An 839,537-nucleotide genomic window follows, 5' to 3' on the forward strand; every position below is an offset into this window, starting at 1 on the left:
GAAGCAAATGCTCCGCTTAATACGACTTCAAATGCATTGTCACCTTTATGAAATTTTTCTTGTAGCGAGGATGAAACGAACCCTATCTGCTGGCGAAGTTTCTCTCCTAAATAAGTTTTCCCGAATTCCTTTTCGAGAACGGTAACTTTCCCTTTTGTTGGGAAATAGTATGCATTTAACATATTTAAGATAGCCGTTTTTCCTGCTCCGTTTAATCCAAATAATACCCAGTGCTCTCCTTTTTTAACATCCCAATTAATATTCTGTAGAATCCAATTAGCTTCCCGTCTTACAGAGACGTCTTCCAGATGTAAAACCATCTTCCTTCCACCCTCTACCATTCTATGTAAAAATATTCATATATCAATATTATCAAGGTATTAAGAATAACTAGCTATTTAGGATTAAACCCTTTTGTAAGCCCATACATTTATGTAAGCTCAAGCTCCATTTCATTGGTATATTCCTTGATTGAAAAACTAAACAGTTTACGCTCATTTCTTCCTTTATGACCAATTAACTTGTACCAGTTTTGCCCAATATAAAAAGGGTTTGAAATCAACTTTTCTATGTAGTTTGAAATACGGTTATTTTCTTCCTGTTTTTCAAATTTATTTTTACAAGACAGCGCCATGACAAAATATGATTTATCATTTTCAAACTCAAGTAATTGAAGGTGATTCGTACCTTTCTGTTTTTTATTGAACTCATCCAGTACCATATCAATACATTTTTTTACATCTATTTCATATTTATTTGCATCCTTCCAGTTTGATAATAAGGAATCATAAAGAGACACTGTTAGGATGTAATAGGAGGAATAATCTTTTGGGTCAAATCTTTCATTGCCAACTTTTTGTTTTTCCAATGGGATCACAACAAAATTTTTATAGTCAGCAAAAAAATTTTCATTCATAACATATACCTTCTTTCTTATAATGTATAAATCTGAATATTGGTAGTTTAACATTTTTTAATAGATATATATTAATGGTAACTCTTGATAATTTCGAATCATTCAGTCAAAAGTATTATTTTGATTAGTAAAAAACAGGAAGAAAGGAGTAATTTTCAGAAAAGTAAAAACTCGATTATATGAAAATTATAACGAAAAAAAAGAAATCCTGCAAAAAATGTGAAATTTTAGGGTTTTAAGTACCAAGCTCCTTAAATTTCATTCATATGTAAATCATTTAGGAAGAACTTTACGTTTAACGAAAAGGGACTGGTAGTTCCAGCCCCTTTTATATTGCTTTTAATAATTATTTCGAATTTGAATGGATGCTGCAAATCCTTCCGCTTCAGTAAAGGACAAATTAACTAGTAATCTATCCGGATGAAATTGATGGTAATCACGCAAATAGATGGCAACAGCATCGATTACGTCCTGTTCATTTAATCGCACTTGGCGTCCATAAACTAAAGCTGTGGCCGCAAATCCATAATCCGGATTAAACTCCAAATCAACTTCTACCTGTTCAGGTTTTACCTTTTCTCTTACCGATGTGTATACACAAACACTATCGACAAGGTCTTGTTCATTAAATATTAGCTCCATCGCTATTCTCCTTAGTATCTTCTTCTTCTGAAAATGCTTTTAATTAACTTGATAATAATTAAAATGACAATGATATCTACTAGAAGTCCCAAAAAGGAAAATCCGTACGAACCGAAATAACCATTTGCTCCGTAATAATGACCGCCAAAAGGATGGAACATATGACCAAAAAACGTTCCTGCTCCAAAGGCAGCAGCGTGAGACCAAAAGCTGCCGGACCGTGAAGATTGAGATCGGCTATACTGAGAAGAAGACGGTGTTCTTGAAACACTGCTTGATGGCGACTTATATCCGGAACGGTAGGTTTTGCTGCTACTGGAATGAGATCCTGACAGAGAACTGTGAATAGTTGTACTATGACCGCCACTAAATCCTCTGGCTTCCGCAAAGCTTGGCAAAACAAGCGTAAACATGAGCAAGAATACCAAAATTAATTTTTTCAAAATCAAAACTCCTTTCTAACTGAAACACTACTATTATAATACAAAATACAAAAAAGGTTTCGATTTAAAATAGATTTAAGATTTAAAAAATCAATATTTTTTTACGGATTCTAACCGTTCTAAAGCTTGTGCAAATCTTCCAATTCCCGCATGAATGAACTCAGTTTTTTCATGGGCAAATGTGCTTTTTGTGGATTGGGCTGGTATATCACCCATATTTAAGATAAATAAATGAAAATAAGCCAAGGGCATTTTTATATGACCTTGGCTTATTTTAATATTTTATGGTTGGTTTATCTCTCGCTTACCAGTTACAACTTGAAACAACTCATCCCGATCAATATAGCTTCCTGAAAATTCATGTGTCAATTTTCCGTCGGAATTGAAAATAAAGGTTTTGTTATCATGGACAACTTCTGAACCGTTCTTTTCAAAATGTTCACCTAATATATCGGCTAATTTTTTTATTTCCGTCTTATTTCCAGTTAGCATTTTTAAATAAGACGTATCAAAGTTCATTTTCTTGGCGTGTTCCTTTAATGCTGCCGGAGTGTCATTTTCAGGGTCGATTGAAACAGAAACAAGCAAAATATTATTAGGATTAACCCCTTTTGATTTAATATCCTGCTGGAGGTTACTAAAATTCCCTAATAAAATAGGGCAGGCATTCGGATCATCACAATTTACATAAGTGAAGGTCATGGCAACCGTTTTCCCCAAAAGATCTTGTTTCGTTACCGGCTTTCCATTTTCGTCAATTAGCTTAAAATCAGGCAGTGCTACCTGTTTTGTCACCCTGTGGGCATTTTCCTTCGTTAATGCCTCGACAGTGAATTGTTTTTCTTCCTCCACTGTTTTTCCGTTATTGTCTACTTTAATTTCTGCCACCCAGTCACCATTCATGGATAAATTAGCGATACCAACATACTTCCCATCACCAGTTTCTTCAATTGTAACTGGTATCATTCCATGGTCCATGTTTTTCATATTTAATTCTGCGCTAATTTTAGCACCTTTAACAAGCTTACCCTGCTCGTCAAGAATTTTTATTTGCATTGGGAAGGGTTTCCCGGGAGTAAAGGTTTTTGGTGTTGAGAGCTTCACCTGATAGTTATTCGCTCCTCCACACCCTGCAAGTAATATCATTAATAAAACCGGAATGAAAATTGCAAATTTTTTCATATCACTCAACCTTTCAGGGAATTTACATTATTACAACACCCAGTTTAGTTCATCAGACGTTAAATTTTTTATTTTCCAATTCAACTATATATTTTTCACATTTTTTTAACTGTGAGATTTTACACGTTCCCATTATATTTTTATTTATTTGTTTTCGTTCGCAAACAAAAACAGACCAATATGTGGTCTGCCGGGAACTATTCCTTATTCTACAATTGCTACCTTAATATTTTTTTCTTCTAACTGTCTTCTTACTTGTTCGTCAATTTTTGAATCTGTAATAATAGTGTCAATTTGGGATAATGAAGCGATATGTGAAAAGGCACGTGTCCCAAATTTACTCGAATCAACCATTAAAATCGTTTCATCTGCCATATCCATCATTTGTTTCTTTAATAACGCTTGCATTTCATTAAAATCGCTGAGGCCCTTTTCCAAATGGACTCCTTTACAGGAGAGGAATACTTTATTAACGTGATACATGTTAAGCGATCGTTCCGCAAGGGGGCCAACATAAGAAAGCGATTGCGCCAATAGGATTCCGCCTGTAGAAATTACTTTAATTTGTTCTTTTTTGCTCAGTTCAATGGCTACTTTGATTGAATTCGTAAGGACCGTCAAAGGCATATCAGGTAATTCCTTTGCCATATACCATGCCGTTGTACTGGCATCCAATACAATTTGATCGCCTGGCACAATGTATTTTACTGCTTCTTTTGATATACCTCTTTTTTCAGCTGCGTTCGTAATCTCCCTTTCCGAATAGGAGGTCTCCGCCTGATCTTCCTCAATGCTTACAGCCCCGCCATGGCTTCTCATTAATAAATTCTCTTTTTCCAGCTTTTCAAGGTCGCGTCGAATCGTTTCCTCTGTAACAGAAAAAATTTTGCTCAACTCAGTTACTCGAACACTTAATCTCTCATTTACTAATTCCACAATCTTCCTTTGTCTTTCTGCTACCAGCACAACAACTGCCCCTTCCTGACTTTCATACCATCCGATTTTGTTTTATGTTTGTTTACTTTTATTTAATTGTTTGTTTGCATATCAAATATAACATAATTTTTGAAAAACAAAAGTCAATTTTAATAATTCAAAGAAAAAAGGACCGAATAGATGGCCCTTTTACTTGTTAATATTTAATTATTATTCCGCTTCTGAAACAACCGTTTAGTAGGTTATTTGCCAACTAATCTTAAATTATTTTATCAATTTTCTTTATTTAATAATTTAAAAGGTTTCGGACTAGTAAGAAAGATGTTCGAGTCTGTTTTTTTCCTTCATTCCATTAGCGCTTGGATAAAACTTCATTTTCATATGCTTTTACTTCTTCTAACCAAGATTCTTTTACCGGTACACCCATTTTTTCGCAATAGTAATCCCAAACCGCACCAAATGGATAGGTTTTAAATTCTTCCATGAGTGCAAGCCTTTCAGTAAAATTACCTTCGTCCTGCAGCTGTTTCAAATGTTCATTTGGAACAAGCATCGCATAAAGCAGAGCCTTAATCATATTTCGTGTTCCAATTGTCCATGCTGCCACTCGGTTGATGCTGGCATCAAAGAAATCAAGTCCGATAATGACCCGATTTAATGCATCATTACGAACAATTTCAAGGGCAATTTCCTTTAACTCATCATCTAAAATCACCACATGGTCACTGTCCCAACGGACTGGTCTTGATACATGCAAGGCAAGCTTTTCGCTGTATAGCAGCATCGAAGAAATTTTGTTAGAAACCGTTTCTGTTGGATGGTAATGTCCTGTATCTAAAAGGCAAAGTTTATTATTTTTTAACGCATAGCCAAGATAAAACTCATGTGAACCGACAACATATGACTCAGAGCCGATCCCAAAAACCTTGCTTTCAACCGCATCCAGATTATACTTTTCATCTACATCAACAGCAAAAATTTTATCCAATGAATCTTTTAATCTTTGTCTTGGAGTCAAACGGTCGCTTGGAACATCCTTATAACCATCCGGTATCCAAATATTTGTTAACGCCGGTGTTCCAAGTTCCCTGCCAAAGTATTCACCAATTTTACGGCTGGCGATACAGTGATTAATCCAGAATTCACGAATTTCTTCGTTTGGATGTGAGAGTGTTAGGCCCTCAGTTGCCTTAGGATGTGAGAATAATGTTGGATTGAAATCCAAGCCCAGTCCATTTTCTTTTGCCCATTTAACCCAGTTTTCAAAATGCTTTGGTTCAAGTTGATCTCTTTCGACCACTTCTCCATTTGTTTCGGCATAAATCGCATGTAGATTCACGCGGTGTTTCCCTGGAATTAATGAAAGAGCTTTTTCTAAATCACTTCTTAATTCTTCAGGTGTAGTCGCTTTGCCCGGATAGTTTCCAGTTACGTCAATTCCACCGGATAATTCACTTCGGTTTACTTCAAAACCGCCAACATCATCGCCTTGCCAGCAATGAATGGAAATCGGTACATTTTTCAGCTTTTCTACTACTTCATCAACGTCTACTCCCCATTTTGCATAGGCTTGTTTTGCAAGTTCATAGTTTTCTTTAATTGACATTTTCATTCTTCCTTCCTGTATTTAACTGATTACGTGCTGAGTTGGTATATATTTTTTAACTTCAAATGAATCTTTGATGATGGAACGTGCCTCTTTAATATCATCTATTTCACCAAGAGCCATTAACTGGGCCGCGATGTTCCCAATAGCAGTTGCTTCAACTGGTCCTGCATAAACCTCTTTATGTGTTACGTCAGCAATTAGCTGGTTAAGCATTTCATTTTGACAGCCACCGCCTATAACATTAATTTTTTCAAAGTTTTTTTCAAAAATTTCTTCAATTTCCCTAACAGCTTCCTGATAACTTTCTGCTAAACTTTCAAATACACATTTAGCTATTTCACCAGGATTGCTCGGTATAGGCTGATTTGTTTCAATACAATAGTTCATGATTTCCTGAATCATGTTATCAGGCTTTAAGAAGCGGTCATCATTCACATTAACAATAGACCTAAAATCTTTCGCTTCTCTCGCTAAATCTACGAGCTTAGCAAAGGAATATTCATCATTATAGTTTCGTTTTACTTCCTGGATCATCCAAAGACCCATGATATTTTTTAGGAATCGGTATTGATAATCCATTCCGCCTTCATTTGTGAAATTATAGTCCAATGCCTTTGTTATACAAATTGGAAAGTAATTTTCTGTTCCAATCAATGACCATGTACCAGAACTAATGTAAATGGTATCCTCCTTCTCAGGAACAGATATCACAGCTGAGCCTGTATCGTGTGTTGCAGGGAGAATTACCTTCATATCAAAACCAAGCTCTGAAACCAGTTCACCTGACAGTGTCCCAAGAACTGTTTTTGGTGTTTTAATCTCCTGGAACATCTCTTTGTTAATTTCAAGCACATCTAATAGCTGCCCATCCCACTTCTTTGTAAATGCATTTACTAGCTGTGTGGATGTAGCATTGGTGTATTCATTTGCTTTCTTCCCTGTAAGTAAATAATTGAAATAATCCGGAATCATTAAAAAGGATTTCGCTTTTTCAAGAATTTCAGGATTATTTTTTTTGATGGAACATAATTGATAAATCGTATTAAATTTTTGGAATTGAATGCCTGTTTCCAGGTAGAGTCTTTCCTTCGAAAAAAGCTTGAACACTTCTTCCATCATCCCATCGGTCCTTGGGTCACGATAAGCAACCGCTTCGGTTAAGGGTTGATTATTTTCATCCAATAACACAAAATCAACTGCCCACGTATCAATCCCGATGCTGTCCGGCTGTATCCCCATTTGCCTGCATTTATGAAGACCGTTTTTAATTTCCTGAAAGAGTTTATCTGCTTCCCAACAAAATGACTCACCTTTTTTGACAATTTTGTTTTCGAAGCGGTGAATTTCATTTAGCTTTAATAATCCCTCCTCAAGATATCCTAAAATAAGACGGCCAGTTGAGGCACCGATATCGACGGCTACACTGTATTTTGTCATTAACATCACCCTTTAGTTGTAAACGCTTACAGATATATCTCTATCATACTAAAAGAAAAATAAATTCATATAACGCGATTCGGTTATTTTATTGTCCTTATTTGCATTCCTTTACAAATAAGAAAGAGCAATCGGAAAAAGTTTAATTTCCTAATTGCTCTCGAAACTGCTTGGGTGTTTTCCCATATTTATTTTTAAAAATCCGATAAAAATAACTGATATTATCGTAACCAACTTCTTCAATGATTTCCGTAATGGTCATTTGCGTACTATCTAATAATTCTTTTGCTTTACTTAAGCGTTTTTCCTGTAAAAGCTCTTTAAAGGTAAATTTGGTCGCCTTTTTAATATGTTTACTTAACGAATAGTGAGTTTGGTTTAATTTTTCCGCTAATTCATATAAGGAAGCAGTTTGAAAGTGTTCGTCAATGTACTTTAAAGACTCAACCAGCAAATATTGCAGCGAAGAACTTTCTTCTTTATGTTCAACTTTATCAGAATGCTTAATTAACTCAATGATTAAGAGCCCCATATAGAGCTTTATGGTTGAATCAGATAATAGCGAAGGGTTCATAATTTCCATGATTATCGTCTTAATTAAATCCTGAATACTGTCTACTTCAGCAACAGTAAAGTAAAGGAATTGCCCGCTTTGCGTGTTATTGTAAAGGCTATTAATAATAAAGTTACTAATCCTATTACCGGATGAAAGGAAGGAAAAAATAAACTCAAAAAATTGCGGCTGAATAATAAAGTTGATGATAATATCCTCTTTTGCACAGGCTTCAATCTCATGCTCAATATGTTGGTTTAAAAACAACAACTCGCCCTTTTTTAATGCAATTTTTTGGTTACCAACTTTTTGTGTGAGCTTACCGTTAAAAACATAGTTTATCTCAATATAATTATGCTTGTGTTTTGGAAAATCAACAAAACGGGTATGCTTGCGGACCATTATCATACGGTCGTGCCCGAGGAACTTCTCGCTTTCTATGACGAAATTTGTTTGGCTTGTGTAAAGATCTTTGGTGATTTCTTTATTTTGCTCCAGAATTGCTTTTTCTTCCTCTGAAATTTGCATAAGTTCACTAAGTAGATTCATCTTTACTTGCACTCACTTTTTAGATTCGATTTGTTTAAATATAGCATACTTCTCAAAGTCATTAACAAAAACCGAAAAAGAGGCCCAATGGCCCCTTTAAGCAAATTTAATTCTTTTTACCTCGTAAACGCAGCCGGAACACCGCCATCAACAGTTAACATACATCCGGTTGTTCTGTCTGATTTAGATGATGCAAAGAAAGCGATTGATTCTGCTATATCTGCAGGATAAATATTTACTAACAGCGTCGTGCGTTTACGATAGTGTTCTTCTAATTGATCAGGGTCGATACCGTACGCTGCTGCACGCTCTTCACGCCATCTTGAACCCCAGATCGCAGAGCCTTGAAGAACCGCATCCGGAAGAACTGAGTTCACACGAATTCCAAACTCTCCTCCCTCAGCGGCAATACATCTGGCTAAATGCGTTTCCAAAGCTTTTACAGAGCTATAAGCTGCTGCGTTTTTTCCGGCATAAACAGAGTTTTTCGAACCGATAAATACCATGTTACCGCCAATGCCCTGGCTCTTCATTTGTTTGAATGCTTCACGGGCGACTAAGAAATAACCTGTACCTAAAACATTCATATTCAAATTCCATTCTTGGAGAGTCGTTTCATCAATAGGACTTGAGGTTGCAAGGCCGGCATTATTGACAATAATATCTACACCGCCGAAAGTAAGTGCCAATTGATCGAAGGCAGCCTGAACCTGCTCTTCCTTTGTTACGTCCATTTTTACAGCTAAAGCACGGCCGGCACCAAATTTTCCGTTAATTTCAGCCGCGACTTTTTCTGCTCCTTCCAGATTTAGGTCTGCCAGAACGACATGGGCACCTTCAGAAACGAGGCGGCGTGCTGTTGCACTGCCAATACCACCTGCCCCCCCGGTTATAAAGGCTACTTTTCTTGAAAATTCTGCTTCAGCCGGAGCAAGAGTCAATTTATATAATTCTAATGGCCAGTATTCGACATTGTAGGATTCGTTTTCACTTAAAGAGACAAAGTTTCCTAGTGTAGTAGAACCTTTCATAACAGCAATGGCACGATGATATAAGGCGCCGCTTACTCTTGAATCCGCTACATCCTTACCTGTATTTACCATACCTACTCCTGGAATAAGGATAACCCTTGGTGCAGGTTCAAACATTTTATCGCCTGCATGCTTGTTGCGGTCAAAGTATTCTTTGTACTCCGCTTTGAAGCCGGCAATTCCATCTTTTACACTGGCAATTAGGGATTCTACATCCCTTGTTTGCGGATCCCAACTAATATAAAGTGGTACCATTTTTGTATGAACAAGATGGTCCGGGCAGGCAGCCCCAATTTGTGAAAGCTCTCGTGCTTGATGGCTATTTACAAATTGAAGCACATCATCACCACGGTCATAGGTTAACAGCATTTTCTTGTCTTCACTTACAGCTCCGCGGATAATTGGCATTACTTTAGCTAAAATGCCAGTTGCTTCTTCCTCAGATAGTGAATCATATTTTTGACCCCCAAATACGGATGATACATTCATTCTTTCGTTTATATATTGTTCTGCTTCATTAATAATTTCGATCGTTTTTGCATAGGACTCTTCTGAAGTTTCTCCCCAAGTAACAAGTCCGTGTTTCTCCATTAATACAAGCTCTGCATTTGGGCTATTTTTTACCCCTTCTGCAATCATTTTTGAAAGTGTGAAACCCGGGCGCACATATGGAACCCACACAAAACGATCGCCATAAATTTCTTCGGCCATTTGTCGGCCATTATCCGCACAGCAAAGGCTAATAATAGCATCCGGATGGGTATGGTCAACATGCTTAAAAGGCAAGAAAGCATGTAATAGCGTTTCAATCGACGCTCTGGGATGCTTGCTGTCAATCATGCAATGTGATAGGTAAGCAACCATGTCTTCATCTGACATTTCATCCCGCTCGAATAATGGACGAATGTCATCTAAATTCAAACCGGTAAAGTTTTGTGCTTTCATGGTTGCTAAATCAGAGCCGCTGCCCTTCACCCACATCACTTCAATATTACGGCCACGGAAGTCTGTTTCCGTTGTTTTCATCGATGTATTGCCGCCACCCCAGTTACATACGGCACGATCTGATCCAATTAAATTTGAACGATAAACTAATTCCTCTACCCCTTTTGTAACTTGTGTAGCTTTTTCTGTATCCCAAAAATTTTTAACCATCCGAACTCCTCCGTTTGTATGTATTTATGTTTATTATCTTCTGTTTCATTATAATATACCTTTGTTTATTTTTGAATATAAAAATTAATATCTTTTATTATTTTTGATTGTTTCTATCGCTTTTGTTTTGGCAGGTTACAGTAATGCTTAAAATAAATCAATTCATGAAATACTAAAAAACAAAACACAAAAAATTTTTTGTGTTTTGGAAGCGCACACATCCTTTACAATACGAAGAATTATCTTGATGGCGTTTAAAAACCAATTATTTATCCTATCTCAAAAATCGAAAAATATGTTATATTTTAATAAGATAAAAAATGGAGAGTGAGAAAATGAATCAACTTGTACAACGTGCCTATAATTTTAACGCTGGTCCGTCAGCCCTTCCGCTTGCCGTCCTAGAAAAAGCCCAGCAGGAACTTATTGATTTTCGCGGTACTGGTATGTCTGTCATGGAGCTTAGCCATCGTAGTGCTGCTTATGAAGAGGTACATAATCAGGCCATTTCCCTCTTAAAGGAATTACTTTCAATTCCTGAAGATTATGAGGTGCTTTTTCTGCAAGGTGGTGCCAGTCTTCAGTTTTCAATGATTCCGATGAATTTTTTGACACCTGAGCAAAAAGCAGGCTATATTATGACCGGCTCTTGGTCTGAAAAGGCGTTTGCTGAGGCAAAATTATTCGGTAATCCATATCATGTTGCGAGCACAAAAGACAGTCAATATCGTGGAATCCCTCAATTTGATGAATTGCAATACAGCCCGACGGATGAATATGTACATCTCACATCAAATAATACGATATACGGCACCCAGTGGAAGGATTTTCCTCAAACAGGTGATACTCCTTTAATCGGAGATATGTCCAGCGATATTCTTTCCAGGCCATTTGATGTCAGCAAATTTGCTTTGATTTATGCCGGTGCCCAAAAAAATCTTGGTCCTTCCGGTGTAACAGTAGTGATTATTCGCAAAGATATGATTGAAAAAGCAAATTCCAACATTCCAACTATGTTTAAATACAGCACGCATTCAAAAAACAACTCCTTATATAACACTCCGCCAACCTTTGGAATTTATATGCTTGGTGAAGTTCTGAATTGGGTAAAAGAATTAGGCGGCATTTACCAAATTAGTAAACGGAATGAAGAAAAAGCAAAGTTAATTTATAATGCAATCGACAAAAGCCATGGTTTTTATAGTGGTCATGCTGAACTGGGAAGCCGTTCTCTTATGAATATAACATTCCGATTAAAAAATGAAGAGTTGGAGAAAAAATTCTTAGCTGAAGCAAAAAGAGAAGGATTTATTGGTGTAAACGGACATCGCTCTGTCGGAGGATGCCGCGCATCGACTTACAATGCTGTTCCGTTTGAAACATGTAAAGCGTTCAGTGATTTCATGGTTCAATTTCAAAATAAAAATCAATAACATACATTCAAAAGCCCTCACAAATGCGAGGGCTTTTGTTTTGAAGCTTACACCTTTTTTTCCCCTTTTACATAATCCGCATCAAAAAGGAACAATCGCATTAAGAGAATTAATGAAGGAACCAGAATTAATAAGCCGCAAATAAATGCGATGACCAGGGAAGTACCCATTGTTGGATTGGTATAGCCGCTGTAAATCGTAATGTATGGATCCAATATGTAAGGCAGGTGGGATGCACCGTATCCAAAAAAAGCAAAGAAAAACTGGAACATAACGAAAATAAAGGCAGTTCCGTAATTCCGGCGTCTCCATATCAAGAAGGATGCAGCTAAAAAGCAAAGCAAGGAAAGGGCGAACATCCACCAATACTGATTGATGATTCGATTAAAGTGCAATATATTATGTTGTCTTAACGAAATAAACACTAAAAGACTGGCCAAAATGGTGGGAAAACACCATAATAGAGCAAATCTCCGTAAAATTTCCCGAGCCTTCCTATCTGCTGCCCGATCTGCATAATAGGTAAGAAAACTGGCGCTAATGAACAAGACAGATACAATGGCCAAAATGACTACACTCCATGAATAGAAGTTTGTAAATAACTCTTTTGCGAGAAAAACGATATTGTTTCCGCTTTTTTTAATCAGGCCTCCTTCGGATATCGTTAAAACCGTTGACAGTGAAGCCGGGATGAGCAAACCTGTTACCCCGTATAAAAACAAGTAAACATTATTATCCTTTGAACCGTAATTATTGAAGGCATAAAAGGAGCCGCGAATCGCCAGCAATACAAGAGAAATACTTCCGGGAATAAGTAAGGCGGTACCATAATAAAAGGCGGTTTCAGGAAAAAAACCGACCATGCCGACAAAGAAAAAAACAAAAAAAACATTGGTTACTTCCCAGACAGGCGATAAATACCGGCTAATTAGCTTGTTCATGATATGATCCTGTTTTGTGATTTTTCCATAATAGGCAAAGAATCCTGCACCAAAATCAATCGAGGCAACAATTAAATACCCATATAGAAAAAACCACAAAACGGTTATTCCTAAAATTTGAATGTCCATACTACTACTCCCTTCTATTCCCCTGAAATCGGTATTCCAGTTCAGCCTCAGCAGGGTTATTACGAAACATCTTTCTAAGTACAATTGTAGAAATAACTCCAAGAACTGCGTACAATGCAAAAAATAACCAAAACATTGTACCAACTCCCTTTGAAGTCGTTGCCGCTTCTGATACTTTCATATATCCTCTTAATATCCATGGCTGCCTGCCAACCTCTGCTAAAATCCATCCTAATTCAATTGAAATAAAGCCTATTGGGCCGCAAAGAACAATGGAGCGAAGCAGCCATTTATTATAGGTCCATTGTTTTTTCCATATCAAACAAGCTACAAAGCAACAGGAGACAAGGATCATAAACATCGCAAATGATACCTTTATATCAAATAAGTAATGAATATACAATGGAGGGATTTCATCAGGTTTAAATTGATCTAAACCGATTACCTTCCCTTCGAAATTATCATAAGACAAAAAGCTAAGCATTTTTGGTAAATGAATGGCATATTTGATTACGTTTGTATTTTTTTCTAATGTACCAAAAAGAATCAAATCGGCACCTTTTTCGGTTACAAAATGCCATTCAATGGCCGCCAATTTTTCCGGTTGATGCTTGGCTAAAAATTTTGCCGATAAGTCCCCTGCAATTCCTGTTAAAATAGCAAAAATAAACGCCGCTGTAACCGTAAGTTTTAAAGCTTTTTTTGTATACTCTGTAATTGTGCCTTTTAATAGTTGAAGTGCTGCTATTGCCGCCAAAAGAAAGGCGGAGCTTAAATAGGCCGTTACGATGACGTGAAAGGTTTTTGATGGTGTTGCCGGATTAAACATCGCCTTAAGCGGATCTAAGGTGACAATCACGCCATTTACTAATTTAAAACCCTGCGGCGTATTCATAAATGCATTCACAGTTGTTATAAAAAAAGCCGACAATGATGCACCAATTACCACCGGTATCGATAACATCCAATGATTTAGAGGCTTTTTAAAGCGATCCCACGTGTACAAATATATCCCCAAGAAAATAGCTTCAAAGAAAAAAGCAAAGGTTTCCAGGAATAATGGCAAACTAATCGCTTGACCTGCGATCCTCATAAAACTCGGCCATAAAAGCGACAGCTGTAATCCGATACATGTTCCCGTAACCACTCCAACTCCGACCGTAATTGTATACCCTCTTGCCCATCTTCTTGCTAATAAGATATAATGGGAGTCTTTCTTTTTTATACCGACGAACTCAGCAATCGAGATCATTAACGGTACGCCAACTCCAATTGTGGCAAAAATAATATGAAAAGCTAATGTTAAAGTGGTTAGCATTCGGCTCAAAATAACACTATCCAATTCCTTCTCACCTCATTCTAATAATTACTGCATCTAAAATATGTATTCACTTTATTGTGATTTGATTCACATTCCAGCCAATTAACGAGATCTTTCTTGATAAAAATTGATGTGATATAATTTCATTTTTTTAATAGTAGAATTCCCCCATTTTCTACAAATGATGCTATGAAATTCCAAAGAAAAAAGACAAAAAGCCGGAAAATCAGCTTTTTGTCTTTTTAAATGAACAATAGATAAATTGGCCTACGGAAGCTGCTTTAATTTATTTTGGATTGGGGTGCGCTGTTTTGGTTCCCGGGTTTCATCAGGATAGCCCACACCAAATACACCAATGACGTCATATTCATCTTGAACACCAAGAATTTCACGATTTTTCGGATTATTACCCATTGAAGACCAGAATGTTCCCACGCCCTCTGCCCAAGCAGCGAGGTTAAAGTTTTGAACGAAACAGGCTGTTGCAAGTGCATTTTCCTCTGTTTCAATGACTGTAGCACCATGCTTGGACAAAATGGCTATGACAACAGGAGCATCACCGAAGTTTGTTTTATGGTTTAATTTTGCTCTGGTCTCAGGACCGACAATATATACCTCCCAAGGTTCTGTCATTCGATGATTCGGAGCCATTGCAGCAGCCTCTAGCCATAAATGGAGCTTATCCGGATTTACGGGATCCGATTTGAAGAGTTTGATATTACGGCGTGTTTTGATTATTTCTAAGGTATCCAAGGAAATCCTCCTTATTTTTAATTTAGTTTTGGACTAATTAATCTTAATCTCTTTTCACAAACTTTTACAAATTTTTTATCATTTACAATTCACAGGGAATTTGCCAAATAATTCACTTATTTTACCTAAGTACTGCTTTAAATCAAAAAATATAAAAAAATGCCGACCTAAAACGAAAAAGGTCAGCCATCTGAAAACACTATAATAAGTTATTTTTGAACACTTACGTAGTTTTTTGTTTACTATCTATCACTTGGTCGACAATGAAGAGATTGATTTTTTTTCTCATTGGATAATAATAAAGAACCAATGGAGCGACTAATCCCATAATCCAGGCAATATCTGTCCCATTCAAGGTTTTGGAGACAGGACCAACATATATGGTGGTATTTACAAAAGGAACTTCAAGAATAAACGAAACCAGATAAGCAATAATGGCAATCCAATTAAATTTTCCATACTGTCCATTTACATCAAAAACATCCTGGACATTGTATTCCCCTCGACGTAGAAGATAATAGTCGATCAAGTTAATAGCAGTCCATGGAACCATAAAATAGGATAGTAATAGAATAAAATTCTCAAAATTACTTAAAAAGTTTCCATTCCCCCAAATTGCGATGACTGTACCGATAATGACAGTTGCGAAAACCAACCAAAATCTAACTTTCGTTGTTGCTTTTAATTTTGTAAAGGCTTCTAGTGTTGTCGTTATCGACATAAATGCACCATAAAGGTTTAACACATTTACCGCTAAAACCCCGAGAACAATCACCACATACATAATAACAGCAAACTGTGGGCCAACAAGCGTTGCCAGGCCTGAGCTGGAATTACTCAAGAACTTTGGAATGAGTGCAGTTAAAATAACGCCTAAAGTCATCATCCAAATAGTACCGATGACAGTACCTGCATAGGTATAAGCAAAGGTTTTCGATGATGGTGTATTAATTGGCAGGTATCTGGAGTAGTCAGCTACATACGGTGCATACGTTAATTGCCATGTCGCCGCAATACTAACTGATAATAAAAATGGACCCGCATCAAAATGACCCGGTGACCAAATATGAGCAGGCATAGGAAGACGAAACGCTTCTACAGTTACAAAAACAAATACGATAGCGAAAATAACAGCAAAATACTTTTCCATTTTATGAATTAAATCATAACCGAAAAGAGTGATGACTAATGCAATTAAACTTATTAATACAATTCCCCAGTTAACCGGGATTGAAAATGCACTGCTAATTGCCTGGGCACCGAGCACTCCGCTACTTGCAAAAAAACCAATGTACATCAGAATAACAATACAAAGAGGAATGACAGCCCCAACTACCCCAAATTGCGCACGGCTCTGAATCATTTGAGGAATTCCCAATTTTGGTCCTTGAACGGAATGAGATGCCATAAAAATTGCACCTAGCAAGTTACCGATAACAACCGCAACAATACTCCAAAACAGCGTTAATCCAAATTCAATCGAAAGTGCTCCGGTAACGAGTGTAGTAACCTGCATGTTGGCGCTGAACCAAATCGTAAACAAATTGCGAACACTGCCATGCCTTTCTTCCTCGGGAATAAATTCGATCGTTCGTTTTTCGATATTCACACCAAACCCCTCCTTAAATTTGTTTTTTAGCTCATTTTTAAATCCTCCTTATTCGAAATCGCTTTCAGTAGAAGTTCCTCTGATTAATCAGATGAGCAATTCCTAAATTTATTCTATAAAAAATAGAGTGTGTAAAACAGGATAATATATATATATAATATTAAAATTTTAAATATTTATAATATTCCCACTAAAATTCCCAACTGGAAATCTTTATTTTTTTTAGATTTTATATAAAATTTTTATATTCATTCAAGTTATTGAATTTCTTTTTAATTGTGAGAATCTACTTGAGATTTACAGTTTTGTACCACACAAGTGAACGCGTTACCCTAATCAGTGCCTTCTTTTTTTAGACATACATTAACCGCCTAAATGAGAGAAAAAGATCCCAAAACAAGCAGCAAATAACAAGATATCAATACCTATCCCAATTAATAATCCTTGACCTAACTGTTTTTTTCCTTTTGTGAAGCTTATTATCGTTATGACAATAAGAGCGATTGGTGAAAGCAATATATATACCAAAATAAAAGGAGGCATTGTAAACATGATCAGCAGTCCAAGAAGGTATATTCCAATAGCTATGCCAATCCCGCGCCAAAGGTCTTTTAACGATCCGTTTTGCTCATTTTCATCTTGATTTTGATCCAAAAAAACTCACCCCATTTAAAGAATGATAGATTCATTTATCTAATATAAGTTCTCCCCTCCAGCTCTTCCTGTATTATTTTTAATTCAAGTTCTTTATCGTCACGGTAAAATAAATTATAAGTATCAAACGGAATGATACGGCCGTCCGGATGGGCAATATGCACACATGATTTCTTTACAGAGCGGACATCGAAATTGTAAGCATCTAAAAACTGCATAATAATGACGCGAAATACATTGTCGTATCCAATTTCACCCGGCATCGCAACTTTTGGCAGGCAGCATAATAAATCTTTTAATGACAGTGCTGATGAATCCGGTGAATGATTTAAAGAAAATAATTTAAAAATCATATTTTTAATATTTTCATCTTGTTCAAATACGATGGTATTTCGTTCTCCCTCTAATAATATCTTTGGATCTATTAATCCTGTTAGCGGTGTTACGGCACCATTTTGTTTCAAGGCATACCCCATCGCAAGGGAATCCGGATGGCAAGGGACCGGTATGATATCCTTTGGGCCAAACAAATTTGATTGATCGATAATCATTTGTCTAACTTCACTTAAGGTCAGACGATTTATGGAAGGATCGTATTCTTCCAATCTTCCGGCTGCTTGGATTGGTTGAAAGGTGACTCCCCTAACACATTTTTGCTGCAATCCATATTGAATAATTTTTCCAACCTCATGGTCATTTAATCCTTTTTTCAGCGTTACCACAAGAGTAGTAGAAATATTGTATTCATTTAAATTTTCAATTGCTTTTTGCCTTATTTCCCTTAAGTCAACCCCTCGCAGTTCTTCCAAAGCTTCTTTTTCAAAACTATCGAATTGCAGGTAAATTTCGAAGCCCGGTGAATAGGTAGCGAGACGTTTGACAAATTCTTTATCATTGGCGATACGGAGACCATTCGTATTAACCATAATATGCCGAATCGGTCTTGATTTTGCCTTATCAAGGATTTCAAAAAATTGCGGATGAACGGTTGGTTCACCGCCGCTAATTTGAACAATATCCGCTTGCCTTTCGTTTTTAATAATATTGTCTAGCATAAATTCTATTTTTTCTAAACTACGGAAGCTCCCTTTTTGCGGTGATGACTCTGCATAACAAATCGGACATTTTAAATTGCATCTTTCGGTAATTTCTAATAAGGTTAAACAGCTGTGTTGTTCATGGTCCGGGCATAATCCGCAATCATAAGGGCAGCCGTATTTGATCGGCGTGTTCCAACGATAAGGCATTTCAGATGGTTTGATAAACTCCCGGCACCACTTATAGTAGTCGACGTCCGTTGAAATTAATACCTTTTCTCTTCCGTGCTGCAAGCAATTTTTTACTAGGTACACTTTTTCATCCTCGATAATGACCTTTGCTTCTACTTTCCGTAAACAAGTCGAGCAAATACTGTTGGTTAGTTCATAAAATAAATAGGGACGATTAGGCATAGGATTCGCTCCTTTTTTCCATTTGTTTTTTCGTTATAAGCCAGATATAATACCAGATTCCCAGTAAGCAAGCGATTTGGATATTATTGAAGATCCAGTACGGATGCGGCGTTGGCTTGATAAAATCGATAAATAAACGAAAAACTAAATAACTAAGCATAAATAATTGAAATAATAGTCCTTCCCAGCCCGCCTTTTTCTTTTTTATTTGAAAAAGGACAATAATCAGAACACCTAAGAAAAATATTTCGTACAGCTGGGTTGGATGCCGCTTGATTCCATCACCGAAGTCCACACCCGTTATCCAATTGGTCGCCACTCCGTATGTATGATCGTCCAGGCCGGTTAAAAAGCAGCCGATTCTTCCAATCATCATGCCAATTGCTAAAGGAAGTACAAAATCATCTCCTGTTGAACGGGCCCAGCCGATGAACTTTTTAGCTAGTTCCACGCCAATCAATCCGCCTAATAGCCCTCCTACGATTGTTTTTCCTTCCATTAGGTATAGGATGTTATTCCAGTTTTCTATTGTCTTTTTTGGGTCTTCGAACCAATAAAGAATTTTCGCACCGATGGCAGCACCCAATATTGCTCCAACTACAACCCATAATGCTTTTTCAATTGGAATCCGTTCTTTATTCCTCGTGTATAAATACACCCTGAAGCCAATAAAATATGCTAATGATTCAAATAAAAGATGCGGGTGAATGCCAAAAATATAGAAAGGAAACTTCAAAATCCTCTCTCCCTACAAAAAAATTTTGCTTTTTTTTACTATATTATCAGAATAGTAGCAATAAATTCTTATTTTTTCTTAAATTTAACAGATAAGGATGATTTTTTATGTAAATGAAAAATGGGGATTTGATCTTAAAAAAGCAATGCTTACTTGGGTAATAAAAAAAGGAAATTATGAATAGATCATAATTTTCCCTTTTTCTTTTTCCGATAAAATCTGTAACCTTTCCGAACCAAGTTCATAAGAAATAATGGGATCGGAGGATGATATTTTAATAAAAACGGTCTATAAATCTTGTAATATGCCTTTTTCAAATCATCCCACTTACAACAATAGCCTTGTTTATAAAAATCCGACACATCTACGATAAAGCCTTTTCCATTGTTCATTAACACATTTTTCCCATGAACATCATAGGGATTTAAGCCAACTGATTTGGCATATCGTAAGCCGTTATCGATATCTCTAATGACAGATTCAGGAATAGGAACACCGTTCACAACCGCATCAAACAATGTAATTCCCTCTAGCTTTTTCAACACTAAGTAATCTTCGCCATAGGCATAAAGAATAGAATAGGATTCATGGTTTCCTAATTTTTTATAAACTTCAATTTCCTTTTTTAGCTCCTCGGGACTTCTACCATACACCTTTACAACTAAATGAGGATGGGAAGAATGAGAAAACACCCCTGCATAATTGCCGTTCCCAATCGTTTCCCACGACCTTGTATGATTTTTTACAATGATGGGATCGAATGGGCTTTCAGATGTTAATTGAATATTAGGCAATAATTCTTTATCAATTAATTTCATATACCTATCTAATAGCATGTTCACACCTTCTTGCCATCTATAAACCTATTGCTTTCTTTTTGGCTTTACACATTATACACTAGTTAAAAAGAATTGTATCATTTCAAATGTATGCCCGTTTTTCGGAGGTATGCTTTAACCAATTAAATCGAGTTTAATAGAGAGGAGTTACTATGAATTTTCCGATTCTAAAAACAAATCGATTAAAGTTAATAGAAATCACCCATCTGTATGTTGAAAGCATATATGAAATTTTATCATTAGAAGAAGTAACGAGGTACTATGGAACCAATCGCTTCATGCTTCAATCTGAGGCAACGAAATTAATTGACATGTTCAGCAAAAACTATCGGGAAAAACGGGGAATTCGCTGGGGTATCGTCCTCAGGCAAAATCAAAAATTTATTGGCACCCTGGGTCTAAACGGATTACAGTTAAATAATAAACGAGCAGAAATAGGATATGAAATACATCCTCAATATTGGCGGATGGGATATACATCCGAGGCTATTAAAGAAATTCTAAGGTATAGTTTTGAAGAGTTAGATCTAAATCGGATTGGAGCAGTTGTTTACCCTGAAAATATTCCTTCGCTCAAACTCCTTGAAACTATAGGCTTCCAAGTAGAAGGCTTACTTCGGGGCTATATGTATCAAAATAGTCAGTCTCATGACACCTACGTATTATCTTTATTAAAACAAGAGTGGATACAAAGCCAGGAGTAGTAATCCTGGCATGCCTACTCCTCAAAATAAGCTTTAAACTCTTCTGAATCCTTGGTTTTCTTGTCATGGAAATACGGATTATTCTCCGTTGCATCCTTTGAATCCAGATTCGTTTTGATGACTAAAGATGGGGTTGAAGGACTATCAGCGATTACACGATCATTTAATTGGTCAAAATCCGGCAATTTTTTATTTCCAGGCTGTTGTGGTTCCATCAGTACACCTCCTGAATTTAGAATGCGATTTTTCTTTTTGAAAAATACATCTTTTCCATTCCGTGTTTTAAATGGAATGAAAAACAAGAAAAAAACTAGGAAGTAAAACCTTCCTAGTATCTTTTACTCCTCTTCTGAGCCGACTAAGAAATCGGGATTGAGTTCTTCGAATTCCTCGTCGTCTACATCCACTCCCCAATCATCATCGTCACCTGAAGGTCCTTCAGTACTGATGACAACAACAATCTTTGTCTCACCGATCACCTCTACAAGAAATTCCCTTTCCACGTGGACGATGATACGATTGCCGTTAGGGGAGATGACTGCTTCACAGCAATTAGGCTGCTGCAGCACTCGAGCAACAATTTCATTGTCATCGAGGCAATCGTGGTCACGATACTTTAACTTAATGACATCTGTATATTGAACACGTTCGGTTACTACTTCTGTTTTGGTATTATCATTATATGAGTACCAAACGTTGATGTCATAGGAGCCGTGTATCTCTACTGTCTTACCGACTTTTTTCGCGTTGTATTTATGGTTGATAATCCAACAGCCAAGAATACTAGTTGGACTATGCGCCGGGCTAATCGTATGATTGGACTGAGTAAATTTTCGTCCTTTCGCTACTACCGCTTTGGCAAATATCTCTCTAAATTCTCCCATTTCGCGCGAACCCTCCTCATTCATTTTCATTTCATCCTATGCGGGATTTTAGACTAGTGTGCGATATATTTTTAGGAATACTGGTTAAAAGTTTAGTCATAGTTCATTTTATGCGGGATTTTTATGTATGTTCCATGATAGCTTGCACTTTAAAAAGGAGGATGACCATAATGTGATGCGGGTCCCCTTTTTCATTCTATGAGGACGCCTATAGGGTTAGAATGATATACCGGGAAGGGAGAAAAAGAAAAAACCAGGCTCCGTTAATAGCCTGGTTTTAGTTAAATTAATGATCGTGGTCGTGGTCATGATTGCAGCCGTGATCACACGCCCCACCATTTTTCATACTTGCACCTGTTTCCCCCATTAATACATCTCCACCGGTTGAAATAATAATTTCATCGGTTACCGTATTGGAAATGGTTGAGGCAATAAGCTGTAGCAATTCATTTACTTCCACTTGAGATTGCTTGAAATCCTGAACAACAGGAATTTCATCCAACTCCTGTTCAATGGATGCAATCTTGTCCTCAACTTTTTTCAATGCTTCCGGTTTACCATAATGTTGAAGGTTTACGGCTTGCTTTTGTAACCCTTTAATATCTGAAATTAATGTCTTAACCTTTGGGTTTTCATGAATCTGGGCTTCTGCACGTTTGAAAAAGTCCACTTCTTCAGTTTCTGAAATCATACGTGCTAAATCTGTAGCACGAGCGACGATATCGTCTTTTGTATATTTCGCCACTTTACTTCACCTCTGCCGGTTCTAATTCTTCCACCATTTCTCCGTTTAATGACCATGTTTTTGCATCTGTAATTTTTACTTTCACAATCTTACCAATCGCTGTTTTAGGGGCAACAAAGTTAACTAGCTTGTTTCTGCTTGTATATCCGGCAAGAACATCAGGATTGTTCTTACTTTCCCCTTCAACTAAAACCTCAACAATTTGGCCTACATGTTTTTTCATAGCTTCTAAAGATAGCTCATTTACAAGCGCGTTTAGACGTTGCAAACGTTCTTTCTTCACTTCCATCGGAACGTTATCCTCCATTTTTGCTGCAGGAGTACCTTCACGAGGAGAGTAAATAAATGTATAAGCTAATTCATAACCTACTTCTCGATATAAAGATAATGTTTCTTCAAACTGCTCATCTGTTTCGTTTGGATAACCAACAATAATATCGGTTGTTAATGCCACATTCGGGATGGCCGCTTTAATTTTTCTAACAAGCTCTAAATATTGTTCTCTTGTATATTTACGAGCCATTATTTTAAGCACTTCTGTTGAACCTGATTGTACCGGCAAATGGATATGATCCATCAAATTGCCGCCTTTTGCAAGAACTTCAATCAAATGGTCATCAAAATCACGGGGATGGCTTGTTGTAAAACGAATCCTTGGGATATCAATTTTACGTAATTCATCCATTAAGTCACCAAGTCCATAGTTCATACCCTCTAAGTCTTTTCCATAAGCATTAACGTTTTGACCTAATAGGGTAACTTCCTGATAGCCCTGTGCTGCTAAATGACGGACTTCCTGGATAATCTCTTCAGGGCGGCGGCTCCGTTCTTTCCCGCGAGTGTAAGGAACGATACAATACGTACAGAATTTGTCACAGCCGTACATGATGTTCACCCACGCTTTAATATTACCGCGGCGTACCTTTGGAAGGTTTTCGATTACGTCGCCTTCCTTGGACCACACCTCAACCACCATTTCCTTCGACATATATGCTTCATGCAAAATGTTTGGCAGGCGGTGAATATTATGAGTACCAAAAATCATATCAACCTGTTGATAGGTTTTTAAAATCTTATTAACGACAGATTCTTCTTGGGACATGCAGCCGCAAACACCTAAAAGTAAGTCAGGCTTTTCCATTTTCAGTGCTTTCAGGTGGCCAAGTTCACCAAATACTTTATTTTCAGCGTTTTCACGGATTGCACATGTATTTAATAGAATCACATTTGCATCCTCTGTGCTGTCAGTTGGCTCATATCCAAGTGCTAAAAAGATACCCGCCATTACTTCTGTATCATGTTCATTCATTTGGCAGCCATAGGTACGGATATAGAACTTACGTCCATTCCCCATCCCACGGAATTCCTCAGAAATCGCGAAGTCATTGTGATACTTCACTTCTTCCTTTCCACGTTTTTTTGCATCCTTTAAAGAAGGTGCAGTAATCACTTGTTCAAAATATTTGCTGTAATCCTTGGCGGATTTTTTGTCCGAAGAATTAGTAGAATTTGCTTGTTGGCTTTCTAAACGTTGGTTTTCATTCATGTTCGGAAAAATCCCCTTTCATGTCAATTTCCTCAATTACTTCTATTAAAATGAAGATATTTTTTTACTTGTAAATAAGAAAAAAAGGCTTCGTGCATCACCGCACATTATTATAGTATAAAGGTTTCCAAGCTTTAAAACAATAGAAAATCCTGCCCGGCAACTCCTCTATAAAAGTCTTATTTGGCAAAGTGAATTAATGTTAAAAAAGTCTGCGCAATTTAATAATTTTAACTTATTTTTCTAATAAAATATGTGATTCCCCTCACTCTATAAAAGGCAGTGTTCACAATCCTTCGAAGTTTTAAACAATAAAAAATCCCGAGGACTGCATCCCACGGGATTTTTTTAAGTGAAATTACATAAATTCAGCAACTAACTTATCAAAATGCGCTTGATCAAGGTTAAGGTCCGCATTTACTAACGGAGTCTCTGAGTAACCTTTAATTAATTCCTGGTATGATGGACGCTCAGTATTTTGATAAATAAGCCCTGTAACGAGGCCATTATGCTTCATTAATGTTTGCATTGCATTTTCGCGGTTTGATGGATCATAGCCTTCAATATCGCTTAACTTTGTAAGATTTTCTTTAAACCAGTCGTATGTGTTGACTTTATTATAAGTAACACAAGGACTGAATACATTTATTAAAGAAAAACCTTTATGTTTAATACCTGCTTCAATTAAAGCCGTAAGGTCTTTTAAATCTGTTGAGAAGCTTTGTGCAACAAATGTTGCACCTACAGTTAAAGCCATTTCCATAGGAGAAATTGCTTGTTCAATTGACCCCATTGGTGTAGATTTTGTTTTAAAACCTTCAGCAGATCGTGGGGAGGTTTGACCTTTTGTTAAACCATAAATTTGGTTATCCATGACAATATAGGTAATGTCAACATTACGACGAATGGCATGAATTGTGTGTCCCATACCGATCGCGAAGCCATCACCGTCACCGCCTGAAGCGATAACTGTTAAGTCACGATTGGCCATCTTAACACCTTGCGCAATTGGAAGAGAACGGCCATGGATACCATGGAAGCCATATGAATTAATATAACCGGAGATACGACCTGAACAACCAATCCCCGAAATAACTGCTAAATTTTCCGGCTCCAGGCCCACATTTGCTGCCGCACGTTGCATTGCCGCTTGTACGGAGAAGTCACCACAGCCAGGGCACCAGTTCGGTTTTACATCATTACGAAAGTCTTTAAAAGTGGCCATTTAGAACAACTCCTTACATTTTGAATGAACTTCGTGAGGAAGAAATGGATTTCCATCATATTTAACATATTTAGTAATTTTTTCAGCATGACCGACATTCATTTTCATGATATTCGCTAACTGTCCAGTCGCATTGTTTTCCACAACAATTACCTTTTTCGCCGAACGAATAAGTGGAAGAACTTCGTCTGTTGGGAATGGATGAATTAAACGAATTTGTGCATGATTTACCTTCAATCCGTCATTTTCCAGACGTACCATTGCTTCTTCAATAGCACCACGAGTCGAGTTAAAGCCAACGATTAATAGATCGGCATCCTCGTGAGGTGCATTTTTATATACAGGGTTATTAAAACGAATATTTTCAACCTTACGGAAACGTTTGTCCATTTGGGCAATACGGTTTGTCGCCGATTCAGATGGTTTTCCTGTCTCAGCATGCTCAACACCTGTTACATGGTGGATACCATTTTTCTGACCGGGAATTGAACGTGGTGAAACACCATCTTCTGTTACTTCATAACGTTTGAAATATCCTTTGTTTTCAATCTCCGGAAGCGCTTCAGTTACAAGTTTACCTCTTCTAATTTCTACTTTAGAAGCATCAAGCGGTTCTACTGTTTGTTTACCTAATGATAATTGAAGGTCAGATAATACAATAACAGGACATTGATACTCTTCAGCAAGGTTGAAAGCTTCTGCAGTATCATAGAAAGCCTCTTCAACTGTACTAGGAGCCATAACGATTTTTGGAATTTCACCGTGTGTTCCGTAAATCATTGCCATTAAGTCAGACTGTTCTTGTTTTGTTGGTAATCCTGTTGAAGGACCTCCACGTTGTGTATCAACAATAACAAGAGGAGTTTCTGTAATACCGGCTAGACCAATTGCTTCCATTTTTAAAGACAATCCTGGACCGGAAGAAGCAGTTAGGGCACGAACACCACCATAGCTTGCGCCAATTGTCATTGTACATGCAGCAATTTCATCTTCTGTTTGAATAACAGCTCCGCCAAGTGGAGGTAATTTCTTAATTAAATACTCCATGATATCAGATGCAGGAGTAATTGGGTAAGCAGCCATAAATCGGCACCCGGCAGCAAGCGCTCCTAAAGCAATGGCGTCATTTCCAATCATGAACATCCGCTTTTTGCCATCAGCTTTTTCAAGCACCATTGTTGGAACATTTCCATCCATTTTTTCTTTCATATAATCAAAGCCGGCTTTGATTGCATCCATGTTTTTAGCAACGACCTGATCGCCTTTTCTACCGAAAATCTCACGAACTACTTCTTCAAATACATTTATATCCAAATCTAAAACTGCAGAAGTTGCGCCGATTGCAACCATGTTTTTCATTAAAGAAGTCCCTAATTGTGTAGCCATTTCAGTAAATGGTACCGCATACATTGAAGCACTGGAATCTTCAGGTTTCTTTGGATCAAATTTGGAATCAGCAAGGATTACACCTTTACTATGTAACTCTTTGTAATTTAAATCGATTGTTTCTTGGTCAAATGCAACTAGAATATCAAGATCGTCAGAAATTGAACGAACTTCTGTTGTGCTTACGCGGATCTTATTATTTGTATGACCGCCTTTAATACGAGATGAAAAGTGACGATAACCATACAAGTAATATCCTAGGCGATTCAGTGCGATAGCAAAGATTTCCCCAGTACTTTCAATACCTTCCCCTTGTTGTCCGCCAACTTTCCATGAAAGTTGATTGATCATGACTTACACCCCTTTGGATATGTAAAAAATTAAGTAGATTTAATCATTTATTAGTGTAGCACTTTTCCAAGTAAATCACTAGATTTTTAAAGATGAAATGTAACTTCTTAGATACGTACTAAACGCTTTCAATTCTAGACCTATGTATTAAAAATTGCAACCCTTTGAACCGAAAAATTGTCTAAAATATGAATATTTTTTTATTATTTAAAATAGACTGGTTTTCTGTTTCCTAAAATGAAAAGAAAAATAAGTAAAATTGCGTATTCTTAAGCTATTTCTACTTATTTAGCTCTGTTTTATTTTTAATGAAAATTATTTAAAAAACAAACTTCTTTTATAGCAGAATAGTATTTTTCCTGTTGGAATTTATCAACTATTTTTATAGTCCTTTTTTGCATAAAAATACCTGCTTGCCCCAATGGGCAAGCAGGTAAATTCGGAAGTTGTAATTTTGTTTATCGTACACGTTTCAGGACATGAGGCTCTTTCTCTTATCTCGGTTCAACAATAAGCTTAATTGCTGTGCGTTCTTCCCCGTCAATTAAGATATCGGTAAACGCCGGGATGCAGATCAAATCAACTCCGCTAGGTGCTACAAATCCTCGAGCAATCGCTACTGCCTTAACGGCTTGATTCAATGCACCCGCCCCAATCGCCTGTATTTCCGCTGCACCTCTTTCACGCAGAACTCCGGCAAGTGCACCAGCTACAGAATTAGGATTAGATTTTGCTGAAACTTTTAATATTTCCATTCCTAGCTCCCCCTTGTATAAAATCCCGATCCCGCATGAGCAGTTTCATGAATAAATCAGGTGTATAATATTCCACTGCTACTATATTCGTCAGGCAATAGACATATTCCGGCTTGGACAAAAAAAGATAAAAAAAACTCTCCAATAAGGAGAGTTTCCCTGATTATGAATACCATGGTTGATCATCATTAATTAATATACGTTCTAATTTTTTACTGAATCCATTTTTCCTGTCAAGTTCTATATATACAGCACTTAATTGGTTGCGGCCTGCTTTTGGCACTTCAAAGCGAACCGGAAGGCTTGTTAAAAACCTTTTTAGGACAAGCTCCTTTTCTACCCCTAAAATTCCATCATATGGTCCTGTCATACCTACATCTGATAAATAACCCGTTCCCCCCGGTAAGACACGGCTGTCAGCTGTTTGCACATGTGTATGCGTACCGACGACAGCGGAAACCCTCCCATCGAGATACCAGCCCATTGCTTGTTTTTCACTTGTTACCTCTGCATGAAAATCAACAAATATAAACGGTGTTCTCGCTCTAGCTATTTCAACTAATTCATCTGCTTTTCTGAAAGGGCAGTCCAATGGTGCCATAAAGGTACGCCCCTGTAAATTAATAACCGCTATTTCAAGATCATTCACTTTAAAAAACGCCAGTCCTTTACCGGGAGTTCCTTCCGGAAAATTAGCCGGCCTAACCATATTCTTTGCATGATCGATAAATTCAAAAATTTCCTTATTATCCCACGAATGATTTCCAAGTGTCACTGCTTGTGCACCAAACATTAAAAATTCCCGGTATATTTTTTCGGTAATCCCTTTTCCGCCTGCTGCATTTTCACCATTGATAATCGTAAAATGCGGGCGATATTTCTCTTTTATTTTTGGTAAATATTCTTTTACCATATCACGTCCGGGAGAGCCTACCACATCTCCAATAAATAATAAATTCATTTTTATCCCTTTCGACTTATGACCTAACTATTTAAATTGTATCACAACACCATGTAATTTAACCGAAAATGGACTTTTTAAAATAATGGCTCTGTTTAACTTGCCTGTTGATTTCCGCTCCAGGCAACATAGTGAGTTAAATCAACAATGAACTTTAACATAGCCAAAATAATAAAGCGGTGCATGAGCACCGCTTTATTTTGCATATTCTACAGCCCGTGTTTCACGGATCACTGTAACTTTTATGTGTCCCGGATAATCTAACTCTTCTTCAATTCTCTTTCGAATGTCGCGAGCTAATCGATGCGCAGCAAGATCATCAATTGCATCCGGTCTTACGATAATACGTACTTCACGACCAGCTTGAATTGCGAACGATTTTTCAACACCCTCATACGACTCAGAAATCTCTTCCAGCTTTTCCAGACGGCGGATATAGTTTTCAAGAGTCTCACTACGTGCTCCCGGTCTAGCGGCTGATAAAGCATCAGCAGCAGCAACAAGAACCGCAATTATGGATGTTGGTTCAGTATCCCCATGGTGGGAAGCAATACTGTTAATAACCACTGGGTGTTCCTTGTATTTTGTCGCTAGCTCAACACCAATCTCAACATGGCTACCTTCCACCTCATGGTCGATGGCTTTACCGATGTCGTGTAATAATCCGGCACGACGGGCTAATGTTTCATCCTCACCAAGCTCAGCTGCAAGCAAACCAGAAAGCTGTGCAACCTCCATTGAGTGTTTTAAAACATTTTGTCCGTAACTTGTACGGTACTTTAAGCGGCCAAGTATTTTGATTAAATCCGGATGAAGTCCATGAACACCCACTTCAAATGTTGTTTGTTCACCAACTTCTCGAATATACTCATCCACTTCGCGACGGGATTTTTCAACCATTTCCTCAATACGGGCAGGATGAATACGTCCGTCCTGTACTAGTTTTTCAAGCGCTAAGCGGGCTGTTTCACGACGTATTGGATCAAAGCCAGAAAGAATGACAGCTTCTGGAGTATCATCAATAATCAAATCAATTCCCGTAAGTGTTTCAAGGGTCCGGATATTTCGTCCTTCACGGCCAATAATTCGGCCTTTCATTTCATCATTTGGAAGGTTTACTACAGAGACAGTCGTCTCCGCAACATGGTCAGCAGCGCAACGCTGGATTGCCAATGATAGAATTTCCTTCGCTTTCTTATCAGCTTCTTCTTTGGCGCGGTTTTCACTTTCTTTGATCATAATTGCTGTATCAACAGAAAGTTCCTGCTCAGTACGCTCTAAAATGATCGCCTTTGCTTCTTCACGCGTCAAGCTCGAAATTCGTTCGAGTTCAGTCTGTTGTAATCGTACCAACTCGTCCACTTTGCTTTCCATCTCTTCAATATGCTGTTGTCTTTGGTTAAGAGAATCATCCTTCTTTTCTAAAAGAATCTCACGTTTATTTAACGTTTCATCTTTTCGATCTAAATTCTCTTCTCTTTGCAGTAAACGGTTTTCTTGTTTTTGCAGTTCATTTCTTCGTTCACGAACCTCACGTTCAGCTTCTGTACGAAGCTTGTGAATTTCATCCTTTGCCTCTAGCAAAGCTTCTTTTTTCAATGAGTCAGCATCACGTTTTGCATCTTCAAGGATTTGCTCTGCAGCATTCTTTGCTCCGGCAATTTTTGCTTCAGCAATGGATTTACGAATAAAATAGCCAACAACGGCACCGACGATAAGGCCAAGCAAAATGGAGATGATTGTAATAGGTTCCATCGTTACACCTCCTCTTGCTATGAACTTTTGTTACTTTTTTAAGTGTCGGCATGTACATTGTTTAGACTCAACATACAGCAAGCACCAAGGCTTTTTACTTTGTAATATTAACAAAAATGTAAAATATACATGTTAATTGTAAATGTGTGTATATTCATTGTCAAGGGTAAGTCCCGTTGGCTTTTTGAAATATTTTGAATTTGTTCACACATTCACGATTTTTGACGATGTTTACTATGAATAAAAATGAAAGTTTATGCATAAAGATACATATTTTCAAAAAAGAGCAAAGTCCGACAAGGGGCTTTGCTCGAGGTTTTTAGTCAAGTAATTCAAATTGATCATCATCGTCCGTTTCAGTGACAGTTTTTTCACCATCTAAACCATAATGCTCACGAATCTTTTGTTGAATTTCAAGGCGAATACTTGGGTTTTCTTTCAAAAACTGTTTCGCATTTTCGCGTCCTTGACCTAGTCGTTCTTCATTATAAGAATACCAGGAACCGCTCTTTTGAACGATATCTAATTCAGCTCCAAGGTCAATGGTCTCACCTTCCTTAGATATACCTTCACCATACATTATATCCACTTCAGCTACCCGGAAAGGAGGAGCGACTTTATTCTTAACAACTTTAATTTTTGTTTTGTTTCCTACCATGTCATTTCCTTGCTTTAATGTTTCTGCACGACGTACTTCAAGTCGAATCGTCGAGTAGAATTTTAAAGCGCGTCCACCTGGTGTCGTCTCCGGATTCCCGAACATAACTCCAACTTTTTCACGAATTTGGTTAATAAAGACAGCGATTGTTTTCGATTTGTTAATCGCACCGGAAAGCTTACGAAGTGCCTGGGACATTAATCGTGCCTGTAAACCTACATGAGCATCTCCCATTTCACCTTCAATTTCCGCTTTTGGAACTAACGCCGCTACAGAGTCGATAACAATAATATCAACTGCACCGCTTCGTACCAGTGCCTCTGCTATTTCCAAACCTTGTTCACCGGTGTCCGGTTGGGACAATAATAACTCATCAATATTAACGCCTAATTTTTGTGCATATGTTGGATCAAGCGCGTGCTCTGCGTCAATAAACGCTGCTTGTCCGCCTTTTGCCTGTACTTCTGCAATAGCATGCAAGGCAACAGTTGTTTTACCGGAACTTTCCGGTCCATAGATTTCAATAATACGTCCTCTAGGATATCCGCCAACACCGAGTGCTGAGTCAAGTGCTAAAGAGCCGCTCGGTACAGTAGAAATTCTTGTCTCCGTTTGCTCTCCCATTTTCATTATGGAACCTTTACCAAATTGCTTTTCAATTTGTTTTAACGCCATTTCTAAGGCGGCTTTACGATCACTCACTTATAAGTTCCTCCTTAATTTATATAAACACAAAATAATTGCTACAATCTATTAATTATAACCTATAAATAATATAACCTCTTTTTAGCTATTTGTCGAGCAAAAAATCGAACATTCATTCGATTTAATTCCAGCGATTAAACTTTAAGAAATAGCTCAAATACCCTTCTATTTGTACTTTTTCTCCAACCTTTTTTACTGAAACAATCATTTTCCTTTATTGTCAGACATTAACTCACAGGTTTATAACCTGTGACAAAAAAATCACAGAACGCTTAATTAGCATTCTGTGATTCTTTTAAAATTCGATGTAAAAAATAGCAGCCATATTTTACTGCACGAATACGATTAGCATCCCTAGTGCCGCCAAGATTAATTTTTTCAACAATCGTCGGCCTTCCTTTAATAGCAATACCAATATAAACAGTGCCGACAGGTTGTCCTTCAAGCTCTTCAGGGCCTGCTACTCCTGTAAAACTAATTCCAACATCAGCTGAAAGCAACCGGGACACATTTTCAGCTAGTTCTTTCGCACATTGTTCACTTACAACACCATGTTTTTCAATCGTTTCTTGTTTTACCTTTACTACTTGCTGCTTCACCTCAGCTGAATAGCAGACAACGCCGCCTTTTAAAACAGAGCTCGCGCCGGGATTACCGGTTAACACTTGCTGAAACATTCCGCCTGTTAAGCTCTCAGCGGCCGCTATAGTCAATTTGTTGTGTTTTAAACTTTTCATCAATTCTTCCATAAGTGATGTATTGTCATAACCGTAAAGAAATTCACCTACACGATTAGTTATCGCCTTTTCTACTTCATCAAGCATGGAGTTTGCAACAACCGGGTTAATATGTTTCGCTGTCAGTCTTAATGTGACCTCACTATCACCGGCAAGCGGAGCAATTGTTGGATTGCTTTGATTATCAATTAAATCAATAATTTCTGTCTCCAATGCCGCTTCACCGATGCCGAAAAATCTTAACACTCTTGAAACAATTTTCTCATTCGAATCGGTTTGAATACTAATAGCATTAGCACCATATTGGCTGAACATAGGCTCCATTTCCTTTGGCGGACCGGGCAGCAGCATATATATATGGCCATCACCCTTAACAACCATTCCAGGAGCCATTCCGTGATCATTAGGCAGGATTAGCGATCCTTCTAAAACAAGCGCCTGCTTGCGATTATTTTCTGTCATAATCCGATTGGCCTTTTTGAAATAGAGCTCGATCGATTCTAAAGCCTTTTGATCCATAACAAGATTTTTTCCGATGTGACGGGCAATTGTTTCCTTTGTCAAATCATCTTTAGTCGGCCCAAGTCCACCGGTAAAAATAATAAGATTGGAACGCTTTTCAGCAATTTCAATTGCTGATTTAAGCCGATCAGGGTTGTCACCAACAACCGTATGATAATAAACATTTATTCCGAGAACAGCTAATTGCTGCGATAAAAAACGAGCGTTCGAATTAACAATTTGTCCTAGTAATAACTCTGAGCCAACGGCAATAATTTCGGCATTCACAATCCACCACTCCTAAATTTACCCAATAAAGGTCATTAAAAGAACTATTTAGAGTTTTTAAATACATGACTATTCTTGGCAAAATAATCCCAACCGGACCAAATCGTAAAGATTAATGCCACCCATAAAGCTATATGTGCAAATGGCAAGGAAATCATTTCAAAAAGTATATTATGTAATAAAAGTGCGGAAATCGCGATAATTTGCGTCCATGTTTTAATTTTCCCTAACATATTGGCTGCTACAACCTCACCTTCCCCTGCCAGCAAAAGACGAAGACCTGTTACAGCAAATTCCCTGCTAATAATGACAATAACAATCCATGATGCAGCATACCCAAGCTCAACAAGAACAATAAGAGCAGCGGAAACAAGCAATTTATCGGCAAGTGGGTCTAGGAATTTCCCCATATTGGTCACAAGGTTTAATTTACGGGCATAATAGCCGTCAATCCAATCAGTCGTAGCAGCTATAATAAAGATTAAGGCTCCGACAAGATGGGTAACAGGCAGATAGACTCCCAGAACATAAATGTCGCCCCAATCGAATTGAGCGAGCATAACTATCAAGAATAAAGGGATTAATATTATTCTTGATACTGTTATTTTATTTGGCAAATTCATACTATTTCCTCCTATAGAAAAGCAGAAGCCCCATCGGAATGAGCACAGCTTATTACCAAGAAGCTTTCATTGATGCTAGACAGTTCTTGAAGCTCAAAAAAATACAAGTGAAAAATAGTCATCCATAGATGACTATTTGTTCTTCGGAACAAATTGAATCGTTACGTTCTGACTCACCACCGAAGTCGGTGCAATAGCATACTCTAGCTTTTGGTCATTTACATAAATGTCCGTATTGATGGCATTTCCTACAACAATTACCGCTTTATCTTCCTTTGTGAAATCAACAGCCTGGCTGGAAGTTCCAGTTGTTGTTAGTGTCCCCTGAAAAAAAGAGCGGCCGCTACCATTTTTAATATTTACCCAGGTATTACCTTTAGAAACCAATTTTAATACAAACTTATCAGCGTTTTTTAATTCATAGATAGAATTTTTGCCGCCGCTCTGGACAACGGTTAAACTCTGCGGCGGGACGGCTGCTTGTGTAGTTCCCGTATCTTTTGTACTGGAGTTCTCATCTTTAGCAGTGTCTTTCTTTTTAGAATTATCAGTTGTATTTGTTTTCGCTTTTTCAAGCTCTGCTGATTTAGCAAATTTCACTTGCTCATTACCCGGATTAGCAGATTGATTTGAATTACTGCTCGCATGATGAGTCAAGAAATAATATAAAAGACTGGCAGCCCCAATAATAAATATTCCGATTAATACTTTTGGAAGAACATCAAAAATTTTCGAATTTCCATCAGCAATACTTTTCCGCGTTTTCACTCTCGATAACTGCTCAGGCAAATCCCCATTCATAGCTGCAGGAATTTCACTCTTATAGGTTTCAAAAATTTCATCAGGATCAAGCTGAAGCGCTTCTGAATATTGCTTAATAAAGGCACGTACATAAAAATTTCCGGGCATACTGCTATAATTGCCTTCTTCAATACCAATTAAGTAACGCTTTTGAATTTTTGTGATAGATTGTACATCATCCAAGCTTAAATTTTTGGCTAGTCGGGCTTCTTTTAATCGATTCCCTAATTCAGTCACCTTTTAACACCTTCCAATTTTTTAAAAATCAAAACTGCCGAAATCAGATCCGGAGAACAAATCATTTTGTTCAACTACCTCATATGTAATTTCTTCATCGGCATCGTTTCTGAGCTCAATAATATAATCAAAATCCTCCAAAGAGTATTCCGAATTTTGAACGAAAATATCAGGATGCTCCACTACTTTAATAGCAGGCATGCGCATGATCTCACGGACCAGTTGCCAATGGCGCTCGTTTGCCCTTTTGGTTGAGACAATTCCGTCTAGGATGAAAAGATTATTCTCATTGTACTCGTCCTCGATCAGTTGATTTCGAATAGTTTGTTTCAAAAGGGTAGAAGATACAAATAACCAACGTTTATTTGCACAAACACTCGCTGCAACAAGAGATTCTGTTTTGCCAACTCGCGGCATTCCCCGAATTCCTATCAATTTATGGCCTTCCTGCTTAAACAATTCTGCCATAAAATCAACTAATAATCCAAGCTCATCCCTTACAAAGCGAAAAGTTTTTTTATCGTCCGCATCTCTTTGAATATATCGGCCATGCCGAACAGCAAGCCTGTCACGCAGTTTTGGTTCCCTAAGTTTGATTACTTTTATTGTGTCCATTGTATGTAAAATTGACTCTAGCCGTTTAATTTGGTCATCATCTTTTGCTAAAATCAACAAACCCCGTCTGCCTTCATCTACTCCATTAATCGTTACAATATTTATAGACAGCATTCCCAAGAGGGATGAAATGTCGCCCAATAAACCAGGACGGTTTTTTTGAATCTCATATTCTAAGTACCATTCTTTTTTCTCCATAAAAAAAACCTCCTCAGTTTAGCCCATAAAACGACAAAATTTTCGTATCACCATACCTAAACCTTATAATAAATGATTTTGTTAGAAGATGAAAGCAAAAACAAGGAGAACAACTATTATAAAAGATTTTAAGAACGAAAAAAGAAGAGAGGAGAATTCCTCTCTTACCGAGTACCGTTATTTTGAATAAGTTTAACCATCACATTAGCAATGGCTTCTTGCTCATCTCTATCTGCTACTGACCAAAGGTCTGAAAGAACTCGCTGTTGCTCATTTTTTGGATCCACATTCTTAGACAAGTAATCACCAATTTGAACGGCAAGACCATTAACGGCCCCCTCGCTCATTCCTTCATTTTGTGCATGATGAAGACGATCAGCTAAAAAATCCTCCCACTGCTTCCAGTTATCTAAAACAGACATATTATTAACCCTCCTTTAAAATAGTACAAGATTATTGTGTGAAAGGAAGGAGGAAATTATTCATTTTATAATTTTAAAATTACGTATACCAGCCTCCATTTATTGAAAGAATCTGTCCTGTAATATAGGACGATTCGGCAGATAACAAAAATGAAACTCCATTGGCAATCTCTTCAGGGTGACCGAGTCTTCCCATCGGAATTTCAGCATCGAGACACGCTTTCTCTTCCATCGTAAAACGGTCCATCATTGGGGTTTCTACCGCTCCGGGGGCAATGGCATTGACTCGAATTCCATTAAGGGCTACTTCCTTACTCAACGCCTTCACGAAGGCAATTTGTGCGCCTTTAGCCATAGAATAGGCTACTTCACAGGCAGCACCTGTTTGTCCCCATATAGAAGTAATCACAATTATATTTCCTGACCCTTTGGTAAGAAATTTTGGAAGTAATTCCTTCGTGATCATTAATGGATTTAACACATGCACTCTCATTAACGATTCAGCCTCTTCTTTTTTTAAGTCAACAAGAAGACCATAATGGCTGTTACCGCCGCAATGAATGATTGCATCAAGAGAAAATATTTGCGAACAAATCTTTTTATATCCATCAGCCTCTGCCAAGTCCGCAAGTATTGGCAGATATTCTCCGCCATAAAGTTGGAGCTTTGTTAGTAATTCTTTTATTGATTGTTCATTTTTATTGTAATGTAAATACAAATTATAGCCTTTTTCAGCTAATGATATGGCAATGGCTTGGCCAATTCCACCGCTAGCCCCCGTGATGAGTGCGAATTTTTTCATCTTTGTTCACTCTTTCCCAATTATCCAATTCATTTTACCATGTAAAAAAGCGCCGAACAGCGACGCTTCTTTCTTTATTATTTTTTCTTTGGTACAACCTGACATACTGAAAACCGCTCCTCCGAGATCACTTCTGATGCCAGTAATCGGACATCTTCTAAAGAGATTTTCTCGAGTGTAGGGACAACATCGAACAAGTTCATATCGTTAAAAGCATAGCGAGTAAATTGATTAGCAATATATTCAGGTGAATTAACGGCCCTTAAAAATGAACCAATTTTTTTCTTTTTCGCTCTTTCTAATTGCTCCTCTGAAATTACGCTTCCCTTTTTAGCTTCAAGGAGCATTTTTTCAAGTTTGTCTGCTAATTTATCCGCATCACCTGTATCCCCGCCAATCATGGCAAACCCAAATCCCTGTTCCTGTGTATAATCATAGGAAAATGTTTCGTCAATTAAGCCTTCATTATAAAGCTGATTATAGTTTTCTGAGCTCTTACCAAATAGTAAATCGAGAAGGACATTCATCGTTAACTCATTTTTCAATAGCTCATCACCTGTTTGATCAACGTGCATTGCCTTAATACCAAATAAGCATTTAGACGTTTGCACATTCATTTCGAGCACTTGTTTTTTTTCTGCTGCTTGAGTTGGCTCATCCTCAAATTTACGTTTGATTTCAGGCTGGTCTTTGTATTCTTTTTTTGCTTGGTTTTCTCTTACTTGATTCATAAATGAATCCGGGTCAACAGGCCCTACAATAAACAACAGCATGTTACTCGGATGATAAAATGTGTTGTAACATTCATACAGCCAATCTTTTGTAATATGGGAAATCGATTCAATGGTACCGGCAATATCGATTTTAACCGGATGGTTTTGGTATAGGTTTTGGATTAGTCCAAAATATAAGCGCCAATCGGGATTATCATCATACATCGTGATTTCCTGACCAATGATTCCCTTTTCTTTTTCGACTGTTTTTTCCGAAAAATATGGATCCTGGACAAAATCAATTAATGTTTCCAGGTTTTTTTCGACATCCGATGTGCTCGAAAACAAATAAGCTGTTCGTGTAAAAGAAGTAAAAGCATTCGCTGAAGCCCCTTGACGGCTAAATTGTTGAAAAACATCGCCGTCCTCCTTCTCAAAAAGCTTATGCTCTAAAAAGTGGGCAATCCCGTCCGGAACCTTGACAAACTCCTCTTTACCTAATGGAACAAAGGTATTATCGACCGATCCATACTTTGTTGTAAAGGTAGCAAACGTTTTATTAAAGCCTTTTTTTGGCAAAATATAAACGTTCAGCCCATTCGGCATTTTTTCATGATAAAGTTCTTCTTGAAGCTGGTCAAACGTAATCTTCTCCATTATTTGCCCGCCCCCGTTCCTGTTAAGAAATAAATTGTGTCTAATTCAATCTTTTTCGCTACCTGAATAATTTCATCTTTCGTTGCTTTTTGCATTTCAGTGATCCAATTATCAAGACTTATATCCACATTTGCTACTACGTTATGGTACAAAATTTCCGTTAGCCCTCTTGGTGTATCAATTGTTTCGAGTATTTGATTTTGAATAACGGCCTTTGTTTGCGCTAATTCCTGGTCAGTGAAATCGCCCTTTTTCATTGCATCCATTTGCTCGTTGATAATCTTTACTGCCTGGTCATAGTTCTTTAGGTCAATTCCTGACACCACAATCATCAAACCTTTATGACTTTCTAAGCGGCTGGCTGCATAATAGGCAAGACTGGCTTTTTCTCGAACATTTATAAACAATTTAGAGTGTGAGAAACCGCCAAAGATGCCGTTAAACACTTGAAGGGCAAAATAATCAGGATCTCCATATACGATATTTGTGCGGTATCCGATATTTAATTTCCCTTGTTTTACATCCTGCTCCTCTTTTACTTCATGAACCTTTTCCTTTTTCTTTACTTCACGTGTTTCCAGCCTTTTCGGTGTACGTTCTTCAAAATGTAGCAGTTCCGTTGCATATTGCTTTACCTCTTCCTCTTTTACATCACCAATAACATAAAGATCCATTTCATCTTCTGAAAAAGCTTTTTTATAATAGGCAAATAAATTTTCTGGTGTGATGGAATCAACATCCTCCATTTGGCCATTTACTTGAAGGGCATACGGTTCCCCTTCGCACATTTCTTCCACTAGCCGGGCATTAGAAAATCGCATTTTATCATCGAAAACAGATTGTATTCTTTGCTTTAAGGTCCGCTTTTCTTTTTCCACAGTCTCTTTGTCAAATGCATTTTCTGATAGGTTTGGTTTAGTTAAAATTTCAGCTAATAATTCAAAGCCTTTTTTTAATAATGGTGTTGGATCACCCAAGAATTTTTCATTGGCTATTTCAATGGAGAAGCTAATGACATGGTATTCACCTTTTTTCCCTAAATCCACATAAAGTGTGGCCCCATACAGTTCATCTAAATATGAACGCAGTGATGTTGTCGAAGGGTATTTGACCGAACTGCTTTGTAATACTTGGGGAAGAAGTGCCCTTTTTGTGACATCTTCTTTGGTTAAAGGTGCTTTCATTTTCCATACAAATGTATTGGTTTTATATTTGTTTGTCTCCACAACATGGAGGCTATATCCTTGCATTTTTGTCAATTTTTCTGCGGTTGAATCCACTTGCATTCCTCCTTCATTTAATAAGGGATTAAGCTAAACTACAATATGTAAACATTTTTCTTTATATCTTTTCCATTGTAATATAACCCTATTCTTACTATAATTTGCCAAGCTTGTTCAATACAAGTGATTTCACCTTTTTAACCCCTTGTTTTTAATAAAAAACAAAAAAGAACCCCAGTATTTTTGAAATACGAGGGTTCTATTACTTTGATTACGGTCTAGCTCCAGCGTTTGTGAAGTCTGACCAAGGCGCTTCCGCTTTTCTACTTTAGCGGCTTCCCTTGATATAATGTACTCCATCTGCCTTAGGAGCTTCAGCACGGCCGATAAATCCAGTTAACGCTAAGATCGTTAAGACATAAGGTGCGATTAACAAATACACACTCGGAATGGTCTTTAATAAAGGTAAACTTGATCCAATGATACTAATACTTTGAGCAAAACCAAAAAATAATGCTGCACCCATTGCTCCAAGTGGATGCCATTTACCGAAAATCATCGCGGCTAATGCCATAAAGCCCTGACCGCTAATAGTTGCATGGCTGAAGTTTGAGGAGATTGCTTCCGCGTAAACTCCACCGCCAATTCCTCCAAGTGCTCCCGAAATAATAACCCCTAAATAACGCATCTTTGTTACGTTAATTCCCATTGTATCAGCTGCCATAGGATGTTCACCAACAGAACGAAGACGCAGACCAAATGGAGTTTTATAAATAATATACCATGCAATTATGGCAACGATAATGGCTAAATAAGAAACCCAGTACGTATTTTGGAAAAACACCTTTCCAAAAAAAGGTATATCCTTTAAAACAGGTATATCAATTTTATTGAAACCTTTTTGGATGATATCTGTTTCACCTTTATTATAGATGAATTTCACTAAGAACAAGGTTAATCCGGAGGCTAAGAGGTTGATTGCTACCCCTGATACTGTATGATCGGCTCGGAAAGTAATCGAAGCAACTGCATGTAAAATAGAAAATATCGCCCCGGCTAACATAGCAACAAACAAAGATACCCAAGGGGTTGCATCTCCAAAAGTATTCACAAATGTTAAGTTAAAAACAATCGAAGTAAATGCTCCAATCCACATTAAACCTTCCAGTCCAATATTTACAACACCGGAACGTTCAGAGAATACACCGCCTAATGCAGTGAAAACAAGTGGAGCTGCCCAAAGTAAAGTTGAAGGAATGATGATCATTAATACCTGCATTAAGCTCACTTATTTCGCCTCCTTTTTACTAATGCGCTCAAGAAACCAGCGAATAATATAACTTGATGCCACAAAGAAAACAATTAAAGCAATAATAATATCAACAAGTTCATTTGGAACACCTGCTTGAAGAGGCATGTTTAATGCCCCTACTTCCAAGGCACCAAATAATATGGCTGAAAAAAATACGCCGATAGCACTATTTGCACCTAGTAATGCAACAGCAATCCCGTTAAAACCAACACCGGTAAAGGAGCTTTTCATTGCAATATACCCAAAAGTTCCTAACCCTTCCATTGCTCCTGCCAACCCTGCAAACGCACCGGAGATGACCATAGACAAAATGATATTCTTGTTAACGCTCATCCCGGCATAATGGGCAGCATCCTGATTATATCCTACTGCACGCAATTCAAACCCTCTTGTCGTTTTCTCTAAAAGAAACCACATGATGAAACAGCATATAACAGCAAGAAGAATTCCCCAGTGTAACCGTGAAAATTGCGTTAAACTTTGAAGCCAAGGAGAAGCAAGCGATGCTGAATCAGGAATATTCGGCGTTCTTTCTTTTCCATTGGTAATAACATGTTGAATCATATAATTGGAAAAATGAAGAGCAATGTAATTCATCATAATCGTTACAATAACTTCATGAACACGGAATCGTGCTTTTAATAAACCCGGAATATAGGCCCAAAGTGCACCGGCTACGATAGAAGCCAGTATCGCTAGCGGTAAGTGGATTATTTTCGGAAGATGAAATGCCAGTCCGACCCAAACCGAAGCAAGCCAGCCAACAATAAATTGACCTTCAACCCCAATATTAAACAGCCCCACTCTAAATGCAAAGGCAACAGCTAGACCGGCTAAAATATAAGGAGTAACCTGGCGTATTACTTCACCAAGATAATAGGAACTTCCGAATGCTCCACCCCATAATGCCCCAAAAGCATCAGCGGCATTGTAGCCTGTGGCTACCATAATGATTGTTCCTACTATTATACCGAGCAATAAGGCAATAAGAGGTGTTAAAATATTACGAGAGCGTTTAGACATGTGTTCCTTCCCCCGCTTCTTTTCTATTCGAGCCCGCCATTAACAATCCAAGTTCCTGCTCAGTCGTTTCCCTTGGATTCACAACAGCCACAATTTTCCCTTCATATATAACAGCAATTCGATCACTGACATTCATGATCTCATCTAATTCAAACGACACTAGTAGAACAGCTTTGCCTTTATCTCGCTGCTCAATCAACCGTCTGTGAATAAACTCAATAGCACCTACATCTAAACCGCGTGTCGGCTGTGCAGCAATAAGCAAGTCCGGGTCACGGTCAACCTCACGCCCGATAATAGCTTTTTGTTGATTTCCCCCTGACAATGCACGTGCTAATGTATATTCACTAGGTGTACGAACGTCAAATTCTGTAATTAATTTTTTCGCTTTACTATAAATCTCTTTGAAATTTAAAATACCACTTTTTGAAAACGGTTTCTTATAGTAGGTTTGTAAAACCATGTTCTCTCCAATTGGATAATTCAAAACTAATCCATGCTTATGACGGTCTTGCGGAATATGACCTATCCCGGATTCCGTGATTTTCCGTGGAGAAAATCCTAATAATTCTTTGCTATTTACCTTTATACTGCCGCTTTCAGCCTTCCTTAAACCGGTAATTGCTTCAATTAATTCGGATTGACCATTTCCATCAACACCGGCAATCCCTACAATCTCGCCAGCTCTAATGGATAGATCAAGCCCATCGACCACTGTAACACCGCGGGAATCTTTAACCACCAAGTCTTTTACTTCAAGCACATCCTGTTTAGGATTTGCTGCCGTTTTTTCAGTCTTAAACACAACTTCACGGCCGACCATTAAGTTCGCAAGCTCATTAGGGTTAGTCTCGCTGATATTAACAGTTCCAATCCCTTTACCTTTTCGAATAACTGTACATCTGTCAGCCACTTCCATAATTTCTTTCAGTTTATGGGTAATAAGGATTATCGACTTTCCTTCTTTAATAAGCGTTTTCATAATTTGCATAAGCTCTATAATTTCCTGCGGTGTTAATACTGCTGATGGTTCGTCAAAAATTAAAATTTCTGCACCACGGTAAAGTGTTTTTAAGATCTCAACACGCTGTTGCATACCAACGCCTATATCCGATATTTTTGCCTGCGGGTCAACAGCTAATCCATAACGTTCCGAAATTTCGCGAACTTCTTTTTCAGCTTTTCTCAGATTGATTCGTCCGCCTGAAGTAATTTCTTTACCAAGGATTATATTTTCTGTAACAGTAAATTTATCTACAAGCATAAAATGCTGATGGACCATCCCAATTCCCAGTTCATTCGCAATATTTGGGTTAGAGATTTTTACAGGTTTCCCTTTAACACGTATTTCTCCCTGCTCAGGCTGATATAATCCGAAAAGAACATTCATCAATGTAGATTTTCCTGCACCGTTTTCCCCGAGCAAAGCATGGATTTCACCTTTTTTCACTTGAAGAGTGATGTTATCATTCGCAACAAAACCGCCAAATTCTTTGCGGATATTAAGCATCTCAATTACATATTCCATCTTTTCTCACTTCCTTTACTAAGATATAAAAAGTAAATTCATTAGTAGTAAGAGGTCAGACCTTTAAAAATTTTTAAAAAACAGGGATCTTCTCCCCACTAAAGTCCTAAGTGAAGGGTAGAAGAATTCTACACTTCAATTAAGATTTTATCATTTAATTGATGTGCGGGCTTTAAGTGCCCGCACATCCTCACCAAACCTCTAAAAAGTCATTACCATTATTTTGCGCTGAAAGTTTTCAATTCAGCACGAGTAGCCGGAATTTTTAATGAACCGGATTTAATTTTTCCTGACCAGTCACTAACAGCTTTTTCGATATCTGCCTTATTCGTAACATCCGGATTGATTGGTGCCAGTCCAACACCATCTTCAGCTAAGCCATATACAGTTGTTTTTCCACCAGGGAAATTACCATTTTTCGCTTTAGTTGAAAGGTCTTTTACAGCGTTATCCACACGTTTCATTGAAGATGTAATTACAACATTTGTTTGTTTACCGCCAGCAGTTACAACACCCTCAGGGCTTTGGTCGGAGTCAACTCCAATTGCCCAAATAGCTTGATCCGGGTTTTTAGACTTACGGTCACGTGCTTCTTTAAATAAACCGTTACCAGTTGCACCGGCAGCTGCGAAAATAACATCATCACCGGAAGAGTACATTCTTGAAGCAATTGCTTGGCCCTTTGCAGCATCAGTGAAGCTCGCAGCATATTGAATATCTACAGTTGCATTTGGATTAGCTGCTTTTACCCCGGCCACGAAACCAGCCTCAAAGCGCTCAATAACTGCACTTTCCATTCCGCCAATAAAACCAATTTTATTCGATTTTGTCGTCATTCCGGCAGCAATACCCGCTAAGAATGAACCTTCATTTTCTTTAAAAAGAACACTTGCAACATTTGGTTCTTTTACTTCAGCGTCAATAATCGCAAAATGGCTCTTCGGCTGTTGTTTTGCAATCTTATCAACATCATTTTGCATCATAAAACCAATACCATATACTAAATTAAAGCCTTGACGAGCTAGTGTGTTTAGGTTAGTTGCATAGTCAGCATCAGATTGAGATTGAAGGTAATCAAATCCGCCTTTACCTTTTTGCATGTTGTTTTCTTTACCGAATTCCTGAAGTCCTTTCCAGGCAGATTGGTTAAAGGATTTGTCATCAATACCGCCAACATCCGTTACCATTCCCACAGAAAACGTATTACCTTTGTTTCCACCAGTTGTATTATTCTTAGTATTGTCAGTAGTTTTCCCACAAGCACCTAAAAGTGTTCCGGCAGCTAGGACAAGCGATAACACCATACCAATTTTACGCTTTTTCAAGGAATTGTACCCCCTAATGATCGTTTGTTTGATTTAGTAGTAATGAAATTTTCAACAAAATTGTTTCCGTTTTCATAATCACAAAAAAAAATTAGACTCTTTTTCGCAAAACACGAAAACTAAACTTATCTGCTTTAAAATAGTTTACCGAAAAAAGAATTGGTTCATCCATTTCATCGAAATGCATTTGCTTTAAAACAAGTAATGCGGTTTCCGGGTCACATTCCAGAATTGGGGAAATTTTCTCATGGTAACCAATGGGTTCTATTTGAGCAACTGCGTATGTAATCCGTCGGTTTGCCTCATCTTCTAAAATACTGAAGATTGATTTTTCCCCGTGGAAAAATGTTTCAGGCAAAATTTGTTTAGGAACTTTGTCGACACAATAAACAACTGGTTCCCCATTTGCAGTTCTAACCCGCTCCATGACTACAATTTCCTCATCTATAGAACATGAGAAACGACGAATATCCTCTTCGGTTGGCCCATGTGTTGATGAACTTAGAAAAATGGTTCCTGGTTGCATCCCAACTTCCAATATCATATCAGTGACACTATTAAGTTGTTCAATACCTGAAGTAAACAGTGGCTTAGAGTTAACAAAAGTGCCGACACCATGTCGCCTGATGATAACATTTTCCTCTTCAAGAATGCGCAGTGCCTCTCGAAGTGTAGCTCTGCTTACACCCAGATGTTTTGCAAGATCGAATTCAGAGGGTAATTTCTCTTTTTCTTTATATATCCCTTGTTCAATATCTTGCTTTAACCGATCGATTACTTGTAAATATAGATGTCGGTTATCTGACTTAATTGACATGCAGTTTCCTCCAGCCTTTTTCTAAGACATCAGACATCTGATGTATTATCATTCCTACTAATCGAAATTAATATAACACTTTTTTTCGGATAAATAAATAGGAATTAAAAATTTTGTCGAAAAAAGCTATACAGATATAAATTGTCATAGTTTCTTATGTTTTTATCCAAGAAATCTGCTATAATTTTATAATTTAAATCGCTTTGAAGGGATAATATAGAAAATATATAGGTATTCTTTAATCCTCATAAAGCTTTATTCATCAATACTAGGGTATGGAATTTCCCCGAAATTATAATAAAAAAAGAGCCATTCGGCTCTTTTTTTATTATAATTAATTAGCTTCTTCTTTAGGCTTAGATTGTAATACTGCACGAGGCTTACTCCCTTCATAGGGGCCAACGACACCCCGTGCCTCCATTTCATCGATGAGTCGTGCAGCTCTTGTATAACCAATTCGAAATCTTCTCTGTAACATTGAAACAGAAGCTGTCTGCATGTCCACTATTAAATCAACAGCTTCCTCATATAAATCATCATCAACTGCACCTTTGGCTTCAGGAATATCATCAGGGATCATTTCTTCTTGGTATTGTGCCTTTTGCTGTGAAATAACAAAATTTACAGTGTCCTCTACCTCTTCGTCTGACAAAAAGGCTCCTTGAACACGGATTGGTTTTGACTCTCCTACAGGCAGAAATAGCATATCACCCCTACCAAGAAGCTTTTCAGCGCCTCCCATATCCAAAATCGTCCTTGAATCTGTTGCACTGGAAACTGCAAAGGCAATCCTTGAAGGGATATTTGCCTTAATAACTCCTGTAATTACATCAACTGATGGACGCTGCGTTGCAATGATTAGATGGATTCCTGCTGCACGTGCCATCTGTGCAAGTCTGGTAATTGAATCTTCAACATCTGAAGAAGCCACCATCATTAAGTCTGCTAACTCATCAACGATTACCACGATATATGGCAATAACGGCTGCTTTTCATTTTCTTCCATATTATGCCGTCTAACGTGATCGTTATATCCTTCAATATTACGAGTTCCTGTGTAAGAGAATAATTCATATCTCCTTTCCATCTCACTAACTACCTTCTTTAATGCCTGGGATGCTTTTTTTGCATCGGTTACTACAGGCGCAAGTAAATGAGGAATTCCATTATATACATTTAATTCAACCATTTTCGGATCAATCATCATTAATTTTACTTCATGGGGTTTTGCACGCATTAGGACGCTTGTGATAATTCCATTAATACAAACACTTTTTCCACTTCCTGTTGCACCGGCAACGAGTAAGTGAGGCATTTTATTCAGTTCTGCCAAGACAGCTTCGCCGGTAATATCCCTTCCTAAACCGATTAATAACTTTGCGTCCGGCTTATCATTTTGGGTAGCATCTAATACTTCACGAAGTGAAACCATCGCAACCTCAGAATTCGGTACTTCAATCCCAATTGCTGATTTACCGGGGATCGGTGCCTCAATTCGAATATCTTTTGCGGCAAGTGCCAAAGCCAGATCATCACTTAAGCTGACAATCTTACTAACCTTTACACCCACATCAGGGTGAACCTCGTATTTAGTAACCGCAGGCCCTAAATGTACTTGGGTAACCCTCGCTTTCACACCAAAGCTTTGAAATGTCCTTTCAAGCTTTGCAGCATTCGCATGAATCAGTTCATATTCACCGCTTTGATCTGTTTTCTTCGGAAGCTTTAATAATTTTAATGGCGGCAATTCATAAGCGATATTTTCTACTTCCGTAAAGGTAATTGGCGGAGTTATTTCTTCGTCGTCGTCTTCCGGAACCCTTTCGTGATTATTAATCTCTTCGTGCTGCTGACTACTAACAGAAGGTTCATCTGAATACGCACGATCAGCAAAACTTGAGATAATTGGTTCCGGTGTACTGTTTGCTTCCGATATTGGGGCTTCAGGAACATTTATTTCCGGACGGCTTCTTGTTGTGCGATTCTCACGAGCTTGCTGCTGGCGTACGCTTTTTTCAGCACGACGATCCTCCTGTTTTTGCCTCCAATCCGCCATATCAGATTTAAAGGCTCCCCATTGATCTTTAGAAAAACTGAAAATGGAGGTCAGAATTTTTCCGATAAAATCTCCAAATGATCTCCCTGTAATTAAGATAAAGCCAATTATGATGAAAATAAAAGCAATAATTTTCGTTCCTGTATCTGCAAAAAGATAATGGAATAGGGCAAATAAAACTGCTCCAATCATTCCACCGCCAAGATCAGTTGTGCTTGTTTCACCTCGAACCTCCATCATAAATATTTCCCACGTATTACGAATAACACTTGGATCTTTAAATTTCCCGCCGTTTGTTAACAATTGAAAAAAAGTTAAATGACTGAGAAGTAACATCGATGAAATTATAAAATAACAGCCGATTAATCTTGGATGAAAGAAAAAAGGGATTTCCCGCTTCCACATTAAATAAATACTTAATATAAGAAGCCCAATTAAACTAATCATGTACCATTCGCCCATCCAAAATCGAAAAAATAATACAGTTACTTTTCCAACAGCACCTAATTTTGCCATTGAAATAATCGTTAAAGCTAGCAGAGCAATTGCTGTTAATTCATATTGCACAGTCCGTTTTAGTTGAATGTCTCGTTTTTTTGTTTGTCTTCTCTTTTTTTTTGCCATGTAATCACCTTGAATGCATAATGTTTTATCATTTTATATCCAAATATTTCATTTCACAAATAGGATGTTGAAAAAATGGAGAAAGCAGCCTTTATGGCTGCTTTAGTTTTCTCATTTAATTATACCATAATTTACTACGAGAAGGCGGACAATCCACCATGGTCACTAAAAGAAATTTTTGTTCCCGGACTAACCCGCTCATCCAAAAAATGCTGAGGATCACTACTCAGGACACGGATTATTTGAACATTTTGTTGATCTATTAACTCAACTAAAAGCGGAATACCTTGGTAGGTTACGGTTTGTTGTTTAGTAACCGAATCTGTTTCAATAGGAAAAATAAGTTCTTGCGGCATCATCGTATAAAGAATCATTGAATCAGCCCCTCATTTCTTTCTTTTTGTAAATCAATCATTTCATTTAATTTTTTCATCGCAGGGCCCAGCCCGCCTACTTCATCAATTAATCCGCTTTTTACGGCATCCACGCCAATTACATTCGTCCCAATATCTCTGGTTAAATTCCCTTTTGCAAACATTAAGTCTTTAAACGTCTCTTCTGTAATTTTTGAATGCTTTGTAACAAAGTTGACAACCCGCTCCTGCATTTTATCCAAATATTCAAAGGTCTGTGGAACTCCAATCACAAGTCCTGTTAAGCGAATTGGATGAATGGTCATCGTTGCTGTTTCAGCAATAAACGAATAATCACAAGACACGGCAATAGGGACACCGATAGAATGGCCTCCTCCTAATACAATCGATACAGTCGGTTTTGATATTGAGGCTATCATTTCAGAAATGGCAAGTCCTGCTTCGACATCTCCTCCAACCGTATTTAATATAATAAGAACTCCTTCAATTTTGGGATTTTGTTCAATCGCAACAAGCTGTGGCAGTAAATGCTCATATTTTGTCGTTTTATTTTGCGGCGGCAAGGCTAAATGTCCTTCAATTTGGCCTATAATGGTCAAACAATGTATACTTGAATCTGCTGAAAGCTGTGGCACATTTGTTTGGCCAAGCTGCTGTATTTTTTCTATTAAAGTGGAGGAAGGTTTTTCTTCTTTTTGCGGATCTTGACCTTCTTGATTTTCAGATTCAATTTTTTGTAAATCTTTATCCATCCTAATACTCCCTTCAAGCATGATATTTTTAGTATTGCTTTATGAGATAAAAACATGCTTGAATATTTTGCATAATAAAAAGGCACTGATCAGTGCCTTTTATTTTAACTTATTACTATACTTCCATTATGATTGGAAGAATCATGGGTCTTCTTTTTGTCTTTTCAAATAAATTACGATTTAATTCATCTCTTATTTCTTGCTTTAAGCTTGCCCATTCAAATGACTCTTTTGATATATTCCTTTCAACGATATCTCGGACTAATTTAGTTGAATCATCCATTAATTTTTCTGATTCACGGACATAAACAAACCCTCTTGAGATAATTTCCGGTCCCGCTGCAATTTTTTTCTCTTGCTTTGTTAAAGTTACAACGACGATTAGGATTCCGTCCTGCGATAGAAGCCTGCGGTCACGTAAAACAATATTCCCGACATCTCCCACACCAATTCCATCAATTAGGATATTTCCTGATGGAACTTTACTGCCTGGAGTCAATTTTCCATCTTTGAACTCAATCATTTCTCCACGGTCAGGGATATAGATCTGTGCATCTGAAAGACCACATTCTATTGCTAATTTTCGATGTGCTTTTAACATCCGATATTCCCCATGAACCGGAATAAAAAACTTCGGATTCATTAAGTTAATCATAAATTTTAATTCTTCTTGACTGCCATGACTAGATACATGGATGGTTCTTTTTCCGGAGATAACGTTTGCACCTGCTCTAAATAACATATCTACTGTTTTATATAAATATACTTCACTGCCCCTAAGTGGTGAAGCAGCAATTAATACGGTATCGCCCGGTTGAATATTTACAAGCTTTGCTGTTTGTTTAGCCATTTTCTGCAGACCTTCAATCGGCTCTCCCTGGCTTCCTGTCATTAAAACGCAAATTTCTTTATCTTGATACTCTTTAATCTCTTTTATCGGAATAATTAAATCTTCTTCAACTTCCAAATACCCTAAATCTAGAGCAATATGATAGATACGTTCAAGACTTTTCCCAACAACTGCGACTTTACGGCCGTTCTCTTTTGCGGCATCAAAAATATGCTGAATCCTGTTAATATCCGAAGCAAAGCAAGCAGCAATAATTCTTCCGGATGCATTGTAAAAAGCGTTCGACATTTCTCGTTCGACAATTGCTTCAGATGTTGTATATCCGGGCTTTTCAGCTTCTGTACTATCGGACATGAGGCATAATACCCCTTTTTCTCCGATTGCTGCCATTTTTCCGATTTCCGGTTTATAAAGTTTCGTTGCGGCTTGATCAAATTTAAAGTCACCGGTATAGACAATAATTCCTTCAGAGGTATGGACACAAACACCTACTGAATCGGGAATGCTATGATTAGTTCTAAAAAAGCTTACTTCAACAGATTCCATATCAATAATTGATTCTGAATCCACTTCTATAAAATTCGTTTTACCATTATAATCTTGTTCTCTCAGTTTTGCTTGAGCAAGGGCAAGGGTTAGTTTTGTTCCGTAAACCGGAACATCAACTTGTCTTAACAAATACGATAGTGCTCCAATATGGTCCTCATGACCATGTGATAAGAAAACTGCTTTTACTCTTTCTTTGTTTTCTTTTAAGTAAGTTAGATCAGGAATCACGATATCAATTCCCAGCATTTCTTCCTCGGGGAACATTAAACCGGCATCGATAACGAAGATATCCTTGTCCACTTCAACAAGATACATATTTTTTCCGATTTCTCCAATACCACCAAGTGCAATCACCTTAATGGAATCATTTTTTCTCTTTGTCAATGTTAGAATCCTCCTTGTTGATATAGCCCGATCGAAATCAGTTATGATTATTATACTTGATATTTGAAAATCATTACAACCAATATTAGTTAAATTATCCATGGGGTATGTACTAGAGTAAGAAAAAACCAACCGAAGCTGCTTCGATTGGCTTTTTCAACTTATTTTTTATTTAGGAGAGTCGTGAGAGTCGTACGTTCTTGTTCAGTTAATCCAACAAGGGGCAACCTAACTGAACCAACATCCAAGCCATTCACTTGTAATGCCGTTTTAACAGGGGCCGGACTTGGCGCCGCAAATAACCCTTGCATTATCGGCAAAAGCTGTTGATGCAATTTTGCAGACTTTTTAATATCACCCTCAAAAAAAGCTTTGACCATTTCCTGCATTTCATTTCCAATTACATGCGAAGCAACAGAGACAACCCCGGCACCGCCAATGGATAGGACAGGAATTGTCAATCCATCATCACCGCTGTACAAAAGAAAATCTTCGTCTGTATTCGCAATGATATGTGTCATAGCGCTTAAGTCTCCACTTGCTTCTTTTATTGCAGTAATATTCGGGATCTTCGCAAGACGAATCACCGTCTCAGGTTGAATTGTAACAACTGACCGACCTGGAATGTTATAAACCATTACAGGAAGAGAAGTTGCTTCCGCAACAGCTTTAAAGTGTTGATACAAACCTTCCTGATTTGGTTTATTGTAATAAGGGGCTACCACCATGATAGCGTCCACACCTAATTGTTCCGCTTTTTTAGTCAATTCAATTGATGCATAAGTATTATTGCTGCCCGTACCTGCTACTATCGGAATCCTTTTGTCAACAACCTTTACAACATGAGCAAATAATGCGAGCTTTTCTTCCTTTGATAATGTGGGTGATTCACCTGTTGTACCTGCAATCACAAGAGAATCCGTTCCATTTTCAATTAAATAATTGACTAATTGAGTAGTTTTTGCAAAATCAATATGCCCTTTTTTATCAAAAGGGGTAACCATCGCCGTGGACACACGACCAAAATTAACCATTTTAATACTCCTTCCCGTTCCTATGGTTTACACCGATAATGAATGCCCTTTAACCAATCTAATGGACTCAATATCGATTTTACCAAATCTTAAAAAAACGTCTGATTAAAATCAATCGACTCTTCTTCTAATTGAAAGGCGTCATGAAGGGCATTAACGGATTTAACTAAATCTTCTTGTTTTACAAGTACCCATATAGTGGTATGGCTGTCAGCCGATTGCAGAATCCGAATTCCCTGATCCGATAATGCAGAAACAATTTTAGATGTTACGCCCGGGACACCTGCAATACCTGCACCAACAACAGAAACCTTTGCGCAATTTCGCTCGACTACAGGGTCATGACCCAATTCATTTAAGACAGAAATGGCTCTGTCCGTCATTTCATCAGTAACAGTGTAAATAACACCATTTGGAGAAATATTAATAAAATCAACGCTGATATTTTCATTTGCCATTGCTTTAAATACTTCAGCCTGCAAATAGTACTGATCTTTTTTGGCAAATACCTTAATTTGTGTCACATTTGAAACATGAGCAATACCGGTCACAATTCGTTCTTTTATATCACTGCCGCGATTATCTTTATTAAGTGTTGTGACAAGCGTTCCTAAATTATCTGAATAGGTTGAGCGAATTCTAATCGGCACTTTTGCCTGCATAGCAATTTCGACCGCTCTGGGATGAATGACTTTTGCTCCCTGATAGGCCATATTGCAGACTTCGGTATAGGTAACCACAGATAATGGTCTTGCATTTTCAGCTATTCTGGGATCAGCTGTCATAATTCCTTCGACATCGGTAAATATGTCAATCCATTCAGCATTAAGCGCTGCGCCAAGAGCTGCTGCAGATGTATCACTTCCACCACGGCCAATAGTGGTTATATCACCATTTTTTGCAGCCCCCTGAAAGCCGGCAACAACCACAACATCAACATGCTCCAGTTCTCTAAGCAGACGTTCACATTTCATTTCAATAATTTTTGCATTTGTATGGTCACTATTTGTCCGGAACCCTGCTTGTGCACCTGTTAAGGCAACGGCGTTAATTCCGCTATCTAATAACATATTCGCAAATACAACACTCGAAATTGTTTCACCGCATGATAAAAGAAGATCATGTTCCCTTTTGCTGATTTTACTTAAATTACCGCCGACTAAAGAAAGAAGGGTGTCAGTTGCATACGAATCGCCCTTTCTCCCCATCGCCGATACAACTACAACTACTTTATATCCTTCAGCTAATGCTTTTTCAATATGAGTTTGAGCATGTTTCCTGCTTTTTTCATCTTTGACAGAAGTCCCGCCAAATTTTTGAACAATAATTTTCATGGTGACACCAAAACCTGCCTTTTTGATGCGAATCTTTATTTTTCTTTAACTAATCCAAGACTAATTAATCTTTCAGCAATCTGTACAGAATTCCATGCTGCTCCTTTGAGTAAGTTGTCTGAGACCACCCACATATGGAACCCGTGATCTTCATCAAGATCTTTTCGAATTCTTCCAACAAAAACATCATTGCTGCCAACACAATTTGCCGGCATTGGGTACAATTGATTTTCCGGATCATCTTGAAGGACAACACCTGGAGCATCCATTAATAATGCTTTAATTTCCTGTGCACTAACTCCTTCTGCTTCCACTTCAAAATATACAGATTCAGAATGGCCTACCGCAACAGGAAGGCGAACGCACGTTGCCGAAACTTGTAATTCGGGTAAATGCATAATTTTTTTCGTTTCATTGATCATTTTCATTTCTTCATAAGTAAAACCATTTTCTTGGAACTTATCAATTTGCGGAATGGCATTAAAGGCAATTTGGTAATGGTTCTTGTCTGATTTAACAGGTAACACCTTTGGCTCATATGGTTCATTATTTAAAATCGCCTGTGCTTGTTCGTTTAATTCCTGTACTGCCGCCGCACCTGAACCGGAAACTGCTTGATAGGTTGAGACAATTACCTTTTTTAATCCGAATTTTTGACGAATCGGTTCTAATGCGACAACCATTTGAATGGTAGAGCAATTTGGATTCGCAATAATTCCATTGTGCTGATGTAAATCGTTTTCGTTAACCTCCGGCACAACAAGAGGAGTATTTATATCCATACGAAAAGCACTAGTGTTGTCTACAACAATGGCACCGCGTTTAACTGCCTCGGGACCAAGCTCTTTAGAGACGTCGCCACCAGCGCTGAATAAAGCAATATCGACTCCTTCAAAGCTCTCCGGTTTTGCTTCTTGAACAGTATATTCTTTACCATTAACTTCAATTTTTTTCCCTGCTGAACGTGCTGACGACAATAGGGATAATTGCTTGATTGGAAAATTTTCCTTAACTAAAGTTTGGATCATTTGTTGTCCGACTGCTCCAGTTGCTCCTACAACAGCAACATGAAATCCTTTTTGACTCATTTCTAGTACCCCTTTCAATCCTTATCTATAGTTACATTGCTGGTCATTTCATTTCAAATGATACTTGCTTTTGTGCCAGCTATGCTTTAATAAATTATCTCATCAACGGGATAAAGCACCCCGCTGATGAATGATTAATTTATTTTAACATATTACTTGAAAGAAATAACCTTTTTTGACGAAAGGGTAAAGATTTAGTCGCCGTCACGATACCTTTCTACAAGCACCGGCTGAATTTGCTTACCAAGTATTGCTGCTTCAACGGTTTCAGAAAGCAATGTCATTCTTGCCACCATTGAATTTGGTTTTTTAATAGGATCGTCCTGCCCATATGGAATAAAATAAATATTTTTTGTGGCCATTAGCTTCATTAAATTGACGCCGTTTAAACCTAGTGCATCATTGGTGGAAATTCCAAGAACAACCGGCTTTAAGTTTCTTAAAGTTGCTTTTGCCGCCATCAGTACGGGACTATCGTTCATCGCATTAGCAAATTTACTCATTGATACACCCGTAAGTGGAGCAATTACCATGCAATCCAGCGGAATCTTTGGACCTAAAGGCTCTGCTTTAACGATTGAATCAATCACTTTATTTCCTGTTAGGTCCTCAATTCTTTGAATCCAATCTTCACCTTTACCAAAACGGGTCTCTGTATTTTTTACCGTGAAAGTTACCACAGGCATAACCTCTGCCCCTGCTTGCACAAGTTTTTCAATCTCTGGAAAAACAGCATCATACGTACAATGCGACCCTGTTAATCCAAAGCCAATTCTCTTACCTTTTAAACTCATTTCACTTTCCCCTTTCGGTTTATCAGGTCATCATGGAGTAATTGTGTAAGAACATCCGCTAGAATTTGCCCGGCTGTTTTTGGAGCAACAATCCCCGGTAAACTCGGAGCTAGTAAAGCCTTAATGCCCCGTTTTTCAGCATATCTGAAATCAGTTCCGCCTGGTTTTGAGGCAATATCAATAACGAGCGTATGTGCCGGTAACTTTGAAATTACTGCTGCACTTACAATTGGATATGGAATCGTGTTGATTAAAATATCCGTCCCTGTTACTTCTTTCTCGATATTGCTTAGATGAAATGGAGTTACACCCATTTCAGTTATTCTTGCAAGATGTTCACTTTTCCTAGCTCCGACTTTTACTTTTGCACCAAGAGCATGAAAAGCTCTCGCTGTACTCATTCCACACCTTCCTAATCCCAGAACGGTGATATTAGAACCATGGATAGTAAAGTCTGTATGCTGTATGGCCATCATGATTGTGCCTTCAACTGTAGGAATAGAATTATAGATAGCGACATCATCCCTAGAAAAAAGCTGGATAAGTGTTCTTTTTGACTGCTTAATAATTTCATTTAAGAATGTATTGCTAATTCCTGAATAAATCGAGCAATGTTCAGGGGTTTTTGAAAGTATTTCCGCAGATAAAACCACTTTCTCATTCGAGAAAATAGTCTCTACCTGACCTTCTAAATTTGTGCCAGCTACCGGCAATATAAGAGCGTCAATATTCGAAAAATCAACCTCATCCAACTTTTCCTTAACAGCACCGGTGAAGGCATGGTCAAGCTGTTCGAAACCAATTAGCGATAGTCGGGCATCTAATTCGGTTAACTTCCGGATAATTTCCAGCTGTCTGGCATCTCCACCAATAACGGCTATCTGCATCCCTGTCAGCATGAAAACATTCACCTTCTTTTTAAAAAATCCAAACAGGAAATCATTTCTTCTTTATCACTTCAACATCTTATGTAAGTAACCATGATTCGGTGAGTTTTCCACCAATAGTTCTATAAAAAAAGCCCAAAGCAAGGATTCCTTTGCTTGGGCTTTTCTTAAATATTCATTTTCCACTCTCTATTCCACTTCAGGGACATCAACAATAATCATGTCAGAGCCAATTTTTTTTATATGCTGCCAGGGAACTCTGATTTCTCCTCCTTGTTTCTTTAAACCAAACCATTTTAATGAAGGAATTAGCAATGCCTGAATTTGCCCCGTCCCTTCATTTATTTCAAGATCTGTTTGGCCAAGAACTCCGAGGCGTTCCGCTTTTTTCACATCAACAATCTCTTTCCCGCTTAATTCACTAAGACGCATAACATAATCTCCCTTCCCGACCCTTTTTCTACTAGTTTATAAAAGGACGTCCAAAATTAGACTAAAAAAAACAGTTCGAGTACGAACTGTCAGGCTGTCGAAAAACCTTCGGCAGCCTCTTGTTTATTTATTCGCTTTAACAATTCACCGCGTTAATTTGTTATAATATTATTGGTATATAGGCTTTTAAACAGGTCTGTTGATTGGCGCTCCAGGCACTTCGCTTTCCGCGGGCGTGCCGGGGAGCCTCCTCGTCGCTTCGCTCCTGCGGGGTCTCCCCTGCCCCGTACTCCCGCAGGAGTCTTGTGCCTTCCGCGCCAATCAACAGAGTGTTTTCAATAAAGACCTCCAACTAAACTAATAAATAATTAAAATAAGTGGTGAAATCAATATTTAAGCCAAAAGAGTCTAGCCAAAGTGAATTTGAATTTGTATCTATTGATGAATTGGTACCTGATGACCATCTTCTTCGTTTAATTGATAAATATATTGATTTTTCGTTTCTTCTTGAAAAGATCCGTCCTTATTACAGCGATGATAATGGACGCCCTACTGATCCCTTTATTCTTTTTAAAATGATGTTTATTGGTTATATTTACGGCATTCGTTCTGAACGTCAACTAGAAAGGGAAATAAGAACAAACGTTGCCTACCGCTGGTTTTTAGGTCTGAAATTCAAGGACCCAGTACCTCATCACTCTACGATTAGCTGGAATCGTCAACACCGGTACAACGCAAGTATGGAAAATTTCTTTGGCCATTTAAAATCGGAAGTAATGTATCTTAATTCATTTAAAACAGAAGAAGAGGTCATTGAAGCAATCAACAGATATATCTATTTTTATAATAACGAGCGTTATCAGAAAAAATTAAACAACCTTAGCCCCGTTGAGTACAGAAATGCCAAGGTTGCTTAGAAGACATATGGATTACATTGTCTCCTTCTTCAGCTTACTGCCTATTCAGTTAATTGAGGGGGTGCTGTCAAGCGCTTTCCTTGACAGTGGCCCCTCAATTAACTACCCTGTAAGCTGCTGAAGAAGAGTGTGTTTATTTTACTACTGTCTACTTGACAGGGATATGTTCATAGCAAGGTTAGAAAACGTGTGTTGCAATACTTTAGGTTGATTTCCCTCCCTGTTGATTGGAGCGGAGGGCACTCGACTCCTGCGGGATAGAGAGGTCACTGGAGACCCCGCAGGCGCCAAAGCGCCGAGGAGGCTTCAGGACCTCCCCGCGGAAAGCGAGTGCCCGGAGCGGAAATCAACAGGCCCATTTGCATGGACAATCAATAAATTTGGTATTTGGATTCTGACATAATAAAAAAACAGTTCGAGTACGAACTGTTTTTTTATTTACTTCAGGTTTTCAGGAAATTCTCCGTCAGGGCTTATTAATGTCACTGAATATTTATCAGTAAATACTGATCTTGCCATCTCATCAACACTTCGTTTAGTAACCAAATCTATTTGTTCAATTATTTCATCCAATGAACGGTGGCGTTTTAATAGAAGTTCGTTCTTACCGTTACGGCTCATTCGGCTGTTTGTGCTTTCTAAGCTCAACATTAAGCTTCCCTTCAATTGTTCCTTACTGTTTGTAAGTTCTTTTTCAGTTATTCCATCTTGCTTTAATTTATCGAGTGTTTCTTGAATCGTTTCAAATAATACATTCAGCTGCTTTGCACCTGTTCCGCCATAGACTGTAACAATCCCACTATCCTGATAGGCTGAATGATAGGAGAAAACAGAATAGGCTAAGCCCCTTTGTTCACGGACTTCTTGGAATAATCTGCTGCTCATACTTCCGCCTAAAATATTGTTTAAGGTAATTAAGCTATAGACGTCTTCATGCCCAACCTTTAAACCTTCAAAACCGATACATAAATGAGCCTGCTCCGTTTCCTTTTTCCGTGAAATACGGTTGGAATGGAAAACAGGAATATTTTCAAGTGGTTGTTTATTCCCACCCTCATAGTTACCGAAATATTTCTCAACTTCTTGAATAAAGGATTCAGAAATATTTCCCGCAATTGAAATCACGACATTTTCAGGAGTGTATCTTTCATGAATATATTCCTTAAGCGTTTCTCCTGAAAACGTGCTAAGTGTTTCTTCTGTCCCAAGAATAGGGTATCCAAGCGGATGATCCTCATAAACAGCCCTGCTCAATAAATCATGGACAATATCATCCGGTGTGTCTTCATACATTTTGATTTCTTCCAGAACAACATTTCTTTCCTTATTTAATTCTTCTTCGACAAAAGTTGAATTAAAGAACATATCAGCTAAAACATCTAACGCAAATTGAGAATGAGTATCAAGCACCTTTGCATAATAGCATGTATACTCCTTTGAAGTAAAGGCATTTACTTGACCACCTATGCTATCAAACGATTCCGCTATTTCCTTTGCCGATCTGGTAGTGGTGCCCTTAAAAAACATATGCTCGAGAAAATGAGAAATCCCGTTATTTTGTTGATCTTCATATCTAGACCCCGTGCCTATCCAAACACCAATCGCAACAGACCGAACGGTGGGGATATGTTCCAGCACAATTCTTACTCCATTTTGGCATGTATATTTATTTATCATCTAATTCCTCCTAACGATGGACAATACTATTTCGGTTCCAGTTTATAATTTAATCACCTTAGGATTATATTCTCCCATTATTTCAAAATTCTCTCTTCATTCATTAGTTCCGTAACCGTGACTATTTTTAAATTCTTTTGTTCTATCAATGTGATTAAACGGTCAAGAGCTTTTGCCGTTGAGGCAGTAGGATGCATAAGTACCATCGAACCATTGCCTATTTTAGAAATGACACGGTTGATTATTGTTTCCGGAGAAGGTTTTTGCCAGTCTACCGTATCGACAGTCCACATAACCGTCCCCATTTTTAATTCGTCAGCAACTTTAACTGTTTCCTCACGGTAACTGCCGCTTGGAGGAGCAAACCATGTGCATTTTACTTTAGTCGCTGCTTCGATTACTTCATTCGTTTTAATTATTTCCATTCTTGCCTGGTCTGCAGTTAGTCTCTTCATATCCGGATGTGAGTATGAATGGTTTCCAATCTCATGACCGCTGCTAGCAATCATTTTCGCAAGCTCCGGGTTTTTCTTGACCCAATTCCCTTCAAGAAAAAAACTAGTTGTTATGTGGTGCCTTTTTAGGGTTGCAAGCATATCTGATAAATACTCATTCCCCCATGCCACATTTATAATGAAGCTGACCATCGGTTTTTCAGGATGGCCTTTGTAAATTGGTGAAGCCGGTAAATCCTCAAGGTGAACCTTTGGTTTGGTTTGAGTAAAAACCAGTTTTTTTTCATCAAATTTTCCAATTTTTTTCATATTTTTAAATGAGGCTGAAATATCAACTTTAAGTCCATTATATCCTGGAATAGCCTTCCAAACCGGATCTATTTTTGCATCAGATGGCGGGATTTCGTATGTAGAAGCATTTTTAATAATACTTTGATATAGAGGGTCTGCCTGATTTGCCACTGATATTGATGAAACCTTTAAAGATTCCACATATGGATTCACAATGGGATTGTTGACCGTGAACCATGCAGCCAAACAAATAAACATAAATAAACTTACCTTTTTCATCGACCGTTCCCCCTTCCATAAACATTATGTTTAGGAAGGACAAGGTAGAACGAATCAGAGAACCATTGCATGGAAAAAGTCAGGGTTCCCCCTGACTTGCCTATTTCTCCGGCACAAGTCCGGTTTTGTACTTTAACGGTTTTCTTCAGCCTTTTCACGCTGTTCTTTTAAAATTGCTTTGCGTGAAAGGTTTACACGGCCTTGCTTATCAATTTCCGTTACTTTTACTAAAATTTCATCACCAATTGAAATTACATCTTCCACTTTTCCAACGCGTTCTTCGGCTAGCTCTGAAATATGAACAAGACCATCTTTACCTGCAAAGATTTCAACAAATGCACCGAATTTTTCAATCCGTTTTACCTTACCAAGATAGATTTGGCCTACTTCTACTTCCCGAACAATATCTTCGATGATTTTCTTCGCCTTTTGATTCATTTCCTGATTGGTTGAGGCAATAAAAATAGTACCATCCTGCTCGATATCAATTTTAACTCCGGTTTCTTCAATAATCTTATTGATTTGTTTTCCGCTCGGTCCAATAACATCGCGAATTTTATCCGGATTGATTGACATCGTTAAAATTTTCGGAGCAAATTGGGAGAGTTCTGTTCTCGGGTCCGAAAGGGTTGCAAGCATTGAATCTAAAATTTGCATTCTCCCAATTTTTGCTTGTTGAAGGGCTTCTTCCAATATATCACGGGATAGTCCTTCAATTTTAATATCCATTTGCAATGCTGTTACACCCTTTGAGGTTCCAGCTACTTTGAAGTCCATATCCCCAAGGTGATCTTCCATTCCTTGAATATCCGTTAATACAGTATAATGTTCCCCGGATTTTACAAGTCCCATTGCAATACCGGCTACTGGAGCTTTAATCGGTACACCGGCATCCATCATTGCAAGTGTACTTGCACAAATACTTGCCTGTGAGGTAGAACCATTTGACTCCAATACCTCTGAAACAAGCCGAATGGTATACGGAAAGTCCTTTTCATTCGGGACAATCGGCTCAAGTGCTCTTTCACCCAAGGCGCCATGGCCAATTTCCCTGCGGCCTGGTCCGCGAATTGGTCCTGTTTCCCCTACGCTAAAGGAAGGGAAGTTATAGTGATGCATGAACCGTTTCTCTTCCTCAATTCCTAAACCATCAAGGATTTGAACATCACCCATTGCACCAAGGGTACATATACTCAATGCTTGAGTCTGACCGCGTGTAAACAATCCTGAACCATGTGTCCGAGGTAAAATGTTAACCATAGAAGATAATGGACGAATCTCATCGATTTTACGGCCATCAGGACGAACCTTTTCTACAGTAATTAATCGGCGAACCTCACCTTTAACCATTTTGTCCAAAATTTGTTTTACTTGTTTTAAATCTTCATCCGTCGCTTCTTGCTCAACAAATTTAGTCAATACTTGATTTTTCACTTCTTTTATCGCATTCTCACGAGCATGCTTTTCTTGGACCTGAATTGCCTTAACCATGTCAGCTTCGCAGAATCCCCTAATTTCGGCTTCAAGCTCTTTATCAAGCTCATATAAGGTTACTTCCATTTTTTCTTTGCCAATTTCAGCAACAATTTTTTCTTGAAATTCAATTAAGCGTTTAATTTCTTCATGACCGAACATGATTGCTTCTAACATTGTCTCCTCAGGAACTTCATTCGCACCTGCTTCAACCATGTTAATCGCATCTTTTGTTCCGGCAACGGTCAAATGAATATCGCTCTTTTCAGCTTGATCCACGGTTGGATTAATAATAAACTCACCATTAATTCGGCCAACAACAACTCCGGCAATCGGACCTTCAAACGGAATGTCAGATGTACTGAGTGCCAATGACGAGCCAAACATCGCTGCCATTTCTGTAGAACAATCCTGATCCACGCTCATTACAATACTGATAACTTGTACATCATTACGAAAGCCGTCAGCAAAAAGCGGACGAATTGGACGGTCGATTAAGCGGCTGGCTAAAATCGCTTTTTCGCTTGGTCGTCCTTCACGCTTAATAAATCCGCCGGGGATTTTTCCTACAGCATATAAGCGTTCCTCATAATTTACCGTTAACGGGAAGAAATCCACATTTTTAGGTTCTTTAGAAGCGGTCGCAGTACTTAATACTACCGTATCTCCATATCGTACCAGTGCAGCACCGTTAGCTTGTTTAGCCAATTGACCAATTTCAACGGTTAACTTGCGGCCAGCCCAATTCATGGAATACTCATGTTTCGTTTGTTCCATATTTTTACCCCTCTCAATCTAACTCACTTCGGAGGATGATGCGAAAAAAGAAATATTTCGCTGTTATCATCTTTATTTAACAAATATAAAAAAAGCCAAAAAGACTTGATGTTATCAATACAAATGTATTTATAGTATGCACAAAAAATTGCGTCTTAAAAATATGTATAGAAGATTCTCAAATTTTTTTAAACCTAACAAAAAAGCGGGAAAAAATCCCGCTTCTGAAGACTATCGACGAAGACCTAACTTATTGATTAACTCACGGTAACGTTGAACATCTTTGTTACGTAGGTAAGTTAAAAGATTACGACGTTTACCAACCATTTTCAACAGACCGCGACGTGAGTGGTGGTCCTTTTTATGAGTACGTAAGTGCTCATTCAAATTGTTGATTGATTCAGTAAGGACAGCGATTTGAACTTCTGCAGATCCAGTGTCGCTTTCATGAGTTTTGTACTCATTGATAATTTCGTTTTTACGTTCTTGTGTGATTGCCATCCTGGTTCACCTCCTAAATATGAATCCCCTGTTACTGAGCAAGCGTCGGTGACTCGACTTGCCAAGCAAAGGTTAATTTATAATACGTTAATAAGGATACAATGTTTTGCGTCAAAATGCAAGCTAAAACCTTACCATTTATGGAAGAAAGACTTTATTTTACAATCATTAACAAAAAAATTGGCGATTTCTAACAAAGTAATCGATTGCATTCTGTTTATCCTTTTCGATTTGGGAAACGAGTTCTTCAATACCGGAAAATTTTTGTTCTCTTCGTAAATAAAGATGCCATTCGACCATAACGTTCTTTCCATAAATATCTTGATTGAATTGAAATAAGTGAACTTCAACAGATGGTCTTAAAGCCGGCTGATTAAATGTTGGTTTAAAACCAATATTACAAACCCCCTGATACCAGACACCATCTATCTCCATTCTGACTGCATACACACCAAGCGGAGGAAGGATATAATCATCATTTATATCAACATTTGCAGTTGGAAAACCAATCGTCCTCCCTCGTTTATCGCCATGAATGACGATACCTGAAGTAGTATAAAATCTACCGAGTAACGCTGGCAGTTCGTCGGTTCTTCCTTCTTTTAAATATTTACGAATTTGAGTTGAACTTACTTTTTCATCGCTATTAGTATATTTCGGCACAATTGTATAAGAAAATTGCTCGCGTGAATGAAATGGGATTGTTTCCATATTTCCCTTACCCATTCGACCATAGGTAAAATCAAACCCGGCAACAACGTGTTTTACATTTAAAGCTATCACATACTGATCAATAAACTCTTGCGGCAAAAGATTCGCAAACTCTGTAGTGAAATGAATAATAAAAAGATAATCTATACCCATCTCGTTAATAATTTGAATTTTCTCTTCTAATGGTGTTATGTATTGAACATGCTTTTCGTTTTTACCTAATACCACAGATGGATGAGGGTCAAAGGTCATGACAGCACAATAAAGCCCTTTTTGTTCTGCCTGTTTTTTTGCTTCAAGAATCACTTCTTGGTGGCCTCGATGTACACCATCAAAATAGCCAAGCGCCATGGCAAGTGGCGGAAATTCATTTTTATCTAAATTAAGAGGGAAACTAAGCTTCTTTACTTCCAACTGAAACTCACCTTTTCTATACCGTACCTTTATTGTTCTTGATCATTTCGCAATACCTTAACTGGTTTGAGAAGACCCGGCTTATTTGGATGCTTTGCATAAATGGCAAGTGCAAGCCCTTCTTCTGTTTCCGCGATAATAGGTCCGTTACTAAATTTCAAATGTTCGGGTATTTGTAAAAGTGCGCCATTTTTCACTTTCTCTGCTACTGTATCATTAATCACATATTTCGGCAAATGAGAAAGAGCCGATTCCAATGGTCTTAATGCACTCGAAATGGTCCCGGCTTCCATAAGTTTTTCAATATCTTCGAAGTTAAGACAATCTTCTAAAGTGAATATTGCTGATTGAACCCTAATCAAATTTGACATATGTGCAGGATATCCGAGACGTTCGCCAATCATGACCGCCAATGTCCTAATATATGTCCCCTTGCTGCAGCTGACTCGAAATCGAAAGTGAAGTGACTCACCGGAAAATTCATTATTATCATCGAGTAGTTGAATGGAATAAATTGTTACCTTTCTGGTTGGGCGCTCTACTTCTATCCCTTTTCGGGCATACTCATAAAGGCGAATTCCTCCCACCTTAACAGCTGAATACATGGGGGGAGTTTGTTCAATTTCACCAATAAACGAATTAAGAACCTGAACGATTTCTTCTCTTGTAATGGTTCGATTCACAACTTTCTTTTCAACAACTTCACCTGATGCATCTTCTGTCGTTGTCGAGAAACCGATTGTGACTTCACCCTCATACGCTTTTCCTGCATCGGTAATATATTCTGCCACCTTAGTCGCTTTTCCAATACATATAGGAAGAACTCCAGTTACATCCGGGTCAAGTGTCCCCGTATGACCGACTTTTTTTGTCTTTAATATTTTCCGTAATTTGAAGACACAATCATGACTTGTCATCCCGGCAGGTTTAAATAATGGTAATATCCCTTCCACCTTATTCGCTCCGATCTTTTTCAAATATCAAAATATCGAAAAAAATGGATAGACAGATGTCTATCCATTTATTCTTCATCATTTTTTTCCATTGGTTTTTCATCCGTATGCAATTGATGAAGTAGATTTTCAATACGATTTCCGTAATCAATGGATTCATCGAATTCAAAGATAATTTCAGGTGTTTTGCGGAGGCGAATTCGGTGGCCAATTTCGGTTCTAATAAACCCTTTAGCTTTGGCTAAACCTTTTAATGTATTCTCCTTTTGCTCATCATCACCTAAAACAGAAATATAAACTTTAGCTTGTTGCAGATCTCCTGTTACTTGAACGTCTGTAACCGTCACAAAGCCGATCCGAGGATCCTTTATTTTTCGACCGATGATGTCACTTAGTTCTTTTTTCATTTGTTCTCCAACACGATTTGCTCTGTGGCTCATCACATTCACCTCTTAACTTAAAACCATTCGATATCGGTGATCGTTCTTTCTATTTCTGGAAACGAGTCGATAAATTTAAGTGCATTTTGCAATTCCTTCTCAGTTGAAACCCGGGTAGAGGTTACGACCGCAATAGCAATTGTGGTTCTCTGCCACACATCTTGGTGATCTGTTTCTGACACGGATACGTTAAACTTTTGTTTTAATCGAGTTAGGATTCGCTGCAAAACAGCACGTTTTTCTTTTAAAGAATGGGCATCATAGATAATACATTCACAAACGGCCGAGCCGATGATCATTTACGCTCCACTTCTTCCATTACGAAGGCCTCAATGATATCTCCTTCTTTAACATCATTAAAGTTTTTAATCGTAACTCCACATTCATAACCTTGTGCGACTTCTTTAGCATCATCTTTAAAACGTTTTAAGGCATCGATTTGTCCTTCAAAAATAACAACACCGTTGCGAATTAAACGAATGCCGCTATCACGGGTAATTTTCCCGTCAGTAACATATGAACCGGCAATGGTACCAACTTTTGAAACCTTGAAGGTTTGACGGATTTCAGCCTGACCGATAATTTTCTCTTCAAATTCAGGGTCAAGCATCCCTTTCATTGCCGCCTCAATTTCTTCGATTACCTTGTAAATAATTCGGTGTAGTCGAACATCAACTTTTTCAGCTTCAGCAGCACGCTTCGCATTAACATCCGGGCGAACGTTAAAGCCGATCACAATGGCATTAGACGCAGCCGCAAGACTGATATCTGATTCATTGATCGCCCCTGCACCACTATGAATAATTTTGATGTTAACACCCTGAACGTCTATTTTTTGCAATGAAGCGGCAACAGCTTCTGCTGACCCTTGAACATCTGCTTTTAAGATGATGTTTAAGTCCTTCATTTCACCTTGCTTCAATTGATCAAATAAGGTTTCCAGACTGACAATGGATTTTTCACCGCGTTGGGCTACCAATGCTTGTTGTGCACGGGCCTCTCCAACTTGACGAGCCGTTTTTTCATCTTCAAATACTACAAATCGGTCACCGGCCTGCGGAACATCACTAAGACCTGTTATTTCAACCGGAGTTGATGGACCCGCTTCTTTTACACGGCGTCCTTTGTCATTGACCATCGCACGGACACGGCCAAATGTATTGCCGACAACAATTGGGTCACCGATTTTTAAGGTACCGTTTTGAACAAGTAAAGTTGCCACAGATCCGCGGCCTTTATCTAATTGTGCTTCAATAACAGTTCCTACAGCATTTCTATTTGGGTTCGCTTTATATTCTTCAACTTCACTGACAAGAAGAATCATTTCAAGAAGGTTGTCAATTCCTTCCCCTGTTTTCGCAGATAGTGGAACAAAGATTGTATCCCCGCCCCAGGCTTCAGATACCAAGCCATGTTCGGTAAGTTCTTGCATAACACGATCCGCATTTGCAGCTTCTTTATCCATTTTATTAACGGCAACTATAATTGGTACTTCTGCAGCTTTTGCATGATTGATTGCTTCTACGGTTTGAGGCATAACACCGTCATCAGCCGCAACGACAAGAATGGTAATATCGGTAATCTTAGCTCCTCGTGCACGCATTGTCGTGAAAGCAGCATGTCCGGGAGTATCAAGGAAAGTAATTTTTTTACCGTTTTCCATTACTTGATAGGCACCAATATGCTGTGTAATACCACCGGCTTCACCTTCTGTTACTTTCGTATTACGAATTGAGTCGAGCAAGGTTGTCTTCCCGTGGTCAACATGTCCCATAATCGTTACTACTGATGGTCTTTCAACAAGATTTTCAGCTTCATCTTCTGTGAAATACACCTCAAGGTCAGTTGTATCTACTTTAATTTCTTCCTCAACCTCAACACCGTATTCACCGGCAATCAACTCAATCGCATCTTTATCTAATACTTGGTTAATTGTAGCCATTACACCAAGTAAGAAAAGCTTTTTGATAATTTCAGAAGGTTCACGGTAAAGCTTTTTAGCAAGCTCGGCAACTGTTAAAGATTCACTAAATGTGATTTTTGCAGGAAGCTCCCGTTCTTTTTTCTTCTGCGGCTGTGCTTGCTGAACCGGTGTATGATGATTCTTCTTTTTATTATTATTATTATTATTGCGATTTTGATTATTATTAAATGGTTTTTTATTACCTTTTCCTGAATTGAAGACTTTATTTTCTTTTGATTGATATTCCTGATTTTGCTTTTTGCCTTCAATTGTTTTTGGAGGAGAGACTACTTTCACCTTGCTAGGTGCAACAATTTTATCATCGTCATCCTCAAATGCTTTTGGAGTCGTTTTAACCTGAACTTGTGGTTTTTTGCCTTGAGTTGGCACCGAAGAACTTTGGTTTTGGCGATTCTGTTGCTGTGGTTTTGCCTGTTTCTGTTGTGTACTGTCTTCTTTTTTATTATAGGTTGCGTCAAGCTTTACGATATCTGCATCTTCGATTGTTGCCATATGGTTAGAAACCTCTATATTCATTTCTTTTAATTTTGTAATAACGTCCTTACTGGAAATGTTGTGTTTCTTTGCGTATTCATAAACACGTATTTTACTCATTTTTTCACCCCCGCTAAATTTAATCGAGCAACGTTACCAGTTTTTTTGCAAATCCATCATCTAATACAGCTACAACAACACGGGCTTCTTTGCCAATTGCTTGGCCCAGAAGGTGGCGGTCTTCCACAATTTTAAATGGAATTTCATACGATTTACATTTATCTGTAATTTTTTTTGTCGTATTTGCAGATGCATCTGCCGATAATAAAATGAGCTTTGCTTTCCCGCTTTGAATCTGCTTTACGGTAAGCTCCTCACCCGATATAATTTTCCGTGCTCGATTGGCCAAGCCAAGCAATGACATCCATTGATTTGATTTCATTAGGATTGTCGGTTCTCCTTCTCTATTAACTCTAGTAGTTCTTCATACAATGAATCATTTATAGAAACCTGTAAATGATTAGATAAGGTATTTTTTTTCTTGGCTTGAAGGACAGCTTCCTTGTCCTTTGAAAGGTATGCACCTCTACCGGATTTCTTCCCCGTTAGGTCGATGGATACATCCCCCTCTTTAGAGCGAACGATGCGAACGAGTTCTTTTTTCGGCTTCATTTCACCGGTTGCTACACACTTACGCATAGGAACTTTTTTACGAGTGTTCACGATCATTCACCTCACTTTTTAATCCAATTCTTCTTCATATTCAAAATCAGTTTCAACTTGATCGTCAAAAAGTCTTATCGTTTCTTCACGTGGATAAATTCCCAATTCACGTGCTTCCGTTTCCGATTTAATATCGATTTTCCAGCCTGTTAATTTAGCTGCCAGACGTGCGTTTTGTCCACGTTTACCAATAGCCAGGGATAATTGATAGTCAGGTACTACAACGGTTGTTGCTTTGTCGGCTTCATTTACCATTACATCTAAAACCTTCGAGGGACTAAGAGAGTTAGCAACAAACACGACTGGGTCGTCTGACCATTTTACAATATCAATTTTTTCCCCTTTTAATTCATTAACTACAGCTTGTACCCTGGTTCCTTTTGGACCAACACACGATCCAACGGGGTCAACCTCAAGGTTTTCTGAATGTACAGAGATTTTTGAACGGTCACCTGCCTCGCGGGCTACCGATTTAATTTCAACTGTTCCATCATAAATTTCAGGTACTTCAATTTCAAACAGCCTTTTCAAAAGTCCCGGATGTGTACGTGATACAAAAATTTGCGGACCTTTAGTTGTTTTTTCAACTTTTGTAATAAATACTTTGATTCGGTCATGCGGCTTATATCGCTCATTGGGCATTTGCTCGTTAACAGGAAGTAAGGCTTCAATTTTCCCAAGACTTACATAAATAAATTTCGCATCAAGTCTTTGAACAATACCTGTCATAATATCTTCTTCACGGTCGATAAATTCCGAATAAATGATTCCTCTTTCAGCTTCTCTTACTCTTTGGGTAACCACTTGTTTAGCAGTCTGTGCAGCAATTCTACCGAAGTCTTTCGGGGTTACTTCCATCTCAACTACATCTTCTACTTGATAGTTGGGGTTGATATGTCTGGCATCTTCCAAAGATATTTCAAGCCGTGGGTCAAAAACCTGATCTACTACTTCTTTTCTCGCAAATACTCTCATTGACCCTGATTGTAAATTTAAATCAATTCGAACATTCTGGGCCTGATTGAAATTACGGCGATAGGCCGAAATAAGTGCTGCCTCGATCGCTTCAATTAAAACATCCCTGGATATCCCTTTTTCTCTTTCCAGTATTGTAAGAGCATCTAATAATTCGCTGCTCATCTGATTGTATCCCCCTAATCTTTTTTCAATTTATTCTTCTATTACGAAAAAATAACTGCAAGTCGTGCATTGGCTACCTTTTCATATGGAATCTCAATAGCTTTCTTCCGGGTTTTTATCGTAACCTCAATTTTTAGCTGCCCGCCATCAAATTCCAGCAATGTCCCTTCGAAACTTTTTTCACCATTAATTGGCTCATAGGTTTTGATAAAAACATTTTTACCGATTGCCTTTTCAAAATCCTTGTCTTTTTTTAATGGACGCTCTGCACCGGGAGAGGACACTTCTAGAAAATAATTATGGGGAATCGGGTCAACGGAATCGAGTTTTTCACTGAGTCGTTCACTGACAAGTCCGCAATCCTCAATATCAACGCCGCTGTCTTTATCGATATATACGCGTAGAAACCAGCTTTTTCCTTCTTTAAGGTATTCAATTTCCACCAATTCCAAACCTAGTTCCTGGATAATTGGTGCTGCCAGCTCTTCTACTACTTCCGTTACTTTGCTCATACTTAACCTCCTTTACCGATTTTTTACCCATATTATATGTAGTTCACGGAAAGTTTAAATAGTTTACTCCTGCAAAAAAAGTTGGACACAAAAACGAAAGAGCGGGTTTCCCCACTCTTAATCACGAGAGTATTTCTTAGTATTTCCAATAAAACTATACCATAACCAACAATTATATGCAAACCCGGTAAAGGGTTATCAACGTTCTTCCGAGTTAGAAAAGTGAAAGCTGATTTTGCTCCGGCAGTGCCTCAAGGCATCCCTGTTTATCTAAATATTCAAGGATTGTTTTCGATACCTTTCCTCGCTGCTGCAGATCTTCTTTTGACAAAAATTCCCCTTCTTCCCTTGCTTTTACAATACTTAAAGCAACGTTGCTTCCAAGGCCGGGAATTGAATTAAATGGCGGAATTAATGAATCACCATCAATAATAAACTCTGATGCAGATGATTTATATAAATCAATTTTTTTGAATGAAAAGCCTCTTTCCGTCATTTCAAGGGCAAGTTCGAGAACAGTTAGCAGGTTTTTCTCTTTGTTAGAGGCTTCGAGTCCCTTGGCATTAATTTCTTCTATTTTGGCACGTATTGCCTCTGATCCGCGTGACATTGCTTCGATATCAAAATCTTCTGCACGGACAGTAAAATACGCTGCATAGTATAAAAGCGGTAAATGAACTTTAAAATAGGCAATCCGAACCGCCATTAAAACATATGCGGCTGCGTGTGCTTTCGGGAACATGTATTTAATTTTTTTACATGAATCAATATACCATTCGGGTACTTCGTTTTTCCTCATTTCAGCTTCCATTTCTTCACTTAATCCTTTTCCCTTACGGACCGATTCCATAATTTTAAACGCGAAGGAAGGGTCCAGCCCCTGATAAATTAGGTAAACCATGATATCGTCACGACAGCCAATTACTTCGCTTAGGTTGCAGATTTGGTTGTGGATTAATTCTTGCGCATTTCCAAGCCATACGTCAGTACCGTGAGACAAACCGGAGATCTGTACAAGTTCAGAAAATGTTGTTGGTTTGGTGTCCTCAAGCATCTGACGGACAAACCTTGTACCGAATTCAGGGATACCGAGTGTTCCTGTTTTACACATGATTTGCTGTTCTGTTACACCAAGAGATTCTGTTCCACTAAAGATTTTCATTACTTCAGGATCATCGGTTGGAATTGTTTTTGGGTCCATCCCGCTTAGGTCCTGAAGCATCCTTATTACGGTCGGGTCGTCATGCCCAAGAATATCCAGCTTTAACACGTTATCGTGAATGGAATGGAAATCAAAATGGGTTGTCTTCCATTCAGAATTTTTATCATCGGCGGGGAACTGAATCGGTGAAAAGTCATAAACATCCATGTAATCAGGAATTACGATAATCCCACCGGGGTGCTGGCCAGTTGTTCTTTTTACACCCGTACACCCTGAAGCAAGCCGCTCGATTTCTGCTCCGCGTAATTGAAGATTATTATCCTGCTGATAGGCTTTCACATATCCAAATGCAGTCTTATCAGCAACGGTTCCAATCGTTCCTGCACGGTATACATATTCCTCACCAAAAAGGACCTTTGTATAGTTATGGGCACGCGGCTGATATTCACCGGAAAAGTTTAAATCGATATCGGGAACCTTATCCCCTTTAAAGCCAAGGAAGGTTTCAAATGGTATATCGTGTCCATCCTTCTTGTATTTGCCGCCACACTGCGGACAGTCTTTATCAGGTAAATCAAATCCTGAGCCAACTGAGCCATCATTAAAAAACTCAGAATGCTTACAGGTTGGGCACACATAATGAGGCGGCAACGGATTTACTTCTGTAATCTCAGTCATCGTAGCAACAAAAGAAGAGCCGACAGACCCCCGCGATCCAACTAGGTATCCATCATCCAATGATTTTTTCACGAGTTTATGTGAAATCAAATAAATTACAGCAAAACCATGCCCAATAATACTTTTCAATTCTTTTTCGAGACGAGCCTCAACAATTTCCGGCAGAGAATCTCCGTAGATTTTGCGTGCCATTGAATAACTCATCTCACGCATTTCTTCCTCGGCACCTTCAATCTTCGGTGTATATAAATCGTCTTTTATCGGTTTAATGACGTCAATCATATCAGCAATTTTATTGGTGTTTGTGACAACAATTTCCTTTGCTTTTTCCGCACCAAGGAAAGCGAATGCATCAAGCATTTCATTGGTTGTTCGAAAATGGACATCCGGCAATTCATGACGGTTCAGCGGATTTGCCCCGCCTTGAGAGTTGATTAAAATCTTCCGGTAAATTTTGTCGTTTTCATTTAAATAATGGACATTTCCTGTTGCCACAACGGGAAGACCGAGCTTATCTCCAAGCTTAACGATATTCCCAATAATTTCTTCCAGTGCTTTTTCATTCTTTACAAGTTCCATTTCAATCAATGGTGCATACACTTGTTTTGGCATAACCTCGAGATAATCATAAAAACGGGCAGATGCTTCTACTTCCTCAGGGGATTTTTGCATCATTCCTTCAAAGACCTCACCTTTATTACAAGCGGATCCAACAAGGATTCCCTCTCTGTACTTTTGGAGGACGGTTCTAGGTATTCTCGGTACCCTGTAAAAATAATTAATGTGTGCAATAGATACAAGCTTAAATAAGTTCTTTAATCCCGTTTCGTTTTGAGCCATGAGTGTACAATGATACGGTCTTGCCCGCTGGAATGCATTGCCTTTACCCATGTTATCGTTAAATTGATCATGGTATTCTATTCCTTTTTCAAGGGCATCCTTTAACATTTTCATCAATAAATATCCAGTTGCCTCTGCATCATATATGGCACGGTGATGTTGTGTTAATTCAATATCAAACTTCTTTGCCAAAGTATTCAATCGATGGTTTTTCAGCTCGGGATAGAGAAAACGCCCGAGCTCAAGTGTATCAATGACAGGGTTTTTCGCCTTGTCAAATCCGATTTTCTTATATCCGACATTTAGGAAACCCATATCAAAAGAAGCGTTATGGGCGACGAGGACTGCGTCAGCGACCCAATCAGAAAACTTTCGTAGTACTTCTTCGACTTCGGGGGCCGTTTCAACCATTTCATCAGTAATTCCCGTAAGGTTAATGGTCGTTGCCGATAAGCGGTGATGCGGGTTTGCGAATGACTCAAAACGGTCAATGATTTCCCCTTCTCTCACCTTAACAGCCGCAAGCTCGATGATTGTATCATATACTGCTGAGAGCCCTGTGGTTTCCACGTCAAACACAACAAACGTATCTTCTGCGAGTAACCGGTGTGCGTCATTATATGCAATTGGTACACCATCATCAACAAGATTAGCTTCTACACCATAAAGGATTTTAATATCATTTTTTTTCCCTGCACCATATGCTTCCGGGAATGATTGGGCTACGGCATGGTCAGTTACAGCAATCGCTTTGTGGCCCCATTTTTTTGCTTGGGCGATTAATGCACTTACAGGTGTAACGGCATCCATTTGGCTCATCGGTGTATGAAGATGAAGCTCAACACGTTTTTCGTTTTCTCCTGCAGTATCTTTACGACTAGCCGGTTTGATTTCATTAATATCATTTCCAATCATAACCAAGTCACGTACGAAGGTATCATTTTGGATACTGCCGCGAACCTTTACCCACATTCCTTTTTTCACGTGTTGAAACAATGCTGCATCCTCTTTATCTCTGGAGAACATTTTTACCATAATTGAGCTAGTATAGTCTGTCACTTTAAAGGTTAGTAGCGTCCGGCCGCTGCGTAATTCTCTAGTTTCGGCAGCAAAGATAAAGCCCTCAACTGTAACACGTCTTTCTTCATCTATTATATCAATCATGCTGCGTAAATCACTATCATCCTTGATTGTAAGACCAATAGAGAGAGGCCCTTGGGGTACATCCCCGGCTGCTTGGTCTTTTTCGGCTTCTTTCTTCTGAATCTCCAACATGGCTTGAAGTCCGCGCTCTTGATCTTCTTTTTGTTTTGCGAGTAAAAATTGTTGATAATCATCATTCTTTTCTTCAGTTTGCAACTCCGTCTCAATTGTTAAGGCAGGGAACCCGAATGATTGATAGATAGTCACAATGGTTCCTGCATATTTACGTTTTAATGCCAGCCCTTCTGTTTCATTTCTAACTGATAAGGTTAGCTTATTTCCATGAACAGCAGGAATTTGTTCATTTAGCAGTTTCAAGAGCGGCGGAGCGATGCCATCAATTTGCTGAACACAATGATTCCAGTATTCTAATAATAATTCTTGTGAAAAGCTTTGCTCTGTCACTTGAATTTCATATGAAATTCTAGCAATATTTGAAAATTCTCTTTCTAATTGTGTAGTAAAACGGATAAAAATATTGAAAGGCAGAATTTTTTCAAGTAAAAATTGAAAATGCCACTTTCGAGCTTTCTTTTCTACCAATAGCCTTTCAATTTGTGCATTTGGAAAATGTGCTACTACAGCATCCTCGTTCAGTTTCAGCTGCTGGAGCAAGAGTAGGAATCGCTCTTTTTTGCCTGGGGCATGTTCGCTCATCGTTCTCTCTCCCATCTATATTAATTCAGTTATCTTCTTCTATATCAAAAAATAATTATACCATATGATACATGATGATTCGGGTTTATTCGACAGAAAACTTCAACCAATTTATATCTAGGATCTATGCCTTCCGCTTCAATCAACATAGTGAGCAAAATCAACAATAAGCTTTAACATAGCCTATATTTAATAAATTGAAAAGGAACTGCATGAGCAGTCCCTCTTGTAATTAAAGTGTTTGAATGATTGACGTTATTTTCTCCAAAAGTTCATTCTGATGGACTTCGAACATTTCACCGGTTTTACGAATTTTCAATTCAACAATACCATCTGATGCTTTTTTACCAACGGTGATCCGTAAGGGAAGACCAATTAAGTCTGAGTCAGCAAATTTTACTCCCGGTCTTTCCTTGCGATCATCTAACAACACCTCAAAACGATTTTTGGATAAATCTTTATAAAGCGTTTCTGCAAGTTCTACCTGTACCTGATCCTTCATATTTACGGCAATTATATGAAGATGATATGGTGCAATATTAGCTGGCCAAATAAAACCATTCTCATCGTTGTATTGTTCCGCAACAGCAGCGACTGTCCTTGATACACCAATACCATAACAGCCCATAATCATTGACTGTGACTTTCCATTTTCGTCTAAATAAAGGGCATTCATTGCCTCACTATAGCGGGTACCAAGCTTGAAGACATGTCCAACCTCAATTCCTTTTGCAAACTTGATGGTTCCCTCACCGTCCGGCGAAGAATCCCCCTCTTGGATAAAACGTAAATCCTCATATTTGTTTATTGTAAAATCACGCTCGGGGTTCACATTAATATAATGGTAATGCTCTTCATTTGCCCCGCAAACACCATTCACAATTGCTTTAACTGCAAAATCCGCAACTACTTCAATATTATTTACACCGATCGGTCCTAGAGACCCAACTGAACATCCTAATATTTCATTTGTTTTTTCAGGGCTGGCCAATTCCACTGCACCGGCTTCAAATAGATTTTTTAGTTTAATATCATTTACTTCATGGTCACCGCGAACCAATACCAACACAAACTTATCGTCTACTTGAAATACAAGTGTTTTTATACATTTTTCAGCTTTCACTTTTAAAAATTCCGATACTTCTGCAATTGTTTTTTGGTTCTTCGTTTCTACCTTTTCTAATTCTTTTAGTGCTTCCTCACTCTTAGAATATGCGGCATTTACTGGTGCCATTTCGATATTGGCGGCATAATTGGAGGAATCAGAATAGGCAATGGTATCTTCACCGACATCAGATAATACCATAAATTCATGTGTATCCTTCCCACCCATCGCTCCTGAATCTGCGATTACTGCCCGGAAATTCAATCCGCAGCGGGTAAATACATTTGTGTAAGCAGTAAATAGCTTTTGATACACTTCATCAAGACTTTCATGGGAGGTATGAAAGGAGTAGGCATCCTTCATAACAAATTCCCTTCCACGTAATAAGCCAAAACGAGGTCGCTTTTCATCACGGAATTTAGTCTGAATTTGATATAAAGTAAGCGGTAATCTTTTATATGATTTTACTTCATCCCGTACTAGACTGGTTATCACCTCTTCATGTGTCGCACCAAGAGCGAAGTCTCGCTCATGCCGGTCCTTAACCCTCATTAATTCAGGACCATATGTATACCACCGGCCTGATTCCTGCCATAATTCCGCCTGTTGTAGTGCCGGCATTAAAAGTTCAACTGCACCCGCTTGATCCATCTCTTCACGGACAATTGTCTCGACCTTTTGAAGAACCCTCTTACCAAGCGGCATATAGCTATATACACCACTGGCATTTTGCCGGATAAATCCGGCTTTTAGTAATAATTGATGACTTCTTACTTCTGCATCTGCAGGAATTTCCCGTAGAGTAGGAATTAGCGTTTGGCTTTGTTTCATATAAGGCACCTCTTGAATTTATGATTATTTCTTGAACAAATAGATACCCCTGTTAAAATTAACAGGGGTACTGAAAACGAAAAGATAAAATCTTAAAGGAAGAACCTTTGAATGTCATTCCAGGTTACAACAAGCATCAGCAACATAAGGAGAGCGAATCCAATAAAGTGGACCATCCCTTCCTTTTGACGGTCAATTGGTTTGCCTCTTACAGCCTCAACAGCAAAAAACATTAGCCTTCCACCGTCAAGTGCAGGAATCGGCAATAAATTCATAATTCCCAGGTTAATGCTCAAAATCGCAGCCCATTTCATCAAATAATAAATACCTGATTTGGCAACTGTATCTGTGGAAACATAGATTCCAACCGGACCAGAAAGCATATTAATAGAAAATTGACCGGTAACCAATTTACCAAGCATGACAAAAATCTGCTTTGTCCAAAAATACGTTTCTGTAAATCCTGAAGAAATAGCTTGAACAGGTGATTTCTCGACAGGACTATATACCCCAATAATCCCCATCTTTTTTCCATCCACCGTTTTTTCGATTGGGGTGACCGTTATCGCTTTATCTTTTCCATCCCTGCTAATTGAAAAATTAAGTTTTTGATTTGGATTTTTTCTGATGATTTCCACTACATCAGACCAACTGGAAATTTCTGAACCATTTATACTTTGAACAATATCACCTTTTTGCAGACCTGCAGCTTTGGCAGCACCATCAGGAGTGATTTCGCCCAATTTGGGGTCATTCGTTTGAACTCCTTGAAGTAATGCAATAATTATAAACACCACAAATGCAAGAACAAAGTTCATCATGGGACCTGCAAAAATCGCCATCGCTCTTTGTGCTAATGTTTTTGAGCCAAATTGGCGATCAATTGGGGCAATTTGTGATTCAATTCCATTTTCAACAATAACAGCTTTCGGATTGATTAAGAAAGTTTTTAAGCTGTCTTCTTCGTCCTCGGGAAATCCTTTAATCAACAAATCCCTCTCAATGTCCGCATGCTCTACTTCTACAATCCGACAATTAGGATATTTTTCTTTATTATTTAAAATAATTTTTTTTACTTTATCCTCTTTATCAAATAAAAGTCCAATCCGATGCCCGGGCTTGATTTCAATCATTTCCGGATCTTCGCCAGCCATGCGGACAAATCCGCCGATTGGCAATAAACGGATGGTGTATGTTGTTTCTCCCTTTTTATGAGAAAATACTTTGGGACCAAATCCAATGGCAAATTCACGACATAAAATTCCTGCCCTTTTTGCAAATACAAAGTGACCTAATTCATGAAAGAAGACGAGTGCGCCAAAAATCACAATAAAGGCAATAACTGTAGTCAATAATAAAACCACCTTTTTTATAGAAGTGAATGTACAAACTGTCTCGTTTCTTTGTCTACTTCTTGAATCACGGCTAAACTTGGGTAACCAATTGTTTGATGACTACTTAATGCTTTCTCAATTAATTCTTCAATCTGTAAGAAACGAATTTTCCCTTTTAAAAATGCTGCAACTGCGACCTCATTCGCAGCATTCAAAACAGTCGGCAAGGTTCCACCTATTTTACCTGCTTCGTATGCAAAACGCAGACAGCGGAACCGTTCAACATCCATTTCCTGAAAATGAAGTTTTCCAACGTTCGCTAAATCCAATCTTTTTGATGAAGGAAGTGGCAATCGATCGGGGTATGTGAGTGCATATTGGATCGGCACTCTCATATCAGGCGTTCCGAGTTGGGCTATGATGCTGCTATCATGAAATTCAATCATGGAATGAATGATGCTTTCTTTATGGAGTAAAACATCAATTTTTTCATATGGCATGTCAAAAAGCCAGTGGGCCTCAATGACCTCCAAACCTTTATTCATCATTGTTGCCGAATCGATTGTGATTTTAGCACCCATCGACCAATTTGGATGGTTGAGTGCTTCTTTAACGGTAACATTTTCAAGCTCTTGGCGGGTTCGATCACGAAAGCTTCCGCCTGAAGCGGTAATAATTAATCTTTCAATATTTTTCTCTTTTTCCCCTTGCAATGCCTGAAAAATAGCGGAATGTTCACTGTCAACCGGAAGTAAGGGAACCTTGTTTCTTTTTACAGCTTCCATAACTAAATGACCCGCGGTAACAAGTGTCTCTTTATTGGCAATGGCGATTATTTTTCCACTCTCAATTGCTTGAAGAGTTGGGTGTAAACCGACACTTCCTAGGACTGCATTTACCAGGATATCTGATTTGTCATAAACGGCAACATCGATTAAGCCTTCTACACCAAATGTAAATTTTATATTGGGATATTCAGCTTTTAATGTTACACAGTCTTGTTGATCTTGTACAGAAACTAGCTCAGGCTTAAATTCAACAATCATTTTTCTTGCTAATTCAATGTTTTTTCCTACTGACATCGCGGCTAAGTTAAATTCTGTTGGATGTGTTCTAAGAATATCTAACGTCTGGGTGCCAATTGAGCCTGTAGCCCCCAATAAACTAATTGTTTTCACTAACAGTCAACTCCTAAAAGAAAAGCGCCTTTTACCAAAGGTGGAAAAAGTGTAATAATGGCCAAACAAACAAGAGGCTGTCAAAGCGGTCAAGGATTCCTCCATGTCCCGGTAAAATCTTCCCTGAATCTTTCACATTGAAATGACGTTTGAAAGCAGATTCTACCAGGTCACCAATTTGTCCAAAAACGGACAATACCACCGTGATCCCCATTAAAGACAAAATCGTTGCATTGATATTTGAAAATAAAACAAATAAAATCGCTACAACAAGGGCACAAGCCACCCCGCCAATCGACCCCTCTACTGTCTTATTAGGGCTAATTTCAGGCCATAATTTCTTCTTTCCGATTGCTTTCCCAATAAAATATGCTCCGGAATCGGTTGCCCAAATCATAAACAAAGAATAGAAAATATAAACAAGACCCGCATTACGGGTTTCAATAAAAAAGTAGAAACCGATTCCAACATATACAGCAGAAAGAATAGAGAATCCAACATCATCAAATGTAATCCGATTCTTTGTAATTACTGTGTATGCTAAAAGTAAAAGGATCAGCGCAATACCAAGTTCCGTTTTTGAATAATTAAAAGTACTTAGAACGTGAGTATACTGCTTTGGGAATAAAATAACCCAAAGTAATAAGGTCGAAAGCAATCCAAATACCGAAAAAAAAGAAAGATTTCTCATTTTTAATAATTCATATAAGCCTACAGTTGCTAAAAAATACGTTAATAAAACAAAAGGAAGTCCACCATAGAAAACGATGGGCACAAAAAGTGCCGCTGCTACGACTCCTGTTATGATTCTTTGCTTCATCTATCAGTTCAACACCTTCTGAGTTCTAGAAAATCATTTTACGCCACCAAAACGACGCTGGCGATTTTGGAAGTCTCCTATTGCGTCTAGCAAATGTTCCTCATTAAAATCAGGCCAGAGGACTTCAGTGAACCAAAATTCAGTATAAGCTAATTGCCAGAGCATAAAATTGCTTAAACGAATTTCTCCACTTGTACGAATTAAAAGATCAGGATCGGCAATTTTTGAAGTCATAAGGTAAGAGGAAAAAACTTTTTCATCTAACTCTTTCTCCTTCATTATACCACTTTTACAATCATTTATGACTTGTTTAACGGCATCGAGAATCTCAGCCCTGCTTCCATAGTTCAGAGCAAAGTTCAAAACAAGTCCGGTATTATTTTTTGTATCTTCAACTGCTCTTTCAATAGCACGCAATGTATGTACAGGGAGTTGGTCTTTATATCCCATCATTTTCACTTGAACATTTTCTTCGATTAATTCCGGTAAAAATGTACCTAGAAATTCTTCCGGTAATTTCATAATATATTCCACTTCATTTTTTGGTCTTTTCCAGTTTTCTGTTGAAAAAGCATATAAAGTCAGCGTCTTAATGCCCAATTTAGAAGCCAATCTCGTCGTTTTACGAACCACCTTCATGCCTTCATGATGACCGGCAATCCTTGGTAATGCTCTTTTTTTTGCCCAGCGGCCATTGCCATCCATAATAATTGCCACATGTTCAGGAACCGGCAATTTTTTTATCTTTTCTATTTTTTCTCGGAGTGTGGAAGAGTTTTTTTGATTCTTCCAGGGCCTTATTTTATTAAACATGATCTTGCTCCTCCAAATAAAGTTTATCATTTCCTCCGATAATAGATCTTTCCCAATCGTATCTGTGTGTTGTTATGTATATGATTAGAGGTTTACCATGCCTTTATCATATCAAAAAAGCAATAAGATATCTCCAATTAATAACTTATGTAAAATAAAAGGAATTAAGAATAATGTTCAGAAAACAGGTCAAGGTCCCATATCATCAAAACGTTCAAAAAATAGTGAAAAAACCCCCTATAAAGAGGGTCTTTTTATTACACTTCCATAATTTCTTTTTCTTTGTCTTTTGTAATTTGATCAATCTTTGTTATAAACTCGTCTGTTAGTTTCTGAATGTCCTCAGAATAGCCACGAAGTGCATCTTCTGTAATTTCACCATTCTTTTCAAGCTTTTTCAAATCGTCGTTAGCGTCACGGCGAATATTACGAATTGCAATTTTAGCATCTTCCGACTCTTTTTTTACTACTTTTACAAGTTCCTTGCGGCGTTCTTCTGTTAATTGTGGAATAGCAAGTCTGATTATCATTCCATCATTGGATGGATTTAAACCTAAATCAGACTTAAGAATTGCTTTTTCAATTTCACCCAGAATGGATTTATCATATGGTTGGATTACAAGTAATCTTGCTTCAGGTACAGAGATCCCGGCTAATTGATTCACAGGAGTAGGTGCTCCGTAGTAGTCGACAGTTATTCTGTCTAATAATGATGCACTTGCTCTACCTGCACGGATGCTTGCAAGTTCACGTGAATAAGATTGAATTGCTTTTGTCATTCGATCCTTTGTATTTGCAACAACTTGTTTTGGCATTAGTTTTTCCCCCTAACGATCGTTCCAATTTTTTCACCCATAATGGCGCGTTTAATATTTCCCTGCTCCATAATAGAAAATACAATAAGCGGAATATCATTATCCATACATAATGAAGAAGCGGTTGAATCCATAACAGCCAATCCTTCTTTTAAAACATCTAAAAACGACAAATCTTCATATTTAGTAGCATTTTCATCTAGTCGCGGATCAGCAGAATAGACACCATCAACATTATTTTTTGCCATTAGGATTACATCAGCTTCAATTTCAGCCGCTCTTAAAGCTGCAGTTGTATCAGTTGAGAAATATGGATTTCCAGTACCGGCAGCAAAAATCACGACGCGCTTTTTCTCTAGATGTCTTATTGCTCTACGTCTAATATATGGTTCTGCAACCTGGCGCATTTCAATAGAGGTTTGTACACGGGTCTCGATGCCTAATTGTTCTAAACTGTCTTGTAATGATAAAGAATTCATTACTGTCGCCAACATTCCCATATAATCAGCTGTGGCCCGATCCATTCCCATTTCACTGCCTATTTTTCCACGCCAAATGTTTCCTCCGCCGACAACAACAGCTACTTCTACACCAAGTTCAGCTATTTCTTTTACCTGTATGGCAATCGATTTAATAACGGAAGGTTTAATTCCAAAGCTCGATTCACCTGCGAGTGCTTCCCCGCTCAATTTTAAAACTACGCGTTTGTACTTAGGACCGCTGCTCATAAGAACCTCCGTATGTAAATTTTTCATTGTCTTTAAAAATAGGGAACACGCCGTGTCCCCTATTCAAACTTATTTCAGAAACATTCCCTAAAATTATATTGGGCATAGAGATAAAATATCTTGAAGCCCGAGAACATTTTACTATTATTTTTTAATTTGGTTCATAACTTCTTCTGCGAAGTTATCTTCACGTTTTTCGATACCTTCCCCTACTTCATAACGTACGAACTCACGGACTTTTGCACCTTTAGATTCAACAAATTGACGAACCTTTTGATCAGGGTTTTTAACGAAAGTTTGGTCAAGAACACAAACATCTTCAAAATATTTTCCAAGACGACCTTCTACCATTTTTGCAACGATATTTTCAGGCTTTCCTTCGTTAAGAGCTTGTTGAGTTAATACTTGACGCTCGCGCTCAACTTCTTCTTGTGATACTTGATCACGAGAAACATATTTTGGTTTTAGCGCAGCAATGTGCATAGAAACATCTTTTGCAGCATCTGCATCAGTAGTACCTTCAAGAACTGTTAATACGCTGATGCGTCCACCCATGTGAAGGTAAGCACCAAATGCATCATTATCAGTTTTTGACACTACAGCAAAACGGCGAAGTGTAAGGTTTTCTCCAATTTTTGCGATTGCAGCATTAATATGGTCAGCAACAGTTGCTCCGTTTTCCATCGTTTGAGCAGAAGCTTCTTCAACAGTAGCCGGTTTGTTTTTAAGTAAATGTGCTGCGAGTTCCTTAACAAGAGTTTGGAAACCTTCGTTTTTCGCAACGAAGTCCGTTTCTGAGTTTACTTCAAGAATAACGGCATCGTTACCTTCTGTTAAGATACCTGTTAAACCTTCCGCGGCAATACGGTCAGCTTTCTTTGCAGCTTTTGCAATACCTTTTTCACGTAAGAAATCGATGGCTTTTTCCATATCACCATTTGTTTCTGTTAGCGCTTTTTTACAATCCAACATCCCTGCACCCGTTTTTTCACGTAGTTCTTTTACCATTTGAGCAGTAACTGCCATAATTTACTTCCTCCTTTAATTTCTATGTACTATACATATCTTAGCCATTGAAAGCCAAGATAAACATTTTGCGATTTTTCTTTAAAAAAAGGTGATAAAGGGTGCTCCCTCTTATCACCTTTATGATGTCTGTATTACATTTAATTAAGCAATAGGTTGAACTTCTTCACCTTGTTTAGCTTCAAGAATTGCATCTGCCATTTTACCTGTTAATAATTTAACAGCGCGGATTGCATCATCGTTAGCCGGGATAACAACATCAATTTCGTCCGGATCACAGTTAGTATCAACAATACCTACGATAGGAATGTTTAATTTTTTTGCTTCAGCAACTGCGATACGCTCTTTACGAGGGTCGATAATGAATAATGCATCTGGAAGCTGCTTCATGTCTTTGATTCCGCCAAGGAATTTTTCAAGACGTTCTTGTTCTTTCTTTAATTGAACAACTTCTTTTTTAGGTAATACTTCAAAAGTACCGTCTTCAGACATTCTTTCAATATCTTTTAAGCGGCCAATACGCTTTTGAATTGTTTCAAAGTTTGTTAGTGTACCACCTAACCAACGTTGATTAACATAGTACATACCGGAACGAGCTGCTTCTTCTTTAACAGAATCTTGAGCTTGTTTCTTAGTACCAACGAAAAGAACTGTTCCGCCGTTACCAGCAAGATCTTTTACCCAGTTGTAAGCTTCTTCAACCTTCTTAACTGTTTTTTGAAGATCGATAATGTAGATACCGTTACGTTCTGTGAAGATATATTTCTTCATTTTTGGGTTCCAACGGCGAGTTTGGTGTCCGAAATGTACACCGGCTTCAAGCAATTGCTTCATTGAAATTACTGACATGTTTTTTCCTCCTAGTGGTTTGTTTTCCTCCGCTCATTTCATTTTTAAACAGAAACTGTTTAGTTACAGCACCGTCTGCTTAAATCTATGAGCGTGTGTATTAACACCATGTCATAATATAGCACATGTTGAAAAAACAATCAAGGATAACTTAAGCAAAAAAAATCCCCGGTAAAAAAACCGGGGAATGTTTATATTGAAAATTTATTAGTTAGCTCTTAGTTTATCAAGTTCAATAAGGAACTTATCATTTAATACCTTAATATAGGTTCCTTTCATACCAAGAGAACGAGATTCAATAACCCCGGCACTTTCAAGCTTTCTTAAAGCGTTAACAATAACCGAACGGGTAATTCCAACACGGTCAGCAATTTTTGAAGCAACTAACAAGCCTTCGTTGCCATTAAGTTCTTCGAAAATGTGTTCAATAGCTTCTAGCTCACTATAAGACAATGAGCTGATTGCCATTTGTACAACAGCCTTACTTCTAGCTTCTTCTTCGATTTCTTCGGATTTTTCACGCAAAATTTCCATTCCGACAACGGTTGCACCATATTCAGCAAGGATTAAATCATCATCATGAAACTTTTCCTGTAATCTTGCAAGAATTAACGTTCCAAGGCGTTCCCCACCACCAATAATCGGAACAATTGTTGTTAAACCTTCACGGAATAAATCTCTATTTTCAACTGGGAATGCAGTGTATTCACTTTCAATATCAAGGTTTGAAGAAGTTTCTTGAATCCCAAATAAACCTTTTGTATACTCTTCAGGAAATTGACGGTCTTCAAACATTTTTTTCACTCTCTCGTTTTCAATTTGTTGATAAATTGAAAAACCTAAAAGCTTCCCGCGGCGGCTGACAATGAAAATATTAGCTTCGATAACTTCACTCAATGCCTCGGACATTTCTTTAAAGTTTACCGGCTTTCCTGCCGCTTTTTGTAATAATACATTAATTTTTCTTGTTTTTGTAAGTAAATCCATTGTGTTTCTTCCTCCTAATTAACTAAAACCATTATTAAATTTTTATATTTTATTTCAATCACTTCTACTGAATTAGGCGTTTTCCTATCTATTTTTACACTCATGGCTTTATTTAGCCGATTTATAGGATAAACTGACTTAAATCTTTATTTTTTGAGATAGCTCCAAGCTTATCATCAACGTATTGTGGAGTGATAGTAATTTTCTCCATGGTAATTTCAGGTGCTTCGAATGATAAGTCCTCTAAAAGCTTTTCCAAGATCGTATGAAGCCGTCGTGCACCAATGTTATCAGTATTTTGATTAACATCAAAGGCGACTTCAGCTATTCTACGAATAGCTTCGTCAGAAAATTCAATTTGTATACCTTCTGTTTCCAATAATGCTTGATATTGCTTAATTAAGGCATTATCAGGTTCGATTAAAATTCTAAAGAAATCTTCGACGGTTAATTTTGTTAACTCAACGCGAATTGGAAAACGCCCCTGCAACTCGGGAATTAAATCAGAAGGCTTTGCCATGTGGAATGCTCCTGCAGCAATAAATAAAACATGGTCGGTTTTAACAGAACCATATTTCGTCACCACTGTCGAACCTTCGACCACAGGTAAAATATCTCTTTGGACGCCTTCCCGAGAAACATCAGCTGAGGAACCTCCGGAATTCTTACTGGCAATTTTATCAATTTCATCGATAAAAATAATACCCGTCTGTTCTGCCCTATAAACAGCTTCAGATGAAACTTCATCCATATCAATCAGCTTTCCGGCTTCTTCGTTGGTTAAAACCGTTCTTGCCTCACGAACAGTTAATTTTCTTTTTTTCCGTTTTTTTGGCATAAAGCTACTTAATGCATCTTGCATATTCATACCCATTTGTTCGATGCCGGAGCCTTGAAGCATATCAAACATTGATGGTGTTTGTTCTTCAACTTCAACAGTAACAATTTCATCTTCTAATTGACCCAGTGCAAGCTTTTCTTTTACAATCTTCCGCTTTTCGTTTACAGAATAGTCTTCTTGATGTGTATCCTGTTCGGTAGATGAACTTCCGCCGCCACCAAATAACATTTCTAATGGATTTTTATAATTAGTGGCTTTTTTTGCAGATGGAACCAGCAAATCAACTAGTCGAGCATTTGCATTTTCCTCTGCCCGCTCTTTGACAGCTAACATGCGGTCCTCTTTAACTAATCTGACAGATGTTTCAACCAGATCTCGAACCATTGATTCAACATCGCGACCGACATAGCCTACTTCTGTAAATTTAGTGGCCTCAACTTTTATAAAGGGTGCACCCACAAGCTTTGCGATTCTTCTGGCAATTTCTGTTTTCCCAACACCGGTTGGTCCAATCATCAAAATATTTTTTGGAATTATTTCATCCCGGAGTTTTTCAGATAACAAGCCTCTCCTGTATCGATTCCGAAGAGCAACAGCGACTGCTTTCTTTGCATCCTTCTGTCCAATAATAAATTGATCAAGCTTTTCAACAATTTGGCGGGGGGTTAAACTCGTTGTTTTTCCCATGATTTTTGGTCTCCTTCCCGTTATAGCTCTTCCACAATAATGTTGTGGTTCGTGTATACACAAATCTCAGCAGCTATTTCTAAAGAAGCCTTGGCAATTTCTTTAGCTGACAGGTGATCACCTGCATATTTCTTTAATGAACGTCCTGCGGCCAAAGCATAATTACCGCCCGAACCAATTGCAAGAATCCCATCATCAGGTTCAATAACTTCTCCGGTTCCTGACACTAGAAGTAAATATTCATGATTCATAACAATCAACATGGCTTCCAGTTTTCGGAGCATTTTGTCGTTTCTCCATTGCTTTGCAAGCTCGACCGAAGCTCTTTGAAGATTGCCATTGTATTCTTCTAATTTTCCTTCAAATAACTCAAAAAGGGTAAAAGCATCTGCAACCGAACCCGCAAACCCGGCCAGTACCTTACCATTAAATATCTTTCTCACTTTTTTTGCTGTGTGCTTCATCACAACAGCGTTTCCAAATGTCACTTGACCATCGCCTGACATTGAACATTCACCTTTATGGTGAATCGCAAAAATAGTAGTAGCATGAAATTGAGACATTACGAATATTCCTCCTTCAGGAGTATTTTCAGTCCTATAGAATAGCAATTGCTTTTTTAACAATGAACCTTACTCTAGAAAATTATGAAAACTGTATTCATTTATGCCCTTGGATGATGGCTCATATACGTTTTCCTTAAGTGTTCATTGGTAACATGTGTGTACACCTGGGTAGACGATAAAAAGGAATGCCCTAATAACTCTTGAACGGAACGTAAATCGGCACCGTTATTCAGCAAATGTGTTGCAAAGGAATGCCTTAGCTTATGTGGATGGATACTGCTATCAAGTGCCGATTTTTCAATCATTTTATTCAAAATCCCCCTCACTCCCCTTGTGGTCAAGGGACCGCCGCGGTGATTTAGAAATAAGGCTTCAATTTTTTCTTTACCTTCTAAAAGCTTCTTCCTGCCATTGTTTATGTATTTTTCCAATGAGTCTTTTGCACAACTTCCGAATGGTACATAGCGTTCTTTTTGACCTTTTCCGTGAACCAATACCGTAGATAAATAAAAATCAAGATCTTTTAAGCAAATCTGACAGCATTCACTGACACGGATACCTGTTCCATATAAGAATTCAAGTAATGCTTTATTACGTTCCCCTAATGGTGTATCTGTTTCACACGAGTGAAAAAGGATTTGAAGTTCATCCTCATAGAAAAAATTTGGCAGCCTTTTTTCAGCCTTTGGAATCGTTACAAGTGCAAATGGATTTTCCACTATATATTTTTCACGAAGTAAAAATTTATAAAAGCTACGTAAAGTCGATATTTTTTTCGCAACTGTTTTTCTTGAAAGCTTTTTATCATATAATTTAGTCAAATATAGTCTGGCATCAGAATATTGTACAGTTTCTACATCATTAAGTGCTTGTTCAGCCATGAACAAAAAGAATTCACGGATATCATGTTGATAATGTACAATGGTATATTGTGAGTAATTTTTCTCCATTTGTAAATACTCGATAAATAACTTTAATAAAACATTCACATTTGCCATATCATTCACCTCACAAGGGCTACTAAATCGTAACATACTTCAATAGCCCTTGCAATAAATTTTACAAAACTTTCACAAAGTTCTGAATTGTTTCCAGAGCCCTGTTTGCATGCTGTAAATTTCTTTCCTGCTTACCTTTAATTCTAACAGGCAATTCTGGAAATAATCCAAAATTGGCATTCATTGGTTGGAAATTATCAGGGTTCGCTGTCGTAATATAACGAGCCATACTTCCAATGGCAGTTTCGATAGGAAATTCTACCGGCTCGTTTCCATGAACGATTCTTGCTGCATTGATCCCTGCTATTAATCCACTTGCGGCTGATTCTACATAACCTTCCACACCTGTCATTTGCCCTGCAAAAAATAAATCCTTACGATTCCGGAATTGATAGGTTGCTTTTAATACCTTAGGTGAATTAATAAAAGTATTACGATGCATAACACCGTAGCGAATTATCTCTGCATTCTCCAAGCCTGGTATTAAACTAATTACCTCTTTTTGCGCTCCCCATTTTAAATGAGTTTGAAATCCGACAATATTAAAAAGGGTTCCGGCAGCATCATCCTGGCGAAGCTGGACAACTGCGAACGGTCGTTTACCCGTTTTTGGATCTTCTAACCCCACTGGTTTTAATGGACCGAAAAGCATTGTTTTCTTACCCCTATTTGCCATGACTTCAATAGGCATACAGCCTTCAAAAAAGACTTCCTTTTCAAATTCTTTTAATGGCACTGTTTCAGCAGTAGTGAGGGCTTCATAAAAGCGGTTGAATTCCTCCTCCGTCATTGGGCAATTTAAATAAGCGGCTTCCCCTTTATCGTATCTGGACTTTAAATATACCTTGTCCATGTCGATACTTTCCTTTTCAAGAATCGGTGCTGCTGCATCATAAAAATAAAGATAATCTTCGCCAGTCAATGTTTTAAGTTGAGCTGATAAGGCTGGGCTCGTTAACGGCCCTGTCGCAATTACCGTCGGTCCTTCTGGTATTTCCACGACCTCATCATTGATCACGGTAACATTTTCGTGATTTTTCACCATGTCCGTGACCTTTGCAGCAAATTCATGGCGATCAACTGCCAAAGCACCTCCGGCAGGAACCGAACAAGCATCAGCAGCAGCAATAATTACTGAATCAAGCTTTCTCATTTCTTCTTTTAACACACCGACCGCATTTGTTAAGGTATTGGCTCTTAACGAGTTGCTGCAAACCAATTCTGCAAATTTATCAGTATGATGGGCAGGTGTTTGTTTCACTGGTCTCATTTCATAAAGGCGTACCTTTACACCTCGCTTCGCAATCTGCCAGGCAGCTTCACTTCCTGCCAATCCTGCACCTATCACATTTATTGTAACGTCTTTCATGTAGTGACCTCCTGAAATTCTTCCATGCTAAAATACATAATAAGGTTTTGATTTGTAACCTATGATTACTTTCCCCTTATTTAAGTCCATATTGCATTGTACTATATGAAACCAAAACAAAAAAGTTTTTAGTTTTTTTAAAAATAAAGAAAACTCGCCGATTGGCGAGCCCCTAAGGGCGAAGACAGAGGCGTAGTTTCACTTATGCGAAATAGGAAAGAGTGGGCTTTGCCCACCCTTTAACTTTGTTGTTCTTCCTTGTAATCACATTCCGTACATTGTACTTGAACACCTTTTTTCAATTTCTTTTCTACAAGGAGCCCTTCACATTTAGGACAGCTTCGTGGTAATGGTTTATCCCAGGAAATAAAATCACAGCCGGGAAACCTATCGCATCCATAAAACAATCTTTTTTTCTTACTTTTTCGTTCTATGATTTGCCCTACTTTACATTTAGGACAAGTTACGCCGATTTCTTTTACAATCGGTTTTGTGTTCCGGCAATCAGGAAAATTACTGCAAGCCATGAATTTACCATATCTACCCATTTTAAAAACCATAGGGTTTCCACATTGTTCACAATCCTCGCCTGCGGGCTCATCCTTAATTTCCACTGATTGCATTTCTTTTTCGGCTTTCTCTAGATGGGTTTCAAAGTCTTGGTAAAAACCGTCGATAATTTCAACCCAGCGAACTTTTCCATCCTCGATATTATCCAACCCTTGTTCCATTTTTGCGGTAAATTCCACATCTAGAATATCGGAAAAGAATTCTAATATTAATTCAAGAACAATTTCGCCCAGCTCCGTTGGAACAAAGCGTTTGTTATCAAGAGCAACATACCCTCGTTTTTGAATCGTGTCCAATGTCGGTGCATAGGTAGAAGGACGGCCAATTCCCAATTCTTCTAGTGTTTTCACAAGCCTTGCTTCAGTATACCGTGGCGGCGGTTGCGTAAAGTGCTGTTTCGGATCGATATCCTTCTTAAACACTTCATCCCCTTCTTTTAGGTCAGGAAGCATTTTATCCCGTTCTTCAACCTGATCGTCGGTCCCTTCCACATAGAGCTTCATAAAACCGGGAAATTTAACTTTTGAGCCAGTTGCCCGAAAAATGACAGATCCGTTCTGTAAATCAACACTCATCGTATCCATAACAGCCTGTGCCATTTGACTGGCCAAAAACCTTTCCCATATTAATTTGTATAATCGGAATTGGTCTCTGGACAAAAACTCCTTCAAACTGTTTGGATCCCGTAATGTGCTGGTTGGTCTAATCGCTTCGTGGGCATCCTGTGCATTTGATTGTTTCTTTTCTTTTCGTTGTTCTTCTTTTATATAATTTTCTCCATATTCCGAACGTATATAATCTGCTGCCTCTACCTGAGCAACTTCAGAGATCCTTGTTGAATCTGTTCTCATATAGGTAATGAGACCGACCGTTCCCTGCGCTCCAAGCTCTATTCCTTCATACAGCTGCTGAGCCAGCATCATCGTTTTCTTAGCACGAAAATTAAGCTTTCTCGCTGCCTCCTGTTGTAAGGAAGAGGTTATAAACGCCGGGGCAGGATTTCTTTTTCGTTCTTTTTTCGTAACTGAAACGACTTTGAACTTATTCCCGTCCATTTGTTTTAAAATATTTTCAACATCATGTTCGGACTTAAGTTCTGTTTTTTCTTTGCCGGCTATGGAATGAAAAATCGCACTAAAATGATCTTTCCCCTTTAGAAACTCCCCTTCAATTGTCCAATACTCTTCCGGTATAAACGCTTGAATTTCTTTTTCCCGATCAATGATTAAACGGACAGCGACTGATTGTACACGTCCTGCACTTAAACCTTTTTTCACCTTTTTCCAAAGAAGCGGGCTAATATTGTAGCCTACTAGACGATCAAGAATCCGACGAGCCTGCTGTGCATCTACAAGGTCCATATTAATTGGGCGAGGGTGTTTAAAGGATTCTTTTATCGCTTCCTTGGTAATCTCATTAAAAACAACACGGCAGTCGGATGTAATATCGACATCCAGACTATGGGCTAAGTGCCAGGCAATTGCTTCTCCTTCGCGATCCGGGTCAGCTGCGAGATAGATTTTTTTAGCCTTTTTTGCTGCTGTTTTTAATTCCTTTAAGACTGGCCCTTTACCTCGGATCGTAATATATTTTGGTTCATAGCTATTTTCTACATTGACACCCATTTGGCTTCTGGGTAAATCACGCACATGGCCCATCGAAGCTTTTACCTTATATTTATTCCCTAGATAACGTTCAATCGTTTTCGCTTTTGCTGGCGATTCTACGATAACAAGAAAATCTGACATTCAAAATCCTCCTTAAGAGGGTATAAGAAGTGTGGAAGCGCCCCGAACTAAGCAATTGCCTGTTTCTAAGATGCTTACAATTTGAGAAGTTTTCCTTAATTCCAAATCTTCAACTTGGACAGGAGAAAATACTTTACAAAAATGCCTTATCCCAAAGTTTTCCTATTTTATTTCGTCTAACTATCTTTCTAACAAAGTTATGCATCTTTTATTCATAAAATATCAATTATTATTGAATAAATCACATGATATTGTCAATAAACTTGCAAGCGGATGTAATCGTTTACAACTTGTAAATAATAATTTATCTGCTATTTTAGGTTAAAACCTGTTTTTTCGAATATCTGATGGAAAATGTATAACATATTAGAAATAATTTCAACCTTTTTAAGCTAAATTCCCCATTTATTCAAAAAAAACCTGCAAACTTAAAGAATTTTTCAAATTTTTTCATCCGAAATACAGAAAAAATCTCTCTTACCTAAAATTACTTGAATCTCTTTAATATTATTAACCTTATTTATAATCTAATTTCCTCTAAAATATCCTCTGCTTTCATCACTAACTTTGCTCCTTGCTGGATCAAGTCATTCGTCCCCACCGAAAAAGGATTAAAAATGCTGCCCGGGAGTGAAAAAACATCCCTTCCCTCATTAACTGCATAGTTCGCAGTAATTAATGATCCGCTTTTTCGTTTTGCTTCAATAATGAAAGTGCCATTTGAAAGGCCGCTTATTATCCGATTTCGGGCAGGGAAGTGCCATTTAAGTGGCTTTGTATCCGGGGGATATTCTGAAAGAACCAGCTGGGTTTTCATTAATTCTAATGCCAGGTCCATATTTTCTTTTGGATATATATGATACAAACCACCGGCAATGACGGCAATCGTGTTTCCGCCATTTTTTATCGCATATTCATGTGCCAGTGCATCAATTCCTTTAGCTAATCCACTGACAATCAACACCCCTTTTTCAATCAATCCCGGAAAAATGAGTCGAATCGCATTTTTTCCATACTGTGTAGCTTGCCGGGAACCAACTACTGCAAGTTTTGGTTTTTTTTCAAGCATGGATAGATCTCCTTTTGCAAACAAAGCCCATGGCGGCTGGTAAATTTCTTTTAATGCTGAAGGATACTCTTTATCAAAAATTGAGATCACTGCAATGTCGTTAGTTTCATACTGGCGAATTTGTTCATGGATGATTTCGCATTGAAGGTTATTTATCGAAGTGTAGGAGGGGGGGATTAGAGTATTTTTAGGTGCAACTAGAAAACTCTGTTGAAATAATTGCGGATTCAGTGTTTGAAGAGTCGGGTCTTTTTTTAGAATTTGAAATACGCTATTCCATGAGATATTTGGATAATGAAGCAAAGAAATAAGCTTTTCCTTAAAGGCATCCATATTAATTCTCCTTTTTAAGATTATTAAAAATATGTGTAAATAGCCCCTCAAAAATATGAGGGACTATCTGATCACAAATCTAGAAGTTTTGATTTTTTAATTAGTGAGTTTTGCACTTTTCGTACAAACCTTTTTCTTTTAATACTTCGATTAATGTTTCACCCATAACGGATGGAGTGTCAGCTACTTTAATACCGCATTCGTTCATAACGCGGATTTTTTCATCAGCTGTACCTTTACCGCCCGATATAATGGCACCGGCATGGCCCATACGCTTTCCTGGAGGTGCAGTTCGCCCGCCGATAAAGCCGACAACAGGTTTTATCATATTTGCTTTTACCCATTCAGCTGCTTCTTCTTCTGCTGTACCGCCGATTTCACCAATCATGATAACCGCATATGTTTCCGGGTCTTCATTAAATGCCTTTAGGACATCAATAAAGTTAGTACCGTTAACAGGGTCTCCACCAATACCAACAGCAGTAGTTTGACCGATTCCAGCCTGCGTTAATTGATGAACAGCCTCATACGTTAATGTTCCGGAACGTGAAACAACACCTACATGGCCTTTTGTATGGATGTATCCCGGCATAATTCCAATTTTACATTCATCCGCAGTAATTACACCAGGGCAGTTCGGACCAACAAGACGAGTCTTTTTGCCTTCCATGTAACGTTTTACCTTCACCATATCCAGTACCGGGATATGTTCAGTTATACAAATGGCTAGATCCAATTCTGCATCAACTGCTTCAATGATTGAATCAGCTGCAAATGGGGCTGGAACATAAATAACGGATGCAGTTGCACCTGTTGCCTCAACAGCTTCTTTAACTGTGTTAAAGACAGGTACTCCCTCTACTTCCTGTCCACCTTTACCGGGAGAAGTGCCCCCAACGATTTTAGTGCCATATTCAAGCATCTGTTTTGTATGGAAACGGGCTGTTCCACCCGTAATTCCTTGAACAATTACCTTCGTATCTTTATTAATAAAAACGCTCACGTTAATTCCCCTTTCTATGGATCCTATTTCACCAATGAAACGATTTTTTGTGCGCCGTCAGCCATGGATTCAGCAGCTGTAATGTTTAGTCCTGACTCAGCAAGGATTTTCTTACCTAAGTCAACATTCGTTCCTTCTAATCGAACGACAAGTGGAACACTAAGTCCAACCTGCTTAGCCGCTTCAACTACGCCCTCAGCGATTACATCACACTTCATGATTCCGCCAAAGATATTTACAAAAATACCCCTTACGTTAGGATCAGAAAGGATAATTTTAAATGCTTCAGTAACCTTTTCAGCTGTAGCACCGCCCCCAACATCAAGGAAATTTGCAGGGTCTCCGCCATAGTGTTTAACGATGTCCATTGTAGCCATAGCAAGACCGGCACCATTAACCATACAGCCAATATTTCCATCTAAAGAAATATAACTTAAATCATATTTAGATGCTTCGATTTCTTTTGCATCTTCTTCTTCAAGATCCCGATATGCAAGTACGTCTTTTTGACGATATAATGCATTGGAGTCAAAATTTAATTTTGCATCCAACGCAATTACTTTCCCATCACCTGTAACGACAAGCGGATTAATTTCAGCAATGGAGCAATCCTTATCAATGTAAGCATTATATAATGCTGTCATAAATTTTACAGCTTGATTGACCAGTTCTTTTGGAATATTGATATTAAACGCGATTCGTCGCGCTTGGAATGGCTGTAAACCAATCACAGGATCAATTTCTTCTTTGAAAATTTTCTCAGGTGTTTTTTCTGCTACTTCTTCGATTTCGGTTCCGCCTTCTTCAGAAGCCATTAACACAACGCGAGAAGTGGCACGGTCTAATACTAAACCAACATAATATTCTTTTTTAATGTCGCAGCCTTCTTCAATTAGCAGTCGTTTTACTTCTTTTCCTTCCGGACCTGTTTGATGTGTCACTAATGTTTTCCCTAAGATTTCGTTTGCATATGTACGAACTTCATCAAGGTTTTTTGCAACTTTAACACCACCGGCTTTTCCCCGACCGCCTGCATGGATTTGCGCCTTTACAACACATATCTGTGTTCCTAGTTCTTTAGCAGCTTCTACAGCTTCTTCAACCGTAAATGCCACTTTTCCATTTGGAACTGTAACCCCATATTTTCTGAGGATCTCTTTTCCTTGATACTCATGGATATTCATTTCCCATCCTCCTATCAAACTCTTCAAAAAATTGACTCCGTTTTCATTTTATATAATGACACATACCTTGTCCACCATTATCAAATGGAACTATATTAATCCTAAAATTCAGAATAATCAAATCGCATTAGTTCAGTATACTTAAAAGACTTTAGTGTTAATTTTACTGCATTTTATTTTACTAAAAAAATAAAAACAGGCAAAAAGCCTGTCAGGCTGTCGAAAAACTTTCGATAGCTTTTTATTTAATTCATGTTCTTTAACAATTCACCGCGTTAATTTATTATAATATTATTTATATATAGGCTTTTCAACATGTCGGTTGATTTGCGCTCCAGGCGCTTTGGCGCCTGCGGGGTCTCCCCTGCCCCGTACTCCCGCAGGAGTCTTCGCGCCTTCCGCTCCAATCAACAGTCCATTTAGCAGTAACAATCAATTAATAAAAATCGGTATTTTTGATTCTGACAAATAAAAAGCCTGTTTTGTTAATTTCCGTCAAAATCCCAGAGGTCGCCTGATAGAAGATTTTTAACTGGTGCAAAGGTTTTGCGGTGATAGGGAGTTATACCATGCTGCCCGATGGCAAAAATATGTTCTTTTGTTCCGTAGCCCATGTTTTGCTGAAAGCCATAGGCAGGGTAAATAACGGCTAGTTCCTTCATTAGTTGATCTCTTGCAACCTTTGCAACAATTGAGGCAGCTGCAATAGAAATGCTTTTTGCATCACCTTTAATTATTGAATCAGTAGGATAGGGGGTATCCAACTTCATTGCATCGATTAATAAAAAATCAGGTTTAAGTGAAAGCGAGACTATCGTGGATTTCATTGCTTTTTTTGTTGCCTCATATATATTTATTTCATCAATCTCACTGGCGTGAATCATGGACACACTGAAGGCTAGAGCTTCTTTTCGAATAACCGCGTCATATTCCAGTCGTTTTTTTTCAGAGAGCTTTTTAGAATCATCAATTCCTGCCAGGAAAAAATCCTCAGGTAATATGACAGCAGCAGCTACAACAGGGCCTGCAAGGGGGCCACGGCCAACTTCATCCACTCCCGCAATATGTTTATAACCCTGTGCACGATATTTTCTCTCAAAAAAATTCATTTCATTAAATTTTGCTTGGAGAATTTTTTCCTGTTCCCTTCGTTTTCTCCATATGGCTAACTTGTTTTGGACACCTTTTCGTTCATCCATTCCAAGCTCCAGTAAGAATGGATCCTTCTCATCCAGAATGGTCTTCAGCTGTTTTTCTATTTGTTCAATTGATAGTCTTTTCATCCCACTCACCCGTTAGTTTTTTTACATTGAAAAAGTAAAGCTCTCCAAAATGGAGAGCCACTATTCCAATTCCTCATTTTCCTGTACAAGTAAATCTCCTGGTCTCTCAAATGAAAGCGGCCCGAATTTCTCAGATCTTATCTCTCTAATAACCAATTCCGCAACTTTATCATAATCAACAAGACCTCCGCCCATTAAGCAGCCTCTTAGCTTGCCGATATGGTCAAATACTTCAACCACATCTTCAGGAACAGAATCAAATTGATAACGTTCTTTTAAGCGTTCAGGGTACTTCTGCTCCAAAAACCTTATTGAATAGACCGTCAGATCCTGCAGATTTAATAATGTGTCTTTAATGGCACCTGTAATTGCCAGTTTCATACCAACTTCTTGGTCTTCAAACTTTGGCCATAATATCCCTGGAGTATCCAGTAATTCCATCTCTTTGGCAACTTTAATCCATTGCTGAGATTTTGTTACCCCGGGAGTATTCCCGGTCCTAGCAATATTTTTTTTAGCGAGTCGATTAATAAGCGTCGATTTGCCCGCATTTGGAATTCCAACAATCATGGCTCGAATGGCTCTTGGTTTTACCCCTTTTGCCTTCAGGCGGTCAAATTTTTCCTTCAAGATTTCTTGTGACGCTTGGGCGATGTCCCGCATACCTTCTCCTGCTTGAGAATTAATAGCAAGAGCCCTTATCCCCTGCTCCGCAAAGAAGGAGATCCATTCCCTTGTCGCCTCTTTATCTGCCATATCAGCTTTATTTAATAAGACCAATCTTGGCTTATGCTGAATGATTTCATCGATCATAGGATTTCGTGAAGAATAAGGTATTCTCGCATCGACCAATTCAAAAATAATATCTACAAGCTTTAATTTTTCTGTGACCTCTCTGCGAGCCTTGGCCATATGGCCTGGAAACCACTGGATCGTCAAAGCTGCCACCTCCCTAACTCTATTTCACTGACTCGATATGTGCGTCTTTTAAAGGCCAATAAACAATACTTGCTTTACCGATTACTTTGCTCATTGGAATCGCCCCGATATGCCTGCTGTCCTTACTAAAGCGGCGATTATCTCCCATGACAAACAATTCCCCCGGCGGAACTGTTTCACGGCCTATTTTTTCCTTTAATGTAAATGGGTCTGTTAACGGTCCATCCTCTACCTGCTTCTTATATTCATCCAAATATGGTTCTTTATACGCTTTTCCATTTACGTATAATGTATCATTTTTGTACTCAATCCGGTCGCCTGGAAGACCAATTACCCTTTTTATGTAATCTTTATTTTCCGGTGCATGAAAGACAATGATATCAAAGCGCTTTGGCTGTCCTACTTTATATGCCAGTTTATTAACAATCATTCTATCCTGATCGTGTAAGGTCGGCATCATCGATAACCCATCTACCACAATTGGAGCAAAAAGAACGTAGCGAATAACCCCTGCTAGCAAAACAGCAATTAAAAGGGCCTTCGTCCATTCCCAGAGTTCATTTTTCTTTTTAGTCATTCTATAGTCCCCACCAATCTCTGCAAAAAAATGTTTTATAAAGCCTATTTTACATAACTTCAGTACATTTAACACGATGGGATAAAGTTTTTAATCAAACTTTAATAGTTTGTTTAAAAATCAGAAACAATTTGATTCCGTCTACTAACATTATTTTTACATATAGAAGGAAAAGATATGTATGAAAAAAGAGCTTGCTCACAAGCAAGCTCTTTTCTTTTCATATTATCGAATCTCTTTAATTCTTGCTTTTTTACCGCGAAGTTTACGCAAGTAGTAAAGTTTAGCACGGCGGACTTTACCGCGGCGGATTACTTCAAGCTTCGCAATTTTTGGTGTGTGTACAGGGAATGTACGCTCAACGCCTACACCGTAAGAAACTTTACGAACTGTGAAAGTTTCGCTAATTCCACCACCACGACGCTTAATCACAACACCTTCGAATAACTGAATACGCTCACGAGTACCCTCGATAACTTTAACGTGTACACGTACAGTATCACCAGGACGGAAAGCTGGAAGATCAGTGCGAAGTTGTTCTTTTGTGATTTCTTCAATCAATTTTTGCATCGTTTTCAACTCCTTCCAACAGACGCTCATGCATATCTATCTACATTTCCATTGCAGCGGAACATCGTTATAAGACTCTGTCCGAATTATATTCAGCTCAAGTCACAAGAAATATCATACCATAAAGGCAAGGCATGCGCAATCATTACTTGTGTTCTTTTTTCACTTCTTGTAACCATTTTTCCTGCTCTGCAGTCAATTCCATATTATCTAATAAATCAGGCCGCCGAAGAATCGTGCGGCGTAGTGCCTCTTTGTTCCGCCATTCTTCTATTAATTTATGATTACCTGATAAAAGGATTTCCGGAACCTTCATTCCCCGAAAATCGGCAGGTCTCGTATAGTGAGGATGTTCAAGTAAACCTGTGCTAAATGAGTCCTTCATATGTGACTCCTGATTACCCAACACTTCAGGTAAGAGCCGAACCACACTATCAATGACAACCATTGCCCCGAGCTCTCCCCCCGTTAAAACATAGTCACCAATTGAGATTTCATCCGTTACTACATGCTCACGAATTCTTTCGTCATAGCCTTCATAATGACCGCATATAAAGATTAAATGCTCTTCCTTGGCCAACTCTTCCGCTTTCCTTTGGTCATAACGTTCTCCTTGTGGACAAAGAAGAATTACTTTTGTTTTTTTGCTGTCCGCATTTTCCTTTAATGCAGCAACAGCATCGAAAATTGGCTGTGGCTTTAGCACCATTCCGGCACCGCCCCCATATGGGTAGTCATCTACTGTGTTATGCTTGTTATCGGCATAATCGCGAAAATTGACAACATTATATTGGACGGCTGATTTTTCAGCTGCCTTTTGCAATATGGATTGCCCGAATACACCCGAAAACATTTCCGGAAAAAGCGTAAGAACATCAATCTTCATCATGAAAATAACCCTTCCATTGGGTCGATAACAATGACTTTTTCTTTTACATCTACTTTTTTAACTACGTCATGGATATAAGGAATCAACAATTCTTTACCGCTCTTGCCTTTTACCACCCAAACATCATTAGCACCCGGAGTAAGAATTTCAGTAATTTTCCCAATCTCTTCTCCATTTACGGTTACGACATGACAGCCGATAATTTCGTGAAAATAGAATTCATCTTCCTCCAAATCACCAAGTTGTGATTCCGGAACCTTCAGGATACCGTCGCGAAACTTTTCAACATCATTTATGTTTTCTAACCCTTCAAAAGTAAGCAGTTCAAAATTCTTATGGCTGCGATGGCTTTTAATTGTTAACTCAATCGGTGTATTCGATTTTGGTAAAAATAAATACAGAACATTTCCGATCTTATAACGCTCCTCAGGAAAGTCTGTCCTTGATATAACCCGAACCTCACCTCTTATTCCGTGAGTATTGACAATTTTCCCTACATTAAACCATTTATCCATTTAGCTTTTCACCTCTATCGTATTTCTTCTATGACGCCATCCTTAATTATGATTGTAGTTTGTCCCATTCGTTCATCCCATACATCTCCGACCTTTATTTCGATCAGGGCTTGAACCTCTTTTTCCTTTAATTCACTGCCTATTGGCAGCATATGTAGTTGTTCAATTTGAAACTCAAGAAGCTTTTCTTTTTCATATCGCTTTTGAAGCTCTTTTTCAAAGTGTTTCCTTAGTTCACTTGGTTGAAACTTTTTCGTTTTTTCAAGTTTTTTTAGTTCAAATTGAAGCTGTTCATATTCTTTTTGCAATTGCAACTTCCGGGCAAAATATTTTTCAAGTAATTTTTGTTTGCTGTTTTCCGTCAAAATTTGTTTTACCACAACAGTTTGAATCAGTTGCATTTCTCTGCCACCTTCATCCATTCTAAGATTTTATCTTTTTTGAATGAGCAAAAAGGGAGGGTTTATACCCCTCCCTTCATCTAGATGCAAAAAGCTATTCACCAATTTCTAGAAAAATTTTCTTCTGTTGTGATGATCCTGCTGCATAGACAACAGTCCTAATGGCCTTTGCAACGCGCCCCTGCTTACCTATCACTTTTCCCATATCCGTCTGGTTGACAGAAAGCTGATAGGTAACCCGGTTGTCATCTTCGAGGACATCCACATGAACGTCTTCGGGAAAATCGACAAGGGGCTTAACAATCGTTTCGATCAATAGTTTCATCGTCGACTTCGATTACTTGCTTAATTTAGCATTATGGAATTTTTCCATGATGCCTTGGTTTGAGAACAGGTTACGAACTGTATCAGATGGTTTAGCACCGTCTTGTAACCATTTAAGAGCTAATTCTTCGTTGATTTGAACTTGAGCAGGTTGTGCAACCGGATTGTAAGTTCCAACGATTTCAATGTAACGTCCATCACGCGGTGAACGGGAATCAGCTACTACAATACGATAGAAAGGAGTTTTTTTAGCTCCCATACGTTTTAAACGAATTTTTACTGCCATTTTAAATAAGCACCTCCGAATAGTCTAACACAATAAATTATATTACCAGAATGTTAATATGTTTGTAAAGTCTTTTTTCTTTACAGGAACTAGAAAGGTTTAAACGGAAATTTAAATCCGCCTTTTTTCTTTCCTTTTTGCTGCATTCCTGTCATTTGCTTCATCATCTTTTTCATATCTTCAAATTGCTTCAGCAAGCGGTTTACCTCAGGGACAGTTCGTCCGCTTCCTTTGGCAATCCGTCTTTTGCGGTTTGAGTTCATGATTTCCGGATGACTTTTTTCTTCTTTCGTCATCGACCTGATAATCGCCTCAACATGTGCAATTTGCTTTTCATCGATTTGCAGATTATTCAAACCCTTGATTTTGTTTGCACCGGGCATCATTTTTAATAATTCATCAAGTGGACCCAAATTACGAACTTGGCCAAGCTGATCCAAAAAGTCGTCAAGCGTAAACGTAGCTGTCCGCATTTTCTGTTCAAGCTCTTTTGCCTTTTGTTCATCAACATTAGCCTGTGCTTTCTCAATAAGTGTCAGTACATCACCCATGCCAAGGATTCTAGATGCCATCCTCTCAGGGTGAAACGGCTCAAGGGCATCCATTTTCTCGCCAAGACCAACAAATTTAATAGGAGTTTGAGTGACTGCACGAATAGAAAGTGCCGCGCCGCCTCGAGTGTCGCCGTCAAGCTTTGTTAGCACTACCCCGGTTAATCCCAGCTGTTCATTAAAGCTTTGAGCCACATTCACTGCATCTTGACCTGTCATTGCATCAACAACAAGAAAGATTTCATCCGGCTTTGTTAATTCTTTAATGTCCTTTAGCTCGTCCATTAATGCTTCATCGACATGAAGTCGTCCTGCTGTATCGATTAGCACATAATCTTGATGATCTTCTTTGGCTTTATCAATCGCTTGTTTCGCAATTTCGACAGGGCTCACCTGATCCCCAAGTGAAAAAACCGGCATATCCAGTTGTTTGCCAAGTGTTTGAAGCTGCTTAATTGCAGCTGGACGATAAATATCGGCAGCAACAAGTAAAGGTTTTCGGTTATACTTCTTTCGAAGCAAGTTAGCAAGTTTACCTGTCGATGTTGTTTTACCGGCTCCCTGCAAACCAACCATCATAATGACAGTTGGCGGTCGGTTAGATGCAGCGATTTTACTTTGCTCGCCCCCCATTAATTCAGTTAATTCTTCATTAACAATTTTAATGATTTGCTGACCGGGGGTTAAGCTTTTCAGCACTTCCTGCCCTATAGAACGTTCACTAACTTTTTTAACAAAATCTTTAACGACTTTGAAGTTTACGTCCGCTTCGAGAAGCGCAAGACGAACTTCACGCATCATGTCTTTTACATCCGCTTCTGAGACCTTTCCTTTTCCGCGGATTTTTTGGATTGTACTTTGCAGTCGGTCGGCTAATCCTTCAAACGCCATTTATGCCGCCTCCTAATCTAATTTCTCAAGCTCGGCAACTGCTTCTAGTATTGCCTGCTTTGAAGGGTGTTCCTCATTTAGCAATTCTTTAAAATGCCTTAAAAGCCTGCTGCGCTCTTGAAATTTTTGGAATAATAACAACTTCTCCTCATATTCCTCCAGCATTGCTTCCGTACGCTTTATATTATCATATACGGCTTGGCGGCTAACATCGTATTCTTCAGCAATTTCTCCTAGGGAGTAATCATCTAAATAATAGAGAGACATATAGCTTTGCTGCTTTGGCGTTAACAACGAATAGTAAAAATCATAAAGATAGTTCATTCGTGTCGTCTTTTCAAGCATGCTAATCCCTCCTTGTGTTAAGTGAAAAGCCTTTACAAATGTAGTTTACACAGTCAGACCGGGTCTGTCAAGAATATGTCTTTACATGTTAAGAGATTAAAAACTTTAGAGGTTTAAGTAAAAATATTCTTATAGATTGGCAACTCTTCCCGGTAATGAGAAGCAGTATTTCTAAAAAATAAGGCTTTTAAAACCTATCATCATTCTGATTTTTCCACTTGGTCCGCAAATAACCCATAAACATATTTTTCAGCATCGAATTCTTGAAGGTCGTCCATTTTTTCACCCAGACCGACAAATTTTACCGGGATCTTTAATTCATTACGAATAGCAAGGACAATTCCACCTTTTGCTGTTCCATCTAACTTAGAAAGAACAATTCCACTAACATTTGTTACTTCTTTAAAAGTCTTTGCCTGGATTAGAGCGTTTTGACCTGTTGTTGCGTCAAGGACTAGAAGCACTTCATGGGGTGCTCCCGGAATCTCTCTTTCGATTACCCGCTTCACCTTTTCGAGCTCTTTCATCAGGTTGACCTTATTTTGCAGACGACCAGCTGTATCGCATAATAATATATCGGCTTTCCGCGATTTTGCCGCTTGAATCGCATCATACATAACGGCTGCCGGGTCGGACCCTTCCGCTTGTTTAATGACATCAACACCGACTCTTTCTCCCCAAACTTCAAGTTGCTCAATAGCACCTGCACGGAAAGTGTCCCCTGCAGCCATTAAAACTTTTTTTCCTTCACTCTTAAACTTATGACCAAGCTTCCCGATAGTTGTTGTTTTCCCTACTCCATTTACGCCGACAAATAAAATAACGGTCAATCCATCTGCTTGAAAATTCAATTTTGCGGATTGTTCGCCGCCTGTATGGTAAATTTCGACAAGCTTCTCAGAAATTACGCTTTGAACTTCCCATGGGTCTTGTATATTACGGCGTTTCACTTCCATTTTCAGCTCATCAATCAATTTCATCACCGTATCAAAGCCGACATCTGCCTGGATTAAAATTTCTTCCAGTTCTTCAAAGAAGTCCTCATCGACTTTCCGGTATCTGGCAACAAGATCGTTTACTTTTCCGGAAAAGTTATTCCTTGTTTTCGTTAAACCTTCCTTAAACTTTTCAGTAACAGTATCCGTTTGTTTCGTGATTTTTTCTTTTAATTTTTTAAAAAAGCTCATTTTTTTCACTTCCTTTATTAAGATTCAACAAGTTCCTTCGTATCCTCTAATCGGACAGATACCAGTTTAGAGACCCCGGATTCCTGCATGGTTACACCATATAGTACATCCGCTTCCTCCATTGTGCCTTTTCGATGGGTAATGACGATAAACTGAGTTTCAGTGCTATATCGTTTTAAATATTGGCTGAAGCGATGGACATTAGCTTCATCAAGTGCAGCTTCCACCTCGTCAAGAATACAAAATGGCACAGGACGTACTTTTAAAATTGAAAATAGCAAGGCAATCGCTGTCAGTGCCCGCTCTCCTCCGGATAAAAGCCCTAAATTTTGAAGCTTTTTTCCAGGTGGCTGGGCAACAATTTCAACACCGGTATTCAATAAATCCCCCGGTACTGTTAGCCTAAGGTCCGCTCTTCCGCCGCCAAATAAGGCACGAAAAACGGGTTCAAAATGTTCGCGAATTCCTTCAAACGTTTGTTGGAAACGTTTCTTCATTTCTTCGTCCATCTCTTCAATAACTTGAAAAAGGGTATCTTTAGCTTCCTGAAGATCAGTCCGTTGTTCATTCAAAAATTCATAGCGCTCGTAAACACGTTCATACTCTTCAATCGCTCCGAGATTAACATTTCCAAGCTCTTCAATTGCCAATTTAATTAGTTTTACCTTTTTTCGTGCTTCATCTACGGGGATCGTTAATGGATATTGTTCTTTTGCACCATCAAACGATAATAAATACTCTTCGCGAAGGTGAGCCAGCCGATTTTCAAGCTCCACATCCAAGCGATTAATCTTTACTTCTTCATCCTTTAGTATCTCAACCATACCCTTATGAAGCCGCTTTAATTCTTTTGCTTCTAATTCTGCACCTTCAAGTGTACTTTGAAGCTCCAGTCGTTCATGTCTTCTTGAAGAAATTAGTTTAATTGTTTCTTCTTTATCCTGTTGCTTTCGTTTGGCAGCCACATCTAATTGTTCCTCACCGGATGAACTATTACTCATTTCAGAAGATAACAAATGAAGATCTTCCGTATAATTCGTAAGCCTAAGTTCACTGTCTTCCAAGTCTTCCTTTATTAGGGCAAACCGTTCTTTTGAATTTAAAAACTGTTCATTTTTCGATGCAAACTCTACCTTTAAATCACTTATTTCATTCGTAAGTGCTTCTTTCGATGTCAAATCACTTGTCTTTTGTTGTGTAAGCTTCACAATTTGACCATCCAGGGCTGCGATATCCTCCTTATAAGTTTCCATCGCTTTGGACAATTCTTGCTTTCTTTTCACCAATGACTCTTGTTCCTTTGTAAATTGTCCCTTTTCAAGATCATAAATGGCTAAACGGTCATTGATATTCTTTTCTTCGAGTTCTGCATGAAGAAGATCCCCTTTCAATGACTGTTCCTCTATTCTTAATTCTTCGCCGTCTTTACGCATGTCTTCAAGCTGGAATTGATACTTTTGAACATCTTCTTTTAATGTTTTAACAGTTGTTTCTAAACTAACTGTTTTATCATTCATAATAGCCAGTTTTTCTTTTAATTCCTCAAGCTCACCTTTTCGTGTTAAAAGCGAAGAAGTTTTTTGCTTAACGGCTCCACCTGTCATTGAACCGCCAGGATTAACGATGTCACCATCGATCGTAACCAAACGGACGCGATATTGGAGAATCTTGGCCAATTCATTTGCACCCTTAAGGTCTTTCGTTATGACTACATTGCCTAAAAGGTTATTCATGACCTCTGAATACTTTTGCTCAAATTTAACAAGGCTAACCGCCGGCCCTATTAAAGACGGATGATTCTGTATGGATGACATTTGTGCTGCAGTCAATGGTCTGCCTTTCATCACGCTTAAGGGTAAAAAAGTTGCCCGGCCATATGAATTCTGTTTTAAATATTGAATCGCCGTTCGAGCATTTTGCTCTGTATCAACGACAATATGCTGCAGTGCACCGCCAAACGCTGTTTCAATAGCCATTTCGTACTCTTTCGGAACGGCCACGAGTTCCGCAACAGCGCCTTCAATCCCATTTAAGGTTTTCCCGCGGGCCTTAAGAACTTCTTTTACCCCTTGAAAGAAGCCGGAATAATCCTCTTCCATCTCTTCAAGCATATCTTTTCTGGACTTCGCCTGTTGAAGAATTTGATATGCTTGGTATAAAGTCTTTTCTTGTTTTTCATAATTGGTTTTCAAAGACTCAAGCCTATACTGTTGTTCACGAAATGATACCACTTGATCTGCCAGTTTTTTTTGAATTTCTTCTAAGGCTTGTTGGATTTGAAACTTTTTTGTTTGTGCACCTTGTCGGTCTTGGATGAATTTTTCATTTTCGGTATCAAGGCGGGAGCTTTTTCTCTTCTGTGCTTCAAGCTGTTGTTCAATATACTTCAGTTCATTTTTTGCACCCGCTTGATCATTAAGAAGCTCAATGTACTCACTTTTTAATGAATCAATTTTTTCATCAATATTTTCTGTATATAGCAGCAGTTTCTCCTGCTTTTCTTTTAACATTTCTTGTAGTTTTTTTGCCTGCTCGCCAAGAACTTTCACAGACTCTGCTTGAGTATCCCGATTATTTTTTAGCGTACTTATCTTTTCAGTTAAGTCAGAAATATTTTTTTCCAGTTGCTCTTTATTTTGGGAAGCATTTTTCTTTCGTTCCTTTAAAACTTCTTTTCTCCCCTCAAGCTTTTCAAGTTCTTCACTAGCATGAAGAAGAACATTTTGCAAATCTGAAATTGATTCATCCAATGCGGTCAAATGATCCCTGGTCTCTTCAATTTTTGCTTCCTTTTTTTGCAGCTGTGCAGAAAGCTTAAGTTCTTCCTGCTGATGTTCCCCAAGCTGTTTGGTAAGCATTTCCCATTTTCGATGAAGGTCTTCAATTTCATAAACCGTTAAGGCCACTTCTATTTTTTCAAGTTCTTCTTTTTTCTCTAAATAGTCCTTTGCCATTGAGCTTTGAATTTTTAACGGCTCTACCTGTCCTTCAAGCTCATATAATATATCATTAACACGGTTTAGATTTTCCTGTGTTTCCGTCAGTTTTGCTTCTGCTTTTTTCTTGCGATTTTTATATTTTAAAACCCCTGCTGCTTCTTCAAAAATAGTTCGGCGATCTTCCGCTTTACTGTTTAAGATTTCTTCTACCTTTCCTTGGCTTATAATCGAAAATGCTTCTCTTCCAAGGCCCGAATCCATAAATAAATCAATAATATCTTTAAGCCTGCACGCCTGTTTATTGATTAAAAATTCACTTTCTCCAGAGCGGGACACCCTTCGAGTTACACTTACCTCATTGTAATCGATTGATAATCCTTGATCTTGGTTATCGAGCGTCAAGGTAACTTCAGCATAATTAAGAGCCTTTCTCGAATCACTGCCGGCAAAAATGATATCCTCCATTTTGGAGCCTCTGAGTGATTTAGCCGATTGTTCACCTAATACCCAGCGGATTGCATCGGTGATATTACTTTTTCCACTTCCATTCGGACCTACCACAGCAGTTACTCCAGGTACAAAATCCACTCCAATTCGATCAGCGAAAGATTTAAATCCAATGATGTCCAACCGTTTTAAAAACATTTCTTATCCTCCCTTTACTGACCGGGATTTCTCCTAAGCATATAATATTGTAATTACAAGGTTGTTTTTGCTTTAAGTACCTCCAACGCCATTTGGGCAGCATGCTGTTCCGCTTCTTTTTTAGATTTTCCCGTTCCTATCCCTAATTGTTCCTCATTCAACGAGACTTTGGAAACAAATTCCTTATTATGAGCAGGTCCTTTTTCTTGGAGAACGCGATATTCAATCACACCTGTCCCATCCCGCTGAATTAATTCCTGCAGTTGGCTTTTAAAATCCATCACATGAGAAAAAGCACCTGCATTTATTTTAGGAAACACCACTTTCTCGAGAAATTCAATGACGCTTTCAATTCCCTTATCCAAATAAAGAGCCCCAATGAATGCTTCAAAAACATCTGCCAGGAGTGCCGGGCGCTCTCTTCCGCCGGTCATTTCTTCTCCTTTTCCTAACAGAATTAATTTTCCAAAACAAAGTTCATTAGCAAATGAAACTAACGACGGCTCACAAACAATCGCTGCCCTGAGTTTCGTCAATTCCCCTTCACTCATCATTGGATATTTTTTAAAAAGGAATTGGGATACAGTAAGCTCGAGTACGGCATCTCCTAAAAATTCCAGCCTTTCATTATCTTCATAAGGCTTTTTGCGATGCTCATTCACATAGGATGAATGAGTAAAAGCTTGCTTTAATAATTTTTCGTTTTCAAAACGAAAGCCAATAAATTGTTGAAAATCCTTAAATTGATTTTCTTTTGCGCGATTGTTCACTTCTTTTTCATTCCCATTTCTGCGCATAAAGTCTCCACCTTGCTTCTAATTTAAACACTTCATTACTTAGTTTAAAAAACTTGCTGTTAAAACGCAAAGAAACTTGGCAGCACTATTGGACTGCCAAGTTCTATTTTACAGAATAAAGCCCCGTTTGAAAACGGAGCTTTGTGAGTAAATCCAACGATTACTTCGTGCTATTTATGTAATTAACAGCATCACCAACTGTGCCGATTTTCTCAGCATCATCGTCAGAAATTTCCATATCGAACTCATCTTCTAATTCCATTACTAGTTCAACTACGTCAAGGGAATCAGCGCCAAGATCCTCTTTAAAAGAAGCTTCAAGCGTAACTTGAGACTCGTCTACTCCTAAACGGTCAACGATGATTTTTGTTACACGTTCTAATACATCTGCCATGCTTGTTCACCTCCCCTCAAGCTATTATAGAGTATTTGCCTAAAATAATAAATGCAAATTTAAAATAAAATATTACATTACCATTCCGCCATCAATATGAAGGGTCTGTCCCGTCATATAAGCTGAATCATCGGATGCAAGAAAAGCGGTTACCTTGGCAATATCTTTAGGTTCTCCCAATCTGGCCAATGGTATCTGTTTTAACATCTCGGCTTTTATTTCTTCAGTTAATTTATCCGTCATATCGGTTGTAATAAAGCCGGGTGCGACAGCATTAACCGTAATATTGCGTGATGCAAGCTCTTTTGCTGTTGTTTTTGTCAAACCAATAACTCCTGCTTTTGCTGCGACATAGTTTGCTTGGCCCGGATTTCCGCTGACACCGACAATGGAGGCAATGTTGATAATCCTGCCAACCCGTTGCTTCATCATTTGCCTTGTCACTGCTTTCGTGCAAAGGAATACCCCTTTTAGATTTATATTAATGACATCGTCCCATTCTTCTTCCTTCATTCTCATTAATAAATTATCTTTTGTTATACCTGCATTATTAACAAGAATATCAAGTTTGCCAAAACGGTCAATAGTATTTTTTACCATTTCGTTCACTTCTTCTGAATTTGAAACATCACACTTTACGGTAAATGCATCCCTGCCAAGGGCTTTTATTTCATCGACTACTTCATTCGCTTTTGCTTCACTGCCTGCAAAATTGACTGCTACATTTGCTCCCTGTCTTGCAAGCTCCAAGGCTATTTCTCTTCCTATGCCTCTAGATGCACCCGTAACAAGAGCTGATTTCCCTGCTAAATTCATAGTTTTTCCTCCTTTAGGGCGTCAATTACAGCTTGACAGCTTTCTTCATCCGAAACGGAATACGTTTTTACCGAACGGTTAATTTTTTTAACTAAACCCGTAAGAACCTTACCCGGGCCCACCTCGATAAATGTATCTACTCCAAGATCAATCATTTTTTTGACAGAATCTTCCCATAAAACCGGGGAATAAAGCTGTTCAAGTAGTTTTTCCTTGATTTCAGAAGCCATGCTCATCGGCTCGGCCGTAACATTTGCCACGACGGGAATTTTGGCATCCTTCATGTTCAGACTATCCAATACTTTCCGGAGCTCCGAGGATGCCGGTTTCATTAAGGAAGAATGAAATGGCCCGCTTACCTCTAATGGAATAACTCTCTTAGCCCCTGCTTCTTTTGCTTTTTCCCCTGCCAGTTCTACACCTTTTCTAGAACCGGATATAACAATTTGACCGGGACAATTTATATTAGCGAGAGATACCTGAAAACCTGATTGGTCTACCTCGGCCGTAACGGTCGAAAGACGCTCGCGATCAAGCCCTAGAACTGCAGCCATCGTCCCTTCGCCATTAGGGACGGCACGTTCCATAAACTCTCCTCTTTTTCTAACTGCATACACTCCTTCTTCAAAGGTTAGTGAACCTGCTGCCACAAGTGCCGTATATTCACCAAGACTATGACCGGCTACAAAATCAGCTTGAATACCGGATTTCTTGAAAAAGTCTAAAACCGCTATACTAGTCGTCAGCAAGGCAGGCTGAGCGTTTACCGTTAAAGTAAGTTTTTCCTGCGGTCCTTCAAAAATGACATTACTTAGCTGATCTTTTAACACCTCGTCCGCTTTTGAAAAATACATCATTACCTCCGGATTCTTTTCAGCCAGTTCTTTCCCCATTCCTACTATTTGTGAACCTTGTCCCGGAAATACAAATGCTATCTTACCCATTTCAGCACTCCTTTCAGCGTTCTATTTTAGAAGAATTTGAATCTTCCACCGATTTTTTTATTAGTGTAATAACATCTTTTCCTACCATTTCCCGTGTTTGACGAATGGCACTGAAAATTGATTGTCCGTTTGAAGAGCCATGAGCCTTTATGACCGGAGCTTTTATGCCAAACAATCCAGCCCCGCCATACTCCGAATAATCCATTGTATTCTTTAATGTATATAGATTCGGCTTCAAAACGGCAGCAGCCAATTTACTTTTGAAGCTGCTAGTTAAAGCTGTTTTTAACATCTTAAACATGGAAAGTGCGGTACCTTCAATTGTTTTCAAAACCATATTGCCCGTGAATCCATCTGTTACAACCACATCAGCTACACCTTCCAGCAAGTCACGTGCTTCCACATTACCAACAAAATTCAAATCCGCATTTTTTAAGAGATCAAATGACAGTCTTGTAAGTTCATTACCCTTTTTTTCTTCAGTACCAATATTTAAAAGACCCACTCTCGGTCTAGCAATCCCTCTTACTTTTTCACTGTAGATTGAGCCCATTATTGCATATTGAAGGATATGCTCCGGCTTCGCATCAGCATTTGCACCAACATCCAACAGCAAAAATCCCTCTCCGCCAATGGTCGGCAGGGTTGGGGCAAGAGCCGGGCGATCAATCCCGTCAATTCTTCCCACTACAAAGAGTCCTGCTGCCATTAATGCACCCGTATTACCAGCAGAAATACATGCATCTGCTAAGCCATCAGCTACTTGCTGTGCCGCAAGAACCATCGACGCATTTTTTTTACGGCGAACTGCCCTTACCGGTTCATCAGTTCCCAATATGACCTCAGTTGTATGTAAAATAGTAATTCGATCATGGTTCGTTAAATATTCTTTGATTTTAGTTTCATCGCCGACGAGGGTGATATGTATATCAGAAAATGCTTCTACGGCTTTCATTGCTCCAATCACGATTTCCTTTGGTGCATGGTCACCGCCCATTGCATCGATCGCTAGTTTCATTTTCCTCATCCTTTAATTGTTTTTCGAACGGTACATTTCAAATTCTCCTAAAAAAACGAGCTCATTATTCACATAGCTGTTTACTTCAACAAAGGTTCTACCACTATCCTCATCTATTTTCAACACCTTGGCTTTTGCAATAACCCGCTCATTTTGGTTTACTGAACGTTTAAATTGGATATTTGCTTTTGCGGTTAACGCTAATTCATCATTAATGACGGCGACTGCGAGCGAATTAGCCTGTGCAAAAACATGATGTCCCCGGGCAATTTGGTTCCGCTTAAAGACATGCTCTTCTTTTACATCGAATATCGATATAGCACTTTGGTCTAAATCAATATCGATAATTTCACCGATCACTTCTTCTAAAGGTAAAGAACGAACTTCATCGTCAAATCTCTTCTCAGCCACATGTTTTATCCGTTCACGCAATTCCGGGATCGATAATTCCAGTCGATCAAGGCGAATGGTCTGCACACTCACTTGAAATTTTTCCGCAAGTTCTTCATCGGTTATAAAGGGATTTTCTTTAATTGTTGCCGTTAACAATTGCTGTCGGTCTTTTTTCCTTCTTCTCATCATTAACTCACACCGTCCGAGATCTTATGACTAGGTACTAATAGTAGTATAAAATTTGAAAAAGCAGATTGCAAGATTTACTTTCAAAACCTGCCTCTGCTTTTTCTAAATAGCATTAATCAATTCGGTTTTTCATCAAAAAAGGGAAATTTTCGCAAAAAAATGCTAATCCAGCTTTTCCCCTTCTAAAACTCCTGATTCCTCCAGTGTATTTCTTAAGTATTCATAATCAGGTGAAGTCCAAAAACTTTGGGATTGGATTAGAATAGCTGCATCAGATCGAGCCGTTTCAAGCGCCCGGTAATCATGAACCATATCCGCTACCTTGAATTCAGGAATTCCGCTTTGTTTTTTTCCAAAGAAATCCCCCGGTCCTCGCAGCTCTAAATCCTTTTCACTTAACACAAAACCATCGTTTGTTTCGGTCATAATTTTCATTCTTTCCTGCCCCGTTTCCGACTTTGGTGCGGCAAGTAAGATGCAGTAAGATTGGTCGCTGCCCCTTCCAACACGGCCACGCAGCTGATGAAGCTGTGAAAGACCAAATCTTTCTGCATCATAGATAACCATCATCGTCGCATTTGGGACATTCACCCCTACCTCTACAACGGTTGTTGAAACAAGGACCTGTACTTCATTTGAACTGAAAGCCTTCATAACAATGTCCTTTTCTTCTGAGCTTAAACGCCCATGCATGAGTCCAACTTTATAACGGTTTTGAAAATAATGGGTAAGTGTAGTATGCACATCAATCGCATTTTGTACATCCAGCTTATCTGATTCCTCAATTAACGGACAAATTACATAAGACTGATGTCCTTTTACTAATTCTTTTTCTACAAATGCGAGGACACGCTCAAGCATCTCAGGCTTCGCCCAATAGGTCTCAATGGTTTTTCTTCCTGCCGGCATTTCATCAATAATTGAAACATCCATTTCGCCAAAAACAGTGATGGCGAGAGTTCTGGGAATCGGAGTTGCTGTCATAAAAAGCACATCAGGATTTTCACCTTTTTCACGCAACACTCGCCGCTGCTCAACACCAAAGCGGTGCTGTTCATCCGTAATAACAAACCCTAAGCTCTTAAACGTTACCTCATCCTGAATCAGTGCATGCGTTCCTATTAAAATATCAATTTCTCCTTCAGCTAAATCTTGAAGGATTTCCCTTCTTCGTTTCCCTTTCACAGAACTCGTTAATAATTCGCACCGGATAGCAAAAGGATTCAGTAGACTTGTAAGTGATTCGGCATGTTGTTCCGCTAAAATTTCCGTTGGGACCATTAATGCACCTTGGAAACCGGCGGAAACACTTGCGTATAATCCGATCGCTGCAACAACTGTTTTTCCCGATCCAACATCACCCTGCAGGAGTCGGTTCATTCGAAATGGCGATTTAAGTTCAGTTAAAATTTCATTAACGACCCGTTTTTGGGCATTTGTTAACGAAAATGGCAGACAATCAATAAATTTCTTCAATTTAGCCGGATCATAATTTTGATTAAGGCCCGGTGAATGCTCCCGTTCAAATTTCCGTAATGCTTGCATTTTTAATTGAAATAACAGAAATTCCTCGTAAACAAAGCGGCGCCTTGCTTGCTTCACATCCTCGGAGTTATGCGGAAAATGCATCGCCAAAAGAGCCTCCCGCCGATTTAGCAATCGGTACTTATTCGTTAATGATTCGGGTAGATTTTCTGAAATCAAGTTGCCAAATTGCTTAAATGCAAGATTAATAAATTTCCTCATACCTTTCGTTGTGAGTTTTCCCCTTAAAGCATATACAGGTTCAAATTCCTTAACCTTTGCATTCGTACCTACTTGCATTTCATTAGCGGTAATCGTTTGTCGGTGTGCATCCCATTTCCCTGTGACGGTTATCGTTTCATTCATGATAATTTTATTTTTTAAATAAGGTTGATTGAAAAACACAACCTTGATGAGATACCTGTCAACAAACAGACGAATTGTTAACCTTGATTTCTTCCTTCCATGATAGACAAGAGAAGGTTCACTATGAACCTTCCCTTCTACTGTAACTTTCTCCTCATGCAAAACGTCCGTTAAATCACGAATACGATAATCTTCATAACGATACGGAAAATACTCCAATAAATCTTTAATCGTATAAATATTCATATCGGCAAAGGATTCTGCAGTTTCCTCGCCAATACCTTTTATATTAAGAATGGATTGGTTAAGATTTGGATTCACTTTTCTTTAGCGGAATACCGAAGATCTTTGCTTCGAGTTCACGACCTGTCGGTGTAGCCGCCAACCCTCCCTGCGCGGTTTCTTTAAGTGCTATAGGCATTGATTGACCAATTTTGAACATGGCATCGATTACTTCATCACAAGGAATGCGGCTGGTAATTCCTGCTAAGGCCATGTCTGCTGCGACCATAGCGTTTGCCGCACCCATCGCGTTTCTTTTAACACAAGGTACTTCAACTAGCCCTGCAACCGGATCACATACTAAGCCTAGCATATTTTTTAAGGTAATAGCCATGGCTTCGGCACATTGTTCAGCTGTTCCGCCTGCCATCTCAACGATAGCTGCCGCAGCCATTCCCGAGGCTGAGCCTACTTCTGCTTGACAGCCTCCGGCAGCACCTGAGATTGAAGCATTGTTAGCAACTACAAAACCAAATGCTCCCGCTGTAAAAAGAAAAGAAACCATTTGTTCCCTTGTTGGATTGAGCTTTTTTTTCACAGCAAACAATGTGCCGGGAACTACACCTGCCGACCCTGCTGTAGGAGTTGCGCATATTGTTCCCATTGCTGCGTTTACTTCATTTGTTGCCACAGCTTTACTCACGGCATCTAGGACGGTTTCTCCTGTTAAGAAATTTCCTTTTTCAATATACTTCTGCAAAAGAACGGCATCCCCACCCGTTAATCCGGAATGGGACCTTACACCTTTTATCCCCCGTTCGACAGCTTCTTCCATAACGGTCAAATTTCGGTCCATAAAAGTAATGATTTCTTCTCTTGAACGCCCTGTTACCGATACTTCTTGTTCAATCATAATTTCTGATATTTTTTTATTTTGACTGATAGCAAGTTCTACTAATTCAGCTACATTACGAAACAAATGACTCCACTCCTTGTTGTTATTGGCTATAGATAGTTTCAACATTAAAGGTAGAAAACTGTCAAGCTCCGGCGCCTAGGCGCTGGAGCTTTTCGATTAATCTACAATCTTTGTTACTTTCAAGATGTTTGGAAGCTGTTCTAGTTCGTTTAAGATTTTACTGTCGATATTCTGATCAACTTCGATGGTCATTAACGCTAGCTTTCCTTTTTCTTTTCGTGAGACTTCCATATGACCAATATTGATTTCGTATTTTGCGAGGATATTGGAAACGCTCGCAATTGTACCAAAACGATCATTGTGGACAACTAAGATTGCAGGATGATTCCCGGAAAGCTTCAGTTCAAAACCATTAAGTTCAGTTACTTCAATTTTTCCGCCGCCAATGGAAATACCGACTAATTCAAGCTCACCTTTATCATCGCCAATAATCACTCTAGCAGTATTGGGATGGTCAGTGATTGCATCTTCTTCGATAAAACGCAGTTTAATTCCCCGTTCCTTAGCGATATCAATGGCATTAATAATTCGGACATCATCCGTTTCAAAGTCTAATATTCCGCCAACAAGGGCTACATCTGTACCATGACCTTTATATGTTTTTGCAAATGACCCATATAATGAAATATTAGCCCATTTAGGTTCCCGGCCGAATAAACTCCTTGCCACTCTGCCAATTCTTGCTGCACCTGCTGTATGTGAACTTGATGGACCAATCATAACCGGACCAATGATATCAAACACACTTCTATATTTCACACGTATTCTCTCCCTTATAAATGGAAAGCGGTAAAATCTTCTTTTGATGCTTTCCAATTAAATAAAATAAACATTATTCAAAGGGAAACCTCATTTAAGCAAAAAAAAGAAGGGGATTCCCCCCTCTATTTTATATGTTCCTTATTCAATTGCAAAGATAAAAGAATATAATGGTTGTTGGCCATTATGGATTTCAACGTCAATACCACCAAAATTTTCCTCTACATATTCAACCAGAGGGGTTACTTCTTCTTCGGAAACATCCTCACCATATAATATCGTGAGTATTTCTGAATCTTCATTTATCATAGTAGCAAGTAATTCTTGAGCTGCCTTTACCTTTTCTTTGTTTTTAACCATAATTTTCCCATCTGAGATACCCATAAAATCATCTTTTTCAATTTGTAAACCGTCAATATGAGTATCACGTACGGAAAAGGTAATTTGCCCTGTTTTAACATGGAGCAATGCTTCATTCATCGCTTTCTCATTTGCACTTACCTCTCCTGAAGGGTTAAAAGCTAAAAGTGCGCTCATACCCTGAGGTACTGTTTTAGAAGGAATAACATAAATCTCTTCTTCTGCTACGTCTGCTGCTTGTCGTGCCGCCATAATAATATTTTTGTTATTTGGTAATATAAATACCTTTTTAGCATTAACTTCCTTGACAGCCTTTAGAATATCCTCCGTACTCGGATTCATCGTCTGCCCGCCTTCGATTACAACATTAGCACCGATACTTTTAAATAAATCAGCAATCCCCGAACCCATTGATACCGTTACAATCCCATATTCCTGTTTTGCTTTTGGCCGCTGCGATTTCCCGGAAACAAGTGGGGTCTGAGTTTCTCCGACAATATTAGAGTGCTGCTGACGCATGTTTTCAATTTTCATATTAATAAGGCTGCCGTATCGTTGTCCATAGCTTAATACGTCACCGGGTTGTTCAGAGTGAATATGAACTTTAACTAGCTCATCATCGGCAATAACAAGTAAAGAGTCCCCTAATTGGCTAAGATCATTTCGGAAAACTTCTTCTTTAAAAGGGTTCTTTACCGTCTTTTCCTTTTCAAACTTCACCATAAATTCTGTGCAGTATCCGAAAACGATTTCTTCAGTGTTCATATGGCTTTGTACACTTTTATGATGTTCAGCACTAACCATCTCTTCCATCGATGGAAGTGCGTATGGTGTATCCGGAAGTTTTTCACCTTTTAATTCGGCAAGGAATCCTTCATACACTAAAACAAGACCCTGGCCTCCACTATCGACAACACCTACTTCCTTTAAAACAGGGAGTAAATCAGGTGTCCGCTTTAGAGATGCCCTGGCTTCCTTAAGTACTTCCTCCATGATATCGATAATATTATCTGTTTTTTGGGAAACCTGGACACCCTTCTTCGCCGAGTCCTTGGCAACAGTGAGAATTGTTCCTTCCACCGGCTTCATAACAGCCTTATAGGCCGTTTCTACTCCTGTCTCCAGTGCCAAAGCAAAATCCATCCCCGAAATAACGGATTTATTTTCAACTGCTTTTGAAAATCCACGAAATAACTGTGATAGGATTACACCTGAATTTCCGCGGGCACCCATAAGCAAGCCCTTAGAAAGTGCCACACCAACCTTACCGATATGTTCATGAACATTATTTTTTACTTCCTTTGCCCCTGAGGTCATGGATAAATTCATATTTGTTCCGGTATCACCATCGGGCACAGGAAAAACGTTTAACGCATCGACCATTTTCGCATTTGCAGCTAAATGATTGGCACCTTGTATCACCATCTCCGCAAAACGTTTTCCATCTAATGCTGTTATTGACACAAAACTTTCCTCCTCACTAGGGTTCGATACGTGAACTTACGGGTTCGTCACACGAACCCCCTGAACGTAAATATTAACCGAGTCAACGGCAAGTCCAACAGTCTTATCGAGCGTGTATTTAACCTTTGATTGCACGTTGTGGGCAACCTCGGATACCTTCGTTCCATAACTAACAATTATATACATATCAATATGTACTTCTTCATTTTCTTGACGGACAATGACACCGCGAGTAAAATTTTCTCTTCTTAATATTTCAGTCAGACCGTCTTTAATTTGACTTTTAGTAGCCATGCCGACGATTCCATAACAATCGATTGCTGCTCCTCCAGCGATGGTAGCGATTACTTCATTTGAAATATCAATCTGTCCGAACTTAGTTTTTAATTCAATGGACATGAATCGTTCCCCCTTTGGAAATTGCTCCTTGACTAAGGTCATTTTACTATACTCAATACAATATTAAAAGATATACTTCCCGTATCACTTAGAAGTGCATGCTCTAATATATGATGTCAAGGTATTTTTCTTGAAAGGTTTTTTCACAACTATTGCATTCAGATAAGTTGTATGATAAATTATTAAGGTATCTTTAGACTAGAAAATATGGCAAGACCATTTTTCTATATCCAGATGGAAGCATCTGAAATCATGTAAATGCTGCATATAGCTTTTGGTAGTTAAGGAGGGAAATCATTATGCCACGTAAATGTGTTGTAACTGGAAAGAAAACAACTACTGGTAACGCACGTTCTCACGCTATGAACGCTAACAAGCGTACATGGGGTGCTAACCTACAAAAAGTACGTATTCTTGTTGATGGAAAGCCTAAGCGTGTTTGGGTTTCTGCAAGAGCGTTAAGATCCGGTAAAGTAGAACGCGTATAATAATGATAGGGTATCCGAAAGGATGCCCTTTCTTATTTATTGAACAAAATAGTACAATAATCCTTTACCCTAAATTCCCATGTTTTTATATTATCCAATCCTACTTAAAATAAAAAGCACCCCTTAAATGGGTGCTTTAATGGTTTTGATGGTTGTATAACATATAACGAATTTATTAGCCCGTATGTCTATTCGTTTTTCTTAAATGCTCCAATCATCGCCCGGACAAGTCCGCCTAAAAATTTCGGCAGTTTAATCGTATAAAATTTCATACTGTCCCTCCTCAGCATCTCACACATATCCAATTTTCTCGTACGCCCTTACCATACTATTCAAACGAACGAAATCAGTACCTGCTAATTAATCGTTTTATCATGACTTCTTATCACTATTAATATGCCTTCTGAAAATGAAAAAGTACCATAATCATCAATAAGTTCATTACTAATACATAGTGTGGAACCAAGTGAAATATGACGTTCTTTTAATGGAAATTTAAAACCTTCAAGTGTGAGGTTTGTAACATTAATCGTAACAGGAACAAAGGAAATGTATTTTTCGGCTCGCTTTTTTGCTATGGTATATTTACCCGGTCCTTTTACAGTCAAGTTATTTTGCTGATCAATAAGGTAAATGTTTGTCGGATTTCCTTTTATTAGAGGGTCAATCAATAATTGCACATTAGCAAATAGATGATCCAGCCTTCCACCTGTCCCTCCAAATAACCGAATGATTTCAGGCTTCTGTCCCAACGCCCAGTTTAGGGCAAGCTCAGTATCTGTTTCATCCTTTTCCGGTTTGAAACGCTTTAGTTCTTTTACCTGGCTTTCGATGAACGTTAATTCTTCGGGCGTTACAGAATCAAAGTCACCAAAAGCAATTTTTGGTTTTATATTTCTTTGCAATAAATGGAAAACCCCTCGGTCCACTCCTACCCAAATAACGTTTTCACTGGTAAATTTATCTAAATCAGGAAGGAGGTTTTCAGGGCCTCCTGCGACAATATTGATAATCATCGGGCAACTCCTCTCATTGTAAGCAAAAAGCCAGCTGTTTAGCCGGCTTTTTCCACTTTTAACCTCTTATTAACGATATTGCCCTTGCTCTGTCCTTTTCATTATAAATAGCAGAGCCGGCAACGAGTACATTTGCTCCTGCTTCTATACACTGTTTTGCTGTTTCAGGATTTACGCCGCCATCAATTTCTATTTCGAGTTCTATCCCTTTTTTCTCTGCCATTTCTTTTACTTTTCTTATTTTTGGAAGGACCTCAGGAATAAACTTTTGTCCTCCAAAGCCGGGATTTACAGACATTAGCAACACCATATCAATGTCGCCAATAATATGTTGAATGGATTCAACAGGTGTTGCGGGATTTAAAACGACCCCCGCCTTTACTCCAACCGATTTAATATGTTGAATGGTACGATGCAGGTGGCGGCATGCTTCAACATGTACTGTAATGTAATCTGCACCTGCTTTGGCAAAAGCCTCAATATATTGATCAGGGTTTTCAATCATTAGGTGTACATCCAGCGGAAGCTTGGTAATTGGACGAATAGCTTCCACAATTAACGGCCCAATTGTAATGTTTGGAACAAAATGACCATCCATGACATCGACATGAATATAGTCTGCTCCCCCTTTTTCAACATCTAAAATCTCCTCACCCAATTTTGCAAAATCAGCTGAAAGGATTGAGGGTGCTATTTTTACCATAATTAATACCTCGGCTTTCTATCTTTTATTTCCTGTAGGAAATCCAGATAATGTTCATATCGGTAAAGAGGAATTTCCCCTAATTCAACTGCTTCTTTCACACCACATTTTGGTTCACTTACATGCAGGCAGCCGCGAAATTTACAACTCTCGCTCTTCTTTGCCAGTTCCGGAAAACAGAAAGTTAAATCTTCTGTTTCGATATCGGTGAATTCAAGTGAACTAAAGCCAGGTGTATCTGCTACAAGACCATTGCCTATTTTAATTAGTTCAACATGTCGTGTTGTATGCTTCCCTCTACCTAAATGTGAAGAAATATCATTCGTTTTCAACTCAAGGTCCGGTCGTAAAACATTGAGCAGTGAAGACTTTCCAACACCAGATTGACCGGCAAAGACAGATATTTTATTTTCTACATGCGGGTTTAACCGTTCAATTCCTACTTCAGTTTCGGAAGAGGTTAAGAGCACATCATAGCCTGCCCCACGATACTGTTCTGCATATTCCGAGATGGTTTGCTTTTGTAAATCGTTTGTAAGGTCCATCTTTGTAATACAAATAAGTGGTTTAATATGATTAAATTCGACTAACACTAGAAAACGATCCAATAGCACAGTACTAAAATCAGGTTCAACTGCTGAAAAAACAAGAATGGCCTGATCCACATTGGCAATAGGTGGACGTACCAATTCATTTTTTCTTTTTTTCACTTCCAGAATATACCCTTCCAGATCATTTTCAGCCTGAAAAACAACTTCATCACCAACAAGGGGAGTTATCTTGTTTTTCCTGAAAACCCCTCTACCTCGACACTGGATTAATTCCCCATTATGCAGTACATAATAAAAACCGCTTAATGCTTTTACAATTTTCCCTTCAGGCATAGCCACACTCCTTGCCCTTTTATTTCCGGCTTGACGTATTTAAGAGCTTGAACGAAACAAATGAAAAATAGTAACTTTTATTTAAGGTGTATCCGAATAATTAATGGATTCATCCGTAAAGACTTTGGTATCGCGAACCACCTTATACTCCGCTGTTTTACCGTATGAAATGGTTAATTCAATTGATAGTTTTTTGTTTTCTGTTATCGTAAAGGTTTCAGCAGGTTCCGTCATATTATGATTCATATCATCAATATAGATTTGAACCGTTTGCTCTTTACCCGGTTCAGTTGGTTCATAAGGAATTGTAATGTCTTTAATAATTGTTTTAGGAGGCTTTTCTTCTTTTCCTCTTGAAATAATTACAGAAAACTTTTCACCCTTTTTCATCTCAGTTCCAGCTGCAGGGGATTGGGAAATCACATTTCCGACTGGAATATTATCATCATATTGTTGTTGTGATGCATCAAGACTAAGCCCAACAGAAGATGCATAATCCTGAACACTTTTTAAACTGTATTGTGTTAAGTCCTTCAATTGGATTTTATCCGGACCCTTACTTACTTCAAATTCCAGTACTGTGTCCTCAGGTACCACTTTTTGACCACCTGAAGGATTTTGGCTAATAATGGTGCCGGGCTCACTGTCATTATAAACCTCATTTTTCTTTATATCTTTAAAGTTGTTATTATCTAATAAAAGGACGACATCATCATATTGGCGTCCAACATAATCAGATAAATCATATTTTTCTTTACCTGAGCTAATATATATTGTTACTTTTGAGTTTTCTTTTACTATGCTGCCAGCATCAGGATCCGTTTTTATCACATTTCCTTTTGTTATTTCTTCATTGGTCATCTCGATTTTTTTTCCAACCTGCAGTCCTTTTGAGTGAAGTTTAACGAGGGCAGTATTTAAATCTTTCCCACTAACATCGGGAATCTTTACATCTTTAGCAGCTAATAATCCAGGTAAAATAGTAAAAGATAAAATTCCTAGAATTGCCAGAACGATAAAAGTAGAAATTAAGATAAGCGGCCATTTTTTTCGTTTTTTCTTTTCATTGCCCTTTTTGGAAACATCTTTACTATTAGCTATATTTTTATCACTACTATGTACTAATGTTTCATCAAGATTTTGCAATGGTCGATCATTCGTTATTACCGGTATCGCCTTTGTTGCTTCATCATCTATTGGAATAATAAATTTTGGTTCATGTAGTCTTTCGGAATCAAGAGCTGTTCGTAAATCCTCCTCCATTTCATCCACACTGTTATAACGATGAAATGGGTCTTTCGCCGTTGCCTTTAAAACAATATTTTCAACACTTTGAGGAATGTTTTGATTCCATCTTCTTACAGATGGAGTTTCTGATTGAAGATGCTTCAATGCAATAGAAACAGCTGATTCTCCTGAGAAAGGAAGCCTTCCAGTTAACAACTCGAACATTACAATCCCTAATGAATAGATGTCCGACTTTCGATTTGCCATCCCGCCCCGAGCTTGTTCGGGAGATAGGTAATGCACTGAACCAAGCACAGAGTTAGTTTGAGTAATACTTGTTGCACTTAGAGCCATCGCAATTCCAAAATCAGTTATTTTCACGTTACCATCCAGATCTACCAAAATATTATGCGGTTTAATATCACGATGAATAATATGGTTTTGATGAGCGTGAGAAATCGCTGATGTCAGCTGTCTCATAATCTTTATAGCTGTATCAACCCTTAAGGGGGAATTTTGTTGTATGTATTGTTTTAAAGTTTGTCCTTCCACATATTCCATTACAATGTAGTAAAGATCATTTTCTTCTCCAACATCATAAATATTAACGATATTCGGGTGAACAAGGCTCGTTGCCGATTGAGCTTCCCTGTGAAATCTTCGAATAAATTCCTCATCATTAACAAAATCAAGGCGGAGCATTTTCACGGCAACATCTCTGTCCAATATCATATCATGTGCTAAATAGACATTCGCCATGCCGCCTCCGCCGATCATTTCAAGGACTTTATAGCGGCCGCTTATTCTTTTCCCAATTATCATTTATCGTCACCCTCTTTCAATTTCGTCGTTAAACTCTAATATGATAAGGGTGATATTATCTTCGCCGCCATTTTCATTCGCCAAATTAATAAGGGCAGCAGCTCTATGTTCAAGCGAATCGTTACTCTGAAGAATTTGGATCATATCTTTTTCATGTACTTTATTTGAAAGTCCATCGGAACATAAAAGAAGAAAATCCCCTTCTTCAAACATAATCGTTTTTAAATCAATTTTTACATCCTCTTCAGTTCCTAAAGCGCGCAGTATTACATTTTTCCGAGGATGATGCTCAGCATCTTCTTTGGTGATTTGGCCGGTTCGGACTAATTCATTTACAAGTGTATGATCTTCTGTCAATTGCTTAAATCCGGAATCATTTAATATGTAACAACGGCTATCCCCTACATGTGCAATTGTAGTAAAAAAATTCGTAGCAATGACAGCTTCAATCGTTGTTCCCATACCTTCACATTCAGTGTTGCTCATCGAATGATTAAGTAACAACTTATTTACTTCGAGAATATGTTTTTTTAACCAAGCTTCTGCTTGGTCGGCAGTCTCAATCCCTTGAGACTGCTCCCATCTTTCCTGTAAAAGGGTTATCGTCATTTCACTTGCAACATCACCTGCAAGGTGACCGCCCATTCCATCGGCTACAATGGCAAGAAGATGACCGTCACGATTTAGAAAAGCTCCACCATTATCCTCGTTATTTGAGCGGATTCTGCCTTGGTCCGTTTTAAATACAGCCTTCACTAATTGTCACCTCGTCTCCTCTTTCCGCTCCTTTGCACGAAGTTGCCCACATGCTGCATCAATATCATGACCGTGCTCCCGGCGAATAGTAACATTAATTCCACGATTTTTTAACGTTTTTTCAAAAGCAAAAATCTTTTCTCTTGGTGTTCGGACATAGTCCCTTTCAGGGACATAGTTAACAGGAATAAGATTAACATGGCATTTTATCCCTTTTAAAAGAGCAGCTAACTCTTCTGCATGCTCAACTGTATCATTTACACCGCCAAAAAGCCCATATTCAAAACTAACACGGCGACCTGTCTTATCGATATAATACCTTACAGATTTCATTAAGTCATCAAGTTTATATGCCTTATTAATCGGCATTAATCTTGAGCGTAACTCAGTGTTTGGTGCATGCAATGAAATGGCAAAATTTATTTGCATATTTTCATCTGCAAATTGATATATTTTTGGAATAATACCACTAGTCGATACTGTAATATGCCGTGCACCAATCATCAGGCCTTTATCATGATTGATAATTTTTAAAAAGGAAAGCATATTATCGTAATTATCAAACGGTTCACCTATCCCCATAATAACAACGGAGCTTACGCGCTCATCTGTTTCATCAAGCGCTTGTTGGACTGTTACAACCTGAGCAACAATTTCCCCTGCTTCGAGGTGTCTTTTTAATCCTCCAAGTGTTGAAGCACAGAACGTACAGCCAATTCGACAGCCAACTTGAGTCGTTACACAAACTGAATTCCCATATTCATGGCGCATAAGGACTGTTTCAATTGAATACCCATCATGGAGCTCAAAAAGAAATTTAATGGTTCCATCACTGGATGTTTGTTGAATTACTGTTTTTAAAGTAGTTATTTGAAACTGTTCGGAAAGTTTATCTCTTAATTCTTTTGATAAATTACTCATATCATCAAAGGAAGTTATTCTTTTTTTATAAAGCCAATCATAAATTTGCTCAGCACGAAATGGTTTCTCTCCGTTTTCTGACAGCCAGCCCTTTAATTCATGAAGCTCCAAGGAATAAATGGATGTTTTCTTAATATCCTTTGTTGTATAATTCTCAGTTGTATTTAATTGTTCCAACTGTTACACCTTCTTTCTTATAACTGCAATATAAAATCCATCAGAACCAAAATCCTGCGGGAAAATTTGCAGATCATGGCCCGAAATTAGCGGCCTGATTGCTGCCGGCATCCGTTCTTTAAACAATGAATCCTCTTCAAATTGAGGATTTTCCTTTAAAAATGCGGCTACCGTATTTTCATTTTCCTCTTTATCTACTGTACACGTACTATAGACAAGAATACCACCCTTTTTCACTAATGAAGAAACAGATTTCAGCAAATTTTTTTGAATACTGCTTAACTGCATTATATCTTGTTCTGTTTTCGTATATTTCATGTCAGGCTTTCTTCTCATTACACCCAGACCGGAGCAAGGAGCATCTAATAACACTCTGTCAAAGGTCTCTTCTTTAAAATGTTCGCCTGCAAGTCTGGAATCCATTGCAATTGTATTGATGTTTTCTAAGCCTAAACGTCGAGCATTATCATTAATTAATTTTACTTTGTGTTCATGAAGATCAATGGAAATCACTTCACCTGTATTGTGCATTTTTTCAGCAATATGCGTGCTTTTCCCGCCAGGTGCCGCACAAGCATCAAGGATAAATTCATTTTCCTCAGCACCTAAGGCATAAGAGGCGAGCATTGAGCTTTCATCTTGAATGGTGAGCATCCCATATTTAAAGGGAATTGACGAAGCTAAATTCCCCTTTAAACACCTTATTGCCTCAGGAATGATCGGACTTTTTTCAATTTGAAAACCGTCCTCTTCCAATAACGCGATACATTCATCTCTTGAAATTCTTGTGAGATTTACTCTTGCGGTTTGCATTGGGGCTGTTAAATTAATTTCACACATTTCTTTTGTTCTATCATAGCCAAATTGATTAACCCATCTTGTCACAAGCCATTGTGGATGACTGGTTTCTAAGGCCAGCCGTTCAATAGGATCTGCGATTTCATTCATAGATGGGAGTCCTTCTCTCTGAATGCTCCTTAACACTCCATTTACCAAACTGGCAATTCCTTTATGCCCTCGTTTTTTAGCAATTTCCACCGCTTCATATATAGCGGCCCTATCCGGAATTTTATCAAGGTAAACCATTTGATAGAGCGTCATTCTGAGTAAATGAAGAATCCAATTGGCTAATTTTTTGTGGTCTTTTATGAAAGGATGTAAAAAGAAGTCCAAAGCCATTCGTCTTTGCAATGTCCCATACGTCAATTCTGTCAGTAAGCCGACGTCTTTAGCGGACACCCCATTTTTTTCGATCGTGTTATTAAGAAGCAAATTGCTATATGATTGATTTTTCTCAATGGCTACCAAAAGGTCCATTGCGGTTTCACGCACATTTTTTATTGTTGACTTCATCTTAATCTCCCAATTTACTACCGTTTGAAATTTTGGAACCGGCACCTCTTAAAAATACTTCGCTTGTCATTTTTGTTTTACCCGAAGGCTGGAGTTCTTTAATTTTAATCGCGGTTTCATTTCCGGTGCTTATCAATATCCCATCCGTTTCGATTTTTAAAATGGTACCGGGCTCGTTCCCCGAAAATCCCTGAACCTTTTCAGCTTTCCATATTTTGAGAACATTCCCGTCAAGGCTTGTAAAAGCGACAGGCCATGGATTTAGGCCACGGATATGGTTGTAGATTTCTTCACCTGTTTTGGTCCAATCTATCTTTTCCTGCTCGCGCTTAATGTTCCGGGCAAAAGTAGCGTCCTCATTATTTTGTTTAACCGGAGTAAGTTTTCCTGCTAACAGAAGAGGCAAGGTTTCTGATAATAATTCCGAACCCGCTTTACTTAATTTATCATGAAGAGTACCAACATTGTCTGAATCGGTAATTGGAACCTCCACTCTGGTCAGTATATCTCCGGCATCAAGTTTTTCAACCATGTACATAATCGTTATTCCGGTTTTCTTTTTCCCTTGCATAATCGCGTAATGTATCGGTGCTCCGCCGCGCAATTCAGGAAGCAGGGATGCATGAACGTTAATACAGCCATGAGCCGGTGCTTCTAAAAGCTCATTCGGTAAAATTTGGCCAAAGGCAGCAGTGACAATTAAGTCAGGCTTTAGTGAAAGGATCTTTTCAAGTTCTTCCTTTTGGCGAATTTTTTCCGGCTGATAAATGGGGATTCCATGGTTCAATGCTTCAACTTTTACCGGAGGCGGTGTTAAAACCCTCTTCCTTCCTACCGGACGATCCGGTTGAGTCACAACGCCAATGACATCATAACCATCACTGATAATTTGGCGAAGAATTGGCACCGAAAAATCGGGTGTACCCATAAAAACTATTTTCGTCATTCAATTTCTACTCCTTTTAACTCATCCTGCTCAAGGTATCTAGTTACTTTAGATGTAAATAAAATCCCATCCAGATGGTCCATCTCATGTTGAATTGCCCTGGCAAGGAAATCTTCTGCTTCAAGGGTATATTTCTTACCCTTTCGGTTATAGGCTTCAATTTTCACAAAATATGGTCTTGTCACCTCACCATATAGTCCTGGAAAACTTAAACAACCTTCGGGACCTGTTTGTTCGCCTGACGTTTCTAAAATCCGTGGATTAATCAATTCAATGGTCCCGGATTCATCATCGATATCAACAATCGCGATTCTTTCATCAATTCCAATTTGGGGTGCAGCTAGCCCGACCCCATCAAATTCGATCATTGTCTCGTACATATCATTAAGCAATTTACCAAGCTTCCGATCAAACTTCATCACGGTTCTGCATGGCTGCTCAAGTATTTCAGCAGGATAATTTACTATTTTACGTATGGCCAAATTTGTTCCTCCATTATTGCCGTTCTCCATTCAGAGGAATTTAATTTCCATCCAAAATGATAGCATTTATTTATATTTCAATGGGAACTTCCGCTTTTTTTATATTATTCATTTTCACCCAAAAAACGTAAGTCTAACCTATAAACACTCTGATTCCCTGGCAGATTACATTAAAATAACCGGGTTTACATCAATAGAAACTTGCAGTCCGCCGGTCGTATCCTTCTGATATTGGTCAAGTATCATTTTTAATGTCATTGGCAGGTCAGGTTCCCGCTTGTATTTTATCAAACATTGGTAACGATATCTATTATTTATCCGCGGGATTGGCGAGGCTGCAGGTCCAAGGACAACTGTTTCATTTGAAACCCTCGAGCGAACGTAAGCAGTGATTTTTTCTGTCGCAGCAACTGCTGTCATTAACTGCTCGTGGCTAACAGTAATGAGCGATAAATAGTAAAATGGCGGATAATGATGCGTTTTACGGACCATCATTTCTTTCAAATAAAAGAGATCGTAATCCTGAGTTCCGGCAAGTTCAACGCTGTAATGCTCAGGAGTATACGTTTGAATAATGACCTCTCCCGGTAACTTGTGTCGTCCTGCTCTTCCGCTTACTTGAGTTAATAACTGAAATGTTTTTTCCGATGAGCGAAAATCAGGTAAATGCAGCATAGTGTCCGCAGAAAGGACACCAACAAGCGTAATATTCGGAAAATCAAGTCCTTTAGCAATCATTTGCGTGCCTAAAAGAATATCAGCTTTACCATCCTGAAAATCCTTTAATAACCTTTCATGTGCACCTTTTCGTCCGGTTGTATCCACATCCATCCGAATTACTCTTGCCTCCGGAAGTATCTTGCCAAGCTCCTCTTCAACCTTTTGAGTTCCCGTACCGAAATAGCGGATATATTCACTTGAACACTCCGGACAATGCTTTGGCACAAGGCTTTCATAACCGCAATAATGACATTTCATTTGCCCTCCCTTACTATGGTAGGTTAAGGAAATGTCGCAATGAGGACAATTTATGACATACCCGCAGTCCCTGCACATGACAAAAGAAGAGTGACCCCTTTTATTTAAAAATAATACGGATTGTTCTTTGCGCTCAATTCGTTCCTTCAACATGTCAAAAAGCTTTCTTGAAAACATTGACCGATTTCCGCTGCGAAGCTCTTCGCGCATATCAATAATTTCTACTGCCGGGAGCGACTGATTATTCATTCGACTAGGAAGAGAAAGGAGATGATAAACTTTTTTTTGCGCTCTGGCAAAAGACTCTAAGGATGGGGTCGCACTTCCCAGCACAACAGCACAATTATAGGTTTTCGCCCTCTCAATGGCCACATCCCTCGCATGATAGCGAGGCATTTCTTCCTGCTTATAGCTTGTTTCGTGCTCTTCATCGATTATTATAATTCCAAGGTTTTCAAATGGAGCAAAAATCGCTGACCTTGCACCCACAACCACTTTTACTTCCTTGCGTTGAATTTTTCGCCACTCATCATATTTTTCACCGGCAGATAAGCCACTGTGCAAAACGGCAACGAGGTCGCCGAACCTTCCTTTAAATCGATTCACCATTTGCGGTGTCAGGGCAATCTCCGGAACAAGGACAATCGCTTCCTGACCTTTTTCCATTACTTCCTGGATGGACTGCAAATAGATTTCAGTTTTCCCGCTTCCTGTTACACCATAAAGTAAAAACACTTCATGCTTTTTTTGTTCAATCGTATCAAGAATCGGCTGAATGGCTGTTTGCTGCGAATCAGTCAGCGGCAATGGGCTGGTCCGTTCAAAAGTTCGATTTTCATACGGATCACGATAAACCTCCATATCCTGTTCAGTAAGAAGTTTTTTTTCAACGAGTGCATGTACGGTTGCGGATGAGATCTTTAAGTCAGCTAATAATTGTCTTAATTCCACCGGACGATTATTTTGAGCAAAATAGTTTAAGACTTCCTTTTGTTTTTCAGCTCTCGCAGGCAAATGGGCTATTTCCTCTTTTAATTTTAATGACGATAAAAGGGGGCTTACGAATTTTAACTGTTTTTTCTTCAATCTTCCTTTTACTTCATAAAGTACTTCAAGATGTCCTTTAGAAGCCTCGCGTTGTAACAACGGCACAATTCCACTTTTTAACGCCTCTTCCCAATTAACTTTTCTATCATCTTTGAAAAAAGTCCAAAGTTGCTCCGGTAAGTCCATAGCTGTGACACCGGCTGCAAGCTTCACACTCTTTTCGTATTTCGCTTTTAGCGCAGCCGGGAGCATTACCTGGTAAGCAAAAATTTTAAAGCAAAGCGTATTTTCAGTCAGCCAGTTTCCAAGCTCTAATAATTCATGATTTAGGACAGGCTCAAGGTCCATTGGCTCCGCAATTTCTCTTAACTTCTTAAATTCGGAATGGATTTTAATTTCGGTGACGAATCCCTGAATTTTTCTCGGACCAAAGGGGACTACCACTCTCATTCCAGGCTGAATGGTATCAATCCATTGGTCAGGAATCAGATAATCAAAGGGCTTATCTGTTTGTTTTGTTGGAACATCAACAATCACACTAGCAATTTTCATTTTTATCAAAATCCTTCAAAAGTAAAGCAATTTCTTCGATAATCTTTTCCGCAGCCTTCTTTTTTGACATTAAAGGTAATTCTGTTATTTCTCCATGGCGTTTAAAAAGTGTCACTATGTTTGTATCTGTCCCAAATCCTGCTCCCGCCGCTTTTACATTGTTTGCAACAATCATATCCGCATTTTTGGCGTACAATTTTTTCCGGGCGTATTCTTCCAAATTATCCGTTTCAGCGGCAAAGCCCACAAGTACTTGCTTCTTCTTAAGCTTTCCCAGCTCCAACAAAATATCATTGGTACGTTCAAGTTCAATAAATGTATCTCCAGGCTGTTTCTTCACTTTATGGTCATAAGCAATTTTTGGACGGTAATCTGCTACAGCCGCCGTTTTAATCACCACATCCGCGTCACCAAAGCGGGCCAAGACAGCATTATACATTTCTTCTGCACTTTCGACTTTCACCACTTCCATTCCTTGAGGAGAGGGTAATTGAACGGGACCGGAAATTAATATCACATTCGCCCCCGATTTTTTTGCTTCTTCAGCAAGTGCATAGCCCATTTTGCCTGTCGAATGATTAGAAATATATCGGACCGGATCTATTTTTTCCCTTGTTGGACCGGCGGTAATCACAACATTTTTCCCTTTAAGCGTTAAATTATCATTTTGAAAAAAGTTGAAAACTGCTTCTACAATTTTTTCCGGTTCCTCTAAGCGCCCCTTTCCGACATATCCACAGGCAAGATATCCTTCACTGGGTTCAATAAATTCATATCCAAAACCGGCTAAAACGGAAAGATTCCTTTTGACAGCAGGATGGTCATACATATGAACATTCATTGCCGGAGCAATCCAAACCGGTGCTGTAGTTGCCAGTAAGGTGGTAGTGATCATATTGTCTGCGATTCCGTTAGCAAGCTTAGCGATTGTATTTGCAGTCGCAGGTGCAACTAAAATAAGATCAGCCCAATCAGCAAGATCAATATGGGCAATCACCTGCGGATTTTTTTCATCAAAGGTGTCACGATATACCTCATTGCGGGATAATGCTTGAAAGGTTAATGGGGCAACAAATTTTGCGGCTGAATCACTTACTATTACTTTTACCCGGGCACCTGCTTGTACAAGCTTGCTAGTCAAAGCTGCTGCTTTATAAACTGCTATTCCACCCGTAACACATAATAAAATTTTTTTATTATTTACCATCATTAAACCCCCAATTCTAATACATACACTCTCTTTTTTTCATTATGCTAGAAAAACAGCAAATTTTCACCTTTTTCACATCGATTATTCGACAAAAAACAACTTTTATTAATTATTAACAAATAGGCTATGTTAAACTTGCCTGTTGATTTCCGCTCCAGGCACTCGCTTTCCGCGGGCGGTCAGGAAGCCTCCTCGGCGCATAATGCGCCTGCGGGGTCTCCCTTGACACGCTTTTCCCGCAGGACTTTGAATAGGCTTCCACGAATACTCACCGCACGAAGAAAATGCGATAGCATTTTCGAGGAGTCTCGCGCCTTCCGCTCCAATCAACATAGTGAACAAAATCAACAACGAGCTTTAACATAGCCAACAAATAAAAAAGGCTGACAGATAAGGAGTTTTCCTTTGTTGTCAGACCTTTCTTTCATTTTTCCTTACAATTTTTGTTTTCGACTATTCAGCACTTGCTTCTGCTTTTTTTGAGATGCGATACGTAAGTTCACCGCTGTAAATTTCCTCTAGCGCTTTACCAACAAACTTATAGGAAACATATTTTGGCAATCTTTCGTCCCTTACTTGCTGCATGGCACGTGCACGTTTTGCGGCAACCGAGACAAGAGAATATTTTGAATCAATTTTTTCAAGCAATGAATCAATAGACGGATATAACATATTAATCAACCTCCAGCAATTTTTTGTAGCGATGTTCGACTCGTTCTCTACGGCAATGCTCTGCAGTGATAATCGCTTTTACACGTTCACAAGCGTGTTCGACTTGATCATTTTCAACAACATAATCGTATAATTCCATCATTTCGATTTCTTCACGGGCCGAAAGCATTCGATTGTGAATGAGATCCTCTGTCTCCGTACCTCTCGTCACAATCCGATTTTTTAATTCTGAAAGACTTGGAGGCATAAGGAAGATAAATAATCCTTCCGGAAACTTTTCACGAACCTGACGGGCACCCTTTACTTCAATTTCCAAAAAGACATCTTTTCCTGCATCCAAGGTTTCTCTAACATAATCCACAGGTGTACCATAATAGTTGCCTACAAATTCAGCATACTCTAATAGCTTACCTTGCCCGATTAATTCTTCAAACTCTTCGCGTGTCTTAAAAAAATAATCGACTCCATTTACTTCCCCGTCGCGAGGTGCACGTGTTGTCATCGAAATTGAATATTCAAAAGCTGTATCCGGATGAGAAAAAATCTCTTTTCGAACCGTTCCTTTGCCAACACCTGATGGTCCAGAAAGTACGATAAGCAATCCTTTTTCTTGCATTTTTAAAAATCCTACCCTTCATCTATAATATCATCACGGTCCGTTAAGCGATGGGCAACCGTTTCTGGCTGTACAGCTGATAAAATGACATGGTCACTGTCCATAACAATTACCGCGCGTGTACGTCTTCCGTATGTTGCGTCAATCAATGATCCCCGATCCCGGGCATCTTGGATAATCCTTTTTATCGGAGCAGATTCAGGGCTAACAATGGAAATTATCCGATTGGCAGAAACAATATTTCCAAAGCCAATATTAATCAATTTTATCGACATGTTATCATCCAATCATCAATAATATATTTTGACCGTGTCAAACCTTTTCTAAACAGTACTATTCAATATTTTGAACCTGTTCTTTAAGTTTCTCAAGCAAACTTTTTATTTCTACTACTTTTTTCGCGATGTTGGAATCATTAGCTTTTGAGCCAATGGTGTTTGCCTCCCTGTTCATCTCCTGTACAAGGAAATCAAGCTTTCTTCCAATTGGCTCATTTTCATTAAGAGTCTGGATGAATTGCTGAATATGACTTCTTAGTCTCGTAATTTCTTCATTTATATCTGCCTTATCGGCAAATACAGCTACTTCTGTTAAAATTCTCGTTTCGTCAATCATCCCATTCACAAACTCTTGCATTCTTTTCGTTAAACGTTCTTTATATAACTGAACTACAAGCGGCGCGTAATTTTGAAGCTCAGTTACATTGGTTTCTATTTGGGATAAAGAGGCGAGCAAATCCTTTTTGAGTTCTTCCCCTTCTGCAATTCGCATTTTTTTCAACAGATTCACAGCTTCTTCTGTTGCAGTAAGCACTAAATTTTCAAGTGCTTCATTTCCAACTTCACTTTCTTCGATATGTAAAAGCTCACTGCGATTTAGCAGGTCTTGGAGTGATACTTTTCCCTCAAGATCGTACTTTTCGCCGGCCTGTTTAATGAATTGGTAGTATTCTTCAATCAACTTCCAGTCAACATGAACTTTACGGGTTACAGCGCCTTCCCCTTCAATACTTACATATACTTCAACTCTGCCGCGGCGGATTTGCTGATTTAATTTTTTCTTCATTTTATCTTCGATTTTTAAAAGCTGCCTTGGCATGCGAATATTGATTTCACAAAAACGATGGTTAACCGTTTTTACTTCAACATTTACTGAAAAAGAATCAGATTCCACCTTACTTCTTCCAAAGCCTGTCATACTAATAACCATCATTTGCACATCCTTAGAAAAGCGTAAGCGACCGTTTAGCGCACGACAGGACTGGAGCGCTCCGTATGAGATAAAGGAAACACGGAGAGCGCTAGCTTTTTCGTGTTGACTTATCGTAAGGAGTCGTTTGATGTACACTAGTCGCTGTGCTGCTTGCGCTAGACAATTTTCAGATTTATATGGTTAAACACAAAAGGTAATAGAGTGGTCACTCTACTACCTTTTGGATTATAACACAATTTATTTTGTTTTTCTTAACAAAAATGATCCAGCTAGTAAAAAAGTTGGAACCGACGACAATCCCAGTATCAACAGCCAGTCCCGACCATGGATCGCAAGTGTGTGGAATATAGGTTGTAAGGGTGGATAGTAAATAACTACCAGTATTAAGGCTAATGAAGAAATGACCGACCAAACAAGGTATGGATTTCCGAAGGGATTTCTTGATAACACTGATTTTTCACTTCGGCAATCAAAAACATGTATAAGCTGTGCCATTACAAGTGTAGCAAAAGCAACGGTTTGAGCATATTGGAGTCGGCTTGTATCATTATGATAAACAATGATAAATGCAAGCAATGTAACCAGTCCAATCAAAAAGCCTCTCGAAACTACCTTCCACCCTAATCCCCGGGAAAAAACACCTTCATTCGGGCTGCGAGGGTTCCGTTTCATTACATTCTCTTCCGGTCGATCAAGTCCAAGTGCCATCGCCGGCAGACCATCCGTTACTAAATTCACCCAAAGAATTTGGATTGGGATTAAAGGCAACGGCAGACCGCATATCATTGCAAACAACATAACTAAAATTTCACCGACGTTTGAAGCAAGCAAATAACGGACAAACTTTCGAATATTTTCATAGATATTTCGTCCCTCAGTAATTGCTGCCTTTATTGTGGCAAAATTATCATCTAACAATACGAGAGCTGATGCCTCCTTAGCAACATCTGTTCCGGTAATCCCCATTGCTACCCCGATGTCTGCCGCTTTGATAGCTGGTGCATCGTTCACGCCATCGCCGGTCATTGCTACAACATGTCCTCTATTTTGCAGTGCTTTTACAATTTTAAGCTTATGTTCCGGTGATACCCTGGCAAAAACTGAAACATCGTCAACAACTTCCTCAAGCTCTTCAACAGACATATTGGATAATGCTTTTCCATCAAGCACTTTACTTTTATTTGATAAAATCCCAAGCTGTGCAGCAATTGCTTTTGCCGTTATCACATGGTCACCGGTAATCATGACAGTTTTAATTCCTGCTGCCTTACATTCCTTTACGGCATCTTTTACTTCAGGTCTTGGAGGATCAATCATTCCTTGGACACCAATAAAGGTTAATTTTTTCTCGGCTTCTTGTTCACTTAAAATAACCGTATTAGCAGGAACAGGTTTAAAAGCGATTGCAATTGTTCTTAGTGCTTTTGAAGCAAGACCATTAATCGCATCCTGAACCAATACCCGCATGTCATGGCCTAGGTACTGGGTTTTTTCTTCCCAAAGGATAGATTCACTTATTCCGAGAATAACGTCCGGAGCTCCTTTCGTCACAATGAAATGTCTTCCCTGCTTGTCTTTTATGTGCATGCTCATCATTTTTCTTGCCGAATCGAATGGGAATTCATTGATAATAGTAAACTCATTCAGCAGATTAGGGCGTTCAAATCCCGCTTTCATTGCACTGACTAGAAGCGCGCCTTCCGTTGGATCCCCATCTAAAATGATATCTTCCTCTTTCATGACTAATTCTGAATGATTACACAACATACCGAAAATAAGCATTTGCTGTAAGGCTTTTTCATCTTTGGGATGAACAGGTCTTTCATTTCGATAAAAATCCCCTTTTGGCTCATAGCCAACCCCATCAACAGTCCAGGTATGTCCACCGCTCCATAAATGAGTAACGGTCATTTTGTTTTGTGTCATCGTTCCGGTTTTATCAGAACAAATAACAGACGCACAGCCAAGCGTTTCCACTGCCTGAATTTTACGGACAATTGCATTTTTCTTAATCATCTTTTGAACACCAAGGGACAAAGCAACAGTGACAATCGCCGGCAAGCCCTCAGGAATGGCTGCAACCGCCAGTGAAACACCTGCTAAAAACATTTCATATAATTCGTGTCCTTGTAAAACACCTATTATGACAACAAGCAGGGTTAACAACAAGGCAACAGTAATTAATATTTTTCCGAGCTGCTCCAAACGACGCTGCAGCGGTGTTTCCCCGCTTTCGGCATTTTGGAGTAAATTAGCAATTTGTCCCATGGCGGTTTTCATACCCGTTGCAATGACAACCCCTACTCCGCTTCCTCTCGTAATCATCGTGCCCATAAACGCGATATTTTCCATATCTCCAATTCCCGGATTCACCGTTGTTAAGGAATCAATATGCTTCGATACAGGAACAGATTCTCCTGTTAGAGCTGATTCCTCAATTTCTAAACTCCTTGACTCGATTACACGAACATCAGCACCGATACGATCCCCGCTTGTAAATTTCAGGATATCCCCAATGACAATTTCTTTTGAAGGAACCTTAACCCATTGACCTTGCCTTAACACAGATACTTGCGGTGCTGATAATTCCTTTAATGCCTGCAGTGATTTTTCTGCTTTACGTTCTTGAAAAAAACCAAGAAACCCATTTATAATGACAATTGCAATAATCGCAATGGCATCAATATATTCTCCGAGCAATCCGGAAATCAATGTAGCTGCCAGCAGGACCAAGACCATAAAGTCTTTAAATTGACTAAAAAATAAGAGTAAAGCAGATTGCTTTTCTCCTTCGTCCAATTCATTATGTCCGTATAGGCTAATCCGCTTTTTTACTTCTTCCGATGATAATCCAGTCGAAAAGTCGGTTTCTAAGGCCTTTTCTACTTGTTTTATCTCCATTTCATGGAACTTCATCCGACCATCTCACTTCCCCCTTTAATAATAAGAGACATTCTCTAAAGACAGCTTATTCAGACCTGTCCCAAAAAATGCTATCATGTAGTGAAACTTAAGAATGAAGCGGAAATAAAAAATGTAAGCTATAATTGATTTAAATGAAGTCTATGTTAAAGCTCGTTGTTGATTTAGCTCACCATGTTGATTGGAGCGGAAATCAACAGGCAAATTTAACAGAGCCTAAATGAAAAAAGAAGAGGATGTTTTCCATGTCATTTGATGGTTTATTTACTAAAGCAATGGTTGATGAGCTCTCCCGCTCCTTAAAGGGTGGCCGAATTAATAAAGTGCATCAGCCATATAAAAATGAAATAATTTTGACCATCCGTGCAAACGGTGTTAATCAAAAGCTCTTATTATCTGCCCACCCAAGCTATGCAAGGGTGCAGCTGTCTACTGAAGCCTACGAAAATCCAAGTGAACCGCCGATGTTTTGCATGCTTCTCAGGAAGCATATTGAGGGATATATTTTAGAGGATTTATATCAAGTAGAAGCAGACCGGATAGTTATTCTTGAAATAAAAGGCCGAAATGAAATTGGCGATATTAGCTATAAACAATTAATTATTGAAATCATGGGAAGGCACAGCAATATTGTCTTGGTCGATAAAACACGCAATGTTATTCTCGATAGTATTAAGCATGTTTCTTTTGCTGTTAATAGCCACAGGGCAATATTGCCCGGACAGCCATATATCAATCCACCGGAACAGAATAAACAAAATCCTTTTCAAGCAGTTGAGGAGGATGTTTTAAGAAAAATTGATTTTAATAACGGTCGGCTTGATCGCCAACTTGTTGAGCATTTTGCCGGAATCTCGCCTCTTTTCGCTAAGGAAGTTATTTTTCAAAGCGGTCTTGCCAATCGCACATCAGTACCTAAAACATTCATTAATATGGTCCAAAAGATTAAGGAGGGCATAATTTCTCCTTTCATTACGACTTCAAGTGGTAAGGAAGCTTTTTATCTTTTTCCGCTTGAACATTTAAAGGGCGAGACACGAACTTTCTCTTCTTTAAGTGAAATGCTCGACCGCTATTATTTTGGCAAAGCGGAACGGGACCGCGTAAAGCAGCAAGGAAATGATATCGAGAGATTAATAATTAATGAAAAAGAAAAAAATCAAAAGAAAATTGACAAACTTAAAGAGACCTTAAAAGAAGCGGAACGGGCGGAGCAGTTCCAACGTTATGGGGAACTTTTAACTGCAAATCTTTATGCAGCAAAAAAAGGCATGCCTGAAATTGAAGTTATCAATTATTACGATGAGTTGGGAGAAACAATCGCCATTCCCCTTGACCCAAGAAAAACACCATCTGAAAATGCCCAAAAGTATTTTTCCAGATACCAAAAAGCAAAAAATGCTGTTTCGATTGTAGTTGAACAAATTGAAAAAGCCAGTGAGGAAGTAGCTTATTTCGAAAATTTACTTCAGCAGGTATTAGCAGCATCTCCAAAAGATATACAAGAGATTCGAGAGGAACTAGTTGAAGGCGGATATATTCGTGACCGCAAGAAACGAAACGGCAAAAAGTTACAGAATGCCAAACCTGTTCTAGATCAATTCTTATCATCAGATGGTACCGATATAGTCGTCGGGAAAAATAATAAACAAAATGATTATCTGACAAATAAATTCGCGGCAAGGGATGAAATTTGGCTGCATACAAAGGATATACCAGGCTCACACGTTGTGATTCGAAGCAAAGAACCTGCGGAAGAAACGATTAAAGAAGCAGCGATTTTGGCCGCTTATTACAGTAAAGCTCGAAATTCAAGCTCTGTTCCTGTTGATTTTACTAAGGTTCGGTTTGTAAAAAAACCGAGCGGTGCAAAGCCGGGGTTTGTCATTTATGAGAATCAGCAAACCGTTTATGTCACCCCGGATGAGGAAACTGTCCTTAGATTAAAGAAAAATGTTTAATAGATTAGGAAAGACCCCGGGAGTATCGGGGTCTTTTTGACATTTACTCTTACCTGAGCATAACTCCAGTTAGGAAGGTTAAAAACACATGGGTTCCAAGCTTAACCGTAGGCTGTACCAATGCATCCTTTAATGGGTCAAGACAGACGATATCCATTGCTTTAACTTTAGGATGACGCCCTGCTGCTAATACTCCATCGAGCAATTCTTCTGTTCTCATTCCTCCAGGAGTTGAAGCAGGTACCCCCGGGGCATAGGCGATATCTAAACAATCCATATCAACAGTTAAATAAATGGTATCTACCTTCGAAGACAGCTCGTTTAAACATTGTTGGACAGTAGCTTCAATCCCTTGTTTCCTTGCCTGGCGGAGCGTAATATAGTTGACTCCTTTTTCGTCAGCATAAGCTTTTAAATCCCTCGTATTAAAAAATCCGTGCAAACCGATATTGTACATATTACTGCCTTCGACAACTCCACTTTCAATCAGGTTACGCATTGGTGTCCCATTGGAAGGACCGTTATCCGAAAGATCCCTTAAATCAAAATGGGTATCAAATTGCAAAATGCCTATTTTTTCAGACGGCTTTGCTCTATGCAGACCTTTTACCATCATTGCAGTAATCGAATGGTCACCACCAATTGCACATACCTTAGATGTTTGAAAATGGTTATGAAGCAGAGCAGAAGCTTCAATAATGTTGTCATGGCATTTTCGAATATCCGTTACATGCATCGGAACATCTCCTGCATCAAGAGCCGTCATCTCAGACAAATCAATGTCAAAGTCTAGATTATAGGTAGTGAACCCCTTCCACGCACGTCTGAAGAAGTCCGGAAATTCCGATGCTCCTGATGCACTAATTGATGAACGTGACAGAGGAACGCCGACTACGACAAAATCAGCATCCTTGCTTTTTTCCGGATCCGTTTCAGCCGATAAAGGCTGAATCCACTGATGAACCTTTTCTGCAGAAGCATTTTCCGGCCTTACCCACGTAAAGCTAGATGGATTAATTTTTGGAGAAAGAAAGCTCTTCAATTAATTGCCCTCCCTTTACAACCACACGTCCGTTTTTAACAACCGTATCCGTATGATTGACACCATAAGAGTATTGAAGCTTCATGTAGTTTGTAACATTAAAGATCGTCACATCTGCTTTTTTCCCGGCCTCTAAGCTTCCAATCTCTTTACCGCGGTTGATGGCATGTGCCGCATTAATGGTTGTTGCTGTAATAACCTCAGCAGGAGTCATACCCATTTTTAAACAGCCTAAATTCATAATAAATGGCAATGAAACAGTCGGTGATGAACCGGGGTTACAATCTGTTGACAGTGCTACCGGTACACCTAAATCAATCATTTTTCTGCCATTTGCCGACTCAGCCATTAAAAAGTAGGCTGTTCCCGGAAGCAATACGCCAACCACACCATTTGCAGCCATATCCTTCATGCCTTGTTCAGATGCTTTCAATAAGTGGTCTGCAGAAATAGCACCAATCTCTGCTGCAAGCTCTGCTCCTTCATATGGCTCAATTTCATCGGCATGAATTTTTGGAATTAATCCATAACGCTTTCCTGCTTCAAGAATTCGCTTTGATTGCTCAGGTGTGAAAACACCATGTTCACAGAAAACATCATTGAATTCTGCTAATCCAAGCTCAGCCACCTTCGGAATCATTTCTTCAATTAGAATCTTGATAAATGCTTCGGGATTTTCTTTATACTCCTTCGGTACAGCATGAGCGCCCATAAAGGTGGGAACTAAATCAATCACATGTTTTTCGTTTAGTTCTTTCGCTACCTCAAGCTGTTTTAATTCCGTTTCCCATTCCATTCCGTATCCGCTTTTTGCTTCAACAGTGGTAACACCATGAAGGAGGAATTTATTTAAACGTTCATAGCTTTCGTTAAAAAGTTCTACATGAGAGGCAGCCTGTGTTGCTCTTGTCGTTGCGTGAATGCCGCCGCCGCTGTTCATGATTTCCATATACGTTGCACCTTGCAGACGCATATTAAACTCATTTTCTCTGCTGCCGGCAAATACGATATGTGTATGAGGATCAACTAATCCCGGTGTAACAAGCTTTCCGCTAGCATTAATTATTTCTGCTTCTTTTAGTCGGCCTTTATACTTTTCGGCCAACTCCGAGTCTTTGCCTACATCTTGTATTACTCCATCCTCAATCCAGATGCTTCCATTCTCAATAATACTAAGCTCAGACATCGCACCCTTAACGAGGGGAGCTTGAGAGCCCCCCTGTAAGGTAACGAGCTGAGAAGCATTTCTGATAAAAAGTGTCGTCATTTGCTTCTCATCCTCCTAATCTTAATCTTGTTTTAGCATTGGCATTTTAATGCCTTTTTCTTTTGCAGTTTTAATTGCAATCTCATAACCTGCATCTGCGTGACGGACAACACCCATACCTGGATCAGTAGTTAATACTCGTTCCAAGCGAGCCTCTGCATCTTTCGTTCCATCGGCAACAATAACCATACCTGAATGTTGAGAATAACCCATGCCTACGCCGCCGCCATGGTGTAAAGAAATCCAGCTTGCGCCGCCAACAGCATTGATCATTGCATTTAGAATCGGCCAGTCAGAAACTGCATCACTGCCGTCTTTCATTGCTTCTGTTTCACGGTTTGGAGAGGCAACGGAACCTGCATCCAAGTGGTCACGGCCGATTACGATTGGAGCGGAAACTTCTCCGGATGCAACCATATCATTAATCACTTTACCGAAGCGGGCACGGTCACCGTAGCCAAGCCAACAAATACGGGCAGGAAGGCCTTGGAAAGCGATTCTTTCTTGAGCCATTTTCACCCATTTGCAAAGATGCTCATCATCTTTGAATTCACGAAGTAATGCTTCATCAATTTTACGGATATCTTCAGGATCACCGGATAATGCTGCCCAGCGGAAAGGACCTTTTCCTTCACAGAATAATGGACGGATGTACGCTGGAACAAAGCCAGGGAAATCAAAGGCATTTTCAACGCCTTCATCCTTGGCCACCTGACGGATGTTGTTACCATAGTCAAACGTTACTGCACCTTTTTGCTGCATCGTAAGCATCGCCTTTACATGTGTTGCCATGCTTTGCTTTGAAAGTTGTACGTATTTAGCCGCATCTGCATTTCTTAATGCCGCTGCTTCCTCTAAGGAATAACCTGCCGGTACATATCCATTTAATGGATCATGAGCAGAAGTTTGATCTGTTAATACATCAGGATTGAAGCCTTTTTCAATCATTAACGGTAAAATTTCTGCTGCGTTCCCTAATAATCCAATGGATAAGCCTTTTCCTTCTTTTTTTGCTTCAAATGCCAATTTAAGCGCTTCGTCTAAATCGCTTGTTTTAACATCGAGGTATCTCGTTTCAATCCGACGGTCGATTCTCGTCTCATCTACATCAATGGCAAGACATACACCATCGTTCATGGTCACTGCTAATGGCTGAGCTCCGCCCATGCCTCCGAGACCTGCAGTTAACGTGATGGTGTGTTTTAATGATCCGCCAAATTCCTGACGCGCAAGCTCAGCAAAGGTTTCATATGTTCCTTGAACAATCCCCTGACTTCCGATATAAATCCAGCTGCCGGCTGTCATTTGTCCGTACATGATTAGGCCTTTTTTATCCAGCTCGTGGAAATGCTCCCAGTTCGCCCATGCCGGAACAAGATTTGAATTTGCGAGCAGTACACGCGGTGCATCCCTATGGGATTTCCAAACGACAACCGGTTTACCGGATTGAATTAACAGAGTTTCATCCTCTTCTAATTCTAAAAGCGTTTTCACAATTGCATCATAAGACTCCCAGTTACGCGCTGCTTTTCCAATTCCCCCATAAACGACTAAATCTTCAGGTCTTTCTGCTACCTCTGCATCAAGATTATTCATCAACATCCGAAGTGCTGCCTCTTGAATCCACCCCTTCGCATGTAATTCTGTGCCTTTATAGTTTTCAATCACTCTTGGTTTTGAAGTCTTTGTTTCCATATTTTCCACTCCTTTTAGATACTTTCATAACTTTATAGTTATTATAGAATTTAAATCTTCAGAAAAATACGAACCAAAGCTTAGAAAATAGATAATATATTTTGTAATAAACAGTATTTTATAGGTTCCCTTGATGAAAAATGATAAAATTTTTATAAAAGGTATATTTTTTATGGATTTAATCATTTTTCCTCACAGAAAAAGACTCAGTTTTCAGGCTGAGTCATTTCAGATTTGATCATTTTAAAATTATTCATTCGATACTCTCTAGGAGACATGCCGATTAATTCCTTAAACATTCGACTAAAGTAATTGGAATTATGATAGCCCACAAGAGCAGATATTTCCTTAATCGGTTTATTTGTTTCAATTAATAGCCTTTTTGCCTCCTTAATCCTAATCCCCGCCATAATATCTGTAAAATTCGTGCCTGTTTTAGTAATCAGCAGATGACTGAAATAGGAAGGATTTCGGTCTACAAATTGGGCTACATCCTCAAGCTTGAGTGAACGGTTAGAAAAATTGGCTTCCATAAAGGAAATTCCGCGCTCAATCGGGTCCTGTTTGAAATTTCTTGAACATATTTCCGCACCATAAAAAGTCTTTTGGATAAACAAAATTAGATTTTGTACCGTTCGATATAAGACTTTATCATATAAAATCGAATTGAAAATATACCTGTACTCGTTTTCAAAACTATTTTGTTCATCAAGATTATAGGTCTTCATAAACCTTCTAATTTGCGCAAGAATACTGGTCAGTCTAATCCGAATTAATCCAGGGTCAGGATATGGATCCTGAAATTTTAAAAATTCATCATAAAGCCATGTTTTTATTTTTTCGATATCGAAATTTGCCAACATGTCAATCCATGCTCTTTGTTCAGGGGGAGCCAGGAAAGGATCAATATGCACCCAATCGGGTGAGGAATCAAACTCCACCACCTGCCGATATCCCTTATAATAGGTGAACTCGAGCATTCTCCTAGTTTGCAAGTATTTTTGGTTTAGTGTCAATAAAGATTTACCTCTGAAAATAACGATTGCGAGGGGATCTGAAAATTCCTCCTCCCATTTTCTCATTGCTTTTTGACATTGTTCTCTTATATGAAGACAAGAATCCTTGAATAATAGGATCACCATATCACTTAAGGCAAAATTTCCATGCTTGTCTTTAAAAGGATATTCAGATAGAAAAGAAAAAAGTGTATCAACAGTCTCAGCACTTTCAGTTTGAAAAGCTGCAAGATGGAAGTCCTCAGAAAATGCATGTGATAAAAATAAAGATTCATATGAAATATCCTTATAAAGGTTCGGATGGAGATTTCCAAATGAATTGAATTTTTTCCCAAGTCTTCCCGAAGCTTTTTGGTAGGCTGATTTTACCTTTGTTGTCGAAAAAGGTTTAATCATGAGGTCTAATGCTTGCATATCAATCGCCAAACGTGCTCTTTCAAAAGTGGCTTCAGCACTTGTTAACAGCAATACAGGGTCATAAATCTGCATCAGTTCACGGAAACTTGACCATTCCTCCCGACTTATCATATCAAGCTCCATGAGGACAACATCAGGAGTTTCTTTTTCAAATAAAACGATAAACTCCTGATAGTTAGCTGCTAAAAAAATGTTCGTGACAGGAATAGAGGATGTTTTTAACAGCCACTTTAAGCCTTCTCGTTCGTTTAAATCGCGATCAGCTATCAGCCATTTCCCTTCCACCTTTTCAACCCCCTTCTTCCAACTCTTTAATACTAATTGATTATATCAGTAAAAAGTGTAGTAATGCGAAAAAAGAGCGTCAGATTGCTCCGACACTCGTTAAGTCTATTAAAATTTTGAACTCCATTCAGAAGGATCCTTGCTCCAGGAAAACAGACTTTCTTGATCGTTTTCACTGATATATTCCTTCCTAATGGCCGCCTCAACTAAAGCTGGAAAATCAGTAAGGGATTCCGTTTTAATCTCTGCCTGTCTCAGTAGTTCTTTTCCCTTATCAAGCCCATATGTAAAGATGGATACTGCGCCAAGAACTTCACAGTCTGATTCCCTTAATGCTTGAACAGCAGTAATCACACTGCCGCCAGTAGAAATTAAATCTTCGACCACCACTACTTTTTGTCCTTTTTCGACTTTTCCTTCAATTTGGTTTCCTTTGCCATGGCCCTTTGCTTTGGAACGAACATAACACATAGGTAAATCCAGCAGCTCACTTACCCAGGCTGCATGTGGAATTCCTGCAGTTGCCGTACCGGCAATGACTTGAGCATCCGGAAAATGCTCAAGAATCAGTTTTTGTAAGCCTAAAGCAATCTCTCTTCTCACAGCCGGGTAAGAAAGTGTTAAGCGATTGTCACAGTAAATTGGGGACCTAAGTCCTGATGTCCATGTAAACGGATCATTTGGTTTTAAAGCAACCGCATTGATGTCTAATAATCTCTCTGCAATTAACTGTTTCATTGATAAACTCCCTTCCATGCTTCCATCCATTGTTCATAGCTTCTTAATGGGTCATCTGACCTCGTGATCGAACGACCTACCACAATCGCGTTGACACCCGCATTTCTTGCAAATTCAGGTGTGGCCACCCTCTTTTGGTCACCAACATGATCAGACTCCATGCGAATTCCCGGCGTCACGGTGTAAAAATCAGAACCAAGCTTTTCCCTGATTGAAACTGCTTCCCATGCCGAGCAAACGACTCCGTCTAAGCCTGATTCTTTCGTTAACGAGGCATAGTGGAGGACAGATTCATTTAAAGAAACCGGAATAAGCTGTTCTATATTCATTTGCTCTTGAGAAGTGCTGGTAAGCTGTGTGACGGCGATACATGCAGGACGCTTACGACCTGCAGCTGTTCCTGCCTCTAAACCTTCCAAAGCTGCCTGCATCATTTCTCTGCCGCCTGCAGCGTGAACATTAACCAGATCGCATTCAAGCCGTGCGAGATTTTTCATTGCACTTTTCACGGTGTTCGGAATATCATGAAGCTTTAAATCCAGAAATATTCGATGCCCTGATTCTTTTAACATATGAATGATTGACGGACCTTCCTGGTAAAAAAGCTCCATGCCTACTTTTACAAAGAGTTCTTTGCCGGAGAACGGCTCCAAAAATCGCCCTACTTCATTGCCGTCGGCAAAATCAAGCGCGATGATAAGTGAGTTGTCCATGTTCAAGCCAGCTCCTTCCCTTACATTCATTGATATGCTCAAATCCTAATTTGTCAAGTAAAGCAGGTAACTCCTCAATGATTGTCGGGCAAACAAATGGATCCACAAAATTTGCTGTTCCTACCGCTACTGCACTTGCCCCTGCATAAAAGAATTCAATCACATCTTCTGCTGACTCAATGCCACCCATCCCGATGATTGGAATCGAAACCGCTTGACTAACCTCATAGATCATTCGAATCGCAACCGGTTTTATCGCGGGGCCGGATAGACCGCCAGTACGATTTGCTAAAATTGGTTTTCCTGTCTTTAAATCCAGCCTCATTCCAACCAGTGTATTGATCATTGTTAGCCCATCTGCACCGCCATTTTCAACAGCTTTAGCCATCTCTACAATATTGGTTACATTTGGAGAGAGCTTCACATATACCGGAACCTCTGAAACTTCCTTTACCTTACGAGTTAATAGCATCGCTACATCCGGTATCGTTCCGAAGGCAATTCCTCCTGTTTTTACATTTGGGCAGGATATATTCAATTCGAGTGCATGAACATTTGATGCTTTGGAAATTTCTTTTGCAACTGCCACATAATCCTCTTCGATAGAACCGGCAACGTTGGCAATGATCGGAACATCATATTGCGAAAGCCACGGAAGCTCCACGCCAAGGACTTTTTCCAGACCCGGATTTTGCAGTCCGATTGCATTTAACATACCTGCCGAAGTTTCCGCTACCCGCGGTGTTGGGTTCCCAAACCTTGGCTCAACAGTGGTTGCCTTAATCATGATCGCCCCAAGTTTACTTAAATCATAAAATTGGCTGTACTCTCTTCCGAACCCGAAGCATCCGGAGGCAGGCATGATTGGATTTTTTAAATTTAAGCCCGGTAACTCGATGTTCAATCTGTTCATATCAATACCTCCCCGGCACGGAAAACAGGTCCATCAGTGCAGACTTTTTTATAGGAAACACCCTTTGGATCATCCGCGCTTTTACAGACACATGCAAAGCAAGCACCAACCCCGCAGCCCATTCGCTCTTCTAAGGATAGGAACACTTTCTTATCTGAAAACATTTTCTCGATTGCCCGGAGCATCGGTGTTGGTCCGCAAGTGTAGATGCAATCAAAACGTAAATCTTTCATTACATCTGTGACAAACCCTTTTACCCCATAAGAACCATCTACGGTTGCTACAAATGTTTCGCCATTTTTCAAAAATTCATCTTCATAAAATACTGCTGTTTCTGTTTGGAAGCCTAGAACATGGATTACCTTAACTCCTTTGGCTGTCAATTGATTGGAAAGTTCATAGAGAGGTGGAACACCAATCCCGCCGCCAACAAGTATAGCAGTTTCTTCTCCGGTCACTTCATCCACCGGGAAGCCATTTCCTAATGGCCCCAGTATATCAAGTTCCATTCCTACTGATAACTCAGCTAGCAAGGAAGTACCTTTTCCTTCCTTACGATATATCATAGTAAATTGCTCTTGTTCTTTATTATACGAAGAAATACTAATCGGTCTTCGTAAAAGCGGGTCTCTATTTGAGACCCGAATATGCACGAACTGACCCGGTTCGGTTATTTCATTTACTAATTTTGCTTTCACTGTAAGCTCGTAAATGTCAGCGGCAATCTCCCGTTGGCTGATGATTTTGCATAATTCCTTTTGTATCATGCAAAAACTGCCTCCTTTTCCTCAACTGCCATAGGTTCTGCTGAGAAGTTCATTGATTCAATTACTTTAAGAATGGCATCAGCTGTATCTAAGGATGTTAAGCATGGGACACCATTTTCTACTGCTTCCCGGCGTATTCTAAATCCATCCCTTTCAGGCTGTTTTCCTTTTGTCAGTGTATTGATAATAAACTGGGCTTCTCCATGGTGAATGACATCTAACAATGTTTGCCCTTCTGAACCAATTTTCCCAACAATCTGTACAGGGAGACCGGCTGACTCTAAGACATGAGCAGTACCGCTCGTTGCCATTAAACGATAGCCAATCGCAGAAAAACGTTTTGCAAGCTTTAATGCTTCCTGCTTGTCTTTATCAGCAACCGTAAACAAGACTGTGCCGAACTTCTGGATGTTCATTCCGGAGGCAACCAATCCTTTATAAAGAGCTTTTTCAAGTGTTACATCCTTACCCATAACCTCACCGGTTGATTTCATTTCCGGTCCTAGTGTAATATCGACATCTTTCAGCTTTGCAAAGGAGAAAACCGGAACTTTCACATAGACGCCTTCTTTTTCACGGACAAGACCAGGTGTGTAACCTTGATCTAATATGGAAGCCCCTAAAATGGCTTTTGTCGCAATTTTTGCCATTGGAACGTTGGTAATTTTGCTCAAAAATGGTACTGTACGGCTTGACCTTGGGTTCACTTCAAGTACATATACTTGATCCTTAGATATTACATATTGAATATTCAATAACCCAATAATATTTAAACCTATTGCCATTTTTTCTGTGTATTCAACAAGTGTTTTCTTCACAGCATCAGATAAGGTTTGCGGTGGATATACAGCAATTGAATCACCGGAATGGACCCCTGCCCGCTCAATATGCTCCATAATTCCCGGGATTAGGACATTTTGACCATCACAAATGGCATCAACTTCAATTTCTTTCCCTGTTAAATAACGGTCAATTAAGACTGGATGTTCAGGATTAATTTTTACTGCATTTTTCATATAATGAAGCAATTCTTCTTTACGGTAAACAATTTCCATCGCGCGGCCGCCAAGAACATAGGAAGGGCGAACAAGTACCGGATAGCCAATATCTTCGGCAATGACAAGCGCTTCCTCAACCGATAACGCTGTTTTACCAAGCGGCTGCGGAATGTTTAACTTTTCGAGAGCCTGTTCGAATTTATCCCTGTTCTCAGCCCGGTCTAAATCCTCTAAGCTTGTTCCTAAAATTTTAACCCCATTTTTCTCAAGTTTATCTGCAAGGTTAATCGCTGTTTGTCCTCCGAACTGTACGACTACTCCCATAGGTTTTTCCAGGTCTATAATGCTCATTACATCTTCATTCGTCAACGGTTCAAAGTAAAGCTTATCGGAGATACTGAAATCAGTCGAAACTGTTTCCGGGTTGTTATTAATAATTATTGCTTCATATCCCGCTTCTCTAATCGCTTTTACGGAGTGGACGGTGGCATAATCAAACTCGATACCTTGGCCAATCCGGATCGGACCGGAACCAAGAACGATTACACTTTTTCTGCCTGAAACAATTGACTCATTTTCCTCTTCGTATGTTCCATAGTAGTAAGGTGTTTCCGATTCGAATTCAGACGCACATGTATCCACCATTTTATAAACCGGAACAATTCCGGAATTCTTCCGCAGATTGTATATTTCTGTTTCAGTCTGATTCCACAGCTCCGCAATTTTTTTATCAGTAAATCCCTTTTGTTTTGCTTCCTTAAAGATTTCCATATCGAAAGGATTCGCATAAAGCGTAGCTTCCAGCTTAATAACGCCTTCCATTTTTTTCAAGAAAAATAAATCAATTTTACTCCACTGATGAATGATTTCAATTGTTATCCCTCGCTTTAAGCCTTCAGCGATGTAAAACAGTCGTTCATCTCCAGCTTTCTTGATCCGCTTCTCCAGTAATTCGTCATCAATTTCCGCTGCACCATTCAATTCGAAGTGATAGACTCCGGACTCCAGGGATCGAATGGCTTTTAGCAATGATTCTTCAAACGTACGGCCTATAGCCATGACTTCGCCTGTTGCTTTCATTTGCGTACCGAGTGAACGGTTCCCTGATTCAAACTTATCAAACGGCCATCTAGGAATTTTCGTTACAATGTAATCAAGTGCCGGTTCAAAGCTCGCATAGGTTTTGCCTGTTACCGGGTTAAGCATTTCATCAAGCGTTAAACCAACAGCAATTTTCGCAGCAAGCTTTGCAATCGGATATCCGGTTGCCTTTGAAGCTAATGCCGAGGAACGGCTTACCCTTGGATTTACTTCGATAATATAATAATTAAAACTGTACGGATCCAATGCAAGTTGAACGTTACAGCCACCTTCAATTCCAAGAGCTCGAATAATCTTTAGCGATACATTTCTTAAAAGCTGATATTCTCTGTCACTTAATGTTTGACTTGGTGCTACTACTATCGAATCACCGGTATGAACGCCAACCGGGTCGATATTTTCCATGTTACACACTACAATCGCATTGTCATTGGCATCGCGCATCACTTCATATTCAATTTCCTTGAAGCCTGCAATACTTTTTTCCAGTAAGCACTGATGAACAGGGCTATTTTTTAAGCCACTGATCACAATTTCCTCTAATTCTTCCGAATTATGACAAATTCCGCCGCCTGTTCCTCCGAGTGTATAAGCCGGACGGACAATGACAGGGAAACCTATTCTTTCAACAAATGCTTTTGCTTCATCTAATTCATGAATTATTTCACTGTCCGGAACAGGTTCGTTTAGTTCATTCATTAAGTTTCGGAACAATTCGCGGTCTTCCGCCTGCTTAATCGCCGATAGCTTAGTTCCAAGAATTTCAACACCGCACTCTTCCAAAACTCCGGATTTTGATAACTCAACGGCCAGATTAAGACCTGTTTGCCCGCCTAGTGTTGCAAGAAGCGCGTCAGGACGTTCTTTCCGAATGATTCGGCTAACGAATTCTACGTTTAATGGCTCAATATAAACTTTATCTGCAATCTCTGTATCCGTCATAATCGTTGCAGGATTGGAGTTTACAAGAATTACGCGATAGCCTTCCTCCCTGAGAGCTATACAAGCTTGGGCTCCGGCATAGTCAAATTCAGCTGCTTGCCCGATAACAATGGGTCCTGACCCGATAACTAAAATGGAGTTAATATCTGTACGTTTAGGCATGTGCTGTAACCTCCTGTTTATTCGCTTCCATCAATTCAAGAAACTGCTCAAATAATCCGTTTGCATCTTCCGGTCCCGGTGAGGCTTCGGGATGATATTGAACGGTAAAGGCCGGATAGTCAAGATGCTTTAGTCCTTCTACTGTTCCATCATTCAAAGCGATATGCGTAATCGATAATCTTGTTTTTTGAAGTGAATCTGTTTCAACTGTATAGCCGTGATTTTGCGATGTAATTGCAATTTTCCCTGTTGTTAAATCTTTGACAGGATGATTGGAGCCACGGTGGCCAAACTTCATTTTCGCCGTGTTTGCACCACAGGCAAGAGCAAACAATTGATGACCGAGGCAAATACCGAATAAAGGTACAATTCCCAAAATGCCTTTAATCATATCAATCGCTTCAGGGACATCTTTTGGATCTCCGGGCCCGTTCGAAAGCATAATTCCATCCGGACGCAATTGAAGAATTTCCTCTGCAGTTGTATGATAAGGAACTACAATCACATCACAATCGCGCTTATTTAATTCACGTAAAATACCATGCTTCATTCCAAAATCAACGAGGACCACTCTTTTCCCGCGTCCCGGACTCGGATATGGATTTTTCGTCGATACCTGCCTTACTTGATCGATTGGGAGCGATTTTTTACGTAAAGAATTTAAGATTTCATTCGCATCTTTTTCAATGCTGCAAATCGCACCCTTTAATGTGCCGAACTGACGGATAATTCTCGTTAATTTTCGTGTATCAATCCCTGCAATGCCGGGAATTTTTTTCATTTCAAAGTATTCATCTAATGTAAATTCACTTCTCCAGTTTGAAGGAAAGTCGCAAACTTCTTTTACAATGAAGCCTTTCACAGCCGGACTAATGGATTCAAAATCATCACGGTTTATCCCGTAGTTACCGATTAAGGGATAGGTAAGTGTAACAATTTGCCCGCAATAGGATGGGTCTGAAAGAATTTCCTGATAGCCGGTCATACCTGTGTTAAACACCACTTCGCCAATTGTTTCAGTATCACTGCCAAATCCTTCACCGATAAAAATTGTACCGTCTTCTAAGATTAGTTGTCTTTTCATGCTGTTACACGTCCTTTTTCCCAAACTATTTGCCCTTCTGCAATTGTCATCACAGGCCAGCCCTGACATTTCCAGCCGCCAAATGGAGTGTTTGTACCTTTGGATACAAATTCTTCCGGTTTAATTGTCTGATCCTCATTTAGGTTCAATAGAACAATGTCTGCCGCTGCGCCAATCTCTATTTTTCCATATGGAAGTCCAAAAGCTTCTGATGGTTTCTTCGTTAAAAATCCGATTAATTGTTCAAGTGATATGATATTTTTCATTACTAACTTTGTATATAACAGTGGGAAAGCTGTCTCTAAGCCGACAATTCCGAATGGTGCGAGTATCATTCCCTCACTTTTCTCCTCAGCTGTATGCGGAGCGTGGTCGGTTGCGATAAAATCAATCGTTCCGTCAAGAAGTCCTTCAATCAAGGCAGCTTTGTCACCTTCATCACGGAGAGGCGGATTCATCTTGTAATTTGCATCAAGACCCGGGATATCATCTTGAGATAATAATAAATGATGTGGTGTCACCTCGGCTGTGACATGAATACCGGCGCGTTTCGCATCTCTAACTACCCTGACAGATTCCTTTGTACTGATATGGCATACATGGTAATGGCATCCCGCAGCTTCCGCAAGTAAAACGTCCCTAGCAATTTGGACAGACTCGCAAACCGAAGGTATTCCATTCAAACCATGATTTTTTGAAAATGTTCCTTCATGGACACAGCCTTTATTGATCAGTGTATTTTCCTCACAGTGTGCAACAATGGCCATTTTAGCTTCACGAGCTTTACGCATAGCAGCGAGCATCATTTCTGCTGACTGAACTCCAACACCGTCATCTGTAAAGGCGAATGCTCCTGCTTCTTTAAGTGCCTCAAAGTCTGTCAATTCCTGACCAAGCTGTCTCGTAGTAATGGAGGCATATGGTAATACCCGTACTTTAGCTGTTTCTCGAATTCGCGTTTGCAGCCACTCCATTTGTTCTTTAGAATCAGGAACCGGTCTAGTATTTGGCATTGCAGCTACCGTTGTAAAACCACCCTTTGCTGCAGCAAGCGTTCCTGTAGCAATCGTTTCTTTCTTCTCGCCGCCCGGCTCACGCAAATGGACATGAAGATCGACAAATCCCGGTGAAACAAGCAGCCCTGATGCATCTACTTTCCGATCAACCGCTGTTTCAATGTTTTTTTCTATTCTGGTAATAATCCCTTTTTCAATTAATATATCAGCATTTTTAATGTCCCCATCAAATGCTATGTAGCTTGAGTTCTGAATAAGCAGCTTCATAATTATTTCCTCCTTTAAGACTTTCGAGTGACCTTTTTAAGGCAGCCATTCTTACATATACTCCGTTTTCCATTTGTTTAAATATTCTTGAACGCCCGCACTCAACAAGGGTATCTGCAATTTCTACATTACGGTTAACCGGAGCCGGGTGCATGATAATACTCCCTGGTTTCATGAGCTTTTCCCTCTCTAATGTAAGTCCATATTGTTTATGATACTCATTTGCAGTAAAGTTACCCTTTTGTTGATGTCGCTCATGCTGTACACGGAGTAGCATTACAACATCTGCTTCGCTAATTGCCTCATCAATAGGTTTAAATCTCGATAAACTTAAACTACGGTTATCAAACCATTCTTCCGGTCCTGAATAAATAACCTCTGCTCCCAGCCTTGTCAGTACATCTGCATTCGAGCGCGCCACCCTGCTATGACTGATGTCCCCAATGATGGCAATTTTCAACCCTGTAAAACCGCCAAATTCCTGTTGGATGGTCATAAGGTCAAGAAGTGATTGTGTCGGATGATGTCCACAACCATCTCCTCCATTGATAATCGGAATATTAACTTTTCCAATTAACTCATCAAAGTATCGATCTTGCTCGTGCCGAATGACAATTGTATTAACACCGATCGATTCCAATGTTTTCACTGTATCGTAGAGCGTCTCGCCTTTTTGAACACTGGAAGTTAGTACTTCAAACGGGATTACCTCTAAACCTAACCTTCTTTCAGCGACTTCAAAGCTGCTCTTTGTTCTTGTGCTTGGTTCAAAAAATAGGTTGGCAGTAAAGATTTGGCCTTCCGGCTTCCATTTCATCCCATTAGCAAACTTCCTTGCATCCGATAAAATTTGATAAACCTCTTCAACCCTTAATTCGTTCGTGGTTAATAAGTGATTTAGCATCTAATTCCCGCCCTTCTTATTTGGTTAAAAAAAACACCCTGACCGATTAATCAGGGTGTAAAACTTCCACTTAAAAATTAGGCATACGAGAAAGTAATTTCCCCGAAAATTTATCCTAATTCTACGTATTACACCCTTATAAGCCTCTCCGGACCTCATTTAAAAGGTTACATTCATTTATTATGCAGTTTTTCGTTTTACAGGAGAGTCTGTCACTTCAAACATATTTTCATCAGCTGATTGTCTTCCAGGGAGTATAAGGTTTAGCAATACTCCAAAAATGGCAGCCAATGCCATACCTTGGATTTGAAATTGCTGAGAAACTTTAATATACGCACCGCCAATCCCAATAACAAGTATTACTGATGATATAACAAGGTTTCTTTTATCTCCAAAATCAATTTTACTATCAACAAGCATTCTTAGTCCTGAAGAAGCAATGATTCCAAAGAGAAGGATTGATACGCCCCCCATAACAGGGGTTGGAATCGTTTGGATTAATGCTGTCACTTTACCAATAAACCCAAATATGATAGCGAATACGGCTGCACCGGCAATTACATAGACACTATAAACCCGTGTAATAGCAAGTACACCGATATTTTCACCATAAGTTGTTTTTGGCGGACCTCCAAGCAATGCTGAAATAATTGTTGCTGTACCGTCCCCAAGAATCGACCGTTGTAATCCGGGTTCTTTAATATAGTCACGTCCTACTACTTTACTAAGAACAAGCTGGTGCCCAATATGCTCTGATATTGTTACAACAGCAACCGGTGCCATTAAAAGTATAATATCCCATGATAATTTCACTTTATAGCTTACGAAAGGAATCATAAATGCCGGCATTTCAAACCAATGTGCTTTTAATACTGGAGTAAAATCAACAATCCCAACAATTAGTGCGTATATATACCCTACAACAATTCCCGCCAAAATCGGGATAATGCTTAACATTCCTCTTAAATAAATGGAAAAGATGATGGTTGCAGCCAGTGTTACAAGCGCTACTGAAAAATGAAGCAAGCTATATTTTCCAGCCGGATTATTCATTGCCATGCCAACAGCAGTTCCGGAAAGTGCTAACCCAATTACGATAATGACCGGACCTACAACTACAGGTGGCAGTAAATTCATAATCCAACGATGTCCGGCCTTTTTAATCACAAGGGCGACAATTCCGTAAACCAAACCTGCGATGAAGGTCCCAACCATAGCTGCCCCAGGTCCGCCGGCAGCCTTAGCAGCTATGACCGGAGCAATGTAGGCAAATGAAGAACCGAGATATGCCGGAACTTGCATTTTGGTTATAAGCAAAAATGCCAATGTGCCAAGTCCACTTGAGATAAGGGCAATTGCCGGGCTCATTCCAACTAGATATGGTACAAGGATGGTCGCTCCAAACATTGCAAATAAATGCTGTAAGCTTAAGGTTAACCATTGTCCGGGCCTTGGAATATCTTTTACATCTAAGATTGGTTTGTTATTCATCTTTTCTCCTCCTGCATTTAAACCATGTGTATTATTCTTATGATGGATATTAATTTCAAAAAAAACCCCCTTCGTCCAAGCTGGTACAAAGAGGGTAGAAATTCCGAAAATATACAAGATTACCGGAAATCCCCTTTGTCAGCCTCTCGGGACTGCATTTAAAAGGGCTGCTATTTATTTGTCAAAAATACTTACCTGATCAACTTTATCTACTTCGGCTAATTCAACAACGATTTTTTCAATGCTTGATGTTGGTATGTTTTTCCCTACATAGTCCGCTCGAATTGGCAGCTCCCGATGGCCACGGTCAACTAACACTGCAAGCTGTATCGATGCCGGGCGGCCAAGATCCATAATTGCATCCAAACCGGCCCGAACAGTTCTTCCTGTATATAACACATCATCCACGAGGATAACTTTTTTATCGGTAATATCTGCCGGAATATCAGAACCTTTTACTAGCGGTTCTTGATTATCAGTTTTTTTTGTTAAATCATCTCGATAAAGAGTTATGTCAAGTTCTCCAACCGGAATCGGATTTCCTTCAATCTCTTTTATTTTTTCGGCGAGTCGTTTAGCAATGAATATTCCTCTTGTTCGAATCCCTACAAGGACACATTCCTCAATCCCTTTATTTTTCTCAATAATTTGATGTGCAATCCTTGTCAAAGCTCTTTGAATGGCTTGTTCGTCTAGAACTAATGCTTTTTGGTTCATCATTACACCTCATTTACAATAAAAAAACCTCTCACCGATTCGGAAGAGAGGTAGACAAGTTATATTTCAGATGATGTAGACATAGTTAGCCTATCATCTTAACCGTTTCCTTCTCAGCCTCACGGGACTGATTTAAAGGCTTATTCAACTATTGTTATCTTACTTTACTTCTCCATAGCTGTCAACGGTTATTTCTTAGTTGTTCAAGCAATTGTTCAAAATCATCAGGAAGCGGCGCTTCAAATTCTAAATACTCATTGGTTCTCGGATGGTTAAAGCCAAGAACACCGGCATGTAATGCCTGTCCATTAATATCAAGTGTTTTTTTCGGTCCATATTTCGGATCCCCCGCAAGCGGATACCCAATATATTTCATATGAACACGGATTTGATGGGTCCGTCCCGTCTCTAATTGACATTCCACAAACGTAAAATCTTTAAATCGTTCAATGACATGAAAATGTGTTACAGCATGTTTTCCATTATCTACTACTGCCATACTTTGCCGTTCCTTTGAATCCCTTCCAAGCGGAGCATCAATTGTTCCAAAATCATGGGGTATCACGCCATGGACAATAGCTTTGTACTTTCGCGTTACTGTTTTATGAACCAATTGGTTAACAAGGCTTTCATGTGCTAAATCGTTTTTTGCAACCATCAAGAGCCCGGAGGTGTCTTTATCAATACGATGAACAATCCCGGGTCTTAAAACTCCATTAATACCTGATAAGTCTTTACAATGTGCCATTAATCCATTTACAAGAGTGCCGGTCATATGACCGGGAGCAGGATGAACTACCATACCTCTTGGTTTATTAACAACTAAAACATCTTTGTCTTCGTAAAATATAGCCAAATCCAGCTCTTCAGGAATTACATCCAGTTCCTCCGGGTCATGAATCGTGATTTCAATTTGATCACTTAAGCTGCACTTATAATTCGTTTTCACGTTCTGACCATTTACAAGGACATTTCCTTCCTTTATCCATTGCTGAACTTGTGTCCTTGACCATTCCTTATCTAAAGATGAAATCACCTTATCGATGCGGTCTCCCTTTTGATCTTCAAGAATGGTGTGTTCCATTTTCTCCATAAGACTTCTCCTTTGGTTCTCTCTCATCACGAAGCATTTGAATCATAAGTAAGATTACTCCAATAACTAAAGCCGAGTCTGCAATATTAAATACTGGAAAATTATAACCAAAAATATACGTATGAATAAAGTCAACTACTTCTTTACGAATAACACGATCTAAAAAATTACCGATGGCCCCTCCAAGCATTAATGAAAGGGAAACTCCTAAAAGCCATTTTCCTTTGGCTGCTTTTTGAAGGTAATAAATGATTGCAACAATGACAATTAATGTGATTACATAAAAAAGCCACATTTGTCCTTGTAAAATCCCCCAAGCAGCTCCTCGGTTTCGGTGAGAGGTAATATACAAAATATTATTTATTATGGTGATACTATCACCAAACTGCATTTTGCTCACGATGAGCCATTTCGTAAACTGATCCAACAAAATAACAAAAAGGGCAATTAAGTAAAACACTAAGAAATACCTCCACAATAAACAAGACTTCCTTAGCATTTTAGCATACAATTTATTGAAACGACAATGTGACGTTTTAAAAAGGATGATCAGATTTGTTTACGGCGGAATAATTCCAATTTTTCCGAATCTTTTATCGACTTCAGGGTCGGTATTATTTTTAATAATGCTTCCGGTAAAAACTCCCCGGAAATTTCACACTGACCATAATTTCCTTTTTTAATTTTATTTATGGCCAAACAAATGTCTGCAAGTTCCTCTTCTAATATAGGGGTAATCCAGTCATTTTTCTGTTTACCCTTCAATGAATTTTCAATTTCAACCTGTGATTGACGGAGTTCGAAAAACAGCTTTTCCTGCATGGCATTCATAGTGTTGTTACCTCCGTTTGTCATTTTCTTTATTATTTCCTACTTTAAAAACTCGAAGCGGGAAACAATTTGACATCATCAACAACAATTAACGGAGGTGGAAAAATTTAAAAAAGGCTGACTCTTTTGACAGAGTCAACCTCTTAATTATTTATAAATTGTGTGAGTAGTTTTCTTTTACAACATCAGCACAGCGCAGACATAGCGTTTTATGCGTTGGGTCTTGACCCACGTCAGGTGTAACAACCCAGCAGCGCTCACATGTTTCCCCTTCTGCTTTAGAGACAAGAATGGCGGCTGTATCTAATTTAAGTGCAATTTCCGGAGCATCCTCATATAAGCCTGCCACTTCAAAACCTGAAATGATAAACAGCTGCTTCACATTTTCTTGAATCGAGTCAAGAAGCGCTTTTGTTTTTTCATTTACATATAAGGTAACTTTTGCAGTTAAGGATTTACCAATGACCTTTTCATTTCTTGCTTCTTCAAGAGCTTTTAGAACATCATCTCGAAGCTTCATGAATGCGGTCCATTTTTCCTCTAATACTTCTGCTTTTGCAAGTTCTTTATATTCCGGTAGATCTGTTAATTGAACACTATCTTCTTTAACATCTGGAATAAACTTCCATACTTCATCAGCAGTATGAGAAAGAATTGGCGAGACAAGTTTTGTTAACGCAAGTAAGGACTCATATAAAACAGTCTGAATCGCACGGCGCTCATAATTGTCTTTTGCCTCGATGTAAAGAACATCCTTTGCAAAGTCCAAGTAAAAAGCACTAAGATCGAGCGTACAGAAATTATTAACTGCGTGATAAATGCCTGCAAATTCATAGTTTTCATAAGCATTACGAACATATTTGACAAGCTTATTTAGTTTAACTAACATAAATTGATCAACTTCACGAAGATTTTCGTAAGCAATCATATCTACAGCAGGATTAAAATCTGCTAAATTTCCTAATAAGAAACGGAAGGTGTTTCGGATTTTCCGATAAACTTCGGCAACTTGTTTAAGAATCGCATCGGATACACGAACATCTGCCTGATAATCAACTGATGCAACCCAAAGGCGTAAAATATCTGCCCCAAGCTGATTCATAACCTTCGCCGGCACAACTACGTTTCCAATTGATTTACTCATCTTTCTTCCTTCACCATCAAGTGCAAAGCCGTGGCTTAATACTCCTTTATAAGGGGCTTTGCCAGTTACCGCTACAGCTGTTGATAAAGAAGAATTGAACCAGCCGCGATATTGGTCAGACCCTTCAAGATATAGATCTGCAGGACGCACGAGATCTTCTCTTTCAAGGAGAACAGCTTGATGGGATGAACCTGAATCAAACCAAACATCCATGATATCTGTTTCTTTTGTAAAGGTTCCATTTGGACTTCCCGGATGCGTAAACCCTTCTGGAAGCAGGTCGTTTGTTTCACGTTCGAACCAAACATTCGAACCAAACTCCCGGAATAATGAAGAAACATGTTCAATGGTTTCATCAGTAATAATTTCCTGGCCATTTTCCGCATAGAAAACAGGAATTGGTACACCCCATACCCGTTGACGGGAAATACACCAATCACCCCGGTCGCGAACCATGTTAAACAGACGAGTTTCTCCCCAAGCCGGTACCCACTTCGTTTCCTTAACCGCTTCAAGCAAATCATCCCGGAAGTCTTTAATTGATGCAAACCATTGTGCAGTCGCACGGAAGATAACAGGCTTCTTCGTCCGCCAATCGTGTGGATAAGAGTGAGTAAAAAACGAAAGTTTTAAAAGTGCTCCCGCTTCTTTCAAGCTCTCGGCAATTGGTTTGTTCGCCGCATCATAAAATAATCCTTCAAAACCAGGTGCTTCGCTTGTCATAACACCTTTATCATCTACAGGGCAAAGTACATCAAGGCCGTATTTTTGTCCGACATAGAAGTCATCTTCCCCATGACCAGGTGCAGTATGAACGCATCCTGTTCCGGCATCGGTTGTGACGTGTTCACCTAACATCACTAAAGAATCACGATCATATAAAGGATGCGCGGCAATGATATATTCTAATTCCTGCCCTTTAACCTTTTTAACAACCGTAGTTTCTTCCCAACCTATTTCTTTCGTGACTGCTTCTAAAAGTGCTTCAGCAACTAAGTACTTGTTCCCGTTAGCCATAACCACTACATAAGTTAGGTCAGGATGGACAGAAATTCCAAGGTTTGCAGGAATGGTCCAAGGCGTCGTTGTCCAGATTACAATTTGGGTATCGGTATCAAGAACCCCCTTACCATCTTTAACCTTAAAGCCCACATAAATCGATGGTGACTTTTTATCCTGATATTCAATCTCAGCTTCAGCGAGAGCGGATTCGCTTGACGGGGACCAATAGACAGGCTTAAGGCCTTTGTAAATATAACCTTTTTTCGCCATTTCCCCAAACACTTTAATTTGCTGTGCTTCATATTCAGGTTTAAGTGTAATGTATGGGTTCTCCCAATCACCGCGAACTCCTAAACGTTTAAATTGAGTACGTTGATTTTCAATTTGCTCAAGGGCATATTTGGTACAAAGCTGGCGGAATTCTGCGACCGTCATTTCTTTACGTTTAACGCCCTTATTGGTTAATGCCTGCTCAATCGGCAGTCCATGTGTATCCCAACCGGGAACATAGGGAGCATGAAAGCCGCTCATTGACTTATAACGGACAATAAAGTCTTTCAAAATTTTATTGAGGGCGTGACCCATATGGATATCTCCGTTGGCATAAGGGGGACCATCATGTAAAACAAACATTGGCCGGCCTTTCGTCCGCTCCTGAACTTTTCGATAAATTTCCATCTCTTCCCACTGCGCCTGAATATCAGGTTCTCTTTGTGGAAGATTGCCTCGCATCGGAAATTCGGTTTTCGGCATTAATAACGTATCTTTATACTCCATTAGTTTTTCCTCCATTTTTTCGTTCTTTAGAACAGAATGACCTTTTTTCCATAAAAAAAACCCTCTCATCCCAAATAGGGACGAGAAGGTTTTTTCCCGCGGTACCACCCTGATAGATCGTACGGATATTAAAGAAATTCGTACCATCCTCTTAAGCATTCGTAACGTGAATCAACGCCACAGCCTACTGCCTTTAAGGGGTTCGACCTGGAACTCGAGGGTGATCTTCTAATTTTTCAACTTTATCGGGCTTTCACCATCCCCGACTCGCTGTCTGAAAGCTTTAGAAAAATTGTACTATCCCTGTCAACGTCATTTTCCATTCTATTTTACTTTGTTAAAAAATTATATGCGAAACAATACTATTTCGTCAAGCTAAGGAATCCTCTTCTTGATGTACTTTTAACTCTGTTGCATCAATTTCATACTCTAATAAATGGTCCCAATCATCGGTGTTAAGCATATCAAGCTGGGCTTCAATTAGCATTTTAAAACGAGTGCGGAATACTTTCGATTGCTTTTTTAAATCCTCAATTTCAAGAGCAATCTTTCTTGCTTTAGAAAGGGATTCATTGACAATGCGGTCGGCATTTTTTTCCGCTTCTTTTATAATTAATTTCGCTTCTTTTTGTGCATTTCGTTTAACCTCTTCACCGGCTTCTTGGGCAATGATAATCGATTTGTTAAGTGTTTCTTCAATATTAACAAAATGGCCTAAACGGTCTTTCATTTCTGACAAGCGCTCTTCCATTTCTTTTTTCTCACGAAGCACTAATTCATAATCCTTGATGACTTGGTCAAGGAATTCATTAACTTCATCTTCGTCGTAGCCACGAAAGCCTTTATTAAATTCTTTATTGTGTATATCTAACGGCGTTAACGGCATCATGCCACCTCCATATCAATGTCAGCTTCTCTATGTATAAAACAAATATTCGACAAGGTTTTTAAAAATCCTTCATTAAATTTAATTATTTTTGCTTACCTACTTTTATTCGCCATTTTTCTTTTTTAGTTCTTCCATCAATTGACATAATTTTAGCTCTCCCATGTCCACGCACTGAGATTAAATCACCTTCAGCGCATTCAAATGATGAGTTCTCAATCAATGTCCAATTTACTTTTACAAGGCCCTGTTGGATAAACAGTTGTGATTTTTGCCGAGATATATGATGAATCCCTGAAATAACTGTATCCAGTCTTAATGATGAGACTGTAAGATCATTTTCTCCCCATAATTCTTGAGAGGAAATTGCATTTTCTAATTCAATCTCTTTTAATTTTATGCCTGCCCTACCAATAGTTTGTAAATTGTTTTGGATATATTCCTTTACCTCATTTGCAACAAAAAATTGAATTCTACCATCCTTAAAAAGGATGTCACCAAATTTCCCCCTCTTTAATCCTAAGGACATTAAAGAACCTAAAACCTGAGGGTGTTCAATGCTAACAAACTTGGATGGATAGTCGATCTCAAAAAGACTTATTTGAAAATCATCTTGAACAGCTGTTAGATAATCAGGTAATAATAACGCTCTATTTCTTTCAACTTCCGGATCCCCCCCAAATAACTGATATTTTACATCACCATGATCACCGACTAACATTTTAAGAATATGCTGTTCCCTTGGATCAAGAAAATCAGTTAATTTTGAGGCATAATTTGTTTCGACATAACTCATCCATTGTAAGACCTGATCAATAAATTCCCGTTCTTCCGGTCGGAAATGCTGATAAATGCTCATTTATGAAAACACAACCTAATTCCAAATTCTTACGTAAGCCAAACAGATAAACTGTGTACTCCGCTTCTCGCAAAGTTTAATACCAGAAATGCAACAATAGGTGAAACATCCATCATTCCAAATGGTGGAATTATTTTTCTGAATGGTTCTAAATACGGTTCACATATTCTTGCCAAAAATCGTCCAATAGCCGTATCTCTGGCATTTGGAAACCATGACATCAAAATGTATATAATTAACGCCCATGAATAAATACTAATTAACTGCTGGACTAAATCTAAAATCATCCCCATTTAAGCTACCACCTCGAATCTTGATAATCGTGTTCCTGAATCAACTCAGAAATATTTCCGGAAATCTCAACGTTATCCGGTGTACATAAAAAAATACTGGAACCGATTTTTTGAATGTCTCCGCCTATTGTATAGACCGCTCCACTTAAAAAGTCAACAATTTGCCTTCCTTGTTCTTTGTCTATTCGTTGAAGATTAACCACAACAGCCCGGCGATTTTTTAAGTGGTCGGCTATATCTGTGGACTCGGAATAGGAACGCGGCTCTACTAAGATTACTTTTGAAGATTTTTGCACACTCTGCAAACTGACAACATTTTGTGTTTTAACCGGTTGCTGTTGAGTTTTAACCGGTTGCTGGAAAGTTTTAACAGGTTGTTGATAAGCTTTAACAGGTTGTTGTCTAAGAGGCCTTACCGGTTCTGCATCCTCTTCCTGAAAGTTATCATTGTTATCATTAGGTTCATCATCTAAAAAGAAAAATGTCTTAAGTTTTGATTTAATTGTCATTTTTTACCCTCCTTAACCATCTTCACCTACAAGTGCTGTACCTATTCTTACCATTGTTGCACCTTCTTCAATGGCAACAGAAAAATCGTTGGACATTCCCATGGAAAGTTCTGAACAAGGGGCAAAGTCCAAGTTAAGGGCTTGTACTTGATCACGAAGTTTCCATAATTGTCGAAAGCAGCTTCGTAAAATCTCTTCATCATTTGTGAAAGGAGCCATCGTCATTAGCCCTTCCACACTTATATTCTTAAATGAACCCAGCTGTTTAATAAAAGTGATTGCTTCTTCTGTCGTTAAGCCATGCTTTGATTCTTCCTGTGAGACATTTACCTGGACGAGGCATTTTATTTTTTTACCCGGGCTTCGTTTATTAATTTCTTCTGCAAGTGATAAACGGTCCAATGAATGTATATATTCCACTTTATCGATAATATTTTTTACTTTCCTGGTTTGAAGTGTTCCGATAAAATGCCAATTAGGCTTGTCCCCTAAAACCTTCCACTTCTCCAGAAGGCCCTCATCGCGATTTTCACCCAGATTATCAATGCCTGCTTCAAGAGCCTCACTTGCTCTATCGATACTCACATATTTTGTCACGGCAATTAATTTCACTTCATTAGGATTTCGATTTGCCCTAAGACATGCTTCATTTATTTGTTTTTTAATGTCTTCAAGTTTGTCTGCTACCCTCATAAACGATTGGCGCGCTCCTTCCAGCCTATAAAACTTAACATTCTTCCTGTCACGCCTTGATCACGACGGTGAGAAAAAAATTCTTTGTCATCACAGCATGAGCAAAAATCTGTCATAAGAATGTTTTGATCAGGGATCCCAGCTTTTAATAGTATGTGTTTGTTCAATTCACGCAGGTCTAACGTATATTGACCATCGCTTATTAAATTATATGGTTTTTTATCAATATCTTCTAGTGTATTTTGTACGAAGTTAATGACATAGTCATCCACAATATAACATTTCCCGCAAATAGACGGACCAATTGTAACAAAAATTTGCTCAGGATTAATTCCTTCACCTTCCCAAGCTTCAATCATACGGCTTGCAATTTTATGGACAGTCCCTTTCCACCCTGCATGTGCTGTTCCTATCATATGTTTGTCAGGTGCAATAAAAAAAAGGGGAACACAATCGGCAAAGCAAAGCGTTAACAATATATCATTTTCACTTGTATAAAAACCATCTGTACCTTTAAAGGAATCATCATAGGAATCTGAACCTCTTCCACAATCCGCTTTTGTTACTTTTTTTATTAAGATATCATGTGTTTGTTCAGCACCTACCCACCGGTTTAACGGAAATTGAAGAAGTTCAGCAAGCTTAGACCTGTTCATACAAACATCATCAAGCGCATCTCCTACATGAAAGCCAAGATTAAGATTTTCAAAGCTCCCTTTACTGCAGCCGCCGTTTTTCGTGGTAATCCCTGCAAACAACCCGGGGTATTGGTTCATCCAGCTCTCAATCGTAAAATATAATTGATTCTGTAAAACGAATGGTTCCATTCTTTTACCCTCTTTTCACGGTAAATGATTTTCTATAGTTTACCATGAATCTGCTAAATGGTCATCGCGGAAGAAGCAGGATTAGCTTTCCGCTTCTTCCGATAATTTTTCCTCGCTTCCCTTATATCTTACCAAGATAACATCCTGGCCAATCTTAAGGATATTTTTCCAAGGAATCACAACATCTTCATCTCTACCAAAAAAACCAAGAACTCTTCCGCTTCCTGTAATCACAACCGCTTCTATTTTTCCTGTTGTTAAGTTAATTTCAATGTCGCCAATATTCCCAAGTCTTTTACCATCGGCTACATTTACAACATCTTTTATTTGAAAATCGGAAATTTTAACCATCATCTATCACTCCCACCTTCTCAATTATAAAAAATATATGATTCCCATGAAGATTTTATCTTTAAAAGCAAAAAATAAAGCTGCCCAAACGGACAGCCTAACTTTGAATATTCTTATTCATTTGCCTTATTGCAGCTTTTTCCAAACGTGATACTTGTGCTTGGGAAATTCCAATCTCATCAGCTACTTCCATTTGAGTTTTTCCTTGGAAGAATCGCTTACGTAAAATTAATTTTTCACGATCGTTTAATCTCCGCATCCCTTCTTTTAAGGCAATCTCCTCTATCCAGTGAATATCTTTATTTTTTTCATCGCTTAGTTGATCCATAACATAAATTGGGTCGCCGCCATCATTATAAATTGGCTCAAAAAGGGATACTGGATCCTGGATGGCATCTAGGGCAAATACGATTTCCTCATGCGGAACCTCCAAAACTCTGGCAATCTCTTCAGCCGTTGGTTCACGTGAGGTTTCACTCATTAACCGTTCTCTCACCTGAAGTGCCTTATAGGCGATATCCCTTAATGATCTTGAAACACGAATTGGATTATTATCACGCAGATACCGGCGGATCTCTCCAATAATCATTGGTACGGCATAAGTGGAAAACTTAACGTTTTGACTTAAATCAAAGTTATCAATCGATTTCATAAGTCCGATACAGCCAACCTGAAACAGATCGTCAACAAACTCGCCTCGGTTGTTAAACCGTTGAATGACACTTAAAACGAGACGTAAGTTTCCGTTGACGAGCTTTTCCCGTGCAGTTATATCGCCCTCTTGCATTTGCTTGAAGAGTAATCTCATTTCTTCGTTTTTTAATACTGGAAGTTTTGATGTGTCAACACCGCAAATTTCAACTTTATTTCGAGTCAATCATTTTTCCCTCCTCATAGGAGTTGCTGTACAAAAAACAGTATCTCCTTGAGCAGGAAAAATATGCACTTAAGCATTTATGTCGGGGGGATGATAAATGTCGAAAAATGCCATTACTTCTCGAATTTATAAGGTTTTTTATGAAAAAAAATTCTTTTTTCCCATTTTTAAAAAGTATTTTTTTGAACTTCGATAACTGTCCGGCTCCACAAGAATAAGCTTCGGAAGCGATACCTCGCACGAAGGAAAAGCGTTAGCTTTTCCGAGGAGCGCCCAACGACTAGTGTAATTCGCTAAACGGGCGCTTACGCTTTTCTTATTAAACCATTTTATTAAATTCTTTTCTTAATCTTTTAATTATCCTTTTCTCTAATCTTGATATATAGGATTGTGAAATGCCAAGCATGTCAGCCACATCTTTTTGTGTTTTTTCTTCGCCATTTGTCAAACCAAATCGAAGCTCCATAATTTGCTTTTCACGGTCTGTCAGCTGATGCAATGCCTTCGTCAATAATTTTCGGTCCACATTTGCTTCAAGGTCTTTTGTTATGATGTCATCATCGGTTCCCAATACATCAGATAATAATAATTCATTCCCATCCCAATCAATGTTCAATGGTTCATCAAATGATACTTCTGATCGTATTTTATTGTTTCTTCGCAAATACATTAGAATTTCATTTTCGATACATCTTGACGCATATGTAGCAAGTTTAATTTTTTTCTCCGGGTTAAAGGTATTTACTGCCTTTATTAAACCAATTGTCCCAATACTAATTAAATCTTCAATATTGATTCCTGTGTTTTCAAATTTTCTTGCAATATAAACAACAAGACGAAGATTTCTTTCTATTAAGATTGATCTTGCTGCCTTATCACCGTCAGGTAGTTTTTTTAATAATAATTCCTCTTCATCTTTACTTAAAGGAGGCGGCAATGCTTCGCTTCCGCCAATATAAAATACTTCATCAGTTTTTAAGCCTAATTTTATTAAAAGTTTATACCAATAATAGGATAAGCGAAGTCTCCATTTTTTCACTCAAGTTCCTCCTTCTAAAATATGTTTTTCTGAGTATAGTAATATTAACTTACTTTCACCTTTTCAACCTGCTGTTTTGGTCCTGTGAGCATTTTCGGATGTACAATGCATTGAAAAGCATCGTCGGCAGATAGCTGCTGCAGAGTAAAGGAAACAAGGCCCTTTTCACATAAATATTTTTCAGAGTTTTTTTCAATCAAAATGGAATCAGGTTTAACGGCAACAATAAGTTGATGTTCTTGTCCTACGACCTTACAAGGTACTATTCTCAACCGATTTTGCCACTCTGAAGGAAATTCTTCATTTCCCATTAAGAGCGGTTCCGGATCCATCGCCATTTTTTTTATTGGATCGCATGTTTCATCAATCCTATTTTTGATTGATACAAACATAACAGGAAGCTTTGACAAAGGATCATAAAGCTGATTCCCACTGTCAACTAATCCTTTTAAAACGAATGTTTCCTCATTTATTTTTAGCGTGACTTGAACAATTTGCTCAAATTGGATTTTGGTCATTTCCATACTTTCCACATTTTTTTTCGAGAAATGCCACGCAATCGGAAACCCGATTAAAACGAAAACCCAACTGATTGGATCCCCGAATCCTCTTACACTGGACATAAGAACTTTCGTCGTTAATCCGGAATCAAATTGAATAAAATAATGCGCCCCAATCAAAGCTCCACCAATTAAAAAAGTCGAAACATAAAGCGTCATTAACCCTTTAATAAAATATCGCCAGCGTTTATACCCAAATGTCATAAGTACCATTAGTATCGAGCAGAAGAGCTTTGATAAAGGATGGCTCGAATAAACAGTTATGGGTGTAAACGATAATAAAATGATCAATGAACCAATAAAACCTCCAGCTAATAATCTCCATAAACGGATACTTCTTTTTAATAAAATAGCAGTCAAGTAAAGGAGAAGGCTATCAAAAAACAGATTAAGAGCCCAAATAACATCTAAATAAACAACCAAACAGCTTCCCCCTTTAATGCTTCAGATTTCGTTAAAGATGCCTTTATTGAATTAAATTCTACTATTCTGTTTAGGAAAAAGTATAACGTAGATATAGGGCTGAAGTGTGTCACTTTCTGTAATCAAAAAATCAGAAATTTTAACTATTCCCTACAGATTTTGTCACTTTTTTTATGTTATTAAATTAGAAAAGGCATAGTCCCAATTGGAACTATGCCTTTTCTATGATGATATATTCATTAAAATTAGGAAGTGCTGCTTATCTTCTTCTATTTCGGTTTCTTAAGAAGGTAGGAATATCTAACGCCTCTTCCTGGGAGACGTTCGTATTTCGGACAGGCTCTTGCGGAATCTCTTCACGCTTTGGCTCTCTCTTTATATTATTAATTTGCGGTTTTGTTTGTCCAAATGAAGGACGGGTAACTTTTGGTTGTACCACTTCTTCACTAAATCCTGTTGCAATAACAGTTACAATGATTTCGTCTTTAAGGCTATCATTGATGACTGAACCGAAAATCATATTTACTTCTTGATCAGTAGCTGTTGCAACAATATCGGCAGCTTCTTGAACCTCATATAGACTCAAATTCGATCCACCTGTAATGTTCATTAACACACCCTGAGCACCATCAATTGATGTCTCTAACAACGGAGAATTAATGGCCTTTTTTGCAGCTTCAGTAGCTCGGTTTTCACCGGCTGCAACTCCGATACCCATTAAAGCAGATCCTTTATTAGACATGATTGTTTTCACATCTGCGAAATCCAGGTTAATTAACCCGGGTGTTGCAATTAAATCGGAAATACCTTGAACCCCTTGGCGAAGTACATTATCCGCTTCACGAAAGGCTTCAAGCATTGGAGTGCTTTTATCAACAATTTCAAGAAGACGGTCATTAGGTATAACAATAAGTGTATCAACAGCTTCCTTCATCGAACCAATACCACCGGATGCTTGATTCGAACGTTTTTTACCTTCAAACGTAAAAGGGCGAGTTACAACACCGACAGTCAATGCACCTAAATCACGTGCAATCTGCGCAATAACAGGAGCAGCACCGGTACCTGTTCCCCCGCCCATTCCTGCGGTAACAAACACCATATCTGCTCCACTTAATGCTGCTTCAATTTGTTCCTTACTCTCTTCAGCGGCTTTCTTTCCAACTTCAGGATTAGCACCGGCACCAAGCCCGCGAGTTAATTTTGCACCAATTTGCATTTTCACTTCTGCTTTAGAAAGATTTAATGCTTGGGCATCTGTATTCACAGCAATAAATTCTACCCCTTGCACGCCATGTTCAATCATCCGGTTTACAGCGTTATTACCCCCGCCGCCTACCCCGATTACTTTTATTGTTGCAAGAGAATCTAAATTTGTATCGAATTCTAACATGACAAATCCTCCTAATTCGTCGATTTTCCTTTTCGTATGCTTATTCGAAAAAGTAACCAAGGAATTTTTTTACTTTTGATGACATCTTTTCTTCCGGATGTTTTTCTGGTTTTGGTTTAAGTTGCTGTTGTTGTTGTTGTTGTTGCTGTTGTTGTTTTGGCATTCTTTTTTCAATTGGCTCGGAAACCGGTGCCGGAGCCACGGTTGTGCCACCTGGAAGTCTACTATTCTTGTAGGCATATTTTATTAAACCAACTGCTGTTGTATATTGAGGTTCTCTTACTCCAATATAGTCAGGAACGGCAATACGTACTCTATTCTGCAAAATCACCTGGGCAAGTTCTAAAACTCCTTGCATATTGGCAATTCCACCTGTTAGAACGTATCCCCCCGGCAGATCGCTCAGGCCTAATCGTTTCATCTCATTTACAATCAATTCAAAAATTTCTTCCATTCTCGCTTCAATAATATCAGAAATTTCAAGCTGATTAAATTGTTGATGCTGGTCGCTTCCTATTATCGGAACACTGAACACTTCCTCTTCAGATGCATCATCATAAAAAGCATGTCCATATCTTATTTTTATTCTTTCCGCATCCTCGGTAGAAGTGCGTAATCCAATTGAAAGATCTTTCGTAATATGTTCTCCCCCAACAGGAATCACACTTGTTGCCTTTAAATATCCTTGCTCGAATACGGCTAATGTTGTAGATCCACCGCCAAGATCGATAAGGGCGACGCCCAGATTTTTTTCGTCCTTTGATAATGCAAATGCACCGGCTGCAAGCGGCTGTAGTGTGATATCTAAAATATCAAGACCAGCCTTCTCAACACAGCGTAATGTGTTATGTAGGATGGTTTTAGAACCTGTTATGATGATTCCTTCCATTTCAAGACGGACACCTATCATCCCTCGAGGATCATTAATTTCATCTAAACCATCTACGATAAATTGTTTGGCGATAACACCAATAATTTCCCGTTCTGGTGGAATCGAAACGACTTGTGCCGCATCAATTACTCGTGCAACATCTTCATTTGTTATTTCTCTATTTTGGCTCGATACAGCTACAACACCATGACACGGTTGAAGCATCACATGATTGCCTGTAATTCCGACAATTACTTGTCGAATTTCCATACCAATCATTCTCTCTGCCTGCTCAATTGCCCTTTTAATTGAATGAACTGTTTCGTCTATATCTACGATTGATCCTTTTCGTAAACCTTCGGATTTCACATTGCCAACACCAATTATATTTAACGAGTCATTGACCATTTCACCAATGATAACTTTTACACTGGATGTACCGATGTCAAGACTAACATATATTTCATTGCTGTTCATTCTTTGGCACCTCCTTAGCATTCCTTTAAGTCGAACAACAATTCAATTTGTTCTTAAATAGATTTACATAGTTATATCTTATAAAATTATTCGTCACAACTATATGATTCCCTTTAAAAAAATCAATTTTTTTCTAATTTTTCTTTGTTTGTTGACCATTTTGTCAATAAAATTCGTCTAATGACCGCAATATTTTGAAATAAGCGGACACCAAATGCAAAAACGGCCGCTAAATATAAGTCTACACCAAGATGGACACCTAGAAAAGCTAAACTTGCTGCTAGTAAAATATTAAAGAAGAAACCTGATACGAATACTTTATCGTCATAGATATTTTGCAGGTGAGCCCTGATTCCTCCAAATAATGTATCGAAGGCCGCTAGAACAGCTATCGATAAATAATTGGAATATTCCTCAGGAATTCTAATGTCCGTAAGTAAACCAAGAATAATACCGACTATTAATCCCATTAACGGAAGCCACATTAGGAACTGCCTCCTTCATTTACTTTAAACGGTTCCATATAGCGGATCCGAATCGGATTTTCATATGCAGGAACCGTTATATTTGAATTGGGTGGCAGAGCTGTTAATCGCAAGTTTTCAATAAAAAATTCTTCTGTCGATTTTGAAACTTGCATACGATTATATAATTTTTCTGCGGTATTCATATTATCAACCACTACTCTGACTTCGACAGGTAAACTTTTTATTGAATGACCATCAATTTTAGTTTCTGAATTAATATCCCGTATTACGGTTGTATTGATAATTCTTTGCCCATCCACGGAAACGTACTTCGCTTCATACATATTCAATTCGTTCAATAACCTTTTTAATAGGTCAGGTGAAATGCCTTTTGTAATTGGAACACCTAATTGAATTTCCTCTTCCACCGGTGCAATTTTAAGAATAATACCCGGACCGGTAACATTAGTTGAACCGGCTTCAATTTTCAATTCCTCTAATGTCTTTCTTAGTGTCTCTTCTTTACTTTGCTTTCGTTTCGATTCATATGCCGAAAGTTTTTCTTCATTTGATCGAATTTCAGTCAGTAAATTGGACTGCACTTCTTTCTCCTTGAGCAATGCATCACGAAGCTGCCAAATATCTCTTGTATCACGTTCAACAGGTTTTTTAACTGTTTGAAACTGAATGGCTATCATGAAGCCGACCACAGTTGCAACCAGTGTGAAGCTTAAATTCTTTTTTTGCTTGTCCACTTTTTTCACCTAACCTTTTAAAATGACCTTTACGTGGACATGATTGGATCCGTAAATCAACTTCCGATAATCGGATTAAAAATAATTTCATCTTCTTTTTCAAGTGTAAATACAATATTATCATTTACCAGCTGATCCTTGACTCCACCCACAAGATTCAATGCAGATGAAAGAACGTCAGGATCCCCTATTGCGGTAATAATAAACGGTGCAGGATGCTGAACTCCATCTACTGTAATGACAGGTCCGTTGCAATTTATGTAGGAATGGCTCGTTAGCCTTTGACCATTGATCGCCACAGAAGCAGCGCCTGAAATATATAATTCATTTACCACTTTAAAAATATGAAACTCATGAACAATGTAATTATTAACATTAACTTCCTTCGGGTCATATGCTCCATCGGCTAACGTTATCTTGACCCCTTTTCCCTTAACCTTCACTTTTCCTAAAAACATTCGATATTTTTCGGCATCCTCCGCAAGGTTAAAAAAAACCTGTGCCTCTTTAGACAAGTCCTTTTCATTTTCAAGGACCTTAGCTTGTTTTTGATTTAATTCCTTCTGAAGGCTTCGATTGGTTTCCTCTTGAGAAATCAGCTGGTTTCTTAAATCAAGCGTCTTTTCATATTGTTTTCCTGAGAGTTTAGATTGTTCTTTTTGGTGTTGTTGTTTTGTCATATGATAGGAAAAAGCAATCATATAACCGAGAACAAGGCATACAAGGGATAAAATAACATGCTTACCCGTTACCTTTATCTTTTTCAACTTGCTTATCCTCCCCTTGCGTTTCATATGCCTTGAAAAATGAACCTACTTCTAAGTCAATAATCCCTTTTTTATTAGGATCTAACTGACTTATGATGGAAGGATAATTCACCATCTTTTCTGAAAAAGTTCTTAATGTAGCACTTACTTCAAAACCATCATTCATAAATAAGGAAATATGATATTCGTCGGTTTTTTTCGGAGTATAATGGATTTCAGATATGGAGTTTAGAATTTCATTTGGAAGTTTTCTAAGTCCTGTCACCATTTCATCTAGTGCTTCACCTTCTTTGAAATCAAAGAGGATGGGAAAATTACCTGGAATTTCATTTGTTTTCCGATCCTTTATAATCGTACCGTTTTCCATCACAGGAAAATACGCTTTTCCTTTTTCAAGATAAGCGATTCTATTATGTTCTTGCACTTGGATCATGATCGTGTTCGGCCAGTGAATTTTAACATTTGCCTTCTTTATTTCAGATAAGCTTGTTAATTTCATGGCAATGTCTTGCGTTTTTACCTTCCAAATATTTGTTTTATTCGAAAGTCCAGTTTTATTGAGTATTTCAGAAGTAGAATACATTTCATTACCCATGACAGTAATCTTCTTGACATGGCTTAATGGCGATTGTACATATGCAACAACTGCAATTAATGTAAAAAACAAAAACAGCATGAATATTAGTCTTCTGTTTGCTTTTCGCCGTCTTTGCTCCTTGAGCTTTGGAATACGATCCTCTAGAGCAACGATTTTACCTTTATCCATCCCTTTCCCTCCACATATCTTGCAGTTGCGCCAAAAGTACTACAAATGCTTGTCCGTAAAAAAACCGTAGTTTACTAGAGATTACCTCTAAAAGAGAAAACAACGGCACGAAAAATCATGCCGTCATTCTTTTTCTTTAACAATTTTTCCTATATATTATGTGTAATTATATCACAATATTTGTCATTCGCACGATTATTTCTTCATTATTTACGTCCAATAATTTCTACTTCTGTTTCCATTTTTATTTCATATAAATTGTAAATCGTGTCCTTTACAAATTGTATTAAAGAAAGGACGTCTCCTGCAGTGGCACTTCCGGCATTCACAATAAAATTACCGTGCATTTCCGAAATTTTTGCTCCACCAATACTGTGACCTTTCAAGCCGGCAATTTCAATTAGTTTTCCTGCATAATTGGGAAGCGGGTTGCGGAAAATACTTCCGGCACAAGGAAAATTCCAAGGCTGGGTGTCTTTTCGGTAATCCTTGTTTTTTTGCATTTGTGATACTATGGCCGCTTTATCCCCCTTACTGAGGATAAAAACTGCTTCTACAACAATTCCCGGGCGTTTTTTTTGCAGAACTGAGGTTCTGTAAGTGAACTCCATCTCTTCTTTTGAGAGCCATTCCATTGTCCCATCTTCAAATAAAACATGGGCTTTTTTTAAAATATTGCTGATGTCTGATCCATGGGCGCCTGCATTCATATAAACAGCCCCCCCTACAGAACCGGGGATTCCACTGGCAAATTCTAGTCCGGTATATCCTTTTTTACTTATCAGTGTGGCAAGGCTGACAAGAGAATGACCCCCGCCCACCGTTAGCTCATTTTCGTTAATGGCCATTTGGTCTAATCCGGATCCCAGCTTAATGACCACACCTTCAATTCCTTGGTCAGAAACTAAAAGATTGGACCCTCTGCCAATTGCTCGCCACTGTAAGTGATGGTTGCTGACCACCTCCATTACCTTTTTTAAATTATCAACTGATGAAGGTTCAATAAATATATCAGCAGGTCCGCCAATCTTGATTGTGGTGTGATTGGCAAGAGGTTCATTTTTTTTTACTTTCCCAATATTTAGATCTTGTAATTCTTTTATTATACCGTCCATTTATACCACCCTATCTTTCTAAAAACGACGTTTAGTTCAGTTTATGCCAAAAGTCCAAATGGGCTACTTTTGATTTCCTTTTACGAGTTGTTTCATTAAATCGTAAAGTCTTCCTGCCGAATCCGGGACCCCCAGTTTTTTCGCCTTCATTTTCATTACTTTTAAATGCTCATTATTTAACAAAATTCGGTCAATGTGTTGGACAAGACTTTTATTATTTAAATCTTTTTCCATAAGTAATTCCGCAGCTCCATTGTCACTAAGTGATCTCGCATTTTTTTCTTGGTGGTTATTTGTAACGTACGGACTTGGAACGAGAATACTTGGAATCCCAAGTGAGGTAATTTCCGCCAAGGTGGTAGCTCCTGCCCTGGAGACAACTAAATCAATACCAGCGAGCACTTCAGGCATGTTATGAACAAATGGCTTTATTATAACATTTTTCGGATTCCCGACTAATTCCACTTCTTTTTTTACCGTTTCAAAATGTACATCACCGGTAATATATAATACCTGGTATGGTTTCCCGCTTAATTCAGACAATGATTTTACAACCGCTTCATTAATGGGTCGTGCTCCTCTGCTTCCGCCAAAGATCAATACTGCCGGCATTGTTGTGCTTAATCCGGCTGAAAGACGGCCACGGATGCCATCCTTTCCAATAACCTCTGAAGCGCGCGGATTTCCGGTAAATACGACTTTATCGCCTGGAAAATAATCTTTCGCTTCTTCAAAACAAACAGCAATTTTTTGTACGTAGCGACTTAAAAATTTATTGGTCAAGCCGGGAACACTGTTTTGTTCATGTATAATCGTAGGAATTTGAAGTTTGGCTGCAGCATAAACAACAGGGCCGCAAACATATCCGCCGGTACCAATCACGATGTCCGGTTTGAATTCTTTTAATAATCTTTTACTATCCTTTGCACCCTTTAGAAAGCGAAAAATAGTTTTAATGTTCTCAAATGAAAGCTTTCTTTTAAACCCTGTTATATGGATCGCCTTAAAAGGAATGTTCTCACGCGGTACGATTGTACTTTCCAAACCGTTTTTTGTTCCTATGTATAGAAATTCTGCATCCTTTGTCTCTTTTTGAATTTCTCTTATGAGTGCAAGAGCCGGATAAATATGCCCGCCGGTCCCTCCGCCACTTATTACGATTTTCATGTTTCCACCCCTATATTTTTTAACACCTAATTGCTTACCCTATCTTACTATAAAACCTATGGCAAAAAAGCCAATGAAAAAAGAATGTTACCTAATTGTAAAGAAACATAGTATGTTAGCTATATATGTTTAAATTTATTATACAAGTAAAACAAAAAGAACCCTGCCTCGTAAACAGGGTGTATTTCAGTATCTTGCATAGCGGCTAATATTGAGGAGAACACCAATAGCCATCAGCATTAACGTCAAGGATGAACCTCCGTAGCTTAAGAATGGCAGTGTAATTCCCGTAACCGGCATCAGCCCTGTTACTACGCCTATATTGATCATAACCTGTATTGCCACCATCGCAATTATCCCAACCGCGAGAAAGCTGCCATATAAATCAGGAGCACCAAGAGCAATACGAATTCCACGCCATAACAAAAGTGCAAATAATATCAGGATAAACGATCCGCCGATAAAGCCAAGCTCCTCAGAAAGAATTGCAAAGATAAAATCTGTTTGCGGCTCAGGCAGGTAGAAAAACTTTTGTCTGCTTTCACCAAGTCCAAGTCCGAACAAACCGCCCGGTCCAATTGCATAAAGCGACTGAATAATTTGAAAACCGCTTCCCAGCGGATCTGACCATGGGTCAAGAAAGGAAGTAATCCTCTTTATACGATATGGAGCTGAAGCAATTAATCCGACAAAGCCGGCTACTCCTAATAACCCAAGAAAAGCAAAATGACCGATTCGGGCACCTGCTACAAAAATCATGACGACGCAGGTCCCGATCATTACTGTACCTGTTCCAAGATCGGGCTGCAGCATGATCATGGCAAAGGCTGTGAAGGCGAGGCCAAGAGAAGGGATAAGTCCTTTTCTGAAGGAAGTAATTAATTTTTGCCGTTCTGAAAGATATTTTGCCAAAAATGCGATCATGGCCAGTTTCATAAACTCAGATGGCTGGATGGAAAAGGCACCCACCCCAATCCAACTTCTGGAACCGTTTCGAACATTACCGATTCCCGGGATTAGAACAAGAACTAATAATACAAAGCAAACTATGAGAATTGTTTTGGCCCAAGTTCTCCATGTCCAGTAGTTAATATTCATAATAAAAAACATGGCAGCAATTCCAACCCCTGCAAAAAGAGTTTGCCTTTTTGCGAAGAAGAAAGAATCATGGAATTTATATTCGGCCCATATTGCACTTGCACTATACACCATTATGAGACCAACTGCCAGCAACGTAAAAGTAACAATCATTAAAATAAAATCAGGGGTTGTTCTCTTTGTCGGCACCACACACACCTCATGCTACAGTTTTAGGGCAAGTAGTACCACGAAGGAGAAACCTAAGTAGGACAAGCCCTTACTTAAGCTTATGCACCGCTTCGATAAAAATGTCTCCCCTGACTTCAAAAGTTTTATATTGATCCCAGCTCGCACATGCAGGAGATAACAAAATAATTTCGCCTGATTCAGAATATTCAAAAGCCACAGGCACTGCCTTTTCAACATTATCGACACGCTTAATTATTTTTATTCCTGCCTCTTTTCCAATCCGCTCAATTTTTGGTGCAGTTTGGCCAAATGTAATTAATGCCTTAACATATTTCAAGTAAGGGATTAGTTCATCAAATTCATTGCCTCGATCCAGACCGCCTGCCAATAAAATCACAGGTACCTGAAAAGCAGCCAATGCATTTACAGTTGCCAATATATTTGTAGCTTTCGAATCATTATAAAATTTCCTTCCGGCAATTTCGGTAACAAATTGCAGGCGATGTTTTACTCCGCTAAAAGTGCGTAATACCTCTTGGATTGCTGAATTTTCCACCCCTGAAAGCTTTGCTGCAGCCATTGATGATAAAATGTTTTCAAGATTGTGTACCCCTGGTAGAGCAATTTCCCCCACCCTCATAACCTTTTCTCCATTAAAACAAATCCACTCATTCTCAATATAGGCTCCATTCGTTAACACCTTTTTTGTAGAAAATGGAATAATTACAGCATTGGAATGATTGGCAATTTCTAATGTATCATCCTGGTCGGCATTGACAATTAAATATTCATATTGGCTTTGGTTTTTCGTAATATTTGCTTTCGCATTTATATATTCTTTTCTTGTTCCATGATAATCCAAATGAGCATCATATAGATTGGTAATAATCGCAATTTTAGGATTGAATGTTTCGATCCCCATTAGCTGAAAAGAAGACAATTCAATGACAATCGTATTTTCATTCGTTGCTTTCTGTGCTACCCCTGATGCCACTGTTCCAATATTTCCCGCAATTAAGGGCTGCTTATTTCCTTCATTTAGCATCTCAAAAACAAGAGTAGTTGTCGTTGTTTTTCCATTCGTGCCTGTTATCGCAATAAATGGAGCTTCCGAGATTTCATATGCGAGCTCGACCTCTGTGATCACAGGTATTCCTTTTTCAATTGCTCCCTCAATCAATGGATTGTTGTAGGGAATTCCCGGGTTCTTCACGATTAGTTCAAAGCCTTCATCAAGAAGGTCGATAGGATGCTCGCCACAAATCACTTTTATTCCTTGTGCTAATAACCCTTGTGCCTCGGGATTTTCTGATAGTGGCTTTTTATCATTAACGGTTACAAATGCACCCAGCTTATGTAGCAGTCCTGCTGCTGTTACGCCGCTTTTTGCCAAGCCAAGGACAAGTATTTTTTTATGAAGATAGGATTCAATCTGTTTCAATTACAACCACACCTCGATATAGATTCCAAGAATCGCAAATAGTAGACCAACACTCCAAAACGTGACGACAACTCTCCATTCCGACCAGCCAACTAATTCATAGTGATGATGCAATGGGCTCATACGGAATATTCGTTTACCTGTCGTTTTAAAGGAAGCAACCTGCAAAATGACCGATAAGGTTTCAATAACAAACACTCCACCAATAATTATAAGCAATATTTCCAGTTTTGTTAAAATGGCAATGGTTGCAATTGCACCACCAAGTGCAAGCGAGCCGGTATCACCCATAAAAACCTTTGCAGGATGTGCGTTAAAAACTAAAAATCCCAGAACTGCTCCAACTACTGCTACGGAGAAAATGGCAATTTCAACTTGCGATTGGTTCCAAGCGAGAACTGCGTATGCGCCAAAAGCAATGGCTGCTGTTCCTGATACTAAACCGTCCAACCCATCCGTTAAGTTAACAGCATTGGAAAAACCAACAAGCCAGAAAATAATGAAAAACACAAAAAACCAGCCTAAATCAATAGAATATCCACCAAAAGGTAGGCTTACTTCCGTAGGATAACCATTTTGTTTATAAATCAAATAAAAAATAACGGAAATAATGATTTGACCTAAAAGCTTTTGTTTTGATGTTAAACCTAAATTTCTTTTTAATGCAACTTTAATAAAATCATCTAAGAAACCAAGAAGTCCAAATCCAATGGTAACAAGAAGAAGTAAATATGTTTTCACTGTTGGTTCCGAAAATTTCCCTGTCATAACAAGTGTTGTAATAATAATCGAAAAAAGAATCATGATTCCGCCCATAGTTGGGGTTCCTGATTTCTTTTGGTGGGATTTAGGACCTTCTTCGCGAATACTTTGTCCAAATTTCAACCTTCTTAAGAAGGGAATAAATATCGGAGAAAGCAATACCGAAATAAGGAAAGCCATTATAATTGTGAAAAAGATAACTTGCTCCAGCATATTATCCCCTCCTATCCTGAAGAATATCTTTGTTATCAACTGCTGCTCTTTTCAGCATCACAGCTATATCATATGTTTGATTATTTTTGTTAAGAAGTTTTTTGTTTAAAAAATCAAATTTAGTAATATCCATTATCTTTTCTGTTTCTCCGTCTAATTTTTCTAAATAAAACTGCAACAGTTTTCTTAATGCTTCAGCAGGGTCTTCTGTAAAGAAAACAGGGAATGGACCGGGAGTATATTGCGGCAGGGTTTCAGATTTATCCCATATCGCAGCAATCGCACCATTAGCAATGGCTTCAGAAAGCTCACCGGATTCCTTATTTAATGGAATGAAAATTCCTTTTGGCTGCATGGCCTTTGAATGGTCTGTTACAGTATAAAACAAAAGGTTGGGCTCGTTTGCTCCCCTTCTATCGGCAAACAAATTTGCTAAGTCTTTAAAAGCTAAATACATACTATCTCCCCTCAATTGCTTCACGCGCAACAAGCCGGTCATCAAAATCGTGAACCTGACTGCCGATTATCTGATATGTTTCATGTCCTTTTCCTGCAATTAAAATCACATCGCCGGTCGATGCCTGATTAATTGTCTTAACAATCGCTTCTTTTCGATCAGGAATGACTATATATTTTTCTCCCGCTACTCCTGCTTCCATTTCCTTCAATATCGCTATCGGATCTTCACTTCTTGGATTATCCGAGGTGAAAATAGGGTCTGTAGAATAACGGCAAGCTATTTGTGCCATTATTGGCCGCTTTGTACGATCGCGATCTCCCCCGCAGCCAACTAATACGAACACCCTTTCCTTGGCGAAATGCTGAATCGTCTTTAATACATTTTCGAGACTATCAGGTGTATGTGCATAATCAACAATGACGGTGAAATCCTGACCTGCATTGACAAGTTCAAATCGGCCTGCTACTCCTTCAATACTTTCAATAGATTGAATGATTTCATGAATCGGAATACCTGAAACGAATGCAGCAGATAAACTTGCAAGAACGTTGTAAACACTGAATTTCCCTATAAACTGAATACTCATTGAAAATTGATTTCCTTGAATCGACAAATTAAAGGTTGTTCCGCCCGCTGTCATTTTAATATTAGTTGCGCGAATATCCGCATCATTGTCTATACCGTATGTAACAACATGCGCAGCAGTTGATTTTTGATACATTACCGAAGAAGGATCATCTGCATTCAATATAGCGAATTTTGGTTTATGAGAATCAAAGGTATTTCCAAGCTGTGCAAATAATAAGCTCTTGGCACGTTTATATTCATCCATTGTTTCGTGATAATCAAGGTGATCCTGTGTTAGATTTGTAAATACTGCAACATCATAATCACACCCGTGAACTCTACCCATATCTAAGGCATGCGAAGAAACCTCCATGACAGCTGAATCGACACCCTCTTCGACCATCTGACAAAAGGTTTTTTGAAGTGTTAAGCTTTCCGGAGTTGTGTTTTTTGTTTCAAAAGTTTTATCGCCAATTTTTGTATACATCGTTCCAATCATACCTGTTTTTTTCCCAGCATCAGAAAAAATCTTTTCGATAAGATGGCTTGTTGTTGTTTTCCCGTTTGTCCCCGTAATCCCAATTAAATGTATTTGTTTAGTCGGCTGACCATAAAAAGCATCGGCTAGTACAGCCATTGCCCTTGCTGTATCCTTCACAATCATGACAGGTACAGCAACAGGCAGCGGATGTTCAGCAAGGATTGCCGATGCCCCTTTTTCCACAGCAGATTGAGCATAATCGTGGCCGTCTACGGTATACCCTTTAATACAAATAAATAAGCTCCCTTTTTGCACCTTCCGATTATCATTTTCAATTGATGTAATTTCCGGATTTTCTCCCTTATAAGGAATTAATGGATGCAAATGTTTAAGTAGCTCCTGTAACTTCATTTTCCTCAAATCCTCTCGTGACAAGCAAATCACTATTCCAGCATTTACAATTTTATTGTCTTTTTCAAAAAGTATCACTTTATTTTACATGAAAATAAATTATTTTGCCATGATACCATTGTATTGTAATGAAAAAATAGGCGGCGGAAAATATTCCGGCCGCCTTAATTTTAAAATATAGGATCTGTTAAACTTACCTGTTGATTTCCGCTACAGGCACTCGCTTTTCTGATTTAATCGCCTTTACTAAAATATAGCCTGATGGTTGATCCTTCTTTTACTTTTGCCCCCGCTTCAGGAGACTGCCTTACGACAACATCCCCTTCTCCGCTTGCGTCAATTTTCAAGTTTAGCAGCTGTTCCGTTATTTCAGCTTTTGTTAAACCTGTTAAATCCGGCAATGTAACTAATGGAATGTCATCCCAAGCCTTTTTCTTTTCGATTTGATCCTTTCGCGGAGGAACACCCATGGACGTCAACCCATCCTTCATGATAGCTCCGACGATTGGCGCAGTAACTGTTCCCCCAAACGCCAATGTACCTTTTGGATTATCAACAGCAACATACACAACAAGCTGAGGGTCATCTGCGGGAGCAAATCCAACAAATGAAACAATGTAGTTATTTTCCAAATAGTGTCCGTTTTGTGCTTTTTGAGCTGTTCCTGTTTTTCCGCCTATACGATAGCCATCAACAAACGCTCTTCCCCCTGTACCTTGAGCTACAACACTCTCAAGAGCATAACGGATTTCTTTTGATGTTTTTTCTGATATGACTCGCCTTTTTTCAACCGGAGAGTTCCTCATCACAACATCCTTTGTAACAGGGTCAATTAACTCTTTGGCAATATAGGGCTTATACAAAATACCGCCATTAATTGCAGCCGAAACAGCGGTAACCTGTTGAATAGGGGTAACAGACACGCCTTGACCAAAAGCAGTCGTTGCCAGCTCGACCGGTCCAACCCGGTTAAGGTTAAATAAAATTCCTGTACCTTCCCCCTGTAAATCGATTCCAGTTTTTTGCCCAAAACCGAAATTTTTAATATATTTAAACAAAGTATCTTTACCGAGTCGATTGCCTAATTCAACAAAACCGGGGTTACAGGAATTCTGGACAACCTGTAAAAATGTTTCGCTTCCATGTCCGCCACGCTTCCAGCATTTTAATCTGGCACCTGCAACCTCAACAGAGCCAGGGTCATAAAAGTGATCTTCAAAGTTAACCTTACCTTCTTCCAGCGCCGCTGCAAGTGTGATTATTTTAAAGGTAGAACCCGGTTCATAGGTTGACCATACCGGAAGATTCCGGTTATAGACCTCTTGTGGGACATTACGAAAATTATCAGGGTCAAATGTTGGCCGGCTTGACATCGCTAATATTTCACCGGTATTAGGCTTCATCGCTATTGCAACCATACCGTCCGGATGGTATTTGGCTTCTGCAATGTCCAGCTCCCTTTCAACTACCGTTTGGATTTTCGTATCAATAGTTAATTTTAAATCGAGACCGTTGACAGGTTTTTCGAAGTCATCGGGCATTTCATTCATCCGCTCGCCTTTGGCAGTAGCATAGAATTTAACGGATCCCCGTTTACCGCTAAGCTCTTTATCATAGTATTTTTCTAATCCCATTAAGCCTTGGTTGTCCACTCCGGTAAATCCCAAAACATGAGAGAGATAACTTCCGAACGGATAACTTCTTTTTGAATCTTCTCCTATATATACCCCTTCTAGCCCTATGGCTCTAATTTCTTTTGCCTTTTCATGGGAAATTTTTCTACCTTCCTTAATTCGAACTATCGATTCACCTTGGGTTATTTCTTTATACGCCTTTTCTTTTGACATATTTAAAACAGATGCCAATTTTTCCGCAGTTGTAGCAGGATCTTTTATTTGCCTTGGAATAACATAGACTGTTGGAGCACTTATATTTGTTGCTAATGCTACTCCATTTCGGTCAACGATCTCCCCTCGCTCGGGTTCAAAAGGAATATTTCGGCTCCAAGAACCTTTTGCTTTATCAGTTAACATATCCCCTAGAAAAAACTGTACATATCCAAGGCGGACATCAATAATCAGGAAGGTCAAAATTCCCACGAAAAGGGCAATCATTAATCGTTTACGAACAGTGACATTTGAAACACGCATAGTATGAACGAGCCTCCTTTAACCTGGTCCGTTCATTTATATGCTTGTACTTATTTGAATAGAACGCTGTTTGGACGGGTTGTAGTTACAAAAATCCTTTTTTAATTCTGTGTCTTATCACCTTGATTTCCGCCATTTTGCTTTCCCGATGAATCGTTTCCTGTCGTATCCGGGTTTGTGGCAGCCTCATTTTTCAACTGTTCTTCAGGAGTAACCAAATCGACAGTTAGGATATCTCCTTTGTGTATTGGAGCCCCTGATTTCATATTTTGATTAACGACATAACCGTTTCCGGAAGTAGTTAATTTTAAGCCAGTCAATTTTGCCACTTTCATCACATCTCGAAGCGACCAGCCGGTCATATCGGGTACTGTAATATCACCATCCGTTTGGATAATTACTTTTTCCCCCTCAATGATCGTTGAACCCGACTTCGGAAGTTGTCCTGTAATTTTTGTCCCTTTACCAAGAACAACCGTTTCAATGCCTTGCTGTTTAAAACTGTTTACAGTTTGATTCACGGATTGTCCATTTAGATCAGGCAGTTGATTTGCCACTGCTTTTTCCTGTTTAGAAGGTTGAATATTTAAATATTGCAAGCTATTTTTCATAACCGGGTCAAATATCTCTGAAACCGGAATTGAACCCTTTGTATAGTCATCGATTTCAGGTTGTTGAACTGCAACATAGACTATTAGCTTAGGATCATCCTTAGGTGCCATTCCTAAAAACGAAAAGACATAATTGGACGGTCCTGTTAAATATCCCCCTTTTGGATCGGGAATTTGTGCAGTTCCCGTTTTCCCGGCAACGCTGTACCCTTCTATTTTGTAACGGCTTCCTGTACCCTTCGGGGAAGTTATTACCGTTTCGAGAATATCACGGACCTTTTTTGCCGTTTCAGCAGAGATTGGTGTTCCCACAACCTCCGGTGTTGTTTGCTTAATGGTAGCACCGGTGTCATGATCGACAATCTTATCTACGACATGGGGTTTCATCATTTTCCCATCATTCGCAACCGCTGTAGCCGCCTGGATTTGTTCAATTGGGGTAATGGCTGTTCCTTGGCCGAAGGCTGTATCAGCCTTCTCGATCGGATATTGATAGAGTATCTTTCCGGCAGCTTCATTTGGGAGTTCAATGCCTGTAGGCTTATCAAAGCCAAACTTTGTTAAATACTCTCTGAATCGCTCAAAACCTAGTTTTTCATTAGCAAGTCTTGCAAATCCAACATTGGAAGATCGTTGGACACCTTCTAGAAATGTAATCTGCCCCCATCCATTTTTATTCCAATCATAGACGGGCGGACTTTTCGGGGTAACTAAATATTTACCGGATGGGTAAGTTTCATTCGGATTAAACACGTTTTCCTGTACCGCTGCCGAAAGTGTAAATACCTTCATGGTAGATCCCGGTTCAAAGGAGGTTTCAACAGCTAGATTTTGCCAACTATTTTCAATACCCTTTTTTGTTTTCGGTTCAAAAGTAGGTCTTTGTGCCATACCTAAAATTTCGCCCGTTTTCGGGTCGGCGACAATCGCAATCATTTTTTTCGGCTTATATTCCTGATCCACTTTATTCATCGCATCTTCAATAAATGTTTGGATTTTTTTATCAATACTTAAATATACATCGTTACCGTCTTTTGCAGGTGTGACTTTTTGTTTTCCATCTGGAAGCAAATAACCCCACAAATCACTTTGATAGTCAATTTTGCCATCTTTTCCTGTTAACTCTTTGTTAAGGGATTGCTCTATCCCCATTTTCCCAACCGTTTTATAGCTGAGATCTTTTTGTTCAACAGGGTCTACATACCCGACCAAATGGGAGGCAAAAATGCCATTCGGATAGAATCGTGTTGAATCGCGGATAAACGTTATCCCGGGAAGGTGCAGTTTTTCAATTTTTTCCTTTGTATCACTGGAAATATCTTTCCCTGCCTTTCCAAATTCAACTTGAAAAAGTCCTTTTTTAGTTAGAAGGCTATAAATCTTGGATTCACTCAAATTAATGTATTTTGCCAATTCATTTGCAGTTTTAGCCGGATCAAAAACATGCATTGGTTTTTTGGGATTCGTTGTCATTTTCTTACTTAGGATTGCGACAAGATTATAAGCAGCGGTATCTTCTGCGACAACCTCGCCATTCCGATCATAGATATTACCTCTTTGTGCAACTAGGGTACCTTCTCTTTTGTATTTTTGTGCGGCTTTGGCAGCAAGCGGCTGCCCGCCTACCTCACCGGTGAATTCAATAGAGAAATACCTAAAAAGAACTATAAAAAAGAGCAGGCCGAATATTACAAATAATATCGCTGCTCCGAGATTAATATTTGGCTGTTTCTTATTCATTTTCCTGGCACAACCTTGACATTATTTTCATTTACTTCAAGACCCATTTTCTTAGCCTTATCCCAAATACGCTGGTAGTTGCTAAGGTCGCTCACTTTAACCTGAAGGTCGTTATTTACCCTTTGCTGATCCTTAATCGAGTTTTGCGTTTCCTGAATACTTTTGTTTACCTGATAAATTTCAGCTTGATTTGAAATAATATTGACAGCTCCGAAACAAACTAATCCGGCAAACACTAAACCAATTACTTTCTCCCCTGGAGTTAGCCAGTACTTTTTGGCCGTTTCTATCCTCACATTTAGATTTGTCAGTTCCGTCTGTTGTTGCTGTTGCTGTTGCTGTTCCTGAAATTTCCTGGCAAGATTACTCATTCTTTCCCCTCCAAATAATGTTTTTTATAGTTTTTCTGCAATACGAAGCTTTGCAGATCGGGCACGGTTATTTTGTTCTAACTCTTCTTCGGATGGAAGAATCGGTTTACGGGAGACTAGCTTTAATATTGGTTTATACTCATCAGGAATAATCGGTAAACCCGGGGGCAAATCAGGTGTTCCACTTGCCTTTTTAAAGGCTGCTTTACAAATACGATCCTCTAAAGAGTGAAATGTAATTACGCTAATTCTACCGCTTGGATTTAACAGTTCAATCGCTTGATTTAAGGACTGCTCAAAAACCGATAATTCATCATTGACAGCAATTCTGACGGCTTGGAAAATTCGTTTGGCAGGATGTCCACCTTTTCTGCGAGCCGGTGCGGGAATTGCTTCCTTAATCAAATCGACAAGCTCAGCAGTGGTTTCAATTGGTTTGGATTCGCGAGCCGCTTCAATTTTTCGGGCAATTTGTTTAGAGAACTTTTCCTCTCCATAGCGAAAAAAAATACGGACTAAATCTTCATAAGACCAATGATTGATGACATCATACGCTGAAACAGGCGCATCATTATCCATCCTCATATCTAATGGTGCATCATGGTGGTAGCTAAAGCCTCTTTCCGGAGTATCCAATTGCGGCGATGAAACACCGAGGTCATAAAGGACTCCATCAACTTTATCAATTCCCAGATTCTCAAGTTCTTCTTTTAAATATAAAAAGTTGCTTTTAACAATTGTCAGTTTTTCTTGATGGGCGGATAGTTTCTCTTTTGCATGAGCGATAGCTGTTTCGTCTTGATCGAAGGCAATTAATTTTCCCTTTTCACTTAGTTTTGAGAGAATGACCGAACTATGTCCGGCACCGCCCAATGTACAATCAACATAAATACCATCAGGCTTAATATTTAATCCCTCTACAGCTTCCTTTAACAAAACCGTTGTATGTTCAAACATGTTGCCACCTCTTTCCAATCGAACGATATATATTAGAGTATTATTTTAAAATAACTTCTCCATTATATATCAAACCCAATCATATTTTCTGCAATTTCGGCAAAAGATTCTTCAGACTGTGTAAAATAGTCTTCCCAAATCTGTTTACTCCAAATTTCAATTCGATTGGAAACACCCAAAATCACACATTCTTTTTCCAACTTGGCATATTGAAGCAATGGAGTCGGTATATTGATTCTCCCCTGTTTATCCAGTTCACTTTCGGTTGCACCGGAAAAGAAGAATCTAGTAAAAGCACGGGCATCTTTTTTTGTCAGAGGCAGACCTTTTAATTTCTCTTCTATAAGTCTCCACTCTGATAATGGGTAACCAAACAAACATTGATCCAAGCCGCGAGTAATAATAAACATTTCACCAAGATCGTCGCGGAATTTGGAGGGCACTATCAATCGGCCTTTAATATCAATGCTATGATGGTATTCGCCCATAAACATACCCAATACCCCCACTTTCTTTAATTAATGTACCACATTCCCCCACTTTCCTCCACCTATTTTCATACAATTCGTGTCTAAATTGTGAAAATCCTTTTTTAACCAAATATTTTTATAAAAAAAAGAAACCTCACATCGAAAGTGAAGTTTCTCTATATTTTTACAACCTTATGGCGTCCATCAAATTCATAGCTTAATTCCATTAAATCATGAATTAAACTTAGACTATACTGATTTAAATAATAAAATACATTCCACATTCTTTCCTGAGGGAAACCATCAGGCCTTAATGAAAGGTCGACACGGGCATATTTAGTAAGAATAACATTATGTTTTTTCTTCACTGCTTCTTCTAGTTTGGTTTCCATAAATCCAATTTCTTTTAGTAAGTAATTTTCATTTTTCTTTAAAAGCGGCAGCAGCCCCATATCCAGCTGAGCTGTTTTTGCCTCTATATGCTGATACTGCTTTAATAATTGTTCTTTAGCAGCAGCAAACAAATCGTTTACTTCCTTGTCTTTAATGGATTCTAGAAATTTTTCTCTTTCCGCATTTGTTCCACTACTTAACACTTCCGGTAAATTTAAATGTAACTCAAGCAGGTCTGTTTCAACTGAACGGTCAAGCAAAGTTATATTCAAACGAGGGACAATAGGAGGCATTTTTATATTAAAATGCTCAAATACAAGCTTAAGTTCAGCCCAATAGGCGATTTCACCGGGTCCTGCAATAAAGGCAAGGGTAGGAAAGAGCCATTCCTGCATCAATGGTCGTGTTACCACATTATTGCTTAATTTTGCGGGATCGCTGTTTGCTATTTCCACTAATTCTTCTTTAGAAAAAGAAACTACGCCACTTTTCCCCACAAACCGATCATTTGACCGATCATACTCCAGCAAAATTCTTTCATTAAGCCTTTGATCGTAATAAAACAAGTTTGCTGCTTGGTCTCCTGCTTCAATCGTTAATGGGAAACCTGCGTTACTTATTGCTCTTTGTTGTTCATGCAGCGAAAAAGTAATGGAATCATGGTGATGAATTTGTTCTGTTAATAAATCTTTTTGAAGATAACGGAAACGACTGTTTCCTGAATCAACAATTAACAGTCCATAATCTTTAAAGAGCTCCATAATAATATGGGCAAAGAAATCAACAAAAGTTACCGATTTTTCCAATAGCTCTTCTGCAAATTCCAGCAGCAAATTCGTGTGATCCGTCTCACCAAAATTCTTAATAACATTTTGTACCCATAAAAGGCAAGCTTCCTTGTTCAGATGGATATCCGATACCATTTTCTTCTGAAGAACTTTATCAGGATAAATCCATTTATCGACTTTTTCTTCAATTGGAACAAAAACATGATTTACTTCCTGGAAATCATGATCTTCTCCTGCAATCCAAAAAACCGGGACAACCGGTACACCAAGCTGCCGTTCTTTTTGTTCTGCTAATTTGATAATCGAGATAACTTTATGTATCGAGTAAAGTGGTCCGGTAAGGATTCCTGCTTGTTGCCCACCGATGACAACGACGCTATTTTTTTTTCTTAATTTTTGGATTGAATCTTGAACAGCCTTTGATGATGGGTAGTTTTTCATAAATTCTTCAATATGAAATGCAACCTCTTCACGTGGAAACGATCGATTAGTTAACTCAGCTAATCTTTTCCGTTCTTCCGTTATTTCATTATAACGGTAATGGAAAAATGGCCGGATGGTAGGAGATTGTTCCAAATAATTTGAAGCAAAACGATTCGTTGCCGGTAAAGAGAGATTTAAAATCTCCATTTATTGTACTTCCTTTCTGATCATCCATATTCATTCTTTACAAAGTATAGCATTAACCACCACTTATGAAAAAAAACTTTGCTTACAAATGACAATATTCATTAAACTCTTTTCTTAATCTCTTTTCCTTTTATCAAATAATAAAAGTTTTCTACTTGTGGTGCCTTTTTTTCCTGATCGATTGCTTCTTCTAATAAAAAGCCTAAAATCGCATCTACCTCTGTATCTCTCCCCGCTTCAATATCTTTTAACATTGAGGAACGATTATCCTCCGTATTTTGGCAAATTTCAATAATTTGTCGGAGGTGCAACTCACGATCTTCCAAGTTTAAAATATAGGAAACTTCAGCAAATAGATTTTTTAAGACTTTAAGGTAAAACTGATTTTTTATCAGTTCACCGTTTTTCACTTGAAGCATTGCCGTTAAGGGATTAATCACCGCATTTACAATCAATTTATTTACTAATAATTTATAATAATCCTCACAAAAAACAAATGGAAAATCCGAAGAAACTGCCCCGGTAAATTCACGGAGGACAGCTGAATCTCCTTTATAAACTGCAACATTCGTTTTACCTTCCCCATTATGGCTTACGGTAAAGGCATTCTCTTTGTATGCCCCATGCTCAACAGACCCGATATAAAGATTATTTACCGGTAATTTTTCAAGAAGCTTTAAATGACCCATCCCATTTTGTAAAAATAAAAGGCTTTTAGGAGGTGGTTCTACTTCTTTTATTTTTTCAATAACCGCCTCTAGCTGATACTGTTTCACCGTAATTATCGTTAAATCTTCCTTACCATGCCATTCAGAAATCGGTAAAGCCTTTACCATAGTCTTAGTTTGAGTTGAATCTTTCTTTAGTACCAGACCGTAATCATTAATCTCCATCGCCTGTTCATTTGTTCGTGTATAAATCATTACAGGAAAAAAACTACTTATATAGGAGGCAAATAATAACCCGATAGAACCCGCACCAATGATTCCAATTTCCATGAAAATCCCTCATTTTTCGTCTTATAACCAATATTTTATCAAAAGCTGTCGCTATTTTACATTTTCAAATAGAAGAGGCTGACTTTTAAGTCAGCCTTTGTAGCATTAAACCGGATAGACAGGATGTTTACGAACACTAAAGGTTACCTCTTTTGTTTCATAGTAAGCAAAACGCTGACTTAACACGGTTCTTAATTCTGATGGAGCAACAATTTCATCAACAATAAGCTCCGATGCCAGCTTATAAATATCAATATGCTCTTTATATTCCTGATGTTTTGATTGAACAAAAGCAATTCGTTCTTTCGGATCTTCAATTTCATTAATCTTGTTTGAATATACAGCATTTACAGCCGCTTCCGGACCCATTACGGCAATTTGAGCTGTAGGTAAGGCAATACAGCAATCCGGTTCGAAGGCCGGACCCGCCATAGCATAAAGACCGGCGCCATATGCTTTCCTGACAACGACGGATATTTTCGGCACTGTTGCTGAACTCATCGCTGCAATCAATTTCGCGCCATGGCGAATGATTCCGGCACGTTCAACTTTGGTGCCAATCATAAAGCCCGGAACATCAGCTAGGAACAATAAAGGAATATGAAAAGCATCGCAAAGCTGGATAAATTTTGCCCCTTTATCAGCAGAATCAACAAAAAGGACACCACCTTTCGCTTTTGGCTGATTGGCGATAATTCCAACTGCTCTTCCATCAATTCTAGCAAACCCGGTAATTAATTCGGTTGCAAACAGCTTTTTAACCTCGTAAAAACTGCCTTCATCAATTAAGGTATTAATACATTCATACATATCGAATGGAGCATTTTGATTTTCAGGGATAATCGCTTCAAGTTCACGCCCTTTTACCGGAGCAATCCCATTCAACAATTTTGTTTTTTCTTTAAAACTAGCAGGGAAATAACTAATATATTTCTTTGCAGATTCAATGGCTTCTTCCTCACTAAAGCTGAGAACATCACCACAACCGCTAATGGTGCAATGCATCCGTGCTCCGCCCATTTCCTCAAGAGTAACTTTTTCTCCAATGACCTTTTCGGCCATACGCGGTGACCCAAGGTACATCGAAGCATTCTGATCTACCATGATGACAATATCACAAAACGCAGGAATATACGCACCGCCTGCTGCTGAAGGCCCAAAAAGAATGCAAACCTGCGGAATCATTCCGGAAAGTTTTACTTGGTTATAAAAAATACGGCCTGCCCCGCGACGATTTGGAAACATCTCCAATTGGTCTGTTATCCTCGCACCTGCCGAATCAACGAGATAGAATAAAGGCACTTTCAATTTTTCAGCTACTTCTTGAATGCGGATAATTTTTTCTACGGTCCTTGCTCCCCATGAACCGGCTTTAATCGTAGAATCATTAGCCATGACGCAAACGGTCTGGCCATTGATTTTGCCAATCGCGGTAACAACACCATCAGCAGGAAGGTCTTTAGCCTGAACATTGGCAAATTTCCCGTCTTCTTCATACTTTCCTTCATCAAATAATAATGCTAGGCGATCACGAACAAACAGCTTTTTTTGTTCCTTTAGCTTTTCGTGATATTTCGGATGCCCACCCGCTTCAATAATCCTTCTTTTTTCATCTAATTGTTCATTTAACGTTTTTGTTGATGCCATTAATCTTCACCTCACCTGCTTTTATTCTAAAACGATTAAAACGTCACCTTCGTTAACAAAATCACCGATATTTACTTTCAATTCCTTTACAATTCCTTCAATCCCACTCTCAATCGGTATTTCCATTTTCATTGATTCAAGTAATAATACTTCTTGGTCTGCAGCTACTTTTTCACCATTTGATACTAAAAGATTTAAAACGGTACCTGCCATTGTAGCTGTAATTTCTTTCATTATTTTTCTCTCCTTAATTTACTAATTTTTTGGTTAAAAAGTTTGTTGTATATACCCCTTTTTTGAAATCCTCATGCTCAAGAATATTTAGAAAAAGCGGAGCGTTTGTTTTAATTCCCTCAATTTGCAGGTCTCGGAAAAACCTATGTGCAGCTGTTAATGATTCCGTTCTTGTTCCTCCATGGAATATACATTTAGCTATCATCGGATCATAATATGGGGTTACTGTACCGCCTTCTTCATAGCCCGAATCAATCCGAACTGCTTCTTGACTGTTCCAATTTAATGTTGTGATTTTTCCAGGGGATGGCAGGAATCGCACTGGATCTTCAGCATACAGGCGAAATTCAATGGCATGCCCCATAGCGTTAATATCCGTTTGCAGTAAAGGTAATTTCTCTCCTTGAGCAACGAGAATTTGCCATTTAACAAGATCTAATCCAGTAATCAATTCCGTAACGGGATGTTCCACCTGCAGCCGAGTATTCATCTCTAAGAAATAAAAGTTTTCATTTTCATCAACGATGAATTCTATTGTTCCGGCATTTGTATATTCAACTGCTCGTGCAGCTTTTACAGCCGTATCTAACATATTTTGGCGAACTTCTGTTGAAAGATGGGGAGATGGTGATTCTTCAACCACCTTTTGATGCCTTCTTTGAATAGAACAATCCCGTTCAAACATATGAACGATGTTACCTTCATGGTCACCGAAAATTTGTACCTCGACATGCCTTGCATCGGCTATATATTTTTCTATAAAAACCTTATCAGAACCAAAATAGGCCATTGCACGCGACTTTGTTGAAGCATAGGATTTAACGAGCGCATGCTCATTTTCACAAAGCACCATACCAATTCCGCCGCCGCCGCTGCTTGCTTTAAGCATGACCGGATAACCAATCGCTTCTGCAAGGACACACGCTTCTTCAATAGTCTTTAACCCGTAGCTGCTTCCCGGTACTACGGGTATACCCGCTTTCTCCATCGTTTGCCGAGAAACAATTTTATCTCCCATTAAATCAATGGTCTCAGGCTTAGGACCTATAAAGAGCATTCCCTCCTTCTTAACATTTTCAGCAAATTCTGCGTTTTCCGATAAAAAGCCATATCCCGGGTGAATTGCTTCGACATTTTCGTTTTTGGCTATTTCTACTATTTTTGCAGCCTGTAAATAGGATTTATTAACAGGTGGTTCACCCACACAAACAGCTTTTGCAGCAGCTTTTACAAAAGGCATTTCCCGATCGGCTTCAGAATAGACCGCAACAGTTTCAATTCCCATCTCATGACATGTTTTGATAATTCGAAGTGCAATTTCTCCCCTGTTGGCAATTAAAATTTTTCGCACCGTCTTTCCCCTTTCCAACCCCTTTTCTTCCTTCATTCATTATGTTTCTACAACATTCTCCGAATTTCCTGCAAATTTTGAAAACGGTTTCCGAAGTTTATTTGGAGACGTTTTCATTTATTTGTTATATAATAATATTGATTCATTTTTCATATAAAAATTATTTCTTCTTCATGTTATTCGCATTTGTAGGAATATATACGAAGTCTTGATTTTTAGGAGGTAGACAAATGGAAGCAAAAGTTGAAAAACTAAAAGTGAATTTTAAAACATTAGAAGAGTTTAAGAAATTTAAAGAATATGGGATACAGGAGCTTTCAATGCTCGAAGACCTTCAAGCGAATATGGTTGAAGATGATAGTGATTCACCATTTTACGGTATTTATTTCGGAGACAAACTAGTAGCACGTATGAGTCTATACCAAATAGACGCTAAATTCGACCGTTATTTTTATCCTCCACAAAATTTTTTGGAAATATGGAAGCTGGAAGTCTTACCTGATTATCAAAGAAATGGGTATGGGAAAATTCTCGTAGAGTTCGCCAAAAGCTTTGGACTTCCAATTAAAACAAATCCAAGAATGCAGTCAAGTGGATTCTGGGCAAAAATGGACTTTTCAAATGTTGAATACGATATGGAGCGCGATCGCGGAGAGAATCCTTTCCTTTGGTATCCGGAGGGCGTTGAATTGCAGGGATAATAAATAAAAAAAGCGGACCCGCGAGTCCGCTTTTTTTATTTCTCTACTCTTTCAAGATTACCATTTTTGTCCATTTGGAACTTAACTTTTTGCTGTCGGTCCTCTTCTTGCAGGACAACCATTTTTCGCGCCCGCTCCATTATTTCAATTAAGGAGCGGTAATCCTCTTCGATTTCCTTTAGACTTTTTGCAAGTCTTTCATTCTCAGCTGCAAGATAAAAAGCTTTCTTTTCCAATTCTTTAATTTTTTCAAAAGATTTTTCTCTATCTTCTTCAATTCTAGAGGATATTTCAGCTTTTTCATGAATTCCTTCCAAAAAGTGAATAACTGCTTGAAGTGTAATCGTACCATTAGAATTTAGCGAAGATGAAATTCGTTCTTCCACTTTTGCTAGTTCTTCAGGCCTTTCTGATTCAACTGGAATACCTTGTTTTTTTAATTCTTTTCTTTGTTTCTTCGCAAGTTCAATGCCGGATTTATATTGTTTTCTTACAAATGAGTTCCAACGGAAACCACATGCAGCAGATGTTCTGGAGAGTTGTTTTCCTACTTCCTCAAATGCCTGCAGCTGTGTTCCTCCTTCACGAATATGTCTTAACACCACTTCCGCTAACAATAAATCTTCGTCCTGGGACCACGCATCTTGTCGGGTTGGTGACATTTATTTATCCCTCCTAGTGTTTTTATTCATACATATGCATCTACTAGAAAAGATAGACTTAAACAAGAGTGGTGTTTAATCTTTATTCATTGTTTTTTACTTAAAAAATTTTTTACATGCCCAAGGTGGGCTTCGCCTTCCCATAGAACTGCACAGTTATTAATTTCTTCTTCTATTCTTTCACGCAATTTCGCTTCTTCCCATTTTCTAATCCATAATCTTTTATATGATTGCAAAACCCTTGAATCATTTGATAACAGATTACCAAGATATGTTTCACATGCAAGAAGCGGATCATGTGTAAATAGTCCGTCAATAAATCCTAATTCTGATAAATAGTGTGCTGTATGTATTTCTGCATCCATAAGTAACTTCATCGCTTTTGCAACTGCGAACTTTTCCGCAATAATAGAACCTCCACCCCAGCCGGTTATTATTGCCTGCTTCCCTTGAACAAATCCAGCCTTAACACCTTTTCGGGCTAAACGAAAATCACAAGCTGAAGCAAGTTCGCAACCACCCCCTAAGGCAATTCCATTGATTAAGGCCAGGGTTGGTTTAGGGAAGGTAAGTAACGCATAGAGGATATTTGCCATTTTTGACAACATGGAAAAGGCATCCTCCTTCGTATCCAGTCGATGAAAAACTGATAAATCCCCTCCGGAACAAAAGGCCTGATCCCCTGCTCCTGTAATGACTAGTGCTTTTATATCAGATTCATTTGCCAGCTTAATAGCATCGGATAACCCCTGCATGACTTCATAATTAATAGCATTTCTTTTTTCCGGTCTTGTAATGGTAAATAATAAATAACCCATCTTCCGTTTCTCAATTGTATAAGCCAAGCTCACTCTTCCTTTCATATTCATAAATTTTATTTATATTATTGTTTTAAAAACGACAAAAGCACAAGGGTATATTACCCTTGTGCTTTCTATCCTAACGGAAATTAGTCGTTAACAACGTCTTTTCCTTTGTATGTTCCGCAAGCTTTACATACGCGGTGAGCAAGTTTCATTTCACCACAGTTTGGGCAACTTACCATACCAGGTACGTTTAATTTAAAATGAGTACGACGTTTTCTTTTTGCAGTTTTAGAAGTTCTTCTAAAAGGTACAGCCATTCTTCCCACCTCCTTAAAGAGTATTAAGAAAGTAATGAAGGCCAGGAATGCTGGTTCTTCACTTTGCTTCTTAGTTTTGCCGATTATGATTCGGAAGAAGAATTGTTTTCGTCAAAAAACTTAGCAAGCCCTGCTAGTCTCGGATCAATTTTCTTGGACCCGTCTTCTTCATGAAGAACTTCCCAATCCTTACCGGACTGTGGGGCAGCTTCTTCATTATTGACATCTTCGCAAAAAACTTGCATTGGAACCTCAAGTAAAAGAATTTCCCGAATGATTGGCATCATATCAATCACATCGCCTTTTACTTGATATACTTCCTCTTCAGTTTCATAAACTGAACCTTGTAAGAGGAACGTTTCAGTTGTTTCGACATTAATTGGAAGTTTCACATCCACTAAAGTACGAGAACAAGGAAGTATTAAATGACCTTCAATTTTTAAATGGAATGTCACTTTCGTTGAATCGATATCTCCACGTCCTGTAATATGGATCGGAGATACTTCTCGAATGGTTGGATCATCTTGTTTGATTTCATCAACACGAATCGTTTCATCAATCGGAAAATCCTTGTTTCGATATTTTTGTAATTGACTTAATGTCCATTTCAATTGAATCACCCCAAGGCAACAAAGGTAATTATAGCCTTCGATTAAATTTTTGTCAATGTTTTTTCTTTACACCCTTAAAGGTAACAACACTAATAGCAAATGTTCAAATCACCATTTATTTACTAGTTTACCCCGTAACGCTATTTACAAACCTTATCATAACTTATCCATTGTATATAAACAAATGCCTAATTTCAAGATTGAAAGGTTCATTTAAAAATAAAAGACATATTGTATAAGATAAAACGAAGAAGAGGTGATAAAATGCCCTATAGACAAATAGTGTTCCCGGGTGTTGCTATTGGTGTAGGTTACCCACTCGGGGGCGGATACCCATATGGTTACTGGGGGCCATTCCATCATGGAGGATTTTTTGGCCATCATCATCATGGATGGTATCATGGATTTCCCTACCACCACGGTTGGTAAGACGATCATTAAAATAATTGCTAAGCAAAGGAGGAAATTCGAAAGTCGATTCCTCCTTTTTAACTCCCTACTACGAAATAGACCTCTTTTGTAATTATTCCTAATACGGGAGTTTTTGCTATAATGTTACTACCTTAAAATTACAAAAAAGGAGATATACAGATGAAAGCTGTTGGTGTAATAGTTGAATACAACCCATTTCATAATGGACATGCTTTTCATTTACAAGCAGCAAGGGAAGCATCTGGAGCTGATGTTGTCATCGCAGTTATGAGTGGGGATTTTTTACAAAGAGGGGAGCCTGCTCTTGTTTCCAAATGGAACCGTACAAGGATGGCTCTTCTCGGTGGAGTAGATATCGTTTTTGAACTACCCTACAGGTTTGCTACCCAAAAGGCGGAGACCTTCGCAAACGGATCTGTTTCTATTTTAGATGCGGCAGGTTGTGAATTTTTATGTTTTGGAAGTGAAAGCGGGGATCTAGCCTCATTTTTGCAGACAATCAATTACTTAGAGGAAAAGCAAGCATCATATAATGAGAACATCAAAAGCATAATGAATACAGGAGTAAGTTATCCAAAAGCATTGTCGTTATCTTTTCAGCAATTGGCAGACTCAGAAAATTACTTGGATTTATCAAGGCCTAATAATATCCTTGGCTTCCACTACATAAAAGCGATTAAGCAACAAAAAAGTTCAGTTAGACCCATCACCGTCCAACGAAAGAATGCAAATTACCATGATGAAAATTTCACCTCCGAAACAATTGCTAGTGCCACTAGCATTCGTAAGGCACTTTTTTCAATTGAAAATAACAATGAATCCATTAGCCAATATATACCGGAAACAACGTACCAAATATTAAAGGAATATTTAAATGATTATGGAGTTTTTCATCAATGGGAGAACTATTGGAGTCTTCTACAATTTCGCCTTCTCCAAACAAGCCCCGAAGAGTTGAGAGAAAGCTATGAAATAGAAGAAGGTCTGGAAAATAGATTCATCGCATCAGCATTAAAATCGAATAGCTTTCAAGAATTTATGGAAAAAATTAAAACAAAAAGATATACATGGACAAGGCTTCAAAGAGCATGTGTCCATATTTTAACCAATACAAAAAAAGCTGAGATGGCTTATGACTCAGATAAAGCAAGTTATTTAAGACTTTTAGGTATGACTAAGGTTGGGAAAGAATATTTAAATAAAATGAAATCCCACTTCAGTCTGCCGCTCATTTCTAAACTATCTTCCTGTAAGCAAAAAGAGATTATACCGGATATCAAGGCATCCCGAATCTATTCACTAGCTGTCCCAAATCAGCTTAAAAGTGAATTATTGAGCCAAGAATACAACCAACCGCCAATTTATATCAAATAAAAAAAGATGATGCACACTGCACCATCTTTTTCTATTTTTGAGGCAGCTTTTGTAAGTAATGAACAGCATCGTCAAAGGTATCCACTGGGACGATTTTCATTTTTGTCCCAATATCTTTTGCTGTTTTTACTGCCGCACGATAGTTAGAATCCTTAGCGCCTTTTTCATTTGGGGCAAAAAAGATTTCTGCTCCTGCCTTATCAGCTGCGTTAATTTTTTGCTCGATGCCACCGATTGGTCCAACCGTGCCATTGACATCGATTGTTCCGGTTCCTGCAATATGATGCCCTTTCGTGATATCCTCTTTTGTTAATTGATTATAGATTTCTAATGAAAACATAAGCCCGGCTGACGGACCGCCAATTTCATCTGTCTTCACAGTAACATTTGGGTCAACATCGATTTCTTTATCATCTGTTAAGGAAATACCGATTCCAACCTTTTGGGGCTGTTCTTTAAATGGTTGAATCGTAATTTTTTTTGAATTTGTTTTTTTGTTTCTCACATATGTTAAGGTGACTTGATCACCTGCATGTTTTTTTCCTACATAATCAATAAATTGTTCAGAAGTAGAAAATTGATGCCCATCCACTTTAAATATCCGATCCCCAGCCTTAAGCCTACCATCAGCGGGCATACCGGGAACGACACTTACGACGTAGATTCCCTTATATTTATAGTGAACTGGTAATCCCGCTTTTTGATAAGCAACATCAATGGCATTTAACTTTGAGGCGGCCATAAGGTAAAGCTGTTCAGCGTTAAATTCTTCCTCTGTTTCTTTTTTGCCTAAGACCTGATCCAAAGGAAGAATTTCTTGATATTTTTTTACTTTCGCTTCCAAGTAGGAATAAATATTCGCTCTTCCCATCCTGACAGTTGTCAGCATAAAACTGCCCTTCTCCTTATAGCCGTTTTCTACTTTAATAATTGGCTCCAGCTCTTTTGCCATTCCAGGCTTTGTAATATAGTAAGGCAATGAATAAAACATACCTCCTATTAAAATGAATGCCATAACTAGAATAGCAACTAAAGATATTTTATTCCGCATCCGAAACTTTACCCCTTCCACTGCTCTATAACCTTTTTTATTTGATCTAGATGTTTTTTTGCTTCTTCTTCTCCAAGTAAAATCAACTCTTCAATGTTGGTAAAGGCACGTGAACTATAAATTTCAACTGGAGGACGCAGCATTATATCAGCAGCACCCTCCCGTTTGTTGATTATTTCTGTCTGCATGATATCAATGCTCTGCATAATAACATCATAAATCGAGGTAATTTCAGCATTACGTTTTACCATTGAGACATCGACGGCAATCACAATATCTGCGCCCATTTCTTTTGCTACAGACACTGGTACACGGTCGGAAACCCCGCCATCAACCAAGATTCTTCCATTATTTTTTTCCGGCACAAAAATTCCCGGAATTGAAATACTGGCTCTTACTGCATCCGCTACCGGACCGTTTTTAAAAACTACTTTTTCACCGGTTAGTAAATCTGTTGCAACGATACCTAAAGGAATAGTAAGATCCTCAATATTTTTCCCATGTGTAAAGACCTTAATAAATTCCTTCACTTTCTTCCCTGCGATAAATCCCATTTTTGGAACAGTAAAATCCAAAAAGTATTTCCGTTTAAATGCTGTGGAAAGTTTATATAATCGGTCCATATCAATGCCTGCCCCATAAAAGCTGCCAACAAGAGCTCCCATGCTGCTGCCGGCGATGAGGTGGATAGGGATTCCTTCGTCTTTCAACACTTTAATGACACCTAAATGAGCAAAACCACGGGCACCGCCTGAACCAAGTGCCAACCCTATTCTTGGATTCTCCATAACGGTCACTCCTTTTTACAATCCTCATTCTGAAAAAGGACAGTTTATGGTTGTACAGTGAAATCTCGTACAATCTTATGGTCTAAAGTACTCTTGTATGAGCATATTTTGTATTACAAGGACAAGGGTGCTGGTAGGATTCAATGAATACTCTTTATTTTATCATTGTATTAATTGATTAGACAAAAGTATCACCCTTGAAAGGAGGTCCATTTGTTGTTTCGTTCAAAACTAAAAACTATTTTTTTATCGATATCGGTCACAATATTAGCAGCCTCACTTATCTCCTTTCCTCAGGAGTCCTTTGAGGCTTCTATTCGGGGGCTTAATATGTGGTGGGAAATCGTATTTCCTTCACTTTTGCCATTTTTTATTGTTTCGGAAATGTTAATCGGCTTCGGTGTCGTTAAATTCATTGGTGTATTGCTGGAGCCTTTCATGAGGCCTCTTTTTAAAGTCCCCGGTGTGGGGGGATTTGTTTGGGCTATGGGAATGGCCTCCGGAAATCCTGCAGGAGCAAAATTCACCGCACGATTACGACAGGAAGGTCAATTATCTAAAATTGAGGCGGAAAGGCTTGTTTCTTTCACAAGCTCATCCAATCCTTTATTTATTTTTGGTGCAGTATCTGTTGGGTTCTTTAATAATCCGAATTTGGGAATTCTACTAGCTTTATCTCATTATTTCGGGAATATTTGTGTTGGAATCATAATGAGATTTTATGGTAATGAAAATACCCTTATAAGGGAGAGTGGCAGAAAAAAATTTTACATTAGGTCTGCCTTTACGGCATTACATCAAACAAGATTAAAAGATAATCGACCTATTGGAAAACTTCTCGGTGATGCTGTCACTTCATCGATTCAAACTTTATTAATGGTTGGTGGATTTATTATATTATTTTCTGTAATTAACAAACTCCTTTACCATTTACATATTACTGCTATACTCGCAAAATGTGTTGAAAGGCTTTTATCAGCTTTATCTTTTCCTACTATGTTAAGCATACCAATTATATCGGGATTATTTGAAATGACTCTCGGAAGCCAACTGACTAGTCATGTACAAGAAGCATCACTATTACAAAAAGTAATGATAACAAGCTTTATTCTTGCATTTAGCGGATTTAGTGTCCAAGCACAGGTTGCCAGTATTCTAGCCCAAACAGATATCCGCTTTCAGCCTTTTTTCTTCGCTAGGGTTTTTCACGGTATATTTGCCAGCCTTTTTGCCTTTTTATTGTGGAATCCCATTTATTTACGATTCTATCGTAATGTACAACCAACCAATGCCCTTGCGGATGGTTTCTTTGAAAAAGGAACATGGCTCAACAACTTTTACCATAATCTTATTGAAGTTGGTCCAGTGATTACAATCTTTTCCCTTGCAATTTATGTCATGATTTTATTTTATAGAGTAAGTAAAACGTAAAAAGGATGACTCAAGTCATCCTTTTTTACTTTATAGACGATAAAATTTTTGATGTAAGGCCCTTTCGACTACCGGTGGTACAAGTGTTGAAATATTACCATTGTATTTAGCAACTTCTTTAACAATACTGGAGCTTAAAAACGAATATTGATTATTCGTCATGATAAAGAAAGTCTCGACATCTTCATTTAGTACCCTGTTCATTGAGGTAATTTGCATTTCATATTCAAAGTCTGAAACTGCTCGTAAGCCCCGAATGATAGCATTTGCGTTAACAGACTTTGCATAATCAGCAAGAAGACCTGTATGTACATCAACTTTCACATTCGGCAGATCTTTTGTTACTTCTTTAATCAGATTGATACGCTCCTCAACGCTGAATAACGGATTTTTGGATGAATTGTTCAGTACACTAATATAAACTGTATCAAATACTTTGGCCCCTCTTCTAATAATGTCTAAATGGCCATATGTAATTGGATCAAAACTCCCTGGACAAACTGCAATACTTGCCAAAAAAGACTCCCCCTCATTGCTCAACAAATCTAGAATAAATTGTAACTGCAATTATCCCATATTTTTCGTGTTTAATTTCTGTTAATTCGCCGATTGTTTCCGGTAATTCTACATCATGGCTATGCTCGCATACAACAATTCCGCCGTTTTTTAAAAGATGATATTCCTCTATTTTTTCCATTAAATTTACTAGCTGTTGTTTTTTATAAGGGGGATCTAAAAAAATGTAATCAAAGTTTATACCCCTCTTAATAAGAGCTTTTAATGCTAGTGCGGCATCATTTCGATAAACCTCAGTTTTCTCTTCAAATTTACAAGCTTGAATATTTTCATGGATAATTTGTATCGCTTTTGACTCACGATCAATAAAAATAACTTTTTCTAAGCCTCGGCTAAGTGCCTCGATGCCTAATCCACCACTACCGGCAAAAAGATCCAGACCAATCCCTCCATCAAAGTAAGGACCAATCATATTAAATAAAGCTTCTTTAACTTTATCGGTAGTGGGTCTGGTAGTATTTCCCGGAACTGCTTTTAACGATCTTCCCTTACAAACGCCTGAAACTACTCTCATTTTTTATCACCACTAATTATATCAAGAATCATTTTCTCCACTATCCTATCATAATTACTATATATAGCCAAATAGTAAACAGTGTGAAAATATCTCAATAAATACGTTAACACTATTCCCACGTTAAAATTGTAAATTTTATTTAAATATACGTATAAGGTTATTGGGAATGGAGATAATGTTACTAACAACATCAATTCGAAGATGTTGTTGCCAACCGCGGAGAAGACTTACGTTTCCCCATAAGTTCTTCCTCCGGTTTCTCCTCTCCCTTTGCCTTCTATCCTTTTTGAAGGATGTAGAAGGACCCTGCAGATAAATGTCTGCAGGGTTTTTTCTTTTTAAAATGGAATTAAATTCAATGATGAAAAATGGTAAAATATAATTGATGTATTTATAGAAAAAGGAGAGTTTTCATTGATTCAGCGCTTTATTGAGTTAGGAGAAGGATATTCCGATTTGTATGAGCTAATAGAGCTGGCAACGGCAAACAAACACCGTATTCAGCATATGATGGCATTGCACACCAAAATTGATACAAAAGAGGTTACTTCGTTAGTAGTTGTGTTAAAACCTACTGATCCCGGAAAATTTCAAGCAATTTATATTTGCCGAGAGGGAATTCCAAACCCTCATTTTTTACCCAATAAAAGATATGATCTTTTTGCTAAGACGGCCGAGGAGCTAAATAAACAAATATGCGAGCTATCTGTAAAACCTTCATCTCTTTTTCATGAAAAAGATTTATTTTACCAGCATTTAATTGGTATTTTAAGACTAAATCATTTTATCGCACCACTTCAATAAGAAAACAACAAAAGGTGAGGGTTTATCCCTCACCTTTTTAAATGCCCATTTTATAGTCGTATTCCTTTGCCTTATCGGGTGCTGAATTTTCATATTCCATTTTTAAGAAAGGCTTATAGGACGGTTCCACTTTCTTTACAAATGAAAAAGAATTCAATTTTTCAACAATCCCATCCAATTCATCCTGATTACAATATAACACGACGTATTTTAATTTTTTTGAGACGTAATGTACATTTCCGAAGCGCCTTAACATTTTGGCTTGTTTTAATGAGTAAAGCCAAACGACCAATCCTTGTCTTTGAACAAACATACCTTTTTCCCCTTCAACAAACCATCATTTTTTATTAAGTCTAGCATATTAAAACGCTTTATTTCAATTCAAACTTTATTTCTATTTTACATAAAATGAATTAACTCCAATGATAAGGGTGATAAAAATGGAATTAGAACCCGTTTGGCAGTTCTTCATTGATCGGCTTTTACAATGTGATTTCATTGATAAAGCATATTGGAAAAAAGTAACAGGTATTCCGTTTTTATATATAATTTCACCTATTTGTATATCACAATGTGAAATTGACAAGGAAATCATAAAGTGTTCTGCCTTTGTAATGAAAGGAAAACGGTTACACAGTGATACAATCTTTGTCAGAAAAGAGGCGGGCCTCTACGTTTACAGGCATCGATTTTATGTACCACAAGAAAAAATGTTTTGTTGCGGGAATCTTTGTGAAGATTGTACCCGTCTAAAAAATTAAAGTAAAAAAAATCGGCTAAGGCCGATTTTTACGCGGAGCATCCACAGCTTCCTCCAGACCCGCAACCGCCACCATGGCTGGTGCCTGTTTCAAAAAATGGGTTCCCAGTTGATACTTTAATATGTTTAGAAACAGCGCCTCCAACTATAACACTGATTTCATCCAATAAATTTTGCAAATCATTTTCTGCTAATTTAAAATCAGCAACAAGCGGGTCTAAATCCATTGCTCTTTTGCATTCCCGGATTTCAGTCATGACCCTTTTATAGTCAGGATGGTATTTACCAAACCGCTGAACCTCTTCATAAAGCTCTTTTAGGCTGACAAAACGGCTAATCTTCCTTTGTGACTCCTGATTACTTCGCAATTTATATAAACAAATGTGATATTGTTCTGCTATATCAGAATCTAATACCATTCTAGCCAAACGCTCAGCACTTTCTAATAATTCGATTCCCTCTAAAGTAGCAAGCAAACACGCTCACCTCCATTCACATTTTACCATGAAAGGATGTAGAAAGCGAAATTTACCTATTACCTTGGGATATTTACCAAAAATTCCTTCATTATCCCATATGACTCATTATTTAACTGAACCACTTCGAGCTTTAATTTATGATTTCCCGGAGATAGTCCCTTAACAATAAAGGCAGCTGAAGTAACCTCCTGTTTTTTCCGGCCATCAATCCAAACCACCATCTTTCCGATTTTTTGCATCGACTTGTCTGATTCCCGGAAGCTGATCCCAGTTAGAATACACTCCACAAATAGATTGTTCCCCTTTGTTTCATATTGAACAAATAACGAAGGGGAATCACTTGTATATTGGCTAAAAACGGGTATTATATCCTCCTGGAAAGAGCCATAATGATCCATTTGTCCAATTTTGGGCATTGTTTCTGATTTTGGTACATCCATTTCACATCCCGAAATGATTCCCAATATGATCATAGAAAGAATTAAAAACTGAACATTTTGCTTCATTCAAATCACTCCTTTTTTGTATTGTTCGCCTCCTTTTTAATTTTTAGTCTCTTTCAAAACGTAATAAAAAAGGCCACAATTCCAAAGAATGTGCCCTTTGTTAATTTTGATTTTTCATTGATTGAAACATATGAAACATCATAGATGCCATTTGAACGCTATTAGAGAACTTTTCTACCTGATGTGGAATTGTTTTTTTATAATAATTCAATGATTCAATTTCCAGCGTTTGTAAATCATGAGGGTTTCTGGAGAGCTTCCTATACCAGTACGGCTGCTCCCGGACAAATTGCTTCAAATCTTTTTGACTCTCTAAGTACGCTAGCACATCACTTCTCATAATACCCCCCTCGTTTAGTCTTTTCTAAATAAAAAAGGATGCTTAGGGCCTTCTTGCGGCTTTACTTGATTTCCGGTTGGATTGCTCCCCTGAAATTGTGAGATTACGCCTTGGATTGCTCCAAGTGCTTGGCTTAAATTATTAATATGGTGTTGAACTTGGTTGGGGTCCATTTTTTTTACCATTCCCATTATATTGGACATCCAATCTCCCTTAGTTTCGGTTTTTGTTTCCGGTTCAGATTTCTTTTCTGTTCCAATCGTCTCCCACCGCTTGTCATCTTCACCTAACAAGTACCAGTCCTCATATAATTCCTGCCAGGTTGCATTCCCATTTCGGACCTCTTGAATTATTTTGGGATTATTTTTGACAAATTCTTTAAACTTAAGAACGGAAGGATGCAATTTTTTTTGCGTCATTTTTCTCACCTCTGCCCATATCAATCGCCAATAATACAATATGAAACCAAATCAAATGTGTGAATACTCTTCTCACAATGAAAACATTTTAAAACACGACTTTTTAATGGTAAGATGACAACAGATATAGAAATGAAAGAGGTAAAGAATATGAATGATCACTTAATTAAATTATTAGAATCATGTATTGAAAATAGTTCTGAAAAGGATCTAAATGCTCTTTCCTTTGTTTTAGAAGGAATACAAAATAAGATCACAGAAAAAAACACAACCTATATTGACGGTTTACTTCATATGGAAAGAAAGTTGGATGAAAATTCCTGCGAAATCACAGTTCCTAACAACCCAATTCTTTACAATAACTTAAATATTCTCCATGGCGGAATAACTGCAACAGTACTTGATACAACAATGGGGACATTAGCTAACTACCTTCTTCCCAAGGGCTTTGGAGCAGTGACCAATCAGCTTAATATTCATTACATAGCTCCAGGAACTGGAGACAAGATTCGCTGCCGAGCAGAAATTGTTCATAAAGGAAGTAAAACGATGGTCATTTCAGGAGAAGCCTATCGTAATGATGGAAAGAAAATAGCCTATGCAACAGGGACATTTTTTATCATTCAAAAATAAATAAGAAAAGCGCAAGCGCCCGGTTAGCGACGTATGGACTGGAGCGTTCAACTGAGATAAAGGAAACACGGAGAGCGAAGCGATCCGATGTTGACTTATCGTAAGGAGAAGAGCGAAGTCCACTAGTCGCTGGGCGCTGGAGCTGGACAATTCTTAAAGTCAAAATTTATACATTCTTATCTTTTAAGCGGAGGAGTATGATCATTAAATGGTCACCGCCATTGTGATCCCGATTTTATGCCTTTATTTTTTTTGGATTACGAGAAAAGAGATGAAAGTGCAAGAGGAAAAATGGCTTGCAGTCGGAAATATACGAAAAGAGGCTGTAATAACAGGGAAAATTAAAAGCTCTACAGCGGAAAAACAACGCTTTTACCACAACCGTTTTATTTATGTTCAAGAACTTAAGCTTCAAACGGTGTCAAAACAAATCATTGTAAAAAAGATGACCCCCGTAACAAATAATGCAAAAATTGAACCATTTACGGTCGGAGATACGGTTCGAATCTACGGAAGCTGGGAAGGTAATCAATTTTTCTTTCATGAATTTGAGGTGGTTAGCTCCGTTAAAAACACTAAAAGGTAACTACTGTCACCTTTTAGTGTTTTTAGCTAGTGCTTCTCCAGTTCTTCGAGTCGTTGCTGCTTTTATTATTTATCCCATTTTTGAATAAAGTCCTGAGTATAGTACTTTTGATATACCCCGACACCAAGGTGGGAAAAGTCGTTATTCAATAGTGAATCACGGTGTCCTTTACTGTTTAACCATCCTTCAACAACTGCCGGTCCATCCGTATAATTTGCGGCAATGTTTTCACCTGCGGTTTGATACACTATTTTTGCCGCCTTTAAACGGTCTGAAAGACTTCCGAACTTCTTAGAGGTATGTGAGAAATTATTGTTTTCCGCCATATCCTTACTATGCCCAAATGCTACCACAGCTGTGGTTTCGTCCCATTTTAACGGTTGTAGATCATTTCTTGACCTCAAGACATTTGTTATATCGAAAATTTCCTTCTCTGTTCCACCTTCAACCGTTTTCCACATTGCTTCAGATAATACTGGTGATTCAATTAATTGACCATGATAAGTTAGCTCATAAGGCCGCTGTTTAATTAGTGTTTCAGCATCCATGAAACGAACACTTGAAAGATTTCCGGTGAATTTATCTATATAGAGCTGAACATATACATTTCCTAACTGAACCATTGGTCGTATATTTAAATCTGTATCGTTAAGTTCAAAACGATAAGAATTACCATTCAAATCAATATTAATATTCGCATCAATATACTGAGTATTAAAGATTTCTTCGACTGGCTGTCCGATTTCAAAGGGGGCAATATCCAAATTATCACCCATCGCAAAAACCGTTACAACACGATTATTTTCAACACCAACCTGTACATAACGAGTCGTATCAAGATTATAAATATACCATTGATAACCGTACATAGATTCATCTATTCTTTGCGGTTTACCCAATTCTTTTTCTATGTCAATTAGGTTATGACCAATTAATACTCCCAATCCTTCAGTTGGGTTTTCCGTAGAAGGCTTATCAGTCTTATTTTTAGGAATTTGTGACAAAGATTGTTTTATTTCTGCTTTTTGGTGATCCTTAATCAAAACATCATTATTATTGTTATCATTCAAATTGGAATAAAATCCTATGATTAAAAAAACTGCAGAGAGTATAAGGATTCGCATTAATGTACGCAGAGGTTTTCACCCTCTCTATTACTTTTTCTATCATTATATGTGTGTAGACAATTTAATTATATCACCTATTCATTATTAGTTCATAGGCTGAAACAAAAATGACAGAAAAATAAAAACTATTTCCGTAAAACAAAACAGGTACCGTCGGCACCTGTCTTATTTTACGAATTTCAATTGTGAATAATTAATGCTGTACTCCATTATAATTTTGTTCAGAAATTTCAGTTAAAGCCTGTTTTGCTTGATCATCCGTTAATTCACGTATCGCAAAATCACCTAGTGAAACAATTCCAATTAATTTATCTCCCTCAACAACCGGAAGGCGGCGAATTTGATGCTCTGCCATCATCTTAACTGCTTCTCTACTAGTTGCATCTGCAGAAATTGTAAACAGATTGTTACTCATTATTTCTTCTACTTTTGAAGAAGCCGGGTGCTTTTCTGCGACACATCTTAAAACAATATCACGGTCAGTGATCATCCCCACAAGCTTATCCTGATCAACAATTGGAATCGCGCCAACATTTAATTCTTTCATTTTAACGGCCACTTCATAGACATTATCCAATAATGAACAGCTTTCTACGTCTTTAGTCATAATATCTCGAATTTTTTCCATTAATAATACCCCCTAATTGGTTCGAAAAAGTTTCGTAACATTTTTGTAGGTTGTCCAAAAGGGAATTATTTATGTATACGTTGCAAGTTGAAACATTTTCAACTATTATTAAATTGAATTAAACTTGCTATAATACCAATAATTAAACATAGGGGTAATCGCATTGTTTTTAGGAGGGATTTTTTGTGAAGTTTGAGAATACGGGCATTGAAAAAATGAAAGCAGAATTAAACCGCTTAGATGAAGTAATGCATGACCATGGTTTAATTCGTGCAGGTCAATGGGACTATGAAAGGGTTACATACGATCGAAAGTTTGAATTGAGAGAAGGCGTCTTCTACCTTCGTGTTCAAGGTTATACTATTGAAGGTGATGTTGATACTTTTAAGGCAACCATTCAATTAATGACACCACTTTTAGGCAAACATTACTATCCACATGGTGTAGAGTATGGGGAAGGAGAAGTGTTCCCTTCTTCACTCGTAAATCAATGTAAGAAAATCCTTGATGATGTAAGAGCTGAAATAAGTAAATTTGCTGAATAAATTAAAAAGTGGAGACACATGATTTTCAATCATGTGTCTCCACTTTTTAAAAGAAATCGTAAAAAGACGGCTTACTATTTGGAATCATTGTATCTAATTTAACGACCTCCGCCTCCGAGCCTTTTAAATAGCCTAATTCATATAACTCTAACGGCCTTTTATAGCCAAATAATAAGGCTGAAAGGGCATTAACTGTTAATTGGATTCCCCTTTTAGGCGGCTGGACACAACGACTGCCTTCTTTTTCTTTAAAAACCTTTATTTCTCCCTTTCCAACTAAATAACTGCCATTATTCCAAGGAGCAAAGGCATCCTCAACATGAAGAAATATAGCTTCATCAATTCCTTGTATAAAAGGAAATTTCTTTAAACAAGCCTCAACATCTACCAGCCTTGCCATAAAATAAGGTTCAACCTCCATTTTCACCTTCGGCTGCTGCAAGAAAAAAGGAAAGGGATCATGAATTGGCAGCTTAATGCTTACACTTTCAATCATGGAATCATGCTGGCAAATAAAATTCCAAAGTCCAACCCTTGCTTCATGATCTAAAGCTATCAGTTCCTTAATCTCCATTTTTCTTTCTTTTACGTTATATAAAATATAACCTTTCGCATCATTGAGATGGTTATAATAGACAGCAATTTGAGAGTCGTTATTATACACGGATTTTGTCCACCATTCGGTATTACGAACAAGCATCCCCCTAAAACCCTTACAGCATTCAATATAAACATTTTCTATCTCTGCGTTGTGAATTTCTTTTGAAAACCGCTTAATATTTCCAGGTTGAGAGTCAAGGAATTTAAAGTTTGCTTTTTCAATTGTAAGCTTTTTAAATTCACTTAAAATCTCCCAACCAAATTTCCGATAAAAAGAAATATCAAATGGGTGCAAAAGTGAAACTATTTGTAGGTCTTCCCTCATTTGCTTTAAAGCTTCAATAATTAACGATTTAACATATCCACTTCTCCGAAATTCCGGATAAGTCGCAACGCCGGCAATCCCGCCCATTTTCCATTTTGCACCGTTCATATAAATATAAAATGGAATAATATGAAGTTTGGCTGCCAGATTGTTTTCTTCCCAAATTCCTAAAATTTTATGATCTCTCAACATTTCTTTTCTCGAAAGAATATCAGCTTCAGAAATTTTATATTGAAAAGCATACATAGAAAGCTTCATTGACTCTAATAAATCTTTTTCTCCAAGTCTTTTAATGTCCATAATTAACGCCCCCCTATATAAATAATTTCTCTTTATACAAGGTAATTTCCTACCAAAAACAAAAAAAGTGCCCTTGCAAGGCACCTTTATGGGACTAATAACCAAGAATTGCTTTTATCATTGAAGTGGTCTCTCCACCTTTATAAAAAACGTAAAGCAATAAATAGACAGCAATACCTGTTATCGCTGTAAAGAACCAAATGATACTTGTGATCGGACCGAGTCTACGATGAATTCGAAGCTTGTTTTTAAAACCCGTTAGAATCGAGGTCAACCCAAAAACCGCACCTGATGTCGCTAAAATAATATGGAAAACTAAAAACAGAGTATAGTAAACCTTGATATTGCTTGGGCCTCCAAAGGATGTATTCCCAATAAAAATGGTTCTTGATACATAAATAATAAAGAAGATTAATGCAAATATGCCGGCTACAAGCATCGTTTTTTTGTGTAATTCAATATTCCTTTGCTTAATTTGCCACCAACCAATTGCTATTGTAATGGCACTCAAAACAATAAAAGAAGTACTAATCGTCGGTAATATTGGTAAGGAATTCATCTAAAGCCCTCTCTTTGCCTTTATTCTACAACAATTTTAGTGTAGATAATCATTTTTTTCAATGAAAAAGAAAATCCCCCAATTTTATGGGAGATTATTCAACAATCGATGGATTTAACGTTTGTTTCATTTCCCTTTCAGAATCAGCTTGATCTTTCCGGTACCAATCAAAGAAAACACGACCTAACATAACACCATAAATGATTTCCTGAATCACCTTCATTAATACCCCGCCAAGCTGTTGGTCATGAATTAAGGACATTGAACTAAACAATTGCGGTCCACTTAAATTTAGGTTAGAAAAGTTTGAAGAACCAACACATAACCTCATCGCTTGAGCCCAGACATGAGGATCGGAATAGGTCAAATAGATTGGATGATCTACGAAAATAATTAATGCACATGCCGGTGTCAGCAATATCCCACCTGCAAAAATATAACCTACTTTTTTAATCCCGTTTAATGTCTGATAATTTGGGTCCTCATTGATTAACGGCCACCACATAAAGATGGCAACTGTAAACAATAATAGGGAATAACCGGCATGTAGCCAAAGGTTTGGCATCACGTGATCAAAAACTATTGGTACATGATAAAAGGAAAAGAACATATTAAATAAAATTAAGGCGATTAAAGGCTTAGTAAAAAACCTGAACATCGAATCAATAAATCGAATAGTAAATAACCCTCTCCATAACCAAACAGGGATTCCTAATATAAATAAAGGGGGAACAATTAAGACTAAAACAGCCATTTGGATCATATGAACATAAAACATGAGATGTGCCATCAAATCAAGGGGGGACCCTTTAATTGCATATAACAGGGCAATTGAAATTGTAAATAACCAACCTTGACTAGCCGTTAATGGCTCACTATCTTGAAACCATGTTCTAAATTTAATAGTAATTAGAAAATAAGCTGCTATTAATAAAAGTAAGAAAGCAAAAAAATATGGGCTCCAAAGTGCTTCAAATCCAAAAATATCCAAGCTAAGCACTAAAAATCACCTCAATGTTAGTTAAAGAATCATGTACTATTATACCCTTAGTAAGTCTATTAAGCCAAAGTAATATTCCCTTTATTTTAATCCCAATATGTTCTATGTTTTTACCTACAAAAAGAAAATCGGCTTTTAGCCGATTTTCTTTATTAAGCATTTCAAGCAAATATTCTCCTGATTACCACCAAATGATGGTTGAAAATGCCAATATTGTAATTAATCCTACCAATAAACCTGAGTAAAGAAACAGAGATGGGGCTTCATGACCTTTATGGCTCATGTGCATGAAATAGTAAAGCTGAAAAATCACTTGAACAACAGCTAGAAGAATGATGAATGGTACTGTAAACCAAGCAGTAAATCCTTTTATTCCGACTGCTGCAAAAGCAATTAAAGTTAAGAAAATCATCAAAGAGAAGGAAACAATTTGATATCTCATTTCTTCTGCACTTTTTTTGCGACGATATTCAATGTCAACTCTTGGGTTACCTGAATTTAATTGTTGATTTGCCATCAGTTTATCCCACCATTCCCATTAAATAAACTACTGTAAAGATGAAAACCCAAACAACATCGATAAAGTGCCAATATAAACTAAATACATAGAACTTTGGCGCGTTGTACAGGTTCAATCCCCTCTTGGAATTGCGAATCATTAATGTTAGACACCATAAGAGACCAAAAGCTACGTGACCTCCATGGAACCCAACTAGTGTATAGAATGCGGATCCAAAAGCACTACTTGTAAATGTGTGGTGAAACTCAGTAACATATTTGTGAAACTCATAAACCTCAAGGCCAAGAAATCCTGCACCCAATAACACAGTAATCCCCAACCAAAGCATCATTTTCTTAAATGAATAATTTTTCATATGATACATGGCATAAACGCTCGTTAAAGAACTAGTTAAAAGGAGCATTGTAGCCACAAAGGTAAGCGGTAATTCAAACAAATCTTTAGCTAAATGCTGGCTTGAATTCGGAACTTTATCTTTCAAAGCTAAATATGTGGCAAAGAGAGAAGCGAAAAGAACTGTCTCTCCCCCTAAGAATAACCAAAATCCTAAAAATTTATTTTTCGCCTCAAGGGTGGATTTTTCAGGCTCAGCAGGCCATGTTTCATAAGTAAATTTTTCTTCAGCGTGCATTATGCCTTAGCCCCCTTTTCAGAATCTTCCATTAACTCTTCTTTATGAATATGGAATCCATGATCATCTTTAACGGAACGTATAAACATAGACCCTAATGTAACCAATAAGCCAATAATTAAAACTGGCAATGCCCAGGCTCTACCATCTACATGATACATTGCACCAAAAGCTGCAATAAATAGTCCAAGAGCAATCGTAAACGGTAAAAACGATGAATTTGGCATATGGATATCACCTAATGGCTCAGCAGGCGTCATGCCATTTTTACCTTCCATTTTTTCTAACCAATATGCATCTAAGCCACGAACGAGCGGAAGCTGTTTAAAATTGTAAAAAGGTGGCGGCGATGGAATTGACCATTCCAGAGTCCTTCCGTCTCCCCATGGATCATTACTAACTCTAACATTTTTCACAGAAGTAATAATTATGTTAAGCAAAAGAACGATAACGGCAACGGCCATAAAGAAGGCTCCTACCGAACTAATCATATTTGCTGTTTCAAACCCTTGGCCTGGAAGATATGTGAATACACGTCTTGGCATTCCCCAAAGACCTAAGAAATGTTGAATAAAGAATGTTAAGTGGAATCCGATTAAAAATAACCAAAAGGTAATTTTTCCCATAGTTTCATTTAACATTGTGCCAAACATTTTTGGCCAGTAAAGATGCGTACCGGCAAGTATCCCGAATACAACCCCGCCAACAATAACGTAGTGAAAGTGGGCTACTACGAAATAAGTATCATGATATTGATAGTCTGCCGCTGCTGAAGCAAGCATGACCCCTGTAACCCCACCGGCAACGAATGAAGGAATAAAAGCTACTGCATAATGCATAGGAGTCGTGAATTTAACACTGCCTCCCCACATTGTGAATAACCAGTTAAATATTTTAATTCCTGTAGGTACTCCAATTGCCATTGTTGCAACCGCAAAAATGGCGTTTGCTACTGGCCCTAACCCATCCGTAAACATGTGGTGAGCCCAAACCATGAAGCCTAAGAAACCGATTAGTACAGTTGCAAATACCATGGAAGAATAACCAAACAAACGTTTTCTAGAGAACATTGGGAAAATTTCTGAAAAAATCCCAAATGCAGGAAGAATTAAAATGTAAACTTCAGGGTGACCAAATATCCAGAATAAATGCTCCCAAATAATCGTATTTCCACCCATTGACACTTCAAAAAATTTAGCGCCAAACAAGCGGTCAAACATCATTAACACAAGACCTACTGTTAATGGTGGGAAAGCAAATAAAATAAGTGCTGAGGTAACAAATGTTGTCCAAGTAAACAACGGCATTCTCATATAGGTCATTCCCGGGGCACGCATATTAATGACGGTTACTAGGAAGTTAATCCCGCCAATAAGTGTACCAAAACCGGAAATCTGTAGCCCTAAAATATAAAAGTCTGTACCATGTCCTTTTGAACTAAGCGCTAATGATGCGTATGATGTCCATCCAGAATCAGGCGCTCCACCTAAAAACCATGAAAGATTTAAGAAAATTCCTCCAAAGAAGAATAACCAAAATCCAACGGCATTAACAAACGGGAATGCAACATCACGCGCACCAATTTGTAATGGCATTACCGCATTCATAAAAGCAAAAATAAGCGGCATTGCAGCAAGGAAAATCATTGTTGTTCCATGCATCGTTAATATTTCATTATATAATCCGGCACTTACAAAATCATTATTAGGTACTGCAAGCTGGATACGGATAAAAATGGCTTCCAATCCGCCAACTAAGAAGAAAAATCCACCTGCAATGAGATATAGGATCGCGATTTTTTTATGGTCAACTGTTGTTAGAAAATCCCATAATGTCGCTCCAAACCCCTTCTTTTGAGCGTAGGTACTCACAATTTTACCTCCCTTTCAACCAAATCCCCTATTATTACTGAACTTTTAATCCCATTAAATAATCTGCTAAAGCATTAAGCTGATCTTCAGACATTTGTGGATATTTACCAGCCATTTTATTTCCTGGTTTGTAGGTTTCAGGATTTCGAATCCAATTTTTTACTTCCTCTTTTGTATGTGGCAAAATACCTGCGACACGGGAACGATCTCCAAAATTTGTTAAGTTCGGAGCAACTCTTGCCGTATCAGGCATTTTATTAGCAGGTGTTACAGCATGACAACCGATACAGCTTTTATTAAAGATTTCTTGTCCTTGTTGAGCTGAGGCCGAATCCGCTTTTTGAGGCGCTTTCACATTTTTCATCGCTGTTACCCAGCTATCAAACTTGTCTTTGCTAATAGCTTTTACTTTGAAATCCATTAATGCATGGGATGGCCCGCAAAGCTCAGCACATTTACCATAAAAAAGATTTCCTGCTTCATTTGCTTTAGTATTATCAAACTCCAACCAGAATTTGTTTATATTATCTGTGTCAACGTCCAATTTACCGCCAACTGCCGGAATCCAAAATGCATGTTTAACATCCATTGATTTTAAATTAAAGTATACTTTCTGGTTCGTAGGAACCACTAGTTCATTACTTGTTACAATACCTTTACTTGGATATTCAAAATCCCACCAATATAAGTGCGCACGAACATTTACAACAAGCGCTTTTGAATTTTTACTATCCATCTGAGATACATCTGCAAGTTTAAAAGTGTCTGCTACAGTCGGAACTGCAAGAATTAGTAATAAAAGAATAGGAATTACTGTCCAAATGATTTCTAATTTGTGACTTCCTTCCACTTGCTTTGGTATGCTTTCGTCTTTTCTTCTAAAACGAACCAATACCAAAATAAAGATGATGGTTACAACGAGAATTACCCCAACCATGATCAAAGTGCTTAATTTCATTAAACCATATTGCATGTCTGCAACTTCACCGGCAGGCTGTAACGTAGATAAGTACGGTTTACCACACCCGGAGAGAAAAAGCGCTAAGATCGCAAAAAACGGAACCAAACGCCAATTTGCAAGCCTTTTCATGCTTAATCAAACCCCTCTTTCGTTATTTATTTCTTTTAAGCTGTTGACCAAAGAAGTATGTAAAATATTCTTTCCTACCGGAAAGAGAATTAGGCGGCTAAAAAGCTTTTGCCTACAAATCAGCCGCCTGTTTCTATAAAAAGAAAGCGTTATCTTCCTCTTTAAGCAAGAATGAATAACAGGCAAAAACTAAATCAATGTTACAATAACCATCGCCACAAACATAATGGTTAAATATTGTAATGAGTACACAAACATTAATTTTGCCCACTTTATATCGTCTTTGATCTTATATCCATAAATCCCTAATGCCAGCCAACCGATATTTAATACGGTTGCAAGAATTAGAAATGGGATTCCTAATTTCGTAAGAAAAAATGGAATTGGCAGTAATGCTGCTACCCAGAGTACAATATGTTTTTTTGTTGTTTTAAAACCTTTTACGACTGGCAGCATCGGTATGCCGGCTGCCTTGTATTCTTTTACCCTTCTCATCGCAAGTGCGTAAAAGTGTGGTGGCTGCCAAACAAACATAAGGACAAACAATGACCATGCCATTACATCGAGATTTGCATCAACAGCCGCCCAGCCAATAAGTGGAGGCACGGCCCCTGAAATACTGCCGATAACTGTATTGGATACCAATTGTCGCTTTGACCACAACGTATAGAGGAAAACATAGCTAAAAACTCCAAGCAGTCCAATTACTGTTGCAGTTAACGTAGTAAATAATAAAGACAGTGTACCCAGAGCTATTAGGATAATACCTAATATAAGAACTTTTGAAGGGAGTATTTTCCCCGTAACAGTCGGTCTTTCCTTTGTTCTCTCCATCAAATGGTCAATATCACGATCAACATAATTATTGATAGCACAGGAACCTGCTATTATGAGAGACGATCCCGCTATTGTAAAAAATACAATATCAAGGTTATTTAGAAAGCTCTGACCAGTGAAATGAAGAGCCAGCCATATACCTGTAAAAGTTGTTATAAGATTAGAATTCACAATGCCAATTTTGATTAAAGCCGTAAAGTCTTTCCATACCGAGTTTTTTACTATATCAGTTTGCAGGCCTGAAGTGTCGCTTTCAATTGCCGCTTCCCCATAGCCCTTTGAATTGGACATAAATTCTCCTCCTAAATATTTATCACAAATATAGACAATTCGAGGCATATTGATACTTACATACATTTACGCCACAATCTATATTGAATCAAAAATTCACCTTGCGTTACAATATTTAAGCTCCCATTCGCCATCCCTCTAAGCTTAAATCATATGATTCAGATGTGATTCATAAAACACTTTCTCTGTATATTAAATCACACTTTTGGACATTTTTGTGAAATTTTTTCGAATAATTTTTGAATAATTTGAGGCTAGCTTTATTTTATTGTATAACCTTACATTTTCCTTTATTTCCTTTTTAATGTACTAAATAAAAATTTTACAACCTACGAAAAACAATGGTGTATAAAGCAATATGATAAGGGGCAATTGTTTTTTCTCTTAAGAGAATCCTACAAAATAATGACCACATTTTATTTCTAAGAGAGCGTTTTCAATGAACCGATAGTTTTTACTATAATAATAGTGGAAACAAATAATTATTCAGTAGACAACTGAATTTCTAAAAGTTATTCTAGATTATGTGTGAAATTCTGTTTTTTTTCATTGTAATTCGTTATGATAAGTAAAGCAGCAAGCCTTAACAGGGCTCTTGAGCTAGACTACGAAAAAGAAGCTTTTTTTTAAGTTCTTTTTCAACTATTATAATGTCAAGATTATCCATTGACAAATAATTGAACTATTATTAAGAAGGTGAATTTTTTGCGACGTTCTTTAAAGTGGTTGGCGGTCGCAACTACAATCGGAATGATATTTGTTTTAATAGGGGGAGCACTAGTAACCAAAACGGGATCCGGGATGGGATGCGGCAGGTCCTGGCCATTATGTCATGGTCAATTTCTTCCTACACATATTACCTCTCAATTGATTGTAGAACTAGCTCATAGACTCGTATCCGGGGCTGTTGGGGTTATGGTTCTCATTTTATCTGTTTGGACATGGAAGGCTATCGGGCATATTCGGGAAACAAAGTTTCTCTCTTTTCTCTCATTTTTCTTTTTACTGCTCCAAGGATTAATCGGAGCAGCAGCTGTTAAATGGGGACAATCCGGTTTTGTTCTTGCACTTCATTTTGGTATTTCACTTATTTCTTTTTCAGCTGTTTTATTACTTACCTTGTTAATTTTTGAAATTGATAAGAAATTTGAAGCTGAAAAGCTTTACATCGATAAAAGAATGGGCTTTCACATTGTAGCTGTCTCGATTTACAGCTATATCGTAATCTATTCGGGTGCACTGGTCCGGCATACGAAATCCAGTCTTGTATGTCGGGATTGGCCGTTATGTTTGAACGACGCACCTTCCTTACCGAATAATATATATGAGTGGGTTCAAATGGGACATCGGACCGCTGCAGGATTTATATTCATTTGGATTGCTTATATAACGTATTTAGCTATTCGTTATTATAAAGATCAAAAAGTTCTATATTGGGGTTGGATCATTTCATTTTGTCTCGTTACATTGCAGGTAATTGCTGGTGCATCAATTATTTTTAGCCGCCTTAATCTGTATATCGCCTTACTACACGCCTTCTTTATTACTTGTTTATTTGGTGTATTAAGCTATTTTCTCCTTTTATATTCAAGGTCAAGAAAAAATAATGGTTTAAAATAATAAATAAAAAGTTGCCGAATTTTATCGGCAACTTTTTATTTATATATAGAAAACCTTCCCATCACTTTGCTGATCCTTATTTGGTACCTGATCCTGCTTATTTTTATATTTCTTTTCGTATTTTACAAACATTGATATGTTCACAAGAATGCCCGTAGCAAGAGCTAACTGTAGTAACGAAGAACCTCCATAGCTTACAAATGGAAGCGGAACCCCCGTTAGCGGTATAACACCTGAAACACCTGCCAAATTAATAAATGACTGAATACCGATCATACTTGATATTCCAATAGCAAGTAAGCTTCCAAATGGGTCCTTACATTGGAGAGCAATGTAAATACCTCTTAAAACAATATAACTTAACAAAAGGACGACAATTCCAACTCCCCAAATTCCCAGCTCTTCGGCTATAATTGCCATAATGAAATCTGTATGTGATTCAGGAAGGTAGCCAAGCTTCTGAATACTTCTCCCTAAACCCAAACCATTGATTCCTCCGGAGCCGATGGCAATATAAGAATTGGCTAAGTGAAAACCGGCATTTTGTGCGGTTGCGAAGGGGTCACTTAATACAGCAAAACGATCTAAACGCTTTACAGAAAAAATTTTGTTCCATAGAACAAGGATAAAAGGAGTTATAAGGATCAAAACCATTATCATTAGTTTCATGATATTTTTTAAACTCATCCCGGAAGAAAAAATAATCGTTATAGCAATTAAAGCAATAATAGAAGCAGTACCGAAGTCAGGCTGAATGGCAATAAAACCGCAAGCTAGAATAAGATAAGCCAATGGTGGAAGTACTCCCTGATTAAACTTATTAATATACTGCTGTTTTTTAGCGTAAACTGCAGCTAAATAAATAATTACACAAAGCTTTACAAATTCTGAAGGCTGTATGCTTAATGGACCAATCTTAAACCAGCTTTGCGCATTCCCGGCAACATGTCCAAAAACAAATAGTCCGAATAGTCCGGCAAGCGAAATTATGACCATTGGCAATAAAAATTTGGTGCTTTTTAAAGCCTTATAAGGAAATACGGCAGTAATAATAAAAACAACAGCAGACCCTAACATAAATAATTTTTGTTTTTGATAAAAATAATCACTTGCAACGTCATATCTTTGTACCGCATAAGCCATGCTTGCACTATAAACCATAACTAAACCAAACGCTGACAAAAGGACAATCGCAAGGATTAAGTAATAATCATATGACTTAAGTATTTTTTTAATCATTTATTTCTTCCCCATCTTTTCAAGATTGATTTATAACTACTATTATAATAGAAAATGCATATTATTACTTGAGGAAAAGTAACTGAGTTACAACATTTCCTTGGATTTTAATAGTTAAAATACGAAAGACCAATTTCTTATTACTAATAAAAAACTCAAACAATATAAGGGAATTGTTTGAGTTTTTATGTTCCTATTTTCTTTTGGATGCATCATGCAACGCAGATAATTCTCTTTCTAATTTATCTAAAATCGCCTTTCCATCCTTAACATCAATTAAGCTTAGTCTAACCGCAAAATCTATCTCTCTAGACAATCCAAACATTTGTGTATCCAACACCTCTTCATAAAGAGGGCATTGAGGCATCGTGAGATTGTCCATTTGCACTTTTATAAGCTTTAATATTTTTTCAGCGTCAGCCTGTAATATGGCATATGCTTTTTCCTGATGATTCACGATCATTTCAGACGCCAACATTGATCCCCCCATTTCAGAGCGACTACTCAACTTATCTATAAATTTTACCGTTAAGAACTAAAAATTGCAAGAACAATGAGACCATGACAATATAGGAAATTCTTTTATCCCCTTCAAATGACTTTCTCTCAAAAACAAGCTATACTTATATATTGTTAAGAAGCGGAGGAATAGAAGATGGAAAACATTATTTTACTATCAGGCAGTGTTAAATATAAGATTACTCTTGATCCCGGTGTTTGGATTTTTGATGACCGTCGAATTGATTTAAATACTTATTTTACTTCTAAACAAGAAAATGCAAATGATTTAGAAGAATATACGAAGGCGGTTTCTAAACATTGGGACCGTGAAATTGTCGAGGGTGCAATACACCCCCCTACCTTAAAAACCGAAAAGAAATTTGAAAAGGAGAAGATGTTAACCGGATCATTCGGAATTCCTTTTAAACCCTTTTTAAAAAATGCAGAGCCATTTCATGATGCAACATCTTTAGTAATTAAATGTTCAGATGGTGATATAGAATTGCCGATGGACAAGGCCTATGACCTAATACTTGGTTTTTCTAAAAACGGAAAGCCAATTACTGTCGATGGACCTGTGCATATTTATTTTGGTGATGGGACGAATCAACAAGAGCCGATTAAAAACATTAAACAATTTATTGTTAAATAAGGCTCTTTTCGTAAACTTTGTTGCTTTTGAAGCTTAATAAAGTTCATTTACTAAGTTTCTAGGCAATTTTCGCAAACGTTCTGACGAAAAGATGCCACGAAGCTTCTAATTATACGGGTTGATAAACTTTTACGAAAAACAAAAATCTATGCGAAAATAGCCTTAAATAAAGACGGGTGTCCAAATGACACCCGCTTTTTTTATATTCGATTTTATAATAAATCAGCTGCCAACCTAGCCAATCCTGATCTTTCACCTTTTAATAGTTTTACATGACCTGAAATAACTTGATCTTTAAACCTTTCGACAACATAAGTCAAGCCATTGTTGTATGCATCTAAATAAGGATGATCAATTTGCTCGGGATCACCCATTAAGACAATTTTACTGCCTTCTCCCACTCGTGTTAGTATTGTTTTCACTTCGTGTTTGGTCAGATTTTGAGCTTCATCAATAATAATAAACTGTTTAGGCAAGCTTCGCCCACGAATATAAGTCAATGCCTCAACCTCAATAGAGCCCATTCCGGCTAAAATAGCATCGAGTTCACCAGGCTTTTTCGTATTAAAAAGATATTCGAGATTATCATAAATAGGCTGCATCCAAGGTCTAAGTTTTTCTTGTTTTTCCCCTGGTAAATATCCTAGGTCTTTCCCAACCGGTACTATTGGTCTTGCCACCAGGAGCTTTTTATATTCCTTTAAATCTTCCGTTTGCATTAATCCGGATGCAAGGGCCAGGAGTGTTTTTCCTGTTCCTGCTTTTCCTATCAAGGTTATTAGCGGAATATCCTTACGGAGCAGTAACTCGATTGCCATGGTTTGCTGAACATTGCGCGGATGAATTCCCCATACATGCTCCTGATTTAAAATTAGTTTTTTTACCTTCTTGCTTGTTTTATCTACCATACCAATTGCGGAAGCCGAGCTTCCAAGAGCATCCTTCATTATCAGAAATTGATTTGGATAAAAAGGGTGATTGACAATTTCCGAAAGAAAAAGTTCCCCTTTTTCATAAAATCTACCTAAAAGCTCAACAGGTAAATACACCTCTTGAAAGCCTGTGTAAATATGATCAATTTCTACAACCCGATCATTTAAAAAATCCTCAGCATGAAGTCCGATTGCATCTGCCTTCACTCTAACAAGTGCATCTTTGCTAACCAGGATTACCGGCTTTCCATTTTCCTTTGTTTGTTCTTCTAAAAATAAGTTTTTAGCAACAGCAAGGATACGGTTATCGTTTGTCTTTTCAATAAAAATGTCCTGGAGTTCATGAAATGTTCGATGATTTAACTCAATCCGTATTGTGCCCCCATTTTCAAGCGGGATTTTTTCATGAAGCTTTCCCGAGGCCCTTAGACCATCAATTAACCTTGATACATGTCTTGCATTTCTCCCAACTTCATCCATGTATCTTTTCTTTGAGTCCACTTCCTCGAGAACCACTGCCGGAATGACTACTTCATTATCTTCAAAGGAGAAAATGGAATACGGGTCTTGTAACAAGACGTTTGTATCTAACACGTATATTTTACTCAAAGCGACGCCTCCGCTTCACTTGTTGTTTGGCTTGTTTATTCTGACTGGAACAAACCTTGCACTAGATAGGACTTTGGTAAAATATATGTTTATTGGAATAAAGATAGAAGGAGTTCCACAGAATAAATGTTAGTGTAACCATTCAAATCAGAGATAAAGTTAAGCACATGCCTCTTCTTGGTACCCATTTAAAAAGCACTTGGAGGTGGACATCGAATGAAGAAAATATTGATTCCAACCGCGTTACTGTTAATTTTAACCGGATGCAGCACAAATAAAGACATACAAAACAATAAGAATCAATCGTTAGTGAATGTAAAAAACAGTTATATTGATAATGTTGACCGTAAAACGGGACAAGAGATCTCTAAACGTTTAGTAATGCTTGCGACCAGTATTCCGAATGTACATGATGCAACAGCGGTTGTACTTGGACCTTATGCAATTGTAGGAATTGATGTGAATTCAAAGATAGAGCGGTCCCAGGTTGGTTCTATTAAGTACTCTGTGGCTGAAAGCTTAAAAAAGGACCCTTACGGTGCAAAGTCAATCGTTGTCGCTGATGTGGATACAACACAGCGGTTAAAAGAAATATCAGCAGATATTAAAAAAGGCAGACCGATTCAAGGAATAATGGAGGAATTAGCAGATGTAGCAGGACGATTAATGCCTGAAATACCGGGTGATTTAATCACACCTAATCCTAAAAATGCTACTGACAAACCTAATAATAAACTCCCGGCTAACGAACAAAAAGATTTAAAACGGCAGCAAGAGGAACAATCGAATCATCAAAAATAAAAGCTTAGTTAGAAAACTAAGCTTTTTTCATTGCATCCATTACTTGTTTATCTAACCTTGCGGCTGCATCTTTATCATATGTTTTATCATACTTCGGTTCAGAGACAATTTTAGAGCCATAAAACATAACGTCCCTAACTGACTGGATGGTGATTTCAACTAAGGCAAGCTTTAATGGAACATCATTAAGTCTCTCTTCCTTAATTAAAGCTTTTCCCTGTATTGAATATGTAGATTCATTGGCAATAATAGTAAGAACTGCTTGGTTATTTTTTTTGATATTTTCTAAAATTCTCGAGCGATTATCCACAGCAAAATAAATAGTACTGTCGTCTTTTGCCAACACCCAAGAAATAGCACTAACATTAGGGCCACCTGTTTCGTAATCAACCGTTGCTAAAGTCACGAATCTTTCTTTTTGCAGTTCATCGTATAACGGTTTAATAAGCTTTGGTTCAACCTGATTTACCATTTTTACAACCCCTTTTTATTTTGATTCACTGTTTTAAAAACAGTTATTCTCATATTACTACTATCGGTTTTTTTCATCAACTTAAACACAATTGATTTACCTTCTGTCCATGTGCCATGATATACTATATATAAACAATCGGGTTTCATAGAATAATTATGAGGTGCTTAATGAGAGTAAAATGCGTAATCTGCGATAAAATTGAAGGAATTGAAGATGAATCTTTGGAAGCCAAACGCCTCCGGAATCGTCCAATCCATACATATATGTGCAATGACTGCAGCTTAAGAATTTCTGAAAAAACAAAAGCACGGATCGATACAGGTAATTTTCGCTTTTATCGTGCCAGGTCTGAAAAGGACGATTGGTAACAGGAAAAGACTTTCCGGGAGCCAAAGCTTGACAATAAGAAAAGCGAAAAAACCTCAAGTTCTTACCAAAATGGAAGAACTTGAGGTTTTTTTTAATCTTCAATCGGATAATTTTGATATTTTTCAGGCTCTTGATTAATTTGGTTTAGCATGACCTCAATTAATTCACGAGGAAAGCGCGTTTTCTTAGTTTCTCCCTCTTGAAGATAAGAAACATAGTACATGGTTTCATCTTTTGTTGTCACTATATTAGAAAGTTGATGCTCCCCTGTTAATTTCTCTTCAAAGAGGTCCATTGTATCCTTAGCCGCTGTGTCATCAGGACGAGCGTCACAAACTACCTTAATGGTAAGCCAATTGTATAATACATCCTGTAAGGATTTCATTACAGAAAAACCCCCGTTATTTAGCTTCAGCCTGTTGTTTTTTCGATTGGTGCAAGCGGATTTTATAAATAATTAAAATCAATGCTGCAACAACAAGCCCCTCTGCAACCGGTAAAAAGATTCCTAAAAAAGTTAGAAGTGTACAACCAACACATAAAAAGAGATAAATAACAATTGATTTTCCAAGCGGTAATTTCTTTGCGAATCCAAGTTTATACACCACAACGGAAAGAGCAACAATAGTTAAATAAAGAAGCCACATACCTTCTTTTGGCTGTTCGCTAACTTTATAAAGAGCAGCGAAGAATGAAAGACGTTCCGCAACATTCACATCCAAAACCTCCTCAATCAGAAAGAAGTCAACTCATTTCAGCGTATTTTTTCTTTTTCGCCATTCTCTCACGTTCATTTTTATCAAGAATTTTTTTACGAAGACGAATGGATTCAGGTGTAACTTCACAATACTCATCCTCGTTCAAATATTCTAATGATTCCTCTAGCGTCAAGATTCTTGGTTTTTTAATGACAGATGTTTGATCTTTATTCGCAGATCGAATATTCGTTGCTTGTTTTACTTTTGTAATATTAACAGTGATATCATTTTCACGAGTGTGCTCTCCCACGATCATTCCCTCGTAGATTTCTGTTCCAGGCTCGACGAAAATTGTTCCACGATCTTCTACTTGCATTATGCCATACGTAGAAGCTTTTCCTGATTCCATAGAGACTAATACACCCTGACGTCTGCCGCCTACTTGTCCTTGCAGCATCGGTTGGTAGCTATCAAATGTATGATTGATAATTCCATATCCGCGTGTCATGGTTAAAAACTCAGTTGTGTAACCAATTAAACCACGTGCCGGCACATTAAAGATTAAGCGGACTTGACCGGTACCGTTGTTAATCATGTCGATCATTTCACCTTTACGAGCACCAATTGATTCCATTACAGATCCGGTATGTTCTTCAGGAACATCGATTTGGACCCTCTCAACCGGTTCACAGCGAACGCCGTCTATTTCTTTTACGATTACCTCAGGCTTAGAAACCTGAAGTTCATAGCCTTCACGACGCATATTTTCAATTAAAATCGATAAATGAAGCTCTCCGCGGCCGGAAACAATCCAAGCATCCGGTGAATCAGTATTATCTACACGTAAGCTTACATCCGTTTGTAGTTGCGCACGAAGTCTTTCTTCAATCTTTCTTGATGTTAAATACTTTCCTTCTCTACCTGCAAAAGGGCTGTTATTTACAACGAAAGTCATTTGAAGTGTCGGTTCGTCAATTCTTAAAATCGGCAGGGCATCTTGATGCTCAATTGGACAAACTGTTTCACCGACATTAATATCTTCCATTCCGGAAACAGCGATCAAATCGCCCGCTTTTGCTTCTTGAATTTCTTCCCGTTTTAAACCAAAAAAGCCAAAAATTTTGGTTACTCGGAATTGTTTTACAGAGCCGTCTAATTTCATTAGCGCTACCTGTTGACCGACTTTCATTGTACCGCGGAAAACACGGCCAATTCCGATTCTTCCGACATAGTCATTATAGTCTAGTAATGCTACCTGGAATTGAAGCGGTTCATCACTATTGTCAACAGGTGCCGGGATGTGTTCAACAATCGAGTCATACAAGGATTGCATGTTCTCATCTTGTTTTTCAGGATTAGTACTTGCTGTTCCGTTTATTGCAGATGCATATATGACCGGGAACTCAAGCTGATCTTCCGTTGCTTCAAGCTCGATGAATAAATCGATTACTTCATCAATTACCTCAGCAGGGCGAGCAAAGTCACGGTCAATTTTATTCACAACTACAATTGGAGTTAGATTTTGCTCTAAGGCTTTTTTCAAAACAAAACGTGTTTGCGGCATACATCCTTCATATGCATCGACCACCAGCAATACACCATCAACCATCTTCATAATTCGTTCTACCTCGCCGCCAAAGTCGGCATGCCCCGGTGTATCCAAAATATTGATTCTTGTATCCTTATATTGGATCGCGGTGTTCTTAGCCAAAATGGTAATTCCGCGTTCTCTTTCCAGATCATTGGAATCCATCGCACGTTCTTCAACGTGCTCGTTAGAACGGAAGGTTCCTGATTGTTTTAACAACTGATCAACCAGTGTCGTTTTTCCATGGTCAACGTGGGCGATGATCGCGATGTTGCGAATATCTTCTCTAATTTTCAAAAAATTCACTCCTACCTCTATTCATAAAATAAAGCTATTTATAGTTTCCCATATACAACTAAAACATTATACCACATTTAGAGTAGAAACCTAAAAGGATTTTATGTAGAATGAAGGATGTAGGGAAAATCATTATATTTACCATAAGAAAAAAATTTCCAAAAAAGTTTAGCTCGGACACAAAGGGGTATTAAAATGAAACAAATAAAATGGATTTTTGTTGTTTATGCCATTCTTGCCGCCTCCAGCATTATGGGAATTGGCATCGCAATTGCCGAAAAAAGTTTTATTGGCGCATTAGGGTGTATTATAGCGGTTATTCTCATTATGGGGATGGGATTTAAAACAAAAAGAAAAATGCGCGAAAATGGTGAATTATAAGAAAGCGCCCATAAAGGGCGCTTTTACTTTGTCTTACCACTTTCCTCCCTTTAAATAATCCCTTAATATCGTTTGATGGAGCCCGGGCTTGGCAACTAATAATGAATCTTGCCTAAGATAATCAAGGTTATTTCCCCTTAAATTAGTCACAATTCCGCCTAATTCTTCAACAATCACAGTGCCGCCTCCAACGTCCCAAGGAGCTAGTCTCAATGATATATAGGCGTCAATTCTACCGGTTGCTACAAACACCATCTCAAGGGCGGCTGTTCCGTACGATCTTGTTCCACGAGCATCCCTGGCAAGAGGGAGCAATAGATTGTGATCAATACGCTTATTTTCCATTACCCAAGTGGCATTTAATGCAATAATAGCCTCATTGACTTTTGTTTCATTTAGAGGAGACAAAGGCATATCGTTCATGTATGCACCTTTTCCACGGATAGCATGATACAATTCATCATGTACAACATCGTAAACAAGACCTATTTTTCCGACTCCATTCTCATATACTCCAAGTGAGATGGCAAAGTTTCTTTGTTGGTGGATAAAATTCATCGTTCCATCAATCGGGTCGATTAGCCAAACAATGCCTTCGAGGCCGGTAAATTCATCTCCAAAACCTTCTTCGCCCATGATTTTATGATTTGGATATACCTCTCTTATTTTACTAATAAAAAATTGTTCGATCTCTTTATCGATATTCGTAACCAAATCATTAGGATTTGATTTCGTCTGTATATTTAGCGTCTTATCAAAAGAAGACCTAATTTTGTTCCCCGCTTCTTTTACCCATTGCTTGGCAAGGGCATCAATGTTTTCCCAACTCATAGAAATCCTCCTTATATCTCTATTTCTTCTCAAATACCGTTCTATGTAAAAACAATTATGAAAAAAAGTGGTACCTTTAGCTTAATCAAAATGAATTAACCCATCAACTTTTAGACTTCCCTTCCATAGAAAATTTTTACTTGAGATTTCCGATTTGGAAAAATAATAAACGAACTCCCTTTATTCCTTCTCCGGAGTTCGTTTTAGATAAGTACGAATATCATTCTATTTTGTATCATTCCAAAAAGTTTCCCCTTTGATGATGAAATACACTCTAATAATCAAAGAGCTTTTAATCTCAACAATTCTTGGCGGATTTTTTCTAATTTTTGTTTGCAATCCTTCATCTTTTTATCGTTCTTTTCTTCAATGGCTTCAAATAAAACGGCTAATTCATAATCCATTTCAAGTCTCAATACAGCAGTTCTTTCTTTTTCACCTGCTTTTTTAAGTGATGTATTCATTAATTGCTTCATGTTTCTCCACCCCTTCCTACGCTTTATTAACTAATTTTTCAGATTATTTTTTTACTGTATAATATGAGCAAGCGCGAGCGGTTGCAACAAATATGTGCGTTAACCTATATAAGCAACAAATTTCTTGTATCATCGGCGTTATGCTACAATTATTGACAAATGTTTCACTGGGGGTTTATACATGAAGTTTACTGGCTTTACGAATGAAGATTTTGATGTTTTTTTAATAGATGGCCTTGACGCTCGTATGGAGGCTTTAAAGGAATCAATTCGCCCTAAATTAGAAATTCTTGGACAATATTTCTCCCCTTCCCTATCAGCATTGACAGGCGATGAAATGTTTGTCCATGTTGCCAAACATGCACGGAGGACTATTAATCCTCCAAAAGATACATGGATTGTTCGCAAAGTATGATTGATTAAAAGCCCGCCGTTGCTATCTTTTACCCCCATAATAAAACGATTAAACTTGATGAAGGAGTACAAAAAATGCAATTTCAAGGATTTTCGAAAACTGATTTCGACACCTTTAATATAGAAGGTCTGGACGCAAGAATGGAAGCAATTGAAGATAGGATTCGACCGAAGTTCCGTGAAATCGGTCAAGTATTAACGGACGAACTTTCCGTTAGTCTTGGACAAGAAATGTTTTTACATATAGCGAAACATGCCCGACGAACTGTAAATGCCCCGAAAGATACTTGGTTGGCAATAGCGGGGAATAAACGTGGATACAAACAACACCCGCATTTTCAAGTTGGATTGTTTGACGACCATGTTTTCATTTGGTTGGCGTTCATATATGAATTACCGAATAAAGAGGAAATCGCAAAGGCGTTTTTAAAGAACTTAAAAACGATCAAAACGACCGTTCCAAATGTCTTTGTTGTTTCCCAAGACCATATGAAGAAAGACGCAATGTCAATGAAGGAAATCAACCTAAAATCTACACTAGAACGTTTTAGGGACGTCAAGAAGGCGGAATTCCTTATTGGCCGACAAATTGCAGCCAATGACCCGATTTTAACCGACGGGAGCGAATTCTTGGACGTTGTAAGAAGTACATTTGAAGCACTTATCCCATTATATAAATTATCGTATAAATAAAAAAAGGCGTCTTCACCCGCTATGCAGAAACGGGTTCGGACGCTTTTTCATATGCCTTTTTATTTATCCATGTATTAAACCTTTGAATCGCTTCGTCGCTGGGTTCGTTACTTCGGACTACAACCGTGAAATTTTTAACTTTGACGACCTTTTTTCTTGTTAATTCCTTTTTGTTATTCATTCTGATTCCCCCTTATTCCCAAGTGCATTGATTCGGGTCTTTATCGTCACGCCAGCGGTTGAATTTCGGGTGACGCAATTTTCCCGATTTCAAAACTTCATTCGCTTTGACTTCAACAACACGCCCGATATATTTATCAATGTTTGCGGTCATATCTTCGATTGCTGCCTTCGTGAATCCGTCGAATGCCCCACGTTCCACAAGTTCGCCGTCCTTATATTGACCGAAGACCAATTTTGCGATTTTATCTTTGTTGTATTTTCCTTTTCCGTATTCATAGCCAATGACAACGCCGTCAAAGGTCAATATCTTTTTCAGCTTTTGGATATCGGACGATTTCTTTGACCCGTTACAAATCTTGTATTTTCCCGACAATCGTTTTCGCATTAAACCTTCGCCGCCCGCTGCAACTACGTCGATGAAAATCTTTTGAATATCGTATTCAGACGGGTGAAATTGAACCGCAAGGTGAACGTATCGGTCGCCAACATACTTGCGGTAGATTTCGAAGACTTCTTCCAATTGTTCACGGCGACGTTCAAACGGCTGGTTCATTACGTTTTCGCCTTTATAATATAGAAGGTCATACGTGATATATTGCAAGAAACCGTGTGATTCTTGAATTCCAATAGCACGTTCAGCCGTACCGCTTCCCATTATTGACCGAAGCAAATCGAAATCACCTTTTGGGTGAATCAGTTCCCCGTCAATAACCGTTCCGTATAATTCGGGAATATCAAAATCCGTAAGCTGCGGGACAAATCCGCCTTTTTCGGGAAGTTTGCCCGTAACGTCGGAAGGTCGTCTTCCCGTCATATAGATTTTGTCGTCCATAATATGAATCAATTGACGTTCCCCGTCGTACTTTACTTCGTAAATGAAATCTTCGTTCTGCCATTCTTCACTGCTTGCTTTAGGATAATCGAAACTTTGTGCCCGCATTGGGTGAATTTCTTGGTACATATTCAAACCCCCTTTGAACTTTTTCCAATCTTCAACGTTTGGGTTATTGTGTACGTAAGCCCAAAACGTGAATTCCCGAAATTCTTCGACCGACAAATCGTTATTGATTGCCAACCAAAGCACCAATTCGTCGAACCGTTCTTTTTCAAACCGGCAACTAATATCTTCACGTTCAAAGAATACGAATGGATTTTGTTTGCCTTTTTTCAAATTCAGTTGAGCGTCTAGCGGATAACAATTTTCAACCGTTGTTTGTCCGCCTTTCGCTTGCGGCAACCAATGTTCAATGTGATAGTCTTCCGAATCTGTTAGGCACAACGGAAATTGAACCGCTTTAAGACTTCAATCATTTGCAAAGGTTTCATTTAATCACCCCTTTCAAAGTGACTTGTGGGATAGATACTGCCGTTTGTGACGCAATCAAAAAAAATAACCGCCCCGAAAGGCGGCTTTGTTACGCTATTACAATTTCAAATTCTCGACCAAAGGCATGATATTTTGCCAACATATCACCGACGTTTTGAATTTCGGCAAGTTGTCCTTTAATCATATCAAGGCGGCGTTTCTTTACTTCAATTTGACCTTCAACGAATTGATACTCGTCCGATTCTTTCAGATAGGCAATTTCACCTTCAAGGGCGATTCCATTCTTCATTAGTTCATTGAATCGTGCTTCCAAGATCAAATTCAGCGGAAGGGCTTGTGAATGATCGGAAATCCTTTGAAGAATAATTTGGTCAAGCGTTTCGTTCCTTTGGGTTAGTTCTTTAAGACGTGCTTTTTGTTTTTCGGATAGTTTTTTCATTTTGATTCCCCCTTGAACAATTTTTCAATTTCTTTTGTTTCAACTTCTTCATGTTCCCTTTTGAACTTCCAAAACAATTCGAATATCATAGTTTGTAAATTTTGATAGACGCCAAATAACGGATATTTTGAGCCGTGAAAATCGTCAATTCTTCCGTAATTGAATTCAGCACCAGCAGCGTTTTTGTGCCCGCCCCCACCAAGACGTTTTGCAATTGAACCAACGTCAAATTTCGGCTTGCTACGGAAGGAAACTTTTCGCATATTGACGTCAATCAAGGCAATTGCGTCAAGTTCCAGGCGATTCATCAATTCGTGAGCTGCTTCGGATTGGTAACGGTCAGCAAATCCGACACCGAAGCGTTTTTCGCCCGTTAATTCATAGACCGTGATTGATTTCTCCAACTTGTCGATATAGCGATTGATTCGTTCTTCTTCAAGTTCAAGAAGGATTTTGTCAATGTTATAAAGACGGTGCGGTTCTTTCGCCGTCAAGCAACGGTCTTCGAACTTCTTGATTCCGACAATGAAGAACAAGCGATTCAATTGCTTTGATTCGGGATAGGCATGAATCCAGCGATCATAGTCATCTACAAGAATTGCGAAATCACGGAAACTTCTTGGAATGTTTTCGAATTCATCAAAGACCAACAATGTTCCGCTTGCTTCAACGTCAATCGTCGCCCAATCAAAGCGGCTTGCAAGGTCGATATTCGTTTTATGATGGTCAAGCCAACGTTTCCCGCCTTGATATCGTTCAAGACGTTCCGCCGTTTCTTCCTTGATTCCCAAGTCAGCAATCAGAATGAACGGAAGGTCGGCCGAGTTTTCTAATTCGTCCAATCGTTGATTGATTTTGTCGTCAACGTTTTGATAGGAACAATAATGAACTTCGGCGTGTGAACCAAGTGCGGCTTTGATAAGAATGCCGCCCCCGATTCCGTCCAAATCATTGTGAGAAAACATAATTGTGTTTTGTGGAAGAATTGCCATATTAGAAAGACCCCCTTGCGTGTTTTCGTCCTAGTTGCCAACGAAGTTCGTGAAAGTCTTCGAAGTATTGATTTTGTTGATATTGGACGTAATGTCGGAAATTCATCAAGAATGTTTCCGCTGCCCTTTCGTCATTTGGGCGAATTACTTCGAAGTAAGCCTTCGGGGTCAATCCGCTTTGAACGAAGTCCTGAATCTGCTTTGCGAAAAATGCAGCCGCTCCCCGTTTGAATCCTTCACGTACTTGAAGGAAACTTTCGAATTCCTTTGCTTGGTTTGTTAGCGTCGTTTGTTCTTTCAATAAAGTCACGTGTGATTTCCCCTTTCGGTTTGTCGTTGTTACACCGTGACTTGTGGTTTGAAAATCGGGGGTTGTGACGCAACAAAAAATTTTTTATAATGGTTTTGAAAATTTCTGTTATTTTTTCTTACGACCTTTTGCCGAAGGTCTTTTTTTTCTTGCAAAATTAAAAACGCCGACCCTAATGGGACGACGCTTGGGAATATTATTCAGCCTTTTTGAACGTTGATTGCTTTTTACCGCCAAGATAATTTTGACGGGTCAATTTTTCTTCGATTGTTTCGTCTGCTCTTTCCCGATTGTATCGGGTTCGAAGTTGTCGTTTGGTCAAGAACGGATATTCTTCACGTGTAACTTTGTCGGGGTGATTGTTCGTCATATCTTCGAGCAGCAACCAATTCCCCAAACGTTGAACTTGAACGCCTTCGGGGATTTCACCCGTTTGTTCGATATAGGCGTCACATATCGCTTCGATCGCTTGCTTGCGAATTTCCAAAGACGGCGGTTGCCCGTTTACGTCCAGGAGCGACAATAATTTCGATACTTCCTTATCCATACGAACCTTGTAATTGGCGATGAACATTCCGTCAAAATAGTGTTTATTGGTTATCGTTTGGAATAGATTCATGATTGTTTCCCCCTTTGACGTCGTTCAAATCCTTCGCATATTGTTCAGCAATTTTATTAACGACCGATTGAATCAATTGTTGAACCGCTTGTTGTGAAATTCCCATGATTTCGCCCGCTTCCCTTTGCGTCAAATCTGCGAAATAGACCAACTGAATCGCTTGTCTTTGGCGTGGTGTCACGTTTATTTTCGAATATGCAATTTGGAAGTCTATCAACAAATTAATAGCGTCGAAATCACCTTTATCAATTGCAGCACTTCGAACGTGATGAATGTTTGATAATAAGGCGTTCACCCCTTGCGGCGTTTCAATCGGATATTCTGTTTCGATTCTGTGTTCGTTTGACTTTAAATCAATTGAAGCAGCACCCATTATATTCGCCCCCCTGGTTTTCCCCCTTTCGCATATAGAACGGCCTTATCAAATGCCGCTTGTGATTGTTGAAGTAGTTCTTCGATAGTACCATTGTTTTGAATTTCGAAATCAACCTTGAACCCGTCAATGTAACGTTCGGTTTCGTGATATAAGTCTTGAATATCGAAGTTGTCGTTTTCCGCAAGAATGCGGTTCAAACGAATCCCGTCTTCTGCACTTACACGGACAATAAAGAATCCTTGTTCCTTCAAAGCGTGATATTCGTTCGGCTGCCGAAGGTCGGTCACAACGACCCGATTTGCCCCGACTTCTTGAATTTTCCGCAACGTATAATTGACCCAAATATTCGGATTTACCTCACGAAGTTTTTGACCAATATCTTGAAGCAGCTTGCGGGGCTTTTCTTTGTCCCGCTTTGCGTAAACTTGTGGATATAAAAGACGAATCGTGTCCCAAATCCCTTCGGAAAAACGGAAACCTATGAAGCCGTGATTTTCACGAAGGAAATTGGCAACCGTATCTTTGCCGCTTCTCATTTTTCCGCATAAAGCGATTTTGACGACTAATTGACCGTAATTTGTTTGCATTCGATTTCCCCCTTTAACGTTCCTTACACCGTTACTTGTGGGGGGAAATTAACGTTTTGTGACGGCAAACAAAAAAGCCGCCAGATACTTGGCGACTTTTTAACATTATTGAGATTTAACCCTACCATATATGTAAATGAAATTTTTGTAAAATAACAGCACCATGCCAACAAGTTGGATAGTGCTGTTTTACGTTTACATGATTAGATAAACATTTGTTGCATAAAAGCTCGTTTTTGTTGTTGTAGTTGCAATAATTTGTCTTCATTTATTTGAAGTTTTTTATTAATTGCATTTAAAAAACTTGATATTTTTAACTGTTCTTCCATACATGGCAATTTATGCCGTGTTTCAAAGAAATCTGATACACTAACATTTAATAAGCCATGATTTCTAGCACCTTCTACACATATCAATGATACTTCTTTATGCCATTGCACTGAATCAAAGTAATGAACTAGAAAATCACTGAAAACATTATCTTTTGGAGCAAAGCAAATATAAAGTGTGGACAGCGCCCCATTCTCATAATTATCAAGTCGTTTTATCGTACCTAAAGGGTAACCGCTAGAGTAACTTTTGTTATAAGCGAATTCTCCTTTTTCTAATAAGTAATATCCTTCTAAATTGGATGAGGCTACATTTTTATTAAAGAATTCAATTTGGTCAATCAACCCATATTGTGCAGAAATAGTTAATGGTCTATTAGTTTTTAAATTTGTATTTTTTCTAGTAATTCGGTTTGTGAATTCACCTAGTTTGTAATACTTCCATTCTGGAAATTCTTTTTCACTATCATCTTTAAATCTAATTTCTTGATTAAAGATCTTCTTCATATAACCTTTCTTTTGTTCCTTCAGCAAGTTGACTTTTTCTTGTTGAAGTTGAATCTTTTTCTCAATAATTTGAAATAAATTAGCTATTTTATTTTGTTCCTCAAGTGATGGATAAGCTAAAGGTAAATTAAAAAAGACAGAATCGTTAATGTTTAACCTATCGTGTCGTGCACCACTATCACCGTTTAAATACATAAATCTATTCCATTTATTGCTTTTAAAATACCATTTTAAATAACCCACATTTATATTTGAAGTTCTAAAAGCTAAATATAAAGGTGAAATCACTCCAGAATCTTTACCAGCATATAGATTAATTGGTCCATAAGGTGATTCATTAGACATACGAGGGTTATATACAAAATCGCCTTCATTAATAATATAATAATTATCAATGTTTTTTGCGTTTGCTATATCACGATCAAAATATTCACTTTGGGATATAAGCCCTTTTGTAGCCGAGTTGGAAATTACATTTTTTACTTTAAAGTCTTTATTTTTTTCTTTAATTTTACTCGAAAATTTTCCTAAAGGGTATATTTTCCATTGCCCACTAAATTGTTTAAAACGAAGATTAGGAGTATTCATTTTTACAGCCCCAACTCCTTAAAGTACATCTCTAATTCTTTATCCACTTCTTCAATTTCTGTATCAATCTCATTTATGCGTTGTGACACAGCAAATAAATCAATCGGAGCTTCTTCTTCGAAAGTATCTACGTAACGAGGAATATTTAGGTTATAATCGTTATCTTTGATTTCATTTAATGTAGCTGCATATGAATATTTATCGATGGATTCTCGACTTAAATACGTAGTAATAATTTTATCTACATGTTCATCTGACAAAAGATTTTGGTTTTTACCTTTTTCGAATTGATTTGAAGCGTCAACGAAAAGAACATTGTCATCATGCTTGCGACATTTTTTGAATACTAAAATACAAGTAGGAATGCCTGTACCGTAGAAAATGTTTGCTGGTAATCCAATAACTGTATCTAAATAGTTCTTTTCTTCAATTAAATATTTACGAATAGCTTCTTCTGCTGCTCCACGGAATAATACACCATGTGGTAACACGACTGCCATTGTACCGTTATCATCCAATTGATGAATAAAGTGTTGTATAAAGGCAAAGTCTGCTTTTGATTTTGGTGCTAGTTTTGCATAAGCACTAAAACGTTCGTCTTCAATAAATTTGTCATCAGCACTCCATTTCGCACTATATGGCGGATTGGCAACGATTGCTTCAAAGCGTTGTTCGATATGTTGAGGCTCTTCCAATGTATCAGCATTTCGTATATCAAAGCGTTGGTAAGGAACTCCATGTAGCAACATATTCATTCGAGCTAAGTTGTATGTTGTCGATACTTTTTCTTGTCCGTAGTATTTGTGTACTTTCGCCTCTTTACCTACACGAAGTAGCAACGATCCAGAACCACAAGCACCATCGTAAACATCTCGAATTTCTGATTTACCAGCAGTCACAATTTTCGCTAATATTTTAGAGACTTGTTGTGGCGTGTAAAATTCACCAGCTTTTTTCCCTGCGTTTGCTGCAAATTGAGAAATCATATATTCGTATGCGTCACCTAGAATATCAATTTCAACATCATCTTGTAAAAATGGAATATCTGCAATGTTAACAATTACCTTACTAATTAAATTTGTACGATCCCTCACTGTACGTCCTAAGCGTGAAGAAGTTAAATCCATATCGTCGAATAGATTTTGGAAATCGTCTTGGCTGTCTGTACCTAGAGTAGATGATTCAATTGCTTTTACACCATTTTGTAGCATTTCGACATCAAAGTTACCATTTGCTCCTTTTTCGATTTCCTCAAGAAAGTGTGAGAATAAGAATTGAGGCTCTACTATATAACCTAACTCATCGATAAGATATTCTGCTAAGTCCTCGTGGTACTCTTCCTTTCCCCATGCATCTGAATATGAAATGTTATCTTCCTGTAGTAATTCGTTTGCACGTGCTTCAACTTTTTCTGATAGGTAACGATAGAAAATTAACCCTAAAATATAATCCTTGAATTCGCTGGCGTCCATTTGACCTCGTAGGTCATTTGCCATCGCCCATAATTTTTTATGTAAATCAGCTTGTTGTTGACGTTGTTTTTCAATCGTTGTCATAAATGTGTTCCTCCTTAGGTTTGATTAATTCACGTTGATACTTTGAATTAGCTTCTGTTGGATATATAGCTGTTGCAATTCACGTTTTTCAATCATTAACGATTCTTTTCGCTTTTTTAATTGAGCGATTTTGCCAATATTTATTTGCTTTTGAATAGGTGGTAAGTTAATTTCTAATTCCTTTAAATGAGATAGTTTCAATAATGAAATGACCGTTCCTTCACTTAACACAGACAGCTGTTTTTGAATGGATGGATGTTCATTAAAGTACCATTCAAAGAAGGTAACATTTACATCGCTTGTTAATTGAATTTTTATAAAGTTGTTAGTTAATAATAACCCGCTATATTTTTCAGGTAACAAAGCAACTTTTTGGGTATGTGTGTGCAAGATGAGACTATTTGTATCTGTTAAAAGTTGTGGTGTTAATTTTTCCTTTGGAACAGTAATTTCGGCACTTTTTTCATTTGAAATTCGATAGGTCAAGCCAAGGGTTTCGTTAAATTCTTTCAGTGAAAGCAATTTGACTTTTAATGTTTCAATGTTGTCAGAAAAAGTTTCCAACCGATTTGCAAAAGCACCTTGTGTAAATTGAGCAATTTGATGAAGTTTCACAGCACTCCTCCTTTGATATTTTTTAATATATCAGCACCGATATGTTTAATATAAATGATATTTTTTAAAATATCAACGTTTTTTTAATTTTTTTTTGATATTTTATAAAATAACAAGAAAGAGCGCTGATTTAGCGCCCTCTTTTTATTAAATGGGTAATGTGGTAACTACGCACCGTATTTTTCGGTAAAGTCACGAATGAATGAAGTAATCGCTTTGATTGCTTTATTCTTTTTCAAGAACGATCCTGATAAAGAATCCATAATCGCATTTTTTTCGATTAAACTGGAGTACTCAAATGTTGATATTTGTTCACGTAATACGCTATCATCAATATCTACTTCTTTAGCAAACGCTTCAAGTTCTTGTTCACTCATATCTTCTTCATATCTCTTGTATACATCAATAACGGATTCATTTGGTGCAATAGTCGGTGCAACTTTGTCTAGGAATCCTTTAATCAGGTCAATTTTTAAACGCAACTTCGGATCAGAGGCATGGTCTAATTCTTGTTTAATGAAACGAATCTCTCTGTCACGTTCTTTTTCATTTTCAGTGTTAAGGTTCGCAATGAGATTCAGAATGTAGCTTACGTTTATACGGTCTGTATGCATTAACTCTAACTCGAAGTCGATGTCATGCAGAATGGATTCTTTTGGCACTTCGCCACGCTTGAAATTCTCGTATACTTTGAAGTATTTGCTCTTGAAATCTTCGTATGATTGCTGCGAAATCTTCAGTTCTGTTTCATCAAACTCAAAATCAGAAAATGACTGTAAACGTTGGAGCAGTTTCGTGACATTTTTAAATGCAATGATAAATTTGCGTTTATCTTCTTCACGTTCCAACTCGTCAACTTCTTCTGGGATGACTGTAATTCCTCTTAAATTTTTCACAGCTTCTTTAAAAGCTTTTAGATATTCATCGTAGCTACCCATTAATACCGTATCAACATTATTTGTCTTAGAGAATAGCTTAATCGCTTCATCCGTATTCTCTTTTAAATTTCGATAGCAAATAATGTTACCGTATGGCTTTGTAGATTTTTCTACGCGATTTGTACGACTATATGCTTGAAGTAAGTCATGATACACCATATTCTTGTCTACATACAAAGTGTTGAGCGGCTTACTATCGAAACCAGTTAGAAACATTTTCACGACAAGTAAAATATCGATTTGTGCATTCTTCACTTTCTTCGATACATCGGAAAAGTAGCGATCCCAAGTCTCTGTAGAAAAGTCAGTATCGTACATTTTGTTATAGTCCACAATCATACGGTCTAATGCTTCACGAGAATGTTCACCCGTTCCATCGCTTTCCTCATTTTGTCCGTAAGAATATATTCCAGCAATTTTTAGATTGTGATTTTTTGATTTTAGAATGTCATAATATCGAATCAATGTAGGAATTGAATCAACGGCAAACATAGCACAGTAACCTTTACTTTTTGAACGTCTTACATGGTTACTTAGAATATTATCGGCAACAAGATTTAAGCGTATTTCATCATGCCATACTTCGTCCGTATCAATAGCATGTACTTTTGTTTTATCATTTTCATTAATATTGGCATTAAAGGTGCGAATGTATTCTACTGAGAAGCCAAGTACGTTCCCATCACGAATTGCGTCTTTAATTAAGTAATAATGTAAGCATTTTTCAAATAAATCGGCTGTTGTACGACCATCTTGGCTCTTGTTCTCTACAAAACGTGGTGTACCTGTAAATCCAAAGTACTGTGCATTTTTAAAATGCTGATCGATTTCTTTTCGCATATCACCAAATTGACTACGATGACATTCATCAATAATGAATACGACATGTTCTTGCTTGTATGGTTCCATAATGTGAGCGTACCTTGGATTCTTGACAGCATTGTTCATTTTTTGAATGGTTGTAACAATGAACCGCTTCATTGGGTCTTGAATTTGCTGGATAAGCATTTCTGTTTTATCTGTACGGTCAACTGAGCCTTTTTGGAACTTGTTGAACTCAGAAATGGTTTGGCTGTCTAAGTCTTGGCGATCGACAAGGAAGAAAACCTTTTTGATACTTTCTTCATCTGCTAAAATTTGACCAGCTTTAAAAGAGGTTAAGGTTTTACCCGAACCCGTTGTATGCCAAATATAGCCATTGTTGTTGGTTTCCGTTGCACGTTTTACCAATGCTTCTACCGCGTATACTTGATATGGTCGCATAACCATTAACGCCTTATCAGTATCATTAATGACCATGTAGCGACTAATCATTTTGGCTAAATGGCAGGGCTGTAAAAACGCATTAGCGAAATCTTGTAAGTTTGTAATCAGCTCATTCTTCTCATCCGTCCAGAAAAATGTGAACCCAAATTGAATATCGTAATCAGAGTTCGAAAAGTATTTTGTATCGACACCATTACTTACGACAAAGATTTGGAGGAATCGATACAAACCAGTAAATGTGTGACGACGATAGCGCTGAATTTGATTGAACGCTTCTTTAAAGTCTAGTCCACGTCGTTTTAATTCGATTTGAACAAGTGGCAAACCGTTAATTAGGATTGTCACGTCGTAACGATTTGTATATTTTCCAGTCACTGTTGTTTGCGTCGTGACTTGAAATAGATTTTTACACCAGTCTTTTGTGTTGAGTAACTCTACATATAATTGCGTTCCATCTTCACGTTCTATCAATAATTTGTCACGTAAGATTTTCGCTGAATCGTAAATGCTATTGCCTTCGATTAATGTAAGAATTCTCTTAAGTTCTTTATCAGTTAATGGTTGTCCATTTAGTTTATGTTCATTGAATTTATTGAGTTGTTCCTTAAAATTAGTTAGCAATGCGTTATAGTCCGCAATCTTGACTGCATTGTAGCCTATATTTACAAGTTGCTTAAGTAAATTTTTTTCAAGCGCTGCTTCAGGTTGGTATGCCATGCTTGGAACCTCCTTAGTACAATCATCCTCTAATTATACTAAAAAATTAATGTAAAAGTTTCATTTTAATAGTAATTTTTTACTAACGAAAAAAAAAAGAAACGGGATTCTCCCGCTTCCTCTATTTCAATTCAAAATACGGGTCAAGCCAATCTTCTTTTTCTACAACAACACTGCGAAGTTTTTCCGCAAGGTCGGCGATTTCCCATTGTGCCCCACGACCTTTGCGGCGTTTGGCGTAAAATTCAAGTAATGCACGAAGGTTACAAGTCATAGTCAGATTGATAGCAGCAGCATTCGGAAGAACAAAACGGGCATCTTCCGTTGGAATCCTTGTTTCCCGAAGTCTATCATATGCCTTTTGTATTACGTCCATAGTTTCAAGGAATATCTCGAATGCTTCGGGGTCTTCTTGAACTTTTGGCGGAACAATATAGTGGAATCCGCCTTTCTTCTTCTCGGAAGCGTCCGAAACATAACGTTGCGATTGCACGGAATATCCGAAACCTACACGGTGACGGGTTAATTGTGCCAACGCTGAACGAGAAAGACCTTCGATTGCAAACGTGAATGAAATGTGTTCCAGCGTTGAAGTGTGCCCGCTTGAAACAATGTGACGGAATAAACGATCGGCGTCCGTTCCGCCTTTCCCGTCCGAAGCTACCTTTTGTTGATACTTTTCGTATTCCGCACCGTCAAACAAATCGGAAGGTTTATTGTGAGAATAGCAAGTTCGAATCGCAGTAAATGCAATTTCCCTTGCATTTGGTGTGCTTGCTAACAATACAACTTTCAATTCACTTTGTTTTTCGTTAATCATTCGAATCCCCCCTTTTGCCATGACTTACACACCCGTTGACCCGAAGCCGCATGTTCCACGTTCCGAAGCGTCGAGTTCGTCAACAACCTCGGTTTCGATTTTTTCTTCGTATTTCTTGAAAACTGCTTGTGCGATTCGGTCGCCGGCCTTTACCTTGAATGGAAGAAATCTTGTGTTAAATAACACGATTCCAACGTCGCCCCGATAGGTCGGTTCGATCGTTGCAGGCGTATTCAAGACCGTGATTCCCTTTTTCAATGCAAGCCCGCTTCTCGGTCTGATTTGCATTTCGTACCCTTTTTCGGGTTGTACGGCGATTCCAGTTCGGAACAATTTTCGCTGGAACGGAAAGACCCAACCCGAATCTATCGTTGCAAGGTCAAGGCCGACGTCCCCTTCAATTTGTTGTTTTGGAACAATTGCGTTTGGGTGCAGCTTTTTTACTTTTAACTTCATAAACAATTCCCCCTTGATTTGTTTTTAGGAAGCACAATGGAAGTATTTTTGTCTTGCACGAATAGCCACACGGTTTGCTTCTTCCTTCGTCTTGTAAGTGCCGCAATGAATCGTCTTACCGTCCTTTTGAAGCCGAACAAACCACTTACCCGACTTATTACGATAAACATTTCGCAATCCCGACGTGACATTGTTCCTTTGTGCCCCACTTCGGTTTTGACCGTTTTGCGAATAGGACACGACGACAAGGTTTTCACGCCTATTGTCCAGCGTGTTATGGTTAAAGTGGTCAACAACCGTCTTCGGCGGATTGTTCGCAATTATTTGGTGAAGGTAAACAGTTACTCCGCCAATCTTTGTCCCGACGTAAATCTTCTCACCCCGAATTCCACCAACGTCCATTGCATACCAGCGACCGGAAATTGAATCGACACGTGAAAGGTCATTCGTGGAAATAACCGTCGTGGTCAATTCCCCTTTGTATTGAAGGAAAATGACAGTGACGTTCCCACGAATTTCATATTTGTTTCGCATTCCATCACGCCCCTATTCGGTTTTCGTAATCTTGTTTACAAGGTTACTTGTGGGGCGAAATGGAACAATTGTGACGCTAAAACAAAAGAAATACGGGCAAATTTTTACATCAACACAATTCTTGTTTTTAACAATATTGATAGAAACAAAGGTGAAAAATACTAGGGATTCATTTAAAATAGAAGGAAAGATATGGTTAAATCACATAGAAATGAGGAAGATTATCGTGCATGAGTATTTTAGTGATAGAGAATTAGGGAAACAGGAATTGAAATCCGAAGAAATTACGGTTTCTGTCTATAACGGGATTATTGGCTTATACAAAAAATTTCAAAAGAACTTTTCTTTAGATTATCCTGATACTTGTCCCGATAACGACATGGTTTGTGGCACGGACGTTCAACTTCTAAATGCCGCTATAAAAGCACAAATCCCTAATATGGAAACGCCTGTCAATGTTAAATGGGACGAATACGATGACGTTAACAAATACGCCTTACTTGACTTCATCGAATTCTGTTATTCAAAAATTGCGGATATAAATGAAAGTGACTATCATAGTTGGTTCAAGCACTATCACATTTTCTTTCCAGACACCGAAAACGAAAAAGAAAAATTTCGCACCGAAGTGAATCAAATCTTTGCAAGGAATGGAATTGTATTTTATCTAGATCTTGACGGTATGATTAAACGTCAATTACCAACCCAATTGGACGCTGTTCTTCAAAACCTCAACGTTAAATCTAAGGACAAAGATTTGAACGAATTAGTAAACTCTGCAATCGAAAACATCAGAAAGCCAAAAGAATTTGACCGTCAAATAGCACTTGAAAAGATATGGGACGCATTTGAACGATTAAAAACCTTCTACGACAGTGACCCAAAGAAAAAGAAGGCTTCGGCACAAACATTGGTTACGAATGTAGCGGCAGGAACAGCAGATTTTGACGTTCTATTGGACGCCGAATTCAAGACACTAACTGATATTGGAAACAAATATCAAATTCGGCACTTCGAAACTAGTAAAATAAAAATAGGTTCTATGAAACAGGTCGATTACTTGTTTTATCGCATGATTGCATTAATTGACTTATGTATGGATAAGGTAAATAACGAAAATTAAAGCGGGGATTTCCCCGCTCTTTTTTATTTGATAGGGCAAGCACCGCCAGCACAATCTTCTTGACCAACAAGTTCAAGGTCTTTTTCACTTGCAACGTTCATTCCTTGAATCTTCTTGATTAGTTCATAGATATCTTGGACGTTGCCTTTGATTGCTTTGATTCGTTCTTCGTAAATTTCTTTTGTGATTGGTTCTTTCGGTGCTTGTTGGTAGCCGTGACCGCTAAACGGAAGTAGCGAAGTTGATTTTGTTACGTCTTTATATTTAACGAATAATGGTGCAATCTTGTCGTGTTCGTGTTCGTGGAAAGTGATCGTACATGAAACGGAATTGTCCGCCCAATATTTTTGCATGAAGGCTTGCACGGCGAATTGTTCTTCGATAGATACTTCACCCGCCGAAACGAATCCTTCTTCGTCGGCCGAAGCTGCTTTGACAAGGAATTCAACAACCTTTGTGTTTGCGGAATAAACGTCGTCTTCAATGTGATATCCCGCCATTTCGATTGCCGGAAGTAACGGGTCGTTTGCTTGGAATCGAATACGTTGAATGATATAAGCGTCATAGTGATAGTGAACGCCTTCGGAAACGCCAGCAAGTTTTGAAACCGTTCCGCTTGGTTTGACGGTTGTTCGTTTGTTGGAAGGATTGCAGCCAAGTTTTTCAGAATATGCAAGGTCGGCAGCAACAACGGCTTTGTATAAACCGTCAACCGCTTCGATTGCAGCTTCGTTGTAAATTGGTTCATTTCCGTTCCAGCCAACAACAAGACGTCCCCCAAAGTTCTTCAATACCCAATCTTGAATTCCAGACATTGAAACCCCGATTCGGCGATTCTTTGCGATAATCTTGCGGGAAACTTCCCATTCGTAATTTGAGAATGTGACACGTTTTGCATATCGTGCAGCAAGACCGAATGCTTCTGCCAAGTCCCAGCCTTGTTCTTCCGCAATTAACGGGAAGACTTCAAATAGGTTACATGGTTCACCGTTTCCAAGCGTAATTTCACCGCAAGGATTTGTGCCTTCGGCGTCTTCGTCAATGTTTTCTTGGAATCCGTCAACAATACGTCCGAAGTGTCTTGATAATTCCATGTTCACAATGCCTGGTTCTCCATTGACGATAATTGAAGCCGCAATTTCGTCGTAATCCGTGAAGGAACGGTCAACAATAACGGAATTGTTTGAAGCCCAACGGTGCGAAATCAATGCTTCTTGGTCTTGCTTCATTGTGATATATGCGGAATCAGTAGGCGAACCAAGTGCGATTTCGGCCGAACGACGAACATTTCCAGCAACGACCGTTTTTCCGATAAGGTTGCAAATATCGGTTGATTCAACGGAAGTCAAACGGCGTCCAACAGCTTTGTTCAAGATTCCGTTCACTTTTAACAATAATTCAACCAATGGTTTTGCACCCGAAGCAACCCCGCCAAAGCCTTTGATTCGTTTTCCTTGTTCACGAATGTCGGTCACGTCAATGATAATCCTTTCGACGTCTTGACGAATTGTTTGCGTAGAGTGTGAATCAATGACCAATGCGTTTGATACGACCCAACCTTCACGGTCGTCGGGCGTTTTATAAACAATATCTTTGTCGGTGTAAATAACTTCGTTTCTATCGACCGCACCCGCTGCAATGATTTGGTCATAGTCGCCGTTTTCCTTACCAACTACAACGACAAGTTCAACCTTACGATCAACTATCGGCATTTTATTCATGTTTTCTTCAACAACGGAAAATCCGACCCCGCCGCCTTTCATCAATTGGTCAAATAAGAAGGAAAACGGCATTGATACGGTGATTTCATTTTTGTCGTTGAGATAGAACGGAACAATGTGTGAATCGCCGTATGCTTGCGGACGGATAGCAATGAACCAGCAATTGTTGAGTGCGTCCCCGTTACGCTTTTGGAAGTCCGTTCCCGAAATCCATAAATTCCGACCACTTGCAGCACCAGCCAAACCATAAAGAAGTTTGTATAATTGTTTTGCTTCGTGAATCAATTCGTCAACTACATAGAAGGGAACTTTTTCTTGCTTCAAACGTGGGTCAAGATTGATATTTCCTTCAACTACACGTTTGACGGTTTCGTGCCATTCTTCGGTTCTGTTTTCTGCTTCAATCCAGCGGGCATAAGTCCGTTTGTAAGTGACCCAACCTAACGCCCCCCAATGCGGTTGAATAGATTTCGTAACTTCTTCAATAAAACTTTGAGGAAGTGAGATTTCGTGTGCCATTCGTTCAAACCCCCTTGATGTTGCGGTTTCCCGCTTTTTCGTATGCAAGAAAACTTGTGGCTTCATTTGTTCGATTTGTGACGCACAAAAAAGAAAAAGACGGAAATCTTTTCGATTCCCGCCTTTGTCGTCAACCATTATTGAGTTTTAATAATAACGTCAAATCCCGCTGCTTTCGCCTTTGCTGCCAACGCTTCGGCATTTTCCTTTTTACTGAAAGCACCGACCTGAACAACAAACAATTCTTTTTTCGGAATTGATGAAGCTGCAAGCGATTTGAAAATGTTCAAAATATCCCTTCCGTAATTACTTCGCATAGCCCAACGGTTGTCAAGGTCTTCAAAATGCGGTGCAATTCCACGTGTCACGTATTTGAAGCGTGGGTCAATGATCGCTTCACCGCTTGGAAGATTATCTTTGCAGCCATACGCAAACAAGTGTTGAATTTGTGCTTTTACACCATCTTCAACCGTTGCAAATGAATTTCCTTTCGCCCCGTTTCCAACCGCACCCATTCCACAATAATTGTGTTGGTCAGGCGAAACGGACGAACCTTCGAACTTGAACCAACCCGTTTCAAGGATTGATTGACAAAACGCAATATCGCCCCGAACACCGTATTTTTGACCGTAATCAACGAAGGCTTTTGCAATCTTTTCGATTTCTTTTGCGTTTGGATTCTTCGCTTTTACGAAAGCAACCATTTGGTCAACGTTGGTCACTTGCATTTTTCCGATAATTGCGGTGTGTCCGTCGTGATTTTCGGTCGTTGGTTGCGGTGCGGGGCTAATTACTTTTTTGCCCCGACGATATCAGCAACCCCCTTCGCATATGCTTGTGCGATATCTTCAAGGAATGCATCGTTTTTCAAGTGAGCTGCGTCGCTTGCCGAATCAATGAATAAGGTTTCAACAAGTGCAGCTTGCATTGTAGTTTCACGAAGAACGGCATAGTTCGCCTTTTTCATGCCCCTGTCTTTAATTCCATATTTCTTTAATACAGGAACAACGGCATTGTGAATTTTTTGTCTTGATTTATCGGTTGCCCCGCCGGTCGCACAACCGTCCCAAATATAGTCTTCATAGCCAGTTCCGCCGCCAGCATTTACGTGAATTGACAAGAAGAACTTTGCACCTTCATGGTTTGCCATATTAGCACGTTCGGACAATTCATAAAAGACGTCGGTTGTTCTTGTATATTTAACCGTTACCCCGTAATCATTTGTAAGGATATCGCCAACACGTTTTGTCAAAGCAAGCGTGATATCTTTTTCACGTAATCCGTTACCGACTGCCCCGCTATCCTTTCCGCCGTGTCCTGCGTCTAAATGAACAAGTGCCATAGTATCAAACCCCCTTTGAAAGTTTCAATTTTTCGATCAAGGTAAGTGCAACGCCAATTGCGTCGGATTCGTCGTCCGAAGCAAATTTATAGTTAGGAAGATTCAAAGTTTCCCGAATGGAATCTTCGATGTCTTCCTTCGACGCTTTACCATTTCCCGTGACTACTTTTTTAATTGTGGAAGCGGCGTATTCTACAAGGTCGTTTTCAGCAAAAAATTCTTCGGTGACGCCGTAAGCCTTGAACAAGGTTTGCGTCGATTTTGTATGCCGAGAAAATCCCGCTTCCCTTGCGACAAAGGAAATCGGATATTTCTTCATTATTTTTCGAAATTCTTCCCGCTGCTTTCGAAGTCTTCGCCCGTGTGATAGTTTTGTGTTTGCTTTGATAATGCCCGAATCAACGTATTGAACGACGCCTTCCGCTATGGAAAGCACCGCCCACCCCGTCGAGTTCATAGAAACATCAAGCCCCAAGACGTAAATCATAGACTTCCGTCCTTTTCGCAAATTTCTTTGAACGGGCAAAACAAACACTTGTCATATTCGGGCGAAGGAAGAACACCGCCTTTCACTTTGTCCGCAACACGGGCAAATTTATCAAGCAAATCTTGCTTTTGACTTTCGGTAGGTCGGAAATAGAAACAACGAATATCTTGTTTTGCTTCCGTCCCCTTGTTCCAACCGTCTTTTGCAAGTGATTCATAGACAAATAGAAATTCATCAATTCCAAACAATAGCGAATAGGCGATTGCTTGTTGCTTGTGCCCGTCTTGGGCGTCTTTCATTTTGTAATTGCCGACCGCCCCGATTGTGGTTGATTTCGTCTTGAATTCGAATCCAACCCGTGACTCGTCTTTATATCGTAAGATTCCGTCCATCATACCGAAGACTTGGAATCTAGTTCCGTTATGATCGAATTGTTTTACGTCCTTCAAATTGTGTTCCCAGGCTGCCGAACCGTCGGGCATTTTCTCAACGGTGAATGCCGGAGTTTTCAAGTGAACTTCGGCAAGCAACAAATCCTTTTGGACGGCTGCATGAACCGCCGAACCGTTTCGAACCCAACGCCTTTGATACGGGAACATTGGTTGTTCGTCTTTTTCCGCCCTTGTTGCCTTATAGAACAATTCACGTTCACACTTCGAAGCCGAAGACGGCGAAAATGTTACAAGACCGCTTTCGAAGTTTAATTGTTTTGGATTTCGAATGTTATTCAATTCTTGTTCAAGAACCGCTTCTTCAATATCACGGTCATAGATTTCAGATAACGAATGAAATCTTTCGAAATGATTTAACATTGCCGTCGTTAATTCTTCGCCCCTATCGTGACCCGTTACTTCTTGGTGAAGTTCGTCACCCCTAGCGATAAATAATTTGGATTTATTCATTTATGCCCCCCCTTCGTTGAATAGGAAGGGCGACAATTAAGCCGCCGCAAACCATTCAGATTTTTTGATTTCGTTGCCCCATTCGTGCATGAAGGCAACGTCAACTTTTAAAGGAACTTCAAGATTTGTTGCCCCCGTCATTGCTTCTTCGATGTCAGCAACTTGTTCTTTCGTGATTGTTGCTGGAACTTCAAGAAGTGCTTCGTCATGAACCGTTCCAAGAATCTTCCAACCCTCATATTTCTTGCAAACCGCCGCAAGGCGTAACATAGCCCGCTTCATGATATCCGCCGCACTTCCTTGGATGATTGCATTGACGGCTTGACGACGTACACGTTCAACCTTTCCTTTGACGTTTTGGAATCGACGTTTCAGATCGTAAGGAAGAACGTCTTTATATTTGTTGTCCCATATATTTGTAGGAAGTTTTTTCGTTCCAAGACGGCGACAAATTTCCGCTGCAAGTTCGTCATAAACTTCCGCATATTGTTTGTGGTTCGGGAAGCGACGTTTGCGTCCGTAAAGTGTTTCAACGTATTCATTTTCTTTTACACATTGGTGAATTGACGCAATCCATTCGCCAACCTTCGGATATGCTTCATAGAAGTCGTGGATAAATTGTTCTGCTTCTTCAACGGAAATTTCCAATTGCTTTGCTAATGTGAACATTGAAGTTCCGTACATAACCGCCAACAATCCGACCTTCATCATTTTCCGCCATTTCGAACCGTCACCGCATTCTTCGATTGGCTTCTTGAAGGTCTTTGACGCAAGTGTTGAATAAAGGTCATATCCTTCTTTGTAAGGTTTTCGAAGTTCTTCGTCCCCCGTTATGTGAGCAAGAACACGGGGTTCGATTTGTGAAAAGTCCGAACCAATGATTATGAATCCGTCGGGTGCTTTGAACAAAATCCTTGCGGACGGCGGCAATTGTTGAAGGTTTGGTTCTTTCGAAGCGAATCGCCCCGTCTTCGTTGCGTTTTGCATGAATTGTCCATAAACACGACCCGTTGATTTAACAAGTTCGGGAAGTTTTTCAATGAATGAAGATAACAACTTCGAAACTTTTCGATAATCCAACAAGAGTTGAACGTCGTCATATTGTTCGGCCAACTTTTTCAAAGTGTCTTTGTCGGTTGACCTTTTTCCCGAAACGTCGGGATATTTCAACTTGTCATATAAAACGCCTTGAAGTTGTTGCGGCGAATTGAAGTTTATATCGCCGAAGTGATTGATTAGTTCTTCATGAAGCCGTTTTTCTTCGGCATGAAGTTCTTCACGAACTTTGTCAATTTTGGATTGTTCGTTCAATAGGAATCCTGCTTCTTCCATATCAACGCAAATTTCCAGCAATGGATTTTCAAGTTCGTAATACAAATCACGAATCTTTTTCAATCCCTTTCGATTGAATTGTGATTCTATAAATTTGTAGAACTTGACGGTCAAATCCGTGTCCTTTGCTGCATAAACAAGGGCAATATCCAACGGAACATTGTCAAAGGTTGCATTCCCGAATAAAGTTCCGAAAGTATCGTTTTCCGGCTTTACGCCCATGAATTTCGCATATTTATTTGCAAGGTCTTTCAGCTTGTAAGTCGATTCGTTCTCGTTCAAGACCCACATTGCAATCATTGTGTCCATGTGAATTCCACGAAGCCGAACCCCTTCCATAGCGAAAACGTGAGCGTCGAATTTCGCATTATGAAGAACTTTCCGTTTATGCTTATTGGACAAATACGGCTTCAAACGATCCATAACGTTTTTGGGTGAAAGCTGCCTTCCTTCCTTGTGCCGAACTGGAATATAAACGTGTTGATTTGCATTCGGGAATGATAAGGATATACCAACCATTTTTTTAGTGCCGTAAACAATATCAAGACCGTCGGTTTCCGTATCAAGACCAACAAGTTCTTCTTCGTCCCATAGTTCGCAAATCCAATCAAGTTGTTCTTCGGTTTGAATCAAGTGATAATTGTCGGGCGTTTCTTCGACCATTTTTTGAAGTTTTTCTTCCCGCTGCATTTCGGCAAGTCGGGCATACATTCGAAGTGCTTCGGCCTTTGACAACTTCGGCGTTTGTGGGAAAATCTTTTCGGCTTTCCATGCTTCGAAAGTTTCTTCAAGCCGTTGTTGGTCTTTCGCCGAATTTTTCGGATTGTTCAAGATTTCCTTCCATTTCGCAAGCATTTCTTCACGGGTCATTTGCTTTGCTGCCCGTTTTTTCTTTTGTGCCTTCTTCACGGCTTCCTTCGCTTTTGATTCCTTTGCCTTTGCGTTTTCCGCAAGTTCGTCCCAACCAAAATCGAATTCTTGTTGATTCATATATCAACCCCCGCTTTCATTCGTTTTACACCGTGATTTGTGGAACAAAAAACCCGCCTTGTGACGGGCGGGCAAAATTTTTTTATTCTTTTTTGTCGTGATATCTAACAACGAACAAAATCCGCATTAGAACAAACAAGGCGATTCCGTGACCGATTGCCAATTTAGGAAGTCCGAAAATGAACGGCATGGTTACGTTCCAGGCTAATGAAACAATTATTCCAATTACGAATAATACAAAGGCGATCGCCAATAACATTCCGAACAAATTCAAGATAGATTTCACAATGTTTCCCCCTTTTAGCGAAGGACGGCTTTACGCCGCCCCGTTAAATTAGAAATCTTTTGTTGGGTCTTCGTTTTCTTCAATTGGTTCACCGTCGTCTTCGTCGGAATCAGCGTCGTTTGCATTCACCTTCACGTCAATTCCAAAGACGTCTTTGACGGGGAATCCCGCTTGCTGCAATTCTTTCGCTTGTTGTTCGGTTGTGCGGGCTTGAAGTGCTTCTTCGAATAATTTGTCTGGAACGGTCACGTCCTCATATTTGTCGAACACTTCTTGAACTTCCGCCATTTTCTTCGGCATGATTGGGGAAAGCGTATAAGAAGTTTCGTTCTTTTCACCAACCCGCTTGAACGTGAATGCAATCGAATCAAGTTCGTCGGCGTATTCATCAATTGTTGCGATAAGACCGTCGGCTTGTGCCTTTGTTGCGTCAAAGACCCGAATCATATCTTCTTCAAGGTCAACGAAGGCAAAAAGAACACGCTTCTTTGCATACATTTGATTCCATTCGCTTTTTCCGTCCTTGTCTTTTTCAACAAGATCGCCGTTATAATTGGCAGCTTCACACATTAGGCAACGTTCACCAGCAACTTTGATACAAGGTTGAGTGTAAACGCCTTTTGCATAATGACCGTGAGCTTTATAAGCGACATAATCAAATTTTGTGAGAATGCGAACTTTGCGGCTTTGACCGGCTTTTAACCGAATGAACGCTTTTTTCAAATCAAGTTTGTTGCTGCCGCCGCCTTCAATAGCCTTTTTTGCTTCGTCGCCACGACCCATAATGATTGACATTGTATCAAGCCCCCTTTTGGAATTTTTTCGGTCGAATCATATCGACACCGTGACTTGTGGTTCATTAGCAACAAAATGTGACGCATGAGAAAAATTTTTTATAAAAAAAAGCCCGAATTAACGGGACATTCTTTCAGCCATGAATTTTGCAAATGCTTCTTTTGAGCGTTGAATCAATTTCCGCATTTTTGCGTTGTTGGAATCAGCTTCGCCCGTTGCAATCGCAAGTGCGTCGCCATCATAACCTAACGCCATGAAGCGAATGACATTTGCATATCTTTCGTTTACTTGGGCGAATTGGTCAATGATTTCCATTTCTTCACGTTGACCAAGAAATTCAGCTTCGGCCGACTTTGTTTCGCCAAGAACTACTTCGGCAAGCGTTTTGTCTTCTTCGGAATCACCGCCGATTTTACGGTCTAGTGAATCCCAACGAGCAGAAGCGTATGAAACACCGTCTTTGTCGTTTTCATTACCTTTTGTTTTGTATTGACGCCAAGTGTGAGCTTCAGCAAATTGGAAGCGACGAAGAACTATGTTTTTGAAGGTTGAACCGCCGTTAATTTGGAATGCTTCAAGCGCTTCCCATAGATATTGCATAAAGCGTGATTCAAAATCTTCACGTGGGATTTGGATTCCATAGTTTTCAGCTTTGCGAACTGCATTGTTCGCACATTTACGGATATACTTCTTCATTGCTTCGAATACTTCGGCAAGGATATCTTGTTTTGCGAATGCGTTTGTTTGTTTTGCGTATGCAACCGCTAATCCTTCAACATTTACCCAAAGAGTTTGATTTGCTTTTTTCATGAAGATTCCACCTTTCGAAAATTTGAATTTTTGAATTTCAACCGAACTTGTGGTTCGGAAATTGGCGTTTGTGACGCCGAGGAAAAAAAGTTTTGAAAAATTGCGTTGAAGTGTGATAAAGAAAAAAATCAAAAAACTTAACAGAAACTTTTAAAAACGTGTAATCTTGTAAACTTGTTTACGTTGAAGATAAAAAAATACAGACCTACCCCAAGGAACGTATGTTCGGTTTGAACCGTACACGAATACAAGCTGCGGCGATCAATTTTTAAAAACAAAAAAAGCCGCAACCTTCCAATTGGAAAGTCACGGCTAAAAGCAGATTCCGAAAAGAGCGTTCGTAACTTTCACAATCGCCAATCACGGGTTATCCGTTTGTCAAAGAACACACTTACTTGCTAGGGATTCCGTTGGGCGTCGTCGAAGCATTGACGCCAGCGAAAGATAATTTGAAAGATACTGCTTGGAATGGTGCTACTTAGGAAATGCTTGAAAACTTGCTTCGTGTTCGTATGTAATTTTGTTTACATGTTTACAAGATATTTATGAAGAATGGACTAGCACTCTAATAGGGAGAGTGCTAATTTACGATTTAATTATACGACGAAAACGTAAACTTGTAAACAGGTTTACGTTTAATTCTTTTTGCGATAATAAAAATCGGTCGGGAAGATTCGACAATTATTCCCAACCGAACACATTGACAGCATTTATATTCAATTGTTCTATTTCATCACGTGCTTCGTTAATATCCTTGTATAATGAATTTCGCCAATTGACTTCTTCCAAATGAACCAAACCAGCAACACCCTTGACGATTGATTTATTTGCTTTCCTTCCGTCCTTATCGTTATCGGTCGCAATGACCAATTCTTCAATTCCAACTTTCAAAATCAAATCACGTTTTGCGTGCGACAAATACGAAGTACCAATCGCAATTGCTGGAATTCCTTTCGCCCACAACGTCAAGGCGTCGATTTCAGATTCAACAATCCAAACCCGTTTGCAGCCCTTCCGAACGACCCAATGAATTCCGTATAAATGATTTCGAATCGGTTGACCACCCTTCACGTACCAAAACAACTTGTTGTGAACGTTACGGTGCTTCCATGAAACGATATTTCCTTTAATATCATGCCAAACAAGGACGACTGATTTTGTCTTCGGGTCATAGCCGACGTCAAACGCCCGTTGAACTTTGAACGGAATTCCCCGCCGTTCCAAATACGGGTGCTTGAACAAATACGGCTTCAATTCAGCACGATCAAAAATCTTTGTGTTGCGGTCTTCTTCGACCCAATCGTCTATTGACGGAAGTTCCAATTTATCAAGGTCGCCGAACTGCGGTGAATAAAGCGAAATCAAATATTCTTCGGTTTCTTCATACGATTCACGGCGAAACCATGACAATAATTTCACGAAGTTTCCCTTCCGCCATTCTTCGTCATCATTACCCGAATCAATGAATGTTCCGTTTTCAAGATTGACCGCAAAGGACGGGTGTTTTTCATCACGAAACGGCGAACACGCAATCAAGCGGTCGCCTTTCCAATTTGGTTGTTCCCAATCGAAATCTTCAATTTCGGCTTTTATATCAACGGGCAATTCCATTCCACGAATTCGAACCGTCATTCATTTCCGCCCCTTTCACCTACTGCTAATGCGTCCATAAGCAAGGATAATTCCCTTTCGTGTTTGGCAGCGTCGGAAAATCGCTTTTCGCCCCAGGCATGACGGAATAGCATTAATTGTTCAATCACGTGAACTTCAATTTCTTCGAACGGCAAATCCCAATATTTATTGTTTGTTTTCATGTTTACTTCCCCCTTTGTAATCTTGTTTACCCAAGCCGCAAAATTGCCCCTAATATATTGTTCTTTTATTTCATAACTAAAAATGTGAATTAGAACAAATCGGTCAATTGCGGTTCTTCAATGAATCCAAGATTGAAATTGCAATGAAGGTCGATTGTCTTCCCAACGATTGGTTCACGTGCTTTTGCGACAAGTAATTGTCCAATCCCGTCGTGTTGGTCAAATGTCAATATCATTGCGGGGTCTTGAATTAAAGCAATACTTTCGGAATATGCTTCGATTGGCGGTGCTTTGACGATTCTTGCACCCGTTTCTTCGTCCAGTTCTTTGTTTTCTTTTTCTGCTGCTGTGTTTACTTGGTGCGTAACGATTCCAAGAACGTTATGACGGGCGAACAATTGGCGAAGTCTTCTTGACGTTGTTGTCATGGAATTCCGATCGTTGGTGCGTCCGTGGTTCATAAGGTTGAAACCGTCAATGACCACGACGTCCGTATCGGGATTTTGTTCAAGGTCTGCTTCAAGCACGTCAAGCGATAATCCCTTCGGCAAATCTTCCATTGTCTTGATTAGCAATTTCGGCTTTTCTTCTTCCGTCAAATCGAATTGTTCAAGATAACGGAAATATTCTTCTTCATTGTCCAAAGCCCCACGACGTAATTGTGAATTATTGAAGTGAGCGTCCAGCGTTTCAAATCGGCTTTGCTGCTGCTTTTGGGATAATTCCGGCGAATAGTAAAGAATGTTTTTTCCTTGCCGCTTCCAAGCGTGAAGCCCAATATCCGAAGAAATCCAAGATTTCCCCCTATTCGTGTAAGCCATAATCAGCAAATAGTCACCGATTTCCGCTTGTAATCCGCCGTAAGGCAAATCAACGTATTGTTCCGAATGCTTTTCCTTCGAATCAATATATCTTTGTTTACGTTCTTGACCGTTGGTTGCAAAGTCAACGCCTTGTGAAAAGTCGGTCGAAGTGTCCCGTTCAATCTTATCGAACTCTTTCTTTATCCAAGAAACAAATTCATCCCCTTTATTCCCAACTTCTTTGAACTTTGTTCGGGCTTTCGTTGCAATCAATTCGAACGCACGGCGTTTTGCAGCTGCTTGTTTCAATCTTGTCGCAAGCCCTTTGAATGGTTCGTGAACGGCTTCCATATATTCGAAATCGGGAAATTCAGCGACAACCGTTTCCACGTCGGGACACGAACCAAACTTCTTCCGATAGTCAACGACAAAATCGAACACTTCCCCGTTCCGTTCGAAATCGTCCGCACGAACGTTGAACTTCAACACGGAATGAACGTTGTTTTCGTCCAACATTTTCGAAATAATTTGTTCTTCAATCATGAAGTGAACCCCCTTCGGAAATTACAAAGATTTCTTTCGGTTGTCTTTCCCGCCGAACGGAATTGCGTGACACATTCCTTCGATTCGTGAAGCAATTTGTTCACTTAAAAGTTCTGAAATTTGGTCAAGTGGAACATTTGAAGTGAAGATTGTGCAGCGTTCGTATGTGTCACGGTCGTCGATAATTTCATAGATTTCGTTTTGTAACGATTCGGTTGTCCCCCGAAGCCCGATATCGTCCAAGACCAATAGGTCGCATTTCATCATTTTCCGTTTCAACGCTTGATATTTGTCGGCATTCGCTTCGGTCACGTCTTTTGAACCCCGAAATTGCGAATTGAAGATATTTTGAAACTTCGCCATTTTCATGAAGAATGCAGGCGTTTCGTCGATTGGACGTTGCTTTTTCGCTTCCAGCATAGTTCTTTGACGAAGATATTCGATCATAATTGCCGTTGCTGCCGTTGTTTTTCCCGTTCCCGTTCCTTTCGGATTCTCGGCCGACGGAAGACCAAACAAATAAAGACCAACGCCGTCGTCAACCTTTTGAACGACGTTCTTCCCGAATTTCTGAACGATTGCAAATGCTTTTGGATTCTCCGCCTGGAACGGAAGATTTTCAATCGTTGAAGTACGATATTTTGTCGGGATATTGGCGACGGCAAGAAGACCGCCGTCACCGTTTTCCCCGTGCAATCTTGTATGCGGGAAACAAAGGGCGTTGCAAAACCTTTCGTTCCCCGCCTTCGAACAAAACGGTGCAAGCAAGCACGATTTTTCAAACGTCATATTGCGAACCCCCTTATTAATTCATTGTTGCAGCTTAAATGAAGAATTCTTCTTGAACGCCGTAACCGTTTCGGATTTTGACTTCTTCGAAAGTTGTTCCGTTTTTAAATGGATTTTCAAGACCAAAGAATCCGTAATTGTGAGCGATTAATCCTTGAATAAATTCTTCCTTTGCTTCAACACCGTCAACGCCAATCATTTCGTCAGGCTTGAAAACGTCATTTGCAATTTCGAAAACAAACTTTTCAGTTTCACGAACAACCGCCGTTTTTTCTTCGATTGTTTTCGCCCGTTCAAAACGTTCCATGATTTGAGCTTCTTCCATTTTCTCGACCATTTCTATTCCGATAACTAACATTAAAAGTTCTTTCACAAAAAGTTCCCCCTTCGGCTTTCGCCATTTGATTTGTTCTTACAACTTCACTTGTGGTTTGGATTTCCAACAATGTGACGCACGAATTAAATTTCGTTTAATAATTTTTCGAAATCTTCGTCATCCATTTCATAACGCTTGGATTCTTGTTCAATTCGTGCCGCTTCCGCATTTCTTTGGACGATTATTGCCAACGCTTCATTCGGCAGCCAAGAACAAAGTTGACCAATTGTCGGACGTGGAAATTGCGGTTTCGCCCAACGCTTGTCGTATTCTTCAATAACAATGTCAATGACAGCTTTAATATCTGAATCTGTGAAATTCGCCAACAATTTGTTTTTAATCATTACTTGGTCACGACCCCAATTTGGTTGATAGGTCACTTTATATTTGTTGAAGTATTGTTGTCTGAAATATTGAAGAACGTCTTTTGCATTATCGAAGATAATATCTTGTTCTTTTGGTTCTTGTTCATATGGTTTTAGTTCATATGGTTCTTGTTCTTGTAACCCGTTCGTTACAACCCGTTTTCCCGATTCGGTTACAACCCCGTTTCCCGAAGCCGTTACATTGCCATTCGAATTCGTTACATGCCCGAACCAAAATCCCGATTTTGACGAAAGGATATATTTGTTTCGACGTCCTTTCGGTGTGATTTCCGTCTTTACAATAAGAATTGGTTCACCGTCAATTTTTGTTTCCCGAAGATCCCCGACGTATTGATTTACCGTTTTGCGTGAGTACCCGACCATTTCGGCGATTTTGTCTTGACTTGGGAACGCTTCGCCTTTTGAATTGGCAAACGAAGCAATTGCAGCAAGAACGGAAAAATGCTTTACACCGCCGACCTTCGTAATAAGTCCGTCTTGAATCGCTTTGACGTCCATCTTTGCGAACAATTCCATTCGAATTTCCCCCTTTTTATAGAAGGAAGACGTCACAAATAACGGGGCTACGTCCACAAATAAGAGTGAACCCCCGTTTGATTCGTTACTTCTTCCATTTCGGTTGTTTGACAATGTAACTTGTGGTTCACAATCCCCGAAACGTGACACCGCAACAAAAATATTTACAATCAGAAGAAGGTTTGGTAATATCTAATTGGAACAAATGTTCTATTTCAAAAACAAAAAAAAGACGGACAACCCAATAGGGAAGTCCGCCTTTACTCCGTTCCATGTGCTTCATCAACTATAAAATTAGTCTTCTTTCCACAACTTCAACAATGCGTCATAAGCTTCACGTTGTTCCTTAGTTAATTCCTGTTCTTTATCGTTAATTAAATCAGCTAATAATTTCGCACCGTCAATATTTAATACCGTTGAAAGGGCTTTATATCGGTTGATAACATATGGTTCAACACGTATAGAAAATGGTTTCTTCGTCATATAATTCAATCCCTTCAATAAAACATTCCAAGTCAAATTTGCCTTTTACCTTAAATTATATACCACGAATGTCAATATGTAAACATGTAGACGCCCGTCATAGACGGACGCATACATTACTTTTTAGACGGAAGTGTAGCAAGGTCGAAAAGACCGCTTGCAGCAAGACCCATTGCAAGACCAATGAAAATTTGTTCTTTTAGGGAAGCGTCAAGGAATCCAAGACCTGCGGCAAGACCAAGAACGATTGAAACGATCGGCATGAATTTCGCTGGAACAAATTGTTTTACTACTTGACCAACGCCAGTAATCACCGCAACGATAATCGCTAATTCGAACATGATTATTCCCCCTTTTCTTCTTCTTTGATTTCTTTCCTCATTCGCAATTCGTCTTTAATTTCATCAACGTCCAACGTCAAGCGTTCAACGCCACGTGCAAGCCTTTCGAATTGCTTAGATATATCGTGAATGAAATCCGTCAACTTGTTTTCACGTTCACGTGATTCATTCCGTAATTCGTTGTAATCGTCACGAAGACGATTTTCACGCCGCTTGCTTTCCGTCAACACGTATATGAATAGTGTGACGTATAGAATCGCCCAAAGACCTTGCTTTGCAGCTTCGGCAACAAGTGTTCCACCTCCAAACAAATCCATATTTAACACCCCCGTTATTTTTTCGCTACGACGTCGGGAACTAATTCCCAAACTTTCGGGTCTTCTTGACCCATTGCCCAAAGACCGATTCCTTTTGCACCGTAATCATTTACCGCCATGTTCATAGCGTCAAGGAACGACCAAGCGTCGCCCGCCCAAATCACGGACATTCCTTCTTTATCGCCGATAAGAAGTTCGCCGAACCAAACACCAGCGTCACGCAATTTGATTTTGACGTCTTTCCGTCCTTGCCAAGACGCCCAATCGAAAACAGTAACTTCATAGTCTAGTGAAACCGCCGTTGCGTCTTCTTCAAACGGATATTGCGTTGAATCACGGATTGATTTCTCATTCAATCCCGAATAAATCAGATAACCGAATTCGTCGTAAGAATAGCCGGTTCGATTAATTCGGCCGAATTCCCTTGTCGAGCCGTCAACAATAACTTCGAACTTTTCAAGCGTTTCCCAACGATCAGTTGTTCCGATTCCCAGGTGTGAACAATAGATATCGGAATTGTTCGCATAAATACCAACCGCACCGCTTCGTCTTATCAAGGTGACTTCTCCCGTTGCCGTATTAACCGAACCGTCGTGTGTGACTTGGTTATTGTCGCCAGCAACAAACGCTTGAACGTCGCCAACAAAGAATTGACCAACGCCATTGTGAAGCAACGCTTTGAAAGTCGTTTCCGTTCCGTATCCGACATTCCCGATTGGTTGTGACGCAACAACTTTTGAAGTTCCCGTTGCGTAATCTTCGAAGACAAGTTCACGGACGCCCCGTTTCATATCGACACGGAACACATATCCGTCGGCAACCGTTCCTTGTGATTGTGCATAGAAACGAATTCCCGCTTGTGCACCCGAAACAATTTCAATATCGGCTTCAATAGATAAGTTCACCGTCCATTGTTTTGACAAGACAATTTGCCCCGAACTTGCCGAATTTTCCTTCGAATCAAAATGCAGCCGATAATCTTTTTGCGTCCATTTTCCTTGTGAATAACCAATATTAGTCGGGTCGGAATAACAAACGTCATTCCCCAACTCGTTTTTCCCTATATTTGTCCCGCCGCCTTCAATACGATATCCTTGTTGAACTAGACGGTAATACGACGTTACTGAAATAACTGTTCCTTCACCGTAAGTTCGGAATTCGTCGTCCCAAAGAATAGCGGGTCTTGCGTCACGTCGAAGCATTTTGGCAGCAAGTGCGAAGTTTGCTGGTATTGTTGCGGGATTTCCGTCTTTCCCTGTCATTGGTTGAATATTTGTTGAAAATGTTAATTCACCGCCCGAAAAATTTTGATTGAATCCGTCACAAACAACGAATCCATAAATCGGTGTCCATTCGTCCGATAATTCGCCGAAAACTGAAATTGTGTTTGCACCAGCATTCAACGAAAATGCACCGCAATCGAACCAATGTGATCCCTTCAAGAAAAACGGATACCATTCGGGGATTGTGTCACCGCCAACCGTGAATTGCTGTCCGTTGATATATCCACCAAGTTTTGCTTGCGTGTACCAAGAAAAGTTTGTCAACGCAATTACACGATAATTTCCCGCACTTGGAACGTTTACGGTGTAGTTGATTCGACCTTCTGGTTCGTTTTCAAGTACACAAGCCGTCAAATCAGCATTTGGATAATAAAGACGGTCAAGCGTGTAATATCCGACAAAGACCTTATCAACGCCGTCAACCGTTTTGACCAAGTGTTGAAAGTTCACGTCGTCGGGATTCAAGTTCGGGTCGTATTTTCGCAACAAAGGATAATCTTCGGGATTATTCGTTTTTAAAGTATGGTCAGCGGGTGCGGGCTTCACGGCAAACGCCTTTCCCGATACGCTTGAAGGAATATTTGCGATAGACCGAACATTCGTCCAAATTGGGATTTGTTGTTTGAAATATGAAGCTGCATAATCGTTTCGGTTAAAAGTTCCGACAACAGCCGTTTTGTTTCCGCCGTCTTGTTCTTTGACCTTAGCATATTTTGGAACGAACATATCATAAACGTGCGGATATAAAATTTCGTTCTTTGATTCGTCGTCTTGGAATGACACTTGAAACAAATACGGTTGATTGTGATAAACATACACGGTTTGACCGTTTGCGTCTGTTTCCGTGTGATAGTGACGATATTGACCGTTTTGCCAGCCCAACAATTGGTGATACGTGATATTTGAACCGCTTTTCACAACTTCTTGGTCGTACATTCCCCAACGGTGTCCGTATCCAGCCGCCCCAAAATAAAGATTATCAATCGTTAATTTTGCATTCGGATTCTTTGTCGGGTCGAAGCATTCAACGCACCAAGTAGCTACATTTTTGAACCACCAAATCGGGGTTGAAGCACCAGCCGAAGACCCGTTCCAAGAATAGTCATAGGTCATAAGCTGGATTTCGTCGATCGTTGCATTACCGTTTTTGTCGGTCGAAGCTGCAAACAATTTATAGTTGTGAAAACGATAATAATACGGAACATTCTCGCCCCACATTGCATGTGCATTTATACGCATTTTCATTTGACGGGGAATAATCACTTCGTTTTTGATTTTCTCCAAGAAACGAATATATTTGGCGTCAGCCCCGTTCGTGTAGGGGTCGTCAGTCATTGACGCTTCGACGTCCATTTCAACCCCCGTTAAATTCAACGGTGTTCCCGAACTTCGGCTTGTTTGGTATAGGTCAAGAATCTTATTCAGTTCATATACAAATTGGTCTTGGGGAAGACGACCTTCGGCGTTGGTAACGTTATTATCAAGAACGGGTTTGACCGTTGACCAACCGAAAAGAATCATTTGAAGATACCATTTGATAGATTGATAATTTAAGATATCTTCTTCGATTAACACGGGAAAACGAACCCCCGTATGATTTCCGCTTGCGTCAAAATAGTCTTTGTCCGAATTATATTCATAGATTTTCCCGCTGGAACGGACGCCGAATTCATGGATTCCGATTGAATAGATTTTGTGATTGAACTTTTCGATAGAATTTCGATAGTTCGGATTGGATTCGATATGCGTCCAAGTAATAACACGCCTATTGTCTTTCGCCATTCCCTTTCACCCCTTTGTCAGATTCTTGATTTTCCATACGTCCATTGATAGAATCCAGCCGTTCCGTAATAACCGATTCCGACGTCTTCTAAATAATTGAACGATTTCTTAACCTTGTAATAGTTTCCGTTTGAATCTTGGTCATAAGTTACAATAGTCTTTTCAACTTGCTTGTAAAATTCAATCCGAATTGTTGCCGAACCTTGCGGGGCAAGCATGAATTTCTTTCGGTCGATTTTTATATGCAAACCGTTCACATCAATTTCATGTTCACCAACGATCTTGACTTCGCTTCCGTTTACGGTAGCCGTCCGTGTTGTTGCATGAACTTTTATTTCTGTTCCTGCTGCTGCACCGTCCACCCAAAATTCCCGTGTGTATCGGGTGTGAAGCGGGTGATTGTCAAGCAATGGTTGAATGATATTTTCCCAATTTGATATTTCTTGTTCCTTCCGTTCAAGACTTCCCGAATAGTTCGGGTCGGTCACTTCTTCATATTTCGATTTAATTTCTTGATAGATTCCACCTTCTTTCTTGTAAAGTTGTTCTTCTTCGGGCAAGACCACGCCATCACTTGTTGAAATACGAAGAAGATCAAAATCGTCTTTCGGATATATCGTTAAATCAATTCCCGTTGGTAGAATTGGAACGTCCCAATCTTCGGGAAAATAGTTCGGAATAACAATTGTTCTGTGACCACGACCGACAATATTGAACCAACGGATTTCAACGTTTTGATAGGTTTGCGGCTGCGAACCTTCGAATCTATAAGGCGAAGCGACTTGCTGCCATTCGTCATGTGTCCAAGTTAGTCGGTCAAGCATTTCCTTTGTGTTCGGAATCCAGCCCGACAAAGTGTTTCCCGCTTGAAACTGAATATCCGTGAAATAGATTGGTACACGGTCAACGCCATTCGTGGAAGAAACGGCGTCTTTTGCTTCGACCTGGAATTCGACCACCACGACCTTTTTGTTCGGGTCGGCTTTGAACGTGCCGTGAAATCGAATCCAATCGTCAAGATTAGGAAGCGTCATGCGTTATCAAACGACCATCGAATTTCAGATACATGACCGACCCAAGACGTTGCAACCGTTCCGCCTTGCAACATGATATCCGTAAAATAAACGGCGGGGGTTGTTGAATCGGTTGAACCCGCCGCCTTTCCGCAATCCTTCGTTTCAACGACAACTTGCATATACGAAACTTTTTTCGAAGAATCGAGTTCGATTTTCTTCGCAATTACGGTGAAAGAACTTGTATCAACCAAATCAAACACCCCCTTCATTTGTTGTGATATCTGGAATTCCAAGATAATGAACTTCGGGAAGTGTTTCCCCTTCATAATAGACAAGAACTTTGATTCCAACGAATGCGTCTTGCGAGCTGCCCTTTGTGATTTGTCCTTCTGTCGCAACCGCTGCCGAAATCGTATAGGTCGAACGGTGCGAAACACCTTCAACCGTTTGGGTCAATTGTGCGTCCTTTCCATAGTCGGGTGTAACTTTGAAAGACCATGAACCCGAAAATCCAGCATTGGCAAGTTCGAATTGTGTTCCGTTTGCCGTGTGAACCCAAGATGAAAGTCCGTCGTCAGCACGTGAATTCAACAAGTGATTGAAGACCGTCATTTGCTGCACGTCCGTTGTTGATAACGGGTCAGATTCAACCAACGTTTGGATTTGGTCGTCTAATGCCCTTGATTGAATATCGACCAACGTTTTGATCGGTTGTGACAATTCAACTTCTGTGTTTTCGGGTCTTCGGACGTCTTGCTTGCGGCGAACAATCCGATTGACTATTTCTTCACCGAACAATTCGTAATCAACCGCCGTGACTGTATCGCCTAATTCAAACGCTTCGTGTTCATGACCCGATAAAGTTGAAAGGTCGTGAACCGAGATCTTGTAAGCAACTTTCGGTTTTGACATTTCGTCAAGAAGTTTTTGGGCGTCTTCCTTCAAGTTTTGTGGGACGGTATAGCGTTCATCTTTCCATTTATACGGAATGATTTTCCGACGTAATTTTAAGCCGTTGACCCATTTCGTATTTTCAAGATATGGAACACCATTGTTGACCGTCGTGATATCAAGACCGCCTTTTCCTTCGGGATAGATTCTTGTAACAAGGTCATACGTGTCGATTGTCCGTTCAATATTCTTCAAGTTCTTGTTGTAATAGAAACGAACGCCAGAATCATTCCCGATTTGTTCCAACAAGTGAATCACCTTATTTTTCGTATCGAAAAGAATTTCGCCGCCCCAAGTGTTTTGCACTTCACGAACCAGCGAAAGAACGTCCGACCATTCGGAACGAAGTGTTCTTTTCTTTTGGATATCGACACGCCCAATTGTCCAATCGAATTCGGGGTCGCCTTCTTCTCGGAAAACCGAAGCCATAATTGTGTCTAGTGCCGTCTTTGCGGAAACCTCAACAACTTCGATCGTGTCGCAATACCAATCCCGAAGTTCCGTCCAACGTGCTTCACAAATGAATTCAGAATAAAGTTTTCCGTCGTCGTCACGCCGGTCGATAACTTCCTTCACGACATAATATCGTTCACCAATAACCGCAAGCATTTCAACGGGGTTATCGTCCCCGATTTCTTTACGCTTTTTGTCATTCTTCGGAAGTTTAAAAGTCAATTTATCTTCGCCGTTGATTTGTTCTTCGATAATGATATCGTAAGCGTTCTTGACGACGCCTAACGAAGATAGGCCAGTTTCAAGGTCAAGAAACAAAGTCAAAGGGTCGTCAGCATGAACCAACGAGTTTGGAAGGTCTGGAATCGGTTCGGGAATTACGTCTTCCATGACACGAACTTCGTCAAGTTGTGGGGTCAATAATCCGTCCGTTGTTGCGAAATCAACCCGAACTTGCAAGTATCTTGTATTCGTTGAAAGGATTTTCCCGTCAACGTCAACTTGCCGCCATTCTTCCCAAGTCAAATTGTCGGAACTTGAACGGGTGAAGAACGTCAAAGTTTTCGCCGCACTTGGAAGTTGACCAACAGCTTCGATATATCCGAAATCAACGAATTGTCCTTGACCGCCCAAATCAATCGTTGGGGAATACCAAGAAACGGGATTCGTAGTCGGATATTGACCCGAAAGATTTTCTTTGGACAAACGAAGTGAACCGTCAACCGTCCAATAGTCCACGAATTCGCCGTTCTTCAATTTGTTGTAATAATCAAGGGCTTTCGTTGTATCCCAAGCGTCGTTGTTGATAATATAAATTACTTCGTCAATTGTTCCGTTGAATGGATATTGACCCGCCCCCGCACTTGTCAGCATATCCCCGACCGTGAATGAACGTTCTTTTGCCGAAATCGGGAAAGTGAAGTGTGATTGAATCCACAATTCGCCGTTCACATAAACTTTCACGTTGTTGTTTGCAAGACTTTTGTCATGAAGAAAACAAATGTGATACCAAGTATCGGCGGCAAGCGCCTTTCCAATTTGACCCGTGTCAGTTGAATAAAAGTTCAAACTTCCGCCGTCACCATATAGTCGGGCGTTCAATTGCCCGTTGTAAACGGCTAAATGGACACCGTAATCGCCCCAACCATCACCCCTATTTGTCGCAAGGATTTTCCAACCCGTCAAATCGCTTGAAGGCAACTTCACCCACAATGAAAGCGATAATTTTGAAATTGCTGGATTAACCCAGTTATGCCAAACCAACGCATTTCCGTTGAACTTATTAGCTTTTCCACGAACACCCGCAACAGGCGAAGGGCTTCCGTTTTTCCATTCGATCGTGTTTCCGTATTGTGACGGTGTTGGTGAAACGTCGGTCGGAAGGTTTTCACCGTCAAAATATAAATACGGATTGACTTTCAAACTTCCAACGTCAAGCGTTTTGAAATCCGCTTGTGTTGTGAAAATAGCTTTTTGATTTGCCAATTTGTTCACCCCCACAATTGTCCGTATAAACAAAAAAGACGACTTCCCGAAGGAAGCCGCCTGAATTATCCTTCGCTTTACAATTCAACCGTCGAAGGATTTTACAATATTTAATTACAACCAAGTGTCATAATAAACGATTTGAACGTTAGTGATTCCCCCCGTTGTCCGCACGACATTCGAACCGTTTACGAATCCGAAGAAGTCGCCATTCACGTAATTGTAGCCCGCTGCACCGTCCAACGTGATTGTCATTTCTTTGCAATCAATCACGTAAGTTCCCAAAGGCGAATTGTCCGTGAAATCAATTCTTTCGCCCGTTGAATCAACCGAAATCGAAGCAGCCCCGCCGCTGTGTGTGACGGTTAAAGTCGGCCGAGCAATATGAGTTCCGTTGTGTGTTGCATAAATTGTAGTTACGCCTTCACGAACTTGTGGGGTTTTCGAATACGTGAACGGGTCGGGACAGGTGAATTGCAGCGTGAAAGTTCCCATTGCACCCAATTGTTCCAGCGGGATCTGATTTGATAATCTTGCAAAATATTGAACGTTTGGGTCGTCGTCAAAGATAAGTGACTTCGCCCCTTTTCTTGGATTCAACAAAGCTGCAAGATTACGAATCTTTGATTTTAAATCTGCTATCGAATCAGCTAACATAGTGCATTCAATTTCAATAGGGCGGGGCGAATAGGAAATTCCGTAATCCCAAGCCCCGTCAAACCCCGAAATTGTCTGCAATCGGTTTTCGATTGGCGGAGTGATTGGAACATTCTTTTTGTTCACGATTATCGAATAATCACTAGAATGTTTCCCGTCAAATGTGAATCCGTTCATTTCTTATCGACCCCCTTTCGCCCTATCGTGTGAACGCTGCAAATTGAACAATTCACGGGATACATTTCGGACGTCTTGGTCACTGCGGACGTTCATGTTTTCGACTTGAACAAGCGGTGCATTGTAAGTTGAGCCGCCGCCATTTCCGCCGTTTCCAATGCCGCCGAATGCTTCTTCAACGTCGATTCGTCCAGCCGACAAGTTTCCGATTTGAGGTGGTGCTATTTGCATTCCGCTTAAAGATTCATAGGTTTGACGAATAATTTTCGTACCCGCAAGAACGTTGTCAACAAGGGAAGGTGAATGACGCTTGAACGGGTTCAATTCGGTCAACCATTCTTTCGCTTGCATAACTTTCGATTTGATACCCGAAACGACATTTTGAAGCGATTGACTGATTGAAGACCACAATCCGCCGAAGAATCCTTTCACGGCACTAATAGCACCTGAAAAAGAATTCCGCATGAAATTTGCTGCGTCTGAAATCTTTGAACGAATGCCGTTGACCATGCTTGAAATCACGGAAGAAATTCCAGACCAAATATTTGAAGCAACCGAACGGATTGAATTCCAAATCGAAGTTAGAACAGCTTTGATTCCGTTCCAAACGCTTGTGACAACTGATTTGATAGTGTTGAAGATTGAAGACAATGCCGATTGTAAAGCATTGAAGATTGAAATTGCAGAAGACTTCAACGCATTCCAAATCGGAAGTAGAACGGCTTTGATTGCATTCCAAACGGTCGTGAAGATCATTTTGTAAACGTTCAAGACCGTAATGAAATAGGATTTTAATGCTTCCCAAATAACCATTGCCGCCGATTTGATTGCGTTCCAAACCGTTGTCAAGACGCTAGAAATTGCGTTCCAAACTGTCGTGAAAATAGATTGATAGAAATTCAAGACCGTTGTGAAATACGTTTTTAACGCATTCCAAATTGCTAATGCAGCGGCTTTAATTCCGTTCCAAATTGCAATGACATAATCGCCAATATAGCCCCAAACGAATTCCGCAAGGGCTTTGATTCCTTCCCAAGCGGTCGCAACAATGGCATAAATTACGGCAAGAATTGTTGCAAGGAAATTCCACATTGCATTCCAAACCGCAAAGAATGCAGCTTGAATTCCATTCCAAATCGCTTGACCCGCCGCACTAATTGCCCCCCAAACGGTTGACCATAAATTTGAAAGCCAAGTCATAAATGCCTGGAATTGTGCCTTCACCCATTCCCAAGCCGCCGCAAGATACGTTTTGATTGATTCCCAAACTTCAATGGTTTTAGCCTTGATAACGTCCCAATGTTTGACAATTAGAACGATAACGGCAATCAACGCAATCACACCAGCAATTATAAGCAGCAAAGGAAGGTTTGCCGCCAAGAACGACATTCCCAACGCATAGTTCGCCGCAATCAATTTGAACGTGTTTGTGAAAAGACCAATCAACGCTTGCGTCTTTACACGGATTGCATTCAATAAGAATCCGAGCATTGGCGGAATAACCACGCCTGCAATTACCGCACCAAGAATCTTGAACGCCGTTGCGTTTTGTGCAACGAAACTTGCGACTTGAATCAACGCATTTACAATTCCGAAAAGAATGTTCCCCAACGTTGTGAAAAGCGGAGTGAGTGCCGCTTGAATTGCGGGCATATTTTGAATGAAGAAATCAGCCATTTGCTTCAGCTTCGGCATGAATTGTTCGCCCAAGTCTTTCGCCCACAATAGGAAACCGTTTTTGATTTTTTCGATTTTGTGTCCAAGTGTTTCATCAAGTGCCGAACCCGCACGGGAAACCGAACCTTCAATATTCTTCAATGCACCGTCAGCTTGGCCCATCGAAAGAATGACTTCCGAACCCAAGTCTTCCCACATTGAACCGAAAAGGGAAACTCCGATTTGATTTCGCTTCATTGGGTCTTCAACTTTCGCAAGTGCCGCCAAGACTTGATTGAATGCTTCTTTTCCTTTTTCTCCGCCAGCAGCAAACTTTTGTCCCATTTGGTCGGCATTGAATCCCAACGCTTGGAATGCTTCAACGGTCGTCTTTGAACCGTCTTGGGCACGGATATTGAATTCTTTTAAAGCGTCCCCGATTTTATCGAAGTTGAAAGCCCCTTTTTCCATACCTTTCGCCATGATATTACCGAAGTCTTCAAATGAAAGACCCATTTGATTGACGATCGGTGCATATTCATTGAATGTGTCAAGAAGGTCGCCCGACTTATCACCCGCTTGTTGTGCAAGTGCTGTGAACATATCGAACGATTCTGCCGAAGACACGCCGAATGTGTTCGAAGCCGTTGAAGCTGCACGGATTGATTCGGTAACATCCCAACCGAATGTTTTGGACATTATCAACGCTTTGTCAGCTGTTGAAGCTGCTTCGTCACCTGTTTGACCAAGAACCTGTTTGACCGAAGTCAACGTTGCATAAATTTCTTCGTAATTTCCACGACCATTTTTGAACAAGTTGTCGGCAATTTCTTTGAATTCCGCCATTTCATGACTTGTCGCACCCGTTGCTGCTTTCATTTTCGCCATTGCTTCTTCTTGTTGAATCGCCAAGTGTGTAGCCGCACCGATAACGCCTGTAATTGCGGTTGTAATTCCCGCAAAAGCAATTGCAGCAGCCGACGCAACACGTGTCGTTGTGGTCGAAAAGTTCGTCAATTGTTGTTGTGCATCTTGCATTCCTTGTCTGAATTGGTCAACCTTTAATTGCAAATTTGCAACAATATTTCCCGCTTGTGCCAACGTGATTCACCCCCAATACAAATAAAAAAGGGAATCACCCACGACGTCGTTTTTCAGCATTTGCCTTCATACGTCGGGCGATTTCCCTTAAATTCATTTCGTCTTGTTTTGTCATTCGTTCTTTGTTCAAGTACGCCTTTCCGTCTATTTCTTGCAACGATTTTTTGAACGAATTCACCAATTTGTTCGGGTCTTTGGCGTTCGGGTTGTGTGCAATCGCAAGGTCGGTCAACCGTTCATTTACTTGGTCACGGCGAATTCGCTTGATATAAAATTCAATTTCGTCATAGTACATTTCTTCAAGGATTGTTCGCTTTGACCAACCATATTCTTTCGCAAGAACATGAACGACGTCAAATAACCATTCTTCTTCGTTTGAAGCCGAACCGCCCGACGTTACTTCGTCGAACGGTTGATTGCGTTTTTTATTTGGCTCACAACCTTTTGAAGATTGTTCACTTCATAGATTGCAAGGAATAATTCGACACCGCCGTCAAGACCAATTTCGGGGTCGTTTTCGATACGGTCTTTGTCGATACCCGAACCAATCGCAAGAATATCAAGAACTTGACCCCACGCTTGACCGAACAATCCGAAGATCGCTTGAATCGTTGCTTCTTCGTTGCTTGTATCAATAGATTGCATTTCTTTGACAACACTAGAAGGCATGTTTTTTAGTGCAAGCATAAGTTCCGCATATTTACCAAGCGGAAGTTTTTTGATTTCGATTTTTTCGTCACCAATTACAACGATTTTTGATTTTGGAAGTGCTTTTTCAATACTCATGTTCAATTCCCCCTTCGTTTTGTGGTTTTGAGAAATGCCGATTCCTTCCTTCGTTTATAGTCCGAAGGCGACTTTATCAAAAAGAAAAGACGCCCCGAAGGACGTCTATTTCATTAACCAACGATTGAATCGTCACCGATAACGGCAAGTAATCCGCCGTCTTCTTTTGTTTCGTCAATCAATGCAACAAATTCAACTTCATATACGGTTTGTTCGTCCTTACGATATGGAAGGGCGACTTCGGAAGTAATAACCGCTTTGTGAAGTTTGATATCGAATGTTTTGTCGTCTGCTGGAAGCCAAGACGGGTGAAGAACAAGTTCTTTCGCTTGTGCGGAAAGACGCTTTCCAGCCGTTGAGCCGATTTTTAATTTTTGCTTTTGGGTTGTTGCGTCCGTTACAAGCGTTCCAGTTGGAATTGCATTTTTTAGTTTTTCAAGCGTAACTTCGGCAAGCGGAACGGTTACTTTTACAACTTCGCCCGTCAACGCTTTGTCAACGACTGTGTTTCCGTATAAGTCAACGACAATATCGGTGTATTCGGGTTCGTAAGAAAATTCGCAACCGCCGTTTGTGTGCCCCAAATCTTCGCCGCCATAAGTCAGCTTTTGAACGCCGATTTGAACGTTTGCAATATCAGCCATTTACAAGACCCCCTTTATTCAATAGATTCCTCTTTTGTTTTCTTCGGTGCTTCCTTGACAAGTTCCGCATTTCCCCGTGCGACTAAAATCTTCGCACTTTCTTTCGGAACGTCAATAACATCACCAACGTTCACGACCTTTTCGTTGTGAACAAACTTTTCACCGTTTTTTATTTCAATGAACTTGATTTTCATATTAGTGACGACCCCCTTCGTTCAAGAATTGGTCTATTCGCTAATTTTACAAGTCACTTTTATTGAATAAATCGTCCGACCGTTATTGTCTTTATCTAAAAAGATCGGTTCGGATTGGTCGCAACTTGAAAAATAGACTTTTGCGTTTCCAATCGTGAAATGTTCCTTCCCGTGAAACAACTTCCAAATTTCTTTTGAAATTCGTTCCGCTTCGCTTCCCTTTTCGTGACGGACAACAATTTGAATACTTGGTGTTTTTAGTCCAAGAATATATTTGTCGGGCGATTGACCGCCGTCCAAACGTACAAAGCCGCAATCTTCGTTGTCACTTTTCGGGAATTGGTTCGGATAATACTTGAAGGGAACGTTTTGTGAAACGAAAGAAATTACGTCTTGAACGTTCATTTATATCAACCCCCGACCGCTTCTTTAATTTTATTTGCAATGTGTTGATAGAACGCTTCTTCTTCGCCTTTCAATGGACGTTCCAAATACTTTCTACCGACATAGTAATGTTTTCCCGACCAGCCGGTCGTTCCGCCGCGACGCATAGTCCCTTCGCCGTGATTGTAAATTCCTTCATGAATCCATAAGGCGTAATTGAAATCACCTTCACGGATAGAAAATTCGACTTGGGCTTTTACGTCGCCCGCAAGAACTTCAATCTTTTTCGTATGCGAACGGGACAAAGTACCTTTATCAAACGGGGTGATTTCTGAAGCAATACGAATCAATTCGTCAACGACGTCATTCATTGCAACTTCTGCCGCTTCCATTGCCCGCCTATCAGTCAATCTAATTTGTGAAAGGAAGTCCCGTGCATTAACAGTCATTTCAAATTCCATTTACAACACAACCTTCGTGAACCCGACCGAACCGTCAAGATCACGCATAAATTTCAATTGAATTGGTGCTTTTTCAACGACTTGGCCGTTTGGTTCGGTGAAACGGATTTTGTCGTTCAAGGTTACATCCACGAAGCCGACAAAAAGAATCGTGTAGCTGGAAAGAACGTCTTCCCCGTTGGCGTCCTTTACAACCTTTGTTTCCGTCCGAAGATTTCCGTCAAGTTGAATCGTTTCCGAAATAGTTGGATCGCCCCATGCGTCAAGTTCGCCCGCTTTCAATAGTTCAATTTTGTGCGGGGTTGGAATCATTCAGAAACACGCCCCAAACGTGATTGAATATACGGGTCACTTGAAACGATATAGCCTTGACGACCGCTTTCGGAACGACCAACACGACGACCCATAATTTGCAAAACGGGCTGTGCAATTGTGCGGTCAACTTGCGAAAGGGAAACGGAAATTCCATCAACCGAATAGGACGTAACGCCTTGTTCAGCTTGTTTCCTTGCTTCGGAAATCTTCAACAACCAAATTGCTTGTTCGAAGACCGCTTCGTCGGGAATCGTGCGGTTTCGATAGTGTCGGGAAAGAATATTTGAAGCGTTATTCAACGCCCTTTGCTTGGAATCATTGTCGGCGTTGACCCAAGCGTCATTATGAAGAACTGATTCGGAAAAATATTTGTCCGCCGTCGCTAAATCAACCGCCATTTGCTACACCCCCGAAATTATTCTTCGTCCTTCTTCGCTTTCTTGCGTGAAGCCTTTTTCGGTGCTTCTTTCTTGTCTTCGTCTTTCTTTTCTTCTTCAACGATTTCATATCCGAAAGAATGAGCTAATGAACGACCTTTTGCTTCGTCTTCGAAAACACCAACGCCGTTTTTAAAATAAACGCCGCCACGATATCCGTTAAAGTCTTTATTTCTAACGCTAACTTTAATTGCCATATCGTTTCGCCCCCTTCGAAAGAAAAATAAAAAAAGGGACGGGGGCTATTCAGCCCGCCGCCCCAATGCGATCAGTTATTTAATTAAGCAGTAACGGTAGTGTTACGGAGAATACCTTTTAGACGTGCAGCAGCTTTTGGGTGGAAATCGGCAAGTCCGCAATAGAATTCAATACGAGTTCTATAAACAGGCTTTGCGTCGATTTCGCCCAAGTCGTAAACTTGTACGCCACCGTTTGTTAAACCGCTAATTGCTTCTTGTGCCCCGAACTTGATGGCATAGATTGAACCAGAATCAGTTTTTCCGCCGTTTGCTGGGTCGCCGATAGTTTCATTGAATCCGATAATATCTTCGTCAAGTGTGCGGATTTGAACGTCACCAAAATATTCAATTGGACGACCGAAGTTGTCTTTACCAACTTGAATATAGTGTGATTGGTGTTCAAGAAGTTTTTGCATTTCACGACGCATTGCTTTTGACATGAATAAAACGTCTGCGCCGCCTTCAACCATATCAAGTAATTCGTGAAGCATTTCAATTGTTAAGAAAGCACCGTTAGCACCAGCAACAAGTTCTTGACCGTTGTTTGCTATACGAACATCAAGACCGTTAAACACAAGTGGTGTTTCAGGTTTAGAATTGTCGCCTTTGAAGAATACTTGTGAGAATGTTTTTGCAATAGCTTTTGACTTTAAGTTTGTTTGAACCGCACGTTGGTTGTTAATGTTACCTAATGTTTGAGCAACGAATTTATCAACATCTACGTCGCCCCCTAAGATCATAAGGCTTTCTTGTTTTTGTTTAACCGTACCGCTTGAAGGTGTATATCCATCACCTACTTTACGGAAATCAACATTTGGAAGTGTTTCTTCTTGATTGTATTGATAAGAGTTACCCGCAATAGTCATAAATGGAAGTAGTTCTATAACGGGTGAAGTCTGTGCGAAAATGCTAACAACGCCACGTTGAAGCGTGTCACTTGATAGGTTTTGTTCGGTTAAAGTTAAACCAAATCCTTCGTAATTTTCCCGCATTGTGGTTTCCCCCCTTTAAAGTCCGTTTACAAGAAAACTTGTTTACACTTTTACCAAATAAAAAAGATACCCGAACAAACGGATATCTTGTTTTACTTTCTGCCGTACCCCGAAAGTAACATTTGAAGTGGATTCATTTTATTTATATCAACTTCTTGATTTCCTTTCGGATTGGTTTGTTCGCCAAGTGGTTCGCTTGTGGAGCGTTTACCGAATAAACCTTTTGCTTCGGCATTTGATACCCAAGCAAGTTTTTGTTCCGGCTTCATGCCTTCGGGAATCAAGTCGTGATATTCTTTGTCAATGGATTCTAGTTTCTTTGTAAGAAGATCGTTGATAACACCTTCCAATACTTCAATCCGTGCTTTTGCTGCTTTGTTTTCACCTTTTAGATTTTCAACGTCTGATTTCGCTTTGTTATAAAGACCTTCGAATTCGCCACGTTTTTCAGCTTCTTCTTGTTCTTTCTTTTGACGTTCCTTATCGGCTTCTTCTTGTGCAGCTTTTAGCTTATCAAGTTCGGATTTCATTGCCTTATAAGCGTTATTCACTTCGTCAAAACGACTTTTTGGAATCATGTGTTCTTGCTTTTCAGTCTTTGTTTCCGTGTTTTCCTTCCCGTCGGAAGATTGACCGTTTGGATTTGTATTGTCTTCGTTACTTCCTCCGCCGCCTTCGCTTCCTGTGTCTGCTGCGAAGAATTGTAAATCTAATGGTAATAGTGAGTTTTTGAACATATTTTCTTTCCCCCTTGTCTCCGGCTTTTTACGTGGTCACGCCCCACGACGGACATATATTTTGGAAGGAATCGGAATTTCGCAAAGCCACAACCCGAGGTCATGGAATTGACGAAATCCAATTCAATCAAACAATTCAACCGTGTGACACTTTCACAAGAAAAAGTTGAAAAAATTTTTTATTTCTTCTTTTTTGCTGCCCGAAGTACTGCTTTTGCTTCCTTTTGACCTTCCTCGAACTTCTTTCGAACGGCTTCGGGCAACAAATTGATATCACGAATCGGCGTGACTTTGTGACGACAATTCGGGTGAAATATAAGATTGGAACGACGTAATTCGTCATAAGTCATGAACCCTTCCGTGTGACCGTTTAAAGAAATGATTTGTCCTTCGAACTTACGGCAAGAGTCGTCTGCATTGTGCGAAGAAATAATCGCAAGGTCAACGCCCCTTTCCAACGCTTCAACCCGTGTTCCTTCGGTGTGTGCTTGCAGCATTTTTGTTCGTGTGACCATTTCCGCATAGGTTTCAAGTTTCCAGCGACGCCCCGCCCTATCAACGATTGCGACGTTTCCTTCAACGTTGAAACGATCCCGAATGTCCTTCTTGTTCAACGCCGCAACGATTGCTTTTCGGGTTGTATTTCGACCCATTCCCGCCGCTGCTTTTGCCTTCATTTGTTCTGCAACAACCGCACGAACCATTTTGATTGTCGATTGCTTCATTTTGTTGTTTGCGTAAAGCAAATCTTCGAAGGTGTCCGCCATTAAAGCGTCAATTGATTCCATGACCAACGCCGACATTGCAGCCCCAGAAATCATGGAACGGGCTTCATCAAGTGTTTTGGCTTCGCCAATTGTGACCAACGCTTCAACTTGACCGTTGATAAACGCTTCCTTGATTCGTTCTTTGACCCACGCTTCGGCGTCTTTATCAACTTGACCAAGCAGCACCGCCAATTGTGCAAGAACGGCGTTCATTTGTGCCCGTGAAATATCTTTTTCCGACCCACGTGTTGACATACTTTCAAGAATCGCAATAACTTCAAGAATTGCATTTTTATAGATTCGAACAAGTTCGTTCACGTCCCGATTGTAGGTCGGAAGCGGAATGTCCCAACGTGGTTGAGCCATGCAATATCACCCCCCAAAAAGAAAAGACGGGGATTATTCCCCGCCTTCGGTTTCGTCTTGTTGTGCAGTTTCTTCGGAATCATCTTCTTCAAGCGACGTTTGGAAAGCGGAAGGATTTGCAAACATGCTGGAAGCTCGTTCGTTTTCCTTTTCTGCTTCTTCTTCGATTCGTTTCAATTCTGCTTCCGCTTGTTCTTCGGTTAGACCGTCCAAACGCATTAGTGCCGTCTTTGCCGAAATAGTTGCCTTTCCGCCCGTGCGAACGTTCATGATATTTGCAAGTTCGGCGTCGTCTTGTGGAAGTCCATCTTTGAAGTGAATTTTGACTTCAAAAAATTCATACCCCTTTTTGCTGCCAAGTTTGGCGTCCTCAACTAATTGGCAAATCATGAACAATTCCTTCAATCCTTTATCATAGAATTGACGTTTACGATTGATTTTCGCCAGCAAAGAGTTCATTCGGAACTTAATTGCAAGACCCGAAGACCCCGAAGTTCCTGCGTCCCCTTTACCAAGTGCAACGGAAGGAATTTCGGCGTTGGTCAATATCAGTTCGGTAATCCTATCAATTTCTTCGAATGCGGATTGAAGTTGACCGTTCCACGTAATATATTGCGGAATCACGTCGTCTTTCCCCATAACTTCGAAAACTTTATCACGACCCACGACGAAGGTTGGATTGCCCCATTCGTCTTCCCCAAGTACGCCCGTCGGAACGGCAATTGCGGGGTCTGCGTGTTTGTCTAGGATTTGAGAAATTGCGGTCAAACGACGATTCAATTCGTCAAACAACGGCTTGTGTTCGGATAGGTCGTCGAGTCCTTCCCAATCGTCGTCCGTTGTATAGTTCGGAATGTGAACGACTAGCGGGAACGGAACGCCCGTTTCAACTTCTCGATAAGCCGATTTGATTTCGTTTCCAAGTTTCCATTCAACGACGTCAATTCCCTTTGTTTCAAATGGATTCATTTCGAACTTACGATAAACAATTTTATTTGGATAGTGTGATTCAACTTTCAAAATCCAATCTTGGTCGCCGCTGCCCGCAACAACGGTCGGGAACGCAATGTGATATGCTTCAATTACGGAAGCGTCACCCGCACTTGTTTCGGGGAATACATAAGCGGGATTTTGAAGTTCGATGATGATTCGGAACGGATCGAATACTTCGGGAACTTTACCGTTCCATTTTTGACCCCAACGAACTTTGAAAAATGCGTCCCCACGAAAAGCATTTCCCGTTGCGGATTGCTGCAACTTCATTGGAAGATTGTTTTCACGTACCCATTCGTCCAGCTTTTGTTGTTCGGGTGAATCGTCTTCTTTCCCCGCCGAAAACGTTGGTGATTCACCGAATAAAAAGTCCGCCGATTTCTTACAAATCAAGCCCGCAATGTTGACGGAAATATAAAGCGAATCGGAAGGCAGCTTTTGAAATCGTTCGAAAACGTCATAGTGTTCGCCCTTAAATAATTTCTTGTTTTCGTTATATTTTAAAATTCGCTTCTTGTGTCCTTGCGGTGGAAAGTAACCCCCTTTCTCAAATAGTGACATCGTTTATTTCCCCCCTTATAATCCTTTCGGTTTCTTGTAATAAGTCCGCCGCTTCATGCGTGTGCCGACTTCAACCGCCATTTGAAGCGAATCGGGAAGGTCGTCATTCGTTCCATTTGGAAATTGTTCTAATTGTTCTAACAACAAGCGTTGGTGACGCATGAAACGCAAAGCCCCGTTTTCAACAAGCGGTTCAAGCATTTCGATTCGTTCCTCCTTCTTGGTTCGGGAAACAATCGGGTGCAGCTTCGTTCCATAAATGCCCCGCTTTGTCATTGCGTCTTTTAATTGACGATAGAAGTCGTGTTGAGCTGCAACCGTTTCAACGGCAAAGACCTTCGGCTTGAACTTCCGCATGATTTTCAACGCTTGTTCAAGTGCTTCGTGTGCTGGAACTTTTTTCGCCCAGGTGTCCACGACATAAAAAACGCCCGTTCTTTTATCACGGGCAACGGTCACTATTGCGTTGTAGTCACTTCGATTGTTCTTTCCAAGTGCGATATCCCAAGCGGAATAATATTCGAAGTGCTTTTTCTTTTCGTTCAATTCGTCATAATCGAAATAGGTCAATGAATCCAGCTTGAAGATTGCGTTTTCCGTGTCGATTGGATTGTTCATAAATTCGGAATTGAATGCCCTTGAAGTCATATTCGCTTTTTGAACGATCAAATCAAAATACTTCCAACGACCTTCCCAAAGAACTTGAACGCCTTTGTCCATTTCTTCACGGTTGGAATAATAGAATTGCTTTGCTTCTTCCAATCGGTTCGGGTTTTCCACGTCCCGAAGAACTGTTTCAAGTTCGTCCCAAAGGTCGCCACGTTCGGGCGGCGATATAATAGCAGCAAACCGTTTTGATTGGAAATCCGCTTTTTGCATGACATGTTGAAGCAAACCAGCAGCAACAACCGTTGTCCCCATATAAACAAACGCCGTTCTTGCGGGGTCGCCGATAGGAAGGACAACTTTGTCAAACCAATCAATATTTTTGGCAATAAGTTCCGCCGTGTTGGTGTTTTTGCTAGATTCCAAGTCATCGCAAATAACCAAATCTGGACGGTGTGCACCGTTACGTTTACCACGCAATTGTTTTCCAATTGAAGCCGATTCAACCAACGTTCCCGTTGAAGTCATGAACGCTTCTTGATTGTCTTTATCGTTCATCATTTTGTTAGGCGATAAGATTTCTCCAAAATCACGGCGAAGTTTTTCGTTGAACTTCAATTCGTTTCCGATCCATTCAACGAATTTTTTCGCTGCCGAATCGGTTTCCGAAATAATCAAGATATATTTCCGCTTTTCAAAAATCGTTTGGTGTAGCGGGAACACGTTCGAAAGATAGGCCGATTTTGCGTGACCACGTGGGGCACTCCAAGCGATTCTTTTGTTGATTTCTTCGTTTGATACCACGTTCAAGATATCGGTCAACTCAATATGAAAATCGGGTGCGTCTTCGATCCTCACGCCCGCTGGAATCAAGTTCCCTTGATTTTCGGGATTGCGTTCTTCGGAAAAATATTCGTAAGCAAAGAACAAGATATCTCGTTCACTTCGGTCGATTCGGTTTAATGCTTCGAATTCTTCCTTATAGTCATACGCCAAAGCCTTCTTCGAATCGGGAAGTTTGCCTTGCGCTGCTAAAATCCGAAATGTGTCCAAGATTTCCGCAAGAATCTTGATACGCTTCCACCGTTCGTCTTTGTTCTTTATATATCTTCGGTCAACAATACCAACCGTTTCGCCCATATAATCACCCCTTGCGCCCAAAATAAAAAGACGCTGCCCCCGCTTTCCAGCAGCAAAGGGCAACGCCTTGTGTTCGTATACATGTCATAAATGTTCCAACAAGTGAAAGAACAAGGCTAAGTGATTGGTTTCGTAAAATAGTTCATATATTTGTCAAAAGGTGAAAAGTTATATTTGTAGAAATTTTCTTTTAAGGAGGTGACAGAATGCCAACAAAATTGATTACCGTAAGAAAGGCAAAAGAAGAAATAAAAAGACTTCAATTTTATATTGAACTGGTCGAAAACTATGAAGCCGATACACTTGAAAAACTAATCATCAAAGAGTACGCATTCGAAAATAGCATTGCACAAGTTGTTCGTATTTTACAAAGCCGTGGAATTACTAGAAATGGTCAACCAGTAGATTTTGATTATATTAGAAATGTAATAAATGGACGCCCAACTGATGAATTACATAAAATGATGAAATCTGGTTATAATCAAAGAACGAAATCTAGTAGAAATAAGTCAAATAATTTTTCGTACAATTGACCCATTTGTACGTATGTAATATAATTTTGTTTGATTGCGAACCCTTTCGTAATCTTGTTTACTTACGGGCGATGGTTGCGGAAACAACCGACGCCCAATTAATTCACATTTCTCGTAATCTTGTGTACTAGTTTACAAAGGCAATAGACTGCCCCACCGCCTCATGATTTTACAAGCCTAAATCTTTTATTTTTGTAGGTTCGAAGAAGTAATCACGTTCAATAATCGGAACTCTATATTGTGCGTTAATTTGTTCGAATTCATCTAATGAGAAGTATCCCCATTCACGTTCGAATCCCTCAACCAAACCGAAGAACAATCTTTCTTGTGGGTCGTATTCTACGCCGTACCAAGTCCAACTATTTGTCATACAAAAATACTTGACTTGTGCGGTCTTTTCACCCGTTTCGATTTCTTCTGTTTCGTAAAGTCGTGGAAGTCTTCTTTCGATTTCCTTTGTCATTAGTTTCATTTGCGATTTCCCCTTTCGTTTATTTGTAATCTTGTTTACACTTTTATTATATAAATAAATCGTAAACAAGTCAACATGTTTACAAATCTCGTTCGTTTAATTACAATTCTTAACAAAGTTAATTATAAGTTATTACACTTTGATATCATTAAAATTCGATTTTTAAAAATAAAATTTGGAAAAATTATAAGTAATTGGAGCTATATTTCTAGTAAAATTGTTATAATTAAAAGGTATTATATGTCTTACGGTTTAGGAAGGGATTGATATCTATTGGCTGGATTAGGAAAAGATGAGCTATTAAAAGAATTAGCCACTAACGGCTACAACGTAGGTTTTGGAGCAAAGAAGAACTTTGCAACTTACGATATTATTTCAAAAGTTCCAGGAATTATTTCATTAATAGGATTGTTAATTGGAGTAGGGCAGCTTGCTTATCCTGATGGTCCTTTTGATACTGGAATATCAACAGTCTTAATTATGGCAAGCATAATGGGAATGACAATTACTCCGTTTAACAATGAAAAAGAAAAATATAATCAACAAGGCATAAAAATGACTCAGCTCTTTAATGAGCTAAGACATCTGTACTTCAAAGTTCAAAGCTCTACAGCGACAGAATTTGAAAATGAAGAACGAGAAATGGCAGCTATTATGAATCAATATTATTCAATCAGTATGAGTAATCAAATCTTTGCAAGCGATTGGTATGCACACTATAAATTCTTTAGACAAATGCAGATTGACTGGATTGACGAGCAGAAGAATTTTAAGTTATTTAGAGATAAAATACCTACATCGTTTATTGTGTTTGTCGTTGTAATTATACTTGCTATTCCTACATGGGTATACATTTTCAAGGGGGAGTTACCATTTGTTAGCTGAATCATTTGAGGAGTTTGTAAACTCCCTTCAATTAGATAATCTAAACGATATTGATACAAAATTTAGAACCATCACCAAGCGCTTAAATATGAGCTATTACGATGGCAGTACCAGTGAGGAAGATCACGGTTATAAAGTGGGGTCGTTAGGGCGTAAAACTGCAATTAATGGTATCAGTGACATGGATATGTTGTTTGTACTTCCTAAATCAAAATTCAAACAATATGATGAGTATAAAGGTAACGGCCAATCAGCTTTGTTACAGGATGTAAAGGCTCAGATAAGAAAACGATATCCAAATGAAAGTATTATAGTACGTGGAGATGGACAAGTTGTTGTCATAACCTTTTCCAATTATGAAGTAGAAATATGTCCAGCATTTGAAAATAGTGATGGTAGTTACAAATATCCAGATTCTAACAACGGAGGTACGTGGAAGCGAACAGACCCTATGGTAGAGATTGGGGAAAGTGAATATATGATTGACCATACTAATGGTCACTTTAAATATATTTGTCAAATGGTTCGCGCATGGAAAAATAACATTGGATTTAAGATGGGGGGATTATTAGTAGATACATTGGTTCATAAGTTTTTTAACAAATATCCTGATTATGTGACAGCAACGTTTGAGGATTATTTGTTCCTATTTAAAGATTTATTTTTGTATCTTAAAGGTCAAAGTAAAGAACAAAAGTATTGGCAAGCTTTAGGAAGTAAACAACACGTTTATGATAAAGGTAAAGATTTTATAGACAAAGCAGAGAAGGCATACAATAAAATAAAAGATCTAACAGAAGAAAGTGAAGACCTTTACGAGAAATTACAGGAAATATTCGGTATTAATTTTCCTGCTCCTGAAGTTGTGCAAAAAGCTGAACTTAGTTCTTATGCTTTGCGTGGTAATAACGAGCAATTCATTGAAGAAATGTTTCGAGTTGATATCAAGTATAGATTGAAAATTGAATGTGATGTAAAGGCAAATGGGTTTCGTGAAGGTTCACTGCGTAAGATTATAAGAGATAAAATACCTTTGCTACATAAAAGGGAACTTAAATTTTATATAGACGTAAATGAGGTAGAAGAAAAAGGTATAAATTATTCTATTTATTGGAAGGTTCGAAATCGTGGGCCAGAAGCTGTTACAAGGAAAATGCAAAGAGGAGAAATTGTTAAAGGGACTTCCCAAAAAGTAGAGCCCTCTTCCTTTAATGGACCTCATTACGTAGAATGCTACATCGTTAGTAACGGAATTTGTGTAGCCAAGAACCGTATCAATGTGCCAATCTTTCAAAAACCTTTTCAGATGAAAATCTAATTAAAGATAACGAGTAACGAAAATGACAGATCAGTATATCCCCCTTTTTTGGGTTCATAGAGGATAACAGGATAACCACTTAATGTTTTTTAAATAAGAAATTTTATACTTTCATATCTGTAAAAAACGGCGGGGATTATTCCCCGCCGTTCTTTATAATGAATTATCCATTTCAGTCAATTTGCTTTTAAACTTCTTCGTAAGCTCTGCGTATTCGTTCCCGCTGCTAGTGACCAAATAAAGGGCGCCCTTTATAGTTCAAAGTCTTCTTCGTGTGTTGTGTTCATATGTTTCCGTGAATATTGGTCTGCATATTTAATAGTTATGTATGAAGGATATGGATTGTCGTGTGAAGCCGTTATTTTAAAAGTTCTGGGCGGCTGTCCCTTCTTTATTAAAGATGGTTTATCTTCAAGAAACAGCTTCGAATCTTTCCAAGAAACGTCGCCAATCAATATGTCTTGAATATAGGCGTCACATTGTCCCACGTTTTGAATAACCAAATTAGGCTTGATTAGCGAAACGTGTAATTCTGCTTTCATTGCTTTTAGTTTTTCTTGTTTTCTTTTTTCGTTACGGTCAGACAAATCAATAAAAAATTTGCTTACATTGAAAACAAGTGCAACGATAGCAACACATAATGAAATAATCGAAATTGTAATAGCGTTCAATGCAATTTTCCCCTTTCAAATTTAATACTTTCATATTTTATAATATTAAAATTCAAAAAAGGAGAATTTACGCAAAAAGTTTTTATGATTTCAAAAAATAAGGCGGGGTTGCCCCCTTGCCCCCCGCCCGTGCTTAAATTTTCGATTTTAAATAATCGTGAATTTCCTGGGATTTTACTTCGTTACCAAACGACCCGGTCACGTTAAATTTTACCGTCCCGCCGTTGACGCCCGAATTCAAGTCGGAAATTACTTCATAAAGATAACGCAAAGACGGTTCGTCATAATACCGTTCAGCTTGTAAAATTAACGCACCAGCAACATTAATATCGTTTAGTGCTTCGGATTCTGCGAAATCCTCATATTTCAATCGGCCGACGTCTTCAACAAACTTCGTCCATTCATTATCGTCTTGCAGCCAAGCAGCTTCGGAAAAATCCGTTCCATTCTTCGTTAATTGGTTCAAGTAATCCGTTACCGATTGCAAACGCTGCTTCGCCATTTCTTCGTTTTTATATGCGACGTTCTTTTTGTAATCCTTAAATTTAAGACCTAACGAAAAAGAATAAGATTCGTCTTTGAATTTCGTTTCGATCGCCGAGTTATTCAAATGCTGCGGCGTTTCCTTTTGAAGTTCAATCACCGAAGATTCAAGGTTTTTACCGTCAACCGTAAAAACGTTGCTTCTTGTTACTGGTTCAATATTAGCTTCGCCTTTTACGACATTCACGCCGAAGATTCCAGAAACAACTAGGCCAGCACCAAGAAGAATTGTCATAGTTCTTTTCATATTTGATTCCCCCAAGAATGTCAAATTTATGTAATTAATTTATCAAAACGTAAACAAGTTTTCAACAAAAAAATATGGACGCCCCCAAAGGGACGCCCCTTTGCGTTAGCTTGTCAAATAAATATCGCTAGACTTCGCCGTGCAAACAATGCTTCCGCTGGAAGTGTACCAAACGACATAAACATAATACGTTCCACGTGGGTCGGAAGAATAAATATCTAGCGAATTTCGGAAGTCAGTGTATCCAGTTAGACCGACAACCGTATTCAAGACGATTGTGTTGCCCGTTGATTTGTGAACCAAAGAAACCTTCGCATAAGAAATAATTGACGTGTTGTAAGGAACACAATTTGCGTAAATATCAACGGAAGTCGCCTTTGGTGAATAATACGTTGAGTCAGTTGTTACATAGGCCATAAACATTCCCCCTTCTTATAAAATAAAAACCGCCCCAAAGGGACGGCATATAATAATTCGACTATTCATTTGTTTAACAACATCAGAAATCATATTCAGAATCTTTCATTGCGTCGGCAATTTCCTTCAACGATGGTTCTATATAACGTTTTGACGTATTAACATTTTCATGACCGGCAACCGAAGCGACAATTTCGATTCTTCCCGTTGTATCGGCGATATTTTTCAACGCCGTGTGTCGTAATTGGTGAACGGTAAAGGTAAAATTCAATTTTTCCGACAAGTTCTTTGTCATGTGTTGAATCGCACGGGGCGTCATAAACGGTGAACGTTCCGAATGGAATAGATATTCGGTGTCAACGTCCCGATATTGCAGCCATTTCTTGACCGCCCTTTGCGTTGCAGCATTAAACGGAACTTTGCGGAACTTGCCGCCTTTACCAACGACTGAAATCAAGCCGCTTTGCCAATCAATATCGCTCATTTTGATATCGCAAAGTTCTTGGACACGTAAACCGCAATTAACCAAAACCGAAAAGATTGCCCTTTGTAACGTCCTTTTCCCTTCGCCTTGTTTTGTTGCGTCTATCGCCGCAAAGATCGCTTTGACTTGGTGACGTTCCAACCATTTTGTTTCGTTTTGTCGGGCTATTTTCGCCGCTTTGATTTCTTCCGTTGGATTTTCGTTTAGGATTCCCGCTTCGATTAAAGAAGAATAGAACGTCCGAAGTGTTTGTAAGCGTCGGTTTACGGTGGTTTTCGCTAGTCCCGACTTTTCGAGTTGTTGTGTATATTTTTTGATATCATTCTTCACGGCGGCCGCTACCCCGTCCCCCCGTGCTGCCCCCATAAAATCAGCGAAGATTTTTAAGTCGGACAGATAATTCTTAATTGTATTTTGGCTTTTGCATTTGTCCTTCATGATTGCAACGAATTTTTCGATTACTTGTTCGTTGTTCATTACTTCGTCTTCCTTTCGTATACTTGTAATCTTGTTTACGTTTTTATTATATAAATATTCGTCATGTAATGCAACTAGAATATTTACTTTATACGACGAAAAATAAATTTATAAAATAAATATACGACAAATTATTTTCGCAAGTCCTTGATACGTCAACGTTTTTATTCCGTCCCAATTTATGATTGGTCGTATAGTTTATATTATATGACGGATATTCAACAATAAAATATGTAATGCAGCGGCGGCAATTATTCCGCCTTTGCTTCGTCAATCAGCGATTTCAAATCGGCAAGGTCTTTCGCAAGCTGGTCGTTGTCCTTGTCTTTGTTGTGCACGGTCTGTTCGATTTCTTGACGTTCCACAAGCAGCCCAAACAATTTATAAAACAATTCAATCGCTTTAATATTGCCACGTTCAGCTTGTTTCGTGTGTGCCTTCAAAACGTTCGGTAATACTTCCTTGACGTTTTCAAGGGATTGTTCGATTATCGCTTGTTTGAATTCGGGTTGTTTTCGCCAGCGGTGCAATTGACGAACGGAAACGCCAGCTTGTTCAGCAATTTCTTCGAAACTGAATCCCGCTTTGTTTGGCTGCGACAATAGACCAATAGCAATGATTTGTTTTTCACTGAATTGCGTCATATCGACTTTACTCATTTTTCGATTCCCCCTTAATCGAAGTTTTCGGAAGTGACGTCCAAAGACAGCGTTCTACGGATATTTGAAGCGTTATTCTCAACGTTTCCCAACGTCCCAAAACGTTTCCCTTTCGAAACCTCAAACCCGCATGAAATCAGCGTTTTTCAGCGTTTCACCAACGCATAATTTCCGTCTTCCAAACGTCAATTTTTCGTATCTCAACGTTCAATTTTCTAATGTCACTTTTGACGTTTTTACTTCGTAATTTCGGACATTCACTTCGAAATAATAATTCGGATATTTACGTTGATAACGCTCCTATAAACGACAATCTATTCGAACAATCTACGTTCAATCTTCGAATCCCTATTCGCAACAATATCTTCGAATCAATCTTCGTGATTATCGCTATTAACGTTATTAACGTAACAATCTTCGAAACAATTAACGTTTCAATCTTCGTTTATAATCCCTTCGGGAAATTTGCTTCGCAAATTATAATGCTTTTATTCTTGTTATATAAATTTTGATTTTGTTAAGAAAATAGATATTGTTATTGTCACGAAATGGTTACAACGTCATTGTCGCCAAATCGTTACAATCCAGCGAATAAAACGTTACAACCCTAATTCGAAGAATCTATTTATTCAACTGTTCGATATTTTAACAAGGACACATACGAAAATTTTCTTAGAAACGTCTTTACGATTCGCCAACGGGTTCATTCGTCCTATATTGTTTTAACCCTGCATTATATCGCAAGACGTTTAATTTTTTAATGACAACCGTGTGTCTTCGATTGTCCTTCATTTACATATTTGAACTAAACGGGTGTTTCACAAGATTAAAATTCAATTAGAATTCCATTAATTTCTCGTATAATGTTCTTAATATTTTGTTCGTACTTTCGTTCTATATTTTGGTTGTAAATCGTTGCCATTGACACAACTTGTCGTATATAATTTTTATTGTCAATTATGGTCAAACAACAGTTTTTGCGATACATAATGCATAAGGGGGAAAACGAAATTGGTAATCCATGAAACCAAAGAATCATTACTTACACTTCATGAACAATTACGTTCAATTCTTGTGTACGCTGTGACTGTAAGGAAACTTCACCAAGCGTGTTTGCTGCCAGAATTGTCTTTCCGATATATTATTAGTGAAGCCGATCAAGAAATCGACAAACTGATTTCGGAAATTGCAATTGCATTTGGCGAAGTAATTACCGAAGAACATTCTGTTCATTTTCATTTTTGGGATATTGAAACCGAATGCCCCGACACTGAAACTATTAAGTTCGTGAAAGCAGCATATAGTGAAGCGGTTGAAGAAGTTGACCGAAAATGGAAATCCGTTTGTTGACGGGTTTCTTTTATTTTCGGCAATATGTAATTTTGTTTTCTTGTTTACAAGTTGACATTTCATTCTTATAATAGTTTTATCGTATCAAAACAACCGAAAGGAATGATTTGCGTGACCGAACGATTGAACAAGTATAGTCGAATTGCTGCTTACTTGCGTAAATCACGGGAAGACTTGGACACGGAAGACACTCTTTCAAAACACCGTCTACAATTGAAGGAATTCAATGCGAAGAATGGTTTCAAAAACGTTGAATTTTATGAAGAAATCGGTTCTGCGGATTCAATTTCAAGGCGTCCCGTTTTTATGGAACTACTGGATAAGGTTGAAGCTGGTGCATTTGACGCCGTGCTTGTCGTTGCTTTTGACCGCTTGACACGTGGAAGCCAAAAAGACGCTGGAATCATTAACGAAATCTTTAAAGAATCCGATACACTTATCGTGACGCCAAATAGAACCTATGATTTGAACGAAGAATCTTCCGAAATGCTTTCCGAGTTTGAATCGTTAATTGCCCGACAAGAATATCGCCAAATAAAGAAACGCTTGAAGCAAGGGAAAATCAACGGAACGAAGGAAGGGAAATTTACCAACGGAAAGCCGCCCTTTCCTTATTACTACGATCGAAATACAAGGACGGTCAAGGTTGACGAAAACGGGCGTAAAATATACAACTACTTGTTGACACTATTCCTTGAAGAAGGTCTTTCAACGGAAGAAATCGCCCAACGATTCAACGTCGAAGGAATCCCAACAATTTCGGGGAAACCTAATGCGGTTTGGCGGCAATCTCAAACGGCAAGACTTTTGAAACACGAATTTCATCTTGGTTATGTCTTCCACGGCAAATTTCGGCGGGTGAACGGTCATCATTACCGTGAAAACGACCCGTCAAAGGTTATCAAGGTCAAAGGGCAGCATGAACCGTTGAAGACCGATGAACAACATTGGTATATAGTTCAACGGCTTGAAGAAACCCGTCTTGTTCCGCACCGTGCCCGAAAAGGCGAATATATACTTTCGGGAATCTCAAAGTGTGCTTTTTGTGGTCATGGAATTTCGTGGTATCGTGACCCAAAGAATCGTGTTTATTTGAAAAAGTGCCGTCATATTCTTCCCGACGGCATTAACCGCTGCAACAAGAATCAAGGTTGTTCCGAAGACGTCATTCTAAGGGCGTTACGGGACGATATGGAAGACTTTGCAGCAAGATTGTTCAGTAAGACCCAAGACGCCCCAAAACGCCGAAATCGGGGCGGCAAGGCGTTGATTGCACTTCAAATTGAAGCGATTGAAAAAGCAAACCAACGGATTGAACGGATAAAGGAATTATTTATCGACGGAATGATTGACCGAAAGGAATTCGAAAAAAGGAAAAAAGCCGAAGAACAAAAAATTAAAGCTGCGGAAAAAGAGGTTGAACGATTTTCCCAATCAAATGAATTTATTGACGAAGCAAAGAAAAAGGAACGAATGAAGCGTTGGACTGAAATTAACTTGAAGGAACTATTCGAAGGGAATCTTTCGACCCGTGAAAAGAATGAAGGCTTCAAGAAATTGATTGAACGAATTGATTATAAGCGGGAAGGCGAAAAAGTGGAATTAAATGTGTTATATAAATAAAACGGCGGTCATTTTAACACACAAAAACGCTTGGTTAGAAATAAAAATTCTATCCAAGCATTTTCATTTTCTGATGATTGACTGTTCGACTAAAGCTACCAGCTAGCTTATTTACTCATTACGATTCCAGAAGTTTCGTAATTCTTCTTCTGTTTCAGATTTTAGTTCATTCAGCTTTGACAACATAAATTGTTCCTGTTCGGATAGAAAAGAACCAGATTTGATTTGGCTAAGTAATTCATCAATTTTTTTCTCTATAATTCCCACACAAATATTAGCGGCCTCATGATAACCATCATTAAATGCTTCATATATCCGTTTATTATCTGCTTCCCTTAAACGATTTAATGTATCATCCTTGATTTCTCTCATAAACTCTTTCATTATCGTTCTCCAATCTGTATTTAGATAAGATATCTCTATACATCATGTTATTGATTTTGCCCTATGAAATCAAGGTTTTTTGGCTATTGTATTTTGTGAGCAAAGCATACATGGGTAGCGTTTGCCAATAATCCTCGAGGTTATAAAATGCTCCCGCATTTTCAAATTGGCTTGTGGAATACCCATTTATTTATTTGGTTTGCGGTTATTTATGAGGCCCCGCAAAAGCAGGAAATCGGGGCAAGACTAGCTAAAAAATTGAATAAAATTTATAAAGATATTCCAAAGGATTTTGTTTGGTCTATTGATCATATGAAACCGGATACGATTAAGCATGGACAACTTTCAAAGGCTGAGTTGCTTTCATGTTTTGAACGGTTGCAAAACATAAAGAAAGCTGAAATATTGTGCGGTTATGTACTTAACAGAGAAGAGGCTATCCAATTGGGTTCGGAAGGTTTACTCCAACAGATTGAAAATGTATTCCATATAGTGGCACCACTATATAAACTGGCTCAAGGCATGAAATAGAAAAAACCCCCAATGGGAGCTCAGGCTGTCGAAAAACTTTCGATAGCCTTTTATTTAATTCCTTTTCTTTAACAATTCACCGCGTTAATTTATTATAAAATTATTAATATATAGGCTCTACAACATGTCTGTTGATTTACGCTCCAGGCGCTTCGCTTTCCGCGGGCGTGCCGGGGAGCCTCCTCGGCTCTTTGGCGCCTGCGGGGTCTCCCCTGCCCCGTACTCCCGCAGGAGTCTTCGCGCCTTCCGCTCCAATCAACCGTGCGGTATTCAATAAAGACCTTCGGCTCAACTAATAAAGCCAAAAGAATCTAGGCAAAGTGAATATGAATTTGTGTCTATTAATGAATTAGTTCCTGACGACCACCTTCTTCGTTTGATTGACAAATAGATTGATTTTTCATTTCTTCTAAAAAAAGTTCGTCCTTTTTATAGTGAGGATTATGGCCGTCCATCTTATCCCCTTATTCTGTTTAAAATGATGTTTATAGGGTATCTTTTTGGTATTCATTCTGAAAGACAACTAGAAAGAGAAATTAAAATGAACATTGCCTACCGTTGGTTTTTAGGTTTAAAATTCCATGATCCGGTTCCACATCATTCTACGATTAGTTGGAATCGTCAACACCGTTTTAAAAATACTGATATCTTTCAGGATATTTTTAATAAATTGATCTCCAAGTAATGAATCACAAAATGGTTGGGAGGCCTGTTTTCTTTACGGATTCAATTCATTTAAAGGCAAACGCCAATAAACATAAGTTTACAAAAAAAGAGGTGGAAGTTGAGGCTCGCGAATATTTTGAGGAATTAAATAAAGCTATAGAAGAGGATAGAATTAAATCTGGAAAAAGTGTGTTGCAATACTTTAGGTTGATTTGCCTCCCTGTTGATTGGAGCGGAGGGCACTAGACTCCTGCGGGATAGAGAGGTCACTGGAGACCCCGCAGGCGCCAAAAGCGCCGAGGAGGCTCCAGTGACCTCCCCGCGGAAAGCGAGTGCCCGGAGCGGAAATCAACAGGCACATTAGCAGGGAGAATCAATAAATTTGGTATTTAGATTCTGACAAAATAAAAAATTGCAGAGAAAAATACCCTTTCTCAACAATCTGAGCTCCCAATGGGAGCTTTTTCTATTTCATCAAAATCTTATCCCCGGCTGAAGCCGCTTTTGCTTTTTTTATGGTGCGATAGGATGAATAGCCGCTTATTTCTTCAAATTCACCACAAATTGTTTTTTCTTCTGCTTTACTAGGAACGATTTCTTTAAATCGCCGATACGCCGTCATAACTTCATCACGTTCGATTCCTTTTTCATAGGCTTTTTCAATCGCCTCAAAAAATTTAATGACATCGACAATCTCGTCAGTTGACCAGTTATAATCAATTGGATATTGATATTCCATTTATACACCTACTTCTTTTATAGCCTTAAATGTATAATACCTTTATTTTCCCCATTTTTCACGAATTTGTTCCCCATCCTTAATTATTCTGGCAAAAAGTTCGTTAACAGTAGGTACATCTTTAATTAATCCCATTACCTGCCCTGCCCATGCAAATCCTTCATTAACAAAGCCATCATGTATGTAACGGACATTGGCTTTACCGGAAATAAGATCCTTAAGCTGATCGTACCCGCCTTTATTATTTTCGACCTCAAGAATTTTATCTGTCCATGAATTTACCAACACCCTTGCAGGAGCTCCGAGCGTTCGTTTAATGACTACAGTATCAGTTTCAGTACCCTCAACCAACATTTTTTTATAGACCTCATGTGCATGGACACATTCTTTTGTGGCAATAAATCTAGTTCCCATTTCAATGCCTTCTGCACCTAAACTAAGTGCAGCCATTAATCCTCTGCCATCGCCAATTCCACCTGAAGCAATAACCGGTATAGAGACAGCATCTACTACTTGGGGAATTAAAACCATTGTACCAACGTCATCTCGCCCAAGATGCCCTCCACCTTCTTGGCCAACCACCATAACAGCATCTGCTCCAAGTTCTTCTGCTTTAACCGCTTGTCTCCTTGATGCAACCAGGACAAGTTTTTTGATTGGTGTCCCTTTTAATTGCTCAAAAATAGGGGAAGGATTCCCCCCTGTCATTGATACAACAGGAACTGCTTCATCAATCGCTACTTGTAAAAAATCAGCAAATGGCCTCCCGTGCTGCCCGATTGCAAAATTTACACCAAATGGTTTATTTGTCAGCTTCTTTACTTGCCGGATTTCTTCTTTAAGCTGATCCGGATGTTCTAAAGACATTGCCGTTATTTGACCGAGCCCGCCTGCATTTGAAACCGCAGCTGCCAACTCAGAGTAGGCGAGATGTGCAAGACCGCCTTGAATAATTGGATATTGAATGTTTAGAATATCAGTGATTCGAGTATTCCAGTTCATTTAAACCCCTCCTAACAAGCTGTTTTATTTGATATTTCGTTCAAAAAGGTTAATTTTCCTGTTTTAATGAGAAAATAACTTGAACAGAGAAAAATATTAGACTTCCGTACATAAATATCTATGCAATGAAGGTCAATAGTGCTATAATTTCATTTGTTTTATTTTTTATATTGTAATAATATGCGTATTTTTGAATAAAGAGGTGTGATTATAAATTGTCGCAAAATAAAACACCGTTATTTAGCGGTTTAGTAGAACATGCAAAAAAAAATCCAGTGCAATTTCATATTCCAGGCCATAAAAAAGGTGCAGGAATAGATCCCGAGTTCCGAAGATTTATTGGCGATAACGCTCTTTCAATTGACTTAATCAATATCGGACCGCTTGATGACCTTCATGCACCTAAAGGTATGATTAAACAGGCCCAAGATCTTGCTGCTGAAGCGTTTGGCGCAGACCGAACCTTCTTTTCAGTTCAAGGTACAAGCGGAGCCATCATGGCAATGATCATGGCAGTTTGTGGTCCGGAAGATAAAATAATCGTTCCGCGAAATGTTCATAAATCAGTTATGTCAGCAATTGTTTTTTCGGGGGCCATTCCTGTTTTTATTCATCCTGAAATTGATGAAGAATTAGGAATTTCTCATGGAATTACACCTGAAGCAGTTGGAAGGGCTCTTGAGAAGCACCCGGATGCAAAAGGTGTTTTAGTGATTAACCCAACCTATTTTGGAATTTCAGCAGACCTTAAAAAAATTGTGGAGATAGCCCACTCCCATAATGTGCCCGTACTTGTTGATGAAGCACACGGTGTCCATATCCATTTCCACGAAGACCTTCCGCTGTCAGCCATGCAGGCTGGTGCTGATATGGCTGCAACAAGCGTTCATAAACTAGGCGGATCAATGACGCAAAGCTCAATCCTAAATGTAAGAGAAGGTCTTGTATCTGCTAAGCATGTACAGTCTATCCTAAGCATGCTGACAACAACTTCTACTTCTTACCTTTTACTTGCTTCTCTCGATGTAGCACGGAAGCGGTTAGCAACTGAAGGAAAAGAATTGATTGATAAAACAATTAAATTAGCTCAATCTATTCGGAAAAATATTAATGAGATTGACCATTTAATTTGCATTGGAGAAGAAATTTTAGGCTCTAATGCTACCTTTGATTATGATCCGACCAAGTTAATTATTTCGGTGAAAGAGTTAGGATTAACCGGATATGAAGTAGAAAAATGGTTAAGAGATAAACATAATATTGAAGTTGAAATGTCTGACCTATATAACATCCTTTGCCTAATCACACTCGGAGACACAGAACATGAAGCAAATTTATTAGTTGATGCCTTAAAAGATCTTGCAGATGAGTGTGAACACCGCGTTGAAAAGGTTGAGCCATTACAAGTGTTATTACCTGATATTCCCATCTTAGCACTAACACCACGTGATGCTTTTTATTCAGATACGGAAGTAATTTCTTTTGAAGAATCTGAAGGTAGAATTATCGCAGAATTTATAATGGTTTACCCTCCAGGGATACCAATTTTTATTCCTGGAGAGATTATTACAAAAGAAAATCTTCATTACATTCGTAAAAATCTTGAAGTTGGCCTGCCGGTTCAAGGTCCTGAAGATGATGAAATTAAAACCATTCGTGTGATTAAGGAATACAAGGCCATTAGATAATTATTTTAAAAAAATACAGGATTCCGAAATCGGAATCCTGTTTTTATTTTCTTAAATTATTTAAGGTTATTTATACTTCTTCCTCAACATGATGATTGTCGCAACATTTACATTTAGAATATAAAACTGTTACCTTTTCATCCTCAAAATGATCAATAGTAGCGTTACAAGCTTGGCATACGATTGTACCCATCTTTTTCAATCCCCTTTTCATTTTTAAATGGTCACTAATGTAAGCGCATTAACTTCTTTAAATTAATAATAATATAACACATTTAGTTTTTCAAGCCCAAATTGTATGTCACATTAAAAATTATTTCAAAAAAAAATGGCCATATTTATGGCCAAAATAAGAATTATTCATATTGGGTAACAAATGGGATGGAAGGGAGAGTTTCGCTAAAAAATTCAGCTAAGTCCGCAGCTTGTTGTTTATCAGAAATCCGGAATACATTTTGAAGGTAATCGACGTCTTCAATGTCTTTAGGATCGAGGAGAGTTGAACGGCCAGTTTGCATACAGACTACTAGGGGTTTTCCGAAAAACATATTCGTGTAAATAATTCCAAAATCAAAACGTGCATGTTCTGTCGTAAATCCAATAAACCTTACTTTCACATTTTCATGTTCATCATACATTTTTTCAAATAATTCCATTGGACTCCTCCTTTATTTTAATCTTTAGAATATTATTATAATTTATATTCACCAATTTAACAAGAAACTTATTGTAAGTGTTGTCATTAGTGTTTTTCCAGTGCTAGAATAGAAAGGGATATTATTCGGGACTATTAGGGGGGAATGATGATGGCTAATAATGCTTTTATTAAACTTGTGCCTTCATCTGCGAAACAGGATGTTTCAATCGAAGATGTAAAAGAACTTTTTCATTATTATAAAGATATAACCGGAAAAACCGGGACTCAATTAGATTGGCAATTTGAAAATTCTGCCTTCCCATATGAAATAAAAGAAAAAGAAGAAGGTAAGGGAAAATGGTTTTATTTACACTCTAACAATGAGCGATACAATGCCATTTTAATCGGCGTTGATAAAGAAACTGTTCAGAATGAGAATGGTGAAGAAAAAGAACAAACTTATATTCAGGTTACTTTACCGGAACAGTCCACTTTCGGAGACAAAGGTAAAGCAAATGAATTTTGCAAATTTCTTGCAAAAAAATTACAAGGTGAGCTTCATCTTTTTAATGAAAGAATCATGTACTTTTATCCAAGAAAATAGTAATCATTGTAAAGGCTCCTAATAGGGGCTTTTTTAATGAATAAAAAGTGCCATTGTATAATGAATAGACGTATAAATTACTAAGCTTAATGCAGTTAGAAACAGAGTTTTGCGGGTTGATCTCATTACTTTATTTCCGATTAAAAAAGCTAAATAAAAAAATACAAAAAACATAATGACTTTGTATAATAGCTGGTCATGTTTTGATAACCATTCGATTAATGAATACCCGCTCCATACAATAAATTGCAGCATCATTACAATATAGACCCTCATATTTATCACCACTTTTAAAGCATTGATTTTCATTTTTAATTATGATGACTTAGTTAAGTATATGTTTCGAACAGGTGAGTTATTTTCTTTTTTAAATAAATATTGACAAACCCAAATTAGTCAATCACTTTTATGAATGCTTTCTTTTTACTCCCTTATAAACAATTCTCCAGAAGAAATAAAAAGTCCTCTCCAAATTAATGGAAAGGACTTTTTTTGATTATTTTATGATATGGATTGGGCTTCCAAGTGCTACTTCTGCCGCTTCCATCGTTATTTCTCCAAGTGTAGGATGTGCATGAATCGTCATTGCCAAATCTTCAGCAGTCATCCCTGCTTCAATTGCCAGACCAAGTTCTGCAATCATATCTGATGCACTAGCACCTGCAATCTGTGCTCCAATCACAAGGCCGTCTTCTTTACGAGTGATTAATTTTAAGAAGCCGTCACCGCTATCGAGTGATAAAGCACGACCATTTGCCGCAAATGGAAATTTGGCAGCATTTACTTCAATTCCCTCTTCTTTAGCCTGTGCTTCGGTATACCCGACTGAAGCTAACTCAGGATCAGAGAAAACAACTGCAGGAATTCCAAGGTAATCAATTTCAGATGAATGACCGGCAATTGCCTCAGCCGCAATTTTGGCTTCATATGAAGCCTTATGAGCTAATTGAGGACCTTGAACAATATCTCCAATAGCGTAGATATTGCTAATGCTAGTACGGCACTGTTTGTCAATTTCAATAATACCGCGGTCAGATATTTTCATACCAATTTGTTCAAGTCCCATTTCATCTGTGTTTGGACGGCGTCCAACCATAACAAATACGTAATCAGCTTCGATTTTCTTTTCTTCGCCTTTTGTTTCGAAAGTTACTACCACACCGTTTTCTGTTTCTTCTACACCCTTAGCGAATGCTTTTGTATAGAATTCAGCACCTTTTTTCTTCATGGTTTTCTTAACAAGTGCAGCCATTTGCTTATCAAATACACCAAGACCTAATATTTCTTCAGCACCTTCTAAGATGGTTACTTGGCTGCCAAAGTTTGCGTATGCACCGCCTAATTCAATCCCGATTACACCGCCGCCGATAACAACGATTTTTTCTGGAATTTCATTTAAATTAAGTGCACCGGTCGAGTTAAGAACACGTTTTGAATATTTAAAGGCAGGCAACTCAATTGGACGGGATCCTGTCGCAATAATCGCATTTTTAAAGGTATACGTTTGAGCTGAATTTTCATCCATTACCCGAAGTGTATTAGCATCCACAAAATATGCTTCACCGCGAACAATATTTACTTTATTGCCTTTTAATAAACCTTCTACTCCACCTGTTAACTTTTTAACGATTCCAGCTTTAAAGTCTTGAACCTTCGAAAAATCAACTTTTACATTTTCGGCTGTAATGCCAAATGAATCAGAATGTTTGGCGGTTTCGTAACGATGACCCGCTGCAATCAATGCTTTAGAAGGAATACACCCTACATTTAAACATACGCCGCCTACATATTCTTTTTCAACAATTGTTACCTTTTGTCCAAGCTGGGCCGCACGAATTGCTGCGACATACCCCCCGGGACCTGCTCCGATGACTATAGTATCTGTTTCAATTGGGAAATCTCCAACTACCATTTATTACGCCTCCATTAACAATAGTTCTGGATCGTTCAATAATCGTTTAATATGATTTAAAGCATTTTGTGCTGTTGCACCATCAATCATGCGGTGATCAAAGCTTAAGGAAAGTGCCAAAACAGGAGCGGCAACAATTTCACCGTTTCTTACGATTGGTTTTTCAGCAATTCTGCCTACACCCAAAATCGCAACTTCAGGATGGTTAATAACAGGAGTAAACCACTGACCACCTGCAGAACCAATATTTGAAATTGTGCATGATGCACCTTTCATTTCGTTCGGAGCAAGCTTTCCGTCACGAGCTTTTCCTGCTAATTCATTTATTTCATTAGAAATTGTAAAGACTGACTTACGGTCTGCATCTTTTACGACAGGTACTAATAAGCCTTTTTCAGTGTCTGCTGCAATTCCAATGTTATAGTAATGTTTATGGATAATTTCACTTGTTGCATCGTCAAGTGATGTATTTAGTGCCGGGAACTCTCTTAAAGCACTTGTTAATGCTTTTACGATGTAAGGCAAGAATGTAAGCTTAATCCCTTTAGCTGCTGCCACATCTTTGAATTTTTTTCGGTGTGCTACAAGTTTTGTAACATCTATTTCATCCATTAAAGTAACGTGTGGAGCTGTATGCTTGGAGTTAACCATTGCTTTTGCAATCGCTTTGCGAATGCCGCTCATTTTCTCACGTGTTTCCGGATATTCTCCTTGCGGAATTGGAGCTGCAGCTGCTTGTGGTGCTTCAGCTTTTGCCCCTTCTGCTGCCGGTGCAGTTGCTGCTTGAGGTGCTGCTTCCGCGCCGCCATTTAAGAATGCATCAATATCACCCTTCAAGACACGACCGTTATCACCTGTTCCGGTAACAAAACGAATTTCAACACCTTTTTCGCGTGCATACTTTCGAACAGACGGCATGGCAATAATACGGCGGTTTGGATCAACTTCCGCCTGTGGAGCTGTGACTGCTCCGGCTGCTGCAGGTGCTGGCGCCGGTGCTGCTTCTTGTGCAGGAGCGGCTGGTTTTTCTTCCTGTTTTGGCGCTTCTTCTGCATGGTCGTCGCCTTTAAATTGAAGGTTCTCGTATCCAGGTGCATCAAATGTAACAAGTACTTGTCCTACTGTTGCAACAGTCCCTTCTCCTACTAAAACCTCAAGAACCGTGCCTTCAACAGGGGAAGGAATTTCCACCACTGCTTTATCATTTTGTATTTCGCATAGTACGTCATCTTCTTGAACTTTATCGCCCGGCTTAATGAACCATTTGACGATTTCACCTTCATGAATACCTTCACCGATGTCAGGCATTTTAAATTGGAATGATGTGGCAGTTGCGCTCACTGGATTCATCCTCCTATTGTTTATTTATTTCTGCAGCTTCTAATTAGAATGATAAAACTTTTTTAGCAGTTTCAATTACGTCTTTATAGTTTGGAAGCCAAACAGATTCGGCTTGAGAGAACGGATAAATCGTATCCGCAGCAGTGACGCGCAATACCGGTGCTTCCAAGCTTAAAATGGCGCGGTCATTAATTTCTGCAACCACAGTAGCTGCAATTCCGGCTTGTTTTTGAGCTTCTTGAACAACGATTGCACGGCCTGTTTTTTCTACTGAAGAAATGATTGTTTCAATATCAAGAGGGCTAATCGTACGTAAATCGACAACTTCTACAGAAAAACCTTCTTTTTCAAGTTCTTCTGCTGCTTTTAATGATTCGTGAACCATTGCACCGTAAGTGATAATTGATAAATCTGTACCTTCACGCTTAACGTCTGCTTTACCAAGTGGAATCGTGTATTCACCTTCAGGAACTTCCTGGCGGAATGCACGGTACAATTTTAAATGCTCAAGGAAAATAACCGGGTCATTATCACGAATAGAAGATATCAATAATCCTTTTGCATCATAAGGTGTTGAAGGAACAACAACTTTCAAACCGGGAGTTTGTGCCATTAACCCTTCAAGGCTATCTGAGTGCAGTTCAGGAGTATGTACTCCGCCGCCAAATGGTGAACGTACTGTTATTGGCATATTATAACGGCCGCCGGAACGGTAACGCATCCGAGACATTTGACCTGCAATGGAATCCATTACTTCAAAAACAAATCCGAAGAACTGAATTTCCGGAATTGGGCGGAAACCAGTTAAAGCAAGACCAATCGCTAAACCGCCAATACCTGATTCAGCAAGCGGAGTATCAAATACCCGGTCTTCACCAAATTCCTTATGGAGACCTTCAGTTGCACGGAATACGCCGCCATTAATCCCTACGTCTTCTCCAAATAATAATGTTTTTGAATCATTTTGCAACTCAGTGCGTAATGCATCAGTAATTGCTTGAATCATTGTCATTTGAGCCATGACTTACTTCGACTCCTTTGCTTTATAAATTTCATATTGTTCTTTTAAGTTTGAAGGCATTTCTTCGAACATAATGGACATTAAGTCTGTTACTTTTTGCTTAGGAGCCGCGTCCGCTTTTTTGATTGCCTCTTTAATATCTTCCTTGGCTTGTTCGATTACTTCGTTTTCCTTTTCTTCGCTCCAAAGTCCTTTGTTTTCAAGAAACTTACGGAAACGGACAAGCGGATCTTTCTTTTCCCATTCGTTATCAAGGTCGGAAGTACGATAACGGGTTGGGTCATCTCCGGCCATTGTATGTGGACCATAACGGTAAGTAAGCGTTTCGATTAAGGTAGGACCTTCACCGTTAATTGCGCGTTCACGTGCATCGTGTGTAGCCGCATAAACAGCTAATGGATCCATTCCATCAACTTGAACCCCAGGGATACCTGCAGCAACCGCTTTTTGAGCAATTGTTTTTCCTGCAGATTGTTTTTCAACAGGAGTCGAGATAGCGAAACGGTTATTTTGGACAATAAAGATGGCCGGCGCTTTAAATGCACCTGCAAAGTTTATACCTTCATAGAAGTCCCCTTGTGAAGCTCCACCGTCACCGGTATAGGTAATAGCAACAGCTTTTGCACCGTTCTTTTTCATACCTAACGCAACACCAGCAGCTTGCACATATTGTGCACCAATAATAATTTGTGGTGAAAGAACATTTACGCCCTCAGGGATTTGATTCCCTTGGAAGTGTCCTCTTGAGAATAAGAAGGCCTGATGCAATGGTAAACCATGCCAGATTAATTGGGGAACATCACGATATCCAGGTAAAATAAAATCTTCTTTTTCAAGTGCAAATTGGGAAGCTAACTGTGATGCTTCTTGACCCGCGGTTGGAGCATAGAAACCTAATCTTCCCTGACGATTTAAAGAAATAGATCTTTGGTCAAGAATGCGGGTGTAAACCATTCGGCGCATTAATTCCTGCAGTTGTTCATCTGTTAAATCAGGCATAGCCGCTTCATTTACAACTTCGCCTTCTTCATTAAGGATTTGAAGCGTTTGAAATTGATCTGATACTGTCTCGAGTACTTTTTTCGCATCGAGTTGGGCGTTCTTAAGTTTAGAAGCCATCATGGTCACCTCTTCCTTTCTTTTAAAACAAGAATGTTAAAATAAATTCCACTTGTGTTAGATTACCCAAAAACCTAATAAAAGAATGCTTTAAAAATCCACTCGAATTTTATCAGTTTTACTTAGGAATCTAATGATAAAATAAGATCTGCCGACTTTTCTTATAACTTATCTTAATGATTAGTTTTTCTCAGTCTAGTCCTCATATAACGCAGTATCTTTCTTCCATCATACATTTTATTCTGTATCATTATTTTTCGGAACAACATTGATACAATTATTCCATCCATAATGAGTGTACACCAACAAATTTCCCTCGTCAATCACTACACACTATAATTTTACATCATTATCATATTATTTATATTACGATATCCTCAACGCCCTGTATTACTATCTTGCTATCATCTGTTATATAAGATTTCGCAATTTTTTCTTTTGTTATAAAGCAATAAAAAATCGGCTTATTTCGCCGATTTTTATTTTTTATTCACTTTAATACCTGCCTTTTTATAAAACTGCAGCTTCTTTTCATTGTATTGGTTGGTCAGTTTATTAAAGTTTTTATTTGCATCATAAACCATCCGATAGGTTTCATTTACAGTTTTCACTTGTTTTTCCAGGTCCTTAAGGGGAAGATTTTTATTTTTAAACATTAAATATAATTGATTATCGGATTTTAATGCTTCAGAGTACTCCCTAACTAACACATCATGTGCTCTATATCTTTTGATCATTATTCCATAAAGTTCATTGGCCATTTTCTTCAGTACCGGATCTTCAATTGTATCTATAATACCTGCCACTTGCTTAAATTCTTTTTCAGATTTTCTTAAGCTGTCCGTTTCTTTTTGCAAATGTATTTTTCTTTGATTCGCCATCGAAATTTCTTCATCTGCAAGCTTTATGATTTGAGGGTATTGGTTCATTCCCAATCCAATAATTTGATCATAAATTTCTTTTTCTTTCTTCTCTAATGAAACTAGCGGGTTCTGTTGCTCTTCAAATCCTTTTTCCGAAGATACAACTTTTTCTAATACATCATACATTTTTTCAACAGGAGTCTTTTGATTCATACAGCCCGATAATAAGATTATTGTAGCAATAATAGAAAAGATGAGACGACTTTTGTCAAAAATCGACACTTTGCAACCTCCTTACTTATTACAACTCTTACTATAACGACACTTGGAATAATTAACAATATTTGTTTATATAAAATTGTCTATATAGATTATTGTTGTTTATTTCATTTCCAAAAGTCTCTATGGCATTTTCTTTATGCTTTAAACGCCATTTTTCGTTAATCTGATGTTAACTTTTCATTAATTGTTTGATATTCTATTGTTAGCAATTATTTAGTTTTATACAGGAGTGAATGGATCATGTTAACGATGGAGGATATCATTCGAGATGGTCATCCTACACTTAGGGAAGTGGCAGCAGAAGTACCTATGCCGCCATCTGATGAAGATAAACAAATACTCTTAAGTTTATTAGAATACGTGAAAAACAGTCAAAATCCGGAAATTGCAGCTCAATATGGCTTACGCCCCGGAATTGGATTAGCTGCACCGCAAATTAATGTTTCAAAAAGGATGATAGCGGTTCATGTTTATGATAACAATGGAAACCTTTATAGCCACGCTCTATTTAATCCGAAAATTGTAAGTCATTCTGTTGAACAAGCATATTTGCTTTCAGGAGAAGGTTGTCTTTCCGTAGATGAATCAATTCCCGGTTACGTCCCAAGATATGCCCGGATAACCTTAAAGGGTTGGAATATTAATGGAGAAGAGGTAAGACTCCGTTTAAAAGGACTTCCTGCGATCTGTTTTCAGCACGAAATTGATCATTTAAATGGAATAATGTTTTATGATTATATTAATAAGCAAGACCCTTTTAAACCTATTGAAGGGGCCATCGGCATTGAAAGATAATAAGTAAAAGAGGCTGCCAAAAGGTCAGCCTCTTTTACTGTTATATGAGTTGTAGTTCTTTTAATCCATTCCATATACCATTCTCCGAAACATCGCTTGTGATAATATCTGCGATCTCCTTTGCCTCGGGAACTCCATTCCCCATTGCAACTCCTGTGCCAACTTCCTTAAGCATTTCGAGATCATTTAATCCGTCTCCAAATGCATATACATCCTTTAATTCAAAGCCTAAACGCTCAATCATTTTTTTTATGCCCTCTGCTTTTGAACCACCCTTTGGCAATACATCCACAGAATATGGGTGCCATCTAATAAAATCAAATTGTTGATAGTCCTGAAAATAGCGATGTTCAGCTTCGTTCTCACAAAATAGTAATGACTGGTAAATCTTTCGATCCAGATAAAATGAGGCGTCTTCATTAGGATGAGGCAGTTTAAGGCTGCCCATACTTTTTTCAATAAAGGAATGATGTTTTACGGTAGCTTTCATTGTTTTTTCATTCATAAATATTAATGGATGGTCGTTATTCTTTGTATCTTGAAAAAATCTTTTAAGCTCTTGTTGGTCGAGATGATTTTCATATATAACCTCATTTTCAAAAATAACAAGTTGACCGTTAAAGCTAACAAATGAGTCAATATCCAGCTCCTCAAGCAAGCTTTTAAACATAAATGGTGCCCTCCCCGTTGCAATTGCTACAAAAACACCATTTTCTTTTAAAAGGTTGATTGCTTTTTTCGTACTTAAAGGAAGTTTTTTTTCATGATCAAGCAATGTTCCATCTATATCAAAAAAGACAATCTTCTTCATTTGTTCATGACTCCTTTGCTGAATCTATGCAACTGCGTTCTTATTTGATTTTCGCTTGGATTTTAGAGAGGAAATATAAACACCAGTAAAAATCACTAATAAGCCTAGTAGCATGTATAAGTGAAATTCCTCATTTAATAGCAGCCCGCCCCAAATTATAGCCGATACGGGTACAAGATAAGTAACGAGTGAGGCAAATTCCGGGCTTCCTCTTTTTACAAGAAAATAATAAAGAAGATAAGCAATCCCTGACCCAAGAGAACCCAGACCAAGTAAAGGCAATAGCAGCTTACTATTTAGAAAAGTTGAAACTGACTGAGGTGATAAGGTCACCATCATTATAAAACTAATTAGAGTAGAAATCGCTAATGTAAAAAATGATGTTTCAATTACTGATAGTTTAGAAAGATACTTATTGGTAAGTTGGGCACCTAATCCATAACAAAAGGTGGCACCGGTCATTAATAAAATACCAATGGTATTACCCGTATAAAGATCTCCCAGCTTAAAATCCGATAAAATAAAAATACCTATAAAACCAATGAGGATTCCAATCCATTGATTTTTCCTAAGTGATAATGAAAAAAATAAAAAGCCAATGATCAATGTCCAAATTGGTGTAGTAGCATTAATAATCGATGCCATACTAGAAGAAAGTTTGGTTTCACTTGTGCAAATCAGCAGCCATGGAAGTACGTTATTTGTTAAAGCAACAAATAACAAACTGAGCCACGGTATTTGTTTAAATTTAAATTTTTTCTTACTTATTAGTAATATGACAAACAGCATTAATGTACCAAATAAACACCTGCCAAATACAACTGCTGCCGGCCCCATTTCTGACAAAAGAACTTTAATAAACAAAAATGACGTTCCCCAAATTATACTTAAAACAAATAAAGCACTATATAGTTTCCCCATTCCTTTTGCATTTCCTCTTTCTATAATGATTTACCTTTATAAAAAACACTAAACCTTCCTTAAATTTTTGTCAATTCTATATCAATAATATGAATTCCATGTTTAACCATGAAAGAAACAGCATTTTCGTCATATAATAATAGCAAAAAAATCTTTCATTTTAAAAAAAACTACAATATTCTACCATGGCTTGCTTTACATTGGACAAGGATCGTTTAAAATAAGAAGTAAGGAGATGATCCACTATGTTGAAGAAGCTAAGAAAGAAGCTCTTAAAACAGTGGAAAGATTTATTGCGAAAAAAAACCATTGCCTAAATTTTTGAGCCCTTCAAACTTGCGAAGGGCTCCTTCATTATTGTAAATTGATTAACAGTGGTCTTTTTACATACCTTTCACTCTATGACCAATTACTTCCTTTTTAGGTTCTTTATAGGTTAAAGAAGAAAATAAATGAAAAAGATGTAATTATTTTATATAATAGAAAAAGTTATGAACGAATGAGGAGCGATATTTCATGGTATTTAAAGTATATTATCAAGAAAGTATTAAAGAAGTCCCTGTCAGAGAGAAAACAAAGGTTCTTTATATTGAAGGGGAATCGGTAAGAGATGTCCGTACAAAAATAGCTGACCGCGGGTTTAATGTTGAATTTGTACAAGAAGTTAAAGGAGCTTATTTAGAATATGAGCAACAAAATGAAGACTATAAAGTATTGGAGATTTGATAATTTATGAAATTTGTAAAAAATGATCAAACTGCTGTTTTTGCCCTAGGCGGTTTAGGTGAAATTGGCAAAAACACCTATGCAGTTCAGTTTCAGGATGAAATTATTTTAATCGATGCCGGGATTAAGTTTCCCGAGGATGAGCTATTAGGAATTGATTATGTAATTCCTGATTATACCTATTTAATTAAAAATGAAGAAAAAATAAAGGGTTTATTTGTTACTCACGGACACGAGGATCATATCGGCGGTATCCCCTACTTGTTACGAGAAATAAATATTCCTATTTATGGCGGAAAACTTGCACTGGGTTTAATTAAAAATAAACTGGAAGAGCATGGTTTATTAAGAAATGCAAAGCTGATTGAGATTAAAGAAGACGATGTCATTAAATTCCGCAAAACATCCGTTACTTTTTTCCGAACCACTCACAGTATTCCTGATTCCTACGGAATAGTGGTGAAAACCCCTCCTGGTCAAATAGTTCATACAGGCGATTTCAAATTTGATTTTACCCCTGTTGGCGAACCGGCTAATTTAACCAAAATGGCTGAAATTGGTAAAGAAGGCGTTTTGTGTTTACTCTCTGATAGTACAAATAGTGAAATACCTGACTTCACCATGTCAGAAAGACGAGTTGGTGAAAGTATTGATGATATTTTCCGTAAGGTTGATGGTCGGATCATTTTTGCTACCTTTGCTTCTAATATCCATAGGCTACAGCAAGTAGTAGAGGCTGCAGTGGTAAATGGAAGAAAAGTAGCTGTTTTTGGACGAAGCATGGAAGCTGCCATTAATATCGGCCTGGAGTTAGGCTATATAAATGCACCAAAAGAAACGTTTATCGAAGCAAATCAAATTAACCGATTACCTGCAGACAAGGTTACGATTCTCTGTACAGGAAGCCAAGGCGAACCGATGGCTGCTCTTTCAAGAATAGCAAATGGTACGCACAGGCAAATTCAAATTATCCCTGGTGATACGGTTGTATTCTCTTCATCACCAATTCCAGGTAATACAATTAGTGTGAGCAGAACCATCAATATGCTTTACAGAGCAGGTGCGGAAGTTATTCATGGGAAGTTAAGTAATATTCATACTTCCGGACATGGCGGACAACAAGAGCAAAAGCTAATGCTCCGTTTAATAAAACCAAAGTTTTTTATGCCGATACACGGTGAATACCGCATGCAAAGAATGCATTCGAAGCTAGCGGTTGATTGCGGGGTGCAAGAATCAAATTGTTTTATTATGGACAATGGAGAGGTTTTAGCCCTTTCAGAAGATACCGCTCAAGTGGCAGGTAAAATTCCATCCGGTTCTGTCTATATTGATGGCAGCGGCGTGGGAGACATTGGAAATATTGTCTTGCGTGACCGCAGAATTTTATCGGAAGAAGGATTAGTGGTAGTAGTAGTCAGTATCAACATGAAGGAATTTAAAATTGCATCAGGTCCGGACCTAATTTCCCGAGGATTTGTCTATATGAGAGAATCCGGTGATTTAATCAATGACGCTCAGAATTTAATTACAAAGCATTTAAGTAAAGTTATGGAGCGGAAAACTAGCCAATGGTCGGAAATTAAAAATGAAATTACTGATACATTAGCACCCTTCCTCTACGAAAAGACAAAGAGAAGACCGATGATTTTACCAATTATCATGGAAGTGTGATAAGCATACAAAAAGAGAAGCTGAGGCTTCTCTCAGGCTGTCGAAAAACCTTCGGCAGCCTCTTGTTTATTTATTTGCTTTAATAATTCACCGCGTTAATTTGTTAAAATATTTTTGGTATATAGGCTTTTAAACAGGTCTGTTGATTGGCGCTCCAGGCACTTCGCTTTCCGCGGGAGTACGGGGCAGGAGTCTTCGTGCCTTCCGCGCCAATCAACAGAGTGTTTTCAATAAAGACCTCCAACTAACCTAATAAATAATTAAAATAAGTGGTGAAATCAATGTTTAAGCCAAAAGAGTCTAGCCAAAGTGAATTTGAATTTGTATCTATTGATGAATTGGTACCTGATGACCATCTTCTTCGTTTGATTGATAAATATATTGATTTTTCGTTTCTTCTTGAAAAGATCCGTCCTTATTACAGCGATGATAATGGACGCCCAACTATCACAATGTAACACGCCATGTATGGGAGGAGCACAAGGAAAAGGTAAGGTTAAATCGCTTATCTAAATCGGGAAAAATGCTTTATAAATTTAGAAAGGAAAAAATTGAGCGAAGCTTTGCAGACTCAAAAGAGCTGCATGGGCTTCGCTACTGCCGGTTACGGGGATTGAAGAATGCAAGTGAACAAGCTCTTCTTACTGCAGCCTGCCAAAATATAAAAAAGATTGCAACACACTAAGGTTAGAAAAAGTGTGTTGCAATACTTTAGGTTGATTTCCCTCCCTGTTGATTGGAGCGGAGGGCACTCGACTCCTGCGGGATAGAGAGGTCACTGGAGACCCCGCAGGCGCCAAAGCGAGGCCACTGAAAATTTTACGTTTTTTATTTTTAATATTGGAAGTTGGTACAAAAAAGGCAGTTTGTTGTCCAGATTCAGACAACAAACTGCCTTTTTCCTTGTTAATTTGTCCTTATTTTTTCTCCTGAAGGAGCTTCAGAATCCGCTTAATATTGACTGCGAATATCGCTGTTGCTCCTTGAATCTCCATACCTAATAGACCCGCGGATGACGCTATATCATACCCGTGTCTGTGTTTCAGTTCACTATTTTTTGCTTCAATTTTATAGCGAGTTTTCGCTAGTTCTTTAAATGCTTCCGTATTTTGGAACTCTTCTTGATCTAGATGTTCTGTTAATTTGATGGTTACTGAATAGGTCTTACTTTTCGCTCCATCTTTATAACATCCTTCACTGAAAGGACAAACTTGACATTTTTTAATGTCAAAAAGGTACTTAATCCTAGGGTTTTTATCTTGACCCTTTCTTGCTTCAAATTTTTTTCGAATCGCCATATGTCCTGCTTTACAAACATACATTCCTGCATCTTTGTTAAATTCAAACTTATCCTCTTTTGCGCGAGTACTATGTGTAATATGCGGATGTAACTTTGAAACCAGTGTTAGCTCATGCTCTTTTGTATAGAGAATATTATTTTTCTCGGAGTAGGCTGTATCCCCAATGATCGTATCAATTTCCATTCCAGTGGCTTGGCTTTTTCCAATTAACTCCTGCATGTATTTTCCATCACTTTTTTCACCTGTTGTCACAACAGCTGCAGTTATTATCCGTTCGTCACTCATTGCGATATGTGTTTTATAGCCAAAAAAGGAGGAGTCTGCTGTTTTATGTCCTACACGTGCATCTGGATCAGCTGAAAAGTTTAGTTGTTCTGTATAATCTTCCACTACTTCTTTTAGCACATTTAATTTTTCCTTAACGACTGGAATTGTAGTGATTTGAGGTTCTGATTCAACCACAGAAATTACTTCACGACAATAATTTAGTTCATCTGTTACTTCGTTAGAAGTTGTTTTCGGTGGAAATTTCTCTTTCATTGATTCATCAATTTGATAGACGGCTTTTCTAACATTTTTTGATTTCTCTTGTAGAAATTCCTTCGGTGCCTTTTGGTTATAACGCGCTTTTGTATGTGTGGCATCCATAATAATTGTTTTACTTTTAATGATTTCTTTTTCAAGTGCAATCTCAACTGTTTTTCCAATAAGCATATCTAATAAACCCACATCTTGGAGACGGAGCCTACGGAATTTCGTTAAAGAGCTAGGGTCAATTACAGGATCTTCCGGTGCCATGTCGAGGAAATACTTAAACGACATATCATATTTAGAACGTTCGACTACATCTACATCTGACAAATCATGAATCGATTTGAGCAATAGATATTTAAACATACGAATTGGTGACACTGCATTTCGGCCGTTATTAAGGCAATATTTCGCTTTTAATTCCTCGATAATGAAAGAAAAGTCCACTAGTTCATTGATTTGGCGAAGCATATTATCTTTTGGAACAACAAGATCATAAATAGCAATATATGGACTAAAATTGAGAGAGTCTTGATTGGAAATCATTTTGATACCACCTACATAATTTAATGTCATTATTATAAGGCAAAAAGACAGTTAAAGGTTTGATTAAATCAAACCTTTAACTGTCTAATAATAAAAAAGGACTTTTTCAGTGGCCTCCGCCAAAGCGCCGAGGAGGCTTCAGAACCTCCCCGTGGAAAGCGAGTGCCCGGAGCGGAAATCAACAGGCCCATTTGTATGGACAATCAATAAATTTGGTATTTGGATTCTGACATAATAAAAATTGCCGAGAAAAATACCCTTTCTCGACAATCTGAGAGAAGCTGAGGCTTCTCTTTTTGTGCTTTTTATTATTCCTGCTTTTTTTGCCCTCTTCTTTTCTTGTAATAAAAATATACACCCATCCCGAGGATCAATAAAATTAAGAGAATTGGTAGGTTGCCGATAATAAATACTACGAGACCGGATAGGCCTGCCAATAGCAAATTAGTACTTTTCATAAATTGCTTTTTAGTTTTCTCCCAAATGTTCAAATGATCTTTTTCGATGCCAGGTACGATGACTTTATTTTCATAGAGAGTTATGTTAACCGTTGAAAGTGCGGTTGATTTTCCAAAAATTTCATTTTTCCTTCAATTATTTCAATATCTTCCTGAACAGCAGCTAAATCTGCAGAAATCTTTAGTAAATCCTCGGTTTTTGTTGCGGTTTTCATAAATGTAGTCAACCGTTCTTCTACAACTCGTTTTGATTTTAATCTAGATTCCAGGTCAACATATTCCTCCGTCACATCCTGACCTGTTATGTTTCTTTGAATAACCTCAGCCGCTTGGCCTTCAGCATCATGTAAAAAATCCTGAAAATGCTTTTGCGGGATGCGGATTTTGATACTCCCGCTGACCTGCTCTGTTCCTGCTTTAGACACATTGGACTCAGAGATATAACCACCATATTTACTGACAACTTCCTCTATTGCTTGTACCGTTTGTTCAAATTTCTTAACCCGCAACTGTAGGTTTGCTTGATAGATGACCATTTGGTTAGGTACATCTAATTTTGCGGTAACTGTTTGATCCTTTTTTATAGCTTCACCTGAAAATACTTCGGGTTTCTCTTGTGTTCGGGACTGCGCAGTATCCTGCACTTTTTGATTTACAGTACTCATTTTTACATTTTCACTTTTGCTTGCTGAACTGCAGCCTGAGAGACAAATAAAGATTGTGATGATAAAAATTGGTACTATTATCAGTTTTTTCAACTTCACGACGCCCCTTTCTTTATTTAAATCAATCAGTAAAAAATTTCTAATTAATATTTAGGACGCTTCAAATGGGAAACAGTTACAGAAAATAAAAAAAACAGCCAAAAATGGCCGTTATTTTTCTTCATCCGGCATATTAAATTAATCCTTTACTAAATGATAATACTCGCCTTTTTCCCCTTTTCAATAATTCAATATAAAAAGACTGTTCGTTGCAAAAACGAACAGTCTCATGAAGCGAATTTCTTATTCAGCTTTTTCTAATTCATCCAATACTCGGTTTACTCTTTTTTCAAGCATTTTCATACCGCTTCCGCCAGCTTGAAAATGGCGAAGCTTTCCTTCACGGTCAAAAACATAATATGCCGGTACATATTGATTTTCAAAGGCTTCGGTTAATTTGTGACTACTGTCAATAAAGATTGGTTGAGTAATTTCATGCTCGGCAGCAACTTGTTTGATTTCCTCAATATTTAAATCATTTTCGGACCTTGGCATATGTACAGCTACCACATTTAATTTGTCTTTGTAATTGTCACGGAATTGATTGACCTGTGGCATTGCTTCCTTACATAAGTGGCAGCTAATGGACCAAAAATGAATAAGTGTAGGTTTTTCACCAACCAATTCATTTCTTGTTACCTCACCGTTTAACCATTCAGTTGCACCGGTTAATTCCGGCATTGGTTCACGAAGTTTCATTTAAAATTCCCCCTATTTTAAAAATAGACCTAACTGTTTGGTTAGGTCTATCTGTCCGTTAAAATTAAACATTCAAGGTTGCTTGTCCAGGCTTCCAGTTAGCCGGGCAAAGTCCACCTGTTTGTAATGCTTGAAGTACACGTAATACTTCTTCAACTTCACGGCCGATATTATTGTGATGAACAACAGAGTACATTAATTCACCTTCCGGATTGATGATGAATAGACCGCGAAGAGCAATACCTTCCTCCTCAATTAAAACCCCATAGTCACGTGAAACAACATGGTTTGTGTCAGCCGCTAATGGATATTTTAATTCGCCAAGACCATTGTTTTTGCGGTCAGTATTAATCCATGCAAGGTGAGTATGAATGGTATCAGTTGAAACACCGATAACTTCTGAATCAAGATCTTCAAACTCATCGTAACGGTCAGATACTGCAATAATTTCAGTTGGACATACAAAGGTAAAGTCCATTGGATAGAAGAACAAGACAGTCCACTTATCATTTTTCATGTTTTCTTCAAGGCTAACTTTTTTAAATTCTTTATTAGGCATTACTGCATCCATTTCAAAACGTGGTGCTTGTTTACCTACCATACGTTCCGGCATAACTAAATCCCTCCAATAAAATAGTAAATTAAATAATTTAATAGCAATTTTTTGCTATCCTTTAACCATTATCATTATAGGGCAACATAAATTTTGAGTCAATATTAAATTATAATTAATTTAAATAAATATTTATTATAAATTACAACTTAATTTTTCCCTTATTAAGTTTAACCCTTTTTATAGAAGAATAAACAATAAAAAGTCTTAGATTTCGTTTCCTTTATAAGCAATATAGCTTGTCATAACATTTACAGCAACATTGATCGCATCTTCATTTGGATTCAATTTGGCATGATGCAAACCAAAGGGTGAATCAACACCGAGCCAAAACATAAACCCGGGAATTTCCTCCAGCATATAACCAAAATCTTCACCTGTCATTGCTTCCCGGCATTCAATCACTTTAACAATTGGCTCCTTCTTCAAATAATCAATAAAATCATTTGTTAGTTCCTCATCGTTATATACCTGGTAGTACATTGAGCCATAATCAATATCCGCTTCACATTCAAAGCCGGCTTCAATACCTTTAACTAAAGAATTAATACGATGCTTTACCTTTTTCATTGATTCAGGAGATAATGTCCTAATCGTACCTTCAAGCCTGGCTTTTTCAGCAATAATGTTTTGAACCGTTCCGCCCGTTATTTTACCAATTGTAATTACGGCACTATCAAGCGGGTTGACATTCCTTGAAACGATGGTTTGCAGTTGATTGACTAAGGTACAAGCCGCAATAATCATATCATTCGTTTGATGCGGGTAAGCTGCATGTCCGCCTTTCCCTTTTAAATCAATGAACAGCTCCGAAGTATTGGCAAACAATAATCCCTCTTTTAATGCAATCGTTCCAACAGGATACTCAGGGGCAATGTGCAAGGCAAAGATCATATCCGGCTTCCACTGTTTCATAATTTCTGATTTTAGCATCGGCTCTGCACCACCCGGGCCTTCCTCTGCCGGCTGAAAGATAAACAAAAGATCATCCTGTATTTCATTATATACAAAGTGCGTAAGGATTCCGAGAGCAATACTCATATGTAAATCATGACCACATGCATGCATTTGGCTGTGATGGGTAGATGAAAAGGATAATCCTGTTTCTTCATCAATCGGAAGGCCATCAATGTCTGTTCTGTATCCAATTGTTTTCTTAGGGTTTGAGCCATGCACTTTTACAAACAAACCCGTCTTCCATTTTTTGATTAAAATTCTTTCCTGAGGTAAAGATTGGATATAGGATAATAGATAGTCCTGAGTCTTAAACTCCTGAAACCCTAATTCAGGAATTTGATGAAGGTCGCGGCGAATTTTCACAAAAGTGTTCATTTCTTCACTCCCGATACTAGAAAGAAAGCGTGGATTATTCCACGCTAATTCATTTTTCCAATTATAATTTACGAAGTTCTTGTTTAATTTCTGTTTTTGTCTTTGTTTTTTCGTCAATATCTTTAATTTTTCTTGCCGGTGTACCGGCTACTACAGTATACGGTTCAACGTCATCAATAACAACAGCTCCTGCTGCAACCACTGCACCTTTTCCAATTGTTACCCCTTCAAGAACAACGGCATTTGCACCAATTACAACATCATCTTCAACGACTACAGGCTTTGCAGACGGCGGCTCAATAACACCGGCTAATACTGTACCGGCGCCGATGTGACAATTCTTCCCTACTGTTGCTCTTCCGCCCAGGACAACATTCATATCGATCATCGTCTTTTCGCCAATGACTGAACCAATATTGATTACAGCTCCCATCATGATGACCGCATTATCGCCAATTTCAACCTGGTCACGGATAAAAGCACCCGGCTCAATACGTGCGTTAATATTTTTTGTATTCAATAATGGGATAGCTGAATTACGTCGATCATTTTCAACAACAAAGTCTTCTATTTTTTCTTTATTTGCTTCTAATACGCTATTAATTTCGGACCATTCACCAAAAACTACACCGGTATTCCCATTAAGAAAAGTCTTTGCATCGCTGCCGAATTCAAGCCCTGCCAAGTCCCCTTTTAAGTAAACTTTTACCGGAGTTGATTTTTTACTGTTTCCGATAAAAGTAATAATTTCATTTGCATCCATCATTTTCATATGAGTACCCCCTAATTGTCCTTGCTAAAAAATACTTTATCAAACAAAAGAAATGAAAACAAGAAAAAACAATCCCTTTAGACCTGTGATTCATCGGTATGTTCTTTTATTAAGTTTACAAATGCTTGAACCTGCTTTAATTGAAATGCAGACTCATACCCTAAAAGCCAAGTATCCCTTTTCAGGGGTTTATTATTTTGATCAACAAGCGGAATTTTAAAAAGATTTTTTTCGGCGTTGTTGAGCGTAATAGCCGGCAATATAGAATAGCCAATACCATTAAAAGTCATTTGTTTACATGTCTCAATTTGATCTACCACTATCGTCCTCTTTGGAGAAGTTTTAAAATTTCGCATCCACCAATCTTGAATTTCCTGATAATAATTAGAGTCACTTTTAAATTGGATAAAAGGACGATCCGTTTCTAAAACCTGTTCCGGTCTTGTAATTTCTCTATCAACTAAATATAACGGATCACTGAAAAGATGAATTTTAACACCTTTCCAATCAGGAGCTCCTCTAATAATCCCAATATGTACTTGATCATCATATAAACATTTTAATATATCGCTGCTCCAACCCGTTAACAGAGAAATTTTGGCTTGCGGATAGGTATCAATAAATTTCTTTAATACTTGCGGAAGCCAATTTTGTCCTACAATTGAAGCGACCGCTATTTTCAACGTTCCGGAAACTCCTGCCTGAAGGGAGTGGACGGTTTCCCAAACCTTTTCGTGCTTAAGAAGGACTTCATTGACAAATTGAATCACGTGCTCACCTGCAGGCGTAAGGGACAAGCCTTTTTGCGAGCGAATAAATAATTTTGTTCCCCATTCTTTTTCAATTGTTTGCAACCGTTGAGATAGTGCAGGCTGGGAAACAAAAAGTCGTTCTGAAGCTTTGCGCATATTCATTTCTTGCGCTAAAACAGATAATAATTGAAATTCCGATATTGAGGACAATTTCATCCCTCTTCATAAGTTTTTCTTATATTATAATTTTTAAAATAATAAATTTCACTAAATACGTTTCAAAAAGAAACGCTGGAATATTATTAAGCGCTTTGATCTTTCTTCGGTATAAATAAAATGAAGACTAAACTAAGTACTGCAAAAGCAAGGACGACATAATAAACAGAATGTAAAGATAGTGTTAATCCATCTTGCAGGATCGTTTTCACCGTTCCTGTTAGTTTATTACGCTCGCTTTCTTTTAATAGGATATTGGCTGAATTCACTGTTAATTTTGTGCCCGTATCAGTTATGCTCCCTGATAAGAAGTTGCTTAAGCGGTTGTTCAGAATTCCTCCAAATAAGGCAGCACCAATTGTGTTCCCAAGGTTACGCATAAACATATTAGCAGCTGTTGCAATCCCTCTCTGCTGCCAGGATACTGTACTTTGAATCGAGACGATAAATGCAGTCGAAGTTAAACCCATTCCAACCCCAACAAAAAAGGAACCTGCAGCTGCCCAAATTGGACCTGAGGAAGCGGACATAGTTACAAACGCAATACTGCCTAAAATTAATGCCAAACCTCCAATAATCGAAGTTGCCCGATATCCAATATTTATTAACATCCTACCCGATAAAGTTGAAGCAATCGGCCAGCCAATCGACATTGTGGTTAAGGTAAACCCTGCAACGATTGCGGTTTGTTCCATAACCCCTTGGACAAAAGTTGGTAAAAAACTTGAAATACCAATTAATATAATTCCTGTTGTTAAAGATGTAATATTTGCAATAAAAATAGAGCGTTCCTTCCAGATCGTAAATGGCATAACCGGTTCTTTAGCCCGTTTTTCTTGAAAAACAAACCCTGTTATTGCAACCGTAAATAAAGCAATTAGACTTACAGTTTTCCATGAACTCCATGTAAAGCGGCTTCCTCCTTCAACAAGAACAAACATTAACGAAGATATTGCCACCGTTAAAAGAAACGCGCCAAAATAGTCTATATCGGGTTTTTTCTTTTCAACATTCTCATGTAAAAACAGAGAAAGGCCAATTAATGAAAGAATTCCCAGAGGAATATTGATCCAGAAAACAAAATGCCAGCTAACATACTGTACGAGTAATCCGCCTACTGCCGGACCGGTTATAGCAGATATTCCCCATACGCTTGATAAGTATCCTTGAATTTTAGCCCTTTCTTCCTGCGTATATATGTCACCAACAATAGTGGTCGCAATCGGTGTAACAGCTCCTGCTCCAAATCCTTGTATTAATCGAAAAATAATCAGTGTTTGCATCGTGGTGGAGAATCCGCAAAGAATTGAGCCGATTAAAAAAATAATAATTCCAAAAAATAATATAGGTTTTCGACCGAATAAATCCGATAATTTCCCATAAATCAGGACAGTTACTGCATTCATTAGTAAGTAGGAGGAAAATACCCAGCTATATAACGGAAAGCCCCCTAAATCAGCGACAATAGCAGGCATGGCAGTGGAAACAATTGTTGCCTCTATAGCCCCCATAAACATCGCTAACATTACGGCAGCTAATACGAGGGTTTTTTTTGTTTGCTTTTTTTGCGAACTTTGTGCGGCTGGTTTCTCAGTCATTTCTCCCATTTCAACACCTCTATTTGTTTGGCTCTGTTAAACTTGCCTGTTAAATTCCACTCCAATCAACATAGTGAACTAAATCAGCAATGAACTTTAACATAGCCTTTTGTTAATAATAAAACAGCCCCCAAAAAGGGAGCCGAAAAAACATATTTACTTTTCTTTAAACCTTTTGACAATTTTCGTTAATTGATTTAACACGGTGCTTCTCGGTAATATTCCTTCAAAAAAGCCATCTTCCGTTTCGATGCAAAGAAATGGTTGACTTACCAGTAAATCAAGGCATGTTTTTAAAGACGAGGTTATTTTGACACGTGGGATAGCCTTTTTCATAACCTCTTCAACTTTTTTTTCTTCAAGTTTTTCAAATTCAATTCTTTCTAAACCGAGAATCGAATCCATGATTATTGAAGTACTAATTAACCCGTGTAGCTTATAGTGCGGGTCTAAAACAGGAATGGCTGTATAGCCGCTTTTCGTTAACACTAATAGTGCATGTTCGAGATTATTACCAACCTGAACATGTGCGACACGCTCAGATGGTATCATTAAATCTTTAATTGTTAATTCTAAAAATTCCCCACTGTGAAGACTGATCATTACCGAAAACTCCTCAATGTTTGTTTTATCACATATATTTTACCATAGTTTCTTGAGGGGAGGGTATTTTTTGAAAACGCTTTGAAAAAGAAAGGAACCCTAACGGTTCCTATTGAATTAAATCAAATATTTCAATTGTAATCATATCCACATTATCAAATTGATAACGTTTAGGTTTTTCCTTTTCATTATAAACTTCCAATTCAAATGTTTCAGTTTTTGGATGAAATGTAACCTGACATTTTCTTTCGCCATTAACCTCGAAATAGCGTTGCGCAGGTTCTCCTCCTCCCGATTGCTCTTGGAGGTTTTTTAAACGGGTTAATATACCTTGAAGCTGTGACATATGCTTATCTCCTTTCCAACACAAACAAACTTCCTACTGTTATATTTCTCTTTTGGCATATTTCTATCCTTATGGATTATTTTCAGAATTTTATTTCTAAAATATTTTATACCAATATTAAAAGAATAAAATAACAGAGACCATTTGTCCAAGTAAAATTTAAAGGAAAACGATATTTTTTAATAAAAATCTAAAAAAATTAAACCTTACTCTGAAATTTCTTGGCACTTTAATAAAAAAGCTGCTTAAAATAGAGAATTGAAAAAACTCTACTTCGTTTTGTTTTACTTTTTGCTTTTTCTATAATATTTTTAGGAATATTATTATACAAAAATTTTTCCACCTTCCAATTATCAGCGCTCTTTTTCAGGAGCAGGCCTTCATAATGACTTTTATAACCAACGGGACCATCTGTACTGGCGGGAAAATATTCAAAAACATAAATTTTATCTGAACCAATGACCACCTTGGTTTTATTAGAAAACTGATAAAAAGGTATGTAATATTGAGCAAAATCTGATCCATATGTTATATATTTATCCTCTTCTTTATGAATATTTTCTATCCAAAAAGCCCGCAGAAATTGGTCGGAAAAATAAGGATTTAATATATCAGTTATTTCTTCTTTTGTCCTATACCGTTCACTTAAAGAAACCTGTGCTTCGAATGCATCTTGTAAAAAGTCGAAAACCGCTTTTCTAGTGTTTAAATCTGTTTTTGCTTGTGGAGACAAAGGCATAATTAATAAAAAGACAATCAAAAAAAAGAATAATTTCTTCAAAGTCCTTTCCCCCTTTAAAATCACCAACTTAAAATAATATTCATTTTATCAAGAAATATTCATCCGGTATAAAAATACTTTCGTATTAAATCTGCACAATCAGACATTTTCATGCAATATACTTGTTAATTTTTCAGACTCCTATTCTTGATGTCGTAATTTTAGGAATATCCATACATGTCAAATTCCCTAAAATTATTTACTATCCCCAAATAAAAATAGGCCTCAAAATTGAGACCTATTATAAATACGTAATGGCAACAAAAAGGATGATAAATAGAACCAAGGCGAAAAAGATGCCATATGATAAAAAAATTGGATTTCTGATATAAACATTATTCTGTATTGGCTTTGGTAATTGTGAATCAATTTCTCCATTAACAGTTTTCTGCTGTCTTGCAGCAGACCATGTTAAAATAAGCGCAACTGCGAGAATTCCAAAAATAGCAATGGCTAAGATATTAACAAAAAGATTCATGAGCTTCTTCTCCTTCAGAAGTGGTTACCTCTAAAGTTCCACTCAATGAATCATTCTATTCAATCGATCCTATTTTGAGCATTTTCACAGTAATTGATCATGTTCAAATAAATATTGATAGGAAATATCCATAAACAAATATTCATTCCCATTCATCGGAAATGAAAAAGTTCGGATTGATTCCCCTGTTTCAATATCACTGTACAGATCGGACAAAATTCCTCTTTTTTCATTTCTCATCTTAATAATATTCTCCAGAAAATAAGGGCGCCAGCTCCAATTTTTTTGCATATATTCTGTTTGTGTACTCCAGCCATTTTTTCCTTTAAAAATATTAGCTGATTTTTGAAAACCATCCTCATCACAAACATACATCCGAAAAACAATTTGATCCATTTCCTTTATTAATACTTGAAATAATTCTTCGTAACTTGCCTTTCGATTTCTCATTACAATTTCTTGGATTTTTACTTGAAAAAATTCTGCTGTTGTATAAACAGCCTCCAATTTTCTTTTTTCATAAGAAATAAAGTCATGAAATTTCTCTTTTAACCGAGGCTTCAATAAGTCTGACGGAATAAATTCAGGTGATGGCGGATGGAGATAGTACCCCTGATAATATCTTCCCCCATTTTTCCAAGCAAATTGAAGTTGATAACTCATTTCAATATTTTCAAACAATAAAGTGGCACCAATTTTCCTTGCTAATAATGATAATGTGAACAAAACATCATTAAAGTTAGTCCCGGTTCCAGTCGATTTTAACGCTTGCAAATTAATTTTTAAAATATCCGGTTCAAGCTGTCCGATCCGCTCAAAATAATTACGTTGACTATCGATTCTCGCTATTGCAATTCTTATTCCATAAGTCCGATAATATTGCAGCAAGTGATCTATTTGACCAAAATCTCCTTTGTAATTCCGATCAGAAATTTCAAGTACGATTCTTTTTAATTTCAATCCTTTTTTTTCAAATGTTAGAAGCTCCTGTAAAAATGGTTCTCCATGCCTATACATTAATAGATCCGCATTTCGATTTAAAAAGATACTAACATCATCTTCAAGGTTCAAAGCTTTTTCCAGTGCTTTATTCACTAACAACAGATCAACTTCAAATTTATATTCATCAGGAATTTGATCATCTTGAAAAAAGGGACCCAAGCTAATAATATTACCTTCAGATTTATATCTGCCCAATACCTCATAAGCAATTAAGCGTTGTTCATCGGCACTAAAAATCGGTTGAAAAAAAGGAATGACATTTTCAAGATCCGTTAGGATATCCAATGCATCCATCTAAGTACCTCCAGAAATAAATTTTTCTCATTATACCATACCCTTATATACAATACGCTTAATTAACGCTCCCCGTTCGTTTCCAAAAGAATACCATTTCCCGCCATAACTTACAATCAAATGAAAAATGAAAGTCTTCTTATGGAGTTTTTCATATTATGGAATTTTATAATAAGGTATCGAATATTAAACTATTAAGTAAAATTTTTCCTTACGAACCTTCAAAAAAAGTCCTTGCTTTGTATACTTTTTTTAAAGACAATACGAATGACTCTTCTTTTTCAAAAAATTGTTTGTTAGTATATAAAAGTTAAAAAAGGAGATAGGTTGGTAGAATATATGCCTAAAAAAATGACTAGGAGATCGTTACTGAAAAGCACATTAGGTACAATGCTCACCTGCCTCGGGTTAAGTTCGGGCGGATACTTTTATGCTAATCGTATTGAGCCCTCCCTACTTGATATAAACGAACAACAAATTAAACACCCCTTAATCCCGAAAAGCTTTGATGGGTTAAAAATTGTTCAATTTAGCGATACTCACCTAGGTTTTCAATATAATATAAACCAGTTTAGAGGTTTAATTAAAAGAATTAACGCTATTAAACCTGACCTGATTTTTTTTACTGGGGATTTAATGGACGAGCCGAACAAATATAAGGAAATCAACAAAATAGTTCCGATTTTACAACAATTAAATGCACCTCTTGGACAATACTGTATTTTCGGGAACCATGATCACGGCGGATATGGTTCTGAGCTTTATCGGAATATTATGCAGACAGCCAATTTTACTGTCCTTTTAAACGAATCCAGACCCATTAAATTAAAGGATGGCAGCAGCATTTATTTGATCGGCATTGATGATGCCATGCTTGGAAGGCCAGATTTGGTTTTAGCTCAGAAACATGTTCCCGATAATAAATTTAAATTATTATTATCCCATGCTCCTGACCTTGCTGACGAAGCCTCACAATTTAAAATACACTGGCAGTTAAGCGGACATAGCCATGGTGGACAAGTAAAAATTCCGTTAGTTGGAGCACTCGTGAAACCCCCATTTGCACGAAAGTATCCGGAAGGGCTTTATTCAATTGGCGAGACCAACCCTTTATCCTTATATGTAAACAGAGGAATTGGAACAACTCGTCTCCCATTTCGATTTATGGCAAAGCCGGAACTAACTGTTTTCATATTAAAATCACTTAATACCGAATAAAACCATCCTTATCCAGATTAGTGATAAGGATGGTTTTATTCGGAAAATTATTTTGCCATTTTCTTTAAAAAGATCTTGGAATATTTTTAAATTAGGCAATAAAATGGTATAATAAAGATGGTTTAAAAATAGAAAGGAGACCAAATTTTGAGTCACGATAAGAAACGCCCCCGAATTAATTTTGACCTAACCATCGAAAACCTCGCTCAAGCTGTATATATTGTGAATCGTCACGCAAAAACAGCACCAAATCCCAAATTTTTATACAAATTAAAGCATGAATCATTAAAAAAATTGATTGACGAAGGTAAAGCCAAAAAAGTAGGGCTTCATTTCTCAGAAAACCCGCGTAATAGTCAGCAGCAATCTGATGTACTAGTGGAATGCGGAAGGTTCACCTTTCATATTCCTCCAATTCGAGTTGATTTTTCTGAACTCCCTCATTTAGGTAAATTGGATGGGCGTATTAGAAACCCAAAGGCTACACTCTCATTAAACCAAGCAAAAGCCTTATTACAATCCTATACCGGTATCACGGAATCCCAACCTCCGTCAAATAATAATCGAAACCAACGCACCTATCAAAAACCAATTTTCAAAAAATTAGGTGAAAGGTATTCCTAATATTTTTTTTAAAAGCCAGGATTTCCTGGCTTTTATCTTGATTCTTGATGTTTTTGTGAACATCGTCACAAAGATATAGACACACAAAAAAAACAGAAATACAATAATGTCAGAAAGAGTAAACCATATCGAAGATTGATGTATTAATTTTAAAAGAGGTGCTTTTATTGTGAAAGGAACAGCTATTCTTTTTCAAGAGGAGAATATCACGTTTATTGAAGACGTTGATCAATCCGTATTCGAAGAAATAAAAGATCAATGCGGCTGCGAACATTGTAACTGCAGTCTCGAAAATAAAATTGTTGATTTTGGAACCGTGTCACCTGTTTTCTGGCATGAAGACGAAGTTGACTGGGACTATGGTTATTAATTGTTAAAAATTTAATACTTTTATTTGATATATTCCCCTTCCCCCCAAAAACGGTTTGAAGCATTTCAAACCGTTTTTATTTTGGCGATTTCTATCTACTCTAAAAAACTACTATTACTCAGGTAAAATTAAACCAGGTAGAATATTTTTCTAAAACGGTCTATAATCATTATTATTCTTGGAGAATGTACGTTAGTAAATAGGCCTTAAGGGAAGGATGAATAAAGTGGAACACTTAGTTAATCAAAAAGTTAAAGATCTGGAAATCTCAGGAATTAGAAAATTTTTTAATATGGTATCCCATTTAGATAATCTGATTTCACTTACAATCGGTCAACCTGATTTCCCCACTCCGGAGCATGTGAAACAAGCAGGCATACAGGCGATTGAAGAAAACTTTACCTCCTACACACACAATGCCGGAATCCTTGAATTAAGAAAAGCAGCTTGCAATTTTGCAGAAACTAAATACGGGTTACATTATAAACCGGAATCAGAAGTAATCGTTACGGTGGGTGCTAGTGAAGCGATTGATATTGCTTTCCGAACCATTTTAACAGAAGGATCGGAAGTTATTTTACCAGGTCCAATTTATCCCGGTTATGAACCGATTATTCGCCTTTGCGGTGCAATACCTATCCATGTTGATGTTACAGAAAATCAATTTCGTTTCACATTGGATATGATTAAACCATTCATAACAGATAAAACACGTTGCATTGTTCTCCCCTACCCGTCCAATCCAACAGGTGTAAGTCTGACGGAGAAGGAACTTCAAGAAATAGCGAGTTATTTACAGGAACGAGAAATATTTGTTCTTGCCGATGAGATCTATAGTGAACTCACTTTTGATCGATCACATAAATCGATTGCGGGGTTTCTAAAAGAAAAAACGATTGTCATAAATGGATTATCTAAATCCCATTCAATGACAGGCTGGAGAATAGGTTTTTTATTTGCTCCGGAAAACATTGCAAAACACATTTTAAAAGTTCATCAATATAATGTGTCTTGTGCCAATTCGATTGCTCAAAAGGCTGCACTGGAAGCATTAACAGAAGGAATTGATGATGCACTTCCAATGAAAAAGGACTACGAAAAAAGAAGAAACTTTGTATATGATCGCCTCCGTTCCATGAGCCTTGATGTTGTCAAGCCAGATGGCGCCTTTTATTTTTTTGTCAAAATTCCAAAATCCATCCCATTAAACAGCTTTGATTTTGCTCTTGAGCTTGTTAAAGAAGCAAGAGTTGCTGTTGTTCCGGGAAGTGCTTTTTCTAAGTTCGGTGAAGGTTACTTTCGTTTATCTTACGCCTGTTCCATGGAAAATTTAGAACTCGGACTAGAACGTATTGAAAATTATCTAAATAAAAAAACCAAAACACCCTCTTGATTGAGGGTGTTTTTTAGATTGACTGCTATTTTATTGACCATTATACTTTCCGTTATTTTTTGAGGCCTTTTCCTTCTTAGCTTTATCTTTATGAATTTTATTTGTAGCTGCCGCACCCATTTCATGGGCAAATTCTTCATTTAGTTTTGATGAATCAAAACCCTTTTTATTTTTTTGTTCAGGATCATTCTTTTTTGTACGTTTTGCCATCAAAATTCCTCCCAATATGATTTCTATGATAGTTTTTTGTATAGTAGAGGAATTTATTCATTATTAATTTATTCGTTCTGCCAATATTTATAAAGAGCTTGCGTACCGCTATTTTCTTCGCCCTTTTCTACTAGTTGATCATATAAAGATTTAGCTAAAGATAATCCGGGTACTTCCATTCCCATTTGTTCTGCTTCATCGATGGCAATTTTCATATCCTTAATAAAATGCTTTATGTAAAAACCGGGTTCAAAATTCCCTTTCAACATTCTTGGTACAAGATTGCTTAGCGACCAACTGCCTGCCGCCCCCGATGTAATACTTTTTAATACTTTTTCAGGGTCTAAACCGGCTTTTTCAGCATAAATGATAGCCTCACAGACACCGATCATATTAGAGGCAATCGCTATTTGATTGCTCATCTTTGTGTGTTGCCCGGATCCTGCATTTCCTTGGTAAACAATATTTGTTCCAAGGTGCTCTAAAAGTGTGCGTACAGATTCAAATGCCTCTTTTTCACCACCGACCATAATCGAAAGCTTTGCTTCCCTTGCTCCCACATCTCCTCCCGAAACCGGGGCATCTAATGCCTGAATTCCTCTCTTTTTCGCTTCTTCGAATATTTTCACAGCAATAGAAGGAGCCGATGTAGTCATATCAATAAAAAAGCTTCCTACTCTCCCATTTGGAATCAATCCATTTTCCCCTAAATATACTTCCTCAACATCTTTAGGGTAACCTACCATAGTAATAACTACTGATGCCTTTTCAGCCACTTCTTTAACAGTTTCTGCCCACTGTGCACCTTTATTAATAATCTCTTCTGCCTTTTCCTTTGTTCTGCTATAAATAACCATAGAATATCCGGCAGCCATTAAATGATCTGCCATGCTTTTCCCCATTACACCGATTCCAATAAAACCAATTACCGTATTTTCAGGAGTTAACAAAATTATCTTCCCTTTCTATATTTTCTCAATATTATTTTAGCACTAGTATAGTATTTTGGAAAAGAAATCATAAAGAAAACTCGCCGATTGGCGAGCCCCAAAGGGCGAAGACAGAGGCTTCGTTCGTCGAAAAGCAAAAAACAGCTTTTCGACTGCGAAGCTTATCCTACCGAAGCATTCCTTTGTGCACTTATGCGAAATAGGAAAGTATAAACTTGTGAAAGTTTGTACTTTCCTATTAGCTAAAAAATACCGGAACGTTTAATCGTTCCGGTATTGTGCTCCATCTCCAAATTTATGCACTTTTTTATTCTGTCCTTCATCAACCAAGGGTAAACACCTAATTAAAGCTCGGATGAAAAGTTTGTTAAATAGGCATGTCCAAGGACTTCTTGATTATTAAACACTTCAATAGAAACCGCTTTGTTTTTCTCAATCATGTTCTCAAGCTGATAGATATGTAAATCTCGTTTTAAAGGTATTGGGTTCATAAAAATATACCTTTCACTTTTGTTTTTAACCTCTAAAAATTCTCCGTTAAGTATCTGGTCATCACCGTAAACAATTTCCCGTTTCCCGATTGCGGCAGCTAATTGGTCATTGTGAATTGTAACCTTAACCTTGTATAATTGATGAACGCCCAGTATATCATTATTAATCCTAAAACGAAATTGAAGTTCATTATTTTTTGTAAGAAGAGCATCGGCATAGCGGTTTACAATCAACTCATTTGAGAAGGGAATCCCACATCCTCCAATACTTGTTGAACAAACTATCGCTGTAAGCATAATAAGAATGAGTCGAATATTTCTAAACATATGAACACTCCTTTATGTTCATACCATTCCCAAAACAGTTTGGTAATAAACGTAAAGTGTGGTTGATTACGGAAATAGGTAAAAACGATTAAATGGACTTTATCATTCCACCATCTACTAGAAAAGAACTGCCTGTCATGTATGAATTAGCATCAGAAAGCAAAAACACTGCAACATTGGCAAATTCCTCCGGTTCTCCATATCTTTTTAAAGGAATTCCTTCTTTGACTTGTAATTCAATTGCTTCTCGATTAATTCCTTGCTTATCAGCATTGATTTGATCCAAGTGTTTCACACGGTCGGTAGCAATCCTTCCCGGAGCAATTGTATTTATTAATATATTATACGGTGCCAGCTCAGAAGCCAGTGTTTTTGAGAGCCCGACAATTCCTGTTCTGAATGTATTAGAGAGAATTAGTCCAGGTATGGGTTCTTTTATTGAAGAAGAGGCGATATTAAGTATTTTTCCACCTTGTTGTTTTAAATATGGTAAGGCTTCCCTTATCATTCGAACATAAGACAGTAAGTTTAAGTCAAATGCCTGGTACCAATGATCATCCGTCAAATCTTCAAATGAGCCGGCAGGAGGACCGCCTGCATTATTGACAAGCATATCGATACTACCAAAGCTTTCAATTGTTTTGGTAACTAGCTGTTTAATTTCTTCCATATTTGTAATGTCAGTTTTTTGAAAGGCTACTTTACCTGCCCCGATTAATTCCAGTTCACCTGCTTTTTGTTTTAGCTTAACCTCGTCCCTTCCCGAAATCATGACATTTGCCCCTTCTCTCACAAGCCGTTCAGCAATTGCAAATCCCAAACCCTGACTGGAAGCAACAATTAATGCAGTTTTACCACTAAGATTCAATTCCATATGATAACTATTCCTCCTTTTCTTTCGTCTTCATTATACAAAAAAGTTTGAATTGTTTAAAATTCCGGGCAAAAAAAAGACAAACCCGGATATGGGTTTATCTCTATAGCATTAAAAAATTAGAACGTATGAGCAAGGTCTTTTGCCCGGGCAATGGCATTTTCTTTTATTTCCTGTGCTTTATCCGGCATCGCATTATGACCTTCTACGAATAATCCTTCAAGAGCAGGAATACCAAAGAAACTCATCATAACACTTATATAGCGGTGTCCCATTTCCATCTGAGCAGCCGGCCCTTCAGAGTAAAAACCGCCGCGTGCTTGAATGTGCAATGCCTTTTTATTTGTTAAAAGTCCAACAGGACCTTGTTCTGTATATTTAAACGTTTTCCCGGCAACAGAAACAGAATCAAGATAAGCTTTCATTACCGGTGGAAATGAGAAGTTCCATAATGGTGTTACAAATACATATTTATCTGCGGCTACAAATTGTTCACTTAGCTCGCCTAGACGGCTAACTTTTGCTTTTTCCTCAGCAGTAAGTGCATCAAAGGCTTGTCCTGATCGAAGTTTTCCCCATCCGCTAAATACGTCGGCATCAATATGTGGAATGTTTTCTTTATACAAGTCAATATGAACAATGTCATCGCTTGGATTAACATCCTTATAGGTATCGATAAATGCTTTCCCAACCGCCATACTATACGATTGTGTTTCATTGTGTGGATGTGCTGTAATGTACAATACTTTTGCCATTTCTTATCACCTTTCTGATTGTGTAATTTGGACATTTTAGTTTGAATCAAAAACCAAAAAAATAACCAAGAAAATAAGGAATCTCAGTTTTAAAAATTTTTAATTCGAGATAATTTTATTAAATAATTATCTGGGTGTCAAAGAAATTGCCTCTATTATATTTATTTTTTATTAAAAAACTGAATTTGCCTTTAGACAAATCCAGTTATGTATCAAATTATTCATTCGTGTCAAGTGAATAAGGATTTCGACCAATGTTGACTCTCATTTCATCAGTCATTTGGAATGGTTCATTTAGCACTGACTCATTTACAGCTTGACCAAGTTGAAAACTACCATCATAATGTATAGGTTTTTGTTCCATATTTTCTATCACCTCCCCCACCCTTACATTTATCATATGCTTTTTTACCTATTTTCTTACTTATTATTCTTTAGTTTCATTAAATTCCCTTCGAAAAAAACATAATTTTCTGAATTAACCGAAAAAATACAAAAAACTAAAAAAGCCGACTGATTACACAGTCGGCCTTTTTTTTAGAAAAAATAGTTTTATTTATTTATAGTTGCAGCATTTACAGCTTCAATAACTTGACCGGTTGTTTGCATGTTAAGAACCTCTTGAGCGAGTCTCTCCATGTCTGACTTATTCAAATTCTTAATCAATGAACGTGCTTTTAGAATTGAGGTTGCACTCATCGAAAATTCATCAAGTCCAAGACCAAGTAAAACCGGTATAGCTGTTTCGTCTCCTGCCATTTCTCCACACATTCCTGCCCATTTACCTTCAGCATGCGCTGCATCAATAACCATTTTTACCAATCGCAGAATAGATGGGCTATATGGTTGATAAAGGTAGGAAACACGTTGATTCATACGGTCAGCTGCCATCGTGTATTGAATTAAATCGTTCGTACCGATACTAAAGAAATCAACTTCTTTGGCAAATTGATCAGCCAAAACCGCTGTAGATGGAATTTCCACCATAATCCCTAATTCAATTTTGTCCGCTACTTTTTCGCCTTCAGAAGCTAGCTTCTGCTTTTCTTCTTCAAGAATTGCTTTTGCAGCACGGAACTCGTCCAAGGTTGCGATCATTGGGAACATAATTTTTAAATTTCCATAGATGCTCGCACGTAATAAAGCACGCAGCTGTGTACGGAAAATTCCTTGTTCTTCTAAACATAAACGAATCGCACGGAAGCCTAAGAATGGATTCATTTCCTTCGGTAAATCCAAATACGGCAGTTCTTTATCCCCGCCAATATCCAAGGTGCGGACAACTACAGGCTTTCCGGTCATACCTTCTAATACCGCTTTATAGGCTTCAAATTGCTCATCCTCAGTAGGAAGTTGGTCTCTGCCCATGTAAAGGAATTCAGTTCTGTACAAGCCTACGCCTTCACCGCCATTTTCAATTACTCCTTTTAAGTCATTAGGAGTACCAATGTTGGCTGCTAATTCTACGTGATGGTTATCAGCAGAAACTGTTTTTTCATTTACAAGCTTTGCCCACTCAGCTTTTTGAACTTCATAGTCCTCATGGACTTTACGATATTGTTCAACCAATTCCGGAGTTGGATTAATATGGACTTCACCTTTTAGCCCATCCACAATAACAAAATCGCCATTATTAATTTCTTCTGTAGCTGACTTTGTTCCAACAACCGCAGGGATCTCCATTGAACGAGCCATAATGGCTGAGTGCGATGTCCGTCCGCCAATATTGGTTGTAAAACCTTTTACAAATTGTCTGTTTAATTGAGCAGTATCAGATGGTGTTAAATCCTCAGCAACAATGATAACTTCTTCAGCAATCATACTTGGATTCACCAATTGTACACCTAATAAATGAGAAAGAACTCGTTTTGTAACATCGCGAATGTCAGCGGCACGCTCTCTCATATATTCATTATCCATTTGTTCAAACATCATAACGAACATATCAGCTGTTTCTTTAAGAGCAGCTTCCGCATTCATTTTTTCTGATTGAATTTTATCTTCAATAGGTCCATTTAATTCAGGATCATTCAATACGAGAAGATGCGCTTCAAAAATAGCAGCTTTATCCGCTCCGAGGTCTACTTTAGCACGATCACGGATAGCTTCAAGCTCAGCATTAGATTTCTTCAACGCCGCACGAAAGCGTTCAACTTCAGTTGCGGTGTCCTCAATTGTCTTCTTTTCAAAAGCTAGATTTGGTTCAACAAGACGATAAGCTTTTGCAATCGCAATACCATTTGATGCAGCAATTCCATGTAAAAAAGTCATTATTCCGCCAAACCTTCTTTTGTCAATGTTTCCTCAAGGCTTCTTAATGCTTCTTCTGAGTCACTGCCTTCTGCTGTAATGCTAATATCAGCGCCTTGACCGACACCTAAAGACATAACACCCATAATCGATTTTAAATTTACTTTTTTACCTTTATATTCTAAGTTAATTTCGGAATCGAATTTACTCGCTGTTTGTACTAACAAAGTCGCAGGTCTAGCGTGAATTCCTGTTTCAGCGATTACTTTAAATTGTTTCTCTGCCATGCTTAATCAAACTCCTTTAAAATTCAATAATGTGAAAAAAATTTCTTTCTTACCTCATTAACTTATACAATAATTTGCGCCTTTTAGTCAACTAAATCGTTAATAGAAGAGAGAAATAAATTTAATTTATTTATTTTTTCAATTTATTTTTTCCCTTAATCCTTTAAACATGTACAAAAATTTAATTTCTAAATTGCGAGATCTATACAAAAGCTAGAATAACACGTACATTCATATCCAACTGTTAAAAATATCACTAAAAAACTGCTCAAATAAAAATTCGAGACAGTTTTTTAGCGTTAATTCCCATTTACTGCACGAGGTAATGGCTCTTGTTCATCTACTGGAACAATTGCTGAATTTAAATCCTTCTCTAAAGCAAGAGAGTATTTTTTCTTTTCTTGGTCAGTCCAATTAAGCTTATCTGCCATATAAGCAATCACTTGACTCTTCCATTCTTGTACTAATTGAATATTAAACAATATTGCTCCTGTTCTTCGGTTAAAGAAATCAATAGGGTTTGCCACCATTTCATTTTCAATACCATAAACAAGCTTCGCAAATAAAGAAAGTGGTAAACCGTATTTTACCGCATCCTTTTCATTCTCTGTTAACAGTTCAAAAACAGTTTCAGCGTTGGAACCATACATTCTTGCCAGATTCACAGACTCCGCCTTTGTTAATCCTACAGCCATCCCTTTGGGAATTTGTTTAGCAATAAATGCTTCAAATTTTAATGAACCACCAACATTACCTCCTGAAATTGGCAATGTTTTAGTTGTGCACTCAGTGAATCTCCTTGCCTCTTCTGATATTAATTTCGATGCCAAAAGGTCGACAATTGTTTCAGCCATTTTCCGATAACCGGTTAGTTTCCCCCCCGCAATTGTAAGTAGGCCCGATTTTGATTCCCAGATTTCATCCTTACGGGAAATTTCCGAGGCATTTTTTCCTTCCTCGTATATAAGAGGACGCACCCCTGCCCAGCTTGATTCAATATCCTTTTCACTAATCTTTACTTGAGGGAACATGTAATTTATTGCGTTAATTATATAACTTCGATCATTTGAAGTCATATAAGGATGTGCTGTATCTTGATCGTAAAAGGTATCTGTTGTCCCCACATATGCCTTCCCTTCACGGGGAATCGCAAATACCATCCGGCCGTCCGGTGTATCAAAATAAATAGCTTGTTTTAATGGAAAAATGGATTGGTCAATAACGATATGGACTCCTTTTGTAAGTTGAAGTACTTTTCCTTTTTTCGATTGATCCATTTCTCGTATTTGGTCAACCCATGGTCCAGCGGCATTAACAACTTTTTTCGCTTGTATCTCATATTTTTCTTGTGTTAGCAAATCTTGTACTATCGCACCTATAACTCTGCCATTTTTGTAAACAAGCTTCGTTACCTTCGTGTAATTGTTAGCAACCGCACCTTTTTCAATTGCTGCTTTCATGACTTCAATCGTCAGCCGGGCATCATCGGTGCGGTACTCAACGTAATAGCCACCGCCTTTTAAACCGGCTTTTTTTATTAGCGGCTCTTTGGCTAATGTTTCTGCTGAAGTTAACATCTTTCTGCTTTCTGCTTTCTTCACTCCCGCTAAGAAATCATAAACTTTTAATCCAATTGATGTACTAAATTTCCCGAATGTTCCTCCCTTATGAATTGGTAGCAACATCCATTCCGGAGTAGTTACGTGAGGACCATTTTCATAAACAATTGCTCTTTCCTTGCCAACTTCTGCAACCATTTTTACTTCAAATTGTTTTAAGTATCTTAGTCCGCCATGAACCAATTTTGTTGACCTGCTTGAAGTACCGGCAGCAAAATCCTGCATTTCAACGAGTGCAGTTCTCATCCCCCTAGCTTGAGCATCGAGGGCTATGCCGGCACCGGTAATTCCGCCGCCAATGATCAATACATCATATTGATTGTTTTTCAGCTCACTTACAATTTCTTTCCGATTTAAATTAGAAAATTTCATCATGTTTTCCCCCATAATTGTCGCTATATTATTTTTATATGCAAAAAATTTGGAGGAGAAATGAAAAAAGACCACAAAATACATTATCGAATTTCGATAATGTTTTTGTGGTCTCTCCGACTTCTCCTGCCATTGTATTAACTTGTTTTTATTTTACCATACATGTTTTGATTTGACTATCCGGGATCGTTTCTATTTGAAAGCCATTGCCGCGTTCACTGCTTTTTTCCAGCCGTTATAAAGCTTGCTGCGATTTTCATTATTCATTTTCGGGTTAAATTTTCTGTCGATGGCCCATTGGCGGGAAATTTCATCTTGGCTTTCCCAGAATCCAACTGCAAGTCCGGCTAGATAGGCAGCACCTAAAGCGGTTGTTTCACTCACCACCGGCCTTTCTACCGGAACATTTAAAATGTCACTTTGAAAATCCATTAAGAAATTATTTTTTACTGCTCCTCCGTCTACGCGGAGCGTTTTAAGCTCAATACCGGAATCAGCTTCCATCGCGGATAAAACATCTTTTGTTTGATAGGTAAGCGATTCAAGTGTCGCACGAATAAACTGTTCCTTGGAAGTTCCTCGAGTTAAACCAAACACTGCTCCACGAACATCACTATCCCAATATGGAGTTCCTAAACCAACAAATGCAGGAACAACATAAACCCCGTCTGTAGATTCCACTTTTACAGCGTACCCTTCGCTATCCTTAGCATCTTTAATCATCCTTAAACCGTCACGAAGCCATTGAATCGCTGAACCTGCTACAAATATACTGCCTTCCAGTGCATATTCAACCTTTCCATTTAACCCCCAGGCTATAGTTGTTAACAGTCCATGTTCTGAACGTACTGCTTTTTCTCCAGTGTTCATTAACATAAAACAGCCTGTTCCGTAGGTATTCTTAGCCATTCCTTCTTCGAAACATGCCTGACCGAATAATGCTGCTTGCTGATCCCCGGCTATCCCCGAAATTGGTATTTCCTTGCCAAAGAAATGATAATCCACCGTGTTCGCATAAATTTCAGATGATTGACGTACCTCTGGTAGCATTGAATTTGGCACTCCTAAAATTCCCAATAATTCATCATCCCATTTAAGCTCATAAATATTAAACATCAATGTCCGGGATGCATTGGAATAATCAGTAACATGGGCACGACCACCTGAAAGCTTCCAAATCAACCATGTATCGATCGTTCCAAACAACAATTTTCCTTGCTCGGCCTTTTCACGTGCACCTGCCACATTATCCAAGATCCATTTTACTTTAGTACCCGAGAAATAGGCATCAATGAGTAAACCTGTTTTTTCACGGAATAAATCATTTAGGCCTCTTTCCTTTAGCTCGTCACAAATTTGACTTGTTTGTCTTGATTGCCAGACGATTGCATTGTATACGGGCATACCTGTTTCTTTATCCCAAACCACAGCTGTTTCACGTTGATTTGTAATGCCGATTCCAGCAATTTGTTCGGGTTTAATGCCCGATTCGGATAACACTCCAGCAATAACAGATAGAACGGATCCCCAAATTTCATTGGCGTTATGCTCCACCCAACCCGGCTTTGGAAAATGTTGAGTAAACTCTTTTTGTGCAACATGAACCGTTTCACCCTCTTTGTTAAAAAGAATGGCTCTGGAACTCGTAGTTCCTTGATCTAAAGATAAAATATACTTTTCCATGATAATTCCCCCATTTGATAAAAAATAACTTGATTTTAAGCGGCTATCTTTGATTGATCTATATCTACATGAAGTTTTTTGCCAAATGCATATGCAAGTAATAAACTAATTAAATTAATTCCTAAAACCACCCAAAGAGAACCTGAAACTTTTCCTAAAAAGACTGATTTATAAAATACTGCTCCAAGTGCTCCACCTAAAAGCGGACCGACTACCGGAATCCATGAATACCCCCAACCGGAGCTGCCCTTTCCCGGTATTGGTAATAAGAAATGAGCAATTCGCGGTCCAAGGTCTCTAGCAGGATTTATCGCATAACCTGTTGTACCACCTAAAGACATCCCAATTACAACAATTAATAAACCAACAGCCAGCGGGTTTAATCCTTGAGTAAATTTGTTTGCGCCAATAAATAATAGACCAAGTACAAGAATAAACGTACCAAATATTTCACTTAAGAGATTAGAAAAAGTATGTTTGATAGCAGGGCTTGTTGCAAAAACCCCTAGTTTTACAGCCGGGTCATCAGTTACTTTCCAATGAGGCAAATAGTGTAAAAAGATAAATAGTGAACCCAATATTGCTCCGATCATTTGAGCCAGTATGTAATTGGGAACATCAGACCAGGGAAAATCTCCATTTAAAGCTAAGGCTATTGTAACAGCAGGATTTAAATGTGCCCCGCTTACCGGTCCTACTGCAAAAACTCCCATAGTTACCGCAAGTCCCCAAGCTATTGTAATTACAATCCAACCCGCATTATTTGAGTAAGATTTTTTTAATGAAGCACCTGCTCCAATCCCTGCACCAAATACGATTAGAATCATTGTTCCAATCATTTCTCCTACAAATGGTGTCATTTTTTTCCCCTCTCCCTTTTAAATTGATTTGATTTTTTGTTTATTCTTGTTGAATACGAAAAAAAGAGATTCACGACAGAATGAACCCAAAATTGGGTTTCTGCGTGAATCTCCTTATCTCCGTCACAAATTATTAACTTGTTAAATTGAGTATAAATAGTTATGAAAGCGGTGTCAATATTTTTTCTATAAAAATAGTAAGTATTTTATCAACATCAATTACCAAATAAGTCCCACAATTCCCTTTTTGAGGTTGTAATGGCTGAGGCACCGGCATTTAAAGCATTCTGAACCTCTTCGGGAGTACGAATCAAGCCTCCGGCAAAAATAGGAGTTTTCACCCTCTCTTTTACTTCCGTTATCATTCCCGGCATAGCACCGGGGAGCACTTCAATATAATCCGGTTTTGTTTTTTCAATTAATTTGTAACTTTTTTCGAGTGCATGACTATCAATTAGGAATATTCTTTGCACCGCAATTACACCTTTTTGTTTTGCCTTCTGAATAACACTTGCTTTTGTCGAGATCAAGCCATATGGTTTGAATTCTTGGCAAATATATTCTGTTGCATACTCATCATTTTTAATTCCATGAATTAAATCGACATGATAAATCATTTTCTTTCCACTTTGTTTCGCCATCAAATTAATATTTTTTAATTGAGCAATATGCATGTCTAAAAAAACGCCGATTTCGAAGGAGCTTTGTAAAAAACGTTCAAATTCCTTCATGTTTGCTGATGCCGGTAAAATTTTTTGTTCCATGTTTTTGTATTCCTTCCTTACAATATCCTCAATTAACTTCGGGGATTTTCCAAATATTGATATAATACATCTCCACCCCTCTGACCAATGCCGCGAAAATGTTTAAAGTCTTTTCTCTTTACTAAAACCTGGCGAAACTCCATAAAGTCCTCATTCTTTACATAGTACTCAGATAAATCCCCTGTCATGAGACGATTTAAAATATCATTTATCAAATCTTCCTTCAACAATACCACCACCTTTTACATATTATATATTTTATCTTAACTCTTTTTCCATAAGTCAAGGTCTGCCTATATTCCCGAGGAAATTTTATACTGCAAAAATATTTTATTTGTAAGCGTTTTCTATTTTCTTATCAATTTTATTACTATTTTCAAAATAATTAACCAAATTGTCAAATAAAAGCCTTTACGAAATTGGAAAAGTAGTGCAAACTGTTATTTAACTGGATTTTATTTATAGTTTGTCAGGTAAAGGAGAGAGACTAATGAAGAAAGCAGAAGTGGGGAATATCATCGAATTCCGTGGTGGCTTACAAGGGATTGTGGAGAAAGTAAATGAAAATTCTGTAATAGTCGACCTAACATTTATGGATAATTACCGTGACTTAGAATTGGATCAGCGTACAGTAGTTAATCATAAAAACTATAAGATTGTAAAAGAAAGCGCTTATTAAATTAATAGAATGACTGAAAAGGCAGTCCGGGGCTGCCTTTTCTTTTTTGATTTTTTCAGAATTATTATTATTCTTTCCCTGCTTCTTTAGAGATTTGCTTTAAAGATTTTACTTTTCCATGTGGATTTTGATCCTGTTTCCGAACAGTCCATTCCCGTTCTTGTTCACTTTTTGATTTGCTCATAAGATTCACTCCCTTCATTTTTTTATTTTTTTCAAAATTTCTTTTTTTATCATAGAATTCTAATGAAATCTTGGATGAAATCATTTCCTTTCCCCATTTTTTTTTGCTAAAATAAATTTTATTGTTAGGAAAGGGGCTTGTCATAATGAAGAAACGTCCCATTGACTTTCGTCTAATTTTTGGATTGGTCATTGCTCATTTTCTTTTATTTTTTTCATTTCAGGATAAAACAATATTTTGGTATATTTTTTCCGCATCATTGCTTGTGTTAATTACATACGCAATGCTTCAAGTAGAGGTTGATGACGAGGCGCCATTTTTTAATTATATATTCCTTGGAACAATGTTCGGACTGCTTCTATATATTATTTTTTGGCTTGGTTATCATGCCATTGGGATACTTCATCTTCCATTTATCAATAGTATTAGCAGACTTTATCGCTGGTTTGCACCAACGATTTTCTGGCAGTACCTAGCACTTGTACTGGTTGCGGCACCGGGAGAAGAGCTTTTTTGGAGGGGATTTATACAAAAAAGGCTATTATCATACTTTGGACCAATTAAAAGTATTTTGATTGCTTCTCTTCTATACGCATCTGTTCATATCTATCCCGGCTCCTTTATCTTAATTTTTGCCACCTTTATTTCCGGCATTTTCTGGGGATTCGTCTATTTTTGGAAAAAAAGCATGCCCTTGGTCATTGTTTCTCATTTAGTTTTTGACATCATGATTTTTATCATTTTACCTTTGAAATAGAAAAAGCGTCTGATGAGATCAGCGCTTTTTTTATTTTGGGAGATCAAGCTATTTCTCTTCAATCTGTGCTAATGGCTTCATCCAAAGTAAAACAAAAAAAATAAGGCTGACATATCCAAACAGCGGATAAAGATAGGAAAGGAGCTTCCCATAGTCAACAAGACTTATGATATAGGAAACACCAAATATGGCGGAAATCGAGACGATAGTTGGTACTAATAGATATTGTTTCAACTGACGTTCAAGGCCGAAGACGTTACCTATCACCGAAGTAAAAATTTCACCATAAATAACAAGAACAAAGATCCAATAGAAAAACGGAGCGAATTTCTTCATTATGATTGCCATCGGAATTTCATATTGTTCAAGGTCAGGAAGCATAATCAAGGTAAAATGACTTGCTAAAAGGATAACCGTCAATGCAGCACCGCCAATTCTTCCTCCCCACTTAATTGTCCAGTCATCTTTAATTTCGGTTGCAATTGGCACCAATACTGCTTGTGCCAGTGCCAGATTAAAGGCAGTATACGAAAATGGAGCCAACACACTTTTCCATCCATCATCTGCGTGCGGAACAAACAGTAGCTGATTCACAAAATGGGGCATTCGAACTGAAAAAACCATTAACATCAAGCTAAAGGTAATCATTAACGGGACAACAAATGTATTTACTGCAAAAAGCCCTTTTATACCAATGAGCATTACAATAATTGAAAGGAAAATAGTCAGAAAAACGCCAATATCTTTTGGCAGTCCAAGCTGTTCTTCAAATACAGCACCTGCACCTGCAAGCATAACTGCACTTACTCCTAGCAACATAAATAACATAATTATATTTATTCCCTTACCCGCCCATTTTCCAAATAAGTATTCATTAAATTCTTGATATGATTCTGCTTTAATGTGAGCAGCTATTCTCATTAATTTTGAACCTAGAAACACAAGGAGGTAGCCGCTCAATAAAATACTAATAAAGCCAAACAAACCAAACCGCGAAAAAAATTCTACGATTTCCTTTCCGGTGGCAAATCCCGCACCGACAACTGTCCCAACGTAGACGGCCGCAATTTGGAAAGCTGCTGTCCAATTCTTTTTCACTTCATCTCCCCCTCATCCTCACTATATGAGTGAAAGGACAAACAAAGACGAGCTTTTTTTCAATGAGTGGTATAAATTACTAGTGCAAAAATCTTGAAAGTCAAAAATGGTCAGAGTATACTGTTCTCACGAAGGTCAAATATAGTCAAAGTCAATAAACTTTCAATCATGATTAAATTAGGAGGTTTTATTTATGCTTTGTCATTTATGCAATAATAACCAAGCAAATATCCAATTAAGGCTAATGATAAATGGACAGCACAAAGAATTGAAACTATGTCAAGAATGCTATGCTAAGGAAAAAAATTCACTTGGTGTAAGTATGGGACCGAATAGTTTTCCAGGTTTTCCTTTTGAAGATTTTTTTATTCCTAATAATACGCCGGGAAATCAACATAGTAAGGGCATGCCAGCTTCACAAATAAATGGAAAGTCCTCACATGTCGCCGGCTTATTAGATCAAGTGGGCCGAAATTTGACGCAAATGGCAAAAGCAGGATTAATTGATCCGGTTATCGGTCGTGATGAGGAAATTAAGCGTGTGATCGAAATTTTAAATCGTAGAAACAAAAATAATCCGGTTTTAATTGGGGAACCGGGTGTTGGTAAAACAGCGATCGCTGAAGGTTTGGCAATGATGATAGTGGAAGGTCAAGTTCCTGTAAAATTACGAAATAAAGAGGTTTACCTTCTTGATGTGGCATCACTTGTTGCCAATACAGGAATTCGCGGTCAATTTGAGGAAAGAATGAAACAACTTATTACTGAATTGCAGGAACGCAAGAATATCATTCTATTTATCGACGAAATTCATCTTTTAGTCGGGGCCGGCTCAGCAGAAGGATCGATGGATGCAGGAAATATTTTGAAGCCTGCATTAGCACGGGGAGAACTACAGCTCGTTGGGGCAACAACTTTGAAGGAATACCGGCAAATTGAAAAAGATTCGGCATTAGAACGCCGCTTCCAACCCGTTCATGTTCTTGAACCAACGCCGGAAGCAGCTATCGAAATTTTGAAGGGGATTCAGAAAAAATATGAAGAATACCATGAAGTAAGGTACTCTGAAGATGCGATTCAAGCGTGTGTACAACTTTCTCATCGGTATATTCCAGACCGTTTCTTACCTGATAAGGCAATTGATTTATTAGACGAGTCAGGATCAAAATTAAATTTAACTTCGGATGGCAAAAGCACTGAACAAATTGAGAATAGGTTAAAAGAGATTATCATGGAAAAAGAAGCTGCTCTTAAAAATGAAAATTATGAGCTGGCTGCATCTCTCCGCGATGAGGAAACTAAGCTAGAAAAGTCTTTAATAACAGTTTCAAATTCAGAAAAAACTATTGTTGAAGTATTCCATATCCAAGAAATCATTGAACAAAAAACAGGTATTCCAGTTGGAAAACTTCAAGAAGATGAACAGCTTAGAATGAAACTTCTTGAAGAGAATCTTAATAAAAAAGTGATAGGTCAGGAAAACGCGGTCAAAAAAGTAGCCAAGGCTATTAGAAGAAGCAGGGCTGGCTTAAAATCAAAAAACCGTCCGATTGGGTCTTTCTTATTCGTAGGGCCAACCGGTGTTGGGAAAACAGAGCTGACAAAAACCCTTGCCGAAGAATTATTCGGTTTTAAAGATTCATTGGTACGCTTAGATATGAGTGAATATATGGAAAAACACAGTGTTTCCAAATTAATCGGTTCACCACCCGGCTATGTAGGACACGATGAAGCAGGACAGCTTACTGAAAAAGTACGTAGGAACCCCTACAGTATTATTTTATTAGATGAAATTGAAAAAGCACATCCGGATGTGCAACATATGTTTTTACAAATTCTCGAAGATGGGCGTCTTACAGATAGCCAAGGTAGAACCGTAAGCTTTAAGGATACGGTCATCATTATGACAAGTAATGCGGGAGCCCACCATAAAACAGTTCATGTAGGCTTTGGAACAAATGAAGCTGTAGAAGAAGCATCGATTCTTGACTCTCTTGGCGGTTTCTTTAAACCGGAGTTCTTGAATCGTTTTGATAGTATTATTGAATTTAATACACTTAAAAAAGAACACATTATGCATATCGTTGATTTGTTAATTAGCGAGTTACAAGAAGCACTACTCGAGCAAAACATTGAATTAACTATTTCATCGGATACAAAAGAAAAGTTAGCTGAACTTGGCTATCATCCGGCCTTTGGTGCTCGTCCGCTCCGCAGGGTCATTCAGGAACAACTTGAAGATCGGATTGCCGATTTTATCCTGGACCAGCAGAATATAAAAAGACTAAAGGCCATTTTAAAAGATGGTGAAATAAACCTTCAAGCAGAAAAAATTGACCTATAAAAGTAAAGCGAAGCCAAAAAGGCTTCGCTTTACTTTTATAGTTTTTTATCATCAACAGAATTTAACCAATTCTCAATCACACAAACCACTGATTCTACACAACCGGCTTCAAAAGGTGAAATTAAGTTTGCTGCTTCAACCAGCTTTGTAAACGACATGCTTCCACCCAGCTTACAAAGATTCACATAATCTGCCCATGCCTCTTCCTGATTTTCCCTTGACCGTTTCCAAAACTGGAAAGCACAAATTTGTGCAAGGGTATAGTCAATATAATAAAATGGCGAATTATAAATATGACTTTGACGCTGCCAGAAACCGCCGTTTTCTAAATACTTATTTCCATCATAATCTTTATGGGGTAAATACTTTTTCTCAATCTCCCGCCACTTCAATTTTCTCTCTTTTGGAGTTGCTTCCGGATTTTCGTAAACCCAATGCTGGAATTCATCAACTGAAACTCCGTAAGGAAGGAATAATAAAGCATCACTTAAATGAGAAAACTTGTATTTATCGGTATCTTCTTCAAAGAACAGCTCCATCCAAGGCCATGTGAAGAATTCCATACTCATCGAATGGATTTCACAAGCTTCGTATGTTGGCCAATAGTATTCAGGAATCTCAAAGTGACGGCTTGAATATACCTGAAAGGCATGACCTGCTTCATGTGTTAACACATCAATATCCCCTGATGTACCGTTAAAATTGGAAAAAATAAACGGAGACTTGTAGTTTTCAATGTAAGTACAATACCCGCCGCCCGCTTTACCTTTTTTGGCAACGAGGTCCATTAAGTTATTTTCCTGCATAAACTGAAAGAAGGTCCCTGTTTCCGTCGAAAGCTCTCTATACATTTTCTGACCATTTTCAATAATCCATTCCGGTGTTCCTTTTGGGACAGCATTTCCTGACTGAAAATTGAAGCCTTCATCATAATATTTTAATTGATCTAAACCAATTCTTTCTCTTTGCCGTGTTTTTAACTTAGTTGCTATAGGGACAATAAAATCTTTTACTTGCCCACGGAAATTCGCAACCATTTCAGAATTATAATCTGTCCTCATCATTCGGTAATAACCAAGCTCAACAAAATTTTTATATCCGAGCTTTTGTGCAATTTCTGTCCTGACCTTAACAAGATCATCATAAATTCGATCAAGCTCATCTTCATGCTCTGCTAAAAAACCAAATTTCGCTTCATTAGCCTGCTTTCGCACCTCTCTATCTGTGGATTCAGTAAACGGTTCTAATTGGGCAAGTGTTCTTTCTTCGCCTTTAAAATTAATTTTTGCCGAGGCAAGAAGTTTCGTATATTCCGTGGATAAGCGATTTTCCTTTTGAAGTAATGGAATAATTATTGGTTTAAATGTCTTAAGCTGTCCCTCAGCCAAAGCAAAAAGCTGATTTCCCCATTTTTCTTCTAATTCAGTCCGGAATTTTGAATTAACTAATGCTTGATAATACTTAGTTACTAAACCTTCTACTTCAGGTTGGATATCATCCATGATATCTTGTTCTGTTTTATAAAACTCATCGTTAGTATCAATGGAATGACGGATATGCACAAGGTTGAACATCGTACCGAGATCATTTCTAAGTTGATTTACCTCATTCATTGCCTTACTTTGTTCTTCTACCGTCGAAGAATTATTGAATTTCTCTATCGCAGTATTAAAGTTTACTGATATTTCCTCCAGATCTGGACGTTTATATGTATAATTCTCAAATCTCATATAGACAACTCCTTTTTCCTATTATTGCAACTATCATTTCGACACTATTTATTAATATTCCTCTAACCAAAAAAAATACGGCGAAATCGCCGTATTAAAATTTTCCCGCAGGTAAACCTAATTTTTTTAACAAATCAATTGCTTCACTTTTTTCAACTTCTGTGAGACTCGACATCAGATTGTGTATTTGCTCCGCATGTTCAGGGAAAATCTCCCCGATAAACTTCTTTCCTTCTTCAGTTATCTGAGCATAGGTAACCCGACGATCTTTTGGACAGGCAATCCTCTTAAGCATTCCTTTTTGTTCCAGCTTATCGACCACGTATGTGATACTTCCACTGGCAAGCAAAATTTTACCTCCAATTTGCTGCATCGGCTGATCACCTTTATGGTATAAAAGCTCTAAAACTGCAAATTCAGTTGGATTTAACCCACTAGCTTGTATAACTTTATTTACGTGTTCATTTATCGCTTTATATGCTCTTGAAAGTACAATAAATAGTTTTAATGATTGGGATATTGAATCATTTTCCATAAAATTCACCCTTTAATTATCTCAATTTCAAATTAATTATAAAAAATTTTTCATAGAGTGTCAATTTGCCCTAAAAAACAGTTTTCTTTACTCAAAAAGTGGAGCAGATGTTTTTTCTTTCGAATTTAGAAATAAATCCTTTTTCTTCTAAACAGAAATTTTGTATGATAAGTATAGAAAAAATTTACGAATTTAATAAAAAGGAGAGTGCTATGACACAACAAGCTGTTTTGCCTGCAAAGGCGCTCAATCCATCAGGATCTACTGTGTATAAAATTCTTTTCATCATCGGGCTTTGCCATTTATTAAATGATGCCATTCAATCAGTGGTGCCGGCCATGTTTCCAATTTTAGAAAAATCAATGGGCTTAACATTCACCCAGCTTGGTATTATTGCTTTTTCCTTAAATATGGTTTCATCTGTCATGCAGCCGGTTGTCGGAATCTTTACAGATAAGAAACCAATGCCTTACGCATTGCCAATTGGCCTTACAATTACACTATTTGGTATTCTTGGATTAGGTTTTGCATCAAGCTTCGGAATGATTGTAATGTCTGTCATATTCATTGGACTCGGCTCCGCAGTATTCCATCCTGAAGGCTCAAGAGTAGCCTATATGGCTGCAGGGAACAGGAGAGGTCTTGCACAATCGATTTATCAGGTTGGAGGGAATACGGGTCAATCGTTAGCTCCACTTATAACAGCATTAATATTGGTCCCCTTAGGTCAAATTGGTGCATCATGGTTTACGATTGCGGCCGCCCTTGCAGTTGTTTTATTAGTGTATATCGCCAACTGGTATAATCAGAGATTAGCAGTTACTTCACACAGGACTAAAAGAATAAAGTCCAATTCGGCAAACATGACCGTGCTTTCAAAAGATGTTAAAAAAGCCTTAGCATTAATTCTTTTGTTAATTTTTGCAAGATCCTGGTATATCTCCGGTATGACCAACTTTTATGCGTTTTATGCGATAAAAGTATACTCGATGACGATTAAAGAATCCCAGTTATACTTATTTGCCTTTTTAGTAGCAGGAGCATTCGGGACCTTTTTTGGAGGACCACTGTCAGACAGATTTGGCAAAAAAAGAATTATATCTTTTTCAATGTTAGCAACAGTGCCCTTTTCTATCTTAATTCCTTTTGTACCGTCATATGTTGCTTTTATCTTTCTGCTTCTAACAGGTTTTATACTAATGACCAGTTTTTCCGTTACTGTTGTTTATGCCCAGGAGCTTGTCCCGGGGAAAATAGGATTGATGTCAGGCCTTACCGTTGGTCTCGCTTTTGGAATGGGTGCCATTGGTTCCGTTGGGTTGGGCTATATTGCAGACTTAATTAGTATCCAATCCATGGTTTGCGGCATTGGGATTCTTCCTTTATTGGGATTAACTGCTTTTCTGCTGCCAAATGATAACAAGGTCCGTGAGTGGTATCAAGGACATTAAACAAAGGATAGGCTTAGCCTATCCTTTATTTAATGTCCTGAATTTTCCGGTATAATTCGTCTTTTTCTTCATCAGTTAGCAGTCTTTCTGCCATCGGGAACAAGACATTTTCTTCTTTAGAAAAATGTTCTGTTAGGATAAAATAAGCATTTTTGATCAATTCTTCTAACTGCTTCATTTCTTCCGTAGTTAGGTTACTTGTTTCAGCCTTTTCAAGAAAGGTTCCGATTTTAGCTTTTGCTTGATCATGTTCATATTCCATGACAGCAATCGGTCCTGAGGTTGTTCCAATATAAACACCCATCATTGGAAAAAGTACACCCTCTTCCCTTTCAGAATGAGGATCAAGAGCTGCTTTAAATTCCTTCACTTTTGTTATTAATGTTGAAAAATTAGCGTCAGTGTTTAAGTCTTTTTCAATTTGCCTTGTTAATTCATACAGTCCATCTAATTGCGCCAATAATGACGGATGCTCCACTTTTAATTGTGTTAGTCCTTCACAAAGATTTTCAGAAGACATGCCTCCCATAGCACTCATACAGCCACTCACAATCATTCACCTCTAAAGTTTCATTTTTGTAACAAGTATAAAAGATACTTTTAAATTATGTTGTGACTCGGGTCACTTTATACAAAGGATGTGACCCGCTTTTTTGAGGTTTTTATGAAAATGCTTTTATTATTCAAAAATTTTTAACATTTATAATCAAAAAAACTTAAAAACTTTCATATAATAAAAATAGAAATAAAAAAAGGAGGGTTATAAACATGCAAACCCCTAATCTACGTGACTTTTACCAAAAAGCATTAATTCCTATAGGACTAAATGACAGAAATGCCTTTATGGAATCCGGTTCTCAAAAATTATCGCCGTTAACCCACTGGCTTATTGCACTGGAGAGTGAACAACTACCTCAACCAAAGGAATATTTTCACTGGAAAGTGAGCATTTATCCATCCAATACTGAAGGTTCTTTCGAATGGAGAAAACCACTCTATTCTTCTGCAAGTATGGAATGCTTTGACAGTGCCATCGAACTGGCTCGTTTGTTTGAAACCTATAGCAAAAATGATCAACTCTTCTCCTCAGCCCTACAAGAGAAAATAAGCTAATCCTCTTCAATCAATTTCCTCAGCTTCATCTTCTTTTTTATATTCACTTGTGAAAAAACATACATATAGTGGTAATTTTTTTATCAGCCAAAAAAGGTGCTGTTTGCGTGTTGCAAACAGCACCTTTTTGTAATGGTCTAGAACCCCTGTTTATCCTCCTATGCTAACCGGAAAACGATTCCATGACCGCCTTTTGGATATTCCCATTTAATATTTTGATAAGGACAACCAATGCGGCAGCTTCCACATTCATGGTAGCCTTCATAGCCTACCTGCATACGGTTACCTTCCCACTTGTAAACTTCTGCAGGGCAAAATACTGTACAAATTTTATCAGGACATTTTGTCATACAAACGTCATGGTTGAGTACGGTCAAATGAGATTTTGTATCACACTTAAACCGAAGAAGATACTGTTTTTCTTCTAAAGTTGTTGTGGACATTATTTCACCGCCTTCCAAGCACGAAGGCATAATTTATGAAAAAACACTTAATTTATAAGGGGCAAACTATTGTAAATAGATTTTGGCCACAAATTTGGTCACATGATGGTTAAATTCCCTAACATTTCGTCAAATTTCATGGCAACCTCTACTTGCATACTTGGAAGTACGTGACTATAAATATCAAGTGTAATTCCAATTCTTGAATGTCCAAGACGTTCTTGTATTACCTTTGGGTTAATATTCTGTTGAAATAGCATGGTTGCATGCGTATGACGCAAATCATGAAAACGAATAATGGGTACGACATATTTAATATATCTGGAAATACTACATTGCTTCCATCATTGATTCGGTATTTAAAACCTAAATGAGGAAATATTGTATTTGGTGTTTAAAAAATGTATATGGCATTATGTAAAAAAAAGCGATCCTTCGTTATTGAAGAATCGCACCCGTTAACAAGATTTATTATTTTGAAGCTTGTATATTAGTTTTAATAAATTACCAGTCTGAATTTAAATAATTTGCCGATCCTCCTTACTACTTATTACAAATGTCCTACTTTTCATAACTGCCATTAATTCTCCTTTTAGTTTTACGGCTGTTTGTAAAGCTATCGTTTATGTTTAATTTTGCGAAATCTATTTTATAGGATTACATTTGTCACTTTCCGATTGTATACTTATCTACCTCCCGAGGTAAAATAAGTTATCTATTCAACAAGAATCCGGTGGTAAAAATGGAAGTTAATAATGAGGTATCAAATGTTCTGCATCACACTATACAAACCTTAACTGCTATTTTGGGGAAGAGTTCTGATTTTCAAGCAAGAGAAGTTACTTTGACTAGTATAGATAGGAGAGCGGCAGTTCTATTCATCGATGAGATCGTTGATTCGAATTCTATTCAGCGATACGTAATAGAACCTTTATTAACATACAACCTACCGCATTTTAAAACGGATGAAGAACTGCTTGCTTTTATGGAATCAGCTGTCATTCAATCGAAAAATATTACACGCGTGGAAAATATGAAACTTGCTTCAAGTGAGCTGCTTGCAGGCAAAACTCTTGTCATGGTGGAAGGAATCAATACGTTTCTCTCAACCGATACAACCAAATGGAACGCACGGAGCATCGAAAGTCCGAAAGGGCAGCGGGTCGCGAAAGGACCTGATGTCGGTTTTTCCGAAAATAGAAGCACCAACATCTCTCTTGTAAGGAAGATTATTAAAAATCCGAATGTAAGAGTAACCACCAAACAGTATGGAACAAACACCCGTACAGACGTATCGGTCATGTACATAGAAAACATCGTGGATAAGCAAATATTGGAGACAATCTATGAGCGCCTCGAAAACCTGTATTTGGATGCCGTGCTGGAAGCAAATTACATTGAAATGGTTCTGACGAAGGAGTCGAAGTCTTTTTTCCCACTCATGCTCAATACTGATAGACCCGACGTAGTAGCGGGCGAAATGCTGGAAGGAAAAATCGCGATTTTTGTAGACGGTTCTCCATATGTCCTTATCGCTCCTGCGGTTCTCATACAATTTTTCCAAACACCCGAGGATTATTATATAGGGAAAACAGGACCTGTAAATACGCGCCTTCTTCGTTGTTTTCTCTATTTTATAGCTTTGTATATTCCGGGGATGTATGTAGCGTTTGTGACTTTCCATGCAAACTTGTTGCCCGTCAAACTTCTATTGGGGTTTGTATCACAACGAGAATTGGTGCCATTTCCAACCTCGTTTGAAATAACCGTTTTGATCATTGTAATTATAGCAATAAACGAAAGTTCTACCCGGTTACCGCAAAATATTGCTGTTACGGTGTCCATTTTCGGGGGAATCATATTGGGTCAGTCTGCCATTGAATCACAATTAGTCGAACCTGCCAGCTTAGTTGTTGCTTCTGTTTCGTATATTTTAATCAGTGTCATCCCAATTTCCTCACTGCGAACACCGGCAGCAACGATCACCCTTAGTTTTATTAGCGGCGGCGCGGCTCTCGGCTTTTACGGAATCGCCTTATTGTCGCTTGTATTTTTGCTTCATCTTTGTTCCTTGCGCAGCTTTGGTGTGCCCTATTTATCCCCTTTCGCTCCAGTCGTCGCTCATGATTTAAAAGACAGTGCGATTCAATTGTCACAGGAAGAGATGACAAACGATGAGTCTCAATTTATGAAGGAAGAAACGGTGGAAGAGACAGATGAAGCGTAAACATACGAAATCAAATATTACCATTTGTCTGTTAATAGGATTAGTTATCGCTAATATAGTCGGCAAATATGCTCAAGACAACACGTTAAATAAAATTTACATTGTTTCCGCGATTGGGATTGATAAAAGTAAAAAAGGATACATCGCGACAATACAAGTCTATAATCCAGCCGCCAACAGCAAAGAAGGAGCAGCGGAACAAGGTACGTATTCGTACAGTGTTCAAGGTAGAACGCTCCCTGAAGCCATCGACCGTATTCATTATAAATTACCACGGTCAATTTTCTTGGATGATACGGAAGTGGCTATTATAGGGGAATCATTAGTAAAATCCGAAGGAATTTCTTCCATTAATCATTACTTTTTGCGAGAAGCCCATTTCCCTTCCAATATAAGGTATATCATATCGAAGGGAGTCAAACCGGATAGGCTGCTTCAAATCTTTACGCCAGTTCAAAAAATTTCTGGAAGCAGATTTGAAGAAATGCTGAATCAAAGACAGAAGTCCTGGGGGGAACTCTCGAATATGACAGCCGACAAAGTAGCAGGAATGGTAAAACAGAATAGGACGGAACTAACCATCCCTTTTCTCACCTTAAAGGGGCAACTCTCAAGGGGAATGTCGAAAAGCAATATCGAAAAGGCGACGCCGGATGCGATATTAGAGATGGATGGATTAGCCGTTTTTCAGCATCAACGATTATCATACTGGCTTTCTTCATCGGAAAGTACCCTATATGCGTTAACCAGAACTAAAATAGACGATACCACATTGGTAACGAAGTGCCGTAAACAGTCGGGATATGTGACATGGAAAGGCGTTCAAAGCAAACCGGATATTCATTTGCAAAATAAAAAGGGAGTTCCCTCCTTTCTTCTTCAGGTTCAAATAAAAGGTAAATTGTCTGATGTGTCGTGCAATATGGACACTTCTACTGTCCAAGGCATTGACCGATTGGAACATGATGCAGAACATGAACTTCAAAAACAGATTAATCAGCTGATAGCAAAAACGCAAAATAAAAAAACTGATATTGGTGGATTTGGAGAAACTTTGTATCGAAAACAATTGGATCGGTGGAACCAGGTTAAAAATAATTGGGATTCCGTTTATTCAACTATACCGATTAAAACTCAAGTGAAGATTGATCTTTTAGATACTGGTGAAATTTCATCGCAATTAAATTAATACTTTGCATGGAAAGGATTCGATGGGATGATGATCAGATTAGCGCCAATTGAAATATTTTCCTTAATGATCAATTTTTTGCTAGGAAGCGCTATTGTCGTAGGATGGAACTTCGATACGAAACAAGATGTTTGGATCACGATCTTGTTGTCGTTAGGTTTTGGAGTGGGGATTTTTTATTTTTATATCCTGCTTCACTCAATTGGAAAATGGGGTAATTTGATCGAAATTTTAGAACTGGGATTTGGAAAATGGATATCCAAACTACTTGGATTTATTTATTGTCTATACTTTTTATACATTGCAGGAAGAGTGTTAAAAGATTTCTCTCTTTTCGTCGGACAAGTGCTTTTTAACAATATACCCTTTGTGATTATATCTTTCACGCTTCTTCTGGTGGTGTCGTATGGTTGTTTTCTTGGTATCGAAGCTATGGCAAGAAGTTCACTGATTTTATGTGTGTTTACAGGCGTTATTATTTTGATTCTCATGGTTTTCGGATACATATCTCCTTATTTTGAACTCAGCCATTTAACACCCGTATTCAGGACTAGCTGGAAGCATGTACTCTCTTCCGTTTTCCCAACCGGTTTGACCTTTCCGTATGGCGAGCTCATCGTATTTACGATGCTATTTCCGTATGTAAACGATAAAAAATCCTTGCGCAAATACGGTTGGATTTCTTTGTGTACAACAGGATTGCTCCTGCTGCTAGCCGGAGAAATGATACTGGGCTTGTTAAATTCTGAAACAGTCAACATGTATGTATTTCCATTTGTAAAGGCTTTGGAACTGACCAGCGTCTTAGAATTTTTGCCGCACATAGAAACTTTTGCGGTCATCCTCAACCTTATCGGCGGATTTGTTAAAATTTCAATATTTATGTACGGCGGGCTCATGATTCTTGCCCACATGTTTCCGAAGACTAAGCCGAATCGACGAATAATGGTTGCGGCGGTTCTAACTTTTTTATTTACTTTTACATTATCGAAAAACATTATCCAACACTTGTTTATCGGATTAAAAGTTGTTCCGCTTTATCTCCACATCCCACTTCAACTTATCATTCCATTAATCTTGGTTATTTGTTTGCTCATAAAGAAATACATAGTTAAATCATTGTAAAATGAACAATTGCTGAACGAAAAGCCCTTTACGCATCCTAAGATATATAATATGGGTTTTTTAATCTATTTCTTTAGCGTACTTAAGGATTTACAAACGCGTTACCTAACATAGCAACCCATATAAACCCTATCTAAAAAAAATAAACCAGCTAATTAAACTGGTTTTATTTTAGGAGACCTTTACAGAAATGTATTGTGGTCACAATCGGTCACGTATTTAGTTAAAAATCGTTGAAATACATGTTCAAATTAATATTCAAATTGGTCACGGATTGGTCACAGATATCCGCAAAAACAGCTATTTATCCCTATGCTAATCTGAACACGATTCCATGACCGCCTTTTGGATATTCCCATTTAATATTTTGATAAGGACAACCAATGCGGCAGCTTCCGCATTCATGGCAGCCTTCATAGCCTACCTGCATACGGTTACCTTCCCACTTGTAAACTTCTGCAGGGCAAAATACTGTACAAATTTTATCAGGACATTTTGTCATACAAACGTCATGGTTGAGTACGGTCAAATGAGATTTTGTATCACACTTAAACCGAAGAAGATACTGTTTTTCTTCTAAAGTTGTTGTGGACATTATTTCACCGCCTTCCAAGCACGATAAATATCTTGTAATGCTCGAATCGTTCCTCTTTCAGCTGTTACACTTTTCATAATTTCTTTTTGTTTGTCACGTTTCGGCGTTCCATCTACAGTAAAGAATTTACTTGCTGCTTTGTTCATCATCGGTACATAGTCATTAAAATATTGTGGATATTTCTCAAATGTATGAGCAGCGTCTTTGTATTTCTCTAAATCTTTTATGATAAAACTTTTATAAAGAGCTTCTCGGTAACTATTTAAACTTGATTCACTGAAATCATTTCGGCTTTTGGCTTTAACCACAGCCTCTGCAGCCATTTTACCGGATGCCATTGCCATGTTCGAGCCTTCACGATGGATGGCATTTACAAGCTGTGCCGCATCGCCAATTACGATAACACCATTTCCGGCAACTTTTGGAACAGAACGGAATCCACCCTCAGGAATTAGGTGTGCAAGATACTCTGCTGACTCCCCACCAGCAAGCATTGGTTTTACCAATGGATGATTCTTCAGATAGTCCAGAAGATCATATGGTTTCAATTTCGCCTTGATCATGCTCGAAAGTGTAGTTCCTACACCAATATTTAAGCTATCCTTATTTGTATATAGAAACGCTGTTCCTAGATTACCCTTAGTTGAATCACCGAAAATTTCAATCGTACAGCCCTGGTTATCTTCTAAGTTAAAGCGATCATTTATTTTTTCTTTTGGCAAATTGATAACTTCCATAACTGTTAATGCCACTTCGTCAGGACGCTGTTCTTTATGGAATCCCAGCTGCTTTGAAAGCAGTGAATTTACGCCGTCAGCAAGAACCACTACATCTGCATATACTTCCCCATCAGGACGATCTGTTCGGATACCTACTACCTTACCATTCTCTACAATACATTCTTTCACCACGGTTTCATTAATAAGAAGAGCTCCCGCTTCAACTGCTTTTTGGGCAAACCATTGGTCAAATTGCGCCCTTAATACGGTAAAGTTGTTATAGGGTTCAACTCCCCATTCCAGCCCTTTGTAGCCGAATTGCACGACTGATTCTTTATCCATCATCCAAAAACGCTGTTCAATAACAGGTCTTTCGAGCGGTGCTTCCTTCCAAAACTCCGGAATTAAATCTTCCATCTGCTTTCGGTATAAAACACCACCCATTACGTTTTTACTTCCCGGATACTCTCCTCTTTCAATAAGTAAGACATTTAATCCGTTCTTTGCGCATGTGAATGCACATGCCGCACCTGCCGGGCCTGCTCCCACAACAATGACATCAAATTTTTCAGGCATAACTTATTTCACCGCCTTTTTCATTTCGGATCTGTTTAAATTGTTCAATTAGTTTTGGTACGATTTCCATAGCATCTCCTACAATCCCATATGTAGCAACATCAAATATTGGTGCATTCGGATCCTTATTGATGGCGATGATTAAATCGGAATTTTTCATGCCAACGACGTGCTGTATTGCTCCTGATAAGGCGATGGCAAAATAAATCTTTGGAGTGACCGTTTCACCGGTTTGACCAATTTGAAGTTCGTGCGGCAGCCAGCCTGCTTCAACAACATCACGTGTTCCGCCAACACTTGCACCGATGGTCTCTGCAAGGTCATTAAGAATCTGGAAGTTTTGAATATCCCCCATACCTTTTCCACCACAGACAATCACATGGGCATCCGCCAAATTAGCCTTCTTTGTGACATCATTCACAATCTGTAGTACTTTTGTCCGCATTTCTTCTTCTTGCAGTGATATTTTTTCTTCGATAATTTTTCCGGCTCTGCCAGCGTCAGGAGCTAATGCCTTCATTACTTTTGGCCTGACTGTTGCCATCTGCGGACGGTGCTTTTTACAAAGAATCGTTGCCATAATGTTCCCACCGAATGCGGGACGGCTTGCTTCCAGTAATCTATTATCCAGATCCACATCAAGCATGGTTGTATCTGCTGTTAAGCCTGTATTTAAATCGGTAGCAACGGCACTCGCTAAATCTTTTCCGTTTGGTGTTGCCCCGTAAAGGATAATCTCCGGCTTATATTTTTCTGCTAACAGCATAACACCCTTCATATATGATTCTGTCCGATATTGTTTCAAAACCTGATGGTCAATCATGTAGACTTGATCAGCACCATATGAAATGACTTGGCCCGCTAATCCTTTAATTCCAGAGCCAAGTAAAAATCCTGATAACGGGACTTGTAATTTATCTGCAAGTTTCCTTCCTGCACCCAATAATTCTAGTGAAACCCCTTCAATTTTACCGTCATTTTGTTCGATGAATATCCAGACTCCACGGTATTCGTCCAGTTTCATGTAAACGCCTCCCTGCGACAAAAGTTTCGTTATTTTATTTCGCTGATTGGATGGTGAACAGATCTTTTTTCTCCATTAAGACTTCCATGAGCTGTTTTACTTGCTCATTAGAAGAACCTTCGAGTTTTTTGCCGCCTTCGGGTCTTGGAGGAGTAAACATTTTTCCTACAATTGTTGGTGAACCTTTTAGCCCAAGCTGCGCTCGGTCTACATTATCAAGATCACTTACTGCCCAAATAATTGGTTCATATCTAGCTGCTCTGATCATATTTGGCATCGGTGAATACTCAATGTGATTGATTTCCTTTTCAACTGTCAACAGACATGGCATTTCTGCTTGAATTAATTCATATCCGCTGGTTAATTTCCGCTTAATTAAAACAGTTCTTTCATTCAAATTCACTTCAGATACTTCAATTACATTCGTTACAGGGGGAATATCCATCCTTCTTGCAATACCGGGTCCAACCTGGCCTGTATCCCCATCAATGGCATGTTTTCCGCAAATAACCATATCAACCGGAATATCTTTACCAATTCTCTCCAATGCTTTAGATAAGGCATAGCTTGTAGCGAGTGTATCTGCACCGGCAAAAGCTCGGTCAGAAATCAAATACCCTCTATCTGCACCAATTTCAATACTCTTTTTAATAACTGCTGTTGCCTGAGGCGGTCCCATTGACAAAACGGAAATAGTACCGCCTGTTTTTTCTTTAATACTTACGGCAGTTTGAACTGCATGGGCATCGTAAGGATTTAAAATGGCTGGAGCACTGCGGCGGTCTAATGTGTTTGTTTTAGGATTAATTTTAATAATTTTTGTATCGGGTACTTGTTTGACACATACGACAATGTGCATGTAGGACTTTCCCTCCTCCATATAATCTAAGAATGTTGAAAGCGTTTGCCTTCTATGGTTTATAAAATGCTTTTTATTACGGTATTTAAATCGCAACACAAGCATCGTACAAAACAAAGCTTCTTTTTTTGTTTCTTAAATTTTTTTTAGGTGAATCGGACAACCAATCATTGAAATAGATGCAGGTCCTAGTAGCAATAAAAATATGTAAATTCTTCTTGATGTGATAATAAAATTAGGCTATGTTAAAGCTCATTGTTGATTTTGCTCACTATGTTGATTGGAGCGGAAGGCGCGAGACTCCTGCGGGAAAAGCAGGTCAAGGGAGACCCCGCAGGCGCAAAGCGAGGCCACTGAAAAAGTCCAAGATATTTTGCAATAGGTGATTCCCTGAAAAAACCATCCCCACTATTGACTGAAAAATCGATGAAAACCATTTTCCTCTCCCTACTTTGATGGTGAAAAACGCAATTTTTTGGGATTTTAGTTGGCAGGAAATCTCATTATTAGCAGAAAAGGACTTTTTCAGTGGCGTCCGCAAAGCGCCGAGGAGGCTCCCGACCGCCCGCGGAAAGCGAGTGCCTGGAGCGGAAATCAACAGACAAGGCTAACAGAGCCTAAAATTAAAATAGTACTACTATAACTATATGAAATATTGGGATATAAACAATGATAAAAATCACAGTTACTGTCTAAATATGCAGATAAATTCAACGTAGGAAATAAGTGGTGTTTAACTAAAGCTGACTGGGGTTTTTTAACTCTTAAATGGACAATTATTTTTTTCATACTATATAATAAAACTAAAAAACCTGGCTCGTATATTCTGCAGCCAGGTTTTTTTCTTATTGGGTTACTTCTTGTTTTTCGTAAATTGGTACCCAACCCTCGCTCGTAACAAAAATGCGTACAGCTACTACTTTCCGGTCTTCCTCAAGTGTAAAGTAGTGCCTGGTATTTTCAGGAACAGAAATTAAATCGCCCGGGTTTAAATGAACTTCGAAAAACTCGCCATCTATACCTTGAATGACAAAAACCCCGTGCCCGCTTACAATGAACCGGACCTCATCATCTGTATGGTGGTGCTCTTGTTTAAAGTTAGTTAACAGGACATCAAGGTTTGCTGTATTTTCAGATAAAGAGATTACATCTTGTGCTTGGTAGCCTCTTCTTGCAGAAATTTCAGCTATTTCCTTTGCAAAGACATTTAAAATTTCTCCTTTTTCTTCGTCTGATAATAAATATTTTTCGACTAATGAATCCGGAAGCTTGGAAATATCCCAGTTTTCGTAAATTACCTCTTGGGTTTCCAAGAAGCTTGCAACTTCCTCTTTCCCTTGAATTTGCTCATCTCTAATTTGAAATGTAATATAAGCCATTAATACTCATCCCCTCTATTTTAAATTAAACTACTTTAAACAATTGATATGGTTTATGTTCCAAAAGGCGTAATTGATAACGGAATAAGAATTCAGAAGCCTCGAGGATTTTTTTAGCCTCAAAGGCGGTTCTACCCCAAACAGTGATTCCATGATTTCTAATCAAAACGGCACCTGAATCACTTGTCACATGCTCTGAAAAGGCCTGTGACAGCGTCGGAATATGTGCGTAGTTACGAATAATCGGTATCTTTAAAACCGCGTCTTCTTCCCACATATCAAATGCCTTAATTAGCTCCTGACCTTGAAATGTGACCTCGCCATTGTCGCCATAAACTTCAGAAATGACATTATTGTCGATTGTATGGACATGAAGACTGCAGCCGGCATTGGTTTTCCGATAAATTTCAACATGCAGCAAAGTTTCAGCTGAAGGCCTTAAATGATTCTCCTTAACAGGACGGCCGAATTCATCGACAAGTAAAAAGTCATCGTTTGTACGCTTCCGTTTATCCTTTCCACTGGCAGTAACTAAAAATTGCAGTGGATGATCACTTACTTTAATCGCAAGATTACCGCTTGTTCCCATGAACCAATCTCGCTCTGCAAGCTCTTCCTTCACATCAGCCAATTCTTTCCATTTTTCCATTAGCATTTTAGCTCATTCACCTCAATTCTCTTTTTTACCGCTTCAATACAATCATAAAAAGTGCTAAATCCTTGATGAGAAATTCCCCATTCTTCGCATTTTTCTTGAAGCAGATCACGAGCAAGGACAAAATCTGCTTGTTTTGCTGCTTCAAGATCGGTAACAGAGTCACCAATAACAATTTTGAAGTTTTCATCACGATTTTCCAATTTTCGAATGATACTTGGTTTACAGCAGCCACAACCATTTCTGCACAATGAATCACATTCATAGGGCCATAGAATTTTTATTTCGTTTTGAGAAAAATCGGATCTATTGCAAAAGATGCCATCAAATGGTCCATAGTCTTCCAGAATCGGATAAACAAAAAAATCAATTCCACCGCTTACAATATAGAAGGGAATTTTCTCCGAACGAGTAAATTCAACAAATTCTTTAAAACCGGACCGAATCTTTGCGTTTTTAATCGCAAAATTAGTAACCTCTGTTTTTAAATTACTTGGTATTAACGAAAATAATTTTCCAACTCCTTCACTGACGGAAACCTGCTGTGTGAGGATTTGATCCTTTATCATTTCCCACCCTGAAGGAGCAAATTTTTTCATGATGGCGATAATATTGTCACTTTCCGTAATTGTTCCATCAAAATCACAATAAATCACTGGTTTTGTCATTTTACGTTTACCTCGGCACTTCCCCATAATTGAAGTGCTTTATTAAGCTCTGAGTCGCTCTCAGCAGCCTCCGCTAATGTTTTCCCTTGTAAATTGGCTTCAATCGCTTGCCTGAATGCAAGACCTCCGCCACGGGCACCATCAGGATGTCCATGTACACCCCCGCCGGCGTTAATGACAGAATCAATTCCAAAATCACGTATTAATAATGGAACCAAGCCGGGATGAATTCCCGCAGAAGGAACAGGAAACGCCTGTTTAAAGGAATCTTTCCTTGTTAGCTCATTAGCAATCGACAACGCCTTGTCCTTTTCTAAAGCAACTGTTCCATAAGGTGACGGGAAAAGTGACAAATCAGCGCCGGAATACCGAAGGAGCTTTCCGAGCAATAATGAAGATGATATACCATAATGGGACGAAGAGGTTAATGCCCCGCTTACAGCAGGATGTGCCATTAAAGGTATGGCAATTTCATCGTCTTCTCTTAATTCCTGCAAAACATCCAGGCCATATGAAAATACATTGAATAATAGAAGGTCTGCACCAAGCTCCACAGCCTTTCGAGCTTTTTCTTTTAGTTTGGAGGTTCTGCCGGTAAGATTCACAGCATACAACGTTCGATGTCCTGTCTGATTGTAAACTTCTTGGAGGACCTTGTTCCCCTCAACAATTCGGTTTTCAAACGGTGTAAGTTCATTTTCAAAAAGTATTTCATCATCCTTAACAAAATCAACGCCACCGTATGCTTGCTGTTTAAGCTGCTCTACTAGGAATCCTAAATCCTTACCGAGTACTCCTTTAAAAATACTCATTAAAAGCGGTCTGTCATAAACCCCCAGTTTTCTTCGCAGACCGTCAATACCGTATCTTGGTCCAGGGAAACATTTTTTTAATTCCTGATCAAACTGTAAATCAAGCAATTTTATTTTTCCATCCAATGAAAGTTTTCCAAAAACAGTCGTTAGAATCGCGGGTAAATCGGTTGAAAAATTTATGGTAGGGTATGCGATGGTAATAATCGCTTGATTTTCTTTTTCTGAAAGCACTTCGATTGAAACGACTCTTCCTTTATGCTTTCGTAATTGGTTTTGTTCCAGTTCGGGCAAATTGGTCCAAGACCCTACAGTTAATCCTAAAGCAATTTCCTCCGCTTTTTTGTCTGGATTTTTTTCGTCGTGTATAAGATATGTGGCAATTAATTCAGACATTCTTAATCAACTTCCTTTCAAATAAAACATAAAGAAAACTCGCCGACTGGCAAGCCCAAAAGGGCGAAGACAGAGGCGTAGTTGCACTTATGCGTTTTTAGAATTTATGGAATAGTTTCTAAATAGCGAAAAAAACCTCTTCGACAGGAAGAGGTTAGCATTACAAACTAACATCTTCTCATCTTTCAGCCTTTCGCTGCAAGAATTAGCACCGTGCTTAACATTAGGTTAAGTCGGTTGCCGGGCTTCATCGGGCTGGTCCCTCCGCCTGCTCTTGATAAGAAAACATCGTATATATTCACTTTAACAATATATTTAACTTTATTTTGAATTATCCCAAAAAAAGAATATTCCGTCAACTATTTTTTGAAAATTTCTAATGAACTCATTCTTTCGATAGCTTCACTTAACCGTTTCTCAGATGTCAATAAACCCACCCGAACAAAACCTTCTCCGAATTCACCGAAGCCAATTCCCGGTGCAACCATGATATGTGCTTGTTCAAGAAGAATGTCGGCAAATTCCTCAGATGTAAGACCATTAGGAACCTTTAACCATGCAAAAAATGATCCTTTTGGTGCCTTAACATCCCAACCAATCGTACGGAGTCCGTCAATCAAGATGTTTCGTCTCCGTTCATAAAGCTCATTTAATTCCCTAACACAATCCTGTGGTCCTAATAATGCAGCTGCAGCAGCTTCCTGAACAGCTCCAAATATGCTTACATAAAGGTGATCCTGTAACAGCTCAATGGCAGCTATAACACTTTCATTACCTACCGCAAAACCAACACGCCATCCTGCCATATTGTACGTTTTTGATAGAGTATAGATCTCGATTCCAACTTCTTTAGCACCATCAATTTGCAGAAAGCTTAGCGGTTTATTACCGTCAAAACCAATAGCTCCATAGGCAAAATCATGGATAACACACACATCATTTTCCCGTGCAAGCGCGACAGTGTCTTCAAAAAACTCTCTGGTAGCCGTAGCCCCTGTTGGATTATTCGGATAATTGAGGAACATTAATTTTGCTTTAGATAACTCTTCTTGAGAAAGTTCATTATAATCCGGTAAGAATTCTTTTTCTTCTTTTAGCGGCATTGTAACCATTTCAGCTTTAGCAAGCGCAACCCCGGACCAATAATCGGGATAGCCCGGGTCTGGAACAAGGATCGTGTCGCCAGGGTTCAATAGGCATTGAGGAATTTCCACTAACCCGGCTTTTCCTCCAAACAAAATCGCTACTTCTTTATCAGGATTAATGGATACCCCATACTCACGAAGATAAAAATCCTCAACAGCCTTTTTTAAATAGGGGTACCCTTGAAATGGCGAATATTTATGATTTACCGGATTTAATGCGGCATCTTGCAGCTTTGCAACAATATGATTGGGAGTAGGCTGATCCGGATTGCCTTGACCCAAATTAATTACATCATGTCCTTGCTCAATAAATTGCCCTACTTTTTTAACAAGTGAAGCAAAAAATTGCTTCGGAAGACTGTTTAATAATTCTGAGGGTGGAAATTGCTTCATCGTTCTCACCTGCTTATGGATTTCATTTTAGTATTGAAATTCTAATCACAAATGATATAACTTTTATATCAGCATGTAAAGTAAAAATTCCGAATTTCCAAATGGGGTGAAAATTCTTGAAATTAAAAATTTCCTGTCTGCAATTGGATATTGCCTTTGGCGATCCTTCTGTAAACTATCAATCAATTGAAAAGCTAATTCAAAAAGTAAGCAGTGATAATCCTGACATTATTGTTCTACCCGAGTTGTGGACTACCGGGTATGACTTAACACGACTTGACGCAATTGCTGACAAAAACGCTGCTAAAACGATAGATTTCCTTAAACAAGCAGCTCAAAAATATCAGGTTCATTTTGTCGGGGGATCCGTAGCAAATCGAGGAGAAACGGGTGTAAAAAACACCCTGCTGATTATAAACAAAAATGGAAAGCTCGTTCACCAATATAGTAAACTTCATCTTTTTAAACTTATGGATGAGCATTTGTATCTGGAACCGGGTACAGAAAAAGGGCTATTTGAACTGGAAGAACGACGGTTTGCAGGAGTCATTTGCTATGATATAAGATTTCCTGAATGGATCCGATCCCATACTGTACAAGGGGCGGAAGCATTATTTGTAGTTGCTGAATGGCCAGCCCCCCGTCTTTCCCACTGGCGGGCATTACTGATTGCCAGGGCAATTGAAAATCAGTGTTTTGTTATCGCTTGTAATCGCTCAGGTCATGACCCTAATAACCAATTTGCCGGGCACTCCATGATTATAGACCCATGGGGTGAAGTGGTTGCAGAAGCCGGCGAAAGCGAGGAAATCCTAACAGCAGAGATAGATTTAGATCATGTAAAGGAAATTCGACAACAGATCCCAATCTTTGAGGATCGAAAACCGGAATACTATAAATAATTTTCAAAAAATATTGACAAAATTAATAATCTGCTGATATCATTTTCAGCAGATTAAATACATTGAAATATATTTTTTCTCTTATCATGAGCTGGCTGAGGGATTTGGCCCTTTGAAGCCCAGCAACCGACCATAATACCATTGCGAAATGGGGCGCAGTAAATAGCGCCGGGGGGTTCCCCTTTAAGGCACGGTGCTAATTCCAACAGAAAGTTATCCTTTCTGAGAGATAAGAGGTGCGAAGTATTATTGTCTTCGGAGCCTCTTTCAGATGAGAAAGAGGCTTTGTTGTGTTGAAAATACGACAAAGCCTCCAAAAATTAGGAGGAAGTTAATATGAGTCTACTAAAACAAGAATTTTACCAGCCATTGACTGAAGCTACTGCTATACAGCTGGCAACTGAATTAAACCTATTTGATAAACATGCAAATTTATCCTGCAGAGAAATTGGCGATGGAAATCTCAACCTGGTTTTTCATATTGTGGATCAAAACAAAAGAAAAAGCATTATTATTAAGCAAGCACTTCCTTATGCAAAAGTCGTCGGGGAAAGCTGGCCATTAACAGTTAAAAGAGCGAAAATTGAAGCAGATGCTTTAAAGGTATTTGGGCATATTGCTTCTGAATACGTTCCAATCGTTTATTACACTGACGATTTGCTAGCGGTTACCGTTATGGAAGACCTCTCCCATCTTACCATTGCAAGAAGAGGCTTCATCAACGGAAATACCTATCCGTTAATTGCAAAACATCTTGGTGTGTATCTGGCTAAGACATTATTCTACACATCAGATTATGCTCTTGGCCCGTCTGAAAAAAAAGAACAGGTTCAAAAGTTTATCAACCCTGAGCTTTGCAAAATTACCGAAGACCTTATTTTCACAGATCCATATTTCAATGCTGAAACGAACGATTTTGAATCTGGTTTACAGAAAGATGTTGAAGCTATTTGGAATGATGATGAACTGAAATTTCATGTTTCTGTATTGAAAAAAAGCTTTTTAACCGAAACTGAAGTGCTCCTACACGGTGATCTGCATACAGGAAGTATTTTTGCGGATGAATCGGGAACAAAAGTAATTGATCCCGAATTTGCCTTCTACGGCCCTGCCGGTTTTGATATCGGTCAAGTAGTAGCGAATCTACTTTTTCAAGTGATCGTAAACAATGTAAACCGTGACATTTTTCTATATCATATTGAAACAGTATGGAAGGTTTTTGAAGGACAGTTTATTCAGCTCTGGGAAACAGAAAACAAAGAAGAACTTTCGAAATCTAAGAAATTTCTTTCTCATTTATTAACAAAATATTTTGAAGATTCCCTTGGCTTTGCAGGCTGTGAGTTGATTAGAAGAACTGTCGGGCTGGCACATGTAGCTGATTTGGATAGCATCGAGAATGAAGGAATTCGTTTAAATGCGAAACGTAAAGCATTAGAACTGGGGAAAATCCTTATTAAACAACGAAATGAAATAGCTAACCTTACATCGTTCCTCTCCACAATTAGAGAAGTACTTTAAACGTTTAATGTATAAGTCTTTTTCCAAGGCTCTTTTCGTAAACTTTGTTGCTTTTGAAGCTTAATAAAGTTCATTTACTAAGTTTCTAGGCAATTTTCGCAAATGTTCTTACGAAAAGATGACACGAAGCTTCTAATTGTACCGGTTGATAAACTTATACGAAAAACAACAATCTATGCGAAAATAGCCTTTTCCAACCATAAAAAACGCAAAGCGTGAAATCCCGCTTTGCGTTTTAAATTATAACATTGGATTTTCATCTTTAGCTTTAAGTCGCTGCCACCTTTTTTCTACTTCCGCTTCAAACTCTTCTAACAATGGTTTGTTTTCATCTTTTAGGAGGTGTTTGGTTTTCCCCATATACGTTAACCAATCGCTTAAAGGAATACGCTTGTTTTTCTCTTCCGGATTATAAGTAATCGTTGTAATCCCTTGTTCCACTTCATAAAGCGGGAAGAAGCAAGAATTTACTGCTGCTTCAACGATAGTTGTACCGTAACGGTCATCAGATTTCCAGTTTAATGGACAGGTAATTAAGATTTTTCCATAAACGGTTCCTACATTTTGCGCATACCACTGTGCTTTAGCACCTTTTTTAATCAAATCTTGTGGAAAGGCCTCCGAACCTGTAAATACATAAGGAATATTCGTTGCAGCCATGATTTGAGCTGTATCCTTATGATGGAATGCTTTTCCGCGTTGTTTTTTACCTACACCCGATGTGCTAGTCATATGACCGATTGGTGTTGAATAAGACATTTGCGAACCGGTATTCATGTAACCTTCATTATCATATTCAAGCATGATCAACTTATGTCCACGAAGGGCAGTTCCAATTGCTGAGCCCATACCGATGTCCATACCGCCATCACCTGTAATCATGACAAACGTTGCATCCTCAGAAACTTGAATTTCACCACGTCGTTTTAATTCCATGAATGCCTCGACTGTACCTGATAATGTAGCTGCACCGTTCTGGAACAGGTTGTGCATCATCGTTTGCTTATGTGAAGTGTTTGGATAGGACGTGGTTGTTACATATGCACAGCCTGTTTGGAATAGAGTAACAATATCTCCTTCAATTCCTTTAAAGAATAATTCAAGTCCTGCAAAAATTCCGCATCCAGGACATGCACCGTGCCCTGATGCAATACGTTTCGGTTTTGAAGTCAGCGCACGAAGCGGTGGAATTTTCACCTTTAATTTATTGGTTTCTTCATCCATTTTCACATCAATTAAACCTGACTTAAATACATCTCCATGCTGTGGTAATATGACAGGTTTAAGGATTTTTTCCGGGTTACCGGGAACATGACCATAGTAATCAAATGGCTTTTCAGCGTAGCCTTTTTCCATTGCATCAATCGCCATTTCAAAGAAGCTTTGTGCATCACTTGCATAGAAATCTTTTCCGCCAAGGCCAAATACACGGCTTAATACGATTGTTTGATTCCCGCGGTCATCCTGCAGGGCAGATTTCACTTCATGGGTTAAATTTGGACCATTTGCACCATAGGAATCCGCACGTTCTCCAACTAATAATGCTTTAACATTTTTAAGTGCCTCGCGTATTTTATCCGCCGGGAATGGACGGATAATATTAGGACTGATAACACCGGCTTTGATCCCTTTTTCACGGAGCTGATCGACAACATCTTTAGCAGATTCGGCTGCAGAGTTTAATAGGAATAAAGCTACTTCAGCATCTTCCATTTTATATAAATCGAGAACCGGATATTCTCTTCCGGAAATCTTCGCATATTCCGCTGCAACTTCTCTGAAGACCTCACCGGCATTATACATCGCTTCAGATTGCTGAAAATGGTTGTTATGGAAATCATCTCCACTCATATGAGCACCGATGGTAACCGGTTTTTTCGGATCTCTTGCAAAATTATAATCAGTTGGACATTCTCCAACAAATTGCTGAACAACGTTACGGTCCTTGAAGAATTCTACTCTCCGTTTTTGATGTGAGGTAAAGAACCCATCATAGGCAACAATAACCGGTAAGCGAACTTTTGAGTGTTCAGCAATTTTAAGTGCCATGATGTTCATATCATACACAGCTTGAGGAGTTTTAGCTGTTAAAATAACCCAGCCAGTATTCAATGCATAATAAAGATCGGAATGGTCTCCCCTGATATCAAGTGGGCCACTAACCGCACGAGTAACGAGATTCATGACCATTGGGAAACGTGTTCCTGATTGAACAGGAAGCTGTTCAATCATATATAATAAACCATTGGCACTCGTTGCATTAAACACACGTGCACCCGTTGCAGCTGCACCATAGCAAATACCGGCTGAACCGTGCTCGCCATCTGCAGGAATAAGCTTAATATCATGTTCGCCGCGTGTTTTCATTTGATCTAAAAATTGTGCTACTTCTGTTGAAGGTGTAATTGGGAAATATCCCATGATATGATAATTTATTTGTGCTGCAGCCATGGCAGCCATTTCATTTCCGGACTCAAAGGTAGAAATCTGTTCGGCTATGCTTTGGGCTGTTAATTTTTCTTCTAAAATTGACATTAGAAACTACCTCCTGCTATATAAGGAAAGTTTTGCTTCACACGGTTTTCATCAGCATAACCAATCATTTCGCGAAGATCACCAAGTGCATCGGTTGGACATGCTTCCACACATTTTAAGCAGCCTTTGCAATATTGGTAATCAATACCTTTAAGAAACATCTGTTTTCTGCCGCGCTTATCTTCTCCTTCTTCCCAAACAAAACAAAAATCCGGACAAACGTTATCGCACGCTGCACAGTGAATACATTTTTCTTGTTGGTACTCAGGCAGGAATCCTTGTCTAGAACCGCTTAAATCTTTTAAGATACTATTCGCTTGGGCAGTCATGACTCCACCTATTTCCTGAGTCAAAAACCCGAGCTGTGGCAGTGGCCGTGTGAAACTTTTACCTTCAGCACCAACAGGTACTTCATAGGTTTTAAATTGGACTTCATTATATCCGCGATCAAATGTACGAATATTTGGTTCAACCAGATGTGGATATTTCTTTGTAAAAGTTTTTCGGATAACATCTCTCATTGACTCAGGATCGAGAAATTCACAAATTCGATATAACGCACCAAGCATTGCTGTATTTACTTTTGTTTTTTCCTCAACAGCGATCGTTAAGGCATCAACAATCGCAAGCGTACCATATTCTAATTGTAAATCTTTTTTCACATCATCAAAATCTCTCGAAGTATTTACCAAAACGATACCATCTGCATTCAATCCGCTTACAACATCGACTGTTCTGTATAGTGCTTCATGGAAAACGCCTACAATATGCGGTTGTTCAATAGGACTATGATCTCTAATTTCCACCTTCGGTTCACAAAAACGGATGAAGCTTTTTACAGGTGATCCTTTTTTTTCAGAGCCATAGGATGAAAAATTAGATCCTTTTAGTCCGAGGCTTAAAACTCCAGCTTCCGCCAACATCTTTCCGGCAAGGTTAGCACCCAGCCCCCCAATTGATTCTAAACGGATTTCAAAAAATCCCAGTTCATTTTTCTTTGGTAAGATTGACATATTCTCCCTCCCAATATAAGAAAGGTGTAAACACCTTCTAAAAAAACATAAAAAAATAACTTCCCCAAAGTTATTGTAGGGCAACCATTTTTATAATGCTGTGATAAAAGTCAAACATAGAGAAAAAAATTTTATAACACATTATTTTTTTCTAAAAAATCCTTTATTTTATATAGCTTTTTTACGCTTCCTTAATTATATAACAGCAAAAAATCTGTAATAAAACAGTTAGTTTTCTCCTCCCAAAAATAAAGATCTGCCTCCAAAAAAGAGGCAGACCTTTTACAAATCATTTATAACAATATAAGATGCTTTAACAGGGCCGTGTACACCAACAACCAGGTTTAGCTCAATATCTGCTGAATTACTGGGTCCGGTTATAAAGTTAATGCAGGATGCAACCTGCCCGGTCTTTTGATGAATTTCCCGCATTTTTTTTGCGGCTTGAGTAATCCTCGGAACTAGTGTGCTTTTGGGAATAAGCACTATTGAAGTTGCAGGCAAAAAGCTTACCGTTCTTCCTTTATTTTCATCACTAAAAAGGACAACCGTTCCGGACTCAGCAAGGGTAATTTCACTAATGGTTAGCCCTACATTTGCCTGTTCAGCTTTACGAATGTTTTGTTCTCCTAATGTGAAATCCCACTCATAAACTTCAATATTTTGATCCGGCCACTCTTTTTTCATTAGGTAATCGAGGCCCCATTGGGAAAAACGCTCATCCTTCCACGTAACAACCGGGCCGCCGCCATAGTTTGCAACTATATCGCTTAGGATTGCGGGTAATTCTTTACTGTCTGTAATATAGAGGTTTGTATGGATCTTCCTACATTGTTCTTTCAATACTTCCAACAATTCGTCCTGTGAAGCATCTTTTAACACTTCAAATTGAGGTTGAAATTTCCAGCTTGGCCGTTCAACGGGAGAGGAAATACGCGGGCGGTTAAGACGGCTGGCAATTTGATTTAAAAATTTATCCCGATTTTGAATCGTACCTACCATGATTATTTGCCTCCTTTTTCACGGTTGTTAAACCAATCCCTGAATCTCTCTTTATTCGGAGCCGGAAAATCACGGATATCTGTCCATGCTTTTAAAGGTCCCGGCCCTTTGGAAATCTTGTCCCCTACAGTGAATGGGTTCATAGCTGTTGGTGCAATTTTTGAACCTAATTTATATAGAGCAGGAGAAGCAGCACCTAAGCCAAAAGCCTTCATTGCCAGTTTTTCAGAAATTGGTGCTTTGCCTTCTTTTTCAACAATGATCTCACGATGTTTATGAAGTAGGTTATGTAACGGTATTTTTACCGGACAAACCTCTGTGCAAGCACCACAAAGTGTAGAAGCATAGGGCAGTTCTTTATATTCGTTATACCCGCCTAATAATGGTGATAATACCGCTCCAATCGGTCCGGAATAAATGGAACCATAAGAATGTCCGCCAACATGACGATACACCGGGCAGGCATTTATACAAGCCGCACAACGGATACATTGCAAAACGGATTGAAATTCTCCGCCAAGAATATTAGATCTCCCATTATCGACAATCACAAGATGGAATTCCTCCGGACCATCAATATCCAATTCCTCACGTGGTCCTGTTAATACGGTAATATAGCTAGTTAACTTTTGTCCGACAGCACTTCTTGTTAATAAGCTGACCAGGACTTCCATTTCTTCAAAGGTAGGAACAAGTCTTTCCATTCCCATAACCGTAATTTGCGTTTTTGGAAGTGCGGTTACTAAATCTGCATTTCCCTCGTTTGTAACTAAACTAAAAGACCCTGTTTCAGCAACAGCAAAGTTACACCCCGTAATCCCAATATCAGCAGTGAGGTATGACTTGCGAAGCGTTTCACGGGCATGCCAGGCCAGCTCCTCAGGTTTTGATGTTTTGGTATACCCAATTTTCTCTGTAAAAACATCATGAATTTGCTCTTTATTTTTATGAAGCGCGGGAACAACGATATGCGATGGCGGATCATGGTCATCAATTTGAAGAATGTATTCACCAAGGTCCGTTTCAATGACTTCACACCCTTCTTTCTCCAACATGGCATTTAAGCTGATTTCCTCGGTAACCATTGATTTAGATTTTACAATTTTCTTTGCATTTTTCTTTTGTACCACTCCACGTATATAATCGTTTGCTTCCTCCTTGGTTTGAGCAAAAAATACATGCCCACCCCGTTTAGCAACATTCTCACTTAATTGCTCCAAATAATAATCCAAATGCTGCAGTACATGCTGCCGTATTTCTTCCCCATGTGCACGCCAGTCTTCCCAGTTTCCTAATTCTTCAGTTGCGATTCGCCTTTTCATACTCATTCCGTCCTGTGCACCGGCAACGGCACCGCGCATAAAGCCATCATGAATTCCTTTATCAACACGTACTTTAAATTTATCCGTGCCAATCTTCATTGACATACGACTATTCCTCCACCCTTTAAAAATATAATTTAAGAACCGGTTATTCCTCTAATTCTAGTAATTAGCTAACGGAGACAACGTATCTATTTTTTTTATCAACGGCTGTTTAAAACTTCTGCAATATGCATCACTTTGATCGGCTTTCCTTTTCTTTCGATTCGCCCGCCGATATTCATTAAGCAGGCTGCATCTGCACCAATTAAGTAGTCCGCACCTGTTTCTTCAACGTGACGCACTTTTTCATCAACCATTTGCTCCGAGATTTGCGCCATTTTGACTGAAAAAGTTCCACCGAATCCACAGCATTGATCCTTCCCCGGTAATTCAGTAAACTTTAGCCCTTGTACATTTTCCAACAAAGTCACCGGAGCTTTTTTAACCCCTAACAATCTCGTCATATGGCAGGATGTATGGTAAGTAACAGTTCCTTCAAATCGGGCACCGACATCCTCTACTTTTAGGACATCCACAATGAATTGTGTAAGCTCAAATGTTTTTTCTGCCAGTTTTTTTGCTTTAGATTCCCATACAGGGTCTCCTTTAAAAATATGAGGATATTCATGAAACATATATGCACAAGAACCCGATGGAGACACAACATATTCCGCATCACTAAACGTCTCAATCATTCGTTTCATCGCTTCTTTTGACTCTTTCACATAGCCGCTGTTATATGCAGGCTGTCCGCAACAAACCTGGGATTCCGGAAAATCGATTTCGCATCCAAGTCTTTCAAGTAATTCCACAGTTGCTTTACCTACATTGCTTTGAAACATATCCACTATACAAGTTGCAAAAAGAGTAACCTTCATATTTCTCTCCCTCTCTTATTAATCTCTCAATTATCTCATTTTACCTCATATCTGGTTAACAGGTCATCTGATGATTGGTGTAAAATTAGTTACCTATTTTTAATATCTCAATATTACAATAAAACCCCTCAGAATAGAAAGGGCTTTCATAAAAAACATTTTATTTCTAAGTTAAATAGAAAAACTACGGTTCCCATGAATTTTAGACCACAGTTTTTCTTCTATCTTAGTTATTTAGCTAAATTGGTATGTTGAAAATACTTTTTTAAGATTGACTCTACATTTTCGAGGTGAACAAGCATAAAATTCCTTGCTTTTTCTTCGTCCTCATCCTTTATTGCTTGATAAATAGCCATATGCTCATCATAAAGACGTTCTAATGTTGTCTGTTTTGAAAAAAGCCAAACCTTCCTCGTTTCTCTCATTGTTTCTCCCATTAAACCGGAAACATGATTCATTAAGCTCATCAAAAGCTGGTTTTGTGCCGCTTCAGCTATGGCTAAATGGAATTGTAAATCTGCTTTTTCCCCTAACTCTTCATCACCGTGTGCTCTCTTCATCTCTTCAAGAGCACTCTCCATCAATGCTAGATGCTGATTCGTTCTCTTTTTCGCTGCTACTGTTGCAGTACCGCATTCAATAATCTTACGAACCTCTAAAAGTTGGGCTATATCATCTTTATTCATTAAGATTGCCGTTGATAATGGAAAGGTAATTTGCTCTGATTCAAATTCTTTTATATAGGTACCTTCCCCTTGCTTCATATCAATAAGTCCAATCGCCCGTAATGAAGTTAAAGCTTCACGGATCGCCGAACGGCCAACTTGAAAGTTTTCAGCAAGTTGTTGAACAGAATCAAGTTTATCACCAGGCTTTAACTGACCGGACCGAATCATTTCATAGATAGCTTCAGCTACCTCTTCATAGATTTTCTTCGGTTTAATTTTTTTATATTCCATCTTTCCAGCCCCTAACAAACATATCGTCCATTTTGACGCACCTTTATTATACATTTTTCTGCAAGATGTGCATCAAAACTTTACTTTATTCTATAAAAAACATCTTTTTACTATATTAAACATGAAAACCAAAAAAATCTCAAAAAAACAAAGGGGCGTCCTGCATGAAGGCACATTCTATTGTTTGATACCTATTCTATTTGCCTAGAATAGGTTATAATGAAATATTGTTTTCCATTTTATTTTAAGGAGATTTTTTAATGAACGTCATTTGTTCCACCCTGAACGCCAAGTACATTCATACTAACTTGGCTATTCGCTATTTAAGGGCATATGCTTTCCCTGAATTTACAATACAAATTAAAGAATATACAATTAAAGACCCCGTCATGAACATTGTCACGGATCTCTATCAACAAAGGCCCACCGTTATTGGCTTCAGTTGTTACATTTGGAATATCGAGGAAACCATTAAGGTTGTTAATATGATAAAGAAAATTGACCCGGCGATCTTAATTGTATTAGGGGGACCTGAGGTTACTTATGATACAGCTGAATGGATGGAAAAAATTGTGAATGTCGATTTTATTGTCATTGGTGAAGGTGAACAAACATTTAAGCAGTTGCTTACCGAAGTCGAATCAACCAATAATTATAGGAATGTACCTGGTTTAGCTTATCGGAATAATGGCAAAGTAATGATTACACCCCAAATAAATAAGCTTGATTTAAAGGATCTTCCTTCACCCTACCGCTTTCCTGAGGATCTTCCACATTTGGGTAAACGTGTCACTTATATTGAAACAAGCCGTGGCTGCCCTTTTAGCTGCCAATTTTGCCTGTCGTCAATTGAAGTTGGGGTCCGTTATTTTGACAGAGAGAAAATTAAAGAAGATATTCGTTATTTAATGACCTCAGGTGCTAAAACAATCAAGTTTGTGGACAGGACATTTAATATCAGCCGAAGTTATGCAATGGAAATGTTTCGCTTCCTAATTGATGAACATTTACCCGGTACCGTCTTTCAATTTGAAATCACTGCAGATATTATGCGACCCGAGGTAATTGAATTCTTAAATCAAGAAGCGCCAAAAGGACTATTCCGTTTTGAAATCGGGGTACAATCCACCAACGATTACACGAACGAGTTGGTTATGCGGAAACAAAATTTCGCAAAACTAACAAGAACTGTCACATTGGTAAAAGAAGGAAGAAAGATAGACCAGCATCTCGATTTAATTGCGGGGCTACCTGAAGAAGATTACTCATCTTTTAGAAAAACATTCAATGATGTGTTTGAACTCCGCCCTGAGGAATTGCAATTAGGATTTTTAAAAATGCTGCGTGGAACCGGTGTACGTCTTCGTGCTGCAGATCATCAATATATTTTTATGGATCATTCACCATATGAAATTTTAGGGAATAATGTTCTCTCCTTTAATGATATTGTCAAAATCAAGCAGGTAGAAGATGTATTAGAAAAATACTGGAATGATCATCGAATGGATCAAACGGTCGAATATTTAGTTTCGAATGTATTTGCCTCTCCATTTGATTTTTTCCAACAATTCGGCTCTTACTGGGACGAGCAAGGTTGGTCAAGAATAGGTCATCAGCTAGAAGATTTATACCGCAGGCTGTATTCCTTTCTCAAAAAACAAACAGTCAAAGACATGGATTTCATTATTGGATTGATGAAATACGATTATTTAAGGAATCATAAATACAAGCCGAGGAAGCCTTGGTGGGAAGTAAGCTTTGATAAAGAAAAACGAGTCCAATTATACAAGCGAATCACTGAAAATCCTTTATTGTTAGGAAAGTCATTTATGGAACTTGGCCTTGATGAAAAAGATCTATTTAAACATACAATGCTTGAAGAGCTTACATTTGACCTTACAAAATATTTAAAATCAGGTAAGATTGAAAAACAACCTTCCTGCTTGTTAGCCTATTTTGATCCAAAAAATGAACAAACACTTATTTTTTCATTTAATATCATGTAGAAAGCCAGCTATAATCGCCGGCTTTCTTTTTTACTTTTATCTATTTTCTTTTTCCCTTGTGATGTTAATGGGAGGTCGTAAAGTTTTATTCCATTCACATCTCCAAATTCGATGCTAAATTCCTCATTAGGGATAAGTGAGGTCGATTTACGGCGGTGTTCCATTAACCTCTTCCTTTTTTTCCTAATTTCGAATTGCGGTTTGCTCCCCTTATAGCATTATTATTATCGGTAAATTCCGCTGAGAATTCACTTTCCTGTATATTTTTATCTGGGGTTTTAGAATACTTTTTAACTGCATCAAATTCTGCTTTACGTTTTGCCATCATCTATTCCTCCCTTAAATTATCTTACTCACCTATTTTTCAACAAAATCCCTTTAATCATTCGTTTCCTTATTTTTCTTAAAATAAATTTGCTTAGCAGGTAGAAAATAAAGAAAAACAGGAGTGAATCAATATGGATAATAGTAACCAAAAGCAAGAATCGATAAGTGTAAACGAAACCTTACCACATCAAATAAATACACCTAGCTTTAAAGGTACAGGTATAAAAATTGAGCCTCCATTTGTCAATAAACACGGTGTGACGATTGGTGACAGCTTTTATGCCTCTTCAAATTCTCCATTAGAAAAATGGTCGGATGAAACCGACCCGGCGATCATGTCCGGAGATGAGTGGGTTCATCCGACAAATGATATTGGTTGGAATACTACTGAAAACCGCGAGTTGCTTGAAAGTAAAAGAAAACCTCAAGCTACTCCTTTTATGCATCCGACAAAAGATGTCGGTCAAGGAAGTGATTAAACCGGGAATATTACCCGGTTTTTCTGTGATCAAAAATCCTTCATAGCCCGATAAAAGCAGTTCTTATATAATAAGAGCAGAGAGTAATCGGAGGTGGAATCATGTTACTGCCTGAGCTTGCTGAAAAGATTGTGAAGGAAGTTAGAAAATTAATCGATGAGGATATTATCGTGGTTAATACAGACGGCAATATTATCGCAAGTACTGACAACTCAAGAGTGGGGACCTTCCACGAAGGAGCATTGATTGCCTCACGCAATAAGAAAAAGCTTATTTTCACTCAAGATGATCAAAAGAAATTGGTCGGGGTTAAAGCCGGCATAAATTTTCCGATATTTTTTCAAAATGATGTCATTGGGGTAATCGGAATAACCGGAGAACCCGGTAAGGTAACGATGTTTGGTGAAATTATCCGTAAAATGACGGAACTGCTTATTAGTGAAAATTATTATTTTGAACAGTTTGATTGGCATTCCCGTGCACTTGAATCATTTGTGATGGACTGGATTCAATCTAAAGAATGGGACAGTTCTTTTTATAATAGAGCCGAGCTATTATCCATTAACCTGGATGTTCCTCGGACTGTAGCGATAATTGAGTTTTTAGGTTTAAATTCTCCGCTTTCAAGAGATATTTGGTCTTCTATTCTCAATTGGTTTCATCAAAATAATAAAGAAGTTGCTGTCCGTACAGGAAATGAAAGAATTGTTCTCCTCTTAGATTGCTCAAGCGATTCTTCCCGGCTTAAAATTGAAAAAAGACTAAACCATTTTATTCAGTTTATAAACAAAAATTTTGGCATCCAAACCTTTACAGGAGTAGGTCAACTGGCAAATTCGGGCGAAGTTCGAAACTCCTTTCGACAGGCAGAAAGAGCGTTAAAAATTGCAAACCGGAAAATAAATTTAATCTTTGATGAAGACTTAACGCTTGAAATGGTAATTAGCGAACTCAGTCCAAAAACAAAGGCGGAATTTATTAACCGCACCATTGGCTCGATATTATCTGAACATGAGCTTTTAGAAACAATAAAAGAATTATTTATGCAAAATTATTCGTTAAAAAATACTTCCAAAAAATTACATATTCACATCAACACATTACATTACCGGTTGAAAAAAACGGAAGGATTAACAAATTTGAATCCAAATAACATACGAGATTTATTAACTCTTTATATGTCCATCCTCTTTTTGGATGAACAAACAAAAATATTCCATTAATTCTCCGATTTTTCATATGTTTATCCATAGCAGGCGAAAGCCTGTTTTTTTATACTTTAAGTAGGTATTTATATTATTAAAAGATCGGAAGCGCATACATAAAATAGGGGGAAACGAAATGATTTCCATTTTAGTAAAGGAAAAAATAGTCTCGATTGTTTCAAAGGAAAATTTTGAGGACTCCAAAATAGAAAGACTATCCTATTCCTACGATTCAACTCCAATCCTTCAGTCGATGCCTGATGCAGTTGTCAGTCCAAGAAATACGAAGGAAGTCTCTGAAGTAGTAAAAGTTTGTAATGAATTTAAGGTTCCGGTTGTTCCACGCGGTTCCGGTACGAATCTTTGTGGCGGAACCTGTCCAACTGAAGGTGGAATTGTCCTGCTCTTCAAGCATATGGGCAAAATCCTTGAAATCGATGAGGAAAACTTAACGATTACTGTTCAACCGGGAGTTATTACCCTTGAAATAGCGAATGCAGTTGAAGAAAAGGGACTTTTCTATCCACCGGACCCCGGTTCAATGAAAATATCGACCATTGGTGGAAACATTAATGAAAATTCAGGAGGTTTACGAGGGCTTAAATATGGAGTTACGCGAGATTATGTCATCGGTTTGGAAGTGGTCCTGCCAAACGGTGATATCCTTCGAACCGGTGGAAAACTGGCTAAAGATGTTGCAGGTTATGACTTAACACGTCTAATGGTCGGATCGGAAGGAACACTTGGAATCATAACCGAAGCAACCCTAAAGCTAATTCCGATGCCGGAAACAAAAAAAACAATGCTTGCCATGTATCAAGACCTTGAAGCGGCAGCTAAATCGGTCTCAAAAATTATAGCCAATAAAATTATTCCCATAACACTTGAGTTTCTTGACCAACCAACGTTAAAAGCAGTTGAAGATTATGCACAAATTGGATTACCTACCGATGCAAAGGCTGTACTGTTAATTGAACAGGATGGGGCAATTGAAGTTGTCAATCGTGATTTAGAAAAGATAATGGAAGTTTGCAAGCAAGAAGGTGCTGTTTCAGTTCAAGTGGCGCAATCTGAAAAAGAAGCAGAAAAGCTAACAACAGCTAGACGTACTGCACTTTCCGCCCTTGCTCGACTTAAACCCACTACCATCCTAGAGGATGTTACCGTGCCAAGGTCGGAAATCGCCAAAATGGTCAATGCAATTAATGAAATTGCAGATAAATATAAGCTTGATATTTGTACATTTGGCCATGCCAGAGACGGAAATCTCCATCCAACCTGTCCAACCGATTCGAGAAATCATGAAGAATTGGAACGCGTTGAGATGGCATTTGCCGAAATATTTGAAAAGGCAGTTGAATTTGGCGGTACCATTACGGGCGAACATGGTGTCGGAGTAATGAAAGCACCTTACCTGGATCTAAAGCTAGGAAAAGAAGGAATTGAGGTCATGAAGGCAATTAAACAAGCATTAGATCCAAATAATATTATGAATCCAGGCAAGATATTTGCAAAAGACAGCAGGAAACGTGTGGTGGTAACAAAATGACATCAGTGAAAGAGCAAAAAATCATCCAAGAACAATTTAAAGCAAGAATGAATGAAGATGAATTATTAAATTGCATGCGCTGCGGTTTTTGTTTGCCAACCTGCCCCACTTATATCGAATCAGGCTACAAGGAATCCCATGCTCCAAGAGGAAGAATAGCCTTGATAAAGGCTGTTGTCGATGGATTAATTGAACCTGATGAAGATTTTGAACGCTCACTTGAGCTTTGTCTGGGCTGCCGGGCCTGCGAACCTGTTTGCCCATCAGGTGTTAAATATGGACATTTACTTGAGGAAGCTAGAGACATTATCAATCAAAATAAGAAATTTTCTTTAACGACACAACTAATTAGGAAAACTGTTTTTCAAGGACTTTTTCCTCACCCTAACCGTATGAGAAATCTTACAGGATTAATAGGATTTTATCAACGTTCAGGCATTCAATCCATTGCAAGAAAGATTGGTTTTTTTGGTCTATTACCTGAGCATTTAGCTACAATGGAAAAAGTGCTGCCTAAAGTGCCAACAATGAAAGAAATGAAAAACCGGCCTGAATATTTACCTTCAATTGGAACTCAGCGCCATCGAGTTGGCTTTTTTAGCGGCTGTCTAATGGATACTATGTTTTTACAAACAAATGATGCAACAATGAAGCTGCTTCAGCTGGCCGGTTGTGAAATAGTCATCCCGCAAACACAGACGTGCTGCGGAGCACTTCATGGTCATAGTGGCGAAAAGGAAGGTTCAAAGGAGTTAGCCAAAAGGAACATCATGGCTTTTGAAGATTTACGTGCCGATTTTATCATTACAAATGCCGGCGGATGCGGAGCCTTTTTAATTGATTATGATCATCTGTTAAAGGACGATCAGGAGTGGAACGATCGGGCTAAGGAATTTGCAAATAAAATTAAAGATGTCACAGAGATATTAGTCAATGTTGATTTTCACCAAAAGGTACGATTAGAGCTGCCAAGTCAAATTATTACCTATCAGGATTCCTGCCATCTTCGTAATGTCATGAAAACTGCATCCGCACCAAGAACTCTTCTTCAATCAATAAAAGGAGTGGAATATAAAGAAATGAAGGATGCTGACCGTTGCTGTGGTTCGGCTGGAATTTATAATATTATTGAATCAGAAATGTCGATGAAAATGCTCGACTATAAGATGATTCAAACAAAAAACACTCAGGCAGCAACAATCGTCACAGCTAACCCGGGATGTTTGTTACAAATGAAAGTTGGAATTGAAAAGGAAGGCCTGTCCTCGAAAATGAGAGGTGTTCATATAGTTGACCTTTTATTAGAGGCTGTTGTCCAAGAATAAAAAGAGCCATCCGGCTCTTCAGATTGTCGAGAAAGGGGTATTTTCTCGGCAATTTTTTATTTTGTCAGAATCAAAATACTAAATTTATTCATGAACCCTGCAAATGGGCCTGTTGATTTCCGCTCCAGGCACTCGCTTTCCGCGGGGAGGTCTCCTGGAGCCTCCTCGGCGCTTTTGGCGCCTGTGGGGTCTCCAGTGACCTCTTGATCCCGCAGGAGTCGAGTGCCCTCCGCTTCAATCAACAGGGTGCCAAATCAACCTAAAGTATTGCAACACACTTTTTCTAAGTGTGTTGCAATCTTTTTTATATTTTGACAGGCTGCCGTAAGAAGGGCTTGCTCACTTGCATTCTTCAACCCCCTTAACCAGCAGAAGCGAAGCCCGTGCAGCTCTTTTGAGTCTGCGAAGCTTCGCTCAATTTTTTCCTTTCTAAATTTATAAAGCATTTTTCCCGATTTAGATAATCGATTTAACCTTACCTTTTCCTTGTGCTCTTCCCATACATGTCGTGTTACAACATTTACTTTATTTTTTGAGCGTGTACATTGGGAAAGTAATGGGCAGTGCATACACTTCTTCGAATCAGACTTGTATTCTCTATAACCCTCACGGGTTGTTGTTTTGTATGTTAATTCTTGATTATTGGGACAAATGTATAAATCACGTTCTTTATCGTATGTAAATTTCCATTTAGGAAATAAGCCAGTAGTAGGATGATATCTTCTATGAGCGATGACTCCAAAAATGTTCCGATCAGAAAGCCCCTTGCAAGTAGGGCTAGTGAGATAACCTGGATCTAATGCTACAGCTTCTACCTTAAATCCAAATCGTTGGCCTGACGGTCCAACCGACTAAGATATGGAACAAAATCATGTACATTGCCAGGTGTAACATAAACGTCCGTAATTATGTTAAACTTCATGTCTGTAGTTCAGTGGTCAAGATAGCAGAACATTTCCTGTTTATTTTCACAGGACATAAAACTACATTCAGGGTCTGTTTGACTTACTCTAATTTCCTTAGTCTCTTTCACTTCCTTTACTTTTAATGGCTTTTTTCCGTGTTTAATTCTATCCTCTTCTATCGCCTTGTTTAAGTCTTCAAAATATTCTCGAGTATCCACTTCTACTTCTTGTTTTGTAAACTTGTTTTTATTTGCATTTGCCTTTAAATGAGTTGAATCCGTAAATAAAACACGACCACCCACCATCTTGTGATTCATTGCAAGAAGAACAATCTCATCAAAAATCTCCTGAAAAATATTTGTATCCTTAAAACGATGTTGACGATTCCAGCTAATCGTAGAGTGATGAATTACTGGGTCCTTAAGTTTCAGACCTAAAAACCAGCGGTAGGCAACATTTGTTCTAATTTCCCTTTCTAGTTGACGTTCAGAACGAATGCCGTAAATATAACCAATAAACATCATTTTAAAAAGAATAAAGGGATCAGTAGGGCGTTCATTATCATCGCTGTAATAAGGACGGACCTTTTCAATAAGAAACGAAAAATCAATATATTTATCAATCAAACGAAGAAGATGGTCATCAGGTACCAATTCATCAATAGAGACAAATTCATATTCATTTTGGCTAGTCTCTTTTGGCTTAAACATTGGATTCACCACTTATTTTTATTATTTATTAGTTGAGCTGAAAGACTTTTTTGAAAACACTCTGTTGATTGGCGCGGAAGGCACGAAGACTCCTGCGGGAGTACGGGACAGGGGAGACCCCGCAGGAGCAAAGCGACGAGGAGGCTCCCCTGCACGCCCGCGGAAAGCGAAGTGCCTGAAGCGCCAATCAACAGACTATTTAAAAGCCTATATACCAATATTATTATAACAAATTAACGCGGTGAATTGTTGAAGCAAATGAATAAAAAAGAGGCTGTCGAGAGTTTTTCGACAGCCTGAAGAGCCATCCGGCTCTTTTTATTTTTTCTAATCAAATGAAAGATATCCATATCCGAAAAACATTACCACTTATGAAAATGGAATGCAATATGAATAATACATATACAGAGATTTATCCTTTCTCTGTATCGATTTTAAGGAGTTGAATAAAATGGCAAATAGTAGCAATAAATTATTAGTACCCGGTATTGAACAATATCTAGATCAGGTGAAATATGAAATTGCCCAGGAGTTTGGGGTTCATTTAGGTTCAGATACGGTTTCAAGGGCAAATGGATCTGTTGGCGGTGAAATTACCAAAAGACTGGTTAGCCTTGCACAGTCCCAATTATCAGGAAAATCTAATCATGAATAATTGAATATCTTTGGCACAAAAGTCCGGCAATTATGCCGGACTTTTACTTATCTTTATGCCCCTTATTATTTTGCGCATTAGGGTTTGAATTGTGATTCTGATTTGACCATTGATTATGGTCTGTTTTGTCTTTTTGATATTCATTTTTTTTTAGTTGCCCATTATTTTCTTTAACATGTTCCTCTTGTTTTTTCCATGATTCCCGGGGCACCGGATTTACACCCAAACGATTAACGTTCCCATTTGATTCAGTTTTGTTTTGTGCGGGGCTACTTTCCTCCTGCTTTTTTAATTGGCCGGGAGGAAGGGTAGAATCAGCAGGTTGATAAGAACTGTTATTTTTATCTTGGTTTTTATCTATTGGATTTTGATATGATTTTTCTTTGCTTTTTTGATTAATGGATGATTGAATTTTATTTTCTTGATACTTACCAGTTGTTAGCCCTTGCTCATGTGCTGTTTCTCTGTCTTTTTCCGTTCCATTGAAAACATTAAGCTCCAACTGTTGTTTACTAATTGTCTGTTTGATTTCATTTATATTCTCTTTTAACTTTTCTTCAGCTTTCGCTTCCGGCTGATTGGTTCGAACCGTTGAAATGATTATAAGTCCTTTATTTTTTAGATAACCTTCATTTTTCATTTCAGTTAATATTGTTTTTGTTAATTGAGATACATCCTTCTTCTTCCAATCAGATATTTGAGAAATAACATTCTTTCCCTCTTTATTAAAACCTGTTATTTCAACGACCTGCATTTTTTTATTTACCCCAAGCTCGATACTGGGATCCCCATCAATAGACATATAAGCATATGCCTTGTCATTTTGATACATTGGAATGAAGGATCCGAGAAGGATAATAAGAACAGCCAATACACTAACAGCCCAAACAGGTTTTACCTTAAATATATTTATGAAAGGAATAAATGAATGAAACGTTTTATGATTTTCTACGGGAAAAAAGTGAATTTCATCTCCAATTGCATAGGGCTGATTTTGTTTCCTTGCACGCAAAAACTCACCTTCAGGGGTTAAAAGCGTTAGAAATGCGTTATCAATGTCCATTACAATCCCCTTTTTCATGTATCAAGCACCCCCTTTAAATAATCCTTCATATAAACATAATCACTGGATAAAATAAGTGCAATTGCAATAATGTATTTCCTGTTCCGTTCAATGGTCTTCCTACTAACATCGACCATTTTTTCCAATTGTTTAATAGGAAGTCTCTTTTTTTCATACAAAAATTCTTTTAATTCTCTATTTTCAACTAACATTTTTGCGACTAGAATGGCATTTATTCTCGCATCAGTATGCTTAGGGGAATTTTCCACTAAATCACTAAAATTTAAATCAAAAGTTTTTAATAATTGTTGAAAATGAATGATTTCTTCTTTTCTCAGCTGCTCATCGGCCTTTTTCTTGTAATCCTCAAGAGAAAGTTCATTTACGATAACGGTTCCTGCTGATTCATCCTCGTGTGCTTCAGTAATTAAGTCCATACTTATATGTTGGTTTTTAGTTTGCTTGCGGATATAATCAATGACTCTTCTTTTAATTAAAACTTCAGAAAAACTTAAAAGGGAGCTTCCGCGTTCTGATGAATACTTCTCAATCGCTTCATTGAAAGCAATAAGCCCAATGCTAAATTCATCATCAGTTTCATAAATATATCGTTTACAAACAGAAGAAACAGTTTTAGCAATAAATGGTTTGTATGCCTCAATTATTTCATTTAAGATATTACGGTTGCCTTGTTGAATTAAGATAACCGATTCTTCCAAAGTTCTTTTTTTGCTCTTGGTCATGAACAATAAACTCAGCAATGAGCCTCACCTCTCTATTCAGCCAATTATAACATACGAGTTATACCTTGGACTTTTTGGGGGTAAAAGCGTTTAGAAAAGATAGCCCCAATAAAGGCTATCTTTTCCTGTTTATTGTTCAACCAACTATTTAATCTTCTTTACGATTATTATCTTTATGTGATTCTCGTTCATTTTTTACTTCTTTTTTTACGTCATCCTTTTTTTCATTCACAAATGACTTTATTTCTTCTCTTTTTTGTTTTGCTTCCTGATGGATTTGTTGTACTTCTTGGTGTGCGGCTTTTTGAATAGTCTGTCTTTCATGATCTGCTTGTTCCTCTTGCTTTACAGTTGTTGAAGGAACAGAGGTATTTACATTTTGATTTGTATTTTCATTAGCATTTGGAGCTGAAGTATTCGTTTCGACTGATGTCTTTTCATCTGTACTTACTTGAGTTACTTTCTTTTTTTCTTCCTCTTTTTGTACCTTTGCTAAATGCTTGTTCCATTTTTCAATTTTCTTCGCTAACTTTGCGTAGCTTTTTTCAATATTTTTTTCTAAGGCAGCTTTGGCAACAGGATTATTGACTTTCTCCATTGCTGCAGTAAGGGCAGCGATATTTTGTGAGAGAATATTTTTTACATCTTTCAGATCCGTTTGTTCTTTTGATGCCTGATCTTCTTTAGTCGTTGAGTCATCTGTTACTTTCGTTCCATCAGTAGCTTGCTTATCTGATTCTTGGTCCTCAGTTGACTTTTGTTCATCGTTTTTTACTTGATCATTTGTCGTTTGATCATCTTCTTTTACTTGATCTTGTTTCGATACTTGTTGCTCTTCCACAACTTTATCGGCACTCTCCATATTTTCCAATGCTGATTTAAGTGTATCTACTGCCTTTTGTTGGTCCCCTGAACTGAACAAAGCATGAGCTTCAGCCAGACGTTCTGATGCATTTGCGGCTAATAACTTTGCTTCCTTTAAATTATCAAATGTTAGTGCAAGTTGTATTTTTTCAAATACAATTTTTGCAAAATAGAAGAAATCACCGGGTAATAAAGATGGTGTTTCCTGTTTGTCTATTGAATTAACCGAAACATCAGACTGAGTAGTAGTGGTAGTTTGCTGCCCGGTTGTTTGATTAGCTGTTTGGTCATTTCCATCAGCGAAAGCATTTGTAGCGGAAAATGTAAATGAACCCGCTAATACAATTGCTAAAGCTCCTTTTGCGATTTTGTTTAATTCCTTGTGGCTTGTTAGTTTCTTCAATGATTTCACCTCTAAGTTTTTTTGCAATCGCTTTTTCACTAAAGATTTACGATGCACCTAAAAGGGTTGTGGGGGTTTTAAAAAAAATTATTTTAAACAAAAAAGCTTCAAACCGGAAACGCCTGATTTGAAGCTTTTATTAAGGGATTTAATTTTCATGGAATTTCATAGTTAAAAGAAATTTGATAAAAAAGCCAATGATTAATCCGGGTACTAAAAATAACATTGGTAAAAAAACAGGTCCTAAATGATACTTTAAAAGGGTGAATTTTGGTGATACCATTAATCCCACTGTGACAAAATAAGCACAAAAAACAAACGGCAAAAAAGAGTATTTTTCATTCTCCGGCATCGCAGTACGATAAGCATCCCACATGGCAAACATATAGACACAAGGATAAAACATAAGCCATTGATAATTTGTTACCGCTTCTGCCCTTTCGATTTCACCCAAGAAGCTGTACATTATCGCTTGATTAAAGCGACTTTTGACATTCATGATGAATTCTAATGCAACAAACAATACACCTTTTATATACTGGCCGGTTAATAATTGACTAAACCCAGGAAAAGCAATATTCCATAAAATTGCTTCTAATTTACTCATTTTTTTCATCGTAAAATCCCGCTTCGTTGGCAATTTTTTAGGAGAGCAAAAGTCATTCTGAACTTAGCTTATCCAGTTAATTGCCAAATTAACGGAACTGACTAATAAAAAATATGAATTTATTTATCTTTTCTTTAAAAGAGTTAAATAATTAGCCTGAATTTTCTGTGATATAATCGCACAAAAAAGGGCGGGATTATTCCCGCCGCTAAATTATTCATGCTGGTCCATCGGATTATACAGTTTGACAGTTGGATTTTTTTCTTGAAACCATCTAAGTGCAAAGTCATTTTCAAATAAAAAGACATAGTGATCATAACGATCTTTTACGAGCAAACTTCTGGAACTGGAAAGATTCTCATCTATTGTATCGCCTTCAACCCATCTGGCAATTTTTGAACCCATACGTTCCATTAAAACCTCGGCATTATACTCATTTTTCATTCGATGCTCAAACACTTCAAATTGCAGCTGACCTACTGCACCCAACAAATAATCATCCATTTTAATGGTTTTGTAAAGCTGAATCGCACCTTCCTGTACAAGCTGCTGTATTCCCTTATAAAAGGATTTTTGCTTCATAACATTTTTAGCAGATACTCTTACATACAGTTCCGGTGTAAATTGGGGCAGTCTTTCATATTGAAAATCATCTTTTCCAGTTGTCAGTGTATCACCTATTTGATAGGTTCCCGTATCATAAAGACCAATAATATCTCCACTTACGGCTTCATCAACAGTATTCCGTTCTTCCGCCATAAATGAAGTTGACTGGGAAAGCTTTAATTGTTTCCCTAATCGAGGAATATTCACCGTCATACCTCGTTCAAATTTCCCTGAACAAATCCTGACAAAGGCAATCCGATCCCGATGAGCAGGATTCATGTTTGCTTGAATTTTAAATACAAAGCCTGAGAATTGCTCACCGAGGGGATTGATTTCACCAATCGTTGAATTACGTGCTTTCGGAGGCGGAGCAAACTGGAGATAGGACTCAAGAAATGTCTGTACCCCGAAGTTTGTTAGAGCACTCCCAAAGAAAACAGGCGTTAAGTTACCATCAGCTACTTTTTCAGCTGAGAATTCATTCCCTGCTTCATTTAAAAGCATAATTTCATCAAGAGTTTGATCATAAAGTCCGGACGATTTTAGTGGATGGTCGCCCTCAATTTCACCATCGTCATTTAAAGGAATAAATCGATCTTGTTCATTTACACGGAATTGTTCCACCCGATTATGGAACCTGTCATAAATTCCCAAAAACTCTTTACCCATCCCAATCGGCCAGTTCATTGGATACGATTCAATCCCAAGGACCTCTTCCAATTCAGCAAGCAACTCAAGCGGCGCTTTACCTTGGCGGTCCAGCTTATTCATAAATGTAAAAATCGGGATACCACGCATACGGCAAACCTTAAATAGCTTAAGTGTTTGTTCCTCGATTCCTTTTGCTGAATCAATAATCATTACCGCACTATCTACAGCCATCAAAGTACGATACGTATCTTCACTAAAATCCTGGTGCCCAGGGGTATCTAATATATTGACGCGAAATCCATCATAGTCAAATTGCATAACGCTGGAAGTAACGGAAATTCCCCGTTGTTTTTCAATTTCCATCCAGTCACTTGTCGCGAATTTCCCGGTTTTTTTCGCTTTTACGGTACCTGCATCGCGAATCGCACCGCCGAATAATAATAATTTTTCAGTCAGTGTCGTTTTACCGGCATCCGGGTGAGAAATAATGGCAAATGTCCGCCGCGATAATACTTCTTCTTTAAAATTGTTACCCATCTTGTCTTCCTCTCTTTTGACAATAAATAATTTTATCCATAACTTCAATCTTATCTCTCTATTGGTAACTTTGCAATCATTCATATTATGGCCACTAATTATTTTTGACAACATCAACCTTTATTTCGTTTATTCACCAAAATATGAAATTGCCACTTTCCACTGATTCCCACCTGCTTTTTATTAAAATCCTTTTATAATAGATATATGACTCTGATTAAGGAGATGACTTAATTGAATCAAAGCAAAAAAGTAGTTTCAAAGTTTATTCCGCTCATTGTAGCGTTTATATTAATTATTGCCGGAATTGTTTGGGTTATCCAAACCACAAATGATGAAGTAGTTATTCCATTCTCTTCTGTGGAAAAAACGATTCAAAATCAACAGGGAAAAACAGTTTCACTTACTGAGCAGTCTGATGGAAGCATCCATATAAAGGCCGGGGATGCTAAATATGTTTCCCATGTTCCACCCAATAGCCAAATGGTGGACAAACTAGTAGAAAAATATAATATAAATTATTCTTATTCAACCAGCAGTGCCTATGGAAATTGGATTATGGGCGGTGTTATCCTTTCGCTTGCAGTGGCTGCTTTTGCCATACAAAAAGCAAAGGGCGGTTTCGGTATCTCCAACTCAATGAAAAATAGTGTGGCTAAATCACGTCCGCTTCCGACCATTAGTTTAGAAGATGTAGGCGGACTTGGAGAAGAAATGAAAGAAGAAATTCTGCAAACTCTCTCTACATTAAAAGAACCGGATCGTGCAAGCAACCTGGGCATTAAACCACCAAAAGGAATATTATTATACGGACCACCTGGAACCGGTAAAACTTTACTTGCTCAGGCAATCGCCCATGAACTTAATGCTGCTTTCTTTTCTACTAGCGGATCTGCCTTTAATGAACTTTTTGTCGGTGTAGGTGCAAGCCGTGTCCGCTCATTATTCCAAACTGCACGAAAGCAGGGGCCGGCTGTTATTTTTATCGATGAAGTTGACGCACTTGCAGGAAAAAGGAAAGCCCATGGTGGCGAGGAAGCAGAAAAAACCTTAACAGAACTCCTTGTTCAGCTTGATGGCGGTCATTCGAATGATGGCATTTTATTTATTGCAGCAACCAACAGAAAAGATATGCTGGATGAAGCCTTCCTCCGTCCGGGAAGAATTGACTTCTCCTTTCATGTGCCGCTCCCGGATACAAAGGGAAGGAAAGAAATCATTGACATCCATACAAAAGGAAAGTCACTTGCAAAAAATGTTCTTTGCTCTTTAGATGATTTAGCCGAAAGCACATCAGGCTTTTCCGGTGCTGAACTTCAATCACTTTTTGAAACAGCCAGCCGACGTGCAGTGCGTAATGGGCAGAACGTCATTCAAAAACAAGATCTCGACTATGCGCTTGATCGAACCATCTTGGGAAGCACTTCTCGTTCGTTGCAGGACCAAGAAACGAAACGAAGAGTTGCTATCCATGAGGCCGGCCATGCAATTGTCGCATCGTTAACGAAGCCCGGCTCTGTCAGAAAAGCAACCATTATCCCGCGGGGTGAAGCACTGGGATATGTGGCACCAATTCCAAAAGAGCTTCATTTGTCTACAACTAGTGACTTATTAGACCGAATTGCCATGGTGTTAGCAGGCGGTGTTGCCGAAAGATTATTTCTTGGCGAGCATAGTATTGGTGTAAGTGGAGACGTTCAACAAGCAAAACATATTATCGAACAAATGGTCGATACAGGAATGCTTCAAAACGGCTTTACACTGACCTTTAATAAACAGGATAAAGAAGCAAAAATGCAAGAGCTTTTTGAAAAAGGTTTAGAAATGGCAGAAAGTTTAATTAATAACCATCATCTTCAGTATCAGCAATTAGTTGATTCTTTATTAAAGAAAGAAACCCTTGAAGGTTTTGAAGTGGAAAATATCGTAAGGGGACATAAAGAAACAAATACGGAAAATCCGGTTTATTCATGAAACTAAATCAGGCCTCAATTTGAGGCCTGATTTTTTTAGTGTACTTATTTTTCCACCAAATAAATAAACCTAAATGGATTTTCTCTTTTCGTGGCAAACTAAGCAAGTATTCCTCATAAGGGAGTGAAACTGATGTTTGAAAAAAAAGATCCTTTTGCAAAAGAAAGGGAAAAATACGAGGACAAAGCGAAGGAGTATCTTAACAACCGGGAAAAAACTGAAGGTTTGCTAAGTAAAGCAATAAAAAAAGCAAATGAAAAGAAAGGAACGTTAGGAGAAGCTTGGGATAAACTTCAGTTATTTTTCGAGTTGATTAAGTCCTATTCCAATGGCGAATATAAGAACGTTTCAAACAACACTTTGCTTACTGTCATTGGAGCCATTCTTTATTTTATTTCCCCTATTGACCTCATACCGGATTTTATTGTTGGTCTTGGAATTTTTGATGACGCAGCAGTGATTGGATATACCCTTAAGAAGGTTTCAAAGGAATTGGATGAATATAAAAAATGGAAAAACCTAAATATAATCTAACTAGAAAACCCTCTTGAATAATCAAGAGGGTAAAAATCAAATTATATGGCAAAGCGGTGATTGCCAATTACTTCTGTGATTTTTCTCGTCCGAAGCCATTTACTGTTTGTTTCCTTTGGATTGTAAAAATATAAAGCATCCGTAATTTTACCCTTTTTAGCAATCGCCTCATTTACAGCTTTTTTAGCGTCATCAACTGCCGGTTTATTGATCATTCCATTGTCAACAGGCTCAAATTGCCTCTTTTGATAAATCACTTGTTGAATTGAATTCGGAAACTGAGTGTTATCAATACGATTTAATACAACTGCAGCAACGGCAACTTTTCCTTCATATGGTTCACCCTTTGCTTCTGCAGTAACCAATCTTGCTAAAAGATCCTTATCCTTGTCCGAAATACTCTCAGGTATAATAATTTTCTCACCGGAAGTTAATTGTTTATTATCAAGTCCATTATTTCTTAATAAATTAGATTCCGGAACTCCATATTGAAGGGCAATTCGACTCACTGTATCTTTATTATGGACTGTATAGATCTTCGTGCTTTCAAGTGTTTGAGCATGAACGCGATGTATGAAATTGGGATGAACAACAAGAATGAAGTAGGTTAAAATACCCATAAGAGTAAAAGCAATATATTTCACTATTGGTTCCTCCTTTTTTCTCTAATTTCTACGCCTCTACTACCGTAACATGGATTTGAAGCTTGTCCAACCTTAAATACTTTCCATGGGAAAATTGTTTTTTTTATCCAATTAATACGTTTATTGAAAAATAAGAAAAGCAAGGAGCATTCCCTGCTTTTCAGCGAATATCAGCATATTCTTAACAAAATGAATGAAATGCCGATTTTATTTTAGTATTTACTTTACCATCTAAAGCAAGCAGCACCTACGATAATCAATAGGATGAATAATACAACGATTAGCGCGAAGCCGCCACCAAAACCGTATCCACAGCCATAGCCGTAACCACCATATCCATATCCAAACATCTTCAAAACCTCCTGTTTATATTAAAAGTGTCCGTAACCCCAAGAAGCACCGATAATGATTAACAAAATAAATAAAACGACTAGTAGGGCAAATCCGCCACCGAATCCTACAACACCAGACATTTTCATTACCTCCTTTTGTAAATTCTATATATCCTATTCACCCAATTAAAAATGTGCGATAGACACATATCCAAATTACCTTCATTTGAAAAAAAAGAATAAGCCCATTTCCTTTTTGCTTGGACAAATATAACTATGGTTACAAATTTAATAATTCTCACCAATGGATGAATTAAACGGAGCTTATGATTGACAAAAGGTTTTGTTTTTTTTACCATGTTCTCAAATGGAAGGACAGGAGTTAATAAATTGAGGAATGCAGCCCGTTTTTTATTTTTTATTTTCAAAGGGTCTCAAAGGATCTTGAAGAAAAACAAAAGGAATTCTAAAAACCGCCATAATCCAATGAAAATTGGCCATAGAGGTGCTGCAGGGTATTGTCCTGAAAACACATTTGCTTCCTTTAAAAAGGCGGTGGAATTGGGAGTAGACTACCTGGAAATTGATGTTCAAATGACTAAAGACGGTGAACTGGTTATTATCCATGATCCAACTGTTAATCGAACAACCAATGGTAAAGGAAAAGTTAAGGATTTTACTTTTGAAGAAATTCAAGTACTTGATGCAGGAAGCTGGTTTAACCCCAAATTTTCAGGTGAGAAAATACCCTCTTTTATCAAATTTTTAGAGGAATACGCCGGGAAAACCGGTTTGATTATCGAGTTAAAAAAACCAATACTTTATCCTGGAATCGAAGAAAAAGTTGCAAAAGAACTAAAAAAAAGATTTCAAAGATTCACCGGAGAACATAAAATAATTGTTCAATCCTTTGACAGGAAATCTTTGAAACGTTTTCATAACCTTTTGCCTTCCATACCAATTGGCGTTCTTATCAAAAATACAGGCCGGGGAATATCAAATAAAGAATTACTTTCTTTTTCTCATTATGCCTCCTATGTAAATCCGAAAATCACGATGGTAAATTCACGATTAATAAGAAGACTCAATCGCCATGGCTTCAAAACAATTATTTGGACCGTAAAGAATAAAAATGAAATGAAGGCACTTCAACATCTTCAACTTGATGGAATCGTTAGTGATTTTCCCGATTTTTTTTAGAAAAATAGTATAGGGACTGTCTTTTATATGGTTAATTTCAAGCATCAGTCCCTATTTTGAACTATTTTTTTCAAGTTTTTCAAAAAAGCCAACAGCTGTACAGCTGTTGGCTAAAAAAGTAAACTATCATTTTTATGGTTTCGGTATCAGCCTCTTCTTACTAAAAGAATACTACAAAGGATAACACAATCCCTAGCACGATTCGATACACCGCGAAGGGTAATAATTTAATTTTATTTATTAGCTTTAAGAAAAAGCGGATTGATAATAACGCAAATACAAAAGCACTTAAAAAACCTGCAATAAAAAATGGCAGCAAATCAGCAGTCATATAATGCCAATTATGCAATAGGGATAAAAGACTTGCCCCAGCCATTATTGGAACTGCCATAATAAAAGTAAAGTCAGCTGCAGCACGATGGTTCATTCCTGCAAGAACACCCGCAGAAATCGTTGAACCGGAACGGGAAAAACCCGGCCAAAGGGAAAGACATTGAAAAATACCGATAGTCAGAGCTTGTTTATATGTAATTTGATCAACTGACTGGACGCTCGGATTCTTCGGACCATATAAGTCAGCAATAATCATTAAGACTGCACCAAGGACTAAACCAATTAAAACAGTTTTAGTTGAAAATAAATGGGCATCAATATAGTCATTAAACAGAACTCCTAATACGCCGGCAGGGATTAAACCAACAATTACCTGGGTTAACTTGAGGTGCCTTTGATTTTGCCCTTCAACTGACTGTTTTTGTCGTCGTTTCAACCCTAAAAGCTCGAAAAATCTTTCTCTAAAATACACAACTGCAGCTAAAACTGAACCAAGCTGAATGACTACTTTGAATGTATGCGCCGCATGGGAGGATAAAAAGCGTTCAGTTTTGATCCACATATCATCAACAATGATCATATGTCCTGTTGATGATACAGGTGCAAATTCTGTTAATCCTTCGACTAACCCTAAAATAATGGCTTTAATAAGCATAAGAAAATCCATTTTAGTAATTACTCCTATCAATTATTTTTTTTATGATTTGAATGGGACAATAACTACCCTATTTTACTCAATTTATATGTCGATTGGCAAATACATAAACTTTACATTCAGGCGGTTGCTTTATTTAATGATACCTATCGGCAGGAAACAGGCTTCGATCCCTGTTACTCTTCCTCCAGCTTTATTTCCGATTACGAAGCTTAAAAAAAATGGAAACAACTTAAAAAATAAGTGTTTTTATTCTTCCAATCGGTGCTAATAATAAGATTGTTAAACAATAAATTAAGGAGGAATTATATGCAACAGGATCAACAAGCTAAAGAGAATTTGGGGTCTATTATGAAACCGGAATTTGCCGGAACTGATGCACAAGAAGTAAAACAAGAAATTCAAAAAGATGTAAGCGAAGGACAAGGTGCAATGACTTCCCGAGAGGCAGGAGCAATGCGCGATTAAAAAACCAATCCATTGTTTTATTAAAAGTCAAAATATTTCTTAAAACTCTTAACAACATTAAATTCTTATTTAATGTGATACTATAAGGGATAAATAAAAAAGGATAGGAAAAATATGCTCTACCTATCCTTTTTTGTACTAGAAATGACCGTATCTTATTTCTATTGTATTTGGGATAAATAATGGTCAAGTCTCTCGTATTGAGAAGAGACTCCTTGAACAACCCCCATGTCAACCACTTGCTTAAGAGCTTCAGCAGTAGAGAAACGGGAACGGTTGATGATTGTTGTTTTGCCTTCTTTTTCTAGAAATTCAATTTTAACAACAATCTCAGGCATTCCTGGAAGAACATTGTAGTCAGAATCAGTAAACATATCAGTGTAAACCATTTTTTCCGGAACAACAATTTCATGATAAACTGCCTTACCACAGGATACCATCCCGAAAAAATCACCTTGGTTTTTATCAACACATTTCATGCAATATAGCCAAACCATCTCATGTACTTCTGTCTCCCAACCCTGTGGGCCCCACCAAGCTGCCAGGTGAACAGAATCTGAAAAGACAGAAGAAACTAATTCTCGTGGTGCTTCAAAAACCCGCTCAATAGTAAGTTCCATTCCTTCTATCCTAGATACAAGTTTGTTTACTGATTTGTTTTCTGACAATTTAACTCCTCTCGCTGACATTTCGCGGATTTTATACGTTAAAAAACTTAATATTCTGCTATAATAAAACACAGATAATTGTAGCTAGATTGGACAAGAGGTGAAGCAAAATGTATTGGACTCCATTATTTGAAAATGATGTACCAGTAGCACTCATCTGCTCTTAATGGAGTGAAGGTGACTACATCTCTCCGTTAGGGGCATTTTTGACCTAAATAAAAGACGGAGGGTATAAAAATGAAAAACACCATATTAGGTTCTATATATTTAGCTTTAGCTTCCAGTATTTGGGGTGGAATGTACGTTGTTGTTAAAATTGTAGTATCGGTCATACCTCCACTGGAACTTGTGTGGATGCGATATTTAGTGGCTATTGTCGCACTTCTCGTTATCGGCTTAATTACACGACAAGAATGGCGAATCGATAAACGTCATTTCTTAATAATCATAGTTATTGGAATAATTGGTAACGCGATTTCAATTGTTACACAGGAAACTGGTACAATGCTATCCTCAGCACAAATGGGAGCCATTATAACTTCTTCAACACCAGCATTTATGGTTATTTTTGCTCGCTTACTCCTTAAAGAACGGTTGACGTTAAAAAAGGGACTCTCCGTTTGTTTAGCGACAATTGGGGTTTTTCTCATTGTTGGAGTCGGTCATGTGAATTTGTCCAGTAAACTTGGTGGTATCTCACTGCTTATTGCTGCTTTGACATGGGCACTCATGTCTGTACTTGTAAAGCGTGTGCCGAGTAATTATTCACAAATTGTGGTAACGACGTATTCCATCTTGGTAGCCCTAATCGTGTTGACCCCTTTTGTTTTGCCACGGTTACACGAAATTAATATCTCGCAACTGACTCACCCGAACATTTGGGGAGGAGTCTTGTATTTGGGTATTATATCAACCGCATGTGGATTTCTACTTTGGAATCGTGGATTACAAATGCTTAACGCCTCAAGTGGAGGGCTATTTTTCTTCTTTCAACCCGTGGTTGGGACATTACTCGGATGGCTTATTCTAGGAGAGAACATAGGCGTAACGTTTTGGATAGGCTCCATCCTAATTCTTACTGGTGTTTTATTCGTTATCATTGAGAAAAAATAGTATTTAAAAACCCCTTCGACCGTATCTTAACGGGTTCACTTTATAGGTGCAAACAATCAAATAACAAAGTAAAACACACTGGATTTCACATATGAAATCGCAGTGTGTTTTTTGTTGCTATATCAAGACTTAGTGCGGTTTTTAATACTCTTTCACATCCGAAATCACTTAGATATTCTAAACGGTGAAATAATTTTTGGAGTGTATGTGAATTTGGAGTGATTTTTAATTTGATAGAAGAGGAGGATTGAATTGTGGCAACCTTTTTGTTGTTTTTACCCATATATGGGTAGCCAATTTCACTCGTTGGCTACCCAAAATGCTCTTGCTCCCCAATTAGAGTCGCCAATAGCCTTGATTGGCTACCCAAAATGCTCTTGTTCCCCAATTAGAGTCGCCAATAGCCTTGATTGGCTACCCAAAATGCTCTTATTCCCTAATTAGAGTCGCCAATAGCCTTGATTGGCTACCCAAAATGCTCTTGTTCCCCAATTACGGTCGCCAATAGCCTTGATTGGCTACCCAAAATGCTCTTGTTCCCTAATTACGGTCGCCAATAGCCTTGATTGGCTACCTAAAATTCCGTATCAAACTAATTTCATTCACCAAGACCAGATGTGAATTGTCTTGAGAATTTAGTGGTGAAAAAGATGATATTGAGTTAGTGATTTTCCCTGTTTTTTCCCTTTTTGCCCCCCGAAAGTAAACCCGTTAACCGTAACTGAAGGGGTTTTGCTTGTGTAACAGCACTTATTTTGTTCTAACCTTCCCCGGATTTCATTTAGCCTCAAAGAGGGCGGCCAACTTGAAATGAAACCACAAGGTGAAGAAATGCTAATCTAAATGAAAACAATGTTAGAAGGAAACAGGTAAAAATCCTCAATAAAAAGAAGCGAGGTCATTTAAAACGACCTCGCTTCTTTTTTCTATTAATCATTTATTATACGTACAACACGACCATTAAACTTTTCTTTCCAATAACCGGAGGTCATATTTGCAATCGCTACACCAGTTGAGCTTTGTGAACCAATAAATTGACCGCCGCCAATATAAATTCCCACATGACCATCTGTTTTATAAGTATTAAAGAATACTAGATCTCCAGGACGCATTTGGCTTACAGGGACCCTTGTACCTGCATTTTTCAAGGAATCTGTACTTGTTCCAACACTAATACCCGCTTGTGAAAACGCCCAATGCACAAATCCGGAACAGTCAAATCTACCATTGGCAATATCGGATGCTGTTCTACCGCCGCCAAATACATAAACAGAATTACCGATATATCTATCCCCTGCATGGATTACAACATTTATCGCTCCACTCCCTGCTGGAATTGATCCAGTGGGAACCGATATATTCATAGAAGAGTTAGAGTTGTTAGAATTAGAATTAGTATTAGAATTAGTATTAGAATTAGTATTAGCAGTTGTTTGGCTTGCAGCCGCTTGTTGAAGCTGAGCTTCCTTCGCTGCTAAACTAGAATCTTGATTTTGTAAATCTGCCTTTTGAGAGAGTTTATCTTGTTCCTTCTTTTTTAATTCTTCCTTTAATGCACCATTTTGTGCTTTTTGATCCATAATTTGGGACTGCATTCCCTCAAGGTCTGTTTTCATGCTCGTAAGGTCTGCTAGCTTTTTTTCAACGGAAGCTTGCTTTTTTTCAACTTCCAGTTTATCTGCTTCATGCTGTTTTACAAGGTCAGAGTCTGCTTGAACGATTGTTGCGACCGCTCCAATTCGTTCAACCAAATCACTAAAGCTTGAAGCACCTAGTAAAACATCCAGATAGTTCACGTCTCCGCCGCTTTCTTGATAGGAAAGGGCCCGTTTTTTCAATACTTCATTACGTTTTGCTATTCTTTCCTTTATAACTGAAACCTCTTGTTGAAGCTGTTGTACTTCAGATTGCGAAGTTTTTATTTTTTCTTCAGTTTGCGTAATCATGTTATTGTTATCTTTAATGGCTTGATCTACTCTATTTATTTGAGCTGTTAATTGGCCAAGTTCATCCTGAACTTGAGAAATTTCCGCATTAGCTTTCGTAATTCCGGCTTGAACCCCGGAACGTTGACCTTGAATGTTTTGCATATCATTATTTGCAGCCATTGCTGACGGAATTGTAAAAGCGCTTCCAAGACCTAACATTAATATCGTACTAAGTGCAGTTATCTTCTTCTTCATTATGATTCCCCTGCTTTCCAATTAACAATTAACTAGATATTTTCATTTAATCATCTTAATTACACAGTATTTCAACCTATTTTGACAAATTTCTATGTATACTAGTCCATTTATAATCTATTAACCTTACAAAAAGTAAAACTAAAATCATAGTTTCTACTCATTTTATCCTATTTTGTAGTAATTAGAAGTATATCATCTAAATTTGTCAAATAAGTTATAGGAATATTACAATTGTGTTTCAACGGTTATTTTCATCTGATTTTTAACAAAAAGTTCATATTTAATTTGCAAATAGATAAAATAATCCTTTTTAGGATTAGCTCGGGCGCATAACGAAAACACAAATAAAGAGACTGACTTTTAGCCAGTCTCCAAAAAAATCAATCTATGAAAACATTATCCTTTATAAACATATAACGTTTCGCCGCCCATCCCTCCAAATGACGGTTGGCTTTGAGATGAAGGATTGGATTGCCATTCACTGCTTGGAACCTCAATACAATTATTCTTTATCCATTGGGTAACTGTTTGGCTTTGGTCTCCACCCATTCTTCCTCTTCCGGATATTAAGAAGTATTTGATTTCACCTGATTTCGCCATTTTACCTAATTTGGAGGGAGTAAGTGCAGGGTCACTTCCGGAAAAGCCCCCCATTGCCATTACAGCGTAATCTGTATTTAGAATATAAGGTGCTGCTGATTGTGTGCTGTCAGTAGCCAAGAAATATTTCTCACCATTATAATGTTTTTTTAGATATGAAAGTAACGATGAGTTTAATTCCGATCTTGGTCCTCCGCCATTTCGACCATTTTTTATTACTCCACTTACTGGAACACTATTTGATTCTTGATTAGAAGTAGAATTATTTGAAGTTAATCCCATGTTTCCACTATTTTGATTATCTTGAGAAGGGCCTCCGGTCCCCCCTATATTCCCAGCCATTGCTCCCCCCGGTGCGTTCATTCCCCCAAACGATGAATGGTTTGGACCGGCTATTGGTGTCATTGAATTTCCCGTAGTATTTATGGTAATTCCCGTCCAGTATAACGGAAGAATCAGCATGGCAAGCATCCCCGTCATCGGTAAATTGGCTGAAAAACTTTCTTTCTTCTTTATTGTAATTAGGACAGCACTGAAGACGATCCCTGCTAACAGCGTTGCGAAAATCAGAGGCTGTGCTATCGAATTTTGATACAAAATTAAAGCTTCAAAAAGGAAAGTCGTAAGCACTGAGATTGGTAATAGCCAGGATTTCCAGCTCTCTTTGTTCTTAAATGCATTCCAATTAACTGTCCAACCAATTCCTACTAATGCGGCAATCGCAGGTCCCATCATACTTAAATAGTACTGGTGGAAGAAACCGGCTATACTGAAGAAAATCATCATTGGTATTAACCAAGCCAGCCAGAATGCTGCAAATTTAATTTGTAAATCAAATTTCTTTTTTTCACGTAATTCAGCAAGTAAACCAATAACGGCAAAAAGAACAAATGGCAATAGCCAGCTGATTTGCCCTGAAAGCTCAGTGGAAAAAAGACGCAGCACACCTGGATTACCGGTACCAAACATCCCTCCTCCGGACCCGCCAGGACCTCTCATATTACCTTGTAAGTTAGGAACCGGTCCTCCGTTTCCTAACTGTCCTTGGTTTCCTTGAACCTGATCTGTTGGAGTTCCTTGAGATCCGGATGCCAAACTTCCTTGTTCGGAGTTTCCCTGTTGTTTATTGTTATAATTTGCTTGTTGTGAATTACTAGTAACACTTTTATTTGACTGCTTTGTCCCATTAGGCTGGCCATTGTTCATTCCCGTTAAACGGGAAATTCCATTGTAGCCCAGTGCCAGTTCAAGAACCGAATTCGTTTGACTACTTCCAATATATGGTCTCTCATTCTCTGGAACTAGATCAACCACAACAGCCCATGACAATGATACAACTGCCAGAACAATTGTCGCTACAAATAAATTCTTCAACTTCTTCGTCCATTTTGCTTTTACCGCAATCCAGTAAAATAAATACATTGCCGGCAGAACCATATATGCCTGAAGCATTTTTATATTAAAACCAATACCAATTAATGACACACTTAGAATCAACCAACCCGCTTTTTGCCTTTCAACGGATTTCATTAGCGCCCAAGTTGCAAATAATAATGTTAAAATCAAGATGCTATCCACGTTATTTGTTCTAACTACGGCTACAAAAATTGGTGAACATGACAATACAAGGCTTGATAGTAATGCAGCTGTCCGGCCAAACTTCGGTTTCACTAAAACGTACATAAGATAAACAGAAACGATGCCTCCTATTGCTTCCGGGAGCAATACACTAAAGTCACTTAACCCAAAAATGGAAGCACTTAACGTTTGAATCCATAATGCTACCGGTGGTTTATCAACAGTAATGAAGCCTTGCGGGTCAAATGATGCATAGAAAAAGGCATGAAAATTCTGCATCATACTCTTTACAGCTGAAGTATAATAGGTGTTAGAATCTGCATTTTTTAAATTATAAAAATTTAATATAAAAGATAAAAAGAGAATTCCCGCCAGCAAGTAATCAATTTTTTTAATTATTTTTTTCATAAATTTAATCCTTTCATTTTAATAAACAGTCTCTGATTCCAGTAAGCCTTGTAAATACTTTAACAACCTGGGCCTAAGTTCTTGACGGGTTAAACCAATCTCCATTATCGCTTGAATATAACCAAATTTATCGCCAATATCATAGCGTTTTCCTTCCAGCTCAAGTGCAAGAAGCCCTTCTTGAAGGCATATTTCTCTTAAAGCGTCTGTTAATTGGATTTCATTTCCTGCGCCCTTTTCTAACTTTTCCAGTATAGGAAAAATAGAAGGCTTTAAAATATATCTGCCCATTACTGCATATTGGGAAGGGGCTGACCCTATTGAAGGTTTTTCCACTAAGTCATTAACTTCTCTAACGCCGTCCATATACCCATAAGGCTGAATGATTCCGTACTTATTAACTTCTTCCTTCGGTACAGGCTTGACCCCAATGATTTGTTTATCATAAAGCTCGAATTTTTCTATCAACTGTTTTAATGCAGGTGGGTCTGACGGCATAATGTCATCACCCAAAAGTACTGCAAATGGTTCATTACCGATAAATTCCTTCGCACATAAAACGGCATGCCCCAAACCAAGCGGTTCTTTTTGACGGATGTAATGGATATTAGCCATTTTCGAGATCCTTTGCACTTCATCCAGTAATGCAAATTTTTCTTTTTCCAAAAGAAGCTGTTCTAGTTCAACTGATTTATCAAAATGGTCTTCTATGGCCTTTTTATTTCTTCCTGTTACAAAAATTATATTATCGATACCGGATTTTACAGCTTCCTCAACGATATATTGAACAGCCGGTTTATCAACGATGGGCAGCATTTCTTTAGGTTGCGCTTTCGTTGCCGGTAAAAACCTTGTCCCTAAACCAGCAACCGGAATCACTGCTTTTCTAATTTTCATTTATGTCTTCCTCCTTAATTGATTCAATTTAAAATATAAACGTAATGATCCGGCCATCTTTATTCAAAATGACCGATACTTTTCGTAGCTTTTCTTTTTGACAGCTGCAAACCATAAGAATCGCGGATGATATAAAGAGGACGGTCTTTGGTTTCATCGTAAATCCGTCCGATATATTCTCCAATTACTCCGAGTATCATTAACATGAAGCCGCTGAAAACTAATTGAATGATAATAAGGGAGGACCATCCCGAAACCGTTTGCTTTGTAAAAACTTTTAAATATAAAACGGTAAACATATAAATAAAGCCCACAATAGAAAGCAAAAATCCTGCATAACTGGCAAGCTTTAAAGGCTTATATGAAAAAGAGGTAATACCGTCCAAAGACAACTTTAACATCTTTTTTAATGGGTACTTTGTTTCCCCGGCAAAACGCTCCTCGCGTTCATACTCAATAGCTGTCTGGCGGAAGCCCACCCAGCTTGCTAACCCTCTTACAAATCGATTTTTTTCCCGGATATTCTTCATCTGTTCGACGACTCTCCGATCCATTAAGCGAAAATCACCCGTGTCAATAGGAATATCTATTTCTGTCATTCCCCGAAGTGTCCTGTAAAACATTGCTGCTGTTTTCTTTTTAAAAAAGGATTCACCTTTTCGAGTAGTCCTTTTCGCATAGACAACATCAAAGCCTTCCATCCATTTCTCAATCATGTCTATAATAAGTTCGGGAGGGTCTTGCAAATCCGCATCAATGATCACAACTGCCTCACCAAGTGCATAATCCATCCCAGCTGAAATCGCAATTTGGTGTCCAAAGTTCCTCGAAAAATTAAGCAGTTTTACCTTTTCATCCATTCCTCTGATATCAATAAGACATTCTTCTGTTTGATCCCTGCTTCCATCATTTACAAAAAGAAGCTCGTAGGATGCTCCAGTTGAATTCATAACTGTTTTTAACCGCTGATACGTTTGATGGATTACTTCTTCTTCGTTGTAAACCGGAATGATAATCGAGTATTTTATGTTTTGCACCATTTCTATTTCTCCTTTCTAAGAAATGCTGAGGAATATTTAAATTGTTTTATCTGCCCTCACTCTAACTGAGTATCCTTAAATAATTCTTAAAATTTAAAACCAAAAACTTTTTCATCAGGAAATATACCCAATAAAAAAAACCTTAAATCCCTTTATAAAAAGAACTTAAGGCTGCTTGGTAAAGGATAGATTTTGGAATTTTAATTCATCAAAATTCTAAGCTTGTTTTTTTCATTTACACCAACATCCCATTGGGATGTTGGAAGCTGAAATTTGTCATTTATTTCTCTCCGATTTCTTCTCATCCATTTTACGGCATATTTGTTGGCATCCTTTTCAACCCATGTAAGAGAATAGGAGGAATCGGTTAATGATTGGTTAGAAAGAGATGTTAAAAAGGAAGATTCGTCTGTGATGAATTGATGGTGGTGTCTAATCTCGTGGAATAAACAAAAAACGCCATGAAGTTTTTTTAAGAAAGGATCTTGGTATGGCAGGTTAAAAAGATAAATAAAAATCATACTTTGCTTATAATTATAGCTAGAAAAGATTGAGGATCTTACAATATTTTTAAGTAAATTATACCGACTGGAAATATCGCAATTTTTTCCTGCAAGCGAGACAATCGACTGCCAACGATCAAATATGTATATATCCGGAGTGTGTTTTTTGGAAATTGGCAATAAATCTAATAAAAAATCAATCTCTTTTTCTGGTAAAATAAACGAATGACTATAAACTGCCAATCAAGTTCAACCCCTTTATAAAAAGACATTGCGAAGTGCTTCATACTATTATTATAGTAAATTATTTAAAAATTACAATAATTAAAAGGCATGAGATTTTTCTCATGCCTAGTTTTTTAAAATAAGTAGTCACCAATTCAATCTTTTAGTCGTTATCTAGCCTTCACTAGCTCTTTAAGGCTGTTTTGACCTCGTTCAACCAAATCAGAATGTGTATTCCTTGCTAGTTTAACATATTCATCATTAACCTGCTGCCATGCATTTCGGCGTTCACGTGAATATTCAATACTGGATTCAGCATTCTTTTCAAAATTATCCTCTAATTGGTCTATCAAATGAGCCACAGATTTAATTGGGGTAAGCGCCAATTTTTCCAACTGATTGGAAACTTCTTTTATCTGCTCTTTAAGTTCTTCGCTTTCATTCATTTGAACTGAATCCATAGCAACTACTTCATTCATTTGTTCTTTCTGGAAAGTAGTAAACTGGTTCAATATCCCTGTGAAAATTTCTTGGTTTGCTTTCTTAGACTGCTCATAGAGGTTCGCAAGTGAGTTTCTGTATTGTTTATTAAATTTAATAACCTCTCTTAATGCTTTCATATAAGCATCTTCTTGGCTTTCCCGAACTTGTCTCACCCGTGCGCTTGATTGTTCATACTGATCCCAAAATGTGTCAACAAATAAACCTCCGGCATTGATTCCCTCTGCTGTTGAAATTATATTATCATTTGCAGCTGAAACAGCCTCATTCTTCTTCTGTGCCATTGTCCTTCCTCCTCTTTAACCTATTTAATTTCTCTATTGGATCCTTTTTTTGTAATGAAGGAATATAGAGCTCAAGAAAACTGGAATACATATTAAAAAATTGATCCAGTAAAGATTGGTATGACTCTAGTTGATGGGCATAGCTATTTAAGTATGTAATACCAGCTTTTGTAATAGAATACCTTCTTTTTGCAGGACCGCTTCCGTTTGTATCCCATTCTGATGCGACAAGCTCATCCTTTTCTAACTGTCTTAACTGCCTGTAAAGATTTCCTTGGTCAATCGCTTTAAAACCGAATGCCTGCAATTTTTGACTAAGTTCATATCCATGAAGTGACATCCTACTAAGAAGCAATAAAATAAATGGCAGAACAAAGTTTTTTGAAGGATTGACTGTTTGATTTTCTTGGTTTACCATATCTCTATCACCTCACCTATATGTATTTTACACCTATCGGTTATATTTTGTCAAATACGCATGATATAGATTACTTTAAAAAGGTGGTATGAATGAAAAAATCAAAAATGAGCAGGAACATTTAATAAACTTTTTTTATAATAGAGATTATCATTGATTAAAATTTTTAAGGTATTTCACAGCGAGCTGATAATCACTAAGTGTATCAATATCCATATTCCATTCATGCCTTGAAAACTCTGCAACTGCCACCTGTCCCGCAAAAGACTCAAATATTTCCTTGGCCCCTTTATCACCTCTAATAGCTGTTAATTTTGAGAAGAAGCATCTGTCAAATAATACCGGGTGCCCTACTAGACCTTGATAGGATGGTCGAACAATTCGAATACCATTTTTGTACTGTTTTTCATATGTTGAAATGATTTCCTCAACCGCTCCATCCGGTATAAACGGTTGATCACCTAAAAAAACGAGAACAGCTCGAATATCATCACTCAATGCTAAAATACCTTCTCTAAGTGATGATGACATACCCTGTTCTGATTCTTTGTTGGTAATGTAGCTAATACGCTTTCGGTCTATATGATCTACCATTTTAGCGGTGTTTTTGTTGCCTACTAAAATGATTGAATCAAACTTTAATCGGCAGGTTAATTCCACCGGATAAAGAAATAAAGGTTTACCGCCTAAATTAGCAAATTGCTTTAATTTACCGAAGCGTTTACCTTGTCCTGCTGCCAATATAACTGCACCTATTCCTTTCATAGTATCCCCTCTTTTTCTAATTCTAATTTCATTATAAATTTGTCTGCAGATAAGTAATAACCCAAATAGTTATTATTTTTCACAGTAAAAAAGTTCTGTGCTAAAAAAACCGCAAACTCCTTTCATTAGGAGTTTGCGGTTTTTATTTTAGTCCATCAACCAGTATTACGTAAGCCAGCGGAGATACCACTAATCGTTAATAACACTTGCGTTAGTAGTTCTTCATTCGGTTCATCCTGACTCCGCAATTCTTTAATTAATTCTACTTGTAAAAAGTTTAATGGGTCTACGTATGGATTTCTTCTGTGAACAGATTCCTGAATGTTTGGTGTATGATCCAATAATTCCGTATCACCCGTGATTTTGAGAAGAATCGTTTTTGTTCTTTCAAATTCTTCAAGGATATTCGTAAAAATACGTTCAGCAATTGCTTGGTCTTCGACAAGTGTTAAATATTCCTTTGCTGTTGTAATGTCAGCTTTCATTAATGCCATTTGCAAATTATCAATGGTCGATTGAAAGAAAGGCCATTTTTCATACATTTGCTGTAAAAGATATACGTTTTCTTCATTTTTTGAAACAAAACTTTCTAAACCTGTTCCTGCCGCATACCAGGCCGGCAGCAATTGGCGGCATTGTGTCCAAGCGAATACCCATGGAATCGCTCTTAAATCTTCAAAACGGCCCTTATTTTTACGGCTCATTGGTCTTGATCCAATATTTAGGTCTCCAAGCTCTCTTAATGGTGTAGCCTCGTTAAAATAGGTTAGGAAATCAGGGTCACCAAAAACAAGCGATTGATATTTGTTATAAGACTCTTTAGAAATTTCTTCAATAGCCTGTTCCCAAGCTTGAGCACGGAAATAACCTTGGTCAGCCTTTTTTGAAACACGTGTGGCCGTTTGAAGTAGGGTAGAGGTTGCCTGTTCTAAGCTTCGATAAGCAATATCTTCAAGCAAGTAGCGGGAAGACAAAACTTCTCCTTGCTCAGTAATTTTCACTCCATCTCCAATAGTTTCAGCCGGTTGAGATAAAATGCTCTTATTTAACGGACCGCCGCCGCGACCTAGTGAGCCGCCTCTTCCATGGAAGAATTTAAGTCCTATTTGATATCTTTTGGCCATTTCGTGGATTTCAATTTGCGCTTTGTATAATTTCCAGTTAGCTGTTAATGTACCTCCATCTTTGCTTCCATCGGAGTAACCTAACATAATTTCTTGCTGATCACCCATCCTCTGTAAATGATTGCGATAAACAGGCATTTCAAACAAAGTTTCCATGATTTTTGGCCCTGCCGTTAAATCATCAATTGTTTCTAGTAATGGGGCAACATTTAAATGGCTTTCTACCGTTCCATCCGCATGAAGTCGATAAATGCCTGCTTCCTTTGCTAAAACTAGCACTTCTAGTAAATCGCTTGGCGATTTCGTCATACTAACAAGATATACCTGAATTGATCGTTTTCCGAATTCATCATGGGCCTTTTTGATCATTTGAAACACTTTAATCATTTCTTGTGTTTCGTCAGAATAATCTTCATTTAGTAGGAGAAGCGGACGTGGATCTAAAAGAATATTTTGTAAGATATTTATTTTTTTATCTTCAGAAAGTTCTCCATAATTTTCAGCAATCTGGACTTTTCTAAGTATTTCTGTGATTGCCGCCTCGTGTTCACCGCTATGATTGCGAATATCGAGTGTAGCTAAATGGAAACCAAACAATTTGACTTGGCGAATCAGTTTTCGAATCGTCTTTAATTCATGGGCAGCAGGATGATGATTTTTTAAGCTTCTTTTTATGACATCTAAATCTCCTAATAATTCATCAGCAGATTTATAACCAACATCTGATTTCCCAACTTGTTTCACGCGTTCAATAATAAGGGCAAATACACGGCGATAAACCTCTGTTTTAACAGGCCACTTTTTATCATCGGTTAACAATTGATCTTCTTTTTCCTTAAGTAATTGAAGGAGCTCCTCACTAACTTCAACCCTAGTTGTGGAATGACTATAACGTTTCATTAAATCCACTAATACAGCTCTATATTTTTTTAATACAAGTCTTCTTTGCCTGTTTAATGTTTCCCATGTTACTTCATGTGTTACAAATGGATTTCCGTCACGATCCCCGCCAATCCATGAACCAAAACGAAGGAAATTTGGAACATCCCAGGCGATATCGGGATAATTCTTTTCTAAACACGCTGCCAGTTCATGGTGAATTTCAGGCAGCACATCAAAAAGCGTCTGATCAAAATAGTACAGACCATTTCGTACCTCATCCATGACAGAAGGCTTATGATGACGTAATTCATCCGTCTGCCAAAGAATCGTTACTTCATTAAACAAGCTCTCCTCCAGCTTGTTTCGTTCTCTATTCGTCAGTAATGGATGATCTAGATTTTTTAAAATAGCAGCAATTCGCTGTTGAATTTCCAAAATTGAACGTTTTGTTGCTTCTGTCGGGTGGGCTGTAATGACAAGCTCAAGCGACAATGTATTAAGTACATTTTGGATAATATCTTCATTTATCTTGTTCTCTTTTAGTGAAAGAACTGCACTTTCGATTGAAGCCGGTTGGACTACGCTTTCGTCCTGTAACTGATATTGTCTTCTCCTGCGAATACGATGGTTTTGTTCAGCAGCATTTATCAGATGAAAATACATTGAAAATGCACGTATAATTTGCTTTCGCATCGGAGAGCTAAGACTAGCAATTTCTTCTTTTAATTCTTCATATATTTCTTTATCGAATTGGTTTCGAAGAGATTTGCACATGGTCCTTATTTTTTCCACTTTGTCTAATAGTTCAGTTCCGCCATGATCGACAAGAATCTCACCGAGCATTTGGCCAAGTAACTTGACATCCCGACGCAATGGAAGACTGCTATCATTCACTTTCAAACCTGTTGTCATATTCTCACCTTCCCTATATCAAAAAATTCAATAAATTTTTAAATATAAATATACCATAAATTCATGAAACTTGTTAAAAAAAATATCTTACTTTTTAAAAAAAAAAGAAAAAAAAATCGGTATTACGTAAAAAACCTGCACTAATGGCAGGTTTAAATTTTAAAAAAACTTACTAAAAAACGTACTAATACTATTTATTATTCGACTCCAAAGCGAAGTTGATGTAGTACTTTTGCTCCCATTCGGCATCGTTGTCCGGACCTGTGCCTGATTGTTAAATGCGCCTCTATCGACAGTACCTGTTGTACTGGCCACAGTCGTGTTGGCAGTAGCTGTGATTGGCGTTGTCGTTGTTGTTGTTGTTGGTTGAACGGCTTTATCAAATACCAACACATATGTTTTACGATCATCACCCCTCGTTACGAGAACAGGAATGATCGTTTTACTTCCATCCAGCTGAATCGTTCTTCCATTGCCGCCGTTTATTGAAATCACTGCATCACTATACTTTGCATCCGGATTGAGTGTAACAGTTGTTACATTACTGGCAACAGCAATATGATACGTATAAGTACCGGATGAAAACGTTTTGTTCCATGTACCGCTTGAAACAGTTAAGGAAGACATCGTTGCCGTACTTGTTTTTTGCACGAAAGAACCGCTTTGCTGTGCTGCTGATTTCTGTATGTTATTATTTGTAGGCTTAAAACCTGTTTTCGTTTTGTTAATGGTAGTAGTATGATTTTTATTTTTTGATTCAGGAGTTTTAGGTATTGGTTTTGTTGGAACCGGTGTTGGAATAATTTTTTTATCTTCTCTCGTTACATGGAGAATATAAGTTTTTTTATCTCCATTTTCAGCAGTAACCACTAACGTAATATCGGATTTTCCAATAGGAAGGGAAACCACCCTGCCTTCTGTATTCAACAAAGTCTCATTTACCATAATCGAAGAGGTCTTCTCTGCCGTTTCCGCTGTAAGCGTTATGGAATCTACATCGTTGGTTTCCCCGACAGTGTATTCCGTAATCCGGGAATCGAATTTCGGAGATAATTCTCCTTTTGATAGTTTAATATCTTGAAGAAGATTATTATTATTTTGCTTTTTCGTAATGATAAGTGTATACGTAGTCGGTGTTTGACTACCATCATCAACCGAAATTAAAAACGTATTTTCTCCTGTATGAAGTAAATATGTCCCGGAAGTTCCACTTGTGACCTGCTGACCATTAATGGTTATAGTCGCCTCCGGATTATCACTTTCAGCAAGTAGCGAAATTTGTTGTACATTGTTTTCCACTGTTGCAGAATATGACTTAACATCCGCTGAAAAGGCCTGATCCAGCTGAACTCCTTCAATTTCCAACTTAGACAATGTGGCTGTTTTCTGCTCTTCTACTGAATCAGCGTTAACTGACTTTTGATCCATAGCTGCATAGGCAGTTGGTATGTACGAGAACGCCCCCATGCCAATCATTGACACAACAAGAATCAGATTCACTCCTTTACCGCTTCGCACCTTTTTAAGCATTCCTTACTCCTCCTAAATTAACACTCTCTAATAGTTACATAATTTGGACTAACTATACCATTCGATGCTTAACTTTTTCTTAATTTTTCTATTAAAAATAAAAGCTATTAAGAAAAGCGCAAGCGTCCCGTTTAGCGGCGTATGTACTGGAGCGCTTCGACTGAGATAAAGGAAACACGAGGAGCGGTAGCGATTCGATGTTGACTTATCGTAGGGAGAAGATCGAGGTACACTAGCCGCTGGGCGCTGGAGCTAGACAATTCTCAAAGTCAAAAATTTCTTTCTTATACTTTACAAATTGAAAAGACCCTCTAAATGAAGGTCTATTTCATTTTTTTGTTATGCATATACCTTAAGAAATTCATGAATCCGTTCTGCAGCTTCCAGCAGTCGTTCCGGCGGCTGAACCAAGGCAATCCGTACATACCCTTCACCTAGTTTTCCAAAAGCATCACCAGGTACCACCGCAACCCCCGTTTTGTTAATTAATTCAAAGGCAAACGTCCGCGATTTCCAACCATCAGGGATTTTTGCCCAAACAAACATCGTTGCAGGTGACTTTGCCACATGCCATCCACTCTTTTCAAGTCCTGTTATTAATGCGTCCCGACGGTTTTCATATATCTTCACTTGTTCTTGAAGATTGCAATAATCAGAAGTAAGTGCCGTCACAGCTGCTAACTGAATCGGATAAAAAATTCCATAGTCAATATGTGATTTGAAGGTACCGAGAATCTTGATTACTTGTTCATTACCGACTACATACCCTATACGGCATCCGGCCATGTTGAATGTTTTTGAAAGCGAGTTAAATTCAATGCCAATCTCCTTCGCACCCGGGATGGACATAAAGCTAATTTTAGGATGATTATCAAAAATCATCTCAGAATAGGCAAAATCATGGACAACCAATATGTTGTGCTGCTTAGCAAACCTAATTACTTTTTCAAAAAAGTTTTTGTCAGCTAAAGCAGTTACCGGATTCCCCGGATAACTAAGAATCATCATTTTTGTTTTCCCTAATACATCTAATGGGATATCTTCGAGAATTGGTATAAATTTATTTTCAGCTACCAATGGCATCGGGTAAATTTCACCGCCGGCAATCGTAACACTTGCTTCATAAATCGGATAACCCGGGTCCGGAACTAAGACGTATTCTCCCGGATTGATTAAGGCCGTTGCTAAATGTGCAAGACCATCCTGGGACCCCATAAGCTGAAGAACCTCTTTTTCAGGATCTAGGTCCACAGAATAACGCTCTTTGTAAAAATAGCAAACGGCATCGTGGAATTCAGAAATTCCTTTTAATGTATAACCATATTTTGTTTCATCATTTGCGTGTTTTACAAGGGTATCAACAACAAAAGAAGGCGGAGGTAAATCGGGACTCCCTACGCTTAAATCGATGACATCTATGCCCTTTTTTATTGCTTCTTGTTTTCGATCGGCCACTTCTTGAAAAATACTGGAAGACAATTTTTGGAATTTATTTGATGCTAAGAGATTCATAGACACGCTCCTCAATTGATAATTTTACTATTTAGTACATATTAGAAAATTCAGGTGTCATTGGTTAAAAAAATAATTCAAAATCTATTTTAACAAAATTTCTGTGGTACTTGTATCTTGTTTAATTCTTTAATCTTAAAAAAACTAACGGATAGAATCACCGTAAACGATAATGATTCATGTAGATAAAAAACAGAAGATAGACATACTACCTTCTGCTGTTTACATCTTTACTATTTTATTTTTTACGGAATGACATTATCACAGCCACAAGGGAGAGAATGACAGCAATCACTGATAAAATAGTTGGAAGCGAGCTGCTTGAATCAGTTGTTTTTATTGTTTCAGCCGCGGTAGTCTTTTCATTTGCAGTCATATTCATATTCTGCATATCATGTTGACCGGCTGCTGTTGCTTTTACGATATCCGTTATAGAATGTGGAGTTTTTGCTTTTTCATCTCCTGACCACTCTACCACACTTCCGTCTTTGTAATACTGATAGGCATCCCAAGCGGCTTTTGTTGCCTGATCAGGGTTTTTAGCGACAAATACGAATTGTTGGAATTGTCCCGGAAGAATCCCTTGTCCTGTTGCTACAAACGTAAATGTTTTAACCTTCCCGCTTGAATCTTTTTCAGTGGTGTAATTCCAGCCTGGAACCGGTTGATAAGATTCAATTTCCAGTCCTGATGGTACCTTTACTGTAACTTTTGTCGTTGGTACATCCTTTTCAACCGGAACTTTTAAGGTATATGTTTCCCAAGCTCCCGTTGTCGACGTCTTAGGTGCTACAGTAACATGTGCACTGGCTATACCGGAAAAGAAAAATAGGCTAATAACGGTTGGTATAAAAATTTTAGTAAGCATTTTCATTTTATTGTTCATTTGAATTCTCCTCGGTAAATTGTTTTATTGACTTCCCACAATACAGTGGAAATCGGTATCAATAGTATCTAATGTAGTTGTAAGGATGTGCACATGTACGTTCCAGCTGCCTGCCATATTGAAATGCATGCCTTTTACTTCGTAATTGCCTTTTGCAGATTTCGGTAACCTTACTGAATCTTCTCCCATATCCATTTCAAGTGAAGTAAAAGTAAGAGCTACCTGCTCAACATTTTTCAGTGGTTGACCTTTATTATCTTTTATTGCCACCATAAAGACATTTTCTCCAATAATATTTGGTGTTACTTTTAATGAAACATGATTTCCATTTACTGTTTTTGTTTCGTAAATTGGTCCGGGAGAGACAAAAGCCGTCGGCAAATTCGTTAGAATCACGGAAAGTATCAAAATGATGATCCCTATTGCTAATTCTCCAAAAAGAGAAGTTTTTAGCCCTTTTTCTTTCCAGCTTTTTCCTTTAATAAAATTAACTGCTGCAAGTATTAACATCAAGAAAAGCAATACTACTTTACTCAAAAGTACCCTTCCATAATCGGTATGTATCAGCGATGGGAGGTTGGGAATAAACGTAAAACCGGAGAAAACACCTGTAAAGGATAGGAGCAAAACCAGGCTAATTCCCCATTTTGAAAACCTCTGTATTATTTTTAGATAAAGTGGGTTCGTTTTGATTTTCTTTAGCAATGGAAGTAATGCGACAATGCTCAGCAAACTCCCAATCCAAATGGAAGCAGCAAATAAATGAAAGAAATCCATTGTTATTGATAGATATTTATTAGTTGTTGAAGATGCGTGGCTAGTTAAAGCTTTTGTCAGTAACAACCCTATTCCTAAAGAAAAACAAAGCCACTGCCCAATCGGCTTAGTAATCCTATTAATACTTAAAAGATTATTTGAAACCGCCAATGTAAACAGGATGACCATTTGAATGAGCCATATATGCCCAAACAAAGTATTTAAAATAACATCTCCTAATGCTTGGGTGTGAAGGACTTTACTCCATGATGTGCCGGATTCAATCGTGGCCTGTAACGGTAAGCTTAGAATGATACTGAATAGTAAAAGAAAGTACGAAAGCCAAATAATCCTAATAAAGATTTTTTCAAATAAAGTCTCATTCCTTAATTCCATTGGTAAAACCAATAGGTAAATAAATAACATCCCGACAAAACATGCATTGCTAATATATTGGAACCAACGAATGACTATAAGGTCTCCATGAGGTGTATATCCTTTCGCTCCTTTAGCTAAAACGGCGGAGCTTGGAAGCTTACTTCCGACTCCGATTTGAAAGGGAATGACCCCTTGAACGGGATGTCCATCATTCGAAACCACTTTCCATTGGATTCGATACGTACCGTTTGGTAGGTGTTTCTTTAAATCCACAGCAAGAATGGATGAGTTTTTAGGATTTATATGACTGTTTTTTTGATCTATTTGATTTCCGTTTGAATCGAAAACCTGAAGCGAGTTAAAGACAGGCTGAATCGATTCGTCAAACTGAATAGATACTCTCTGCGGAGACGTTTTTAATATCTCGTTTTCAAATGGTGTTGACTTTATGATATACGCATGAGCAGACGAAACAGATGGAAATAAAAAAAGAAAAAAGTATAAAATTAAAACATAAATGCTGCTTTTCTTTTTTATATTCAATCCATCACTCCCTCTTAGAAAAATTTCTACTTTTTACAATGACAGCCTACTTCGCCCTTCATTCTTTTCTGAATTTCATCAACAGCTTCATCAAACCGTAAAACAGTACCGCCAAACCCTTTTTGAAATTGTTCCGTATGCTTTAACGATTCAAATGTTAAAACTTGTGGTTGGCAGCAATTCAATTGAAAATCGGCGTCCATTAAGAAATAAGCCATTTTGGCGCTGATCGTGGAGTTGTGAAGAAAATCACGACAGATAATTTGTGAGACATCCTTTTCAATATCCTTGTAGCGAAGTATTCCACAATGCGGGCAACATAACTGCTCTACTCTTAAGTCATTTGTTATGATTTGAACAGGATGGCGGTTATTAGACTCCTTTAAACAATATGTACAGGCATGTGATGAAACGTTTATAACGGTTGCTAAGGAGATTCCGCCAGATGTTTTCATAATTTTATTTTCCTCTAACAATGGCTTTATATCACGATAGACAGTCATTTCTGAAACATTTAATCGCTTGCTAATTTCAGTAATTGAAATAGATCCTTCTTTTTGCAGCCAGGCTACTATTTGCTGTCGGCGTTCAATCGGTAACATGTAAGCCTCCTTAATAACTTCAAATTACTTTCTACTACATTTACTTTAATAAAAAAAATTACCATTAACAATACAATAATATGAACAATTTGTGAATTGATGTTGAAAAGTAACATTTTTTCACAAAAAGAAACACTTCTCCAATTTATTTTTAATTTGATTTTATAGTTGCCTAAACGAAAAAAAAGACGCTATCCGGTAAATAGCGCCCTCCCATAAATAATTTTCATTTGATCTATTAAAACGCTTTAGCATTTTTCTTTTTCCAATAATATTCACTAAAGACATCCGCAAATGCATTCATAGCATTCTGCAGTTCTTCTAAATCATTGTCCACTCCACCCACTTCAATTAAAATTGCCCGTGGAGAAAGGTCTTGATTATACACTCCATTTCCCAAACTTTTACTTTTCGAGAATATCCCTCTGCTTAATCCGGGATATTTTTTCTCGACAGCGGCATGAAGGTCTTTGGCAAGCTGTAAATTCTGTTTAAAATTCGGATTAGCTTCCCCAACAATAAAATCCAACCTGGCATAGCTTTTATTATTAATCGTTGTCGTCGTTATCTTCTTTCTTTGGGAATCCCTATGAATATCTATCGTGAATTTTAAATCCTGATCACCGGCCATGGCTTCCTGTACAAGACCCCTTGAATATTGATAAGCGTTATTATAATTCCACCCTTTTTCATGAAGCTTTTCGGTGGCATCAACCGTACTATGCTCTGATCCAATTCCTTTTGCAGCTAAGTCTTTGGCTAACATATCACCAACTTCTACTACGTTAGCACCGTTATTGGAACTAACAGCATCATCAGGTGATGAAGATGAAGCTTGCTGTAATAGTGGTAAATAAGATTCCCAGCTATGTGTATGATAAATATAAACGACTTTCTTTCCATCTGTGGTCTGGCCAGGCGGTGTAGTAGAGTCGGTTTGGTTTGAATCGTTATTATTTCCTGCGTTTTGGGCTGCTTCTCTTTCTTTTAATAGGGTTTCCATCGGCGGAGCGGATTCAATTGGCACGTTCGTAATGTCCGTGCCTTGACCTGCCACTTGAATATTTGTATTGAATTCTGAGAATCCAGGTAACTCTCTTTCAAAAAACGATTTGACATCATTTATTTTTATATTGGTCGCAATTTGAAAACCGACTTTTGTTAAAGGAATATCCTTAATATCTTTGTTATTTTGGATAAAATATTTATTTTCCGTTCCAAAGAAATACAAAAATAATTTATTTAAATCAGATGTTTCAAGAATCTGACCCACCGATTCAGAGGACATTTTTACCGATAGAAAAGTGGTCATCCCGGCAATTAATAAAAATACAAAGATAACGGAAAGTACTGCTCCATTGACCTGTACGATTAAACTATATTGGTTATTTTTTTTCATTTAACGTTACCTCCTTCTAGTAAATAGTTATGCAAAACTATTACTAGATAGAAGTAACTTTAATCTCTTTTATCTCTCATTTTGTAAATTTATCATTTTACAACTTCTAAGTACATCTATAAATAAAAATTGAATTTTATTGATTAATAGACTTTTTGAGTGACGCCAAATTCTTTTTCATTACTCCGAAATAGTCTAATCCTTGCTTTTGTTCTTCTTTCGTTAAACCTTCAAGCGGATTTAAGACTTCTGTTTGGGCACCTATTTCATTCGCTAAAGTTTGGGCTACCTTTGAGGAGGTTAATCCCTCAAAGTAGATTATTTTAATATTTTTTTTCTTTGTTAAATCTGCTAATTCAGCCAATTTCCCAAGTGTCGGTTCTACATCCGGCGAAAGACCGGCGATGGGAATTTGTGTTAACCCATATTGCTTCGCCATATAGCCGAAGGCAGCATGTTGTGTTACAAACTCTTTACGCTTGGCTTGATCGATTGTTTCCTTATATAAACGGTCTAAATCAGTAAGCTTCGATTTAATATCAGCGGCGTTTTTTTCATAATTTTGTTTGTTTTTTGGGTCAGCCTTTTCTAAAGTCCTTGCAATATTTTCAACTTCTTGAGTTGCTAACACAGGTGATAGCCAAACATGCGGGTCTTTGGAAGCTTTTGTACCATTGTCTTCCTCAGATGTACCATCCATAAGTTTGATACCGTGAGATGCTTCAAGCACCTTTAAGTGGGATTGATCAATACTTTTTAACACCTTTTGAGCCCAAGTCTCAAAGTATTGGCTGTTATAAATGAATACATCAGCATCTTGAATACTGGCCATATCCTTTGCCGTCGGTTCCCAATCATGCGGTTCAACTCCATTCGGGATTAATAAGTCAACATTTGCTGATTGACCTGCAACTTGTTTTGCAAAGAAATACATAGGATAAAAGGTAGTTACAATATGCAATTTTTTCGATACTGAGCTGTCTGTTTTGCCGTTCACCGGACTAGTATTAGAACAGCCACTTGCAATTAGTAGAAAAATAACCATTAACGCGGTAAGTCTTTTCACTATTCCATTCGCCTCCATAAAAAAATTCAAATTGGAATTATTACGATTTAACATTTATAATTATATTCTTAGATTCAGAGATTGGATGTTATTACAAATCGGAATTGTTACGAATTGTATCGTAATATGTTTTAAGGATTATGTCAATCATTTTTTAGTATTAACTTTCAAAAGCTGCAATATATTAAATTAGCATCTAGTAGATTTAAAGGAGGGAAAATAGTAGTGGTCTATCTTACAAAGTTCATAAAAGATAGTTTTAGCCTTCTTTGTCCGGTTCACAATCAACAACTCAAAGCCAAAATGTAAAGGCCGTTCAGTTGAACGGCCTTAGGCTGTCGAAAAACCCTCGGCAGCCAATTATTTTATTCAATCACTTTAATAATTAACCGCGTTAATTTGTTAAAATATTATTAGAATATCGGTTTCAACATGTCTGTTGATTGGCGCTCCAGGCACTTCGCTTTCCGCGGGCGTGCCGGGAAGCCTCCTCGTCGCTTCGCTGACGCCACTGAAAAAGTCCTTTTCTGCTAATAATGAGATTTCCTGCCAACTAAAATCCCAAAAAATTGCGTTTTTCACCATCAAAGTAGGGAGAGGAAAATGGTTTTCATCGATTTTTCAGTCAATAGTGGGGATGGTTTTTTCAGGGAATCACCTATTGCAAAATATCTTGGACTTTTTCAGTGGCCTCGCTTCGCTCCTGCGGGGTCTCCCCTGCCCCGTACTCCCGCAGGAGTCTTCGTGCCTTCCGCTCCAATCAACAGAGTGTTTTCAATACAGACCTTCAGTTCAACTAATATATAAAAAAATAAGTGGAGAATTCAATGTGGAGCACAAGGAAAAGGTAAGGTTAAATCGCTTATCTAAATCGGGAAAAATGCTTTTTAAATTTAGAAAGGAAAAAATTGAGCGAAGCTTCGCAGACTCAAAAGAGCTGCACGGGCTTCGCTACTGCCGGTTACGGGGATTGAAGAATGCAAGTGAACAGGCTCTTCTAACTGCAGCCTGCCAAAATATAAAAAAGATTGCATTACACTTAGCAAAGTTAGAAAAAGTGTGTTGCAATACTTTAGGTTGATTTGCCTCCCTGTTGATTGGAGCGGAGGGCACTCGACTCCTGCGGGATAGAGAGGTCACTGGAGACCCCGCAGGCGCCAAAAGCGCCGAGGAGGCTCCAGGACCTCCCCCGCGGAAAGCGAGTGCCCGGAGCGGAAATCAACAGGCACATTAGCAGGGAGAATCATTAAATTTGGTATTTAGATTCTGACAAAATAAAAAATTGCAGAGAAAAATACCCTTTCTCGACAATCTGAGGCCGTTCAGTTGAACGGCCTTTTTTCCGGTTATGCTCAAGACCAAACCTCGTCAACTGTTTCTCTGAAAAGAATATCTAATTGAGGCGTAAGATCTTTTTTTGAAATCGTTAACGTTTTAGCATAATCCTCCATTCGGCTGATTTCTTTTTCTACATAATCATTAACAACAGTAAGCTTCGGTTCCAAGTTAAGTTCATCACCAATGATTTTTCTTTTTAATAAGGTGAGAATTTCCTGTTTAATCAATCCATTTTCAAGGATTACATCGACCAATTCTTGAAATTTTATCGGCGGAATCGAATTGTAGCGTACAATCCAGTTACAGGCTAATATAGGGCGAAGAACATAAAAATACTTCTTAATTTTAACGTGGTCTCCTTGGAGATAGTCACGATAATTTCCCTTGGCCATATTTAAGTAATGATAAAGTGCTGACTGTGGTAAAAATAGGTGGTCTTGAATTGTTTTCATTTTCTCCACTAATGAAAAAGCTTGGTAATAGACAATTTCTGAGTGCAGCCATTCCATGAGTGGCGGGTTGGATTTATTAAAGAGACGAAGTGCTTTCCGTAATTCCCATCCATTTATATCGAGGAGATTGTTTATAGGAAGCTCAATGACATCCCTTTTTTGTTCAATAGACAAATACCAATCCTTTTGATGTACATAGATAAAACGCACATCATAATCACTGTCCTTTGAAGGAAATCCCCATGCCCTGCTACCGGATTCCACTGCATAGCACACTTTCACATTATATTGCTCTTCTATTTTTTTTATTTCCTCAATAATTTTTTCTTTCAATCGTAAAAACTCCTTTTACCTTATCATAAAAAAGATGAGGCCCGAATTCAAAATGAATCGGGCCAATTTTCTAAGTTTGTTATTGTATTAGGAAATTTTCTTTAATTCTTCTGTCAACTGAAGAAACTTCTCCTTGTTTCCTTCTAATAATGTCATGTCGATTTCCTGACGGATTTTTTCTCTGCGGAAATCGAGAAGAGCATTGTTTAACACCATTTCTGCAATTAAAGAATCCTGGTTTTCATCCGATTGTTGTGGTGAATTAAGTAATTTCTTTTCCATCTGGAAATCAACTCCTTCAGTTTTTTATTATTATACTAATAGTTTTCTAAAAATTCAAATATTTTATTTTAAAATTTTAAAAATTAAAAAAATACAACGGTGCCTGACACCCTTAAAATACATTTGTCCTCCTACAAAAGACATAATACAACAGCTATTTTTTTATTGAAAATTTTTATCGGATTGTTGTGAAGTAACAAAAATTGGGGAACATTAATTTAAAAAATTAATTGATGAAATTAAGGAGGAAGAAATTAGTGGAGCAGACCGTTTTAACCGGATATCAGCCGATCAATGACATTAATGTTTATTATGAATTTTATCCTAACCAAACGTCAGCAAAAACCGTTATATTATTACATGGATTTCTTTCTTCCAGCTTTACGTTTCGCCATTTAATCCCGCTTTTAAACCAGGATTATCAAGTGTTGTCCGTAGACCTTCCGCCATTTGGAAAAAGCGATAAATCCCATCGCTACGAATACTCATATAGAAATTTAGCGCAAACCGTCATCAAGTTAATTGATTTTTTTGGTTTAAAAAAACTCACTTTACTAGGTCATTCCATGGGTGGACAAGTTGTGCTTAATATTCTCCACCTTATGCCCGAGCTTGCCGACAAAGCCATCTTACTTTGCAGCTCCTCCTATCTGAAAAAATCAAAGATGCCGCTCATTATTACAAGCTACTTACCTTTTTTTCATTTATTTGTGAAATTTTGGCTGGCTCGTACCGGAGTAAAAAAGAACCTTCAGGATACCCTTTATAATCATTCATTAATAAATGATGAAATGATAAATGGATATTTGCAGCCTTTTTTACAGGATGAAATTTTCGTTGCACTTACGAGAATGATTCGTCATCGTGAGGGAGATCTTCCGGCTCAGGTTCTTAATAATATAAAAACGCCCTGTTTATTAATATGGGGAGAGCACGATAATTCATTACCTGTTCACATTGGCGAGAGGCTTAATAAGGATCTGGTTAATTCTGAGCTGATTATTTTAAAAGAATCGGGCCACGCACTTCCTGAAGAACGCCCTAGAGAAGTGTACCAACATATAAAAAGCTTTTTAGAAGTTAGTTAACTGGCAGCATTATTGCTGCCAGTTTTCAGGAGAGAAAAGACAACGAATTTTCACAGAAAAATATACTTGTCCTCCCGGGGTGAACATCACCAGCTTTTTAGTACATTATGGAATTAATAATATTTTTCCTGTACTTTTCCTGCTTTCTAGTAATTTGTGTGCTTCAGCGCCATCTTTTAACGGGAATGTTACAGGAGCTGCCACTTTTAGCTTGCCTTCAATTATCCACTCAAACAATTGTTTTGAGCGGGTTGCTCTTTCTTCATAGGAAGTTAAAACATTCCAAAGGTCGCCACCAGTGAGTGTTTTGGAGGTATCCATCAACATTCGTGGATTAACCGGGGCAGGGTCACCGCCTGCCATCCCATAAAATACGACCGTTCCCCCGATTCTAGTTGCCTCAAAGCTTACTGCTAAAGTTGAACCCACGGACTCATATACAACGTCCACACCAAGCTCCCGGGTTACTTCTTTTACTTTTTCACACCAAGGTTCATCATATAAAAACACAAAGTCTGCCCCAACTGATTTACTAACCTCTGCCTTTTCTTTTGAAGAGGTTAAACCTATGACCTTCCCGCCAAGCAGCTTTGCTATTTGGACAAGAAGCTGCCCAACTCCTCCGGCTGCAGCGTGGACTAAAACAAAGTCCCCTTTCTTAATCGGATAACTATCACTTGTTAAATAATGTGCCGTTAGTCCTTGCAGCAATATGGAAGAGGCCGTTTCAAAGGATATTTCTGCAGGTATTGGTATTGCCTTATTTAAAGGAACCGCGACTAGCTCTGCATTGGCAAAGGGAACATCTGCAAAACCAATATGGTCTCCCACTTTCACGTTTGTAACGTTTTCCCCGACCTGTTCTACAATTCCGGCTCCTTCATAGCCCAAAATATATGGCGGATCACCTGCAAGATGATAATTCCCTTTCCTTCTGTATACATCTGCAAAATTCAAGCCAATGGCTTTCATTCTTAGCAATATTTCATTTTTTTTAACCGTTGGATCAGGTATTTCTATGTAGGTGAGTACTTCCGGTCCGCCAAACTTTTCAAATATAAGTGATTTCATATTCTTTACCTCATTTATCTTTATTCATCTTAATAAAGGTCATAGTAAAGGAAGTTAGAGAGTAATACAAGTTTTCCCACTTACAAACTCGGAGTTCTTACTAAAATAAAAAGGCACTGAAGCAGCTTTTTACATTAATGAATTTGGTTTTCAAACTTTTAGAAGTATCCCAACCATTGTGATAAAATCAAAAGTAAGATTTTTACTAAAGGGAGAAAAAAACTAGATGAATAGATTTAAGCGACTACTTCAGCCTATCTTGATATTGGTATTATTTAATGGCTTGCTCTTTTATGTCGGTTGGAATGTATGGGAGTGGCTGAAAATTTCTTTCCAAATGAATCATTTAATTCTCTATAGCCTAATTTTTATATTGTTTTCCTACTCGTTTTTAATAGGTCGTATCTCAAAGCATTTAGGATTTTTCAGTACCATTGGTTCAATTTGGTTTGGTTTTTTCCAATATGCTTTGATTCTATTTCCGATTGCGGATATTAGTATTCTTATTATAAAAATGACCTCAGGGACATTATCCCATTCAGCCTTTTTCTTGGCGGGCCTGACAGTGCTTATTTTACTTGCTGCTATTTTCGGATATGGATTATTTAATGCCTACAGCCCTATCATCAGAAATTTTGAAATCACTGTTCCAAAAAAACATGGAAAAAGAAACGCTCTCAGAATTGCAGTTGCTTCAGATATGCATTTTGGAAGATTATCAGGAGTATCGCATTTAAAAAGATTAGTAGAAAAAATGGAAGGAATAAAACCGGATATAATCCTTTTGCCAGGCGATATTATTGATGATGACCCTGAGCCATTCATTCAAAAAAAGATGGGGGCAATCATGGGTAAGCTTAACGCTCCCCTTGGTATTTTTGGCGTCTTAGGTAATCATGAATATTACGGGGGACAAATCCCTCAATTTATCGAGCAAATGAAAAAGATTAATATAAATATTTTAATGGATGAAATGACGTTGATTGATGATAGCTTTCAATTACTGGGAAGAAAAGACAAAACAGATAAAGGAAGAAAGACATTTGCAGATTTACTTTCAGACCGGGACAGCTCTTACCCTATTATCGCGATGGATCACCAGCCTTCTGAACTGAAACAGGCTCAAGAAAATGGGGTTGATGTACTGCTCTCCGGACATACCCATAGAGGACAAATGGCACCAAATCATCTCATTACAAAAAGAATGTTTGAATTGGATTGGGGATACCTAAAAAAAGAACAGCTTCATGCCTTCGTTTCATCCGGATTTGGCTTTTGGGGTCCTCCATTGCGCTTAGGAAGCAGATCTGAAATACTGCAAATCGATATAATATTTGAATAAAAAGAGTCAAACACTTAAAAGCGCCGAAGGCATTATCCTTCGGCGCTTTTAAGTGTTACGCAATTTTTAATGCGATTTTATGCCAATAAAGAGCATATGACCGCTATTTATTTAAACCAGCCTTTTTCTTTTGATTGGGTGATGGCTTCGATGCGGTTTTTCACATCCAGCTTATCCAAAATAGTTGAAATATAGTTTCTAACCGTTCCAGTCTTAATGCATAGCTGTTCGGCAATCTCTTGTGTATTTTTTCCGTCAGCAACAAGTTCCAATACTTTTTTTTCACGATCAGTAAGAGGATTTTCTTCACTATAAACATCGTCCATCAGCTCAGGAGCATAAATTCGTCTGCCTGCCATTACACTGCGGATAGAGCCGGCCAATTCTTCACTTGGGCTGTCCTTTAATAAATACCCGCTAACACCGGCTTTTAAGGCACGTTGAAAATAACCTGAACGGGCAAAGGTTGTTAAAATAATTACTTTACAGCCTAACCCTTTAAGCTCTTCTGCAGCTTCGAGCCCACTCTTTCCGGGCATCTCGATATCCATGATGCAAACATCGGGTCTGTACTTCTGTACAAGTGTTACCGCTTCTTCTCCATTCGATGCCTTTCCCACCACTTCCATATCCTCTTCCAAATTAAGCAGTGATCCAAATGCCCCCAACAGCATTTGCTGGTCTTCAGCAATGACTATTGTAATCAATTATGCTCCCCCCTTCTCGGTCGGTTTAACATCGTTCGGGACCCTAATCGTTAAAGTTGTTCCTTCATTTGTCGTGAGCTCCAAACTGCCATTTATAAATTCCAACCGTTCTTTCATTCCAATTAAACCGTGTCCCTCAGTGACGGTTTCTTTCGATCCGTTAAAGACCCCATTATCTCTTATAATCATAACAATTTCTTTCCATGATTGCTCTATCGAAAGAAAACAGGAAGTAGCCCCGCTGTGTTTTACGACATTGGTTACAGCCTCTTTCAAACACATACTGAGGATATTCTCGGTAAGGAGGGAAACATTCGTAAGTGAAAAATCCTCATTACATTCAAATTTAATCTGTGCTGCCTTTATGATCTGTTTTACCCGCCCAATCTCCTCATTCAATCGAATACCGCGCATGGATGAAACCAACTTTCTGACTTCACTTAAGGCAGTCCTCGCTGTCTGCTGAACATCTTTCAATTCACATCGTGCCTTCTCAGGATCTTTATATATTAATTTCCTTGCTAAATCACTTTTCAGACCAATCATCGAAAGCTTTTGACCCAGTGTATCATGAAGGTCACGGGCAATCCTGTTCCGTTCCTCCAGTTTCACCAGCTCTGATATTCGCTTATTGGCATCCTCAAGCTTTTCTTCGAGTTGTCCCCTCTCTTTACGATTATAAAGGTTAAAAGGGAGGAGGATGACACTTATCCAAATGATGATGATAAAGGGCAATTGCGATAAGAACTGGTCATTCTGCTGGACGATTTTATAATTGATCGATGCAGAAGTGCTAAATAAATGAATAAAATATAATGTATAAAAGGCTATCCGATCTTTTATATTGCCAATAAAATAGGCAAGGAAAAAAGCAAAATATACATAGTTGAAAAGACTCGTCGATGTAATCGATATTCCGATTAGGATCAACGTCCACAAATAAACAGGCCAGCCTTTGGAAAAAAAGGCAATTCGATAAAAGACAAAAAATAAGATTGTTAGTAATATCCCGACAACTATTTTAACTATTGAGGAGGATTGGAAAATAAAATAAAACGGTAAAATACAAAGGACAGTCCAAATATATGGAACAATACCGTTATTTTTTTGGAATGTCATATACTTTTTAATCATTAACGAAACCTCTTTTTCAGCATTAATGGCATTGTTGTCCATGCAGCTTTTTAAATAAAAGTCACTTTACTTATTTTCAGCTCTTTTCTTGAGCGTCTCCTTAACCTTAATTATATCTGAAACATTATTTTTAGCCATTCTTAAATAACAGAATGCTGAAGGAATAAGAAAGATTTGCAGTAAGGATAGGGTAATTATATAGCTATAAGGTTCCTTCGAATGAATCGAGATAATGCCCAGTAAAGCTCCAACGCCCACATTACCCATTGTTCTACCCAAACTATTAGACAGATTCGCGATGCTAAAGGCTGTTCCCCGGTGCTCCGGCAGATTTACATCCGTTATCAGCGCCAGCCAATTGGGAGTATTAGCGGATTGAGCCGCTGATGCAAAAAACGATAGGATAAACAACAATAAGATCCACGGGTTCACCATTATTTGTTTTAATAAACTCCATAAAATGAATAAAGCATTATTGTCCTTTGGCAGCGATAGACCAGCCATTGGGATTATAAACATAAATATGTATAGCGGCATCGTAAGAAAAACAAACAACGCCGTTAAATAAGCTCTTCCTTTATAGGTTTTCCTCTGTAATCGATCACCAAGATGACCAAAATATACTGAGGTCATCCCTCCAACCTGGAATATCGCATAAAGATATCCCGAGGCGATCATGGCGGTATTCATACCGTAGCCTTGCTGTTCAATTTTGTAAATATATAGGGTTGGCAGCCATATGAGGCTCCCTGTCGTTATATTCATAAAAAAAGCTTGTAAAAATAAAAGTAAATTACTGCGTTTTAAAATAAGCGATAGGATATGCTTTGATTCAATAATATAGTTGTATGATTGACCCTCATTAATAATTCCTTTCAGCTCAGGATCGGATTTCCCTCTTGAAGGCTCTTCTACAAAAAGATAAAGCACGATTAAAAAAAAGCCAATAAACCCTACGATTTCAAAGGGAAATCTCCAACTGGTTCTCGTAGCTATTAAAGAAGCCATCAGAGAGCCTGCAATACCTCCTAAGCCCTGCGTCATACCCCATAGGCTTAAAATCATTCCGCGCATTCGATATGGAATGGAATCCGTTAGTACACTAAACCCAATTGATGCAATACAGCCTAATCCTACACCGGTTATGATTTGAAATATTAATAACTGCAGATAATTTTTACTCATAGCTGTTAAAAAAACAGAGACTACCCAAATTAACGTTCCAATAATGATAAGTTTTTTTCTTTTAAATTTCCCTGAAAGATATCCCCAATAAACGGATGATAGGGCAGTAACTAAAATATTAGCAGCCGAAACTGTACCCATTTTAGCTATATTTACATGTAAATCCTTTGAAATATTTTGAAATAGTGGCGGAAATAGTCCAATTATTATATTATCAAAGGCAGCTAGTGCGATAAAAACAAATATGGTATAAATGATTTTTACATTATTTTTTTTCAAAAATGAATTAAACTCCTTTATTAGAAAATGTTTATGTAGATATTTTTTTCATGGATAATGAAAATATTTATTGATAAATCTTAAAAATGTATTAACAATAAATATACAGTCTTCAAAGTGCATTTATTTTGTTATAATTATATAATAGGTATTTAAGAAAGGCTTGGTAAAATGGGTAAAAATATACTTATCATTTCCTCAGATAATACAGGGCATGGTCATAAAAGCATAACAGAATCTTTATTTGAAAAAATAAAAGATGATTCTGATATTAACATACACGTAGTAGATGGTTTTTCACTTGGCGGACAGGTTCTTTTGAATATCGGTAAATCATATGGTCCGATCACTAGAAGTGCAGAAAATCTATGGAAGATGGTCTGGAATCTTTCAGCTATCAAACCATCCGTTGTAAACACCATGATCGAATCACTAATAAAAAATAATTTTTTAAAGCTTCTGGACGAAATAAAGCCAGATATCATTTTATCCGTTCATCCAAATTTTAATGGCTCCATTTTAAATATTTTAGAGAAACAACAAATCAAAATACCTTTTATTATCCTTATAGCAGATTTAGTCAATATTTATCCACTTTGGGCGGATAAAAGGGCTGATTACATAATTAGTCCAACTGTTGAAGCAAGAGAGAAATGTATAGAATATGGCATCCCTGCTGAAAACATAAAAGTTTTAGGATTCCCTGTACGCTCAAGATTCTTTCAAAAAAACACAAAAAAGAAAGTTACCTATAAAAAGGGCACACCTTTGAAATGCTTGATTATGAGCGGTGGTGAAGGTGTAGGGAATATGGAAAACATCGCTGAAAATCTCCTAAATAATTTTGATTGTACTGTAAAAATTGTTGCAGGTAGAAATGCGAAGCTTAAAGCAAAGCTGGAGCAATCTCTAAAAAGTCAATATGGCGATAAAGTTGAAATTTATGGATTCACCAAAAACATTCAGGATCTCATGTTGACTTCTGATATTGCCTTTACGAGAGGCAGTCCGAATGTCATGTTTGAGGCTATTGCTGCCAATGTACCTATAATCATAACAGGTGCATTACCCGGACAAGAAGAAGGAAATCCCGCTTTCGCTGAAAAATCCAATTTAGGAGTCGTTTGTAAGGATATCAGCGAAATTAAAAATACAATCACTAAATTACTTGAAAATGATTGCGAAAAACTAAACAACATTATCTCTAGTCAAAGAAAATTTATAAATACCCATGCCGCCGAAGACATTTTACAATTCATTTTAGATGTTGAGGATGGTTACTATGTACCTGCAGCCGACCTGTCATATAATTAATGACTAAAGCTAATATGGGAAATGTAAAAAGGAGCTCCTTCCCAAAGGACGCTCCTTTTTTGATTCAACTAATATTTTTTGTACCAAAGTGATTTTCTGATACGTCTTGTGAATCATCTTCCCTTTGTTTTGATTGTAACAATTGTTTAATTGTTAGTAATTCAGTTTCAATTTTATGGAGATGGCTTTGCATATCATCAATTTCTTGTTCAGCCTTGTAATTAATCGCAAAATCGATAACTGATTCATGTTTATCCCGGGCTGCCTGGCGATTTTGACTCATCATAATGACAGGTGCCTGAAAAGCTGCAATAAAAGAAAGGATAAGGTTAAGCAGGATAAATGGCGGCTTATCAAAATGCTTCGTAAAAACAAGTGAGTTCCAAATCATCCACACAGCAAGAAAAAATCCAAAATAAATAATAAACTTCCAGCTTCCTCCAAAGGTAGAAATACGATCGGCTATACGATCGGACCATGTGGTTTTACGATAATATTCTTCATCTAAATGGGCCAAAATACTTTTTTCATAATTATCAACCAGCCGATCGATTCTCTTTGTATCTTCTTTATTCAGTTCTATATCAAACCCATGGATATTAACAATTTCATCTGCGCTTTTTTGCTTAATGCCAAATTTTTTAGTAGTATTAAATTTCATTATTACTGCACCTCCCAATTGTATTGGGAGCCATTAACACAGGTATCTCTTATAGGAAGCATCGATTTAAGTAGAAGCTTCCAGTTGAGGAATGTAGGGTATTAATGACTCCAATTAAATTAATCGTTCTTCTCAGCCTACTACTGGAACCGTCCACGAAAATCTCACACTCCTTACTCTATTAATATAGTATTCCATTAAAATATTATGGTGATAATAAATATGAAAAAAACAAAAAAACCACCGGATAAACGGGGGTTTACGTTCATTACAAATAAAAGTAATGTTTATAATCCCCCTAGTTTAGCTTCAGCACTATACAACGTAGAGAATATCTCAGCCACCTTAAGTAGAGCCTTAATCCGGCAATACCTGTTCTACCCATTGGCGTCTTTCGACGTTTCCGGGCAGTGGCCTATGTTTGTATAGAAGCCTCGCCTAACGAGAATTTCCTTATGATAAGTTCAGTTCCTTTTACATCAACCTAACTCTACTCCCTGAGTTTTTATTTGTCAATGTAAAAAAATCACCAAATTCCTCTTTTATTCTCCTTATTGATATATGTAATTTACACCTAGGAGTAATATTTACTCAATCACATTTATATAATGGATTAGTCAGAATTTTATAAATGTTTTACACTTTACAAATCATGGAAATAATGGTTATTATATTATCATTAGGAGGGATTGGATTTGGGAGAATTAGTAAATAGTTGCTCCGGAATTCCTTATTTACGTTTTGGTGTTGGTGAACCTTTAGTTTTTATTCATGGGCTTGGAGAAGTGAAGGAAGGCTGGCATAATCAGTTTGTATTCGCGGACCAGTATGACTTGATTATTCCTGATTTACGAGGACATGGTGAGAATAAAACAAATGAGGAGATATCGATTCCAAACTTTGCAAGTGATATTATTAATTTATTAAAGGTACTTAATCTTGAAAGCGCCCACATTTGCGGTTTATCAATGGGCGGAATGGTTGCTCAAGAAATTTACCGTCAAGCTCCGGAGATTTGTCGCTCTCTAATACTCGTTAGTACTTTTCATTATGTCCCAAGATCCCTTGGGAACCTATATTTACAATATCGTAAAGCTCGGGCAGAGGTAAATCCCCCTCATGCCCAAAAAGAAAAAGCCGCTCGCTCCTGCCTTTATTCTTGGACTAAGGAAAACTTTGAAGAATTCTATAAATTTTACAAGCCAAATCATGAATATTATCTTAAATCAGCGGAGGCTTGCCTAAAGGTCAATAATTTGAGCTTACTCCCTAAGATTAAGATTCCAACCTTAATCATTGGCGGGCAATACGATTCAGTAACACCTGTTTGGATCCAGTATTTAATGCATAAACAGATTCGACACTCAGAATTTGTCATATTCAAAAATACAGGTCATATTGCCAAACTGGAGGCAAAGGATTCATTCAATAAAGTACTCCGCGACTTTTTGAATAAACACAAAACAGCAAGTTAGAGGGGAAGGAATATTTCCTTCCCTCTTCCAATTGCTCAATACTAATTATATTGCCTTGTACCGAACTTTATTACAGGAAAATATTATAGGATATTTGAACGACTGGAAACCCATTTATCTACAATTCCTGCAAACACGCCGGTTAGGGCTAGTCCGACATGTCCTGCCTCAACTGTGATATAGGTTTTATCCTTACTGGACACTAAATCCATTATCGGCTTACTTTGCTCTTCTAAAATCAAATTGTCTCTAGAGCCCGAAACAACGAATAGGTTTGCCTTAATATTTTTTAGGTCTGCCTTTTTATTTCCGATCATCAATTCCCCTTTAACCAGCTTATTCTCTTTAAAAAGATCGTTGGCGAGTTGTCTATATGCCTCTCCGGCAAAAGGAACCTGATCAAGCGTCCATTTATTCATGCGACGCCACTTATCCACATAACGGTGATCATGTGCCCTCGAAAAGAGCGTTGTATAGTTTGTAAAATAAATTGGCGCTCCTATCGCTCTGAACATCCCTTCCACTAATTGAGGCGGGACCACCCCATAGACATCTATAAAGTGCTCAAAGTTAAAATCACCATTTCTTAATCCTTCTGCCCATTTATCCGGCCCGATAAACGGTTGGAAATCAATTGGAACCGTCGCGACAATTAAATTTTTAATCGGCTCTTCAGCAATCGAGGCGTAAATAGAAGCAATGGTACCGCCTAAGCAATACCCGATTAAGGTAATTTCTTCTGCTCCGGAATGACGAATCGCCCGCTTAACAGCCGACTTTAAATATTTTTCAATGTACGTATCAAGGCCGATTTTTTTATCTTCATAGCCCGGGGAACCCCAATCTAATAAATATACTTCATAGCCCATGTCGGTAAGGCCCTCTATGACACTTGCCTTTGGGGCTATATCTAAAATATACGGTTTATTAAATAAGGAATACACAAAAAATAATGGAATCTCGTATTTTTTCTGTTTGGCAGGATAGTGCCATAATACCGATTTATTTTTCCTCCATACTTCATTTCTTGGAGTATCACCAATCTTTGGCTCAGGTTCACTTAAAACTTGGAAAACGTGCTTCCAGCGATTCATTTCTTTCTCATAATCAAAAGCTGAGATTAAACTCTTTAATGGTGCATCTGCCGCCACGTTTTTCCCCCCGCCTCAAAAATTATTTTGACTGACTTGTTGCAGCTAGTGCCGGTTCGGTTTCTTTGTCATTTTTTATGAGTGTTTTTAATATCTTAAACTCTTCTTTCAAACCATTTAATTTAATTAGCTCAAATTTCATCTCTTGAATCTCTGCATGTAAGTCTTTTGTATCTGCTACCTCTTTTTTTGTTTTCAATAATTCTGTTTTTAGCTGCTTTGTAAGTTTAATAATTTCCTTGGACACATCCACTATACTTTCAATTTCTTTGCCTTGAGAATTCATAGAATCCTGTAAATCCCAAATTTGTTCCTCAAGAGCTTCCATCTTTTCTTCCGCTTGGATAGTTAATTTCGCTACATTTGCTATATCATTTTTAGTAGGAAAGTTAAGTAAACTAGCAACTGTTTCTTGATTTTTTCTTACTTTTTCAAAATAACGTGAATGTGCTTCACTACCTACGTTAGCCCCTTTGACAAAATTGCTATTATTCGTTAAAAGGTAGATAAAATCATTTATCTGTTTTTCCCATAACTCACTATACTTTTTAAAGGAATCATATGGATCGTATGTTTTCTTATCTGACATCTGGTTCCACCCCTATTTTTATGAATTTGCCGGCTCAGTTATTTTATTCATATATTTTTGAAATGGAAAAAAAGTATTTTTCACTTGTTTTGAAAAAAGATTCACAAATATTTTTTGATTTTCAAATAACACATTGGATGTTTGCTTTACACTTTCTATATATTTATCTCTGCCATTTTTTCTATATGAAATATATTCTTCAACCGTTTCCATATACTTGTCCAGTCCTTGGCCGCCGGTTAAAGTTTGAAAAGGGCTCAATAAAAGCGAAGTTGTTCTTTTTTGGAAATCATCTACAACACGATTAATATCTTCATACGATTTAATCGGGAAGAAATGCTGCAGTGTTGTTGTTGACATCAGTAACTCTTCTCGAGCTCCTTTTTCCCATTCTCTTAGTTCCTTTGCAAATTGATCTGTTACCGCTTTGGTGTTTTCTTGATTACGCTTAACTCTTTCTACATAATGCTTAGCTGAATTTAAAAAGACCTCATCTCGATAATTTAAACGTTCAACCCATGCATCTAATTCCTCAAATCCAAGCTTCCAAAGCAGTTCAAAACTTGATTGCTGCTCCTCATGGCCAGCCTTAAATTCTTGATTTTCTACCATTACTTCTTTCTCATTTTTTTTAGTCATTGTTTTTCTCCTCCATATCTAAATTAGTTTGTTTATGAAAAAAATGTTTTAAATCATTTAGTTCTTTTTCTAAAGCTTTTATTTTGTAATTACGGAAATCTCTTTTTTCATTTTTGAATTCACATATTATTTCTTCTAATGATTCTCTTACATTTTTTAACTTAATTTGATTACTTTTTTGTTTTAGATTGATCATGTAGATTGTTTCTTCAAGATTGTCCAGTACTTCTTCACAATTTATGATGTTTAATGCAAGGTCAGCTATATCATCTTTTTTCGGCAGGTCTAATTTCTTTAACCATCTATCAATTAATTTTCTGTGAATCATTACCCGATCCAAATGATTTTCCACTCCCTTCCAAAAATCATTGGAAAAAGAGCGGCAATTAGTATAAAAATGGATTCTTTTATTCCATTTCTTTTCTAATTTTTTATAAAAAGTAACCGGATCATGGTCTTTGGATGTCATATTAATTCCTCATAACTAACCAGTTGGTATTTTGCTATAATCATAATGAAATTTGAAGTTTAAGTCAATTTGGAATTTATGAAATATTTAACACTTCGGTCTTTATAAAGACAAATTAACATAAAATTTACATTATCTTAAAAAAAGGAGCTGTCTAGTATGCCAGTAACCAATGCTAATGGAATTGATCTTTATTATGAAGTCCACGGTGATGGTGAACCATTATTGCTTATTATGGGTTTGGCGCTAGATTCAAAATCGTGGTTTCGAACTTTACCTGCTCTGAGTGAGCACTTTAAAGTGATCGTTTTTGATAATCGCGGAACCGGTTTAAGCAGTAAACCCCATACCCCTTATTCAATTGAGCTTATGGCCGATGATGCAAATGCGGTATTGGATGCAGCGGGTGTTGATTCCGCACATGTATATGGCATTTCCATGGGTGGTATGATTGCCCAAAGGTTAGCACTAAAGTATCCCGATCGAATCCGATCTCTCATCTTGGGCTGTACAACCTCCGGCGGAGCAAAACATGTACAACCCGGAGTTGATGTTTCGATGCTCATGCTTTCAAGAGCATCTGCTAATTCAACACCGGAAGAAATAGCCTGGGCAACTGCTCCGATTCTATACAGTCAATCATTTATCGATAATCATAAAGACTTACTAGCTGAAGACATTCATAAACGAATTGAAATTCCGATTCTTCCATATGCCTACATGCTTCAGCTTCAGGCATGCCTGGCTCATGATACGTATAATGAAATCGAACAAATCAATGCTCCTACTTTAGTCATGCATGGAGATGACGATCGACTGGTTCCCTATGAAAATGGCGTAACCCTAGCAAAGAAAATTCCAAATTCAAAACTTCTAACCGTCTCTGGGGCAGGCCATATTTATGTGACGGAAGCAATCGATTTAGTAAATAATAAAGTGATAGACTTTTTAAAAAACCAATAATTATGATAAAATGCCGGAACAATTAATCGGGCATTTTTATTAAGAAATTCCTTTAGTTCAACCAATTGATGTACCCTTATTGAACGCCTGCAGTTGTTCCACCATCAACGACAAGAACATGACCGAACACATAGTCAGAAGCATCAGAAGCTAAAAATAATGCCGGTCCTTTCATGTCGTTATCTGAACCAAAGCGTCCTGCAGGTGTTCTCTTAAGGATTTTTTCTCCTGAATAATCCAAAATAGCTTGTGCCATTTTTGTAGGGAAAAATCCCGGTGCAATGGCATTTACATGAACATTATACGGCGCCAATTTCCCATCTTTCCAATTAAGCTTTTATTTTTGAAGATTCTTCCTCCCTTAATGCCCTTCTAAGTAATTTTCCTACTGGTGACTTTGGTAACTCTGCATGGATTTCTACATCTTTTGGTGCTTTATACGGCGCAAGTTTTTCCCTGCCATACCGCTTTATTTCATCTACTGAAATGGTATGTCCCTCTTTTAGTTTGACGTATGCTTTCACTGTTTCCCCACGGTACATATCAGAAACACCAATGACGAGCACCTCTTCGATTGCTTCCAGCTTATATAATACTTCCTCTATTTCACGAGGGTAGACATTGTATCCGCTTGCAATAATGACATCCTTTTTCCGATCAAGGATATAAAAATAACCATCCTCGTCCATTTTTGCAATATCACCTGTGAAAAGCCATCCATCCTTCAATACCTCTTCTGTATCTTCAGGACGGTTCCAATAACCTTTCATCACCTGAGGGCCATGGAGGATTAATTCTCCTGCTTCTCCTACAGGTACATCCTCAAAGCCGTCTTCTGTTTGACGTACGACTCTTGCAATTGTGCTTTGAACCGGAATCCCGATACTTCCATATTTTCTAGGCACAAACGGAGGACTAAAAATAGCCGTTGGTGATGACTCGGAAAGACCGTAACCATCATAAAGCCTTGCTCCCGTTTTCTTTTCAAATGTTTTTACCTGTTCTATAGGCAGTGGGGCACCGCCACAGCTTATATAGTACAAATTATCAAATCCACACTCTTCTATTCCCGGTTGACTGTTTAAGGCGAAGTACATTGTTGGAACTGCGGACATTTGGAATGGTTTTTCACGCTTAACTGTCTCCATTAGTTCTTTTACATCAAATCGGGGTAAAACAAGTTGATTTGCCCCTTCCCTAATTCCGCAAAGCGCAACACTCGAGAGACCATAAACATGGAACATTGGCAAAACAGTAATCATCTTAAAATCTTTCGGTTTATTATTACATGGTTTATAACTAAAATCACAAACCTGGTTGATATTGGCCAGAATATTTTGGTGAGTAAGCATTACACCTTTAGAAACCCCTGTCGTTCCACCTGTATATTGAAGAAGAGCGACATCTTCCCGGCGATTGATTTCCACATCAGGAATATTTACTTCATCCCGGAGAAATTCATCAAAATAATGATCACCTTCTTCAAGGTCAACCTTCTTATCTCCAAATCTTACAACGATCACTTTTTTTAACGATGTATTTAATTGTATTTTTTTTACCTTTGGATAAAGTGCATCAAAAACGACTATGTATTCAGACCCGGAATCATTTAAAACATGTTCGATTTCTCTTTCCATATACATTGGGTTTACTTGGACGGCAATTCCACCTAAACGAAACGTGCTAAATAAGGTGAAGATATAGTGGGGGGAATTAGGAAGCATTATTGACAAACGATCACCTTTACTAAATCCTTCTTGATGCAGGGCGGAAGCAAGCTTGTCTGTAACTGTTTTTGTATCGTAATAACTCCAAACCTTTCCCAAAAAAGTGAAGGCGGGCTTTTCGTTAAAACGGTTTACAGCACCTTGTAAAAAATCATAAAGTGAATTGTGATCAATACTGATATGCTCATCAATTCTCGGATCATAGATTTTCAACCACGGCTTTTGCAGATATACCATAAAACATGATGCCTCCTTTATACTGATTACTTTAAATTCTATTAAACAAATAACCATACTTCCATTCTAATCCTTGGGAATATCTAATTAGAATATTAATATAATTCAAATTATTATAGTGAAATGAGGATTTGTAAACCTACCTTTCTCGACATTTTTCTGCAATTAACCGTGGTTTTTCGGGACCAAAAACTATAAATCGTCCATCCCTCTTATGCAAATACACTTTTTAAAAATACTCTTCTTTGAAAGTTTTAAAAAACATAAGAAAATTGTCGAAATATTTTTAAGCGTTCTTACTATATAAAGAAATAATATTAACATTTTTTGACAAAACTAATTAATTTTTAACCTCCTTAATTCATGACCATCGAAAAATAATATATTCCTATAGAGTTTTCACTTAATTTTTTGGCTCTGTTAAGCTTGCCTGTTGATTTCCGCTCCAATCAACATAGTGTGCTAGATCAACAATGAGCTTTAACATAGCCAATTTTTTTAAAAAAACAAAGGGACCAAAGTGTCTATCTTTATTCATTTCAGTCATCTAAAAGCGGTAAAAAGAACTTCCGGTAACAAATGGGTGATTTGTTACCGGAAGTTCTTTTTTTACTTCTTTAACATCTTAAATACTTGCTCCACATCTTTATCACCGCGACCTGACAGGTTAACAATTAAAACATCATTAGAAGATAATTTTTTTGCCAGTTTAATAGCATACGCAACCGCATGGGAACTTTCCAACGCAGGGATTATCCCTTCTGTCTTACATAGCAATTGAAACGCTTCTAATGCTTCTTGACCGCTTATAGTGACATACTCAGCTCTGCCGCTCGTTTTCAAAAAGCTATGCTCCGGTCCAATACCGGGATAATCCAGACCTGCAGCGATTGAATACGTTGGCTTCGGTTCTCCGTTTTCATTTAACAACGTTAAACATTTAAAGCCATGAATCACAGCAGGAACCCCTTCAGTTAAGGTGGGTGCTTCCGACGGTTCAACCCCAATTAGGCGAACGTTTTTGTCATTTATATATTGGGCAAACGCACCAATCGCATTACTTCCACCACCTGCACAGGCAATCACAGCAGTAGGCAGCTTTCCTTCCTTTTGGAGGATTTGGTGTCTGGATTCTTCACTAATAATCGATTGGAAGTGTTTGACCATCGTAGGGAATGGGTGAGGTCCCACAGCAGATCCTAATAAGTAAAAAGTATTTTTATAGTTTTGAACGAGATCACCCAAAGCTTCATCTACGGCATCCTTTAATCGCCCCTGACCTTTATTTACAGGTACGACTTTTGCACCTAACAATTCCATCCTGAATACGTTCAGAGCTTGTCGTTCAGTGTCCAGTTTACCCATGTAAATAATACATTCCATCCCAAACATAGCACATGCCGTAGCAGTTGCGACTCCATGCTGTCCTGCACCCGTTTCAGCGATGATCCGTTTCGCTCCCATTCTTTTTGCTAATAAAATTTGTCCTATGGCATTATTAATCTTATGGGCTCCTGTATGGTTTAAATCTTCTCTTTTCAGATAGATTTTTGCACCGCCAAGTTGACTGGTCAAATTTTCAGCAAAAGTTAACGGGTTTTCTCTGCCGACGTATTCTTTAAGATAATAGTTAAATTCATCTATGAATTCAGGATCGTCCTTATACCGTAAAAACTGTTCCTCTAACTCGTTTAAAACTTGTTGAAGATCCTCAGGAACAAAGCTTCCTCCAAATTCTCCAAAATACCCCTTATTTTGTACATTCAAACCTTCCATTTTCAGCTCGACTCCTTTTAAACTAAAGTGTTATTAACTGAATATTAAAATAATAATAGCATTTAGTTTATGATCTGCCCAGCTTTTATCTATCAAACGTTCTTATTTAATTGCTTAATGAATTCTTTCATAAAGCCAGGGAGACAAGCTAATACAAAATTCTAAAAAACCTCTTGCACCGAACCTATTACAAATTCTTTACTAATCTTCTTATCTCATTACGTACGGACAATTTGACCTTTCCATTTGACTAAACTAGCGTTTAAGCCATCCACATGTTTCTACTATCAAGCAGTTCATTTCGGGAGGGCGTTGCTACACCCTCCCTTTCCACCAAAATCATATACGGGAGTTACTCTCTGTCAAAAAGTGCCGCACCGGCAATACCGGGATGTGTCATCTCGTACGGATCCAGTATTAAATCCAGCTCCGCTTCCGTCAGCACATCATATTTTAGACATAGCTCCCGAATAGGTTCCCCGCTTAAAATAGCCTCCCTTGCTATCCGAGCAGCTACTTCATAACCAATATGCGGGTTCACGGCTGTGATAACACCAACACTCTTTTCAACATATGCTTTCATTCTTTCTTCATTTGCCTCGATTCCTTTTAGACAATGGTCCGTGAAAACCCGGAATGCGTTATTCATAATGCTGATGGACTGAAGCAGATTAAATACAAGGACCGGCTCCATTACATTTAATTCAAGCTGGCCTGCTTCCGAGGCAAGGCAAATGGTATGGTCATTTCCAATCACTTGGAAAGCTACTTGATTAATAACCTCCGCCATAACCGGGTTTACTTTTCCGGGCATGATAGAAGAGCCGGGCTGACGGGCCGGTAATGTAATTTCCCCCAATCCAGCCCGAGGGCCGGAAGCCATTAAACGCAAGTCATTCGCGATTTTGGACATGTTCATCATACACACCTTCAACGCAGCAGATACTTCTGTGTATGCATCTGTATTTTGAGTTGCATCTACAAGATGCTCAGCCCCAACAAGCGGTAATCCGCTTATATTGGCAAGATGTTTCACAACTGATTCGATATAACGCGGGTCTGCATTTAATCCTGTTCCGACTGCTGTTGCTCCCATGTTCACTTCATATAAATGCTGGCGTGATTGCTTAATTCGCTTGATATCACGTTCGATTGCGCGTCCATAAGCTTCAAATTCTTGACCTAGACGTATCGGTACAGCATCTTGAAGATGTGTGCGTCCCATTTTGATGACATGATTGAATTCTTGTGCTTTTTGCCTGAACACAGTATGCATATCGTCCATTGTATACAATAATTTTTCTAGCAGATTCAATATTGCGATATGAATAGCAGTTGGAAATGCATCGTTTGTGGACTGGGACATATTGACATGGCTGTTCGGGCTTACATGAAAATAGTCGCCTTTTTCTTTCCCAAGTAATTCGAGGGCACGGTTGGCTATGACTTCATTCGCATTCATATTCATTGATGTTCCTGCACCGCCCTGGATTGGATCCACGATAAAATGATTATGCCATTTACCTTCGATTACTTCTTCTGCTGCCTGTGCGATCACTTTACCAAGCCCTTCGTACAAACGTGTTGTTTCCATATTTGCTAAAACCGCTGCTTTTTTCACGATTGCTAATGCTTTAATTAAGTCTTCATGAATGCGGTAGCCTGTAATCGGAAAATTTTCGACAGCCCGCAATGTTTGGATTCCGTAGTACGCATCCGCCGGTACTTCTTTTGACCCTAAGAAATCTTTTTCAATACGTACATTATTTTTAATATTGATTGTTGACATGGTGTTTCCTCCTTTATTTTCAAAAAGTTTATGCTACATTTGACTTTTCAAATGAATCTACGTAATCATTTGCTTTTTCTTGGTCAAATTCACCTTCCCATTTTGACATGACAATCGCCGCTAATGAATTCCCCATTACATTAACTGATGTTCGAGCCATATCTAAAATGCGATCGACACCGGCAATAAACGCAACCCCTTCCAACGGCAACCCCATAGAACCAAGTGTTGTTAAAACGACTACAAATGAAGCACCCGGAACGCCGGCCATTCCCTTTGATGTTAACATTAATACTAGTAATAACGTAATCTGTTGTGTAATTGATAGATTAATTCCATACATTTGTGCCACGAAAAGTGATGCTATTGCTTGATAAATCGATGAACCGTCCAAATTAAACGTATAGCCTATTGGAATAACAAAAGAAGTAACGGATTTTGGACATCCAAACTTTTCCATCTTGTCCATAAGCCTTGGTAATACAGCCTCTGAACTTGCTGTTGTAAATGCCAAAATCAGTTCGTCTTTTAACACTTTCATAAGAACAAAAATGCTTGTCCCGGACATTTTCGCAATAATTCCAAGAAAGACAACCACAAAAAGTATCATCGTCACATAAACAGCGAGCACTAATTTCCCTAAAGGAATTAATGTTGTAATACCAAATTTGGCAACGGTTACACTGATCAGTGCAAACACACCAAATGGGGCAAACTTCATCACTTGGTTTGTCACCCAAAACATTGCTTCTAAAACACCTTCAAAAAAGCCAAGGACAGGTTTTCCTTTCTCTCCTATTGCCGCAATTCCCAGACCAAAAAACACAGAGAAGAAAATAATCGGCAACAAGTCACCCTTGGCCATGGAATCAAATATGTTTGTCGGAACAATATGGACAATCGTTTCTGCAAAGCCCTGGCTTCCGGCTGTTTTTGTCGTTGCTTCATATTTTGAAATATCACTTTTTTCAAGAGTGCTTGTATCTAAACCGGAACCCGGGTGGAACAAGTTTGCCGCCAATAATCCAAGAGCAATGGCGATTGTGGTGACAATCTCAAAATAAAGAATCGTCTTCCCGCCTAATTTTCCCAGTTTTTTAATATCGCCAACCCCTGCTATTGAGACTACTAATGCAGCAATGACAATCGGGACGACAATCATCTTAATTAAATGAAGAAAAATGTCGCCAATCGGCACTATAATGGCCATGACTTTTTCATTACCATGAAATACAGCACCGACCGCGATACCTAGTATAAGTGCAACAAAAATTTGTGTAGCTAAGCCAAACTTTTTCATATAAATTCCCCCTTATGTTAGTTGTTTAGTTGTTAACGCTTTCATTATTGCGATTATCCTTAGTTTAAAATCAGGCCTACTAAAACCTACTAAAACCTACAAGGGCAACTACGAAAATAAAAAATCTCAGTCAAAACCCTTTCCTCTTTTTTACCATTTCAGTACAATGTGTTATGTTAGTGATTGGGGAGGGACCGTATTGAAAGAGCGTATATGGATTTTACTATTGATGATGATTGCGGTACCTCTTGCGGGTGAATTTAAGTTTTATCCATTCGACGATACATTCAGAGTCAGTTTTGGGACGCCCGTCTTTTTCTTGTTTTTACTGTGGGGGAGAAGGATTCATCCGAATATCGCAGGCATTTTAACGGGGATGAGCGTGTTTCTTTTTCGTTTTTTACTGGCTGTTGGAATACGGGACATATCTGTTGAGGAAGCAATGTATCTCTATTTTCCCGCCTTTTTCTATTACGTCGTGTACGCGTTCGCATTTCATTGGACGAAATTGAACGAACGGCACGATCAGCCGTTTATGATCGGACTTTTAGGGGTAATGATCGAGCTTTTTGCAAGCGTATCGGAAATGGCGGTCCGTTCTTTTCTGGCATATCGGGACATATCCTTGCTTTCTATTGAACAACTCGTTTTCATAGCCTTTATTCGAAGCTTTTTCGTTCTCGGCTTTTTTAATATTTTCAAGCTAAGAGAAGCAAAATTCCTGGAAGAAGAGCAGCGCAGGCAAAAGGAGCAAATGCTGCTTTTCATTTCAAATTTGTATGAAGAATCGGTTCAACTGAAGAAAACGATGCAAAATGCGGAAGAAATCACCGGCATGAGTTATGATTTTTATCGCCGGTTAAAATCAGGGGAGACCAACGGGAGTGATGCACAAACGGCGCTGCAGATAGCAGGTCTTGTACATGAGATCAAAAAAGATAACCAGCGGATTTATGCGGGGTTATCGGAACTCATGTCTTCTGAAAACCTTCAGGATTATTTGAATATCGAACAGCTCGGTAACATCATGATCGTCTCCAATAGACGATATGCAGAGTCCCTTCACAAAGATGTTTCATTTTCCTTGCATGTAGATGGGGACCATCCACCTTATAATGTATATATGGTATTATCATTAATTAATAATTTGTTGGCCAATGCCGTGGAAGCAATTAAAGAAAAGGGAACCGTATCGCTGCATGTGAAAAGGAAAGATCAATTTGTGGAATTTTGCGTCAGTGACAATGGCCCCGGCATTGCACCGAAGCTGAAGGAAATCATTTTTACAGAAGGCTTTACAACGAAATTTGATTCGTCGGGAAGCCCTTCAACGGGTATCGGTTTATCGTATGTGAAACAAACTGTTGAAAAATGGGGAGGACATATCAGGCTTATGGATAACTATAAAGAAACCTTATTTAGCGTAGAACTTCCGATAAATGCGATTATAGAGAATGGGTCAGCGAGATGAATTATTTTATTATAGATGACGATCCTGCCATTCGAGCAATGCTGACAGAAATGATTGAAGACGAAGATATAGGAAAAGTGGTGGGAGAAGCCGAGGACGGATCGTTAGTGGATAATGGCTTATTGTCTTTAAAAAAAGCAGACATTGTCTTAATTGATTTGCTCATGCCGATAAGGGACGGAATTGAAACGATCCGGGCTCTTGCTGATGGATTTCAAGGAAAGTTTGTGATGATTTCGCAAGTAGAAACGAAGAAACTAATTGGAGAGGCGTATAGTTTAGGGGCGGAATACTACATTACAAAACCGCTGAACCAGCTTGAAATTGCAGGTGTATTAAAAAAAGTAAACGAGCGGGTGCTGTTGGAACAATCGATTCGAGGCATTCAAGAATCGTTGAACCTATTTACAGGCCGTCCGCACACTTCCTTTGTGTCCGCCTCCCATAAGAAAAATATTATGGAAGGCGGACGTTCCTTAATTTCTGATTTAGGGATAATTGGGGAAGGGGGAAGCGAGGACTTGCTGAAAATTTTAGGATACCTCCAAAATGAAAAGCTAAGACTCGGTTCTGCCTACATGTTTCCATCTTTAAAGGAAATCTTTGCAGGCATCGCTGCTGAAAAGCTGGGAGAAAAAGCCACGGAGGCGGAAATTCAAAAAGAGATGAAAGCCTCCGAACAGCGCGTACGCCGAACTCTTTACCAGTCGCTCATCCATATTGCTTCTTTAGGATTAACGGATTATGCGAATCCAAAATTCGAAGCCTATTCTTCCACGTTTTTTGACTTCTCGGAAGTCCGCAAGAAAATGCTTGAGCTAGAGGACAAAAGCGAAAAAGCAAGCAACCAGAGCCGCATTAACATGAAAAAGTTCATCCAGGTGTTGTTTATGGAAGCGAGTCAGCTGGTGGAATAATAAACCATATAAAGTGAACCTTCAATCAGTGGGGGTTTTGTTCATCCCCCACTGAAAAATCACACCGGATACGTACTCTCATGTCCTACCTTCAATGCAGAAAGAAGCTATAAGATAGCATTTCCGTTTAAGGTCACAATTTTTGTGACCATTTTTTATTTTTATTTCAAGAGTGACTATTGTGCTTTTCTTCGAAATATCTTTAAAAAAGAAAAATAAAAAAACCCTTTAATACCAAGGGTTTTAGGTGATGACCTGTGAGGGGCTCGAACCCCCGACCCCAACCCTGTCAAGGTTGTGCTCTCCCAGCTGAGCTAACAGATCTCTTATTAAGTTACATATTTTATTATATTTATAACTCAGAAAAAGTCAATACTTTTTCCCTATTTTTCATTTATTATTATCAAAACAACCGGAAATGGAACACTTGTTCTATTATTATTGAATAAAGAACTAACGTTCGGATATAATAATAATATAAAAAATGAAAGGTGGGAATCACATGGATGGGCTCTTTTTACGATCTATAGAAGAAAATATTCCTTTGGAAATGATTTATCTTTCAGGGAACAGGCGGTTATCACAGCGGAAATTAATTGTGAAGGAAGTAAATAATGAGTACATTCGTGCCTATTGCCTACTTCGTAAACAGATGCGAACCTTTCGCCGCGAAAACATTTTATCCATAATGCCCGAGACAAGTTCAAAACGGCAGTGGCTCCATTAATTTTGTAAAAAAATCCCCACGGACCTCTATACAATCATATACCCACATCCGGCGTTTAAATGAAAAGCAATTCCGTCACAGATATGTTAAAATGCTTTTGTACATTCGAATTATGGAGGAATTGTCTCATGGAGTTTCCAAAAGGAACAATCAAAGAACTTACCTTTCAAAGTTTGGAGCTTGGAGAAGATTTGCAGCTCCTTATCTATTTACCTGCCAATTATTCACCCTTATATAAATACTCGCTGTTAATTGCCCAGGATGGCAGGGATTATTTTCAACTGGGAAGAATTAGCCGATTGGCTGATGAGTTTCTTTTTAAAAAGGAAATTGAAAATCTGATAATTGTTGGAGTGCCTTATAAAGATGTCAAGGACCGCCGTAGGAAATATCATCCTGACGGGGAGCAGAATCAACAATACATTCGCTTTCTTGCGCATGAACTAGTTCCTTTTCTTGATAATGAATTTCCAACCTATCAAATGGGTTCCGCAAGAGCACTTATCGGTGATTCACTTGGTGCAACCGTTTCATTAATGACAGCCATTCAATACCCGTACACATTTGGAAAGGTGCTGCTGCAATCGCCATTTGTGGACAATCAAGTGCTTGAAATGGTCGAAAATTTCTCGGAATCGCAGCTGTTGGAAATATATCATGTGGTAGGGAATCAAGAAACGGAAGTTCGAACAACCGATGGAAAAGTAAGCGATTTCTTGACTCCAAACCGAAGACTTTCAAAAGTGATAGTACGAAAATCATTAATATACTTTTTTGAGGAGTTTAATGGAAATCATACATGGACACACTGGCAGCCTGACTTAAGACGTGCTCTAAAAATGCTTTTTTAATAGATGAACTTGCAATTAATCTTTTTCCTGTATAATATTTTGAAAATTTGCTATAATACCAAGAAGGCTGTTTAATTGATTTATTTTCATTTCGGAATCACCTGATTAAATAAATTTATACAGATGGAGGATTACGTATGAAATTTGGAGTTGTCATTTTCCCATCAAAAAAGCTACAAGACCTAGTGAATTCCTATCGCAAACGATATGATCCGCATTATGCATTAATTCCACCGCATTTAACATTAAATAATGCATTTGAAGCATCTGAAGAGGATGCCGGCCAATTTGCTGACAAATTACGTAAGATTGCCGGCCATCACCATGCATTCTCTTTAAAAACATCTAAAATTAGCTCTTTTCAGCCAGTAAATAATGTCATCTATATTAAAGTAGATCCAACTGAGGCGCTTACAGAATTGCATACCGAGATTAATCATGAATTAAACGTGCAAAAATTAGAATATTCATTTGTACCCCATATAACAATCGGCCAAAACCTATCAAATGATGAACATTCAGATGTTTATGGCTCCTTGCGTATGACCAAAGTGAATCATGAAGAAACTGTGGACCGCTTCCATCTTCTTTATCAATTGGAGAATGGCTCTTGGACAGTTTATGAAACATTTCGTCTTGGAAGGGAATCGTAATCCTTTCTATGAGGATTTTGGTTATGAGGTCGTTACAGAGGAATTTTTGGATGCAGGAATTCCGCATAAAACGATGATTAAAAAAAGATAAACAATTTAGAGCACTTGTCAAAAAGCGGCAGGTGCTCTTCTTTTTGGCTAAATTCCCCTTCTGTTACGAAACTCTTTTAGAAAATTGTAGGTTTTGATATGATAGAACATGTCTTATTTTTCGAAATCGAGGATAATAATCAATGAAAACTGCTATATATCAAAATCGAACTATTGTCTTAGATCAATTAGATCGGGACCAATATCAAAAAATATTTCTCACTGGTAAAAATGGTGAATTGACTTGTCCGATCTGTAACGAGAGGGTCAGATTGTTTCTTGGAATTCAGGGCTTTCCCCGCTTTTTTCATGCTCAATCACCTGATAGCCAGTGTCCTGAACCGATTCTCTTACAGAACAAAATCGAAAACCAACAAAACCACTATGAATTGAACGGATTTCAAATTCCAAAAGGAAGGACAATTTTGGAAGCTCCCAAAAGCGTTGATCCATTTATACCTGCGAAAAATATTGAATTCACGTCTCCCTTTACAAATATTATTACTGAAAAAAGGCAAATGCGCTCGCCCTATTTACAACTATTAGAGGAAAACGGTGTTATTCTTGATGATAGTCAAGCTGACGCTGTTTCAGAAATGAAAGGGTCCTTACTCGTTCTTGCAGGTGCCGGAAGTGGAAAAACACGTGTGTTAACTGCACGAACTGCCTATATGCTAAATGTTGAACAAATCGATCCGCGTTCTATTATGCTTGTTACCTTTACGTCAAAAGCGGCAGCTGAAATGAAGAACCGCTTACTTTCATACCCGCAAATGAGGAAAGAAAGAATCAATCAGCTCGTTACAGGTACTTTCCATAGTATTTTTTATCGGATTCTTATGTTCCATGATGCACAAAATTGGTCTTCCGACAAGCTGCTAAAAAAAGAATGGCAGCGTGATAAAATCCTGAAAGAAGCCGGCAAAGAGCTTGATCTATCTGAAAAAGAATTTGCCTATGATTTAGCTCTCCAACAAATCGGCTATTGGAAAAACTCGCTTCTCATGCCGCACGAAGTGAATCCGGAAACTGATTTTGAAGAAAAAGCAGCATTTTTATATAGAAAATATGAAGAATATAAAAATCGAGTAGGACTATTTGATTTTGATGATATGCTTATCGGCTGTTACCGGCTCTTTAACTCTAATCTATCCCTTCTTGAGCAATACCAGGAACGCTTTCAATATTTTTCAATTGATGAATTTCAAGATATTAATAAGGTTCAATACGAGCTTATAAAGCTTTTATCCGGTAAGCACAATAATGTATGTGCTGTTGGGGATGATGATCAGTCGATTTATTCCTTCCGGGGTAGTGACCCAAGTTATTTGCTTGATTTTGAAAAGGATTTTCCTTATGCCAAATTGGTCACACTGGACCAAAACTATCGTTCATCCCATGAAATTGTTACGACTGCTAATCAAATGATTGCCGCTAATAAAATAAGAAGAACAAAAAAAATGAAGGCGCAATTTTCATCGGGTCTGACCCCTGTTTTATTTTTTCCATTTGATGAAGAGGAAGAGGCAACAATGATTGTGACCGATTTACAAGAGCGGATTGCAAATGGCGACAGCCCTTCGGACTTTGCGATATTATATCGAACAAATGCAGGCTCTAGAGCAGTTTTTGAACGATTGGCAAGCTCCAGCCTTCCTTTTAAAATTGATTTGGATGCAGATGCTTTTTACGATCGGTATATTGTGAAAAGCGCCCTTGCTTTTCTAAGGATTAGCTTAAATGAAGATGACAATCAGGCATTATCCGATATTTTGCCGTTTTTATTTTTAAAGCAGGCTGTATTAAAAGACATAAAAGCGATTAGTATTCTTCAGGATTGCAGTTTTCTCGAGGCTATTTCCTATTTAAAAACAGCTCATTCCTTTCAGGAAAAGAAATTAATAAAAGCGGTCGCTACGATTCGGACATTGAAACAGTCATCTCCTCTAACGGCGATTGAAAAAATTGAAAAAGACATTGGATTTCTTGACTTTTTGAAAAAAAGAGGCAATGACTCGAATAAACTTGAAAAGGGATCCGACGATTTAAAGGACCTAAAAGTGGCAGCGAAAAGCTTCGACTCCATTGAAGCATTATTGGTGCATGCAGAGCATATGTCGTCAATGAACAAGGAAATTAAAAATTTAAGTAAACATTTTACTGAGGCAATTACCCTTAGTACTATTCATCGGGCAAAAGGTCTTGAATACAAAGGCGTTTATATCATTGGTGCTGTCGATGGTAGCCTGCCGCATGACTTCTCCTTAGATAGCTATCGAAACGGTGATTTTTCGGCTTTGGAGGAAGAAAGACGGCTTTTTTATGTGGCAATGACCAGGGCCAAAGAGCAGCTATTCATCTCTGTTCCAAGCAACAGAAGAGGCAAAAAAGCAAATCGCTCAAGGTTTCTAGCACCACTTTTAAAATACAGAAAGTAAACCAAAAAGACCTTTTCCAATTAGAAGAGGTCTTTTTAATTATTTTTAGAATTTAAATCATTGAACTTCGATAACTGTCCAGCTCCAACGCCCAGCGGCTAGTGAACTTCGTTCTTCTAATTTACTTTTTATTCATCATTTTTGAAATCGTATTGAAATCAAGCTGTTTTCCGTCTTTGATGATTGATTTAACTATTTGATCTTCTAAATCTTTATTCACTGGTTTATTGGCAATTTGGGACACTCTGCGGATGACATTGCGGACGGTTGTTTCATCTTTGAAATTTGCATTCTGCAGGGAATTAGCTAAATCAAAGATATCCTTCATGTTTACGCCCGTTTTCTTTTCAATGTTTTTAAAAAACCCATTATCCATATTAAAAAACCACGCTCCTTCATAAACTACTTTATTGTATGAAGGAGGAGTAAAAAGGTGATTATTAGACAAAGAAAGGGCTGGCCACTTTTTCCGGCCACCCCTCTCAACATTATGCAACCTTAAGAAAAACTAAATAAATGTTGCACCAACAATGATTAATAGGATGAACAATACAACGATTAAAACAAATGTAGAGCCACCGCCAAATCCGTAGCCGTAGCCGCCGTAGCCTCCATATCCCCAGCACATATAAGAGTCACCTCACTTTAGTAGTCTCATTCATAACATATGAGATAACCCTTCAATGTGTATAGGCAGCAATCCTAAGCAACAAAAGGCAAACAAAAATGGTAATAAGACCCTTTTTTACCCTTTAGGTTTAAAAAGAAGAGCACCAATAAAACCAAAAATAATGGCTGCGGAAATACCGGAACTTGTTACTTCAAACATCCCTGTTAGCACACCCACAAGCCCATGTAATTTTGCCTCCTGAAGGGCTCCATGGACTAATGAGTTTCCAAAGCTTGTGATCGGAATGGTTGCACCGGCTCCCGCAAAATTGACAAGCGGTTCATATAGTCCAAATCCATCTAATACAGCTCCCGCAACAACAAGTAAACTCAACGTGTGCCCGGGAGTGAGTTTCGCAACATCAAACAAAAGCTGGCCGATCAAACAAATGATTCCTCCAACCACAAATGCCCAAAAATACATAGCTAGCATTATAATCCCCCCTTTTCCCCATTCATTTCAATGGAAACGGCATGCGCAATACAAGGGATGGAATCATTTTGTTGGAAGCTTAACGGCGATAGCAAAGCACCCGTTGCGATAACTAAAATCCGTTTATAAATGCCTTTTTTCATTTGGTTCAATATATGCCCATATACTACTGTCGCAGAACATCCGGCTCCGCTTGCACCTGATTGAACGGGCTGATCGTCTTTATAAATAAGTAACCCGCAATCCTGAAATTGCTTTCGTTCCAATTTCAAACCGCTTTTATTAATCAGTTCAAATGCTGTATCGTGACCAACTCTTCCAAGGTCACCGGTAATAATTAAATCATAGTAGGAAGGTTCTAACTGAAAATCACGAAAATGAGCCATAATCGTATCAGCTGCAGCTGGAGCCATTGCCCCTCCCATATTGAAAGGGTCTGTCAAGCCCATATCTACCACTTTCCCAATTGTTGCTGAGGTTGTAACAGGCAGATCTTGTGTCGAATCATTCGGTGCAATAAGAGCCACTCCTGCACCTGTGACCGTCCATTGTGCTGTTGGCGGCTTTTGTCCACCGTACTCTGTCGGGTAACGGAATTGTCTTTCTGTCGCTGCATTATGGCTTGACGCACCTGTTAAAATGTAGTTAGCCCCCTGATAATTTACGACAAAGGAAGCAAGGGCCAATCCCTCCATCGAAGTTGAACAGGCCCCAAAAAGCCCAAAATAGGGAATTTGCATCGTCCTCGCTGCAAAGCTGGTTGGAGTGATCTGATTAATTAAGTCCCCGGCAAATAAAAATTGAACCTGCTCTTTCTGAATTTTCGCTTTTGTTATTGCCGTTTTGATCGCCTCTTCGAGCATTATCCGTTGTGCTTTTTCGTAGGAATCCTGTCCCATCCATAAGTCTTCATGCAACAAGTCAAAATCATTGGCTAGATTCCCTTTTGCTTCAAATGGTCCCCCCGAAACCCCTGTAGCAGAAATCATTGGCCGATTTGCAAAAACCCATGATTGATGCCCTTTTAACAATTACAATCCCCCCCACTTTGCCAGTAATGTCCTGATTAAAGCCACTACAAAGGCAGAAAAAACACCGAATAGAATAACGGATCCAGCAAGCTTAAACATATTACCGCCTACTCCTAAAACAAAGCCTTCAGTCCGGTGCTCAATGGCCGCAGAAATGACGGCATTACCAAAACCTGTTACCGGTACTGCGCTTCCTGCTCCGGCGAATTGCCCAAGACGATCGTATATCCCAAACCCCGTTAAAAGCATGGATAAAAACACCATTGTCGCTACAGTTGGATTACCTGCAGTTTGTTCTGTAAAATTAAAAAAGTAAATATAAAAATAACTTATAGCTTGGCCAATCACACAAATGAGCCCGCCAACTAAAAATGCTTTAATACAGTTCTTCAGCACAGGTCTTTTAAACTCATGCTTTTGTTGAAGCTTTTGATAGTTCTGCTGCTGCGGAGTCAAGTTTTTTTGCTTGCTTGCCATCAAAAATCCCCCTTTCTTAGGTCATATCCTTCGTCATTTTTATAATTCTTCGGAGTTGTTTTTCGGCCTGTTTCTTAGAGAACTTCCTTTCCTTCATTCGCTCATCTAATCTGACTGCCTCAAGGAAAATCTTATAATCACTTGATACGGTAAAGTTTTCTTTCGGATATTTTTTTTCAAGCATATTATTAACGTTTTTTTCAATTTTCTTCATCCTAAAGCGTTGCAAATGCTTGACCTTGTAAGCAACCAATGTATTTTTTTGACCTTTTACAACTGCAACATCATAGATTTCCGGAAAAGAGCTTACGTCCTTCTTAATTTCTTCGACATGATTAGGATTTTTATTCTGATCTGTCACAACCGGGGTGGGGTTTGTTGTTTTTATAAGCGCCAATTGACTATCTTTTACTTTTTGATTAGGACCGCACGCTGTTAATAACAATAAACCAACAAATAGAATTAATCGGTATAAGTAAACCATTTTCTTCCCTTCCCTTATTCCATTTTATAAATTACATCTACAAAGTAGTTTTTTCGACATTCGTTAAAATTATGACTATTTCCAAATAATCTTTTTTATTATTGTTAACAAAAAAAAAACTGCCAGATACCCTAGCAGTTTCTTCCATATTACTTATTCGTTTTTTTACCGCACCCGCATCCTTTTTTCTTAATCGGTTTTGATACTTGAAAAGTTTGCGTCGCTTGTGTACTCTTCTTTTTCTTATTCAACGCTTCTCTCTCCTTCCGGGTCAATTCATTTCCTACTAGTTAGAATATGAATTTACTGTTAATCTTGTCTCAATAAAAATAATAAATCAGGCTATTTTTCAACCATTAATTGTACAATCGTTTCAAAAATCGCAGCCAGGCCGGCAACAGATAAAAAAAGGATTAATGGCAGACAGTAGTTGGGAAACAACCAAAACAATAAAACCAGTACTGCTGAGGTCCAAATACCTGTACACCAATAACAGCTTAGCAATTCACCGACAAATTTTTTGAATCCTTTTCCCTTTGGCATGTAATAAATTTCAACGCCCCCATCCTCATTCTCTTCTTCTATTTCATCAAAAAAAGGATTGCGAAGAAACTCGGTTATCTTATCAAAAACAATTAATCTTGTTAACCGAAAGCTTGCCAACGATAAAATAATTAAATATAAAAAGCTAATTTTCATGAACATTTGTCCTTTCTTTTGCTTGATATATTTAATCCGCCTAATTTTAAGAAAAAAGGCAATTGTCCGTAACCCATACGGGCACTGTGAAATATGTTAGTAATGTAAGATATATATCACGGATTAAGGAGGAAAAATAAATGGGTTGTGGGAATAATCATAACGATTTTCGCAGCGGCAACTGTGTGTGCGAAGTAGTTCGTGCAATTAAGGATATCCAAGATACAGCTATCCAACCTGTAGAATGTGCAGAATGTTCCAGTTGTTTTATGGAACCACTTGGTTCATTAGTATCACCTACAAGAAGAGATCCGGTCGATACTCGTGTTTTTGTTTTAAGTGATGACGAGGGTAATCCCTTCCACGCATTCTTTAGCGGCGAAAACAATGCTTGTGTATCAATCTTTTTCCGCGTAGAAGATGTTTTTGACAACTGTTGTGCCACATTACGTGTTTTAGTTCCCGGTCGTAAGGAAGGTGGAAACTTCGTTGCAGTGAACCTCATTACCAACGGAAAGGTTGATCTTTCAAAAGTTTGCCAAGTTGATCGATTCCGTGCAAGCAACGACTGTATTACAGTGGATTTAAAATGCTTCTGCGCAGTTCAATGTATTGCCGATGTTGACTTGGGAATTTGCATGTAAATAAAGCAGCCAGTCGTAAACCGGCTGGCTTTTTTTTGGCTATTTTTTAATCCCTATCATGATAACATCCTTTAATTGATGAAAAGGAATCGTTTCAGTGGTTTGATCATGAAATTTTATCGTTACCAAATCATCCTGATATTCATGTAAATATCCTTGATAACTTTTCCCCTCTGTATAAAATACGCAAGGAACAGGCGGAAGTACTTTCGGAAAGTTTAGTAAATATTCCAATCGTTCTTTAATATCCATCTCTTTAAAACTTTTGACCTTTCTGAATGAGGCTCGTTGTATTTCATCATTTTGAGTTGTCGTCTGCTGTGTATCTGATAAAGATACTTCGATTGGCGTTTGTTCTTGTACTGCCTCCTTTTTCATCATTGAGACCTTCCTCTCAATTTTATCAACGGGAAGCTTTTCATCTGTTACCTGCTTGCTCCCAGGCTTTATTGTATAAATGTCCTGCATGTTATTGGATGGAGTTCTGTTAAAAGGTTGATAAATATAAAGTAAAGGCTCTTGTTTTTTCTTTCTTGACATGAATTGCACCTCCATTTACGTAGTCCTTCACTCTATATGTATGCAAATTGCCTATACTCGTTAACTGTATTTTCGTAAGAATTTTCTCCATATAAAAAGCCCGCTTAATCGCGGGCCTTGATGCTATAAAATGTGGTATCCTGAATCAACGTGAATGTTTTCGCCTGTGATTCCACGGGAAAGTTCACTGAAAAGAAATACTGCAGTATCTCCTACTTCTTCAGGTGTTGTTGTTCTTCGTAAAGGAGCTTTTTCTTCAATTTCTCTTAGAATTGAGTTGAAATCACCGACCCCTTTGGCCGATAAAGTTCGTATTGGACCTGCTGAAATAGAGTTAACACGAATGCCATCTTTACCAAGGTCGGCTGCTAAATAACGGACACTAGCGTCTAAAGATGCTTTGGCAACTCCCATAACATTATAATTTTGGATGGCACGTTCACCACCCAAATATGTTAACGTTACGATGCTTCCACCTTCTGTCATTAATCCTTTAGCTTCCTTCGCCACAGCTGTTAATGAGTAAGAACTGATATTATGTGCAAGCAAGAAACCCTCTCTTGTTGTATTCATATAGTCGCCCTTTAATTCTTCTGTTTTTGCAAATGCAATACAATGTGCTACACCATGGATCGTTCCTGCAGCATCCTTAATTTCAGCAAAACATTTTGCAATATCTTCATCGCTTGTTACATCACAAGGTAAAACAAGTGTGCCTTCTGCTTCTAAAGAATTAGCCAATTCACGGACACTGCTTTCAAGTCTTTCACCGGCGTATGTAAAAATTAATCTCGCCCCTGCATTGTGAAGAGATCGTGCAATTCCCCAAGCAATACTACGTTTATTTGCAACACCCATAACAACATATGTTTTTCCAGCTAAAGAAAGATTCATAATTGAATTAGTCCTCCTATCATAATACAAGTTATTAGTACTTGGTACTAAGTTTACACTAATTCAGAATGAATGAAAAGTATGTATGTCATTCACCTGAAATTTTTTCGGGCAGGTTTAACAAAATTCCAGTTCTCTTTTTAGTTCATCTACATATTCCTTTGATCCGGTAACAATCAAGCGATCGTTCAATTGAAGCTCTGTATCACCATGAGGAACGATGGAATCTTTACCACGAAAAATTCTAACAAAAATGATATCTCCTGTAAAAGGGAATCTTCTTAATGACATCCCGTCAAATTGTTCGTTCGCCATTCTAATCTCATAAAGTGATGTCTCCTGATTCGTTAAAATATTAATGACACTAGGAGATTCTATTAGGGCACGAAGTAAAGCTTTTGCTGACATAAAGACTGAAAATACTTCTATATTGTATTCTCGCAAGCTTTGTTCTAAATCCGGACTTTCTATACGAGCGATGACTCTTGAAACACCTTTTTCCTTGACAGCAATGGCAAGTGTCGCATTTAATTCTTCATCACCTGTAGAAATCACCACCACTTCCGATTGATACACCCTTGTTTTCTCAATGGTCGCTAATGAATAATCGGGAATTTCGATAATTTCAAAAAGGGAATTTGCGATTTGTTTTTCTGATTTATCCATCATTGTATGATAGAGAACAGGATCATACAAACTGGATTTTAATTCTCTAGATACCGGCAAGGTAGTTTGATTGGCACCCAAGAAGGCTACAGGCACTTTTCGTATTGTCACCACTTCTTTAGGAAACAATTTTTTAAAAACAATCGGAGTAAAAATGGATGTGATTACCGCTACCACTATTAGTGTTCCGCTCATTTGCGGTGTTATAACCTTCATTCGTTCTCCAATTGTTGCAGCAGCGATAACAAGTGATAGTGTCGATGTAAGTAAAAAGCCTGAAGCAACAACAGTTTTAGTATCATACCATTTTTTTAAAAGATAGGCAGGTACTAGTTTTGACAATAATAACCCCATCAGCAAGAGCGGAATTAACATCAGTAATTTTTTCTCACTAAAAAGCGACCAAACATCAAGATTTACCCCAACCATAACAAAAAAGATGGGGATTAAAAAGCCATATCCAAAGGAATCAAGTTTATGAACAAGCTCCTGATTGGGAGAAAGTAAGGAAACAAGCACACCTGCGAGAAAAGCTCCTAAAATATTTTCAGCTCCTACTGTTTCGGAAAGTCCAACTAAAACGATGATAAGTGTAAATACGGCTCTTGTTCCAATTTGTACGGTACCTTTGGACATTGCCTCTATAAACGAACGATTTTTAAATCTTCTTCCAACAAAATAGAGAATAACACCTGCAGCAAACAGGATCAGTAAAAGCCAAGTGTTTCCATGCCCGGACTCGTGTAACGAAACAAAGATCGCCAGGAGGATCATCGTTGCCAAGTCGGCGATGACAGCAACCAATAAGATGATCTGCCCAATCACAGTCTTCATCAAATGGGCTTCTTTTAAAGTAGGGACCACAACTCCCAATGATATTGTTGAGATGATCAGGGTCATTAAGAAGGCATTTTGAATGAATCCTGTTACGACAAATAAAAACGATAAACCGAGAGAAAAAATAAAAATCCCGGCAAAAATTAATGATGAGGCTACAAAAGAATTCGGCTCTCTTTTCCCATTCGGAAGGATCTCCCGTTTTTTTCCTCCTCTAAAGGCAGAAAAATCAATTTCAAGCCCACTTAAGAACATCAGGAATATAAAGCCGAGAGTCGAAAGAGTGGAAAGCCACATATCTTGATGGACCAAATTAAAACCGCTCTTCCCGATGACGAGTCCCATGATAATTTCAGCTACGACAACCGGAATAAAATTAAGTTTAAAACGATGAAGGATAATAGGTGTTAGAAAAGCCATTGTAACAACAATAAGCAATGAAATAACAGATGCATGCTGTGCCATTTTTTGTTCCTCCTTAACTATTTGTCTGTACTTTTATACTCCTAATTAGTTTTTATAAAAATAAACAAATTACAGAAAATAAAACAATAAGGGGGTCATCCTATGAAAATTGATATTATTGGTGATATCCATGGTTGTTTATCGGAATTTAAAGAGCTAACAAAAAAGCTTGGCTACGGATGGGATAATAATATCCCTATTCATCCCGATAACAGAGTTCTTGGCTTTGTTGGCGATTTAACTGACAGAGGACCTGAATCATTGGAGGTAATTGAAATTGTTTGGCGGCTTGTCATCGAGCAGAAAAAAGCATACTATACACCGGGAAACCATTGCAATAAACTTTATCGCTTCTTCCTTGGAAACAAGGTTCAAATTTCACATGGCCTTGAAACCACTGTTGCCGAATATGAATCATTATACAAAAGGGATCAACAATCCATTCGAAAAAAATTTATCGAGCTATATGAAAAAGCTCCTCTTTATTTAGTATTGGACGAACAAAATCTTGTAATCGCCCATGCAGGGATAAAGGAAGAATTAATCGGTAAAACTCATTCGAAAGTAAAAACATTCGTTCTTTACGGAGATATAACCGGTGAAAAACACCCTGATGGATCACCGGTACGAAGAGATTGGGCCAAAGAGTATCACGGCAAGGCATGTATCGTATACGGCCATACCCCTGTTAAAGAACCGAGGATAATCAACAATACGTATAATATTGACACTGGAGCAGTTTTCGGCGGACTGCTAACTGCACTAAGATATCCTGAAAGGGAATTGGTTTCAGTTGTCTCTACTATGCCATATGTAGAGGAGAAATTTAAGGATTTTGCTTGATAAGAAAAGTGGAAGCGCCCTGCGCCGGGGATAGGCAGTTCTAAAGGTTCAAAAAGAGGCTGACCAATATTACAAATGGTCAGCCTCTAAAAGTGCTTTCATATCAGCGGGAAGCGGTGCTCTAAATATCATTTCCCGGCCCAAAAATGGATGTATAAATTTTATTTGTTTGCAATGAAGTGCTTGCCTTTCAATTAGCGCCCTGTCTCCGCCATACAAATCATCACCGAGTAACGGATGACCCAGAAAAGACATATGAACCCTTATTTGATGGGTTCTGCCAGTCTCTAATTGAAGTTCAATATGCGTAAATATGTCATATCTATCAATTACCTTGAAATGTGTACATGCATACTGACCGTCAGTCCGAACTTCCCTTTCAATGATGCTGTCCTCTTTCCTTCCTATTGGTTGATCAACGCTACCCCAATCAGGTACTATGGTTCCACTCGCAAGTGCTTCGTATGTCCTTTTGACCCTTCCGCTTTGTTGCTCTTTGCTAAATAAGTGATGGATATGACGATGCTTTGCTACCAGGACAATCCCCGATGTGTCCCGATCAAGGCGTGTTACAATGTGGGAAGTCGCTGTTAGCCCGATCTGATCATAATAACCAACGAGAGCGTTTGCAAGACTCCCTGTTGGATGTTCTCGAGAAGGAATCGTACTCATACCGGCAGGCTTATTTACAACCAAGAGGTAATCGTCTTCAAAAAGAATCTGAAGCGGAATATTTTCTCCTTTAACTGACTCACTGGGAACTTCAGGAGGAAAGATGACGGTTAAAACGTCTGTTGTTTTTAATTTGTAGCGAACATTTACTTCTTTACCATTTGCAAAAATACTTCCACCTTTAAATTTTATATCTGTTAAAGCAGTCCGGGAGATCTCTTCTTCTTTAAGAAAATCCTTTATCAGCTTCCCGGCATGGCTTTGATCAATAATCCACTTAATTTGAAACCTTAAAGACATCTTTTCTCCCCCGAAACCTGAAATTAATCCGAATCAGATATAAATGAATCATGTACTCTTTTCCAGAAAGGAAAGGGTCTGAAGCGAGCAAAACGTATTTTTTCTTCCGGTACCCTAAATTGGATCGATTTTACATCCTTATGAAGAAGGGTTAGATGATCAATTGTTACTTGAAAATCGGATCGGTTAACAGGTTTTAGCATACATGTGTGGTGCGATGGTAAAATTAGCGGCGATCCTATCGTTCTAAAGACACGGTTATTTAAAGACGCCATTTCCGCCACTTGAATGGCCGATATAGATGGATGGATAATCGCTCCTCCCAGCGCCTTATTATAAGCGGTACTTCCTGAAGGTGTTGATACACACAGACCATCTCCCCGAAACCTTTCAAAATGCTCGCCGCGAATTTCTACATCCATCACTAACGTTCCTTCAACACTTTTTACAGTGGATTCGTTTAAGGCAAGATATCTTGATTCCTTTCCTGCATGCTGGTAACGAATGATTACTTCAAGTAATGGGTATTCAACTACTTGATAGGGGGTTTTTGCGATGGCAATCACAAGCTTTTCAATTTCATCAGGTATCCAGTCAGCATAAAAACCAAGATGTCCGGTATGAATTCCAACAAAGGCTGTTTTATCCAAACGGCTGCTATAGCGATGAAAAGCATATAATAATGTTCCGTCACCACCAATTGATACGACTATATCCGGTTGGTCCTCATCATATATAAGATCAAAATCTAATAAATAAGTCCTCATTTTGTGCATCAGGATATTTGATTTCTGATCTCCTTTTGATGTAATTGCAAATTTCATAATTAATAGGCTCCTTATACAAAAGATGCGTTCAACAAACAGACATTAGCTTTTTTCTTCTTGTTTTAATTCTTTCTTTCTTGTAAAAAATGCCTGAGCCTCTTGTATTTCTCCGCGAATCAATGACATTTCTTCATCTAACCGGAACGCGGCTTCAGCAGCTCTTTGAAGTCTCATTTGAATATCACTTGGAAAAATCCCTTTATATTTATAGTTTAGCGTATGTTCAATTGTAGCCCAAAAATTCATCGCCAGTGTCCTAATTTGAATTTCAGCAAGAATCTTCTTTTCCCCGTGAATCGTTTGTACCGGATAGCGGATGACGACATGATAGGAACGGTAGCCACTCATTTTTTTATGAGAAATGTAATCCCTTTCTTCTACAATTTCAAAATCATGACGATTTCTTAATAAATTTACAACAATATGTATATCATCAACAAATTGACACATCATTCGCATCCCGGCGATATCCTGCATTTCTTCTTCCAATCGATCTAAAGGTATTCCTTTTTGCTTTGCCTTATCAAAAATACTTGCTATTGGTTTAACTCTTCCTGTTACAAATTCGATTGGCGAATGAGTAGAATCTAATTCAAATTGGCCCCTCATTCCCTTTAATTTTATTTTCAATTCATCAACCGCCTGTTTATATGGAGCTAAAAATAGGTCCCAATGCTTCATGAATTTCACCTCTATAAACAACAAATTATCTCTTAAACATTTCCTCTACTTTCTTGACCATTTCTTCACCGTAATTACTATTCCCCTGAATATTGCTAATAACATATTCTAATTCATCATGAAAATTAGTTAACTCCATTTGTTGTTCATTAAAAGAAATCCAAACCGGTATTTTTTGCTCTAACGCGGTATTCAATTGCGGCCAGACCGTATCAGGTAAAACGATATATGTATAATCTTGTTGATCTTCCGTCAAATAAATAAATGAAAATTCGTCAGAATCGACAAGAATTTGTTCAGCTGGCAATAACCCCTTTATCGATTCATTGGCTTTTAACTCCAGCTTATTGTTATTTAAATAAGATGACATAATTATTATTTTCTTTTTCATGTATATACCTCCATTTTCACATACCTATTTTAGCATAATCTATCCAATTCTCCCAAGGATTGCAGACTTGATTAAAAATGAGATAATGAGAAAAGCGCAAGCGCCCGTTTAGCGCACGACAGGACTGGAGCGCACCGTATGAGATAAAGGAAACACGGAGCTATAGTCGATTCGATGTTGACTTATCGTAAGGAGGTGAGCGAAGTACACTAGTCGCTGGACGCTCCTCGGAAAAGCTAACGCTTTTCCTTCGTGCGAAGTATCGCTTCCGAAGCTTACTCTTGTGGAGCTAGACATTTCTCAAAGAACAAATTTTATATTTTTTATCTTTTTTAATAGCAAACACGGTGAAAGGACTGACACAAGATGTCGCAAAATATTGAAATTGAATTTAAAAACATTCTGTCCGAGAAAGAATATGAATTGCTTCTAAAAAAATTTAACATCAACGAAAAGCAAATTTTCAGCCAAGAAAATCATTATTTTGATACACCTGATTTTGCATTGAAGGAAAAAAAGTCTGCATTACGAATCCGCCAAAAACCGGATCATTTTGAAATGACATTAAAACAGCCTGCAAGTGTTGGACTCCTTGAAACGAACCAAGTTTTAACAAAGGAAGAGGCATCGGAGGCAATTCAATTTGGTAAACTCCCAACCGGGATAATCCAAAACTTAATTGAAGAGGTGGATATCCCTTATAAAACCATTGGGTATTTTGGTTCATTATTAACAAAAAGAGTTGAATTTGATTATAAAGAAGGCTTGCTCGTTCTTGACCATAGTTATTATTTAAATAAAGAGGACTTTGAATTAGAATACGAAGCAAAAAACCATCGTGATGGACTCAGAATATTCCAGGAATTTCTTAGACTGCATGGAATCCCGAAGCGTATTACCGAGAATAAAATTCTTCGTTTTTATTACCAAAAAAGCCTGCAAAATAATACAAATTAATTTCCAACACCGCCATTATATAATCTGCCAATAATTCAAAAGGAGTAATTACCATCAGACTATTTTCGCCTGTTTTTTAGTAGCAGGCGTTTTTTTGTATACATTAATACTATCGATAGATGTGAATGTTCCTTTTTCAAAGCTATTTATTTGAGATATGAAAAAAGCATTGTTAAAATAAAAAATACATAATACTTTAAAGGAGTTGTCAACATGATTGAGAAGAGGCTTACACCATTCGAAGCCCTTGGCGAAGATACATTGCACCGTCTTGTGGACACTTTTTATGGTTTGGTTGCACAACATCCTGATCTTGCTCCAATCTTTCCAAATCAATTTACTGAAATTGCTCGTAAACAAAAGCAATTCTTAACACAATATTTAGGCGGACCTTCATTGTATACGGAAGAGCATGGCCACCCTATGATGCGGGCGCGGCATTTACCTTTTCCTATAACGCCAACCCGAGCAAAAGCATGGTTATCATGTATGCGTCAGGCAATGGACAAAATAGGATTACAAGGTCCACTTAGGGATGAATTTTACTCAAGGCTTTTTCTAACTGCAGAGCACATGATTAATACGCCTGAAGGCGATAAACAATCAGGTGAAAATTCGTGAGCAGATGCGGTCATACAAGCTCCAAACACCTTATGAATAACAGCGAAAAAAAGCCTATTGAAATTTATATATTTATCGATCCTTTATGCCCTGAATGTTGGGCTCTAGAACCGATACTTAAAAAGCTTCAAATCGAATACGGACGCTATTTTTCCATCAAGCATGTGTTAAGTGGGCGATTAGCCAATTTAAATTTGAGTAAAAAAAAGAGCTATGAACATATAGCCGGATTATGGGAAAAGACAGCAAGCAGGTCGGGGATGTCCTGCGATGGAAACCTTTGGTTTGAAAATCCCGTAGCATCTCCACATATTGTTTCAATCGCTCTTAAGGCCGCAGAACTGCAGGGGCGGCGAGCAGGCATTCGTTTTTTACGTAAACTTCAAGAAGTTCTTTTTTTGGATAAAAAAAATATCTCGAATTTTGAGGTGTTAAAGGATTGTGCCCGAAACTTGGGATTAGATGTTGATGAATTTATTTCAGATATCCATTCACAAAGTGCAGCAAAGGCCTTCCAGTGTGATCTTAAAATAACAGCTGAAATGGATGTTCAGGAAATTCCTACGCTTGTATTCTTTAATGAAAATGCGGAAGACGAAGGAATAAAAATTACCGGATCCTATCCATATGAAATCTATGTCCAAATACTTGAAGAAATGCTGTCCGAAGAACCGGTCCAGTCTCCACCGCCACCATTAGAAACGTTTGTTAAATTTTTTAAATTTGTGGCTTCGAAAGAAATTGCAGTTGTCTATAATATGTCGATATCCCAGGTTGAACGGGAAATGAAAAAACTGCTTTTAAAACAAATAGTGGAACAAATCCCTGCTAAATATGGTACATTTTGGAGATATATTAATCAGTAGAAAGAGGATGACTCAAAATCACCCTCTTTTTTTTAACAAATAAAACGGAAAGACCTTGCAGCTCCGATGCTGCAAGGTCTTTTTCTATAAATACGAACAAAGGGGATGGGAGAAATTTTTCACGGTCAAACAAAGGGGTATATGTTTGTTGTGATCAACTTCACGTCTATAATATAGCATGCGTTTAAACGGAGAGACAATAAGTTTGTGTGTTATTTCACAATATTGTCAAATATTCATATTATCAGGCTTGGGACAATAAACTAATAGTGTGCTTTTTTATAATAGCTTACTTTGAGGTGACAATTTTAAATGAAAAAACTTCCTTACATTATTTTGATGTTTTTTATTTTTTGTGCCTTTTTTCTTCATTTACTTGCAATGCTAAAAATATTCCCGGTATTAATTAGTTCACCGGTCTTATTCTTTTCAATTTTTATTTTCATTTTTTATCTAAATGGTCGAAAAAAATTTAAAGGATTTTAAAAGGGATGGTTCCAAAAGACCCATCCCATTGTTAATAGATAAACGTAAAAATTTTTGAACTAAGATAACTGTCTAGCTCCAGCACCCAGCGACTAGTGTACTTCACACTTCTCCCTACGATAAGTCAACATCGAATCGCTTCGCTCTCCGTGTTTCCTTAATCTCAGTCGAAGCGCTCCAGTCCTGTCGTGCGCTAAACGGGCGCTTCCGATTTTCTTAAGAAAGTAATTGTTCCAATTCATTCAATTTTTCTTCAAATACTTTACAAGCATCCTTAATCGGGTCAGAGCTTGTCATGTCTACGCCGGCTTTCTTGAGCACTTCAATAGGATAATCCGAGCTGCCGGCACTTAGGAAATCGATATAGCGTTTTACTGCAGGCTCGCCTTCTTCTAAAATTTGCTTGCATAATGCGGTTGCTGCACTGAAGCCCGTCGCATATTGGTAAACATAATAATTGTAATAAAAATGCGGAATTCTTGACCATTCCAAACCAATTTCCTCATCAATTACAATATCCTCTTCTCCAAAATACTTCTTATTCAATGCATAGTATTCTTTTGTCAATAAATCAGCGGTTAAGGCTTCGTTATTTTGCGCCTTTTGATGAATCAAATGCTCAAACTCAGCAAACATTGTTTGACGGAATACCGTGCCTCTGAATCCTTCTAAATAATGATTTAATAAGAAGATTCTTTTTTGCTCATCATCAATGGTTTTTAACAAATAATCATTTAAAAGCGCTTCATTGCATGTAGATGCTACTTCAGCAACGAAAATGGAGTAATTTCCATACGGATAAGGCTGGGATTTCCTTGTGTAATAACTATGGACAGAGTGACCAAATTCATGTACTAATGTAAATAAATTGTTTACATTATCCTGCCAGTTCATTAAGATATAAGGATTCGTTCCATATGCCCCTGAGGAATATGCACCACTGCGCTTACCTTTATTTTCATGTACATCCACCCAGCGATTTTCAAAGCCTTCTTTTAATACTTTCAAATACTCCTCACCTAATGGAGCTAACCCTTTAAGAATAATTTCCTTTGCTTCATCATATTTAATTTCCATTTTTACATCTTTGACCAGGGGTGTATACAAATCATACATATGAAGCTCTTTTAGCCCTAAAACTTTCTTCCGGAGCTTTATATATCGGTGTAATAAATGGAGGTTATCATTTACAGTATTTACCAAATTATCATACACGCTTTCAGGGATGTTATTGGCTGCAAGTGCAGCATGTCTCGCAGAGTCATACTTTCTTATTCTTGCATTAAAATTATCCTTTTTCACATTGCCGCTTAACGTACTTGAAAAAGTATTTTTAAAATCTCCATAGGTTTTATATACCGCTTTAAAAGCATCGTGCCGTACACGCCCGTCAGAGCTTTCCAAGAAACGTATGTAGCGGCCATGGGTAATTTCAACCTCTTCCCCATTTTCATCTTTAATAGATGGGAACTTAATATCCGCATTATTTAACATGCCAAAGGTATTGCCGGATGCGTTCATCACTTCTCCGGCTTCAGCAAGCATCGCCTCTTGCTCTGCTGACAGAACATGAGGCCTTTGCAGGTTGATTTCTGCAATTGCCTGCTCATAAAGCTTTAATTCGGTTTTCTCATTCAAAAAACCATTTACCTTACTTTCATCAATTGAAAGAATTTCCGGAACAATAAATGCTAACTGACTTCCTGCTTGTGAATATAGGTTTTTCATCCGATCATCTAAACCTTGGTAAAATGAATTAGTCGTGTCTTGGTCATACCTCATGTGTGAATACGCATAAAGCTTGCCAATTCTCTCGAGCAGTTTATCTTGGAATTGAAGGGCTTTATACAGCGATTCCGCATTATCACCCAATTTACCTTCAAATTCTTTAATAGTTGGAATTTCTTTTTTTACATCCTGGAATTCTTTTTCCCATTCCTCGTCACTAGCAAATATATCTTCTAATCTCCAAGTATCTGCTTCAGGGATATCAGTTCTTGAAGGTAAGCTTTTAACTGCTGTTTCGTTTGCCATATTTCATCCTCCATCCATCTATTGATTTTTAAAATAAAATTACCTTTACATATATTCTCCTTTTCTTACCATTTTCCCTTTATGAAACAAAAAAGTAACAATTTATCCTTCTATAGTATGCCCTTATGTCCTATTTCATTTATATATTTGAAAGAATAAAATGATATTTTTGATAAAAATCAAGCGTATTTTCTGCCTTTTCCCGATTTGACTTTGGTTTAGTCAAATTCCTTTGTAATTCAAAAAGAGTTTCAGTTTTTTGGGTAAAAATCCCTACTTTCACTAACAAATATAAGTAATCCATAACGGCGGCAAAAGGTTCCACATCATCTAATTGTGGCAAATTACGAATGATAATGTCTTTTCTACTAAGTCTTTTTTTAAAATGAGCTTCTATTTCCTTAATGCTTATTAGTTCTTTGGGATTTTTTTTAGAAAGAATATCGATATACAAATAGGTTTGCCAAATAGTTGGGGAGGTTTCGATGAAAATAGAATGTTGAACAGGAAGGCCAATTTCAGGAGGTAATAATAAGAGGTTGAGATCTTGATTATAAACCTCATGAAAAAAGGAATTTTTCTCGAGACTGGGATGCATGGACCAATAAAACTTAAATTTCTCCATTTCAGCATTCCAATGATCTACCCTGACTTGATTTAATATTTTAGGATTCAATAAGTCCTGGATTCTAATATTGTCTCTATGATAATGGTAGCTTTGCACAAAGGCATTTTTAACGGTATAAGAGATGATGGAGCCTACTAAATAAAAACGGCGTTTTTCGGGGCAATACGAGGGGATGTAAAGTCCGCCATCAGAAGATTTTCGAAGAAAGAAAAACTGAAAGTTTGAAAATGATATAACATTTCTCTTTTTTTGTTTTATATGACTACCACTTACAATCCAAAGTGGGATGTATCCATTTTGATAGTAGGTTTTTGTCCTTTTAATAAATTCCTTTTCGGGTATAGTTGAACACTGAAATTCTAAAGCATATTTCTTTCCTTTATAAAAAAACATTATATCAGGTCGCTGGTGAATTTCCCTATCATAGTACTCTAATTCAGCATAAATCTTCTGATTTATAAGCCATTGAAAAAGCTGCCGTTTTCCTTCCATATGGTAAACGGATTCCCTTTCATAAAATTCCCGGCATGTACTCCCCCTTTTATGGGCAAAATGAAAAATTCGTTGATCTCCCAACTTAAGAGAAACACACTCCCCGCATACCGGGCAAAGAAAATCTTCTATGCTTCGTAATTTCAATAGAGTTTCCTTTTTGAAATCATACCCGAGGCAAACTCTTATTCCGGATTTTGTATTTGCAGTTAACAAAAAAAGCACCTCCTTATACAAAATAAATTCGTCTTAATACCTCAAATTCCTCTTCATAAAATAAAAAAAAACAATCGGAATTCATTCCCGATTGTTTTCCATCAAAATTATCAATTACTAGTTAAAGAAGCGGTGAGAGAAGCCTTGCTGTTGATTCTAATAAACGAAAACCGATATGCCTCTTTTTAAAAGTATTTAATTCAAGCTGTTTAGAAAATTCCAGATCATTTATATATTCAGCAACAAGTTTTTGGGTACTTTTCGTACGATACAAGAAAGCATTAACCTCAAAATTCAGATGAAAACTTCTCATATCCATATTAGATGTTCCTATAGAAGCTAGTTCATGGTCGACAATAATGATTTTACTATGCATAAATCCACGTTCATATTCGTACACTTTAACTCCTGCTTCCAACAGTTCAGGAAAATAGGAGCGGGAAGCATGGAAGACAATTCGTTTATCAGGACGATTCGGCACAAGTAACCGTACATCTAATCCGCTGAGTGCAGCTATTTTTATTGCAGAAAAGATATCTTCATCCGGTATAAAGTAGGGTGAAGCAATCCACACAGATTTTTCTGCGGAAGCAATCATTGAGAAAAAAATATTTTTAATAACACTCCACTCATTATCAGGTCCGCCGGCAATTAATTGAACTCCGCCATGGCTTTTATTATCTAATTGTGGTGATAGATATTCTGCGGTTAAAAAACTATGATTGGTCATATAATACCAATCCTGTAAAAAGATGAGCTGCAGCGTTCTAACAGCTTCACCCTTAAGCATTAAATGGGTATCACGCCAAAAACCAAAACTCTTGTCTTTTCCCAAATACTCATCCCCGATATTTAGACCGCCGACAAAACCAACCGATCCATCAATTACTACGATTTTACGATGATTTCGAAAATTAAACTTATTGTTTAAAAATGGCAATCTAACAGGTCCGAAAGGAACTGTTTCAATTCCCGCATTCTTCAATTCAGAAATATATTTCTTGGATAGCTGCCATGAACCAACTGCATCGTATAGAAATCGAATTTTGACACCTTGCGCAGCTTTTTCAATTAGCAGTTTTTTGATCCTTTGACCTAATTGGTCGTGGCGAACAATATAATATTCCAGATGAATATGGTGTTTGGCTCTCTGAAGCTCATCTAAAATGAAATGAAATGTCTCTTCACCATTTGTCAAAATTCTTGTAGCTGTATCAAAGGAAATTGGACTGTTTCCCAGCTTTTGTGCCAACATAAATAATTTCCCTTGGTGATCACCCATAATGCTGATTTTTTCTTCACGCCTGGGATCATTATCACCCTCAATCGTTAGAAATGCTTGTTTATCCAGAAAGTATTTTTTTCTAAACATTTTCTCTTTCCGATAATTCCGTCCAAATAAAATGTAAAAAATAAATCCTACAAGTGGAAAGCTGCCTAAAACTACAAGCCAAGTAATCGTTTGTGTAGGATGGCGATTTTCAAGGAAGATAACAAATCCTATAAATATAACGGACAAAGAAATAAAAAGGCTTAAAAAACCAAAAATTCCACCTTTTAAATTATTTTTAAAGAAAAACAATAGTATGGATAAGATTAGCAGAAATAATATAACCCTTACTGTGTTCTTCATTGTCCTCACCTGCCCTGCTACAAAGAATCGAGATGCTAAAAAATACCGATTTCAATACTGAAATCGGCATGGTATTATCTAAAATGTTTTCTAATTTCAGCAAAAACATTTTCAGAAATTATTTCTTTTCCGTATTCTTGTACTCGATGAATGGTTAACTGGGTTTCAGAACCATATTCAAGTAGAACACTTAATATATCATCAATTTCATCCTCATTGAATATCTCTTCAGGAAATTCAGCATATAGATAGTATTTTCCTTCAAAGTGATATAACCTAGTTACTAAGTCATCAAGCCCCGGTCGATTGGCCAACATAATAATATCCTCGAAGTCTTTGAAGGCGAGCAAGAATTCCAATGATTCTTCCTCTAATAAAATCTCTTCATCATCAGGATTCGTTGAAATAAAATGTTGATCTAAGAACTCTTCAATTTTCTCATCAACAGGTAAATCCTTTAATTTGTCACTAGGTATTGGAAGTTCAAACTTTTGACCATCCTTAGAAAGTTGTGCCTTAGTTACAAGAATTTCCAACCCTTTATCCAAAGCTTGGACTTGAATCCAAAGAGGACCTTCAACGACAAACTCTTCTTCTTGATGAACCTCATCCATCATTTCCCAAAAGAGCTCTTCACTCCGTTCACGATTGTACCAAATCTCTTCCCGGTCGAAGCCTCTTTCTTCTATATCACCATAAGAAATATAAAATTTTACTGTATTTTCATTTATTCGTTCAATCTCCATTATCACCTCTCCCTTCCATTTTCCATATTGAAGGGACTAAATACCCCCAAGCAGATGATGCCTTAATAGCATTATCCAATGTAGAAAGGTCTATTTCCCGGATATATTTAAAAAGAATACATCCTCGTACCTTCATTTTATGACAAAAGTAGTAATAAGGGAAATAAAAATAACCAAAATTCAAAAAACCATCATTTTGCCTATTTATTAGATATTCATTATATTGTAGCAAAATGACATTGATTTCACAAACAAAAAGAAAATCTATATAAAAGAGACCTTCTTTAATGAAGGTCTCTTTATTAATTAACCATGCGTTGAGCTTCGCGTAATTGGAATGTTCGTACCCGTCTAGGCAAAAATCGTCTTATTTCATCTTCATTATAACCAACCTGCAAACGTTTTTCATCAATAATTATAGGACGACGCAGCAAGCCAGGATTCTCTTTTATTAACTCAAATAAGTCCTGAAGTGGCATCGTATCGAGGTTAACATCTAATTTTTGAAATGTTTTTGATCTAGTTGAAATAATTTCATCCGTTCCATCCTCTGTCATTCGAAGAATTTCTTTAATTTCTTCAATTGATAACGGTTCAGAAAAAATATTTCTTTCTTTGTATGGAATTTCATGCTCTTCTAACCATGATTTTGCTTTTCTACATGATGTACAACTTGGTGAAGTGTATAATGTTACCATTCTTCTTCACACTCCTCTTATAGTAACTTCTATAATCTATATTTAATCGAAATTAACATTTATTAAAGTATAAATTTAATTAAAATTATTATAAATAAGTAATTTATATCATAAATTATACACCACTGCTTCTCAAAAAGGTATCCTTTTTTAAAAAATAATCTAAAGCCCTAGAAGTCCATATGTGATTCGTTTCATTATATTAGACGAATAATATCCATAAAAGTTTCATTTTTTTCAGTTATTTATCATGAATTTCCTTTTTTATATACATAGCTCTATATTATTCGTTTAAAACAAATAATTTTTTGGCGGTATTCTAAGAAAGACTTGTCATATGAACTTCATAAATGATATTTTACTTTCACAGGCTTAATATTTTCTTAAAATATATTCTCAATTAAAAAATAAAAATGAAAACGCATACATTCCATTTCGATAAATACGAATTCTTTTATGCTTATTTGTTGAATTTCCCCTTTTAATAATGATCAAGTTCTTTTAAAATAAAATAAGGGGATATTCGATAATTCACGATAAAATCTAGCCTTTGGAAATGAAAATGGAGGGTTTATCATGGTTGGTTACTTAATTGATTTAACCGTTGTGGCACTATTAATTGTTGGCATTACAGCATTAATGGGTGTGTTAACAAATAGTTTTGGCGAAAAAGTTTTTGGAGGCAAAAACCGCACTGAATTTGTTGACGAAAGTGCTAAATATCAGTCAGGTTGGAAAAGTGTCGGAGGAAAAAGGAAATAATTTTACAGAACAAAAGGCGGAAGCGCCCTTTCGTAAACGATAAAAAAAACGATCTCATAGTGAGATCGTTTTTTTATCGTTTATTTTGCGCTTTATATTGAATAAATTCTTTTTCTGAACAAAGAACAAAATGTCCTGGAGAAACCTCTCTAAATTCGATTTGTTCGTTGTCATCATAATTATGACTTGCCGGGTCATAGGATTTACGTTTACGAGCTCTTTCGCTGATCGGATCAGGAAGTGGAATTGCTGATAATAAGGATTGCGTATACGGATGCAATGGATTTTTATATAGCTCATCTGCAGGTGCAAGCTCAACCATTTTACCAAAATACATAACGCCAATCCGGTCACTGATATATTTGACCATTGAGAGGTCATGGGCGATAAAAAGATACGTTAGCCCTTTCTCTTTTTGAAGTTTTTTCATTAAGTTAACTACTTGAGCTTGAATGGAAACATCCAGCGCTGAAATCGGCTCGTCCGCAATGATAAATTCAGGCTGTACTGCGAGAGCACGGGCAATCCCTATCCTTTGACGCTGTCCGCCACTGAATTCATGGGGGTAACGGTTAGCATGTTCTTTGTTTAAACCAACTGTTTCTAAAAGTTCATATACTCTTTCCATTCGTTCTTGCTTGGATTTTGCCAGCCCATGTATGTCAATACCTTCAGCAATAACATCAGCAATTTTTAATCTTGGATTTAATGAAGCATATGGGTCTTGGAATATCATTTGCATTTTACGATTAAATTCTTTTAACTGTTTATGAGACTTTTTGTCATGAACATTTACGCCGTCGTATACAACTTCTCCACCGGTAGCATTATATAAACGAATGATTGTTCGGCCTGTTGTGGATTTACCACAACCTGATTCGCCAACTAATCCTAATACTTCACCTTTATAGATATCAAAGGATACATTGTCAACTGCTTTTACTTCATTAGGTTTCCCAACATTAAAATATTGTTTTAAATTTTTAATTTCAAGTAATTTTTCTTTCTGAGCCATTTATTTTCCCACCTTCATATCAGGGAATTGACCTTGACGTCTTTTTACAGCTTCCGGCGGTTCTACCTTTGGTGCATCAGGATGTAAGAGCCAAGTAGCAGCGTAATGTGTATCAGAAACTTTAAAGAATGGAGGCTCTTGCTCTAAATCAATTTTCATCACATATGGGTTACGAGGGGCAAATGCATCTCCTTTTGGAGGATCCAAAAGGTCCGGAGGTGTTCCGGGAATCGAGAACAATTCCTCCTCATCTGTCTCTAAATCCGGCATTGAGCTAATTAATCCCCATGTGTATGGATGCTGTGGATTATAGAAAATCTCATCAGCGGTTCCAATTTCAACAATCTTGCCTCCGTACATAACTGCAACTCGATCAGCTACATTCGCAACAACTCCAAGATCATGGGTAATGAAGATAATGGATGTGTCAATTTTCTTTTGCAAATCTTTCATTAGTTCTAGAATTTGTGCTTGAATCGTTACATCAAGTGCGGTAGTAGGCTCGTCTGCAATTAATACCTTTGGATTACATGCCAATGCAATCGCAATAACAACCCTTTGTCTCATCCCGCCGGAAAATTGATGTGGATATTGATCAACTCTGATTTCCGGTTTAGGAATACCAACAAGTTTTAATAAATCAATCGCTCTTTCTTTTGCATCGTGTTTACTCATATGTTGGTGTTTAATGAGTGGTTCCATAATTTGATTACCAATTTTCATTGTTGGATTTAATGAAGTCATTGGATCCTGAAAAATCATTGAAATATCTTGTCCACGAATTTTTTGCATTTGTTTTTCTTTTAGCTTGGTTAAGTCTTTTCCGTCAAAAAGGATTTCACCATTTTTAATTTCGGAATTACCCTCAGGCAATAAGCGCATGATTGACTTTGTTGTAACCGATTTTCCAGAGCCTGACTCCCCAACGATCGCTAATGTTTCACCTTTATATAAATCAAAGTTGACACCTCTGATGGCTTTTACTTCACCCGCAAAGGTATGAAATGAAATATTTAAATCCTTAACTTGTAGTACTTTTTCCACTTAAATCACCTGCCTTCTAATCCCGCATTTTTGGATCTAATGCATCCCGTAATCCATCTGCTACTAAGTTAAAGCATACCATGATTAATGCAATCATAATGGAAGGAATAATCATTTGATATGGAAATGCAATCATTTGCTTGTATCCATCATTCACTAATGTTCCCAATGAGGCACTAGGCTCCTGCAATCCTAAACCAATGAAACTTAAAAACGCTTCAAAGAAAATTGCGTTAGGAATCGAAAACATCGTGTTTATAATGATGATCCCAAACATATTTGGAATCATGTGCTTAAAAATAATTGAACCATTTGAAGCTCCAAGTGTCCTGGCTGCCAACACAAATTCCTGGTTTTTAAACTTCAACACTTGCGCACGGACAACCCGTGCCATACTTGTCCAGCTTGTAAAGGTAATCGCGATAATAATGGGGATCATCCCAGGCTTCAATACAAGAATCATTAAAACAGCAACAACTAAGTTAGGGATGCCGACGATAATTTCCAAGATCCGTTGCATCACACTGTCGACACGGCCGCCGAAGTAACCGGAAATAGCACCATATGATACACCAATCAGCATATCGACTAATGCTGCCATAAAAGCAATGAACAGCGACACTTGCGTTCCTTTCCAAGTACGTGCAAAAATGTCACGGCCAAGATCATCCGTTCCAAACCAATAATACTGCTTCACCTGGCGGACTTCGTAGGCATTATATGTTGTACCGTCTTTCCGAGTTAATGTACCGTCAAACGGAAGCCAATGAATGTCCTCCAAACCCTGTATCCGCGGCGGCAGGTCATGATTATCCGTATTTTGGGTATCAAATTTATATGGTGTAATTAATGGGCCGACAAACGATAGAATGAGCAAAATCACAATAACCACCAAGCTGATGACTGCCCCTTTATTTTTGCGGACCCTTAGCCAGGAATCCTGCCAGAAATTAAGACTTGGCTTGGCAATTTTCTCACTTTTAGATGGATCGATGTGGGCCGGTGCAAACATATCCTTTGAGATAATTGATTCTTTGTTAATCATTAGCTGTTCCCCCTCGAAATTCGAATACGTGGGTCGATGATTCCATAGAGAATATCAACAACTAAAATAATAAAGACAAATAAAGCAGCAAATAAAATGGAAGTTCCCATAATAACGGGGTAGTCGTTAGTCATGATAGATTTCACAAATTGATCCCCGATGCCAGGAATTCCAAAGATATTTTCTACAACAAGCGAGCCTGTCATCAGACTTACCGCTAATGGTCCCATTACTGTAATAACAGGGATTAACGCATTTCGCAGTGCATGTTTGATACTGATTTGCCAATAGCTGGCACCTTTTGCTTTCGCAAGGGTAATATAATCAGAACCCAATACTTCCACCATTTCTGTCCGCATAAACCGGGCAGCGATGGAAATCGGAAACATTGCCAAAGCAATCGTTGGCAGGATAGTGAATGACGGTCCATTCCAGAACATAACAGGAAGCCATCCTAATTTTACGGCAACAAAGTATTGCAATAAACCGGCAAAAATAAAATTTGGTATAGATTTTCCCATAACTGCAATAATTGTCGCTCCATAATCAATCCAGGTATTTTGTTTTAACGCCGCCACAACGCCTAAAATGATCCCAATCAATGCACCGATAATCATGGCCTGCGCGCCAAGTAAGGCAGAAGGGCCAGTTCGTTGTGCGAGAAGCTCAGTTACAGGGGTGTTATTAAACTGAAAGGAGACACCTAAATCACCTTTAACCATGTTGATTATATAGTGAACATATTGAACTGGCACAGGTTGATCGAATCCATACTTTACTTGTAATATGTGGCGCTGGGTTTCTGAAAGTTTTTCCCAGTTATTAAAAGGGGTACCTGGAATTAACTTCATGAGGAAAAATGTTATGGATACAACAATGAATAACGTAAAAATCATATAGAGAACCCGTTGGACGAGATATTTTGCCATGCCGACACCTCCTAATTAATTAAATTTTCTACATTGTTCGACAATTCTGATACAGGTAAAAAGAGAGTATATTTGCTAATATACTCTCTTTGTTTTTGCTTAAAAATGGTACCTATTTGTAAACTTTAACCCATACGAAACTATAATCAGAATATGGATTGTGTTGTAAACCTTTAATCTTTGGATTTACTAAAATGTTAACAGCACGCTGATAAAGTGGTGCAAATGCTGCATCGTCTTCTAACAAGATCTTCTCAGCATCTTGTAGAGCTTTCCAGCGCTCATCCGGTTTAGCAGCCAAAGTTGTTTGAGCATCTTTAATCAGCTTATCATATTTTGGATCGCTGAAGCTCATGTGGTTTTGACCTCCACCTGTTAGGAAAAGATCCATGAATGTCATTGGGTCAGCATAGTCTGGTCCCCAACCGCTAAAAATTATATCGTAATCTTGTTTGTCTTCGCGGTCAATACGGATTTTGAACGGAACACTTTGAATATTAACGGACAATCCAGGAAGAGTTTTCTCCAATTGGTCTTTGATGAATGCTTCCTCTTTTTTCGCTGTTTCAGTATCTTGACCAACAAAAGTGAATGTTACATCTGTTTTGCCTACTTCTTTTAAACCTTGTTCCCATAGCTTCTTAGCTTGTTCTTTATCTGTTTTCAGATAAGTTCCGGCGCCATCGCGGAAGTCTTTGCCATTATTGTATGTAAACTCTTTTGGCACCAAGTAATTTGCTTCAACTGAGCCGTTTGCCAACACGTTATTTACATATGATTTCCTATCAACTGCTAAAGCAATTGCTTTACGAATATTGACATTTTTTAAAACAGGATTGTTTTCGTTCATTTTCAACCACCACATAGATGGTTCAAGGAAGCGCAATAATTCTTTAGAACCTTGATACTGCGAAATGACAGCTGATGAAGCAAGCCTTCCTGTAATATCAGCCTGTCCGGTAGTGAATGCGTTTACAGCTGCTTGCGGATCTTTCACAACGTTAAAATTAACTTTATTTAACGTAACGTCTTTTGCATTCCAGTAGTCTGCATTCTTTTCTAAAGTCCATTGGTCGGCTTGCGTGCCATCCCACTTAGTCATTTTAAACGGACCATTATATAGCAGATGTGCAGCATCTTTCGCATAGTTTGCACCTTGTGCTTGTACATACTTTTGATTTTGCGGATAGAATAATGTAAATGTTAAATAAGATTCGATATATGGTAGCGGTCTTACTAAGTCGATTTCCAACGTATAATCGTCTAAAGCTTTAATCCCTAAATCTTGAGCTTTTGCTTTGCCGTTCACAATTTCTGTTGCATTTTTGATTTTATCTTGCATGAAATATGGACCATATGGAGCGGCCGTTTTCGGATCAATTGCCCGCTGCCACGCATAGACGAAATCATGAGAAGTTACAGGGTCGCCATTAGACCATTTAACATTCTTTTTCAATTTAATGGTTAATACTGTTTTATCCGCATTAAATTGCGGCATCCCGTCAGCAACATCAGGAATTACCTTTTGATTTTGATCCAAACGGTATAATCCTGCATTTACTTGAGAAACAATCTCGCTGCCGAGAACGTCTTCGTTCATTACACTGTCCATATTAGGAATTTCAGCAGTTTCCAAAACATTGATTTCCTGCTTGTCTGCAAGCTGTGCAGTTCCGGAATCTTTGCCGTTAGTTTTTCCTGTATCTGTACCTTGATTTTTACTGCCGCCTCCAGAACATGCTGCTAAGAACATGCTAAGCACCAGCGATAAAACTAAAAGTAGTGAAAGTTTTGATTTCTTCACTAGTAGACCTCCCTTTTCTATTATTCTGAAAAATTACTACATTCTCTATTATACATATTTTCATATAATTGTACATTACTTTTCCGAAATTTATTTACAGTTCCGAAACAATTTTTACGTTAGCATTACATAAACCTATGATATAATTTAAACTTATAGTATTTTTTGCTTTTCTGTTATGCTTTAACCCGTTAAATCAACATTTTGGAGGTTTTTATTTGAAATTTCGTCTCAAGAAAAAACTTTTAATTTTAGCTTCTTTTCAATTAGGTATTTTGGCTATTTCTTTTTTCACAAGTCATAAAATCACTTTAGTAAGATATATCAATATATCTTTTTACATTACGGCAGCATTGCTTATCACTTCCTTGTTTATTTATACAATTCATACTGGATTCTATGATGCGATTTCAAAATCATTAAATTTTTCTTTTTCACGCGGACAATGGAAAAGGAAATTCAATGAAATCCCATCATTATCTGAACTCGTAACCATTAGTCCAAAGCCAGCGCTCTTTTATGGCTCTTTTACCGGTCTTTTCATGTTAATAGCTCTTGTCTGTTATTATATTTTGCGTACTTGATTACCAATATACATTTATTTATAATATGAATAAATGAATAGTAGCTGTAGAGCGATGATAAAGAGTAGTACGTATTTTCCTTCGTTTTTAGAGAGTTTGTGGCTGGTGAAAACAAACACGAATTAATACGGAATGGACTTTTGAGCTTCTTTCCAAACCTTTATTAAATGGAAGCAGTAGGAATAGACGTTTTCCTAACGTTATAAGGACCCATAATCCAATTAGGACTATGGAACTAAGTGACTCTTTTTTGAGTAATTTAGGGTGGTACCGCGAACCATTCGCCCCTATTTTTATGGGATGAATGGTTTTTTATTTACATTTTTCAGGAGGAATTTACAATGAAGACAATTTTTTCAGGTATCCAGCCAAGTGGTACAATTACGCTTGGTAACTATATTGGAGCAATGAAGCAATTTGTAGAACTACAGGACGAATACAATTGTTTCTTCTGTATTGTTGACCAGCATGCAATTACCGTTCCACAGGACCCGCAAACTTTAAGAAAAAACATTCGCAGCCTGGCAGCTCTATACATTGCTGTTGGAATTGATCCAACTAAAGCTACTTTATTTATTCAATCAGAAGTTCCGGCACATGCCCAAGCCGGCTGGATAATGCAATGTGTATCCTATATCGGTGAATTGGAAAGGATGACACAATTTAAAGATAAATCTTTTGGAAAAGAAGCAGTTTCAGCAAGCTTGTTAACATATCCTCCATTAATGGCAGCAGATATTTTATTATACAACACAGACATTGTTCCAGTTGGAGAGGATCAAAAGCAGCATATGGAATTAACGAGAGACCTTGCTGAAAGATTTAACAAAAAATACAGTAAAATTCTTACTATTCCTGAAATTCGTCTTCCTAAGGTCGGAGCAAGGATCATGTCTCTGCAAGAACCAACGAAAAAAATGAGCAAATCAGATCCAAACCAAAAGGCTTTTATCACTCCTCTTGATGATCCAAAACAAATAGTGAAGAAAATTAAGAGTGCAGTAACAGATTCAGATGGCCTGGTTAAATTTGATAAGGAAAATAAACCCGGCGTTTCAAATCTATTATCGATATACTCTATCTTAAGCGGGAAATCCATTGGTGAAATCGAAGATATGTATGTCGGTAAAGGTTATGGAGACTTTAAGAGTGATCTGGCAGAAGTTGTTGTAAATGTCTTCAAACCTATTCAAGATAAATACTATGATTTGATTGAATCAAGCAGGCTCGATGATATTTTAGATCAGGGTGCTGAAAAGGCTAGTTTAGTGGCCAATAAGACATTAAGAAAAATGGAAAATGCACTGGGGTTAGGAAGAAAAAGATAAGGAAAAAATGAAAGCCTGACCCGCAAAAGGTAAATACCTTTTGGGTCAGGCTTTTAATTTACTTTTGGACCATGTTCCATTTCCCAAAGCTTTTCAAAAAATGGCTGTCCTTTTATCAGATTTTCACAAAATAATTCGTGCCTTTTAGACCATCCAAATTTTGTTTCTTCAAATAGCTGTTCCCAAGCTGCTTCAAAATTTAATTCCTGTATTGATGAATACTTCTCCGGACACCACTCCGTGAACCAATAGCGGACTTCTGCCTCATTCTTTGAAGAATGCAGTTGGTCAAGAGCCATGAATAAAAGCTGTTTTAATTGCCTCTCTTTTCGGGTTAAACCTCTCATCAAAGTTGGTTCAGGTGATAAAATGTGAAAATCCTTCATATCTTTTTGCTGATAAAAATGGTAACTTTGCGCATCATGTGACTCAATCATTTCGTAAACAAGTTGTTCTTGTCTTGGTATAAGCCTGCTTTTGCGAATAGGGATATTATACCCGATTGTATCAATCGCTAAAATCCCCACCCCATCCGTCACAACAAAACAATAATCAAGCTGGACTCTTTCATGGTTTTTCCTTAAATAAGCTTTTTGATAAATATCATCTAGAAGTTGTTGAGGTAATTCTGAGAGATCGTTCTCAATATAGTTAAATAGAATCTGTTCAACTTTTAATAGCGGAACTTGATCTAATAATTCGACCCCGTCATCTTTACGCCATTCATGGAAGTGGCAGACATTATAACCGTTTTCTTCACCTTCAAACCAATTTACCCAAACATCATGAAGATACAACATTGTACAACCCCTCACTTCAAGAAACTGTTTGTCAATCAGTATGGGCAGACCTAAGTTAAATTATTCCTTTATATATATTTTGCTCCAGTTATTGTTTATTACAGGTATTTGGGAAGTACACACTTAACGTTATGATAATAATACCGATGGGTAGTAAATAACATTCCACTCGTTGCAAGGTAAATTCTAAATATTCTTTTAAGCTTAGGCCGACAGTTAATAAGTTCATGTAAGCAACGGTAACAATCCCGCCATATACCGCCATCCAATATCCTATTAAAAAGATAAATATCCTAAATACCATGTCCAATTTCCTTATCCATTGTAAACACCCTATACCTTGTCCTATTGTTACCCTATGTATATGAATGTTCCTTCGTTTATATGAACTAATGTTTATAATACAAAGTTGATTCTATCATCGGATATAGCAATGCTCTGATTATAAAAAATGCAAGAACAAAAGGCGCAAGCGCCCGGTTAGCGGCGTATGGACTGGAGCGCTTCGACTGAGATAAAGGAAACACGGAGAGCGTTAGCTTTTCCGTGTTGACTTATCGTAGAGAGCGAAGTCTACTAGCCGCTGGAGCTGGATTCAGATAACTTTTTCAAATTATCCAAACCAAATTATTTTATAATTTCCTAAACAACAAAAAAATCCACCATTTTTAATGGTAGATTTTATCTTGTTTTAGGATTGAAAGCATCCTTTAAGCCTTCACCAATAAAGTTAATGGATAAGATGGTGACAGTAATGATGAATGCCGGTGGAATCCAAATCCACCATTTAAATTGGAGAACATCCGGTTCACTAGCAGATGACAGCATATTACCCCAGCTTGGGACGTCTTGTGGAACACCAAATCCAAGGAAGCTTAAGCCTGATTCAGCTACAATCATCGTAGCAAACGTAATTGTCGCTTGAACGATGATAGTTGATAGGATATTTGGTAAAAGATGTTTGATAATAACCTTAGCAGGTGTACAGCCGATTGAAATCGCTGCGATTATATATTCATTTTCCTTTTCAGAAAGGATTTTACTGCGAACGATACGAGCAATCCCACCCCAGCTAAGTAAGCTTATTACCCCGATTAAAACCCATAAACCCGATACTTTACCAAATAAAATCGCGTTTAAAACAATAACAAAAACAAGAAAAGGAAAGTTTAAAACGAAGTCTGTCACTCTCATTAATAAATTATCAATAAATCCTCCAAAATAGCCGGCAATGGAACCAATTAATGTACCTAAAAAAATAGAAAAAAGTGTACAGGAAATTCCAACTAACAAGGAGATGCGTCCTCCATAAAGTAACCTTGTAAATACATCACGGCCGCTTTTATCTGTTCCCAGCCAGTGATCATGGGATGGTTCTAAGGACATCTGACCGATGTTAATTCTAGTTATATCAGCAGTAGTTATGTATGGCGCAAGGATGGAAATAACTGATACAATACTCAAAAAGATTAGACTTATCATGGCTAATTTATTCTTTATAAACTTCTTTCGGGCACTTCCTAATGGTGACAAACTTTTTTTCGGGGTGATCTTTTTTACTTTTGATTCACTCCGAGTTACAATTTCCATTCTGATTCCCCCTAATCTAATCGGATTCTCGGATCAACAACACCATATAAAATATCAGCAACAAGGTTACCGATTAGTGTTAAGAAAGAAAAAAGCATTGTCAACGTCATTAAAACCGGATAATCCCTTGTTCCAACTGATTGCAAAAATAGTTGTCCTAGACCGGGATAGGTAAAAATGGTTTCCGTGATAATTCCGCCGCTTATTATAGCTACAATGTCAAATCCTAAAAATGTAATAAGTGGAATCATCGAGTTTCTTAAAATATGGACATTATATATTTTGCTTTCCGGTGTCCCCTTTGCTCTTGCTGTACGGACAAAGTCTTTGCGGCTATTTTCAATAATATCATTTCGCAAAAATTGCGTATAACTTGCTATACTTAATAATCCAAGTACCATTGCAGGTAAAAATACATGATGTAAACGGCTTAGCCACCATTCAAAAGTTCCATCCTCAATTCCAATATCTACGGAACCATTAGATGGAAACCAATTTAGTTTAAAGGAAAATAAGAATATAGCGAATACACCGGCGATAAAAGCCGGAAGAGAATACCCCAGATAGTTAAATGCTCCAATTAGGTTATCCCCAATACTGTAAGGTTTCCTTCCCGCGTATGACCCCATAAAGAATGCCAGTATATATGTAAGGAAGATGGATGAAATACCAAGTAATATTGTATTAGGAAGCCGCTCACGAATGACCTCGGATACGCTAATTTTGAAGCGCGTGGATTTTCCAAAATCTCCTTCAACGAAATGCCCAATCCATCGGAAATACTGTTTTGGCATCGAATCATTATACCCCAATTTCTCACGCATCTCAGCGATATACTTTGGATTTGTATTCCTTGGGTCAATTTCCCCGGTAAGCGAATCCCCGGGCATTAACTTTGCCAATGTAAACACTACTATGGAGATCAGGAGCAGCATTGGAATCATTCCCAATATTCTACGAAATGCATACTTCAGCATGTGCATTCTCCTTGTCTAAAAGCTATGTAAACATGAATTTCACCTAAACTAATTTTCTTCAAAAGGGAGAGGCTAGGGTAAAAAAATTCCTATTAAACCCCATCCCCATTGAATTCCATTGCATTTGTATATTTAACATAGATTAATGCATGCTTGACTGCTTCACTTTTTATTGAATCCACCAATTATTTGGACGATTTTTACCGGAAACATCAAAGCTAACTCCATGAACGCGTTTGCTAACTGCCATTGTTTCTTCAAGCTCGGCGATTGGTAAAACAGGAAGCTCTTTCATGAATAGCTTTTGCCACTCTACATATATATCCTTCCGTTTTTTCGGATCGGTACCAACTATACTCATATCTGTTGCTTGATCCAACAATTTGTCACTGTCTGCATTAACCCAACGGGCATAATTCCAAACAGCATCCGATTTCCAAAGCGGAGATGGATCCGGATCTGAGCCGGTTGACCATCCGCCAAAAAATACTTCCATTGACTTGTCTGATTTGTCAAGCATATCGTAATACAGGTTAGCATCTGTCATAATAAGCTTCGTTTTCAAGCCAACGGCTTCCCAATATTGTGTCAATGCTTTCGCCCGAGCCTCAAAGGTTGGATTTTGCGTTTGATAGTGGCTAAAGCTGACAACAAATTTCTTGCCCTTGGGATCTTCACGGAAACCGTCACCGTCAACGTCTTTATACCCTGCTTCATCCAGTAATTCTTTTGCTTTTTTAGGATTGTATTTATACTGTTCAAGATCTTTGTTATCAGCTGCAATCCAATGGTTTGTTGGTACCGGGCGGTTCACTGGTTTTCCTACACCAAAAAAGAATGCTTTTACCCATTCCTCACGATTAATCGCATAGAACATAGCTTCACGAAGTTTTACGTCCTTGTATTTTGGATCATTCATGACATTCTTCTTACCATCCCAGTTGCCTAATTTGAAACCAACATAATAGTAGCTTAGACCGGGATATTTAATCACATTAACATTTGGAAGTGCTGAAACCTGATCAATAATACTAGGGTGGAAGGATGTCATATCAAGTGTGCCATTTTTTAGCTCGCCCACTGTTAAGGAAGGATCAATTACTTTCAATATAATTTTTTCTATGTGCGGCTTCCCGCCAAAATAATTATCAAAACGAGTCATCTCTACGGATTCACCAGGTATAATCTTGGTTACCTTATATGGTCCTAACCCTATTGGGTTTGTCCGTACTTGTTTTGACGACATCATATCTTTCACCGCGACACCTTTGAATTCTTTCCGGGACATAACATATGTCCATAGGTTTTCTAAGTTGTTAACACGGGCTTTATCAAAAGTAATTTGGATATGATAATCATCTATTACTTTTATACCTTCAATTTTATCAGTCATCTTCTCATGATACTCGGGAACACCCAGGATATTTTGAACGTTTGCATAACGCGGACCATCATAATCCTTGTCAGCAATTACCTTTAAAGCAAATTCCCAGTCCTTTACTGATAACTCCTCACCATTTTGCCATTTTACACCTTTTTTGATCGTGAAATTATAAACCTTGTTATCCTTCGTTTCCCATGAAGCGATATTTGGCTGCGGCTTTAATTTGTCATCAAATTTGATTAAGTTTTCATCAAAGAAATCGATGACTTGGGCATCGGAATCAGTTCCGTAAAAACTGAAATTAAATTTACCTTCCGGTGCCGAGTCCAGCGAATATACAAGTGTCCCTCCGTCCTTTGGCTTATCAGCTGTTTGCCGGTTCTTGGTATCTGCTGTTTTCACGGTACTTGTTTTGGTACCGCTGCACGCTGCTAAAAAAGATGAAAGGATCAACGTAAAAACAGTAAGTAAAAGCATACTTTTCTTTTTCATCCGTTCCCCCTATTAGTTTTTTTCTATTTAGTAAAGGTGGCAGGCAACTCGATGTGAGGGCTTCACCTCCTTTAATACAGGCTTATGTTTTGAACATTCTTTCATTGCCATAGGACAACGCGGATGGAACGGACAACCGGAGGGTGGATTTAATGGGCTTGGTACATCTCCCTTTAAAATGATTCTTTTCTTCTTATGCCGTGGGTCCGGTGAGGGAATCGCTGAAATCAACGCTTGAGTATATGGATGTAGAGGTTCTGCATAAAGGCTGTCTTTTGCCGCAATCTCTGCCATGTTCCCTAAGTACATAACACCAATGCGGTCACTCATATGTTTAACTACACTTAAATCGTGAGCAATAAATAAAAAGGTTAATTCAAATACTTCCTGTAAATCTTTTAATAGATTTAAAACCTGTGATTGAACGGAAACGTCAAGGGCGGAAACCGGTTCATCCGCAATAATTAATTTTGGCTTTAGCGCCAAGGCGCGGGCTATTCCGATTCTTTGGCGCTGTCCCCCGGAAAATTCATGTGCGTATTTATGATAGGTATCTTCAGGAAGACCTACTTTTTCTAATAGGTCCATGACTTCTTTTTTTAAGTTTGTCTTACTTTTCTTTTTAAAGTTAAATATGGGTTCAGCGATAATGTCACCAACCATCTGCATTGGATTTAGTGATGCATAAGGGTCTTGAAACACCATCTGTAAATCTTTACGAATCTCTCTAAGTGATTTACCGGTTAGATTGGTAATATCCCTTCCATCGAAGATAATCTTTCCTCCTGTTGGTTTTAATAACCTGAGAATCGTACGGCCGGCAGTTGATTTTCCACAACCTGATTCACCAACTAATCCAAGAGTTTCCCCTCTTTTAATCTCAAAAGAAATATTATCAACTGCTTTTACATTCCCAACCGTATGTTTAAAAAAACCACCCTTAACAGGGAAATATGTTTTCAAATTATGTATCTCTAGAAGATTTTCAGATTGGGAGAATGGTTGATTTTTTTCATAATGTTCAGTTATGGTATCCATTAAATCACCCCTTCTCTCGGTTTACTTGCCTTATAAAGTAAACAGGCAACTTCGTGACCTTGTTCAATATTTGCAAGGATTGGGGTTAGGGAATAACATTCCGGCATTGCCTTAGGACAACGATTTGCAAAACGACATCCATCTGTAGGCATATTGGTAAGAGACGGGACAATTCCTTGAATGGAACTTAATCTTTCCTCCGCTTCATCCATTTTAGGGATAGCATCCAATAATAGTTTTGTATAAGGATGCTTAGGATTATAGAACAATGTATCCACATCTGTTCGTTCCACAATTTTTCCTGCATACATTACAATTACTTCATCACACATTTCAGCTACTACGCCTAAATCGTGGGTGATAAGGATGACTGACATGTCGTTTATTTCTTGAATATCTTTTAAGAGTTCGAGGATTTGCGCTTGAACGGTTACATCGAGGGCGGTAGTTGGTTCATCAGCAATTAATAGTTTTGGCCGGCAGGCAATTGCCATCGCGATCATAACTCGTTGTCTCATCCCACCTGACAACCGGTGAGGGTACTCATTAACGATTTTTTCAGGTCGGGATATGCCAACACTTTTTAATAATGCTATACTTTTGAGGCGAGCTTCCGATTTGGAAATTTTCAAATGATTGAAAAATACTTCTTGGAGTTGGAAACCGATTGAAAAAACCGGGTTTAACGAGGTCATGGGTTCTTGGAAAATCATTGATATTTCTCTTCCGCGTATCTTATTGATTTGAGATTCGGACATTTTCTCAAGATTAACTCCATCAAAAATGATTTCGCCTGCTTTTACTTTTCCAATTCCTTTTGGCAGCAATTGAAGGATGGAAAGGCTTAAGACTGATTTTCCACAACCGGACTCTCCTACTATACCCACAATTTTCCTTGGCTTTACCTTGAAAGAAACATTATCTATTGCATTATAATCTTTTCCATCAATATTAAACGCAGCTTCTAGTTTTTTTACTTCTAGCAATGGTGCCTCTTTGCGTTGTGATAATTTTTCGCTCATAGTACACCTTCTTAGTTATTATTCTATAAATTCAATATATTCAAACAAATTTTATTACGGAATTATTACAATTGCAATAGTATTACACCAAAATGATCATTTACATATATTTTAGATTAACAAAAGTGTTATTTTTATAGGCCTATTTAACCAAACCCATTACTTCCTTCCATAAATTTAGCAGCAGGAATTGAAAACGACCGTTTTGTAGAATAATGGTGATTATTGTAATAATTTTCTACAATAGCGAATCCTACAGCATACCCCAATAACTTCGGAATTCGCCCTCCACCGTATAAAAGATTATCGTGAACTCTTTCATTTTTTCTCTTACCTAATTGACTTTTTAAATATTTTTCCCAAAGTACTGATAAATCCTTTTTGGTATACATGGTGCACCATTTTGCTAAATAATCGCTGCCGCAATTATTTAATACAGCATACTCAGCAAGTCCTTCAATTATGATAGAATCCAATAATGTGTAATCCTTCATCTTCTTATTTAGATTTCTTAACCTACAAACATGATGATACTCATGGACGAATAATGCCTCCAATTCTTTAGTATCATCAACATTCGAAAGAAATAAAAACATTTTGTCAGGATATGAAACACCTGATTTGTTGCTTTCCTGTCTTGAAAATAAACCTCTGGATTGGTCTAATGGGAACAGAAAAATTGGGATTTCCGGACCGGCCCATTTGTTTTTATAATGATGGAATAGTTGGTCTGCATTTTTCCATACTTTTTGTTCTATCATTCTTTCTAAATTCATCTTGGAAGACCTTGATGGCCGATACATACCAAATTGCATTAATTGATTATAAATCTCGTTTACATTTTGACCTTTAAAATAGGGAAGAAGCTTTTCACAAATTTTCGTTGGACGTTCAAACTCCTCTTTTAACCATTTATCCGTTCGAATGACTCCCATACCCTCACTCCTGTTACCCCTTTTAAACATTTTATGTATTGTTTTAGGAGTGGTTCTTAAGAAACGGAATAGGTTTTTATAACTAGGCTCTGTTAAACTTGACTGTTGATTTCCGCTCCAATCAACATAGTAAGCAAAATCAACAATGAGCTTTACCATAGCCTATAACTAAAAAAATCGACCAAGTGAAACACTGGTCGATTTTTTAATAAAATAGTATAAATTTTTAAACTAAGATAACCTAAACGGGCGCTTCCCGTTTTTCGTATTATTCATATTTTTTGAAAACAATTGTTGCATTATGTCCGCCAAAACCTAGTGAATTACTCATTGCAGCTTTGATTTCTTTTGGACGGGCTGTATTTGGTACATAATCCAGATCACAATCAGGATCAGGTGTTTCGTAGTTAATCGTTGGAGGAAGAATACTGTCTCTCATAGCCAGTAATGTAAAAATGGCTTCAACACCTCCGGCAGCTCCAAGAAGGTGACCGGTCATAGACTTTGTGGAGCTCATTGCCAGCTTATAAGCATGATCGCCAAATACTTCTTTAACTGCAAGTGTCTCAAACTTATCGTTATACTCAGTACTTGTACCATGTGCGTTAATATAATCGATATCCTCCGGCTTTAATCCCCCATCATTAATGGCCATTTTCATTGCCCGGGCTCCGCCTTCACCGCCTGGTGCAGGAGCTGTAATGTGGTAGGCGTCACCTGTTGCACCATATCCGATAATTTCTCCGTAGATTTTTGCACCGCGAGCTAAGGCGTGTTCTAATTCTTCGAGGACAACTATTCCAGCGCCTTCTCCAATAACAAATCCATCACGATTTTTATCAAATGGTCTGCTAGCCGTTTGTGGGTCCGGATTTGTTGATAATGCCGTGTTTGCACAAAAACCGGCAACAGACATTTTCGTTATAGGTGCTTCTGCTCCACCTGTTACCATAGCATCAGCATCGCCGCGCTGAATAACTTTAAAAGCATCACCGATTGAGTTTGTCCCAGTTGCACACGCTGTTACGGTGCATGAATTGAAGCCTCTGGCACCAAGTGTAATGGACACCTGACCTGTAGCCATATCGGGAATCAACATCGGAACAAAAAATGGACTTACCCTGCGATATCCTCTTTTTTGAAAAATTTCATATTGCTCTTCGAAGGTTTCCATCCCGCCGATACCGGAACCAATCCATACTCCAACACGATGAGAATTTTCTTCATTAATTGTGAGATTCGCATCTTTCACTGCCATTAATGCGGAGGCAACTGCATATTGGGTGAAACGATCCATTTTTCTAGCTTCTTTTCGATCCATGAAATTTTCCGGATTAAAATCTTTTAATTCTGCAGAAACTTTTGCAGGATATTCATCAGCATTTACTCTCGTTAATGGTCCAATCCCTGATTTTCCATCAATAATATTTTTCCATGTAGTTTCAACGTCATTTCCAAGGGGAGTCACCGCTCCCAGACCTGTTACCACAACCCTGCGCTTTTCCATGTCCTACAACTCCTTTTTCTATCTAAAAATCCTCAGTCATTATTATAATAAAAATTCTCTTTATTTTCCCCAGCGAATGGCGATTGCACCCCAGGTCAATCCACCGCCGAATCCTACCATGACAATGACATCATCATCTTTGATTTTTCCCGCTTCTAACTCTTCTACAATCGAAATTGGTATGGAGGCAGCAGAGGTATTTCCGTATTTATTAACAGTTTTCGACATTTTTTCGACAGGCAGCTCTAATCTTTGTCTAGAAGCCTCCATAATGCGGATATTGGCTTGATGCGGGATAAGGAAATCAACATCCTCTTTTGATAAACCAGCCTTATCGAGAACATTAACACAGCTTTCTCCCATTTGCCGTACCGCAAATTTAAACACTTCTCGTCCATTCATGATAATATATTCATCTTGGTAAAGATGTTTTGCTCCTGTACCATCTGCACCGAGTTCAAAAGCAAGTATTCCGCGGTTATCAGAAACAGGGCCGATGATTACTGCTCCGGCACCATCACCAAATAAAACTGCAGTATTACGATCGTTCCAGTCTGTAATTTTTGAAAGTTTTTCTACACCAACTACAAGGATATTTTTATATACTTGAGTTTCAATAAATTGTTTCGCAGTAACGATACCGTACATAAAACCGGCACAGGCTGCACTTATATCCATTGCTGCTGCTTTTTTTGCACCTAAACGTTCTTGAATCCTACATGCAACAGAAGGAAATGGACTGTCTGGCGTAACAGTTGCGACTAAAATTAAATCGATATCCATTGGAGTAATTCCGGCATTATTAATGGCACTTTTTGCTGCTTCAAAAGCCATATCGGACGTATCAATACTATCCTCGGCAATTCTGCGTTCTTCAATACCTGTTCTCGACCGAATCCATTCATCTGAAGTGTCCATTATTTTTTCTAAATCAGCATTTGTGACTATTTTTTCTGGTAAATATCTCCCGATTCCTACAATACCAGCTTTCATTACAGCCATCTCCTTTTGTCATTGAAATACTTTGTCTATAGTTCTAAAGGTTATTATCAATTATTATGACTTGGTACTAATTTTAACAAATAAAACAGGATTTAAGCAACTATTTTATCCACTTTTATCATCCGCAATTGTCCATACATTTTATTTTAAAAATCATAGTCTAAATTAAGGAAAAATAATAAAAGGAGATTTAATTGAAATGGAAGAGAAGCAAAAGCTAAATGAACAAACTGATGGAAATCCGTTTAACCGTTTGATGTTTGGTTCAAGAAGGGATCACGAAAAAAAGGATTCTCAGACAACTGCCAATCAATCTCAACCCTCTATCGATTTTGAGGAACTAATAGTTAATATTGACACACTCATGGAATCCGCTAGAAACCTAAAACCATTGTTTCAGAAGGCATATCCTTTTGTAGAACAACTTTTGAAAAAGAAATAAGCTGCCCTTGGCAGCTTTATTTTATTATTATTGATTTATTTCTTTTCGGGCATCTTCGAATCCTAGTTCATAAGCTTCTTGCATTACTTTCGTAAAAAGATCCATAAATGGTTGAATTAAGTCCATTGATAATTCAACACCTGCTTTATCTAACTGCTCTTTTGCTTCGGGTAAATACTTCATAGCGATCGCCATAAATTGAAATGATTTCTCTTGATTACTCATATGTATCTCCTTCTTATTCTTATTGCGGCAACTTCCCGGTTTCCTTGATAGTCGAAAAAAGAACATTTGTAAAACCGGTTTTTCCCACCTTTATTCTACCTTGCAACGGCTAAAATGAAAAGATAATTCCCCTTAAATCCCATTATTTGTATTTGATTCAGCAAATCATAAATCATGTAGACCGCCAAAAAACCCGCATGGAATAATTGCGGGGCTTCAATCTATTTAATAATATTATCGTACAACCGTTGTGTATGTTCGATTTGGATTGAAAGTGAATCTGATATGGATGTTACATTTCTAAGTGGAACTTTGATCATTTCATTATTAACTGCCATTGATACACGTTCTCTTGTGTTTATTAATTTATCATCAATATTTAAAAATGCTGCGCATAAATCCCACTGATTTTTTTTACCACTTTCTATCAAATATTTACCCGGTATCCTTGATTCAATAATATCAATTATTGTTTCAAGAGCATCCTCTATAAAAAGAGCATCCATTGTAAATTCTCTAAGGTCATTAATTTCTTCATTCATACTAATTTTTGATAAAATAGTTTGCTGAAAAAGGAAAGTGTTTGGTTGCCAAGGTCCATAAATTGTAGGGATAAAAAAAAGTTGAATATTTTTTCTAATATTCATTGTTTGATCTAAAAATTCTTCAAGGTCACTTAGTGATTGAGAATCATGTGAACTTGTTAACAACTGGATTGGAAGAATAAAAACAATTGTTTCACATCCATCTCTATTCCGTTCTAAAAATTGGAGAATAGGTCTAATAATTGTTTCCTTTTTCAAAATTGCTTCGTTATAAAGCATAAAAAAATCGTATAGTGAAAAAATTATCATATTATTAGGTTTTTCCGGCTTGCTAAGACGGGACCATTCCAAAAAGGATTGTTCTTCAAAATTTGCGTTCCGTCCAATTTCCAGCCTTTTTTCTTCCAGAAAAGGTATTTTTTTACCATTATCCATATGAATGCCTTTTACTTCAATTCCTTTATCAAGTAAAGTTTTACACGCATGAAAACTTACAAAATCAAATACACCAAAAATAATTGCCTTGTCCATAATACATTCCTCCCCAATCATTCCTTAATGAATCCTATGCCGTTTCAATCGGAAATATTTCTTATTGGGGAGGGAGTTGATTATAGAACTGCCTCATGACTTTTGAAGAATTTAATAAACATTCTACCCAGCTGCTGTTTTTTTTCAGGTAGAATATAACTCGTATCGATTGTATTGATATTATTAACAATTTGTTGAATCAATTTAGATTGATTATATGCTTTTCCACCTGACAAAACATGAATGATTTTAACGGGAATCCCAAATTCAAGTGTTACCGTTTCATCCATGCCAAAAATATCTCTTTCCAGTAATTTTTGCTCCTTTTGATAAGCATCCATTAATTCCTTCATTACCTTCTTGTAAAAAAACTTATGTTCCTTCTCCTGCTCAAGATGATGTTTTAAGGAAAGAATCGGATTTAGCAAAACTACTGACCTTAGATTCCCTTTCAATTTCTCCATTAATTTCAATGCAATTAGAGCTCCCATTCCTTCGGCTAAAATATGAATTTTATTATTAAGGATTTCACTTCGTATCACATGCTGATATAGTCCTTGTGCCAGCTCCACAGCACTCCTACTACCCCAATTACGCCCATAAAGATTTGAGGAAAAAATGGTGTACCCTGATTCTTTTAATTGATTGATTATGGCCAGCTTCCCTTCATTTTGTGACCAGAAGCATTTATTCTCGTCCACAAAATGCCTTTCATCTCCGATAATTAAAATTCCAAATCCTGTGGGCTTTTCAGGGTAATGGATGATATTCCATTGGGTATCCATCTGAAAGTTCCGGTTTTCCATAGATAAATCTCCTTTTACATATTTCCTCAAAATAATGTATGTCATTTCATAAAAGATGAAAGGCAATTGGCCCATTTTTATTTTTCTATTATTATGGTTTTTTTGAACATTTTCGTCACTAAATGAGAAAAGACGATTTTGCCGTTTTCTATTTTGAAAACATATGTTATTATGAAAAAAGATGTAAATTAGGTTAGAGGTGAAAAATAGTGCGATACTTTTGGACTTTTTTCTGGTCTTTTCTTCTTGTAGAAATGCTAACTTACGTGGTAAGTTCTATGATTGGTACAGCTTTTGATTTTAAAACCGGTGCCATTTTATCCGTTGTTGTAACCATTTTGGTTTTCATTGTTTCATCTTTGATTCCAAATGAACCAGTTGAACATCATTAATGTTTATGAAAAGGTCATCCTGCCAGTCAGGATGACCTTTTCTACTTAGTAATCATCCCCCGTAACTTGGGGCTTATTGTATTCTTAACCTTATATCGTTTTCTTCTGTTCTTATTTCTACTTGAGAATGATCTCGAACTTTTCCAGCAATTATCTCCCTCGCCAGTTTTGTTTCAATATTTCTTTGTATATATCGTTTCAATGGCCTCGCTCCATAAATTGGGTCAAATCCGTTGACCGCAATATATTCCTTTGCTTCTTCACTTATTGAAATTTCAATATGTTGTTCCTGTAACCTATTCTGCAGATCATTCAACATCTTTACAACGATGGTCTTTATTTCTCCTAATGATAAAGGTTTAAACATGATAGTTTCATCAATTCTATTTAAAAATTCAGGTCGAAAATGTGCTCTTAATTGATTTAAAACCATATCTCTTGTGTTCTCACTTATCTCAATTTCATTCTCACTTCTCTCAAGTAAAAATTGCGACCCTATATTGGATGTCATGATGATAACGGTATTTTTAAAGTCCACAATTCTTCCTTGAGAATCGGTTATTCTTCCATCATCAAGTGCTTGTAAAAGAATATTAAATACTTCAGGGTGCGCTTTTTCAATTTCATCCATCAATATAACAGAATATGGTCTTCTCCTCACAGCTTCTGTAAGTTGTCCTCCTTCTTCATACCCAACATAGCCTGGCGGAGCTCCAATCAAGCGTGAAACTGAAAATTTCTCCATATACTCAGACATATCAATCCGAATCATTTGTTCTTCACTATCAAATAAAGACTCTGCCAGGGCTTTTGCCAATTCTGTTTTCCCAACGCCAGTTGGCCCCAAAAATAAAAAGGAACCTATTGGTCTGTTCGGGTCCTTTATACCCGCACGTGCACGTAACACTGCATCCGAAACTAATTGGACCGCTTCATTTTGACCGATTACTCGCTCATGTAAAAGTGCCTCCAATTTTAATAATTTTTCTCTCTCACCTTCAACTAATTTAGAAAGAGGGATTCCTGTCCACCTTGAAACGATATTAGAAATTTCTTCACCGGTTACTTCCTCACGAAGTAACCGCTCACCCTTCATAGTTGTTGTTTCCAGCTCTTTTAGTTCTTTTTCCGCTAAAGGGATTTGTCCATGCCTGAGTTCTGCGGCACGATTTAAATCGTACCGGTCCTCAGCCTGTTGCAATTCCCTTCGAAGTTTTTCAAGCTGCTCTCTTTTTTCCTGCAATTTTTGAATGCTTTGCTTCTCTTGCAGCCATCTTGCTTTCATAGCATTTGCCACATCTTTTAAATCAGCAAGTTCTTTTAGAAGTGCTTCAAGCCTATGTTTGCTTCCTTCATCCTGCTCTTTTCTTAATGCTGCTTCCTCTATTTCCAATTGCATTACCCTACGCGTTACTTCATCCAATTCAGTCGGCATTGAATCAATTTCTGTACGAACAAGTGCACAAGCCTCATCAACTAAATCAATTGCTTTATCAGGTAAGAATCGGTCTGTAATATACCGATCTGAAAGTGTTGCAGCAGCAACAAGGGCATGGTCATGGATTTTTACTCCATGATGCACTTCAAATCTTTCTTTTAAGCCCCTTAATATGGAAATCGTGTCTTCGACATTCGGCTCTTGTACAAGCACTTGTTGAAATCTTCGTTCAAGCGCCGGGTCTTTTTCAATATATTTACGATGTTCATCAAGCGTTGTCGCACCGATACAATGCAGTTCGCCGCGTGCAAGCATCGGTTTTAACATATTGCCTGCATCCATCGCCCCATCCGTTTTACCTGCACCTACGATAGTATGAAGCTCATCGATAAACAGTAAAATTTTACCTTCACTTTTTTTCACTTCATTTAAAACAGCTTTTAATCTTTCTTCAAACTCTCCTCTGAATTTTGCTCCGGCAATTAACGCACTCATGTCCAAAGAGAAAATGCTTTTATCTTTCAGTCCTTCCGGTACATCTTTTCTAACAATTCTTTGAGCAAGCCCTTCTACAATAGCTGTTTTCCCTACACCGGGTTCACCGATTAGGACAGGATTATTTTTTGTCTTTCTGGACAAAATCCGAATAACATGTCGGATCTCTGCGTCCCTCCCAATTACCGGATCCATTTTTCCTGCTTTTACTTCTGCTATAAGATCCCTACCGTATTTTTTAAGTGCCTCATAAACAGCCTCAGGATTTTGTGAAGTCACTCTCTGGTTCCCCCTTATTTCCTTGATAGCTTGCATTATGTTCTCAGGTGTCTTTCTATATGTTTTTAAAATCTTGTTCATCTCAGATTCATTTGAATAGGCTGAAGCTAAAAGAACATGTTCAACTGATAAAAATTCATCGGAAAACTTTGATGCAAATTCTTCTGCACCTACTAAAAGCCTTTGGAGCTTCGGTGTTATGTACAATTTTCCATACTGGGCGCCGCTTCCCGTTACTTGAGGCTTTTTTGTCATTCCATCCTGATATGTTTTTTCGATGATTGAGGCAGGTAATCCTGCTCTTTCTAAAATAGCACCAATTAAGCTATCATCTTGATCCAAAAGTGCTAAAATTAAATGGGATTCATCAACCTCTTGATGATTATTTTTAACTGCTAATGATTGTGCTTCCATCATTCCTTGTTGTAATCGTTCTGTCATTCGGTTTAAGTCCACTTTACCTCACTCCTTTTTGACCTTTTTTGACCTATTACTACTATTATAAACGATTCCTTGTTTTTGGTACAAATATAAAAAGCCATCCCATCCGGATGACTTTTTCTCTTCCATTGTTTAAGGTTTCCGCTGATAAGTCCATTTACGGTTATGATTTGAAGTCTCAGGAAATGCGTCACCGGCTTTAAGTTTAATCTTTTGTGGGTTTTTCACACCATCCCCTGTTTCACCAATTTCAATATATATACCATTATTCGGTGCCTTTTGTCCTGAAGTAAACTGACGATTTTGTCCCATTCCTATCCCTCCTTTTCATGTACCTTTTTATTATTTCCTTTTCAAGGTCAGTCATTAACGGAATATCCTGCAAATTATCACCTTATTCGACATTATTTCCCAAGCAATAAGATATAAATGTTTTTATTTTTTGACGATTGTATGAATTTATTCCACATTTATTGATAAATATTCTTCGTTAACAATATAATTACAGTAATATCTTGTAAATTATTGTTGACCGTCATTTATTTTAAAAAATCAAATTAGCGATTGATTTCGCCCCTTTAAAGGTGGTTATTAGCATGGAGTCAGTAGAGGAAATCCCCGTAGCGTTGACTCATCTATTTGATACAGTAAATCATATTAAGAAAATTGAAAAAGGCACTTTTCTTTTTCAAGAAGGGTCCATTGCAGATGAATTGTATATCGTCAAAAGCGGAATCCTTCAAATTAGTAAAATTATTCCTGATGGAAGAGAACTAACTCTACGAATGTGTTCTAGAGGAGATTTTCTTGGTGAATTAAATATATTTTCCCCGTCAAAGCGATATTTATTAACTGCACGTGTAGTTGAAAGTGGAGAAGTTGCTGTTATTATGAAGGATGTACTGGAAGAAAAGCTATCACAAAATCTTTCACTTTCACTGGAATTCATGAAATGGATGAGCCAGCAATATCGTAAAACTCAAGCAAAGTTTCGCGATTTAGTTCTTCATGGAAAAAAAGGGGCTCTTTATTCCACCTTAATAAGATTCACTAACAGCTTTGGAATAAAAACCAATCACGGGATATTGATCGAATTACCATTAACGAATCAAGAATTAGCCAACTTTTGCGGCACATCTCGGGAAGTAGTCAACCGTCTACTTAGCGATTTACGTAAAGCTGACATCATTTCCATTGATAAAGGCTCCATTACCATTCATGATCTTGATTATTTAAAAAGAGAAATTGATTGTGAAGACTGTCCTACAGAAATTTGTAAGATAGATTAAAAAATAAAAAAATCGGTCGTCTCGGTGACCGATTTTTTTATTTAGGCTATTTTCGCATAGATTGTTGTTTTTCGTATAAGTTTATCAACCCGTATAATTAGAAGCTTCGTGGCATCTTTTCGTAAGAACATTTGCGAAAATTGCCTAGAAACTTAGTAAATGAACTTTATTAAGTTTCAAAAGCAACAAAGTTTACGAAAAGAGCCTTTATTTAAGAATGATTACTTGTAATGCCATAACGACAAAGAAGATTGCAGAATTGACAATTTCAAATATTCCAATTTGTTTAGGAGATATCGGCTTTCCGTAAAAAATAATGGCTCTCACTAAACTAGGAAGATATGCACAAGCTACAATCCAATAACCAAGGGTAAACCAAACAACCAATAAGAACAAATGATAAACCCAGGAAATCCATTTGTATTGGACATTCTTTTTTTCCCTAATCATTGTTTTCACGTAAAACGTACAGCCTAAAAAGAATAAAACAGATGTAAAAAAAATTAAGATTGATTCAATGGTAATTGTCCCAACACTTAAGTAACTACTAGCTAATCCAACGATTGAAAAAGCAAAAATCGCACTAAAATCATTCATAAGTGCACGGTCTTGATTTTTTGAAGTATAAAACGCATTGATGATAAAAAAAGGAATCATTAAAAGACCAAAGTAAACCAAGGATGGTCTTTCAAATAGTGGGAATAGTAATAACAATAATGCAGGTATTATATAGATTAAAGTCCATTTAGTATAAAAAGGGACTTTTTTTCTTTTGAATAATAGGAGCATTGGATAAGTTGCCAAATACAATAACAGCCAGCCAATAAAAAATGGGATATCCTGCCATAAAAAGCCCCCATTAATTACCCCTAGCCAAAAAGGGATTATGGTCATTGCCCATGCACCGTGTTGTTTCGGTAGAAATAACTTCATCACCTTCACTCCTTTATCTTGCCTACTTTTAATATAAGTTAGCGACACAGAAAAAAAAGTGAAACATATCACATGTTAAGAAAATAAAAAAGAAGGACTATGCCTTCTTTTCCCCTTATATGAACAAACATAATCCCCACTTTTTATTCTAACGAACGTGAGTATTTTTGCAGTGACAAATGTAACTAATTAGACAATTTTCTTAACATTTCGAATTAATATTTTGAACATTTATTTTTTATTTCTTGGGTTACGCGAAGAATTCCCTTCTCATCATGAATGGGGAAGAAGGGAAGATTCGTTTGTTCTTTAAGTAATCCCTTTATTTCATCTTCCCAATACATAATTACCTTAACATTGTTCAACTTTGTTACTAGTGAAAGGTCATTACTATTTCTTAACAACAAGAGCTTCGGGTAATTTTCCAACTTAAAACCTTCAATTAATATAACATCCGGTTGAAAAAACTCCATAATCATTATTTGTTCTTTTAGATTCCATTCAGAGTGTTCAGCTTGTAAAATCAGCCTCCCACCACCTTCAACTAATGATGCATTTGCTCCTGCTGTTAGATGTTTTACTGAATCCTTTTGCTGAAAAACTTCAGGTTTGCCACCGTGTCCATGGTGTTTTATAGTAACTGATTTTAATCCGTGTTCTTTTAATAGTTGGATAATCTTTGTAATTACTGTTGTCTTCCCACTATCTTGAAAACCAACCACCTGAAATATGACTGGTTTTACCAAGGCCACTCACAGCCAACTTGATCATCTAGCAGGAGGACATCAACCTCGTTACCCGCTTCAAAGCCCCTGGTACCGCCCGGAAGAATCGTTAAAGAATTAGCTCCTGCAAGACTCATAATAATATTTGATTTATCGAGACCACTAGGGGATGTTATTAGTCTGCCTCCCTCAACTGAAACTGAACTCCTGACGAATCGTGTAAAAGGATTCGCTTTTAGGAAATCTACCCCAAGTTGGGCTTTTTCTTTTCGCAAATGTGGTTTTTCGCTAAAAAGCATTTTCCGAATAATCGGACGTGCAAACAGTTCAAAGCCAACATAACAAGCCGAAGGGTTTCCAGATAAACCAAATAAGATTTTCCCCTTGTAATTCGCTACTGTCGTCACACTTCCCGGCCTCATGGCAACTTTATTAAATAAAACATCTGCACCCAGCTTTTCATAAATGGCAGGAAGATAATCGAAGTCTCCAACCGAAACGCCGCCGGTTGTAATTAACATATCAACTTCATTTAGTGCATTTTTCACTGCTTCAAAGCAAGTATCAAATTCATCCGGAAGTTTTCCGAAGTAATGAACTTCCCCGCCAACTCTTTGGATCTGTGCAGCGATCATATGGGAGTTGCTGTTTCGGATTTTTCCCGGGACCAATGCTTCATTTACTTCTAAAAGTTCAGTTCCGGTAGCAAATAGCCCAATATGTGGTTTTTTGGCCACCGGAACACTTTTATATCCGAATGTGGCTAGTATCGCCTGGATACCGGGATTGATTAACGTTCCTTTTTTAACTAGAATCTCGCCTTCTTTGGCATCTTCCCCACGAAAGGATACATTTTCACCAGGTTTAAAGCTGCGTTTTATTGTCATATATGGGATACCATGTTTTTCATGTGTTGGCGCCACTTCAAACATGACAACTGCATCCGTTCCTTCCGGCATCATGGCACCTGTCATAATTCTAACTGCTTGCTTTGGGCCAACTATCCTATTAGATATCATACCGGCCCCAATATGATCGATTACCTCAAACTCAATTGGATTATTTTGTGAGGATTCTTTAGTATCACTGGCTCTAACAGCGAACCCATCATATGGCGCCCGATTAAAATGAGGCACATCACTCGTTGCAACTAAATCTTCTGATAAAAAACGACCGTAACTTTCTTCTATCGATACATGTTCGCTTTTACCAACCAATTGGTGTTCCATTATTTTTTTAACTGCATCCCCTATTGGAATCGGTTGTCTTCTTTCAAACAAATTCATCGGCTCCTGTCTACAAACTCGGTAAATCGAAAGATTCCATCTACTTCAATACTCTTCATTATAAGACTACCGAAAAGTTAAAAACATATCAAATGTCACAATGTGAAGGGATTATGTCTGATCATTTTAAAATAAATAAATCATAGGATATGTGTGATTCACATCACCTAGTTTTTATCTGAATTCAATTATGCTAATTACAGAAATAAGCTACCTTTCAAAATTAAAGGAGGATTCCTATATGACATTTCCATTTTCAACAGATACATTAGTTAAAGATATTGTTAACGAATTACCAAAGACAAGTGACGTTTTCAAAAGGAACCGCATCGATTTTTGCTGTGGTGGAAATATTCCTTTATCACAAGCTGCTGCCCAAAACGGTCTTAATATGGACTCTTTAATAGAAGAACTAAAAGTGGTCTATGAAAAAAGCGGATCTGCTGAAACTAATTTAGAAGTATGGACCAATTCTGATTCAAATACGATTATTGATCATGTTATTACTCAATACCACCGTACAACTGAAGAAGAATTGGCGATGCTTAGTCCTTATGTAACAAAAGTATCACGTGTTCATGGTGACCATCATCCGGAGCTATTAAAAGTTTATGAACTCTTTTATGAATTCAAAAAAGAAATGATCGAACATATGGCTAAAGAGGAAGCTGAGGTATTCCCATTAATTAGACAGCTTGCCGATAATACGGTTGCAAATCGTGAGGATGCAATTGCAATGATTATTGAACTTGAAAAAGAACATGACCATGCAGGGGAAATTTTAAGAGAAATCCGTGCTGTTACTTCTGACTTTATGCTTCCGCTTGATGCTTGCGGTACGTACCGTTTAGTATATAAGCGCTTAGAGGACTTGGAAGGACTGACCTTTATGCATGTTCATCTTGAAAATAATATCCTGTTCCCGAGGTATCTGGTATAAGACTTCAAAAGGCCTGCTTTCAATAAGCAGGCCTTTTCAGGCAGAAAAAAGCTCTCTATCAAGAGAGTCAGATTGTCGAGAAAGGGTATTTTCTCGGCAATTTTTTATTTTGTCTGAAACTAAAATACCGATTTTTATTAATTGATTGTCCCTGTCAACTGGCCTGTTGATTGGAGCGGAAGGCGCGAAGACTCCTGCGGGAGTACGGGGCAGGGGGGAGACCCCGCAGGCGCCCAAGCGCCGAGGAGGCTCCCCTGCACGCCCGCGGAAAGCGAAGCGCCTGGAGCGCAAATCAACCGACATGTTGAAAAGCCTATAAATTAATAATACTATAATAAATTATAAATTAACGCGGTGAATTGTTAAAGAAAATGAATAAAATAAAAGGCTATCGAAAGTTTTTCGACAGCCTGGCTCTCTATCAAGAGATTCCTTTTAACCGCCTATATAGGACATTTCAATTTTCTTTCGATTTTTGTTTGTTTCAGCTGTCCTTTCATCTGAATACCTGTCATCTCTTCCGTTCCAAATTTCGGTTATACGATTGGATAATTCTTCGTCCGTCGCACCGTTTCTCATGAAATTTCGGATATCGTGACCATTACCATTAAATAAACATGTAAAAATCTGTCCATTTGCTGATAATCGTGATCGCGTGCAGCTTGAGCAAAACGATTCTGAAACAGAAGTGATGAACCCTACAAATACATCTGTATCTTTATAACGATAAAGCTTTGCCACCTCGCCAAAATAATGCGGATCCACTGGCTCTAACTCAAAATGTTCTTTTAACCTATCATAGATTGTCTTCTTCGAAATAACATCATCCATTTTCCAGCCATTAGTGGAACCAACATCCATAAATTCTATATAGCGAAGCTCCAAACCATTCTTTTTACAGTAATCTGCCATTGGAATTATTTCTGTATCATTTAGGCCCTTCTTTACTACCATGTTAATTTTAACGCCAAGTCCAGCCTGTTTAGCCGCTTCAATGCCTTCCAGAACCGGTTTTACTCCAATCCCGCGCCCGTTTATTTTCCCGAATAGCTCATCATTTAAGCTATCGAGACTAACATTAACTCTCTTTAGTCCTGCTTCTTTTAATTTCACTGCCAATTTCGGAAGCAGAACCCCATTCGTGGTTAAACCAATATCTTTTAGTCCATCAATAGTTGCAAGCTTTTTTACAAGTACAGGTAAATCTCTCCGAAGAAGGGGTTCTCCTCCTGTAAGACGGATTTTTTCCACACCCAGATTCACAAAAAGTCCGGCTAAACGTACAATTTCTTCATAAGTAAGTAAAGCCGTCTTTGGTAGGAACACAAAATCAGGCCCGAATTTATCAGCAGGCATGCAATATTGACAACGAAAATTACAGCGATCAATCACTGATATTCGCAAATCATGTAAAGGTCTATTTAATTTATCTTTAATAATGGTTTTTTCCATTTAATCAACTCCATTATTTTTAAAGGGCTTCCTATTTCCTAGTGTATCAAGAATTTATTAATAAGAGTGTTATTTTATTCACTGTTTGTTACCATAATATTTATCTTAACAGATGATTTATTAGGAACAAATAATTGTTTTTGGTCAATATTATTCCCCTTCCTTATAATTCAAACTTTTTATGAATCTTTCTTCCTGGATGAAGAATAATTTCCACTAAAAATTAAAGTAAGTTTTCACTATATTGTCATTGTTTACTTCGATTTACAAGGTCATCATGAGTTAAAATGTTTTTATAATGAAGTAAACTGTGAACTTTAATGACCGATTGATCATTATGATAGAGGTGAAGGTGAATGATGAATACAGTGAAACCAACCCATTCATTAGAAATAAAAGAATTACTTAAATTTGCTGACAGGAAATTTAGAAGTGAAAGAGGAACTTACTTATTTCAAGAAGGAATGTTTGCAGAAGAGCTATATATAATAATTTCGGGTAAAGTCCAAATCAGCAAAATAACCAGTGACGGACGTGAGCTTTCTTTAAGAATTTGCGGTGAAAATGATATTTGCGGAGAATTAACTTTATTTACCCAAGACCCTAAATATTTATTAAGTGCCAAAATATTGGAAGAAGGCGAAGTCGTCGCCATTAAAAAAGATGTTATTGAAAGTGAAATTTTTCAAAACAGTAAGCTTGCTTTTGAATTTATGAAATGGATGAGTGATCACTTCCGAAAAACCCAAACAAAATTTCGCGACCTTGTATTGAATGGAAAACGCGGTGCCCTTTTTTCTACACTCATTCGTATGTCTAATAGCTACGGTATCCATAAAGAGAATGTAATTCTAATTGACCTGCCATTAACCAATCAAGAGCTGGCAAATTTCTGTGGAACCTCTAGAGAAAGTACAAACCGTATTCTTAGCGATTTAAAGAAAGAAAACATTATTTCCGTTAAAAAAGGGAAAATTTCAATCTTGGATTTACAATATTTGAAGGATGAAATTGGCTGTGAAAATTGCCCGGCTGTTTATTGCAGTATAGAATAAAATTTTTTAGGGATGGGAAACCATCCCCTTTAATTATTTTGTTTCATGAAAATATGTTTTTATTGTCCTTGTTTTTCTCTTAAAGCCTTGGGAATATACACACAGAATGGCTCACTTTCAAGGTAGTCACCTGTCATTGCATATGCTCTTGACCTTGAGCCGCCACACACATGACGAAATTCACACACTCCGCACTTACCCTTATAAAGATCAGGATTTCTTAGTAATTGGAATATAGGTGAATTACGATAGATTTCTGCTAACGGCTGCTCACGAACATTTCCGGCATTTACGGGTAGAAGACCACTTGGGTAAACATCCCCTATATGTGATATGAAAACAAAACCATTTCCATCATTTACCCCTTTTGGTGCCCTGCCTAAACCATCAATGGAGCCTGTTAACCCTTGCTCAGTTAATGCATTTAAATAATCAATTTCAGCATTTTGCTCTCTCGCTTCCCGCATTTTTTGCTGAATAACTACCCTGCGGTAATGCTGTGCAGCTGTTGTTTTAATATCAAAGGACACTCTTTTACTAAGATCATAAAGCCATCTGAACACCTTTTCGTGTTCAACAGGAGAAATCATATCAGATTCTTGCCCTCTGCCTGTTGGAACAAGAAAAAAGACACTCCATAAAACACAGTTAAGATCTTCAACCATTTTCGCCATTTCATCAAGATAGTCAATATTGTATCTTGAAATAACTGTATTGATCTGTATCGGAATTTCAAGTTCATGAAGGTATTTTATTCTTTCCATTGTAAGAGCAAAAGACCCCGCAGTTCCACGGAAATGGTCATGAACTTCTGCAGTTGGACCGTCAATACTAAAAGCCCAACGAGAAAGACCCACTTCTTTTGCTTTCTCAATGGCTTCCTTTGTCACATTTGGTGTTGCACTCGGAGTCATGGAAACCCTGACGCCTTTTTCTACTGCATATTTGGCAATATCAAATACGTCCTCTCTCATTAAAGGGTCTCCGCCAGTAAATACTAGCATAGGATTATTCATTTCATATATTTGATCGATTAATTGTTTTCCTTCTTCAAATGATAATTCACGCGGATCCCTGCGATACTGAGCTTCAGCACGGCAATGAAGACACTTTAATTGACAGGCACGGGTTAGCTCCCAAATAACAATAAACGGGTCTTTATTAAAATCACGGCTAAAAGCCATATGAAACACCTCCTAAAAACGGCCATTTCAAAAACAACAGCCTTAATACTGTGTATTATAAAGGTGTTTATATTTGAAAAAAGTGAATTACTTCACTTAAGGTCAGTTATATTTGTCCGATTTGTGAAGACAAAACAAAAAACAGCAGAATTTTCTGCTGTTTTTAGGAAATCAGTAATCGGACGCTTGCACTTTTCTTATCATCAAATCCTTAGCGAATGCCAAGGGCAATTTTCGCATATCGTGACATCATTTCTTTGTTCCAGGGCGGGTTAAAAACGATATTAACATCCACATCTTTGATTTCAGGGATATCCGCTAATGCTCTTTTTACTTGATCTACAATTGTTCCCGCAAGCGGGCAGCCCATTGAAGTTAACGTCATGGTCACCATAACTTTGCCTTCTTCATCCATCTCTACATTATACACTAAACCTAAATTCACAATATCGATACCTAACTCAGGGTCAACGACAAGCTCCAGGGCTCCCATAATATTTTCTTTTAATTCTTCATTCACCTAAATCCACTCCTATTTCGTTTACTAACTATTCACTATAATAAAAGATATTTTTTAAACTTATTTTAATGTCCTCCCTTTTTGGCCATATGTAAAAAGGGAATATTATTTCTATCTTCGTTTTCTTCGATAACCTCTGTAAACAACTCCTGAAGCTATAAATAAGTATATAAGCAATTTAGACCTTTTGATGTGAATTTTTTTACAGTTTAGATATAAAATTGTTAACATAGTAATTATAGAAGGATGATAAAACAATTTTCAAGCCAAGTCTAATGCATAGCTGTAGTGTAACATGTAAATTTACTTTTTCCTAAAGCAAAGCTCTTATTGTTAAAAATATAAAAAATAAGGAGTCCTTATGGCAGAGAGACATTTAATTGCACTTGATTTAGATGGAACATTATTAAAGGATGATAAAACGATTTCTTTAAAAACGAAAAAAATTTTAGAAAAAGCTAGAGAAAAAGGACATATTGTTATGATTGCTACAGGCAGGCCATACAGATCCAGCGAAATGTATTACCGTGAGTTAGAATTAGACACACCGATTGTCAATTTTAATGGTGCTTTCATGCATCATCCCGGGAACCCCGGCTGGGGCTTTTATCATGAACCGCTTGATATAAAAGTCGCCAAGGAAATTGTTGATACCTGCAGATCGTATCAGTTTCACAATATTATCGCTGAAGTTATTGACGATGTTTATTTTCATTATCATGATGAAAAATTGTTGGACATTTTTGGTCTTGGAAATCCGAAAATTACAACAGGTGATCTATGTAATTATTTAAATGATTCACCGACAAGTATGTTAATTCATACTGAAGAAGACCAATTAAAGGTGATTCGTCAACATTTATCTGATGTGCATGCAGAAGTAATTGATCATCGCAGCTGGGCGGCACCGTGGCATGTAATAGAAATTATTAAAGCCGGATTAAATAAAGCTGTCGGCTTGAAAAAGGCCTCCGAATATTTTCAAATTCCATCAGATAGAATCATTGCTTTCGGCGATGAAGATAATGACCTTGAAATGCTTGAATTTGCCGGACATGGGGTTGCCATGGGAAATGCCATTGATAAGGTAAAAAACATCGCTAATGAGATCACCCTTACCAATGAAGAGGATGGCATAGGTGTTTATTTAGCCGATTTATTAAAGATAAAATAGTCATAAAATCGCCATTGTTTACCTAAATGAACTTCCCTAAGATGGAGCATACTATTTTTTGAGGCAGCGCTGCTGTTTCAAGAAGCTTGAGCATATTGGAGGGATTCGAATGGGTAAACGAAACAAATCAAAACGCTTTGTCCAACAAGGAAAGGATACAGTTAGTAAACATGATGAACGTATCCCATATCACATGACTTACGCTGAAGCGGAAGCTCAGAAAATGGCCAATGTGAATGAATCCTCGCTTGGAGGAATTTAAAATGGGTAACCAACTGTTCCAGGAAGCTAGAAGATTTGTGGAGATGGCGAAAACCGCCAACCCTGCTGACCGTGATACTGCAATTGCAAAGGCGAAGAATGCTTTAAGCTCTGCTTACGCTAATTCGACTATTGCTGAGCAAAGTCAGCTCCAACAGATGCAAAATGAGCTTGAGCAAGTAAATCAGAACCAATTGGATTGAGAAAAAAGCGGAAGCGCCCAAAACAAAAGCGCTTCCGTTTTTTTAAAGTATAAGTATAAATTTTTGACTTTGAGAATTGTCCAGCTTCAGCGCCCAGCGGCTAGTGTACTTCGCTCTTCTCCCTGCGATAAGTCAACATCGGATCGCTTCGCTCTCCGTGTTTCCTTTATCTCAGTCGAAGCGCTCCAGTCCATACGCCGCTAAACAGGGCGCTTGCGCTTTTCTTAGCAAATCAGAATTTATATCATAGAACTTCGTTAACTGTCCGGCTCCGGCACTAAACGGCCCTTGCGCTTTTTTAATAAAATTTTTGTAAAACAATTGGATATGAGTGGATAATTTGACCTTCATTGTTTCGCTCATAAAGGAATACTAATAATGAACTGTTATCCGGGAGTTTTTCATTGGGAATTCGGATTTGAATTTGAAATGGTTCCCAAATCATGTTCTTTTCTTTCATTACAACCTGCGTTTCCTTAATATATTCTACATGTCCATCTTCAACTGAATAATAAAATTTCCCCATTGTTGGTTTTGCTTTCCCGGTAACTAAATATTTCCCATCATTCCCCACAACCTTTACAGAACGGAAAATACTACTATTATCTTGAATATACAAATTTTCATTTATGCTTAGAGTTTTCGCTTTGGAAAATAATGCTGTTTCGTTAATTGGGTAAAAAAGCATAAAGGCAAACAATAAACTTCTCATCTAAAGCCCTCCTTGAATATTCAAGCTACATACAAATCTGTCTTCTTGTTAATCACGTCTAAAGAACCCATAAACACCATTTGTTTGAATGATATTTGTAAACGCATTAGGATCGACTTCCTTAATGATTCTTTCTAAATCAAATAGCTCATAACGAGTAATCACAATCATCATCATTTCTCTTGTTTCGTTTGAAAACGCTCCCTTAGCGGGAATCATCGTAATACCTCTGACCAGTTTTGCATGAATGGCTTTTTTTAGTTCATCGGCTTTTTTCGTAATGATCAATGCGGTAAGTTTGGCATGCCTTGTATGAATGGCATCTATAACTCTGGTTGATGTATACAATGTAACAAGAGTATATAAAGCTTTTTCCCAGCCATATAAAAAACCCGCCGTCGCGATAATAATGCCATTTAGTAAAAATAAATAAGTACCAACCGGTTTGTCTTTCATACGGGATAAGACCATGGCAATAATATCAAGACCGCCGGTAGAAGCACCCCATTTTAACGTAATACCGACACCGGCTGCTTGAATTACTCCTCCGAATACAGCATTAAGTAGAATATCATGTGATATCTCTTTTATTGGAATCAGTGTCAAAAATAACGAGGAGAGCAATACACTAAGAAAGCTATAAATCGTAAATGATTTTCCAACTTTTATCCACCCTAATATCGCAACCGGAATATTCAATAACAGTAATAAAAAACCCATCGAGACATTTAGCGGTGTATATTCACTTAACACTTTTGATAATAATTGAGCGATACCGGTGAATCCACTGGAATAAACATTTGCAGGTATTAAAAATAAATTCATCGAAATTGCATTTAACAATGCACCACTTACAACGATGATCACCTTTTTTGTTTGAAGCCAAAGCATTCGGCTATCCCCTTTATAATTTATATTGTTTGTTTTTTACTTCTTCAAACGAATTGATAATTGTTTTTTTACGTTGGAACCGATAAACTGAAACTAAATATAATAGCTTGAAAGCAGGTGAGCTTCATGCAGGTAAAAATACTGGCTGACAGTGCATGCGATTTACCTCTTAGTTTTTACAATGAAAATAATGTCACACTACTCCCTTTAAAGGTCCATGTAAACGGTCAGGAATACGAAGATGTTAAAAATATTGATTCGAAAACTGTGTATGATGCGATCCGCAGCGGGAGTGTACCAAAAACATCCCAAGTATCCCCCCTACTGTTTGAAGAAACCTTCACGAAAATGGCTGAAAATAATGAAGATGGAATCTACATAGCATTTTCCTCAGAACTTTCAGGAACGTATCAGACCGCTGTTATGATTCTTGACCAAGTGAAGGAAAAATATCCAAGTTTTAATTTAACGATTGTTGACACAAAATGTGCCTCGCTCGGTCAGGGACTAATTGTTAAGGAAGCCACTGAGCTTTCTGCAAACAATGTTTCCAAAGAAGAAATCCTAAAAGATGTGTATTTCAGAAGCCGGCATATGGAACATCTTTTTACGGTTGAGGATTTGGATTATTTGGCAAAAGGCGGGAGGGTTTCTAAAGCTTCTGCGTTCCTTGGTGGTTTGTTAAATATAAAGCCAGTCTTAAATGTCGAAAATGGAAAACTTGTCCCGATTGAAAAAATCCGGGGAAAAAAGAAAGTGCTGCGCCGATTAATCGAGCTTATGAAGGAACGAGGAACACATTTATCCGACCAAGTAATCGGTATAAGTCATGCAGATAATGAAGAAACGGCTTTGGAAGTGAAAGCCATGATTGTAGATGAATTTCACCCGAAAGAAGTATATATTTCCTCAATTGGTTCTGCGATTGGTGCCCATGCAGGTGCTGGAACTATTTCAATCTTTTTTTTAAATCAGCTGCCTTCATAAAATTTTTATACAAAAAACAGAGCGTGGGTTACCCCAGCTCTGTTTTTTTATTTACTTTGGTATATAGGCAAAGGCTTTTACTTATGATCCGTTTTCTTTGAATATTGATTTTTACCAGCCTGACGGTTTTTTTCGCGCATCATATTTTTTTCATGATGAAGTGCATTATTATCTTTTCCTTTTTTATCATTATCTGTGGTATGCGGCATATATTTACTCCTTTCAAAATCACTGTCATTCATTAGTGTAATCAATTCGAAAAGGAGTATGTAAGGTTTATTCTATTCTTTTTTGGCGTAGGTCCAGCTGCCTTCCTGGTAAACTTTGCCTTCCTTCATTAGTTTCCCAAGAGCCCGCTTAAACGCACCCTTACTTAAACCGAATCGTTCTTGGATATCCTCCGGCATACTTTTATCATTATAGGGCATAGCACCATTTCTGCTCATTAAATAGTCGAAAATTAGATCTGCGTCGAGGTCTTGAGCCTCCTCTTTTCTTGCAAGTAAAGAAACATTGATTGTTCCATCCTCTTTTACATCTATAATACGCCCTTCCACTTTTTCACCTAAACGAGGCTCTTGCAGTCTTTGAGACTCATGAATAAATCCTTTATAGCCCTCAATCGTATAAATCCAGCTTCCTACTTTTGCTGTTCTATATATGTGCCCCTGTACATTTTTGTTAAAATCGGATCTAGTAGCTTTGGTAGAAATTGATTGAATGATCTGGTCACTAGCGAGCCTAGCGTATAGAAGATAATTACGGTTTACCCTAAGCGTAATATAGACCAAATCCCCTACTCTTGGCCAGACTGACTTATGTACAGGCAGATCGTCAGCTCCTAATAAAATATCCTTATTAATTCCAATATCCAGAAAAACCCCTAATTCCGGATTCGTGTCGGTAACCTTTACCCAAGCATAGCGACCGATGGAAATCTCAGGAATTGTGGTTGACGCAGAAGTTCTACCATGGGAATCCATATAGAGAAACACTTCGACCCGATCCCCGTCTTCATATTCTTGTTTTGTTTCACTTTTATGTAATAAAACATCTTCCGTTCCATCTGTTAAAAAATAACCAAAATCTGCTTTACGGGCAACAGTTAATGTAGTTGATTGACCAATAAGTTCTTGTAGTGACATTTTAACTCCCCTTTTTTTGTTTATGGAGCTTTTTCCAATAAGTTGTTTGAACTGATATATTTTACTATAATGTAGCCATAAAGGGAAACTTTTGCAGGCTTGGGATTTTACATACTATTTAATAACAATCTTCGGAGGTATTGATATGTCAAAAGAAAGCTCATTTGATATTGTATCCAAAGTTGACTTTTCTGAAGTCACAAATGCCATTACACAAACGATGAAAGAAATTGGCACCCGTTACGATTTTAAAGGGAGTAAAAGCGATGTAACTCTTGATAAAGAAGAACTGGTCCTTGTTTCAGATGATGAATATAAAATGGATCAGCTAAAAGATGTTTTGCTGGGAAAAATGATTAAAAGAGGAATCCCCATCAAAAATCTCGATTACGGAAAAATCGAAAAAGCTTCAGGCGGGACTATTCGCCAAAGAGCAAAGCTTGTACAAGGTATTGATAAAGAAAATGCCAAAAAAATTAATACAATTATTAAAAATAGCGGCGTAAAGGTTAAAAGTCAGGTCCAGGACGATCAGATACGTGTTACGGGCAAAAGCCGTGACGATTTGCAAAAAATAATTTCTTTAGTCCTCGAAGCAGACCTTACCATTGATGTCCAATTTATGAATTATCGTTAATAGCAGTGACCTGACGGAAAAGAGTTTATTCTTTTTCGTCTTTTTATTGTATACGGACATCATAATTTCAAACTTTTATCTCAAACTAAAAAGTGTAATTAACACTTGGAGGTTATTATAAAATGAGCAGCAATCAAAATCAGCAAATGCAAACCTTTCCACCACAGCATCAAAACCACCAGCCAGGGGTAGAGAGTGAAATGAATCCCCGTCCCATTTCTGTCGATCCCAATTATAAACCCGGCGGAAAATTAGCAGGAAAAACAGCGATTATTACAGGTGGAGACAGCGGCATCGGAAAATCAGTAGCGATTTATTTCGCTAAGGAAGGCGCTGATGTGGCGATTGTATACTTAGAAGAACATCAGGATGCAGAAGAAACAAAGCAGCTAATCGAAGCGGAAGGGCGAAGATGCTTGCTTTATTCCGGAGATATCGGCAGTGAAGATTATTGTAAGGAAATTACCAATAGAACGATTGAGGAGTTTGGGAAATTAGATATTTTAGTAAACAATGCTGCGGAACAGCATCCACAGAAAAGCCTTATGAATATAACAGCCGGGCAGCTTGAAAAAACGTTTCGAACAAATATTTTTTCCTATTTTTATATGGCGAAAATGGCTCTTCCCTTTTTAAAAAATGGCGCCTCCATCATTAACACAGCATCCATAACAGCGTACGAAGGAAATGAACAATTATTAGATTATTCCGCAACAAAGGGGGCAATTGTGTCTTTTACCCGCTCTTTAGCAAAATCACTGGCACCACAAGGCATTAGGGTAAATGGGGTAGCTCCGGGACCTATTTGGACTCCGTTAATCCCATCAACCTTTCCCGCAGATCAAGTGGCAACATTTGGATCGAATACCACAATGGGAAGGGCGGGACAGCCTTACGAACTTGCGCCAAGCTATGTTTTCCTTGCCTCGGAAGACTCCACCTATATAAGCGGGCAAATGCTACACGTAAACGGAGGAAAAATAGTCAATGGGTAAGAACAAAAACGCACTGGAGTTTAGACTCCAGTGCGCTTGGTTATTTTTTTCTTTTCTTTACTTTTATTATAAATAGGGTAAATAAAAGGTAGACAGCTGCCAGTGATGCGATTAGCGGTATGTTTAATCCGCTTTTATTCGCTAACACATAGATTTCTGCTTTATCCCGATCCAGAATAATTGAATAATGGTTATCTTTACTCGGAACAAGATCGCCGCCAAATAACCCCCTGAGCTCTTTTCCTCCTTCCACCTGTTTGTCTGTTAAATTAACATTTTGCGATTTCCGGGTATTATTGATAGCAATTATGGCTGTTTCCCCTTTATAATAGCGTTTGTAAACAACCATTCCATTTTTTTCGTAAAGCATTTTCATCGTTCCTCTTGTTAGAGAGGGCAGTTGATTTCTTAACTCGCCAAGTTTCGTTATGTAATCTATTAGATCTTTATCAGCCCTAAAATTCATTTGCCGGCGGTTATCGGGTGTTTCGCCACCATTTAAGGCAATTTCACTGCCATAGTAGACCACAGGTATTCCAGGGGTAGTATAAAGGTAGGTTAATGCCATTTCCCAGCGTGATCCCGGAAATTGTTTTTTGTTCACAATGTCCTGTGTAAATCTAACGGTATTTTCATTATCCATAAAATTCGCCAGTAAATACGGATTTTTGAACTGGGCCATATCCCTTTTAGAATCGGTATAAAGAGTACTAAAGGATTGATCTGTATTTGAAAAAGCTCCTCTTAAATCACTGCTATGAGGATAATTAAACATGCTGTCAATGCCTGCAGCTTCATATTTTTTCAAATCCGCAGATGTATTCTTTTCCATTACCCCCAATAAGAAAAAGTTTTTCTTCTCGTGTTTTACCTCTTTTGAAAAATCGCTCCAAAAGCTTACAGGGACGTAATTTACTTCTGGAAGACTATAACCGTCTATATTCGTTTTTTTGATCCACCATTTTGCAGCATCAATCAAATATTTTTTTACATCCGGGTTGTCCTGATTAAGGTCCGGCAAACCGTTTACCCAGCCATTTTCAAGATCTTGCTGATTATTCCAATCCTGTATATCCTTCTTTGGATGAAACCAATTCTGTTTACTTGAATCATTAACCCACGGATTTGATGGGGCAACATTATTGGTGACAAAATCAACTAACACCTTCATCTTCCGCTTATGTGCTTCATTGACAAGTTTTTCAAAGGTCTTAATGGACCCAAAATGCTCCTCGGTTTTATAAAAATCATTTACCCAATAGCCATGATACCCATTGCCGGCATTATCAAAAATGGGGGTAAGTCGGATTGCAGTGAATCCCATATCATGTATGTAGTCCAGCTTATCGATTATCCCCTGAAAATCTCCACCGTTAAAGCCTAAGGGGTTTTTTGTATTAACATTAAAGTCATTTTTGATGTCACCATCATTAAAACGGTCGACCATTATCGAATAAATGGATTCATCCTGCCACAAACGCTTATCTTTTTGAACAGCTGCATGTGCTGGAATGGTCGATAGTAGAAAAAAACCGAGTAACATAAATGAACTAAATATCCTTTTCATACCTTTTCCTCCTCATAAAAAGGGAAGAGGATATTCCCCTTCCCTTACCCATTTTAATCTAATTTTGTGAGTAATCCAAATCTAATGATGGACAAACTATCTGATTCTCTTAATTCACAATATTAATATTATAATCTTTAAACCAAATGTGTAATTGCACAAAATACGCCAAGAGCTGCGGACCTGTCATTAGCTGGCCAAACCAAGGCTCTTTAAAGGCAATCCCTCCTGATTCGACGATACTCTGTAAATAATCCTGATCGAAAAATTCATATAACGCCGAGGACTTATCGGTTAAAATTTCTTTTAATAGCTTTTGCACTGCCATTGTATATTCCGGATTATGGGTTTTTGGATAGGGACTTTTCTTACGGTAAAGCACATCTTCGGGCAGAATCCCCTCAAAAGCTTTTCGAAGGAGCCCTTTTTCTCTCCCCCGATACATTTTTACGTCCCATGGGATATTCCATACATATTCTACAAGTCGATGATCGGCAAATGGTACCCGGACTTCAAGGCTGGCACCCATGCTCATTCGATCCTTTCGATCGAGCAAGGTTGTCATAAAAGAAATCATATTGATATAGAATAGTTCTCTCCGTTTAGACTCTTCAAAACTCTCTCCATCCAGCTTTGGAGTTTCAGCAATCGCCTGTCTGTATCTTTCCACTACATACTCATTCAATTTTAATTTATCGCGCCAGTGAGGCTTCAATAAATTTTGTCGCTCAGCTACTGAACGCATCCATGGGAATCCCGGTCGCTCCAAGTCAGCTTTTCGATGAAACCACGGATAGCCGCCGAAAATCTCATCCGCACATTCCCCTGAAAGGCTGACAACAAAATCCTGTTTAATTTCCTTGCAAAACCACAGCAAAGATGAATCGATATCAGCCATTCCCGGGCAATCACGAACTTGAACGGCTTCAATTAAATCCTGTGCTAATTGCTGTTGACTAATAATCTTTGTATGGTGCTTCGTATTAAACTTATTTGTGACCATATCAATGTAGATTCCATCGGCATTTGGCTGAAACTCATTAGCCTTAAAATACTGATCATTTCCTTCATAATCAATTGAATACGTATGAAGCTGCCCTTTCCCCTGATCCAAAAATCCTTTAGCCGCAATAGCCGTTATTATGCTTGAATCAAGTCCTCCCGATAAAAACGTACACAGCGGAACATCTGAAACCAGCTGTCTCGTAACAGCATCTGTCACCAAAAAACGTACCTTTTCAGCTGTTTCATCAACATTGTCCTTATGCTCTTCGCTCTTTACATTCCAATAACGCCAAGTTTTCATACCATTTTTCGAAAAGATAAGGCAATGAGCCGGTCTTAGTTCTTTAATGCCTTTAAAAATACCTGAACCCGGTGATCTTGATGGCCCTAAGCCAAATATTTCAGCAAGGCCCTCAAAATCAATTTCTGTTTTAATGTCAGGATTCGCTAATATTGCTTTAATCTCTGATGCAAAAAGAATCCCCTTATTTAGTTCCGTAAAAAATAACGGTTTAACCCCTAAGCGGTCGCGTCCAATGAACAATTGCTCCCGACCGCTATCCCAAATTGCAAATGCATAAATACCATTCAAATGATTTACACATTCTTCCGCCCATTCTATATAGGCTGTTAACAGTACTTCTGTATCAGAATGACCATTAAAGGAATATCCTTTAGTAAGGAGGATTTTACGGATATCTTCTGTATTATACAATTCACCATTATAACAAATGGTATATATATTGCCTTCCTTATGTTTGGACATGGGCTGCCTTCCCCCTTCAGGGTCGACAACGATCAGTCTTTTATGGCCGAAACCAACATGTTTATCTGTCCAGATGTTCGTCTCATCAGGACCTCTTTTGGCCAGGGTATTTGCCATTTTAGCGAGAGTATCCCTTGCATTTCCTACATCCTTACTAAAATCAATCCATCCCGAAATTCCGCACACATACAAGCTCCTCTCTTTTATCAATATATCTCTTATTTAATTTCATGCTTTTATTGTATTCAGCCCAATTTAAATGGTTAATTGTCCTAAATAAAGAGAAACAAGTTATAAATTTACAGGAAGATGTCTACAAAGAAGAATGAAAGCATCTGGCACGGAGGTTTTATGATGAATCGACAGCAACGAAGAAAACTTTTTGACAATCAACAAAGAGCCTATAACGAAGGCACTGTTGAACAAATTAATGATCAATGGATATTTTTTGACGAGGAAACGGAAGAAGCGACTATGTTAGATGATTTCTTTCAGCAAGAAATAGAGATATTCCGTATGAATCGTTGGAAAAAAGGAGTATTTTTAGAATCAGGTGAAATCCGCATCGGAAAAGAGTCAACCATGCTGCGCGACCATGATTTGGTAAGGGTTAAGAAGCATCTAATCTATTCTCTCGAAAGATTATTAGATGGGATAAATGATGATGCATTTTTCCAGTTCGTCACAACATTGAATTCATTAAACTTTTCCATTTACGATTGTATCTATTGTTATAACCATTTATCTTTCTTATCAGATGAACATAGAAAAGATGGAGTAAATTTTATGGTATTTGACAATCAGGAACAAATTTGTAATGTTCAGCATCATTTTTGCTATTACGAAAAGGTAAATGACCGTTTTGAATTCACCATAAACACTGGAAAACGACTTGTTATCGAGAAAATGATCTCATAAAAAAAGCTGACGAAAACCGTCAGCTTTTTTTATGAAGAAATTCTATGGATGAAGTATTGACATTGGCAATACAGCAAAACCTAAGTACAAAACAAGTAAAAATGCAACGACAAATTGCACCCAAAAAACAGAGGTTCTTCTATTTTTGGCTGTACGTGATAGAATCATTTCGAATAATCCGATCACCCATAGTCCACCGACTGCCTTTAAAATATATTTCCAGTCAATATGATAGACTTTCATAAGTAATCCAATTCCAGTTGCAATGATTATTAGATATAATACTCTTAAAATCATCTGGATTACTTTAAATCCTTTTGAATTACCCTTTTTATGTAAGTTAAGAGCGATTACAAATAAAATTAATGCCAAAAACCATGCCGTCACATGAGCGTGAATCATTTGGTTACCTCCTTGTAGTTCAATTACTTAAACTATCATATCACAGGCACCCTAAAAAAACTAAATAATAGCATATCCTAAATCATTATAAACATGGATTGGAAAAATAAAATAAAAATCCCTTTGCTCCGATACGCAAAGAGATTCATTACTGTAATTTACTCCCGATCCGGGCTATTGATCATAATCCCGGCTACCTGTGTCAAACGATCATAAAAAGCCATTCCTGCAGGATTTTCATCCAAGCCGATTTCATGAAACGCTTCTTTCATGCAACGAAGCCAGCATTGCGCTCTTTTCGGGGTTACTTCAAAGGGAAGATGTCTCTCTCTCATTGCAGGCGGTCCAAACTCCCGGCTGTATAGAGCAGGTCCTCCTAAAAATTGCGGTAAAAACATTCGCTGTTTTCTTTTAATCTCTTCCATGTCACCCTCAAACAACGGACGCAATTCCTTATCCGCATATACTCGGGGATAAAAAGCATTTACAAGCTTATCGATTGTTTCCTGTCCACCTATTTCTGCATAAAGAGATTTAAACTTAAAATCCATTTTCTTCACCTTCTTTTATTATTCCTTTATTGTTATTAATTATAAAGATAAAAAGGAGGGTATTTTGTGATTTACATCACACAAGCCAACATTCCCATTTTTTGACCAAAAAAACCAATCCCTTACAAAAGTGCAAAGGGATTGGCCTGATTAATGTTTAAAAGCAGCAATAAATTGTAGAATTGCCGGCCCCAATAAAACGATGAATAGACTTGGAAATATGAAGATAACTAATGGAAAGAGCATTTTAATCGGTGCTTTCATTGCTGTCTCCTCTGCACGCTGCTTTCTTTTCTCCCTCACTTCATTTGATTGCACCCTCAAAACTTGGACCATCCCTATTCCAAGCTTTTCCGCCTGTAAAATACTGCTGATAAAAGCCTTAACTTCGTCTACATCCAGTCTATCTCTTATTCCTGAAAGGGCTTCTCTTCTTGTTTTTCCGAGGCGAATTTCCTCAAGACAACGTTGAAATTCATATGGCAGCACTCCCCCTTTTTTAGAGACCACCTTTGTTATAGCAGCATCAAAGCCGAGTCCTGCCTCTAAACTTACGGTTAATAGGTCCAATATATCAGGAAATTCTCTTAAAGCAAGACGGCTCCTCGCTCTTGTTTTCTGTTTTAAATACTGGTGTGGAATAAAAATTCCAGCGACAAACCCTAAGATAATAAAAACAAAAATCGCACCTGTACCGGCATTTAAAAGGATTCCATATCCCGCAAATAAAGAAGGTATTATACAAATAAACGCTGTCTGAACTAATCGGAAGTCAACCGGGGTCATTCCTAAAGGATTTCCTGCCAACTGAAGTTTCTTATCTATTTTTACTTGTTTCTCCCCAGGCATACTTTTTTTAAAGCTTTTTTTAAAATCAAGAAACAATGGGGTGATAAATCTTTTTACAAACGATTGCTGCTTGACCTCTATTTTTTCATCGTTATTTAATTGTTCTTTTGATAAAAAAAAATCTAATCGCTCTTGTACTTGGTTTTTTTTCGCAGATTTATTCAAAAATAGGCCATAGGTACAAAAGGTAACCGTCAAAAATAAGAACAAGTAAAGCATTGATTACACCTCAATACTTGTAATTTTTTTAATCATAACAAACCCGATAATTCCTGAAATAAACGCGGCTACAAGCATGGCTATACCAATTGGATTATGAAAAAGGGTACCGATATAGTTCGGCTGCATTAAATAAAGAACAAATCCCAGTATAACCGGAAGCAATGCTATAACGTAACCTGATAAGCGCCCCTGTGCAGTTAAAGTGGAAATTTGCCGATGAATTTTTGTCCGGTCGCGAATTGTCTCAACAATCTTATCGAGAACGGTTGCCAGATTTCCACCAACCTGCCGTTGTATTAATATGGCTTGTATCATTAAATCCAAGTCTTCACTTGGCATTCGTTCCTTTAAATCATTCAAAGCGTCCTCAATATTTTTCCCATATTGCATTTCCTTCAAAACGGATTCCATTTCATCCCTTATCGGTGAAGACGCTTCCTCTACAACGGACTTTAACGCTTGCGGAAAGCTGAACCCTGCCCTAAGTGACCCAACAATGGTAGTGATCATGTCTGCCAGTCCTTCATTAAACTTCGAAACTCTTTCCCGCTGTTTCTTTCGCAAATACCATTTAGGAAGTAAAAAACCAATAATTCCACCAACTAAAATGAAAACCAATTGTTCTAAAATTAAATAGAACAGTCCCCCTATGAATGCAGTTAAAATCCATTGAAAAAGAATGTATTCTTCAGGCTTTAATGGCAATCCTGCTTGGGCAAGCTTTGTCTCGAGTCTAGTGTTTTTTTCTTTTGTTAATACCTTTTTCTGGATTCTTTGTTTTACTAATTGAATGACTTTAAATCGTTTTACTTCGACCTCGTTCGGATTTACCTGATTCTCATCGATATCTAAATAGTGCTGCATGCGATGTTTTAAACTATTTTCAGAGCGAAAGATCATCCTAAATATTGACCAGAGGAACAAGGTCAAGGTCAATATAAAGGAGAACATGATAAGAAAGATCATTGCCTCCACTCCTCATTGTCAATAAACACCGATGCCGGAATATGAATACCTGACGCCTCAAGCCGCTCATAAAATTTCGGCCGAACCCCCGTAGGGACAAGGCGACCGATGATTTTCCCTTCAGAGTTTAAGCCCTCTTGTTTAAAGCTAAAGATATCTTGAAGAACAATAATTTCACCTTCCATGCCCTGTACTTCTGTAATGTTAACAATTTTCCGTGTTCCGTCTTTTAATCGGGACTGTTGAATGATTACATCAATCGCTCCTGCGATTTGTTCCCGAATCGCTTTGACAGGCAGATCCACCCCTGCTAACAAAACCATTGTTTCCAGACGGGCAATCATATCTCTTGGACTGTTTGAATGTCCTGTAGCAAGAGAACCATCATGTCCCGTATTCATTGCTTGAAGCATATCCAGTGCTTCTCCACCACGAACCTCTCCAATAATGACCCGATCCGGTCTCATCCGTAATGAATTTCGTACAAGATCGCGAATGGAAATAGCTCCTTTGCCTTCTATATTGGGCGGGCGTGACTCTAAAGAAATTACATGCTCCTGGGCAAGCTGTATCTCGGCCGCATCCTCAATTGTTACAATTCTTTCATCCTCGGGGATAAAATTCGATAGGACATTGAGTGTGGTTGTCTTACCTGATCCTGTACCGCCGCTTACAAACATATTTAAACGGGCCTTTACACATGCATCAAGGAATATAGCCATTTCCTCTGTAACCGTTCCAAAATTAATTAAATCCTCTATCTGATAGGGGTCCTTAGAAAATTTCCTAATGGTAATGGTCGGACCATTTAATGCCAATGGTGGAATAATTGCATTAACACGTGATCCATCAGGAAGTCTGGCGTCTACCATTGGAGAGCTTTCATCAATTCTTCGTCCAAGTGGAGCGACAATTTTTTCGATCACGCTCATCACATGTTCATTGTCTCGGAATTGCACATCGGTTAATATTAACTTTCCTTTCTTTTCACAGTAAACTTGATTTGGCCCATTTACCATGACTTCAGAAACATCTTCATCTAAAAGAAGCGGGTTAATCGGACCAAATCCAGTTAAATCATTGATGAGTTCATCTACCACTTTTTTTCGATCAATTTGCCCACGGAACTCTTCGTCTTCTTTAATGATTTCAACAGCTAATCCATCAAGTTTTGGAATGATTGCTTCAATATCTTGTTCCTTTAGCTCCTGAATAATTTTTTTATGAAGTACATTCTTTAGTTCTTGATGCTTATCTGCTTTCCGGATCTTTGTATTTTCCTTACTCTTTTCTAGAGTACTTTGCTCGCGGAACACCTTGCGAATTTCCAAAGTGGAAGAAGATGAGTGAATTTCACTAGAAGAATCATCACTTTTTGACTTCCCGCCAATTTGTTTGTTTTTTTCTTGAATTCGATTTAACAGACCCATTCATCAACCCACCTTATGATCGTTTCTTTGAAAACCATTTTGTAAAAGGAGAATGATTTTTTTTGGCTTTTGTCGACTTTATGACATTCTTACTGGAAATGAACTCAGCCATTTTAAAAACACCTTTTGCTACTTCTGATTTCCCATGCTTAATCACAAATGGAACCCCTAAATTAATCGATTGTGAACAAATTTGAAAATCATTTGGGATATAAATAGGATTTTCTTCTGCTAAGATTTTAGCTGCGTCCGTTGCTTGGATAACACTCTCCATATTTGCCCGATTAATAATGATCCTGATTTTCTCCCTGAGTCCAAGGATCTCGAGAGTTTCAAGCAGGAGTTTTGTATTTTTTAAAGCGGCCATTTCAAGATTTGTCACAACAAGAATTTGGTCTGCCCGCTCAATGAAACGAATCGACTGCTCATTTAAGCCAACAGGTGTATCAACAACAACATAATCGTGCCCTGAGAGCAAAACATCCAATATTTTGTCAGCTGCTTCATTTGTAATTAAGTCAGCGAATTCAGGCCGCTCCGGGGCAGAAAGGACTCTTACTCCGCTCTCATGCACGGCTAAATAATTAGCGAGACTGTATTCATCAAGTGATTCTATTCCTTCTAAAACTTCTTTAATAGTTAAGGAAAATTTTAAATCCATCGCAAGATTCACGTCGCCAAACTGAAAATCTCCATCCATTATGGCAACAGAGAAATTTTTCTTCATTAATGCTACTGCCAGATTTACCGTAAGTGTGGTACGACCAATCCCGCCTTTTGCACTGCAAACAGCAATCATTTTTCCGCTCCTTGGGTTTATGTCCAGTTGTCCGGTTTGCATTTCATCCTGGCTTGACATGAATCGTCACCTTCCCATTTACTTTATTGATTCTGATTGATTTGATTCTCTTCGTTCATTAACGGACGTTTATTGAGTATTAAGTTAATGATGCCTTGTTGAGTTGCATCAATAAGTTTGATTGAATCCTCCGGCTTTACCTCAAGTGTTACCGAACTGAATTCTTTATAAGGCTCCTTTGTATTTTCGGGAGTTAACATTTGTCTGCCCACCGCTAAAACCCTTACTTTTTTTAATAAAATACTAGATTGCGAATGAACTTGATTGGAAGTGTCTTTTGTTATTTTTGTAAAAACAACATCTACTTGATCTTCCGGTTCAATAAGATTTGTAACAGACTGGTTCAGGTTAACTCCCACAGAAATTGCACGAAATCCTTCCCGAACTTTACGGGAAACATAGACCCCTTCCTCTTGCTCGCTAACGAGACGATGTGAAAGAATAGGTTCCCCTTTTTCAAGCACCGAGGAGGCCAGCTTACCTTCTGCTTCTGTAAAACTTTTTATTGTTTCCGGCAGAACATTTTTGGCGGGCATTTGTACCATTTCCAACTTTTTCGAACTAATTTTTTCATTTTTATCGATTCTCTCTTTTGCAACCACCACTTCGACTGTCCGGACTGTTGCAGCCTTTTGGGTATTAAATTGTTTCATATATTGAAAAAATAAAACCGTAGTCACAATCCCCATGATGATTGATAAGATCAAGACCATTTTCGCTTTCAAATTCTGCTCACCTACTCCGTTAAACGTATGCTGTATGCCCCTCTATCTACACTTCCTTCGACATAAGAACCATTTCCCGTCCTTTTTATAAAAACTCCTGTGATAGAAGTATCTGTCGAGCTCATCGGATTTGTAATATAAAAATAAGCAAAACCCGTTATTTGTACGCTTTTCAATTGATTAGAAGAAATACTATATGGCTTATAGACCGGTACTAGCAAAATTCTTGAACAATTGCGAAGGCTGTAATCCCCCGGTGGCTGTGTACAGCCATTAACCCTTAAATTAATCGCACTCCTTGTATCCCCGGCAATATTTCCTGTTTGTGTATTAATAATATCTCCAATTTTAAGCTCATTCTGATATCCGTAGGTTAGATTGTCTGAATATGTTGCTGCCCCCGTCCCGCCAAGTGCTAATATACCAAAATTCCCAGATGTAACGTCTGAAGAAGTTACCTTTAATTGATACGATTTGTAATATTCTAATGTAATACTTTGATCAATTCCCAAGGGTGCTGCTCCGATTGAACTTCCTATTGCTTGCAAACCTGCTGCTGCATGAGCTGTTACATCCATTTTGTTAAACCCAAAAAGGCTAGCAAATGTAAGCTTCACATGTTTCATTAAAGTGATTTTCACATTATTACCCATATTTATTTCCAGATTTGTCAATGAAGCAGATTCCTTATGGGCAGTTAAAATGTCAGTCACAACGGTTGTTACTTTTTGATTGGTGTTGGTAAGTTCCTGTGCACCTGAAAGAACTGCCGCGTTGGCCGTTTTTTGCAGCTGGCTTTTTGTCATATACACTAAGCCGCCATCAATGGCGAGCCCCGCCATTCCCATTAAACATACAAGGGTAAGGGCTGCTAAAACGAGGATATTTCCGTTTTCTTCCTTCATTATTTTTTTAAAAAATTGAAGCATCTTTCTCCCCCTCATTCCACGCGAATGGTGGAACTTGTCTGAATGGTAAAAGAAGAAGGGAATAGCTTTGAAATTAATGGTGTAAAAAACTGATAGGGATAGGTTAGCGTTACTGTGACGTAGTCCCCGGAATTCCTGTTCGTATCAGTTGGACTAACACTTACCTGTAGCTTTGTCGTATCACCAAGGTGAACGTATTGATGGGCAAATGTTGAAATATCTTGGTCTTTTTCCCCTAATCCTGCTAATCTTACTGTTTCCTGGGCGGCCATTTGTAAATGTGCATATGAATAGAGCACTCTGCCAAAATCAAGAATCCCTGCTAAGATCAAGAAAAAAACAGGGAGTAAGAGTGCTGTTTCAACAAGGGATTGGCCGCGTTCATCCTTTTTCATATTGGAAAGCCTCCAATACGAAATACCTGATAGAGTGCACCTGCAGCAATGGCAACCCCATATGGATAAGTTGTTTTCATTGCCTCTGAATCAGGTAGAATCGGAATTCTGTTTCCATTAAGAAGACCATGTAGAAAATAAATAATCTGCTTCATCCTCCTTTTAAACCCCTTATGAAATAAAAGGACAAGGATTGCGATAATTCCGCCTGCCAAAGCCATATAAAAGGAGGTCATTAATACAAACCCGGCTCCTTTAATCCCTCCAATAACAGCCAAAAGCTTTACATCCCCGGCACCCATTCCTCCAAGGAGATAAGGGATTAATAATATTCCGAGACCGACACATGTGCCAAGAAATGCCTCCAGAAATCCATGCAACCCACCGGTAATAGCATGTAAAATCCAAGCTGCTAATAAAAAAGGAAGCAAAATGGAATTATAGATTTTCCGTTCCCTAAGGTCTGTTATCACGCATATAAGAACGAGTAAAACTAAGAGATAATTACTCCACATCCTGCTCCGCCTTTCTTCATGGACACTTTAAACCGACTTATTTTATAGAAAAAAGCCTCACGTTTGCTTCGAACGCAAGGCTATATTTAGACATTATTTTATAAACTGCTATCTATTTACCAGCATTCGCCAAGGCTGTAGTAACATCTGTAAACATTTGAGCGATTTGGGCTTTTAGTAATGCAAGTGTTGCAACAACTGCAACAGCAATTACTCCTAACACTAAACCATACTCAGTCATACCTTGTCCTTGTTCTTCAGTTAATAAAGCCTTCATTTTTTTCATCATGTGTAAAAACCCCTTTTTATTTTATAGTTAAATAGTTTCCGATTTTCGTATCCGTTTTCCGAATAGTTCCTGCAGGCAGTTCTAAAACGGAGTATGCTCTTTTTTGATACTTACCGACTGTTGCAGGCTTTATCGTTTCGTCCAGGCCTACAATTTCTAAGTCCTTGCTTAAGTAAAGAACATCGATCGAATAATTCATGAAGTATGTGTGAATGGATTGGCAGGGTTGGATTAGCAAGCCGTGTCCTTCCGGTAAACTTTTTGTAAACATCAGCCCTTTTAATCTTTTAAAAAAGGTATTTGCAGATGATACATGGTTTGCCAGTTCCGCTCCGTTTGTTTGGTTCACGACTATCAATGATTTTCACCCCCATACAATTAAAATAACCCCGCCTTTACCGAAAGGGGGGGGTCAACAGACATAGTTATATTTATCTAGATAAGAACTACAAATCTAGACAAAAAACACCTATGATAAAACACCCTGATCTTTCGGTAACTGGCTGGCTTAGTGCAGTTGCACCTTAGCCCCTGTAGCTTTGCGTCACTGATTTTCATCAGTTTTGCCTTTATCGAGATTCAGTGTTTTTATTATTCCGACTGATCTCTTAATCAAATAATAATCCCTTTTACCTTTATCGAATATCCTACTAATTTATCATTTGCTGTCGAATATAATAGGAAATTAGAACTATTTTGTTTTTCGACCCTTAAAAACAGCGACCTTGATTCGTATATAGAATATTCTTCCTTATCGAGCGGAAGAAATCATACCATTCCTCACCTAAGATTTTATTGGGCGGATCATTCACATTACATCCGCCCATACATAAGATGTAAGAGATAAAATGAAAAAGGGGTGGTTGATTATGCCGGCAATTGTTGGAGTTGCACAAGTCATAACTCTTGGGAGCAGTTCTATTTTCCATATTGGTGACGTCTACAAAATCATGCCATTCTCCACGGCGAAGACTTTTTCCGGGGCTGGTTCCTTTAACACAGGTGAAAGTTTAAATGTCCGAAATGATTTAAGTTCAACCAATACATCGGATCCGGATGTTATTGATTCTGCAAATATCCTTAATGCTTGACGAATGGGTGGTTTTAATAAATGAATTTTTATATCCAGCAGTCCATTCAAATTAATTTTATAAAAATCGGCGGGATTACCAATTCCTCTGTTCTGCAAATTGGCAGTGCCGGGATTATCAAACCTGCTGCATATTTATATAATACCGGCGGATTTACAAAACCCGCTCCCACAGCAAAAAAAGCAGCTGCAGCTCAGCCCTCTTCATTATTGGCACCATCAGTTCCATTACAAGCTGCAGTCCGCAGTGGAGGAAAATTAGGTGCTACAAAAAGTTAAAAGATATGGACAGTAAGGAGATTCCAAACGGTGAGGTGATTGAATGTATCAGGATTATTCTCAATATCTTCAATGGTTACAAATGTGTATTCAAGCACAGGAGCAGAGAATCGTTACTTTAGAAACAACCATACAAAAAATGCGGGAAGAACTAAAGCAAATGAAAGAAAAGCCAGCCATACATGTCGGCACGATTGAGTATAAATTTGATCAATTGAAGGTGGAAACACTAGAAGGTACATTAAATATTGGTTTAAATCCTTCCGATCTATCAGGAATCGAAGACTTTGCTGTACAAAATCAATCATTAAACACCCCATTATCTCCAAAAGAACAAATGCAGCGTTCGATGAAAATCGAAGAAACAATGTACATGTATTTAGAAACTGAATTACCGCAACTAATTGAGGATACCCAAACCAAACTAAATATACAACCAAATGAATCTTATTTATCTTTTATTAAACAAGATATTATAAAACAGCTTCCTAGCAGGATTGAATATCATCTCAAATCAGATACCACCCAAGACCGTTCAGGGAAAAAGAAAGTTACGGATGACGAAACCGTCATTGAACAATTAAAGCAAGAAATACAAAATGGAGTATTTGTATTTTTAAATAATTTGCCTGATAATGTGAAAGGAATGAACTCAGAGTGAATTTTGAAGTCTATAACAGAGACCTTACCGTGGAAACCATTAAAATCATTGGGGTATCAAGCTCCTCGTTAGTTATGGTGGGTGATACACACTCCATTCAGCTGGCATCTACATTTGATACACCTGCAGAATCCTTAATCGTCGGCCCCTTTGTACCATTAACATCGGAAAGGGCCTGATCATGTTTCAGCGCACTTCTTGTGTGGATGATATACTCATAAAAGTCGCATCATTTTCATCCACTATACAGCTTGGTGATTCTTGTATCATAAATGGATTTTCTAGGGCTATGGCTGTTCAAAGGGAAGCTGAAATTGAATTTGGAGATGAGGGGAATTTTTCCATCTATCCCGTATTTAGCGAGCCGATTCCTTTTCAGCCAATAACGGAAGCTTTATCATATACTCCCCGAAATTTGAATCCAATTATTAAAGTAAATAATATTGGGATTATCGGGATTTCTTCGGCATCCATTTTACATGTCGGAAACAGTCAACACGTTTCAATGGAGGCGAGGATTAAGCATATACGACAGCTTCTTCCTCATGATGAAGAACAAGGACAGGGATAAAAGCATATGGTACCTTAAAGAACCAGGCAATTAGTTTATGGAAAAGGATGTTTGTTATGCCAGCGATTATTGGCCCTGTACAAATCGTAAACGTGGGCGGGGGAATTGTCCATTTTGGTGATGCCGTATATATTTCTCCAAAGAATAGTTCCAAGACATATTCCGGCTCGGGTGCATTCAATACCGGGGGATTTATCATTGCAAACAACGGAATAAGCGGAACGAATGTTTTAGATACTGATCTGATTGACCAGCCTATTGCAGGTAATAACTAAAAAAATGACATAGCCATCAATAATGGTCTATGTCATTTTTGTTATTCTTTTTCCAGTCTCAAAATATGGGCGCCATCAAAGAAAAATAAATACCTTTCATCTACTTTTCTTTTCCAGATTTTTTCGATGGCTTTTGTATATAAATCTATTTGCATTCTGTATCGATCTTCCAGAATTGGCTTTGCCTGTTCAAAGCCGCCCTTAAAACGGTCTGTGATTCCATCCGACTTATAATCAACTAAGACAAGCCCGTTTTCATCTTCAAAAACGCAGTCAATAACCCCTTGGATAAAAATGGATTCATCTTCATCTTTCCATGTTGGATAGACTTCATTTGCCGGCATTGAAAGGGTAAAAGGAATTTCTCTGTTGATCACTTTTGCATTAGAAAGTCTTTTCCCTATCTCTGTCGTAAAGAATTGAACGATCCATTTTGCATTAATGACTTCCGCTTGCTCAGGGGTTAATAGTTCATTGTTAACCATCATGTGTACCAGAGCCTCAAGCGATTCTACAGTAACAGGATATGTCAAATCCACATGCTGCATCACCATATGCATAGCAGTACCCCGTTCAGCAGGACTCAAAGACTTTTCCTGCATAAACTTAGGCCGTTTTAGAATAGATTTTTTAAATTTCCGAATGAGGTCGGTACCACTTTGTTCATCAGATATTTCACGCTGACGTTTTAATTCTGAAACAGATTGTTTGGACCGATGCGCCGCAGCATCCGGAAAGGAATATTCCCATGAAAGGCGGACGTTGATTTCATCCTTATATGCGGATTCAATAGGTACCGGTTCTGCCTTTTGTACCTTTTCAATAAAGTGGTCCTCTTTTATTTCCTGGTCAATCGCTTGTTTTTTTATAGATTCAGCATCCATTACGGTAATTTTCCATGATGAAGAATGACCGGTTATTTCCTCCGGAATCTCTGTGATTTCCGTTGTCCTTAATACACTGCAGTCTTGATGCCGGATTATAGCAGGTCCAATCCAATCCAGAAAGCTAGTTGCAGAAGCCCGTTCATAATCTTTTATCAGCCATTCTGTATTGGAGGTGACTTCATTCCACTGGTCAATTGTTTTATCGGCATCCTTTAATGTTGCAATAAGGTAAAGCTTTTCTTTTGCCCGTGTTAAGGCTACATAAAGGACCCGCATTTCCTCTGCTAGCATTTCCATCTTCTTTTTCCGCTTAAAGGCAAGCTGCGGTAATGATGGATAAGCAATTCTTTTCTCGGCATTGACATATTTTGCAGCAAATCCGTATTCTTTATCAAGCATAAATGAGCCGCGAATATCGGTCATATTAAAGGATTTTGCTAACCCGGCAATAAATACGACAGGAAATTCGAGCCCCTTACTACTATGGATTGTCATAATCCTAACTACATCCTCTTGCTCACCTAGCGCACGTGCGGCCCCAAGATCATCGCCTCTTTCGGTCATTCTCTCAATAAAGCGCAAAAACCGGAATAAGCCTCGAAAAGATGTTTGTTCATATTGCCGTGCCCGATCGTATAATGCTCTTAAATTGGCTTGACGCTGCTTTCCCCCGGGTAACCCGCCAACAAAATCATAAAACTTTGTTTCCCGGTATAGTTCCCAAATTAGCTCCGACAGTGAACCTTGTCGTGCCATCATTCGCCAATCCTTTAGGGAGTCATAAAATCGGCGTACATTTTCATAAAAGGGATCTGTGCTTTCTGCTGTATTACTGCGACAAAAAGCGGAAACAGCATCCCAAAAGGAACCCCTTTTTTGATGGATACGAATTTTAGCCAGTTCTTCCTCATTTAGTCCAACGATTGGTGAACGTAATACAGAAGCTAACGGAATATCCTGAAACGGGTTATCGATAACACGCAGTAATGACATCATGACCGCAACTTCTGTCGCTTCAAAATATCCTGTTGATAAGTTGGCATAAATAGGAATTCCTTGTTGTTTGAACTCTTCGATGATTTGTGGAGCCCATGTCATCGACCGAAGTAAAATAACAACATCCCGGTACATTAACTGTCTGTTCGATTTTGTTTTTGTATTGTATACATGCGTTTTTGCTGCAACCAATTCCTTTATCTTTGCAGCCATTACCCTCGCTTCGAGTTGGGATTTTTCTAAATCAACAGGATCAAACTCATCTAAATTTGTTACCGTCTCTGATTCAGTTTCCGCAGCTGAGTCCGGACTATCATTATTTTGATCAATCAGCAACAGCTCAACAGGATAGGGCGCATCCTCAGGGTATGGCGCGCCTGCTCGCAATTCAGCCGCTTCATCATACTCTATTTCCCCGACCTTAACGCCCATGATTTGTTTGAACAAATAATTAGTAGCATCAAGTACTTCTTTACGACTGCGGAAATTTCGAGCCAGGTCGATTCTTAAACCTGACATTTCACCATCCGGCTTGAAGCGATTATACTTTCCTAAAAATAAATTCGGCTCCGCCAAACGGAAACGATATATGGATTGCTTCACATCGCCCACCATAAACAGGTTCCCGGTTACCTCATCTTCGTGTGTAACAAGCTTTAGGATGGTCTCCTGAACCATATTCGTATCTTGATATTCATCAACAAATACCTCTTTAAAATGACTGCGGAATGATAATGTTGCTTCCGAGGGAAGAAATTCTCCATTTGAATCGGTCCCTGATGTCAGTATTCCAAGGCAGTAATGCTCCAAATCAGCATAGTCTACGAGCCCTTTATCTCTTTTCGCTTTTTCAAACCTGTCCGAAAAATCTTTGACAAGTTGAACAAGGGTTTCAATTAACGGGCGCATCTCTTCCATATCACCTAAAAAGCTTTCCGGCTTTCTTAAAAAAAGTTCATCTTTAATGCTTTTTATTTTATCCTTAGCTTTATCACGCAATTTCTGGGCCTTTTCTGTAAGATTTTTATCATACTGATCCCCCTTTACCTGTTTTGCCCGAGAAAAAGACCAGGTTTGCATCGCCTGATAAAGTGTTGACCATGAATCCTTTTTGGCTAAAATTAGAGTATCAATGACATTTATATCCTCCAAAAAGTTTTCCGCTCTTGGAGCCGGTCCGCCTGGAAGCTTGGTAATTTCTAATCCCCTGATAATCATTTCCTTAGCTGCCACTAACTGAAGCTCAATATCAAAGCCAAGAGCCTGAATAAACGGTAGATCCTCCAGCTTAGTATTTGAATCCACTTCATACATTGAAACAATAGATTGCAGGTACTGCTCAGGTAATGGATTAGAGCTCGCAAAATCAAAGATTGAGCGGACAATATCCTGAAGAGCTGAATCACTCCGGTCGCTTGTAAAAGAATCAACTAGATTAAAAAATGGCTCATTGTCACCTTTTCCGTATTCCTCCTCAAACAACTCATCCAGTACTTCATCTCTGATTAATTGTGCCTCTGTTGTATCGGCAATTCGAAAACCGGGATCCACATCAATTAAATAATAATACTTGCGAATGACCTCCATACAAAAAGAGTGAAGTGTCGAAATGGATGCTTTATTTAGCAGACTTAGCTGTTTTCTTAAATGGCGGGATCCAGGGTCTTGATCAATCGCTTTTTCTAATGCCTCACCAATTCGATGGCGCATTTCTGCTGCCGAAGCATTCGTAAACGTCACTACTAATAATTCGTCGACATCGATTGGATCTTCTGCCGAAAGGATTTTTTGAATGATTCTTTCAACGAGGACGGCTGTTTTCCCGGATCCTGCAGCTGCCGCAACGAGAATATCTTTGTTATTGGCCATGATGGCTTTCCATTGATCTTCTGTCCATGTTACACCTTTTGGTTTTGGTGGAATCACAAAATTACTCATTTTCGGCGAGCTCCTTTCGAATTAATTCAAGTACCTGCTCATTCGTTTGCCGTGGCAAAATTCGATAATGATTGCTTTCTATCGATTCATCAAATTGACAAACTGATTTATATGAACAAAAGGTACAAGGTGTTTTATTTTTCAGCTTATAAGGAGCAATGTCTACATCCCCCTCAATAATGGCGTTCCCGGTTTTTTGATACAAATTCCGTACATACTCTCTTAGATTTTCAAATTCATTAATACTCGCAACCTTTGAACGTTTTGATAAGTTCCCGTCTTTATTAATTCCAGCTGAAATAATTTGTGAATCGCCTGACTCAAGCGATTGATCCATGAGCCTGATAACATTTTGGTCGCTTACCATTAACCCATTCATTTTGAATTTTTTCATTATTTCCTTTTCAATTTCATCCATCGATAGCAGTTTTGTTGAATTAATCATTGGATTATGAACATGGAAATAAAGCACACCCGCAGGGGTAGCTTCAAGCTCAACTAATTCTTTTGAATGAGTCATGACAATATCGAGATAGGTTAACATCTGCAGAGCGAGACCATAATAGACCTCACCTAAATTAACATCCTTTTCACTCGATTTGTAATCAATGACCCGTAAAAAGACATTATTATTTTCATCCCTTGCCTGATCAACCCGGTCGATGCGCCCTGCTAATTCCATTTTCTTGCCATTTCTCAATGAGAAGTTTAGCGGCTGCAGCTTTCCTTTTGGCCCAAACCCTACTTCTAAGCCGATCGGTGAAAATCCACTCACTTTAGCATGCTCACTTAATACGAGAGATGCCCTGGTTATGATTTGCTCTAGTTTTCTTTTAATATAATGATGGCGTTCCGAACTGAGCAGGATTTCATTTTGCAGTTTTGGCGCTAATGTATTGACCGCTTCCCGTGAAAGCTCTTCACACTGTTTTTTTGTTAAACCGGCCCAAGAAATATTTTGTTCATTCACCATATCTGATATTTGCTTTAAGGCCGCATGGAACAGTTCTCCAATATCCGGGGCTTCCAAACGGAAAATTTGCCGTTCTCTCAGCTTCAAACCATGCCCTGCAAAATGAGAAAAGGCACACCCATTAAATAACTCCATTCTAGAAACACTCGCTTGGATACTCTCTCCATACAGTTCATCCGAAACTTCACGAGAAAGCTTTACAGCCTTGTTCGTATAAAAAAGACTTGAGAGCACTTTTTGGGCTTTTTCCTTCCAATGATCACCAAGATAGTAATTATAAACATCCCACCAAACGTCAGAAATCGGGTAATTCCGCTGTTTCAATTGGAGCTGTGCGGTTAAGTAAGAAATCGTCGCGGTTTTATTAGAAACAAAGCTCAACTGATTCTCTTCCGATAACTCTGATGGGTCTGTAACATAAAAACGCTCATGAGCATTAGGAAACAACTCTTTTAATCTTTTAATATATGAAGATGGAATTAGTGCTTTCCCTTCTTCATTTGCTAGCGGATAGCTGACAAAAAGTATATCTGACGGTGTTGACAAAGCTTTGTAGGCTAGAAAATTTTCGTCCAGCATACGTGTCCGGCTGCTTGGCGCAACTTTTATTCCTGCTGTTAATAGCTGTTCCCGGTCTTCATCTGCCAGGATTCCTTCATCAGAAATTTTGGCAGGTAATACTCCTTCATTTACTCCGATCACAAAACAGACCTTGATATCCAATAACCTTGATTTTTCCAAGTCACCAATCAACACCTGATCAAGTGCGGGTGGGATTAGCGAAAAATGTAATGATTCAAACCCTGCTTCTAATATGGCAGCGAATGACTTTAGGGAAATCGGCTCGTCCCCTAGAACTTCAACGTATTGATCAAGCAGATCAATAACAGCATTCCATACCTGTTCATGCTCTCGCATCTTGATAAGATTGCCTTGCTCTTCAGCAGCTGTTTTCCATTTCTCCAGCTTTGAAGGAATATCCAATTCTTCTAAAAATAAGTAGATTGCTTCACAAAACTTCCTGCCTGTATCTGCTTTTTTTAGGCGTCTTGATAATCTTAATAACGGCGCAGTGACCATAAGCCTAAGTTCATTTAATTGTTGCTCCATCTCTTTTTCTGCATCGGTTTGCGTACTTACTTCCAATTCTAATCCTCGGATGCGTCGATAGCTCCAACGATTCTTCCCCGTCCATTTGCTCCCCTGTATTCCGTACTGCAAACAATAATTTTCAAGCTTATCCATCTTCTCTCGGATTCTAGCCGGATTTTCCTGTAGAGGATATAAAAGCTCTGTTTTTATCACACGGAAAACCGGTTCATAACGCCAATAGGAATTAATCACCTCGAGGCTGGAACGAATCAATTCTATTAACGGGTGATTGAGCATTGTCCTTTTCTGATCGATAAAGAAAGGAATCTGATAATCATTAAAAACCGGTTCAACCAGGTCGTGATAGGAAGAACCATTTCGGATTAACAGGGCAATATCACGGTAACGGTAACCCTGTGTTCGTACCAAATGACGAAGTTCCCGGGCAATTCCTTCAATTTCAGCTCTACGATTAACCGCCTGGCAAATATTGATCGTTGTTTGTCCATGGAATGGTTCAGCCGGGCGGACATCAAATTTCCCCTCTAAATGACGTAATGAAGGGTTTGTCCATTTTTGTTGCTCTGTTAATAATATTGACTGCTCGACTTCTATGCCTTCCGCTTTGGCTGTTTGATATAGTGTGTAGCAAGACTCACCTGACAGGCGAAACAAATCGAGCTCATCCGGAACGGAGTCTAAATATAATTGATCTGTGGTCATTGCAATGGTTACTGCTTTACAATGCTTCATTAATTCCGTTATCACAAGATATTCCTGTGGCGTAAAACTATAGAAACCATCTATATAGATTTCTGCCCCGCTTAAGTAAGTTGAGGATGATATTTTTTCTGAGAGAAGATGAAAATAGTCCTCGGAATCTATATATTTTCCAAAGACCTCCACTTCAAATTGTTTATAGATTATTTCTAAATCATGTAATTTATCCTTTAAGGCTTTAGAAGAGGTTTGTCCCAAGATTAGCTCTTCCGGCTTGATGCAATAGCGCTTAAATTCAGTAATCATTTGCTCTAACTGCTGAACAAAACCACTCTTATCTGCTGAACGTTGAAATAAATGTAAATTTTCTTTTTGCTCATCAATGATTTTGCGAATTAACATACTCAACCCGACACTGCTTAAATGTTTTCGGCTAATCCCGCCTGTTTCTTGAAGAATTCTCCATGCCAAACGGGAAAAACTATAAACTTGTGCCCGTATCATTCCGCCAAGCTCAGAATCAGTTGATAACCGATATTCAGATAAAAACGTCATCTGTTCCGGAACAATATAAATAATCGGTTTCCCCTCAGGATTTTCTAAGAGACGGTTCCGTATTTCATTCAAACACATCGACGTTTTTCCACTGCCGGACCGGCCAGTTACCATTCTTAATGACATGTATGCCCCCCCTTTTTCTTTTGCTCCGTTGGTAGATTCTTTATCTCTCATTCTACCATAAAAAGGGCACAAACGTTTGGATTAAGCAAAACAGATTTACTCCAAAAATGGTAATTTCTACGGTGCAAAAAAAGAGCACCTGAAGCGTGCTCTTTACTAGTAAATTTTTTTAAAAATGGACATTCACTTCATTCAATGGCCAATATCGTAAATCGACTTTCCCTACGACTTGGTTGGTAGAGATAAAGCCAAAATGCCGGCTATCCCAGCTGCCTAATCGGTTATCCCCCAGTACAAATAGTTTTCCTTCTGGAACCTTATTTTCGCCTGTAATTTCCTTTAAATTAAAGTCTCCAGTTAACTTGACGCCAGGTGTTTTCTTCTTATAGACATCTAAAAAAGGCTCCACATATTTATGTCCGTTGATATACAAATGATCATCCCGATATTCAATTTTATCCCCCGGCAGTCCAATAATCCGTTTGACGAAATCCTCTTTTTCGTTTGCGTGAAAGACAATGACATCAAATCGTTTTAATTCTCCGACCTGATAGCCCAGCTTATTAACAACAAGCTTGTTGCCGTCTTGCAGAGTCGGCATCATCGATTCGCCTTCAACCACATAATTAGAAAAGAAAAATGTTCGAATAAACGAAAAAATAATAATTCCAATTGCAAATGCCTTAACCCATTCTATGCCTTCTCTTTTCCATTCAATCTTCATAGAATCTCCTCCATGTTTCCGCCTTTATCTCCTATCTATTTTCTCATTATCGTCATTTTCCATGCTTCTATTCAATCTAACGTCAATTCTTTTACCCAAATACAAAAACATCCTTAATTCTTCATTAAATACTTACGATAGGTGAAAACATTATTTACTAATAAATTGCTGAAGAGCTTCCTTATTCTTTTCAAGATTGATTTCCAATACGGCTCCTTCCCCTTTAATTCGTGGTTCCGTAAAACTGTTGTCAACTGGGATCCTTAATGTCTCTACATTTCCTTTATTTTTGGAGAAGAAATCCTTAGCCATAAATAACATATCTGTTGTATCCATGTTCGTATTTATAAACGGTGTAATAACGCCAATTAATTTCGGAAGTTTCGGGATTGTTTCAAAGCTTTTAAGCTGGTTCCCAACCGCTTTTAATGCTTCCTGCTGCCGCTTTACACGGCCAAAATCGCCAATTGCATCATGGCGAAAACGGACATAACCAAGTAAATGCTCCCCGTCTAACCTTTGCAGCCCCGGTTCCAATGTAACACCAATATATTCAGACATTTTTTTTTCTACATTAATTTCTACACCATTTGGAAATGCTTCATCAATTAATTGTACAAACCCCTGAAAGTCCGCAATAACATAATATTGAAGGTCAATATCAAAGTTTTCTTTAATCGTTTGTCTTAATAGTTCAGGTCCCCCATATGCAAAAGCAGAGTTGATTTTATGCTTTCCATGTCCCGGTATATTGACATAGCTATCCCTCATTATAGAGGTTAATTTATATGTTCCTCTTGTTTCATTATAGTGAGCAATCATAATCGTATCTGCCCTTGAATTTTCATTTCCCCTGGCATCACTTCCGAGCAAGAGGATATTCGTGTCACCATACTGATCCTTTTTACCTTCAAATGTGTAATTTACCTTATTTTCTTTATTTGTTTTATTAACCTTCTTTAATGATTGGGCAATTCCTTGTTTATATTGATAATATGCATAACCTGCAGTACCGCCAATAAGTACGAGGAAAACAAGTAACACTGATACCCATCTTCTTTTTTTCTTTATATGATGTTTTTCAGATCTCATTCTTGTATCACCCCACCAGGTAATTTTTTATTTTTACATCTAATATGATTAAATTTTTCATTGCATTGTTTCCTTTATAATTCATTTTCCCCAACGAAATATCCTTCTATCAAAAACTTTCTCATATACATTAAACAAAAAACGCAAGCTATAATAAGCATGCGTTTTTTTGTTATTTGATTATTATCTGTAGGTTAAATTTTAAAGAGTTATTGCCTTTTCGGCAATTTTTTTGTATGATTAGAGGAACAAACGTTCGTGTGTATAATATGAAAGGAAACAGTGATGGGGATGACAAGAATTCCAGAGGAAGAGCGAAATATTATGGAAAAGGCCATCTATTTGCCAATGGTTTTAATCGTTTTAAACCGGGATTTATCTGTAGTCGAAAGCAGTCCCTTTAAATTAAAAAAGCCTTATTCAGAATTGATTGAGGAGACTATGAAGGATATACAGAAGGAATTAGCTGAGGTAAAACAGTATATGAAAAAGAATAAACTTCAAGTTACTGAAATTAAACGGGACGATGCCTTTACGATGTATATGTTTATCTATAAAGGTTATGAAGAAAACCACAATTATTTTAATCCACGGATTCGAAATAAGGTTCAAGAATTAATGGTATCTTATTTTCTAAAAAAACACCCGTCCCGTAAAAATAATTAAAGAAAATGTTTTATTATTCTTTTAAAAAGTTTTTTCTACCATATACTCTTGAATATTCTGATGCATTCATTAACTTTGGTCTATTCTGTAAATAAAATAATTTCCTCTCATTTTTTTCAATTCTTTGCATTAGCTTGGTTTTAAAAGAAGAGGTTCTCCCCATTTGCCCCTCAATCGTACAGTATGAAACGGGAAAATAGTAAGATTTTTTATTTTGAAATTTGATCAATGTTTGATGACGGTCAGAGCGCCGATAATTCTCAACATGATCATGTGCAATCCAAATACATTCTTGGCGGCTCGGTGATGTGGTTGGAAAAAAGTAGAGGCTATTTGTCGGTTCAATAACAATCGGAATTTTACGTTTAATATCAGTTAACATTCGTGTTCCTCTTTTTCTGCTTTCGTAATCGCAGCCAAAATAATTACAGCTGTTCTTAATGATATCGAGCGGTTTAAATGGGGCTAAAAATTCATCATCTACCTCAATAATTCGTGTATAAATTTTACTTCCATATTCTACTGGTTCTAAAAACATTGTACATGAATTTACCTCATACTCTTCAATCTGTTTTTCCTTCACCCTTTTCAACTCCTATTCGTTTACTTTTGTTAATCATATCATTTATAAATTTCCTTATCTTTACTTTTTTGGAATTGTTGCTAATTTATTCACAAATAAACGGTAAATTTTTTTTCAGAAAATTGTAAAAATTAATTGATATTATCCGAAAAAATCCATATAATAAGAAAAAGCATCAGAGGTGATTTTCATGAATGAAAAATCCTACACGGAATTAATGAAAATTGGTGCAATGAAACGTAATCAGAGGAAAGAAAACTTCATCCAGGATTTATACATCGAAATGCTCTTATCGGAAATTCAACTAACAGTTGAAAAGGAAAAATTGTTACAAAAAATTGATTTTGCCATTGATCATCGTGACAAAAAAACATTTTTATTGTTATCAAGAAAGCTTACGGAAATAAATAAACGCTTTGGAACTTAAAGAAATCTTTTATTGAACCGTCAAATTTGACGGTTCTTTTGTTTTTTAAGATTATTTATTTTTTAGAAACTCTTACCAAACAAAAAAGTGCAGATTGTCTATAAAATGAGACAAATCTGCACTTTTTTAATTCCTATACTTAAATAACCCTTAAACTATTTTGAACTTACTGTATATTACGAATTCCTTAAAAATACAGAAATCCCGAAGACACCAAATCTTTCTTGGAACACTCTTCTGAATCCATTAGCTAATAAACAATCACGAGCACGAACAAATAAGTCACCTGGTTCTAATAATCTCTCACATGGATGTGAACTGCCAATGACATTAGATTGGATAATTGTACGCGGAGACTCAGGATTAAGCGGGTTTCTTTGCCATAAGATAGTTACTACGTCAGGTGGCCTAGGAATAGACACATTACTCATTAAAAACACTCCCTTAGATTTTCATTTAATATATTAAATGAAAAGTAAACATAGCCTGTCTAATGAAAACACATATATTATTGAACTTTTTTATTTCCTATTTATTTAAAAAAGAGGCTGAAGACATGGAACTCGTCTTCAGCCTCAAACATTATATTATGTTACTTTATTCGATGTTTGATCTCATATTCTTCCAGCATTGAAATTCGATCAAGCATTGATGGATGGTCATAGCGGAAAATTTTAACCAATAAAGGCGGATTCACTTGGCTTAAACCGGAGCGGGTTAATTTTTGAAAGGATGTAATGGCCGCCTCCGGGTTTTTTGTCATATTAATAGCATATCTGTCAGCTCGTGTTTCCTCATACCGGGAAATTAGGTTCGTTAGCGGGCTCGATGCAAACATTAGCATAGAAATAATTAGTAAGAATAAAGGGAGGGATTGGATATCTCTTACATCCGTTATTTTTAATTCTTTTCCAAATCGTCTTGTTACCCAATTCATTAACCGATAGGCTATATACAAACCGAACAGTGACAGCAACAAATAACCTGCAATTCCAAAATAAATATGCTTTTCAACATAATGGCCCATTTCATGCGCCATGATAAATAAAATTTGGTTATCTGATAGTTTATTTAACGTAGTATCCCAGAGAACAATCCTTGCATTTGAACCAATCCCGGTCACATAAGCATTCATGGCATTTGTTTTTTCAGCCATATTTACTTCAAATACATGCTGTGCCGGAATATGAGCTTTACTTGCCATTGCCAATATTTTCGTTTCCAGTTCCTTGTTCTTTAAAGGATAAAAATCATTGTATAACGGGTCAATGACAACAGGTTGTAAAAACATCATAAACAAGGTAAATGGAATTGATAAAAGCCAGGCATACAGCCACCAGCGTTTTGTACTTTTTTTCATGAGCCAGTACATTATTGGGACAATAATCAGCATTGTTCCATAATTAATCCAAAAGTCAATCAGCTCATCCTTCATCCAGGAAGGGAAGGACTGTGTAGAAATATGATACGTTTTTGACAAGGAATAGCTTATATAACTTAATGGAAATGTTGCCAAAAAAGCAAAAAAGGATAGCCAAATTATATAAATCCCAGTTTGTAACAGCTTGTATTTCGATGAGTTTTCAGCCCATTGTTTAAACACCTTTGAAAGGCCAAACAATAAAATGACGAAATAGAAAAGCCACTCAAACGGAGTTGATAGGAAATACAAGAGATTCCTTATTTTCGAATATTCCTCACTCAGCATGAGTTCCCTTCCGTTTAAAAATGTGGAAGGATCGGCCTTTGTTCCTTGATATTCAAAAGGTAGTTTTGTATCGGCAAAGTAAAATAAATACCAATAAAAAAACAAACCGTATATTACATAGGCTAAAACCGCATAGACCCCCATCTTCCTAGCCATAAAATTGTCCTCCTTTATGTACAGCCCTCTCCTTACTTAGTTTAGTTAATATCCAAGCTTTTAGAACTAACTACAAGAAAAAAGCCGAATTTTTACCAACTTATAAAAAATAAATTTTAGCGAATTTTCTAAAAAGGCAAAATAAAAAAACATGGCAAAGAGCTGCCATGCTACTTTCCTTTAAAAAAATAAAATAGTTCACAAAAGAATTTTACTTATTAACTGGTTCTGTAACAAGCTCTTTTAATGCTCTTCTCAATATTTTTCCAGTGGTATTCTTAGGAAGCTCCTTTATAAATTCAATGGATGAAGGGATTTTGTATTTTGCCAGATGCTCTTTACAATAATCAAGTAAGTGTTCCGCTGTTAGCTCAGGATTTTTACTTACCACATAACTTTTTACTGCTTCACCTTGGTTTGGATCAGGTATTCCAAGAACTGCCACTTCAACTACATCAGGATGGTTGTAAAGAACCTCTTCCACTTCACGAGGATACACATTATAACCGCCCACCAATATTAGCTCTTTCTTCCGATCGACAATATAAATATATCCTTCTTCGTCCATTTTCGCTAAATCACCGGTATAAAGCCATTCATCACGGATTGCTGCCGTGGTTTCTTCAGGCATTTTATAATATCCCTTCATTATATTTGGACCACGAACGATTAATTCGCCAACTTCGCCAACGGGCACCTCTTCACCAAGCTCGTTAACAATTTTATTTTCGACATGGAGGATTGAAGTCCCAATCGAACCTGGCTTGCGTGGGCGATCGAGCGGATTAAAACATGTAACAGGTGATGCCTCAGATAATCCGTACCCTTCTGAAACCACAACTTTAAATTTCTTTTCAAAATTCTTTAATAGGGCAACAGGCATTGATGCCCCGCCTGAAATACACAAACGCAATGTTTGAAGATCCTGCGGCTTTCCTTCCGGATATTGAAAAAGAAAATTATACATAGTTGGAACGCCGGCAAATACAGTTGGCTTATACTCTTTTCCGAGACCGAAAATTTCCTTCGGACTAAATTTAGGAACAATCAATAATGTTGCTCCGTTCATCAACGGTGCATTTAAGGCCACTGTCAAACAAAAAACATGGAACATTGGCAGAGCAGTAATCACTCTGTCTTGATCATTGATTTTTAAATAATCACCAACATCTTTAGCATTACTATATAAATTCCTATGAGTCAGCATTGCACCTTTTGGCATCCCTGTAGTGCCTGAGGTATATAGAATAAGTGCCACATCATCATCTTGAAGCTCTGGGCCTTTGAAACTTAAATCTCCTAAAGTAATTACATTTGAAAACGATTTCATTTTTTGGTTCACAGATAATCTTTCCATTTCAAATTGTCCCGTTTCACAAATCACAAAATGCTCTACTTTTGGCAGAAAAGAATGCATTTTTTCTACTAAAGGAACGGCAATATCGAGAGCTACCACGACTTTAACATCCCCATTATTCAATATGTAGCCAATTTCATCTGCCGTGTAAATTGGATTAATTGGAATAACAGTGACTCCTAACCGTAATGCTCCAAATAAGCTGATGACAAAATGAGGAGTATTCCCCAATAAAAGAGCAATATGATCACCTTGCTTAACGCCTAATTTTTCAAGACCTGATGCAAATTTCGTAATGGCCCCATCTAATTCAGCATAAGTAGTTGATCGACCCATAAAATGATAGGCAGGTTTATTTGCCCAAACCTTTGCTGTTTCATGAAGCTGTGATGAAAGATTCATCTGATTCCCCTCCCTCTAATGAATGAATATTCATTCATAACAATATTCTAAATATATTATATGTCCGGAAATTTAAGTATTCAAGTATAATACTCTAAAATTTCAGAAAAAGGGGAAGAACTCAAAAGTACAGGTCAGACCCCTGAACAACGATTTACAGCTTAGTGGCTCGTATTCATTGCTAATTACTAAGATTATGAAGCGGCAACCGTTATGAGTCATCCTCTATTTCCGGTAACATAATTGTCTCCCCTTTTTATAATGATATAGACAGAAAATCATCTGCAAGTTTAATTATACCTGCATATTCATTGGCTGCCTCGTTAACCAAATCACTTAAATTTCCATAATGGGGCAGATGGGTAAGAATTAATTGTTTAACCGCTGCCTTATTTGCTAACTGCCCTGCATCGGTGCTTGTCATATGCCCTGCTGATTTTCCATTCTGATGACTATAGAGATTACATTCACATAATAAAATATCTGCTTCTTTACTAAAATCAATAAATTCTTCCTTAAAAGAACTATCAGCAGTATAAACAACTGCTTTTCCCCCCGTCCCTATTCTCATCGCATAGCCTGGAACAGGATGATCTGTTTTTAGGAAAGAAACTTGAAAAGGCCCAATGGTAAGAACCTCATTCGGATCATAAGCGATCCCTTTTGTAATATTTTTATATGTAAGCTTAGAAAATTCATTTTGATCAAAATGATGTCCGTACAGAGGCAATGTTGGAATTTCTTTTCCTAAGAAACCCTGAATTAATCTAGCATGCTGCAAGACACCAATATCTGCTATATGATCAGGATGATAATGAGAAATCAAAACAGCATCCAGCTCTTCCGGCTGAATGATATTTTGCAGCTTTGCCAGCACACCGCTGCCACAATCAATTAATAATTTAAATCCATCCTGCTCAAGTAAATATCCGGAACTCGCTGCATTTTGTTTCGGATAACCGCCCCAAAAGCCAATAACCGTAAGTAACACGACCCAACACCTCCATAAATTCAAAAAACCTATATGCTTAATATATACAAAATATGTTAATTCACAACAAAGAAGCCGTTACAGCTGTACGGCTTCTTTTATTGAGATGTTTAAATTTAGATATTCTAATATGCTCTTTACTGCTGCTTCTCCTTGGTCAATGCAATCCGGAACGCCGATTCCTTCATAAGAAGCACCTGCTAAAAATACTCCGGGCAACTCAGCTTCTACATGTTTTTTAATTGTTTCCAGGCGTTGTTTATGCCCTACTGTGTATTGCGGCATTGAATTTTTCCAACGGGAAACGATCGCAAAATCAGGCTCCATTGAAATATCCATTGTTTTTTTCAAGTCATCGAGCACAATTTTAATAATTTGGTCATCAGAAAGATCTACAATGGCCTCATCACCCGCTCTGCCTACATAACAACGAAGTAATACTTTTCCTTTTGGGGTAGAGTGGGCCCATTTTTTATGTGTCCAGGTGCAGGCAGTAATCGAATAGTCACTGTTTCTGGATACTACAAATCCAGTTCCATCGATATCTTTTTTTATAGCTTGTTCAGGGAATGCCAGTGCAACTGTCGCAACAGACGTTGAAGGAACAGATTTAAATGGATCAAAAAAACTGTAATACGAAAACATTGATTGCGTTACCTTATGTGGAGTTGCTGCTACAATACAATCTACCGTTAGGGCTTCACCATTGTTAAGGTTAATTTCATACTTATGATCTATTTTTGATATTTTTTCAACTCGATGCCCCAGAAGAATTGAGTTAGGTTCCAATTGAGCTTCAATTGCTTCAGCAAATGATTGCAGGCCACTTTTAAACGTTAAAAATGCACCTTTTCCTTTTTCCCCATTTTCAGGCTTTTTCGGCTGGGAGGGGGTTGATTTTTTCATTCCTATGATCAGGCTTCGATATTTCTGTTCCACCTGATAAAATTGCGGAAAGGTAGACATCAAGCTTAATTGATCAATATCTCCTGCATAGATTCCCGATAATAATGGTTCAATTAAGTTTTCGACGACTTCGTCACCTAATCTTCTTCGAAAAAATTCTCCTAATGACTGGTCTTTGCCACTTTCTGACCTAGGTAAAATGAAATCGGCGGCAGCTCGTATTTTACCTGGAAGGGAAAACAAACCTGTGGTAATAAAAGGACCTATTTCGGTCGGGATTCCCATTATAGAGCCTCCGGGCATGGAATACAGCTGCTCATTAACAAGAACATATGATTTCCCGGTTGAATTATGGACTAGCTCCTGCTCCATACCAACTGCCATCGCAAGCCTAACAATACTTGTTTTTCGAGCTAAAAAAGAATCCGGACCTCTTTCAATTGTAAAACCGTCCCTAACAACAGTTTGCATTTTACCTCCGAGACGGTGGGATGCTTCAATGAGTTTAATCTCAATCGGAAGTTTATTTTCATACACTATTTTTTGAAGGTAGAATGCCGCTGTTAGCCCAGCAATCCCGCCTCCAATTATGGCCACTTTCTGCTTTTCTTCCGCCACCGAAGTCACCTTCTTCCTTGTAAATTCCTTACTCAGTTCATTCTATTAACGTCTTAAGGATTACCGTGGACAAGCAATCGATAAATTCTTCTTTTGCATTTGGCATTTCAGGACGATAATAACTTGCACCTACTTCGTCTGTTACAGCTTTACATTCGATATCATTATCAAACAGCACCTCAAGATGGTCACAAACAAATCCAACGGGTGCATATACAAATGCCTTATATTGCTGCTCTTGAAATAATTTTCTTGTTAAATCCTGTACATCCGGGCCCAGCCATGGCTCAGGCGTATTTCCTGCACTTTGCCAGCCGATTTCGTAATTTTTTATGCCAGCTTGGTCGGCAATTAAATCAGCCGTTTCCTTTAGTTGGTCGGGATATGGATCCCCAAATTGTAAAATTTTCTCAGGTAAACTATGGGCAGAAACGATCAGCATTGAATGCTTTTTCTCCTCTTGAGGCATTTCCTCATAAACCTGCTTAACTTTATTTGCCCAATAGGCAATAAATTTCGGCTCTTGATACCAGCTTTCAATGGAATTAATTTTTAATCCACCTAACTTTTCAGCCTCTTCCTTTACCCGTCCATTATAGGACTTAACACTGAAGGTTGAAAAATGAGGAGCCAGAACAATGCTTACAGCCTCTTCAATTCCGTCCTCATGCATTTTTTTGACTGCGTCCTCAATAAATGGTTCGATATGTTTTAATCCAAGATACATTTTAAATTCAATTTTATCCTGAACTCGGTTTAAGTGTTCTTCTAACTTTTCAGCCTGTTCAAGAGTAATTTTAGCGAGGGGCGAAATCCCGCCAATTGCTTCATAGCGATTCCGAAGGTCTTCAATCATTTCCGCTGTCGGCTTTCTTCCATGGCGAATATGTGTGTAATATCGATCAAGATCCTCTATTTTATAAGGGGTTCCGTATGCCATTACGAGCAAACCCATTTTCTTTTTTGTCATTGTCTGCACCTCATTTTCAATCTTCCAGTTATTGTTCCATAAAATTGAACTTGTTACCAATTTTATCACGTTTCGACAAGAAAATGAGTGATTAACGGCTTAGTTTTGAAGCTGAATATTCATGTATAAAGGCAGTTAATTTTTTCAATGTTTCCGGATTGACTGAAGGGAAAACACCATGCCCCAAATTAAAGATGTAACCGTCCTGTGTCATTCCTTGATCTAAAATTCCTTTAGCTTTTTCCTCGATTACTTCCCAAGGGGATAATAGAATAGCCGGGTCAAGGTTTCCTTGAACTGTTTTGTGAATACCCATTTCTCTTGCCCGATGAATCGGCAAGCGCCAATCTAATCCCACTACATCAAGTGGAAGGTCATTCCATTCAAGAGCTAAATGGCTGGCACCAACACCAAACATAATTAATGGAACATTCTCTTCTTTTAATGAAGTAAAAATCCTTGTCATAACAGGCTTAATAAAGTAACGGTAATCCTCAACATTTAAAGCCCCTACCCAAGAATCGAATATCTGTATAGCCTTTGCGCCGGCATGAATTTGCGATTTAACATAAACAATAATCATATCGGCAAGCTTATCCATTAACGCAAACCAGGCTTTTGGCTCAGAATACATAAAAGCTTTTGTTTGGTTGTAGTTTTTTGATGGTCCGCCTTCGATCATATAACTTGCCAGTGTAAAAGGCGCACCGGAAAAACCGATTAATGGTACATTTAATTGTTCCCGGGTCAATAATTTGATTGTATCCAATACATATGGGACATCTTCTTCAGGGGTAATTTCTCCAAGCTTTTCAACGTCTGCCAGAGAACGAATTGGATTAGAAATAACCGGACCAATTCCACCTTTTATTTCCACATCCATACCAATAGCCGGAAGTGGTGTCATAATATCTTTATATAAAATCGCCGCGTCGACATTATAATTCTCAACAGGAAGTCGGGTTACATATGCACAAAGCTCAGGCTGATGGGTAATTTCAAATAAAGAGTACTTTTCTTTAATCTCTCTATATTCCGGCTGTGATCGTCCTGCCTGCCGCATGTACCATACCGGAACATAGTCAGTATTCTCCCCTCTTGCTGCTTTTAAAAAAGTTTCATTTATCGGTCTTGTCATTAAATAAATCCACCTTTCAAGGACATGTCTGTTTTTCATTTTAATATATATAGTAGGAAAATAAAACTTCTCTATTGAAGGCTGTAACGATAGAACTGTCTTCACTATATCTATTAATCCGATTTGTGTATAGATAAGGAAAATAAGTGTCAAAAAAAAGTTGTTTTTAAGTTTATAGAATTTATTAATAGGAACAAGGTAGGAGCATTACAAATAAGATTAAGCATAGACTGTAGATGATTTATGATTTTTATTATAATTCTCCAGGAGTGATTATACTTGAACATCTTTATTACAGCCGGAACATTGGACTATTTAAAAAGTATTGAAAATAAGTATCCTTCGGAAACCATGGTAACAATGGCTAATGACTCAGGTGCACTGTTGCTGCACGAAACAAATGGGGCAACCGTTTTTAAAGAACCGCGGAAATATGAAGTGTTTGATTCAGCAGGTGACATTAAGAGGAGTGGGTTTGTTGTCATGAATAACTTTCCCGTCACCGATGAAGGAAGACCATTATTTGAGCAGGAATTTAAGAAACGCGCAAAAATATTTTCGAATGAACCGGGATTTATTGCTATAAGAGCCCTTCGCCCATTATTTTCAAATACATATGTCACCCTAACAATTTGGGAAACCGAAATGGACTTTCATAATTCGAAAAACCTTAATTCTTTTTCAAATGCCCTTAACAAAAAGGGAATAGGTGTTGATCATCAGCCAAAGATTTTCACAAGCGAAACTTACGTCAGCCAATATACAATTATTGATTAAAGACCCTTGGAATGGAGACATTGCTCCATTCCATTTTATTTTAATTTGCCCTCTCCTTCCCTCTCACCGTTTGATTTCATTTACATATCCTGTATTACATCCAAATGGGCGAATAACTATATTCGCTTTGTAACCACAATAGCAGCAATGTTTTTAATATAAAAATAAGAATTTAGGCTGAACTAAAATGTCAGCCTCTTTTTTAGAAAGGCTATTAGTCAATAGATGACAAAGAATATCAAAATTAAAACCTACATATTAATTTAAAAGTGTTAAAATAATTAGAAAATAATAGTACTTTTAAATCTAATGAAATCAGGTGATCTTTATGCTAAACAAATTATTTACTAAATTAGATGGATATTATGAAGAAATGGTTTCTATCCGCCGTTACTTACACCAGCATCCGGAATTATCGTTTAAAGAATATCAAACCGCCAAATTTATCCAATCATTTTATGAAGAGCTTAACATCGAGGTAAAGGGAGATGTAGGCGGAAATGGGATAGTCGCAAAAATATATGGGGAAAAACCGGGTAAAACGGTCGCTATAAGAGCTGATTTTGATGCTTTGCCCATCCAGGATGAAAAGGAAGTTCCCTATAAATCATTAGTTCCCGGTGTGATGCATGCATGTGGGCATGATGGGCATACAGCAACCCTCCTTATTCTGGCAAAAGCTTTAAATGAGATAAAAGGGGATTTGGAAGGGGATTATGTTTTTATCCATCAGCATGCGGAAGAATATGCACCTGGTGGTGCAGCATCAATGATTGAAGATGGCTGTTTAAATGGTGTGGATGTCATCTTCGGTACCCATTTATGGGCAAGCGAGCCGGTTGGAACGATCCAATATCGAACAGGCCCTATTATGGCCGCAGCAGACCGGTTTGAAATTGAAATTCAAGGGCAAGGAGGGCACGGAGCACAGCCTCATAAAACAAAGGATGCAATTGTTACTGCATCACAGCTTGTTTTAAATTTACAGCAAATTGTTAGTAGAAAGGTAAATCCTGTAGATTCAGCAGTTGTCACAGTTGCTTCATTTACGGCACAAAACGCCTTTAATGTCATTGCCGATAAGGCTAAATTGGTTGGAACAGTCAGAACCTTTAATGAAGAGGTCCGAGACTTCATTGAAGAGGAAATAAATAGAATTATCCAAGGAACATGTCATATGGCTAGCAGCACGTACCAATATTCGTTTGAAAGAGGTTATCCTGCTGTAGTTAATCATGAAAAAGAAACAGAGTTTCTAAAAGAGTGCGCTAGTGTTGTCCCGGAAGTACAACATATTGAAGAAACCGAGCCTCAAATGGGTGGAGAAGATTTTGCTTATTATTTACAAAAAGTACCGGGTACATTTTTCTATACCGGTGCAAGACCACTTGGTGTTAATAATGCCTTCCCACACCACCACCCCAAATTTGATATTAATGAAAAAGCGATGTTAATTGCTGCAAAAACGCTTGGCACTGCAGCTGTTACAGTCCATAAAACCGAATAATGGATCTCCCCTGAACTTAAAGTTCAGGGGCTTTTTTTAATATTCTTAATCGATAAGCATTCATGGAAGTTTCACCTAAATGCTTAAGAAGATTGTTATTGGCATATGCACCGACAAATGCACCAATCCCGGGGACAAGCTGGAGAATTTTGGAAAAATCGATATAATCCCGGTATTCTTGTTGGAACTGACGCCAATCCATTTCAACAAGCGCTTGTTTTTTATCCTCCCAGTTTTCTATTTTGATTAATGTATTCTTTCTTGTTTCGTCACTAGAAAACGCAAGCAGAAAAACATAAAGAATAAATACCCTTTCCTCATATTCACTTGTATTAAAACCATAAATAGAAGCAATATCAAAAAGGAATTTCAGTTTGATGGTGAGCAATAAGGGGAAGTCAGCAAGACCCAAAAGGATCCCTCCTGCCCCTGTTCCAGCTCCTTCCACCATTGCCGCCTTCTGATAAATGGCTATTTTCTTTCTCGCTAATTCATCCCGTTCTATGAGAGAATATCCTCTGGCTTGATTTTTATTTGTGGTAATTTGTGAGCCAAATAAAGTCGTTTTAACCATTGCCTTGATACTATCTGTCATAACGAGATGAACCTTTTCAGGTATAAAGCTATTTAGTTTCCCTTGTGCTTTTTTCGATAATCGTTTCATTAATCCTGAACGTTTGGTTATTTTTCGCTTCCATTCGTCCACTTCATCATAAACCTTTAATTCATAATCATTCATCGTCTCCAACCCTTTTCAATCATTTATCGTGTTTTACGAGTCTTAGCATTTATTGTTCTCAAAAAAAGAGACAAACTCCATAGCATGGGTCAGTCTCTTTCCTCCTTTGCTTCTAATCGATTTTTACTATAAAAATACACAAATAGATAGCTAAAACCTATTCCTGAAAATAATACCAGGAATGCAGCTGTGATTTCACCTTTAATGATAATAAACAATGTAAAGATGAAAGTTTGGATAAGTAAAATAACCATTAATAAATAGTGGAAGGCTGCGGTTTTATATTTTGGTGCAACAGGATATAAGTCAACCCACAGTTTGTTTCGATGATGATTCCATAACGGTAAGAGCTGAAAACCGGTTAAATATAGAAAAAGAATAGCGAGTAAGACTTGTCCTCCCCCAAATGAAAGGAAATACAAAGCAATCGTACCGATAACCGTTAACCGAATAAAAAGTCCCAAATAATCAGAGGAACGCAAGAAAGCTCTAGAAAACAAAAATAGATAAGTCTTTTCGGACGAAAAAGCAATTTTACTTATGTAAAGATCTAACCATTTTCTCCTTTTAACTGTTTCTTTTAATTTAGGAACATCAGTAAATAAATTGGCGAGTCGATAAAAAGAAGCCATCCTTTTCTCTTCATGGTCAATTAATAGATCCCATTTTAGCCCTATTTTTTTTGTCCGGACATAAAAGGCCCGATAGTAAAATGCCATAACCAAAACGATTAGCAATAAAATAACAAGGCCGGCATGTTTAAATAATAAAAAAGTAAATGCTACATTGATGAAATATCTGACGAACATGTCCGAAAAAATAACGGATGATTGAATATAAAAATGAATTCTCCAACTAATGGCCAAATTCCATGCTTTAATAACCAATAGCACAACAAAAAAGGGAAGAAACGAATGAAACCCTTCAGAGCTTTTATGCGCATACATCGGCATTAGAACTGCAAATAGCAGTAATAGAACATACCCCTGAAAGACAAGACTCACTGCGCCTGAACGCAGGAAATAGCCTTTTAATTTGTTTTCAAGTGGAAGCAAAAATATCTGATCTGCTTCCATTAAAAAATTGTAAACAGGACTGTACGTTAATAAAATGCCAATTAATATTGCCATTATGATTTCGGCGGGAAATCCGCTTGAAAGTGTCTTGATCCAATTTTGATAATAAAACGCACCCGCACCAATTAGAAATACCAAGACGATGACAAGATGACTATTAAAAATATAGCGAAGATAGCTCCCTAAATCCTTTACACGTTGACTAGCCCGCTTTTTCCAAAGTGTTTTTTCCTCAAACATAATTCTCTTCCTTCGTCAATTGAATATACAAATCATCTAGTGATGCAGTTGGCAGCGAAAATTGCTCTCTAAGTTGAGCAAGAGTACCTTTCGCCCTTATTTTCCCTTCATGAAGGATGATAAACCGATCACAATATTTTTCTGCAGTAGACAATATATGTGTGGACATTAAAATACCTGCTCCGTTTTCTTTCATTTTTTTCATCAAATCCAGCAGTGATTGAATGCCCAGTGGATCTAAACCAACAAATGGCTCATCGACAATATAGAGAACCGGTTGAACTAAAAAAGCACACATAATCATGACTTTTTGTTTCATCCCTTTTGAAAAATGAGAAGGAAACCAATTAAGCCGTTTTTCCATGCGAAATTCAGTCAGCAATGGAGAAATTCTTTTCTTATAAGTTGATTCATCAAGACCGTAAGCCATGGCAGTTAATTTTAAATGCTCATCTAATGTTAATTCTTCATATAATACTGGTGTTTCCGGAACAAACGTAAATAACCTACGGTACGCTTCTTTATCTTCATTGAATGCTTTTCCCTTAATTTTTATTGAACCGCGATGCGGCTCCATCAATCCGATAATATGTTTTATGGTTGTACTCTTCCCTGCCCCATTTAAGCCAATTAAACCAACAAGTTCTTTTTCCTTCACTTCAAAAGATACATCTTTTAAAACAGGGTTTCTCGTATAACCACCAACAAGATTTTCAATTGTTAATAACGACATTTTCGAACGCCCTTCCGTTTTATGGTTATTTCTCATTTTAACAAATTGTCCCCGATAAAAATAGGAATTGAAGTTTACATGTATATTTCTTTTAGAACCGGACATCATAATATTCGAAGGGGAAAACAACTACTTCGATGAAGAAATTCATCTAAATCTTGAAATGAGGTGTCTGTTAAAGACAATTTCCTTTCAAAAAAGTGAAGCTTTCAATCGTTTCAAATAAGGGGATGGTTGTTTTGCACAAAGTGCCATGTAACCATTTTGAGTTCAAGTAACACCAACTGTTTATATTGCAAACTCGCTGATTGACGAGCCCTTTTGGGCGAAGACAGAAGCGAAGTTAAACTTATGCTTTATAGGAAAGTTAAATTTCCTATTAGCGTAAAAAAATAAACGGCAAATGAGGTGTTTACCGCAGATCGTCATCCGTTTTTATAAGTTGGGAAAACATATAAAAACAACATAGGGGATGGTCAGCTTGAACAATGATGTCTCTTTATAAAAACACTCTATGAAAAATGAGGTGTTTATCAAAGAACACTCCTAAAATGAACGTCTAATTGAAGCAGCTCCCCTTCGAGAGGGCAGGATTCCATGCGGATCCTGCCTTTTTCTTCTTTATTACAGATAAATATGATAAAATACGGACGAACAATTCTATTGAAGGGCAGTGAATTTAGATGAGCGATTGTATTTTTTGCAAAATTGTCAATGGAGAAATACCTGCTGCTAAAGTATTTGAAAACGAACATGTACTGGCTTTTTTAGATATTAGCCAAGTGACAAAAGGTCACACGCTGGTTATCCCAAAGGTACATAAAGAAAACTTGTTTGAGCTTACTCCGGAAATAGCAAGAAATATATTTGAAGTCGTTCCTTCTATTGCGAATGCTTTAAAAAGTGAATTTGAACCAATTGGATTAAATTCCATTAATAATAACGGAGAACATGCCGGTCAATCCGTTTTTCACTACCATATGCATTTAATTCCGCGTTATGGTAAAGGGGATGGCTTTGGAGCAGTTTGGAAAAACAACCAAAGCGATTATACGCCTCAATTGTTACAAGACATGGCAAGTAACATCAATAAACACCTTTAAACAATAAGAAAAGCTCCAGCGCCTTGCTCAGGCGCTGGAGCCGGACAATTCTCAAAGATTAAAATTTTATATTTCTTTTCGAAAAAATGAGGAAGGAATAATTTTCAGAAAATTATTCCTTCCTCATTTTCATAATAATATGGTATAATAATTTCAAGTTTTTCGCTGCAGGCATTTAGCGCACTGCAGGAGAAACAATTAGCTGAGTCCAGCAGAGGAGAGATGAGAAATGAATACAAAGAATCTAGTTGCCTTATCACTTTTAGTGGGAATCGGGGCAGTCCTGCACGCAGTAGTTCCACCTGTTTTTCTTGGAATGAAGCCGGACATGATGTTAACAATGATGTTTTTAGGAATTATTCTTTTTCCTGAAGTGAAGAATGTTTTGTTAGTAGCAATTGTAACTGGAATTATTTCTGCTTTAACAACTGGATTTCCAGGAGGTCAAATTCCGAATATCATTGATAAACCTGTAACGGCATTATTATTCTTCCTTTTATTTTTAACCTTAGGAAAACTTCGGAATTCTATTATTAGCGTTGCTGTCTTGACTGCAGTAGGAACCATCCTATCAGGAACGGTATTTTTAACATCTGCTTATTTTATCGTAGGCTTACCGGGTCCTTTCACAGGGCTTTTCGCAGCAGTTGTTTTGCCGGCAGCTGCAGTTAATACCGTTGCGATGATTGTTTTGTATCCAGTTGCACTATCGGTGGTAAAAAGAACAAAATTGTCTTCAGCTTCCGTCATTCAAAAATAATGAACGGGATCCTCTTAACAGAAAAGAACCCCCGTGGGTTCTTTTCTTTGTATATATATTTACAATTATTCACTTCTAGTTCCTACTTATCCGCCATTTTTATGAGCCCTAATTCCCCAATTGGGATTTCAGACTTATAAAAAAGGAATAGTATGTATTGAATTTTCAAAATTTTTGAATTATATAGGATAAAAATGCTAATGAAATTCAGTCAATAAAAAATTATTATAATTTCTAAAAATTTTGTAAATTTATATCTTTATTAATTTTTATTTTATTGGCATAATGTTAATATAGAGAAATAGAAAAGTAGGTGAATATGGGGATGTCAGAGAAACAGTATTCGATGAAGGAAGCAATGGTTTTTACTCAACGAATTGCTCAACTAAGTAAAGCTTTGTGGAAATCGATTGAAAAAGATTGGCAGCAGTGGATAAAGCCTTTTGATTTAAATATTAATGAACATCATATTCTTTGGATTGCCTATCATTTAAACGGTGCTTCCATTTCAGATGTGGCAAAGTTTGGTGTAATGCATGTTTCAACAGCGTTCAATTTTTCGAAAAAGTTAGAAGAAAGAGGATTGCTCCAATTTTCAAAGAAAGAAAACGACAAACGTAATACGTATATTCAACTGACTGCTCAGGGAGAAGATATATTACTCCAGTTAATGGAAACCTATGAGCCAAACGGAAATGCTGTATTTTCGGGCGCATTGCCATTACGTGAATTATACGGAAAGTTTCCTGATATTATTGAAATGATGGCAATTGTTCGTAACATTTATGGTGATGATTTTATGGAGATATTCGAGCGTTCTTTCCATAATATCGAAAGTGAATTTATTGAAGAGAACGGAAAGCTTCGGAAGTCTGTAAAAACAGAACAAGAACTAGCCTGAAATCAAAGGTATTTTCGAAACTCCAGCATAAGCGTTTCAAACAATTGCTGTGTTAAACATGCATGAATTACCTCAAAAACATTTAAATTTGATGGAAGTGAAGTGGATAACTCATTAAAAAGCGGATGAAAGTAAACATATCCTTCCGCTTTTTGTTCTTCCATTTTTTTGCTCAATTTGTCACATAAATCAAAAAACTTCCGTACTTCCTCTTCTGAAATTCCATTTTCAATAATAAGCTTATAAAAATCGAGCTTTTGATTGTTTAAGATTTTAAAAAGCAGCTTTTGATGGTATTCAAGTAGATTTATTCGTTTTAACAATTCATGTTCATTCATAAAATGGACCTCATTTCTACCCATACATTTCCTTATGTTCATTATTTACCTTTTTGTGTTGAGGGTAAACCTTTTTTATTCACTTTACTAGATGTTTTTAAAATTTTAAAGACTTTCATTCCGGACTTTAACTTTCTGTTATTCTTCCATTCTTTTTGACTATCTTTTTATAAAAATTTTTGATATTGTAATTAACATACTATGAACAAAAGGGAGGGAATCGTTGATGATCTCCATTTTTATTGTTTTTGCAGTTTTTATCTTGTTTTATGTAAATAAAATGACCAATTCCCTTTGCATTCAAAAAGAGATACCTGAAGAACGTCAACATAAAGTTTTCCGTACCATTAATGTCCTCATCACTATTTTACTTATTTCGTCCTACGTGGAAATTTTATATACATAATTCAAGCAATAAATCTGCAAGGAAAATGGTCTAACAATCACTAAGGCTCTTTTCGTAAACTTTGTTGCTTTTGAAGCTTAATAAAGTTCATTTACTAAGTTTCTAGGCAATTTTCGCAAATGTCTTACGAAAAGATGCCACGAAGCTTCTAATTATACGGGTTGATAAATTTATACGAAAAACTACAATCTATGTGAAAATAGCCATCACTAAAAACAAACCCCGGAAAAAAATAGAAGCGATGAGGAAAATCTCATCGCTTTTTGATTGCTTATTAATAGATCCAAGAAGCACCAATGATAATTAACAGGATGAAAAGGACAACGACTAACGCGAATCCTCCACCACCGAATCCAACAGCACCTGACATACATTTCCCTCCCTTCGGATATGTTAAAGCTTGAGCTTGCCTCATGTTCGGTAAGTTAATTTACAGCCAAGCTGCCCCAACAATAATCAATAATATGAAAAGTACTACAATTAGAGCAATGCCAGTTCCATGTCCTATCGTAATACCTCCTTTATCATTAATTACCATATACTATTCAAGCTGTACTCTTTTCGTCTAGGCACATACCTTAGTTTTTGGCTGAAAAGTCCAAATCTTTTTTGCTTATAAGTCCCAGTTAAAATTTTTGCAGTGGTTACCATTTATGATATAGTAAAGGTTGTGGACAAGATGTCCACGAGAAATTACTGTTTAGGAGAGGTTCAGCATGAAAAAATGGATATTAGCCCTAACATTAGCTGGCGGGGTTATTGCTTTAAGTGCATGTAGTCAAAACGGTTCGAATAATGTTGCAGAAAGTAAGGTTGGGAATGTTACCCAGGATGAGCTTTACAGTGCGATGAAGGACAAGATTGGTAATCAAGCTTTACAACAGCTTGTTTTTGAAAAAGTTCTTTCCAAAAAATATACCGTTACTGATAAGGAATTAAACGACAAGGTTGCTCAATTAAAAGAACAACTTGGAACAAATTTTCAAGCCGCACTTGCTCAATATGGTTATAAAAGTGAAGCTGACCTTAAAAAGACAATGAAGCTTGGCATGCTTCAAGAGAAAGCAGCCATGAAAGATGTTAAAGTAACGGATAAAGAATTAAAGGATTACTACGCCAACTTAAAGCCGGAAATTTATGTACGCCATATCCTTCTTGCAGATGAAAAAACAGCACTGGATGTAAAGAAACAACTCGATTCCGGTGCAAAATTTGAAGATGTAGCAAAAAAATATTCCAAAGATACCGGATCAGCTGCACAAGGAGGCAACATTGGCTGGATTAATTCAAAAAATGAAGGTCAATATGATGCTGATTTTGTAAAGGGAGCATACGCCCTAAAAGTTAATCAGATTAGCGATCCAATTAAGTCACAATTTGGTTATCATATTATCCAAGTGACAAAGGAAAAAGCAAAGCAACCATATGATAAAATGAAAAGCGAAATTGAATATGATGTAAAATCTTCAAAATTAACAAGTGATATTATTAATAAAGCTATGGACCGGGAAATGAAAGCAGCCAATGTAAAAATTGACGACAAAGATTTAACAGACGCTCTTAAACCGCAAACTACTTCTTCAGCAACAGGACAATAATTTCTTTAGAACCTAAATTATTATAGCTAACAAAAAGGAGGAACTCTATGAGGAGTTCCTCCTTTTTACTTTAAACGCCAGTAGCCTTCTCTTCCTCCCGCCTTTCTTTTTCCCGTTCAAGACGTTTTATATAAATTTCACCTTCCTGTTCAATATGCTCCATTTCTAATTGCCGTTCTTCTCTTCCTGTTTTTATTGCCATTAGTGCACTAATAACAATCCCAACCACGACTGCATATACCCAAATAGGAATAACCATATTTATTGCTCCTTTCGATAGTGGTTGTCCACTTTTTATAAATACATATTCAGTTTTTGAAAAAATATTCTATTTTTAAATGAAAAAAGATAACCCTGGGGCTATCTTTTATTTATGGAAGACCGGCTTATAAAATGAACGGTTATCCAATGCGAAAATCCTCTCTGAAAATTCACCTGGTTTCACTCTTTCTAAAGCACGGTCAAGCATATTCATTTTTGCATCTAAATTATCAATATAATGAAGAATTTCTGCTTCCTTAATCAGTGGCGGTTTTGGACTTCCCCATTCGGCTTTTCCATGATGGCTAAGCACGAGGTGTTGCAGGATGAGAACCTCTTCACCGGAAATCCCCAGCTCTTCAGCTGTCTTGCCAATTTCATTGACCATAATGGTGATATGCCCCAGCAGATTCCCTTCAATAGTATAAACTGTCGAAACCGGCCCCGATAATTCCAATACTTTTCCCATATCATGCAAGATCACTCCAGCATAAAGCAAGTCCTTATCAAGGCTGGGATATAGCGATGCAATTCCCTTCGCCAGATCAAGCATGCTAACAACGTGGTAGGCAAGTCCGGATACGAACTCATGGTGATTTTTCGTTGCTGCCGGAAACTCCAGAAAGGCTTTCTGATGTTTTTTGATTAGATGGCGTGTAATCCTTTGGATGTTTGGATTTTTCATTTCAAAAATATACTGCGTAAGTCTGCTTGCCATTTCATCCTGGCTTAAGGGTGCTGTCTCCAAGAAATCATCCAATTTAACACTATCACTTGGACCTGTTCGCCGTATCTGGCGAATTTTCAGCTGACTTTTTCCGCGATAATTTTGTATATCCCCAAGTATTTTTACTATATTTTGTGCTGCATAGCTCTTTTCATCGTCTTCATTAGCATCCCAAAGCTTTGCTTCAATCTCACCGCTTTGATCTTGCAGGATTAACGTCAAAAATGGCTTACCATTACTGGCGGTGCCTTTCGTGGCGCTTTTAATAAGCAAAAATAACTCAACCTGTTCCCCAACATCAAAATGAAGAATCCCTTTACCCATACCTTTTCAACGCTCCTTCCATTAATTCTAGTATAACATATCGACCTATTACTCTAGGAAATAATTTGAACAGCACCTTTATTTAGGGAAATAATGTTTTCCTTATGAAAATATTGCAGCAAATGTCTATGACAAGTGAAAAATAGAATTTGATTTTGATCTAGTTGTTTTAATAGCTCCATGATTTTTTGTGTTCGCCTTGCATCAAAATTAACGAAGCTGTCATCGATAATGATCGGGAAACGATACTTTTCATAAAGCGTTGTTGCTAATGCTAACCGAATGGAAACGTAAACCTGCTCTGTTGTCGCTTGACTTAATTCATTTGCTTCAAATAGGGTATGATCGATTCTTTCAATTAAAAATCCTGTCCCTGATTCCTGTAAATGAATCTTATGATAACTTCCATCTGTAAGGAAAAATAAGTACTCCTCAGCTTTTGCAAGCATCCTGGGCAGATGAACTTTTTTATATTTTTCTACAGTTTTCGAGAGTAAATCATGTGCTAAACAATAGACAGACCATTCTTTTGCAGATTCCTCTAATTCAAACTTTTTTTGCTTAAATTGATGGAGTAAATTTGAGTATACTCCCCCCTCTTCGAGAATCTGTATTTCGTATTTTATTGATGCCTGTTCCTCTTGAAGCTTTTTTAAATAAGTTTGTAAATTTAGGGCTTCATCATTATATTTATTAATGATTTCATCACAATTAAGAACCGGAAGAAAGCTTTCCCTTTCAGCTTCATTTAGCATAGAATACTGCAGCTGTTTTTTTATATCTTCAAGTCTTTCAAACAACTTCCCTTGTTTTTCAGCTTTAATACCAAGTTCATAGTATTGTTGAATATTTTCCACATTTGCTTCATTTAAAAGCTTTTTTAATTCCTCCTCCAGATGCTGCCGTTCCTTGATTATTTGTTGCATGTCAGCTTCCAGATCAGTAAGCTTCGTTCGTTTTTCCTGATATTTAATTTGCTTTTCATTCTCTTCTTTAAGCTTGGTCCTCAATAAATAGGCAGCTTTTTGAAAATCCAAAGTTTCCCCTGACAAAAATTGATTTGCAAAAAACTCTAGTCCATTTACTATTTTCGATTGTTCGTAAGTAATTTGGTCAAGTCTTGCAAACATTTGCTTTTTTTCCCTACTTACAGTTTTACATTGTTCAATTAGCTGAAATGCTTCTAGTAAGAAAGATTTAGCAATATATTCGGGTATGTTTAATTCACGGCTTATTGTTAAAAGTTTCTCTTTATTTTCGGCAGACTGTGCTTCCCATTCTTCAAATTTTGATATTACTTTATCATATTGATTATGCTGCTGCTCTACCATTACTTTTAACAATTGCAGATGTTCTCTCCGGCGATTATCTAGTTTTAATTGTTCCTCTAAAACTGAGATATTTCTATATTCTGCTGATTCAAGCTTTTGGATTATTTGTTTTTCCTTTTCTCTTAAACCATTAAGGAGTTGGCTGACCTCATGTTCTTTTGGTTGCCGCAAGTTTTTGGTCATAAAAGTGCCAATTAAAATACAACCGATCACACCTAAAAATAACAAAACCCATTGTTTAGTCCACACCCCATATAAGGCAAGTCCAATTAAAACGATGGAAAAGGCAAAAAACTGAATTTTTTTCTGATTATTAAAACTTGCCAAAGTATTTTTATTCTGTTCAGTTGCATGCCTGTAAAACTCAATTTTATCTTTTAATGCATCCAATTCCATTTCTAAACTCTTTTTGCCATGTCCGCCATTTATTTGCGTTTCAAGCCTTTCCCTTTCATGCTTAGAAAAAATTTGGCTCTCTGCTACCCGTATCTCTTTTTCGATTTTTTCCAGTGCGTTTTTTTCTTCCTGATACCGATCTTCCAGCTCCTGCTTTACTTCTAGCAGCTTTTGACCTTTTTTTGATACCATCTCCACTTGGTTTTTCATATAGATATTTGTATTAATTGAAAATATTTCTTCTTCATCTAAAAAAGGTAAATGAAGTTTTTCTTTAATGGATGTAAGCTTTTCTTCCAACTCTTTTAGCTTCATTTCACATTGCAGCTTCTCTTGCTTTAATTTTTCATAAATCGGCAATTGGTCAAGAATAGTTAATATTGCTGACTCATGATTAAGAAAGCCAAGTTCCGGCTCTATGGAGTCTAATTCTTTATTCAAACTCTTTATTCTGTCTGCAATGCTGGAAACTTGTGCATTATAAGGATGAATTAATTGATTAAGCTTTTCTGCTCTCTCAATCCCTCTTGCAGGAAAATAAATTTCCCCTAAACGATCGATTTCTTTTTTTGTCCATATTTCCTCTTTGACAAATGATTGTATTTTCTTCCACTCTTTCAGTTTGTCAATCTTACCATTAATCCCTTCTATTAATCCGTGAATTTCCACTATTTCTTGTTGAAGTGATTCCTTTTTTTCTATTAGTGCCTCATATTCTTGATTTTTTTCGGAAGCTTTTTTTAAATCGCCATTTAATTCTTGAAGTGCCAGTAATTTATCATTTATCAATGGCTTCTTACCACCTGGCTTAAAGCGGGCCTCTAATTCTTTTTGCAGCACGGCTTCCGTTTTCGATAATCGTTCAGTCCCTAATGTCCCCGCGGAAAACAAAAATTTACCAATTTCATCTCCCTTCATTTGATGAATATTTTGCAACCCCTGTAAGTTAAAGGAAAAAACAGATTGAAATAAACTTTTATCAAAGTCCGCTAATAATTGTTTTAACAGGTCCTCGCCGCCCAATGTACCATCTTCTAAAGAAACAGTTACATCCCCTGTTGATTTTCCTTTCACACGTTCAATTACTGTAAGCCCACGCTCCTCATGTAAAACGATTAATTTCCCACCGTATTTTGTGTTGTGTTTCGGTTCGTACCGTAATTCAGATTGTTGTTTAGTCGGAAATCCAAATAGGATACCATGAATAAATGCCATAATCGTCGATTTACCGGCTTCATTCTCTCCGAAAAATAATTGAAAATCACTTATATTATTTATTTTGACATTGTCCAATTGACCATAGCCGTATATGTGCATGCCGATAATTTTCAATAAAAGATCCCCTTCCTGTTATTGATACAGTAATTTGATTAACAGCTTCTCAGCATTTTGAATGAGTTCTTTTTGTTCAGAGCCGGATAATTGGGATAAATATTTCCTCCCTAAATGATGCTCATATAAAGGAGCTAAAGTTTCGCCAATATCACTATATTGTTCTGTAATTTCAAAAAGCTCCGCATAAAAATTTGCTTCCGTTTTTAATTGTTCTTTGTCCAGGTGCAAACTTTCAGAGACAATCAAATCGACTATCCAAACAAACGATTCTTCGTCCTTTTCCCCATCTAAAAGCAATTCTAAAAGTTCTCCATCAAGAGTTCTTTTTTCCCGATCATCGTCCAATTCTATATTTTCCAAATAAAGTGTAAGTAGGGTTCCATTATTGACATTTCGAAAACTATTTATTTTATTTTGGCATAATTGAAATAAATCATGAAAATTGCGTGCAGTTGAGGCATCGACAGTTGCCTCTTCCCAAACAACCTCTGAAGTTTCAATAAAAACTATTTTTGCTTCTAATTCTGTTAATGTCACATGGTAACAGCCTTTTACCCCAATTTCCTTCTTATTTCGCCCTTGAATATTCCCCGGATATACAATTGGCGGGGTTTCAGAAAGTATCGCCTTTTTATGGATGTGCCCTAATGCCCAATAATCAAATTGTTTTTCATATAAGTCCTGAACTGAAAAGGGTGCATAGTTATCGTGTTCATGCCCCCCTCCCTCATTACCATGAAGAATACCAATATGAAAATCAGCGCCCTTTTTTTTCTTATAATCTTCAATTTTCTTCTCAAAAACATGCCGATCGGGATAACTAAAACCGTAAAGATGTATCATTTCACCGTTTTTTGTTTTTACCTGTTTAGTTTCTACCTCACTAGTAAATATGTGAACATTCGGAGGCATTTTCAAGTTAACCCACTTTCCGTTTAAGTGATCGTGATTTCCGTGAACAACATAAACGGGAATTCCCTTTTCCGACAACTTGAGCATTTCCGTACGAAACCGTGATTGTGCCCTTAAACTACGGTCTTCCCCATCAAATAAATCACCTGCTAAAATAACAAAATTGACACGGTTTTTGATCGCAGTTTCTGTTATCTTTTTTAATGCCGTAAAGGTGCTTTCCCTTACTTTTGAATAAATGTTTGGAGGCAAATGCCTCAATCCGACCATAGGGGAGTCCAAATGTAAATCTGCTGCGTGAATAAATGTTATCTGTTTCATAAAAAATTCCTTTCACGTCTTTTCCTTCATTTTAGCACCTTCAAAAAGCGAATGCACGTTCCGATAAAAAAGAAATAAAAAAGGAGTCTTGCCATTAGCAAAAGCTCCTTATTACCATTATTCATTCTTTGTTAATTGCAAAGCTTTTTTAATATCTTTATAGGAATTTGATTTTCCATACATTAAAACTCCGCCTTTATAAACTCGGGCACCAAATATAGCCAGGATTATTATCGTTCCAATAAGTATGCCGATTCCTATTAAAGATTCCCAGACAGGAATGTTCAACATACCAACCCGTAAAAACATAATCATCGGTGTAAAGAATGGAATGTAAGAGGTAACCGTAATAAATGGTGAATCCGGCTTGTTTAGACCAAACATGGCAATCATAAATCCACCAACCACCAGCATCGTCATCGGTGTAATCATCTGCTGAACATCTTCAATCCTGCTGACTAATGATCCTAAAAATGCTGCAAGCGTTGCATAAAGAAAATACCCCAATATGAAGAAAATCACAGCATAGACTATGGTTCCCAGCGGAATACTGCTAAATCCAAAAGCATCAAAAAATCCACCTTTTAAGGATTCCATATTATGTTTAATCGATGAATAACCTACTGATAACAATACAGCAAGCTGCGTAAGACTTAATAGTCCAATTCCTAATATTTTTGCAAACATCTGTTTTATGGGTGAAACACTGGAAATTAATATTTCCATTACCCTGGATGACTTTTCTGTCGCTACTTCCATTGCTATCATATTTGCATACATAATTACAGCAAAATAAATGATAAATAGAAGCACGTATACAAGTCCCCGTGCTTGATTTAATTGTTCTTCAGTTTTCGCATTCTTCTCAAGCGCCATTTTTTCAAAAGAAACGGGTTCATAAAGCTTTTTCAGCTGTGCAGGCGTTAGATTAATCTGAGAAGCAGCAAGCATTGTTTTAATTTGCTGGAGTGAAGTTTGCAGATCAGAATATACACTTGAATCAGCAATACTCATTGCTTTATATTTAGCAACCGGGAGATTCTCCTCACTGAAACTTAATTGGATATACCCTTTATAGTCACCATTTTTAACTGCTTTTTCGGCATTCTGTTCACTTCCCTTAAATAGAGTGAGCTTCATTTCTTTATTCACTGTTCCAAGTTGTTTCTTAAGCGGCTCGTAAAGCCGGCCTGTTTCATCGAGAACGGCAACTTTGTCTTTTCCTCCGTTTTTATCAAAAATATCAATGATCCTATTAATGTTAGTAAAAGCTAACATGATTACTACAGTCAATAGAGTCGTAATAAGAAAGGATTTTGTTTTAAACTTGTTTAAATAGGTGTGGAATAATATAATCCGGAAACTATTCATATGAATTACCTACTTTCTCGATAAAAATATCATTTAAAGAAGGTTCCTCAAGGGCAAATTTACGGATAAAGCCTTTACTCACAATTTCATTAAGAATTTGTTCTGCCACTTTCTCGCCTTTAATCTGCAGGTGCATTCCCTCCATTGTTGTTTTGGTTTTTACTACTCCGGGATAATTCTTTAATGAATCTAAGGAAAAATCAGCATGGATCACAAGATTTTTTTTAGCAAATGTCCGTTTTATTTCTTTTAACGACCCGTGTACTACCGGCCTGCCTTTGTGCAATATACAAAGATGTTCACACATCTCCTCGACATGCTCCATCCGGTGACTCGAAAAAACAATGGTTGCTCCATTCTCTTTCAAGGATAAGACTGATTCCTTTAATAGTTCAACATTAACCGGGTCAAGTCCGCTAAATGGCTCATCAAGTATTAATAATTTTGGCTTATGTATGACCGCTGCAATAAATTGGATTTTCTGTTGGTTTCCTTTTGATAATTCTTCAACTTTCTTACTCTCATACTCCGGAATTTTAAATTGCTTCAGCCAAAATTTTAATTCTGATAACGCCTCGCTCTTTGGCATTCCTCTTAATCTTGCCAAATAAACGATTTGATCATTTACCTTTAATTTAGGGTACAAGCCTCTTTCCTCAGGAAGATAGCCGACCAAGTGGCTCGTTGAATAATCGATCGGACGTTCATCCCAGGTAATTTCCCCCCCGCTCGGGTCAAGCAGACCTAATATCATCCTGAATGTAGTCGTTTTTCCTGCGCCATTTGCCCCTAAAAAACCAAACATTTCTTTTTCGGGAATTACCAAGGACAAATCCTCAACCGCCGTATACTGTCCAAAACGCTTGGTGACATGCTCAAGCCTAAGAACCATTTCCATTCCTCCTTTAATTATTTAGTACGTCTCTTAAATATATTAGTTTCAATATTTTTTTTGCATAAATGAAGCAATTATGCAAAAATAATAGTAGCAATATTCAAAAAAAGAGGTGAATTAATAATGAAAAACTATAAATTAACCGCATTTGAGCCTAATGGTGAAAAGATTCTGGACGAAACAATTCAGGCTGATCATGATGATGCCGCTAAAGAATTAGCTGAGAAACTATTATCTGAAAAAAACTTAATAGATAAAACACATCGTTTTACGTCTCCAAGCGGCAAGCTGCTACTATTTCATTCTTAATTTGCTATTAAAAAACAAAGAAGCTATGCTTCTTTGTTTTTTTTATCTACCAATAAAGTTCGGTGACCTTTTCTCAAGAAATGCTCTAATTCCTTCATGATGGTCAATCGTTTCCCGCATTTTGCTTTGTCCGTATTTTTCTAATTCTAATATTTTTAGCAGCTGCGGCCGATTCTTTTCTGCTAATATCTTTTTTGTTTTTATCATTGCTTGGACAGGACGGCTTAACCAATCGGCAATTCTGGCATCGAGTGTTTCCTGAAGGAACCCGTCTGCTACTTCTTGGATCAAGCCTAATCGGAATGCTTCATTAGCATCCATCATTTTTCCATCCCAAATAACCTGCTTTGCCTTTGTCTCGCCTAACCTTTTCTCCAAAAAGAAATGCGCTCCCCCATCTGGAATTAAGCCTATTCCAATAAAATTCATGGCTAATTTGCTGGATTTGTCGGCAATGATATAATCGGTTGCCAGAGCTAAACTAAATCCCAAACCTGCTGCCGCACCTGAAACTGCGCTAATGGTCAGTTTCGGAATACTATAAATAGTCACGATCAGTTCACTAATGCAGTCCATAATCGGAAAAAAATCATCACTAGCGGTATTGGAAAGCATGGTTTTAATATCTCCACCTGCTGAAAAGGCTCTCCCTTTACCTTTTAACACTACAATATCAATCTCATCAGAATCGCTAATTTCTTTAAGCTTACACGCAAGACCCTTTATCAATTCTTGATCCATTGAGTTTAAAGCTTCCGGCCTATTCAGTTCCACAGTTGCAACTCTTCCGACTACTCTTAAATTCACTTTGTCAGTAACAAAATTTATCGACACCGAAAACGCCCCCTATAATTTTACTCAATACCATTATATATGGATATTAGGGGAATAAAAACCAATTTTCTTAATATAACGAATTTTCACTATAACAAAAAGGATTTACCGGCTTTTATATTATCTTAATATAGATCTATGATTAGATCTAAAAAGGCAAGAATTCTCCTGCCGGATTTAAGCAGGAAAATTCTTGCCTTTTTAAGAGAATAATTCGTCTAGAATTTTTATTTTATCTTCTGTATATGCTTTATAGCTATCATTATAAGTTTTCGGATCCTTTGGATTAGCAAAATGAGTGATTTTCCCTGTTTCAGGTTCGATAAACTTGCTTGCGGCACCACAGCCAAGCCCGATTATTGTTTGTTGTTCTTCCATAATCATAATGTTGTAAATGCTTTCTTGATTAGGAACTGCGTAACCGACATTTTCAAGATTGCCAAGAATGTTCTTTTGTCGGTATAAGTAATACGGTACATACCCATGTTCTTTTGTCCACTCTTGTGCAAGCTCCATCATTTTTTCAACTTCGTCGCGTTCAGCAACCTTGTACTTTTCTTTATTCTTTGTCATTTCTGAAGCCCGTTTGAACGATAAAGTATGGACAGTTAGGGATTCCGGCATAAGCTTTTCTGTTTCCGCCAGAGAATGCGTAAATTCCGGTATACCTTCACCCGGCAAGCCGATAATTAAATCCATATTGATATTATTCATCCCCATTTCACGGGCCAAATGATATTTATCTATGGTTTCATCAACTGTATGGTGCCGGCCAATTGCTTTTAATGTTTCTTGCGTATAGGATTGCGGATTAATACTAATCCTGTCAATATTCCATTTTTTCAACACGTCTAATTTCTCCGGCGTAATAGTATCGGGGCGACCCGCTTCAACGGTGATTTCACGAATATTCCGAACGTCGGGAAATGATGTATACATCTCTTCATAAAGCATATCCATTTCACCTGCTGTAATACTTGTTGGTGTACCGCCGCCAAAGTAAACAGTAGTAATCTTTACTCCCTTTTCTTTCAACCACTCACCAATTTTTCTCATTTCAAAATGAAGTCCGCCTAAAAATGAATCCACAGAACCTTGACGTCCATTAATGGCATAAGCCGGGAAGGTACAGTAGGCGCACTTAGTTGGGCAAAAAGGTATTCCAATATAAATACTTACTTCTTTTTGAAGCGAATATAAATCAGGAACAACCGTAAGCTGACGCTCAACAATTTGCTGCATCAACTCTATTTTTTCGTCTGTAATTAAGTAGTCATCCTTTAATTGCTGATGGGCAAGTTTTAAAGAAATACCTTCCTGTACTTTACGATGAAGCAGTTTAGTAGGTCTGACTCCTGTTAAAATACCCCATTTTTGTACTATCCCTGTCCATTCCTGTAAAACAGTTAGATAAACATGGGCTACTGCATTTTTTACTTGCTTAAATCGTTCTTTTTCCGAATCATATGGTAACATCTCTTTTTGGTAATTTGATATAAAGACTTTTCCAATTCGGTCCTTCAACTTTGCTGAAACAGATATATTTTCCTTCTCTTCAAAGGTAAAAAGGATCTGTACATCACTTTCCTCCATTTTGGCAAGCGAAATCTGCGATTCTTCAAAAAATAAATTGGCAATCAACTGAAGAGGCCGTTTAAATCTTTCATCCTCTAACCCTTTAATAGAAATTCTCAAACGTATCACCTTTCAAAAGTAAACTCCCTTAAGTGTACAAAAACGTTAATTCAAGGTCAATACAGTGGAAATACATTACATTTAAAAAAGATATCATAGGCTTCTACCCATGATATCTACAAGTTTCATTTCTTTATAATATTCATTTTTCGTAAAAACTCAATCGGCTGCTGCTTTCTGAAATGTTCTTTTACCATATAAGCAACGCCATTCTCATTTTCAGATCGGGTAATCCAATCCGCTGCTCTTTTGACTTCGAAGCTGGCATTCCACATTGCAACCCCCAGCCCTACTGCTTCTATCACTGGAATATCGTCCAACCCATCACCAATTACCACCATTTCTTTTCTGTTGATTCCAAGTTGGTTCCCAAGGTAAGTTAGTCCGTTAAGCTTTGAAACACCGGCAGGTACGATATCCAATCGTAATCGATCCAACTCAATTATCTCAATCTCCCCATACATCTTACCTAGAGCTTTCTTAGCATCCTCAAGGTCTTTTTTCTCTTCAAAATATACTTCAATTTTCGGCGGGGTAACAGGCTGGTCATGTAAATATTCACTAAGAGTCGGAACAAATTGCTGGGAATAAAAAACAGGATCTCCCGAAGTAAAGACAGTTTTTGCCAACAAATTAGACCCCGGCTTAAACTTATTCGCTAACGAAAAGTTCTCATGAACGAGACGAATTTGACATGGCAGTGCTTCTAAAAATCGGACCGTATCATAGGTAATATCCTCGGCAATTCGTTTCACATAAATTGGTTTCTCTTGAGCACTTGAGATAAAAGCTCCTTGATGGGTAATTATTGGTGCTTTTATTTTTAAAGCCCTAGCCACCTTTTTGGCTGAGGGAAAACTTCTTGAGGTAATAAGCGTAATAAAAATCCCTTTTTGCCCCACGTATTCAATAGCTTCCTTTGTTGACTTATGGATCTTACCATTTGATTGAAGCAGCGTTCCATCAATATTTAACGCAAGCAAGCGATAAATCATTATGTTGCCCCCTGTTCTTGGTGAAATTACCCTTATATTACTTTTATGATTTTTCACCCATTTGTAGAACCGGAATAAGAAAAGCGCAAGAGCCCCGTTTAGCGCACGACATGACTGGAGCGCTTCGACTGAGATAAAGAAAACACGGAGAGCGGAGCGATCCGATGTTGACTTATCGTAGGGAGAAGAGCGAAGTACACTAGCCCCTAGGCGCTGCAGCTAGACAATACTCAAGGATCAATAGGATTCTCTTTTATAAATAAAAAATGCCTCCGGTCCATTCGACCGAAAGCAATCTTTATGTTACATTTTTCCGTAAAGCTCTTCCAAAGGTTTCATAATTAACTGATTTAATTCTCCGATAATCATACTCATTCGCTGTTCTGCTTGCATAAGACGGGAAATTTTTTCATTCTTCTGAACAATTTCCACAGTACTTTGAGCCTGCTGAACCTCTGCCGGGGTAATTTCTTGACCCATCATTTGCTTTTGCTGCAAGTTCATTTGTATTTGGCGAAATTGATCAAACATTTTTTTGGCTGTAGGATCAGCGTTTACTTCATTATACATTTGCTTTAATTGTGTATACTCATCACTTTGACGGATCGCTTTTTCTAATGCATAAGCGGTATCATATAAATTAATTGCCATCAAGTCCACTCCTTTTTTAGATAAACAATTCTTAACCACTATAACAAACTATGCGCCTAATTGCGAGAATGTTCACTAAACCTTAATTGGCAGATTGCTTGCTTATAAGTGAATTTTCATTTTTCCCTTTCCATTTCACATAAAAATCACCATCCATATTGCTCTCACATACGATACTATATCAGCTTATGCCCATATATAGAACAATCATTGATAGCAAATGAGGAGTGAATATGTCCGTTTCTTTAACAACCATAACGATTGTTCCTAGAAAACCAGATAATAGAAACGACTCTCTAATACAAATGTCCAATCAATTAATTGAGCAATTTCAGTTAGAAATAGACAGGGATATAAAAATATCTATAGGTAAAAAAAGCATTCAACTCCAGGTACAAACAGTAGAAATGGTCAACGGAGAAATCCATTTTCCTGAGAATATATTAAAAGAGTTTTGTCTCCCTATTCAAACATATAAGTTTCAAGCGAGCTTTAGTCCTGAAAATCAAACACTTTATCTTGGTCCGGTTATTGGCTTATTAACGGACTTTCATACAAATGAAAAAGAAGAACCGCACTTCCGTTCTGTCCATAGCTTTTGCTGCGAGCTTCATCAAGGAATTTCCGATAAAGGAGGTTTCTTCTATGTATTTGCTTATCATGAATTTTCGATCCAGGGATATTATTTTAAAAATGGAAAGTGGATTCCCGCAGTGGTTCCTCTGCCGGATGTAGTTTACAATCGTATCCACTCACGAAGACTTGAACAGAATAATCAGTTTAAAAACTTTCGTAAAAAACTGGATCAATCAAAAATTCCAATTTTTAATAACCGATTTTTGTCCAAATGGGAAGTGTATGAACAATTAATCCAAGAAGATTACCCACTTTCATTTATTCCTGAGACGAGACTCTTTTCTGAGGAAAACCTATATGAAGTTGCTCAAAAATATAAGACAGTTTTTATTAAGCCGGTTCACGGAAGTCAAGGAAGAAACATTTTTAAAATAGTAAAGGAAGATGATCTTCACTATACCTATCAAACCACATTTAAAACCAAAACAGGTCAGGTTGAAAAGCACTATTCCTTAAAGGAAATTTATCTGCAAATACATCCTTTCATTAAAAATAGCATTTATATTATTCAACAAGGTATTCCATTGGTTACAGCAGAAATGTGTGCAATGGATTTTAGAGTGTTATGTCACAAAAATCAATTCAATCTGTGGGAAGTTACATCAATTGTAGCACGAATTTCAGCAGAGCAGGAATTCGTGTCCAATATTGCAAGAGGAGGGAAATTACTTAAGCCCTTGCATGTATTATCCACCTATATGAATAAAAAGAAAGCGTTAGAGGTTCTTGCAGGAATGAAGGAACTGTCAATCAAAACGGCTTCCATCATAAGCAAGCATTCACCCGGAATTACAGGGGAACTTGGAATTGATATTGGGGTTGATCAAGATGGAAAGCTTTGGCTTATTGAAGTAAACTCGAAACCCTCCAAGAACTTCGAGGAGGGACTCGGAAAAATACGGCCTTCTGCAAAGGCCATTATCGAATTTTGCACAGCACTGACATTTAATTAAGATAAGCGCGAGCGTCCGTTTAGCGATGTACATTCGTCTCCGGGTACCGTAGCCAGACAGTAATCAAAGTTTAAAAAGGAGGAATTATAATTGATTACATTTGGAATTATGACTTTACGTATAGATAGCGAAAGCTCCTATATTGATGAAATTGCCAAGTTGGCACAATCCTGCGGGATGGAATGTTTTCACTTCATTCCCTCCCGGATAGATCCACATTCACTTCAAGTGAAAGGGAAAAGATTTGACCCGATAGGGCTTCGATGGGTCGATGGTGAATTCACAATTCCCGGTATCATTTATGACCGTTGCTTTTATGGTGATGATGAACATTCAAAACAATGTATCCCTATTGTCTCATGGCTCAAAAGCAGAAATGATATAACTTTTTTAGGCTATGGTTTACCTAATAAACTCGAATTATATGATGCACTAAAGAATTCAATTTTAGCCGCCTACCTGCCACCATCACAGCCTGTATCTAATTGCGGTATCGTGCTAAAGGAATTAAAAACAAAAAATAAACTCATTTTAAAACCGATAAACGGCTCTCAAGGATACGGAATCTATTACGTTAAGAAAAATGAAAAAACGTATCATGTTAAAACAGAAAAACAGAAGAATATCATTTCACGTATTTTTCCAAATGAAGCAAAACTCATCCAATGGTTACAAACACTAATTAAGCAGCATAAGTATTTGCTTCAACCTTATCTTGAATTATCCAATGATGAATTACAGCCCTTTGATATTAGAATACTCCTTCAAAAAAATGAACAAGGATCCTGGGTAGAGCGCGGTAGAGGAATTCGAAAAGGAAATACCGGCGGACTCCTTTCGAATTTAAGTGCCGGTGGGTCAGTAATCGATTTTGCTTCCTGGTCTCAGATACTTTCATCAACAAAATATGATTATATTTGCAATGAATTGGAATACATTATTACTAATCTACCGAATTTACTAGAGAATAAATTTATGCCCTTATTCGAGCTTGGCGTTGATATTGGAATAGCGAAAAACGGCTCCATTTGGATTCTTGATGTGAATTCAAAGCCTGGTAGAAAGGTCTTATTGCATACTCAACCAGACATAATAGAAACGCTTTATCATGCCCCTCTTCTTTATGGGAAATACATTTCCCAGTCTGATATTAAAGAAAGGAAGCGTTATTATGAGAAAACGCTATCTCATTGAGGTTTCTCCAAATGACCAACAGGTTGTTTTTTGTCCTCCTACGATAATAAAAGAAAAATCATTAAAGCGAATTGCATTCGGTTCAAAATCAATCGAAGTCAACTTTCTCCCCCACCCGGAAAAAGATGATCGAATTGTCATTAGTAAAGGCATTCAAGATGCTATTCAATTTCCTAACTTTGATATCCCATTGCATTTATTTATCGAAAATCAAATACTCTTTATTGGACCGCTTGTTGGTATTTTTACAGCCGGATTCACCCCCTTTCCACTGCGCCCAATCGGCGAACGCTCTCTCTTTTTTTCAAAGCTGCTTTCTGTTAAAAAAACTGTAGGTGCCTTGCCTTTTGTTTTTGGTGAGCAGCATATTGATTGGGAAAAAGGTACGATAAATGGTTATTTTTATCATGACGACAACTGGAAAACAATTGAGATCCCATTTCCAAATGTTATTTATGACCGATTGCCTAATCGTAAAAGTGAAAGAAACCCGAAACTAAAAAAAGTGAGAGACCGCTTGCAAAATGATTATCTTATTCCTTGGTACAACCCGGGCTTTTTTAATAAACTCGATATTTACGAAAGACTTCAGCAGGATTCATCTGTGGCAGGCTATCTTCCGGAAACCTTTCCGTTTACCTCCTTTGCTTTAATTGAAACAATGCTTTCTAATTACGGGCACGTCTATGTGAAACCGAAAAACGGCAGCCTTGGTCTTGGCGTTCATCAAATAATATATGATAAAGTTCAAGACGAATATTACTGCCGATACCAAGATGAAGACTTCGTTAATCGGCTGCGAAAATTTCCAAGCCTTGAAGGCTTATTTAAATCAATTTTTGCTCATCAAAATCTCGAAAAAATGGTGATACAGCAAGGAATACATTTGCTCCGAAACAAGACTCGTGCCGTGGATTTCCGAATTCATACGAATAAAGATGATTTAGGAGATTGGCATGTAACGGCAATCGCCGCAAAAATAGCAGGGATTGGAAGTGTCACCACCCATTTGCGAAGCGGTGGTGATATTAAAACGCTTGAAGAAATTTTCCCTAAAGAACTAAGTGTTTTGTACACAGAAAAACTAACAACAGCAGCACTTCTTTTAAGCAAAGCTTTGGAACGAAATATAGAAGGGATTATTGGTGAGATAGGTTTTGATCTAGGTATCGACAAAAACGGAGATGTTTGGCTTTTTGAAGCAAATTCCAAACCGGGAAGGTCAATATTCAGCCATCCTGAGCTAAAAGACTTTGACTTATTAACCAGGAAATTATCGATTGCTTTTGCTGTTTTTCTTACAGAACAATCCCTCTTACATCCAGAGGAATTATACAAATGAAAATATACTATGACAGCAAATTTGAAAAATGGTATCAAACCGGTTTAGAAACAGGGATCACGATGGGGTCTGAAAAAAAGGTTATTGCTCAGGCGGCAGAAGCCGGAGATGAACACACAAACTTTGAAGTGCAGTTAAAGAATAACCATATTGGTCCAATCATCGGAATTTTGACCGTCCGTAAACCGAATGGTTCAATGGCAGGAAACGGTACCCTTTTTATAGAGCTGCAAAAGAAACTTATATCACATAATGGAATAAGCTTTATCTTTTCTCCAGAAGGGGTCGGTAATGAGTTTATTGATGGATTTACATTCCTGCCGGAGAAAAATTCGTGGATAAAGATCAAGTTCCCTTTTCCTGACCTTGTTTATAACCGGATTCCATTTCGAAAATCAGAACAAGATGTATATTGCCAAAAAATTTTTTCTATATTAAAAGAAAAAAATATCCCTTTTTTTAACCCGAGTTTTATTGATAAATATGACCTCTACTGTTTAATGAAAAAACACACTGTACTAAAGGATTATTTACCAAAAACAATCTTAGCTAATCAAAAAATAGAACTTTCTCAATTTTTAAGGAATCATAAAAGCATCTACTTAAAACCTGCTCAATCCGCTAAAGGAAAAGGGATATTCCGAATGAAATTAGGTAAAAATTTGCAGGTTAAACTCGAAGGAATAAATACAAGTGAAATTTATCAAACGTTTTATCATTTTTGGGAGAAGTGGGAAAAGGTTCTCCAAGAGATAAACTACTTAGCACAGGAAGAAATCAAATCAGCCCATTATGACGGAAATCGATTTGATTTTCGAATTTTAGCACATGCTGAAAATGAAGGCTATAGTGTAACCGGTGTCGGAATCAGGCAATCACAGGAGCAAGAGATAACGACACATATTCCGGCAGGCGGCCAGCTTCTTCCCTATCAGATTCTCCAAACTGAAGCACATGATCAGTTCATTAAAACCGTTGTCTTTCATACCGGAAAAGCTTTGTCTGAGCATTTTGGCTATTTTGGCGAATTCTCGATTGATGCCGGGGTTAGCCATTCAGGCCACTACTATATTTTTGAGGTGAATTCTAAACCAATGAGCTTTGATGAAAAGGAAATTGAAGAAAGAAAAATTGCCCGGCTATGCCGCCTCTTTTTGCAGTTATCAAATTTCTAAAACTAACAGAAAATTTCAATTTAAATCATTCCCTAAACAAGGTATTCTAAAAGTATACAAATAACATGTACGCTAAAGGGGATGTTCAAAATATTGCTGCACTTTCAGATTAAGCCATTATATTCTAATAAAAATATTCCCGGCTGGAATTTTTCTTTTTACTATAAAAAGAAAAGATTTTCCGGAATTTATCACCAAACCGGAAAAATTGAATGGACTGCAAATACTCCTGAACAAGAAGACATTGATGCGTTAACAAGCCAGATTCATGAGCTAATGCTTTATCATGTCTACGAATAATATTATTTTCTTAGAGAATAACTTCCTTGTTGCATGAAAAATTAACCTTTCCACAAACTAAATATAGAAAATGGGAAAGGGATTGATTGTCATGGAAGATAAAAAAGAAAATCTAACGAGTATTGGTTCAGTCTACGAGGGTAGAGACAGGGCTTATATGGATATTGATCGAATGATTAATGAAGGTATGTCAGGTGGAAGTGTTCATTCCCGTCATGATTCCGTCAATATTGAAGAAGCCCGTGATCTTGTTGAAGAAGAACCTCCATATGAATGTCCTTAAGGTAACTATTAATTCCCGGCTGAACCGTTAATCCTTATCCTCGGTTCAGCCTTTCTCATTTTTAAGTGTTATGGGATGTAAACCAACTGAAAATTGATATAATAGAAGCAAACTTCGAACTTTATTATAATAACGGGGAATTTAATGATGCTTAGAAAATTATTATCCATATATGAAAATTCAATTATGTTTCCAACGCAACCCGACAATTCCTATGAGCAATTTTATATCTTTTTTGATGAGTCTCAAAATGAATGGATTGGAATACCCAAAAAAGAAATTAGCGAGAGTGAACTAAACCTACTTAAAAGACTTTACGAATTAGTCGATTTTGATTTATCCTTCACATCGGGATCACAAAGCTGGTATGAATTTTTATATTTAAAGGGTTCTGTTCCCACCACTAATACTGAAGTCTATTTCCGAATGATTCAGTTCCATATTAATGGAAATGGGATTAACCAAAATGAAATTGAGTCTGCTTTAAAAGGCTTTTTTACAGATGAAGTAATCATCATTTGGGAAAATGGGAATAGAGGAGTAATTATTGAAGAGAAAAAGCTAATATCACTATCAGAAAAAGACTTATTCGCTTTGTCAGAAACAGTAGAAAGTGATTTTTTTATAAAAATCTCCTTTTACATCGGAAAGGTGTATCCACTTTCCCATAATCTCCCTACGTATTATTATCAAGAGAAAGAATACTTTAGCTTCGGGGAAAAAAATCTTGGACATACGATTATTTTTTCATTTGAGCGCGTTTTTCCCGCCTATTTGACTTATTATCTACAAGAGGAATTAAAACACAAGGTAAAACAGGAGCTTAATGAAGCGTTTTTGGATGATCCTGAAATGTTTTCAACCATTAAGGTTTTTCTTGAAAACAATTTAAATGCAAGTATGACAGCAAAAAAGTTATTCATTCATCGAAATACACTACAATATCGAATTGATAAATTTGTCGAGAAAACGGGTATTCAATTAAAGGATTTTTATGGAGCATTTACTGTTTTTTTAGCATGTATACTATTTGAGCAGGAAAAGAAGAAATAACAATATGCCTAAAAGTAATATTAAAACTTTGTGCAACATGTCTATATAGATTGTAAGCCTTTCCATGTAAACTGTACTTAACAATAAACAGGGAGGTTTTACAAATGGCTGAATTAAAATTAGATCATATTTATAAGATTTATGATAATAAAGTAACAGCAGTTCAAGACTTCAATCTACATATTGAGGATAAGGAATTTATCGTATTTGTTGGACCATCCGGATGTGGAAAATCAACAACATTACGTATGATTGCAGGACTTGAAGAAATCTCTAAAGGTGACTTTTTAATCGATGGGAAAAGAGTTAACGATGTAGCTCCTAAAGATCGTGATATTGCAATGGTTTTCCAAAACTATGCCCTATATCCACATATGACAGTTTATGATAACATGGCATTTGGCCTTAAACTTCGGAAATTTCCAAAAGATGAAATTGACCGCCGTGTACAGGAAGCAGCAAAAATTCTTGGTTTAGAAGCCTATTTAACCCGTAAACCAAAAGCACTTTCAGGCGGTCAGCGCCAACGTGTGGCATTAGGACGAGCGATTGTCCGTGACGCAAAAGTTTTCTTAATGGATGAACCTTTATCAAACCTGGATGCTAAGCTTCGTGTAGCAATGCGTGCAGAAATTGCCAAGCTCCATCGCCGTTTAGATACAACTACAATCTATGTTACACATGACCAAACAGAGGCAATGACTATGGCAACGCGCTTAGTTGTTATGAAAGATGGGGTTATTCAACAAGTTGGTTCACCGAAAGAAGTTTATGAAAAGCCGGAAAATGTTTTTGTTGGCGGCTTTATTGGTTCTCCTGCCATGAACTTCTTTAATGGTAAGCTCGAAGATGGTAAATTTGTTATCGGTAAAAATTCCATTTCTGTTCCGGAAGGTAAAATGAAATTCCTTCGTGAGCAGGGCTATGTTGGCAAGTCAATTATCCTAGGTGTGCGCCCGGAAGATATTCATGATGAACCTGTTTTCATCGAGGCTTCTGTTGGTACGAAAATTGCTGCTAAGATTGATGTTGCAGAGTTAACCGGTGCAGAATTAATGGTCTACTCAACACTTGGCGGCCAAGATTTCGTAGCCCGACTAGATTCACGTGCAAATGTAAAACCCGGGGATACCGTAGATTTAGCATTCGATTTAAATAAAGCACATTTCTTTGATATTGATACTGAATCAAGAATCCGTCCTTAAATTAAAAAATAAATAGTTAGAATGAGGCTGATACTGAAGTGTCAGTCTCATTCTATTATGAATATTACTTCTTCTTTTTGACACAAGGGACAACGGTATAAATGAGGGCACTTATGTCCGGAATTTGTTTCCGGATAGCCATCCTCCAATTTCATTAAGTCGATTTCCATATAGGGACTATAATCATCATAAAAGTCCATTAGTCTGCCACTCTCAATCATAGGATCCCCACAGTTAGTACATATTAAATATACTTCCCTAAGTCCATTACATACCGGGCATATCGGCATAGCTTTTCACCCTTTATATTTATTGTATAGTTTAGTTTGTGTTACTTTAGATGTCATATGTAATGGAATAAATTACCGGTTTCTTTTGCGAATAAGCCCTTCAATTTTAAACATAATAGAAAATACAATCAGCAATTATCCAAAAGGGTTATACCACAACAGGTAAATAGCCGATGCTGTTCTAGGAGTCCTACCGCAAAGAAGAAAATAGACAATCTCCAATTATTAATAATTTATCAAAGGTAACATTGATAATATGGGTTAGGCCAAGGTGGTAATGGTAATTCCATTATGGTTCAATTCCATACTGACCCCAAACTTATTAAGAGGAGTGTTATTCAACTATGGCTAGTAACAACAACTCTAATCAACTTTTAGTACCAGGCGTTCAACAAGCATTGGATCAAATGAAGTATGAAATTGCTTCAGAATTTGGTGTACAACTTGGTGGAGACACTACTTCACGTGCCAACGGCTCTGTCGGAGGAGAAATTACAAAACGTCTTGTTGCAATGGCAGAATCACAACTTGGCGGCGGCGGATTTTCTCGTTAATTTTTGAGACATCCCATTTTTACAAATAAATAATATGGCTTAGCCCCTTCCTTTTGGTAAGGGGCTTTTATTTAATTAAGGCTCTTTTCGGAAACTTTGTTGCTTTTGAAGCTTAATAAAGTTCATTTACTAAGTTTCTAGGCAATTTTTGCAAAGCTTCTAATTATACGGGTTGATACACTTATACGAAAAACAACAATCTATGCGAAAATAGCCTTAATTAAACCATGTTTTCAGGTTGGATCCATTCTTCGAACTGTTTTGGCGTTACATAACCTGTTTTTTCAGCAGCCTCTTTTAATGTTATATTTTCCTTAAAAGCAAGTTTTGCAATTTCAGCTGCTTTTTCATAACCAATATGAGGATTTAAGGCAGTTACCAACATCAATGAACGTTCCACATGCCCTTTTATTACTTCCTTGTTAGCTTCGATACCTTTCGCACAATGAGCATTAAATGAATCAATGCTTTCAGAAAGAAGCGTGACGGATTGGATTAGATTATAGATAATCACCGGTTTAAAAACATTTAACTCAAAATTTCCCTGGCTTGCTGCAAATCCTATAGTCGTGTCATTTCCAAAAACTTGGCATACAACCATTGTTAATGCTTCACTTTGTGTTGGATTCACCTTTCCAGGCATTATTGAGCTCCCCGGTTCATTAGCAGGTATATTGATCTCACCGATTCCGCTTCGCGGCCCGCTTGCAAGCCAGCGTACATCATTGGCAATTTTCATTAAATCTGCTGCCAATGCTTTTAATGATCCATGAACATATACGATTTCATCATGACTTGTTAGGGCATGAAATTTATTTTCAGAAGAGCGAAATGGATACCCTGTTAGCTTTTCTAGTTGTTGTGCCACTTTGTCTCCAAATTCAGGATGTGCATTAATTCCTGTTCCCACTGCAGTTCCTCCAATGGCTAGGTCTAATAGATTTTTAGCTGCATCACCAACCATTTTCTCTGCTTTTTCAAGCATTGTCCGCCATCCACTTATTTCCTGTCCTAAGGTTAAGGGAGTGGCATCCTGCAGGTGAGTCCTGCCAATTTTTACGATTCCCATAAATACCTTTTCCTTATCCAGTAGTGTCCTTTTTAGCTCTTGGATAGAAGGAATAAGGTGTTCAATTATTTTTATATATGCTGCAATATGCATTGCAGTTGGGAAGGTATCATTGGAGCTTTGAGACATATTCACATCATCATTGGGATGAACTCTTTCTCCACCTTCTCCAGTTTTTAACGCTTCGTTGGCCCGATTGGCAATGACCTCATTAACATTCATATTGGATTGCGTCCCGCTTCCCGTTTGCCATACCGCTAATGGAAAATGCCCGTCAAAATGCCCTTGAAGAATATCGTCACAAACTTTTTTTATTACTTCCATTTTTGTTTTAGATAATTTCCCCAATTGATGATTGACAATTGCTGCTGCCTTTTTGATAAAGGCTAACGCATAAACAACCTCTATCGGCATTTTCTCGGTCCCTATTTTGAAATTTTCCTTGCTCCTTTGTGTCTGTGCACCCCAATATTTATCTGCCGGTACCTTGACCTCACCAAGGGTGTCCTTTTCAATTCTATAATTCACTAACTAGCCCACCTTCCAATTTTGCTTTACTCCAATATATATTCCCATTTAACCTATATTTAACTAATGATTATACGGCCATTAGCTAAAACTACGTTTTTATACAAAAAAAACTGCAAACATTTGTCTGCAGTTTATGCTTTAGCAATCATATATCCAATATAATAAGAAAGGATTAAAAAACTTCCGATTGTAAGAACGACTGAATACTCTGCCATTTTTCTCTCACCCCAATTATTATTTGATGCTTAAACATTTTTAAATTATCATAGTAAGGGCTCTAATTCTGTGATGAATATAACACTTTAGTGACAAGGAAGTGGATTTTTTGTGAACATTTGCCTTTTTGGTGCAACTGGAAGAGTGGGTTCAGTTATTCTAGAAAATATATTGGCTAATCACCATTCAGTCAAAGCCCTGGTAAGGGATTCAAGTAAGCTTAACCGATCGGAGCCGGGAGTAACAATTATCAACGGTAATATCTTAAATGAATCTAATCTGGCAGCGACCATGACTGGCACGGATATAGTGATAAGTGCATTAAATACCGATGGAACAACAACCCTCTCTGAATCAATGCCATTGATAATAAGACATATGAAAATGCAAGGTATTAAAAGAATCATTACAATTGGGACTGCCGGAATCCTGCAAGCACGATCCGAACCGCATTTATATCGCTTTCAATCATCTGAATCCAGACGAAAAAGCACTCGAGATGCCGAAGAACATTTATTCGCATATTTAATATTAAAAAATTCCGGACTTGATTGGACCATTGTGTGTCCAACGTACCTGCCAGTGGGCGAAAGAATAGGAATCTACCGATACTGCAAGGACGTCCTTCCGGAAAATCCCACCTCGATCTCCATTTTTGATACAGGGGACTTCGCCTATCAACAGCTTTTTTCCGATGAATTTATCGGCACACGAGTAGGGTTAACATATTAAAGGGACAAACCATTTTGGTTTGTCCCTTTACCTATTTTCAGAATTATTCCACCCTAACTGCAGTACCATAGGCGATAATCTCTGAAGCACCTTGCATGACCGAGCACGTTTCTAATCTCATTGCTATTATCGCATTCGCTCCTAATTCAACTGCTTCATCTTTCATTCTGTCTATTGCCTTCTGTCGGGCTTCATTTAACATATCGGTATATTCTTTTATTTCACCGCCTACGATGGTCTTTAACCCCGCCATTAAATCCTTACCTATATGTTTCGATTGTACCGTACTTCCTTTCACCAAGCCTAATAGTTCCTTAATATCCTTTCCCGGCAAATAATCAGTCGTTACGATCATCATAGAAATGCACCTCGTTTCCTAAATATCTCTTTAAATAGTTAGACGTCCCAAAACGGATTTCGTTTCGTTCATTGTTTGTCTTCGTTATTCTTTCAATCATACATGGATAATAAAATATTTATACATATGAAAAAGACAAGGATTGCTCCATGCCTTTCAGTCAAGAAATAATGCTGTGCATCTGTCCCTTTTTCAAAATAAAAAAAGACGGAATGCCGCCTTTTTCCTCTTTTCATTATTTATTATTTTTTGTCAATTCTTTAAAACGCAACTTCGAAAGCTTTTCATCAAAACTACTAAAGATTCGGTAATGCTTTTCATCTAATATCCGAAAATGTTTGCTTAGGATATTTTGCTGCAGAATAAAACCATTTTTATTTGAAATGGCCCGCCACCATAGCCGTCCTCCAAGAGTTTTGCTTTTACGGAAATCAATTCCTTCCCGGGCTACGGTTTCCAAAACTTCAAGCGGTTCGCTACCAAATAAAAATTGGACGGTTTCTGTTTCCCTAAAAAGAGCACATATTGATACTGCAGTAGACCAGTTGGCTAGAACTCTTCCTTTCTCAATTTGCACAAGCGTTTTCTTTGAGACACCAATGATTTCAGCCATTTTATCTTGAGTATAACCCGCTTCAGTCCGTATCAGACGAAGCTTTTCAGAAATCTTTACGATAATTTCATCCCTGGTCACTTATAGCCCTTCCTTCAATCTGGTCTAGTGTAATTTTACACAAGTTTCCCCATTTTTAAAAGCAATTTACCTCTATCAAGAAAAATTTATAAAGAAAACTCGCCGATTGGCGAGCCCCTAAGGGCGAAGACAGAGGCGTAGTTGAACTTATGCGAAATAGGAAAGTATAAACTTATGAAAGTTTATACTTTCCTATTAGCTCAAAAAACTACTATCTTTATCAGATAGCAGTTTTTATTAAATCTATTTGACCTGTGGAGGGATACTGCAACCGCTAGAACATGATTTTTTCAGATCACATGCGGCACATTTACCTTTTTTCGACTTATTTATAAATTTCACTAAGGCCCAAGCGGCGTAACCAAAAATAGCAACGCCGATCATAATACTGGCAATCATGTGTTCCACCTCTTTTTTTTATTGGCTCTGTAAAACTTGCCTGTTGATTTCCGCTCCAATCAATATAGTGAGCAAAATCAACAATAAGCTTTAACATAGCCTTTATATTAAATAAGACCGAACAGCTTACCGCCTTGATAAATTACTAAACTCAGGATATATGCAATTGTAAGTGCATAAACAATAGAAAATGCTGTCCATTTCTTAGAGCCTGTTTCTTTAAAAATCGTTGCTACTGTTGCCAAACACGGTATATACAATAGAATAAAAACCATAAAGCTGAATGCAGCAAGCGGAGTATAATAATTTGACAATAGCCCTTGCAAGCTGGCATCATTTGGAGCAAAATAGATAATATTCATCGTGGAAATAATTGCTTCTTTCGCTAAGAATCCAGTGATTAACGAAGCAGAAGCTTGCCATGTACCAAATCCAATTGGTTTAAAAATTGGCGCTAGAATATTTCCGATTGCTGCTAAATAACTATGGTCCATGTCCACCTTTAGCCCATGTGGACCTGCATAAGATAAAAGCCAGATAAAGACAGAACCTGCAAAAATAAACGTGCCGGCTTTTCGTACAAATCCCTTCCCTTTATCCCAGGTACTTCTCCATAGCGACTGAAACTGAGGGAGCCGATAAGGCGGAAGCTCGATAACAAATAATGATGTTTCAGATTTTAATAAGGTAGTAGAAAAAATCTTTGCCAGTATCAATGCCACAACAATACCAAGAACATAAAGGCTAAGTACAATAAATGCTTTATGACCTGCAAAAAATCCTCCTACAAATAACGCATATACAGGCAAGCGTGCTGAACAAGACATTAACGGTGTTAACAGGATGGTTAATAGCCTTTCACGCGGTGTTTCAATTGTTCTCGCAGCCATGATACCGGGCACATTACAGCCAAACCCGATCATCATTGGAATAAATGCTTTACCGTTTAATCCCACCGATTCCATAATCCGATCCATTACCAGTGCAACACGGGCCATGTATCCGGAATCTTCTAGTAAGGAAATAAAAAAGAATAAAATAAAAATCTGCGGCACAAACACGAGAACCCCGCCAACTCCGGCCACTAATCCTTGAAGAATTAAGTCTTGAATGAAAACGGAAGCATGGACTAAACTTAGAATTTTTTCGATTATTCCTGTGATCGGCCCGGATATCAATGAATCTAAGGCATCAGATAATGGAGTTCCGAGCCAATCAAATGTCAACATAAACATGCAGTACATTAGCAGCAAGAAAATTGGCATCCCTAAATAACGATTGGTCACGATCCCATCAATTTTTTCTGATAAAGGAACATTTGCATCTTTTTTTGTGATGGCTTCTGAAAGAATTTTTTCAATAACTTCTTTTCTTTTTAAATAGATGAAATTTGATAGTAACTTTACTTCATACTTAAGGGTCAGCTTTGCTTGTAAATTTGAAAAAATTGCTTCCAACTTTTGAGGATCTACAATTTTGGATAAATATTTTTCTACGTATTCATTTCCTTCAAACCACTGAAGGGCAAGCCATCTTGGAGAATGTTCAGTTGCCCCGTTAATCTCTCCGGTTAGTGCAGTAATTGCCTCCTCGATTTCTTTCCCATAATAAACAAGTTCTTTTTGTTTTGATTGGATCGATTCCGTTGATATAGCCTCTACCAGTTTATCGCATCCCTTGCCGTTTCTGGCAACAACAGGAACAACAGGAACTCCAAGTATATCGGACAGCTTGTGTACGTCGATATGGATCCCACGATTTTTTGCTACATCAATCATATTCAAGCCAATAAGTGCAGGTTTATCATATTCAAGCAATTGGAGTGTTAGATGTAAATTACGTTCCAATTGTGATGCATCCAATATATTTAATAATCGATCAACTGAATCGTTTAAAAAGAAGGAAGTAACGACCCCTTCGTCCTTTGATAAAGGGTTTAGTGTATAAACACCAGGCAAATCAATTAATCTGCCAATATTATTCTTAAAAGCCCCTACCTTCTTTTCAACGGTGACGCCGCTCCAGTTACCTACATACTCATAGGATCCTGTAAGATTATTAAACAATGAAGTTTTCCCGGTATTAGGGTTTCCAATAAGAGCGATTTCCATTATATTTTCTCCACCTCGATTTGATCTGCTTCTTTACGGCGTATTCCGACACACTGACCGCAAGACTCAATCATAATGGGGCCGCCAAATGGCATTACACATTTTACACAAACTTCCGAACCTTCGGTAATTCCTAAGTCAAGCAGACGTCTTTGGACAAGGTGACCAACATGAGAAATGTCTTTAATTTTCCCCTTATCCCCTGCTTTTAACAAACCAAACATGTATATCACCCTTTATTTATGTTAATTGAGAATGATTATCTTTCTTCATAAAAGTATTTTAACATTAAATACACGCATTCCGCACATAATATTTGTGACAAAAGTTCGAAAATACTTCATTTTTCTCCTATATTGTGTAAATAAACGAAAAAGTTTGGACCTGTTTTGTATTAACCGATAAAATGGTAATTAGAGAATATAAATCGTTGTATATCTTTTGCCAAATAATAGAAAAGTAATTTTTTAGAAAAATAATAAAGGATTTTTTCCGGATTTCAGCGAATTATCTTGGATAGGAGTTTTCTAATAACATAGGGGGAAAACGGCATGTTTACGGAAAATCAAACAGATTTAATTGCTTTCTTTGAAAAGAATAAAGAAAGCTTAATAGTGGAATGGGAACAATTAATTATTATTGCAAACGGAGACCCTTATAAAGAAAAAATACGTGATAATGGAGAAGCTCTTTTTAACGTCCTCCTTAATATGCATATGATTACGGAACAAGAGCTTTTAGACATAATACAAAGGCTGGCAGTTGAAATATCAGAAGAAAGAGTAATCGCCGACATTAACATGGGGGATTTTGTATATAATGTCAATCTTGGCAGGACAGTTTTATATAGCTATTTAGGTAAAACAGGTCTTGAGTGGAAAGAGTTACAAGAATCAATAAACAAAATAAATTTTTGTTTTGATAAATTTCTTTTCTATGCTGTTTCACATTTTACAGAAGCAAAAAATAAAATTATCGAAGAAAAAACAATGGTCATTGACTCTACCCATCAGGACAGGCTGACTCTTCTTGGACAAATGACTTCTAGTTTTATTCATGAGTTTAGAAACCCGCTTACCTCTATTCAAGGGTTTATCCAATTACTAAAAGCTGATTATCCAAATATGAGATATTTAGATATCATTTCCAGTGAGCTGGACCAGCTTAATTTCCGAATTTCTCAATTCTTGCTTTTATCAAAAAAAGAGTTAATTGGGAAAGAGAAGGATAATTTTAAGCTAAACAAGCTTATTGATGAGGTTTTAAATTTCCTTTATCCAAGCATTCTGGACGGTAAAGTAAAAATTATAAAAGAATTGATTGAAGATATAACACTAAATGGATATGCCGATGAAATTAGGCAGGTCTTTATTAATATTATCTTTAATGCGATTGACGTTCTAAACCATGATCGAAACCCCAATCCAACGGTTGAAATTATTAGTTGGCTTGAATATGATCAGCAAATCAAAATTACTATTTCCAACAATGGACCTATGATACCGGCAGAATTACGAAAAACTATTTTTGAGCCTTTCTTTACGACGAAAAAACTTGGTACGGGGCTTGGCCTGTTTGTCTGTAAAGAAATTATTGAAAAGCATAAAGGTGAATTATCCTGCCACTCCACTCCGGAAAAAACAACGTTCTCAATCACATTGCCGCTTCCCTCCAGTTCGGTGATTGATGCTATTTAAATTTATATGTGCATAAGAGGCTGGCTCATACGAGTTAGCCTTATTTTTATAATTTCTCCCTTTAAACCTTCCTAAACAATGGAGCATATGATGTACTAAAAATTACATTTTATCAGGAGAATTGTCCAATGTTTACATTAAAGGTTGATAAGGAAATTGAGTTACAATTGTTTCAGCTTCAACATTCAGTTAAGCTTTTTCAGCTTATTGAGTCAAACCGTGACCATTTGCGTGAATGGCTGCCATGGATCGATAATATGACCTCACCATTTCATTTTGAGTCTATTATTCCTTTGTGGTTAACACAATTTGCGGAAAATAATGGATTTAACGTTGGAATCCTTTATAATGGGGAACTCGTTGGTTCCATCGGCTTACACCAAATGGATTGGCATAATAGTACAACCAGCATAGGCTACTATCTTGCAAAAAATGCAGAAGGTCGTGGAATTATGACACGGTCTGTTCAGGCTTTGTTAAACTATGCATTTTTTCAATTAGGCTTAAATCGAGTCGAAATCCGCTGCGGTGAAAAAAATAAAAAAAGCCGGGCCATTCCTGAGAGACTAGGCTTTGTTAGAGAAGGGAAAATAAGGGAGGGCGAACAGCTACATGGTCGTTTTCATGATCTTATTGTCTACAGCATGCTCGTGCGTGACTGGAACGGAGCCGCAGCCCACTGAACATTTGTCTATTATTTGAAGCTCTTAGCTGCCTAAAAGGCAGCTTTTTTTAAATTTTCTTTTCACTATTTGCTCACAAATACTTTTTTTGAAATAATATTAGGTAATGTTATTGGTAAACGGTAAAGTAGAAAGTGTAACTAGAGGATATAATGAAAGCAAAGAGATTTTTTAAGTGAGGTGGAGCCTTACCCTGTAAGGTGTTAAATGATTGGGATGAATATAGCTTTAATTGCTATTCTAATTGCTTTTACAGCATTTTTTGTATCATCAGAATTTGCAATGATAAAGGTCAGAACAACGCGGATTAATCAATTACTGTCAGAAGGCAATGAAAAAGCAGAAGCAGCAAAAAAGGTTTTATCTAACTTAGATGGGTATTTATCGGCAACACAGGTAGGGATCACGATAACATCTTTAATATTAGGCTGGCTGGGTGAACCCACGATTAGAAAGCTATTAGAGCCTATTTTTGATGGGATTCAATTACCTTCGTCGCTAAAACAGATCCTCTCCTTTATCGCAGCCTTTTTAATTATTACTTTTTTCAATGTTGTTATTGGGGAATTATCACCAAAAACCTTTGCGATTCAAAAAGCTGAGGAAATCATGTTGCTATTTGCTCCTGCTCTTATTTTGTTTTATAGGGTGATGTATCCATTTATTTGGGCTTTAAATCGGTCAGCACGCTATGTAACAGGTCTGTTTGGCATAAAACCTGCTTCAGAACATGATATTGTTCTTTCCGAGGAAGAACTTCGGATGATTCTTTCCCAAAGCTATGAGAGTGGGGAAATAAATCAATCAGAATATCGCTATGTAAATAAAATTTTTGAATTTGATAATCGCATTGCCAAGGAAATCATGGTACCCAGGACTGAGCTTGTCACTCTTTCAAAAGATTCAACATTAGACGAGATTATCGAAGTCGTAAAGGAGGAAAAATATACACGTTACCCGGTTATTGATGGCGACAAAGACAATATTTATGGGATTGTTAATATTAAAGAGATTCTTACAGATTGTATTCAAGAAAAATGTGGTGGAAGTCAGCCATTAATGCCTTATTTAAAACCTGTGATCCATGTGATTGAAACTATTCCGATCCAGGAACTATTGGTTAAACTGCAAAAGAGCCAATCCCACATGGCCGTATTATCCGATGAGTATGGCGGTACAGCAGGTATCGTTACGGTTGAAGATATTCTCGAAGAAATTGTTGGCGAAATCCGTGATGAATTTGACATTGATGAACTTCCTCTTATACAGAAAAAGGGCGAAGGCCATTTTATATTAGATGGAAAAGTACTCATTAGCGAAGTAAATGATCTTTTAGGCATCACGCTTGAAGAGGAAGATGTGGACACCATCGGCGGTTGGTTTTTAACACAAAAATTTGATGTCCATAAAGGAGATGCAATTGTAAAGGATGGATTTCAGTTCCAAATAACTGAAAATGAAGGCCATCATATTGTTTTTATGGAAGTAAAAAAATTATCAACGTCTCCCGAATAGGTTGGCGTTATTTTTTTATTTATTTTTTAGAATATTTCGATTATAACATTCATATAAAGTATCATTTTTCCATAAAATGTTGATATCAACTAGTTTACTAACCGAAACGTTTGACTGTACGGTTTAAATTCATTATAATTATTGTTAATTTTAAATTACCCGAGGTGATACGATGGGGCTGTCTATCGAATTGGTGAAATAGCAGAAATAGCCATGGTTTCTAAACGAACAATTGACTATTATACGTCTATTGGGTTACTCCGGGCAGAACGTTCTAAATCCAATTACCGCATTTATTCGGATGAATCGATTAGCGATTTAAAGTTTATCGAAGAATGTAAAAGTCTGCACTATCCATTAGACGAGATTAGAAGAAAGCTAGAGATGAGAAAAACTAAAAAACTCCGGGATTCAGAAGTGGAAAAACACGTTAAGGCAGTCACGCAGCAAATGAAACAGCTGCAAAATGAATTATGTGTCCTTCAACCCTTGTTGGAAAAGTTAGACCAGCAGCAAAAGGAAGAGCTTTCAAATACTTTTAATATACAGGGGAATGCTTTAGTGAAATCACTTTTAAATTTAACGAGTTAATTTCTGTATTATACTGGGAGGTGACTCCTTACTCGTGTAAAAACGAGATAAGGGAACTTATTTGGACATATTTAACTTGGTTATTATAGCCATTTTAATTGCTTTAACAGCTTTTTTTGTCGCTTCAGAATTTGCAATCGTAAAGATTCGAAGTTCAAGAATCGATCAATTAATTGAAGAAGGAAATTCAAGTGCTATTTCTGCAAAAAAAGTAATTTCGAATCTGGACGAATATCTATCTGCCTGTCAGTTAGGTATTACAATTACGGCTCTTGGTTTAGGTTGGCTGGGGGAATCGACAATTGAGGGAATGCTTCGTCCTCTTTTACTTGCTATAAACGTCCCTGAAAGCGTCACACATATATTAGCGATTGGTACTGCATTTGCAGCCATTACCTTTTTACATGTTGTGGTCGGAGAGCTTGCACCTAAAACACTTGCCATCCAGAAAGCTGAAATGATTACCCTGGTTATGTCACGTCCGCTGATCATTTTTTATAAGATGATGTATCCTATTATATGGATATTGAATGGTTCAGCACGTATTACAGCCAGCATTTTTGGGCTAAAGCCTGTTTCAGAAAACGAGATTGCCCATACGGAGGAAGAACTTCGAATTATCCTTTCTGAAAGCTATAAAAGTGGTGAAATTAACCAATCTGAGTTTAAGTATGTAAATAAAATTTTTGAATTTGATAATCGTATTGCAAAAGAGATTATGGTCCCAAGAACGGAAATTGTTTCATTGTCAAAAGATGATACATTAGAAACCTTTTTACAGGTATTGCGAGAAGAAAAATTCACAAGGTATCCAATTATTGATGGTGACAAAGACCATATTATTGGGCTCGTTAATATAAAGGAAATGGTGACTGATTTAATTGGGAATGAAAAACTATCGTCTCAAACATTAGAAAACTATACTCGTCCAATTATAAGAGTAATAGAAACGATTCCTATCCATGATTTATTAGTAAAAATGCAAAAAGACCGTATGCATATGGCAATCTTAATGGATGAATATGGCGGGACTTCCGGTCTTGTTACGGTTGAAGATATCTTAGAAGAAATTGTTGGCGAGATCCGCGATGAATTCGATATGGATGAAATTCCAATGATCCGTAAAATTAAGGATAACCACTATATTATTGACTCAAAGGTTTTAGTTTCAGAGGTCAATGACTTATTGGGTGTTACAATTGATGATGAAGATGTTGATACGATTGGCGGCTGGATCTTAACTGAAAATTACGAAGCAAAAGAAGGCGATGTCGTTCTTCACGATTCATATACATTTAAAATCCTTGATATGGAAGAGCATCATATAAAATATATCGAAGTCATGAAAAAGGCCAGTGATGGGGAAGCAAACATTCAAAAAATTGCTTTATCCAAATCGGAAGTATTATCTCAATAATTTTTAATGAAAAACAGTTCACAATCATTTTGTGTTCTGTTTTTTTTATTTTGTACATTTGACCAATCAACTAGTCCCACTTATGCATATCCTACTCAAAAGGAGGGATTGAAAAATGAAGAGTTTAGCATTTTTATTTTTAGCTTGTATTTTAGCTGGCTTTGCCTTAGTTAATTTACCAGCAATTTCTTTTTTATCAGGCTTATTTCCATTTTTCCATATCGTCGGAGCACTTGCAGTCTTAGTATTCTCTTTTGCACTGATTTATGAAGGTTTAAAGGCATTTTTCTCAAAATAATAACCATATAGATTCTATAAAGAAAAAAACAGATCAATCCTAAGGTAGAATTGGTCTGTTTTTTTATTGGTAATACTATTTTGTTTTTAAAATGATGATTTCCTCTTCCGCTTTTGCCAATTTAACAAGGTGGGAATCAAGGCGGCGGTTAATATGTTGAATTTCTTTATCGTTCTCTTGGTTACCCTCCAAGCCTTTTAATAGTGTACTTTGTACATCTTCAATACGCTGAAGGGAATCCTTGATATCGGATAGATCGATTTGGTTAACAGCAACCCGGTGCTCAATACTATCAACCTTTTCTAATCTTGAGAGTCTTTGTTCAATATTTTCTAATGTAGTATTAAATGTATTAATTAAACTTTTTATATCATTTACATGTATATTTAACTTTTCAAGCTTTTGCTCCATTGTCAAAAACTCCTTTTATCGGTTTCCTTTATTTTATCATCATTTTCACTTTCCATATGTTACAAAAACAGCACAATGGATTATTGGAAGTTTTTGCAAATAGAATATGAACATTTTTTTACATCATGCTTTATTAAAAGTAATGATGTGAGTATTATCACAGGCAAATTCCGCAAAAAGTTTTACCCTTTTACTATAAAGAAATGGAGAACCCTTTTCCCTTTCAGTAGCTTCTCCATTTCTTTTTTAGACTCAATATCCATAAGAAAAAGGTTGGTGTATAAGTATGATTATATCTATCGACGAAAAGGCTTCCAATTGGTTCAAAAAAGAATTTGATTTCGACAAAGCATTTAATATTCGGATGTTTCCACAATATGCCGGTTTCGGACAAAAAAATAAGGGATATAGCCTGGCTTTTTCTGCAGAAACACCAACAAATGCAGGATATACAAAGGAAGTAAATGGGATAACCTTCTTTATTGAAGGCAACGATGTTTGGTTTTTCGAAGAAACGGAAACATACCTGTCAGCAGACGATCTTATTGATGAACTGGAAATAACTTATAAAGAAGAGAGCAATCCAACAATTAACTGACTATTTAAGTCTACTAAAATAAGGTATCCAGTCATAAAGTGGATACCTTTTCATTTTCATAACTAAATCTCAACCTTTTGTGCGGACTCATCAAATTTATATCCGACTCCCCAAACAGTATGAATAAAGGGCTGCTCGATTGTGCCGATCTTCTTCCTCAACCTTTTTATATGAACATCAACTGTCCGTTCATCGCCATAAAACTGGCCCCACACCTTATCCAACAATTGTTCACGAGAAAAAACCTGTCGTTGGTTTTGGATAAAAAAGAATAATAAATCGAATTCCTTTGGTGTTAGGCTGTCAATTTTTTCACTATTTAAAAATACTTCTCTTGTTTCCTTGCTAATTTTAAAATGAGTGGTTTCTAGGTAATGTCCTTCATTTCTTTTTACATCCTGTAGAAACCTCCTCGAAACTGCTTTTATTCTTGCCATTAATGTAAGCGGACTGAAGGGCTTTGTAACATAATCATCTGCTCCCATTTCCAGGCCTAATACTTGATCAGACTCGCTATCTTTTGCAGTTAGTAGAATAATTGGAACATTGCTTGTCTCTCTTATTTTTTTACATAAACACACCCCGTCCATACCAGGCAGCATCCAATCAATAATGAGCAAGTCCCAAACTCCTCCCCGAAATCGCTCATAGCCCTCCAGACCATTATGTACAAATTCACCATTATACTTTTCCTTCATAAAAAACATTTCAAGCATTGAGCAAACACTTTCATTATCCTCGACAACAAGAATTCTCATTTTTTCACCTACTCCCTATTTTAATATCTTAAGACCAATTTACTTAAAATTTCTAGGAAATGCTAGATAACTTTGAAAGCTTATTTAAACATAATTGCTTTTTTTCCAATAAAATTGAGATAATAGCAATAGTGATAATATTTAAATTAGAAGATGAGGGATTCAAAGATGTTAAAAGGCACGAAAAAATCGCAGCATTTGGCGACAATTTCTCTTGCTGTGATGGGAATTGGTTTTATCGCAACCATTCCATTACAACACTCACTTTGGGTGACGATCCTACAAGGGGGGTTCGAAGCAGGATTAGTTGGAGGACTGGCAGATTGGTTTGCCGTTACGGCATTATTCCGGCATCCATTAGGACTTCCGATTCCACATACTGCTTTATTACCAAAAAATCGCCAAAGAATAACCGCAACTATAATCTCTATGGTAGAAAATGAATGGCTAACAAAAGAAAGTATTCGAAAAAAAATAGCCGGTTTTCGTTTTACTGAAAAGCTACTTTCTATTATAGATCAAGAATTAAACTCACAAACCTTACGAGTTACTATTATTAAAGTTATTCAACACCTTATTCGTTCAATAGATAGTGAAAAACTAGCACCAATAGTCGAGCAAGAATTAAAAATTAAGCTTAGCGAGCTGAACATAAAGAAGTATCTAGTTTTGATTACCGACCAAATAACTAAAAGAAGGTACGATGAAAAAGCATTAGATTATATTCTTAATGAAATTGAAGAATGGTCTCAAAGGGATAGCACAAAGTACAGGCTCGGCAGTATGGCAGTGGATGCAATTGAAAATATTAAAGCAGACGGTTTTATGCAATTCGCATTAAAATCGTTTAGCAATCTTGTAAACGAAGAGAAATTAGGCAATATTATTCAAAATCTGATTCAAAAAGGGGTAGTTAGTTTTCAGGACCCTAATAACCAGAATCGGCACACATTACTAATGTATGTAAATAACAAGCTGCAAAATATTAAAAACGATGAAAACCTTTTAAAAGAACTAAATGGTTTGAAAATCCAGCTCCTTACTGAATGGAAACCTGAAGAGAAAATTATCGATTTTCTTAACCAATTAAAACATAAAGCCAATGTTTATGTGGAAGAACCAATGTTTTTCGATAGCTTTATCCTGCCACTCTTAGAAAAAGGTTTAGATAACATAAAAACAGATGAAGAAAAAGTGGATGTTATTGAAACATGGCTTAAACAGCAAATCTCTAATTTTGTTGAAAAGAATCATTCGAAAATTGGGAAACTGGTTGAAGAAAATCTCGAGAAATTAGATGATAAAACATTAATTAACATGATTGAGACAAACGTTGGAAAAGACCTGCAATGGATTCGTGTTAATGGAGCAGTTTGCGGCTTTATTATAGGTCTTTTCTTAATTGGTATAAAATCATTTTTTTAAGATTTACCTCTAGCAAAAAAACTATCTTGAACTAAACAAGGTAGTTTTTTTAATTTATGAAATAACCCAAAATACCTATTCTTGTCCCTGATAAAAGAGGTTCTTTTTCAAAAAGGTGCCACATATTTAGTACTGTAGTCACTATTTTTAAGGAAAAAAGGGGGCCGGGGAATGGCAATAAAATTCATTAAAATTTCAGTTGTGTATTTTGTCATTGGGGTTTGCATTGGGATGTATATGTCTATGACGGAAAAATTCGATTTCTCACCTGTTCATGTTCATATTAATTTGTTAGGCTGGATGTCGATGGCACTAGCCGGTCTTATTTATGTGGCTTTTCCAAAGGCAAGCGAAACTACCCTGGCGAAAGTTCACTTCTGGCTTCATAATATTAGCCTGCCTATTATGATGATTGGACTTGCGTTTTTAGTTTCCGGCGTTACTGCTGCAACTCCTGCAGTAGCAACAGGTGGTACTTTAATGGTATTAGGTATCATTGTCTTTGCAATAAATATCTTAAAGAACGTTAAAAATTAGTCAATTTACTTTAAGTTGATTCCGGTTATTGATTCACTAAAATTAATGTCGCACTAATTATATTTTAATTTGATCAAGTTTATTAATAATCAGGCTGACCTAATTTCTTAGTCAGCCTTCTGTTTACTTAATTCTTATTTACCCACAGTAAATTCTTTATTCGGCATTGTATGCAAATTTCTTGCCGTTACGTGGGCTGTAACAAAGTAATTTCCACTTTCGGAGAAAGTTTTTTTCACTGAGTAAACTCCTTTTCCTTCGTTTTTCCCTTCAATCATCTCATGTTGATCTTGTCCGGTTTTCCAAATTTCAAATTTCACTTCATTTGCATCAGATACTTTATCCTTTCCCTGCGTAACAACTGCCTCAATTTTTGCTTCTTCATTTGGATTTATTTTTTCCGGGACAAATTTGATCGCTACATCGACCATTTGTGGTTCCTTACCGGATGTTGTATCACTTTGATTAGAGCATCCTGTCAGCATCCCAAACAATAATAGTATACCTAGTAATAATTTTCGCATAGCACCCTCCCTATTACGCTCAAAAATTGTTTCACCTTTACATTTTACCAATTGTCCGTAAGGTTCAAAACCTGTCCAAATGTAAGTTTAAGGAATAACATAAAAAACAGCAAGCAAAACAACTATTCATCAGACATACAAAAAAGATACCAAATTTGGCATCTTTTTAAAATTGTCGATATACATATTGCTCTTTTGGTGCAGATGTTTTTGACCATTTCTCTACTTTTAAAACAGGAATATTCGTTTTAAAGGAAGGGTAATAGGTAGTTGATACTTGGCCTTTTACGTTGATCCACTCATCATTTTTAAGTTTAACTCCATCCGGTAGGTCTACAAGCATCCCAAAAACTCCGGCATCAGCAATACAATGGATAACACCAAAACGTAAAATCAAAACCTGATTTTTATTCGTTGAGTCAGGATCGTTGAACACAAAGCCTTTAAACTCCAGTTCGCTTCCTTCGAATTCCCCTGGAAAATTATAAATCGTTTCCATTGCATTTAAAAAATCCTGATCCGTTAATTTCAAATCATTATGATTGATATATTTTTTCTTTTCACCTTGCATGATTTTGTCGTAATCATCTTTTCCGTAATAAATACTGGTATCGGGACGCAAGAATTCCTGTTGAAAGAACGGATCTTGTGTATCATATATCGGAAAATGAAATCCTTTTGCTTTAACAATATTGGAGTCAAGTGTAGCAATTGGGAAAAACAAGCCTGAAATAATCGGAAAGAAGAAAACCGGATAAACTACCAGCTTTTTATACCATTTGTCCTCTTTCGCATGATTATGGCCACAATGATCATGGTCGCAGGCAGCTTTTTTTGAATCATTCTTATTCATCATAAAAATTTGAACAATCGTTAAAACTAAAAGCCCATATCCCGCCGCGGCAGAAAGGTATGAATATTTCATATTAATATACTTGCTAATGTCACCGGTAATATGCAATTTAAAGATTAAATAAGTAAAGCCAATTAAAATTAAACTTCTTATCATGGTCTCAGCTCCCTAAAAAAACAACGAATACACAAAAACAACAGCAAATATGCCTGAAACAGTCATAAATACTAAGCGCTTCTTAAAGGTTGACAGCATCATCATTAAATTCTTGATATCGACCATCGGGCCGGATATTAAAAATGCTAAAAGTGCACCTGTTGTAAACGTGGTTCGAAATGAAGAAGCGATAAATGCATCGGCTTCTGAACATAAAGAAAGAATAAAAGACAAAGCCATCATCACAATGGAAGATCCTGCTTTTCCGTGGCCAATAGAAACAAGAGTTGCTGTTTTAACATATGTTTGAACACTAGCTGCGATAAGTGAACCAATAACTAAATATTTTCCCATTGAGAAAAATTCTTCAACTGCATGTTCAAGTGTTTGCCAAATTTTCTTCATGATTGGGGTTTTCTCATGAGAATGATGATGATGATGAAATTGCTCATTAAATGGGTTACCTTTAAAACGATAAGCAATCAAGATCCCTACTGCATTTGCAACAATAATGGCGCCTATGGCTCTTAAAAGCGGCATTTTCCAGTCGCTTCCAAAGGCAATATAAGTAGCAAATAATACTACGGGATTGATAATTGGGGCGGTTAACATAAAAGAAATACCTGCTGAAATTGGCACCCCTTTAGAAACAAGCCTACTGACTATCGGAACAATTCCACATTCACAAGAGGGAAATAATATACCGATAAAACTTGCAAATATAACGGCAAGAATCCGATTTTTCGGCATGATTTTTGCGATCATTTCTTCTGTAACAAATATTTGAATAATCCCTGATATTAAAACTCCTAAAGTCACAAAAGGTAAGGCCTCAATTAATATCGAAATAAAGATGGTATTCATCTGTAAAAAGGATTGCGGTAATGATATACCAAACATAGTAGTCCTCCTATAACCTTAACTCATGCAAACTACTATACTCTCATCTTAATACTACGTCCAACGAAAAATATGGAATTACAAAAGAAATTTATTCCTTTTATATTTGAATAATAGAAATAACGTTGCCGAAATTGTATCGGCAACGTTATTTATGGCTGGAAGGTTTGTAAGCTTTCTTTTCTTAACCTAATTTTTTCTTCATCTGATTTTCTATAATCATAATTATAGATAGCCCCTTCCCAATCTCCATACATTGGGTTTGGGAACACAATAAGCTTTCTTCCAAATTCATCCTTATGCCTGTCAACTGCTTGAATTCTTCCTGAAACCGACAAATTATCAAATCCACTGAAATCTCCCAGGTTATCACCAAATAATAAGACAATTTCATGAGTTCTAGCTACTTGTTGGCGACGGGTCTCTTTTCCCTTTTCACCGGGCTGCCGTAACAATACATGTTCTGCATTTGCCTGTGGTACACCAACGTTTAGTAAATTTTTAATTGTTGCTTCCTTTTGTGCTTCATTCCGATTGGATATATAGTAAATTGCGACTCCTTTTGAATCTGCGTATTTTAAGAAATCAATTGCACCGGGAAGTGTCTTTGCTTCGGCACGGTTTATCCATTCGTTCCAATTTAAAGGATCTGCCTTTCCTTTTATAACATTCCTTGCTTGATTAGGGCTGTTATCTATTACGGTTTCGTCCAAATCAAGAACAATTGCAGGCTTTAAGGCTTTTTTCTTCGGCTGTTTTCCTAATATCTCGTCCAATCTCATTTTTCCAATGTTATAACCTTGATAATATAAAGCCTTTGCTTCCCCGGATGTTTGAAACCATAGAACTGACATGGTATTTTGATCCTTCAAATTAACTTCCGGGCTAGCTGCATTTTGTGCTTTTACATTTACATTGTAAAGAGAAAATACAAAAGCGGCTAATACAAATAGTGATGTTAGCTTCTTCATCACATAACCTCCTTTTAATCATACGGAGTTAGTATGTGAATAAAAGAAAAAATCACTCTCTTAATTATTAAAAAATGAGACCCCCTCTGAGGGCCTCATTTTATTTTAGCTAACTTGTTTTTTAGCTGAATTTTTTGTATTTCTTTTATGAAATCCTTTTGCATAGTAAAAGGCAATCAAGAAGATAATCCAAAGCGGCCCAATAACGACAGCAATTCTAGTATCAGGATTGTAAGCCATTATGCAAATAACAAAGGCTAAAAATGCAAGCGATAGATAAGAAGACAATGGGTATAAAGGTAATTTGTATTTTAACTTCTTCGTCTCGTCAATTTTTAGGCTTTTCCGGTAACGAATTTGTGAGAATAAAATAATCGCCCAAGTCCAAATTGCTCCAAAGGTTGCAATGCTCGTTACCCATGTGAATACCTGTGCCGGAACGATATAATTCAAAAGAACTCCAACCAATAAAGCGGCTGCAGAAGCAATGACTGCAAGGCCCGGAACACCTGTCTTTGTTACTTTCCCAAACTTTTGCGGTGCCTCACCATGCTGTGCAAGATTAAATAACATTCTTGCCGTACTAAAAATTCCACTATTACAGGATGATAATGCTGCTGTTAACACAACAAAGTTAATGATCCCTGCTGCTCCGGGTATACCAATTTGTTTAAAGGTAAGTACGAACGGACTTCCCTTTGTTCCAATTTCTTCCCATGGGTAAATGGACATAATAACAAATAGTGCTCCTACGTAAAAGATAAGAATGCGCCAGAAGACAGAATCAATTGCTTTAGAAAGGGTTTTCTCCGGATTTTTAACCTCTCCGGCTGTCACGCCTATCATTTCAATCCCAAGATACGCAAACATAACCATTTGTAACGACATCAATACACCTTTTATCCCATGAGGGAATAATCCCCCATGATTCCATAGGTTATCAATACCTGTCGCAATTCCACCGTTGCCAAGTCCAAAGAATATCATAGCGGCACCGACAACAATCATGGCAAGTATCGTTACAATTTTAATAAGAGCAAACCAAAATTCCAACTCACCGTAAGCTTTTACTGCAAGGAAATTAACTGTCGCCATGATTACCAAAGCAGATAGCGCCCAAATCCAACGAGGAACACCAGGGAACCAATATTCCATATAAATTCCCACTGCTGTAATTTCAGCCATACAGGTAACAACCCATAAAAACCAATAATTCCACCCTGTTATGTATCCTGCAAGTGGTCCCAAATAATCACGGGCATATTTACTGAAAGAACCTGCTACCGGTTTCTGGATTGCCATTTCCCCAAGTGCCCTCATAATAAAAAACATTATAAGACCGGCAAATCCATATCCAAGCAATATTCCCGGACCTGCAAGTTTAATTGCAGATGCAGAACCTAGAAATAATCCTACCCCGATTGCCGCCCCTAATGACATCAAGGTAATATGCCTTTCTTCTAAACCGCGATGAAGTTCTTTGCTCTGAGTGTTTTTACTCATTGATTAATCTCCCCCTGATTAATTAAACTTCCAATTCCTCTTACATCCCTATGTCGTAATAATTATATAACATCTGACGGCTCTTGATGATATTAACTTTATTAAAATAGTAATAATGATTTGTTTGTTAATTGAATTTTTCTAAAGCCACCCTCCCCCATTCGATTTTGGCAACGCTTTCAAAAGTGAATAATTTAAAAATTTACGCTTTTTGAAACATCTAAAATAATTTTAACATTTCCCTAAACAATTTCTTTTGTGTAAATTAGAGAAATTTATGCTATCATTTTGTATATTTAAACAAATTAATTATGAAGTTTAAGCAAGTGCAATAATTATTTTCTATACTCGTTACTTCTAGTAATATGGAGGGAAAATCTTGAGTTCTATTATAATTGATCCTTTTAAGGGTGCCTTTGATAGTTTAGATGAGTTTGCAGACCTAATTAGTCAAGTACTCCAATGTCCCATTACAATCGAAGATGCAAACCATCGTCTACTTGCATATAGTACACACGATGAGAGAACTGATCCTGCAAGAATTTCTACTATAATAGGTCGAAGAGTTCCTGAAAAAGTAATCAATCAATTATGGAAAGAAGGAACAATTCCTGCCCTGCTAAAAACAAGGCAGCCGATTCGGGTAGAAAGTATGGACGATATCGGGCTTAGCAATAGAGTTGCTATCTCTATATGGAAACAAGATGAAGTCCTCGGTTTTATTTGGGCTTTGGAAATTGATAAATCGTTAACTGAAAATGATTTTTCCCTATTAAAAAAGGCTGCAGATGCGGCAAAAAATAAGCTATTACAATTGCAAACACGGAAAAATAAAAAAGAAGAACGTTTTCAAGAATTTTTTTGGAAGTTATTAACCGGCCATTTGACCGCTCAGCAAGAAATCATTGAAAACTTCCATTCATTACAAATAACACCCGCTTCCTCTTTTGCTGTTCTCGTTTTTCAGTTTCAAGAAAATATCACGAGCAAGGTGGAGCAATTCATTTCGTATATTTTAAAAACGAGTCAGCGCTTGAAAATTATGCTTCATACTATTGATTGTAACCAGCTCATATTATTGGTCTCAGCAAACAATATTGACAATCCTTTTAATGAACTTGAGCAATTCTCTCAGACATTTGTTTGGAAAATGAATGATCGTTACAGCATCAAAAATATCAGCCCTGTATATAGCAGTATTTATGAAGATTATCAAAAAATCGGAAAAGCCTATCAGGAAACATTGACTGTTTTGACCATTAAAGAAAAATTCCCATTAGAAACAGAAAATATTTTTAATTACCAAAAACTAGGTATATACCAGCTTTTCGATATCCTCTTAGAAAAAAGAAAAAGTGAGGAATATGCAAACTATTCATTAAAAAAGCTTCATGAATATGACCAAAAACACAACAGCAACCTTGTTGAAACCCTTGAAGTGTTTCTAAACAAGGACACCAATATTAATGATGCAGCAAAAGAATTAAATGTCCATGCCAATACATTAAATTACCGTTTAAAAAGAATCACTGAAATTGGCGAAGTTAACTTCAAAGATCCAAATCAAAAAATGCTTCTTTACTTAGATTTAAAGCTTGAAAAATATCTAGGTGTTTGACCATTTGTGAAAATCCCCAAAAAGGTATACAATCTTTCTCCTTTCTTAACAAAGAAATTTAAGGGCTTTCATACTATACTTGAGCCATAGCAAAAATTATTAGGAGTTAAGGGGAGGAATTAGAGATATGTTTATTGGGGTTCCAAAAGAAATTAAAAATAATGAAAATAGGGTGGCACTTACACCGGCAGGAGTTATTTCATTTTTAACCTCCGGTCATACTGTATTAATTGAAAAGGATGCAGGAATTGGAAGCGGTTTCACCAATGAAGATTATGCAAAAGCCGGTGCTGAAATTATCGATAGCGCTGAACAAGTTTGGACTAAAGCAGATATGATAATGAAGGTAAAAGAGCCTCTTTCAAGCGAATACCAATATTTCCGTCCGGGTTTAATTTTATTCACTTATTTACACCTAGCTGCAGAGCCTGCATTAGCACAAGCACTAAAGGAAAAAGGTGTTATTGCGATTGCTTATGAAACAGTGTCAGTAAACAGAACTCTTCCTTTACTTACACCTATGAGTGAAGTTGCAGGACGTATGGCTGCACAAATCGGTGCGCAATTCCTGCAAAAAAATAATGGCGGTTTAGGAATTCTTCTTGCAGGTGTACCTGGTGTTAACCGTGGTAAGGTAACAATTATTGGCGGTGGTATTGTTGGAACAAATGCAGCTAAAATGGCAATCGGACTAGGTGCAGATGTAACAATTATTGACTTAAGTGCAGACCGCCTTCGCCAATTAGATGATATTTTCGGAAATCAAATCAAAACATTAATGTCTAATCCTATGAATATTGCTGAAGCCGTTGCAGAAGCTGATCTTCTTATCGGTGCTGTTTTAATTCCGGGTGCTAAGGCTCCTAAGCTAGTTACAGAAGAAATGGTTAAATCGATGAAACCCGGTTCCGTTATTGTTGACGTAGCGATCGACCAAGGTGGAATTGTTGAAACTTGTGATCATGTTACAACACATGATAATCCTACTTTTGAAAAGCATGGAGTTATTCACTATTCAGTTGCTAATATGCCTGGTGCAGTGCCTAGAACTTCAACAATCGCTTTAACGAATGTTACGGTTCCATACGCATTGCAAATTGCTAATAAAGGGGTTAATAAAGCCATCACCGAAAATGCTGCCTTAAAGCTTGGTCTAAACGTAGCAAACGGCGAAATCACTTTTGAAGCAGTAGCAATGGATCTTGGTTATAATTATGTAACTGCTGAAAAAGCATTAGAAAAAGATTTAGCTACAAACTAATATAGAAAGAGGTTGACTGCTGTCAGCCTCTTTTTTTATTTTTCCTGTATTTTTTTAATCTTGGAATTAATTGTATTTCTAATGAGAAGTATAATAATAAATAAAACGTAGGGTGTGAGTATATGAAGAGAGCTTTGCTTCTTCTATTATTTATTCAGGCTTCCCTTTCCCCCATTCTAAATGAATCCTCCGTACTTGCATCAAAAAATATTCCACAAATTCCTTCCAGCTTTCGAGAACCTATTAGAGGGATTTATGTTACCGCCGCAAATTCAAAAGGACCGCAGTTTGAAAAATTACTTTCTCTAGTAAAAAATACAGAATTAAATGCAATGGTTATTGACATTAAAGATGATAATGGCAATCTTACGTTTGTTCCTTTAAAAAGCTCACCCTATTATTCTGTAAGTCGTCCCTATATAACCAATCCTAGGGGACTGGTTCAAACATTAGAAACAAATAACATCTACCCGATTGCGCGTGTCGTTGTTTTTAAAGACAATGTATTTTCCAATAAAAATCCAAATTTTTCATTTGGGACACCTAGCAGAATTTGGAAAAACGCACATGGAGATTCTTTTACTAACCCCTTTCTTAAAGAAGTGTGGGATTATAATATCGGTATTGCTTTGGAAGCGGTAAAAATGGGCTTTAAAGAAATCCAATTCGATTATGTCAGATTCCCTGAAAAATTTGAGACATTTGAAAAACAGCTGATCTACACTAAAGGCAGTTATCAATCAACTGATGGACGTGAAAGAGTTACGGCTGTAACCGATTTTGTAAAATATGCGAGTGCAAAACTAAAGCCATATAATGTAAAGATATCAGTCGATGTTTTTGGAAATGCTACAGTCATACCGGAAGCACGGGGTATAGGACAAAACTTCTCCAGTATTGCCGAAAATGTAGATGTTATTTCCGCAATGATTTACCCAAGTCATTGGACAGCTATTTTTGGTATTCAAAAACCGGATTTACATCCGTTTCAGCTTGTTAAAGAATATGCAAAGGTAGAGAATAGCCGCTTACAAAAATTAGGGCATCCTCCGACATCAAGGCCCTGGCTCCAGGATTTTACGGCTACATGGCTTGGTAAGGGAAATTTTAAAGCATATGGTAAACAGGAAATTGAAGATCAGATTCGGGCTTTACATATGGAGGGCATTAATGAATTTTTGCTATGGAATGCAAGCAATACCTATACTTCAAAAGTGGACTATACACCATATTAATTAAATGAAATTTCCTTCAGCATAATATTTCCAATAAAGACAAAGACACCTATTTTATTATTAACGGGTTTACTTTAGAAGTGCAAACATTATAATCACAAGGAGAAACACACGGCATTTTCACATAAGAAAATATCGTGTGTTTTTTTGTTGTTTTAGTAAGATTCCGATACACTTCTACGCCCTTTTTTCATATAAGTTCACAGTGTCTAAGAGTAGAAATTTATTGGACAGGATGTGAATTTGGCGTGATTTAAGTGTAAATCTAACCGGGCATTGAACATATCGCAGATATTTACAAAGCGAAAGTGAGGATTATTCGGACAGGATAAGCAGGAAATCGCCCATGATTGTCCGAATGATGGGATTATTCGGACAGGACAAGCTGGAAATCTCCTTTGATTGTCCGAATGCTGGGCTTATTCGGACAGGATAAGCAGGAAATCTCCTATAATTGTCCGAATGCTGGGCTTATTCGGACAGGACAAGCTGGAAATCTCCTATGATTGTCCGAATGATGGGCTTATTCGGACAGGATAAGCAGGAAATTTCCCTTGATTGTCCGAATGATGGGATTATTCGGACAGGACAAGCTGGAAATCTCCTTTGATTGTCCGAATGATGGGATTATTCGGACAGGACAAGCTGGAAATCTCCTTTCATTGTCCGAATGCTGGGCTTATTCGGACAGGATAAGCAGGAAATCTCCTATGATTGTCCGAATGCTGGGCTTATTCGGACAGGACAAGCTGGAAATCGCCTATGATTGTCCGAATGATGGGATTATTCGGACAGGACAAGCTGGAAATCGCCCATGATTGTCCGAATGCCGGGCTATTCGGACAGGACAAGCTGGAAATCGCCCATGATTGTCCGAATGCCGGGCTATTCGGACAGGACAAAAGCCCCCAGTCACAGGGTTTTATATTATAAAACCGTTTAAAAGTAAAACGGTCAAGATTAGAGTACTTCTTAAAATCAACAATCTATCCAAAAAAGCATAAAAGGAAGAATGGCTTGGAGAAAACTTCGAGCCATTCTTTAAGTGTATTATACTACGTTTTCATTGGTGAAAACCCTGTAATTAATGGTGAGATTCCACCTGCAATTTAAAGTTTTGCACTTCACAAGTAAACCCGTTCCTATTTTATCTAGGCGCCTTTGTTTTTTTATAAATATTTCCGATGAACCCCTTTTCCGTCATATGAAAAAAGCATTTTTCGTTCTTCAATCGTCGTTTCGATATGAACCGGTCTTCCCCATAATTGCTGGATATATGGCAATACCTTTTCCAGATACTTAACATCCAGTTCAACGCCTTCATACCAATGTTTAAGATATAGCTCACCATTTTTCAAATAGTCGCCATCATTTACGGTAATGTATGGGAATCCGCCATTTACGCGCATATTAACAAGCTGATCACGAATATTCTCCCATTGTTTATCAACGATTTTGTAATCTCTTCCTTGCTTTTGGAAAAGATACATATCTTCCCGCATCACGAGATCTTTATTTAAATAATTGCGAAGGAAAGAAATATCCGACTCTACCTCACGGACTTCAAACATTTTCTCCCGGCCAGAACCAGGCTGCACTCCTCTACGTTTCATTTCTTCCGTAGGATTATTATAACGCTCTTCGATGTCCTCAAAGATCTTAATTCCAAGGTAATATGGGTTGATTCCGGTTTTTGAAGGCTGAACTACACCTGCATTTAATTTTGCAAATTCAATGGATTCACCGCTTGTTAAATCCAGTTCTCTAAGTATCCTTTGATGCCAATACGATGCCCAGCCTTCGTTCATGATTTTCGTTTCAAGCTGTGGCCAGAAATACAGCATTTCTTCCCGCATCATTGTCAAAATATCTCTTTGCCAATCAGAAAGCTCCCTGCTATACGATTCAATAAATAATAATAAGTCCTTTTCAGGTCTTGGCGGGAATTTCTTTTTTCTCGGCTGAATCTCTTTTTTATCTTTTTCATCCAGCTTCCACAAATCGTCATATGGCGTAGACACGTGATGTTCTTCATCTTCTTCCACTTCATCTCCAATGGACCAAGCGAGTTTGGGTCTCATCAGCGAAGGATCAATATGCTCATCTATGGCTAAAACTGCATCAAGGAAGGTTTCTACTTCCTTTTTACCATATTGGATTTCATATTGATGGATTCTCTCAGCTGTTGCTGCCATACTCTCCACCATATCACGTTTTGTATTTTGGAATCGGACATTGTTTTTAAAGAAATCGCAATGGGCAAGAACGTGCGCTACGATTAGTTTATTTTGAATAAGCGTATTGGAGTCCAACAAGAAGGCATAACATGGGTTTGAATTGATAACGAGCTCATAAATTTTACTTAGCCCTAAATCATAATGGAGCTTCATTTTATGAAATTGCTTCCCAAAACTCCAGTGCGAAAACCGGGTCGGCATACCATATGCTCCAAATGTATAAATAATTTCAGCGGGACAGATTTCATAGCGCATCGGATAAAAATCCAAGCCAAAGCCACTTGCAATTTCGGTGATCTCTCTAATTGCATATTCGAGATCTTTTCGACCTTCCACATTCATTAGCCATTCCCCCTTATTCGTCTTACCACAATGTATGAAGTAAAGGAGGGAATGATGTAACAAGATACAAAAACAATAGTTAATCTGAGATTTTTTTAGCTTCTTCTGCTAGCATGAGTCCAACTTTTTTATTGCGTTTCCATTCTGATTTGAAAACAGATAATGGCGGATTGGTTTCCCCCACGGGATAGCTAATTTCTATGGTCATTGCCGGACGGTGGTAAGTTGTGATAAACCAATCTGTAAATCCACCTCCTGTAGCTTCTTTTGGAGGTTTAGCTAATTTATAACCAGTTAATTTAGATACCTTTTTTGCTAATAAATAATCTCTTTTAAGATTCTTCCCATTTTTATATTTCCAAAAAATCTCTCTTCCTGCTGAATGATATGCTACTGCAACATAAGGATTAATCTCTTTAATAAATTGCGTTAAAGCAGTAACTTCTTCCGCTTCTAAAGGTGCCTTCCCTTTATAAAACCTATAGAAGGGAGTACCGGGGTCTTCTTTAAGGGCATTCCATCCTGCAGGATATTGCCTATTTAAATCTACCCCCATGCCATTAGCTTTCCATCGTTCAAAATGGTTCATCCCTTCATTCATGGCCAATAAACGGCTTTGCTGGTTAGGTGGAAATAGGTGAAGATTATTTTGTTGGATTTCCACCCCATCGGGATTTAACATGGGGATAAACCATATAGAAACTTCATTTAAGATATCCGTTGACCGGAACAAGATATTTTCCTGCTTTTGATATGCCTCCGCATATGTCTCCAGCATCTTCATTAAAAGCATACTAGTTAGCCATTCCCTTCCATGATGAGCCCCAATTAATACAATATTCTCTTTTCCTGTTCCGAGCTTTATGGCCCAAATATTTCTTCCAAAATGGGTTGTTCCAATAGTTTTAATTTTGATTTCTTTTTTATATTTTTTCTGAATCTTTGAAAGATCCTGTTTTAGGACCTCATATGTATATGGTTCATTTACTTCCACAATTTGTGTTTTCGTAAAATTTACTTGTTGTAAAGAAAATAACATCAGTATACATAACAATTTATACATAAAACCTCCGCAATATTATGTTAAAAAGAAAAGTTTTTATACAGGTGAAAGTTGGAAATAGCGTAAAATAGGGGTGTCCAACATTTTCTGCGAAAGTTCTCCGCAGAAAATCATAAAATAAATTCAACTCCTAATAAGGAGGAGATAAACAAATGAATAAATTGGATTACGATCGAGCGCTGTATTATACACATCGATCCGAGTGGGATAATTTGTTGATATTAATGGTACGAACGAAGGATCAATTTTTATCAAAAAGGATAGAGCAATTCCTGCATGCTTACCATTTTGAACATGACTACACTGTTATTGAAAATACACTGTATACTTTACTACGTTACATCGACCATGCAAATGAAATACTTGAAGCAGATACAAATGAGATTCCGATGTATAGTCTTTCCTGAAAAAAACAAAATATTGATGAGAAAAATTTTACAACCGGGCCAAAGAATTCCACCAAAAACACGGCTTCCTTTTTCGGTAGCCGTGTTTACCATTTTTAAGCAGTTCTTTGCCATTTCTTGCTTCCCCGATTATTTTAATATTTTCCTGGGTTTTAAAAAAACATTACCCCCCTTCTCACAACATGAAGATCATCTGCTATTAGTATTCGAATACTCATTAGGAGACTAAAAACTAAAAAAACTCCTGAGGGACAGCCTCAGGAGTTTTTAATAATTACGATAAAAACTAACTAACAGGATCTAAGAATTAAACATTTTCAACCATTTTTATTTTTTGATCAACTACATCCATAAAGTCTTTTTCAATGGTTTGTAATTTTTTTCTGCTCGCATCAAGACTATCACTATTCACACCAAAGTAGAATTTCACTTTAGGTTCAGTACCTGATGGTCTAAGACATACCCATGAACCATCCTCAAAAGTGTATTTTAACACATTGGACTTTGGTAAATCGATTTTTTCTTCTCCATTTTTCGTTACACGGATACCCGTTAAATAATCTTCAGATGTTGCAGTTGGCAACGCACCAAGTTTTGTTAATGGTTCTGACCGGAAAGAAGCTAAAATACGTTGAATCATTTCTGCTCCTTCCTTACCTTTTAAGGTCAATGAGCGGAGACCTTCTTGGTAATAGCCGTACTTTTCAAAAACTTGCATCATTCCTTCATATAGTGACACGCCTTGTTTTTTATAAAAAGCACAGACTTCTGTCGCCAATACAACCGCTTGAATGGCATCCTTATCTCGTGCAAAATCGCCGATTAAATAGCCATAGCTTTCTTCATAGCCAAATAAATAAGTATGTTCACCTGTTGCTTCGTACTCATTAATTTTTTCAGCAATAAATTTAAATCCTGTTAATACATCAACTGTATCTAATTGATAAGCTTGGGCGATTGTTCTTCCAATTTCTGATGTAACGATGGTTTTTAAAACAACGCCATTTTGTGGCAGATTACCTTTTTCCTTTTTCTGTGTAAGCAGATAATCAAGTAATAACGCACCCGTTTGGTTACCGGTAAGAACAACATATTCTCCTTCATTATTAAGTACTGCTATCCCTAAACGGTCTGCATCCGGGTCGGTAGCAATGAGCAGATCCGCGCCAACCTTTTTCCCATCACGGATTGCCAATTCAAAAGCAGCATGTTCTTCCGGGTTCGGACTTTTAACTGTCGAAAATTCCGGGTCAGGCAGCTCCTGTTCTTTTACTACAGTAATATTCTTAAATCCAAGTGCTGCAAGAGCATTACGGACAGGTTTATTAGCTGTACCGTGCAGCGGTGTAAATACTACTTTAATATCGGTTTCCTCAAAAAGAGACGGATTCTCAGAAATAGTCTTTAATTTCTCGGTATACGCTGTGTCTATTTCCGATCCTATAGTTTTGATTAAACCTGCAGCTTTAAGGCTCTCTTCACTAGCCACTTCGATTAATAATTCATTTTCAATCTCGTTAACCTTGGCAATGACGATATCCGCACTATCCGGTGGAAGCTGTCCCCCATCTGAGCCATAAACTTTATACCCGTTATATTCCGGGGGATTATGACTGGCTGTAACGACAATTCCGGAAAAAGCATTTAAGTACCGTAGCGCAAAGGATAATTCAGGTGTTGGTCTTAATTCATCAAATACATATGTTTGGATTCCTTTTGTTGCAAGCGTCTTTGCTGCCTCCATAGCGAACTCCGGAGATTTGTGACGTGAATCAAATGCAATCACAACCCCGCGCTGTTTTGCTTCAACACCTTGTTCTTCTATGTATGCTGCTAAACCGGCAGATGCTTTACGAACAGTATAGAGATTCATTCGATTTGTACCGACGCCAATTTCTCCTCTCATACCGCCTGTTCCAAATTCTAAATTTTTATAAAATGCTTCTTCAAGCTGCTTTTCATCCTTTTTTATTTCATTTAATTGATTTTTTAACTCATTATTTAACCCCTCAAATTCCATCCATCTGTTTGCTTTCGTTTTCCAATCCATTAGATTCCCTCCTAAGATGTTTTCACTTTAATTGTTCGAAGTTCATGAGTATTACTCCTTTAAAAATCACTTAATTTCATCCGACAAATTTCGATTATTATTGTCAAATGAAGAGATTTAGAAATTCGCAACAAGTTTATATACACATTCTTTATTTTAATTATCCTTCAGTAAGAGTACAAGGGAGAAATAAAAAAGCCGGCAAATGGGGCTGTTGACAATCTATTTTGTCAACAGCCCCTTAAAGCCTGCTTTTTTACTTTTACAACAAACTATATTAGCAGCTCATTGGCCGCTTTTGTATACATACTAAACATACTGTTTTTCATACTTTTTGCTTCAACGAACTGATCAAATTCAAACGGAAAAAATAAACCGAATTCTTGCAGGTTAGACACATTCTTATCAAATAGGGATGAATAATGATCATAAAGTGTTGTGGATTCGAGAATAGAAATCAGTGTTTGCATACTGGCCATTACCTGAAAGGCATCTTTTAATGTGCTGAAATCTTCGAAATGCTTAACGGTAGTGTGCAATACTTTAAGTTCCTCAAATTCACTAATTTCATCATCCGTAAAGTAGAGTGGAAAAACATTTGTATAAATATACCTCACAAGTCCATTGATTTCTTCTTCTTGACTTGGTGTCGAGGCAAAAACAATTTTCACTTTGTAACCCACCTTTGCCATTACATTTATCTGTCGTATTATATAACATAAGAATAACATAGTTAGGAGCAAATAATCGGTGGTAATTATAACCACGATTGTCAAGTAAAAAATTTTTAATTCGAAATTGAAGGAGATAGATATGCTGAAAATGATACGGAAGGGCAATTGGCTTGAATTCATTCTCCCAAAGGAATGGGAAGGGATTACAATAGAAGAAATCTTTCGAAATGAATGGGATTCACCTAAAAAATTAACGCATTTTTTTCGAATGGAGGACAAGGTATTGGTGAATGGAAGCCGTGCCAATTGGATTCAGCCTCTTTCCTCTGAAACAAGGATACAAATTAAGTTATTTGAAGAGGAAGAAATAACTGTTCCTCCCCACTTTCTCGATGTTCCTATTCTTTATGAAGATGACCATGTCATTATCTTTAATAAGCCGCCGTTTATGAATACTCATCCTAATGACCCAAATCTTGATAATGAAACACTTGTTAATGCTGCAGTCTTCTATTTACAGTCCAAAGGCGAATTTAGGAACATTCGTCAAATCCATCGTTTAGACAGAGATACGACAGGAGCTATTCTTTTTGCCAAACATGCATTAGCAGGGGCTATTTTGGATAGGATGCTGGAAAAGCGTGAAATTAAAAGAACATACCTTGCAATGGTTCATGGGCTGTTTAAACAAAAAAAGGGAACTATTCGCGAATCCATTGGCCGTGATCGGCATCATCCCACGAAAAGACGGGTTTCACCTTCGGGTCAGGAAGCAATAACACATTTTCAGGTAATTAATGAGGAAAAGAAGAAACAGTTATCCTATGTAAAATGTTGGCTCGATACAGGCAGAACACATCAAATTCGCGTCCATTTAAGTCATTTAGGTCACCCTTTGGTTGGGGATATTTTATATGGTGGAAAGCCGATCGTTAAACGACAGGCACTGCATGCTGCTAAACTCGAATTTCCGCATCCGTTTACAAAGGAAACTATTGTTTGTCATGCTCCGTTTATAGACAAACCGCCAATTTTTAAAGACGTGGATATTTATTCCGTTTAAATAAAGACTGTGTTAAACTTGCCCTGTTGATTTGCGCTCATGCTCTTCGGCGGGCGGTCCCGGGAAGCCTCCTCGTCGCTTAAATCACCTGTGGGGTCTCCCCTGCCCCGTCTCCCGCAGGAGTCTCGCGCCTTCCGCTCCAATCAACATAGTTTCAAAATCAACAATGGCCTTTAACACAGCCTAAATAAAAAAAAGAAATCGCCTCCGAAAACAGAAGGCGATTTCTTTTTTATCTATCCGCTTTTCTAAACCCTCTCATTATTAAACTTAGCAGGAAGACAAGAACAACGGCACCTATAATTGCTGGAATAATCGCAAAGTTTGAAACATGCGGTCCCCAATTACCTAAAATTAATGAACCCAGCCATGCTCCTACAAATCCGGCAATTATATTACCAATAATACCACCTGGAATATTTCGTCCAACAATCAGACCTGCTAACCAGCCGATAATTCCTCCTACAATTAATGACCAAATAAAGCTCATTAAGAACACTCCTTTTTGGTATTCATTATTCACAAGCTTTGATGCTATTTCTTCAAGCAGTTGAAATAAAACATCCCTTTATTAATTAGCATGCTATTTCAATACTACCTGTACCTTTAAAGTACCCAAATTTATTTTAAATAATCACTTAAAAAAATCTTTCTCATATAAGAAATACATAACTACAGAATTTTAGGTAAGAGTAAAAAATAACTATTTGCTTTAGTTCGAAAATAATATTCAGAAAATTCTAATGTAAAGTTTTTGTAAAGTTAGACATCGTATCATTCATTTTTCGACATTTTTCATATAAACTAATAAATTGGTTAAAGTATAATTTTTTAACGAAAAATTGGGGGTCAAACAGATGGCGTTGAAAAAAAATGACAAATTTTCTGTATTATTAAGCAAAATTTCTGCTAACTCAAAAGAAAGTGTCAATTATTTTACAGAATACAAATTAAAAAACGTAAGTGATTTAAAAATATTCTCGGAAAAAATGAAGGAGTATGAATCAAAGGGAGACTCTTTTGTTCATGAAGTGATCAAAGAATTAAATGATGCCTTTATCACTCCAATTGAACGTGAAGACATTCTCCACCTTGCTATGAGCATGGATGATGTACTTGACGGTCTTGAAGGATGTGCAGCGTTATTCGAAATGTATTCCATGACACAAGCAGATGATTTTATGCTAAAGTTTGTTGAAGCCATTCAAGGAAGTGTTCATGAAATTGATAAAGCAGTTGAACTGCTTTCTAATAAAAAGTTACTTCAAATAAGAGAACATGCTATAAAAATAAAAGATTTTGAATCAAAATGCGATAATATCTTAAGACAATCAATTAAACATTTATTTACGGTTGAAAAAGATCCTATTCGTATAATTCAATATAAGGAAATTTACGAAACGCTTGAGGACATTGCTGACAGCTGCCAGACGGTTGCCAACACTCTTGAAACTATTATCATGAAAAATGCATAAGGAGCAAAAACATGAGCGTTATTTTATTATTAACGATTTTAATTGTAATTGGTGCCCTTGCATTTGACTTTATTAATGGTTTCCACGATACAGCAAATGCAATCGCTACTTCAGTATCTACTAAGGCATTAAAGCCCCGCCAGGCAATATTATTAGCTGCAGTGATGAACTTTGTTGGAGCAATGACGTTTACGGGGGTTGCCAAAACGATTTCAAAGGATATTGTCGATCCTTTTACACTTCATAATGGATCGGTTGTCATTCTTGCAGCATTAATTTCAGCAATCGCCTGGAACTTGATCACCTGGTATTTTGGAATTCCAAGCAGCTCGTCCCATGCGATTATTGGTTCTATTGCAGGAGCAGCTATAGCCGCTGAAGGTTTTCATATCCTCAATTATGGTGGTTTTTTAAAGATTCTTGAAGCACTTATACTGTCTCCAATATTAGCTTTTGTGGTTGGATTTATCGTTTACAGCATTTTTAAAGTCGTCTTTCGTAATTTTAATCTAACAAAAACCAACCGAAACTTCCGTTTCATTCAAATCGCAACAGCAGCATTGCAATCCTATTCACATGGTACCAACGATGCCCAGAAGTCAATGGGGATTATTACAATGGCTCTTATTGCCAATAAAATCCTTCCTGCCAATGCAGAAATCCCTCTCTGGGTACAGGCTTCCTGTGCGATTGCTATGGGACTGGGTACCTCAATAGGCGGATGGAAAATTATTAAAACGGTTGGCGGAAAAATCATGAAAATCCGCCCGATTAACGGGGTTGCTGCTGACATAACCGGGGCAGCAATCATTTTTGGTGCTACCTACATCCATTTACCTGTAAGTACAACACATGTTATATCTTCAGGCATTTTAGGTGTTGGTTCTGCCCATCGTCTTAAAGGAGTTAAATGGGACACTGCTCAACGCATGCTGATTACATGGGTTATTACACTCCCTATTTCTGCTCTAATAGCCGGTATCTGTTATTTCATTCTAAATTTAGTTTTTTAAATTAAATAAATAAACATAAAAAAGAGGATGGAACTTTTGTTTCATCTTCTTTTTTATGTTTGTACTTCTAAACGAAATCCTCTTTCATATTTTTTATGTAAAGGGACAAGTTTCGGGGTGAATAAATTTGAAACAAAAAATAGTAGCTATTCTTATTGGAAGCCTATTGTTAAGCCTTGGAGTTAATGGCTTTTTAATCCCATATCACCTGCTTGACGGCGGAGTTATCGGCTTAGGATTAATTATTCATTACTTTTACGGCTGGCCCACAGGCTTATGTATCATTATTTTAAGCCTCCCTCTTTATGTATTAGCTTGGTTTTTTGAGAGACGTTATTTTTTTTATAGCCTTCATGGACTGATTATTTCTTCATTTTGCATTGACCTATTTTCATTTATTAACGGGAGAATTCATCTTGGGATATTACCAAGTACTGTTGTAGGCGGCTTACTTGTAGGAGTTGGGATAGGACTTATGCTTCGTTATGAAACAAGTACAGGCGGAACAGACTTGCTGGCACAGCTTTTAACTAAATTTACTTCCGTTAATATCGGAATCATTATTTTTTTGATTGACGGCCTTGTAATTACAAGTGGAATTCAAGTAGTTGGATTAGAAAAATTCTTTTATTCATTTCTTACTATCTTATGTGTCGGTCTAATGACCACTGTTACAGTGACTGGGAGAGCAGAAACCCATTAGAAAAACAGGATAAATTGTAACATTTTTACCATAAAATGTTTTATTTTTCAAACTGCTTAAGATAAGATTTTAATGGTTACAGGATAAGCTTTAGGTGACTTCTAATGATGCATCAATCTAAAAAAGAAAGAACCGACAGAATCTGTGGGTTCTTTTCATTTACCACCATTAATTTCAGCTTGATAGGTCTCCTTCATAATGTCATAGGATTTTTTCAATCGTTCGTAATAGTCAGGCTCATCCCATTCATCCCATGTATATAAAAATACATTGCGCTGCTGTAACAGCCCATTTGTATTTTCCGGGAATGTCTGTTCTATATTACCCTTATTTGTTGCGGCAACTGAAATCCTAATTCCTGCAGTTTTCACATTTCCGGTCAATCCGCCGATCCACACATCTCCCATCGCTTCTTTTAAGCTCGGGTCTTTTATATTTAAGAGCTGCCAAGGTATACGTCCTTCAATGACCTTTTTGTCGTCACTAACACTTACATCGGTTAAAGAGTCAAAGTTATTATGAAATGGATTCCCATCACCAAACTTTAACTCTCCTGTTTCATAACCTTGAAAAGGAATGGTTTCCTTAGTTGATGGTATAGTTAATTCTTTGTTCAATGCCAGTCGGATTGGATTAAATACACCGTTATTCTTCTTGTTTACATTTGGCTGTGCCTTAATCAAATGAAGGAGGTTTGCATATAGGTAATAGAAGGTATCATAATAACTATCTACGAGGATCTTTGAATCTTTAGGTCCCGTAAGCATGACTAAAAAATCAATACCCAGGTCTGTTTGTAGATTAGCTTTATTCGACATTTTTATATGTGTCTGTCCTTGATTGTTAATCGTATCGAGAAGTAAATAGGTTGCCTGATTATTAAAATCAATCGGCTGATTATATGAGAGAAGATAGTACAAATATCCGCTATCGGAGGTTACACGGACCTCTTTTAATGGATTTTTTGTATTTTTTGATTGATAAATATTCTTAATCCCGGCTAAATCCCAGTCTTCAGTACCACCATCAACGATGACCGAGGTTTCCTTTTTCCCTGGTTCAAATGACAGTAATCCAAAGTGCTGTTCATTTGTTTGCTGATTATCCCAATACGGTCTGCGGTTTGGATCATCTAAATCCATCGTGTTCCAAGTACGTTTAAACCACTCGTCCTGCCAAGTAAATACAATTCCTCCTGCATAACCTTCTGAAACAATCGATTGAAATAATTGTTTATCAATCTTGCCCTGTTCCTCTTCCGAATGAAAACCTTGGTTCATTCCGTAAACATTTTTATGAGTTAATCCCCTTGATGCCGGTACTCCAAATTCCGCAACCAGTACGGGCATATGATGGGCGGCACGCAGGTCATGCAAATAGCCGGCATAGTTATTTTTTTTCCCGTTTTTATCCACATAGTTAACATATGATTTTTCGTAGTTTAAGAAATCAGGGTAATAAGGATAAATATGATAGGATGCAATTAATCCTGCAGAAAAACGTTCAGCTGCTTTAATGTGATTCGGATCAACTGAAACGGTATCTTCATCTTTTAGTGGTTCTGATGAATGTTTTAACAGATCCGTTGTCACCCAATTAGTAAAACTCATTGAATGCTGCCATTGGTATTTTTGGGTTTCATAATCGGCTGCAAAATCCATTAAACCGGCAAGCCATACTTCAAATGGAGATGCCCCGAATGTTTTGAAATACTTTCCTTCATATTGATGGACATTATCATTTTTACCATTTGTATTGGTTACCATTTCAGGATCCCATTCTGTTCCAACAATTATCCCAAGTACATACCTAGCTATATCATACTTATAGACCCCTGAGGCATGTCCGGGTCGAGGAGGAAGATTCGCCCTGCCATGAATAATATCAAGCATATATTTGATTTCTGTTTTTGCATCCACCGTATTTATTATCGCAAAAGCGTTTTGGGTCCGAATAAGATTCTCCTCATTCACCCAGGTTCCATGAAAAAGATATAAAGGCTTTTTGGCCATTTGATTATATTCATAAAAAGCTTCATAAAACTGTGGCGGATGTATAGTATAAATCCGGATGGCATTTGCATTCATATCGCCGATTTCCTTAAACCACCTCAAGTATTCTTCTTTTGTTATCGCGGTCTCACCGGGAAAATAACCAGGCTTTCCAATCCCCATGTTAACTCCCTTAATAAAAAAGTTCTCCCATTTCCCCGCTTTTTGTATTTGAATAAAAGCATCTCCTGTTCGGCTATTTGTTTTTATTCCATTTTGGTCAATCAACTCCACTTGTTCTTGTTTATTGACATGATTCAATCCATTTTTCAATAATTCTTTCATCATTGGTACATACACTTTCCAGTAAAAGGAATCATTTGCTCCGAAATGCCTTTTCCATAACTCAATCCCTTTAGTTTGATAAATTTCAGGGACTTCCGATTCATCCGCATAATCACCCGCAAAATAGTAGGAGGAATATTTCGTATTCTGATGATAAATAACTGCTGGAAAACTTGCCGGAATTCCCAATCCCTCAAGTTTTTTCTTAGCCGTAATTGAAATCGGAAGCGTATAAGAAGCAAGAATTTCTTTGTCGTTTCTTGCATTGATAATATCGAACCAGTATTGATACTTCCCTTGAAAATCTCCATTAAAATATTTTTTCCCATTCTTTGTTAGATTAAATAATGCTCCATTGTCAGTTAAATCCTTCCGGCCTATTACAACAACATAATTATTTTTACTAACAAATACGAATCCATTTCCTGTAAAGTTCCATATTTGATTTTGTTTTTGATATTGGTGCTTTAACCATCGAGGTACTTCAGGACTATTTAAATCAGGAAAATATCTTCCTATCCAGCCTGACCAATTAAGATTCAATAAATTAGAGATTTTATCCTGAGTATGAACAGAAGTAGGGCTGGCGAAAGTATTAAATTCTGCAATTATGGTCTTCCTTTTCGAAGTAATAAGTGTCTTTTCCAGTTTGTCTACTTCACGGGATGTTAATCCACCATAGATTTTTGCTGATCTATCACCTAAAAGGTTTTGTCCGGTGAAATCTTGTTTGTAAACTCCATATTGGTCGGTTAAATAAAAAACATCGTAAGGAGTGAGGTCTTTTGGTAAAGGAGCAATTTTATATTGTCGGTCTTTTTCCGGTTCAAAACCTTTATAGTCTTTATTAATGGAGTACCGCTGTCCGTTGGATTTAACATATTTTGAATTGTTGATGATCCAAACCAGCCCTTTATGCTCGCGAAAGGACCGGTCCGGAACCGTTTTATCCATAATTAAAATATTCAGCTTTTTTGAAGGTTGAATTTGCCAAAGCCAATAGGGGCTTGTCAATACAATGAAAAAAAGGATGGCATAAACGAATAAGTCGGATTGTTTTTTCATTTTGAAACACCTTTTCTTTTCATTTCTCCCCAGCTTTTGTCACCTTTGAGCATCTGCCATACTCCTTCACATCTCCAAAAAACAGTCATTGGCCTGTACCATATCGTTTCTGTTAAGGAATATAAGAAAAGCTTTATGATATCTGATATCTTTGGGTATTTTGTTAAGCTCCATTCTTCTAATAAAACGGCAGCCATGGAAAAAAGTGAGCCATATAAACAAGAAAGCAGGAACAGTAAAATTGAAAACTCCACATACATTCCACCCAGAAACAAACAAAGAATCATAAAGACATAGCCTGAAAATTCAATTATTGGTCCAAAAAACTCCACAATCCAAAAATATGGAAATGACACAAGGCCAATAGTACCGTATTTAGGATTAAAGGTTATTTTTCGATGGGTCCATAAGCTTTCAAAGAGACCTCTTTGCCAGCGGCGTCTTTGTCTCCTTAAGAATTTGATGTCCTCAGGCACTTCTGTCCAGCAAACCGGGTCAGGAACATAAACAATCCTCTTCTTTTGACCTCTCTCTTTTAAAATTCGGTGGATTCGTACAACTAATTCCATATCCTCTCCGACTGTATCGGTTTTATAGCCTCCCGCAGTAATCACCCAATGTTTGGAAAAGACCCCGAACGCACCCGAGATGATTAAAAGAAGATTATGCCTGCTTAACCCAATTCTCCCCATCAAAAAAGCACGTAAATATTCGATGATTTGCATAACCACCAAAGGTTTATCAGATAAGCCTATCTTTAAAATATGACCTTTTTGAATTTGGCAGCCATTCGCGATTCGAATACTCCCGCCGGAAGCAATAACTTCTTCATTCGAATCAATAATTGGTTTCATTACTTTTAAGAAGGCATCTTGTTCAAGCACTGAGTCTCCGTCTATAGAGCAAAAATAGGGGTAATGAGAAAAATTAAGGCCGACATTAAGGGCATCCGCTTTTCCACCGTTTTCCTTGTCAATTAGAAAAAGATTGGAAAGAATGGAGGATTGATAAATTTTTTTTATTGGTTTTGTTTCCACTTGTTTTCGAACGACTCTTTGAATTTCATTTAAACCATAATGTTTAATCATTTTTTGCAATGTCCCATCGGTAGAACCGTCATTTATGACAATCACTTCAAATATTGGATAATTAACACTTAATAAAGAGCGGACACTTTGGATTATGCCAGCCTCTTCATTATATGCAGGCACTATGATCGAAACGGGCTTTGTATAGATTTCATCCATATAATCCTCAAATGCCCGGTCCCTATCAAGTTGATATTCCTTCCGTAAATGTAACATCGATATAATCAGGATCACGGAGTAAAAAACAATAACAATCACCATATAGATGGCAATAAACCAAGCGAAAACTGTTACAATTTCTGTCCATTGTACATTTGGCATAGTTTATACCCCTTTATGAAGCCACTCCCAGGCCATGTCTTTAGCAAATGAATCCTTTGATGTCTCTAATACCCTTTGCAAAATATCCTTCCCATTCGGAAACTGACAGATTGCTTGACCTGCTTGAAAACGGACCCACCATGTTTGATCGTGTAAGAGCTCAATTAATCTTCGTATTCCTTTATCTTCCTTTATTGCACCAACTAATTTGGCTGTCATCATTCTTTCCTGCCATATGGGTGAATAGAGAAGTTTCAAATAGGGTTCAATTTGTTTCACATAACCAATTTCTGCTAATGCCTTTAACGCTCTAAGTTTAACTTCTCCTGTATGGATTGAAAAAATATTTTCGGTAAAAGAAAGATAGTGTAAATCTTTTTTTATCGATATAACATCAAGGATTGCTTTTTGTAGAGAATGATTGCTTTTATGAAATTTAAGAACAAACCGGTCAAATTTATCCTGTTCTAAGCGGATCAAAATATTTCGATATTCATATTCTGATAAATAAAAAAAACGGGTTGTAAGCAGGTCGTTAATTTTTAAATATTGAAACGATGCAAGTATTCTTAATACATGAACCAGTTCTTCATGAGTTACCTTTGTCTTTTCTGTTAACTTAACTATCTCGGGTAACAACACGCTCATATTGAAATCTTCAATATGATAAAGCGCATTCATCCGAAAGCTCCATCTATTACTTTTTAGACGTTTTTGATAGTAATCCGTTAAATAAAGTGTTGCTAAGCCCGTTAATCGCTGCTTCTCCTGTTCTCCCTCCAGTATCTTTACAAACTTACTTAGAAGTTCTTCGATTGCTTTTTGATGTATAACAGTTTCCACAGTGAGTTCTCTGGAATAACTCTCTTCTGTTAGCATCATAAAGATTAAGGGCCTGGCATGATCTTTATAGACTTCGATTTCTCTCCTTTTTTTTATATCAATAGCTTTTCTAACCATTAAATATACTAACAAAATGGCCAATAACCCTAAAATGGATAGCGTAATAATTGAAAGGATAAAAAGCTCATTATTTAGCATTTTATTTCAACCCATTAATTAACCGGTGTATTCTCGCTTGAAGCTCCTTAATACTAAATGGCTTAGTCATATAGTCATTAGCGCCAAGTTTTAAAGCCCTCTTAATATCCGATTCGCTTTTTCTTCCCGAAAGCATAAGAACATGAATGTTAGCACCGTTTTTTGATGTTTTTATCTTATGTAAGATTTCAAGTCCGTCCATTACCGGCATTACACCATCAAGAATTATGAAGTGTTCACCATGTTTTTTTAAACGATTAGACTCAAAAAATTGAAGTCCGTTCTCAAAAACTTCAAGCTCTAATTCATGATGATCAAATTCCATCATTTTGATAATCTTTATTAACATCGTCCGAATAAATTCATCATCATCAATAATCGATACAAACAAGGGCTTTTTATTAATTTCTGACATTTGACTCTCTTGTGAACAGTTTTTGTATGTATTCAACTTCATTTATGATCGCACCCCGATTGTCACATGCTAAAAAAATCTTTCTAGTCTAACTATTATTTCCCTTTTTAAAAAAAAGCTTGTGTCTAACTAAAAAATAAAAAGGATCCTTAATTGGATCCTAAAACAACAGATTTATCGTATTACCTTAATGTTTTTACCTTTGCAGTACAGCTTTCCATTGCCGATAGGACTGAACCTCGAAATTGTTTTTCTTCAAGGACCGTTACAGCTTCAATCGTTGCACCACCCGGTGTACATACATTATCTTTAAGTGCTCCCGGATGTAAACCGGTTTTAAGAACCATCTTTGCTGCACCAAGTACTGCTTGAGCTGCAAGCCGATAAGCTTTATCCCTCGGTATTCCCTCTCTTACACCGCCGTCTGCCAATGCTTCGATAAACATATAAACATAGGCTGGAGATGATCCACTAATTGCAGGGACAGCATCCATCAGCTTCTCTTCAATGAGTTCAGTTTTTCCAAAGGTATGGAAAAGCTGCTCAATCTGTGTTAATTCTTCCTCACTTAGATAGTTATTTGGACAAATTGCACTCATGCCTTCGCCTACTAACGAGGGGGTATTCGGCATTGTTCGGACAGCTTTTACTTGAAAACCAAATGCTTTTTCAATATCTTCCAGTGTAATTCCTGCTGCAATCGTAACAACAATTACATTTTGTTTAATCTCCTTTTTAATTTCTTCAATCACTGGTGCATGAAGGTCAGGCTTCACAGCCAAAATAAGAATGTCCGAAATTTTTGCAACTTCTTTATTATTAAATGTAGTATTTATTCCGTATGTTTTTATCATTTTTTCAAGTGTTTTTTCTGATACAGCACTTGCTATGATGTTTTTATTAGCAATCATATTTGATTTTATGATACCTTCAATCATCGCCTGTGCCATTTTACCCGCTCCAATAAATCCTATCGTTTTATTCATGTTGATCAGCACCTTATCTATTAATTGTCTTTTCTTATTGTAAACAACTAAAGACAAAAAAACGATTACCTAGACTTAAGGAAATCGTTTTTTTAAATAATCCGGTGTTATTTATACATTTCATTTTCTAAAATAATCACGTTTTCATTGAAATTGGTTCTCCCAATTTCCTTCGTATTTTCTACCAACCGAAAAACATTATCACAGCATTGTTTGGCACCTTTAACTAGAAGAGGTACCCCTAGGAAGTCAATTTTTAATCCTCTAGAGAAAAACCCCCCAAACGTCATAGCAAGCGGGACAGTTGGTGAAGTATTAGAGAATATGATTTTTTCATCTGCTTGAAACCTTTCTTGTAATAATAAACTCATTTCTTTTAATGCAGGGACAAGCAGTTTGTTTCTTTTCCGCCCAATCGTATAAACCGGGTTTCCATCTTCATCGGTCCCGTGAAAAATGAGTTTTCCAAAATCAGCATGAGTTAATTTATTGAAAAATTTAACATTTAAAATTTCTTCTGTTGTTAATATTCGTTCCGATTGCGGTAATTGTTTTAAGTGATAGGCAGCTGCCATTGCAGTGGTATGTGTCCCACCATAATCATTATAGATATAAATCATAGATATCATCCTTTATTTTTTCATTATGCATATTATGGACAATTATCCAAATACTGATTCGGTTGATTTTTTCTATATAAAAGGCTCTGTTAAACTTGCCTGTTGATTTCCGCTCCAGGCACTCGCTTTCCGCGGGCGGTCGGGAGCCTCCTCAAGCATTAAGCCTGCGGGGTCTCCCTTGACCTGCTTTTCCCGCAGGAGTCTCGCGCCTTCCGCTCCAATCAACATAATGAGCTAAATCAACAATGAGCTTTAACATAGCCATATAAAAAAGAAGCCATCCGCAATAGCGAATAGCTTCTATATAAAAGTTAAATTTTCCCGCATTTATTTTATTAAATCTTTGGGAGAAAATGCTCCTGGAAGAAGGTCTTTTACTTGGATTCTTTGAACATCGCCTTTTAAGTTTGTTAGGATAATTTCCATTTCATCATCACAAAGCTCAGAAATAACTTGACGGCAAGCCCCGCAAGGAGAAACAGGTCCATCCGTATCCGCCGTGACTACAAGTGATTCAAATTGTGTCACACCATCAGAATAGGCTTTAAACAATGCTGTTCGCTCGGCACAATTTGTCATACTGTATGCTGCATTTTCAATATTACAGCCATGAAATACCTGACCATCCTTTGATAACAGAGCTGCCCCTACTTGGAATTTAGAATAGGGAGCATAGGCAAGTTCTCTTGCTTTAAAGGCTTCCTGGATAAGCTTTTTTTCTTCCACAATTTTTCACTCTCCGCCAAGGAATTTTAATGCTGAATTATTTTCGTAACCCATTCAACGACAATGCCGCCAAAATATACTCCAAATACACCAACTACTGCCGAAAATACCGGAGGAGCGGGCAACGGTAACTTTAAAAATTTAAACAAAATACCAACAACTAATCCGGCCAGTAATGCCATTAAAATTTCTTTCATTCAGTTACCCTCACTATAAATATTAATAGTTATTATTAGAAAGCTCACCTTTACTGATTGCTACTCCGGAGCTAGCTCCAATCCGTGTTGCTCCAGCCTCCACCATTGCTAATGCATCCTCACGGCTGCGTACACCACCGGAAGCTTTAACACCAATCTCAGGACCAACCGTCTTCCGCATAAGGCGGATATCTTCAACTGTTGCACCGCCTGTTGAAAAGCCTGTAGATGTCTTAACAAAATCGGCCCCTGCTTTTACAGAAAGCTCACATGCCCTTACTTTTTCTTCATTCGTTAAAAGACAGGTTTCGATAATAACCTTTGTTAACGCTTTCCCTTTCGCTGCTTCCACTACTGCACGGATGTCTCTTTCAACCAATTCATCCTGCATACCTTTTAAGGCCCCAATGTTTATTACCATATCAACTTCAGTAGCACCGTTTTCAATGGCGTTCTTGGTTTCAAATGCTTTCGTTTCAGGTGTTGCTGCTCCAAGCGGGAACCCAATTACTGTACATACTTTTACTTCAGGAGTGTCAGCTAGCATTTCAGCTGCGGTTTTTACCCAAGTTGGATTAACACATACAGATGCAAATGAATATTCTTTTGCTTCTTCTACTAATTTAACGATTTCTTGTTTTGTTGCGTCTGCTTTTAATAATGTATGATCAATCATTCTGACAACATTCTGAGTCATAATCGAAATTCCTCCTATATTAAAAAGAAATATTTATTTTACATATACAATCGTTCATAACCACAATGTAACTATAACAAACAATTGAACATTTGTAAATATCATTTTGAACAAATGTAAATTTCTTTATTGTATTTCACATAAAGGACAAAATGATGACATTATAAACATTTTTTTATATCATTCATTTTTGTCAAGTAAAAATTGCGCTGTAAATTGATCTGTCACAAGAACGTTTGCGTATTGACCTTTTAATGCACCGTATATTCCTTCAATTTTGCTTGGCCCGCCGGCGACTAATATGGAATGTTCCTTTTTCCTTAGCTCATCGAGATTTACACCAAGAGTTCTTTCGTTCAGACTGTCATTGCAAATTTGACCTTCTTTATCAAAGAACCGGGAGCAAATATCACCAACTGCCTTTCCATCAAGGGATTCCAAATCACTTTCTGTAAAATAGCCCATTTGAAATAATATAGAATCCGTCTTAATGGAGCCAATCGTAAACAATGCAATATTTGCCTGCTTTCCCAGCTCAAGAATTTTTCGAATATGACGATCAGCTTCCATTGCCTGCTTCACAACAAGATGGTCAACAATTGCGGGCAAAGGAAGGTTGTGAGGAGTCGTATTAAAGGCTTTACCGAAAAGGTATAATATTTCCGATGCGTACGTGTTGGTCTCTGAGTGACTTACCCCTCCTTTTAGCTGAACCACTTTCACATCCTTCACAAACTTTTGCTTCAATTCTATTGCAATGTGATAAAGGGTAGTTCCCCATGTTACACCAATAATGTCTCCATCCTCTACAATTTCATGAAGATAGACTGCTGCTTTTTCCCCAAGATAATTTTTAATAATATGATTTTCAAATTGAGGAACTGATGTGACAATTGCTTTCTTTAAATTGAACTTATTTTCTAGCTGCACCGAAAGATTCGCAACATCCTCTGTGGGATCCATAATAGTAATCTGCACGATTCCATCATTTTTTGCCTGCTGTAATAATCGAGACACAGTAGGACGTGAAACACCTAAAACTTTGGCAATTTCATTTTGATTATAATCCAATAAATAATATAACTTGGCCGCTTCTATCACTTTTCCTAATTTTTCCCGATCCACAATAATCACCTAATGTTTTTGATATTTTCTTTATTGTAACAAAAAAAACAAGTCGCACAAACATTTGTAAAAAATCAAATGAACATTTTATCAATCAATATTTGCTCTTAATTTTACTAACCTGACTTATTTTCGGGGAAAATACGTTGTTAAAGGGGGGCATTAAGATGCAAAAATTAGGGGAATTCCTCTACCAAAAGCGAAAAATGGTTCTGATGCTTTGGATCTTTATCATCGTATTATTTGGATTCTTTGCACTGAAATTGCCATCCGTTTTAAGCGGAAATGGGTTTGAATACCATGGTGAATATAATAAAACAAGAAGAATTCTCGAAAAAGACTTCGGTCAAGCAAAATCAGCGATTATTCTTGTTTTTCAACGCGATAATACGGTTAGTGACGACGATTGGAAGAATTATATTAGGGACACATTTAAAAAAATCAGCACCATCCATAGCGCACAAAAAATGAGCAATCCTTTAGCAGGAGATGGAATGGTAAAGGATGACGTTGCCTATGGGCTTCTTTCCTACAACAAAAAAGCCGAGAACCTGGGAAAAGAAATTACCCAATTAAAATCGAAATTAAAAAATAAAAAAGGCTTGCAGGTAACGATGACAGGGGAGCCGGTGATCGTCCAAGACCTAAACACTGCGAGTCAGGAGGATTTAGCGAAGGCGGAAATGATTGGTCTGCCTATTGCTTTAATCGTGTTGGTGCTTGCTTTTGGGGGTCTTGTTGCAGCGGCCATTCCGCTTGTGATTGGTGTTGTGTCCATTTTAATTACAATGGGTACAGTCTATTTTTTTAGTTATCGTACGGATTTGACTATTTTTATTCTAAACATTATTCCAATGATTGGACTTGCATTAAGCATTGATTTTGCATTGTTATTTATTAACCGTTATAAAGAGGAACTTTTAAGGAATCCCATTCAGGATGCCATTACGATAACGGTTGCAACCGCAGGGCGATCGATTATTTTTTCCGGACTTTGTGTTTTTATTGGATTGTCAGGACTTTGGTTTATTAAAATAGATATTTTTCAGAATGTTGCTCTCGGTGGTATGACCGTTGTGTTAATATCTGCCCTATGTGCCTTAACATTTCTTCCTGCACTACTCTCTGTAATCGGAAGCAATATCAACAAATTAAGTGTACTAAAGATAACAGACAAACAAACAAATGGTTGGTACAGCTTTGCTAAATTTGTCATGAGACACCCGGTATTTATGACAATAGCAGCACTGGCCATTCTTTTAGCGGGCTTAGTTCCCGTCAGGCAAATGACTCTTGCGATTCCCGGAACCGATTCATTGCCGGAAAAATACCCATCTAGAGCAGCCTTTGAAACCTATAAGGAAATATTTATTCCAAAAGAAAAACGTGAGGAGAAAAAAGTGACAATTATTTTCGAATCAAAGAGAAATATTCTCGAAAAAAGCACTCTTGACAAAGTAAGTAAAGTGGAAAGGAGCCTAAATAAAGATCCGCTGGTTGCAACGGTTAACTCGCCTTTTTCAGCAACAGGAGTAAGTAATGGGGCACAACTATTTAATTTATTAAAATTCGGGGACATAAAAAAGGTTTCCCCTATTGTTGATTACTTTATAGGAGACAATAAAATGTTGGTCGAGGTTTATTTGAAAACAGGTGAACATTCAGAAAAAGCCAGAGAGTGGGTCCGTAAATGGTCAAATGCTGACTTAGGCCTGACGGCACATGTTGGCGGCACGATAAAATTTGAGCAGGAAATATTTGATGAAATTTTTAAAAAAGCACCATATGGATTGCTTTTAATTTTTATTACAACCTTTATCATCCTTATGGCTGCCTTTCGTTCCTTGTTAATTCCAATCAAAGCGATCTTAATGAATATTTTAAGTCTTGGCTGTACATTTGGAATTGTTGTTTGGATCTTCCAACGCGGTCATTTTGGAATGAAGCCTGTTGATATTGCATTGATTTTACCTGTATTTGTTTTCACCCTGGTATTTGGCCTATCAATGGATTATGAGGTGTTTCTAATCTCCAGGATACAAGAATTTTATTTAAAAACAGGTGATAACAGTGAAGCAACACTCTCAGGTTTAACCTATACCAGTAAAATTATCACCTCTGCTGCAGCAATCATGATTGTTGTTACCGGTGCTTTTGCCTTCACAGGAGTAATGCCAATCAAACAGCTTGGAGTAGGGATTGCAATCGCGATTTTTATTGACGCTACCATCGTGAGGATGATTCTAGTTCCTGCCCTGATGAAACTGCTTGGCGATTGGAACTGGTGGTTTTTTGGCCTAAAAAATAAAAGACATCTTGAGCATCGAAAAAAACCAGCCTGAATTTTGGCTGGTTCTTCTATTTAATTTGGTAAATGATTAGCTATATATTTTGAGCGTATTTTTCACTAGGTACTTTGCTTAATACTACATATAAGCTTACCGGTTCATTTCCGTTATTTTTAAAGGCCATTTCTTCATTATTACTTACATGGATTAAATCAGCCTCTGCTCCTTCTAGTTCCTTGCCATCAATTATGAAGATACCCTTTCCGGTTACAACAAATAAATAGACTTCTGCTCCCGGATGCTTGTGTGTTGGGAGCTGTTGCCCAGGTAAGAAATTCAGAACAAACACTGTCGTGTCTTCAGTATTGAAAATAACTCTTTTGGTAAATCTTTCTTCGCTATATTTCATGTAGTCTTTAACAGAATTTTTTTCCATTCATTTTTCCTCCTTAGCATTACTTCTACCATAAGTATAATTGAAAATAATTTTCATTTAAGTGAGGAGTATCACTCCGTTAAAATATTAACTGAAAAAAAATTAAATAGGCAAAGCCAGCCATAAAAACATGGCTGGCTTGAAATTCAAACTATTCCTAACTCTACAAATGATGCACCCTTATTCAGTGCTTTCATGTTTACATCTATTAGGTGGTGCTTGTCAGAAGAAAGAACTTTCTTTAAAGACTCAAAAACAGAATTGATTGAAACCATCTTGGTATGTTCCAAAAAAGCCCCCAATAAAATCATATTAGCAACCAGGGAGCTTCCAAGTGAGTTTGCCAAATCTGTCGCCGGGAGCTCAATTATTTTTATATCTTTTCGTTTTGATGTTCTAATGACTAATGATGAGTTAATTAGTAAAAGCCCACCATGGCGAACGAGGGGTTCAAACTTATCAAAAGAAGGGTTATTTAGAATGATAGCTGTCGATGGACTTGTCACAAGCGGTGATCCTACCGGCTTATTACTTACTACAACAGCACAATTTGCTGTTCCTCCCCGTTGCTCTGGTCCATAAGAAGGTAGCCATGAAACACCTTTTCCCTCGATCATTCCGGCATAAACAATGAGCTGCCCCATTGACATAACTCCTTGACCACCAAAGCCGGCAATGATTATTTCTTCCAGCATTTGTTAGTTCACATCCTCTTTATTTTTATAAACTCCTAGCGGATAAGCAGGAAGCATATTATCCTTCACCCATTCGAGAGACTCATAAGGATCGAGCCCCCAGTTGGTTGGACAGGTAGACAATATCTCTACCATTGAAAATCCCAGACCCTTTTTCTGCGTTTCAAATGCTTTGCGAATGGCTTTTTTTGCTTTTATTATGTTTGGAACATCATGAGAGGAAACTCTTTCAATATAGGCAGAGCCATCTAGGGTTGCCAGCATTTCACAAACTTTAATTGGAGACCCTTGAATATTCACATCCCTGCCAAATGGAGTGGTCGCTGTTTTTTGTCCAATTAGCGTTGTTGGTGCCATTTGCCCGCCAGTCATTCCATAAATAGCATTATTAACAAAAATCACTGTAATTTTTTCACCTCTTGCCGCAGCATGAATCACTTCGCTAATTCCAATTGAGGCAAGATCCCCATCACCTTGATAGGTAAAAACAAATCGATTTGGAAGAACGCGCTTCACACCTGTTGCCACTGCCGGAGCACGTCCGTGGGCTGCTTGTGTCATATCACAATTAAAATATTCATACGATAACACCGAACATCCTACCGATGCTACTCCAATTGTATCCTCTAATATATCCATTTCTTCTAAAACTTCACCAACGATTCGATGAATGACCCCGTGCGTACAGCCCGGACAGTAGTGTGTAGGTTTTTCAGTTAAACCGCTTGTTTTTTTAAAAATCGTCTTCATTGTCATACTGAAATCCCCCCGGCAACTGTCATTATTTTTCGGTAAATTTCTTCTTGTGTAGGAACGACTCCGCCAGTTCGACCATAGAAATCAACGGGTGCATGGCCATCTACCGCTAGCCTTACATCCTCGATCATTTGCCCCGCACTCATTTCTACGGAAATATATGCTTTAACTGAGTCACGTGTTTCTTCAAATGGTTTTTCAGGGAATGGCCACAAAGAAATTGGTCTGATTAATCCGACTTTCACTCCGTCCTGTCTAGCTTTGTTGATGGCATTCATCGTAATTCGAGCCACTGTTCCGAAAGCCACCATTATAAAATCGGCATCCTCCGTTTTATACGTTTCAAAACGGACTTCATTAGCCTTTATTTGAGCAAATTTCTGTTGCAAAAGGATGTTTCGTTTTTCCAAACTTTCTGCGTCAAGCTCCAAGGATGTAATAATTTTTGGTTCTCCATCTCCCCGTGTACCTGTTGTTGCCCAATTTTTTTCATACAAATGAGTTTCAGATCGTTCCCCAAATTCAACCGGCTCCATCATTTGACCGAGCATCCCATCTCCCATTAGGATCACCGGAGTCCTGTACTTGTCAGCAATATCAAAGGCATCACGTGTCAAATCGATTATTTCCTGCAAGCTGGCAGGTGCTAATACCGGAATATTGTAATCTCCATGCCCTCCGCCTTTTGTCACTTGAAAATAATCTGATTGTGCCGGTTGAATATTTCCTAATCCGGGACCGCCTCGTACAATGTTAACCACCACAGCAGGAAGTTCCGAACCCACTAAATAGGAAATACCCTCTTGTTTAAGGCTGAATCCCGGACTTGAAGAGGAAGTCATAACCCTAACTCCTGTTCCTGCAGCCCCATATACCATATTAATAGCTGCAATTTCACTTTCAGCTTGCAAAAATAATCCCCCTACCTCCGGAAGCCTTCGTGCCATATAAGCAACAAGTTCACTTTGCGGAGTAATAGGGTAGCCAAAAAAATACTTACACCCTGCATGTACTGCTGCTTCACCAATCACTTCATTTCCTTTCATTAACACTTTCCCCATATGTAAAACTCCTTCCAATTACACAGTTTGCAATATTTTCACCGGCCTATAAACAGAGATAACGGAATCCGGACATATTTGTCCGCACTTTGTACAGCTAATACAATTCTCCTGATTAACAACTGTAGCAGGTCTGTATCCTTTTCCATTTAAATAGTCTGCCAGAAAAATAACATTTGTCGGGCAGACTTGAACACAAAGACCACAGGATTTACAGATATCCTCATTAAAGACAACTCTTTTTTCCAATTAAATTCATCCCCTTATCCTTCCCAAGGTAATTTCATATACCTTTGGATAAAAATTACATCATAATTTTTGGCAAACGTGTCTGCTTCTTTTTCCAAGTGATTTGAAATGGTTGTGAACTGTAAGGGAATTCCCAGCTTTTCAGACAACCGAATACTAAGTTCATAGCCTTTATAAATATCATTTATGGATGTTTCAAACCCTAGACTTGAATTATTAATAATACCAGTTACCTTTAAACGGGAAGCTTTTTCAATTTCCCTGACCGTATATAGGGCACCTTCCAGTGTGCTGACATAAGGACGATTACCATTTAAAACAAAAAGTAATTCCGGACTTAAATTCCTCCATTCGTGATAATACTGTCCTAATGCTGCAGCACCGTCCTTATCACCTCCGGCATCAACAATATTCATGTACCTATGGTCATGTAAAACACGATAAATTTCACCGGAGACAATTGGTAAATCAGCAGTTGCAAGATGTTCCTTCGGTGAAATTAATTCAATATCATGCTGCTGAAATAGGTTTGAAACATCCCGTGAACGAAAATATGGATTTATGATATCTAAATCATTAATAGCCACTTTTTCATGTGTCTGTCTCTTTAATAACGCTAAATTAATCGCAATCTCTGTTTTCCCGCTGCCAAAATGACCTGATAAAATAGAAATCTTATTATTTAATTTCAAACAGGCATTTCTCCTTTCAAAAATGAAAGCGTTTCCAATTGGAAATTCTAAAAAATTTCCAATTTATTATTCTACTTAATTATAAAATACTAATTGCCTGTCCTGCTTTGACTATTGTCACACTTCACTATTTTGTAAAAATATCGGTATAAATTGAAAAAAGAAGTTCCAAAGAACTTCTTTTATGACATATAGGATAGGATGACTTTTTGTGGAAGATCATTTTCAAAGTCAACCTTTCTTTTCATTCTCTCACAAGACGGCATTTCAAATGAGAAATCCTCTACCCTTGAAGGTATTACACCATCGTGTTTTAAATGGTCAAAAACTCTTTGCATAGCTTCTTCTGTTGATATCATTTCCTCTGAATTCTCGACCTTAAGGCACTCCACACATGTTTCGATGATATTTTCGTCAATTTGCTCCTGCGCAAAAACTAATTTAGCGCCGGTGATATTTTCGACTTCCTTATTTTCTAATTCAATTATGGTTGTAATATTCATCTTAAATTAACCTCCATCTTTGATTAAATTTATTATAAAAAATTTCTGCTCATTTGTATTTTAAAAACGCTTTTATTCATTTTTTCTTCATATGTTTTTGACAATTTTCTGTCCATTTTAATATGTCCATTTAAAACTAATTTTGTGCCAATATTGGTTACTTATCCATATATTTATATTTAAGGAAAAAATTTGATAGGTATTTTTTGCAGTAACGTTGGATGTTTAAATCTCGAAGCGATTTATCCGGTTGCAATTTTTCTTAAGAATAATAATTCTTATAAAAAAACGGATACTATTGTTACATTGATTTTAATTGGAGGAGGTCTTTTTAGTGCACTTAAAAAAAATATTTCTGTTGCTACTAACTCTCACTCTATTTTGGCAAGCTTTCCCGTCTCTCTCTCATGCTCTGGAGGACACGAAAACTAAGGAAGGAATTGTAGATTTACGAATCCTTGAAACAACCGATTTACATGCTCACTTAGTCAATTATGATTATTACCAATCAAAAGTGGATAATAGGGTCGGTCTCGTTAAAACCGCCACACTTATTCATCAGGCAAGGAATGAAGTTAAAAATTCTTTATTATTTGACGATGGCGACCATTTGAAAGGAAATCCGCTGGGTGAGTTTTTGGCGAGAATAAGAGGGATTCATAAGGGCAAAATCCATCCGGTTTATAGAGCATTTAACTTTTTAGGGTATGATGCAATCGCAATTGGAAATCACGAATTTAACTATGGATTAAGCTTCTTAAATGCTGCCTTGAAAGGGGCAAAAATGCCTGTAGTAAATGCAAATGTATACCGGGTTAATAAAAATAAACCTTATTTTAAACCTTATGTAATTCTGAAACGGAGCGTTGTTGACCAACAAGGTAATCAGCATGTACTTAATGTTGGTGTTATTGGGTTTATGCCGCCGCAAATCATGAAATGGGATAAAGCAAACCTGGAAGGAAAAGTGTTGGCTAAACCAATTGTTGATACAGCAAAAAAATATGTACCACTTATGAAGGCAAAGGGTGCTGATATTATTATCGCACTTGCCCATACCGGCATAAGCAGCGAACCATATTCTCCCGAAACGGAAAACGCGGCCTATTATCTCACGCGGATTCCCGGAATCGATGTTGTTTTGGCAGGACATTCACATGGAATCTTTCCCGGACCGCATTTTGCACGTCTTCCTAATACAAATTTAGCAACCGGACAAATTAATGCGAAGCCTGTTGTTATGGCAGGCTCTTTTGGAAACCGTCTTGGAGTTATCGATTTAATACTCAAAGTAAATGCAGGAAAATGGCAGCTTCTAAAGGGGACAGCCCTAACAAGGCCTGTTGCCGACGAGCATGGAAAGCCTCTCGTAAAAACAGATAAAGCTTTATATAGATTAATTCAATCTGAGCATCAGGAAACGGTAGATTTTATTAAAAAATTAGGCTTATAGACAAATAAGTCTTAATTATTATTCACAAATTATCCATTGATTTTCATTTTAAGATAAATAAAATATAATTGTTGTCCGACTTTAATACTCTGGTTGTTCATTTCAAATGAATGAAATAGATGGCTATGATTTAGATCGGACAACAACAGCTAAAGTTGAACACAAGCATTGCTTTACAATTGTTTTATTCTTTTATAGAATAAAACTAAATAGAATAAGTTGATTTTTTGGAGGAGCCTGTCACAACAGGCTCCTTTTTGCATTTTTTCGGGCATTATAATAAAAAATGGGGAGAGAGATAAAAAAATGACAACACAAGCAATAACCGCGCTCGGAGTATTCCTTATCACATATGCCTTTATTGTCACAGAAAAGATTCATAGAACTATTATTTCAATGGCTGGTGGGATTATAATGGTTCTGCTAGGGATTGTTGGCCAAGAGAAGGCTCTTCACCATATTGATTTTAATACACTTGGACTCCTTACAGGGATGATGATTATTGTTGCAATAACCTCCGAAACAGGGCTTTTCAAATACATCGCAATATGGTCTGCGAAGAAAGTCCACGGAGACCCGCTAAAAATACTGCTTATCCTTGGAATCATTACTTCATTAGGATCAGCGCTTTTGGATAATGTTACCACCGTCCTATTGATAGTTCCGGTTACATTTAGCATCACAAGGCAATTACGAGTCAATCCAATTCCATTTTTAATAACAGAAATTATCGCTTCGAATATTGGTGGAACTTCGACTCTAATTGGAGATCCCCCGAATATTATGATTGGAAGTGCTGTGAAAGAGCTAACCTTTCTGAAGTTTATTGAAAATTTAACTGCCATATCGTTTTTCATCCTACTTATTAATATAACTATTCTAGCTTTCATCTATCGAAAACAGTTAAAGACCACTCCGGAATTAAAAGCTAACCTAATGGACTTAGACGAAAAAGAAGAAATTACCGATAAGAAGTTATTAATAAAAGCTCTAGTGGCAATGATATTGACGATCTTAGGTTTCTTCCTCCATCAACTTCTTCACCTGGAATCAGCAACCGTGGCGTTAGCAGGTGCATTTCTTCTATTATTATTTACAGGAGAAAAATATTTGGATAAATCCTTTATGAAGGTAGAGTGGTCAACAATTTTTTTCTTTATCGGGCTTTTTGTATTAGTTTCCGGATTAATTGAGACAGGGGTTATTTCCTTATTAGCCAACTATTCTATTCACCTAACAGGCGGAAATATCACTTCTACTTCCATTCTAATTCTTTGGGTTAGTGCGATAGCATCGGCGTTTATTGATAACATTCCATTCGTGGCAACAATGATTCCGATGATTAAGGATATGGGCTCATTGGGGATTCATAACCTCGAGCCCTTATGGTGGAGTCTCTCACTTGGAGCTTGTCTTGGTGGAAATGGTACATTAATTGGTGCGAGTGCAAACGTCATTGTAGCTGGATTTGCTGCTAAAGAGGGCCATTCCATTACGTTTGGAAAATTCCTGTTAATTGCTTTTCCATTAATGATCCTATCTATTTTGATTTGTACGGTTTACATTTATTTACGATATTTAATTTAGGGGGAATAGCAATGGAACTTGTTTATAAATATAATGAAAAGCTGTTAGATTTGAAGGAGTCTATTAACGGTGAGGACATTGAATTCAACATTTTTAGCTTGGGAATAGATATAAAAAAGCAAATATTTAATATACAGGAATATTTTAACCGGAATGACATATTAACAGATATTCTCGTTTACACCCATGCACATAAGAAATACCAGATTATTGTAAGAATAGAATTTTACACTGACTTTGTATTACAATTATTTAAACAACAATTACTACAAGAGATTAAATGGGTTTAATGGTCCGGCTGCCATCTGGGCAGCCGTTTTTTTATCTTTTAGGAAACTATAAAATAATTTGGTGTGAATAATTTGAAAAAGTTATCTGAATCCAGCTTAGCGCCTTTTGTTCTTTCAATTCATAATGATCATTTTATTTATTAAAGCAATTTTTTACCCAATCCATTTTTTCTGAAAAGCTGCGATACTTTCATACTCTTCTTTCAAAAGGCGGGAGAGACGAATATAAATAGGGATTAATTCTTGATATACTTGGACATTTTCCGGATTTGGCTCATGATGATTGGTGGCCCCTACCATCTCGGACACAACATTTAAAGAACTTATTTCACCTAAGCTGTACATCCCCATTATGGCAGCACCCAGACAAGAGCTCTCAAAGCTTTCGGGAATGTTAACTTCTTGATTAAAAATATCCGCCATCATTTGCCGCCAAAGCTCAGATCGTGCAAAGCCGCCTGTTGCTTGGATGCTTTTCGGCTCACCGATCAATTCCTCTAATGCCAGAAGAACCGTATATAAATTTAAAATAACACCTTCTAATACCGAACGTATTAAATGTTCTTTTTTATGATGCAGCCCCAGCCCAAAAAAGGAACCACGGGCATTAGCATCCCAAATTGGCGCCCGTTCTCCTGCCAGATATGGATGAAAAAGGAGCCCGTCAGCCCCGGGTTTTACAAGACCGGCAATTTCAGTCAGCACTTCATAAGAATCTTTTCCCAGACGCTTCGCTGTTTCCGTTTCTGCTGCCCCTAGCTGATCTCGGACCCATCTAAAAATCATACCGCCATTATTTACCGGACCTCCAATAACCCAATGGTTTTCTGTTAGGCAATAACAAAATATTCTTCCCTTAGGGTCGGTAACAGGCCTGTCGGTAACCGTTCTGATTGCACCGCTCGTGCCGATTGTCACTGCCACAACCCCCGGCTCAATAGCATTTACTCCTAAATTGGATAATACCCCGTCACTTGCTCCTACAACAAACGGAACCGACGCCGGCAGCAGCATCTCAGCTGCATAGTTTTCATCGATTCCAATCAAGTTAAAGGTTGTTGAAACAGGATCCGATAGTTTATCAGTAGTAACACCGGCTACCCGGAGTGCTTCTTCATCCCATTGAAGAGAAGTCAGATTGAACATTCCTGTTGCCGAGGCTACTGAATAATCGATCACATATTTTTTAAATAATTTATAAAAAACATACTCTTTAATAGAAATAAACTTAAAGGTTTGATTAAATAATTCCGTTTGTTCTTCTTTCAGCCACACCAGCTTTGAAAGTGGTGACATTGGATGGATAGGGGTACCTGTCCGTAAGTAAATTTCGTGTCCATTAAGCTCATTTAATATCTTTTCAGCCCATTTGCTGCTTCGATTATCTGCCCATGTAATACACCTTGTTAATGGCTTACCTGATTCATCTACAGCAATAACGCTGTGCATGGCTGAACTAAACGAAACGCAAAGTATTTTGCTTGGTTCAACATTACTTTTTTGCACAACTGTCTTTATCGTATTCATTACAGCTGAAAAAATTTCCTCAGGGTCCTGTTCAGCTGTTGCAGGTGTAGGAGAAAATAAAGGATACTCTATTCCATGGGAAGCAATAACGGAGCCATTTGTAGAAAATAAAACGGATTTTGTACTTGTTGTTCCAATGTCAACGCCAATTACATAGTTGGAGTTCATAAAAACTCATCCCCCTTTTTAATAAAAAACAAGAATTTTTTTCACTTTTGAAATCGTTTACATCAAAATTTTTTTCATTTATGTTATACTTATAGTATCTACCCAATTGTTGAAAGGAAATCCCAATGACAAATAGTTGTTTAGGAAAAATTCGTTCCTATTATGCAAGATTTAGTGAAAAAGAAAAGAAAATTGCTAATTATATATTGGATACCCCCGATAAAATTATTCATAGTACGATTAATGAAGTCGCTGAAGACTTGAACGTTGCCGATGCCACCGTCTTTCGTTTTTGTAAGCGTATCGGATTTAAAGGATATCAAGCTATGAAAATTGCACTGGCTTCGGAAATTATTACTCCAATAATGCAAATTCACGAAGAAATAACCGAACAGGATAATGAAAAAACCATTTCGGAAAAAGTATTTAAATCAAATATCCGTACATTAGAAAATACCCTGCAGATTATTGAAAGTGATTCCATCCAAAAAGCGGTACAAATACTTCATAACGCAGAGAGGGTTGACTTTTACGGTACGGGAGGCTCAGCTGTTATTGCCTTGGATGCTTATCACAAGTTTATTCGAACAGGAATTAAAGCTTTTGCCTTTCCGGATTCACATTTTCAAATGATGGCCGCATCACAGTTATCAAAAAATGACGTTGCCGTAATCATTTCACACTCAGGAGCAAATAAAGATACCATCGATATTTTAAATACAGCCAATAAAAGCGGTGCCAAAACCATTGGCATCACTAGCTTTCCGAAGTCTCCTATTAGCCAGAATGTGGATGTGGCTCTGTACACCAGCTCCGACGAAACAGAATATCGCTCCGAGGCGCTGGCATCACGTATTGCTCAATTAAGTATCATTGATGCACTCTATGTAAACCTTATGATATTGAATAAAGAAAAAGCAAAGAATGCACTCGATAAAATACGCGATGCTATTTCAAATACCAGAATGTAAAGAAAATAAATTTAAAAGGTTTAACTATTAAAAGGTGAGCCCAATGGGCTCACCTTCTTTAATTTCATTATTCCTATTTCGTTAAAACAAGTTATTCCATCCAGTTTGTATGGAAAACTCCTTCTTTATCAACTCGTTGATAAGTATGAGCTCCAAAATAATCACGTTGTGCTTGCAAAAGATTTGCCGGAAGAGTTTCTGTACGATAGCTGTCATAGTAAGCAATTGCGCTCGCGAAAGACGGTACCGGAATGCCGCGGCCAATGGCCAAAGCAAGAACTTGCCTTAATGCGTTTTGGTAGCTTTCCACTATTTCTTTAAAGTATGGATCTAATAACAGATTCGCTAATTCAGGATTATGATCATAAGCGTCTTTTATTTTTTGTAAGAATTGTGCACGAATAATACAGCCGCCGCGGAAAATCATTGCAATGTCTCCATAACGAAGATTCCAATCGTACTCTTCAGATGCAGCACGCATTTGGGCAAATCCTTGTGCATAGGAACAAATTTTACTCATATATAAAGCTTTACGTACCGCTTCAATTAGCTCCTCTTTATTTCCTTCAAAATCTGCCGCTACAGGTCCATTAAGTACCTTACTTGCTTTAACTCGCTCTTCTTTCATTGCTGATATAAAGCGGGCAAATACAGATTCTGTAATAATCGGAAGCGGAACGCCCAAATCTAAAGCATTTTGGCTCGTCCACTTGCCAGTGCCTTTTTGTCCGGCAGTATCTAGAATCATGTCAACCATTGGTTTACCTGTTTCTTCATCGACCTTTGTAAAAATATCTGCTGTAATTTCAATTAAGTAGCTATCTAATTCCCCTTTGTTCCAATCGGCGAATACTTCATGGAGTTCCTTAGCACTTAAACCAAGGACATTTTTCAGAATAAAATAGGCTTCTGAGATTAACTGCATATCACCATATTCAATTCCATTATGAACCATTTTCACATAATGTCCGGCACCATTAGGTCCAATATATGTACAGCATGGGTCACCCTCTACCTTTGCGGAAATTGCCTCTAAAATCGGTTTTACAAGATCATAGGCTTCTTTTTTACCACCCGGCATAATCGCAGGTCCTTTTAATGCGCCTTCTTCTCCCCCGGAGACACCGGTACCAATAAAATGGAAACCTGCTGTTTCCAATTCCTTATTCCTTCTGATCGTATCTTGGAAGAATGTATTTCCACCATCAATGAGAATATCACCTTCTTCAAGAAATGGCTTTAAGGATTCAATCGTTGCATCCGTTGCCGTACCTGCTTTTACCATTAATAAAATTTTTCGTGGCTTTTCTAAAGAATTGACAAATTCCTCAATTGTTTGCGCACCGACGAAGTTTTTTCCCTCGGCTTCGTTTTTTAAAAAAGCTTCTGTTTTATCGTATGAACGGTTAAAAACTGAGACAGAATACCCACGGCTTTCAATATTTAAAGCAAGGTTTTTTCCCATAACTGCTAAACCAATCACACCAATTTGTTGTTTCGACATTTCTCAATCCCTCTTTCTCTATCTCATTAAATAATTAAATACTACCAGTCTTCAGCATACTATCCATAATAACGGATTAAGGATAGAACATCAATTATTTCGACAATTTTATCTTTATCTGGTTGTGATCCTTAATGCAGAACGAAATTCAACTTTTTTCCGTAACACTTTCTTCATAGAAGTTCCCCATCATTTTCAAACATATTCATGGTGTTTCAATATTAAATCTACCATTTGGTGAATGAAATCAAGTCCAAAGATAAAGATAATCTTAAAGGGGGTTAAAACAAATGAAAGAACATGTAAACACAAAGAATAACCTAAGCTATGAATCAGACGGGAAAATGGGAAACCACAATAAAGAAAAAAATAACAATAAAGAGAAACCAGTTGAATTTTTCAACACCACACAAGATAGTGAGTAAGCTAAAGGCTGTTTCTGCGCAAAACGAGGCTGCCTAAAAAGTAAAGGGCCGGCCTCGTTTTTACATTTACCATAAAATAAATTCCCATTGATTATCCTACTAACGAGCTCTAATCTTTTTTATTTTGATTGATTACCCATTTTATAGCCTTTAGATTTACCTGCCCTCCTTTAGCAAAAAAGCGTATCCCCCGACTCTCTTTGCCGGGAAAAATTCTTCCGGTAAAGACTTCCTCTCCGTCATTAATAAAGACTTCAATAGACGATGCATCGGCAAAAACATGAAATTTAATATCTTGCGAATTAATTCCACACTTTCTTATATTACCAAATTCATTAGCAACAGGCTGACCTGAAAAGGAACGGTCAAAAAGAATTTTTTTAATTTTTTTGTTATATTTAATGATTGTTTTTTCATTTCCCCCAACACGGAGCTCAAATCCAAACTCTTCTGCTGTGCTATCTGTAAATTCTGCTATTAGTTCAAATGTCTCTCCATAAAAGCCCTCTAACGTAATCGAATCACAATAAATGATGGCTTCAGCCTCTACTTTTTCACCCCTAAGTTCTTGAAGTTCCTTAATCGGCGTTTGTATGAGCTTATTATTTCTAATAGTCAGCTCCCTTGGTAAAGTTAAACAATGTGCCCAACCGTGCTTATCTGTTGGATACTCGATTTCCGGTAAACCCATCCAAGCTACTAATATTCTCCGCCCCTTTTGGTCTAACATCGTCTGGGGAGCGTAAAAATCAAAACCTCTGTCCAGCTCTTTAAATTCACCATGAGATAATTTCCTTTTCTTCATATCCAATTTCTTGCCCACAAGATAACCTGACTGATATATATTCCGGAATTCATCCCCTTTAGGGCTTAGCCCTTGAGGTGAAAAAATTAAGATGCCGTTATCCTCTAACTCAAAATAATCCGGACATTCCCACATGTATCCGAAGTTTTTTAAATTGGTATCAATTTCACCTTTAAATTGCCAATCAGATAAATTAGACGAGCAAAATAATAAAACACTCCCTGTTTTATCTGTTCTTTGTGCGCCTATGACAGTATAAAAGGTTTCCCCGGATTTCCATACCTTCGGGTCTCGAAAATGATCAGTATACCCATTAGGAACATCTGAAATTACAGGTTTGTCCATTTTTGTGATTTTTCCTTCCGGGTCCATTACTGCCATACATTGATATGGATGCCTTATCCAGTTTTCATCACGAGTATTTCCTGTATACATTAGATATAGCATTCCTTCATTTTCTATGGCACTTCCGGAATATGCCCCATGACTGTCAAAATAATGATTCGGTTCAATTGCTATTCCGATATTTTCCCAATCGACAAGATTTTGGGATTTCGTATGATACCAATATTTCAAGCCATGCACAGGTCCAAGTGGAAACCATTGATAAAAAAGGTGATATTCCCCATTGAAAAAGGAAAAACCGTTCGGATCATTCAAAAGGCCTGTTTTTGGCTGTATATGAAAAGTTTGCCTCCACGGACACTCATTAACTATTTTTGATAAGGCCTCTATTTCTTTTTCATCTATCTCATCAATTCGTTTATATCTTTTTTCTTTTGTCCATTCCACTTTATTGTAACCTCACTTTTGAAACAAAAGAGAGGAGACTCAAAAAATCCCCCCTCTTTTACTCTTGATTATTTTAAGCTGCTTTCGGAGAGGACTCCTTTTTTTGTTTAGCAGTATTTCGTTTAGACAAAATCACTGTTGCCGCAAATGCTATGGCAAAGGAAATGACCATTCCAAGAATATAAAATGTGATAGAACCGGGTTTTATCGAGATGATTCCGGGAAGTCCTGCTGCACCAAGTGCGATAGCTTTTACTTTAAATAAGGTGATAAATGCAGACCCTGCAGCCGAACCAATGATAGCACCAACAAATGGATATCTTAATTTTAAGTTCACCCCAAACATTGCCGGCTCCGTGATTCCAAGAAGAGCTGAAATTCCGGCAGCAGATGCAACTCCTTTTATTTTGCTGTCTTTTGTCAAAAGTAGGACGGCAATCGTTGCAGCACCCTGGGCAACGTTAGACATTGCCGCAATCGGAAAAATAAAAGAACCTCCTGTTTTTGCGATGTCAGCCAATAATTGTGTTTCTACTGCGATAAAGCTATGGTGCATACCTGTGATTACGATTGGTGCATATACCAAACCGAAAATCGCACCGCCAATTAATCCTGTAGAGTCATATAACCAAACCAATCCATCTGTTAAGAAATTACCAGCTGAACGCATGACAGGTCCAACTAAAGTAAAAGTTAAAATTCCTGTAAAGAAAATTGTAAATAATGGCGTTAATAAATTATCTAAAGAAGATGGTATACGTCTTCGTAAGAAAGTTTCAGTTTTTGCTAAAATATAGGAAGCAGCAAGGACGGGCAGAACAGTTCCCTGATAACCAACCTTTTGAATTTCGAAGCCAAAGATTTTCCATACAGGAATTTTCCCCTGTGCGAGAGCAGCGCCGTATCCCCATCCATTTAACAAATCGGGATGAACCATAAGCATACCTAATGCAGCGCCAAGATACGGATTTCCTCCAAATCTTTGTGTGGCAGAAAAACCGATTAGGATTGGAAGGAAAACAAAAGCAGCATTTGCAAATGTATTAATCAAAGCGGCCAGATCAGCCATTTGCGGGTAAGCCTGGATCAATGATTTACCTTCAATAAAAAGGTTCGAGGCTGTTAGGACGTTGTTTAGTCCCATTAACAAACCACCTGCAACAATGGCCGGAATAATTGGGACAAAAATATCTGATAGCATTTTGACAAATTGTTGGAGTGGGTTTAATTTTTTTGCACCCGCGTCTTTGATCTCTTTTGTTGACATTTCAGATAATCCTGTAATTAAGGCCAACTCTTTATATACCTCGTTTACTGTGCCTGAGCCAATAATGATTTGAAATTGCCCTCCTGTTGAAAATGTCCCTTTTACAACATCCATATGATCGAGTTTTTCCTGATCTACCATTCCTTCATCTTTTAGGACAAGGCGCAAGCGTGTAGCGCAGTGTGCTGCAGCTGAGACGTTTTCTTTCCCGCCAATTGAATCAAGGATTTCTGTTGAAATTTTTCTGTAATCCATTCCAGTTTCCCCCTTCTTAGTAGGTTCTCTAAGGAACCGGTTCCAATAATGATTAAAAAAATTTTTTAATGTTTACCTACTTGCGTTATTTCTCTCTGTATTAGGAACCGGTTCCAAATGGATCCAAAATTAAAACCGACCAATTGGAATCGGTTCCATAACTGTATTATATTTTACCTTTAAATAAATTGTCAACGCTTTCTCGTTCAATTATTTGAAAATTTGATACAGTTAAATCTTCCACATATTCCCCATTTACAAGTCGAACAATATTTTTGGCTGCAAGTTGACCCGCTTCTTTATAATAAAACTTCGCTGTCGTTAATGCAGGGTGAATAACTTCAGTAACCTCATAACCTCCAAAACCAACGATTGATAAATCTTCAGGTACGTTTATTCCTTTTATATACGCAGCTTTTAACCCCCCAAGTGCAATATTGTCAGTTGCGCAAAACAATAAGGTTGGAGAAAATTCCTCTAATACATAGGAAGCTACTTTCATGGCATCTTTAATTTTAAAACCTGTTTCAAAGTACCGAACTTCACAATCTGCAAAATTCTTTACTGCATCCTTGAAGCCTTGTTTTCGTTTAATTCCAACGGCAATATCTTTTTCTGTTACACCTAAATAAGCTATTTTTCGATGCCCCTTTTCCAGAACATATCTTCCAAGCTCGAAACCTGCAGCATAATCATCATGAATAAGGCTGTAAGTATTTTCATTATATTGGCCTACCAGTAACAAAGGGATTTTAATTTCCCTAAATGCTTCCAAATGTTCATTTGTTATTTCAGTAGCAAGCAAAATAATTCCGGCAATTTTCTGCCGTTCTAAACTATAAATGCTTTCAATTTCCCTCACTAAATCTTGATTTGAATTCGAAATCAGCATTTGATAATTTAATTTTCTTAACTGCTCATCAATCCCAATTAGTGTATTTGATGCCGCATATGAATCCAATCTAGGCACAATGGTACCAATAATATTAGTCTTTTTTGCCTTTAAACTTTGTGCAAAAGTATTCGGAATATATCCGGTTTCATTTATAACGTGTTCAATTTTCTTTTTTGTAGTATCGCTTACTGAGCCTCCATTTAAATATCGTGAAACGGTGCTTTTTGCGACTCCGGCAATTTTTGCAATATCAGAAATATTTTTTTTCATTGTTTCTCCCCAAACCTATAAACCATTTTGGTATAAGTATACACAAATATATCATTGCTATAAAATAGGAAAACCGGTTGAATGCATTATTTGAACCAGTTATTATTAAAATATTTTTCATTTGGTTTTATTTTCTATTTTTTGTTCATTAATATTAATTCATAGTATAATTGGTATGGTGTTTAATTTTTGCGAATGTACCATTTCAATATAATACTTAAGTTTTCATATCATTTTAGGAGTTACAAATATGTACAAAGATTTTGTGTTAAATGGCGCACTTTTAGTCGCGTCCTTTTTTATCATGGGACAGGTTTTTAAAAATAAGCCTTTGCACGTTTCTTCACCCTTATCAACTAAGCTTTATTGGGGGCTTTGTTTTGGAGTCCTTGGTAACATTTTAATGTTGTTTAGCATTAAAATAAATCCTACTACCATAGCCGATTTGCGACATTTAGCTATTGTTATTCCCGCTGCTTTTGGTGGTTTCATTCCCGCTTTCATTGCTTCAGTTCTCATTTCTTCCGGAAGACTATACCTTTTTGGTTATAGTAACAATGCTCTGCTAGCAGCTTTAGGTGTACTATTAACAGGATTTGTATGTGGAGGAATCTCAAAATTAAAATTTAGCATGACCTTTAAAGCTTTCTTAATGAATATCAGTGGATTGGTCATTATTTCACTAATACTTATCAGTAATATTGATGATAAATCTCTCCTCAAATCTGTATTACTGGGACATTATATGATTTCATTGACTGGAGGATTTTTAGCTTATTTTATTGCTGAGTATATTGCTAATTCTAATGAGGTACAACGAGAATTAAAGCTTAGTGTCATAAAATTAAAGGAAAGTGAGGAACGCTTTCGATTACTAGCTGAATACTCAAGTGATATGATTACCATGCACAATGAAAATCGAGAATTCATCTATATTTCACCCGCAGTAAACGAAATCATTAAATATGAATATCCGGAACTATTAGGTAAAAAAATCGAAAGTTTTATCCATCCTGATGATATTTCCCACACAATTGAAATGTTTGAAAAAGCTCTAAGTGAAGGGTTTGCGGATTCTACTTACAGGTACTGTACCAAAATGGGCGAGTACATATGGATAGAGTCAAAATTAAAGAGTGTACATTTTCTAGAAGACGGCAGCAAGCGTGTAATTATTGTTTCAAGAAATATTACCGACCGAAAATTAACGGAGCATAAATTAAAAGAAGCCAATGAACTTCTTAATCGGCTTTCTTACATGGATGGTTTAACAGGAGTTTCAAATAGAAGATTTTTTGACAATACCCTTGAAAAAGAGTTTTTAAACCTTTCTAATTCAAATTTACCGCTTACATTACTCATGTTTGATATTGATTATTTTAAAAACTATAACGATACATACGGTCACCCGGCCGGAGACCTTTGTTTACAAACAATTGCCCAAACGATTAAGAATGATGTTACCAGTAATAAAAATTATACAATTTCCCGTTATGGCGGTGAGGAATTTGCTATTATCATGCCATTGACCGTTCAGGAAGAAGGGTTCAAAGTGGCCCAAAAAATCCAACAGACAATTGAGTCGCTTAATATTCCCCACAGCAGTTCTGAGATTGCGGAAATCATCACCCTTAGCATAGGAATTGCTTCAATTTTTCCTAATTCCAAAACAAAGCCCCAAGAACTGATCCATATGGCGGATACAGCATTATACTTATCGAAAACTAAAGGCAGAAATACGATCTCCATTGTTCAATAACTAACAGGGGTTGACTAAGTGCGTCAGCCTCTGTTTTCTTTTTAATCAAAAAAAGTATTTAGGTGAGGTGCAGTTTTCTAAGTCGATAGCGTTCGTCTTCAGTCATCTTAGAAAGAATTTAAAAATGTAGATCGGAAATGGAGAGTCCTCATTATCTTTACATAGAGAGGTATCCAACCAAGATTCCATATAAAATAACCATCCTCTCTTTCAGAATTAAAATTTCGGCATAGTTTCAACTACATCCGCCAAATCACAATAGGAATCTTTTAAATATCGTTCTGTGGTTGAAATGTTACTGTGACCAGCGAGTCTCCTTACCTTTTCAATGTCATTATTCGTTGCTTTTAACATCCACTTGCAAAATGTATGGCGGAACATATGGGGTGTTAGTTTTTTCTTCGGTAAGCTGTAACTTTCAATCATCGCCTGAATCCCACGAACCGTAAATTAAAGGGATCGCTAGCTATAAAACACATAGGATGATTCTTCTACATGAGGTTTTTTGTTTGTCATTTCTGCTCTAAAAAGTAACCAGTCGTACAGTTCTTGCCATAAGGTATTGGTCATGGGTACCGTCCGAAGCTTCCGTCCATTCCCTAGAATCCTAATTCGTCTTAATCCCAAGTCAATATCGGTTAACTTTATGTTTGATAGTTCATCCACCCTCAAACCTGCGTACGTCAATAAAAAATAAATAATGGCTCGATCCCAGTGGTATTTTTCTTCGGGTTTCACCCCTCTGCTTTTGAAAGGTGTCTTTCTCACACGATGTAAAAGCTCTTCAAACTCTTCTTCTGTGAGCCACATGATCTTTTCATGATCTTCATCGGCAGATTTTAAATCATTAATTTCTTCCATTGGGTTATGCTACAGCTTTCTACTTTTTTGCGCCCATGAATATAAACTGCGTAATGAGTTTAACCGGCGATTGATCGTCGTGATCGCCAAAGGCTTTCCATCGTTTGGATGTAACATGCTACTAATCCATTTTCTTACATCCGTTGCCGTCACAAAATGATCTGGCTGTATATGTAAATCATCTAAAAAAATAAGAATATCATTCCGATAGGAAATAATGATTTTTGGAGACTTATCCTTTTTTTCAAGATTAGCAATATATTCTTCTAGCATTCTTCCACCATCTAACTTATATGCTGAGTTTAACCATCTAAAAATCATATCAAATTGAATGGAAAATTTATATTATATGACGAGCATACCTATGTTTTTGATGGTTTAAAAGTATATAATGTATATTATACAACTAGTTAGAATTCATTTTTTGTACACTAGAAGTAATTATTTTTTTATATATTAAAAGCCTCCCAGTGATGAATTACATACTACTATTTATTGCCCTTAGAAAATCTATAAAAAGGACAGGGAATTCTCCTGCCTCAACTTTACTTTGAGATTTTCTTAATTTATGTTTCCATTAAATTAAGATTTCCTAGATAACCATTAATAGTGGAAAAACATAAAATCCTTCTACAGACTAATTTGTCTTCTTTTAGCTTTAATGTCAGAATATTTTGTGTTATGATTGAACCAACAACTTAGTAACTAGATGAGGTTGGTAGTTTGTTTATTAAAAAACACGGAAAGGGGGATTGCTAATGGATTTTTGCATTTCATGCGGAGAGGAATTATCTATTATGGAGAGGAATCGAGCGGAATGCTGGGAGTGCAGAGACACATCAAACGCAGAAGCGGAATGATGTATTTAATCTTTATATGAGGATTAATATAAAAATAACAAATGGCCCTAATCTTGGACTGGGGCCTAACCAAACCGCCGTTTTTGAACAAAAAATACCCGTTTGGAAAGGTGTTCGATTTCGAACACGCTCTCACACTCACACTTTTAGCTGATTTAAATTCCTACTATATTACTTCTTCTTTCTAGTAAAATCAAATCACGCCAAACATCATTCATTTTTCCAATACGTTCTCGACAACCAATTTTTAGAAATCCAAAATTTTTATGTAATTTAATGCTTGTTTTGTTTTCTGGGAAAATTCCTGCTTGTAATGTCCAATATCCATTTTTTGGTTCTGGTGCAAAGATAAAATAAAAGAGAATAAAGCGCATATATTCTTAGCGAATCGTATCTTAATCTGCAAGCCCAAACAATTGATGGATGAATTCTTTTTGATTTTGGATAGACTGACCCCGTAAATCAATCTCTTCTTTTTTGATCATATGCATGGCTTCTACTCCCGAAAGAATGGATATAGCTGTATCAAAAGACTTGAACCCTAACATAGTCTCTTAATGAACCGATGATCCTGTTCCACGATGTTGTTAAGATATTTCACTTGCCTTATTTGGATGCCTTCTGGCATCTTTTTTTCTTCTTTTAACTCCTCAACTGCTACTGGATAAGCTGGATTCTTATCTATAGTAATGACACGAGGAGTGGATACATGCGAAAAAGCCAAGGCTTTTTTGAAAAAGCGCTTGGCTGATTTGGAATTTCTATTTTTACTTAAGCAAAAATTAATGGTATTCCCTTCTGAATCGGCCGCACGATACAAATACATCCATTGTCCTTTTACTTTTATGTAAGTTTCATCTACTCTCCTCGAGTCATTTTTCTGCTTGAGATGACACCGGATTTTCTTATTCAACTCAGGACCATATTGATGGACCCAACGCATAATCGTTGTGTGAGCCATCAAACAGGCCACGCTCTTCCATCATTTCCACCAAATCACGAAAACTTAGGTTGTACCGAAGGTACCGTCTCTCTGTAAGAAGGATAATCTCAGGCTGATAATGTTTCCATTTGAACAAATTTTGATTTTCCATACTGATTATGCCCCTTTTTTAAAAATAGTATCAGTATGGAGATTAATTGCAAAATGTTCGAGGTTTTTGCACCAGAACCGTTTATTATGTTTTAAAACCCTTGGATATCTCGTTAATCCAAGGGTTTTTACTTCTTATATTCCTTACTTATGTCAACAAAAAAAGGTACCATGAACTAGATTTGCATAAAGTATTCATGCGATACTTTGAGATCTTGTTGAACGTGGCAGGTCCATTGAAGAAATGTATAGGTGTTATTGATATTCCAAATCTGATTTATGCACTAGTTTAACTTCGTAATTACTGTCTAACTCTTTTATTTCATAATAACCTGATTCGTATTTATATAGAATTATATATTGTGTTCCTTTATACATAACTGTTTCTTTTGTCATATCTTGTCACCTCTTGTCTCTTCTTGTCACCTCAAAACTTTTACCTATTTTAACATGTAACTATTTGTGAATATGTAAAAATTACGTAAATTTATTGATTCATATTTAACCTGATTTACTTACTTTGTTCCATTAAGGGGTAGTGACAGGGTTCGTATTATAGACTGCAAGGTAAAGGCAAGAGTAAGATAAAGCTACAGAAAGGGTATTTGGTAATACTTTTGGCCATATTTTTTGGTAATCATGAAACCCAATGGCAGTCACTCAAACGATAAATGGATAGTAGTGTAGTTACAAAAACAGTTGTTTTTGGTAACTATTATTGGATAAACACCTGTAAATGTTCCATATACAGTAAACTACTTTGCGGTTCATAGCAGCTTAATTAAAACTACACTTAATATTTTTTGTGTGAATATATGTTAAGTTTTAATAGTTATAAATTTGAAAGGAGAAATCTTACCTATGAAAAAGAGAATGGGCTTTTTATTTACAGCAGTAGCCTTAATGGTAATGATGTTAAGTGCTTGTGGAAGCACTACTAACAATTCTTCAAATGCGACAACACCATCTGGCAAAAAGTCAGATACTTCAACACAAACATCAAAAACTGGGGATACACCAAAAGTAGCCGCTAAAAATGCAGCAACAGGAAATGTAGTTGATATTAAAGTAATGGCAAAGGATTTCGAATATGATAAAAATTTGTCTAGTGGCTATCCCTCCACGTTCATTACACGCTTCAATGGTACTGTGCCACCACTTTCACTGATATGAAGAAAAGTTATACAGTCGCTATTATCACGACTATTTTCCTTTCCACCGCTTCATTGAGAGTAAGCTCTCCACGTCATCAGCTTACAACGTTAAGTTATATCTATTATGGAACAAACTTAGTTGCTTCCTATGAGCCTGTTAGCATCGCATGTGCCTGTAACACAAGATGGATTTTTATATAATTGATTCTTACTCATCCACAGCTAACCCTACATTTAGTAGTAAATACATTTCTAAATAACGCCAGTCTAGACCCGTACATTCAGAATTTCGTCAGCAATATACTTTCTTATTATATTTCATTGCATTCTCAGCATATCTGTTCAACCCAAGCACCATGATTTACACCACCCCATCGGGTAGGCTTTCGTCAGCCGGACTGTTACGGTAAATTCTCATGCCTATTAGCCGAGCTTATAACACGCTTTTTCTTACTAAACAGCGTGCTATTCGACGCAGGGGGAGCCTTTCAGAGCGTTACCTCCTCATTCGACTCCTTGTTATAACCCTTCAGTTTTAGGAATCTAAAATTGCCTGACCTTTACCGAAATTGTGTAACCACATTTCATTTGAGTCAGGAACATTTCGCACCAATTAAATGGCCATTAAATGGAATACCATCACTAACGTTTTTTAACAGCAGTAATGAAAGGCTGCAGCTACTGTCAAAAAGAACACATTTTTTCAAAAAGTAGCAAAGAAATTAATATCAAGACATAAATCAACTATCGTAAAAACTAATTGCAATTGCGTGTGTAGTTGTTAAACACTCATTTTTATTAGGAAGTGGTCAATTTGACCGTTAATCATACTAGTATGTTGAAAAAGGAGTATTTTCTTTCCTATAATAAATTTGATCATGATTTCGCGAAATTGTTCTTTAGAACAGGCAAAAAATTTCAATATGAGCTTCTTATTCAAAAACAACACTATGCAATATGTAAACCAGACTTACGAACATTTTTTGGATGCCTATAAACAATTAATGTTAAGTAACAGAGGGGGTATCAGCTTAATGAGCAATGAAGAAATTTGCTGTGCTTAATTTTTGATATTCTACATTAAATAAGAAAAAGACCTGTAAAGGTCTTTTCTAACAGCATCTTCTTGTATTTCCTATCATCGAGATCCCTTTTCTGCATCATTTCTTCGAATTGCGCTATTTATCCTTTGTCTTTTTTTTGGCAAGTTTTGTCGAATCTATTTCAATATCCTAAATTTCTTTTATAATGTTTTAGTGTGCTAAAACTCATAATTTTACCTAGGGGAAGTTACCAAATTGAACAAATATTCACTTGAATTATTATTAAAACGTATAGATGAAATGAAAAAAACTTTGGTGAACGTTGCAAATAGTACAGGTATTAATAGCAATGAAACAATAACATGTAGTCAAGAGTTAGATAAATTACTAAACCTACATATGAAGCATTTTTCTTATTACGATAAAGATGAATTAAGCAATGCCTCATGAAGTATAAAAACTTAGTCAGGAGTTTCCTGATTTTAAAATGAAACTTTTTTGTAGACAACCAGTCTATATTATTGCCCCCTTTTTTATATTTGTGGCCCAGTTTATTTGCTGGGTTCACCTCTTTATTTCATTTGATAATCAATTCTTCTCTCAAACAATTTCATTTAGAATTAAAATTCCATGTTTGTCCATTTTAATTTCAATATTTTTTCATAATATAAGGTACTCCTTTTAATTAAACAACTTCATTTTTACCTTATCTCATAATTTTTCATTGAAAGAATTGGCGCTTTTTTCTTGTACGCCCCCTTTATAGCTCGAATTTCAAATATTTTTTTGGTACAGTAAAAATAGGGAAGCAATATCGTACGCTTTATTCAACAACATAAAAGGTGGCAAAACACTTATGTCTGAAGTATTTTCAAACAAATATCATGATAGTTTTCTGCAATATCATATTGCTTTTTTCACGAATAATCACATTCCGTTTGAAATCAAAGAAATTAATTTTATTAAAGATTAAAAGAAACAGTTTAATCCGGTCACTTTTACTGTTGTGATAATTCCATCCGAACACATTTGTAATATCAAGGGCGAGTGTTTCAGCTTCTTTATATCATCATGAATGGAAAATGGATCTAGTCGTCCTTTATCCTCCGGTTTTGTAGAAAGAGAAATAATATTTTCCTGATGACCTAAATCGTGTAAATCCCTTTTCCAATTCCCTCTTTCACCTTTAGGATCGACTACAAGAGCTTCCCCCCCTGAAAGGACAGATATAAGTAATCAAATTGGAACTAAAGGACTTACCCCCACCCATCCAATTAAATCTTGTTGTTTTACGATTTATTTACTATTTTTCAAAATATTGTTGCAATTTGATTGAATATGGTGAAAAATACCTGTAAAATTTTCATAACAGCCATTTTGGACGGTGAAATTATGGAAATTACAAAACATCTTTTCATGAATCTTTCCATTCTCATAATATTCCTCTTCTTTTATTTAGTGTGGCTTGAAAAAAGTAGGAGATTTACCATTTCTAAACCTACCTTGATTTTATTGTTTGTTTTGATGTTATGGTACTGTATTCACTTCTCCTACAATCCCATCTCCTCTGCCCGGTATGATTTAAGGGGAATTCCCGTGGTAATTGGCGGTCTTTATTTTGGAATCGGACCCTTACTTGTCTTAATTGCCATTATCTTCAGGAGCTTTTATGGGTGGGACATCGGTTTTTTAGAGACTGTATTGCTTTATATTCCTCTAGGTATTGCAATATGGAGACTTCACAGTTGGTTTTGGAGGCAAAATCCAAATCGCCGTATTTTAATTGCTATTTGTTTTGGCATTATATTCGGTGTGTTGACGGTCGGAGGAATGGAACTTACTTATTCCCCCCCTTCTTGGCTTGATGGATGGTTTGCTTATTTGGTAATTCCGCCTCTAGGAATTGCCATTATTTCCTACTCAATCGAATTTGTTAAAAAAAATACAGAAATGAAGCAGCAGTTAATCAAGGCGGAAAAATTAAAGGCGGTCGAACAAATGGGAGCAGCCATTTCCCATGAGATACGAAACCCGCTTACAGCAGCCAGCGGGTTTGTTCAATTACTGCAAGATAATCACCTCACAAGGCAAAAACAAAGAGAATACCTATCCATCGTTAAGGAAGAACTTAATTCTGCCGAAAGAGTTATCCAGGATTATTTGACCTTTGCAAAGCCGTCTTTTGTGACGAATGAAGAATTAAATGTAAAAAGCGAGCTTCGGCAAATTATCAATATCATCCAGCCAATCGCTAATCAAAATTCAGTTGAGATATTAACTGATTTTGCAGTAATTGGTTTCATTAAGGGAGAAAGGCAAAAGTTCCGTCAATGCTTTATTAATGTACTCAAAAATGCTGTTGAATCCATGCCTAATGGGGGGCAGCTTTCCATATCTTCTGAATTCAGTCAAGATTTTTTGACCATCAAGGTGAAGGATACCGGTGTGGGAATGACCAAGGAACAGCTTGATCGACTTGGAGAACCGTTTTATTCAACAAAAGGTTCAAAGGGTACAGGACTTGGAATGATGGTGGTCCATAGCATTGTCCGTGCAATGGATGGTACTATTTGGGCAGAGAGTGAACCGGGAAAAGGGACTGTATTTTATTTTGAGTTTCCTACCATTAAGTCTTTTTTGAAAAACGATTGAATTAAAAAGCAAGAACCCGACAGTAAACTTGCATTCTGTCGGGTTCTTGTTTTTTGAAATAATTTTAATATGATTCGTTTATTAAACTATTAAACAATGACATTAAGGATAAGGATAAAGCATAGTGCTGCCACAGATAAAATGGTTTCTAAGGCGGTCCATGTCATTAATGTTTCTTTTACTGTCATCCCGAAATACTCTTTAATCATCCAGAAACCGGAGTCATTCACGTGGGAAAGAATCAGAGAGCCTGCGCCGGTTGCTAAGACAAGAAGTTCAACATTCGTACCGGGAATGGCTGCTGCAATCGGTGCAACGATACCTGCTGCAGTCATCATTGATACGGTTGCAGATCCTGTGGCGACACGAATCATAGCGGCAATTCCCCATCCAAGAAGAATTGGTGACATATGTGATGCTTTTGCTAATTCTGCAATGTAAGTACCGATTCCTGAATCTAATAATACTTTATTAAATGCTCCGCCGCCGCCAATGACTAAAAGAATCGAAGCAGTTGGAGCCAAGCAATCATTAGAAAACTTTAATACTGATTCACGACTGAAGCCGCGGAAGAAACCAAGGCTGAAGAAAGAATAAACGGTTGCAATTAATAGAGCGACTACCGGATCTCCAATAAAATGAAATGCTTTATACCCAAAACTAGTCTTTTCTAATGCTAATTCAGAGATAGACGATGAAAGCATTAAGATAACTGGAACAAGAATTGTAAATACTGTGTTAAAAAAGCCTGGAAGTTCTTTTAAATCTCTAGGTGCTGCCATTTGTTCTGCCAATTCTTTTGGAACTGTCTTATGAATTCGTTTTCCAATCCAAGCTCCGTATAATGGTCCGGCAATAATTGCGGTTGGAAGTCCTACGATAAGAGAGTAGAAAATGGTTTTACCAACATTTGCTTTGAAAATTCCTACTGCAGCCATTGCAGCAGGGTGTGGAGGAACGAGTCCGTGAACGACTGATAGACCGGCTACTAACGGAACTCCAATCTTAACAAGTGACACCCCCGTTTGACGAGCGATCGTGAACACTAGAGGTACTAATAAAACAAAACCAACTTGGAAAAATACTGGAATACCTACGATAAATGCTACAACCATCATTGCCCAGTGAACATTCTTTTCACCAAAACGTTTAATCAATGTTTGGGCAATTCGTTCTGCCCCTCCGGATTCAGCCATCATTTTACCAAGCATTGTACCAAGTCCAAGAACAATAGCAAGAAACCCTAGCGTATTACCCATACCTGCTTTGATAGAATCAATGATTCCCGGATGTGTTGGATCCGGAGCAATTAATGGCATACCTGTTGCTAGTCCCACCCCGATAGCAGTGACGATAAGTGCCACAAATGGATTTAACTTAGCCACTGTAATTAACAATAGCAATGCTACAATAGCGGCAAAAACAATTAATAATAACATTGATAAAACCCCCTGATAATAAAATAATATAAAACATTCTTGTCTTTGAAACCACTTTCTGAAAGCACTTTCATTCGATAGTTTGATTATATGAAAAAATATTTCTTAAATCAATATATATTTTTAAAAAATATTTATTTTTAAAGTTTTGTGAAAAAGAAGGTGCTCAAAAAGTACACCTTCTAAGATTGACTTAGCTTTATTGTCGGGACCGTTCTTTTGTAACAGCTTCCCACATTCCATTCAAATAGGTTGCACCAAGTGCCCTGTCATATAAACCATATCCCGGCTTACCGGTTTCCCCCCAAATCATTCTTCCGTGATCGGGACGAATTGGGCCTTCAAAATTTATTTCAGATAAAGCCCTAATAATTTCATACATATCCAACGAACCATCAGTAGAAAGATGGGAGGATTCTTGAAAAGATTTATCACCAATATGTTTGATGTTTCGGGCATGCATAAAATTCACTCGATTCAAGGCACCAAAATATCGAACCATTTCAGGGAAATCATTATCAGGATCAGCACCAAGTGAACCGCTGCACAGGCATAGTCCATTATTTGGACTATCATATAACTGAACAAAACGAAGAAGATTTTCTTTATTCGTAATAATCCTTGGAAGCCCGAAGATAGACCATGGCGGGTCATCCGGATGAATCGCCATTTTTACACCAAATTCATCTGCAACAGGCATAATTTCACTAATAAAATGACCCAGATTGTCCCAGAGGTCCTCCTCCGTAACAGATTGATACTGTGTTAGCAGGTTGTGCATTTCATCCTTGCCATAGCTCGTATCCCAGCCGGGAAGAGATAATTCTCCAGTAAGCGGATTCATTCGTCCGACTACTTCTTGTTGATAAATCAAACAATTTGAACCATCCGGCAGCTCATGGTCAAGTGAAGACCTTGTCCAGTCAAATACCGGCATAAAGTTGTAACAAACAACTGGTACGCCCGCTTTGCCTAAGTTTCGAAGCGTTTCTTTATAGTTATTAATATATTCTTGTCGAGACGGCAACCCAAGCTTTATGTCCTCATGAACAGGAACGCTTTCAATTACATCAAGTGTTAAACCATGCTTTTCTACTTTGGATTTTAACTCTACTATTTTTTCAAAAGGCCAAGCTTCTCCAACTGGTATGTCATAAATAGCGGAAACAATCCCTTTCATCCCGGGGATCTGCCTGATTTTCTCAAGACTTACAGGATCATTGTCACCGTACCAACGGAAGGTCATTCTCACGGTTTATCACTCCTTGTAATTGGAAATTTACGTTTAATTAGGATTCCCTTACTGAAACTTTGTCTGCAAATTGCTTTGCTCTTCTTTCTATTTCTCCGTATTCTCCCTCGGCGACGCCTTTGGTTAACACACTACCCACTCCAACAGCGAAGCTTCCCTTTTTCAACCATTCCAAAACATTTTCCAGATTTACCCCTCCTGATGGCATTAGGTTGATGTTAGGAAGTGGACCTTTAATATTCTCAATGAAGGATGGTCCAACCACTCCTCCCGGGAAAACTTTAACAACGTCGACTCCTGTTTTTAATGCTTCAATCATTTCAGTGGCAGTAAGGCAGCCAGGCATGTAAGGAATCGAGTAAAGATTACAAATTTCACTGATTTCCTTAGAAAAATGCGGACTAACAACATAACGCGCACCGTTAAGAATTGCCAGCCTTGCCGTTTCAGGATCGAGAACAGTTCCTGCCCCAATAACAGCGGAAGAATTGTTGCCCTCTGTTAATTTTCTGATCACATTCAATGCATCAGGAGTTGTAAAGGTCACTTCAATATTGTTTATTCCTCCCCTTATACACGCCATTGAAATTTGATAGGCGTCCTTAGAAGTTTCACCGCGAACTACCGCAACAATTTTACCCTGTTGAAGTCTGTTTAATATCTCGAATTTTTGCAGCATATGAATCCTCCTTTTATTGAAACAAAACGGATTGCACCAGTAGAAGCGGCAAAAAACCCGTTCAACTTCATTACCTAACCCACTTTTGCTGGAATGCCGCTATACCCTCATATTCATCTTCAAGTTTTCTTGAAAGACGAATATAGATAGGGATAAGTTCTTGATAGATTTCTACATTTTCCTCAATAGGTGTATGACAATGGGTTGAACCTACCATCTCAGACATGATTTTAAAATCCTCGATTTCACCGAGTGCGTACATCCCTAAAACGACGGCACCAAGGCAAGAGCTTTCAAAGCTTTCGGGCACAACAACTTCTTGATTAAAAATATCTGCCATCATTTGTCGCCACAGGTCAGACCTCGCAAATCCACCTGTTGCTTGAATCATATTAGGTGTACCAATCATTTCTTGAAGAGCTAACAGAACAGTATATAAATTTAAAATGACTCCTTCTAATACCGAACGAATCATATGCTCTTTTTTATGATGCAGGCCAAGACCAAAAAATGAACCCCTGGCATTCGCATTCCAAAGCGGTGCTCTTTCCCCGGCTAAATACGGATGAAATATCAGTCCATCAGAACCTGGAGAAACCCGTGAAGCAATTTTTGTCAACACTTCATATGGGTCTATTCCTAAACGCTTAGAAGTCTCAACTTCTGACGATGCAAGTTCATCTCTGACCCATCGGAATGTCATACCACCGTTATTGACCGGTCCTCCTACTACCCAATGTTTTTCTGTTAATGCATAACAAAATATCCTGCCTTTTGGATCTGTTACAGGGTGATCCGTTACAGTTCTAATCGCTCCGCTTGTCCCAATCGTAACCGCAACAACACCAGGGTCAATGGCATTGACTCCCAGGTTTGATAAAACCCCATCACTCGCTCCAACCACAAATGGAGTAGATGTGGAAATCCCCATTTCAGCAGCATATTCTTCTTTTAAATTATGACTATAAAAAGTGGTAGGTACCGGCGTCGATAATTGTTCTTCAGTCACTCCTGCTACTTCCAATGCTTCTTCATCCCAAGTAAGTTTTTTCAGGTTAAACAATCCGGTAGCAGATGCAATGGAATGATCAACCCAATATTGATTAAAAAATTTATAGAACACATATTCTTTAATTCCAATAAACTTACTAGTTTTTGAGAACAGTTCCGGATTTTCTTCCTTTAACCACTTCAATTTTGCCAGAGGTGACATTGGGTGTATCGGTGTACCTGTACGCAAATAAATTTCATGGCCATTTAATTCATTTTTAATCCTATTTGCCCATGTAGTTGCACGGCTATCTGCCCAAGTAATACATTGTGTCAAAGGCTTTCCAGCCTTATCGACAGCGATTACACTATGCATGGCTGAACTGAATGAAACCAGTTCGAGGTCATTCTGAGCAATTTTGCTTTTTTGAATTGCTATTTTTACGACTTCAATAACAGCGCGAAAGATCTCTTCAGGGTCCTGTTCAGCTGTTGCAGGCGTTGGACTGTAGAGTGGATATTCAGCATGATGCGTACTTACAACCACACCATCCCTTTTAAATAGGACTGCTTTTGTGCTTGTTGTTCCAATGTCAACACCTAAATAGTATTTTTCATGAGACATAAAAGCCCTTCTTTCTTAGTGGTTTCATATTCCCCACAGATTCTTACTGAAAACGAAATTCATGGTAATAAAGAAAAAATATTTTTATTAAAAATATCATTTGAAGAAAAAATATTTTATCGATATTTTTATTATAGTAAAAATAATTTGATTTGGAAACCGTTTTCACAAATTTTTCTTCTTTTCTTATTAAATAAAAAAAAGAAACCGACAGAATCAAATTGGACTGTCGGTTTCTTTTCGTTCTTATTTTTGATACCCATTTGGATGATTTTTGTGCCAACTCCAAGCGTGAGATACAATCTCCTGTAAAGCCGGATATTTCGGAATCCAGCCAAGTTCTGCACGCGCCTTATTGGAAGATGCAATCAGTATTGCCGGATCCCCGGCGCGCCGAGGCGCAACTTCAACAGCAATATCCTTCCCGGTAACCTGACGGCATGTATCTATGACTTGTTTCACAGAAAACCCTGTGCCGTTTCCAAGATTATATACACCGCTCTCATCGGTAGTTTTTAATTTCTCGAGAGCAAGATAATGAGCTGCTGCTAAATCGTTGACATGAATATAGTCGCGAATGCAGGTACCATCGTCAGTCGGATAGTCATCTCCAAATATAGAAACCTTTTCACGCTGACCAAGGGCAACTTGCAGTACAATGGGAATCAAATGCGATTCAGGTGTGTGATCCTCCCCAATACGCCCCTCCGGATCTGCTCCTGCTGCATTGAAATAACGAAGGCAAACCGATTTTAAGCCGTAGGCGCCATCAGCCCATTTTAACATTTTTTCAATCGCCAGCTTCGTTTCACCATAAGGATTTGTTGGAATCGTAGGATCTTCTTCTTGGATCGGAACCTTAACAGGGTTACCGTAAGTTGCTGCTGTTGAAGAGAAAACTATTTTTTTCACATTATGTTCAACCATTTTTTTAATAAGATGGTATGAACCAATAACATTATTTTCATAGTATTCAAAAGGCTTTTCAACACTTTCACCTACTAATGAATTGGCAGCAAAATGAATAACTGAATCAATATTGTTTGTTGTAAAAATTTCATCAAGAAGTGCTTCGTCCTTTAATTCCCCCTGATGAACCCTGGCATTTACGACCGCATCACGATGTCCTTTTTGCAAATTATCAAGCACAATTACTTCTTGGCCAAGCTGTTGTAAATATAGGACCGTGTGGCTCCCGATGTAGCCGGCGCCCCCGGTTACTAAAATTGCCATATACGTTCACTCTCCTTTTTTATAGTTCATTCTACATCCAATCCTCTATATTTAGAAGAAGAATGTCGATTATAGACTGAATTTCCCGGAAAATGTTGATTCGATTAATTGATTACGAAGTTATAAAGGTAATAAACTTCCTGAATGCCTGAGAGCCTGACTCATCTCGTTTAAATACTCCTGCATGCTCAAGGACTTTTTTAAAGACAATACCTACTTCATATTTAATAATTTCTGAAACATTCGTATCATTCAGTTCCAAATACTTTTCCTTTAGAGAAGCTGCCCATTCAAAGTGTTTATGAATAGCAGGATTTTGCTTAAGTCTCTCAGTACTATTTTTTTCAACAAGACAATCTGCAAGTATTTTCAATTCCTCTTTTAATCTTCCCGGGAGAACTGCTAGTCCCATTACCTCAATTAAACCGATATTTTCCTTTTTAATGTGGTGTACCTCCTGATGAGGATGAAAAATTCCGTAGGGATGTTCTTCATTAGTACGATTATTCCTAAGTACAAGGTCAAGCTCGTAATAATCCCCTTTTCTTCTTGCAATGGGTGTTATAGTATTATGTGAAGTATCATCGGAAAAAGCACAGATATCAGCGCTTTCATCACTATACATTTTCCACTTATGTAAAATGGCCCCCCCAAGTTCTGCAAGTTCATATCGGTTTAATCCCTTTAGCCGAATTACCGAGAGCGGCCATTTTAGGATTCCCGCTTTTACATTTGGATATTGGTCAAACTGAAACGTCAATTCCATTTCGGCTTTTGCCATTGGGAAAATGTGATTCCCGCCTTGGAAGTGGTCGTGAGTTAAAATGGAACCTCCTACGATCGGCAGGTCTGCATTGGATCCAAGAAAATAATGCGGAAATTTTTCCGTGAAATCTAGGATTCTTTCAAAAGTTTTTTTACTGATTATCATTGGTTCATGCTTATCCTTTAAAAGAATAGCGTGTTCATTATAGTATACATATGGCGAGTATTGAAAAAACCATTTTTCTTTTGACAATTCCACTGGAATGACCCTTAATGTTTGTCTGGCAGGATGATTTATTTTTCCTGAATAGCCAACATTCTCCTTACATAGCAGGCATTTAGGATAAGTACTTTGCTTTAGCGTTCTCGCGGCAGCAATCTCTTTCGGGTCCTTTTCAGGTTTCGATAAATTAATCGTAATTTCAATATCTCCATATTCTGTAGGAACCGACCAATGCTCATTTTTAGCTATTCTGTCCGTTCTGATATAATGGATTTCCTGAGAAAGCTGATAAAAATCCTTTGTTGCTGCTTCGGAACCCTTCAATTCATATGTCCGATAAAAATTTCGAATCACTTCAGACGGGCGTGCAAGGAAACATCCCATTAATTTCGTATCAAGAAGGTCGCGATAAGTGGTGGTGTTTTCTTCAAGCCGGCCATGTGCTGCTGCCCAATCCAAGATCTCTTCAAGGATCTGAACCGGGGATTCCAGTTCATCCTCTTGTGGGGCGCACGGTTCCCAATCTGCTAAACCTAGAACATCAAGAAGGTCATTTCTTACAAAATCAATATCCCATGTCGTGATTAAATTCTTTTTTACCCCAAATTGTAAAAGTCGTTCAATTTGTTCATAAATATTCTTTGGCATATTCATTCAAACCTTCCTAACGATGATTTTGAAGCATACCTGTTAATTCTCCCGCACCATCGCCGATATTTACCACATAAAAATCAGCTTTTAACCCTGTTTTCCCGGTGTATTTTTCTCCAACATTTGCAATGAAGGTATCGACTTTCTCCGCTTTTACAACACTAATCGTACAGCCTCCAAAACCCGCTCCGGTCATCCGCGAACCAATAACCCCCGCTTCTTCCCAAGCCGCTGCAACAAGGGTATCAAGTTCAAGGCCGGTGACCTCATAATCATCTTTCAATGAAATATGCGACTCATTCATCAATTGTCCAAAACCCCTAATGTCGCCACTATGCAATTTATTTACCGCTTCCAAGGTTCTTGCATTTTCATATACAGCATGTTTGGCACGCTTTACATCAACTTGACTTGAGATTAAATGTTTGTAACTTTCGAATAATTCAGGGGACATAGCTCCTAATGATGGAATATCCAGTTCTTGCTGCAGTTGTTTTAAAGCCCGTTCACATTCTTCTCGGCGTTCGTTATATTTTGACTCAGCCAAACCTCTCCGTTTATTCGTATTAGCAATAATTAGCACTGCATCACCTAATTCAACCGGGCTGTATTTATAAGAAAGGGTGTTACAGTCAAGGAGAATCGCTTTTTCTTTTTTCCCCATTCCAATGGCAAATTGGTCCATGATGCCGCAGTTTACTCCAATAAATTGATTTTCCGCCTGCTGGCTCATCTTGACCATATCCACCATCGTTACATTTAAATTAAATAAACCTTTTAAGATCACAGAAGTCGCTAGTTCGATTGATGCTGAAGAGGACAAGCCGGCGCCATTAGGAATATTTCCGTAAAAAAAGACATCAAAGCCCTCATTTATCGAAAATTGATGATCCTTAAATACTTTGATGACTCCTTTTACATAGTTCGCCCAATCATGCTTTTCCTCATAAACTAGTTCGCTGAGAGTAAATTCGATTGTTTTAAGTGATTCAAAGTTTTTAGAATAGGCTTTAACAAGATTGTCATTTCTCTTTCGAGCAATAGCAAATGTCCCCACACTTAGAGCACATGGAAATACGTGGCCGCCGTTATAATCTGTGTGTTCGCCGATTAAGTTTACCCGTCCCGGTGCAAAGAATGCACGAATTTCTCCACAATTACCAAATAGATTAATAAATTCTTTTTTTAATTGTTCAATCATTGCTCTACAACCCTTTCTTAAAGGACATTAATAGAATGTTAATACTGGCTGGTTTTTTTGACAGATACGCTTTCCCGTAAAACAAGTTCTGTAGGAAGGACTACCTTTAATGGAATGGTTCTCCCTTTAATTCGCTCAGATAATAGCCTGACCGCTATCTTTCCCATTTCTTCTGTATGGATTTTCACAGTAGAAAGTGCCGGGTTTAAATAGGCAGCGGCTTCAATGTCATCAAAGCTAATAACCGAGATCTCTTCAGGGACTTTGATTCCTGCTTCATGCAGTGCTCTAAAAGCTCCCAAGGCCATAGGGTCACTTCCTGCAACAACAGCAGTGGGCAAAGTCTTCCTTTCAAGTAATCTTTTCATTAATTGATAGCCGCTGGTAGGTCCAAATTCACCTAATAAAACCAGCTCGGGGTCATACAATCCCTTTTCCTTCATGATGGTTTCATAAACTCGCTCACGAATATCTACCTCTTCGAAAGATTGATCAGAACTAATATGTTTGATCACCTTTTTTCCACCTATATAAGCGATATCCGAGTGACCAATGCCCAATAAATATTCCATGACTTCATGTGCTGCAGCCTCGAAATCAGATATTACCACATCAAAGTCCTTTCCATCAGGACAATAATCTACAAAGACGATATTGCCATTTTCGTAGTAAATTTCCTTTAAATCGCTTACTTCTACATTTCCAAGAACAATTAGCCCATCCAATCCACTCATGACTGCAGGTGATATATGGCCCTTCCCTACAGTAAAAATAGCAGCTATATTTAGCGAAAACTGTTCACATATACTTTCAACCCCATTGCGGATGGACAAAAAATAAGGATCAACCGTTTCATCTTTTGTTAAAACAATACCAATCTGATGGGTTTCTGCTTGTTTATCAGATTTTTTCCTTGAGATCTTATAATTTAATTTACCGGCTGCCTCAAGCACTCTTTTTCGGGTTTCATCTGTAACAGAAAGAGTCTGGTCATTGTTTAAAATCCTTGATACTGTGGCAGGTGAAACATTAGCCTGTTCTGCTATGTCTTTGATGGTGGCCATTTATTTCATCTCCCTTGCGTTTTTATTCAGTAATATTTACTAAATATTATAATAAAAATATAACAAAAAGCGGTAACGTTTTCAATGAAATTTTCTATTAAATTGCTAAATCAACGAAATTTTTACTACTATTCACTAAATATTCATCACTTTTACTAAAATCATTAAACACTTTCTCCCTAGACTCCCGGTTACTTGATTCAGTCAAAATAAAAAGCCAGCCTTAAGTTATCAAAACCTAAATTATTAAATCCTTATAAATAAAGAAGAGCACATATAAATATGAATAATATGTGCTCTCGTTTTATTAAATTAAAGCGCCCTTTTCTGGAATAAACACAAAATCATCGGCGGGCCAATATGGACTTTAAAAAAGAAAAAATTTATCGGTATTAGGAACTAGAGGTCTTAGATAAAACCTTAAAGATAATCAACATTTTTTATTGATTTGTTGAGTAAACAACGAATTGCGCTCATTTAACCATTGTATGCATCCTGTTTCTGTTTATAATTATATACACATGTTGATTAATCAATCAAAATTGATTTATAGCAGGAATCCATTTTATCTAAATGATTACTTGGCATCCGAATTTTTCAGTCTTTTTAAGAAAGGATAGTGTTGTAGCATATGTGTAATAATCATAAAAACATGACAATGACCCAAGTTCTAAGTGCCCCAAGTGCAAAAGCACCATTTGAAAAGACCATTATTGAGCGTAGAGAAATACGTCCTCATGACATCTTAATAGATATTAAGTTTAGCGGTATTTGCCACTCTGATATTCATAGCGCGTACGGTGAATGGGGGGGAGGAATCTTCCCAATGGTCCCTGGTCACGAAATCGCCGGAGTTGTGGCAGCGGTAGGATCAGAAGTTACAAAATTTGTTGTTGGTGACCGCGTTGGTGTTGGATGCTTTGTGGACTCCTGCGGAGAATGCGAATATTGCCTCAGTGGCGAGGAGCAATATTGTACGAAAGGCGTTATCAACACATATAATTCATTAGATTACGATGGTAATCCAACATACGGTGGATATAGCCAAAAAATAGTTGTAAAGGAAGGGTTCGTTGTCCGTATTCCTGATGCTTTGAATTTGGCTGTGGCAGCGCCGCTATTATGTGCAGGTATCACCACGTATTCTCCATTGAAACATTGGAACGCAGGACCAGGTAAGAAGGTTGCCATTGTTGGGATGGGGGGGCTCGGACATGTAGCGATCCAATTTGCCCATGCTATGGGTGCTGAAGTTACTGTCTTGAGTCGGTCAAACAATAAGGAAAGTGAAGCCTTAAGTTTTGGAGCAGATCATTACTTTGCTACAAGTGATCCAGCTACATTCACTGAGTTAGCCGGCCGTTTTGACCTCATCTTAAACACCGTGTCTGCAAATCTTGACGTTAATGCATATTTATCCTTGCTTCGCGTAGATGGAACACTTGTAAATGTTGGTGCACCATCCGAGCCAGATCAATACCATGTATTTTCTTTAATAATGGGTCGTCGTAGCCTTGCAGGTTCACTTGTTGGTGGAATTCGGGAAACACAAGAGATGCTCGATTTCGCCGCAGAACATGGAATTTCACCAAAAATTGAGGTAATTAGTGCTGACCAAGTAGACGAAGCGTATGAGCGTGTACTAAGCAGTAATGTACGTTATCGATTCGTTATTGACATATCTACCTTGTAAGTCGTAAAAATGATATCTACCGCCATGAATCGACACTGATGAAAGATGGGTTACCCAATTCTTCAAGCGGTAGCCGAAAAATGGAGGTTTTAAAATGTCAAAGGATATAAAAGTTGCACTTGTCACCGGCGGGAATCGAGGAATTGGATATGAGCTGGTCAAACAATTGGCTTTGAATGGTTTTAAGGCAATTTTGGCAAGTCGGGATCCGGAAATGGGTCATGAAGCTGCGCAAAAACTTAAGGAGTCAAATCTTGATGTTTCGTTTGTAGTGATGGATGTAGACAATCAAGAAAGCATCCGGCAAGCTGCGATTACAGTAAATGAGCAGTATGGAAGATTAGACGTATTGATTAATAATGCCGGCGTGTATTTGGATGAAAATGAAAAGTTATTGAATATGGAACCTTCTATTCTAGAGGGAACGATGGCAACCAATTTTTTCGGCACTTACCATGTGATCCATTCCTTTATTCCCCTCATGGAAAAACAAGGCTATGGGAGAATTATTAATGTTTCCTCAGAATATGGAGCGATGAGGGAAATGTCATATCAAGGAGTAGGCGCTTATAAGTTGTCTAAACTTGCCCTAAATGGATTGACACGATTGGTAGCTGCAGAAATCAATGATGATATCAAAATAAATGCGGTAGATCCGGGATGGGTAAGTACAGATATGGGTGGACCATCTGCTCCAAGAACTCCTAAGCAAGCTGCTGAGTCTATCCTTTGGTTAGCGACGATTGGACCCGAAGGACCTAACGGGGGATTTTTCAGAGATGGAAAACGAATCGATTGGTAACAATGCGGTATGAGTAAATGATTTAGTGTTTAGTGTGGTTCGATGAAACCGTCTTTTGCAATTGTTATTGTTTAAAAACCAATTAAAGAAAAAAAACGATTTTCCCTAACTAGACGATCGGCTTTTTCTATAACCGGTAGACATAATAAAGACGCTTTTCCTATTCTGGAAAAGCACCCTTTAAGGGAATAACATGAGTGATGTTAAAAAAACAACATTATTATAAATTTCACTTTATTAAAATGTCATTATATTTATATGAAAAAACAGGAAATTCGTTAATAAAGGTTTTACAAAATTAATACTTCTCAAACGTATACATCATCCAGAACCCGATATCTTCAAATCCAATTCGCTTGTAAATAACTCCCGCACTCGGATTATCATAGAACAAGCATAATTCTTTCTCTTCCTCTAGCAATTGATTGCAAAGCTCTACCATACACTGGGTTGCATATCCTTTTTTCTTATAGGTATCTAAGGTTGCAACACCCACTACCATGGCTGACAGAGAGTTTTCTGCAGCTGCGGATGCCGTGGATACCATTTTTCCGTCTTCCTTGATATAGAATGATCGGGAAACACCTTCTTCTAATGCACGACGTTTGCGTTCTACTGTAATGATAGAGTCACTAAACTCAGGAATAGAATTTAGTAATTGCACAAGCTCCTCCGCATCCCCGGAAACTGCTTGGTGTACAAAAGAAGTATCTACATCATTCGTAGTAGGAATCAATTTTGTACATTTAGCATAATATGTCTCTCTTTTTCGTTTTAAACGATGACTCAAGTAGGGGTCTATTTTTTCTGTCACGTCTTTTAAACCAGACATCATAGAAAAAGCCGGATCACCCAACATAATCTCTGCGAACCCCTTAGCGTTATAATCTCCTTTGGCATAGGGGATGTAGTTTTCTTGGTATTTTAGTAGAACAGCAATTAATTCTCCATTATCACTAAAATCGCCCCAAAGCTTTTGAAAATCTTGTTCATACCCATAAGCCTCAATATCCCCGAGAATAAATAAATTTTCAGCAGGTTGTTCCTTTAGTAGTTGGAAACAACGGCCATGGTCTTTTTCCGTTAATCTTCTAATCATCATGCTCTCTCCCTCGAAAAGTTAGAAAATTCCAACCAAAAGAATACCCCCGTATTTTACATTAAATAACAAGTCCTGGAAATAGGAGTTTAGAGTATTTCTATTATTTTATTAAGACGATTATATTGACTTTTAAGTTTCACAATTTAAAAAAAGACTTCTTCTTCAACCTCCGGTAATTATAGTGGATTTAACTAAAGCCTGAACTTTTAAGAACAAACTTTTTATCAAAAAACTCGTTTAAACCGCCACAAAAGACTCGTAAAATCGCCTTTTAATTTCGGAATTGCCACGCCAACGTGCATTAATTCATCTCCGCCGTATAGCTTACCTGTTTCAATATGTTGATAGAGATAAGCCGGATTTAACCCTCTGAGCTGAAGCGCTATTAAAGGTGGATTGGGTTCAGCTAAAACTTTAAAATATCCAACAACAGCCTCTGTTTGATCGCCTGTAACAAATACCCAAGCTGTTTCATTCCCTTCAAATGGATTCAGAAGGCGATGAATATCACCAAATTGAATAATGTGGCGAATTTCTTTATACAAACTGACTTGCTGCTTAATTTCATCCTTCTCCCTTTTTGATAACTTAGATAAATCAAGCTCATAACCTAAGTTGCCCGACATCGCCACATTTCCCCTCATTTCAAGTGAAGTGACACGATGAACCTGATGATTCGGAACTGCTGAAACATGTGAACCCATCGTAACAGGAGGGTAAACAATACTCGTTCCATATTGGATTTTTAAACGGGATATAGGATCTGTGTTATCGCTGGTCCATGTTTGCGGCATGAAATAAAGCATTCCAGGGTCAAATCGTCCGCCTCCCCCTGAACAGCTCTCAAATAGAACATCAGAAAACCTAGAAGTTATCTCATCCAGCACGCGATAAAGCCCCAACATATAGCGATGAGCTGTTTCACGCTGCCGTTCAGGCGGTAAAGCAGCAGAGCCTATTTCCGTCAGATGACGGTTCATATCCCACTTAACATAAGAGATGGGGGCGCTCGCTAAAATATTCGACACAGCTTCAATAATATAATCACAAACTTCAACTCGAGTTAAATCCAAAACTAACTGATTTCTGCCCTCGGAACGCCTGCGGTTTGGAACATGGATACACCAATCAGGATGACGGCGATAAAGGTTACTGTCAACTGAAACCATTTCGGGTTCAAACCATAAGCCGAAATCCATCCCTAGTTCTCGAATCCTTTTTGCAAGATCATCTAACCCATTGGGCAGCTTCCGCTTATCGACCACCCAATCACCAAGAGAACTTTTATCATTGTCCCGTTTGCCGAACCAGCCGTCATCTAAGACAAATAATTCAATACCCGCTTCCTTTCCCGCTTTTGCAATTTCCACTATTTTATCAGCATTAAATTTCATATAAGTAGCTTCCCAATTATTAATTAAAATAGGACGGATAAGGTCGCGGAAAGTGCCTCTGCATAAGCGCATCCGATACAGCTCGTGGTAGATCCTCGACATTCCGCCAAGACCTTCATCGGAATAAACCATCACCACTTCGGGTGTTTGAAAAGACTCATCCGGTTTTAGCAACCAATTAAAGTCAAAGGGATTGATTCCAATTGAAGCTCGCGCCGTATGAAATTGATCTACCTCTACCTCCGCTAAAAAATTTCCGCTATACACCAAATTAAATCCAAAAACTTCCCCATGCTCTTCATTTGCATCTCTTCGAAGTAAAGCAAAAAAAGGGTTCTGCTGGTGACTGCTCGCTCCGCGCCTGCTTTCAATTACTTGGCCTCCCGGCACAATAGCCCGTCTTACAATATTACGTTCATTAATGTGAGAGCCATAAAGCGTTAAAAAATCAAAGTGATCATCCCGAAAATCGACATTTGCACTTAATGCCCGAAGTAATTGTATCGGCAGATCTCCATGATTTTCGAGACGTACAGAACGAGTGATAACATTGAATTCTTTAAAAACGGTATATGCTAAAATAACAACTAACCCAATTATTTTGTCCTCTAAAACTACTTCTACTGTTTCAGCTTCATGGTTGCTCTCAATATAAGTTGCCGGAAGTCCTTTTAATGGAAGTTTCCCTTTCAATATGAAATGCTCTTTATATCGAAGATCAGAGATCGTAGTTCCATTTTTCAATTTAATTTGATAGGCAGGTGTTCGAAAATCCGTATTTCCATATCCAGGGTATTCCTGCGGCAGCGTATCTAACGAAAAGGTTCGATCTGAAGGATCAGGATTTGGAGAAAAACCTCTGTTAACATACGTCACCGGGTTACTTTGATGATATTTTTTAATTTTTCTCCCCCAGTAAAGATGAGCTAAATAGCCGTCCTTTACAATTTGGAAACAATAGCTAGTTTCTTTCCCTTGTAAATGAAAAACCTTTGATTCCGCATCAAATTGAATAGCCACAAAAATCCCCCCTACAACTACATGCTATTAACTAACTCAATAGTGTATGAGACAAAAAAAATAAACCAAATAATGGTTTATTTTTTTACGAAGTACTTTCTTTGTAATTAAGGTTTAATACACTGGTTTGATAGGTCCCCATTTCTAGTAATGGACTAGATTTCATTTAACTGCCAGACATAACTTTGGAAATCTCCCTTAATTTCTACCGGAATACTTAATCCCACATAAGAAAGTTCATCACCGCCATAAACTTTATCAGTACCTATTACCCGATATTTTTTAGAGATATCAATTCCTTTTAGCTTTAAAACTGTTAATGGTGCAGCTGGCTCAGCTAAAACTCTAAAATAGAATACCATTGCCTGAGTCTTATCTTTATCAGTGAAGAGCCAAGCAGTTTCATTACCTTCAAAAGGGCTTTGCAATCGGTAAAAATCCCCAAATTGGATCAATTTGCGTATTTCTTTATATTGAGATACCTGCTTTTTGACAATTTCTTTTTCATCTTCAGTCAGCTTGGTCAGATCAAGCTCATAGCCCAAATTCCCGGACATCGCTACATCACCACGCATATCCATAGATGTACTGCGATGGACCTGGTGGTTTGGAACAGCTGAAACATGTGCGCCCATGGAAACAATCGGATAAACAAGACTAGTGCCATACTGAATCTTCAAGCGTGAGACAGCATCTGTATTATCACTCGTCCATGTCTGCGGCATATAATAGAGAATTCCCGGATCAAATCTTCCCCCTCCGCCAGAACAGCTTTCAAATAAAACATGCGGAAAAGAAGTGGTGATGTTCTCCATTACTTTATATAAGCCGAGCATATAACGATGCGCTGTTTCTCTTTGTCTTTCCGGTGGGAGAGCAGCAGAACCAATTTCCGTCATATGCCGGTTCATATCCCATTTCACATAAGAGATTGGAACACTTGCCAATATATTACTAACTTGCTTGGTAATTTCATAACAAACGTCATCCCTTGAAAAATCCAACACTAATTGGTTCCGGCTTTCCGAACGATTCCCACCCGGTACATGGAGACACCAATCAGGGTGTTTACGGTATAGATCACTGTCCACAGAGATCATTTCCGGCTCAAACCAAAGCCCAAACTCCATCCCCATTTCTAGAACACGAAGTGCGAGATTATCCAAACCATCCGGAAGCTTTTCGCGATCAACGAACCAATCCCCCAACGATGAAGTGTCATTATTTCGCTTGCCAAACCATCCATCGTCAAGAACGAATAATTCAATTCCTACCTCACGACCTACCTTTGCAATATCTAAAATCTTCTCCGCATTAAAATCAAAATAAGTCGCTTCCCAATTGTTTACCAAAATTGACCGCTCTTTATCCCGGTATGTTCCTCTCACAAGGCGGGTACGGTATAAATCATGAAACGTCCTTGACATACTCCCAAGTCCTTCTGATGAGTACACCATAACTGCTTCCGGTGTTTGAAATGCCTCATCAGGTTCCAGGATCCAGCAAAAATCAAAAGGATTGATACCCATTGTTACTCTTGTACTACTAAATTGGTCTACTTCCGCCTGTGCCAGGAAATTTCCACTATAAACAAAATTAAAGGCATAAACTTCACCTGAATCTTCGGTGGCATCTTTCCTTAATAGGGCAATAAATGGATTATGCTGGTGGCTGCTAGCTCCTCTTGTACTTTCAATTGACTGGATTCCATGACGCAATGGCTGTCGTTCGATATACCTTTCTTTTACATGGGCACCATGTAAATGCAAGAAATCAAAATCGGCATCCCTAAAATCAACACAGAGACTTAATGCACTCAACAACTTTAATGTTTGTGTTCCTTCATTAATAAATTTTACTGATCTTGTAATGACATTAAATTCCTCAAAAACTGTATAGTTTAAAGCTACTTTTAAACCAGTTAAGGAATCTAGCATGATAATTTCAAGAGTTTCAGCTTCATTTTCATTCTCTACATAGGTGGCAGGAAGACCTTCCAAAGGAAGCTTCCCTTTAAAAAGGGTATGTGATTCGTATCGTAAATCGGTGATCGTTGACCCATTTTCCAGCTGAACCTGATAGGCCGGCTTCCGGAAATCAGTGTTTCCATATTGAGGATACTCTTGGGGAAGAGTATCTAACGAAAATGTCCGATCTTCTTTATACGGATTTCCGGAAAAACCACGGTCTAATAGTTGAATATCATTAGAATGATGATATTCATTTATTCTTCTCCCCCAATAAAGATGGAGAAGATATCCGTCACGAACTATCTCCATGACATAACTTGTATCCTTTGCTTGAAGGTGAAAAACCTTCTTCTTTGCATCAAATTGAATCGCCATAATTAAAAATTCACTCCTAAGACGTTATGCCCTTATTTAATGGCTCCTTTTACTACACCGCCGATGATCCATTTTTGTGCAATCACGTAGACAATTACCATTGGCGCTAAGGCTAATAAATAAGAAGCAAAAGCTAAGTTATAATTAGAACTAAATTGACTCTGGAGGACGTACTGCACTAGCGGAAGTGTCGCATCAGATGATTTATCCAATATAATTAACGGAAGCAAAAAGTCGTTCCATGCCCATAAACAAGTCAAAATTCCAATTGTTGCATTAATAGGTGATAATAGCGGAAAGATAACTTTCCAGAATACTCCCCAAGTGCTGCAGCCATCGACAATCGCCGCTTCCTCTAACTCTTTTGGAATGGAACGGATATAGCCAACATAAATAAAGATATTCAATGCAGCGCCATAGACAATGTATAAAAAGATTAACCCGGCTGAATTATCCATTCCCAAACCGGAAATTTGTTTAACAAGCGGCATCATAATGATCGGAAATGGAATAAACAATGCACTGACAAAATAGTAATACAGCCCTTTAAAAAATTTACGGTGCATGTTTCGGGCGATTGCGTAGGCAACCATTGAATTGGTTAGAATTGTAAATATAACAGTAGTTACCGTAATAATGGCACTGTTTTTAAATGCCATAAAGAAGTTCGTGGCTTTAATAGCCTCTAAAAAGTTTTCAAAATGCAATCCCAGTGGAAGCGAAAAAGCGGAATCTGCAAGCTCCTTTGGCGTTTTTAATGCAATGGATATAGCAAGATATAAAGGCACAAAAATAAACAGGGATCCTAACGTAATTAAAGTCGTAGCCGGCCAATTTGTCCTTTGTTTCATTACATGTCCAACTCCCTTTTCTGCAGAACCTTAATTTGAAATACTGAGATAATGATGATAACGATAAAATAGATTACAGAATTTGCAGATTGGTAGGCGAATTCCCCACCCGAAAATCCATCTTTATAGATAAGAACGGAAATAGATTGAGTTGCTCTTCCAGGGCCGCCCCCTGTCAAGGCGATAACCTGGTCAAATACCATTAAGAAGTTTTTCATTGAAAGCACCATATTAATTGTAAAAAATGGCGCAATCATCGGGAAAGTAATCTTCCAGAATTCTTGCCATTTATTGGCTCCATCAAGACTGGATGCTTCGTATAATTCAGTAGGGACGGTCTGCAAGCCTGATAAGTATAAAATGACATTGAATGCACAAGCCTGCCAAACAGCCACGATCACGATCCCAATCCAAGCCAGATGTTCATTTCCTAAAATATTGGCAGAAAGAAAGCCGATATGCATCTTACTTCCCAACTGGGGTATTACATATGCAAAAACATAATTAAAGATATAGCCAATGATTAACACTCCAAGGACATTTGGCAGAAAGTAAACCGCACGGAAGAAATTTTTCCCTTTAATCTTTGCATTCAATCCAACAGCAATTAAAAGACTTAAAATATTGACGAGAATCGTAGAAATAATGGCAAATTTAAAAGTGAATAGATATGAATTTAAAATATTTGTATCCTTAAAAAGATTAAAGTAATTCTTCAAGCCAACAAAGTCATAAGTTAAACTTAAACCATCCCAGTTCGTCAACGAATAATAAATACCCTTCAATGCCGGGAAGGTATGAAAAATAGCAAACAGAACAAACGCAGGTACGGTCATAATATAAAAAACCATATTTTGCCATTTGATTGTTTTTTTCTTTTCTTTCACTTTTTTCGAGGGTATACTGCCAGAGTTTATAATTGCCGCATTTTCTTTTTTCATGTTTTTTCACTCCCTTATTAAAGACAGAGAAATTGGGGTACCCCAATTTCTCCTTGTTCTTTATTGTCGGCTGGCCACTTTACCAAATTCACTATCTAATGTTGTTAAAAATTGGTTTGCATCCTTGTTTGCTGTAAATGACTGAAGTATATTCGCCAGGTTTACAGCAGTAGGTATACTGTGGTCAGGGAAATCTACTACATTACCTTTTGCAAAGCTATCTGTCAAACCTTGTAATTCAGGCGCTTCCTGTACAATTCCTTTTTTTGCTGTAAATGCGTTTTGCTCATTAATGTATTGTTTTAGTGAAGCGTCACTAAATAGGAACTGAATGAATTTCTCAACTTCTTTAGGGTGCTTGGTTGTTGATGATTCTGCCAGTGCTAAATCCACTCCTGAAACGACTTTTGATTCGCCGGGTGTATTAGTTACCGGGTAAGGAAATACACCTAAATCAATATTTGGAGTTGCTTTTTTAATCTCCGGAATTGCCCAAACGCCTTGAAGGTACATGGCTGATTGACCTTTTGCAAATGCTGTATTTCCATCGCTGTACCCCATACCTTGAGAATCTGGATTGGCATATTTTAATATAGCTGTATACTTGTCCATTGTTTCTTTTTGCCCCTTGGCAAATGTTGTTTTTCCTGCATTCAGCTGTTTAAAGAAGTCTTTACCTTCTGTATTGGCTGCAAGGGCGTCATACGCAGGCAATGTGGTCCACGCATCTTTATACGTAAAGTAGAATGGATTCTTTCCTGCAGCTTTTATTTTTTCGCACGCTGCCATAAACTGATCCCAGGTTTGCGGAACATCAATTCCTAATTCTTTAAAAATTGCCTTGTTATATATAACAGCGTCAGCGTTTGTAGCATATGGAAAGCCGAATACTTTATTACTTTTTGCAACATCCTTTAGCATTTGGATATAGCTAGGCTGAATATCTTTTATAAGGCTATCTTTAGAAACGTCTTTCAAAACTCCTGCTTTTGCCAATTCTCCAAACGTTGATTCACCGCCGTAACCTATTACATCAGGTATATCACGTTTTGCTACCCTTGACTTTATGTACGTTGTTGAATCCGGGGAATTTGTTTGAACAACATCTATATTTGGATTTTCCTTTTCAAAATCCTTTATTAATTTATTGAATGTACCTACCGCCTCTGGTTTGTAAGAGAAAAATTCAATTTTTACCTTTCCATTTGCACCCCCTGAAGTCTCATCCTTACTGCCGCACCCTGCCAGAACAGAAAGAGCAAGCATACCGGTTGCTACTAACGAGATTGATTTTTTCATTGAAAACCCCTCCATTTTTTTATTTTTCTAAAATTATTTAATAAAAAATTTGAATGCGGTTGCAAGACTATCACTAAAAAGCGATCCGCCTCCTTTCGCGAAACCCTATTATTGTTCTTTAGCGCTTACACTATCACGGATAACAAGCTCCGTTGGAAGGATCACTTTCAACGGGATGGTTCTCCCCTTCAAACGATCATGAAGCAGCTTTACTGCCGTTCTCCCCATTTCATCGCCATGTACTTTTACGGTTGAAAGACGTGGATTCATAAAAGCAGATGCTTCGATATCATCAAAGCTGAACACCGATACTTCATCCGGTACTTTGATGTTGGCCTCATGTAAGGCTCGAAGCACACCCAATGCCATCGGATCACTACCAACTACAATTGCAGTTGGCAGCTGGTCATTTTCGATTAATTGCTTCATTAACGTATAGCCGCTTGTTGGTCCCCAATCGCCGATTAACACTTTATCAGCATTGTATAGCCCTTTTTCTTTCATCATTTTTTCAAACGTACTTTGCCTTGTGTCTTCTTTTTCCTTGGTTTTTTGACGACTTACCCCAAAGACCATTCCTTTTCCACCTACATAAGCGATGTCAGTATGGCCAAGGCCAACTAAATGCTCCAGCACTTTGTGTGTCGCTCCTTCAAAATCCGAAATAACGACATCGACATTCGAATCCTGAGGCTGATAGTCCACCGCGACAATATGATTATTTTCATAGTAAATTTCTTTTAAATCTTCGATATCAACGTCTCCCAGGACAATCAGGCCATCAAGGCCACTCAAGCTCTCTGCTGTAATATTGCTGTTTCCCACCATCATCGTTGTGGCGATATTTAAGGAATATTGAGTACAGGTACTTTCTACTCCAAGGCGAATCGACTGAAAATACGGGTCAATGGTTTCATCATTTAACATGATGAGGCCAATATTGTAGGTTTCCGTCGGTTTTTCTGTTTTTACAGTCTTTTTTCGCAATGGTTTATAATTTAACTCATTGACGATTTCGATAACCCTTTTTCTCGTATCCTCAGATACGGAAAGGGTTGGATCATTGTTTAAGATCCTGGATACCGTTGCCGTCGAAACACTCGCCTGCTCCGCTATATCTTTTATCGTTGCCATACACTCACCTATCATTTCGTTTAGTTAATTTAACTAAATTTGATACTCATAATATAACAAAAAAACCGCTTTCACGCAATAAATTTTATATAAAAATAAAATTTTTTAATTTCTAACTGGTATTTTACTAGATTTTACCTGTTTCCCCATTTATAATTTTAGTAAAATAACTAGTTATTTTACTAGTTAACAACATTCTTACTATCCTCTTAAAAATAAAAAATGAACCGAAAATGGTTCATTTTTTAGAATATAAGTGAAGGTACTACTCATCTGTATTCGAATTATACTCCCAAGTTGATCCTTTAAAGAAAGCTTCGAGGATAAATTTGATTGACGACACTGTCTTTTCACCATGTACGTTCCTTGTTACTTGAATTCAATAAAAGATATATTTACGTAGAACCTCAAATTTGTTGATATCCTTTAAAAGTGTGTAGATAAACCTTAAAAATGTTTAAATATCCTGTTAATATCCCCGTATTTGAAGTATTCTAATAAATAGAAAAGAGGCCCTAAAGCCCCTATTTTTTATTTCAACACATATACCCTTGTTTCATAAGGCTTAAGAGTAAATTCCTTCCGTAATTTCTGATCCGCCACTTCATAATTGTTTAAAACCAACTCAGAAGCAGTATAGGATACACTGGATGGAACCTTAATCCTAGTTGATTTTCCACTGAAATTGTTCATGACAACCGCCTTACGGCTGCCTAATTGGCGCGTGTAAACAAACAGTTTCGGGTGATTTGGTAATAGCAATTCGTAGGTGCCGTAAACAAACAACGGATTGTCTTTACGTAAGCGAATCAATTTTTTATAAAAAGATAAGATTGAGTCCGGGTCTTCTAACTGTACCGCTACGTTAATCTCTGTATAATTTGGGTTTACGCCAAGCCATGTATGTTCTCCAGTTGTAAATCCTCCCATGTTGCCGGAACTCCATTGCATTGGAGTACGGGAATTATCCCGGCCTTTTTCCCATATGACCTTCATAATTTCTTCATGGGACCGCCCTTTAGCTGTTTCAATCTTGTAATAATTAATCATTCCAACATCATTGTAATTGTTTATTGAAGGGAATTGGACATTGGTCATGCCAATTTCCTGGCCTTGATAAATAAAAGGAGTACCTTTCATTAGAAAGTATAAGGCGCCCAGCATTTTAGCACTTTCTTTCCAATATTCCCTGTCATTTCCCCAGCTTGAAACCCTGCGTGGCTGGTCATGATTTTCTATGAATAAAGCGTTCCAGCCTCTGCCCTCTAATCCAATTTGCCATTTCGTTAACACCTTTTTTAACTTACGTACGTCTATTGAATCACCTGAATCCTTATCCCAAAGGTCTAAAAATTCAAACTGAAATATCATATCGAAATAGCCCTGTTCTTCGCCGACCCATTTGTCCGCTTCATTAAGCCCGACACCATTTGCTTCGCCGACGGTCATAACGTCATAGTTTTTAATGGTTTTTTCAGTCAGTTCAGAGAGGAATTCGTCAATTCCTTCCACATTCATCATGTAAGGAAAGCAAGGAACATAATCCAAGCCCTGTGGATTCGGCATATCAGGGAATCCCGGTTCCTTTTTAATATGGGAAATGGCATCGACACGGAAACCGTCGATCCCTTTTTCCAACCACCAATTCACCATTGTTTCCAGTGCATTTCTTACCTCGGGATTTTCCCAATTCAAGTCGGGCTGGCGTGTGGAAAAGATGTGCATGAAGTATTGTTCAGTTTCCTCATCATATTTCCATGCGGAACCGCTGAAAATCGATTCCCAATTGTTTGGTTCTTTTCCATCCTTACCATCTCTCCAAATATACCAGTCACGCTTTGGATTGTCTTTAGAAGAACGAGATTCAATAAACCATGGATGTTCATCACTTGTATGGTTAATAACCAAATCAAGGATCAATTTCATTCCGCGCTTATGAACTTCTTCCAGCAGCTCATCAAAATCGGCCATTGTACCGAATTCATCCATAATATCCCGGTAATCGGAAATATCATAGCCATTATCGTCGTTCGGTGATTTGTACATTGGCGATAGCCAAATCACATCAATCCCCAACTCTTTTAGATAATCTAATTTTGAAGTAACTCCTTTTAAATCGCCAATCCCGTCGCCGTTGCTATCCATAAAGCTGCGGGGATAGACCTGATAGGCGACACTTTCTTTCCACCATTTTTTGTTCACTTCTGCACCTCTTTTTCCGTAAGAATTCTATACCCACCACATCCGGGAAACAGGTTCCTCAATTAGGACGGTTTTTAAATTGTTTACGGCACGTTTGAATCCTTCCTCAATAGACATTATTGGATCCTCATGCTCAATGCTAACAACATAATCGTAACCATAGGTCCGTAGCGCACTCATCATGTCAGACCATTCCTTTAAACTATGTCCACAGCCAACTGAACGGAATGTCCATGCCCGGGTACGAACTTCACCATATGGCTGCATATCGGTTAATCCATACATATTCACATTTTCCTGATCAATGTATGTGTCTTTAGCATGGAAATGGTGGATCGCATTTTCTTTAGCTAAAATTTTAATCGCTGCAACCGGGTCAATTCCCTGCCACCATAAATGACTTGGATCTAAATTAGCACCGATTGCATCACAGGTTTCTGAGCGTAATTTTAAAAGCGTATATGGCGTGTGAACTAAAAAGCCGCCATGAAGCTCGAGCCCAATTTTAACATTGTGCTCTTTGGCATAAATCCCCACTTCTTTCCAGTATGGAATCAGCTTTTCTTCCCATTGCCACTTTAAAACATCACCATACTCATTAGGCCATGGTGTGACCGGCCAATTTGGGTGTTTAGCACCTTCATGGTCGCCCGCTGTACCTGAAAAACAATTCACAACCGATACATTCATTAATGAAGCAAGTTTAATCGTTTTTAAAAGTGTTTCATGAGAGTTTTTGGCAAATTCTTTTTCGGGAGAAATCGGGTTCCCATGACAACTGAAAGCGCTGATGATTAGATCCCGATCCTGCACCTTTTGGATATATTGGTTTCGGGCTTCTTCACTTTCTAATAACACATCTAAATCACAATGGTTGTTACCGGGATAGCAGCCAGTTCCAATTTCAACCGCATGTAGTCCTGCTTCTTTAACAGTGTCTAACATTTCTTCAAATGATTTTTCCGCAAATAATACAGTAAAAACGCCTAGTTTCATTATGAATTCCCCTCTCAATTATATACGATCGATTTTTTATGAAGGCTATTTTCGCATAGATTGTTATTTTTCGTATAAGTTTATCAACCCGTTTAATTAGAAGCTTCGTGGCATCTTTTCGTAAGAACATTTGCGAAAATTGCCTAGAAACTTAGTAAATGAACTTTATTAGTTTCAAAAGCAACAAAGTTTACGAAAAGAGCCTTTATGAAACATGAAATGCTTCCTCTAATTTTCAATAGCTCCTCAAGTCGAATAAAAGCAAATTCAGGAAAACAAGGTTAAGGCGGCACAACAATGATACCGCCAACCAATAATTTCTATAAGGAGTTTTATAATTCTTTCACTCTAACAATTTGTTTTGTTTCGTTTGATTGAAGCGCTGCTAAAATAACCTCCAATGATTTCATACCTTCCTCACCAGATACTGGTGGCTCTGTATTTTGAAGAACGGAATCCACAAAATGATTAATAACATTTGTGGTACGCTGCCCGCCCTCTCCGTTCGATTGGATTTTCCCAAGCTGATAATTGACCACTTCTCCATTCTTGTATTGAACGGCTAATGAATTGGTTGGGTCATCTTCTAAACGCAGGATTGCTTTCTCTCCATAAATAATAGTAGAGTTATCTTCCTTACTTACATAAGCCCAACTAGCCGCAAGTGTTCCAATGATACCGCTCTCTGTTTTTAATACACAAACGGCATTGTCATCGACATCTGCAAAATCTTTGGCGCTTGTTTCAACAAATGAACCTACTTCTGTAATTTCTTCGCCTAACAGGTAACGCAGTAAATCTGTCTTATGGACACCTAAATCACCCATAGATCCAACGAATGCTTTTTCTTTTTGAAAAAACCAGCTTTCTTTTCCATCAACACTCCAACCTTCAGGTCCGCCATGTCCGAAAGCTGTACGAAAACTATAAATTTTGCCGATTTCTCCGCTAGCAATCAACTGACGTGCTCTTTGGTGAGACGGTACGAAGCGCTGATTATGGGCAATCATTAACTTTTTGCCACTTTCTTTCGCTGCTGCAATCATTGCTTCCGCTTCTTGTTTAGAGGTTGCCATTGGCTTCTCACAAAGAACGTGAATACCTGTTTGTAATGCTGCAATTGAGATTGGGGCATGTAGATAATTTGGTGTACAAACGCTGACCACATCCACCTCACCGCTATTTAATAATTCCTCGTAGCTTGTATATGCCGTAACCCCGTATTTTTCAGCTACTTCGTTTACACGCACTTCATTGATATCACAAACAGCAACAAGCTCCACATTTTTATTCGCTTTATATTCAGGTAGATGGCGATATTGAGCGATACTGCCACATCCAATCACTCCAACTCTTAACTTTTCCATTATCGATTTCCTCCTTTGATTTCTTCTAATGGTTTTGCATTTCCATAAACCGGACGTTCCCGTTTGACAGGCTGTGCCCATTTTACTGCATTGATGATAACACGCTGAATTTGTTCGTTATGATAAGTCGGATAGGTTTCATGTCCGGGCCTGAAGTAAAACACCTTTCCATTTCCGCGTTTGTATGTACAGCCGCTGCGGAATACTTCCCCGCCTTCAAACCAGCTTGTAAAAATAAGTTCATCGGGCTGAGGAATATCAAAATGCTCCCCGTACATTTCTTCTTGTTCCAATTCAATATATTCAGAGATTCCTTCTGTAATCGGGTGGCTTGGGCTTACGACCCAAAGACGTTCTTTTTCATCGGCTTCGCGCCACTTCAGATCACAGCTTGTTCCCATTAATGTTTTAAAGATTTTCGAGAAATGGCCGGAGTGAAGAACAATCAGCCCCATTCCATCCAATACACGCTGCTGAACCTTCTGAACAATTTCATCTTTCACTTCTCTATGTGCCAGGTGCCCCCACCAAATTAATACATCGGTATTGGCAAGTACTTCATCTGTTAAGCCATGCTCCGGCTCGTCAAGAGTAGCCGTTCTTGCTTCGAACCCTTCACCCTGAAGGAATTCAGCAATTGTTCCATGGATTCCTTCCGGATAAATATCCCTTACCACCGGATTTTTTTGTTCATGTCGGTTTTCATTCCATACTGTTACTTTCACATTGATAACTCCTTTTTCATTGTTCACTTTACCTATTATTTTAGAGAAAGAAAAAATTTATGAAACGGCTTACATTGACAAATAGGGTGGAAAATATTGAACCTATTTATCCTTTGATAGATTTCCCCAGATCTCTATTTCTCTTTCAAAATTTAACAACTACCTCGCTTATAATACTTTAAACCAGTTTGATCAACCACTTCAGGCCAACTTAGTTTCAAACGACGGCAAATCGTCGTACTTAAAACTTGCCCTTTCCTCTTCAAAAAATCATATTCCGCTTGTTTGGTTGATCCGATCCGAAGTAATTCTTTTTTTAAATCTTGAAGGGTTTCTTCATTTGATTTCAATAAAACTACCCCCATTTTAACTTTACAGATTGCAGTGCTTGGCTTTAAGGTAATTCATACTGATTTCAATGCTTTCTAATGGAGAATGACGGCTCACATCCTGCTCAACTACCCACCACTGAACACCTGCTTCTTCTCCTATAGGAAGTATGGCTTCAAGATCTACTCCGCCTGTTCCAAGCTCTGCAAAAAATTTTTCCTCATCTGTAGTCATATCTTTCAAGTGAATAAGTGGAATTCGATTTTGATAACGTTTCATCCACTCCACTGGCTTTTCACCTGCTTTTGTCAGCCAATACACATCGAGCTCTGTCTTCACATTGTCTGTATTTGTATCATCAAAAATAGCTTCAAGTGCCATTCGGCCATCCGAAAGACGTTCAAGTTCAAAATCATGATTATGATAGCAAAGAGTGATGCCTTCACGACGACATTCTTCACCCGCCTTTTCTAAAAACGAAATAAGTGCTTTGTAATCATTTTCATTGCGGCGATCGGGCGTTAAGTAAGGGCAGACCACATAGTTACTTCCTAAGACTTTTTGAGCTTCAATGACCCCTGCCAAATTGTATTCCAATTCTTCGAGAGGCACATGGCTGGCTGCAGCCTTTAGACCAAGCTCATCCAATAATGCTTTTACTTCTATTGCCGTTAAACCGTAATACCCGGCAAATTCAACGCCATCAAAGCCAATATCAGCCACTTTTTTCAATGTCCCCGCGAAATCTTTTTCACATTCATCACGTAATGTGAACATTTGTACCGCTACCGGAATATTTGTCATCCTTAACCATCACTCCTTAAACATTACTTATTTGATTACATCTTATATTTTATATCTTCAAATAAACATAGATGATATAATTAAAACATCTACTATTTTGCTATTACTTTGCTTTATCAGAACAGAGGGAATTTATGACGACAAACATATTTTTTTGCGGCTTTTCATATCACATTAATGGATATCATTCGCAGTATAAATCAGGGTACCCGATATATCTTTTCCGCCTGCAAACAGAAGGTCTTTGCGAAGTAATTGTAAAAGGAAGAAAAATGGAGCTCGGAAAAGGGGACCTTTTGCTTATTAAGCCTGGAGATCACTATGAGTTGCTGGTAAAAGAAGGCCAAAGCAGCGGAGACTATCACTTGGGCTGCGATGGCTCTTGGATTGACGAATGGTGGAGCCGTTGTGAAAAGCCGGATGTTTCCCGAATCAATCTGGATGAAAAGCTTTTGTCCTTATGGCGCCAAATCCTGATCGAAAAACGCCGTCCGGGGTCCATCCAAAACGAAGAGCTCGCCGGCTATTTGCTGCGAGCACTCTGTTTATCACTGGAACGCGCTGTTAACGAAACGGACAGATCCTTCAGTCATCCGTATACGGTGACACAGATGATGCGATACATAGAAGAGCATGCCACGATCGCCTTTAAAGTGAAGGATGTAGCTCAACATGCCGGGCTTAGTGTATCCAGATCCGTTCATCTATTCAAAAGCAGCGTTGGGAAAACGATGATGGAATACGCGCAGGAAATCCGCCTGTCCGTGGCAGTCGAGCGGATGAAATACACTACACTGACACTCGAGCAGATTGCTGAAGACTGCGGCTTCGGAACCTATCCTTATTTTCATAAGGTATTTAAAAAGAAGTTTGGCGTAGCTCCAGGGGCGTATAGGCGTCTAGAATACTAGTAAAAATAGAAAAGCCGGAAAGCACTGAGATTCCCACATCAAACCGGTTATTCCAGCCTTTCAATTTTTTTATAAATTTATTTTTGAGGTACGATAATCAAAGTCTTTGATGACTTTATTTGTTTCTGCAGATTTAAAAATCGTTTCCATTAATTGTAAGACACGTAAAACTTCCTCGTTTTTAACGATAGGTTCTGCTATTCCTTCAACAACTGAAATCACATTGTCATAAAAGCTCTCCATTACCGTTTCTACTTTTGGTAATGCAGATGTAGTCACAGCTTTTTCAGACGGAGGTGCCATCGTTTTCGTCAGCCCTTGCCCGGCTTTAATCGGTTTCGGAGCTTCGACATCCACTCCCCGGTTTTGCGTAACGATTTTACCGTTAAGATCCCAATCATGGATGACTGCCGTTCCTGCTGTTCCTTTTGTATACCACCGGGGCAGTTGAATGAAGTTTGTTGTTCCAACTTCCACTAAAGAAGTGCAGCCGTTTTCAAACGTGATAAATACCTGAAATCCGTCGTCTACTTCGTCCCCTAAAATATAACTTAAGTTGGCATAGACACTCACGATCTTACTATCGACCATAAATAGCAGTTGATCCAGTAAATGGACACCCCAGTCCAGCAGCATCCCTCCGCCATAAGCTTTCAGATGGCGCCAGTCTCCCGGAATCCCATTTGCTCCTTGTACGCGTGATTCAATGTGAAAGAAATCTCCAATAATCTTTTCATCGTATATCTTTTTTATGGTCAGAAAGTCTTCATCCCATCTGCGGTTTTGGTGGACAATAAACTTCCTGTCATTCATTTGTGCTGCTTGCATAATTTCGATTAACTCTTCACTGTAAATAGTGACCGGCTTTTCGCAGATTACATGTTTTTTTGCATTTAAGGCTGAGATTGCGATTTCTTTATGCACATCGTTAGGAGTGGCGATGAGAACAAAATCAACGTCATCATCGGCTAAAACAGCTGATAAAGTTTCATATGCCTTATATCCATCAGCCAAGGAAGCAGCTCTTTTTTCCTCGAGAATATCATAGGTTCCAACGACGTTTATATTTTGGTTTTCTTTCAGCAGCTTCGCATGATAGCTTCCCATACCACCATAACCAACAATAACTAACTGATAGTTTCGATTCGTCATTTTTATTTCTCCTTTTTAGTTGCTTTTCTTGTATGAAAACAGAAAAACCAGATCTTCAATTGCTTATTTCTCTTAATCTATTTCTCAAAACATTACTTATTTAATTACATCTTATATTTTGTATCTGTAATTAAACATAGATGATATTATTAAAAAATATACTATTTTGCTATTTTTCCATACAATAATTTTTTATTAAAAGGAGCAGAGATTCGTTCCATCTCTGCTCCTAAATTGATGTAATTCACTTAGTATTTAATTTATAAATTCAGCCCGGTATTCATTCGGGGTAACACCCACCACCTTCTTGAACACCTTTCGAAAATACTTGTCATCCTGATAGCCAATCATGTTTGCAATTTCATAAATCTTTAACCGGCTGTTTTTTAACAAAGATTTTGCCTTATCCATTCGGATTTTCACGATATAATCTGAGATATTCACGTTAAATTCCTGCTTGAATTTCCTGGAGATATATTCTCTGCTTATATAAAAATGATCAGATATCTCTTGCAGTTTTACCTCTCGGTCGAAATTTGCCTGCAGGTATTTTTCGATTTCACAAATGATATTACTATTTTTCTTAAGCGTCCTTCTCTTAATTTTTTCCAAGAAGATAGCAATCTCACGCAATTTCCTCTCTTTGTATTCCTCCAGTTGAAAGGTGCCGTTTTGATCAAAAAATAAATCGACTCGTTTTTCTATATCATCCGCAACTTTTACAGAAAGGTTATAATTTTTAAACCAGCGATTGCTGATGACCAGATATTCATTTTCTAAATGCAACAGCTGTATTAATGATAAAGAATCGTATTCGAGAATGTCATTGGCAATTTGACTGATTAATTCCTTAAATGCCCCGATTTCACCGGCTTGTATAGCCAGTTCAATATTAGATGAATAGGACATAAGATTCTTTAAAGCAATGGCAGGCTGAAGCTCAAAACGATAGACTCTAGTAACTGCTTCGTCCAAAATATTATTATTTAATAAAACCTGTTTGGCCTGATGATAAGAATCCATCAATTTGAAATCATTAACCATACTTCCTACCGCAATCGGACATGAGATATCCATCGCATTTTTGATTGTCCGATAGATTCGTGTTAAAAGCTCTGCCATTTGCTCAAACTTGTTCCAGAAGATAATGACAATTTCACCCTTATTGGATAAATAACGAAACCCGATTCCACATTCATTTTCCAATAAAATTTCATTAATGACATTTAAAATCGTAAAATAGGCCAAATCCCGATCCCCATGAAAGGTCTCGATGGTCTTTCCGTTAATCCGGACAAGTGCTGCGGTATAATTTTGGGACAGATGAAGCCCAAATTCTTCATATAACCCTTCCTTTTTCATATCTCCGTTCAAAATTTGAGTAAGCTTTCTATCCCGATAAACAGGCTTGATTTCATTAATTAACTGATAGCTGCTCTCTTTTTTCTTTCTTTCCGCTTCTTCTTTCTTCCATTCCCTTATCGCATTCTCCAACGTTTGATTTAAAATTTCCGGATCGATAGGCTTTAATAAATAGTCTGAACTGCCGAAATGAATCGCTTTTCGCATATAATGGTAATCATCATATCCTGTCACAACAACAGTCTTACTGGTTGGCTGATGTTCTTTAATCCACTCTAAAAGCCGAGTGCCATCCATTTTTGGCATCTTCATATCTGAGAAAATAATTTCAGGACTATATTTTTGAATGAGAGAAATGGCCTCTTCACCATTCCCGGCCTCATAAATTTCTTTAATCCCATTTTGTTCCCAAGCCCCAAGCAGCTTAATTCCTTCACGAACATGTTTTTCATCATCAACTATTAAGACCTTCATGAATGATGCACCTCTTTCGGCATATCTTTAGGAATTTGGATGGTAACAGTAAATCCACTCTCCAAACTGCTAGTAATAAACATTTCACATTGATTAGCATAATAAATTTGCAAGCGGTCATAAATATTTTTTAATCCAATTGCTTCTCTACGCCTTTCTTCTTTGGAACTGCCATGGTAGAGTTCCTTGCGGATTTTTTTCAGCTGCTCTTCATTTACTCCTATTCCATTATCATTGACCCTAATGCAAACAAGCTCCTCATCTTGCAACCAAGCCTCTATTAAAATCAATTCTTTCTCTTCCTGCTGATCAAATCCATGTTTAAAACAATTTTCCACAATCGGCTGTAAGATCATTTTCGGTACAAGTATTTCTTCTACTTCTTTTTGGATATCCAATTCAAACTCAAACTGTTCTTCAAATCGTTGTTTTTGTAAAAGTAAGTAGGATTTTACATGCTTAAGCTCTGAAGAAAATGGCACAATATCTTCCTTCATATTCATGCTGTATCTCATAATATTAGAAAGAGAGGTTAATAATGAGTAAACTGGGACCGCGTTATGTTTAAGCGCCAAGGTACCAATTGACTGGAGGGCGTTGTATAAAAAATGCGGGTTAATTTGCGACCGTAACACCCGAAGCTGTGAAGCTTTATTTTGAATATCCAATTTATACTCTCTCTCAATCAATTCATTGATTTTGGCAATCATTGATTTGAAGTTCCGTCCCAGCATTCCAATTTCATCATTCCCTAACGAATCAAAATCAGCCTCAAATTCCCCTGCCTCTACTTTTTTCATATTGGCACTCAAAACTTTAATCGGAGCCGTTATTTTAAAGGAAACGACCATAGTGGCAAATAACACAATAACGAGTGTTACTAAACCAATGAAAATATTCATAAGGGCTGTTTCTCTTGCACTTTGGTAGAGTACATTGTAAGGAATTCTTTTAACGATATACCAGTTCTTAAAATTAGACGAAAATCTTTCAGATACGATAACCCCGGAAAAATGTTGATCTTTCCATTCGATACTTTTGTTGGATGAAGACATCTTTTTTACTTGTTGAAACCATTTCTGTTTATTTTCAGTTCCGATTACCCTTTTATTTGAAGAGTAAATAACCATTTCATTTCCATCCATTATATAAAGGTCTTCGGCCCCTTTAGTGTATAGTCGATCAGCAATCGAGCTAATTTTTGAAAGATTGATATCAATGGATAAAAACCCTAAAAAATTATCAGATGGTACGTCTCTAATTATGTTATGGAAGCTTAAAACCTTGACCTTCTGAGAATTAGGAATTACAGATAAATTGTTATAACTATAAATTAAATGGGGCGGTTCAATCAATGAATAGCCATTATAGCGAATTAATTTTGAATAATAGGGATGACTAAAGACATTTTCATATTTTACTCGCCCGCTTACTGCTGAGTGATAGATGGTATAAGAATCCTGTCCATTATGAATATATAGAAGCATTTGCTCTATTTCCGGACGTGTATTAAATAAATACACCAGTGCCCTGCGCACTTCCTCTTGATTATTCTTTATGTCATCTGATATTCCATCTCTAAATACATTCATAAATGGAGTATACCGATAAAGAACAGTTGACATTTCTGCAATATCCTGCAAATAACTCGAAATATCTTCTTTTCCTTTCACAATCAAATCATGATTGGTGGAAACAAATCGTTCATTAAGGGCCTTTGTTGTTTGATAATAAGTAATCGCTATTGATGACCCAAAAGGGAGAACGGTTACAAGCATTAAAAATATTATTAACTTTTTACGAATACCCCACCCCATATATAAATGGTTAGCTCCCTTCCTTTAAAGTAGTCAGAATAATCTTCATTCTAAAGTTTTATGTACATTGTAGCATAAATCCACTTTCAACATTCCAGTTCAATATTTTCCACCCTACTGGTCAATGTAAGCCGTTTCATTATTTTCACAATTCACTAAAATGAGGTTATAGGAGGTGCCGTTAATGAATAGCCAAAGTAAATTGGAGAATGTCGAAGGAATAGCTTTTAAAAATCAAAAAAGCACAAAGGTTTCGGAGTCAGTTTCCATAAGTAATAAGAAGAAACTGAAAGATGCCGGACTATTCGCTCTATTTGTTGGACCAGTACTGTTAGCGTTCACAGTTGTTGTCTTAATCCCTTTCTTTACCGGTATTTATTACGCCTTTACAGACTGGAATGGGGTTACAGGGGCTATCAAATGGGTTGGCTTGGATAATTTTAAATACTTATTTACCCAAGACAAGCAATTTCAGAGCTCTTTCATCCTTACAACCAAATATACGGTAGTAGCAATTATCCTAACTAATGTCATTGGATTTGGATTAGCTATACTTGTTACCCAAAGGTTGAAAACAAGTAACATCTTACGTACCGTTTTCTTTATGCCAAACTTAATCGGCGGATTATTACTAGGATTTATTTGGCAATTTATTTTTGTAAAAGGCTTTGCATCGATTGGACAGTTAACAGGAATCCCGCTTTTTAATTTAGCTTGGTTAGGGGATGCCAATACTGCATTTTGGGGAATTGTGATTGTTAGCGTATGGCAAGGGGCAGGTTATATTATGATTATCTATATCGCAGCCTTACAGAACGTTCCGCAAGAATTAATTGAAGCAGCCAAAATTGATGGCGCGAATAAGTGGCAAATTCTTCGTCACATTACGATGCCACTCGTTGCACCAGCTGTGACCATCTGTTTATTTCTAACCACTGCATCATCCTTTAAGGTCTTTGATGCAAACCTGTCGCTTACAGGTGGAGGTCCATTTAAATCAACAGAAATGTTAGCGCTTAATATTTACACAGAAGCCTTCGTCAATAATCGCTATGGTGTCGGTGAAGCAAAAGCGTTAATATTCTTCATCGTTGTTGCAGCGATTACTGTTCTTCAAGTAACGATTTCGAAGAAAAGGGAGGTTGAATCATAATGGGTAACCGTTACACAGGAAAAACATTTATTGGTGAAATACTTGCGATCCTGCTCGGTCTTGTTTTTTTAATCCCTTTCTATTATGTTTTCTCAAACTCCTTGAAGCCATTTGCAGAGATTTTAACCAACACTTCGGCTTTACCAAAAGTGTTGGAATTTCAGAACTATATAAATGCATTTGAAAAATTGGACTACTTAAAAGTATTTTCAAATTCTTTAATCATCACTATCTCTAGTAATATCGTACTAATAATATTTTGTTCCATGGCTGCTTATATGCTGGTAAGAACAAAAAAGAAAGTCAGCAATGTGATTTTCATGACATTCGTAGCAGCAATGATCATTCCCTTTCAATCCCTCATGATCCCGCTGATGAAAACAGCCGGAAACTTTGGACTTTTAAACAGCATTTGGGGTCTTGTTATCATGTACTTAGGCTTCGGATCCGGGATGACTATCTTCTTGTATCACGGTTTTATCAAAGGGATTCCTGTAGAGCTAGAAGAGGCTGCGATTATTGACGGCTGTTCAAGGTTTGGTGTATTTTGGAGAATCGTATTTCCTTTATTAAAGCCAATTACAGTCACCATCGTCATCTTAAACAGCCTATGGATTTGGAATGATTTCTTATTACCATCACTTGTGCTTCAAGATCCGGAATTGAGAACAATTCCATTAGCAACCTTTTTCTTCTTTGGGCAATATACAAAGCAATGGGATTTAGCATTGGCAGCACTGGTTATGGGCATTGTACCTTTATTAATTTTCTTCTTTGCAATGCAAAAACACATTATAAAAGGGATTACCAGTGGATCTATTAAGTAACACTCTTTGCTGTTCAAAAACTGGACAATAGAGATCAAAATAAAAAAAGAAACAGACAATCTGGAGGGGTAATCAATGAGTCTTAAAAAGTATTCATTAGTAGCGGGCGTACTATCGGCTTCACTTCTGTTGGCAACTGCTTGTTCCAGCAACAGTACATCTGGAAATCAAGCCAGCGGCAGTAAAAGCGGGAAAGTCGTGGTGGATATCTTCCAAGGGAAGGTTGAAATCGCTGATCAATTAAAAGCATTGACCGATAAATATACAAAGGAACATCCGAATGTTACGTTTAATATCGAAACAGTAGGCGGCGGTGCTGATGGGGCTGCTGCTCTAAAAGCAAAGTTTGCTTCCAACAAAGCACCGGATATCTTTACAAGTGAAGGTTACCAAAACGTGCTTACATGGAAAGATAAATTAGAAGATTTATCAGATCAGCCATGGGTAAAGGATGCCTATCCAAATGCGTTAAAGCCAATGACACTGGACGGGAAAATATATGGAATGCCTGTTAATATGGAAGGTTATGGATTTGCTTACAATAAAAAATTATTTACAAAAGCCGGTATTACTGAACTTCCAAAAACTTTTACTGAGTTAGAGGCTGCAGCAAAAAAGCTTAAAGCTGCAGGTATCACTCCATTTTCTGTTGGATATGCAGAGTGGTGGGTATTAGCAAACCATGGTCTCAATGTTCCTTTTGCATACGAACAATCTGATGATCAAAACTTCATCAGTGGTTTAAGCTCCGGTACCTCCAAAATTGCAGGTAACAAATACTTTGACGATTACTTCAAGCTATTGGATTTAACGGTTAAATATGGTAACAAAAACCCTTTAACGACAGACTACAATACTGAAGTAACTCAATTTGCCAAAGGTGAAACTGCTATGATCCAGCAAGGTAACTGGATCCAGCCAATGCTTGATAAACTTACTCCGAATATGGAGGTTGGTTTCATTCCAATGGCTCTTACTGATGATGCAGCTCAAACAGATAAGTTAATGGTTGACGTTCCAAGTAACTGGGTTGTTTATAACAAAGCCCCTGAAGCAGATAAAAAAGCAGCAAAAGATTTCTTAAATTGGATGGTTACATCTGAAGAAGGTAAAACAGCTTTAGTTAAAGAATTCAAATATATTCCAGCCTTTAAAACCATTGAAGCAAATGCAGAAGATATTGGTCCTTTAGGTGCAGATCTTCAAAAATATTCTAACGAAGGCAAAACTTACTCTTGGCAGTTCCCAAAATATCCTGATGGTGCAGGCCAGGAATTTGGCGCAACCCTACAAGCATATGTTGGCGGTCAAAAATCCAAGGACGATGCAGAAAAAGCTCTGGATGCAACATGGGCTAAATTGAAAAAATAATTTTTTCAAGAAAAAGACCGTCGATGCTATTCATCGGCGGTTTTTTGTATTTAAGCATATAACTTCGATTCTTCCTGTTGGAAAAAGCTCTTCATCGCATGGAATACATCCGCTTTTTGCTTTAAAATATAGTAGCGGAAATGTTCATCTTTGATATTCTTGTATGCTGACATTAAAGTTGAATGACGATTGTATTGATTGACCTCTCCATACCCAAACATATTTGATACCTTCATTAATTCTTCAACCAGCTTCACGCAGCGGGCATTGTCCGATGTGAGATTATCACCGTCTGAAAAGTGGAATGGATAGATGTTGAACTTACGTGGATTGTATTTCTCATCAATGACCTCCAGAGCTTTGCGATAGGCGGATGAACAGATTGTTCCGCCACTTTCACCTTTCGAGAAGAAGTCTTCCTCTGTAACAATCTTTGCTTCCGTATGGTGGGCAATAAACTCAATTTCCACTGTTTCATATTTCGTTCTTAAAAAGCGTGTCATCCAGAAGAAAAAGCTTCGGGCCATGTATTTTTCCCATATCCCCATACTTCCACTCGTATCCATCATCGCAATCACAACAGCCTTTGAATCCGGTTTGACAACTTCATTCCAAGTTTTAAATTTTAAATCATCCTTGTAAATTGGATGGAATGCCGGTTTCCCGCTCATCGCATTCCGTTTAAATGCCGACATCATGGTTCGTTTTTTATCGATATTACCCATTAGCCCTGTTTTTCGAATATCATTGAATTCGATATTCTCCACTAAATGCTCTTCCTGCTCTTTTCTTTTTAAATTCGGAAGCTCTAATTGCTTAAATAATGCTTCCTCGAGTTCCATTAACGAAACTTCCGCCTCAAAATAATCTTCACCGGCCTGGTCCCCGGCCCCTTGCCCTTTACCGGGACCCTTTTGCCCGCTTGACCCGTCACGTGCTACTACGTCACCTACCTGGCTCTCACCGTCGCCTTGGCCCACATGTTTGTTTTTGTCATAATTATAACGAATTTTATATTCGTCCAAAGAACGAATCGGAATTTTTACCACATCTCGACCATTTGACATAATAATACTTTCCTCTGTTATTAAGTCTGGAAGATTGTTTCGAATCGCCTCCTGGACTTTTTCCTGATGCCGCTGCTGGTCATCGTGGCCTTTACGGTGGAGGGACCAATCTTCTCTTGAAATCACATATTGATGGTTGTTGTCCGACACTTAAAACCCCTCCCTATTAAATTTTTCCCAATCTTTCATGCACACTTTTTTTCCAATGACATAAAATATCCCGAGTGTAAAAATGCAAATGAAATGTTGATTACTTTATCCTATGCAGAAACGGAAAATAATTTACAAATAATTTCGACAATTAGACTTTAGCCTAAAAAAATGGACAAGTTTTTTTGGAAAGTTGAAAAAAACAGACTGGCAGATTGTTTCTACCAGTCTCTCATTATTATCTGTTTAACAAACTTCCTACATAACGAAGCAATTCATTAGCTGATGTCGAATTATAACCATGTTCGTCAACTAAGCGTGCAACAACATCATTGATTTTCTTAAGCTGCAGTTCATCCGGTGTTTTCGATGAGGTTGTAATCTTAACAACATCTTTAAGATCAGCAAACAGTTTCTTTTGAATGGCTTCACGAAGCCGGTCATGGGAGTTATAATCAAACCGCTTGCCTTTTCTTGCAAAGGCTGAGATTCTGATTAATATTTCCTCCCTGAAGGCCTTTTTCGCATTTTCGGAGATACCAATTTGTTCTTCAATTGAACGCATTAGTTTTTCATCCGGATTGATTTCTTCCCCTGTTAACGGATCACGAAGCTTTGCTTTATTACAATACGCTTCGACATTATCAAGATAATTGTCCATTAACGTTTTTGCCGACTCTTCATATGAGTAAACAAATGCTTTTTGGACTTCATTCTTGGCAATATTGTCATACTCTTTCCGTGCAATTGAAATATAATTCATATAACGCTCACGCAACTCAGAAGTAATGGACGGATGCTGATCAAGCCCGTCTTTTAATGATCGTAATACATCTAACGCATTAATAGACGGCACTTCTTTTCTAATAATAGTGGATGAAATTCGGTTAATAACATACCGCGGGTCAATACCGCTCATACCTTCATCTTGATACTCTTTCTTAAGCTCCTCTACATCAGCTGTATTAAACCCTTCAACATTTTCTCCGTCATAAAGGCGCATTTTCTTTACTAAATCGATATCACCTTTTTTCGGTTCCTTTAAGCGGGTAAGGATGGTAAACATCGCTGCTACCCTTAAGGTATGCGGTGCAATGTGGACATCGGCTACATCACTTTCTCTAATCATCTTTTCATAAATTCGCTCTTCCTGAGACACTTTTAAATTATAAGGGATTGGCATAACGATTATCCGTGAATGCAGCGCCTCATTCTTTTTGTTAGAAATAAATGAACGGTATTCCGTTTCATTCGTGTGCGCCACGATCAACTCATCAGCTGAAATTAAGGCAAACCTGCCTGCTTTAAAATTTCCTTCTTGAGTTAATGAAAGCAAATGCCAGAGGAATTTTTCATCACATTTTAACATTTCCTGGAATTCCATCATACCGCGGTTTGCTTTGTTTAATTCCCCGTCAAAGCGATAGGCACGCGGGTCTGATTCGGATCCAAATTCCGCAATCGTTGAAAAATCAATGCTTCCTGTTAAATCTGCAATATCCTGTGATTTTGGATCGGATGGGCTAAAGGTTCCGATTCCGGTTCGTTTATCTTCTGAGAAAAAGATTCTTTCAACCAAAACATCTTCAATCCTGCCGCCATATTCCTGTTCGAGTCGCATCATATTTAATGGAGAAAGATTACCTTCAATTCTGATACCATACTCATCGTAAAAATCCCCACGTAAATGATGCGGAATTAAATGCAGCGGATCCTCATGCATTGGACAGCCCTTAATAGCAAAAACAGAGCCTCTGTCCGAACGGGAATAACTTTCTAAGCCTCTTTTTAGCATCGTGACAAGTGTTGATTTACCACCACTTACAGGACCCATTAATAGTAAAATACGTTTCCTTACATCCAACCTTTTAGCTGCGGGATGGAAGTATTCTTCAACAAGTCGCTCTAATGCTTCCTCTAAGCCAAATAATTGATTACAAAAGAAATTATACTTCTTCGTCCCTTTTTCCTCTTCAATTCCTGCATCTTTAATCATATTAAAAACTCGAGAATGTGCAGATTGTGCTACCCATGGCTTTTCTTTTAACAACAGTAAATAATCAGCGAATGATCCTTCCCAACGGAGCTTTTCCTCGTCTTCACGAAACCTCTCGATTTTTTTTAAAATATCCATAAGGCCCTCCCCCTGTAGCGTTATCAGAGACGATTAATATACTCTATGCACTAAGGAACTTGAACATGCGTAACCAAGGAGGATAAGTGTCTATCTTTTTTGTTTTGCTAAAGGAATATTGCTCTTTTCATTTTTTTAAGATAGGCTATAATAAATTTATAAGGGTAAAAATAATGAAAGAACGTATTACGAAGGAGGATTTACATAATATGGGTACAATTGGAGTCATATTAGTAATGATCGCATTTCTAACTGCAATCTTCACAGCTGGTTATAACGATAAGCCGGGAACAAATAAATAAAAAGGAAGCGCCTTCGGAACAAGTCCTAATAAATACCATAGGTTCCGTTTAGCCCGTCCTGTGGTTTTCAGGAAAATAAAAAACTCTGATTATTTATCAGAGTTTTTTTCCTTTATGCTGACTAAGACTTACTTCTTAAGCGGTCAATCAATACAGCTGAAACAATCACAGCGCCTTTAACGACAAGTTGCCAATAGTAACTTACATCCATAAGGGTTAGCCCATTGCTAATTACCCCCATGATTAAAACACCGATTATAGTACCCTGGATTCTTCCAACACCGCCTGTTAAGCTGGTACCACCTAATATAACTGCCGTAATGGCATCAAGCTCATATCCTAAACCGGCGGTTGGCTGTCCTGAAAATAATCGTCCGGCAAGTACAACACCTGCAAGGCCGGACAAAAGCCCACTTAATGTATAAACTTTTATTAATGAACGCTCTACCTTAATACCTGTAAGTCGTGCCGCTTCCTCACTTCCGCCGATTGCATATACATGACGTCCAAACATGGTATATTTCAGAAGAAAGAACATTCCAACATACACAATGGCCATAATATAGATAGGTGTAGGAATTAAAAATAACCTGCCGGCTCCTAAAAATTTAAATAAGCCGGAGGATACAACAATGGGATAGCCACCACTGATTACATATGCCAGTCCCCTTACATAGGTAAAACTTCCAAGTGTCACTATGAAGGATGGCAGCTTTGTTTTTGCTGTAAAAAAACCATTTACAAACCCAAAAAAAGCCCCCACTAACAATCCAACAGCAATAGCAAGTAATGGATGAACACCGGATTGGGAAACCATTACAGATACTACTCCTGATAAGGCTACTATTGCGCCTACAGATAAATCAATTCCCCCTGTTAAAATGACAAGAGTCATACCGGCTGCAAGTATACCATTTATTGAAACTTGCTTTAGAACATTTAATAAATTTGTCAAATCCAAAAAGTTCGGTGCTGTAATGGCTAATATAATACATAATAAGGCCAAAATAATTAGCATTCCTAAGCGGTTCCAAATTCCCAGAGCTCCCTTTCTGTAATGGGCTCCCCCCACTCTCAAAGCCTGTGTATTTGCTTTCATTCCTAATTCCCCCCTGTTGCAAAGTGCATAATTTTCTCCTGCGTTGCTTCTTCCCGAGTTAAATGTCCTTTTAATTTTCCTTCGTGCATCACCAATATTCTGTCACTGATTCCTAATATTTCAGGCAATTCAGAGGAAATCATTAACACGGCCAATCCAGTCTCAGCTAATTTGGAAATAATTTTATGAATCTCTGTTTTTGCGCCAATATCCACACCGCGAGTTGGCTCATCCAAGAGCAGAACCTTCGGACTAATCGACAGCCATCTTGCGATGACAACCTTTTGCTGATTACCTCCGCTTAAATTTGCAACAAGCTGTTCCGGAGAGGAAACTCGAACCCCCAATTCATTGATTAAATGATCTGCTTTATGATCAATTTTTTTCCAATTTAATTTTCCTCCTTTGCGAAATACTTCTAATTCAGCCATTACTATGTTCTCTTTCACACTCATATTCAAAAATAGCCCCTGCTCTTTACGATTTTCCGGGACATGGGCAATTCCATGACGAATGGCATCATCCGGAGAGGAAATGTTCACATTTTTTCCGTTTACGAGAATTTCACCACCCGGTAGATGCTGAGATGCTCCGAATATCGTTCGGATTAATTCGGTTCTTCCCGCCCCTACGAGACCGGCAAGACCCACAATTTCACCGGGATAGATTTTTAAGGAAACATTTTTTACTATTTTCTTATCGGAAAGACCCCTAATTTCAAGAACGGGTTGTACGTGATCATCACGATGTAAATATGAAGGTGTGTCACGTTTAAAAAGCGAATTTAATTCTCTTCCGACCATTAACTTTACAAGATGTTCAGGGTTGGTTTCCGAAATGGGACCACTGCTTATCCACTCTCCATCTCGTATAACGGTGTACCGATTTGATATTCTAAATATTTCATCCATACGATGTGATATGTAGACGATAGCAACACCCTTCTTTTTCAGGTCAGCAATAATTTCAAACAACTTTTCAATTTCTTTATCTGTTAAAGCTGCTGTTGGTTCATCCATAATGATTACTTCAGCATCATAAGATAGAGCACGGGCAATTTCTACAACCTGCTGCTGTGCCACACTTAAAGTCGATACAAGTTGATGTGGGTTTAAATCTGATCCCATAGAATCTAAAATTTTTTGAGCCTTCTGGTGAACTTCATTCCATTTGACCATTCCCCACTTATTTTTAGGAAATTTTGTCCCCATTAATATATTTTCACTTATCGTCAAATTTGGAGACAGCTTTAGTTCTTGATGAATTACACTGATTCCATTTTCCTTTGCTTCCACAGGACCGCTCCAAATTACTTCGCGATCTTTATAATAGATACTTCCGTGATTCTCATCAGGTTGGTGGATTCCTGAAAGTATTTTAATTAGTGTGGACTTCCCTGCTCCATTTTCCCCCATTAACGCATGAACTTCTCCTCTATAGAGTTCAAGGTTTACATTCTTCAGAACGTTTACTCCTGAAAACGTCTTGCAGATCCCTTCCATTTTCAGGATAGGCGAGGTTAATGACGGAACAACATTCCTTTCCATTACATGTACACTGTTCACCCTATGTCCTCCCTATAAAACTTAATCTTCAAAAAATAAGATTCTCCTTCGAGAATCTTATTTTTCATTTGGTTACCACCCTTTGTAGCTACCTACATTGTCCTGCGTTACCAACTCAACAGGAACTTTAACCAGCTTGTCAACTTTTTGGCCATCTAACACTTTCTTCCCAATTTCCAATGCTTTTTTCATCATCTCATCCGGGTGCTGGGCAGAAGTGGCTGCAAAGCTTTTCTTTTCTTTTAGGGCTTGGGAAGCTTCCGGAGCACCATCTACTCCAACAATAAAGAATTCATCCTGACGACCCGCTTGTTCTTGAGCAATCTTTACTCCAAGCCCTTCAGGGTCATTGATGGCAAATATTGCATTAATAGAACCTTTCGGGTTTGCCTGTAAGATATTTTCCGCTACAGACAACGCTTTTTCCCTGTTTCCTTCACCATTTTGTTTGGCAATAATTTTAATACCTGAGTTCTTAATTGCATCTTCAAATCCTTTAATCCGATCTGTAACCGCGGATACTGGCGGTCCATCAATGATTGCAATGTTTCCTTTTCCATTTAATCGCTTGATAACGTACTCACCTGCAATCTTACCTGCCTGGTAATTGTCCGAAGTGACAACGCTATCCACTCCTCCATCTGCAGCAACGTCTACGGCTATAACCGGGATACCTGCAGCTTTTGCCTCTTGTACTGCACCGGCAATTCCTTTTGAATCTACTGCATTTAACAGAATTAGATCCACTTTTTTTGTAATAAAATCTTCAATTTGAGAAGTTTGTTTTGCTAAGTCATAATCTGCACTAACCGAAATTAACTCAGCACCCATACTCTTTGCTGCTTCGCTAGCCCCTTTAGACATCGACACAAAGAATGGATTAGCAAGGGTTCCTACCGTTAATCCAATTTTTAATTTTCCACCTTTACTTTTTTCAGTATTTTTTGAAGTATCTGATTGTGATTTAGACCCGGTATCCACTGCACTACAACCCGTCATGACCACCAGGAACAACATAATAAGTAGGACGAATGATGATTTTAAGTACTTTTTCATAGAAAAAACCCCCTGTTTTTTTATTCCCCATTGCGGGATAATGCTTTTAGTAAAAAAATACCACCCCCTTAAATAGTGATTCCGCTTACATTTTGACCGATTCTGAAAGTAATTGGTCGTTTTTGGATGATTTACTAATTTAAATCCATAATATGAGCTTTTTCTGTCATTGTCAATCAATTTCTAACATTAGAAATATACAAAATTTATTTTTTCTATTATCCCGCTAAAAAAACACTGCTGCTCTTTGTTAGGTGGATGCACAAAAAAGCCTTCCCCATTTATTGGAGAAAGCTCTTTGTAATCGGAGTTGAACCCGTTTTTTTCATTTACCGATATCCCTCTATTCATCCATTCAAAAAGAGGCCGATGTACAGGCCAATCTTCTTTTAGTTTAAATTTCGGAAGTCTTGCTGGCGCAATGCTTCATAAATTAGAATGGCCGCAGTATTGGATAGATTTAAGGAACGAACATTGTTATTCATTGGTATCCGTAGACTAACATCCTTATTTTTCTCGATAACATCTTTTGGAAGGCCTGTCGTTTCGCGTCCAAAAATAAAATAATAATCTTTATCAGGATCACTGTAATTAAATGAACTATGTGGTTTCTCTCCAAATTTAGTTAAATAAAAAAACTCGCCGCCTTCATTTTTTTGATAAAATTCCTCTAAGGAATCATAATAGAAAATATTCACAAACTCCCAATAATCCAACCCTGCCCGCTTCAACATCTTATCATCTGTCGAAAAGCCTAATGGCCGAATTAAATGTAAAGTGGTATCGGTTGCCGCACAAGTTCTGGCAATATTTCCTGTATTAGATGGAATCTGTGGTTGATATAATACTACATGTATTGACAAAATTTTCACCTCATATAAAAAACTCTAAAAGCAATTATACCATTATGAATGATCCTTACAAGGACGAAGACTTCTCATTCGACAATCATATAAAACTTATATTTAATGTTTGGCGTGTAAGCAGAAGAGTCTTCGTATGCCCAATATCTCATCCGGCTATTGTAAGTATGGGCATTGACAAGCGGCATACCGTAGGCATCCTTTCCGGTTACAATCGTATTATGATTGTACCGGCCATCTCCTTCAAAATCGTAGCATATCACATCACCTAAAAGTAATTGATCGGGACTGCTGACTTGTCTGGCTCTTAGTCCGCTTTTAGAATTGGCTAAATACAAGCGCAAGGAATTGGCAATGGACCAGCTATAGCTCCAGTTATTATTTTGTAACCACCAGCCGGCATTGCGATTAGGATAACCTCTCATTGGCGCCCCGCCAACATGGAGACATTGTGAGATGAAATTTGTACAATCATTTACAAACTTTTTATATGCCGGATTATAACTATTCCACCAGCGCTCAGCATATTGAACTGCTTTTAGACGGTCATACTGATAGCTTAGTCTCTCCCCGTTGTTTTCAGAAATAAGGAGCTCATTCTGCTGTTCCGGGACCCCATAAGGATTTATTTCCTCATCCATTATTAATTCATCCTTAAAAAACTTCCCCATTCTTACTTCCACTTCTTCTTCCAAATAAAGAGTTCCTTTTTGCTTAATTAAATATTGATAATGGACATTGTATTTAATTGTTTGAAATTCATCTTCATCGGCCTTCTCTACTATATTTCCCAATGCTTTCACTTTTACAATTTCCGCAGACCTTTTCGCCAACGCTTCAATTTTCTTTTCCGCCTTTGAATAGGTCCCAGTTCGCAAATTGGAATTTACTACAAATTCATGGACTCTTTTTTCAAATAATTCTTGAAGCGATTCCCGCATACATTTTCACTCCTTTCATTCCATACATATGAAAGAAAGATAGAATTCAATCAAAAAAAGAGCTGAACTTGTTGTTCGCTCTTTTATTATTTAGGCTCTGTTAAACTTGCCTGTTGATTTCCGCTCCAGGCACTCGCTTTCCGCGGGTGGTCGGGAGCCTCCTCAAGCATTAAGCGAGGCCACTGAAAAAGTCCTTTTTTATTATTAGACAGTTAAAGGTTTGATTTAATCAAACCTTTAACTGTCTTTTTGCCTTATAATAATGACATTAAATTATGTAGGTGGTATCAAAATGATTTCCAATCAAGACTCTCTCAATTTTAGTCCATATATTGCTATTTATGATCTTGTTGTTCCAAAAGATAATATGCTTCGCCAAATCAATGAACTAGTGGACTTTTCTTTCATTATCGAGGAATTAAAAGCGAAATATTGCCTTAATAACGGCCGAAATGCAGTGTCACCAATTCGTATGTTTAAATATCTATTGCTCAAATCGATTCATGATTTGTCAGATGTAGATGTAGTCGAACGTTCTAAATATGATATGTCGTTTAAGTATTTCCTCGACATGGCACCGGAAGATCCTGTAATGGACCCTAGCTCTTTAACGAAATTCCGTAGGCTCCGTCTCCAAGATGTGGGTTTATTAGATATGCTTATTGGAAAAACAGTTGAGATTGCACTTGAAAAAGAAATCATTAAAAGTAAAACAATTATTATGGATGCCACACATACAAAAGCGCGTTATAACCAAAAGGCACCGAAGGAATTTCTACAAGAGAAATCAAAAAATGTTAGAAAAGCCGTCTATCAAATTGATGAATCAATGAAAGAGAAATTTCCACCGAAAACAACTTCTAACGAAGTAACAGATGAACTAAATTATTGTCGTGAAGTAATTTCTGTGGTTGAATCAGAACCTTAAATCGCTACAATTCCAGCCGTTAAGGAAAAATTAAATATGCTAAAAGAAGTAGTGGAAGATTATACAGAACAACTAAACTTTTCAGCTGATCCAGATGCACGTGTAGGACATAAAACAGCAGACTCCTCCTTTTTTGGCTATAAAACACATATCGCAATGAGTGACGAACGGATAATAACTGCAGCTGTTGTGACAACAGGTGAAAAAAGTGATGGAAAATACATGCAGGAGTTAATTGAAAAAAGCCAAGCCACTGGAATGGAAATTGATACGATCATTGGGGATACAGCCTACTCCGAGAAAAATAATATTCTCTATACAAAAGAGCATGAGCTAACACTGGTTTCAAAGTTACATCCGCATATTACACATGGTACTCGCGCAAAAGAGGATAAGTTTGAATTTAACAAAGATGCAGGAATGTATGTTTGTAAAGCAGGACATATGGCGATTCGAAAAAAATTTGAAGCAAGAAAGGGTCAAGATAAAAACCCTAGGATCAAGTACCTTTTTGACATTAAAAAATGTCAAGTTTGTCCTTTCAGTGAAGGATGTTATAAAGATGGAGCGAAAAGTAAGACCTATTCAGTAACCATCAAATCAACAGAACATCTAGATCAAGAAGAGTTCCAAAATACGGAAGCATTTAAAGAACTAGCGAAAACTCGCTATAAAATTGAAGCAAAAAATAGTGAACTGAAACACAGACACGGGTATGATATAGCGTCATCCGCGGGTCTATTAGGTATGGAGATTCAAGGAGCAACAGCGATATTCGCAGTCAATATTAAGCGGATTCTGAAGCTCCTTCAGGAGAAAAAATAAGGACAAATTAACAAGGAAAAAGGCAGTTTGTTGTCTGAATCTGGACAACAAACTGCCTTTTTTGTACCAACTTCCAATATTAAAAATAAAAAACGTAAGATTTTCAGTGGCCTCCATTAAGCCTGTGGGGTCTCCCTTGACCTGGTTTTCCTGCAGGAGTCTCGCGCCTTCCGCTCCAATCAACATAGTGAGCAAAATCAACAATGAGCTTTAACATAGCCATTATTTAAAAAAACTTAGTGCTTTTTGAATTTCCTTTTGAACCTTAATGTCTGTTTCATTCTTTCTTGCCTTTTCAAGCGCGGAAAATGCGGTTTCACCGCCAATTTTCCCAAGAGCCCAGGCAGCCGTTCCCTTTAATACCGGACTTGCTTCATTTTGCAGTACATCGGTTAATTCAGGGATCGCTGATACGTCTTTGAAATGAGCAAGGGCAATGATTGCATTCCGTTGAATTGGCTTTTTCCCTCTCCACGCACCGGAGACATGTCCAAATTGGTTTTTAAATTCGCGATTACTCATTTTTAACATAGGCGTTAATAAAGGCTTAGAAATTTCAGGATTCGGTTCCATTTCATCATGAAAATGGAAGTCTTTCCCTTTATTGACAGGACAAGCTGTTTGACATGAATCGCATCCATATACACGATTGCCAATCTTATCCCGAAATTCATCGGGAATGAATTCTTTTGTTTGTGTTAAAAAAGAAATGCAGCGCTGCGCATTGATTTGTCCACCTTGGACTAAAGCACCAGTTGGGCAAGCTTCAATACACTTATTACATGTTCCGCATTGATCTTCTATGGGTCGATCCGGCTCAAATGGAATACTTGTAATCATTTCACCCAAATAAACATAAGATCCGAACTCGGGGGTAATAATCGCACAATTCTTTCCGCTCCACCCAATACCGGCTCTCTCTGCAACTGCCCGATCAGAAAGCTCTCCTGTATCGACCATTGATTTTAACCGAGCATTTGGAACTGCTGTTAAAATAAATTCCTCAAGCTTTTTTAAACGGTCTCGAAGAATAAGATGATAGTCCAACCCCCATGACGCCCGGCTAAATATCCCGCGCCGCTCACCGGTTTTACTCTCCACACGAACTCTCATCTTTGCAGGATAGGCAAGAGCAATAGAAATGATAGATTGCGGTTTTTCAAGGAGTAATGAAGGCATTACCCGCTTATCGATATCCGGCTCTTCAAAACCTGATTGAAACCCAAGTTCCTGCTGTCTGATTAGCCTGCTTTTTAACTCAGTAAAAGTATCAGCTGTAGTGAAACCGATTTTATCAATTCTAATTTCTTTACTATATGCAATAAGTTCTTTCTTCAATTTTTTAACATCCACTTTGGATACCTCCTTTCCTTTGGCTTCAATATATAAAAAGTTTGGCTTGATCATTATTGGTCGCACATTTAATTTATGATAAACTATTTTTAATAAAATTTGGAGGTAGAATCATTGGAAATTCAACTTTCGGCAGAATTACTGGGGCTTGTACCTAATTTTAAAATAGCGATCATTAAATACAAAAATATCATTGTCGGCGATTCTCCTCAAATGGTAAAAGGAAGACTTCAGCTATTCCAAGAAGCCATTTATTTTGAATTAGAAAGCAAAAGTGTAACCGATCTACCGGGAATTCAAGAATGGCGGAAAGTTTTTAAAATGACCGGTAAGGATCCAAACCGTTATCGTCATTCTGCCGAGGCGTTAATACGGAGAGTTCAAAAACAAAATTATCTTCCGTCCGTTCAAAGTGCTATTGATATTAATAATTTTTTCTCCTTACAATATCAAGTCCCAATTGGAATATACGACCAAGATCTTTTGAGTGAGCCGGTTTCGATCAGAATTGGTCAGAAAGGTGAAGAATATTCCGGTCTAAATGGACGGGTAAACTCTCTTGAGAGTCTCATTATAGCTTCTGACCAAAAGGGACCCTTCGGCAGCCCTTTTGTTGATTCTGAAAGAACTCCAGTTACAGAAAAAACGAAAAATGCTCTACAAATGATTTTTTTAAGGCCTTCAACTGATATGGAAAACGCTGAAAAACTTACTGAATCCTTAATGAACATGTTTACACAAATACACGGCGGAGAAGCTTCCTTCCAAATCCATGGGTGCCAATGAGGCATCTCTTTTTATTGACATAAAAAAACGCAATGCATCGTTCTCAATGAAACGGTACACTGCGTTAGCTAATATGTATGGAGCGGGTGATGGGAATCGAACCCACTACATCAGCTTGGAAGGCTGAGGTTTTACCAGTAAACTACACCCGCATGTAGTTAATTTATTATCAACTGACCTTTATTATAATACACGTATTGCTATTCAACGTCAAGTGGTTTTTTCGAAATTTGTCGATTTTTGCACTTGGCCAAAAATACAATAACAAAATAAAAAGTCCATTTAAGGACTTTTTTTAATTCAAATGGTTATTTATCCATTTTATCATATCGGCAATTACTTCATCTTTATTGATTTCATTTAGAATTTCATGTCGTGCATTTTCATATATTTTATAGTTTACATCCTTAATTCCTGCTTTTTTATAAGCTTGATAGGTTTGCAGTACCCCTTTGGTATTACCTCCTACAGGATCTTTACTTCCGGAAATTAAGTAGATTGGCAGGTCTAATGGAATTGACTTTATATTGCCGGGTTTATTTATAATTTCAAGCCCTTCAAGAAGATCATGAAAAAACCCTGAAGTGAATACCTCTCCGCAAAATGGGTCAGCTATATACTTATCTACTTCAGATTCATCCCTGCTCAACCAATCAAATTCTGTTCTGTTAGGAGTGAACCCTTTATTATAGCTGCCGAAGGTTAAATTATTTAATAAGTGACTTGGTGTCTTGGCCCCTTTTTTCTTCATTTCCCTAGCAGCAACCATTCTTCCGATTTTCCCCAACAATCCAGGGTCTCCACCTGTTCCGGATAAAATAACTCCTGTAAGCTTATCCCCGTACAATTGAATAAATCTTCTTGCTAAAAAAGATCCCATACTATGTCCTAATAAAAAGACAGGGACTTCGGGATTTTCTTCTTTAATTATTGTTGTCAGCAAATTAATATCAGCAACTACTTTTTCAAATCCATCTACATCCGCTAAATACCCCGGACTGTTATTCTGTACTCCTGTCTTTCCATGTCCGCGATGATCATTGCCATAGACAAAGATATTTTGCAAAGTAAGTTCCCTGGCAAAAGAATTATATCGTTGAATATGTTCCGCCATCCCATGGGCAATCTGTACAATTGCTCTTGGCTTCCCCTCAATGTCAGCAGCCCATTTATTTACAAAAATTTCAGCTCCATCACTTGAATGGAAAGAAAACGACGATTGATTGACCAAACCAATCACCCCTAATAGGATTTTTGTTTACATAAAAAATACACACATACTTATGTTCTTAATATTGTGTGTGAAATCAGTTTATCCTGAATGTACTTACTTAACTTGAATATATCTCAATTTTTAAAAAACTGTCAATCGGGTGATTGTGGTGGTAACTGCTCTTTCCGTTTTTAACGGGCAGAATTCATCACTTTTGGGGCTTATTTTTAAAGATAGGTGCTTTTTTGGATTCGCTGATAAATCGTATGGTTAAGTAATTTTACAATTTAAAATGGTTTATTCGTGAGTTTATAATAGCAATTTTTACGAAAACAGCTTTTTTACATGAAATTATCTTATAAATAAATAAAAAACGTTTCTTACATAGTGTAAGAAACGTTGATTTCATCGCCTAGGAAAGCGATTGTCCATATACCGGTGGTCGGGGTCGAACCGACACTCCAGAGGAACACGATTTTGAGTCGTGCGCGTCTGCCAATTCCGCCACACCGGCGTATTAAAATGTTTGTTGAAGTAATGCCGAGGACCGGAATCGAACCGGTACGGTAGTCACCTACCGCAGGATTTTAAGTCCTGTGCGTCTGCCAGTTCCGCCACCCCGGCGAAAATAAATTACTTGTTCATATCAATACTCAACATAAATAATTATGGAGGCGGCAACCGGATTCGAACCGGTGGTAAAGGTTTTGCAGACCTCTGCCTTACCACTTGGCTATGCCGCCATTAATTTTTGGAGCGGAAGACGGGATTCGAACCCGCGACCCCCACCTTGGCAAGGTGGTGTTCTACCACTGAACTACTTCCGCAAATTGGCTGGGCTAGCTGGATTTGAACCAACGCATGTCGCAGTCAAAGTGCGATGCCTTACCGCTTGGCTATAGCCCAATGATATTATAAATATCAAATATTTTCAATAAAAATTATGGGGCGACTGATGGGAATCGAACCCACGAATGTCGGAACCACAATCCGATGCGTTAACCACTTCGCCACAATCGCCACTATAAAATTTTTGGCAGGGGTAGTAGGAATTGAACCCACACCAAAGGTTTTGGAGACCTTCGTTCTACCTTTAAACTATACCCCTATAAATGGTGGAGGGGGACGGATTCGAACCGCCGAACCCGGAGGGAGCGGATTTACAGTCCGCCGCGTTTAGCCACTTCGCTACCCCTCCACATATAATAGTTGTTTTGCCAGCTTTATTTTTTAAAACAATGGTGGCTCAGGACGGAATCGAACCGCCGACACAAGGATTTTCAGTCCTTTGCTCTACCGACTGAGCTACTGAGCCAACATATGGCGGTCTGGACGGGACTCGAACCCGCGACCTCCTGCGTGACAGGCAGGCATTCTAACCAACTGAACTACCAGACCGGATTGCGGGGACAGGATTTGAACCTGCGACCTTCGGGTTATGAGCCCGACGAGCTACCGGACTGCTCCACCCCGCGACGGTAATAAATACATTATTTGTTTTAAAAATATATGGTGGAGGATGACGGGATCGAACCGCCGACCCTCTGCTTGTAAGGCAGATGCTCTCCCAGCTGAGCTAATCCTCCATAATAATGAAAGTTATGTTCGCTAGCGCGAAAAATTTTTGGTGACCCCTACGGGATTCGAACCCGTGTTACCGCCGTGAAAGGGCGGTGTCTTAACCGCTTGACCAAGGGGCCATAATTTAGAATTAAATGGCGGAGAGCAAGGGATTTGAACCCTTGAGACAGGGTTACCCGCCTACACGATTTCCAATCGTGCTCCTTCGGCCACTCGGACAGCTCTCCATTATGGCTCCGCAGGTAGGACTCGAACCTACGACCGATCGGTTAACAGCCGATAGCTCTACCACTGAGCTACTGCGGAATAATATTATTACAGCCTGGCAACGTCCTACTCTCACAGGGACAAAGTCCCAACTACCATCGGCGCTGAGAAGCTTAACTTCCGTGTTCGGTATGGGAACGGGTGTGACCTTCTCGCCATTGCTGCCAGACTATTTATCAGACACTATTTTATTATAATGTCTTTTTAATATTTTTCAAGAGGAAATTTATTTTTTTTTCATTCCCTCAAAACCGGATAATGCAGAAGAAGTTTTTGTAAAAACGAGCTCGCTTTAATACTGGTTAAGTCCTCGAACGATTAGTATCAGTCAGCTCCACACGTCACCGCGCTTCCACCTCTGACCTATCAACCTGATCATCTTTCAGGGTTCTTACTAGCTTGACGCTATGGGAAATCTCATCTTGAGGGGGGCTTCATGCTTAGATGCTTTCAGCACTTATCCCGTCCGCACATAGCTACCCAGCGATGCCTTTGGCAAGACAACTGGTACACCAGCGGTGCGTCCATCCCGGTCCTCTCGTACTAAGGACAGCTCCTCTCAAATTTCCTGCGCCCACGACGGATAGGGACCGAACTGTCTCACGACGTTCTGAACCCAGCTCGCGTACCGCTTTAATGGGCGAACAGCCCAACCCTTGGGACCGACTACAGCCCCAGGATGCGATGAGCCGACATCGAGGTGCCAAACCTCCCCGTCGATGTGGACTCTTGGGGGAGATAAGCCTGTTATCCCCGGGGTAGCTTTTATCCGTTGAGCGATGGCCCTTCCATGCGGAACCACCGGATCACTAAGCCCGACTTTCGTCCCTGCTCGACTTGTAGGTCTCGCAGTCAAGCTCCCTTGTGCCTTTACACTCTACGAATGATTTCCAACCATTCTGAGGGAACCTTTGGGCGCCTCCGTTACTCTTTAGGAGGCGACCGCCCCAGTCAAACTGCCCACCTGACACTGTCTCCCACCCCGATCAGGGGTGCGGGTTAGAATTTCAATACAGCCAGGGTAGTATCCCACCGACGCCTCCACCGAAGCTAGCGCTCCGGCTTCTACGGCTCCTACCTATCCTGTACAAGCTGTACCAAAATTCAATATCAGGCTACAGTAAAGCTCCACGGGGTCTTTCCGTCCTGTCGCGGGTAACCTGCATCTTCACAGGTACTATAATTTCACCGAGTCTCTCGTTGAGACAGTGCCCAGATCGTTACGCCTTTCGTGCGGGTCGGAACTTACCCGACAAGGAATTTCGCTACCTTAGGACCGTTATAGTTACGGCCGCCGTTTACTGGGGCTTCGATTCAGAGCTTCGCTTGCGCTAACCCCTCCTCTTAACCTTCCAGCACCGGGCAGGCGTCAGCCCCTATACTTCGCCTTGCGGCTTCGCAGAGACCTGTGTTTTTGCTAAACAGTCGCCTGGGCCTATTCACTGCGGCTCTTCGAGGCTATTCACCCCAAAGAGCACCCCTTCTCCCGAAGTTACGGGGTCATTTTGCCGAGTTCCTTAACGAGAGTTCTCTCGCTCACCTTAGGATTCTCTCCTCGCCTACCTGTGTCGGTTTGCGGTACGGGCACCTTTTATCTCGCTAGAGGCTTTTCTTGGCAGTGTGGAATCAGGAACTTCGGTACTAAATTTCCCTCGCTGTCACAGCTCAGCCTTCACGCAAGCGGGATTTGCCTCACTTGCAGCCTAACTGCTTAGACGCGCATATCCAACAGCGCGCTTACCCTATCCTCCTGCGTCCCCCCGTTGCTCAAACGATAAAGAGGTGGTACAGGAATATCAACCTGTTGTCCATCGCCTACGCCTTTCGGCCTCGGCTTAGGTCCCGACTAACCCTGAGCGGACGAGCCTTCCTCAGGAAACCTTAGGCATTCGGTGGATGAGATTCTCACTCATCTTTCGCTACTCATACCGGCATTCTCACTTCTAAGCGCTCCACCAGTCCTTACGGTCTGACTTCAACGCCCTTAGAACGCTCTCCTACCACTGACATCTAAGATGTCAATCCACAGCTTCGGTGATACGTTTAGCCCCGGTACATTTTCGGCGCAGAGTCACTCGACCAGTGAGCTATTACGCACTCTTTAAATGGTGGCTGCTTCTAAGCCAACATCCTGGTTGTCTAAGCAACTCCACATCCTTTTCCACTTAACGTATACTTTGGGACCTTAGCTGGTGGTCTGGGCTGTTTCCCTTTTGACTACGGATCTTATCACTCGCAGTCTGACTCCCACGGATAAGTCTTTGGCATTCGGAGTTTGTCTGAATTCGGTAACCCGATGAGGGCCCCTAGTCCAAACAGTGCTCTACCTCCAAGACTCTTACTACGTGAGGCTAGCCCTAAAGCTATTTCGGAGAGAACCAGCTATCTCCAAGTTCGATTGGAATTTCTCCGCTACCCACACCTCATCCCCGCACTTTTCAACGTGCGTGGGTTCGGGCCTCCATCCAGTGTTACCTGGACTTCACCCTGGACATGGGTAGATCACCTGGTTTCGGGTCTACGACCACATACTCATTCGCCCTATTAAGACTCGCTTTCGCTGCGGCTCCGTCTCTTCAACTTAACCTTGCATGTAATCGTAACTCGCCGGTTCATTCTACAAAAGGCACGCCATCACCCATGAACGGGCTCTGACTACTTGTAGGCACACGGTTTCAGGAACTATTTCACTCCCCTTCCGGGGTGCTTTTCACCTTTCCCTCACGGTACTGGTTCACTATCGGTCACTAGGGAGTATTTAGCCTTGGGAGATGGTCCTCCCTGCTTCCGACCGGATTTCACGTGTCCGGCCGTACTCAGGATCCACTCAGGAGGGAACGAAGTTTCAACTACAGGGTTTTTACCTTCTATGACGGACCTTTCCAGATCGCTTCATCTACCCCGTTCCTTTGTAACTCCATGTTGAGTGTCCTACAACCCCAAGAGGCAAGCCTCTTGGTTTGGGCTATGTCCCGTTTCGCTCGCCGCTACTCAGGGAATCGCGTTTGCTTTCTCTTCCTCCGGGTACTTAGATGTTTCAGTTCCCCGGGTATGCCTTCCATACCCTATGTATTCAGGTAATGATATTGCTCCATTACGAGCAATGGGTTTCCCCATTCGGAAATCTCCGGATCAAAGCTTACTTACAGCTCCCCGAAGCATATCGGTGTTAGTCCCGTCCTTCATCGGCTCCTAGTGCCAAGGCATTCACCGTGCGCCCTTTCTAACTTAACCTAAAAGGTTTAATTCTCTTACATAATAAGAGAGAAAACTAAAATGGCGATCACTCGGTTCTTACTTTGACTTCTTCTTTACGATTATCCAGTTTTCAAAGAACGAATAAAAAAAGCTTCGAGAGATTAATTGCTCTCTCAAAACTAAACAAACAAAGAACGTGTTTCAAACAAACTGTTTTGTCCGGCTCATATGTCCGGCATATATCCTTAGAAAGGAGGTGATCCAGCCGCACCTTCCGATACGGCTACCTTGTTACGACTTCACCCCAATCATCTGTCCCACCTTAGGCGGCTGGCTCCTTACGGTTACCCCACCGACTTCGGGTGTTACAAACTCTCGTGGTGTGACGGGCGGTGTGTACAAGGCCCGGGAACGTATTCACCGCGGCATGCTGATCCGCGATTACTAGCGATTCCGGCTTCATGTAGGCGAGTTGCAGCCTACAATCCGAACTGAGAATGGTTTTATGGGATTGGCTCGACCTTGCGGTTTTGCAGCCCTTTGTACCATCCATTGTAGCACGTGTGTAGCCCAGGTCATAAGGGGCATGATGATTTGACGTCATCCCCACCTTCCTCCGGTTTGTCACCGGCAGTCACCTTAGAGTGCCCAACTGAATGCTGGCAACTAAGATCAAGGGTTGCGCTCGTTGCGGGACTTAACCCAACATCTCACGACACGAGCTGACGACAACCATGCACCACCTGTCACTCTGTCCCCCGAAGGGGAAAGCCCTATCTCTAGGGGTGTCAGAGGATGTCAAGACCTGGTAAGGTTCTTCGCGTTGCTTCGAATTAAACCACATGCTCCACCGCTTGTGCGGGCCCCCGTCAATTCCTTTGAGTTTCAGCCTTGCGGCCGTACTCCCCAGGCGGAGTGCTTAATGCGTTAGCTGCAGCACTAAAGGGCGGAAACCCTCTAACACTTAGCACTCATCGTTTACGGCGTGGACTACCAGGGTATCTAATCCTGTTTGCTCCCCACGCTTTCGCGCCTCAGCGTCAGTTACAGACCAGAAAGTCGCCTTCGCCACTGGTGTTCCTCCACATCTCTACGCATTTCACCGCTACACGTGGAATTCCACTTTCCTCTTCTGCACTCAAGTCCCCCAGTTTCCAATGACCCTCCACGGTTGAGCCGTGGGCTTTCACATCAGACTTAAAGGACCGCCTGCGCGCGCTTTACGCCCAATAATTCCGGACAACGCTTGCCACCTACGTATTACCGCGGCTGCTGGCACGTAGTTAGCCGTGGCTTTCTGGTTAGGTACCGTCAAGGTACCGGCAGTTACTCCGGTACTTGTTCTTCCCTAACAACAGAGCTTTACGACCCGAAGGCCTTCATCGCTCACGCGGCGTTGCTCCGTCAGACTTTCGTCCATTGCGGAAGATTCCCTACTGCTGCCTCCCGTAGGAGTCTGGGCCGTGTCTCAGTCCCAGTGTGGCCGATCACCCTCTCAGGTCGGCTACGCATCGTCGCCTTGGTGAGCCGTTACCTCACCAACTAGCTAATGCGCCGCGGGCCCATCTGTAAGTGACAGCCGAAACCATCTTTCAGCTTTCCCTCATGAGAGGAAAAGGATTATCCGGTATTAGCTCCGGTTTCCCGAAGTTATCCCAGTCTTACAGGCAGGTTGCCCACGTGTTACTCACCCGTCCGCCGCTAACCTTCAGGAGCAAGCTCCTAAAGGTTCGCTCGACTTGCATGTATTAGGCACGCCGCCAGCGTTCGTCCTGAGCCAGGATCAAACTCTCCAAGAAAGTTGATTAGCTCATTTGTTACGTTGGCTTAGCTTCACTTTCTTACGAAAGATCTGCTAATAGTTATTGTTTGTTTGCACGATTTTGTTTGTTTAGTTTTCAAAGAACATTTTCTCGCGTCGCTCACAAGCGACTTTATTAATATAACATATTACTTTTTATAATGTCAACATTTTTTTAAATTAACCGTCACTCACGAAAAACTTAATTAGCTTGTTCCTCAGCGACGGTTATTAATATACCAAGTATTTTCTCAAAGGTCAATACATTTTGTTGTTTTTTTACGATATTTTTTTATAAATACGATAACATCTATGAAAAACACCTTGGCCCTTAGTTTTTACATTAACGACTTCTATTAGATGTTTATCAATTAGATACTCAAGCAGTACAGCCATATCGACTGAGTAAGGAGTCAATTCCTTTTCGTTCATGATTTCACTGAACGACCAATACTCTTTACCGGATAGCACTTCTAATAAATGCCCTGCGCCGATGGTTGTTCTTGAATGGATCATAAACTCACTTGCCAGAAATAAAAGTTCTAATCTTTTTTCAAGTGTTTCTTCACTATTAACTAGTTCTTCATATAATTTAAAAACTTCTGGTTCTATTTGCTTTACTTGATGCCAAACTGTAAGTTCGGGATGTAAACCATTTTCAATAACCGCTAGTCTGGCAAGATGATGCAATGAATGAACTACATGATTATATGCATCAAGAAACAAATGACATTCAAACAGAGCCTTACCATCCACATAACGTCGAATTAATTTTGCAAATTCCAACCCCATTTTGAGCTTACGACCGTAAAAAGGAAATTCCCGCAGCTCCATTTTTAAATTAGCTACATATTCATTACGGTCGAATAAAATTTTAGCATTGTGAAGCCATTCAAATATTTTTCGATTGGTACCTAATAAAAGCCATTCTTGCAATAAAGGTTCAGCAATAACATGCAGAGCAGCTTTTTTATCATCATAAGAATAGTGCTTTATAAATAAAGGTTGTTCCGCCTCTTTTACGATAACTAATAAAATAACATCGAATGAATCCGTGGTGCTGCCTGACTTTTGTCTTTTTTCAACCATCAAAACACCAAGTGTATTTGATTGGCTCGCCCTTTCTTGATAAATGGGCCGAAGAATGTCTTCCATTCTCATACCTCCATTTTTTTCAATAGCCTATATGTTCGACAATAATGATAAAACTCCTTCTTTATATAGAGACAAAATTCGACATTCATCTGCATAGCCTTTTTTCTCTATTCATAAATATGGTATAGTTTTTTTAGGAGGGAGTCATATGGCTAAATATTCGAGTAAGATAAATAAAATCCGTACTTTTGCACTATCTTTAATTTTCATCGGTTTTATCGTTATGTACGGCGGAATCTATTTTCGTAATTCACCACTTATTATGACCATTTTCATGCTTTTAGGTCTTCTTTTTATTATTGCAAGTACTGTCGTATATTTTTGGATTGGAATGTTATCAACAAAAACCATACAAGTAAGGTGTCCAAGCTGCGGCAAACCAACAAAAATGCTTGGTCGGGTGGATATGTGTATGTATTGCCGAGAACCTTTGACCCTTGATCAAAAACTAGAAGGTAAAGAGTTTGATGAATCTTATAACAAGAAATCTGAAAATAAATAGCTATCTCATCAAATAGAGATAGCTTTTTTATTTTGATATAGAAAACTTGCCGTTTAGAAGTTCGAAGGTAGTTGCACAGCTTCGCTTATGCGTAAAGGAAAGTATAAATTATGCAAAAGTTATTCCTTCCTTTTAGCAAAGACTGTGTTAAACTTGCCTGTTGATTTGCGCTCCAATCAACATAGTTTCAAAATCAACAACGGCCTTTAACACAGCCTTAGCAAAAAAAGAACCGATTCTTAATTAAAATCGGCTTTTGTTTTATTTATTTAATGAACCTCTTTACTTGCACATTCCGGACAGGATCCGTAAATCTCCATTCGGTGATTTTCAATTTTAAAGCCCGTTACATGTGAAGCTAATTGTTCCACTTCATCTAAGCCCGGATAATGAAAGTCAACTATTTTCCCGCACTTTTCACAAATAACATGATAATGATGTGAGGTAACAAAGTCAAAGCGACTTGAAGCATCACCGTAAGTTAATTCCTTTACTAAACCTACTTCACGAAATACTCGTAAATTGTTGTAAACTGTCGCCACACTCATATTAGGGAATTTTCCCTCAAGGGCTTTATAAATATCATCTGCAGTAGGATGTGACATCGAGTTTATTAAATATTCAAGTATCGCATGACGTTGCGGAGTAATCCGTACCCCGGTTTCCTTTAAGGTATCTAACGCTTCTTTAAGCTGATTCATCGTCATGCACCTCTTTTCTAAAAAATATTCTTAGATTATAATTGTTATAATTAGTTTACTAATTCTTTTATACTCTTGTCAATATTGCAATCTCACATATAGGAAATTTTTCATATTTACTGATGTAATGTTTGTTCTTTTTGTCCTAAAAGATGGTTCACATACCTCGCAGTCACAAACAAAAGATCGGAAAGCCTATTTAAATAAGCTAAAACAAGGGGATTTACATCTTCACCTATTGCTACTGCACATCTTTCTGCCCTTCTTGCAATCGTACGTGCAACATGAAAAGCAGCACCTGAGGGATGACCACCCGGCAAAATAAAATTCGTCAGCTCCGGAAGTGTTCCATTCCATTCATCAATTTGTTTTTCCATTTCTTCAATATCAGATGCAGATAGTGACCATTTCACTTCTTTGCCCTTTGGGGTAGCTAATTCAGCCCCAACGTGAAAAAGATTTGTTTGTATTTTATGATATACATTTTCAATCATTTCTTTTCCTTGAAATTTTTCCCTATTTATATAACCTAATGCAAGTCCAATCATTGAATTGGTCTCATCACAGGTCCCATAAGCTTCTACTCGCAAGTCAGTTTTTGCAACCCTTTGGCCGTAAATAAGGGAGGTTGTCCCCTTATCACCCGTTTTTGTATAAATCTTCATTTTTTATACCCCCATTTAAATCAATAATATTGAAAAAATCATTATCCTTTTAAAAATATTTATGTAAATTATGTTTAAAATTTGTGTCCTGTTCAATAATTTTTATACCAATTATTTCTCTTATTTTTCTTCATCATAACACCTATACAAACATTATAAAACTTGAAAGTATGGAATTTGTTTTTAAGCATAAAAAAAGGGCCGCTATGGACCCAAAAATTTTTATCTGAGGAGGTATGCCCTAATAAAATGATATTCAAACTGCAGTTTGTTGCATTGGACAAATGCCTTTAATGAAGAAAATAGGCTTCAAATATTGTTATTATTGAAGATTCTCCCGTATGTAATTCAATGCTTCTTCAACATGTCCATTTACTTGCACTTTTCTCCACTCTTTTACCAGTTTGCCTTCCTTATCAATAATAAAAGTAGATCTTTCAATCCCCATATATTCTTTGCCAAAGTTTTTCTTTAATTTCCACACCCCATAGGCTTCTGCTACTTTGTTATCTGTATCTGCCAGTAATAAAAACGGCAAACCGTATTTCCCAATAAATTTCTTATGGCGGTCAACAGGGTCCGGACTTATTCCAACTATGACTGCATTCACTTCATTAAATTGTTCAATCTGATCACGAAAATCACATGCTTCTGTCGTGCACCCTGGTGTCATGTCCTTCGGATAAAAATAAAGAACCACATTTTTTCCTTTAAAACTTGATAAAGTTACTGTCTCATTATTATTTGCTTCTAAAGTGAAATCAGGAGCCTGCATCCCTGCTTCAACCGTCATTATGATCACTCCATTTGTAAAATATTTCTTAATTACAGCCTAACGAATTTTAGCAAACAAAACAACTTTTACATTTTCACAGAAATCATTTTTCCCGATCAAATACTGCCCTCGCAACAAATGCAGCCGGAAGGGTATAACCAATCAAGGCTTCAGTTACAGCAATAATTCTACCAATTCCATAGGGGATGACATCACCGTTTCCAACTGAAAAAAGAGTCATAGCACTAAAATAAAAACTTGTTTCAAACATATTATGGCGATTATGCTTATACATTTCCACCAATAATGGACTGCCGACTAAATTAAACATCAGGTAGATAAGACCAAAGCCGATAATGACAGTTAAGTATACTAAGCCTAAATAAAGAAAGTTTTCAACCGATGCAAATTTACCTCTAAGCGTTTTTGGGATAAAAAGAGTTCGCAAACTCATAAAAATACAAAAAACAACGATTGGAAGCAAGAAATAGATCATCCTTAGACCACCTCAAAATTTATTTGAGTTATTCTATTTCTATGCATGCTTGGACCATAAAATATCAAAAAACCGGACAACTTATGTCCGGTTAAATCAATTTCCTGCTCCGCGATACTTTTTTACTCCCTGATTCCAAAGAAATACTGAGATTACAAAGAAAACAATACCAATGACAGGTGTTAAAAACGCATACACAAACCATTCTTTTTTTCCAAGAAAATAAGCAGCAGGGTAAACTCCAACAAAGGCAAAGGGCAATACCCATGTTAAAACAAAGCGAATAACTTTATTATAAATATCTACCGGGTAACGGCCATAGCTGCTAATATTGTACATCATCGGCATGATGGACGTTCTGGCATCTGCCCAAAAGCTTATACAGGCAATCATGATAAAAACTCCTCCATAAACAAGAGCACCGCCTATTACAAGAATTAAAAACAATAACGGGTCATACCAGTGCACAGAAAGCCCCAGCCGGCTTCCCGAATAAAACATTACGGCTAGTCCTGTAATGGCACCTAATAAGGATTCTAGTTCAAGCCGTTCAAGAATAATTTGAAACAGGCTATGAATAGGTCTAGTCAGAATTCGGTCAAGTTCCCCCTTCACAATATACCGCTCATTAAAATCCCATATATTAAAAAACGTAGAAAATAAGGCAAACGGCACGAGAAAAAAACCATACATAAAGATAATTTCATCCCGACTCCAACCATTTAACAAACTTGTATGGCCAAATACAATCAAAATAAAGATCAGGTTAATGGCCTGTGATAGTAAATCCGAAAAAAACTCAACAAACAAATCGGCCCGATACTGAAACCTTGTTTTTAAGTATTGAGAAATATATTGAAAAAGCATGGATGTATAAAACATTTTTTACCCTCCTTGAATGATCATTTGTTTTTTTGCCAAGTACCAGAGGAATTGAATAGGCAAAATTAAAATAATCACCCAAACCAATTGTTGAATTAGGGCATTCATTGCTTGCTGGTGGGTGAATCCATTCGTAAAGATCATACTTGGAATATAGCTAATCCCTTGAAAGGGAAGATATTTCATAACACCTTGTGCCCATCCCGGAAAGAAGCTTATCGGAAGGAGCAGACCGGAAAATAAATCAATTACGACCCGCTTCGCCCTGATTAGGCCTGCATTATTATATAAGAAGAATGTTGTAATCCCTGTTAATAAATTGAGTTCTGTATTGATAAAAAAACTTAATAGAATGGAAATAGCAAACAATCCCCATACACCCGGGTCCCAAGTAAATTTCACGGGAAAGACAAACGAAACAATCACTAATCCCGGAGCGGAAAAAAAGAAGAGCCGGAATATCCCTTCGCCAAGCCCCTGCATAATTTTCATTCCAAGGTAGCTGTATGGCCTGATTAATTCAATTGCCACTTTTCCCTCCATGATTTCCAGTGCCATTTCCCTGTCCAGGTTATTAAAATAAAAGGCACGTGCCATCCAGGAAACCGCAACGTAAGTTGTCATTTGAATGACGGAAAGCCCTACGATTTGTTGTTTACCTCCATAAATAGCCGACCATAAAAAATAATAAGCGCCAATATTTATGCTATAAATAAGGATCCCTGTATAATAATTTGTTCGGTAAGCGAGCATCATTAAAAAACGGATTCTAATCATTTCTAAATATTTGTCCACGGTACTATGCCCTCCCTCCTCTTATACAGTGCCTTTCTCATAAATATTCCGAATGATTTCTTCCGTTGAAGTCTCGTTAATTTTGATATCCTTAATTTTAAAAGCAGCTACCACCGTAGCAATCACCTGAGAAATGAGTTCATCGCTATCCTCTAAAAAAGCAGTAAATTCGGTATTTTTTTCATCCATTTCCCACTTAACAGGCATTCCGGCAGTTAATTTTCTTATTGCTGTAAGATCAACTCTCTCTAGGAATTGAAATTGAAGGGCTTTTCCCTCACCCCATTGCTCTTTTAAATCCTTAAGTGCACCATCATAAATAATTTTCCCTTCATCAAGCATGACCACGCGCTCGCATAATGCTTCAATGTCGGAAAGATCATGTGTTGTTAAAAGAATTGTCGTGTGGAACTTTTCATTAATTTCTTTAAGAAATTCACGGATCTTCAACTTAACCAGAACATCTAAACCAATCGTCGGTTCATCTAAAAATAGTAAGGGCGGATTGTGAATTAATGCAGCAGCAAGCTCACATCTCATTCTCTGCCCCAGCGATAATTTACGGACCGGTTTATCCAATAGCGGTTCGATATCTAAAGTTTCAATGACATGCTTCATGTGGTCATTGTAATGTTCATCCGAAACCTTATACACTTTTTTCAAAAGCCTGAACGACTCCTGGACAGCTATATCCCACCACAGTTGCGACCGTTGGCCAAATACGACACCAATTGTCCCGACAAATCTTTCCCGCTCTTTATGAGGATTCATTCCATTAACAGTTACCCGGCCGGATGTCGGTGTTAAAATCCCTGTCAGCATTTTAATAGTGGTTGATTTTCCGGCACCATTTTCACCAATATAACCGACCATTTCCCCCTTTTTCACTGTAAAGCTTATATCATTTACAGCAGGAACAACCTTGTAATTTCGTGTGAAGAGATCTCTAAAAGCACCTTTTAACCCCGTTCTGCTTGAATAGGCTTTAAACTCTTTTCGCAAATTTTTTACTTCTATTACATTCGTCATCCTTATTCCTCCTGATGCTTACCTAAGAAGTTAGTTTAGCCAAATAACGTAAGTAACACAACCGTCCTGCCTTTTATTCCTTCTTATAAAATATTCAAAAAGTTTAAATAGAAAAAAATGATTAAAAAACGTGCTAAAATAAGGAAGAATTTATTTATGAGGAGGAAAAATAGTGCAATTTTCTAATTCAGAACGGTTACATAATGAAGCACTTGAACATATAGTCGGCGGAGTAAATAGTCCATCCCGTTCCTATAAAGCTGTTGGCGGAGGTGCTCCTGTCGTAATGGAACGTGCTCAGGGCGCTTATTTTTGGGATGTTGACGGCAATCAATATATCGACTATCTCGCAGCATATGGACCGATTATTACAGGTCACGCCCACCCGCATATCACAGAAGCCATCAAAAAAGCCGCAGAAGGCGGTGTTCTTTACGGCACACCCACACCACATGAAGTGAAATTTGCAAAAATGCTGAAGGAAGCTATTCCCTCATTAGATAAAGTTCGCTTTGTAAACTCCGGGACTGAAGCTGTGATGACAACAATACGTGTCGCCCGTGCATATACCGGAAGAGACAAAATCATTAAATTTGCCGGCTGTTATCATGGTCACTCGGACCTTGTCCTCGTTGCAGCAGGCTCAGGACCATCAACACTTGGAACTCCTGATTCGGCCGGTGTACCTAAAAGTATCGCCCAAGAAGTAATCACCGTACCTTTTAATGATATTGAACCTTTTAAAGAGGCACTTGCAAAATGGGGCAATCAAATTGCGGCTGTTTTAGTTGAACCGATTGTTGGTAATTTCGGAATTGTTGAACCAAAACCGGGATTCTTACAACAGGTCAATGATCTCACCCATGAAGCCGGCGCCCTTGTAATTTATGATGAAGTCATAACCGCTTTCCGTTTCATGTATGGCGGTGCACAAGATTTATTAGGTATCCGGCCGGATTTAACAGCCCTAGGTAAAATCATTGGCGGCGGACTGCCAATTGGTGCCTATGGCGGAAGAATGGAAATAATGGAAAAGGTTGCTCCGCTTGGCCCTGCTTATCAAGCGGGAACAATGGCCGGTAATCCTGCCTCGATCCTTTCCGGTATTGCCTGTCTTGAAATATTAAAGCAAGAAGGTATTTATGATTACTTAGATCGTTTAGGAGCAATGCTGGAAGAGGGAATTTTGGATGCGGCAAAGGAACACGATATCCAAATTACCATTAATCGATTAAAAGGAGCATTCACGGTATATTTTACAACTGAAAAAATTGAAAACTATGAACAAGCTGAAAATACGGATGGCGAGACCTTTGCTAAATTCTTCAAACTTATGCTTCATCAGGGCATTAATCTTGCTCCATCAAAATACGAAGCGTGGTTCCTTACTATTGCTCATACAGAAGAGGACATTCAAGCAACAATCCATGCAGTTAAAAATGCATTTTCTTTACTTAAAGACGAATAAATATACAAAATTTATACAATAAAAGGGAGTGCTAATCACTCCCTTTTATTTTTATATAGCCATTGAAAACGTTTACAATAAAACTCTTTTAATCAAACTACCACATTTTTCAAGCTATTTTTATATCCAGATTGATGTATATTTATTTGATTTCTGAAAATTCATATGATACTATTATATTATTATTTTGTTTTTATTCCGTTAACTTAATGCCCCAATAAAATACCAAGCTATTTCTTAACCACCTAATAATAATATTTCAATTCAATAGTTAAATAGGAGGTGAAGCGGCTTTTGAGGATTTTCCGATGAAGCCCAACAAAATGACACAAAGATGGACCCCTTCCCTTTTCAAAGATTTTCACAAACATGAGCATGATGCGTGTGGTATAGTCGCTTGCCTTGAAAAAGATAAGCGTCCCACCAGAAAGAATATTTTTGACTGTATCGATGCACTAGTTACAATGAATCACCGTGCCGGTTTTATCAATGGCGAAGGAGATGGAGTTGGAATTCATACCGATATTCCAATTGAACTCTGGAAAGAAAAATTACAAGATGCAGGTCTTGATAGTAAACTAGTCGAAAAAGAAGGATTTGCTGTTGGTCATGTTTTTATCAGCCAAAAAGCAAATTGGCAATCTACTAAAGAGGAATTACTCCAAAAACTGGGAAAATATGAGTTAGAAGTAGTTTTTGAAACAAATCAAGTTACGGACCCATCTGCATTAGGTCCTATCGCAATTCAGGAAAATCCTGTATTTTGGCAATTTGCTTGTTACTCAACTAAAACCGGCCAAGAGCTAACTAAGGTTCTTTTTGAAGCATTAGTTGATCTTGAAACAAATGAACATGTCCACGTAGCATCACTTAGTCAAAATCATGCTGTATATAAAGTAATGGGAGCCGGGGATATCCTGCCTCGCTATTATAAGGACCTGGCAAACCCACTCGTTGCTTCAACTATGACACTTGGACATAATCGCTATTCAACTAATACACTTTCAAGCTTCTTCCGTGTTCAGCCATTCAGTGTTCTTGGACATAATGGTGAAATTAATACCATTTCCAAATTGCGTGATGAAGCTCGGATGATTGGGGTACCACTTGTAAAAGACGGAAGTGATTCACAGGATTTAAGCAGGATCATGGAAACTTTAATCTGCAGGGATGGATATTCATTATTTGAAGCAATGGATGTTTTGTTTCCGCCTATCGTTAATGAAATCAAGGCATATTCAGAAAAACTACAAGATTTATATACGTACCTTCGCGAAGCATGGGGGCACTTTGCCCAGGGTCCTGCAGGGATAATTTCACGCTATGGGGATGAAGCGGTATTTAGTGTTGACGCATTAGGTCTACGTCCGCTTTGGATGCTTGAAACGGAAAGCTCCTATCTATTTTCATCAGAATCAGGTATTCTTCCTTCAAGTGAATATGTGAATGATCCAAAGCCGTTGGCACCGGGTGAAAAAGTCGGCTTTAAATGGAACGGCGAGAAATTAGATGTTTACGAACAAGACCGCTACCAAAATGAGGTTTATAGCCGATTCTCAGATCGATTAAACATTCATGATTCAAGGCTGCGCTTAAATGCACCTGCATTAAGTAAAACCGTGACCATGAATTATCCGGACAAAATTCATAATGGCCAATACAAGGCATTTGGCTGGGAACGTGATCATATTCAATTGATCGAGCAAATGGCTGAAAAAGGCGTTGAACCAATTCGGTCTTTGGGACATGATGCGCCACTAGCTGCCCTAAATCCTGAAAGAAAAAATATTGCTGATTACATCAAAGAAAGCGTAGCAGTTGTTACAAATCCGGCTATCGACCGTGACAGGGAAACAGAGCATTTTTCCACTCGAGTTATCATTGGGAAACGCCCTACTTTATTCTTTAATAAACAAACAGAAACAGTACTTGAGCTAACCTCACCACTGCTTTTAGAAGGAAAAGCCGGATATTATTGTTCAGAAAGCTTAGGGCAACCGAGCTTCGATCAAGTCATTCAGCATTTTCAGGAGAAAAAATTAGCTGCGTTTATTTCTACAACATTCAGTAATGAGGAAACAGTTGATAAAGCATTAGAAAGGCTTGCTAATGAAGCAGTTCAAGCTGTTCACGCAGGTAAATCGCTACTTGTCCTTGATGATGCATTATCACACCAGGATAATTCCTATTGGATTGACCCGCATATCGTCACTTCAGCAATTGATCAAGCGTTGGTTAAAGCTGAACTAAGAAGGGAATGTTCTATCGTTTTACGTTCAGCAGCTATCCGTTCCCTGCACGACATTGTGACAGTATTTGGCTTGGGAGCAGATTTAATCAGCCCTTATTATATGTTCATTACCGTACTTGACGAATCTACAAAGCCGCTAATCAACTTATTTAGCGCTCTAACCAAAGGCCTTGAAAAGGTCATTTCAACCATTGGAATACATGAATTAAGAGGCTATGGACGACTCTTCTCAAGTATCGGTTTACATGAAGATATTGCGAATGTTTTGGGCATCGTTAACTTTTTCGGTTCAAAAGAAATCGCTGATGACTTTGAAGCATTGAAGCTCGATGCAATTTCCAGAGCAGAAGATTACCAGAATGAAAAGGAAAGGATTGGAAAGACATTCCATCTATTCCCTCGAATTTGGAAGGCAATCGGTGAAGTCGCTTCTACTGGTGACTACAATGTGTATCGGGATAAAATTTCTGAACAAGAACAAGAAAACCCTACGACCATTCGTCATTTAGTTCAATTGAAAAAGAGCAATCAATCACTTTCACCATCTGATGTAGATATTCGTGTAGGAGACCATGATTTACCGTTTATTATCTCTTCTATGTCGTTTGGTTCGCAGAACGAGATCGCTTTCCGGGCTTATGCTGAAGGCGCCGATAGATTAAATATGGTAAGTTTAAATGGTGAAGGCGGAGAGATTAAGGATATGCTTGGCAAGTATCCGAAAACAAGAGGACAGCAGATTGCATCAGGTCGATTTGGCGTCAATGCAGAACTGTTAAACTCCTCCAATCTCTTAGAAATTAAAATTGGTCAGGGTGCAAAGCCTGGGGAAGGCGGACACCTGCCTGGATCTAAAGTAACAGCAAAGGTTGCTGCAGCGCGTAATGCAACACTTGGTTCTGACTTGATTTCACCTTCAAATAACCATGATATTTACTCAATTGAAGATCTAGCCCAAATGATTCTGGAATTGAAAACAGCAAATGATCAAGCAAAAATCGCTGTTAAAGTACCTGTTGTTCCTAATATTGGAACAATTGCAGTTGGTATTGCCAAAGCCGGTGCCGATATTATCACATTGAGCGGTTTCGATGGCGGCACAGGTGCTGCCAGAATTCACGCCCTTCAACATGTTGGATTACCGGTAGAAATTGGTGTTAAAGCTGCTCACAATGCCCTTCTGGAGAGCGGTCTGCGTCACAAAGTAGAACTTTGGGCTGATGGCGGCATGAAGAGTGCAAATGACGTTCTAAAGGTAATGCTTCTCGGGGCAAACCGAGTCGGCTTCGGAACATTGGCGATGCTCTCCATCGGTTGTACCACATGCCGCGGTTGCCATTTAGATACATGTCATGTCGGAATTGCCACCCAAATTGAATCAGAGGTACAGGCAAAAGAACACGGTTTACGCCGTTTCGTCCCAAGACAATTTGATTTAGCCGTCCAAGGAATCATGAATCTCTTCACAGCATTTGGCAATGAAGTAAAGTCCTTGGCTGCACAACTAGGAATTCGCAATTTACAGGATGCAGTTGGCCGTTCCGATTTATTAGAACAAGTTAAAGGTCAAAATCAGCTGGATCTTTCTTACCTGCTTAAAACGCTTGAAATTAGCCAATTTACTAAAACGGAAATTTCTAAAGAAATTGCAGAAGTCCAAATGCAAGTTGCTGTGGGGGCAGAGTATCTGGATGGAAGTGTTGAACAATTGCATTCCTCCCGCGAATTCGACAGTGTCACTTCTGAACAGCGGGTCTTGGGAAGCAGAGTTTCCTGCCACAGAGTACGCGGCAGATTAGATGGTTCCTATAAGCAGCTTCCTCCTGTTGTCCTTAAGTATAAAAACGGCTCCATTCCAGGAAATGGTTTAGGTGCCTATAATAGCGAAGGAATCAACATCACTGTTAATGGCGGTGGACAGGACGGAGTCGGAAAAACCTCGTTCGGAGGGAATATTCAAGTCTTGAAATCTAAAGGTAAAAATGGAAACTACTACAATGGCTCTGTTGGAAAAGGTTTCGGCTATGGTGCTCAAAAAGGTCTTCTTGTTGCACAAGGAAATGCTGATGCCCGTGCGGGAATAAGACTTTCCGGAGCAGATTTAATCATTGGCGGTCTTGTCAAAAAGCCTCTTCCTGAACAAGAAGCCGGCAATATCGGCTCCAATGCGAATATTAAAGGCTTTGCATTTGAATATATGACGAATGGCCGCGGCCTTGTATTAGGAGACCCGGGTCCTTGGATTTGCGCAGGTATGACCGGAGGCGTAGTCTATATTCGCCAGCAGCCTGAAATGGGTTTAACAAAAGAAGCCATTCAAAGAAGGATTGCCAAAGGTGCTAAGGTATCTGTTACCGATTTAAATGATAAAGGTAAAAGTGATATCAATGAGCTCTTAGGCCAATATATAAACTTGCTTGAAAGTGACAGCCAGACCGAAGAAGCTAAACAGCTTCAAGAGCTTTTAGCTAATCCGGAAAATCACTTTGTCCAGGTAGTTCCAGTTAAAGAACAAGCTGATCCATCTGTATCAACGGAATGATATAGTAGATTTTTAAAAAACGTTCGCTTTCTAGGCGAACGTTTTTTTTATGTCAGATTTTATAACAAAAATTTAAAATTAAATTCATATAATTTCTCTTGATAATGTGTTTTAATCCATGTATAGTACATTATTGTTCATTAAGGAATAATAATAGCAAATCAATTTTATTGAAAGGAAACAAATTTGAATGAAATTAGGCGCCCGCATTTTTAAAACGGGAATAGCAATCGTTTTATCACTCTACCTAGGTCAATTATTGCATTCACCCTCTCCGGTATTCGCTGGTATCGCAGCCATATTCGCTATTCAACCGACCATTTATCGTTCATATTTAACGATTATTGAACAAATTCAGGGAAATATTATTGGTGCTCTATTTGCTGTCATTTTTGTTATTACCTTAGGAAGTCATTTCATTGTTATTGGATTAGCGGCTGTTATAGTTATCACGATTAATCTTAAGCTTAAACTTGAAAATAACATCGGCCTTTCACTTGTGACCCTCATTTCCATTATGGAAACCCCGGGGGGGAATTTTATTCCGTTCGCAGGTATCCGTTTTTCGACAATTATGATTGGGGTATTTTCAGCATTCATCGTCAATCTCGTGTTTATGCCGCCTAAGTATGAAACAAAGCTTTATTTTAGAATCACCAGTACAACCGAAGAAATTATCAGGTGGATCCGCTTAAGCACACGTCATGATTTTGACCATCAACAGCTGAAAACCGATATAGAAAAATTAAAAGAAAGTATCATTAAAATGGGTCAGCTGTATTTAATGTACAAAGAAGAAAGAAGTTATTTTAAAAAAAACAAATTAGAAAAGTCACGAAAACTAGTAGTTTATAGACAAATGGCTTTAGTAGCAAGAAAAGGGCTCGACACGTTAAAACGACTGCATCGTTTTGAAAATGAGCTGCTTAATCTACCGGAGGACTTCAAACTTTCGATTCAAGAGAAATTGGATTGCCTGATCTATCATCATGAGCAGCTTATGCTCAGATTCATCGGAAAAGTCCCAAACCCGCCTGCTAATATGGAAGCCACTGTTTGTTTAAATAAAAAAGAATTATTCAACCTCTTTTTACATCATTACCAAGAAAATCCAGATCAAAATCCGCATCTTTATCATACAATGCAAATTGTCGCATCCATTATTGATTATGGTGAACAGATTGAACATCTCGATACATTAATTAACAGCTTTCATTCCTTTCACCAAAATGAAGTATCCATTAACGAAGAAAAGCAGGAAATATAAAAAACCGAAGCAGATATCATTCTGCTTCGGTTTTTTCTTTGTTCTCAAGCTGTTGAATTTGAAATAATTTATAATAATTCCCTTGCTTCGCCATTAGTTCTTCATGTGTACCAATTTCAACGATTTGGCCATGCTCAATTAAAACAATTCGATTTGCATGTGTAATCGTAGATAATCGGTGTGCAACAATAAAGGTTGTACGTTCCTTAGCCAGTTCTTCAAGTGCTTCTTGAATGAGATGTTCACTTTCTAAATCAAGCGCCGATGTCGCCTCATCAAGAATTAAAATAGGTGGATTTTTCAAAAATACTCTAGCGATTGCAATCCGTTGCTTTTGCCCTCCGGAAAGCTTAACACCTCTTTCCCCAACCTTCGTGTGATAACCGTCTGTAAGGTTTAAGATAAAATCATGGGCATTCGCTGCTTTTGCTGCCTGGAATACTTCTTCATCAGAGGAGCCCGGTTTTCCTAATAAAATGTTTTCCCTTACCGATTCACTAAATAAAATACTATCTTGAAAAACGACACCAATTTTGTCCCGTAAGGTTTGTACTTTAAATTGCCGAATATCTACGCCATCTAAAACAATTCTGCCTTCTGTAACATCATAAAAACGGGGAATTAAACTTACAATTGTGGATTTCCCGCCGCCGCTCATCCCAACCAGTGCTATTGTTTCTCCTTTTTTTACATATAATGAAAGGTCCTTTAATACCATTTCTTCTTTTTCACCATAGGCAAAACAAACATTTTCAAATGCAATATTACCTTCCACATGCCTGCATTCTATTGCATCGGGTGAATCAATAATGTCATACTTTTCATCCATGAATTCAAAAACACGGTCCATAGAAGCAAACGATTGGGTAATCGTGGTCGAAGAATTGACCATTCTTCTTAACGGATCGTATAGCTTATCAATATATGCAAAAAATGCAATCATTGATCCTAATGAAAGATTGTGTTGAATAACAAGATAGGCGGAGTATCCTATAACAAGTAATGGAGCTATGTCAGTAATCGTATTAACTGTTGAGAATGACTTCGCATTCCAGCTTGTATGCTGCAATGCCTTTTCTAAAAAGTTCTTATTTTGCTTATCAAATTGGGTCTGTTCAAACTCTTCGATTGCAAAGCTCTTAATGACAGACATTCCCTGTACCCGTTCATGCAAATAGCTTTGCACCTCAGCTAGGGCTTGAGAACGCATCCTGGTAAACTTGCGTAAATTGCCAAAAAAGTATCGCACAGAAATCGCATAGAGAGGAAACAGTAGAATGGATACAATCGTAAGGGATACATTCATGGAAAACATAATTACGATTGCAATAATAATTGTTGCAATATCAAGCCATAGGTTCATTAATCCGGATATTACAAATGTTTTCGTTTGTTCAACATCATTTATGACACGGGAAATAATTTCTCCTGCTCTTGTGTTGGCATAATATTTAAAGCTAAGCTTTTGAATATGAGAATACAACGTATCACGTATATCATAGAGAATCTTGCTGGATGTCCACTGCGCAAAATATTGCCGATAATACTCAATCGGGGGACGCAGGAAGATGAAGACAACACCCATTATACCCATAATGAGCAACAGCTTTTGTACCTTATCATGGTCTGATAAAGCGTGATTTCCTAAAATATCATCCACGACGTACTTAATCAGCATTGGAATAATGAGAGGGATCGAAAATTTGATAATCCCAATGATAATCGTCCCAATAATTTGCCATCGATATGGTTTTACAAATTTAAGGTATCTGAGTATGCTATTCAATATGTACCTCCTTACAGTAGTTGAATTGGTGTAAACAAACGAAACCCTGTCGAAAACCTCAACAGGGTGTTAAATGAACAATGTTATTATCGTCTGTATGTTAAATACCGTTCATACCAAATATCAATAAAGTCCGGTGCAAATGGTCCTTTACGCTGACGGATCCAACGAATAAGCTTATCGACATTTCTTTTAAGAATTTGATCGATGACATCCGGGTATTTCATTTCACGGCGATGTCGTTCATATTCATCCTCATCTAACAAATTAAATGTCATATCGGGAAATACTTTTATATCAAGATCGTAATCAATATATTTAAGAGCTTCCCCGTCAAAAATAAACGGTGAGCTAATATTACAGTAATAATAGATACCATCCTCACGAATCATACCAATTACATTAAACCAGTATTGAGAATGAAAATAACAAATGGCCGGTTCCCTTGTTATCCAAGTTCTCCCATCTGATTCTGTAACAATCGTCCGATCATTTCCGCCAATTACCAAACTTTGCGTCCCTTTTAAAACAGTGGTTTCTTCCCAGACGCGATGGATGTGCCCATTGTGCTTATAGCTATGTATTTGTATTGGTTCACCTTCGATGGGTACGCCCACGATTCTCCCCTACTTTCATTCCTGAACGCTTTGTAACCTAATCCAAACATAAATAAACGACAAAAGGCAACAAAGTACAATTCCTATTTTCTACTATTATAACGGTTGTAGGAAGAATTTAAAACAATAGAGCCATTGAATTCAATGACTCTCCTTAAATTTTTGCATATTTTTCATTAAATTTTGGTTTTTCCCCTAAAGTGTAGGTATCAATTCCATTTCCCGATAGGAATTAATAACCTCTTCAGTTTGCTTTTCAAAAATTAACTGGATCTCCTTCAACTCTTTTTTCATTTGATTAATATCAACTTGGATACTCATTAATTTTGTTGCATTCTGTAAGTTTTGCAGTTCTGCTTCAATTTCCTGACAACGCTCAAGCTCAGCTTGAAGATACAGCAATTTTTCCATTGTTGCCATTTGCTCGGAAACTAATCGGTTAAAATGATTCATTCCCCCACCGCCTTATTTTTTTTACCTAATATGTATTCTTGAAAAGTACCATATATCCTTTAACTACTTTTGTAGTCTTTATGGAGGTTTTGTCGAATAGATTGTTTAAGGAGGATATTTCCTTAAAAATTGCAAAATAGAAGGCACTCTTTTTCGAATAAAAGAGTGCCTTTCGCTTTCGTTATCTTAACTTTGACCAAATTGGCCAGAGCCTTGGTTTTTCTTAGCTTGAGATTGTTGGTTTTGTTGTCTTACTTCTTGAGCATTTGTTTCGCTCGCAAATTCAGTTCCAAATTGGCCTGCAGCTCCTGCAGCTCCTGCAGCTCCTGCAGCTCCTGCAGCTCCTGCAGCACCAGCACGTGCTCTAGCTGATTGAGCATTTTGTTGTCTTACTTCTTGAGCGTTTGTTTCGCTCGCAAATTCAGTTCCAAATTGACCTGCTGCACCAGCTGATTGAGCATTTTGCTGTCTAACTTCTTGGATGTTAGTTCCAGCTGTAGTTTTGTTGGCTTGTTGATTGAATTTTGCCACTGTAATCACCTCCACGAGATTATAATAACCACGAGTAGAAGTGACTATGCATGAAAATTATGGCAGAATAATGTCAAAAAGCGGAAGAGCCTTGGCTAGCCTCGAAAAGCGTTGGACGAGCTGACCGTGAAGTCGCTTTTTAACTTCATCGGCAGGATTGAAGCGTCTCGAGGAGCCAGTAGCTGAAGCTGACAAACAAATTAGACGAGCAACGATATTCCGCCATCAACAATGATTGTTTGCCCCCTTATCATGCTTGAGTCCTCTGATAAAAGGAACATGATGCAGTTAACCATATCGTCTATTTCAACCATTCTTCCTGCAGGTGTATTATCTCTTGCTTCTTGAAGTAATTCTTCGCGATTTGGAAAATGCTTTAATGCCTCCGTATCAACAGCACCGCCGGAAACCGCATTGACAACAATATTCTTAGATGCCAGCTCGACAGCTAAATATCTTGTTAATGCTTCGAGAGCAGCTTTTGAAACGCCAACAACTGTATAATTCTTTAGATAACGTATCGAGCCCAGCGAACTGATGCTGACAATTTTCCCTCCGCCATTTTTCTCCATTAGCTTGGCTGCTTCCTGTGCACAAAACAGTAAAGCCTTACTATTAATGTTTAAGGTCCAATCCCAGTGTGATTCTTCCAGTTCCATAATAGGGCGTTGAACGCCGGAGGCTGCATTATTCACAAAAATATCTAAGCGTCCAAATTGCTGTTCAATTTGGGCAAACATATCTTTAATTTTCGCTACATCACCAACATTGGCTTTCACAATTAATACTTTTCTGCCTAACGCTTCTATTTGCTCCGCTGTTTCGAGGGCACCCTTTTTACTTCTAGCATAGTTAATCACGATATCATAACCTGATTGGGCTAACCGTATCGCGGTAGCCTTACCAATTCCCCTGCTGCTTCCTGTTATTAATGCTACTTTTTGTGTCATATTTCTATCCCTTCTAAAAATCAAGTTTTGTAATCATTTTAGCCTTTTTGTGAATAGAAGACAATTTATAACAAAACAATAAAGCAAGACACCTATATGAAAGGAAGACGGAATATGTATAACGGAAGGGATATGACTGAGCTTTCGATGATGTCGAAGTCGGAATGGAATGACAGTGAGCTTTCTTTTTTTCATCATTCATTACAGCAAATTGCTCCATATTTAAATAGCGAGGGGCAGACCATCCATCGGGAAATTATTGAAGAGATTGAAAATCGCGGCGGAATAAAAAGGCAAGAGGCGGACTATGCACATTGAATTGAGGCAAGGTCTTGATTAAAGAACAAAAATGAACGCCTAAAAAAACGGCGTTCATTCCTTTTGATACTCATGATAAAGCTTAAGCATCTTTTGCGACGAAACAGGAAAGGTAAACTCGTTCATTTCTTCCAATGAAACAAGTTTCCACTCATCACTTTCTTTAAACCCGGTACATATCTTACCTGAGTGAATATTAATATTCCAAACTAAATGTGAAAAAACATGTTCAATCTGCCCAATAATTTTTTCAAGTTTTATTTTTAAATCATAGGTTTGCTTAAATTGGTCAATAATTTGCTCTCGGTCATTTTCTATAGGATGATGAATTTCTATATTTGGTAATTCCCATAAATTAGCCAATAAACCTTTTGCGGGGCGTTTATGAATCAGTATTTTACCATCTTTATCAGTCAAAATTACAGCAGCTAATTGAACATCACGCACTTTATTTTTTTTTGATTTAATTGGAAGCTCTGCTTGCACCCCTTCATAAAAAGCCTGGCAATGGTCACGAACCGGGCATAATAAACAGGATGGGGATGTAGGTGTACAAATTAAAGCACCTAACTCCATTAATGCCTGATTAAATTCAGATGGTTCTTCATGGGAAATTAATTCTCTTACAACCTGCTCGAAAACCTTTCGAGAAGACGGTTTAGCTATATCTTCCCAAATAGAAAGGATCCTTGATAAAACTCTCATTACATTTCCATCAACAGCAGGCTCAGGGATTCCATATGCGATACTTAAGATTGCTCCAGCCGTATATGGGCCAATCCCCTTAAGCTCTGAAATCTCTTTTGGAGTATTCGGTACAACACCATTATATTTCTCTTTTACTTCTCTCACGGCTGATTGTAAATTTCGGACTCTTGAGTAATAACCGAGTCCTTCCCATGCTTTTAATACTTTATCTTCATTGGCGTCAGCCAGGTCTTCAATAGTAGGAAACCATTCAATAAAACGATTAAAATATGGAATGACGGTATCGACTCTCGTTTGCTGAAGCATAATTTCTGAAACCCAAACTTTATATGGGTCTTGGTCTTTTCTCCATGGCAGGCTCCGTTGTTCTGCTTTAAACCAAGAAATTAAATCATTCTGAAATCCATCTATATCTAGCTTATCAATATTTTTAACGACATTTACCATTACTTTAGTGCCTCCAGCTTGTTAAACATTATGAAATAAGGGAATATAATATTAAGTATTTTTGTTTACGATAATCTAATTTGTTTATTTTGACAAGAAATTATTGAAGGAGGATTTTCCTTTTGGATACAGGAACACATGTTGTCATGGGAATCGCTCTTGGAGGTCTGGCATCACTTGACCCAACAGTGGCAAGCAATCATGCCACTACCACTAGTGTTTTAATTGCAACCATCGCAGGCTCACAAATACCGGATATTGACACTGTATTAAAATTAAGGAATAACGCCATATACATTCGAAACCATCGTGGAGTAACCCATTCAATTCCGGCAGTTATTTTATGGCCGCTTGTCATTTTAGCAGTGGTTTATCCCTTTTTTCCGAATGCTAATCTTCTTCACTTATGGGCTTGGACGTTTACAGCTGTTTTTCTTCACGTTTTTGTCGATATTTTCAATGCTTATGGAACCCAGGCTTTAAGGCCTTTTTCAAATAAGTGGGTTGCTCTGGGAGTAATTAACACATTTGATCCGTTTATCTTTGGAATTCATGTTCTTGGAATATTTATTTGGGTCTTTGGAGCAAACCCGGGTTATACCTTTTTAATCATTTACGCGGTGATCATCGCTTACTACTTCCTCCGATTTCATGCCCAACGGAGGGTTTTAACAGAAGTGAAAAAACGAATACCTGATTTAACAGATGTCATTATTGCCCCTACAATGAAGTTTCACCAATGGAGAATTGCCGCAATGAACGAAAGTCAATTTTTTGTTGGCAAGGCTCTTGGCCGTAAGGTGGAAATTTTAGATCGATTTAATCGGATACCAGTCCCGGAAACGCCTGTAATTGAGGCTGCTAAAAAGGACAAAAACCTTTCCGCCTTCCTCTCCTTTTCACCGGTGTACCGTTGGGAGGTTGATGAATATAATGATTTCTATGAGGTCCGATTTATTGACTTACGTTACCGAAGCAACGGTCACTATCCATTTGTCGCAGTCGTGCAATTAGATTGTGATTTAAAACGGATTAGCTCTTATACCGGATGGGTATTCAGTGAAAAAAAATTACGCAAAAAATTGAGTATTATTCCAAGCTAAAAAAAGCGGTGACATTTTTTGTCACTCGCTTTTTTAATGCAATGTTTTCGTATCCTGTTTTAAATAATCTTTATATTTAGGGTTTTTTGCTACAAATTCATGCAGCTTCCCACCATGATTTTCAATCCATTGTAGAACAATCCTTTCCGTCATTTCACTGCCCTGATAAGTTCTACCTGCTTTTGCGGAAGTCGTTTCAAAATCATCCCAAAGCAGCTCAACCCAGGTTCGGGCTAGACTATAGGATAATTGAGGGTTTTTACCTAATAATATCTTTGTTAATCTTTCATGATAATCGTTCATTCTCTCACCTCATTACCATTTTCTTTTAACATAACCTGATGACTTAGAGCGAATACTAAAGACACGTGGTAAGCATTGATAAAATGCTTTGCTTTTCACGTTTTCTCATTCCCTTTTAATGGAGGTACAGCATGAGAAACAAAGCGACGAATTTTCCGAATCAAAATAACAACAAGTTTGAGGGAGAGCCAAGAGCAAAAGCAGAGTATGCCTCAAAAAGAGCAAATGGTACCACCAATACGCACCCACAAGAGCGTATGCGAGCTTCTGGTCAGCGCGAAAATGATACACCGGAGTTATTTTAATAACAGGGAGGCATAAATTATGGGAAACCAAAAATTTTTTCAAAATCGTCCCTTTTCCACACCTTGGGCTAACCCAAAACATGCACATTCCCAAATAAATGGCGAGTCCAAGCTTACCCAAGACCTGATCATTTTGAAGCGCGAAACCAAGAAGCGGTCGCATTAATATGAAAAACGACAAACCAGAGACCAATCCGATTCTCTGGTTTGTCTCTATATTATTTTAACTTCTTTAATAAGGATATCGGTAATGCTTCTTCCTTTCCGTCACCCTTTAACCTGTAGCCCCAGGCAAACACACCGTTCATATAATCAATTTTAAAGTATTGTCCCGGGTCCCCTTCGATCTCATAAATTTCGCCGGGAGAAAAAGAATTTGGATTTATTAAATATGAACGAGCCATTAGGACCTTTCTTTCAAGCACCGCAAATTCATTGACCATTCCCATTTGCTCTGCTTTTCTGGCCTGTTCTTGAAGTATCGAGATTTCTTGTTTCAGCTCATTTTCGGTCATTTCACTATATCTCTTCTCCTGTTGCATATAATTCACTCCCACCCATTGTTTATTTCTTTATTTTATCATAGTTATTTTTGTAAAATTAATAAAGAACAGAACTTTTTACATAAAGGAGACCCTCACAATGAAAACGATGATTGTAACTGGAGCGGGATCAGGCTTAGGAAAAGAGTTAGCCCTTTTATTTTCTCAAAAAGGTTATCACCTCTTATTAACCGGGAGAAAAGCTGAAAAATTAACAACAACAAAAAAAGAAATTGAAGCAGAAGGAGGAAAAGCAGATATTGTTGTATTAGATATTAGGAAACCTGAAGACATTGTCAAAAAAGTAGAAGAAATCAGTCGGAAATTTGATCTCTATGGTTTAATTAATAACGCTGGGGTAGGTCATTTTGGCCCATTCGTTGCTATCCGAGACCAACAGATTACAGATATGTTAGATACCAATGTTTTAGGAACCATTCTGATGACCAGGTCAGTCCTGCCTCATTTACGTGATGGGCAAATTATGAATATTATTTCGACTGCCGGTCTCCGCGGAAAGGTAAATGAAGCCGTATATGTTGCCAGTAAATTCGCTATCAGAGGATTTACGGAAAGTCTTCAAAAAGAATACGAAGACAGTCCAATTAAAATTAATGCAGTTTATATGGGGGGTATGGACACACCATTTTGGAATAATAGCGACCATGTAAAGGATCCATCGCGTTTTAGATCTCCAAGGGAAGTTGCGGAAATCATACTTGAGCAAATGGACCAGGATTCGATTATTATTGAAAGCAAAAAATCATGACCCTCGTCATGATTTTTCTATTTCCGCCAAAAATTTTTCAATTAGTTCAAAAGGAAATCCTTTACGATATAAAGCTTGTTTCATTTTTTGTTGATACTCAAAACCGCTGTATTGGCTGTATTTCCTATGAGCTTTTTCACCTTGAAATCGAATGGCTTCCATTTCCTCATCAACATTTTTTTCCATTTCAGATTCGTTTACGGCAATATTAATGACTTCGAATGGAAATCCTTTTCTTAGAAGCAAATTCTCAAGCTTTTGCTTGATTATTCGTTGCGATTCCTTAGGGTTTTTTTGGAAAAATTTCGCCGATATTTTCATCGCTTTTTCAACTTGCACAGCAAAAGGATATTCAGCTAATGCAAGCTCGAGGATTCTCTCACTAATTCCTTTTTCTTTAAGTTCCATTTTAATTAAATTAGGACCTTTATCGGCCGTGTTCATTTGTGTTCTTACATATGAAAGAGCATATTCCTGATCATTGATGTATTTTTGAGCCGTTAATTTATGGAGGACTTCATTAATGACGGGTTCTTCCATTTCTTTTTGTGCAAGATAATCCGTTATTTCTTTTTCGGATCGCATTCTTCTCGCTAAATATTGGATGGCTAAATTATATGCCTTTCTGATGTCGTCTTGGTACTGAATTTCCAAAAAGGAAAAGTCATCCAACTCCATTCCCTTTTTTAATTGATACCTAATAAGGACATCACTATCGACACTAAAAGCAAATTCCTCACCTTTGCCATAATCCATAAAGATATTAAATCGGTCCTGATTCTTTTGCTGCGTGGTGATTTTTGTAATAATGGCCATTTCGCTCACCTCAGTTCTACTTTACCATATCATTCATTTCGGCGTTTAAAAAATATATTTCCGCAAAATTAGTATCATTCCATTCCAATAAGGTAAAAATGGAAATAAGTACATAACGTGCTTTTGTTTTCCATTAGCTTAATGACGATTAACTAAAAAAATGTTGAAAGGAATGAGCAATATGGCAGAAAAAAAGAAAAAAGATAAGGATAGAGGGAAATATCCCCTAACAAGTATGCAAGAAGTGAGCTATCAACGGGAATTTAAAATGGCGGACCGTGCAGGCGGTTTTAGCGACAGAAAAACGAAACTTTAATAAGGAAAGCGAAGGCGCCCGTTTAGCGACGATTGGACTGGAGCGCTTCGACTGAGATAAAGGAAACACGGAGAGCGGAGCGATCCGATGTTGACTTATCGTAGGGAGAAGAGCGAAGTACACTAGTCGCTGGGCGCTGGAGCTAGACAGTTATCATAGTTCAACCTAACTTTCCTTATTTAGTAGTAATTACCTTTCATGTACCTCTTTCAATAGGAAATGATAATAGAGGGAACATTTCATTTCCCACTAGTTGAAATTGAAAGGGGTTTTTTCAATGGGTCGGTCGCATGGACATAGAACTCGTGATAAAAATAAAGCATCACTTCCACAAGTGCCTAAGAACATGAAATCAGACGGAATCGATGTGGAATATTCACAAGAACTTGCTGATCAGGCGGATCTTGAGGCACAAGCACGAGCTAATGCTGCTAACCAGCGCGTAAATACGAAAAGGCGAAAATAACCTCTTTTTTAAAATGGAAACAGCAGAACATTGCTGCTGCTATGCATAAAGAAATAAACTTTCTTTATGTAAAAAGAAGAAGCAGGATTTCCTGCTTCTTTCATTTTCCCTTTATTTCTGTGGATTATGTGGATAATGTGGATATTCTCCCAGAAGTTCCTTAAACATTGATATCCTATAACTGCCTAACTGTGAACAAACTCCTGTTGATAACTAGATAAAACACTGTGGATAATGTGGATAAGTCTGTGGAGTACTTCAAGTTAAGTCTTTTTTATGTGTATAACACACTGGATAAACAAATATCTTTTTAGCCAGTCTCGATTATCACTTTTTGGAAACAATCGACTGATAGTCATCTGTATAAGCGACTAATTCTCCCCATCCCATAAGATCCTCATCAGAAACCTTCCAAGTGTGGTTTTCAGTAGTATGCCGGATCACTGCAAAATCATAATGATCCAGAGAATAAACATTAAAACCATTCTTTTTACATTGATCAATAAAAAAGTAATCCTCTGCCCGATTTACTTTTTCAAATTGAACCGTATCCCATACTTCTTTTCTGAACACTAACGAGGCACCGGCAACCGTGTCCGTAATATCATTCTCTATACCCGATACAAAAACCAGTGCCTTCTTATTTTTAAAGTAAATATAATACGAACTTTTTCCTACGATCGAAACTTTTTTATTTTCAAGTGCCTGCATTGTACTCGCCAGGTAGTTGGGCCCATAATAGTCATCATCATCAAATTTTGCAATATTATCATAGTTTGCTTTCAGAATTCCAAAATTCAGGCAGTCTCCCAACGTCGCTTTTTCATGTAATTGATAGACACGAATATTTCGATCATTCTTTGCCTTCAATATCCATTTATCTATGTCCATGGAATCCTTATTTAAGATAATAATTAACTCTTTATCCTTCCATGTTTGCTGGTGATAATTCTTGAACACATTATCGATAAATTCCTCTCTCATCGTACAAGTTATGACCGATACCATTTTTTCACCCCATCATAATCTGATGATTTTATCCATAAAATCAGTTAAATTAGTAAATCGGTTTAGACTTCTAATCGTTTCAATATCGGTTAGAAGTTCTTTTTTCTCGTTTGCTCCAAAGCCTGCTGCCCCTAATACATTGAAGTGTCGAATATCAATTCGCAGCATCAGTACAATGGTTTCAAGAATGGCAATGAATTTTTCTTGAAATGCCTGAAATTTATCGGAATACTTTTTAGTCAGCAGCTTGTATTCATAAAATATTTTATTCATCGATAATAAGTCTTCAAAGAGGGCAAGCTCTAGTCCTAAGATAAGAACGTCCACATCCCGGTGCTTTGAAATGAATAAATTGAAGTTTCTAATCGCCTCTTTCCATTTGCTTTCCCCTACAGGGTGTTCCTGATGGTAGGTCATTACTTCATTATTATTGATATATTGGGCTCCAAGCTTATATAAACGGTATCCCAACTCCCAGTCCTCATAACCATATTTTACAAAGTCTTCATCAAACAGTCCTGCTTGCTCAATTAACTCTTTTCGTAAGGAGACATTTCCAGTTAAAAATGCCATCCATGGAAACTGAAACCCTTCTAAATTTTCTCCAAAATTTCGAGTTATTGTTGAAAACCAAGGTATAGTTTTGAAAATTAAATCCCGATAGGTTTGATTCATAATGTCTGCTTTTTCGATTAGAGGGAAAAAAGATGAGCTGCTCTGCTTATAGTTTTGAAATCGCGTATTAAAATCTTGATTATTTTTTGCCAGTGAGGATATTCTTTCAAGCTGCTTACGATCAAATTCAGGAAAAACACATGAAATTACGTACTTTGAAAACATGGCGCCCGATAAGACTACATTCTTTTTTGATTGATGGTATTGGTAATGATTTTTCACAAAATCGGGTTCTGTAATCATTTCTGCATCTAAAAAGATAAGTACTTTCCCTCTTGAGGATTTGATTCCTAAATTGCGAACCTTTGCCCTGCCGAGATTTTGCTGATTGCGAATATAGTTAAAATGAAAGGGTGGATGGTAGTCCCTAAGTTTTATTTCAGTTTGGTCTGTCGAGGCATCATCAATAAAGATTACTTCCATTTTTGAAAGATCAAAGGTTTGGTTTTCAAGTGAATATAGCGTAAATAAGTTTAGGGGATATCTATTGTAGGATGGGATAATGATGCTGACTTCGATGGTTTGGTCCTTGCTATTATTTTGGTTTTGGTTCCAGCTATTTTCTTTTCTTCGTGTGCTTGATTTTGCTCTTATTAGCTTTGTTTCATCATCATCCATTGCAGGCCAAGTAAAAAATAATCCTTCTTTCTCTCCATTTAGCCTTACATTCATGAAGGACTTAATCTGTTTCTCAGTTCTACTATAATCCCAAATCCTTATCTCTTTGAGATTACCATTAAAGAAAAGCCCTGGATGTCCGGCAATAATTCCTGATGGATAAACATACTTTTTAGTGCTTCTTTCTCCTTTTTTAACTAATTGACCATTTATGAAAAGGGAAGGCATTCGATTATCATATACGACCGCAATATGAATCATTTCATTAATCCTTGTTTCATATACTAAGGCAGCGTATATATCTTTAATCATATGTTCGTAAACTGATATTCCATTCAAACCTACTGACACACTGACCCCTGCTTCATCCTCGTTTTCCCCATGGGCAGGTCCAATAATATAATTTTTACCACTACTAAACTTTATTGGTTGATCTTGTGATTGTTTTTCGAGCTGATGAATACTTTCCGGCTTAGCCCAAAACTCATACGTGAATGAATTTTTTATATCCTTTATCAATCGTTCCCCCTTATTATTCCCCATCATGTTCGCACCTCTTTTCATGTCAAATGATTCGTCCCATAAGTTTAGCTTTTACACAATATGATATCCATCTAATTTTGACTAGGCTCATCCCTACTTTTTAAAAGGTTTTTCATTAAAATTTCATTAAAAACAAAAAAAGAAGAGGCTGACTCAAATTGTCAGCCTCAGTTCTCGTAGTTAGTTTAAGATCATAATGAAACGGATAATGATTCAGTTTTTTTCAAATTTGTTGTTTGATAACCATCTATTATCAAATAAGTCAATAGTGTTTTATTTTGAGTAGCCAGTTGGATTACATCCTTTTTAGCAGCATGTATGATAAATGTTTCATCTCCTACTTGATCAATCCATGAAATTGCGGGATTTACATTGTTCTTTTTAAGTCCGTGAACTAACCAGCATTCTTTTATTTGTCCCTTTTTAGAAGAGACTGCATTTGTTCGGGTAGTGCGGCCATGACTCGAAGGACTTTGGCAAACATAGACTAAATCTTCGATGACTGCACTTGCAGTTGGAAACATTCCGGCACCCGGTCCTTGTAAAGTTATCCCCCCAACAATATCTGACTGTACATTGATCGCATTTTGCACCCCTTCGACATGGTAAAAAGGATGGGACTTACCGACAAGAGCCGGCTTAACTGTCCCTTTTACTTGACCTCCAACCTTACTTACGTCAGCAATATGCTTAAACCTTAAGCCAAGTTTTTCGGCTGCCTCAATAAGTTCACTCGTGATGGAAGTAATTCCTTCAATTTCGACCTCGTTCCAGTTTGGCTCTTCTCCAAATGCAATTCTACTTAAGATCATTAATTTATAAAAAGCATCAATTCCCTCAACATCATTTGTAGGATCGGCTTCAGCATAGCCTTTTTCCTGTGCTAATTTTAAAGCCGCCGCAAATGACTGCTGCTTCTCGCGCATTTCCGTTAAGATGAAATTGGAAGTTCCATTTACAATTCCTTGGACATGTTGAACACGGTTAATGTTTAAGAGCTGCCTTAATGTTTGGATTATCGGTATTCCTCCGCCTACAGTTGCTTCATAACCAACAGATACATTATTCTCCTTCGCAAGCTTCAACAATTCACTACCGTGGCTGGCAAACATCTCTTTATTCGCTGTAATAATGTGGCAGCCCCTTTTGATTGCTTTTTTCAAAAAAGAAAAGGGTGATTCTTTACCTACAATGGCTTCAACAACAAGGTCCAGCTGTGGAAGCTGTAATATTTCCTCAAAGTCCGAGGTGATAAGAACCTCATCAGCGATGTTTCTTTTTTTCTGTTTATTTTTTATTAAAACTGCTGCTACTTCCACTTTTTTACCTAGAACTGCTGTTAACTCCTCTGCATGGGAATGAATCGTTTTGTAAACCCCTTCACCCACTGTACCAAAACCTAAGATTGCCACTTTTACGACAGACATGTTTAGCCACCCCTTCAAATCATGTTATCAACATCATCAATTTTTTTCTAAAAAGAAAAGCCCTCTTCATAAGAAGAGGGCATACTTCCTCCCCTTATCTTTCAGGTTAAAAATAACCTGCAGGAATTAGCACCTTTTCAAGGATTACCTTGAAGGTTGCCGGGCTTCATCGGGCCTAGTCCCTCCGCCGCTCTGGATAAGAGTAGTATTTAATTGATTCATTAATTTACCAAGTTATAAAATGAATTTTAGATGATTAAACATAATGTGTCAATATTTTTTGATATTTCTTTCAAATTACTTCATAAGTATTTATCTGCTCAGCTTACCCTCTGCAAGTTCAATTTGCTGTTTAACCTGTTCCGGTGATGTTCCGCCAAAACTATTGCGTACTGCTACTACATGCTCAGGTGATAAAACCTCATAGATATCTTTTTCAAATAATAGACTAAATGCTTTATATTCATCAAAGCTCAAATCCAGCAAATATTTTTGATGCTGAATCGCATATAAAACGATTTTCCCGATGATTTCATGCGCTTCACGGAACGGCAAACCTTTTCTTACTAAGTAATCAGCAATGTCGGTAGCATTAGAAAAGTCATTATTAATGGCTTTACGCATTACGTCTTTATTTACGGTCATCGTTTCAATCATCGGTGCTAACAGCTTTAATGAGCCTTCAAGTGTTTCAACTGTATCAAACATGCCCTCTTTGTCTTCCTGCAAGTCCTTGTTATAGGCAAGAGGCAAGCCTTTCAACACCGTTAGCAGTCCAATTAAATTACCGTATGTGCGCCCTGTTTTCCCTCTTAAAAGTTCCGGTACGTCAGGATTTTTCTTTTGCGGCATGATACTGGAACCTGTGCAGAAGGAGTCATCAAGCTCCACAAACTGGAATTCCTGGCTTGACCAAATCACCAGCTCTTCGGAAAATCTCGAAATATGGGTCATAATTATCGAACCGATCGACAAAAATTCAAGGATAAAATCACGATCACTTACCGCATCCATGCTATTAGGATAGATGGTTTCAAAACCTAAAAGCCCGGCAACCAGTTCACGATTAATAGGAAAGGTCGTTCCGGCTAATGCTCCGGACCCTAGCGGCATCCAATTTACCCGTTTCAGGCTATCAATGAGTCTTTCCTTATCCCGTTCAAACATCCAAAAATAGGCCATTAAATGATGGGCAAAGGAAACGGGCTGAGCGCGCTGCAGGTGAGTATACCCGGGAATTAGCGTTTGCACATTCTCTTTTGCTTGTTCAATCAAAGCTTGTTGAACATCTTCGATAAGTTTAATAAGCTCGGTCGTTTTTGTTCGTAAATAAAGGTGCATATCTGTCGCTACCTGGTCATTACGGCTTCTCCCTGTATGGAGTTTTCCGCCCACAGGACCGACTTTTTCAATTAAAAGTTTCTCAATATTCATATGAATATCTTCATCTTCGACTAAAAACTCAACCTCGTTATTTTCAACCATCTTTTTAATTGAAAGAAGTCCGGTTTTTATTTGCTCGGCATCCTCAATTGGAATAATCCCGCACTCACCTAACATCTGAACATGTGCTAAGCTCCCGGCAATATCCTCCTTGGCTAGCTTTTGATCAAAAGAAATCGAAGCTGTAAACTCTTCCACCAGCTTGTTTGTTTCCTTTGTAAATCGTCCGCCCCATAACTTCGACATCCTTTGTTCCTCCTTAAAAGCTTGAATAAGATTGCCCCCGAAATGATTTCGAGGGCTCACTTACTATTATTTTAGAATGGTTTCTTTTTTATTAACCTCAGAATATACCTTTGTTGGCAGTCCCCAAAGCTTGATAAATCCAACTGCTGCATTATGGTCAAACGCATCACCTTTTGAATAGGTTGCCAGTTCTTCGTTATAAAGACTATGTGCCGATTTTCGGCCAACAACAGTATGATTCCCTTTATGAAGCTTCAGGCGAATCGTTCCGGAAACGACTTGTTGAGTCTCATCAATAAATGCATCCAAAGCATTTTTTAATGGCGAATACCAAAGTCCTTCGTAAATAATTTTCGCCATTTGCTGATCCACCTGGGTTTTAAATTGAGTAACCTCACGAGGCAATGTTAAAAATTCTAGTTCCTTATGAGCATTGATTAAAATTAATGCCGCAGGATTTTCATACACTTCTCTTGATTTGATTCCTACTAATCTATTTTCGATATGATCGATTCGTCCGACACCATGCTTGCCGCCAAGCTGGTTTAACGTTTCAATTAATTGAACCAATGGCAGCTTTTCACCATTAAGTGCAGTTGGCACGCCCTGTTCAAACTCAATTTCAATGTACTCTGCTGCATCCGGCGTTAATTCAATTGGATTTGTCCAGTCAAACGCTGCTTCAGGCGCTTCATTCCATGGGTTCTCAAGAACTCCGGCCTCGCAGGCACGTCCCCAAATATTAGCATCAATCGAAAACGGATTATCTAAATCAACTGGAATTGGAATCCCATTTTCTTCAGCATACTTGATTTCTTCGTCACGCGTCATCCCCCATTCACGAACTGGAGCAACAACTTTTAAACTAGGATTTAATGCTTGAATTGAAACTTCAAAACGGACTTGGTCATTCCCTTTTCCGGTACATCCATGCGCAACTGCAGCTGCACCTTCCTTTTCAGCAACATCCACTAATAACTTAGAAATTAATGGTCTCGAAAGGGCTGAAGATAATGGGTATTTGCCTTCATATAGACAATTCGCTTTCAAAGCCGGAATGATATAATCCTTTGCTAGCATTTCTTTTGCATCAATGATATACGCTTTACTAGCCCCTACATTTAATGCTTTCGTTTTAATAGCTTCTAAGTCTTTTCCTTCCCCAACATCAAGACCTAACGCAATAACATCATAACCATATTTCTCTTGAATCCATTTTACTGAAACTGATGTATCTAAACCGCCTGAATAGGCTAAGATAATTTTTTCCTTCGTCATTTATATTCTCCTCGCATTTACATGTATTATTATTCATCCGATAGAATTATTATACACCAATATTCAAAAAAATAAAGACTATTTTTCTAGTAAAACTTTCAAAATTGCTTTTTGTGCATGTAATCGGTTCTCTGCTTCATCAAACACAACCGAATGCGGTCCATCAATAATCTCTGCTGTTACTTCTTCACCACGGTGTGCCGGCAGACAGTGTAAAAAGATAAAATCATTTTTCGCAAGTTTACAAAGTTCTTCATTCACTTGGAAGGATTGAAATGCCTTAAGTCGCTTTGCCGTTTCTTCTTCCTGCCCCATACTGGTCCAAACATCCGTAACAACAACGTCAGCGTCTTTAATCGCTTCAACCGGATCGTTAGTGATTGTAATATTAGTTCCTTTTGCAGCTTTTTTTGCATTCGCAACGATTATTTCATTCGGCATATATCCGACAGGGCTGGCAACACTGATATCCATTCCAACTTTAACTGCACCTTCAATTAACGAATGGGCCATATTATTATTCCCATCGCCCACATAGCAAAGCTTTAAGCCGGCCAATTTCCCCTTATGCTCAAGAATGGTTAAAAGATCTGCTAAGACTTGAGTAGGGTGCTGTAAATCTGTTAAACCATTAATGACCGGTACAGTTGCGTGTTCGGCAAATTCTTCAATCGATTCATGTGAAAAAGTCCGAATCATTAAACCATCAACATATCGTGATAATACTTTTGCTGTATCAGAAATGCTTTCTCCTCTACCCAGCTGAATGTCTTTAGAACTCAAGAAGATGGCATGGCCTCCAAGCTGGAGCATACCAACTTCAAATGAAACCCTTGTACGGGTGGATGATTTTTCAAAAATCATCCCTAATACTTTCCCGCTTAAAAATGGATGTGGAGTCCCTTGTTTCTGCAATGCTTTTAGCTCCTCCGCTGTTTCAAGAAGAAAGAGGATTTCCTCACTGGAAAAATCCGATAGCTGTAAAAAGTTCTTTCCTTTAAGTTTGAATTGCTCAGTATTTTCTGTATTGTTACAATTAAGTGCTTTTAACATGGGCTTTATCACTCACTTCCATTTTGTAATATTCACTCACTGACCGAACTTCTGAATCAGAGATAGATTGTGATTGCAAGCCCATGATCGCTTCAACTGTATCTAAGTGGGTAAACACCGGTACGTTATAGCGTGTCGCTTGCTCACGAATATGAAAACCAAATTTGATTTTATTACGTCCTTGATTTGGTATATTGATAACTGCACTCATTTTTTGATTGCGGAAAAGGTTATTTACATCCTGTTCATCCTTCACCACTTTTTCAACTTGAATTCCATTTTCATGTAAAAATAAAGCAGTACCTTCTGTTGCCGCAATCTTTACTTGTTTTTTCACAAGTTGGCTAATGATTGGCAGACTTAAAGGTTTTTCCCGATCGGAAATGGAGCAAAATATATATTTCTCACCATCTAATGATTTTAAAGGCAATGCCTTATTTAAGGCCGCTTGGAAAGTAACGCCTAGCCCCAGTAATTCTCCTGTTGATTTCATTTCGGGCCCAAGGACATGGTCGACTCCCTTAAGCTTGCTTGAAGAAAACACCGGTGTTTTTACAGAGTAATAATTTGGCTCAGCCAATAATCCTTGTTCTGAACATAGATCCGAAATACGATCTCCTAATTGCACCCTTGTCGCCCACTCAATCATTGGAATTCCTGTTACTTTACTCATGATCGGCACAGTTCTCGATGAACGCGGGTTCACTTCAAGAACATAAACCACGTTTTCAAAAATAACAAATTGAATATTCATCATGCCGATAATCGGTGCAGATTTAGCAATCCGGCTTGCATAATCAATTAATGTTTGTTTTAAAGCAGCTGACAACGAAATAGGCGGGAATATCGAGATACTATCACCGGAGTGTACACCAGCTTTTTCTATATGTTCAAAGATTCCGGGAACGACAATCTTTTCGCCGTCACATATTACATCAATCTCACATTCCAGTCCGGGTATATATCGATCTACCAATAACGGCCACATTGAATCCTGCGCGTTTTCTTCTAATTGCCTGATATAGTACCTTAATTCTTCTTCATTAAAAATCGTAAACATTGATTGGCCGCCTATAACATATGATGGCCGGACCAATACCGGATAGCCTAATTTTGCAGCAGCTTCAACCAATTCCTCGGAATGGGAAACAGTTTCACCGTCAATATGCGGGATTTTTAGTTTTTCAAGCAGCTGATAAAATTGTTTTCGATCTTCTAATCGATCAACATTTTCAACAGCGGTTCCTAAAATCTTAACGCCTTCTTCTTCTAAAGTATGCGCAAGGTTAATAGCTGTCTGACCGCCAAATTGAATTAATACACCCTCGACCTTTTCCTTTTCAATTACATGGAGAACATCTTCGGCTGCAAGCGGTTCAAAATAAAGGCGATCTGCAACTGAATAGTCGGTACTTACTGTCTCCGGATTATTGTTGATGACAACCGCTTCAAACCCGAGTTTCTTAAGTGCTTTTGCTGCATGGACGGAACAATAATCAAATTCAATCCCCTGACCAATTCGAATCGGACCGGAGCCGATGACAAGTACCTTTTTCTTGCCGGTGATTTCTACCTCATCGTACCCATGCCAAGTAGAATAATAATATGGCGTAACTGCATCAAATTCTGCTGAGCAGGTATCAACCATTTTATAGCCCGGTTTCCAGTTGAGCTCTTTCCACTTGTTCCGTAGTTGCTTTTCAGGGATTTCAAAAATTTGTGATAAAAGTTTATCAGAAATATTATTTTTCTTCGCTTCTTTTAACAAGGAAATAGAAACATCATTCCAATTGTAAGAAGATAATTTCTTTTCTAATTCAACGATTGAGCTAATTTTGTGTAAAAACCACGGGTCAATCTGCGTTAGCTGCTGAATTTTTTCAAAAGATATCCCTCTTCTGAAAGCTTCCGCAATGACGTATAGCCGCTGGTCATTCGCCTTTTCAAGAAGTTCAAACATGGTTTCAGTTTCTAACGATTTATTCCCTTCTGTACAAAGGCCATATATATTCATTTCCATCGAACGAATTGCCTTGTTTAAAGCACCTTCAAATGTTCGGTCAATGGCCATTACTTCACCGGTTGCTTTCATTTGGGTTCCTAACGTTCTATCCGCTTCAGGAAATTTATCAAAAGGAAAACGCGGCAGTTTTACCACAATATAATCAATCGCAGGCTCAAAGGAAGCAAAGGTATTACCTGTTATTGGATTCACAATCTCATCTAAATGATAACCAATCGAACACTTCGCAGCCATCCTGGCAATTGGGTAGCCGGTTGCTTTTGATGCCAGTGCCGATGAACGGCTGACCCTCGGATTCACCTCAATAATACAATATTGATTGGAAACCGGGTTAAGCGCAAACTGAATGTTGCAGCCGCCAATAATTCCTAATTCCCTGATTACTTTAATAGAAGAGTCACGTAACATCTGGTATTGAACATCTGTCAATGTTTGCGATGGGGCGACTACAATCGAATCGCCGGTATGAACGCCAACCGGGTCCATATTTTCCATGTTACAAACAATAATACACGTATCATTTGCATCTCTCATGACTTCATATTCAATTTCCTTCCAGCCTTTAATGCTTCTTTCTACTAATACCTGATGAATCGGGCTTGCTGCTAACCCTTTTTTAAGAATGATTTCCAGTTCCTCATCGTTGTTGGCGAAGCCGCCGCCATCTCCGCCTAATGTGTATGCAGGGCGGATAATAACCGGGTAGCCAATCTCTTTTACGAAGCTGACACCATCTTCGTAGCTATGAATAATCATTGACTCCGGTATTGGTTCATCAATTGTTATCATTAAATTTCGGAACTTTTCCCGGTCCTCACCATTTTTGATTGATTCTACGGATGTTCCTAATAACTCTACATTGTACTTTTGCAATATATTTTGTTCATATAGCTGAACGGTTAAATTTAATCCTGTTTGCCCTCCCAATGTACCAATAATTCCGTTTGGGCTTTCCTTCTTGATAATTTCTTCAATGGTTTCTACAGTGAGCGGTTCTATATATACTTTATCGGCAACTGTTTCATCGGTCATGATGGTGGCAGGGTTATTATTGATTAAAATAACCTCTATTCCCTCTTCTTTAAGGGCAATACAGGCTTGTGTTCCGGCATAATCAAATTCCGCTGCCTGCCCGATGACGATCGGACCTGAACCGATTACGAGTACTTTTTTTAGATTTTTATTTAACGGCATAGACTGTCTCTCCCAATGAAGTAATAGCACGCACAAATTCTGTTAAAACATGAGCGGTATCGCTCGGACCCGGATGTGCTTCCGGATGAAATTGCACCGTTTGGATAGGATAGTGTTGGTGCTTTAACCCTTCAATAGATCGATCATTGACATTGCGGTATGTGACGTTAAAGATATTGGTGTCAATACTTTGATCCACTACAACATAGCCATGATTTTGGGCAGTTATTTTCACTTTACCGGTCATTAATTCTTTTACAGGATGGTTTCCTCCGCGATGACCATATGCGAGTTTTTCCGTTTTCGCTCCATATGCAAGTGCGATTAACTGATGGCCCAGGCAAATTCCCAGTGTTGGGTAGTTCTGGCTAATTTTTTTGATTTCAGGAAACCAACGCTTCAATTCCATCGGATCTCCAGGTCCATTACTAAACAACACACCATCCGGGTTTAAAGCTTTTATTTTTTCAAATGGGGTATTGTAGGGCACAATAGTAACTGCACAATTTTCTTCTAATAGAGCGTTTAGAATCGATTTTTTATATCCGTAATCCATTAATACTACATGGGGCCCATTGTTTTTGAAAAACTGAATTTTTTTCGTTGATACTTTTTCGACCCAGGATTGTTTTGTTTCCTCAGGTGAAAAATACTCTTTTTCAACCTTGCATTTGCTTAAAAAGCCTTTTACCGTTCCCCTGCTGCGAATGGTTTTTACTAATAGACGTGTATCAACACCGGCAATTCCAGGGACTCCAGCCTGCTTTAGTTTTTCAGAAAATTTATTAATCGATTGATAATGGCTCGGCGTTTCACATAAATCGCCAATAATTACTCCTGATAATGCCGGATTGATGCTTTCATCATCCATCGCATTGATACCATAATTTCCAATGATCGGATAGCAAAAAGTAATAATTTGCCCGGCATACGAAGGGTCAGTAATGATTTCTTGATAGCCGGTCATACTCGTATTAAACACGACTTCTCCAAGAGAGTCCTTCAATTCACCAATCAGTATCCCTTCAAATATTTCCCCGGTTTCCAAAGTAAGATATCCCTGATCCAAAAACACTCACTCGCCTTTCTTTACATACTTTGGAAAGTTTTTTCCATCGTAGCTTTAAATTCATTTATTTCTTCTTTTTTTACAGTTAACGGAGGCAATATCCTGACAACATCAGGTCCTGCCGTTAATATGAGTAATTGGTTGGCTAATGCTTTTTGAACAATTTGAGGTGCATTCCCGTCTACAACCAATCCTTTTAGTAACCCTTTTCCACGGATTTCTTTTATCAAAGGAAACTTTTCTTTTAAATCTTGAAGCTGTATATCTAAATAGGCTGCGATGTCGTTAACCTGTTTTAATAAATTGCTTTCAATTATATGTGAAACAGTTGCCACTCCTGCAGCGGTTGCTAGTGGATTGCCGCCAAAGGTACTGCCATGGCTGCCCGGATCGAATCCAATTGCGGCTTTTTCTTTTGCAATAATGGCCCCAATTGGAAAACCTGAGCCAAGACCTTTGGCAATACTGATGACATCCGGCTCGATCGAATATTGCTCATAAGCGAAAAGTGTACCTGTTCTACCAATTCCCGTTTGGATTTCATCGACCATCAATAGAATATCTAACTCTTTACAAATATGAGCGAGCTCTTTAACCCAATCCGGATTTGCCGGGATGACTCCGCCTTCTCCTTGAACGAGTTCAAGAAGAACAGCCGCAGGTTTTTTCGAATAAAGTTGCTCTAATGCTTTGATATCATTAAACGGCAAGTAGCTGAAACCCGGAACTAAAGGTAAAAAGCCTTGCTGGATTTTTTCCTGTCCTGTTGCAGAAAGAGTTGCTAATGTTCTTCCATGAAAAGATTGCTTGAAGGTGACCACTTCAAAAGCTTCCGTTCCCTTCACCTTTTGTGCATATCTTCTTGCCAGCTTAATAGCTGCCTCGTTGGCTTCGGCTCCGCTGTTGCAAAAGAAAACCCGGTCTCCACAGGTGTTCGCAGTCAGTAGAGATGCAAGCTGCTCTTGATTTGGGATGTGGTAAAGATTGGAACAATGCCAAAGGTTTTGTAATTGTTCTTCAAGCTTTTCTTTTACGACATCGGGAACATGCCCGAGGTTACAGGTAGCAATCCCCGAAGTGAAATCTAATAATTGGTTACCTTGATCATCCCAAACATAACTTCCTTTCCCCTTCACTAAAGTTACAGGGAAGCGGCTGTATGTTGCCATAACCGGCGAGGTTAGGGAGACAGAAGTGTTATTTGTCATTACGCAATCTCCTCTTCTAAAACAATTTTTGTTCCGATCGCTTTGCCATTTGAATAATCTATCAGACTATTTTTCTCAAATCCGTTGATGATTCCGACCTCCGGGATTTTATGAACAAGCCCGTCAATTGCCGCGGTTACTTTCGGAATCATCCCTCCATAAATCGTTTGATTATCGATTAATTCCTCGACTTTTTCCTTCGTTACTTTATCGAGTTTTTTCTTTTCGCCGTTCTGTTCAACTAGGATTCCGGGTATATCACTGATAAAGCAAAGGTTTGCTCCTAACGCTTTGGCAATGGCGGAAGCCGCAATATCTCCATTAATGTTGTATCGTTGCCCGCCCGTATCTATGCCTATTGGTGAAATGACCGGAATATGTCCCTGCGTGATAATTCCTTCTATCACTTTTTTGTTTACCTCAACTACTTCTCCGACGAAACCAAGTACTTCTGAATTATTGCTTGGTACTGCTTTTAACAATGTTCCGTCAACACCACTGACTCCAAGTGCACTTCCACCTACTTCAATGATGTTCCGGACAACCTGTTTGTTGACAGATCCGCTTAGTACCATTTCAACAACATCCAAAACCTGTTGATTTGTTACTCTAAGACCATTCACAAAAGAAGTTTCAACGTTCATATTTTTTAATAATGATGTGATTAACGGTCCACCGCCATGGACGATTATAGGAGTCCATTCACCAGATTGATGAAGTGAAATGACATCTTGATAAAATGACCTTGGAAGGTTTTCTAACACACTTCCTCCACACTTAATGACTAGAAATTTCATATGAACCTCCTTAAGTGCGGTAGGATGCGTTGATTTTTACATAATCATAGGTTAAATCGCATCCCCAAGCCGTTGCACTGTAATCCCCTTGGTTTAATTCTACAAATATTTGAATAGTTTCCAGTTCCAGATACTCTTTTACATCCGCTTCAATAATTGGACTTGGTAATCCGTTCTCAAATACCAAAAATGGCCCAATCGCTACTTTTATTGCATTAGGTTCTACCGGTACTCCGCTATAACCGATAGCTGAAACAATTCTGCCCCAGTTTGGATCGGTACCATAAATTGCTGTTTTTACGAGATTGGAAGAAATAATTGCTTTCCCCACTGCTCTAGCTGCATCGTTGCTGAATGCCCCGTTAACTTGAACTTCAATCAGCTTTGTCGCACCCTCACCATCTTTTGCAATGCTTTTCGCAAGTGACTCACAAACAATTTTTAAACCTTCCTTGAATACTTCCCAATCAGGATGGTCTTTTGTGAGCTGATTATTTTCTGCCATTCCGTTCGCCAGCACCAAGACCATGTCATTTGTGCTTGTGTCACCATCGACAGTAATCATATTAAAGGTTTGATTTGTTATATCTTTTAGTGCATAAAGTAAATCATCGTGTGCAATATTTGCATCGGTTGTGACAAAACCAAGCATGGTTGCCATATTTGGATGAATCATTCCCGATCCTTTAGCCGCTCCGCCGATGCTTACTGTTTTCCCATTAATTTTTACTTGGACAGCAATTTGTTTCATAGATGTATCGGTTGTCAGAATAGCTTGCTTGAAATTGTCTTCATTTTCATATTCCGTATCAAGAATTAGTTTAATCCCTGCTTTCATTCGATCCATCGGCAACAGTTCACCAATAACACCTGTTGAAGTAACAGCTACGAGGTGTTCCTTGATGCCTAACTCATTTGCAAATTCCTTTTGCATTTCCATTGCATCAAGTAATCCTTGCTCCCCTGTGCAAGCATTCGCATTACCTGAATTCACAAGGATCGCTTGAATTTTATTTTCTTTTGCAATGCTTTCCTGCGTCACCAGAAGCGGAGCTGCTTGAAAAATGTTCGTTGTATACACTCCAGCTGTAGTCGCGGGAACTTCGGAGACAATATAGCCTAAGTCCAGCTTTTTTCTTTTTATCCCACAATGCATTCCGCCTGCCTTAAATCCTTTTGGTAGGGTAACACTTTCTTCTTTTAAAATAACGATTTCTTTAGTTGATGTAGCTGGTGTCAATCTAATTTCCCCCTTTACAGTTCCCTGTATTCGTATTTTCAAGCTAGCTAACTAACTAGCAATTTATCATTTGTATTATGGATATATTGGTAAATCAACAAGACCGGTCCGCTCATCCCAGCTATTCATTAAATTAGCGTTTTGAATTGCTTGGCCTGCAGCTCCTTTAACTAAATTGTCGATGACGGAAATGATTGTTAACCGCCCTGTTCTTTGGTCAACGTGTAAGCCGATATCACAGAAATTGCTGCCAAGGACCTCTTTGGTTGAAGGGATATTCCCCTCTTTCCTTATTCTTACAAAGTGATGTTTTTCGTAAAATTTCGTGTATAACTGTACAGCTTGCTCGGTTGTAATGGTTTCTTTTAAGTTCACATATATCGAACACATTATTCCCCGAGTCATTGGAACCAAATGGGTTGTAAATGAAACTGTTATTGGGCTTCCACTTTCATCAGAAAGAACTTGCTCGATTTCAGGGATATGCTGATGTGAACCCAACTTATACGCTCTTAAGTTTTCATTTATTTCCGCATAATGGGATGTTAATGAAAGTCCCCTTCCTGCACCGGACACCCCGGATTTAGCGTCAATAATTATTGATTTTTCATCCGCTAAATTGTTTATTACACTCGGCAATAGGCCAAGTAATGATGCGGTTGGGTAACAACCGGGGTTTGCAATAAAAGTTGAATTCTCTATTATTCCAGGATAAATTTCACTTAAGCCATAGGTTGCTTGTTTTAAATAGTTTTCGTCTGCAGGTGAATGCTTATACCATGATTCATATTCTTCGGCGGACCTAAGCCGAAAATCTCCAGATAGATCGATACATTTAATACCTTTATCTAAAAGCTGCGGAACAAGATTGCTGCTAACCCCGGAGGGTGTGGCAAGAAATACTATGTCGTTTTTTTCGCTTAAGTTACTGGCATCAAATGCTTCCATAGGCTGTTCAATTATTCCTGTAAGATGTGGATAGGTTTGACTAAAACTGTTCCCGGCCTGAGAGTTGGAAACAATAGAGCCTAATTCCAAATATGGGTGCTTATTTATCAATCGGATTAATTCAACAGAGCCGTAGCCTGTTCCTCCAACTATAGCAGCTTTCATTTTTTCATCTCCTACGTTGCTTATATAATGAATTATTATACTTTTGTATTAATAATTATTCAATAGAAAAATTGCCTAATTTTCTCTTAATATTGAAAATTTATAGCTTTTAATTTTGGAAACGCTTACATAAAATGGCGTGAGATTATACAATTTTTATGCACATTCATACATATTAAAACAGGAGACTCCGACGGAGTCTCCTGTTATTGCTTCATCTTCGGATCAAGAACGTCCCTTAACCCATCCCCCATTAAATTAAATCCCAATACGGTCAACATAATCGCAATCCCCGGGAAAACTAATGTCCACGGTGCTTGGACAAGATACTGCTTAGAATCTGATAACATTTTCCCCCACTCAGGTGTCGGAGCCTGGGCACCTAATCCAAGAAACCCGAGTGCTGCTGCTTCGATAATTGCTGTCGCAATTGCCAAAGTTGCCTGGACAATAACCGGTGAAATACTATTGGGCAGAATATGACGGAAAAGAATTCGAGAATCTTTCATTCCTACTGCACGCGCTGCCATAATGTATTCTTCCTGCTTTACGCTTAATACTTTAGACCTTACAAGCCGTCCAAAATTCGGGATATTAATCACAGCAATTGCAATCAACGCATTTTGAAGTGAAGGTCCCAAAATGGCCACAACGGCAATCGCCAAGAGAATGCTCGGAAATGCGAGCATAATATCAAAGCAGCGTGAAATAATCGCATCTACCCAGCGCCCATAATAACCTGCTACAATTCCTAGTAAAGTCCCTAGTACCACTGAACCTAAAACCGAGAAAAAACCTACCCATAAAGATATCCTCGCTCCATAAACAATCCGGGAAAAAATATCACGGCCGAAGTCATCTGTGCCAAACCAATGTTTACTTGATGGTGCCTGCAACCTTTCAAGCAACTTTTGGTCTGTAATACTAAAAGGGGCAACCCATGGTGCCATAATCGCTAAGAGTATAAAAAAGATAACAATTCCGAGACCGATTAAAGCCAATCGGTTTTTGCAAAATGAATGCCATGCTTCCTTCCAGGGGGGCGTGAGCTCTTCTTCAATATGTTTCGTAGTAATTTCTACCGTATTTTTTGCAAGTTCAGCCACAATATAACCCTCCTATTTACTATATTTAATTCGTGGATCAACAACCACATATAAAAGGTCGACAATCAAGTTAATCAACACAAAGATAGCTGCGATGATCAAGATTCCTGACTGAATAACCGGATAATCACGGTATGAAATTGCATCGTATAAATACCTTCCAAGCCCCGGCCAGCCAAAGATCGTTTCCGTTAAAATGGCTCCTCCTAATAAAAGGCCCACTTGCAAACCGATAATCGTAAGAACAGGAATGACTGCATTTTTTAATGAATGCTTGTACACCACCCAGAACATTCTTAGTCCCTTGGCTCTTGCTGTTCGGATATAATCTGATTTCATTACCTCAAGCATTGTTGAGCGGGTCATCCTTGCGATAATCGCCATCGGAATGGTCGCAAGAGCAAAGCTTGGTAACACTAAATGCTGAACAACTGCGCCAAATTGATCAAACCTTCCCTGCAGCAGCGTATCTATTAAATAAAGATTCGTGATTGCCGAGACGGGATCTCTGACATCCTCTCGTCCGGTAGTTGGAAACCATCCTAAGTGGATAGAAAATGCCCATTGCTCCATTAAGCCAAGCCAGAAAATAGGGAGCGAAACTCCAACAAGTGCGAGTATCATTGCCACATAATCAAACCACGATTTTGAAAACCATGCACTGACTATTCCGGCATTTACGCCAATGATGACAGCAATCAGCATCGCAACGAATGTTAGTTCCATTGTTGCTGCTAAATAGGGCCAAATTTCAGCATTGATTGGACCCCTTGTCCGCAATGATGTACCTAAATCCCCATGCAGGAGTGCTTTTACGTAGTCAAAATATTGTATGTACCAAGGTCTATCTAATCCTAATTGTTGAGTTAAAGCAGCCACGGCTTCTTTCGTCGCCCTTTGTCCGAGTATCACCTGTGCAGGGTTCCCGGGAATAGCATGGATAATTGCAAAAACAACAAGAGTCATTCCAATTAATACCGGTATTAACGAAAACACGCGACGGACCGAATAAGTAAACAAGTACGCTCACCTCTTTAAAGAACATATTATAAATTCACAAAAGCCCTTTTAACCGACAAAAGGGGAGGCAAAGCTCGCTCCCCTTTTTCCGGTTATTATTTAAATTCCACTTTGCTTAGTACTTCTGAACCGGTTGGGTGCGGTAAATAATTTAAAACATCCTTTGAAGCAGCCAACAGCGGTGTTGAGTGAACAAGCGGAACCCATGGAGCATCATCGTGGATGATTACTTGGGCTTGTTTGTATAGGTCATTACGTTTTGCTTGATCAGATTCTGTCTGAGCTTTAATTAAAATGTCATGTAATTGGTTGTTACTATAGTAAGAATAGTTGTTACTTCCTATACTGTCTTTATCTAATAGGGTATATAAGAAGTTATCGGCATCGCCGTTATCACCGGTCCATCCAAGCATAAAGGCATCGAATTCACCTTTAGTAGCTTTTTGAAGATACGTAGCCCAGTCAACGGATTGAATTTTTGCTTTTACACCAATTTTGCTGAAGCTTTCCTGTATAACCTCTGCAACCTTCATTCCTTCAGGCATGTATGGACGAGCAACAGGCATTGCCCATAAATCCATGGAGAATCCATTTGGATAACCGGCTTCTGCTAATAATTTTTTAGCCTTGTCCAGGTCATATGGATACGCATCAACCGCATCGTCATAGCCTTCAACGGAAGGAGGCATTGGGTTTTTGGCTTCCAGAGCCTGACCACCGTAGAACGAAGCAATAATCGCCTTTTTATCAATTGCATAGTTTAGAGCCTGACGAACAAGCTTGTTATCAAATGGTTTGCGCGTTACAGTAAAACCCAGATAGCCTACGTTCATGGATGGACGTTTAATAATTTGAAGCTTGTCGTTTGCCTTGACAGTAGCTTCATCTGAATTGTTTAAGCCGTCCATTACATCGATTTCGCCGTTTGCAAGGGCATTTAACCGTGCTGTGTTTTCCGGAATTACGCGGAAAATAATTTTGTTTAACTTTGGTAAACCCTTTTGCCAGTAATCAGGATTTTTTTCAACTGTAATGCGGTCATTTTGTTTCCACTCAACAAATTTGAATGGACCTGTTCCAACCGGATGCTCTCTGTAAGAATCGCCGTATTTCTTCACAGCAGTTGGACTGGAAATTCCGAACGGAGACATCGCAAGGTTTTTAAGGAATGGAGCCTGCGGTCTTTTCAATACAAATTGCACTGTATGGTCATCAACTGCTTTAACCTCTTTAATAACGTGACCTGCATCCTTCTTATAGCCGCCAAACATTGTATAGTAAGGAAATTTATCAGAATCACCATTCATCCAGCGGTCAAAGTTGAAAACAACAGCATCTGCATTGAAATCTGTACCATCATGGAATTTTACCCCTTGACGAAGATGGAATGTATAAGTTAGGCCATCCGGAGAAATATCCCATTTTTCAGCTAGCCCCGGATGTAAAGTGGTATCCTGTTCTCCGTAAGTTACAAGTGTTTCAAAAATGTTTTGAGTAACCTTAAAGGTTTCTCCTTCAGTCGAAGTGATAGGGTCTAGAGATGTGGAATCACCGCCGCGGCCATATACGAGTGTGTCTTTTTTCGTCGCACTGCCGGACTTTGAATCGCCATTGCTTGAAGTCTTACTCGATTGACTACCGCAGCCAACAAGGAACATGCTGATAGCCAGAATTGAAATCAAAAGCAATTTCATAGTTTTCTTCATGAGTTCTTTTTCCCCCATTTTCTATTATGATTTTTTTATCATAAACGCAGCAGTTTACTCGTTAAACAAGTGACATGCCACATAATGACCACTGAGATTACGCTCTTCTGGCCTGGTCGTTTTGCAAATATCCATACACTCGGAGCATCTTGTATGGAATGCGCACCCGGATGGCGGATTTGCCGGGCTTGGAAGTTCACCCTGGATTAAAATCGTTTCCCTCTTGATATCAGGATCAGGGATTGGTACCGCTGAAAGAAGCGCCTGAGTGTAAGGATGCTTTGGATTTTCATAAAGCTCTTCACTTTCAGCTAGTTCTATTAATCTTCCTAAATACATCACACCAACACGATCGCTGATATGACGGACAACACCTAAATCATGAGCAATGAATATGTAAGTTAGCTGAAACTCCTTTTGAATATCTTTCATTAGGTTGAGTACTTGAGCCTGGATGGACACATCCAGAGCTGATACGGGTTCATCGGCAATAATAAGTTTCGGCTTTGTCATCAAAGCTTTAGCAATCCCGATTCGCTGCCGCTGTCCACCGCTGAATTGGTGCGGATATCTCCTTGCATGGTAACTGCTTAAGCCTACCACCTCGAGCATCTCTCTTACTTGCTTCCTTCGTTCCTCTTTTGTTCCAATTCCATGCACGATAAGAGGTTCTTCAAGGATCTGTTCCACGGAATGCCGCGGGTTTAATGAAGCATAAGGATCTTGGAAGACCATTTGAATGTCTCTGCGTGTTCTCCTTAATTCAGATTTTGACATACTCGTAATCTCTTTATCTTCAAAAACAATTTTTCCTTCACTAGCTTCAATTAGCCGCATTAGAAGACGGCCGGTTGTAGACTTACCGCAACCACTTTCCCCGACGATTCCCAATGTCTCGCCTTTTTTAACGTAAAAAGAGACATCATCTACCGCTTTAACTTCTCCTTTTTTGCTGCCAAGCAAGCCCCCGGTAATCGGGAAATATTTTTTCAGGCCATTAACCTCAAGAAGTAACTCCGACATGTCCGTCACTCCCCTCTTTCACTGTATGTAAGAAACATCGAACAACATGTCCAAATTTTTCTGTTTGATATAAATCCGGGGAAGCTACATGACATTGACCAACAGACTCTGAACATCTTGCAGCAAATCTACACCCCTTATGAATGGTTCCAGGTGCCGGTACGCTTCCGGGAATACTATATAAACGGTCCTTTTTTCCTCTTAAATCCGGAACAGATTTCAACAGTCCCTTTGTATAAGGGTGCTGTGGATTTTTCAGAATAGTCTTAACGTCTCCCTGTTCGACAATTTGGCCGGAATACATCACAATAACCCGTTCACATATTTCTGCAACTACTCCTAAGTCGTGGGTGATTAAGATGATGGATGTGTCTGTTTTTTTATTCAGCTCCTTCATTAGTGCAAGGATTTGTGCCTGAATGGTCACATCAAGTGCTGTTGTGGGCTCGTCCGCAATTAGCACTTTAGGATTGCATGCCATTGCCATTGCAATCATAACTCGTTGCCTCATGCCGCCGGATAACTGATGCGGATACTCCCGGAGGATTCCATCCGCCCTTGGAATCCCCACCAATCTTAGCAATTCAATACTGCGGACCTTTACCTCCGCCTTAGACAGTTTGGTATGTAGAGAGATTGCTTCCTTTAGCTGGTTCCCTATCGTAAACAATGGATTCAATGATGTCATAGGCTCCTGAAAAATCATTGAAATCTGATTTCCGCGTATTTTTCTCCAATCCTTTTCGGACAATTTAGTTAAATCTTTTCCATCAAATAAGATTTCACCATTCTCGATTTTACCCGGCGGTGAAGGAATTAGACCCATTGAGGCTAAGGATGTCACACTTTTCCCGCTTCCTGATTCACCAACAATTCCTAATATTTCTCCTTCTTTTAATTCAAAGCTTATGCCATCAACTGCGGTGACAAATTTTTTTCTTGATTGAAACGATACTTTCAAATCATTAATTTGTAGAATAGGTTGATTACTCACATTTACACCTACCTATATTTCTATTATTATAAATCCAACCTTATAAAATATTATAATATAATAAATTTTAAGATTATTATGACACATTAAAATATTCAGTTTTGTCTCTTTTTGTCGAATTGGTAAAATTTTTTTATAAAAAAACCAATCTTATTTGCATTAACGCGTTAATTTGGCACAATTATTACAAATTTCTAACATAATTTTACTTTTTTACAGACCATAAAAATGAGCAGAAACACTGCGCTAAAAACGAGCAGAATGAAAAAGTTATTCTAATGTAAGAAAATAGACCCATTCATATGAGCCTATCGTTAAAAAATTTTTAATATGTTTAATGATTAAACCTTAACAAAAAAGAGCACTCCAATGAGTGCCCTAGCTAAGGTTTTCTTGTTGACTATTAAAATAATCCTCTACATTGATAAACTCAGGCGATGAATGTGTTGCCATTATGCCATGGTAACTAATATCCAAACCAACTTCCTCTTCTTCGTCAGTTGCCCGAATTGCTACCACTTTATTGATCAGTTTCAACCCAACCCATGTTGATAAAAATCCCCATGTACATAATACCACTAAACCTAATAATTGAATTCCCAGCAAATGAAAGCCCCCGCCTGTAAGGAGGCCGCCTTTTGTTGCGAAAATACCGACAGCTATTGTCCCCCATATTCCTGAAATAGCGTGTACAGGAAAGGCTCCAACCGGATCATCGATTTGTTTAGCTTCTAACCAATTCGTAGCAGCCATCATCAACAATCCGGAAACGATGCCAATAAAAATGGCCGATTGATCACTTACAAATGCACATCCTGCAGTAATCCCCACCAGGCCCGCAAGTGAACCGTTTATGACAGATGGAGCATCTGAACGTCCATATCGAAATAAGGTATAAATCAAGGTAGCAGCTCCACCGGCGGCAGCTGAAAGCATTGTTACGATAGCTATGTGACCAATCCGTACATCAGTTGCTGTTAAGGTACTCCCCGCATTGAAACCAAACCAGCCAAACCATAATAAAAAGGCCCCTACCGATGCTAACGGTAAATTACTTGGCAAGGCAATGGATGAGCTTTCCTTGGAGGTGAATTTTCCTTTTCTTGGTCCAATAAGGATGGCAGCTGCTAAAGCTGAAAAACCTCCCAAAGCGTGAATTACGGCAGAACCGGCGAAATCCTCCATCCCCAATTTACCTAACCAGCCTCCGCCCCATACCCAATGACCCGCGATAGGGTAGATGATCGCAGTCATCAAAATAATATGAAGTAGATAGGCACGGAAATTAATCCTTTCAGCCACTGCACCGGAAACAATCGAAATTACCGCTATAACAAAGGCAGCCTGGAATAACCAAAAAGTATCAGTAGAAACTGATAAATGTAAGTAGGAAAAATTGCCTTTTAACATAAATCCACTCTTACCAATTATTCCAAACAAGTCCGAACCATACATTAGAGCAAACCCAATCAAATAATAACAAAGTGTACCAATGGTGATATCAGCAAAGACTTTCATTATTATATTGACGCTATTTTTAGAGCGAACAAAGCCTGCCTCAAGTAGTGCAAATCCGCCCTCCATTAAAAGAATCATTGCTGCTGTAAGTACCACCCATATCGTATCCAGACCAGAATGTAAGGCTTCAATGGTCATATCCTGTATCCTCCCGATTCCTTCAATTGTTTTATTTCATCTATAATATCATGCGGTAAGATAATCTCTTCTTTTCCGGGTTCATTGTTTACCAATGCTATAAATCTATCTAACTCTGCAATTCTTCTTTTGATTTCTTCAATATTGCTTAATCGTTGTTTTACATTTACCAGATATTCTACAGCCTGATGATGACTTGGGGGACGTCCGGTAAAAAATTTTCTGAAGGTCGGTAATGATTGATACCAAACTTCATGCGTTCTTCTTTTTTCCTCATACTTTATAATTTTATCCTTAATGTGAACAATTTCGTTTTCCTTTTGAATCTTTATTTTTTGCAACATCTTTACTAAGTCTTCTGATGTAAAACTATATATTATACCATGATAAAATTCATCTACAACATCCATGTCATATCTCCTCACATCAAATGTTACTTTTCCTGATTATATGGAGAAATCCGAATTTAGTCAACTGATTTTTCAGAAATTTAATTAATACCGCTAGATGATGAAAGCTAAAATTACATGAAATTTATTATTCAAGGATGAACGTATTTCAAAAGGTTATCTAAAAAACAAAAAAGCACCCAATGGGTGCTCAGGCTGTCGAAAAACCCTCGGCAGCCAATTATTTTTTTCAATCACTTTAATAATTCACCGCGTTAACTTGTTATAATATTATTAGTATATCAGTTTCAACATGTCTGTTGATTGGCGCTCCAATGGGAGGAGCACAAGGAAAAGGTAAGGTTAAATCACTTATCTAAATCGGGAAAAATGCTTTATAAATTTAGAAAGGAAAAAATTGAGCGAAGCTTCGCAGACTCAAAAGAGCTGCACAGGCTTCGCTACTGCCGGTTACGGGGATTGAAGAATGCAAGTGAACAGGCTCTTCTAACCGCAGCCTGCCAAAATATAAAAAAGTTTGCAATACACTTAGCAAGGTTAGAAAAAGTGTGTTGCAATACTTTAGGTTGATTTGCCTCCCTGTTGATTGGAGCGGAGGGCACTCGACTCCTGCGGGATAGAGAGGTCACTGGAGACCCCGCAGGCGCCAAAAGCGCCGAGGAGGCTCCAGTACCTCCCCGCGGAAAGCGAGTGCCCGGAGCGGAAATCAACAGGCACATTAGCAGGGAGAATCAATAAATTTTGGTATTTAGATTCTGACAAAATAAAAAATTGCAGAGAAAAATACCCTTTCTCGACAATCTGAGCACCCAATGGGTGCTTAATTCCCGGTAACCAACTTACCTTAGCTTAAAAAGTTTTAAATTTATATAGAAGATAACTAAACACGAGCGTAAGGAGCGAAAAAAGGAGCGCAATGCTTGAAAACGCCAATACATATGCATTATATTCTCCTATTTTTACAATCATCCGATAACTATCCATATGAAGAAATCCTGCAACAATGTTAAACAAAACAAGCAGGCAAAATATCATCATTAGCCCTCTAACGGAACTTTGGATATCTGCTTTACTTAACGCAATATGAGAAGAAATACTGATTGCCAACACTAGAAAAATCCAAAACAACGGATTGATAAAATTATGGAGCGTAAAGAGACTTTTGCTTATCGCAATTACTGCTACTCCTATCGTCTTTAAAACATTAATATCCAGCTTTTCTAACGAAACATGCTGATGAATTTCAGCTCTAAAGGTCGAGTAAGATTGCGGTACAAACAAATACATTCCAACTATCAAAGAGCCGATACCGCTAAAAATTGGCCCTAACCCAATAAAAAAGTTACCTACCTGCTGATAAATACTATTCGGATTATATTGATGTTCCACAAACCCAAGCACGCCATCAGGACTTTTTAATTGCAGCAATTTCACCCTGGATACCCTGTGCCCCCATAAAAAGCATTGAATGAGATGTCCTATTTCATGAATGGGAGTCCCTATCCATGCCGTTATAAGCACCCCTTGTGGCCCAAAGGCCCGAACCAAAAACTTGTTTGAATGCTTTTCAAAAAATCCCAAAATAAAACCGATTGCGATCAAAACACCTAAGAGATAAATCAATTCTATAAAACTTAATAAGAGGGTACTAATAAAAGATAATAAGATATTCATCTCTATTCCAGTTTCCTTTCACTAAATTTCTTTCTTTATCAACATCTACACTTTTTTATATTTTAAACGTTTTGGCTCAAATACTGCATATTTTGGGATTATAGCCAACAATCTTTTCACAGAAATGACTCGAAACGGTCGTTCACGGCTATCAATGTTATGATAAACTAATAGAAATTTAATTGTCATAAATGGGGGGGAACTACTATTAATCTAAAAGAAAAGGTAAAGAACCTCCCGTCCTTACCCGGTGTTTATCTTATGAAGGATTCCCGTGATGGAATCCTCTACGTTGGAAAAGCCAAAAATTTAAAGAAAAGAGTTCAAACGTACTTCGGGAACTCAAAGGCCCATTCCGAAAAGATTAAACGGCTAGTTAAAAATATAAAGAATTTCGAATTTATCCTAACAGATACAGAATTTGAAGCATTTATGCTGGAATGTTCATTAATAAAGAGGTTAAAGCCTATTTATAATAAAAAGATGAAGAGCCCGCAATCCTATACTTATATCGTGATACGGATGACTGAAGAGTGCCATTGGATTGAAATGGCCGGTACCCCCGATGTAAATGATGGCAATCTTTATTTCGGTCCATATCCTAACAAAAACACGGTGGAAAAATCAATCCAGGGGATAAAAATATGCTTTAAAATTAACTGCAGCAACCCTGCTAAAAAGAATACGGCTTGCTTGAATCATTCCTTAGGCTTGTGTATTGGAATGTGTAAAGGGGGTTCTACGGTTGTACAGTACAATAGCATCATTAAAAATATCATAGGACCGCTTAATCGTACTGATATGAGCATTCTGGACGAAATGAACCAAAAAATGCTAAATACCTCAGCGAAATTTGATTTTGAAACGGCTGCAAAGTATAGAGATTATATTGATGCAATCAGTACCCTTATTAAAAAAGAAAAAGTGATTGAATTCACAGAAGAGAATAAAAACATCGTAATCATTGAATCATTAAATGACGACACTATTAAGCTCTTTCTTATTAAAGGGAATAAAATCCTTTTTAGCGAAAAATATTTACTAAACGATTTAAAACAACTTTGTGCATTGATGAAGACTGCTATTTTAAATTTTTTTAAAACTGAGGTGCGTAACCTTTCCGAAAGAGTCGGTAAGGATGATATTGATGAGGCTCAGATTATTTTCAGCTATTTGACAGGAAGCACCTGCAAGTACGCTATTATTCCTGAAACATGGCTTGACCCGGAGATGGGTACGAACATTGATGAATCGATTAATAAATTACTAAAGGAAGTGGCTTCAAGTAACCACGAGACTCATACAACGGATCCCCACCTATAAATTAAAAATCTTTCATTAGGATTATGTTCACCAAAGTACGGGAGAATGATTTCCTTTTTCAATTCAAAGGAAGTATGGTTTTCTAAAAAATAGACATAATCGTTTGCCGGATAATATAAAACCAGCTCTATTGCCCGTTCAGATTTTTCCACTGAAACTAAAATATTTTTAATGATTTTCATAAAAATTTGGACGGTAAATGGATTAAAAAAATAAAATCGATTATCTAATGAATCAATCTGATACTCTTCCGCTAAGCAACACTGGAATTGAATTCTATCTTCACAATTTTTCTTTTTCTTTACATAATTCTTTTGATTTTCAATAGCTGCTTGATAAAACACCTCATTCATTTCTACCCCTACGACAGACGCACCAAAAAAGTAATGGATATAAAAGTTTAATCTTCCTTTCCCGCATCCAAAGTCAATAATACGATCACTGCTTTTCAATTCATATTGATTAAATAACGTATCAAGTGCACTATATGGCGTTGGTTCATAACGATGATAATGCAAGGACTTGTTGAATCCTTTTTGATCTCCGACTGTTTTTATATTCAGCAAGGCATCATAGTACTGTTCATTCATTGGTTAACTCCTATTAAAAAGAATTTTTGATTTTAACATCTATAATATAGATTTTTTCACCTGTATTGAAGTAACTATAGTTATTTTTATACTTTATAAAATCGTTGGTTTTGAGCGTGTTTCCTTTTATGACAATATTGAAAACAGAAGAAATAAACTTTTTTGTTAATGCCTATCTTCCCTCTGGATGTTATGGAATAAACCTGTTATTGTAGGCTCGAGGTACTATTTTGATTACAAAAATCGACAAGTTGAAACGGAGGGACAATGCCTCTATTTAAACCAAAATAATTAGAAAAATTGACCGATTTTCTTCCAACAGTTCGTTGGATTAATCATTTTAAAGGAGTGTCATTGTGAGTTTTTTTACGCGATTTTCATTAAAAAATATAGGATTAATTTTTATTATCATTGCCCTTATATTTGGCGGGGGAATCTATGCGACATCCTCGATGAAGATGGAGCAATATCCGAATGTCGATGTCCCTTATTTATCCCTAAATGTCGTTTATCCCGGCGCTACACCATCCCAAGTTTCAGAAGATGTCGGAAAGCCGATTGAGGATGAATTTTCAAAGTTATCAAACTTAAACAACCTATATGTGATTTCTTCTGCCAATAACGCCAATGTCATGTTGGAATTTTCCATGACAGCAGATATGGACAAAGCAGAATCTGACGTAACCGAAGCCTTAGCAAAGGTGAAATTACCGGATACTGCAAAAGCAGCAGCTATTCAAAAAATGGGTCCTACCTCTCAACCCATTTACCTCTTTGCTGTAAAAGGCAATGGCGATGCACCTGACAAAGTACAATCATTCATTGAAGACAAAATGAAACCAAAATTAGCTACCATTCCGGATATCGCTGATGTAACCATCTATGGAACAACGGACAAACAGGTTACCATTAAAATTGATCCCGATAAACTGAAGCAAAATAATTTAACACTTGATAAAGTGAACCAAGCTATTCAGGCAAGTAATCTATCAGCACCGACCGGACAAGTTACAATTGATGATAAAGTAATGGCGGTCCAAGTTGGGAAACAGCTTACCTCTTTGGACGAAATTAAAAATATTTCGATTATGAATATCCAACAAAATAACAAAGGGATGACGGATGCCCTTTCATCGTTTAGCAACGGATTTAAACAAATTGGCGGCACCATTGGTACTCTAGGAAAATCTGTCGGAATGACTTCCAAGCAATCAGAGCTACTGCAACAGGAAATTCTTGTTACAACAGGTATCAGCCAGCTTGCAGGACAATTACAAACCGACCAATTGAAACTGCAAGCGTTGATGAGCAATACTTCAGCCTCCCAAGCACCCGGTGGACAAGGAGCAGGGAAGGTTACCGGACAAGGCGGTTCCACACAAGGAATTGCTCAAGAAGTACAAGCATTAAAATTGAAAATACAGGCAGAGCAGAACAAACTTACTGAGCTTCAAGGTGCATTGAAGAAATTACAGGCCGGAATCGATAGTATTAGCAAAAATAATGCACAAAACCTTTCTTCAATGTCCAAAGGAAGTAATTCAGGTGCAATTAATTCGGCTCCATCCACAAGCACAAGTCCGGCAGTAACCATTAACACCGTAAAGCTTAGCGATATTGCTACGATAACATATGAAGCAGGTGAACAGGCGAATATTACGAGGTTAAACGGAAAACCGGCAACCGTCGTCGCTATTCAGCCAAACCTCGGCTCCAACACTGTAGAGATTGTAAAAAATGTAAGAGAAAAATTAAAAGAAGTTACTTTGCCAAAAGGGTATGAGATTTCCACCCTTCGCGATGAATCAGTTACCATTAACAATTCAGTTCAATCCATGCTGCGTGAAGCAATGTTTGGTGCGCTATTAGCAGCTGTCGTCACACTATTTTTTTTGAGAAATTTACGTACGACCATTATCGCGCTGCTTTCCATTCCGTTATCTATTTTTGTCACGATGTTCTTTATGAAGCAAATGGATTATTCTCTTAATATGATGACACTTGCGGGAATAGCTGTAGCAGTTGGACGTGTCGTCGATGATAGTATTGTTGTGATTGAAAACCTATACCGCCGGATTCTTACTTCCAGGAAAGAGGAGCGAAATGCCGGATTTGTATTAAGTGCGACAAAAGAAGTATCATCGGCTATTACTTCTTCAACCATAACAACCATCGGAGTATTTATCCCTTTGGCGTTTGTCCCTGGGATTGTTGGAAAGTTTTTTGCTCCATTTGCCTGGAGCGTGGTCATTTCAATTGCTTTCTCACTTGTAATTGCTGTAACAGTTATTCCGGTTTTATCGAAACTGTTCCTTTTAAATTTGAAACCTGTGGAACACCATGAAACAATCATCCAAAAAATTTACAAAAAGGTACTGGAATGGTCCTTACATCATAAAACGATTGTTATCGGTTTCAGTGTTTTGTTATTACTTACATCCATTCTTGGTGTAAAAAAAGTTCCGATAAACTTTTTCCCGCAAGAGAAATCCAGTTTTTATAATGTCTCCACGGACATGCCAGTTGGTACTTCCTTAGACAAAGCAAATTCTGTAGCTGCTCAAGTGGAAAAAGTCCTTGCGGATACTAAGGAAGTTGCAAATTACCAAACAACTGTCACTGCAGGACATTCTGCCATTCAGGTTACATTAAAAGAAACCGCCGATACAAAGAAGTTTGAGGATACTGTTCGTAAAAGGACAGATCATTTTGGCAAGGATTTTATTACTACTCTTAAAGCAACAGGCAACACACCGGGCGGCGGCGGTCTCTCGATGATTATAACGGGTTCGGATGTGAACTCCATAAATAAAGCAGCTGCTAAATATGAAGAAGCAATCAAAAATATTCCGGGTTTAGCCGAAGTAACCTCTAATGTGAAGGCAGTCCGGCCGCAAGTATCAATAACAGTGGACAATGACAAAGCTGTACAAAATGGGATTTATCAAGGTATGATCGCCGGTACTGTTCGCAATATGATCAGCGGTTCCACCGTTTCGAAGGTAGTTCTGAACAATAAAACAACAGATGTGAACGTACAGCTTGACGCAGGAAAACTGGATTCATTGCAAAAAATGGCCGATCAAAAAATAACCAATTCCCTTGGAGAGGATGTTTCATTAAAGGATATCGCGACAGTAAAAGAAACAACAGGACCAACCTCCATCCAACGCTTGAATAAAATGGAGTATGTATCGATTAACGGGAAATTCACATCAAACAATAGTGCTCAAATCCAGAAACTGATTAAACAAAAGGTATCCACAGTAAAAGTGCCTAAAGGGGTAAGCTATTATTTTGAAGGTGAAGCAAAATCAATCAGCGAAGGCTTCACAAACATGTTTTTGGCTATTGGTGTAAGTATCATCCTCGTCTATTTAGTCATGATTGTGACATTTAGTGAGATGCTGGCCCCATTTGCCATTCTCTTCTCCTTACCATTTGTCTTTGTCGGAGTCATTTTCGGGTTATTGCTAACACGCGAATCTCTCGGCATGCCTGCATTAGTAGGGATTCTGATGTTAATAGGTATTGTTGTAACCAACGCCATTGTTCTTGTAGATAAGGTTAAACAAAATGAGACAGCCGGGATGAATACCTTTGATGCACTTATTGAAGCAGGTACAATCCGGATTCGTCCAATTTTAATGACGGCCGTTGCCACGGTTGGTGCACTTATTCCGTTGGCTCTTTCGACGGAAGGCGGGCTTATCTCACGTTCCTTAGCGATCGTGGTTATATCCGGTTTAACAACATCTACTCTATTAACACTTGTGATTGTGCCGGTTGTATATTCTATTTTAGATAAAATTAGAAGCAAACTTTTTAAAAGAAAAGCGGTAGTAGAGGGTTAATAAAGAAAACTCGCCGATTGGCGAGCCCCTAAGGGCGAAGACAGAGACGTAGTTGCACTTATGCAAAATAGAAAAGTATAAACTTGTGAAAGTTTATACTTTCCTATTAGCCAAAAAAGGAGGTTATCGGTATTATTTGCCGATGACCTCCTTTTTCATTTTTAATGCCGAATTCTATAAACCTTATAAACACCGCTAGTTACCGAGACTTTTATGAATTCTTCGATATTTTCTTTCCAGGATACGTTCTGATCTCCATTTTTAAAGATTGCTACACCATCATTTACTTTAATCCACTTTTTCGAATCTTCATCCTGGAAATACCCTGTAATAGAAGTCGATAATGGGTGGAAAGCTTTCTTAATCGAATGTATCGTTCCGTAGTATATGTAGCTCTCGCCATACTGATCATGAATCCAATCGTCATGTGTGTTTAAGAGCCAAAGTCTTCCTTTATTAATATTTCCGACTAATTTTGCTTTTTTTTGATAGGTATATTTCATAAAAATATATCCCCTTAATCATATTGCACTATGAAATATTTAATAAAACTTAAACCAGTTCTAAGCTTTCTTTTAATACAGGAAGGGCATCTACAACATGTCGTTGGATCGCGAGTTCCTCAGGTGAAAAGCCTAAAGCAAGCCCGATCAGCTGTGGTAAATGAAGGATTGGCATCGTAATATCCTCTTTAAAGTTCTTTTGAGCGTCCGGCTGATAAGCATCAAGCTGCATTTGACATAAAGGACATGGGGTTACAATACAATCTGCACCTGAATATTTCGGTGACAAACAGTTTTTTCCGGTAAGATCCATCACTTCTTTTTCAGCCGGAAAAACAGCGTGGAATCCACAGCAGGCCAGCCGTTGATCAAAGTCGACACTTTCAGCTCCCAATACCTCTGCCACCATCTCCATTGATTGTGGGTTCATATGGTTTTCAAACCCCATAATATCAGGGGGCATTACAATATGACAGCCATAAAAATTTGCTACTTTTAGTCCTGTTAGAGGCCTTTTTACCTTTTTCCTTAGATTCTCTAATCCATAGTCCTGAATTAACGCCCATAAAAAGTGCGTTATTTCTAGTGTTCCCTTATACTCAAGCCCGGCATTTTTTAATCCTTCATTCACTTTTGATTTAAGTTTTTCGTTTTTATCCATTTTAAGTTTTGCAGTACGTAACATTAACGTACAAGTATTGCAAACTGTTAATAATTTTAAAGTACCCATTTCTTCAGCTAAAGCAATATTTCTGGCATTAATCGAGGTTGCTAAAAAGGTATCTACGTCCTGAATATGACTTGCACCGCAACAGGTCCAGCCCTTTAGTTCAATTAATTCAATTCCCAGAGCAGATGCTACTTTTTGTGTAGAGATCATGAGTTCTTCAGCTGCAGATTCTAATGTACACCCCGGAAAAAATGCATATCTCATGATTCGCTAACCTCCTCGGCAAATTTATAAATTTCTCTGACACCTTTGATCCCTTCAACAGCTTTTGGCATGTGTAAAGGGTTAATTTTTCCTTTTTTGATCATTCTTAGCGCAAAAGGAATGCGTGACATTGTGTTAATAACTCCCTCTGTTTTCACAGGAAGCATGACCTCATTAAGCCGGCCTTTATTTTTCACATCATCATGGAAGGCGTATGCGTGTTTAGCTCCCTTATTATTAACTTCACCCATTTTTATTGATTCCTGTCTTAAGTATGCAATTTGGTCTGTCAATGGAATACCTTTAGGGCATTTTGATACACATTGCATACAATGGAGGCATTTCCATAATTCATTTTCAAATACAGGGTTTATATGCTCTTCCGGAAAGGCATCCCTGGAATCAACGGCAAAACGATAGGCTCTGTTTAAAATAAATGGGTCTAAATAGGTTCCATCATTCACTGCAAGCTGATTACATTCGGATGTACAAACACCGCAAAGGATACAATCTGTCGGTGCAGCAATTTCATGATAATCGGATTCATCCTGAATAAAACCAGTTTCTTTGCTTCCTTCATTTGATGGCAGTAACCATGGTTTGACCTGTTCCATTTTTTCCAACTTCGGTTCCCACGCAACCACCAGGTCCTTGATTACTTCAAAATTATTTAAAGGTTCAAATGTCAACCTGTTAGTATTAAATGTTTCTAATACTTCATCCAAAGAGGTCTTACATGCAAGAAATGCATTGTCGTTTACCCTGACTGCACAGCTTCCGCAAATAGCATGTCTGCATGCTGATGTAAAATTCAAGGTTGGATCTTGCTGCTCACGAATGGAGGTTAATGCCCACAGGATGGTTTTTCCTTTTTCATATGGAAGTTCAAAGGTTTGAAACCATTCATTATTTCCATCAAATCTTTTAATCTTAAAATATAATGTTGTATACATTAGTATTTACGCTCCTCCGGTTGATATTTCGTGATTTTGACCGGGATGTAATCTAATCGATACTGGTCGCCCTCTTTATGAATCAACGTATGTTTAAGGAATTCTGCATCATTACGTTCTGTATAATCCGCTCGGGAATGGGAGCCCCTGCTTTCTTTACGTGCGATGGCTCCTAACGTGACTGCTTTTGCAAGTTTCAATATATTACCGATCTCAACATAATTGATAAAAGCCATATTATACGTTTTAGAAGGATCACCTGCATAGGCATCTTTATACTCTTCTAATAAATGTTCAACGATGTTTAAAGCTTTTTCCATATCTTTTTCGGTACGAAAAATACCGACATTGTACCACATGGCTTCTGCTAATCGATCACGAATGCTAAACATGCTGATTCCTGTCTTTTTATTTCGGATTGTTTCAAACTTTTTTCTCCATTTATCGGTTTCAGATTCCAATTTGTTTGTTCCTGAGAAAGAACGTTTCCGGGCTGTTTCTTTTGCACCCAATCCTGCATATTTACCGAATAGAACTACATCTGCAACGGAATTTCCGCCAAGACGGTTGGCACCATGGATCGAAACGCTTGAACATTCACCGGCAGCATGGATACCCTCTATAGGTGTACTGCAAGTTCTATAGTCACTAACATGTATACCACCCATCATGTAATGGCAGCTCGGCCTAATCGGTACGGGTTCTTTTATAAGGTCTACACCTTCAAATTCCAGTGCCAGCTCTCGAACTTGAGGAAGACGTTCCATTATTTTTTTCTCGCCCAAATGACGTAAATCCATCAGAACGTATGAACCCATTCCTTCACCAAATCCCCGGCCTTCCTTAATTTCTGTTTCAATAGATCTTGAAACAAGGTCTCGGGGACCAAGCTCCATTTTTTCCGGAGCGTATCTTGCCATAAATCTTTCTCCATCTTTATTGATTAAATACCCGCCTTCACCACGGCAAGCCTCTGATAAAAGAACACCGGTAGATGCAAGTCCCGTCGGATGGAATTGGACAAACTCAGGATCCTTTAATGGTATCCCCGCTTCGAAACACACAGCTGTACCGTCACCTGTCATATTAATGGCGTTGGTCGTTCTACTCCAATAAATGCGGCCGAACCCCCCTGTTGCAATGACAACTGCCTTTGCCTGAATCGGATGAATTTCTCCGCTGCGAATAGCCATTGCAACTAAGCCCTGAAACTTTCCCTCCTCCACTGCAAGGGACAATAGGTGCCAATCATCGAAAAACTTTACCTTATTTTTCAGGCACTGCTCGTACAATGCATGAAGGATAACGTGACCTGTTTTATCAGCTGAATAACACGTTCTCGGACTGGAAGCACCGCCAAATGGTCTTTGGGCTATCCGTCCATTTTCATCCCGGGAGAATGGGACCCCGTAAAAATCCAATTCTGAAATTACTTTTGGCATATTAGAAGTGAAAAACTCCACCGCATCCTGGTCTGCCAAAAAATCGCTTCCTTTAACCGTATCGCGAAAATGCTTTTCAGTTGAATCGGTTGAATCCCGATAAGCCATTGCAGCATTTATTCCGCCCTGAGCCGCACCTGTATGGGAACGGGTAGGGAATATTTTTGATAGGCAAGCAACACGCAAGTTTTTATCTTCGCTAGCTGAAAGTGCAGCCATCATTCCTGCACCGCCGGCACCTACTACTACAACATCATAAGTTAGCATGGAAATTTCCACCTCAATATTCTGTTAGTCTTCCATTCTGTATTTTTTTACACCAATTTCATAGAGATCATTGCCTTCACAATCAACAGCAACAATACACGGATAATTTTCCACTTCCATCCTGCGAATGGCCTCCGGGCCTAAGTCCGGGAATGCAACGATCTCAACTTTTTTAATTGTATCGGCAATTAATGCTGCTGCTCCGCCAATTGCGGCAAAATAAACAGCTCCATGTTTTTTCATTGATTCGATAACTTCCTTGCTGCGCGGGCCTTTCCCAATCATGCCGCGAAGCCCCTGTTCCATCATTGCAGGCGAATAAGCATCCATTCGGCCGCTTGTGGTTGGTCCGCAAGAACCGATCGCTTTTCCCGGTTTAGCCGGAGTCGGTCCAGCATAGTAAATGATTTGGTCCTTTACTTCTACCGGCAAAGGCCTATTATCGTTTAATGCTTCTACCATATTTTTATGGGCTGCATCCCTCGCTGAATAAATGACTCCAGTAATGCTAACCTGGTCACCGGCTTTTAGATCTTTAACTTGTTCATAGGTCAGTGGTGTAGTAAGTGTTTTGATTGTTGTCATTTCATTCGCCCCTTTATAACGTTGCCTCTGTATGTCTTGCTGCATGGCAATTTAATGTCACACAGACAGGCATCATGGCGATATGGGTAGGATAGGTTTCGATATGGACAGCAAGCGCTGTTACTTTTCCCCCAAAGCCTTGCGGGCCGATTCCTAATTTATTAATCCGTTCAAGCAGTTCTTTTTCTACCTCCGCATAAGCCGGGTTTGGGTTTGGTACTCCTGCTTTCCTTGCTAATGCTTTTTTTGCAAGCAGGGTGCACTTATCCATCGTCCCGCCGATTCCTACACCTACTATTACCGGAGGGCAAGGGTTACCGCCTGCCTGTGTAATCGAATTAACAATGAAATCTTTTACCCCCTCAATACCTTCAGCGGGTTTACACATTTTTACAGTTCCCATATTTTCACTGCCTGCACCTTTTGGTAAAACTTGTATGTTAAGTTTATCGCCAGGAACTATTTCCATATGAATAACGGCAGGAGTGTTATCACCTGTATTTCTTCTATCTAAGACGGGATCCGAAACTACTGATTTTCTTAAGTAGCCTTCTTCATACCCTTGGCGTACGCCCTCGTTGATTGCCTCCGTTAAATCACCGTCCGTAATCCGCAGTTCCTGACCAATTTCTACAAAAATCACCGTCATCCCGGTATCCTGGCAAATCGGGGCATATTCAGCCCTTGCCAGTTTCACATTTTTCAAGATTTTCTCCAAGCTATAAATTCCAAATTGGGATTCTTCCTGTTCCAATCCTGCTGCAATAAGGTTTTCTACATCCTCCGGTAAATCACAAGCAGCCTTTATACTAAGATTTTTAACTGTCTCAGTAATTAATTTCGCAGAAACTTCACGCATTATTTAACTCCTCCAATAGATAGCAATTTTCTGCTATCTTCTTCCGCTACGATCGTTAGTTGAATCCCGCCGCATTTTGAACAAACTAGAAAAGGAATGACTAAATCATATCCATCATCATGACCATGAAATAGCTCCACCCGATGTTCTGTTTTTAAAGCAGCATAGCAACAGTTGGATTTCATAAACTGCCCCCCATATCAACTTATTGGATTAATTTTTACCAAAGCCCTAGTAATTTCCACCACAGGCCTCCGATGCCTATCCACACGACAATATGAATGATCGAAATAAGGAAACCTAATGACCACCATTTGTTTTGAGTAACATAACCGCTGCCAAAGAAAACCGGTGCCGGTCCACAGCCGTAATGTGTCATACATCCGAATAAATTACTAAAGAAAGCAAGTATTAATGCCGCCACTAAAGGCGGTGCTCCTGCTGCAATAATGACTGTCAGGAACGCTGCATACATGGCACTGACATGGGCTGTATTACTTGCGAAGAAATAATGGGAATAGAAGTATACGATTGATAGAATGACCAGTGCCCAAACCCATGGCATTCCACTTACAGCGCCTTTCATAGTACTGCTAAACCATGGAATCATACCCAGTTGATTCAAGAACGTAGCCATCATGACTAAAACCGAAAACCAGATTAATGTATCCCAGGCTCCTTCTTCTTTCTTAATATCTGACCATGATAAAACTTGTGTTAGCAGAAGCATTCCTAACCCAATAAAAGCAGTAGTTGTGGCATTTACGTTTAAGCTTGTTCCAAAAATCCATAACGATAAAATTAGAAGGAATACACCAATCATGTACCATTCTTCTTTTTTAAGAGGTCCCATTTCTTTCAACTTTTGAGCTGCCATTTCAGTAGCAGCAGGTGTTTCCTTTATCTCAGGCGGGTACAATTTATAAATAACATAAGGAATCAAAATTAAACTTATTAGTCCTGGTACGATTGCAGCTGTTGCCCACCCCATCCAAGAAATCGATTTTCCTGTTAGGTCCTTTGTAATTTGGGCGGCTAATGGGTTGGCAGCCATAGCCGTTAAAAACATAGCAGATGTGATCATGTCTCCCTGAAAAGAAACTTTTGTTAAAAATGCTCCAATTTTTCTTTCGGTTCCATCCCCTACACGTGATCCGTATGATTCTGAAAGGGAACGGATAATAGGAAGAAGGATTCCACCCGCTCTAGCCGTATTTGATGGCATTGCAGGTGATAATATAAGGTCACTGGCAATAAGGGAATAGGATAAACCAAGGGTTTTTTTACCGAATTTCTTTACAAATACATAGGCTACACGTGAACCCAGTCCCGTTTTAATAAATCCTCTTGAAATAAAAAATGCAATGACAATCAGCCAGATTGTTGAGTTTTGAAAACCGCTCAAGGACTGTTCGATTGTCAGCGTTTGAGTAATTACTGTAGCTGTTAACGATAAAATTGCTACACTGCCCATTGGCAGTGGTTTGCTTATTAAACCAATAATGGTTGCCACAAAAATGGCAAATAAATGCCATGCCTGGGGTTTCAAACCTATCGGCGGTCCGATCATCCAGATTGCAATTCCTACAGCAAGTGTAATCAATAAAGGAATTAGTTTTACCTCACTCGTTTTCTTTGGATTATTAACCATTGGATTGGTCGGATTTTGTCTTAGCTTTTTAGCTGGAACAGACATTTTTTCACTCCCTTTAATTTTTTTAGTAAAGTTCACAAAACGTACACATTTGTGAAACATTTCACATACTATTGTTTTAAAATAGCCGCTAATTTAATTAGAAGCTTTAAAACAACTCATTCCATTTTTAAACGACCTTTGCAGATAAAAATAATTTTTAACCCCCCCATTAATTGGATTTAATTACAACAATAAAATCATATTTACTCTACAATCAAATCTTACTGAAATGGCTGAGCAGTTAATAGTTAATGAAAATTTATAAAGAGTTTTGTAATTAAGGAAAGTAAGAAAAAGCGTAAAAAAAAGAGGATTGAGATCGCTCTCTACCCTCTTGATTGTTATTCTATGGACTATTAATATAGTTATTTATTAACGTGTAATCTATATTATTAATGCGATGCATATAAACAGGCCGTCCTATAGCTCCATATACGACCTCTGTTTCCAAAATATTTATTTCCGTTAAAAAAAACAGGTATTTCCGCATTGAAACTCTCGATATACCTACAAGCTGAGCTAGTTCATCTGTTGAAAAAAAATCATTCTGCTTTTCAATAATTTTTTCCCAAACCTTTACTAAGGTACTTTTCGTTAACCCTTTAGGAAGCTCAAAACCTGACACGATTTGCTGGTCTTTATGATGGAGAATATTATCCAGGTCGTTTTGATTCAGCTTTTCCTGATTATTGATTAAGGTTTGTTCCTCTTGATAAGAGGTAAGGGCAGCTTTAAATCGGCCAAATTCAAATGGTTTTATCAAATAATCTACAGCGCCGAACCTTAATCCGTTTTTTATACTTTGTTTATCACATGCCGCTGTTATGATGATGACATCAATCCCTTTTCCTAAACCTCTTATTTTTGACAGCAAACTCCAGCCATTTTCACCGGGCATATAAATATCTAATAGTATAAGATCAATCTCCTCATTTTCGATGATCGGAAGAGCTTCATCGAACGAGGAAGCAATTCCTACCAATTCATATCCGTTTATTTTTTCAAGATATCTTCGGTTAAATTCTGCAACCATTGGATCATCTTCAACTATGAACGTCTTAATCATGGTTCTCCACTCCTACTACTCATCTGAAATAATAACATTAAACCTGGTCCCGCTTCCTTCATTTGAAAATATTTTAATCGTGCCGTTTAATTTTTTTACACTCTGTTCTACAAGATATAAACCGAATCCCCTATCTTCTCCTTTAGTAGAGAATCCCTTCTTAAACGCACTGTTTATGATGGATTGGCTCATTCCTTTTCCTGTATCCGAAACAGTAATAGATAACTTATCATGGCAGAAAGGGATAATTTCAACTTCAATAGCTTTTTCCTTACATCCCTTAACCGCATCCAAGGAATTATCAATTAAATTACCTAATATCGTAACAATATCCTGAACAACATCCTGATTTTTTGATTTAGGGAGATAACATTCATCAGAAAAAGAAAGACTTGCTCCATTTTCCCGGGCAAAGCTAACTTTACCTAAGATAAAACCGGCTACAACCGGGTCCTTAAAACGCGCTGTAATAAATCCGACTTCTGTTTGAAATTTGTACGAAATCCCCTTTACAAAATCCAATAATTCATCATAGACTTCCATTTGAACCATGCCGAGAATAACATGCAGTTTATTCATAAATTCATGAGTCTGGGCCCTTAATGCCTCTGCATATGACCTGACACCGGTAAGTTGTTCCGCCATCTGTTTAATTTCTGTTTTATCTCTGAATGTGGCTACTGCACCAACGATTTCTTGGTTCACCCAGATTGGAACAATATTTGCTACAATATTGAGACCATTGAGGAAATATTCTTGATCAACCGCTTTAGAGCCTGTTTTCATAACTTCAGAGATATGAAATTTAGGAATAAGATCTTCCACTTTTCTACCAATCGGATTATGAGTGATCCCTATTTTATTAAATAATCTGGCAGCTTCCTGATTCGTCAGAGTAATTTTAGAGTCACTATCAACGGCTAAAACACCTTCCCGGGCATGTTCCAGCATGGCACTTCTTTGTTCCAATAAATTCGCAATCTCATCAGGTTCCATCCCAAACATGATTTTTTTTACCTTTTTCGCTAAAAGGATTGCTCCAATTAAACCTATTATTATTCCAAATAGAAGACTGATATAAATAATGGATGTACTTTGTTCAACTTTTCGATCCACCTCGTTGAGCAAAACGCCGACTAAAATGGCTCCAATCTGTTTACCGTCATTATCATAGACTGGCGTAAAATACCTTAAAGACATTCCAAGAGTTCCTTTGGCTATAGAGGTATACTCGTGTCCCTTGAAAACCATGCCGGCATCTCCTCCGGCATATTTTTCGCCAATTTTATCTGCATTTGGATGGGATTTTCTAATTCCATGCATGTCTAAAACGACAATGAAATCAACATTCGTTACTTTTCGCATTTTTTCAGCATATTGTTGGATAACCCTTTGATTGGCTTCGTCATTTTTACTAAGGCCATTAATAAATACCGGAGAAATAGCGGCGGCCTCGGAAACATCTCTTGCTTTTTCTCTTATGTGATCAATTGTCATTTGTTCTACATTGTGTTTAATAAAGTAATTAGTAACTAATAAACAAACTATGCTGACTCCACAGACCAACAATATTATTGTCGTTTGCAAACGAAGTTTGATTTTGGTTTTTGCCATTCGTCCCTCTCCAATCACAGATTAAAACATTATTAACCTATTTCTCACTTCTTTATATTGTAATGCTGAATAAGGACAGAAACTGTTTCAATATTGTGAAGGAAAGTTTAAAGTAAAAAACCAAAAAAATATAAATAGCAGAAACCTATTTGATTTCTGCTTTTCATACAATCTCAAATTCAAAAGTCCTATTAATGTTTCTGACTAACGTTTCGGAAAGAAGCGATGATGAGCAGTATAACAGGAAGGATAATCTGAAAAGGCCAATGTAAATATAATGGAACTACTAGCTCTCCCTCTTTAATATGTTCCGAATAATCGGAAGCTATTGTAATGGAAGCAAATAAGATGATAAACCCAATTGGAAAACCAAGCTTCCGATGGTTTTTTATTTTGAAAATATCAGCGGTTCCCATCAATGAAACATAATAATAGAGAGAGATTTTAAAAAATCCACCAATCATTAAATAAAGCATAAATAGTACATCCAGGCGCTCGATAAAATAGTGCATTTGGATTTTGCCTATCGTGCTAAACAGAGGAAAAACGGATCGACTAAAAAGAGGCTCTCCTAAAACAGCAATATTCACCACAGTAGTAATAATGATATTTATCCCGCTTAATAGCATCCCGCCGATACAGATTTTTTTCGCTTTTTTTTGATCGTTTAAATACGGAAGCAGCATCGTAAACACAATCATCTCCCCAAACGGGAAATTAAGTGTTTGACTTATTGTCATTGTTAGCACAGGCCTCAACCCATTTTCGAGAATAGGTTTAAGATTTTCTAAATGGATTAACCCCGAGAACATTATCAACAGAATACCTAATATGGCCATGATATAAATAACAGCAAAATAAAATTCGCCCACTCTGGCAATTACTTCAATCCCCTTATGAATCCCATATAATATTGTAAGTATCATCAATGTATTAATTACATATAATGGTGTATTTGTATAAATCGTTGTTACCAATAGCTCTCCGAAATCACGCAATACCCTTGATGCCTGATAAAGAAAATAGACAGTATATAGCAATCCAAGCAAGGTCCCGATCCATTTTCCTGTAATTTTTTGAACATAACTTGTAAGGGGAATTTCAGGGTATAATTTAAACAGATGGTAGTATACAAGAAAGAGCAGTAGTCCGCCCACTAAACCGAGCAAAATTGCAATCCAAGCGTCCTGTTTCGCTCCCAATCCAATACCAAAAAGAATCGCACTGCCCATTTCAAACAATACGATCAGGACAAATAGCTGGGTTGCATTTATCTTGGCCTCTTCCATATACTAGATGTCCTCCTTCTGTCCGGTAAGGTATTCGTATTAGTCCAAAGATATTAAGTAAGAATTTCTAACACTCTTCCACAGTTGCAATGTAAGGTAAATTTCTGTACATTTGCGCGTAGTCAATGCCATAGCCCACAATAAATTCATCAGGAATTACAAATCCGACGTAATCAACAGGCAATTCTACTCTCCTTCTTTCAGGCTTATCTAAAAGCGTGCAGATTTTAATTTGTTTCGGTTTATGAGTTTTCAAATGGTCCCGCAAAAAATTTAATGTAAGTCCGCTGTCGATAATATCCTCAACCACTACTACATTCTGATTCGTAATATTTGCATCCAGATCCTTCAAAAGTCTTACTTTTCCCGTCGTTTCGGTATCATTACCGTAGCTGGATACAGAAATGAAATCGACTTTTATATCTCCCTTGATCTCACGAATCAGATCGGCGGCAAATACAAATGATCCTTTAAGAACAATAATCAAAATGATTGTTTCATTGTTAAAATCATTTTCAATTTCCTCAGCTATTTTCTTCACTCTTTGTTTAATATCCGTTTCTGTAATCATCACATTTTTAATTTTGTATGCCACGATTCATACCTTCCTTCTATTATCTTTAGAAACTTAATTCCTGCGGCGATGTTAGGTAAGTATCCACTAAAAAAGGAGGTTCTCTTCCTCCCTTAAAAACCATAATTTTTCTATTTATAATTTTCGCCAATTTCTTGATGCTATATGCAATAAAAAGCAGTGTTAATCATTGATTTCACATCTTCTTTTATAATTCAATCAGGAATGAAAACCGAATTGATTTAGCTGATTTCTTATTCCCTTAAAAATATCTAAGGGCATTACTCAATAATGTGATAATGTTTTTGCTTCCTCTTCACCGGCCCTGGCATGCAAATAACTCGCCGAAATGAGGGCATTTAAAGGTTTGGCTCCCTGAGCAAGATAAAATCCTTAGTTTGACAACACATGAAGTACTGTTGAGATATTTACAACAGAAAAAAAGTAACCCTTCCTTACTTTTTTGTCGTGAGTAAGGTAATAGGTTACTCTTTTTCTAGCATTCATTTTATCAAATTCTATTTCAATTTTATTATTTTACAATTAGATTTATGATTAATACGCCTGTTAATCCGACAAGAGATGCAATCGTAACCATAACAGACCATGTTTTAATCGTTTTACCGATTGAAAGGTTAAAGAATTCTTTGTAAATCCAGAAGCCTGCATCATTTACATGGGAGAATGTCATACTTCCAGCCCCAGTGGCTAAAACCATAAGTTCCGGACTTACATGGGTTACCGCAACAAGTGGAGCTGAAATACCTGCTGCAGTCATACCAGCTACAGTGGCAGAACCTAATACTACCCTTAAAATTGCAGCAATTAACCAAGCTAGAATTAACGGAGAAATCGTTGATCCTTCCATCAAATGAGCAACGTATTTATCCACATGGCTGTCAATCAGCACTTGTTTAAACGCACCGCCGCCGCCGATGATTAATAAAATCATCGCAATACTGCTTACAGATTCTGTAATGGAATTCATTAATTCCGGCATTTTTTTACCGCGGTTAAGACCAAAGGTAAAAATGGCAACGATTACAGAGATTAATAGGGCAACGCCAGGATTACCTAAAAATTGAGCTGCCGGAATAAGCGAAGATTTAGGCATAACAATTTCTACAATAGCTTGAAATGCAATAAGTATAACTGGAATAAGGGCAGTAAAAACACTAATACCAAAGCCAGGCATTTCTTCTTCTTTAAAATGTTTAGGGTTAAATAGCCCTTTTGGAATCTCTACTTCTAAATCTTCCTTTTTGAACAATTTTGTATATAAAGGACCACTAATAATGACTGCAGGAATGGCTATGATAATTCCGTATAATAAGGTCTTACCCAAATTGGCGTGATAGATTCCTGCAACTGCTGTTGGTCCCGGGTGTGGAGGAACAAAGCCATGCATTGTGATAAGAGCAGCAATAACCGGCATTCCAATATAGAGAATAGGTACACTTGCTTCAGCTGCAATTGTAAATACTAATGGAATTAGTACTACGACTCCTGTTTCAAAGAATAAAGCGATTCCAACAATAAACGCGGTAAGAACAGCAGCAAGCTGAACTCTCTTTTTCCCAAATGCAATGATCAAAGTGGTAGCAATTCTCTGGGCCCCCCCGGAATCAGCCATTAATTTCCCCAGCATACCCCCAAAGCCAATAACCAAGGCGAGATTTCCAAGCGTTCCGCCCAAACCCGTTGTAACAGATGTCATCGCTTGAATGGGTGACATTCCCTCCATAATACCTACTAGCAATCCAACAATAATTAACGAAATGAAAGCGTTTAACTTAAAGACCACCATTAATAATAGTAATAGTGCAACCCCTATACAGATAAATACTATTGGCATTTTCTCCCTCTTTCCTTTTGTTTTTTCGGGAATGCCAATTCACTTTCTAATTTGGCATTCCCATAAGAATTCTTTCCAAACGATACAACTTACCATTTATTGCTTGCTTAAAATTTCAGCAACCTCTTTTAAATCACTTTTCGTGCCGACGTTTCCCGGAAAGATTACATAAGCCATACCCGGATACTTACTTTCATCGCCTATTCTCCATACAGGGATGCCCGGCCTAATTTGTCCGGCTACCGTAGCTCGTTTTACCTTCAGGCCTTTTGTACCGACATCACTGGAGGTTATACCGCCTTTTGCGATGAGAAAGTTTGGTCTAACTTGTAATCTCGTGACAATACTTGTAACAGCTTCAGAAATGGCTACCGATAATTTTAATTCTTGTTCTTTTTTACCTTCCCCAAGGTCGAGGCGTTCTCTTCTTGTATAAACAGCAACGGTTTTACCGGAGCGAATCAGGGATTCAGTCGTTTCAATTACTCGATCACATTCCTTTTGGAATTGATCCGGCTGTAAAACTAAATGACTATTAAACTCAATAAATTCAATTTCACTTAATTTTTTTAACTCTTTTAGCTGTTCAGTAGTCTTTTTAACATGGGAACCGATAATAATTAATCCGCCATTGCCTGTTTCTTCTCCAACCAATTCTTCTCTGGTAAGCAAAGCTTTATTACTAACTCCTCCGATGACTTTTGGAAGAGCAGCCGCACTTCTAAATAGGAAGTTCTTTCCGGCATTAATGGCTTGTACGAGTGCAATCGTGAATATTTTTACATCCACTTCATCGACTGCATTCACAGCCACTTTGTTAAAATCATTAATCCGGGCCAGCTGATCGGCTATTTTGCGTATTTCCAATGAACGCAATTGTTCAAGAGAAATATATAATGTATTTTCTGCTAAATACTCTCCATTCGACTTTTCTTCAATCCATTCACCTAAATCCGATTTTAAATAGCCAAATGTGCGGTCTTTTGCAAATTCTGTTTCGCCTGCGGGTACAAGCTCCTGACCGTACTGTACATAATGAATATTATTAATGGTTAGACGCCCTCCCTCCTTGAAAAATGGGAGTATCACTTCTCCGTCCATCTTCATCTCAGAAGCTGATTCAATTCTTTCCTTTAAAACATTTGTTTCCAATGGATAATGTCCTCTAAGAGTTGAATCTCCACGACTGATAATCATAAATTCTTGATTTAATTTAGAAGATACTGATAAAATATTAGCCGCAATTTCCCGATGTGTTTTTTCAGTTTCCTCAGCTGTAAACCCTCTGGAATTCGTTAAGATAAAAAACATGGACTGTTTTTCATTAAATCCTTTTTCAATACTTTCCACAGACCAATCAGTAAAAACGGAAATACCATGTACGGTTTGTACACCTGTAGGGTCATCATCCAGAACGATAATTTTTTTATTTAAACTGTTTAGTGCTTCCTCCAACAATACATCTACAGCCTGACGGTCGACCTCTGGAAGGGTTTCTAGGAATTCTATGGATAATCTCATATTCTCGCTCATCTTTTAAGCCCTCTTTACTTCAACATTTGCTAGTTTTTCATAATATCTGACAATGCTTCCATGATCATCTTTTATTTTTCCATCTACCTTTAACGCATGGAAAATTTCTAACAATTGGCTGGAAAGCGGTAATGGAACACCAATTTCATGGGCTGTTTCCATTACATTCGTAATGTCTTTAAGATTGATGGCCATGCTGCCGCCGGCAACAAAATTTCTGTCAAGAATCATTGGCACCTTCGCATCCAGGACTGCACTTCCAGCAAGTCCTCCCCTGATTGCTTGGTACATCTTTTCAATATCAATGCCTGTTTTTGCCGCTAATACAAGTGCTTCAGACATGGCAGCTATGTTAAGGTTTACAATTATTTGATTGGCTAGTTTTGCTGTAACCCCGCAGCCATTATCGCCAACTAAGATAACGTCTTTTCCCATACCATAAAACACCGATTTAACGCTTTCAAAAACATTCTCTTTACCACCAACCATTATTGACAAGGTACCGTCAATGGCTTTAGGTTCCCCGCCGCTAACAGGCGCATCCAGTATTCCTACACCTTTTTTAGCTGCTTCTGCTGCAAGTTCCCGTGAAACCTCAGGGGTAATCGAACTCATATCAATGATGACAGAACCTTCTCTTGCCCCTTCCAAGATTCCATTTTCACCTAAAACTACTTCTTTCACATGTTTAGAAGCAGGTAACATGGTAATTATGACATCATTTTTTTCCGCCAGTTCTTTAGGAGATGTTGCAGCGACTGCTCCAGCCTCTACTAAACGATTCACTGCCTCTTGATTAAGATCGAAAACAGTAAGTGAATGTCCTGCCTTAATCAGGTTTAACGACATTGGTTTTCCCATTATTCCAAGGCCAATAAATCCAACATTGCGTTCCATCTTTATTCCTCCTCGATGTCTTGATACATTTTTTCCTTATAATTAAGCGATTTACCATTTTTTGAATCGTTTCAAATTATCTGCAATCGCTTTCAAGTAATGATTACAATTGTCATTGTACACGAACATTTGATTTCTGTATACATTTTCAATTATTTTGTATACAAAAAAGATAAACTAATACTGTCTTCTATATTTTTTTGTTATAAAATTTGGTAAGATAAAATTAGCTTATGGAAGGATATTGAGGTGAAAATTGTGTTTGGAATTGATCGTTCTCAACCTGCTTACCATCAATCCTATGAAATCATCCGTGACAGGATTTTAAATGGAGAAATTCCCGGTGGTACAAAAATTGTAGAAGAAAAAATAGCAAGTGAATTAGGTGTTAGCAGAACACCTATAAGGGAATCGATTCGAAAATTAGAACATGAAGGGCTTATCGTTAATAAAAGGGTTGTGAAGCCAACAGAAAAAGACTTACGAAATATGTTTCAAGTTCGTATCTTATTAGAAGGGTATTCAGCTCAATGTGCAGCATCCTACTTAAAAGAAAATGAACTCCATTCTTTATTTGAATGTGTTGAGATAGGAAAGACAGGGACTATCGAAGAAATTATGAACGCCAATCAGCGTTTTCATGAAATTATTGTCAATGCCAGTAATAATCCCGTCATGATTGATATTATCGACCGTATGCAGTCGATTATTTACCTTTTCCGACGGACAGTTGTTTTTTATAACCGTCCATTTTTAATCGACGAACACGAACATATCTATAAGGCAATTAAAACAAGAGATGGTCAAAAAGCTGAATTACTGATGAAAAACCATCTACAGGCTGATTTAGACTTTTGTTTGCATCTAATAGGTAACTAGGCGTTTGCTTTAAATAAATCCAACATAAGGATACATCTTCCTAATCATTGGAGGATGTGTTTTTTATTTGGGCAACATTTAATAAAAATTTTTTCGAAATAATTACTTCTATGAAAAAAACACCTGCAAAATGCAGATGCTCTTATAGCTAAATAAAAATTCCCAATAATTACTTTATACCTTTTTAACAAATTCAGATTTTAATTTCATTGCTCCAAAACCATCAATTTTACAATCAATATCATGATCCCCATCAACTAAACGTATATTTTTTACTTTTGTACCTACTTTTAAGACGGATGAACTTCCTTTTACTTTAAGGTCTTTAATTACTGTTACAGTATCACCATCGTTTAAGACATTTCCATTAGCATCTTTGAAAATCCTTTGGTCTTCACTATTTTCGGTTTCTATTTCCAAAGTCCATTCATGAGCACACTCCGGGCAAACAAAAAGACTTCCATCTTCATAGGTATATTCAGATTTACAAATTGGGCAATTTGGCATATTAGTCATAATTGTATTTCCTCCATTCTCCTCTTTCAATAAAATACATCATAACATTTTTGGACAATCCATTCACTATCATCCTTTTATATTCATAAATTATTATTAACTACTTTGAAAAAGGGAAACCATTGGTATCCCAAGAGTATATTTGAGGATATTGAATTTTTGTTAACGATTGTCGGAGTTTTAAATTAAAATCCTAAATAAATTTAGGAGTGGTAATTGGTATGGATCATCCAATTTTATCTGAAACTGATTTAACGTCCATAAATTTTTGGATTTCAAACTTGGAGCATCAAAAAATTAAAGATAATGAATCAAAGTTGAAAGTGGTAAACCAAGCAGAAAATGCCTTAAATTTCTCCTATAAATTAATTGGAAGCGGCAGGTCTCGAATTGTATTTGACCTTGAAAATGGGTTTGTTTTAAAAATTGCAATTTCTTACGTAGGGATAATAGCCAATGAAAGTGAATACAACCATTATTCACACTGTCCTGATAATTTACGAAGATACCTTTGCCCTGTAGAAGCCTTTGGACACGGTTGGATTATTATAAAAAAAATGGAATCCACGCACCCGAATAATGGAAAATATGATAAAGAATTACTTAAAATGGAAAAGAAATTTATTAAATACGGGATAATCCCTGATGATATTAGGAATGAAAATGGTCATCCAAAGCTAAAGAATCTAGCGGTATCCGAAGAAGGCGAAATCATCATCATCGATTACGGAAGTTTTAAGCATGGCAAGCCAAATAAGAAGAAAAAGAAGAATAAGAAGAAGAACCCTAGTTCAAAGAATTCGAAACGTATAAAGCAAAGTACACCTTAACAATATCAAAGAGCCCTATCTAAGCGAAAAGGCTCTTAACTCACTGCTACATCTATTTTTTATCTTTCATTACAAGTAGTGAACAGCACTCCACATGTGCAGAGTGTATGTTGCAACACAAGGGTGCTGGTGGGTTTATTACATTCTTAAGACCTTTTTCTTTCAGAAAACAGACTTTATCAAAACAAAAGTTGCCGGCTGCAAAGGAACTTGAAACTGAATAAAATAAGTACACATGAGTTGATGTGATTCATTTTTTCTCTAACTTTTTGAGAGTTACATCATTTCACTGTCCCCGTCCCATCAACATTCTTTTCCAAAGTTATCAAGCAATGCACGCACTTCATCTGTTGATTTCGTGTTCATCAATTGATTTCTTAATTCACCAGCTCCACGGAATCCTTTGACATAAATTTTGAAAAAGCGATGAAGCCCTGTGATTGAACGTGGCAGAGCTTCCGCATATTGATCTTGAAGATCAAGCTGCAGTCTTAAAAGATCTAAGTATTCTTTACTGCTATGCTCTTTTGGCTCTTTTTCAAAAGCAAAAGGATTTTTAAAAATACCTCGCCCGATCATAACGCCATCAATACCATATTGTTCAGCAAGCTGCAGCCCAGTTTGACGGTCAGGAATGTCTCCATTGATTGTTAGCAGCGTATTGGGTGCGATACGGTCACGTAATTTTTTGATTTCCGGAATTAGCTCCCAATGCGCATCTACTTGGCTCATTTCCTTTCTTGTACGTAAATGAATAGAAAGGTTCGCAATATCCTGTTTTAAAATATGCGTTAGCCACCCCTCCCACTCATTTACATCCTTATAGCCAAGTCGTGTTTTCACGCTGACAGGCAGTCCGCCCGCTTTTGCTGCTTGAATAAGTTCTGCCGCAACGTCTGGACGCAGAATAAGGCCACTGCCCTTCCCTCTCGATGCCACATTCGGTACAGGGCAGCCCATATTAATATCGATGCCTTTAAATCCTAGCTCTGCCATGCCAATACTCATTTGACGGAAATATTCGGGATTATCCCCCCAAATATGTGCCACCATTGGCTGTTCATCTTCTGTAAATATCAAACGGCCACGCACACTTTTCATGCCCTCTGGATGACAATAGCTATCCGAGTTTGTAAACTCTGTGAAAAATACATCCGGTCGACCGGCTTCACTTATTACGTGACGAAAAACAACATCTGTCACATCTTCCATTGGTGCCAGTATAAAAAAAGGTCGTGGTAAATCACGCCAAAAATTATCTATCATTTCAAACTCAAATCCTTTCACTATGGGATACCAGGCCAACCCCTTATCCCAAAATTAAAAAGCAAGATGTCCCTGCTTCCTTTACACTTATACCATGCTTCATCACTTTTTATCAAACTGATCGGAAATGTTCATTTTCACGAAATCGGGGTTTGCTAAAATCCACCCCATCAACCAGCATTCCACTGTTTGAATTAAAATAAGTTTTGCTAAAAAAGACTGAAAAAAAAATTGTCAGAACACTGGATTGACAAGGGTTTAACAGGAAAAAGACCCCGAAATCGCAAAAGTATTTTTTAACGAAATCAGGGTCGGACTGGCAAATGGTTATGTTAACTAGCAAAAGCATTTTTTAATTAGACATCTTCAATTCCAAATCCGTCACGACTTCTACATGTGCGGTCTGTGGAAACATATCCACCGGCTGGATATACTTTACCTCATATTTAGCACTCAAGGTTTGAATGTCCTTTGCTAATGTGGACGGATTGCATGAAACATAAATGAGTTTTTTTGGTTTTACTTGTAAAATGGTTTGGATCAGCTGGCTGTCGAGCCCTGTTCTTGGTGGATCTACGACGACAATATCCGGATGCCATCCTTTTTTAACCCATTTTGGAAGTACTTCTTCCGCTTTTCCAGGTACGTATTTTGTATTGGTGAAACCGTGGCGCTTTGCATTTTTCTTGGCATCCTCAATCGACTCTGGGATAATATCCATTCCACGAATTTCCGCTGCTTGATTAGCTAGCCATAAACCAATCGTACCAACACCGCAATACGCATCAACCAATTTTTCTTTCCCGGTCAAAGCTGCTGCTTTCTTTACTTCATTATAAAGATTTACGGTTTGAATAGGATTCAGTTGAAAGAAGGTTCTAGCTGATAATTCAAACTGAAGGTCACCCAGTGTTTCTTGGATAAATTCACTTCCGGCCAATGCTGTTGTTTCATCTCCAAAAATGAGCGATGTTTTCTGTCCATTAATATTTTGTACAATCGATTTGATGGTTGGCAGTTTTTTTTGAATTTTTTCAATTATCAAATCTCTTTTCGGCAGCTCTTTTTGTGATGTAATCAAGACAACCTGCAACTCACCTGTTTGTACACCAACCCTTGTTACAATTGTTCGGACAATCCCTTTTCTTGATTTTTCATTGTAGATTGGGATTTTTAGTTCTTCTAAAATCTTTTTGATTTCAGATGTTGCTTCATTTGTTTGTGAATGCTGAACAGCACATTGGTCAATGTCAATCAATTGATGAGAGTTTAGACCGTATAATCCAGCCAGAACCTTCCCGTCTTTTTGACCGACCTGGAAACTGCTTTTATTGCGGTATCCCCAAGGGTCTTGCATGCCAATCGTTTCGCGGATATCGAGCTTGTCGATGGCTAGCCTCGTATGGCGTTCAAGCGATTGAATGACAATATCCCGTTTTTCTTTTAATTGTTGGTCATATTGCAAATGCTGGAGCTGACAGCCTCCGCATACATCATAAACGGGACAAAGCGGCTGTACACGATGAGGAGATTTGATGCGTACCTTTTTGATTTTCGCTTCGGCAAATTTAGGATTGATCTTTGTTGCCTCAACAACAACTTCTTCACCGGGAAGAGCACCGGGTACGAAAACTACCTGCTTTTTAAAATAACCGACACCCTCACCATTAATCCCCAGCCTTTTAATGGTTAATGGAAATGTCTGGTTTAATTGAATTTTACTATTTTGTTCTGTTTTCATTTCGTTCACTCCAAATTGCTCAACGCTTTTCCATTAGGGTGCGTTTCCTGCATAATCCCTGTATTATAGCATGTTTCAGAACATAAAACCGAATTTCAACAGAAATTCGGTTCGATCGTTGTTATCTATTTTGTGGGAATTCGTCAAGACTTTTAAATTTGTAACCCTTCTTTTTCAAATCCCGGATCACTCTTTCCAGGGCATCGGCGTTATCTTTTGAGATAGTGTGTAAGAGTATTACGGATCCAGGGTGGATTTGCTTCATAATGCTTTCGTAAGCAAATTGTGGTCCTCGTTGATGATTGACATTCCAATCGACATACGCAAGTGACCAGAATACATGGGTATATCCGGCTTCCTTAGCAATTTTTAATGTTCTTTCACTAAAAACGCCTCTTGGCGGTCGAAGATACTTCATTTCTTTTTGACCGGTTAATTCTTTTGTTTTGACACGGACTTTTTCAAGCTCTTCCCTTATTCTTGCGTCACTTATGGCGGTCATATCAGGATGATGCCAGGAGTGGTTTCCTATTATATGTCCTTCTTCCACCATTCGTTTGGATAGTTCAGGCGCCGAAAGCAAGTAGTGACCCGTCACAAAAAAAGTGGCAGGAACTTTTTCTTTTTTTAAAACATCAAGAATCTTTGAAGTGTATCCATTTTCATAACCATTATCGAAGGTAAGGTATAATGTCTTTGTTCTTGTATCATTTTTATAAAAGGCTCCATATTTTGCAATCAACTGGTCCAACTGTGCGCCTGCTTCTGCAGGCTGTTCATTGGAACCCCTTTTAAATCCCCAATTGAAGGCTTGATTTGATACTGCACCATATGTAACATGAGGCACCATTAAAAGCAGCAGACAAAAGGTGCATAGGAATTTTTTCATCCATGTTCCTCCTATTTTGTTTTTTTTAGTGTTTGTTTTTTGGAGGGAAAACATGATTAGAAGAAATAGGAAATGATTGCGGCTGGTGGTAGACTCGGCCTTTGTTAGTTCCAGTATGGGGAAAATTTAATTTTGATAACAGGTATGATGCAGTTCTAGTAGAGGGGATCTGAAGAAACTTGCATAATTCGGAATTTTTAATGGAGGTTTTGATTAGAAGAAAATAGTCATTAATAGCTTTTAGATGTACATCCTCTGAATCAAATTGACACTCTGGACAATGCCACTTTTTCCATTTAAATAAAAAGGACAAATTTCACCCATTCCATCAATTTTAAAAAAGGATAGACGCTACAGCGCCTACCCCCTAAATCTTATTTAAATACCGGTTCCTTAAACTGTGCCAATTTTTCCAATGAAGATTTATCCACATCAGCATGCAGACTGTTTCCGTGTGAATCCATTGTTACAACAGCTGTGAAGCCTTCAACGCGAAGATGCCACATTGCCTCAGGAATACCGAACTGCATAAGGTCAACGCCTTCAACTGATTTGATACAATCTGCGTAGTACTGAGCCGCTCCGCCGATCGCATTCAAATATACGCCGCCATGCTCTTTAAGTGCTGCTAAGGTTTTCGGCCCCATACCGCCTTTACCAATAACGGCACGGATACCAAATTTCTTCATGATATCACCTTGGTAAGGCTCCTCACGAATGCTTGTAGTTGGGCCTGCTGCTTTTACATGCCATTCGCCGGCATCGTCTTTTAACATAACCGGACCACAGTGGTATATTACTTGGCCGTCAAGATCAATTGGGGCATCATGATCGCTTAAATATTTGTGAATCGCGTCGCGGCCCGTATACATCATGCCGTTAATTTGAACGACATCACCGACTTTTAATTCACGGATTTGCTCTTCGGTAATTGGTGCCTGAAGAGAAATCACGCCTTCGGAAATGGAAGCTGCTGTTTCTTTTTCAGCATCTGTTTGCGCAAAATCAATGAATTCTCCCTCTTGGTACATCCACTCATTGATTTCTCCCGTCACAGGGTCCACGCTTACACCCAAGCGGCGGAAAGCCCAGCAATTGTAAGCAACAGAAACATAGAAGCTAGCCGGGATACGATTCATAACACCGATTTTACAGCCTAATAATGTTGCTTCCCCGCCAAAGCCCATCGTACCAATACCAAGTTTATTGGCATTTTCCAACACGTACTCTTCCAATCGGCGTAGGTCCTCATTTGGATTGACATCATCAACGGCACGGAATAATTGTTCCTTTGCTAAATCATAGCCTGAGGATCGGTCACCGCCAATACCAACACCAATAAAACCGGCACTGCAGCCTTGTCCTTGAGCCTGGTAAACCGAATGCATAATACATTTGCGGATACCATCAAGGTCTCGACCTGCACGTCCTAAACCGTCCAGCTCACATGGTAAGCTATATTGAATGTTTTTATTTTCACAGCCGCCGCCCTTTAAAATAAGGCGGACATCAATATAATCTTTTTCCCATTGATCAAATTTGATAACTGGAAGCCCTGCTCCAAGGTTATCTCCGCTGTTTTCTCCAGTTAAGGAATCCACAGAGTTTGGGCGTAACTTTCCTTCTTTAGTAGCAAGAACAATCGCATTTTTAATTGCTTCTTTAATTTCCAACTGGTTAACACCAACCGGCGTTTTAATTTTAAATGTTGGCAAGCCGGTATCTTGGCAAATCGGCGATACTTGATCGTCTGCCATTTTAATATTGTTTGTGATGGTGGCAAGACTCATTGCCGCACTAGTGCCGGCATTTTCCCTTTCTTTTGCCGCCTTAACGGCACGACGAACATCCTTTGGAAGTTTCGTAGAGGTTTCAACTACAAGCTTGTACATACTTTCTTGAAATTTAACGATATTCAATTCGAGTACCCCTTTCCCCTTGTACCATGAGAATCATTTAAATTTTATAACGATTTGACTGTTCTATTATACTCCTATATGCATTGAAATTAAAGGATTTGATTGCAACCGATTACATGGTAGTATGAGGTAAAATTCCATAAAGTGACAATAAAAATGAGCCTGCTTTAAACAGACTCATTGACTTCTTCACGGTTATTAAATTCCCTGCATTTTGATTCCATATCATCAAGCATGGATAGTAAACGGTCAATATCTTCTAAATCTGTATCCTCAGGGTCGATGGCATCGAGCACGTCAAGGAACATGTTTAATCGGTGCTTTAAGAAATCCACTTGTGAATTCTTGTCATGTGTCGGGCTACCCAAAATTGTTTCTCTCCTTTCATTTACCTTTTTCATCCTATCGAAATATTTGGTCTTTGGCAATATTTTGCCCAAATTATTTATTAATAAAAGACTCCAACAACTGGAGTCTTTTCGCCCAAACTTATCTTGGCCTTTCTGATGCAGCGAAGCCAAATGATACATAATCCTGGACCGGAATCCAGGCTCCAATACCCTGTGAGGTGACATTTTTAATAACGATGAACTTTCTATTCCCTTTTAACATTAAATAAACTTCACCATACGTAACCTTACCTTTTTCATTCACACCGGGTGCATAGGCATATAAGTAACCTAATCGATTAGGAGGAATGTTGTAAATATGGTCATTTTTCGTTCCGCCGCCAATTACCGTTTCAAACGCGAGCGGAAGATGTGTTTTTTCCATCGCTTTTAATAGCATCATCTTTTTAACTTCTTCGGCGTTTGCGATTTTTGCAGTGAGACCGCCTCTGACAATTTTTTGTGTTTCCTGGACATAGTGAATTCGGTATGGCACCTTGCCGCCGCGATTATCAAAATAATTGGTATTGATCTTTTGATATTCCCAATTTGGTGAGGTTTCAGATGACTCGTAATTCAAGGGCCACTGCCCAAGGTATACAATGGCACGGTATCCGATTGCAAATGGAGTGCTGCTAATGCTGGTCTCATTCAGCATGCGAATCAAATCAGGATTTTGAATCTTAACTCTAGAAGAATTAATTAATTTTTTTGTTAAATCACTAGGCTGTAATAAGGGCAAATCCTGTGTCGAATTCGGGTAGGTATTCTCCTTCGTGATATTCCGCACGGAGGGAGGTACTTGATATTTCACCGCTTCTTTTTTCACCGGTGCTTTTGCAGCAAAAGCGGACGGTAAAAAAGAAAGCATTAATAGCAGCGTCATAAGAATAGAGACAAATTTTTTCACAGTAATAATGAACTCCTTTCACAAATGGCATTTAAGTCTATCCATAGTTTTTTCGGAGTTCCTCAATATTATCCATTTACGCCTGTAGCTTTTGCATTATTTTTTCAAAATAAGGAAAGAAAAGCTGGATGAATGGCCCTACAGCAAAAGTGATGATGATCGTCCCAACTCCAATGGGTCCCTTTAAAAGAATGGCCGGGATTAGAGCTACAATTTCACCAATGGTTTTGGCAACCATTAAATTAACAGAAAGACGTTTTTTAATTGCCATCATAAAGTTATCAATTGGATTCAATGGAAATTTTGCCTGCAAATAAATCGAGGCTCCAAAACCGATAATGGCTAACCCGAGTATTAAAGCACCTAATCTGACAATGAATTGTCCTCCTTGCCAAATATCAAAAACATGATTCATCCAAAAATCAATCATAGAACCAATTACGACAAATGTAATGACAGAAAGCAGTTCCGGCCATCTTTTTAATAAAATTGCATTTACAATGATTAACACACCGCCTGCAATCATTACCCATGTCCCGATAGTTAAACCAAACCGGTTAGTAAGTGCCACATTAAGAGCATCCCAAGCTCCGGCACCAAGATCAGCCTTAATTGTTAAACAAACCCCAAAAGTCATGATAAATAAGCCAATAATGAAAAATAAAAAACGATACAAAAATGCCATTTGCAGCCCCTTTTTAATTAGTAATAAAAAAGTAATAATCAGAACATTTACAAAATTGAAATATTAATTTATAATAAACTTAACCTTTCAAAAAAGGAGGGCAGTAATCAATCTGCTAACCATTTATTATTTAAGGAGGTTGGGATTCTCGTCTTATTATGATATTCAACACTCGTGTTTTTCTAGTTCATCACTAAACATGAAGGTTGGTGATTGATGGTCCCAAAGAAAGCGATTGATTTTTACCCTAAGAATGAAGAAAAGATTTACCTATTATATCACAGAACAAATGTATCACCGTACATGGGAAATACTTATTAACTGAAATTGTTATTTGAAAAAAGAGACTCTGAGCCTCCCGGCTCAGAGTCTTTATATTTGTTATAGTAAAAAGAAGCCAATCCCCATAATCACATAGGCCGCAATTAGGGTTAATCCTTCAAACCAGTTCGATTCACCGTCATTGGAAATGACTACGATTAGTAATACAGACGAAGCCATTGCAATTAACTCCTGCCAGGTGAATAGCAATGGCATTGAGGTTTGAAAGAAGAGTGAAATAATTACAAGCACAGGTGCAACAAACATCGCAACTTGAAGTGTGGACCCAATTGCAATTTCGACCGCAACATCCATTTTATTTTTATGAGCCATTAAAACGGCTGAAGCATGTTCTGCAGCATTACCCACAATGGCAACAATTATGACGCCGATAAATAGTTCAGTCCAGCCAAACGATGCCGCAACATATTCAAACGTATGGACGAGATGTTCAGAAATATAAGCTACGACTACAGTTGCAATCGCCAAAATAGCAATTGCTTTACCTTGCCCCCACTCCGGTTCTTCTTCATTATGCCCCTCTGTTTCTGTTTCATGTTGGTAAACGCCTCGATGAGTAACAAGTTTGAAGAATAACGCAGCGAGATAGAGGATGATTAGTATAATTGATATTCCGACACTCAAGTTAATTCTTTTTACCTCATTCATATCCATCGAAAAAACTTCCGGAATCACAAAAGCAATGATGATTGCAAACATCAGGAGTCCTGAGTTATGCCGGGCGTCATATACATTAAATTCCTGGCGTTTATATTTAAGACCGCCAACAAAAAACGATAATCCGGCTACAAGGAGCAAGTTTCCAAGTACAGATCCTGTTAAAGAAGCAAGTACCACTCCTACTAATCCCGCCTTTAGTGCAAAAACAGAAATAATTAATTCAACTGCATTTCCAAATGTAGCATTCAACAAACCGCCGATTCTCGGACCTGCAACAATTGCCAGACTTTCGGTAGCCCTACCCATAAAACTGGCTAGAGCAATAATTGTTAAACAATAAATAATAAATAGGACAATATTTGACCAATGTAAAAATGTTCCGATTACGGAAAGTGGTACCCCAATAATTGTCATGAGCATAAAAATCTTGTTTGTCACCGCATTCCCTCCATCTATTAGTTTTTATCTCGTCTCTTTTTCTAATCCATTTTTCTTTTCCATTTATCCCATAATTACCCTATTATTTCTTTCCGTTGAGATTACACTATTTTTTCCCTTCTGAAAAGCCTTTTGATAATTTTTCTTGCAAATGCTAAGTTTTATAGGTTACCATCATTTAGGAACTAATTTAAATATTTGTATTATTTAACTTTAGAAAGGAATATACAGGACTTTTTTATGAATAAGAACAATCTACGGTTTTGGATATTGGTCAGTATTGTCGCCATATCGGGTTTTTCGCAAGGAATGCTTCTCCCGCTCATCGCGGTCATTTTTGAAAAAAGCGGGGTTCCTGCTTCTTTAAATGGTTTAAACGCTACGGCCCTCTATATTGGAATTCTTCTCGTTTCCCCGTTTATGGAAATACCTTTACGCAAATACGGCTATAAACCGATTATTATTGCCGGCGGCGGACTCGTTATCGTTTCACTGGCATTATTTCCCTTATGGGATAATTTTTGGTTTTGGTTTGGTTTGCGATTATTAATAGGAATTGGAGACCACTCTCTTCATTTCGCCACACAGACTTGGATCACCTCATTCTCCCCTAACCATAAGAGAGGTCGGAATATTTCTTTATATGGTTTATTTTTTGGCATTGGCTTTGCAACAGGTCCCTTGATGACACCATTGGTAAAGGTGAATGACTCGTTACCCTTTATTGTATCTGCAGTCCTTTGTTTAGTAGGCTGGCTCTTTTTATTTATTTTAAAAAATGAATATCCGGAGCAAGGGGCTGTTATCAATTCATTCCTTGAAACGATAAAGCGGTTCAAACAAGCTTTAAAATATGGTTGGGTTGCCTTTTTACCACCATTTTCATACGGCTTTTTAGAATCTTCCTTAAACGGCATTTTTCCCGTATATGCGTTAAGAATGAATATTGATGTATCCAGCGTTTCTCTCGTTTTATCAGCTTTTGCCATTGGCAGTATTGTGACTCAGCTTCCTTTAGGGATATTAAGTGACAGGGTTGGTCGAAGATATATCTTAATGATTGTTCTTTTCCTTGGATTTTTCTGTTTTACTTCAGCAAGTCTACTCGAACATTTTTTTTATGGCCTTTTCTTATCTTTTTTAATTGCCGGGATGGTCGTTGGATCTACCTTTTCACTTGGCATTAGTTATATGACTGATTTAGTTCCGAAAAATTTATTGCCAACGGGAAATTTGCTATGCGGAATCTTTTTTAGTATTGGCAGTCTGAGTGGGCCGATTATTGGCGGATTAGTTATTCAATATTTCAAACATATTAGCTTCTTTTACATTATTAGTACAATGCTCTTAGTTTTATCAATTATCATTTATATTTTTGGAAAAAAACCTTATCCAATGCTTGAGCAGAACCATTAAGAAAAGCGTAAGCGCCCGTTTAGCCACATATGGCAGAAGAAATCGGTCATCTATTATTTAAGGAGCAATTTCGTATCTTAAGCATAAAATATGTGGTAAAATAGGATTAAACAACATGATAAATAATTAACTTAGAGAGATTCTTGCTGTCATCGATTGATGACAGCTTTCGTACTTTTTAAGGGAAGTGAAGATGATTATTTTTCTCAATAAAAAATCCAGGAGGGGGATACGATGAGTTCTGATGCAAAGTCTCTTACAAAAAGTATACAGGATGTAGGATTCATAGATAAAATTAAACCGCACGCAGAGCTGATTGCCGCCATATTAAGTGGCGTATTCATTGCAGTTGGTTGGCTTTTTAATAAATATGATTATGGTGCCGATTCCATCATCGCTTATCTATTGGCGTTTGTAATAGGCGGATTTGCAAAAGCAAAAGAAGGTATTGAAGAAACATATGAAAATAAAGAATTAAACGTGGAAATGTTGATGGTTTTTGCTGCAGTTGGCTCAGCCATCATTGGTTACTGGACGGAAGGTGCGGTACTAATTTTTATTTTTGCGGTTAGCGGGGCACTGGAAACCTATACGATGAATAAAAGCCATAAGGAAATTTCTTCTCTAATGAATCTGCAGCCGGAAGAAGCTCTTCTCATCCAAAATGGCATTGAAAAAAGAATTTCCGTGGCAATGCTTAAAGTAGGTGACGAAATCCTTGTTAAACCCGGTGAACGGGTGCCTTCAGATGGAACCATCATTAAAGGCCAAACGAATATTGATGAAGCAGCCATTACAGGTGAGTCAATGCCTGTATCAAAAGGCGATCAGGATGAAGTATTTGCAGGTACTGTGAATATGACAGGCTCAATAACGGTTCAAGTTACGAAAGCGAGTGAAGATACCCTTTTTCAAAAAATCATTCAGCTCGTTCAATCAGCACAAAGTGAAAAATCACCTTCCCAGCTATTTATTGAACGGTTTGAAGGAACATATGTTAAGGTTGTTCTTGCCGTCGTATTGTTAATGTTTTTTTTACCCCACTTTTTGCTGGGGTGGAGCTGGCATGAATCATTCTATCGTGCGATGATTTTGTTGGTCGTTGCATCTCCCTGTGCCCTTGTTGCTTCCATCATGCCTGCAACATTATCAGCGATTTCCAATGGTGCTAAGCATGGTATATTGGTAAAAGGCGGGGTACATCTTGAAAACCTAAGTCATTTAGAAGCCATTGCGTTTGATAAAACGGGAACTTTAACAAAAGGAAAACCGGAAGTGACCGAAGTAATCGTGAAGGACGGGTTTGAAAAAGAACATCTGCTATGGATTACGGCATCAATTGAAAATCATTCCAATCATCCACTTGCACAAGCGATTGTAAAACATGCAAAACGGAATATCAAACAAGAGCTCATTCATCCTGATAGCCTTGAAGATGTTCCAGGCTGGGGTGTAAAAGCAGAAATTCGCGGCGAACAGTGGAAAATCGGAAAAGCAGATTTTGTTGGGAAGCAGGAAGCAGCGAAATTCACAAACATCTTAGACAAAGATGTAGCAAGTCAAGGAAATACCCTTGTATATGTTCAAATGAATGAATCGCTTATCGCCATGATTTCCTTAAGAGATGTTGTCCGCGATGAAACTAAAGTGGCGATCGACGTTCTGAAAAAGAAAGGAATTTATACAGTTATGCTAACGGGGGATAGTGAAAAGACGGCCCGTGCTATTGCGTCTGAAAGCCATGTTGATCAATATATTGCTGAATGCTTGCCTGAGGAAAAAGTGGAGCAGCTTAGAAAATTAAAGGAAAAATTTAGAACCGTCGCAATGGTCGGTGATGGGATAAATGATGCACCTGCATTAGCGCTGGCGAATGTTGGGATTGCAATGGGTGAAGGAACGGATGTTGCCCTTGAAACAGCGGATGTAGTGCTGATGAAAAATGATCTTCCTCGGATAGCTGAAGCTATTCGTCTTTCTGAACGGATGAATAAGATTATTAAACAAAATGTGGTCTTTTCTATTACTGTCATCATGCTGTTAATCGCGTCAAACTTCTTCCGGATACTCGATTTACCATTTGGAGTTATTGGCCATGAAGGAAGTACCATCCTTGTGATTCTTAATAGCCTAAGGCTGTTAAAATCATAGGTCCCCTTAAAGAAAAACCGGGTGAAATTTCACCCGGTCCTTTTTACTTTATAGCCCCACAAGAGTAAGCTTCGGCAGCGATACCTCGCACGAATGAAAAGCGTTAGCTTTTCCGAGGGGCGCCCAACGACAGTGTTCTTCGCTATCGGGAGCTTCCGCCTCTCTTATTAATGATAACCATTTGAACCATTTGCAGATCCGGAAGTTTTATGCTTCGGACGAGCTTTCCCTTTTTGTTTTGTGCCTCCATCTTTTTTCGTTTGTTTTGTCATAATGAAAACCTCCCTTTTTATTAACTACTCCCCAATACTAGTTTGAACAAATCTGTAGTTTTCAAATAGGGAAATGAAAGGAAATTAGCAGTTCGTCTTACTCCTTTCAGTATAAAAAGCATTGATTTCTCCGCCAAGAATGATGATAAATGCGGATATATATAACCAAATCATTAAGACAATGATAGTACCGATTCCTCCGTAGGTAAGTGAATAGTTGCTAACACTCTCAACGTAATATGACAAACCCAAAGAGGAAATAATCCAGCCGATTGTAGCAAATGCTGCGCCCGGAAAAGCACTTCTGCAGCGCAATTTCACATTCGGAGCAATCCAATATAGGACTGTAAAAATAAGAAACAAAATAATTGCACTTACAAGCCAGCTTAAGGCATTCCAAACAGTTAAAAATTGCTTTGCAAATCCTAATTGCGAAAATAGAAAAATACCGATTTCTCTTCCGAAAACAGGAAGAACGAGAGCAAGGATAAACACAAAAATCGCCCCGAATGTAAGAAGGATAGACATCCCCTGTGCAACAATATAGGAACGGCTTTCCTCCACATTGTAAGCCTTATTAAAAGCTATCACAATCGCGCGAATACCGGTTGAGGCCGACCAGATGGTTCCGATAATCCCGAAAGACAGCAAGCCGCCATTCCGATTATTCATTATATACGTTATATTTTTTTCAATTAGATCCATTACCTCAGCTGGAGCAAAACCAGTGAATATTCCAAGAATATCCTCATGTGGAATCGGTATGTACGGAAGAAGCGTTAATAAAACAATCAGCAATGGAAATAGGGAAAGGAGAAAAAAATAGGCCAGTTGGGCTGAAAGTCCCGGTAGATCATCTTCTTCAATACGGTGCCATAGCAATTTTATTAAAGAGGAACGAACATTCCCTGCTCTTTCCATTTCCACCTCTCCTTTTTTATCTTGTTAAATATTGTCATCTTCCTTAATGATTTCTTCCAATAGTGCCGTTTCTTCGCTTTTCGAGAAGGCATCTTTTGTTTCCTTCAACATATCAGTCACCTGTGGGGTTAGCTCTCTCAATTCATCAACTTTTCCCATAATGTAATTGATATCCTCATTAACCTGCTCAACAGTAGTCTTAAGTTTTACTGCTGTTCCTTTAACTTTTTTAGATATTTCTCCAGGGTTTCGCAAAATATATGATGTCTGATGAGTTACCTTCTGAAGGTTTTCCTTCATCACACTCCGGGTTTGTTTGTCCAATAAGCTTATAGCACCGCCCGCAATTGCTCCAAGAAACATCCCTTTCCAAAATTGATTTTTCCTCGTCATCTTAACCTCTCCTTTCTCAACATTATTTATCATCATCTTTACTTAATGAAAATAATACCAAACTTTTTCTCAACATTCATTTTGCTTTAAGTGGAAACCCTATGCAAGTCCAACTGAAAAATTTTATTCTCTATTTTTATCAGACCAAGTTTGTATTGACATATACTTTTTAACATGAAAAGATTGGTTTAATAATTCGGAAAGGGTGACCGGAGTGAATTTATCACAAAAATCCGTTGAAAATGTCGAATATATGATTGAACAAATAAAAGAAAAATTAAAGGTTTTAAATTTTGGTGCTATTAAACCTTCCCACTTTGATGAGGAAATGTATGAAGAATTAAAAGAAATCTATGAAATGGTAGTAAGAAAAAATTCTTTTAGTCCAAGTGAAATGCAAGCCCTGGCTGAAGAGCTAGGAAATCTGCGCAAAAAATAAAGAGGATGACTCATATGGGTCATCCTCCTTTTCTTATCTTTGTTCTGTTAAAATGATCGGGCCATCTTTTGTGATGGCAATCGTGTGCTCATATTGCGCTGAATATTTACCGTCAATGGTTCTGGCTGTCCAACCGTTGTCATCCATTTTTGTTTGGTACCTTCCGATGTTGACCATCGGTTCAATAGTAAAAACCATTCCTTCCTTGATCCTTGGCCCTTTCCCAGGCAGACCGTAATGGGGAACATCAGGCTTCTCATGAATCACAGCCCCAATTCCGTGGCCTATAAAATCACGAACGACTGATAGTCCTTCGCTTTCAACGTAAACTTGAATGGCATGACCGATATCTCCAATTCGGTTTCCTACTACTGATTGTTCTATTCCCTTATACAATGCCTCTTTTGTCACCTTTAATAAATGGTCCGTTTGTTCAGTAACATTTCCAACTGCATAAGACCAAGCAGAATCAGCCAATGCACCATTGTAATTTACAACCATATCAATCGTAACAATATCGCCCTCTTTTAACGGTTCCTTTCGTGGGAATCCGTGGCATATTTCATCATTTATACTTGCACAGGTTGCAAATTCATAGCCTTTATAGCCTTTTTGTTGCGGGGTAGCCTGATTTTCTCTCAAAAACTTTTCAACAAATTCTTCAATTTCCCAGGTTGTAATGCCGGGTTTAATTAATTTGGCTATTTCTTTATGGCAAGCAGCAAGGATTTCTCCTGCTTTTTTCATGGCTTCAATTTCTCGTTGTGATTTAAGTACTATCATTTTCTTCCCAGCCTTTTTTAATTATTTTTATGTATTATAAGCGTTTTAGTTCGTGGAAGATCATCTTTAGCTTACGAACTTTAATACTATATTAGAGTATTGGAAACACTCTCTTTATATTATCGCTATCTAATAATTTTTCCAAGCAACTGTATCTAATTGCAGCTTTTTCATGTGATTTATAACATCTTATTGATTTATCGATACTTAATTTCGTTTTTTTGTCAAAATACTCCGTTCGTAATATGGAACTTCTTCATTCTTTTTGTTAAAATTATCGTATATATATTAATAAAAATGGGTGTGTGAAACTCAATGATCGGTGAACGTATAAAAAAATTACGATTAGAAAAAAAAATGTCACTTTCTGAGCTTGCTGATCAAGCAGGGGTCGCTAAATCTTATTTAAGTGCAATGGAAAGAAACCTGCAAAGTAATCCTTCTATTCAAGTTCTTGAAAAGATTTCCTCGGTTTTAAGCGTCCCTGTAGAGAATTTAATACTTGAACAAATCAATAAAGAGGATTTGGACAGCGATTGGATGAATCTTGTCAAAGAAGCAATGAATTCCGGAGTATCCAAGGAACAATTTCGTGATTTCCTTGAATTTAATAAGTGGCGTATTAACCAGAATAACAACCAATAAGTCATGATTATGCTTACAAAAGAAGAAAGCATTCTACAAATATTTACATTATTTGTAGAATGCTTTTTTGTTTAACGTATGTAAATTTATCGGTTTTCAATTAACCGTTCTTTTACATCCTGCTGCATAAGAAAATCACGAACTGATTCTTTCGTAATTCCTAGTTCTTTAGCCTCTAAAATTAATGCGACCCAATCCTCATCCATTCTTTCTACTTTTCTTTCAGTTTCTACCACCACAATTTTTCCCCCTAAAATACAATTCGTATCCCAGGCAGCCCGGCCATCATAGCAATCTACATTACCTTAGATCCTCGGCTTTGCGTCCCTCTTTTTCAATAGGTTTGCCTTTTTCTGTTTCCATTAATGCTACGTTCAGCTTTATACCTTATTATTTCTCTATACCAATAGGGCTAAATACTTAATCCTGAATTATATTTACATTATATATAGTCCTTTTTTAGTAGGGTGTTAGATTTTGTCAATTTTTCAAAAAATTCTAATCATTTTTTCTCACAAATTTTTCTATATTTCTACAAAATACTTGGTTAAATTATCCAAAATCATGGTTTTTAACACAAATTCTAGGAAGTATAATAGGAAAAAGAGGAAATCCGAGTCGAATTCCCTCCTTTTGTGTAATTATTGGAAATTTTTATAAGCCTTTGCAATGAGTGAGAACCAACAACCTGTACTCCATGGGTTTCTAAATATAACAAATAAATATAATAATTTTTTCATCAAGTATGACGATTAAATTTGTCTATTTTGTGACATTTAACATATAATGTAAACAACATAAAAATCATAATATTATTAATATTCAAACAATAAGGAGTGGACGATGTAATGACTCTTTTACATGTGTTAAACTACTCTATACCTATCGGCTTTATGATATTTTTCGGGTACTTACTTGATCGCATGTGTAAACCGGAAAAATCCGAACAAAAAGCTGGAGAAGATTGACGCTAGTTTATAGGTCACCACTTCCCCGGCTTTTTTTAAATTAATTAGTTAACTCAATTTAGTTTTCAGTAAACCAATAAACTCTTCAAGTTCTTTTTGTTTACTTACAAATCGTGAGGTAGCATAGGAGAACCTACGTAAAAAAGAGTCATCCGTTAGAGGAATTATCGAGAGATATTGACTTTCGACCTCTCTAGCAATTGCAAATTTCGAAATTAATGAAAAACCCAAACCACGAATCACTGCTTCTTTTACTCCCTGTGTGCTGCTGATTGATATTACATTTTTCGTTTTTAATCCGTGGGACCTTAATACATGTTCTAAATAGGCGCGGGTTCCGGAACCTTTTTCCCTTGTAATCCAAGTCTGGTTTTGCAGTTCTTCTATAGTAACCCCTTTTTGTGAAGAAAGTGGATGGTTGGGCGAGGCAACGATTTTTAGTTCATCTATCATAAACGGAAATACTTCGAGACTTTTATCATTGCTTTGGCCTTCAATTAAACCAATATCAACATGAAAAAGCTTTACATGCTCAATTATTTCCTCCGTATTTCCGATGATAACCTCCAGCTTAATTTCAGGATAGATATTTCCAAGTTCCTCTAATAATGAGGGCAGGACGTATTCCCCAATTGTAAAACTTGCCCCAATCTTAAGCCCTAATGTTAATGATTGATGATGTTCGAAAATTTCTTCCTTAGTCATTTCATATATTTGTATGATTTGTTTGGCCCTTTCATATAAAAGTTCTCCCGTTGAGGTTAATTGCAGCTGCTTTGGAGAACGGACAAACAGTGAGGTATGAAATTCCTTCTCAAGGTTTTGTATATGAACACTAACACTAGGCTGAGAAATTAATCTTTTTTCGGCAGCCTTTGTAAAATTCCCTTCTTCTACTACAGTGATAAATGTCCTAAGTGCATCATAATACATAGTATTGCTCCTGCTATTATTAATATTTTTAATATAATCAATTATTTATCTATACTTTACTAATAATATTAAAAAGAGTAAAGTCGCCTTTCATTAAAAAACACCCTAAATAGGTGTTTTTAGGCTATTTTTATTTCAATTTGTTGTAAACCTTTTGCTCATAATTTTTAAAAAAAGAGGAATTAGTCTTCATACCTCTCTTTGACATCATTCGATTAAAGTGAAGAAGCTTCTCATTTAATTTCTTTTGGAGATTCTCTTTTTCATTGGTATCATCGCATTTTCTAATTAAATCCTCGATCGTCATCATTTCTTGCCTTAACCGGCTTTCTTCTTGAGTATATCCTGCATTTTTTAACAATTTATACGCCATCCGCAATTCTTCCGGAATACCTGATAGATCCTCTAACTGAAGGGGCTTACCTAAACCGGGCAGATTATCAAATTCCCCATCTTTGTATGCTGTTTTTATCCGATCTTCCGAGATGATGTGAAACATATCCATTTTTTTGTACCTCCTTTTTCACGTTACTCACTTTGTTAATTATATCAAGGTCTATTTTTTTATAAAATGGAATACTTTGGATTAGTAATATTATAAGAGTGGATTGGGAACTCTACATTTGATGACTGAAAGGAGTGTTGAGTTTGGCACGCGGAGAACATTTTAATCATAAAAACAAGAACCACCCGGGTGAATTTCCTAAAAACAGTATGGCAGAGAAAAAAACACATGAACGGATTGAAGATGAGGAACTAATCGTTACTCAAGAGGCTTTTAAGAATCGAGTGGAAGAAGAGTAAAGGCGTGAATATTCACGCCTTTTTTCAATAATGCCCCTGTAATTAATAAGGTCCATTTTCCATCGTTAATTTTTTGGTATATTGATTCAAATCAATTGTTTGCAGCCACGCAGCAGCTTTTTCAATATCTTTTGAGAAAACACGATCTTGATTAATAGAAGGAACTTGTTCCCGTCCTTTTTCATAGAATCTTTTTGTTTGTGTAGCCATTTTTTCAATACCACGGAATTCGACCGCCTGCATGGCACAAATCAGCTCAATGGCAAGGACTCTTCTTGTATTCTGAATTATTTGATGAGCGTGTCTGGAAGCTATGGTTCCCATGCTCACATGATCTTCTTGATTTGCTGATGATGGTATCGAGTCAACACTTGCCGGATGTGCTAATGTTTTATTTTCAGATACCAGTGATGCGGCAACATATTGCATAATCATCGCACCGGATTGTAAGCCGGGTTCCGGGCTTAAAAATGGCGGCAGGTCATTTAATTGCGGATTAATTAATCTTTCAATCCGTCTTTCTGATATATTCGCCATTTCCGCAACCGCAATCTTCATAAAATCCATTGCAAATGCAATCGGTTGACCGTGAAAATTCCCCCCGGAGATTACTTTTTCACCGTCATCAAAGATTAATGGATTATCAGTTGCTGCATTCATTTCAATCTCTAATTTTTCTTTTACATAATCAAGTGTCTGCCAGGTAGCGCCATGGACTTGTGGAATACATCTTAGCGAATAAGCATCCTGAACTCTTATTTCTCCCTGCATTGTGGTTAATAAACTATCGCTTAAGTAAGAACGAATTCTTGCAGCTGTATCAATTTGCTGTTTATAGCCCCTTGCCACATGCACCTCTTCTGCAAAGGCATCAATGATTCCATTTAACCCTTCAATCGTCATCGAAGCAATAAGCTCACTTTCGAAAGCCAGTTGTTCTGCCTCTAAGTAACCGACTACACCCATAGCGGTCATCGCCTGTGTACCATTGATGATTCCGAGGCCTTCCTTTGCTTCCAGTGTAACCGGTAGGATTCCTTCTTGCTGAAACGCCTCAATTGAATCCAGGCGATTACCTTTGTAAAAAACCTCTCCCTCTCCAATTAGAACTAAAGCCAAATGGGATAACGGCGCTAAATCTCCACTCGCACCAAGAGAGCCTTGCTGTGGAATGACAGGGATAATATCTTTGTTAACAAGTTCCAATAATTTCTCAATAACAATGGGTCTTACCCCTGAAAAACCTTTTAAAAGTGCATTCGCACGGAGCAGGACCATTGCTTTAGCGACAATCTCAGGGAATGGTTCGCCCACTCCGCATGCATGAGAGCGAATTAAATTAAGCTGCAGATCTTGAACATGTTTCTTATCAATCAAAACATCACTGAATTTTCCAAATCCCGTAGTAATTCCATAGACAACCCTTGATTCTGAAACGATTCGTTCTACTGCTTCCCTGCTCTTTTGTACAGCGTTCATGCTTTTTTCTGAAGCACCTACTTTTTGCTTTCCATATAAAACTTCTTTCATTTGTTCCAGAGTTAAACTTCCACCTGTCAATGTAATCATTTTTTCTCTCTCCTCTACCACTTTAGTATAATAAAGAAAGAGGCTGGATTCCTTTATCTAAATAGATTTGGAATCCAGCCTCTTAAAAATCATTATTGAATATTGAATTTTCCTTGAATGTCTCATGCCTAATCATCCCATTCATAATATTCTATAATTATTGTCATTATATGTGTTTGTAAATAAGATTGTCAACGGAATATTCTAAATTTTAGTACAATATCACTTTAGCAGAATAACGAATTAACGGAAGGTCGTTATCCAGCCAATATGGTAAATCGTTATATCACTAAAGTAATTGAATTCCGAATTACAAAAATGCCTTCATTTCCGTTATACTGAATGAAGGTTAAAAAAGAGCTTTTGCCTAGATGGAAAGGAGTATTTATGAAATCTCTCGTACTTGCAGAAAAGCCAAGCGTAGCAAGGGAGCTTGCCCGTGTCCTTGGCTGCAATCAAAAACATAAAAGTTACATGGAAGGCAATCAATATATTGTCACATGGGCGCTTGGTCACCTAATTGAATTAAAAATGCCCGAGCATTATGACACGAAATATAAAACCTGGAATTTAGAGGACTTACCAATCATTCCGCAAAAAATGGGCTTAAAGGTAATGAAGCAAACAAGCCACCAATTTAGGGCGATTGAAGCCTTGGCGAAACGAAAGGATATTCAGGAATGCATTATTGCGACAGATGCAGGTCGTGAAGGTGAGCTTGTCGCCCGGTGGATTCTTGAAAAAATTCAGTGGAACAAACCATTAAAAAGATTGTGGATTTCTTCGCAAACCGATCGAGCTATTAAGGACGGCTTCAAACAATTAAAACCGGGAAAACAATTTGATGACCTCTACCATTCTGCTGTTTGCCGTGCCGAAGCTGATTGGTTAATTGGACTGAATGTTACAAGAGCATTAACAACAAAATATAAGGACCCGCTTTCAGCCGGCCGGGTGCAGACACCTACACTTGCGATGGTTCTCGACCGGGAGCAGCTCATACAAAAATTTGTTCCGAAGGAATACTGGACGATTCGAGCTGAAATTGGACCATTTTTAACTGACTGGGAAAAGGACAATGAGAAACGCCTTTTTGAAAAATCGAAGGCAGAAAGTATCCTAAAAAAAATAACCGGTGCAAAGGCAATGCTTGAAAAAGTCGAACGAAAGAAAAAGTCTGAGGCTCAGCCCCTGCCTTATGACTTAACTGAGCTTCAAAGAGATGCCAATAAACGGTTTGGCTTTTCTGCGAAAAAAACATTAAATGTTTTGCAAAAATTATATGAGCAGCATAAAGTGGTGACCTATCCAAGAACTGATTCCCGCTATTTAACTACTGATATGATGAGTACGATGGCGGATCGCCTGCAAGGGATGGTGTCCGGTTATAAAGAAGAGGTGCGACCGCTTCTTGCTAACAATGGCAGAGTACTTGCAAAACGTGTCTTCAATAATGAAAAAGTAACAGACCATCATGCCATTATCCCGACCGAACAACGCCTAAATCTCAGTGACCTTGATTCCGACGAACGAAAAATTTATGACCTGATTGCCAGACGTTTCCTTACCCTATTTTTACCTCCTTTTGAATACGAAACGATTCATGCCGTTTTTACTGCAGAAAGAGAAACCTTTACGGCAAAAGAAACGAATGTAATCGAATTAGGCTTCAAAAAGGTTTTAGGAAAAGAAGATGTCGAACAGACCATGACCGGTCTGCAAAAATTATCACAGGGACAAGCTTTTACGGTTAAAAATGGATGTGTCAACCAGAAATGGACAGAGCCGCCATTGCGCTACTCCGAGGCGGATGTTTTGTCACAGATGGAGAAGTTCGGCCTAGGTACCCCCGCAACAAGGGCAGAAATTATTGAGAGACTTGTTGAGACAGAAGTGGTAGAACGGCAAAATGGCCGCTTCCACCCTACAAAGAAAGGCAAACAACTTATCGACCTTGTTAATAATGAGTTAAAATCTCCAGAATTAACCGCAAAGTGGGAGCAGGAATTAGAGCAAATCTCTAAAGGAAAAGCAGACCCAAAAGTCTTTTTACAAAAAATTCGCCGTCAAACCGCTCAGCTTGTTTCGGAAATTAAAACAAGTGACAAATCTTATCGGGCTCACAACTTAACAGGCTCCAAATGTCCTGAGTGCAGTTCATTCTTAAAGGAAAGAAATACAAAAGAAGGAAAAGTTCTCGTCTGTTCCAATTTGGAATGTTCCTATCGAAAACGAAAGGATCCGAAGCTTTCCAATCGACGCTGCCCGCAGTGCCATAAAAAAATGGAGCTTCATGAGGGAAAAGCCGGCGTCTACTTCCAATGCCGGCCATGCAATGTAGTCGAAAAAGCGGAAGAAAAGAAAAAAGCCGTGAATAAGAAGGAAGAACGAAAGCTGGTTCAAAAATATAGCCAAAAAGAAGATTTCGGCACAAGCCTAGGCGATTTGCTGAAGCAAGCTTTGAAGGATCAAGACTAATAAGAAAAGCGCAAGCGCACCGTGGCTATTCTTGATAAGCCAGACTTATCATAGTTCAAAAATATATACTATCTTATTGAATCAAAAAAAGGTAAGCACCTTAAAAGATGCTTACCTTTTTTTCTTGAAAGCACTTCCAATTTGATAGTATGATGGTATGGCTATGAAAAAGAAACGGGGATACAACATGATTAGGGATTGGGATCCAAATTTAAAGGTTCGCTTGTTTAGTGAAACGTGATGAACATTACCTTTTGGATGTTCTTTCCATTTTTGACCATCTATTTTGCAGATGAATTCGGTAAGAATAAAGCAGGATTATTATTAGTATTTTCACAGGTGTTTTCCGTTTTGGCTAACTTAATGGGTGGATACTGCGCCGACCGTTTTGGTCGGAAGCGAATGATGGTTCTTTCCGCTATAGGCCAAGGGCTTTCATTTTTATTGTTTGCATTTGCCGGTTCTCCATGGCTTCATTCTCCATTGATTGGGTTCATTTCCTTTGCGATTGCGGGTGTTTTCGGCTCCTTTTACTGGCCGGCAAGCCAGGCAATGGTCGCCGATGTGGTGGATGAAAAAGATCGAAGCAGTGTATTTGCTATTTTTTATACGTCTATTAATTTAGCGGTTGTCATTGGTCCCATTATCGGTGCAATATTTTATATCCATTATCGCTCACAGCTATTACTTACAGCAGGGGTAGTTTGCATATTGCTAGGTTTGATTTTGGCCAAATGGACTCGGGAGACGGCACCGTTTCAAAAAAATTCCGCTTTCGGCATTGATGGAAAATGGTATTATTTTTTACAAAACCAACTAAAAGATTATTCACTAATTATCAAAGATAAAACGTTTTTGTTGTTTATTGTTGCAGGGGTACTGGCAGGGCAAACGTTTATGCAGTTAGACTTATTAATCCCTGTTTATATAAAGGAAGTTGTGAAAAATCAAAGCTTTTTTTCCATCGGTGATTGGTCATTTATAATAAATGGAACGCAGGCCTTTGGAATCGTTCTTGCTGAGAACGGCTTCCTTGTTGCCATGCTAACAGTTTTGGTAACCAAATGGATGAGTCGATTCCCTGAACGGAATGTATTTATTCTTTCATCCATTGTATATGCTATTTCAATTATTATCTTCAGTCAAACTAATTGGATCTGGGGATTTATTCTAGCTATGGCGGTTTTCACTTTTGCTGAATTAATGGGAGCCGGGCTTCAGCAAAGCTTTGTTTCCAAGTTGGCACCGGAGCATATGAGGGGACAATATTTTGCAGCAGCAAGTCTACGATTTACCATCAGTCGCACAATCGCTCCTATCTCTATTCCGTTGACTGTGTGGATTGGCTATGGATCGACGTTTTTTGTGCTTTCCATACTTGCTTTATCTAGCGCAGGAATATATTGGGTAATGTTTAATTCATTTGAAAAACAATCTGCAAAGGGATCCTGAAAGGGTCCCTTTATATTTTAATAGAGTTCAAAAAATATTCAATAAATTGTACTAAAAAGTTCACATTTCACTCTTTTAATATTATAATTAACATGTAAACGATTTCTATTAAAAAAGAAGGTGGAATGGATGGATTGGTCTCAATTTATGTCTCCAACTTCAGTGTCAGGCATTATTACTTTTGTTGTACTATTTTCTGCAGGGATTTATTTTAATATAAAAGTATACGGCAGTAAGCTTCAGTAAAGATTAATTTCTTTACTGTTTTTTTGGCTTTCTTCAAATACCCAAAACCTGGCTCGAGGTTTCTTTTTCCAATCAAAAAGGCTACAATATACATGAAGATTTTGGAAAAGGAGACAAAAAAATGAGTGATTTTCAGAGGAACCTTGAAAAATATGCTGAACTTGCCGTTAAGGTAGGGGTTAATATTCAAAAAGGACAAACATTAGTTGTTAATGCGGCCTTGGATGCTGCAGAGTTTGTCCGTTTGGTTGTTAAAAAGGCTTACGAAACAGGTGCTCAAAATGTAATTGTCAACTGGAACGATGATACGGTTACAAGAACAAAATATGACCTGGCTCCTGATGATGCCTTTCAAGAATATCCCGTTTGGCGTGCCAAAGAAACTGAAGATCTAGCTGATCAAGGTGCTGCTTTCATGTCGGTAATTTCCGCAAGCCCGGATCTGCTTAAAGGTGTGAATCCTGAACGAATTTCTAATTTCCAAAAAGCTGCCGGAGAAGCATTATTGAAATACCGCAAAGCGATACAATCGGATAAGGTGAGCTGGACGGTCGTTGCTGCTGCATCACCACTTTGGGCGGCAAAAGTGTTCCCGGATGAACCTGTTGAAAATCAAGTAAACAAACTATGGGATGCTATTTTTAAAGCAACGCGTACTGACGTTGAAAATCCTGTTGAAGCATGGAAAAAACATGATGAAACACTCCATGAAAAAGTTCATTATTTAAATGAAAAACGGTATGCAAAGCTTCACTACCGTGCACCAGGAACAGACCTGACAATCGAACTTCCGAAAAACCATATTTGGGTAGGTGCAGGAAGTGTAAATGAGAACGGTATCGAATTTATGGCCAATATGCCGACAGAGGAAGTGTTCACCGTTCCATTTAAAACAGGAGTGAATGGTACAGTAGCGAGCACAAAGCCACTCAGCTACGGTGGAAATATTATTGACCGTTTTTCGGTTACATTTGAAAATGGAAAAATTATTGGTGTGAAAGCGGAAGAAGGCGAAGAAATTCTGAAGCGTTTAGTTGATACAGACGAAGGCTCTCATTATCTTGGTGAAGTAGCACTTGTTCCTTATAACTCACCTATTTCCCAATCAAACATTCTCTTCTTTAACACTTTGTTTGACGAAAATGCTTCAAACCATTTAGCTATCGGCAGCGCCTATGCTTTCTGTATCGAAGGCGGAAAGAAAATGTCTTCTGATGAATTAAAAGAAAATGGATTAAACGAGAGTATTACCCACGTTGATTTCATGATTGGTTCAGCCGAAATGGACATCGATGGCATTACAACCGACGGTAAAGCAGAAGCTGTTTTTAGAAAAGGAAATTGGGCGTTTTAATAATAGATTTTTAAAGAAAACTCGCCTCTGTCTTTGCCCTTAAGGGAGAAGACAGAGGCGTAGTTGCACTTATGCGAAATAGGAAAGTATAAACTTGTGAAAGTTTATACTTTCCTATTAGCTAAAATATTAAGAGCAGGCTTCCCTGCTCTTTTTTCAACGGTTTATAGATGATCACACCATCTTGTTCTTTGGCTATTTTTTCATGCATTTTGGTTAATTGCTGCATCGGATCCATAGGCTGTAACTGTCCTAAAATATCGAAAAGTCCAAGTGATTTTAACAGCCCATTCTGCCATTTTTGCAGTTCGTTAGAAAGTGAAGTATCTTTCCGGCAAACGGTAGTTAACGTTACTTTATTGGCAATTGCTTCATCAATCAAACTCAAAGCGAGCTCCTTTGTAATAACTCCGTTGTTATCCTTAATTTGATCACATGCAGATTGGAGCGACTGTTCCACTTTATAGGAAGGTCCGCTTACAATTGGATCCAGCGGCTTCATTATTGGATCCGGCGATTTTGTAACAGGATCAAGTGGTTTTAATACTGGTTTTAGCGGCTTCAACACAGGTTCTACTGGCTTTAACACGGGTTCTAGCGTTTTTAACACCGGTTTGAGAGGTTCTAATACTGGTTTTAACACCGGATCTACTGGCTTTAACACCGGATCCAATGCTTTGGCCACTGGATTAGGTGGATTCGTTCCCGTACCGATCACATATTTTATTGGATCTGTTATCTTACCATTGTTACTTGATTGTTCACCTGCTTTGGATCCATCCTCACATGTAAGCGGTAGGTGGCCACTTGAAATTCTTTCTATTTCTTTTTCCAATTGGTTTAGCGGAAGCAGGCTTAAATCCTTGAGTAGTTGAATCTTCCCCGGCATTTGTGCTTCGGCTTGTCCGGAGATCGTGTTAAGAACTAGCTTTTTGATGTCACTATCTTCATTATCCATATAATGGGCGACCATCACCACATTCTCCATCGTGAGCTCAGGTACTGTTTCAGAAGCCATTAAGCAAGCACCCTTGAATGAAATGGCTGTCGTATCAACTGTCATACCTTTTACAGTAACCGGTCCTTGTGCTTTTAAGGTGATACTCACCATTCCCTTTGGTGATTGAACCTGTTTCGTCAATCTCATCCCGTAAATGGTTGCTGATTTATATTGTATCCGCAGCATGGGCTCTTTGCCTCTGACCGCAGATGTTTCTTGGTTGACAATCGTTGCAAACATACCTGAGCCAACAACCCGGTCTGCTTGAATTATAAAACCATCTGAAGCATTATTATTTGCTGCGTTTGCGACTCCTCCCGGAGATAAAAATGTAAGAAACATCAGCTGGAGACATAAGCTAAATAAGAAAAGCTTGCCTTTCCACCACATAATTTAATCCCCTTTAGCATGTTTACGCTGTTAATTCCGTATCGTTAGGAGGTGCTGTATTCACTTTGACAGGAGCGAGGCGCCATGCCATTAACAATGCACCGCCAATGATTCCAAAAAGTGTTCCAACCAGGAAGCCTCCCAATGCTCCGATAACGGACAGAATCGATAGAAAAATAGTAAAAATACCGAGAATTTTAGAGGCATTGGGGAATAATATCGATACTATTCCAATCAACGTAATAATTCCTCCAAATAACAGACCGATAATGGCGAGTGAACCAGGGAGGAATGTGCTTAAGTACAGGTTTAATGGAATCCAGCTAATCATAAGTCCTCCTAAAATGGTAATAATAGCTCCCCATAAGGGCCTTTGTTTGCGCCACTTTTTCAATTCCATTTTGTTCAACTCTCCTACCTAATTTTTATTGATCTTTTCAACTGTTAATTTCATTCCACCCATATTGATTGTTTTTTGGAAAAGATAATGCGTTTTTAGCTTTGCATGCTCCATGATAATTTGTGATGAGTTTTGTTTAAATTGTTTTTGCCAGTCGTCACTATGCTTTTCTTGCAAAACTAAATTTTGGAATTTGGCATCCGCTTGAATTAGGCTTGCATCATGTTCAAGTCCAGTGATCTGAACTGGTTTGGAGGCCGCTATTTTTACACGAATCCACTGCCCGCCTACTTTAAAATCTTTGTATAATTGCAAATTATCAATCGTTAAACTATCCATTAAATTTGCCCCTTGGGGTGCAGAATCATCTGCGCTCGTTTCACCCATCTTGGGATAAAAGGTATATCCATTCCCCACCAGCTTATCAAACTCAACATAGAAGTCTCCTATTCCGGCGATCGGTACAGCGTATGCCACTCCCGAAATTCCAAACGAGACTAATAACAGTGCCAACGCCAACATTCCCGAACCTAATACGGACCAGAAAACCTTTTTGCTTGTAGTACCCTCCAAGAGTTGGATTGAACTTTCCATATACGTCCTCCTATTTTTTTAATTTTAAGAAAATATGACTATCTTAACCTTACTCTTCAATACTCACTACTACAACTACGGTAAATATCGTGAAAAATTAACGCCCCCGTCAAATGTCGGGTAAAGATACTAATACGGACATATTGGAAAAGGAAGATGCGAATTTTATAATTATTGGTATATTGCGGGGGGAGGATTGAATATGGAACGAATAGTTGAGCAGCTCTTACAGAAGGGGGTTAGCCTTCTTATAGGACTAAGAGACCCATTTGTAAAAGAGTGGAAGCAGTTATTATCATCATCCAAACACAATAATGCTTCATTGGTAGATCAATTTGATTCAATGATTCAATATGCCTTTCAGGAGATTTCAATAAAAGAACCCCCTAGCGTGGACTCTTTTATTCTTTCATTGCTTGCTGAGTGGCAAAACCGTTTTCCCTCTGCACATAACGAATACGAGTCTATATTTCTCATAACTGCGATTGAAAATATTTTTCATAAGCTTCTAGCTGCGAATCGAGCAACATCCATTGTCGAGCATCAGGCTATTCAAGCTTTTTTTTCGAGAATTCTAGACCATTCATTATTAACTCATGATTTGGAGGACCGTATCGAAAAATGGATTAAAATGATGATGGCTACAAACATTCTCCCTATGGAATGGTTAGCAATCGTGAAAAAAGAGCAAATTGATTTTAAAATCGAAAAGATTGTTTGTTCATCCCAAAAGGAAGTAGAACCTCATTTGATTGAAATGTGTTTAAGTATAAAGGCCAATCAAATCGATCATCTATCTATGGCGATTACAAGGTTGTTGGGAGAAGGCACGGTACATAACAAGGTTGTCCAAATTCGATGTTTGAATGATATCCTTCTTATTGGCTTACAGGAAGGGAAGGTTACAGTATCGGAGCAACAAACAGAATTGATTAAAGGAATGTACCTCCGGCAGCTAAAGCTGCACCATCTTGAAAGTAAAATGGACTGGAAGGATGCTTCCCTTTTGTTTTTACAGCGATTATTACAAACCCGAAGTGCCGATCTTGCTGTACAAGCAATCACTCAAGGAATCGTTGATTACATGCCATTTAAACGCTGCGCCTTATTTCTTTATAACCACATGGAAGATAAAGGCATTGGCGTGTCAGGGCATAATGTCAGCATCCCCTCTGTCCAGCAAATTAGAGAGGGGATATTTCAACTTCCTTTAATTAATAACTATTTACGTTCATTAGCCCATTCGCAGCCTCTTTATTTTTCCAATGCTTCAGATGTGCTGCCTGAAAAATATGTCCGAAAATACCGCATAAAGTCAATCGTGGTATTACCGATTTTTGTCCCAACTGAAAACAAATTACTTGGAATTGCCTTATTGGATCAAGGGGAAGATTCTCAGTTTGAAGTTGCAACGCAAACATTAACTACGTTAATTAAATTTGGTCATTATGCCGGTGAATTATTATATTCCTTTTGGGATGAAGCACTACATCAATTCGGCAGTCCCAAATGCATATTAACACAGCGTGAGAAAGAAGTATTGAATTTGATCGCGGAGGGTGCGTCTATCAATGAAGCGGCACAACAGCTTCATCTTAGCAGTTACACCGTTCGTGATTATGTTTCCATTATCATTCAAAAATTAGCTGCCAAAAACCGCACTGATGCTGCGGTTAAAGCTATAAGAATGAAGTTAATATTATAAGGAAAGGCTATTTTCGCATTAATTGTTGTTTATCGTAAAAGTTCAAAACCCGTATAACTAAATGCTTCGTGGCATCTTTTCGTAAGAACATTTGCGAAAATTGCCCTGAAACTTAGTAAATGGTCATTCATAAGGTCTAAAAGCAACAAAGTTTACGAAAAGAGCCTAAGGAAAAGCCGCCGATTGGCGGGCTCCTAAGGGCGAAAACAGAGGCGTAGTTCGTCGAAAAGCAAAAAACAGCTTTTCGACTGCGATGTTTATCCTACCGAAGCATTCCTTTGTGCACTTATACTTTCATTAGCTGAAAAAAGAGCAGTTCCAATGGGATTGGATTGCTGCTCTCTCGATTTTAGCGATTATCAATTTTCTCCGGGTATAAATCATGGTTCATTAAACGATGTTCCGCCATTTGCTCAAACTTTGTTCCCGGTCTTCCGTAATTGCAGTATGGGTCAATCGAGATACCGCCTCTTGGCGTAAATTTGCCCCAGACCTCGATGTACCTTGGGTCCATTAATTTAATTAAATCGTTCATAATGATATTCATGCAGTCTTCATGAAAATCACCATGGTTGCGGAAGCTAAAAAGATATAACTTTAGTGATTTACTTTCGACCATCTTTTTATCCGGAATGTAGCTAATATAAATAGTCGCAAAATCAGGCTGACCTGTTTTTGGACACAGACTTGTGAATTCAGGGAAATTAAATTTTACAAAATAATCGCGGTTCGGATGCTTATTATCAAAAGCCTCTAAAACGTCCGGTGTATATTCAAACAAGTATTTTGTACCTTGATTTCCGAGTAATGTAACGCCTTCTAGTTCTGTATCAGTTCTTCCTGCCATCTTAGGATCCTCCTCATTACCAATTGACATAGTAACTATAGAAAAAATAGAGTATACTGTCAATAATCATTTGTTGGGAAAACGTATAGTTGCAAAAGATGAAGGCTTTAGAGTACAATGTCCATTTAAGAAATAATGCTTGGAGGTTTCACCATGTGGAATGAATTTAAACAGTTTGCCATGAAAGGGAACGTACTGGATCTCGCTGTTGGTGTGATTATTGGCGGAGCGTTTGGTAAGATTGTCACTTCCCTCGTAAAAGATGTATTAATGCCGGTAATTGGATTGTTTATGGGAGGAATAGACCTCTCAAAACTATCAGTTGGCACATTACATTATGGATTATTTCTTCAATCAGTCGTTGATTTCTTCATTATTTCTTTTTCAATTTTTCTTTTTGTAAAAGGGATTAATCGCTTCAAGAAGAAAGATGAAGCTGATGTAATTGTAGAGAAAGTGGATCGAACCGAAGAGCTTTTAGCGGAAATCCGTGATTTATTGAAAGAAGATAGAAATTTTTTTAGAAAAAATGAAACATCTTGACCTTTTAATCGTATACCTTAATAAGACTTATTTTCGAGGTGAAAAAAATTGTATACACAAACAGCTAATGAATATATCCCATCAGTTTTAAGAACGTTTGCTCTTTCTCTTGCTTTCGCCTTACTTGGCACATTAGCAGGCGTTTATATACCTCCTGCTTTATTTTTACCATTGGCGATTTTAGAAACTGTAATGCTTACTGCTGCCTTTTTCTTTAGACGCAAAAAGGCCATTTCTTATTCGTTTCTCTATATTTTTACCTTTATATCAGGGATTACGCTTTATCCGATCGTAGCGCATTATATTGCTGTTTCGGGACCTAATATTGTTTTACTGTCATTTGCCAGTACAACTGTTGTGTTCACCGGAATTGCCATTTATGCAACGAAGTCGAAACGGAACTTTTCCTTTTTGGGCGGATTTTTATTAGCGGCATTGCTTGCATTAGTGGCCATTTCGATTTTTAATATATTTTGGCCATTAGGCACGATGGGAATGCTCGCATACTCCTTTATCGGTGTGATGGTATTTAGCGGATATGTTCTCTTTGATTTCAGCCTTATGAAGCATCAAGGTGTTAGACCGGAGGACGTTCCATTAATGGCTTTAAGCTTATACCTGGATTTTATCAACTTGTTCCTAAGCATTCTTCGGATATTAGGAATCTTAAATAGTAAAGACTAAGAAAAGCGGAAGAGCCCGTTAGCGGCGTATGGACTGGAGCGATTCGCCTTTCTGATAGTACAAAAAAGTGAAGGCTGACTCATTGAGTCAGCCTCTTTCAATTTAGCATTTATTTATGAGAGTCAAACCGCGTTGAAGCATTTGTTTGACAGATTTCTCCCAGTCAGTGTTTTTTAACATCTCTTCAATCTTTATGACAGCTTCACTACGATCATTGTGGATGTTGAAGAGTTCCAGTAACTCAAGACGAAGCAACCATTCATTTGGATATTGATCATCCAAGATGGCTAGTATTTCATTAATTCGCGACAAAATGTGTTCATCCCAATTAGAGTTCTCTCGGAATCTACGAATTTCCTCGTAAAAGCTTTCTAATTCATTCCATTCTTTATCCGCCAATTTCCCCTCTATCATACCATCCGGCTCCAAATCAAAATAAGTATCCGGATCAGCTGCACCGGCATATACGGAAGAAATCCTTTCACCGACTGCCATATCAAATGTCCCCCAAGCTTTTTCAAATAGTACTTGATCCTTAAATCGTACAGTGCAGTTTTTAAAAGAAATAATAATGGGCGTTTGTTCTGAAAATAAAATATTTTTTACGATTCCATTTACCTTTACACCACTTTGAAAATTTAAAAAAGCCTCACTTCCTTCAATAATTCCTAGAGCAGATAATTGTTTTTTAGTGCAGTCTTCCAGAATTAGATCCCCCTCTAATTTGCCAATCGGCGCTCCAAATCCCTTATAATGTGTTTCTTTTCCATGATTGGGTAATTGTTTATCATTTAATGCTAACGCTGTAGGTCCTTTTGTGCGTATATAAACAGCTTCGCCTTTTTCGTCTTTTAAAATAGCCGATAGAATGCCGGTTACTTGTAAACCGGAGGAGTACTCAATTGTCGCTACACTATCAGATTGCAAGGCTTTATCCAGACTTTCCGTACCGCCTTTTTGAAATGCCATAGTTTCAGCAAATTGGTCAACCGCATCTACTAATTCATTAAAGTTCCTACAAACAAATAACTGGGGCTGCGGCTTTGTGACATCATAAGGGGTTTGGATACATGCTTCAACAGAAAATGGGATCTTTATTACCTCATCTGATAAACAGCTTTGGCTCTCTCCTACAGATGAAAGCAAGCCGGCCCCATAGATTTTAGGGTTGTTTAGTTCGCCTACTAATCCATATTCAACCGTCCACCAAAACAAACGGGAAATTTGATCTGCTTCAGAAATTCCTTTTACCTTCCTTCTTGCCTCAGACACCTGCATTTCCGCTTTCTTAATTTGTTCAGGAGTGGATTTCGGGTCCTCTGCAACAATGGTTAAATGCCGAACAGCTTTAAATACATCCAACTTTTCTTTACTGGAGATGGCTAAAGCACCCATCCTGCCAATTTTTTTTACAAATTCCCTGTAGGATTTATCTAATAAAATGGGAGCGTGTCCGGCTGCTTCATGAAGCATATCCGGTGCAGGAGTATAAGCAATATTTTGCAATTTCCTAATTTCCGTTGCGATTGGTAAAATTCCATTTGCCAGAAAAGTATAAAAGGCAGCCCCGGGTATTAGACCATCAATGGTTACTGCCCTCCATCCAAACCTAGCTAAACTTGTATTCATTTCATCCACTTTCGGAATCGACTCAGTTTTTATCCCTGAATCCTTTAAGCCGTTCACATATGCCGGATGGGCAATTTCTTTTAAAAAATAATGATTTTGCTTCATGACAAATCTCCAAACGGCATGGTCAATTGGAGTATAGCAAGTGTAATCTTGCCTGGAAATATATTGCTTTAAATGTACCGGGATCTTTTTTGAAGACTCTCCACTCATTCTGAACCCTCCTTTGCTACATATTTATTTAAATCACATAAATTTAGACCGATGCTCCTTTACAATTTGAGGTGATTTTTTTATTACCGTTCGCTTGGTTTTTGGATTACACCTTTCATAAAAATAGATACGCCGATTTTCTTGCAAACTGTTAAATAATGCATAAGAGCCAGCAAAATTGAAGAGGTATTCATTGCGATGATTACCCCATCCATTCTCCATTCAGGTAAGGACCCTAGTAAATAAATGAGGACAAACGAAATCACTGTTGCCCAGATGGAATGAATAAACATATCTTTGATAAGCCCAAGGCCAATTAAGAAGGCCTGCAATGGCATGATAAAAAAGTGAAATAAAAAGAAAGGCCAAAGCATTTGTAAGTAAGTAGCTGCAGATGGTGAATGAAAGAAAAGTGACGTAATCCGGTTGGCAAAAAGGTAGAAAATAAAAACGGCAGGTATTCCATACAGGCATGTTAGCTTCATCACCTGATTCAACATTTTTTGCATGGCGGTGTAATCTTTTTCCGAATGGGATTTCGATACACCGGGGATGAGAACAGTCATTAAAGAATGAGCAATAAATGCCGGAAAAAAGCCGATACTTAAAGCGACACCCATGAGCATCCCAAATTGTTCTGTTGCCAGGGTTTGGGTTAATCCCGATCGAACAAGTGCTGCCTTAATTAAGAATGGCTGAAAAGCACCTATAAAGGCTGTAAACAAGCGCATGGTTGTCGTTGGAACTGAGACGGACATTAAATTCTTTCGGACAACCTTCCTATTCAAGTTGGAAAAGGGAAAGCGTTTCAAAAGCTGAAATTGAATCATGAAACTGATGATTAAATAAAGAAAAACGACAACTTCACTGCCAATTAGGGTAGCGATAGCGATTAACAGAGACGCTTCAGTATTAAATTCAAAGTATCGGAATAACAAAAACAAAACGGTAACCTGAAAGATTTTTCTTAGGAAATTAGAAACAGCAATTTTCCCCATCTGATTTTTCCCCATAAAATATCCCCGTGCCACAGATGTAAAGGAGATAACCGGAATAAGAATGAGAACCAGCCATCTTACATATGGATGATAGGCATTAAAAACCGGAATAAACGGCATCACCATGGTAGCTAGTATCAATAGTAAACCGGTAAAAATAATCGTAATGGTAATAGCATGGTAAAGGATATTCCGATGGTATCGCTCCTCTTTTTCGGCGATAAATTTAGAAATGGATATGTGCAACTCAAAGCTTGAGAGCAAAACAAGTAGAAAAATCGATGGCAGGATGGACATATACAATCCCAAACCATGTTTTCCTAAATCTCTAGCCAAAATCATATTGACCAAAAACTCAATCCCTTCCCCTAAAAAAGCCGATGCCGCTAAAAGGAAGATTCCCCTGTAGTAAATAGCCATTTTTTGATTCCCCTTTATACAATCTCACTTTTATAAACCTATGAGACAAGTTCCATGAATAGTAGGGGAATTTTGGGGGTGAACGAAAAAAAGGGCATTAGCCCTTTTTAAACATTTATGGTGACACGATCTTTTTTTCTAATAAAAAAAGTCATAGAAATAATTACTACAAGTAAAATCAATTGGAAGATGGTCGTTTCCCGGGTAGGATAAAGTCCAAGCCATTCAATAAACGGTAATCTCTCCACTGTAGTTGTGGAAAGCATCTTGGAAATTTGTAATGAATGAATACTGATTCCAAGAATTTTAAACGCTAAAAAGTAGATAAAAAGAGTGCAGACTTTAAAAAATAGGCGAATCGGAATTTTCACGCTGTAATAAATAATAATAACGCCAACCACCGCTAAAATAAAAATCGCTAAGATAACGCCCATCAGAAGCTGCTGTAAACTAATATACGGGGTGATTCCTGTATAGAAAATGATGGTTTCCGCGCCTTCTCGAAAAACAGACAGAAAGCTAATGAAAGAAAAGGATACTAGGCTTCCTTTTGCTAATGCCTGATTCATTTGTTGGTTGATATATTTATTCCAGTTTCCAATGCTTGACTTATTATGAAGCCATGCACCCACTGTCAGCATCATGAGGACAGCAAAAACCCCCGTCCATCCTTCAATATATTCTCGGCTGGAAGCCGCTGATATTTCCGAAAAAAGGATATTTATGATAATCGCCAAAATAGCACTGGCGATTATCCCAACGGCAACCCCTGTCCAAATCCATTTTTGTTGATGCGATTGACCCATTTTTTTCAGAAAGGCCATCAATGTGACGACAATTAACAGCCCCTCGAATCCTTCCCGTAGTAAAATGAGTGCCGCATCCCATAAAGTATAGTTCGTTTTGCTCAATAAAGGAGCAAGTCTTTTATTCAATTCCTGCACGATGTCAGAGGCTTGCTTTAAATCTACCTTCTTTGAATTTAAGATACTAATAGCTGTAGGAATTTTTGTTTCAATATCCCTATACAGTTTACTATCCCTTGTTTGAACATCCCCCTCAACCATGGGCCAAATGGTCAGGATGTTATTTAAATAAACACTAGCCTTTTGATAATCATCTTGTGAAATTTGTTTATCTGCTTTACTTAACAAAGAGGTAACATCTGATAAGGAATAGTTCCCTTGATTTTGCTTCGAAGTCTTTCCTGCTAAAACGTTTTCTACTTCACGATTCAAATCAGCTGCTAACTCAAGCGCTTTTTTCGGATTAGGAGGGTCTTGGGTAATCGCAATCCGTATTAGAGCCATATTTTTTTCAATTGTCCCGTAAGAAGCAATACTCTTATCATGGACTATTTTTTCAGCAGCAGTATTCCATTGGTTCATGATTGCTTGATATTTGGCAGTATAAGCCTGAGTATCTCCCTTTTTAAGCACGGCTTTTAAATTGTTTATTAATGGAAGTAATTGCTTTACTTTTTCTTTTCCAAATGCTTTATCCTGCGGATTTTGCTCCTTATCATATTCTAAAACCACAGTGGATAGTGAGGAAAGAGTTTTCGTAACTGTCTCCTTTTTCGGTTGGCCTTTGGCAAGCAAACTTTGAACCTCTTTCAGCCTTTCATCAATTTTTTTTGCCGGTTTACTATCTTCTTTTTTAATCGACTGCCATTCATTAGCGAAAAGTTCCATATTTTTCGAAACCGCAGATTGATCTCCTTCCTTGGCTTTCATTAAGCTATCGCCAATAAGAACAAAAAGCTCATCGTTGTTTCCTGCACCCTTCACAGGATGTATCAAAGTCAAACAAAGAAAAAAGCCGGCCATTGCTATCACTATTTTTCTTACATTCATCCAATCTCTCATTACTCGTTCTCTCCTTTTCAGCGAAAAGGAGAAACATCAAAAAAACAATGTTTCTCCAATAAAACCGCCCTGTTTCGTCCCTGGTAAACAAGCGAAAAGCGCACTCCCGCGGTGTGAGATATATTCATTCAATTTATCCATTTTTGCCAGCCGGTTTTGAATCGGAATAAATTGTTTACTTGGCTTCCGCTGATAACCAATGAATAGAAGGCCGGCATCAAGACTTCCTGTTTTTACATCCATTCCATTCGAATAGGAAAAGCCCCTGCGGAGAATTTTTTGAGATCCATCGCCATGAGAAAGCCGAACGTGCGAATCTGCAGGGATATATTCTTGTCCGTTCTCATCTTTATGATTGAAATTGAGTTTATCAAACTCATCTTTTTGACCTAGAGGTGCACCGTTGATCCGATCTCGGCCAAACGTTTTTTCCTGCTCTTTATATGTCGTACGATCCCACACTTCAATATACATTTGAATTTTACGGACAACCAAGTAACTTCCATTAACCAGCCAATTCGGGCCATCCCCCGGCTGAACCCAGACATGCTGATTCATCTGTTTATCGCCGCTTAAATCAGAGTTTGCTGTTCCATCTTTAAATCCAAATAAATTTCTTGGCGTTTCACCATTAGGATCTGCCTGCTTCGAGCGTTGGAACCCCGTTTGTCCCCAGCGCATTGTTGCCTTTCCCCGAGCAATTCGAATTAAATTACGGACTGCATGAAAGGTGACTTGCAAGTCATCAGCACAAGCTTGAATACAAAGATCTCCCCCGGTCCATTCTTCCTCTAACGCATCGAGAGAAAATTTAGGAAGGTCAACTAGTTCTTTTGGTTGTTTATGCCTTAATCCAAACCGGTCCTGATTATCTTTTACAAAAAGACTAGGTCCGACCCCAAAGGTAATCGTTAGGTTCGATGGTAATAAGCCTGAAGCTTCACCGGTATCTTTTGGCGGAAGATTTATGTTCCTGGAGAAATCCTCAATCTCTTTCCCTTCAGTCATTAATGCTGCCGCTTTCGTCCAATCTTTAAAAAGTTGCACCAAATCCTCTTTTTTTGTAGTGGTTACGTCTAAAGATACAAAATAAACATGATTTTGGGCTTTTGTAGCAATTCCTTTTTGATGTTTTCCATAAAACGGGATTATCCCTTTGGTATTATTTGCTCCTTCAGCTTTTCCTTCTGATAATGAGAGCAATCCGCCTAAACCCGACGCTCCGATTAAAACACCCACACCGCCAACCCCGGCGGTTTTTAGGATATCTCTCCGCGAAAATTTTTTCTCACTAAAAGATGACTCTTCAATGATGTTTGTATTATTTTTCACTTAGACTCCTCCGTTACAATTCCTATTTGAGAAAGCGGCTCAGCAAGGGCATCAATAGCCTGACTTAATTCTTTTACCTGGTCTTTGGTCAGATCTGTATAGAGTTTATAGCCATCTCCATTTTTATAATGATTAAGCAAGCTATACACGTTTGCAAAACGAGTTTGGATTTCTTTTGCAAGCTCCTTGTCTTTTGTATTCAAGGCTGGCTGTAAAAGCTGAAATATTTTTTCCGCTCCTTGGACATTCGCCACAAAATCATAAAGATCCGTATGGGCGTAACGGTCCTCTTCCCCTGTCACCTTTGATGTGGAAACTTCATTCAACAGGTCGACAGCCCCTGTGATCAAAATATCCGGTGTGACATTAACTGTTTCCACTTTGGCACGAAGAAGATTCACGTCTTTCATTAACTGCTCTGCATACTGTTCGGATCCTTTGGTGGAGTTATCCTTCCATAATCCTTTTTCGATTCTGTGGTACCCGCCCCACTCATTTTCAGGAACATCCCCTTCGCGTGCGTCAATTTTCGGATCAAGATCACCAAACACCTCGGCAATTGGTTCTGACCTTTCATAATACATCCGTGCTGATGCATAAAGTGTTTTTGCTTTTTCTAAATCACCATTTTTAACAGCTGTAGTAAAGGCTGCTGTCGCCTTTACAAACTCTTCAATTTCTTCAATCGCGTACTTCTTATATTCATCCGTTACTCCGTTAAGAGCAGCAGGAGCTGTGCTCTTTGGTTTTTCTTCTTTTTTGGTTGATGTACTTTTTTCTGCAGTCGAACAGCCAAATAGTAGACTGCTGGATAATAAGATGATTCCTGACACTTTTAGTAGTTTCATATTTTATGTAATCCCCCAATTAGTTAGTAATGATAATCATTATCACTTATATAATAATGCAGTTGAGAAAGATTTTCAATTACTTTTTCTCTTTTTATTAAAATTTGATGAGAAAAATAAAAAGACCTTCCAAAAATGTTTATTGGAAAGTCTTGACAAGATTAGGTTTTTATTCGATTAGAGAATTTTTAAAAGCATAAATCACCGCTTGGGTACGGTCCTGAACATGGAGCTTGCTTAAAATATTACTTACATGGGTTTTGACCGTTTTTAGCGCAATAAATAATTCATCGGCAATTTCCTGATTGGTTTTGCCTTCTGCCATGAGTAACAGTATTTCTAACTCTCTGCCGGTGAGTTCCTCATGAGGCAGGTGCTGATTTTTCCGGCGCATTTTTACCATCATTTTACCTGTTACTTCCGGCTCAAGAACGGATTGTCCATGGTATGTAGCACGAACGGCATTAGCAATTTCACTTGCTTTAGAGGTCTTTAACATATAGCTGGTCGCCCCTGCTTCAAGAGCAGGATATACTTTTTCATCGTCCAAAAAGCTTGTTACAATAATAACCTTAGCTTCGGGCCATTGTTCAATTATTTGTCTTGTTGCTTCAATTCCGTCCATTTCCTTCATAACTAAATCCATTAGAATAATATCCGGCCTAAGTTCAAGTGCGAGCTCAACGCCCTTTTTTCCATCACCGGCTTCACCGACGACTTCAATGTCCGGTTGTGCAGATAAATAAGAGGAAACACCTATTCTTACCATTTCATGGTCATCAACAAATACTACCCTAATCATTTGCACCATCCCCATTCATCATCACTGGAACCTTCACTTCCAGCCTTGTGCCCTTATTTTTAATACTAATTACCCTTAGAGTTCCGCCCACCTCCAGTGCACGCTCATGCATATTTTGCATCCCGTATGAACCGGCTTTCGTTTCCTCTACCTCAAATCCGATTCCATCATCAACAATCCTTAAGATCACAAGGTCCTCTCTCTTGATTAACAGAACTTCAAGCTTGCTTGCTTTTGCATGCCTAAGAGTGTTTGAAACAGATTCCTGGAGGATCCGAAAAAGATGGTCTTCTACCCCTTTATCAAGTGAGAATGTTTCAAGCTTCCAATTAATATCCATTGCTACCTTTTGAGTTAATTCGATTAATAGCTCTTCAATTCCTTCTCGAAGTGATTTATTCTTTAGGGCAACAGGACGTAAGTGAAGCAACAACGCCCGCATTTCCAGCTGTGATTGATGAATCATTTCTTCCACCAATTTCAACTGCTTGGCTTCAGGTGTTGATTCAGAATACTGTTTTGTTTCATTAATGGCCGACATCATCATGGAAGCCGCAAATAATTGTTGACTGACAGAATCATGCAGTTCCCGTGCGAGCCGGTTCCGCTCCTGTGAAATAATCTCTTGAATTCTTGTTTCCTGGTCTTCTACCTTTTCCGTTGCCAGTCGTTGTGAAAGCTTTGTTTGCTCAGACATTTGTTTACCAATCTTCTCAATCCGTTCGGCAATTGCTTGGATTTCTGTGATTGGCGGCTGCCTTTTAAATTCAGCCTGCCTCCCTTCCTCCAATTGGTGCAGGGCATAGTCGACCGAAAGAAATTGTCTTCTCCAAAAAAGGCCTGAAAACGTTCCTAGTAGAACCCCGGTTACGATACTAAATGCCGGAATAAAAATGACAAATGGGATATCCATGAAATGCCTGTCCCATAGTTCCGACCAATCCGTTATTGGAAACACGCTGATAAAAATCGCGGCAACGATTATTGCAATTAGACAGGAAAAACCGACACTCCAAACAATTTGGCGCCCAGTCGTGCTCATATCCTGCTCACCTCAATATTCCCGACCACGAGCGAAGTAAGAATCTTTACTTTTTGCCCGGCTTTTTCATACCCTGGTGTTTTTAGATGATAAACTTGATTAAAAATTTTCGATTCACGATGATTAAAAACAGCTGCAGAACCTGCAATACACGAATGATGTATACTTACATCAATTTCATATGGAACAAGAATTTGAATGTTTCCAATTATGTTCCGAATAAAAATTACGGTTTCTCCTTTTGGAAGCATCGTGTAGCTTAGGTCGATAATGGTATCCCCTATTCCTGCCTGAATGTTAACATCATTCCATTCATAAACCCCTAATGGTGTTTTTTGCTGGCCAAATAAAATATTTTCAAAGAGCGGCTTTTCTCTGATGATTGTTTCTTCTTGGTTTTCCTGCTCTGATTTTCGTATATCCACAGTAATTTTCTTTGGGGTTCGCTTCGACTGAACAAACTGAATAAAAAAGTGCAAAAGTATTGCTAATAATAAGAACTTGAATGTCATCATATTTAAGATACTAAGCACAAAGAAAATAATGCCGCTGAAGAAAAGCAATCTTCCTCTTTTACTTCCTGCTTTTCTTCGGCCCAAATAGACCATTCCCAGCGATATAAAAAGGGAGAAAATAAGACCTCTGTTGAAAAATAAAATTTCTAGTACAAGAATGAAAGCCCCGAAAATAACCAACCAATTCAAATATTCATTTTTTGCATTTCTAAACATCGGCTCACCCCTCCCTTTTTTAATTATGTATTAAAAAGTGTCAAGTCCGGCATATATAAAAGTTCACATTGTACAACAAATGTATATATGGCAAAAGGCGCAGAGACCCCTACGCCTTTTTAGAATACCATGTTTTGGTTACGAAATGGACTTGCTTTCCTCAAAATTCGATTCTTTTTCTAATTGTGCAATTCTGGCATCAATGGTACTGCGATAAAAAGAACTGTTTACTTGCTGCTCCAGGCGGTCAAGATAGTTTTCAATTTCTTTAAAACGGGAAAATGCTTTATCAGAATAATGGTTAGAATCTAACACTTGGTTCATGCGATGGTTGGCACGTGTCACATTTTCGCGCCCCATTAATTCCATTCTGCGAATATGCATATCTTTTAGTTTGTGCTTCATTTCAGCATATTTTCTTTCTAATTCTTCAAGCTGACCTTTTATTTGTTCCAATGACACGCTGAGTCGCTCAGCACGTTCTGCATATTGCTGATGTTCTGCTGAAGCAAACTGATAAAGTTCCGTTTCCCCTGCTTGGGCTGCAATTTCCGACTGACGTTTCCTTTTATTAGCAAGCTCCGTTGCATGGACCTGTTCTCTTGTAAACTCATCCTTTAGCGTATATTGACGTTCCAATAGCTTCCTAACCTTTTCTGTTTCCTGCTCGCTTTGACGCAGATACTGATTAAGCAAGGCTATCGGGTTTTGTTTTTCTTTTTGGTCAAGAGCCTCATGTAAATCAGCAGTAATGGTGTTTTTAATTCTGGTAAATAAGTTTGTCATTTTCATTCTCTCCTTTTAAATTAATAATGTTTTAATTCATTCCATTGCTTTTCAAAGTTTGCAAAAGGATCTGTTTCTTTTTTTACAGCTGCGTGTTTGTTTTTATTCCATTTTTTGTATACAAGATAGAGTACATATGCTGCAGCAACTCCAATAATTGCCGGAGCATTATGGATAGAAGCCATTAGGACAATGAAGCCGATAACGCCTAAGCCGATTTTTCCTTTTGTTGACTCAGCTTTTAAAAACTGTTTGAAAATGAAGTAAAGCAGTACCAGGCTAACAACTAACCCCACCATCGGACCGATTGTAGAAAGTAAAATAACGGCTGCAATTCCTCCCGCTAAAAGTAAACCAAATTTCTTCATTTTGTTTTCCTCCTTTCGTTATCTTGATTACATCTTACCTTTTTTCTTTATTTCTCATAATTGCGCCAGAGCTTGATTTTCATATAGGTCCCGAGACGTAGAAAGGGTCAGCCCCAATGTAAGAGCTGACCTTAACCTTATTTCGATATGAACTGTTGTACCCAGTAGTATCTTTGCGAACCGCCTTTTGCGTATCCAACCCCAATAAAAGTGGACTGGGTACTTAAAATATTGGCTCGGTGACCGGAGCTATTCATCCATGCCTGGACAACTTCCTGCGGTGTTGTTTGGCCCGCAGCTATGTTTTCAGCAGCTGAACGATAGGTAATTCCAAAATTCCTCATCATGGTAAAAGGATCACCATAGGTTGGGCTTGTATGAGAAAAGTAATTATTGTCCCGCATATCCATTGCCTTATATCTTGCAACCCTTGATAGTTCCCAATCCTGTGTTAATGGTTTTAGTCCATACTTTGCCCGTTGTTGATTGGTTAATTGAACCACTTGATTTTCGATACTTTTAATCGCATCAAAATTTGGGATGTTTACTTTTTGACCGGGGTAAATTAAATTGGGATTCTTAAATTGCGGGTTTGCAGCAATAATTTCCGAAATGCCAACCTGATACCTGACCGCTATTTTCCATAAAGAATCTCCCGGCTGTACCGTGTAAATTTGCTGGGCAAAAGAAACACTTGGAATACAGATAAGGGATAGTAAAAACATAAAACTAAACCAAAATGATTTTTTCATTTTTTCGCCTCCTCCGAATATAGAATTTTGATTTCAGGCTCAAAATATACAAGGAACGAAATAAATAACTTAATGCTACCGTTTTTAGTATTTGCAAGACTAAATAAAGATACGCGTTACCAAATTGGAGGAAAAAAAGTGAAAGACATTTCATGGATGACTTATGTCATGCTAATTTTAGCCAGCTATCGTTTAACTCATTTAATCGTGTTTGATAAAATTACCGAATTTATTCGAAAACCGTTTGTAAAGAAAGTAAAAGTGGAAACGGAAAATGGAACTGAATCCAAGGAAGTACCAACCTCAATGTTTGGTTATTTATTAAAATGTTATTGGTGTGCTGGGGTGTGGAGCGCGATTTTACTCGGCACTGCATACTTACTATTCCCTAGGGTAACGTTCGTATTTATTTTGATTTTCTCTATTGCCGGCGGACAGTCCATCATCGAAACATTTGTAGGAGTTAATATAAAAAAAGTAGATTATTATGCAGAGTTAAAGAAAAAGGACTAAAAGGTATTTTAACAGCAATTCGTTGGAAAAATTATTCCCCCCTTGGCATATATTCTTTAGAAAAAGGGGGGATTGAAATGGCGGCTATATGGTGGACCACAGCAATAGGTTTAATCATTTGCCTTGGTATTATATGTGGAACATGGATTCATTTCCTACGAAGGGGTCTTAATACAGAAGATTCCACACGAATTGATCCATTAAAAAACGATAACGAAGAATAGAAACTATTATGCCTCAGTTAAAGCGGTACTTTTTCGGCCTTCTCACTCTCTCCGCGGAATTGATCTTTCACACCCTCCATAATCTGAAAGAAGAACTCTTTAAGCTTAAGAGTTCTTTCTTTTTTTCAAAATTTGTTAAAAATCCAAGCCGCAAAATTTAAATCATTTTACAGACAGACATTTTTTTTTTACTTTAGGAAAAATTAAACATGAATTCTATTTTGAATCCGGAGGAGTACATATGAGTTCATCTGAGAAGGTACATAAGTTTCCAAAAACTTATTGGCGTGAAGTAGAATTGCCCTCTTTTAAAAAATTAACCGAAGATTTGTCCATTGATGTGGCAATCGTCGGCGCCGGTATTACAGGTGTCACTGCTGCTTATTTGCTTTCAAAACAAGGCTTGAAGGTTGCTATAATCGAAGCAGGTGGTGTATTAAATGGAACAACGGGTCATACCACCGCAAAAGTTACGGCACAGCATGGCTTACTCTATGATGAATTGATTAGTCATTTTGGTGAAGAAAAGGCAAGGCAATACTACGAATCGCATGCGAATGCCATCTCTTTTATCCAAAATACTGTTAAAGAAAAAGGGATTGATTGTGATTTTAGCAATCAAGATGCCTTTATTTACGCTTCTACTGATGAATATGCAAGGAATATTGAGACGGAATGGTCTGCCTATCAAAGATTAGGAATCAGCGGGGGTTTGAAAGACAACATCCCGTTTAATATTCAAATTAAAGCTGCTTTACTGATGGAGAATCAGGCGCAATTCCATCCGCTTAAATTTTTAAAAGGGCTTTTAGATGGAGCAGTTCAATCAGGCTGTAAGGTTTTTGAAAATACAACCGCAGTAGATCTTGAAGAGGAAGACTCCGATCATCCGAAGGTCGTAACGAAGGAAGGCCATAAAGTTACGTGCAATCACGTAATTATTGCCTCTCATTTTCCTTTTTATGATAAACCGGGCCTCTATTTTGCAAGGATGTATGCGGAACGGTCTTATGCAATCGGAATAAAAATGGATAAAGAGTATCCAGGCGGGATGTATATCAGCGCCGATAATCCGACTCGCTCAATTCGATATACCCCTTTTAATAACGGTAGATTACTGATCCTTGGTGGAGAAAACCACAAAACCGGTCAGGGTATGGACACACTTAAGCATTTTTTTGCACTTGAGGAATTTGCCCGGGAAGTGTTTAGTTTATCTAATTATACTTACCGGTGGTCGGCTCAGGATTTAGTTACACTAGATAAAGTGCCTTATATCGGACCGATTACTCAAAGAAAAGAAAGGATTTTAGTCGCAACCGGTTATAAAAAATGGGGAATGACAACCGGAATTACTGCAGGACATTTAGTATCAGACTATATATTGGATCGGGACAATCCTTATAAAGAGCTCTACTCCCCATCCCGATTTGATGCCGACCCTGATTTACGAACAGTGGTTACCACAAACGCTGATGTTGCTAAACATCTTATAAAGGGGAAATTGGAATTTGTTCCAAAGGACCCGGGAGATTTAAGTGATGGAGAAGGCTCTGTTGTCATGCATAACGGAAAACGAGCAGGTGCCTATAAAGACGAGAACGGTAAACTTTATATTGTTGATACGACCTGTACACATCTTGGCTGTGAATGTGAATGGAATCATGCAGAAAAGACCTGGGACTGCCCTTGCCATGGCTCTCGTTTTGCTTATTCAGGGGAGGTTGTAGAAGGTCCGGCCTTAAAACCGCTGACAAAGGTATTGGAGGAGTGAGTTTTTTACCCTCTCTTCAAAAAAGTAACGCCTCCCATAATAGGAGGCGTTACATGTTTATTTACCATTCGGTTTATTTCTTTTTAACTCTTCACCAGTCGTAAATTCCACTAATTCTGAACTTGTTTTCATTGCTTTTTTACGATTATTATTGCGCTGAGCATTGGCATTACCTAATTTCGTTCTTCCCACACCTACCATCTCCTTTTCAAGAAATCATAAATAGTATGGTTGTAAACGAATAAACTTATTCCCTCTCTAGGATGCCCTGGTAATTTCTTTAGCGGCGCATTTTCTGTTCTCTTTGTTCTTCCTCAGAAATTTTACCTTTATAAAAAACCCTTTTGTGAAGCGGGAGATTTAACTCTCGGCAATAGCGCTTCAATTCTCTTTCTTCCCGTTCAGTGACAAGTGAAATCACAATGCCGTTTGCTCCCATTCTTCCTGTTCTGCCCGCTCTGTGAACATATTGCGTAATATCCTTAGGAAAATCAATCTGGACGACATGGGTGACTCCTTGAATATCAAGGCCTCTTGCTGCAACATCGGTTGCAATTAACATTTTCATTTTTCCATCGCGGAAGGCCTTTAATGCTGCCTGCCGTTCTAATTTTTTCATATCACTATGTAAAATTCCTGTTGATAACTCTTTAAAATGCAATTTCTCCTTAAAAACTTGGATCTCGCCAATGTCATTAATAAACGCCAATGATTTACTATTTTCTAAACGCGCTATTTTTTCAAGGAGTTTGATTTTATCCCTTTGTTCACAAAGAAAATAAATATGCTCCACTTCTCCGGATGATGCGGCTTCATCCTTTTTAATTCTTAGGACTTCCGGGTCCTTTGTCATCCCTTTCGCCAATTGCTCGGTCCCGGCTTTCATCGTCGCAGAGAATAATACCACTTGCCTGTCGGACATGGTCGATTTAACAATATGTTGAACGGTGCTAAGATGCTCGGGAATTAAGAGCTGATCTCCTTCATCCAGAACAACCATTTTCACTTCATGCATTTTCACTTTTTTCTGTTTAATTAATTCAAGTAAGCGGCCGGGAGTTGCAAAAATAACATGCGGACGCTTTTTTAATTTTTCAAGCTGTCTTTTCAGGTTTGCTCCGCCGATAATGGAAGTGCCTCGGATTCCACTTCCCTCAGACCATTTTTGAAACTCCTGAAAGACTTGCATCACTAATTCTTGTGAAGAAGCAAGAACAACAGCTTGTATGGATTGTAATTCAGGGTCTATTCTATCTAAAAGCGGTACTAAATAGGCAAGCGTCTTACCGGTTCCTGTTGGTGACTCAGCAATGACATCTTTCCCTTCTATAATGGTTGGTATGGCAGCGCTTTGGATTGCCGTTGCCGTTTGAAATCCTGACTTTTGCCATGCTTCCTGCAAAAAAGGCTTTAAATTATTAAACATATATGGCTCCTTTATCTATCTCATTTCTTCTTATTATTAGTATTTTAGATTGTTTAAATCCATTACATTCCTACTGATACTAACTGATTCAACTTTATGTGTCCAGCGATTATTACACTGAGGAATTCAAATAAAGTAAAATCCAGACCATGTGATAGACAAGGACAGAAAAATAAAGAACACATGTAGAGACTAAGAGAGCCCGAATCCATCCTTTTATTGGCCGGTAATAAAATACCCCGATTAGCACAAGAGGAAGTAAAACTTTTACTATGTAAAAAAAGACCCAGCTTTTTTCAATTAAAAATTTCATCATCGGATTCCCTTCGGCTATAATGCCAAATGTGATTCCAAGGTTAGTCAAAACGGCATCAAACACCCCGGCTATCAGTAAAAATAAACAGAGTCTCATGATTTCCTCCTCTTTATCGTCTTGTACAAAATCATATGCAAAAATTTCGGGATTAAGCATGATATTTTTGGCAGAAAAAGGGTTGCCATCCTATTGGCAACCCTTTTTCTGTCATAATCAATTTCAAGGATTAAAAATTAACTATTTAATTAACATACCTTCCTTGATCAGGTTTGCCAATTACCATAAAATTCAGTATTAAATAATCGAGGTTAACCGCTAATTCGTTTCCGCTCATCGGGAGTCCGTGCCCCGACACGGCGACTTGCGGCTTTAATGCCTCTAATGCTTTAACAGATTCAAAGGCAGAATTCCAATCAGTTGTGTAATATTTAGGAGGGCCGCTGATTTCCTTTGTTTGCGTTAAAACTTTATAAAGGGATTCTTGTTTTACCGTAACAAATGCATCGCCTACAATAAGGGCCCGATCTAAATTACGGAATAAAGAAATATGACCCGGAGTATGTCCCGGGGTATGGATCCACTTCCAATCCGGCATATTGGGAACTGACCCATCTTGAGGAAGGAGCATGACCCGGCTACTAATATCAATGCCGTGATTCGGAAACATTGGAGACATTTTTGCTACCAGTCCGCTATCAACGGTGGGGTCCCCTGGAGGATAATCCTTTTTTCCGGTTAAATAGGGAACTTCCAGCTCATGGGCATAAACCGGTACCTGCCACTCCTCCAATAATTCAACCAATGAGCCAACATGGTCAAAGTGACCATGTGTTAAAATCACTGCTTTCGGCCGTGCATTTTCTCCAAAACGTTCTTTGGCAACCCTTTTTATTTCATCTGCTGATTTTGGCATACCGGCATCAATTAGGACAAACTCATTTGATTCATTTGGATTACCAAAGAGGAAAAGGTTTACGATTTGATCCGTATAACAAAAAACGTCCGGTAAAACAGCAATACCCACTCCATTACCAATAGAGGTCATTGGCAGAAAGGTATGCTCAAATTTATTATCCTGATGGTGTTCCATCAAATCCCCCCTATTTTTTGCTTATTATTTTCCTAGGAGGGAAAATTATTAATGGTCATTTAAATGCTTCGCAGCAATTTTAAAAGTTTTTTTAATTATAGATATATAATAACATAAAATAAAGAACAATAATGTTCTTTATTAGGTATTTTTTTCTTAAAAAAACTGCCCTTAACTAAGAGCAGCTTTAAATCTCTTTTAGTTTTACTGTCATAAGCCTGAAATGCATTGGTTCGATTTCATTGACTATAACGTTCATTCCTAACGATTGCAGGGTGGCAATAAGCGGTTCACCACGGTGCGGTAAATGAATTTCAAAAATCGTTCCGACAGGTGCTGCATTGATAAAGTTTAATATTTCTCTGCGGGGATGTTCACCTTTCGCAATTCTCTCCCGAATATCCATTACTGCCCGTTTTCCTTCAATTTGAAAGCTATTCATCTTATTCGCACTCCTTTTGTAATTGGATTATGACTAAGATTAACATGATTTAATTCGTATTAAATTGATTTATATCATATAAACTATTCTATTTTCGAAAGGTTTGTGAACATTGCCCTCCAAACGATATAACCGGCGACGATAGATGATAGAATGATAAACAGCAAGATAACAATATATCGGAGTTGAATAAGATGTTTAAGAAAATCTCCTTTATCGCTTCGCTGTTGTTTTTTCTATTAGGAACAAACGTACTTGCCTATTCTAATCTAGAAACTTCTGCTCCCAAAAGCGGAGAGATAATTAAACAACCACTAAAGGAACATAAGCTCTCCTTTACTACTAAACTTTCCACTCCTGTTTTGATAACAGCTAAAAAGACCTTAGCCGGGAAAAGCGAGTATGGAATGAAGGATAATGCCAAACTTACCAAAACAGAGACGCCTTCATTAAAAGCGTATGTTGTTCCTGGATCTGTTATATTCATGATTATCGGTTTAGGAAGCTTTTGGTTAATTTATCGAAGAAAACATAACTAATTGCCCGATTATATACAATAGTAAAAAGCAGCGTAATAAACGCTGCTTTTTACTATCTGCTTTATGTGGTTTATTCACCAAACGGTTTTGTATTATCGCTTGAACCGGTCCAAACAATCAATTCTCGGATAGCATTATTCAATCTTATATTGTTATTGGCGGAGCGGGCGCAGTATTGCTCGAACCGGACTTCCACCCGCTTCTCTCTTTGGACCATGAGACCTGATATTGAAAAGGAGAATCGCCCAGACAAACCGGTATCCCATTTTGCAGCTTTCTGGAAATATCAAAAATCTTCATTTTTTCCCCCTCTTCCAATAAATATTAACAATCTATTTTTTACAGATAAATAGTTTTGATCCTGACCATTTTCCACAATTACCTCCTTTATTAATTCAAAATATACTCCACAATAGAATAGTTATAATCTGTCCAAGTTGTTGGTATGCCTTCATAAGCAGTTGAATTAGCAATCGAATTAATTTTGGAATAAATGTGTCATACATCGTTAAATTACTTTCCAAACAATATCTTCTTGCTTATTGAAGCATTTCTGCGTGCAGAGTAGTTTGGGGTTAATTGGTTCTTACCTTAAAATGAAATTAACCAAATAAAATATTAGCTCAGACCTGCCTTTTCCACCTTTGTCATTCAAAATCAAATTGCTTCGTTTATATTATTTCCTTCATTAATTTGTTATAATAGTGTTTTAACATTATTGAGGGGGAACCTTATTTTTATGTCAGTCGAAGTAAACAGCAAGTTACAAGGTAAAGTAACAGGCATCACTAATTTTGGAGCATTCGTAGAATTACCGGGAGGTTCAACAGGTCTTGTGCATATCAGTGAAGTTGCGGATGGCTATGTAAAAGACGTTAATGACCATCTCAAAGTAGGAGACCAGATAGAAGTAAAAGTGATTAGTATAAAAGACGGAAAAACTTCCTTGTCCATCAAAAAAGCGATAGATAGACCCGAAGGACAAACCTCTTCTTATTCACAACGCCCAACACGCCCGGGAAGAGTTGATAACCGTTCTAAAGACTTCCGCTCAAAAGGCAATTTCAAACCAAAGGAAACTTTTGAAGATAAAATGGCCCGTTTTTTAAAGACTAGTGAAGAGAATTTATCTACCCTCAAACGTAACACTGGTGCAAAACAGGGCGGTCGAGGCGGAAGACGCGGATAACCTGCTGCGTTTTTTAATACTTCATCATATAGAAAAAGGCAAGCCTGTCTAGTAAACTGGCTTGCCTTCTTTATTATTACTCTAATAGCTTTAGCTTATTAAATCAAACAAAAAATAATATAAAAGTTAAATAGATCCATCTCTAAATACGCAGCGTTGAGGCTGTCTGACTGAGAGCCAAAGGGTTCGCTCCATTCAGTAACTGACCATATTTTACATTTACTATAGTAGGAGATTTGTAATTGTTTGGTAATCGACGGGTCCTAGCACCTGGAATTGAAAATGAATAGAAGGGATTCTATTCATTTTTGCTCGAATAATAAATAAAAAAGGTTGGATAAGTTCACATTATCCAACCTTTTTTACTTACCTTATAAATGTTTTTACGCGCCTTAGAAGATTCGAACCTCTGACCGACAACTTATAAGGCTGTTGCTCTATCCTACTGAGCTAAAGGTGCATCTTATGTATGGTTGAGAAGAGTGATTTGAACCTCGCGCCGCTTACGAGATTTCCACCCTTAGCAGGGGCGCCTCTTAAACCTCTTGAGTACTACCCCTAAAAAATTAAATGGCCTCAAGTAGGACCGAACCTACGGCCAATCGGTTAACAGCCGATTGCTCTACCACTGAGCTACTACGGAACAAAAATATATTATTTTATTATGATGGGCCTAAATGGACTCGAACCATCGACCTCACGCTTATCAGGCGTGCGCTCTAACCAACTGAGCTATAGGCCCTAATATGGAGCGGTGATGAGAATCGAACTCACAACATCAGCTTGGAAGGCTGAGGTTTTACCACTAAACTACACCCGCATTTTTAAAATTGGAGGCAACACCGGGATTTAAACCGGGGATAAAGGTTTTGCAGGCCTCTGCCTTACCGCTTGGCTTTAGCCCCATAAATTAAATAGGGCGGCTGATGGGAATCGAACCCACGAATGTCGGAACCACAATCCGATGCGTTAACCACTTCGCCACAACCGCCATCATGGTGGAGGGGGACGGATTCGAACCGCCGAACCCTGAGGGAGCGGATTTACAGTCCGCCGCGTTTAGCCACTTCGCTACCCCTCCGTATATAAGTCTAGTAGAGCATTAAATTTAATGGTGGCACAGGACGGACTCGAACCGCAGACACAAGACTTTTCAGTCCTTTGCTCTACGTCTGAGCTACTGAGTCACACAATCTATATCAACAGTAGTTAACCTACCGGGATAAAAATGGCGGTCCGGACGGGACTCGAACCCGCGACCTCCTGCGTGACAGGCAGGCATTCTAACCAACTGAACTACCGGACCATATTGCGGGGGCAGGATTTGAACCTGCGACCTTCGGGTTATGAGCCCGACGAGCTACCGGACTGCTCCACCCCGCGACGATAATATTATTAAATTTAAATTTAATTAATGGAGGAGGAAGAGGGATTCGAACCCCCGCGCGGTTTAACCCGCCTGTCGGTTTTCAAGACCGATCCCTTCAGCCGGACTTGGGTATTCCTCCAGATAAATGGACCCTGTAGGACTCGAACCTACGACCGGACGGTTATGAGCCGTCTGCTCTAACCAGCTGAGCTAAGGGTCCATTAACACTAACATTAATGTTTAATAACAACATTAGCATTAATTTCTTATATAGCGGCGGAGGGGATCGAACCCCCGACCTTACGGGTATGAACCGTACGCTCTAGCCAGCTGAGCTACACCGCCATTTCAATAAAAATAAATGGAGCCTAGCGGGATCGAACCGCTGACCTCCTGCGTGCAAAGCAGGCGCTCTCCCAGCTGAGCTAAGGCCCCATGTTGTTATTTTAAACATTCAACTGGTCGGGAAGACAGGATTCGAACCTGCGACCCCTTGGTCCCAAACCAAGTGCTCTACCAAGCTGAGCTACTTCCCGATATAATAATGGCGCGCCCGAAAGGAGTCGAACCCATAACCTTCTGATCCGTAGTCAGACGCTCTATCCAATTGAGCTACGGGCGCATTAATAAATTATTTTGGAGGCGGCAACCGGATTCGAACCGGTGGTAAAGGTTTTGCAGACCTCTGCCTTACCACTTGGCTATGCCGCCAATTGATGACTTGAACCCCCACTACTGATTACAAGTCAGTTGCTCTACCACTTGAGCTACACCGGCATATTAATACTAAAAAATTGGTGGAGGATGACGGGATCGAACCGCCGACCCTCTGCTTGTAAGGCAGATGCTCTCCCAGCTGAGCTAATCCTCCATAATAATGAAAGTTATTTTCGCTAGCGCGAAAAAACTTTGGTGACCCCTACGGGATTCGAACCCGTGTTACCGCCGTGAAAGGGCGGTGTCTTAACCGCTTGACCAAGGGGCCGACTATAAAATTAGACAAAATAATAGCCCCAATAGGGGCTTAGCCTGGCAACGTCCTACTCTCACAGGGACAAAGTCCCAACTACCATCGGCGCTGAGAAGCTTAACTTCCGTGTTCGGTATGGGAACGGGTGTGACCTTCTCGCCATTGCTGCCAGACTATTTATTTGAGGTTTCATTCCCTCAAAACTGGATAATGCAGAAGAAGTTTGTAAAAACGAGTTCGCTTTAAAACTGGTTAAGTCCTCGAACGATTAGTATCAGTCAGCTCCACACGTCACCGCGCTTCCACCTCTGACCTATCAACCTGATCATCTTTCAGGGTTCTTACTAGCTTGACGCTATGGGAAATCTCATCTTGAGGGGGGCTTCATGCTTAGATGCTTTCAGCACTTATCCCGTCCGCACATAGCTACCCAGCGATGCCTTTGGCAAGACAACTGGTACACCAGCGGTGCGTCCATCCCGGTCCTCTCGTACTAAGGACAGCTCCTCTCAAATTTCCTGCGCCCACGACGGATAGGGACCGAACTGTCTCACGACGTTCTGAACCCAGCTCGCGTACCGCTTTAATGGGCGAACAGCCCAACCCTTGGGACCGACTACAGCCCCAGGATGCGATGAGCCGACATCGAGGTGCCAAACCTCCCCGTCGATGTGGACTCTTGGGGGAGATAAGCCTGTTATCCCCGGGGTAGCTTTTATCCGTTGAGCGATGGCCCTTCCATGCGGAACCACCGGATCACTAAGCCCGACTTTCGTCCCTGCTCGACTTGTAGGTCTCGCAGTCAAGCTCCCTTGTGCCTTTACACTCTACGAATGATTTCCAACCATTCTGAGGGAACCTTTGGGCGCCTCCGTTACTCTTTAGGAGGCGACCGCCCCAGTCAAACTGCCCACCTGACACTGTCTCCCACCCCGATCAGGGGTGCGGGTTAGAATTTCAATACAGCCAGGGTAGTATCCCACCGACGCCTCCACCGAAGCTAGCGCTCCGGCTTCTACGGCTCCTACCTATCCTGTACAAGCTGTACCAAAATTCAATATCAGGCTACAGTAAAGCTCCACGGGGTCTTTCCGTCCTGTCGCGGGTAACCTGCATCTTCACAGGTACTATAATTTCACCGAGTCTCTCGTTGAGACAGTGCCCAGATCGTTACGCCTTTCGTGCGGGTCGGAACTTACCCGACAAGGAATTTCGCTACCTTAGGACCGTTATAGTTACGGCCGCCGTTTACTGGGGCTTCGATTCAGAGCTTCGCTTGCGCTAACCCCTCCTCTTAACCTTCCAGCACCGGGCAGGCGTCAGCCCCTATACTTCGCCTTGCGGCTTCGCAGAGACCTGTGTTTTTGCTAAACAGTCGCCTGGGCCTATTCACTGCGGCTCTTCGAGGCTATTCACCCCAAAGAGCACCCCTTCTCCCGAAGTTACGGGGTCATTTTGCCGAGTTCCTTAACGAGAGTTCTCTCGCTCACCTTAGGATTCTCTCCTCGCCTACCTGTGTCGGTTTGCGGTACGGGCACCTTTTATCTCGCTAGAGGCTTTTCTTGGCAGTGTGGAATCAGGAACTTCGGTACTAAATTTCCCTCGCTGTCACAGCTCGAGCCTAACGCAAGCGGGATTTGCCTCACTTGCAGCCTAACTGCTTAGACGCGCATATCCAACAGCGCGCTTACCCTATCCTCCTGCGTCCCCCCGTTGCTCAAACGATAAAGAGGTGGTACAGGAATATCAACCTGTTGTCCATCGCCTACGCCTTTCGGCCTCGGCTTAGGTCCCGACTAACCCTGAGCGGACGAGCCTTCCTCAGGAAACCTTAGGCATTCGGTGGATGAGATTCTCACTCATCTTTCGCTACTCATACCGG

General features: G+C 38.0%; 806 protein-coding genes, 34 tRNA genes, 5 rRNA genes, 18 pseudogenes, 6 riboswitches and 2 other annotated features (2 of these 871 cut by a window edge). Of the genes and pseudogenes, 191 read left to right on the forward strand and 672 right to left on the reverse strand.

Annotated features, from left to right (window positions below):
- The 10 genes from AC3ANV_RS19555 to AC3ANV_RS19600 all read right to left on the reverse strand — a co-directional run.
- Positions 1-320 carry the 5' end (the start) of an ABC transporter ATP-binding protein gene (locus tag AC3ANV_RS19555; RefSeq protein ID WP_488310343.1) on the reverse strand. Its footprint begins 472 nt before the window's first position, so the window shows 320 of its 792 coding nt (coding positions 1-320); it begins with the start codon at positions 318-320; its stop codon lies beyond the left edge, outside the window.
- A 110-nt stretch (positions 321-430) separates the two neighbouring features.
- Positions 431-916 carry a hypothetical protein gene (locus AC3ANV_RS19560; protein WP_488310344.1) on the reverse strand — a complete coding sequence of 162 codons (486 nt, stop codon included), beginning with the start codon at positions 914-916 and terminating at the stop codon, positions 431-433.
- Positions 917-1,255: 339 nt separating this feature from the next.
- Entirely contained in the window at positions 1,256-1,558 is a 303-nt protein-coding gene (locus AC3ANV_RS19565; protein WP_488310345.1) for a DUF2653 family protein, read from the reverse strand.
- 11 nt (positions 1,559-1,569) lie between these two features.
- Positions 1,570-2,001, reverse strand: a complete 432-nt coding sequence (locus tag AC3ANV_RS19570) for a hypothetical protein (protein ID WP_488310346.1) — start codon at positions 1,999-2,001, stop codon at positions 1,570-1,572.
- A 282-nt stretch (positions 2,002-2,283) separates the two neighbouring features.
- Positions 2,284-3,183, reverse strand: a complete 900-nt coding sequence (locus tag AC3ANV_RS19575; protein ID WP_488310347.1) for an SCO family protein — start codon at positions 3,181-3,183, stop codon at positions 2,284-2,286.
- 204 nt (positions 3,184-3,387) lie between these two features.
- Positions 3,388-4,149, reverse strand: coding sequence for a DeoR/GlpR family DNA-binding transcription regulator (locus AC3ANV_RS19580; protein WP_488310348.1), 762 nt, complete (start codon positions 4,147-4,149; stop codon positions 3,388-3,390).
- Between the two features lie 322 nt (positions 4,150-4,471).
- Positions 4,472-5,725, reverse strand: a complete 1,254-nt coding sequence (gene rhaA, locus AC3ANV_RS19585) for an L-rhamnose isomerase (RefSeq protein ID WP_488310349.1) — start codon at positions 5,723-5,725, stop codon at positions 4,472-4,474.
- Positions 5,726-5,746: 21 nt separating this feature from the next.
- Positions 5,747-7,165: a rhamnulokinase gene (gene rhaB, locus AC3ANV_RS19590; RefSeq protein ID WP_488310350.1), complete on the reverse strand. Its 1,419-nt coding sequence runs from the start codon at positions 7,163-7,165 to the stop codon at positions 5,747-5,749.
- Between the two features lie 142 nt (positions 7,166-7,307).
- Positions 7,308-8,267, reverse strand: a complete 960-nt coding sequence (locus AC3ANV_RS19595) for an AraC family transcriptional regulator (RefSeq protein ID WP_488310351.1) — start codon at positions 8,265-8,267, stop codon at positions 7,308-7,310.
- Positions 8,268-8,383: 116 nt separating this feature from the next.
- Positions 8,384-10,453: a bifunctional aldolase/short-chain dehydrogenase gene (locus AC3ANV_RS19600; protein WP_488310352.1), complete on the reverse strand. Its 2,070-nt coding sequence runs from the start codon at positions 10,451-10,453 to the stop codon at positions 8,384-8,386.
- A gap of 335 nt (positions 10,454-10,788) precedes the next feature.
- Here AC3ANV_RS19600 and serC point away from each other — a divergent pair, with 335 nt between their 5' ends.
- Entirely contained in the window at positions 10,789-11,886 is a 1,098-nt protein-coding gene (gene serC, locus AC3ANV_RS19605; protein ID WP_488310353.1) for a 3-phosphoserine/phosphohydroxythreonine transaminase, read from the forward strand.
- Between the two features lie 47 nt (positions 11,887-11,933).
- Here serC and AC3ANV_RS19610 read toward each other — a convergent pair whose 3' ends face one another.
- The 8 genes from AC3ANV_RS19610 to AC3ANV_RS19645 form a co-directional block, all read right to left on the reverse strand.
- Complete coding sequence (locus AC3ANV_RS19610; protein ID WP_488310354.1) at positions 11,934-12,956, reverse strand: cytochrome d ubiquinol oxidase subunit II; 1,023 nt, start codon at positions 12,954-12,956, stop codon at positions 11,934-11,936.
- A gap of 4 nt (positions 12,957-12,960) precedes the next feature.
- Complete coding sequence (locus AC3ANV_RS19615) at positions 12,961-14,274, reverse strand: cytochrome ubiquinol oxidase subunit I (protein WP_488314279.1); 1,314 nt, start codon at positions 14,272-14,274, stop codon at positions 12,961-12,963.
- 270 nt (positions 14,275-14,544) lie between these two features.
- Positions 14,545-15,030 carry a nitroreductase family protein gene (locus tag AC3ANV_RS19620; protein ID WP_488310355.1) on the reverse strand — a complete coding sequence of 162 codons (486 nt, stop codon included), beginning with the start codon at positions 15,028-15,030 and terminating at the stop codon, positions 14,545-14,547.
- A 223-nt stretch (positions 15,031-15,253) separates the two neighbouring features.
- Entirely contained in the window at positions 15,254-16,639 is a 1,386-nt protein-coding gene (locus tag AC3ANV_RS19625; RefSeq protein WP_488310356.1) for a purine-cytosine permease family protein, read from the reverse strand.
- A gap of 363 nt (positions 16,640-17,002) precedes the next feature.
- Entirely contained in the window at positions 17,003-17,293 is a 291-nt protein-coding gene (locus tag AC3ANV_RS19630; RefSeq protein WP_488310357.1) for a hypothetical protein, read from the reverse strand.
- A gap of 35 nt (positions 17,294-17,328) precedes the next feature.
- Complete coding sequence (locus tag AC3ANV_RS19635; protein ID WP_488310358.1) at positions 17,329-18,744, reverse strand: radical SAM protein; 1,416 nt, start codon at positions 18,742-18,744, stop codon at positions 17,329-17,331.
- A complete protein-coding gene (locus AC3ANV_RS19640) occupies positions 18,737-19,480 on the reverse strand; it encodes a prolipoprotein diacylglyceryl transferase (RefSeq protein ID WP_488310359.1) in 744 nt (247 codons plus the stop codon). Before AC3ANV_RS19640 ends, AC3ANV_RS19635 begins: the two co-directional genes overlap by 8 nt.
- 185 nt (positions 19,481-19,665) lie before the next feature.
- Positions 19,666-20,316 (reverse strand): protein kinase family protein, encoded by a 651-nt coding sequence (locus AC3ANV_RS19645; protein WP_488310360.1) that lies wholly within the window; start codon positions 20,314-20,316, stop codon positions 19,666-19,668.
- Between the two features lie 155 nt (positions 20,317-20,471).
- On the opposite strand from AC3ANV_RS19645, the gene AC3ANV_RS19650 reads away from it, so the two are divergent.
- Positions 20,472-21,023 (forward strand): GNAT family N-acetyltransferase, encoded by a 552-nt coding sequence (locus AC3ANV_RS19650; protein WP_488310361.1) that lies wholly within the window; start codon positions 20,472-20,474, stop codon positions 21,021-21,023.
- A gap of 14 nt (positions 21,024-21,037) precedes the next feature.
- Here the strand turns inward: AC3ANV_RS19650 and AC3ANV_RS19655 are convergent, their stop codons facing one another.
- The 33 genes from AC3ANV_RS19655 to AC3ANV_RS19815 form a co-directional block, all read right to left on the reverse strand.
- Positions 21,038-21,238 carry a hypothetical protein gene (locus AC3ANV_RS19655; RefSeq protein ID WP_488310362.1) on the reverse strand — a complete coding sequence of 67 codons (201 nt, stop codon included), beginning with the start codon at positions 21,236-21,238 and terminating at the stop codon, positions 21,038-21,040.
- A gap of 123 nt (positions 21,239-21,361) precedes the next feature.
- Complete coding sequence (locus AC3ANV_RS19660; RefSeq protein ID WP_488314280.1) at positions 21,362-21,907, reverse strand: outer spore coat protein CotE; 546 nt, start codon at positions 21,905-21,907, stop codon at positions 21,362-21,364.
- A gap of 286 nt (positions 21,908-22,193) precedes the next feature.
- Entirely contained in the window at positions 22,194-22,652 is a 459-nt protein-coding gene (locus AC3ANV_RS19665) for a YlbF/YmcA family competence regulator (RefSeq protein WP_488310363.1), read from the reverse strand.
- Position 22,653: 1 nt separating this feature from the next.
- Positions 22,654-24,198 carry a tRNA (N6-isopentenyl adenosine(37)-C2)-methylthiotransferase MiaB gene (gene miaB / locus AC3ANV_RS19670; protein WP_488310364.1) on the reverse strand — a complete coding sequence of 515 codons (1,545 nt, stop codon included), beginning with the start codon at positions 24,196-24,198 and terminating at the stop codon, positions 22,654-22,656.
- A gap of 358 nt (positions 24,199-24,556) precedes the next feature.
- Positions 24,557-25,423: a 2-oxoacid:ferredoxin oxidoreductase subunit beta gene (locus AC3ANV_RS19675; RefSeq protein ID WP_488310365.1), complete on the reverse strand. Its 867-nt coding sequence runs from the start codon at positions 25,421-25,423 to the stop codon at positions 24,557-24,559.
- Entirely contained in the window at positions 25,424-27,160 is a 1,737-nt protein-coding gene (locus AC3ANV_RS19680) for a 2-oxoacid:acceptor oxidoreductase subunit alpha (RefSeq protein ID WP_488310366.1), read from the reverse strand.
- 494 nt (positions 27,161-27,654) lie between these two features.
- Positions 27,655-27,915 (reverse strand): stage V sporulation protein SpoVS, encoded by a 261-nt coding sequence (gene spoVS / locus AC3ANV_RS19685; RefSeq protein ID WP_003211281.1) that lies wholly within the window; start codon positions 27,913-27,915, stop codon positions 27,655-27,657.
- Between the two features lie 163 nt (positions 27,916-28,078).
- Positions 28,079-28,876 (reverse strand): TIGR00282 family metallophosphoesterase, encoded by a 798-nt coding sequence (locus tag AC3ANV_RS19690; protein WP_488310367.1) that lies wholly within the window; start codon positions 28,874-28,876, stop codon positions 28,079-28,081.
- Between the two features lie 195 nt (positions 28,877-29,071).
- On the reverse strand, positions 29,072-30,631 hold the full coding sequence (gene rny, locus AC3ANV_RS19695) for a ribonuclease Y (RefSeq protein ID WP_488310368.1): 1,560 nt from the start codon (positions 30,629-30,631) through the stop codon (positions 29,072-29,074).
- Between the two features lie 319 nt (positions 30,632-30,950).
- Positions 30,951-31,991, reverse strand: coding sequence for a recombinase RecA (gene recA / locus AC3ANV_RS19700; protein ID WP_488310369.1), 1,041 nt, complete (start codon positions 31,989-31,991; stop codon positions 30,951-30,953).
- Between the two features lie 275 nt (positions 31,992-32,266).
- Positions 32,267-33,520 (reverse strand): competence/damage-inducible protein A, encoded by a 1,254-nt coding sequence (locus AC3ANV_RS19705; protein ID WP_488310370.1) that lies wholly within the window; start codon positions 33,518-33,520, stop codon positions 32,267-32,269.
- Between the two features lie 44 nt (positions 33,521-33,564).
- Positions 33,565-34,143, reverse strand: coding sequence for a CDP-diacylglycerol--glycerol-3-phosphate 3-phosphatidyltransferase (pgsA, locus tag AC3ANV_RS19710; protein WP_488310371.1), 579 nt, complete (start codon positions 34,141-34,143; stop codon positions 33,565-33,567).
- Positions 34,144-34,275: 132 nt separating this feature from the next.
- Positions 34,276-35,181, reverse strand: coding sequence for a helix-turn-helix domain-containing protein (locus tag AC3ANV_RS19715; RefSeq protein ID WP_488310372.1), 906 nt, complete (start codon positions 35,179-35,181; stop codon positions 34,276-34,278).
- A gap of 21 nt (positions 35,182-35,202) precedes the next feature.
- Positions 35,203-35,994: a DUF3388 domain-containing protein gene (locus tag AC3ANV_RS19720; protein ID WP_488310373.1), complete on the reverse strand. Its 792-nt coding sequence runs from the start codon at positions 35,992-35,994 to the stop codon at positions 35,203-35,205.
- Positions 35,995-36,158: 164 nt separating this feature from the next.
- Complete coding sequence (locus tag AC3ANV_RS19725) at positions 36,159-36,416, reverse strand: DUF3243 family protein (protein WP_488310374.1); 258 nt, start codon at positions 36,414-36,416, stop codon at positions 36,159-36,161.
- A gap of 79 nt (positions 36,417-36,495) precedes the next feature.
- On the reverse strand, positions 36,496-37,218 hold the full coding sequence (gene ymfI / locus AC3ANV_RS19730; protein WP_488310375.1) for an elongation factor P 5-aminopentanone reductase: 723 nt from the start codon (positions 37,216-37,218) through the stop codon (positions 36,496-36,498).
- A 77-nt stretch (positions 37,219-37,295) separates the two neighbouring features.
- Positions 37,296-38,588 carry an EF-P 5-aminopentanol modification-associated protein YfmH gene (gene yfmH / locus AC3ANV_RS19735; protein WP_488310376.1) on the reverse strand — a complete coding sequence of 431 codons (1,293 nt, stop codon included), beginning with the start codon at positions 38,586-38,588 and terminating at the stop codon, positions 37,296-37,298.
- On the reverse strand, positions 38,588-39,838 hold the full coding sequence (gene yfmF, locus AC3ANV_RS19740; RefSeq protein ID WP_488314281.1) for an EF-P 5-aminopentanol modification-associated protein YfmF: 1,251 nt from the start codon (positions 39,836-39,838) through the stop codon (positions 38,588-38,590). Before yfmF ends, yfmH begins: the two co-directional genes overlap by 1 nt.
- Positions 39,839-40,139: 301 nt before the next feature.
- Positions 40,140-41,099 carry an ABC transporter permease gene (locus AC3ANV_RS19745; protein WP_488310377.1) on the reverse strand — a complete coding sequence of 320 codons (960 nt, stop codon included), beginning with the start codon at positions 41,097-41,099 and terminating at the stop codon, positions 40,140-40,142.
- Entirely contained in the window at positions 41,100-42,146 is a 1,047-nt protein-coding gene (locus tag AC3ANV_RS19750) for an ABC transporter permease (protein WP_488310378.1), read from the reverse strand.
- A complete protein-coding gene (locus AC3ANV_RS19755) occupies positions 42,139-43,674 on the reverse strand; it encodes an ABC transporter ATP-binding protein (RefSeq protein WP_488310379.1) in 1,536 nt (511 codons plus the stop codon). The genes AC3ANV_RS19750 and AC3ANV_RS19755 overlap by 8 nt, the downstream gene beginning before the upstream one ends.
- Before the next feature lie 218 nt (positions 43,675-43,892).
- Positions 43,893-44,999: a BMP family lipoprotein gene (locus tag AC3ANV_RS19760; RefSeq protein ID WP_488310380.1), complete on the reverse strand. Its 1,107-nt coding sequence runs from the start codon at positions 44,997-44,999 to the stop codon at positions 43,893-43,895.
- 91 nt (positions 45,000-45,090) lie between these two features.
- Positions 45,091-45,816 carry a GntR family transcriptional regulator gene (locus AC3ANV_RS19765; protein ID WP_488310381.1) on the reverse strand — a complete coding sequence of 242 codons (726 nt, stop codon included), beginning with the start codon at positions 45,814-45,816 and terminating at the stop codon, positions 45,091-45,093.
- A 334-nt stretch (positions 45,817-46,150) separates the two neighbouring features.
- Complete coding sequence (locus AC3ANV_RS19770; RefSeq protein WP_488310382.1) at positions 46,151-48,496, reverse strand: DNA translocase FtsK; 2,346 nt, start codon at positions 48,494-48,496, stop codon at positions 46,151-46,153.
- A gap of 134 nt (positions 48,497-48,630) precedes the next feature.
- Positions 48,631-48,870: a YlzJ-like family protein gene (locus AC3ANV_RS19775; protein WP_488310383.1), complete on the reverse strand. Its 240-nt coding sequence runs from the start codon at positions 48,868-48,870 to the stop codon at positions 48,631-48,633.
- Positions 48,867-49,622, reverse strand: a complete 756-nt coding sequence (locus tag AC3ANV_RS19780) for a ClpP family protease (protein WP_488310384.1) — start codon at positions 49,620-49,622, stop codon at positions 48,867-48,869. Before AC3ANV_RS19780 ends, AC3ANV_RS19775 begins: the two co-directional genes overlap by 4 nt.
- Positions 49,623-49,737: 115 nt before the next feature.
- Complete coding sequence (locus AC3ANV_RS19785; RefSeq protein WP_488310385.1) at positions 49,738-51,405, reverse strand: ribonuclease J; 1,668 nt, start codon at positions 51,403-51,405, stop codon at positions 49,738-49,740.
- A 161-nt stretch (positions 51,406-51,566) separates the two neighbouring features.
- Positions 51,567-52,439, reverse strand: a complete 873-nt coding sequence (gene dapA, locus AC3ANV_RS19790) for a 4-hydroxy-tetrahydrodipicolinate synthase (RefSeq protein WP_488310386.1) — start codon at positions 52,437-52,439, stop codon at positions 51,567-51,569.
- Positions 52,440-52,528: 89 nt separating this feature from the next.
- Positions 52,529-53,773 carry an aspartate kinase gene (gene dapG, locus AC3ANV_RS19795; RefSeq protein ID WP_488310387.1) on the reverse strand — a complete coding sequence of 415 codons (1,245 nt, stop codon included), beginning with the start codon at positions 53,771-53,773 and terminating at the stop codon, positions 52,529-52,531.
- Positions 53,774-53,808: 35 nt separating this feature from the next.
- Entirely contained in the window at positions 53,809-54,861 is a 1,053-nt protein-coding gene (gene asd, locus AC3ANV_RS19800; protein ID WP_488310388.1) for an aspartate-semialdehyde dehydrogenase, read from the reverse strand.
- Between the two features lie 194 nt (positions 54,862-55,055).
- Positions 55,056-55,655 (reverse strand): dipicolinate synthase subunit B, encoded by a 600-nt coding sequence (dpaB, locus tag AC3ANV_RS19805; protein ID WP_488310389.1) that lies wholly within the window; start codon positions 55,653-55,655, stop codon positions 55,056-55,058.
- Positions 55,652-56,554: a dipicolinic acid synthetase subunit A gene (gene dpaA, locus AC3ANV_RS19810; protein ID WP_488310390.1), complete on the reverse strand. Its 903-nt coding sequence runs from the start codon at positions 56,552-56,554 to the stop codon at positions 55,652-55,654. Before dpaA ends, dpaB begins: the two co-directional genes overlap by 4 nt.
- A 177-nt stretch (positions 56,555-56,731) precedes the next feature.
- Positions 56,732-56,974 (reverse strand): YlmC/YmxH family sporulation protein, encoded by a 243-nt coding sequence (locus tag AC3ANV_RS19815; protein WP_488310391.1) that lies wholly within the window; start codon positions 56,972-56,974, stop codon positions 56,732-56,734.
- 389 nt (positions 56,975-57,363) lie between these two features.
- Between AC3ANV_RS19815 and AC3ANV_RS19820 the strand changes: the two are divergent.
- A pseudogene (locus tag AC3ANV_RS19820) lies at positions 57,364-57,705 on the forward strand (transposase); the annotation flags it as partial.
- Positions 57,706-57,750: 45 nt separating this feature from the next.
- Entirely contained in the window at positions 57,751-57,891 is a 141-nt protein-coding gene (locus AC3ANV_RS19825; protein WP_488314282.1) for an IS3 family transposase, read from the forward strand.
- A gap of 438 nt (positions 57,892-58,329) precedes the next feature.
- Here the strand turns inward: AC3ANV_RS19825 and AC3ANV_RS19830 are convergent, their stop codons facing one another.
- The 56 genes from AC3ANV_RS19830 to AC3ANV_RS20105 all read right to left on the reverse strand — a co-directional run bounded on the left by AC3ANV_RS19830 (position 58,330) and on the right by AC3ANV_RS20105 (position 119,055).
- Entirely contained in the window at positions 58,330-59,568 is a 1,239-nt protein-coding gene (locus AC3ANV_RS19830; RefSeq protein WP_488310392.1) for a M16 family metallopeptidase, read from the reverse strand.
- 77 nt (positions 59,569-59,645) lie between these two features.
- Complete coding sequence (locus AC3ANV_RS19835) at positions 59,646-60,593, reverse strand: polysaccharide deacetylase family protein (protein ID WP_488310393.1); 948 nt, start codon at positions 60,591-60,593, stop codon at positions 59,646-59,648.
- 132 nt (positions 60,594-60,725) lie between these two features.
- Positions 60,726-62,843 carry a polyribonucleotide nucleotidyltransferase gene (pnp, locus tag AC3ANV_RS19840; RefSeq protein WP_488310394.1) on the reverse strand — a complete coding sequence of 706 codons (2,118 nt, stop codon included), beginning with the start codon at positions 62,841-62,843 and terminating at the stop codon, positions 60,726-60,728.
- Positions 62,844-63,074: 231 nt separating this feature from the next.
- Positions 63,075-63,344 carry a 30S ribosomal protein S15 gene (rpsO, locus tag AC3ANV_RS19845; RefSeq protein WP_307406570.1) on the reverse strand — a complete coding sequence of 90 codons (270 nt, stop codon included), beginning with the start codon at positions 63,342-63,344 and terminating at the stop codon, positions 63,075-63,077.
- A 168-nt stretch (positions 63,345-63,512) separates the two neighbouring features.
- Positions 63,513-64,469: a bifunctional riboflavin kinase/FAD synthetase gene (ribF, locus tag AC3ANV_RS19850; protein WP_488310395.1), complete on the reverse strand. Its 957-nt coding sequence runs from the start codon at positions 64,467-64,469 to the stop codon at positions 63,513-63,515.
- 29 nt (positions 64,470-64,498) lie between these two features.
- Complete coding sequence (gene truB, locus AC3ANV_RS19855) at positions 64,499-65,422, reverse strand: tRNA pseudouridine(55) synthase TruB (RefSeq protein WP_488310396.1); 924 nt, start codon at positions 65,420-65,422, stop codon at positions 64,499-64,501.
- A 68-nt stretch (positions 65,423-65,490) separates the two neighbouring features.
- The gene (gene rbfA / locus AC3ANV_RS19860; protein WP_488310397.1) at positions 65,491-65,862 is read right to left on the reverse strand and encodes a 30S ribosome-binding factor RbfA; all 372 of its coding nucleotides are present in this window, start codon (positions 65,860-65,862) and stop codon (positions 65,491-65,493) included.
- Between the two features lie 17 nt (positions 65,863-65,879).
- Positions 65,880-66,161 carry a DUF503 domain-containing protein gene (locus AC3ANV_RS19865; RefSeq protein WP_488310398.1) on the reverse strand — a complete coding sequence of 94 codons (282 nt, stop codon included), beginning with the start codon at positions 66,159-66,161 and terminating at the stop codon, positions 65,880-65,882.
- Positions 66,158-68,440 (reverse strand): translation initiation factor IF-2, encoded by a 2,283-nt coding sequence (infB, locus tag AC3ANV_RS19870; RefSeq protein WP_488310399.1) that lies wholly within the window; start codon positions 68,438-68,440, stop codon positions 66,158-66,160. Before infB ends, AC3ANV_RS19865 begins: the two co-directional genes overlap by 4 nt.
- Before the next feature lie 19 nt (positions 68,441-68,459).
- Positions 68,460-68,762, reverse strand: a complete 303-nt coding sequence (locus AC3ANV_RS19875) for a YlxQ family RNA-binding protein (protein WP_307406557.1) — start codon at positions 68,760-68,762, stop codon at positions 68,460-68,462.
- Positions 68,762-69,043 (reverse strand): RNase P modulator RnpM, encoded by a 282-nt coding sequence (gene rnpM, locus AC3ANV_RS19880; RefSeq protein WP_488310400.1) that lies wholly within the window; start codon positions 69,041-69,043, stop codon positions 68,762-68,764. The genes AC3ANV_RS19875 and rnpM overlap by 1 nt, the downstream gene beginning before the upstream one ends.
- A gap of 18 nt (positions 69,044-69,061) precedes the next feature.
- Positions 69,062-70,183: a transcription termination factor NusA gene (gene nusA, locus AC3ANV_RS19885; RefSeq protein WP_488310401.1), complete on the reverse strand. Its 1,122-nt coding sequence runs from the start codon at positions 70,181-70,183 to the stop codon at positions 69,062-69,064.
- Between the two features lie 41 nt (positions 70,184-70,224).
- Positions 70,225-70,695 carry a ribosome maturation factor RimP gene (gene rimP / locus AC3ANV_RS19890; protein WP_488310402.1) on the reverse strand — a complete coding sequence of 157 codons (471 nt, stop codon included), beginning with the start codon at positions 70,693-70,695 and terminating at the stop codon, positions 70,225-70,227.
- A 214-nt stretch (positions 70,696-70,909) separates the two neighbouring features.
- Positions 70,910-75,235: a PolC-type DNA polymerase III gene (locus AC3ANV_RS19895; protein ID WP_488310403.1), complete on the reverse strand. Its 4,326-nt coding sequence runs from the start codon at positions 75,233-75,235 to the stop codon at positions 70,910-70,912.
- Positions 75,236-75,467: 232 nt separating this feature from the next.
- Entirely contained in the window at positions 75,468-77,171 is a 1,704-nt protein-coding gene (locus AC3ANV_RS19900; protein WP_488310404.1) for a proline--tRNA ligase, read from the reverse strand.
- Positions 77,172-77,263: 92 nt separating this feature from the next.
- Positions 77,264-78,523: an RIP metalloprotease RseP gene (gene rseP, locus AC3ANV_RS19905; RefSeq protein WP_488310405.1), complete on the reverse strand. Its 1,260-nt coding sequence runs from the start codon at positions 78,521-78,523 to the stop codon at positions 77,264-77,266.
- Between the two features lie 17 nt (positions 78,524-78,540).
- A complete protein-coding gene (gene dxr / locus AC3ANV_RS19910) occupies positions 78,541-79,683 on the reverse strand; it encodes a 1-deoxy-D-xylulose-5-phosphate reductoisomerase (RefSeq protein WP_488310406.1) in 1,143 nt (380 codons plus the stop codon).
- A 31-nt stretch (positions 79,684-79,714) separates the two neighbouring features.
- Entirely contained in the window at positions 79,715-80,503 is a 789-nt protein-coding gene (locus AC3ANV_RS19915; RefSeq protein ID WP_488310407.1) for a phosphatidate cytidylyltransferase, read from the reverse strand.
- 33 nt (positions 80,504-80,536) lie between these two features.
- Positions 80,537-81,316, reverse strand: coding sequence for an undecaprenyl pyrophosphate synthase (gene uppS / locus AC3ANV_RS19920; RefSeq protein WP_488310408.1), 780 nt, complete (start codon positions 81,314-81,316; stop codon positions 80,537-80,539).
- Positions 81,317-81,573: 257 nt separating this feature from the next.
- The gene (gene frr / locus AC3ANV_RS19925; RefSeq protein WP_488310409.1) at positions 81,574-82,131 is read right to left on the reverse strand and encodes a ribosome recycling factor; all 558 of its coding nucleotides are present in this window, start codon (positions 82,129-82,131) and stop codon (positions 81,574-81,576) included.
- Positions 82,131-82,859 carry a UMP kinase gene (pyrH, locus tag AC3ANV_RS19930; protein WP_488310410.1) on the reverse strand — a complete coding sequence of 243 codons (729 nt, stop codon included), beginning with the start codon at positions 82,857-82,859 and terminating at the stop codon, positions 82,131-82,133. The genes frr and pyrH overlap by 1 nt, the downstream gene beginning before the upstream one ends.
- Before the next feature lie 144 nt (positions 82,860-83,003).
- Entirely contained in the window at positions 83,004-83,885 is an 882-nt protein-coding gene (gene tsf, locus AC3ANV_RS19935) for a translation elongation factor Ts (RefSeq protein ID WP_488310411.1), read from the reverse strand.
- 144 nt (positions 83,886-84,029) lie between these two features.
- Entirely contained in the window at positions 84,030-84,734 is a 705-nt protein-coding gene (gene rpsB, locus AC3ANV_RS19940; protein ID WP_488310412.1) for a 30S ribosomal protein S2, read from the reverse strand.
- 207 nt (positions 84,735-84,941) lie between these two features.
- Positions 84,942-85,721, reverse strand: a complete 780-nt coding sequence (gene codY, locus AC3ANV_RS19945; RefSeq protein WP_488310413.1) for a GTP-sensing pleiotropic transcriptional regulator CodY — start codon at positions 85,719-85,721, stop codon at positions 84,942-84,944.
- Between the two features lie 121 nt (positions 85,722-85,842).
- On the reverse strand, positions 85,843-87,249 hold the full coding sequence (gene hslU, locus AC3ANV_RS19950; protein ID WP_488310414.1) for an ATP-dependent protease ATPase subunit HslU: 1,407 nt from the start codon (positions 87,247-87,249) through the stop codon (positions 85,843-85,845).
- Between the two features lie 20 nt (positions 87,250-87,269).
- Positions 87,270-87,812, reverse strand: a complete 543-nt coding sequence (gene hslV, locus AC3ANV_RS19955) for an ATP-dependent protease subunit HslV (protein WP_488310415.1) — start codon at positions 87,810-87,812, stop codon at positions 87,270-87,272.
- 101 nt (positions 87,813-87,913) lie between these two features.
- Entirely contained in the window at positions 87,914-88,813 is a 900-nt protein-coding gene (gene xerC, locus AC3ANV_RS19960; protein ID WP_488310416.1) for a tyrosine recombinase XerC, read from the reverse strand.
- 61 nt (positions 88,814-88,874) lie between these two features.
- On the reverse strand, positions 88,875-90,182 hold the full coding sequence (gene trmFO, locus AC3ANV_RS19965) for an FADH(2)-oxidizing methylenetetrahydrofolate--tRNA-(uracil(54)-C(5))-methyltransferase TrmFO (RefSeq protein ID WP_488310417.1): 1,308 nt from the start codon (positions 90,180-90,182) through the stop codon (positions 88,875-88,877).
- 239 nt (positions 90,183-90,421) lie between these two features.
- Positions 90,422-92,500, reverse strand: a complete 2,079-nt coding sequence (topA, locus tag AC3ANV_RS19970; RefSeq protein ID WP_488310418.1) for a type I DNA topoisomerase — start codon at positions 92,498-92,500, stop codon at positions 90,422-90,424.
- A gap of 520 nt (positions 92,501-93,020) precedes the next feature.
- The gene (dprA, locus tag AC3ANV_RS19975; RefSeq protein WP_488310419.1) at positions 93,021-93,902 is read right to left on the reverse strand and encodes a DNA-processing protein DprA; all 882 of its coding nucleotides are present in this window, start codon (positions 93,900-93,902) and stop codon (positions 93,021-93,023) included.
- Positions 93,903-94,002: 100 nt separating this feature from the next.
- Positions 94,003-94,905 carry a succinate--CoA ligase subunit alpha gene (sucD, locus tag AC3ANV_RS19980; protein ID WP_488310420.1) on the reverse strand — a complete coding sequence of 301 codons (903 nt, stop codon included), beginning with the start codon at positions 94,903-94,905 and terminating at the stop codon, positions 94,003-94,005.
- A gap of 23 nt (positions 94,906-94,928) precedes the next feature.
- A complete protein-coding gene (gene sucC / locus AC3ANV_RS19985) occupies positions 94,929-96,089 on the reverse strand; it encodes an ADP-forming succinate--CoA ligase subunit beta (RefSeq protein WP_488310421.1) in 1,161 nt (386 codons plus the stop codon).
- 485 nt (positions 96,090-96,574) lie between these two features.
- Positions 96,575-97,372: a ribonuclease HII gene (gene rnhB / locus AC3ANV_RS19990; protein ID WP_488310422.1), complete on the reverse strand. Its 798-nt coding sequence runs from the start codon at positions 97,370-97,372 to the stop codon at positions 96,575-96,577.
- Between the two features lie 60 nt (positions 97,373-97,432).
- A complete protein-coding gene (ylqF, locus tag AC3ANV_RS19995; protein ID WP_488310423.1) occupies positions 97,433-98,311 on the reverse strand; it encodes a ribosome biogenesis GTPase YlqF in 879 nt (292 codons plus the stop codon).
- Between the two features lie 19 nt (positions 98,312-98,330).
- Complete coding sequence (gene lepB, locus AC3ANV_RS20000; RefSeq protein WP_488310424.1) at positions 98,331-98,888, reverse strand: signal peptidase I; 558 nt, start codon at positions 98,886-98,888, stop codon at positions 98,331-98,333.
- Positions 98,889-99,113: 225 nt separating this feature from the next.
- Positions 99,114-99,458 carry a 50S ribosomal protein L19 gene (gene rplS, locus AC3ANV_RS20005; protein ID WP_307406791.1) on the reverse strand — a complete coding sequence of 115 codons (345 nt, stop codon included), beginning with the start codon at positions 99,456-99,458 and terminating at the stop codon, positions 99,114-99,116.
- A 145-nt stretch (positions 99,459-99,603) separates the two neighbouring features.
- A complete protein-coding gene (gene trmD / locus AC3ANV_RS20010) occupies positions 99,604-100,347 on the reverse strand; it encodes a tRNA (guanosine(37)-N1)-methyltransferase TrmD (RefSeq protein ID WP_488310425.1) in 744 nt (247 codons plus the stop codon).
- Positions 100,344-100,862: a ribosome maturation factor RimM gene (rimM, locus tag AC3ANV_RS20015; RefSeq protein WP_488310426.1), complete on the reverse strand. Its 519-nt coding sequence runs from the start codon at positions 100,860-100,862 to the stop codon at positions 100,344-100,346. Before rimM ends, trmD begins: the two co-directional genes overlap by 4 nt.
- A gap of 14 nt (positions 100,863-100,876) precedes the next feature.
- Positions 100,877-101,263 carry a YlqD family protein gene (locus AC3ANV_RS20020; RefSeq protein ID WP_488310427.1) on the reverse strand — a complete coding sequence of 129 codons (387 nt, stop codon included), beginning with the start codon at positions 101,261-101,263 and terminating at the stop codon, positions 100,877-100,879.
- A 94-nt stretch (positions 101,264-101,357) separates the two neighbouring features.
- Positions 101,358-101,588 carry a KH domain-containing protein gene (locus AC3ANV_RS20025; RefSeq protein WP_488310428.1) on the reverse strand — a complete coding sequence of 77 codons (231 nt, stop codon included), beginning with the start codon at positions 101,586-101,588 and terminating at the stop codon, positions 101,358-101,360.
- Between the two features lie 12 nt (positions 101,589-101,600).
- Positions 101,601-101,873: a 30S ribosomal protein S16 gene (rpsP, locus tag AC3ANV_RS20030; RefSeq protein WP_071356109.1), complete on the reverse strand. Its 273-nt coding sequence runs from the start codon at positions 101,871-101,873 to the stop codon at positions 101,601-101,603.
- An 89-nt stretch (positions 101,874-101,962) separates the two neighbouring features.
- The gene (gene ffh, locus AC3ANV_RS20035; protein WP_488310429.1) at positions 101,963-103,315 is read right to left on the reverse strand and encodes a signal recognition particle protein; all 1,353 of its coding nucleotides are present in this window, start codon (positions 103,313-103,315) and stop codon (positions 101,963-101,965) included.
- A 12-nt stretch (positions 103,316-103,327) separates the two neighbouring features.
- Positions 103,328-103,660: a putative DNA-binding protein gene (locus AC3ANV_RS20040; RefSeq protein WP_488310430.1), complete on the reverse strand. Its 333-nt coding sequence runs from the start codon at positions 103,658-103,660 to the stop codon at positions 103,328-103,330.
- A gap of 200 nt (positions 103,661-103,860) precedes the next feature.
- Positions 103,861-104,847, reverse strand: coding sequence for a signal recognition particle-docking protein FtsY (ftsY, locus tag AC3ANV_RS20045; protein WP_488310431.1), 987 nt, complete (start codon positions 104,845-104,847; stop codon positions 103,861-103,863).
- A 17-nt stretch (positions 104,848-104,864) separates the two neighbouring features.
- A complete protein-coding gene (gene smc, locus AC3ANV_RS20050; RefSeq protein ID WP_488310432.1) occupies positions 104,865-108,431 on the reverse strand; it encodes a chromosome segregation protein SMC in 3,567 nt (1,188 codons plus the stop codon).
- Between the two features lie 53 nt (positions 108,432-108,484).
- Positions 108,485-109,228: a ribonuclease III gene (rnc, locus tag AC3ANV_RS20055; RefSeq protein ID WP_488310433.1), complete on the reverse strand. Its 744-nt coding sequence runs from the start codon at positions 109,226-109,228 to the stop codon at positions 108,485-108,487.
- Between the two features lie 160 nt (positions 109,229-109,388).
- The gene (gene acpP, locus AC3ANV_RS20060; protein WP_307406479.1) at positions 109,389-109,622 is read right to left on the reverse strand and encodes an acyl carrier protein; all 234 of its coding nucleotides are present in this window, start codon (positions 109,620-109,622) and stop codon (positions 109,389-109,391) included.
- Positions 109,623-109,694: 72 nt separating this feature from the next.
- Positions 109,695-110,438, reverse strand: a complete 744-nt coding sequence (gene fabG, locus AC3ANV_RS20065; protein WP_488310434.1) for a 3-oxoacyl-[acyl-carrier-protein] reductase — start codon at positions 110,436-110,438, stop codon at positions 109,695-109,697.
- Positions 110,435-111,382, reverse strand: coding sequence for an ACP S-malonyltransferase (gene fabD, locus AC3ANV_RS20070; RefSeq protein ID WP_488310435.1), 948 nt, complete (start codon positions 111,380-111,382; stop codon positions 110,435-110,437). Before fabD ends, fabG begins: the two co-directional genes overlap by 4 nt.
- A 13-nt stretch (positions 111,383-111,395) precedes the next feature.
- Positions 111,396-112,400, reverse strand: a complete 1,005-nt coding sequence (gene plsX / locus AC3ANV_RS20075) for a phosphate acyltransferase PlsX (protein WP_488310436.1) — start codon at positions 112,398-112,400, stop codon at positions 111,396-111,398.
- Between the two features lie 12 nt (positions 112,401-112,412).
- Positions 112,413-112,979, reverse strand: coding sequence for a transcription factor FapR (gene fapR / locus AC3ANV_RS20080; protein ID WP_488314283.1), 567 nt, complete (start codon positions 112,977-112,979; stop codon positions 112,413-112,415).
- A 165-nt stretch (positions 112,980-113,144) separates the two neighbouring features.
- A complete protein-coding gene (recG, locus tag AC3ANV_RS20085; RefSeq protein ID WP_488310437.1) occupies positions 113,145-115,193 on the reverse strand; it encodes an ATP-dependent DNA helicase RecG in 2,049 nt (682 codons plus the stop codon).
- Positions 115,177-116,073 carry an L-serine ammonia-lyase, iron-sulfur-dependent, subunit alpha gene (gene sdaAA / locus AC3ANV_RS20090; RefSeq protein WP_488310438.1) on the reverse strand — a complete coding sequence of 299 codons (897 nt, stop codon included), beginning with the start codon at positions 116,071-116,073 and terminating at the stop codon, positions 115,177-115,179. The genes recG and sdaAA overlap by 17 nt, the downstream gene beginning before the upstream one ends.
- Positions 116,074-116,169: 96 nt before the next feature.
- A complete protein-coding gene (gene sdaAB, locus AC3ANV_RS20095; protein ID WP_488310439.1) occupies positions 116,170-116,832 on the reverse strand; it encodes an L-serine ammonia-lyase, iron-sulfur-dependent subunit beta in 663 nt (220 codons plus the stop codon).
- Positions 116,833-116,973: 141 nt separating this feature from the next.
- On the reverse strand, positions 116,974-118,656 hold the full coding sequence (locus AC3ANV_RS20100) for a DAK2 domain-containing protein (protein ID WP_488310440.1): 1,683 nt from the start codon (positions 118,654-118,656) through the stop codon (positions 116,974-116,976).
- 36 nt (positions 118,657-118,692) lie between these two features.
- Positions 118,693-119,055, reverse strand: coding sequence for an Asp23/Gls24 family envelope stress response protein (locus AC3ANV_RS20105; RefSeq protein ID WP_488310441.1), 363 nt, complete (start codon positions 119,053-119,055; stop codon positions 118,693-118,695).
- 299 nt (positions 119,056-119,354) lie between these two features.
- Between AC3ANV_RS20105 and rpmB the strand changes: the two genes are divergently transcribed.
- Positions 119,355-119,543, forward strand: a complete 189-nt coding sequence (rpmB, locus tag AC3ANV_RS20110) for a 50S ribosomal protein L28 (RefSeq protein WP_007087786.1) — start codon at positions 119,355-119,357, stop codon at positions 119,541-119,543.
- Positions 119,544-119,731: 188 nt separating this feature from the next.
- Here rpmB and spoVM read toward each other — a convergent pair whose 3' ends face one another.
- From spoVM to AC3ANV_RS20195, 17 genes are all read right to left on the reverse strand, one after another.
- The gene (spoVM, locus tag AC3ANV_RS20115) at positions 119,732-119,815 is read right to left on the reverse strand and encodes a stage V sporulation protein SpoVM (protein WP_035445740.1); all 84 of its coding nucleotides are present in this window, start codon (positions 119,813-119,815) and stop codon (positions 119,732-119,734) included.
- 84 nt (positions 119,816-119,899) lie between these two features.
- Positions 119,900-120,559, reverse strand: a complete 660-nt coding sequence (locus AC3ANV_RS20120) for a thiamine diphosphokinase (RefSeq protein WP_488310442.1) — start codon at positions 120,557-120,559, stop codon at positions 119,900-119,902.
- Positions 120,560-120,617: 58 nt separating this feature from the next.
- Positions 120,618-121,262: a ribulose-phosphate 3-epimerase gene (rpe, locus tag AC3ANV_RS20125; RefSeq protein WP_488310443.1), complete on the reverse strand. Its 645-nt coding sequence runs from the start codon at positions 121,260-121,262 to the stop codon at positions 120,618-120,620.
- Positions 121,263-121,264: 2 nt separating this feature from the next.
- Entirely contained in the window at positions 121,265-122,146 is an 882-nt protein-coding gene (rsgA, locus tag AC3ANV_RS20130) for a ribosome small subunit-dependent GTPase A (RefSeq protein WP_488310444.1), read from the reverse strand.
- A gap of 81 nt (positions 122,147-122,227) precedes the next feature.
- The gene (pknB, locus tag AC3ANV_RS20135; RefSeq protein WP_488310445.1) at positions 122,228-124,195 is read right to left on the reverse strand and encodes a Stk1 family PASTA domain-containing Ser/Thr kinase; all 1,968 of its coding nucleotides are present in this window, start codon (positions 124,193-124,195) and stop codon (positions 122,228-122,230) included.
- 6 nt (positions 124,196-124,201) lie between these two features.
- A complete protein-coding gene (locus AC3ANV_RS20140; protein WP_488310446.1) occupies positions 124,202-124,951 on the reverse strand; it encodes a Stp1/IreP family PP2C-type Ser/Thr phosphatase in 750 nt (249 codons plus the stop codon).
- 6 nt (positions 124,952-124,957) lie between these two features.
- Complete coding sequence (gene rlmN, locus AC3ANV_RS20145; RefSeq protein ID WP_488310447.1) at positions 124,958-126,049, reverse strand: dual-specificity RNA methyltransferase RlmN; 1,092 nt, start codon at positions 126,047-126,049, stop codon at positions 124,958-124,960.
- A 3-nt stretch (positions 126,050-126,052) separates the two neighbouring features.
- Positions 126,053-127,402, reverse strand: coding sequence for a 16S rRNA (cytosine(967)-C(5))-methyltransferase RsmB (gene rsmB / locus AC3ANV_RS20150; RefSeq protein ID WP_488310448.1), 1,350 nt, complete (start codon positions 127,400-127,402; stop codon positions 126,053-126,055).
- Between the two features lies 1 nt (position 127,403).
- Positions 127,404-128,348, reverse strand: a complete 945-nt coding sequence (fmt, locus tag AC3ANV_RS20155) for a methionyl-tRNA formyltransferase (RefSeq protein ID WP_488310449.1) — start codon at positions 128,346-128,348, stop codon at positions 127,404-127,406.
- Complete coding sequence (gene def, locus AC3ANV_RS20160) at positions 128,345-128,830, reverse strand: peptide deformylase (protein ID WP_488310450.1); 486 nt, start codon at positions 128,828-128,830, stop codon at positions 128,345-128,347. The genes fmt and def (AC3ANV_RS20160) overlap by 4 nt, the downstream gene beginning before the upstream one ends.
- 165 nt (positions 128,831-128,995) lie before the next feature.
- A complete protein-coding gene (priA, locus tag AC3ANV_RS20165) occupies positions 128,996-131,407 on the reverse strand; it encodes a primosomal protein N' (RefSeq protein ID WP_488310451.1) in 2,412 nt (803 codons plus the stop codon).
- A complete protein-coding gene (coaBC, locus tag AC3ANV_RS20170) occupies positions 131,394-132,614 on the reverse strand; it encodes a bifunctional phosphopantothenoylcysteine decarboxylase/phosphopantothenate--cysteine ligase CoaBC (protein WP_488314284.1) in 1,221 nt (406 codons plus the stop codon). Before coaBC ends, priA begins: the two co-directional genes overlap by 14 nt.
- A gap of 456 nt (positions 132,615-133,070) precedes the next feature.
- Entirely contained in the window at positions 133,071-133,289 is a 219-nt protein-coding gene (gene rpoZ, locus AC3ANV_RS20175; protein ID WP_488310452.1) for a DNA-directed RNA polymerase subunit omega, read from the reverse strand.
- Between the two features lies 1 nt (position 133,290).
- On the reverse strand, positions 133,291-133,905 hold the full coding sequence (gmk, locus tag AC3ANV_RS20180) for a guanylate kinase (protein WP_488310453.1): 615 nt from the start codon (positions 133,903-133,905) through the stop codon (positions 133,291-133,293).
- A gap of 11 nt (positions 133,906-133,916) precedes the next feature.
- The gene (remA, locus tag AC3ANV_RS20185) at positions 133,917-134,180 is read right to left on the reverse strand and encodes an extracellular matrix/biofilm regulator RemA (protein WP_307406436.1); all 264 of its coding nucleotides are present in this window, start codon (positions 134,178-134,180) and stop codon (positions 133,917-133,919) included.
- Positions 134,181-134,238: 58 nt separating this feature from the next.
- The gene (locus AC3ANV_RS20190) at positions 134,239-135,114 is read right to left on the reverse strand and encodes a YicC/YloC family endoribonuclease (RefSeq protein ID WP_488314285.1); all 876 of its coding nucleotides are present in this window, start codon (positions 135,112-135,114) and stop codon (positions 134,239-134,241) included.
- A gap of 240 nt (positions 135,115-135,354) precedes the next feature.
- Positions 135,355-138,033 carry a cation-translocating P-type ATPase gene (locus tag AC3ANV_RS20195; protein WP_488310454.1) on the reverse strand — a complete coding sequence of 893 codons (2,679 nt, stop codon included), beginning with the start codon at positions 138,031-138,033 and terminating at the stop codon, positions 135,355-135,357.
- 251 nt (positions 138,034-138,284) lie between these two features.
- On the opposite strand from AC3ANV_RS20195, the gene AC3ANV_RS20200 reads away from it, so the two are divergent.
- A complete protein-coding gene (locus AC3ANV_RS20200) occupies positions 138,285-140,000 on the forward strand; it encodes an Rqc2 family fibronectin-binding protein (protein WP_488310455.1) in 1,716 nt (571 codons plus the stop codon).
- Between the two features lie 49 nt (positions 140,001-140,049).
- Here AC3ANV_RS20200 and AC3ANV_RS20205 read toward each other — a convergent pair whose 3' ends face one another.
- The 51 genes from AC3ANV_RS20205 to AC3ANV_RS20455 form a co-directional block, all read right to left on the reverse strand.
- Entirely contained in the window at positions 140,050-141,042 is a 993-nt protein-coding gene (locus AC3ANV_RS20205; RefSeq protein WP_488310456.1) for an agmatinase family protein, read from the reverse strand.
- Positions 141,014-142,309 (reverse strand): imidazolonepropionase, encoded by a 1,296-nt coding sequence (gene hutI, locus AC3ANV_RS20210; protein ID WP_488310457.1) that lies wholly within the window; start codon positions 142,307-142,309, stop codon positions 141,014-141,016. Before hutI ends, AC3ANV_RS20205 begins: the two co-directional genes overlap by 29 nt.
- A 21-nt stretch (positions 142,310-142,330) precedes the next feature.
- Entirely contained in the window at positions 142,331-144,004 is a 1,674-nt protein-coding gene (hutU, locus tag AC3ANV_RS20215) for a urocanate hydratase (protein WP_488310458.1), read from the reverse strand.
- A gap of 206 nt (positions 144,005-144,210) precedes the next feature.
- Positions 144,211-145,722, reverse strand: coding sequence for a helix-turn-helix domain-containing protein (locus AC3ANV_RS20220; RefSeq protein WP_488310459.1), 1,512 nt, complete (start codon positions 145,720-145,722; stop codon positions 144,211-144,213).
- A gap of 108 nt (positions 145,723-145,830) precedes the next feature.
- Positions 145,831-146,460 (reverse strand): orotate phosphoribosyltransferase, encoded by a 630-nt coding sequence (gene pyrE, locus AC3ANV_RS20225; RefSeq protein WP_488310460.1) that lies wholly within the window; start codon positions 146,458-146,460, stop codon positions 145,831-145,833.
- Positions 146,457-147,173 carry an orotidine-5'-phosphate decarboxylase gene (pyrF, locus tag AC3ANV_RS20230; RefSeq protein WP_488310461.1) on the reverse strand — a complete coding sequence of 239 codons (717 nt, stop codon included), beginning with the start codon at positions 147,171-147,173 and terminating at the stop codon, positions 146,457-146,459. Before pyrF ends, pyrE begins: the two co-directional genes overlap by 4 nt.
- Positions 147,145-148,086 carry a dihydroorotate dehydrogenase gene (locus AC3ANV_RS20235; RefSeq protein WP_488310462.1) on the reverse strand — a complete coding sequence of 314 codons (942 nt, stop codon included), beginning with the start codon at positions 148,084-148,086 and terminating at the stop codon, positions 147,145-147,147. The genes pyrF and AC3ANV_RS20235 overlap by 29 nt, the downstream gene beginning before the upstream one ends.
- On the reverse strand, positions 148,083-148,853 hold the full coding sequence (locus AC3ANV_RS20240; RefSeq protein ID WP_488310463.1) for a dihydroorotate dehydrogenase electron transfer subunit: 771 nt from the start codon (positions 148,851-148,853) through the stop codon (positions 148,083-148,085). Before AC3ANV_RS20240 ends, AC3ANV_RS20235 begins: the two co-directional genes overlap by 4 nt.
- Entirely contained in the window at positions 148,850-152,056 is a 3,207-nt protein-coding gene (carB, locus tag AC3ANV_RS20245) for a carbamoyl-phosphate synthase large subunit (RefSeq protein WP_488310464.1), read from the reverse strand. The genes AC3ANV_RS20240 and carB (AC3ANV_RS20245) overlap by 4 nt, the downstream gene beginning before the upstream one ends.
- The gene (locus AC3ANV_RS20250; protein ID WP_488310465.1) at positions 152,049-153,140 is read right to left on the reverse strand and encodes a carbamoyl phosphate synthase small subunit; all 1,092 of its coding nucleotides are present in this window, start codon (positions 153,138-153,140) and stop codon (positions 152,049-152,051) included. The genes carB (AC3ANV_RS20245) and AC3ANV_RS20250 overlap by 8 nt, the downstream gene beginning before the upstream one ends.
- Complete coding sequence (gene pyrC / locus AC3ANV_RS20255) at positions 153,137-154,423, reverse strand: dihydroorotase (RefSeq protein ID WP_488310466.1); 1,287 nt, start codon at positions 154,421-154,423, stop codon at positions 153,137-153,139. Before pyrC ends, AC3ANV_RS20250 begins: the two co-directional genes overlap by 4 nt.
- Positions 154,383-155,327 carry an aspartate carbamoyltransferase catalytic subunit gene (locus tag AC3ANV_RS20260; RefSeq protein ID WP_488310467.1) on the reverse strand — a complete coding sequence of 315 codons (945 nt, stop codon included), beginning with the start codon at positions 155,325-155,327 and terminating at the stop codon, positions 154,383-154,385. Before AC3ANV_RS20260 ends, pyrC begins: the two co-directional genes overlap by 41 nt.
- Positions 155,328-155,507: 180 nt before the next feature.
- Entirely contained in the window at positions 155,508-156,818 is a 1,311-nt protein-coding gene (locus tag AC3ANV_RS20265; protein WP_488310468.1) for a solute carrier family 23 protein, read from the reverse strand.
- Between the two features lie 174 nt (positions 156,819-156,992).
- Entirely contained in the window at positions 156,993-157,535 is a 543-nt protein-coding gene (gene pyrR, locus AC3ANV_RS20270) for a bifunctional pyr operon transcriptional regulator/uracil phosphoribosyltransferase PyrR (protein WP_488314286.1), read from the reverse strand.
- A gap of 181 nt (positions 157,536-157,716) precedes the next feature.
- On the reverse strand, positions 157,717-158,628 hold the full coding sequence (locus tag AC3ANV_RS20275) for an RluA family pseudouridine synthase (RefSeq protein WP_488310469.1): 912 nt from the start codon (positions 158,626-158,628) through the stop codon (positions 157,717-157,719).
- On the reverse strand, positions 158,600-159,127 hold the full coding sequence (lspA, locus tag AC3ANV_RS20280; RefSeq protein ID WP_488310470.1) for a signal peptidase II: 528 nt from the start codon (positions 159,125-159,127) through the stop codon (positions 158,600-158,602). Before lspA ends, AC3ANV_RS20275 begins: the two co-directional genes overlap by 29 nt.
- Before the next feature lie 50 nt (positions 159,128-159,177).
- Entirely contained in the window at positions 159,178-159,459 is a 282-nt protein-coding gene (locus AC3ANV_RS20285) for a hypothetical protein (RefSeq protein WP_488310471.1), read from the reverse strand.
- 151 nt (positions 159,460-159,610) lie between these two features.
- Complete coding sequence (gene ileS, locus AC3ANV_RS20290) at positions 159,611-162,382, reverse strand: isoleucine--tRNA ligase (protein ID WP_488310472.1); 2,772 nt, start codon at positions 162,380-162,382, stop codon at positions 159,611-159,613.
- A gap of 73 nt (positions 162,383-162,455) precedes the next feature.
- Positions 162,456-162,701, reverse strand: a binding site (T-box leader).
- A 51-nt stretch (positions 162,702-162,752) separates the two neighbouring features.
- Positions 162,753-163,268 (reverse strand): DivIVA domain-containing protein, encoded by a 516-nt coding sequence (locus AC3ANV_RS20295; RefSeq protein ID WP_488314287.1) that lies wholly within the window; start codon positions 163,266-163,268, stop codon positions 162,753-162,755.
- A gap of 85 nt (positions 163,269-163,353) precedes the next feature.
- Positions 163,354-164,127: a YlmH family RNA-binding protein gene (locus tag AC3ANV_RS20300; protein WP_488310473.1), complete on the reverse strand. Its 774-nt coding sequence runs from the start codon at positions 164,125-164,127 to the stop codon at positions 163,354-163,356.
- A gap of 29 nt (positions 164,128-164,156) precedes the next feature.
- Positions 164,157-164,420 carry a YggT family protein gene (locus AC3ANV_RS20305; RefSeq protein ID WP_488310474.1) on the reverse strand — a complete coding sequence of 88 codons (264 nt, stop codon included), beginning with the start codon at positions 164,418-164,420 and terminating at the stop codon, positions 164,157-164,159.
- Positions 164,421-164,425: 5 nt separating this feature from the next.
- A complete protein-coding gene (locus tag AC3ANV_RS20310; RefSeq protein WP_488310475.1) occupies positions 164,426-164,929 on the reverse strand; it encodes a cell division protein SepF in 504 nt (167 codons plus the stop codon).
- Positions 164,930-164,941: 12 nt separating this feature from the next.
- Positions 164,942-165,622 (reverse strand): YggS family pyridoxal phosphate-dependent enzyme, encoded by a 681-nt coding sequence (locus AC3ANV_RS20315; RefSeq protein ID WP_488310476.1) that lies wholly within the window; start codon positions 165,620-165,622, stop codon positions 164,942-164,944.
- Positions 165,619-166,449 (reverse strand): peptidoglycan editing factor PgeF, encoded by an 831-nt coding sequence (pgeF, locus tag AC3ANV_RS20320; protein ID WP_488310477.1) that lies wholly within the window; start codon positions 166,447-166,449, stop codon positions 165,619-165,621. The genes AC3ANV_RS20315 and pgeF overlap by 4 nt, the downstream gene beginning before the upstream one ends.
- Before the next feature lie 81 nt (positions 166,450-166,530).
- Positions 166,531-166,800 carry a YlmC/YmxH family sporulation protein gene (locus AC3ANV_RS20325; RefSeq protein ID WP_488314288.1) on the reverse strand — a complete coding sequence of 90 codons (270 nt, stop codon included), beginning with the start codon at positions 166,798-166,800 and terminating at the stop codon, positions 166,531-166,533.
- 97 nt (positions 166,801-166,897) lie between these two features.
- Positions 166,898-167,677: an RNA polymerase sporulation sigma factor SigG gene (gene sigG, locus AC3ANV_RS20330; protein ID WP_488310478.1), complete on the reverse strand. Its 780-nt coding sequence runs from the start codon at positions 167,675-167,677 to the stop codon at positions 166,898-166,900.
- 319 nt (positions 167,678-167,996) lie between these two features.
- A complete protein-coding gene (sigE, locus tag AC3ANV_RS20335; protein WP_488310479.1) occupies positions 167,997-168,716 on the reverse strand; it encodes an RNA polymerase sporulation sigma factor SigE in 720 nt (239 codons plus the stop codon).
- A 44-nt stretch (positions 168,717-168,760) separates the two neighbouring features.
- Positions 168,761-169,699, reverse strand: a complete 939-nt coding sequence (gene spoIIGA, locus AC3ANV_RS20340) for a sigma-E processing peptidase SpoIIGA (RefSeq protein ID WP_488310480.1) — start codon at positions 169,697-169,699, stop codon at positions 168,761-168,763.
- 259 nt (positions 169,700-169,958) lie between these two features.
- Positions 169,959-171,092 (reverse strand): cell division protein FtsZ, encoded by a 1,134-nt coding sequence (gene ftsZ / locus AC3ANV_RS20345; protein WP_488310481.1) that lies wholly within the window; start codon positions 171,090-171,092, stop codon positions 169,959-169,961.
- A 40-nt stretch (positions 171,093-171,132) separates the two neighbouring features.
- On the reverse strand, positions 171,133-172,440 hold the full coding sequence (gene ftsA / locus AC3ANV_RS20350) for a cell division protein FtsA (RefSeq protein ID WP_488310482.1): 1,308 nt from the start codon (positions 172,438-172,440) through the stop codon (positions 171,133-171,135).
- A gap of 122 nt (positions 172,441-172,562) precedes the next feature.
- Positions 172,563-172,925: a small basic family protein gene (locus AC3ANV_RS20355; protein ID WP_488310483.1), complete on the reverse strand. Its 363-nt coding sequence runs from the start codon at positions 172,923-172,925 to the stop codon at positions 172,563-172,565.
- A complete protein-coding gene (locus tag AC3ANV_RS20360; RefSeq protein ID WP_488310484.1) occupies positions 172,925-173,662 on the reverse strand; it encodes a DUF881 domain-containing protein in 738 nt (245 codons plus the stop codon). The genes AC3ANV_RS20355 and AC3ANV_RS20360 overlap by 1 nt, the downstream gene beginning before the upstream one ends.
- 56 nt (positions 173,663-173,718) lie before the next feature.
- Entirely contained in the window at positions 173,719-174,456 is a 738-nt protein-coding gene (locus tag AC3ANV_RS20365) for a DUF881 domain-containing protein (RefSeq protein ID WP_488310485.1), read from the reverse strand.
- Positions 174,404-175,195 carry a cell division protein FtsQ/DivIB gene (locus tag AC3ANV_RS20370; protein WP_488310486.1) on the reverse strand — a complete coding sequence of 264 codons (792 nt, stop codon included), beginning with the start codon at positions 175,193-175,195 and terminating at the stop codon, positions 174,404-174,406. The genes AC3ANV_RS20365 and AC3ANV_RS20370 overlap by 53 nt, the downstream gene beginning before the upstream one ends.
- A gap of 206 nt (positions 175,196-175,401) precedes the next feature.
- Complete coding sequence (gene murB, locus AC3ANV_RS20375; protein ID WP_488310487.1) at positions 175,402-176,310, reverse strand: UDP-N-acetylmuramate dehydrogenase; 909 nt, start codon at positions 176,308-176,310, stop codon at positions 175,402-175,404.
- Positions 176,311-176,373: 63 nt separating this feature from the next.
- A complete protein-coding gene (gene murG, locus AC3ANV_RS20380; protein WP_488310488.1) occupies positions 176,374-177,477 on the reverse strand; it encodes an undecaprenyldiphospho-muramoylpentapeptide beta-N-acetylglucosaminyltransferase in 1,104 nt (367 codons plus the stop codon).
- Between the two features lie 186 nt (positions 177,478-177,663).
- Entirely contained in the window at positions 177,664-178,764 is a 1,101-nt protein-coding gene (spoVE, locus tag AC3ANV_RS20385) for a stage V sporulation protein E (protein ID WP_488310489.1), read from the reverse strand.
- A 70-nt stretch (positions 178,765-178,834) separates the two neighbouring features.
- Complete coding sequence (murD, locus tag AC3ANV_RS20390) at positions 178,835-180,187, reverse strand: UDP-N-acetylmuramoyl-L-alanine--D-glutamate ligase (RefSeq protein ID WP_488310490.1); 1,353 nt, start codon at positions 180,185-180,187, stop codon at positions 178,835-178,837.
- Positions 180,188-181,162: a phospho-N-acetylmuramoyl-pentapeptide-transferase gene (gene mraY / locus AC3ANV_RS20395; RefSeq protein ID WP_488310491.1), complete on the reverse strand. Its 975-nt coding sequence runs from the start codon at positions 181,160-181,162 to the stop codon at positions 180,188-180,190. It abuts the gene before it with no gap.
- A gap of 1 nt (position 181,163) precedes the next feature.
- Positions 181,164-181,619, reverse strand: a complete 456-nt coding sequence (locus AC3ANV_RS20400; RefSeq protein ID WP_488310492.1) for a hypothetical protein — start codon at positions 181,617-181,619, stop codon at positions 181,164-181,166.
- Between the two features lies 1 nt (position 181,620).
- Entirely contained in the window at positions 181,621-183,081 is a 1,461-nt protein-coding gene (locus AC3ANV_RS20405; protein WP_488310493.1) for a UDP-N-acetylmuramoyl-L-alanyl-D-glutamate--2,6-diaminopimelate ligase, read from the reverse strand.
- Between the two features lie 233 nt (positions 183,082-183,314).
- Positions 183,315-185,231: a stage V sporulation protein D gene (locus tag AC3ANV_RS20410; protein ID WP_488310494.1), complete on the reverse strand. Its 1,917-nt coding sequence runs from the start codon at positions 185,229-185,231 to the stop codon at positions 183,315-183,317.
- A 101-nt stretch (positions 185,232-185,332) separates the two neighbouring features.
- A complete protein-coding gene (locus AC3ANV_RS20415) occupies positions 185,333-187,582 on the reverse strand; it encodes a penicillin-binding protein (protein ID WP_488310495.1) in 2,250 nt (749 codons plus the stop codon).
- Positions 187,579-187,953: a cell division protein FtsL gene (gene ftsL / locus AC3ANV_RS20420; protein WP_488310496.1), complete on the reverse strand. Its 375-nt coding sequence runs from the start codon at positions 187,951-187,953 to the stop codon at positions 187,579-187,581. The genes AC3ANV_RS20415 and ftsL overlap by 4 nt, the downstream gene beginning before the upstream one ends.
- Before the next feature lie 24 nt (positions 187,954-187,977).
- Entirely contained in the window at positions 187,978-188,910 is a 933-nt protein-coding gene (gene rsmH / locus AC3ANV_RS20425; RefSeq protein WP_488310497.1) for a 16S rRNA (cytosine(1402)-N(4))-methyltransferase RsmH, read from the reverse strand.
- A gap of 62 nt (positions 188,911-188,972) precedes the next feature.
- Entirely contained in the window at positions 188,973-189,404 is a 432-nt protein-coding gene (gene mraZ / locus AC3ANV_RS20430; protein WP_488310498.1) for a division/cell wall cluster transcriptional repressor MraZ, read from the reverse strand.
- Positions 189,405-189,556: 152 nt separating this feature from the next.
- Positions 189,557-191,191: a bacillithiol biosynthesis cysteine-adding enzyme BshC gene (bshC, locus tag AC3ANV_RS20435; RefSeq protein WP_488310499.1), complete on the reverse strand. Its 1,635-nt coding sequence runs from the start codon at positions 191,189-191,191 to the stop codon at positions 189,557-189,559.
- A 101-nt stretch (positions 191,192-191,292) separates the two neighbouring features.
- Complete coding sequence (locus tag AC3ANV_RS20440) at positions 191,293-192,189, reverse strand: 2-dehydropantoate 2-reductase (protein ID WP_488310500.1); 897 nt, start codon at positions 192,187-192,189, stop codon at positions 191,293-191,295.
- Between the two features lie 105 nt (positions 192,190-192,294).
- A complete protein-coding gene (locus AC3ANV_RS20445) occupies positions 192,295-193,836 on the reverse strand; it encodes an acyl-CoA carboxylase subunit beta (protein WP_488310501.1) in 1,542 nt (513 codons plus the stop codon).
- Between the two features lie 21 nt (positions 193,837-193,857).
- Complete coding sequence (locus AC3ANV_RS20450; RefSeq protein ID WP_488310502.1) at positions 193,858-194,070, reverse strand: biotin/lipoyl-containing protein; 213 nt, start codon at positions 194,068-194,070, stop codon at positions 193,858-193,860.
- 13 nt (positions 194,071-194,083) lie between these two features.
- Positions 194,084-195,421 (reverse strand): acetyl-CoA carboxylase biotin carboxylase subunit, encoded by a 1,338-nt coding sequence (locus AC3ANV_RS20455; protein WP_488310503.1) that lies wholly within the window; start codon positions 195,419-195,421, stop codon positions 194,084-194,086.
- Between the two features lie 230 nt (positions 195,422-195,651).
- On the opposite strand from AC3ANV_RS20455, the gene AC3ANV_RS20460 reads away from it, so the two are divergent.
- Entirely contained in the window at positions 195,652-196,122 is a 471-nt protein-coding gene (locus tag AC3ANV_RS20460) for an N-acetyltransferase (protein WP_488310504.1), read from the forward strand.
- 35 nt (positions 196,123-196,157) lie between these two features.
- Here the strand turns inward: AC3ANV_RS20460 and AC3ANV_RS20465 are convergent, their stop codons facing one another.
- The 4 genes from AC3ANV_RS20465 to AC3ANV_RS20480 all read right to left on the reverse strand — a co-directional run bounded on the left by AC3ANV_RS20465 (position 196,158) and on the right by AC3ANV_RS20480 (position 198,518).
- Complete coding sequence (locus tag AC3ANV_RS20465; RefSeq protein ID WP_488310505.1) at positions 196,158-196,784, reverse strand: RsfA family transcriptional regulator; 627 nt, start codon at positions 196,782-196,784, stop codon at positions 196,158-196,160.
- 86 nt (positions 196,785-196,870) lie between these two features.
- Positions 196,871-197,635 carry an enoyl-CoA hydratase/isomerase family protein gene (locus tag AC3ANV_RS20470; RefSeq protein ID WP_488310506.1) on the reverse strand — a complete coding sequence of 255 codons (765 nt, stop codon included), beginning with the start codon at positions 197,633-197,635 and terminating at the stop codon, positions 196,871-196,873.
- 98 nt (positions 197,636-197,733) lie between these two features.
- The gene (gene rpmF, locus AC3ANV_RS20475; RefSeq protein WP_024029176.1) at positions 197,734-197,907 is read right to left on the reverse strand and encodes a 50S ribosomal protein L32; all 174 of its coding nucleotides are present in this window, start codon (positions 197,905-197,907) and stop codon (positions 197,734-197,736) included.
- 83 nt (positions 197,908-197,990) lie between these two features.
- On the reverse strand, positions 197,991-198,518 hold the full coding sequence (locus AC3ANV_RS20480) for a YceD family protein (protein ID WP_488310507.1): 528 nt from the start codon (positions 198,516-198,518) through the stop codon (positions 197,991-197,993).
- A gap of 264 nt (positions 198,519-198,782) precedes the next feature.
- Between AC3ANV_RS20480 and AC3ANV_RS20485 the strand changes: the two genes are divergently transcribed.
- Positions 198,783-198,947, forward strand: a complete 165-nt coding sequence (locus tag AC3ANV_RS20485; RefSeq protein WP_488310508.1) for a hypothetical protein — start codon at positions 198,783-198,785, stop codon at positions 198,945-198,947.
- 162 nt (positions 198,948-199,109) lie between these two features.
- Positions 199,110-200,324, forward strand: a complete 1,215-nt coding sequence (locus AC3ANV_RS20490; protein ID WP_488310509.1) for a nucleotidyltransferase — start codon at positions 199,110-199,112, stop codon at positions 200,322-200,324.
- A gap of 31 nt (positions 200,325-200,355) precedes the next feature.
- Here the strand turns inward: AC3ANV_RS20490 and AC3ANV_RS20495 are convergent, their stop codons facing one another.
- Positions 200,356-201,375, reverse strand: coding sequence for a SepM family pheromone-processing serine protease (locus tag AC3ANV_RS20495; protein WP_488310510.1), 1,020 nt, complete (start codon positions 201,373-201,375; stop codon positions 200,356-200,358).
- 8 nt (positions 201,376-201,383) lie between these two features.
- Positions 201,384-202,163, reverse strand: a complete 780-nt coding sequence (locus AC3ANV_RS20500) for a patatin-like phospholipase family protein (RefSeq protein WP_488310511.1) — start codon at positions 202,161-202,163, stop codon at positions 201,384-201,386.
- A gap of 216 nt (positions 202,164-202,379) precedes the next feature.
- Here AC3ANV_RS20500 and ylbJ point away from each other — a divergent pair, with 216 nt between their 5' ends.
- The gene (ylbJ, locus tag AC3ANV_RS20505) at positions 202,380-203,594 is read left to right on the forward strand and encodes a sporulation integral membrane protein YlbJ (RefSeq protein WP_488310512.1); all 1,215 of its coding nucleotides are present in this window, start codon (positions 202,380-202,382) and stop codon (positions 203,592-203,594) included.
- Positions 203,595-203,624: 30 nt separating this feature from the next.
- Here the strand turns inward: ylbJ and coaD are convergent, their stop codons facing one another.
- Together coaD and rsmD are read right to left on the reverse strand one after the other, a co-directional pair.
- Positions 203,625-204,110 carry a pantetheine-phosphate adenylyltransferase gene (coaD, locus tag AC3ANV_RS20510; RefSeq protein ID WP_488310513.1) on the reverse strand — a complete coding sequence of 162 codons (486 nt, stop codon included), beginning with the start codon at positions 204,108-204,110 and terminating at the stop codon, positions 203,625-203,627.
- Between the two features lie 13 nt (positions 204,111-204,123).
- Positions 204,124-204,684: a 16S rRNA (guanine(966)-N(2))-methyltransferase RsmD gene (gene rsmD, locus AC3ANV_RS20515; RefSeq protein ID WP_488310514.1), complete on the reverse strand. Its 561-nt coding sequence runs from the start codon at positions 204,682-204,684 to the stop codon at positions 204,124-204,126.
- 417 nt (positions 204,685-205,101) lie between these two features.
- Between rsmD and AC3ANV_RS20520 the strand changes: the two genes are divergently transcribed.
- Positions 205,102-205,491, forward strand: coding sequence for a DUF7147 family protein (locus AC3ANV_RS20520; protein WP_488310515.1), 390 nt, complete (start codon positions 205,102-205,104; stop codon positions 205,489-205,491).
- 37 nt (positions 205,492-205,528) lie between these two features.
- Here the strand turns inward: AC3ANV_RS20520 and AC3ANV_RS20525 are convergent, their stop codons facing one another.
- Positions 205,529-205,804 carry a YlbG family protein gene (locus AC3ANV_RS20525; protein ID WP_488310516.1) on the reverse strand — a complete coding sequence of 92 codons (276 nt, stop codon included), beginning with the start codon at positions 205,802-205,804 and terminating at the stop codon, positions 205,529-205,531.
- Positions 205,805-205,931: 127 nt separating this feature from the next.
- On the opposite strand from AC3ANV_RS20525, the gene AC3ANV_RS20530 reads away from it, so the two are divergent.
- Complete coding sequence (locus AC3ANV_RS20530; RefSeq protein ID WP_488310517.1) at positions 205,932-206,252, forward strand: hypothetical protein; 321 nt, start codon at positions 205,932-205,934, stop codon at positions 206,250-206,252.
- A 28-nt stretch (positions 206,253-206,280) separates the two neighbouring features.
- Here the strand turns inward: AC3ANV_RS20530 and AC3ANV_RS20535 are convergent, their stop codons facing one another.
- From AC3ANV_RS20535 to AC3ANV_RS20550, 4 genes are all read right to left on the reverse strand, one after another.
- A complete protein-coding gene (locus AC3ANV_RS20535; protein WP_488310518.1) occupies positions 206,281-206,727 on the reverse strand; it encodes a YlbF/YmcA family competence regulator in 447 nt (148 codons plus the stop codon).
- 59 nt (positions 206,728-206,786) lie between these two features.
- A complete protein-coding gene (locus tag AC3ANV_RS20540; RefSeq protein WP_488310519.1) occupies positions 206,787-207,236 on the reverse strand; it encodes a hypothetical protein in 450 nt (149 codons plus the stop codon).
- A 100-nt stretch (positions 207,237-207,336) separates the two neighbouring features.
- Positions 207,337-207,576, reverse strand: a complete 240-nt coding sequence (locus AC3ANV_RS20545; RefSeq protein ID WP_488310520.1) for a YlbE-like family protein — start codon at positions 207,574-207,576, stop codon at positions 207,337-207,339.
- A gap of 14 nt (positions 207,577-207,590) precedes the next feature.
- Complete coding sequence (locus AC3ANV_RS20550) at positions 207,591-207,995, reverse strand: YlbD family protein (protein ID WP_488310521.1); 405 nt, start codon at positions 207,993-207,995, stop codon at positions 207,591-207,593.
- Positions 207,996-208,145: 150 nt separating this feature from the next.
- On the opposite strand from AC3ANV_RS20550, the gene AC3ANV_RS20555 reads away from it, so the two are divergent.
- Positions 208,146-208,628 (forward strand): PaaI family thioesterase, encoded by a 483-nt coding sequence (locus AC3ANV_RS20555; protein WP_488310522.1) that lies wholly within the window; start codon positions 208,146-208,148, stop codon positions 208,626-208,628.
- Positions 208,629-208,836: 208 nt separating this feature from the next.
- Entirely contained in the window at positions 208,837-209,214 is a 378-nt protein-coding gene (locus AC3ANV_RS20560; RefSeq protein WP_488310523.1) for a hypothetical protein, read from the forward strand.
- 65 nt (positions 209,215-209,279) lie between these two features.
- On the opposite strand, the gene AC3ANV_RS20565 is transcribed toward AC3ANV_RS20560, so the two are convergent.
- Positions 209,280-210,284 (reverse strand): CAP domain-containing protein, encoded by a 1,005-nt coding sequence (locus AC3ANV_RS20565; protein ID WP_488310524.1) that lies wholly within the window; start codon positions 210,282-210,284, stop codon positions 209,280-209,282.
- A gap of 250 nt (positions 210,285-210,534) precedes the next feature.
- Positions 210,535-210,969 carry a CBS domain-containing protein gene (locus AC3ANV_RS20570; RefSeq protein WP_488310525.1) on the reverse strand — a complete coding sequence of 145 codons (435 nt, stop codon included), beginning with the start codon at positions 210,967-210,969 and terminating at the stop codon, positions 210,535-210,537.
- Between the two features lie 185 nt (positions 210,970-211,154).
- On the opposite strand from AC3ANV_RS20570, the gene AC3ANV_RS20575 reads away from it, so the two are divergent.
- Positions 211,155-211,514 (forward strand): YugN family protein, encoded by a 360-nt coding sequence (locus AC3ANV_RS20575; RefSeq protein WP_488310526.1) that lies wholly within the window; start codon positions 211,155-211,157, stop codon positions 211,512-211,514.
- A gap of 46 nt (positions 211,515-211,560) precedes the next feature.
- Here the strand turns inward: AC3ANV_RS20575 and AC3ANV_RS20580 are convergent, their stop codons facing one another.
- The 9 genes from AC3ANV_RS20580 to cyoE form a co-directional block, all read right to left on the reverse strand.
- On the reverse strand, positions 211,561-212,739 hold the full coding sequence (locus AC3ANV_RS20580; RefSeq protein WP_488310527.1) for a GNAT family N-acetyltransferase: 1,179 nt from the start codon (positions 212,737-212,739) through the stop codon (positions 211,561-211,563).
- A gap of 94 nt (positions 212,740-212,833) precedes the next feature.
- Positions 212,834-213,298, reverse strand: a complete 465-nt coding sequence (locus tag AC3ANV_RS20585) for a DUF420 domain-containing protein (RefSeq protein ID WP_488310528.1) — start codon at positions 213,296-213,298, stop codon at positions 212,834-212,836.
- Positions 213,299-213,392: 94 nt separating this feature from the next.
- Positions 213,393-214,298, reverse strand: coding sequence for a cytochrome c oxidase assembly factor CtaG (gene ctaG, locus AC3ANV_RS20590; protein ID WP_488310529.1), 906 nt, complete (start codon positions 214,296-214,298; stop codon positions 213,393-213,395).
- Positions 214,291-214,467 (reverse strand): hypothetical protein, encoded by a 177-nt coding sequence (locus AC3ANV_RS20595; RefSeq protein WP_488310530.1) that lies wholly within the window; start codon positions 214,465-214,467, stop codon positions 214,291-214,293. Before AC3ANV_RS20595 ends, ctaG begins: the two co-directional genes overlap by 8 nt.
- Positions 214,468-214,479: 12 nt before the next feature.
- Positions 214,480-214,815, reverse strand: coding sequence for a cytochrome c oxidase subunit IVB (gene ctaF, locus AC3ANV_RS20600; RefSeq protein WP_488310531.1), 336 nt, complete (start codon positions 214,813-214,815; stop codon positions 214,480-214,482).
- A gap of 4 nt (positions 214,816-214,819) precedes the next feature.
- Positions 214,820-215,449, reverse strand: a complete 630-nt coding sequence (locus AC3ANV_RS20605) for a cytochrome (ubi)quinol oxidase subunit III (RefSeq protein WP_488310532.1) — start codon at positions 215,447-215,449, stop codon at positions 214,820-214,822.
- Positions 215,449-217,320, reverse strand: a complete 1,872-nt coding sequence (gene ctaD, locus AC3ANV_RS20610; RefSeq protein WP_488310533.1) for a cytochrome c oxidase subunit I — start codon at positions 217,318-217,320, stop codon at positions 215,449-215,451. Before ctaD ends, AC3ANV_RS20605 begins: the two co-directional genes overlap by 1 nt.
- 34 nt (positions 217,321-217,354) lie before the next feature.
- Positions 217,355-218,410, reverse strand: coding sequence for a cytochrome c oxidase subunit II (gene coxB, locus AC3ANV_RS20615; protein ID WP_488310534.1), 1,056 nt, complete (start codon positions 218,408-218,410; stop codon positions 217,355-217,357).
- 189 nt (positions 218,411-218,599) lie between these two features.
- Positions 218,600-219,538, reverse strand: a complete 939-nt coding sequence (gene cyoE / locus AC3ANV_RS20620) for a heme o synthase (protein WP_488310535.1) — start codon at positions 219,536-219,538, stop codon at positions 218,600-218,602.
- Between the two features lie 705 nt (positions 219,539-220,243).
- Here cyoE and AC3ANV_RS20625 point away from each other — a divergent pair.
- Positions 220,244-221,158 carry a COX15/CtaA family protein gene (locus AC3ANV_RS20625; protein ID WP_488310536.1) on the forward strand — a complete coding sequence of 305 codons (915 nt, stop codon included), beginning with the start codon at positions 220,244-220,246 and terminating at the stop codon, positions 221,156-221,158.
- 39 nt (positions 221,159-221,197) lie between these two features.
- On the opposite strand, the gene AC3ANV_RS20630 is transcribed toward AC3ANV_RS20625, so the two are convergent.
- Both AC3ANV_RS20630 and AC3ANV_RS20635 read right to left on the reverse strand, forming a co-directional pair.
- On the reverse strand, positions 221,198-222,397 hold the full coding sequence (locus tag AC3ANV_RS20630) for an FtsW/RodA/SpoVE family cell cycle protein (RefSeq protein WP_488310537.1): 1,200 nt from the start codon (positions 222,395-222,397) through the stop codon (positions 221,198-221,200).
- 193 nt (positions 222,398-222,590) lie between these two features.
- Positions 222,591-222,875 (reverse strand): Fpa/YlaN family protein, encoded by a 285-nt coding sequence (locus AC3ANV_RS20635; RefSeq protein ID WP_488310538.1) that lies wholly within the window; start codon positions 222,873-222,875, stop codon positions 222,591-222,593.
- A gap of 177 nt (positions 222,876-223,052) precedes the next feature.
- Here AC3ANV_RS20635 and AC3ANV_RS20640 point away from each other — a divergent pair, with 177 nt between their 5' ends.
- Positions 223,053-223,550 (forward strand): peptidyl-prolyl cis-trans isomerase, encoded by a 498-nt coding sequence (locus AC3ANV_RS20640; RefSeq protein ID WP_488310539.1) that lies wholly within the window; start codon positions 223,053-223,055, stop codon positions 223,548-223,550.
- Positions 223,551-223,762: 212 nt separating this feature from the next.
- On the opposite strand, the gene AC3ANV_RS20645 is transcribed toward AC3ANV_RS20640, so the two are convergent.
- Complete coding sequence (locus AC3ANV_RS20645) at positions 223,763-225,091, reverse strand: PhoH family protein (protein WP_488310540.1); 1,329 nt, start codon at positions 225,089-225,091, stop codon at positions 223,763-223,765.
- Positions 225,092-225,307: 216 nt separating this feature from the next.
- Here AC3ANV_RS20645 and AC3ANV_RS20650 point away from each other — a divergent pair, with 216 nt between their 5' ends.
- A complete protein-coding gene (locus AC3ANV_RS20650) occupies positions 225,308-225,892 on the forward strand; it encodes a YhcN/YlaJ family sporulation lipoprotein (protein ID WP_488310541.1) in 585 nt (194 codons plus the stop codon).
- A 16-nt stretch (positions 225,893-225,908) separates the two neighbouring features.
- Here AC3ANV_RS20650 and AC3ANV_RS20655 read toward each other — a convergent pair whose 3' ends face one another.
- Complete coding sequence (locus AC3ANV_RS20655) at positions 225,909-226,364, reverse strand: pyridoxamine 5'-phosphate oxidase family protein (RefSeq protein ID WP_488310542.1); 456 nt, start codon at positions 226,362-226,364, stop codon at positions 225,909-225,911.
- 170 nt (positions 226,365-226,534) lie between these two features.
- Between AC3ANV_RS20655 and AC3ANV_RS20660 the strand changes: the two genes are divergently transcribed.
- Positions 226,535-226,735, forward strand: a complete 201-nt coding sequence (locus AC3ANV_RS20660; protein WP_488310543.1) for a YlaI family protein — start codon at positions 226,535-226,537, stop codon at positions 226,733-226,735.
- 92 nt (positions 226,736-226,827) lie between these two features.
- Here the strand turns inward: AC3ANV_RS20660 and AC3ANV_RS20665 are convergent, their stop codons facing one another.
- From AC3ANV_RS20665 to typA, 3 genes are read right to left on the reverse strand one after another with little or no spacing between them, the layout of a single operon-like run.
- The gene (locus AC3ANV_RS20665; RefSeq protein ID WP_488310544.1) at positions 226,828-227,121 is read right to left on the reverse strand and encodes a hypothetical protein; all 294 of its coding nucleotides are present in this window, start codon (positions 227,119-227,121) and stop codon (positions 226,828-226,830) included.
- Between the two features lie 16 nt (positions 227,122-227,137).
- On the reverse strand, positions 227,138-227,452 hold the full coding sequence (locus tag AC3ANV_RS20670) for a YlaH-like family protein (RefSeq protein WP_488310545.1): 315 nt from the start codon (positions 227,450-227,452) through the stop codon (positions 227,138-227,140).
- A gap of 28 nt (positions 227,453-227,480) precedes the next feature.
- Positions 227,481-229,319: a translational GTPase TypA gene (gene typA, locus AC3ANV_RS20675; protein ID WP_307406208.1), complete on the reverse strand. Its 1,839-nt coding sequence runs from the start codon at positions 229,317-229,319 to the stop codon at positions 227,481-227,483.
- A gap of 195 nt (positions 229,320-229,514) precedes the next feature.
- Between typA and AC3ANV_RS20680 the strand changes: the two genes are divergently transcribed.
- Positions 229,515-229,700 carry a YlaF family protein gene (locus AC3ANV_RS20680; protein ID WP_488310546.1) on the forward strand — a complete coding sequence of 62 codons (186 nt, stop codon included), beginning with the start codon at positions 229,515-229,517 and terminating at the stop codon, positions 229,698-229,700.
- A gap of 33 nt (positions 229,701-229,733) precedes the next feature.
- Here the strand turns inward: AC3ANV_RS20680 and AC3ANV_RS20685 are convergent, their stop codons facing one another.
- Together AC3ANV_RS20685 and AC3ANV_RS20690 are read right to left on the reverse strand one after the other, a co-directional pair.
- Positions 229,734-230,531 (reverse strand): inositol monophosphatase family protein, encoded by a 798-nt coding sequence (locus tag AC3ANV_RS20685; RefSeq protein ID WP_488310547.1) that lies wholly within the window; start codon positions 230,529-230,531, stop codon positions 229,734-229,736.
- Positions 230,532-230,812: 281 nt separating this feature from the next.
- Positions 230,813-231,007, reverse strand: a complete 195-nt coding sequence (locus tag AC3ANV_RS20690; protein WP_488310548.1) for a hypothetical protein — start codon at positions 231,005-231,007, stop codon at positions 230,813-230,815.
- Positions 231,008-231,188: 181 nt separating this feature from the next.
- Between AC3ANV_RS20690 and AC3ANV_RS20695 the strand changes: the two are divergent.
- Both AC3ANV_RS20695 and AC3ANV_RS20700 read left to right on the forward strand, forming a co-directional pair.
- A pseudogene (locus AC3ANV_RS20695) lies at positions 231,189-231,407 on the forward strand (DUF1054 family protein); the annotation flags it as partial.
- 89 nt (positions 231,408-231,496) lie between these two features.
- A complete protein-coding gene (locus AC3ANV_RS20700) occupies positions 231,497-232,114 on the forward strand; it encodes a YktB family protein (protein ID WP_488310549.1) in 618 nt (205 codons plus the stop codon).
- A 19-nt stretch (positions 232,115-232,133) separates the two neighbouring features.
- Here the strand turns inward: AC3ANV_RS20700 and AC3ANV_RS20705 are convergent, their stop codons facing one another.
- The 15 genes from AC3ANV_RS20705 to AC3ANV_RS20775 form a co-directional block, all read right to left on the reverse strand.
- Positions 232,134-232,295, reverse strand: coding sequence for a hypothetical protein (locus AC3ANV_RS20705; RefSeq protein ID WP_488310550.1), 162 nt, complete (start codon positions 232,293-232,295; stop codon positions 232,134-232,136).
- Between the two features lie 12 nt (positions 232,296-232,307).
- Positions 232,308-233,576 carry an ATP-dependent DNA ligase gene (locus tag AC3ANV_RS20710; protein ID WP_488310551.1) on the reverse strand — a complete coding sequence of 423 codons (1,269 nt, stop codon included), beginning with the start codon at positions 233,574-233,576 and terminating at the stop codon, positions 232,308-232,310.
- A 136-nt stretch (positions 233,577-233,712) separates the two neighbouring features.
- Complete coding sequence (locus tag AC3ANV_RS20715; RefSeq protein WP_488310552.1) at positions 233,713-234,063, reverse strand: hypothetical protein; 351 nt, start codon at positions 234,061-234,063, stop codon at positions 233,713-233,715.
- Positions 234,060-235,055, reverse strand: coding sequence for a DHH family phosphoesterase (locus AC3ANV_RS20720; protein ID WP_488310553.1), 996 nt, complete (start codon positions 235,053-235,055; stop codon positions 234,060-234,062). Before AC3ANV_RS20720 ends, AC3ANV_RS20715 begins: the two co-directional genes overlap by 4 nt.
- 1 nt (position 235,056) lies before the next feature.
- Complete coding sequence (locus tag AC3ANV_RS20725) at positions 235,057-235,365, reverse strand: hypothetical protein (RefSeq protein ID WP_488310554.1); 309 nt, start codon at positions 235,363-235,365, stop codon at positions 235,057-235,059.
- A 196-nt stretch (positions 235,366-235,561) separates the two neighbouring features.
- Entirely contained in the window at positions 235,562-235,984 is a 423-nt protein-coding gene (locus tag AC3ANV_RS20730; protein ID WP_488310555.1) for a hypothetical protein, read from the reverse strand.
- Positions 235,956-236,357, reverse strand: a complete 402-nt coding sequence (locus AC3ANV_RS20735) for a sigma factor-like helix-turn-helix DNA-binding protein (protein ID WP_488310556.1) — start codon at positions 236,355-236,357, stop codon at positions 235,956-235,958. The genes AC3ANV_RS20730 and AC3ANV_RS20735 overlap by 29 nt, the downstream gene beginning before the upstream one ends.
- On the reverse strand, positions 236,357-236,947 hold the full coding sequence (locus AC3ANV_RS20740) for an AAA family ATPase (protein WP_488310557.1): 591 nt from the start codon (positions 236,945-236,947) through the stop codon (positions 236,357-236,359). The genes AC3ANV_RS20735 and AC3ANV_RS20740 overlap by 1 nt, the downstream gene beginning before the upstream one ends.
- Before the next feature lie 203 nt (positions 236,948-237,150).
- The gene (locus AC3ANV_RS20745) at positions 237,151-238,371 is read right to left on the reverse strand and encodes a restriction endonuclease subunit S domain-containing protein (RefSeq protein ID WP_488310558.1); all 1,221 of its coding nucleotides are present in this window, start codon (positions 238,369-238,371) and stop codon (positions 237,151-237,153) included.
- Positions 238,372-238,373: 2 nt separating this feature from the next.
- A complete protein-coding gene (locus AC3ANV_RS20750) occupies positions 238,374-239,927 on the reverse strand; it encodes a type I restriction-modification system subunit M (RefSeq protein ID WP_488310559.1) in 1,554 nt (517 codons plus the stop codon).
- Positions 239,928-239,951: 24 nt separating this feature from the next.
- Positions 239,952-240,542, reverse strand: coding sequence for a restriction endonuclease subunit S (locus AC3ANV_RS20755; protein ID WP_488310560.1), 591 nt, complete (start codon positions 240,540-240,542; stop codon positions 239,952-239,954).
- Between the two features lie 167 nt (positions 240,543-240,709).
- Positions 240,710-243,463, reverse strand: coding sequence for a type I restriction endonuclease subunit R (locus AC3ANV_RS20760; RefSeq protein WP_488310561.1), 2,754 nt, complete (start codon positions 243,461-243,463; stop codon positions 240,710-240,712).
- 121 nt (positions 243,464-243,584) lie between these two features.
- Positions 243,585-244,283, reverse strand: coding sequence for an FAD-dependent thymidylate synthase (gene thyX / locus AC3ANV_RS20765; RefSeq protein ID WP_488310562.1), 699 nt, complete (start codon positions 244,281-244,283; stop codon positions 243,585-243,587).
- 24 nt (positions 244,284-244,307) lie between these two features.
- Positions 244,308-244,739 (reverse strand): dUTP diphosphatase, encoded by a 432-nt coding sequence (dut, locus tag AC3ANV_RS20770; protein WP_488310563.1) that lies wholly within the window; start codon positions 244,737-244,739, stop codon positions 244,308-244,310.
- Positions 244,740-244,763: 24 nt separating this feature from the next.
- Positions 244,764-245,273 (reverse strand): HNH endonuclease, encoded by a 510-nt coding sequence (locus tag AC3ANV_RS20775; protein ID WP_488310564.1) that lies wholly within the window; start codon positions 245,271-245,273, stop codon positions 244,764-244,766.
- A 223-nt stretch (positions 245,274-245,496) separates the two neighbouring features.
- Between AC3ANV_RS20775 and AC3ANV_RS20780 the strand changes: the two genes are divergently transcribed.
- Positions 245,497-246,396 carry an AbiJ-NTD4 domain-containing protein gene (locus AC3ANV_RS20780; RefSeq protein ID WP_488314289.1) on the forward strand — a complete coding sequence of 300 codons (900 nt, stop codon included), beginning with the start codon at positions 245,497-245,499 and terminating at the stop codon, positions 246,394-246,396.
- Between the two features lie 23 nt (positions 246,397-246,419).
- Here the strand turns inward: AC3ANV_RS20780 and nrdJ are convergent, their stop codons facing one another.
- From nrdJ to terL, 39 genes and pseudogenes are all read right to left on the reverse strand, one after another.
- Complete coding sequence (nrdJ, locus tag AC3ANV_RS20785; protein ID WP_488310565.1) at positions 246,420-248,636, reverse strand: ribonucleoside-triphosphate reductase, adenosylcobalamin-dependent; 2,217 nt, start codon at positions 248,634-248,636, stop codon at positions 246,420-246,422.
- Between the two features lie 137 nt (positions 248,637-248,773).
- Positions 248,774-248,890: pseudogene (locus AC3ANV_RS20790) on the reverse strand (SPOR domain-containing protein); the annotation flags it as partial.
- A gap of 78 nt (positions 248,891-248,968) precedes the next feature.
- Positions 248,969-249,364, reverse strand: a pseudogene (locus AC3ANV_RS20795) (glucosaminidase domain-containing protein); the annotation flags it as partial.
- A 62-nt stretch (positions 249,365-249,426) separates the two neighbouring features.
- Positions 249,427-249,978 (reverse strand): N-acetylmuramoyl-L-alanine amidase family protein, encoded by a 552-nt coding sequence (locus AC3ANV_RS20800; RefSeq protein WP_488310566.1) that lies wholly within the window; start codon positions 249,976-249,978, stop codon positions 249,427-249,429.
- A gap of 4 nt (positions 249,979-249,982) precedes the next feature.
- On the reverse strand, positions 249,983-250,465 hold the full coding sequence (locus AC3ANV_RS20805; protein ID WP_488310567.1) for a crossover junction endodeoxyribonuclease RuvC: 483 nt from the start codon (positions 250,463-250,465) through the stop codon (positions 249,983-249,985).
- Positions 250,462-251,367, reverse strand: coding sequence for a PD-(D/E)XK nuclease family protein (locus tag AC3ANV_RS20810; protein ID WP_488310568.1), 906 nt, complete (start codon positions 251,365-251,367; stop codon positions 250,462-250,464). Before AC3ANV_RS20810 ends, AC3ANV_RS20805 begins: the two co-directional genes overlap by 4 nt.
- A 36-nt stretch (positions 251,368-251,403) precedes the next feature.
- Positions 251,404-253,689 carry a DNA polymerase gene (locus AC3ANV_RS20815; RefSeq protein WP_488310569.1) on the reverse strand — a complete coding sequence of 762 codons (2,286 nt, stop codon included), beginning with the start codon at positions 253,687-253,689 and terminating at the stop codon, positions 251,404-251,406.
- A gap of 82 nt (positions 253,690-253,771) precedes the next feature.
- Positions 253,772-253,975: a hypothetical protein gene (locus AC3ANV_RS20820; RefSeq protein WP_488310570.1), complete on the reverse strand. Its 204-nt coding sequence runs from the start codon at positions 253,973-253,975 to the stop codon at positions 253,772-253,774.
- 48 nt (positions 253,976-254,023) lie between these two features.
- Positions 254,024-254,770, reverse strand: coding sequence for a hypothetical protein (locus AC3ANV_RS20825; protein WP_488310571.1), 747 nt, complete (start codon positions 254,768-254,770; stop codon positions 254,024-254,026).
- 117 nt (positions 254,771-254,887) lie between these two features.
- A complete protein-coding gene (gene bacL2, locus AC3ANV_RS20830) occupies positions 254,888-255,580 on the reverse strand; it encodes a BacL2 family protein (protein WP_488310572.1) in 693 nt (230 codons plus the stop codon).
- Positions 255,581-256,261: 681 nt separating this feature from the next.
- The gene (locus tag AC3ANV_RS20835; protein WP_488310573.1) at positions 256,262-257,212 is read right to left on the reverse strand and encodes a toprim domain-containing protein; all 951 of its coding nucleotides are present in this window, start codon (positions 257,210-257,212) and stop codon (positions 256,262-256,264) included.
- Positions 257,209-257,394 (reverse strand): hypothetical protein, encoded by a 186-nt coding sequence (locus tag AC3ANV_RS20840; protein WP_488310574.1) that lies wholly within the window; start codon positions 257,392-257,394, stop codon positions 257,209-257,211. Before AC3ANV_RS20840 ends, AC3ANV_RS20835 begins: the two co-directional genes overlap by 4 nt.
- 89 nt (positions 257,395-257,483) lie before the next feature.
- The gene (locus AC3ANV_RS20845) at positions 257,484-258,740 is read right to left on the reverse strand and encodes a DnaB-like helicase C-terminal domain-containing protein (RefSeq protein WP_488310575.1); all 1,257 of its coding nucleotides are present in this window, start codon (positions 258,738-258,740) and stop codon (positions 257,484-257,486) included.
- A gap of 21 nt (positions 258,741-258,761) precedes the next feature.
- Positions 258,762-259,529, reverse strand: a complete 768-nt coding sequence (locus AC3ANV_RS20850) for an ATP-binding protein (protein ID WP_488310576.1) — start codon at positions 259,527-259,529, stop codon at positions 258,762-258,764.
- Between the two features lie 34 nt (positions 259,530-259,563).
- On the reverse strand, positions 259,564-259,902 hold the full coding sequence (locus AC3ANV_RS20855; protein ID WP_488310577.1) for a hypothetical protein: 339 nt from the start codon (positions 259,900-259,902) through the stop codon (positions 259,564-259,566).
- 86 nt (positions 259,903-259,988) lie between these two features.
- Positions 259,989-260,807, reverse strand: a complete 819-nt coding sequence (locus AC3ANV_RS20860) for a helix-turn-helix domain-containing protein (RefSeq protein WP_488310578.1) — start codon at positions 260,805-260,807, stop codon at positions 259,989-259,991.
- A 294-nt stretch (positions 260,808-261,101) separates the two neighbouring features.
- Positions 261,102-261,290 carry a hypothetical protein gene (locus tag AC3ANV_RS20865; protein WP_488310579.1) on the reverse strand — a complete coding sequence of 63 codons (189 nt, stop codon included), beginning with the start codon at positions 261,288-261,290 and terminating at the stop codon, positions 261,102-261,104.
- 116 nt (positions 261,291-261,406) lie between these two features.
- The gene (locus AC3ANV_RS20870; protein ID WP_488310580.1) at positions 261,407-261,631 is read right to left on the reverse strand and encodes a hypothetical protein; all 225 of its coding nucleotides are present in this window, start codon (positions 261,629-261,631) and stop codon (positions 261,407-261,409) included.
- Between the two features lie 2 nt (positions 261,632-261,633).
- Positions 261,634-261,948, reverse strand: coding sequence for a BhlA/UviB family holin-like peptide (locus AC3ANV_RS20875; protein ID WP_488310581.1), 315 nt, complete (start codon positions 261,946-261,948; stop codon positions 261,634-261,636).
- A gap of 14 nt (positions 261,949-261,962) precedes the next feature.
- The gene (locus AC3ANV_RS20880; protein WP_488310582.1) at positions 261,963-265,013 is read right to left on the reverse strand and encodes a glycoside hydrolase family 18 protein; all 3,051 of its coding nucleotides are present in this window, start codon (positions 265,011-265,013) and stop codon (positions 261,963-261,965) included.
- Positions 265,014-265,030: 17 nt separating this feature from the next.
- Positions 265,031-266,047, reverse strand: a complete 1,017-nt coding sequence (locus tag AC3ANV_RS20885; protein WP_488310583.1) for a hypothetical protein — start codon at positions 266,045-266,047, stop codon at positions 265,031-265,033.
- Positions 266,044-266,280, reverse strand: coding sequence for a hypothetical protein (locus AC3ANV_RS20890; protein ID WP_488310584.1), 237 nt, complete (start codon positions 266,278-266,280; stop codon positions 266,044-266,046). The genes AC3ANV_RS20885 and AC3ANV_RS20890 overlap by 4 nt, the downstream gene beginning before the upstream one ends.
- 1 nt (position 266,281) lies before the next feature.
- Complete coding sequence (locus tag AC3ANV_RS20895) at positions 266,282-268,951, reverse strand: phage tail spike protein (protein WP_488310585.1); 2,670 nt, start codon at positions 268,949-268,951, stop codon at positions 266,282-266,284.
- Positions 268,952-269,032: 81 nt separating this feature from the next.
- Complete coding sequence (locus AC3ANV_RS20900) at positions 269,033-269,752, reverse strand: distal tail protein Dit (RefSeq protein WP_488310586.1); 720 nt, start codon at positions 269,750-269,752, stop codon at positions 269,033-269,035.
- A gap of 3 nt (positions 269,753-269,755) precedes the next feature.
- Positions 269,756-272,509 (reverse strand): phage tail tape measure protein, encoded by a 2,754-nt coding sequence (locus tag AC3ANV_RS20905; RefSeq protein WP_488310587.1) that lies wholly within the window; start codon positions 272,507-272,509, stop codon positions 269,756-269,758.
- Positions 272,510-272,543: 34 nt separating this feature from the next.
- A complete protein-coding gene (locus tag AC3ANV_RS20910; RefSeq protein ID WP_488310588.1) occupies positions 272,544-272,804 on the reverse strand; it encodes a hypothetical protein in 261 nt (86 codons plus the stop codon).
- Positions 272,805-272,905: 101 nt separating this feature from the next.
- A complete protein-coding gene (locus AC3ANV_RS20915; RefSeq protein ID WP_488310589.1) occupies positions 272,906-273,295 on the reverse strand; it encodes a hypothetical protein in 390 nt (129 codons plus the stop codon).
- A 113-nt stretch (positions 273,296-273,408) separates the two neighbouring features.
- On the reverse strand, positions 273,409-273,939 hold the full coding sequence (locus AC3ANV_RS20920) for a hypothetical protein (RefSeq protein ID WP_488310590.1): 531 nt from the start codon (positions 273,937-273,939) through the stop codon (positions 273,409-273,411).
- Between the two features lie 14 nt (positions 273,940-273,953).
- The gene (locus tag AC3ANV_RS20925; RefSeq protein ID WP_488310591.1) at positions 273,954-274,133 is read right to left on the reverse strand and encodes a hypothetical protein; all 180 of its coding nucleotides are present in this window, start codon (positions 274,131-274,133) and stop codon (positions 273,954-273,956) included.
- Between the two features lie 33 nt (positions 274,134-274,166).
- Complete coding sequence (locus tag AC3ANV_RS20930; RefSeq protein WP_488310592.1) at positions 274,167-274,538, reverse strand: minor capsid protein; 372 nt, start codon at positions 274,536-274,538, stop codon at positions 274,167-274,169.
- A gap of 5 nt (positions 274,539-274,543) precedes the next feature.
- Complete coding sequence (locus tag AC3ANV_RS20935; protein ID WP_488310593.1) at positions 274,544-274,966, reverse strand: hypothetical protein; 423 nt, start codon at positions 274,964-274,966, stop codon at positions 274,544-274,546.
- A 12-nt stretch (positions 274,967-274,978) separates the two neighbouring features.
- Positions 274,979-275,290 (reverse strand): hypothetical protein, encoded by a 312-nt coding sequence (locus AC3ANV_RS20940; RefSeq protein ID WP_488310594.1) that lies wholly within the window; start codon positions 275,288-275,290, stop codon positions 274,979-274,981.
- Entirely contained in the window at positions 275,287-275,691 is a 405-nt protein-coding gene (locus AC3ANV_RS20945) for a hypothetical protein (RefSeq protein WP_488310595.1), read from the reverse strand. The genes AC3ANV_RS20940 and AC3ANV_RS20945 overlap by 4 nt, the downstream gene beginning before the upstream one ends.
- Positions 275,692-275,708: 17 nt before the next feature.
- Positions 275,709-275,927, reverse strand: coding sequence for a hypothetical protein (locus tag AC3ANV_RS20950; protein WP_488310596.1), 219 nt, complete (start codon positions 275,925-275,927; stop codon positions 275,709-275,711).
- 83 nt (positions 275,928-276,010) lie between these two features.
- Positions 276,011-276,961: a major capsid protein gene (locus AC3ANV_RS20955; RefSeq protein WP_488310597.1), complete on the reverse strand. Its 951-nt coding sequence runs from the start codon at positions 276,959-276,961 to the stop codon at positions 276,011-276,013.
- Between the two features lie 92 nt (positions 276,962-277,053).
- Positions 277,054-277,698 carry a hypothetical protein gene (locus AC3ANV_RS20960; protein ID WP_488310598.1) on the reverse strand — a complete coding sequence of 215 codons (645 nt, stop codon included), beginning with the start codon at positions 277,696-277,698 and terminating at the stop codon, positions 277,054-277,056.
- Positions 277,699-277,877: 179 nt separating this feature from the next.
- Positions 277,878-278,831, reverse strand: coding sequence for a phage minor capsid protein (locus AC3ANV_RS20965; protein ID WP_488310599.1), 954 nt, complete (start codon positions 278,829-278,831; stop codon positions 277,878-277,880).
- A 33-nt stretch (positions 278,832-278,864) separates the two neighbouring features.
- On the reverse strand, positions 278,865-280,385 hold the full coding sequence (locus AC3ANV_RS20970) for a phage portal protein (protein WP_488310600.1): 1,521 nt from the start codon (positions 280,383-280,385) through the stop codon (positions 278,865-278,867).
- 15 nt (positions 280,386-280,400) lie between these two features.
- Entirely contained in the window at positions 280,401-282,152 is a 1,752-nt protein-coding gene (terL, locus tag AC3ANV_RS20975) for a phage terminase large subunit (protein ID WP_488310601.1), read from the reverse strand.
- Positions 282,153-282,337: 185 nt separating this feature from the next.
- On the opposite strand from terL, the gene AC3ANV_RS20980 reads away from it, so the two are divergent.
- Complete coding sequence (locus tag AC3ANV_RS20980; RefSeq protein WP_488310602.1) at positions 282,338-282,664, forward strand: hypothetical protein; 327 nt, start codon at positions 282,338-282,340, stop codon at positions 282,662-282,664.
- Positions 282,665-282,833: 169 nt separating this feature from the next.
- Here the strand turns inward: AC3ANV_RS20980 and AC3ANV_RS20985 are convergent, their stop codons facing one another.
- Complete coding sequence (locus AC3ANV_RS20985) at positions 282,834-283,136, reverse strand: DUF2958 domain-containing protein (protein ID WP_488310603.1); 303 nt, start codon at positions 283,134-283,136, stop codon at positions 282,834-282,836.
- Positions 283,137-283,409: 273 nt separating this feature from the next.
- Here AC3ANV_RS20985 and AC3ANV_RS20990 point away from each other — a divergent pair, with 273 nt between their 5' ends.
- Both AC3ANV_RS20990 and AC3ANV_RS20995 read left to right on the forward strand, forming a co-directional pair.
- A complete protein-coding gene (locus AC3ANV_RS20990) occupies positions 283,410-284,021 on the forward strand; it encodes an SLATT domain-containing protein (protein ID WP_488310604.1) in 612 nt (203 codons plus the stop codon).
- Positions 284,011-285,339: a nucleotide-binding domain-containing protein gene (locus AC3ANV_RS20995; RefSeq protein WP_488310605.1), complete on the forward strand. Its 1,329-nt coding sequence runs from the start codon at positions 284,011-284,013 to the stop codon at positions 285,337-285,339. The genes AC3ANV_RS20990 and AC3ANV_RS20995 overlap by 11 nt, the downstream gene beginning before the upstream one ends.
- Before the next feature lie 251 nt (positions 285,340-285,590).
- Here the strand turns inward: AC3ANV_RS20995 and AC3ANV_RS21000 are convergent, their stop codons facing one another.
- From AC3ANV_RS21000 to AC3ANV_RS21020, 5 genes are all read right to left on the reverse strand, one after another.
- Positions 285,591-286,010: a hypothetical protein gene (locus tag AC3ANV_RS21000; protein WP_488310606.1), complete on the reverse strand. Its 420-nt coding sequence runs from the start codon at positions 286,008-286,010 to the stop codon at positions 285,591-285,593.
- Positions 286,011-286,143: 133 nt separating this feature from the next.
- Positions 286,144-286,800 carry a hypothetical protein gene (locus AC3ANV_RS21005; RefSeq protein ID WP_488310607.1) on the reverse strand — a complete coding sequence of 219 codons (657 nt, stop codon included), beginning with the start codon at positions 286,798-286,800 and terminating at the stop codon, positions 286,144-286,146.
- Between the two features lie 105 nt (positions 286,801-286,905).
- Positions 286,906-287,217 (reverse strand): hypothetical protein, encoded by a 312-nt coding sequence (locus AC3ANV_RS21010; RefSeq protein ID WP_488310608.1) that lies wholly within the window; start codon positions 287,215-287,217, stop codon positions 286,906-286,908.
- 82 nt (positions 287,218-287,299) lie between these two features.
- Entirely contained in the window at positions 287,300-288,178 is an 879-nt protein-coding gene (locus AC3ANV_RS21015) for a tyrosine-type recombinase/integrase (RefSeq protein WP_488310609.1), read from the reverse strand.
- Between the two features lie 251 nt (positions 288,179-288,429).
- Entirely contained in the window at positions 288,430-288,837 is a 408-nt protein-coding gene (locus AC3ANV_RS21020) for a phBC6A51 family helix-turn-helix protein (RefSeq protein ID WP_488310610.1), read from the reverse strand.
- 1,011 nt (positions 288,838-289,848) lie between these two features.
- Between AC3ANV_RS21020 and AC3ANV_RS21025 the strand changes: the two genes are divergently transcribed.
- Together AC3ANV_RS21025 and AC3ANV_RS21030 are read left to right on the forward strand one after the other, a co-directional pair.
- Positions 289,849-290,187 carry a hypothetical protein gene (locus tag AC3ANV_RS21025; RefSeq protein ID WP_488310611.1) on the forward strand — a complete coding sequence of 113 codons (339 nt, stop codon included), beginning with the start codon at positions 289,849-289,851 and terminating at the stop codon, positions 290,185-290,187.
- Between the two features lie 111 nt (positions 290,188-290,298).
- The gene (locus tag AC3ANV_RS21030; protein ID WP_488310612.1) at positions 290,299-291,810 is read left to right on the forward strand and encodes a recombinase family protein; all 1,512 of its coding nucleotides are present in this window, start codon (positions 290,299-290,301) and stop codon (positions 291,808-291,810) included.
- A gap of 111 nt (positions 291,811-291,921) precedes the next feature.
- Here the strand turns inward: AC3ANV_RS21030 and AC3ANV_RS21035 are convergent, their stop codons facing one another.
- Positions 291,922-292,194: a hypothetical protein gene (locus AC3ANV_RS21035; RefSeq protein ID WP_488310613.1), complete on the reverse strand. Its 273-nt coding sequence runs from the start codon at positions 292,192-292,194 to the stop codon at positions 291,922-291,924.
- 147 nt (positions 292,195-292,341) lie between these two features.
- On the opposite strand from AC3ANV_RS21035, the gene AC3ANV_RS21040 reads away from it, so the two are divergent.
- Together AC3ANV_RS21040 and AC3ANV_RS21045 are read left to right on the forward strand one after the other, a co-directional pair.
- Positions 292,342-292,725: a DUF1054 family protein gene (locus AC3ANV_RS21040; RefSeq protein WP_488310614.1), complete on the forward strand. Its 384-nt coding sequence runs from the start codon at positions 292,342-292,344 to the stop codon at positions 292,723-292,725.
- Between the two features lie 295 nt (positions 292,726-293,020).
- Positions 293,021-293,589 (forward strand): annotated as a pseudogene (locus tag AC3ANV_RS21045) (transposase); the annotation flags it as partial.
- A 268-nt stretch (positions 293,590-293,857) separates the two neighbouring features.
- Here the strand turns inward: AC3ANV_RS21045 and AC3ANV_RS21050 are convergent.
- Positions 293,858-294,130: a UPF0223 family protein gene (locus AC3ANV_RS21050; RefSeq protein WP_488310615.1), complete on the reverse strand. Its 273-nt coding sequence runs from the start codon at positions 294,128-294,130 to the stop codon at positions 293,858-293,860.
- Positions 294,131-294,172: 42 nt separating this feature from the next.
- A complete protein-coding gene (locus tag AC3ANV_RS21055) occupies positions 294,173-295,132 on the reverse strand; it encodes an NAD(P)H-dependent flavin oxidoreductase (protein ID WP_488310616.1) in 960 nt (319 codons plus the stop codon).
- A 215-nt stretch (positions 295,133-295,347) separates the two neighbouring features.
- Between AC3ANV_RS21055 and AC3ANV_RS21060 the strand changes: the two genes are divergently transcribed.
- Positions 295,348-296,820 carry an aminotransferase class I/II-fold pyridoxal phosphate-dependent enzyme gene (locus tag AC3ANV_RS21060; RefSeq protein ID WP_488310617.1) on the forward strand — a complete coding sequence of 491 codons (1,473 nt, stop codon included), beginning with the start codon at positions 295,348-295,350 and terminating at the stop codon, positions 296,818-296,820.
- A gap of 70 nt (positions 296,821-296,890) precedes the next feature.
- Here the strand turns inward: AC3ANV_RS21060 and AC3ANV_RS21065 are convergent, their stop codons facing one another.
- Together AC3ANV_RS21065 and AC3ANV_RS21070 are read right to left on the reverse strand one after the other, a co-directional pair.
- Positions 296,891-297,013, reverse strand: coding sequence for a GapA-binding peptide SR1P (locus tag AC3ANV_RS21065; protein WP_488310618.1), 123 nt, complete (start codon positions 297,011-297,013; stop codon positions 296,891-296,893).
- Between the two features lie 163 nt (positions 297,014-297,176).
- On the reverse strand, positions 297,177-297,476 hold the full coding sequence (locus AC3ANV_RS21070; RefSeq protein ID WP_488310619.1) for a DUF3055 domain-containing protein: 300 nt from the start codon (positions 297,474-297,476) through the stop codon (positions 297,177-297,179).
- A 150-nt stretch (positions 297,477-297,626) separates the two neighbouring features.
- Here AC3ANV_RS21070 and AC3ANV_RS21075 point away from each other — a divergent pair, with 150 nt between their 5' ends.
- Positions 297,627-298,061, forward strand: coding sequence for a DUF1885 family protein (locus AC3ANV_RS21075; protein ID WP_488314290.1), 435 nt, complete (start codon positions 297,627-297,629; stop codon positions 298,059-298,061).
- 33 nt (positions 298,062-298,094) lie between these two features.
- Here the strand turns inward: AC3ANV_RS21075 and AC3ANV_RS21080 are convergent, their stop codons facing one another.
- From AC3ANV_RS21080 to AC3ANV_RS21105, 6 genes are all read right to left on the reverse strand, one after another.
- Complete coding sequence (locus AC3ANV_RS21080) at positions 298,095-298,337, reverse strand: hypothetical protein (RefSeq protein ID WP_488310620.1); 243 nt, start codon at positions 298,335-298,337, stop codon at positions 298,095-298,097.
- Between the two features lie 220 nt (positions 298,338-298,557).
- Positions 298,558-299,973 (reverse strand): dihydrolipoyl dehydrogenase, encoded by a 1,416-nt coding sequence (lpdA, locus tag AC3ANV_RS21085; protein ID WP_488310621.1) that lies wholly within the window; start codon positions 299,971-299,973, stop codon positions 298,558-298,560.
- Between the two features lie 3 nt (positions 299,974-299,976).
- Positions 299,977-301,281 (reverse strand): dihydrolipoamide acetyltransferase family protein, encoded by a 1,305-nt coding sequence (locus AC3ANV_RS21090; protein ID WP_488314291.1) that lies wholly within the window; start codon positions 301,279-301,281, stop codon positions 299,977-299,979.
- Between the two features lie 76 nt (positions 301,282-301,357).
- On the reverse strand, positions 301,358-302,335 hold the full coding sequence (locus AC3ANV_RS21095; protein WP_488310622.1) for an alpha-ketoacid dehydrogenase subunit beta: 978 nt from the start codon (positions 302,333-302,335) through the stop codon (positions 301,358-301,360).
- Positions 302,336-302,338: 3 nt separating this feature from the next.
- A complete protein-coding gene (gene pdhA / locus AC3ANV_RS21100; RefSeq protein ID WP_488314292.1) occupies positions 302,339-303,454 on the reverse strand; it encodes a pyruvate dehydrogenase (acetyl-transferring) E1 component subunit alpha in 1,116 nt (371 codons plus the stop codon).
- Positions 303,455-303,933: 479 nt separating this feature from the next.
- A complete protein-coding gene (locus AC3ANV_RS21105) occupies positions 303,934-304,599 on the reverse strand; it encodes a YkyA family protein (protein WP_488310623.1) in 666 nt (221 codons plus the stop codon).
- 240 nt (positions 304,600-304,839) lie between these two features.
- Here AC3ANV_RS21105 and def (AC3ANV_RS21110) point away from each other — a divergent pair, with 240 nt between their 5' ends.
- On the forward strand, positions 304,840-305,394 hold the full coding sequence (def, locus tag AC3ANV_RS21110; protein ID WP_488310624.1) for a peptide deformylase: 555 nt from the start codon (positions 304,840-304,842) through the stop codon (positions 305,392-305,394).
- 40 nt (positions 305,395-305,434) lie between these two features.
- Here the strand turns inward: def (AC3ANV_RS21110) and AC3ANV_RS21115 are convergent, their stop codons facing one another.
- Positions 305,435-306,205, reverse strand: a complete 771-nt coding sequence (locus tag AC3ANV_RS21115; RefSeq protein WP_488310625.1) for a Cof-type HAD-IIB family hydrolase — start codon at positions 306,203-306,205, stop codon at positions 305,435-305,437.
- A gap of 24 nt (positions 306,206-306,229) precedes the next feature.
- A complete protein-coding gene (locus AC3ANV_RS21120) occupies positions 306,230-307,126 on the reverse strand; it encodes a DMT family transporter (RefSeq protein ID WP_488310626.1) in 897 nt (298 codons plus the stop codon).
- A 516-nt stretch (positions 307,127-307,642) separates the two neighbouring features.
- Here AC3ANV_RS21120 and AC3ANV_RS21125 point away from each other — a divergent pair.
- The 4 genes and pseudogenes from AC3ANV_RS21125 to AC3ANV_RS21140 form a co-directional block, all read left to right on the forward strand.
- Positions 307,643-307,852, forward strand: a complete 210-nt coding sequence (locus AC3ANV_RS21125) for a DNA-dependent RNA polymerase subunit epsilon (RefSeq protein WP_488310627.1) — start codon at positions 307,643-307,645, stop codon at positions 307,850-307,852.
- Positions 307,853-307,858: 6 nt separating this feature from the next.
- Positions 307,859-309,526, forward strand: coding sequence for a ribonuclease J1 (gene rnjA / locus AC3ANV_RS21130; RefSeq protein WP_488310628.1), 1,668 nt, complete (start codon positions 307,859-307,861; stop codon positions 309,524-309,526).
- Between the two features lie 281 nt (positions 309,527-309,807).
- A complete protein-coding gene (locus tag AC3ANV_RS21135; RefSeq protein ID WP_488310629.1) occupies positions 309,808-309,984 on the forward strand; it encodes a transposase in 177 nt (58 codons plus the stop codon).
- A pseudogene (locus AC3ANV_RS21140) lies at positions 309,981-310,211 on the forward strand (transposase); the annotation flags it as partial. The gene AC3ANV_RS21135 and the pseudogene AC3ANV_RS21140, both read left to right, overlap by 4 nt.
- Positions 310,212-310,443: 232 nt before the next feature.
- Here AC3ANV_RS21140 and AC3ANV_RS21145 read toward each other — a convergent pair.
- The 13 genes and pseudogenes from AC3ANV_RS21145 to AC3ANV_RS21205 form a co-directional block, all read right to left on the reverse strand.
- The gene (locus tag AC3ANV_RS21145) at positions 310,444-311,904 is read right to left on the reverse strand and encodes an IS1182 family transposase (protein ID WP_488310630.1); all 1,461 of its coding nucleotides are present in this window, start codon (positions 311,902-311,904) and stop codon (positions 310,444-310,446) included.
- 308 nt (positions 311,905-312,212) lie between these two features.
- A pseudogene (locus AC3ANV_RS21150) lies at positions 312,213-313,027 on the reverse strand (DUF4349 domain-containing protein).
- Between the two features lie 342 nt (positions 313,028-313,369).
- Positions 313,370-313,825, reverse strand: coding sequence for a TlpA family protein disulfide reductase (locus AC3ANV_RS21155; RefSeq protein WP_488310631.1), 456 nt, complete (start codon positions 313,823-313,825; stop codon positions 313,370-313,372).
- Positions 313,826-313,889: 64 nt separating this feature from the next.
- Entirely contained in the window at positions 313,890-314,438 is a 549-nt protein-coding gene (locus tag AC3ANV_RS21160) for a peroxiredoxin (RefSeq protein WP_488310632.1), read from the reverse strand.
- 207 nt (positions 314,439-314,645) lie between these two features.
- Entirely contained in the window at positions 314,646-315,770 is a 1,125-nt protein-coding gene (locus AC3ANV_RS21165; protein WP_488310633.1) for an N-acetyldiaminopimelate deacetylase, read from the reverse strand.
- Between the two features lie 61 nt (positions 315,771-315,831).
- The gene (gene dapD / locus AC3ANV_RS21170; protein ID WP_488310634.1) at positions 315,832-316,542 is read right to left on the reverse strand and encodes a 2,3,4,5-tetrahydropyridine-2,6-dicarboxylate N-acetyltransferase; all 711 of its coding nucleotides are present in this window, start codon (positions 316,540-316,542) and stop codon (positions 315,832-315,834) included.
- 77 nt (positions 316,543-316,619) lie between these two features.
- Complete coding sequence (gene ccpC / locus AC3ANV_RS21175) at positions 316,620-317,510, reverse strand: transcriptional regulator CcpC (protein WP_488310635.1); 891 nt, start codon at positions 317,508-317,510, stop codon at positions 316,620-316,622.
- An 86-nt stretch (positions 317,511-317,596) separates the two neighbouring features.
- Entirely contained in the window at positions 317,597-319,117 is a 1,521-nt protein-coding gene (locus AC3ANV_RS21180) for an MDR family MFS transporter (protein ID WP_488310636.1), read from the reverse strand.
- A 147-nt stretch (positions 319,118-319,264) separates the two neighbouring features.
- Positions 319,265-319,711 carry a cyclic-di-AMP-binding protein CbpB gene (gene cbpB, locus AC3ANV_RS21185; RefSeq protein WP_488310637.1) on the reverse strand — a complete coding sequence of 149 codons (447 nt, stop codon included), beginning with the start codon at positions 319,709-319,711 and terminating at the stop codon, positions 319,265-319,267.
- Positions 319,712-319,820: 109 nt separating this feature from the next.
- Positions 319,821-320,057, reverse strand: a complete 237-nt coding sequence (locus AC3ANV_RS21190; protein WP_198311072.1) for a YkuJ family protein — start codon at positions 320,055-320,057, stop codon at positions 319,821-319,823.
- Positions 320,058-320,286: 229 nt separating this feature from the next.
- Positions 320,287-320,838, reverse strand: a complete 552-nt coding sequence (locus AC3ANV_RS21195) for a DUF3993 domain-containing protein (protein ID WP_488310638.1) — start codon at positions 320,836-320,838, stop codon at positions 320,287-320,289.
- A 241-nt stretch (positions 320,839-321,079) separates the two neighbouring features.
- Positions 321,080-321,316: a hypothetical protein gene (locus AC3ANV_RS21200; protein ID WP_488310639.1), complete on the reverse strand. Its 237-nt coding sequence runs from the start codon at positions 321,314-321,316 to the stop codon at positions 321,080-321,082.
- 84 nt (positions 321,317-321,400) lie between these two features.
- Positions 321,401-322,612: an EAL domain-containing protein gene (locus AC3ANV_RS21205; RefSeq protein WP_488310640.1), complete on the reverse strand. Its 1,212-nt coding sequence runs from the start codon at positions 322,610-322,612 to the stop codon at positions 321,401-321,403.
- A gap of 339 nt (positions 322,613-322,951) precedes the next feature.
- Between AC3ANV_RS21205 and AC3ANV_RS21210 the strand changes: the two genes are divergently transcribed.
- The 4 genes from AC3ANV_RS21210 (at position 322,952) to AC3ANV_RS21225 (ending at position 326,217) form a co-directional block, all read left to right on the forward strand.
- Complete coding sequence (locus tag AC3ANV_RS21210; RefSeq protein ID WP_488310641.1) at positions 322,952-323,830, forward strand: metallophosphoesterase; 879 nt, start codon at positions 322,952-322,954, stop codon at positions 323,828-323,830.
- A 147-nt stretch (positions 323,831-323,977) separates the two neighbouring features.
- Positions 323,978-324,454: a YkyB family protein gene (locus tag AC3ANV_RS21215; protein WP_488310642.1), complete on the forward strand. Its 477-nt coding sequence runs from the start codon at positions 323,978-323,980 to the stop codon at positions 324,452-324,454.
- Positions 324,455-324,623: 169 nt separating this feature from the next.
- Positions 324,624-324,824 (forward strand): hypothetical protein, encoded by a 201-nt coding sequence (locus AC3ANV_RS21220; protein ID WP_488310643.1) that lies wholly within the window; start codon positions 324,624-324,626, stop codon positions 324,822-324,824.
- Between the two features lie 226 nt (positions 324,825-325,050).
- Positions 325,051-326,217 (forward strand): aminotransferase A, encoded by a 1,167-nt coding sequence (locus AC3ANV_RS21225; RefSeq protein WP_488310644.1) that lies wholly within the window; start codon positions 325,051-325,053, stop codon positions 326,215-326,217.
- 30 nt (positions 326,218-326,247) lie between these two features.
- Here the strand turns inward: AC3ANV_RS21225 and AC3ANV_RS21230 are convergent, their stop codons facing one another.
- The 13 genes from AC3ANV_RS21230 to AC3ANV_RS21290 all read right to left on the reverse strand — a co-directional run bounded on the left by AC3ANV_RS21230 (position 326,248) and on the right by AC3ANV_RS21290 (position 337,847).
- The gene (locus AC3ANV_RS21230) at positions 326,248-326,427 is read right to left on the reverse strand and encodes a hypothetical protein (protein ID WP_488310645.1); all 180 of its coding nucleotides are present in this window, start codon (positions 326,425-326,427) and stop codon (positions 326,248-326,250) included.
- A 68-nt stretch (positions 326,428-326,495) separates the two neighbouring features.
- Entirely contained in the window at positions 326,496-327,377 is an 882-nt protein-coding gene (locus AC3ANV_RS21235; RefSeq protein WP_488310646.1) for an NAD(P)-dependent oxidoreductase, read from the reverse strand.
- A 344-nt stretch (positions 327,378-327,721) separates the two neighbouring features.
- Positions 327,722-328,195, reverse strand: coding sequence for a hypothetical protein (locus AC3ANV_RS21240; RefSeq protein ID WP_488310647.1), 474 nt, complete (start codon positions 328,193-328,195; stop codon positions 327,722-327,724).
- Between the two features lie 88 nt (positions 328,196-328,283).
- The gene (locus AC3ANV_RS21245; protein ID WP_488310648.1) at positions 328,284-329,069 is read right to left on the reverse strand and encodes an SDR family oxidoreductase; all 786 of its coding nucleotides are present in this window, start codon (positions 329,067-329,069) and stop codon (positions 328,284-328,286) included.
- Between the two features lie 119 nt (positions 329,070-329,188).
- Entirely contained in the window at positions 329,189-329,824 is a 636-nt protein-coding gene (locus AC3ANV_RS21250; RefSeq protein ID WP_488310649.1) for an FMN-dependent NADH-azoreductase, read from the reverse strand.
- Between the two features lie 217 nt (positions 329,825-330,041).
- The gene (locus AC3ANV_RS21255; RefSeq protein ID WP_488310650.1) at positions 330,042-330,188 is read right to left on the reverse strand and encodes a hypothetical protein; all 147 of its coding nucleotides are present in this window, start codon (positions 330,186-330,188) and stop codon (positions 330,042-330,044) included.
- A gap of 188 nt (positions 330,189-330,376) precedes the next feature.
- Positions 330,377-332,095 carry a phosphoenolpyruvate--protein phosphotransferase gene (gene ptsP, locus AC3ANV_RS21260; protein WP_488310651.1) on the reverse strand — a complete coding sequence of 573 codons (1,719 nt, stop codon included), beginning with the start codon at positions 332,093-332,095 and terminating at the stop codon, positions 330,377-330,379.
- Complete coding sequence (locus tag AC3ANV_RS21265; RefSeq protein ID WP_488310652.1) at positions 332,095-332,361, reverse strand: phosphocarrier protein HPr; 267 nt, start codon at positions 332,359-332,361, stop codon at positions 332,095-332,097. Before AC3ANV_RS21265 ends, ptsP begins: the two co-directional genes overlap by 1 nt.
- A 299-nt stretch (positions 332,362-332,660) precedes the next feature.
- Positions 332,661-334,352: a glycerol-3-phosphate dehydrogenase/oxidase gene (locus AC3ANV_RS21270; protein WP_488314293.1), complete on the reverse strand. Its 1,692-nt coding sequence runs from the start codon at positions 334,350-334,352 to the stop codon at positions 332,661-332,663.
- A 192-nt stretch (positions 334,353-334,544) separates the two neighbouring features.
- Positions 334,545-336,035 carry a glycerol kinase GlpK gene (gene glpK / locus AC3ANV_RS21275; RefSeq protein WP_488310653.1) on the reverse strand — a complete coding sequence of 497 codons (1,491 nt, stop codon included), beginning with the start codon at positions 336,033-336,035 and terminating at the stop codon, positions 334,545-334,547.
- 35 nt (positions 336,036-336,070) lie between these two features.
- Complete coding sequence (locus AC3ANV_RS21280; protein ID WP_488310654.1) at positions 336,071-336,895, reverse strand: MIP/aquaporin family protein; 825 nt, start codon at positions 336,893-336,895, stop codon at positions 336,071-336,073.
- Between the two features lie 215 nt (positions 336,896-337,110).
- On the reverse strand, positions 337,111-337,659 hold the full coding sequence (locus tag AC3ANV_RS21285; RefSeq protein ID WP_488310655.1) for a glycerol-3-phosphate responsive antiterminator: 549 nt from the start codon (positions 337,657-337,659) through the stop codon (positions 337,111-337,113).
- 32 nt (positions 337,660-337,691) lie between these two features.
- Complete coding sequence (locus AC3ANV_RS21290; protein WP_488314294.1) at positions 337,692-337,847, reverse strand: hypothetical protein; 156 nt, start codon at positions 337,845-337,847, stop codon at positions 337,692-337,694.
- 302 nt (positions 337,848-338,149) lie between these two features.
- Between AC3ANV_RS21290 and AC3ANV_RS21295 the strand changes: the two genes are divergently transcribed.
- On the forward strand, positions 338,150-338,338 hold the full coding sequence (locus AC3ANV_RS21295; protein ID WP_488310656.1) for a YkvS family protein: 189 nt from the start codon (positions 338,150-338,152) through the stop codon (positions 338,336-338,338).
- 67 nt (positions 338,339-338,405) lie between these two features.
- On the opposite strand, the gene AC3ANV_RS21300 is transcribed toward AC3ANV_RS21295, so the two are convergent.
- Positions 338,406-338,522: a DUF6254 family protein gene (locus AC3ANV_RS21300; protein WP_488310657.1), complete on the reverse strand. Its 117-nt coding sequence runs from the start codon at positions 338,520-338,522 to the stop codon at positions 338,406-338,408.
- 145 nt (positions 338,523-338,667) lie between these two features.
- Here AC3ANV_RS21300 and AC3ANV_RS21305 point away from each other — a divergent pair, with 145 nt between their 5' ends.
- On the forward strand, positions 338,668-339,279 hold the full coding sequence (locus AC3ANV_RS21305) for a CPBP family intramembrane glutamic endopeptidase (RefSeq protein WP_488310658.1): 612 nt from the start codon (positions 338,668-338,670) through the stop codon (positions 339,277-339,279).
- A 48-nt stretch (positions 339,280-339,327) separates the two neighbouring features.
- Here the strand turns inward: AC3ANV_RS21305 and AC3ANV_RS21310 are convergent, their stop codons facing one another.
- A complete protein-coding gene (locus AC3ANV_RS21310; RefSeq protein ID WP_488310659.1) occupies positions 339,328-340,377 on the reverse strand; it encodes a YkvI family membrane protein in 1,050 nt (349 codons plus the stop codon).
- Positions 340,378-340,570: 193 nt separating this feature from the next.
- On the opposite strand from AC3ANV_RS21310, the gene AC3ANV_RS21315 reads away from it, so the two are divergent.
- Complete coding sequence (locus AC3ANV_RS21315) at positions 340,571-342,721, forward strand: ATP-dependent Clp protease ATP-binding subunit (protein ID WP_488310660.1); 2,151 nt, start codon at positions 340,571-340,573, stop codon at positions 342,719-342,721.
- 35 nt (positions 342,722-342,756) lie between these two features.
- Here the strand turns inward: AC3ANV_RS21315 and AC3ANV_RS21320 are convergent, their stop codons facing one another.
- Complete coding sequence (locus AC3ANV_RS21320) at positions 342,757-344,451, reverse strand: M3 family oligoendopeptidase (RefSeq protein ID WP_488310661.1); 1,695 nt, start codon at positions 344,449-344,451, stop codon at positions 342,757-342,759.
- A gap of 94 nt (positions 344,452-344,545) precedes the next feature.
- Positions 344,546-344,986, reverse strand: a complete 441-nt coding sequence (locus AC3ANV_RS21325; protein ID WP_488310662.1) for a MarR family winged helix-turn-helix transcriptional regulator — start codon at positions 344,984-344,986, stop codon at positions 344,546-344,548.
- A 212-nt stretch (positions 344,987-345,198) separates the two neighbouring features.
- On the opposite strand from AC3ANV_RS21325, the gene AC3ANV_RS21330 reads away from it, so the two are divergent.
- A complete protein-coding gene (locus tag AC3ANV_RS21330; protein ID WP_488310663.1) occupies positions 345,199-346,437 on the forward strand; it encodes an MFS transporter in 1,239 nt (412 codons plus the stop codon).
- A gap of 25 nt (positions 346,438-346,462) precedes the next feature.
- Here AC3ANV_RS21330 and AC3ANV_RS21335 read toward each other — a convergent pair whose 3' ends face one another.
- Complete coding sequence (locus tag AC3ANV_RS21335; RefSeq protein ID WP_488310664.1) at positions 346,463-346,993, reverse strand: hemerythrin domain-containing protein; 531 nt, start codon at positions 346,991-346,993, stop codon at positions 346,463-346,465.
- 212 nt (positions 346,994-347,205) lie between these two features.
- Between AC3ANV_RS21335 and AC3ANV_RS21340 the strand changes: the two genes are divergently transcribed.
- On the forward strand, positions 347,206-347,550 hold the full coding sequence (locus tag AC3ANV_RS21340; protein ID WP_488310665.1) for a hypothetical protein: 345 nt from the start codon (positions 347,206-347,208) through the stop codon (positions 347,548-347,550).
- A gap of 158 nt (positions 347,551-347,708) precedes the next feature.
- On the opposite strand, the gene AC3ANV_RS21345 is transcribed toward AC3ANV_RS21340, so the two are convergent.
- Together AC3ANV_RS21345 and AC3ANV_RS21350 are read right to left on the reverse strand one after the other, a co-directional pair.
- Positions 347,709-347,993 carry a ferredoxin family protein gene (locus tag AC3ANV_RS21345; protein WP_488310666.1) on the reverse strand — a complete coding sequence of 95 codons (285 nt, stop codon included), beginning with the start codon at positions 347,991-347,993 and terminating at the stop codon, positions 347,709-347,711.
- Between the two features lie 98 nt (positions 347,994-348,091).
- A pseudogene (locus AC3ANV_RS21350) lies at positions 348,092-348,307 on the reverse strand (tyrosine-type recombinase/integrase); the annotation flags it as partial.
- 428 nt (positions 348,308-348,735) lie between these two features.
- On the opposite strand from AC3ANV_RS21350, the gene AC3ANV_RS21355 reads away from it, so the two are divergent.
- The 3 genes from AC3ANV_RS21355 to AC3ANV_RS21365 are packed head-to-tail and all read left to right on the forward strand — an operon-like array spanning position 348,736 to position 352,534.
- Positions 348,736-350,220 carry a spore germination protein gene (locus AC3ANV_RS21355; RefSeq protein WP_488310667.1) on the forward strand — a complete coding sequence of 495 codons (1,485 nt, stop codon included), beginning with the start codon at positions 348,736-348,738 and terminating at the stop codon, positions 350,218-350,220.
- Positions 350,210-351,409, forward strand: a complete 1,200-nt coding sequence (locus AC3ANV_RS21360; RefSeq protein ID WP_488310668.1) for a Ger(x)C family spore germination protein — start codon at positions 350,210-350,212, stop codon at positions 351,407-351,409. The genes AC3ANV_RS21355 and AC3ANV_RS21360 overlap by 11 nt, the downstream gene beginning before the upstream one ends.
- 27 nt (positions 351,410-351,436) lie before the next feature.
- Positions 351,437-352,534, forward strand: a complete 1,098-nt coding sequence (locus tag AC3ANV_RS21365; RefSeq protein WP_488310669.1) for a GerAB/ArcD/ProY family transporter — start codon at positions 351,437-351,439, stop codon at positions 352,532-352,534.
- Between the two features lie 310 nt (positions 352,535-352,844).
- Here AC3ANV_RS21365 and AC3ANV_RS21370 read toward each other — a convergent pair whose 3' ends face one another.
- The 9 genes from AC3ANV_RS21370 to AC3ANV_RS21410 all read right to left on the reverse strand — a co-directional run bounded on the left by AC3ANV_RS21370 (position 352,845) and on the right by AC3ANV_RS21410 (position 361,755).
- A complete protein-coding gene (locus AC3ANV_RS21370) occupies positions 352,845-353,129 on the reverse strand; it encodes a ferredoxin family protein (RefSeq protein ID WP_488310670.1) in 285 nt (94 codons plus the stop codon).
- Positions 353,129-354,424, reverse strand: coding sequence for an FAD-dependent oxidoreductase (locus AC3ANV_RS21375; RefSeq protein ID WP_488310671.1), 1,296 nt, complete (start codon positions 354,422-354,424; stop codon positions 353,129-353,131). Before AC3ANV_RS21375 ends, AC3ANV_RS21370 begins: the two co-directional genes overlap by 1 nt.
- The gene (locus AC3ANV_RS21380; RefSeq protein WP_488310672.1) at positions 354,417-355,448 is read right to left on the reverse strand and encodes an electron transfer flavoprotein subunit alpha/FixB family protein; all 1,032 of its coding nucleotides are present in this window, start codon (positions 355,446-355,448) and stop codon (positions 354,417-354,419) included. Before AC3ANV_RS21380 ends, AC3ANV_RS21375 begins: the two co-directional genes overlap by 8 nt.
- 34 nt (positions 355,449-355,482) lie before the next feature.
- Positions 355,483-356,307: an electron transfer flavoprotein subunit beta/FixA family protein gene (locus tag AC3ANV_RS21385; RefSeq protein ID WP_488310673.1), complete on the reverse strand. Its 825-nt coding sequence runs from the start codon at positions 356,305-356,307 to the stop codon at positions 355,483-355,485.
- 845 nt (positions 356,308-357,152) lie between these two features.
- Positions 357,153-357,686 carry a 1,2-dihydroxy-3-keto-5-methylthiopentene dioxygenase gene (locus AC3ANV_RS21390; protein ID WP_488310674.1) on the reverse strand — a complete coding sequence of 178 codons (534 nt, stop codon included), beginning with the start codon at positions 357,684-357,686 and terminating at the stop codon, positions 357,153-357,155.
- Positions 357,687-357,711: 25 nt separating this feature from the next.
- The gene (locus tag AC3ANV_RS21395) at positions 357,712-358,341 is read right to left on the reverse strand and encodes a methylthioribulose 1-phosphate dehydratase (protein WP_488310675.1); all 630 of its coding nucleotides are present in this window, start codon (positions 358,339-358,341) and stop codon (positions 357,712-357,714) included.
- Complete coding sequence (locus AC3ANV_RS21400) at positions 358,335-359,009, reverse strand: 2-hydroxy-3-keto-5-methylthiopentenyl-1-phosphate phosphatase (RefSeq protein ID WP_488310676.1); 675 nt, start codon at positions 359,007-359,009, stop codon at positions 358,335-358,337. Before AC3ANV_RS21400 ends, AC3ANV_RS21395 begins: the two co-directional genes overlap by 7 nt.
- Entirely contained in the window at positions 359,006-360,217 is a 1,212-nt protein-coding gene (gene mtnW, locus AC3ANV_RS21405; RefSeq protein WP_488310677.1) for a 2,3-diketo-5-methylthiopentyl-1-phosphate enolase, read from the reverse strand. The genes AC3ANV_RS21400 and mtnW overlap by 4 nt, the downstream gene beginning before the upstream one ends.
- Positions 360,218-360,392: 175 nt before the next feature.
- A riboswitch (SAM riboswitch) is annotated at positions 360,393-360,501 on the reverse strand.
- A gap of 75 nt (positions 360,502-360,576) precedes the next feature.
- Positions 360,577-361,755 carry an aminotransferase class I/II-fold pyridoxal phosphate-dependent enzyme gene (locus AC3ANV_RS21410; protein ID WP_488310678.1) on the reverse strand — a complete coding sequence of 393 codons (1,179 nt, stop codon included), beginning with the start codon at positions 361,753-361,755 and terminating at the stop codon, positions 360,577-360,579.
- 116 nt (positions 361,756-361,871) lie between these two features.
- On the opposite strand from AC3ANV_RS21410, the gene AC3ANV_RS21415 reads away from it, so the two are divergent.
- Both AC3ANV_RS21415 and mtnK read left to right on the forward strand, forming a co-directional pair.
- Positions 361,872-362,657 carry a carbon-nitrogen family hydrolase gene (locus AC3ANV_RS21415; RefSeq protein WP_488310679.1) on the forward strand — a complete coding sequence of 262 codons (786 nt, stop codon included), beginning with the start codon at positions 361,872-361,874 and terminating at the stop codon, positions 362,655-362,657.
- A gap of 78 nt (positions 362,658-362,735) precedes the next feature.
- Positions 362,736-362,893, forward strand: a riboswitch (SAM riboswitch).
- Positions 362,894-362,993: 100 nt separating this feature from the next.
- Positions 362,994-364,178 (forward strand): S-methyl-5-thioribose kinase, encoded by a 1,185-nt coding sequence (mtnK, locus tag AC3ANV_RS21420; protein ID WP_488310680.1) that lies wholly within the window; start codon positions 362,994-362,996, stop codon positions 364,176-364,178.
- A gap of 240 nt (positions 364,179-364,418) precedes the next feature.
- Here the strand turns inward: mtnK and AC3ANV_RS21425 are convergent, their stop codons facing one another.
- The 6 genes from AC3ANV_RS21425 to AC3ANV_RS21450 all read right to left on the reverse strand — a co-directional run bounded on the left by AC3ANV_RS21425 (position 364,419) and on the right by AC3ANV_RS21450 (position 371,929).
- Positions 364,419-366,713, reverse strand: a complete 2,295-nt coding sequence (locus AC3ANV_RS21425; protein WP_488310681.1) for a thiamine pyrophosphate-dependent enzyme — start codon at positions 366,711-366,713, stop codon at positions 364,419-364,421.
- Positions 366,713-367,726, reverse strand: coding sequence for a 2-oxoacid:acceptor oxidoreductase family protein (locus AC3ANV_RS21430; protein WP_488310682.1), 1,014 nt, complete (start codon positions 367,724-367,726; stop codon positions 366,713-366,715). The genes AC3ANV_RS21425 and AC3ANV_RS21430 overlap by 1 nt, the downstream gene beginning before the upstream one ends.
- 282 nt (positions 367,727-368,008) lie before the next feature.
- Positions 368,009-368,728, reverse strand: a complete 720-nt coding sequence (locus AC3ANV_RS21435; protein WP_488310683.1) for a LutC/YkgG family protein — start codon at positions 368,726-368,728, stop codon at positions 368,009-368,011.
- Between the two features lie 2 nt (positions 368,729-368,730).
- Positions 368,731-370,155 carry a LutB/LldF family L-lactate oxidation iron-sulfur protein gene (locus tag AC3ANV_RS21440; protein ID WP_488310684.1) on the reverse strand — a complete coding sequence of 475 codons (1,425 nt, stop codon included), beginning with the start codon at positions 370,153-370,155 and terminating at the stop codon, positions 368,731-368,733.
- A 98-nt stretch (positions 370,156-370,253) separates the two neighbouring features.
- On the reverse strand, positions 370,254-370,970 hold the full coding sequence (locus AC3ANV_RS21445) for a (Fe-S)-binding protein (protein WP_488310685.1): 717 nt from the start codon (positions 370,968-370,970) through the stop codon (positions 370,254-370,256).
- 230 nt (positions 370,971-371,200) lie between these two features.
- Positions 371,201-371,929, reverse strand: coding sequence for a FadR/GntR family transcriptional regulator (locus AC3ANV_RS21450; protein ID WP_488310686.1), 729 nt, complete (start codon positions 371,927-371,929; stop codon positions 371,201-371,203).
- Positions 371,930-372,189: 260 nt separating this feature from the next.
- Here AC3ANV_RS21450 and AC3ANV_RS21455 point away from each other — a divergent pair, with 260 nt between their 5' ends.
- A complete protein-coding gene (locus AC3ANV_RS21455; protein WP_488310687.1) occupies positions 372,190-373,935 on the forward strand; it encodes a B12-binding domain-containing radical SAM protein in 1,746 nt (581 codons plus the stop codon).
- 8 nt (positions 373,936-373,943) lie between these two features.
- Here the strand turns inward: AC3ANV_RS21455 and AC3ANV_RS21460 are convergent, their stop codons facing one another.
- Positions 373,944-374,099: a hypothetical protein gene (locus tag AC3ANV_RS21460; RefSeq protein WP_488310688.1), complete on the reverse strand. Its 156-nt coding sequence runs from the start codon at positions 374,097-374,099 to the stop codon at positions 373,944-373,946.
- Positions 374,099-374,260, reverse strand: coding sequence for a hypothetical protein (locus tag AC3ANV_RS21465; RefSeq protein WP_488314295.1), 162 nt, complete (start codon positions 374,258-374,260; stop codon positions 374,099-374,101). Before AC3ANV_RS21465 ends, AC3ANV_RS21460 begins: the two co-directional genes overlap by 1 nt.
- Positions 374,261-374,393: 133 nt before the next feature.
- Between AC3ANV_RS21465 and AC3ANV_RS21470 the strand changes: the two genes are divergently transcribed.
- The 4 genes from AC3ANV_RS21470 (at position 374,394) to AC3ANV_RS21485 (ending at position 378,820) form a co-directional block, all read left to right on the forward strand.
- Positions 374,394-374,741 (forward strand): DUF3905 domain-containing protein, encoded by a 348-nt coding sequence (locus tag AC3ANV_RS21470; protein ID WP_488310689.1) that lies wholly within the window; start codon positions 374,394-374,396, stop codon positions 374,739-374,741.
- A gap of 101 nt (positions 374,742-374,842) precedes the next feature.
- On the forward strand, positions 374,843-375,964 hold the full coding sequence (locus AC3ANV_RS21475) for a CdaR family transcriptional regulator (protein ID WP_488310690.1): 1,122 nt from the start codon (positions 374,843-374,845) through the stop codon (positions 375,962-375,964).
- A 118-nt stretch (positions 375,965-376,082) separates the two neighbouring features.
- Positions 376,083-377,495 (forward strand): glycolate oxidase subunit GlcD, encoded by a 1,413-nt coding sequence (gene glcD, locus AC3ANV_RS21480; RefSeq protein ID WP_488310691.1) that lies wholly within the window; start codon positions 376,083-376,085, stop codon positions 377,493-377,495.
- The gene (locus tag AC3ANV_RS21485) at positions 377,492-378,820 is read left to right on the forward strand and encodes a (Fe-S)-binding protein (RefSeq protein WP_488310692.1); all 1,329 of its coding nucleotides are present in this window, start codon (positions 377,492-377,494) and stop codon (positions 378,818-378,820) included. Before glcD ends, AC3ANV_RS21485 begins: the two co-directional genes overlap by 4 nt.
- A 254-nt stretch (positions 378,821-379,074) precedes the next feature.
- On the opposite strand, the pseudogene AC3ANV_RS21490 reads toward AC3ANV_RS21485, so the two are convergent.
- A pseudogene (locus tag AC3ANV_RS21490) lies at positions 379,075-380,435 on the reverse strand (IS1182 family transposase).
- Between the two features lie 451 nt (positions 380,436-380,886).
- On the opposite strand from AC3ANV_RS21490, the gene AC3ANV_RS21495 reads away from it, so the two are divergent.
- On the forward strand, positions 380,887-381,090 hold the full coding sequence (locus tag AC3ANV_RS21495) for an alpha/beta-type small acid-soluble spore protein (protein WP_488310693.1): 204 nt from the start codon (positions 380,887-380,889) through the stop codon (positions 381,088-381,090).
- Positions 381,091-381,133: 43 nt separating this feature from the next.
- Here AC3ANV_RS21495 and AC3ANV_RS21500 read toward each other — a convergent pair whose 3' ends face one another.
- The 6 genes and pseudogenes from AC3ANV_RS21500 to AC3ANV_RS21525 form a co-directional block, all read right to left on the reverse strand.
- Entirely contained in the window at positions 381,134-381,922 is a 789-nt protein-coding gene (locus AC3ANV_RS21500) for an anti-sigma-I factor RsgI family protein (protein WP_488314296.1), read from the reverse strand.
- Positions 381,923-382,102: 180 nt separating this feature from the next.
- A pseudogene (locus AC3ANV_RS21505) lies at positions 382,103-382,171 on the reverse strand (anti-sigma factor domain-containing protein); the annotation flags it as partial.
- Positions 382,168-382,896, reverse strand: a complete 729-nt coding sequence (gene sigI / locus AC3ANV_RS21510; RefSeq protein WP_488314297.1) for an RNA polymerase sigma factor SigI — start codon at positions 382,894-382,896, stop codon at positions 382,168-382,170. The gene sigI and the pseudogene AC3ANV_RS21505, both read right to left, overlap by 4 nt.
- 148 nt (positions 382,897-383,044) lie before the next feature.
- Positions 383,045-384,163, reverse strand: a complete 1,119-nt coding sequence (locus AC3ANV_RS21515) for a DUF5667 domain-containing protein (RefSeq protein ID WP_488310694.1) — start codon at positions 384,161-384,163, stop codon at positions 383,045-383,047.
- A gap of 148 nt (positions 384,164-384,311) precedes the next feature.
- Positions 384,312-384,779 carry a hypothetical protein gene (locus AC3ANV_RS21520; RefSeq protein ID WP_488310695.1) on the reverse strand — a complete coding sequence of 156 codons (468 nt, stop codon included), beginning with the start codon at positions 384,777-384,779 and terminating at the stop codon, positions 384,312-384,314.
- Positions 384,780-384,983: 204 nt separating this feature from the next.
- Positions 384,984-386,564, reverse strand: coding sequence for a peptide chain release factor 3 (locus AC3ANV_RS21525; protein ID WP_488310696.1), 1,581 nt, complete (start codon positions 386,562-386,564; stop codon positions 384,984-384,986).
- Between the two features lie 234 nt (positions 386,565-386,798).
- Here AC3ANV_RS21525 and AC3ANV_RS21530 point away from each other — a divergent pair, with 234 nt between their 5' ends.
- Together AC3ANV_RS21530 and AC3ANV_RS21535 are read left to right on the forward strand one after the other, a co-directional pair.
- The gene (locus AC3ANV_RS21530; protein ID WP_488310697.1) at positions 386,799-388,538 is read left to right on the forward strand and encodes an AAA family ATPase; all 1,740 of its coding nucleotides are present in this window, start codon (positions 386,799-386,801) and stop codon (positions 388,536-388,538) included.
- Positions 388,539-388,670: 132 nt separating this feature from the next.
- Positions 388,671-389,072 carry a YkvA family protein gene (locus AC3ANV_RS21535; RefSeq protein WP_488310698.1) on the forward strand — a complete coding sequence of 134 codons (402 nt, stop codon included), beginning with the start codon at positions 388,671-388,673 and terminating at the stop codon, positions 389,070-389,072.
- Between the two features lie 41 nt (positions 389,073-389,113).
- On the opposite strand, the gene AC3ANV_RS21540 is transcribed toward AC3ANV_RS21535, so the two are convergent.
- From AC3ANV_RS21540 to AC3ANV_RS21550, 3 genes are all read right to left on the reverse strand, one after another.
- Positions 389,114-389,716 carry a cell wall hydrolase gene (locus AC3ANV_RS21540; RefSeq protein WP_488310699.1) on the reverse strand — a complete coding sequence of 201 codons (603 nt, stop codon included), beginning with the start codon at positions 389,714-389,716 and terminating at the stop codon, positions 389,114-389,116.
- Between the two features lie 224 nt (positions 389,717-389,940).
- On the reverse strand, positions 389,941-390,066 hold the full coding sequence (locus AC3ANV_RS21545; protein ID WP_488310700.1) for a YjcZ family sporulation protein: 126 nt from the start codon (positions 390,064-390,066) through the stop codon (positions 389,941-389,943).
- Between the two features lie 21 nt (positions 390,067-390,087).
- Entirely contained in the window at positions 390,088-390,189 is a 102-nt protein-coding gene (locus tag AC3ANV_RS21550; protein WP_488310701.1) for a YjcZ family sporulation protein, read from the reverse strand.
- A 249-nt stretch (positions 390,190-390,438) separates the two neighbouring features.
- Here AC3ANV_RS21550 and AC3ANV_RS21555 point away from each other — a divergent pair, with 249 nt between their 5' ends.
- Positions 390,439-391,248 carry a glycerophosphodiester phosphodiesterase gene (locus AC3ANV_RS21555; protein ID WP_488310702.1) on the forward strand — a complete coding sequence of 270 codons (810 nt, stop codon included), beginning with the start codon at positions 390,439-390,441 and terminating at the stop codon, positions 391,246-391,248.
- Between the two features lie 160 nt (positions 391,249-391,408).
- Here AC3ANV_RS21555 and AC3ANV_RS21560 read toward each other — a convergent pair whose 3' ends face one another.
- Positions 391,409-392,248, reverse strand: coding sequence for an undecaprenyl-diphosphate phosphatase (locus AC3ANV_RS21560; protein WP_488310703.1), 840 nt, complete (start codon positions 392,246-392,248; stop codon positions 391,409-391,411).
- Between the two features lie 297 nt (positions 392,249-392,545).
- Between AC3ANV_RS21560 and AC3ANV_RS21565 the strand changes: the two genes are divergently transcribed.
- Positions 392,546-392,704, forward strand: coding sequence for a hypothetical protein (locus AC3ANV_RS21565; protein ID WP_488310704.1), 159 nt, complete (start codon positions 392,546-392,548; stop codon positions 392,702-392,704).
- Positions 392,705-392,865: 161 nt separating this feature from the next.
- Here the strand turns inward: AC3ANV_RS21565 and AC3ANV_RS21570 are convergent, their stop codons facing one another.
- Positions 392,866-393,324 carry an SRPBCC domain-containing protein gene (locus AC3ANV_RS21570; protein ID WP_488310705.1) on the reverse strand — a complete coding sequence of 153 codons (459 nt, stop codon included), beginning with the start codon at positions 393,322-393,324 and terminating at the stop codon, positions 392,866-392,868.
- 285 nt (positions 393,325-393,609) lie between these two features.
- Here AC3ANV_RS21570 and AC3ANV_RS21575 point away from each other — a divergent pair, with 285 nt between their 5' ends.
- Positions 393,610-394,485, forward strand: coding sequence for a DMT family transporter (locus AC3ANV_RS21575; RefSeq protein ID WP_488310706.1), 876 nt, complete (start codon positions 393,610-393,612; stop codon positions 394,483-394,485).
- Positions 394,486-395,414: 929 nt separating this feature from the next.
- On the opposite strand, the gene AC3ANV_RS21580 is transcribed toward AC3ANV_RS21575, so the two are convergent.
- From AC3ANV_RS21580 to AC3ANV_RS21655, 16 genes are all read right to left on the reverse strand, one after another.
- The gene (locus AC3ANV_RS21580; protein WP_488310707.1) at positions 395,415-396,668 is read right to left on the reverse strand and encodes a coiled-coil domain-containing protein; all 1,254 of its coding nucleotides are present in this window, start codon (positions 396,666-396,668) and stop codon (positions 395,415-395,417) included.
- Between the two features lie 399 nt (positions 396,669-397,067).
- A complete protein-coding gene (locus tag AC3ANV_RS21585) occupies positions 397,068-399,257 on the reverse strand; it encodes a glycosyltransferase family 39 protein (protein ID WP_488310708.1) in 2,190 nt (729 codons plus the stop codon).
- 18 nt (positions 399,258-399,275) lie between these two features.
- On the reverse strand, positions 399,276-400,154 hold the full coding sequence (galU, locus tag AC3ANV_RS21590; RefSeq protein WP_488310709.1) for a UTP--glucose-1-phosphate uridylyltransferase GalU: 879 nt from the start codon (positions 400,152-400,154) through the stop codon (positions 399,276-399,278).
- Between the two features lie 59 nt (positions 400,155-400,213).
- Positions 400,214-401,194, reverse strand: coding sequence for a glycosyltransferase family 2 protein (locus AC3ANV_RS21595; RefSeq protein WP_488310710.1), 981 nt, complete (start codon positions 401,192-401,194; stop codon positions 400,214-400,216).
- 200 nt (positions 401,195-401,394) lie between these two features.
- Positions 401,395-401,940 carry a hypothetical protein gene (locus AC3ANV_RS21600; protein WP_488310711.1) on the reverse strand — a complete coding sequence of 182 codons (546 nt, stop codon included), beginning with the start codon at positions 401,938-401,940 and terminating at the stop codon, positions 401,395-401,397.
- Positions 401,941-402,092: 152 nt separating this feature from the next.
- A complete protein-coding gene (locus tag AC3ANV_RS21605) occupies positions 402,093-402,707 on the reverse strand; it encodes a hypothetical protein (RefSeq protein ID WP_488310712.1) in 615 nt (204 codons plus the stop codon).
- Complete coding sequence (gene phaQ, locus AC3ANV_RS21610) at positions 402,688-403,125, reverse strand: poly-beta-hydroxybutyrate-responsive repressor (protein WP_488310713.1); 438 nt, start codon at positions 403,123-403,125, stop codon at positions 402,688-402,690. The genes AC3ANV_RS21605 and phaQ overlap by 20 nt, the downstream gene beginning before the upstream one ends.
- Positions 403,126-403,275: 150 nt before the next feature.
- Complete coding sequence (locus AC3ANV_RS21615) at positions 403,276-403,890, reverse strand: nucleotidyltransferase family protein (RefSeq protein WP_488310714.1); 615 nt, start codon at positions 403,888-403,890, stop codon at positions 403,276-403,278.
- A 155-nt stretch (positions 403,891-404,045) separates the two neighbouring features.
- Positions 404,046-406,808, reverse strand: a complete 2,763-nt coding sequence (gene ppc / locus AC3ANV_RS21620) for a phosphoenolpyruvate carboxylase (RefSeq protein WP_488310715.1) — start codon at positions 406,806-406,808, stop codon at positions 404,046-404,048.
- A 159-nt stretch (positions 406,809-406,967) separates the two neighbouring features.
- On the reverse strand, positions 406,968-408,338 hold the full coding sequence (locus AC3ANV_RS21625; protein WP_488310716.1) for a cadherin-like beta sandwich domain-containing protein: 1,371 nt from the start codon (positions 408,336-408,338) through the stop codon (positions 406,968-406,970).
- Positions 408,339-408,677: 339 nt separating this feature from the next.
- Positions 408,678-409,850, reverse strand: coding sequence for an LL-diaminopimelate aminotransferase (locus AC3ANV_RS21630; RefSeq protein ID WP_488310717.1), 1,173 nt, complete (start codon positions 409,848-409,850; stop codon positions 408,678-408,680).
- 238 nt (positions 409,851-410,088) lie between these two features.
- Entirely contained in the window at positions 410,089-410,736 is a 648-nt protein-coding gene (locus tag AC3ANV_RS21635; RefSeq protein WP_488310718.1) for a YcnI family copper-binding membrane protein, read from the reverse strand.
- 24 nt (positions 410,737-410,760) lie between these two features.
- Positions 410,761-412,413: a copper resistance CopC/CopD family protein gene (locus AC3ANV_RS21640; protein WP_488310719.1), complete on the reverse strand. Its 1,653-nt coding sequence runs from the start codon at positions 412,411-412,413 to the stop codon at positions 410,761-410,763.
- Between the two features lie 26 nt (positions 412,414-412,439).
- Positions 412,440-413,015: a DeoR family transcriptional regulator gene (locus AC3ANV_RS21645; RefSeq protein ID WP_488310720.1), complete on the reverse strand. Its 576-nt coding sequence runs from the start codon at positions 413,013-413,015 to the stop codon at positions 412,440-412,442.
- Between the two features lie 238 nt (positions 413,016-413,253).
- The gene (spoIIP, locus tag AC3ANV_RS21650; RefSeq protein ID WP_488310721.1) at positions 413,254-414,414 is read right to left on the reverse strand and encodes a stage II sporulation protein P; all 1,161 of its coding nucleotides are present in this window, start codon (positions 414,412-414,414) and stop codon (positions 413,254-413,256) included.
- Positions 414,415-414,550: 136 nt separating this feature from the next.
- Entirely contained in the window at positions 414,551-415,483 is a 933-nt protein-coding gene (locus AC3ANV_RS21655) for a metal ABC transporter substrate-binding protein (protein ID WP_488314298.1), read from the reverse strand.
- A gap of 634 nt (positions 415,484-416,117) precedes the next feature.
- Between AC3ANV_RS21655 and AC3ANV_RS21660 the strand changes: the two genes are divergently transcribed.
- On the forward strand, positions 416,118-416,561 hold the full coding sequence (locus tag AC3ANV_RS21660) for a transposase (protein ID WP_488310722.1): 444 nt from the start codon (positions 416,118-416,120) through the stop codon (positions 416,559-416,561).
- A gap of 271 nt (positions 416,562-416,832) precedes the next feature.
- On the opposite strand, the gene AC3ANV_RS21665 is transcribed toward AC3ANV_RS21660, so the two are convergent.
- Together AC3ANV_RS21665 and AC3ANV_RS21670 are read right to left on the reverse strand one after the other, a co-directional pair.
- Positions 416,833-417,603 carry a nucleotidyltransferase domain-containing protein gene (locus AC3ANV_RS21665; protein ID WP_488310723.1) on the reverse strand — a complete coding sequence of 257 codons (771 nt, stop codon included), beginning with the start codon at positions 417,601-417,603 and terminating at the stop codon, positions 416,833-416,835.
- 87 nt (positions 417,604-417,690) lie between these two features.
- Positions 417,691-417,885, reverse strand: a complete 195-nt coding sequence (locus tag AC3ANV_RS21670; RefSeq protein ID WP_488310724.1) for an IDEAL domain-containing protein — start codon at positions 417,883-417,885, stop codon at positions 417,691-417,693.
- A 257-nt stretch (positions 417,886-418,142) separates the two neighbouring features.
- On the opposite strand from AC3ANV_RS21670, the gene AC3ANV_RS21675 reads away from it, so the two are divergent.
- Positions 418,143-418,973 (forward strand): alpha/beta fold hydrolase, encoded by an 831-nt coding sequence (locus AC3ANV_RS21675; protein ID WP_488310725.1) that lies wholly within the window; start codon positions 418,143-418,145, stop codon positions 418,971-418,973.
- Positions 418,974-419,078: 105 nt separating this feature from the next.
- Here AC3ANV_RS21675 and AC3ANV_RS21680 read toward each other — a convergent pair whose 3' ends face one another.
- Positions 419,079-420,044, reverse strand: a complete 966-nt coding sequence (locus AC3ANV_RS21680) for a quinone oxidoreductase family protein (RefSeq protein WP_488310726.1) — start codon at positions 420,042-420,044, stop codon at positions 419,079-419,081.
- Positions 420,045-420,270: 226 nt separating this feature from the next.
- On the opposite strand from AC3ANV_RS21680, the gene AC3ANV_RS21685 reads away from it, so the two are divergent.
- Positions 420,271-421,386: a metallophosphoesterase gene (locus tag AC3ANV_RS21685; protein ID WP_488310727.1), complete on the forward strand. Its 1,116-nt coding sequence runs from the start codon at positions 420,271-420,273 to the stop codon at positions 421,384-421,386.
- 107 nt (positions 421,387-421,493) lie between these two features.
- On the opposite strand, the gene AC3ANV_RS21690 is transcribed toward AC3ANV_RS21685, so the two are convergent.
- From AC3ANV_RS21690 to AC3ANV_RS21700, 3 genes are all read right to left on the reverse strand, one after another.
- Positions 421,494-422,093 carry a response regulator transcription factor gene (locus tag AC3ANV_RS21690; RefSeq protein WP_488310728.1) on the reverse strand — a complete coding sequence of 200 codons (600 nt, stop codon included), beginning with the start codon at positions 422,091-422,093 and terminating at the stop codon, positions 421,494-421,496.
- Positions 422,094-423,227, reverse strand: coding sequence for a sensor histidine kinase (locus AC3ANV_RS21695; RefSeq protein ID WP_488310729.1), 1,134 nt, complete (start codon positions 423,225-423,227; stop codon positions 422,094-422,096).
- A gap of 66 nt (positions 423,228-423,293) precedes the next feature.
- Complete coding sequence (locus tag AC3ANV_RS21700; RefSeq protein WP_488310730.1) at positions 423,294-424,691, reverse strand: MFS transporter; 1,398 nt, start codon at positions 424,689-424,691, stop codon at positions 423,294-423,296.
- Between the two features lie 171 nt (positions 424,692-424,862).
- On the opposite strand from AC3ANV_RS21700, the gene AC3ANV_RS21705 reads away from it, so the two are divergent.
- Positions 424,863-426,005: an MGDG synthase family glycosyltransferase gene (locus tag AC3ANV_RS21705; protein ID WP_488310731.1), complete on the forward strand. Its 1,143-nt coding sequence runs from the start codon at positions 424,863-424,865 to the stop codon at positions 426,003-426,005.
- A gap of 64 nt (positions 426,006-426,069) precedes the next feature.
- Here AC3ANV_RS21705 and AC3ANV_RS21710 read toward each other — a convergent pair whose 3' ends face one another.
- The gene (locus AC3ANV_RS21710) at positions 426,070-426,666 is read right to left on the reverse strand and encodes a DUF1003 domain-containing protein (RefSeq protein WP_488310732.1); all 597 of its coding nucleotides are present in this window, start codon (positions 426,664-426,666) and stop codon (positions 426,070-426,072) included.
- Positions 426,667-426,953: 287 nt separating this feature from the next.
- Positions 426,954-427,119, reverse strand: a riboswitch (M-box (ykoK) riboswitch).
- A gap of 242 nt (positions 427,120-427,361) precedes the next feature.
- Between AC3ANV_RS21710 and AC3ANV_RS21715 the strand changes: the two genes are divergently transcribed.
- Entirely contained in the window at positions 427,362-428,141 is a 780-nt protein-coding gene (locus AC3ANV_RS21715) for an alpha/beta fold hydrolase (RefSeq protein ID WP_488310733.1), read from the forward strand.
- A gap of 83 nt (positions 428,142-428,224) precedes the next feature.
- Here the strand turns inward: AC3ANV_RS21715 and AC3ANV_RS21720 are convergent, their stop codons facing one another.
- From AC3ANV_RS21720 to AC3ANV_RS21735, 4 genes are read right to left on the reverse strand one after another with little or no spacing between them, the layout of a single operon-like run.
- Complete coding sequence (locus tag AC3ANV_RS21720) at positions 428,225-429,292, reverse strand: alpha/beta fold hydrolase (RefSeq protein ID WP_488310734.1); 1,068 nt, start codon at positions 429,290-429,292, stop codon at positions 428,225-428,227.
- 22 nt (positions 429,293-429,314) lie between these two features.
- Entirely contained in the window at positions 429,315-429,881 is a 567-nt protein-coding gene (locus AC3ANV_RS21725) for a polyhydroxyalkanoate biosynthesis repressor PhaR (RefSeq protein ID WP_488310735.1), read from the reverse strand.
- A gap of 18 nt (positions 429,882-429,899) precedes the next feature.
- Positions 429,900-430,520 (reverse strand): hypothetical protein, encoded by a 621-nt coding sequence (locus AC3ANV_RS21730; RefSeq protein WP_488310736.1) that lies wholly within the window; start codon positions 430,518-430,520, stop codon positions 429,900-429,902.
- Positions 430,513-430,989, reverse strand: coding sequence for a hypothetical protein (locus AC3ANV_RS21735; protein WP_488310737.1), 477 nt, complete (start codon positions 430,987-430,989; stop codon positions 430,513-430,515). Before AC3ANV_RS21735 ends, AC3ANV_RS21730 begins: the two co-directional genes overlap by 8 nt.
- Positions 430,990-431,148: 159 nt before the next feature.
- Between AC3ANV_RS21735 and AC3ANV_RS21740 the strand changes: the two genes are divergently transcribed.
- On the forward strand, positions 431,149-431,952 hold the full coding sequence (locus AC3ANV_RS21740) for an alpha/beta fold hydrolase (protein ID WP_488310738.1): 804 nt from the start codon (positions 431,149-431,151) through the stop codon (positions 431,950-431,952).
- 76 nt (positions 431,953-432,028) lie between these two features.
- Here AC3ANV_RS21740 and AC3ANV_RS21745 read toward each other — a convergent pair.
- The 5 genes and pseudogenes from AC3ANV_RS21745 to AC3ANV_RS21765 form a co-directional block, all read right to left on the reverse strand.
- Positions 432,029-432,268, reverse strand: a pseudogene (locus tag AC3ANV_RS21745) (SDR family oxidoreductase); the annotation flags it as partial.
- A 13-nt stretch (positions 432,269-432,281) separates the two neighbouring features.
- On the reverse strand, positions 432,282-433,916 hold the full coding sequence (locus AC3ANV_RS21750) for a long-chain-fatty-acid--CoA ligase (RefSeq protein ID WP_488310739.1): 1,635 nt from the start codon (positions 433,914-433,916) through the stop codon (positions 432,282-432,284).
- 609 nt (positions 433,917-434,525) lie between these two features.
- Complete coding sequence (gene trpB, locus AC3ANV_RS21755) at positions 434,526-435,692, reverse strand: tryptophan synthase subunit beta (protein WP_488310740.1); 1,167 nt, start codon at positions 435,690-435,692, stop codon at positions 434,526-434,528.
- Positions 435,693-436,044: 352 nt separating this feature from the next.
- Positions 436,045-437,481: an aspartate ammonia-lyase gene (gene aspA, locus AC3ANV_RS21760; protein ID WP_488310741.1), complete on the reverse strand. Its 1,437-nt coding sequence runs from the start codon at positions 437,479-437,481 to the stop codon at positions 436,045-436,047.
- Between the two features lie 28 nt (positions 437,482-437,509).
- Complete coding sequence (locus AC3ANV_RS21765) at positions 437,510-438,781, reverse strand: cation:dicarboxylate symporter family transporter (protein WP_488310742.1); 1,272 nt, start codon at positions 438,779-438,781, stop codon at positions 437,510-437,512.
- Positions 438,782-438,980: 199 nt separating this feature from the next.
- Here AC3ANV_RS21765 and AC3ANV_RS21770 point away from each other — a divergent pair, with 199 nt between their 5' ends.
- Complete coding sequence (locus AC3ANV_RS21770) at positions 438,981-440,252, forward strand: sensor histidine kinase (protein ID WP_488310743.1); 1,272 nt, start codon at positions 438,981-438,983, stop codon at positions 440,250-440,252.
- Positions 440,249-441,169 (forward strand): response regulator, encoded by a 921-nt coding sequence (locus AC3ANV_RS21775; protein ID WP_488310744.1) that lies wholly within the window; start codon positions 440,249-440,251, stop codon positions 441,167-441,169. Before AC3ANV_RS21770 ends, AC3ANV_RS21775 begins: the two co-directional genes overlap by 4 nt.
- A 251-nt stretch (positions 441,170-441,420) precedes the next feature.
- Here AC3ANV_RS21775 and AC3ANV_RS21780 read toward each other — a convergent pair.
- Positions 441,421-441,493: transfer RNA gene (locus AC3ANV_RS21780), tRNA-Val, on the reverse strand.
- Between the two features lie 178 nt (positions 441,494-441,671).
- On the opposite strand from AC3ANV_RS21780, the gene AC3ANV_RS21785 reads away from it, so the two are divergent.
- From AC3ANV_RS21785 to AC3ANV_RS21805, 5 genes and pseudogenes are all read left to right on the forward strand, one after another.
- A complete protein-coding gene (locus AC3ANV_RS21785) occupies positions 441,672-441,896 on the forward strand; it encodes a hypothetical protein (RefSeq protein WP_488310745.1) in 225 nt (74 codons plus the stop codon).
- 128 nt (positions 441,897-442,024) lie between these two features.
- Positions 442,025-442,747, forward strand: coding sequence for an alpha/beta hydrolase (locus AC3ANV_RS21790; protein WP_488310746.1), 723 nt, complete (start codon positions 442,025-442,027; stop codon positions 442,745-442,747).
- A gap of 137 nt (positions 442,748-442,884) precedes the next feature.
- Positions 442,885-443,400 (forward strand): YjcG family protein, encoded by a 516-nt coding sequence (locus tag AC3ANV_RS21795; RefSeq protein ID WP_488310747.1) that lies wholly within the window; start codon positions 442,885-442,887, stop codon positions 443,398-443,400.
- 1 nt (position 443,401) lies between these two features.
- Positions 443,402-443,491, forward strand: a pseudogene (locus AC3ANV_RS21800) (GNAT family N-acetyltransferase); the annotation flags it as partial.
- Between the two features lie 142 nt (positions 443,492-443,633).
- Positions 443,634-445,928 (forward strand): UvrD-helicase domain-containing protein, encoded by a 2,295-nt coding sequence (locus AC3ANV_RS21805; RefSeq protein WP_488310748.1) that lies wholly within the window; start codon positions 443,634-443,636, stop codon positions 445,926-445,928.
- Between the two features lie 121 nt (positions 445,929-446,049).
- Here the strand turns inward: AC3ANV_RS21805 and spoVIF are convergent, their stop codons facing one another.
- The 7 genes from spoVIF to AC3ANV_RS21840 form a co-directional block, all read right to left on the reverse strand.
- Positions 446,050-446,304 (reverse strand): sporulation-specific transcription regulator SpoVIF, encoded by a 255-nt coding sequence (gene spoVIF, locus AC3ANV_RS21810; protein WP_488310749.1) that lies wholly within the window; start codon positions 446,302-446,304, stop codon positions 446,050-446,052.
- A gap of 132 nt (positions 446,305-446,436) precedes the next feature.
- Complete coding sequence (locus tag AC3ANV_RS21815) at positions 446,437-446,556, reverse strand: YjcZ family sporulation protein (RefSeq protein WP_488310750.1); 120 nt, start codon at positions 446,554-446,556, stop codon at positions 446,437-446,439.
- A gap of 117 nt (positions 446,557-446,673) precedes the next feature.
- Positions 446,674-447,030, reverse strand: a complete 357-nt coding sequence (spoVAE, locus tag AC3ANV_RS21820) for a stage V sporulation protein AE (protein WP_488310751.1) — start codon at positions 447,028-447,030, stop codon at positions 446,674-446,676.
- Positions 447,030-448,061: a stage V sporulation protein AD gene (gene spoVAD, locus AC3ANV_RS21825; protein WP_488310752.1), complete on the reverse strand. Its 1,032-nt coding sequence runs from the start codon at positions 448,059-448,061 to the stop codon at positions 447,030-447,032. The genes spoVAE and spoVAD overlap by 1 nt, the downstream gene beginning before the upstream one ends.
- The gene (spoVAC, locus tag AC3ANV_RS21830; protein ID WP_488310753.1) at positions 448,062-448,538 is read right to left on the reverse strand and encodes a stage V sporulation protein AC; all 477 of its coding nucleotides are present in this window, start codon (positions 448,536-448,538) and stop codon (positions 448,062-448,064) included.
- Positions 448,539-448,554: 16 nt separating this feature from the next.
- Positions 448,555-449,022, reverse strand: coding sequence for a YhcN/YlaJ family sporulation lipoprotein (locus tag AC3ANV_RS21835; RefSeq protein ID WP_488310754.1), 468 nt, complete (start codon positions 449,020-449,022; stop codon positions 448,555-448,557).
- 342 nt (positions 449,023-449,364) lie between these two features.
- Positions 449,365-449,721, reverse strand: coding sequence for a DUF1360 domain-containing protein (locus tag AC3ANV_RS21840; RefSeq protein WP_488310755.1), 357 nt, complete (start codon positions 449,719-449,721; stop codon positions 449,365-449,367).
- 140 nt (positions 449,722-449,861) lie between these two features.
- Here AC3ANV_RS21840 and AC3ANV_RS21845 point away from each other — a divergent pair, with 140 nt between their 5' ends.
- Positions 449,862-450,365 carry a CotY/CotZ family spore coat protein gene (locus tag AC3ANV_RS21845; RefSeq protein WP_488310756.1) on the forward strand — a complete coding sequence of 168 codons (504 nt, stop codon included), beginning with the start codon at positions 449,862-449,864 and terminating at the stop codon, positions 450,363-450,365.
- A gap of 39 nt (positions 450,366-450,404) precedes the next feature.
- Here AC3ANV_RS21845 and AC3ANV_RS21850 read toward each other — a convergent pair whose 3' ends face one another.
- The 3 genes from AC3ANV_RS21850 to AC3ANV_RS21860 form a co-directional block, all read right to left on the reverse strand.
- Positions 450,405-450,905 (reverse strand): CotO family spore coat protein, encoded by a 501-nt coding sequence (locus AC3ANV_RS21850; protein WP_488310757.1) that lies wholly within the window; start codon positions 450,903-450,905, stop codon positions 450,405-450,407.
- 123 nt (positions 450,906-451,028) lie between these two features.
- Positions 451,029-451,799, reverse strand: a complete 771-nt coding sequence (gene fabI, locus AC3ANV_RS21855) for an enoyl-ACP reductase FabI (RefSeq protein WP_488310758.1) — start codon at positions 451,797-451,799, stop codon at positions 451,029-451,031.
- Between the two features lie 117 nt (positions 451,800-451,916).
- Entirely contained in the window at positions 451,917-453,767 is a 1,851-nt protein-coding gene (locus tag AC3ANV_RS21860) for a monovalent cation:proton antiporter family protein (RefSeq protein ID WP_488310759.1), read from the reverse strand.
- A 102-nt stretch (positions 453,768-453,869) separates the two neighbouring features.
- On the opposite strand from AC3ANV_RS21860, the gene prpE reads away from it, so the two are divergent.
- On the forward strand, positions 453,870-454,610 hold the full coding sequence (prpE, locus tag AC3ANV_RS21865; RefSeq protein WP_488310760.1) for a bis(5'-nucleosyl)-tetraphosphatase PrpE: 741 nt from the start codon (positions 453,870-453,872) through the stop codon (positions 454,608-454,610).
- Positions 454,611-454,679: 69 nt separating this feature from the next.
- Here prpE and AC3ANV_RS21870 read toward each other — a convergent pair whose 3' ends face one another.
- From AC3ANV_RS21870 to AC3ANV_RS21885, 4 genes are read right to left on the reverse strand one after another with little or no spacing between them, the layout of a single operon-like run.
- Complete coding sequence (locus AC3ANV_RS21870) at positions 454,680-455,582, reverse strand: RluA family pseudouridine synthase (protein WP_488310761.1); 903 nt, start codon at positions 455,580-455,582, stop codon at positions 454,680-454,682.
- 23 nt (positions 455,583-455,605) lie between these two features.
- Positions 455,606-456,406 (reverse strand): NAD kinase, encoded by an 801-nt coding sequence (locus tag AC3ANV_RS21875; RefSeq protein WP_488310762.1) that lies wholly within the window; start codon positions 456,404-456,406, stop codon positions 455,606-455,608.
- A 45-nt stretch (positions 456,407-456,451) separates the two neighbouring features.
- On the reverse strand, positions 456,452-457,090 hold the full coding sequence (gene yjbM / locus AC3ANV_RS21880) for a GTP diphosphokinase (protein ID WP_488310763.1): 639 nt from the start codon (positions 457,088-457,090) through the stop codon (positions 456,452-456,454).
- Positions 457,091-457,115: 25 nt separating this feature from the next.
- Positions 457,116-457,481 carry a UPF0738 family protein gene (locus tag AC3ANV_RS21885; RefSeq protein WP_488310764.1) on the reverse strand — a complete coding sequence of 122 codons (366 nt, stop codon included), beginning with the start codon at positions 457,479-457,481 and terminating at the stop codon, positions 457,116-457,118.
- Between the two features lie 366 nt (positions 457,482-457,847).
- Here AC3ANV_RS21885 and AC3ANV_RS21890 point away from each other — a divergent pair, with 366 nt between their 5' ends.
- From AC3ANV_RS21890 to AC3ANV_RS21905, 4 genes are all read left to right on the forward strand, one after another.
- Positions 457,848-458,438, forward strand: coding sequence for a CYTH domain-containing protein (locus AC3ANV_RS21890; protein ID WP_488310765.1), 591 nt, complete (start codon positions 457,848-457,850; stop codon positions 458,436-458,438).
- Positions 458,439-458,651: 213 nt separating this feature from the next.
- Positions 458,652-459,059, forward strand: coding sequence for a globin domain-containing protein (locus tag AC3ANV_RS21895; RefSeq protein ID WP_488310766.1), 408 nt, complete (start codon positions 458,652-458,654; stop codon positions 459,057-459,059).
- 32 nt (positions 459,060-459,091) lie between these two features.
- Positions 459,092-459,925 carry a ClpXP adapter SpxH family protein gene (locus tag AC3ANV_RS21900; RefSeq protein ID WP_488314299.1) on the forward strand — a complete coding sequence of 278 codons (834 nt, stop codon included), beginning with the start codon at positions 459,092-459,094 and terminating at the stop codon, positions 459,923-459,925.
- Between the two features lie 381 nt (positions 459,926-460,306).
- On the forward strand, positions 460,307-460,411 hold the full coding sequence (locus tag AC3ANV_RS21905) for a hypothetical protein (RefSeq protein ID WP_488314300.1): 105 nt from the start codon (positions 460,307-460,309) through the stop codon (positions 460,409-460,411).
- A gap of 216 nt (positions 460,412-460,627) precedes the next feature.
- On the opposite strand, the gene pepF is transcribed toward AC3ANV_RS21905, so the two are convergent.
- The 5 genes from pepF to spxA all read right to left on the reverse strand — a co-directional run bounded on the left by pepF (position 460,628) and on the right by spxA (position 466,858).
- The gene (gene pepF, locus AC3ANV_RS21910; RefSeq protein WP_488310767.1) at positions 460,628-462,445 is read right to left on the reverse strand and encodes an oligoendopeptidase F; all 1,818 of its coding nucleotides are present in this window, start codon (positions 462,443-462,445) and stop codon (positions 460,628-460,630) included.
- Between the two features lie 139 nt (positions 462,446-462,584).
- Positions 462,585-463,781 carry a competence protein CoiA gene (locus AC3ANV_RS21915; protein WP_488310768.1) on the reverse strand — a complete coding sequence of 399 codons (1,197 nt, stop codon included), beginning with the start codon at positions 463,779-463,781 and terminating at the stop codon, positions 462,585-462,587.
- A 121-nt stretch (positions 463,782-463,902) separates the two neighbouring features.
- The gene (gene cls, locus AC3ANV_RS21920; RefSeq protein WP_488310769.1) at positions 463,903-465,414 is read right to left on the reverse strand and encodes a cardiolipin synthase; all 1,512 of its coding nucleotides are present in this window, start codon (positions 465,412-465,414) and stop codon (positions 463,903-463,905) included.
- Positions 465,415-465,488: 74 nt separating this feature from the next.
- Positions 465,489-466,160 (reverse strand): adaptor protein MecA, encoded by a 672-nt coding sequence (mecA, locus tag AC3ANV_RS21925; RefSeq protein ID WP_488310770.1) that lies wholly within the window; start codon positions 466,158-466,160, stop codon positions 465,489-465,491.
- 302 nt (positions 466,161-466,462) lie between these two features.
- Positions 466,463-466,858 carry a transcriptional regulator SpxA gene (gene spxA, locus AC3ANV_RS21930; protein WP_307405691.1) on the reverse strand — a complete coding sequence of 132 codons (396 nt, stop codon included), beginning with the start codon at positions 466,856-466,858 and terminating at the stop codon, positions 466,463-466,465.
- A 576-nt stretch (positions 466,859-467,434) separates the two neighbouring features.
- Here spxA and AC3ANV_RS21935 point away from each other — a divergent pair.
- Positions 467,435-467,620, forward strand: coding sequence for a hypothetical protein (locus AC3ANV_RS21935; RefSeq protein ID WP_488310771.1), 186 nt, complete (start codon positions 467,435-467,437; stop codon positions 467,618-467,620).
- Positions 467,621-467,693: 73 nt separating this feature from the next.
- Here AC3ANV_RS21935 and AC3ANV_RS21940 read toward each other — a convergent pair whose 3' ends face one another.
- The 5 genes from AC3ANV_RS21940 to AC3ANV_RS21960 all read right to left on the reverse strand — a co-directional run bounded on the left by AC3ANV_RS21940 (position 467,694) and on the right by AC3ANV_RS21960 (position 473,457).
- Entirely contained in the window at positions 467,694-468,635 is a 942-nt protein-coding gene (locus AC3ANV_RS21940) for an ABC transporter ATP-binding protein (protein WP_488310772.1), read from the reverse strand.
- Entirely contained in the window at positions 468,636-469,679 is a 1,044-nt protein-coding gene (locus AC3ANV_RS21945; protein ID WP_488310773.1) for an ABC transporter ATP-binding protein, read from the reverse strand. It abuts the gene before it with no gap.
- 16 nt (positions 469,680-469,695) lie between these two features.
- Positions 469,696-470,724, reverse strand: coding sequence for an oligopeptide ABC transporter permease (gene opp3C, locus AC3ANV_RS21950; RefSeq protein WP_488310774.1), 1,029 nt, complete (start codon positions 470,722-470,724; stop codon positions 469,696-469,698).
- Complete coding sequence (gene opp3b / locus AC3ANV_RS21955; protein WP_488310775.1) at positions 470,724-471,653, reverse strand: oligopeptide ABC transporter permease; 930 nt, start codon at positions 471,651-471,653, stop codon at positions 470,724-470,726. Before opp3b ends, opp3C begins: the two co-directional genes overlap by 1 nt.
- A 112-nt stretch (positions 471,654-471,765) precedes the next feature.
- Entirely contained in the window at positions 471,766-473,457 is a 1,692-nt protein-coding gene (locus AC3ANV_RS21960) for a peptide ABC transporter substrate-binding protein (RefSeq protein ID WP_488310776.1), read from the reverse strand.
- Positions 473,458-473,675: 218 nt separating this feature from the next.
- Here AC3ANV_RS21960 and AC3ANV_RS21965 point away from each other — a divergent pair, with 218 nt between their 5' ends.
- Both AC3ANV_RS21965 and trpS read left to right on the forward strand, forming a co-directional pair.
- On the forward strand, positions 473,676-474,041 hold the full coding sequence (locus tag AC3ANV_RS21965) for a hypothetical protein (RefSeq protein WP_488310777.1): 366 nt from the start codon (positions 473,676-473,678) through the stop codon (positions 474,039-474,041).
- A 45-nt stretch (positions 474,042-474,086) separates the two neighbouring features.
- Positions 474,087-474,333, forward strand: a binding site (T-box leader).
- A gap of 49 nt (positions 474,334-474,382) precedes the next feature.
- Positions 474,383-475,369 (forward strand): tryptophan--tRNA ligase, encoded by a 987-nt coding sequence (trpS, locus tag AC3ANV_RS21970; protein WP_488310778.1) that lies wholly within the window; start codon positions 474,383-474,385, stop codon positions 475,367-475,369.
- Between the two features lie 53 nt (positions 475,370-475,422).
- Here the strand turns inward: trpS and AC3ANV_RS21975 are convergent, their stop codons facing one another.
- From AC3ANV_RS21975 to AC3ANV_RS22020, 10 genes are all read right to left on the reverse strand, one after another.
- Positions 475,423-476,169 carry a DUF3603 family protein gene (locus AC3ANV_RS21975; protein ID WP_488310779.1) on the reverse strand — a complete coding sequence of 249 codons (747 nt, stop codon included), beginning with the start codon at positions 476,167-476,169 and terminating at the stop codon, positions 475,423-475,425.
- An 88-nt stretch (positions 476,170-476,257) separates the two neighbouring features.
- A complete protein-coding gene (locus tag AC3ANV_RS21980; RefSeq protein WP_488310780.1) occupies positions 476,258-476,473 on the reverse strand; it encodes a YuzI family membrane protein in 216 nt (71 codons plus the stop codon).
- 377 nt (positions 476,474-476,850) lie between these two features.
- On the reverse strand, positions 476,851-477,759 hold the full coding sequence (opp4C, locus tag AC3ANV_RS21985) for an oligopeptide ABC transporter permease (RefSeq protein WP_488310781.1): 909 nt from the start codon (positions 477,757-477,759) through the stop codon (positions 476,851-476,853).
- A gap of 11 nt (positions 477,760-477,770) precedes the next feature.
- Positions 477,771-478,736: an oligopeptide ABC transporter permease gene (gene opp4B, locus AC3ANV_RS21990; RefSeq protein WP_488310782.1), complete on the reverse strand. Its 966-nt coding sequence runs from the start codon at positions 478,734-478,736 to the stop codon at positions 477,771-477,773.
- Positions 478,737-478,905: 169 nt separating this feature from the next.
- Positions 478,906-480,612, reverse strand: coding sequence for an oligopeptide ABC transporter substrate-binding protein (gene opp4A, locus AC3ANV_RS21995; RefSeq protein ID WP_488310783.1), 1,707 nt, complete (start codon positions 480,610-480,612; stop codon positions 478,906-478,908).
- A gap of 27 nt (positions 480,613-480,639) precedes the next feature.
- Positions 480,640-481,650 (reverse strand): ABC transporter ATP-binding protein, encoded by a 1,011-nt coding sequence (locus AC3ANV_RS22000; RefSeq protein ID WP_488310784.1) that lies wholly within the window; start codon positions 481,648-481,650, stop codon positions 480,640-480,642.
- Positions 481,650-482,672, reverse strand: a complete 1,023-nt coding sequence (locus AC3ANV_RS22005; protein WP_488310785.1) for an ABC transporter ATP-binding protein — start codon at positions 482,670-482,672, stop codon at positions 481,650-481,652. The genes AC3ANV_RS22000 and AC3ANV_RS22005 overlap by 1 nt, the downstream gene beginning before the upstream one ends.
- 146 nt (positions 482,673-482,818) lie before the next feature.
- Entirely contained in the window at positions 482,819-483,607 is a 789-nt protein-coding gene (locus AC3ANV_RS22010; RefSeq protein WP_488310786.1) for a DUF2268 domain-containing putative Zn-dependent protease, read from the reverse strand.
- A gap of 268 nt (positions 483,608-483,875) precedes the next feature.
- Complete coding sequence (gene fabF / locus AC3ANV_RS22015; protein WP_488310787.1) at positions 483,876-485,114, reverse strand: beta-ketoacyl-ACP synthase II; 1,239 nt, start codon at positions 485,112-485,114, stop codon at positions 483,876-483,878.
- A gap of 60 nt (positions 485,115-485,174) precedes the next feature.
- Positions 485,175-486,107, reverse strand: a complete 933-nt coding sequence (locus tag AC3ANV_RS22020; RefSeq protein WP_488310788.1) for a beta-ketoacyl-ACP synthase III — start codon at positions 486,105-486,107, stop codon at positions 485,175-485,177.
- A 208-nt stretch (positions 486,108-486,315) separates the two neighbouring features.
- Here AC3ANV_RS22020 and AC3ANV_RS22025 point away from each other — a divergent pair, with 208 nt between their 5' ends.
- Positions 486,316-486,558, forward strand: a complete 243-nt coding sequence (locus AC3ANV_RS22025) for a hypothetical protein (RefSeq protein ID WP_488310789.1) — start codon at positions 486,316-486,318, stop codon at positions 486,556-486,558.
- 27 nt (positions 486,559-486,585) lie between these two features.
- Here the strand turns inward: AC3ANV_RS22025 and AC3ANV_RS22030 are convergent, their stop codons facing one another.
- The 3 genes from AC3ANV_RS22030 to AC3ANV_RS22040 all read right to left on the reverse strand — a co-directional run bounded on the left by AC3ANV_RS22030 (position 486,586) and on the right by AC3ANV_RS22040 (position 488,665).
- Entirely contained in the window at positions 486,586-486,783 is a 198-nt protein-coding gene (locus AC3ANV_RS22030) for a ComZ family protein (protein WP_488310790.1), read from the reverse strand.
- 221 nt (positions 486,784-487,004) lie between these two features.
- Positions 487,005-487,859, reverse strand: a complete 855-nt coding sequence (locus tag AC3ANV_RS22035) for a hypothetical protein (protein ID WP_488310791.1) — start codon at positions 487,857-487,859, stop codon at positions 487,005-487,007.
- Positions 487,860-487,939: 80 nt separating this feature from the next.
- A complete protein-coding gene (locus AC3ANV_RS22040) occupies positions 487,940-488,665 on the reverse strand; it encodes a lipase family protein (RefSeq protein WP_488310792.1) in 726 nt (241 codons plus the stop codon).
- Positions 488,666-488,874: 209 nt separating this feature from the next.
- Here AC3ANV_RS22040 and AC3ANV_RS22045 point away from each other — a divergent pair, with 209 nt between their 5' ends.
- The gene (locus AC3ANV_RS22045) at positions 488,875-489,057 is read left to right on the forward strand and encodes a YjzD family protein (RefSeq protein ID WP_488310793.1); all 183 of its coding nucleotides are present in this window, start codon (positions 488,875-488,877) and stop codon (positions 489,055-489,057) included.
- A 73-nt stretch (positions 489,058-489,130) separates the two neighbouring features.
- On the opposite strand, the gene clpB is transcribed toward AC3ANV_RS22045, so the two are convergent.
- Together clpB and AC3ANV_RS22055 are read right to left on the reverse strand one after the other, a co-directional pair.
- Entirely contained in the window at positions 489,131-491,725 is a 2,595-nt protein-coding gene (gene clpB, locus AC3ANV_RS22050) for an ATP-dependent chaperone ClpB (protein ID WP_488310794.1), read from the reverse strand.
- A gap of 117 nt (positions 491,726-491,842) precedes the next feature.
- Complete coding sequence (locus tag AC3ANV_RS22055; protein ID WP_488310795.1) at positions 491,843-492,022, reverse strand: YjzC family protein; 180 nt, start codon at positions 492,020-492,022, stop codon at positions 491,843-491,845.
- A gap of 284 nt (positions 492,023-492,306) precedes the next feature.
- On the opposite strand from AC3ANV_RS22055, the gene AC3ANV_RS22060 reads away from it, so the two are divergent.
- Positions 492,307-492,999 carry a Crp/Fnr family transcriptional regulator gene (locus AC3ANV_RS22060; protein WP_488310796.1) on the forward strand — a complete coding sequence of 231 codons (693 nt, stop codon included), beginning with the start codon at positions 492,307-492,309 and terminating at the stop codon, positions 492,997-492,999.
- 207 nt (positions 493,000-493,206) lie between these two features.
- Here AC3ANV_RS22060 and AC3ANV_RS22065 read toward each other — a convergent pair whose 3' ends face one another.
- The 3 genes from AC3ANV_RS22065 to AC3ANV_RS22075 all read right to left on the reverse strand — a co-directional run bounded on the left by AC3ANV_RS22065 (position 493,207) and on the right by AC3ANV_RS22075 (position 495,937).
- A complete protein-coding gene (locus AC3ANV_RS22065) occupies positions 493,207-493,932 on the reverse strand; it encodes a YwiC-like family protein (protein ID WP_488310797.1) in 726 nt (241 codons plus the stop codon).
- A gap of 215 nt (positions 493,933-494,147) precedes the next feature.
- Positions 494,148-494,684: a molybdopterin-guanine dinucleotide biosynthesis protein B gene (gene mobB, locus AC3ANV_RS22070; RefSeq protein WP_488310798.1), complete on the reverse strand. Its 537-nt coding sequence runs from the start codon at positions 494,682-494,684 to the stop codon at positions 494,148-494,150.
- Entirely contained in the window at positions 494,672-495,937 is a 1,266-nt protein-coding gene (locus tag AC3ANV_RS22075; protein WP_488310799.1) for a molybdopterin molybdotransferase MoeA, read from the reverse strand. The genes mobB and AC3ANV_RS22075 overlap by 13 nt, the downstream gene beginning before the upstream one ends.
- Positions 495,938-496,184: 247 nt before the next feature.
- Between AC3ANV_RS22075 and ric the strand changes: the two genes are divergently transcribed.
- Entirely contained in the window at positions 496,185-496,883 is a 699-nt protein-coding gene (gene ric / locus AC3ANV_RS22080) for an iron-sulfur cluster repair di-iron protein (RefSeq protein WP_488310800.1), read from the forward strand.
- A 435-nt stretch (positions 496,884-497,318) separates the two neighbouring features.
- Here ric and moaA read toward each other — a convergent pair whose 3' ends face one another.
- Entirely contained in the window at positions 497,319-498,335 is a 1,017-nt protein-coding gene (moaA, locus tag AC3ANV_RS22085; protein ID WP_488310801.1) for a GTP 3',8-cyclase MoaA, read from the reverse strand.
- A gap of 356 nt (positions 498,336-498,691) precedes the next feature.
- Between moaA and AC3ANV_RS22090 the strand changes: the two genes are divergently transcribed.
- Positions 498,692-499,390, forward strand: a complete 699-nt coding sequence (locus tag AC3ANV_RS22090; protein ID WP_488310802.1) for a Crp/Fnr family transcriptional regulator — start codon at positions 498,692-498,694, stop codon at positions 499,388-499,390.
- Between the two features lie 59 nt (positions 499,391-499,449).
- On the opposite strand, the gene AC3ANV_RS22095 is transcribed toward AC3ANV_RS22090, so the two are convergent.
- Together AC3ANV_RS22095 and AC3ANV_RS22100 are read right to left on the reverse strand one after the other, a co-directional pair.
- Entirely contained in the window at positions 499,450-500,574 is a 1,125-nt protein-coding gene (locus tag AC3ANV_RS22095; RefSeq protein WP_488310803.1) for a TIGR04053 family radical SAM/SPASM domain-containing protein, read from the reverse strand.
- Positions 500,575-500,785: 211 nt separating this feature from the next.
- Entirely contained in the window at positions 500,786-501,067 is a 282-nt protein-coding gene (locus AC3ANV_RS22100) for a metal-sulfur cluster assembly factor (protein WP_488314301.1), read from the reverse strand.
- Positions 501,068-501,455: 388 nt separating this feature from the next.
- Here AC3ANV_RS22100 and AC3ANV_RS22105 point away from each other — a divergent pair, with 388 nt between their 5' ends.
- The 3 genes from AC3ANV_RS22105 to AC3ANV_RS22115 all read left to right on the forward strand — a co-directional run bounded on the left by AC3ANV_RS22105 (position 501,456) and on the right by AC3ANV_RS22115 (position 502,732).
- Complete coding sequence (locus AC3ANV_RS22105) at positions 501,456-502,268, forward strand: Cof-type HAD-IIB family hydrolase (protein WP_488310804.1); 813 nt, start codon at positions 501,456-501,458, stop codon at positions 502,266-502,268.
- 109 nt (positions 502,269-502,377) lie between these two features.
- Positions 502,378-502,530: a hypothetical protein gene (locus AC3ANV_RS22110; RefSeq protein ID WP_488310805.1), complete on the forward strand. Its 153-nt coding sequence runs from the start codon at positions 502,378-502,380 to the stop codon at positions 502,528-502,530.
- A 1-nt stretch (position 502,531) separates the two neighbouring features.
- Positions 502,532-502,732 (forward strand): DUF3813 domain-containing protein, encoded by a 201-nt coding sequence (locus tag AC3ANV_RS22115; RefSeq protein WP_488310806.1) that lies wholly within the window; start codon positions 502,532-502,534, stop codon positions 502,730-502,732.
- A 298-nt stretch (positions 502,733-503,030) separates the two neighbouring features.
- Here AC3ANV_RS22115 and AC3ANV_RS22120 read toward each other — a convergent pair whose 3' ends face one another.
- Together AC3ANV_RS22120 and AC3ANV_RS22125 are read right to left on the reverse strand one after the other, a co-directional pair.
- A complete protein-coding gene (locus AC3ANV_RS22120; RefSeq protein WP_488310807.1) occupies positions 503,031-503,444 on the reverse strand; it encodes a Gmad2 immunoglobulin-like domain-containing protein in 414 nt (137 codons plus the stop codon).
- Positions 503,445-503,492: 48 nt separating this feature from the next.
- Positions 503,493-504,335: a YitT family protein gene (locus AC3ANV_RS22125; RefSeq protein WP_488310808.1), complete on the reverse strand. Its 843-nt coding sequence runs from the start codon at positions 504,333-504,335 to the stop codon at positions 503,493-503,495.
- A gap of 126 nt (positions 504,336-504,461) precedes the next feature.
- On the opposite strand from AC3ANV_RS22125, the gene AC3ANV_RS22130 reads away from it, so the two are divergent.
- Positions 504,462-505,322, forward strand: a complete 861-nt coding sequence (locus AC3ANV_RS22130; protein WP_488310809.1) for a DegV family protein — start codon at positions 504,462-504,464, stop codon at positions 505,320-505,322.
- 77 nt (positions 505,323-505,399) lie between these two features.
- Here the strand turns inward: AC3ANV_RS22130 and AC3ANV_RS22135 are convergent, their stop codons facing one another.
- Together AC3ANV_RS22135 and AC3ANV_RS22140 are read right to left on the reverse strand one after the other, a co-directional pair.
- Positions 505,400-505,531 (reverse strand): DUF3941 domain-containing protein, encoded by a 132-nt coding sequence (locus AC3ANV_RS22135; protein ID WP_488310810.1) that lies wholly within the window; start codon positions 505,529-505,531, stop codon positions 505,400-505,402.
- 72 nt (positions 505,532-505,603) lie between these two features.
- Positions 505,604-506,467 carry a CvfB family protein gene (locus AC3ANV_RS22140; protein ID WP_488310811.1) on the reverse strand — a complete coding sequence of 288 codons (864 nt, stop codon included), beginning with the start codon at positions 506,465-506,467 and terminating at the stop codon, positions 505,604-505,606.
- A 145-nt stretch (positions 506,468-506,612) separates the two neighbouring features.
- Here AC3ANV_RS22140 and AC3ANV_RS22145 point away from each other — a divergent pair, with 145 nt between their 5' ends.
- Both AC3ANV_RS22145 and AC3ANV_RS22150 read left to right on the forward strand, forming a co-directional pair.
- Positions 506,613-507,104, forward strand: coding sequence for a YajQ family cyclic di-GMP-binding protein (locus tag AC3ANV_RS22145; RefSeq protein ID WP_488310812.1), 492 nt, complete (start codon positions 506,613-506,615; stop codon positions 507,102-507,104).
- A gap of 122 nt (positions 507,105-507,226) precedes the next feature.
- Positions 507,227-508,099 (forward strand): SDR family oxidoreductase, encoded by an 873-nt coding sequence (locus tag AC3ANV_RS22150; RefSeq protein ID WP_488310813.1) that lies wholly within the window; start codon positions 507,227-507,229, stop codon positions 508,097-508,099.
- Between the two features lie 40 nt (positions 508,100-508,139).
- Here the strand turns inward: AC3ANV_RS22150 and AC3ANV_RS22155 are convergent, their stop codons facing one another.
- Both AC3ANV_RS22155 and asnB read right to left on the reverse strand, forming a co-directional pair.
- Positions 508,140-509,666: an alpha-amylase family glycosyl hydrolase gene (locus tag AC3ANV_RS22155; protein ID WP_488310814.1), complete on the reverse strand. Its 1,527-nt coding sequence runs from the start codon at positions 509,664-509,666 to the stop codon at positions 508,140-508,142.
- 109 nt (positions 509,667-509,775) lie between these two features.
- The gene (gene asnB, locus AC3ANV_RS22160; RefSeq protein WP_488310815.1) at positions 509,776-511,623 is read right to left on the reverse strand and encodes an asparagine synthase (glutamine-hydrolyzing); all 1,848 of its coding nucleotides are present in this window, start codon (positions 511,621-511,623) and stop codon (positions 509,776-509,778) included.
- A 168-nt stretch (positions 511,624-511,791) separates the two neighbouring features.
- Here asnB and AC3ANV_RS22165 point away from each other — a divergent pair, with 168 nt between their 5' ends.
- A complete protein-coding gene (locus AC3ANV_RS22165) occupies positions 511,792-512,355 on the forward strand; it encodes a DUF2777 domain-containing protein (RefSeq protein WP_488314302.1) in 564 nt (187 codons plus the stop codon).
- A 42-nt stretch (positions 512,356-512,397) separates the two neighbouring features.
- Here AC3ANV_RS22165 and AC3ANV_RS22170 read toward each other — a convergent pair whose 3' ends face one another.
- From AC3ANV_RS22170 to AC3ANV_RS22225, 12 genes are all read right to left on the reverse strand, one after another.
- A complete protein-coding gene (locus AC3ANV_RS22170) occupies positions 512,398-512,757 on the reverse strand; it encodes a YisL family protein (protein ID WP_488310816.1) in 360 nt (119 codons plus the stop codon).
- A 158-nt stretch (positions 512,758-512,915) separates the two neighbouring features.
- Positions 512,916-513,308: a globin domain-containing protein gene (locus AC3ANV_RS22175; RefSeq protein ID WP_488310817.1), complete on the reverse strand. Its 393-nt coding sequence runs from the start codon at positions 513,306-513,308 to the stop codon at positions 512,916-512,918.
- Positions 513,309-513,458: 150 nt separating this feature from the next.
- Entirely contained in the window at positions 513,459-514,376 is a 918-nt protein-coding gene (locus tag AC3ANV_RS22180) for a type II secretion system F family protein (RefSeq protein ID WP_488310818.1), read from the reverse strand.
- Positions 514,377-514,379: 3 nt separating this feature from the next.
- Complete coding sequence (locus AC3ANV_RS22185; RefSeq protein WP_488310819.1) at positions 514,380-515,345, reverse strand: type II secretion system F family protein; 966 nt, start codon at positions 515,343-515,345, stop codon at positions 514,380-514,382.
- Positions 515,342-516,775, reverse strand: coding sequence for a TadA family conjugal transfer-associated ATPase (locus tag AC3ANV_RS22190; protein ID WP_488310820.1), 1,434 nt, complete (start codon positions 516,773-516,775; stop codon positions 515,342-515,344). The genes AC3ANV_RS22185 and AC3ANV_RS22190 overlap by 4 nt, the downstream gene beginning before the upstream one ends.
- A gap of 13 nt (positions 516,776-516,788) precedes the next feature.
- Positions 516,789-517,634, reverse strand: a complete 846-nt coding sequence (locus AC3ANV_RS22195) for a CpaE/TadZ family protein (protein WP_488310821.1) — start codon at positions 517,632-517,634, stop codon at positions 516,789-516,791.
- Positions 517,635-517,657: 23 nt separating this feature from the next.
- Positions 517,658-518,359: a Flp pilus assembly protein CpaB gene (cpaB, locus tag AC3ANV_RS22200; protein ID WP_488310822.1), complete on the reverse strand. Its 702-nt coding sequence runs from the start codon at positions 518,357-518,359 to the stop codon at positions 517,658-517,660.
- A gap of 11 nt (positions 518,360-518,370) precedes the next feature.
- Positions 518,371-519,288 carry a pilus assembly protein TadG-related protein gene (locus AC3ANV_RS22205; RefSeq protein WP_488310823.1) on the reverse strand — a complete coding sequence of 306 codons (918 nt, stop codon included), beginning with the start codon at positions 519,286-519,288 and terminating at the stop codon, positions 518,371-518,373.
- An 11-nt stretch (positions 519,289-519,299) separates the two neighbouring features.
- Positions 519,300-519,683 (reverse strand): TadE/TadG family type IV pilus assembly protein, encoded by a 384-nt coding sequence (locus tag AC3ANV_RS22210; protein WP_488310824.1) that lies wholly within the window; start codon positions 519,681-519,683, stop codon positions 519,300-519,302.
- The gene (locus tag AC3ANV_RS22215) at positions 519,680-520,198 is read right to left on the reverse strand and encodes an A24 family peptidase (protein WP_488310825.1); all 519 of its coding nucleotides are present in this window, start codon (positions 520,196-520,198) and stop codon (positions 519,680-519,682) included. The genes AC3ANV_RS22210 and AC3ANV_RS22215 overlap by 4 nt, the downstream gene beginning before the upstream one ends.
- Positions 520,199-520,310: 112 nt before the next feature.
- Entirely contained in the window at positions 520,311-520,487 is a 177-nt protein-coding gene (locus AC3ANV_RS22220) for a Flp family type IVb pilin (RefSeq protein WP_488310826.1), read from the reverse strand.
- Between the two features lie 16 nt (positions 520,488-520,503).
- Positions 520,504-520,836, reverse strand: a complete 333-nt coding sequence (locus tag AC3ANV_RS22225; protein WP_488314303.1) for a DUF192 domain-containing protein — start codon at positions 520,834-520,836, stop codon at positions 520,504-520,506.
- A 142-nt stretch (positions 520,837-520,978) separates the two neighbouring features.
- A riboswitch (cyclic di-GMP riboswitch) is annotated at positions 520,979-521,065 on the reverse strand.
- A 291-nt stretch (positions 521,066-521,356) separates the two neighbouring features.
- Here AC3ANV_RS22225 and AC3ANV_RS22230 point away from each other — a divergent pair.
- From AC3ANV_RS22230 to AC3ANV_RS22255, 6 genes are read left to right on the forward strand one after another with little or no spacing between them, the layout of a single operon-like run.
- Complete coding sequence (locus AC3ANV_RS22230; RefSeq protein ID WP_488310827.1) at positions 521,357-521,578, forward strand: spore germination protein; 222 nt, start codon at positions 521,357-521,359, stop codon at positions 521,576-521,578.
- A gap of 20 nt (positions 521,579-521,598) precedes the next feature.
- A complete protein-coding gene (locus tag AC3ANV_RS22235) occupies positions 521,599-521,856 on the forward strand; it encodes a spore germination protein GerPB (RefSeq protein ID WP_488310828.1) in 258 nt (85 codons plus the stop codon).
- Between the two features lie 43 nt (positions 521,857-521,899).
- The gene (gerPC, locus tag AC3ANV_RS22240; RefSeq protein WP_488310829.1) at positions 521,900-522,517 is read left to right on the forward strand and encodes a spore germination protein GerPC; all 618 of its coding nucleotides are present in this window, start codon (positions 521,900-521,902) and stop codon (positions 522,515-522,517) included.
- On the forward strand, positions 522,514-522,696 hold the full coding sequence (locus tag AC3ANV_RS22245) for a spore gernimation protein GerPD (RefSeq protein WP_488310830.1): 183 nt from the start codon (positions 522,514-522,516) through the stop codon (positions 522,694-522,696). The genes gerPC and AC3ANV_RS22245 overlap by 4 nt, the downstream gene beginning before the upstream one ends.
- Before the next feature lie 2 nt (positions 522,697-522,698).
- The gene (locus tag AC3ANV_RS22250; protein WP_488310831.1) at positions 522,699-523,088 is read left to right on the forward strand and encodes a spore germination protein GerPE; all 390 of its coding nucleotides are present in this window, start codon (positions 522,699-522,701) and stop codon (positions 523,086-523,088) included.
- 56 nt (positions 523,089-523,144) lie between these two features.
- The gene (locus AC3ANV_RS22255) at positions 523,145-523,363 is read left to right on the forward strand and encodes a spore germination protein (RefSeq protein WP_488310832.1); all 219 of its coding nucleotides are present in this window, start codon (positions 523,145-523,147) and stop codon (positions 523,361-523,363) included.
- 41 nt (positions 523,364-523,404) lie between these two features.
- On the opposite strand, the gene addA is transcribed toward AC3ANV_RS22255, so the two are convergent.
- The 4 genes from addA to AC3ANV_RS22275 all read right to left on the reverse strand — a co-directional run bounded on the left by addA (position 523,405) and on the right by AC3ANV_RS22275 (position 532,466).
- A complete protein-coding gene (gene addA, locus AC3ANV_RS22260) occupies positions 523,405-527,184 on the reverse strand; it encodes a helicase-exonuclease AddAB subunit AddA (RefSeq protein WP_488310833.1) in 3,780 nt (1,259 codons plus the stop codon).
- Positions 527,177-530,650 carry a helicase-exonuclease AddAB subunit AddB gene (addB, locus tag AC3ANV_RS22265; protein WP_488310834.1) on the reverse strand — a complete coding sequence of 1,158 codons (3,474 nt, stop codon included), beginning with the start codon at positions 530,648-530,650 and terminating at the stop codon, positions 527,177-527,179. The genes addA and addB overlap by 8 nt, the downstream gene beginning before the upstream one ends.
- A gap of 169 nt (positions 530,651-530,819) precedes the next feature.
- Positions 530,820-531,374 carry a signal peptidase I gene (gene lepB / locus AC3ANV_RS22270; RefSeq protein ID WP_488310835.1) on the reverse strand — a complete coding sequence of 185 codons (555 nt, stop codon included), beginning with the start codon at positions 531,372-531,374 and terminating at the stop codon, positions 530,820-530,822.
- A gap of 150 nt (positions 531,375-531,524) precedes the next feature.
- A complete protein-coding gene (locus AC3ANV_RS22275; protein ID WP_488310836.1) occupies positions 531,525-532,466 on the reverse strand; it encodes an LCP family protein in 942 nt (313 codons plus the stop codon).
- A gap of 291 nt (positions 532,467-532,757) precedes the next feature.
- On the opposite strand from AC3ANV_RS22275, the gene AC3ANV_RS22280 reads away from it, so the two are divergent.
- A complete protein-coding gene (locus AC3ANV_RS22280) occupies positions 532,758-533,132 on the forward strand; it encodes a YhjD family protein (RefSeq protein ID WP_488314304.1) in 375 nt (124 codons plus the stop codon).
- A 13-nt stretch (positions 533,133-533,145) separates the two neighbouring features.
- On the opposite strand, the gene AC3ANV_RS22285 is transcribed toward AC3ANV_RS22280, so the two are convergent.
- The gene (locus AC3ANV_RS22285) at positions 533,146-533,715 is read right to left on the reverse strand and encodes a competence protein ComK (RefSeq protein WP_488310837.1); all 570 of its coding nucleotides are present in this window, start codon (positions 533,713-533,715) and stop codon (positions 533,146-533,148) included.
- Between the two features lie 190 nt (positions 533,716-533,905).
- On the opposite strand from AC3ANV_RS22285, the gene AC3ANV_RS22290 reads away from it, so the two are divergent.
- Positions 533,906-534,142: an IDEAL domain-containing protein gene (locus AC3ANV_RS22290; RefSeq protein WP_488310838.1), complete on the forward strand. Its 237-nt coding sequence runs from the start codon at positions 533,906-533,908 to the stop codon at positions 534,140-534,142.
- Positions 534,143-534,318: 176 nt separating this feature from the next.
- On the opposite strand, the gene AC3ANV_RS22295 is transcribed toward AC3ANV_RS22290, so the two are convergent.
- The 7 genes from AC3ANV_RS22295 to hemE all read right to left on the reverse strand — a co-directional run bounded on the left by AC3ANV_RS22295 (position 534,319) and on the right by hemE (position 542,388).
- A complete protein-coding gene (locus tag AC3ANV_RS22295; RefSeq protein ID WP_488310839.1) occupies positions 534,319-534,573 on the reverse strand; it encodes a hypothetical protein in 255 nt (84 codons plus the stop codon).
- 161 nt (positions 534,574-534,734) lie between these two features.
- Positions 534,735-536,006, reverse strand: a complete 1,272-nt coding sequence (locus tag AC3ANV_RS22300) for a M48 family metallopeptidase (RefSeq protein WP_488310840.1) — start codon at positions 536,004-536,006, stop codon at positions 534,735-534,737.
- 211 nt (positions 536,007-536,217) lie between these two features.
- Positions 536,218-537,765: a fatty acid--CoA ligase family protein gene (locus tag AC3ANV_RS22305; RefSeq protein WP_488310841.1), complete on the reverse strand. Its 1,548-nt coding sequence runs from the start codon at positions 537,763-537,765 to the stop codon at positions 536,218-536,220.
- Positions 537,766-538,021: 256 nt separating this feature from the next.
- Positions 538,022-538,756: an MBL fold metallo-hydrolase gene (locus tag AC3ANV_RS22310; RefSeq protein ID WP_488310842.1), complete on the reverse strand. Its 735-nt coding sequence runs from the start codon at positions 538,754-538,756 to the stop codon at positions 538,022-538,024.
- A 78-nt stretch (positions 538,757-538,834) separates the two neighbouring features.
- Positions 538,835-540,280, reverse strand: a complete 1,446-nt coding sequence (hemY, locus tag AC3ANV_RS22315) for a protoporphyrinogen oxidase (RefSeq protein WP_488310843.1) — start codon at positions 540,278-540,280, stop codon at positions 538,835-538,837.
- A 37-nt stretch (positions 540,281-540,317) separates the two neighbouring features.
- Complete coding sequence (gene hemH, locus AC3ANV_RS22320) at positions 540,318-541,250, reverse strand: ferrochelatase (protein WP_488310844.1); 933 nt, start codon at positions 541,248-541,250, stop codon at positions 540,318-540,320.
- Positions 541,251-541,341: 91 nt separating this feature from the next.
- The gene (hemE, locus tag AC3ANV_RS22325; protein ID WP_488310845.1) at positions 541,342-542,388 is read right to left on the reverse strand and encodes a uroporphyrinogen decarboxylase; all 1,047 of its coding nucleotides are present in this window, start codon (positions 542,386-542,388) and stop codon (positions 541,342-541,344) included.
- Between the two features lie 279 nt (positions 542,389-542,667).
- Between hemE and AC3ANV_RS22330 the strand changes: the two genes are divergently transcribed.
- Together AC3ANV_RS22330 and AC3ANV_RS22335 are read left to right on the forward strand one after the other, a co-directional pair.
- On the forward strand, positions 542,668-543,165 hold the full coding sequence (locus AC3ANV_RS22330) for an antibiotic biosynthesis monooxygenase family protein (protein ID WP_488310846.1): 498 nt from the start codon (positions 542,668-542,670) through the stop codon (positions 543,163-543,165).
- A gap of 328 nt (positions 543,166-543,493) precedes the next feature.
- Positions 543,494-544,672 carry a M20 family metallopeptidase gene (locus AC3ANV_RS22335; protein ID WP_488310847.1) on the forward strand — a complete coding sequence of 393 codons (1,179 nt, stop codon included), beginning with the start codon at positions 543,494-543,496 and terminating at the stop codon, positions 544,670-544,672.
- A gap of 16 nt (positions 544,673-544,688) precedes the next feature.
- Here AC3ANV_RS22335 and AC3ANV_RS22340 read toward each other — a convergent pair whose 3' ends face one another.
- The 3 genes from AC3ANV_RS22340 to AC3ANV_RS22350 form a co-directional block, all read right to left on the reverse strand.
- Positions 544,689-545,411 (reverse strand): EcsC family protein, encoded by a 723-nt coding sequence (locus AC3ANV_RS22340; RefSeq protein WP_488310848.1) that lies wholly within the window; start codon positions 545,409-545,411, stop codon positions 544,689-544,691.
- An 89-nt stretch (positions 545,412-545,500) separates the two neighbouring features.
- Positions 545,501-546,727 (reverse strand): ABC transporter permease, encoded by a 1,227-nt coding sequence (locus AC3ANV_RS22345; RefSeq protein ID WP_488310849.1) that lies wholly within the window; start codon positions 546,725-546,727, stop codon positions 545,501-545,503.
- The gene (locus AC3ANV_RS22350) at positions 546,720-547,460 is read right to left on the reverse strand and encodes an ABC transporter ATP-binding protein (RefSeq protein WP_488310850.1); all 741 of its coding nucleotides are present in this window, start codon (positions 547,458-547,460) and stop codon (positions 546,720-546,722) included. Before AC3ANV_RS22350 ends, AC3ANV_RS22345 begins: the two co-directional genes overlap by 8 nt.
- 683 nt (positions 547,461-548,143) lie before the next feature.
- Here AC3ANV_RS22350 and AC3ANV_RS22355 point away from each other — a divergent pair.
- From AC3ANV_RS22355 to AC3ANV_RS22365, 3 genes are all read left to right on the forward strand, one after another.
- Positions 548,144-548,563, forward strand: a complete 420-nt coding sequence (locus AC3ANV_RS22355) for an HIT family protein (RefSeq protein ID WP_488310851.1) — start codon at positions 548,144-548,146, stop codon at positions 548,561-548,563.
- A gap of 229 nt (positions 548,564-548,792) precedes the next feature.
- Positions 548,793-549,323, forward strand: a complete 531-nt coding sequence (locus AC3ANV_RS22360; protein ID WP_488310852.1) for a tryptophan transporter — start codon at positions 548,793-548,795, stop codon at positions 549,321-549,323.
- A 325-nt stretch (positions 549,324-549,648) separates the two neighbouring features.
- Entirely contained in the window at positions 549,649-550,224 is a 576-nt protein-coding gene (locus AC3ANV_RS22365; protein ID WP_488310853.1) for an HTH-type transcriptional regulator Hpr, read from the forward strand.
- A 2-nt stretch (positions 550,225-550,226) separates the two neighbouring features.
- On the opposite strand, the gene AC3ANV_RS22370 is transcribed toward AC3ANV_RS22365, so the two are convergent.
- Positions 550,227-550,562: a DUF1878 family protein gene (locus tag AC3ANV_RS22370; RefSeq protein ID WP_488310854.1), complete on the reverse strand. Its 336-nt coding sequence runs from the start codon at positions 550,560-550,562 to the stop codon at positions 550,227-550,229.
- A gap of 226 nt (positions 550,563-550,788) precedes the next feature.
- Between AC3ANV_RS22370 and AC3ANV_RS22375 the strand changes: the two genes are divergently transcribed.
- Positions 550,789-550,968 (forward strand): hypothetical protein, encoded by a 180-nt coding sequence (locus tag AC3ANV_RS22375; RefSeq protein ID WP_488310855.1) that lies wholly within the window; start codon positions 550,789-550,791, stop codon positions 550,966-550,968.
- A gap of 274 nt (positions 550,969-551,242) precedes the next feature.
- Here AC3ANV_RS22375 and AC3ANV_RS22380 read toward each other — a convergent pair whose 3' ends face one another.
- Together AC3ANV_RS22380 and AC3ANV_RS22385 are read right to left on the reverse strand one after the other, a co-directional pair.
- Entirely contained in the window at positions 551,243-551,338 is a 96-nt protein-coding gene (locus tag AC3ANV_RS22380) for a YjcZ family sporulation protein (RefSeq protein WP_307405508.1), read from the reverse strand.
- 60 nt (positions 551,339-551,398) lie between these two features.
- Entirely contained in the window at positions 551,399-551,506 is a 108-nt protein-coding gene (locus tag AC3ANV_RS22385; protein WP_488310856.1) for a YjcZ family sporulation protein, read from the reverse strand.
- Between the two features lie 178 nt (positions 551,507-551,684).
- On the opposite strand from AC3ANV_RS22385, the gene AC3ANV_RS22390 reads away from it, so the two are divergent.
- Positions 551,685-552,566: a peptidylprolyl isomerase gene (locus AC3ANV_RS22390; protein WP_488310857.1), complete on the forward strand. Its 882-nt coding sequence runs from the start codon at positions 551,685-551,687 to the stop codon at positions 552,564-552,566.
- A gap of 70 nt (positions 552,567-552,636) precedes the next feature.
- Here the strand turns inward: AC3ANV_RS22390 and AC3ANV_RS22395 are convergent, their stop codons facing one another.
- From AC3ANV_RS22395 to AC3ANV_RS22420, 6 genes are all read right to left on the reverse strand, one after another.
- Positions 552,637-552,825 (reverse strand): sporulation YhaL family protein, encoded by a 189-nt coding sequence (locus AC3ANV_RS22395; protein ID WP_488310858.1) that lies wholly within the window; start codon positions 552,823-552,825, stop codon positions 552,637-552,639.
- A gap of 108 nt (positions 552,826-552,933) precedes the next feature.
- The gene (yhaM, locus tag AC3ANV_RS22400) at positions 552,934-553,878 is read right to left on the reverse strand and encodes a 3'-5' exoribonuclease YhaM (protein WP_488310859.1); all 945 of its coding nucleotides are present in this window, start codon (positions 553,876-553,878) and stop codon (positions 552,934-552,936) included.
- 53 nt (positions 553,879-553,931) lie between these two features.
- Positions 553,932-556,937: an ATP-binding protein gene (locus AC3ANV_RS22405; protein ID WP_488310860.1), complete on the reverse strand. Its 3,006-nt coding sequence runs from the start codon at positions 556,935-556,937 to the stop codon at positions 553,932-553,934.
- 18 nt (positions 556,938-556,955) lie between these two features.
- The gene (locus tag AC3ANV_RS22410) at positions 556,956-558,173 is read right to left on the reverse strand and encodes a metallophosphoesterase family protein (RefSeq protein WP_488310861.1); all 1,218 of its coding nucleotides are present in this window, start codon (positions 558,171-558,173) and stop codon (positions 556,956-556,958) included.
- A gap of 117 nt (positions 558,174-558,290) precedes the next feature.
- Positions 558,291-559,544: an ABC transporter permease gene (locus tag AC3ANV_RS22415; RefSeq protein WP_488310862.1), complete on the reverse strand. Its 1,254-nt coding sequence runs from the start codon at positions 559,542-559,544 to the stop codon at positions 558,291-558,293.
- On the reverse strand, positions 559,537-560,436 hold the full coding sequence (locus AC3ANV_RS22420) for an ABC transporter ATP-binding protein (RefSeq protein ID WP_488310863.1): 900 nt from the start codon (positions 560,434-560,436) through the stop codon (positions 559,537-559,539). Before AC3ANV_RS22420 ends, AC3ANV_RS22415 begins: the two co-directional genes overlap by 8 nt.
- Before the next feature lie 126 nt (positions 560,437-560,562).
- Between AC3ANV_RS22420 and AC3ANV_RS22425 the strand changes: the two genes are divergently transcribed.
- Positions 560,563-560,748, forward strand: a complete 186-nt coding sequence (locus AC3ANV_RS22425; protein WP_488310864.1) for a YhzD family protein — start codon at positions 560,563-560,565, stop codon at positions 560,746-560,748.
- A 42-nt stretch (positions 560,749-560,790) separates the two neighbouring features.
- Here the strand turns inward: AC3ANV_RS22425 and AC3ANV_RS22430 are convergent, their stop codons facing one another.
- From AC3ANV_RS22430 to AC3ANV_RS22445, 4 genes are all read right to left on the reverse strand, one after another.
- Complete coding sequence (locus tag AC3ANV_RS22430) at positions 560,791-561,582, reverse strand: enoyl-CoA hydratase (protein WP_488310865.1); 792 nt, start codon at positions 561,580-561,582, stop codon at positions 560,791-560,793.
- A 201-nt stretch (positions 561,583-561,783) separates the two neighbouring features.
- Positions 561,784-563,277 carry a coproporphyrinogen III oxidase gene (locus AC3ANV_RS22435; protein ID WP_488310866.1) on the reverse strand — a complete coding sequence of 498 codons (1,494 nt, stop codon included), beginning with the start codon at positions 563,275-563,277 and terminating at the stop codon, positions 561,784-561,786.
- A gap of 125 nt (positions 563,278-563,402) precedes the next feature.
- Positions 563,403-564,272 carry a Cof-type HAD-IIB family hydrolase gene (locus AC3ANV_RS22440; RefSeq protein ID WP_488310867.1) on the reverse strand — a complete coding sequence of 290 codons (870 nt, stop codon included), beginning with the start codon at positions 564,270-564,272 and terminating at the stop codon, positions 563,403-563,405.
- Positions 564,273-564,575: 303 nt separating this feature from the next.
- Entirely contained in the window at positions 564,576-564,923 is a 348-nt protein-coding gene (locus AC3ANV_RS22445; protein WP_488310868.1) for a YlbF/YmcA family competence regulator, read from the reverse strand.
- A gap of 233 nt (positions 564,924-565,156) precedes the next feature.
- On the opposite strand from AC3ANV_RS22445, the gene AC3ANV_RS22450 reads away from it, so the two are divergent.
- The 8 genes from AC3ANV_RS22450 to AC3ANV_RS22485 all read left to right on the forward strand — a co-directional run bounded on the left by AC3ANV_RS22450 (position 565,157) and on the right by AC3ANV_RS22485 (position 573,064).
- Positions 565,157-566,512, forward strand: coding sequence for a YheC/YheD family endospore coat-associated protein (locus tag AC3ANV_RS22450; RefSeq protein WP_488310869.1), 1,356 nt, complete (start codon positions 565,157-565,159; stop codon positions 566,510-566,512).
- A 90-nt stretch (positions 566,513-566,602) separates the two neighbouring features.
- Positions 566,603-567,706: a YheC/YheD family endospore coat-associated protein gene (locus AC3ANV_RS22455; RefSeq protein WP_488310870.1), complete on the forward strand. Its 1,104-nt coding sequence runs from the start codon at positions 566,603-566,605 to the stop codon at positions 567,704-567,706.
- Positions 567,684-569,048, forward strand: coding sequence for a YheC/YheD family endospore coat-associated protein (locus AC3ANV_RS22460; protein WP_488310871.1), 1,365 nt, complete (start codon positions 567,684-567,686; stop codon positions 569,046-569,048). The genes AC3ANV_RS22455 and AC3ANV_RS22460 overlap by 23 nt, the downstream gene beginning before the upstream one ends.
- Positions 569,045-570,223: a YheC/YheD family endospore coat-associated protein gene (locus tag AC3ANV_RS22465; protein ID WP_488310872.1), complete on the forward strand. Its 1,179-nt coding sequence runs from the start codon at positions 569,045-569,047 to the stop codon at positions 570,221-570,223. The genes AC3ANV_RS22460 and AC3ANV_RS22465 overlap by 4 nt, the downstream gene beginning before the upstream one ends.
- A 90-nt stretch (positions 570,224-570,313) precedes the next feature.
- On the forward strand, positions 570,314-570,523 hold the full coding sequence (locus tag AC3ANV_RS22470) for a YheE family protein (protein WP_488314305.1): 210 nt from the start codon (positions 570,314-570,316) through the stop codon (positions 570,521-570,523).
- 91 nt (positions 570,524-570,614) lie between these two features.
- The gene (locus AC3ANV_RS22475) at positions 570,615-570,806 is read left to right on the forward strand and encodes a hypothetical protein (protein ID WP_488310873.1); all 192 of its coding nucleotides are present in this window, start codon (positions 570,615-570,617) and stop codon (positions 570,804-570,806) included.
- Positions 570,807-570,950: 144 nt separating this feature from the next.
- On the forward strand, positions 570,951-571,859 hold the full coding sequence (locus AC3ANV_RS22480) for a PucR family transcriptional regulator (protein WP_488310874.1): 909 nt from the start codon (positions 570,951-570,953) through the stop codon (positions 571,857-571,859).
- Between the two features lie 104 nt (positions 571,860-571,963).
- Positions 571,964-573,064: an ABC transporter ATP-binding protein gene (locus AC3ANV_RS22485; protein WP_488310875.1), complete on the forward strand. Its 1,101-nt coding sequence runs from the start codon at positions 571,964-571,966 to the stop codon at positions 573,062-573,064.
- Between the two features lie 47 nt (positions 573,065-573,111).
- Here the strand turns inward: AC3ANV_RS22485 and AC3ANV_RS22490 are convergent, their stop codons facing one another.
- Positions 573,112-573,354 carry a hypothetical protein gene (locus tag AC3ANV_RS22490; RefSeq protein WP_488310876.1) on the reverse strand — a complete coding sequence of 81 codons (243 nt, stop codon included), beginning with the start codon at positions 573,352-573,354 and terminating at the stop codon, positions 573,112-573,114.
- 344 nt (positions 573,355-573,698) lie between these two features.
- Here AC3ANV_RS22490 and AC3ANV_RS22495 point away from each other — a divergent pair, with 344 nt between their 5' ends.
- The gene (locus AC3ANV_RS22495) at positions 573,699-573,908 is read left to right on the forward strand and encodes an alpha/beta-type small acid-soluble spore protein (RefSeq protein WP_488310877.1); all 210 of its coding nucleotides are present in this window, start codon (positions 573,699-573,701) and stop codon (positions 573,906-573,908) included.
- Between the two features lie 220 nt (positions 573,909-574,128).
- On the opposite strand, the gene fumC is transcribed toward AC3ANV_RS22495, so the two are convergent.
- On the reverse strand, positions 574,129-575,505 hold the full coding sequence (gene fumC / locus AC3ANV_RS22500; RefSeq protein WP_488310878.1) for a class II fumarate hydratase: 1,377 nt from the start codon (positions 575,503-575,505) through the stop codon (positions 574,129-574,131).
- Positions 575,506-575,835: 330 nt separating this feature from the next.
- Here fumC and AC3ANV_RS22505 point away from each other — a divergent pair, with 330 nt between their 5' ends.
- Positions 575,836-576,456 (forward strand): NAD(P)-dependent oxidoreductase, encoded by a 621-nt coding sequence (locus AC3ANV_RS22505; protein WP_488310879.1) that lies wholly within the window; start codon positions 575,836-575,838, stop codon positions 576,454-576,456.
- 43 nt (positions 576,457-576,499) lie between these two features.
- Here the strand turns inward: AC3ANV_RS22505 and AC3ANV_RS22510 are convergent, their stop codons facing one another.
- The 5 genes from AC3ANV_RS22510 to AC3ANV_RS22530 form a co-directional block, all read right to left on the reverse strand.
- Positions 576,500-576,814: a YbjQ family protein gene (locus AC3ANV_RS22510; protein WP_488310880.1), complete on the reverse strand. Its 315-nt coding sequence runs from the start codon at positions 576,812-576,814 to the stop codon at positions 576,500-576,502.
- Positions 576,815-577,049: 235 nt separating this feature from the next.
- Entirely contained in the window at positions 577,050-577,508 is a 459-nt protein-coding gene (locus AC3ANV_RS22515; RefSeq protein WP_488310881.1) for a helix-turn-helix transcriptional regulator, read from the reverse strand.
- Positions 577,509-577,751: 243 nt separating this feature from the next.
- On the reverse strand, positions 577,752-577,907 hold the full coding sequence (locus AC3ANV_RS22520; protein WP_488310882.1) for a FeoB-associated Cys-rich membrane protein: 156 nt from the start codon (positions 577,905-577,907) through the stop codon (positions 577,752-577,754).
- 107 nt (positions 577,908-578,014) lie between these two features.
- The gene (feoB, locus tag AC3ANV_RS22525; protein ID WP_488310883.1) at positions 578,015-580,018 is read right to left on the reverse strand and encodes a ferrous iron transport protein B; all 2,004 of its coding nucleotides are present in this window, start codon (positions 580,016-580,018) and stop codon (positions 578,015-578,017) included.
- On the reverse strand, positions 580,018-580,242 hold the full coding sequence (locus tag AC3ANV_RS22530) for a FeoA family protein (RefSeq protein WP_488310884.1): 225 nt from the start codon (positions 580,240-580,242) through the stop codon (positions 580,018-580,020). Before AC3ANV_RS22530 ends, feoB begins: the two co-directional genes overlap by 1 nt.
- A 327-nt stretch (positions 580,243-580,569) precedes the next feature.
- Between AC3ANV_RS22530 and AC3ANV_RS22535 the strand changes: the two genes are divergently transcribed.
- From AC3ANV_RS22535 to AC3ANV_RS22560, 6 genes are all read left to right on the forward strand, one after another.
- Positions 580,570-581,715, forward strand: coding sequence for a histidine kinase N-terminal domain-containing protein (locus tag AC3ANV_RS22535; RefSeq protein ID WP_488310885.1), 1,146 nt, complete (start codon positions 580,570-580,572; stop codon positions 581,713-581,715).
- Positions 581,716-581,843: 128 nt separating this feature from the next.
- Positions 581,844-582,398, forward strand: coding sequence for a GNAT family N-acetyltransferase (locus tag AC3ANV_RS22540; protein WP_488310886.1), 555 nt, complete (start codon positions 581,844-581,846; stop codon positions 582,396-582,398).
- Positions 582,399-582,605: 207 nt separating this feature from the next.
- Positions 582,606-583,913: a hemolysin family protein gene (locus tag AC3ANV_RS22545; RefSeq protein ID WP_488310887.1), complete on the forward strand. Its 1,308-nt coding sequence runs from the start codon at positions 582,606-582,608 to the stop codon at positions 583,911-583,913.
- Positions 583,914-584,126: 213 nt separating this feature from the next.
- Positions 584,127-584,504, forward strand: coding sequence for a MerR family transcriptional regulator (locus AC3ANV_RS22550; protein ID WP_488310888.1), 378 nt, complete (start codon positions 584,127-584,129; stop codon positions 584,502-584,504).
- A gap of 61 nt (positions 584,505-584,565) precedes the next feature.
- On the forward strand, positions 584,566-585,921 hold the full coding sequence (locus AC3ANV_RS22555; protein ID WP_488310889.1) for a hemolysin family protein: 1,356 nt from the start codon (positions 584,566-584,568) through the stop codon (positions 585,919-585,921).
- A gap of 115 nt (positions 585,922-586,036) precedes the next feature.
- Positions 586,037-586,219 carry a hypothetical protein gene (locus AC3ANV_RS22560; RefSeq protein WP_488310890.1) on the forward strand — a complete coding sequence of 61 codons (183 nt, stop codon included), beginning with the start codon at positions 586,037-586,039 and terminating at the stop codon, positions 586,217-586,219.
- A gap of 75 nt (positions 586,220-586,294) precedes the next feature.
- On the opposite strand, the gene AC3ANV_RS22565 is transcribed toward AC3ANV_RS22560, so the two are convergent.
- Positions 586,295-586,630, reverse strand: coding sequence for a hypothetical protein (locus tag AC3ANV_RS22565; protein ID WP_488310891.1), 336 nt, complete (start codon positions 586,628-586,630; stop codon positions 586,295-586,297).
- Positions 586,631-586,916: 286 nt separating this feature from the next.
- Between AC3ANV_RS22565 and AC3ANV_RS22570 the strand changes: the two genes are divergently transcribed.
- Complete coding sequence (locus AC3ANV_RS22570) at positions 586,917-587,228, forward strand: HesB/YadR/YfhF family protein (protein ID WP_488310892.1); 312 nt, start codon at positions 586,917-586,919, stop codon at positions 587,226-587,228.
- Between the two features lie 62 nt (positions 587,229-587,290).
- On the opposite strand, the gene AC3ANV_RS22575 is transcribed toward AC3ANV_RS22570, so the two are convergent.
- Positions 587,291-587,986, reverse strand: coding sequence for a response regulator transcription factor (locus tag AC3ANV_RS22575; RefSeq protein ID WP_488310893.1), 696 nt, complete (start codon positions 587,984-587,986; stop codon positions 587,291-587,293).
- A gap of 168 nt (positions 587,987-588,154) precedes the next feature.
- Between AC3ANV_RS22575 and AC3ANV_RS22580 the strand changes: the two genes are divergently transcribed.
- Entirely contained in the window at positions 588,155-589,411 is a 1,257-nt protein-coding gene (locus AC3ANV_RS22580; protein ID WP_488310894.1) for a DUF445 domain-containing protein, read from the forward strand.
- 171 nt (positions 589,412-589,582) lie between these two features.
- Positions 589,583-589,948 (forward strand): cytochrome-c oxidase, encoded by a 366-nt coding sequence (locus tag AC3ANV_RS22585; protein ID WP_488310895.1) that lies wholly within the window; start codon positions 589,583-589,585, stop codon positions 589,946-589,948.
- 134 nt (positions 589,949-590,082) lie between these two features.
- On the opposite strand, the gene AC3ANV_RS22590 is transcribed toward AC3ANV_RS22585, so the two are convergent.
- The 5 genes from AC3ANV_RS22590 to alaP all read right to left on the reverse strand — a co-directional run bounded on the left by AC3ANV_RS22590 (position 590,083) and on the right by alaP (position 594,855).
- Positions 590,083-590,472 carry a FixH family protein gene (locus AC3ANV_RS22590; RefSeq protein WP_488310896.1) on the reverse strand — a complete coding sequence of 130 codons (390 nt, stop codon included), beginning with the start codon at positions 590,470-590,472 and terminating at the stop codon, positions 590,083-590,085.
- Positions 590,473-590,638: 166 nt separating this feature from the next.
- Entirely contained in the window at positions 590,639-591,481 is an 843-nt protein-coding gene (locus AC3ANV_RS22595) for a TIGR03943 family putative permease subunit (RefSeq protein WP_488310897.1), read from the reverse strand.
- 12 nt (positions 591,482-591,493) lie between these two features.
- Positions 591,494-592,381, reverse strand: coding sequence for a permease (locus AC3ANV_RS22600; protein WP_488310898.1), 888 nt, complete (start codon positions 592,379-592,381; stop codon positions 591,494-591,496).
- Positions 592,382-592,533: 152 nt separating this feature from the next.
- Positions 592,534-593,352 carry a 5'-nucleotidase, lipoprotein e(P4) family gene (locus AC3ANV_RS22605; protein WP_488310899.1) on the reverse strand — a complete coding sequence of 273 codons (819 nt, stop codon included), beginning with the start codon at positions 593,350-593,352 and terminating at the stop codon, positions 592,534-592,536.
- Positions 593,353-593,457: 105 nt separating this feature from the next.
- Positions 593,458-594,855 (reverse strand): alanine permease AlaP, encoded by a 1,398-nt coding sequence (alaP, locus tag AC3ANV_RS22610; protein WP_488310900.1) that lies wholly within the window; start codon positions 594,853-594,855, stop codon positions 593,458-593,460.
- A 388-nt stretch (positions 594,856-595,243) separates the two neighbouring features.
- Between alaP and AC3ANV_RS22615 the strand changes: the two genes are divergently transcribed.
- From AC3ANV_RS22615 to AC3ANV_RS22630, 4 genes are all read left to right on the forward strand, one after another.
- On the forward strand, positions 595,244-596,473 hold the full coding sequence (locus tag AC3ANV_RS22615) for a PucR family transcriptional regulator (protein WP_488314306.1): 1,230 nt from the start codon (positions 595,244-595,246) through the stop codon (positions 596,471-596,473).
- Between the two features lie 127 nt (positions 596,474-596,600).
- Positions 596,601-597,734: an alanine dehydrogenase gene (gene ald, locus AC3ANV_RS22620; RefSeq protein WP_488310901.1), complete on the forward strand. Its 1,134-nt coding sequence runs from the start codon at positions 596,601-596,603 to the stop codon at positions 597,732-597,734.
- Between the two features lie 122 nt (positions 597,735-597,856).
- Positions 597,857-598,969: a putative glycoside hydrolase gene (locus AC3ANV_RS22625; RefSeq protein ID WP_488310902.1), complete on the forward strand. Its 1,113-nt coding sequence runs from the start codon at positions 597,857-597,859 to the stop codon at positions 598,967-598,969.
- Positions 598,970-599,523: 554 nt separating this feature from the next.
- Positions 599,524-599,787: a hypothetical protein gene (locus AC3ANV_RS22630; RefSeq protein ID WP_488310903.1), complete on the forward strand. Its 264-nt coding sequence runs from the start codon at positions 599,524-599,526 to the stop codon at positions 599,785-599,787.
- 351 nt (positions 599,788-600,138) lie between these two features.
- On the opposite strand, the gene AC3ANV_RS22635 is transcribed toward AC3ANV_RS22630, so the two are convergent.
- Complete coding sequence (locus tag AC3ANV_RS22635; RefSeq protein WP_488310904.1) at positions 600,139-601,548, reverse strand: SpoVR family protein; 1,410 nt, start codon at positions 601,546-601,548, stop codon at positions 600,139-600,141.
- Positions 601,549-601,627: 79 nt separating this feature from the next.
- Positions 601,628-602,611 (reverse strand): M14 family zinc carboxypeptidase, encoded by a 984-nt coding sequence (locus tag AC3ANV_RS22640; protein WP_488310905.1) that lies wholly within the window; start codon positions 602,609-602,611, stop codon positions 601,628-601,630.
- Between the two features lie 152 nt (positions 602,612-602,763).
- Between AC3ANV_RS22640 and AC3ANV_RS22645 the strand changes: the two genes are divergently transcribed.
- On the forward strand, positions 602,764-603,018 hold the full coding sequence (locus tag AC3ANV_RS22645; protein WP_488310906.1) for a YhdB family protein: 255 nt from the start codon (positions 602,764-602,766) through the stop codon (positions 603,016-603,018).
- A 94-nt stretch (positions 603,019-603,112) separates the two neighbouring features.
- Here the strand turns inward: AC3ANV_RS22645 and AC3ANV_RS22650 are convergent.
- From AC3ANV_RS22650 to AC3ANV_RS22660, 3 genes and pseudogenes are all read right to left on the reverse strand, one after another.
- Positions 603,113-603,236, reverse strand: a pseudogene (locus tag AC3ANV_RS22650) (DNA-binding response regulator); the annotation flags it as partial.
- A gap of 89 nt (positions 603,237-603,325) precedes the next feature.
- Positions 603,326-605,068 carry a phospho-sugar mutase gene (locus AC3ANV_RS22655; RefSeq protein ID WP_488310907.1) on the reverse strand — a complete coding sequence of 581 codons (1,743 nt, stop codon included), beginning with the start codon at positions 605,066-605,068 and terminating at the stop codon, positions 603,326-603,328.
- Positions 605,069-605,340: 272 nt separating this feature from the next.
- Positions 605,341-605,739 (reverse strand): YhcU family protein, encoded by a 399-nt coding sequence (locus tag AC3ANV_RS22660; protein ID WP_488310908.1) that lies wholly within the window; start codon positions 605,737-605,739, stop codon positions 605,341-605,343.
- A 142-nt stretch (positions 605,740-605,881) separates the two neighbouring features.
- On the opposite strand from AC3ANV_RS22660, the gene AC3ANV_RS22665 reads away from it, so the two are divergent.
- Positions 605,882-606,805, forward strand: a complete 924-nt coding sequence (locus tag AC3ANV_RS22665; protein WP_488310909.1) for an RluA family pseudouridine synthase — start codon at positions 605,882-605,884, stop codon at positions 606,803-606,805.
- A gap of 232 nt (positions 606,806-607,037) precedes the next feature.
- Here the strand turns inward: AC3ANV_RS22665 and AC3ANV_RS22670 are convergent, their stop codons facing one another.
- Positions 607,038-607,295, reverse strand: a complete 258-nt coding sequence (locus tag AC3ANV_RS22670; RefSeq protein WP_488310910.1) for a GlsB/YeaQ/YmgE family stress response membrane protein — start codon at positions 607,293-607,295, stop codon at positions 607,038-607,040.
- Between the two features lie 367 nt (positions 607,296-607,662).
- On the opposite strand from AC3ANV_RS22670, the gene AC3ANV_RS22675 reads away from it, so the two are divergent.
- From AC3ANV_RS22675 to AC3ANV_RS22685, 3 genes are all read left to right on the forward strand, one after another.
- Positions 607,663-608,280 carry a DUF47 domain-containing protein gene (locus tag AC3ANV_RS22675; protein ID WP_488310911.1) on the forward strand — a complete coding sequence of 206 codons (618 nt, stop codon included), beginning with the start codon at positions 607,663-607,665 and terminating at the stop codon, positions 608,278-608,280.
- A gap of 11 nt (positions 608,281-608,291) precedes the next feature.
- Complete coding sequence (locus AC3ANV_RS22680; RefSeq protein WP_488310912.1) at positions 608,292-609,293, forward strand: inorganic phosphate transporter; 1,002 nt, start codon at positions 608,292-608,294, stop codon at positions 609,291-609,293.
- Positions 609,294-609,420: 127 nt separating this feature from the next.
- Entirely contained in the window at positions 609,421-609,996 is a 576-nt protein-coding gene (locus tag AC3ANV_RS22685; protein WP_488310913.1) for a YitT family protein, read from the forward strand.
- Between the two features lie 155 nt (positions 609,997-610,151).
- Here the strand turns inward: AC3ANV_RS22685 and AC3ANV_RS22690 are convergent, their stop codons facing one another.
- The 10 genes from AC3ANV_RS22690 to deoR form a co-directional block, all read right to left on the reverse strand.
- Positions 610,152-613,397 carry a hypothetical protein gene (locus tag AC3ANV_RS22690; protein ID WP_488310914.1) on the reverse strand — a complete coding sequence of 1,082 codons (3,246 nt, stop codon included), beginning with the start codon at positions 613,395-613,397 and terminating at the stop codon, positions 610,152-610,154.
- Positions 613,394-614,806: a glycosyltransferase family 2 protein gene (locus tag AC3ANV_RS22695; protein WP_488310915.1), complete on the reverse strand. Its 1,413-nt coding sequence runs from the start codon at positions 614,804-614,806 to the stop codon at positions 613,394-613,396. Before AC3ANV_RS22695 ends, AC3ANV_RS22690 begins: the two co-directional genes overlap by 4 nt.
- A 3-nt stretch (positions 614,807-614,809) precedes the next feature.
- Positions 614,810-615,847, reverse strand: a complete 1,038-nt coding sequence (locus AC3ANV_RS22700) for a HEAT repeat domain-containing protein (protein ID WP_488310916.1) — start codon at positions 615,845-615,847, stop codon at positions 614,810-614,812.
- A 1-nt stretch (position 615,848) separates the two neighbouring features.
- The gene (locus tag AC3ANV_RS22705) at positions 615,849-616,304 is read right to left on the reverse strand and encodes a response regulator (protein ID WP_488310917.1); all 456 of its coding nucleotides are present in this window, start codon (positions 616,302-616,304) and stop codon (positions 615,849-615,851) included.
- Positions 616,305-616,444: 140 nt separating this feature from the next.
- Positions 616,445-617,248 carry a pyrroline-5-carboxylate reductase gene (gene proC, locus AC3ANV_RS22710; RefSeq protein WP_488310918.1) on the reverse strand — a complete coding sequence of 268 codons (804 nt, stop codon included), beginning with the start codon at positions 617,246-617,248 and terminating at the stop codon, positions 616,445-616,447.
- 107 nt (positions 617,249-617,355) lie between these two features.
- Positions 617,356-617,868 carry a DUF3189 family protein gene (locus tag AC3ANV_RS22715; protein WP_488310919.1) on the reverse strand — a complete coding sequence of 171 codons (513 nt, stop codon included), beginning with the start codon at positions 617,866-617,868 and terminating at the stop codon, positions 617,356-617,358.
- Positions 617,869-618,195: 327 nt separating this feature from the next.
- Positions 618,196-618,594, reverse strand: a complete 399-nt coding sequence (gene cdd, locus AC3ANV_RS22720) for a cytidine deaminase (RefSeq protein WP_488310920.1) — start codon at positions 618,592-618,594, stop codon at positions 618,196-618,198.
- 26 nt (positions 618,595-618,620) lie between these two features.
- Positions 618,621-618,791 (reverse strand): XapX domain-containing protein, encoded by a 171-nt coding sequence (locus AC3ANV_RS22725; protein ID WP_488310921.1) that lies wholly within the window; start codon positions 618,789-618,791, stop codon positions 618,621-618,623.
- A gap of 22 nt (positions 618,792-618,813) precedes the next feature.
- Complete coding sequence (gene deoC / locus AC3ANV_RS22730) at positions 618,814-619,488, reverse strand: deoxyribose-phosphate aldolase (protein ID WP_488310922.1); 675 nt, start codon at positions 619,486-619,488, stop codon at positions 618,814-618,816.
- Positions 619,489-619,668: 180 nt separating this feature from the next.
- Positions 619,669-620,619: a DNA-binding transcriptional repressor DeoR gene (gene deoR, locus AC3ANV_RS22735; protein ID WP_488314307.1), complete on the reverse strand. Its 951-nt coding sequence runs from the start codon at positions 620,617-620,619 to the stop codon at positions 619,669-619,671.
- A 161-nt stretch (positions 620,620-620,780) separates the two neighbouring features.
- Between deoR and AC3ANV_RS22740 the strand changes: the two genes are divergently transcribed.
- Positions 620,781-622,955 (forward strand): MMPL family transporter, encoded by a 2,175-nt coding sequence (locus AC3ANV_RS22740; protein WP_488310923.1) that lies wholly within the window; start codon positions 620,781-620,783, stop codon positions 622,953-622,955.
- A 40-nt stretch (positions 622,956-622,995) separates the two neighbouring features.
- Here AC3ANV_RS22740 and AC3ANV_RS22745 read toward each other — a convergent pair whose 3' ends face one another.
- The 7 genes from AC3ANV_RS22745 to AC3ANV_RS22775 all read right to left on the reverse strand — a co-directional run bounded on the left by AC3ANV_RS22745 (position 622,996) and on the right by AC3ANV_RS22775 (position 627,293).
- The gene (locus AC3ANV_RS22745) at positions 622,996-623,337 is read right to left on the reverse strand and encodes a cupin domain-containing protein (RefSeq protein WP_488310924.1); all 342 of its coding nucleotides are present in this window, start codon (positions 623,335-623,337) and stop codon (positions 622,996-622,998) included.
- A gap of 146 nt (positions 623,338-623,483) precedes the next feature.
- Positions 623,484-624,032, reverse strand: a complete 549-nt coding sequence (locus AC3ANV_RS22750) for a 2-oxoacid:ferredoxin oxidoreductase subunit gamma family protein (RefSeq protein ID WP_488310925.1) — start codon at positions 624,030-624,032, stop codon at positions 623,484-623,486.
- A gap of 3 nt (positions 624,033-624,035) precedes the next feature.
- Positions 624,036-624,788, reverse strand: a complete 753-nt coding sequence (locus AC3ANV_RS22755; RefSeq protein ID WP_488310926.1) for a thiamine pyrophosphate-dependent enzyme — start codon at positions 624,786-624,788, stop codon at positions 624,036-624,038.
- Positions 624,785-625,849, reverse strand: coding sequence for a 3-methyl-2-oxobutanoate dehydrogenase subunit VorB (locus AC3ANV_RS22760; protein ID WP_488310927.1), 1,065 nt, complete (start codon positions 625,847-625,849; stop codon positions 624,785-624,787). The genes AC3ANV_RS22755 and AC3ANV_RS22760 overlap by 4 nt, the downstream gene beginning before the upstream one ends.
- An 18-nt stretch (positions 625,850-625,867) precedes the next feature.
- On the reverse strand, positions 625,868-626,098 hold the full coding sequence (locus AC3ANV_RS22765; RefSeq protein ID WP_488310928.1) for a 4Fe-4S dicluster domain-containing protein: 231 nt from the start codon (positions 626,096-626,098) through the stop codon (positions 625,868-625,870).
- 14 nt (positions 626,099-626,112) lie between these two features.
- Positions 626,113-626,790 carry a hypothetical protein gene (locus AC3ANV_RS22770; protein ID WP_488310929.1) on the reverse strand — a complete coding sequence of 226 codons (678 nt, stop codon included), beginning with the start codon at positions 626,788-626,790 and terminating at the stop codon, positions 626,113-626,115.
- A gap of 182 nt (positions 626,791-626,972) precedes the next feature.
- Entirely contained in the window at positions 626,973-627,293 is a 321-nt protein-coding gene (locus tag AC3ANV_RS22775; RefSeq protein WP_488310930.1) for a hypothetical protein, read from the reverse strand.
- Positions 627,294-627,627: 334 nt separating this feature from the next.
- Between AC3ANV_RS22775 and AC3ANV_RS22780 the strand changes: the two genes are divergently transcribed.
- The 3 genes from AC3ANV_RS22780 (at position 627,628) to AC3ANV_RS22790 (ending at position 630,623) form a co-directional block, all read left to right on the forward strand.
- Positions 627,628-628,746, forward strand: coding sequence for a metallophosphoesterase (locus AC3ANV_RS22780; RefSeq protein ID WP_488310931.1), 1,119 nt, complete (start codon positions 627,628-627,630; stop codon positions 628,744-628,746).
- A gap of 306 nt (positions 628,747-629,052) precedes the next feature.
- Positions 629,053-630,333 (forward strand): ArsB/NhaD family transporter, encoded by a 1,281-nt coding sequence (locus AC3ANV_RS22785; protein ID WP_488310932.1) that lies wholly within the window; start codon positions 629,053-629,055, stop codon positions 630,331-630,333.
- Between the two features lie 11 nt (positions 630,334-630,344).
- A complete protein-coding gene (locus AC3ANV_RS22790) occupies positions 630,345-630,623 on the forward strand; it encodes a hypothetical protein (RefSeq protein ID WP_488310933.1) in 279 nt (92 codons plus the stop codon).
- A 153-nt stretch (positions 630,624-630,776) separates the two neighbouring features.
- On the opposite strand, the gene gntK (AC3ANV_RS22795) is transcribed toward AC3ANV_RS22790, so the two are convergent.
- On the reverse strand, positions 630,777-632,318 hold the full coding sequence (gene gntK, locus AC3ANV_RS22795; protein WP_488310934.1) for a gluconokinase: 1,542 nt from the start codon (positions 632,316-632,318) through the stop codon (positions 630,777-630,779).
- Between the two features lie 125 nt (positions 632,319-632,443).
- On the opposite strand from gntK (AC3ANV_RS22795), the gene AC3ANV_RS22800 reads away from it, so the two are divergent.
- Positions 632,444-633,289 carry a MurR/RpiR family transcriptional regulator gene (locus tag AC3ANV_RS22800; protein WP_488310935.1) on the forward strand — a complete coding sequence of 282 codons (846 nt, stop codon included), beginning with the start codon at positions 632,444-632,446 and terminating at the stop codon, positions 633,287-633,289.
- A 91-nt stretch (positions 633,290-633,380) separates the two neighbouring features.
- Here AC3ANV_RS22800 and gndA read toward each other — a convergent pair whose 3' ends face one another.
- Complete coding sequence (gene gndA, locus AC3ANV_RS22805; RefSeq protein ID WP_488310936.1) at positions 633,381-634,793, reverse strand: NADP-dependent phosphogluconate dehydrogenase; 1,413 nt, start codon at positions 634,791-634,793, stop codon at positions 633,381-633,383.
- A 290-nt stretch (positions 634,794-635,083) separates the two neighbouring features.
- On the opposite strand from gndA, the gene AC3ANV_RS22810 reads away from it, so the two are divergent.
- Positions 635,084-635,218, forward strand: coding sequence for a hypothetical protein (locus AC3ANV_RS22810; protein ID WP_488310937.1), 135 nt, complete (start codon positions 635,084-635,086; stop codon positions 635,216-635,218).
- Between the two features lie 109 nt (positions 635,219-635,327).
- On the opposite strand, the gene AC3ANV_RS22815 is transcribed toward AC3ANV_RS22810, so the two are convergent.
- The 3 genes from AC3ANV_RS22815 to AC3ANV_RS22825 all read right to left on the reverse strand — a co-directional run bounded on the left by AC3ANV_RS22815 (position 635,328) and on the right by AC3ANV_RS22825 (position 639,502).
- Positions 635,328-636,815: a sucrose-6-phosphate hydrolase gene (locus AC3ANV_RS22815; protein ID WP_488310938.1), complete on the reverse strand. Its 1,488-nt coding sequence runs from the start codon at positions 636,813-636,815 to the stop codon at positions 635,328-635,330.
- A 73-nt stretch (positions 636,816-636,888) separates the two neighbouring features.
- On the reverse strand, positions 636,889-638,337 hold the full coding sequence (locus AC3ANV_RS22820; RefSeq protein WP_488310939.1) for a sucrose-specific PTS transporter subunit IIBC: 1,449 nt from the start codon (positions 638,335-638,337) through the stop codon (positions 636,889-636,891).
- Positions 638,338-638,503: 166 nt separating this feature from the next.
- Entirely contained in the window at positions 638,504-639,502 is a 999-nt protein-coding gene (locus tag AC3ANV_RS22825; RefSeq protein WP_488310940.1) for a LacI family DNA-binding transcriptional regulator, read from the reverse strand.
- Positions 639,503-639,752: 250 nt separating this feature from the next.
- Here AC3ANV_RS22825 and AC3ANV_RS22830 point away from each other — a divergent pair, with 250 nt between their 5' ends.
- A complete protein-coding gene (locus AC3ANV_RS22830; protein WP_488310941.1) occupies positions 639,753-641,261 on the forward strand; it encodes a diguanylate cyclase domain-containing protein in 1,509 nt (502 codons plus the stop codon).
- A 216-nt stretch (positions 641,262-641,477) separates the two neighbouring features.
- Here AC3ANV_RS22830 and AC3ANV_RS22835 read toward each other — a convergent pair.
- Both AC3ANV_RS22835 and AC3ANV_RS22840 read right to left on the reverse strand, forming a co-directional pair.
- Positions 641,478-642,395, reverse strand: a pseudogene (locus AC3ANV_RS22835) (tyrosine-type recombinase/integrase).
- 982 nt (positions 642,396-643,377) lie between these two features.
- Positions 643,378-644,076, reverse strand: a pseudogene (locus AC3ANV_RS22840) (IS6 family transposase).
- A gap of 860 nt (positions 644,077-644,936) precedes the next feature.
- Here AC3ANV_RS22840 and AC3ANV_RS22845 point away from each other — a divergent pair.
- Positions 644,937-645,248: a hypothetical protein gene (locus AC3ANV_RS22845; RefSeq protein ID WP_488310942.1), complete on the forward strand. Its 312-nt coding sequence runs from the start codon at positions 644,937-644,939 to the stop codon at positions 645,246-645,248.
- 1,279 nt (positions 645,249-646,527) lie between these two features.
- Positions 646,528-646,722, forward strand: a complete 195-nt coding sequence (locus AC3ANV_RS22850; RefSeq protein WP_488310943.1) for a Spo0E family sporulation regulatory protein-aspartic acid phosphatase — start codon at positions 646,528-646,530, stop codon at positions 646,720-646,722.
- Between the two features lie 519 nt (positions 646,723-647,241).
- Here the strand turns inward: AC3ANV_RS22850 and AC3ANV_RS22855 are convergent.
- A complete protein-coding gene (locus AC3ANV_RS22855) occupies positions 647,242-647,502 on the reverse strand; it encodes an ATP-binding protein (protein ID WP_488314308.1) in 261 nt (86 codons plus the stop codon).
- Between the two features lie 162 nt (positions 647,503-647,664).
- On the opposite strand from AC3ANV_RS22855, the gene AC3ANV_RS22860 reads away from it, so the two are divergent.
- Positions 647,665-648,924 carry an ATP-binding protein gene (locus tag AC3ANV_RS22860; protein ID WP_488310944.1) on the forward strand — a complete coding sequence of 420 codons (1,260 nt, stop codon included), beginning with the start codon at positions 647,665-647,667 and terminating at the stop codon, positions 648,922-648,924.
- A gap of 89 nt (positions 648,925-649,013) precedes the next feature.
- Here the strand turns inward: AC3ANV_RS22860 and AC3ANV_RS22865 are convergent, their stop codons facing one another.
- From AC3ANV_RS22865 to AC3ANV_RS22900, 8 genes are all read right to left on the reverse strand, one after another.
- Positions 649,014-650,363: a GntP family permease gene (locus AC3ANV_RS22865; RefSeq protein WP_488310945.1), complete on the reverse strand. Its 1,350-nt coding sequence runs from the start codon at positions 650,361-650,363 to the stop codon at positions 649,014-649,016.
- A 199-nt stretch (positions 650,364-650,562) separates the two neighbouring features.
- Positions 650,563-651,615: a mannonate dehydratase gene (gene uxuA / locus AC3ANV_RS22870; protein ID WP_488310946.1), complete on the reverse strand. Its 1,053-nt coding sequence runs from the start codon at positions 651,613-651,615 to the stop codon at positions 650,563-650,565.
- Between the two features lie 37 nt (positions 651,616-651,652).
- Complete coding sequence (locus AC3ANV_RS22875; RefSeq protein ID WP_488310947.1) at positions 651,653-652,294, reverse strand: bifunctional 2-keto-4-hydroxyglutarate aldolase/2-keto-3-deoxy-6-phosphogluconate aldolase; 642 nt, start codon at positions 652,292-652,294, stop codon at positions 651,653-651,655.
- Between the two features lie 70 nt (positions 652,295-652,364).
- Entirely contained in the window at positions 652,365-653,909 is a 1,545-nt protein-coding gene (gene gntK / locus AC3ANV_RS22880) for a gluconokinase (protein WP_488310948.1), read from the reverse strand.
- Between the two features lie 246 nt (positions 653,910-654,155).
- The gene (gene galE, locus AC3ANV_RS22885) at positions 654,156-655,142 is read right to left on the reverse strand and encodes a UDP-glucose 4-epimerase GalE (RefSeq protein WP_488310949.1); all 987 of its coding nucleotides are present in this window, start codon (positions 655,140-655,142) and stop codon (positions 654,156-654,158) included.
- A gap of 112 nt (positions 655,143-655,254) precedes the next feature.
- Complete coding sequence (galT, locus tag AC3ANV_RS22890; RefSeq protein ID WP_488314309.1) at positions 655,255-656,778, reverse strand: UDP-glucose--hexose-1-phosphate uridylyltransferase; 1,524 nt, start codon at positions 656,776-656,778, stop codon at positions 655,255-655,257.
- 16 nt (positions 656,779-656,794) lie between these two features.
- On the reverse strand, positions 656,795-657,982 hold the full coding sequence (locus AC3ANV_RS22895; protein WP_488310950.1) for a galactokinase: 1,188 nt from the start codon (positions 657,980-657,982) through the stop codon (positions 656,795-656,797).
- 38 nt (positions 657,983-658,020) lie between these two features.
- Positions 658,021-659,046 carry a LacI family DNA-binding transcriptional regulator gene (locus AC3ANV_RS22900; protein ID WP_488310951.1) on the reverse strand — a complete coding sequence of 342 codons (1,026 nt, stop codon included), beginning with the start codon at positions 659,044-659,046 and terminating at the stop codon, positions 658,021-658,023.
- Positions 659,047-659,677: 631 nt separating this feature from the next.
- Between AC3ANV_RS22900 and AC3ANV_RS22905 the strand changes: the two genes are divergently transcribed.
- Both AC3ANV_RS22905 and AC3ANV_RS22910 read left to right on the forward strand, forming a co-directional pair.
- Positions 659,678-660,739, forward strand: coding sequence for an NAD(P)-dependent alcohol dehydrogenase (locus AC3ANV_RS22905; protein WP_488310952.1), 1,062 nt, complete (start codon positions 659,678-659,680; stop codon positions 660,737-660,739).
- A gap of 94 nt (positions 660,740-660,833) precedes the next feature.
- Entirely contained in the window at positions 660,834-661,541 is a 708-nt protein-coding gene (locus tag AC3ANV_RS22910) for an SDR family oxidoreductase (protein WP_488310953.1), read from the forward strand.
- Between the two features lie 298 nt (positions 661,542-661,839).
- On the opposite strand, the gene AC3ANV_RS22915 is transcribed toward AC3ANV_RS22910, so the two are convergent.
- The 13 genes from AC3ANV_RS22915 to AC3ANV_RS22975 form a co-directional block, all read right to left on the reverse strand.
- Complete coding sequence (locus AC3ANV_RS22915) at positions 661,840-662,640, reverse strand: GNAT family N-acetyltransferase (RefSeq protein WP_488314310.1); 801 nt, start codon at positions 662,638-662,640, stop codon at positions 661,840-661,842.
- Between the two features lie 227 nt (positions 662,641-662,867).
- Positions 662,868-665,057, reverse strand: coding sequence for an alpha-galactosidase (locus AC3ANV_RS22920; protein ID WP_488310954.1), 2,190 nt, complete (start codon positions 665,055-665,057; stop codon positions 662,868-662,870).
- 155 nt (positions 665,058-665,212) lie between these two features.
- Positions 665,213-667,402: an alpha-galactosidase gene (locus AC3ANV_RS22925; RefSeq protein WP_488310955.1), complete on the reverse strand. Its 2,190-nt coding sequence runs from the start codon at positions 667,400-667,402 to the stop codon at positions 665,213-665,215.
- Between the two features lie 32 nt (positions 667,403-667,434).
- The gene (locus AC3ANV_RS22930) at positions 667,435-668,253 is read right to left on the reverse strand and encodes a carbohydrate ABC transporter permease (RefSeq protein ID WP_488310956.1); all 819 of its coding nucleotides are present in this window, start codon (positions 668,251-668,253) and stop codon (positions 667,435-667,437) included.
- Positions 668,253-669,104 (reverse strand): carbohydrate ABC transporter permease, encoded by an 852-nt coding sequence (locus AC3ANV_RS22935; RefSeq protein WP_488314311.1) that lies wholly within the window; start codon positions 669,102-669,104, stop codon positions 668,253-668,255. Before AC3ANV_RS22935 ends, AC3ANV_RS22930 begins: the two co-directional genes overlap by 1 nt.
- 150 nt (positions 669,105-669,254) lie before the next feature.
- Complete coding sequence (locus tag AC3ANV_RS22940) at positions 669,255-670,493, reverse strand: ABC transporter substrate-binding protein (RefSeq protein ID WP_488310957.1); 1,239 nt, start codon at positions 670,491-670,493, stop codon at positions 669,255-669,257.
- A 108-nt stretch (positions 670,494-670,601) separates the two neighbouring features.
- A complete protein-coding gene (locus tag AC3ANV_RS22945; RefSeq protein ID WP_488310958.1) occupies positions 670,602-671,627 on the reverse strand; it encodes a LacI family DNA-binding transcriptional regulator in 1,026 nt (341 codons plus the stop codon).
- A gap of 531 nt (positions 671,628-672,158) precedes the next feature.
- Entirely contained in the window at positions 672,159-673,829 is a 1,671-nt protein-coding gene (locus AC3ANV_RS22950; RefSeq protein WP_488310959.1) for a glycoside hydrolase family 13 protein, read from the reverse strand.
- A gap of 27 nt (positions 673,830-673,856) precedes the next feature.
- Positions 673,857-674,825, reverse strand: coding sequence for a sugar phosphate isomerase/epimerase family protein (locus tag AC3ANV_RS22955; RefSeq protein WP_488310960.1), 969 nt, complete (start codon positions 674,823-674,825; stop codon positions 673,857-673,859).
- A gap of 332 nt (positions 674,826-675,157) precedes the next feature.
- Positions 675,158-676,192 (reverse strand): Gfo/Idh/MocA family protein, encoded by a 1,035-nt coding sequence (locus AC3ANV_RS22960; protein ID WP_488310961.1) that lies wholly within the window; start codon positions 676,190-676,192, stop codon positions 675,158-675,160.
- Positions 676,192-676,917 carry a ThuA domain-containing protein gene (locus AC3ANV_RS22965; protein ID WP_488310962.1) on the reverse strand — a complete coding sequence of 242 codons (726 nt, stop codon included), beginning with the start codon at positions 676,915-676,917 and terminating at the stop codon, positions 676,192-676,194. The genes AC3ANV_RS22960 and AC3ANV_RS22965 overlap by 1 nt, the downstream gene beginning before the upstream one ends.
- A gap of 152 nt (positions 676,918-677,069) precedes the next feature.
- Entirely contained in the window at positions 677,070-677,267 is a 198-nt protein-coding gene (locus AC3ANV_RS22970; protein WP_488310963.1) for a hypothetical protein, read from the reverse strand.
- A 22-nt stretch (positions 677,268-677,289) separates the two neighbouring features.
- Positions 677,290-678,051 carry a sugar phosphate isomerase/epimerase family protein gene (locus AC3ANV_RS22975; protein WP_488310964.1) on the reverse strand — a complete coding sequence of 254 codons (762 nt, stop codon included), beginning with the start codon at positions 678,049-678,051 and terminating at the stop codon, positions 677,290-677,292.
- A gap of 134 nt (positions 678,052-678,185) precedes the next feature.
- On the opposite strand from AC3ANV_RS22975, the gene AC3ANV_RS22980 reads away from it, so the two are divergent.
- Entirely contained in the window at positions 678,186-678,962 is a 777-nt protein-coding gene (locus AC3ANV_RS22980; protein ID WP_488310965.1) for an AraC family transcriptional regulator, read from the forward strand.
- A gap of 69 nt (positions 678,963-679,031) precedes the next feature.
- On the opposite strand, the gene AC3ANV_RS22985 is transcribed toward AC3ANV_RS22980, so the two are convergent.
- From AC3ANV_RS22985 to AC3ANV_RS22995, 3 genes are all read right to left on the reverse strand, one after another.
- Positions 679,032-680,114, reverse strand: a complete 1,083-nt coding sequence (locus AC3ANV_RS22985) for a Gfo/Idh/MocA family protein (protein WP_488310966.1) — start codon at positions 680,112-680,114, stop codon at positions 679,032-679,034.
- 255 nt (positions 680,115-680,369) lie between these two features.
- Positions 680,370-681,950 carry a response regulator gene (locus tag AC3ANV_RS22990; RefSeq protein ID WP_488310967.1) on the reverse strand — a complete coding sequence of 527 codons (1,581 nt, stop codon included), beginning with the start codon at positions 681,948-681,950 and terminating at the stop codon, positions 680,370-680,372.
- Complete coding sequence (locus AC3ANV_RS22995; RefSeq protein WP_488310968.1) at positions 681,947-683,767, reverse strand: sensor histidine kinase; 1,821 nt, start codon at positions 683,765-683,767, stop codon at positions 681,947-681,949. The genes AC3ANV_RS22990 and AC3ANV_RS22995 overlap by 4 nt, the downstream gene beginning before the upstream one ends.
- A gap of 184 nt (positions 683,768-683,951) precedes the next feature.
- Here AC3ANV_RS22995 and AC3ANV_RS23000 point away from each other — a divergent pair, with 184 nt between their 5' ends.
- The 3 genes from AC3ANV_RS23000 to AC3ANV_RS23010 all read left to right on the forward strand — a co-directional run bounded on the left by AC3ANV_RS23000 (position 683,952) and on the right by AC3ANV_RS23010 (position 687,118).
- The gene (locus tag AC3ANV_RS23000; RefSeq protein ID WP_488310969.1) at positions 683,952-684,920 is read left to right on the forward strand and encodes a carbohydrate ABC transporter permease; all 969 of its coding nucleotides are present in this window, start codon (positions 683,952-683,954) and stop codon (positions 684,918-684,920) included.
- The gene (locus AC3ANV_RS23005) at positions 684,920-685,747 is read left to right on the forward strand and encodes a carbohydrate ABC transporter permease (protein ID WP_488310970.1); all 828 of its coding nucleotides are present in this window, start codon (positions 684,920-684,922) and stop codon (positions 685,745-685,747) included. The genes AC3ANV_RS23000 and AC3ANV_RS23005 overlap by 1 nt, the downstream gene beginning before the upstream one ends.
- 75 nt (positions 685,748-685,822) lie before the next feature.
- On the forward strand, positions 685,823-687,118 hold the full coding sequence (locus AC3ANV_RS23010; protein ID WP_488310971.1) for an ABC transporter substrate-binding protein: 1,296 nt from the start codon (positions 685,823-685,825) through the stop codon (positions 687,116-687,118).
- Positions 687,119-687,168: 50 nt separating this feature from the next.
- Here the strand turns inward: AC3ANV_RS23010 and yhbH are convergent, their stop codons facing one another.
- Positions 687,169-688,335, reverse strand: coding sequence for a sporulation protein YhbH (gene yhbH, locus AC3ANV_RS23015; RefSeq protein WP_488310972.1), 1,167 nt, complete (start codon positions 688,333-688,335; stop codon positions 687,169-687,171).
- Positions 688,336-688,573: 238 nt separating this feature from the next.
- Entirely contained in the window at positions 688,574-690,469 is a 1,896-nt protein-coding gene (locus AC3ANV_RS23020) for a PrkA family serine protein kinase (RefSeq protein WP_488310973.1), read from the reverse strand.
- A gap of 173 nt (positions 690,470-690,642) precedes the next feature.
- Here AC3ANV_RS23020 and AC3ANV_RS23025 point away from each other — a divergent pair, with 173 nt between their 5' ends.
- Positions 690,643-690,771 (forward strand): hypothetical protein, encoded by a 129-nt coding sequence (locus AC3ANV_RS23025; RefSeq protein WP_488310974.1) that lies wholly within the window; start codon positions 690,643-690,645, stop codon positions 690,769-690,771.
- 121 nt (positions 690,772-690,892) lie between these two features.
- On the opposite strand, the gene AC3ANV_RS23030 is transcribed toward AC3ANV_RS23025, so the two are convergent.
- The 5 genes from AC3ANV_RS23030 to AC3ANV_RS23050 all read right to left on the reverse strand — a co-directional run bounded on the left by AC3ANV_RS23030 (position 690,893) and on the right by AC3ANV_RS23050 (position 696,295).
- Positions 690,893-691,870, reverse strand: coding sequence for an ABC transporter permease (locus AC3ANV_RS23030; RefSeq protein WP_488310975.1), 978 nt, complete (start codon positions 691,868-691,870; stop codon positions 690,893-690,895).
- Between the two features lie 2 nt (positions 691,871-691,872).
- Positions 691,873-693,417, reverse strand: a complete 1,545-nt coding sequence (locus AC3ANV_RS23035; RefSeq protein WP_488314312.1) for a sugar ABC transporter ATP-binding protein — start codon at positions 693,415-693,417, stop codon at positions 691,873-691,875.
- 90 nt (positions 693,418-693,507) lie between these two features.
- Positions 693,508-694,491: an ABC transporter substrate-binding protein gene (locus tag AC3ANV_RS23040; protein ID WP_488310976.1), complete on the reverse strand. Its 984-nt coding sequence runs from the start codon at positions 694,489-694,491 to the stop codon at positions 693,508-693,510.
- Positions 694,492-694,880: 389 nt separating this feature from the next.
- The gene (trmL, locus tag AC3ANV_RS23045) at positions 694,881-695,354 is read right to left on the reverse strand and encodes a tRNA (uridine(34)/cytosine(34)/5-carboxymethylaminomethyluridine(34)-2'-O)-methyltransferase TrmL (protein ID WP_488310977.1); all 474 of its coding nucleotides are present in this window, start codon (positions 695,352-695,354) and stop codon (positions 694,881-694,883) included.
- A 74-nt stretch (positions 695,355-695,428) separates the two neighbouring features.
- Positions 695,429-696,295, reverse strand: coding sequence for an amidase domain-containing protein (locus tag AC3ANV_RS23050; protein WP_488310978.1), 867 nt, complete (start codon positions 696,293-696,295; stop codon positions 695,429-695,431).
- A 292-nt stretch (positions 696,296-696,587) separates the two neighbouring features.
- On the opposite strand from AC3ANV_RS23050, the pseudogene AC3ANV_RS23055 reads away from it, so the two are divergent.
- A pseudogene (locus AC3ANV_RS23055) lies at positions 696,588-698,048 on the forward strand (IS1182 family transposase).
- 222 nt (positions 698,049-698,270) lie between these two features.
- Here AC3ANV_RS23055 and queG read toward each other — a convergent pair.
- Entirely contained in the window at positions 698,271-699,401 is a 1,131-nt protein-coding gene (queG, locus tag AC3ANV_RS23060; protein WP_488310979.1) for a tRNA epoxyqueuosine(34) reductase QueG, read from the reverse strand.
- Between the two features lie 114 nt (positions 699,402-699,515).
- On the opposite strand from queG, the gene AC3ANV_RS23065 reads away from it, so the two are divergent.
- On the forward strand, positions 699,516-700,187 hold the full coding sequence (locus AC3ANV_RS23065) for a B3/B4 domain-containing protein (protein ID WP_488310980.1): 672 nt from the start codon (positions 699,516-699,518) through the stop codon (positions 700,185-700,187).
- Positions 700,188-700,265: 78 nt separating this feature from the next.
- Here AC3ANV_RS23065 and AC3ANV_RS23070 read toward each other — a convergent pair.
- The 21 genes from AC3ANV_RS23070 to AC3ANV_RS23170 all read right to left on the reverse strand — a co-directional run bounded on the left by AC3ANV_RS23070 (position 700,266) and on the right by AC3ANV_RS23170 (position 709,402).
- Positions 700,266-700,339 (reverse strand) — tRNA-Gly (locus AC3ANV_RS23070).
- 143 nt (positions 700,340-700,482) lie between these two features.
- Positions 700,483-701,418 (reverse strand): alpha/beta hydrolase, encoded by a 936-nt coding sequence (locus AC3ANV_RS23075; RefSeq protein WP_488310981.1) that lies wholly within the window; start codon positions 701,416-701,418, stop codon positions 700,483-700,485.
- 415 nt (positions 701,419-701,833) lie between these two features.
- Positions 701,834-701,914 (reverse strand) — tRNA-Leu (locus AC3ANV_RS23080).
- 24 nt (positions 701,915-701,938) lie between these two features.
- Positions 701,939-702,024, reverse strand: a tRNA-Leu gene (locus tag AC3ANV_RS23085).
- Between the two features lie 45 nt (positions 702,025-702,069).
- Positions 702,070-702,143, reverse strand: a tRNA-Cys gene (locus tag AC3ANV_RS23090).
- A 9-nt stretch (positions 702,144-702,152) separates the two neighbouring features.
- A tRNA-Gly gene (locus tag AC3ANV_RS23095) sits at positions 702,153-702,227 on the reverse strand.
- Positions 702,228-702,231: 4 nt separating this feature from the next.
- Positions 702,232-702,306: transfer RNA gene (locus AC3ANV_RS23100), tRNA-Gln, on the reverse strand.
- A 38-nt stretch (positions 702,307-702,344) separates the two neighbouring features.
- A tRNA-His gene (locus AC3ANV_RS23105) sits at positions 702,345-702,420 on the reverse strand.
- 14 nt (positions 702,421-702,434) lie between these two features.
- Positions 702,435-702,508, reverse strand: a tRNA-Trp gene (locus AC3ANV_RS23110).
- A gap of 5 nt (positions 702,509-702,513) precedes the next feature.
- Positions 702,514-702,598, reverse strand: a tRNA-Tyr gene (locus AC3ANV_RS23115).
- 41 nt (positions 702,599-702,639) lie between these two features.
- Positions 702,640-702,715 (reverse strand) — tRNA-Phe (locus AC3ANV_RS23120).
- A 6-nt stretch (positions 702,716-702,721) separates the two neighbouring features.
- Positions 702,722-702,798: transfer RNA gene (locus tag AC3ANV_RS23125), tRNA-Asp, on the reverse strand.
- 3 nt (positions 702,799-702,801) lie between these two features.
- Positions 702,802-702,875, reverse strand: a tRNA-Met gene (locus tag AC3ANV_RS23130).
- A gap of 35 nt (positions 702,876-702,910) precedes the next feature.
- Positions 702,911-702,986: transfer RNA gene (locus AC3ANV_RS23135), tRNA-Val, on the reverse strand.
- 39 nt (positions 702,987-703,025) lie between these two features.
- Positions 703,026-703,100, reverse strand: a tRNA-Glu gene (locus tag AC3ANV_RS23140).
- A 16-nt stretch (positions 703,101-703,116) separates the two neighbouring features.
- A tRNA-Ser gene (locus AC3ANV_RS23145) sits at positions 703,117-703,208 on the reverse strand.
- 4 nt (positions 703,209-703,212) lie between these two features.
- Positions 703,213-703,287, reverse strand: a tRNA-Asn gene (locus AC3ANV_RS23150).
- 14 nt (positions 703,288-703,301) lie between these two features.
- A 5S ribosomal RNA gene (gene rrf / locus AC3ANV_RS23155) occupies positions 703,302-703,417 on the reverse strand.
- Positions 703,418-703,546: 129 nt separating this feature from the next.
- Positions 703,547-706,482, reverse strand: a 23S ribosomal RNA gene (locus AC3ANV_RS23160).
- Between the two features lie 213 nt (positions 706,483-706,695).
- Positions 706,696-708,245, reverse strand: a 16S ribosomal RNA gene (locus AC3ANV_RS23165).
- Together the 16S, 23S and 5S rRNA genes with 15 tRNA genes alongside form the textbook arrangement of a ribosomal RNA operon.
- A gap of 281 nt (positions 708,246-708,526) precedes the next feature.
- Positions 708,527-709,402, reverse strand: coding sequence for a nucleotidyltransferase-like protein (locus tag AC3ANV_RS23170; protein ID WP_488310982.1), 876 nt, complete (start codon positions 709,400-709,402; stop codon positions 708,527-708,529).
- Positions 709,403-709,550: 148 nt separating this feature from the next.
- Here AC3ANV_RS23170 and AC3ANV_RS23175 point away from each other — a divergent pair, with 148 nt between their 5' ends.
- A complete protein-coding gene (locus AC3ANV_RS23175) occupies positions 709,551-709,904 on the forward strand; it encodes a YgzB family protein (RefSeq protein WP_488310983.1) in 354 nt (117 codons plus the stop codon).
- Between the two features lie 269 nt (positions 709,905-710,173).
- Here AC3ANV_RS23175 and perR read toward each other — a convergent pair whose 3' ends face one another.
- The 7 genes from perR to AC3ANV_RS23210 form a co-directional block, all read right to left on the reverse strand.
- On the reverse strand, positions 710,174-710,611 hold the full coding sequence (gene perR / locus AC3ANV_RS23180) for a peroxide-responsive transcriptional repressor PerR (RefSeq protein WP_488310984.1): 438 nt from the start codon (positions 710,609-710,611) through the stop codon (positions 710,174-710,176).
- 110 nt (positions 710,612-710,721) lie between these two features.
- On the reverse strand, positions 710,722-711,270 hold the full coding sequence (locus tag AC3ANV_RS23185; RefSeq protein ID WP_488310985.1) for a cob(I)yrinic acid a,c-diamide adenosyltransferase: 549 nt from the start codon (positions 711,268-711,270) through the stop codon (positions 710,722-710,724).
- Between the two features lie 322 nt (positions 711,271-711,592).
- Positions 711,593-712,063: a thioredoxin-dependent thiol peroxidase gene (gene bcp, locus AC3ANV_RS23190; protein WP_488310986.1), complete on the reverse strand. Its 471-nt coding sequence runs from the start codon at positions 712,061-712,063 to the stop codon at positions 711,593-711,595.
- Positions 712,064-712,148: 85 nt separating this feature from the next.
- The gene (locus tag AC3ANV_RS23195) at positions 712,149-712,541 is read right to left on the reverse strand and encodes an ion channel (RefSeq protein WP_488310987.1); all 393 of its coding nucleotides are present in this window, start codon (positions 712,539-712,541) and stop codon (positions 712,149-712,151) included.
- Positions 712,542-712,637: 96 nt separating this feature from the next.
- A complete protein-coding gene (locus AC3ANV_RS23200) occupies positions 712,638-713,423 on the reverse strand; it encodes an ABC transporter permease (protein WP_488310988.1) in 786 nt (261 codons plus the stop codon).
- Positions 713,424-713,426: 3 nt separating this feature from the next.
- Positions 713,427-714,218: an ABC transporter permease gene (locus AC3ANV_RS23205; RefSeq protein ID WP_488310989.1), complete on the reverse strand. Its 792-nt coding sequence runs from the start codon at positions 714,216-714,218 to the stop codon at positions 713,427-713,429.
- Positions 714,219-714,239: 21 nt separating this feature from the next.
- On the reverse strand, positions 714,240-715,247 hold the full coding sequence (locus AC3ANV_RS23210; RefSeq protein WP_488310990.1) for an ABC transporter ATP-binding protein: 1,008 nt from the start codon (positions 715,245-715,247) through the stop codon (positions 714,240-714,242).
- Positions 715,248-715,419: 172 nt separating this feature from the next.
- On the opposite strand from AC3ANV_RS23210, the gene AC3ANV_RS23215 reads away from it, so the two are divergent.
- The 3 genes from AC3ANV_RS23215 to AC3ANV_RS23225 all read left to right on the forward strand — a co-directional run bounded on the left by AC3ANV_RS23215 (position 715,420) and on the right by AC3ANV_RS23225 (position 722,775).
- Entirely contained in the window at positions 715,420-716,715 is a 1,296-nt protein-coding gene (locus AC3ANV_RS23215; RefSeq protein WP_488310991.1) for a glutamate-1-semialdehyde 2,1-aminomutase, read from the forward strand.
- Between the two features lie 323 nt (positions 716,716-717,038).
- Positions 717,039-721,508 carry a glutamate synthase-related protein gene (locus AC3ANV_RS23220; protein WP_488314313.1) on the forward strand — a complete coding sequence of 1,490 codons (4,470 nt, stop codon included), beginning with the start codon at positions 717,039-717,041 and terminating at the stop codon, positions 721,506-721,508.
- A 190-nt stretch (positions 721,509-721,698) separates the two neighbouring features.
- Complete coding sequence (locus AC3ANV_RS23225) at positions 721,699-722,775, forward strand: FUSC family protein (protein WP_488310992.1); 1,077 nt, start codon at positions 721,699-721,701, stop codon at positions 722,773-722,775.
- Between the two features lie 16 nt (positions 722,776-722,791).
- On the opposite strand, the gene AC3ANV_RS23230 is transcribed toward AC3ANV_RS23225, so the two are convergent.
- The 5 genes from AC3ANV_RS23230 to fabL form a co-directional block, all read right to left on the reverse strand.
- Positions 722,792-724,561 (reverse strand): ABC transporter ATP-binding protein, encoded by a 1,770-nt coding sequence (locus AC3ANV_RS23230; RefSeq protein ID WP_488310993.1) that lies wholly within the window; start codon positions 724,559-724,561, stop codon positions 722,792-722,794.
- A gap of 86 nt (positions 724,562-724,647) precedes the next feature.
- Positions 724,648-725,178 (reverse strand): nucleoside tri-diphosphate phosphatase, encoded by a 531-nt coding sequence (gene ntdP / locus AC3ANV_RS23235; protein ID WP_488310994.1) that lies wholly within the window; start codon positions 725,176-725,178, stop codon positions 724,648-724,650.
- Positions 725,179-725,373: 195 nt separating this feature from the next.
- Positions 725,374-725,631, reverse strand: a complete 258-nt coding sequence (locus AC3ANV_RS23240; RefSeq protein ID WP_488310995.1) for a YgaB family protein — start codon at positions 725,629-725,631, stop codon at positions 725,374-725,376.
- Between the two features lie 186 nt (positions 725,632-725,817).
- Positions 725,818-726,162, reverse strand: coding sequence for a gamma-type small acid-soluble spore protein (locus AC3ANV_RS23245; protein WP_488310996.1), 345 nt, complete (start codon positions 726,160-726,162; stop codon positions 725,818-725,820).
- 200 nt (positions 726,163-726,362) lie between these two features.
- On the reverse strand, positions 726,363-727,112 hold the full coding sequence (gene fabL / locus AC3ANV_RS23250; RefSeq protein ID WP_488310997.1) for an enoyl-[acyl-carrier-protein] reductase FabL: 750 nt from the start codon (positions 727,110-727,112) through the stop codon (positions 726,363-726,365).
- A gap of 114 nt (positions 727,113-727,226) precedes the next feature.
- Between fabL and AC3ANV_RS23255 the strand changes: the two genes are divergently transcribed.
- Positions 727,227-727,430, forward strand: a complete 204-nt coding sequence (locus AC3ANV_RS23255) for a hypothetical protein (protein ID WP_488310998.1) — start codon at positions 727,227-727,229, stop codon at positions 727,428-727,430.
- 54 nt (positions 727,431-727,484) lie between these two features.
- On the opposite strand, the gene mutY is transcribed toward AC3ANV_RS23255, so the two are convergent.
- Complete coding sequence (gene mutY, locus AC3ANV_RS23260) at positions 727,485-728,585, reverse strand: A/G-specific adenine glycosylase (protein ID WP_488310999.1); 1,101 nt, start codon at positions 728,583-728,585, stop codon at positions 727,485-727,487.
- A 122-nt stretch (positions 728,586-728,707) separates the two neighbouring features.
- On the opposite strand from mutY, the gene AC3ANV_RS23265 reads away from it, so the two are divergent.
- Positions 728,708-729,688, forward strand: coding sequence for a metal-dependent hydrolase (locus AC3ANV_RS23265; protein ID WP_488311000.1), 981 nt, complete (start codon positions 728,708-728,710; stop codon positions 729,686-729,688).
- Between the two features lie 33 nt (positions 729,689-729,721).
- Here the strand turns inward: AC3ANV_RS23265 and AC3ANV_RS23270 are convergent, their stop codons facing one another.
- A complete protein-coding gene (locus AC3ANV_RS23270; protein ID WP_488311001.1) occupies positions 729,722-729,991 on the reverse strand; it encodes a YfhJ family protein in 270 nt (89 codons plus the stop codon).
- A 131-nt stretch (positions 729,992-730,122) separates the two neighbouring features.
- Here AC3ANV_RS23270 and AC3ANV_RS23275 point away from each other — a divergent pair, with 131 nt between their 5' ends.
- Both AC3ANV_RS23275 and AC3ANV_RS23280 read left to right on the forward strand, forming a co-directional pair.
- Positions 730,123-730,296 carry a small, acid-soluble spore protein K gene (locus tag AC3ANV_RS23275; protein WP_488311002.1) on the forward strand — a complete coding sequence of 58 codons (174 nt, stop codon included), beginning with the start codon at positions 730,123-730,125 and terminating at the stop codon, positions 730,294-730,296.
- A gap of 19 nt (positions 730,297-730,315) precedes the next feature.
- The gene (locus AC3ANV_RS23280) at positions 730,316-730,462 is read left to right on the forward strand and encodes a YpzG family protein (protein WP_488311003.1); all 147 of its coding nucleotides are present in this window, start codon (positions 730,316-730,318) and stop codon (positions 730,460-730,462) included.
- 52 nt (positions 730,463-730,514) lie between these two features.
- Here the strand turns inward: AC3ANV_RS23280 and AC3ANV_RS23285 are convergent, their stop codons facing one another.
- Entirely contained in the window at positions 730,515-730,838 is a 324-nt protein-coding gene (locus tag AC3ANV_RS23285) for a YfhH family protein (RefSeq protein WP_488311004.1), read from the reverse strand.
- Positions 730,839-730,938: 100 nt separating this feature from the next.
- On the opposite strand from AC3ANV_RS23285, the gene AC3ANV_RS23290 reads away from it, so the two are divergent.
- On the forward strand, positions 730,939-731,607 hold the full coding sequence (locus tag AC3ANV_RS23290; RefSeq protein WP_488311005.1) for an SDR family NAD(P)-dependent oxidoreductase: 669 nt from the start codon (positions 730,939-730,941) through the stop codon (positions 731,605-731,607).
- A 6-nt stretch (positions 731,608-731,613) separates the two neighbouring features.
- Here AC3ANV_RS23290 and recX read toward each other — a convergent pair whose 3' ends face one another.
- Positions 731,614-732,423 (reverse strand): recombination regulator RecX, encoded by an 810-nt coding sequence (gene recX / locus AC3ANV_RS23295; protein ID WP_488311006.1) that lies wholly within the window; start codon positions 732,421-732,423, stop codon positions 731,614-731,616.
- Between the two features lie 181 nt (positions 732,424-732,604).
- Here recX and AC3ANV_RS23300 point away from each other — a divergent pair, with 181 nt between their 5' ends.
- Complete coding sequence (locus AC3ANV_RS23300; protein ID WP_307410857.1) at positions 732,605-732,739, forward strand: YfhE family protein; 135 nt, start codon at positions 732,605-732,607, stop codon at positions 732,737-732,739.
- Positions 732,740-733,016: 277 nt separating this feature from the next.
- Positions 733,017-733,205, forward strand: coding sequence for a YfhD family protein (locus AC3ANV_RS23305; protein ID WP_488311007.1), 189 nt, complete (start codon positions 733,017-733,019; stop codon positions 733,203-733,205).
- Positions 733,206-733,532: 327 nt separating this feature from the next.
- Here the strand turns inward: AC3ANV_RS23305 and AC3ANV_RS23310 are convergent, their stop codons facing one another.
- The 19 genes from AC3ANV_RS23310 to AC3ANV_RS23400 all read right to left on the reverse strand — a co-directional run bounded on the left by AC3ANV_RS23310 (position 733,533) and on the right by AC3ANV_RS23400 (position 758,055).
- Positions 733,533-734,213, reverse strand: coding sequence for a glycosyltransferase family 2 protein (locus AC3ANV_RS23310; protein ID WP_488311008.1), 681 nt, complete (start codon positions 734,211-734,213; stop codon positions 733,533-733,535).
- Positions 734,214-734,225: 12 nt separating this feature from the next.
- Positions 734,226-736,052, reverse strand: a complete 1,827-nt coding sequence (locus AC3ANV_RS23315) for a glycosyltransferase (protein WP_488311009.1) — start codon at positions 736,050-736,052, stop codon at positions 734,226-734,228.
- A 188-nt stretch (positions 736,053-736,240) separates the two neighbouring features.
- On the reverse strand, positions 736,241-737,476 hold the full coding sequence (locus tag AC3ANV_RS23320) for a homoserine dehydrogenase (protein WP_488311010.1): 1,236 nt from the start codon (positions 737,474-737,476) through the stop codon (positions 736,241-736,243).
- Between the two features lie 91 nt (positions 737,477-737,567).
- A riboswitch (SAM riboswitch) is annotated at positions 737,568-737,679 on the reverse strand.
- A 109-nt stretch (positions 737,680-737,788) separates the two neighbouring features.
- Positions 737,789-739,165, reverse strand: a complete 1,377-nt coding sequence (gene argH / locus AC3ANV_RS23325; RefSeq protein WP_488311011.1) for an argininosuccinate lyase — start codon at positions 739,163-739,165, stop codon at positions 737,789-737,791.
- Between the two features lie 66 nt (positions 739,166-739,231).
- Positions 739,232-740,443, reverse strand: a complete 1,212-nt coding sequence (locus AC3ANV_RS23330) for an argininosuccinate synthase (protein WP_488311012.1) — start codon at positions 740,441-740,443, stop codon at positions 739,232-739,234.
- A gap of 78 nt (positions 740,444-740,521) precedes the next feature.
- Positions 740,522-741,496: an ornithine carbamoyltransferase gene (argF, locus tag AC3ANV_RS23335; protein ID WP_488311013.1), complete on the reverse strand. Its 975-nt coding sequence runs from the start codon at positions 741,494-741,496 to the stop codon at positions 740,522-740,524.
- Entirely contained in the window at positions 741,480-744,713 is a 3,234-nt protein-coding gene (gene carB / locus AC3ANV_RS23340) for a carbamoyl-phosphate synthase (glutamine-hydrolyzing) large subunit (protein WP_488311014.1), read from the reverse strand. Before carB (AC3ANV_RS23340) ends, argF begins: the two co-directional genes overlap by 17 nt.
- Positions 744,700-745,782 (reverse strand): carbamoyl phosphate synthase small subunit, encoded by a 1,083-nt coding sequence (locus AC3ANV_RS23345; protein ID WP_488314314.1) that lies wholly within the window; start codon positions 745,780-745,782, stop codon positions 744,700-744,702. Before AC3ANV_RS23345 ends, carB (AC3ANV_RS23340) begins: the two co-directional genes overlap by 14 nt.
- 20 nt (positions 745,783-745,802) lie before the next feature.
- Positions 745,803-746,990, reverse strand: a complete 1,188-nt coding sequence (argD, locus tag AC3ANV_RS23350; protein ID WP_488311015.1) for an acetylornithine transaminase — start codon at positions 746,988-746,990, stop codon at positions 745,803-745,805.
- On the reverse strand, positions 746,990-747,787 hold the full coding sequence (gene argB, locus AC3ANV_RS23355) for an acetylglutamate kinase (RefSeq protein WP_488311016.1): 798 nt from the start codon (positions 747,785-747,787) through the stop codon (positions 746,990-746,992). Before argB ends, argD begins: the two co-directional genes overlap by 1 nt.
- 10 nt (positions 747,788-747,797) lie before the next feature.
- Entirely contained in the window at positions 747,798-749,027 is a 1,230-nt protein-coding gene (argJ, locus tag AC3ANV_RS23360) for a bifunctional ornithine acetyltransferase/N-acetylglutamate synthase (protein ID WP_488311017.1), read from the reverse strand.
- A 75-nt stretch (positions 749,028-749,102) separates the two neighbouring features.
- Positions 749,103-750,140: an N-acetyl-gamma-glutamyl-phosphate reductase gene (gene argC / locus AC3ANV_RS23365; RefSeq protein WP_488311018.1), complete on the reverse strand. Its 1,038-nt coding sequence runs from the start codon at positions 750,138-750,140 to the stop codon at positions 749,103-749,105.
- A 206-nt stretch (positions 750,141-750,346) separates the two neighbouring features.
- Entirely contained in the window at positions 750,347-751,246 is a 900-nt protein-coding gene (nikC, locus tag AC3ANV_RS23370) for a nickel transporter permease (protein WP_488311019.1), read from the reverse strand.
- Positions 751,247-751,258: 12 nt separating this feature from the next.
- Positions 751,259-752,266 (reverse strand): ABC transporter permease, encoded by a 1,008-nt coding sequence (locus AC3ANV_RS23375; RefSeq protein ID WP_488311020.1) that lies wholly within the window; start codon positions 752,264-752,266, stop codon positions 751,259-751,261.
- Positions 752,267-752,361: 95 nt separating this feature from the next.
- The gene (locus AC3ANV_RS23380) at positions 752,362-753,972 is read right to left on the reverse strand and encodes an ABC transporter substrate-binding protein (RefSeq protein WP_488311021.1); all 1,611 of its coding nucleotides are present in this window, start codon (positions 753,970-753,972) and stop codon (positions 752,362-752,364) included.
- 54 nt (positions 753,973-754,026) lie between these two features.
- Entirely contained in the window at positions 754,027-754,995 is a 969-nt protein-coding gene (locus tag AC3ANV_RS23385; protein WP_488311022.1) for an ABC transporter ATP-binding protein, read from the reverse strand.
- Positions 754,976-755,989: an ABC transporter ATP-binding protein gene (locus AC3ANV_RS23390; protein ID WP_488311023.1), complete on the reverse strand. Its 1,014-nt coding sequence runs from the start codon at positions 755,987-755,989 to the stop codon at positions 754,976-754,978. The genes AC3ANV_RS23385 and AC3ANV_RS23390 overlap by 20 nt, the downstream gene beginning before the upstream one ends.
- A gap of 378 nt (positions 755,990-756,367) precedes the next feature.
- A complete protein-coding gene (locus AC3ANV_RS23395; protein WP_488311024.1) occupies positions 756,368-757,645 on the reverse strand; it encodes an ammonium transporter in 1,278 nt (425 codons plus the stop codon).
- A complete protein-coding gene (locus AC3ANV_RS23400) occupies positions 757,642-758,055 on the reverse strand; it encodes a hypothetical protein (protein ID WP_488311025.1) in 414 nt (137 codons plus the stop codon). Before AC3ANV_RS23400 ends, AC3ANV_RS23395 begins: the two co-directional genes overlap by 4 nt.
- 315 nt (positions 758,056-758,370) lie before the next feature.
- Here AC3ANV_RS23400 and AC3ANV_RS23405 point away from each other — a divergent pair.
- Positions 758,371-758,625 (forward strand): annotated as a pseudogene (locus AC3ANV_RS23405) (transposase); the annotation flags it as partial.
- A gap of 279 nt (positions 758,626-758,904) precedes the next feature.
- Here AC3ANV_RS23405 and AC3ANV_RS23410 read toward each other — a convergent pair.
- Positions 758,905-759,729 carry a hypothetical protein gene (locus AC3ANV_RS23410; RefSeq protein ID WP_488311026.1) on the reverse strand — a complete coding sequence of 275 codons (825 nt, stop codon included), beginning with the start codon at positions 759,727-759,729 and terminating at the stop codon, positions 758,905-758,907.
- 261 nt (positions 759,730-759,990) lie between these two features.
- Between AC3ANV_RS23410 and AC3ANV_RS23415 the strand changes: the two genes are divergently transcribed.
- Positions 759,991-761,052: a UvrB/UvrC motif-containing protein gene (locus AC3ANV_RS23415; RefSeq protein WP_488311027.1), complete on the forward strand. Its 1,062-nt coding sequence runs from the start codon at positions 759,991-759,993 to the stop codon at positions 761,050-761,052.
- On the opposite strand, the gene AC3ANV_RS23420 is transcribed toward AC3ANV_RS23415, so the two are convergent.
- A complete protein-coding gene (locus AC3ANV_RS23420; RefSeq protein WP_488311028.1) occupies positions 761,028-761,642 on the reverse strand; it encodes an SAM-dependent methyltransferase in 615 nt (204 codons plus the stop codon). The two genes, AC3ANV_RS23415 and AC3ANV_RS23420, sit on opposite strands and share 25 nt — an antisense overlap.
- Before the next feature lie 356 nt (positions 761,643-761,998).
- Here AC3ANV_RS23420 and AC3ANV_RS23425 point away from each other — a divergent pair, with 356 nt between their 5' ends.
- Positions 761,999-765,496, forward strand: coding sequence for an efflux RND transporter permease subunit (locus AC3ANV_RS23425; RefSeq protein ID WP_488311029.1), 3,498 nt, complete (start codon positions 761,999-762,001; stop codon positions 765,494-765,496).
- Positions 765,497-765,657: 161 nt separating this feature from the next.
- Here the strand turns inward: AC3ANV_RS23425 and AC3ANV_RS23430 are convergent, their stop codons facing one another.
- From AC3ANV_RS23430 to garR, 15 genes are all read right to left on the reverse strand, one after another.
- On the reverse strand, positions 765,658-765,999 hold the full coding sequence (locus AC3ANV_RS23430; protein ID WP_488311030.1) for a molecular chaperone GrpE: 342 nt from the start codon (positions 765,997-765,999) through the stop codon (positions 765,658-765,660).
- 49 nt (positions 766,000-766,048) lie between these two features.
- Positions 766,049-766,933: a CoB--CoM heterodisulfide reductase iron-sulfur subunit B family protein gene (locus AC3ANV_RS23435; RefSeq protein WP_488311031.1), complete on the reverse strand. Its 885-nt coding sequence runs from the start codon at positions 766,931-766,933 to the stop codon at positions 766,049-766,051.
- On the reverse strand, positions 766,930-767,886 hold the full coding sequence (locus AC3ANV_RS23440) for a succinate dehydrogenase/fumarate reductase iron-sulfur subunit (RefSeq protein WP_488311032.1): 957 nt from the start codon (positions 767,884-767,886) through the stop codon (positions 766,930-766,932). Before AC3ANV_RS23440 ends, AC3ANV_RS23435 begins: the two co-directional genes overlap by 4 nt.
- Positions 767,886-769,595, reverse strand: a complete 1,710-nt coding sequence (locus AC3ANV_RS23445; protein WP_488311033.1) for an FAD-binding protein — start codon at positions 769,593-769,595, stop codon at positions 767,886-767,888. The genes AC3ANV_RS23440 and AC3ANV_RS23445 overlap by 1 nt, the downstream gene beginning before the upstream one ends.
- A 24-nt stretch (positions 769,596-769,619) precedes the next feature.
- On the reverse strand, positions 769,620-770,180 hold the full coding sequence (locus AC3ANV_RS23450) for a Fe-S-containing hydro-lyase (protein ID WP_488311034.1): 561 nt from the start codon (positions 770,178-770,180) through the stop codon (positions 769,620-769,622).
- 13 nt (positions 770,181-770,193) lie between these two features.
- Positions 770,194-771,039, reverse strand: a complete 846-nt coding sequence (locus tag AC3ANV_RS23455) for a fumarate hydratase (protein ID WP_488311035.1) — start codon at positions 771,037-771,039, stop codon at positions 770,194-770,196.
- Complete coding sequence (locus AC3ANV_RS23460) at positions 771,039-771,224, reverse strand: hypothetical protein (RefSeq protein WP_488311036.1); 186 nt, start codon at positions 771,222-771,224, stop codon at positions 771,039-771,041. Before AC3ANV_RS23460 ends, AC3ANV_RS23455 begins: the two co-directional genes overlap by 1 nt.
- A gap of 35 nt (positions 771,225-771,259) precedes the next feature.
- Complete coding sequence (locus tag AC3ANV_RS23465; protein ID WP_488314315.1) at positions 771,260-772,690, reverse strand: anion permease; 1,431 nt, start codon at positions 772,688-772,690, stop codon at positions 771,260-771,262.
- Between the two features lie 391 nt (positions 772,691-773,081).
- Entirely contained in the window at positions 773,082-773,801 is a 720-nt protein-coding gene (locus AC3ANV_RS23470; protein ID WP_488311037.1) for a response regulator, read from the reverse strand.
- A gap of 15 nt (positions 773,802-773,816) precedes the next feature.
- Positions 773,817-775,415, reverse strand: coding sequence for a DcuS/MalK family sensor histidine kinase (dcuS, locus tag AC3ANV_RS23475; RefSeq protein WP_488311038.1), 1,599 nt, complete (start codon positions 775,413-775,415; stop codon positions 773,817-773,819).
- A gap of 191 nt (positions 775,416-775,606) precedes the next feature.
- A complete protein-coding gene (locus AC3ANV_RS23480) occupies positions 775,607-776,704 on the reverse strand; it encodes a GerAB/ArcD/ProY family transporter (RefSeq protein ID WP_488311039.1) in 1,098 nt (365 codons plus the stop codon).
- A gap of 67 nt (positions 776,705-776,771) precedes the next feature.
- Entirely contained in the window at positions 776,772-777,275 is a 504-nt protein-coding gene (gene hpt / locus AC3ANV_RS23485; protein ID WP_488314316.1) for a hypoxanthine phosphoribosyltransferase, read from the reverse strand.
- Between the two features lie 535 nt (positions 777,276-777,810).
- Positions 777,811-779,133, reverse strand: a complete 1,323-nt coding sequence (locus tag AC3ANV_RS23490; RefSeq protein WP_488311040.1) for a gluconate:H+ symporter — start codon at positions 779,131-779,133, stop codon at positions 777,811-777,813.
- Positions 779,134-779,229: 96 nt separating this feature from the next.
- Positions 779,230-780,654, reverse strand: coding sequence for a four-carbon acid sugar kinase family protein (locus AC3ANV_RS23495; RefSeq protein ID WP_488314317.1), 1,425 nt, complete (start codon positions 780,652-780,654; stop codon positions 779,230-779,232).
- 15 nt (positions 780,655-780,669) lie between these two features.
- Positions 780,670-781,563, reverse strand: a complete 894-nt coding sequence (garR, locus tag AC3ANV_RS23500) for a 2-hydroxy-3-oxopropionate reductase (RefSeq protein ID WP_488311041.1) — start codon at positions 781,561-781,563, stop codon at positions 780,670-780,672.
- Positions 781,564-781,812: 249 nt separating this feature from the next.
- On the opposite strand from garR, the gene AC3ANV_RS23505 reads away from it, so the two are divergent.
- The gene (locus tag AC3ANV_RS23505; protein ID WP_488311042.1) at positions 781,813-782,442 is read left to right on the forward strand and encodes a GntR family transcriptional regulator; all 630 of its coding nucleotides are present in this window, start codon (positions 781,813-781,815) and stop codon (positions 782,440-782,442) included.
- A 174-nt stretch (positions 782,443-782,616) separates the two neighbouring features.
- Here AC3ANV_RS23505 and AC3ANV_RS23510 read toward each other — a convergent pair whose 3' ends face one another.
- Complete coding sequence (locus AC3ANV_RS23510; protein ID WP_488311043.1) at positions 782,617-782,958, reverse strand: zinc ribbon domain-containing protein YjdM; 342 nt, start codon at positions 782,956-782,958, stop codon at positions 782,617-782,619.
- Positions 782,959-783,179: 221 nt separating this feature from the next.
- On the opposite strand from AC3ANV_RS23510, the gene AC3ANV_RS23515 reads away from it, so the two are divergent.
- Complete coding sequence (locus AC3ANV_RS23515) at positions 783,180-783,788, forward strand: hypothetical protein (RefSeq protein WP_488311044.1); 609 nt, start codon at positions 783,180-783,182, stop codon at positions 783,786-783,788.
- Positions 783,789-784,091: 303 nt separating this feature from the next.
- Here the strand turns inward: AC3ANV_RS23515 and AC3ANV_RS23520 are convergent, their stop codons facing one another.
- The 8 genes from AC3ANV_RS23520 to cax form a co-directional block, all read right to left on the reverse strand.
- Entirely contained in the window at positions 784,092-785,054 is a 963-nt protein-coding gene (locus tag AC3ANV_RS23520) for a tRNA dihydrouridine synthase (protein WP_488311045.1), read from the reverse strand.
- Positions 785,055-785,406: 352 nt separating this feature from the next.
- Positions 785,407-786,795, reverse strand: a complete 1,389-nt coding sequence (rlmD, locus tag AC3ANV_RS23525) for a 23S rRNA (uracil(1939)-C(5))-methyltransferase RlmD (protein WP_488311046.1) — start codon at positions 786,793-786,795, stop codon at positions 785,407-785,409.
- A gap of 121 nt (positions 786,796-786,916) precedes the next feature.
- Entirely contained in the window at positions 786,917-787,645 is a 729-nt protein-coding gene (gene pdaA / locus AC3ANV_RS23530) for a delta-lactam-biosynthetic de-N-acetylase (protein WP_488314318.1), read from the reverse strand.
- A 413-nt stretch (positions 787,646-788,058) separates the two neighbouring features.
- Entirely contained in the window at positions 788,059-789,603 is a 1,545-nt protein-coding gene (locus tag AC3ANV_RS23535) for a fumarate hydratase (RefSeq protein WP_488311047.1), read from the reverse strand.
- Between the two features lie 167 nt (positions 789,604-789,770).
- On the reverse strand, positions 789,771-789,971 hold the full coding sequence (locus tag AC3ANV_RS23540) for an SE1561 family protein (RefSeq protein WP_488311048.1): 201 nt from the start codon (positions 789,969-789,971) through the stop codon (positions 789,771-789,773).
- A gap of 121 nt (positions 789,972-790,092) precedes the next feature.
- A complete protein-coding gene (locus AC3ANV_RS23545; protein WP_488311049.1) occupies positions 790,093-790,902 on the reverse strand; it encodes a YfkD family protein in 810 nt (269 codons plus the stop codon).
- A 76-nt stretch (positions 790,903-790,978) separates the two neighbouring features.
- Complete coding sequence (locus AC3ANV_RS23550; RefSeq protein WP_488311050.1) at positions 790,979-791,587, reverse strand: YczE/YyaS/YitT family protein; 609 nt, start codon at positions 791,585-791,587, stop codon at positions 790,979-790,981.
- A gap of 381 nt (positions 791,588-791,968) precedes the next feature.
- On the reverse strand, positions 791,969-793,009 hold the full coding sequence (cax, locus tag AC3ANV_RS23555) for a calcium/proton exchanger (protein ID WP_488314319.1): 1,041 nt from the start codon (positions 793,007-793,009) through the stop codon (positions 791,969-791,971).
- Between the two features lie 258 nt (positions 793,010-793,267).
- On the opposite strand from cax, the gene AC3ANV_RS23560 reads away from it, so the two are divergent.
- Together AC3ANV_RS23560 and AC3ANV_RS23565 are read left to right on the forward strand one after the other, a co-directional pair.
- On the forward strand, positions 793,268-794,443 hold the full coding sequence (locus AC3ANV_RS23560; RefSeq protein ID WP_488311051.1) for an MFS transporter: 1,176 nt from the start codon (positions 793,268-793,270) through the stop codon (positions 794,441-794,443).
- Positions 794,444-794,677: 234 nt separating this feature from the next.
- Entirely contained in the window at positions 794,678-796,594 is a 1,917-nt protein-coding gene (locus AC3ANV_RS23565) for a heavy metal translocating P-type ATPase (RefSeq protein ID WP_488311052.1), read from the forward strand.
- A 356-nt stretch (positions 796,595-796,950) separates the two neighbouring features.
- Here AC3ANV_RS23565 and AC3ANV_RS23570 read toward each other — a convergent pair whose 3' ends face one another.
- On the reverse strand, positions 796,951-797,787 hold the full coding sequence (locus tag AC3ANV_RS23570; RefSeq protein ID WP_488311053.1) for a YihY/virulence factor BrkB family protein: 837 nt from the start codon (positions 797,785-797,787) through the stop codon (positions 796,951-796,953).
- 24 nt (positions 797,788-797,811) lie between these two features.
- Complete coding sequence (locus AC3ANV_RS23575; protein ID WP_488311054.1) at positions 797,812-798,180, reverse strand: YtxH domain-containing protein; 369 nt, start codon at positions 798,178-798,180, stop codon at positions 797,812-797,814.
- 214 nt (positions 798,181-798,394) lie between these two features.
- Between AC3ANV_RS23575 and AC3ANV_RS23580 the strand changes: the two genes are divergently transcribed.
- Positions 798,395-798,619 carry a DUF1128 domain-containing protein gene (locus AC3ANV_RS23580; protein WP_488311055.1) on the forward strand — a complete coding sequence of 75 codons (225 nt, stop codon included), beginning with the start codon at positions 798,395-798,397 and terminating at the stop codon, positions 798,617-798,619.
- Between the two features lie 33 nt (positions 798,620-798,652).
- Here AC3ANV_RS23580 and map read toward each other — a convergent pair whose 3' ends face one another.
- Positions 798,653-799,402 carry a type I methionyl aminopeptidase gene (gene map, locus AC3ANV_RS23585; RefSeq protein ID WP_488311056.1) on the reverse strand — a complete coding sequence of 250 codons (750 nt, stop codon included), beginning with the start codon at positions 799,400-799,402 and terminating at the stop codon, positions 798,653-798,655.
- 315 nt (positions 799,403-799,717) lie between these two features.
- On the opposite strand from map, the gene AC3ANV_RS23590 reads away from it, so the two are divergent.
- A complete protein-coding gene (locus AC3ANV_RS23590; RefSeq protein ID WP_488311057.1) occupies positions 799,718-800,047 on the forward strand; it encodes a helix-turn-helix domain-containing protein in 330 nt (109 codons plus the stop codon).
- A gap of 86 nt (positions 800,048-800,133) precedes the next feature.
- Here AC3ANV_RS23590 and AC3ANV_RS23595 read toward each other — a convergent pair whose 3' ends face one another.
- From AC3ANV_RS23595 to AC3ANV_RS23605, 3 genes are all read right to left on the reverse strand, one after another.
- The gene (locus tag AC3ANV_RS23595) at positions 800,134-800,286 is read right to left on the reverse strand and encodes an anti-repressor SinI family protein (RefSeq protein WP_488311058.1); all 153 of its coding nucleotides are present in this window, start codon (positions 800,284-800,286) and stop codon (positions 800,134-800,136) included.
- A 30-nt stretch (positions 800,287-800,316) separates the two neighbouring features.
- Positions 800,317-800,405: riboswitch (cyclic di-GMP riboswitch) on the reverse strand.
- Between the two features lie 658 nt (positions 800,406-801,063).
- Positions 801,064-801,948: a LysR family transcriptional regulator gene (locus AC3ANV_RS23600; RefSeq protein ID WP_488311059.1), complete on the reverse strand. Its 885-nt coding sequence runs from the start codon at positions 801,946-801,948 to the stop codon at positions 801,064-801,066.
- Between the two features lie 130 nt (positions 801,949-802,078).
- Complete coding sequence (locus AC3ANV_RS23605) at positions 802,079-802,453, reverse strand: DnaJ family domain-containing protein (protein ID WP_488311060.1); 375 nt, start codon at positions 802,451-802,453, stop codon at positions 802,079-802,081.
- A 143-nt stretch (positions 802,454-802,596) separates the two neighbouring features.
- Between AC3ANV_RS23605 and AC3ANV_RS23610 the strand changes: the two genes are divergently transcribed.
- Positions 802,597-802,752 carry a hypothetical protein gene (locus AC3ANV_RS23610; RefSeq protein WP_488314361.1) on the forward strand — a complete coding sequence of 52 codons (156 nt, stop codon included), beginning with the start codon at positions 802,597-802,599 and terminating at the stop codon, positions 802,750-802,752.
- Positions 802,753-802,794: 42 nt separating this feature from the next.
- Here AC3ANV_RS23610 and hutH read toward each other — a convergent pair whose 3' ends face one another.
- Positions 802,795-804,321, reverse strand: coding sequence for a histidine ammonia-lyase (hutH, locus tag AC3ANV_RS23615; RefSeq protein WP_488311061.1), 1,527 nt, complete (start codon positions 804,319-804,321; stop codon positions 802,795-802,797).
- Between the two features lie 387 nt (positions 804,322-804,708).
- On the opposite strand from hutH, the gene AC3ANV_RS23620 reads away from it, so the two are divergent.
- The 3 genes and pseudogenes from AC3ANV_RS23620 (at position 804,709) to AC3ANV_RS23630 (ending at position 809,851) form a co-directional block, all read left to right on the forward strand.
- Positions 804,709-806,799: a DNA topoisomerase III gene (locus AC3ANV_RS23620; RefSeq protein WP_488311062.1), complete on the forward strand. Its 2,091-nt coding sequence runs from the start codon at positions 804,709-804,711 to the stop codon at positions 806,797-806,799.
- A 187-nt stretch (positions 806,800-806,986) separates the two neighbouring features.
- A pseudogene (locus AC3ANV_RS23625) lies at positions 806,987-808,251 on the forward strand (MDR family MFS transporter).
- Positions 808,252-808,618: 367 nt separating this feature from the next.
- Positions 808,619-809,851 carry an aminopeptidase gene (locus AC3ANV_RS23630; protein ID WP_488311063.1) on the forward strand — a complete coding sequence of 411 codons (1,233 nt, stop codon included), beginning with the start codon at positions 808,619-808,621 and terminating at the stop codon, positions 809,849-809,851.
- Positions 809,852-809,972: 121 nt separating this feature from the next.
- Here the strand turns inward: AC3ANV_RS23630 and AC3ANV_RS23635 are convergent, their stop codons facing one another.
- From AC3ANV_RS23635 to AC3ANV_RS23645, 3 genes are read right to left on the reverse strand one after another with little or no spacing between them, the layout of a single operon-like run.
- Positions 809,973-811,241: a hypothetical protein gene (locus AC3ANV_RS23635; protein WP_488311064.1), complete on the reverse strand. Its 1,269-nt coding sequence runs from the start codon at positions 811,239-811,241 to the stop codon at positions 809,973-809,975.
- A 22-nt stretch (positions 811,242-811,263) separates the two neighbouring features.
- Positions 811,264-811,641 carry a DUF6114 domain-containing protein gene (locus tag AC3ANV_RS23640; RefSeq protein WP_488311065.1) on the reverse strand — a complete coding sequence of 126 codons (378 nt, stop codon included), beginning with the start codon at positions 811,639-811,641 and terminating at the stop codon, positions 811,264-811,266.
- An 18-nt stretch (positions 811,642-811,659) separates the two neighbouring features.
- Positions 811,660-812,235 (reverse strand): DUF6230 family protein, encoded by a 576-nt coding sequence (locus AC3ANV_RS23645; RefSeq protein WP_488311066.1) that lies wholly within the window; start codon positions 812,233-812,235, stop codon positions 811,660-811,662.
- Positions 812,236-812,437: 202 nt separating this feature from the next.
- Here AC3ANV_RS23645 and AC3ANV_RS23650 point away from each other — a divergent pair, with 202 nt between their 5' ends.
- Positions 812,438-813,940, forward strand: coding sequence for a LuxR C-terminal-related transcriptional regulator (locus tag AC3ANV_RS23650; protein WP_488311067.1), 1,503 nt, complete (start codon positions 812,438-812,440; stop codon positions 813,938-813,940).
- Between the two features lie 349 nt (positions 813,941-814,289).
- Here the strand turns inward: AC3ANV_RS23650 and queF are convergent, their stop codons facing one another.
- The gene (queF, locus tag AC3ANV_RS23655; RefSeq protein WP_488311068.1) at positions 814,290-814,787 is read right to left on the reverse strand and encodes a preQ(1) synthase; all 498 of its coding nucleotides are present in this window, start codon (positions 814,785-814,787) and stop codon (positions 814,290-814,292) included.
- A 153-nt stretch (positions 814,788-814,940) separates the two neighbouring features.
- On the opposite strand from queF, the gene mscL reads away from it, so the two are divergent.
- Both mscL and AC3ANV_RS23665 read left to right on the forward strand, forming a co-directional pair.
- Positions 814,941-815,330 (forward strand): large-conductance mechanosensitive channel protein MscL, encoded by a 390-nt coding sequence (gene mscL, locus AC3ANV_RS23660; protein WP_488311069.1) that lies wholly within the window; start codon positions 814,941-814,943, stop codon positions 815,328-815,330.
- Positions 815,331-815,378: 48 nt separating this feature from the next.
- Positions 815,379-816,014, forward strand: coding sequence for a Bax inhibitor-1/YccA family protein (locus AC3ANV_RS23665; protein ID WP_488311070.1), 636 nt, complete (start codon positions 815,379-815,381; stop codon positions 816,012-816,014).
- Between the two features lie 102 nt (positions 816,015-816,116).
- Here AC3ANV_RS23665 and AC3ANV_RS23670 read toward each other — a convergent pair whose 3' ends face one another.
- The 11 genes from AC3ANV_RS23670 to safA all read right to left on the reverse strand — a co-directional run bounded on the left by AC3ANV_RS23670 (position 816,117) and on the right by safA (position 827,803).
- On the reverse strand, positions 816,117-817,856 hold the full coding sequence (locus tag AC3ANV_RS23670; RefSeq protein ID WP_488311071.1) for an aromatic amino acid hydroxylase: 1,740 nt from the start codon (positions 817,854-817,856) through the stop codon (positions 816,117-816,119).
- 83 nt (positions 817,857-817,939) lie between these two features.
- Positions 817,940-819,274, reverse strand: a complete 1,335-nt coding sequence (locus AC3ANV_RS23675; protein ID WP_488311072.1) for a polysaccharide biosynthesis protein — start codon at positions 819,272-819,274, stop codon at positions 817,940-817,942.
- Positions 819,275-819,381: 107 nt separating this feature from the next.
- Positions 819,382-821,142 (reverse strand): FTR1 family iron permease, encoded by a 1,761-nt coding sequence (locus AC3ANV_RS23680; RefSeq protein ID WP_488311073.1) that lies wholly within the window; start codon positions 821,140-821,142, stop codon positions 819,382-819,384.
- A 36-nt stretch (positions 821,143-821,178) separates the two neighbouring features.
- Positions 821,179-822,474, reverse strand: coding sequence for an iron uptake transporter deferrochelatase/peroxidase subunit (gene efeB, locus AC3ANV_RS23685; protein WP_488311074.1), 1,296 nt, complete (start codon positions 822,472-822,474; stop codon positions 821,179-821,181).
- A complete protein-coding gene (efeO, locus tag AC3ANV_RS23690) occupies positions 822,471-823,322 on the reverse strand; it encodes an iron uptake system protein EfeO (protein WP_488311075.1) in 852 nt (283 codons plus the stop codon). The genes efeB and efeO overlap by 4 nt, the downstream gene beginning before the upstream one ends.
- A 169-nt stretch (positions 823,323-823,491) precedes the next feature.
- Positions 823,492-824,124: a response regulator transcription factor gene (locus tag AC3ANV_RS23695; RefSeq protein WP_488311076.1), complete on the reverse strand. Its 633-nt coding sequence runs from the start codon at positions 824,122-824,124 to the stop codon at positions 823,492-823,494.
- Complete coding sequence (locus tag AC3ANV_RS23700) at positions 824,117-825,166, reverse strand: sensor histidine kinase (protein ID WP_488311077.1); 1,050 nt, start codon at positions 825,164-825,166, stop codon at positions 824,117-824,119. The genes AC3ANV_RS23695 and AC3ANV_RS23700 overlap by 8 nt, the downstream gene beginning before the upstream one ends.
- The gene (gene liaF / locus AC3ANV_RS23705) at positions 825,163-825,897 is read right to left on the reverse strand and encodes a cell wall-active antibiotics response protein LiaF (RefSeq protein ID WP_488311078.1); all 735 of its coding nucleotides are present in this window, start codon (positions 825,895-825,897) and stop codon (positions 825,163-825,165) included. The genes AC3ANV_RS23700 and liaF overlap by 4 nt, the downstream gene beginning before the upstream one ends.
- 138 nt (positions 825,898-826,035) lie before the next feature.
- Positions 826,036-826,683, reverse strand: a complete 648-nt coding sequence (locus AC3ANV_RS23710) for a PspA/IM30 family protein (RefSeq protein ID WP_488311079.1) — start codon at positions 826,681-826,683, stop codon at positions 826,036-826,038.
- A gap of 20 nt (positions 826,684-826,703) precedes the next feature.
- Positions 826,704-827,051, reverse strand: coding sequence for a lmo0954 family membrane protein (locus tag AC3ANV_RS23715; protein ID WP_488311080.1), 348 nt, complete (start codon positions 827,049-827,051; stop codon positions 826,704-826,706).
- A gap of 137 nt (positions 827,052-827,188) precedes the next feature.
- Positions 827,189-827,803, reverse strand: coding sequence for a SafA/ExsA family spore coat assembly protein (gene safA / locus AC3ANV_RS23720; protein ID WP_488311081.1), 615 nt, complete (start codon positions 827,801-827,803; stop codon positions 827,189-827,191).
- Between the two features lie 138 nt (positions 827,804-827,941).
- Between safA and AC3ANV_RS23725 the strand changes: the two genes are divergently transcribed.
- The 3 genes from AC3ANV_RS23725 to AC3ANV_RS23735 all read left to right on the forward strand — a co-directional run bounded on the left by AC3ANV_RS23725 (position 827,942) and on the right by AC3ANV_RS23735 (position 830,314).
- Positions 827,942-828,316 (forward strand): DUF1360 domain-containing protein, encoded by a 375-nt coding sequence (locus AC3ANV_RS23725; RefSeq protein WP_488311082.1) that lies wholly within the window; start codon positions 827,942-827,944, stop codon positions 828,314-828,316.
- 77 nt (positions 828,317-828,393) lie between these two features.
- The gene (locus tag AC3ANV_RS23730) at positions 828,394-828,540 is read left to right on the forward strand and encodes a hypothetical protein (RefSeq protein ID WP_488311083.1); all 147 of its coding nucleotides are present in this window, start codon (positions 828,394-828,396) and stop codon (positions 828,538-828,540) included.
- A gap of 241 nt (positions 828,541-828,781) precedes the next feature.
- Positions 828,782-830,314, forward strand: coding sequence for an FAD-dependent oxidoreductase (locus AC3ANV_RS23735; RefSeq protein ID WP_488311084.1), 1,533 nt, complete (start codon positions 828,782-828,784; stop codon positions 830,312-830,314).
- Positions 830,315-830,371: 57 nt separating this feature from the next.
- Here the strand turns inward: AC3ANV_RS23735 and AC3ANV_RS23740 are convergent, their stop codons facing one another.
- From AC3ANV_RS23740 to AC3ANV_RS23760, 5 genes are all read right to left on the reverse strand, one after another.
- Complete coding sequence (locus AC3ANV_RS23740) at positions 830,372-830,515, reverse strand: hypothetical protein (protein ID WP_488311085.1); 144 nt, start codon at positions 830,513-830,515, stop codon at positions 830,372-830,374.
- A 79-nt stretch (positions 830,516-830,594) separates the two neighbouring features.
- A complete protein-coding gene (locus AC3ANV_RS23745) occupies positions 830,595-831,740 on the reverse strand; it encodes a DEAD/DEAH box helicase (RefSeq protein WP_488311086.1) in 1,146 nt (381 codons plus the stop codon).
- Between the two features lie 112 nt (positions 831,741-831,852).
- Positions 831,853-832,152, reverse strand: a complete 300-nt coding sequence (locus tag AC3ANV_RS23750) for a DUF5658 family protein (RefSeq protein WP_488311087.1) — start codon at positions 832,150-832,152, stop codon at positions 831,853-831,855.
- Positions 832,153-832,297: 145 nt separating this feature from the next.
- Positions 832,298-833,146 (reverse strand): MBL fold metallo-hydrolase, encoded by an 849-nt coding sequence (locus tag AC3ANV_RS23755; protein ID WP_488311088.1) that lies wholly within the window; start codon positions 833,144-833,146, stop codon positions 832,298-832,300.
- Positions 833,147-833,333: 187 nt separating this feature from the next.
- Positions 833,334-833,588: an amino acid decarboxylase gene (locus AC3ANV_RS23760; protein WP_488311089.1), complete on the reverse strand. Its 255-nt coding sequence runs from the start codon at positions 833,586-833,588 to the stop codon at positions 833,334-833,336.
- A 194-nt stretch (positions 833,589-833,782) separates the two neighbouring features.
- Between AC3ANV_RS23760 and AC3ANV_RS23765 the strand changes: the two genes are divergently transcribed.
- Both AC3ANV_RS23765 and AC3ANV_RS23770 read left to right on the forward strand, forming a co-directional pair.
- Complete coding sequence (locus AC3ANV_RS23765; RefSeq protein WP_488311090.1) at positions 833,783-834,127, forward strand: hypothetical protein; 345 nt, start codon at positions 833,783-833,785, stop codon at positions 834,125-834,127.
- Positions 834,128-834,866: 739 nt separating this feature from the next.
- Complete coding sequence (locus AC3ANV_RS23770) at positions 834,867-835,316, forward strand: S1 domain-containing RNA-binding protein (RefSeq protein ID WP_488311091.1); 450 nt, start codon at positions 834,867-834,869, stop codon at positions 835,314-835,316.
- 386 nt (positions 835,317-835,702) lie between these two features.
- Here the strand turns inward: AC3ANV_RS23770 and AC3ANV_RS23775 are convergent.
- The 19 genes from AC3ANV_RS23775 to AC3ANV_RS23865 all read right to left on the reverse strand — a co-directional run.
- A tRNA-Ile gene (locus AC3ANV_RS23775) sits at positions 835,703-835,776 on the reverse strand.
- 111 nt (positions 835,777-835,887) lie between these two features.
- Positions 835,888-835,954, reverse strand: a tRNA-Asn gene (locus AC3ANV_RS23780).
- A 30-nt stretch (positions 835,955-835,984) separates the two neighbouring features.
- Positions 835,985-836,058, reverse strand: a tRNA-Ile gene (locus AC3ANV_RS23785).
- A 5-nt stretch (positions 836,059-836,063) separates the two neighbouring features.
- Positions 836,064-836,136: transfer RNA gene (locus AC3ANV_RS23790), tRNA-Gly, on the reverse strand.
- Between the two features lie 98 nt (positions 836,137-836,234).
- Positions 836,235-836,307: transfer RNA gene (locus tag AC3ANV_RS23795), tRNA-His, on the reverse strand.
- Between the two features lie 5 nt (positions 836,308-836,312).
- Positions 836,313-836,397, reverse strand: a tRNA-Tyr gene (locus tag AC3ANV_RS23800).
- Positions 836,398-836,545: 148 nt separating this feature from the next.
- A tRNA-Asp gene (locus tag AC3ANV_RS23805) sits at positions 836,546-836,622 on the reverse strand.
- Between the two features lie 3 nt (positions 836,623-836,625).
- Positions 836,626-836,699 (reverse strand) — tRNA-Met (locus tag AC3ANV_RS23810).
- Between the two features lie 32 nt (positions 836,700-836,731).
- Positions 836,732-836,824, reverse strand: a tRNA-Ser gene (locus AC3ANV_RS23815).
- Between the two features lie 7 nt (positions 836,825-836,831).
- Positions 836,832-836,905, reverse strand: a tRNA-Ile gene (locus AC3ANV_RS23820).
- A gap of 51 nt (positions 836,906-836,956) precedes the next feature.
- Positions 836,957-837,030, reverse strand: a tRNA-Met gene (locus tag AC3ANV_RS23825).
- Positions 837,031-837,047: 17 nt separating this feature from the next.
- Positions 837,048-837,120 (reverse strand) — tRNA-Ala (locus AC3ANV_RS23830).
- A gap of 24 nt (positions 837,121-837,144) precedes the next feature.
- Positions 837,145-837,221, reverse strand: a tRNA-Pro gene (locus AC3ANV_RS23835).
- Between the two features lie 9 nt (positions 837,222-837,230).
- Positions 837,231-837,307: transfer RNA gene (locus tag AC3ANV_RS23840), tRNA-Arg, on the reverse strand.
- 15 nt (positions 837,308-837,322) lie between these two features.
- A tRNA-Cys gene (locus tag AC3ANV_RS23845) sits at positions 837,323-837,396 on the reverse strand.
- Between the two features lie 84 nt (positions 837,397-837,480).
- Positions 837,481-837,556, reverse strand: a tRNA-Val gene (locus AC3ANV_RS23850).
- 39 nt (positions 837,557-837,595) lie between these two features.
- A tRNA-Glu gene (locus AC3ANV_RS23855) sits at positions 837,596-837,670 on the reverse strand.
- 42 nt (positions 837,671-837,712) lie between these two features.
- Positions 837,713-837,828, reverse strand: a 5S ribosomal RNA gene (rrf, locus tag AC3ANV_RS23860).
- Between the two features lie 75 nt (positions 837,829-837,903).
- Positions 837,904-839,537, reverse strand: a 23S ribosomal RNA gene (locus tag AC3ANV_RS23865); it runs 1,302 nt beyond the window's last position.

Source organism: Neobacillus sp. DFD-2R (genome assembly GCF_057747865.1).

What these genes read in the sequence shown, in the direction of transcription:
- AC3ANV_RS19560 (WP_488310344.1), bottom strand. Translation starts at nt 916, where the DNA reads ATGAATGAAAATTTTTTTGCTGACTATAAAAATTTTGTTGTGATCCCA.
- AC3ANV_RS19565 (WP_488310345.1), bottom strand. Translation starts at nt 1,558, where the DNA reads ATGGAGCTAATATTTAATGAACAAGACCTTGTCGATAGTGTTTGTGTA.
- AC3ANV_RS19575 (WP_488310347.1), bottom strand. Translation starts at nt 3,183, where the DNA reads ATGAAAAAATTTGCAATTTTCATTCCGGTTTTATTAATGATATTACTT.
- rhaA (WP_488310349.1), bottom strand. Translation starts at nt 5,725, where the DNA reads ATGTCAATTAAAGAAAACTATGAACTTGCAAAACAAGCCTATGCAAAA.
- rhaB (WP_488310350.1), bottom strand. Translation starts at nt 7,165, where the DNA reads ATGACAAAATACAGTGTAGCCGTCGATATCGGTGCCTCAACTGGCCGT.
- AC3ANV_RS19595 (WP_488310351.1), bottom strand. Translation starts at nt 8,267, where the DNA reads ATGAATCTACTTAGTGAACTTATGCAAATTTCAGAGGAAGAAAAAGCA.
- AC3ANV_RS19600 (WP_488310352.1), bottom strand. Translation starts at nt 10,453, where the DNA reads ATGGTTAAAAATTTTTGGGATACAGAAAAAGCTACACAAGTTACAAAA.
- serC (WP_488310353.1), top strand. Translation starts at nt 10,789, where the DNA reads ATGAATCAACTTGTACAACGTGCCTATAATTTTAACGCTGGTCCGTCA.
- AC3ANV_RS19610 (WP_488310354.1), bottom strand. Translation starts at nt 12,956, where the DNA reads ATGGACATTCAAATTTTAGGAATAACCGTTTTGTGGTTTTTTCTATAT.
- AC3ANV_RS19615 (WP_488314279.1), bottom strand. Translation starts at nt 14,274, where the DNA reads ATGCTAACCACTTTAACATTAGCTTTTCATATTATTTTTGCCACAATT.
- AC3ANV_RS19635 (WP_488310358.1), bottom strand. Translation starts at nt 18,744, where the DNA reads ATGCCTAATCGTCCCTATTTATTTTATGAACTAACCAACAGTATTTGC.
- AC3ANV_RS19645 (WP_488310360.1), bottom strand. Translation starts at nt 20,316, where the DNA reads ATGCTATTAGATAGGTATATGAAATTAATTGATAAAGAATTATTGCCT.
- AC3ANV_RS19650 (WP_488310361.1), top strand. Translation starts at nt 20,472, where the DNA reads ATGAATTTTCCGATTCTAAAAACAAATCGATTAAAGTTAATAGAAATC.
- AC3ANV_RS19655 (WP_488310362.1), bottom strand. Translation starts at nt 21,238, where the DNA reads ATGGAACCACAACAGCCTGGAAATAAAAAATTGCCGGATTTTGACCAA.
- AC3ANV_RS19660 (WP_488314280.1), bottom strand. Translation starts at nt 21,907, where the DNA reads ATGGGAGAATTTAGAGAGATATTTGCCAAAGCGGTAGTAGCGAAAGGA.
- miaB (WP_488310364.1), bottom strand. Translation starts at nt 24,198, where the DNA reads ATGAATGAAAACCAACGTTTAGAAAGCCAACAAGCAAATTCTACTAAT.
- AC3ANV_RS19675 (WP_488310365.1), bottom strand. Translation starts at nt 25,423, where the DNA reads ATGGCCACTTTTAAAGACTTTCGTAATGATGTAAAACCGAACTGGTGC.
- AC3ANV_RS19680 (WP_488310366.1), bottom strand. Translation starts at nt 27,160, where the DNA reads ATGATCAATCAACTTTCATGGAAAGTTGGCGGACAACAAGGGGAAGGT.
- spoVS (WP_003211281.1), bottom strand. Translation starts at nt 27,915, where the DNA reads ATGGAAATATTAAAAGTTTCAGCAAAATCTAATCCTAATTCTGTAGCT.
- AC3ANV_RS19690 (WP_488310367.1), bottom strand. Translation starts at nt 28,876, where the DNA reads ATGAATTTATTATTTATTGGAGATGTGGTAGGCTCTCCCGGACGTGAT.
- rny (WP_488310368.1), bottom strand. Translation starts at nt 30,631, where the DNA reads ATGGAACCTATTACAATCATCTCCATTTTGCTTGGCCTTATCGTCGGT.
- pgsA (WP_488310371.1), bottom strand. Translation starts at nt 34,143, where the DNA reads ATGAATTTGCCAAATAAAATAACAGTATCAAGAATAATATTAATCCCT.
- AC3ANV_RS19720 (WP_488310373.1), bottom strand. Translation starts at nt 35,994, where the DNA reads ATGGAGAAAAAAGAATGGTACTTAGAATATGAGATTCAAAAAAACCGT.
- AC3ANV_RS19725 (WP_488310374.1), bottom strand. Translation starts at nt 36,416, where the DNA reads ATGTCTGTTTTAGATAACTGGAAGCAGTGGGAGGATTTTTTAGCTGAT.
- ymfI (WP_488310375.1), bottom strand. Translation starts at nt 37,218, where the DNA reads ATGAAAAAATTCGCACTCATCACGGGGGCTAGCGGTGGAATTGGCCAA.
- yfmH (WP_488310376.1), bottom strand. Translation starts at nt 38,588, where the DNA reads ATGGAGAAGATTACGTTTGACCAGCTTCAAGAAGAACTTTATCATGAA.
- yfmF (WP_488314281.1), bottom strand. Translation starts at nt 39,838, where the DNA reads ATGCAAGGATATAGCCTCCATGTTGTGGAGACAAACAAATATAAAACC.
- AC3ANV_RS19750 (WP_488310378.1), bottom strand. Translation starts at nt 42,146, where the DNA reads ATGTCTAAACGCTCTCGTAATATTTTAACACCTCTTATTGCCTTATTG.
- AC3ANV_RS19755 (WP_488310379.1), bottom strand. Translation starts at nt 43,674, where the DNA reads ATGGAATATGTAATTGAGATGCTTAATATCCGCAAAGAATTTGGCGGT.
- AC3ANV_RS19765 (WP_488310381.1), bottom strand. Translation starts at nt 45,816, where the DNA reads ATGTCAATTAAGTCAGATAACCGACATCTATATTTACAAGTAATCGAT.
- AC3ANV_RS19770 (WP_488310382.1), bottom strand. Translation starts at nt 48,496, where the DNA reads ATGGCAAAAAAAAAGAGAAGACAAACAAAAAAACGAGACATTCAACTA.
- AC3ANV_RS19775 (WP_488310383.1), bottom strand. Translation starts at nt 48,870, where the DNA reads ATGATTCTTTATACGATGATGCCGCAAGAACTTATTTTTCCTATTGAA.
- AC3ANV_RS19780 (WP_488310384.1), bottom strand. Translation starts at nt 49,622, where the DNA reads ATGGATAAAGATTTACAAAAAATTGAATCTGAAAATCAAGAAGGTCAA.
- dapA (WP_488310386.1), bottom strand. Translation starts at nt 52,439, where the DNA reads ATGGTTAATTTTGGTCGTGTGTCCACGGCGATGGTTACCCCTTTTGAT.
- dapG (WP_488310387.1), bottom strand. Translation starts at nt 53,773, where the DNA reads ATGAAAATTATTGTTCAAAAATTTGGCGGGACTTCTGTCAAAGATGAA.
- asd (WP_488310388.1), bottom strand. Translation starts at nt 54,861, where the DNA reads ATGAGTCAAAAAGGATTTCATGTTGCTGTTGTAGGAGCAACTGGAGCA.
- dpaB (WP_488310389.1), bottom strand. Translation starts at nt 55,655, where the DNA reads ATGAGTTTAAAAGGTAAGAGAATTGGCTTTGGATTAACAGGGTCGCAT.
- dpaA (WP_488310390.1), bottom strand. Translation starts at nt 56,554, where the DNA reads ATGCTGACAGGGATGCAGATAGCCGTTATTGGTGGAGATGCCAGACAG.
- AC3ANV_RS19815 (WP_488310391.1), bottom strand. Translation starts at nt 56,974, where the DNA reads ATGCGTCTTAGTGAATTAAGCGGGAAAGAGATTGTTGATGTGAAAAAA.
- AC3ANV_RS19825 (WP_488314282.1), top strand. Translation starts at nt 57,751, where the DNA reads ATGTATCTTAATTCATTTAAAACAGAAGAAGAGGTCATTGAAGCAATC.
- AC3ANV_RS19830 (WP_488310392.1), bottom strand. Translation starts at nt 59,568, where the DNA reads ATGATAAATAAATATACATGCCAAAATGGAGTAAGAATTGTGCTGGAA.
- AC3ANV_RS19835 (WP_488310393.1), bottom strand. Translation starts at nt 60,593, where the DNA reads ATGAAAAAGGTAAGTTTATTTATGTTTATTTGTTTGGCTGCATGGTTC.
- pnp (WP_488310394.1), bottom strand. Translation starts at nt 62,843, where the DNA reads ATGGAACAAACGAAACATGAGTATTCCATGAATTGGGCTGGCCGCAAG.
- rpsO (WP_307406570.1), bottom strand. Translation starts at nt 63,344, where the DNA reads ATGGCAATCACACAAGAACGTAAAAACGAAATTATCAATGAGTACAAA.
- rbfA (WP_488310397.1), bottom strand. Translation starts at nt 65,862, where the DNA reads ATGAGCCACAGAGCAAATCGTGTTGGAGAACAAATGAAAAAAGAACTA.
- AC3ANV_RS19865 (WP_488310398.1), bottom strand. Translation starts at nt 66,161, where the DNA reads ATGATCATCGGCTCGGCCGTTTGTGAATGTATTATCTATGATGCCCAT.
- infB (WP_488310399.1), bottom strand. Translation starts at nt 68,440, where the DNA reads ATGAGTAAAATACGTGTTTATGAATACGCAAAGAAACACAACATTTCC.
- AC3ANV_RS19875 (WP_307406557.1), bottom strand. Translation starts at nt 68,762, where the DNA reads ATGAAATCAAATCAATGGATGTCATTGCTTGGCTTGGCCAATCGAGCA.
- nusA (WP_488310401.1), bottom strand. Translation starts at nt 70,183, where the DNA reads ATGAGCAGCGAATTATTAGATGCTCTTACAATACTGGAAAGAGAAAAA.
- rimP (WP_488310402.1), bottom strand. Translation starts at nt 70,695, where the DNA reads ATGAGCAAAGTAACGGAAGTAGTAGAAGAGCTGGCAGCACCAATTATC.
- AC3ANV_RS19895 (WP_488310403.1), bottom strand. Translation starts at nt 75,235, where the DNA reads ATGAGCGAACATGCCCCAGGCAAAAAAGAGCGATTCCTACTCTTGCTC.
- AC3ANV_RS19900 (WP_488310404.1), bottom strand. Translation starts at nt 77,171, where the DNA reads ATGAAACAAAGCCAAACGCTAATTCCTACTCTACGGGAAATTCCTGCA.
- AC3ANV_RS19915 (WP_488310407.1), bottom strand. Translation starts at nt 80,503, where the DNA reads ATGAAGCAAAGAATCATAACAGGAGTCGTAGCAGCGGCACTTTTTGTG.
- uppS (WP_488310408.1), bottom strand. Translation starts at nt 81,316, where the DNA reads ATGTTTAATAAAATAAGGCCCTGGAAGAATCAAAAAAACTCTTCCACA.
- frr (WP_488310409.1), bottom strand. Translation starts at nt 82,131, where the DNA reads ATGCCAAAACAAGTTGTTGCAAATACAAAGGATCGAATGACAAAAGCA.
- pyrH (WP_488310410.1), bottom strand. Translation starts at nt 82,859, where the DNA reads ATGAGCAGCGGTCCTAAGTACAAACGCGTAGTTTTAAAATTGAGCGGG.
- tsf (WP_488310411.1), bottom strand. Translation starts at nt 83,885, where the DNA reads ATGGCAGTTACTGCTCAAATGGTAAAAGAACTACGTGAAAAAACGGGT.
- rpsB (WP_488310412.1), bottom strand. Translation starts at nt 84,734, where the DNA reads ATGTCAGTAATTTCAATGAAGCAATTGCTTGAAGCCGGTGTACATTTC.
- codY (WP_488310413.1), bottom strand. Translation starts at nt 85,721, where the DNA reads ATGGATTTACTTACAAAAACAAGAAAAATTAATGTATTATTACAAAAA.
- hslU (WP_488310414.1), bottom strand. Translation starts at nt 87,249, where the DNA reads ATGGGAAAAACAACGAGTTTAACCCCCCGCCAAATTGTTGAAAAGCTT.
- hslV (WP_488310415.1), bottom strand. Translation starts at nt 87,812, where the DNA reads ATGTCTCAATTTCATGCTACTACTATTTTTGCGATTCACCATAAAGGT.
- xerC (WP_488310416.1), bottom strand. Translation starts at nt 88,813, where the DNA reads ATGGCAAATGTGAATGTTTTATTAAAGTTATTTATCGAGTATTTACAA.
- trmFO (WP_488310417.1), bottom strand. Translation starts at nt 90,182, where the DNA reads ATGAAAGACGTTACAATAAATGTGATAGGTGCAGGATTGGCAGGAAGT.
- topA (WP_488310418.1), bottom strand. Translation starts at nt 92,500, where the DNA reads ATGTCAGATTTTCTTGTTATCGTAGAATCGCCAGCAAAAGCGAAAACG.
- dprA (WP_488310419.1), bottom strand. Translation starts at nt 93,902, where the DNA reads ATGGATGCCTTTAAGGAAAAGCTTATTTCTTTGCTTCATTATCCAAAT.
- sucC (WP_488310421.1), bottom strand. Translation starts at nt 96,089, where the DNA reads ATGAATATCCATGAGTATCAAGGAAAAGAGATCCTCAGAAAATATGGG.
- rnhB (WP_488310422.1), bottom strand. Translation starts at nt 97,372, where the DNA reads ATGAAAAGACTATCAATTGAACAAATAGAAAAACAGCTGAAGACCATT.
- lepB (WP_488310424.1), bottom strand. Translation starts at nt 98,888, where the DNA reads ATGACTAAAAAGAAAAATGAACTCTGGGAATGGACGAAGGCCCTTTTA.
- rplS (WP_307406791.1), bottom strand. Translation starts at nt 99,458, where the DNA reads ATGCAAAAATTGATTGAAGAAATCACAAAAGAACAACTTCGCACTGAT.
- trmD (WP_488310425.1), bottom strand. Translation starts at nt 100,347, where the DNA reads ATGATGAAGATTGATGTTCTTACGCTTTTTCCGGAAATGTTTTCGGGT.
- rimM (WP_488310426.1), bottom strand. Translation starts at nt 100,862, where the DNA reads ATGGATAAATGGTTTAATGTAGGGAAAATTGTCAATACTCACGGAATA.
- AC3ANV_RS20020 (WP_488310427.1), bottom strand. Translation starts at nt 101,263, where the DNA reads ATGCAACTGATTCAAACTGTTGTGGTAAAACAAATTTTGACGGAAAAC.
- AC3ANV_RS20025 (WP_488310428.1), bottom strand. Translation starts at nt 101,588, where the DNA reads ATGAAACTATTGATCGAAACGATTGTTAAGCCCCTTGTCGATTTTCCC.
- rpsP (WP_071356109.1), bottom strand. Translation starts at nt 101,873, where the DNA reads ATGGCAGTAAAAATTCGTTTAAAACGTATGGGAGCTAAAAAAACTCCT.
- ffh (WP_488310429.1), bottom strand. Translation starts at nt 103,315, where the DNA reads ATGGCGTTTGAAGGATTAGCCGACCGACTGCAAAGTACAATCCAAAAA.
- AC3ANV_RS20040 (WP_488310430.1), bottom strand. Translation starts at nt 103,660, where the DNA reads ATGCTTGAAAAGACGACACGAATGAACTATCTTTATGATTTTTACTAT.
- ftsY (WP_488310431.1), bottom strand. Translation starts at nt 104,847, where the DNA reads ATGAGCTTTTTTAAAAAATTAAAAGAAAAAATCACGAAACAAACGGAT.
- smc (WP_488310432.1), bottom strand. Translation starts at nt 108,431, where the DNA reads ATGTTTTTAAAACGGTTGGACATCATTGGATTTAAATCTTTCGCTGAT.
- rnc (WP_488310433.1), bottom strand. Translation starts at nt 109,228, where the DNA reads ATGCGCAGAAATGGGAATGAAAAAGAAGTGAACAATCGCGCAAAAGAA.
- acpP (WP_307406479.1), bottom strand. Translation starts at nt 109,622, where the DNA reads ATGGCAGATGTATTAGAACGTGTAACAAAAATCATCGTTGACCGTTTA.
- fabG (WP_488310434.1), bottom strand. Translation starts at nt 110,438, where the DNA reads ATGAATTTAGCAGGGAAATCAGCTCTTGTTACGGGTGCATCTAGAGGC.
- fabD (WP_488310435.1), bottom strand. Translation starts at nt 111,382, where the DNA reads ATGGGTAAGATAGCATTTGTATTTCCGGGACAAGGTTCACAAATAGTA.
- plsX (WP_488310436.1), bottom strand. Translation starts at nt 112,400, where the DNA reads ATGAAACTAGCGATCGATGCAATGGGCGGTGACCATGCACCAAAGGAA.
- fapR (WP_488314283.1), bottom strand. Translation starts at nt 112,979, where the DNA reads ATGAGAAGAAGGAAAAAAGACCGACAGCAATTGTTAACGGCAACAATT.
- AC3ANV_RS20105 (WP_488310441.1), bottom strand. Translation starts at nt 119,055, where the DNA reads ATGTCCATTGAATTAAAAACTAAGTTCGGACAGATTGATATTTCAAAT.
- rpmB (WP_007087786.1), top strand. Translation starts at nt 119,355, where the DNA reads ATGCCACGTAAATGTGTTGTAACTGGAAAGAAAACAACTACTGGTAAC.
- spoVM (WP_035445740.1), bottom strand. Translation starts at nt 119,815, where the DNA reads ATGAAATTTTATACGATTAAACTGCCGAAATTTTTAGGCGGACTTGTC.
- AC3ANV_RS20120 (WP_488310442.1), bottom strand. Translation starts at nt 120,559, where the DNA reads ATGATTATCAATATTGTCGCAGGAGGCCCTGAAAACCTCCTTCCTGAT.
- rpe (WP_488310443.1), bottom strand. Translation starts at nt 121,262, where the DNA reads ATGGTAAAAATAGCACCCTCAATCCTTTCAGCTGATTTTGCAAAATTG.
- rsgA (WP_488310444.1), bottom strand. Translation starts at nt 122,146, where the DNA reads ATGCCTGAAGGGAAAATTGTAAAAGCATTAAGCGGTTTTTATTATGTA.
- pknB (WP_488310445.1), bottom strand. Translation starts at nt 124,195, where the DNA reads ATGATAATTGGGAAAAGAATAAGCGGCCGCTATAAAGTCCTTGAAATG.
- rsmB (WP_488310448.1), bottom strand. Translation starts at nt 127,402, where the DNA reads ATGAAGTCAACAATAAAAAATGTGCGTGAAACCGCAATGGACCTTTTG.
- fmt (WP_488310449.1), bottom strand. Translation starts at nt 128,348, where the DNA reads ATGACGAAAATAGTTTTTATGGGTACACCCGATTTTTCGGTGCCAATT.
- priA (WP_488310451.1), bottom strand. Translation starts at nt 131,407, where the DNA reads ATGAAAATTGCTAGTGTGATTGTTGATGTTCCAACAAAACAAACAGAT.
- coaBC (WP_488314284.1), bottom strand. Translation starts at nt 132,614, where the DNA reads ATGGTAAATAATAAAAAAATTTTATTATGTGTTACGGGTGGAATAGCA.
- rpoZ (WP_488310452.1), bottom strand. Translation starts at nt 133,289, where the DNA reads ATGTTATATCCGTCTATTGATTCATTGCTTGAAAAAATTGATTCAAAA.
- gmk (WP_488310453.1), bottom strand. Translation starts at nt 133,905, where the DNA reads ATGCAAGAAAAAGGATTGCTTATCGTACTTTCTGGACCATCAGGTGTT.
- remA (WP_307406436.1), bottom strand. Translation starts at nt 134,180, where the DNA reads ATGTCGATAAAATTGATTAATATTGGCTTTGGAAATATTGTTTCTGCC.
- AC3ANV_RS20190 (WP_488314285.1), bottom strand. Translation starts at nt 135,114, where the DNA reads ATGGTTATTAGTATGACAGGCTTTGGAAGAAGTAAGGTGGAATCTGAT.
- AC3ANV_RS20195 (WP_488310454.1), bottom strand. Translation starts at nt 138,033, where the DNA reads ATGAAGTTCCATGAAATGGAGATAAAACAAGTAGAAAAGGCCTTAGAA.
- AC3ANV_RS20200 (WP_488310455.1), top strand. Translation starts at nt 138,285, where the DNA reads ATGTCATTTGATGGTTTATTTACTAAAGCAATGGTTGATGAGCTCTCC.
- hutI (WP_488310457.1), bottom strand. Translation starts at nt 142,309, where the DNA reads ATGACGACACTTTTTATCAGAAATGCTTCTCAGCTCGTTACCTTACAG.
- hutU (WP_488310458.1), bottom strand. Translation starts at nt 144,004, where the DNA reads ATGGAAACAAAGACTTCAAAACCAAGAGTGATTGAAAACTATAAAGGC.
- pyrE (WP_488310460.1), bottom strand. Translation starts at nt 146,460, where the DNA reads ATGAAACAGTTAATTGCAGAGAGATTATTAGACATCAATGCGGTTGCT.
- pyrF (WP_488310461.1), bottom strand. Translation starts at nt 147,173, where the DNA reads ATGGACAACTCACTTATCATCGCGCTTGATTTTGCCGACGGCAATGAA.
- AC3ANV_RS20235 (WP_488310462.1), bottom strand. Translation starts at nt 148,086, where the DNA reads ATGAACAGATTGAACATCGAGTTACCGGGCTTAAATTTAAAAAATCCA.
- AC3ANV_RS20240 (WP_488310463.1), bottom strand. Translation starts at nt 148,853, where the DNA reads ATGATACAAAAGGAATTATGCAAAATCATCAGCCAACGGGAGATTGCC.
- carB (WP_488310464.1), bottom strand. Translation starts at nt 152,056, where the DNA reads ATGCCTAAACGTACAGATATTAACTCCATTTTAGTTATCGGGTCAGGA.
- AC3ANV_RS20250 (WP_488310465.1), bottom strand. Translation starts at nt 153,140, where the DNA reads ATGAAAAGACAACTAATCTTAGAAGACGGTACAATTTTTATCGGTGAA.
- pyrC (WP_488310466.1), bottom strand. Translation starts at nt 154,423, where the DNA reads ATGAAGCTGCTTATTCAGAACTCAAGCTACATAGCATTTGATGGGGAC.
- AC3ANV_RS20260 (WP_488310467.1), bottom strand. Translation starts at nt 155,327, where the DNA reads ATGCTAAATCACTTATTAACCACGAACGAATTAAGGGTTGAAGAGGTT.
- AC3ANV_RS20265 (WP_488310468.1), bottom strand. Translation starts at nt 156,818, where the DNA reads ATGAATAACAAACCAATCTTAGATGTAAAAGATATTCCAAGGCCCGGA.
- pyrR (WP_488314286.1), bottom strand. Translation starts at nt 157,535, where the DNA reads ATGAACCAAAAAGCATTAGTTCTAGACGAACAAGCCATTCAAAGAGCT.
- AC3ANV_RS20275 (WP_488310469.1), bottom strand. Translation starts at nt 158,628, where the DNA reads ATGGAGAAAATGGAACACACCATTCTTGAAGATCAAAAGGGAGACCGC.
- lspA (WP_488310470.1), bottom strand. Translation starts at nt 159,127, where the DNA reads ATGCTAAGGAAGTCTTGTTTATTGTGGAGGTATTTCTTAGTGTTTTAC.
- AC3ANV_RS20285 (WP_488310471.1), bottom strand. Translation starts at nt 159,459, where the DNA reads ATGAATGCCATGCAGGAAAAGCTGTTTTTCGAACTCCGTCAATCACAG.
- ileS (WP_488310472.1), bottom strand. Translation starts at nt 162,382, where the DNA reads ATGGAGTATAAAGATACGTTATTAATGCCGAAAACCGAATTTCCGATG.
- AC3ANV_RS20295 (WP_488314287.1), bottom strand. Translation starts at nt 163,268, where the DNA reads ATGCCGTTAACGCCGTTAGATATACACAATAAAGAATTTAATAAAGGC.
- AC3ANV_RS20300 (WP_488310473.1), bottom strand. Translation starts at nt 164,127, where the DNA reads ATGAGCATTTATCAGCATTTCCGACCGGAAGAACGGGAATTTATTGAT.
- AC3ANV_RS20305 (WP_488310474.1), bottom strand. Translation starts at nt 164,420, where the DNA reads ATGGGGATGATTTTAGATTTAGTCCAGCAGTTAATTAGTATTTATTCA.
- AC3ANV_RS20310 (WP_488310475.1), bottom strand. Translation starts at nt 164,929, where the DNA reads ATGACAATTAAATCAAAACTTAAGACATTTTTCTTTTTAGATGATGAA.
- AC3ANV_RS20315 (WP_488310476.1), bottom strand. Translation starts at nt 165,622, where the DNA reads ATGAGGGTAGCAGACAAACTTGAAGACATTAAAAAACAAATAAATGAA.
- pgeF (WP_488310477.1), bottom strand. Translation starts at nt 166,449, where the DNA reads ATGGAACCATTCGTTTTACAGAATCAATTATATTTTACGATTGAGAGC.
- AC3ANV_RS20325 (WP_488314288.1), bottom strand. Translation starts at nt 166,800, where the DNA reads ATGGTTAAAATTTCCGATTTTCAAATAAAAGATGTTGTAAATGTAGCC.
- ftsZ (WP_488310481.1), bottom strand. Translation starts at nt 171,092, where the DNA reads ATGTTAGAATTCGATACAAATTTAGATTCTCTTGCAACAATAAAAGTA.
- ftsA (WP_488310482.1), bottom strand. Translation starts at nt 172,440, where the DNA reads ATGAACAGCAATGAAATATATGTTAGTCTTGACATCGGTACATCCAGT.
- AC3ANV_RS20355 (WP_488310483.1), bottom strand. Translation starts at nt 172,925, where the DNA reads ATGTGGCTTCCGTTAATGGGATTAATAGTCGGTATTATTCTTGGTTTA.
- AC3ANV_RS20365 (WP_488310485.1), bottom strand. Translation starts at nt 174,456, where the DNA reads ATGAAACGCAAGGGGAGGATAAGCAAGTTGAAAAAGATAAAGGTAACG.
- AC3ANV_RS20370 (WP_488310486.1), bottom strand. Translation starts at nt 175,195, where the DNA reads ATGGATAAAGGTAAAATCGTTGCTCTAGAGGATCGTATTCCAAAGCTC.
- murB (WP_488310487.1), bottom strand. Translation starts at nt 176,310, where the DNA reads ATGGACGGTATAATAAAAGAATTACAAGATCTAAATATTGGGAAAGTA.
- murG (WP_488310488.1), bottom strand. Translation starts at nt 177,477, where the DNA reads ATGAAAATCGTAATAAGTGGCGGAGGGACCGGCGGGCATATTTATCCG.
- mraY (WP_488310491.1), bottom strand. Translation starts at nt 181,162, where the DNA reads ATGCTGGAGCAAGTTATCTTTTTCACAATTATAATGGCTTTCCTTATT.
- AC3ANV_RS20400 (WP_488310492.1), bottom strand. Translation starts at nt 181,619, where the DNA reads ATGTATTTAGCTTTTAAAGACTTAGCAAATTTGTTTGCCGATAGAAGG.
- AC3ANV_RS20405 (WP_488310493.1), bottom strand. Translation starts at nt 183,081, where the DNA reads ATGAAGTTACAGGAGCTACTTAAACATTTGCATCCATTAATTCCTTAT.
- AC3ANV_RS20410 (WP_488310494.1), bottom strand. Translation starts at nt 185,231, where the DNA reads ATGCGTGTTTCAAATGTCACTGTTCGTAAACGATTAATGATTGCCCTT.
- AC3ANV_RS20415 (WP_488310495.1), bottom strand. Translation starts at nt 187,582, where the DNA reads ATGAATAAGAAACAGCCAAATATTAATCTCGGAGCAGCGATATTATTT.
- ftsL (WP_488310496.1), bottom strand. Translation starts at nt 187,953, where the DNA reads ATGAGTAATCTTGCCAGGAAATTTCAGGAACAGCAACAGCAACAGCAA.
- rsmH (WP_488310497.1), bottom strand. Translation starts at nt 188,910, where the DNA reads ATGTTTGAACATACAACGGTTTTGTTAAAGGAAGCTGTAGAGGGATTA.
- mraZ (WP_488310498.1), bottom strand. Translation starts at nt 189,404, where the DNA reads ATGTTTATGGGCGAATACCATCATAGCATTGATATTAAAGGCCGATTG.
- bshC (WP_488310499.1), bottom strand. Translation starts at nt 191,191, where the DNA reads ATGGAGATTTTAAATCTCTCTTTACCGGCAACGAATCGTTTTGCTTCA.
- AC3ANV_RS20440 (WP_488310500.1), bottom strand. Translation starts at nt 192,189, where the DNA reads ATGGAAATTGGAATCATTGGTGCGGGTTCTATCGGGTTATTATTTGCC.
- AC3ANV_RS20445 (WP_488310501.1), bottom strand. Translation starts at nt 193,836, where the DNA reads ATGGCATCAACAAAAACGTTAAATGAACAATTAGATGAAAAAAGAAGG.
- AC3ANV_RS20450 (WP_488310502.1), bottom strand. Translation starts at nt 194,070, where the DNA reads ATGAAAGAAATTACAGCTACAATGGCAGGTACCGTTTTAAATCTTTTA.
- AC3ANV_RS20460 (WP_488310504.1), top strand. Translation starts at nt 195,652, where the DNA reads ATGGAAGCAAAAGTTGAAAAACTAAAAGTGAATTTTAAAACATTAGAA.
- AC3ANV_RS20465 (WP_488310505.1), bottom strand. Translation starts at nt 196,784, where the DNA reads ATGTCACCAACCCGACAAGATGCGTGGTCCCAGGACGAAGATTTATTG.
- rpmF (WP_024029176.1), bottom strand. Translation starts at nt 197,907, where the DNA reads ATGGCTGTACCTTTTAGAAGAACTTCTAAAACTGCAAAAAGAAAACGT.
- AC3ANV_RS20485 (WP_488310508.1), top strand. Translation starts at nt 198,783, where the DNA reads ATGCCCTATAGACAAATAGTGTTCCCGGGTGTTGCTATTGGTGTAGGT.
- AC3ANV_RS20490 (WP_488310509.1), top strand. Translation starts at nt 199,110, where the DNA reads ATGAAAGCTGTTGGTGTAATAGTTGAATACAACCCATTTCATAATGGA.
- AC3ANV_RS20495 (WP_488310510.1), bottom strand. Translation starts at nt 201,375, where the DNA reads ATGCGGAATAAAATATCTTTAGTTGCTATTCTAGTTATGGCATTCATT.
- AC3ANV_RS20500 (WP_488310511.1), bottom strand. Translation starts at nt 202,163, where the DNA reads ATGGAGAATCCAAGAATAGGGTTGGCACTTGGTTCAGGCGGTGCCCGT.
- rsmD (WP_488310514.1), bottom strand. Translation starts at nt 204,684, where the DNA reads ATGAGAGTAGTTTCAGGCGTTTGTAAGGGAAGATCGTTAAAAGCAGTT.
- AC3ANV_RS20525 (WP_488310516.1), bottom strand. Translation starts at nt 205,804, where the DNA reads ATGTTTGTTCAAAGACAAGGATTGGTCGTTTGGCTTTACTCATTAAAA.
- AC3ANV_RS20530 (WP_488310517.1), top strand. Translation starts at nt 205,932, where the DNA reads ATGGAATTAGAACCCGTTTGGCAGTTCTTCATTGATCGGCTTTTACAA.
- AC3ANV_RS20540 (WP_488310519.1), bottom strand. Translation starts at nt 207,236, where the DNA reads ATGAAGCAAAATGTTCAGTTTTTAATTCTTTCTATGATCATATTGGGA.
- AC3ANV_RS20545 (WP_488310520.1), bottom strand. Translation starts at nt 207,576, where the DNA reads ATGAGAAGTGATGTGCTAGCGTACTTAGAGAGTCAAAAAGATTTGAAG.
- AC3ANV_RS20550 (WP_488310521.1), bottom strand. Translation starts at nt 207,995, where the DNA reads ATGACGCAAAAAAAATTGCATCCTTCCGTTCTTAAGTTTAAAGAATTT.
- AC3ANV_RS20555 (WP_488310522.1), top strand. Translation starts at nt 208,146, where the DNA reads ATGAATGATCACTTAATTAAATTATTAGAATCATGTATTGAAAATAGT.
- AC3ANV_RS20560 (WP_488310523.1), top strand. Translation starts at nt 208,837, where the DNA reads ATGGTCACCGCCATTGTGATCCCGATTTTATGCCTTTATTTTTTTTGG.
- AC3ANV_RS20570 (WP_488310525.1), bottom strand. Translation starts at nt 210,969, where the DNA reads ATGGAAAAAATTCGAGATATTATGACTAAAGACGTAGAAAGCTGTTCA.
- AC3ANV_RS20580 (WP_488310527.1), bottom strand. Translation starts at nt 212,739, where the DNA reads ATGGACATTAAAAGACTTGGAGAAAAAGATTTATTAGAGTCAATGAAG.
- AC3ANV_RS20585 (WP_488310528.1), bottom strand. Translation starts at nt 213,298, where the DNA reads ATGAATTCCTTACCAATATTACCGACGATTAGTACTTCTTTTATTGTT.
- ctaF (WP_488310531.1), bottom strand. Translation starts at nt 214,815, where the DNA reads ATGGCAAATCAACAATTAAATTCAGGTAACCCAAGAGTTGACATTGAA.
- AC3ANV_RS20605 (WP_488310532.1), bottom strand. Translation starts at nt 215,449, where the DNA reads ATGCACGCTGAAGAAAAATTTACTTATGAAACATGGCCTGCTGAGCCT.
- coxB (WP_488310534.1), bottom strand. Translation starts at nt 218,410, where the DNA reads ATGAAAAGGCTTGCAAATTGGCGTTTGGTTCCGTTTTTTGCGATCTTA.
- cyoE (WP_488310535.1), bottom strand. Translation starts at nt 219,538, where the DNA reads ATGTCCAATTCAAAGGGCTATGGGGAAGCGGCAATTGAAAGCGACACT.
- AC3ANV_RS20630 (WP_488310537.1), bottom strand. Translation starts at nt 222,397, where the DNA reads ATGATTAAAAAAATACTTAAGTCATATGATTATTACTTAATCCTTGCG.
- AC3ANV_RS20635 (WP_488310538.1), bottom strand. Translation starts at nt 222,875, where the DNA reads ATGTTGGCGTCTGAAATGATCGTGAATCATCAGGAAAAAGCATATGCC.
- AC3ANV_RS20640 (WP_488310539.1), top strand. Translation starts at nt 223,053, where the DNA reads ATGGAAAACATTATTTTACTATCAGGCAGTGTTAAATATAAGATTACT.
- AC3ANV_RS20650 (WP_488310541.1), top strand. Translation starts at nt 225,308, where the DNA reads ATGAAGAAAATATTGATTCCAACCGCGTTACTGTTAATTTTAACCGGA.
- AC3ANV_RS20655 (WP_488310542.1), bottom strand. Translation starts at nt 226,364, where the DNA reads ATGGTAAATCAGGTTGAACCAAAGCTTATTAAACCGTTATACGATGAA.
- AC3ANV_RS20660 (WP_488310543.1), top strand. Translation starts at nt 226,535, where the DNA reads ATGAGAGTAAAATGCGTAATCTGCGATAAAATTGAAGGAATTGAAGAT.
- AC3ANV_RS20665 (WP_488310544.1), bottom strand. Translation starts at nt 227,121, where the DNA reads ATGAAATCCTTACAGGATGTATTATACAATTGGCTTACCATTAAGGTA.
- AC3ANV_RS20680 (WP_488310546.1), top strand. Translation starts at nt 229,515, where the DNA reads ATGAAACAAATAAAATGGATTTTTGTTGTTTATGCCATTCTTGCCGCC.
- AC3ANV_RS20685 (WP_488310547.1), bottom strand. Translation starts at nt 230,531, where the DNA reads ATGAGTTGGGAAAACATTGATGCCCTTGCCAAGCAATGGGTAAAAGAA.
- AC3ANV_RS20690 (WP_488310548.1), bottom strand. Translation starts at nt 231,007, where the DNA reads ATGAAGCAATTAATGAATACATCACTTAAAAAAGCAGGTGAAAAAGAA.
- AC3ANV_RS20700 (WP_488310549.1), top strand. Translation starts at nt 231,497, where the DNA reads ATGCAATTTCAAGGATTTTCGAAAACTGATTTCGACACCTTTAATATA.
- AC3ANV_RS20705 (WP_488310550.1), bottom strand. Translation starts at nt 232,295, where the DNA reads ATGAATAACAAAAAGGAATTAACAAGAAAAAAGGTCGTCAAAGTTAAA.
- AC3ANV_RS20715 (WP_488310552.1), bottom strand. Translation starts at nt 234,063, where the DNA reads ATGAAAAAACTATCCGAAAAACAAAAAGCACGTCTTAAAGAACTAACC.
- AC3ANV_RS20720 (WP_488310553.1), bottom strand. Translation starts at nt 235,055, where the DNA reads ATGGCAATTCTTCCACAAAACACAATTATGTTTTCTCACAATGATTTG.
- AC3ANV_RS20730 (WP_488310555.1), bottom strand. Translation starts at nt 235,984, where the DNA reads ATGAATCTATTCCAAACGATAACCAATAAACACTATTTTGACGGAATG.
- AC3ANV_RS20735 (WP_488310556.1), bottom strand. Translation starts at nt 236,357, where the DNA reads ATGGGTGCTGCTTCAATTGATTTAAAGTCAAACGAACACAGAATCGAA.
- AC3ANV_RS20740 (WP_488310557.1), bottom strand. Translation starts at nt 236,947, where the DNA reads ATGCAAACAAATTACGGTCAATTAGTCGTCAAAATCGCTTTATGCGGA.
- AC3ANV_RS20745 (WP_488310558.1), bottom strand. Translation starts at nt 238,371, where the DNA reads ATGAATACTCCTAATCTTCGTTTTAAACAATTTAGTGGGCAATGGAAA.
- AC3ANV_RS20750 (WP_488310559.1), bottom strand. Translation starts at nt 239,927, where the DNA reads ATGACAACGATTGAAAAACAACGTCAACAACAAGCTGATTTACATAAA.
- AC3ANV_RS20760 (WP_488310561.1), bottom strand. Translation starts at nt 243,463, where the DNA reads ATGGCATACCAACCTGAAGCAGCGCTTGAAAAAAATTTACTTAAGCAA.
- thyX (WP_488310562.1), bottom strand. Translation starts at nt 244,283, where the DNA reads ATGATTAACGAAAAACAAAGTGAATTGAAAGTTGTATTGTTAGCAAGC.
- dut (WP_488310563.1), bottom strand. Translation starts at nt 244,739, where the DNA reads ATGAAGTTAAAAGTAAAAAAGCTGCACCCAAACGCAATTGTTCCAAAA.
- AC3ANV_RS20775 (WP_488310564.1), bottom strand. Translation starts at nt 245,273, where the DNA reads ATGCGAAACAAATATGAAATTCGTGGGAACGTCACTGTCATTTTCCTT.
- nrdJ (WP_488310565.1), bottom strand. Translation starts at nt 248,636, where the DNA reads ATGGCACACGAAATCTCACTTCCTCAAAGTTTTATTGAAGAAGTTACG.
- AC3ANV_RS20800 (WP_488310566.1), bottom strand. Translation starts at nt 249,978, where the DNA reads ATGGCACTTGTTCATTTAGACGCAGGACACGGCGGAAAGGATAGCGGG.
- AC3ANV_RS20805 (WP_488310567.1), bottom strand. Translation starts at nt 250,465, where the DNA reads ATGATTTACGTCTTGGGGCTTGATGTTTCTATGAACTCGACGGGGTGG.
- AC3ANV_RS20810 (WP_488310568.1), bottom strand. Translation starts at nt 251,367, where the DNA reads ATGAATAAATCCAAATTATTTATCGCTAGGGGTGACGAACTTCACCAA.
- AC3ANV_RS20815 (WP_488310569.1), bottom strand. Translation starts at nt 253,689, where the DNA reads ATGAATCAACAAGAATTCGATTTTGGTTGGGACGAACTTGCGGAAAAC.
- AC3ANV_RS20825 (WP_488310571.1), bottom strand. Translation starts at nt 254,770, where the DNA reads ATGTCAATCATTATGGGTCGTGGCGACGAAGCAAAAAAGGCTATTGAA.
- bacL2 (WP_488310572.1), bottom strand. Translation starts at nt 255,580, where the DNA reads ATGAAAAAAGCAAATCAAACTCTTTGGGTAAATGTTGAAGGATTAGCG.
- AC3ANV_RS20835 (WP_488310573.1), bottom strand. Translation starts at nt 257,212, where the DNA reads ATGACGGTTCGAATTCGTGGAATGGAATTGCCCGTTGATATAAAAGCC.
- AC3ANV_RS20840 (WP_488310574.1), bottom strand. Translation starts at nt 257,394, where the DNA reads ATGAAAACAAACAATAAATATTGGGATTTGCCGTTCGAAGAAATTGAA.
- AC3ANV_RS20845 (WP_488310575.1), bottom strand. Translation starts at nt 258,740, where the DNA reads ATGATTGAAGAACAAATTATTTCGAAAATGTTGGACGAAAACAACGTT.
- AC3ANV_RS20850 (WP_488310576.1), bottom strand. Translation starts at nt 259,529, where the DNA reads ATGACGTTTGAAAAATCGTGCTTGCTTGCACCGTTTTGTTCGAAGGCG.
- AC3ANV_RS20860 (WP_488310578.1), bottom strand. Translation starts at nt 260,807, where the DNA reads ATGGAATTGTTCGCAAAGATGGACGTCAAAGCGATTCAAGACGGACTT.
- AC3ANV_RS20865 (WP_488310579.1), bottom strand. Translation starts at nt 261,290, where the DNA reads ATGACGAAGAAACCATTTTCTATACGTGTTGAACCATATGTTATCAAC.
- AC3ANV_RS20870 (WP_488310580.1), bottom strand. Translation starts at nt 261,631, where the DNA reads ATGTTCGAATTAGCGATTATCGTTGCGGTGATTACTGGCGTTGGTCAA.
- AC3ANV_RS20875 (WP_488310581.1), bottom strand. Translation starts at nt 261,948, where the DNA reads ATGGATTTGTTTGGAGGTGGAACACTTGTTGCCGAAGCTGCAAAGCAA.
- AC3ANV_RS20880 (WP_488310582.1), bottom strand. Translation starts at nt 265,013, where the DNA reads ATGGCGAAAGACAATAGGCGTGTTATTACTTGGACGCATATCGAATCC.
- AC3ANV_RS20885 (WP_488310583.1), bottom strand. Translation starts at nt 266,047, where the DNA reads ATGACGCTTCCTAATCTTGACGATTGGATTCGATTTCACGGCACGTTC.
- AC3ANV_RS20900 (WP_488310586.1), bottom strand. Translation starts at nt 269,752, where the DNA reads ATGAACGGATTCACATTTGACGGGAAACATTCTAGTGATTATTCGATA.
- AC3ANV_RS20910 (WP_488310588.1), bottom strand. Translation starts at nt 272,804, where the DNA reads ATGTACTATGACGAAATTGAATTTTATATCAAGCGAATTCGCCGTGAC.
- AC3ANV_RS20915 (WP_488310589.1), bottom strand. Translation starts at nt 273,295, where the DNA reads ATGAGTATTGAAAAAGCACTTCCAAAATCAAAAATCGTTGTAATTGGT.
- AC3ANV_RS20920 (WP_488310590.1), bottom strand. Translation starts at nt 273,939, where the DNA reads ATGGCTGATATTGCAAACGTTCAAATCGGCGTTCAAAAGCTGACTTAT.
- AC3ANV_RS20925 (WP_488310591.1), bottom strand. Translation starts at nt 274,133, where the DNA reads ATGAAAATCAAGTTCATTGAAATAAAAAACGGTGAAAAGTTTGTTCAC.
- AC3ANV_RS20930 (WP_488310592.1), bottom strand. Translation starts at nt 274,538, where the DNA reads ATGAACGTTCAAGACGTAATTTCTTTCGTTTCACAAAACGTTCCCTTC.
- AC3ANV_RS20935 (WP_488310593.1), bottom strand. Translation starts at nt 274,966, where the DNA reads ATGACTGTTAATGCACGGGACTTCCTTTCACAAATTAGATTGACTGAT.
- AC3ANV_RS20940 (WP_488310594.1), bottom strand. Translation starts at nt 275,290, where the DNA reads ATGATTCCAACCCCGCACAAAATTGAACTATTGAAAGCGGGCGAACTT.
- AC3ANV_RS20945 (WP_488310595.1), bottom strand. Translation starts at nt 275,691, where the DNA reads ATGGCGGTTGATTTAGCGACGGCGGACAAATATTTTTCCGAATCAGTT.
- AC3ANV_RS20950 (WP_488310596.1), bottom strand. Translation starts at nt 275,927, where the DNA reads ATGGCAATTAAAGTTAGCGTTAGAAATAAAGACTTTAACGGATATCGT.
- AC3ANV_RS20955 (WP_488310597.1), bottom strand. Translation starts at nt 276,961, where the DNA reads ATGCGGGAAAATTACGAAGGATTTGGTTTAACTTTAACCGAACAAAAC.
- AC3ANV_RS20960 (WP_488310598.1), bottom strand. Translation starts at nt 277,698, where the DNA reads ATGTTCAAAAACTCACTATTACCATTAGATTTACAATTCTTCGCAGCA.
- AC3ANV_RS20965 (WP_488310599.1), bottom strand. Translation starts at nt 278,831, where the DNA reads ATGGCTCAACCACGTTGGGACATTCCGCTTCCGACCTACAATCGGGAC.
- AC3ANV_RS20970 (WP_488310600.1), bottom strand. Translation starts at nt 280,385, where the DNA reads ATGTCACTATTTGAGAAAGGGGGTTACTTTCCACCGCAAGGACACAAG.
- AC3ANV_RS20980 (WP_488310602.1), top strand. Translation starts at nt 282,338, where the DNA reads ATGCCAACAAAATTGATTACCGTAAGAAAGGCAAAAGAAGAAATAAAA.
- AC3ANV_RS20985 (WP_488310603.1), bottom strand. Translation starts at nt 283,136, where the DNA reads ATGAAACTAATGACAAAGGAAATCGAAAGAAGACTTCCACGACTTTAC.
- AC3ANV_RS21005 (WP_488310607.1), bottom strand. Translation starts at nt 286,800, where the DNA reads ATGAAAAGAACTATGACAATTCTTCTTGGTGCTGGCCTAGTTGTTTCT.
- AC3ANV_RS21010 (WP_488310608.1), bottom strand. Translation starts at nt 287,217, where the DNA reads ATGGCCTATGTAACAACTGACTCAACGTATTATTCACCAAAGGCGACT.
- AC3ANV_RS21015 (WP_488310609.1), bottom strand. Translation starts at nt 288,178, where the DNA reads ATGAACAACGAACAAGTAATCGAAAAATTCGTTGCAATCATGAAGGAC.
- AC3ANV_RS21020 (WP_488310610.1), bottom strand. Translation starts at nt 288,837, where the DNA reads ATGAGTAAAGTCGATATGACGCAATTCAGTGAAAAACAAATCATTGCT.
- AC3ANV_RS21035 (WP_488310613.1), bottom strand. Translation starts at nt 292,194, where the DNA reads ATGAAAGAGTTTATGAGAGAAATCAAGGATGATACATTAAATCGTTTA.
- AC3ANV_RS21040 (WP_488310614.1), top strand. Translation starts at nt 292,342, where the DNA reads ATGCTCCCGCATTTTCAAATTGGCTTGTGGAATACCCATTTATTTATT.
- AC3ANV_RS21050 (WP_488310615.1), bottom strand. Translation starts at nt 294,130, where the DNA reads ATGGAATATCAATATCCAATTGATTATAACTGGTCAACTGACGAGATT.
- AC3ANV_RS21055 (WP_488310616.1), bottom strand. Translation starts at nt 295,132, where the DNA reads ATGAACTGGAATACTCGAATCACTGATATTCTAAACATTCAATATCCA.
- AC3ANV_RS21065 (WP_488310618.1), bottom strand. Translation starts at nt 297,013, where the DNA reads ATGGGTACAATCGTATGCCAAGCTTGTAACGCTACTATTGATCATTTT.
- AC3ANV_RS21070 (WP_488310619.1), bottom strand. Translation starts at nt 297,476, where the DNA reads ATGGAATTATTTGAAAAAATGTATGATGAACATGAAAATGTGAAAGTA.
- AC3ANV_RS21075 (WP_488314290.1), top strand. Translation starts at nt 297,627, where the DNA reads ATGGCTAATAATGCTTTTATTAAACTTGTGCCTTCATCTGCGAAACAG.
- AC3ANV_RS21080 (WP_488310620.1), bottom strand. Translation starts at nt 298,337, where the DNA reads ATGAGGGTCTATATTGTAATGATGCTGCAATTTATTGTATGGAGCGGG.
- lpdA (WP_488310621.1), bottom strand. Translation starts at nt 299,973, where the DNA reads ATGGTAGTTGGAGATTTCCCAATTGAAACAGATACTATAGTCATCGGA.
- AC3ANV_RS21090 (WP_488314291.1), bottom strand. Translation starts at nt 301,281, where the DNA reads ATGCCTGACATCGGTGAAGGTATTCATGAAGGTGAAATCGTCAAATGG.
- AC3ANV_RS21095 (WP_488310622.1), bottom strand. Translation starts at nt 302,335, where the DNA reads ATGGCTCAAATGACAATGATTCAAGCAATTACTGATGCATTACGCACT.
- pdhA (WP_488314292.1), bottom strand. Translation starts at nt 303,454, where the DNA reads ATGGCTTCTAAACTTAAGAACGCCCAACTCGATGCGAAAAAAGTACTC.
- def (WP_488310624.1), top strand. Translation starts at nt 304,840, where the DNA reads ATGTTAACGATGGAGGATATCATTCGAGATGGTCATCCTACACTTAGG.
- AC3ANV_RS21115 (WP_488310625.1), bottom strand. Translation starts at nt 306,205, where the DNA reads ATGAAGAAGATTGTCTTTTTTGATATAGATGGAACATTGCTTGATCAT.
- AC3ANV_RS21120 (WP_488310626.1), bottom strand. Translation starts at nt 307,126, where the DNA reads ATGGGGAAACTATATAGTGCTTTATTTGTTTTAAGTATAATTTGGGGA.
- AC3ANV_RS21125 (WP_488310627.1), top strand. Translation starts at nt 307,643, where the DNA reads ATGGTATTTAAAGTATATTATCAAGAAAGTATTAAAGAAGTCCCTGTC.
- rnjA (WP_488310628.1), top strand. Translation starts at nt 307,859, where the DNA reads ATGAAATTTGTAAAAAATGATCAAACTGCTGTTTTTGCCCTAGGCGGT.
- AC3ANV_RS21135 (WP_488310629.1), top strand. Translation starts at nt 309,808, where the DNA reads ATGTTTAAGCCAAAAGAGTCTAGCCAAAGTGAATTTGAATTTGTATCT.
- AC3ANV_RS21145 (WP_488310630.1), bottom strand. Translation starts at nt 311,904, where the DNA reads ATGATTTCCAATCAAGACTCTCTCAATTTTAGTCCATATATTGCTATT.
- AC3ANV_RS21155 (WP_488310631.1), bottom strand. Translation starts at nt 313,825, where the DNA reads ATGAAACTTCGTGAACCAATGCCGGAATTAACCGGTGCAACTGAATGG.
- AC3ANV_RS21160 (WP_488310632.1), bottom strand. Translation starts at nt 314,438, where the DNA reads ATGCCGGAACGTATGGTAGGTAAACAAGCACCACGTTTTGAAATGGAT.
- AC3ANV_RS21165 (WP_488310633.1), bottom strand. Translation starts at nt 315,770, where the DNA reads ATGAACACTTTTGTGAAAATTCGCCGCGACCTTCATCAAATTCCTGAA.
- dapD (WP_488310634.1), bottom strand. Translation starts at nt 316,542, where the DNA reads ATGAAAATGATGGATGCAAATGAAATTATTACTTTTATCGGAAACAGT.
- ccpC (WP_488310635.1), bottom strand. Translation starts at nt 317,510, where the DNA reads ATGAAATTGTCCTCAATATCGGAATTTCAATTATTATCTGTTTTAGCG.
- AC3ANV_RS21180 (WP_488310636.1), bottom strand. Translation starts at nt 319,117, where the DNA reads ATGGGAGAAATGACTGAGAAACCAGCCGCACAAAGTTCGCAAAAAAAG.
- cbpB (WP_488310637.1), bottom strand. Translation starts at nt 319,711, where the DNA reads ATGATCAGTCTTCACAGTGGGGAATTTTTAGAATTAACAATTAAAGAT.
- AC3ANV_RS21190 (WP_198311072.1), bottom strand. Translation starts at nt 320,057, where the DNA reads ATGTCACAGCTTCAAGGTATATTAACCCGTTTAAAAAACCTCCAAGAG.
- AC3ANV_RS21200 (WP_488310639.1), bottom strand. Translation starts at nt 321,316, where the DNA reads ATGAATCTTTTTGTTAATATCTTAGCCATTGCTATTTTTGGAATTCTC.
- AC3ANV_RS21205 (WP_488310640.1), bottom strand. Translation starts at nt 322,612, where the DNA reads ATGGATGCATTGGATATCCTAACGGATCTTGAAAATGTCATTCCTTTT.
- AC3ANV_RS21210 (WP_488310641.1), top strand. Translation starts at nt 322,952, where the DNA reads ATGCCTAAAAAAATGACTAGGAGATCGTTACTGAAAAGCACATTAGGT.
- AC3ANV_RS21230 (WP_488310645.1), bottom strand. Translation starts at nt 326,427, where the DNA reads ATGGCAAAACGTACAAAAAAGAATGATCCTGAACAAAAAAATAAAAAG.
- AC3ANV_RS21240 (WP_488310647.1), bottom strand. Translation starts at nt 328,195, where the DNA reads ATGTTTAGAAATATTCGACTCATTCTTATTATGCTTACAGCGATAGTT.
- AC3ANV_RS21245 (WP_488310648.1), bottom strand. Translation starts at nt 329,069, where the DNA reads ATGGAATTGAATCTTAGTGGTAAAACTGCATTAATTGTTGCTTCCAGT.
- AC3ANV_RS21250 (WP_488310649.1), bottom strand. Translation starts at nt 329,824, where the DNA reads ATGGCAAAAGTATTGTACATTACAGCACATCCACACAATGAAACACAA.
- AC3ANV_RS21255 (WP_488310650.1), bottom strand. Translation starts at nt 330,188, where the DNA reads ATGGAACAAAAACCTATACATTATGATGGTAGTTTTCAACTTGGTCAA.
- ptsP (WP_488310651.1), bottom strand. Translation starts at nt 332,095, where the DNA reads ATGACTTTTTTACATGGAATTGCTGCATCAAATGGTATTGCGATTGCA.
- AC3ANV_RS21265 (WP_488310652.1), bottom strand. Translation starts at nt 332,361, where the DNA reads ATGGCAGAGAAACAATTTAAAGTAATCGCTGAAACAGGAATTCACGCT.
- AC3ANV_RS21270 (WP_488314293.1), bottom strand. Translation starts at nt 334,352, where the DNA reads ATGAAATTTTCTAATTTAAATCGGAAAGAAATTGTAAGTGAGCTGAAA.
- glpK (WP_488310653.1), bottom strand. Translation starts at nt 336,035, where the DNA reads ATGGAAAAGTATATTTTATCTTTAGATCAAGGAACTACGAGTTCCAGA.
- AC3ANV_RS21280 (WP_488310654.1), bottom strand. Translation starts at nt 336,895, where the DNA reads ATGACACCATTTGTAGGAGAAATGATTGGAACAATGATTCTAATCGTA.
- AC3ANV_RS21285 (WP_488310655.1), bottom strand. Translation starts at nt 337,659, where the DNA reads ATGGAACAAAAAATTTTACCGGCATCAGCAAACATGAAGGAATTTGAA.
- AC3ANV_RS21290 (WP_488314294.1), bottom strand. Translation starts at nt 337,847, where the DNA reads ATGACAGGGGATTTATCTGAGTACTATGTAAAGAATGAGGACTTTATG.
- AC3ANV_RS21295 (WP_488310656.1), top strand. Translation starts at nt 338,150, where the DNA reads ATGAAGAAAGCAGAAGTGGGGAATATCATCGAATTCCGTGGTGGCTTA.
- AC3ANV_RS21300 (WP_488310657.1), bottom strand. Translation starts at nt 338,522, where the DNA reads ATGAGCAAATCAAAAAGTGAACAAGAACGGGAATGGACTGTTCGGAAA.
- AC3ANV_RS21305 (WP_488310658.1), top strand. Translation starts at nt 338,668, where the DNA reads ATGAAGAAACGTCCCATTGACTTTCGTCTAATTTTTGGATTGGTCATT.
- AC3ANV_RS21315 (WP_488310660.1), top strand. Translation starts at nt 340,571, where the DNA reads ATGCTTTGTCATTTATGCAATAATAACCAAGCAAATATCCAATTAAGG.
- AC3ANV_RS21320 (WP_488310661.1), bottom strand. Translation starts at nt 344,451, where the DNA reads ATGAGATTTGAGAATTATACATATAAACGTCCAGATCTGGAGGAAATA.
- AC3ANV_RS21325 (WP_488310662.1), bottom strand. Translation starts at nt 344,986, where the DNA reads ATGGAAAATGATTCAATATCCCAATCATTAAAACTATTTATTGTACTT.
- AC3ANV_RS21330 (WP_488310663.1), top strand. Translation starts at nt 345,199, where the DNA reads ATGACACAACAAGCTGTTTTGCCTGCAAAGGCGCTCAATCCATCAGGA.
- AC3ANV_RS21335 (WP_488310664.1), bottom strand. Translation starts at nt 346,993, where the DNA reads ATGATTGTGAGTGGCTGTATGAGTGCTATGGGAGGCATGTCTTCTGAA.
- AC3ANV_RS21340 (WP_488310665.1), top strand. Translation starts at nt 347,206, where the DNA reads ATGCAAACCCCTAATCTACGTGACTTTTACCAAAAAGCATTAATTCCT.
- AC3ANV_RS21345 (WP_488310666.1), bottom strand. Translation starts at nt 347,993, where the DNA reads ATGTCCACAACAACTTTAGAAGAAAAACAGTATCTTCTTCGGTTTAAG.
- AC3ANV_RS21355 (WP_488310667.1), top strand. Translation starts at nt 348,736, where the DNA reads ATGGAAGTTAATAATGAGGTATCAAATGTTCTGCATCACACTATACAA.
- AC3ANV_RS21360 (WP_488310668.1), top strand. Translation starts at nt 350,210, where the DNA reads ATGAAGCGTAAACATACGAAATCAAATATTACCATTTGTCTGTTAATA.
- AC3ANV_RS21365 (WP_488310669.1), top strand. Translation starts at nt 351,437, where the DNA reads ATGATGATCAGATTAGCGCCAATTGAAATATTTTCCTTAATGATCAAT.
- AC3ANV_RS21370 (WP_488310670.1), bottom strand. Translation starts at nt 353,129, where the DNA reads ATGTCCACAACAACTTTAGAAGAAAAACAGTATCTTCTTCGGTTTAAG.
- AC3ANV_RS21375 (WP_488310671.1), bottom strand. Translation starts at nt 354,424, where the DNA reads ATGCCTGAAAAATTTGATGTCATTGTTGTGGGAGCAGGCCCGGCAGGT.
- AC3ANV_RS21380 (WP_488310672.1), bottom strand. Translation starts at nt 355,448, where the DNA reads ATGAAACTGGACGAATACCGTGGAGTCTGGATATTCATCGAACAAAAT.
- AC3ANV_RS21385 (WP_488310673.1), bottom strand. Translation starts at nt 356,307, where the DNA reads ATGCACATTGTCGTATGTGTCAAACAAGTACCCGATACAAAAATTATT.
- AC3ANV_RS21390 (WP_488310674.1), bottom strand. Translation starts at nt 357,686, where the DNA reads ATGGCTTATATTACATTTCAAATTAGAGATGAGCAAATTCAAGGGAAA.
- AC3ANV_RS21395 (WP_488310675.1), bottom strand. Translation starts at nt 358,341, where the DNA reads ATGCTAATGGAAAAATGGAAAGAATTGGCTGATGTGAAGGAAGAGCTT.
- AC3ANV_RS21400 (WP_488310676.1), bottom strand. Translation starts at nt 359,009, where the DNA reads ATGACAAAACCAGTGATTTATTGTGATTTTGATGGAACAATTACGGAA.
- mtnW (WP_488310677.1), bottom strand. Translation starts at nt 360,217, where the DNA reads ATGTCTGAATTAATTGCCACATATCTTATACACGACGAAAAAAATCCA.
- AC3ANV_RS21410 (WP_488310678.1), bottom strand. Translation starts at nt 361,755, where the DNA reads ATGAAGCAATTTCCACCCTCAGAATTATTAAACAGTCTTCCGAAGCAA.
- mtnK (WP_488310680.1), top strand. Translation starts at nt 362,994, where the DNA reads ATGAGTCTACTAAAACAAGAATTTTACCAGCCATTGACTGAAGCTACT.
- AC3ANV_RS21425 (WP_488310681.1), bottom strand. Translation starts at nt 366,713, where the DNA reads ATGTCAATTTTAGAAGAAAAATTAACAGCCCAAAGCATAGCCGAACAG.
- AC3ANV_RS21430 (WP_488310682.1), bottom strand. Translation starts at nt 367,726, where the DNA reads ATGTCAATCTTACCAAAGAAAAATGAACTGGGATTTTTTGAAATCCGT.
- AC3ANV_RS21435 (WP_488310683.1), bottom strand. Translation starts at nt 368,728, where the DNA reads ATGGTAGGTACGATTCAAAATCGGGATAAATTTTTAAATCAAATTGCC.
- AC3ANV_RS21440 (WP_488310684.1), bottom strand. Translation starts at nt 370,155, where the DNA reads ATGTCAATGAAGATTGGCACGGATAAATTTAAAGTACGTGTTGATAAA.
- AC3ANV_RS21445 (WP_488310685.1), bottom strand. Translation starts at nt 370,970, where the DNA reads ATGAAGGTTACTCTTTTTGCAACTTGTATAGTGGATATGTTTCAAAGC.
- AC3ANV_RS21450 (WP_488310686.1), bottom strand. Translation starts at nt 371,929, where the DNA reads ATGGAATATAAAAAAATTAAACCGAAGAAAATCTATGAAGAGGTAGCT.
- AC3ANV_RS21455 (WP_488310687.1), top strand. Translation starts at nt 372,190, where the DNA reads ATGAACGTCATTTGTTCCACCCTGAACGCCAAGTACATTCATACTAAC.
- AC3ANV_RS21460 (WP_488310688.1), bottom strand. Translation starts at nt 374,099, where the DNA reads ATGGAACACCGCCGTAAATCGACCTCACTTATCCCTAATGAGGAATTT.
- AC3ANV_RS21465 (WP_488314295.1), bottom strand. Translation starts at nt 374,260, where the DNA reads ATGGCAAAACGTAAAGCAGAATTTGATGCAGTTAAAAAGTATTCTAAA.
- AC3ANV_RS21470 (WP_488310689.1), top strand. Translation starts at nt 374,394, where the DNA reads ATGGATAATAGTAACCAAAAGCAAGAATCGATAAGTGTAAACGAAACC.
- AC3ANV_RS21475 (WP_488310690.1), top strand. Translation starts at nt 374,843, where the DNA reads ATGTTACTGCCTGAGCTTGCTGAAAAGATTGTGAAGGAAGTTAGAAAA.
- glcD (WP_488310691.1), top strand. Translation starts at nt 376,083, where the DNA reads ATGATTTCCATTTTAGTAAAGGAAAAAATAGTCTCGATTGTTTCAAAG.
- AC3ANV_RS21485 (WP_488310692.1), top strand. Translation starts at nt 377,492, where the DNA reads ATGACATCAGTGAAAGAGCAAAAAATCATCCAAGAACAATTTAAAGCA.
- AC3ANV_RS21495 (WP_488310693.1), top strand. Translation starts at nt 380,887, where the DNA reads ATGGCAAATAGTAGCAATAAATTATTAGTACCCGGTATTGAACAATAT.
- AC3ANV_RS21500 (WP_488314296.1), bottom strand. Translation starts at nt 381,922, where the DNA reads ATGTATCAAAATGACAAGGCATATGCTTATATGTCTATTGATGGGGAT.
- sigI (WP_488314297.1), bottom strand. Translation starts at nt 382,896, where the DNA reads ATGACCAAGAGCAAAAAAAGAACTTTGGAAGAATCGGTTATCTTAATT.
- AC3ANV_RS21520 (WP_488310695.1), bottom strand. Translation starts at nt 384,779, where the DNA reads ATGAAAAAAATGAGTAAATTAGAAGCAATTTTATGGAATATTGCTTTT.
- AC3ANV_RS21525 (WP_488310696.1), bottom strand. Translation starts at nt 386,564, where the DNA reads ATGGGTAACAATTTTAAAGAAGAAGTATTATCGCGGCGGACATTTGCC.
- AC3ANV_RS21535 (WP_488310698.1), top strand. Translation starts at nt 388,671, where the DNA reads ATGTTTGAAAAAAAAGATCCTTTTGCAAAAGAAAGGGAAAAATACGAG.
- AC3ANV_RS21545 (WP_488310700.1), bottom strand. Translation starts at nt 390,066, where the DNA reads ATGTTTGGATATGGATATGGTGGTTACGGCTATGGCTGTGGATACGGT.
- AC3ANV_RS21550 (WP_488310701.1), bottom strand. Translation starts at nt 390,189, where the DNA reads ATGTCTGGTGTTGTAGGATTCGGTGGCGGATTTGCCCTACTAGTCGTT.
- AC3ANV_RS21560 (WP_488310703.1), bottom strand. Translation starts at nt 392,248, where the DNA reads ATGGATTTTCTTATGCTTATTAAAGCCATTATTTTAGGGTTAGTCGAA.
- AC3ANV_RS21565 (WP_488310704.1), top strand. Translation starts at nt 392,546, where the DNA reads ATGCAACAGGATCAACAAGCTAAAGAGAATTTGGGGTCTATTATGAAA.
- AC3ANV_RS21570 (WP_488310705.1), bottom strand. Translation starts at nt 393,324, where the DNA reads ATGGAACTTACTATTGAGCGGGTTTTTGAAGCACCACGAGAATTAGTT.
- AC3ANV_RS21575 (WP_488310706.1), top strand. Translation starts at nt 393,610, where the DNA reads ATGAAAAACACCATATTAGGTTCTATATATTTAGCTTTAGCTTCCAGT.
- AC3ANV_RS21580 (WP_488310707.1), bottom strand. Translation starts at nt 396,668, where the DNA reads ATGAAGAAGAAGATAACTGCACTTAGTACGATATTAATGTTAGGTCTT.
- AC3ANV_RS21585 (WP_488310708.1), bottom strand. Translation starts at nt 399,257, where the DNA reads ATGAAAAAAATAATTAAAAAAATTGATTACTTGCTGGCGGGAATTCTC.
- galU (WP_488310709.1), bottom strand. Translation starts at nt 400,154, where the DNA reads ATGAAAATTAGAAAAGCAGTGATTCCGGTTGCTGGTTTAGGGACAAGG.
- AC3ANV_RS21595 (WP_488310710.1), bottom strand. Translation starts at nt 401,194, where the DNA reads ATGGTGCAAAACATAAAATACTCGATTATCATTCCGGTTTACAACGAA.
- AC3ANV_RS21605 (WP_488310712.1), bottom strand. Translation starts at nt 402,707, where the DNA reads ATGGCACAGAAGAAGAATGAGGCTGTTTCAGCTGCAAATGATAATATA.
- phaQ (WP_488310713.1), bottom strand. Translation starts at nt 403,125, where the DNA reads ATGGTAAACCAAGAAAATCAAACAGTCAATCCTTCAAAAAACTTTGTT.
- AC3ANV_RS21615 (WP_488310714.1), bottom strand. Translation starts at nt 403,890, where the DNA reads ATGAAAGGAATAGGTGCAGTTATATTGGCAGCAGGACAAGGTAAACGC.
- ppc (WP_488310715.1), bottom strand. Translation starts at nt 406,808, where the DNA reads ATGACAACAGGTTTGAAAGTGAATGATAGCAGTCTTCCATTGCGTCGG.
- AC3ANV_RS21625 (WP_488310716.1), bottom strand. Translation starts at nt 408,338, where the DNA reads ATGCTTAAAAAGGTGCGAAGCGGTAAAGGAGTGAATCTGATTCTTGTT.
- AC3ANV_RS21630 (WP_488310717.1), bottom strand. Translation starts at nt 409,850, where the DNA reads ATGAATCTCTTAGCATCAAATAAATTCCAAAAATTGTCTTCCAGTATT.
- AC3ANV_RS21635 (WP_488310718.1), bottom strand. Translation starts at nt 410,736, where the DNA reads ATGAACAATAAAATGAAAATGCTTACTAAAATTTTTATACCAACCGTT.
- AC3ANV_RS21645 (WP_488310720.1), bottom strand. Translation starts at nt 413,015, where the DNA reads ATGTTACCGATTGAACGCCGACAGCAAATAGTAGCCTGGCTGCAAAAA.
- spoIIP (WP_488310721.1), bottom strand. Translation starts at nt 414,414, where the DNA reads ATGAAAAAAAATAACCAATATAGTTTAATCGTACAGGTCAATGGAGCA.
- AC3ANV_RS21660 (WP_488310722.1), top strand. Translation starts at nt 416,118, where the DNA reads ATGGTTTTTTCAGGGAATCACCTATTGCAAAATATCTTGGACTTTTTC.
- AC3ANV_RS21670 (WP_488310724.1), bottom strand. Translation starts at nt 417,885, where the DNA reads ATGGAAAAGAAATTACTTAATTCACCACAACAATCGGATGAAAACCAG.
- AC3ANV_RS21680 (WP_488310726.1), bottom strand. Translation starts at nt 420,044, where the DNA reads ATGAAATCACTTATATTTGAAAAGTTTGGCGGACCGGAAGTACTCACC.
- AC3ANV_RS21685 (WP_488310727.1), top strand. Translation starts at nt 420,271, where the DNA reads ATGAATAGATTTAAGCGACTACTTCAGCCTATCTTGATATTGGTATTA.
- AC3ANV_RS21695 (WP_488310729.1), bottom strand. Translation starts at nt 423,227, where the DNA reads ATGATTAAAAAGTATATGACATTCCAAAAAAATAACGGTATTGTTCCA.
- AC3ANV_RS21705 (WP_488310731.1), top strand. Translation starts at nt 424,863, where the DNA reads ATGGGTAAAAATATACTTATCATTTCCTCAGATAATACAGGGCATGGT.
- AC3ANV_RS21710 (WP_488310732.1), bottom strand. Translation starts at nt 426,666, where the DNA reads ATGAAATTTAATACTACTAAAAAATTTGGCATTAAGCAAAAAAGCGCA.
- AC3ANV_RS21725 (WP_488310735.1), bottom strand. Translation starts at nt 429,881, where the DNA reads ATGTCAGATAAGAAAACATACGATCCATATGATTCCTTTAAAAAGTAT.
- AC3ANV_RS21730 (WP_488310736.1), bottom strand. Translation starts at nt 430,520, where the DNA reads ATGACTAAAAAAAATGAGAAAGAAGTAATGGTAGAAAATCAAGAATTT.
- AC3ANV_RS21735 (WP_488310737.1), bottom strand. Translation starts at nt 430,989, where the DNA reads ATGACATCCAAAGACCATGATCCGGTTACTTTTTATAAAAAATTAGAA.
- AC3ANV_RS21740 (WP_488310738.1), top strand. Translation starts at nt 431,149, where the DNA reads ATGCCAGTAACCAATGCTAATGGAATTGATCTTTATTATGAAGTCCAC.
- AC3ANV_RS21750 (WP_488310739.1), bottom strand. Translation starts at nt 433,916, where the DNA reads ATGGTATATCTGCAAAAGCCGTGGTTGAAAATCTATGATCCGAGAATT.
- trpB (WP_488310740.1), bottom strand. Translation starts at nt 435,692, where the DNA reads ATGGAAGGTTTGAATGTACAAAATAAGGGGTATTTTGGAGAATTTGGA.
- aspA (WP_488310741.1), bottom strand. Translation starts at nt 437,481, where the DNA reads ATGTCAACAATCAATATTAAAAATAATGTACGTATTGAAAAAGATTTC.
- AC3ANV_RS21765 (WP_488310742.1), bottom strand. Translation starts at nt 438,781, where the DNA reads ATGAAAAAGTTTGGCTTAGCTACACAAATTTTTGTTGCACTTATACTA.
- AC3ANV_RS21775 (WP_488310744.1), top strand. Translation starts at nt 440,249, where the DNA reads ATGAATTATTTTATTATAGATGACGATCCTGCCATTCGAGCAATGCTG.
- AC3ANV_RS21785 (WP_488310745.1), top strand. Translation starts at nt 441,672, where the DNA reads ATGGATGGGCTCTTTTTACGATCTATAGAAGAAAATATTCCTTTGGAA.
- AC3ANV_RS21790 (WP_488310746.1), top strand. Translation starts at nt 442,025, where the DNA reads ATGGAGTTTCCAAAAGGAACAATCAAAGAACTTACCTTTCAAAGTTTG.
- AC3ANV_RS21795 (WP_488310747.1), top strand. Translation starts at nt 442,885, where the DNA reads ATGAAATTTGGAGTTGTCATTTTCCCATCAAAAAAGCTACAAGACCTA.
- AC3ANV_RS21805 (WP_488310748.1), top strand. Translation starts at nt 443,634, where the DNA reads ATGAAAACTGCTATATATCAAAATCGAACTATTGTCTTAGATCAATTA.
- spoVIF (WP_488310749.1), bottom strand. Translation starts at nt 446,304, where the DNA reads ATGGATAATGGGTTTTTTAAAAACATTGAAAAGAAAACGGGCGTAAAC.
- AC3ANV_RS21815 (WP_488310750.1), bottom strand. Translation starts at nt 446,556, where the DNA reads ATGTGCTGGGGATATGGAGGCTACGGCGGCTACGGCTACGGATTTGGC.
- spoVAE (WP_488310751.1), bottom strand. Translation starts at nt 447,030, where the DNA reads ATGCTAGCTATGTATTTTTGGGCATTTGTGGTTGGAGGAATCATTTGT.
- spoVAC (WP_488310753.1), bottom strand. Translation starts at nt 448,538, where the DNA reads ATGGCAAGCAAGCAAAAAAACTTGACTCCGCAGCAGCAGAACTATCAA.
- AC3ANV_RS21835 (WP_488310754.1), bottom strand. Translation starts at nt 449,022, where the DNA reads ATGGTTTACTTATACCGATTAATTCTATTTGTTGGTTTATTGTTATTA.
- AC3ANV_RS21840 (WP_488310755.1), bottom strand. Translation starts at nt 449,721, where the DNA reads ATGAAAATTAGCTTTTTATATTTAATTATTTTATCGTTGGCAAGCTTT.
- AC3ANV_RS21845 (WP_488310756.1), top strand. Translation starts at nt 449,862, where the DNA reads ATGGGTTGTGGGAATAATCATAACGATTTTCGCAGCGGCAACTGTGTG.
- AC3ANV_RS21850 (WP_488310757.1), bottom strand. Translation starts at nt 450,905, where the DNA reads ATGTCAAGAAAGAAAAAACAAGAGCCTTTACTTTATATTTATCAACCT.
- fabI (WP_488310758.1), bottom strand. Translation starts at nt 451,799, where the DNA reads ATGAATCTTTCTTTAGCTGGAAAAACATATGTTGTTATGGGTGTTGCA.
- AC3ANV_RS21860 (WP_488310759.1), bottom strand. Translation starts at nt 453,767, where the DNA reads ATGGCACAGCATGCATCTGTTATTTCATTGCTTATTGTTGTTACAATG.
- prpE (WP_488310760.1), top strand. Translation starts at nt 453,870, where the DNA reads ATGAAAATTGATATTATTGGTGATATCCATGGTTGTTTATCGGAATTT.
- AC3ANV_RS21870 (WP_488310761.1), bottom strand. Translation starts at nt 455,582, where the DNA reads ATGTCTTTAAGGTTTCAAATTAAGTGGATTATTGATCAAAGCCATGCC.
- AC3ANV_RS21875 (WP_488310762.1), bottom strand. Translation starts at nt 456,406, where the DNA reads ATGAAATTTGCAATTACATCAAAAGGAGATCAGAAATCAAATATCCTG.
- yjbM (WP_488310763.1), bottom strand. Translation starts at nt 457,090, where the DNA reads ATGAAGCATTGGGACCTATTTTTAGCTCCATATAAACAGGCGGTTGAT.
- AC3ANV_RS21885 (WP_488310764.1), bottom strand. Translation starts at nt 457,481, where the DNA reads ATGAAAAAGAAAATAATAATTATGTCATCTTATTTAAATAACAATAAG.
- AC3ANV_RS21890 (WP_488310765.1), top strand. Translation starts at nt 457,848, where the DNA reads ATGTCGCAAAATATTGAAATTGAATTTAAAAACATTCTGTCCGAGAAA.
- AC3ANV_RS21895 (WP_488310766.1), top strand. Translation starts at nt 458,652, where the DNA reads ATGATTGAGAAGAGGCTTACACCATTCGAAGCCCTTGGCGAAGATACA.
- AC3ANV_RS21900 (WP_488314299.1), top strand. Translation starts at nt 459,092, where the DNA reads ATGAATAACAGCGAAAAAAAGCCTATTGAAATTTATATATTTATCGAT.
- AC3ANV_RS21905 (WP_488314300.1), top strand. Translation starts at nt 460,307, where the DNA reads ATGCTAAAAATATTCCCGGTATTAATTAGTTCACCGGTCTTATTCTTT.
- pepF (WP_488310767.1), bottom strand. Translation starts at nt 462,445, where the DNA reads ATGGCAAACGAAACAGCAGTTAAAAGCTTACCTTCAAGAACTGATATC.
- cls (WP_488310769.1), bottom strand. Translation starts at nt 465,414, where the DNA reads ATGAAGAACACAGTAAGGGTTATATTATTTCTGCTAATCTTATCCATA.
- mecA (WP_488310770.1), bottom strand. Translation starts at nt 466,160, where the DNA reads ATGGAGATTGAACGAATAAATGAAAATACAGTAAAATTTTATATTTCT.
- spxA (WP_307405691.1), bottom strand. Translation starts at nt 466,858, where the DNA reads ATGGTAACATTATACACTTCACCAAGTTGTACATCATGTAGAAAAGCA.
- AC3ANV_RS21935 (WP_488310771.1), top strand. Translation starts at nt 467,435, where the DNA reads ATGGTTGGTTACTTAATTGATTTAACCGTTGTGGCACTATTAATTGTT.
- AC3ANV_RS21940 (WP_488310772.1), bottom strand. Translation starts at nt 468,635, where the DNA reads ATGGCTCAGAAAGAAAAATTACTTGAAATTAAAAATTTAAAACAATAT.
- opp3C (WP_488310774.1), bottom strand. Translation starts at nt 470,724, where the DNA reads ATGATTAACAAAGAATCAATTATCTCAAAGGATATGTTTGCACCGGCC.
- opp3b (WP_488310775.1), bottom strand. Translation starts at nt 471,653, where the DNA reads ATGGCAAAATATCTCGTCCAACGGGTTCTCTATATGATTTTTACGTTA.
- trpS (WP_488310778.1), top strand. Translation starts at nt 474,383, where the DNA reads ATGAAGACAATTTTTTCAGGTATCCAGCCAAGTGGTACAATTACGCTT.
- AC3ANV_RS21975 (WP_488310779.1), bottom strand. Translation starts at nt 476,169, where the DNA reads ATGTTGTATCTTCATGATGTTTGGGTAAATTGGTTTGAAGGTGAAGAA.
- AC3ANV_RS21980 (WP_488310780.1), bottom strand. Translation starts at nt 476,473, where the DNA reads ATGGTATTTAGGATATTTATCTTTTTAATAGGATATTGGATGGCGGTA.
- opp4C (WP_488310781.1), bottom strand. Translation starts at nt 477,759, where the DNA reads ATGGAAATTGTAACTCGGAGTGAATCAAAAGTAAAAAAGATCACCCCG.
- opp4B (WP_488310782.1), bottom strand. Translation starts at nt 478,736, where the DNA reads ATGCTGAAGTATGCATTTCGTAGAATATTGGGAATGATTCCAATGCTG.
- opp4A (WP_488310783.1), bottom strand. Translation starts at nt 480,612, where the DNA reads ATGAAAAAGAAAAGTATGCTTTTACTTACTGTTTTTACGTTGATCCTT.
- AC3ANV_RS22000 (WP_488310784.1), bottom strand. Translation starts at nt 481,650, where the DNA reads ATGGATACCATAACTGAACATTATGAAAAAAATCAACCATTCTCCCAA.
- AC3ANV_RS22005 (WP_488310785.1), bottom strand. Translation starts at nt 482,672, where the DNA reads ATGAGCGAAAAATTATCACAACGCAAAGAGGCACCATTGCTAGAAGTA.
- AC3ANV_RS22010 (WP_488310786.1), bottom strand. Translation starts at nt 483,607, where the DNA reads ATGGGAGTCATTCGAACGGATAAATGGTTAAAAGAGGAGTTTGAACGT.
- fabF (WP_488310787.1), bottom strand. Translation starts at nt 485,114, where the DNA reads ATGGAAAAGCGCAGGGTTGTGGTAACAGGTCTGGGAGCGGTGACTCCC.
- AC3ANV_RS22020 (WP_488310788.1), bottom strand. Translation starts at nt 486,107, where the DNA reads ATGAAAGCTGGTATTGTAGGAATCGGGAGATATTTACCAGAAAAAATA.
- AC3ANV_RS22025 (WP_488310789.1), top strand. Translation starts at nt 486,316, where the DNA reads ATGGAAGAGAAGCAAAAGCTAAATGAACAAACTGATGGAAATCCGTTT.
- AC3ANV_RS22030 (WP_488310790.1), bottom strand. Translation starts at nt 486,783, where the DNA reads ATGAGTAATCAAGAGAAATCATTTCAATTTATGGCGATCGCTATGAAG.
- AC3ANV_RS22035 (WP_488310791.1), bottom strand. Translation starts at nt 487,859, where the DNA reads ATGGACAAGGCAATTATTTTTGGTGTATTTGATTTTGTAAGTTTTCAT.
- AC3ANV_RS22040 (WP_488310792.1), bottom strand. Translation starts at nt 488,665, where the DNA reads ATGGAAAACCGGAACTTTCAGATGGATACCCAATGGAATATCATCCAT.
- AC3ANV_RS22055 (WP_488310795.1), bottom strand. Translation starts at nt 492,022, where the DNA reads ATGGGACAAAATCGTCAGTTTACTTCAGGACAAAAGGCACCGAATAAT.
- AC3ANV_RS22060 (WP_488310796.1), top strand. Translation starts at nt 492,307, where the DNA reads ATGGAGTCAGTAGAGGAAATCCCCGTAGCGTTGACTCATCTATTTGAT.
- AC3ANV_RS22065 (WP_488310797.1), bottom strand. Translation starts at nt 493,932, where the DNA reads ATGAAGTTATTTCTACCGAAACAACACGGTGCATGGGCAATGACCATA.
- ric (WP_488310800.1), top strand. Translation starts at nt 496,185, where the DNA reads ATGACATTTCCATTTTCAACAGATACATTAGTTAAAGATATTGTTAAC.
- moaA (WP_488310801.1), bottom strand. Translation starts at nt 498,335, where the DNA reads ATGGAAAAAACCATTATTAAAGATAAATTAAATAGACCTTTACATGAT.
- AC3ANV_RS22090 (WP_488310802.1), top strand. Translation starts at nt 498,692, where the DNA reads ATGATGAATACAGTGAAACCAACCCATTCATTAGAAATAAAAGAATTA.
- AC3ANV_RS22095 (WP_488310803.1), bottom strand. Translation starts at nt 500,574, where the DNA reads ATGGCTTTTAGCCGTGATTTTAATAAAGACCCGTTTATTGTTATTTGG.
- AC3ANV_RS22100 (WP_488314301.1), bottom strand. Translation starts at nt 501,067, where the DNA reads ATGGGAGCCCTGGAGCTTGTCGTTGACCCTGAGTTAGGTATCGATATT.
- AC3ANV_RS22105 (WP_488310804.1), top strand. Translation starts at nt 501,456, where the DNA reads ATGGCAGAGAGACATTTAATTGCACTTGATTTAGATGGAACATTATTA.
- AC3ANV_RS22110 (WP_488310805.1), top strand. Translation starts at nt 502,378, where the DNA reads ATGGGTAAACGAAACAAATCAAAACGCTTTGTCCAACAAGGAAAGGAT.
- AC3ANV_RS22115 (WP_488310806.1), top strand. Translation starts at nt 502,532, where the DNA reads ATGGGTAACCAACTGTTCCAGGAAGCTAGAAGATTTGTGGAGATGGCG.
- AC3ANV_RS22120 (WP_488310807.1), bottom strand. Translation starts at nt 503,444, where the DNA reads ATGAGAAGTTTATTGTTTGCCTTTATGCTTTTTTACCCAATTAACGAA.
- AC3ANV_RS22125 (WP_488310808.1), bottom strand. Translation starts at nt 504,335, where the DNA reads ATGCTTTGGCTTCAAACAAAAAAGGTGATCATCGTTGTAAGTGGTGCA.
- AC3ANV_RS22130 (WP_488310809.1), top strand. Translation starts at nt 504,462, where the DNA reads ATGCAGGTAAAAATACTGGCTGACAGTGCATGCGATTTACCTCTTAGT.
- AC3ANV_RS22135 (WP_488310810.1), bottom strand. Translation starts at nt 505,531, where the DNA reads ATGCCGCATACCACAGATAATGATAAAAAAGGAAAAGATAATAATGCA.
- AC3ANV_RS22140 (WP_488310811.1), bottom strand. Translation starts at nt 506,467, where the DNA reads ATGTCACTACAAGAACTTATTGGTCAATCAACTACATTAACTGTTGCC.
- AC3ANV_RS22145 (WP_488310812.1), top strand. Translation starts at nt 506,613, where the DNA reads ATGTCAAAAGAAAGCTCATTTGATATTGTATCCAAAGTTGACTTTTCT.
- AC3ANV_RS22150 (WP_488310813.1), top strand. Translation starts at nt 507,227, where the DNA reads ATGAGCAGCAATCAAAATCAGCAAATGCAAACCTTTCCACCACAGCAT.
- AC3ANV_RS22155 (WP_488310814.1), bottom strand. Translation starts at nt 509,666, where the DNA reads ATGAAAAGGATATTTAGTTCATTTATGTTACTCGGTTTTTTTCTACTA.
- AC3ANV_RS22165 (WP_488314302.1), top strand. Translation starts at nt 511,792, where the DNA reads ATGAATCGACAGCAACGAAGAAAACTTTTTGACAATCAACAAAGAGCC.
- AC3ANV_RS22170 (WP_488310816.1), bottom strand. Translation starts at nt 512,757, where the DNA reads ATGATTCACGCTCATGTGACGGCATGGTTTTTGGCATTAATTTTATTT.
- AC3ANV_RS22175 (WP_488310817.1), bottom strand. Translation starts at nt 513,308, where the DNA reads ATGGATTTTAAGTTTAAATCTCTTTATGCAGAAATAGGTGGACAGGAA.
- AC3ANV_RS22180 (WP_488310818.1), bottom strand. Translation starts at nt 514,376, where the DNA reads ATGCTTTACTTGTTCTTATTTTTGACGGTTACCTTTTGTACCTATGGC.
- AC3ANV_RS22185 (WP_488310819.1), bottom strand. Translation starts at nt 515,345, where the DNA reads ATGATCTTTCTTATCATGTTCTCCTTTATATTGACCTTGACCTTGTTC.
- AC3ANV_RS22190 (WP_488310820.1), bottom strand. Translation starts at nt 516,775, where the DNA reads ATGGGTCTGTTAAATCGAATTCAAGAAAAAAACAAACAAATTGGCGGG.
- AC3ANV_RS22195 (WP_488310821.1), bottom strand. Translation starts at nt 517,634, where the DNA reads ATGTCAAGCCAGGATGAAATGCAAACCGGACAACTGGACATAAACCCA.
- AC3ANV_RS22205 (WP_488310823.1), bottom strand. Translation starts at nt 519,288, where the DNA reads ATGCTTCAATTTTTTAAAAAAATAATGAAGGAAGAAAACGGAAATATC.
- AC3ANV_RS22210 (WP_488310824.1), bottom strand. Translation starts at nt 519,683, where the DNA reads ATGAAAAAGGATGAACGCGGCCAATCCCTTGTTGAAACAGCACTCTTA.
- AC3ANV_RS22215 (WP_488310825.1), bottom strand. Translation starts at nt 520,198, where the DNA reads ATGTGGAGTAATTATCTCTTAGTTTTACTCGTTCTTATATGCGTGATA.
- AC3ANV_RS22220 (WP_488310826.1), bottom strand. Translation starts at nt 520,487, where the DNA reads ATGATGAAAAAAATGAAGGCTTTATTAACTGAAGAACAAGGACAAGGT.
- AC3ANV_RS22230 (WP_488310827.1), top strand. Translation starts at nt 521,357, where the DNA reads ATGCCGGCAATTGTTGGAGTTGCACAAGTCATAACTCTTGGGAGCAGT.
- AC3ANV_RS22235 (WP_488310828.1), top strand. Translation starts at nt 521,599, where the DNA reads ATGAATTTTTATATCCAGCAGTCCATTCAAATTAATTTTATAAAAATC.
- gerPC (WP_488310829.1), top strand. Translation starts at nt 521,900, where the DNA reads ATGTATCAGGATTATTCTCAATATCTTCAATGGTTACAAATGTGTATT.
- AC3ANV_RS22250 (WP_488310831.1), top strand. Translation starts at nt 522,699, where the DNA reads ATGTTTCAGCGCACTTCTTGTGTGGATGATATACTCATAAAAGTCGCA.
- AC3ANV_RS22255 (WP_488310832.1), top strand. Translation starts at nt 523,145, where the DNA reads ATGCCAGCGATTATTGGCCCTGTACAAATCGTAAACGTGGGCGGGGGA.
- addA (WP_488310833.1), bottom strand. Translation starts at nt 527,184, where the DNA reads ATGAGTAATTTTGTGATTCCACCAAAACCAAAAGGTGTAACATGGACA.
- addB (WP_488310834.1), bottom strand. Translation starts at nt 530,650, where the DNA reads ATGTCATTAAGAATGGTAACTGGCCGGTCCGGCAGTGGAAAAACGTCG.
- lepB (WP_488310835.1), bottom strand. Translation starts at nt 531,374, where the DNA reads ATGAAGATTGAATGGAAAAGAGAAGGCATAGAATGGGTTAAGGCATTT.
- AC3ANV_RS22275 (WP_488310836.1), bottom strand. Translation starts at nt 532,466, where the DNA reads ATGAGATCTGAAAAACATCATATAAAGAAAAAAAGAAGATGGGTATCA.
- AC3ANV_RS22280 (WP_488314304.1), top strand. Translation starts at nt 532,758, where the DNA reads ATGACAAGAATTCCAGAGGAAGAGCGAAATATTATGGAAAAGGCCATC.
- AC3ANV_RS22290 (WP_488310838.1), top strand. Translation starts at nt 533,906, where the DNA reads ATGAATGAAAAATCCTACACGGAATTAATGAAAATTGGTGCAATGAAA.
- AC3ANV_RS22295 (WP_488310839.1), bottom strand. Translation starts at nt 534,573, where the DNA reads ATGAGTAATGTGTCTATTCCTAGGCCACCTGACGTAGTAACTATCTTA.
- AC3ANV_RS22300 (WP_488310840.1), bottom strand. Translation starts at nt 536,006, where the DNA reads ATGGCTAGGAAGATGGGGGTCTATGCGGTTTTAGCCTATGTAATATAC.
- AC3ANV_RS22305 (WP_488310841.1), bottom strand. Translation starts at nt 537,765, where the DNA reads ATGAATCTTTCATCACAGCTTCATGAAACAGCAAAGGTTTGGGCAAAT.
- hemH (WP_488310844.1), bottom strand. Translation starts at nt 541,250, where the DNA reads ATGACAAAAAAGAAAATGGGTTTGCTCGTAATGGCATACGGAACCCCT.
- hemE (WP_488310845.1), bottom strand. Translation starts at nt 542,388, where the DNA reads ATGACAAGACCGATAAATGAAACTTTTTTAAAAGCAGCAAGAGGGGAG.
- AC3ANV_RS22335 (WP_488310847.1), top strand. Translation starts at nt 543,494, where the DNA reads ATGCTAAACAAATTATTTACTAAATTAGATGGATATTATGAAGAAATG.
- AC3ANV_RS22340 (WP_488310848.1), bottom strand. Translation starts at nt 545,411, where the DNA reads ATGAATGATTATGAATTAAAGGTTTATGATGAAGTGGACGAATGGAAG.
- AC3ANV_RS22345 (WP_488310849.1), bottom strand. Translation starts at nt 546,727, where the DNA reads ATGTTTGAGGAAAAAACACTTTGGAAAAAGCGGGCTAGTCAACGTGTA.
- AC3ANV_RS22350 (WP_488310850.1), bottom strand. Translation starts at nt 547,460, where the DNA reads ATGTCGTTATTAACAATTGAAAATCTTGTTGGTGGTTATACGAGAAAC.
- AC3ANV_RS22355 (WP_488310851.1), top strand. Translation starts at nt 548,144, where the DNA reads ATGAGCGATTGTATTTTTTGCAAAATTGTCAATGGAGAAATACCTGCT.
- AC3ANV_RS22360 (WP_488310852.1), top strand. Translation starts at nt 548,793, where the DNA reads ATGAATACAAAGAATCTAGTTGCCTTATCACTTTTAGTGGGAATCGGG.
- AC3ANV_RS22365 (WP_488310853.1), top strand. Translation starts at nt 549,649, where the DNA reads ATGTCAGAGAAACAGTATTCGATGAAGGAAGCAATGGTTTTTACTCAA.
- AC3ANV_RS22370 (WP_488310854.1), bottom strand. Translation starts at nt 550,562, where the DNA reads ATGAATGAACATGAATTGTTAAAACGAATAAATCTACTTGAATACCAT.
- AC3ANV_RS22375 (WP_488310855.1), top strand. Translation starts at nt 550,789, where the DNA reads ATGATCTCCATTTTTATTGTTTTTGCAGTTTTTATCTTGTTTTATGTA.
- AC3ANV_RS22380 (WP_307405508.1), bottom strand. Translation starts at nt 551,338, where the DNA reads ATGTCAGGTGCTGTTGGATTCGGTGGTGGAGGATTCGCGTTAGTCGTT.
- AC3ANV_RS22385 (WP_488310856.1), bottom strand. Translation starts at nt 551,506, where the DNA reads ATGGTAATTAATGATAAAGGAGGTATTACGATAGGACATGGAACTGGC.
- AC3ANV_RS22390 (WP_488310857.1), top strand. Translation starts at nt 551,685, where the DNA reads ATGAAAAAATGGATATTAGCCCTAACATTAGCTGGCGGGGTTATTGCT.
- AC3ANV_RS22395 (WP_488310858.1), bottom strand. Translation starts at nt 552,825, where the DNA reads ATGGTTATTCCTATTTGGGTATATGCAGTCGTGGTTGGGATTGTTATT.
- yhaM (WP_488310859.1), bottom strand. Translation starts at nt 553,878, where the DNA reads ATGGGTAAAGGGATTCTTCATTTTGATGTTGGGGAACAGGTTGAGTTA.
- AC3ANV_RS22410 (WP_488310861.1), bottom strand. Translation starts at nt 558,173, where the DNA reads ATGAAACAGATAACATTTATTCACGCAGCAGATTTACATTTGGACTCC.
- AC3ANV_RS22415 (WP_488310862.1), bottom strand. Translation starts at nt 559,544, where the DNA reads ATGAATAGTTTCCGGATTATATTATTCCACACCTATTTAAACAAGTTT.
- AC3ANV_RS22420 (WP_488310863.1), bottom strand. Translation starts at nt 560,436, where the DNA reads ATGGTTCTTAGGCTTGAGCATGTCACCAAGCGTTTTGGACAGTATACG.
- AC3ANV_RS22425 (WP_488310864.1), top strand. Translation starts at nt 560,563, where the DNA reads ATGAAAAACTATAAATTAACCGCATTTGAGCCTAATGGTGAAAAGATT.
- AC3ANV_RS22440 (WP_488310867.1), bottom strand. Translation starts at nt 564,272, where the DNA reads ATGATTTATCGCTTGCTTGCGTTAAATATTGATGGAACGCTGCTTCAA.
- AC3ANV_RS22445 (WP_488310868.1), bottom strand. Translation starts at nt 564,923, where the DNA reads ATGGCAATTAATTTATATGATACCGCTTATGCATTAGAAAAAGCGATC.
- AC3ANV_RS22450 (WP_488310869.1), top strand. Translation starts at nt 565,157, where the DNA reads ATGTCCGTTTCTTTAACAACCATAACGATTGTTCCTAGAAAACCAGAT.
- AC3ANV_RS22460 (WP_488310871.1), top strand. Translation starts at nt 567,684, where the DNA reads ATGAGAAAACGCTATCTCATTGAGGTTTCTCCAAATGACCAACAGGTT.
- AC3ANV_RS22465 (WP_488310872.1), top strand. Translation starts at nt 569,045, where the DNA reads ATGAAAATATACTATGACAGCAAATTTGAAAAATGGTATCAAACCGGT.
- AC3ANV_RS22475 (WP_488310873.1), top strand. Translation starts at nt 570,615, where the DNA reads ATGGAAGATAAAAAAGAAAATCTAACGAGTATTGGTTCAGTCTACGAG.
- AC3ANV_RS22480 (WP_488310874.1), top strand. Translation starts at nt 570,951, where the DNA reads ATGATGCTTAGAAAATTATTATCCATATATGAAAATTCAATTATGTTT.
- AC3ANV_RS22485 (WP_488310875.1), top strand. Translation starts at nt 571,964, where the DNA reads ATGGCTGAATTAAAATTAGATCATATTTATAAGATTTATGATAATAAA.
- AC3ANV_RS22490 (WP_488310876.1), bottom strand. Translation starts at nt 573,354, where the DNA reads ATGCCGATATGCCCGGTATGTAATGGACTTAGGGAAGTATATTTAATA.
- AC3ANV_RS22495 (WP_488310877.1), top strand. Translation starts at nt 573,699, where the DNA reads ATGGCTAGTAACAACAACTCTAATCAACTTTTAGTACCAGGCGTTCAA.
- AC3ANV_RS22510 (WP_488310880.1), bottom strand. Translation starts at nt 576,814, where the DNA reads ATGATGATCGTAACGACTGATTATTTGCCGGGAAAGGATATTAAGGAA.
- AC3ANV_RS22520 (WP_488310882.1), bottom strand. Translation starts at nt 577,907, where the DNA reads ATGATTGCCAGTATTATGATCGGCGTTGCTATTTTTGGTTACGCCGCT.
- feoB (WP_488310883.1), bottom strand. Translation starts at nt 580,018, where the DNA reads ATGGAAATCGCTCTTATTGGAAACCCTAATACCGGGAAAACTTCATTG.
- AC3ANV_RS22530 (WP_488310884.1), bottom strand. Translation starts at nt 580,242, where the DNA reads ATGTTTGGTTTGTTAAAAGCAGGGGATAAGGGGAAAATTAAAGACATT.
- AC3ANV_RS22535 (WP_488310885.1), top strand. Translation starts at nt 580,570, where the DNA reads ATGTTTACGGAAAATCAAACAGATTTAATTGCTTTCTTTGAAAAGAAT.
- AC3ANV_RS22540 (WP_488310886.1), top strand. Translation starts at nt 581,844, where the DNA reads ATGTTTACATTAAAGGTTGATAAGGAAATTGAGTTACAATTGTTTCAG.
- AC3ANV_RS22545 (WP_488310887.1), top strand. Translation starts at nt 582,606, where the DNA reads ATGATTGGGATGAATATAGCTTTAATTGCTATTCTAATTGCTTTTACA.
- AC3ANV_RS22550 (WP_488310888.1), top strand. Translation starts at nt 584,127, where the DNA reads ATGGTTTCTAAACGAACAATTGACTATTATACGTCTATTGGGTTACTC.
- AC3ANV_RS22560 (WP_488310890.1), top strand. Translation starts at nt 586,037, where the DNA reads ATGAAGAGTTTAGCATTTTTATTTTTAGCTTGTATTTTAGCTGGCTTT.
- AC3ANV_RS22565 (WP_488310891.1), bottom strand. Translation starts at nt 586,630, where the DNA reads ATGGAGCAAAAGCTTGAAAAGTTAAATATACATGTAAATGATATAAAA.
- AC3ANV_RS22570 (WP_488310892.1), top strand. Translation starts at nt 586,917, where the DNA reads ATGATTATATCTATCGACGAAAAGGCTTCCAATTGGTTCAAAAAAGAA.
- AC3ANV_RS22575 (WP_488310893.1), bottom strand. Translation starts at nt 587,986, where the DNA reads ATGAGAATTCTTGTTGTCGAGGATAATGAAAGTGTTTGCTCAATGCTT.
- AC3ANV_RS22580 (WP_488310894.1), top strand. Translation starts at nt 588,155, where the DNA reads ATGTTAAAAGGCACGAAAAAATCGCAGCATTTGGCGACAATTTCTCTT.
- AC3ANV_RS22585 (WP_488310895.1), top strand. Translation starts at nt 589,583, where the DNA reads ATGGCAATAAAATTCATTAAAATTTCAGTTGTGTATTTTGTCATTGGG.
- AC3ANV_RS22590 (WP_488310896.1), bottom strand. Translation starts at nt 590,472, where the DNA reads ATGCGAAAATTATTACTAGGTATACTATTATTGTTTGGGATGCTGACA.
- AC3ANV_RS22595 (WP_488310897.1), bottom strand. Translation starts at nt 591,481, where the DNA reads ATGATAAGAAGTTTAATTTTAATTGGCTTTACTTATTTAATCTTTAAA.
- AC3ANV_RS22600 (WP_488310898.1), bottom strand. Translation starts at nt 592,381, where the DNA reads ATGTTTGGTATATCATTACCGCAATCCTTTTTACAGATGAATACCATC.
- AC3ANV_RS22605 (WP_488310899.1), bottom strand. Translation starts at nt 593,352, where the DNA reads ATGAAGAAGCTAACATCACTATTTGTATTAGCCGCTTTTGTATTTTCT.
- alaP (WP_488310900.1), bottom strand. Translation starts at nt 594,855, where the DNA reads ATGAGTAAAAACACTCAGAGCAAAGAACTTCATCGCGGTTTAGAAGAA.
- ald (WP_488310901.1), top strand. Translation starts at nt 596,601, where the DNA reads ATGTTTATTGGGGTTCCAAAAGAAATTAAAAATAATGAAAATAGGGTG.
- AC3ANV_RS22625 (WP_488310902.1), top strand. Translation starts at nt 597,857, where the DNA reads ATGAAGAGAGCTTTGCTTCTTCTATTATTTATTCAGGCTTCCCTTTCC.
- AC3ANV_RS22635 (WP_488310904.1), bottom strand. Translation starts at nt 601,548, where the DNA reads ATGAATGTGGAAGGTCGAAAAGATCTCGAATATGCAATTAGAGAGATC.
- AC3ANV_RS22640 (WP_488310905.1), bottom strand. Translation starts at nt 602,611, where the DNA reads ATGTATAAATTGTTATGTATACTGATGTTATTTTCTTTACAACAAGTA.
- AC3ANV_RS22645 (WP_488310906.1), top strand. Translation starts at nt 602,764, where the DNA reads ATGAATAAATTGGATTACGATCGAGCGCTGTATTATACACATCGATCC.
- AC3ANV_RS22655 (WP_488310907.1), bottom strand. Translation starts at nt 605,068, where the DNA reads ATGGATTGGAAAACGAAAGCAAACAGATGGATGGAATTTGAGGGGTTA.
- AC3ANV_RS22665 (WP_488310909.1), top strand. Translation starts at nt 605,882, where the DNA reads ATGCTGAAAATGATACGGAAGGGCAATTGGCTTGAATTCATTCTCCCA.
- AC3ANV_RS22670 (WP_488310910.1), bottom strand. Translation starts at nt 607,295, where the DNA reads ATGAGCTTTATTTGGTCATTAATTGTAGGAGGAATTATCGGCTGGTTA.
- AC3ANV_RS22675 (WP_488310911.1), top strand. Translation starts at nt 607,663, where the DNA reads ATGGCGTTGAAAAAAAATGACAAATTTTCTGTATTATTAAGCAAAATT.
- AC3ANV_RS22680 (WP_488310912.1), top strand. Translation starts at nt 608,292, where the DNA reads ATGAGCGTTATTTTATTATTAACGATTTTAATTGTAATTGGTGCCCTT.
- AC3ANV_RS22690 (WP_488310914.1), bottom strand. Translation starts at nt 613,397, where the DNA reads ATGAAAAAACAATCCGACTTATTCGTTTATGCCATCCTTTTTTTCATT.
- AC3ANV_RS22695 (WP_488310915.1), bottom strand. Translation starts at nt 614,806, where the DNA reads ATGCCAAATGTACAATGGACAGAAATTGTAACAGTTTTCGCTTGGTTT.
- AC3ANV_RS22700 (WP_488310916.1), bottom strand. Translation starts at nt 615,847, where the DNA reads ATGCTAAATAATGAGCTTTTTATCCTTTCAATTATTACGCTATCCATT.
- AC3ANV_RS22705 (WP_488310917.1), bottom strand. Translation starts at nt 616,304, where the DNA reads ATGAAGTTGAATACATACAAAAACTGTTCACAAGAGAGTCAAATGTCA.
- proC (WP_488310918.1), bottom strand. Translation starts at nt 617,248, where the DNA reads ATGAATAAAACGATAGGATTTATTGGAGCGGGTAAAATGGCACAGGCG.
- AC3ANV_RS22715 (WP_488310919.1), bottom strand. Translation starts at nt 617,868, where the DNA reads ATGATTTATATCTATAATGATTATGGTGGGACACATACCACTGCAATG.
- AC3ANV_RS22725 (WP_488310921.1), bottom strand. Translation starts at nt 618,791, where the DNA reads ATGAAAGAAATTTTAATGGCATTACTGGCCGGATTAGTTGTTGGTATT.
- deoC (WP_488310922.1), bottom strand. Translation starts at nt 619,488, where the DNA reads ATGACTCAGAATGTTGTCAGAATGATTGATCATACATTATTAAAAGCA.
- AC3ANV_RS22740 (WP_488310923.1), top strand. Translation starts at nt 620,781, where the DNA reads ATGCAAAAATTAGGGGAATTCCTCTACCAAAAGCGAAAAATGGTTCTG.
- AC3ANV_RS22745 (WP_488310924.1), bottom strand. Translation starts at nt 623,337, where the DNA reads ATGGAAAAAAATTCTGTTAAAGACTACATGAAATATAGCGAAGAAAGA.
- AC3ANV_RS22750 (WP_488310925.1), bottom strand. Translation starts at nt 624,032, where the DNA reads ATGCTGGAAGAAATAATCATTGCCGGCTTTGGTGGTCAAGGAGTTATG.
- AC3ANV_RS22755 (WP_488310926.1), bottom strand. Translation starts at nt 624,788, where the DNA reads ATGACAATGAAGACGATTTTTAAAAAAACAAGCGGTTTAACTGAAAAA.
- AC3ANV_RS22760 (WP_488310927.1), bottom strand. Translation starts at nt 625,849, where the DNA reads ATGGGGAAAGTGTTAATGAAAGGAAATGAAGTGATTGGTGAAGCAGCA.
- AC3ANV_RS22775 (WP_488310930.1), bottom strand. Translation starts at nt 627,293, where the DNA reads ATGAATATTACAACCATAATTGAATTAGAAAATAAGGAAGTCGAAAAT.
- AC3ANV_RS22785 (WP_488310932.1), top strand. Translation starts at nt 629,053, where the DNA reads ATGACAACACAAGCAATAACCGCGCTCGGAGTATTCCTTATCACATAT.
- AC3ANV_RS22790 (WP_488310933.1), top strand. Translation starts at nt 630,345, where the DNA reads ATGGAACTTGTTTATAAATATAATGAAAAGCTGTTAGATTTGAAGGAG.
- gntK (WP_488310934.1), bottom strand. Translation starts at nt 632,318, where the DNA reads ATGAACTCCAACTATGTAATTGGCGTTGACATTGGAACAACAAGTACA.
- AC3ANV_RS22800 (WP_488310935.1), top strand. Translation starts at nt 632,444, where the DNA reads ATGACAAATAGTTGTTTAGGAAAAATTCGTTCCTATTATGCAAGATTT.
- gndA (WP_488310936.1), bottom strand. Translation starts at nt 634,793, where the DNA reads ATGTCGAAACAACAAATTGGTGTGATTGGTTTAGCAGTTATGGGAAAA.
- AC3ANV_RS22810 (WP_488310937.1), top strand. Translation starts at nt 635,084, where the DNA reads ATGAAAGAACATGTAAACACAAAGAATAACCTAAGCTATGAATCAGAC.
- AC3ANV_RS22820 (WP_488310939.1), bottom strand. Translation starts at nt 638,337, where the DNA reads ATGGATTACAGAAAAATTTCAACAGAAATCCTTGATTCAATTGGCGGG.
- AC3ANV_RS22825 (WP_488310940.1), bottom strand. Translation starts at nt 639,502, where the DNA reads ATGAAAAAAAATATTTCTGATATTGCAAAAATTGCCGGAGTCGCAAAA.
- AC3ANV_RS22830 (WP_488310941.1), top strand. Translation starts at nt 639,753, where the DNA reads ATGTACAAAGATTTTGTGTTAAATGGCGCACTTTTAGTCGCGTCCTTT.
- AC3ANV_RS22845 (WP_488310942.1), top strand. Translation starts at nt 644,937, where the DNA reads ATGAAAAAGAGAATGGGCTTTTTATTTACAGCAGTAGCCTTAATGGTA.
- AC3ANV_RS22860 (WP_488310944.1), top strand. Translation starts at nt 647,665, where the DNA reads ATGGAAATTACAAAACATCTTTTCATGAATCTTTCCATTCTCATAATA.
- AC3ANV_RS22865 (WP_488310945.1), bottom strand. Translation starts at nt 650,363, where the DNA reads ATGTTATTATTAATTGTTTTTGCCGCTATTGTAGCATTGCTATTGTTA.
- AC3ANV_RS22875 (WP_488310947.1), bottom strand. Translation starts at nt 652,294, where the DNA reads ATGCTGCAAAAATTCGAGATATTAAACAGACTTCAACAGGGTAAAATT.
- gntK (WP_488310948.1), bottom strand. Translation starts at nt 653,909, where the DNA reads ATGTCTCATGAAAAATACTATTTAGGTGTTGACATTGGAACAACAAGC.
- galE (WP_488310949.1), bottom strand. Translation starts at nt 655,142, where the DNA reads ATGGCAATTTTAGTAACCGGGGGCGCCGGCTACATCGGGAGCCACACG.
- galT (WP_488314309.1), bottom strand. Translation starts at nt 656,778, where the DNA reads ATGCCAAAGAATATTTATGAACAAATTGAACGACTTTTACAATTTGGG.
- AC3ANV_RS22895 (WP_488310950.1), bottom strand. Translation starts at nt 657,982, where the DNA reads ATGATTGAACAATTAAAAAAAGAATTTATTAATCTATTTGGTAATTGT.
- AC3ANV_RS22900 (WP_488310951.1), bottom strand. Translation starts at nt 659,046, where the DNA reads ATGGCCACCATCAAAGACATAGCAGAACAGGCTAATGTTTCACCTGCC.
- AC3ANV_RS22905 (WP_488310952.1), top strand. Translation starts at nt 659,678, where the DNA reads ATGTGTAATAATCATAAAAACATGACAATGACCCAAGTTCTAAGTGCC.
- AC3ANV_RS22910 (WP_488310953.1), top strand. Translation starts at nt 660,834, where the DNA reads ATGTCAAAGGATATAAAAGTTGCACTTGTCACCGGCGGGAATCGAGGA.
- AC3ANV_RS22915 (WP_488314310.1), bottom strand. Translation starts at nt 662,640, where the DNA reads ATGATTAGAAGATTAACGGAAAAAGACCATGGCCGTTGTTTCCAACTA.
- AC3ANV_RS22925 (WP_488310955.1), bottom strand. Translation starts at nt 667,402, where the DNA reads ATGGCGATTCAATTTGATGCAAAGAAGAAGGTTTTTCACCTTCAAGCA.
- AC3ANV_RS22930 (WP_488310956.1), bottom strand. Translation starts at nt 668,253, where the DNA reads ATGAAACAAAGGACAAATTGGCCGGCTACGACTTTAATTACGTTAGGA.
- AC3ANV_RS22935 (WP_488314311.1), bottom strand. Translation starts at nt 669,104, where the DNA reads ATGGTTTTTTATATTATGACCGTACCTGCGTTTGTTCTGTTTGCTATT.
- AC3ANV_RS22940 (WP_488310957.1), bottom strand. Translation starts at nt 670,493, where the DNA reads ATGAAAAAATCAATCTCGTTAGTAGCAACCGGTATGCTTGCTCTTTCT.
- AC3ANV_RS22945 (WP_488310958.1), bottom strand. Translation starts at nt 671,627, where the DNA reads ATGGCAACGATAAAAGATATAGCGGAGCAGGCGAGTGTTTCGACGGCA.
- AC3ANV_RS22955 (WP_488310960.1), bottom strand. Translation starts at nt 674,825, where the DNA reads ATGAAACTAGGCGTTTTTACTGTATTATTTGCGGAAAAATCATTTGAA.
- AC3ANV_RS22960 (WP_488310961.1), bottom strand. Translation starts at nt 676,192, where the DNA reads ATGGAAAAGTTAAGAGTTGGAGTGATTGGATGTGGCAGTATCGCTCAA.
- AC3ANV_RS22975 (WP_488310964.1), bottom strand. Translation starts at nt 678,051, where the DNA reads ATGACAAATATTCCGGTAGCGGTACAAATGTTCACATTACGTGATGAA.
- AC3ANV_RS22980 (WP_488310965.1), top strand. Translation starts at nt 678,186, where the DNA reads ATGACGACAAACATATTTTTTTGCGGCTTTTCATATCACATTAATGGA.
- AC3ANV_RS22985 (WP_488310966.1), bottom strand. Translation starts at nt 680,114, where the DNA reads ATGACGAATCGAAACTATCAGTTAGTTATTGTTGGTTATGGTGGTATG.
- AC3ANV_RS22990 (WP_488310967.1), bottom strand. Translation starts at nt 681,950, where the DNA reads ATGAAGGTCTTAATAGTTGATGATGAAAAACATGTTCGTGAAGGAATT.
- AC3ANV_RS22995 (WP_488310968.1), bottom strand. Translation starts at nt 683,767, where the DNA reads ATGGGGTGGGGTATTCGTAAAAAGTTAATAATATTTTTAATGCTTGTA.
- AC3ANV_RS23000 (WP_488310969.1), top strand. Translation starts at nt 683,952, where the DNA reads ATGAATAGCCAAAGTAAATTGGAGAATGTCGAAGGAATAGCTTTTAAA.
- AC3ANV_RS23005 (WP_488310970.1), top strand. Translation starts at nt 684,920, where the DNA reads ATGGGTAACCGTTACACAGGAAAAACATTTATTGGTGAAATACTTGCG.
- AC3ANV_RS23010 (WP_488310971.1), top strand. Translation starts at nt 685,823, where the DNA reads ATGAGTCTTAAAAAGTATTCATTAGTAGCGGGCGTACTATCGGCTTCA.
- AC3ANV_RS23020 (WP_488310973.1), bottom strand. Translation starts at nt 690,469, where the DNA reads ATGGATATTTTAAAAAAAATCGAGAGGTTTCGTGAAGACGAGGAAAAG.
- AC3ANV_RS23025 (WP_488310974.1), top strand. Translation starts at nt 690,643, where the DNA reads ATGAAAGAACGTATTACGAAGGAGGATTTACATAATATGGGTACAATT.
- AC3ANV_RS23030 (WP_488310975.1), bottom strand. Translation starts at nt 691,870, where the DNA reads ATGAAAGCAAATACACAGGCTTTGAGAGTGGGGGGAGCCCATTACAGA.
- AC3ANV_RS23035 (WP_488314312.1), bottom strand. Translation starts at nt 693,417, where the DNA reads ATGGAAAGGAATGTTGTTCCGTCATTAACCTCGCCTATCCTGAAAATG.
- AC3ANV_RS23040 (WP_488310976.1), bottom strand. Translation starts at nt 694,491, where the DNA reads ATGAAAAAGTACTTAAAATCATCATTCGTCCTACTTATTATGTTGTTC.
- AC3ANV_RS23050 (WP_488310978.1), bottom strand. Translation starts at nt 696,295, where the DNA reads ATGCGGGAATCGCTTCAAGAATTATTTGAAAAAAGAGTCCATGAATTT.
- AC3ANV_RS23170 (WP_488310982.1), bottom strand. Translation starts at nt 709,402, where the DNA reads ATGGAAGACATTCTTCGGCCCATTTATCAAGAAAGGGCGAGCCAATCA.
- AC3ANV_RS23175 (WP_488310983.1), top strand. Translation starts at nt 709,551, where the DNA reads ATGGCTAAATATTCGAGTAAGATAAATAAAATCCGTACTTTTGCACTA.
- perR (WP_488310984.1), bottom strand. Translation starts at nt 710,611, where the DNA reads ATGACGATGAATCAGCTTAAAGAAGCGTTAGATACCTTAAAGGAAACC.
- AC3ANV_RS23185 (WP_488310985.1), bottom strand. Translation starts at nt 711,270, where the DNA reads ATGAAGATTTATACAAAAACGGGTGATAAGGGGACAACCTCCCTTATT.
- bcp (WP_488310986.1), bottom strand. Translation starts at nt 712,063, where the DNA reads ATGACGGTTGAAGCAGGGATGCAGGCTCCTGATTTCACTTTAGAAGCA.
- AC3ANV_RS23195 (WP_488310987.1), bottom strand. Translation starts at nt 712,541, where the DNA reads ATGATCTATTTCTTGCTTCCAATCGTTGTTTTTTGTATTTTTATGAGT.
- AC3ANV_RS23200 (WP_488310988.1), bottom strand. Translation starts at nt 713,423, where the DNA reads ATGTTTTATACATCCATGCTTTTTCAATATATTTCTCAATACTTAAAA.
- AC3ANV_RS23210 (WP_488310990.1), bottom strand. Translation starts at nt 715,247, where the DNA reads ATGACGAATGTAATAGAAGTAAAAAATTTGCGAAAAGAGTTTAAAGCC.
- AC3ANV_RS23220 (WP_488314313.1), top strand. Translation starts at nt 717,039, where the DNA reads ATGACACAAAGATGGACCCCTTCCCTTTTCAAAGATTTTCACAAACAT.
- AC3ANV_RS23225 (WP_488310992.1), top strand. Translation starts at nt 721,699, where the DNA reads ATGAAATTAGGCGCCCGCATTTTTAAAACGGGAATAGCAATCGTTTTA.
- AC3ANV_RS23240 (WP_488310995.1), bottom strand. Translation starts at nt 725,631, where the DNA reads ATGAATCATTTTAACCGATTAGTTTCCGAGCAAATGGCAACAATGGAA.
- fabL (WP_488310997.1), bottom strand. Translation starts at nt 727,112, where the DNA reads ATGACACAAAAAGTAGCATTAATAACAGGAAGCAGCAGGGGAATTGGT.
- AC3ANV_RS23255 (WP_488310998.1), top strand. Translation starts at nt 727,227, where the DNA reads ATGTATAACGGAAGGGATATGACTGAGCTTTCGATGATGTCGAAGTCG.
- mutY (WP_488310999.1), bottom strand. Translation starts at nt 728,585, where the DNA reads ATGGTAAATGTCGTTAAAAATATTGATAAGCTAGATATAGATGGATTT.
- AC3ANV_RS23270 (WP_488311001.1), bottom strand. Translation starts at nt 729,991, where the DNA reads ATGAACGATTATCATGAAAGATTAACAAAGATATTATTAGGTAAAAAC.
- AC3ANV_RS23275 (WP_488311002.1), top strand. Translation starts at nt 730,123, where the DNA reads ATGAGAAACAAAGCGACGAATTTTCCGAATCAAAATAACAACAAGTTT.
- AC3ANV_RS23280 (WP_488311003.1), top strand. Translation starts at nt 730,316, where the DNA reads ATGGGAAACCAAAAATTTTTTCAAAATCGTCCCTTTTCCACACCTTGG.
- AC3ANV_RS23285 (WP_488311004.1), bottom strand. Translation starts at nt 730,838, where the DNA reads ATGCAACAGGAGAAGAGATATAGTGAAATGACCGAAAATGAGCTGAAA.
- AC3ANV_RS23290 (WP_488311005.1), top strand. Translation starts at nt 730,939, where the DNA reads ATGAAAACGATGATTGTAACTGGAGCGGGATCAGGCTTAGGAAAAGAG.
- recX (WP_488311006.1), bottom strand. Translation starts at nt 732,423, where the DNA reads ATGGCCATTATTACAAAAATCACCACGCAGCAAAAGAATCAGGACCGA.
- AC3ANV_RS23300 (WP_307410857.1), top strand. Translation starts at nt 732,605, where the DNA reads ATGGCAGAAAAAAAGAAAAAAGATAAGGATAGAGGGAAATATCCCCTA.
- AC3ANV_RS23305 (WP_488311007.1), top strand. Translation starts at nt 733,017, where the DNA reads ATGGGTCGGTCGCATGGACATAGAACTCGTGATAAAAATAAAGCATCA.
- AC3ANV_RS23310 (WP_488311008.1), bottom strand. Translation starts at nt 734,213, where the DNA reads ATGGTATCGGTCATAACTTGTACGATGAGAGAGGAATTTATCGATAAT.
- AC3ANV_RS23315 (WP_488311009.1), bottom strand. Translation starts at nt 736,052, where the DNA reads ATGATGGGGAATAATAAGGGGGAACGATTGATAAAGGATATAAAAAAT.
- AC3ANV_RS23320 (WP_488311010.1), bottom strand. Translation starts at nt 737,476, where the DNA reads ATGTCTGTCGTAAAAGTGGCAATCTTAGGTTTTGGTACAGTGGGTGAA.
- argH (WP_488311011.1), bottom strand. Translation starts at nt 739,165, where the DNA reads ATGTCGAAGTTATGGGGCGGACGATTTACAAAGGAAACAAACAAGCTG.
- AC3ANV_RS23330 (WP_488311012.1), bottom strand. Translation starts at nt 740,443, where the DNA reads ATGACGAAGGAAAAAATTATCTTAGCCTATTCAGGCGGTTTAGATACA.
- argF (WP_488311013.1), bottom strand. Translation starts at nt 741,496, where the DNA reads ATGTTAAAAGCACTTAATTGTAACAATACAGAAAATACTGAGCAATTC.
- carB (WP_488311014.1), bottom strand. Translation starts at nt 744,713, where the DNA reads ATGCCGTTAAATAAAAATCTAAAAAAAGTACTCGTAATCGGTTCAGGT.
- argD (WP_488311015.1), bottom strand. Translation starts at nt 746,990, where the DNA reads ATGACAAATAACACTTCTGTCTCCCTAACCTCGCCGGTTATGGCAACA.
- argB (WP_488311016.1), bottom strand. Translation starts at nt 747,787, where the DNA reads ATGAAATTTCTAGTCATTAAGTGTGGAGGAAGTGTGTTAGAAAACCTT.
- argC (WP_488311018.1), bottom strand. Translation starts at nt 750,140, where the DNA reads ATGAAAGCTGCTATAGTTGGAGGAACAGGCTACGGCTCTGTTGAATTA.
- AC3ANV_RS23380 (WP_488311021.1), bottom strand. Translation starts at nt 753,972, where the DNA reads ATGAAGAAAACTATGAAATTGCTTTTGATTTCAATTCTGGCTATCAGC.
- AC3ANV_RS23385 (WP_488311022.1), bottom strand. Translation starts at nt 754,995, where the DNA reads ATGTCGGAGTTACTTCTTGAGGTTAATGGCCTGAAAAAATATTTCCCG.
- AC3ANV_RS23395 (WP_488311024.1), bottom strand. Translation starts at nt 757,645, where the DNA reads ATGACCATTGAAGCCTTACATTCTGGTCTGGATACGATATGGGTGGTA.
- AC3ANV_RS23400 (WP_488311025.1), bottom strand. Translation starts at nt 758,055, where the DNA reads ATGGATGTTGTAGATGAATTTTATCATGGTATAATATATAGTTTTACA.
- AC3ANV_RS23410 (WP_488311026.1), bottom strand. Translation starts at nt 759,729, where the DNA reads ATGAATATCTTATTATCTTTTATTAGTACCCTCTTATTAAGTTTTATA.
- AC3ANV_RS23415 (WP_488311027.1), top strand. Translation starts at nt 759,991, where the DNA reads ATGAAGGATTCCCGTGATGGAATCCTCTACGTTGGAAAAGCCAAAAAT.
- AC3ANV_RS23420 (WP_488311028.1), bottom strand. Translation starts at nt 761,642, where the DNA reads ATGAATGAACAGTACTATGATGCCTTGCTGAATATAAAAACAGTCGGA.
- AC3ANV_RS23430 (WP_488311030.1), bottom strand. Translation starts at nt 765,999, where the DNA reads ATGAAATATACCTATCAAAAAAAAGCAAAATTAGTCGGAAATATTAAT.
- AC3ANV_RS23435 (WP_488311031.1), bottom strand. Translation starts at nt 766,933, where the DNA reads ATGAGATATGCATTTTTTCCGGGGTGTACATTAGAATCTGCAGCTGAA.
- AC3ANV_RS23440 (WP_488311032.1), bottom strand. Translation starts at nt 767,886, where the DNA reads ATGTATACAACATTATATTTTAAGATTAAAAGATTTGATGGAAATAAT.
- AC3ANV_RS23445 (WP_488311033.1), bottom strand. Translation starts at nt 769,595, where the DNA reads ATGCTAACTTATGATGTTGTAGTAGTAGGTGCCGGCGGTGCAGGAATG.
- AC3ANV_RS23450 (WP_488311034.1), bottom strand. Translation starts at nt 770,180, where the DNA reads ATGACAACAATCAAAACACTTACTACACCACTGACCTATGAACAAGTT.
- AC3ANV_RS23455 (WP_488311035.1), bottom strand. Translation starts at nt 771,039, where the DNA reads ATGCGTGAAGTTTCTGCGAAATTAATTACTGAGACAGTTAAAAATCTT.
- AC3ANV_RS23460 (WP_488311036.1), bottom strand. Translation starts at nt 771,224, where the DNA reads ATGAAATCCAACTGTTGCTATGCTGCTTTAAAAACAGAACATCGGGTG.
- AC3ANV_RS23465 (WP_488314315.1), bottom strand. Translation starts at nt 772,690, where the DNA reads ATGGTTAATAATCCAAAGAAAACGAGTGAGGTAAAACTAATTCCTTTA.
- AC3ANV_RS23470 (WP_488311037.1), bottom strand. Translation starts at nt 773,801, where the DNA reads ATGATTAAGACGTTCATAGTTGAAGATGATCCAATGGTTGCAGAATTT.
- dcuS (WP_488311038.1), bottom strand. Translation starts at nt 775,415, where the DNA reads ATGGCAAAAACCAAAATCAAACTTCGTTTGCAAACGACAATAATATTG.
- AC3ANV_RS23480 (WP_488311039.1), bottom strand. Translation starts at nt 776,704, where the DNA reads ATGGAAGAGGCCAAGATAAATGCAACCCAGCTATTTGTCCTGATCGTA.
- hpt (WP_488314316.1), bottom strand. Translation starts at nt 777,275, where the DNA reads ATGATTACAGAAACGGATATTAAACAAAGAGTGAAGAAAATAGCTGAG.
- AC3ANV_RS23490 (WP_488311040.1), bottom strand. Translation starts at nt 779,133, where the DNA reads ATGCCAATAGTATTTATCTGTATAGGGGTTGCACTATTACTATTATTA.
- AC3ANV_RS23495 (WP_488314317.1), bottom strand. Translation starts at nt 780,654, where the DNA reads ATGAGATTATCCATAGAATTCCTAGAAACCCTTCCAGAGGTCGACCGT.
- garR (WP_488311041.1), bottom strand. Translation starts at nt 781,563, where the DNA reads ATGGAACGCAATGTTGGATTTATTGGCCTTGGAATAATGGGAAAACCA.
- AC3ANV_RS23510 (WP_488311043.1), bottom strand. Translation starts at nt 782,958, where the DNA reads ATGACTAATATGCCAAATTGCCCAATTTGTAAATCTGAATATACCTAT.
- AC3ANV_RS23515 (WP_488311044.1), top strand. Translation starts at nt 783,180, where the DNA reads ATGGATCATCCAATTTTATCTGAAACTGATTTAACGTCCATAAATTTT.
- AC3ANV_RS23520 (WP_488311045.1), bottom strand. Translation starts at nt 785,054, where the DNA reads ATGATAGATAATTTTTGGCGTGATTTACCACGACCTTTTTTTATACTG.
- rlmD (WP_488311046.1), bottom strand. Translation starts at nt 786,795, where the DNA reads ATGAAAACAGAACAAAATAGTAAAATTCAATTAAACCAGACATTTCCA.
- pdaA (WP_488314318.1), bottom strand. Translation starts at nt 787,645, where the DNA reads ATGGTGCCTCATGTTACATATGGTGCAGTATCAAATCAAGCCTTCAAT.
- AC3ANV_RS23550 (WP_488311050.1), bottom strand. Translation starts at nt 791,587, where the DNA reads ATGGCATTTTTGTATCGTTTTTTATTTTTCATTATTGGCTTATTTATC.
- cax (WP_488314319.1), bottom strand. Translation starts at nt 793,009, where the DNA reads ATGCTCATGACAATTATTGGGGTACCACTTTCCGTAATCGGAACATTT.
- AC3ANV_RS23560 (WP_488311051.1), top strand. Translation starts at nt 793,268, where the DNA reads ATGAATAAGAACAATCTACGGTTTTGGATATTGGTCAGTATTGTCGCC.
- AC3ANV_RS23565 (WP_488311052.1), top strand. Translation starts at nt 794,678, where the DNA reads ATGAGTTCTGATGCAAAGTCTCTTACAAAAAGTATACAGGATGTAGGA.
- AC3ANV_RS23570 (WP_488311053.1), bottom strand. Translation starts at nt 797,787, where the DNA reads ATGGAAAGAGCAGGGAATGTTCGTTCCTCTTTAATAAAATTGCTATGG.
- AC3ANV_RS23575 (WP_488311054.1), bottom strand. Translation starts at nt 798,180, where the DNA reads ATGACGAGGAAAAATCAATTTTGGAAAGGGATGTTTCTTGGAGCAATT.
- map (WP_488311056.1), bottom strand. Translation starts at nt 799,402, where the DNA reads ATGATAGTACTTAAATCACAACGAGAAATTGAAGCCATGAAAAAAGCA.
- AC3ANV_RS23590 (WP_488311057.1), top strand. Translation starts at nt 799,718, where the DNA reads ATGATCGGTGAACGTATAAAAAAATTACGATTAGAAAAAAAAATGTCA.
- AC3ANV_RS23600 (WP_488311059.1), bottom strand. Translation starts at nt 801,948, where the DNA reads ATGTATTATGATGCACTTAGGACATTTATCACTGTAGTAGAAGAAGGG.
- AC3ANV_RS23605 (WP_488311060.1), bottom strand. Translation starts at nt 802,453, where the DNA reads ATGGATATGTTTCACATCATCTCGGAAGATCGGATAAAAACAGCATAC.
- hutH (WP_488311061.1), bottom strand. Translation starts at nt 804,321, where the DNA reads ATGATTACATTGACAGGTGGAAGTTTAACTCTGGAACAAATGAAAGAA.
- AC3ANV_RS23620 (WP_488311062.1), top strand. Translation starts at nt 804,709, where the DNA reads ATGAAATCTCTCGTACTTGCAGAAAAGCCAAGCGTAGCAAGGGAGCTT.
- AC3ANV_RS23630 (WP_488311063.1), top strand. Translation starts at nt 808,619, where the DNA reads ATGAGTGATTTTCAGAGGAACCTTGAAAAATATGCTGAACTTGCCGTT.
- AC3ANV_RS23635 (WP_488311064.1), bottom strand. Translation starts at nt 811,241, where the DNA reads ATGTGGTGGAAAGGCAAGCTTTTCTTATTTAGCTTATGTCTCCAGCTG.
- AC3ANV_RS23640 (WP_488311065.1), bottom strand. Translation starts at nt 811,641, where the DNA reads ATGGAATTGAAAAAGTGGCGCAAACAAAGGCCCTTATGGGGAGCTATT.
- AC3ANV_RS23645 (WP_488311066.1), bottom strand. Translation starts at nt 812,235, where the DNA reads ATGGAAAGTTCAATCCAACTCTTGGAGGGTACTACAAGCAAAAAGGTT.
- AC3ANV_RS23650 (WP_488311067.1), top strand. Translation starts at nt 812,438, where the DNA reads ATGGAACGAATAGTTGAGCAGCTCTTACAGAAGGGGGTTAGCCTTCTT.
- queF (WP_488311068.1), bottom strand. Translation starts at nt 814,787, where the DNA reads ATGGCAGGAAGAACTGATACAGAACTAGAAGGCGTTACATTACTCGGA.
- mscL (WP_488311069.1), top strand. Translation starts at nt 814,941, where the DNA reads ATGTGGAATGAATTTAAACAGTTTGCCATGAAAGGGAACGTACTGGAT.
- AC3ANV_RS23670 (WP_488311071.1), bottom strand. Translation starts at nt 817,856, where the DNA reads ATGAGTGGAGAGTCTTCAAAAAAGATCCCGGTACATTTAAAGCAATAT.
- AC3ANV_RS23675 (WP_488311072.1), bottom strand. Translation starts at nt 819,274, where the DNA reads ATGGCTATTTACTACAGGGGAATCTTCCTTTTAGCGGCATCGGCTTTT.
- AC3ANV_RS23680 (WP_488311073.1), bottom strand. Translation starts at nt 821,142, where the DNA reads ATGAGAGATTGGATGAATGTAAGAAAAATAGTGATAGCAATGGCCGGC.
- efeO (WP_488311075.1), bottom strand. Translation starts at nt 823,322, where the DNA reads ATGAAACTACTAAAAGTGTCAGGAATCATCTTATTATCCAGCAGTCTA.
- AC3ANV_RS23695 (WP_488311076.1), bottom strand. Translation starts at nt 824,124, where the DNA reads ATGATTAGGGTAGTATTTGTTGATGACCATGAAATGGTAAGAATAGGT.
- AC3ANV_RS23700 (WP_488311077.1), bottom strand. Translation starts at nt 825,166, where the DNA reads ATGAGCACGACTGGGCGCCAAATTGTTTGGAGTGTCGGTTTTTCCTGT.
- liaF (WP_488311078.1), bottom strand. Translation starts at nt 825,897, where the DNA reads ATGTTTAGAAATGCAAAAAATGAATATTTGAATTGGTTGGTTATTTTC.
- AC3ANV_RS23710 (WP_488311079.1), bottom strand. Translation starts at nt 826,683, where the DNA reads ATGACAAACTTATTTACCAGAATTAAAAACACCATTACTGCTGATTTA.
- AC3ANV_RS23715 (WP_488311080.1), bottom strand. Translation starts at nt 827,051, where the DNA reads ATGAAGAAATTTGGTTTACTTTTAGCGGGAGGAATTGCAGCCGTTATT.
- safA (WP_488311081.1), bottom strand. Translation starts at nt 827,803, where the DNA reads ATGAAAAAATCATTTTGGTTTAGTTTTATGTTTTTACTATCCCTTATC.
- AC3ANV_RS23730 (WP_488311083.1), top strand. Translation starts at nt 828,394, where the DNA reads ATGGCGGCTATATGGTGGACCACAGCAATAGGTTTAATCATTTGCCTT.
- AC3ANV_RS23735 (WP_488311084.1), top strand. Translation starts at nt 828,782, where the DNA reads ATGAGTTCATCTGAGAAGGTACATAAGTTTCCAAAAACTTATTGGCGT.
- AC3ANV_RS23740 (WP_488311085.1), bottom strand. Translation starts at nt 830,515, where the DNA reads ATGGTAGGTGTGGGAAGAACGAAATTAGGTAATGCCAATGCTCAGCGC.
- AC3ANV_RS23745 (WP_488311086.1), bottom strand. Translation starts at nt 831,740, where the DNA reads ATGTTTAATAATTTAAAGCCTTTTTTGCAGGAAGCATGGCAAAAGTCA.
- AC3ANV_RS23750 (WP_488311087.1), bottom strand. Translation starts at nt 832,152, where the DNA reads ATGAGACTCTGTTTATTTTTACTGATAGCCGGGGTGTTTGATGCCGTT.
- AC3ANV_RS23755 (WP_488311088.1), bottom strand. Translation starts at nt 833,146, where the DNA reads ATGGAACACCATCAGGATAATAAATTTGAGCATACCTTTCTGCCAATG.
- AC3ANV_RS23760 (WP_488311089.1), bottom strand. Translation starts at nt 833,588, where the DNA reads ATGAATAGCTTTCAAATTGAAGGAAAACGGGCAGTAATGGATATTCGG.
- AC3ANV_RS23765 (WP_488311090.1), top strand. Translation starts at nt 833,783, where the DNA reads ATGTTTAAGAAAATCTCCTTTATCGCTTCGCTGTTGTTTTTTCTATTA.
- AC3ANV_RS23770 (WP_488311091.1), top strand. Translation starts at nt 834,867, where the DNA reads ATGTCAGTCGAAGTAAACAGCAAGTTACAAGGTAAAGTAACAGGCATC.